774 protein-coding genes, 10 tRNA genes, 2 other RNA genes, 16 pseudogenes, 1 CRISPR repeat array and 1 riboswitch (2 of these 804 only partly in view) are annotated in these 922,746 nt (G+C 41.0%); of the genes and pseudogenes, 386 read left to right on the top strand and 416 right to left on the bottom strand.

Annotated features, from left to right (window positions below; translation table 11 throughout):
- The 15 genes from FD725_RS28795 to FD725_RS28725 form a co-directional block, all read right to left on the bottom strand.
- Positions 1-663 carry the start of a hypothetical protein gene (locus FD725_RS28795; RefSeq protein WP_179051284.1) on the bottom strand. 2,052 nt of this gene lie to the left of the window's left edge, so the window shows 663 of its 2,715 coding nt (coding positions 1-663); it begins with the start codon at positions 661-663; the stop codon falls past the left edge of the window.
- A 34-nt stretch (positions 664-697) separates the two neighbouring features.
- On the bottom strand, positions 698-1,750 hold the full coding sequence (gene pseI / locus FD725_RS28790) for a pseudaminic acid synthase (RefSeq protein WP_179051283.1): 1,053 nt from the start codon (positions 1,748-1,750) through the stop codon (positions 698-700).
- Positions 1,751-1,757: 7 nt separating this feature from the next.
- On the bottom strand, positions 1,758-3,257 hold the full coding sequence (gene pseG / locus FD725_RS28785) for a UDP-2,4-diacetamido-2,4,6-trideoxy-beta-L-altropyranose hydrolase (protein ID WP_179051282.1): 1,500 nt from the start codon (positions 3,255-3,257) through the stop codon (positions 1,758-1,760).
- Positions 3,254-4,543, bottom strand: a complete 1,290-nt coding sequence (locus FD725_RS28780) for an aminotransferase class III-fold pyridoxal phosphate-dependent enzyme (protein ID WP_179051281.1) — start codon at positions 4,541-4,543, stop codon at positions 3,254-3,256. Before FD725_RS28780 ends, pseG begins: the two co-directional genes overlap by 4 nt.
- A gap of 2 nt (positions 4,544-4,545) precedes the next feature.
- Positions 4,546-5,322, bottom strand: a complete 777-nt coding sequence (locus FD725_RS28775; RefSeq protein ID WP_179051280.1) for a cytidylyltransferase domain-containing protein — start codon at positions 5,320-5,322, stop codon at positions 4,546-4,548.
- Complete coding sequence (locus FD725_RS28770; protein WP_179051279.1) at positions 5,319-5,882, bottom strand: GNAT family N-acetyltransferase; 564 nt, start codon at positions 5,880-5,882, stop codon at positions 5,319-5,321. The genes FD725_RS28775 and FD725_RS28770 overlap by 4 nt, the downstream gene beginning before the upstream one ends.
- Positions 5,883-5,893: 11 nt before the next feature.
- Complete coding sequence (gene hisF, locus FD725_RS28765; RefSeq protein WP_179051278.1) at positions 5,894-6,679, bottom strand: imidazole glycerol phosphate synthase subunit HisF; 786 nt, start codon at positions 6,677-6,679, stop codon at positions 5,894-5,896.
- 3 nt (positions 6,680-6,682) lie between these two features.
- On the bottom strand, positions 6,683-7,300 hold the full coding sequence (gene hisH, locus FD725_RS28760) for an imidazole glycerol phosphate synthase subunit HisH (RefSeq protein WP_179051277.1): 618 nt from the start codon (positions 7,298-7,300) through the stop codon (positions 6,683-6,685).
- A gap of 23 nt (positions 7,301-7,323) precedes the next feature.
- The gene (locus tag FD725_RS28755) at positions 7,324-8,523 is read right to left on the bottom strand and encodes an N-acetyl sugar amidotransferase (RefSeq protein ID WP_179051276.1); all 1,200 of its coding nucleotides are present in this window, start codon (positions 8,521-8,523) and stop codon (positions 7,324-7,326) included.
- A 52-nt stretch (positions 8,524-8,575) separates the two neighbouring features.
- A complete protein-coding gene (locus FD725_RS28750) occupies positions 8,576-9,460 on the bottom strand; it encodes an aldo/keto reductase (protein WP_179051275.1) in 885 nt (294 codons plus the stop codon).
- A gap of 23 nt (positions 9,461-9,483) precedes the next feature.
- Entirely contained in the window at positions 9,484-10,314 is an 831-nt protein-coding gene (locus FD725_RS28745; RefSeq protein WP_179051274.1) for a class I SAM-dependent methyltransferase, read from the bottom strand.
- 79 nt (positions 10,315-10,393) lie between these two features.
- Positions 10,394-11,479, bottom strand: coding sequence for a phytanoyl-CoA dioxygenase family protein (locus FD725_RS28740; protein WP_179051273.1), 1,086 nt, complete (start codon positions 11,477-11,479; stop codon positions 10,394-10,396).
- Positions 11,480-11,492: 13 nt separating this feature from the next.
- Positions 11,493-12,704, bottom strand: coding sequence for a UDP-4-amino-4,6-dideoxy-N-acetyl-beta-L-altrosamine transaminase (gene pseC / locus FD725_RS28735; RefSeq protein ID WP_256871806.1), 1,212 nt, complete (start codon positions 12,702-12,704; stop codon positions 11,493-11,495).
- Positions 12,662-13,651, bottom strand: a complete 990-nt coding sequence (gene pseB / locus FD725_RS28730; RefSeq protein WP_179051272.1) for a UDP-N-acetylglucosamine 4,6-dehydratase (inverting) — start codon at positions 13,649-13,651, stop codon at positions 12,662-12,664. The genes pseC and pseB overlap by 43 nt, the downstream gene beginning before the upstream one ends.
- Positions 13,652-13,719: 68 nt before the next feature.
- On the bottom strand, positions 13,720-14,115 hold the full coding sequence (locus tag FD725_RS28725; protein WP_179051271.1) for a tetratricopeptide repeat protein: 396 nt from the start codon (positions 14,113-14,115) through the stop codon (positions 13,720-13,722).
- 491 nt (positions 14,116-14,606) lie between these two features.
- Here FD725_RS28725 and FD725_RS28720 point away from each other — a divergent pair, with 491 nt between their 5' ends.
- Both FD725_RS28720 and FD725_RS28715 read left to right on the top strand, forming a co-directional pair.
- Entirely contained in the window at positions 14,607-14,750 is a 144-nt protein-coding gene (locus FD725_RS28720; protein ID WP_179051270.1) for a hypothetical protein, read from the top strand.
- 187 nt (positions 14,751-14,937) lie between these two features.
- Positions 14,938-15,156, top strand: coding sequence for a DUF4327 family protein (locus tag FD725_RS28715; protein ID WP_179051269.1), 219 nt, complete (start codon positions 14,938-14,940; stop codon positions 15,154-15,156).
- Between the two features lie 50 nt (positions 15,157-15,206).
- Here the strand turns inward: FD725_RS28715 and FD725_RS28710 are convergent, their stop codons facing one another.
- The 4 genes from FD725_RS28710 to FD725_RS28695 all read right to left on the bottom strand — a co-directional run bounded on the left by FD725_RS28710 (position 15,207) and on the right by FD725_RS28695 (position 20,980).
- Positions 15,207-16,484: an FHA domain-containing serine/threonine-protein kinase gene (locus FD725_RS28710; RefSeq protein ID WP_179051268.1), complete on the bottom strand. Its 1,278-nt coding sequence runs from the start codon at positions 16,482-16,484 to the stop codon at positions 15,207-15,209.
- A 125-nt stretch (positions 16,485-16,609) separates the two neighbouring features.
- Positions 16,610-18,628, bottom strand: a complete 2,019-nt coding sequence (locus FD725_RS28705; protein ID WP_179051267.1) for a serine/threonine phosphatase — start codon at positions 18,626-18,628, stop codon at positions 16,610-16,612.
- A gap of 386 nt (positions 18,629-19,014) precedes the next feature.
- Positions 19,015-20,298 (bottom strand): ATP-binding protein, encoded by a 1,284-nt coding sequence (locus FD725_RS28700; protein ID WP_179051266.1) that lies wholly within the window; start codon positions 20,296-20,298, stop codon positions 19,015-19,017.
- A gap of 64 nt (positions 20,299-20,362) precedes the next feature.
- Positions 20,363-20,980, bottom strand: coding sequence for an rRNA large subunit pseudouridine synthase E (locus tag FD725_RS28695; RefSeq protein ID WP_179051265.1), 618 nt, complete (start codon positions 20,978-20,980; stop codon positions 20,363-20,365).
- 225 nt (positions 20,981-21,205) lie between these two features.
- Between FD725_RS28695 and FD725_RS28690 the strand changes: the two genes are divergently transcribed.
- Entirely contained in the window at positions 21,206-21,973 is a 768-nt protein-coding gene (locus FD725_RS28690; protein WP_179051745.1) for a Uma2 family endonuclease, read from the top strand.
- 106 nt (positions 21,974-22,079) lie between these two features.
- Here FD725_RS28690 and FD725_RS28685 read toward each other — a convergent pair whose 3' ends face one another.
- Positions 22,080-22,544: a HEPN domain-containing protein gene (locus FD725_RS28685; protein WP_179051264.1), complete on the bottom strand. Its 465-nt coding sequence runs from the start codon at positions 22,542-22,544 to the stop codon at positions 22,080-22,082.
- On the bottom strand, positions 22,541-23,674 hold the full coding sequence (locus tag FD725_RS28680; protein WP_179051263.1) for a DUF262 domain-containing protein: 1,134 nt from the start codon (positions 23,672-23,674) through the stop codon (positions 22,541-22,543). Before FD725_RS28680 ends, FD725_RS28685 begins: the two co-directional genes overlap by 4 nt.
- Positions 23,675-23,788: 114 nt before the next feature.
- A riboswitch (TPP riboswitch) is annotated at positions 23,789-23,885 on the top strand.
- Between the two features lie 6 nt (positions 23,886-23,891).
- Here FD725_RS28680 and thiC point away from each other — a divergent pair.
- The gene (gene thiC / locus FD725_RS28675) at positions 23,892-25,262 is read left to right on the top strand and encodes a phosphomethylpyrimidine synthase (RefSeq protein WP_179051262.1); all 1,371 of its coding nucleotides are present in this window, start codon (positions 23,892-23,894) and stop codon (positions 25,260-25,262) included.
- Positions 25,263-25,332: 70 nt separating this feature from the next.
- Here thiC and thrC read toward each other — a convergent pair whose 3' ends face one another.
- The gene (gene thrC / locus FD725_RS28670) at positions 25,333-26,424 is read right to left on the bottom strand and encodes a threonine synthase (RefSeq protein ID WP_179051261.1); all 1,092 of its coding nucleotides are present in this window, start codon (positions 26,422-26,424) and stop codon (positions 25,333-25,335) included.
- A 475-nt stretch (positions 26,425-26,899) separates the two neighbouring features.
- Here thrC and argJ (FD725_RS28665) point away from each other — a divergent pair, with 475 nt between their 5' ends.
- Entirely contained in the window at positions 26,900-28,141 is a 1,242-nt protein-coding gene (gene argJ / locus FD725_RS28665; protein ID WP_179051260.1) for a bifunctional ornithine acetyltransferase/N-acetylglutamate synthase, read from the top strand.
- Positions 28,142-28,395: 254 nt separating this feature from the next.
- Here the strand turns inward: argJ (FD725_RS28665) and FD725_RS28660 are convergent, their stop codons facing one another.
- The 4 genes from FD725_RS28660 to FD725_RS28645 form a co-directional block, all read right to left on the bottom strand.
- Positions 28,396-28,737 (bottom strand): cupin domain-containing protein, encoded by a 342-nt coding sequence (locus tag FD725_RS28660; RefSeq protein ID WP_179051259.1) that lies wholly within the window; start codon positions 28,735-28,737, stop codon positions 28,396-28,398.
- 169 nt (positions 28,738-28,906) lie between these two features.
- Entirely contained in the window at positions 28,907-29,299 is a 393-nt protein-coding gene (locus FD725_RS28655; protein ID WP_179051258.1) for a hypothetical protein, read from the bottom strand.
- Positions 29,300-29,595: 296 nt separating this feature from the next.
- Positions 29,596-30,693, bottom strand: a complete 1,098-nt coding sequence (locus FD725_RS28650; RefSeq protein ID WP_179051257.1) for a DJ-1/PfpI/YhbO family deglycase/protease — start codon at positions 30,691-30,693, stop codon at positions 29,596-29,598.
- A 53-nt stretch (positions 30,694-30,746) separates the two neighbouring features.
- Positions 30,747-31,148 carry a DUF2267 domain-containing protein gene (locus FD725_RS28645; RefSeq protein ID WP_179051256.1) on the bottom strand — a complete coding sequence of 134 codons (402 nt, stop codon included), beginning with the start codon at positions 31,146-31,148 and terminating at the stop codon, positions 30,747-30,749.
- Between the two features lie 319 nt (positions 31,149-31,467).
- Between FD725_RS28645 and FD725_RS28640 the strand changes: the two genes are divergently transcribed.
- The gene (locus tag FD725_RS28640; protein WP_179051255.1) at positions 31,468-31,863 is read left to right on the top strand and encodes a DUF6335 family protein; all 396 of its coding nucleotides are present in this window, start codon (positions 31,468-31,470) and stop codon (positions 31,861-31,863) included.
- Positions 31,864-32,146: 283 nt separating this feature from the next.
- Complete coding sequence (gene rpsU, locus FD725_RS28635) at positions 32,147-32,326, top strand: 30S ribosomal protein S21 (RefSeq protein WP_008226419.1); 180 nt, start codon at positions 32,147-32,149, stop codon at positions 32,324-32,326.
- Positions 32,327-32,479: 153 nt separating this feature from the next.
- Here the strand turns inward: rpsU and pth are convergent, their stop codons facing one another.
- Entirely contained in the window at positions 32,480-33,124 is a 645-nt protein-coding gene (gene pth / locus FD725_RS28630) for an aminoacyl-tRNA hydrolase (protein WP_179051254.1), read from the bottom strand.
- 33 nt (positions 33,125-33,157) lie between these two features.
- The gene (locus tag FD725_RS28625) at positions 33,158-33,430 is read right to left on the bottom strand and encodes a TatA/E family twin arginine-targeting protein translocase (protein ID WP_179051253.1); all 273 of its coding nucleotides are present in this window, start codon (positions 33,428-33,430) and stop codon (positions 33,158-33,160) included.
- A 380-nt stretch (positions 33,431-33,810) separates the two neighbouring features.
- Here FD725_RS28625 and FD725_RS28620 point away from each other — a divergent pair, with 380 nt between their 5' ends.
- A complete protein-coding gene (locus FD725_RS28620; protein WP_256871805.1) occupies positions 33,811-38,160 on the top strand; it encodes an ATP-binding protein in 4,350 nt (1,449 codons plus the stop codon).
- Between the two features lie 74 nt (positions 38,161-38,234).
- On the opposite strand, the gene FD725_RS28615 is transcribed toward FD725_RS28620, so the two are convergent.
- The 3 genes from FD725_RS28615 to psbH form a co-directional block, all read right to left on the bottom strand.
- Complete coding sequence (locus FD725_RS28615; protein WP_179051251.1) at positions 38,235-38,552, bottom strand: DNA-binding transcriptional regulator; 318 nt, start codon at positions 38,550-38,552, stop codon at positions 38,235-38,237.
- Positions 38,524-38,919 carry a type II toxin-antitoxin system RelE/ParE family toxin gene (locus tag FD725_RS28610; protein ID WP_179051250.1) on the bottom strand — a complete coding sequence of 132 codons (396 nt, stop codon included), beginning with the start codon at positions 38,917-38,919 and terminating at the stop codon, positions 38,524-38,526. The genes FD725_RS28615 and FD725_RS28610 overlap by 29 nt, the downstream gene beginning before the upstream one ends.
- 330 nt (positions 38,920-39,249) lie before the next feature.
- Positions 39,250-39,438 carry a photosystem II reaction center phosphoprotein PsbH gene (psbH, locus tag FD725_RS28605; protein WP_179051249.1) on the bottom strand — a complete coding sequence of 63 codons (189 nt, stop codon included), beginning with the start codon at positions 39,436-39,438 and terminating at the stop codon, positions 39,250-39,252.
- An 85-nt stretch (positions 39,439-39,523) separates the two neighbouring features.
- On the opposite strand from psbH, the gene psbN reads away from it, so the two are divergent.
- Entirely contained in the window at positions 39,524-39,655 is a 132-nt protein-coding gene (psbN, locus tag FD725_RS28600) for a photosystem II reaction center protein PsbN (RefSeq protein WP_179051248.1), read from the top strand.
- A 235-nt stretch (positions 39,656-39,890) separates the two neighbouring features.
- Here the strand turns inward: psbN and FD725_RS28595 are convergent, their stop codons facing one another.
- Positions 39,891-43,139, bottom strand: coding sequence for an alpha-mannosidase (locus FD725_RS28595; protein ID WP_179051247.1), 3,249 nt, complete (start codon positions 43,137-43,139; stop codon positions 39,891-39,893).
- A gap of 258 nt (positions 43,140-43,397) precedes the next feature.
- Here FD725_RS28595 and FD725_RS28590 point away from each other — a divergent pair, with 258 nt between their 5' ends.
- The 4 genes from FD725_RS28590 (at position 43,398) to FD725_RS28575 (ending at position 47,836) form a co-directional block, all read left to right on the top strand.
- Positions 43,398-44,891, top strand: coding sequence for a hypothetical protein (locus tag FD725_RS28590; RefSeq protein WP_179051246.1), 1,494 nt, complete (start codon positions 43,398-43,400; stop codon positions 44,889-44,891).
- A 379-nt stretch (positions 44,892-45,270) separates the two neighbouring features.
- The gene (locus tag FD725_RS28585; protein WP_256871804.1) at positions 45,271-45,468 is read left to right on the top strand and encodes a hypothetical protein; all 198 of its coding nucleotides are present in this window, start codon (positions 45,271-45,273) and stop codon (positions 45,466-45,468) included.
- 155 nt (positions 45,469-45,623) lie between these two features.
- Positions 45,624-46,973, top strand: coding sequence for an AAA family ATPase (locus FD725_RS28580; protein WP_179051244.1), 1,350 nt, complete (start codon positions 45,624-45,626; stop codon positions 46,971-46,973).
- Positions 46,970-47,836 (top strand): DUF4435 domain-containing protein, encoded by an 867-nt coding sequence (locus tag FD725_RS28575; protein ID WP_179051243.1) that lies wholly within the window; start codon positions 46,970-46,972, stop codon positions 47,834-47,836. Before FD725_RS28580 ends, FD725_RS28575 begins: the two co-directional genes overlap by 4 nt.
- A 237-nt stretch (positions 47,837-48,073) precedes the next feature.
- On the opposite strand, the gene FD725_RS28570 is transcribed toward FD725_RS28575, so the two are convergent.
- Together FD725_RS28570 and holA are read right to left on the bottom strand one after the other, a co-directional pair.
- The gene (locus tag FD725_RS28570; protein WP_256871803.1) at positions 48,074-48,514 is read right to left on the bottom strand and encodes a DUF4168 domain-containing protein; all 441 of its coding nucleotides are present in this window, start codon (positions 48,512-48,514) and stop codon (positions 48,074-48,076) included.
- 168 nt (positions 48,515-48,682) lie between these two features.
- The gene (holA, locus tag FD725_RS28565; RefSeq protein ID WP_179051241.1) at positions 48,683-49,672 is read right to left on the bottom strand and encodes a DNA polymerase III subunit delta; all 990 of its coding nucleotides are present in this window, start codon (positions 49,670-49,672) and stop codon (positions 48,683-48,685) included.
- 230 nt (positions 49,673-49,902) lie between these two features.
- Between holA and FD725_RS28560 the strand changes: the two genes are divergently transcribed.
- Positions 49,903-50,691, top strand: coding sequence for a DUF1868 domain-containing protein (locus FD725_RS28560; protein ID WP_179051240.1), 789 nt, complete (start codon positions 49,903-49,905; stop codon positions 50,689-50,691).
- 242 nt (positions 50,692-50,933) lie between these two features.
- On the opposite strand, the gene FD725_RS28555 is transcribed toward FD725_RS28560, so the two are convergent.
- A complete protein-coding gene (locus FD725_RS28555; RefSeq protein ID WP_179051239.1) occupies positions 50,934-51,305 on the bottom strand; it encodes a DUF2237 family protein in 372 nt (123 codons plus the stop codon).
- Positions 51,306-51,307: 2 nt separating this feature from the next.
- A complete protein-coding gene (locus tag FD725_RS28550) occupies positions 51,308-52,948 on the bottom strand; it encodes a cyclic peptide export ABC transporter (RefSeq protein ID WP_179051238.1) in 1,641 nt (546 codons plus the stop codon).
- Between the two features lie 141 nt (positions 52,949-53,089).
- On the opposite strand from FD725_RS28550, the gene hpnI reads away from it, so the two are divergent.
- Positions 53,090-54,325: a bacteriohopanetetrol glucosamine biosynthesis glycosyltransferase HpnI gene (gene hpnI, locus FD725_RS28545; protein WP_306296889.1), complete on the top strand. Its 1,236-nt coding sequence runs from the start codon at positions 53,090-53,092 to the stop codon at positions 54,323-54,325.
- A 26-nt stretch (positions 54,326-54,351) separates the two neighbouring features.
- Entirely contained in the window at positions 54,352-55,587 is a 1,236-nt protein-coding gene (locus tag FD725_RS28540; RefSeq protein WP_179051237.1) for an LL-diaminopimelate aminotransferase, read from the top strand.
- Positions 55,588-55,678: 91 nt separating this feature from the next.
- Here FD725_RS28540 and FD725_RS28535 read toward each other — a convergent pair whose 3' ends face one another.
- Complete coding sequence (locus tag FD725_RS28535) at positions 55,679-56,797, bottom strand: hypothetical protein (protein WP_179051743.1); 1,119 nt, start codon at positions 56,795-56,797, stop codon at positions 55,679-55,681.
- A gap of 710 nt (positions 56,798-57,507) precedes the next feature.
- The gene (murJ, locus tag FD725_RS28530; protein WP_179051236.1) at positions 57,508-59,112 is read right to left on the bottom strand and encodes a murein biosynthesis integral membrane protein MurJ; all 1,605 of its coding nucleotides are present in this window, start codon (positions 59,110-59,112) and stop codon (positions 57,508-57,510) included.
- 393 nt (positions 59,113-59,505) lie between these two features.
- Between murJ and FD725_RS28525 the strand changes: the two genes are divergently transcribed.
- Positions 59,506-63,042: a GAF domain-containing protein gene (locus FD725_RS28525; protein ID WP_179051235.1), complete on the top strand. Its 3,537-nt coding sequence runs from the start codon at positions 59,506-59,508 to the stop codon at positions 63,040-63,042.
- Between the two features lie 135 nt (positions 63,043-63,177).
- Here the strand turns inward: FD725_RS28525 and FD725_RS28520 are convergent, their stop codons facing one another.
- Together FD725_RS28520 and FD725_RS28515 are read right to left on the bottom strand one after the other, a co-directional pair.
- Positions 63,178-64,677: a carotenoid oxygenase family protein gene (locus FD725_RS28520; RefSeq protein ID WP_179051234.1), complete on the bottom strand. Its 1,500-nt coding sequence runs from the start codon at positions 64,675-64,677 to the stop codon at positions 63,178-63,180.
- Positions 64,678-64,766: 89 nt separating this feature from the next.
- Positions 64,767-66,182 (bottom strand): folate/biopterin family MFS transporter, encoded by a 1,416-nt coding sequence (locus FD725_RS28515; protein WP_179051233.1) that lies wholly within the window; start codon positions 66,180-66,182, stop codon positions 64,767-64,769.
- Between the two features lie 171 nt (positions 66,183-66,353).
- Here FD725_RS28515 and FD725_RS28510 point away from each other — a divergent pair, with 171 nt between their 5' ends.
- On the top strand, positions 66,354-66,947 hold the full coding sequence (locus tag FD725_RS28510; RefSeq protein ID WP_179051232.1) for a hypothetical protein: 594 nt from the start codon (positions 66,354-66,356) through the stop codon (positions 66,945-66,947).
- A 71-nt stretch (positions 66,948-67,018) separates the two neighbouring features.
- On the opposite strand, the gene FD725_RS28505 is transcribed toward FD725_RS28510, so the two are convergent.
- The 5 genes from FD725_RS28505 to FD725_RS28485 all read right to left on the bottom strand — a co-directional run bounded on the left by FD725_RS28505 (position 67,019) and on the right by FD725_RS28485 (position 70,489).
- Positions 67,019-68,164 (bottom strand): beta-ketoacyl-ACP synthase, encoded by a 1,146-nt coding sequence (locus FD725_RS28505; protein ID WP_179051231.1) that lies wholly within the window; start codon positions 68,162-68,164, stop codon positions 67,019-67,021.
- Positions 68,165-68,240: 76 nt separating this feature from the next.
- Positions 68,241-68,456: a hypothetical protein gene (locus tag FD725_RS28500; protein ID WP_179051742.1), complete on the bottom strand. Its 216-nt coding sequence runs from the start codon at positions 68,454-68,456 to the stop codon at positions 68,241-68,243.
- Between the two features lie 86 nt (positions 68,457-68,542).
- Positions 68,543-68,743: a CopG family transcriptional regulator gene (locus FD725_RS28495; protein ID WP_179051230.1), complete on the bottom strand. Its 201-nt coding sequence runs from the start codon at positions 68,741-68,743 to the stop codon at positions 68,543-68,545.
- A 97-nt stretch (positions 68,744-68,840) separates the two neighbouring features.
- Complete coding sequence (locus tag FD725_RS28490; protein WP_179051229.1) at positions 68,841-69,626, bottom strand: peptidylprolyl isomerase; 786 nt, start codon at positions 69,624-69,626, stop codon at positions 68,841-68,843.
- A 269-nt stretch (positions 69,627-69,895) separates the two neighbouring features.
- Complete coding sequence (locus tag FD725_RS28485; RefSeq protein WP_179051228.1) at positions 69,896-70,489, bottom strand: photosystem I assembly protein Ycf4; 594 nt, start codon at positions 70,487-70,489, stop codon at positions 69,896-69,898.
- Positions 70,490-70,842: 353 nt separating this feature from the next.
- On the opposite strand from FD725_RS28485, the gene FD725_RS28480 reads away from it, so the two are divergent.
- From FD725_RS28480 to FD725_RS28470, 3 genes are all read left to right on the top strand, one after another.
- Entirely contained in the window at positions 70,843-71,910 is a 1,068-nt protein-coding gene (locus FD725_RS28480; protein ID WP_179051227.1) for an SGNH/GDSL hydrolase family protein, read from the top strand.
- A gap of 117 nt (positions 71,911-72,027) precedes the next feature.
- Entirely contained in the window at positions 72,028-73,071 is a 1,044-nt protein-coding gene (locus FD725_RS28475) for a M42 family metallopeptidase (RefSeq protein ID WP_179051226.1), read from the top strand.
- Positions 73,072-73,372: 301 nt separating this feature from the next.
- Entirely contained in the window at positions 73,373-73,723 is a 351-nt protein-coding gene (locus FD725_RS28470) for a hypothetical protein (protein WP_179051225.1), read from the top strand.
- 36 nt (positions 73,724-73,759) lie between these two features.
- Here FD725_RS28470 and FD725_RS28465 read toward each other — a convergent pair whose 3' ends face one another.
- From FD725_RS28465 to FD725_RS28455, 3 genes are all read right to left on the bottom strand, one after another.
- On the bottom strand, positions 73,760-74,194 hold the full coding sequence (locus FD725_RS28465; protein WP_179051224.1) for a hypothetical protein: 435 nt from the start codon (positions 74,192-74,194) through the stop codon (positions 73,760-73,762).
- A 451-nt stretch (positions 74,195-74,645) separates the two neighbouring features.
- Positions 74,646-75,299 (bottom strand): hypothetical protein, encoded by a 654-nt coding sequence (locus FD725_RS28460; protein ID WP_179051223.1) that lies wholly within the window; start codon positions 75,297-75,299, stop codon positions 74,646-74,648.
- Positions 75,300-75,382: 83 nt separating this feature from the next.
- Entirely contained in the window at positions 75,383-76,105 is a 723-nt protein-coding gene (locus FD725_RS28455) for a type 1 glutamine amidotransferase (protein WP_179051222.1), read from the bottom strand.
- Between the two features lie 571 nt (positions 76,106-76,676).
- Here FD725_RS28455 and FD725_RS28450 point away from each other — a divergent pair.
- Together FD725_RS28450 and FD725_RS28445 are read left to right on the top strand one after the other, a co-directional pair.
- The gene (locus FD725_RS28450; RefSeq protein WP_179051221.1) at positions 76,677-77,966 is read left to right on the top strand and encodes a serine hydrolase; all 1,290 of its coding nucleotides are present in this window, start codon (positions 76,677-76,679) and stop codon (positions 77,964-77,966) included.
- A 208-nt stretch (positions 77,967-78,174) separates the two neighbouring features.
- Positions 78,175-79,164 carry a glycosyltransferase gene (locus tag FD725_RS28445; protein WP_179051220.1) on the top strand — a complete coding sequence of 330 codons (990 nt, stop codon included), beginning with the start codon at positions 78,175-78,177 and terminating at the stop codon, positions 79,162-79,164.
- A 127-nt stretch (positions 79,165-79,291) separates the two neighbouring features.
- Here the strand turns inward: FD725_RS28445 and FD725_RS28440 are convergent, their stop codons facing one another.
- A complete protein-coding gene (locus FD725_RS28440) occupies positions 79,292-80,344 on the bottom strand; it encodes a DUF1350 family protein (RefSeq protein ID WP_179051219.1) in 1,053 nt (350 codons plus the stop codon).
- A 787-nt stretch (positions 80,345-81,131) separates the two neighbouring features.
- Between FD725_RS28440 and FD725_RS28435 the strand changes: the two genes are divergently transcribed.
- Positions 81,132-81,758 (top strand): type I restriction endonuclease, encoded by a 627-nt coding sequence (locus FD725_RS28435; RefSeq protein WP_179051218.1) that lies wholly within the window; start codon positions 81,132-81,134, stop codon positions 81,756-81,758.
- A 270-nt stretch (positions 81,759-82,028) separates the two neighbouring features.
- On the opposite strand, the gene FD725_RS28430 is transcribed toward FD725_RS28435, so the two are convergent.
- The 7 genes from FD725_RS28430 to FD725_RS28400 all read right to left on the bottom strand — a co-directional run bounded on the left by FD725_RS28430 (position 82,029) and on the right by FD725_RS28400 (position 90,742).
- On the bottom strand, positions 82,029-83,288 hold the full coding sequence (locus FD725_RS28430; protein ID WP_179051217.1) for a glycosyltransferase: 1,260 nt from the start codon (positions 83,286-83,288) through the stop codon (positions 82,029-82,031).
- A gap of 118 nt (positions 83,289-83,406) precedes the next feature.
- The gene (locus FD725_RS28425; protein ID WP_179051216.1) at positions 83,407-84,651 is read right to left on the bottom strand and encodes a glycosyltransferase family 2 protein; all 1,245 of its coding nucleotides are present in this window, start codon (positions 84,649-84,651) and stop codon (positions 83,407-83,409) included.
- A 93-nt stretch (positions 84,652-84,744) separates the two neighbouring features.
- Positions 84,745-86,007, bottom strand: coding sequence for a glycosyltransferase family 2 protein (locus FD725_RS28420; RefSeq protein WP_179051741.1), 1,263 nt, complete (start codon positions 86,005-86,007; stop codon positions 84,745-84,747).
- A 334-nt stretch (positions 86,008-86,341) separates the two neighbouring features.
- Entirely contained in the window at positions 86,342-86,809 is a 468-nt protein-coding gene (locus tag FD725_RS28415) for a DUF2141 domain-containing protein (RefSeq protein WP_179051215.1), read from the bottom strand.
- 166 nt (positions 86,810-86,975) lie between these two features.
- The gene (locus tag FD725_RS28410; protein ID WP_179051214.1) at positions 86,976-87,977 is read right to left on the bottom strand and encodes an NAD(P)-dependent oxidoreductase; all 1,002 of its coding nucleotides are present in this window, start codon (positions 87,975-87,977) and stop codon (positions 86,976-86,978) included.
- 229 nt (positions 87,978-88,206) lie between these two features.
- Positions 88,207-89,385, bottom strand: coding sequence for an ABC transporter permease DevC (gene devC / locus FD725_RS28405; protein WP_179051213.1), 1,179 nt, complete (start codon positions 89,383-89,385; stop codon positions 88,207-88,209).
- 157 nt (positions 89,386-89,542) lie between these two features.
- Positions 89,543-90,742, bottom strand: coding sequence for an ABC exporter membrane fusion protein (locus FD725_RS28400; RefSeq protein WP_179051212.1), 1,200 nt, complete (start codon positions 90,740-90,742; stop codon positions 89,543-89,545).
- 194 nt (positions 90,743-90,936) lie between these two features.
- Between FD725_RS28400 and FD725_RS28395 the strand changes: the two genes are divergently transcribed.
- The 10 genes from FD725_RS28395 to FD725_RS28350 all read left to right on the top strand — a co-directional run bounded on the left by FD725_RS28395 (position 90,937) and on the right by FD725_RS28350 (position 110,866).
- Positions 90,937-91,089, top strand: a complete 153-nt coding sequence (locus FD725_RS28395; RefSeq protein ID WP_179051211.1) for a hypothetical protein — start codon at positions 90,937-90,939, stop codon at positions 91,087-91,089.
- A 12-nt stretch (positions 91,090-91,101) separates the two neighbouring features.
- Entirely contained in the window at positions 91,102-92,445 is a 1,344-nt protein-coding gene (locus tag FD725_RS28390; RefSeq protein ID WP_179051210.1) for a ParB N-terminal domain-containing protein, read from the top strand.
- 863 nt (positions 92,446-93,308) lie between these two features.
- Entirely contained in the window at positions 93,309-93,587 is a 279-nt protein-coding gene (locus FD725_RS28385; RefSeq protein WP_179051209.1) for a hypothetical protein, read from the top strand.
- A gap of 150 nt (positions 93,588-93,737) precedes the next feature.
- Positions 93,738-99,137: a type I polyketide synthase gene (locus tag FD725_RS28380; RefSeq protein WP_179051208.1), complete on the top strand. Its 5,400-nt coding sequence runs from the start codon at positions 93,738-93,740 to the stop codon at positions 99,135-99,137.
- 122 nt (positions 99,138-99,259) lie between these two features.
- The gene (locus tag FD725_RS28375) at positions 99,260-100,993 is read left to right on the top strand and encodes an SDR family NAD(P)-dependent oxidoreductase (protein ID WP_179051207.1); all 1,734 of its coding nucleotides are present in this window, start codon (positions 99,260-99,262) and stop codon (positions 100,991-100,993) included.
- Between the two features lie 279 nt (positions 100,994-101,272).
- A complete protein-coding gene (locus tag FD725_RS28370; RefSeq protein WP_179051206.1) occupies positions 101,273-102,631 on the top strand; it encodes a polyketide synthase in 1,359 nt (452 codons plus the stop codon).
- 151 nt (positions 102,632-102,782) lie between these two features.
- Complete coding sequence (locus FD725_RS28365; protein WP_179051205.1) at positions 102,783-106,097, top strand: type I polyketide synthase; 3,315 nt, start codon at positions 102,783-102,785, stop codon at positions 106,095-106,097.
- A 117-nt stretch (positions 106,098-106,214) separates the two neighbouring features.
- Positions 106,215-107,876, top strand: coding sequence for a PfaD family polyunsaturated fatty acid/polyketide biosynthesis protein (locus FD725_RS28360; RefSeq protein ID WP_179051204.1), 1,662 nt, complete (start codon positions 106,215-106,217; stop codon positions 107,874-107,876).
- Between the two features lie 15 nt (positions 107,877-107,891).
- Positions 107,892-109,412, top strand: coding sequence for a thioester reductase domain-containing protein (locus FD725_RS28355; RefSeq protein WP_179051203.1), 1,521 nt, complete (start codon positions 107,892-107,894; stop codon positions 109,410-109,412).
- A gap of 590 nt (positions 109,413-110,002) precedes the next feature.
- Entirely contained in the window at positions 110,003-110,866 is an 864-nt protein-coding gene (locus FD725_RS28350) for an SDR family NAD(P)-dependent oxidoreductase (RefSeq protein ID WP_179051202.1), read from the top strand.
- Positions 110,867-110,901: 35 nt separating this feature from the next.
- Here the strand turns inward: FD725_RS28350 and hetI are convergent, their stop codons facing one another.
- The 9 genes from hetI to FD725_RS28310 form a co-directional block, all read right to left on the bottom strand.
- Complete coding sequence (gene hetI / locus FD725_RS28345; RefSeq protein ID WP_179051201.1) at positions 110,902-111,621, bottom strand: 4'-phosphopantetheinyl transferase HetI; 720 nt, start codon at positions 111,619-111,621, stop codon at positions 110,902-110,904.
- 192 nt (positions 111,622-111,813) lie between these two features.
- Entirely contained in the window at positions 111,814-112,203 is a 390-nt protein-coding gene (locus tag FD725_RS28340; RefSeq protein ID WP_179051200.1) for a carboxymuconolactone decarboxylase family protein, read from the bottom strand.
- A gap of 168 nt (positions 112,204-112,371) precedes the next feature.
- On the bottom strand, positions 112,372-113,643 hold the full coding sequence (locus tag FD725_RS28335) for a hypothetical protein (protein WP_179051199.1): 1,272 nt from the start codon (positions 113,641-113,643) through the stop codon (positions 112,372-112,374).
- Positions 113,644-113,707: 64 nt separating this feature from the next.
- A complete protein-coding gene (locus FD725_RS28330) occupies positions 113,708-114,394 on the bottom strand; it encodes a hypothetical protein (RefSeq protein ID WP_179051198.1) in 687 nt (228 codons plus the stop codon).
- Between the two features lie 1,039 nt (positions 114,395-115,433).
- Positions 115,434-115,628: a hypothetical protein gene (locus FD725_RS32195; RefSeq protein ID WP_218653143.1), complete on the bottom strand. Its 195-nt coding sequence runs from the start codon at positions 115,626-115,628 to the stop codon at positions 115,434-115,436.
- 290 nt (positions 115,629-115,918) lie between these two features.
- Positions 115,919-116,306, bottom strand: a transfer-messenger RNA (tmRNA) gene (ssrA, locus tag FD725_RS28325).
- Positions 116,307-116,438: 132 nt separating this feature from the next.
- Positions 116,439-117,440, bottom strand: a complete 1,002-nt coding sequence (locus FD725_RS28320) for a transposase (protein ID WP_179051197.1) — start codon at positions 117,438-117,440, stop codon at positions 116,439-116,441.
- Positions 117,440-119,146, bottom strand: coding sequence for an urease subunit alpha (gene ureC / locus FD725_RS28315; protein WP_179051196.1), 1,707 nt, complete (start codon positions 119,144-119,146; stop codon positions 117,440-117,442). Before ureC ends, FD725_RS28320 begins: the two co-directional genes overlap by 1 nt.
- A 38-nt stretch (positions 119,147-119,184) precedes the next feature.
- Positions 119,185-119,490: an urease subunit beta gene (locus FD725_RS28310; RefSeq protein WP_179051195.1), complete on the bottom strand. Its 306-nt coding sequence runs from the start codon at positions 119,488-119,490 to the stop codon at positions 119,185-119,187.
- Positions 119,491-119,914: 424 nt separating this feature from the next.
- On the opposite strand from FD725_RS28310, the gene FD725_RS28305 reads away from it, so the two are divergent.
- From FD725_RS28305 to FD725_RS28290, 4 genes are read left to right on the top strand one after another with little or no spacing between them, the layout of a single operon-like run.
- A complete protein-coding gene (locus tag FD725_RS28305; RefSeq protein WP_179051194.1) occupies positions 119,915-122,047 on the top strand; it encodes a dynamin family protein in 2,133 nt (710 codons plus the stop codon).
- A gap of 26 nt (positions 122,048-122,073) precedes the next feature.
- Positions 122,074-122,889 carry a hypothetical protein gene (locus FD725_RS28300; protein WP_179051193.1) on the top strand — a complete coding sequence of 272 codons (816 nt, stop codon included), beginning with the start codon at positions 122,074-122,076 and terminating at the stop codon, positions 122,887-122,889.
- Between the two features lie 17 nt (positions 122,890-122,906).
- Positions 122,907-125,300: a dynamin family protein gene (locus tag FD725_RS28295; protein ID WP_179051192.1), complete on the top strand. Its 2,394-nt coding sequence runs from the start codon at positions 122,907-122,909 to the stop codon at positions 125,298-125,300.
- Positions 125,301-125,334: 34 nt separating this feature from the next.
- Positions 125,335-127,332 (top strand): dynamin family protein, encoded by a 1,998-nt coding sequence (locus FD725_RS28290; RefSeq protein WP_218653142.1) that lies wholly within the window; start codon positions 125,335-125,337, stop codon positions 127,330-127,332.
- Between the two features lie 256 nt (positions 127,333-127,588).
- Here the strand turns inward: FD725_RS28290 and FD725_RS28285 are convergent, their stop codons facing one another.
- Together FD725_RS28285 and FD725_RS28280 are read right to left on the bottom strand one after the other, a co-directional pair.
- Positions 127,589-128,722 carry a tetratricopeptide repeat protein gene (locus FD725_RS28285; protein ID WP_179051191.1) on the bottom strand — a complete coding sequence of 378 codons (1,134 nt, stop codon included), beginning with the start codon at positions 128,720-128,722 and terminating at the stop codon, positions 127,589-127,591.
- 81 nt (positions 128,723-128,803) lie between these two features.
- Positions 128,804-129,688, bottom strand: a complete 885-nt coding sequence (locus FD725_RS28280) for a M23 family metallopeptidase (RefSeq protein WP_179051190.1) — start codon at positions 129,686-129,688, stop codon at positions 128,804-128,806.
- Between the two features lie 376 nt (positions 129,689-130,064).
- Between FD725_RS28280 and FD725_RS28275 the strand changes: the two genes are divergently transcribed.
- Positions 130,065-131,270 carry an HhoA/HhoB/HtrA family serine endopeptidase gene (locus FD725_RS28275; RefSeq protein ID WP_179051189.1) on the top strand — a complete coding sequence of 402 codons (1,206 nt, stop codon included), beginning with the start codon at positions 130,065-130,067 and terminating at the stop codon, positions 131,268-131,270.
- 170 nt (positions 131,271-131,440) lie between these two features.
- On the opposite strand, the gene FD725_RS28270 is transcribed toward FD725_RS28275, so the two are convergent.
- Positions 131,441-131,785 (bottom strand): DUF760 domain-containing protein, encoded by a 345-nt coding sequence (locus FD725_RS28270; RefSeq protein ID WP_179051188.1) that lies wholly within the window; start codon positions 131,783-131,785, stop codon positions 131,441-131,443.
- A 640-nt stretch (positions 131,786-132,425) separates the two neighbouring features.
- Here FD725_RS28270 and FD725_RS28265 point away from each other — a divergent pair.
- Positions 132,426-134,147: a GAF domain-containing sensor histidine kinase gene (locus FD725_RS28265; protein WP_179051187.1), complete on the top strand. Its 1,722-nt coding sequence runs from the start codon at positions 132,426-132,428 to the stop codon at positions 134,145-134,147.
- 171 nt (positions 134,148-134,318) lie between these two features.
- On the opposite strand, the gene pruA is transcribed toward FD725_RS28265, so the two are convergent.
- Complete coding sequence (gene pruA / locus FD725_RS28260) at positions 134,319-137,288, bottom strand: L-glutamate gamma-semialdehyde dehydrogenase (RefSeq protein WP_179051186.1); 2,970 nt, start codon at positions 137,286-137,288, stop codon at positions 134,319-134,321.
- A gap of 112 nt (positions 137,289-137,400) precedes the next feature.
- On the opposite strand from pruA, the gene FD725_RS28255 reads away from it, so the two are divergent.
- Positions 137,401-138,057: a hypothetical protein gene (locus tag FD725_RS28255; protein WP_179051185.1), complete on the top strand. Its 657-nt coding sequence runs from the start codon at positions 137,401-137,403 to the stop codon at positions 138,055-138,057.
- A gap of 565 nt (positions 138,058-138,622) precedes the next feature.
- Here FD725_RS28255 and FD725_RS28250 read toward each other — a convergent pair.
- From FD725_RS28250 to FD725_RS28200, 11 genes are all read right to left on the bottom strand, one after another.
- Positions 138,623-139,384: a phycobilisome rod-core linker polypeptide gene (locus tag FD725_RS28250; RefSeq protein WP_179051184.1), complete on the bottom strand. Its 762-nt coding sequence runs from the start codon at positions 139,382-139,384 to the stop codon at positions 138,623-138,625.
- A gap of 113 nt (positions 139,385-139,497) precedes the next feature.
- Positions 139,498-140,214, bottom strand: a complete 717-nt coding sequence (locus tag FD725_RS28245; protein WP_179051183.1) for a phycobilisome rod-core linker polypeptide — start codon at positions 140,212-140,214, stop codon at positions 139,498-139,500.
- A 42-nt stretch (positions 140,215-140,256) separates the two neighbouring features.
- Positions 140,257-141,000, bottom strand: coding sequence for a phycobilisome rod-core linker polypeptide (locus tag FD725_RS28240; protein ID WP_179051182.1), 744 nt, complete (start codon positions 140,998-141,000; stop codon positions 140,257-140,259).
- 139 nt (positions 141,001-141,139) lie between these two features.
- Positions 141,140-141,979 carry a phycobilisome rod-core linker polypeptide gene (locus FD725_RS28235; protein ID WP_179051181.1) on the bottom strand — a complete coding sequence of 280 codons (840 nt, stop codon included), beginning with the start codon at positions 141,977-141,979 and terminating at the stop codon, positions 141,140-141,142.
- A 130-nt stretch (positions 141,980-142,109) separates the two neighbouring features.
- Positions 142,110-142,718, bottom strand: coding sequence for a HEAT repeat domain-containing protein (locus FD725_RS28230; RefSeq protein ID WP_179051180.1), 609 nt, complete (start codon positions 142,716-142,718; stop codon positions 142,110-142,112).
- Positions 142,719-142,863: 145 nt separating this feature from the next.
- Positions 142,864-143,694 (bottom strand): HEAT repeat domain-containing protein, encoded by an 831-nt coding sequence (locus tag FD725_RS28225; RefSeq protein ID WP_179051179.1) that lies wholly within the window; start codon positions 143,692-143,694, stop codon positions 142,864-142,866.
- Positions 143,695-143,707: 13 nt separating this feature from the next.
- Complete coding sequence (locus tag FD725_RS28220; protein WP_179051178.1) at positions 143,708-143,950, bottom strand: phycobilisome linker polypeptide; 243 nt, start codon at positions 143,948-143,950, stop codon at positions 143,708-143,710.
- A 39-nt stretch (positions 143,951-143,989) separates the two neighbouring features.
- Positions 143,990-144,850, bottom strand: coding sequence for a phycobilisome linker polypeptide (locus FD725_RS28215; protein WP_179051177.1), 861 nt, complete (start codon positions 144,848-144,850; stop codon positions 143,990-143,992).
- A 163-nt stretch (positions 144,851-145,013) separates the two neighbouring features.
- Positions 145,014-145,505: a phycocyanin subunit alpha gene (gene cpcA / locus FD725_RS28210; RefSeq protein ID WP_179051176.1), complete on the bottom strand. Its 492-nt coding sequence runs from the start codon at positions 145,503-145,505 to the stop codon at positions 145,014-145,016.
- Positions 145,506-145,586: 81 nt separating this feature from the next.
- On the bottom strand, positions 145,587-146,108 hold the full coding sequence (locus FD725_RS28205; RefSeq protein ID WP_179051175.1) for a phycocyanin subunit beta: 522 nt from the start codon (positions 146,106-146,108) through the stop codon (positions 145,587-145,589).
- Between the two features lie 627 nt (positions 146,109-146,735).
- Positions 146,736-147,347 carry a HEAT repeat domain-containing protein gene (locus FD725_RS28200; protein WP_179051174.1) on the bottom strand — a complete coding sequence of 204 codons (612 nt, stop codon included), beginning with the start codon at positions 147,345-147,347 and terminating at the stop codon, positions 146,736-146,738.
- A gap of 193 nt (positions 147,348-147,540) precedes the next feature.
- On the opposite strand from FD725_RS28200, the pseudogene FD725_RS33210 reads away from it, so the two are divergent.
- A pseudogene (locus FD725_RS33210) lies at positions 147,541-148,631 on the top strand (ISAs1 family transposase).
- A gap of 79 nt (positions 148,632-148,710) precedes the next feature.
- On the opposite strand, the gene FD725_RS28185 reads toward FD725_RS33210, so the two are convergent.
- Positions 148,711-149,598: a LysR family transcriptional regulator gene (locus FD725_RS28185; protein ID WP_179051172.1), complete on the bottom strand. Its 888-nt coding sequence runs from the start codon at positions 149,596-149,598 to the stop codon at positions 148,711-148,713.
- A 125-nt stretch (positions 149,599-149,723) separates the two neighbouring features.
- Between FD725_RS28185 and FD725_RS28180 the strand changes: the two genes are divergently transcribed.
- From FD725_RS28180 to FD725_RS28170, 3 genes are all read left to right on the top strand, one after another.
- Positions 149,724-150,407, top strand: a complete 684-nt coding sequence (locus tag FD725_RS28180) for a type 1 glutamine amidotransferase domain-containing protein (RefSeq protein ID WP_179051171.1) — start codon at positions 149,724-149,726, stop codon at positions 150,405-150,407.
- Positions 150,408-150,566: 159 nt separating this feature from the next.
- Positions 150,567-150,890 carry a hypothetical protein gene (locus FD725_RS28175; RefSeq protein ID WP_179051170.1) on the top strand — a complete coding sequence of 108 codons (324 nt, stop codon included), beginning with the start codon at positions 150,567-150,569 and terminating at the stop codon, positions 150,888-150,890.
- 339 nt (positions 150,891-151,229) lie between these two features.
- Positions 151,230-153,611 carry a phosphoketolase gene (locus FD725_RS28170; protein WP_179051169.1) on the top strand — a complete coding sequence of 794 codons (2,382 nt, stop codon included), beginning with the start codon at positions 151,230-151,232 and terminating at the stop codon, positions 153,609-153,611.
- A 264-nt stretch (positions 153,612-153,875) separates the two neighbouring features.
- Here FD725_RS28170 and FD725_RS28165 read toward each other — a convergent pair whose 3' ends face one another.
- The 3 genes from FD725_RS28165 to FD725_RS28155 form a co-directional block, all read right to left on the bottom strand.
- Complete coding sequence (locus FD725_RS28165) at positions 153,876-154,925, bottom strand: low specificity L-threonine aldolase (protein ID WP_179051168.1); 1,050 nt, start codon at positions 154,923-154,925, stop codon at positions 153,876-153,878.
- 94 nt (positions 154,926-155,019) lie between these two features.
- Entirely contained in the window at positions 155,020-155,199 is a 180-nt protein-coding gene (locus FD725_RS28160) for a hypothetical protein (RefSeq protein ID WP_179051167.1), read from the bottom strand.
- Positions 155,200-155,532: 333 nt separating this feature from the next.
- On the bottom strand, positions 155,533-156,318 hold the full coding sequence (locus tag FD725_RS28155) for a cupin domain-containing protein (RefSeq protein ID WP_179051166.1): 786 nt from the start codon (positions 156,316-156,318) through the stop codon (positions 155,533-155,535).
- 339 nt (positions 156,319-156,657) lie between these two features.
- Here FD725_RS28155 and FD725_RS33205 point away from each other — a divergent pair, with 339 nt between their 5' ends.
- The 4 genes from FD725_RS33205 to FD725_RS28135 all read left to right on the top strand — a co-directional run bounded on the left by FD725_RS33205 (position 156,658) and on the right by FD725_RS28135 (position 161,042).
- Positions 156,658-156,861, top strand: a complete 204-nt coding sequence (locus tag FD725_RS33205) for a hypothetical protein (protein ID WP_179051165.1) — start codon at positions 156,658-156,660, stop codon at positions 156,859-156,861.
- 363 nt (positions 156,862-157,224) lie between these two features.
- A complete protein-coding gene (gene gap / locus FD725_RS28145; RefSeq protein ID WP_179051164.1) occupies positions 157,225-158,256 on the top strand; it encodes a type I glyceraldehyde-3-phosphate dehydrogenase in 1,032 nt (343 codons plus the stop codon).
- A gap of 198 nt (positions 158,257-158,454) precedes the next feature.
- Entirely contained in the window at positions 158,455-159,885 is a 1,431-nt protein-coding gene (gene pyk, locus FD725_RS28140) for a pyruvate kinase (protein WP_179051163.1), read from the top strand.
- Positions 159,886-160,037: 152 nt separating this feature from the next.
- Positions 160,038-161,042 carry a transaldolase gene (locus FD725_RS28135; RefSeq protein WP_179051162.1) on the top strand — a complete coding sequence of 335 codons (1,005 nt, stop codon included), beginning with the start codon at positions 160,038-160,040 and terminating at the stop codon, positions 161,040-161,042.
- Between the two features lie 167 nt (positions 161,043-161,209).
- Here the strand turns inward: FD725_RS28135 and FD725_RS28130 are convergent, their stop codons facing one another.
- On the bottom strand, positions 161,210-161,587 hold the full coding sequence (locus FD725_RS28130) for a hypothetical protein (protein WP_179051161.1): 378 nt from the start codon (positions 161,585-161,587) through the stop codon (positions 161,210-161,212).
- A 100-nt stretch (positions 161,588-161,687) separates the two neighbouring features.
- On the opposite strand from FD725_RS28130, the gene FD725_RS28125 reads away from it, so the two are divergent.
- Entirely contained in the window at positions 161,688-162,905 is a 1,218-nt protein-coding gene (locus FD725_RS28125; protein ID WP_179051160.1) for an acetate kinase, read from the top strand.
- A 7-nt stretch (positions 162,906-162,912) separates the two neighbouring features.
- Here FD725_RS28125 and FD725_RS28120 read toward each other — a convergent pair whose 3' ends face one another.
- From FD725_RS28120 to FD725_RS28110, 3 genes are all read right to left on the bottom strand, one after another.
- A complete protein-coding gene (locus FD725_RS28120) occupies positions 162,913-163,884 on the bottom strand; it encodes a hypothetical protein (protein ID WP_179051159.1) in 972 nt (323 codons plus the stop codon).
- A complete protein-coding gene (locus FD725_RS28115) occupies positions 163,871-164,797 on the bottom strand; it encodes a hypothetical protein (protein ID WP_179051158.1) in 927 nt (308 codons plus the stop codon). The genes FD725_RS28120 and FD725_RS28115 overlap by 14 nt, the downstream gene beginning before the upstream one ends.
- 147 nt (positions 164,798-164,944) lie before the next feature.
- A complete protein-coding gene (locus FD725_RS28110) occupies positions 164,945-165,406 on the bottom strand; it encodes a hypothetical protein (protein WP_179051157.1) in 462 nt (153 codons plus the stop codon).
- A gap of 481 nt (positions 165,407-165,887) precedes the next feature.
- Between FD725_RS28110 and FD725_RS28105 the strand changes: the two genes are divergently transcribed.
- The 4 genes from FD725_RS28105 (at position 165,888) to FD725_RS28090 (ending at position 170,289) form a co-directional block, all read left to right on the top strand.
- Positions 165,888-166,673: a hypothetical protein gene (locus FD725_RS28105; protein ID WP_179051156.1), complete on the top strand. Its 786-nt coding sequence runs from the start codon at positions 165,888-165,890 to the stop codon at positions 166,671-166,673.
- Between the two features lie 119 nt (positions 166,674-166,792).
- Positions 166,793-167,578, top strand: coding sequence for an aminotransferase class IV (locus FD725_RS28100; RefSeq protein WP_179051739.1), 786 nt, complete (start codon positions 166,793-166,795; stop codon positions 167,576-167,578).
- A 92-nt stretch (positions 167,579-167,670) separates the two neighbouring features.
- A complete protein-coding gene (gene ftsH3, locus FD725_RS28095; RefSeq protein ID WP_179051155.1) occupies positions 167,671-169,512 on the top strand; it encodes an ATP-dependent zinc metalloprotease FtsH3 in 1,842 nt (613 codons plus the stop codon).
- A gap of 306 nt (positions 169,513-169,818) precedes the next feature.
- Positions 169,819-170,289 carry a GNAT family N-acetyltransferase gene (locus FD725_RS28090; protein ID WP_179051154.1) on the top strand — a complete coding sequence of 157 codons (471 nt, stop codon included), beginning with the start codon at positions 169,819-169,821 and terminating at the stop codon, positions 170,287-170,289.
- Here the strand turns inward: FD725_RS28090 and FD725_RS28085 are convergent.
- Both FD725_RS28085 and FD725_RS28080 read right to left on the bottom strand, forming a co-directional pair.
- The gene (locus FD725_RS28085; RefSeq protein ID WP_179051153.1) at positions 170,249-171,169 is read right to left on the bottom strand and encodes a sensor histidine kinase KdpD; all 921 of its coding nucleotides are present in this window, start codon (positions 171,167-171,169) and stop codon (positions 170,249-170,251) included. The genes FD725_RS28090 and FD725_RS28085 overlap by 41 nt on opposite strands.
- A 552-nt stretch (positions 171,170-171,721) precedes the next feature.
- On the bottom strand, positions 171,722-173,992 hold the full coding sequence (locus FD725_RS28080) for a transglycosylase domain-containing protein (RefSeq protein ID WP_179051152.1): 2,271 nt from the start codon (positions 173,990-173,992) through the stop codon (positions 171,722-171,724).
- Positions 173,993-174,449: 457 nt separating this feature from the next.
- Here FD725_RS28080 and FD725_RS28075 point away from each other — a divergent pair, with 457 nt between their 5' ends.
- Positions 174,450-175,136, top strand: a complete 687-nt coding sequence (locus tag FD725_RS28075) for a hypothetical protein (RefSeq protein WP_179051151.1) — start codon at positions 174,450-174,452, stop codon at positions 175,134-175,136.
- 107 nt (positions 175,137-175,243) lie between these two features.
- Here FD725_RS28075 and lspA read toward each other — a convergent pair whose 3' ends face one another.
- The gene (gene lspA / locus FD725_RS28070; protein WP_179051738.1) at positions 175,244-175,720 is read right to left on the bottom strand and encodes a signal peptidase II; all 477 of its coding nucleotides are present in this window, start codon (positions 175,718-175,720) and stop codon (positions 175,244-175,246) included.
- 146 nt (positions 175,721-175,866) lie between these two features.
- The gene (locus FD725_RS28065) at positions 175,867-176,457 is read right to left on the bottom strand and encodes a biotin transporter BioY (RefSeq protein WP_179051737.1); all 591 of its coding nucleotides are present in this window, start codon (positions 176,455-176,457) and stop codon (positions 175,867-175,869) included.
- A 261-nt stretch (positions 176,458-176,718) separates the two neighbouring features.
- On the opposite strand from FD725_RS28065, the gene pstS reads away from it, so the two are divergent.
- The 4 genes from pstS (at position 176,719) to pstB (ending at position 180,766) form a co-directional block, all read left to right on the top strand.
- On the top strand, positions 176,719-177,903 hold the full coding sequence (pstS, locus tag FD725_RS28060; protein WP_179051150.1) for a phosphate ABC transporter substrate-binding protein PstS: 1,185 nt from the start codon (positions 176,719-176,721) through the stop codon (positions 177,901-177,903).
- Between the two features lie 171 nt (positions 177,904-178,074).
- Positions 178,075-179,025: a phosphate ABC transporter permease subunit PstC gene (gene pstC / locus FD725_RS28055; RefSeq protein ID WP_179051149.1), complete on the top strand. Its 951-nt coding sequence runs from the start codon at positions 178,075-178,077 to the stop codon at positions 179,023-179,025.
- Positions 179,026-179,044: 19 nt separating this feature from the next.
- Positions 179,045-179,926, top strand: a complete 882-nt coding sequence (pstA, locus tag FD725_RS28050; RefSeq protein ID WP_179051148.1) for a phosphate ABC transporter permease PstA — start codon at positions 179,045-179,047, stop codon at positions 179,924-179,926.
- 33 nt (positions 179,927-179,959) lie between these two features.
- Positions 179,960-180,766, top strand: a complete 807-nt coding sequence (gene pstB / locus FD725_RS28045) for a phosphate ABC transporter ATP-binding protein PstB (protein WP_179051147.1) — start codon at positions 179,960-179,962, stop codon at positions 180,764-180,766.
- Positions 180,767-180,907: 141 nt separating this feature from the next.
- Here the strand turns inward: pstB and FD725_RS28040 are convergent, their stop codons facing one another.
- Complete coding sequence (locus tag FD725_RS28040) at positions 180,908-181,081, bottom strand: hypothetical protein (protein ID WP_179051146.1); 174 nt, start codon at positions 181,079-181,081, stop codon at positions 180,908-180,910.
- Between the two features lie 555 nt (positions 181,082-181,636).
- Between FD725_RS28040 and FD725_RS28035 the strand changes: the two genes are divergently transcribed.
- Positions 181,637-182,872, top strand: a complete 1,236-nt coding sequence (locus FD725_RS28035; protein ID WP_179051145.1) for a hypothetical protein — start codon at positions 181,637-181,639, stop codon at positions 182,870-182,872.
- A gap of 126 nt (positions 182,873-182,998) precedes the next feature.
- Here the strand turns inward: FD725_RS28035 and FD725_RS28030 are convergent, their stop codons facing one another.
- Positions 182,999-185,890, bottom strand: a complete 2,892-nt coding sequence (locus tag FD725_RS28030; protein ID WP_256871802.1) for a GAF domain-containing protein — start codon at positions 185,888-185,890, stop codon at positions 182,999-183,001.
- 221 nt (positions 185,891-186,111) lie between these two features.
- Here FD725_RS28030 and FD725_RS28025 point away from each other — a divergent pair, with 221 nt between their 5' ends.
- Positions 186,112-187,257 (top strand): quinone-dependent dihydroorotate dehydrogenase, encoded by a 1,146-nt coding sequence (locus tag FD725_RS28025; RefSeq protein WP_179051735.1) that lies wholly within the window; start codon positions 186,112-186,114, stop codon positions 187,255-187,257.
- Positions 187,258-187,363: 106 nt separating this feature from the next.
- Here the strand turns inward: FD725_RS28025 and FD725_RS28020 are convergent, their stop codons facing one another.
- The 6 genes from FD725_RS28020 to FD725_RS27995 all read right to left on the bottom strand — a co-directional run bounded on the left by FD725_RS28020 (position 187,364) and on the right by FD725_RS27995 (position 193,427).
- Complete coding sequence (locus FD725_RS28020; protein WP_179051144.1) at positions 187,364-187,861, bottom strand: hypothetical protein; 498 nt, start codon at positions 187,859-187,861, stop codon at positions 187,364-187,366.
- Between the two features lie 334 nt (positions 187,862-188,195).
- Positions 188,196-188,573, bottom strand: coding sequence for a hypothetical protein (locus FD725_RS28015; RefSeq protein ID WP_179051143.1), 378 nt, complete (start codon positions 188,571-188,573; stop codon positions 188,196-188,198).
- A gap of 157 nt (positions 188,574-188,730) precedes the next feature.
- Positions 188,731-190,965, bottom strand: coding sequence for a TolC family protein (locus FD725_RS28010; protein ID WP_179051142.1), 2,235 nt, complete (start codon positions 190,963-190,965; stop codon positions 188,731-188,733).
- 104 nt (positions 190,966-191,069) lie between these two features.
- Positions 191,070-192,629, bottom strand: coding sequence for a circadian clock protein KaiC (gene kaiC / locus FD725_RS28005; protein ID WP_179051141.1), 1,560 nt, complete (start codon positions 192,627-192,629; stop codon positions 191,070-191,072).
- Positions 192,630-192,686: 57 nt separating this feature from the next.
- A complete protein-coding gene (gene kaiB / locus FD725_RS28000) occupies positions 192,687-193,013 on the bottom strand; it encodes a circadian clock protein KaiB (protein ID WP_179051140.1) in 327 nt (108 codons plus the stop codon).
- Positions 193,014-193,118: 105 nt separating this feature from the next.
- Positions 193,119-193,427 (bottom strand): circadian clock protein KaiA, encoded by a 309-nt coding sequence (locus FD725_RS27995; RefSeq protein ID WP_372726697.1) that lies wholly within the window; start codon positions 193,425-193,427, stop codon positions 193,119-193,121.
- Between the two features lie 626 nt (positions 193,428-194,053).
- Here FD725_RS27995 and FD725_RS27990 point away from each other — a divergent pair.
- Positions 194,054-194,230, top strand: a complete 177-nt coding sequence (locus FD725_RS27990) for a hypothetical protein (protein ID WP_179051139.1) — start codon at positions 194,054-194,056, stop codon at positions 194,228-194,230.
- Positions 194,231-194,360: 130 nt separating this feature from the next.
- The gene (locus FD725_RS27985; RefSeq protein ID WP_179051138.1) at positions 194,361-197,684 is read left to right on the top strand and encodes a hybrid sensor histidine kinase/response regulator; all 3,324 of its coding nucleotides are present in this window, start codon (positions 194,361-194,363) and stop codon (positions 197,682-197,684) included.
- Positions 197,685-197,791: 107 nt separating this feature from the next.
- Here FD725_RS27985 and FD725_RS27980 read toward each other — a convergent pair whose 3' ends face one another.
- A complete protein-coding gene (locus FD725_RS27980; protein WP_179051137.1) occupies positions 197,792-198,253 on the bottom strand; it encodes a CYTH domain-containing protein in 462 nt (153 codons plus the stop codon).
- A gap of 154 nt (positions 198,254-198,407) precedes the next feature.
- On the opposite strand from FD725_RS27980, the gene FD725_RS27975 reads away from it, so the two are divergent.
- The 5 genes from FD725_RS27975 (at position 198,408) to FD725_RS27960 (ending at position 201,572) form a co-directional block, all read left to right on the top strand.
- Positions 198,408-199,148: a DsbA family protein gene (locus FD725_RS27975; RefSeq protein ID WP_179051733.1), complete on the top strand. Its 741-nt coding sequence runs from the start codon at positions 198,408-198,410 to the stop codon at positions 199,146-199,148.
- Between the two features lie 224 nt (positions 199,149-199,372).
- Positions 199,373-200,425 (top strand): tRNA dihydrouridine synthase DusB, encoded by a 1,053-nt coding sequence (gene dusB / locus FD725_RS27970; protein WP_179051136.1) that lies wholly within the window; start codon positions 199,373-199,375, stop codon positions 200,423-200,425.
- Between the two features lie 91 nt (positions 200,426-200,516).
- Complete coding sequence (locus FD725_RS32775) at positions 200,517-200,828, top strand: DUF4365 domain-containing protein (RefSeq protein ID WP_256871801.1); 312 nt, start codon at positions 200,517-200,519, stop codon at positions 200,826-200,828.
- Entirely contained in the window at positions 200,818-201,024 is a 207-nt protein-coding gene (locus FD725_RS32770; RefSeq protein ID WP_256871800.1) for a DUF4365 domain-containing protein, read from the top strand. Before FD725_RS32775 ends, FD725_RS32770 begins: the two co-directional genes overlap by 11 nt.
- Positions 201,021-201,572, top strand: a complete 552-nt coding sequence (locus FD725_RS27960) for a hypothetical protein (RefSeq protein ID WP_179051135.1) — start codon at positions 201,021-201,023, stop codon at positions 201,570-201,572. Before FD725_RS32770 ends, FD725_RS27960 begins: the two co-directional genes overlap by 4 nt.
- 80 nt (positions 201,573-201,652) lie before the next feature.
- Here FD725_RS27960 and FD725_RS27955 read toward each other — a convergent pair whose 3' ends face one another.
- From FD725_RS27955 to FD725_RS27910, 10 genes are all read right to left on the bottom strand, one after another.
- Positions 201,653-208,237 carry a HAMP domain-containing protein gene (locus tag FD725_RS27955; protein ID WP_179051134.1) on the bottom strand — a complete coding sequence of 2,195 codons (6,585 nt, stop codon included), beginning with the start codon at positions 208,235-208,237 and terminating at the stop codon, positions 201,653-201,655.
- A 403-nt stretch (positions 208,238-208,640) separates the two neighbouring features.
- On the bottom strand, positions 208,641-209,237 hold the full coding sequence (ureG, locus tag FD725_RS27950) for an urease accessory protein UreG (RefSeq protein ID WP_179051133.1): 597 nt from the start codon (positions 209,235-209,237) through the stop codon (positions 208,641-208,643).
- On the bottom strand, positions 209,234-209,626 hold the full coding sequence (locus tag FD725_RS27945) for a hypothetical protein (RefSeq protein ID WP_256871799.1): 393 nt from the start codon (positions 209,624-209,626) through the stop codon (positions 209,234-209,236). Before FD725_RS27945 ends, ureG begins: the two co-directional genes overlap by 4 nt.
- Before the next feature lie 3 nt (positions 209,627-209,629).
- A complete protein-coding gene (locus FD725_RS27940; RefSeq protein WP_179051132.1) occupies positions 209,630-211,384 on the bottom strand; it encodes an Hsp70 family protein in 1,755 nt (584 codons plus the stop codon).
- A 155-nt stretch (positions 211,385-211,539) separates the two neighbouring features.
- Positions 211,540-212,286 carry a nucleotide exchange factor GrpE gene (gene grpE, locus FD725_RS27935; RefSeq protein WP_179051131.1) on the bottom strand — a complete coding sequence of 249 codons (747 nt, stop codon included), beginning with the start codon at positions 212,284-212,286 and terminating at the stop codon, positions 211,540-211,542.
- Between the two features lie 126 nt (positions 212,287-212,412).
- Positions 212,413-212,709, bottom strand: a complete 297-nt coding sequence (locus FD725_RS27930; protein WP_179051130.1) for a J domain-containing protein — start codon at positions 212,707-212,709, stop codon at positions 212,413-212,415.
- Positions 212,710-212,881: 172 nt separating this feature from the next.
- Complete coding sequence (locus FD725_RS27925) at positions 212,882-215,386, bottom strand: tetratricopeptide repeat protein (protein WP_179051129.1); 2,505 nt, start codon at positions 215,384-215,386, stop codon at positions 212,882-212,884.
- A 313-nt stretch (positions 215,387-215,699) separates the two neighbouring features.
- On the bottom strand, positions 215,700-216,389 hold the full coding sequence (locus FD725_RS27920; protein WP_179051128.1) for an urease accessory protein UreF: 690 nt from the start codon (positions 216,387-216,389) through the stop codon (positions 215,700-215,702).
- Positions 216,367-216,810, bottom strand: a complete 444-nt coding sequence (gene ureE, locus FD725_RS27915; RefSeq protein ID WP_179051127.1) for an urease accessory protein UreE — start codon at positions 216,808-216,810, stop codon at positions 216,367-216,369. The genes FD725_RS27920 and ureE overlap by 23 nt, the downstream gene beginning before the upstream one ends.
- 102 nt (positions 216,811-216,912) lie before the next feature.
- On the bottom strand, positions 216,913-217,536 hold the full coding sequence (locus tag FD725_RS27910) for a 4Fe-4S single cluster domain-containing protein (RefSeq protein WP_179051126.1): 624 nt from the start codon (positions 217,534-217,536) through the stop codon (positions 216,913-216,915).
- 570 nt (positions 217,537-218,106) lie between these two features.
- Between FD725_RS27910 and FD725_RS27905 the strand changes: the two genes are divergently transcribed.
- Positions 218,107-223,140 carry a GAF domain-containing protein gene (locus FD725_RS27905; RefSeq protein WP_179051125.1) on the top strand — a complete coding sequence of 1,678 codons (5,034 nt, stop codon included), beginning with the start codon at positions 218,107-218,109 and terminating at the stop codon, positions 223,138-223,140.
- Positions 223,141-223,167: 27 nt separating this feature from the next.
- Here FD725_RS27905 and FD725_RS27900 read toward each other — a convergent pair whose 3' ends face one another.
- Positions 223,168-223,842 carry an HAD family phosphatase gene (locus FD725_RS27900; RefSeq protein ID WP_179051124.1) on the bottom strand — a complete coding sequence of 225 codons (675 nt, stop codon included), beginning with the start codon at positions 223,840-223,842 and terminating at the stop codon, positions 223,168-223,170.
- A gap of 216 nt (positions 223,843-224,058) precedes the next feature.
- On the opposite strand from FD725_RS27900, the gene FD725_RS27895 reads away from it, so the two are divergent.
- Complete coding sequence (locus tag FD725_RS27895) at positions 224,059-224,838, top strand: glucosamine-6-phosphate deaminase (protein ID WP_179051123.1); 780 nt, start codon at positions 224,059-224,061, stop codon at positions 224,836-224,838.
- Positions 224,839-224,905: 67 nt separating this feature from the next.
- Here the strand turns inward: FD725_RS27895 and FD725_RS27890 are convergent, their stop codons facing one another.
- Both FD725_RS27890 and FD725_RS27885 read right to left on the bottom strand, forming a co-directional pair.
- A complete protein-coding gene (locus FD725_RS27890; protein WP_256871798.1) occupies positions 224,906-225,082 on the bottom strand; it encodes a hypothetical protein in 177 nt (58 codons plus the stop codon).
- A gap of 952 nt (positions 225,083-226,034) precedes the next feature.
- On the bottom strand, positions 226,035-226,358 hold the full coding sequence (locus FD725_RS27885; RefSeq protein WP_179051121.1) for a hypothetical protein: 324 nt from the start codon (positions 226,356-226,358) through the stop codon (positions 226,035-226,037).
- Positions 226,359-226,869: 511 nt separating this feature from the next.
- Here FD725_RS27885 and FD725_RS27880 point away from each other — a divergent pair.
- Positions 226,870-227,133, top strand: coding sequence for a DUF3146 family protein (locus FD725_RS27880; RefSeq protein WP_179051120.1), 264 nt, complete (start codon positions 226,870-226,872; stop codon positions 227,131-227,133).
- Between the two features lie 118 nt (positions 227,134-227,251).
- Here FD725_RS27880 and FD725_RS27875 read toward each other — a convergent pair whose 3' ends face one another.
- From FD725_RS27875 to ntcA, 4 genes are all read right to left on the bottom strand, one after another.
- Positions 227,252-227,686 (bottom strand): pre-16S rRNA-processing nuclease YqgF, encoded by a 435-nt coding sequence (locus tag FD725_RS27875; protein WP_179051119.1) that lies wholly within the window; start codon positions 227,684-227,686, stop codon positions 227,252-227,254.
- A gap of 195 nt (positions 227,687-227,881) precedes the next feature.
- Positions 227,882-228,586 (bottom strand): Uma2 family endonuclease, encoded by a 705-nt coding sequence (locus FD725_RS27870; protein WP_179051118.1) that lies wholly within the window; start codon positions 228,584-228,586, stop codon positions 227,882-227,884.
- 27 nt (positions 228,587-228,613) lie between these two features.
- Complete coding sequence (locus FD725_RS27865; RefSeq protein WP_179051117.1) at positions 228,614-230,104, bottom strand: DUF3084 domain-containing protein; 1,491 nt, start codon at positions 230,102-230,104, stop codon at positions 228,614-228,616.
- A 304-nt stretch (positions 230,105-230,408) separates the two neighbouring features.
- Positions 230,409-231,080, bottom strand: a complete 672-nt coding sequence (gene ntcA, locus FD725_RS27860; protein ID WP_010998529.1) for a global nitrogen regulator NtcA — start codon at positions 231,078-231,080, stop codon at positions 230,409-230,411.
- A 563-nt stretch (positions 231,081-231,643) separates the two neighbouring features.
- Here ntcA and fabI point away from each other — a divergent pair.
- The gene (gene fabI / locus FD725_RS27855; protein WP_179051116.1) at positions 231,644-232,420 is read left to right on the top strand and encodes an enoyl-ACP reductase FabI; all 777 of its coding nucleotides are present in this window, start codon (positions 231,644-231,646) and stop codon (positions 232,418-232,420) included.
- A gap of 103 nt (positions 232,421-232,523) precedes the next feature.
- Positions 232,524-233,153: an imidazoleglycerol-phosphate dehydratase HisB gene (gene hisB, locus FD725_RS27850; protein WP_179051115.1), complete on the top strand. Its 630-nt coding sequence runs from the start codon at positions 232,524-232,526 to the stop codon at positions 233,151-233,153.
- An 87-nt stretch (positions 233,154-233,240) separates the two neighbouring features.
- On the opposite strand, the gene FD725_RS27845 is transcribed toward hisB, so the two are convergent.
- Together FD725_RS27845 and FD725_RS27840 are read right to left on the bottom strand one after the other, a co-directional pair.
- Positions 233,241-234,977 carry a serine/threonine-protein kinase gene (locus FD725_RS27845; RefSeq protein WP_179051114.1) on the bottom strand — a complete coding sequence of 579 codons (1,737 nt, stop codon included), beginning with the start codon at positions 234,975-234,977 and terminating at the stop codon, positions 233,241-233,243.
- Between the two features lie 45 nt (positions 234,978-235,022).
- The gene (locus FD725_RS27840; protein ID WP_256871797.1) at positions 235,023-235,265 is read right to left on the bottom strand and encodes a hypothetical protein; all 243 of its coding nucleotides are present in this window, start codon (positions 235,263-235,265) and stop codon (positions 235,023-235,025) included.
- Positions 235,266-235,293: 28 nt separating this feature from the next.
- Between FD725_RS27840 and FD725_RS27835 the strand changes: the two genes are divergently transcribed.
- From FD725_RS27835 to FD725_RS27780, 12 genes are all read left to right on the top strand, one after another.
- Positions 235,294-235,527 (top strand): type II toxin-antitoxin system HicB family antitoxin, encoded by a 234-nt coding sequence (locus FD725_RS27835; RefSeq protein ID WP_256871796.1) that lies wholly within the window; start codon positions 235,294-235,296, stop codon positions 235,525-235,527.
- On the top strand, positions 235,527-235,766 hold the full coding sequence (locus FD725_RS27830) for a type II toxin-antitoxin system HicA family toxin (protein WP_179051112.1): 240 nt from the start codon (positions 235,527-235,529) through the stop codon (positions 235,764-235,766). The genes FD725_RS27835 and FD725_RS27830 overlap by 1 nt, the downstream gene beginning before the upstream one ends.
- Positions 235,767-235,878: 112 nt before the next feature.
- Positions 235,879-238,503 (top strand): serine/threonine-protein kinase, encoded by a 2,625-nt coding sequence (locus FD725_RS27825; protein ID WP_179051111.1) that lies wholly within the window; start codon positions 235,879-235,881, stop codon positions 238,501-238,503.
- Positions 238,504-238,558: 55 nt separating this feature from the next.
- Complete coding sequence (locus FD725_RS27820; protein WP_179051110.1) at positions 238,559-238,780, top strand: hypothetical protein; 222 nt, start codon at positions 238,559-238,561, stop codon at positions 238,778-238,780.
- Between the two features lie 108 nt (positions 238,781-238,888).
- On the top strand, positions 238,889-239,263 hold the full coding sequence (locus tag FD725_RS27815; RefSeq protein WP_179051109.1) for a papain fold toxin domain-containing protein: 375 nt from the start codon (positions 238,889-238,891) through the stop codon (positions 239,261-239,263).
- Between the two features lie 24 nt (positions 239,264-239,287).
- On the top strand, positions 239,288-239,659 hold the full coding sequence (locus FD725_RS27810; protein WP_179051108.1) for a hypothetical protein: 372 nt from the start codon (positions 239,288-239,290) through the stop codon (positions 239,657-239,659).
- 246 nt (positions 239,660-239,905) lie between these two features.
- Positions 239,906-240,193, top strand: coding sequence for a DUF4258 domain-containing protein (locus FD725_RS27805; RefSeq protein WP_179051107.1), 288 nt, complete (start codon positions 239,906-239,908; stop codon positions 240,191-240,193).
- 14 nt (positions 240,194-240,207) lie between these two features.
- On the top strand, positions 240,208-240,459 hold the full coding sequence (locus FD725_RS27800; protein WP_179051106.1) for a DUF2283 domain-containing protein: 252 nt from the start codon (positions 240,208-240,210) through the stop codon (positions 240,457-240,459).
- 2 nt (positions 240,460-240,461) lie between these two features.
- The gene (locus FD725_RS27795; RefSeq protein WP_179051105.1) at positions 240,462-240,761 is read left to right on the top strand and encodes a DUF2283 domain-containing protein; all 300 of its coding nucleotides are present in this window, start codon (positions 240,462-240,464) and stop codon (positions 240,759-240,761) included.
- A gap of 3 nt (positions 240,762-240,764) precedes the next feature.
- Positions 240,765-241,007 (top strand): hypothetical protein, encoded by a 243-nt coding sequence (locus FD725_RS27790; protein WP_256871794.1) that lies wholly within the window; start codon positions 240,765-240,767, stop codon positions 241,005-241,007.
- Positions 240,994-241,167 (top strand): type II toxin-antitoxin system RelE/ParE family toxin, encoded by a 174-nt coding sequence (locus tag FD725_RS32765; RefSeq protein ID WP_256871793.1) that lies wholly within the window; start codon positions 240,994-240,996, stop codon positions 241,165-241,167. The genes FD725_RS27790 and FD725_RS32765 overlap by 14 nt, the downstream gene beginning before the upstream one ends.
- Before the next feature lie 118 nt (positions 241,168-241,285).
- Positions 241,286-241,513: a type II toxin-antitoxin system MqsA family antitoxin gene (locus FD725_RS27780; RefSeq protein ID WP_179051104.1), complete on the top strand. Its 228-nt coding sequence runs from the start codon at positions 241,286-241,288 to the stop codon at positions 241,511-241,513.
- Positions 241,514-241,548: 35 nt separating this feature from the next.
- Here the strand turns inward: FD725_RS27780 and FD725_RS27775 are convergent, their stop codons facing one another.
- Complete coding sequence (locus FD725_RS27775) at positions 241,549-242,064, bottom strand: shikimate kinase (protein ID WP_256871792.1); 516 nt, start codon at positions 242,062-242,064, stop codon at positions 241,549-241,551.
- 594 nt (positions 242,065-242,658) lie between these two features.
- Here FD725_RS27775 and FD725_RS27770 point away from each other — a divergent pair.
- On the top strand, positions 242,659-243,309 hold the full coding sequence (locus FD725_RS27770; protein ID WP_179051102.1) for a sigma-70 family RNA polymerase sigma factor: 651 nt from the start codon (positions 242,659-242,661) through the stop codon (positions 243,307-243,309).
- Between the two features lie 61 nt (positions 243,310-243,370).
- Here the strand turns inward: FD725_RS27770 and hisD are convergent, their stop codons facing one another.
- Together hisD and FD725_RS27760 are read right to left on the bottom strand one after the other, a co-directional pair.
- On the bottom strand, positions 243,371-244,654 hold the full coding sequence (gene hisD, locus FD725_RS27765) for a histidinol dehydrogenase (protein ID WP_179051101.1): 1,284 nt from the start codon (positions 244,652-244,654) through the stop codon (positions 243,371-243,373).
- Positions 244,655-244,663: 9 nt separating this feature from the next.
- The gene (locus FD725_RS27760) at positions 244,664-247,294 is read right to left on the bottom strand and encodes a DNA polymerase III subunit alpha (protein WP_179051100.1); all 2,631 of its coding nucleotides are present in this window, start codon (positions 247,292-247,294) and stop codon (positions 244,664-244,666) included.
- 206 nt (positions 247,295-247,500) lie between these two features.
- Here FD725_RS27760 and FD725_RS27755 point away from each other — a divergent pair, with 206 nt between their 5' ends.
- Positions 247,501-248,007, top strand: coding sequence for a GNAT family N-acetyltransferase (locus FD725_RS27755; protein ID WP_179051099.1), 507 nt, complete (start codon positions 247,501-247,503; stop codon positions 248,005-248,007).
- Between the two features lie 43 nt (positions 248,008-248,050).
- Here the strand turns inward: FD725_RS27755 and bchB are convergent, their stop codons facing one another.
- The gene (gene bchB, locus FD725_RS27750; RefSeq protein ID WP_179051098.1) at positions 248,051-249,577 is read right to left on the bottom strand and encodes a ferredoxin:protochlorophyllide reductase (ATP-dependent) subunit B; all 1,527 of its coding nucleotides are present in this window, start codon (positions 249,575-249,577) and stop codon (positions 248,051-248,053) included.
- A 448-nt stretch (positions 249,578-250,025) separates the two neighbouring features.
- Here bchB and FD725_RS27745 point away from each other — a divergent pair, with 448 nt between their 5' ends.
- Positions 250,026-250,616, top strand: a complete 591-nt coding sequence (locus tag FD725_RS27745; protein ID WP_179051097.1) for a Uma2 family endonuclease — start codon at positions 250,026-250,028, stop codon at positions 250,614-250,616.
- Between the two features lie 41 nt (positions 250,617-250,657).
- On the opposite strand, the gene FD725_RS27740 is transcribed toward FD725_RS27745, so the two are convergent.
- Positions 250,658-252,637, bottom strand: a complete 1,980-nt coding sequence (locus FD725_RS27740) for a primary-amine oxidase (RefSeq protein WP_179051096.1) — start codon at positions 252,635-252,637, stop codon at positions 250,658-250,660.
- Between the two features lie 521 nt (positions 252,638-253,158).
- Here FD725_RS27740 and FD725_RS27735 point away from each other — a divergent pair.
- The 8 genes from FD725_RS27735 to FD725_RS27705 all read left to right on the top strand — a co-directional run bounded on the left by FD725_RS27735 (position 253,159) and on the right by FD725_RS27705 (position 257,318).
- Positions 253,159-253,422, top strand: coding sequence for an NACHT domain-containing protein (locus FD725_RS27735; RefSeq protein ID WP_179051095.1), 264 nt, complete (start codon positions 253,159-253,161; stop codon positions 253,420-253,422).
- A complete protein-coding gene (locus FD725_RS33200; protein ID WP_372726748.1) occupies positions 253,409-253,552 on the top strand; it encodes a hypothetical protein in 144 nt (47 codons plus the stop codon). The genes FD725_RS27735 and FD725_RS33200 overlap by 14 nt, the downstream gene beginning before the upstream one ends.
- 62 nt (positions 253,553-253,614) lie before the next feature.
- Positions 253,615-254,055, top strand: a complete 441-nt coding sequence (locus FD725_RS27730) for a hypothetical protein (RefSeq protein WP_179051094.1) — start codon at positions 253,615-253,617, stop codon at positions 254,053-254,055.
- A gap of 267 nt (positions 254,056-254,322) precedes the next feature.
- Entirely contained in the window at positions 254,323-255,792 is a 1,470-nt protein-coding gene (locus FD725_RS27725) for a glycoside hydrolase family 13 protein (protein WP_179051093.1), read from the top strand.
- A gap of 150 nt (positions 255,793-255,942) precedes the next feature.
- A complete protein-coding gene (locus FD725_RS27720) occupies positions 255,943-256,179 on the top strand; it encodes a DNA-directed RNA polymerase subunit omega (protein ID WP_015140372.1) in 237 nt (78 codons plus the stop codon).
- Positions 256,180-256,286: 107 nt separating this feature from the next.
- The gene (locus tag FD725_RS27715) at positions 256,287-256,805 is read left to right on the top strand and encodes a hypothetical protein (RefSeq protein WP_179051092.1); all 519 of its coding nucleotides are present in this window, start codon (positions 256,287-256,289) and stop codon (positions 256,803-256,805) included.
- A 23-nt stretch (positions 256,806-256,828) separates the two neighbouring features.
- Entirely contained in the window at positions 256,829-257,194 is a 366-nt protein-coding gene (locus FD725_RS27710; protein WP_179051091.1) for a DUF1818 family protein, read from the top strand.
- Between the two features lie 50 nt (positions 257,195-257,244).
- Positions 257,245-257,318: transfer RNA gene (locus FD725_RS27705), tRNA-Pro, on the top strand.
- Between the two features lie 254 nt (positions 257,319-257,572).
- Here the strand turns inward: FD725_RS27705 and glgA are convergent.
- The 5 genes from glgA to FD725_RS27680 all read right to left on the bottom strand — a co-directional run bounded on the left by glgA (position 257,573) and on the right by FD725_RS27680 (position 264,068).
- Positions 257,573-259,021 carry a glycogen synthase GlgA gene (glgA, locus tag FD725_RS27700; RefSeq protein WP_179051090.1) on the bottom strand — a complete coding sequence of 483 codons (1,449 nt, stop codon included), beginning with the start codon at positions 259,019-259,021 and terminating at the stop codon, positions 257,573-257,575.
- A 233-nt stretch (positions 259,022-259,254) separates the two neighbouring features.
- The gene (gene hemC / locus FD725_RS27695) at positions 259,255-260,226 is read right to left on the bottom strand and encodes a hydroxymethylbilane synthase (protein WP_179051089.1); all 972 of its coding nucleotides are present in this window, start codon (positions 260,224-260,226) and stop codon (positions 259,255-259,257) included.
- 233 nt (positions 260,227-260,459) lie between these two features.
- Positions 260,460-261,083 (bottom strand): heme-copper oxidase subunit III, encoded by a 624-nt coding sequence (locus tag FD725_RS27690; RefSeq protein WP_179051088.1) that lies wholly within the window; start codon positions 261,081-261,083, stop codon positions 260,460-260,462.
- A gap of 103 nt (positions 261,084-261,186) precedes the next feature.
- Positions 261,187-262,920 (bottom strand): cytochrome c oxidase subunit I, encoded by a 1,734-nt coding sequence (gene ctaD, locus FD725_RS27685; protein ID WP_179051087.1) that lies wholly within the window; start codon positions 262,918-262,920, stop codon positions 261,187-261,189.
- Positions 262,921-262,985: 65 nt separating this feature from the next.
- The gene (locus tag FD725_RS27680; RefSeq protein WP_179051086.1) at positions 262,986-264,068 is read right to left on the bottom strand and encodes a cytochrome c oxidase subunit II; all 1,083 of its coding nucleotides are present in this window, start codon (positions 264,066-264,068) and stop codon (positions 262,986-262,988) included.
- Between the two features lie 399 nt (positions 264,069-264,467).
- Between FD725_RS27680 and FD725_RS27675 the strand changes: the two genes are divergently transcribed.
- From FD725_RS27675 to FD725_RS27660, 4 genes are all read left to right on the top strand, one after another.
- The gene (locus FD725_RS27675) at positions 264,468-265,433 is read left to right on the top strand and encodes a heme A synthase (protein WP_179051085.1); all 966 of its coding nucleotides are present in this window, start codon (positions 264,468-264,470) and stop codon (positions 265,431-265,433) included.
- A gap of 195 nt (positions 265,434-265,628) precedes the next feature.
- Positions 265,629-266,582: a heme o synthase gene (locus FD725_RS27670; protein ID WP_179051084.1), complete on the top strand. Its 954-nt coding sequence runs from the start codon at positions 265,629-265,631 to the stop codon at positions 266,580-266,582.
- A gap of 176 nt (positions 266,583-266,758) precedes the next feature.
- A complete protein-coding gene (locus FD725_RS27665; RefSeq protein WP_179051083.1) occupies positions 266,759-267,001 on the top strand; it encodes a plasmid stability protein in 243 nt (80 codons plus the stop codon).
- Positions 267,001-267,429: a type II toxin-antitoxin system VapC family toxin gene (locus FD725_RS27660; protein ID WP_179051082.1), complete on the top strand. Its 429-nt coding sequence runs from the start codon at positions 267,001-267,003 to the stop codon at positions 267,427-267,429. The genes FD725_RS27665 and FD725_RS27660 overlap by 1 nt, the downstream gene beginning before the upstream one ends.
- Before the next feature lie 106 nt (positions 267,430-267,535).
- Here the strand turns inward: FD725_RS27660 and FD725_RS27655 are convergent, their stop codons facing one another.
- From FD725_RS27655 to FD725_RS27630, 6 genes are all read right to left on the bottom strand, one after another.
- Entirely contained in the window at positions 267,536-267,793 is a 258-nt protein-coding gene (locus FD725_RS27655) for a hypothetical protein (protein WP_179051081.1), read from the bottom strand.
- Positions 267,771-268,007 carry a type II toxin-antitoxin system Phd/YefM family antitoxin gene (locus FD725_RS27650; RefSeq protein WP_179051080.1) on the bottom strand — a complete coding sequence of 79 codons (237 nt, stop codon included), beginning with the start codon at positions 268,005-268,007 and terminating at the stop codon, positions 267,771-267,773. Before FD725_RS27650 ends, FD725_RS27655 begins: the two co-directional genes overlap by 23 nt.
- A 258-nt stretch (positions 268,008-268,265) precedes the next feature.
- Entirely contained in the window at positions 268,266-268,445 is a 180-nt protein-coding gene (locus FD725_RS32760; RefSeq protein WP_256871791.1) for a DUF5615 family PIN-like protein, read from the bottom strand.
- Positions 268,442-268,672, bottom strand: a complete 231-nt coding sequence (locus FD725_RS27640) for a DUF433 domain-containing protein (RefSeq protein WP_179051079.1) — start codon at positions 268,670-268,672, stop codon at positions 268,442-268,444. Before FD725_RS27640 ends, FD725_RS32760 begins: the two co-directional genes overlap by 4 nt.
- Positions 268,673-268,735: 63 nt before the next feature.
- Positions 268,736-269,608 carry a lysostaphin resistance A-like protein gene (locus tag FD725_RS27635; RefSeq protein ID WP_372726696.1) on the bottom strand — a complete coding sequence of 291 codons (873 nt, stop codon included), beginning with the start codon at positions 269,606-269,608 and terminating at the stop codon, positions 268,736-268,738.
- A 341-nt stretch (positions 269,609-269,949) separates the two neighbouring features.
- The gene (locus FD725_RS27630; protein ID WP_179051078.1) at positions 269,950-270,381 is read right to left on the bottom strand and encodes an AbrB family transcriptional regulator; all 432 of its coding nucleotides are present in this window, start codon (positions 270,379-270,381) and stop codon (positions 269,950-269,952) included.
- Positions 270,382-272,048: 1,667 nt separating this feature from the next.
- Between FD725_RS27630 and FD725_RS27625 the strand changes: the two genes are divergently transcribed.
- Both FD725_RS27625 and FD725_RS27620 read left to right on the top strand, forming a co-directional pair.
- Positions 272,049-273,035, top strand: coding sequence for a succinate dehydrogenase/fumarate reductase iron-sulfur subunit (locus FD725_RS27625; RefSeq protein WP_179051077.1), 987 nt, complete (start codon positions 272,049-272,051; stop codon positions 273,033-273,035).
- Between the two features lie 242 nt (positions 273,036-273,277).
- The gene (locus FD725_RS27620) at positions 273,278-273,946 is read left to right on the top strand and encodes a hypothetical protein (protein WP_179051076.1); all 669 of its coding nucleotides are present in this window, start codon (positions 273,278-273,280) and stop codon (positions 273,944-273,946) included.
- 177 nt (positions 273,947-274,123) lie between these two features.
- On the opposite strand, the gene FD725_RS27615 is transcribed toward FD725_RS27620, so the two are convergent.
- The 4 genes from FD725_RS27615 to psbX all read right to left on the bottom strand — a co-directional run bounded on the left by FD725_RS27615 (position 274,124) and on the right by psbX (position 276,748).
- Positions 274,124-274,642: a PD40 domain-containing protein gene (locus FD725_RS27615; RefSeq protein WP_179051075.1), complete on the bottom strand. Its 519-nt coding sequence runs from the start codon at positions 274,640-274,642 to the stop codon at positions 274,124-274,126.
- Between the two features lie 213 nt (positions 274,643-274,855).
- Entirely contained in the window at positions 274,856-275,413 is a 558-nt protein-coding gene (locus tag FD725_RS27610) for a PD40 domain-containing protein (RefSeq protein WP_179051074.1), read from the bottom strand.
- A gap of 54 nt (positions 275,414-275,467) precedes the next feature.
- On the bottom strand, positions 275,468-276,373 hold the full coding sequence (locus FD725_RS27605) for a Ycf66 family protein (protein WP_179051073.1): 906 nt from the start codon (positions 276,371-276,373) through the stop codon (positions 275,468-275,470).
- A 255-nt stretch (positions 276,374-276,628) separates the two neighbouring features.
- On the bottom strand, positions 276,629-276,748 hold the full coding sequence (gene psbX / locus FD725_RS27600) for a photosystem II reaction center X protein (protein ID WP_010995115.1): 120 nt from the start codon (positions 276,746-276,748) through the stop codon (positions 276,629-276,631).
- A 266-nt stretch (positions 276,749-277,014) separates the two neighbouring features.
- Between psbX and FD725_RS27595 the strand changes: the two genes are divergently transcribed.
- Positions 277,015-277,308 (top strand): YggT family protein, encoded by a 294-nt coding sequence (locus FD725_RS27595; protein ID WP_179051072.1) that lies wholly within the window; start codon positions 277,015-277,017, stop codon positions 277,306-277,308.
- Positions 277,309-277,434: 126 nt separating this feature from the next.
- Here FD725_RS27595 and FD725_RS27590 read toward each other — a convergent pair whose 3' ends face one another.
- From FD725_RS27590 to accC, 3 genes are all read right to left on the bottom strand, one after another.
- Positions 277,435-277,644, bottom strand: coding sequence for a hypothetical protein (locus FD725_RS27590; RefSeq protein WP_179051071.1), 210 nt, complete (start codon positions 277,642-277,644; stop codon positions 277,435-277,437).
- The gene (locus tag FD725_RS33195; protein ID WP_372726747.1) at positions 277,644-277,706 is read right to left on the bottom strand and encodes a hypothetical protein; all 63 of its coding nucleotides are present in this window, start codon (positions 277,704-277,706) and stop codon (positions 277,644-277,646) included. The genes FD725_RS27590 and FD725_RS33195 overlap by 1 nt, the downstream gene beginning before the upstream one ends.
- Positions 277,707-278,042: 336 nt before the next feature.
- On the bottom strand, positions 278,043-279,386 hold the full coding sequence (gene accC, locus FD725_RS27585) for an acetyl-CoA carboxylase biotin carboxylase subunit (protein WP_179051070.1): 1,344 nt from the start codon (positions 279,384-279,386) through the stop codon (positions 278,043-278,045).
- Positions 279,387-279,728: 342 nt separating this feature from the next.
- Between accC and FD725_RS27580 the strand changes: the two genes are divergently transcribed.
- The 6 genes from FD725_RS27580 (at position 279,729) to FD725_RS27555 (ending at position 285,656) form a co-directional block, all read left to right on the top strand.
- Positions 279,729-279,809, top strand: a tRNA-Leu gene (locus FD725_RS27580).
- Positions 279,810-279,942: 133 nt separating this feature from the next.
- Positions 279,943-280,572 (top strand): chorismate lyase, encoded by a 630-nt coding sequence (locus FD725_RS27575; protein WP_179051069.1) that lies wholly within the window; start codon positions 279,943-279,945, stop codon positions 280,570-280,572.
- A gap of 94 nt (positions 280,573-280,666) precedes the next feature.
- A complete protein-coding gene (locus FD725_RS27570) occupies positions 280,667-282,361 on the top strand; it encodes a DUF3352 domain-containing protein (RefSeq protein ID WP_179051068.1) in 1,695 nt (564 codons plus the stop codon).
- Between the two features lie 311 nt (positions 282,362-282,672).
- Positions 282,673-283,728 carry a c-type cytochrome biogenesis protein CcsB gene (gene ccsB / locus FD725_RS27565; protein WP_179051067.1) on the top strand — a complete coding sequence of 352 codons (1,056 nt, stop codon included), beginning with the start codon at positions 282,673-282,675 and terminating at the stop codon, positions 283,726-283,728.
- 219 nt (positions 283,729-283,947) lie between these two features.
- A complete protein-coding gene (locus FD725_RS27560) occupies positions 283,948-284,607 on the top strand; it encodes a DUF6391 domain-containing protein (RefSeq protein WP_179051066.1) in 660 nt (219 codons plus the stop codon).
- A 47-nt stretch (positions 284,608-284,654) separates the two neighbouring features.
- On the top strand, positions 284,655-285,656 hold the full coding sequence (locus FD725_RS27555; RefSeq protein ID WP_179051065.1) for a glycosyltransferase: 1,002 nt from the start codon (positions 284,655-284,657) through the stop codon (positions 285,654-285,656).
- A 25-nt stretch (positions 285,657-285,681) separates the two neighbouring features.
- On the opposite strand, the gene FD725_RS27550 is transcribed toward FD725_RS27555, so the two are convergent.
- The 3 genes from FD725_RS27550 to FD725_RS27540 form a co-directional block, all read right to left on the bottom strand.
- Positions 285,682-286,956 (bottom strand): MFS transporter, encoded by a 1,275-nt coding sequence (locus tag FD725_RS27550; RefSeq protein ID WP_179051064.1) that lies wholly within the window; start codon positions 286,954-286,956, stop codon positions 285,682-285,684.
- 351 nt (positions 286,957-287,307) lie between these two features.
- Positions 287,308-288,162, bottom strand: a complete 855-nt coding sequence (locus FD725_RS27545; RefSeq protein WP_179051063.1) for an ABC transporter permease — start codon at positions 288,160-288,162, stop codon at positions 287,308-287,310.
- The gene (locus tag FD725_RS27540; protein WP_179051062.1) at positions 288,119-288,973 is read right to left on the bottom strand and encodes an ABC transporter ATP-binding protein; all 855 of its coding nucleotides are present in this window, start codon (positions 288,971-288,973) and stop codon (positions 288,119-288,121) included. The genes FD725_RS27545 and FD725_RS27540 overlap by 44 nt, the downstream gene beginning before the upstream one ends.
- A gap of 198 nt (positions 288,974-289,171) precedes the next feature.
- Between FD725_RS27540 and FD725_RS27535 the strand changes: the two genes are divergently transcribed.
- Together FD725_RS27535 and FD725_RS27530 are read left to right on the top strand one after the other, a co-directional pair.
- Complete coding sequence (locus tag FD725_RS27535) at positions 289,172-290,284, top strand: hypothetical protein (RefSeq protein WP_179051061.1); 1,113 nt, start codon at positions 289,172-289,174, stop codon at positions 290,282-290,284.
- A 15-nt stretch (positions 290,285-290,299) separates the two neighbouring features.
- Positions 290,300-290,701: a nuclease A inhibitor family protein gene (locus FD725_RS27530; RefSeq protein ID WP_179051060.1), complete on the top strand. Its 402-nt coding sequence runs from the start codon at positions 290,300-290,302 to the stop codon at positions 290,699-290,701.
- Between the two features lie 66 nt (positions 290,702-290,767).
- On the opposite strand, the gene FD725_RS27525 is transcribed toward FD725_RS27530, so the two are convergent.
- A complete protein-coding gene (locus FD725_RS27525; RefSeq protein WP_179051059.1) occupies positions 290,768-291,613 on the bottom strand; it encodes a DNA/RNA non-specific endonuclease in 846 nt (281 codons plus the stop codon).
- Between the two features lie 586 nt (positions 291,614-292,199).
- Here FD725_RS27525 and FD725_RS27520 point away from each other — a divergent pair.
- From FD725_RS27520 to FD725_RS27495, 6 genes are all read left to right on the top strand, one after another.
- Positions 292,200-293,819 (top strand): sensor histidine kinase, encoded by a 1,620-nt coding sequence (locus FD725_RS27520; RefSeq protein ID WP_179051058.1) that lies wholly within the window; start codon positions 292,200-292,202, stop codon positions 293,817-293,819.
- An 848-nt stretch (positions 293,820-294,667) separates the two neighbouring features.
- Positions 294,668-298,240, top strand: a complete 3,573-nt coding sequence (gene nifJ, locus FD725_RS27515; protein ID WP_179051057.1) for a pyruvate:ferredoxin (flavodoxin) oxidoreductase — start codon at positions 294,668-294,670, stop codon at positions 298,238-298,240.
- A gap of 98 nt (positions 298,241-298,338) precedes the next feature.
- Positions 298,339-298,722 (top strand): papain fold toxin domain-containing protein, encoded by a 384-nt coding sequence (locus FD725_RS27510; protein ID WP_179051056.1) that lies wholly within the window; start codon positions 298,339-298,341, stop codon positions 298,720-298,722.
- Between the two features lie 14 nt (positions 298,723-298,736).
- Entirely contained in the window at positions 298,737-299,084 is a 348-nt protein-coding gene (locus FD725_RS27505) for a hypothetical protein (protein ID WP_179051055.1), read from the top strand.
- A gap of 334 nt (positions 299,085-299,418) precedes the next feature.
- Positions 299,419-300,942 carry a diguanylate cyclase domain-containing protein gene (locus FD725_RS27500; protein WP_256871790.1) on the top strand — a complete coding sequence of 508 codons (1,524 nt, stop codon included), beginning with the start codon at positions 299,419-299,421 and terminating at the stop codon, positions 300,940-300,942.
- A gap of 103 nt (positions 300,943-301,045) precedes the next feature.
- The gene (locus FD725_RS27495) at positions 301,046-304,051 is read left to right on the top strand and encodes a PAS domain-containing protein (RefSeq protein WP_179051053.1); all 3,006 of its coding nucleotides are present in this window, start codon (positions 301,046-301,048) and stop codon (positions 304,049-304,051) included.
- 83 nt (positions 304,052-304,134) lie between these two features.
- Here the strand turns inward: FD725_RS27495 and FD725_RS27490 are convergent, their stop codons facing one another.
- Positions 304,135-305,973 (bottom strand): N-acetylmuramoyl-L-alanine amidase, encoded by a 1,839-nt coding sequence (locus tag FD725_RS27490; protein WP_179051052.1) that lies wholly within the window; start codon positions 305,971-305,973, stop codon positions 304,135-304,137.
- A gap of 201 nt (positions 305,974-306,174) precedes the next feature.
- On the opposite strand from FD725_RS27490, the gene FD725_RS27485 reads away from it, so the two are divergent.
- The 3 genes from FD725_RS27485 to FD725_RS32755 all read left to right on the top strand — a co-directional run bounded on the left by FD725_RS27485 (position 306,175) and on the right by FD725_RS32755 (position 308,529).
- Complete coding sequence (locus tag FD725_RS27485; RefSeq protein WP_179051051.1) at positions 306,175-307,812, top strand: CTP synthase; 1,638 nt, start codon at positions 306,175-306,177, stop codon at positions 307,810-307,812.
- A 128-nt stretch (positions 307,813-307,940) separates the two neighbouring features.
- The gene (locus tag FD725_RS27480; RefSeq protein WP_179051050.1) at positions 307,941-308,363 is read left to right on the top strand and encodes a hypothetical protein; all 423 of its coding nucleotides are present in this window, start codon (positions 307,941-307,943) and stop codon (positions 308,361-308,363) included.
- Positions 308,364-308,400: 37 nt separating this feature from the next.
- Positions 308,401-308,529, top strand: coding sequence for a hypothetical protein (locus FD725_RS32755; RefSeq protein ID WP_256871787.1), 129 nt, complete (start codon positions 308,401-308,403; stop codon positions 308,527-308,529).
- A 17-nt stretch (positions 308,530-308,546) separates the two neighbouring features.
- On the opposite strand, the gene FD725_RS27475 is transcribed toward FD725_RS32755, so the two are convergent.
- From FD725_RS27475 to FD725_RS27465, 3 genes are all read right to left on the bottom strand, one after another.
- Positions 308,547-309,443, bottom strand: coding sequence for an ROK family protein (locus FD725_RS27475; RefSeq protein WP_179051049.1), 897 nt, complete (start codon positions 309,441-309,443; stop codon positions 308,547-308,549).
- Positions 309,444-309,581: 138 nt separating this feature from the next.
- The gene (locus FD725_RS27470; RefSeq protein ID WP_179051048.1) at positions 309,582-309,776 is read right to left on the bottom strand and encodes a hypothetical protein; all 195 of its coding nucleotides are present in this window, start codon (positions 309,774-309,776) and stop codon (positions 309,582-309,584) included.
- 55 nt (positions 309,777-309,831) lie between these two features.
- Complete coding sequence (locus FD725_RS27465; RefSeq protein ID WP_179051047.1) at positions 309,832-310,728, bottom strand: ABC transporter permease; 897 nt, start codon at positions 310,726-310,728, stop codon at positions 309,832-309,834.
- 93 nt (positions 310,729-310,821) lie between these two features.
- Between FD725_RS27465 and FD725_RS27460 the strand changes: the two genes are divergently transcribed.
- The 3 genes from FD725_RS27460 (at position 310,822) to FD725_RS27450 (ending at position 312,166) form a co-directional block, all read left to right on the top strand.
- A complete protein-coding gene (locus FD725_RS27460) occupies positions 310,822-311,238 on the top strand; it encodes a XisH family protein (protein ID WP_179051046.1) in 417 nt (138 codons plus the stop codon).
- A complete protein-coding gene (locus FD725_RS27455; protein WP_179051045.1) occupies positions 311,226-311,561 on the top strand; it encodes a XisI protein in 336 nt (111 codons plus the stop codon). The genes FD725_RS27460 and FD725_RS27455 overlap by 13 nt, the downstream gene beginning before the upstream one ends.
- Before the next feature lie 365 nt (positions 311,562-311,926).
- Entirely contained in the window at positions 311,927-312,166 is a 240-nt protein-coding gene (locus FD725_RS27450; protein WP_179051044.1) for a hypothetical protein, read from the top strand.
- Between the two features lie 99 nt (positions 312,167-312,265).
- Here the strand turns inward: FD725_RS27450 and trxB are convergent, their stop codons facing one another.
- The 6 genes from trxB to FD725_RS27420 form a co-directional block, all read right to left on the bottom strand.
- Positions 312,266-313,636 carry a thioredoxin-disulfide reductase gene (gene trxB / locus FD725_RS27445; protein WP_179051043.1) on the bottom strand — a complete coding sequence of 457 codons (1,371 nt, stop codon included), beginning with the start codon at positions 313,634-313,636 and terminating at the stop codon, positions 312,266-312,268.
- 29 nt (positions 313,637-313,665) lie between these two features.
- On the bottom strand, positions 313,666-313,896 hold the full coding sequence (locus tag FD725_RS27440; protein WP_179051042.1) for a hypothetical protein: 231 nt from the start codon (positions 313,894-313,896) through the stop codon (positions 313,666-313,668).
- A 164-nt stretch (positions 313,897-314,060) separates the two neighbouring features.
- Positions 314,061-314,627: a GNAT family N-acetyltransferase gene (locus FD725_RS27435; protein ID WP_256871785.1), complete on the bottom strand. Its 567-nt coding sequence runs from the start codon at positions 314,625-314,627 to the stop codon at positions 314,061-314,063.
- Entirely contained in the window at positions 314,615-316,726 is a 2,112-nt protein-coding gene (locus tag FD725_RS27430) for an AAA-like domain-containing protein (RefSeq protein ID WP_179051041.1), read from the bottom strand. The genes FD725_RS27435 and FD725_RS27430 overlap by 13 nt, the downstream gene beginning before the upstream one ends.
- A 20-nt stretch (positions 316,727-316,746) precedes the next feature.
- Entirely contained in the window at positions 316,747-318,123 is a 1,377-nt protein-coding gene (locus FD725_RS27425; RefSeq protein WP_256871784.1) for an AAA-like domain-containing protein, read from the bottom strand.
- Between the two features lie 804 nt (positions 318,124-318,927).
- Positions 318,928-319,986: a tetratricopeptide repeat protein gene (locus FD725_RS27420; protein WP_179051040.1), complete on the bottom strand. Its 1,059-nt coding sequence runs from the start codon at positions 319,984-319,986 to the stop codon at positions 318,928-318,930.
- Positions 319,987-320,366: 380 nt separating this feature from the next.
- On the opposite strand from FD725_RS27420, the gene FD725_RS27415 reads away from it, so the two are divergent.
- The 4 genes from FD725_RS27415 to FD725_RS27400 all read left to right on the top strand — a co-directional run bounded on the left by FD725_RS27415 (position 320,367) and on the right by FD725_RS27400 (position 326,482).
- Positions 320,367-320,912, top strand: coding sequence for a hypothetical protein (locus tag FD725_RS27415; RefSeq protein ID WP_179051039.1), 546 nt, complete (start codon positions 320,367-320,369; stop codon positions 320,910-320,912).
- A gap of 243 nt (positions 320,913-321,155) precedes the next feature.
- Positions 321,156-321,365 carry a hypothetical protein gene (locus FD725_RS27410; protein WP_179051038.1) on the top strand — a complete coding sequence of 70 codons (210 nt, stop codon included), beginning with the start codon at positions 321,156-321,158 and terminating at the stop codon, positions 321,363-321,365.
- 147 nt (positions 321,366-321,512) lie between these two features.
- The gene (locus tag FD725_RS27405; protein WP_179051037.1) at positions 321,513-325,451 is read left to right on the top strand and encodes a S8 family serine peptidase; all 3,939 of its coding nucleotides are present in this window, start codon (positions 321,513-321,515) and stop codon (positions 325,449-325,451) included.
- A 98-nt stretch (positions 325,452-325,549) separates the two neighbouring features.
- A complete protein-coding gene (locus FD725_RS27400; RefSeq protein WP_179051036.1) occupies positions 325,550-326,482 on the top strand; it encodes a DUF4351 domain-containing protein in 933 nt (310 codons plus the stop codon).
- A 21-nt stretch (positions 326,483-326,503) separates the two neighbouring features.
- Here the strand turns inward: FD725_RS27400 and mtnA are convergent, their stop codons facing one another.
- A complete protein-coding gene (mtnA, locus tag FD725_RS27395) occupies positions 326,504-327,541 on the bottom strand; it encodes an S-methyl-5-thioribose-1-phosphate isomerase (RefSeq protein WP_179051035.1) in 1,038 nt (345 codons plus the stop codon).
- Between the two features lie 215 nt (positions 327,542-327,756).
- Positions 327,757-329,787, bottom strand: a complete 2,031-nt coding sequence (locus FD725_RS27390; RefSeq protein ID WP_179051034.1) for a cation:proton antiporter — start codon at positions 329,785-329,787, stop codon at positions 327,757-327,759.
- Between the two features lie 234 nt (positions 329,788-330,021).
- On the opposite strand from FD725_RS27390, the gene FD725_RS27385 reads away from it, so the two are divergent.
- Positions 330,022-332,097 carry a prolyl oligopeptidase family protein gene (locus FD725_RS27385; RefSeq protein WP_179051033.1) on the top strand — a complete coding sequence of 692 codons (2,076 nt, stop codon included), beginning with the start codon at positions 330,022-330,024 and terminating at the stop codon, positions 332,095-332,097.
- A gap of 316 nt (positions 332,098-332,413) precedes the next feature.
- Here the strand turns inward: FD725_RS27385 and FD725_RS27380 are convergent, their stop codons facing one another.
- The 7 genes from FD725_RS27380 to psaA form a co-directional block, all read right to left on the bottom strand.
- Positions 332,414-335,194 carry an S-layer family protein gene (locus tag FD725_RS27380; RefSeq protein ID WP_179051032.1) on the bottom strand — a complete coding sequence of 927 codons (2,781 nt, stop codon included), beginning with the start codon at positions 335,192-335,194 and terminating at the stop codon, positions 332,414-332,416.
- Positions 335,195-335,365: 171 nt separating this feature from the next.
- The gene (locus FD725_RS27375) at positions 335,366-335,845 is read right to left on the bottom strand and encodes a hypothetical protein (protein WP_179051031.1); all 480 of its coding nucleotides are present in this window, start codon (positions 335,843-335,845) and stop codon (positions 335,366-335,368) included.
- Positions 335,839-336,363 (bottom strand): DUF433 domain-containing protein, encoded by a 525-nt coding sequence (locus FD725_RS27370; protein WP_179051030.1) that lies wholly within the window; start codon positions 336,361-336,363, stop codon positions 335,839-335,841. The genes FD725_RS27375 and FD725_RS27370 overlap by 7 nt, the downstream gene beginning before the upstream one ends.
- Before the next feature lie 136 nt (positions 336,364-336,499).
- Positions 336,500-337,009: an Imm1 family immunity protein gene (locus tag FD725_RS27365; RefSeq protein ID WP_179051029.1), complete on the bottom strand. Its 510-nt coding sequence runs from the start codon at positions 337,007-337,009 to the stop codon at positions 336,500-336,502.
- Between the two features lie 209 nt (positions 337,010-337,218).
- Positions 337,219-337,698, bottom strand: coding sequence for an LAGLIDADG family homing endonuclease (locus FD725_RS27360; protein WP_179051028.1), 480 nt, complete (start codon positions 337,696-337,698; stop codon positions 337,219-337,221).
- A gap of 124 nt (positions 337,699-337,822) precedes the next feature.
- Positions 337,823-340,048 carry a photosystem I core protein PsaB gene (psaB, locus tag FD725_RS27355; RefSeq protein ID WP_179051027.1) on the bottom strand — a complete coding sequence of 742 codons (2,226 nt, stop codon included), beginning with the start codon at positions 340,046-340,048 and terminating at the stop codon, positions 337,823-337,825.
- 138 nt (positions 340,049-340,186) lie between these two features.
- Positions 340,187-342,445: a photosystem I core protein PsaA gene (gene psaA, locus FD725_RS27350; protein ID WP_179051026.1), complete on the bottom strand. Its 2,259-nt coding sequence runs from the start codon at positions 342,443-342,445 to the stop codon at positions 340,187-340,189.
- A 529-nt stretch (positions 342,446-342,974) separates the two neighbouring features.
- On the opposite strand from psaA, the gene FD725_RS27345 reads away from it, so the two are divergent.
- A complete protein-coding gene (locus FD725_RS27345) occupies positions 342,975-344,285 on the top strand; it encodes a hypothetical protein (RefSeq protein WP_179051025.1) in 1,311 nt (436 codons plus the stop codon).
- Positions 344,286-344,343: 58 nt separating this feature from the next.
- On the opposite strand, the gene glsA is transcribed toward FD725_RS27345, so the two are convergent.
- Entirely contained in the window at positions 344,344-345,261 is a 918-nt protein-coding gene (glsA, locus tag FD725_RS27340) for a glutaminase A (protein ID WP_372726746.1), read from the bottom strand.
- A gap of 176 nt (positions 345,262-345,437) precedes the next feature.
- Here glsA and FD725_RS27335 point away from each other — a divergent pair, with 176 nt between their 5' ends.
- Complete coding sequence (locus tag FD725_RS27335; RefSeq protein ID WP_179051024.1) at positions 345,438-346,961, top strand: thioredoxin-like domain-containing protein; 1,524 nt, start codon at positions 345,438-345,440, stop codon at positions 346,959-346,961.
- Positions 346,962-346,972: 11 nt separating this feature from the next.
- Here FD725_RS27335 and nifN read toward each other — a convergent pair whose 3' ends face one another.
- From nifN to FD725_RS27280, 11 genes are all read right to left on the bottom strand, one after another.
- Positions 346,973-348,265, bottom strand: a complete 1,293-nt coding sequence (gene nifN / locus FD725_RS27330) for a nitrogenase iron-molybdenum cofactor biosynthesis protein NifN (RefSeq protein WP_179051023.1) — start codon at positions 348,263-348,265, stop codon at positions 346,973-346,975.
- 46 nt (positions 348,266-348,311) lie between these two features.
- Positions 348,312-349,658: a nitrogenase component 1 gene (locus FD725_RS27325; protein ID WP_179051022.1), complete on the bottom strand. Its 1,347-nt coding sequence runs from the start codon at positions 349,656-349,658 to the stop codon at positions 348,312-348,314.
- A 427-nt stretch (positions 349,659-350,085) separates the two neighbouring features.
- Positions 350,086-351,060, bottom strand: coding sequence for a nitrogenase iron protein (gene nifH / locus FD725_RS27320; protein ID WP_179051021.1), 975 nt, complete (start codon positions 351,058-351,060; stop codon positions 350,086-350,088).
- Between the two features lie 298 nt (positions 351,061-351,358).
- Positions 351,359-352,492 carry a substrate-binding domain-containing protein gene (locus tag FD725_RS27315; protein WP_179051020.1) on the bottom strand — a complete coding sequence of 378 codons (1,134 nt, stop codon included), beginning with the start codon at positions 352,490-352,492 and terminating at the stop codon, positions 351,359-351,361.
- A 459-nt stretch (positions 352,493-352,951) separates the two neighbouring features.
- Entirely contained in the window at positions 352,952-354,346 is a 1,395-nt protein-coding gene (hisS, locus tag FD725_RS27310) for a histidine--tRNA ligase (protein WP_179051019.1), read from the bottom strand.
- A gap of 114 nt (positions 354,347-354,460) precedes the next feature.
- Entirely contained in the window at positions 354,461-354,907 is a 447-nt protein-coding gene (locus tag FD725_RS27305; protein ID WP_179051018.1) for a DUF3598 family protein, read from the bottom strand.
- A 111-nt stretch (positions 354,908-355,018) separates the two neighbouring features.
- Positions 355,019-356,299: a 3-phosphoshikimate 1-carboxyvinyltransferase gene (gene aroA, locus FD725_RS27300; protein ID WP_179051017.1), complete on the bottom strand. Its 1,281-nt coding sequence runs from the start codon at positions 356,297-356,299 to the stop codon at positions 355,019-355,021.
- A gap of 217 nt (positions 356,300-356,516) precedes the next feature.
- Positions 356,517-357,635, bottom strand: a complete 1,119-nt coding sequence (locus FD725_RS27295; protein WP_179051016.1) for a glutamate--cysteine ligase — start codon at positions 357,633-357,635, stop codon at positions 356,517-356,519.
- A gap of 113 nt (positions 357,636-357,748) precedes the next feature.
- On the bottom strand, positions 357,749-358,552 hold the full coding sequence (locus FD725_RS27290; protein ID WP_179051015.1) for a Uma2 family endonuclease: 804 nt from the start codon (positions 358,550-358,552) through the stop codon (positions 357,749-357,751).
- Positions 358,553-358,699: 147 nt separating this feature from the next.
- A complete protein-coding gene (ychF, locus tag FD725_RS27285) occupies positions 358,700-359,791 on the bottom strand; it encodes a redox-regulated ATPase YchF (RefSeq protein ID WP_179051014.1) in 1,092 nt (363 codons plus the stop codon).
- Positions 359,792-359,816: 25 nt separating this feature from the next.
- Positions 359,817-360,002: a hypothetical protein gene (locus FD725_RS27280; protein WP_179051013.1), complete on the bottom strand. Its 186-nt coding sequence runs from the start codon at positions 360,000-360,002 to the stop codon at positions 359,817-359,819.
- A 168-nt stretch (positions 360,003-360,170) separates the two neighbouring features.
- Between FD725_RS27280 and FD725_RS27275 the strand changes: the two genes are divergently transcribed.
- Positions 360,171-361,631 carry an aminotransferase class I/II-fold pyridoxal phosphate-dependent enzyme gene (locus FD725_RS27275; protein ID WP_179051012.1) on the top strand — a complete coding sequence of 487 codons (1,461 nt, stop codon included), beginning with the start codon at positions 360,171-360,173 and terminating at the stop codon, positions 361,629-361,631.
- A 141-nt stretch (positions 361,632-361,772) separates the two neighbouring features.
- Here the strand turns inward: FD725_RS27275 and FD725_RS27270 are convergent, their stop codons facing one another.
- On the bottom strand, positions 361,773-362,153 hold the full coding sequence (locus tag FD725_RS27270; protein WP_179051011.1) for a type II toxin-antitoxin system HigA family antitoxin: 381 nt from the start codon (positions 362,151-362,153) through the stop codon (positions 361,773-361,775).
- A 10-nt stretch (positions 362,154-362,163) separates the two neighbouring features.
- A complete protein-coding gene (locus tag FD725_RS27265; RefSeq protein WP_179051010.1) occupies positions 362,164-362,457 on the bottom strand; it encodes a type II toxin-antitoxin system HigB family toxin in 294 nt (97 codons plus the stop codon).
- A gap of 319 nt (positions 362,458-362,776) precedes the next feature.
- On the opposite strand from FD725_RS27265, the gene FD725_RS27260 reads away from it, so the two are divergent.
- Positions 362,777-363,880: an alpha-hydroxy acid oxidase gene (locus FD725_RS27260; protein WP_179051009.1), complete on the top strand. Its 1,104-nt coding sequence runs from the start codon at positions 362,777-362,779 to the stop codon at positions 363,878-363,880.
- A gap of 72 nt (positions 363,881-363,952) precedes the next feature.
- A tRNA-Leu gene (locus tag FD725_RS27255) sits at positions 363,953-364,036 on the top strand.
- 257 nt (positions 364,037-364,293) lie between these two features.
- On the opposite strand, the gene FD725_RS27250 is transcribed toward FD725_RS27255, so the two are convergent.
- From FD725_RS27250 to tyrS, 3 genes are all read right to left on the bottom strand, one after another.
- The gene (locus FD725_RS27250) at positions 364,294-364,965 is read right to left on the bottom strand and encodes a hypothetical protein (RefSeq protein WP_306296887.1); all 672 of its coding nucleotides are present in this window, start codon (positions 364,963-364,965) and stop codon (positions 364,294-364,296) included.
- Positions 364,962-365,678: an orotidine-5'-phosphate decarboxylase gene (pyrF, locus tag FD725_RS27245; protein WP_179051008.1), complete on the bottom strand. Its 717-nt coding sequence runs from the start codon at positions 365,676-365,678 to the stop codon at positions 364,962-364,964. Before pyrF ends, FD725_RS27250 begins: the two co-directional genes overlap by 4 nt.
- Positions 365,679-365,788: 110 nt before the next feature.
- A complete protein-coding gene (gene tyrS, locus FD725_RS27240; RefSeq protein WP_179051724.1) occupies positions 365,789-366,985 on the bottom strand; it encodes a tyrosine--tRNA ligase in 1,197 nt (398 codons plus the stop codon).
- Positions 366,986-367,161: 176 nt separating this feature from the next.
- On the opposite strand from tyrS, the gene FD725_RS27235 reads away from it, so the two are divergent.
- The gene (locus FD725_RS27235) at positions 367,162-369,084 is read left to right on the top strand and encodes a transglycosylase domain-containing protein (protein WP_179051007.1); all 1,923 of its coding nucleotides are present in this window, start codon (positions 367,162-367,164) and stop codon (positions 369,082-369,084) included.
- A gap of 132 nt (positions 369,085-369,216) precedes the next feature.
- Here the strand turns inward: FD725_RS27235 and FD725_RS27230 are convergent, their stop codons facing one another.
- Both FD725_RS27230 and FD725_RS27225 read right to left on the bottom strand, forming a co-directional pair.
- Positions 369,217-369,540 carry a DUF1825 family protein gene (locus tag FD725_RS27230; RefSeq protein ID WP_179051006.1) on the bottom strand — a complete coding sequence of 108 codons (324 nt, stop codon included), beginning with the start codon at positions 369,538-369,540 and terminating at the stop codon, positions 369,217-369,219.
- Between the two features lie 112 nt (positions 369,541-369,652).
- Positions 369,653-370,606: a J domain-containing protein gene (locus tag FD725_RS27225; protein ID WP_179051005.1), complete on the bottom strand. Its 954-nt coding sequence runs from the start codon at positions 370,604-370,606 to the stop codon at positions 369,653-369,655.
- A gap of 249 nt (positions 370,607-370,855) precedes the next feature.
- On the opposite strand from FD725_RS27225, the gene FD725_RS27220 reads away from it, so the two are divergent.
- Positions 370,856-371,230 (top strand): SHOCT domain-containing protein, encoded by a 375-nt coding sequence (locus FD725_RS27220; protein WP_179051723.1) that lies wholly within the window; start codon positions 370,856-370,858, stop codon positions 371,228-371,230.
- A gap of 211 nt (positions 371,231-371,441) precedes the next feature.
- The gene (locus FD725_RS27215; RefSeq protein WP_179051004.1) at positions 371,442-371,975 is read left to right on the top strand and encodes a ComEA family DNA-binding protein; all 534 of its coding nucleotides are present in this window, start codon (positions 371,442-371,444) and stop codon (positions 371,973-371,975) included.
- A gap of 50 nt (positions 371,976-372,025) precedes the next feature.
- Here FD725_RS27215 and FD725_RS27210 read toward each other — a convergent pair whose 3' ends face one another.
- The 4 genes from FD725_RS27210 to FD725_RS27195 form a co-directional block, all read right to left on the bottom strand.
- The gene (locus tag FD725_RS27210; RefSeq protein WP_179051003.1) at positions 372,026-372,517 is read right to left on the bottom strand and encodes a hypothetical protein; all 492 of its coding nucleotides are present in this window, start codon (positions 372,515-372,517) and stop codon (positions 372,026-372,028) included.
- A gap of 325 nt (positions 372,518-372,842) precedes the next feature.
- Complete coding sequence (locus FD725_RS27205) at positions 372,843-373,442, bottom strand: J domain-containing protein (protein WP_179051002.1); 600 nt, start codon at positions 373,440-373,442, stop codon at positions 372,843-372,845.
- A 67-nt stretch (positions 373,443-373,509) separates the two neighbouring features.
- Positions 373,510-378,903 (bottom strand): caspase domain-containing protein, encoded by a 5,394-nt coding sequence (locus FD725_RS27200; protein WP_179051001.1) that lies wholly within the window; start codon positions 378,901-378,903, stop codon positions 373,510-373,512.
- 177 nt (positions 378,904-379,080) lie between these two features.
- Positions 379,081-379,377, bottom strand: coding sequence for a hypothetical protein (locus tag FD725_RS27195; protein ID WP_179051000.1), 297 nt, complete (start codon positions 379,375-379,377; stop codon positions 379,081-379,083).
- A 272-nt stretch (positions 379,378-379,649) separates the two neighbouring features.
- On the opposite strand from FD725_RS27195, the gene FD725_RS27190 reads away from it, so the two are divergent.
- From FD725_RS27190 to FD725_RS27180, 3 genes are all read left to right on the top strand, one after another.
- The gene (locus tag FD725_RS27190; protein WP_179050999.1) at positions 379,650-380,726 is read left to right on the top strand and encodes a tocopherol cyclase family protein; all 1,077 of its coding nucleotides are present in this window, start codon (positions 379,650-379,652) and stop codon (positions 380,724-380,726) included.
- Between the two features lie 33 nt (positions 380,727-380,759).
- Positions 380,760-380,833, top strand: a tRNA-Arg gene (locus FD725_RS27185).
- Between the two features lie 262 nt (positions 380,834-381,095).
- Positions 381,096-381,623, top strand: coding sequence for a YdcF family protein (locus FD725_RS27180; protein WP_256871982.1), 528 nt, complete (start codon positions 381,096-381,098; stop codon positions 381,621-381,623).
- 51 nt (positions 381,624-381,674) lie between these two features.
- On the opposite strand, the gene purU is transcribed toward FD725_RS27180, so the two are convergent.
- A complete protein-coding gene (gene purU, locus FD725_RS27175; protein WP_179050998.1) occupies positions 381,675-382,529 on the bottom strand; it encodes a formyltetrahydrofolate deformylase in 855 nt (284 codons plus the stop codon).
- 305 nt (positions 382,530-382,834) lie between these two features.
- On the opposite strand from purU, the gene FD725_RS27170 reads away from it, so the two are divergent.
- Positions 382,835-383,065 (top strand): hypothetical protein, encoded by a 231-nt coding sequence (locus FD725_RS27170; RefSeq protein ID WP_256871783.1) that lies wholly within the window; start codon positions 382,835-382,837, stop codon positions 383,063-383,065.
- 8 nt (positions 383,066-383,073) lie between these two features.
- Here the strand turns inward: FD725_RS27170 and FD725_RS27165 are convergent, their stop codons facing one another.
- The 6 genes from FD725_RS27165 to FD725_RS27140 all read right to left on the bottom strand — a co-directional run bounded on the left by FD725_RS27165 (position 383,074) and on the right by FD725_RS27140 (position 389,942).
- Complete coding sequence (locus FD725_RS27165; protein WP_179050996.1) at positions 383,074-383,643, bottom strand: DUF4340 domain-containing protein; 570 nt, start codon at positions 383,641-383,643, stop codon at positions 383,074-383,076.
- A 256-nt stretch (positions 383,644-383,899) separates the two neighbouring features.
- Complete coding sequence (locus FD725_RS27160) at positions 383,900-385,678, bottom strand: Gldg family protein (RefSeq protein ID WP_179051721.1); 1,779 nt, start codon at positions 385,676-385,678, stop codon at positions 383,900-383,902.
- 120 nt (positions 385,679-385,798) lie between these two features.
- Positions 385,799-385,996, bottom strand: coding sequence for a hypothetical protein (locus tag FD725_RS27155; RefSeq protein WP_179050995.1), 198 nt, complete (start codon positions 385,994-385,996; stop codon positions 385,799-385,801).
- A gap of 59 nt (positions 385,997-386,055) precedes the next feature.
- Entirely contained in the window at positions 386,056-386,868 is an 813-nt protein-coding gene (locus FD725_RS27150) for an ABC transporter permease (protein ID WP_179050994.1), read from the bottom strand.
- Entirely contained in the window at positions 386,869-387,864 is a 996-nt protein-coding gene (locus FD725_RS27145; protein ID WP_179050993.1) for an ABC transporter ATP-binding protein, read from the bottom strand.
- Positions 387,865-389,228: 1,364 nt separating this feature from the next.
- Entirely contained in the window at positions 389,229-389,942 is a 714-nt protein-coding gene (locus FD725_RS27140) for a SapC family protein (protein WP_179050992.1), read from the bottom strand.
- 331 nt (positions 389,943-390,273) lie between these two features.
- Between FD725_RS27140 and FD725_RS27135 the strand changes: the two genes are divergently transcribed.
- From FD725_RS27135 to FD725_RS27125, 3 genes are all read left to right on the top strand, one after another.
- Positions 390,274-391,446 (top strand): alpha/beta hydrolase, encoded by a 1,173-nt coding sequence (locus FD725_RS27135; protein ID WP_179050991.1) that lies wholly within the window; start codon positions 390,274-390,276, stop codon positions 391,444-391,446.
- 177 nt (positions 391,447-391,623) lie between these two features.
- Positions 391,624-392,196, top strand: a complete 573-nt coding sequence (locus tag FD725_RS27130; RefSeq protein ID WP_179050990.1) for a sigma-70 family RNA polymerase sigma factor — start codon at positions 391,624-391,626, stop codon at positions 392,194-392,196.
- A gap of 33 nt (positions 392,197-392,229) precedes the next feature.
- Positions 392,230-392,859: a cupin domain-containing protein gene (locus tag FD725_RS27125; protein ID WP_256871782.1), complete on the top strand. Its 630-nt coding sequence runs from the start codon at positions 392,230-392,232 to the stop codon at positions 392,857-392,859.
- 102 nt (positions 392,860-392,961) lie between these two features.
- Here FD725_RS27125 and FD725_RS27120 read toward each other — a convergent pair whose 3' ends face one another.
- Together FD725_RS27120 and FD725_RS27115 are read right to left on the bottom strand one after the other, a co-directional pair.
- Positions 392,962-393,846, bottom strand: coding sequence for a shikimate dehydrogenase (locus FD725_RS27120; protein WP_256871781.1), 885 nt, complete (start codon positions 393,844-393,846; stop codon positions 392,962-392,964).
- A 181-nt stretch (positions 393,847-394,027) separates the two neighbouring features.
- The gene (locus FD725_RS27115) at positions 394,028-396,103 is read right to left on the bottom strand and encodes a pentapeptide repeat-containing protein (protein ID WP_179050989.1); all 2,076 of its coding nucleotides are present in this window, start codon (positions 396,101-396,103) and stop codon (positions 394,028-394,030) included.
- 749 nt (positions 396,104-396,852) lie between these two features.
- Between FD725_RS27115 and FD725_RS27110 the strand changes: the two genes are divergently transcribed.
- Positions 396,853-397,809 carry an alpha/beta fold hydrolase gene (locus tag FD725_RS27110; protein WP_179050988.1) on the top strand — a complete coding sequence of 319 codons (957 nt, stop codon included), beginning with the start codon at positions 396,853-396,855 and terminating at the stop codon, positions 397,807-397,809.
- Positions 397,810-397,843: 34 nt separating this feature from the next.
- Here the strand turns inward: FD725_RS27110 and FD725_RS27105 are convergent, their stop codons facing one another.
- A complete protein-coding gene (locus FD725_RS27105) occupies positions 397,844-399,325 on the bottom strand; it encodes a phenylacetate--CoA ligase family protein (RefSeq protein WP_179050987.1) in 1,482 nt (493 codons plus the stop codon).
- Positions 399,326-399,540: 215 nt separating this feature from the next.
- On the opposite strand from FD725_RS27105, the gene FD725_RS27100 reads away from it, so the two are divergent.
- Together FD725_RS27100 and FD725_RS27095 are read left to right on the top strand one after the other, a co-directional pair.
- The gene (locus FD725_RS27100) at positions 399,541-401,232 is read left to right on the top strand and encodes a serine/threonine-protein kinase (RefSeq protein WP_179050986.1); all 1,692 of its coding nucleotides are present in this window, start codon (positions 399,541-399,543) and stop codon (positions 401,230-401,232) included.
- 174 nt (positions 401,233-401,406) lie between these two features.
- The gene (locus FD725_RS27095; protein ID WP_179050985.1) at positions 401,407-403,506 is read left to right on the top strand and encodes a serine/threonine-protein kinase; all 2,100 of its coding nucleotides are present in this window, start codon (positions 401,407-401,409) and stop codon (positions 403,504-403,506) included.
- Here the strand turns inward: FD725_RS27095 and cobO are convergent.
- Entirely contained in the window at positions 403,503-404,186 is a 684-nt protein-coding gene (gene cobO, locus FD725_RS27090) for a cob(I)yrinic acid a,c-diamide adenosyltransferase (protein ID WP_179051718.1), read from the bottom strand. The two genes, FD725_RS27095 and cobO, sit on opposite strands and share 4 nt — an antisense overlap.
- Before the next feature lie 330 nt (positions 404,187-404,516).
- Between cobO and FD725_RS27085 the strand changes: the two genes are divergently transcribed.
- Both FD725_RS27085 and speY read left to right on the top strand, forming a co-directional pair.
- Complete coding sequence (locus FD725_RS27085; RefSeq protein WP_179050984.1) at positions 404,517-404,912, top strand: DUF6508 domain-containing protein; 396 nt, start codon at positions 404,517-404,519, stop codon at positions 404,910-404,912.
- A gap of 86 nt (positions 404,913-404,998) precedes the next feature.
- Complete coding sequence (gene speY, locus FD725_RS27080; RefSeq protein ID WP_179050983.1) at positions 404,999-406,150, top strand: deoxyhypusine synthase; 1,152 nt, start codon at positions 404,999-405,001, stop codon at positions 406,148-406,150.
- A gap of 154 nt (positions 406,151-406,304) precedes the next feature.
- Here the strand turns inward: speY and FD725_RS27075 are convergent, their stop codons facing one another.
- The 3 genes from FD725_RS27075 to FD725_RS27065 all read right to left on the bottom strand — a co-directional run bounded on the left by FD725_RS27075 (position 406,305) and on the right by FD725_RS27065 (position 408,907).
- Positions 406,305-407,696 carry a cytochrome P450 gene (locus FD725_RS27075; RefSeq protein ID WP_179050982.1) on the bottom strand — a complete coding sequence of 464 codons (1,392 nt, stop codon included), beginning with the start codon at positions 407,694-407,696 and terminating at the stop codon, positions 406,305-406,307.
- Between the two features lie 96 nt (positions 407,697-407,792).
- Positions 407,793-408,368 (bottom strand): 3'-5' exonuclease, encoded by a 576-nt coding sequence (locus FD725_RS27070; protein ID WP_179050981.1) that lies wholly within the window; start codon positions 408,366-408,368, stop codon positions 407,793-407,795.
- Between the two features lie 77 nt (positions 408,369-408,445).
- Positions 408,446-408,907 (bottom strand): hypothetical protein, encoded by a 462-nt coding sequence (locus FD725_RS27065; RefSeq protein ID WP_256871779.1) that lies wholly within the window; start codon positions 408,905-408,907, stop codon positions 408,446-408,448.
- A gap of 163 nt (positions 408,908-409,070) precedes the next feature.
- On the opposite strand from FD725_RS27065, the gene petN reads away from it, so the two are divergent.
- The 3 genes and pseudogenes from petN to FD725_RS27050 form a co-directional block, all read left to right on the top strand.
- Positions 409,071-409,160: a cytochrome b6-f complex subunit PetN gene (gene petN, locus FD725_RS27060; RefSeq protein ID WP_010998401.1), complete on the top strand. Its 90-nt coding sequence runs from the start codon at positions 409,071-409,073 to the stop codon at positions 409,158-409,160.
- A 7-nt stretch (positions 409,161-409,167) separates the two neighbouring features.
- Positions 409,168-409,332, top strand: coding sequence for a hypothetical protein (locus FD725_RS27055; protein ID WP_179050980.1), 165 nt, complete (start codon positions 409,168-409,170; stop codon positions 409,330-409,332).
- 251 nt (positions 409,333-409,583) lie between these two features.
- Positions 409,584-411,173, top strand: a pseudogene (locus tag FD725_RS27050) (ATP-binding protein); the annotation flags it as partial.
- Positions 411,174-411,279: 106 nt separating this feature from the next.
- Here FD725_RS27050 and FD725_RS27045 read toward each other — a convergent pair.
- Positions 411,280-411,738, bottom strand: coding sequence for a nitrate reductase associated protein (locus FD725_RS27045; RefSeq protein WP_179050978.1), 459 nt, complete (start codon positions 411,736-411,738; stop codon positions 411,280-411,282).
- A 470-nt stretch (positions 411,739-412,208) separates the two neighbouring features.
- On the opposite strand from FD725_RS27045, the gene FD725_RS27040 reads away from it, so the two are divergent.
- Positions 412,209-413,006 (top strand): TVP38/TMEM64 family protein, encoded by a 798-nt coding sequence (locus tag FD725_RS27040; protein WP_179051716.1) that lies wholly within the window; start codon positions 412,209-412,211, stop codon positions 413,004-413,006.
- 38 nt (positions 413,007-413,044) lie between these two features.
- Here the strand turns inward: FD725_RS27040 and FD725_RS27035 are convergent, their stop codons facing one another.
- Positions 413,045-413,485 carry a beta-lactamase hydrolase domain-containing protein gene (locus FD725_RS27035; RefSeq protein WP_179050977.1) on the bottom strand — a complete coding sequence of 147 codons (441 nt, stop codon included), beginning with the start codon at positions 413,483-413,485 and terminating at the stop codon, positions 413,045-413,047.
- Positions 413,486-414,468: 983 nt separating this feature from the next.
- Between FD725_RS27035 and FD725_RS27030 the strand changes: the two genes are divergently transcribed.
- Positions 414,469-417,861, top strand: coding sequence for a PAS domain S-box protein (locus FD725_RS27030; protein WP_179050976.1), 3,393 nt, complete (start codon positions 414,469-414,471; stop codon positions 417,859-417,861).
- 298 nt (positions 417,862-418,159) lie between these two features.
- On the opposite strand, the gene FD725_RS27025 is transcribed toward FD725_RS27030, so the two are convergent.
- The 4 genes from FD725_RS27025 to FD725_RS27010 form a co-directional block, all read right to left on the bottom strand.
- Complete coding sequence (locus tag FD725_RS27025) at positions 418,160-418,537, bottom strand: group 1 truncated hemoglobin (protein ID WP_179050975.1); 378 nt, start codon at positions 418,535-418,537, stop codon at positions 418,160-418,162.
- A 222-nt stretch (positions 418,538-418,759) separates the two neighbouring features.
- The gene (locus FD725_RS27020; protein WP_179050974.1) at positions 418,760-419,368 is read right to left on the bottom strand and encodes a hypothetical protein; all 609 of its coding nucleotides are present in this window, start codon (positions 419,366-419,368) and stop codon (positions 418,760-418,762) included.
- Between the two features lie 261 nt (positions 419,369-419,629).
- Positions 419,630-420,352 carry a Uma2 family endonuclease gene (locus tag FD725_RS27015; protein WP_179050973.1) on the bottom strand — a complete coding sequence of 241 codons (723 nt, stop codon included), beginning with the start codon at positions 420,350-420,352 and terminating at the stop codon, positions 419,630-419,632.
- Between the two features lie 264 nt (positions 420,353-420,616).
- Positions 420,617-423,283 (bottom strand): alkaline phosphatase family protein, encoded by a 2,667-nt coding sequence (locus FD725_RS27010; protein WP_179050972.1) that lies wholly within the window; start codon positions 423,281-423,283, stop codon positions 420,617-420,619.
- A 459-nt stretch (positions 423,284-423,742) separates the two neighbouring features.
- Here FD725_RS27010 and FD725_RS27005 point away from each other — a divergent pair, with 459 nt between their 5' ends.
- Positions 423,743-423,949: a hypothetical protein gene (locus tag FD725_RS27005; RefSeq protein WP_179050971.1), complete on the top strand. Its 207-nt coding sequence runs from the start codon at positions 423,743-423,745 to the stop codon at positions 423,947-423,949.
- 29 nt (positions 423,950-423,978) lie between these two features.
- Here FD725_RS27005 and FD725_RS27000 read toward each other — a convergent pair whose 3' ends face one another.
- The gene (locus FD725_RS27000; RefSeq protein ID WP_306296886.1) at positions 423,979-428,688 is read right to left on the bottom strand and encodes an esterase-like activity of phytase family protein; all 4,710 of its coding nucleotides are present in this window, start codon (positions 428,686-428,688) and stop codon (positions 423,979-423,981) included.
- Positions 428,689-429,378: 690 nt separating this feature from the next.
- Here FD725_RS27000 and FD725_RS26995 point away from each other — a divergent pair.
- Positions 429,379-430,164, top strand: a complete 786-nt coding sequence (locus FD725_RS26995; protein ID WP_179050970.1) for an RNA polymerase sigma factor SigF — start codon at positions 429,379-429,381, stop codon at positions 430,162-430,164.
- A gap of 13 nt (positions 430,165-430,177) precedes the next feature.
- Here the strand turns inward: FD725_RS26995 and FD725_RS26990 are convergent, their stop codons facing one another.
- Positions 430,178-430,756: a Uma2 family endonuclease gene (locus FD725_RS26990; RefSeq protein ID WP_179050969.1), complete on the bottom strand. Its 579-nt coding sequence runs from the start codon at positions 430,754-430,756 to the stop codon at positions 430,178-430,180.
- A gap of 27 nt (positions 430,757-430,783) precedes the next feature.
- Entirely contained in the window at positions 430,784-432,814 is a 2,031-nt protein-coding gene (gene bchD / locus FD725_RS26985) for a magnesium chelatase ATPase subunit D (RefSeq protein ID WP_179050968.1), read from the bottom strand.
- A gap of 163 nt (positions 432,815-432,977) precedes the next feature.
- On the opposite strand from bchD, the gene FD725_RS26980 reads away from it, so the two are divergent.
- The 4 genes from FD725_RS26980 (at position 432,978) to FD725_RS26965 (ending at position 435,559) form a co-directional block, all read left to right on the top strand.
- Positions 432,978-433,580 carry a hypothetical protein gene (locus tag FD725_RS26980; protein WP_179050967.1) on the top strand — a complete coding sequence of 201 codons (603 nt, stop codon included), beginning with the start codon at positions 432,978-432,980 and terminating at the stop codon, positions 433,578-433,580.
- A gap of 19 nt (positions 433,581-433,599) precedes the next feature.
- Positions 433,600-434,187, top strand: a complete 588-nt coding sequence (locus tag FD725_RS26975; protein ID WP_179050966.1) for a Uma2 family endonuclease — start codon at positions 433,600-433,602, stop codon at positions 434,185-434,187.
- 454 nt (positions 434,188-434,641) lie between these two features.
- Positions 434,642-434,977, top strand: coding sequence for a photosystem II reaction center protein Psb28 (gene psb28, locus FD725_RS26970; RefSeq protein ID WP_179050965.1), 336 nt, complete (start codon positions 434,642-434,644; stop codon positions 434,975-434,977).
- 78 nt (positions 434,978-435,055) lie between these two features.
- Complete coding sequence (locus tag FD725_RS26965) at positions 435,056-435,559, top strand: molybdenum cofactor biosynthesis protein B (RefSeq protein WP_179050964.1); 504 nt, start codon at positions 435,056-435,058, stop codon at positions 435,557-435,559.
- A gap of 90 nt (positions 435,560-435,649) precedes the next feature.
- Here the strand turns inward: FD725_RS26965 and grxD are convergent, their stop codons facing one another.
- The 3 genes from grxD to FD725_RS26950 form a co-directional block, all read right to left on the bottom strand.
- Positions 435,650-435,973 (bottom strand): Grx4 family monothiol glutaredoxin, encoded by a 324-nt coding sequence (gene grxD, locus FD725_RS26960; protein WP_179050963.1) that lies wholly within the window; start codon positions 435,971-435,973, stop codon positions 435,650-435,652.
- Positions 435,974-436,054: 81 nt separating this feature from the next.
- Complete coding sequence (locus FD725_RS26955; protein ID WP_179050962.1) at positions 436,055-436,297, bottom strand: BolA family protein; 243 nt, start codon at positions 436,295-436,297, stop codon at positions 436,055-436,057.
- 151 nt (positions 436,298-436,448) lie between these two features.
- On the bottom strand, positions 436,449-437,036 hold the full coding sequence (locus FD725_RS26950; protein WP_179050961.1) for a hypothetical protein: 588 nt from the start codon (positions 437,034-437,036) through the stop codon (positions 436,449-436,451).
- 175 nt (positions 437,037-437,211) lie between these two features.
- Here FD725_RS26950 and FD725_RS26945 point away from each other — a divergent pair, with 175 nt between their 5' ends.
- Positions 437,212-439,332: a S8 family serine peptidase gene (locus FD725_RS26945; RefSeq protein ID WP_179050960.1), complete on the top strand. Its 2,121-nt coding sequence runs from the start codon at positions 437,212-437,214 to the stop codon at positions 439,330-439,332.
- 549 nt (positions 439,333-439,881) lie between these two features.
- The gene (locus FD725_RS26940) at positions 439,882-440,628 is read left to right on the top strand and encodes an SIMPL domain-containing protein (RefSeq protein ID WP_179050959.1); all 747 of its coding nucleotides are present in this window, start codon (positions 439,882-439,884) and stop codon (positions 440,626-440,628) included.
- Between the two features lie 65 nt (positions 440,629-440,693).
- On the opposite strand, the gene FD725_RS26935 is transcribed toward FD725_RS26940, so the two are convergent.
- Positions 440,694-441,056 (bottom strand): single-stranded DNA-binding protein, encoded by a 363-nt coding sequence (locus tag FD725_RS26935; RefSeq protein WP_179050958.1) that lies wholly within the window; start codon positions 441,054-441,056, stop codon positions 440,694-440,696.
- A 508-nt stretch (positions 441,057-441,564) separates the two neighbouring features.
- On the opposite strand from FD725_RS26935, the gene FD725_RS26930 reads away from it, so the two are divergent.
- The 7 genes from FD725_RS26930 to FD725_RS26900 all read left to right on the top strand — a co-directional run bounded on the left by FD725_RS26930 (position 441,565) and on the right by FD725_RS26900 (position 448,460).
- Positions 441,565-442,572: a rod shape-determining protein gene (locus tag FD725_RS26930; protein ID WP_179050957.1), complete on the top strand. Its 1,008-nt coding sequence runs from the start codon at positions 441,565-441,567 to the stop codon at positions 442,570-442,572.
- A gap of 94 nt (positions 442,573-442,666) precedes the next feature.
- Positions 442,667-443,488, top strand: a complete 822-nt coding sequence (gene mreC / locus FD725_RS26925; protein ID WP_179050956.1) for a rod shape-determining protein MreC — start codon at positions 442,667-442,669, stop codon at positions 443,486-443,488.
- Positions 443,489-443,511: 23 nt separating this feature from the next.
- The gene (gene mreD / locus FD725_RS26920; protein WP_179050955.1) at positions 443,512-444,114 is read left to right on the top strand and encodes a rod shape-determining protein MreD; all 603 of its coding nucleotides are present in this window, start codon (positions 443,512-443,514) and stop codon (positions 444,112-444,114) included.
- A gap of 358 nt (positions 444,115-444,472) precedes the next feature.
- Positions 444,473-445,555, top strand: coding sequence for a photosystem II q(b) protein (gene psbA / locus FD725_RS26915; RefSeq protein ID WP_179050954.1), 1,083 nt, complete (start codon positions 444,473-444,475; stop codon positions 445,553-445,555).
- Positions 445,556-445,663: 108 nt separating this feature from the next.
- Positions 445,664-446,344: a Uma2 family endonuclease gene (locus FD725_RS26910; protein ID WP_179051714.1), complete on the top strand. Its 681-nt coding sequence runs from the start codon at positions 445,664-445,666 to the stop codon at positions 446,342-446,344.
- 395 nt (positions 446,345-446,739) lie between these two features.
- The gene (locus FD725_RS26905) at positions 446,740-446,943 is read left to right on the top strand and encodes a type II toxin-antitoxin system HicB family antitoxin (RefSeq protein WP_179050953.1); all 204 of its coding nucleotides are present in this window, start codon (positions 446,740-446,742) and stop codon (positions 446,941-446,943) included.
- A 125-nt stretch (positions 446,944-447,068) separates the two neighbouring features.
- Positions 447,069-448,460 carry a malic enzyme-like NAD(P)-binding protein gene (locus tag FD725_RS26900; RefSeq protein ID WP_179050952.1) on the top strand — a complete coding sequence of 464 codons (1,392 nt, stop codon included), beginning with the start codon at positions 447,069-447,071 and terminating at the stop codon, positions 448,458-448,460.
- Positions 448,461-448,519: 59 nt separating this feature from the next.
- Here FD725_RS26900 and FD725_RS26895 read toward each other — a convergent pair whose 3' ends face one another.
- On the bottom strand, positions 448,520-450,001 hold the full coding sequence (locus tag FD725_RS26895; RefSeq protein WP_179050951.1) for a Rieske 2Fe-2S domain-containing protein: 1,482 nt from the start codon (positions 449,999-450,001) through the stop codon (positions 448,520-448,522).
- An 80-nt stretch (positions 450,002-450,081) separates the two neighbouring features.
- Between FD725_RS26895 and FD725_RS26890 the strand changes: the two genes are divergently transcribed.
- Positions 450,082-450,825, top strand: coding sequence for a hypothetical protein (locus FD725_RS26890; RefSeq protein WP_179050950.1), 744 nt, complete (start codon positions 450,082-450,084; stop codon positions 450,823-450,825).
- A gap of 4 nt (positions 450,826-450,829) precedes the next feature.
- On the opposite strand, the gene FD725_RS26885 is transcribed toward FD725_RS26890, so the two are convergent.
- The 4 genes from FD725_RS26885 to uvrC all read right to left on the bottom strand — a co-directional run bounded on the left by FD725_RS26885 (position 450,830) and on the right by uvrC (position 454,975).
- Positions 450,830-451,336 carry a hypothetical protein gene (locus FD725_RS26885; protein ID WP_179050949.1) on the bottom strand — a complete coding sequence of 169 codons (507 nt, stop codon included), beginning with the start codon at positions 451,334-451,336 and terminating at the stop codon, positions 450,830-450,832.
- Between the two features lie 37 nt (positions 451,337-451,373).
- Positions 451,374-452,141, bottom strand: coding sequence for a trans-aconitate 2-methyltransferase (locus FD725_RS26880; protein ID WP_179050948.1), 768 nt, complete (start codon positions 452,139-452,141; stop codon positions 451,374-451,376).
- 180 nt (positions 452,142-452,321) lie between these two features.
- Positions 452,322-452,501: a replication restart DNA helicase PriA gene (locus FD725_RS32745; RefSeq protein ID WP_256871776.1), complete on the bottom strand. Its 180-nt coding sequence runs from the start codon at positions 452,499-452,501 to the stop codon at positions 452,322-452,324.
- 572 nt (positions 452,502-453,073) lie between these two features.
- Positions 453,074-454,975 carry an excinuclease ABC subunit UvrC gene (gene uvrC / locus FD725_RS26875; protein WP_179050947.1) on the bottom strand — a complete coding sequence of 634 codons (1,902 nt, stop codon included), beginning with the start codon at positions 454,973-454,975 and terminating at the stop codon, positions 453,074-453,076.
- Positions 454,976-455,405: 430 nt separating this feature from the next.
- On the opposite strand from uvrC, the gene FD725_RS26870 reads away from it, so the two are divergent.
- Positions 455,406-455,585, top strand: coding sequence for a hypothetical protein (locus tag FD725_RS26870; RefSeq protein WP_179050946.1), 180 nt, complete (start codon positions 455,406-455,408; stop codon positions 455,583-455,585).
- 17 nt (positions 455,586-455,602) lie between these two features.
- Here FD725_RS26870 and FD725_RS26865 read toward each other — a convergent pair whose 3' ends face one another.
- The 4 genes from FD725_RS26865 to FD725_RS26850 all read right to left on the bottom strand — a co-directional run bounded on the left by FD725_RS26865 (position 455,603) and on the right by FD725_RS26850 (position 459,724).
- Positions 455,603-456,022: a response regulator gene (locus tag FD725_RS26865; protein WP_179050945.1), complete on the bottom strand. Its 420-nt coding sequence runs from the start codon at positions 456,020-456,022 to the stop codon at positions 455,603-455,605.
- A gap of 425 nt (positions 456,023-456,447) precedes the next feature.
- The gene (locus FD725_RS26860; protein WP_179050944.1) at positions 456,448-457,908 is read right to left on the bottom strand and encodes an NF038130 family PEP-CTERM protein; all 1,461 of its coding nucleotides are present in this window, start codon (positions 457,906-457,908) and stop codon (positions 456,448-456,450) included.
- 280 nt (positions 457,909-458,188) lie between these two features.
- Positions 458,189-458,986: a Tab2/Atab2 family RNA-binding protein gene (locus tag FD725_RS26855; protein ID WP_179050943.1), complete on the bottom strand. Its 798-nt coding sequence runs from the start codon at positions 458,984-458,986 to the stop codon at positions 458,189-458,191.
- Positions 458,987-459,373: 387 nt separating this feature from the next.
- Positions 459,374-459,724, bottom strand: a complete 351-nt coding sequence (locus FD725_RS26850; RefSeq protein WP_179050942.1) for a hypothetical protein — start codon at positions 459,722-459,724, stop codon at positions 459,374-459,376.
- Positions 459,725-460,186: 462 nt separating this feature from the next.
- Here FD725_RS26850 and FD725_RS26845 point away from each other — a divergent pair, with 462 nt between their 5' ends.
- Positions 460,187-462,592 (top strand): sucrose synthase, encoded by a 2,406-nt coding sequence (locus FD725_RS26845; RefSeq protein ID WP_179050941.1) that lies wholly within the window; start codon positions 460,187-460,189, stop codon positions 462,590-462,592.
- 245 nt (positions 462,593-462,837) lie between these two features.
- Positions 462,838-465,801: a beta-phosphoglucomutase gene (pgmB, locus tag FD725_RS26840; protein WP_179050940.1), complete on the top strand. Its 2,964-nt coding sequence runs from the start codon at positions 462,838-462,840 to the stop codon at positions 465,799-465,801.
- Between the two features lie 111 nt (positions 465,802-465,912).
- On the opposite strand, the gene FD725_RS26835 is transcribed toward pgmB, so the two are convergent.
- From FD725_RS26835 to hsdR, 9 genes and pseudogenes are all read right to left on the bottom strand, one after another.
- Entirely contained in the window at positions 465,913-467,340 is a 1,428-nt protein-coding gene (locus tag FD725_RS26835) for a restriction endonuclease subunit S (protein WP_179050939.1), read from the bottom strand.
- Positions 467,341-467,767: 427 nt separating this feature from the next.
- Complete coding sequence (locus FD725_RS26830) at positions 467,768-468,001, bottom strand: hypothetical protein (RefSeq protein ID WP_179050938.1); 234 nt, start codon at positions 467,999-468,001, stop codon at positions 467,768-467,770.
- Positions 468,002-468,048: 47 nt separating this feature from the next.
- Complete coding sequence (locus FD725_RS26825; protein ID WP_179050937.1) at positions 468,049-468,453, bottom strand: PIN domain-containing protein; 405 nt, start codon at positions 468,451-468,453, stop codon at positions 468,049-468,051.
- Positions 468,450-468,713, bottom strand: a complete 264-nt coding sequence (locus FD725_RS26820; protein ID WP_179050936.1) for a DUF2281 domain-containing protein — start codon at positions 468,711-468,713, stop codon at positions 468,450-468,452. Before FD725_RS26820 ends, FD725_RS26825 begins: the two co-directional genes overlap by 4 nt.
- A gap of 45 nt (positions 468,714-468,758) precedes the next feature.
- Positions 468,759-469,421: a Uma2 family endonuclease gene (locus FD725_RS26815; protein ID WP_179050935.1), complete on the bottom strand. Its 663-nt coding sequence runs from the start codon at positions 469,419-469,421 to the stop codon at positions 468,759-468,761.
- 26 nt (positions 469,422-469,447) lie between these two features.
- On the bottom strand, positions 469,448-470,902 hold the full coding sequence (locus FD725_RS26810; RefSeq protein ID WP_179050934.1) for an N-6 DNA methylase: 1,455 nt from the start codon (positions 470,900-470,902) through the stop codon (positions 469,448-469,450).
- A gap of 823 nt (positions 470,903-471,725) precedes the next feature.
- Positions 471,726-473,246, bottom strand: a complete 1,521-nt coding sequence (locus FD725_RS26805) for a type I restriction-modification enzyme R subunit C-terminal domain-containing protein (protein WP_256871981.1) — start codon at positions 473,244-473,246, stop codon at positions 471,726-471,728.
- Positions 473,212-474,302: pseudogene (locus FD725_RS33190) on the bottom strand (ISAs1 family transposase). The gene FD725_RS26805 and the pseudogene FD725_RS33190 overlap by 35 nt, the downstream one beginning before the upstream one ends.
- Positions 474,256-476,226: a type I restriction-modification system endonuclease gene (gene hsdR / locus FD725_RS26790; protein ID WP_179050932.1), complete on the bottom strand. Its 1,971-nt coding sequence runs from the start codon at positions 476,224-476,226 to the stop codon at positions 474,256-474,258. The pseudogene FD725_RS33190 and the gene hsdR overlap by 47 nt, the downstream one beginning before the upstream one ends.
- Before the next feature lie 241 nt (positions 476,227-476,467).
- On the opposite strand from hsdR, the gene FD725_RS26785 reads away from it, so the two are divergent.
- Positions 476,468-477,537 (top strand): ISKra4 family transposase gene (locus tag FD725_RS26785; protein ID WP_179047673.1). Its coding sequence is split into 2 segments (ribosomal slippage): positions 476,468-476,624 and positions 476,624-477,537, totalling 1,071 coding nucleotides; the frame shifts between segments, so codons are not numbered across the junction.
- Between the two features lie 202 nt (positions 477,538-477,739).
- On the opposite strand, the gene FD725_RS26780 is transcribed toward FD725_RS26785, so the two are convergent.
- Positions 477,740-479,167 (bottom strand): glycosyltransferase, encoded by a 1,428-nt coding sequence (locus FD725_RS26780; RefSeq protein WP_179050931.1) that lies wholly within the window; start codon positions 479,165-479,167, stop codon positions 477,740-477,742.
- Entirely contained in the window at positions 479,167-479,961 is a 795-nt protein-coding gene (locus FD725_RS26775) for a hypothetical protein (protein ID WP_179050930.1), read from the bottom strand. Before FD725_RS26775 ends, FD725_RS26780 begins: the two co-directional genes overlap by 1 nt.
- A 581-nt stretch (positions 479,962-480,542) precedes the next feature.
- On the opposite strand from FD725_RS26775, the gene FD725_RS26770 reads away from it, so the two are divergent.
- From FD725_RS26770 to FD725_RS26760, 3 genes are all read left to right on the top strand, one after another.
- Positions 480,543-480,995, top strand: a complete 453-nt coding sequence (locus FD725_RS26770) for a hypothetical protein (protein ID WP_179050929.1) — start codon at positions 480,543-480,545, stop codon at positions 480,993-480,995.
- A 201-nt stretch (positions 480,996-481,196) separates the two neighbouring features.
- Entirely contained in the window at positions 481,197-481,634 is a 438-nt protein-coding gene (locus FD725_RS26765; RefSeq protein ID WP_179050928.1) for an Rrf2 family transcriptional regulator, read from the top strand.
- A 282-nt stretch (positions 481,635-481,916) separates the two neighbouring features.
- Positions 481,917-482,486, top strand: a complete 570-nt coding sequence (locus FD725_RS26760) for a DUF2808 domain-containing protein (RefSeq protein WP_179050927.1) — start codon at positions 481,917-481,919, stop codon at positions 482,484-482,486.
- 173 nt (positions 482,487-482,659) lie between these two features.
- Here FD725_RS26760 and FD725_RS26755 read toward each other — a convergent pair whose 3' ends face one another.
- Positions 482,660-483,202 (bottom strand): DUF4126 domain-containing protein, encoded by a 543-nt coding sequence (locus FD725_RS26755; RefSeq protein WP_179050926.1) that lies wholly within the window; start codon positions 483,200-483,202, stop codon positions 482,660-482,662.
- Positions 483,203-483,339: 137 nt separating this feature from the next.
- Between FD725_RS26755 and FD725_RS26750 the strand changes: the two genes are divergently transcribed.
- On the top strand, positions 483,340-484,353 hold the full coding sequence (locus FD725_RS26750; protein ID WP_179050925.1) for an NAD(P)-dependent alcohol dehydrogenase: 1,014 nt from the start codon (positions 483,340-483,342) through the stop codon (positions 484,351-484,353).
- Here the strand turns inward: FD725_RS26750 and FD725_RS26745 are convergent, their stop codons facing one another.
- On the bottom strand, positions 484,354-485,355 hold the full coding sequence (locus FD725_RS26745) for a cyanophycin synthetase (RefSeq protein ID WP_179050924.1): 1,002 nt from the start codon (positions 485,353-485,355) through the stop codon (positions 484,354-484,356). It lies immediately after the preceding gene.
- 623 nt (positions 485,356-485,978) lie between these two features.
- On the opposite strand from FD725_RS26745, the gene FD725_RS26740 reads away from it, so the two are divergent.
- From FD725_RS26740 to FD725_RS26720, 5 genes are all read left to right on the top strand, one after another.
- A complete protein-coding gene (locus FD725_RS26740; RefSeq protein ID WP_179050923.1) occupies positions 485,979-486,215 on the top strand; it encodes a hypothetical protein in 237 nt (78 codons plus the stop codon).
- Positions 486,216-486,555: 340 nt separating this feature from the next.
- Positions 486,556-487,413, top strand: coding sequence for a cyclopropane-fatty-acyl-phospholipid synthase family protein (locus FD725_RS26735; protein ID WP_179050922.1), 858 nt, complete (start codon positions 486,556-486,558; stop codon positions 487,411-487,413).
- 137 nt (positions 487,414-487,550) lie between these two features.
- On the top strand, positions 487,551-487,802 hold the full coding sequence (locus tag FD725_RS26730) for a BrnA antitoxin family protein (RefSeq protein WP_256871775.1): 252 nt from the start codon (positions 487,551-487,553) through the stop codon (positions 487,800-487,802).
- A gap of 211 nt (positions 487,803-488,013) precedes the next feature.
- Complete coding sequence (locus tag FD725_RS26725) at positions 488,014-488,310, top strand: AbrB/MazE/SpoVT family DNA-binding domain-containing protein (protein ID WP_306296885.1); 297 nt, start codon at positions 488,014-488,016, stop codon at positions 488,308-488,310.
- A gap of 124 nt (positions 488,311-488,434) precedes the next feature.
- Positions 488,435-488,686 carry a PIN domain-containing protein gene (locus FD725_RS26720; protein ID WP_372726695.1) on the top strand — a complete coding sequence of 84 codons (252 nt, stop codon included), beginning with the start codon at positions 488,435-488,437 and terminating at the stop codon, positions 488,684-488,686.
- Positions 488,687-488,863: 177 nt separating this feature from the next.
- Here the strand turns inward: FD725_RS26720 and FD725_RS26715 are convergent, their stop codons facing one another.
- From FD725_RS26715 to FD725_RS26705, 3 genes are all read right to left on the bottom strand, one after another.
- On the bottom strand, positions 488,864-489,616 hold the full coding sequence (locus tag FD725_RS26715; RefSeq protein ID WP_179050921.1) for an FkbM family methyltransferase: 753 nt from the start codon (positions 489,614-489,616) through the stop codon (positions 488,864-488,866).
- Between the two features lie 10 nt (positions 489,617-489,626).
- Positions 489,627-490,988 (bottom strand): DUF3370 domain-containing protein, encoded by a 1,362-nt coding sequence (locus FD725_RS26710; protein WP_179050920.1) that lies wholly within the window; start codon positions 490,986-490,988, stop codon positions 489,627-489,629.
- Between the two features lie 124 nt (positions 490,989-491,112).
- A complete protein-coding gene (locus FD725_RS26705) occupies positions 491,113-491,625 on the bottom strand; it encodes a peptidase C15 (protein ID WP_179050919.1) in 513 nt (170 codons plus the stop codon).
- A 59-nt stretch (positions 491,626-491,684) separates the two neighbouring features.
- On the opposite strand from FD725_RS26705, the gene hisH (FD725_RS26700) reads away from it, so the two are divergent.
- Both hisH (FD725_RS26700) and rsmD read left to right on the top strand, forming a co-directional pair.
- Positions 491,685-492,320 carry an imidazole glycerol phosphate synthase subunit HisH gene (gene hisH, locus FD725_RS26700; protein ID WP_179050918.1) on the top strand — a complete coding sequence of 212 codons (636 nt, stop codon included), beginning with the start codon at positions 491,685-491,687 and terminating at the stop codon, positions 492,318-492,320.
- A gap of 71 nt (positions 492,321-492,391) precedes the next feature.
- Positions 492,392-492,940: a 16S rRNA (guanine(966)-N(2))-methyltransferase RsmD gene (gene rsmD / locus FD725_RS26695; RefSeq protein WP_179050917.1), complete on the top strand. Its 549-nt coding sequence runs from the start codon at positions 492,392-492,394 to the stop codon at positions 492,938-492,940.
- Between the two features lie 128 nt (positions 492,941-493,068).
- On the opposite strand, the gene petG is transcribed toward rsmD, so the two are convergent.
- Positions 493,069-493,182, bottom strand: a complete 114-nt coding sequence (petG, locus tag FD725_RS26690; RefSeq protein ID WP_010995538.1) for a cytochrome b6-f complex subunit V — start codon at positions 493,180-493,182, stop codon at positions 493,069-493,071.
- 236 nt (positions 493,183-493,418) lie between these two features.
- On the opposite strand from petG, the gene xerC reads away from it, so the two are divergent.
- Positions 493,419-494,825 carry a tyrosine recombinase XerC gene (xerC, locus tag FD725_RS26685; RefSeq protein WP_179050916.1) on the top strand — a complete coding sequence of 469 codons (1,407 nt, stop codon included), beginning with the start codon at positions 493,419-493,421 and terminating at the stop codon, positions 494,823-494,825.
- A 338-nt stretch (positions 494,826-495,163) separates the two neighbouring features.
- Here the strand turns inward: xerC and FD725_RS26680 are convergent, their stop codons facing one another.
- The 8 genes from FD725_RS26680 to FD725_RS26645 are packed head-to-tail and all read right to left on the bottom strand — an operon-like array spanning position 495,164 to position 501,061.
- The gene (locus FD725_RS26680; RefSeq protein WP_179047013.1) at positions 495,164-495,601 is read right to left on the bottom strand and encodes a hypothetical protein; all 438 of its coding nucleotides are present in this window, start codon (positions 495,599-495,601) and stop codon (positions 495,164-495,166) included.
- Positions 495,598-496,410 (bottom strand): hypothetical protein, encoded by an 813-nt coding sequence (locus FD725_RS26675; protein WP_179047012.1) that lies wholly within the window; start codon positions 496,408-496,410, stop codon positions 495,598-495,600. Before FD725_RS26675 ends, FD725_RS26680 begins: the two co-directional genes overlap by 4 nt.
- Before the next feature lie 11 nt (positions 496,411-496,421).
- Entirely contained in the window at positions 496,422-498,893 is a 2,472-nt protein-coding gene (locus FD725_RS26670) for a hypothetical protein (protein ID WP_179047011.1), read from the bottom strand.
- Entirely contained in the window at positions 498,894-499,145 is a 252-nt protein-coding gene (locus FD725_RS26665) for a hypothetical protein (protein ID WP_179047010.1), read from the bottom strand.
- Positions 499,146-499,148: 3 nt separating this feature from the next.
- Positions 499,149-499,721: an NCD3G domain-containing protein gene (locus tag FD725_RS26660; protein WP_179050915.1), complete on the bottom strand. Its 573-nt coding sequence runs from the start codon at positions 499,719-499,721 to the stop codon at positions 499,149-499,151.
- A complete protein-coding gene (locus FD725_RS26655; protein ID WP_179047008.1) occupies positions 499,718-500,383 on the bottom strand; it encodes a hypothetical protein in 666 nt (221 codons plus the stop codon). The genes FD725_RS26660 and FD725_RS26655 overlap by 4 nt, the downstream gene beginning before the upstream one ends.
- Positions 500,370-500,717, bottom strand: a complete 348-nt coding sequence (locus tag FD725_RS26650) for a hypothetical protein (RefSeq protein ID WP_179047007.1) — start codon at positions 500,715-500,717, stop codon at positions 500,370-500,372. Before FD725_RS26650 ends, FD725_RS26655 begins: the two co-directional genes overlap by 14 nt.
- Positions 500,717-501,061 (bottom strand): hypothetical protein, encoded by a 345-nt coding sequence (locus tag FD725_RS26645; protein WP_179050914.1) that lies wholly within the window; start codon positions 501,059-501,061, stop codon positions 500,717-500,719. Before FD725_RS26645 ends, FD725_RS26650 begins: the two co-directional genes overlap by 1 nt.
- 164 nt (positions 501,062-501,225) lie before the next feature.
- Here FD725_RS26645 and FD725_RS26640 point away from each other — a divergent pair, with 164 nt between their 5' ends.
- The 13 genes from FD725_RS26640 (at position 501,226) to FD725_RS26580 (ending at position 508,251) form a co-directional block, all read left to right on the top strand.
- Positions 501,226-501,813 (top strand): hypothetical protein, encoded by a 588-nt coding sequence (locus tag FD725_RS26640; RefSeq protein WP_179050913.1) that lies wholly within the window; start codon positions 501,226-501,228, stop codon positions 501,811-501,813.
- Positions 501,813-502,178 (top strand): hypothetical protein, encoded by a 366-nt coding sequence (locus FD725_RS26635; RefSeq protein ID WP_179050912.1) that lies wholly within the window; start codon positions 501,813-501,815, stop codon positions 502,176-502,178. Before FD725_RS26640 ends, FD725_RS26635 begins: the two co-directional genes overlap by 1 nt.
- A 346-nt stretch (positions 502,179-502,524) precedes the next feature.
- Positions 502,525-502,800, top strand: coding sequence for a hypothetical protein (locus tag FD725_RS26630; protein ID WP_179047003.1), 276 nt, complete (start codon positions 502,525-502,527; stop codon positions 502,798-502,800).
- 134 nt (positions 502,801-502,934) lie between these two features.
- Positions 502,935-503,153 (top strand): hypothetical protein, encoded by a 219-nt coding sequence (locus tag FD725_RS26625; protein WP_179047002.1) that lies wholly within the window; start codon positions 502,935-502,937, stop codon positions 503,151-503,153.
- A 19-nt stretch (positions 503,154-503,172) separates the two neighbouring features.
- Positions 503,173-503,586, top strand: coding sequence for a hypothetical protein (locus tag FD725_RS26620; RefSeq protein ID WP_179047001.1), 414 nt, complete (start codon positions 503,173-503,175; stop codon positions 503,584-503,586).
- The gene (locus FD725_RS26615) at positions 503,583-504,014 is read left to right on the top strand and encodes a DUF4326 domain-containing protein (RefSeq protein ID WP_179047000.1); all 432 of its coding nucleotides are present in this window, start codon (positions 503,583-503,585) and stop codon (positions 504,012-504,014) included. The genes FD725_RS26620 and FD725_RS26615 overlap by 4 nt, the downstream gene beginning before the upstream one ends.
- A complete protein-coding gene (locus tag FD725_RS26610) occupies positions 504,011-504,751 on the top strand; it encodes a hypothetical protein (protein ID WP_179046999.1) in 741 nt (246 codons plus the stop codon). The genes FD725_RS26615 and FD725_RS26610 overlap by 4 nt, the downstream gene beginning before the upstream one ends.
- Positions 504,752-504,822: 71 nt before the next feature.
- Entirely contained in the window at positions 504,823-506,043 is a 1,221-nt protein-coding gene (locus tag FD725_RS26605) for a hypothetical protein (RefSeq protein WP_179050911.1), read from the top strand.
- Positions 506,044-506,119: 76 nt separating this feature from the next.
- Positions 506,120-506,368 (top strand): hypothetical protein, encoded by a 249-nt coding sequence (locus FD725_RS26600; protein WP_179046996.1) that lies wholly within the window; start codon positions 506,120-506,122, stop codon positions 506,366-506,368.
- 329 nt (positions 506,369-506,697) lie between these two features.
- Positions 506,698-506,892 carry a hypothetical protein gene (locus tag FD725_RS26595; protein WP_179046995.1) on the top strand — a complete coding sequence of 65 codons (195 nt, stop codon included), beginning with the start codon at positions 506,698-506,700 and terminating at the stop codon, positions 506,890-506,892.
- A 112-nt stretch (positions 506,893-507,004) separates the two neighbouring features.
- Positions 507,005-507,175 carry a hypothetical protein gene (locus FD725_RS26590; protein WP_179046994.1) on the top strand — a complete coding sequence of 57 codons (171 nt, stop codon included), beginning with the start codon at positions 507,005-507,007 and terminating at the stop codon, positions 507,173-507,175.
- The gene (locus FD725_RS26585; RefSeq protein ID WP_179050910.1) at positions 507,168-507,488 is read left to right on the top strand and encodes a hypothetical protein; all 321 of its coding nucleotides are present in this window, start codon (positions 507,168-507,170) and stop codon (positions 507,486-507,488) included. Before FD725_RS26590 ends, FD725_RS26585 begins: the two co-directional genes overlap by 8 nt.
- Positions 507,481-508,251: a hypothetical protein gene (locus FD725_RS26580; RefSeq protein ID WP_179050909.1), complete on the top strand. Its 771-nt coding sequence runs from the start codon at positions 507,481-507,483 to the stop codon at positions 508,249-508,251. Before FD725_RS26585 ends, FD725_RS26580 begins: the two co-directional genes overlap by 8 nt.
- A 91-nt stretch (positions 508,252-508,342) precedes the next feature.
- On the opposite strand, the gene FD725_RS26575 is transcribed toward FD725_RS26580, so the two are convergent.
- Positions 508,343-508,525, bottom strand: a complete 183-nt coding sequence (locus FD725_RS26575) for a hypothetical protein (RefSeq protein WP_179050908.1) — start codon at positions 508,523-508,525, stop codon at positions 508,343-508,345.
- Positions 508,526-508,653: 128 nt separating this feature from the next.
- Here FD725_RS26575 and FD725_RS26570 point away from each other — a divergent pair, with 128 nt between their 5' ends.
- From FD725_RS26570 to ftsH2, 10 genes are all read left to right on the top strand, one after another.
- The gene (locus tag FD725_RS26570) at positions 508,654-509,037 is read left to right on the top strand and encodes a hypothetical protein (protein ID WP_179050907.1); all 384 of its coding nucleotides are present in this window, start codon (positions 508,654-508,656) and stop codon (positions 509,035-509,037) included.
- 460 nt (positions 509,038-509,497) lie between these two features.
- A complete protein-coding gene (locus tag FD725_RS26565) occupies positions 509,498-509,872 on the top strand; it encodes a cytochrome c (RefSeq protein WP_179050906.1) in 375 nt (124 codons plus the stop codon).
- Between the two features lie 421 nt (positions 509,873-510,293).
- Positions 510,294-511,487 carry an esterase-like activity of phytase family protein gene (locus FD725_RS26560; protein ID WP_179050905.1) on the top strand — a complete coding sequence of 398 codons (1,194 nt, stop codon included), beginning with the start codon at positions 510,294-510,296 and terminating at the stop codon, positions 511,485-511,487.
- A gap of 316 nt (positions 511,488-511,803) precedes the next feature.
- Positions 511,804-513,408 (top strand): serine/threonine-protein kinase, encoded by a 1,605-nt coding sequence (locus FD725_RS26555; RefSeq protein WP_179050904.1) that lies wholly within the window; start codon positions 511,804-511,806, stop codon positions 513,406-513,408.
- Positions 513,409-513,454: 46 nt separating this feature from the next.
- Positions 513,455-514,987: a serine/threonine-protein kinase gene (locus FD725_RS26550; RefSeq protein WP_179050903.1), complete on the top strand. Its 1,533-nt coding sequence runs from the start codon at positions 513,455-513,457 to the stop codon at positions 514,985-514,987.
- A gap of 58 nt (positions 514,988-515,045) precedes the next feature.
- On the top strand, positions 515,046-515,600 hold the full coding sequence (locus FD725_RS26545; RefSeq protein WP_179050902.1) for a hypothetical protein: 555 nt from the start codon (positions 515,046-515,048) through the stop codon (positions 515,598-515,600).
- A 36-nt stretch (positions 515,601-515,636) separates the two neighbouring features.
- Positions 515,637-515,710 (top strand) — tRNA-Asp (locus tag FD725_RS26540).
- 161 nt (positions 515,711-515,871) lie between these two features.
- Positions 515,872-517,311, top strand: a complete 1,440-nt coding sequence (gene gltX, locus FD725_RS26535) for a glutamate--tRNA ligase (protein WP_179050901.1) — start codon at positions 515,872-515,874, stop codon at positions 517,309-517,311.
- Between the two features lie 215 nt (positions 517,312-517,526).
- Complete coding sequence (locus FD725_RS26530) at positions 517,527-518,021, top strand: hypothetical protein (RefSeq protein WP_179050900.1); 495 nt, start codon at positions 517,527-517,529, stop codon at positions 518,019-518,021.
- 298 nt (positions 518,022-518,319) lie between these two features.
- Positions 518,320-520,206: an ATP-dependent zinc metalloprotease FtsH2 gene (gene ftsH2 / locus FD725_RS26525; protein WP_179050899.1), complete on the top strand. Its 1,887-nt coding sequence runs from the start codon at positions 518,320-518,322 to the stop codon at positions 520,204-520,206.
- Positions 520,207-520,380: 174 nt separating this feature from the next.
- On the opposite strand, the gene FD725_RS26520 is transcribed toward ftsH2, so the two are convergent.
- From FD725_RS26520 to FD725_RS26480, 9 genes are all read right to left on the bottom strand, one after another.
- Positions 520,381-520,722 carry a DUF5615 family PIN-like protein gene (locus FD725_RS26520; RefSeq protein WP_179050898.1) on the bottom strand — a complete coding sequence of 114 codons (342 nt, stop codon included), beginning with the start codon at positions 520,720-520,722 and terminating at the stop codon, positions 520,381-520,383.
- Positions 520,723-520,725: 3 nt separating this feature from the next.
- On the bottom strand, positions 520,726-521,052 hold the full coding sequence (locus FD725_RS26515) for a DUF433 domain-containing protein (RefSeq protein ID WP_179050897.1): 327 nt from the start codon (positions 521,050-521,052) through the stop codon (positions 520,726-520,728).
- A 174-nt stretch (positions 521,053-521,226) separates the two neighbouring features.
- Complete coding sequence (locus tag FD725_RS26510; RefSeq protein ID WP_179050896.1) at positions 521,227-521,808, bottom strand: Uma2 family endonuclease; 582 nt, start codon at positions 521,806-521,808, stop codon at positions 521,227-521,229.
- A 103-nt stretch (positions 521,809-521,911) separates the two neighbouring features.
- Positions 521,912-522,487: a Uma2 family endonuclease gene (locus tag FD725_RS26505; protein ID WP_179050895.1), complete on the bottom strand. Its 576-nt coding sequence runs from the start codon at positions 522,485-522,487 to the stop codon at positions 521,912-521,914.
- Between the two features lie 123 nt (positions 522,488-522,610).
- Positions 522,611-522,877 (bottom strand): type II toxin-antitoxin system RelE/ParE family toxin, encoded by a 267-nt coding sequence (locus FD725_RS26500; RefSeq protein WP_179050894.1) that lies wholly within the window; start codon positions 522,875-522,877, stop codon positions 522,611-522,613.
- Positions 522,874-523,083, bottom strand: coding sequence for a hypothetical protein (locus FD725_RS26495; protein WP_179050893.1), 210 nt, complete (start codon positions 523,081-523,083; stop codon positions 522,874-522,876). Before FD725_RS26495 ends, FD725_RS26500 begins: the two co-directional genes overlap by 4 nt.
- Before the next feature lie 70 nt (positions 523,084-523,153).
- Positions 523,154-523,393 carry a hypothetical protein gene (locus FD725_RS26490; protein ID WP_179050892.1) on the bottom strand — a complete coding sequence of 80 codons (240 nt, stop codon included), beginning with the start codon at positions 523,391-523,393 and terminating at the stop codon, positions 523,154-523,156.
- The gene (gene mutS / locus FD725_RS26485) at positions 523,380-526,001 is read right to left on the bottom strand and encodes a DNA mismatch repair protein MutS (protein ID WP_179050891.1); all 2,622 of its coding nucleotides are present in this window, start codon (positions 525,999-526,001) and stop codon (positions 523,380-523,382) included. Before mutS ends, FD725_RS26490 begins: the two co-directional genes overlap by 14 nt.
- Positions 526,002-526,208: 207 nt before the next feature.
- On the bottom strand, positions 526,209-526,703 hold the full coding sequence (locus FD725_RS26480; protein WP_179050890.1) for a hypothetical protein: 495 nt from the start codon (positions 526,701-526,703) through the stop codon (positions 526,209-526,211).
- A gap of 168 nt (positions 526,704-526,871) precedes the next feature.
- Here FD725_RS26480 and FD725_RS26475 point away from each other — a divergent pair, with 168 nt between their 5' ends.
- Positions 526,872-528,794, top strand: coding sequence for a serine/threonine protein kinase (locus tag FD725_RS26475; protein ID WP_179051711.1), 1,923 nt, complete (start codon positions 526,872-526,874; stop codon positions 528,792-528,794).
- Positions 528,795-528,886: 92 nt separating this feature from the next.
- Here FD725_RS26475 and FD725_RS26470 read toward each other — a convergent pair whose 3' ends face one another.
- Positions 528,887-529,531, bottom strand: a complete 645-nt coding sequence (locus FD725_RS26470) for a heterocyst differentiation related protein (protein WP_179050889.1) — start codon at positions 529,529-529,531, stop codon at positions 528,887-528,889.
- Between the two features lie 391 nt (positions 529,532-529,922).
- Complete coding sequence (gene trpA / locus FD725_RS26465; RefSeq protein WP_179050888.1) at positions 529,923-530,714, bottom strand: tryptophan synthase subunit alpha; 792 nt, start codon at positions 530,712-530,714, stop codon at positions 529,923-529,925.
- A 956-nt stretch (positions 530,715-531,670) separates the two neighbouring features.
- Between trpA and ndhL the strand changes: the two genes are divergently transcribed.
- The 5 genes and pseudogenes from ndhL (at position 531,671) to FD725_RS26440 (ending at position 534,715) form a co-directional block, all read left to right on the top strand.
- Positions 531,671-531,883 (top strand): NAD(P)H-quinone oxidoreductase subunit L, encoded by a 213-nt coding sequence (gene ndhL / locus FD725_RS26460; protein ID WP_179050887.1) that lies wholly within the window; start codon positions 531,671-531,673, stop codon positions 531,881-531,883.
- 173 nt (positions 531,884-532,056) lie between these two features.
- The gene (locus tag FD725_RS26455) at positions 532,057-532,371 is read left to right on the top strand and encodes a DUF3007 family protein (protein WP_179050886.1); all 315 of its coding nucleotides are present in this window, start codon (positions 532,057-532,059) and stop codon (positions 532,369-532,371) included.
- A 401-nt stretch (positions 532,372-532,772) separates the two neighbouring features.
- The gene (locus FD725_RS26450; protein WP_179050885.1) at positions 532,773-533,393 is read left to right on the top strand and encodes a hypothetical protein; all 621 of its coding nucleotides are present in this window, start codon (positions 532,773-532,775) and stop codon (positions 533,391-533,393) included.
- A 140-nt stretch (positions 533,394-533,533) separates the two neighbouring features.
- A pseudogene (locus FD725_RS32735) lies at positions 533,534-534,169 on the top strand (ATP-binding protein); the annotation flags it as partial.
- A gap of 369 nt (positions 534,170-534,538) precedes the next feature.
- Complete coding sequence (locus FD725_RS26440; protein ID WP_179050884.1) at positions 534,539-534,715, top strand: hypothetical protein; 177 nt, start codon at positions 534,539-534,541, stop codon at positions 534,713-534,715.
- A gap of 82 nt (positions 534,716-534,797) precedes the next feature.
- Here FD725_RS26440 and FD725_RS26435 read toward each other — a convergent pair whose 3' ends face one another.
- Positions 534,798-536,165, bottom strand: coding sequence for a cytochrome P450 (locus tag FD725_RS26435; protein ID WP_179050883.1), 1,368 nt, complete (start codon positions 536,163-536,165; stop codon positions 534,798-534,800).
- Between FD725_RS26435 and FD725_RS32730 the strand changes: the two genes are divergently transcribed.
- From FD725_RS32730 to ligA, 3 genes are all read left to right on the top strand, one after another.
- Positions 536,164-536,286: a hypothetical protein gene (locus FD725_RS32730; RefSeq protein ID WP_256871772.1), complete on the top strand. Its 123-nt coding sequence runs from the start codon at positions 536,164-536,166 to the stop codon at positions 536,284-536,286. The two genes, FD725_RS26435 and FD725_RS32730, sit on opposite strands and share 2 nt — an antisense overlap.
- 33 nt (positions 536,287-536,319) lie before the next feature.
- Positions 536,320-537,597, top strand: coding sequence for a sodium:proton antiporter (locus FD725_RS26430; protein WP_179050882.1), 1,278 nt, complete (start codon positions 536,320-536,322; stop codon positions 537,595-537,597).
- 284 nt (positions 537,598-537,881) lie between these two features.
- Positions 537,882-539,918, top strand: a complete 2,037-nt coding sequence (gene ligA, locus FD725_RS26425; protein ID WP_179050881.1) for an NAD-dependent DNA ligase LigA — start codon at positions 537,882-537,884, stop codon at positions 539,916-539,918.
- A gap of 5 nt (positions 539,919-539,923) precedes the next feature.
- On the opposite strand, the gene FD725_RS26420 is transcribed toward ligA, so the two are convergent.
- From FD725_RS26420 to FD725_RS26405, 4 genes are all read right to left on the bottom strand, one after another.
- On the bottom strand, positions 539,924-540,850 hold the full coding sequence (locus FD725_RS26420; RefSeq protein WP_179050880.1) for a phosphatase PAP2 family protein: 927 nt from the start codon (positions 540,848-540,850) through the stop codon (positions 539,924-539,926).
- Positions 540,851-540,918: 68 nt separating this feature from the next.
- Complete coding sequence (locus FD725_RS26415) at positions 540,919-541,239, bottom strand: type II toxin-antitoxin system RelE/ParE family toxin (RefSeq protein WP_179050879.1); 321 nt, start codon at positions 541,237-541,239, stop codon at positions 540,919-540,921.
- The gene (locus FD725_RS26410) at positions 541,236-541,499 is read right to left on the bottom strand and encodes a type II toxin-antitoxin system ParD family antitoxin (RefSeq protein ID WP_256871771.1); all 264 of its coding nucleotides are present in this window, start codon (positions 541,497-541,499) and stop codon (positions 541,236-541,238) included. Before FD725_RS26410 ends, FD725_RS26415 begins: the two co-directional genes overlap by 4 nt.
- Positions 541,500-541,680: 181 nt before the next feature.
- Entirely contained in the window at positions 541,681-542,847 is a 1,167-nt protein-coding gene (locus tag FD725_RS26405) for a pyridoxal phosphate-dependent aminotransferase (RefSeq protein WP_179050878.1), read from the bottom strand.
- Between the two features lie 167 nt (positions 542,848-543,014).
- Here FD725_RS26405 and FD725_RS26400 point away from each other — a divergent pair, with 167 nt between their 5' ends.
- Positions 543,015-544,616, top strand: a complete 1,602-nt coding sequence (locus FD725_RS26400; RefSeq protein WP_179050877.1) for an acyl--CoA ligase family protein — start codon at positions 543,015-543,017, stop codon at positions 544,614-544,616.
- Positions 544,617-544,662: 46 nt separating this feature from the next.
- Here FD725_RS26400 and FD725_RS26395 read toward each other — a convergent pair whose 3' ends face one another.
- Positions 544,663-545,205: a cytochrome C gene (locus FD725_RS26395; RefSeq protein WP_179050876.1), complete on the bottom strand. Its 543-nt coding sequence runs from the start codon at positions 545,203-545,205 to the stop codon at positions 544,663-544,665.
- Between the two features lie 300 nt (positions 545,206-545,505).
- Positions 545,506-546,027, bottom strand: coding sequence for an acetolactate synthase small subunit (gene ilvN, locus FD725_RS26390; RefSeq protein ID WP_179050875.1), 522 nt, complete (start codon positions 546,025-546,027; stop codon positions 545,506-545,508).
- A 277-nt stretch (positions 546,028-546,304) separates the two neighbouring features.
- Between ilvN and FD725_RS26385 the strand changes: the two genes are divergently transcribed.
- The gene (locus FD725_RS26385) at positions 546,305-546,664 is read left to right on the top strand and encodes a phospholipid-binding protein (RefSeq protein ID WP_179050874.1); all 360 of its coding nucleotides are present in this window, start codon (positions 546,305-546,307) and stop codon (positions 546,662-546,664) included.
- A 258-nt stretch (positions 546,665-546,922) separates the two neighbouring features.
- Positions 546,923-547,849 carry a cobalamin-binding protein gene (locus FD725_RS26380; protein WP_179050873.1) on the top strand — a complete coding sequence of 309 codons (927 nt, stop codon included), beginning with the start codon at positions 546,923-546,925 and terminating at the stop codon, positions 547,847-547,849.
- A gap of 92 nt (positions 547,850-547,941) precedes the next feature.
- On the opposite strand, the gene FD725_RS26375 is transcribed toward FD725_RS26380, so the two are convergent.
- Complete coding sequence (locus tag FD725_RS26375; RefSeq protein ID WP_179050872.1) at positions 547,942-548,604, bottom strand: Nif11-like leader peptide family natural product precursor; 663 nt, start codon at positions 548,602-548,604, stop codon at positions 547,942-547,944.
- Between the two features lie 873 nt (positions 548,605-549,477).
- On the opposite strand from FD725_RS26375, the gene FD725_RS26370 reads away from it, so the two are divergent.
- From FD725_RS26370 to FD725_RS26330, 9 genes are all read left to right on the top strand, one after another.
- A complete protein-coding gene (locus FD725_RS26370) occupies positions 549,478-550,833 on the top strand; it encodes an OB-fold nucleic acid binding domain-containing protein (RefSeq protein WP_179050871.1) in 1,356 nt (451 codons plus the stop codon).
- Between the two features lie 239 nt (positions 550,834-551,072).
- The gene (locus tag FD725_RS26365) at positions 551,073-551,618 is read left to right on the top strand and encodes a hypothetical protein (RefSeq protein ID WP_179050870.1); all 546 of its coding nucleotides are present in this window, start codon (positions 551,073-551,075) and stop codon (positions 551,616-551,618) included.
- Between the two features lie 134 nt (positions 551,619-551,752).
- Positions 551,753-552,226: a hypothetical protein gene (locus tag FD725_RS26360; RefSeq protein ID WP_256871770.1), complete on the top strand. Its 474-nt coding sequence runs from the start codon at positions 551,753-551,755 to the stop codon at positions 552,224-552,226.
- A gap of 188 nt (positions 552,227-552,414) precedes the next feature.
- A complete protein-coding gene (locus tag FD725_RS26355; RefSeq protein WP_179050869.1) occupies positions 552,415-552,717 on the top strand; it encodes a DUF6464 family protein in 303 nt (100 codons plus the stop codon).
- Positions 552,718-553,014: 297 nt separating this feature from the next.
- The gene (locus tag FD725_RS26350) at positions 553,015-553,878 is read left to right on the top strand and encodes a Tab2/Atab2 family RNA-binding protein (RefSeq protein ID WP_179050868.1); all 864 of its coding nucleotides are present in this window, start codon (positions 553,015-553,017) and stop codon (positions 553,876-553,878) included.
- A 274-nt stretch (positions 553,879-554,152) separates the two neighbouring features.
- Positions 554,153-555,463, top strand: coding sequence for a TldD/PmbA family protein (locus FD725_RS26345; protein WP_179050867.1), 1,311 nt, complete (start codon positions 554,153-554,155; stop codon positions 555,461-555,463).
- 115 nt (positions 555,464-555,578) lie between these two features.
- Complete coding sequence (locus FD725_RS26340; protein WP_179050866.1) at positions 555,579-558,263, top strand: chloride channel protein; 2,685 nt, start codon at positions 555,579-555,581, stop codon at positions 558,261-558,263.
- A gap of 358 nt (positions 558,264-558,621) precedes the next feature.
- Positions 558,622-561,084 carry a cation-translocating P-type ATPase gene (locus FD725_RS26335; protein ID WP_179050865.1) on the top strand — a complete coding sequence of 821 codons (2,463 nt, stop codon included), beginning with the start codon at positions 558,622-558,624 and terminating at the stop codon, positions 561,082-561,084.
- A 90-nt stretch (positions 561,085-561,174) separates the two neighbouring features.
- A complete protein-coding gene (locus FD725_RS26330) occupies positions 561,175-561,654 on the top strand; it encodes an FHA domain-containing protein (protein WP_256871768.1) in 480 nt (159 codons plus the stop codon).
- A 76-nt stretch (positions 561,655-561,730) separates the two neighbouring features.
- Here the strand turns inward: FD725_RS26330 and FD725_RS26325 are convergent, their stop codons facing one another.
- Positions 561,731-562,078 carry a hypothetical protein gene (locus FD725_RS26325; RefSeq protein WP_179050864.1) on the bottom strand — a complete coding sequence of 116 codons (348 nt, stop codon included), beginning with the start codon at positions 562,076-562,078 and terminating at the stop codon, positions 561,731-561,733.
- Between the two features lie 341 nt (positions 562,079-562,419).
- Here FD725_RS26325 and FD725_RS26320 point away from each other — a divergent pair, with 341 nt between their 5' ends.
- Positions 562,420-565,605: a GAF domain-containing protein gene (locus FD725_RS26320; protein WP_179050863.1), complete on the top strand. Its 3,186-nt coding sequence runs from the start codon at positions 562,420-562,422 to the stop codon at positions 565,603-565,605.
- Positions 565,606-565,961: 356 nt separating this feature from the next.
- On the opposite strand, the gene FD725_RS26315 is transcribed toward FD725_RS26320, so the two are convergent.
- Complete coding sequence (locus FD725_RS26315; protein WP_179050862.1) at positions 565,962-566,135, bottom strand: hypothetical protein; 174 nt, start codon at positions 566,133-566,135, stop codon at positions 565,962-565,964.
- Between the two features lie 327 nt (positions 566,136-566,462).
- A complete protein-coding gene (locus tag FD725_RS26310; RefSeq protein ID WP_179050861.1) occupies positions 566,463-567,650 on the bottom strand; it encodes a HetZ-related protein 2 in 1,188 nt (395 codons plus the stop codon).
- A gap of 605 nt (positions 567,651-568,255) precedes the next feature.
- Between FD725_RS26310 and sixA the strand changes: the two genes are divergently transcribed.
- Positions 568,256-568,750, top strand: a complete 495-nt coding sequence (sixA, locus tag FD725_RS26305) for a phosphohistidine phosphatase SixA (RefSeq protein ID WP_179050860.1) — start codon at positions 568,256-568,258, stop codon at positions 568,748-568,750.
- A gap of 113 nt (positions 568,751-568,863) precedes the next feature.
- Positions 568,864-570,000 carry a citrate synthase gene (locus FD725_RS26300; protein WP_179050859.1) on the top strand — a complete coding sequence of 379 codons (1,137 nt, stop codon included), beginning with the start codon at positions 568,864-568,866 and terminating at the stop codon, positions 569,998-570,000.
- A gap of 29 nt (positions 570,001-570,029) precedes the next feature.
- Here FD725_RS26300 and FD725_RS26295 read toward each other — a convergent pair whose 3' ends face one another.
- Positions 570,030-570,284: a hypothetical protein gene (locus FD725_RS26295; RefSeq protein WP_179050858.1), complete on the bottom strand. Its 255-nt coding sequence runs from the start codon at positions 570,282-570,284 to the stop codon at positions 570,030-570,032.
- Positions 570,285-570,469: 185 nt separating this feature from the next.
- On the opposite strand from FD725_RS26295, the gene nuoH reads away from it, so the two are divergent.
- The 5 genes from nuoH (at position 570,470) to FD725_RS26270 (ending at position 574,296) form a co-directional block, all read left to right on the top strand.
- Positions 570,470-571,588: an NADH-quinone oxidoreductase subunit NuoH gene (gene nuoH / locus FD725_RS26290; RefSeq protein ID WP_179050857.1), complete on the top strand. Its 1,119-nt coding sequence runs from the start codon at positions 570,470-570,472 to the stop codon at positions 571,586-571,588.
- A 146-nt stretch (positions 571,589-571,734) separates the two neighbouring features.
- On the top strand, positions 571,735-572,319 hold the full coding sequence (gene ndhI, locus FD725_RS26285; RefSeq protein WP_179050856.1) for an NAD(P)H-quinone oxidoreductase subunit I: 585 nt from the start codon (positions 571,735-571,737) through the stop codon (positions 572,317-572,319).
- 93 nt (positions 572,320-572,412) lie between these two features.
- On the top strand, positions 572,413-573,021 hold the full coding sequence (locus tag FD725_RS26280; RefSeq protein ID WP_179050855.1) for an NADH-quinone oxidoreductase subunit J: 609 nt from the start codon (positions 572,413-572,415) through the stop codon (positions 573,019-573,021).
- A 42-nt stretch (positions 573,022-573,063) separates the two neighbouring features.
- Positions 573,064-573,369, top strand: a complete 306-nt coding sequence (gene nuoK, locus FD725_RS26275) for an NADH-quinone oxidoreductase subunit NuoK (protein WP_006199065.1) — start codon at positions 573,064-573,066, stop codon at positions 573,367-573,369.
- 6 nt (positions 573,370-573,375) lie between these two features.
- Positions 573,376-574,296: an NAD(+) kinase gene (locus FD725_RS26270; protein ID WP_179050854.1), complete on the top strand. Its 921-nt coding sequence runs from the start codon at positions 573,376-573,378 to the stop codon at positions 574,294-574,296.
- Between the two features lie 311 nt (positions 574,297-574,607).
- Here the strand turns inward: FD725_RS26270 and FD725_RS26265 are convergent, their stop codons facing one another.
- A complete protein-coding gene (locus FD725_RS26265) occupies positions 574,608-575,012 on the bottom strand; it encodes a hypothetical protein (protein WP_179051706.1) in 405 nt (134 codons plus the stop codon).
- Between the two features lie 312 nt (positions 575,013-575,324).
- On the opposite strand from FD725_RS26265, the gene hslO reads away from it, so the two are divergent.
- Positions 575,325-576,230, top strand: a complete 906-nt coding sequence (gene hslO / locus FD725_RS26260; RefSeq protein WP_179050853.1) for an Hsp33 family molecular chaperone HslO — start codon at positions 575,325-575,327, stop codon at positions 576,228-576,230.
- 153 nt (positions 576,231-576,383) lie between these two features.
- Positions 576,384-578,393 carry a chromosome segregation ATPase gene (locus FD725_RS26255; RefSeq protein ID WP_179050852.1) on the top strand — a complete coding sequence of 670 codons (2,010 nt, stop codon included), beginning with the start codon at positions 576,384-576,386 and terminating at the stop codon, positions 578,391-578,393.
- A gap of 264 nt (positions 578,394-578,657) precedes the next feature.
- A CRISPR array of direct repeats spans positions 578,658-582,518; the repeat unit is 37 nt; unit sequence GTTTCAATCCCTGATAGGGATTTTAGTTAATAGAAAC.
- 310 nt (positions 582,519-582,828) lie between these two features.
- Here the strand turns inward: FD725_RS26255 and FD725_RS26250 are convergent.
- From FD725_RS26250 to FD725_RS26235, 4 genes are all read right to left on the bottom strand, one after another.
- Positions 582,829-584,589, bottom strand: coding sequence for a serine/threonine-protein kinase (locus FD725_RS26250; RefSeq protein ID WP_179050851.1), 1,761 nt, complete (start codon positions 584,587-584,589; stop codon positions 582,829-582,831).
- Positions 584,590-585,027: 438 nt separating this feature from the next.
- Entirely contained in the window at positions 585,028-585,492 is a 465-nt protein-coding gene (locus FD725_RS26245; RefSeq protein ID WP_218653141.1) for a hypothetical protein, read from the bottom strand.
- Between the two features lie 107 nt (positions 585,493-585,599).
- Positions 585,600-586,259, bottom strand: coding sequence for a hypothetical protein (locus FD725_RS26240; protein ID WP_179050850.1), 660 nt, complete (start codon positions 586,257-586,259; stop codon positions 585,600-585,602).
- Between the two features lie 345 nt (positions 586,260-586,604).
- Positions 586,605-588,161, bottom strand: a complete 1,557-nt coding sequence (locus tag FD725_RS26235) for a YcjF family protein (protein WP_179050849.1) — start codon at positions 588,159-588,161, stop codon at positions 586,605-586,607.
- A gap of 295 nt (positions 588,162-588,456) precedes the next feature.
- Here FD725_RS26235 and FD725_RS26230 point away from each other — a divergent pair, with 295 nt between their 5' ends.
- The 6 genes from FD725_RS26230 (at position 588,457) to FD725_RS26205 (ending at position 594,754) form a co-directional block, all read left to right on the top strand.
- Positions 588,457-588,753 (top strand): PqqD family protein, encoded by a 297-nt coding sequence (locus tag FD725_RS26230; protein ID WP_179050848.1) that lies wholly within the window; start codon positions 588,457-588,459, stop codon positions 588,751-588,753.
- Entirely contained in the window at positions 588,750-589,187 is a 438-nt protein-coding gene (locus FD725_RS26225; protein WP_179050847.1) for a lasso peptide biosynthesis B2 protein, read from the top strand. Before FD725_RS26230 ends, FD725_RS26225 begins: the two co-directional genes overlap by 4 nt.
- On the top strand, positions 589,184-591,205 hold the full coding sequence (locus FD725_RS26220; RefSeq protein WP_179050846.1) for a lasso peptide isopeptide bond-forming cyclase: 2,022 nt from the start codon (positions 589,184-589,186) through the stop codon (positions 591,203-591,205). The genes FD725_RS26225 and FD725_RS26220 overlap by 4 nt, the downstream gene beginning before the upstream one ends.
- A 125-nt stretch (positions 591,206-591,330) precedes the next feature.
- Positions 591,331-591,516, top strand: coding sequence for a lasso peptide (locus tag FD725_RS26215; RefSeq protein ID WP_179050845.1), 186 nt, complete (start codon positions 591,331-591,333; stop codon positions 591,514-591,516).
- Positions 591,517-591,980: 464 nt separating this feature from the next.
- A complete protein-coding gene (locus tag FD725_RS26210; protein WP_179050844.1) occupies positions 591,981-592,883 on the top strand; it encodes a serine kinase in 903 nt (300 codons plus the stop codon).
- 53 nt (positions 592,884-592,936) lie between these two features.
- The gene (locus FD725_RS26205) at positions 592,937-594,754 is read left to right on the top strand and encodes an ABC transporter ATP-binding protein (protein WP_179050843.1); all 1,818 of its coding nucleotides are present in this window, start codon (positions 592,937-592,939) and stop codon (positions 594,752-594,754) included.
- Between the two features lie 106 nt (positions 594,755-594,860).
- On the opposite strand, the gene FD725_RS26200 is transcribed toward FD725_RS26205, so the two are convergent.
- Positions 594,861-596,324 carry an AAA family ATPase gene (locus FD725_RS26200; RefSeq protein WP_179050842.1) on the bottom strand — a complete coding sequence of 488 codons (1,464 nt, stop codon included), beginning with the start codon at positions 596,322-596,324 and terminating at the stop codon, positions 594,861-594,863.
- Positions 596,325-596,526: 202 nt separating this feature from the next.
- Between FD725_RS26200 and argJ (FD725_RS26195) the strand changes: the two genes are divergently transcribed.
- Both argJ (FD725_RS26195) and FD725_RS26190 read left to right on the top strand, forming a co-directional pair.
- The gene (gene argJ, locus FD725_RS26195) at positions 596,527-597,690 is read left to right on the top strand and encodes a bifunctional glutamate N-acetyltransferase/amino-acid acetyltransferase ArgJ (RefSeq protein WP_179050841.1); all 1,164 of its coding nucleotides are present in this window, start codon (positions 596,527-596,529) and stop codon (positions 597,688-597,690) included.
- A gap of 244 nt (positions 597,691-597,934) precedes the next feature.
- On the top strand, positions 597,935-598,366 hold the full coding sequence (locus tag FD725_RS26190) for a VOC family protein (RefSeq protein WP_179050840.1): 432 nt from the start codon (positions 597,935-597,937) through the stop codon (positions 598,364-598,366).
- 27 nt (positions 598,367-598,393) lie between these two features.
- Here FD725_RS26190 and FD725_RS26185 read toward each other — a convergent pair whose 3' ends face one another.
- Positions 598,394-599,035 (bottom strand): triacylglycerol lipase, encoded by a 642-nt coding sequence (locus FD725_RS26185; protein WP_179050839.1) that lies wholly within the window; start codon positions 599,033-599,035, stop codon positions 598,394-598,396.
- A 395-nt stretch (positions 599,036-599,430) separates the two neighbouring features.
- Here FD725_RS26185 and FD725_RS26180 point away from each other — a divergent pair, with 395 nt between their 5' ends.
- Positions 599,431-599,940: a hypothetical protein gene (locus tag FD725_RS26180; RefSeq protein WP_179050838.1), complete on the top strand. Its 510-nt coding sequence runs from the start codon at positions 599,431-599,433 to the stop codon at positions 599,938-599,940.
- Between the two features lie 154 nt (positions 599,941-600,094).
- Here the strand turns inward: FD725_RS26180 and FD725_RS26175 are convergent, their stop codons facing one another.
- The 4 genes from FD725_RS26175 to FD725_RS26160 form a co-directional block, all read right to left on the bottom strand.
- Positions 600,095-601,189: a tol-pal system YbgF family protein gene (locus FD725_RS26175; RefSeq protein ID WP_179050837.1), complete on the bottom strand. Its 1,095-nt coding sequence runs from the start codon at positions 601,187-601,189 to the stop codon at positions 600,095-600,097.
- Positions 601,190-601,239: 50 nt separating this feature from the next.
- Positions 601,240-601,947 carry a 16S rRNA (uracil(1498)-N(3))-methyltransferase gene (locus FD725_RS26170; protein ID WP_179050836.1) on the bottom strand — a complete coding sequence of 236 codons (708 nt, stop codon included), beginning with the start codon at positions 601,945-601,947 and terminating at the stop codon, positions 601,240-601,242.
- Between the two features lie 315 nt (positions 601,948-602,262).
- Positions 602,263-602,826 carry a Uma2 family endonuclease gene (locus tag FD725_RS26165; protein ID WP_179050835.1) on the bottom strand — a complete coding sequence of 188 codons (564 nt, stop codon included), beginning with the start codon at positions 602,824-602,826 and terminating at the stop codon, positions 602,263-602,265.
- A gap of 60 nt (positions 602,827-602,886) precedes the next feature.
- Entirely contained in the window at positions 602,887-603,735 is an 849-nt protein-coding gene (locus FD725_RS26160) for a M28 family peptidase (RefSeq protein ID WP_179050834.1), read from the bottom strand.
- 359 nt (positions 603,736-604,094) lie between these two features.
- On the opposite strand from FD725_RS26160, the gene dnaK (FD725_RS26155) reads away from it, so the two are divergent.
- Together dnaK (FD725_RS26155) and FD725_RS26150 are read left to right on the top strand one after the other, a co-directional pair.
- Positions 604,095-606,149 (top strand): molecular chaperone DnaK, encoded by a 2,055-nt coding sequence (gene dnaK / locus FD725_RS26155; RefSeq protein ID WP_179050833.1) that lies wholly within the window; start codon positions 604,095-604,097, stop codon positions 606,147-606,149.
- 124 nt (positions 606,150-606,273) lie between these two features.
- Positions 606,274-607,272: a DnaJ C-terminal domain-containing protein gene (locus FD725_RS26150; RefSeq protein WP_179051704.1), complete on the top strand. Its 999-nt coding sequence runs from the start codon at positions 606,274-606,276 to the stop codon at positions 607,270-607,272.
- 95 nt (positions 607,273-607,367) lie between these two features.
- Here the strand turns inward: FD725_RS26150 and FD725_RS26145 are convergent, their stop codons facing one another.
- Together FD725_RS26145 and FD725_RS26140 are read right to left on the bottom strand one after the other, a co-directional pair.
- Positions 607,368-609,164 (bottom strand): WD40 repeat domain-containing protein, encoded by a 1,797-nt coding sequence (locus FD725_RS26145; protein WP_256871766.1) that lies wholly within the window; start codon positions 609,162-609,164, stop codon positions 607,368-607,370.
- Between the two features lie 374 nt (positions 609,165-609,538).
- Positions 609,539-609,928, bottom strand: coding sequence for a hypothetical protein (locus FD725_RS26140; protein ID WP_179050832.1), 390 nt, complete (start codon positions 609,926-609,928; stop codon positions 609,539-609,541).
- A 352-nt stretch (positions 609,929-610,280) separates the two neighbouring features.
- Between FD725_RS26140 and FD725_RS26135 the strand changes: the two genes are divergently transcribed.
- Both FD725_RS26135 and FD725_RS26130 read left to right on the top strand, forming a co-directional pair.
- Positions 610,281-611,264 carry a dienelactone hydrolase gene (locus FD725_RS26135; RefSeq protein ID WP_179050831.1) on the top strand — a complete coding sequence of 328 codons (984 nt, stop codon included), beginning with the start codon at positions 610,281-610,283 and terminating at the stop codon, positions 611,262-611,264.
- A 62-nt stretch (positions 611,265-611,326) separates the two neighbouring features.
- The gene (locus FD725_RS26130; RefSeq protein ID WP_179050830.1) at positions 611,327-611,998 is read left to right on the top strand and encodes an SDR family oxidoreductase; all 672 of its coding nucleotides are present in this window, start codon (positions 611,327-611,329) and stop codon (positions 611,996-611,998) included.
- Positions 611,999-612,041: 43 nt separating this feature from the next.
- Here FD725_RS26130 and FD725_RS26125 read toward each other — a convergent pair whose 3' ends face one another.
- The 4 genes from FD725_RS26125 to FD725_RS26110 form a co-directional block, all read right to left on the bottom strand.
- Positions 612,042-612,479 (bottom strand): secondary thiamine-phosphate synthase enzyme YjbQ, encoded by a 438-nt coding sequence (locus FD725_RS26125; RefSeq protein ID WP_179050829.1) that lies wholly within the window; start codon positions 612,477-612,479, stop codon positions 612,042-612,044.
- A gap of 39 nt (positions 612,480-612,518) precedes the next feature.
- On the bottom strand, positions 612,519-613,682 hold the full coding sequence (locus FD725_RS26120; protein WP_179050828.1) for a pyridoxal phosphate-dependent aminotransferase: 1,164 nt from the start codon (positions 613,680-613,682) through the stop codon (positions 612,519-612,521).
- 23 nt (positions 613,683-613,705) lie between these two features.
- Complete coding sequence (locus tag FD725_RS26115) at positions 613,706-614,590, bottom strand: DUF4351 domain-containing protein (RefSeq protein ID WP_179050827.1); 885 nt, start codon at positions 614,588-614,590, stop codon at positions 613,706-613,708.
- Between the two features lie 92 nt (positions 614,591-614,682).
- The gene (locus tag FD725_RS26110) at positions 614,683-615,549 is read right to left on the bottom strand and encodes a hypothetical protein (protein WP_256871765.1); all 867 of its coding nucleotides are present in this window, start codon (positions 615,547-615,549) and stop codon (positions 614,683-614,685) included.
- Between the two features lie 139 nt (positions 615,550-615,688).
- Here FD725_RS26110 and FD725_RS26105 point away from each other — a divergent pair, with 139 nt between their 5' ends.
- Both FD725_RS26105 and FD725_RS26100 read left to right on the top strand, forming a co-directional pair.
- Positions 615,689-616,696, top strand: a complete 1,008-nt coding sequence (locus FD725_RS26105; RefSeq protein WP_179050826.1) for a zinc-dependent alcohol dehydrogenase family protein — start codon at positions 615,689-615,691, stop codon at positions 616,694-616,696.
- A gap of 216 nt (positions 616,697-616,912) precedes the next feature.
- On the top strand, positions 616,913-618,910 hold the full coding sequence (locus tag FD725_RS26100) for a pentapeptide repeat-containing protein (protein ID WP_372726745.1): 1,998 nt from the start codon (positions 616,913-616,915) through the stop codon (positions 618,908-618,910).
- Between the two features lie 401 nt (positions 618,911-619,311).
- Here FD725_RS26100 and FD725_RS26095 read toward each other — a convergent pair whose 3' ends face one another.
- Positions 619,312-619,803 carry an orange carotenoid protein N-terminal domain-containing protein gene (locus tag FD725_RS26095; protein ID WP_179050824.1) on the bottom strand — a complete coding sequence of 164 codons (492 nt, stop codon included), beginning with the start codon at positions 619,801-619,803 and terminating at the stop codon, positions 619,312-619,314.
- Between the two features lie 248 nt (positions 619,804-620,051).
- Between FD725_RS26095 and acsF the strand changes: the two genes are divergently transcribed.
- Positions 620,052-621,155 carry a magnesium-protoporphyrin IX monomethyl ester (oxidative) cyclase gene (gene acsF, locus FD725_RS26090; RefSeq protein WP_179050823.1) on the top strand — a complete coding sequence of 368 codons (1,104 nt, stop codon included), beginning with the start codon at positions 620,052-620,054 and terminating at the stop codon, positions 621,153-621,155.
- Between the two features lie 71 nt (positions 621,156-621,226).
- Here the strand turns inward: acsF and FD725_RS26085 are convergent, their stop codons facing one another.
- Positions 621,227-623,503, bottom strand: a complete 2,277-nt coding sequence (locus FD725_RS26085) for a glycosyltransferase (RefSeq protein ID WP_179050822.1) — start codon at positions 623,501-623,503, stop codon at positions 621,227-621,229.
- A gap of 400 nt (positions 623,504-623,903) precedes the next feature.
- Between FD725_RS26085 and FD725_RS26080 the strand changes: the two genes are divergently transcribed.
- From FD725_RS26080 to FD725_RS26070, 3 genes are all read left to right on the top strand, one after another.
- A complete protein-coding gene (locus tag FD725_RS26080; protein WP_179050821.1) occupies positions 623,904-624,344 on the top strand; it encodes a DM13 domain-containing protein in 441 nt (146 codons plus the stop codon).
- A 77-nt stretch (positions 624,345-624,421) separates the two neighbouring features.
- Positions 624,422-625,141 carry a DUF4079 domain-containing protein gene (locus tag FD725_RS26075; protein WP_179050820.1) on the top strand — a complete coding sequence of 240 codons (720 nt, stop codon included), beginning with the start codon at positions 624,422-624,424 and terminating at the stop codon, positions 625,139-625,141.
- On the top strand, positions 625,138-626,586 hold the full coding sequence (locus FD725_RS26070) for a cell wall metabolism sensor histidine kinase WalK (RefSeq protein ID WP_179050819.1): 1,449 nt from the start codon (positions 625,138-625,140) through the stop codon (positions 626,584-626,586). Before FD725_RS26075 ends, FD725_RS26070 begins: the two co-directional genes overlap by 4 nt.
- Before the next feature lie 225 nt (positions 626,587-626,811).
- On the opposite strand, the gene FD725_RS26065 is transcribed toward FD725_RS26070, so the two are convergent.
- From FD725_RS26065 to FD725_RS26055, 3 genes are all read right to left on the bottom strand, one after another.
- Positions 626,812-628,005, bottom strand: a complete 1,194-nt coding sequence (locus FD725_RS26065; RefSeq protein WP_179050818.1) for an ATP-binding protein — start codon at positions 628,003-628,005, stop codon at positions 626,812-626,814.
- Between the two features lie 103 nt (positions 628,006-628,108).
- Complete coding sequence (locus tag FD725_RS26060; RefSeq protein ID WP_179050817.1) at positions 628,109-628,558, bottom strand: response regulator; 450 nt, start codon at positions 628,556-628,558, stop codon at positions 628,109-628,111.
- A 40-nt stretch (positions 628,559-628,598) separates the two neighbouring features.
- Positions 628,599-630,932, bottom strand: coding sequence for a PAS domain S-box protein (locus FD725_RS26055; RefSeq protein ID WP_179050816.1), 2,334 nt, complete (start codon positions 630,930-630,932; stop codon positions 628,599-628,601).
- 255 nt (positions 630,933-631,187) lie between these two features.
- On the opposite strand from FD725_RS26055, the gene FD725_RS26050 reads away from it, so the two are divergent.
- Together FD725_RS26050 and FD725_RS26045 are read left to right on the top strand one after the other, a co-directional pair.
- Entirely contained in the window at positions 631,188-631,829 is a 642-nt protein-coding gene (locus FD725_RS26050) for a hypothetical protein (RefSeq protein WP_179050815.1), read from the top strand.
- A gap of 10 nt (positions 631,830-631,839) precedes the next feature.
- Positions 631,840-632,646, top strand: a complete 807-nt coding sequence (locus FD725_RS26045; RefSeq protein ID WP_179050814.1) for a pentapeptide repeat-containing protein — start codon at positions 631,840-631,842, stop codon at positions 632,644-632,646.
- 96 nt (positions 632,647-632,742) lie between these two features.
- Here FD725_RS26045 and FD725_RS26040 read toward each other — a convergent pair whose 3' ends face one another.
- Positions 632,743-634,239 (bottom strand): PLP-dependent aminotransferase family protein, encoded by a 1,497-nt coding sequence (locus tag FD725_RS26040; protein WP_179050813.1) that lies wholly within the window; start codon positions 634,237-634,239, stop codon positions 632,743-632,745.
- A gap of 217 nt (positions 634,240-634,456) precedes the next feature.
- Between FD725_RS26040 and FD725_RS26035 the strand changes: the two genes are divergently transcribed.
- Positions 634,457-634,672, top strand: coding sequence for a hypothetical protein (locus FD725_RS26035; protein WP_179050812.1), 216 nt, complete (start codon positions 634,457-634,459; stop codon positions 634,670-634,672).
- Between the two features lie 387 nt (positions 634,673-635,059).
- The gene (locus FD725_RS26030; protein WP_179050811.1) at positions 635,060-636,427 is read left to right on the top strand and encodes an NAD(P)/FAD-dependent oxidoreductase; all 1,368 of its coding nucleotides are present in this window, start codon (positions 635,060-635,062) and stop codon (positions 636,425-636,427) included.
- 288 nt (positions 636,428-636,715) lie between these two features.
- Here FD725_RS26030 and pdxA read toward each other — a convergent pair whose 3' ends face one another.
- Positions 636,716-637,795 (bottom strand): 4-hydroxythreonine-4-phosphate dehydrogenase PdxA, encoded by a 1,080-nt coding sequence (gene pdxA, locus FD725_RS26025; protein ID WP_179050810.1) that lies wholly within the window; start codon positions 637,793-637,795, stop codon positions 636,716-636,718.
- Positions 637,796-638,082: 287 nt separating this feature from the next.
- Between pdxA and FD725_RS26020 the strand changes: the two genes are divergently transcribed.
- From FD725_RS26020 to FD725_RS25995, 6 genes are all read left to right on the top strand, one after another.
- Positions 638,083-638,187, top strand: coding sequence for a PetM family cytochrome b6-f complex subunit 7 (locus FD725_RS26020; protein WP_179050809.1), 105 nt, complete (start codon positions 638,083-638,085; stop codon positions 638,185-638,187).
- Between the two features lie 198 nt (positions 638,188-638,385).
- Positions 638,386-639,375: an SDR family oxidoreductase gene (locus FD725_RS26015; RefSeq protein ID WP_179050808.1), complete on the top strand. Its 990-nt coding sequence runs from the start codon at positions 638,386-638,388 to the stop codon at positions 639,373-639,375.
- A 454-nt stretch (positions 639,376-639,829) separates the two neighbouring features.
- Entirely contained in the window at positions 639,830-640,747 is a 918-nt protein-coding gene (locus tag FD725_RS26010) for an NAD(+) kinase (RefSeq protein WP_179050807.1), read from the top strand.
- A 239-nt stretch (positions 640,748-640,986) separates the two neighbouring features.
- A complete protein-coding gene (gene nblR, locus FD725_RS26005) occupies positions 640,987-641,673 on the top strand; it encodes a response regulator transcription factor NblR (protein WP_179050806.1) in 687 nt (228 codons plus the stop codon).
- A 217-nt stretch (positions 641,674-641,890) separates the two neighbouring features.
- Complete coding sequence (locus FD725_RS26000) at positions 641,891-642,412, top strand: DUF192 domain-containing protein (protein ID WP_179050805.1); 522 nt, start codon at positions 641,891-641,893, stop codon at positions 642,410-642,412.
- 611 nt (positions 642,413-643,023) lie between these two features.
- Positions 643,024-643,251, top strand: a complete 228-nt coding sequence (locus tag FD725_RS25995; RefSeq protein ID WP_179050804.1) for a DUF2949 domain-containing protein — start codon at positions 643,024-643,026, stop codon at positions 643,249-643,251.
- Positions 643,252-643,502: 251 nt separating this feature from the next.
- Here the strand turns inward: FD725_RS25995 and FD725_RS25990 are convergent, their stop codons facing one another.
- The 3 genes from FD725_RS25990 to lpdA form a co-directional block, all read right to left on the bottom strand.
- On the bottom strand, positions 643,503-643,751 hold the full coding sequence (locus FD725_RS25990; protein WP_179050803.1) for a DUF5340 domain-containing protein: 249 nt from the start codon (positions 643,749-643,751) through the stop codon (positions 643,503-643,505).
- A gap of 284 nt (positions 643,752-644,035) precedes the next feature.
- Positions 644,036-644,926, bottom strand: a complete 891-nt coding sequence (gene trpC / locus FD725_RS25985) for an indole-3-glycerol phosphate synthase TrpC (protein ID WP_179050802.1) — start codon at positions 644,924-644,926, stop codon at positions 644,036-644,038.
- Between the two features lie 105 nt (positions 644,927-645,031).
- Positions 645,032-646,459: a dihydrolipoyl dehydrogenase gene (gene lpdA / locus FD725_RS25980; protein WP_179050801.1), complete on the bottom strand. Its 1,428-nt coding sequence runs from the start codon at positions 646,457-646,459 to the stop codon at positions 645,032-645,034.
- A gap of 371 nt (positions 646,460-646,830) precedes the next feature.
- On the opposite strand from lpdA, the gene FD725_RS25975 reads away from it, so the two are divergent.
- Positions 646,831-648,606: an SWIM zinc finger domain-containing protein gene (locus FD725_RS25975; RefSeq protein ID WP_179050800.1), complete on the top strand. Its 1,776-nt coding sequence runs from the start codon at positions 646,831-646,833 to the stop codon at positions 648,604-648,606.
- 21 nt (positions 648,607-648,627) lie between these two features.
- Here FD725_RS25975 and FD725_RS25970 read toward each other — a convergent pair whose 3' ends face one another.
- The 4 genes from FD725_RS25970 to ilvA all read right to left on the bottom strand — a co-directional run bounded on the left by FD725_RS25970 (position 648,628) and on the right by ilvA (position 652,595).
- Positions 648,628-649,242: a hypothetical protein gene (locus FD725_RS25970; protein ID WP_179050799.1), complete on the bottom strand. Its 615-nt coding sequence runs from the start codon at positions 649,240-649,242 to the stop codon at positions 648,628-648,630.
- A gap of 113 nt (positions 649,243-649,355) precedes the next feature.
- Positions 649,356-649,925: a reverse transcriptase N-terminal domain-containing protein gene (locus FD725_RS25965; protein WP_179050798.1), complete on the bottom strand. Its 570-nt coding sequence runs from the start codon at positions 649,923-649,925 to the stop codon at positions 649,356-649,358.
- 687 nt (positions 649,926-650,612) lie between these two features.
- Entirely contained in the window at positions 650,613-651,038 is a 426-nt protein-coding gene (locus FD725_RS25960; protein WP_256871763.1) for a hypothetical protein, read from the bottom strand.
- A gap of 45 nt (positions 651,039-651,083) precedes the next feature.
- On the bottom strand, positions 651,084-652,595 hold the full coding sequence (gene ilvA / locus FD725_RS25955; protein WP_179050797.1) for a threonine ammonia-lyase, biosynthetic: 1,512 nt from the start codon (positions 652,593-652,595) through the stop codon (positions 651,084-651,086).
- A gap of 177 nt (positions 652,596-652,772) precedes the next feature.
- On the opposite strand from ilvA, the pseudogene FD725_RS25950 reads away from it, so the two are divergent.
- Positions 652,773-653,339: pseudogene (locus FD725_RS25950) on the top strand (M90 family metallopeptidase); the annotation flags it as partial.
- An 8-nt stretch (positions 653,340-653,347) separates the two neighbouring features.
- Here the strand turns inward: FD725_RS25950 and FD725_RS25945 are convergent.
- A protein-coding gene (locus FD725_RS25945) for an ISKra4 family transposase (protein ID WP_179047673.1) occupies positions 653,348-654,417 on the bottom strand; the annotation gives its coding sequence in 2 pieces (ribosomal slippage) (positions 653,348-654,261 and positions 654,261-654,417; 1,071 coding nt in all).
- Between the two features lie 76 nt (positions 654,418-654,493).
- Between FD725_RS25945 and FD725_RS25940 the strand changes: the two are divergent.
- Positions 654,494-654,778, top strand: a pseudogene (locus FD725_RS25940) (zinc-dependent peptidase); the annotation flags it as partial.
- A gap of 8 nt (positions 654,779-654,786) precedes the next feature.
- Here FD725_RS25940 and FD725_RS25935 read toward each other — a convergent pair.
- A pseudogene (locus tag FD725_RS25935) lies at positions 654,787-655,149 on the bottom strand (Uma2 family endonuclease); the annotation flags it as partial.
- A gap of 384 nt (positions 655,150-655,533) precedes the next feature.
- Here FD725_RS25935 and FD725_RS25930 point away from each other — a divergent pair.
- Positions 655,534-657,246 (top strand): bifunctional diguanylate cyclase/phosphodiesterase, encoded by a 1,713-nt coding sequence (locus FD725_RS25930; RefSeq protein WP_179050795.1) that lies wholly within the window; start codon positions 655,534-655,536, stop codon positions 657,244-657,246.
- A 218-nt stretch (positions 657,247-657,464) separates the two neighbouring features.
- On the opposite strand, the gene FD725_RS25925 is transcribed toward FD725_RS25930, so the two are convergent.
- A complete protein-coding gene (locus FD725_RS25925) occupies positions 657,465-658,142 on the bottom strand; it encodes a sugar transferase (RefSeq protein ID WP_179050794.1) in 678 nt (225 codons plus the stop codon).
- A gap of 460 nt (positions 658,143-658,602) precedes the next feature.
- Between FD725_RS25925 and FD725_RS25920 the strand changes: the two genes are divergently transcribed.
- The gene (locus FD725_RS25920) at positions 658,603-658,926 is read left to right on the top strand and encodes a hypothetical protein (RefSeq protein WP_179050793.1); all 324 of its coding nucleotides are present in this window, start codon (positions 658,603-658,605) and stop codon (positions 658,924-658,926) included.
- 41 nt (positions 658,927-658,967) lie between these two features.
- Here the strand turns inward: FD725_RS25920 and surE are convergent, their stop codons facing one another.
- Together surE and FD725_RS25910 are read right to left on the bottom strand one after the other, a co-directional pair.
- Entirely contained in the window at positions 658,968-659,648 is a 681-nt protein-coding gene (gene surE, locus FD725_RS25915) for a 5'/3'-nucleotidase SurE (protein WP_179050792.1), read from the bottom strand.
- Positions 659,649-659,666: 18 nt separating this feature from the next.
- Positions 659,667-661,529 (bottom strand): hypothetical protein, encoded by a 1,863-nt coding sequence (locus tag FD725_RS25910; RefSeq protein ID WP_179050791.1) that lies wholly within the window; start codon positions 661,527-661,529, stop codon positions 659,667-659,669.
- A gap of 330 nt (positions 661,530-661,859) precedes the next feature.
- On the opposite strand from FD725_RS25910, the gene psb32 reads away from it, so the two are divergent.
- The gene (gene psb32, locus FD725_RS25905; protein ID WP_179050790.1) at positions 661,860-662,600 is read left to right on the top strand and encodes a photosystem II repair protein Psb32; all 741 of its coding nucleotides are present in this window, start codon (positions 661,860-661,862) and stop codon (positions 662,598-662,600) included.
- A gap of 28 nt (positions 662,601-662,628) precedes the next feature.
- On the opposite strand, the gene FD725_RS25900 is transcribed toward psb32, so the two are convergent.
- Together FD725_RS25900 and FD725_RS25895 are read right to left on the bottom strand one after the other, a co-directional pair.
- Positions 662,629-663,012, bottom strand: a complete 384-nt coding sequence (locus FD725_RS25900) for a DUF4346 domain-containing protein (RefSeq protein ID WP_179050789.1) — start codon at positions 663,010-663,012, stop codon at positions 662,629-662,631.
- A 145-nt stretch (positions 663,013-663,157) separates the two neighbouring features.
- On the bottom strand, positions 663,158-663,853 hold the full coding sequence (locus FD725_RS25895) for a YdcF family protein (RefSeq protein ID WP_179050788.1): 696 nt from the start codon (positions 663,851-663,853) through the stop codon (positions 663,158-663,160).
- Positions 663,854-664,177: 324 nt separating this feature from the next.
- Here FD725_RS25895 and ctpB point away from each other — a divergent pair, with 324 nt between their 5' ends.
- On the top strand, positions 664,178-665,515 hold the full coding sequence (ctpB, locus tag FD725_RS25890; RefSeq protein ID WP_179050787.1) for a carboxyl-terminal processing protease CtpB: 1,338 nt from the start codon (positions 664,178-664,180) through the stop codon (positions 665,513-665,515).
- Positions 665,516-665,684: 169 nt separating this feature from the next.
- Complete coding sequence (locus tag FD725_RS25885; protein WP_179050786.1) at positions 665,685-666,632, top strand: glycosyltransferase family 2 protein; 948 nt, start codon at positions 665,685-665,687, stop codon at positions 666,630-666,632.
- Between the two features lie 195 nt (positions 666,633-666,827).
- Here FD725_RS25885 and FD725_RS25880 read toward each other — a convergent pair whose 3' ends face one another.
- The 5 genes and pseudogenes from FD725_RS25880 to FD725_RS25855 all read right to left on the bottom strand — a co-directional run bounded on the left by FD725_RS25880 (position 666,828) and on the right by FD725_RS25855 (position 671,796).
- Positions 666,828-667,418: a CHRD domain-containing protein gene (locus FD725_RS25880; RefSeq protein ID WP_179051700.1), complete on the bottom strand. Its 591-nt coding sequence runs from the start codon at positions 667,416-667,418 to the stop codon at positions 666,828-666,830.
- Positions 667,419-668,001: 583 nt separating this feature from the next.
- Positions 668,002-669,092: pseudogene (locus FD725_RS32725) on the bottom strand (ISAs1 family transposase).
- Between the two features lie 146 nt (positions 669,093-669,238).
- Complete coding sequence (locus tag FD725_RS25865) at positions 669,239-669,964, bottom strand: carbonic anhydrase (RefSeq protein WP_179050785.1); 726 nt, start codon at positions 669,962-669,964, stop codon at positions 669,239-669,241.
- Positions 669,965-670,207: 243 nt separating this feature from the next.
- Entirely contained in the window at positions 670,208-670,951 is a 744-nt protein-coding gene (locus FD725_RS25860) for an ABC transporter ATP-binding protein (protein ID WP_179050784.1), read from the bottom strand.
- Between the two features lie 80 nt (positions 670,952-671,031).
- Positions 671,032-671,796, bottom strand: coding sequence for a PEP-CTERM sorting domain-containing protein (locus tag FD725_RS25855; protein ID WP_179050783.1), 765 nt, complete (start codon positions 671,794-671,796; stop codon positions 671,032-671,034).
- 691 nt (positions 671,797-672,487) lie between these two features.
- Here FD725_RS25855 and FD725_RS25850 point away from each other — a divergent pair.
- Together FD725_RS25850 and FD725_RS25845 are read left to right on the top strand one after the other, a co-directional pair.
- A complete protein-coding gene (locus FD725_RS25850; protein ID WP_179050782.1) occupies positions 672,488-673,411 on the top strand; it encodes a CHAT domain-containing protein in 924 nt (307 codons plus the stop codon).
- Between the two features lie 4 nt (positions 673,412-673,415).
- On the top strand, positions 673,416-674,501 hold the full coding sequence (locus FD725_RS25845; RefSeq protein ID WP_179050781.1) for a hypothetical protein: 1,086 nt from the start codon (positions 673,416-673,418) through the stop codon (positions 674,499-674,501).
- Positions 674,502-674,647: 146 nt separating this feature from the next.
- On the opposite strand, the gene FD725_RS25840 is transcribed toward FD725_RS25845, so the two are convergent.
- From FD725_RS25840 to FD725_RS25805, 8 genes are all read right to left on the bottom strand, one after another.
- On the bottom strand, positions 674,648-675,028 hold the full coding sequence (locus FD725_RS25840; RefSeq protein WP_179050780.1) for a clan AA aspartic protease: 381 nt from the start codon (positions 675,026-675,028) through the stop codon (positions 674,648-674,650).
- A complete protein-coding gene (locus tag FD725_RS25835) occupies positions 675,025-675,300 on the bottom strand; it encodes a hypothetical protein (protein ID WP_179051699.1) in 276 nt (91 codons plus the stop codon). Before FD725_RS25835 ends, FD725_RS25840 begins: the two co-directional genes overlap by 4 nt.
- Positions 675,301-675,475: 175 nt before the next feature.
- Positions 675,476-675,700, bottom strand: a complete 225-nt coding sequence (locus FD725_RS25830; protein WP_179050779.1) for a ferredoxin family protein — start codon at positions 675,698-675,700, stop codon at positions 675,476-675,478.
- A 179-nt stretch (positions 675,701-675,879) separates the two neighbouring features.
- A complete protein-coding gene (locus tag FD725_RS25825) occupies positions 675,880-677,094 on the bottom strand; it encodes an ATP phosphoribosyltransferase regulatory subunit (RefSeq protein WP_179050778.1) in 1,215 nt (404 codons plus the stop codon).
- Positions 677,094-678,035: a J domain-containing protein gene (locus FD725_RS25820; RefSeq protein ID WP_179050777.1), complete on the bottom strand. Its 942-nt coding sequence runs from the start codon at positions 678,033-678,035 to the stop codon at positions 677,094-677,096. The genes FD725_RS25825 and FD725_RS25820 overlap by 1 nt, the downstream gene beginning before the upstream one ends.
- A gap of 279 nt (positions 678,036-678,314) precedes the next feature.
- Positions 678,315-679,127, bottom strand: coding sequence for an inositol monophosphatase family protein (locus FD725_RS25815; protein ID WP_179050776.1), 813 nt, complete (start codon positions 679,125-679,127; stop codon positions 678,315-678,317).
- Between the two features lie 176 nt (positions 679,128-679,303).
- Positions 679,304-679,939: a thermonuclease family protein gene (locus FD725_RS25810; protein ID WP_256871761.1), complete on the bottom strand. Its 636-nt coding sequence runs from the start codon at positions 679,937-679,939 to the stop codon at positions 679,304-679,306.
- Entirely contained in the window at positions 679,929-680,297 is a 369-nt protein-coding gene (locus tag FD725_RS25805) for a 2Fe-2S iron-sulfur cluster-binding protein (RefSeq protein WP_179050775.1), read from the bottom strand. The genes FD725_RS25810 and FD725_RS25805 overlap by 11 nt, the downstream gene beginning before the upstream one ends.
- A 103-nt stretch (positions 680,298-680,400) precedes the next feature.
- Here FD725_RS25805 and FD725_RS25800 point away from each other — a divergent pair.
- The 3 genes from FD725_RS25800 to FD725_RS25790 all read left to right on the top strand — a co-directional run bounded on the left by FD725_RS25800 (position 680,401) and on the right by FD725_RS25790 (position 681,725).
- A tRNA-Ser gene (locus tag FD725_RS25800) sits at positions 680,401-680,487 on the top strand.
- Positions 680,488-680,607: 120 nt separating this feature from the next.
- Complete coding sequence (locus FD725_RS25795) at positions 680,608-681,225, top strand: Uma2 family endonuclease (protein ID WP_256871760.1); 618 nt, start codon at positions 680,608-680,610, stop codon at positions 681,223-681,225.
- Positions 681,226-681,299: 74 nt separating this feature from the next.
- Positions 681,300-681,725: a hypothetical protein gene (locus FD725_RS25790; RefSeq protein WP_179050774.1), complete on the top strand. Its 426-nt coding sequence runs from the start codon at positions 681,300-681,302 to the stop codon at positions 681,723-681,725.
- Between the two features lie 303 nt (positions 681,726-682,028).
- Here the strand turns inward: FD725_RS25790 and FD725_RS25785 are convergent, their stop codons facing one another.
- Together FD725_RS25785 and FD725_RS25780 are read right to left on the bottom strand one after the other, a co-directional pair.
- Positions 682,029-682,472, bottom strand: a complete 444-nt coding sequence (locus tag FD725_RS25785) for a TIGR02281 family clan AA aspartic protease (protein ID WP_372726694.1) — start codon at positions 682,470-682,472, stop codon at positions 682,029-682,031.
- A 383-nt stretch (positions 682,473-682,855) separates the two neighbouring features.
- Positions 682,856-683,635 carry a nucleoside phosphorylase gene (locus FD725_RS25780; RefSeq protein WP_179050772.1) on the bottom strand — a complete coding sequence of 260 codons (780 nt, stop codon included), beginning with the start codon at positions 683,633-683,635 and terminating at the stop codon, positions 682,856-682,858.
- A gap of 216 nt (positions 683,636-683,851) precedes the next feature.
- Here FD725_RS25780 and FD725_RS25775 point away from each other — a divergent pair, with 216 nt between their 5' ends.
- The 8 genes from FD725_RS25775 (at position 683,852) to FD725_RS25740 (ending at position 692,736) form a co-directional block, all read left to right on the top strand.
- Positions 683,852-685,060, top strand: coding sequence for a 4-hydroxy-3-methylbut-2-enyl diphosphate reductase (locus tag FD725_RS25775; RefSeq protein WP_179050771.1), 1,209 nt, complete (start codon positions 683,852-683,854; stop codon positions 685,058-685,060).
- Between the two features lie 359 nt (positions 685,061-685,419).
- On the top strand, positions 685,420-685,881 hold the full coding sequence (locus FD725_RS25770) for an EVE domain-containing protein (protein WP_179050770.1): 462 nt from the start codon (positions 685,420-685,422) through the stop codon (positions 685,879-685,881).
- A gap of 128 nt (positions 685,882-686,009) precedes the next feature.
- Positions 686,010-686,972, top strand: a complete 963-nt coding sequence (locus tag FD725_RS25765; RefSeq protein ID WP_179050769.1) for an ABC transporter permease — start codon at positions 686,010-686,012, stop codon at positions 686,970-686,972.
- A gap of 16 nt (positions 686,973-686,988) precedes the next feature.
- Complete coding sequence (locus FD725_RS25760) at positions 686,989-687,915, top strand: ABC transporter permease (RefSeq protein WP_179050768.1); 927 nt, start codon at positions 686,989-686,991, stop codon at positions 687,913-687,915.
- 111 nt (positions 687,916-688,026) lie between these two features.
- On the top strand, positions 688,027-689,280 hold the full coding sequence (locus FD725_RS25755) for a glycoside hydrolase family 10 protein (protein ID WP_179050767.1): 1,254 nt from the start codon (positions 688,027-688,029) through the stop codon (positions 689,278-689,280).
- A gap of 128 nt (positions 689,281-689,408) precedes the next feature.
- Positions 689,409-689,990 (top strand): hypothetical protein, encoded by a 582-nt coding sequence (locus FD725_RS25750; RefSeq protein ID WP_179050766.1) that lies wholly within the window; start codon positions 689,409-689,411, stop codon positions 689,988-689,990.
- Between the two features lie 374 nt (positions 689,991-690,364).
- A complete protein-coding gene (locus tag FD725_RS25745; protein WP_179050765.1) occupies positions 690,365-692,614 on the top strand; it encodes a GAF domain-containing protein in 2,250 nt (749 codons plus the stop codon).
- 50 nt (positions 692,615-692,664) lie between these two features.
- Positions 692,665-692,736: transfer RNA gene (locus FD725_RS25740), tRNA-Lys, on the top strand.
- A 298-nt stretch (positions 692,737-693,034) separates the two neighbouring features.
- On the opposite strand, the gene FD725_RS25735 is transcribed toward FD725_RS25740, so the two are convergent.
- A complete protein-coding gene (locus tag FD725_RS25735) occupies positions 693,035-693,904 on the bottom strand; it encodes a TetR/AcrR family transcriptional regulator (protein ID WP_179050764.1) in 870 nt (289 codons plus the stop codon).
- 149 nt (positions 693,905-694,053) lie between these two features.
- Here FD725_RS25735 and FD725_RS25730 point away from each other — a divergent pair, with 149 nt between their 5' ends.
- From FD725_RS25730 to FD725_RS25695, 8 genes and pseudogenes are all read left to right on the top strand, one after another.
- Complete coding sequence (locus FD725_RS25730; RefSeq protein WP_179050763.1) at positions 694,054-695,367, top strand: ABC exporter membrane fusion protein; 1,314 nt, start codon at positions 694,054-694,056, stop codon at positions 695,365-695,367.
- Positions 695,368-695,511: 144 nt separating this feature from the next.
- Entirely contained in the window at positions 695,512-696,690 is a 1,179-nt protein-coding gene (gene devC / locus FD725_RS25725; protein ID WP_179050762.1) for an ABC transporter permease DevC, read from the top strand.
- An 18-nt stretch (positions 696,691-696,708) separates the two neighbouring features.
- Complete coding sequence (locus FD725_RS25720; protein ID WP_179050761.1) at positions 696,709-697,434, top strand: DevA family ABC transporter ATP-binding protein; 726 nt, start codon at positions 696,709-696,711, stop codon at positions 697,432-697,434.
- A gap of 175 nt (positions 697,435-697,609) precedes the next feature.
- A complete protein-coding gene (locus FD725_RS25715; protein ID WP_179050760.1) occupies positions 697,610-699,181 on the top strand; it encodes an alkaline phosphatase in 1,572 nt (523 codons plus the stop codon).
- 312 nt (positions 699,182-699,493) lie between these two features.
- A pseudogene (locus FD725_RS25710) lies at positions 699,494-699,706 on the top strand (DUF2887 domain-containing protein); the annotation flags it as partial.
- A 77-nt stretch (positions 699,707-699,783) separates the two neighbouring features.
- Complete coding sequence (locus tag FD725_RS25705; RefSeq protein ID WP_179049382.1) at positions 699,784-699,993, top strand: hypothetical protein; 210 nt, start codon at positions 699,784-699,786, stop codon at positions 699,991-699,993.
- 294 nt (positions 699,994-700,287) lie between these two features.
- A complete protein-coding gene (locus FD725_RS25700) occupies positions 700,288-701,922 on the top strand; it encodes a reverse transcriptase domain-containing protein (RefSeq protein WP_179049383.1) in 1,635 nt (544 codons plus the stop codon).
- A gap of 129 nt (positions 701,923-702,051) precedes the next feature.
- Positions 702,052-702,708 (top strand): annotated as a pseudogene (locus FD725_RS25695) (DUF2887 domain-containing protein); the annotation flags it as partial.
- A gap of 140 nt (positions 702,709-702,848) precedes the next feature.
- On the opposite strand, the gene FD725_RS25690 reads toward FD725_RS25695, so the two are convergent.
- A complete protein-coding gene (locus tag FD725_RS25690; protein WP_179050758.1) occupies positions 702,849-704,618 on the bottom strand; it encodes an ABC transporter ATP-binding protein in 1,770 nt (589 codons plus the stop codon).
- A 245-nt stretch (positions 704,619-704,863) separates the two neighbouring features.
- On the opposite strand from FD725_RS25690, the gene FD725_RS25685 reads away from it, so the two are divergent.
- Positions 704,864-705,562 (top strand): Uma2 family endonuclease, encoded by a 699-nt coding sequence (locus tag FD725_RS25685; RefSeq protein ID WP_179050757.1) that lies wholly within the window; start codon positions 704,864-704,866, stop codon positions 705,560-705,562.
- A gap of 400 nt (positions 705,563-705,962) precedes the next feature.
- Here FD725_RS25685 and FD725_RS25680 read toward each other — a convergent pair.
- Positions 705,963-706,181 (bottom strand): annotated as a pseudogene (locus FD725_RS25680) (DUF1636 family protein); the annotation flags it as partial.
- 200 nt (positions 706,182-706,381) lie between these two features.
- Here FD725_RS25680 and FD725_RS25675 point away from each other — a divergent pair.
- On the top strand, positions 706,382-707,587 hold the full coding sequence (locus FD725_RS25675; RefSeq protein ID WP_256871759.1) for an MFS transporter: 1,206 nt from the start codon (positions 706,382-706,384) through the stop codon (positions 707,585-707,587).
- Positions 707,588-707,737: 150 nt separating this feature from the next.
- Here the strand turns inward: FD725_RS25675 and FD725_RS25670 are convergent, their stop codons facing one another.
- The 3 genes from FD725_RS25670 to FD725_RS25660 are packed head-to-tail and all read right to left on the bottom strand — an operon-like array spanning position 707,738 to position 710,636.
- Positions 707,738-708,544 (bottom strand): ABC transporter ATP-binding protein, encoded by an 807-nt coding sequence (locus tag FD725_RS25670; protein WP_179050756.1) that lies wholly within the window; start codon positions 708,542-708,544, stop codon positions 707,738-707,740.
- A 23-nt stretch (positions 708,545-708,567) separates the two neighbouring features.
- Positions 708,568-709,608 (bottom strand): iron ABC transporter permease, encoded by a 1,041-nt coding sequence (locus FD725_RS25665; protein ID WP_179050755.1) that lies wholly within the window; start codon positions 709,606-709,608, stop codon positions 708,568-708,570.
- On the bottom strand, positions 709,605-710,636 hold the full coding sequence (locus FD725_RS25660) for an iron ABC transporter permease (protein ID WP_179050754.1): 1,032 nt from the start codon (positions 710,634-710,636) through the stop codon (positions 709,605-709,607). The genes FD725_RS25665 and FD725_RS25660 overlap by 4 nt, the downstream gene beginning before the upstream one ends.
- Before the next feature lie 728 nt (positions 710,637-711,364).
- Here FD725_RS25660 and FD725_RS25655 point away from each other — a divergent pair.
- Complete coding sequence (locus FD725_RS25655) at positions 711,365-713,170, top strand: PAS domain-containing sensor histidine kinase (RefSeq protein WP_179051693.1); 1,806 nt, start codon at positions 711,365-711,367, stop codon at positions 713,168-713,170.
- A 233-nt stretch (positions 713,171-713,403) separates the two neighbouring features.
- Here the strand turns inward: FD725_RS25655 and FD725_RS25650 are convergent, their stop codons facing one another.
- Entirely contained in the window at positions 713,404-713,976 is a 573-nt protein-coding gene (locus FD725_RS25650) for a Uma2 family endonuclease (protein ID WP_179050753.1), read from the bottom strand.
- 218 nt (positions 713,977-714,194) lie between these two features.
- On the opposite strand from FD725_RS25650, the gene psb34 reads away from it, so the two are divergent.
- Both psb34 and FD725_RS25640 read left to right on the top strand, forming a co-directional pair.
- The gene (psb34, locus tag FD725_RS25645; protein WP_179050752.1) at positions 714,195-714,365 is read left to right on the top strand and encodes a photosystem II assembly protein Psb34; all 171 of its coding nucleotides are present in this window, start codon (positions 714,195-714,197) and stop codon (positions 714,363-714,365) included.
- A gap of 303 nt (positions 714,366-714,668) precedes the next feature.
- Positions 714,669-715,070 (top strand): cytidine deaminase, encoded by a 402-nt coding sequence (locus FD725_RS25640; RefSeq protein ID WP_179050751.1) that lies wholly within the window; start codon positions 714,669-714,671, stop codon positions 715,068-715,070.
- Positions 715,071-715,638: 568 nt separating this feature from the next.
- Here the strand turns inward: FD725_RS25640 and FD725_RS25635 are convergent.
- From FD725_RS25635 to FD725_RS25615, 5 genes are all read right to left on the bottom strand, one after another.
- Positions 715,639-717,825: a dynamin family protein gene (locus FD725_RS25635; protein WP_256871757.1), complete on the bottom strand. Its 2,187-nt coding sequence runs from the start codon at positions 717,823-717,825 to the stop codon at positions 715,639-715,641.
- Positions 717,826-718,081: 256 nt separating this feature from the next.
- Positions 718,082-720,295: a phosphoketolase gene (locus tag FD725_RS25630; RefSeq protein ID WP_179050749.1), complete on the bottom strand. Its 2,214-nt coding sequence runs from the start codon at positions 720,293-720,295 to the stop codon at positions 718,082-718,084.
- 190 nt (positions 720,296-720,485) lie between these two features.
- Complete coding sequence (locus FD725_RS25625; RefSeq protein ID WP_179050748.1) at positions 720,486-721,109, bottom strand: J domain-containing protein; 624 nt, start codon at positions 721,107-721,109, stop codon at positions 720,486-720,488.
- 292 nt (positions 721,110-721,401) lie between these two features.
- Positions 721,402-721,995 carry an ATP-dependent Clp protease proteolytic subunit gene (locus FD725_RS25620; protein ID WP_179050747.1) on the bottom strand — a complete coding sequence of 198 codons (594 nt, stop codon included), beginning with the start codon at positions 721,993-721,995 and terminating at the stop codon, positions 721,402-721,404.
- Positions 721,996-722,107: 112 nt separating this feature from the next.
- Positions 722,108-722,770, bottom strand: a complete 663-nt coding sequence (locus FD725_RS25615; protein WP_179050746.1) for an ATP-dependent Clp protease proteolytic subunit — start codon at positions 722,768-722,770, stop codon at positions 722,108-722,110.
- 251 nt (positions 722,771-723,021) lie between these two features.
- On the opposite strand from FD725_RS25615, the gene FD725_RS25610 reads away from it, so the two are divergent.
- The 3 genes from FD725_RS25610 (at position 723,022) to FD725_RS25600 (ending at position 727,851) form a co-directional block, all read left to right on the top strand.
- Entirely contained in the window at positions 723,022-724,278 is a 1,257-nt protein-coding gene (locus FD725_RS25610; RefSeq protein WP_179050745.1) for a VWA domain-containing protein, read from the top strand.
- The gene (locus FD725_RS25605; RefSeq protein WP_179050744.1) at positions 724,275-725,555 is read left to right on the top strand and encodes a VWA domain-containing protein; all 1,281 of its coding nucleotides are present in this window, start codon (positions 724,275-724,277) and stop codon (positions 725,553-725,555) included. Before FD725_RS25610 ends, FD725_RS25605 begins: the two co-directional genes overlap by 4 nt.
- Before the next feature lie 328 nt (positions 725,556-725,883).
- A complete protein-coding gene (locus FD725_RS25600; RefSeq protein WP_179050743.1) occupies positions 725,884-727,851 on the top strand; it encodes an NACHT domain-containing protein in 1,968 nt (655 codons plus the stop codon).
- 615 nt (positions 727,852-728,466) lie between these two features.
- On the opposite strand, the gene cobJ is transcribed toward FD725_RS25600, so the two are convergent.
- Complete coding sequence (gene cobJ, locus FD725_RS25595; protein WP_179050742.1) at positions 728,467-730,155, bottom strand: precorrin-3B C(17)-methyltransferase; 1,689 nt, start codon at positions 730,153-730,155, stop codon at positions 728,467-728,469.
- Between the two features lie 346 nt (positions 730,156-730,501).
- Here cobJ and FD725_RS25590 point away from each other — a divergent pair, with 346 nt between their 5' ends.
- Both FD725_RS25590 and FD725_RS25585 read left to right on the top strand, forming a co-directional pair.
- A complete protein-coding gene (locus tag FD725_RS25590) occupies positions 730,502-730,732 on the top strand; it encodes a NifU family protein (RefSeq protein WP_179050741.1) in 231 nt (76 codons plus the stop codon).
- Between the two features lie 111 nt (positions 730,733-730,843).
- Positions 730,844-733,078, top strand: a complete 2,235-nt coding sequence (locus FD725_RS25585; protein WP_179050740.1) for a glycoside hydrolase — start codon at positions 730,844-730,846, stop codon at positions 733,076-733,078.
- Between the two features lie 47 nt (positions 733,079-733,125).
- On the opposite strand, the gene FD725_RS25580 is transcribed toward FD725_RS25585, so the two are convergent.
- The 4 genes and pseudogenes from FD725_RS25580 to FD725_RS25565 all read right to left on the bottom strand — a co-directional run.
- A complete protein-coding gene (locus tag FD725_RS25580; protein ID WP_179050739.1) occupies positions 733,126-738,492 on the bottom strand; it encodes an ATP-binding sensor histidine kinase in 5,367 nt (1,788 codons plus the stop codon).
- A 411-nt stretch (positions 738,493-738,903) separates the two neighbouring features.
- Entirely contained in the window at positions 738,904-741,195 is a 2,292-nt protein-coding gene (locus FD725_RS25575) for an NAD(P)-binding protein (RefSeq protein ID WP_179050738.1), read from the bottom strand.
- A 142-nt stretch (positions 741,196-741,337) separates the two neighbouring features.
- On the bottom strand, positions 741,338-742,585 hold the full coding sequence (locus FD725_RS25570) for a hypothetical protein (protein ID WP_179050737.1): 1,248 nt from the start codon (positions 742,583-742,585) through the stop codon (positions 741,338-741,340).
- Positions 742,586-742,968: 383 nt separating this feature from the next.
- Positions 742,969-743,106, bottom strand: a pseudogene (locus FD725_RS25565) (hypothetical protein); the annotation flags it as partial.
- 875 nt (positions 743,107-743,981) lie between these two features.
- Between FD725_RS25565 and FD725_RS25560 the strand changes: the two are divergent.
- On the top strand, positions 743,982-746,243 hold the full coding sequence (locus tag FD725_RS25560; protein ID WP_179050736.1) for a heavy metal translocating P-type ATPase: 2,262 nt from the start codon (positions 743,982-743,984) through the stop codon (positions 746,241-746,243).
- Positions 746,244-746,254: 11 nt separating this feature from the next.
- Entirely contained in the window at positions 746,255-746,782 is a 528-nt protein-coding gene (locus tag FD725_RS25555) for a cupredoxin domain-containing protein (protein WP_179050735.1), read from the top strand.
- A gap of 100 nt (positions 746,783-746,882) precedes the next feature.
- On the opposite strand, the pseudogene FD725_RS25550 reads toward FD725_RS25555, so the two are convergent.
- A pseudogene (locus tag FD725_RS25550) lies at positions 746,883-747,728 on the bottom strand (Rpn family recombination-promoting nuclease/putative transposase).
- A gap of 28 nt (positions 747,729-747,756) precedes the next feature.
- Between FD725_RS25550 and FD725_RS25545 the strand changes: the two are divergent.
- The gene (locus FD725_RS25545; protein ID WP_179050734.1) at positions 747,757-747,927 is read left to right on the top strand and encodes a hypothetical protein; all 171 of its coding nucleotides are present in this window, start codon (positions 747,757-747,759) and stop codon (positions 747,925-747,927) included.
- Between the two features lie 51 nt (positions 747,928-747,978).
- On the opposite strand, the gene FD725_RS25540 is transcribed toward FD725_RS25545, so the two are convergent.
- Positions 747,979-748,050 (bottom strand) — tRNA-Thr (locus FD725_RS25540).
- Positions 748,051-748,086: 36 nt separating this feature from the next.
- Here FD725_RS25540 and FD725_RS25535 point away from each other — a divergent pair.
- Entirely contained in the window at positions 748,087-748,353 is a 267-nt protein-coding gene (locus FD725_RS25535) for a DUF3493 domain-containing protein (protein ID WP_179050733.1), read from the top strand.
- Between the two features lie 451 nt (positions 748,354-748,804).
- Complete coding sequence (recR, locus tag FD725_RS25530; RefSeq protein WP_256871976.1) at positions 748,805-749,365, top strand: recombination mediator RecR; 561 nt, start codon at positions 748,805-748,807, stop codon at positions 749,363-749,365.
- Here recR and FD725_RS25525 read toward each other — a convergent pair.
- On the bottom strand, positions 749,359-752,061 hold the full coding sequence (locus FD725_RS25525; RefSeq protein WP_179050732.1) for a zinc-dependent metalloprotease: 2,703 nt from the start codon (positions 752,059-752,061) through the stop codon (positions 749,359-749,361). The genes recR and FD725_RS25525 overlap by 7 nt on opposite strands.
- A gap of 307 nt (positions 752,062-752,368) precedes the next feature.
- Between FD725_RS25525 and FD725_RS25520 the strand changes: the two genes are divergently transcribed.
- On the top strand, positions 752,369-752,662 hold the full coding sequence (locus tag FD725_RS25520; protein ID WP_179050731.1) for a hypothetical protein: 294 nt from the start codon (positions 752,369-752,371) through the stop codon (positions 752,660-752,662).
- Between the two features lie 161 nt (positions 752,663-752,823).
- On the opposite strand, the gene FD725_RS25515 is transcribed toward FD725_RS25520, so the two are convergent.
- Entirely contained in the window at positions 752,824-753,234 is a 411-nt protein-coding gene (locus FD725_RS25515; protein WP_179050730.1) for a hypothetical protein, read from the bottom strand.
- A gap of 216 nt (positions 753,235-753,450) precedes the next feature.
- Here FD725_RS25515 and FD725_RS25510 point away from each other — a divergent pair, with 216 nt between their 5' ends.
- Both FD725_RS25510 and FD725_RS25505 read left to right on the top strand, forming a co-directional pair.
- Positions 753,451-753,987, top strand: a complete 537-nt coding sequence (locus tag FD725_RS25510) for a PadR family transcriptional regulator (protein WP_179050729.1) — start codon at positions 753,451-753,453, stop codon at positions 753,985-753,987.
- Positions 753,988-754,170: 183 nt separating this feature from the next.
- The gene (locus FD725_RS25505) at positions 754,171-754,599 is read left to right on the top strand and encodes a hypothetical protein (RefSeq protein WP_179050728.1); all 429 of its coding nucleotides are present in this window, start codon (positions 754,171-754,173) and stop codon (positions 754,597-754,599) included.
- A gap of 144 nt (positions 754,600-754,743) precedes the next feature.
- On the opposite strand, the gene FD725_RS25500 is transcribed toward FD725_RS25505, so the two are convergent.
- The 3 genes from FD725_RS25500 to FD725_RS25490 form a co-directional block, all read right to left on the bottom strand.
- Positions 754,744-755,355: an O-methyltransferase gene (locus tag FD725_RS25500; RefSeq protein ID WP_179050727.1), complete on the bottom strand. Its 612-nt coding sequence runs from the start codon at positions 755,353-755,355 to the stop codon at positions 754,744-754,746.
- Between the two features lie 5 nt (positions 755,356-755,360).
- Positions 755,361-756,014, bottom strand: a complete 654-nt coding sequence (locus tag FD725_RS25495) for an HAD family hydrolase (protein WP_179050726.1) — start codon at positions 756,012-756,014, stop codon at positions 755,361-755,363.
- Between the two features lie 103 nt (positions 756,015-756,117).
- A complete protein-coding gene (locus tag FD725_RS25490; RefSeq protein WP_179050725.1) occupies positions 756,118-757,068 on the bottom strand; it encodes a DMT family transporter in 951 nt (316 codons plus the stop codon).
- A gap of 247 nt (positions 757,069-757,315) precedes the next feature.
- Between FD725_RS25490 and FD725_RS25485 the strand changes: the two genes are divergently transcribed.
- From FD725_RS25485 to FD725_RS25475, 3 genes are all read left to right on the top strand, one after another.
- Positions 757,316-757,588, top strand: a complete 273-nt coding sequence (locus tag FD725_RS25485) for a hypothetical protein (RefSeq protein ID WP_179050724.1) — start codon at positions 757,316-757,318, stop codon at positions 757,586-757,588.
- A gap of 118 nt (positions 757,589-757,706) precedes the next feature.
- Positions 757,707-757,937: a DUF433 domain-containing protein gene (locus FD725_RS25480; protein WP_179050723.1), complete on the top strand. Its 231-nt coding sequence runs from the start codon at positions 757,707-757,709 to the stop codon at positions 757,935-757,937.
- Complete coding sequence (locus FD725_RS25475; protein ID WP_179050722.1) at positions 757,934-758,266, top strand: DUF5615 family PIN-like protein; 333 nt, start codon at positions 757,934-757,936, stop codon at positions 758,264-758,266. The genes FD725_RS25480 and FD725_RS25475 overlap by 4 nt, the downstream gene beginning before the upstream one ends.
- 38 nt (positions 758,267-758,304) lie before the next feature.
- Here the strand turns inward: FD725_RS25475 and FD725_RS25470 are convergent, their stop codons facing one another.
- Positions 758,305-758,982, bottom strand: a complete 678-nt coding sequence (locus tag FD725_RS25470; RefSeq protein WP_179050721.1) for a Uma2 family endonuclease — start codon at positions 758,980-758,982, stop codon at positions 758,305-758,307.
- 125 nt (positions 758,983-759,107) lie between these two features.
- Here FD725_RS25470 and FD725_RS25465 point away from each other — a divergent pair, with 125 nt between their 5' ends.
- Positions 759,108-759,926, top strand: a complete 819-nt coding sequence (locus tag FD725_RS25465) for a TlyA family RNA methyltransferase (protein ID WP_179050720.1) — start codon at positions 759,108-759,110, stop codon at positions 759,924-759,926.
- Here the strand turns inward: FD725_RS25465 and FD725_RS25460 are convergent.
- Both FD725_RS25460 and FD725_RS25455 read right to left on the bottom strand, forming a co-directional pair.
- Positions 759,923-760,201 (bottom strand): Calvin cycle protein CP12, encoded by a 279-nt coding sequence (locus tag FD725_RS25460; RefSeq protein WP_179050719.1) that lies wholly within the window; start codon positions 760,199-760,201, stop codon positions 759,923-759,925. The genes FD725_RS25465 and FD725_RS25460 overlap by 4 nt on opposite strands.
- A 320-nt stretch (positions 760,202-760,521) precedes the next feature.
- Positions 760,522-761,868, bottom strand: coding sequence for a GTP-binding protein (locus FD725_RS25455; protein ID WP_179051691.1), 1,347 nt, complete (start codon positions 761,866-761,868; stop codon positions 760,522-760,524).
- Positions 761,869-762,031: 163 nt separating this feature from the next.
- Here FD725_RS25455 and FD725_RS25450 point away from each other — a divergent pair, with 163 nt between their 5' ends.
- The 4 genes from FD725_RS25450 (at position 762,032) to FD725_RS25435 (ending at position 765,766) form a co-directional block, all read left to right on the top strand.
- The gene (locus FD725_RS25450; protein WP_179050718.1) at positions 762,032-763,120 is read left to right on the top strand and encodes an AAA family ATPase; all 1,089 of its coding nucleotides are present in this window, start codon (positions 762,032-762,034) and stop codon (positions 763,118-763,120) included.
- Positions 763,117-763,389, top strand: coding sequence for a DUF4276 family protein (locus tag FD725_RS25445; protein WP_256871756.1), 273 nt, complete (start codon positions 763,117-763,119; stop codon positions 763,387-763,389). The genes FD725_RS25450 and FD725_RS25445 overlap by 4 nt, the downstream gene beginning before the upstream one ends.
- 69 nt (positions 763,390-763,458) lie before the next feature.
- On the top strand, positions 763,459-764,952 hold the full coding sequence (locus tag FD725_RS25440; RefSeq protein WP_256871754.1) for an AAA family ATPase: 1,494 nt from the start codon (positions 763,459-763,461) through the stop codon (positions 764,950-764,952).
- Entirely contained in the window at positions 764,945-765,766 is an 822-nt protein-coding gene (locus tag FD725_RS25435) for a hypothetical protein (protein WP_179050716.1), read from the top strand. Before FD725_RS25440 ends, FD725_RS25435 begins: the two co-directional genes overlap by 8 nt.
- Positions 765,767-765,795: 29 nt before the next feature.
- On the opposite strand, the gene FD725_RS25430 is transcribed toward FD725_RS25435, so the two are convergent.
- Complete coding sequence (locus tag FD725_RS25430; RefSeq protein WP_179050715.1) at positions 765,796-766,749, bottom strand: glycosyltransferase family A protein; 954 nt, start codon at positions 766,747-766,749, stop codon at positions 765,796-765,798.
- Positions 766,750-766,975: 226 nt separating this feature from the next.
- Between FD725_RS25430 and FD725_RS25425 the strand changes: the two genes are divergently transcribed.
- Both FD725_RS25425 and FD725_RS25420 read left to right on the top strand, forming a co-directional pair.
- A complete protein-coding gene (locus FD725_RS25425; protein ID WP_179050714.1) occupies positions 766,976-768,208 on the top strand; it encodes a glycosyltransferase family 4 protein in 1,233 nt (410 codons plus the stop codon).
- Between the two features lie 218 nt (positions 768,209-768,426).
- Complete coding sequence (locus tag FD725_RS25420; protein ID WP_179050713.1) at positions 768,427-769,680, top strand: hypothetical protein; 1,254 nt, start codon at positions 768,427-768,429, stop codon at positions 769,678-769,680.
- Positions 769,681-769,694: 14 nt separating this feature from the next.
- On the opposite strand, the gene ftsH is transcribed toward FD725_RS25420, so the two are convergent.
- On the bottom strand, positions 769,695-771,602 hold the full coding sequence (gene ftsH, locus FD725_RS25415) for an ATP-dependent zinc metalloprotease FtsH (protein ID WP_179050712.1): 1,908 nt from the start codon (positions 771,600-771,602) through the stop codon (positions 769,695-769,697).
- A 529-nt stretch (positions 771,603-772,131) separates the two neighbouring features.
- Between ftsH and FD725_RS25410 the strand changes: the two genes are divergently transcribed.
- Both FD725_RS25410 and FD725_RS25405 read left to right on the top strand, forming a co-directional pair.
- Positions 772,132-772,938 carry a Uma2 family endonuclease gene (locus FD725_RS25410; protein ID WP_179050711.1) on the top strand — a complete coding sequence of 269 codons (807 nt, stop codon included), beginning with the start codon at positions 772,132-772,134 and terminating at the stop codon, positions 772,936-772,938.
- Positions 772,939-773,252: 314 nt separating this feature from the next.
- Positions 773,253-774,947 carry a peptidoglycan-binding protein gene (locus FD725_RS25405; RefSeq protein ID WP_179050710.1) on the top strand — a complete coding sequence of 565 codons (1,695 nt, stop codon included), beginning with the start codon at positions 773,253-773,255 and terminating at the stop codon, positions 774,945-774,947.
- Between the two features lie 6 nt (positions 774,948-774,953).
- Here the strand turns inward: FD725_RS25405 and FD725_RS25400 are convergent, their stop codons facing one another.
- Positions 774,954-775,436 (bottom strand): hypothetical protein, encoded by a 483-nt coding sequence (locus tag FD725_RS25400; RefSeq protein ID WP_179050709.1) that lies wholly within the window; start codon positions 775,434-775,436, stop codon positions 774,954-774,956.
- Positions 775,437-776,127: 691 nt separating this feature from the next.
- Between FD725_RS25400 and FD725_RS25395 the strand changes: the two genes are divergently transcribed.
- Together FD725_RS25395 and FD725_RS25390 are read left to right on the top strand one after the other, a co-directional pair.
- The gene (locus FD725_RS25395) at positions 776,128-777,678 is read left to right on the top strand and encodes a mercuric reductase (RefSeq protein WP_179050708.1); all 1,551 of its coding nucleotides are present in this window, start codon (positions 776,128-776,130) and stop codon (positions 777,676-777,678) included.
- A 213-nt stretch (positions 777,679-777,891) separates the two neighbouring features.
- Positions 777,892-778,221, top strand: coding sequence for a hypothetical protein (locus FD725_RS25390; RefSeq protein ID WP_179050707.1), 330 nt, complete (start codon positions 777,892-777,894; stop codon positions 778,219-778,221).
- 172 nt (positions 778,222-778,393) lie between these two features.
- Here the strand turns inward: FD725_RS25390 and FD725_RS25385 are convergent, their stop codons facing one another.
- The gene (locus FD725_RS25385; RefSeq protein WP_179050706.1) at positions 778,394-778,999 is read right to left on the bottom strand and encodes a DUF411 domain-containing protein; all 606 of its coding nucleotides are present in this window, start codon (positions 778,997-778,999) and stop codon (positions 778,394-778,396) included.
- Positions 779,000-779,377: 378 nt separating this feature from the next.
- Between FD725_RS25385 and FD725_RS25380 the strand changes: the two genes are divergently transcribed.
- The 3 genes from FD725_RS25380 to FD725_RS25370 all read left to right on the top strand — a co-directional run bounded on the left by FD725_RS25380 (position 779,378) and on the right by FD725_RS25370 (position 781,603).
- Entirely contained in the window at positions 779,378-779,707 is a 330-nt protein-coding gene (locus FD725_RS25380) for a hypothetical protein (RefSeq protein WP_179050705.1), read from the top strand.
- Positions 779,708-779,907: 200 nt separating this feature from the next.
- Positions 779,908-780,207 (top strand): hypothetical protein, encoded by a 300-nt coding sequence (locus FD725_RS25375; RefSeq protein WP_179050704.1) that lies wholly within the window; start codon positions 779,908-779,910, stop codon positions 780,205-780,207.
- A 625-nt stretch (positions 780,208-780,832) separates the two neighbouring features.
- Positions 780,833-781,603: a hypothetical protein gene (locus FD725_RS25370; protein WP_179050703.1), complete on the top strand. Its 771-nt coding sequence runs from the start codon at positions 780,833-780,835 to the stop codon at positions 781,601-781,603.
- A gap of 313 nt (positions 781,604-781,916) precedes the next feature.
- On the opposite strand, the gene FD725_RS25365 is transcribed toward FD725_RS25370, so the two are convergent.
- The 3 genes from FD725_RS25365 to FD725_RS25355 form a co-directional block, all read right to left on the bottom strand.
- Positions 781,917-782,690 carry a glycosyltransferase family 2 protein gene (locus tag FD725_RS25365; protein WP_179050702.1) on the bottom strand — a complete coding sequence of 258 codons (774 nt, stop codon included), beginning with the start codon at positions 782,688-782,690 and terminating at the stop codon, positions 781,917-781,919.
- 307 nt (positions 782,691-782,997) lie between these two features.
- Positions 782,998-783,423 (bottom strand): hypothetical protein, encoded by a 426-nt coding sequence (locus FD725_RS25360; RefSeq protein ID WP_256871753.1) that lies wholly within the window; start codon positions 783,421-783,423, stop codon positions 782,998-783,000.
- Positions 783,424-783,428: 5 nt separating this feature from the next.
- Complete coding sequence (locus FD725_RS25355) at positions 783,429-784,955, bottom strand: TIGR03985 family CRISPR-associated protein (protein ID WP_179050701.1); 1,527 nt, start codon at positions 784,953-784,955, stop codon at positions 783,429-783,431.
- Between the two features lie 358 nt (positions 784,956-785,313).
- Between FD725_RS25355 and crn3 the strand changes: the two genes are divergently transcribed.
- The 11 genes from crn3 (at position 785,314) to FD725_RS25300 (ending at position 796,077) form a co-directional block, all read left to right on the top strand.
- Positions 785,314-786,174: a CRISPR-associated ring nuclease Crn3/Csx3 gene (gene crn3 / locus FD725_RS25350; protein WP_256871751.1), complete on the top strand. Its 861-nt coding sequence runs from the start codon at positions 785,314-785,316 to the stop codon at positions 786,172-786,174.
- Positions 786,175-786,244: 70 nt separating this feature from the next.
- Positions 786,245-788,626 carry a type III-A CRISPR-associated protein Cas10/Csm1 gene (gene cas10 / locus FD725_RS25345; RefSeq protein WP_179050700.1) on the top strand — a complete coding sequence of 794 codons (2,382 nt, stop codon included), beginning with the start codon at positions 786,245-786,247 and terminating at the stop codon, positions 788,624-788,626.
- Positions 788,627-788,631: 5 nt separating this feature from the next.
- Positions 788,632-789,465 carry a type III-A CRISPR-associated protein Csm2 gene (gene csm2, locus FD725_RS25340; RefSeq protein ID WP_179050699.1) on the top strand — a complete coding sequence of 278 codons (834 nt, stop codon included), beginning with the start codon at positions 788,632-788,634 and terminating at the stop codon, positions 789,463-789,465.
- Positions 789,466-789,467: 2 nt separating this feature from the next.
- Entirely contained in the window at positions 789,468-790,517 is a 1,050-nt protein-coding gene (csm3, locus tag FD725_RS25335) for a type III-A CRISPR-associated RAMP protein Csm3 (protein WP_179050698.1), read from the top strand.
- Positions 790,518-790,553: 36 nt separating this feature from the next.
- Positions 790,554-791,645: a type III-A CRISPR-associated RAMP protein Csm4 gene (gene csm4 / locus FD725_RS25330; RefSeq protein WP_179050697.1), complete on the top strand. Its 1,092-nt coding sequence runs from the start codon at positions 790,554-790,556 to the stop codon at positions 791,643-791,645.
- Positions 791,646-791,650: 5 nt separating this feature from the next.
- Positions 791,651-793,021 (top strand): type III-A CRISPR-associated RAMP protein Csm5, encoded by a 1,371-nt coding sequence (gene csm5 / locus FD725_RS25325; protein WP_179050696.1) that lies wholly within the window; start codon positions 791,651-791,653, stop codon positions 793,019-793,021.
- Entirely contained in the window at positions 793,015-793,791 is a 777-nt protein-coding gene (gene cas6, locus FD725_RS25320; RefSeq protein WP_179050695.1) for a CRISPR system precrRNA processing endoribonuclease RAMP protein Cas6, read from the top strand. The genes csm5 and cas6 overlap by 7 nt, the downstream gene beginning before the upstream one ends.
- A gap of 13 nt (positions 793,792-793,804) precedes the next feature.
- Positions 793,805-794,815: a hypothetical protein gene (locus FD725_RS25315; RefSeq protein ID WP_179050694.1), complete on the top strand. Its 1,011-nt coding sequence runs from the start codon at positions 793,805-793,807 to the stop codon at positions 794,813-794,815.
- Between the two features lie 29 nt (positions 794,816-794,844).
- Positions 794,845-795,345: a hypothetical protein gene (locus FD725_RS25310; RefSeq protein WP_179050693.1), complete on the top strand. Its 501-nt coding sequence runs from the start codon at positions 794,845-794,847 to the stop codon at positions 795,343-795,345.
- 3 nt (positions 795,346-795,348) lie between these two features.
- Complete coding sequence (locus FD725_RS25305) at positions 795,349-795,639, top strand: hypothetical protein (RefSeq protein WP_256871750.1); 291 nt, start codon at positions 795,349-795,351, stop codon at positions 795,637-795,639.
- A gap of 84 nt (positions 795,640-795,723) precedes the next feature.
- Positions 795,724-796,077 (top strand): Spx/MgsR family RNA polymerase-binding regulatory protein, encoded by a 354-nt coding sequence (locus FD725_RS25300; RefSeq protein WP_179050692.1) that lies wholly within the window; start codon positions 795,724-795,726, stop codon positions 796,075-796,077.
- A gap of 76 nt (positions 796,078-796,153) precedes the next feature.
- On the opposite strand, the gene FD725_RS25295 is transcribed toward FD725_RS25300, so the two are convergent.
- On the bottom strand, positions 796,154-796,549 hold the full coding sequence (locus FD725_RS25295; RefSeq protein ID WP_179050691.1) for a type II toxin-antitoxin system VapC family toxin: 396 nt from the start codon (positions 796,547-796,549) through the stop codon (positions 796,154-796,156).
- The gene (locus FD725_RS25290; RefSeq protein WP_179050690.1) at positions 796,549-796,836 is read right to left on the bottom strand and encodes a hypothetical protein; all 288 of its coding nucleotides are present in this window, start codon (positions 796,834-796,836) and stop codon (positions 796,549-796,551) included. Before FD725_RS25290 ends, FD725_RS25295 begins: the two co-directional genes overlap by 1 nt.
- 158 nt (positions 796,837-796,994) lie before the next feature.
- Here FD725_RS25290 and FD725_RS25285 point away from each other — a divergent pair.
- Positions 796,995-797,225 (top strand): annotated as a pseudogene (locus FD725_RS25285) (helix-hairpin-helix domain-containing protein); the annotation flags it as partial.
- A gap of 512 nt (positions 797,226-797,737) precedes the next feature.
- Here FD725_RS25285 and FD725_RS25280 read toward each other — a convergent pair.
- The 4 genes and pseudogenes from FD725_RS25280 to mfd form a co-directional block, all read right to left on the bottom strand.
- The gene (locus FD725_RS25280) at positions 797,738-798,106 is read right to left on the bottom strand and encodes a hypothetical protein (RefSeq protein ID WP_179050689.1); all 369 of its coding nucleotides are present in this window, start codon (positions 798,104-798,106) and stop codon (positions 797,738-797,740) included.
- Positions 798,107-798,152: 46 nt separating this feature from the next.
- Positions 798,153-798,416 carry a papain fold toxin domain-containing protein gene (locus tag FD725_RS25275; RefSeq protein WP_179051689.1) on the bottom strand — a complete coding sequence of 88 codons (264 nt, stop codon included), beginning with the start codon at positions 798,414-798,416 and terminating at the stop codon, positions 798,153-798,155.
- A pseudogene (locus FD725_RS33185) lies at positions 798,416-798,472 on the bottom strand (hypothetical protein); the annotation flags it as partial. The gene FD725_RS25275 and the pseudogene FD725_RS33185, both read right to left, overlap by 1 nt.
- Before the next feature lie 70 nt (positions 798,473-798,542).
- Positions 798,543-802,052 (bottom strand): transcription-repair coupling factor, encoded by a 3,510-nt coding sequence (gene mfd / locus FD725_RS25265; RefSeq protein ID WP_179050688.1) that lies wholly within the window; start codon positions 802,050-802,052, stop codon positions 798,543-798,545.
- Between the two features lie 347 nt (positions 802,053-802,399).
- Between mfd and FD725_RS25260 the strand changes: the two genes are divergently transcribed.
- Positions 802,400-803,707 (top strand): hemolysin family protein, encoded by a 1,308-nt coding sequence (locus FD725_RS25260; protein WP_179050687.1) that lies wholly within the window; start codon positions 802,400-802,402, stop codon positions 803,705-803,707.
- Between the two features lie 20 nt (positions 803,708-803,727).
- Here the strand turns inward: FD725_RS25260 and FD725_RS25255 are convergent, their stop codons facing one another.
- From FD725_RS25255 to FD725_RS25240, 4 genes are all read right to left on the bottom strand, one after another.
- Complete coding sequence (locus FD725_RS25255; protein ID WP_179050686.1) at positions 803,728-804,258, bottom strand: hypothetical protein; 531 nt, start codon at positions 804,256-804,258, stop codon at positions 803,728-803,730.
- A gap of 97 nt (positions 804,259-804,355) precedes the next feature.
- Entirely contained in the window at positions 804,356-805,579 is a 1,224-nt protein-coding gene (locus FD725_RS25250; RefSeq protein WP_179050685.1) for a type II secretion system F family protein, read from the bottom strand.
- A gap of 79 nt (positions 805,580-805,658) precedes the next feature.
- Positions 805,659-806,777: a type IV pilus twitching motility protein PilT gene (locus tag FD725_RS25245; RefSeq protein ID WP_179050684.1), complete on the bottom strand. Its 1,119-nt coding sequence runs from the start codon at positions 806,775-806,777 to the stop codon at positions 805,659-805,661.
- 90 nt (positions 806,778-806,867) lie between these two features.
- On the bottom strand, positions 806,868-808,880 hold the full coding sequence (locus FD725_RS25240; protein WP_179050683.1) for a GspE/PulE family protein: 2,013 nt from the start codon (positions 808,878-808,880) through the stop codon (positions 806,868-806,870).
- Between the two features lie 351 nt (positions 808,881-809,231).
- Here FD725_RS25240 and grpE (FD725_RS25235) point away from each other — a divergent pair, with 351 nt between their 5' ends.
- The 6 genes from grpE (FD725_RS25235) to FD725_RS25210 all read left to right on the top strand — a co-directional run bounded on the left by grpE (FD725_RS25235) (position 809,232) and on the right by FD725_RS25210 (position 816,956).
- Positions 809,232-809,969: a nucleotide exchange factor GrpE gene (gene grpE, locus FD725_RS25235; protein ID WP_179050682.1), complete on the top strand. Its 738-nt coding sequence runs from the start codon at positions 809,232-809,234 to the stop codon at positions 809,967-809,969.
- A 195-nt stretch (positions 809,970-810,164) separates the two neighbouring features.
- The gene (gene dnaK / locus FD725_RS25230; protein WP_179050681.1) at positions 810,165-812,129 is read left to right on the top strand and encodes a molecular chaperone DnaK; all 1,965 of its coding nucleotides are present in this window, start codon (positions 810,165-810,167) and stop codon (positions 812,127-812,129) included.
- Between the two features lie 482 nt (positions 812,130-812,611).
- Entirely contained in the window at positions 812,612-813,739 is a 1,128-nt protein-coding gene (gene dnaJ, locus FD725_RS25225; RefSeq protein ID WP_179050680.1) for a molecular chaperone DnaJ, read from the top strand.
- Positions 813,739-813,996, top strand: coding sequence for a sulfurtransferase TusA family protein (locus FD725_RS25220; protein WP_179050679.1), 258 nt, complete (start codon positions 813,739-813,741; stop codon positions 813,994-813,996). The genes dnaJ and FD725_RS25220 overlap by 1 nt, the downstream gene beginning before the upstream one ends.
- Positions 813,996-815,123, top strand: a complete 1,128-nt coding sequence (gene rsgA, locus FD725_RS25215; protein ID WP_179050678.1) for a small ribosomal subunit biogenesis GTPase RsgA — start codon at positions 813,996-813,998, stop codon at positions 815,121-815,123. The genes FD725_RS25220 and rsgA overlap by 1 nt, the downstream gene beginning before the upstream one ends.
- 243 nt (positions 815,124-815,366) lie before the next feature.
- Positions 815,367-816,956 carry a glycoside hydrolase family 57 protein gene (locus FD725_RS25210; RefSeq protein ID WP_179050677.1) on the top strand — a complete coding sequence of 530 codons (1,590 nt, stop codon included), beginning with the start codon at positions 815,367-815,369 and terminating at the stop codon, positions 816,954-816,956.
- Positions 816,957-817,210: 254 nt separating this feature from the next.
- On the opposite strand, the pseudogene FD725_RS25205 reads toward FD725_RS25210, so the two are convergent.
- Positions 817,211-817,880: pseudogene (locus FD725_RS25205) on the bottom strand (IS1 family transposase).
- A gap of 29 nt (positions 817,881-817,909) precedes the next feature.
- Positions 817,910-818,368, bottom strand: coding sequence for a zinc ribbon domain-containing protein (locus FD725_RS25200; RefSeq protein WP_179049402.1), 459 nt, complete (start codon positions 818,366-818,368; stop codon positions 817,910-817,912).
- 77 nt (positions 818,369-818,445) lie between these two features.
- On the opposite strand from FD725_RS25200, the gene FD725_RS25195 reads away from it, so the two are divergent.
- The 4 genes from FD725_RS25195 to FD725_RS25180 all read left to right on the top strand — a co-directional run bounded on the left by FD725_RS25195 (position 818,446) and on the right by FD725_RS25180 (position 822,422).
- Positions 818,446-819,354, top strand: a complete 909-nt coding sequence (locus tag FD725_RS25195) for a tyrosine-type recombinase/integrase (RefSeq protein ID WP_179050676.1) — start codon at positions 818,446-818,448, stop codon at positions 819,352-819,354.
- 177 nt (positions 819,355-819,531) lie between these two features.
- On the top strand, positions 819,532-821,490 hold the full coding sequence (locus FD725_RS25190) for a DUF4158 domain-containing protein (protein WP_179050675.1): 1,959 nt from the start codon (positions 819,532-819,534) through the stop codon (positions 821,488-821,490).
- Positions 821,423-821,947 (top strand): Tn3 family transposase, encoded by a 525-nt coding sequence (locus tag FD725_RS25185; RefSeq protein ID WP_372726693.1) that lies wholly within the window; start codon positions 821,423-821,425, stop codon positions 821,945-821,947. Before FD725_RS25190 ends, FD725_RS25185 begins: the two co-directional genes overlap by 68 nt.
- Before the next feature lie 331 nt (positions 821,948-822,278).
- Positions 822,279-822,422: a hypothetical protein gene (locus FD725_RS25180; RefSeq protein WP_179050673.1), complete on the top strand. Its 144-nt coding sequence runs from the start codon at positions 822,279-822,281 to the stop codon at positions 822,420-822,422.
- Between the two features lie 130 nt (positions 822,423-822,552).
- Here the strand turns inward: FD725_RS25180 and FD725_RS25175 are convergent, their stop codons facing one another.
- The 4 genes from FD725_RS25175 to FD725_RS25160 form a co-directional block, all read right to left on the bottom strand.
- Entirely contained in the window at positions 822,553-822,948 is a 396-nt protein-coding gene (locus FD725_RS25175) for a hypothetical protein (RefSeq protein WP_179050672.1), read from the bottom strand.
- Positions 822,949-823,114: 166 nt separating this feature from the next.
- Positions 823,115-823,495 (bottom strand): phasin family protein, encoded by a 381-nt coding sequence (locus tag FD725_RS25170; RefSeq protein WP_179050671.1) that lies wholly within the window; start codon positions 823,493-823,495, stop codon positions 823,115-823,117.
- Between the two features lie 27 nt (positions 823,496-823,522).
- Positions 823,523-823,619, bottom strand: an RNA gene (ffs, locus tag FD725_RS25165) — signal recognition particle sRNA small type.
- 172 nt (positions 823,620-823,791) lie between these two features.
- Complete coding sequence (locus FD725_RS25160) at positions 823,792-823,983, bottom strand: hypothetical protein (protein WP_179050670.1); 192 nt, start codon at positions 823,981-823,983, stop codon at positions 823,792-823,794.
- A 131-nt stretch (positions 823,984-824,114) separates the two neighbouring features.
- Between FD725_RS25160 and FD725_RS25155 the strand changes: the two genes are divergently transcribed.
- The gene (locus FD725_RS25155; protein WP_179050669.1) at positions 824,115-825,404 is read left to right on the top strand and encodes a Glu/Leu/Phe/Val dehydrogenase; all 1,290 of its coding nucleotides are present in this window, start codon (positions 824,115-824,117) and stop codon (positions 825,402-825,404) included.
- Positions 825,405-825,624: 220 nt separating this feature from the next.
- Positions 825,625-825,792: a hypothetical protein gene (locus tag FD725_RS25150; RefSeq protein ID WP_179046230.1), complete on the top strand. Its 168-nt coding sequence runs from the start codon at positions 825,625-825,627 to the stop codon at positions 825,790-825,792.
- 51 nt (positions 825,793-825,843) lie between these two features.
- Here FD725_RS25150 and FD725_RS25145 read toward each other — a convergent pair.
- The 3 genes from FD725_RS25145 to FD725_RS25135 form a co-directional block, all read right to left on the bottom strand.
- Positions 825,844-825,914 (bottom strand) — tRNA-Gly (locus FD725_RS25145).
- Positions 825,915-825,985: 71 nt separating this feature from the next.
- Complete coding sequence (locus tag FD725_RS25140; RefSeq protein WP_179050668.1) at positions 825,986-827,125, bottom strand: hypothetical protein; 1,140 nt, start codon at positions 827,123-827,125, stop codon at positions 825,986-825,988.
- 53 nt (positions 827,126-827,178) lie between these two features.
- Positions 827,179-830,706 carry a response regulator gene (locus FD725_RS25135; protein ID WP_179050667.1) on the bottom strand — a complete coding sequence of 1,176 codons (3,528 nt, stop codon included), beginning with the start codon at positions 830,704-830,706 and terminating at the stop codon, positions 827,179-827,181.
- 710 nt (positions 830,707-831,416) lie between these two features.
- On the opposite strand from FD725_RS25135, the gene FD725_RS25130 reads away from it, so the two are divergent.
- Both FD725_RS25130 and FD725_RS25125 read left to right on the top strand, forming a co-directional pair.
- Positions 831,417-832,034: a GNAT family N-acetyltransferase gene (locus FD725_RS25130; protein ID WP_256871975.1), complete on the top strand. Its 618-nt coding sequence runs from the start codon at positions 831,417-831,419 to the stop codon at positions 832,032-832,034.
- A gap of 894 nt (positions 832,035-832,928) precedes the next feature.
- The gene (locus FD725_RS25125) at positions 832,929-833,480 is read left to right on the top strand and encodes a hypothetical protein (RefSeq protein ID WP_179050665.1); all 552 of its coding nucleotides are present in this window, start codon (positions 832,929-832,931) and stop codon (positions 833,478-833,480) included.
- A gap of 360 nt (positions 833,481-833,840) precedes the next feature.
- Here the strand turns inward: FD725_RS25125 and FD725_RS25120 are convergent, their stop codons facing one another.
- From FD725_RS25120 to FD725_RS25090, 7 genes are all read right to left on the bottom strand, one after another.
- Positions 833,841-834,995 (bottom strand): histidinol-phosphate transaminase, encoded by a 1,155-nt coding sequence (locus tag FD725_RS25120; RefSeq protein ID WP_179050664.1) that lies wholly within the window; start codon positions 834,993-834,995, stop codon positions 833,841-833,843.
- 85 nt (positions 834,996-835,080) lie between these two features.
- Complete coding sequence (locus FD725_RS25115) at positions 835,081-835,737, bottom strand: YqiA/YcfP family alpha/beta fold hydrolase (RefSeq protein ID WP_179050663.1); 657 nt, start codon at positions 835,735-835,737, stop codon at positions 835,081-835,083.
- A complete protein-coding gene (murF, locus tag FD725_RS25110; protein WP_179050662.1) occupies positions 835,730-837,088 on the bottom strand; it encodes a UDP-N-acetylmuramoyl-tripeptide--D-alanyl-D-alanine ligase in 1,359 nt (452 codons plus the stop codon). Before murF ends, FD725_RS25115 begins: the two co-directional genes overlap by 8 nt.
- Positions 837,089-837,248: 160 nt before the next feature.
- Positions 837,249-837,695, bottom strand: coding sequence for a tellurite resistance TerB family protein (locus FD725_RS25105; RefSeq protein ID WP_179050661.1), 447 nt, complete (start codon positions 837,693-837,695; stop codon positions 837,249-837,251).
- A 175-nt stretch (positions 837,696-837,870) separates the two neighbouring features.
- A complete protein-coding gene (locus FD725_RS25100; RefSeq protein ID WP_179050660.1) occupies positions 837,871-838,008 on the bottom strand; it encodes a hypothetical protein in 138 nt (45 codons plus the stop codon).
- Between the two features lie 643 nt (positions 838,009-838,651).
- A complete protein-coding gene (locus tag FD725_RS25095; RefSeq protein WP_179050659.1) occupies positions 838,652-839,437 on the bottom strand; it encodes a DUF4058 family protein in 786 nt (261 codons plus the stop codon).
- Between the two features lie 124 nt (positions 839,438-839,561).
- Positions 839,562-840,335 carry an MlaE family lipid ABC transporter permease subunit gene (locus tag FD725_RS25090; protein ID WP_179050658.1) on the bottom strand — a complete coding sequence of 258 codons (774 nt, stop codon included), beginning with the start codon at positions 840,333-840,335 and terminating at the stop codon, positions 839,562-839,564.
- Between the two features lie 332 nt (positions 840,336-840,667).
- On the opposite strand from FD725_RS25090, the gene FD725_RS25085 reads away from it, so the two are divergent.
- Together FD725_RS25085 and FD725_RS25080 are read left to right on the top strand one after the other, a co-directional pair.
- Positions 840,668-841,540: an alpha/beta fold hydrolase gene (locus tag FD725_RS25085; protein WP_179050657.1), complete on the top strand. Its 873-nt coding sequence runs from the start codon at positions 840,668-840,670 to the stop codon at positions 841,538-841,540.
- Between the two features lie 66 nt (positions 841,541-841,606).
- Positions 841,607-842,242 carry a type I restriction enzyme HsdR N-terminal domain-containing protein gene (locus FD725_RS25080; protein WP_179050656.1) on the top strand — a complete coding sequence of 212 codons (636 nt, stop codon included), beginning with the start codon at positions 841,607-841,609 and terminating at the stop codon, positions 842,240-842,242.
- A 93-nt stretch (positions 842,243-842,335) separates the two neighbouring features.
- Here the strand turns inward: FD725_RS25080 and FD725_RS25075 are convergent, their stop codons facing one another.
- Together FD725_RS25075 and FD725_RS25070 are read right to left on the bottom strand one after the other, a co-directional pair.
- Positions 842,336-843,181, bottom strand: coding sequence for a M56 family metallopeptidase (locus FD725_RS25075; RefSeq protein ID WP_179050655.1), 846 nt, complete (start codon positions 843,179-843,181; stop codon positions 842,336-842,338).
- Entirely contained in the window at positions 843,181-843,603 is a 423-nt protein-coding gene (locus FD725_RS25070; RefSeq protein ID WP_179050654.1) for a BlaI/MecI/CopY family transcriptional regulator, read from the bottom strand. Before FD725_RS25070 ends, FD725_RS25075 begins: the two co-directional genes overlap by 1 nt.
- 271 nt (positions 843,604-843,874) lie before the next feature.
- Between FD725_RS25070 and FD725_RS25065 the strand changes: the two genes are divergently transcribed.
- Together FD725_RS25065 and FD725_RS25060 are read left to right on the top strand one after the other, a co-directional pair.
- Positions 843,875-844,669, top strand: coding sequence for a DUF2993 domain-containing protein (locus FD725_RS25065; protein WP_179050653.1), 795 nt, complete (start codon positions 843,875-843,877; stop codon positions 844,667-844,669).
- A 152-nt stretch (positions 844,670-844,821) separates the two neighbouring features.
- Positions 844,822-844,895: transfer RNA gene (locus tag FD725_RS25060), tRNA-Met, on the top strand.
- Positions 844,896-844,918: 23 nt separating this feature from the next.
- Here FD725_RS25060 and FD725_RS25055 read toward each other — a convergent pair.
- Positions 844,919-847,042 (bottom strand): amylo-alpha-1,6-glucosidase, encoded by a 2,124-nt coding sequence (locus tag FD725_RS25055; protein ID WP_179050652.1) that lies wholly within the window; start codon positions 847,040-847,042, stop codon positions 844,919-844,921.
- A gap of 243 nt (positions 847,043-847,285) precedes the next feature.
- On the opposite strand from FD725_RS25055, the gene FD725_RS25050 reads away from it, so the two are divergent.
- Both FD725_RS25050 and FD725_RS25045 read left to right on the top strand, forming a co-directional pair.
- Positions 847,286-847,897, top strand: a complete 612-nt coding sequence (locus FD725_RS25050; RefSeq protein WP_179050651.1) for a peroxiredoxin — start codon at positions 847,286-847,288, stop codon at positions 847,895-847,897.
- A 182-nt stretch (positions 847,898-848,079) separates the two neighbouring features.
- Positions 848,080-848,616, top strand: coding sequence for a peroxiredoxin (locus FD725_RS25045; protein WP_179050650.1), 537 nt, complete (start codon positions 848,080-848,082; stop codon positions 848,614-848,616).
- 276 nt (positions 848,617-848,892) lie between these two features.
- Here FD725_RS25045 and FD725_RS25040 read toward each other — a convergent pair whose 3' ends face one another.
- From FD725_RS25040 to FD725_RS25010, 7 genes are all read right to left on the bottom strand, one after another.
- Positions 848,893-849,882, bottom strand: a complete 990-nt coding sequence (locus FD725_RS25040; RefSeq protein ID WP_179050649.1) for a DnaJ C-terminal domain-containing protein — start codon at positions 849,880-849,882, stop codon at positions 848,893-848,895.
- Positions 849,883-850,022: 140 nt separating this feature from the next.
- Positions 850,023-850,517 carry an AAA family ATPase gene (locus tag FD725_RS25035; RefSeq protein ID WP_179050648.1) on the bottom strand — a complete coding sequence of 165 codons (495 nt, stop codon included), beginning with the start codon at positions 850,515-850,517 and terminating at the stop codon, positions 850,023-850,025.
- Between the two features lie 92 nt (positions 850,518-850,609).
- On the bottom strand, positions 850,610-851,899 hold the full coding sequence (locus tag FD725_RS25030; protein WP_179050647.1) for a glucose-1-phosphate adenylyltransferase: 1,290 nt from the start codon (positions 851,897-851,899) through the stop codon (positions 850,610-850,612).
- A 196-nt stretch (positions 851,900-852,095) separates the two neighbouring features.
- On the bottom strand, positions 852,096-852,530 hold the full coding sequence (locus FD725_RS25025; protein WP_372726692.1) for a type II toxin-antitoxin system VapC family toxin: 435 nt from the start codon (positions 852,528-852,530) through the stop codon (positions 852,096-852,098).
- Positions 852,531-852,557: 27 nt separating this feature from the next.
- Positions 852,558-852,833 (bottom strand): hypothetical protein, encoded by a 276-nt coding sequence (locus tag FD725_RS25020; RefSeq protein WP_179050645.1) that lies wholly within the window; start codon positions 852,831-852,833, stop codon positions 852,558-852,560.
- A gap of 110 nt (positions 852,834-852,943) precedes the next feature.
- The gene (locus FD725_RS25015) at positions 852,944-854,284 is read right to left on the bottom strand and encodes a TldD/PmbA family protein (RefSeq protein ID WP_179050644.1); all 1,341 of its coding nucleotides are present in this window, start codon (positions 854,282-854,284) and stop codon (positions 852,944-852,946) included.
- A 235-nt stretch (positions 854,285-854,519) separates the two neighbouring features.
- Positions 854,520-855,992: a TldD/PmbA family protein gene (locus FD725_RS25010; protein WP_179050643.1), complete on the bottom strand. Its 1,473-nt coding sequence runs from the start codon at positions 855,990-855,992 to the stop codon at positions 854,520-854,522.
- 845 nt (positions 855,993-856,837) lie between these two features.
- Here FD725_RS25010 and FD725_RS32190 point away from each other — a divergent pair.
- The 6 genes from FD725_RS32190 to FD725_RS24985 all read left to right on the top strand — a co-directional run bounded on the left by FD725_RS32190 (position 856,838) and on the right by FD725_RS24985 (position 874,829).
- Positions 856,838-858,760 carry an amino acid adenylation domain-containing protein gene (locus FD725_RS32190; protein ID WP_218653140.1) on the top strand — a complete coding sequence of 641 codons (1,923 nt, stop codon included), beginning with the start codon at positions 856,838-856,840 and terminating at the stop codon, positions 858,758-858,760.
- Between the two features lie 3 nt (positions 858,761-858,763).
- Positions 858,764-863,632, top strand: coding sequence for a type I polyketide synthase (locus tag FD725_RS25005; protein WP_218653139.1), 4,869 nt, complete (start codon positions 858,764-858,766; stop codon positions 863,630-863,632).
- Between the two features lie 68 nt (positions 863,633-863,700).
- Positions 863,701-864,687, top strand: coding sequence for a hypothetical protein (locus tag FD725_RS25000; protein ID WP_179050642.1), 987 nt, complete (start codon positions 863,701-863,703; stop codon positions 864,685-864,687).
- 8 nt (positions 864,688-864,695) lie between these two features.
- Positions 864,696-865,856 (top strand): acyltransferase, encoded by a 1,161-nt coding sequence (locus tag FD725_RS24995; RefSeq protein WP_179050641.1) that lies wholly within the window; start codon positions 864,696-864,698, stop codon positions 865,854-865,856.
- 142 nt (positions 865,857-865,998) lie between these two features.
- The gene (locus FD725_RS24990) at positions 865,999-870,489 is read left to right on the top strand and encodes a non-ribosomal peptide synthetase (RefSeq protein WP_179050640.1); all 4,491 of its coding nucleotides are present in this window, start codon (positions 865,999-866,001) and stop codon (positions 870,487-870,489) included.
- 2 nt (positions 870,490-870,491) lie between these two features.
- Complete coding sequence (locus FD725_RS24985; protein ID WP_179050639.1) at positions 870,492-874,829, top strand: non-ribosomal peptide synthetase; 4,338 nt, start codon at positions 870,492-870,494, stop codon at positions 874,827-874,829.
- 123 nt (positions 874,830-874,952) lie between these two features.
- On the opposite strand, the gene FD725_RS24980 is transcribed toward FD725_RS24985, so the two are convergent.
- Positions 874,953-876,002, bottom strand: a complete 1,050-nt coding sequence (locus FD725_RS24980; protein WP_179050638.1) for a sugar transferase — start codon at positions 876,000-876,002, stop codon at positions 874,953-874,955.
- Between the two features lie 821 nt (positions 876,003-876,823).
- Between FD725_RS24980 and FD725_RS24975 the strand changes: the two genes are divergently transcribed.
- The 5 genes from FD725_RS24975 (at position 876,824) to FD725_RS24955 (ending at position 883,537) form a co-directional block, all read left to right on the top strand.
- On the top strand, positions 876,824-877,744 hold the full coding sequence (locus tag FD725_RS24975; RefSeq protein ID WP_179050637.1) for a WecB/TagA/CpsF family glycosyltransferase: 921 nt from the start codon (positions 876,824-876,826) through the stop codon (positions 877,742-877,744).
- Positions 877,745-878,190: 446 nt separating this feature from the next.
- Positions 878,191-880,350: a polysaccharide biosynthesis tyrosine autokinase gene (locus FD725_RS24970; RefSeq protein WP_179050636.1), complete on the top strand. Its 2,160-nt coding sequence runs from the start codon at positions 878,191-878,193 to the stop codon at positions 880,348-880,350.
- 21 nt (positions 880,351-880,371) lie between these two features.
- Positions 880,372-880,950: a serine O-acetyltransferase gene (locus tag FD725_RS24965; RefSeq protein ID WP_179050635.1), complete on the top strand. Its 579-nt coding sequence runs from the start codon at positions 880,372-880,374 to the stop codon at positions 880,948-880,950.
- A gap of 62 nt (positions 880,951-881,012) precedes the next feature.
- On the top strand, positions 881,013-882,236 hold the full coding sequence (locus FD725_RS24960; RefSeq protein WP_179050634.1) for a glycosyltransferase family 2 protein: 1,224 nt from the start codon (positions 881,013-881,015) through the stop codon (positions 882,234-882,236).
- Between the two features lie 47 nt (positions 882,237-882,283).
- Complete coding sequence (locus FD725_RS24955) at positions 882,284-883,537, top strand: glycosyltransferase (protein ID WP_218653138.1); 1,254 nt, start codon at positions 882,284-882,286, stop codon at positions 883,535-883,537.
- Positions 883,538-883,940: 403 nt separating this feature from the next.
- On the opposite strand, the gene FD725_RS24950 is transcribed toward FD725_RS24955, so the two are convergent.
- Positions 883,941-884,834, bottom strand: a complete 894-nt coding sequence (locus tag FD725_RS24950; protein WP_179050633.1) for a beta-1,6-N-acetylglucosaminyltransferase — start codon at positions 884,832-884,834, stop codon at positions 883,941-883,943.
- Positions 884,835-884,923: 89 nt separating this feature from the next.
- Here FD725_RS24950 and FD725_RS24945 point away from each other — a divergent pair, with 89 nt between their 5' ends.
- Positions 884,924-886,138 carry an O-antigen ligase gene (locus FD725_RS24945; protein WP_256871747.1) on the top strand — a complete coding sequence of 405 codons (1,215 nt, stop codon included), beginning with the start codon at positions 884,924-884,926 and terminating at the stop codon, positions 886,136-886,138.
- Between the two features lie 296 nt (positions 886,139-886,434).
- Here the strand turns inward: FD725_RS24945 and FD725_RS24940 are convergent, their stop codons facing one another.
- Positions 886,435-887,583: a hypothetical protein gene (locus FD725_RS24940; protein ID WP_179050632.1), complete on the bottom strand. Its 1,149-nt coding sequence runs from the start codon at positions 887,581-887,583 to the stop codon at positions 886,435-886,437.
- Entirely contained in the window at positions 887,549-889,204 is a 1,656-nt protein-coding gene (locus FD725_RS24935; protein ID WP_256871746.1) for an MBOAT family protein, read from the bottom strand. Before FD725_RS24935 ends, FD725_RS24940 begins: the two co-directional genes overlap by 35 nt.
- Positions 889,205-889,829: 625 nt before the next feature.
- Between FD725_RS24935 and FD725_RS24930 the strand changes: the two genes are divergently transcribed.
- From FD725_RS24930 to FD725_RS24920, 3 genes are read left to right on the top strand one after another with little or no spacing between them, the layout of a single operon-like run.
- On the top strand, positions 889,830-890,852 hold the full coding sequence (locus FD725_RS24930) for a glycosyltransferase family 2 protein (protein ID WP_372726691.1): 1,023 nt from the start codon (positions 889,830-889,832) through the stop codon (positions 890,850-890,852).
- A 25-nt stretch (positions 890,853-890,877) separates the two neighbouring features.
- The gene (locus tag FD725_RS24925) at positions 890,878-892,068 is read left to right on the top strand and encodes a Gfo/Idh/MocA family protein (protein WP_179050631.1); all 1,191 of its coding nucleotides are present in this window, start codon (positions 890,878-890,880) and stop codon (positions 892,066-892,068) included.
- 17 nt (positions 892,069-892,085) lie between these two features.
- Positions 892,086-893,123, top strand: coding sequence for a glycosyltransferase (locus FD725_RS24920; RefSeq protein WP_179050630.1), 1,038 nt, complete (start codon positions 892,086-892,088; stop codon positions 893,121-893,123).
- Positions 893,124-893,182: 59 nt separating this feature from the next.
- Here FD725_RS24920 and FD725_RS24915 read toward each other — a convergent pair whose 3' ends face one another.
- The 3 genes from FD725_RS24915 to FD725_RS24905 are packed head-to-tail and all read right to left on the bottom strand — an operon-like array spanning position 893,183 to position 896,569.
- Positions 893,183-894,403: a glycosyltransferase family 4 protein gene (locus FD725_RS24915; protein WP_179050629.1), complete on the bottom strand. Its 1,221-nt coding sequence runs from the start codon at positions 894,401-894,403 to the stop codon at positions 893,183-893,185.
- A gap of 10 nt (positions 894,404-894,413) precedes the next feature.
- Positions 894,414-895,448, bottom strand: coding sequence for an NAD(P)-dependent oxidoreductase (locus FD725_RS24910; protein ID WP_179050628.1), 1,035 nt, complete (start codon positions 895,446-895,448; stop codon positions 894,414-894,416).
- Complete coding sequence (locus tag FD725_RS24905) at positions 895,445-896,569, bottom strand: acyltransferase (RefSeq protein ID WP_179050627.1); 1,125 nt, start codon at positions 896,567-896,569, stop codon at positions 895,445-895,447. The genes FD725_RS24910 and FD725_RS24905 overlap by 4 nt, the downstream gene beginning before the upstream one ends.
- An 825-nt stretch (positions 896,570-897,394) precedes the next feature.
- Here FD725_RS24905 and FD725_RS24900 point away from each other — a divergent pair.
- On the top strand, positions 897,395-898,735 hold the full coding sequence (locus FD725_RS24900; RefSeq protein ID WP_179050626.1) for an oligosaccharide flippase family protein: 1,341 nt from the start codon (positions 897,395-897,397) through the stop codon (positions 898,733-898,735).
- 251 nt (positions 898,736-898,986) lie between these two features.
- Here the strand turns inward: FD725_RS24900 and FD725_RS24895 are convergent, their stop codons facing one another.
- Together FD725_RS24895 and FD725_RS24890 are read right to left on the bottom strand one after the other, a co-directional pair.
- Positions 898,987-901,506 (bottom strand): exo-alpha-sialidase, encoded by a 2,520-nt coding sequence (locus tag FD725_RS24895; protein ID WP_179050625.1) that lies wholly within the window; start codon positions 901,504-901,506, stop codon positions 898,987-898,989.
- A 979-nt stretch (positions 901,507-902,485) separates the two neighbouring features.
- Positions 902,486-902,692, bottom strand: coding sequence for a hypothetical protein (locus FD725_RS24890; protein ID WP_179050624.1), 207 nt, complete (start codon positions 902,690-902,692; stop codon positions 902,486-902,488).
- Positions 902,693-902,931: 239 nt separating this feature from the next.
- Here FD725_RS24890 and FD725_RS24885 point away from each other — a divergent pair, with 239 nt between their 5' ends.
- The gene (locus FD725_RS24885) at positions 902,932-905,085 is read left to right on the top strand and encodes a Tex family protein (RefSeq protein ID WP_179050623.1); all 2,154 of its coding nucleotides are present in this window, start codon (positions 902,932-902,934) and stop codon (positions 905,083-905,085) included.
- An 81-nt stretch (positions 905,086-905,166) separates the two neighbouring features.
- Here the strand turns inward: FD725_RS24885 and FD725_RS24880 are convergent, their stop codons facing one another.
- From FD725_RS24880 to FD725_RS24840, 9 genes are all read right to left on the bottom strand, one after another.
- Positions 905,167-905,967, bottom strand: coding sequence for a DUF928 domain-containing protein (locus tag FD725_RS24880; RefSeq protein ID WP_179050622.1), 801 nt, complete (start codon positions 905,965-905,967; stop codon positions 905,167-905,169).
- A 130-nt stretch (positions 905,968-906,097) separates the two neighbouring features.
- Entirely contained in the window at positions 906,098-908,425 is a 2,328-nt protein-coding gene (locus FD725_RS24875) for a CHASE2 domain-containing protein (protein WP_179050621.1), read from the bottom strand.
- Between the two features lie 163 nt (positions 908,426-908,588).
- Positions 908,589-909,557 carry a DUF1822 family protein gene (locus FD725_RS24870; RefSeq protein WP_179050620.1) on the bottom strand — a complete coding sequence of 323 codons (969 nt, stop codon included), beginning with the start codon at positions 909,555-909,557 and terminating at the stop codon, positions 908,589-908,591.
- Positions 909,558-909,889: 332 nt separating this feature from the next.
- The gene (locus FD725_RS24865; RefSeq protein ID WP_256871745.1) at positions 909,890-910,981 is read right to left on the bottom strand and encodes a sensor histidine kinase; all 1,092 of its coding nucleotides are present in this window, start codon (positions 910,979-910,981) and stop codon (positions 909,890-909,892) included.
- Positions 910,982-910,987: 6 nt separating this feature from the next.
- Positions 910,988-912,139, bottom strand: a complete 1,152-nt coding sequence (locus FD725_RS24860) for an FIST signal transduction protein (protein ID WP_179050619.1) — start codon at positions 912,137-912,139, stop codon at positions 910,988-910,990.
- A gap of 118 nt (positions 912,140-912,257) precedes the next feature.
- A complete protein-coding gene (locus tag FD725_RS24855; RefSeq protein ID WP_179050618.1) occupies positions 912,258-913,559 on the bottom strand; it encodes a response regulator in 1,302 nt (433 codons plus the stop codon).
- 185 nt (positions 913,560-913,744) lie between these two features.
- The gene (locus FD725_RS24850) at positions 913,745-914,950 is read right to left on the bottom strand and encodes a sensor histidine kinase (protein WP_372726690.1); all 1,206 of its coding nucleotides are present in this window, start codon (positions 914,948-914,950) and stop codon (positions 913,745-913,747) included.
- Between the two features lie 88 nt (positions 914,951-915,038).
- Entirely contained in the window at positions 915,039-917,807 is a 2,769-nt protein-coding gene (locus FD725_RS24845) for a hybrid sensor histidine kinase/response regulator (protein ID WP_179050617.1), read from the bottom strand.
- 327 nt (positions 917,808-918,134) lie between these two features.
- A complete protein-coding gene (locus FD725_RS24840) occupies positions 918,135-918,446 on the bottom strand; it encodes an RNA-binding protein (RefSeq protein WP_179050616.1) in 312 nt (103 codons plus the stop codon).
- A gap of 340 nt (positions 918,447-918,786) precedes the next feature.
- Between FD725_RS24840 and FD725_RS24835 the strand changes: the two genes are divergently transcribed.
- From FD725_RS24835 to FD725_RS24820, 4 genes are all read left to right on the top strand, one after another.
- A complete protein-coding gene (locus tag FD725_RS24835; protein ID WP_179050615.1) occupies positions 918,787-918,924 on the top strand; it encodes a hypothetical protein in 138 nt (45 codons plus the stop codon).
- Positions 918,925-919,058: 134 nt separating this feature from the next.
- Positions 919,059-919,202 (top strand): hypothetical protein, encoded by a 144-nt coding sequence (locus FD725_RS24830; protein WP_179050614.1) that lies wholly within the window; start codon positions 919,059-919,061, stop codon positions 919,200-919,202.
- Positions 919,203-919,354: 152 nt separating this feature from the next.
- Positions 919,355-920,578 carry a hypothetical protein gene (locus FD725_RS24825; RefSeq protein WP_179050613.1) on the top strand — a complete coding sequence of 408 codons (1,224 nt, stop codon included), beginning with the start codon at positions 919,355-919,357 and terminating at the stop codon, positions 920,576-920,578.
- A 6-nt stretch (positions 920,579-920,584) separates the two neighbouring features.
- Positions 920,585-922,558: a tetratricopeptide repeat protein gene (locus FD725_RS24820; protein WP_179050612.1), complete on the top strand. Its 1,974-nt coding sequence runs from the start codon at positions 920,585-920,587 to the stop codon at positions 922,556-922,558.
- Here the strand turns inward: FD725_RS24820 and FD725_RS24815 are convergent.
- A protein-coding gene (locus tag FD725_RS24815) for an NAD(P)H-hydrate dehydratase (RefSeq protein WP_179050611.1) crosses the window boundary here: on the bottom strand, positions 922,547-922,746 show its end. 1,351 nt of this gene lie beyond the right edge of the window; only the last 200 of its 1,551 coding nucleotides appear in the window; the start codon falls outside the window, past its right edge; the stop codon is at positions 922,547-922,549. The two genes, FD725_RS24820 and FD725_RS24815, sit on opposite strands and share 12 nt — an antisense overlap.

Below are 922,746 nucleotides of genomic sequence, written 5' to 3'. Positions count from 1 at the left end.
AGAACAAGTATAGTTATGTACTAAAGTATAAGTGTCATTGATATATCCTCTCTCTTGAACAATCACATCAAGATTGCGTTGACGTGCTACCTCAAAAGCGATGCGAGAAGGTGCTAACCTCGCTCCTAATAAAAAGAGATGGGTTGGTTGATAAAAATCTATTAATCTAGATACTGCTTTATAAGTAATTAAACCATCAATCAAATAATCTCTGTGAACTTTTCTCACATCTGGATTAGATAGTCCTCTCGATGTAATTCTAAAGTAAGTATATATAGATGATGTCACCCATTCACCTATTGGCAAATCTTGATAGTAAGCCTCTGCATATTTTTCTGGTTCAAGAGTTTCTACCCATGTTTGAGCTAAGTTGTAATCATCTCCAATGACAAAATCTCTAATTTGTTTGTGAGGAAGTTCAAATAAATCATGAAAATATTCTCGGCTTGTCCGAGAACAATAATTACATAATTCTTTTTCCATGTCTCCTGCTCCTCTCATGATGTAGCAGGATTTAAATAGTCCATTACAGCCAATAGTTAAAACATCGCAGTCTAGCATTCTTAATACTGTGGCGAGAGTCGCATCAACTTGATGATGGAATAACCAAGCTGGAGGAATAGAATATAAAGAGAAAAATAAGACTTTCTTTTGTTCAGACATAATTCAATTTAATAAATACGGTAATAATTGTGTTCTAATCAAGTAAATTCCAAGTTACAGGTGTTCCCTTTTTGGCATCTTGCTTAATGTGTTTGCCAAGAAAAATATCATAATACTTAGGAGATAAACCAAAACCAGGACGTACTGCTTTGAGATTATCAGCAGTCAATATATCCCCAGCTTTCATGTCTTGAGAAATATAGAGCGATCGCCTAAAAGTCAAAGAATCTTTTTCAGCCTGAGTTGCCCCATACTGTATACTACCCATCGCTTGCCAAGCTCTCTCACTCTCAAGGACTAATTGTTGCATTTCTTCAGGTTCCATTGAAAAAGCAGAATCAACACCACCATCAGCCCGACACAGAGTAAAATGTTTTTCAATAACTCTGACACCTAAAGCCACACTAGCTACAGCAACACCAATTCCTAGGGTGTGATCTGATAATCCTACCTGTACATGAAATAAGTCACGTAGATGCGGAATTGTTAGCAAGTTACTATTTTCTGGAGTCGCCGGATATGTACTTGTGCATTTGAGTAATATTAAGTCTTGACACCCATTTTCTGTTGCAGTTCTCACAGTTTCATCTAATTCGGCAACTGTTGCCATTCCAGTAGAAATAATCATTGGTTTACCAGTGCTAGCAACTTTGCGAATTAGTGGTAAATCTGTATTTTCAAAAGACGCAATTTTATAACAAGGAACATTTAATGATTCCAGAAAATCAACAGCAGTATCGTCAAATGGTGTGCTAAAACCAATGATTCCCAATTCCCGACAACGTTCAAAAATTGGTTGATGCCATTCCCAATGTGTGTAAGCTTGTTGATATAAATGATGTAATGAATTACCATGCCAAAGACTTTGAGGATTATCAATATAAAATTCACCCTCATTGATATCCAATGTCATAGTATCTGCGGTGTAAGTCTGGATTTTGAGCGCATGAACTCCAGACTTAGCAGCAGCTTCCACAATTTCTAAAGCTGTTTCTAATGATTGGTTATGATTACCAGACATTTCCGCAATTATCAATGGCGGATGATTTACACTAATTTTTTTACCTGCAATACAAATTTCCTGCATCTTGTTTTTATAGTAGATTGCTACCTGTACTCACTAAATGAATTGCTTGCTTTTCCTGTTTTAATACTGTTTCCACTATTTGAAACCCAGTTTTTGTAAATGTTCTAATAGATGCTTGATTATTTTGTTTAATATAGGCATGAATTTTAACAATATGTATATTTTTAAAAATTTGTTTTTGAGCTAGTTCAATTAAGTAACTACCGTAGCCTTGATGCCGGAATTGTTGAGCAATACTAATTGATATAACAGCTTCTCTGGCTTCTATTTCATAACGAATTTGCCCAATAGGTATGTTATGTTCATTCAGCGCAATATAGAAAATGCAGTTAGGAGAATTGAGTTTTGACTTGAACCATTGCAAATGTTCTTCCCAACCGATAAATTCTGAGGAAAAAGAAGCAACACGTACTTCTGGATCATTTGCCCATTGCCACAATAATTCACAATCTTCTATAGAGACTGAACGTAGTTTTAATAAGTAGTTTTTTAAATATCTGACTATACGCTGACTACCTGAACCATCTACTAGTGATTGGCTAGATTTACTCATTGCTAATCGTCTATGAATATCCTGTGATAATTGATTAACTGCTAAAGCTATTTCATCAGCAGAAATATCGTGATACCAACCTAAATTAATAGCTGCTTTTAGGGAATGCAATTTTTGTGCGATCGCCTGTTGATTCTCAGCTAAAATTATTATCAGGCTGGGCAACCCCATAAAAGCCAATTCCCAACAAGTACTACCACCAGCAGTTATTGCTAAATCAGCCCAAGCTATCAGTTCAGGCATATTTATAACATTATTTTCTAAGCGAATAGGAAATTTTGATGCTTCCGCAGCTGATTTTAGTTGGTCATAATGAGGATTACTACCTCCAATGACAACTAGCACTTCTAAAGGATAATCTGACAGCAATTGTAATCCTTGTATTACCTTCAAAGTGACATTATCAATATCAGCACCACCCATTGTTATAAGTATTTTACTGGCTATAGATGGATTGATTCGCTGCCATCCTTGCCATTGCCAAAACTCACGGCGTAAAAGTGTGTAGCGTGTACCAAGTAATAACTGAGTATAAGGTTCTCGGTTAGTATATAATCCACCATCAGCAGAAATATTTTGATTCAAGACTATATCAGCATAATAATGATTTACGTGTCCATAATCATCAATAAACAGGATTTTCAAACCCACACTTTTAATTATTTTTTGATACTCATCATCAAAATGATAACCATCTATGACCAACCAATCACTATTAAATTTGTTTACCAACATAGCAGTTGTCTCTGCATCTTTAGTGGCTAATTGATTCGTAATTTTTAAAATTTCTATGCCTTCTGATATTAATCTTTTCTCCAGTACAGGTACTATATTAGCCATGACAAACACTGCCTTACCTCCAGCATCTTGCCAAGCCTGAGCTAAAGCTAAACAACGCATCAAATGACCAGTACCTATTTGGGTAGACACATCAACACGGAATAGTAAATTCATCTGATTTTAAATAATGGCTCTAATGGTTGACATTTGAGATATTCTTCAAGGTTATGACCTAAAATTACATCCTTCAACATTAAAAACACCTGGCGATAAACTGATAGTAATTCTTCAATATCAATATCACTATGAGAGTAGCTCATATTATGTGTTCCCAAAGTCAGAATACCTCTAGCAAACATCTCCTGTAAAAATAAAGTCTTAATCTCCCATTGACTATAGGGATGGACATCTTTAAATAGCAAAAATGACCAGCAAGGATAACCAGCAATAGAGATAAGATGACTAATTGATTGTTCCTCAATTAATTGTTGTATTCTTAATAAAATCTTTTGACCTTGTGTCCTTAATGCCTCAACAACTGGCAACTTCTGTAACTTAGTCATAGTTGCTAGAGCAGCTGCTAATGAGAGAGTTTCACCACCAAATGTAAAAGAGAAAAAGATTTCCTCCATCATCTGCATAATATCCCCTCTACCTGCTATAGCAGATAAAGGATAACCGTTAGCTAATCCTTTACCAAAAGTAGCCAAATCTGGTGTGATACCAAAATATTCTTGAGCGCCACCATTAGCAAAACGAAATCCTGTAATTGTTTCATCAAAAATTAATAACGCTCGATTTTGATGCACAAGTTCCTTAACACTTTCTAAAAAACCTGCTTCAGGTGGAACTACATTCATCGGTTCCATAATAATTGCAGCAACATCATCAGGATATTGCTCAAATATTTGATGTAACGAGTCTAAATCATTGTATTTAAAAGTATGAGTTAATGCCTGTACCGATTTTGGTACTCCTAAATTACGAGTTGTAGAACCAATATACCAATCATGCCAGCCATGATAACCACAAACCACAATATGATCCCGTCCAGTGTAAGCTCTAGCTAAACGTATAGCTCCTGTAGTTGCATCAGAACCATTTTTACCAAAGCGCACCATTTCTGCACAGGGAACCATTGCAATTAACTTTTCAGCTACTTGAATTTCTAGTGGATGAGGGAGAGAAAAAATTACACCTTCCTCTATCTGTGCGTGTACTGCTGCTGTCACATCTGGGTCATTATATCCTAGTGTAATTGCTGCTAATCCATTGATAAAGTCAATATACTCATTTCCGTCTACATCCCATACATGGCTACCAAATCCTTTAGTTAAGAAATAAGGAGAAACGCCAAAAGGATATTGAGTTTTACTCTTGCTAAAAGTTTGAGTACCTAAAGGAATAACTTGCAACGCTCTTGCTAACAGGTTTTCTGATTCTTGATAATGTTCTGACATAGTTAATTACCAATATTTTTGTTTAAAAAGAGTTCATCAGCCAATAATGATTTTTGCCAACCTTCATTTCTTATATAGCTAGTATTAATAGTTTTTAAATGAGAACTTTTATCTAGAAACTCTAAAATCTCCTGAGTTGAAAATGCTGGATTTACTGGGTATAAAGCTTCATAGATGATAGAAACCAACTCAAAATCTAATGGTTCATCTACAGTCCAACGTAAATAAGATAAATCAACATTATTTTGATACTGACCAACATGAAAACGATGAGGCTGTGAATGAATAAAGGGTGTGACGTGTTCTCTTTGTGAAGGTAGATTTGCTTCTTTCCAAGCTTGCTCCAAACAGCTAAAACGAAATATCTCTACATCTAAACCATCAGGAAAAGTTGCTTTAACTGTGTTGCTAGTATAATCAAAATTCCCTGTCAAATGATGTATAATGATTTTATCTATCAACTCTGGATCGCACAAAGGACAGTCACCTGTCAGGCGAACAATATGCTCTGGGAAAATTGAGCTAGCAGTTTGATAGAAACGATCAAGAACATCATCTAATTTTCCTCTAAAACATTCAATACCTATTTGCTGACAGCATTGTTCTATCGGATCGTCCGTAATATCTAAACTTGTAGCAACCAGTAAACGATCAATCATTTTTGTTTGTTTAATGCGTTCAATTTGATGAACTAACATCGGGATACCCAGAATAGGTTTTAATACCTTACCTGGTAAACGTGAAGAAGTAACCCTAGCTTGAAGAATTGCAATAATCATTTACTATTCCAAAAATCTACTGCTCTCATTCCTAACAAAATCACATCCATATCTTGAGCATCAACTATTACTTGTCCTCTCAGTAAACCTTCTTGCTGATATCCACATTTGATGAAAGCTTTAGCGCTTGCCAAATTCATTGCATAACAACCAGCTTTTAGTTTATTAAGATTCAGTTTTTTAAAAGCAAATTCAGTGACTAAAGCAATTGCCTCAGCAGCATAACCTTGTCCCCAAAGCTCTTTCTTACCTATGAATAAACTCACATCAGCATTCCGATGATGACAATTAATTGGTCCAAGTTTGATGTTTCCTATATGTTCTTGATTATCATTTAAACAAATAGCAAAAAAAGGCTCATCTTCTTTAGCATCCATTATTTTGACATATTCTGAAATATTATCTAAAGACCTGTGAACAAACCTAGTTTCTAAGTAGCGATTAATTTCTGGATCATTTAACCATTGATAATATGTTTCGTTAACATCACTCTGTCTAACTTCCCGTAAAAAAACTCTTGCGCCTTGGATGAATCGATGAAAAGTTTTTTGGTTTTTCAATTTTTTATACTCTAATTATTTAAACGAATGGAAATACCAGCATTTTTAATTTGCGCTCTAGTTTGCATAGGATTTTCATCTTTAAAACAGAAATAAGTTCCAGCTGCAACTGCTGCGGCTTTACCAGTTAAAAACCCTTCTACAAAGTGTGTAGCTAATCCACAACCCCCAGAAGTAATTACAGGAATAGTTACACTATCAACAACTTGACGGGTAAGTTCTATGTCTAATCCGCAACGGCTACCATCACGCTCAATTGATGTTAAAAGAATTTCTCCTGCTCCTCTGTTTGCTGCTTCTACTGCCCATTCCAGAGGATGTAAATGTGTTTGAACTTTAGCACTTTTTTTAAAAACAATATATTTACCATCTTTTTTTCGATAGTCAATACTCACTACAACGCACTGAGAACCAAAAGTTTCAGCAGCCTGATTAATCAGATCAGGTGTTTCAATGGCAGATGTGTTTATGCTTACCTTATCTGCACCATTAGATAGGAGTTTGCGAAAATCTTCTAGAGAACGAATACCACCTCCAACACAAAATGGCATAAATATTTGTTCGGCAGCTTTTTTCACCACATCTAAAACAATGCTGCGATTGTGAGTAGAAGCATCCAAATCGAGAAAAATGAGTTCATCCGCCGCTTGAGCTTCATAAATTTTTGCTTGAGATACAGGATCGCCAATTTCAATAACTTCTCCAAATTCCTTAGTAGTAACTAAAACCATTTTGGCAGTAGAACCAAAACGGCTAGGTTTCATTTGTAGTTTAGGAATGAGACGACGCTTCAGCATTGCTTAGGGATTCCATTTCAAGAAGTTTTGTAAAACTTGTAAACCATAGTTTTGACTTTTTTCTGGATGAAATTGCGTAGCGAAAATATTGTTTTTACGAATTGCTACTGTAATCATTTCTCCATATTCACAAGTTGCATCGACATCAGTTTGGCGATCGCACCTCATATGATAAGAGTGAACGAAATAAAAATCTGGTGCGGACGGTAAACCTAAAAACAGGGGACTATCGTGACGATATTGCACATCATTCCAGCCAACTTGAGGCACACGTAAAGATGAATCTTCTGGCTGGAGTTTAACAACATCCGCATCTAGCCAACCTAATCCCTGATTTTCTCCACCTTCAAAACTGCGACGACTTATAGCCTGCATTCCCAGACAAATACCTAAAAATGGCTGACCTTTAATTAAAACCATTTCTTCTAATACTTCAATAAAACCCTTTTCTTTTAGGTTAAAAATACAATCTCGAAATGCTCCTACACCTGGTAAAACAATGCGTTTGACATCTCTAATTTCTGAGGCTTGCTGGCAAATTTTCACATCTGCACCAACCATTTCTAAGGCATTGTAAACAGACAAAAGATTACCCATGCCATAATCTACGATGCCGATCATAATCACCTCATCACTTGATAGTTTTATTGATTGTGCCGTTGCCAGCGTTCTAATTGAATTTCTGTTTGTTCACGTGACATTGCACCGTCTCTTGACCATTGCTCAAAATCAGGAACTTTGTCTCCCGGAGTTACTTTACTTGGTTCATGTTTATAAGGTGAAACTCCATGACTCATAGCAATTTCTAAAAATTCTGCCTCCGTTAAACCCGTATATTCCAAAAACAAATCTAGACTGGGAGGTCGCTTTCCTTCATACTCAGTAATTAGTTCCAAAGCTTCTTCAGTTTGCAAACGATTATTTCTGATATCCAGCGCCGCCAAGTGAGAAGGACGAGTATAACCACGCTTAATATATTTGATGTAATCACGTACACCTTGCATATAGCATTCGATTTTTTCATACTCGTATCCAGGTGGTACATTCTCCACGCGATCGCCTCTCCATCCTAGTTCATCTTGAATAATCTTATACTGGCGCTTCACATCCCAAGGTATATAAGAACCTAAACACACTGAACGATAATTAATTTTTCTCAGTTCTTTTAATGGTGGATATGTGAAAGGTTTGATATCTCTTTCATCAAAAGCACCTTGCAGACGCACCAGCATATCCTCTGCACTAATTCCTAAATTTACATAGCGATTAAAGCGTTTTTCATCTACTTCTTCTGGCTGATCATAACTATAGTAAGCAGTATATTCAGCAGAAGGTTCACCCCACATAATTAGAGGTGTTTGGTAACGAATTGCCACCCACATTGGATAAGAAAATATACCTGTATGACAATGCCAGCAAAAGTCTCCTTTTTCTAGAAAACTCTGTAGCATAAGTTTTTGTACAACCTTCCAGTTAGGGGTAAAAGTGTGGAAATCAACTCCTAGCTTGCGAAGACTGCGGGTTGTATTTTCGAGTAAGTTGGGACGCAAAAAACCATGATCAAATCTGACGACTAGCGGCTTAATTCCATATCTTTTGACAAGATAATAAAGTGTCCATGTACTATCTTTACCACCACTAAAAGGAACTATACAATCATAGTCATACTTGCCACGGTAAGTTTCTATCAGTTCATCTAATTCTTTTTGCTTACTATCCCAATCTATTTTGCCTTGTTTAACTTCATGTTGACGGCAAATATTACAAATTCCTTGTTGATCAAAAATGATAGTTTCGTGAGTTTCGGGAAGTAAACATCTAGCGCAACGTTTTAGCTGTGACATAATCAATTTGTTCTCGGTTTCACAGAGTATGAGGTTTTGAGCAATCTTGTAATTAAATCCTCCAATTTGTAGGATTTAGTATGTATGGGTCTGTAATTCCAAACGGATAAAAATCTTCTAGACTTAATAAAATACTCTTTTGTGCCGCATCAATAATTTCCTGTAAGTGTTGATAATTATTTAAGCCGACGATGACTATATCTATTTCTTGGAGATAATTAATGAAGGCGATCGCTGCTTGAAGAGGAGAAAGACCTTGTGAGATTATAAAATTATGCAAGTCTTTTATCTGTTCTTTAATACTATTAAAATAAGGTGGTATTTGCTCTGAATTCATCAGTAGTAAACCCTGAAGAAATATTGAACGAGCATGAATTTCTACACCTAGTTCCTTCAGTTTATATAAATGACCACTCCTTATCAAACGTTGGTCTAATATATTTATAGGTAATTGAATTAAATCAATTGTATATCTTTCTAAAATTTTATCTATATCTTCTCCTGTATATAAAGAAACTCCGATTTTTTCAATAAGCCCATATTTTTGAAAATCAAGCATCTTATCTATCAAAAAATGCCCATTTTCTACAAATACATCATTAACATTATGTATTAACAACCCATAGATTGATTCTTGGTTTAATGTACGGAGTGATTTGTAGAAACTATCCTCCAAAAATTGAGCATCATCATAGGTAATACAAGACTTAGAAAAGTGAGGTGTCTTAGTGATAATTTTAAATTTATGATTCAATGGAAGCATTTTTCCCAGGACTTCTTCACTAGTTCCATAAGCTAGTGCTGTATCTAAGACCTGAATGCCATTTTCAACAGCTAAATTTAAAATTTTTTCTACCTCTTCTTCGCGTATTTTTCCATCTTGATTGGAAATCCCATAATCTAATCCGAATTGTGCTGTACCTATACCTAGTTTCATGGTAATTAATCTTTAAATCTAAACTATTTTTTTAAGGAAAAAATTACCATTAACTCACTTTGTTTATCTTTTTGCATTGCAACTATATCGTGATTAAAGAAAACACTATCTACAGATTCTCCGAAGAAATTAAGTATGTCTGTCACTGATTGAGTACGTGAACCATCAATGGAATAACCATACATTTTTTGAATTTCTTCATCTGTTAGTGGGTTATACTCTATTCCTATCGCAATAATAGCTCCATTTCTAGCTACTCTAATGATTTCTTGAGCCGCATTTGCAGGTGCTTTACTATAGTTAAACACCCAGCCTACAATCACAGCATCCCATGAGTTATCTTCATATGGCATGGCGTGCATATCTCCTAAATCAACCCAAGGAGAGTATGATATGAGATCAAATCCTCTGATTTTTTCATGTTTAAAACCATAGCCAAGTAAGCAGAGTAAATCATCTTCGCTACGAGGGCCTATGACCAGTATGCTAGAGTTTGAGTTTAATAATTCTATGCTCGAAAAAGGTTTAATCAATCTATCAACTCTAGGAATACTAAAAGTCTGAAAATTTTCAAATGCACTCAGGTTATGAGTAATTGCATTCTTGCCTACGTCTGCTGTAGGGCTTTCAAGGACTGCAAGATTTTCCATAATGTCTACAAAGTAAATGCTGCGTCCTACATTTACTAGTAATCTGATTGGGTATATCCTTAATAATTGTTGGGTGAAACCCTCATCAAAAATTTGATTAAAATTTTCAATTATAGATAAGAAAAAAACTCTGTAGTGTTCAAAATAATTTGGCTCTTTTAAAAGAACAATTATCTGTTTAAAAATCAGTTTTAATAAGTGCATAGATACCTCTCAATAATTGAATGATTAATGTATTAATTAAAACCAAACGTTTAAATATATTTCAGGACTTGACATACTTTTAAACAAATCTGGAATATGTATACCTGAATCGATCGATATAGTTAATAAAATTCATACTCATATTATCTAAAATAACTGGACTATAAGAACCACCAAATAAACTATTGGAAAACTCCAGTTGTAGAACTAATCTCTCACCTGAAATTAATGGTTTACCTTTATGAAATCCTCGTGTATCAGCCGCAATTATTGTCCCGCATAAACCTGTGATTTCTACAATATCCTCTTGACGATAATATTGGTTAATTTCCACATCTGATATTCGTCCATCCCTGAGTAACTCTGGAGGTTTACTCTTGCGTGAACCTTTAACATAACAATGAGGGCCATTTTCTGGCGTGACTTCACTGAGGTAGATAAAAAATTTAATAAACTTAATTCTATCCATATCAAAGTGATAGAGTTGAGCCGCCGCAGAGTTAGCTTTTTTCTCAAAATTTGTACTCCACCACATTGCTACCAAATCTTGAATTGGTTTGCATCCGAGATATGCTTGAGCCACTGCCAAAATAGAAGTGTCTGTCAACAGATTTTGAATTTCAAGATTATTGATTAATTCCAACTCATCAAAATGATAAGTTGGTGCTAATAGATTGTGGCGATCGTAAAAAGTCTTGTTATGGGGAAATGGTGGATTATAGGGTAGACTTGCAGTTGTTAGCGCAAATTCTCTTAATCGATCACATATTTCTATTGGTAATTTTTCTTTGAATACATAAAACCCATCATTGTCTATTTGCTCAGTTATATAGTTAATCTCATTTTTATTTAATTCTCCTAATACACCTTGGATATCATCTAATTCATATGGAGGATTAAATTGATTAATAATCTCCGATACAATATCATTAAAGTAACCATCTGTTACACAGTATAGCCATCTAAAAGCCATGTGAGCATCACTAGGAGTAATCCTAGTTTCTGTCAAACTACTATAGCCATTCATGAAAATTTCAATTGCTTCGTTTAAGGCTATCTCATCACTGTAATTAGCTAGTTCAGAAGTAGATAACATTACAGCTAAAGTCATGGCATCTGGTTCGATAGGTTCTATTTTTTTTTCTAAAACTTTACTTGTTACCATATCACTCCTTCATTTAATTACATAATATTGTTTGTTTGAGTAAAGTAACTACTTGATCTTGGGCTGGCTCTGTTAAACCATAATAGATGGGAATGCTAATAGCTTCTTGATAGTATCTTTCAGCTTCTGGGAAGTTGCCAGCTTTAAACCCTAATTGTTGATAATAAGGCTGTGTATGAACAGGAATATAGTGCAAATTCACACCAATACCAGTCTGACGTAAACCTTCAAATACTTGGCGGTGAGTTTTATTTATTTTTTCTAGTTTGAGTCGAATTACATAAAGATGCCAACTAGATTCAGTATCTGGATGTTGCCAAGGTAATGTGATAGGTAAATCTTGTAGTAACTGGTGATATCTTTGAGCTAAAAAATTGCGGCGTTCTACAAACTCATCTAGTCGTTGCATTTGACTAGCCCCTAATGCCGCCTGAATATCAGTTATCCGATAATTAAAACCTAATTCTAGTTGTTGATAGTACCAAGAACCATGAGATTCTTCCTGCATTAAGTCTGAAGTACGAGTGATACCATGACTGCGTAATCTAATTAACTTTTGATATAGATCATCCTGATTTGTTAATAACATTCCACCCTCTCCAGTAGTAATAATCTTGACTGGGTGAAAGCTTAATACTGTTATATCCGAAAATTCACAGTTGCCAATAGATTTTCCTAAATATTTTCCGCCGATCGCATGGGAAGCATCTTCAATAACTTTGAAATCATACTGATGTGATAAAGCTGCAATTCGCTCCATTTCACAACACTGTCCCGCAAAATGTACAGGTACTAAAACTTTAGGTAAACATCCTTCCTGTTCCGCCCTCACTAATTTATGCTCTAATTCATCTATGCTCAGATTGTAAGTATTAGTATCAATATCGACAAAATCAACTTTTGCACCACAATAAAGCCCACAATTAGCTGAGGCGACAAAAGTATTGGGTGATGTCCAAAGAATATCTCCTATCCCTAAACCAGATGCTAAACAAGCTATATGTAGTGCGGCTGTGGCACTAGAAACTGCTACAGCATATTTCACTCCACAATATTCTGCAACTATTTTTTCAAACTTTTCTATAGCCGGCCCTTGAGTGATCCAATCTGAACGCAAAACTTCTATAACAGCGTCAATATCGGCTTGATTTATATCCTGTTTTCCATAGGGAATATATTGACTCATCGCTTCAGCATATCTAATAGTTGAAAACCTTTTAGCCATTCTGTATTTGTCTCAGAACTATACTCAAATCCCTCAGCAACTGGTATACCTACTTCGCTTGAAGCATTATAAGTGTAATCAATAGAATAGGAATATTCAATAGTTGGTTTAATTACATAATGATCAGCAAATTCTACTGCTAAATGAGAAGATTCCCTAGAAAACATTGCCTCATGTAGTTTTTCTCCGGGTCTCATTCCCACAATTCTTGTGGGAACTCCTGGGGCAAGTGTCTCTGCTAAATCTGTAATTTTCATGGAAGGAATTTTAGGAACAAATATTTCTCCTCCCTGCATTCTTTCAAAGCTATGAAATACTAAGTCTACCGCCTGTTGGAGTGTAATCCAAAAACGAGTCATGCGTGGGTCTGTAATCGGTATTTCTGTAGCTTTTTCTTGAATTAGTTTTTGAAAAAATGGGACAACTGATCCTCTAGAACCAACTACATTTCCGTAGCGTACTACAGCAAATCTGGTTTTCATCGTACCAACAATGTTATTGGCGGCAACAAATAATTTATCAGCAGCTAACTTAGTTGCGCCATAAAGATTAATCGGATTCACTGCTTTATCTGTAGAAAGGGCAATGACTTTTTCTACACCTTGCTCTAAAGCAACATCAATAACATTATTGGCTCCATGAATATTCGTTTTAATACATTCCATTGGGTTATATTCAGCAGCCGGAATTTGTTTAAGCGCAGCAGCATGAACTACATAATCGACATCTCGCAAGGCTAGATGTAAACGATCGCGATCACGCACATCTCCAATAAAGTAGCGCATGACTGGCGAATTAAATTCCTGTTCCATCTCGTACTGTTTTAGTTCGTCTCGTGAGTAAACTATTACTTTTCGTGGCTGATATCTATTGAGAATAGTTTTGACAAACTGCTTACCAAATGATCCTGTTCCGCCTGTAATTAAAATCGATTTATCGTCAAACATTGTTTTAACAAATCAAATGACGTGTACTAAAAAATATGCGAAAAGTTTTTGATACTTATTATGTATTTTTATTTGCCATCATTTTGCTTTTTTATTTGATTTAATACAATTTTATAATCTTGCCTGTCTGGGTGCAGCTTCACTAACTTTTCTAAAGGTGCAATAGCACCATTCATGTCTTTTAATTGCAACTTGACTAAAGATAGTTTTTCTAACGCCACTTGATTTTTTGGTTCTCGCTGTAATACCAGTTCATAACCTTGAGCTTGTTGTTGTAACAAAGATTTTTCAGATACAACGACTGATTGCGAGTGTTGGTTTTGGCTAGCCTGTTTTAGAGTTGTAGCTATGGAAAATAGACCAGAGCCAATAAACGAAACAACGGATACTATAGTTAATAAACGTTTTTTCCGTTCTATTTTTTTATTGCGAGCAACGAAATATTCTTCTCCTGAGCTAGCCATATTGCGATAATTAATGTGGTAAATACTTAGATGAAGTAAGCTTCTAGATTAAAGATTACCCATTAGCTCACAGAAACTAACATCTGAACTACAAATTTTTTATGCTTGGGTGAAAATTTGAATGAAGATGTATGAACCATGTTGTGTCGAAATGTTGATTAATTTGTAGTTATTGCTGTAGTCATGAGGAAAATAGAGATGAAGCTTGGACTACGCACTTACTGACTCAGCGATGAGACGTTGCTTACCTAAGAAGCATTAAAAGTCCAGCTTGTCTCCGTATATTTACTTGATGGGTGACTGTGGTCTGAGGAAATTGGGTGCAAGAAAATCTATGTCTGCTTTATCTCCGCAGAAAAATTAAACTTATATTAAGTTTTGCAATGATTTAATCTGGCTCTGGATGTTTGCGTTATTGTATATAACGGTTACAACTGTATGTTAAAAGTACTCTATTTGTTGTCAAAACGGATTTCTTTAGCCAATACTCTATGGGCTTTTTAAAAATTGCACAGATTTTAGTGGATGCCACAGGCAAAACCTTGTTAGCTGTTCTAGCTTTTGCTGTAACTGCCAAAATGGGGATAGCAAATGTTTTATTTGGCTGTCGCTGTAGTTTGCTTGGCGAAATTTAGGTATTGTGGTGTAATTACCGTACAAAGTCGGATTTTGTTGCCAGCTAGTAGAGTTTGTTATGGTATAGTGAAAAAGTTAAGACTAGCTTTGCCAATTACAACACTCTACGAATTAGTGACAATTGCAAGACGGAAAGCAGTTTTGATTAAGCATTTACCCAATAAAATTTTGAATTGAATCGAGGTTATGACTCAGCAAGTAATTCACCCAATGGTGAAATTGCAGCGTAACGTGCAATCACTCGTTGAATCGAATATTATCAAGCCAAGTGACAGCATTTGGAAGATAGCTTTACTTTACGGCAACGATTGGCAGCACTGGAAACAGGAGCTATTGGATTTTGGCTTCAATATGCAAGACCCGATTAGCGATTTGCTGGCGGTGGAAAATTGGGATGAGGGATAGATAGGGGCTGGGAGTTTTGATTATTCATCACTCCTCATGCACTATTTGCTTCATTTACAAGTCGCCAAGGCCGCAGCTAATTCTTGAGCAGATTGGTAGCGATCGCGTGGCAAAGGTTCGGTAACGCGGTCGATTACTTCTGTTAATTGAGGTGTCATTGTCGGCACTTTACTCACATCAAACCGGAAACCGCGCCCTTTTTGGCGATAAAACTTAAAAGGGTTTTCGCCTGTGAGGAGAAAAATTAGTGTAGGGCCGATCGCATACAAATCAGATTGAGTCAGAGGTTGTCCCCGTTCTTGTTCAGGAGCGCAATAACCTTCTGCACCTATGCGTGTACCTGGGGTTGTGCCGATTTCCTTCACCGCGCCAAAATCTAACACTGCTATCTGATTATTAGCTGTGCGTACCATCAGGTTCGCGGGTTTAATGTCGCGGTGGATGAGTGGTGGTTCTTGGCTGTGCAGGTAATCTAAAATATTGCAAGTTTGGATCATCCAGGCGATCGCTTGATTAGGTGTGACTGGCCCTGTGGTGTAAATACGTTTTTCTAAGTCTTGGCCATGAACCAATTCCATCGCCAAGTACTTTTTGCCACCTTCCACAAAAAAATCATAGTACTTGGGAATTCCTGGATGATTTAGGGATTTCAGAGTATAGGCTTCCCGTTCAAATAATTCTTGCGCTTTGGCAATTTTCGCCATATCGGCATTCATTTGCTTTAACACCAACAATTTGGGGTGTCCAGCAATTACTCCGGCTGCATCCCAAGCCAAATAAGTAGTACCCATACCACCTTGTCCGAGAGTCCGTAACACTTGGTAATGGCGGATTTTGTGTTGTACAGTCAGGGGCTGTCCGCAGTGAATACAGAACAAGTTCTGAGGAGAATTACCCTCATGGTTGCAAGTTGGAGATAAATTACCACCTTGGGGGTATGAGAATTCAGGGGAACTATTTTCTGTGAAATTCTCAATCTCAGGCGATGAACTGGCTTCAATTGCTGCTGTTGTTTCTTGGACTTGAAACTGTAATATCGGCCCTCCTTGTGCCAGTTGTAGCAAACAATTTTCTGGTAATTGACCCTGAATTACCAAAACCCCATTCAGGAAAGTCCCATTTGTCCCCTTACTAATCACTTGCCACAAAGCGACTTTATCGCCAGCATCAACCTGCCGAATTTCTAGATGATGGCGAGAAACTAAACTATCAGTCAACACAACATGATTATCCGCCGCACGACCGATGCGAATCACGGAAGAATTTTCAAAGCACCACTGTTTCAGAGGTGTTTTTTGTTGCGGTTCTAACAGGGTCAGGGTAACCACAATACCACCTAAATAAGGGTTGGAGACGAATCAATTCAAAATGCAAATTTCTTGGATTTTTGTGAGGACAAAGCAAAATAATCAATGTCCTGACTAATTACCAATTACCAATTACCAATTACTAATTACGAATTCCCCTCTAGATTTGGCCGAACTTTTGCCCGGACAAGTATAGCAGTAATGTTGTCATGACCGTTGTATTGGTTAGCTAAATCAATTAATTCTGTAACACCTTGCTCTAGGTTAGTACCGGAACTTAATAGGGGGAGTAGATGAGTTTGCCAGTTAGCTTCTAGTAAATCATTATCTGACAACCCATCGGAAGCCAAAATTAACAGACTATCCTCATTAATCTCAAAAAAATCCACATCAGGATTGATAGCTGTTTCGTCACGAGGCCCCAAAGCTTGAGTCAGTTGGTAAGCATCTGGGCGGGCATAAGCGATCGCTGCTTCCACACCTCTAGTAATCTCTCGTTGACCGACTTCATGATCTACTGTGACTTGTTCCAATCCCCATTTGCGAGTGACAGAATAAAGGCGACTATCTCCCACATGAGCCACGGCGGCTTGATTACCTTGAATCAGCAGCATTACCAAAGTAGTACCCATCCGTCCCACACCAGAACGGGCATCTTGTTGATTTTTCTCGTAAATTGCTGCATTTGCTAGATAAACAGCCTCTCGGATACTTTCTTCTGTTGGTAGTTGATTAGTAGTCCAGTTTTGTTGAAAATATAGCCGTAGAGTATTAACTGCTAACTCACTAGCTACCTCACCACCAGCGTGTCCACCCATCCCATCACAAAGAATATACAAACCACGAGCTTGCAAGTTGCGGTTTTTTGGTAATTCTATTTTTTCAATTTTAGTTTCAATACCAAAATAATCTTCATTGTGATGCCTTTGCCGACCGACATCAGTCCGACCAGCGTCTTCTAGACTACTCAACTGTACTGACAGCACAACTGTCGGCATATCATCAGCCTTGCCGTGAGTATCTTCTAACTCATCTACTTGCAGGATGGTTGGTGAGGTGGTGTTTTCTGCTTCCATTGGTTCCAAAGTGGGGATGATAGTGACTTCTAATTCTTGAGCGACTTCTGCTAAACGCGATCGCAATTGGGCGATCGCTTGAATTTTACCTTGCTCTAAATCTCCTAAAATCTGGATGACCGAACCAAACTGAGTTCTTTGGGATTGTCTAAATAACTCCTGCCAAACTTGTCCCAAAGCTTGAACAGTGGGAGGTGCTTGAGAAATAGATAAATTTTCTGCTTCCTCCTGTGCTGTTGTCTCGTCTACCTCTGGCGGAACATATTCCATCTCTAACTTACTGTTCAGAGGTTCCACATACAATCTTTGTAGGGCTATTGTCTGGTTTTCATCCAACCGCAAATTTGACAACTCCAACAAACTGTAGTGACAGTTAACTGGTTCTAGTAATGCCCATAATTGGGTCATCTGATAGCACCAGGATAAAATTTGTAACGAACTGGTTGTTTCTTTCTGCCATAAATCAAGTAGATACTGCCAATGAGAACGATCTTCAATCAACACCACTTGCAAATCACCATCTTGCCAAGCATCATGAATCTTGGGTATTTGTGGATGATTGGAGGATTTTAGAGTCATATAAGTCTGAGCCAAGCTAGGAATTCCGTTAGCTTCCAAGGCTGGCGTAGCTAACCCCTGTTGCTGATTGGCTAAGATTGCGGCAATTGGCGATATTTGATAAGGTTGGCAATCTAAAACTTTCACACCCACTTCCGCACTTTCAGCCGCTAGCGATTCCAATAACTGATAACGCTGTTCTTTGTCTAAATAAGAGCCTGCACTCAATAGACATGGAGAAAGTGCAGTACTATCTTCCTGCTCAATTATCTCTTTTACCTCTTCTTTCCCAGTCACCAGTCCCCATTGCCCCTTATCCCCAGAGGGGGCCCCAAGTTCCCCAATTCCTCTCTTGACAATTGCCCACCAAACTGTACCGCATTCCGCACCACAGTTATGACAATGCTGGGTATTCGCAGGTACTTCCGCACTGCATTCAGGACAAACCTTGTGGGACAAAGAAGCACCACAATTTTGACAAAATTTGTTAGTGTTGGGGTTTTCAAATTCGCACTGAGGGCAAATCAGCATAGTGGAAGTTCCTTCATTCCCGTTCCAAGGTGCTTCTAGCCACTGAGATCCAAAATGCCACAATTGACCGCCCCTGCCTACAGTAGACTTGCCAAAAATTGTGGTTTCATCAGTGAATTTTGGTGGCAGTATTAATTGTGACGCATATTAGGCAAAGATTGCAGATATCAGCAAGATAGTTTTGGGGATTGGTCAATAGTCAATAGTCAATAGTCAATAGTCAATAGTCATTGGTCATTGGTCAATAGTCAATAGTCAATAGTCAATAGTCATTAGTTATTGGTCATTGGTCATTGGTCACTATTTTACTAATCCCTCACTCCCTCACTCCCTCACTCCCTCACTCAGCACTCAGCACTCAGCACTCAGCACTCCCTCCGCACTTTTTATTTACCATTCAGCGCTAATTGGATGGTAAAACAGGTACGGTTTGACTCGCTTTCTACTTTTATTGTTCCTCCTAGTTGCTCGATGAGTTTTTGGACTAGTGCTAGACCTAAGCCTGTACCGCCTTGTTTCCAAGGATCGTTACTGGGAATGCGGTAGAATTTATCGAAAATCCGGGGTAATTCTAGCGTAGGAATTTCTACACCAGTATTAATTACTTGGAATAGGATATCTGGAGATTTGTGTTGGGCGGCGATGGTGATGACTGCGCCTGGAGGGCTGAATTTACAAGCGTTAGTGAGCAGTTCTATCAAGATACGTTCTAAACTGAACGGATTAGAGGTTAAGGGGGGGAGAGAGGGATCTAAGTTAATCTGTAATTGTTGCTGGCAAATATGAAAATTTCGGGTTTTAAATTGCTCTACTATGCGCCACAACCATTGCTGTAGATGAATTGTTTCCAAAACCCAAGGTTGAGCATTGGTGTCGAGACGTTGTAAATCGAGAAAATTATTAATCAGATTTATTTCTCGATCGCATTCATGATCTAATATTTCAAAATAACAAGCTGATTTTAGGCGATCGCCTGCTGGTTTTGTCATTTCTGACAAAAAGTTTTGTTCTCGATCCAGGGCGATTCCTAACATTTGAATCGCCATTTTCATATTAGTTAAAGGTGTACGTAGTTCATGGGAAACCGTACCCAAAAATTCGTCTTTTAGTTGAGTGAGGCTTTCTATTGCTGCTAACTGAGATTGTTTTGTTTCGGGGACTTGTTCCACTAATTTTGCTGGGGTAATGTCCTCACAAACCATCAAAATAGTTGTCTTTTTATCAGAATACTGCTCACTATCCAGGATTAATCTTAATATGACTTTTACGCATTTTGCCTGATGAGTAGGAGATTCTAAAACTAAGCCTCCACAGTGAAGAGCATTTTCTGATTTAGTTTGTAAAAGACTTATGAAAGCTTCAGAGAGTTTTTGCAGGTCTGGCTGAGAAAATAATTTAAAAATGGGCTGTTGGATTAATTGTTCTGGTGTGTACCCAAGACTATTAGCTCCAAACTGGTTGACAGACAAAATCAGTCCTGTTGTATCCAAATTGAAGTATACAGAGGGAAGATTTTCATACAACATCCTATACTGTCGGAGTTCCTCTTGGGTACGACGCAGCTTTTCTGCTGTCCCAAGTTCTATCTTGGAGGCAGTTTCCAATGCCAATTCTAGGCGTGTAGGATGCGTATGTGTTTGATGACAGTGCGATCGCTGATTTAGGCTCATAAGACTGTAACTTGTGCCTAAGTAAGGGCTGATAAGAAAAATTCCAAATTAAAGATAGTTGAAGTTAACGGTTTAAACGCTTGCGGATTCCTTTATGAGAAAGCGCATCATGGAGTAATTTGACTTCCGAAGGAGTAAGGTCACGCCATTGACCTAAAGATAGATCATTTAAACTTAAATTGCCTATACTCACCCTAATTAATCTTAAAGTGGGAAAACCTACAGCCGCCGTCATTCGCCGGACTTGGCGATTTTTCCCTTCAGTCAAAGTCATCTCCAACCAAGCAGTCGGAACATTTTTGCGAAATCTGATTGGCGGATGGCGATCGCCCACAGGTGGATTTTCAGGTAATAACCTGACTTTTGCTGGTCGCGTCCGATAATCTTGAATCTGCACCCCTGTTTGTAACTTGTTTATAGCATCTAGATCGGGAATGCGCTCTACTTGCACCCAATAAGTTCGCTCATGTCCAAAACGCGGGTTAGACAGATGATGTTGCAATTGTCCATTGTTTGTTAATAAAAGTAACCCTTCACTATCCCAATCCAAACGCCCCACCGGATAAACATCAGGCACATCAATATAATCTTTCAGGGTGATATGCTCTGGAGTCTCCTGAGTAAATTGACTCAAGACTCCATAGGGTTTATGAAAAATAATGTAGCGATCGTCAATAGTCATTGGTCATTGGTCAATAGTCAATAGTCAATAGTCAATAGTCAATAGTCATTGGTCATTGGTCATTGGTCATTAGTCGAAAGATTCTCTTGTTGTCCCTCACTCCCTCACTCCCCCACTCAGCACGGGCTAAACGCCCCGCTACCGCTAACAGCACTCAGCACTCAGCACTCATTACTCCCTTTCAACCTAAAATAAAAATAACCTCCAATGCTGCGCCAAAGTTCTATGACTATTGCTCAATCTTCTGAACTAGGCATTACCCATCTTCCCGACCATACTGAGTTACCAGAGTCAGACGGAACATTTGTGAAAAATTTTCAAGAACACCCTCAAAGTATCCTGCTGACAGACTCCGTTACGAGTGTTTTGCAACAATTACATCCTGATAATCAATACGCTATTGGTCAAGATTGCGGGATCTATTGGCGTTTAACCGAACCTCCTGAAAAAGGCGCTGAAGCACCTGATTGGTTTTATGTACCCAATGTACCACCAATGTTAAATGGTAAGTTTCGGCGTTCTTATGTCTTGTGGCAAGAGTATGTTGCACCGTTGATTGTCTTAGAATTTGTCTCTGGTGACGGTTCTGAGGAACGAGATAAAACACCCGTGACTGGTAAATTTTGGGTATATGAGCAAGCGATTCGCGTACCCTTTTACGGTATCTATGAAGTTAGTAAAGCTAGCGTGGAATTATATCACCTGGTAGATGGTCACTATGAACTAGTGCCAGCTAACGCACGAGGTCACTATGCTATTCCTGCAATGGGTGTGGAATTAGGCATCTGGCAAGGTCAGTATAAAAATATGCAAGCACCTTGGTTGCGCTGGTGGGATGCACAGGGAAATTTGTTATTGAATAGTGATGAGCAATGCCAAGTGCTAACTACGCAAACCCAAGTACTATCACAAGAGTTAGAGCAAGAACAGCAACGTGCTGAACGTTTAGCAGAAAAGTTGCGTCAATTGGGTGTTGACCCTGATCAATTGTAAGAAGCGATCGCTATAATTTTTTTGACGAAATTATCCCAATCTTATCAACATAATGAAATTTTTAATATATTTAAAATATAGGACTAGCTTAACATGAAAAATCAAGCTAATTATTACACTGATTTTCAATCATCTTAATTACCTTAAATGCTTTTTCATAATAATCTTTTATTGTTGCATACGTAATGCCAACATCTTGACCATGTGCGATATTATTTCTGTTAGCAACAATACTATCAATGGCATCTTTTAATTCGCCTTCAGTAGCTTTTCTAAGATTTGATTCCCATTCTGGGCTAAATGCTCCTGTTAATTGAAGTATTTTTTCCATTTTAGGGTTTTGTAGATCATCTAATTTACGTTCCACAAAGTTCGCTATATTTGGAATAGCCTTATTTTTTGCATATTGACTATATATTGCACGTATTGAATTTTCTATAAATCCTGATACTAATATACATAAATATCTTGCCCAATGGGCTTTAAGTTCAATATCATCCGGCAATTTATTGATTTTTTCAAATAAACTATCAAGTTTTTGCTTGGCTTTTATCACCTCAAGATTTTTCATTCTACTTCAGCAAACGTATTAGTCGCAATTCTTATTCTATTTTCAATATTCTTTTCTTCAGATGTACGAGCTGTATTCACTGTGACTGCAAGAAAATTCTGATTTTCTAGTAGGCTAGTGTATTTTGATTTTAAGTCTTCACAGTCATTAATATTACCCTTCTCTAATCGACGAGCAACACCTATCATAACTGCATCAAATACAGATGCGTTTAAAACTTTTTTAGGCTTAAAAGCCTTGTCGCCAATACATTGATAAATTTTGTTAATTGTTGTTTCAAATAAACTTCTAATTTGTTCACTAGAATAGCATTTTAAATGCCGATTTTTACCCATAAAGTTGTTGAGAAAATTCTTCATAGGTTTCTTGTATTCATTCTCTTTAAAATAAAGTGCAATAAAGCGGAGAATGAGTTCTTCATCTCTCAAGTTTTTATCATCTTTACCATATATAGACCGCCATGCAGAATTCTGGTTGAGTTCCTTTAATAAATCGTTAAATTCTCCATGATAGATGGAAGAGCGAATCTCTTGAGACTCTAATCTTGTGCCACCTGTATTGAGTCTTTGGAAAATATGATAAATGCTACTATCATCTTCCGATGGTTCGTCTTGGTTGACAATAGTTGCGTGTATAATCGAATCGTCTAATCGGCGACGATCTTCATGGGGAAGAGTGTTGTAGGTAAGACCCTCAAATTGCAGTTGTACATTTTTAAGAGTAAACTTTTTTTCGTTGCCATTATCTTGGAATAATCCTGTATAGAAAGATTGCAGCGTCCGCAATCTTTGTTGACCATCAATAACTAATAGCTTTTGTGTTTCTTTTTCTTTTGATAAAAAGATACCTGGAACTGGTAGCCCAAGTAAAAGTGATTCAATGAAACGTGAAGCCTGCTCCAATTTCCATACATAACGACGCTGAAGTGAGGGAATGTATATACTGCCGTTTTCTAAACGTTTTACAAGACTATCTACAGGGTAGTCTGCTCCATAGCTAGTAATTGAATATTTAAATGGAATGATCTCATTTTCCTCATTCTCCCAATTCTCTGGATTTTGAGTTGAAGTTTCTTCATCCATAAAATCTGATAAAGACTCTGCTTTACTATTTGGTTCAATAGTATTCATCCTTCAGCGTCGCCTCTTGACATTTCATTACAAACTAATTATAGCGATCGCCCCCACGACACTTCAGGAATTGTTAACACCCTTGCCTCCAATCATAAGCAAAGTGATACACTACATCCATGCTAGGGGTGCTTGCACCAACAGGCTGAGATCACACCCTTAACACCTGAGTCTGGGTAATACCAGCGAAGGGAAGCTGTTTATCGAGGAATTTCATATGCGGACAGAATGGATTGCCAAGCGGCGTGGGCAAAGTAATGTTACTCAAATGCACTACGCACGCCAGGGTGTCATCACCGAAGAAATGTACTACGTTGCTCAACGGGAAAATCTGCCTCCAGACCTGATTCGGGAAGAGGTAGCACGGGGGAGAATGATTATCCCTGCGAATATAAATCACACCAACTTAGAGCCGATGGCGATCGGTATTGCCTCTAAATGTAAGGTAAATGCTAACATTGGTGCTTCTCCCAACTCCTCTAACTTGCAGGAAGAAGTTGATAAATTAAATCTCGCAGTCAAGTACGGTGCTGATACCGTCATGGATTTGTCCACAGGTGGCGGGAACTTAGACGAAATTCGTACCGCCATCATCAACGCCTCACCCGTTCCTATCGGTACAGTGCCAGTTTACCAAGCATTAGAAAGCGTCCACGGCACAATTGAAAACCTGACACCAGAAGACTTTCTTCACATCATCGAAAAACACGCCCAGCAAGGTGTAGACTATCAAACCATCCACGCCGGGATTTTAATTGAACATTTACCCTTAGTCAGAAGCCGCATCACTGGCATTGTTTCCCGTGGTGGTGGGATTTTAGCTCGGTGGATGCTGCATCACCACAAACAAAACCCACTTTACACCCACTTCAGCGACATTATTGAAATTTTTAAGAGATATGATGTCTCCTTTAGTTTAGGTGATTCTCTCCGCCCTGGTTGTACACATGATGCGTCTGATGAAGCTCAGTTAGCCGAACTGAAAACACTGGGACAACTCACCCGCAAAGCTTGGGAACATGATGTACAGGTGATGGTAGAAGGGCCTGGACACGTGCCAATGGATCAAATCGAGTTTAACGTCAAAAAGCAGATGGAAGAGTGTTCGGAAGCTCCCTTCTATGTGCTGGGGCCATTGGTGACAGACATTGCTCCTGGTTATGACCATATCACCTCAGCGATCGGTGCAGCGATGGCTGGTTGGTACGGTACAGCGATGTTATGCTATGTCACACCAAAAGAACACTTGGGATTACCTAATGCTGAAGATGTCCGCAATGGGTTGATTGCCTACAAAATAGCAGCTCATGCGGCTGACATTGCCAGACATCGCCCCGGTGCAAGAGACAGAGATGATGAACTATCTCATGCTCGTTACAACTTCGACTGGAATCGTCAGTTTGAATTATCCCTAGATCCAGAAAGAGCTAAGGAATATCATGATGAAACTTTACCAGCAGACATTTATAAAACTGCTGAGTTCTGTTCGATGTGCGGGCCGAAATTCTGCCCGATGCAAACTAAGGTTGATGCTGATGCGCTGACGGAACTAGAAAAGTTCTTGGCGAAAGAACCTGTCAGAGGCTAGGGGCTAGAGGGTGTTGAGATCCCCAACTTCTTCAAGAAGTCGGGGATCTCGCAATCCATCAAAACAACTCTTAGAATCCCATTGCTTGAGCAACAGATCCTAAGTCGGCGGCAATGCCTTGTTTAAATTGACTGTGACTGTGTTTAATGGCTGTATCTGGGTCTTTTAAGCCGTTGCCAGTGAGGACACAGACGACTGTTGCACCTGTGGGTACTTGGTCTTTGACTTGCAGTAATCCCGCGACAGATGCGGCGCTAGCTGGTTCGCAGAAGATACCTTCAGATGATGCCAAAAGTCGGTAAGCATCGAGAATTTCTGCATCGGTGACGGCGTTGAAGTTGCCCTGACTGGCGGATTGGGCAGCGATCGCTTTATCCCAACTGGCTGGATTACCGATGCGGATGGCGGTAGCAATTGTTTCTGGATGGGCTACTGGCTGACCATGCACCAAGGGGGCTGCACCTGCTGCTTGGAATCCCATCATTTTGGGTAGGCGATCGCATTTTCCATCTTGGTGATATTGACAAAAGCCCATCCAATATGCTGAGATATTCCCTGCATTACCGACAGGAATACACAGCCAGTCTGGAGCATTACCCAGAGCATCGACAATTTCAAAAGCTCCTGTTTTTTGTCCTTCCAAACGGTAGGGATTAACTGAATTCACCAAAGTGATGGGATAGCTTTCTGCCATCTCCCTGACAATCTCTAAAGCCCGGTCAAAATTGCCTTTAATTGCTAATACCTCTGCCCCGTAAAGCAAAGCTTGCGCTAATTTACCTAACGCCACATAACCATCAGGAATCAAGACAAAGGCATTCATCCCCCCACGTCGGGCATAGGCTGCGGCTGCGGCTGAGGTGTTACCGGTGCTGGCACAAATCACCGCTTTGGCTCCAGCTTCCTTAGCTTTGGAAATTGCCATTGTCATCCCCCGGTCTTTGAAACTGCCAGTGGGGTTAAGACCGTCGTATTTGACAAAGACATTGACTTGTCTACCAATGCGTTCTGCGATCGCCGGCACCGGTATCAAGGGTGTGTTACCCTCTAGCAACGTCACAACCGGTGTTTTGTCACTCACAGGTAAGTACTCACGATAGGCTTCTATGAGTCCAGGCCAGGGTTGGCGATGAGATTTAGCAATAGACAAGCTCAAAGTCACGGGATTTAAAAGTTTTTCGCTAAGGATTTTGATAACTAGAAAAGTTTTCTATAAATGCCAGTCTATCTCAAAATTTGACTGGAATAAAGAGGCTAGGGGCTAGCCTCTCTAGTTGCTTCAAAGTTTGTACTTTCCCAAGAATTAAGTATGATTTGCTTTAGTTAAATACTATCCGTGAAATTTCTTAATAATCTTTATACAAAAAATAAATAATGGGTGTTACTCCTCAGTGCGAAAATGCTATACTGTGCTAAGTAGATGCACCCTGATGATCTGGAGAGCTGCCCAAGTGGCTCTCCTTTTTTGATTGAGCAGAAAAAAGGGGAGAAGAATTAACGACTAATCTTAATTACGTAGCTTGCTTCTCGCCCTTGGCGAGTATTACGAATTACGTAGCTTGCTTCCCCAAAGGGGTATTACGAGTTGATATAATCGCCAGTCAAGCCACTAAATGTTTAGTTGTAAGGGTGGGAAAATGTCGGACTGGCAGGAAATTGCAGGTGGGATTACAGCCCCAAAAGGATATAGAGCAGCAGGAATTACTGCTGGGTTGAAACCTTCGGGGTTGCCTGATTTAGCTTTGATAGTGTCAGATGTAGAGGCGATCGCAGCTGGTGTGTTTACCACAAGTCAAGTTAAAGCCGCCTGTGTAGATTATTGTCGTCAACGCCTGCAAGCCAAGCAGAGTGCTAGTGCGATTCTCTGCAACGCTGGACAAGCCAACGCTGCCACAGGTAGCCAGGGAATTAGAGATGCTCAAGAAAGTGCAGAGTTATTAGCAAAAGAGTTACATATTTCCCCAGAAGCAATTTTATTAGCTTCCACCGGTGTCATCGGTCAACGAATTAAGATGGAAGCTTTACGCAATGGCATTCCTAAACTAGTCGCATCCCTTTCCGAAACAGGTTCAGATGCTGCCGCCGGGGCAATTATTACCACAGATTTAGTCACTAAATCCATTGCTTTAGAAACAACTATAGGCGACCGTCCAGTCCGCATTGGTGGCATTGCCAAAGGTTCTGGCATGATCCACCCCAACATGGCAACCATGCTAGCCTTTGTCACCTGCGATGCCGCAGTTTCTCCCCATCTTTGGCAACAGATGCTAACAAGAGCCGCAGATAGAAGCTTTAATTCCATCACTGTAGATGGAGATACCAGCACCAATGATAGTTTAATTGCCCTAGCCAATGGTCAATCTCGCACGCCAGCGATTACCGACATTGGTGTAGAATTCGAGAAATTAGAGGCCATGCTGATAGCAGTTTGCCAGCATTTAGCCAAAGCGATCGCTCGTGATGGTGAAGGTGCAACTTGTCTTGTCGAGGTGCAAGTCACAGGCGCACACGATGAATCAGCCGCTAGACAAATCGCTAAAACCATTGCCGGTTCATCCTTAGTTAAATCGGCAATTTTCGGTCGTGACCCCAACTGGGGACGCATCGCCGCCGCCGCCGGACGTGCCGGTGTACCCTTTGAGCAAGAGAACCTACAAATTAAGTTAGGCAATTTCCTACTGTTAGAAAATGGTCAACCTCTAACATTTGACCGTCCAGCTGCCAGCGCTTATTTAAAACAAGCGGCGGCGGGTAAATATCTTCAAGCGGATACAGTCTTAATCTCCGTCAGTGTAGGCAATGGTTACGGTACAGGTAAAGCTTGGGGTTGCGACTTGAGTTACGACTACGTAAAAATTAACGCTGAGTATACAACTTAGCGAAGAGTGCAGCCCAGTCTGACACAAGAAAGTTAATTTACTCACCACTCACCTCACATCTTGCACCTAGCCCTAGCGATTAGAAATCGCGGCTATACAAACCAAGTCCTCCTGCGCGGACTAAACGTAAAATCAAGCTTTTAACCCGCGTAGGCGGGTTTTGTCTGTGTAGCCGCGACTTCTAGTCGCTTGGTGCAAGATATTAAGTCACCACTCAAGACTCAGCACTCAGCACTGAGTTGGTGAACTTGAGATTAATTCTCATCCCGTCCATGAACTTCAGCTGGCGGACTAGTTGCTTCCACAGCTGTGAATGGTTCTAAAATCTTGTAGTAATGGCTTGCTCCTTTGGGTACAGTCCAGGAACTTCCTGCCTCCAGTAAGATCATCTGTCCTTCAGTATGTAACTCTGCACGACCACTAATTACATATCCAACTGTCTCATAGTCGCGGCTAGTTGGTTGTTTATCTTCACCAGGTTGTTCTTTTTCCCAAAGACGCATAGAAATAGATTTTCCTGAAGCCAAATATTTTTGACCTAATTTACCTTTGGGAGAATGGGTAGAGTCTATTTTTTTAACGCTAGTATCACTCATACTTGATCACCTTATGGTTTGAGAACGACTTTGATGCAGTTATCTTGTTTGTTTTAAAAATTTCATGTCAGGATTTAGGAGCCAATTTAATTAAATCTAGAGACGCAATATCTGACATCTCTAGACTTACTTGCCGTCGTTATTTCCTGGTAAAATTCAGCGCCAAATTTTAGCGATCGCGTCTCCGATTAGGCTGTTGATAATAACCACCTTCTTTACCAGTAAAAGGCTCAACAGTTCTATCTACTTTTCTTTGGACGAATTTTTTATACTCTTTAGTAGCTCTGGGAGTTTCTTCGTCTAAGTTTAACTTTTCTCGAACGTTCTCAGCCGTTTCTTTGAGGCGATTTTGAGCTTTTCGGACTTGATTATCACTTGTGATATTTTGATCTGGAGTACCTTTGTAGTAAATACCTTCTGGAGTTTTGACTGTATCAGCTTGGGCAACTATAGCTTGATTGTAAGTAAAAGATTGACTCACAAAAAAAGTTGTAGCAATCACACAAACAATCAAAATCTGACGCAGCAGAACATTTTGTATCCAAGGAATTAAGCGATTCATAGAGTTCCTTAATTACGTTATGGATATATTGTGACTATATTCAAGATAATTAAACATCATTTCGTAGACAGAGTTATTAATCAGTATTTAGTCATAGTTTATGATTAATAACTCATTACTTAATACAACTAAGCATTATATTTTAAGACAAATTGATATAGCGTTTCTTAGTCTACTGAGGTACAAGTTTATCTGCGTTTATCTGCGTTTAATTATTCTAGACTGTTGCTATAAATATAGAGAGTGGGAAAATGTATTACCACTCCCTATTTCCTACGACCTATTCCTTGATGTGATTACATAGAAACAGCCGCACCTGTTGTTGGCTTGGGAGGCTGAACTGTAGTAGCTAAACATGAACGATATAGCTCTACCAATCGTTGTTCGTACTGCAATAAATCTTGATAAATTTCTTTGAAAATAGCTGTTGCTACTGGATCAGTGTACATTGCACACAAGTTGCCAATATCACCAATTCCTGTTTGCACGTCACCCAAAGCGCTACGGATTTGATAGATATCATCACTACCAGTTAAAGCCGTTTTTACCTTAGCATATTGATTAGCAATATTTGCGGCTAGAGAAGGTTTTTCACCAAGTCTATGCAAATATGTTTCTAATATTTCAATGTGACGCTGTTTGTTGGTAATCAAATCTTGAAACAGGGCTTTTGCTTCCACATTTGATTCTTTTTCTAGATACTTTTCTAATGCTTCTTGTGAATAACGTTCTCCACTGAGAGCAGTATTTAAGCCTCGAACAATATCACCCTTAGTTGAACCACCCCAAGCATCAGCTAGTTTCCACCATTCGGCGCTAGCATCTTTTTCATCTGGCAGTGCCGCATCTTTACCACCATAACCCAAGCGGCTTAAGATAGCTGTGGTGAAAATTGCCAAATCTCCAGGTTCACGGGATGTAATCAAATTCCCGTCAACGACTAGGGCTTCATCTAAGTAATTTGCTCCGGCGTTAATCATATCCTTGCGGATAGCACTAAAGCCTGTAGCTCGTTTACCTTGAAGCAAATCGCCTTCAATCAACACTTGTGGCCCATGACAAACCGCAGCTACCCATTTTCCCTGCTGCATCGCCTCTTGTACGAAGCGGACTGTATTGGGGTTGCGTCGCATTTTATCAGGAGCCATACCACCAGGAATTACCACAGCATCAAATTCTGAAGCGATCGCCTCTGTAGTGGTAGCATCAGCTTGGATCGATAGCTTACCACGTTTGCCTTTATATTTTTCATTCGTCCGTGAACCAAGCACAACCACTGTAAATCCTGCTTGCTTAAGGGCGTTACAAGGAAGAATAAACTCTATATCTTCCACTGCTTGCTCAATGAGCATAGCAACTTTTTTCTGTCCGAAATGACTGTTATTGTTGGTCATATTTCTTCCTACTTAACGGTGGTCTTAATTGGATTTATATAGTTAGGCTGGAGTTAGGCTGGCACTTCATTTATGGGTGATGTACCAAACATTTCTTCGTAGTCACGAGAGAAGTGAGCGTGGAGTTTAGCAAACTCTTCTGGTTTAATTGCATTTTGTAATACGGCAAAAACTGCACGCACATGAATTGCTGTAGTTATGGGTTCTGTATTCTCTTTTTGACTGACGCGGACGATAAAAGCTTGTAAATCAAAGTCTTGATCTGGTTTTGTCTCTGTGCCTTGTAAATATGCTGCTAATTCTTGGGGTAATTGGGCAGCTAAAGCTTGAGATTCTGCACTAGAAATACGTTCCTTAATAGTTTCTAGGGTTGCACAAGTAGCTCTTTCTGCATCTTCACGAGAATTTGATTGAGCTAGGCTTTGCACGTGAGTGATGAATTCATCGTATTGCACTTTACTACCTCTGCTAATACCTGAGAAAAGTCATTTTTAAAAACCAATCTGTTAAAATAAGCTCTTTTATAAAAAAGTAGTTATGAGTTAAAAGCTTATCTGCTGCTTTTATTTAACCTAAAAACTTTCAACCCATAACTAGCAGATTCAACTACAAGTGGCTTGACCTTGATTTCATATTTATCAGCTTATGTGATTGTCGATAAATTTTCTTCGTTCCCCAGAAATAGATGATTTTATTTCTAAAGTTGTACATCCATTGCAGTACAACCTCTAAGGCAGAAACAGCTATGCTAAGAATATAGAAATTGTTGATGTTATGGCAGAAGAAACTAACAATCAAGAGATTAAATCCGATGATTTGCCACAGGAAATTACCGAATCCTATGGTACTGGTGTCAAAGATTTGCCAGGATACAACATCGGTGGACGTGTGTTGCAACAGAGAAGGCAAGAATATACAGAAACTAGTCCAGAACTAACTGGTGGCGATGTCGATGCTTACTGGCAAGATGCAGATGCGGTAGGAGATGAAGCTGTTGGTGGTACTTCCCCTACTCCTGATCAAAATGTGACTGAGGAATTAGAAGCAGCCGTGGGATTAGAAATGGACGATAAAGCTTTTCTGCGCACCAACGAAATTTTAGAACAACGTGATGATCGACGCTGGGAATTAGATCCGATGTCTTCTGAAGATTATCAGGATAGGGGATAATTGACCGTTGACTATTCAACATCTGGAAAAGTGGTGTAGGGGGAATTAATGAATTGTCCCTAACAAAGATTGAGAGGAACGCAGAATTAATTTTTACTAGATGTCTATTGACTTTTGACTATCCTCGTTAGGTACTTCACTTCTTAGCAAGAAAATTTTTTACGTCAGTCTTAACTTATCTGATTTGAGTAAATTATCACAATTTCTCGTATGTCTCTCAAGTAGTTTGGCTAGGTTTGAGGCTACTATTACAATGGAGACTATTGATCAATGAGGAAGACGAATGACCCAAGTGGTTCTAGGAGAGAACGAAGGTATAGATTCAGCTTTGCGTCGGTTTAAACGCCAGGTTTCCAAAGCTGGGATATTGGCTGATGTTAAGTATCATCGACACTTTGAAACACCATTAGAAAAACGCAAACGTAAAGCAGTGGCAGCTAGACGTAAGCGCCGTTTTAAATAAACCTATTTAGTCTGCATGGGCTTTGTTTGAGGATATTACCAGAAAACAAGCAACAGTTAAGTTGCCACTATTGTGATCATAATAAAAAGATATGTGCCGCACCCCTGATAGGGGTGTGCGTATATCACGTTTTCAAAGATAAGTGATTGAAGATTAAGAAATTTCTGAAATTTCTATAGTGCGACTATTGCAGCGATTCATCGCTTTTTCTACTCCTTGTTTGAGGCTCAATTCTACACACTCGACAACGAATTGCAGCACCAGCGACATCAAAGGAGTTTCCCCGGCAGAAAATTTTCCTAACACATGAGAGACAGTCTCAGAATTATCACCATTAGCGGCATTTTTAGGTTTGCCAATGCCGATACGTAAACGGGGAAAGTTTTGAGTGCTAAGATGAGCGATCGCACTTTTCATGCCATTGTGTCCCCCAGCCGAACCAGATAAGCGTAAACGAGTCTTGCCCAAAGGTAAATCCAAATCGTCATAGATAATCAAGACAGACTCGGCAGGTAATTTGTACCAGCTTGTCACTGCTTGTATTGCTTGTCCCGAACGATTCATATAGGTTAAAGGTTTCAGTAAGCGAATCTTGACTCCTCCTGGTGCAATACCTTCACCGTATTCTCCCTGAAACTTACGATTTTCACTCACGGGAATTTGCCAAGCACGAGCAAGGGCATCAACAGCCGCAAAGCCAATATTATGGCGTGTTTGGTCGTATTTTGGCTCTGGGTTCCCCAACCCGACAATTAGCTGGGGAATCACCAAAGCAGGTTGTGTTACAGATTCCGTCATTTTATTTATAATCAATCGAATCGCAACACATAATTAAGCCGAGGGGGAAGAACCAGCACTATCTTTTTCTAATTCCACCGCTTCCAGTTGCTTAGGTTCAAGTTCGGCAGTAGTTTTCACAGCTTGCTCTAATTGTTCAGCTTCCCGTTTAAACTCATTTTGAAACTCATTAGAAGCTTCCTGAAAACCACGAATTGCTTTTCCCACACTGCGGCCGATTTCTGGCAATTTTTTCGGGCCAAAAATTAATAACGCCACTACCATAATTACAGCCATTTCCGGTAAACCAATACCAAAGATATTCACGATGCAGTTGCTCCTGTTAAGTACGTCTTTTGTCTGAGTGAGTAAACATCAAAGTACTGATGAATCCACACCCATATTAACTCTTACCATTTATAGCGATCGCCCGGTAAACTGAACATAAACTGATCATAAAACTCCTCAACCAAAAGACTTTTCCGCCTATTCTCTATATCCTTAAGTATGAGATTAACGTTTTCGCCTATTTCATCCCACAGCTAGATTACCAGCTTTATGAGAATGGTAGAAAATCCATAATGCAAAAACTGTGTAATTATATCCTATATCGGCTTTTTTGTAACAGTTACAATTGAAAAGACGATAAAGTTTGATCCACCGATACTTGGCACTTTGATTTGGGAGTGGTAACAGTGACCTATGAGATGAACTCTAATATCTCGGAAACTATCTTTATCGGCGATAGCGAGATGGCAGCGCTCATGCGATCGCATGATTGGTCACAAACATCTTTGGGTACGGTGGAAACTTGGTCACAGAGCTTGAAGACAGCCGTGCGAATTATGTTAACCTCTCGCCAAGCCATGTTTGTGTGGTGGGGTGATGACTTAATCAATCTCTACAACGATGCTTATAGAGCCATTCTCGGTGGCAAACATCCACAAGCTCTTGGTGAAAAAGCCACGGTTGTCTGGCGCGAAATTTGGCATCAGGTGGGGCCTCGCGTGGAAACAGCACTGCGGCAAAATCAAGGTACTTATGATGAAGCTCTATTGTTAATCATGGAGCGAAATGGCTACCCAGAAGAAACTTACTACACCTTTTCCTATAGCCCTGTGCCAAATGATGATGGCGGTATTGGTGGGATCATCTGTGCCAACACTGAGGATACGCCGCGTATCATTGGTGAGAGGCAACTGTCATTATTAAAGGAACTGGCAGCCAAAACAGCAGATGCGCGTACATTCGATGAAGCTTGCACTCTCAGCAGCAGCTGTCTGGCCACCAACCCCTATGACTTGCCCTTTGCAATGATTTATCTGCTTGACCCTGAGCAGCAGTGTGTGACTTTAGCGGGAACCTGTGGCATTGAGCCAGGACACCCAGCTGTTCCGGAAACTGTTGCTCTCGATGATGATGCGTTTTGGCACTTTGCCCAGGTATTGACAACTCACGAATCCTATCTAATTGCAGATTTACCATCAAAATTTCCTGACCTGCCAACGGGAGCCTGGAATCGCGCCCCCCATCAAGCTGCTGTAGTAGCGATCGCCCCATCAGGAAGGACAGGAAAAGCGGGTATATTAGTGGCAGCTTTAAACCCATTCCGGTTGTTTGATGAGAGCTATCAAGGATTTCTCAACCTGGTTTCAGCGCAGATTGCAGCTAGTATTGCCAATGCTCAAGCCTATGAGGCAGAACGCAAACGGGCCGAAGTGTTAGCGGAACTTGACCGGGCTAAAACCACTTTTTTTAGTAATATCTCCCACGAATTTCGTACCCCCTTAACTCTGATGTTAAGTCCATTAGAGGATCTATTGGCGACAGATGACCTCTCACAAGGGCAACAGCAGGAACTAACCTTGATTCACCGCAATGGTTTACGCCTGTTGAAGTTGGTCAATACATTACTAGATTTTTCGCGCATAGAAGCCGGACGGGTGCAAGCGGTTTATGAGCCTACGGATTTAGCTAACTTCACCGCCGAATTAGCTAGTATCTTTCGTTCGGCGATCGAACAAGCAGGATTACAGTTGGTTGTCAACTGTGAACCACTGAGAGAACCTGTCTATGTTGACCGCCAGATGTGGGAAAAAATTGTTCTCAACCTGCTCTCGAATGCGTTTAAGTTTACATTCGCTGGAGCCATTACAGTTACCTTGCGACAGATACAGCAACAGGTGGAGTTAACAGTCAGCGATACGGGAATCGGCATTCCGGCTGCCGAATTGCCCCAATTGTTTGAACGATTTCACCGAGTCGAAGGAGCGCAGGGTAGAACTCAAGAAGGTTCGGGAATTGGCCTAGCCTTAGTACAGGAGTTGGTCAGATTACATGGTGGTCAAGTGCAGATTCAAAGTATTGAACACCAAGGGACAACCTTTACCATTACCATTCCTATCGGCATAGCCCATTTACCCCCAGAGCGCATACAGGCAAAGCGCACCCTAGCTTCCACCGCTTTAGGCGCAACTCCTTACATTGAAGAAGCCTTACGCTGGCTGCCAGAAGTAGGGGAACAGGGAATAGGGGATAGTCAGGAATCTACTTTATCACCTGCTACCTCTGGCTTATTACCAGCTTCAGCCCGGATTCTCCTAGTCGATGACAATGCAGATATGCGGGAATATGTCAAGCGCTTGCTGAGTAGATATTATCTGGTAGAGACTGCTACTGATGGTATGGCAGCATTAGCGGCGATCGCTGATCAATTGCCAGATTTGGTGCTGACGGATGTGATGATGCCCCGACTAGATGGCTTTGGTTTGCTCAGTGCCTTGCGGAGTGATAATCGCACCTGTGACATTCCCGTGATTTTGCTGTCTGCGAGAGCTGGTGAAGAAGCCAAGGTCGAGGGATTAGCAGCTGGAGCCAATGATTATCTGATCAAGCCGTTTTCTGCTAGGGAATTGTTAGCGCGAGTCGAAGCAACCTTAAAGCTGGCAAAACTGCGGCAAGATGCCATGCAGCAAGAGCAGACGTTGCGACTAGAAGCACAAACAGCCAGGCAAAGTGTGGACAGTATTTTGTCAAGCATTAATGATGGGTTTTATGTCCTCAACCGCGAGTGGCAATTTACCTACGCGAGCGATCGCCTGTGTGAGATGATTGGCATGGAACGTGAGCAAATCCTCAGTCACAGCCTTTGGGATTTATTTCCTGATACCGTTGGCACTGATGTTTACATTCAATTTCAACGAGCGTTGAGCGAACAAACCCCCATCCAGTTTGAGAATTTTTACCCTACTTGGAACCGTTGGTATGAAAACCGCGTTTATCCCTCCCCGGATGGACTGACAGTTTTTGCTGCCGAGATTACAGAACGTAAGCAAGCCGAACAGGAACGCGAACAACTGCTCACCCGTGAACGCACATACGTTAACCAATTGCAAGGATTAACCACAGCCGCCTTGGCAATTAATTCTGCTCTTTCTGTGGAACAAGTGTTGCAAGTGATCACAGACCAAGCAGCATCAATCATTGGCACTCACCAATCTGTCACAGGCTTGACAACTGACCAGAACTGGTCACAGGCAATCATTACCGTCTATTTGTCCGATAAATATGCTCAGTGGCGAGATTATCAACAACAGCCCGATGGCTCTGGCATCTATGCTTATATGTGTAAAATCAATCATCCGATGCGGATGACTCAAGCCGAACTAGAGGCTCATCCACAATGGCGGGGCTTTGGTAAGGAGGCAGAAAACCATCCACCTCTGCGTGGCTGGCTGGCAGCTCCCTTATTGGGAAGAGACGGAAAAAACATCGGATTGATTCAGCTTTCCGACAAATATGCTGGAGATTTTACCCCGGCTGACGAAGCAATCCTGGTGCAGTTAGCCCAAATGGCCTCTGTCGCTGTAGAAAATGCCCGACTATACGAAGCAGAACAACAAGCCCGTTCAGCAGCAGAAGTATTGAGGGAAGAAGCTCAAGCCGCTAACCGGATTAAGGATGAATTTTTAGCAGTATTGTCTCATGAATTGCGATCGCCTCTCAATCCCATCCTCGGTTGGTCAAGGTTGCTGCAAACAGGTAAGCTAGACGAAGCCAAAATCAAACAAGCTCTGGTTATTATTGAGCGTAATGCCAAGCTACAAGTCGAACTGATTGAAGACTTGCTCGATATCTCGCGGATTCTCCAAGGCAAGATCAATCTCACAACTAGCCCAATTAATCTAGTATCAATTATTAAAGCCGCCCTAGAAACTATGCGACTCGCCGCAGAAGCCAAATCTATTTCCATAGAAGTAAAGCTGGAAGCAGAAATGAGAATGGTTTGGGGCGATTCCACTCGCTTGCAACAAGTGATGTGGAACTTGCTATCCAATGCGATTAAATTTACACCCGCAGGTGGTCGAGTTGAGATACAGTTACAACAGGTTAATAATCAAGCTCAAATCACTATTAGCGACACTGGCAAGGGTATTTCTACTGATTTTTTACCTTATGTGTTTGATTATTTTCGCCAAGCAGATAGCGCCACTACCCGTAAATTTGGTGGACTGGGTTTAGGTTTGGCGATCGTTCGTCATTTAGTCGAACTGCATGGTGGTACAATTCAAGCCCAGAGCCAAGGTGAAGACATGGGAGCCACATTTATCCTCAACCTACCTCTGATGCCGACTCAGCCAAGTGTCAACGACGATACTCAATTTTTGGAACCATCTTTGGGTGTGCAGGGTATCCAGGTTTTAGTGGTAGATGATGATACCGATACACGAGAATTTATCGCTTTCCTCTTAGAACAAGCAGGGGCAGAAGTAATTACAGCCACCTCTGCTGTGGAAGCCCTAAAAATCTTAACTCAATCCCTACCCAATGTTCTGGTTAGTGACATCGGGATGCCAGAAATGGATGGTTATATGCTCATGCAACAGATTAGAGCCTTACCAGCAGGACAAGGTGGACAGATTCCAGCGATCGCACTTACAGCGTATGCTGGAGAAATAGACGAAAAGCAAGCCCTAAAAGTTGGTTTTCAACGGCATCTTTCTAAGCCAGTAGAACCAGACCATCTCATTAAAGCAATTGTCACCTTGATTTCCTAGAATATAAAATACAAAATTCATGACAATCTAAATTAGAGGAATAACCCGTAAGTAAGTTTTACGAGCCAAAAATTTTAATACAGTACACTGTTTAACCCACGATTCTTTACTAAGTGCAGTAGCTTAAGAGATGCTCCGCTAGGCCGCTTTTGTCCTATTTCCCATTTTTGAACTGTTGAAAGACTTATATTCAAAATACGTGCAAAAACAGCTTGACTTACTTGAGATGATTCCCGTATTTCTTTAATTTGTAATGGTTCTAGATGCTCAATAGGAGGTAGACATAGGTGTTCAAATTCGCGCAATGTAGTTTGATTCATTAGCCCAGCTTTGTGTAGGTCTTCTGCTGTCTCATGAACTGCTTCAAGAATTGCTGATTTCTTCTTCCGCATTACAAATCACCTCTATTAAAGCATTACTATTTTTTGCCTGCTCAAGCTCATCTGGTGTATAAGCAAGTAATTGCTTGGATAACATTTTCAGAGCTTCTTCTTCATCTTTGTCAATGTTACTGCGTTCGTTTTTTGAAAAGCCAAAAATAAAAAACCAACTATTTTCATTATTAGTAGCTACTAGTGTCCGAAATCCACCACTCTTACCTTTCCCAGGTTTTGCTATGCGTTTTTTAAACAGTCCACCTCCCAAGTCAGCATCATAAAGCCCTGCGGCCATTTCGTTTACAGCGTTACAGAGACTAAGATTGTTTAAGCCTTCCTTTCGCGCCCAACGGTCAAAAGTACGGTTTTTGTAAATTTTCATTTTATAGTCTCTTTGACCAAAGTATAGCACCTAGTCCTATATTTTAGAAAAGATATAGTTTAACGTGAGTTCGACAAGTCTTTTTTGACCTCTCCCCCAGCCCCTCTCCGACGCGGAGAGGGGAGCAAAGAGCATCACATATCAACGAAAAATCAAGCTTTTAAAGCCTCTCTCCTTTTAGGGGAGAGGTTTGGAGAGGGGTTTTTTCAGTCGTCGAACTCACGTTAGTTTAGGCACATCTGAATCAACCCTGACATCCCCAATAAAAAAACCCGGATGAACCGGGCTAGATTTGCTAATTATGTAAAATTGATTACTCTGTATTGGTAGCTACCAGCCAACCCGTACATCCTGAATCAAAATTGACTTGTTGTAAAGTTGCAGAATAATTAGCAGAAACACGAAAAATAGCCCCATAAAAACAGCCATTAAGGGGGTGGTTCCCCAACCAGGAGCCACTTTACCATACTCAGAATTCAAAGGTCTCAGGATATCTCCCAAGCTAGTCCGTTGTGCCATAGTTCACCTAAGATTAGTTGCCAAAGCTTTTTTTAATCTTCTGTAATATTCTATAAGAATAACATTCATCATCAATAACTTACTTATGGAACCCGCAATAGTTCTTATCATTTCTGTTGGTGCTATTCTTGTCGCCGTCACTGGCTATGGAATCTATACATCATTTGGCCCTCCTAGCCGGGAGTTGTCAGATCCTTTTGAGGATCACGAAGATTAAGAGAGGGAATAGGGGATAGGAAATAGGTAATAGGCAATAGGCAATAGGCAATAGGCAATAGGCAATAGGCAATAGGCAATAGGCAATAGACATCTCCAGAAATTAATTCTGCGTTGCCCGAAAACCTTGTAGAGACGTTGCACTGCAACGTCTCTACATTCATTTTCGTAGATGTCTAATAGGTGACAGAAAATTTTTTGTCACCTGTCACCTGTCACCTGTCACCTGTCACCTGTCACCTGTCACCTGTCACCTCTAATTTAAAAGTAGAAATTTTCCCAGGTTGGATTGTGAATATTTGTTGCTGAGATGAGAATTCAGTAGAGGTACGTTCTAATAAATCTACTGGCTCACCTAAAGTTAACCCCAAATCGCTTTGCAATGATAACTCTGTAGTTGTGCCGTGGGCTTCGTAACACCGGAGAATCAATTTTTGTGAGTCATCCTCTGCTGGCTTCAAGGCCATCAAGACTAGGTTTTCGGCGGATAGGTTTAAAAAACTGGCTGAGTGCTGGGTGGGGAGTGGGGAGGGCTGAGGGGAGGGTGGATTTAGGATGATTTGCAGGGGAATGTTGAGTTCGTAGCCGCGTCTGATTGTGTGGGCTGATTCCCATGTGCCGGAGTGGGGGTATAAAGTGTAAGTGAATTGGTGTAAGCCTTTGTCTGCTTCTGGATCTGGCCAATGGGGGCTACGTAGTAATGTTAGCCGGAGTTGCTGAGGTTGGCTATCGTAACCATATTTACAATCATTGAGTAAACTTACTCCGTAAATACCACTATCTGTTTGGGTTGTTAAATCTGCCCAACGTAACGCGGGTACTTCCCACTTTGCTTGTTCTTCGGGGGTTTTGCCTTGAGTTGACCGACGAATTGTTGCGCAGGGAATTTCATAGGTAGCAAAGTCGGCTGTAATATTGAGAGGAAATGCGGCTTTGACTAAAACGTGATTTTCTTGCCAATTCACTTGAGAGGAAATTTGGAGCAACGGTGAACCAGTTTGTAAAATATAGTCTTGGCAAAATTCCGATTCACCTAATTGACGTACCACTCGCAGACGATTTTGGATAAGTCCTTGTTCTTGCCAATCGATAGATTTTAAGTGCGTAGCGGGTAAAGGATGTTGGGCATAATCAGGATCTATATTCCAAGCATCCCAGTATTGACCACTATCTTGAAAGCCTTGTAGTTGATTACCTGCACCAGCTAAGATTTCTCGTTGATTGATTTTGTCAAATACGCTGGCTAAATCTCCTGTATCAGGATTGACGGTGACACGTAGGTATTCGTTTTCCAGAACCCAGTCTGGGGGTGTGGGGAGTGTGGGAGGTGTGGGGGGTGTGGGAGATAGCCAAAAGAGGCGATAACCTACGGATGGGATGTCGTTGGCGAGAAATAGAATCGTGGATGGTTCAGCAAGTTGGGAAATTAGTTGATTCCCAGCAGTATCATAAATCTGCCAGTGTTGATTAGCTGTAACTTGTGTGGGTAAATTTACAGATACGACTTCTGAGCGTTGCCAGTTCAGAGAGTTGAAAACAAAGATTGGTAAACTATCGGGGTGGGGTGGCTCTGGTAGGGTAAAGTGGGATGCGATCGCCTGCAATGATGCTGTTAATATCCTGGTTCCCGTTTGTTCTACTTCCTGCCACTGAGGTAAAGCATCTATATATACTTGGGTAATAGAAGAACCAGGTAAAATGTCATGGAACTGATGGAATAATACTTGCTTCCAAGCTATTTCGATTTCCTGTTGGGGATACGTCACATCACAAATCAAACTTGCCAAGGTAGCAAACAGTTCAGCTTGATATAACAACCCTTCACAATACCGATTCCAACGCTTTTGGTCAGCATGAGTAGTATAACAACCACGATGGAATTCTAAATATAGTTCGTCATCCCAGGTGGGGAGATGGGGAGAGGGGGAGAAAGACTTTTCCTGTTGTCCCCTTCTTTCATTTTGAATTTTGAATTTTGTTAGCGCAGCGTTAGCGAGTCCGCGAGCGTCATTTTGAATTGATTTGTTGCCAGTTCCCAATTCCCTAATCTGCTCTAAATACTGTTCGGCCGTGATAAATTCTAAGTCTGGGAAGAAAGGAGATGTTTGCCAGCGTTGGACAGTTTCTAACATATCACGGGTGGGGCCGCCGCCGTGGTCGCCAACTCCGGGAAGCCAGAGGGATGATAGTAAGTTGGTTTGGGCTTGCCACTCTAAAGAATAGGATGCCATTTTAATTGGGTCTATGGCTTCACCGATGGGTGCAGACATGAAACTCAAGACTTGACTACCATCAAGCGATCGCCACCAGAAAGTGCCATAATCAAACTTGTTAGTATCATTCCATCGCAGTTTTTGCGTGACGAAATATTCAATCCCCGCCTGAGTGAGAAACTGGGGTAAGGTAGCACAAAAACCAAAGGTGTCTGGAACCCAAACTATATTAGTCAACTTACCAAATTTTTCTTGCACATAACGTTGACCATACAATAGCTGACGGACGATAGATTCTCCACTAATTAAATTTAAATCTGGTTCTACCCAAAAGCCACCGACAATTTCCCATTTTCCGGCCGCTACCGCCTGTTGAATGGCACTGAATAAATCCGGGCGATGTTCTTCAACCCAAGCATACAGGGCTGGGGTGGAATGACAAAAGATTAATTCGGGAAAATCTTTTTGTAGTTGCAGAACAGATGTAAAGGTATTTTGGGCTGCATTCCAGGTTTCACTAACAGGCCATAGCCATGCTAAATCTAAATGAGCATGACCTAATAAATAGATTTTAAATTCTGCACCATCAAGATAGGTCGATGGCTGTAGATGATTGATCAAGTATTGACGTAAGTTGAGGAGACTTTCTGGTGTGTTGTGAGGAAATTGTCTGATGGCTGCGGTTAAAGTATCTAATTTTTCTGGGGCAAATTTTTCTAAGTACAGTTTGAGGATAGCTAATTCATCAGCAATGAAACCAGGATCAGGATGATTATAGTCTGAGGATTCGTAAATGAGGAGCGATCGCACTAAAGCCCCTTCACAATGTCCCGGACTCACTAGCCGCAAAGCCACTGTCAATTCTTCTCCTGGTGTGACTTCCCGACTTAATAACACCCTGGGTGAACAATCAAATAAATCTCCCTCGACTAATAATTCCCCATTTACATAAATCTTGGCAGAGTCTGCCCACCAAACCAACGCCAAGCGCAACGACAAACCCGCCAACGGATAACCTTGTAAATCTGGCGGAACTACAAATTTTTGTACCAGCCACAGAACTTTTTGACCACCATGCCAAGTAATGTAACTTTTAGCGTTTAATTCCACAGGTAGCCAATCAGACAAATCAGATCTCATCACATCAGTGATTGCCCTATCTGATTCGTGATATAACCAAGTAGACTGAACATTAACCTGACAACAACAGCGTAATTGCTCAATTGTGTCCGCAATAAATTTTATTTGGGATTGAGATACGGTCGGGGTCATATTTTCGCTAAAATCAAGTCACTGACGATAATTATGGGAAAGTAGTCAAAATTAAGAATAAAATTCTCTACAACTGGCTGAAGACTAGAGTTTAATGCTTAATGCCTCATAGGGGAAGTCCAGTAATAAATCTTTGGTTTTTGAACCCAAAGCCGGTAAGGATGATTAACTCGGAAATTTTGACTTCTGTATTCTTCAATTACATTGTTTGGCGGGAGTCTCACAAATCAACAAGGCTCAAACTCATCAATTATTACCATGTCATCTGGTTCATCAGGTCGTTATCAAAGCAGAATCTTTAACTTTGTCAATCAGCAATCTCGGCGGTTGACACAAAAGTTGGACAATACCTTGCGGTATTTGCAAGTTGCTACCAAGTGGGGTGTAGAAGCACTACTTTATCCGGTGTATCTGTTTTTATACTCAGATGATTCATCTGTGAAAAAGCTAGACACCAAAGAACCACAAGGAAAACCAACACTACAGCCTCATGATAGCGACTTATCAACCCCATCTCACTCAACTGCCGATACATCAATTCAGCGAGTCCTAGAAATTGTTCAAAATCTCCCATCAGCAGAAACCAGCGTTACTACCTCCAAGAAATCCCGAATTTTTCAGACTTGGGAGTTTTTGAAGGCGAAATTTTTCCATCGTTCCCCAAATAACTCAAACCTTTCCCAGTCCTTAACCGTTCCCGACACAACAGTAGTACCACCAAGCACACTCAAGCATCATCTGCCAATAGTCAGAGGAATCGCTACAGATTTAAGCGATCGCCAATTAGTTTTGGTCAGTATAGAGAACCAAATTCTAGATATTCTATCATCACAACAACAAGCAAAACTCGCAGCCAGAATTAAACAAGAAGTAGGTGATGATCAACCATCACAACTAATACCAGAAATCGCTAGAATATTAACAAAATTAACGGGTAACAATACAAATCAGACTCCTCTACTCACTCCACCTCAAAAAATCTGGCAACCAAACAAAATAGTTACATTTATCGATAATACTTTCGCTAAATTAGAAGCTAAGACTATCTTACCTGTGCAACAACGCAGCCAGGAAATAGTGAGAGTTGCTCAGACTCAATTACATATTTTCATCTATGGTAAAGAACAAGCGGGTGTGAGAGGAGAAATCACAGTTAAGCCTGATGGTTTAGAAACGCAAAACTTAAATATTGCTGCTTTAATTGAAGCCGCAGTAAATTACTTTTTTGGTGTAGGTAGAGATAAACAACTAGAGTCAAGTTTCTTTGAACAGCCATTACTCAATAGCCATTTTTCCGATGATCCTTGGTTAGAGTGGCATGACTTATACATTAACTCTGACAATATTCCCACAAAAACAACTCCACCATCACCCAAAATTAACCCCCGTATCGCCTCCACTACATCCACTTGGCCATCTAGTCAAAGAAAATTAACTGCACCAAAACCAAAAACTCCATCTAGTTCCCCACAAAAAAAACAACCCAATCGTCATCTGACTCAAATCCACACAACATTTAGCAAAATTATCTCTCCCAAACAAATTGAAACTTATCTTTCCCAACAGCAAGTTAATCAAGAAACTCAAGTAGAAGCAAAACCAGACTGGATAGAAACAACAGCAACATCCTTAGGTTATGAAAAGCACCCACTAGAAAAAGTTCTAGAATGGCTAGACCGTGGTATGCTCTGGTTAGAAGAAATCTTAGGTGAGATTTTTCAGTGGTGGCAAAGTCTGTGGCGAGGTAAGTAAGCTAGTAAAATCAGCCAGAAGGTAAAAGCTACTCAAATATCACCATTTTTTACGTTATAATTCTGATTCCTGAATTATCTAAATAGAATTCAGGAGTCAGTCGTCAGAATTCAGCATGAATTCTATACGACTGGGTAATGAATATTGGTTTAAAACCGTACTACGTCCAAAAAAATTAAAATATTCTTGCCTTGAAACTCTATATCTTTGATGAGTAGAGTATTCTGTATTCTGACTCCTGTATTCTGACTCCTTATTATTATTATTGGTTTTTGTCTGCGTGAAAATCCTTGTTTATTGTAAATACTTCAATTTTAAGAATCCACTGGATAAACCTAAAATTGAAACCTTTGTTGTCCAGTTACCACAAATTCCGCGAGTGGGTGAAACAATTGTGATTGAGAGAATTTCCCCACAAAAACAGTTTGTTATTATCTTTGAGTATATTGTCACCGCAGTGCAACTTAATGCCTCTAGAGAATCAGCTGATGCGGCTGACGCTCAAGTCAATGCTTGTTTAAATCATTGTTGGGAAGGTACGTCAAATTTCAATGTGAAAAACTTTTTAGAAAAATAATTCTTGATTAAGTATGATTTAGTAGTAGTAAATATAACCCAACTAACTCACATTCATGATTATGATCGCTAACAACACCCCAGTCATCAGCTTGTCAGACAGGTAGAGGTTAAAATTTAAATTTATAAAGCCTATGGCTGTGGGATTTAAAAATTATGCAAATTCAGCAAATATCCGTTAGTGGTCTATTTGGAATTTTTGATCATGTAATTCCCTTGAACATGAATGAGAGAATTACCATTATTCATGGCCCAAATGGTTTTGGGAAAACAGTAATTCTGAGGATGTTAAATGGATTCTTCAACTCTCGATACTCAGTGTTTCGGACTATTCCATTTAGCCGATTTAGAGTTGTATTTGACAATGATTGTAGTGTAGAAGTCGTAAAAAATTCTGACAATCTGGAGAAAAAAGACGATATAACTTTTTATTTTTATGAACCTAATTCAGAAAAAGAGTATTTTTCCTTAAAAGGAACAAAAAATCCTCCAGATATCGACTTTCCATTCGATGTTTTGGATGACATAATACCTGAACTTCGCCGCATAGGATCTAAACTTTGGCATTACCTTCCTACCGGTGAAAATCTTTCTTTAAACGAAGTTATAGATCGGTTTGAAGATATTTTGCCTTCAAAAGCCAAATCACGAGAAGAACCTGAGTGGTTAGAAAAGTTGAAAAATGATATTCATGTTCGTCTCATAGAATCACAACGTTTACTAAACTTTGTTGCTAATCGTTCTCCAAGATTGTATTCTGGAACACGTTCAATGTTGCCAACTGTTTCTGCCTACTCCAGTGAACTTGCACAAGAGATTCAATCTAAGCTTGCTGAATATGGTACAACTTCTCAATCTCTTGATAGGACTTTTCCTGCAAGAGTAGTGCAAAAACAACCATCTTCTGATTTGACAGGTGAACAACTGCGTCATCAGCTAGATGAACTTGAAGAGACTCGCTCTCGTCTTATAGAAGTAGGTTTATTAGATAAGGATGAAAATTCAGACTTTCAAATCCAGTCTCAGTTCATAGATGAAAGTACCAAGAATATTTTGTCAGTATATGTTGAGGATGTAGAAAAGAAGCTAAGTGTCTTTAGCGAAATTGCTAGCAAGATTGAGCTTTTAAGGAGAATTATTAATAATAAATTTGCTTATTCTTATAAAGAAATGAATTTTAATAAGGAAAAAGGATTTGTTTTCAAAACACTTTATCATCCTTCTTCCTCTAATAGAGATACTCTTTCCCCAATAGATTTATCCTCTGGTGAGCAGCATGAGTTAGTGCTTCTCTATGAGCTACTATTTAAGGTTCAGCCGAATTCTCTAGTCCTAATAGATGAACCTGAACTATCACTTCATGTGGGATGGCAAGTTCAGTTTTTAAAAGATTTACAAGAAATCACAAAGCTGGCAGATTTGGATATTTTAATGGCTACTCATTCACCAGATATTATTCAAGATCGTTGGGATTTGACAGTGGAACTGAAAGGGCCTGTAAAATGAGGGACTACCTTTCAGTTGATCGTGAGGCTAACGCAATTCGACTACGACGCAGTACTTTCTTGGGAACTTTTCTATTAGTTGAAGGTAGTTCAGATAAGATTTTCTATGAACGCTTTGTTGACAAACTAGCGTGTGCATTAGTTAGTGTTTCAGGTAAACCATCTAGCAAGCTTCGTGTGATTGAAGTTCTAAATATTTTAGAGAGGTCAAATTTTCAGGGAGTTTTAGCAATTGTTGATGCAGATTTTGATCATTTGGGAACTTTACTGCATAAGAGCCATAACTTAATTCGTACAGATACTCATGATCTGGAAACTATGCTGCTCAAATCCTCTGCTCTTGACAAGGTAATTACTGAGTTTGCTTCAGAGGAGAAAATTACTAAGTTTGATAGAGATATAAGAACAGCATTGCTGGAAGCTGGCATATCCATTGGATATCTTCTTTGGATATCTCAAATTGATGGATTAAACTTAACATTTGATGGACTGATATTTAGCAGATTTATTGACGAGCAAACACTGCAAATTAATGAAGTTAGATTAATCGAAGAAGTGAAGAATAAATCCCAAGCTTTTGCGTTAAAAACCAAAGACTTACAAAAACGGCTAATGGAACAAAAAAGTAGCAACCATGATCCTTGGCAAGTTTGTTGTGGTCATGACTTGGTTGAAATATTGTCTCTCAGCTTACGTAAGACGATTGGTTCCGCTAAAGCTAATGATGTTGAACCTAACAGTCTTGAGCGTAATTTACGGTTGGCATACGAAGCAGTTTACTTTTGTAAGACGCAGATGTATTCGTCAATTAGCATATGGGAAAGTAACAATCAGCCATTTAAAGTTTTGCAAAATGAATTATAGTTCCCTGCGGCTAAGATACTTATTTTTTCTATACTGTGCAAATCTAAAACCACGAATGGAGATTAAGCATTAAATGTAGGTTGGGTGTACTCCTGTGGAGTTCCCGTAGGATAGCACAGCGCAACCCAACATCGCTCTCAAAAACCCAGTAAGGATCTTGGTGTTGGGTTTCCTTACGCTATCTTACTTATTTTTTTGATAATTATTATCTTATGCAAGATTGAATGCAAATTTGTACTATTGAGGTTTAGAATCATTTTGTAAACGAATTAAGATTTTGTAAAGCTGTCTTTTTAAAGTGCTGTTATTTTGAACTTCCATCGTGATGAGATTGAAACGGTCGATAGTTAAACCGTAATCACCAACAATTTTCTGAGACTGGTTACAGTAATTAACGGCAATATCTCTAGCCTTATTTGGTAAACTGTTCATACTTTTGGGATCGTTACAGACAATCTTGGGAATATCTCTGTCACCAATGATTTTTTTGATTTCCCCAAAAGCTTGTTGCCGTGCAGGTTCCATTGCTAACACTGCTTGAGCGTAGTTGGTAATCTCAGTATTGTTAAATGTTTGAGTTTGAGCGTCAGCTTTGAAATTCCAGGTAAGCGTACTAAACACCAAACTAGCACTGGTAAAAATGCTAAAAAACAAGGTTTGGGCAAGTTTTTTTGACATACTAGTTCGGCAAAGTGAGTAAAAAACTATTTTCATAATACGTGACACAGGGCAGCAACGGAGCGATATAACAACTTGGAATTATTTTAGAAGTAAGAAGTTCCAGTAACTAGTAATCACTGTGAAAATATTTATGATCATCGGCCTTACACCGTGTCACATATTTAATCAGTTGCGTCGGCAGACTTGGCAAAGTTCTATGACTTTAGTTTGTAGTATGGATAATTCTGCACGGCCTTGCTTGAGGCTGACTTCTAGTTCTAGTAATAATGGTAAACAAGAAATTAGTTGTCGTAGAGAAATAGATTGGACTTCTTGTTGTAAAAAATAGATGCGTTTAGGATTAGCAACCTCAGCAGCTTGAGCGATCGCACCTGGATTACGTTCACCACTTTCTACCATCAATTTTACCCATAACCATGTGCGAAATTGACCGACTAGAGTAGCAACTATCCGCAATTCCGGCTCGGCAGCATTAATCAAATCAGCCAAGATAGTTAAAGCTTTGCCTGTATCACCAACTCTTATGGCTGCGGCTAGCTGTAAACTATTCTGATTTGTATTTCTCACTAAGCGGGTAATAGTATCTACTTCTATAGGTCGATTTTGCTCTATGGCATAAAGACGTAACTTTTCTATCTCATTGTAAAGGAGACGGGTATCATTACCTACAGCTTCTGCTAACACTGCCGCCGACTGGGGTGTCAGTCTCACTCCTACAGTTTGAGCAGCTTGGTTAACTGCTTGTACCAATAACTCAGTCTTCCAAGGGGGGATGAGAGGAAATTCTCGGAACTCTGTCGCCAATTGCTTGAATAATTTTGTCGATTTTAACCGTTCGTCGGGCTTATTACGAGAGGTGAGCAACAAAAACGAATTTTCGGGAATGACTTGTAAGGTACGCCCCAGTTCTGCTAGCACATTTTCTGGGCAATTTTGGCACAGAGTTGTGTTCATCAGCCAAACCAACCTCCCCCCAGCCCCAAAGGCGGGAGTCATGACTTGATTTAGGGCAGCAATGGCTGCATCGCTTTGTTCTGGAGGAAAACTAGTATAGTTAAAACTAGTCCACAAGGGATCAAGAATGCGATCGCGCAATGTGACTACTGCTCTCTCGATTGCATAGTCGTCCTCACCCCAGTAAATGTAAATTGGCATAGTTTGATAAATTTAGGTAGTGGTGAGTAGGGAGTGATGAGTGCTGAGTGAGAGAGTGATGAGTGCTGAGTGCTGAGTGAGGGAGTGAGGGAGTGAGGGAGTGAGGGAGTGCTAACTAATAACCAATGACTAATGACTAATGACTAATGACTATTGACCTTTTAAATCACTTTCTTAACTGGGGTTATTTTCCCTAAAATCTATTTAATGAGAACGCGAGGCGATACAGATTGGACGATAATTATCAAACTTACCTAAATCGGGTAGCCAGAATGACGCTACCGGAAGCCTACAAATCCCAAGTCCAGCATATCCAGGAGTCTTATAAGTTTCAGCCGTCTTCAGGAATTAGACAAGCTGCACCTTTTCCTGGCTATAGTCTAATTACGCCATCGGGGGCAGAAGACACAGATAACTCTGGCTTCTATGCCATGTTACAAGCATATCAGCAGGAGCTTTTAGGATTAGCGATCGCCAATGATTTGATTGTCCCTGTACCTGCGGCTAGCTTCCATCTCACACTAGCAGATTTGATTTGGGATAGTGCTTACCGTGATGCTTGTGACAAAAATCCTGAATTTGAACAACAGTTACGCACTTGTATCGCGGAAATATTGCAACAGTATCAACAATCCCTGACATCTGCAAGTAAACCAATTTCTTGGCAGATGCTTGGATTAGTCGTGATGCCGAGAGCAGTCGGTGTTTGTCTAGTACCCAAAGATGAACACTCCTACGAGCAGATTATCAAATTCCGCCGCACAATTTATCAAAATTCCAAATTAATAGCTTTGGGTATCGAACAACACTATCACCTCACAGCCCATATCACACTGGGTTATTTTGGGGAAATTGCACCAGATTTAGATAGGAGTAGTCTAAGTAACGTCCTGTCTGAGTTTAATCAAAAGTGGCTCTCAGAAATCCCCGAATTTCTCATCCATCGTGTAGAACTGCGGAAGTTTGACGATATGACACGTTATTATCGTGAGCTAGACTGGCCGAGTTTGGCATTTTAATTGGAGATGGGGGGATGGGGGGATGGGGGGAAAGAACCTATACTCATATCTTGCACCAGGCGACTGGAAGTCGCGGCTACACAGGCAAAACCCGCCTGCGCGGGTTTCAAAACCTTGATTTTGTGTTAGTCCGCGTAGGCGGACTTAGTTTGTATAGCCGCGATTTCTAATCGCTAGGGCTAGGTGCAAGATGTGAGTATACAAGTATTTTCCCCTTGTCCCCTTGTCCCCTTCCTACTCCCTCACTCCCCACTCAAAGCATATTTTTGCAAATCCCCTAAAGAACAAACCTCCAATGCTCTCGCATGGGTAGCAGAGAGGATGACTGGTGGTGCTACGCCGGCTTCTAGGGCTTCTTGCCAACGTGCGGCGCATAAGCACCAGCGATCGCCCACTTTGAGTCCGGGAAAGTTATACTCAGGGTAGGGTGTACTCAAGTCGTTACCGCGTGATTTGGTAAATTCGAGAAATTCTGCTGTTACTTGGGCGCAGACAACGTGCATTCCTGTGTCGTAAGCACCTGTGGAACAAAAGCCGTCACGGTAAAATCCAGTCATGGGGGAAGTGCAGCAAATTTCTAAGTCTGTGCCGATTACATTTTTTGCCTGTGCCATCTTTACTTCCTTAATTCTTTCAACTGCTTGGCATACTCAATTTTGCCGTAGTCTAATTTGATTATCCGGTCTGCCAGATGAAAATAGCGATCATCATGGCTAATTACTAGCACTGTTTTACCGCGATCGCGCAGTTCTGGTAATAGATGAGTGTAGAATATCTCTTTAAATACTGGGTCTTGATCTGCTGCCCATTCATCAAATAGATAAATTGGTCTATCTTCTAAATATGCTGTCAGCAAAGCCAAGCGTTTACGCTGTCCTTGAGATAATGCTGTAGTCGAAAGTTTACCATCTGTGATTTTCACTTTATGGTCAAGTTGCAGTTGCTGGAGATATTTGGCGGCTTGCATATCTAAATTAGTTTTTTCTAAGCCTAGTAGTTCTTCAAATAGATAGAAATCAGAGAAAACTACAGAAAAATACTGTCGATACCATTCCCGATTCTCAGCATTAATTTGTTCACCATCCAGTAAAATCTCGCCGTTTTCAGGAATATATAATCCGGTGATCAATTTAGCTAGGGTAGATTTGCCACTGCCATTACCGCCAACAATGAAGATAATTTCTTGAGGATATAGTGTTAAATCAAGCGGGCCGAGAATAAAACTATTGTCTTCTCTATCTGTATGATAAGTATGGGTGACACCACGAAATTTTAAACTGTGCCAAGCAGTATCAACTTGAGGTGGTTTAATCTCCACTTCTTCCGAGCGACTAGCTAAAGATAAACCTAAAGATTCGATTTTTTGCAAAGCAATACTGGCTTTACTTAAGAGAGGAAGTTTACTAATGATGTTGTCCATTGGCAACACCAAATAAGTAAAAGTCAATATGTATCCTGACAGCGTTTGTGGGTTCATTGTCAGCACATGAGGTAAGGCGAATAAGACAAAACCCAACGCGAAAAAGAATACTAATTGTCCCCAACTAGAAGTGATGGCAAAAAAAGTTAACCCACCAACATTATGATGACGAAAATCTGTAGCTGTTGCTTGTAATTTGTTTTCTAAAAAAACTTGCCGCCGTTTATAGTTGAGCTTGAGTTCTTTAATACCTGTGGTAATTGTGCCTAAATGTTGAAACAATCGATCCTCGTCTTCCCGTGCCAAAGCTAATAATTTATCACCTCTATTTAATAGCCATTTACAACTAGCGATCGCCACCACTGCCAAACCAATCACCATCACTAATACTAACCAAGATAGCCACGTGATATAGACAAAACAACCTAAAACAATCGCCAGATTAATAAACAGCGTGGGCATCTGATAAACTGCATTGGCAACTGATTGTATATCTTCGGTTAAAGTTGCTAATAATTTGGAATTGCCTAAATTTTCTAGATGGCTCAATTCGGAGGAGAGAATCTGCCGACTCAAACGCATTCGCAGTTGCAACACAGCATTTTGCGAGAGACGAATCAGCATCAGTTGTGAAATGATACTAGTAAAGAGTGCAATAATTGCTAACCCAGCAAAAGCTAAAGCTAGAGATATGAGTCGTTCAGATGATTTGAGAGTCGCCGCATTGCTAATGAGGGCAATTAGTCCAGCGCTACTACCACCACTCAAGAATCCAGTGACAATGGCGATTGTCACAATTTGCCAAGAGGAGCGCAAAAGAAAGGAAATGAGATTCATAGAGATTTAGTGGCGACTGAATTTAGTTCACTCTCCCCAAGACGGCTGAGTGTTTTTCAAATTATTGCAGGTAAGTGGCAACTGAGTATATGCACTGATCAGATTGTAGATGATTTACTCAAGGTAACTAGATCGAGAAATATGCACTTTCCCTATTTAAGCACTGATAAACTTGCACAAATGCTGTTAATTCCTGATGATTACTCGGCTTGGTTACAAGTTGGCTGCTACTTCCTGCTTTTGATGCTTTGCATCTTTGCCATTGGCTATTACTCTTATGGGATTTATGCAGCGAGAGAATTCTTTTCCCAAAAAACCCAGATAAATGCCGATTTTCATCCACCTGTGAGTATTTTAAAGCCAATTTGCGGACTGGATATTGATACTTACGAAAACTTTGCTTCATTTTGCCAACAGGATTATCCGGAGTATCAAATCATCTTTGGTGTCCGCGATGAAAATGATCCCTGTGTGGACGTAGTCAAGAGAATTATCGCTGAGTTTCCCAATGTAGATATTAGTTTAGTGATTAGCGATCGCACCATTGGTACTAACCTGAAAGTCAGCAACTTAGCTAACGCCCAAGCCCAAGCTAAACATTCCCTGTTATTGTTGGCAGACAGTGATATCCGTGTCGGCACTGATTATCTACGGCACATTATCCAGCCGATGCAAGAGCCATCTGTAGGTGTAGTTACTTGCTTGTATCGTCCCTTGGTGCGGGGATGGGTGGCAATTCTAGAAGCCGTGGGGATATCTACAGAATATCACGTTGGGGTTCTCGTCGCTAGGAAGCTGGAAGGGATGTATTTTGCCCTTGGCCCCACCATTGCTATCCGGCAGACGATTTTAGCAGAAATTGGGGGATTTGCTGCTATCGCTGATTATTTAGCCGATGATTTCCAACTTGGTTACTTACCGACTCAGATAGGTTATAATGTCGTACTTTCCGACTATGTGATTGATCATGCGATCGCTACAGCTAGTTTCGCTGATCTCATCCAACGGCAAACACGCTGGAATTGCTGCACCAGAGTTTCTCGGCCTTGGGGTTATCTAGGTTTAATCTTTACCCACGGTACAGCCATCAGCTTACTATTTTTGCTCGTAACGGCTGGTGCATCTGTGGGTTGGTTGATGCTATTTCTCACCTGGACGACTAGACTGATCCTCGCTTGGGTTGTTGGGGTCTGGGGTTTAAAAGATCAAGTAGCCAGGAAGTTTTTATGGCTAGTCCCCGTACGGGATTTAGTCAGCTTTGCCCTGTGGTGTTACGGCTTTATGGGTAACACCTTGGAGTGGCGCGGACGCAGACTCAGGTTGATTAAAGGTGGTAAGTTAGAAGCGATCGCACCAGATGTCCCTAAACTAACGTAATATCTAGGCAGTTTTTTAACTTTAGTATGGCAACGATTAACGACAACTACCTCAAACTCAAAGCTGGCTATCTGTTCCCAGAAATTGCGCGGCGTGTCAATGCTTTTGCCGAAGCTCACCCCGATGCTAAAATCATCCGCTTGGGTATTGGCGATGTCACCGAACCATTGCCAGAAGCTTGTCGCACGGCGATGATTCAGGCTGTAGCTGAAATGGGCGATCGCGCAACTTTTAAAGGTTACGGCCCAGAACAAGGTTATGCTTGGTTAAGAGAAAAAATTGCGGCTGAAGATTTTCAAGCACGAGGAGCCGATATAGACGCTACAGAAATCTTCATTTCTGACGGTTCCAAATGTGATACAGGCAATATTCTCGATATCTTTGGCAATAATAACATTATCGCTGTCACCGACCCTGTTTATCCCGTCTATGTAGACACCAACGTCATGGCAGGACACACTGGTACAGCTAACGAAAAAGGCGAGTTTGCTGGCTTAGTTTATCTCCCAGTCACAGCCGAGAACAACTTCACAGCCGAAATTCCCACCCAAAAAGTCGATTTAATTTATCTCTGCTTTCCCAACAACCCCACAGGCGCAACAGCTAGCAAAGAACACCTACAAGCATGGGTAGATTATGCCAAAGCGCATAACTCGATTATTTTCTTTGATGCCGCCTACGAATCATACATCACCGACCCCTCTCTTCCCCACTCCATCTACGAAATTCCCGGAGCCAGGGAAGTAGCCATTGAGTTTCGTTCGTTCTCGAAAAACGCAGGTTTTACCGGCACTCGTTGCGCCTTAACCGTTGTCCCTAAAACCCTGACAGCAAAAGCCAGTGATGGTTCTGATGTCGAACTGTGGAAACTATGGAATCGCCGCCAGTCTACCAAATTTAATGGCGTATCTTACATTATCCAACGGGGAGCCGAAGCAGTTTATTCACCAGATGGACAAGCACAAGTACAAGCGCTAGTTAGTTTCTACTTAGAAAATGCCAAAATTATCCGTGAGCAACTCACAGCTGCGGGATTAGCCGTTTATGGTGGAGTGAACGCACCTTATGTTTGGGTAAAAACGCCCAATGGTCTTTCTAGTTGGGATTTCTTTGATAAACTGCTGCATACAGTGAATGTGGTAGGAACCCCCGGTTCAGGCTTTGGTGCGGCGGGTGAAGGCTACTTCCGTATTTCTGCATTCAATAGCCGCGAGAATGTGGAGGAAGCCATGAAACGAATCACCAATGATTTTGTAGTCTAAATCTCTTAACTCTGTGTCTCCGTGTCTCTGTGGTTAAATAAATTAGTTTTTACCACGGAGATACAAATGTACAGTATCTTAGTATTACTTTTCACAATCCCAGTTCACCAAAAACCTCTGGAGAAAACATTTGCCACAACGCCTGAAAATATGGCATGAAAGTTTTAGCTTGTTCTGGCGTTAAGATAGCTTGTATTTCTTTACCCAACAAATGTAGCATTTGACGAATTAGCTCCCATTGCACTTTTAATGTGGGATAAAGCATGACACACAAAGGAAATAATTCTTGTTGAATAGCAGCAATGTTTCCTTCTAAAGCACACACCCAGAGGTAAACTTGGAACATTTCTATATCTCGAATGGTGGATGTTCTGACGATAGAATCGCTTAACATCCCAGACAGAGAACGGTAGCTAGGATATAGTTCAGTTACCCTTTGACAAATATTCTTGGCAATTTGTGTACTGACTGGTAGTAGTTTCTGAACTGCCGCCAATGTGGGAGAATCATAACTGTGTTCAGCCGCCGCCGCGTAAACACGCTGTAAAGGCATATATAGATGATCGTCAATAACTTTAAAGTATGCACCAACGAGCGATCGCTCTACAGAATTGAGTGGTTGTAGGAGCATTTGGCTAGTGTAATGAAACTGCATACTCACAAAGCCAATAATTCTCGGATCAAGACTTGTATATTTCTTTCTAATAGCTCCGATATCTGTGCCAATCACTTTAGCTAATTGGCTAGGAGCTACTTGTTCAGTATAAACGTCCAGTGCTTGCTCATATAACGGATTGCCTTCTTGAGCTAGTTTTACTACTAATGAAAGGGGACGTAATGTTGATTGCTGAGTATAAACATTTAAACTTTTTTGATAAATGTTAAAAGAATCTGCCGCTACCTCCCAAGGGTTGATCATGTTGGGATCTAAACGATGACGTTTCAGTTCTGCTGATAGCAAAGCCTCAGTTTTATTCCAAGCTTTGGCACTAACAGTCCGCAAAGAATCTAGAACTTTTTCGGCAGTCATCTCTCTACCTGTTTGTGATACTATGTCTGACAAATTTGTATCGTCATACTTTTCTTCATGGTGATCAAATTGCAGATTTTGTAAATACTTTTTAGCCCATTGTTGAGCTAAGGATTCTACATTTTTTTTGTTATTTACTTCTCCAACTGGAGCAAAATTTACCTTCACCACTTGTGTCATCATATCAACCACCTATCTAATCTCAGTCAAAATTTTTCGCTTTCTATTGTTCAGAAATACTGTTGGACTTTAATTATAGTAATTATTGTTTACAAAAGTACATACATCATTAATCTTGAAGAAATCTTCATATTACGTTTGGATAAAGTACAAAATAATAGATTTTTAGGCAACACAAAAAAGCAGAATTACCATATTTGATTCTCTAGTTTTATACCTGATTTATTTATAAACTGCTGTAAAATTTGTTCTATCAATTTCGGGAGAAATTCGTGTAAAGAACCTTGCTAATGAATTTAATTTTGTCCCACTACTAATAAAACTCCTGTTTGATTAAAAAACTCATGACACATCCCAGCAAAGAGGACAATTTGTCAGCCAAACAATGTCCTCTCATAGTTCAACTCTTTCCCAACTAACTTTATGACTAATATTAAAGAATAATTCTGAGGAAAATCTGAGGAAAATAGTTACATTAGTTTACGAAAAAATACTGAGAGGCTTGATAGTAATACTCCTATTATTTCGGGGAAATAACTGTAATTACCAAAATTATTGATACGCTAAATTGTCAATAAAAATCCCCGGTAGTTAGCCGGGGTGAATAATCAAGTACTCTGGCGTGGATGACATTGGATGTATTTACAATATCAACTTGCTCTGTATTCAACTCGCCAAAATGCCGATTGACTATAGTGAGAGAGGAAAGGCTAAGTTCTCAAAAAGCGTTGACGCAGGCGAACGACAAATGTGTTGACTTCTGGTATTTTCATGAATGCAGCGATCGCCCCAAATATGATCATCCCCACTAAGCCAGCCAGACACAACTCCACTAGCTGAATTAGTAAACCTGTTTTACCCAACAATTGCTGAGAAAAAACGAGAGTGGCAAAACTAGCGCCCCCAGCCACTACACTACCAGCAGTTAAGCCTAAAATTGGGACACTCCACTCCCGCCAAGGTAAACCATTTAAACGGCGATCGAGAATCCACAACAGCATCAACATTGAGCTACAATTTACACCAACAGTAGCTAACACTAACCCAGGTGCGCCGAAAGGTTTGACTAAAATCCAATCCAGAAAAGCATTGAGGAAGATATTAAAAGTACTGATGCGAAAAGGTGTCTGTCCATCGCCCAAAGCATAAAATACCCGGACTAAAACATCTCGACCTAAATAAGCAAACATCCCAATACCATAGACGATGAGCAGGGATGATACTAACTCTGTGGCATCTTGTTTAAATGCTCCGCGCTCATATACTATCTGCACGATTGGCACAGCTAACGCCACCATCAGCGCACCTAAAGGTAGCATAGTGACAGCACTGAGCAATAGTCCCTGACGAATGCGTAACTTCAGATCATGCCAATTTTCGGGAGCAGCTAGTTTAGCAAATATGGGTAGCAGGGGCAGTAAAATGATGTTAGAAATAATGCCCAGAGGAGTTTGTACCAACAAGTTAGCATAGTTAAATCCAGCCGCAGCGCCAGGAATGGGACTAGCAAAGTAAAGCACCGTGGCAAAATTAATCGGCATCATTCCCGAAGAAATGGTTGCTGGTGTCATAATTTTGATGACTTCTTGGACTGAGGGAGATTGAAAATCAAACCGCAGGCGCAATGTCCCCAATCCCAAACGCCATTGGACAACTAACTGTACTAGCCACTGGAGAATTGCCCCAGCCAAGGTTCCCCAAGCCAACACCAAACCACCAATGACAGCATATTCTGGTTTAATGATGTCCTTGCCTAGTTGCAAAGTCATTATGCCAATGCCAATGACAACAGTGATACTAGATAATAAAGGGCTAATGGAAAGCAACCAATACTGATTGGCAGCGTTGAGAGTGCCGAAACCAATGCCAATCAATCCCGAAAATAAAGCCATTGGTGACATGATCTGGATTTGTTGAATAGCGATCGCTCTAGTTTTCGCCTCCAAACCATGACCGATAATATCCACTATCTCATCTGCTAAGAAAATTTGTGCCACCGTCACCAGTAACAGCACTCCCCCCACTAAAGTAGTGACTGTCTCCACCAGAGGCGCTGCTTCTTCTTGCTTGCGCTTGGCTAAAACGCTGACGATCGCACTGTGTAAGGGGCCATTGACACCTCCCAATAATACTAGTAAAAAACCAGGGATTACGTAGGCATAACTGTAGGCAGTAGCCGCCGCACCGACACCAAAAGCAGCTGCGATCGCTTGCTGCCGAATTAGACCAAAAACTTTACTAATTAAGGTGGCTGCGGCAACAATGCCAGCAATCCCAGCGAAAGAACGAGAGGGTTTTGGCTGTTGATTAGTCACAAATAATACCCGACAACTCTTACAGAGTGCATACCTGAGTAAATTTAACCGGAAACTTTGCAGTCTATCAGGCTAATTTTACGTGAACATGGCGCTATGTAGGACTCTCATGTTTATTACTAACTAAAAATGGGCAATATAAATTTGCACAGAAATTATGTAAATGGTTAACAGTCTAGCTTATTTGACTATCTACTATTGATAGTCTCAACTAGAAATTTCTGACACGCAATTCCCGTTGCAATAGGTCATATCCCGCAAAAGCAGATTGTCAAGATGTGCTGAATCGCATCTTTGAATACTAATGAGCTACTCAGTATTTTGGCTATCTTTTTTAGTTAAAGAAATTGAGTATCAAAAATATCAATCCTCAAAGTTACAAAACTCACTGCTATGGAATCTTCTGCAAATCAAGTTTTATTATCAACTACGCAACTGCAAGAGCAATTAGAGCAACAGAAAGCCCTAGCCAGCGTCATCGGCAGAATTCGAGAATCCCTAGACTTAGAAACAATTTTTCAAATTACAGTTAAAGAAGTGCGTCAGTTACTCAAAACTGACAGAGTAGCCATATTTCAATTTGACCCTCAACAAGATTGGCAAGGCGAATTTGTCTCTGAAGATGTAGCTGATGAATGGGAATCAGCATTAGCTGCTAAAGTATACGATCATTGTTTTGGTGAACGATTTGCCGCCTTCTATCAACAAGGTAGAGTGCAAGCTGTAGCCGATATTTATGCAGCCGAACTAAGTAATTGTCATTTAGAAATTCTGGGTAAATTTCACGTCCGTGCTAACCTGATTGTTCCCTTATTAAAAAGGCAAGAACTCTGGGGATTAATTTGTATTCATCAGTGCAGTGCAGCCCGTCAATGGCAAGAATCAGAAATTGAATTTATTCGCCAAATTGCCGACCATTTAACTATTGCCATTGAACAAGCCAAGCATTTACAAGAAGTCCAACTACAAGCGGCCAAATTAGCCCAAGCAGCCCAGCGCGATCAAGTAATTTCTCGGATTGTTGATCAAATCCGTCCATCCTTAGATATTGAAACTATTCTTTCCACCACAACTCAAGAAATTCGTCAATTACTAAAAGCTGATCGAGTAGCAATATTTCGCTTTAATGCTGATTGGAGTGGTAACTTTGTCGCTGAATCTTACGCTGAAGGTTGGACATCTTTAATAGATATTCAACCTGTGATTAATGACACTTATTTACAAACAACTCAAGGGGGCAGATACGCTCATAAAGAAACATTTACAGCCAATGATATTTATCAAGCGGGATTGACAGAATGTCATGTGGTTTTATTAGAACAATTTCAAGCTAAAGCTTTTGCTACTGCTCCCATTCTTCAAGGTGATGAACTTTGGGGAGTCATTGCTGCCTATCAAAATTCTGCTGCTAGAGAATGGCAAACTTATGAAGTGGAATCTTTAACTAAAATTGGTACACAAATTGGTGTAGCATTGCGTCATCATGAGCTGTTAGCAAAAGCTCATTACCAAGCCGAGCAGCAAAAAACATTAACTAGTGTGATTGCACGGATTCGTCAATCTCTAGATTTAGAAACGATCTTTCAGACAACGGTAATTGAAGTCAGGCAAATGCTACAAGCCGACAGAGTCGCTATCTTTCATTTTGACCCCCAACAAGACTGGGTAGGAGAATTTATTTCTGAAGATGTAGCGACTGGTTGGGATTCAGTTGTGACAGCTAAAGTTTATGATCATTGTTTTGGCGAACAGTTTGCTGTTCATTATCAACATGGACGAGTCCAGGCTGTTAGCGATATTTATGACGCAGGATTAAGTGAGTGTCATGCCAAGATTTTAGGACAATTTCAAGTCAGAGCTAATTTAGTCGTACCACTCCTCAAACAAGGTAATCTCTGGGGTTTATTGTGCGTTCACCAATGTGACAAACCAAGAACTTGGCAAGCTTCAGAAATTGAATTTGTCAGTCAAATTGCCGAAAATTTGGGAGTAGCTTTACAACACAACAAACTTCTATTATCTGCTCAATACCAAGCAGAACAACAAAAAACATTAACCAGTGTCATTACTCGGATTCGTGAATCTCTAGACTTACAAACAATTTTGCAAACTTCTGTTAGTGAAGTGCGACAATTATTGCAAGCTGATCGAGTGGGAGTTTTCCGATTTGATCCTCAAGCAGATTGGGAAGGTGAATTTGTTTATGAAGATGTTGCTGATGGCTGGAAGTCAGCAGTAGCAGAAAAAGTTTATGACCACTGTTTTGGACAGAATTTTGTCTCACTTTATATGCAAGGTCGAGTGAATGCGATCGCTGACATTTATCAAGACAGTTTTCCCGACTGCTACATCCAAATTTTAGAACGATTTCAAGTCCGTGCCAATCTAGTCGCACCACTTTTGAAACAAGAGAATGAACTGTGGGGATTACTTTGCATTCACCAATGTAAATCTCCTCGCCACTGGCAACCCTCAGAAATTGAGTTTGTTAGCCAAATTGCTGAACAATTGGGAGTGGCTTTAAAACAAGATTCCTATTTAAAACAAGTACAAATCCAAGCGGTACAACTAGCACAAGCTAACGAGCGCGAACTAGCAATGGAACGCCAAGAGTTACTAGCTGCAACTATTGATAAAATTCGTCAGTCTCTAGATATCAAAACCATTTTTAGAACTACTACTCAAGCTGTCCGTGAGTTGTTAGAAGTAGAACGAGTTGCTATATATCGCTTTAACTCCGATTGGAGTGGTAAATTTGTTGCTGATTCTTTTAAAGATGGCTGGAAACCAGTTACACAAGTGCAACCACTAGGGTTAACAACTTTTGATAATACAGATGAAGATGATAAATTACCACGCAATGAAACTTTTGTGCCTATTCGCCAAAGAGAACAACTCTGGGGATTATTAGTCGCTTATCAAAACTCCCAACCCCGTTATTGGAAAGAAGAAGAAACAAATTTATTAGCTCAAGTAGGTGTGCAATTGGGAATTGCCATTCAGCAAGCTGAACTACTCGAACAAACCCAACGTCAAACCTTAGAAATTACTCAAGCTTTAAATGAATTAAAACAAACACAAGCCCGATTAATTCAGGGTGAAAAAATGGCAGGTTTAGGACAATTAGTCGCAGGAATAGCTCACGAAATCAACAATCCTGTCAGTTTTATTTTTGGTAATCTAACTCATTTAAATGAATACACACAAAATATTTTGAGTGCTTTACAGCTTTATCGTCAACATGACGCACAATTTCCTGATATCCAAAAAGAAATCAAAAATCTGGACTTAGAATTTATTCTTGATGATTTACCCAAAACACTTGATTCGATGAAAGTAGGTACAGAAAGAATTCGACAAATTGTCATGTCATTAAGGACTTTTTCTCGTACTGATGAATCCGAATTAAAAGCAGTAGATATTCATGAAGGCTTGGATAGTACTTTGCTGATTTTAGGACATCGCCTCAAAGATCATCACCAACGTCCGTCTATTGCAGTTATTAAAGAATACGACAACCTACCTTTAGTAGAATGCTATCCCGCACAACTTAATCAAGTATTTATGAATCTCCTTTGTAATAGCATTGACGCATTAGAGGAAAAATTTCAAACTATTTGGCAGAAGCATTTAGCATTCTCAAAAACTTGTCCGCAAGTACCCTTAACTATTTGGATTAAGACACAAATTATTAGGCAGAATATTGTGATTAAAATAGCTGATAATGGTTTAGGAATATCCAAAGAATCAAGTATCAATATCTTTGACCCCTTCTTCACCACCAAAGAACCAGGCAAAGGCACAGGTTTAGGTTTATCTATCAGTCATCAAATAATTGTCGAAAAACATCAAGGTCAAATAAAATGTTCGTCTACTCCAGGAGAAGGCGCAGAATTTGTCATTGAACTGCCCTTTAGTCAAAGTAAGTGAGCCGCAGGCATAACCCGAATTTCTCACCAGATTTCAGATCAGTAGGTTGAGTTGAAGAATGTAGGCGTAATACTAATTTCCTTTAAATATGAACAGTAGAGACGTTGCATTGCAACGTCTCTACATTGTTCAAGATTATTTTGGGGCAAAAATTTGGGAGGTAAAGTTCCCATGTAAACCGTAGGGTATATGATGCTTAAGATGTAATCGAGCTATAGCATCCTTACTTAAATCACTGGCATCTAAAATTACCACATCTGAACGATGGTGAGCCGCATCATAAACTATAGCTATCACCCAACCGTCATCTTCTTGTTGGGAATCTGGACGGGGAACGAAAACTGGTTCACCTACAAAACCACGAGGCGCAGCACTCCAGAGTTGTCTGGTTCCAGACTCCATATCTATCTTGAGTAATGCTTGCAATGGGGCATTACCAAACTCTGCATGAGCCGCACCGATGTATAAATATCGATAAGAACGCCCGACATTAGCTGGATGGATGGTGGGAAATTCACAACAGCGACCTTCAATCAACTTGCGTTGGACTGTCCCATCTTGGAGATTAAGGTAAAAGCGCCACAATTGTCCAGGTGCGATCGCCTCAAAATCCACTTGCCGAAAATCACTCTCTGGCTCTACTTCTGGTAAAGAATCGTAGCAAATCGAGTCTACAAAGATTTCTTCTCCCACCTCAAAAGCATTGACGTGATGGAAAATGAACCCTGATGCAACTTCTAAAATTTTGACTTCTGTTTTTCCACGTTGAGGAAAACGGGGAATCACAATAATCCGCGTAGGCTGATTGGGTTGTACTTGAATACATTCCCCTGCACCACGTAATCCCAAAGCAAAAGGTATGGGGTTAAAGTTCACAGGATTTTGAAAAAAGATGCAGTGATGAGGCGTAATTAAAAAGTCATGAATAAAACAAAATCCAGGCACATTATGAGAGTTTTTTCTCACAATTTCACCTGCTAGATTCAACTCAAAAATAGTAATTGCTGTTGATAATCCCGGCTTAATGGAAAAATTTACCAGGCAAGGTGCGCCGTTATCTTGTTCACAACTAGGATCAAAACGCGGATGAGCGCCAAAAGCCTCACCGGCTGACAAGACACCATGAAAATATTCTTTGCCTAGCGTTTCTAACGTATGAGGCTCAAGTAGATAAGGTTCGGCTGCTTCCCACAATGCTAAAAGTTTATCACCCCAATAAATCACATTAGTATTAGCAATATTTTTCAGTTTGAAATCAAAAATATTTGCTAACCAGCCACCGGGTTTCTGAGTACCAAAAACACCACGATGTAGAATCTTACCAGCTTTTTGTTCTGCCAAATAACCTTCAGTTCTCACAAAGCGATTGCGGAAATGAGCGCGACCATTGACAAAGGCAATCCGGCTAATCATCCCATCACCATCGAAGGGATGATGAATAGGTTGTCCGTTCACATCCAGTAATCCTGGCCCGTTTCTAAACAATGTACCTTGGAGTTCTGGAGGAATTTGCCCTTCTATATCATCAATCCAATAATCAAACTCTTGCTTCAGAGATTGATATCCCCCTTGCCAGTCTTCACGAGTGTAGGATTTGGCTAAATTTGCATTTTCTTTAATTTTGAAACTCTGCATACTTTTTGAGAAATGATAAAAAAAGGATGAGATACTAAAGACTACTGTGATGAATCTGACCTACAAATATGTTGATGAGATTTGTAAGCTCAATCCACTACTTTTGATTCTGGTTCACGCAACATAAATTCAGACATCAAATTAGGTAATAAATTTTGTCCTGCGTGATTACTTGATGCTGATGTTTCAGTTTCTGGATTATCAGCAGGTAGCCAGTTCAGAAAGGGTAAGGGTAATAGTGTGCTGAGGTTAGTAATCAAGACTAATAACCACAGTAATTCAAAGTTATTTTCTGTAATTCCTAACCATTTCATCATGATGGCTCCTAATTCAAAAGAAACCATCCCGGCTAAATTGAAAACTGACATCAACAAGGCAAATAGTGTTGCTTCTACTCCTGGTGGGCAAAGTCGAGCAGATAATACCAACACTGGCATATAGGCAATTTGTCCAGCAACGGTGAGAATGAGGCTATCACCCAAGCTAAACCAATGATCATCTATTCCTAAAGCTCTGTTTGTGTGCGTCACCAACAGTAGCATTGTCATGCCTAAAACTGTGGATAAAACTGTACTCCAACCAAAAATAACGCGGAAGGGAACGCTTTTTAAAAACCGTTGAAATATCCACACCCCAATTAAAGAAGCAAGACTGGTAACTAAGCGTACCCGTCCTAAAAATTCTGGTTCAAAATGGAGTTCGTTAGTACTGAAAAAGAAGAAGGCTGACTCAGCAGTAGGGGTAGCTTGCCAAATAAATACAAATGCTGTAGGTAACCAAATACTTTTTTGGGTGATGGCTTGGCGTAGTTGCTGTAATTGGTGCTTGATGTTAGGGGAGTTGTCATCTTTCTCATCCTTACTCACAGGCGACTCGGTAATCAACCAAGCAACAGCTGAGACAATGAGAGGGAAGGCAGCAGTAATCCAAAATACAGTCCGGGTGGTGAAATGCTCCAGCAGCAACCCGCTAAAATATGCTGTCATTAAACCACCAACTGCGGAAGTACCCCAGCACAATGATTGGAGTGAGCCAGCGTCTGCTTGTGACTCTCGCCTAGCGCGTTCTACAACTAAGGAGTCAACGATGACATCACTGACGGCGACGGATAGGGAACCGAGAGCGATCGCAATTGTCGCAGCCCAGCTACTATGAACTATGGTTGCTAAACTTACCCAAGAAATAGCACCCAAAATTCCCGACAATACTAGGTACGGTCTACGACGATAGCCGAATATGGGTAAGCCATCGGACATAAAGCCAAACACAGGCTTGATAATCCAAGGCAAAACGACAATTCCCAAGATTGCCGAAACTTGTACCGGACTTAGTGACAACTCATCTTTGAGGAAAAAGCTAACGGCTAAACGCGCTAACCCTAAAATTCCTTGGACGAAGTAAACACTTAGGATAGCAATCAATTCGGCATTAGGCTCATTACCGAAGAAAATTTGTTTTTTCACTGAATCTTTGACTTTGGACAAGCCAGGGTAGTCAATCAGCATTATGATGAATTTTTTTTAAGTTTTATCTACTTTTCTATCATATCTATATTTAAGGCTTGAAGGTCAACTCACCAAATAGCTAGATGATCAAAAGTAAGGAAATTAGGATTAAGTGCAAGGGCAACTCTACTAAAATTTAAGGGCAACTCTTGCAAATGAGGGTTTGAGGAAATGCCTTACAGTCAGTTTGATATTGAAACTATTCGAGAGAACTTTGGCATTACTATCCTGGAAACAGTCGGTACATTTGCTGAAATACCAGAAATTCCTTGTAGCGATTTTCTTACGGAAACTCTGCGTTTCAATACGCCTATTGCTTTAGCGGTTAACTCGGAAAAATCTCGTTCCGAGATGATTATTGCACCAATATTACTAGAATTAAAGCGACTATATCCTGAGAAAATCAGCTTGTTTTCTGGGAAAGATTTTAACGTTGACGTGGAAAAAGGTTTAAATGGCTTTTGTGATTTTCTCATCAGTCGTTCACCAGAACAATTAACAATCATGTCACCAGTGATTGCAGTGGTGGAGGCAAAGAACGAGAACATTGAGGCTGGTTTGGGACAATGTATGGCAGAAATGATTGCATCCCAAATTTTTAATCAGCAAAAAGGTAGGTCAATTTCTCAAATATTGGGTGCTGTTACAACTGGCAGTAGTTGGAAGTTTATGCGCTTAGAAGCACAAACTATAGAAGTTGATTTAAATGAGTATTTTCTCAATCAGATTGGTAAGATTTTAGGTATTTTTAGTTCGGTATTGTAGATAAAAGGTTTAGTAATGAGGAAAATTTGATTGCTTGAGAGCGAGTATAGCTGATTACCTCACAAAAAATGTTATTTACTCAGGGCGATCGCTACATTTTGCCCACCAAAGCCAAAACTAAAACACAAAACCCGTTGGATATGGCTGTGATGTGCTGCCATTACTAGGTTTAAATCAAATTCTGGTTCTTGTAATCCTACACAAGGAGGTAATATTTGTTGCTCTAAAGCTAGAAGTGAAAAAGCCACTCCCAATGCTCCTGATGCACCCAAAGTATGACCTGTACTACCTTTGGTAGAACTAATTGCGACTTGGGGAGGAAATAATCGTTTGATGACTTGGCTTTCGATGCGATCGTTTAACTGAGTAGCTGTACCGTGAGCATGAATATAATCAATGTCAGAAGGTTTGAGGTGACTACGTTCCAGACATTGCTTGATAGCAGCGATCGCCCCCTTACCTTCCGGGTCTGGTTGATTGGTATGATATGCGTCTGTTGTCAAGCCAAAACCCAGAACTTGACCATAAATCTTAGCTTGGCGCTGCTCGGCTAATTCCCTTGATTCCAACACAAACAAAGCGCCCCCTTCCCCCAACACCAACCCTTCCCGGTGCAAATCAAAAGGGTAAGCGCCAGTTTTAGCTAACGCTCCCATTTGTTGAAACCCTGACAAAGTTAAAGGTGTAATTGGTGCTTCCACTGCGCCAGCGATCGCCCGTTGATATTGCCCTATTTGGATCAGCAAAGCGGCTTGAGCGATCGCCCATATCCCTGTAGCACAAGCAGCCATCGGTGCGATCACTGCCCCTGTAGAGCCAATTTGTCGAGCTGTAGCGATCGCATTCATGTGAGGTAAGGTATCCAACCAATCCTCTAATCTTTCTGCTCCAGAAAATTGACCATACATTTGTCGTGCTAGACTTTCCCACGATGCCTGATGAGCGCGACTAGAACCAATCACCACGGCACAATCAGTTAAAGGTGCAATTAATCCAGCATCTTGCAAAGCTGAATCTACAACCATCTGAGTTAACCTTCTTAACTGAGTCGGTTTTGCGCCTATTAAGCCTAGAGGTAGTGGTGATAACTCTGGAAATGGTTGATACCATTGAATCCCAGATTTACCCAGAATCAACTTTTGCCAACTTTCCTCTAGACTTGTACCCAAAGCGGAAACTAAACCAATACCAGTAATGACTACTTCAATCCGCTTCATCGATTTGTGATTATGCCGGCACAACTTCAGAACTATAGTGCTTCAGGTAAATCGTCTTATCACTTCTGAAATATTTTTATTGTATAATTGAGTACATTCTTTGGGAGTGACTTGCCTCGTAATCAGCGATCGCTTCCTCAGCTAAAGCATCTAACTTACCATCGGCAATATCTTGCTCTATCTGCTCATCCCAACGCTGATAATCTACATCAAAGAACCACTGCCTAAACTGCTGAAATTCATCCGATGAAAGCATGAGAATGGCAGCTTCGATTTGTTCAAGAGTTGACATATCAGTTTCTAGGTCTTTGATTTTAATCGAATTATTTTCACCTCGCTGCATCACCATTTTTCCTCAGCTAATGTCTGAGCTTGTAGCTAGACAAAGAACGGATCAAGACTGCTATCTTCATTAGTATATACAGCATCTAACTGTTTAGTAATTTGATCACGTTTATGGGCTTGCAAGTATTCATGAAGTGCTACAGCATAAAGCTCGCTGCGGGATAACCCCATACGCTTGGCAAATTGTTCGGCAGCCTCAAAGAGAGGATCAGGGATAGAAATTGCTGTTTTCATAGCTGGGTATAACTTTAGTTATACCCTCATACTATCCCCAATTACTATCCCCAATCGCCAATCTAAAATCCAAAATTGCAGCCCTACTTCTGAATCTCTACTGCGCCACCTTTAAATTCTCAGCCCCTTGAGTGACTTTAGCAGAATCGATGCGATCGCCTTGCTGAATTTTGTTCACCACATCAAAACCTTGAGTGACAAAGCCAAATACAGCATAGTTACCATCGAGGAAACCTAAATCTGCCAGAGCAAAGTAAAACTGAGAAGATGCAGAGTCTGGTTGTTGCGATCGCGCCATTGCCACCGCACCTTGTTTATGAGATAACTCAGGTGGTTTTGTCACACCAGCAGACTCAAATGTCTTGCTGTAAAGTGGTGCTGGGTCGCCTTTGGGCTTAATTTCTAAAGGAACATAACGTTCATTCCCGGTTTTGGGGTCAATATAACCACCTGTTCCCCAAAGTTGTTGAGAACTCTTGGGATCTTTACTTTGAGGATCGCCACCTTGGACAACAAAAGGCTGAGGCTGACGAACAACACGATGGAAAACAGTCCCATCGTATACACCCTTTTGTACTAAATCAACAAAATTGCCTGCTGTGACTGGAGCATTCGTACCATCTACTTCAACCGTAATTGGTGAACCTTTCACAGTAATCACCACTGTAGCCTTGCCTTCGAGGCGTGGTAAATTTGTCATTCCTGGAGTACTCTCACTTGTGGTTTCAGAGACAGATGTTGCTTCAGTAGTTTTGCTGGTTGTCTCGACGGCTGTGGATGCTGGAGAAGAATTAGAGCTAATCTGCTGTGTAGAACAGCCGCCCAACACTAAAGAACCGACTATCAAAAATGCAACCAAGAATTGTGAAACTTTTAACCGCATTGCTAATTACTGACTCAACCAAAGTATCTTAGCCTCTTATATTAATTCGTAATTCGTAATTCGTAATTCGTAATTAATAAATCCAGATTGTGTATAGTTTTCAGAGTTTTAATCTGTTGCCAAGTGTTTGAGAATGGGTATTAATTACCAATTTAAAAAATACTAGAGGCCAGGGAGATGGGGAGAGGGGGAGATGGGGAGATGGGGGAAAAAACCTATACAAGTATTTTCTCCTTGTCCCCTTGTCCTCTTCCTTGTCCCTCTTTCTTCTACAATCCTTCTAAGGGTACTCCTAAAAAGCGCGCTAACTCTGCACCTTGAGTTTCTAACTCTGCTAAGGCTAGAGGTTGACCGACTCTAGTTAGCGGTACATCTCGACGACCTTTAATGCGTAGATATATTGACCGACGAGGATTTAAACCTTCCTTAATCTCTATCCGTACAGATTGGATCTCTTGTATGCGGCTGCTAATTTCAATTTTGCGGTTTTTACCAGGAAATCCCCAACGAAAAATTTTGAAGTAACCTGTTTCTCGATTGAAATCGTTGTAACCGCCGCCGATGTCCCATAAAATCATCAACCACAGGTACAAAGCTAGAAGCACGCCAGCAGTACCGTATAATCCCATTACTAATCCTTGAGGTACAAATACCAACTGACTTGGATCGGTAACTATCAGTAAATTGACTTTTAAGTAACTCGATATTCCCGCCAATAAGAAACCAGAGGCTCCTAATGTCACTACAGTAGCCCATAAGTAGTTACTGAACCGACGAGAACCGAGAACTTTTTGATGTAGAACTAGTGCAGAACTATCACCATTAGATGAGTCGCCTTTATTAATTGTTGTTGATGCCGTCATGGAAATATTTTGGCTCGTGAGTTCTTCCCTTTAAAAGTCTGCCATTTTCCGAGGATGTCTTGCAATAGGGAGTAATGAGTGCTGAGTGCTGAGTGAGGGAGTGAGGGAGTGAGGGAGTGAGGGAGTGAGGGAGTGCTGAGTGCTGAGTGCTGAGTTTTGACTAATGACCAATGACTAATGACCAATGACTATTGACTAATGACCAATGACCATTGACTATCGCCTGTAAAATTACTTAAGAAAAAGTACTAAGACTTAATTCGCTGCTAAATTGTTCTAAAACGTGCAATTTTTTCGTTACTTTCACTAAAACTAACAAGCTCAACAACAATAGTATCAGTATTAGAGCAAACATGAAAACTAAAATTATAGCGGCAAGTTTTATTACGCTCTCTTTTATGTTGCCGCTAAAAGCTTCGGCAGCGAGTATTTCTGGGCTTTATGTATTTGGTGATAGTCTTTCTGATACTGGTAATACATTCAATATTACTGGTGGTGTATTTGACCCAAAAAAAGCTATTCCACCCAGTCCACCTTACAAGCTAGGGCGATTTTCTGATGGCCCTGTTTGGGTAGATTATGTAGGGGAAAAGCTGGGCTTGACACCCACCCCAATTACAAGTTTATTGCCCAACTTAGATGTAAGTCAGCCTATTGCTAAACCCTTCCCCACTCAAGGGATTAATTTCTCTATTGGTGGTGCTAGTTCTGGTGAAGGTAACGCTATTGTGCCTGATGTCCCGTTACCAGGAGTTTTGCAGCAAGTTTTTGCTTTTCAAGGGTTGCTACAAGTTAATCAGCAGACGCTTGATCCTCATGCACTCTATGCTGTGTGGGGTGGAGCGAATGATTACCTTTTTCCTCAATTTCTTGATCCTAATAAACCTCAGCCTTATACTAATATTTCTCAAGCTGTCAGCACTTTAGCTGCCATTGGGGCAAAAAATATTTTAGTTTTCAATTTGTCGGATTTAGGTAAGCTTCCAGCAGCTAAATTAGATGGTCGCAATCCCGCAGCACTTACTCAAGCAACTCAAGATTTTAACTCGAATTTAGCTCAGAATTTAGCAGCAATTCGGCAGAATCAAAAAGTCAATATCATTGAGATTGATATTTATTCCTTGTTTAAGCGTGCAGAGCAAAATCCCAGTGAATTTGGTTTTGAAAATGTTACTGACTCTTGCCTAGCTCAGTTTCCTATATGTGCTAATGACCAAAGTAAATATTTCTTCTGGGACGATTTTCATCCAACTACTGCTGGTCAAAAGATAGTAGCAGAGTCCGTTTTGGCAGCAACAACTCCGGAATCTCCCGCAACAATTGGTGTGTTAGCATTGGGTGCATTAGGTGTAATTAGCAGACGTAAATCTCTTAAAAAGAAATTTGTCTCTATGACAATGTCTGAGGTTTCTAGTAAGTAATCTAGCGACTCTCAATCATTCATCAGAAAAAAGATTCCCAACTTCTTAAAGAAGTCGGGAATCTGGAAATATCAATTTTTATAACTTTTAGATATAAGAATCATATTCAAAGTATTAATGTCTAATTACGATCGCCTATTTACAACCATAGCAGAATTAGTCATGCACCATTCGCCTAGCGGTGCGGAAGCGGAAATTAATCAACTTTTGTTACAAAAATTTACAGCATTGGGTGTAGAGGTGTGGAGCGATCGCGCAGATAATATTATTGCCAAAATTCCGGGGAAGAATTCGGCAAGAGCGATCGCTATTACAGCTCACAAAGACGAAATTGGCGCTATTGTCAAAAATATCGGTGATGCTGGACGAGTGGAAGTCCGCAAGCTTGGTGGTGCTTTCCCTTGGGTTTATGGTGAAGGTGTTGTAGATTTGTTAGGAGACAACGCAACTATTAGCGGTATTCTCAGTTTTGGTTCTCGCCATGTCTCTCATGAATCACCACAGAAGGTACAGCAAGAAGATATATCAGTTAAATGGGAAAATGCTTGGATTGAAACAAAGCTGACCACGGCTGAATTAGCAACAGCTGGCGTTCGTCCTGGAACCAGAATGGTCATTGGTAAACATCGCAAACGCCCAGTCAGACTGCAAGATTATATTGCTAGTTATACTTTAGATAATAAGGCATCAGTAGCAATTTTATTAGCCTTAGCGGAACATTTACTAGAGCCAGCAATTGATGTTTATTTAGTCGCTTCCGCCAAAGAAGAAGTAGGTGCAATTGGTGCATTATTTTTTACTCAAAATCAGAGTTTAGATGCCTTAGTTGCTCTAGAAATTTGCCCACTATCTGAAGAATATCCCGTTAAAGATGGGACAAATCCCGTACTTTTATCTCAGGATGCTTATGGGATATATGACGAAGACTTAAATAGACAAATCAATCAATCTGCTAAACAATTAAATATACCCATCCAGTTTACCACCTTGAGTGGTTTTGGTAGTGATGCCTCAATTGCCATGAAATTTGGTCATGTTGGACGTGCGGCTTGTTTGGCATTTCCCACTCAAAATACCCACGGTTATGAGATTGCTCATTTAGGAGCGATCGCCAATTGTATTAATTTACTGAAAGTCTTCTGTGAAACTGATTTTGATTAATACAAATTATACATTACTACAGCAGCAGATCAAGCAACCAATTCAAATTTCCCGTCTGCCAGCAAGAAACTTAAATAATTATTAAAAATAAAATATTTTTCTAGAAAAATGCTCGAAACTATTTCATAAGACAACAAATAATCAGCGATTATTTAGCACTCAAAACCAGAGAGTGCTAACTTCCAAAAAAAGTTAATTCTGAAGATATAACTAAAAATCCTAAATTTTATAGGTAAAATATAGGTAATCGGCAAACACAATTTATATTTTAAATACCACTGATTCATAATTGGAGGCTGAAATGAAATACACTTTTGACATTGTCGGTGTATCTCCTGTTTGGCAATTTTTTAGCCATCTCCAGGACAGTCAGCAAAAACCACAACAACAAGGCATAGAATATTTAGGAACCCAGAAATGTACCCTGGATTCCTTAATAGAGTCTGTAGAACCAGTCCCACTAAAATGGGGTTGGAATAGAGAGCAAGTCTTAGATACAGTAGTAAATTTTTGGCTGAATAACTCTGAAAGTATCCGTTACTGGAAAACACGTTTAAGCGATGCCGGTAATGATAATATTCTCGTTGCTAGGCTAGCAGACATCACAGCTTTACAAGCAGAATTTGAATCTTTATTAGGTAAGAACTGGTAGGTAATTAGCTAAGTCAAAGGTGATAAATCCCCATTTTTACTTTTGATTTCGCAGCAACCAATGCCATCCAGAACCCTCACGAATTAACCAACCATCCTCCAGTTCATCATCATACTCATCTAAATCAGGAGTGTAGGCTGGATAACTAGAATAGCCTGATTCATTTTGTTGTACACGAATTCTCAAGTTGTGACAACTGCCTGCAATTTCAATTGTTACAGAGTCATTATTACCAATATTAGGTCTTAGTAGACTATCTCTAATTACACTCCGCTTTCTATTTACCTCTTGTTTAATTCTAGGAACACAACGCACCCTGACTAATGAATTTTCGTGAGGATTATCTAGTAGATAGGGTAAAATTTGCGAATTCCGAATAGAGCGAGTAGGAGTCTCAGCACTTGCTAAAGATATCATAGTCAACAATAAAGTGACACTCAGGGTAATAACTCCTCCTATTGTGCTGTTCATAATACTATTCCTCAAAAAAATTAACTAAAGCAATTGCCAGGGTGATTACCCTGGCGGTAAAACAATTCAATAATTAATAGGACTTACGTACGCACTGAACCAAAAAACCATAAAAGAGGGTGGCATAGTAAACAGTGAACAGTGAACAGTGAACAGTGAACAGTGAACAGTGAACGTTTATTAACTGGTAACTGATTTGGTCAACAGTCCAAAAACCTTGATTTTGAACGCTAGTCCACACAATGGGAAGGCAGTCGCGTGGGCGGGTTTCCCGCGCCACTTGCTACAACGGGGGAAACCCCCGCAACGCAGTGGCTTGACTTGAGCGAACTGCCGTGGAAACCCCCACAAACGGTTGGCTCTTTTTGACCATTGACTATTGACTATTGACAAAAAAGCCAGAAAACTTAGTGACACTGCGTAAGTTCTAATTACTTTTTCTACAGCTTAATTATTTATCTTCCAGTAATTGATTTACTTGTTGTCCACGACGACCAGTTTTAATTTCATAACGGCGAGTGAGGTTGTCTTGGTAGTTCATATCTCTAGCGGCGGCAGCATTGACAAACGCATCGCAATTCTTACCTTGAACTACTGTTGAAGAACTGCTGCTGTTTTCTTCTGTGCGGTTGTTGCGAGTATCTTTAGAACTACTGTTATTTTGACTACCTTGACTACTACCGCTACCATTAACACCAATTCCTAAGAAACTCACACCACCACCACCGCCATCATGATGACTGCTCGAAGAACTAGAACGAGTACTGGTAGAGTTGGCTAAAGCCAATTTCGTAGTGCTGTTACGAGTGTTGTTACCCAAGCCAACATCGCTACACAAAGCACGGGGGTCATTTGCTAAAGTTTTTTGGTCAACCCAAGATTGATGGTCACCTAAGCCTTGGATTTCGCCGTTACCTACTGGGTTGCTGGGTGTGCTAGGAACAGGTGTTTTGGGAGTAACATTGCCTACTGCACCAGGAACCACATCCACTGGCTTAAAAATACCAGCTGGTTTGACATCAAAAGGCCCGGCAAAAGCTGGAAGTGTGCTAGTCAAGAGTGCAGTAGCTGTGAGTAAAGAACTAGTTAAGTGACGGAATTTCATGGTCATATGCCTCAAGTTTCAGTGCTGGTGTGTATTTTGGGTTTTTCACCCCTCACTGACTCAATAGGTTGACCTTGATTTTTTTATGCACTCCCAACAGCATTGTCATGAGAATTCTGTTGAACAAGACTATCTAAAACATGACGCATCACTGAATTGATTTGCTCAAAATCATCATCTCTTGATAGCATCTGTTCTGCTGCCTGAATATATTTGCCCTCCACGAGTTCGTCTAGACAATTGCCAATGATTTGGCGAACACTATCTTTAGTTGACTCTAGGTGAAACTGTAAGGCTAGAACTTTCTTATCATAGAGAAACGCCTGATTTTGACAAGCTTCGCTATAAGCTAGTCGAGTTGCACCTGCTGGTAAGTCAAAGGTGTCACCATGCCAGTGGAAAACGTCAAGCTGCTGAGGTAATGAGCCAAAAATAGTAGAATCTTTAGCTGCTTGTGTGAGTTGAATGGGGAACCAACCAATCTCTTTATATTCTCCCTGATAGACTTTTGAGCCTAAAACGTCTGCAATTAATTGTGATCCTAAACAAATACCGATGACAGTTTTACCTTGATTAATTGCTTGTTCTATAAATCGTTTCTCTGCCGTCAACCAGGGATACTTGTCATCCTCATAGATATTCATGGGCCCACCCATAACAACAACCCAGTCCAGGGTGTCAATTTCAGGTAAGGAGTCATTAGCGTAAAATCTAGTTGCCCAAAGAGAGTGCTGGTTGTGTATTGCCCACTGTTCGATACTAGCAGGTGTTTCAAATGGTACGTGCTGCAAGTAATGGATATTCATCAACAACTCCTTAACTTTCGGCTGAGGATGTATAGTATTTAGCTTACATCAGCATTGGCGATGAGCTACACCCCACTGTGAGCAATGATTGCCATCTGACAAACTATCCAAATATTACCCCCACACAAGAGCTAAATTTTTGCAGTATTTTGCAATACATATAAATGCAACATAGTTAGTGTTAGCCAATACTAAATTAGCCAACTCATAAAAGCTTTGATGGGTTTCTACCTTTTTGGCAAAAAGTTTTTGTAAAAATCAGGGCATTTGTGATTTATTGAGACACGATTTATTGTAATGTTGATACTGCTTGTTTTTTTACTTGATTACTTATCCCTCTACCAACAGTTGCTAACAGGTATGTGATTTTACTATTGACCAATCTTGAACAGCAAGGTTAGAGTATCAGCTTTAATTCCTCAAGCTTGCCGTGGAACTCTTTGAGTCTCTCAACGTCTTGAGGTCAGCGAATAGCAAAATGTATCATCTTGCTAAAGTTTCTTCCGGAAAGACTCAAAAACTACCGGAAAATCTGGCAAATAATCTCCTTAGCTTCTCACAATTCACACGCATGAAATCACCCTTTCTATTAATCAGCCTCATCAGTACTATCCTTTTATCTGCTCCAGCAAATGCAGCTCGTTTAGAATCATGGAACTTCGATCCTGGCCAGAATCAACTCAACATCACTACGGATTCTGAAGTCAAACCTAGAGCATTTTTGATTAATAACCCCACCCGAATTGTTATTGACTTACCAAAAACAAGCTTAGACACGAATACTCTGCGGCGCAGTTTTGGTGCAGCAGTGAAGGAAATTCGAGTTGGCAAGGTTGATAATGATACTGCAAGGATAGTGGTTGAGTTAGCCCCAGGTTATACCACCTCTGCCGACAAATTGATGATCACAGGAGATTCTGCCTCACACTGGATTGTCAGTTTTTCTACTATCAGCCAGCCTATTGGACAGGAGACAACTAAAACCTCCTCTAGCGAAGAGAAAATTTTTATTCCCATCAGTGAGAATTCCAAATTTGCTGGAGTTGTTGCTTTAAGTAGAGAAATATCTCAGCTAGATTCTCAAATCAAAACATTGATGACTCGCTACAGTTCACTCAGCCCAGGAATGTTTTTTTTAGACATGGAAACTGGGGAATATCTAGATATCAATGGAGAAAAATCCTTTGCAGCTGCTAGCACCATTAAATTTCCGATTCTTGTAGCTTTATTTCAAGAGATGGAAGCGGGTAGAGTGCAAGCAAATGAAACTCTAGTGATGCGACGAGATTTGATGACTGGTGGTTCTGGCAGTATGCAGTATAGAAAAGCTGGTACTCGTTTTAGTCTTTCGGAAACGATGAATAAAATGATGATCATCAGCGATAATACTGCCACAAATATGATTATTGATCGATTGGGTGGCAAAAATAAGTTGAATCAAAAGTTTCGCAGTTGGGGACTGCAAAATACTGTCATTCGTAACTTGCTGGGAGATTTTAAAGGCACGAATACAACCAGTCCCAAGGATATGGTGCGGTTAGCGGCGATGATTTCCAATAACAAATTGTTGAGTAGCAATAGCTATACTCAAATCGAAAACATCATGGAACGTTGCCATAATAGAAGTCTTTTACCAGTTGGACTGGGTAAGGGTGCAGTCATTGCTCACAAAACGGGTACTTTGGGAAGACTCTTAGCAGATGTGGGAATTGTGCAAACACCATCAGGAAAGCGCTACTTGGCAGGGATTATGGTAGCTAGACCCTTCGGTGATGCTAGTGCCAAGGCTTTTATTAATCAAGTTTCTCGCTTGGTGTATAGTTATCTAGATCAACCAACAGCAGTTACTAGACAGCTTTAGGACACATATCAAAGATTGTCAAAAGTCCATAGTAGTAGCGTGGCAAGATTAAAATAGTGCATTAAGTGTAGGTTGGGTAAAGCGCAGCGCAACCCAACATGGATCTCAAAAACTGATTATGGATCTTGGTGTTGAGTTAAGCCAAAGCCTCAACCAGCCTACAATTTTATGACAACATTTTAGCCTAGACACGCTATTAGGGTGTTTCATGAAAGATATACCAGCAATTTATTTTTATCTCCCTCAATCTGAATGGCCGAAAGACGGCATACCAGATAGTGTAGAAACTCACTGGTGGCTATTCATGAAAGGTACATACTGTTGGACGATACAAACATATCTTCGCCTGCAAGCTGATGGTTTCCCGTGTAAACTAGTAGGCACTTTACCCGATGAAGGAATTGTTCTTGCCCATCGGGATTCTTTACCAGATAATTTGCAAATTCCAGGGTCAAAACTGTTTATTATTTGTCTCAAGGCAGAAAGAGATCCTCAACCTGAAGCACAAATTCATGTAGTCCAGAATTCGCAAGAAGCATCCACAATATTAAGTTTTTGGGATTGTTATTATATACCACTTTGGCCGCAACCGGGCTTAATTCCTCGAAATCCTGGGCGGGGCGATCGCTTTGAAAATCTCGCTTACTTTGGTTTACCGAGAAACTTAGCACCAGAACTTCAAGATCCTGCTTGGGAAGAACAACTACAAGCGCTGGGTTTACGTTGGCGTATTATTAGTAGCAATAAATTAGTTCATGACTACAGCGAAATCGACGTAGTTTTAGCTGTACGTAGCTTTGATTCTCAGCGACATATCGCTAAACCTGCAACTAAATTATTTAATGGTTGGCACGCTGGTGTTCCAGTTATCGGCGGTGCTGAATCGGCATTACAAGCTGAACGCCAAAGAGAACTTGATTATATAGAAGTTACTTCCATTAAAGATACTCTTTTAGCTCTCCAACGATTGCGTGATGATGTAAATTTACGGCAAGCAATGGTAGAAAATGGTCGAAGACGAGCAGCAGAAATCCAAGTTGCAAATTTAACTGCTAAATGGCGTGAGTTTCTGATGAATGTGGCAATTCCAGCATATGAAAACTGGTGTATGCAATCTAGTTTGGCTAGACAAACATCTTTTATTCAGCGCTACCTTGCCTTAAAAATTTATCGGATTCAGCAAAGGATAAGTGCTTAAATTGGTTATTAGTCATTAGTCATTGGTCATTGGTCATTGGGTATAGGAAATTAGTTATTTTTCCATATTTTCCCAGTACCCATTACCCATTACCCAGTACCCAGTACCCAGTACCCATTATCTATGATTAACGTTCTTGTTCTAAGGCTTTGAGTAATTTAACTACATATATTTCTAACTCTGCACTTCGTCTTTGCGTAGATTCAATAATGGGTAGACTATCAGGAAAATTAATCACATCATTACCGATTTGCTTCCCTAGAGGTTTTAAATGTCCACCTACTAAATTATTCTGAAAATCTGTTGGGGGTTTTTTAAGCGTATTCATAAACCAGTCACAGGTTGACTTAGCAAGTTTATCTGATTTAAAGCGGATCAATCCTAAGAGATTAAAGAGATTAGCAGCTTGGATAAAAGCATAGGTTTCTTGAGAACTAGGTTTAACACCCCATCCCAGGCTATCAATAATATTTGCCAAAACTTTAGGAATGGCGCTATCTGTACCACTATTGACAGGAGCTAAAAGTATAGATGGTTGGCCTTTAATAAACAGACTCTTAAAGAAGGTTCTGTTAATATTTGGATCTGCAATGGTATCTAGGTAAGTATCTTGCTCTTGTCCTAAATAGTATTTAATTAATTGAGTGGCTTGCTGACGTTTTTGTTTGAGATCATTAATTAATGTTTCTAAGTCTTTGACAATACTTTGAATCTTGCGCTCATTTTTCTCTTTATCTGATGAATTGGATGTTTTATTCACTATTCCCCGAATAAATGATTCGAGTTGATCATGTTCTCGTGGTAAGGCAGAGAAACCTTCCAAAAGAGCAATATATTTGCAGCCGATGCTATGACCAATCCAGGAAAAGTTCTGATCATTGAGATAAATTTGATAATCATAGCCTGCAAATTTAGCCATTCTTACGAGTTCTGGGGTAATCTCATATTGTTCTCTAATTAAAAACCCAGCTTCTACATAATGATTAAAGGTAAAATTAAAGGGCAGGATGATGATTGTATAGCGATCGCTAAATAAATATTGGAGTAAATAACGATAGAATTGCATCGGGAAGAAAGTGCCAAAAAAAGCTCCACCAATAAATTGAATAACTCCTTTAGGTTGTGGATGTAGTGCTACCCAACTATGGGAAACTGGCTGAAATATGAGTTTTGCTTTCATTTTTTTGCTACCTGATAAATATGACAAATCAGTGTCAATCTCCAGAATTATAGAGACACAGGTAAATCGAGATGTAAGACAATTGCTTCTGAAAAAATACAACTAAATATTTAGTTCATTTTTAGACCAGAAGGAAAAATAATAGGACTTATGCACTTGACACACAAAGCTTGGCGAGAGTGGTCAATAGTCAATAGTTAATTTTGACTTTAAACCGTTTACTATTGAGCAACAAGCGTTAGCAATATATGACATTGCATAAGTCCTAAGAAAATTACTTTTGTCTGAGAGTGTGTTTATAATGTCATACTTCAGCCTAAGTAATAATGCCAAAGTTTTGTGATTATTGTTTACATTTAAAATTTACGCATCATCTGAAGACCGAGAAAACCCTGATTTATGAACAAGTGATGATACAACACTCAGCTTGACAGTTCCAGAAATTTTGTGATGAATCTGATTTTTTTCACTTTAGGCAGATATAGGAATCCGCTTTGATTTCTGAATCACTCGTAGAGCTAAGGAACTAGGGACTGGGGACTGGGAAGAAAGAATAAAGGTGTACTGAGTTTTGTAGGCGTAAGCGCAGGCTACGCTTACAAAAATAAACCCGGATTTCTCACGAAATTTATCAAACCGAAGTCCAGAGGCTGTAGGGGCGGGTTCACGAGATATTCGTAAATGATTGAAGCATATTTGTAAACCCGCCCCTACCGTTTTGTGAGAAATGCAGGATAAAATATGAATCCTATAGAATACAGATGTATTTCTTATTCTCCAATTGATTATGGTACAAACAATCCAAGGACGGGATATCAGCCTTTATGAACTAGCAGAAAAATTTAGTCTCCAATTGGTGACAAATGCTGATTTTTTTACAGAATGGAAAAATGATTTACCATTGTTGAATGATGCAGAAATTTTATCTCTAGAACGAGTTAGAAGCAATTATTTAAATTTAACTCAACGTCTTTCAACGTCAGAAGAAGCGGTGAAGATGGTGGTACTATCGCCACTCCTAGATTTAGCTGGTTTTTATCAGCCACCCTTTGAAATTGAAACGGAAAAATCTACTGATATTTCTGCTATAGATGAAAGTATCATAGTCAAAGGGAATATTGATGTTTTAGTAATTCAAAAACGTCTTTGGGTACTAGTGATTGAATCTAAAAGTACTAAATTTGATGTCTTAACTGCATTACCCCAAGCACTTGCTTATATGCTTGATACTCCCAATATAGAACAACCAACTTTTGGGTTACTTGTGAATGGTAGAGAGTTTGTTTTTGTCAAGCTAGTTCAGCAAGAACAGCCAAAATATTCTCGGTCTTATGCCTTATCAATTGAACGAGATGAGGAATTTCAACAGGTACTAAGTGTATTAAAACGTATTAGCCAATTAATTTTAATGTAGATATAAATTGGGTTCCTCAGATCATGTTGGGTTACGCAAAGCGTCCACTCAACCTACTAATACTATTTTATCTTGATATTGTAGGTGTAGGTTGGGTTGAAGAATGTAGGCGTAAGCCTTCTCGGAGAGTAACCCAACGGTATCAAGACTTTGTTGGGTTTCGTTGTCGCTCAACCCAACCTACTTTTCTGCTTAACTGAACCGTATTGGGTAATACCCACCAAAGCCGACAAATGATGGATATTGCTATGTCATTTTGTTGCCTAATTCCTATAGGCGAGATGATGGTTTTGCTGCTTGCACTAACTGAAAAAGTTTAACCTCAAACTTTTCCATACAGGCTGACCAATCATATCCCAATATGGAGGGACGTGCTTGTTCAGACATTGCTGTTTTAAGTTGAGGATTTTCTAAAATAGCAATTACTTTTTCGGCAAAATCTTTGGGGTTATTAGGTTCAGCGAGAAACCCATTTTTTCCAGGGGATACTTGTTCGGAAGTCGATGGTGCTAGTGCTGCAACTACAGGAGTGCCAGAGGCGAGAGCTTCGTTAGTTGTAGTACAGAAGTTTTCTGTAACTGAGGGATTGACAAATACATCAGCACGAGCAAACCAGCCTAAGAGTTCTGTGCCGTGGGATTCACCCCATATTGTAATACCAGAGACAAACTTTTGCGCGCGGCGACGGATTTCTTCATCTAGGGGGCCACTACCAACAATAACTAAATGAACATTGGGAATTTTAGCTGCAATTAGGGGATAAGCATCAATTAGTTGAGTGACATTTTTTTCGGGAGTAATGCGTCCTACAAATAAAAGAGTCGGTCTATCGTCGTGGGGAATTGGGTTATGGCAAATGTTGCGGGGATGAAACTTTTCACAATTAATCCCTTGATAGGGTAGATATTCACTTGGATAACATTTTAATTTTTGGTACTTAACTAGTTGTTCTCGTGAAGAGAAGACATTGAGATCATATTCTTGACTAAACTGGTTGACTAAATAGGGAATAATTGGACGGAGTAAGTTAAAGAAGATATTGCCTAAATAATATTTGATGTAGGCCACAATATCTGTGTGAAAAACCGAGATGATTGGTGTTTTTGTCCGCTTGGCGTATTTGACTCCGACTGGACGACCATAACCTTGTAATAAAGCTGAGTATAAACCTCGCATTTGTGCTGCTTCTTCTACCACAATGATGTCTGGTTGGAAGTCTGCAAGTAACTGTGTATCACTCCAATGACGATAGCTTAAAGGTTGGGGGAGAGATTTATAAAATATCAGTGGTTGGGTAGGAAATGAGTAGGAAGTAAAATTACTAAAGGTTTTTAGCTCCTCTAACCCAGCCATCGGACGACTGCCGACATTTTTGGGGTACTGATTGTTAAATTGAGGATGGATGAGAAATACTTCATGTCCCTGTTCTAGCAACCAGCGCACTCGTTGATGAACGGCAACTGAAACTCCTGTTAAGAAAGGAGCATATAAGCCTGTAAACAAGGCAATGCGAAGTTTTGGCTTGTGCATGATTTTAGTGTATTTGTATATTGGTTCTCAAACGGAAACTGGTATCTAAAAGCTGAGGTATTTGTGTTTACTGAGCAAATTAGATTGAGGATTTATGCACCGATAATTAAAGAGAAATTTAGCGATCGCCTATTTGATTTACACTCTGATAAGGACGGTATTCCATTAGCTGAATATTTCCTGTGCTGTTAACTTCGTATGTGACACCCCGCCAAGTTACTGTTTGCATCCGCAAAGCAGCTAACATTGCCCATCCATACACCCAATGTGTGAGAGGCATACTGACTATCATTCTCCAGATGAGAGGTGCTGATAATTTTGTTACCTGCTGTCCATGAGAACGAATGATTGGTTGTACACCCAGTTCTAAAAACAGCATCAGCATGACTAATGCCAGTATATAAATGACATACCAGCTAAAAGCAAAAGTAGCTGTTTCACCCTGTCCGCTTAAAAAAGCAGTAAACCACACCACAATTAAGAAGCTAGGTAACAATATGGTGCAGACGGCATCAGCAACTACCAGCCACCACCAAGGATGATACAGTCGAGAAGACAGTAGTTGACGCTGCAACCAGTATCTTAAACTCGGTAAATCGCACTCTTCTCGATTCAGCATAATCAGAGAAGGAACAAACTTGACCTCTAAGTTATATTTGGCTAAGACACTACGCATCACTGTATCTTCACCAAAAGCTTGTCCCCACCTCTCAAGTAGTCCCGTTTGGCGCAGCACTTCAGTTTTGATTGCCAAAGTTCCACCCCAAGGAATACCATATAAGTACATCTGCACGATCGCTGACACATTCCAGATGTAACGGACTAAAGAACCCCAATACCTACCAGTCGGTAAATACCAACGATTGCCAGTGGTTGCTCCTACTTGAGGATAATTGAGAGGACTGACTAATTCTCGCAACCAATTAGTATGGACAACAGTATCAGCATCTACTAAAGCAACTACTTTGTAGGAATCATCTAGATCAGAAACAGCCTGTATGAGAGAACTGCATTTGAGACTACAACTTTGTCTGACTGTCCGCAAATGACTAACTTGAACGTTAGCTGCATCTAACTCATCGATTATACCCCTGACAACCTGCCACGCCGGGTCTTGCTGACTATCAACAATCACCTTGAGATCATACCGTGGATAGTTTTGCTTGAGGAGCGATCGCAAACAATCCCCTAAAAAAGGATCAGCCCCACGCAAGCATAATAACACAGCCGTTTTTGGTAATAATTCATCAGGTAAGTTGTTTGTGCGTGAATTCAGACACCGCAAAAATAACAGTACACAACACACCTGAAAAATCAACCAACCTACTAAAAACTTAGAGATCAATATTGCCAAATCATCCATTGTTGATTATCTCAGAACGATAATGATCTGCATTTACGACCATCTTTAAGTCATTGACCATTGACCATTGACCATTGACCATTGACTCATTAATCAAAGAGAAATCTTGTTATCAATAGGCTGATCCAAAAAATCATAAGGATGGTACTCAACTAAGCGGATATTCCTAGAACTATGAATTCGATAGACAATACCTCGCCATTTCACCGTTGATAGCCACAACGAAGACAACATCGCCAACCCATACACCCACTGGGTTAAAGGAATCGCTAGTAACATTCTCCCCACCGTAGCTAGAGAAAACTTTGTCCCTGGCTGGTCTTGATTGCGAATTACAGGCTGTACACCTATTTCCATCACCAGCATCAGTAAGAGCAATCCTAGAGTATAAATGCTGTATGATTTCAATAACAAACCTGCTACATCCCATTCAGCATTACCCAAGGAAAAGAAAAATAATGCGATCGCTAAACTGGGAAATAAAATACTAGAAACAGCTTCACTAACTATCGCTAACCACCGGGGATGATACAATCGAGAATACAGAAATAGACGCTGAAGATAATCGAGAATTCCTAGTAAATCGCACTCTTCACGATTAACCATAATCAGGGAAGGCACAAACTTAACTCGCAACCCATGTTTTTTTAAGACATTGTGCATCATTAAGTCTTCCCCGAAAGACTGCGCCCACTGTTCTAAAAGTCCTGTTTGACGCAGTACCTCTGTTTTCATTGCCAGAGTACCACCCCAAGGAATACCAAATAGGTACATCTGCACAACTGTCGCAATGTTACCCGTGTAACGTACCAAAGAACCCCAATATTGATTAGTTGGAACATACCAACGATTACCAGTTGTCACCCCAACTTTAGGGTTAGCTAAAGGAATCACTAATTCTCGCAACCAATGAGAATGAACGACAGTATCCGCATCTACTAAAGCCACCACTTTGTAGGAATCATCTAAATCAGAAATAGCCTGAATTAAAGAACTGCATTTGAGGCTACAATTATGGCGAATAATCCGTAAATGGCTAATCTGTACATTAGTTGCAGCTAACGTATTGATAGTATTGCTAGCAATCTCCCAAGACGGATCATCTTGACTATCAATAATTAGCTTTAAATCGTATGCTGGGTAGTCCTGCTTTAACAGCGCCTCTAAACATTTGGGTAAAAAAGGATCAACTCCACGCAGACAAAGAATTATCGCCGCCTTCGGTAATTTATCATCAGGTACAGTTTTTGAGCGCCAAGAACTACGCACATACAACAAAAATATCAAAGAAAGACATACCTGAATAACTAACCACCCCAGCAAAGACTTAGACAAGAAAATTGCCAACTCTTTCATGACATTTATGTCTCCGGCAAATTTTACCTTGCTTGTGTAATAGTCGTGGGTAAAGTTATGAGTGCTGAGTAAGAAAACCCGCATTTCTCACAAGCGGTAGGGGCGGGTTTATGAGGATCATCGTTAATCATGAATAATTTCTGTGAACCCGCCCTTACAACCTTTGGACAAAGAGAAAACCTCATTTGAAAAAAGAAGAGTGAGAAATCCGGGAAAAGTAGGTTGGGTTACGCCTCGCTACACCCAACAAAGCGATATGGATGTTGGGTTCCACTACGTTCCACCCAACCTACTAATTTCTAATTTCTACTCAGCACTCATCACTCATTACTCCTTAAGGATCAAGAGAGTATTTCAAGAAAATATTAATTGTGGTAGATTTTGTCACGGCAAAACTTGACTTATTAAACTTTGGTGTACCTGTTTGAATAGACACGGTAGGATTATTAGAAATCCCAAAACCTTCTTTAGGAATACCAAAGAAATCTGAATCAAGTTTGTGATTACCATTTTGATCATCTACGACTGCAACAGCGTATTTTCCAGGCTTCAAACCATAGAAACTTTTGCTGATAGACTTACCTGTAATTCTTGTACAACCACTTTGCACTTCACTAGTGTCACTCATGGGAAAGCCTTTTTCACTAGCATAAACTCGCAAACAAATCTCACCTTTTTGATGGCGTATACCATTAACTACAACAGTTAACTTTGTTGTAGCTTCGGCATTGACTGCTTTAGCACAGCTTAAACTCAACAAAGTGATTAATAACAGATGACGCAACCGAGAGAGATTTAACATGATTTTGTATTCCTCAAACAACGTTTTTGTGTTTGCTTCAATACCTAAACTCATATAGGAATTAGCTATTCTCTCTGTGCCTTTGTGACTCCGTGTTAAAAATGATTTATTTAACCACAGAGACACGAAGAACACAGAGTTAAGAAGTAGAAGAAGAATTGCTAGACTATTTAACTAGCTTTTGGATATCTGTGTTTTTTAGCCAGGTTCTTGTTTGATATAACCCTGTTTCCAAGTCAATCTTTGGTTTGTAATCTAGTAAATTTTGGGCTTTAGCAATAGAATAGGCATAGGGGCGACTCATAAAATCTACTGATTCTGGCAGAATATCAGCTTTTTTCCGTAATAGTTTTTGTCCTTGATGACGCAGTTTTAAAAACAACTTAATTTCATCTTTTGGCATCGACATAGGAGCCGGTAAACCTTCCATTGCGGCAAGACGTATAAAATATTCTTTCCAAGTCGTCTCTTCGCCATCGGTGATATTAAATATTTCCCCGTAGGTTTCTTTTTCCATTGCCAAAAAGATAGCATCAACCAAGTTATCAATGTAAAGATGATTGATAACTCCCACACCATCATTAGCGTAAGCAAATAATTTTTGGCGCATAAAATGAATTGGTCTAACTACCCAAGGAATACTTCCTGGCCCATAAACATCACCAGCGCGAATGATAATAACGCCAAAATCAGGTGGAGTATTTAATGGTAAAAGTTCGGCTTCGGCTTCTATTTTTGTTTGGCAATAAGAATTTTTATCACTACAAAGTTGCCCATCTTCTGTGACACGATTAGGATAATTAAAACCGTATACCATCACACTAGAAAGATGGACAAAAGTCTTCACGCCAGCATTTTTAGCAGCTTTAGCCATGTTGACTGTACCGCCAACATTGACTTCCCGAAAATGTTGAATTGCACCAGCTTCTTCGGTAATTTGAGCCGTATGTAAAACGATATCTACTCCCTGACAAGCTTTTTGAGCAACAGCAGGATCAGTTACACTACCAACAATTATTTCTGCACCCAAATTTTGTGTTTTTTCTCTATCATGAGAACTTTGCAGTCCCCGGACTTTCATCCCCTGCGCTATAGCTAACTCGGCTGCACGCAAGCCGATAAATTCATCAATTCCAGTGATCAGCAGAGTTTTATTTTGCAAATTCATAGTACAGGGTTTATTGTCTTACTAAAGTTTGAATTTTAAGAGGGAGAGGTTAGAGGATGTTTTAAAAGTCCTTGATGATGTATCAAATATTTTCCGATCCCCCTAAATCCCCCCTTTTTAAGGGAGGTTAGGGGGGATCAATCGGTACTGAAAACACGACTAACCACTTTTAAAACAACCTCTTAGGAATATTTTTTACTCACCAATTCCCAATCCCCAATCCCCATTTTTAAAAAATATCAGCCGGGTCGGCAGAACGGAGCTTATTAATAGCTAATGCGCCGGATGTGATACACATTAAAACTGCGGATATAAAGACAATTACCGCATTATTAACTGTCATGATAATTGGTAACTTTGTCGCTTCCATAGCAAAATCATACAAGCCTACAGAAACTATAAATCCTGGAATGTAAGCTAATAGCGCTAAGATTAAAGCTTGTTGGAAAACCACATTTAAGAGATACTTATTGGGATAGCCAATGGCTTTTAATGTGGCATAAGCTATAAATTGTGTAGCAATATTACTGTAGAGAATTTGGTAGACAATTACTACACCTACAACTGAAGCCATTGTGAGCATTAAGTTGAGAATAAAACCAATTGGTGTTCTAGCAGACCAATATTGTTTCTCAAAATCAATAAAACCTTTGTGAGTAAAAATCCTCACATCATTAGGTAAATTGGCTTGCAAGTTAGCTACCACTTTTTCTTGATCAGCACCAGGTTTAAGTTTAATTACACCTACATCTATTTTTTCTGCTGGACGAGTATTAGGATTGATACGAAGGAAAGTTGAATCGCTGACAATTAAGTTACCATCAACACCAAAGGAAGGCCCTAAACTGAATAAACCACCAACTCGCACTTTGTAGCCAATAGGGGCATCAAAGGGAAATATTTCAATGGTTTGTTCTGTATCTCCCTGATTAAAATTAGCGGCGATGGGGCCGAATTCTGGTCGGGAATCTCTGTCAAATAACATGACATCGGGGATTTTCAGTTTGTCTAAATTCTGTTCCACTTCTGGAATATTCATGACTGGGTTTCCTGGGTCGAAACCAATCACATATATAGAATATTTCTCACCAGTTTCAGGATTTTTTAATTTAGCAAACTGTAAATACATGGGGCTAACTGATTCCACGCCATTAAACCCTAAAGCTTGATACAAACGAGTGCGAGAAAAACTTTGATTTGAGGTCAAAGATTTGTATTGGGAACTGACTAAGAATAAGTCTCCTCGTAAGTTTTGATGCACTGCTGTGGCACTAGAGTAAAGGGCATCTTGGAAACCCAGTTGCACGAACATTAATAAAACAATAAAAGCAATCCCGGCTACAGCTACGAGAAAACGGATTCTTTGTTGGGCTAGCTGTAGCCATGCTAAAGGAATTTTGAAATTCATATTTATTTTGTCACTTGTTAGTTGTCAGTTGTTGTAACTAATGACTAATGAACTGACGTTGCGTGCAATTTATTGATTGTGAGACGTTGCGTGCAATTTATTGATTGTGAGACGTTGCGTGCAATTTATTGATTGTGAGACGTTGCGTGCAACGTCTCTACATTTGGATGGCTACGTCTACTTGGAGGTTGGTGAGACGTGATACTTTTTCACTATCTGCGGGTTTATCGATGGAGACTTTGACTTCGATGATTCTGCGGTCTGTATCTGATCTGGGGTTGAGGCTAAAGATGCTTTGTTTGTCTACTTGCCAACCAATCTCTCTGACTGTTCCTTGTAATTTACCAGAAAATGCTGTGCTGGTAATTGTGGCTTTTTGCCCTACCCGGACGTTTTGAATATCTGTTTGATAGACTTCGGCAATGACGTACATCTGAGATGTTTTACCGATGTCAGCAAATCCATTACTAGGGATGACTTCGCCTGTTTTGGCATGAATTTTGAGAATTTTGCCGTCAATGGGGGCTTTAATGTATGATAGCGCTTGGTCGGCTTGGGCTTGTTTGATGGCTGTAACGGCACTTTTGACTTCCATTTGTGCCAAATCTACATCGACATCCCGTACTTCTTTGACACTGTTGAGTCTGGCTTTGGCTTCTTTGATTTGGTTGGCGAGGGTGTTCTGAGTCCGGCTGAGGCTGGCTTTGGCTTCTGTGAGTTGTTGCTGTGCTGTTTTGAGTTGTAAGGCTTTAGCATCTGATACAGAAGCAGATACAGCACCTTCTTGGAATAGTTTTTGATAGCGATCGCTCTCAGCTTGAGCATTATCTACTTCAGCTTGTACACGGTTAATTATCGCCTGTTGTGTGGCAATTTCTCCAGTCAATTGTGATTGCAAATTCGCAACTGTGGCTTTTTGCGCGTCAATATCTCCAGATTTAGCACCAGCTTTGACTTGGGCTAGTTTGACTTTGGCAATTTGCAGTTTATCTAAAGATTGTTGCAGGGCTGCGGTGGCACGGTCATAATCTTCGAGATAGGCTAATACTTGCCCGGCTGTAACTTCATCACCTTCTTTGACTAACAGTTTTTCAACTCGCACACCATTAGTAGAACTAGGTGCAGACAACGTTGTGATTTCACCTTCTGGTTGCAAACGTCCTAAAGCTGTCACTGCAACTTTCACTGGTGCGGCTTTAGGAGAGTTAGCGGTAGTCGGGACTTGAGGACGTGGTTTATTAGAGGTCAAACTGTAGAAGGATATTAGCCCGGTAGCGAATGTCAGTGACGCAGCTAAAACTATCCACCACCGACTTTGAGGTTTGATAAATAACTGGCGTTCTTTGTTTACTGCCATATTTTCGTTCCCAATAAATTCTCATTGTGATTAGTCAGGAGATAGCCAAAATGGCTGCGTTGGTGAACTGCTATCAACTCATCTGCAATTAACCAAAAACTCTTTTTGTAATTCGTAATTTGTAATACTCGCGGCTAGTCAGCAGAAAGAGAACCGAGGATAACTAATGACTGTTGACTAATGACCAATGACCAATGACTAATGACCATTTATTATTCGCTGATTGCGATCGCTATATTTGTGTTCCATCAGACATTATTGAGGTAAAATCAGGATTTCTGGATAATAATGAAACTAATTCGGTGTATCTTAGTCGTTATGGTTGGTGTTTTAACTGGATGCACTGAAAAGTAGTAGTTATGCCCATAGTACCCATAGACCAAATTAAAATCGGTCGCAACCGCCGTCCGGTCAAGGGTGACAAGGTGAATGAGTTGCAGGAGTCAATCAAGGCTAATGGTTTATTGAACCCAATTACAGTAGACCAGCAGTTGAATTTGATTGCGGGGTTGCATCGGCTGACGGCTTGTAAGTTGTTGGGGTTGGAGGCGATCGCCTGTAATATTGTCAATTATGAGTATGCTGACCAAGGACGGTTAGCGGAGATTGACGAAAATTTGATTCGTAATGAACTAGAACCGTTGGAACGGTCAGAATTGTGGTGGGAACGTGACCAAATTTTAGAACGGATGGGGCTACGGGCGAAAGTTGGCGATAATCAACATACCCTCAAAGCTGGTGAAACGGTTTCACCACCTCTGAAAAGAACTGTGGAGTTAGCCAAGGAAGCAGGCTACTCGGAACGCACCTTTCAGCATGGGAAGCAAATCGCTAAAGGAATTCACCCAGAAGTCAAGCAGCTAATTAAAGGTACACCCATTGCGGATAGTCCCACAGCGCTATTACAGGTAGCCAGGGCTGGTGCAAAAGAACGTACCTTGGCACAGGAGGCGCAACAGGCGAAGGAATTAGCCGAGGCGAGGGGTGATACAGCCGAAGCTGAACGACAGAAGCAATTGGTAGATGAGTTTCAAGATCAACAAAAATCGGCTCAGATATTAGCTTACCAAAGTGCGATCGCCCAAAAAGCAGCGAAATTAGCGGTTAAAAAAACTCAACGTCAATCAGCACCAACAAATGATAATGTAGCGATCGCTCTTGATGAACCAATTGTGCAAACTGGTGATGAATGGATTGCGGGGAGGCATTTAATATATTGTGGTGAGACATCCCAAACTGAGTTTCAGAGTTTATTACCTTCTGATGCAGCGTTGGCGATCGCTACTCTATCACCTAATTGGCAGCATAATTATTTGGTAGATGAAGCTAAGGTGGTGGCTGTGATTCGTTCTGAGGGAAATATCTATGAATTTTACCAGCGTAATCAAATGCCTTTTCAATATGAATTATTACTAGACAATCTTTATATAGGGATTTTTTCTCATCAAATCATTTCCAAACCCCAAACACAAATTAATATTGAAGGCATCGAAGGAATTGTCAATTATTTGCTCAATTTATACACCAGCCCCAATCATTTTGTGATTGCTCCTTTTATGGGTCATGGGGAAATTTTGATTACCTGTGAAAGAATGGGACGAATTTGTTTTACTGGCGACAGTAATCCAGAATTAGTCAGCCGGGGCATTGGGCGTTGGCAAAAATGGACTGGTAAATTAGCAGTGAAAACATCTAAATATTAAAAGTGTTTTTCTCTGTGTCTTTGTCTTGAAAAGTTCAGATGCCTGCGGCAAGCTGCAAAGCGTCTACGGAGGAAACCTCTGCTCCGACTTTTCGCTGTGCCTTTGTGGTTCAATCAATTATTTTTAACCACAGAGACACCAAGACACAGAGGAATTTAGAGAAGTTTATGATGCACAATCTATAAAATGAATGTTTGCTTGCTAAATACGTTTTGCTAGTAATTAGGCATTTATATTAAAAAGTCATCAAAAAATCTCTTTTGATTATGATGTGATGCTGAAAAATCTTTTTGGTAATCTGAGTAATTTAATTTATGTATTTACGCAAGTATTACTGGTTAGACAAAACAGGTTTAACGCTATCTGCATCAAGATAAAGTTAACTTTATAGATGCAACACCACAAATTCAAAGTCTTTATTCGTAAGTCATTAATTATACTTCTGTTCTATACTAAATTTGTAATTTTCATCAACAAATAGCCATTCTTTTTATAAAAATAATTTAAACAAATGATTTAGTTTCCATGAAGTGTGCTATTGTTTGTATTAATTCAATGCTAAAAAGCAGCCAGGCAAATTAGTTATTTATTTGCGAGGGACACAGTAAAAACTAACCCTAAGTGCAGTTTGGTAGAAATAACTATTAAGTTGAAAAAGCTCAAAACTTACAAAAAAGATTTTTCACCTTCTGCTCTCTGCCTGCTTATACTACCTGCATCACCATCACCTTATATACGTTTGAGAAACTGTGCAGATAACTGTATGATTTCGGAGTCAAGGTGATGTTTCTTCTGTAACGAACTTGTCAACTTTTCTGAATCAAATCCCATAACATATATTATCCTGGACGCTGAAACTGGCTATGGCATTCATCAAGATACAGAACGTTGTCATTAATACCAGCTACGTGGCTGCGGTGAAGCTAGATAATCAAACTAGTTTGGGAGAAAAAAGCGTTTCTGTCTTAATAGCTACTCCTAAGTTTCCACCGTTCCAGGAGGATGCAATTACTCAAAATCTCTACCATTACGAATGGATTGAATTTACTGGTCAAGCAGCTACCGCGCTTCAAGATTATTTTACCAGTTTCAACAATGTTATTGACCTATTGCCGCAATATTTAGTAGGGGATAGGGGATAGGGTACAGGTGATAGGTGATAGGGTACAGGGGATAGGGGATAGTCTTTTGACTCAATACTCCCTACTCATCACTCAGCACTCAGCACTCCCTACTCAGCACTCCTTACAGTAGCTGCAAAATTCACAGTACTTCAGAAAAGTATATGTCTTATGTCTGCTAATCCAATTGATAGTGCCTTAGCGGAGTTGGAATCCGAAATTAATAACTGCGAAAAGGCTTTGTTGAGGTGTATTGAGGAAAAAAAAATGAAATCAGAAAAACCAATGTCAATCAACAAAATTAATAGACAACTACAACAAAATCCTATCGCTATTATTGGCATGGCTTCGCTGTTACCTGAAGCTAGAAATTTACGTCAATACTGGCAGAATATAGTTAACAAAATTGATTGTATTTCTGATGTTCCTTCTACTCATTGGAGTGTAGAAGATTATTACGACCCCAACCCCAGAACCCCAGAAGATAAAACTTACTGTAAAAGAGGTGGGTTTATTCCAGAGGTGGATTTTAACCCAATGGAATTTGGCATTCCTCCCAGCATTTTAGAAGTCACTGATGTTTCCCAACTATTAAGTTTAGTAGTTGCGAAAGAGGCGATGGAAGATGCAGGTTATGGCGACTCCCGTGAATTTAGTCGGGAAATGGTCGGGGTGATTTTAGGTGTGGCTATGGCCAAGCAATTGGGTATGCCGCTTTCTGCTAGGTTGGAGTATCCTATCTGGGAAAAAGTTCTCAAAAGTAGTGGACTTTCTGACGAAGATACTAAAAAAATCGTCGATAAAATCAAAAGCGCTTACATCAAATGGGATGAAAACGCCTTCCCTGGGATGTTAGCTAACGTCGTCGCGGGACGTATCGCCAACCGCTTGAACTTTGGCGGGATGAACTGCGTTGTTGATGCAGCCTGCGCTAGTTCCTTCGGTGCTTTGAAAATGGCTATCAGCGAACTAGTTGAGCATCGGGCTGAGATGATGCTGACTGGTGGTGTAGACACAGATAACACCATCATGGCGTACATTTCCTTCAGTAAAACTCCAGCCGTATCTCCTAGCGAGAGTGTGAAACCTTTCGATGCTAAGTCTGACGGGATGATGCTGGGTGAAGGTATCTGTATGCTGGTGTTGAAGCGCCTGGAAGATGCCGAACGTGACAATGATAAAATCTACGCTGTCATTAAAGGTATCGGGACTTCCAGCGATGGACGGTATAAGAGTATTTATGCTCCCCGTAAAGAAGGTCAAGTCACTGCTTTGCGTCGTGCCTATGAAGATGCTGGTTTTTCTCCTGCCACTGTTGGGTTAATGGAAGCCCACGGTACAGGGACAATGGCTGGCGACCCCACTGAGTTCGGTTCTTTGAGAGACTTCTTTGGCGAACACGACGAGCAAAAACAGCACATTGCTTTGGGGAGTGTGAAATCTCAAATTGGTCACACCAAAGCGGCGGCGGGTGCGGCAAGTTTGATTAAAACAGCCTTGGCATTGCACCACAAAATCTTACCAGCCACAATCAATATTACTGAGCCTAACCCCAAGCTGAATATTAAAAATTCTGCTTTCTATCTTAATACCCAAACTAGACCTTGGATTCGGGCAGAAGGGGAAGCACCACGACGGGCTGGTGTGAGTTCTTTCGGTTTTGGTGGGACAAACTACCACGTTGTTTTAGAAGAATACGAAGCAGAACAAAACCGCCCTTATCGCCTACATAACAGCGCCCGTGAAATTCTCATGTATGCTGCTAACCCCGGCGAACTGTTGAAGAAATGTGAGGAAGTTTTAGGGAAGTTACAATCTGAGGGTGGTGAGAGACATTACGCTCAGTTAGTGCAAGAATGTCAGTCACTAGAAATTCCTCTGAATGCTGCAAGAGTTGGGTTTGTGGCGGAGAATTTGCTAGAAGCTTGTAAGTTGATGCAAATTAGCATTGACTGGCTGAAGCATAAAGGCTCAGTTGCTAATTGGGAACATCCCCAAGGTATTTTCTACCGCGCGGCGGGAATGGAGTTGGGCGGCAAAGTTGTGTCTTTGTTCTCTGGACAAGGTTCTCAATACTTGGAAATGGGACGGGAGTTAGTGATGAACTTCCCCACCTTGCGCCGTCTGTTTGGTTACATGGATGGACTGTTACTCAAAGATAACTTGCGTCCTTTGTCGGAAATTGTTTTCCCCCATCCTGTGTTTGAGGAAGCCGAGAAAAATGCTCAAATGGCAGCCTTGCAACGCACAGAATATGCACAACCTGCAATTGGGGCATTTAGTGCTGGCTTATATGCCATCTTGAAACAAGCCGGATTTAAATCTGACTTTGTAGCTGGACACAGTTTCGGGGAAATTACCGCCTTGTGGGCTGCGGGTGTGTTGAGTGACCAAGATTATATGTACCTGGTGAAAGCTAGGGGACAAGCAATGGCTGCACCAGAAGACCCAGACCATGATCCTGGTAGTATGTTGGCAGTGAAGGAAGATATTAGCAAGGTGGAACCAATTCTCAAACAGTTCCCCCAAGTTACCATCGCCAACTATAATTCTCCCACTCAGTTTGTCTTAGCAGGCCCCACCGGCGAAATTACGAAAGTCCATCAGGCTTTACAAAAACAAGGATGTGCGACTGTATTGTTACCAGTCTCCGCCGCTTTCCACACGTCGCTAATTGCCTTCGCTCAAAAATCCTTCGCCATTGCTACTAAGTCTGTTCAATTCCACGAACCCAAAATCCCTGTTTTCACCAACGTCACAGGTAAGCAGTATCCCAAAGAACCCCAAAGCATTCAAAAAATCTTAGAAACTCACCTTGCCAACTCCGTACTGTTTAAGCAAGAGATTGAGAATATCTACGCTGCGGGTGGTTCTTGCTTCGTGGAATTTGGCCCCAAGAGAATCCTGACTAACTTAGTCAAAGATATTTTAGGCGATCGCCCCCATACTACCATTGCTTTGAATCCTAGTGTGCAGAAAAATAGCGATCGCTCTCTCAGGGAAGCAACTGTACAAATGCGCGTCTTGGGTATGTCGTTAAAAAATCTCGACCCCTACCAAACCCAACCCACACTACCCCCGGTTGAGAATAAAAAAGCTCTGAGTGTGAAGCTAAGAGGTATCAACTATGTGTCTGAAAAAACCAAAAATGCTTTCGCGGAAGCCTTGAATAACGGACACAAAGTTACTTTACCCCCTGCTACGCCTACAAAGGCTGAACCCGCACCAATTCCCACCAGTAATGGTAATGGTAATGGACGTGTAAGCATATCTGCTGAACAAGTAAAAAGTGCTGAATTCTCTTCTTCTAACTCCCCACTCAATCACATCAAAGCAACCAACGGACGTGTTACCCAACCGCCCACAATTTCGGATAACTCTACTAGTGTCACTCAACCACAACCTGCAATGAATCCTGCGCTCCTTTCACCCCAACTAGCCGAAGAACTGAAGATGCAAACACCAGAAAACCTGGCCAATTGCCAACGAGTGCTAGAAAGCTTAGAGTACCTGACAACCCAGTTCCAGCAAAATCAAGCTGAGAATCTCCAAGTTCATGGTACTTATCTCAATCATCAGATGGAATACACCAAAGCATTCTTCCAACTGATGCAGCAACAAAACGCCTTGTTTGCTAACGCTAAGTCTTCCCAAGAAGCTGCCCAGCTTAAACTAGTTGTTATGGAAAGCTTAGAGCGCAGCATGGTGCAGTTTCACTCCCAACAAGGTGAAACCCTCCGCATCCATGAAAAATATCTTCAAGAACAGGTAGCTTACGCGAGAAACTTTTTTGAACTGATTCAACAGCAGTATGCAATGGTGTTGTCTAGTACAGCGAGTGTACCAGTCACCGACACAGCAGTCAAGGAAGCTCCCGCTTTCACCATCGATGCACCCATCGTGGAAGCACCTGTACCTCCCACTGCCAAACTAGTTGAGACTGTTGAGACTGCACCTGTCGTCACCCCCGCGCCAGCAACTTGGGAAATCGCACAGCCACCTGTAGTTGCAGCACCGACAGTTGCTACTTCTATAGTTGTTGAGACTGTAATTGAGACACCCGTTACACCTGTCGTCAACAAAGTTGAAGAACTTACCCCCGCACCTGTTGCACCTGTCGTCACTTCAGTGACTACCGCCGTTAACATTGCTGACTTGGATAAAAACCTCTTAGCAATTATTAGCGACAAGACAGGCTACCCAGTAGAAATGCTGGAAATGGAAATGGATATGGAGGCTGACTTAGGGATTGACTCGATTAAACGAGTAGAAATCCTGGGAGGCTTGCAAGAACTGTATCCCGACTTACCCAAGCCCAACTTAGAAGAACTGGCAGAAAAACGCACCATCGGGCAAATCGTTGATTATCTGCAAGCCAACTCAGCCATTAGCCACTCGGTAGAAATTGCCATCCAGCAAGCGCAACAAGCCGCAGAAATGCCAGCGCCAGTTGTGACTGCAACTATCACAGTCACCCCCGTAGTTGCTCCCGTTGAGCCAGTCGTGGTTCCCACAACTCCTGAGCCTGAAGTCGTAGCAGACACCACAGATTATGCAGATTTAGCTCAAACTCTGCTGAACATCACCAGCGATAAAACTGGCTACCCAGTAGAGATGCTAGAGCTAGAAATGGATATGGAGGCAGACTTAGGAATCGACTCGATTAAACGGGTGGAAATATTAGGGGCGATGCAAGAAATGTATCCCGACTTACCCAAGCCCAACATCGAAGAATTAGGCGACCTCCGCACCATCGGGCAAATCGTTGACTACCTCCAAAAGCTGGCGGGAGGTGAAAAAAAAAAGTCTCAGTCTGAGCTTAACTGGCAGCCAGTCCAAATAATCGATGGGGTACAACGCCGTCCAGCCAAACTCAAATACCTGCCAGCACCAGATAGCTTAGACTTGACTTTACCAGAGGGACACATCTGTTTAATTACCGATGATGGTTCCCTCACCACCTCCCAAGTAGCGCAGTCTCTCACAGAACGGGGTTGGAAAGTTGTAGTCTTAAGCTTCCCCCAATCCCTCATCCCCCAACAAGCGCCCTTACCCGCCAGCGTCAACCGCATCACCCTCGCAGATATGACCGAACAATTGCTACAAGATAAATTATCTGCGATCGCTACCAACTTCGGCACAATCGGCGCTTTTATCCACATCCACCCCGGATTTGCGGTTGAGCCAACTGGCAAGATAGATTTTTTACCACAAGAAAAAGAAATTGTCAAGCACATCTTCTTCATAGCCAAGCACCTGAAGAAATCCCTCACCGAAGCCGGACGCTATGAGCGCAGTTGTTTCTTCACCGTCACTCGCTTGGATGGAGCCTTCGGATTTGAGCATAAGGTTAATTTTGGGGCAATTGGTGCTGGTTTATTTGGATTAGTTAAAACCCTGAGATGGGAATGGCCAAATGTGTTCACCAGAGCCATTGATTTAAGTCCTACCTTAAATCCCCAGCAATCAGCCCAGCACATTGTAGACGAATTATTCGACCCCAATCTGTCTATTGCTGAAGTTGCTTACAGTTCTCAGGGGCGCGTTACTCTCATTAGTTCTTTTGAGTAGAGGGAATGGGGGCTAGAGGCTAGAGGCTAGGGGCTAGAGATTAGGAAAAAGTTTTCTCTGCCTGATGTCCAATACCCCATGCCCCATTTCCCAGTAAATCCTAATTGAACATCTCAATAAATATGACTACACAAACTCAAGTTCGTCCATCATCTGTATTTGTTGTCAGTGGTGGTGCTAAGGGAATTACAGCGCAGTGTGTTGTGGAACTAGCCAAGCACCAACCTTGTCAATTTATTCTCCTTGGTAGATCAGAAATTATCGCTAATGAGCCGGATTTTGCCCGTGATTGTGTGGAAGAATCGGTATTAAAAAAAGCCATCATGCAGCATCTTCTTTCCCAAGGAGAGAAGCCCACACCGATGAGTGTGCAGAAAGTATATAACAAAATTGTTTCCAGCCGAGAAATTAAACAAACCCTGGCGACAATTCAACAGGCGGGAGCCAAGGCAGAATATATTAATGTTGATGTCACTAATGTTGCTGAGTTGCAGCAAAAATTAGCAGATGTGGCGGGAAGAGTAGGACAGATTACCGGGATTATTCACGGGGCGGGAAATTTAGCGGATAAGTTAATTGAAAAGAAGACAAACCAGGATTTTGAAAAGGTATACACTGCGAAAGTTCAAGGTTTAGAAAATTTACTCTCTTGTGTGGATGGTAGTCAATTAGAGCATTTAGTCTTATTTTCCTCCGTAGCTGGCTTTTATGGGAATATAGGACAATCAGATTATGCGATCGCTAATGAAATTCTCAATAAATCTGCCCATTTAATGAAGCAACACTATCCCCAGTGTCACGTAGTTGCAATCAACTGGGGCGGTTGGGACAGTGGGATGGTGACACCAGAACTCAAAAAAGCCTTTGCAGAAAGAGGAATTGATATCATCCCTGTGGAAGTCGGGACAAAAATGCTGGTTAATGAACTCCATCCCCACCATCGTGATTCTACACAAGTCGTCATTGGTAGCCCTATCACACCCCCACCCACATCTATAGATCCCCAACTCCGCAACTATCGTATCCGTCGCCGCATGACAGTAGCGGCAAATCCTTTTTTACAAGATCATGTAATTGCTGGGACTCCCGTATTACCCGCTACTTGTGCGATGTCTTGGATGATTCATGCTTGTGAAGAATGTTATCCCGGCTATCGTTATTTGATGTGTAAAGAATTTAAAGTATTGAAGGGTATTACCTTTAATCAAAGCGTAGCGAAGGAACATATTCTCGAAATACAAGAACTAGCGAAAAATGGTTCTGAATCTATCGAATTTCAAGCCACAATTCTGAGTAAAACCCCTGAAGGTAAAACCCATTATCATTTCCGGGCAAATATCACAATCGTCCAAAAATTACCAGCAGCACCGATTTATGATGCCGTAAATCTCACAGAAGATCAGATCATTACCAAGACAGATACAGATTTTTATCAAAATGGAGATTCTAGCTTATTTCATGGGCCAGCATTTCAAAAGATTACCAGAGTTTTAAACATCAGTCCTGAGAAACTTACTGCTGAATGTTTTTGGACACAAATATCAGATGAAGCCCAAGGACAGTTCCCCGTAAAATGGCATAATCCTTACACAACTGATTTGAGTACACAAACTTTATGGGTGTGGTTGAACCACTTTCATCAAGAAGTCTGTTTACCCGGACAATTAACCCACTCAGAACAGTTTAGAGCCGTACCATGCAACGAAACTTTTTACGTTTCTTGCGAAATTGTCAACAAAACTGCAACAGGTGTAACCGCTAACTTCTTCTTACACGACAAAGAAGGACAATTATACTCACGCATCCTAGCAGCTAAGGCAATCATTGCACCGATGAATCTGCATAAGCCAAAGTAGCCCATCTTAACTCTGTGTCTTTGTGTCTCTGTGGTAAAAAATAATTTATTTAACCACAAAGGCACAGAGACACAGAGAGAAAGAACTCTTTCTATTCTTTAAACAAACCTGTTATTTAATCCTAAATAGTTTAGGATGGCTATAGTAGGCTGATATTTAATCTGCCTGAAAGCTTTGCTTGTCTGTGAAATACCGTAAATCCTGAATCTTTTCCAGTCCGGGGAATAGCGTAAATTTAAGAATTTGTAATTCGTTATACTCTAACGGGAATATTTAGTAGTGGAAAAAATCGCCATCATCGGATTATCCTGCCTGTTTCCTGATGCTAACAATCCTGAGCAATTTTGGCAGAATTTAACTGAGCAAAAAGATTCTACATCATCTGTAACAGTTGAAGAAATGGGTGTAGATCCCACAATATTTTACGACCCTGTAAAAGGCAAGCCGGATAAAATTTATTTCCTTAAAGGTGGATTTATTCGCAATTTTAAATTTGATGCTAGTGAATACAATCTACCATCGGAATTTGTGGAAAGCTTGGATAATACCTTTAAATGGTCACTATATGCTGCTAAACAAGCAATTCAACATAGTGGTTATTGGGGTAATCAAGATGTTCTCTCTAAATGTGGGGTAATTTTAGGAACTTTATCTTTACCAACAAAGGTTTCTCATCAATTAATTTCCCCAATTTATCGGCAAACAATTGAACCTGCTGTTGCGGAACTTTTACAAAATCAAGATTTCCATCTAGCGGCTTTACCTACAGCGACTAAACCAGCAACCCAAAATGCCATGATATCTGGTTTACCAGCCGCACTAGTCGCTCAAGCTTTCTCTCTTTCTGGTACTCATTTCTGTATAGATGCTGCTTGTTCGTCGTCTTTTTATGCGATTAAATTAGCTTCTCATTACCTGTGGATGGGGAAAGCTGATGTGATGTTAGCCGGTGCTATTAGTTGCTCAGATCCTCTATTTTTACGGATGTTATTTTCCGGTATTCAAGGCTATCCAGAAAACGGAATTAGCTCACCTTTAGATAAAACATCAAGGGGTTTGGTGACATCTGAAGGTATAGGAATGGTCATGCTAAAACGGTATAGCGATGCTGTTAGAGATGGCGATAAAATCCTGGCTACAGTTTGCGGTAATGGACTTTCTAATGATGGTAAAGGTAAGCATTTATTGAGTCCCAATACGAAAGGACAAGTTACAGCTTTTGAGCGAGCCTATAGGGAAGCGGAAATTAGTCCCCAAGCTGTTGATTATATGGAGTGTCATGCTACTGGTACTCTACTCGGAGATAGCACTGAATTGAACTCGATAGAAAGCTTTTTTGGTAAATACCAAGCATCACCATTAGTAGGTTCAGCTAAGGCTAATGTGGGACATTTATTAGTAGCTGCGGGTATGGTGAGTTTGACTAAGGCAATTTACAGCATGAATCATGGTGTGATTCCCGCAACTATTAATGTGAATGAACCGATAGGTTCGGAAAATAATGTTATTTCCCAAAAAAATATTGTGCGGACAACTACGACATGGCCTAACCATGCTAATACTAAACACGCAGCTTTAAGTGCTTTTGGTTTTGGTGGTACAAACTCCCATCTAATTCTAGAAAAAGGAAGTTTGTAATAAGGATTCAGGAGTCAGAATACAGGATTCAGAATAGTAGGAGTAGGTTGGGTTTCGCTACGCTTAACCCAAGATAGATCAGGATGTTGGGTTTCGCTGTTGCTCAACCCAAACTACAATTTTTTACTTTTAACTTAAAGGTAATCAAGTAATGTTTGACACAGAAAATAACAATACAGCTAAGATTGCTATTGTGGGCATGGATGCCTTCTTTGGTGAGTGTAATAGCTTAGATGCTTTTGAACGTAGTATCTATGATGGTAAGCAGCATTTTATCTCCCTACCACCAAAGAGATGGTATGGTATTGATGAGCAAAAAGACTTGTTGCAAGAGTATGGTTTAGCTGATGGTCAAGCGCCTGTAGGTGCTTATATCAAAGAGTTTGATGTAGATACTCTCGCTTATAAGATTCCTCCCAACGAAGTTGAACAACTTAATCCCCAACAACTGCTGTTATTGACGGTAGCCGATCGCGCTCTGAAAGATGCGAAGATGACTGAAGGGGTTAATGTGGCAGTAATTATCGCTGCTGAGGCTGAGTTATCTGTACACCAGCTACAACAGCGTTGGGATTCGTCTTGGCAAGTCAAAGATGGTTTAAATGCTGCGGAAATTACCTTACCATCTGAGCAAATTTCCCAACTGGAAACCATCGTCAAAGATAGTGTCCACCATCCAGCAGAGATTGGTGAGTATTTGAGCTACATCACCAATATTATGGCGAGTCGGATTTCCTCGTTATGGAATTTCACTGGCCCAGCTTTTACGGTAACGGCGGTAGAAACTTCAGCATTTAAGGCGTTGGAAGTGGCACAAATGCTACTGATGACGGGAGAAGTTGATGCTGTTGTTTTGGGTGCGGTAGATTTGGCTGGTGGTGTGGAAAACGTATTATTACGTAATCAAACAGCCAAGATTAATACTGGTGTCAATACCTTAAGCTATGACCAAAAAGCTAACGGTTGGACGGTGGGAGAAGGTGCGGGTGTGGTTGTTCTCAAGCGTCATAGTGAAGCGCTGGAAAATGGCGATCGCATCTATGCAGTAATTGATGCTGTGAGTATTGGACAATCTCACGCCCATGTGAGTCAAGGTTGTCAACAAGCTTTGCAAATCGCGGGTGTGGAAGCTGAACAAGTGAACTATCTAGAGGTTTGTGCTAGTGGGATTCCTGATGAAGATGCAGCCGAAATTGCTGGTTTAGTACAGGCATATCCATCGGTGGGGAATGGGTTACACTGTGCGATCGGTAGTGTGAAAGCAAATATTGGTCATACCCAAGTAGCATCAGGAATTGCCAGTTTAATTAAAACTGCGCTGTGTCTGTATTACAGATATATTCCAGCTACTCCTAACTGGTCTGGTGTGAAGAATCCCCAAGCCTTTGAAGGTAGTCCTTTCTATGTGGCGACGGAATCTAGACCCTGGTTTCTCAGCAAAAACTCTCCACGACGGATTGCGGCGATTAATGGGATGGGATGTGATGGGAGTTTTGCTCATGTGATCTTGTCGGAAGAAATTAATGAGTCAGCACGTCCGAATAAGTATTTGGAACAGATGTCTTTTTATCTGTTCCCTGTAACTGCTGATGACCGTTCCAGTCTATTAGAGGCTTTGGATAGACTACAAAAGAGTATTGAAGAGAGTGCTTCTTTATCTAATAGCGCTAGTCAAGCTTTTAACACATATAAGCAGCAATCTCAAGCCAAGTACGCCGCATCTATTACCGGACGTAATAAAAAAGAACTCCTCCGAGAAATCGAATCGGCGCGTAAGGGTATCAATGCAGCCTTTGATCGGGGGATAGATTGGCAAACCCCTATGGGTAGTTATTTTACAGCCAATCCTTTGGGTCACAAGGGTGAAGTGGCTTATGTGTATCCGGCGGCGGTTAATTCCTACATCGGTATCGGTCGGAATCTGTTCCGCCTCTTCCCCAAACTGCACGATAATTCTTTTGTCAAGAGTATCTACAAGCGTGCGGCTGATGTTGAGCGACTGGTGTTTCCCCGCAGTTTGGCTAAGTTAACGACAAGACAATTAGAGCAGCTAGAGAAGAAATTGCTCGAAAATTCTCTAGCCATGTTTGAAGCCGAGATGTTTTGTACCAGATTGCTCACCACCGTGATTCAGAACGACTTCCAAGTCCAACCCAAATATGTGTTTGGTTATAGCTTGGGTGAAACCAGCATGATGGTTGCTCAAGGGGTGTGGAGTAATTTTTACGAAGGTAGTAACTCTTTCAACTCATCAGCGTTATTTGGCGATCGCTTATCGGGGCCGAAAAATGCTGTGCGCGAGTATTGGGGATTACCAAAAGCAGACTCGGCTTTAGAGGATAATTTGTGGGGTAATTATGTGCTGATGGCTAGTCCTGTGCAAGTGCGGGATGCAATCAGAGATGAACCACGGGTTTACCTAACGCAGATTAATACACCAGAAGAAGTGTTGATTGCTGGCGAACCTGCGGCTTGTCGGCGGGTGATTAAAACCATTGGCTGTAACGCTTTCCCGGCTCCCTTTGATCATGTGATTCATTGTCAAACCATGCGATCGGAGTTTGCTGAGTTGGTGAAATTGAATACTTTACCAACACAAACTATTCCCAATACTGTGTTTTATTCTGCTGCTGAGTATAAACCTATTACATTAGAAAGCAGTGAAATTGCGCGCAGTATTGCTACTGGTTTATCTCAAGAATTAGATTTTCCCAAACTAGTTAACCGCATCTACGAAGACGGTGCAAAAATCTTTATCGAAGCTGGTGCTGGTAGTGTTTGCTCTCGCTGGATTGATAAAACTCTCGAAGACAAAGAACACATTACAGTATCCCTCAATCGTCGGGGTATCGATGATCATAGTTCTTTTGTCAAAGCCTTAGCAAAACTCGTCAGCCATAGAGTTAGTTTGGATTTATCACCACTTTATAGTCCAGTAGAAACTAGCAAGCAAAATAAAGCCATGCTACGGACTGTAACTATAGGTGGCGACTCAATTACTGGCAAAATCTTGAGTGATGAAAACCGTAAAGTCTTCCAAGAATTAGCCCAGAAACGCCAAAAATCTCAACCAATATTAGGCATAAATTCATTTGATGTAACTAAGCCAAAACTCACAATCGATGAAACTTTACCCCAGACAGTAGAATTTTCATCGGAAACTATCATTAAACACGTTTTCGCGCCAGAAGAACAATTAAAATCTTCTGAGTTAATAGCCACTACATCAGAAACTACCCCAGATTTTCTATCATCAACCACCACAGAAATTGAACTTGCCACCATCATCAATATGCTGGAATTGAACAAATCTCAGTATCAAAAACTGAATGCAAATCATCTGAAGATAGCACAAAATCACACGGCTTTCTTAAAAGCCAGACAAGATTTTAGTAAACAGATGAGTGAAATCATGCAATTACAAATGGTTTGCGCTCAAGATTTATTAAATGCAGAAGACAAATAAATGTAGGTTGGGTTGACGTAAGGAAACCCAACATTACCCAGGTATTTGTTGGGTTTCATATTGAGTAACAAGAGCAAATAGTTAGTAATTCATTGCTAATCGTGCGAGGGAACGACCGTGACAACTATTGATACGTTAATTAATAAATATGATAATGGTTTAGGCTTTTCTGCCTATACTGCATATCAAAACATGATTTGGAAAGGCTCTTTAGATTGTGTATCTTTTGAGCAGTCAGCTATTAAAAATAAATTACTGACATTAGATAAACCTTGTTACATTGTTAAAATTGCTGGCAAAATCGGTGTCACAAATGATGGTTATTTGAGTCCGGGGGAAAGCGGTACAACAGGACAAGTAGAACTTTTAACATCCATCCCACCTATCCGTATTCATCAATTAGGTGATGCGAATTTTCTCTCAGCTTATGGTGTGCGTTCTGCTTATATGACTGGCGCAATGGCTGGTGGTATTGCTTCCGAGGAAATGATTATTGCTTTAGGCAAAGAGAATATTTTAGGTTCTTTTGGTGCAGGTGGTTTATCTCCAGAACGTTTGGAAGCAGCCATTAATCGGATTCAACAAGCTTTACCCCATAGCCCTTACGCTTTCAATTTAATTCACAGCCCTAACGATATGGCGATTGAACGCCGGGCTGTGGATTTATACCTCAAATATGAGGTAAAAGTAGTAGAAGCTTCAGCATTTTTAGATTTAACTCCCAACATTGTTTATTACCGGGCTGCGGGACTAAGTTTAAATGATGCGAATCAAATTGAAATCAAAAATAAAGTGATTGCGAAAATTTCTCGCCGGGAAGTTGCGAGTAAATTTATGCAGCCAGCACCAGCTAGAATTTTGAAAGAATTGCTGGAACAAGGATTAATTACTGAGTTGCAAGCTAAACTGGCAGCTAATGTGCCAATGGCGGATGATATTACTGTGGAAGCTGATTCTGGCGGTCACACAGATAATCGTCCTTTGGTTTGTTTGCTACCTTCAATTATTGCTTTGCGTGATGAAATTCAGAAACAATATAATTACCAACAAGTAATTAGAGTAGGAGCAGCCGGGGGAATTGCCACACCAGAATCAGCACTGGCAGCTTTTATGATGGGTGCTGCTTATATAGTAACTGGTTCAGTTAATCAAGCTTGTATTGAATCGGGTGCTTGTGAACATACTAAGCAATTATTAGCCCAAGCGGAAATGGCTGATATGATTATGGCTCCCGCCGCCGATATGTTTGAAATGGGAGTTAAATTACAAGTTCTCAAACGTGGCACAATGTTTGCTATGCGGGCGCAAAAGTTATATGAATTGTACCGCAATTATGACTCAATTGAAGCAATTCCTTTACCAGAAAGAGAGAAGTTAGAAAAGCAAGTTTTTCGCAAAACCCTGGCAGAGGTTTGGGAAGGAACTGCGGCTTATTTATCTCAGAAGAATCCTGAGAAATTGGGTAAAGCTGTTAATAATCCTAAGTTGAAAATGGCTTTAATTTTCCGTTGGTATTTAGGCTTATCTTCTCGTTGGTCTAGTTCTGGGGAAAAAGGTAGAGAGGTAGATTATCAAATTTGGTGCGGCCCAGCAATGGGTGGTTTTAATGACTGGGTGCGTGGTTCATATTTGGCAGAAGTACAAAACCGTCGAGTTGTGGATGTGGCATATCACATTATGACTGGTGCAGCATTTTTATATCGCATTCAAAGTTTGAAAATTCAAGGATTGCAAATTTCTGATTACTACAGCCAATATCACCCAGTTCTGATTAAATAATTGGAGAATCTAAAAATGAGTCTCAAACAATCATATAGTGCAGCAGAAATTCAAGCTTGGATGATATCTAATCTGGCTGAATTATTGGGAGTAGAAGCTGACGAAATTGATGCCAGTATCAATTTAGAAAGCTATGGTTTGGATTCGGCACAAGCCATGATGTTAGTCAGTAAATTAGAAAAATTATTAGGGTTTCAACCATCACCTTTATTATTGTGGCATTACCCCACAATTGAATCTCTTTCTCAACGTTTATCAGAAGAGTTTGCAGAACAACCAGAGGTGCAAGATACAAAGTCTAGTACCTCTAGCACTAAAATAGAAACGCCTGTTCTTGATTTACAAGCTGAAGTTGTTCTTGACCCTACAATTCATCCTGGTGGCGCGCTTCCTGTAAGTTTACCTGTAACTCAACCCAAGAAAGTATTTTTAACTGGTGCTACAGGTTTTCTCGGAGCTTTCTTAATCCGGGAATTGCTACAGCAAACTCAGGCGGATATCTATTGTTTGGTACGTGCTGCGAATGCAGAAGCAGGTAAAAATAAGCTGCAAAATAATCTCGAAAGTTATGCAATTTGGCAGGAAAATTATGAGTCCAGAATTATTCCTGTCATCGGTGATTTATCAGAACCTTTGTTAGGTCTTAGTTCCACACAATTTCAAACTTTAGCGGCGGAAATTGACACTATTTATCACAGTGGTGCGTTACTAAATTATGTCTTCCCTTACTCAGCACTGAAAGCCGCAAATGTTTTAGGAACTCAAGAAGTTTTGCGTTTAGCTTGTCAAATTAAAGTTAAGCCAGTGCATTATGTTTCCAGTGTGGCTGTATTTGAATCACCTGTCTACGCTGGCAAAATAGTCAAAGAAAATGATGATTTCGGTCATTGGGAAGGTATTTATCTGGGTTATTCCCAAACTAAATGGGTGGCGGAAAAACTAGTGAAAATTGCCAGCGATCGCGGTTTACCTGTTACCATTCATAGACCCCCTCTCATCGCTGGTGATAGCGAGACAGGTATCGGTAACACCCATGACTTTATTAACCTCATGGTCAAGGGTTGTCTAGAAATGGGATGCTTCCCGGAAGTAGAATATATGCTGGATATGTCGCCAGTAGATTATGTTAGTCAAGCGATCGTGCATCTGTCGATGCAGAAAGAATCGCTAGGTAAAGCTTTCCACCTACAACACCCCGAACCCGTATCTTTAAGTGTCTTAGTTGACTGGATACGCTCTTTTGGTTATGAAATTAAGATGCTTCCCTACGAAGAATGGCAAGCAGAATTGATCGAAAATGCCACATCTGTAGACAATCCTTTATACACCTTGCGTCCTTTCCTCTTAGAACGCTGGTCTGATGAGCAACTAACTATCCCCGATTTATACCTCAAAGCCAGAAGACCCCACATTAGCTGTCAAGAAACCACCAAAGCACTAGCAGGTAGTGCGATCGCTTGTCCACCAATTGACGGTAAATTATTTATGACTTACACCGCCTACTTGATTCAAAGCGGCTTCTTGAGCATGGCTTAGAGTAATCAGGTTACAGGTTATAGGTTACAGGTTACAGGTTACAGATTACAGATTATAGGTTACAGGTTACAGGTAATTTTCTGTCACCTATCACCTATCCCCTATCACCTATCACCTATCCCCTATCACCTATCACCTATCCCCTGTCACCTGTCACCTATCCCCTATCCCCTAAATTTTCCTTTCATGCGTGTAACCCAGTTTTTCAGAGAAACTGGGTTTTTCCTGTTGTGTGATATTAAATAAGGTTTATCAATAACACTAGCTCTATTAAATAAATGCTATAAATGTAGGTGAATTAAGGTTAAACTACATTGAACAAATCCTTAAATTCAAGGCTGTTCTCCAACAGAAGGTAATAAAACTATTATGAGTCAACTATCTTAATTGTCTATTAAATAAGTGCAGTTTACGTGCTTAAGCTTTATTAGCAAGTATGAAGTGTAGCTGTATTTGTTGTTAATCAATGAGTAGTTATTCTCATAATTTTAACCCTCTGTATTGATGTCTGAATTTAAGCTACACAGAGTTTGTCAAGTATATCAAAGCGTAAATCCTGCGACTGAGAATCCAGATACTAGCAGGTTACAATGACGACTCTCACAGGTAAAATAGTACTTTTGACCGGAGCCTCACGCGGTCTTGGTGTACATATTGCTAAAGCTCTAGCAAAGGAGCAAGCAACTGTAGTTTGTGTTTCTCGTTCCCCATCAGGATTAGTGCAAACCTGTAATGCAGTTGAAGCTGCGGGTGGTAAAGCGATCGCTATTCCTTTTGATATGAGAAATGTAGCACAATTATCAACTCTTACTCAGCAAGTGCAAGATGTTGTCGGCTCAGTTGACATCTTGATTAACAATGCTGGTGTGGAAATTAACGGGGCTTTTGCCGATTACTCTCTCTCAGAAATTCAGTCAGTCTTAAAAACTAATCTCTTAGCTGTTATGGAATTAACTCGTTTATTATTACCCAACATGATGGAACGGGGTAGTGGTAGGATTGTCAATATTGCTTCTTTGGCTGGTAAAAAAGGTGTGGCTTTTAATAGCATTTACTCAGCCAGTAAAGCCGGCTTAATTATGTGGACTGATGCTGTGCGTCAGGAATTAGCAGGTAGTGGTGTGAATATTTCGGTGGTTTGTCCTGGATATATTTCCGAAACTGGTATGACTGTTGATCATCGTGTACCAGCACCCAAATTAGCAGGTATTTCTACACCTAAGAGTGTGGCAAATGCCATAGTTAAAGCTATTAAATACAACAAGTCAGAAGTAATTATCAATCAAAATCTGATCACCGAAAGTTTGACCAGATTTATGTTGGCTATGGGACAAATTTCTCCCACTTCGGTTGATAGAATTTATCGTTGGTTGGGTGTGGTTAATTTCAACCGTAAAAGGGCAGAAAATAGAGCTAATGACAGCTATGTAGCCGTCAAATCGCATCACGCATGACCAATCAGCCGACCTGGGAATGAGGCTTTGATATATCAATACTGCCAGCATTTTAGCTGCCAGCCAAAACCCGCCACGGCGACAGCAGCAACACAATTATTATCAGGCACTAGCTCTAAGAGATGCCAGTCTGGAAATATCTGTAATCTAGCTGGTTCTGTGGGAGTTAGTGCTACCTCGATTTTTTCTAATTGAGCAATTCCGTCTCCAGTCGCTTTAAGATAAGCCTCTTTACAAGTCCAATAGCGAAAAAAAACTTTTGATTTTTGCTCATCAGGTAGCGATCGCACTAAATCATATTCTCGCGGTAAAAAGAACCTTTGTGCTAAACCTTCCAAATCAGACGTTGTACGAAGATACTCCAAATCTATCCCAATTTGACGTGAGTAATTCACCGCACACAAAGCTAAGTTTTCTGAATGGGACAAGTTAAACAGTAAGCCACTCTGAGCAAAACTACTAGCTAATAAAGGTTTGCCACGAGGTTCGTAATCAAATTTAACCTCTTGAGCTACAACACCCAAATAATTTCCCAATATACTCCGGAGAATACCACGACCAGCAATAAACCGCCGTCGATGTTCGGGAAAATAAAATCGGTTAGCACGAGTCAACTCATCACTGGATAAAGTTGCTGCTAAATCTTGTAATTCTGATTCTGGTCTATCAAGATGAATCCGCCAGACATGAACCTCATCCGACAATAAAGTTAAATTCTCTGGTTTTGGCAGCCAAGTATCATCAAAATCAGTCATGAATTGCTAGTTTTGTTTGGAGCAAACACTTTACTTCTTAGATATTGATTGACGGTTAGTAGTCAGTAAGGTGTGTTACAGCAAAGTCAGTATTCTTGCTTCTAACAACTGTCTTTATAGCTGTAACGCACCATCTTCTTTGGTGCGTTATGCTCCGCAACAACGCACCCTACTACATTTAATTTTGTCCAATTACTTAAATATCTCATCTACTGGAATTTGATAACCGTTAGCGAGGCGGTTAGTAGTGTTAGCTGTAGCAATAATTCCCAAAAGTTCGCCAAACATAGCCTCATTCATCCCTTTACCACGAGCAGCAGCTGAATGGGAAGCAATACAGTAGTCGCAACCATTAGTCACACTCACAGCAATATAGATCAATTCCCGTACCAACGGATCAAGTTCACCAGGACTAGTCATCACTTCCTTAATCGTCTCCCAAGTTCTTTTTAAGGTGGGAGGATGATTAGCGATCGCTTTCCAAAAATTGTTGATATATTCAGTCTGACGTGTAGCGCGGATATCGTCGTATACTATCCGCACTTCTTCGCTAGCTTCTGCGTATTCAATCAGCTTGGTCATATTTCCATGACTTACAAATAACAATTAGGCATTCTGACATACTTACTTTTAAAAGTATAGATATCCTTTAATAGTGGGATATATTTCATGTGAAAACTAATAAAAAGCAAATCTCTCAGTTAATGACTGAGAGATTTTTATTGAAAGTTAAGCAGGCATACAATGCTATTAACTTTTTGTCTGAACGCATCTGCGTTTGTAGCTAACCAAGCATATTATCAAAGCCAGCCAAATAATAGCATTCATTGTTGATGGTTCTACAACTCTCCTCACTTCTGGTGGAGTTGGAACAGTGGGGGTATCGCATACTACCACACCTGGGGTACTGCCAGGAACCACACCACCGCTAGTATCACATATGCTAGTAGGCGGATTTGTTGGTTGCGGATTGGTTGGTTGCGGATTTGGGATATTAGATGTTGTTACAGATGAAGAATCTGATGAATCACCACCGCCAAGGGAGATCAATAGCCCAGCTAGAGCTAAAAGTGCCAAAGCTGGTAAGAGAAACGAAGTAGTTCCTGGTGCAGCTAGCAATACTTCTTCCCCTGGAAGTTGTGCTATCTCTTCTGTCCCTTCCAACCCCGATGGTTCAATCACTGCATCAGTTAACAAATCTGGAACCAGAGTTTCTCCTGTCTGAACCAAACCGTCTGGAATCTCAACCAGTTCTCTTCCATACCAACCATCATCTGTTGATACTGGACTATATGGACGAGAAAGTATATTTAAACTAGCTTGCTTAAATTCTCCATTGTCCCCAGAGCGTAAAGCATTTAACCCTTTTTCGATGTTATTGAGATAAAATCGCTCCATGCCTGGCTCTAGGTTGAGCTGACGAATCTGTTGCTCCAGATTAGGGATTTTTGAGGTTTCTTCTAATAGATCCTTGACATAGGCCATCTTAAAGTTGATGAACGCACTACGAGGATCTGATGCTGGTTGCGAAGACCACAAAAAGTTTTTAGTGACATCTCTCAAACCTGGTACAGGGTTGCTACTCAGGTTTGCACCAAGACTGTATTGAGCCGAATCTAAAATTCCTCTATTAAATCCTCTCCAAACAGACGCATAGGGGTTGGGATTAGCACCATAAAAACTAGCAAACTTTTGGTAGTTGGTTCCCCCTCCAGCTGCTCGCTCCAACATCTGTTGATAGGTAGGGCCGCCATTAGATTGAATGATTTGCTCCAGAACTGTCCCTGTTTTATTGCAGCCTAGACCAAATCCCACAACACAATCAGGGATGACTCGCAACTGACGTAGACCTTTACCATCATTCTGTAGCTGATATTGCAGCAGCTGACGCTCTTGTCCTGGGGGAATTTTCGCACCAACATTTAACCCTGGATTCCCTGCATTAGCAGACTGACTGACGGTCAGTAACCATGCTAAGGATGAAAATAAAATGACACAGCTTCTCAACGTGGATTTCAACAAGATATCTCTCCGGTAGACGACTCACACCTAAATAAAAAACTTAGACTTCTCTAACATCAATGAACTATTGATTAGGCTTTAAATTTCCCGTTTGAGATGTCGGGATGCCAGTGTTTGTAGAGCTAGAACTGACTTTTTTCGGTACTTGAATATTCACTGTGATGGCTGTGCCTTTAAGCTCTCCAGTTGTGAGCTTGTGATATATGACCAAAGCACGGTTGGGTTGATCGAAGAGAAAACCACGCCGAGAAGGTTGGATTTTGCCTTCTTGTACTAAAGAAATGAACGCTTCTAAATACCTACGTATACTGGGACGATTATCTGGAGCAATATTTGTATGATTTTCAATCAGAGTCATAAAGAAGTCTAGACTCCTGCTGTCTTGCCCATCAATCAGGCTACCACCATCTAAGAAAGAACTACCGATTAGCTTGCCGTTCACCTCTTGAACTTTGAAGAGGGTGTAGTAGCGTCCTTCTTTTTTAGAGTCATTTACATAACAAACCCAAGCACCTTCTTGGCTTTTTGTAAAACCTTGTTCCGCTAGATATGAAAGTCTAGAATCAGCTTCTTTTTTCTCTGCTGGTAAGGCAGGTAGCAAGTTATCAACTGGGTCTGAAGAGCAAATTTTCTGTGTGGTTGCTTTTTGCGGATTTACCGTTGTATCTTGTGCGACTGCAACACTAGATACAGAAGTAATAGCAAATACTGAAATAGCCAATAGTTTGCTCAAGCGAGTAATTGTTTTCATGGTTTTTCTGCCTTGTTTGCACTGTTAATCAAAAACTAGTTTGTAGCTAAATTTAGCTAATTTAGATCATGAGATGAAATGACCTAATTTTTATTCACCGGATCTTCTATCAATCACTATTGAGACTACATAGAAAAATTGCACATTTTGTTTGGTTTTGCTACTTCATGTTCATTCATAATTTACGGGTTTGTTTTTATTTTGGCATTAAAAAATACAATACTTTTTAAGTATCGGTTCCTTCCCAACGCCACAGTTGTATGGCTCAACTTTTGGGTAAAATTTTGTGTTTATATTTATTTTTTTGCTGCAATGTAATATTTGTAACTTTAGTTTCAGGTTACAAATTACCTACAAGGTAGTATCTAAACCAAGCAAATTAGGTAACTGTCTTAAGAAGAATTATATATACTTTTCGTACATACTTAGGAAAAAAGTTACCTTTTTATGCTTTTGGTTTTTTTACTTTTATACCTTTTTGCCATTTATAGCAATATTTTGTACCTCAAAAGAGGTATGTAACATTATTTAAGATGTTTTTTTGATTACAAAGAGATTGGCTTAACACCGTTAGCCGGAGAAAGTAAATTAGCTCATCCTGATCTGGCTGATTGCTAAAATATGGGAATCTCTTGTCGATTTTTCTGCTAGGAACAAATATTTTTTTATTTTTTCTCCCCAATGCACCAAAATAACTCTTAATTAGATTTGACATCTCAGTAGTAGAGCAAAGCTTTGACTTTGTAAGTGTGCAGTAATTCTACCATCTGCAATTTGGTAAGAAAGGATAGCATAGACAACTTTAAAAATCGCACACTGAAAATTATTGGGATTTGAATGAAACAGTGGAGAGCAAGAGTAGATAGGTTCATAAATGTCAAAATAAGTATATACTTATACAAATATATAGTTTTATAAAAGAAGTCTTAAAATCTGGGATGATTGATCGCTCAATAAGATTGCGTATACTTCTAACTTGCACATTTTGGAAGCCTTATATGGCAAAGCTTTTAGCCCTCCTTTGAAAAATGTGCTAGTTTCATTTGTTGCTAGTGGCGTAGTCCGCTAGTGGGAGGCTCATATCTTGTACCAAGCGACTGGAAGTCGCACGCCACTTGCTACAAGTCGGGAAACCCGCCGACACTTGCTTCAATGGGGGGAACCCCCACAACGCAGTGTCTCCCCAACGCAGTGGCTTGGCTACACAGGCAAAACCCGCCTGCGCGGGTTTCAAACGCTTGATGTTGCGTTAGACCAATTTGAATAAAGAATGCGACAGATACACATCCCCAAAACATTGTCCAGTCTGGATTATTAATTTTGAATTTTGCGGAAAGTTGCGTGCGGAGAGAACTTGCGTGCGTGGGTTTCCCCCGTTGAGCAAAGTTCGGGGGGTTTCCCCCGCCCGGCAAACTTTCCAAGACAAATTTTGAATTTTGAATTGGTATGAGTAAGGGATTTGCCCTTACAACACCCATAAAACACAAAGTCCACCTCATACGAGGTGGACTAATTAATTATGGAGAGTGGATCCGAGCAGAGTCGAACTGCTGTCCAAATTGGGTATTGACCCTCCACTCATTCACAGGTTTAGCCTTTCTGACCCTCAAGGCGGGAATCGTTCATTATCCCGAACGTAGGATGCTCTGATTAAGTCTTAGCTAGCAAGCCAACCAGAGAACACTTGCTAGAGCATCCGTTGGGGTTGGTCTCTAGCCCTTAACGGAGTCGGACTAAAGACGCTCGAACCTATAAGAGGCTATTAGGCAGCTACTAGAGCATCCTTACGAGCAAATTTTACGATGTTATTCGCATTTACTTTTTTTTGAGCCTTGGATTTGCGAGAGGAGACTCACTCTCGACCTGAATCACAGAGTAGCGTTCGCCAACCTGTCGAAACCGTTACGGACCCATGTACTTTATATTCTTATTATAGTTCTCTAGGGAAAAAATGTGTTACAAGATGACAAAGAAATATGAATAAATGCTCTGAGTCAGACTACAGGGGGCGGATGAAGTGGGAGACTATGATGATAGCGATCGCTTAGGTAAATTGAATGTCTCCAGAAGTGTGATCATTTAAGAATTGTTGAAATTCGGCGATCGAAGGAATAGCGATCGCTCCTTTGAGGAGTATTTTTAGTAGAGATGAATCATTTATCCCATTAATGGCATCAACAAGACTACTGGGAACTTCTGCAAACCTTGTTGCTAAAACATCAATCACATTATCTCGACCCATTTGCAAAATTCCTTGTTCGATTCCTTGTTCGATTCCTTGTTCGATTCCTTCTTGTTTTGCCAGTCTTTCAATACTAGTTACGTACCGCATTCTTTTTGCCTCCTCGTAACTTCTTAACTCTGTTTGAAAACTGATTGCCAACTCTTTCGGCAATACCATAATCCAATCAATAAACCGAAATAATTCTATAACGTCTTCTCGGCTGTATCCACTGTCAAAAAGTCGTCTGACTAGATTTAATTTCCACTGTAACCGATTTTCTGGTTTTCGTTGCGTCGCTTTGGTTTTCAGATGTGCCATGACAACGATCCCAAAGGGATTGCTAGTTTGCTCTAAAGTTTCCCAGGCTAATTCATAATCAAGTAGTTTGGCTATGGGAAACTCTAAACTAACGCGACATCCACCTAATTCATAACTATAGCTCGAAGGTCGCCAGTTTTCCTGTTCATCGGCGAGAATTGCCAAGCTAATAACTCGCTGGCGATGACGGTCAAACAGACGATAATTGTAGGTGTACATCCGTTCGGCGAATTCTTTGTCATATTGTCCTTGGACTTCGACATGAACTAATACCCAAGCTGCTTCACCATTCAATAACCAAACTTTGGCCACTTTGTCAACTAAACGTCTCCCAATTTCGGCATCAGGTTCTAGCTGTTGTAATTCTGTATCCAAAAATTCATAAGGACGTGTCCAATCGATGACAGTGTAAGCTTGGGGAAAAAAGAATTCTAAGAAGCGGGGAAAGTAAAGTTCAATGACTTCTTTCCAAGGACTATCGTAATTTGCGGTTTGCTCAGTCATTAAAATAAAAAGTATCTTTGCGCCATTGGTAAAATCGTTGCAGGTTCACAAGTCAACAGTTTGCCATCAGCCCTGACTTCATAGGTTTCTGGATCTACTTCTATGTGAGGTAAAGCATCATTTAGCTTCATATCTTGCTTAGTTAATTGACGTGTTCCAGAAACTGCCACAGCTGATTTTTGCAAGCCTATTTTGGTGGGAATTTCTCTTGCTAACGCGGCTTGGGAAACAAAGGTTAAAGATGTAGCATGACGCGCCCCGGCAAAGCTACCAAACATCGGACGCATATACACAGGTTGGGGTGTGGGAATACTGGCGTTAGCATCACCCATTTGTGACCAAGCAATCATTCCACCTTTAATGACTATCTCTGGTTTGACACCAAAAAATCCCGGTCGCCATAAACACAAATCTGCCAGCTTACCTGCTTCTACAGAACCGACATATTCAGCAATACCGTGAGTAATTGCTGGATTAATTGTGTATTTAGCAACATATCTTTTGGCTCGGAGATTGTCGGCTTGAGTATCTCCAGCCAGGCTTCCCCGTTGTACCTTCATTTTATGGGATGTTTGCCAAGTGCGAATTATCACTTCACCGACTCGTCCCATTGCTTGAGAATCGGAAGCAATCATACTAAATGCACCTAAATCATGCAAAATATCTTCAGCAGCAATGGTTTCTCGACGGATACGAGATTCGGCAAATGCTACATCCTCAGCAATTCCTGGATCTAGGTGATGACATACCATCAACATATCCAGGTGTTCATCTAAGGTGTTGATTGTGTAAGGTCGGGTGGGGTTGGTAGAAGATGGTAAGACGTTAGCTTGTCCACAAACTTTGATAATGTCTGGTGCGTGTCCACCACCTGCGCCTTCAGTATGGTAGGTGTGGATGGCACGATTTTTAAAAGCGGCGATGGTATCCTCAACAAATCCGGCTTCGTTGAGGGTGTCGGTGTGGATGGCTACCTGCACATCATATTCATCAGCCACACTCAAACAAGTATCGATGGTGGCGGGGGTAGTTCCCCAATCCTCATGTAATTTTAAACCGATCGCACCTGCTAAAATTTGTTCTACTAATCCTTGGGGTTGACTAGTGTTACCTTTACCCAAAAAGCCCAAGTTGATGGGGAAAGCATCAGCCGCTTGTAGCATTCGGTACATATGCCAAGGGCCGGGGGTGCAGGTGGTGGCGTTAGTTCCGGTGGCTGGGCCTGTACCACCGCCAATCATGGTGGTAATACCGGAGGCGATCGCTACTTCTATCTGTTGGGGACAAATAAAATGAATATGGGTATCAATACCGCCAGCCGTGAGAATCATGCCTTCGCCAGCTAGGGCTTCAGTGCCAGGGCCGATGATAATATCAACATGATCTTGAATATATGGATTACCGGCTTTACCAATTTTATAAATTTTGCCGTCTTTAATACCAATATCTGCTTTGACTATTCCCCACCAATCCAGAATTACGGCATTAGTAATCACCAAATCTACCGCACCATCGGCGTTAGCAATGGGGGATTGTCCCATACCATCTCTGATGACTTTCCCACCACCAAATTTCACTTCATCGCCGTAGGTAGTAAAATCTTGTTCGATTTCGATGAATAATTCTGTATCAGCAAGGCGGATGCGATCGCCTACTGTGGGGCCATAGGTTTCGGCGTAGGCGCGGCGATCAATTCTGTAAGGCATAGATAATCCTTGGTAAATGCACAGAAACAGTGAGATTTTTAGAGATTGCCGTTGATTTTGGCGTTAAAGCCGTAGACTTGGCGACTACCGACTAAGGAGACAAGGGTGATTTCTTTTTCGTCCCCTGGTTCAAAGCGGACTGCTGTGCCGGCGGGGATATCTAAGCGCATTCCCCGTGCTGATTCTCTGTCAAATTTGAGGGCGTTGTTGACTTCATAAAAATGGAAGTGGGAACCGATTTGAATCGGGCGATCGCCTGTATTCGCTACACGCAACTTTACACTATCACGACCTGCATTTAGTTCGATTTCCCCGGTGGGTGTAATGATTTCCCCTGGAATCATATGTCTATATACTCACAGATATTACAGAATTATCTATGTACAGCTTATATCTTGACAGGCTACTAGGTTATGAGCTATATGTATTATTAAGTATTTATAATGATAAATCTTCCGTAGATATTATACTTAACTTTAAATAATAATTCGGTATTTGCGTTTGATAGCAAGGATTTTGCACTGTTTTAATCTTAATTTTATTCCAAAGGCTCAAAATCCAAGCTTAAAAACTACCTTTCTTACCTAGCAAGAAACTTGAGGTATTTTATAAGCGTTTTTAGCATAAAAAGTGATGAAGAAGCATAGTGACTATTATGTAAAAAATAAGACACAATAACGTATGTTATTTTTTACTCTAGTGTTATTAGGGTATTAAGGTTGAGGCTAAATAATACTTATCCCTCTAGTAATTTCAAGGTATCTGATAATGACAGAGGTAAATGAATACACAAATAAAATTAATCAGCACATTAATTTCTTAGAACGAGTCATTCAAAGACCCAGCATATCAGAACTTGCTAGGCAAGAATTATATAAACAGCTAGAAAAGGTTAAAAAACGTCGTAACGATCCCAATCTTTATTTAGCCATAATTGGTGAATTTTCCAGTGGCAAAAGTACATTTATCAATGCTTTACTTCGGGATGATTTACTAAAAACTTCTGCACTAGTAGCAACAGCGACTGCAACAAAAATAATTTTTTCTAACAACTTTAGTGCTGAGGCTTTATTCAAAGAAACAAGACCAAAACAGTTTATTCAAAAACTTGAAGAAGAACCGAAAAAGACTACCCGTAAAATTGCCTGGATTCCAAGTCTATTTATTTGGATTCCTTTAATGATTTGGTTATCCAGCATATCCTTCTGGCTTTTGGGCTTGACTCTATTACCTGTAGTGATACTCATTGCAACAATGATAAGTCATAGCTTAAAGCATCAATATAAAACTACCAAAATTCCATATACTCCCAGCACATTAGTTACATCGAATGATGCAGTGAAAAGTGGAATTTCGCCGCAGCAGTTTGTGCAAATGATAACATCTGAAGAGGAATTGGCAAGAGCTTTAGATAATATTAAGATTTACCATCCGGCTAATTTTCTCAAGAGTGGAATTGTTATTATAGACACCCCTGGGACTAATGCTGGGAACGAAGAACACGGGAAAGTGACTTGGACAGTTGTGGAAAATGAGGCTGATGCCGCTGTAATTGTTATACCTGCAAATCAGCCTGTCTCCGATACGCTTATTAATTTTCTTTCAGGACCACTTTATCAGTATATCCATCGTTGTGTATTTATAGTTACTAAGATGGATAGTATTCGTCAAAAAGAGCAATCTAAGCTTGTTAAAACTATCGAAAAAAGACTTAGAGAAAATCTCAAAATAGACCGTTTGTTGTTGCTTGAAGCTGCACCACAAATAGTTATGGACACTTTCACTGGAGCAGAAGAAGTTGAAGACAAGCTTAGGCATTGGAATGATAAATTTGTAGAACTAGAAGAAAAATTACATGAATATTTAGGAAGTAGTCGAGAAGTTGTAATAGCAGAAAGTGTAGCTAGATTATTAACACAAGTTTTTCGTCAATCTGAATCACACCTTAGAGAGCAACAAGAACAGTTTAGACGCCAGCAGGAAGTAATGGAGGGTGAAATCATCCGAGATTTAGCGTCATTTACGTCTGAGCAATATGCAGAATGCTCAAAGATGATTCAAAATGCTACTTCTCAAACAAAACCTAAATTGAATAAATTAGTTGCTAGTTGCAGAGAAAGTACAATATCAAGCCTACAAAAATCAATTTTTGATACAACAAGTAAAACCGAGCTAAAAGCCTTACTAGAGAATAAAGTTTCCCCTATATTTGATAATGCTAATTTCACTCTTGATAAAGAATTAAAGATTGCCACAGGCGAACTAAATAGCTCTTTCATGAACGTTAAATCACATTTTGACAAAAAGTTTTCCAAACAGTACAAAAATCTTCAAGCACTATCAACTAAAGCTAATTTAGATACGAAAGTAATAGTTAAAGATGCTATTCAAGTTAATACCTCCAACGTAATGTCTGTAGCCTCTGAACTTAGTAATACAGCAGGAGATACATCGAATAGAAATGTAGGCGTAGGCGCGGGAGGAGGGGCAGGAGCATTAATAGGAACGATAATTCTCCCAGGCTTAGGAACAGTTGTTGGATCTGCGTTAGGTAGTTTGTTAGGTGGTATTTTTGGTAGTTTTTTGGGTCCATCATTAAGTGAACTTCAAAATCGCTCTTGGAATGAGCTACAACCCAAAATTAATGATTATTTTTACTCAGCAGAAAAAGCAGTAGAACAATCCTTAGAAAGCTATTTTCAGCAAATGATAAATTCCCTCAACAGGCACATTGATACATACATTACCACCTATCAGAAAATTGTTAATACTATGCAGCATGAGCAAAAAGAGAAAAAAGAACGCCTAAATAGGCTTCAACAAGATATTCAAACTGACTTACTGGAAATTAATACCAGAATTCAGTCTCTTGAAGTCTTTGCTAACTCTACTTTAAGGTAACTTTGAAATTTTAAAATATAAAAATTATGATTGACGATATATTGAGAAGCTGTGAGGAATGGTTTATTGATGAATTTAACTCAGATGATATCCTATCTCCGGAAGAGATGGATATGCAAACAGAGTTCTTATTGTCATACTCTGATGAAGTAATACTTGATATTTCAGATAGTTCTGTTGAAAATATTTCTATAGAAGAATTATCTGCTTTTAATGTAGTTGATGTCTTTCATCAATTATTAGATTGGGTTATACCAGACAATCAATGGGATGTTGATGAGTTTGATGGATTTGGAAAACCAGTAGAAAACTCTCAATTCTGGCAACAACAAAGAGGTCAAAGTTCCTGTGCTGTAGTTGCTCAGACTAGCGTTTTTGAGTCTATTACAGGTGTTTGTATTCCTGAAGAAAAAGCTTGTGAGATTGCTCAAGAAAATGGATGGTTTGACCCTGAAATTGGAACCCGTCCAAGTGATGTAGGTAAGCTTTTAAACGAACTTGGTATTCCAACAGAACAAAAATATAATGCCAATCTTGAAGACATTGCAGATGCACTAGAAAAAGGTGATCGCGTAATTGTTGGTCTTGATGCAAACGAAATATGGAATCCAATGCGGGATGCGAATGGTGCGGCTATTGAACAAACTAATGCTGGTCATGCCGTTTGGGTAACAGGTTTAGATACACAACCCGATGGTTCAGTAAAAATAATTATTAATGATAGTGGAAATCCTAACGGGAAAATGGCAGCTGTCGATGCTCTAGATTTCTTAAATGCCTGGGAAGATCATAGTAATTTCCTTGTGGTAGCAGACGCACCTGAGCAAACTATTTCAGTTTAAAATGGAGGAAACATAACATGAATATTGATAGAAATTTACTCAGACAATTGTCTACGGAAACCACTATCCAACAAAAAGGTATCGCTTCGTTACCTAGAGGTATCCATCGCCTCTCTGATTTGAGAGATTGGGTTACCTTTGAGACAATTGCACTTGCTCCCATCCCAGTACAAAGACTTGGTGAATGGGGAATTATTTCTCTGTTGACTGTTCCTAAAAACAGTAAGGATAAAACTGAGGGGTATGGAACACCTTGGGCGGTTGTGGAATGGTCTTTAGCAACAATGCAAGTTGTCAAAAAGGTTGATTTGCGACCAATCAAAGCAAATAATCCTCTATGGCAACCCCAAGTAATTAGTACTCAACCTGCTGATACTTCTGTAAATTTGACTCCTCAAATACGTACCCTTCGTGAAAATACTTTATTTTCAACTCTAGATAATTTTTGTAGCAGTATAAACAAAAGTAAAGAAGATTTTCTTGATTTAGCAAAGTATTATTCTGGGCTTTTACCACAAGAGTTTTATCTGTACTATCACGATTTAGTTCCGGAAAGTAAAGAATGGTTGCTTCCTAATATACCAGCTATTTCTCTAGAAGTTGTAAATAGCAAAGAAGAAAATATTTCATTAGACAAATTAAACTTTCAAGTACCAGAAACACCAATTAAAGTTCCTATTGATTTAACAGAAAGGTTAGATAATTGGTTTAAGCAATGTACTGATATTACTAATTCTGTGTCTTCCGAGAACCAAGAATTAGGAAAGCGTATGTCCTTGTTGCTGACAGCTATTGAGAAAAGACGAATACTACCAGGATTTCGTCTTGCATTTGTTGGGGAATTTAGTAGAGGAAAAAGTTATCTGATTAATCGTTTATTAGATAGAAATATTTTACCTGAAGGTGTACTACCCACTACAGCCACACTCACCTCGATTGTTGCTGGTTCAGAAGAACAGATGGAAGTGAGATTAGGGGGAAAAGTAGATATTCGACCTCTAGAAGAAACATCGTGGGAGGAACTGTTAGCAACTGATCAAGCTGGTTCTGACAAAGAAGTGTTTGCGGGTGTACGTATTAGTTTGAACCATGAGTGGTTGCGATCGCTAGATACAGAAATTATTGATACTCCTGGTGCAGGAGATTTGAGCGATAGACGAGCCAATATGGTTTTGGACTTATTAAACCAATGTGATGCTGCGGTTTTAGTTGTCAGTGCAACCTCTCCCTTTAGCATGACGGAAGCAGCTTTTCTAGAGCAAGAAGTAATAGGTCGCCATGTTCCTCGTATTATAGTCGCAGTCTCTAAATTGGATATGATTCCCCCAGACGAAAGAGCGAAGGTAATGCAAAATATTTGCAATCGAATTACTAATGTTGCCAGCAATATTCCTGTACTTTCGACATATCCCATTGAAGAATCACAGCAAGAAGCAGATACTTTGGCAAGTATTATCACTGAAATTGAATCTTTAGTAGATCGAGGTGAACGTCGTGTATGGCGGAGTCGCCAAGTACGCAAACAACTTAGTGACTGGTTAAATCAAATGGCAGAGATAACCCAAGGGGCTATTTCTACTATGCGTATGAATGCAGAGGAAATAAAATGCTCTTTACGCCAAGCTGAGAACGAAATTGAAAAAGCAGACATTACTTGGGACAATCTACACTTAGAACTAGATAAAAGGAGGTTACGACGAGCTAAAGAAATACGTCAGCAAGTTGCTGCAAACCAAAAAGAATTAATTGAGAACTTAGAATTTGAAATTCAAAGAACTCCAGATTTAAAACTGTGGTGGGAACGTGATTTACCTTTTCGCCTCAGACGTGAATTAACAATTTTAAGTCGCAAATTTGAAAGCTTTTTATTAAAGTTGTTATCCCAAGATATTGAATGGTTACAAAATGAAATGTCAAAACTTTTCAATACGACTATTAAGCAACAAGTTTTTACACCACAGCAAAGTACAGAAATTCAGTTTGAACTCGAAAATCGAGACATCACTGATGTACAAAAATATCGCTTATTTACCAGAATTGGTAGCACTGCGGCAATGATTGCGGGTTCAGTCTTAGGTGGTCCAATTGGAATAGCTGCTAGTACAGGGGTGCTAATTTTTAGCGAACAGTATCTCAACAAAGAGCTAGATACACAAAGAGAGGTTTTATCAGATGAGCTAAAACATATAGTCGATGCTTCTACTGACGAATATTGCCAACAAGTTTCAGAGCGTTTGCGTCGTTTATATCAAATAATTATAGATGATATAGAGAGTGAGCAAGCAGCTTGGAAGTTTGCCAAGAAAGCTGCTTTCAATATGAATCAAGCCAATAGCGATAATGAAAAAAACTGGCAACAAATTCTTAAACTAGCTTTAGATTTGCAGCAAGAAATAGCTTCTGCTTTGTAAATTTAAAATAACCAATTTTTCCGGAGGATAAAAAATGCTACAAACCATAGATGATAAAGGTTATAAAGAATTTAAGCAAAAAACCAACACTCTTGTCAGTTTGATTGAACGTCAGACTAATATTATACGAGCGCTCAATATACCCGACCAAGAAGCAAACCTCAATTCTTTGAAGGAATTGGTGCAGTCCAGTAGCTTTAAAGTTATGGTACTTGGGGAGTTCAAACGAGGTAAAAGCACTTTTATTAATGCCTTATTAGGTGAAGAAATTTTGCCTGCATACTCTACACCATGTACTGCAATTATTAACGAAGTGAAATGGAGTAAGACCAAAAGAGCTTTACTACATTTTAATAAATCTGACGGTCAACCAGCACAAGAACCTCGTGATGTACCAATAAATAAAATTGAAGAGTATGTAGTTATCCAGGATGATGCTGACCAAAGTCAAGCAATAAATGAAAGTCCCTACGAAAAACTAGAACTTTTCTGGCCTCTTCAACTTTGTGAGAATGGTGTAGAAATTATTGACTCTCCTGGTTTGAATGAACACAAAACCCGTCAACAAGTCACGGAGAGTTATCTAGTTACTGTAGATGCTATCCTTCTCGTCCTTTCCTGCGAACAACTATTTTCTAAATCTGAACAAGAAGTAGTTGATAACAAACTGAGACCAATGGGACATGAGGATATTTTCTTCATTTGTAATCGCATCAATATGATTCGCAAAAATGAAGTTGAAAAAGTCAAACAATTTGCGAATTCTAAGCTATCTAACCGCACTCGATTAGGCTCCGAACGTATATTCTTTATCAATGCATTAGGAGGGCTAGATGGAAAACTTGAAAATGATGCTGAGGCACTGCAAAATTCAGGTGTACCACGATTAGAAATTGAACTTCAGAAATTTTTAACAAACGAGAGAGGTCGAGTAAAGATTCTTCGTCCTGCCCAAGAATTAAAAAATTCAATCCGAGAAGTCAGAAAAAGCATACCTGAGCAAAGAAGTATGCTTGAGACAGATGTAGCAGAATTAGAAAAACGTTATGCAGAAGCACAAGAACCGTTAAAACTTTTAGAGGAAAAACGTCGAAATATCGTCAAAAAGTTAGAAAACTCGATTGAAGATACTAAAGAGCAAGTAAGTTATAAAACTAAGGATTTTATTCGAGAGTTAATTCCTAAAATCAAAACTATAACCCAGGAATATGAACTTGAGAATGGGGTTAAGTTATTGTTTACTGACCCTAGACCCAGTATAGAAGCTGCTATTAAGGAAGTTAGTAGCCACTTAGAAAGTCAGGTGGAAGTAGAATTTTCTAAGTGGCAAAGTTCCGAGCTTGAGCCATTACTGGTAAATAGAATGGAACATATTAAAAGTTCGCTTGATGCGGAAGCTACTGAATTTATAAAGCGGGTAGATAATCTTCGCTTAGAAATTTCTGGAGTTTCTATTTCAAAGGTAAATGTATCAAAAGAAGATGTTGGTGTTAGAAATGTGTCTGCGGTAGAAAGACTTCTTTCCGCAGGAGGTGGTTTTCTAGTAGGGGGGATTGGTTCAGCTACTATTGGAGCTACATTTGGCTATCAAGAGATGTTGAGAAGTTTAATACCACAACTCGTAATTGGAATTGTAGGTTATGTATTTTTAGGGCTAAATCCTGTAACTTTAGTTCCAATGCTTGTTGCTGCATTGGTTCAGGGCAAATTAATGGAAGGGGGACTTAGTAAAAAAATTAAAGAGGAAGTAGGTAAGAAATTCTCAGAAGAACTGAGTAAATCAACTACGGATATTATTGAAAAGGTTGGTAATGGTGTTTCCGCAGAACTTAGTAAGGTGAAAAGTACCCTAGATGGTGGATTAGCAGCAGAAATTCAAAATATTCGACAACAGGTTAATAATGCACTAGCCGAGAAACAAAAAGGTCAGGGAGAAGTTGATAAAAAACTAAAGCAGTTGGACATATTAGCTCAAAATGTGAATAATATTGATAAGGAATTAGATGATTTAATATCTCAGGTTGCTATGTGATCTTTCAGATGGTTCGTTGTAGGTGTTTCATCCAATAATCTAATTATAGCTATTAGGGAGAGTTTACTAAAATGAGAGCGAAAAAAATTAGCTTCTCCCTTTTTTTATTGTGCATCAGTCAAATTACTGGGGTATGCTTTACTCATGCTACTCTCTCGGTGCTGTGTTCTTTCTATTCACAGCTTACACTGAGAGAGCTTTTTTACATCCTGACCGACTTTTTAAACATCCTCTAAGAATTCGGGGATCTTGTTTTTCAGAAAATTAAAGCTTGAAACTCATTTGCATCTCGAATTTTGTCAAAATCGGGGTCGATTTTGGCTGCTTCTCTAGATGTTTCGGCACTCAAATCTATGGCTTGTTGCAAGTTTTTAATAGCTAGTTCTAGATTTTCTTGGAGAGCGTGACAGCAAGCGATATTATAAAAAGTATCTGCATCTTCGGGATTTATTGCTAGCGCTTTTTGATAACTGGAGATCGCTTCTGCATAACGTCCCAATTCATGTAATAAAAGACCGCGATTTTGCCAGGCTGCGAATTTATTATCTAAAATACTAATTGCTTGATCACAAGCAGCGATCGCTTCGTCAATTTTGCCAAAATGAACTAAGATATGAAACCAATCATACCAGGCATTTTCACTGGCATAATTGCATTTTAAAGCATTTTCATGACTGGCAATTGCTGCTGTCGTATCACCTAATTTCTCTAAAACATTTCCTCGTTCTGTCCAAATATCACTAGCATCTGATTTGATGGCTAAGGCTTGATCATAACTAGCGATTGCCTCAGAGTAACGATTTAAAGTCTCTAATACTTTGCCCCGGTCATGCCAACTTCCATAATCATCTGGCTTGATTTCTAAAAGCTTTTCATAACTCAGCAAAGATTCATCATAACGACCAATTTCAAATAACAAATAACTCCGTTCTTGCCAAGCTGATAAACTATTTGGCTGAATTTCTAGAGTTTTGTCATAGCTAGCTAAAGCTTCATCGTAGCGACCTAATTGATATAAAGCAAAACTTTGATCCCACCAAACATCATAATCATCTGTTTGGATGGCTAAGGCTCTAGCAAAACTCAATAAAGACCCTTCATAATCGCTAAAACGTTCTAACTGAACTTGTCCTCGACGATGCCAAGCAGAGAAATTATCAGGTTGAATTGCTATGGCTTGATCAAAGCTAGCCAGTGCTGCTGTTGCACTTTCAGGATCATCTAACAAAAATAAATTCCAACCTCGTTCATTCCATGCTACTGCTAAATCTGGTTGAATTTCTAGAACCTGATTAAAACTAGCGATCGCCTTGGCATATTCCACATTTTTGTGATACTCTAATCCCTGGTTAAAAAATAATTCTGCCCCTGGATTTATTGATTGATTCATAATAATTGAAAATGGTAGATGAAGATAATTCGTAATTCGTAATTCGTGATTTTTGAATTGTTTAGGCGATCGCTAGTATTTTTATCGTCGTAAATAATCTTTGGGATTTTCGGCTACCCATCCTAAAGATGAACTAGCACGCATTTCAAAATGGAGATGGGGTTGTTTCGTAGTAGGTTGTCCAGTAGTACCCACAGTGCCGATTAATTGGTCTTTGTTGACTTGTTGACCAACTTTGACATTAATTTTCTCCAGATGGGCGTAACGGCTTTGGAGTCCACCATTGTGATTGATGATGACCAAATTACCATAAGTACCCTGTTCCTTAGCAAAGACTACCGTACCTGGGGCGATCGCTTCTACAGGCGTTCCCACAGTTGCCAGCAAATCCACACCACTATGAAAGAACACTTCACCCGTATTAGGATTAATTTGCCAGCCATAAGGTAACGCTACCTCTGTCACCTGAGACAAAGGGTATCCCGTCAACTTGACAGCCACAGTCGCCGTAGAAGGCTTAGGAGACTGGGTAATAGAACCATTGGGCGACCAATTTACCCCCGGAACAAACACGATTCTAGGGTTCTTCTGGCAACCGTTAACCTCAAATAGAGTATCCGGACGCACCTTAAATCTTGTTGCCACTTGTCGCCAATTCTGACCTTGAGGTACTTGGACAACAATGCCATTGTAAGGAGCAATCTGGAGTTCACTGCCCACAGATGGCACAGAACCATTCTGAAGGGATGGATTCATGCCCAAAATCGTTTCTGGACTGATATTATAACGCTGCGCGATCGTCACCAACGTGTCACCACGCACAACCTTATGGCGCTGAAAGCGAGAAAGCGCCGGAGTTGGACAACCCTCAGCTGCCCTTGCCTTGTCAAAGTTAGGTAACACAGCACCCACTCCAACAGCGCCAACTAGACTACAGAGTAAAAATAGACGGTAATAAACATTCATGGATCAAAGTCAAGAAAGCTTTAACTTTAGATTTTAGTTTGGAGAATTGGAATTGGGGGTTGGGTAATGGGGATTGGAGATTGGGGATTGGAGATTGGGGATTGGGGAGTGAGGGAGTGAGGGAGTGAGGGGTGTAAACAGTGAACAGTGAACGTTTATTAAACTGGTAACTGATAACTGATAACTGGTAACTGATTTGGGGTACAGGGGAGAAGAAGAAATGCTAATGACTAATGACCATTGACTAATGACCATTGACTAATGACTAATGACTAATAACTATTCCCTCAATATGTTAAATTACCTGTCCACTTGCCAATTGCTTGACTACACTTAGAAATTAGCAACTGCATTGCTGTCCTTGAGCGTAGTCATTATGAATTTATCCTTAAAGCAACTGGCGGTTTATCTGTCTCTACTGACGATTGGCAGTAGTGCAGGTGTGTTAGGCAGTCGCTATCTGTTCCCCTCAAATCGCTCGTTTTCACAGTTCAAAAATGTCAATGTGGCTTTACCCTCGGAATCTGTACTACCTAATCCTGTAAGTAGGTCTACAGACAATCTTGGAGGTGATAATGTCAACTTTATTGCTAGCGCGGTGCAAAGAGTCGGCCCGGCTGTGGTGCGAATTAATGCGACTCGTAAAGTCGCCAATCCCATTTCTGATGCCTTAAAAAATCCGTTTTTACGGAGATTTTTTGGTGAGGATGAACAACCAATTCCTCAAGAAAGGATTGAACGTGGCACAGGTTCAGGGTTTATTTTGAGTGATAATGGACAATTATTAACCAATGCTCATGTGGTCGCTGATACAGATACGGTACAAGTGACTCTCAAAGATGGTCGGACTTTTGAAGGAAAGGTGGTAGGCGTTGATACTGTCACTGATGTAGCTGTGGTGAAAATTCCGGGAGAAAATTTGCCGACAGTGAACTTGGGGAATTCGCAAAATTTGATTCCGGGACAATGGGCGATCGCTATTGGCAATCCCCTCGGTTTAGATAATACTGTGACTATCGGCATTATCAGCGCTACTGACCGCACGAGCGCTCAAGTTGGTGTCCCTGATAAGCGCGTCAGCTTTATCCAAACTGATGCAGCCATTAACCCTGGTAATTCTGGAGGGCCTTTGTTAAATGCCCAAGGAGAAGTAATTGGGGTAAATACGGCAATTCGTGCTGATGCTCAAGGGTTGGGTTTTGCAATCCCCATTGAAACCGCAGCCCGTGTTGCCAATGAGCTTTTTACTAAAGGGCGAGTAGAACATCCTTTTTTAGGGATTGAAATGACAGACTTGTCTCCTACTAAGAAGCAGCAGATTAACCAAGAGAACAAGTTAAATATCCAACAAGACACTGGTGTTGTGATCAGAGGTGTCTTGGAGGATTCACCAGCCAAAAAAGCTGGACTTTTAGCTGGAGATGTGATTCAAAAAATTAATGGTAAGCCTGTAAAGACATCAGCCCAAGTACAAAAATTAGTGGAATCCAGCACAGTTGGTGATACATTAGCCATCGAAATCAACCGCAGTGGCAAAATTCTCACCTTGCAAGTGCAGTCAGGAGTATATCCTAAAAATTAATCATTAGTCATTAGTCATTAGTCATTAGTGAGCTAGCACGGTCTTCTCCCAAAGGGAGAGGCTAGCGCCAAGGGGGTTTCCCTCATAAGTAACTAGCGAATCCGTAAGGGTCATTAGTCCAAAAGCTTGTAACTATTGACCATTGACTATTGACCTTTGACTCTTGACTATTAGCCATTTGACAAATGATCTAGCTGCATTCTTTGTTCCATTTGCCGCAGAAAATACCCCGTCATCATTGCCGAGGCTAATAACCCAGCGAGGTTTTCTTTGTCTGTCGTGATTTGGACGTTAAAATTTTCTGCGGGGAGCATTCCCACCAACCCTTGCACGTTCTGGGAAATAATTTGTTTAATTTCCGGGCTAACGGACTGAGCGACACGGGCTAGAACTTCCGGAGACTGATGTTGTAAATACTTGAGTAACGGGTTGGGGTTTTCCCCAAAGTGATCAGAAAGAAGTTGGTTGGGGTGTTCCTCAGAGTTATCATTCAAAAAATCAGGATCAAACACCATTGGCAATTTTTTTTAGCTGAGTTGCTAATTCTACTCTAAACCATAAATACAAGGGTAGTGGTTTTCTTTTGGAATGAGTTCTGTAAAGAAAGGGTGTAGGGGGGTAGAGGGTAGGGGAAGAATTAAGGACTGCCAACTCAAAAAATATACTAATCGCTTTGGTGAGCAGGGGTGTGAACAGTGAACAGTGAACGTTTATTAACTGGTAACTGATGACTGTTAACTGGTAACTAATTTGGCGGGGGAGGAAAAATCCCATCCATCTTCTAGCTTTTAATCTCAAACCCCAATGTTCGCATCAAAATTTACCTCTATCTGTACTGTTACTTTTGCTTGAGGAAGATTGCCAATCTCAGCAATAAATTTAGTTATGTTAAATTTATTATGAAGTCATCAAAAATTAAAGCAGCTTTTAAGTGCGATCGCTTAGTTATTATGTGGCAATTATAGCTATGGTTGATAAAAATATATAACTTGGAATCAAAAACCGTTGTCAACTTGCTATAACAACATTACAAACTTGAAGAAAAATATATATTCCAGATATGTAAAACATTATGGCGTAGTTGTATTTATAAAAACAGTTCTACTTTTTTTCAGAGAACTACAAGGCAACGTAGTTTCTTTCCAGGGATAACAAATGCAGGTGCTAGTGGTTAAAGATATAACAGAACCCCAGCAAGCCCAAGAGGCTCTGCGAATGAGAGATAACGCACGACGTAAACAAAACCAGACACTAGTGCAGTTAGCCAGAAGCAAGACTTTTCAACAAGGTCATCTTCATGCTGTCTTACAAGAAATTACAGAAGCTGCGGCACAAACACTTTCGGTTGAGCGAGTTAGCGTTTGGTTGTACAACCAAGATGGCTCAAGTTTGGAGTGCATTGATTTATATGATGTTAATAGACGGGTACATACATCAGGTGAATTTTTATTAAAAGCAGATTATCCAAATTATTTTCATGCTCTGGAAGCAGAACGTAGTCTGGCTGTATCTGATGCTATTCACGATAAAAGAACTCAAGAATTAGCTGCTACTTATCTTTGTGGATTTGGTGTTGTCTCTCTTTTAGATGCTCCCATTTGGGTAGGAGGTCGTTTAGTTGGAGTGGTATGTCATCAACACTGTGGTGAAGTGCGGTACTGGAATGTAGAAGAGGAAAACTTTGTTGGCTCAATGGCAGATTTTGTCTCTCTCGCAATAGAAGCCAGAGAACGCAATATTGCTCAAGAGGCGTTGCGTAAAAGTGAGGCGCAATTCCGGGCAATTTTTGAACGTTCTTCTATTGGTATCGGACTTGTGGATATGAAAGCACAAATAGTAGATGCCAATCCTACTTTGTGTGAAATGCTGGGTTATAGCCGCGAAGATTTATATGGTAAGCGCTTTACTGACTATATGTCTCAGGAAAGGGGAGACATAGAACGTTATAGACAACTGATTGCCGAAATTTGCACAGATACAGAGCAAGTTGATGAAAAACTCCACATAGATATGGAAAGACGCTTTCTCCATCGAGATGGGCGGTTGGTGTGGACTAAATTGTCTGTTTCTGTAATTCCTGATTCTCAGTGTAAACCAGAGTATTTTCTGGCGATAATCGATGATATTACTGAGCAGAAGCAAACTGAAATCAAACTGCGTAACTCACAAGCAGCCGCAGAAGCAGGAAATCGTGCTAAAAGTGAATTTTTAGCTACCATGAGCCATGAATTGCGAACACCTCTGAATGCGATTATGGGTTTATCGCAATTACTCCAACAAGAAATAGTTGGTTCTCTTAATGATAAGCAAAAAGAATATATCAGCTGTATGTACACTAGTGGTGAACAACTACTGGCGCTGATTAACGATATTTTAGATTTGTCAAAGGTAGAAGCAGGCAAGGAGGAATTATCTCTGATGCCTTTGTTGGTGATTGATATTTGTAATTATGCCTTATCTACAGTTAGCGATCGCGCCTTGACTAAGGGCTTAAAACTCTCAATAGATATTGATCCAGAAGCGAATATTTGCATTGCTGATGAACGGCGGATTAAGCAAATGCTCCTCAATTTACTTACCAATGCTATTAAGTTTACTCCCGCAGGAGAAGTATCCTTAATAGTGAAAAAAGTATCCCAGGGGATCACATTTTCCGTTGTGGATACTGGTATTGGCATTGATGAAAACCACTTTCAATTTTTATTTGAACCATTTAAACAATTAGATAGTAAACTAAATCGCCAATATGAAGGTACTGGTTTAGGTTTAGCTTTGACTCGTAAGTTAGCGCGGTTGCATGGTGGTGATGTGACTGTCTCCTCGACTTTAGGAGTGGGGAGTCAATTTACTTTGTTTTTGCCAGATCAAGAAATTTGAAGAAGAATACATTCGTCAGAATACAGGAGTCAGTCAGAATCTGGTAGGGTTACGCTACGTTTAACCCTACCTACGCCTAATGCTGATTAGTAGCAAGCGTTGGTGGCGGGTCTAAATCCCCCACCATACGCCGTTAGACTTGTAACTGATAACTGATAACTGATAACTGATTTAATCTACACCGTCAATTGGTGCAAAACCTTGGCGTTGAATGTTTTCTGTGATTGTGCGGGGTTCTAAGAATTGCAGTAGGTAATCAGGGCCTCCGGCTTTGGAACCTACACCAGAAAGTTTAAAGCCACCAAAGGGTTGTCTAGCAACGATCGCTCCTGTAATAGTACGATTAATGTACAAGTTACCGACTTCAAATTCTGCTTGGGCTTGTTGAATGTGGGAAGGTGTTCTGGAGTAAAGTCCCCCAGTTAAAGCGTAGTTGGTGTCGTTAGCGATCGCTAATGCTGTTGTAAAATCTTGAGCTTTAATTACCGCTAATACAGGGCCAAAAATTTCTTGCTGGGCAATGATCCCCTGGGGAGGGACTTCACTAAAGATGACTGGCCCAACAAAGTAACCTTGGCTGGGTGCTGGTAACTCTAGCGCTACTTGGGATTCTGCCTTACCTTTCTCAATATACTCCAGGATGCGATCGCGGGCATTGGCATCAATCACAGGGCCGACTTGAGTACTAGGTAACTCAGCTTCGCCAATATTTAACGATTTTGTTGCTTCTACTAACCGCTTGACAAAAGCATCGTAAATTGCTTCTACTACGACGACTCTGGAAGCAGCAGAACATTTTTGTCCACTGTAACCAAAGGCTGACTGTACCACCCCGACAACGGCTTGATCTAAATCAGCACTTTCATCGATGATGATGGCATTCTTACCACCCATTTCGGCAATTACTCGTTTCATGTGCCTTTGTTGAGGTTTAAGTGTGGCTGCTTCGGCATAAATTCGACAACCCACTTCTTGAGAACCGGTAAAAGCAATTACATGAGTATCCGCATGACTTACCAAGTAAGCACCGACTTGAGAACCCTTGCCGGGAACGTATTGAAATACACCTTGGGGAATTCCTGCTTCTACTAAAATTTCTGTGAGTTTGGCTGTAATCACAGAAGAGGTTTCCGCAGGCTTGAGGAGAGTACAATTGCCTGCAACTAAGGCAGCAACAGTCATCCCACAGGCGATCGCCAAAGGAAAATTCCAAGGAGAAATCACCACAGCTATACCCCGTGGTTGGTAAATATAACGATTTGTCTCTCCAGAAACGTCATAATTGACACCTTGATCTAGTCGTTCCATTTCCTCGGCGTAGTAGCGACAAAAATCTATGGCTTCGGAAACTTCTGCGTCTGCTTCCTTCACAGGTTTTCCCACTTCCAACACTATCCAGGCAGAAAGTTCCGCCCGACGTTGTGCCATTAAATCAGCCGCTTTTTGCAAAATCCCTGCCCGTGTTTTCACAGGTGTGCGTCGCCAACCAGGAAACGCCGCTTTTGCCGCTTGCATTGCTTGTTCTGCTTGTTCGACACTAATCAGCCCTACCTTGCCAATCACTTGACTAAAGTTAGAAGGATTGAGTGAGTCAATTACCTCAGTAGTATTGACATACTCGCCATTAATTAGTGGTAAATACGTCTTGCCTAATTGCTGATGTACTGCTTGAAAAGCTTGTGCAGCTTGCTTTCTCTCCTCTTCTTCTGCATAATCAGTATCCGCCGCACCGGGGAAAGAAGAAGATAGAGAAATAGGCAGAGAATTTTTGACAACGGGTGGTGCTAGTAGTTCTTCCACTGGCCTATTTTCCAAATTTTGCCGTAGAAAGGAACTATTCGCAGTATTTTCCAACAATCGCCGAATTAGGTAAGCCATCCCTGGGAGGAGTTCACCATAAGGAGAGTAAACCCTGACTCGATAACCCCTCTCCACCAAAGCCTTAGCTAACTTGTCTCCCATACCGTACAGGACTTGCATTTCAAATCGCCGCCGGGGGACATTCAAGGTTTCGGCGATCGCAATTGCCTTGGCTTGCGATCGCACGTTATGGCTACCAATGGCAGAATAAACATATTGATGATTTTCCAGCAATAACTGAGTTATCGCTTCAAAATTGGCATCTGTCGCCGCCTTATCGTTATAAACAGGTTGTGACCAGTGTTTTTGGGCTGATTTAATGGTTTCCTGATCCCAATATGCGCCTTTGACTAAACGCACTGTTAAAGGATAACCACGCTGTTTTAACCAAGCAATAATATTTTTGGCATCTTGTTCGCTATCACGCAGGTAAGCTTGGATAGTTATACCAACATCGGTACGTTGGCGAAACTCGTCTTCCAGCAATATTTTTTGTAAAATATTGAAAGTTAAGTCTTTATACTCATACTGTTCCATATCAAAATGGACAGATGCACCCAGACTTTCAGCATGACGTAAAAGAGTGCGAATGCGATCGCTAACTCTCTCTTCACTACCTTGAGCATCTAATGGGTCAAATTGAGAATAAAACGCGGTTAATTTAACAGAAACCTGGACTTTTGGTAGTAGTTCATCATCTGCGGCATCAATAGCAGAAATAGTTGACCAATTCTTTGATGCTTCAGTTAATTGTGTAATTAATTCTCGATAGCGTTCTAGATAAGATTGTGCTTCTGTTTCTGTGATTACTGCTTCACCTAATAAGTCAATGGTGAAAGCCATTTTTTCTTTGCGTAGTCGTTCTACTGTTTTGATGACTTGTTTAATATTTTCTCCAGCAATATATTTAAAAGCTAATGTCTCAACTGCCGTAGATACGGTTGTTGCAGCTACTTGTCCCGGCATGGAGTCAGGGTTAGCAAAATTGAGCATTCCCTTTAAAGCTGCGGGTAATTCGACTGATTCATCCCCTAAATATTCTTGTAAATGTGCGGCAATTTCCGATTTACTATGCAGTGCTGGTAAAGTATCAATAAATCGAAATAATTGCACTCGTAAACCAGGATTACTCATCGCCCAAGCTAGCAATTTATCATCCCAGCGCATTTGCTCCCGCAAGGAAGCAAAAAATGAGCGATTCTCTTGAGTTGCGGCTAAAAGTTGTTTAGCAATTTCTTGAGTTTTCGCTTCGTAGGTGCTTGTTTGTACTTGTAATACCACTGATAATTTACTCCTGAGTCAACTTAAGACTTTCTATATGAAGTCCGTGCTTTCTATTGTGACTCGTCAATTTTGTTGTCACCACCTATAAGCAATTCAAAATTCTTTATTTATGCTTACAGATGAACTTCATAATTTCTTGTTTGAGCAATGGGAAAATACGCTTCAAAGCTTTGAAGTTGATGCAACATCTATCGCCCAAGTTTTTAACAACTTGATTCAAGCTTATTCAACACCTAATCGCTATTACCACACACTAAAACATATTAATCATATTCTTAATAAAATTCAAACATTGCAAGCTGATACAAAAGATTTATCTACAACACAACTAGCAGCTTGGTTTCATGATGTTGTATACGATACTCAGGCTCAAGACAATGAAGAAAAAAGCGCTAACTATGCTACTCAGGTACTCAAGAGTTTAGGCATCTCACTCAGCTATATAAATACAGTTAAGCGTCTCATCCTCAACACCAAACATCACAAAGCGGCTGCGGATGATATAGATAGCCAAGTCCTACTCGATGCGGATTTAGCAATTTTAGCGGCTGACCCAGATGAATATGAAGAATACGCCAACGCCATCCGCCGAGAATATGCTTGGGTGTCAGACATTGACTACATTCAAGGGCGTAAACAAGTTCTAGAAAAATTTTTGCAAAGAGAGCGTATATATTTTACGCCGATGATGTTTGCCAGTGCCGAACAATCTGCAAGAGCCAATATGCAAGGGGAAATCCACAGATTGTCTGGGTATGGAGGATGACAATATAAGTAGTCGCACAAAATTCTCCCCCAACCCCTCTCCGACGCGGAGAGGGCAGGGTGGTTTCATGCAAACAGAGAAAAAACAAAACTTTGTTTCAAAGCCTCTCCCCCCGTGGGGGAGAGGTTTGGAGAGGGGTCAAAACTTCTGCTACAAAGCGACAAATCAAGATGTATGTATTTTTCTTTTTTCGTATGAAACCACCCTGCTCTCCGACGTGGAGAGGGGAGTAAAGAGCATCACATATCAACGAAAAATCAAGCTTTTAAAGCCTCTCTCCTTTTAGGGGAGCCAGTTGCGTGGGCGGGTTTCCCGACTTGAGCAAACTGGCGTGAGAGGTACTCTACGAGAAGAGCTTCGCTCTATGGAGAGGGGTTTTTTCAGTCGTCGAACTCACGTTACAATTATTACTAATTATTACGAATTACGAATTACGAATTAAAAAACTACTGGGCCTAACTTCCACTTAATGTAACGCTTAAGTAACAGCTAAACTGTCAACTTTTCATCACATCAACGCAAAAATTAGACCCAGTATAAAATTGTCGTAGTTAGATGTTAAATCTTAACGTCTGCCACGATAGGGTACTGCATTTAGATAATCGATATCAAAAGCAGAGAGTCTTTGAGCATAGTTACCTTGGCCACCAACTGATGCTGCCAAATCAGCGAACTTGCGAGGATCGCCTTCCCGCAGTTGTTTTTCTTGGTATTTGCGGCTGTAGAATTTGTCCAAGGTGAAACGCCAGTCGGTTTGTACTGTACCAGCTTTTTCTTGGAAGTCTTCGCCGTAGCGGGGTGTTACCAAGTTGTAAGGACGATCTACTAAACGCTTGCGTTGGTAGGGTACGGTGTTTTCGCCAAAGCTTTGGGTATATTCTTCGCTGTCTACAATGGCATCAACGAAGCCACTAAAGCCTTTAGTACCAATGACAATTGACCAAGCGATTTCCTCTTCTTTGTTGTAGGCAGCACGACCCAACAAGCGTTTGAGGGTGATGTCTACTAGACGGTAGTTGTTGTTAACTGATACTACCAGACGATAGAAGGCTTCAGACTTAGCTAAACCACGAATAAAGTCTCTAACAGAGATATCACCATTTTTAACTTGTGATTCTAAAGTTTTTTGGCGATTGAACTTGAGAATTTCATGTTCGCTAAAAACTTGGCGGTAAGCAGCCCAAATGATGTTTTGAATATCGGCGTAAGAGCTGACATCTTCAATGCGATAGATGTATGGTGTATCTTCGTTTTGGTCAGCTACACCAAAGCTTTTAACACGGTGATTTTGAGAACTTGGTTTGTATTGAAGTAATGGCAGTGCCATGCTACGTTATTCCTCTTATTATGAGATTCCACAAAGAGCTAGCTTTGTAAATGGAAAGAGGTTTGATTACTCAAAACTCTCTTTCTGGCTTTACTTATTTTCCCGCATTAGGTTCAGTAACTAGAAGTGATTCCTAACCAATTTAGAATGAGTAGGAAAGTAATTCCTCCAGTGATGACTAGCAATACTGCTGAGACTGCTGCCCAATCAACGTTGCGATTAGGTGTGGGATACCAGTCAGTGACATAACTTGCCTTTCTGACGATACCTGCTTTGTCGCGGTAATCAGCTCCATAACGGGGTGTAAAGCTGAATGGTCTATCTGTGTTTAGCCGTTTGCGTTGGTAGGGGACGGTATACTCACCGAAAGCTTGCTCATATTCTGAGCTATCAATCAGGGCATCAACAAATCCACCCCAACCTTTAGTGGCAATTTGAATCGACCAAGCGATTTTTTCCTCTTCGTTGTAAGGAACACGTCCCAACAGACGTTTGAGGCACATTTCCACCAATCGATAGTTATTGTTAGGTGTGACTACCAATTGATAAAAACGCTGTGATTTGGCTAAACCACGGATAAAATCTTTCACCGTGATTGAGCGATTTCTGAGTTGGGTTTCTAAGCCAATTTGCCGATTGAATTTGAGAATCTCCTGTTCGTTAAAGACTTGGCGATAAGCAGCCCAAATCAGTTTATCGATTTCGCCAGGAGAGTTGGCATCTTCTAGACGGTAGACATAGGGGGTGTCCTCATTTGAGTCTGCCGTCCCAAAACTCTGAACTCGTTGATTTTGAGTTGTAGGTTTGTATTCCAGTAAAGGTAATGCCATCTTTATAATTCTCCGTTTTCAATCAAGTTGGCAACTGGCAACTTATCGCACAGGGAAATTAGCGCTGGGATTTACGGAGACGGGGATTCCTTGTGGTGTGTCATTCCTGGTTGTGTCAGGAATTTTGATATTAGCTGTGCTAACTGGTGTGAAGGTGACAGTCTTAATGTTCAGTGATTGAGCTAATTCCAAGAAATTCTTGACAGCACCAGGTTTGTAGCGCTCATCTTCCAGTTTGTCGCGCCAGTAGTCACCGTAGCGTGGGGTGACTAGGTTGAATGGTCGATCTTTGTAGCGTCGCCGTTGGTAAGGGACGATATTCTCACCAAAGTTGCTTTGATACTCTTCTGAATCTAATAGAGCATCAACAAAACCATCCCAACCGACGGTGGCTATCTTGATAGACCAAGCAATTTCTTCTTCCTTATTATAAGGCGCACGACCCAAAAGGCGTTTCAGTGCCAGTTCTACAAGGCGGTAGTTAGAATTACTCTTGATGACTAAACTCTTGAAAGCCTCTGATTTGGCTAGTCCCCGGATGAAGTCGCGGACGCTAATGGCTCTGTTTTTGAGTTGGGATTCTAAATTGCTCTGGCGGTAGAATTTTAGAATGACGTGTTCGCTGAACACTTGACGATAGCTGGCCCAAATTAATTCTTGGACTTCGCTATCATAACCAGCGTCTTCTATACGATAGATTCTGGGAGTATCTTCGTTAGGTACTTCATAACCTGGAACGCGCTGGTTTTGGGAACTGGGTTTGTATTCAAGTAATGGGATTGTCATGATTTTGTCAGTTGAGAGTACTGAGTTGTGAGTTATGAGTGCTGAGTGCTGAGTGCTGAGTACTGAGTGCTGAGTGAGTTAAGAAGTTTTTCTTCCCTGCTCCCCTGCTCCCCTGCTCCTCTGCTCCTCTACTGTTGCCTCAAGTGGTTTTAACACCAGGAATGTAACGATAAGGGAGGGCTACGGCTGTGGGTTTAACCGTGGGTTGGGGGGTTTCCTCGTCGCGGCTGGTGTCGGGGATTTGGATATCTTTGATTTGTGAGGTAACGGAAGCGATGGTGCGCTGATAGTTCCGTTCTGGGGTGATGATATTTCCTGCTAGGGCCATGAAGTTGGCGGGGATGGCGCGGCGGATATCGTCTTTTGTTAAAGTGCCAGAAGTACGGGCGGTGTAGAAAGAACGTCCACCTAAGTAAATCATGGTTTGGCGATCGCGCCAGTAGGAATTGTAGCGGGGGTTAACTAGGTTAAAGGGTCTATCTTTAAACCGACGGCGTTGGTAAGGGACGATATCATCGCCAAAGTTCTCTAGATACTCTTCGCTATCTAATAAAGCATCAATAAAACCGTGTAATCCCTTAGTCGCAATCACAATTGACCAAGCAATTTCTTCGTCTTTGTTATAAGCTGCACGTCCTAAAAACCGCTTTAAGGTGATGTCAACTAAGCGGTAGTTAGAATTCAGTTCAGCTACTTGGGTACGGTAAACTTCTGACTTACCCAATCCCCGAATCAAATCACGGACGTTAATTGCCCGATTCCGCAATTGAGATTCTAAAAAGCTTTGGCGATTGCTAGCGATAATCAAATGTTCACTAAAAATTTGCCGATACGCTGCCCAAATAATTTCATCAACATCGGTATTATCGATAGCAGCAGACAGGCGATAAATAGTTGGGGTATCTTCGTTGGGTACTTCATAACCTTCTACACGTTGGTTTTGTGAAGATGGTGTATATTCCAACAATGGTATTGACATTTTTACTTCTACCTTTTTTTATGAAACTCAATTCAAACTATGAGTTTAGTGCTGAGTTATGAGTGCTGAGTTATGAGTGGCAATTCTCACTAACTACTGATAACTCTGGCTGATGAGTAGAAATTCTTACTCAGCACTTTTCATTTTGAGCCAATAGGATGCGGGCGCGGACTGCTGTTTCGGCATCAGTCACCAGCATTTCTTTGAGTCTAGTATGGATGGGTTGTTGTAAATCAGGTATATTGGCTAGGGTTTGTAAACCGACGATCGCTGCATAACGAATCGACCATTCGGTATCTTCAGAAATAAACAGCAGTGTTTCCAAAGCTTTTTTTGGTGCTGTTTGGCTTTCAGGCATATCTAGTTTGTGCCAATGTAAGCTACCTAAGCCTTTAGCCGCCGCCCGGCGCACACTGGGAGCAAAATCATTCGCAGCAGCATCAATTAATACACCTAAAGCACGGGGATCAGCGATCGCTGCCAGAGTGCGAATCGAATAAGCCCGTGCGCCATAGTTGTAATCATCTATTTGAGCTAGCAACTGTGGGACGGCTACTTCTCCTAAATTCACCAAAGCAGCAGAGGCGATAGCAGCTGCGGCTGGGTTGTTATAACCAAATACGGCTATTAAGGTAGGAATCGCGGCTGGATCTTGAGTTGCTGCTAATTTTTGTACTGCTGTGATCATTTTTTCTGGTGTGTCTGCCAGATCAACGCCACGAATTAGTTCGTTAGTCATTTGTCAAAAAGTCCATAGTCAACCCTGCGGGTTTGGCAGTTCGGAATCGACGGAAACCGCCAGGACTCCAACTGCCTCAAAGTCAACAGTCAATAGTCAAGTACATTGAACTATGGACTATGGACTATTGACCATTGACCATTGACTACAATAATGAATCCATCAGGTTCATCACTCGGATTGCTGCGTCAGATAGAGATAGAACATCTGATTTTTCCGGAATCTGATGTTCTAACAATCCTTTCAGGGAAATGAGCTTAAAGCTATTTTCCGCTTTGCACTGAGCGATCGCTTCTGCTGCTGCTAAATAGCCAATTGCTCCTAAATCTCCCAAAGCGACACGACGCAGGTTGAGGTCGTTACCTCCTAACACTTTCACTAGTAGCTCTCCATACATAGCTTCTTGTGTCAGTTGGTACATTGCTCTAGCTGCGGCACACTGTACTCTGGGGACTGGATGCTCTAGGAATGGCTGAATTAGCACAATAGCTTCAGTGGCATTAATTGCACCTAAAGCTTCTAATACTGCTTCGTAGGGTTGAACGAGGTGGGGACGGCCTAGTACTTGCACGGCCTGGGCTACACCCCCATCTAGCAATTTCATCAGCGCTGGTGCTGCTGTGCGATCTGGGAGCATGGTTAGAGATTGGGCTGCTGCTTCACGCACGTAAAAGTCGTCACATTCCAAGCATTTAATTAAGCCTGGTACGGCGCGACTATCGCCTAATTTCCCTAATGCTCTGGCTGCATTGCGTCTTAGGGGATAACCACCAAGTTCTGTTCTGTCGGCTTCATCCTCTAGGGCAACAATTAAGCCATCTACAGCCGCGCTTGCTTTAATTCTGTACTTACCCAACCACCAAGCAGCATAGTAGCGGAGACTTAAATCTGATGATTGCAGGTTAGCGATCGCTAGTTCTGGCGTTAGCTGTGGCTCATTTGCTGATGGAAATTCTTCCTGACTGGGTTCTATCATTGTCAAGGCTTGATTATGCCTCTGAGGAAGTCAATTGTTCAATTTTGACTATTTTGCCACCCAGACGAGTGATTCGCTGATATTCTTCATTCAATCGGCTGTATGGCACTGTAATAAATACACTACCACTGTTACGAATGTTGTATTTGTTTTTGTCGGTTTCTGAGTTTTGCCGCAAGCCTACGACTTCGTACCGAAATACTCGGCTAGCAGAAGAAGAAACGCTACTTGAACCAAGTGTGGTTTGACCGAACATTGCTTCCCTATCTCCTGTTGTTGTGAGTTTTATCGCACCTTATGCAGCAGTGACGCTAACGATTTTGCCACCTTGCTTGTGAATTTGTTGGATTTTGTCAGAAAGGCGCTCGTAAGGTACTATGAACACCGTGCTGCTGCGGCGGATGCTGGGATAACCAGGGCCACGGATACCAGTTACTTCGAGACGATAAACGCGATCACCTTCACCAACCGCATTCCCCAAGCTTTTCTTCGGTGCTACATCTGATGAAGCCCGGAAACTCCAGTTATCGTTTGTGCCAGATGGCCCAACAATTGTGGAAGCTTTGTTGCTAGCCAACTCTCTTGCCAATCTAGATTTCTTACCTTCTACTTGGGCGCGATCGCTGTTAGCATAACCACGGTACAAACGGAATATCCGGTTGAAACCTACAGTTTTTTGTCCTGGTTGAGTTGCAAAACCACGATAGTAAGGTACGATGTTGTCGCCGAAATTATTTTGATACTCCAAAGAATCTATGTAGGAGTCGATTTCTGCGTCGTAACCTTTAGTTTGGTACAAGTCTAAGTGGTAAGCCACTTCTGACTCGTCGTAAGGAGCGCGACCCAACAAGTGTTTGTAGTTGAGTTCAATTAGCCGAGTTTGGAAGCTATTGTAGAAAAATTTCTTTTTGTAGAGTTCTGATTTAGCAAGGCTACGGACAAATTCCCTCACTGTCAAGTTACCATCTCTCAATAGAGATTCTGTACTAATGAGGCGGTCAGATGCCAGTATGTAGTCATTGCCTAAAACGTGCCGATAAACGGCGCGAATTACTGCTTCTACGTCTTCTCGGCTAGCGTTGGGGCGCAGTTCTACTTTAGGTGCGTTGCTAAAAGGCTCTGTTCCCAGCCTCGATGCTGCTGCTGTAATTGCCATTTTTATTTCCCCTTATCTTGTTGTTGGTTATGATGACCAACTACTTGCTGAATAAAGCTTTTATTTATGCCCACATAAAAACTATGCCCGGAGTTAGATGCAACTGCTAGGTGAGGTAATAACTACATCCAGCATTTGTACCCATCTCCGGGCAAGAAGCTATCTAGCTGAGAGCGTTGATAGCGTAGTCAATGTAGGTGTTAGCTTCGTTAGCAGCTTGACCACTTAGACCGTGGTTAGCTTTGACGTACTTGAGAGCTTCTACATACCAGCTAGGGGACAACTCGAAAGAGCTGTTGATTTCAGCCAAACCAGCAATGAGGTATTCATCCAAGGGGCCTGTACCACCAGCAACTAAGCTATAGGTGATGATCCGTAGGTAGTGACCAACGTCACGAGCGCACTTGGACTTACCACGGCCGTCAGCAGCATATTGAGGTCCTGGTGTTTGGGTGGTGTAAGGGAATTTTTGGTAAACAGCTTGGGTTGCACCATCAATCAAGCGTTGAGCATTGGATGTCAAGGAACGAGCAGCTTCTAAGCTAGCAGCAGCGCGCTGATAACGACCGTTAACAGCTTGTAATTCTGTGTTGCCTAAAAAACGTCCTTGGGTATCAGCAGCTGCAATAGCTTCGGTAATGGGGGTCTTAACCATGATGTAAACTTCTCCTTGGTATTTCGTAATTTTTTACCTGATTATTTTAATTCTCAGGTGCTGGGCTTTTTTTAGATGCTATTAAGCAACAGCAGCAGCAGCGCGATCAAAGTAGCTAGCTACTTCAGAGATCAATTGGCTACAATCACCCTTGCTGATACCGTTGGGATCGTTAGCAATTGAGACAGCTGCTTCTTTGATTTTTTGAATGCCTACAGCTACGGAAGAACCAGGAGTACCCAGAGCTTGGTATGTTTCACGCAGTCCGTTCAATGCGCGATCGTCTAATACGCTGGAATCACCTGCTAAAATTGCGTATGTAACGTAACGCAAGATGATTTCCAAGTCGCGGAGACAAGCAGCCGCACGACGGTTGGTGTAAGCATTACCACCAGGAGCAATCAACTGGGGTTGTTCTTCAAACAATGCACGAGCGGCGTTGGTGACGATTGCAGAAGCATTGCTGGTGATGCGGTTAACAACATCCAAGCGCTTGTTACCGTCTCTTACAACATTTGCCAAAGCATCTAGTTGTTCGGTGCTGAGGAACTCGCCTCTGGCATCAGCTTGGGAAACAACCTTGGTAAATACGTCTAATGTCATGGACTCTAATCTCCTAATTCCTTAGTTGAGAGATGTCTGGATTAAAACTGGCTATGTTTTATTTATCCGGAACGGTTGATCACAGATTTTCGGTCAAACAGCTTCTCACTTTGGTCTCAAACTCCTTTGCCTCTACATGGGCAAAAAAAATTATGAGAATCTGGGGTGATTTTATGAGAAGTCAGCAAACGTTACGAACTGATTGCTTTGTTTAACTTTCGTCTGTCATTTACCCCTCCAGATTATGTTTATACAATGCTATAGATCCTTATTTTGTTACAAATTGTGAAGAAATAAGTTACAGGAATAAGAATGCCCTCAAATCCTTTACATACAAGGGCTATAACTAAGAAAATCGCCACTTATCCGCAACATAACTTTACAAATCCGAGTTCTCACAGGAAATATTATGAGCTTAATGTTTTTTTAAGATTCCTGGAAACGCATAAATCACAGTCTATTGACGTTGTACACCAGATTTTCCATCCGGAGAGTTTTTGTGAATAAACGTAAAATTAATTTTTCGCAATATTTCAGGGGATAGGGGATAGGGGACAAGGGGACAAGGGGACAAGGGGACAGTTTTTCCCCGATTGCCTCACTCAGCACTCAGCACTCAGCACTCCCTCACTCCCTCACTCCCTCCAAAGCGATCGCCACCCGTGAGCAAACTACTTGGTCGGTTTCTTTGGCGATCGCTTGTTGTAATGCGGCTTGAGCTGCTGGTGTGGCTATATCTTGCAACGAAACAGCTGCTGTGTAACGTAAACCCCAATCTTCAGGTGTTGTTAAAGCCCAAATCAGCTTTTCTTGGACTTGGTGAAGCACTGTTGGGTCATTTAGCTTGCAGGCGATGCGTCCTAAACCCCGTGCGGCGATGCGGCGGACATTTCCCTGACAATGATTTGCTACATTTGTACCGACAACTTCTACTAACAAATCAAGTGCTTCTGGATGAGCAATTTCTGCTAAAGCTTGAATGATGTATGCTTGTAAACCTTGGTCTCCAGAGTTGGCATAGGCGGTAATTAATGGCTGGACTGAGACAGAGCCTAATTTGATTAATGCTTTTACTGCCGCAGATCTAACACTGGGATGATGATGATTAATTGCTTGAATTAAAGTATTAATAATTGTTAATTCTTGTGTACTATCAACAACTAAAAGATTAATTGCGGCGATCGCTTCTTCGGGAGTTGCCCCATAATTGATTTGGGAAATTAATTTTTCGGTGTTCATGATTTGTAATTCGTAATTTCAGAAAGCTGCTTTCTTAGTTAGCGCTAAAATGATACCTTGCTTCAGAGGTTGTTTTAAAAGTGGTTAGTTGTGTTTTTAATAACCGAGTGATCCCCCCTAACCCCCCTTTTTAAGGGCAGGGCTGTTTCATTCCCTAAAACAGGTAAAATAGCAAGAGTTGTGGGGAAAAAATATGGGTGCAGAGCTGATAGAACAATTAAAGCAAGTGGAAGATTTTAGAACGACTGATGGACGAAGACATCCACTGTGGCTAGTGTTGCTGTTTGTCATAATGGGAACAATGAATGGATATGTTGGGTATCGTGAGTGGGGAGATTTTGTTAAAAGGCATAGACGGGTATTAATAGAAAAATTTGGCATTCAAAAACATGGGGTTCCCTCATATTCAACAATTCGACGTGTAGTCATGGGAGTGAATTTTGATAAACTGACAGAAAAATTTAATGAATGGGCGAAAAATTATGTGGATTTAGAAGTATCAGAATGGTGTGCAGTAGATGGTAAAAGTATTAAGGGTACAGTGGAGAACTATAGTTCATCTCATCAGAATTTTGTGAGCATAGTATCAGTATTTGCTGGCAAGAAAGGGCTAGTTGTGGGGATGAAGAAATTTGATAACCAACTCAAAAGCGAAATACAAGTTGTCCAGGAGCTAGTCACAGCATTGGATATAGAAGATATTATCTTGAGCTTTGATTCCTTACATTGCCAAAAAAAACTTGCAAAATAATTATTGAAGGTGGTAACGATTACGTTATTGCTGTGAAAGATAATCAACCAAAACTACATCGACATATTCAACAGATTGCCGCTACCAGAAAACCAACTTCTCGGATAATTGAGACAGAAAAGACTAGAGATAGATTAACAACTCGTACTGTCGAAGTTTTCCATGATGTCAATGGAATTGACCCAGAATGGACGGGAATACAATCTTTAATTAGGGTCGAAAGAATTGGCACAAGAAAGGATAAGAAATATCATGAGATTGTTTGTTATATTAGCAGCTTGATTTGTACAGCGAAGGAATTTGCCATCGGTATTCGCGGTCATTGGGGTATCGAAAATTGCCTCCATTGGGTGAAAGATGTTGTTTTCAAAGAAGATAATTCGACGATCCGTATGGGCAATGCTCCCGCAAATCTCTCCATATTGAGAGCAATCGCTCTCAATATACTTCGCCGAAATGGTCATACTTCCATCACAATTGCCCAAAGATTTATCTCTCATGATATTGACAAACTCCTTCACCTTGTGGAATGAAACAGCCCTGCTTTTTAAGGGGGATTTAGGGGGATCTAAAAGTATTTGATACATTGCTAGGGACTTTTAAAACATCCTCTCAGACAGTATCAGAAGATAGTAAATTCACAAGAGTAATAATTTGTTGTGATTGTCTTTCTGACTTGCGATAAGTCAACCAAATTTGGTTGGTAACGGCTTTTGTGGGTTGCAACACTAAATTTAACCTACCTGCGGCAATCCACTCACGACACAGATAATCTGGTAAAACACTATAGCCTAAACCATAAGCGATCGCTGCACGAATACTCCGCAAATCGGGAATCACAAATTGAGGATTCACATCCAAGCGCCAACCAAATACTACTCTCCAAAATCTGCGGATAATTGGTAGGTCATCACTATAAGCAATCCAAGGTTGCTGAATCAGCCAAGCTGCTAAGGATGATAAATCAGACTGAACTACATCTTGAGTAATAGGAATTTTCTCATTTGGCGGCCCCACTAGCCAAAAGCTCTCTTCAAAAATTAGTTGATATTCTAATTCTGATTTGGCAATCTTTTGCGTAGCAATTACGCCATCTAATTGATTGTTTAAAAGTTGTGCAATTAAATCTTGAGCTAAACCAAATTTAATAGAAAATAATGTATCTTTAGGTTTCAAATAGCTTAAAATCTGTTCAGCAAAAAATTCTTGGGGTGTTCCCAGGCGAATCAAAAGAGAGGCATTTTCTAAACCAGCATTTGTAGACACAGATTCTAAAGCTTCAATCGCTGAAGCAATGCGATTATATAGTCGCTTACCCGCCTCTGTAGGCAACATTCGCCTGGGCATACGTTGAAAAAGTGGTGCGCCTAAAGCCGATTCTAAAGCCGTAATGTGTTGACTCACCGCAGGTTGTGTCAGATGTAATACTTGTGCCGCACCTGATACAGTTCCCACTCGGTAAACTTCGATAAAGCTGCGATACCACTCAAAACTAACCATAAATATATTTATAGTAAGACCCAATTTTTATAATTTGTATTCTAGACAAGTTGCTTTTAGGATGGAAATAAGAGAAATCGGTAATGCCTCAAACCTGTTAATTATTTAGATGTGGAGAAAATTTTATGTCTGCAAAAGTCTTGATTGTGTTAACAAGTCACGACCAACTTGGCAATACAGGTAACGCTACTGGCTTTTATTTAGCTGAAGTTAGTCATCCAGTTGACGTATTTAATCGTGCAGGGTTTACTGTTAGTTATGTCAGTCCCAAGGGTGGTAAAGCGCCGATGATTGGTGTCGATCTAAACGATCCCATTAATCAAGCATTTCTAGACAATCCTGAAAATGTCGCTCAAGTAGAAAATACACTCCGTCCAGAGCAAATTGATCCTGCCCAATTTGACGCTATTTTTTATGCAGGTGGACACGGGACAATGTGGGACTTCCCCAACAATCAAGATATTGCCAAGATTGCCGCTACCATTTATGAGCAAGGGGGTGTGATTGGTGCTGTCTGTCATGGGCCAGCAGGCTTAGTCAATTTGAAGTTGTCTGACGGCACATATCTAGTAGCAGGTAAAAAGATTTCTTGCTTCACAGATGCAGAAGAAGAAGCCGTGGGATTATCTGAAATTGTGCCATTTTTACTAGCGCCAAAATTAATTGAACAAGGTGCAACCCATACTAAGGTAGCAAACTTTCAAAAGCACGTAGTTGTGAGCGATCGCTTAGTAACAGGACAAAATCCTGCATCCGCTACCGGGGTTGCAGAACAAATGGTGCAGTTACTCACATCAGTAGCCGTGTGAAGATGGCACAACACTGATGAAGAAGATACTTTGTAGTAGTGATAAAATTTCGGGCATGGGCTGATTGTAGCTTTTGAGTTGTCGTTGTGAGAGACAATAACTCTACTACGAAACGCCCTACCTCTTCATGCTCTTATTTTGGCAACGGTATTGGATAACATGAGACAAATATCCCACCCACGACGCACCCGCATCCTGCCACCATCCCCCATAGCGCCATCTGAAAAAAATTACCGCACTGAACAACGCGATGCCCTAGCTACAAGGTGTCGTGCTATTTTCGAGGGTTTGCGTCCGCAACTCCGAGAAGCCCATAACAACTGGCATATTGCCATCGATCCCGATACAGAAGAGTATCTCCTCGACCCCACACTCTCAGGAATAACGCAAAAAATCCGCTCGGTCTACGGCAACACTAGCGAGGTAAAACTAACAATCTTCCGGCTTAACGACACAGGAACCTGTGGCAGATTATGGGTGTAGGTTCGTTTGGAGATAACGGCGAGCTGTACTTTTTTTTCTATATTGATTATTTATACACATCAAAGAAAAAATTATCTGCAACTTTCTTAACACTAGCTAAAATTAATGTAAAAAATTACTCGTTATTATACTAAGTCTGTTACCCTTGCATGGGAGTTATCCACAAAGTTTTTGAGTTGAATTTCCGATTGATCTGGATGTAGCAAATTAGTGAATCATCTCTAAAGTTCCAGTTATCCACTGGAAAAATTTGTCACAAGTATGATGACTCTCGCGCCGCAGATCACTAAACTGACATACTGACGAATCTGGCAAAAATATTTTGTAATGGAGTTTGGTATGACTTTAGCAAGCCCTCCACAAATAAAGCCTTTAACAGATGAAGAATTGCAGAAAATTAACGCCTACTGGCGTGCAGCTAATTATCTGTCAGTTGGGCAAATATATTTATTAGACAATCCCCTATTGAGAGAACCACTGAAAATAGAAGACGTTAAACCTCGTCTCCTGGGACACTGGGGAACCACGCCGGGATTGAACTTAATTTATACTCATCTCAACCGCATCATTAAAAAGTATGATTTAGACATGATCTATATCGCCGGGCCTGGTCATGGAGGGCCTGGATTAGTTGCCAATACTTATCTAGAAGGTACATACAGTGAGTATTACCCTAACATTTCTCAAGATGTTGAGGGGATGCAGAAACTATTTAAACAATTTTCCTTTCCTGGTGGTATTCCTAGCCACGTTGCCCCGGAAACTCCCGGTTCGATTCATGAAGGTGGGGAACTGGGTTATGCTCTAGTTCATGCCTTTGGTGCAGCTTTTGATAACCCCGACTTAATTGTGGCTACTGTTGTGGGTGATGGGGAAGCGGAGACGGGTGCTTTAGCTACTAGTTGGCATTCCAACAAATTCCTTAACCCAGTGAATGATGGGGCGGTGTTGCCTATCTTGCACCTGAATGGGTATAAAATTGCTAATCCTACAGTGCTAGCACGGATTAGCCATGAAGAATTAGAGAGTCTGTTTATCGGCTATGGCTATAGACCTTACTTTGTTGAAGGTGCTGATCCGGCAATTGTCCATCAGCAGATGGCAGCAACTTTGGATACCGTGATTGCGGAAATTCAGAGTATCCAGAGAGAAGCCCGTGTGCATGGATTTACTCAGCGTCCCCAATGGCCGATGATTATTTTGAGAACTCCTAAAGGGTGGACAGGGCCAAAAGAAGTTGATGGCAAGAAAACAGAAGATTATTGGCGATCGCACCAAGTCCCCTTTGGTAACATCAGTGGTAAACCAGAACACCTAAAATTATTGGAAGATTGGCTAAAAAGTTACAAACCAGAAGAACTGTTTGATGCCAACGGTAAGTTGATACCTCAACTAGCAGAACTTGCTCCACAAGGACATCGCCGCATGGGTGACAATCCCCACGCCAACGGTGGTATCTTGTTACGTGACTTGAAAATGCCAGACTTTCAAGATTATGCGATCGCAGTTCCCCAACCAGGTAGAGTTACAGCTGAAGCGACCCAAGTCACCGGACAATTCTTGCGGGATGTCATGGAACGCAACCTAGACAGTCGTAACTTCCGCATCTTTGGCCCCGACGAAACCGCATCAAATCGCATCAGTGGAGTCTTAGAAGTCACAGATAGAACTTGGGTAGCCCAAACTCTTCCAGAAGATGACCACCTTGACCCCAGTGGACGAGTTATGGAAATCCTCAGCGAAACCTGTTGTCAAGGATGGTTAGAAGGATATCTGCTTACAGGTCGGCACGGTTTTTTCTCCTGCTACGAAGCATTTATTCACATCATTGATTCAATGTTCAACCAGCACGCCAAATGGTTGAAAACTACCCGCCACATCCCTTGGCGTAGACCAATTGCTTCTCTAAATTATTTACTCACTTCCCACGTTTGGCGACAAGATCATAACGGTTTCTCCCACCAAGACCCCGGTTTCATCGATCATGTCATCAACAAAAAAGCCGAAATTATTCGAGTGTATCTTCCCCCAGATGCCAATACCCTGTTATCAGTTACAGACCATTGTTTAAGAAGTCGGCAATACGTCAATGTCATCGTTGCAGGTAAACAACCCGCACTACAATACCTCGACATGGAAGCAGCAATTAAACACTGTACCAAAGGTATTGGTATTTGGAAATGGGCTAGTAACGACCAAGGTGGTGATCCGGATGTAGTCATGGCTTGTGCGGGAGATGTTCCCACCTTAGAAACCTTAGCCGCCGTTGATATTCTACGTCGTCATTTCCCTGACTTAAAAGTGCGGGTAGTCAACGTTGTCGATTTAATGACACTACAACCAAAAACCGAACATCCCCACGGTTTAAGTTCCAAAGACTTCGACACAATTTTCACCACCGATAAGCCCATCATCTTTGCCTTTCATGGCTATCCTTGGCTAATCCATCGCCTCACCTATCGCCACACCAACCACAATAACCTCCATGTACGCGGTTACAAGGAAGAAGGCACTACCACCACCCCCTTTGATATGGTTGTGCTTAATGATCTCGATCGCTTCCACTTAGTCATGGACGTAATCGATCGCGTCCCCAAACTAGGTTACAAAGCCGCCTATGTCAAGCAACAACTGCAAGACAAACTCATCGAACACAAACACTACATTGCTAAATATGGCGAAGATATGCCAGAAATTAGTGACTGGCAGTGGCCTTATTGACCGAAGTTATTAGTTATTTAGTCCAGAAGCTGTAGGGGCGGGTTCACAAATAGACTTCTCCAGAAATTAATTCTGCGTTGCCCGAAATCCTTGTAGAGACGTTGCAGTGCAACGTCTCTACACTCATTTTCGGAGATGTCTAATATGTTTCCATCATTCACGAATATCTCATGAACCCGCCCCTACCGTTTTTTGATAAATGCAGGGGAAACCTATTACCAGTCTTTAAAACTGGAAAAACCTCCGCGCCCCTCTGGGTTTACGCTATACCAGGGGAGAGGATTTGGCAACTTTGGCAATAGCATCAACTGCAAAATCGATATCAGCCCGTGAAACATCTAAATGAGTAACAGCTCGAATAGAATCACCAACAGCTCCCATTTTGACACCTTGCTCTTGTAACAAATTGAGAAACATGGCGTTGTCAATTCCTAGTCGAGAAATATCAAAGAACACAATGTTTGTCTCAGGTTTGGTGTCTCGAACTGTAATGCCAGCGATCGCACTCAGTCCTTGAGCCAGATAAGTGGCGTTGTCGTGGTCTTCTTGCAGACGTTCAACATGATGATCAAGTGCATAGAGACAACCTGCTGCAACTATCCCCGCTTGACGCATTGCCCCACCAAAAATGTGTTTGTAGCGACGTGCTTCAGCGATAAATTCCTTTGTACCCGCAAGAACCGCACCGATTGGTGCGCCTAGTCCTTTAGTAAAATCAATCCAGACAGAATCAACACAAGCGGCAAAATCCTTGGCTGTAGTTTGAGATGCAATCACGGCATTTAAAAGTCTTGCCCCGTCCATGTGGATGGCTAAACCTTTTTGCCGAGAGAACTCGCAAACCTCGCGTAGTTGATTGAGTTGCCAAACTGAACCTCCACCAAAATTGTGGGTTTGCTCAACACACAATAAGCGGGGAATTGCCGAGTAAAGATAAGGTGCTGTCGCTACTCTTGCCAGTGCTTGAGTTACAGCATCGACGGTAAAAATTCCTCTCTCACTGGCGATCGCTTCCATCAATACACCAGAAGTCATTGCTGCACCCCCCGACTCAGCCCGAATGATGTGTGCCATCTGTTCTACTAGCACCACGTCAGCAGGGCGAGTATGGGTCTTAATAGCGACAAAGTTGCAAATGGTTCCACAAGCGAAGAAAAGAGCAGCTTCTTTGCCTAGTAAATCTGCCACCCGTGCTTGTAATTGGTTAACGGTGGGATCTTCACCTTTTTGCTCATCTCCAACTTCCGCAGTGGCGATCGCCTGTCGCATGGCCTGTGTCGGCTTTGTTTCAGTATCGCTTGTCAGCAAAATCATCGGCACTCCTAGAAGGGCTGGTATTGGGGATTGGGGATTGGGTTAAAAGAATAGCCAATAGGGTGTGTTAGGCGCAGATTTTCGAGATGATTTGTCACAGAGTAACTATCTTAGCGCCTAACGCACCGCCATATAATCTGGGGCTGGTAATGGGTAATGGGTTAAAAGAATAGCCAGTAATATAACGCAGCACCATGTGATACCATTTCACTTTAATAATGATACAAATACGTGAGTCCGTCAGTCCGTCAGGGATTGTAAATCCCTGTCTCATAGCTAAAGTCCTCTCAAGAGGACTGAATATCAGAGTCCATTTTAATGGACTTAAGCTATGAGACCACCGTTTTAACGGTGGGCGGACAATACCCAACGAGTAAGCTATATGTATCAGGATTTTTGTGAATTGGTATAAGTACCTAAACAAAATTAATTACACATATCGTCTTCCTGTAACCTGTAACCTGTTCCCTCTCTTCACAAATGAATTTAATTTTGTGCGACTACTTAATATGGTGCGTTACGGCTAATTATGATTGTCTGCTTATTTCAAATCCTTTCATAGCCGTAACACACGCTACTGAATATTTACTTTATCAATGGTCTCTTGTTATCTAGTTCTAATCGCATCCAGAACTTTGGCTGATTGTTCTCCTACAAAAGTATTATTCAGCATTGTATGAGAATCATCTGTTGGGCCGACATCAGAATCTGGATGATAAATAATGATTCTTAAAGAGTTATCAATTGCCGAGAAGCTATGTAACTTGTTTTCTGGAAGACAGAAGACTGTTCCCTGCTCCATTTTGAATGTTCCTTCTTCTACCTGACAGGTTCCACTACCCTCAGCCACCAGCCCAATCCGCAATGATGGATGAGTATGGGGAGTTTGCGATACACCTGGAGGAACGTAGAGGAAATTTAAGCAGGGTTCTCCTCGTCTTAAAGGATTAATCAGCACTGTTGAAGAACAACCATCAATATAATTCAATCGCCCTAATGGTTCAATTGGCCCTCCAATTGTGAACAGTCCAGTGTAGTTAAGTCGCGTTGCCACTAACACTTTTCCTATACCATCTAACGAAAAGTTTCCTGGGACTGCGGCAAAGCAGTTTTTTCGTAATAAAAACTCTCCGTTATTGCTGTTAAGGGTGACTTCGCCCTCAGAAACAAATAGAAAGTGTGTGTCATTTTCACTCTCATTAACTTTGATAGAATTGACCACCCAAAAAGCAGATGATGGATGACACGCCATTGTGTAATCCAGTTTTGTCGCCTCTAGGAATTGCTGACAGTAAAACTCTTGGTATCTCTCTATGGGAATGATAAATATTTCTGACTCAAGAGAAATGTTGCGGGCTTGTTTTTGGACTGGTGTTTCGGTCAGGTGCTGCATAATCTATCTGTGTTATTGGTATTGCTTACTTAAGTAGCTGAAAAAATTGATTTATTGCTGAATTAATATGAGGAAAACAAGCCTCAAACTATTACTGAGTCAAAGTTACAGCATTCTATTTTGGTTATTATTTTCTGAGAGTCATAGAAGATATAGTTTGCATATCCACCATTTTGTGAGAAAAATGTGTGAAGAACACAAGATTATCATAGTAAATTTACCTAAGTATTTATTTGAAGTTTAAATAAAGAATATATATACTTTTGCATTTGGTAGAATTTGCTGTTTTGTGTGCCGGGAATTTGTGAGAGGTGAAGATAAACTACACTTTATCAATCGATGTATAGTATTTTAAATATTGCAAAAATCGGGGTCGGAAACACAATTTTTGAGCAGGCGATCGCTCTCCTTTTACTCGTCAGTATCCCGATAGAGTGCGATCGCTCATTCTTTTGGCTGTTGCATCTCAAACAGCAAACACTTAGTACGCTCATTATTACTGTCAACGACAACTTTTTATCGTCAGCCGCTAACAAGTTTTAGCAAACACTAAATAAGGATTTTTAACCTAACTTTTTTTCATAAAAAAATATCCAAAATGTAGGGTGCGTCAGTGCCAGGAAACTAGGCATACCAAGAAATTATTCATGCTGACGCACCCTCCTAATTAGTGGACTAAGTCTTGAACTTGTATGTGTAAATATACTCAAAGCTAGATAAATGCTCGATATGATACATGAAAAGAGTTTCATCCACTTGATAGTTGTGGAAAACCTTAAAAGATACCTAGTAAATATCATTTAGCTAACTGAGACTGTCAGGATCAGAAGGTGAAGGGTCACAGGGAACTTGTTTTAAACTGGACTTTTCCCTTTTGTTTACCTTCCCATAACAGGAGGTTTAATTTTGACGAAGTTGAAAGTTGGCATCAATGGATTTGGTCGAATCGGGCGACTTGTGTTTCGCGCTGGCATTAATAACCCTAACATCGAGTTTGTGGGTATTAACGACTTAGTACCACCAGATAACCTGGCTTACCTATTAAAATACGATTCCACTCACGGTAAGTTAAAAACCAAGATTGAAGCCAGAGAAGACGGTATTGTCATTGATGGACGCTTTGTTCCTTGTGTGTCAGTCAGGAATCCAGCCGAATTACCTTGGGGAAAATTGGGTGCAGATTACGTTGTGGAATCGACGGGATTATTTACCGACCATGAAGGCGCATCTAAGCATCTGCAAGCAGGAGCCAAGCGCGTAGTCATTTCCGCACCGACTAAAGACCCGGAAAGAGTACGGACACTGTTAGTTGGTGTCAATCATGACCTATTTGACCCCAGCAAAGATTTGATTGTCTCTAATGCTAGCTGTACCACCAACTGTCTAGCACCGATCGCTAAAGTAATTAATGATAACTTTGGTTTAACTGAAGGGTTAATGACCACAGTTCACGCCATGACTGCTACCCAACCCACGGTAGACGGCCCCAGCAAAAAAGACTGGCGCGGTGGACGCGGTGCAGCCCAAAATATTATTCCTTCTTCCACAGGTGCAGCCAAAGCCGTCGCCCTAGTATTACCAGAGTTGAAGGGTAAGTTAACTGGTATGGCCTTCCGCGTCCCCACTCCGGATGTTTCCGTAGTGGATTTAACCTTCAAAACCGCCAAAGCCACCAGTTACAAAGAAATCTGTGCAGCAGTCAAGGAAGCCTCTGAAGGCAAACTTGCTGGCATCTTAGGTTACACCGATGAGGAAGTAGTTTCCACAGATTTTCAAGGCGATAGTCACTCCAGCATCTTCGACGCAGGCGCAGGCATCGAACTCAACGCCAACTTCTTCAAGGTAGTTGCTTGGTATGACAACGAGTGGGGCTACTCCAACCGTGTAGTTGACCTGATGTTGTCAATGGCACATCGAGAGCAACTGGCTACTGTTTAATTAGGTATTGGGTATTGAGTATTGGGTATTGGGTATTGGGTATTGGGTATTGGGGATTAGGTATTGGGTATTGGGTATTGGGTATTTGGAAAGAAGAGTATTGCCCAGTCCCCTATCCCCAGTCCCCAGTCCCCAGTCCCCAGTCCCCTATCCACAGTCCCCAGTCCCCAGTCCCCTGTTCCCTACCCCCTCCTCACTATGCGGCGAACAAAAATTATCTGTACTGTAGGCCCTGCTACTTCGGCTTTTGAAAGATTACAGGCATTAGTAGATGCTGGGATGAATGTAGCACGGTTGAATTTTTCTCACGGTGCTTATGATTTCCATGCACAAACGGCTCAGTATTTGCGGCAAATCAGCGCGGAACAGCAAAAGCCGATCGCTATTATGCAAGATTTGTGTGGGCCGAAAATCCGCTTGGGAACTCTACCACCGGAAGGTTTAATGGTAGAAGCTGGTAAGGAAGTCACTTTTGTGTTGCAGGAAAAGGGCAATACTTTAGATGAATTGCCTTTACCTCTGCCGACTTTGTTTGCAATGGTACGACCAGGGGAACCGATCTTAATTAATGATGGTCGGGTCAAGTTGATTGTCACCGATCGCGATGCCGATCGCATCCGTGCAGTCGCCAAAATTGGCGGAGTGATCTCGACTCGCAAGGGTGTGAACTTACCCGCAACTCGTCTCCCAGTCAGTTCCATTACCGAAAAAGACTTGCAGGATTTGCGGTTTGGGATTCAGTTGGGTGTAGATTGGGTGGCGGTATCATTTGTGCGATCGCCTTATGACTTAGAACCGGCTCAACGGATGATTGAAGCTGCTGGGGCAACGATTCGGGTGATTGCCAAAATTGAACGCCCAGAAGCAGTTGAGCAAATAGACTCTATCATCGAAGTCGCTGATGCGATTATGATTGCTCGTGGTGATTTGGGTGTAGAAATGCCTATCCACCAAGTTCCGTTAATTCAAAAAGACATCATTCGCCGTTGTAATCGGGCTGGCAAGCCAGTAATTACAGCAACTCAAATGCTAGAGTCGATGATTAGCGCCCCTGATCCCACCCGCGCGGAAGCTACCGATGTAGCTAATTCTATTCTTGATGGTACAGATGCCGTGATGCTATCTGGAGAAACGGCTGTGGGACAGTATCCTGTTGCCGCCGTCCAGATTATGCACGATATCGCCGTGACTACAGAAAAGTCTTTGCAAGAAGGTAGTAAACATTGCTGGACTCACGAAGCCGGTGGTCTAAGTGTCACCGAATCGGTAGCGGAAGCAGTCTGTCGTATCGCCTACGAAACAGGCGCGCGCGCCATTCTTTGCAACACCACATCGGGAAGTACAGCGAAAATGGTGTCTAAATATCGTCCTAGTGCGCCGATTTTTGCTTTAACTCCTGATGAAACCGCCTACAACCAGCTAGCCCTTTCTTGGGGTGTGGAACCATTACTGACACCACCAGCCCACCAGGCGGAGGAAATGTTTATCAATGTGATGAACACTGTCGTCAGAACTGGTTTGGTGCATGAAGGTGACAAGGTAGTTATTACTTCTGGTGTCCCAATTGGTAAATCAGGCACAACTAGTTTAATTAAAGTGCATTCTATTGGACAACCGATCGCCGCCTAACACCCTTAGAATAAGGCTGAGGATCTTGTTAGTCAGCCAAAGTGGGCAATGATTAAGAAAAATTGCCAAAATCAGAATTGTATGGAACAAAAATGGGTGTGCAGAAGAGGGGATAGGGTAAATCCTACATAAACAAAATTCACGGAGTATTTATGGCTAAAAATTTACTAGAACAATTGCGGACAATGACCGTTGTGGTTGCAGATACAGGCGATATTCAAGCAATTGAGAAGTTTACACCCCAAGATGCTACCACTAATCCCTCACTGATTACGGCAGCAGCGAAAATGCCAGAATATCAGGAAATTGTTGACCAAACCTTACTCCAAGCGAAAAAAGACGCGGGTGCAGGTGCAAGCCAAGCCCAAATCGTTTCCCTCGCTTTTGACCGTTTAGCAGTCGCCTTTGGCTTAAAGATTTTACAAATTATCCCTGGTCGTGTTTCCACAGAGGTTGATGCTCGCTTATCTTACGACACCGAAGCAACTATTACCAAAGCACGGGAATTAATTGCTCAATATGAAGCGACTGGACTATCTCGCAACCGGATTTTGATTAAAATTGCTTCCACTTGGGAAGGAATCAAAGCGGCAGAAATTCTAGAGAAAGAAGGTATTCATTGTAACTTAACACTGTTGTTCGGTTTACATCAGGCGATCGCTTGTGCGGAAGCTGGTGTCACCTTGATTTCCCCCTTTGTCGGTCGGATTCTCGACTGGTACAAAAAGGAAACCGGACGCGATAGCTACCCCTCGGCGGAAGACCCTGGTGTATTGTCTGTCACCACCATCTATAACTACTACAAAAAATTCGGCTACAAAACCGAAGTCATGGGAGCTAGCTTCCGTAATATTGGGGAAATTACTGAACTTGCAGGTAGCGATTTATTAACAATTTCTCCCTCATTATTGGGTGAATTGCAAGCCACCATTGGCGAACTACCCCGCAAACTCGACCCAGCCAAAGCCGCTAATGCTGATATTACCAAGATAGCGATCGATAAAGCCACCTTCGACAAAATGCACACCGAAGACCGCATGGCCTATGACAAACTAGACGAAGGGATCAAAGGCTTTACCAAAGCGTTGGAAGAGTTGGAAGCACTACTAGCCGCAAGACTAACCAAGTTAGAAGGTGAAGTAGTAGCTAGCCATTAGTTACATACCCAACTTTTAGAAGGATACATCCAGCAATTTAGGGATTATACCTCACACACCAAGACTATTCCCTATCCCGATATATGTAGAGACGTTGCACTGCAACGTCTCTACTACACGGTAATTATTCATTCGTAATTCATTATTAAATTACGAATTAAGAATTCTTAATACCGTCGCCATTCATACTGCAACTGTCCATGTCGATTATGTATCAGTTCCCACTGTCCATGACGATAGGGCTGTCCATAACCGTAATAACGCCCGTGACGATAGCGTCGTCTATGGTAGTGATGACGATAATAGTTCCGATGTCTGTAATAGTGTCCTCGATTACGTCTATATCTACGATAATGTCGTCGATACCGTCGGTGAGCTAATAATAACTCTTGGTCTTTCCCTGGTACTAAATTTGTTTCTGTCTCAACACTCTGCTCATTGAGAACGTTATTCTGGGTAATGTCTTTAGCTTGTACTAAAACAGGTGGATAGATGAAAGCTAATAACAGAATCACGACCGAGGATAGCTTCTGGAAACGTTTCACGTCTTGGCTTCTCCTAGAAAATCGGTAATAAGTTTATTTAATAGCTAAAATTTGCAGACTTTACCGTCCAAAATTCACAAACCCAATTGGCGTAAAAGTAATGAAAGTACTAATACTAAATGCTGGTTCCAGCAGCCAAAAGAGTTGCTTATATGAAATCCCCGATGATGCGATCCCCACTGAAGCACCCGAACCCTTGTGGGAAGGGAAAGTTAACTGGACTCAAGACAGGGGTGTAGCGGAAATTGAGGTGAAGACTGCTACAGGTGCAACGTTGCATGAATCTATCTATGGCGACTCCCGACAAGCACACGTCGTCTATATGCTCTATACTCTCAGTCGGGGTGCGACCAAGGTAATTGGTCAATTATCGGAAATTGATGTGGTGGGACATCGAGTGGTACATGGCGGGCAAAATTACCGCCATAGTGTGATTATCACTGAAGAAGTGAAAAAAGCGATCGCTCGTCTCTCCAACCTTGCACCAGCACATAATCCCGCCGCTTTGGAAGGGATAGCAGCGATTGAGAAAAGTTTAGGTGAAGTTCCTCAAATCGCAGTCTTTGACACTGGCTTTCACTCCACCTTACCCGATGCAGCCGCCATCTATCCCGGCCCCTATGAATGGGTAGAACAAGGTATTCGCCGCTACGGTTTTCATGGTATCAGTCATCAATACTGTTCCACCCGTGCAGCTCAACTTTTGGGTCAAGATTTAGCATCTCTACGCATTATTACCTGTCATTTAGGTAATGGCTGTTCCTTAGCCGCCATTAAAAATGGTCGCAGTATCGATACAACAATGGGTTTCACACCTTTGGATGGGTTGATGATGGGTAGTCGTTCCGGTTCCCTCGACCCAGGAATTATCGTATATTTATTACGACAAGCTGATTACTCAGCAGAAAGACTCGATTACGTGTTAAACAAAGCTTCCGGCTTAAGGGGAATCTCCGGTGTATCCAGTGATTTACCCCAGGTGATAGAAGCCATTACCCAAGGTAACTATCGCGCCCAACTAGCTTGGGATATCTACGTCCATCATCTGCGTTCTGGTATTGGTTCCATGCTAGCAAGTTTGGGCGGGCTGGATGTGTTAGTATTCACCGCAGGCATAGGTGAAAAATCCGCCGGTATTCGTCAAGCCGCCTGTGAAGCCTTTGGTTTTATGGGATTAAAACTAGACCCAGAGAAGAATCAACACCAGCCTGTTGATCAAGATATTGCCACTGCTGATTCTACAGTACGAGTGTTGGTAATTCATACTCAGGAAGATTGGGCGATCGCTCAACAATGTTGGCATCTATTACAAAGATGAGAATTGCTCATCCAGACGATACATAACGGACAATTAATTTGCCTACCTGTCGCCAGAAAAAACCCAAACAGCTTTTAGCAACTACAGGTGTAATTGATGGGACAAATGGTAACAATATAGCATTAATATTTATCATCCCTTGGCTAATACTCCAAGTTATGAAAAATATGATGGGAATAATGCAAGTTATTCCCCACGATAACCAATTGAGATATTTGTAGCTGATATCAGTACGTTTTTGTAGCTGACCAAGTAGTAAATTACGACTCAAGGCAATTGCTATGGTTATCCCTAGTCCAAGGAAAATAAAAAATATGATTTTATTTTCTAGATAAGGTACTTTTAATGAGTAGAGATTCCAGGCGTAAAAATAACCAGTAACTAGTGAAGATAGTTCCCAAACCAATAGGTTTAATCTGTTTCTCAAAGAATTTAATATTTGTTCACTGAGCCAATAGTGAGCAGCAATAATTTTCCGAGAATCTGAATTATTAGCAATAAAATCTCTTTGAATTTTGTGTATTATATCACCATGAAACAACACAACGCTTTGCAAAATGCAATCTTGCCCATAATCATCAGTAGATTTACTTGGCTCTTGCTGATAGTAAGAATTAAACGTGAAACCAGGCTGTAAAGTTGTTTGATTTTCCGAAGATTTACTCCAAAAAACTCGGAGAATATTGACTACAAAAATAGCATAAGACTGAGTTCTGTCTTTTTTTCCTTCTGTAGTCGCCACAAAATCATCACTAAAGCAAAGACAGTACCAAAGCGGAACTAATAGCTTTAATGGGATATCCAGAATATTTCCTGTATCTTTAGCTTTTTGAATCTGTTCTACTACTTGCTGATTTAGATAAAAACTATACTGATTTTGCTCAACCTTCAAGTCAAAACTATCACCTTGAGGTATCTGCAAAGATACAGCAAGTTCGGTAGCAGCAAGGCTATATTTCTGAAGTTTATCGTTTGCCATTGATAGATAAATTTGCCAGACTCCGGACAAAATTAATCATAAAATCTAGCACACCCCGCCATTGTTTCTCACCAGCAACTACGCCTTCATTGTGAACTTGGAGAATGAAACTTTTTGTTTCTTCTGGTAAATTAAACAGTTCTTTATGATATCTAGTAATAATATCCCCGTCTAATTGCATCACCGTTTGTGCATAGATAGTGTCAGTCCTTACACTTGTCACATCTCCGCCGTCAAGGGCAGCTTTTAATTCAGCAATCTTTCGCAAACTGCGGACAAATTTTTGATTGTTCAAAATTGCTTGCACTTCTTGACGATTTTCTTCCCATACTTGTTGCCAATTACCATCTCGATTTTCTCGATTTGCTTCATCTACAACAGGAGTAGGCGGAGGTAAAATTGGTTCTCCTAATTCTACATATCGAGGATCTGATTCGACTATATTGCCTTGTTTGATTTCTTTTAAGAATTCTAGTCGCTTTTGATATCTGGCGACTTTCGCATTTTGCAAGCTCTCATTTTCAATGAGAATATAAAAATACTCTCTTTCTAGTTGTGCAAATAACTTTTTATAACGCTCTCTCAACTCTTGTGCTTGTGACCCTTCATCGGGAATTCCTTTAACATTAAAGTAGTCTTTATCATGTATAGAATATATTTCTTGATAAGCTTGCCAAGCATTAAACTTAGAGCCACTAATATTAGAAACAACCATAGTATTTACTTCTAAGGCTGTGATGTCGTCAATTAGTAGCTGTACAGAGGAAACAAAGCTATCTAATAAATTTCTAGATTTAAATTGAATAGTCTCTCTCGATTGACTACCATTTTTTAACTGCACATCATTAGAAAGAGTGACACCATTTTGATCTGGAGTCAGCACACCATCTTTGGCTTGAGTTCTATTTTGCATAGCAATTACGCCTTTAGTCCTGGTATGTATGGCGATGAAAAGGAAATTTGTAGTAGAAGCAGAGGCAAATTGACCTAGCGTTAAATCATCGTACTTTTGAGTTTTATGATTGCATGATTAACCTAGATAAGCACCCGAAAACTCGGATTAAAACTGTGATGTTTTCCGCGAGTTATACATCTCCATCAAAATGTTGTATATCTTATGTACACTCTCTATGTTCTTCTGAATAATTTCTCGGCTGTCTTTAACCTGGGTTAAATGAAAATTTAAAAGTTCTGCATAAGGGCCACCAGCTAGAAACTGACTACCTACTTCGTTTTCTATATCTCCATCCACCAAATTAATCTTGGTGTAGATTCTGTTGCCTTTTTTAGCAGTTTCCGGACTATCTTGTAATTCTGCATCTGATTGATTAGATGGTTCTGCCACCCAAGTCGTAATTTCTAGTTCTACCACTTCGACTATGGCTGCCTTAATCGCGTCAATAATTTTGTTGACACTCAAATTATTAGAATCAATATGGGTGACAATTGATTGAAAATCACCATTGCTAGACTTTACAAGTTGACCATTACTTGTTAATTCTTCTGTTTCAGTATTTTCCATGACTTTATTAGAGATGATGGGTTTTCATCAAAACAATATCCGATTTTGAGTGATGTGGAAAATTTTACTAACTTTCTTTAACAAAATTAAGTAAAATTAACAAATTATCTCACTCAATATCTTTCTATTGCTTGTTCGATAGGAGTATAACATAACACTTAATTTTTCAGCTTGACTTTGCTCTATTTAGCAGTAGTTATAGAGTGGTCAATGTCTATGCTTGCCTACATACATCCCAGATTGTTGTGATAAGATTGGGTGCTTTTACGGGAAGACTACTTAGAGGACGTTTGAAAAGTCTGTTTCTTTGTCATGTTGAATGCAGCGTAGCGGAATGAAACATCTCGGTATGTGCCACAAAACCTAGATTCTTCCTGACGCTCCGCTCCAGTCAGAATGACATTTTTATACCTACTGAAACTTTTCCAACACCCTCTCATATCAAATAAAGTAACTTTTGCTGAGTAAAACTGGAAACACTATGCTACTGTCTCGTCAAGCTATACTCGCACCTGTTGTAATCTGCGTCTGTGCATTAGGAATTGGCTGGATGCAATCTCCCAGGCTACAAAAATTATTAAATAGTCAACAATATACTTCTTTAGAAAGCTTAAAAAGAGATATTGAAGTAGAAAATTTACGACTCAAGTTACTCCAGAAAACACCAAGTTTTGGTTATGATAATTTAGTGGCTGATTGGACTTATTTAAATTTTTTACAATACTTTGGGGATGATGACATTCGAGCTAGAACAGGTTACAGTTTGAGTCCCGAATATTTTGAGATAATTATAGAACAAAACCCCAGATTTTTAGAAACTTATATCAGTCTTTCTACCAGCATTTCTCTCTATGCTGCTATGCCAGAACGCTCAATAGCATTGATGGAAAAAGGCTTGAAGTCTTTAAAACCGAAGCTCCCAGAAAAATCATATTATATTTGGCGCTATAAAGGTATTGACGAATTATTATTTTTAGGTGATGGGCAAGCGGCTCAACAGTCTTTTATGTCGGCTGCAAATTGGGCAAGTAATTACACAGATGAAGAAAGTAAATATGTAGTGACTACTTCTCTGAAAACAGCTAATTTTCTCAAGCAAAATCCCAACAGTAAATATGCACAAATTGCCACTTGGGCAATGATATTAAATAATCAAGTTGATGAAAGAACGCGGAAAAGAGCTATCCGTGAAATTCAAAATCTAGGGGGGAAAATTGTGACTAATGCTGATGGGGTGAGTCAAATTATATTTCCACCAAAAGATTAATTAATGGTCAATAGTCAATAGTCAATAGGCAATAGGCAATAGGCAAGAGTCATTATTTTTGATTTTTGAATTTTGAATTGATGTCTCTCCCTCACTCAGCACTCAGCACTCAGCACTATATGTTCTGGTACAACGGCAAGTTAATTGAGTCTCAAACTTTAGAATTAGATATTTATGATCCGGGGTTGCTGTATGGGGCGACGGTGTTTACTACGCTGAGAGTTTATGAAAATTCCCTTGATAGTAGTTTAACTAACTGGCAGGCACATAGCGATCGCCTAAATTCCTCCATCCAAACTTTAGATTGGCAACAACCAGACTGGCAGCGTGTACGTCAAGGTGCAGAATTAATGCTGTCACACTTTCCGGTTCTCAGAATCGCCATCTTTGCTGATGGGCGGGAATGGATTATCGGCAGATTTTTACCAGAAAATCTCTCGCAAATGCAAGCACATGGCGTAGCTTGTACCATTGCCTCCCCAGAATTGTATCGTAGTTTGCCCTCTCATAAAACTGGTAATTACCTGAGTGCATGGTTAGCCAAGGCTAACGCCCAAAAATCCAACTTTGCCGAGGCAATTTTAGTTGATGCTGAAGGAAACTGGCTAGAAACCACCACAGGCAACCTTTGGGGATGGCAGAATGGGAGATGGTGGACACCACCGTTAACGGCGGGAATTTTACCAGGGATTTTCCGACAACAACTGATTGACGACTGGCAAAGTCATCAACAGATAGTCCGAGAGGAACCTTGGACATTAGAGTTAGTCAAAGGCTTCGAGGCGATCGCCTACACTAATAGTGTGGTGGAAATTATTCCCATACATACCGTTCACCAGCCTACAGGGTTGCTACGATATAACTCCTACCATTCATGCTTTCAACATCTCAGGAGGCTTTTTTAGCATGACAGATGTATCATTTTGTTATACGTTAAGATAAGTTAACATAATTCTAATAATGCCCTACGCACTAAAATACGGGAGGAAAAACCTCGGTGAATAAAAAATGGAGAAATGCGGGGCTGTACGCGCTGCTATTTATTGTTGTAATTGCGCTTGGCACAGCTTTCTTTGATAAACAACCCCAAAATCGGGAATCATGGCGTTATAGTCAGTTTATTCAAGAAGTTGAAAAAGGTAGAGTAGAAAAAGTCAGTTTGAGTGCAGACCGTTCCACAGCCTTAGTTACACCCAAATATGACGCAACTAAAAAACTTGTAACTTTAGTTAACGATCCAGAACTAATCAATACACTTACTGCAAAAGGCGTTGATATATCTGTTCTGCCCCAAACCGATGAAGGATTTTGGTTTAAGGCACTCAGCAGCTTATTTTTCCCCGTATTGCTCTTAGTGGGCTTATTCTTCTTACTCCGTCGCGCTCAAAATGGCCCTGGTAGCCAAGCCATGAACTTTGGTAAATCCAAAGCCAGAGTGCAAATGGAACCACAAACCCAAGTCACTTTTGGTGATGTCGCTGGTATCGACCAAGCCAAATTAGAACTCAACGAAGTCGTAGACTTTTTGAAAAATGCCGATCGCTTTACCGCAGTTGGTGCAAAAATCCCTAAAGGTGTCCTATTAGTAGGGCCTCCCGGTACAGGTAAAACCCTCCTCGCCCGTGCAGTCGCTGGTGAAGCTGGCGTTCCTTTCTTCTCCATCTCTGGTTCTGAGTTTGTGGAAATGTTCGTCGGTGTGGGTGCATCCCGCGTCCGCGACTTGTTTGAGCAAGCTAAAACCAACGCTCCTTGTATCGTCTTCATCGATGAAATTGACGCAGTAGGTCGTCAACGGGGTGCAGGTTTAGGTGGTGGTAACGATGAACGGGAACAAACCCTCAACCAGTTACTCACCGAAATGGATGGTTTTGAAGGTAACACAGGCATCATTATTATTGCCGCTACCAACCGTCCCGACGTACTAGATGCAGCCTTGTTGCGTCCCGGTCGTTTTGACCGTCAAGTCGTCGTTGACCGTCCTGACTACTCTGGACGTAGCGAAATTCTCAAAGTTCACGCCCGTGGTAAAACCTTGGCGAAGGATGTGGACTTGGATAAAATCGCTCGTCGCACACCTGGATTTACCGGTGCAGATTTATCCAACCTGCTCAACGAAGCTGCCATCTTAGCAGCCCGGCGCAACCTGACCGAGATTTCGATGGATGAAATCAATGATGCGATCGACCGCGTATTAGCTGGGCCAGAGAAGAAAGACCGAGTAATGAGCGAAAAACGCAAAGTTTTAGTAGCTTATCACGAAGCTGGTCACGCTTTGGTTGGTGCATTGATGCCCGACTACGACCCAGTGCAAAAAATCAGCATCATCCCCCGTGGGCGTGCAGGTGGTCTAACTTGGTTCACCCCCAGCGAAGACCGCATGGATACAGGGTTGTACAGCCGTGCTTATCTGGAAAACCAAATGGCTGTAGCTTTGGGTGGTCGGATTGCGGAAGAATTAATCTTTGGTGATGAAGAAGTAACTACAGGTGCTTCCAACGACTTACAACAAGTCGCCCGTGTCGCTCGCCAAATGATTACCAGATTCGGCATGAGCGATAAATTAGGCCCAGTTGCCCTTGGTCGTCAACAAGGTAATATGTTCCTGGGACGTGACATCATGTCAGAGCGTGATTTCTCAGAAGAGACAGCTGCTGCTATTGATGAAGAAGTCCGCAAGCTGGTAGACACAGCCTACACCCGCGCTAAAGAAGTGCTGGTAAATAATCGCCACATCCTTGACCAAATCGCGCAAATGCTGGTGGATAAAGAAACCGTAGATGCAGACGAGTTGCAAGAGATTCTGTCCAATAATGATGTGAAAACTGCCGCTTTTGCTTAGTTTGCCAGAGCAGAAAATTAAAAAATAAAATTAGGGTAATTCTGATTGTTCAGAGTTACCTTTTTTATTTCTCAAACTCACCAAAATCTATCAATACGGTTCGGTTAATGTCATTGCGAACGCTCGCAATGACTGTAAATATTTTCGCTCATGTACCCAACAATTACCTTTTTCCCGTTGATCGAACTGTATTGCAATACCTATTCTCTCTGTGCAACAGTTGCATATATATACACTTAACCAGTAATTTTTAGGAGAATAATTCTTAAAGACAGTCACAATACTGCCACGTTGGAGCGTATATAAATGAACTATTCTCAGATTCAATTTTGCGAACATCCCCAGTCTAAAGTAGACCTTTATCAACTCCAAGAATTATTAAATATTTCAGCTGATTGGGCTAAAGGACGCAGTATTGAAGATTTGGGCATAGCCATTGCTAACAGCGATCCGGTAATCTCTGTTTGGGATCGAGAACGGCTGATTGGTTTTGCTAGAGCTACTTCCGATGGGATTTATCGAGCCACAATTTGGGATGTCGTGATTCATCCAGACTATCGTGATAAAGGGTTGGGAAGTAAATTAGTCGAGACTGTCTTAGCTCATCCCCGGATGCGATGGGTTGAGCGAGTCTATCTGATGACTACCCACCAACAGAGGTTTTATGAAAAAATAGGTTTCCAAGTTAATAGCAACACCACGATGGTGCTACATAATGAAAAAATTAACTCTCTGGCTACTGCGGAAATTCAGCTTCAGGAATCGCTAGGGGGATAGACAACTGGAGTCTAGTTTGTGCTTCTGTTTCTGGAGAATTGGGTAATGGGAGGATTTCTAACTTTCCTCCCATCACAGCCAGCAGTTTTTGATTGAGTAACAACTTCATGCTTGGTGATAAAGCTGCTGGGTTTTTATCAGTTGGTGCAGATGACTGTGTCAATTGGAGTAAATCCATTGATTCACTCATTGGTAAGGCGTGAGTGGGTAAATCTAGCCAAATATAAATATCATTACTTGTAGGTGCAAGGCTGGTGGAAATATCAATACTGCCTTCCTTCATTTGTGCAATAGCCGTGTCTACTAAATTCAGTAACACTTGCTTGAGCCACCGGGGATCTGTCAACACATAAATTTCTGCATCTGGGGATAAAACTTGCAACTTTAAATTGCGATCTACCGCCAGCATATAAGTTAAGTTATAGACTTCTTGTAAAATCTCAACTAAAGATTTGGGTTGAATATCTAATCGATTATTGCCATGTTCTATTTTCGCTACATTTAAGATTTCATCCAGCAGATGTAGCAGTTTCAAGGCTCGTTCGTGAGCTTGACCAATAAATTCGCGTTCTTCGGCAGGATCTTCACATAAATCAGACAAAATTAATTGATGTAACCCAATTAAACCATTTAAAGGCGATCGCAATTCGTGGGTAGTACGTGCCAAGAAACCCGCTTGAAACTGACTCGTTTGCAACGCCATCTCATAGGCCAGTTGTGTCTGCTGGAGTTCTTGCAGTAGTTGTTGTGTATTCTGTTGTTCTGTTGGTTTTGCTGGAGAGCGATTAACACTACTATTGGCAGCCCGTGGAAATAACCAACGCCCACCCATTCCCAGTAATAATCCTACTCCGAGATATCCCCAGTTGCTCCAATTCATAATTTGGCAGTTATTAACTTGTTATTGTGATCATAAATTAGAAAAATCAGTTCCCAGATTTCCTCTCAGGAGAACAACATTATAACTGTCTTGAGCAGGTTGGGTTGTAGCTTGCTTCCCGTTCGCGGTAGCGTCTCCGACAGGAGAAGGGTACGAAGTGAAACCCAACAAATCCGCGAAAATGTTGGGTTACTCTTCGAGAAGGCTTACGCCTACGTTCCTCTAACTGAACCGTATTGGGCTATATAAGGCTTGAAACGCTTGTAAATAGCACTTGTGTGTACACCGTAGCTACAAGGAGAGAGGCTTTGAAAGCTTAATTTTTCCTTGATATCTGATGCTCTTTGCTCCCCTCTGTGAGTCGGAGCGAAAAGTCTGTAGCCAGCCCTGCGGGAACGTCTTACGGCGAACCGGCGTAGACGCTTTGCGGCTTACCGCAGGCATCAGAACTTTTCAAGAGAGAGGGGCTGGGGGAGAGGTCAAAAAAACTTGTCGAACTCACGTTAAGTTAGTTCAAAAAGCCTTGAAGTCCTTTTGAACTATGGAATTTCTCTATCTGGTAATTCTCCCCATATAATTACCCCACAACTGAGCTGCTTGAGCGCTACTACCGGATGTCGGCGAGTTATTATCATTTCCTAGCCAAATACCAGTTACCAAACGGCGACTGGGAATAAAACCAATAAACCACAAATCCACGTTGTCATTGGTTGTGCCAGTTTTACCCGCTTCCCCTTCACCGATGGCGGCACTGCGCCCAGTTCCTCTAGTAACTACCCCTTGCATCAAATCAGTCATCTCATCAGCTATAGCTTGAGGGATGGCTTGTTTGTTGGCTTCGGGATTTTGGTCAAAAGAATAAATCACCCGACAGGTTTTTAAATCATTGCGATCGCTACACTCACTACTGTCTAAAATTCTACTAATGGCATGGGGTGGATTAGACACACCACGATTGCCAATAGCCCCAAAAGCACCAGTCATTTCCAACACGTTGACCACACTTTGACCCAAAACTAACCCAGGTACAGGATCAAGGGATGACTTGACTCCCAAACGCTGCGCCATTGATACCACCTTATCCAGTCCTACCTCTCTAGCAACTCTTAAAGCGATGGGATTTTCTGAAAGCGCCAGTCCTGTAGCAATATCCAAACTCCCACCCGCACCAGAACGACAAGGCCTATAAGTAAAACCTTGCCAAGTCAAAGGCGCACAAGAATAACTCTTAGACGCTGGTATGCCCTGTAACAGCGCTGCTGTGTAAGCAAAAATTTTAAAAGTAGAACCAGGTTGTCTTTGGGCTTGCACCGCCCGATTGAACTGACTTTTTTTATAATCAGTTCCGCCTACCATTGCCAAAATAGCACCAGTTCTGGAGTCCAGTGTCACCAGCGCCCCTTGGGAAAAGCCAAAACTCGAACCTGCATTATTAACTGTATTCCTCAGTGCTGATTCGGCTTGGGCTTGAAAACTCAAATCAAGTTGCGTTTCGATGATGTAGTTACCTTCTCTGGCTGCACCTTCACCCAAAATTGACTCTAGTTCTTGAAATACATAGTTGTAAAAGTACGGGGCTATTGTTTTGGCTTGTTGTTCACAAACTTTAGGGCTAACTTGGACTGTGGATCTTCTCCCCCGGTTTGCTTCCTCTGGAGTGATTTTGCCCATTTCCAGCATCCGCTTAATCACTCGATTACGGTAATCTGCTGCATCTAATTTATTCGGGCCATCTCCACAAAAATCAAAAGCGTTAGGTGCAGGTAAAATCCCTACTAATGTTGCTGCTTCTGCCAAGGATAACTCTTTAGCCGATTTACCAAAATAATACTGGGCTGCATCCTCAAAGCCAGATGTATCAGCGCCTAAAAAGACACGATTTAGGTAAGTCAGCAAAACCTCATCTTTGCTGTAAAAAGCTTCTAGCTTCAGGGCCACAACTGCTTCTCTTAATTTTCGTCCCAAGGAATCTTGTCTACCTACATAATCACGAAACAAACTCCGAGCGACTTGCTGCGTAATTGTACTGGCTCCTTGCTGCACATCACCACTGCGACTGTTGATCAGTACTGCTCGTAAAATTCCCAGAGGATCAACACCAATGTGCCAATAATAACGGCTGTCTTCCGAAGCGACCACCGCCGCAGGTAAATAACGACCAAAATCTTCTAACCGCTTCATATCTACGTGAGCCGTAGTTCTGGGTTCACGTAAAGGTGTACTACCATCACGGGCATAGACAACTACCGGGGCGCGAGTGGCTGTAGGTAAGGGTTTGACTGAAAATTTTAGGGATTCGACACCAATTACCAATCCCAACAAAGCGCTGACACCTGCTACACCATAACCAGCCCAAGTTGCCGCTTTAAAATACCAAGGTGGTGGATCAACATACTGTAGACGAACTGAAGCAGCCAATTCTGGCGGCCCCAGAGTCAGAATGTCGCCGTGACGTAATTCTAGAGTATTAACCCTTCGCTTACCACGATAGATGCCATTAGTCGAGTTTTCATCCTTGATGATAAAAACTGGGGTACGTTGACTAGAATCCCGTGACAATGACAAGTGAATTTGGCTGACAACCGGGTTACGCACCACTATATCAGAGGATTTGGAACTGCGACCTAGTACATAGCGATCGCCCAGTAGCGGATACACTTCTGCTTTATCCGCCCCCGCATCCTGCACCCAAAGTTCCGGTACTTTGGCATTCGGCTTGAGCGCTAACTTGGAGAAATCAACCCTAGCTTGAATTGTATGTACCGCTTGTGTCAGTTGACCAATTAACGTTTGTGGCTTGTGAGGGGGTTGGGGGGAATTCATCGGCTATTCACATCACCATTTATGAGCGAAAAATTGAGCGAAGATTTGGGTGCATACCAATCTCAACACTGGTCTTTCATTATTTTACTCTTAAGCCAAAAAATAAATTGGCTATACGGAATTATTCCCAACTTAATCTTACACCAAAATTATCACTTTCCAGTAAATTCACTTTGTTAATGATATGACTTTTATCTACAGAGAAAATTTTGCTCTGTAATTTTGGGAAAGCTTATTTTAACTAATGTTTGAGCTAGGCGATCGCTATCTTTAACCACATCATTTCTGTATGTTTAAAAACCTCTCATCTATATATAACTAATTCTCATTCGGTCGCTTTAACATATACACATAATTTTCAACAAAAGAAAACATCTTCATTTAGGAAGATTTTCTAAAGTCCTATTGTCTGATTTAATGGTGCGAGTGTTCCGTTTCCGTTGAGGTTAAGTTCAGAATGAAGGGAAAATCTCTGACTTTGATAGGTACAGCTTTGACTTTAGCTCTCACAGCTAACATTGCTGCTGCCCAGTCCAGTAAATCCCAAATAGCTCAATCTAGTGATTCATCCACAGGTTCAGCAACGGAAATCAAGCTATCACCAGAAGGATTCAAAATTCTGTGTGAGCGTTTTCCTCTAAATTCTCGTTGTGAAGGCAATAACGCAGCCAAACCCAACACTCCCAACCCTGAAAATACAACAGTAGAAACTAAACCTACTGAAACCACTACTCCCGACAATACAACTCTACCAACCCCCGGCGGCAGTTCCGAAACTACAACCCCAGCCCCAGGTGGCACAAACCTACCAACCCCAGGCGGTAGTTCCGAAACTCCCACTCCCACTCCCACTCCCAGTGGTACAACTCTACCAACACCCGGCGGTAATTCCGAAACCATAACTCCAGTACCAGGTGGTACAACTCTACCAACACCTGGCGGTAGTTCGGAAACTCCCACCCCCAAACCAGGTACTAATAACTTAACTACACCTGATAGCAGTTCCGAAACTCCAACTCCTGCACCAGGTAATAATCTACCTCCATCAGATAATCCTGGCAGTTTAACTCCAACTCCCAATAACAATTCACCAATTAAAACTCCAGAATCCGGTGTACCCAAAACTCCTACCACTGGTAACTAAGAGTTAGAGTATCAGGTTTAATCAAAGCCTCTACAAAAGCAAGGGCTAGGGAACAGTTTAACCCAGCCCTTTCTTTTGCTCAAAAACATCCCCACCCAGCAACAGTTTTATCTCTGGCGACGATTGGAAGTAGGTGTCTTTTGTAAAGAAGCAATCAGCAAGCAAACAATACCGATACTAATAAATGAATCTGCCACATTAAATACAGCAAAGTTAATTAAGCGAAAATCTAGAAAATCAACAACATAACCTAAAACAAATCTATCAATCCCATTCCCCATCGCCCCACCCAAGACAAAACCATAGCCCAACTGATCCCATCGATTCAAGGCTTGTCCAAACAACGCTAACGCTATCAACATTAAACTCACTGCTAAAGATAGCCAGCGTAGCCATTCTACTTTCCCACTCAACAAACTAAACGCCGCACCTGTATTAGTCACATAGGTAAAGTGAAATATCCCAGGTAAAATCGGCAGTGTCTGTCCTATGCTAAAGGTTTGCACTACCCAGTACTTTGTCATTTGGTCTAAGAAAAAAGCAATAAAGGCAGCTATCCAAAAAAGGCGATTTTTAAAACGCATGATAATGGGGAATAGGGAACGGGTAATGGGTATTGGGTAATGGGTATTGGGTAATGGGTAATGGGTATTGGGTATTGGGTATTGGGTATTGGGTAAGAGTTTTACCAATGACCAATGACCATTGACTATTGACTATTGACCATTGACTAATAAAACATCAAGTGTCGCAACACATATGCTACTACGGACACAGCACAGACTACAGCTAATTGTCCGGGAATTGCTAACCAAGAGTATCTAAAAATTTCTTGCATCAAAGTTAAGCTTTCTGTGGCTTGCCAATGCAACAAATATCTGAGGATCAAATAAGTAATTCCGCACAGATGTATACTCAATAAGCCACAAATACAGCTAAAGCTGAGAGTTTCTAGTCTAGGTCTCGCTTTAAAAGCTAGTAAGCCACAAATCCAAGCGCCAGGAACAAAACCCAGCAGATAGCCAAACTGAGATACCTTCACATAACCAATATTACCGCCACCATCAGAAAACACAGGTAATAAAGTTAATCCCATGACTAAATAGGCAATCTGTGAAAGCGCACCAGCATTTTTACCACCTAAACAGCCTACTAGTAGCACCGCACCAACTTGATAAGTGACACCTAAAGAAACAGTTTGGATTCCGTGCAGACTCCAACTCCAAGGAAAGGTAATGCTATGGGCTTCTAGAAAGGTTCCACCCATTGTTAAGAGCAAACCGATCATTGACCATAGTAATTGATTGGAAGCGGCGAACATTATGATATGAGGCACAAGGAAAAACTAACAGCAACCAGTATAGGCATTATTTATCAAGACTACACAAAAAGACATTTAATCTCTTGCGCTTTGAGCTATGGTTGAAGTATAAATTTTATCACGTATAATATAAAGAAACTTAAATAATATGTGTAAGAAAAATATATTTTTTTGCTTTCTTAACCTTTGGTTAACCTTAACACCTACTCATAAAGGGTAGCTTAGAAGCGCCCATATAAAAATTTCCCAAAACAGATAGCAATGCTTTCACGTCTACAGAGAATAAAAAATAACCGTCTTTCGGTAGCAGTCTCAGCATTAGCACTGACAATGAGTTTAGCCGCTTGTGGTGGACAGCAAGCCTCTAACGATACAACTACCAAAGATACTTCATCTGGTACTGCTAAAGATGCTACAGCCTCTAGCCCAGGAAAATTGGATCTTGGTGGCAATGTATCATTAACTGGTGCTGGTGCATCTTTTCCTGCACCGCTATATCAAAGTTGGTTCACAGATGTAAACAAAAAATATCCAAATTTGCAAGTCAACTATCAATCAGTTGGTAGCGGTGCTGGAGTTGAGCAATTTATCAAAGGTACTGTTGACTTTGGCGCTAGCGACGTAGCGATGAAGGACGAAGAAATTACCAAAGTCCCCGCCGATAAAGGTGTCATTTTACTACCAATGACGGCTGGTAGCATTGTCTTATCTTACAACTTGCCGGAAGTGACAGGAGAACTGAAACTACCACGGGCAGTGTACACAGATATTTTATTGGGCAAGATTAAAACCTGGAATGACAAGAAAATTACTGATGCTAACCCAGGTGTAAATCTGCCTAATCAGCCGATTACAGTTGTGTATCGTTCTGATGGTAGCGGTACTACAGGCGTATTTACCAAGCATCTCAGTGCTATCAGTCCAGAGTGGAAAAGCAAAGTTGGCGATGGTAAGACTGTTAGCTGGCCTGTAGGAGTTGGTGCGAAAGGGAATGAAGGTGTCACAGCCCAGATTCAACAAACCCAAGGTTCAATTGGTTATGTTGAGTACGGCTATGCTAAACAAAATAACCTCAAGTTTGCATCTTTAGAAAATAAAGGTGGTAAATTTGTTGTACCGACAGAAGAGTCAGCCTCTAAAACTCTAGAATCAGTGACTCTACCAGCAGACCTCCGGGCCTTTATCTCTGATCCAGAAGGTGCAGATTCTTATCCTATCGTCACTTACACCTGGCTGTTGACCTACAAAAAATATTCCGACCCCGCAAAAGCCAAAGCAGTCGAAGCTATTGTTGAGTACGGCTTGACTGATGGACAAAAAATTGCGGCTGAATTAGGATATGTTCCCTTACCACAAAATGTCATTGCCAAGGTGGCGGCGGCGGCTGATCAAATTAGCCCAGACTACAAAATTGCTGTTGGTGGTAATACCAGCGCCAGTAAGTAGCTTCTAAGCAAATTTCCCATTAGAGGCAACATAGATTCAGTGATTGACTCGTTTAATCGTTTTGTCGCTTAACAGGCATTAACACTTACACAAGTTCAGGACAGCGACAACTTTAATTAATCTGGTTGCTTCTCACATTTTTTTTTGATCTAATCACTATAGTCGGTAGTCATGGCTACAAACTCTGAAAGTTTGCAATCAGCAATCAAAAGTCGCTCTGAAATAGACAGAACGCTAGACCGAAGCTTTGTTTGGATGACTAGGGTTTTTGCGCTAGCGATCGCTGGGACTCTATTATGGATAGCACTGCAAGTCACTGTTGATTCTTGGCCTGCTATCCAAAAATTTGGCGCTGGCTTTTTAGCCAGTACTGCTTGGAACCCAGTCAAAGATGATTATGGGGTATTACCTCAAGTTTATGGAACTTTGGTGAGTTCTTTTATTGGGTTACTGCTGGCTATACCCATCGGTGTAGGTACGGCTGTCTTATTAAGCGAAGACTTTCTTCCAGGTAAGGTACGTATTGTACTGGTTTTTTTAGTCGAATTACTGGCGGCTATTCCCAGCGTTGTCTACGGAGTCTGGGGCATATTTGTTCTAGTGCCGATTTTAACTAATTTGGGAAGATGGCTCAATAGTACTTTGGGCTGGTTACCAATTTTTAGTACTCCTCCCACTGGGCCGGGAATGTTACCGGCGGGAGTTATCCTGGCAATCATGACTTTGCCAATTATCACAGCTATATCTCGTGATGCGTTGATTTCCGTACCTCCTAGTTTGCGTCAAGCATCTTTGGGTTTAGGTGCAACACGTTGGGAAACGATTTTACAAGTTTTGATTCCCTCGGCATTTTCTGGTATCGTCAGCGCCGTCATGCTAGCGCTAGGCCGAGCAATGGGAGAAACAATGGCTGTGACAATGTTGATTGGTAACTCCAACAAGATCAGCGCCTCCTTACTAGCACCTGCCAATACAATTTCTTCTTTGCTGGCAAACCAGTTCTCGGAAGCTAGTGGTTTGCAAGTAGCAGCTCTTATGTATGCTGCCTTGGTTTTATTTGTTTTGACTCTGATAGTCAACATTTTGGCCGAGTACATTGTTCTCCGAGTCAAGCGAATATAGCTTAGTGGTGGTTTGAATTATGACTGCTCATTTTCCTGAGAGAAGTTTAACTCGTGACTCCATGTCCGGACGGACACTGTTTAACACGTTCATGACGGGAGTAGCATTTGTCTGCGGAGGATTGGCACTTTTACCTCTGTTGGCAGTACTCTCTTATGTTCTCATTCAAGGTTTTAGCAGCCTGAATCTAAGTATCTTTGTTGAGCTACCACCTGCACCTCTCAGACAAGGTGGAGGTTTTGGTAATGCCATTTTGGGAACACTACTAATGGTAGGTATCGGCGCATTAATTAGTGTTCCAGTCGGTGTGACCGCAGCAATTTATTTAACAGAGTTCAGTTCTGGTAAAATAGCAAGATGGGTAAGATTTGCGACTAATATTCTCAGTGGAGTTCCTTCAATCATTGCTGGTGTATTTGCCTACGGGATTGTGGTTCTCACACTAGTCAAACTCAATCTAGGTTCATATTCTGCTCTGGGCGGAGGATTTGCCCTAGCAATTTTGATGCTACCGATTATCGTCAGAACTACTGATGAATCTTTACAGTTAGTTTCACAAGATTTACGGCAAGCATCTGTAGGCTTAGGAGCTACTAAATTTCAAACGGTAACACAAGTTGTTCTGCCATCTGCCATACCGGCAATTGTCACAGGAGCAACTTTAGCTATCGCCCGCGCTGCTGGAGAAACTGCGCCTCTGTTGTTTACTGCTCTATTTTCTCCATTTTGGCCTGATAGCTTATTTAAACCCACAGCTTCTCTAGCTGTTTTGGTTTACAACTTTGCAATTTCTCCGTTTAAAAATTGGCAATCATTAGCCTGGGCGGCATCTTTGATTTTGGTGTTGATGGTTCTCATCACCAGTATCATTGCTCGTTGGGCTACTCGCCAAAAAGCTTAATCTGCCATTCCTAAAACTTACACCAGACCATTTATGGCTACTAACACCAGTACAGCAAACAGTACCGAAACCGTTCTGAAGACAGAAAATTTAAACGTTTACTACGGTAAATTTCTGGCTTTACAGAACATTTGGCTAGATATTCCCAAAAATAAGGTGACAGCTTTTATTGGCCCTTCTGGTTGTGGCAAAAGTACTTTGTTACGCTGCTATAACCGTCTTAACGATTTGATTGAATCATTTCGGGCAGAAGGTAAAATTTTTTACTATGGCAAGAATTTATACGCACAAGATATCGATCCTGTAGAAGTGCGGCGGCGAATTGGCATGGTGTTCCAAAGACCAAACCCATTCCCTAAATCAATCTATGACAATATTACTTATGGAGCCAAAATTAATGGCTACCAAGGTAATATGGACGAATTAGTAGAACGCAGCTTACGGCAAGCGGCGTTGTGGGATGAAGTGAAAGATAAATTACGCCAAAGTGGCTCATCTTTGTCTGGTGGACAACAACAACGGTTGTGTATTGCGAGAGCGATCGCTGTCCAACCTGAGATTATACTTATGGATGAACCTTGCTCTGCTCTAGACCCCATCTCTACTTTGCGTGTAGAAGAACTCATCCACGAACTCAAAGAACAATACACTATCGTCATCGTTACCCACAATATGCAGCAAGCTGCACGGGTATCTGACATGACAGCTTTCTTCAACGTCCGGTCTACAGAAACAGGTGGTCGTATCGGTTATCTAGTAGAATACGATGCCACAGAATCAATTTTCAATAATCCGCAGCAAGCAGATACCAGAGATTATGTAAGCGGTAGATTCGGTTAATTATGACAACATAACTAATGGTAAAAATTAGGTATGCTGGACATACCTAATTTTATTTTTTTATAGGTTAAAAAAATACCTTCTGTCTGATAAAAAAGAAGGTAACAAGCACAAATTAGATTTACTCAACACTTCATTGACTTAAAAAACAAATCTAATACCGCCTATCAAATATCCGCCATCAGTGAGATTGTAACTACCTTCAACATAGATATCAAATTCCCCACCCATAATTCTTGCTGACTCGATGTCAGATAATTCGGTAAACTCTGTTTCCACAGAATGCAGCAGATCAGAAATAGTAATGTTAACCATGTTAAATCCTTGCTCAGTTAAACTTGTTGATACCAGAACGAGCATATTTGACTTCTCGTTACCTTAATCAAATCATGTTTGATTTGTCTGACAATCTCAAGGTTTTAAATGTCAAATGTAGTGCCAAAATTATCCAAGTAAGACCCAAAAAAGGAAACAAGGTTAAACTGAACGTGAGTTCGATGGATAGAAAAGCCCAAAAAGGTTGCTAGATAAGAGTTTGCTCAACTGGGCAGGTCATAAGACGATACAAGTCATGTCAATGAACAATTGTTTACAGAAATCTTTTTCTGGAAGTAAGTCACAATCTCATGAAAGAATAAATTAGGACTTACGCACTCAACCAATAAACCATAAATGAGGGTGGTCAATAGTCAATAGTCAAAGGGAGCCAGCCGCTTGCGGGGGTCTCCCTCGTTGTGCGGACTGGCGTTCAAAATCAAGTTTTTTTGGACTATTGACCATTGACCATTGACAAAAAAGCCAGAAAATTTGGTGATACTGCGTAAGTCCTATAAATAATAGTCAGTTGAAATCGAGGATAACAATTCTTAGATGTTTGCTACCATCCGCCGTCTTTGGCATCAATTCTTTAATAGATCAAGAACAATCAACAACGAACCACTAAATAGAGTTAGTTTGATTGTCATTATTTTGATTGATATCTTTATCTTAATCAATGTTTTTACAGGACTAAATGATATTAGTCAATGGCATCTTAGCCCTTCACAAGCTTATCCATGTTATGCTGAATGGCAAAATTATCGTACAAAAACCACCAAAAATAAAGAATATGAAATAATTAAACTCTCCTTACAAGACGATAATAATAATCAACTAAATAGGCAACAACTCTATCAACAAACTGAATCAGCACATCTAGGTAAAGTTTCTCCGATATGTCTCCAGTATGCCGCAGATCAAGATAAGCTGAATAATTCTCAAAATCAGCAAACATTAAAAACAATTGAGCAAAAACAAAATAAGATAATTACACTCAAACAAGCTAATGATAATATCCGCGCTCAATATGACTCTACACTTTTAGAAAAAATTGCGGGACAACCTCCAGGACAGTCAATTAATCAAATTGGTGCAGAAAAAGCTAAACAAGTATTAGACCAAAATAATGCTAATATTGCCACTTTAGAAAAAGAAATTGCTAGTCTGCAAAATGGACTGTTAGGCAAACCAGAAAGTACTAGTTTTATAGCCCTTTTGCAAAATGAAGGTGAGTTTGTCAAAGTTAAACAAGGCTATCAACAAGCATCTTTTTGGTATCCCAGTATCCAATTAGCTTTGCAATCAATGTTTCTCTTACCATTGATTCTAATTGCTCTGTTTGTACATAGATTTGCTAGAGCGAAGGGATACGGACTCATCTCATTGATGAGTTGGCATTTGTTAGTCATCTTTATGATTCCGTTAGTCTTGAAAATTTTTGAATTTCTGCAAGTCGGAGTCATCTTTCAATTCCTTTTTAATATTATTAGTGCAGTTTTTGGTAGTTTACTATTTCTAGTCAGTTATCTTTACATTTTGCTGGTTCCCTTGATTGGTTTTGTCATTATCAAGTTTTTCCAAAAAGTTATCCTTAATCCCCAAGTTCAAGCAGTTAATAGAGTTCAACAATCACGTTGTTTTAACTGTGCTAAAAAAATTCGCCAGAATGATGCTTTCTGTCCCCATTGTGGTTATTATCAATACGTCGAATGCCAACATTGTCACGAGCTAACCTATAAGCATTTACCATATTGTAAACATTGTGGTAACAGTCAAGAAACTAGTTAACTAAGTATTCAAAAAGTATTGAGTGAAGATAACTCACCATTACACAAACACAAACTAAATTTAGCAATCCTCAGCGTCCCTCTGCGCTACCTCCGCGTCCCTCTGCGTTAAAAAAACAAAATCGAACTAAGAATTAGTCACAGCTAATGGTAAAAGTAAGCGACTAACTACTCGATGATCTGGTAATTGATAAAAATCTAAATCTCCACCGAGTTGTTGGATTACTTGTTGGCAAATCAGTAAATGTAAACTAGCTGATTTTTGCAAATGTGATAAAGAGAGAATATCTGGGTGCGTTTTTTGTTGTAGTTCTGTGAGTAGTTGTGCTTCAATTTTACCGTTATCAGTAATGGATAACTCTAACAATTTCTCATCTATCCGACGACACCAAATATCAATTCGGCTACCATGTCCAGCACGGTGACAAGCAGCAATTAATAATTCATGGAGGACTAATTCAAACTTAACAATATCACCAGCGATCGCCATTGTCGATGGATAAGGTGATGCAGGCAAATTTTTGAGTGAAGCCCCACCGTTGCTAGGTTCTGCTTCTGTTAGGGGTTGTCCCAAACCATGAACACCAATCCATAGCTTTTGTTGCTGGACTAAATTATCTATCCGTTCGAGCGATCGCTTGAGTAAACTAGCTATAGGCATAGTTTCCCAACTCAGATGTAAATGCCACTGTTCGAGTTTGACAATCGCTGTCATGGAAGCATTGGTATGATCTAATTGTCGTAGTAATAATTTATAGCGTGTTTGTGTCAAGTCATTGCTAGGAATGCCCAAATCATGAATTTGACTCAGCAATTGTGCAGTTGTCCGTTGAATTTCTTCCAAACGTCGATTTTTGTACCAATTGAGTTGTCTTAATTCCTGAGTTGTAGACTCAACCACATGGCTGATTTGCTGTTGTCGTCGCAACCAAGCCAATTGATTCACCAGCGTTTCTACCGCATTCAGGTTGTGCTGTGGCCAGTGACGTTCTCGATTATCTGCTAACAATAATACCCCAGTGGGTTGATGACCAGTGGTAGTCCGTAAAGCTAAAGTCAAAATTTGCCCAATTCCTGCACCATGTAACCATTTGCGCGTGTCTGGTGGTAAATCATCTACATTCACACTCAAATAACTCTCTTGAGCTAATGTCCACTGAATTAAAGCTTCACTCTGAATAGAAACTTGGGCATTTACTACTACCCCAAATCGACTATCGCCAATCACCCCAGGGATAATTTCTGCGGTAGAATCACCATCCTGCCAAGATAATAGTAGCGCTAAAGGACAGTTCAATAAAGCACCTATTTGTGTGAGGGCTGTGCGTTCTAGCTGATATTTTTCCGCTTCACTATTTTCGTTGTTACTAATGTCTAAAACGCTCAGACATTTTTGCATACTCTGGAAAAGTTGTTGCTGCTGTTCATTATTAATCATCAGTCGCCATTGGCGCACAATCACACCAATTTGTTGACTAACAATCCAGAGTAGTTCTTTTTCGAGAGTTGTCCAATTACGATGATTTGTGTGGGTAACTATGAGCAAAGCTTCGGCTTTATGACCTTGGGCGCAATTACAAATTAAGAGCGATCGCATCCCATTTTCCAATAATAGAGGTCGCCAATTAAAAAAGCGCAAATCTTCTTCTAAATTCTCAATTTCTACTGCCGATTTCGCAGATTTCAACATTTGTCTATCTGTCTCTGTTAATAAACTAAACCCAGAGGTGACAGGACGACGATTATTTGGTTGAGTTTGGTAAATGACTTGATAATTATTCTGGTCTTGGTCGTAATGTAAAAGTAAAAAGCGAGTAGCTGCTAATCTAGTGAGAACTCTAGCTGCATAAGTGCGTAAAGTTTCCTTCAAGTCTTGGTAAGTGTAGACACTTTGAGCAACTTGACTAGTTAATAAAGAATCTTCTTGAATTTGTTTAACAGTGTTTTCTATACTGTCAGTGGGTGCAACAAGAGACAGTAAACCTGCTGCACCTTGGACGAAATTTTTATCGGCTTCTGTCCAGATACGCGGTTCATTCCCTTCTACCGCTAGAAAACCTAGCAAATCTTTTTGCCACATGATAGGAGCTGCTAGAAGCGATCGCACTCGCAAACGCTGCAACAATTTCGCAGTAAAATGACTCTTTAAGGAACTGCGTGCATCACCAATCCAAACAATTTGATTGACAGACAAAGCATAATACAATTCACTTAATTCTTGGACAGTCATTCCGGCTGCCGGTTGTTCTTGGCTAGAATCTCTACCCATATTGACTAGTTGATTACTCATGCGACACCAAAAATAGCGTCCTTGTCTCTCAAACCAGTACACATTGGTACGACTGGGACTAACAAATTCGTGAGTAACTTCTACAACTGTTTTGAGTCTTTCCTCTAAACTATTGAGGTTGCGTAAATTTTCTAATAATTGTAATAACGGTTCATCAGGACGCTTAGTTTGCTTTTGTTGCAAATCAATTTCTCGTTGAGAAAGTACCGCCGCCAATTCACCCAAAACCATCATTAAACGAGCTTTTCCTTCTTCTGGCAGCAAGTAACCCCACCGTTCAGAACCAAGTAAAAGCAAACCCATACACTTATCTTTATGGCGCATGGGCAAAATAATTGTCCCTTGAATATTAAATTTTTTTCCTAATTCCTGTAACTCTCCAGCACGATTTTCGTTGCGAATATCTGCCACGCCTAAAGGACACTGTTGAATTACTACTTGCTCTAATAAATCACCAGGAATCAGCACAACCCGTTTACGTAAAAAATTTACCTCATTACTAGGCGTGACACCACCTTTACCAAATAAGACGTGCTTGAGGCGATCGTAACAAGCAATCCAAATTAGGTTGTAATTAAACTGTTGCTGGATATAAGTAATAGTAGTTTCAATCAGAACATCAACATCATCCTCTTCCCTCAGACATTGTAAAACACGTCCCAAGGCGAGAATCGGTTGTTCGGCGGCTATCGGTTTTTGTGGCTGCCCCATCTGATTATTAATCAACATAACTTGTACTATATAAGATGCCCAGAAATTGTCCCCGACTAATATTTATACGCCGCTTTCCGAGAATTTCGGGAGGGAAAAGGGGATAGGGGATAGGGGATAGGTGACAGGGGATAGGGGATAGGTGACAGGTGACAGGTGACAGGTGACAGGTGACAGGGAGAGTATAACTAATGACTATTGACTATTGACTATTGACCAATGACCATTGACCATTGACTATGGATATCTATCAACTAGCTGTTCGTCCGTTTTTATTTAATTTGATGAAGGCAGATCCGGAGTGGCTGCATCAGCAGACAATGAGGAGTTTGAGTTTGCTGTCGCATACAAGCGATCGCTCCACTACTCAGTTAGTGCAGAATATACTACAGCAATCTCTGTGTCTCCAAGATCCGCGCTTACAACAGAATTTGTTTGGTTTAAACTTTCCTAACCCTGTAGGCTTGGCGGCTGGTTTTGATAAAGATGGGGTAGCGGCGGCTATTTGGGCAAAGTTGGGTTTTGGTTTTGCGGAATTGGGGACTGTCACCTTTGTCCCACAGCCGGGAAATCCTCGTCCTCGTCTGTTTCGCTTGCCTTTAGATAAAGCTGCTCTTAACCGTATGGGGTTTAATAATAGTGGTGCAGCCGATATGGCAGAACGTTTGGCGCAAGAAAAACGAGAGTTAAACTTTGCCATCCCCATTGGGATTAATTTGGGTAAATCTAAAGTCACTCCCCTAGAAGCAGCCGCAGCAGATTATTTAAATAGTTTTCGTTTACTCAAAGAGTTGGGAGATTATTTTGTCGTCAACGTTTCCTCTCCCAATACCCCCGGATTGCGATCGCTCCAAGATGCTTCTATGCTCAGTACCATCTTGGATGGACTGCAAAAAGAAAATAATGCACATAAACCCATATTTGTCAAGATAGCACCTGATTTAGAATGGGAGGCGATCGCTGATATAATCACCTTAGCCAAAACCTACCAGCTAGCAGGAATTATCGCCACCAACACCACCATCCGCCGTGATGGGCTAAAAACCCAGGTGATTGAGCAAACAGGTACATCACCCGAAACAGAAGCAGGGGGAATTAGTGGTGCGCCTGTGCGCGATCGTTCTACTGAAGTTATTCGTTTTATTTGGCAGCAAACCCAAGGGCAAATTCCGATCATTGGCGTAGGTGGTATATTTACCGCCGCAGATGCTTGGGAAAAAATTACTGCTGGCGCTAGCTTAATTCAAGTGTATACAGGTTGGATTTACGAAGGGCCGATGATGGTGCGGCGAATTTTAGCTGGGTTAGCTGCTAAGTTAGAAGAAAATGGGCTAAACTCCATCACCGAAGCAGTGGGTAGAGAGTCAATGGTCAATGGTCAATAGTCAATAGTCATTGGTCATTGGTCATTGGTCAAAATTATTTTCCCCTTGTCCCCTTGTCCCCTTCCTTGTCTCTCACTCCCTCACTCCCTCACTCTATACTCAGCACTCAGTACTCAGCATAGCCTTGGATATTTTCTGGCTCAAACTGGCGTAATATCCTGGTGGCTTGGCGAGACAAAGTTTCTGAACCCTGAACTACAACTAAGTACTTACCTGCATCTAAGCGGTTGCGGTAGGGTAGAGCATCACCACCACCGACAATTAAGCCAACTCCACCACCGACAACTACACTACCCATCGCACCACTAGCAGCGCCTAAAAGCCCACCAACAATGTGATTACCGATTTCCCCAGCCCAGGCAAAGGTATCTAATCCAGTGATGTAACTAAAAGTAAAGCCAGCAAAAAAGCCGAATGGGACTAACCAAATTGCCATAAGTTTGACTTGCTTTCTGGCTTGAGCATTGGGATCAATTAAGCCAAACTCATCAGCAGTTTTATACCCTTTACCCAAAATAGTGCTGTTGATGCCTGCTTTTTCTAAAGCTAAGTAAGCCTCTTCAGCTTGGATACGGTCTGATAATACGGCAACAAGGTAATTCATTTGATGAAATTGATTTATCTAAAAAAAGTTTTGCCTTAATTAACAGGGTATCAGGGAATAGGGATTGGGGAATAGGCAATAGGCAATAGGCAATAGGGAAGAGTCATTAGTCATTGGTCATTGGTCATTGGTCATTGGTCAACCACTGCGGGGAATTCAAAATTCGTCTTGAAAAGTTCTGTTCGCAAAATTCAAAATTAGTAAGAACACTACTCAGCACTCAGCACGGGCTAAACGCCCCGCTACCGCTAACAGCACTCAGCACTCTCTCACTCCCTCACTCTTTACTCAGCACTCAGCACTCAGCACTCAGGACTCATCACTCTCACTCTTATTATTTAAGAAGATCCAAGGGTTCGCAAAAGTTGTCTACACCTTGTTTGAGAATATATATCAAAACTGGTGTTGCTAAAATTTTGGGGAATGTGGGCATTGTTTTGAGATGTGCCATCATTTCTACAATCGAGCCGTCGAGCAATTGAGAGCGAAACTCTTGTTCACAAATTACAGCACGCCACTTTCTTGCCAAAGCATCTAACCATTCAGCATTGGCTCGTTCTGGTTCTTGTCCCGCTTTGATGGCTAGTGTCATCGCCGCATCTTCTAAATCTCCTTCGCAGTCCTCAATTAAGTCCAAAGCCACCATAGCGCCAGAGTCATCAGCCAATTGAGAGCGAAACAAGGCAATTTCTTGTGATGTAACTGTAGTCATGAATTAAGTAGTCAAGAGTCAATAGTCAAGAGTCAATGGTCAATAGTCAATAGTCAATGGTCAACAGTCAAAAAACTTTAGACTCAGTACTCAGCACTCATTACTCAGCACTAATGACCAATGACCAATGACTAATAACTAATGACTAATGACCAATCTAACGCAATCCTCTAGAAGTAACTGCACGCTGTAACTGAGCCAAGGCGCGGTTGTAATCTAGAATTGCGGTGATTCTATTGCCCTCAGCTTGTGTCAGATCGTTTTCTGAGTTGATCACATCTGTTTGAGTACCTACACCAGCTTGGAAACGTAAGCGTGCTAGACGTAGGGCTTCTCTGGCTTGCTCTAGAGCGACATTAGCGGTTTGGACGTTTTCTAGGTTGGCTTTTTGGGTGGAAAAAGCTTGTTCTACCTGAAAACGAACTTGGTTACGCTGGTTAGCAAAGTTAGTTTCAGCGATCGCAATATTGGTTTTTGCTTGAGATGCTCTAGCTCTGGATGCTCCACCATCAAATAAGTTTAAGGTTGCTCTGACTCCCAAGGAATAACCATCTGTGACAGCGACTTTATCATCAAATTGATCTAGTAGGTTGTAGTTAGCAATTAAACTGACTTGTGGCCCCAGGTTTGACAATGCTTGTCGGCGCTGTTGTTCACTAATGTTACGTTGTGCTAATTGTTGTTGCAGTTCTGGACGGTTTTGATAGGCGAGGATGATGCTTTGTTCCAGAGATTGATTCCACAATCCGGCTAGTTGTACTGGGTCGGCGGCACTGATATTCACCGACTGCGGTAAGCTGAGTAAGGATGCTAGATTACGCCGTGCTGTTTGCTGCTGGGAAATACTATTGGTGAGCTGTTGGGTGTTATTGGCTAAACTTACCTGCGATCGCAACACATCAAACCTAGTTCCTACTCCTGCCCTTTCTAGCGCTTGTGCATCTCGCAAACTAGCTTGTGCTTGTTCTACGGCTGATCGAGCAATTCGTACTTGTTCATCCGCTTGCTGCAAGTCGTAGTATGCTGTAGTCACAGTCAGCCGGATTTCTTCTGATTGACGCTCTACCGCCAACTCATTAAACTTTACCTGCTCCTCAGCTTCCTTGATAGTGGCATTTCTTCTACCTGATGTGTAAAGGTCGTAGGATAACTCTGCCTGTCCCGTAAAAGATGTACTTGGTTCATCGGTGTTAGAAGGAACGCCATTTCTCCGGCTTAACTCGTCCCGCAATTGATCACTAGCAGTTTGACTGCGGGTAATATCGCTAATCACATTTAACGTGGGAAATAAAGCTGCTTGTGCCTCTCTTAAAGCTTCTTGAGAGCGTTTTAGCTCTAAAACCGTAACTTGTAAATCCCGGTTGTTGCGCCTTGCTAACTCTAGAGTTTGCACTAAGGTAATCGGCTGATTTTCCTTGAGTGTCACTTCCTCCGGATCGGTAGGAAATTGCAAGGGATTGGCATTGGGGATCAGGTTTTGCGGTACTTCTACAGCACTAGCAGGTGTAGGAGTGACTGTTGTCGGTTGAGTGTTGGCTGGCGCTTCTGTGGGTACAGGCGTTGTCGGTTGAGTATTCGTTGGTGCTTCTGTGGGTACAGGCGTTGTCGGTTGAGTGTTGGCTGGCGCTTCTGTGGGTACAGGCGTTGTCGGTTGAGTATTCGTTGGTGCTTCTGTAGGTACAGGAGTCGAATTCTCAGGTGTAGGATTTTGGGCTAGCTGCGACTCAATCCGATTGCTGATGAAGCAGGTTTGTGGTGAGCAACTCTTGATCCCCAGCAGTTTTGCTGAATTTACATTTCCAACGGCTGTTGGTAGCTGAGTTTTGAGATTTTCCGGTGATGTTAATGGGCTTTGTAGATAAGACAGGGAAAAAGTTTGTTTTTTAGATGCTGGATGCTTGGATGTATTAGAAACTACTGATGTTGCTAATTTCTGTTGAGAAATTACCTGGTTGATAGGCTTTTGATTGCTTGTAAAACGCTTTTGTTTAAGTCGTTGGACTAGATGACGGTTAGGTGTTTGGTGAGAAATTATCCCTTCATCTTTGAGAGGTTTTTGCTCTCCATTTATCCCAGTACTTGCTGTCGAGATTACTGGGTGACTATGATTACTAGAAATTGGCGAATCCAGTGTAGTCAAACCAGAATTGGCAATACTATCTGGGAAAATCTGAGCTTTATTGTTTGGCAGTTGTGTCTCATTTTTGTCTACTGCTAAGATTGGGCGATGACCTACAGTTGGACGGAGGCGATCGCCTATAGCCAAGACATTAGACTCAGACACAAGTTGTTCACTATTGACTTTCATCGCCTCAGCCACGGCTGGCTGAGTGGTCAATACTGCTGCTGTTACACTAGGCAAGAAACTATAGAGTAAATATTGTCCTTTCACCGCATCCCCTCACACGAAAATCAATCTGGCGGCAGAAAACTTTTCTTCACAACAGAATATAGCACGATACTAAATTTAAAGAGGAATATAGTACGATACCAAATTTAGGAATCGCCACCCTGTTTATCTTCAAAACTTCTGACTATCCGCGAAAGTTCCGCCTTTTCATCAATACTAACGCGGGTAGGAGCGCCACTGACAATTCGTTCGTAGTTCCGGAAAGAATCTTTGATTTCTGGGCCGTCTGCCGTAATATTATATTCTCTAATTCCTTTATCGTGCCAGGAACCGCGCATCTTAAATACGTTAATTGCCCTTGACATTTCCCCACGAATTTCTACGTACTGTAACATCAAAATTGTGTCAGTAATAGTGGAAATGTGGGAGTCAGTAATTGAATGTGACCCCATGAATTGGTCGGTTGTATTGGTAAAGAAACCTGTAATTTCTTCTTGTTTGGCGTAACCTGTAACACCAATGACAAATTGCCGGAAAGCATTATTGCTGACACCCCTAGCTAAGGCAGAAAGAGAGTCAATGGCAATTCTGGCTGGTTTAAAATCGGCAATTTCTGATTTAATAATTTGTAAGTGATCTTCTAAACCAGTAGATTCAGGATAAGTACAAATAATCTTCAGTAAACCTTGACGCTCTAACTCTTCAAAGTCAATCCCCCAGGAGTAAGCATTTCGAGATAGTTGAGCGCGTGATTCTTCATAGGCAAATAATATGGCTCGTTCACTGTTGACACAGCCATTTTGTAAGAATTTACTCACCAATAAAGTCTTACCTGTACCTGTAGCTCCTGTGGCTAAAATAATTGAATCTTTAAAGAAGCCACCACCACACATTTCATCTAGGGTTTTCACACCCGAAGAAACGCGAACATTAGAAGACCTTTGTGTTAGGCGCATTGCTCCCAGAGGAAAGATGTTAACGCCTGCATTGGTAATCGTAAATGGATACTCACCTTTCATGTGAGTTGTGCCACGTAATTTGAGAATTTCAATCGTGCGCCGACGACGTTCTCCTTCTAAAACATTACGGACAATTACCACATTATCCGAAACAAATTCTTCCACACCAAAGGAGGCGACTGGCCCGTATTCTTCGCTTCTTTCAGTTGTAATAATCGTCGTCACATTCAGTTGTTTAAGGCGTGCGACTAAGCGAAAAATCTCTCGGCGTACCACTCCTACTGCTTCATACTGCTGAAATACGGCGGTAATTGAGTCAATGGAAACTCGCTTGGCTTTATATTTGCGAATTGCATATTGTAAGCGCTCAATTAAGGCTGAAAGGTCAAAGTTACCGACAATATCTTGACCTTCAGGATCGGGAGATGCGTCTAGGATAAATAATTTACCTTCGTTGATTAGACGTTGTAAATTCCACCCAAAAATATAAGCGTTTTTAATAATATCGCTGGGAGATTCTTCAAAGGTAACAAATACTCCAGCTTCATCAAAGTAAGTGATCCCACTATAGAGGAATTGTAGGGATAATAGAGTTTTCCCTGTTCCCGAAGTACCCGTAACTAAGGTGGTTCTGCCTACAGGTAAGCCGCCATGACTAATATCGTCAAAGCCTTCGATCATCGTGCGAATTTTTTCTACACCCCCAATGGATGTATTGTTTTGTGCCTGTTGCTCGTTATCGCTCATTTGTTGTTGATAAATAGGTACTAAAACCTGTTTTTATATGACTAAAGTTTTTATGGTTTAAAGATTATTTTGTTGTTCCCAATCTTCTTCTGTTAGTTCTTCATAAAGTAAATCTAATCCAATTAAGACTCTTTCTCGATCTGATAGGTCACCAATAATTTTGCGGACGGGAGGAGGCAAAATTTTTGATAATGTTGGTGTAGCTAGGATTTTATCTTCTTCAGCTAGTTGTGGGTTTTTCAGGACATCAATTACTTTGAGGGCATAAACCCCTTGAAACTCCTGCTCTAAGATATTTTTGAGTACTTTTAATGCCCGCACCGAGTTGGGTGTGTTCCCTGCCACATAAAGCTTGAGAACATAGGTCTTTCTGGCTTTATTCATAAAGGGAATGGAAAAGTATATACATAGTGATGATGGAGTGTTTCATGAATTCAGCTTCAGTCACTTTTAATGCTTGTGACTAATGGAGATGAGGATGAATTCCTGTTATTTAAAAATCGCACATCTGTAGACTTCACAAAGATGGGCTAGGATGTCTATGAGCGTTAGACGATAATCCATCAATGTCTCACCACTCCTACCTTCTAATTTTAGCTGGTCGGCAAACTCTTCGATTAACTCCATATGAATTTCTATAATTTGCGGCACAGGAATATTAGCACAAAATACTGCATTGATAAATTTATCAATTTTTTCTTTTAGTGCTTTGTCTGTAGTAAAGTAGGTTAAAAGAATTTGCCGATAATCTGATTTGAGTTGCTGCAATAAAACTTGCCGATCAACTTCCTGAGTCATGTGCTGACAAACCTGCTGTGCTTTTGGCTTTTGGCATACAAATAAATAAAGAGATTGAATAAGAAAATTTCCCTTAATTTTTGGCTGTACCTCTTTCAGAAGATGGTAACCCTTTGTAGTATTAGCAGCAACTGGAGTTAAGAGGGAAAACCAAGGAGCAATCAACCACTTCGAGCTTGGACATCATGCGCTTAATCATGCTGTGATAGCTGGTTTGGTTGCATGATCTAAATTTTCTTTAACATCTGGCAAGAAAACCAATATTGATAGTAGCATTTACATATTTATATTCCTTTTCGCTCTCCATGACTAGATAAATAGGGTAAAGATAGCTGGGTGTGAATGGTGGATGTTTTTTAAATTAGTAATTCTTTACTAACAAACCCCTCTTACACACATAATTAGCTATTTTTTCATCAATTAACCACTTGTCTAGGGAACAAGAAGTAGTAAATGCAGGCTGTAAATTCGTTGGTTGTCAAGAACACGTTACTAATACTCATGATTGACATATGTATATCTATCTAAATCAAGATTTGTTTTGTTGCTCCTTAATAAGATATTTGAACGAATTTAAAGTATTGTCGCATTCCCAATCATTATAATTCCTCAAGGTTCTAAAACGAATGTTTAGAGCCATAATTGTCATAGCTGTCACTATCCATGAGAAGGTAAAGCATCAGCAAGAAACTGGTGTGTCACTTTTGTCAGAGTTTCCCAGAACCAATGAAAAAGCCACAGTTCGGAAAACTAGTGAATTCAAAAAGCAGTGTTCGAGAGAACCCAGTCTGTTGTTTCAATAGTCTAAAGGCTGTACCACAATCGCTTACATGAGTCTTCTTAGAGGATTTACTTGAGGCGCTTGACTTGTCTGCTCTAGTGCTGATGGTGGAGCCAGAGATTTTGCTAGGAAGAATGACCCCCCAAAGCCTTATGTCAATGCTACAGTATCCGCTTGATGAATTTTTAGTAACTGTCAGCAGTTGCTGTGAAACCAGCACTTTAGCAATGGTGCTGGAGATGTTTGAGCAAGAGCAATGCGATCGCCTGGTAATTGTGAATCAGCAGCAATGCCCTGTGGGGTTGCTGTACTCTGGCCAGCTAGCACAAAAGTTTTTGGCAACCGCAGGAGATGAGCTATTTGTAAATTTACAAAAACCACTGTTAAACCTCAGCCAAGCCTTAATTGAGCCAATACAGATATTACCAGCCAGCCACCGCATTGAGCAATTGAGTTCATTTTGGCAATATCATCCTGGACAAACGCACAATATAGAATCGGCATTGGTAGATGCTGAGGGCAAATTCTTAGGATTACTCAATAGTGTAAAATTATTGGCACTGCTAGCGAAAGAGCAGGTAAAGACAGGAGCGATCGCTTCTCGTTACTCAGCTAGCCCAAACTCATCAATTAGACAAAATCAAAATACAAATACTGAACAGTTGGGTGAATCTAGTTTTCGGCGATCAGCTACGCTGGGCAAAACGCCATCACCCAAAAGCTATCAACACCAGATCCAGCTACACCAACCACTAGTACAACTCCTAGAACGGTTGCCTTGGCCTTTGATGTTGCAAACAAGTGGCGGGGAAATATTAACCCAAAATTTAGCTTGGTGGCAGCAATTAGGAACCTTGAAAGACCCAGAAGGCATTAGACAACAAGTAGAAGCAATTTTAGCGGCTACTCGCATTAAACAACCAGAATATATCGGGCAAAAACCTGCACCACATCACAGAAGTCATGAACAAGTAGGTGAAGAGTCAGTCAGCAGTTTACCCACGACCGGCTTGCTGCCCGTATCCCCTCAAAATCCCTATGAAGCTGGCGAAAATCCCAAAAATAGCGCTAGTCGCTGCTTTTTAGATCGGCAGATGGGTACTTGTACCTGTGTGGTGGAAGTAGAAGATGGACAGGAGCGAGTTTGGCAGTTTGCCAAAATTCCTCTGGATAGCCCAGATTTAAAATTTGCCAACACAGATAACCTCTGGCTTGTGTTAGCCACTGATGTTACCGAACAGCAACAACTATGTAAAGAACTAGCCGCCAAAAATGCCGACTTGGTGCAACTCAATCGCTTAAAAGATGAGTTTCTCGCTTGCATTAGCCATGAACTGAAGACTCCCCTGACTGCGGTTTTGGGATTATCAAGGTTGCTAGTAGATCAGCAATTGGGCAAACTGAATGAGAGACAAGCTCGTTATGCGGGACTAATTCATCAAAGTGGTCGTCACCTGATGAGTGTAGTTAATGACATTTTGGATTTAACCCGCATGGAAACAGGGCAGATGGATTTAACCCTAGTGCCGGTGAGTATTCGGGCAGTGTGCGATCGCGCTCTCTCGGAAGCAAAAGCCATTCATAATCAAACTAGTAAAACTCCAACGGCTAATCAAACAGCCACAATACAACCATCAATCCCCGAATTCACACTCTCAATTGAACCAGGTTTAGACCAAATTGTCGCCGATGAACTACGCTTACGGCAAATGTTGGTACACTTACTTTCCAACGCCTTTAAATTTACCGAAATATCCGGTGAAATTGGCTTGCGGGTGAGTCGTTGGGAAGGCTGGGTAGCCTTTACGGTCTGGGATACAGGCATCGGTATTCCTGAACATCAACAACATTTAATCTTCCAAAAATTCCAACAACTAGAAAATCCTCTCACTCGTCAGTTTGAAGGTACAGGTTTAGGACTAGTCTTAACTAGAGCCTTAGCTCGTCTCCACGGTGGTGATGTTAGTTTCTTGTCGCGGGAAAGCAAAGGTAGTCAATTTACTTTATTGTTACCACCTAGCCCACCTACAGGCAGTTTTGCTGATTCAGAGGAGGAAATAACCGAAGAACCTGATACCTCTAGCCGAACTACAGCAACATCAAAACAGTTGGTTGCTAACCCTGGACAAAATTACCCCGCCTGTTCCCCTCGATTAGTGCTAGTAGTCGAAGCTGTAGCTCGATATATAGAAGATTTGACCGATCAACTCAAAAGTTTAGGTTATCGAGTCGTCATCGCTCGCTCAGGTACAGAAGCGGTGGAAAAAGCCCGACGATTACAGCCAAAAGCCATATTTTTGAACCCCCTACTACCTTTGTTGTCGGGTTGGGATGTACTCACTTTACTCAAATCTGATGCCGCAACTCGCCATATTTCCGTCGTGGTTACAGCTACAGGGGCAGAAAAAGAGCTAGCATTTGCTAACCGTGCCGATGGTTTCTTAAGCTTACCAGTAGAGCAGCAATCACTGATTCCATTGCTAGACAAGTTATGCGCTGCACCACAAGAACAGCAGCCGGGTTTAGAAAATGATGAAAATATCGAACGAAAGAAACCTTTACGAATTCTCAGATTAGTCAATCCTGAATTAGAGTCAACCACTTCCCACTCTTCCTTGCAGGAACATCGCATCATCGAAGTCGATGATTTGGATCAAGCCGAACTTCTCGCTAGGGTTTGGCAGTTTGATGTGATTTTACTTGATGTCGAACCATCCCTGGCACAAAAGTATCTCAAAGAATTAGTTCAACACCCCCGATTAGCGGCTTTACCGTTGGTAACTTGTGATGTAGCCACAACTCTGGCTGCTTCCCAAATCCCTGGACTTTCCGTATTTCCCTGTTTAACACCCTTGGGCGTTGACAATCACACTCAAAAAATCGATCCTTTACTATCTGTACTACAAATTGCCTCTGGTATCTGTTATCCACCCAGTATTCTGGTAGTTGATTTGACAATGCTACAGGACATACCACAGCCCAAACGTAGACAGGCAAAAGGTTACAGTACCCAAAAAAGCTCTGGGGAAACTCCTGAAAGGGGAACTGAATGGTTCCAAGCTTTAATCCAGTATCTACAAACAGCCGGATTGAAGGCAACTATGGCACGTTGTTGGGCAGAAGTTATTCAACAAATTCGCCATCAAAATGTAGACTTGCTACTAATTTGCTTAGGAGAATCAACCATCCATCCAGAAATACTCCAAGCCTTAACAGCTTTGCCAGACTTACCATTTGATCTACCACCGATTTTAGTCATTGAGCAGAGATTAAATCACGTTCAAGTCAGTTCTCGCAGTAAGTTAACGTCAGTAAAACGGACTCATTTGCCCAAAACTGAAGTGGAATCAGTACAAACAATTGTCAAAGCGATCGCTACCCATGTTGTACCACGTTCTACATCAATGGAAGACCTATTAAACCAGATTCATCAAGCTTTAAGTCTGAATGAACGTCAAAGAAGATGTGATGGGTAATGGGGAGTGGGGAAAAGAGGACAAGGAAGGGGACAAGGGGACAAGGGGAGTGAGGGAGTGCTGAGTATAGAACTATTGACCATTGACTATTGACTATTGACTATTGTTCACCATTGCGAAAATGGATGTTGGACTAAATAACTGTTGAAATATCTATCATCTCCGGTGACTTCTTTCCCAATCCAGGCAGGAATTTCTATCTGTTGTGCTTCATCTGTCAGTTCCACTTCTGCCACGATTAAGCCTTGATTAGCACCGGAAAATTCATCTATTTCCCAAATTACACCACCCCACTCGATTTTGTATCTAATTTTTTCGATAAACGGGCGAATACAGAGCGTATCGAGTATTTCTTGGGCATCTGTTAGCGGAATAGGATACTCAAATTCTGACCGAGAATAATTGATGGGGGGACTTTTGATTGTTAAATAACCTTGATTGCCAACTACGCGGATACGTACACTAGCCCCTTGTGCAGGGATGTATCCTTGACGATATAAACTACCTGTACCTAGCGATCGCCAACTATCTCCGTTGACTAAAAATTTGCGCTCAATTTCTTTGGCCATTATTTCTCTGGGCTTGCTGAATCAAAAAGGGTGTAGGGAACTCTATTAATTAGTGTATTACTTATTGTCTTGATCAAGAAAGCATCCAGAAGTCTTTTGTCTCTAACGATTCTAGGGAATACTAGAGGAATGTTTCTTGATTATGTATTTTCATATGCGTCAACTTTGGCAATATCTACGGAACTGGGCAATATTGAGTTTATTATGTCTAGTTTTAGGTTGGTCACTACCAGCACAAGCAGCAAATCGTCCCAATCCTGAATTAGAGCAGCAGGTTTTACAAATTCTCCGCCAACACCCAGAAACAATTATCGAATCGCTCCAAGCGTATCAGCAGCAACAGCAACAGCAAATCAATCAAGCCAGAGCAGCATTTTTCAATGATTTAAAAACTCATCCGCAAATTGCGATCGCTGACTCTCCGATTCTGGGCATTACTCCTGCAAAAAACTTGATCGTAGAATTTTCTGATTTTCAATGCCCTTATTGTGCTGAGGCGCATAAAAAATTAAACCAGTTATTAGCCAAGCATCAAAATGATGTGACATTAGTTTACAAGCATCTACCCTTGATTCCTGTTCATGCTGAAGCTATGCCTGCGGCTAGAGCAAGTTGGGCAGCAAATCAACAAGGTAAATTTTGGGAGTACCACGATGCTTTGTTTACTAATCAAAAGCGACTGGGTGAAGATTTGTATCTAGAGATTGCCAAAAAACTCCAGTTGGACATGGATAAGTTTAACAGCGATCGCCTTTTAGCTGACACCACCATTAGTAAAGACATCCAACTAGCACAAAGTTTGGGTGTTGATGGCACACCTTTCTTTGTCATGAATAATCAAAACTTCTCTGGAGCCTTACAAGTAACCGAAATAGCAGGGAAATTAGCCTCTTAGGCGACTGGAAGTCGCGTCTACACAGGCAAAACCCGCCTACGCGGGTTAAAACTTTGATTTTCCGTTGATGTGAGTCTTCAACAGAGACTCACGTTAATTAGGTTTGGCAATTGATATAATTTTGATCTAACAGAAATTTGATTGAGCGATCGCTGCAAATACAAATAAATCTCTCACCAAAAATCTTCAACTATCATTAAGTTTATTAATTTTCTCTTGACATTATGCTTACTCTGTCCCCCAGTTTGCAAGCGAGACTTGCTCAACCCCTGAAAATCGGCTCTTGTGAGGTCAAAAGTCGAGTTCTTCAGTCACCTTTGTCTGGGGTAACAGATATGGTGTTTCGTCGTTTGGTACGTCGCTATGCACCAGATTCGATGATGTATACGGAAATGGTCAACGCTACTGGGTTACACTACGTCAAGCAGCTACCTAAAATTATGGAGGTAGACCCTAACGAAAGACCAATCAGTATTCAACTATTTGATTGTCGTCCCGATTTCCTAGCGGAAGCAGCAGTTAAAGCGGTGGCTGAGGGTGCTGATACTGTGGACATTAATATGGGGTGTCCGGTAAATAAAATTACAAAAAATGGTGGTGGTTCTTCCTTATTGCGCCAACCAGAAGTAGCAGCAGCAATTGTGCGGGAAGTGGTGAAAGCTGTTGATGTACCTGTGACAGTTAAAACTCGGATTGGTTGGAATGACAAAGAAATTACTATCCTCGACTTTGCCAAGCGGATGGAAGATGCTGGTGCGAAAATGATTACCGTGCATGGACGCACCCGCGCCCAAGGTTACAATGGTAACGCTCGTTGGGAATGGATAGCGCGTGTGAAAGAAGTGCTAGCGATTCCGGTGATTGGTAATGGCGATATATTTTCAGTGGAAGCGGCGGTGAAATGTCTCGAACAAACTGGTGCTGATGGTGTGATGTGTTCCCGTGGGACTTTAGGTTATCCCTTTTTGGTGGGAGAGATTGATCATTTCTTAAAAACCGGGGAAATCTTGCCAGCACCAACCCCAATTCAACGCTTGGAATGTGCCAGAGATCATTTACAAGCATTGTGGGAGTATAAAGGCGATCGCGGTGTCCGGCAAGCCCGCAAACACATGACTTGGTACGCCAAAGGTTTTGTCGGTGCGGCGGAGTTGCGTGGACAGTTGAGTGTCATCGAAACAGTCCAGCAAGGTTTAGATTTGCTTGACAGAGCCATTGAGCAGTTGACTCATGGTTATGAGCCAATGGAAGAAGCAACTAATTTTCAAGTTGCATAGGACTTGATTAAATGTGGTGAGAAATCTGAGTACAACTCAATACGGTTCAGTTATTACACATAAATTATGTAGAGACGTTGCTCTTATTTAAATGTACATCACTACTCAGAAAGAGGAATTTAGCTATGCTTACATCAATGCTGTCGCGTCTGCTACGGGTTATTCATTCCAAATAGCACCCAGACTATTAGATTTAGTGGGGGTTGATGTAACCATCACAGGAATTACAATACCTGGTTCTAGACGGCGAACTCGGATTGATTTACAAGTCAAATGTACTTCCCAAAAATTACTAGATCCGGACTTTGTTAAAATTCCTCTAGAAATCAAAAATTATGATGAACTAAGAAACAATAATCCCGACGATGACCCCCTGTTGTTAGTCGTTGGTCTTGGTTCCTGATTTACAAGAAAATTGGCTACAACAATCGGAGACGGAGCTTTGCTTGAAGCGTTGTGCTTACTGGGTGTCGATACGCGGTCAACCACCAACTGAAAATCAAAGTACTGTCACTGTTTACTTACCCCAGCAAAATATTTTCAGTGTTGAAGTTTTGCCAGCTCTAATGCAAAGAATTGCTAGAGGAGAACCAATATGATAGTTACCGTGCGTGACCCGGATATTCTCTCTAATTTAGACCCTGATAAAATAACATCTTATCTTCAAGCAAAAGGTTGGTATCAAGAGAGTCAGGTTGACACTAAAGAATCAGTTTGGATTAAAATAACTGATTCTGGTGAGGAATTTGATATTACCTTACCTCTCAATCCCAAAATCCGGTCTTATGCGCTGCGGATGGCTGATATTTTGGTAATTCTAGAAACTGTTGAAGTTCGCTCTCAGTTAGATATTTTGAGCGATTTAATTACAAAAATCCCCAATACCTCTATTCAGGGGATGGTGATAAGAGTAGCAGAACGAAATCATCCAGTTAATGTCACAATTATCGGTTTTGTTGTCGGCAAGCCTCGTCAAATTAACCTTTCTCTGAGTGAATCTGAATACAATCAGGCTTGGACTGCTTATCACCAGAGGCTACCAGTCGTTTGTACTGGGGATTTAATTAAGGAGAATGACGCTTTTGTGCTGCAAAAAATTACTAGCTTTGCTTCATATAATACTTTGACTGAGCGAGCAGCAGTATAACCCAAATTTCTCACCAGATTCAGATCAGTAATGTTGGGTTACGCAAAGTCTCCACCCAACCTACATTTCTGCTTGATCGGTTAACGGTATAGCCAAACTCGTAATAGAGATAATAACTGTTCTGTATCTACGGGTTTAGCAATATAATCTGATGCACCTGCGGCGATACACTGATCGCGATCGCCTTGCATGGCTTTGGCTGTTAAGGCAATAATTGGTAAAGAGCTAAATTGCTCTCGCTGGCGAATCAGTTGCATGGTTTCGTAGCCATCCATTTCTGGCATCATCACATCCATGAGTACCACATCAATATCGGGTGTGATTTCTAGCAAATCAATCCCTTCTCTACCGTTTTCTGCATATAAAACCTGCATTTGATAGCGTTCTAGCATACTGGTGAGGGCAAAGATGTTGCGTACATCGTCGTCTACAATCAAGACCTTTTTCCCCACTAGAGAGTAGTCTTTGGAATAGAGTTGTTCAAGGATTTGCCGCTTGGGTACGGGTAAATTTTCTTGGATGCGGTGGAGGAACAAGGCAGTTTCATCGAGGAGGCGTTCGGGCGATCGCACATCTTTAATAATGATAGTCTCTGCGATGCGTCTGAGTTCTGTCTCTTGGGCTGGGCTGATTTCTCTGCCGGTGTAGACAATGATGGGTAGGGCTGAGGCGTTTGGTTCTCGTTTAATCTGCTCGATTAGTTCTATTCCTGGCATATCTGGTAAGCCTAAATCCAGGACTAAGCAGTCAAAATACTGGTTGCGGATGGCTTGGAGAGCTTCTGCCCCCGTACCCACAGCAGTAGTTGTCACATCGCTGTTGCCAATTAGCTCGACAATGCTTTGGCGTTGTAGTTGATCATCTTCGACTACTAGCAGACTTTTGACTCGACGTTCCACAAAACCTTTAATTTTTTCTAAAGCTCCTGATATGGCTTCACTGGTGACAGGTTTTTGTAAATAGGCGATCGCACCTAGTTGTAAACACCGTTGTTGTCCTTCCTCCACACTCATGATGTGTACAGGAATATGGCGGGTTGTGGGGTCGCGTTTGAGGCGATCTAGGACTGTCCAACCATCCATCTCTGGTAATTTGATATCCAGTAAAATTGCTGTCGGGCGATATTCCTTAGCTAATTTCAACCCAGATGTACCAGTTTGGGCGGTAATCACTTGGAATCCCTGCTGGCGCGCCATATCTAGGAGAATTTTGGCAAAATTCACATCATCTTCGACAATCAGCAGGACATTATGATCTGAAGAATTGTTAATGTTAGAGCGATCGTCGTTGATCTGTGGTGAGTGGTGAGTGGGAAGTGAGGAGTGGGAAGGGGGGAATAGATTTGCTTGTGTCGATTCCAGATTTTGTTGTGGTACGTAGAAGGTAAAGGTGCTACCTTGTCCGGGATGACTAATCAGCTTGATTTCGCCGCCCAGGAGATGAGCAATTTCTCGGCTAATTGACAAACCTAATCCTGTGCCGCCATATTTGCGGCTAGTAGTGCCATCAGCTTGTTGGAAGGCTTCAAAAATAATCTTTTGCTTGTCGGCGGCAATACCGATACCTGTATCACTAACGGCAAAAGCAATGACAGTTTGAGCGCGGTTGAGGGTTTGTTGGGTGAGACTCCATCCCTGTGTCGCTACGGCTATTTGTAAGCTGACTTCTCCATTTTCGGTGAATTTAAAAGCGTTGGAGAGGAGATTTTTCAGGACTTGTTGTAGGCGTTTAACATCAGTGTGGATGCTGATTGGCAAATCTGCAGCCAGTTCAACGGCAAAAGTCAGTCCTTTATTTTGAGCTATTTGTCCAAAGGTACGCTCAATTTGTTCTGCCAATTCTTGTAAGGGCATGGGGGTCATGTGAATGGACATGGTTCCCGATTCGATTTTGGCTAGATCCAAAATGTCATTGATTAATGCCAACAGTTCGTTACCGGCAGAGTAAATTGTTTGGCTATATTCGACTTGTTTATCGGTGAGATTACCATCAACGTTATCTGTTAATAATCTGGCCAAAATCAACAAGCTATTTAAGGGTGTCCGGAGTTCGTGGGACATATTAGCTAAGAACTCGGATTTATATTTAGAGGACAGTGCTAATTGTTCAGCTTTGTCTTCTAAAGACCTTCTAGCTTGTTCAATCTCTCGATTTTTCCGTTCTACTTCTTGTTTTTGTAAGGCTAATAATTCGGCTTTTTCTTCTAATTCTGCATTGGTTTGCTGCAACTCATCTTGCTGTCCTCGCAGTAAGTCTTCTGAGGCTTTGAGTGATTGGGCTTGTTGTTCGAGGCGTTTGTTGGTTTCTCGGAGTTCGTTTTGCTGGGTTTGTAATTCCTCGGCTAGAGACTGGGATTGCTTGAGTAATTCTTCAGTCCGCATGGAGGCGGCGATGGTGTTGAGAACGATCGCAATACTTTCGGTGAGTTGGTCGAAGAAGGTTAAATGAATTTCACTAAAGCGGCGGAAGGATGCCAACTCAACTACTGCTGTGACTTGTCCTTCAAATAAGACGGGTAGGACTACAGCATTTAGTGGGGTGGCTTCGCCTAAACCGGAACTAATTTTGATATAGTCGTTGGGGACTTCGGTTAACAGAATCCGTTCTTTTTCTAAGGCACATTGTCCTACCAAACCTTCACCCAAGAAAAAGCGGTTGGCTAAATTTTTGCGTTCGCGGTAAGCATAGGTGCTAAGTAACTTGAGGTAGGCTTGATTGTCTCCTGATTCTAAGAGGTAGAATACGCCGTGTTGTGCGCCGACTAGGGGTGCGAGTTCGGAGAGAATTAATTTGGAGACGGTTTCTAAGTCTCTCTGCCCTTGTAGCATCCGGGTAAACTTAGCCAGGTTCGTTTTTAACCAGTCCTGCTCAGTATTTTTCTGGGTTGTCTCTCTGAGGTTAGCAATCATCTGGTTGATATTGTCTTTGAGAATTGCTACCTCACCCAAGGCTTCTACGGAGATAGAACGGGTCAAATCGCCTTTAGTCACGGCTGTGGCAACTTCTGCGATCGCTCTTAATTGGGTAGTTAATGTGGCTGCTAGTTCGTTAACGTTGTCGGTCAAATCTTTCCATGTGCCGGCTGCCCCTGGAACCTTGGCTTGACCGCCTAATTTCCCTTCTATGCCTACTTCCCGCGCCACTGTTGTTACCTGATTGGCAAAGGTGGCTAGGGTATCAATCATTTCGTTGATTGTCTCGGCTAAGGTTTCAATTTCCCCCTTCGCATCTAACATCAGTTTGCGTTTCAAGTCCCCGTTCGCTACTGCCGTGACAACTCTGGCAATGCCTCTTACCTGGGCTGTCAGGTTCCCCGCCATTGAGTTAACGTTGTCGGTCAAATCCTTCCACGTACCTGCTACACCTTGTACTAAAGCTTGCCCACCTAATTTTCCTTCAGTTCCCACCTCCCGTGCTACCCTCGTAACTTCTGAGGCAAAGGAACTAAGTTGATCCACCATTGTGTTGATGGTGTTTTTCAAGTCGAGAATTTCCCCTTTCACATCCACGGTGATTTTTTTGGACAAGTCGCCATTTGCCACCGCTTTTGTCACTTCGGCAATGTTCCGCACCTGGGCTGTCAGGTTCCCCGCCATCAGGTTGACGTTATCGGTTAAGTCTTTCCATGTGCCGGCCACACCCCGGACGTAGGCTTGTACACCCAGTTTTCCTTCTGTTCCCACCTCCCGTGCTACCCGTGTTACTTCCGAGGCAAAGGAGTTGAGTTGATCCACCATTGTATTGATGGTGTTCTTGAGTTCTAAAATTTCTCCCTTCACATCCACGGTGATTTTCTTGGACAAGTCGCCATTTGCCACCGCCGTCGTCACCTCGGCAATATTCCGCACCTGGGCTGTCAAACTCCCTGCCATGAAATTCACACTATCGGTCAAGTCTTTCCAAGTCCCTGCCACACCTTTAACTTCGGCTTGCACACCCAGTTTTCCTTCCGTTCCCACCTCCCGCGCCACCCTGGTAACTTCCGATGCAAAAGAATTCAGTTGATCCACCATTGTGTTGACGGTGTTTTTCAACTCCAGAATTTCCCCTTTCACATCCACAGAAATTTTCTTGGACAAGTCGCCATTAGCCACGGCTGTAGTGACGGCAGCAATATTCCGTACCTGGGCTGTCAAACTTCCTGCCATGAAATTCACACTGTCAGTCAAGTCCTTCCAAGTCCCTGCCACACCTTTAACATCGGCTTGCACACCCAGCTTGCCTTCGCTACCGACTTCCCGCGCCACCCTAGTTACTTCCGAGGCAAAAGAGTTGAGTTGATCCACCATGATATTGATGGTGTTTTTCAACTCTAAAATTTCCCCTTTTACTTGCACAGTAATTTTCTTCGACAAATCACCGTTAGCGATCGCAGTTGCCACCTCGGCAATATTCCGTACTTGATCAGTGAGGTTTCCTGCCATCATATTCACCGCACCTGTCAAGTCTTTCCAAGTCCCTGCGACTCCCCGGACTTCGGCTTGGACACCCAGTTTCCCTTCCGTTCCTACCTCCCGCGCCACCCTGGTGACTTCCGAGGCAAAGGAACTGAGTTGATCCACCATTGTATTGATGGTGTTCTTGAGTTCTAAAATTTCCCCCTTCACATCCACAGTAATTTTCTTCGACAAGTCACCATTTGCCACCGCCGTCGTCACCTCGGCAATGTTCCGTACCTGGGCAGTTAAACTCCCCGCCATGAAATTTACACTGTCGGTTAAGTCTTTCCACGTACCTGCCACCCCGCGCACTTCTGCTTGCACACCGAGTTTGCCTTCGCTACCGACTTCCCGCGCCACCCGTGTTACTTCCGAGGCAAAGGAATTCAGCTGATCCACCATTGTATTAATAGTGTTCTTGAGTTCTAGAATTTCCCCCTTCACATCCACAGTAATTTTCTTGGATAAGTCACCTGTTGCCACCGCCGTTGTCACCTCGGCAATATTCCGCACCTGGGCTGTCAAACTCCCCGCCATGAAATTCACACTATCGGTCAAGTCTTTCCAAGTCCCTGCCACACCTTTGACATCGGCTTGCACACCCAATTTGCCTTCGCTACCTACTTCCCTAGCTACCCTGGTAACTTCTGAGGCAAAAGAACTCAGTTGATCCACCATGATATTGATGGTGTTTTTCAACTCAAAAATTTCCCCGCGCACGTCCACAGTGATTTTTTTGGATAAGTCACCATTAGCGATCGCTGTTGCCACTTCGGCAATATTTCTCACCTGTCCTGTCAGATTTCCTGCCATCAGGTTGACGTTATCTGTCAAGTCTTTCCAAGTCCCCGCTACCCCTCGGACTTCTGCTTGTACCCCCAACTTTCCTTCCGTTCCCACCTCCCGCGCCACCCTAGTGACTTCTGAGGCAAAAGAATTGAGTTGATCCACCATTGTATTGATGGTGTTCTTCAACTCCAAAATTTCCCCCTTCACATCCACAGTGATTTTCTTTGACAAGTCCCCATTGGCTACCGCCGTCGTCACCTCGGCAATATTCCGCACCTGGGCTGTTAAACTCCCCGCCATGAAATTCACACTATCAGTCAAGTCCTTCCATGTACCTGCTACCCCCCGGACTTCGGCTTGACCACCTAATTTTCCTTCTGCACCCACCTCACGGGCAACCCGTGTCACTTCTGAGGCAAAGGAATTGAGTTGATCCACCATGATATTGACGGTGTTTTTCAGTTCTAAAATTTCCCCCTTCACATCCACAGTAATTTTCTTCGACAAGTCGCCATTTGCTACCGCCGTCGTCACCTCGGCAATGTTCCGCACCTGCGCTGTCAAGTTTCCTGCCATCAGGTTGACGTTATCTGTCAAGTCTTTCCAAGTCCCCGCTACCCCTCGGACTTCTGCTTGCACACCGAGTTTTCCTTCCGTTCCCACTTCCCTCGCCACCCGTGTAACTTCCGATGCAAAAGAATTCAGTTGATCCACCATTGTATTCACGGTGTTTTTCAACTCCAAAATTTCCCCTTTCACATCCACGGTGATTTTTTTCGACAAATCACCATTGGCGATCGCTGTTGCCACTTCGGCAATATTTCTCACCTGTCCTGTCAGGTTTCCTGCCATCAGGTTGACGTTATCGGTTAAATCTTTCCACGTACCCGCGACTCCTTGCACCTGGGCTTGGACACCCAGTTTACCTTCTGTGCCGACTTCTCTGGCAACCCGCGTCACTTCCCCAGCAAAGGAACTCAACCGTGTCACCATCGTGTTGACAATGTTGGCTGTTTGGCGAAACTCTCCCTTGAGGGGTCTACCTTCAATTTCTGTGGCGATCGTTTGAGATAAATCACCGTTAGCGACAGCGCGAATTACCCTTGTCGTTTCCGCCGTTGGCTGCACTAAATCTGTAATTAGAGTATTGACAGAATTGACACAATCTGTCCAAGAACCACTAACATTTCCTAATGAAGCCCGTTCCGTAATTTTGCCTTCTTTGCCCACAACATTACTAATGCGCTGTAGCTCTGCTGTCATGCGCTCATTTTGCTCAATAATATCGTTGAGAGTATCAGCTATTTTCCCGGCTATGCCTGTTTGCTCTATGGACATCCGCGCAGAAAAATCACCTTTTTTTACAGCCGTCAGCGTTTTGAGGAGCTGTTTTAAATCAAGGTTGTCACTTTCTCTGGTTAACTGTTCGGTTGCCATAGCCTTGTCCTGAGGAAACTTTTTAGATGATATTCAGATGCGGAAGGAAATAGTCGGGTTATTGTAGAGCTATTGTGATGATTTAACACGATGTGCGACTTATTCTGAAAACCCCTCTCCAAACCTCTCCCCGAAACGGAGAGAGGCTTTGAATCTTGCTCCCCTTCCCTTGTAGGGAAGGGGTTGGGGGTTAGGTTTGAGAGAAAGTTGCACACCGCGTGATTTAGGTAATGAGTAGACTAATTTCCATTGATAATCTTGATGATTTGATTAATCAATATGTATTGATTTTTACTGAATAAATTGTGGGAAGATGGGTTTTGAAATATAGTAATCTGCTTTAATAACTGTTAGCGTAGCCCATGCCAACAAAAATCAAATAGGAATCCTATATTGAAGAATACTAACAAATATTTTTTTGAATAAATTCAATCACTTCTGTCAGTCCGGAGTGAGTTTTCAAATTAGTAAAGATAAAGGGTTTATCACGACGCATTTTTTGTGCGTCTGTGGCCATCACGCTTAAATCTGCACCGACGTATGGTGCTAAATCAGTTTTATTAATCACGAGCAAATCAGATTTAGTAATACCTGGGCCACCTTTACGGGGAATTTTATCACCGGCGGCTACATCAATCACATAAATTGTTAAATCCACCAATTCAGGACTAAAGGTAGCAGCTAAATTATCACCACCACTTTCTAAAAAGACTAAATCTAAGTTGCTAAATCGTTGTTCTAGTTGTTCAATTGCTGCCAAATTCATCGAAGCATCTTCTCGGATGGCAGTATGGGGACAACCGCCAGTCTCCACACCCAAAATGCGATCGCTACTTAAGGCTTGAGAGCGTACCAAAAATTGGGCATCTTCTTGAGTATAAATGTCATTTGTCACCACTGCCAACTGATAGCGATCGCGCAAGGCTTTACACAAAACATCAACTAAAGCCGTTTTCCCCGAACCCACGGGGCCAGCAACTCCTACTCGAAAAGCGTTCATAAATTTTTGGCTATGACATTGATCATTTGCAAACAATTATCAGCAATGGTATTCTGTGAGTCAAACTTCAGGGCTTGTTGCCAAGATGCGATCGCTTTGGCAAAATTTCCTTGTAATGCCCATAGTTTACCAGCCAAGGCATGAAAATCTGCATTGCTGTAATTCAACGCAATAGCTTGATTGTTAGATACGGCTGCTTCTAGGTAAAGCTTTTGTGACATTAACTGTAATGCTTGTTTGTGATACCAGATGGCATAGTTATGGAGACGTAACAAATCAGACAAGTCTGCTTTGCAGCGTCTGCAAGTTGGGGAGGGTTGAGGGGAAGATTTATTCTCTACTCCTCTTGTCGGCCGATATACCACACCACAAACCGGACATTTGATCATCTGTTATTCTGCCTCATTGTTACTGGCGTAGTAGAGAAAATCTTCTAGTTCTGCTTGTAACTGTGGTAGTTCGGGATCATTTTGAGCGATCGCATCTTCAATCTGGTCTAATATATCTTGTAATTCCTCTGCTTGTTCTGCATCTAAAGTTGTTTTTTGAGCGCGATTTAACAGTGCTGCTAATTCTGGCGGGATTTCCACTGCATCGCTACTATCTTCTGTGGAGATATCTATTGTTTCGTCACTTTCAAACAATGCCTCTAAATCTGCCCTAGCTTGCTTAAGTTCGTGGCTGGAAAGTTTTTGGATACCGGCGTTATTAACTACTAGCGTGCCTTGTTGCCCTTTGCCTTTTTCGGTGGTGGTGACAGTGAGAATACCATTCAGGTCAAAATCAAAGTGAACTTCGATTTGAATACCGCCTGCTGGTTTGGGTGGTAAGTCCTCCACTCGAAAGGAACCGAGAGGAACATTTTCTTCAGCGATCATATTTTCGCCTTGAAAAACTTCAATTTCTACTATTTCTTGCTCGTCAAACACAGTGGAATAAACATGAGAGCGAGAAACAGGGACAACGCTGTTGCGGGGAATAATCACACTAAAATACCCTGGCATAATCCCCATTGGTGTGTGTACAGCCGCAGCAATGCCAAGAGAATGGGGAATTACATCGACAAGAATGGCATCGACAGATTCTCCCACCAGTACCCCGGCTTGTAAAGCGGCTCCCAGTGCTACACAAAGGTCTGGTTGAATACCATCAGTGGGAGTTTGCCCCAAGTGTTCCTCAATCATTTGTTGCACTAGGGGAATACGTGTGGAACCACCAACGAGAATAATCCGATCAATCTCTTTTGGTGACAAATTGGCATCAGCGAGAGCGCGGTCAATGGCCTCTAAGGTTTGTGCTAATAGTGGGCGAATCAACTTTTCAAAATCTGTTCGGGCTATTTCTGTCTCCAGATGTAATGCAGTTTTGCCTTTACTCCCCAAAAAGGCTTCTCTAACTGTAGCAAAAGCATGAGAACTCAAGTCAATTTTCAACTGCTCGGCGGCTCGCAACAGACGCGCCTGGGTGGCAGCATCATCTGGCACATCTACACTATGTTGTTGGCGAAATAAATCTACCAGATGGAGTTGCAAAAGCCGATCAAAATCATCTCCACCCAAGCGATTATTTCCATGACTAGCCAATACTTCTGTGACTTCACCAGTAATTTCCACAACTGACACGTCAAAAGTACCACCACCTAAGTCATAAACTACAACCCGTTCTGTCTCTTCCGAGCGTAAATCATAAGCTAAAGCTGCTGCTGTTGGTTCATTGATAATTTGTAATACCTCCAAACCAGCGATCTCACCAGCAGTTTTAGTTGCTTGCCGTTGCGCGTCTGTAAAGTAGGCAGGAACTGTAATTACTGCCTGGGTAATTGTTTCGCCCAAAGCATTTTCAGCCCGTTGTTTCAAGGCGCGGAGAATAATTGCAGAAACTTCATGGGGTAAGTATTCTTTGTCTCCTAAAGTAGTTTTGTGATCAGTTCCCATCCAGCGCTTAATCGACTTCACTGTACGTTCGGGTGCGGCTGCATACTGACGCAGTGCTTCTCGTCCCACGAGTAGTTTTCCTGTATCGCTAAACCCTACACAGGAAGGTAAGATTAAATCACCATCTTCTCCTGGCAATACTCGTACCTGACCATTTTCAACGATCGCCACTTCGGAATTTGTTGTGCCTAAGTCAATCCCAATTGCTTTCATAAAATTTAATTCGCTACTATACAATGGGCAAATTTATTTTTCTTGAAGGTAATAACATGAATTGGCATAATTTCTCACCAGCCAGGGTTAGCAATATTTGCTAATAGAATCTCTTCATGTCGGTTTGGTTAATTCGTCATTCGTAATATTGCTGCTTAATCTGCCAATGTTCCTACAATCACTTGTGCTTCTCTTAAAACTTTATCACCCCATAAATAACCCCTGACTACTTCCTTAATCACCGTACTTTCTGCCACATCTGTTTTCGCTTCACGTCCTACAGCATACATTGTTTGGGCATCAAATAATTTGCCCTCAGCCACGATAGGAATAACACGTCTTTGGCGGAGTATTTCTAACAGCGATCGCCTAATTAACTCTACCCCTTGTTGATTGCTGGTGAAAATTTCTCTCAAAGATGTTTCTGAGAATGTAGATTGAGATTTCTTGCCAGAAAACCACTCTCCTAACTTTTCCCAAAAGCTTTTTTGGGCAATTGGTTGTGGGTTAGGAGTAACAGCTAATATCTCTAATTCTTCTTGCCAGTAACTACAAGCTTGATCTAAAGCATCGACAATACCTAACAATTCTTTTAAGAGTTTCTCTTGTTGTTGCTCAAATTGAGCTATTGTTTGTTTTTGGGTTGCTTCCAGATTTATTTCTAGCTTTTCTTGATCTAGACGAGAAACTTCTAAGGCTTGCACCAGAGTATCTTGAGTGGAACGCAATAATTTACCCTGTTGCTTGAGTTCATGACGTAGAGCAGTCCATTCTGCCACCATTTGATAAGGATCAAAAGGATTAGCCGATTCTGGTGGTTCACCCAAATATTCAGGAGATGCTTGTTCTGATTGTAAATAATCTAAAAATTGAGCGAATAAAGCTTCTTTGTCATTAGTCATTGGTTATTAGTCATTAGTTAGCGGTCATTAGGGGTGTAGGGGCGTAAGGGTGGTAAGAGTATAGAGGTGTAAACAGTGAACAGTGAATGTTTTAACTGGTAACTGATAACTGATAACTGTTCACTGTTAAAAGGTAGCTCGAATTAAATCATCTAGGCTCACTGCTAATTGAGCGATCGCTTTTTCTTCGACCTGTTTTAATATATCTAGATTCAGTTCTGCTTCCAGAGGGCGCATTTTTAAGAAATCTTCATTTTGAGTTGTGACTCCTTTGCGAATAGCCTCATAAGCTTCTCGAATTTCCTTAAATTCTTGGGGATAAGTATGGGCAGGAAATTCCCGTAGTTTGACATGATATGCTGCTTTAATTTGGGCGGGAGTTGCTTCTGGGGAAACTCCTAAACGGTCGTAGTGGGAAGTCATATAGGAATCCGACTTGATTATTGAAATTTCTTGCGTAGGCAGGTAACAGGTAACAGAAAAAGAAGTAATAGAGGTGTACTGAGTTTTTTATGCGTAAGCGCAGGCTACGCCAATAGAAATCAAATATGATTCCTATAAAAAGTTAGTGTTGAGTAATTACCTGCTGACTAGATTAAAACAATTCTGAAAAACCACGTTTATTTCTACCTTTGCTTTTTTTAGATTTAGAAGATAACTCTCTAAAGAAAGATTCTACATCTAGTTCATCTTCTTCCTCCTCATCATCATCTGAGAAATCAGGCATACTGTTTAACATCATCGCTTTTAGTTCTGGCAGCATTCTTGTAAACTCAGCTTGAGGAATTTTGTTGCCAAATAATTTTTGCAGCATTGATTCTAATAAATTATCCATATCTGACATATTCAGATTGTCAAATTTCTCTGGATCTGGCATGACACTTTGCGTTTCTCTGGCAGAAAGAAATGCTTGTTCTTCTCGAAATGCTTGTAATGCTTTGGCATCTTGTAAGCGACGAGCTAATTCAAATCCTGCTTGCTTGAGTTCTTCGTACTTGGGATGATTTATGGGGTAGGTGGTAGCTCTAGCTAATAACAGTAATGGGTTTTGAGGTTCTCGACGTAATGCTTCTTCTAGAGCCGGAATTAGTGTGGTAATCCAGCCAAAACGCCGCGCTTGCAGTTGAATGTTTGCTAGAGCATTGCCTGGTTGGGGCATGGATTGGAGGTAGAATAGTACAGGATACTCTAATTTTTGGGGACTGCTTTCTTTGACAGCTAAGACGACTATATGGGCAACTCTGGCTTCTGGGTGTTCGGTTGATAGGGGGGACAATTTTTGCAGATACTGACTGATTAATGCCGCGATGCCTTTTTCTCGTTTAGCAAACAGATGAATTGCCAGAGCGATCGCCTGCAATACTGGAATTTGTTCACCCCCAGATAATTTTTGCAGGAGAGTATCCCATTGTTGGGTAGCTGCTTTTTGGTCTAAGGAAACTCGACCACCGGAATTGGGCTGACTTTTGACTGCATTCACGAATATCTGACAAGCGCGGATGGCTGGATCTTGGGGATTTTCTGTCTGCACTAAACGACTAAATAAGCCATAACTTAATGTAGATAGTGCATCTATCCAAGGTAATACTTCTACTTCAGCTTCCACATTAAAGTCGCCAAAGTGTTTACCAAAGCGGCGACGGGCTTCAGTCAGTGCTTGTTTATCTCCTAGTTCTTCCCAAGAAGCCAGTAAGGCATTGTAAACTTCTTCATATCGACACCCCCCTTCAATGGCTTGGGTAATCAAGGCGATCGCTTGATCATAGTTTTCTTCCATAGCCGCAAATAAGCCTTTGCGTCCCAATACTTCTGGCGATGTGGGACAGATGCGTTCTGCTTGTTGCAATGCTCCTAAAGCGGTGCGTTCCCGATCTAGTGCCATGTAAGTATCTGCCATCCAGCAGTGGAGATGGGCTAAGGTTGGCTTTAAGCGTGTATCTGGCCATTCTTGGGGTTTTTGTTTGCCTTCCTGCTCCAGCCACCGCAAAAATTGAGTTAAAACCTTTTGACGTTCTTTCTGAGAATCATTAGCATCCAAAACTTCTAACAGATTGACTGCTAATTGGGGGTTGAAGGGTTTTTCGGTTAACAAAGGTTGCCAAAAGCGCTCTGCACATTCTGTTTGTCTTTGGGTCAGTGCTTGTTGACCAGCAAGGATGAACAAATCCTTCCGCAGAGTCTCTAGTTCTGGGAAGCGCGTTGAACGTGGTTCTCTTCTCAACCAGACATGGGCTGCATCATGATGATTACCTTCATTAATGAGTTGTACAATTGCTAGGGCTGATAGTGCGTCTTGAGTAGCGGGATCTTCTCGTTGCAGATTCCGGGGTTCTAGGGGTGGTTCTTTGGTCTTTGCCTGTTGCACATTAGCCAAGCGCTCTAAAATGGGATGTTCTAAATATTTGGGTTTGCTGAACATGGATCTAGATGATTGCAAACCCAACAAATTCGCCGCCACCTGCCAATTACCATTCATCTGCTGACCGTAAATAACCCAAGCAATTGGTAAATCTTCTGGTGTGATAGGACGCTTAATTTTGTAGAAAGATGTCAAAGCGGACATTGGTTGTCCATGTTTAAGAGCCAGTACTCCCCGTACCCAATGAAGTTGAGCAGCACTAAAGCGTTTGGATTGTTTGTCAATTAACTCCTCGACTTTGGCGATATCTCCTTTGAGCAATAGGAGTTTTAGATAACAGATGCTGTAATCTTTAATCAGAGTACCTGCCTCAAAAGCATCATGGATTAACTTCAGGGCAGCATCCAACTTATTTAATTCCAGCAGACATTTAGCTTGCCAATAGTGAACATCTCCCACTAAACCCAATTCTAGAGCGCGTCCAAAGGATTTTTCTGCTTGTTTAAAATCTTGCTTTTGCCATTCCTGCTGTCCCCGCAGCAACCAAATTTCTGCTTCTGGAGGCATAAATTCAATTTCCGGGTGCGATCGCTGGATTTTTTTAATTTCTTCCAAGGCTTGCCGATATTTTTTCTGCTTCAGCAATGCTTCTAGTTGCATCCTGAAGGAGTTTTCTGTCAACTCTGTTCCTGTGCTGGAAACTTGTGGTTGTGAGTGCTGTTTTGATTGATGTTTAGCCACTGGAGTTGCTTCCTGATTGTTTGCCGATATTCCCTCTTATAGAAAAGGGTGGCTTTAACTACTCTGTTAGTTTTAATATTAGTGTGGCAATGGGAGAAATTTTACAAGTCTGTGTAACGTTTTTTTTGCAAGTTATGCTGATCACTACAATAGGCATCGACCGAATTTAATTCTGCGTTGCCCGAAATCCTTGTAGAGACGTTGCACTGCAACGTCTCTACACTCATTTTCACCAGATGTCTAATAGCTAGAAATTTTGCCTTGAGTTAAAGAAGAATACATCCGTCAGCAATAGACTGACTCCTGACTCCTGTTAACTTCTAAACAACCTTGTATACTGGGTTTCATGCTGCATACTGGCTAAAGCCAAACCCCAACTACAAGAGGCAAGTTCATCATCTGGTAGAGTCAAAACTGCTTGAGTTGTGGTATTAATCAAAGGTTGCAGTTGCAGGAGTAATTCTTGCCCAGCTGTTTGTCCTAAAGGGATGAGTTTTACACCAGATGTAATTAAATTGGTTGCCCAACTGTGGAGATATCCTAGCAAGGCGACTGGTGTATTGATTTGCCAATGAGCAGTAGCAATCGCAAAAGCGATCGCATAATTACACCGATGACCCACAACTTCAGCTAAAGGTAGAGTTTGTGGTTGTATTTTACCAAGTAACTGCATGAGCGATCGCCCCATCTGCCAGCTAGAATTGCGTAATTCTTGGGTTTCTCTCGCCGCCGATAACCAGTGATTCCAGTAGCGTAATGCTGCCATATCACCGATGGTTGCGGCTTGATTAGCTCTAACTATGATTGCCGCTTCTGTGCGAATTGCCCCATAACTTAATTCTGCTTCTAACCAATGTTTCAGCGCTTCTTGATTGGTCACTGAACCGTTTTCTACTAAGGTTTCCAATCCTTCCGAATAGCTATAAGCTCCTACAGGTAAAGCAGAACTAGCTAGTTGTAATATATGCAGTAAATTAAGATCAGTGAGGGTGATGGTGTCCATAAGCGCCCAATTCTGGCTGAAATGGGGTAATTTCTTCTGTAATTGCTAATTCCATGTGTTCTAACATGGTGCGTAACACAGGATCAGGTGATAGGCGTAAATAGTTTGGCGTAATTTCTACAGGTACATGACGATTCCCTAGATGATAGGCTGCTCGCATTAATAAAAGTGGAGTTGGCGCAAATATCGTCATGACTGGTTCTGGTTTAGCCGCGATTCTGATGAAACTACCGTTGCTTTCATCTTGCAAGATATCACCCTCCCTAAGCATTGTCCCTCTGGGTAAACGCAAAAACACCACCCTACCATCTGCCATTTCAAAGCGGTGACGAGAGCGTGTCCGTTCTTCTGCGGTGAGTGCTAGCGTCAAAATGACGGTTAAATTAGGGTTTGGTGGTTGAATTTGCGTCAACGTGAGCATAATTACGGATAACTTATCTTTGAATTTATTTTACGTTGTGGCGATACCAACTGTAGAGACGTTGCAATGCAACGTCTCTACCCACGATACAATGCAACGAATTTATGTCAATTCCCACCAACCTTGATAACCAGTCACAATTCGGTTGCCATCTTTGAGAATATGCACTTCTATTTGGTCGCTAGCCCAAGTAATTTTATCGGCAAAAGCTGGGTTAAAGATATGGATTGTTTGATTTCTGGAAGAAACAGGGGAATCAGGTGCGTTAATCGCTAAAGATTCGACAAATGGCCCATCAATCAAGATATCTAGTTGTTCTAATAATGCTTGAGAACCTGGAGGGGCTGAGGCAGATTGTAGTTGCTTGAGAGTAAATCCTGTAAAAGACATAACATTTAAGCCAGCAGTTTTGAGCTGATGAGCTAGTTCTGCCAATGCGGGTGCTTGCCAAAAGGGTTCTCCACCAGAGAATGTTACACCTTGATTTTGCGGTTTGCTCAAAATGCGTTCGACGAGACTATCAACAGTAACCAATTCGTTGATTTCAAATGTCCACGAAGCAGGATTAAAACAGCCAGGACATTCACGGGGACAGCCTTGTACCCAAATGACAGCACGACAACCAGGGCCATTTACCTCTGACTCATCGATGTAACCCATAATGTTTAAATAGCCAGAGGGAATATCTGGGGGTGTTATGGATGGGTTATTTGACTGAGTTTCCATAATTTTCCTTCACTAGGAGTGTAAGGGTTTAAGGGTGTAAACAGTAAACAGTTATCAGTTATCAGTTACCAGTTAATAAACATTCACTGTTCACACCCCTACACCCGCCCCAACGGGGCTTAGTAAATTTATCTTTGCTCAAGACTAGTTGCTACGCTGCTATTGATGTGACGAAATAGCATCTAATTTAACAACCTAGAGAATGAGTTGTTCTTGCGCTATTTTTGATCTTGCTCCGGCTTGGCGATCGCTAAAATTTACTCTAAATTTAATGCTAGTCTGGGTTTACTAGGACAATCAACACTAAAATCTTTGCTCACCACTCATCAAATTCAGTGTTCTTGGTAATATATAGTATTTTTGTACTATCTCGACGGTTAGCAGTAGATGTTCATTCTTGTTGTCAGCAATTGCCAAAATAATTTTTGATTGTCAAAATATTACTAGCTAAGTTAAGTTGACATAGTTTTTTCTCAATTAAGTTAGATTTACCAATTTTACTTAGGTAATAACAGATTTTTATCAAGCTATTTGTTTTTTTGATTTTTTAATAGTAAATTGGTGTGTTTTATGAATTCCCCCCAAACAAATATTTTATTAATTGATAACCATTTAGAAAATAATAATTTTTTAATAGAATTTTTCCAGGGGACAAAATATTTTTTACAAAGGGTTGCTGCTGATAAAGCAGTAATCAATACTATCTACAAAAGTAGACCTGATTTGATTTTACTAGACGGTGCTATTTCTCCAAGTCAGGGACAAGAAATTTGCCAAAATTTAAAAGCCAATGCCCAAACTCAAGATATATCTATAATTTTACTAATTTTCAGAGAACAACTAGCTACGCAGTGGAAATATTTCCAATTAGGTGTTGCTGATTTTATTACCAAACCATTACAAAAAGAAGAATGTTTGTTAAGGATTCAGAATTATTTAGCAACACAAAATCTCTATAAAAACCTTGGGAAAAACAATTATCAATTAGCCATAATTACAGATAAAGAAAATCAGGATAAAGAGTTAGTTACCAATCATCAAACAGTAGGGTTTAATGCGGATATCAAAAATCTCATAATTGGAAATAATACAGATACTTTACTGACATATACATCCAGCCGATATAAAAGTATTAAATCCAAAAAACAGACAAAAAAAGATTCTCAATCTAGCACTATTAAGCTTTGTAATCATAATTTAGTTTTAACTAAACTAGCAAAAAATCAATTGTTATATCAAGATAATTTGAAAGCAGCTTTTATAGAAATTACAGTAGCTGGTGCAAAGAATCTGGGTGTAGAAAGAGCGAGTGTTTGGTTATATGACGAAACAGGTACAAAAATTCAGTGTATTGATTTGTTTGAAGATAGTCGCAATCAGCACAGTGAAGGATTAGTCTTATCAGTAGCAGAATATCCAGACTATTTTCAAGCTTTGCATCAAGATGAAGCGATCGCCGCAGAAGATGCCCACACAGACCCCAGGACTCAAGAATTTTCCCAAACTTATCTAGCAGAATTTAATATTAAATCCATGTTAGATACTCCTATTCGTCTAGGAGGTAAAACTGTTGGCGTTTTATGTTTGGAAGCGGTGGGATTAGCCCATTATTGGACACCGGAAGATCAAAATTTTGCTCGTTCTCTGAGCAATTTAGCATCCTTGGCATTAGAAGCACGAGAACGCCGATTAGCACAAGCAGCATTTCGGATTTCAGAACAAAAGTTAGCATCAGCTTTTCGCGCATCGCCTGACCCCATCGTCTTATGTACGTTCCCAGAAACACGTTATATCGAAGTTAACGATAGTTTTTGCCGCCTATTTGGATATTCTCGTTCGCAAGTGATTGGTAACACCGATAGAGAATTAAATATTTGGGTTAATCCTGAAGAATGTGTGTTTATTGGCCAAATTCTTCGACAAGCAAAAGTAATTCGTAACCACGAAGTTGATTTTCGGACTTGTGGTGGAGAAATTAAAACAGCACTATTTAGTGCGGAAATGATCGAAATCGATGGACAAAAATACGTTTTAGGTACAGCTAAAGATATCACAGAACGCAAGCAAGCAGAAACAGAAAGCCGTTTATTGCTATTAACAACGCAAGCGATCGCCCGTGCAGTTGATGTCAAAAGTGCTTTAACTTTAGTCTTGCGGTTGATTTGCCAAACTATTGGTTGGGATTTTGCTGAAGCATGGCTACCCAATGAACAAGGGAATATTTTAGAACATAGTTTAGTTTGTTACTGTGACGAAAGCAGTTTGGAGGAATTCTGCACTAAGAGTCAGAATATTACATTTGTTTCAGGTATAGGGCTGCCAGGAAGAGTTTGGCAAAGCAAACAACCAGAATGGCTAGAAGATGTATCTTTAGTTAAACAGCCATACTTTTTGCGATCGCGACAAGCAGCCAAGGTAGGTTTAAAAGCAGGTTTTGGTGTTCCTATTTTGGCAGAGCGAGAAGTATTAGCTGTGTTAGGTTTTTTTAAACGCACTCCAGTTCCACTAGATAGGCGTTTACTGATGCTTTTGGGGGCTGTAGCGACCCAATTAGGCGGATTAATTCAACGCAAACTTATAGAAGCTGCCCACAGAAACAGTGAAGAACGTTTACAACTAGCCTTAGAAGCCAGCGATCTAGGCTTGTGGGATTGGAATCTCTGCACAGGTAAAATATATCGGGACTGGCAATGGAAAAAAATGCTGGGCTACGGAGAAAATGAAATTGCGGAAAATCAACTAGCCAATCAAGAACTTCTACATCCCCAAGACCTTTTAGCTGTCAAGTCAGCTATTACAGATCATTTGCAAGGAATTACCCCTGTTTATGAGATGGAATTTAGGATGCGTTGTGCTTCTGGTGAATGGAAATGGATTCAGTCTCGTGGTCAGATTGTCGAACGCAATGAACAGGGCGTACCTTTACGGATGACAGGCACTCACAAAGATATCACAGAACGCAAAATTCTTGAAAAAGAACTGGAACTGCGGGAAGCTCGTCTCAAGGCTTTTTTTAGTGGTGCGCCTGTAGGCATGACTATTTTAGATAATCAACTGCGATTTGTGCAAATCAATGAGTTAATAGCAGATATTCATGGTCACCCGATTACAGAGCATATCGGCAAGACACTCCAGGAAATAGCCCCCCAAATCGCTCCTTTGGTTTTACCATTCTGCCAACAAGTACTTATAACTAATCAACCAATTCTCAATCTAGAACTCAGTATCCCGGCATCTGAGGAGCCGGATAGTTTACGTCACTTTTTAGTTTCTTATTTTCCCATTCCTGGGGAAAGGAATCGTCCCTCTGGTGTGGGTAAAGTGATGGTAGAAATTAGCGCCCGTAAACGCGCCCAAGAAGCCCTCAAAGAAAGTGCCGAACGAGAAAGAGCGATCGCTCAAGTAATTCAACGTATGCGCCAAACTCTAGATTTGGCAAAAATATTTACAGCGACGACAGAAGAATTACGTCAAGTACTCAATTGCGATCGTGTTGTCGTCTATCGTTTCCACCCTCAATGGAGTGGCGAATTTGTGGCCGAATCTGTAGAGACAGGTTGGATTTCCCTCATAGAAGAATATCAAAATGACCCACATTTAACACAGGGTACATTAAAAAGCGATCGCTGTAGTCTCAAAATGTTTCACCACGCAGGCAAACAATTACAAAAAAATTATCCACAATCTCCTGAAGGTACAAGTTTCCTATGTGTCCCTGACATCTACCAAGCCGGGTTTGATTCTTGTTACCTTAAATTCTTGGAGCGCCTACAAGCCAAAGCATACATCATTGTTCCGATTCTCTGTGGTGATCAACTTTGGGGATTATTGGCAAGTTACCAAAACTCTAGCCCCCGTCAGTGGAAAACTGGCGAAATCAATATTGTCGTGCAGATTGGCAACCAACTTGGTGTAGCCTTACAACAAGCACAATTGCTAGAACAAACACAACGACAGTCACAAGCACTACAAGCAGCCGTCATTGCCGCAGATGCAGCAAACAGCGCCAAAAGCGAATTCCTAGCCAACATGAGCCACGAATTGCGAACACCACTCAACGCCATACTAGGGTTCACGCAAATCATGAGCCAAGACAAAACACTCTCAGCCGAAAATCAACAGAACCTGAGCATCATCAACCGAGCAGGGGAACACCTGCTCAACCTGATCAATGACATCCTAGAAATGTCAAAAATCGAAGCAGGCAAAACCACACTCAATATCAACAACTTTGATTTAATGAGTCTGTTGGATAACCTGGAAGAAATGTTACTCAATCGAGCCACAGCCAAAGGATTACAACTGCAATTTATCTACGCCGCCAACCTACCCCAACACATCCAAACAGACGAAAACAAACTACGCCAAGTCCTACTCAACATCATCGGTAACGCTATCAAATTTACGGAAACAGGCACAGTCACATTGAGAGTCAGCCTGGAGAAAAGGGGACAAGGGGACAAGGAGACGAGGGGACAAGGGGACAAGGGGAGCCAGCACCGTGCGGGGGTTTCCCCCGTTGAGGTGACTGGCGTGACAAGGGGACAAGGGGAGAATACTTATATAGATTCTTTCCCCCCCTCTCCCCATCTCCCCCTCCCCCTCTCTCCCCCTTCCCCCTCCTCCCTCCTCTTCGAGATCCAAGACACCGGGATTGGCATTTTTCCTGCAGAACTTGATTTTTTGTTTGACGCTTTTGCCCAAACTGAAAGTGGACGTAAATCTCAACAGGGTACTGGGCTGGGTTTAGCTATTAGTCGTAAATATGTTGAATTGATGGGGGGTGTGATTTCTGTTTCTAGTACTGTCGGCGTTGGTAGTACTTTTCGCTTTTCTCTTCCTGTGGGTTTAGTTGCTGCTGCTGATGTTTCTGTTGCTTCTCATCCTTTGGCTGTGATTGGTTTAGCTCCTCATCAAGCTCAATACCGCATCTTGGTTGTTGATGATGTTGCTGATAGTCGCTTGTTGCTGGTGAAACTGCTTTCTTCTGTTGGCTTTTTTGTTCTCGAAGCTACCAATGGTGATGAGGCTGTTGCTCTCTGGCAACACTGGCATCCTCAGTTGATTTTTATGGATATGCGTATGCCTGTGATGGATGGTTATGCTGCTACTCGTTTGATTCGCTCTTTGGAGGTTGATTCTCACCTCCACACAGTTGCTGATACCCCTATTTTCCCTTCTGTTCACACTTTTATTATTGCTGTTACTGCTCATGCTTTTGCTGAACAACGCCAAGATATTCTTTTGGCTGGTTGTGATGATTTGATTTATAAGCCTTTTGCCAAAGAACAAATCTTAGAAAAGCTGAGTAAATACCTGGGTGTACAATATCTTTATCAAGAGGGAAGTTATCAACAAACAAAAAGTGAGGAAAAGTTTTTTGTTTCTGATGATGTACTACCTTTACTATCTCAAATGCCTAAAGAATGGCTGATAAAAGTATATAATGCTGCTGCCCAATGTAGCGATGACTTAGTTTTACCTTTGATTGAAGAAATAATACCTGAAAATACTACTTTAAAGGCGTATTTTTTAGATTTAGCTCATAATTTTCAGTTTGAAAAAATTATGGCAATAGTGAGTAGAGCAAAAGGTAATTCGTAATGAGCGTGGTTCATTACGAATTATGAATTACACTAAACTCAAATCTGCTTCTATGAGCGAATTGAGCAATGTCCATAATTGCAAATCGGTAAAATCGGGAATTACTAGAAATGCACCAACTGCTTGCAAAGCTTTAGGATCGTGAGTGGAGGCAATACCAATAGTCCGGATACCAGCACCCACTGCGGCACGAATTCCGGAAGGAGAATCTTCTAAGGCGATCGCTTCTTCAGGTTTAATCCCTAATTTTTGTAAAGCAACTTGATAAGGTGCAGGATCAGGTTTACCCGCTATGCAATCATCTGCTAAGACAATTTGCTGAAAAGTTTCTGTAATTCCCAAAACTTCCAGCATAAATTCGGCATTCAATGGCGGAGCATTTGTGACTAATGCACGGTTTAATTGATGTGTTTGTGTCCATTCTATTAATTCTGTAAATCCTGCTATTGGAGACAGGTTACTAGCTAGTTGGCGGAAAAGTGCTTCTTTTTCTTCTGCAAATTTCAACCCTTCTACTGTTGACAATTGAGGCAAAATATCACTAGTAATTTCTGGGTTTAATCGACCACTAATTCGTGACTTGTAAAATGTTTCATCCATTTCTATGCCATGTTTCCATAGCATTTGTTGCCAAGCTTGATAATGTATGGGGTCAGAGTTGACGATAGTACCGTCTAAATCAAAAAGAATCGCAGCAAGCATGATGTTTAGCTAAAATGTAAATAATTGTTAACTTTATTTACATAGTCTACATTGTTTTCGGTCTTTAGTCATAGCTGCTAACTTAGAAAAGGGAATCAAATATCATCTGAAGAGTGCTGACGTGAAAGTCGGAGAGTGAAGAGTGCTGAGTGTAGTAAAACTCTTTACCTTTTCTTAAATTATCGCCACATTACTAACAATATTCTGTTGAAGCCAATGGTAGTTGCCACAAAATTTTTTCATGTTGATCATCTGTCGGTACAAATATACAAATCTGAGGCTGAAATGGCTTTAGATGTTGCAGTGATAGTGGGCAAGTATTTACAGTCTGTGCTACAACAACAAGACACAGCAGCCATCTTATTAGCAACAGGAAATTCCCAACTCAAATTTCTGGATGCGTTGATTGCTTTGGGTGATGTAGATTGGTCAAAAATTACGTTATTTCATTTAGATGAATATTTGGGAATTACAGCTGATCATCCAGCTAGCTTTCGCCGCTATTTGCGAGAACGTGTAGAAAAGCGAGTAATGCCTCAGAAATTTCACTACATTGAAGGTGATACATTAGAACCGTTAGCAGAGTGCGATCGCTACACCAAACTTTTGCAAGCACAACCAATAGATTTATGTTGCTTAGGAGTTGGTGAAAATGGACACTTGGCTTTTAATGACCCTGCTGTCGCCAATTTTCACGATCCGCATAGCGTTAAACTAGTCAAACTTGACCAAGTTAACCGCCAACAACAAGTTAATACTGGTCAATTTCCTCATATCGATAGCGTCCCTCAGTATGCTTTTACTGTGACTATACCTTTGATTTGTTCCGCTAAAAAAATAATTTGTCTAGCACCAGAACAACGTAAAGCACAGGTAGTCAAGGAAATCTTACAAGCAACAGTCAGCATAAATTGCCCAGCTTCTATACTCCGCCAACAACCACAAGCAAATTTGTTTTTGGATCTTAATTCTGCTCAATTGCTATCGGGAAAGTAGTCGCGTGGCAAGTAGAAAAACGACTTAACTATTCACTACTCACCACTCCCAGCAAAACTTAGAAATCTTATGCTACAGACCAGCGAATCCAAGCGGAAACTGTATCTTCAACAACGAATTCGCGCTTGTGCGAATTCGTTGTTTCGGCTACTAATACTTTTAACGTCACTGTATGTACATTATTGATTAGGTAGTTTCCATAACCAACTACTTTCCCTAAATGCCCAGACTGTTGATTAAGCACGTAATCTCCCAGGGAGAACATATAAGTATCACAAAATTTATCAAGGAGTAAATCATACTAAGATTATTCTCAACAAGATATTTTTTAAAAACTTCATACTTTCAGATTGTTTTAATTGAGACTTTAGGAATATATTTACTTGGCTCTTTTTCTAACTTTAGATATAGGAATATTAAATATTTTTATACTCCTAACTTGCACCTAGCCTCAGCAATTAGAAATCGCGGCTATACAAACAAAGTTCCTGACGCTCGCAAGCTCGCTACCGCCAGTTCCCTACGGCGGGAAACCCGCCTACAGGACTGGTCTCACCGCCTACGCGGACTAACGCAACATCAAGCATTTGAAACCCGCGCAGGCGGGTTTTGCCTGTGTAGCCGCGACTTCTAGTCGCTTGGTGCAAGATATGAGTATATAGCGCTTCTCAATCGAGTCCAATACAGACCTAACCCCCAACCCCTTCCCTACAAGGGAAGGGCAGGGTGGTTTCATACGAAAAAAGAAAAATACATACATCTTGATTTGTCGCTTTGTAGCAGAAGTTTTGACCCCTCTCCAAACCTCTCCCCCACGGGGGGAGAGGCTTTGAAACAAAGTTTTGTTTTTTCTCTGTTTGTATGAAACCACCCTGCTTCCCTACAAGGGAAGGGGAGCAAGATTCAAAGCCTCTCTCCTTGTAGGAGAGAGGTCAGAGCGTATTGCATACAAACGAGAACCGCTATATTAAAAATAAATACCTACATCTGAAAAGATGCAGGTATAAATATAAACTCTCCGAAGAAACCTAAGTTAATCGGACTGATACAATGTCAAAGGTTTGTCATGCTTTACAGCTCGTATTCCCAAGCCCACAAAAGTTTGCTAAAGTCAAGCAGATTGCACTAGTTTGCTAGCCTGGAAAATCCTGACACAGAACTAGCCGAAAAACGTTGATTTTGACTGTTGATTGTTCTCATCGATTGAGTACTGGCACTTTTTTCTTTTTCATAATTTCCAGATATTCATTACGAGTTCCATCTACTCGATAATGGTCACAGATTTGACAGAGTTTCAGCAGATCCAATCGACTGAATATTTTTTGATGTTCAATTTCGTTATCATTTCTCCAACGCCAAAAAGTAGTTCGATCAATACGGCGATCGCACTCAGGCCATCTTCGTCTAGATAAAAAATCTACGACTTCTTCTTCGTAAAATGAGTAGCCTTTTGGCAACTTGAGGAGTTCTTCTTTTAAATGAATAATCGGTATGAGTGGATCTACATCAGATAGTCTCATGCCAGCAAGCCCTTATAGTCTTGTGTACATTCAAGTAAACAGAAGGCTTCATGCAAAACGGTATCATCGATAATTTAGATTTTATACTGTACGGTTAATAGAAAAGGAAACAACAAAGCAGTTAGGGTAATTATTCAATGATTTTCCCTGATTCAGTGTTTGCTCCTCTATTAAACAAACAGCATTAAGCTAAAGTACTGTTGGTAGAATAAACTAAATTTATACTTAATCGCAATCTATATGCAACAGACTTTATCCTAAACAATTATTTATTTTATACATAAAAATACTACTTATTTACAAATTGTACATATGGTATTGTTATTTACATTTAACAAGTACTTTAATGAAATTAAACTAAACCGTTTAGTATTAAGCTTTGATGTAAGCAAATGATGACTTTTGAGGACAACAAATACTTATTTTGTCAGTTTGTCGATTTAACAGAAGTTTGGTAAATAAAAGATAGCTTACATAGTTAGCTTTTGCTCCATATTTAACACCAAGCATTGTGAGTGCTAAACGTCTGCCGGAAACTACTGCTTACGTAAAAATTACACGCCAATCATGGCAACACGGCTTCTTGGAAGGTGAAGTGAGTGCTGGTGACTTTGAGTGGCATTTCCAATGGCACTTCCGTCGGGGAGAACTCCTAGTCAAACCTTCCCAAGGACGCGCCTTAATCAAAGAACCTTTAGGTCGTTTTTTGGAACAGCAAGATTATCAACTAGAACCAGGGGGGGATTATGCTTTTACCATTCGCGCACAGTTATGAAACAGGAGAGTGCTGAGTGAGGGAGTGAAGGAGTGAGGGAGTGCTGAGTAGAAGTCGGAAGTCGAATGACTAATGACCATTGACCATTGACCATTGACTAATGACTAATGACCATTGACTATTGACTAAGACGATTTAAATATCTTTCAATTAGGAGAATGGCGACGATATCATCTATGGGGCGTGGTGGCTGGCGCATACCTTGTGGTAGTAGCTTAGTTAGTCCTTGAGGGGGAAACATCTGCCAATAGCGATCGCGTGCTTCTAAGGTACTGTAGCGCTCGTCTACTAAAATCACATTTAAAGGCTCGACTAATTCTTCCTGTAGCTGTTGTTTCCAGCGTTTTGCTGTAGTTTGATTACCCATGACTAGTAAAGATATGGGAAACTGTTGTCTGAGGGTATCAATAGTGGCGATCGCTGCTGGAGAAGGGACGACTTGGTGGTAGCATAATTGCCGATCCAATCCCATCACTGCTAAACCACACTTATCTTTCCCCGGATCAAAGCCTAAAATAACTGGTTGTGTGGGCGAAAATTGGCTAAAGGACATAATAAATTAAGTAGGTCGGTGTAAATAATGGGGAATTGGGAATAGCTACTTTACTAACTACTATTGGATGACCTCGTTAGAGTTGTGAAACATGGTCAGTATCAAGTACCCATGTTGTCATCTGATTTTTACCCATGTAAATAGGCTCTTACGACGAAATACCTTTACCTAACAAAAGTTTGAGCCTGGGGTATTTCATAGTAAATTTGGGTCAATACCTTGTTGTTGTAATCTGGCTAAAAGTTCTTGAAGCTGTTGTTGAGTTTGTTCTAATTGTTGTTGCTGTTGTGCGTTTACCTCTTCAGGAGTTTGGTATCTGTTACCATCTTGGTCATACCAAAACAACCATTCTCGTGTTCTTCCTTGATAAGTACCCTGTTCTCGTCCGATACCTAAACCAATTTCCGGCATCCAAATTTTATCGCCGAGTTGTAAAATGTACTGACCTTCAATTAAGCGATAAACTTCTAAACGTTGACGCTTACGACGTAGCCGTGTAGGCGCATAAATGGCATAATATAAAATGCCTAATTGGGCATAATCTATTTTCTTTTGTTCATACTCGCCATTGTAAGTTTGAGAAATCACTTCTAAAGCTAAAATGGGTGCAATCCCTTCTTCTTCCCAAAAAACGTAACTAGAACGTCCATTTTCTCCAACAAAACGTTCAACACCCAAACTCAAAAATCCATCGGGGACAATAGCAGGTTGTAATGGTGTATGGTAAATCCCCATATTGATACCGAAAAACCAGTCATTACGGGTTTGCCAAATCGCAGCTAAGATGGCTAACAATAAATTGGGAATTAATATTTGCAGTTCGTTATCCACAGGAGTGTCATCAGAATCTGGTAGTTCCGCCGATGAAGGTAGGCATTCTAAAGGGTTGTAATTATACATAATACTTCGGTGGTTAACAGTTATTATTTAAGTACTAAAAATAATTTGCCCGTTTTGAATTGCTACTAATTTAACTCTTAAAGGCCCTGCGGTGTAAGTATCTTCGGTGGCGATCGCTTTTATTTCGATTGGTTGACTAACTTGTCCTAGTAAAGAGATAAAACGAACAAAAGCACCATCTATTTGCACACCTTCCACGATGCCGGCATTTCTCGCCCGAAATTGCGATGCGGAAATTAATAAATCTAGTCTTTGCCTGAGTTGATAGGATGTCATGGTTTTAGGATCAGCCGTAGTGGTGGCTAAAACCTCACCGCCAGAAAATACTAAGACATTTCTGGCTGTATCAGCGAAAAATTCTATTTGCTTTTCTCCCCTCACATAATTGCCAGCCGAGAATATTCTCACTACATATTCTCTACCATCATCAATTTGTTTAACTAGCTGGTCAACTCTATCTGGAGTCACACGTAGTAGTTCTGTTTCTGTAAAATTTGTTCCAGGTTCTGTTAATTCGATATTAGCGTTACGGTTGGCTTCTCGTAGTAGTTGTATGATTACCTGACGAGCTGCTGTAGCTTGGTTAACGCGAACTACACCACCGGCTAAAACTTGCCCACGCACTAATGCTAGTTTACCTAAACGTAAATCACGATATGACTGGTAATATTTTTCCAGTCTAGCTACTTCTTGTTCTAAATAATCTTGCTGTTTTTCTAATTCTTTGAGACGAGATTCTCTCTTAGCAATTACTTCTTCGCGGGCTGTAATTTCTACGTTGCGATTTTGGATGAGTTTATCGAGTTGGGAAATTTTGCGATCGCGTTGTTCTATAGTTTCTTGGCGATTAGCTAGTTCCCTATCGCGTTGTTCTATAGCTTTTTGGCGGTTAGCTAGTTCTCGATCCCGTTGTTCTATGGCTTTTTTGGCTTCTGCAAATAATTTTTGGCGTTCTGTCCTGAGTTGTTCAACTGCTGCTTGTAGGGCTTTTCTTTGATTGTAAACGCTTTGTAGTTCAGCGATCGCTCGCCTATATTGTGTGACTATTTGCCCAAGTTGTTTTTGTGTACGCTGGAATTGTGATTGGGTTTGTGCTAAGTCTTTTTGCGCTTTTAATTTTTCTTTTTTAGCTTCGTCTCGCTGAGTTTCTACCTGTTTTTTATCGTTTCTTGTAATCTCTAATTCTTGATTGGCTTTATTGCGCTCATTTTCTACCTGACTTTTTTGGGCTTCTGCGACTTTTAACTGTTCCCGCTTTTGTCTGAGGTCTTTTTGAATATCTTCTAACTCAAAAACCCCTTTGCGTAAGCCTTCGTCAGCAATAAACAAGATTGCCAGGGTTGTGGCTGAAATCAACCCACCAGTGAGAATAGTTACCAGTACAGCCGTATTTTTGGGGCGAAGCTTAAATAGAGAGAGGCGGGCTTTGCCAACTCTTGTGCCGATGCGATCGCCAACAGTGGCAATTACGCCTCCCAAAATTAGAATTGCTGCGATGAGGATGTACCCGGTGGTCATCTTCCGCTACCGAAATGCGTCCAGATACAGCCTACTACTTTCAATCATTATCTGTGGAGTATGGGAGGGTAACAATAGCCGAAATTACTCAAGATTTTAGATTTACTTCCAACTATGGGTGTTACTTAAAGAAATATAACACGAGCCACCCTTCCTCACTCCATCAGCTTTTAACAGTTATCAGTTATCAGTTATCAGTGAAGAGTGATGTATTTATCCTTGGCGAAACACCGCACCAATTAGTGGTAGGCGTTGGTGGTGGGTTTAAATCCCCCACCATACGCTGTGATAACTGTTCACTGATTTAAGTGAACTGCCGACTGAGAGTTACGGGTTTATGCACAGTGATTTTCTTTTTGTGGATAGAAATCATCTTCTTCTCACGCAAATCCCCTAATAACCGAGTAACGGTAACGCGAGTAGAACCGATGGCTTCAGCGATCGCTTGATGAGATAGCTTCAGATCAATGGTGATGCCATCAGCACAAGGCACACCAAAATCACGACAGAGAATCAACAGAAAACTCACCAACCTCGAACCCATATCCCGGTGAGCTAAGGTTTCAATCATCATCTCTGTTTGCAGAATCCGCGAAGATAGACCCCGCAGCATCAACATCGATAATTCTGGATTTTCCTTGAGTGCTTGCTCAACTTGTTCAATTGGTGCAGACAATAACTCTACAGGTGTAAATGCCACCGCATGATAAAACCGATCCGACTTGTTTCCTGTCAACAAAGACAACACACCAAAAACGCTATTTTCTCTCAGCAGTGCAACTGTAATTTCTTCTCCTGCCTCGTACACCCTGGAAAGTTTCACAGCGCCTTTCAAAAGAAAATAAACTCGTTCAGCTGGATCGCCAGGAAAAAAGATCGTTTTATTGCGTTCAAACGTTTCGACAACAGGCGGAAAAGCGCCGGTTGCCATCTGACGAAAAACATTTGCTAGGGCCTTATCTTGTGTCACGATCATCTCCCTTCCCCTACCCAATGCCGGAAAAACAAAAAATCAAAACTAATTACCTAAGAATACACCTGAAAAATCAATAAAGCACCGTTAACCTTTCTGTACTTTACTATACTCAAACATACAACTTTATAGTTATTTGTTCATAATGATACCCAATTTCTGCTATTTTTAGCTAGCTGTTCTTGATAGATACTTCTACTTCATGTAACCATCAGGTTTTTTGCATAAAAAATTAAGTAATCTTGAAAAAATCTTCAGCAATAACAGACATTTTTATTTGAGAAAACATTCTTACTAATAATCATTTTGACGAATCCTGTATAAAACAAAGACAAACGCACCCCAGATTCTAGTATGCTCCTAATGAAGGCATTTAGGGGATGGAGGCTAGAGGCTAGGGGCTAGAAAGGAGCAGAGGAGAATAAGAATTGCCACGGACAACTGACAACTCACTACTCAGCACTCAGCACGGGCTGCATCGCTCCGCTTTCGCTAACAGCACTCATTACTCATTCTCAGCACTCTTTACTAATGAATCTCTCACGTTAATTACATCAAAAGTTTTTATGCTGAATCTGACTGGAAAAAACGCCCTGGTTACAGGTATCGCCAATAATCGCTCTATTGCTTGGGGAATTGCCCAACAACTGCACGCTGCCGGAGCTAATCTTGGTATAACTTACCTACCAGATGAAAAAGGCAAAATGGAGAAGAAAGTTGCCGAACTAGTAGAACCACTCAACCCTAGTTTATTTCTTCCCTGTAATGTCCAAAACGACGAACAGATTCAGTCTACCTTTGAAACCATCCGTGATAAATGGGGTAGGGTAGATATTCTGATTCACTGTCTTGCTTTTGCTAACAAAGATGATTTGACAGGAGATTTTAGCCAAACTTCTCGCGCTGGTTTTGCCACTGCTTTAGAAATTAGTACCTATTCGTTGGTGCAGTTAAGTGGTGCAGCAAAACCTCTAATGACAGAAGGCGGTAGCATCATTACATTGACCTATTTAGGTGGTGTGAGAGCAGTGCCTAACTACAACGTTATGGGAGTTGCCAAAGCAGGATTAGAATCGAGTGTGCGTTATTTAGCATCAGAATTAGGCCCCCAAAATATTCGGGTAAATGCCATATCTGCCGGCCCCATCCGCACCTTAGCATCCAGCGCCGTTGGTGGCATTTTAGATATGATTCACCATGTAGAACAAGTAGCACCCCTGCGTCGTACTGTCACCCAGTTAGAAGTGGGCAATACTGCGGCATTCTTGGCCAGTGATTTAGCTAGCGGCATCACCGGACAAGTCCTGTACGTGGATGCAGGGTATGAAATCATGGGAATGTAATAGGATGAGGGGATGGGGAAAGAGGGAGATGGGGGAAAGAACCTATACAAGTTTTTCCCTTTGTCCCCTTCCTTGTCCCCTTGTCCCCTTGTCCCCAGTCTCTATGCAAATCACCAATTATCCCCAAGTAAATTTATCTTCCTTACCGCGAATTGCCTCTGTTCACCGGACAACAGGGGAAACTGATATCGAGGTGACAATCAATCTAGATGGTACAGGCATTTGTAACGCAGCCACTGGTATTCCGTTTTTAGACCATATGTTGCATCAGATTTCCTCCCACGGATTGATTGACTTGGATGTCAGAGCCAAGGGAGACTGGGAAATTGATGATCACCACACAAATGAAGACGTAGGTATCACTTTAGGACAAGCTTTATATCAAGCATTAGGCGATCGCAAAGGTATTGTCCGCTTTGGTAATTTTCTCGCACCTTTAGACGAAGCTTTAGTACAAGTAGCCCTCGATTTCTCTGGCCGTCCTCACCTCAGCTACGGCTTGCAAATTCCGACTCAACGGGTAGGAACCTATGACACGCAATTAGTGAGAGAATTTTTTGTAGCATTGGTCAACCATAGCCAAATGACACTGCATATTCGCCAATTAGACGGCATCAATTCCCATCACATCATTGAAGCTACATTTAAAGCCTTTGCCAGAGCCACCAGAATGGCAATAGAGGTAGATCCTCGCCGCGCAGGTACAATTCCTAGTTCTAAAGGGGTTTTGTAGGATTTGGTATCGACTTTCTGTGGCTCTGTGTCTCTGTGTTTAAATAAATTACTTTTTAACACACAGGCACAAAGTTAAGAGCTAAACTCAGCGCCAGCCTAAAAAACGCAATGTGGGGACAATTAGGTAGTAGGTAACGGCTAACCAAAAACTCATGAGAATGCCTGTAGAAGCGAAAAAAACAATGGGGAGAGATAATTCTGACCAGGGATGGGGGCTAGAAGATGGGATGATGGTGGGGGGAAATCCTAAGATTAAGAGGACGGCAAGAGCGATCGCACTCCCAAAGCCACCCATAATGGCATAAACTATGTGATGGCTACGGAAACCCATACTCAGGGATAATAAGAAAACAGCGATCGCTGTTGCTCCCACTAAAGCTTCATCAGGGGCTATAGCTGTTGTCATGACTTGCAAAAATAACCAACCAAAGACGTAGCTAATCATACCCATGAATGAGGCTACCAAAAATCGCCGTCGTTGAGCAAAAGACCCAGACATGGTGAGTCCCCAAGCTGTACCTAAACCGGCAAAAGCAAATACTAAAATTTCTGCCCCAAATCCAGAGGGAGTATTAGGAACTAATTCCGCTAACTGAGTCGAGATAAATTCACTCAAGCGATCGCCTAAACTTGTGCGATATGCCAAAATAAATCCAGCGATCGTGCCAACAGTAGCACCAACACCAGTTAATAGCATCGCCCAAATTGTGACAACACAGGCTTTGATGACTTGAAATATTGCCTGGACAATTGACAAAATGATTTTGCCTAAAGTTTGGCTCAGGTTATGTAAACCTTGTCCAGCTAATTGATGCCACTGTGCCAGTTGATTAATAATTGGCTGGAAACTAAATGATCCTCCAGGCTGAGATGATTGGGTAATTTTTGCCAATCGTTTTTGAATAATAGCTGCATTTGCGGGACGCGATCGCACATCTTCCTTTACCATATCATCAAGTAAATCTGCCAACTCCGGCTTCACATTGACTCGATGTCGCCACTGCAACTCCCCCGTCTGCGGATCTTCCAACTCTGGCGGATACTTACCCGTCAGTAATTCAATCATCGTTCGCCCCAGGGCATAAAAATCAGCCCCCGTCCCGATGTGTCCCCCAGTCACCTGTTCTGGTGGACTGTAACCAGAAGAAAATAATCTTGTAGAACTAGATTGTTGACGTAGCCTATCTCTACTAAATTGTTTTGCTCCCCCAAAATCAATTAATACCAACTGTTCCCATCCACTTCTCCCGGAAACTGGCAAAGCCGTTTGTAAAGGAGTCCGCAACATCAGATTAGAAGGTTTAATATCACGGTGAATAATTTGTCGCTTATGTAATTCCTGTAAAATCTTGATTGCTTGAGTTAACCAATTTAAAACCAAATCTTCTGGACAACCTTGGGGATATTTTTGTAAAATCTCCTCCAGCGTCGGCCCGTAAATTTTTTCCATCACCAGACAAGGCAGTTGGCGCGACTTAGGATTAGATAAATTAACTTGAAAATGTCCATCAGCCTCTACTTTTGGCACACCAGGATGGCGTAAACTCACTAGAACTGCTGCTTCCTGGGTAAATAATTCCATTGCCTTGGGTGAATCTTCCACCAACACCTTCAGCACTTTTTCACTTTGCGTTTTTTCATCCCATACAGTATAAATTTGGGCAAATCCCCCCGCACCTAAAGGTTGCAGTGGCACATACCGATCTACCAGTTGTAGCACTGCGCCACAACTGTTGCAAAATTTGTTTCCCCAAGGCTGAGGATAAGGACGTTGACAATCTGGATTTATGCAGTGTACGGCAATATTACCGATATGGGACACAACCGCTACAGTACGAAGGCTGACTTGATTTTAACGTGAGTTTGATCAGAAGCGCCTAACGATTACAATTGCGGCGATGGGAACAAAGGCTTCTGGTGTGAGAGAATCTGCTTTTTTTCTATCTAGTAATTCTTGCATCCGCAAATCCAACTCGTCGGTAAATTTAAATAGATTCAGATTATTGACTTTTTCGACTCGGATACCAGTCGTTAGCCAGGATAAGGGTTTAGCTACTGCGATCGCCATAAATTTATTACAATTGAATATACTGCTTATTGTAGGCTGCATCAGAATTGCCTAAAGTTTACCTTGCTAAATGCCTGTAATGAAACAAATCAAAATTATTGTAGAAAAATATTCTGACGGTTATGTTGCCTATCCTCTTAGTATAAAAGGGGCTGTAGTTGGTCAAGGTAATACTTATGAAGAAGCCTTAGCCGATGTCAAGTCAGCTATTTGCTGCTATATCGAGATATTTGGCAAAGAAATGCTTGAAGATGACTCACCAGTGATCGAAGCTTTTCTGACAGAAGCAGAGGTGGCTATTTAATGCCCAAGTTTCCTGTAGATGCTCCAAAGAAAAGAGTTATCAAAGCATTTGAGTTATTGGGGTTTCGCATGGTTCGGGAACGCGAACATATTGTTATGGTGCGAGAAAATGAAGATGGCTCGCAAACACCATTGGTAATGCCTAATCAATCCCAAATTAAATCAGGGACATTAAGATCGATTTGCACTCAAGTAGCTATTTCGCGGGACGAATTCTTAACAGCCTATGAGCAAAGTTGAGTAAAGAGCTAAATGTAGATATATTGCATACAAAGTTTATACATCAACCTTCCTAAAAATTGATATTTATGATGTGCCAAAATAAATATCAGTGAAACTACGGTTTTAACCAATGGTGTGGAATCCAGGGCGGCAGTTATTTGGCAGGCGTTACATCATCGAGCAAAAATTGGGTGAAGGTGGCATTGGCATTACTTACCTAGCGAAAAATCCACAAGGTAAACTGCGGGTAATTAAAACCCTGCGTGAAGAAATACTCAATAATCCAGCTTGGATACCGCATCAAAATAGACTCAAGCAAGACTTTAAAGAAGAAGCATTACGCCTGGCTTTATGTCGCCATCCCCACATTGTAGAAGTAGAAAACGTTTTTGATGATGATGACTTACCCTGCATGGCGATGGAATACATCGAAGGGGAAGATTTGGGTAAGCTGATAACTGAAAAAGGTGCTTTACCTGAAGCAGAAGCACTGCAATATATTCGGCAAATTGGCGATGCTTTGATACTAGTTCATGACAGAGGCTTGCTGCATCGAGATTTAAAACCAAGTAACATTATGATGCGTGCAGGTAAGCCAGAAGCCGTACTGATTGACTTTGGACTGGCTAGACAATTTATTTCTGGTGCAGTTCAGCGACATACAGAGAGTAGAACTGATGGTTATGCGCCACCAGAACAGTATGCACCCGATGCCGAACGAGGGGAATATATTGATGTTTACGCCTTAGCAGCTACATTATATTCTTTGCTGACTGGACAATTACCGATGCCAGCACCAGCTAGACTGCAAAATTTTACCATGCGATCGCCTCAAGATTTGAATTCGAGTGTAGGCGATCGGGTGAATGAGGCAATTATGAAGGGGATGGCGTTAAATTACAAGTTTCGCCCTCAGTCAGTGCAGGAGTGGTTGAATTTGTTGGGTGCTGGGATAGTAGCACCAACACAACCAGTAAAATCTCCTCCCTTCACGCCCCCATCTTGGGAATGCGTCTACAATATTCTGAGGATTTCTGGAATCATAGCCCTTAGCCCCAAGGAAGATATCTTAGCAAGTGTGGTAGATTCAGTTATTCACTTGTTTTCATCAACTACAGGTGAACTTCTCCGCACCCTGAGTAGTCATTCCAGTCGGGTTCATTCCGTCGCCTTTAGTAGTGATGGGCAAATCCTGGCTAGTGGTAGTCGTGACAAAACTATCAAACTGTGGTCAGTGACAACAGGAAGGGAAATTCGCACCCTCAATGGTCATTCCAGTGTTAATTCCGTCGCCATTAGTAACGATAGGCAAACCTTAGCTAGTGGTAGTTACGACGGGACTATCAAACTGTGGAATCTGCAAACCGGAAAAGAAATTTGCACCCTTACTAGTCATTCCAACCGGTTTATTTACATCGCCTTTAGTAGTGATGGGCAAATCCTGGCTAGTGGTAGCTGGGATAAAACTATCAAACTGTGGAGTGTGCAAACAGGAAGGGAAATTCGCACTCTGAGTGGTCATTCTTCCTTTGTTGATTCCGTCGCCTTTAGTAGTGATGGGCAAATCCTGGCTAGTGGTAGTTGGGATAAGACTATCAAACTGTGGTCGGTGACAACAGGAAGAGAAATTCGCACCCTGACTGGTCATTCTAGCTCGGTTTACTCCGTGGCCATCAGTAGCGATGGGCAAATCCTGGCTAGTGGTAGTGGGGATAATACTATCAAACTGTGGTCGGTGACGACAGGAAGAGAAATTCGCACCCTGACTGGTCATTCCAGTTATGTTAATTCCGTCGCCTTTAGTAATGATGAGCAAATCCTGGCTAGTGGTAGTGATGACAACACTATCAAACTGTGGTCGGTGACGACAGGAAAGGAAATTCGCACTCTCAGTGGTGATGGTCATTCCAAATCGGTTGATTCCATCGCCTTTAGTAATGATGAGCAAATCCTGGCTAGTGGTAGTGATGACAACACTATCAAACTGTGGAATCTGGCAACAGGCAGAGAAATTCGCACCCTGAGTGGTCATGCTGACAAGGTTAAATCCGTCGCCATCAGTAGCGATGGGCAAATCCTGGCTAGTGGTAGTGATGACAACACTATCAAACTGTGGAATCTGGCAACAGGCAGAGAAATTCGCACCCTCAGTGGTTATTTCCTCTGGGTTAATTCCGTCGCCATCAGTAGTGATGGGCAAATCTTGGCTAGTGGTGGTTACGACACAACTATCAAACTGTGGGAAGTCGCAACAGGCAGAGAAATTCGCACCCTCAGTGGTCATTCCAACTCGGTTAATTGCGTTGCCATCAGTAGTGATGGGCAAATCTTGGCTAGTGGTAGTGACGACAATACTATCAAACTGTGGGAAGTCGCAACAGGCAGAGAAATTCGCACCCTCAGTGGTCATTCCAACTCGGTTAATTGCGTCGCCATCAGTAGCGATGGGCAAATCTTGGCTAGTGGTAGTGACGACAATACTATCAAACTGTGGGAAGTCGCAACAGGCAGAGAAATTCGCACCTTCACTGGTCATTCCGACAAGGTTAAATCCGTCGCCATCAGTAGCGATGGGCAAATCTTGGCTAGTGGTAGTGGGGATAAGACTATCAAACTGTGGGAAGTTGCAACAGGTAAAGAAATTTGCACCCTCGGTCATTTTAACTCAGTTAGATCAGTCGCCTTTAGCCCCGATCGCCATTGGCTTGCTGCTGGAGACAAGAGCGGAAACATCAAAATATGGCGACGCAGCTAGTTTGGCAATAACACCATCAAAATAGTAAGTAAGACTGACAAACATTAAAACCAACATGAAAGCATACGAATTGACAGCAAACGTCACCACTCAAGGCAAAATAGAATTACCAGATGTGATTTGGCAACAGTTAGCAAATAATCAGCAGGTAACAGTAATTATTCTCGTCACTGAACCCACAGAAGCAGAACAAGAAGAAGCAGCTTGGCAACGTCTTGCAGCTGAACAATTATTAAAAGGCTACAGCGAAGATGATGCTATCTACGACACGATTTAAGCAATGTAAACAATCAATCTGATGTCAGAAAAATGTTAGAAATAATCAAAAATTTAGTTATGGATGAAAATCAGCAACTTCTATAGCTGACTGTACGCAAGATAATTCATGATTTTGAATAGAGATGATGCTATCTATCAACAAATCATTCAGATTGCCAATAATTACGGAATTTTTGACTGTATTCCTTGTGCTAGAGCTATCAAAGAATTTTTAGAATCACAAGGAGTTCGCGGTAAGTATATTAAATTGGATACAGGTTCACAAGATCCAATCTACGGCAGAATATATGATGATAGTATTGGAGAATTGATTGCTACCACTGGTCATCATGAAGGTATTATCATTCAAATAGATGATATTGAAATTGTATTTGATAACATTCACTATCAAGGAATTACCAGATTAGATTGGATGGAAAATCTCTATTCACCTATTATGGAAATAGGTAAAGAACTTCAAATAACTGAAATTTACTTTTGAATTAAGCCATTCAGTGAGTTAAGTATGGATAATCTCTACGATTTATTACAAAAAATTAAAAAAAGACCTGCGATGTATCTGGGCAGACATTCTATCTTTAATCTTCAAGCATTTTTAGATGGATATTATTTTGCTCGGCGTGAACTCGGTATACCTTTAACTGAACAAGAAAAAGAATTCCAAACCTTTTTACAATGGATCAGAGAAAAATTTCGGGTTGAAACTGGACAATTATGGGCAAGCATCATTCTCTTTAATTCTGCTGATGAAAGAAGTGCAGTAGGCAGATTTTTTAACTTATTTGAAGAATTCATGAATCAGCAGCAAAGTCTCATAGATGCTCAACAAAAAGAAAAGCTACATTCAACAGATAAAAGCCATTATTTGCATCAATAAACTCACAGAATGACAACAAAATAAAGACCAGTAAGAGTTAGGATGAAACAATAAAAACTAGGTTGGTATTGCGATCGCACCTTGATTTTAGCAGCGCATCTGACTACACATCTTTTGCCGGAATTTTGACTCCCTAAAAACACACACAGCCAACACCCTACCTTTAACCGGAGACTATAGCGGAAATATCAAAATTTGGCGACGCAGCTAGTCTGGCAATAACAGCGTCGTAATATTTGTAAAGGAATGATAGACCGACTAAGAGGAGATCAAACGGGAGTGAAGCCAATTAGATTTTCCCAACACGCTTTGGGTTATGTGACAAAACGCGGTTTTACAATAGCTGAAGTAGAAGAAGCCATCCGCAATAGTTCCTGGGGAGAAGCTGAAGAAAATCGTTTACAATGCCAAAAAGACTTTACCTTTGGTCAAGAATGGAATGGTAAGGTTTATGCTACAAAACGAATCCGCCCGATATTCATTGAAAAAGCCACAGAGATTGTAATTATAACCGTTTACACTTATTACTTCTAAAAAGAGATATTCCTATGAAAATTAGCTATGATGCCGAAGTCGATGCTCTCAGTATCACTTTCAGCGAAACAACTGTAACAACACAACATTTAGCCCAAGGTATCGCCGCCGATTATGATGCAGAAGGAAAATTAGCTGGTATTGAGATATTAGATGCTGTCAAGCGGTTTGGTGGACAAGAAACTCTCCGCCAAGTAATTATTGAAGGAATTGGTTTGTCAGTTACGAATGAAAACATGACAAACGTTGAAAAAACAACAGCCTAGCGATGAAACTTACTTACGATCCAAGATGCAACATAGCTTATATCTGTCTCCAAGAAAAAACTGTACAAGTAGAAACCATTCAAATCAGTGAAGAAATGAATGTAGATATTGTTCCTGATGGCACAATTTATGGAATTGAATTGCTTAATGCTAACCAACAATTAGGTGCTGATAATCAGGGTAAGTTAATCGTAGTCAATGAACCTACAGAAGAACAAGAAGAAGCAGCTTGGCATCGTCTTGCATCTGAGCAATTACTAAAAGGCTACAGCGAAGATGATACTATTTACGACATGATTTAAGTGATGCAAAATTATCAACCTGATCTCAGAAAAATGCTAGAAATCACCAAAAATTACATTATGGATGAAAATCAACAACCGATCGCTGTACAAATTCCTATAGCTGACTTTGAGAAAATTGAAGAAATCTTAGAAAATTATGGACTAATCAAACTCATGGCAGAGTCAGAAAATGATGAACGTCTCGCTAAAGATGAAGCCTGGAAATATTACCAATCATTAAAACAAAAGAATGTGGAAAGTTGAATATACTAAAAAGTTCTTAAAAGAATTAGCAGATTTACCACAAGATATTCAAGCTAGGATTGAACCAATCGTCTTTCAATCACTTGAATCAGAAAACCCCTTTGATTTAGGCTATTTGCAAAAAATGAAAGGCTACGATGATAAATATTCGCGTAGGTGATTACAGAATAGGTATTAGTTTTGACAAAGAAACACAAACATTAATTTGTCAAAGAGTCGCACATCGTAAAGATATTTATAGAACTTTTCCTTGATACAATCTGTTTGAGATATTTTATATGAATGCTTGCTTTATATGTAAACACGGCAACACTCAACCAGGATTAGTGACAGTAACTTTAGAGCGAGATGATGCGATCGTTATTCTCAAAAGTGTCCCAGCAGATGTTTGTCATAATTGCGGCGAATATTATTTAAGTGCTGCTGTTAGCGAACAGGTTTTACAACGCGCAGAGGAAGCAGTTAATAAAGGTGCTGAAGTCGAAATTTTGCGATATGCAGCATAAGGAATTTTTGTGATGAGCGTTTACACTTATTACTTCTAGATGAGACGCAAAATCTCATCCCGTGTTTCTTCTGGCGTTTTATCTTTTGTATAAACTACAGTCTTGGCTAACTTATAATTTGCCGGATGTTTGACAAAATATTCGTGCCAGTTAATATCACCCTCTTTAAACTCACCCATTCTTTTCTCAATAATTTGCACTGATTCATCTAAATCAGCAGAAGGAAGTAAAAGAATGACATTTGGGTATGGTTCCAGTGCTTTTTGGACACGATAAAATAGGGGAGCATCGTCATAAACTGAGTGACCAGCACCAAAGTCAATCACACAATTGTTGTGTTCAGCTAGTAACTTTTCCACTGCATAAGCCTCAAATGGCTTCCAATATTTGTATATTGCTCCAAAACCTCCTTCTACTCTCAGTTTTTTTGCTAAATCCTCATCATAACCAATCTGTTTGTAATAGTTGTAGCGCAATTCATCCATAGAAATTTGAGGTAAATTGAGCTTTTCTGCTAGTAGTTTACCCAGAGTACTTTTTCCGGTTCTCATAGGACCAATTAAAATGATATCTGAGTTCATATAGGAATTTAGTTTGAGTTTTTGTCTAAGAGTGAAAAAGTTATATAGAACTGCTATTTGCTTTTTGTTGGCGTAGCCTGTGCTTACACAAAAAATCACAGTGCGTGTAGTGGCGTGGCAAGGCTAAAATGTTGCAAAAAGTTGTCGGTTGATTGTAGCGGTAGCTTCACTCAATACCAAACCGACCATTTGCCTTGGCGTTTTACTGATGAATCTGTGACCGTGTCTCCTTAATCAAGATCATCTTTTTATACTAAGATGGTTTACCATAGCTTGTTGTGCTTTGGCTTCTCTGTTTACAGATCACAGCATAGCTGGCTTTGAGATGCTGTTTTTTTCTCCTTGATTCTTTTTTCTTTACTTTCTCTGCTTGATTTTTTTGTTCTGGATCGCTTGACTTTTCAGACAGTCGCTACTGATACTATTGCCTATTGCCTATTCCCTATTCCCTGTTCCCTACTATAACATTACGATACAGAGGCATTCTCTGGAGTATGACAACAGGTAATACTAATATATTCTTGCTGCTCCTAATGCTTTCTTGCTTTTTTCGTTCAGATGATTATGGTTGAATTCGATGAACAGCTACGCCACTTAGTTACCCAAGCCTGCGGAAATCCACCCGGAAGTCCTCAGCGTCAAAAGCTGCTCACGCAAATCATTCGCTTGAGTGCCAAAAAACTTTGGAGGGAAAGCACTCCCTATTATCAAGATGCGCTGCAACAGACTTGGCTATATTTTTGTCGCAATATTTGTGAAGGGTTGACGGGACAAAAATACGATCCTACATACGGGAGTGTGATTACTTGGTTAAACGCTTATTTAAAACGCAGATTACAAGACTTTTACCTTAATCAAAACAAAGAACAAGCAACCACTGTTCCCATGCGGGTGCGTCAATCTAAATCAGGTGATAGCAGTGACTTGATTGATCCCGTAGAGAACCTAGCCGCTACTCCAGAAACACCGCCAATTTTGGAAGAGTTGGAAATGTGGGTCAAAACTGATCCCACTGGAGAACTACGTAGTACTTGTATTAAGGGTCGTCCTGATGTTAACTGTCAGGTATTAATTCTCAAACGCTTACCCCCAGAGGCGAGTTGGAAAGAATTGTCTGAAGAGTTTAAGCTGGCAATTCCTACATTAAGTAGTTTTTATCAACGCCAGTGTTTACCTCGCTTACGCAAATTTGCGGAATCCGAAGGTATGCTATGACAATTTGTGCAACAAAACCAGTAGAGACGTAGCAATGCTACGTCTCCCCATCACCCCATCTCTACATCGACAACCGTATCGCCACACTACCTGCATGAGCTGGTAAACCTTCTGCCTGTGCCAAAGTGACTGCGGCCTTCCCGATAGATTGCAATGCCGCTTGATTGCACTCTAAATAAGTGATACGTTTGAGAAAATCGTAGACACTCAAACCAGAAGCAAACCGGGCCGAACGGGAAGTTGGTAAGACGTGATTGGGGCCGCCTAAATAATCGCCAATGGCTTCTGGAGTGTAGCGTCCCAGAAATATGCTACCTGCACACTTAATTTGACTAGCCAGTAACTGCGGATTATCCACACATAATTCTACGTGTTCCGGCGCTAATTGGTTCAGTAAAGAGATACTTTCAGCTAAGTTGCTAACAATAATCACTGCACCGTGATTTTGCCAACTGCTACTAGCAACTTCTTTAGTGGATAGCTGGTTAATAACCTGTTCAACGGCTACTATGACTTGCTGGGCAAAAGCTTCTGAATCAGTAATCAAGATAGATTGAGCGCTAGGATCATGTTCAGCTTGTGATAACAAATCCCAGGCAATCCATTCTGGATTATTTTGACTATCTGCCACAACTAAAATCTCGGAAGGGCCAGCAATACTGTCAATTCCTACAGTCCCAAATACTTGACGCTTGGCTTCGGCAACGTAAGCATTTCCAGGGCCGACTATTTTATCCACAGGGATGATGGTTTCTGTACCATAAGCTAAGGCTGCTATGGCTTGCGCTCCACCAATACTATATATCTCCGTCACACCAGCAATTTGAGCAGCTGCTAGAACTGCGGGATTGATTTCCCCACGTGGCATAGGGACTGTCATAACTATGCGTTCCACTCCGGCAATTTTAGCGGGTAGGGCATTCATCAACACCGAACTGGGATAACTGGCACGTCCTCCAGGGACATAAATTCCCACTTGCGACAAGGAAACCCAATTTAAACCCAGTTTCACATCTACATGATCTGTGTAATCTATATCTTGGGGTAGTTGTTTTTGATGAAAAGAGCCAATCCGTTCAGCAGCTAGTTCTAAAGCTGCTGTGACATCTGCTGGACACTTGCTTGCTTGTGCAGCAATGAAGCTAGGACTTAACCGCAGAGTCTCAGTCTGGAAATGGTCAAAACGATGAGTATATTCCTGAACTGCTACATCACCACGCACTTTGACATCAGCGAGAATCTCCCTCACCGTACCACTAACATCAACAGTTGCTTCCCGGCGGTTATTGACTAGTGTTTGAAATCTGGGAGAAAAATCTTGTTCGTTTGTGTTAAGTAGCTGCATGGGTTGATATTACTCCGGTAAACCTTTGACTTGCAACAAATCTAATCCTTGGATAAATATTTCTTCAATTGGTAACATTTGCCCATCGTTAGTCATAAATTTATGGTCTTTTGTTGCCCGAATGACTGAACCATCTGCTAAACAATATTCAAATACTTCTTGTTGACCGCGATTATGCCACTGAGCGATTGGTTGAGTATAAACAATACCATTCTTGTCAACACTAAACACGTTGCAGACAATCTCTTTTTCGACAATTTCCCCAATCGGTAAAAAGCCATATTCAACAGTCAAAACTTCGGTGTCATAACTTAGGCAATATTCAGCAAATTTCAGCATATCATCAAATAGCTTCTCTGCTACTTGCTTTTTCACACCGTTTTTTGTGGAACCATCAATAAACTTTTCTTGCTGTTTCTGCATTTCCGAAACTTTCTTTTTCCCCATCGCCCGACGCAGCAAGTCAGCTTGTCCCAGAGAATAACCAGCCATATCTTGAGCAATTTTCATAATTTGCTCTTGATAGACCATGATGCCATAGGTTTCATTTAATATCGGTTCTAAAATTTGGCTTTCATAATCAATTTCTTCTCGTCCATGTTTGCGATTAATAAATTTAGGAATTAAGCCTGCGTCTAGAGGACCTGGACGATATAGTGCCAAGATAGAAGAGATATCTTCGATATTAGAAGGTTTCAAATCTCGGACAATCTGCTTCATCCCTGATGATTCTAATTGAAAGATACCTTCTAATTCACCTGATTCTAAAAGTTCGTAAGTCTTTTGCACATCTTTGGGCAGAGTTTTATATTCACCTTTTGCTAGGATTTTTTGGGCTTTGCGTTCTTGATTAGTGATTTCATAAGGGTCTAGTCTAAATCCACTCTTTTCTTCGATTAAATCTATGGTTTTCTGAATCATGGTTAAGTTCTTCAAACCCAAAAAGTCCATTTTTAATAGACCCATTGATTCCAAGTCTTCCATGAAATATTGAGTAATTACCGACCCGTCATTATTTCTTTGTAAGGGGACGATTTCATCGAGAGGATCGGCAGAAATTACCACCCCTGCGGCGTGAACCCCAAAGGTTTTGTTAGTCCCTTCAATTCGCATCGCCATATCTAGCCAATGGCGGACTCTGGGGTCATTGTCATATTTTTCTTTAAATTCTGGTTCTGGGGTGGCATCCGAAATCATCACCTTGAGTTTGGTTGGTTTACCCCGAACTACAGGAATTAATTTAGCCATTTTGTCGGCTTCCCCATAGGGAATATTTAACACTCTGGCAACATCTTTTAAAACTGCTTTAGATGTTAAACGGTTGAAGGTAATAATTTGGGCAACTCTTTCTTTACCGTATTTTTCTGTGACGTAATCTATCACTTTGTCCCGTTGTTCAATACAGAAATCTGTATCGATATCAGGCATAGATTTGCGTTCTGGGTTTAAGAATCGCTCGAATAGTAAACCATGATGTACAGGATCAATATTCGTAATTCCCATTGTATAAGCCACAAGTGAACCTGCCGCCGAACCGCGACCTGGCCCCACAGGAATGTTATTATCTCGTGCAAATTTGATGTAGTCCCACACAACTAAAAAGTAGGTGGAAAAACCCATTTGTTGCAACATTTTTAATTCATATTCCAACCTTTCTTTATATACAGGATCGACTTCGTGACGAGATTTACGATTTAACTTTTCTAAGAGTCCTTGCCAAGCTACCTCCTCTACATAAGTATCCGCAGTATGACCAGAGGGTATGGGGTAGTTGGGGATGCGGGGTTCACCCATGATATGATACGGCTCGACCTTATCGGCTACTTCTTCTGTAGTGGCGATCGCCTCCGCTATGACATCATCGGTTAAATGGTCACGAAATAGCAGTTTCATCTCTTCTGTTGATTTGAGATATTCTGTACCGCTATAACGCATCCGATTTTCTTCTACTATTAGCTTGCCTGTTTGAATACACAGCAAAGCGTCGTGAGCTTCTACATCAAAACAAGAGATAAAATGTGAGTCATTGGTAGCGACAATTTTAATGTTTAATTCCCGCGCAATTTTGACTATTTCCACATTGACAATGCGGTCTTCTTGTGAACCGTGGTCTTGAATTTCTAAATAAAAATCATCCCCAAATACATCTTTATACCACTGGGCAACTTTCCGCGCTGCATCTGGTCTACCACTGAGGATTGCTTGGGGGATTTCTCCACCCAAACAAGCACTAGTGACGATTAAATCTTCGTGATATTTTTGCAGTAAGTCTTTACTAATACAAGGACGAGAAAAAATGCCTTTACCTTGGACACCTTGGAGATGGGAAATAGTTGTTAATTTAACTAAATTTTTGTAACCTTTATTGTTTTTGGCTAAAACAACTTGATGATATTTAGGACGGCGTTCTTGCTTCTCAATATCGCCGTTAATGATATACATTTCGTTGCCAATGATGGGCTTAATATTATGATTACGGCAGATTTTCAGCAGTTCCACAGCCCCATACATCACACCATGATCAGTGACAGCGATCGCTTTCATCCCCAAAGCGATCGCCCGATCAATCAACTCCGGTAGCTGACTTGCACCATCAAGCAGACTGTAGTCACTATGAATGTGTAAAGGTACAAAGGACATATACGTCTCCCAGCACAGGCTATGTCAAGCAACGGAATCTCAGATTAGCGTGTTTGGAGAAATTTCACTTCTGTAATTAATGTTGTAATAATTACATTGATACTACATAGAAATAGAGAATTGTAATTAGTTTAAGCATAACGCAACCTAACTTTTGTATATTATAAAAATGGATAATCTAGAAAATTCACTTTTCAAGCCAAATTATGAGAAATTATCATCCTTATGATCAAAAATCAATTATTCAAATGATTGATTTAATATATCAAGAATATGGTGATGTTATATATCTCCAAGATGCTGATAGTGATTTACTCGATATTGAAGGTAATTATTTAAAAACTGGTGAATTTTGGGTACAAACAACAAATGAAGATAGCGAACAGATAATTGGTTCAATTGCTATTAAAACCGCTACTAAAAACTGGTTAACAAGATTTTATACTGAAAATGATTTAAATAAAATTGCTTACCTGAAAAGATTTTATTTATTATCACAGTATCGGGGTTCAGAATTATCTCAAAAAATGCACGATACCGCTATCCAATGGTGTCATCAAAATTATATTCAAGAAGTGCATCTTTGGTCAGATACAAGATTTACTCGCGCTCATGCTTTTTATAAAAAACATGGTTATGAACACAAATCTATCCGCGATATGACAGATGGAGCAATGCCATATCAGGAATATTTGTTTGTGAAAAAACTGTAAATTGGGTGAGCAAGATGCCCACCCCACAAAATAGATAATTTAGTTATGCACCTACAGCTTCCTTCGCAGCGTATAGCACTTCAGCCGAGATATCTTTGAAACCGCGATCGCGCGCAAATTTTTCTGTATTTCGCTTCACTTTCCCTCTGACAAAACCAGGAATTTTGTTCAATTCTGCTAGACCATCTTTTGTCCAATTCAAATCAGATTCGGCAGAAATACCTTTAGTAATTACTTCCTTAGTATCGTGTCCACCAAATATTTCTAAGAGGTGGTCTTCCATACCTAAAGTGAAGGAATTGTAGATTAAATCGGCAATTTGATTAGTACCTTCGTAACCGACAAATGGTTTGTAACCAATGGGGAAGTTCTGTACATGGATGGGTGACGCAATTACACCGCAAGGAATATCCAAGCGTTTACCAACGTGGCGTTCCATTTGTGTACCGAAGATGGCTGAGGGTTCAACACGAGCGATCGCATCCCCAATTGCGCCATGATCATCAGTAATCAGCACTTCATCGCAATATTCGCTTACCTGTTCCCGGAACCAATCAGCATCATATTTGCAGTATGTTCCTGCCCAAACAACGTGAATTCCCATTTCCCGTGACAAAATCTTGGTAAGGGCGGCAGCGTGGGTGTTGTCACCAAAGACGACGGCTTTTTTGCCAGTCAGGTTTTGACAGTCGATGGAACGGGAGAACCAAGCAGCTTGGGATACATACAAGGTTTGCTCGTTGATATACTCTTCATAATCTACATCAGCACCTTGGGCGTTAATTACCTGCTGAATTTTACGGATACATCTGGCAGTTTCGACAACACCCATTGGGGTAATATCTACGTATGGTGTGCCGAATTGTGTTTCTAGGTAATTAGCTGTCATTAAACCCAGTTCCCGGTAAGGTACGAGGTTAAACCAAGCTTGAGGCATATTCTTGAGTTCGTGGACGGAAGCCCCTTCCGGAATCACGGCGTTTACCTCAATTCCCAAATCAGCCATGAGTCGCTTGAGTTCGGTGCAGTCATGGTTATTGTGGAAGCCAAGAGTAGAAATCCCGATGATATTAACGGAAGGGTTGGCGGTTTTACCTGCTGGTAGTTCGCCTTTTTTCCGGGCTTTCTCAATATAATATTGGACGATTTGCTGGAGAGTGCGATCGGCTGCTTGCAGTTCGTTAGCGCGATAGTGATTGACATCGGCTAGCAGCACATCCCCTTTTGCTTCCAACTGCGCCCGTTCCACGAAGTTTTGTAAGTCTTCTTGGAGAATGCTAGAGGTACAGGTGGGAGTTAAGACAATTAAATCGGGGTGTTCCTCTGCGTCTTTGCGGGTGATGTTATCAACGACTTTTTCTTGAGAACCACGGGATAAAACGTGGCGATCGACGACACTGGTAGTTACTGGTGTAAAGTCCCTTTCCCGCGATAGCATGGAGCGCATGACGTTGAAATAATCATCGCCTAATGGTGCGTGCATGATAGCATGAACGTTTTTGAATGAACTGGCAATTCGCAGAGTGCCTATGTGTGCTGGGCCTGCATACATCCAGTAAGCCAATTTCATTATCGTGTTCTCCCTTGTAAATTCAAATAATGCAGAGTTTCAGCAGAACGGAACTATAGATGCTTATGAGTGAATATGATTCTGATTGATTGTCCCAAAACTTGCAGCCTTGATGAAGTGGGGGTTTTTGCCATTTTACAGAGATAGCGATCGCTGTAACCTACTCTCTGATTAGGATTCAGCTTAAAATTTCCCCAGTTTGGCATTGGGGAAATAATATGAATCTTAAAGTTCAGCAAATTTTGTTATTAATTGTTAGTCAATAGTCAATAGTCATTGGTTATTAGTCAATAGATTCTCTTGTTGTCCCTCACTCCCTCACTCCCTCACTCAGCACTCGTCACTCCCTCATTGAGCTTCTGAAGCGAGTACGATGGAAAGTATTAGTGAAATTTAACATTGAATATTATTACGTTTTTACTCAAAAACAGGAATAAGGGGTAATTGTATGCAGTTAAAAATACAAAAACGTTATTACACACCTGAAGAATATTTAGAACTCGAAGAAAAAGCAGAATACAAAAATGAATACCGTGATGGAGAAATTGTCCCGATGACGGGTGGCACTACAAATCATAATAAAATTGCCTTGAATTTAGCGGCATCATTAAAAATTGCTTTAAGGCGGAAAAATTATGATGTTTACATTGGTGATGTGCGTTTGTGGATACCTCGATATAAACAGCATACTTATCCCGATGTGATGGTGATTCAGGGACAACCTATTTACACCGGAACTAGCACTACAACTGTGATGAATCCAATGTTAATTTCTGAAGTTTTATCTAAATCAACTAAAAATTATGACCAAGGCGATAAGTTTCTTTATTATCGCTCTATTCCTCAATTCCAAGAATATATTTTAATTGATCAATATCAACATCATGTAATGCAATATGTAAAAACTGCTGAGAATCAATGGACATTTACTGAAATTGAAGGTGAGGCTAAAATTATATCATTGCAAACAGTTGATTTTCAAATAGCATTGAGTGACCTTTACGAACAAGTGAATTTTGCGGATAATAGCGAGGATTAATATTGATTAATCCTCACTTGACATCAGTTCGAGCGATCAATTCACGGTAAATTAATAGCTGGATTGCGGCTAAAAAATCCTCTGGGAGAAAGTTTAAATCCGACTTGGTGAACAGGCATTACAGGCCAATCTTCTGGTTTAGGGACGTGAGTAATACCCAAGGTGTACCATAAAACAATATCTTGATTTGTCAAAGATTCATCATCGGCTATATATTGAGGTAAACCCTCTCCTGATGTTGCTTGATTGGGATAATCGCCGCCAGCATATAGTTCTTCTGGTTTATATTTAGTTACCCAAACATGATGTGTAGCAAATTGGGCTTTTTGCCGAATTTTTGCACCTTCTACTGGGAAAAATATTGTGTTACCTCCTGGCATTAACATATATCCTGGTGCAACACCTAAAGCATTCTTTTTATCTGCATTAGTAATCATCCATTCTCGACTGTGTTTCATATCCAGATCACGCACAGCCGTTTTTTCGGTTTTGAGTGGAATATCTTCAACAACAATGGCATTTCCTAAAGGATTGTTTTGACTAATTGGCAAGCCGTTAACATTCATTTCCATGACAGAATTTGCTTGCCCATCTACATCCATATCTAAGCGATAGTTGAAAAAATGTTGGTGATTTACGCCAAATATATTTTTAGCGAGTAATTTGCCATAGGAATTATTTTCAGGTTCTTGTTCTGCTGCCGTTCCTTGTGCCAAAACAATACCTGTCAATTCGTTTTGCACTTCTAAAGTGCCATCTTGATGGAAAATCCAGTTAAGTCCGTAATCATAGTTATCAACTGCGGCAGTGATTGTAATAACTAACTCACGATCGCGTCGCACATCATTACGTTGAGTATTATACTCATAGTGTTTCCAAAGTATCCCGCGATCGCGCTCATAAATACCCACCACTCCTGGCATTTTATACGGTTCCCCCTCCTCATTGGCAAACACCGCATCTAATAACACCCCATTCTCTGGGATTTCTTTACCTAACTCCATTGTGCTGGCTAGTAAACCCAGGTTATATTCCCCTACATCAAAGGCATTTCTAAATGACCAAGTAGGATCAGGATCGCCATAAGGGACTACCATTTCTGATAGACTGGCACGGTATAAAATTGGACGCTCGTTGTCACCATCTTGATATCTGACTTGATACAACACTAATCCACTCCGGGGGTGCATAAGGTAGCGAAACTTCCAACCTTGCCAAGTAATTTCATTACCTTTGATGTGAAAACTTTTACCGTTTGGTTGGAGGATTTTTAACAGCTTTGGTGGTGACAGGAGTTTACCTAAAGACTCTAAATCATAGTTCCAATTGGCTTGAGAGATCGGAACTACTTTGTGATCAATTAAACTAGTAACTTTACCCGTGTTTAAATTCACAGTTGCCAGTACACCTTCAATGGGACTGCTGTAATAATTCCAGCGATCGCCTTTGTAATACAATAAAGCTCGACAATAACGATTACCTGTGACTTGTTCCTCCTGACTCAAAATTCCCGCAGCCCAGCAACTAATCTGCACTTGATCTAAATCTGCAATTCCTCGCTTTTGCATCGCTGCTTGCCATCGAGAATCAGATTTGACTATTTGCCTAGCTAATTCATACTCTGAGTTCATCATGGCAGGTTGAGCATTCGGTATTTCTTTCCAGGAAGCTAGTTGTTGAGTTTTGAGGTTGACAACTCCTTCGTAGGTTTTATTTTGCGCTCGCTCATACACTACCAAAAAAGCTTGACGCAAAAACGGCTTACTTGATGTAAAACTCAGCACTTCTTGTTTATCTGGTTCTGCTAAGGTAATAATCGGAAAAGTAGCCTGATCATTTAAAGATTTTTGCTTTTTAATTACGGCAACGGCTGTCTTAATTTCTGCCTCTGTCAACGCCATCAGAGGATGAGTAATTTCTGGCTGTTGCGCTGCCAGTTTCCCCATGAGTTGCAATGAGATCATAAAACAGACAATAAGCGCAATACTTAAGCACAAAAATAACCTTAATCGCTTTATCATTCTTGATCATCTAGAAGTAAATTGATAGTTATTTATTTCTCAAAATCTGAGAGCAAACCGCATTAATCTATCGAGAATTATCACGAATTTATCACGATTTTGCTGGGAGATACTCACAATACTAACAGCATGATTGACTATGACCGCATTAAAAATAAGCTTAAAAAATGTCCTTACAAGCTGGCAAAGAAATCAATGGACATGATGCAGTAGTTAGTCAATCGCAGATAAATGGGAGCTAGAAAATGCCTTTCCAAGCACATATGCTGTTGAATATTTGAGCAAATATTATTGGCGTATCTCCTGTACCCGTCGTAGTTATACCAATTCAAAATTCGTCTTGAAAAGTTGAGCCACTGCGTTGGAGAGGCAGTGCATTGGGCGGCTTTGCCGACTTGTAGCAACTGCCGTCGGGTTTCCCGGCTTATAGCAAGTGGCGTTCCTACGGCGGGAAACCCGCCTACAGAACTTTCCGCAAAATTCAAAATTAAGAAAGCCTTGTTCTACAAGGGTTTCCGTGTTTGGATCTGTATCAGATTTTTAGTGAATTGGTATTAGGCAGAAAACTGCAACGGGTATCAGGGCTAGAAGTGCTGGCGAAAAATACAAATCTCATGGTAGTGGGTAAACCAGGTTCAGGGAAGACCACTTATTTGCAGCGAATAGTTACGGAATGTAATGCTGGCAATTTACAAGCACATCGAATTCCAGCCTTGATTAAATTACGAGAGTTTGTAGACGATGGACGTAAGTTTGCTTATTCATTGAAGCATTATTTTCTATGATGCAAATAAACTTTTAATTGATTGCCTAAATAGCGTTTGCAATGTTAGGGAAAAAGTACGCCAAGAAATCGAAGAAACTCTACTACTACCGATCGCCGAAATTGAAAAACGCAAACGTGAAACAGCCTAATAGAGCGATCGCTTACAATTGAACGTAAGCATATCCTTTAAATATTTCCCAGCGCGGTTAATATGAATGATGCGAACCCCGACATCACTGGAACTATTACGATCGCACTCCTACCCCAAGACAATGGACAGTATATTTGCCAGTTATCATCGTCTCTGAGCGATTCTCCTAAAGAAAATATACAATCCTACGGTCAAACCAAAGAACACGCGATTGCGATCGCCTTAGAACAACTAGCCGATGAGTATCGCCAAATAGCAGAAGAACAACAAGATATAGATTGGCGTACAGTAGAGCGATCAAACTCTGGAGAACCAATTGCCAAGCATTACCATGTAATTTTGCACTACGAACGCATTGCTGAAGAAGAATCGAAGTTTGAAGCACTGCAAAATACAGTTATGGGCAATCTTGTAGTCGAGAATGCTAAAATCACCATCATCGAGATTGATCCAGATATACCAATTGAGCCGTTAGAGCGATCTTGGGATGAATTGGGATAGTAAAATCAGGTTTTCAGAACTTTAGTACTGTTGCAATAGCCGAAGGCTTAAGCTTCGCTTATCGCCTACTTGATTCCAGCCTATCGTTTTGTCTAACGGCAGTAGGAATATATCTGCTATCGGGGTGACTCTTGTAAACTCACCCAGAGGCTCGAACTGTTTATGCTGTGAACTCAGTACAGACAGTTCAGGGCTACTAAAAGCCCACACTGTAACCGCTTCGGGTCAGTGTGGGTAGTTTACTCCTGAAGCAACAAAAGGGAATTCATGCAAATTCAAACACCAGACTGGGTTAAACACGCGGTTTTCTATCAAATCTTTCCAGATCGTTTTGCCAGAAGCAAGCAACCCCGCAAACGCTTATTGCATGAGGCACGTTGGGAAGATTGGGATGCTATGCCGACACTCCAAGGTTACAAAGGTGGTGATTTGTGGGGCATTGTGGAACAGTTGGACTACATCGAAGATTTAGGCATCAATGCCATTTACTTTACACCCATATTTCAATCTGCCAGTAATCACCGCTATCATACCCACGACTATTATCAAGTTGATCCCATGTTGGGGGGTAATGCCGCTTTTGCAGAACTACTAGAAGCAGCCCATCAACGCAACATTAAAGTAGTATTAGATGGAGTATTTAACCATTCCAGCCGGGGATTTTTCTTTTTCCACGACGTTTTAGAAAATGGCCCTTATTCGCCTTGGGTGAATTGGTTTAAAATTACAGGCTGGCCACTTGCACCTTACACTGGTGATTTACCAGCAAATTATGTAGGCTGGGCAGATAATCGGGCTTTGCCTGCATTTAACCACGACAACCCAGAAGTGAAAGAATACATCATGGAAATTGCCGAATATTGGCTAAAACTCGGCATCGATGGCTGGCGGTTAGATGTACCATTTGAAATTAAAACCCCTGGTTTTTGGCAAGAATTTCGAGAGCGAGTCAAAGCCATCAATCCTGATGCTTATATTGTGGGTGAAGTCTGGGGAGATTCCCGCGAATGGCTGGATGGGACACAATTTGACGGCGTGATGAACTATTTGTTTGCCGGGCCGACCATTGCCTTTACAGCAGGCGATCGCGTAGTCTTAGAACAAGTCCAAAGCCGTGATTATCAACCATACCCACCCCTATTTGCTGCTGAGTACGCTGCCAAGATTCAAGCACTATTGCAACTATATCCCTGGGAAATTCAGCTAACCCAACTCAACCTACTAGCAAGTCACGATACAGCTAGATTAATTACTATCGCAGGTGGTGACCCAGCCAGTGTCGAATTGGCAACCCTACTCTTACTCACATTTCCCGGCGCACCCAGTATCTATTATGGTGATGAAGTGGGTTTACCAGGAGCAATAGACCCAGATTCCCGCAGGGGTTTCCCTTTAGAAGCGAACTGGGACAAGGAAATTTACCAGACTCACCGCCAATTAATTGCCCTCCGTCACACCTATCCAGCTTTACGCACAGGTGAATACCAAGTTTTATTAGCTCAAGGAGCATTGTACATTTTTGCCCGTACATTAGGCACAGAAGAACTAATCATCGCCGTCAATGTCGGTACAGCACCAGCCCAAGCTGATATAAATGTTGATAGTTTCCAAACTCAACCCAATCAGCTATTATATGGCACAGCAGAATTTAACTGGCACAGTCCAGGCGAAACAAAACAACTCTCCCTAAATCTACCTCCTCGTACTGGCTGCATTATTGGAGTGAGGGAGTGCTGAGTAGAAGTCGGATGACCAATGACTAATGACTAATGACTAATGACCAATGACTCTTCCTTCCCTATTGCCTATTGCCTATTGCCTGTTCCCTGTTCCCCATTCCCCATTCCCCTCCTGCTAAACTAAGTATGTCCCCAAGAGCCAATTGCTATGCTCAAGCGTTCTAAGTTCGAGACAACTCAGTCTCAAATTATGCACCGTGCTGAAGATTTGATTAGCGCAGCTTCAAATCGCTACCGCATTACGGTTCAGGTGGCAAATCGTGCTAAACGTCGGCGTTACGAAGAGTTTGAAAGTGCCGAAGATGCGATGATGAAGCCAGTACTCAGAGCAATTATTGAGATGTCTGATGAACTGACACAACCAGAAATCATCGGCGAATTATAAAAATAGTGCTGAGTTGAGAGTGCTGAGTTCTGAGTGTGTATCTGTTAACTCTGCACTTTCACCTCAGAATCTTTTTTAGATAAACCAAAAGCCTCAAATTTAAAGTCGTGAAGTTTAACTCAGCATTAATCACAACCTTTGCGGTAGCGGGGATCATTATTGGCGTTGCTGGTAATTTGTCTAGCATCCAACCTGCTGTAGCACAAAGAATTAGTACAGGTGAAGTTTGGCAGCAGGTATATCAACAATTACCCGACTTTCCCAAAGAAAACCAATACATCAATAAAGAAACAGGGAAAGTCGCTGATACTAATACCTTGGCAGGTCGTCTAATTCGATATCACGTATATGTCAAAGAACGCGCCCCTAATTATCGCCTAGATTGGAAGCTGACTTTAGCTGACTACCTGAATGCGAACGAAATTATTTACGAAAATACCTATCCAGGTAATGATACATTACGGCAAAATCCGATAGATGGCGATCGCACTGCTATTTCCCGTCTCACCCGCACTCAACGCAATGCCCTAGTACAAGTTTTAACCAATCTATTTAACCCCACACCAACCACCCGCACTAACATCCGACAAACACCCCAGACAGGAGGCGCTGATTTACTTAAATAAATAACCCCCACATCATCAACGCAATGGAACGTCTTATTAAAAGCGGTGCTGGCTGGCGAATTGGTTGGAACCCCAATGCACCCAAATTTAAGGGTTTAGTGGGTACTGATGACTGGGCTATTGAGTTAACCGAGGCTGAGTTAGATGATTTTTGTCGTTTATTAGCCAAGCTAGCAAACACGATGCAGCAACTTACATCGGAATTAATGGATGAAGAAAAAATTGCTTGTGAGGCAGAAAGCGATTTACTCTGGATGGAGGTAGCCGGCTATCCTCATGAATATAACCTCCGTTTCATCTTAAATACAGGGCGTGGTGCTGAAGGTGCATGGTCAGCTGCTGCTGTCCCTAGTCTATTGCAAGCAGCCGAGACACTGAAAGTTTTTTGAAATCTCCCCTTGATTCTCCCCTAAATTTGCGATATGATGATAATTCTGACCGGGGCGTAGCGCAGCTTGGTAGCGCGCCACTTTGGGGTAGTGGAGGTCGTGGGTTCGAATCCCGCCGCTCCGATTAATAAAATCCCTACCTGCTAGTCTTGCTCAAAGACTGGCAGGTTTTTTGCATTCTTAATCTACACCACATTCCGGAGATATTAAAGCGGATTTAATATCTCCGGAATGTAGATGAGAAATGATGTATGAGACATCTCCGAAGATGAATGTAGAGACTTTGCACTGCAACATCTGTACAAAAATTCCAGGTTTTAACCTTTACACTGTTTATGCAACAGAGATTAATGCACATCGAAGAGTATCACAAAGTACTCAGGTCTGGCTGTAAACGGGCAAATTATCGGTTGGTGTTAACTCTGGCTGTGGTGTCGCTTGTTCTTCTGGTTCGGGTAAGCCGTACATTGACCGATATAATTTATCGTACTCTCTAGCAGATTTGTACCAGCTAAAGTCTTGACTCATACCGCGTTTTTGTAGTTCTTGCCATTGGGGTTTAAATCGGAAGCCTTCCCAAGCGCGAATCATGCAGGTAAACAAGTCTAGGGGTTCGTAGCGGTCAAAACAATAGCCTGTCCCAGCGTTGTTCATCGGGTCATAATGGGATACAGTGTCTACTAAGCCACCTGTGCGGCGAACGATGGGTACACAACCGTAGCGCAATGCCATCATTTGACTGATACCGCATGGTTCAAAGCGACTAGGCATTAAGAAGGCATCAGAACCAGCGTAAATCCGTCGGGACAAGGCATCGTTGTAAAGTAGATAAGTTGCCATCCGTCCGGGGTAGCGGGAGGCTAATTGCCACATTTGGCTTTCGTAGTAGCGATCGCCTGTTCCCAATAAGATAAACTGGGCATCAGTATAAGCCATGAAGCGATCGAGGATTTGGATGACTAAATCTAAACCCTTTTGTTCGACTAGGCGAGTTACCATGCCAATTAAAAAGGCATTGCTGTTGACTTCTAGTCCTACTTCTTCTTGCAAGGCGACTTTATTGGCTTTGCGTTTATCTAAGCTATCGCTGGTAAAAGCTTGAGCAATATATTTGTCAACAGTCGGGTCATAAACTTCCGTATCTATCCCGTTGACAATCCCAGATAATTTACCACTAATGAAAGATAGCAAACCTTCTATGGTTTCACCGTAAGTGGGTGTCTTGATTTGCTCGGCGTAGGTCGGGGAAACGGTATTTACCCTATCAGCAAACTGGACGGCTGCGGCCATTGTGTTATGTCCCTGCATATACCAAGGACACCAAGTAATTTTATCCAAATACCAACGCCAAGGCCCTTGATAAGCCAAGTTGTGAATAGTAAAGACTGTAGTGATATCTGGTGATTGGTTCATCCACACGGGAATCATGCCAGTGTGCCAATCGTGACAGTGAATAATTTCTGGCTTCCAGTAATTCCAGCAAAACTCAGCCGCACCATTAGCAAAAAATGTGAAGCGCCAGTCTTCATCTTCTCCTGAGTAGATCCGCCGGGGATTGAAGACAGGATGTCCAAATAAATACAACGGTACATCAGTACCAGGCAGAACCGTTTCATACACGGCAAAGTCCTGAAACATGGCATATCCGCGCCAGACTGGGTCTTGAGGTATCTCCATTTTATCTGGCAAAAAACCGTAGTAAGGCATGAATATGCGCACATCATGCCCCATTTGTCTCAAGACTTTGGGTAATGCGCCGACAACATCACCCATTCCCCCAACCTTTGCTACGGGTGCTGCTTCTGCTGCCACAAATAGAATCCGCATGGTAATTTTTATGTCCCCGGTTCTGCCTAAAACAATTCGCAATTCGTAACTAATTATAAGTTACATCTTTTACTATTTTTTTCGACTATTTTTTAGTATGATGGCTTTGGAAAAAGGTTGCTCAAGAGTGAATCCAGAAGTTGTATTCATCGACAGTATAATTCATAATCCGCTCTCATCATCCGCAATTTTCTGTTGCTTACAAATTACGAATTACGAATTACCAGCATTGCTTAAGAACCACGTTGGATTTCTGTAAAGATAATATCTAAAATCTCTTGCGCTCCTTGTTCCCGCAGACGTTGTGCTAATTGTATACCGATCGCTTCGGCATCATTAACATGACCAACAATAGTATCTTTGACTAAGTTCTGCCCATCTACGCTAGCGACAACGCCTGTGAGTGTTAACTCATTACCGTTGATCTCTGTATTTACACCAATAGGTACTTGACAACCACCTTCCAAACTCCGTAAGAAAGAACGTTCTGCCAAACAGCGATCGCGGGTTTGGGGGTGTTCAATGGCCTTGAGTATAGATATTAGTTCGATATCATCAGCACGGCATTCTATCCCTAATGCACCTTGTCCGACGGCGTGCAGAGAAACTTCTTTAGGTAAAACTTGGTGGATGCGATCGCCCATACCCAAACGTTGCAATCCCGCAGCTGCTAAAATGAGGGCATCATATTCGCCAGCATCCAGTTTTGCTAATCGTGTATTCAAATTTCCCCGCACATCTTTAAATGTTAAATGAGGGAATTGATTACGTAACTGGGCCAAGCGTCGCAAAGATGATGTGCCGATGACTGCGCCTGGGGGGAGAGTATCAATTTGCTGATCTTTAAATTTTTCATGCACCACTAGCGCATCGGCTGGGTTTTCCCGTTCTGTAATCGCCGCTAGTGTTAACCCTTCTGGTAAGTTAGTCGGTAAATCTTTGAGAGAATGCACCGCAAAGTCAATTTCTTGAGAGAGCATTCCTACTTCGAGTTCTTTAGTAAACAGTCCTTTGTCACCAATTTTGGCTAGTGCTACATCCAGGATTTTGTCGCCTTGGGTAGACATGGTGTGGACTTCAAAATTGATATCTGGAAAACTATTTTGTAGTTGCTCTCTCACCCAGTAGGTCTGGACTAGAGCAAGTTGACTTTTACGAGAACCTATACGAATTGTGCGGGTGGCACTGGAAACAACTGAAGTCATAAAACAATGTCAAACCAGGCGATAATTTCACTCTGATCTAGACTACCGCAGTGAGTGACCTACCGGATGGCTTTTAAATGATTCAGTTAATTTTACGTTGCTATTGCTTCACACTATTTTACATTATTGAGTTACGTTAAGTGACGAAATGATCAACACCTCTACAAAAAAACCCCCAGAGGGGGCTAAATCTGAAGTTGTCCGCGTGGAGTGAACAACTAATTAAGTAATACTCACAGTAAATACAGTAATCCGAACAGAATAATCCAAATCACATCTACGAAGTGCCAGTATATTTCCGCAGCTTCGATGCCAAAATGTTTTTCACTACTGTAGTGACCTTTTTTGCGCGATCGCCACAATACAGCTACAATTGCCAAAACGCCGATAGTTACGTGTAAACCGTGAAAGCCGGTTAAAACGTAAAAGGCACTGGCAAACAAATTCGTCGTCAGTCCAAATTCTAAATGGGTGTATTCATATACCTGTCCACACAAGAATATTGCGCCCATTGCGGCTGTAATTGCTAACCAAGTACGCATACCCCGCGTATCATTTTTCTTGATGGCTGTATCAGCATTGTGCATGACAAAACTGCTGGCAATGAGGTTAACAGTGTTAACTCCAGGTAGCAACAATTCTAACTCTGGTGTCCCGGCTGGTGGCCAGACAGGTAAAGTAGAACGGAAAGCTAAGTAAGCACCGAACAACCCTAAAAAGATCATTCCCTCAGCAATCAGGAAAACAAATAACCCAAATAGCCGATGATCAGGGTGTGCTTCGTGATGACCAACCGCTTCTACTCCGTGGTGATGATTTAGTTCCGTTTTCGCTGGGTCAATTGTTTGACTTTGCATGGATTTTATGATGTGTAAAGTGCTGAGTGCTGAGTGCTGAGTGCTGAGTGCTGAGTGAAATACTTCACTGGGAACTCGGTACTCGTGACTCAGCACTTGTTAATTAACGATCTTCGGGATTAGCTGCAACTGCTGGGTCTGGTTCTGCCCTCAAGACTGAATTGGGGCCACCAGATAAAACTGGGTCGGGGTCAGATAAAGGTACACCCTCATCAGCCTTTTCTAAACCATAGTCGTAAGGGCCTGTAGCCAGTACAGGGATGCCCTCAAAATTCTCAATTGCTGGGGGTGAAGTAGTCATCCATTCCAGGGTCAGGGCCCGCCAAGGATTATTACCAGCTTTCTTGCCGTATAACCAACTCCAAATCACATTGATGATAAAGGGAATTGTGGAAACTGCCAGGATATATGAGCCGTAGGTGCAGATTTCGTTAATCAAGGCAAATTTGGGATCATATTGAGCCACCCGGCGGTTCATTCCCATCAAACCCAGCTTGTGCATGGGTAAGAAGGTCATATTTAAACCAATGATTGTTAAAGCAAAGTGGACTTGACCCCAAAATTCATTAATCATCCGTCCCGTCATTTTCGGGAACCAGTGGTAAATGGCAGCGAAGATTCCTAGTACACTACCACCAAACAGGACGTAGTGCAGGTGAGCCACGACAAAATAAGTATCGTGGACATGAATATCAAATGGTACAGCAGCCAACATCACACCACTGATCCCACCAATTACGAAAGTTCCCACAAAACCCATCGCAAACAACATGGCACTGTTGAACTGGATTTTGCCACCCCACATCGTTGCTAACCAGCTAAAAATCTTGATCCCTGTGGGTACGGCAATGATCATCGTAGTGATCATAAAGAACATCCGCAACCAACCAGGAACACCACTGGTAAACATATGGTGCGCCCAAACAATCAATCCCAAGAAACTGATAGCGAGGGATGAATAAGCGATCGCTTTATAACCGAAAATGGGTTTACGAGAGTGAACGGGAATTACCTCAGAAATTGCGCCAAAGAAGGGCAAAATCATAATGTAAACTGCCGGATGGGAGTAAAACCAGAACATATGCTGGTACACCACCGGATCACCACCACCAGTGGGGTTAAAAAATGTGGTTCCTGCTATCAAGTCGAACGATAACAGAATCAAACCGGCGGCTAGTACTGGTGTGGACAATAAAACCAATGCTGAAGTCGAAAACATTGCCCAACAGAATAAAGGCATTTGGTGAAAGCCCATGCCAGGGATACGCATCTTCAACAGGGTAACTAGGAAATTAATCGACCCCAAAATTGACGAAGTACCCAACAGCAACAGGCTTATAATCCAAATCCCCTCACCCACTTGTCCTGTTACCAAGCTCAAGGGGGGGTAGGAAGTCCAACCTGCATCAGGTGCATCACCGACTACCAAGCTGGCAATCAGTAACAACCCAGCCGGGGGAACCATCCAAAAAGCCACAGCATTCAATCTGGGAAATGCCATATCTTTTGCCCCAATCATTAACGGGATCAGATAGTTAGCAAACCCCGCACCGGCTGGCAAAATCCACAAGAAAATCATGATTGTGGCGTGCAGTGTAAACAGACTGTTATAGACTTCTGGAGTAACAAAATCTACCTCTGGGGTGCGTAATTCTGTCCGCACCAAGTCAGCCATTACGCCGCCAATACAGTAAAAAATGAAGGAAGTGACTAGATATTGCAACCCAATCACTTTATGGTCTGTATTAAAACTGAAGTAGTCTCGCCAGTGTCTCTCTCCTGGTTCTGGAACAAGAACAGGGAAATTGGCTGTTTCTTGCAACTGAGCTTGTGTCATAGTTTTTAGTCATTTAGTCATTGGTCATTAGTCATTAGTGCTTACTGTTGACTGTTGACTGTGGACTATTTGTGAATTTGCTTGAGGATTTCTGGTTGAATTCCCATGTCCTTGGTGTAAGGAGTGAGAAATTCATGAGGAGATAGGTCGGCTGGATTTAAAGCCACAGCTTGATTGAGAGTATCAGTGTTAGCTGCTACTTGTTCTTGCATCCATTTAGCGAATGCTTCGGGTTTTTCTACTATCACCTGTGTTCTCATTGCCCCGTGATAAGGGCCACACAGTTCAGCACAAATCAGCGCATAGTCACCCTCTTGTTTAGGTGTGAAGCGTATTTCGCTTTGTCTACCAGGGATGGCATCTTGTTTGAGGCGAAATTCTGGAACCCAGAAGGCGTGGATCACATCATTAGCTGTCATGCTGATTTGCACTTCTCGCCCAATAGGGACGTGTAACTCACCAGTAGTTATACCTGTTTCAGGATAGGTGAAAATCCAAGCGTATTGTAGACCTGTAACGTTAACTACTAATTCTGGTGGCTTCCCAGCTTTTTCCGGACTGCCGCCAATGGTGGGAGCAACACTACCTACACCAGGGGCATTCTGTTTTTGGGGAATTTGTTCAGCATTGCGGACTGCGGCGGTGGCTGGGTCTTGCATGGCCTCATCAGATTTTTCTTGATTGAGGTTGGGTGCAGTATTCCCAGGTGTATCGTTGAGAGTGGCAGCAATAGCTGTCCCTGGCATTGTCATCGAACTCTGAGTCATCGGAGATTCATGGATGGCGTGGGGATCAAAGCCACCGATGTCATTATAAACTTCAAAGCTATAGACAGAAATACCGATAACAATAACTGCGGGGATCGCCGTCCAGAGGATTTCTAAAGGTACATTACCTTCGACTGGTAGTCCGTCTTCACTATCACCAGCCCGGCGACGATATTTAAATGCACAGTAAATTAATACACCTTCAACAATCAAAAATATACCAGTTGAAACGGTCATCATGGCATTGAAAAGACCGTCGATTAATACCGCTTCATCTGAGGCGGCTGCTGGCAATAAACCATGATTTTGACCGTACCAAAGGCTAATGAGAGTTAGCCCGATACCGACTAGTAATGTCCAGATTGAACTTGGAATTTTCACGGCTCACTTAATTGAATTGATTACGTTATCTCGAAGCAGCTCACTTACTAAGGTAGTCTAGGCTGTTAATTATTGTGCCTAATGGTCTGAAATCTTTATTAATTTTTTCGACTACATTAGTAATCTTGAGTAAAAAAGATTAATTTCCTATTGCCAAGGTTAGAGGTAAACAATTAGGAAAAATTTAAGGAAAATTTAGGAAAGTAGAATATCAAAATATTGATTAATTCCTGACAACTTGAAGAATACCTAAAGCTTCGGGCTAGTAACCGCTATAGTGATTCAAAGTATTAATTAAAAGCTAATCAATCATCCCAGTTGTATACGCTAGGGTGGAAATAGGTCGGTAAGGAAATTTATAAGCGAGTTACTACCAAAAGTGGACACAAGGTATTGTTCATGAACGAATTTGTCCTAGAACATCAAAATGAAGTAGCCACAGAGCAGCACAAGCCAAAAGAAATGATTCGTCGCTTAGTGTGGAGAATGGCTATAGCCACCTTGATTTTGATGGCTATAGGCTCTGCCACCCGCGTCATGAATGCTGGATTGGCTTGCCCAGACTGGCCACTTTGCTATGGGGAACTAGTGCCGGCCAAGCAAATGAATCTGCAAGTATTCCTAGAATGGTTTCACAGATTGGATGCCAGTTTAATCGGTATTAGCGCGATCGCTCTATTTAGTTTATCCTGGTGGCATCGGCGGACTTTACCCAACTGGCTACCGTGGGCATCGACATTTGCCTTATTTTTAATCGTCTTTCAAGGGATTTTGGGAGGATTGACTGTCACCCAATTATTGCGGTTTGATATCGTTACCGCCCACTTGGGAACAGCTTTGCTGTTTTTTACTAGCCTACTGATTATCGGCATCGCTCTCACACCCTATCAAGGCACAGGCAACGTTGGTAAGCTGCCTTGGGTAGGTCTAACGGCTGCTATTTTAGTTTATCTGCAAAGTCTTATAGGTGCTTTGGTTGGTTCGCGCTGGGCGCTACATCAATGCTTTGGTGGTTCCCAACTTTGCGGTGTGATGTATAGCCATATTTTTGGCTTAGTACCGCCAACTGTCGCTACTTTAGCAGTAGTTTTCTTTTCTTGGCGGACACCAGCGCTACATCCAGCTTTGCGAAGATTGGCTAATATGGCTGGGGGATTATTAATCTTACAAATTCTCTTGGGCTTTGCAACTTTCCGCCTCCACCTCCAAGTCGAACCTCTGACTGTATCTCACCAAGCTATAGGAGCAACACTACTGGGCGTTTTGGTGGCTTTTACAGTTCTCGCTCTACGTGACTGGTCTACAAGTCGGGAAATTAAAGCCTACTCGGTTGTGAATGAGGGAGTAGAGAGTGCTGAGTTATGAGTGCTGAGTGAGGAGTGCTGAGTGAGGAGTGCTGAGTGATGAGTGCTGAGTGCTGAGTGAGAGAGTTAAGAAGGTTTTCTCCCCCTGCTCCCCTGCTCCCCCGCCTCCCCTGCCTCTCCCCCTCCCCCATCAAGATACACTCCACTCAACTGGGAAACGCTGTCAGTTTTTGAAGAATAAGGAATTAAAGCAAAAATGATTGAGGCTAATGTCTCTCGCCACCACGCAACTTTTCTCCAGGTGATTCAAAGCTACTACCAGCTAACTAAACCCCGGATTATTCCGTTGTTATTAATTACGACTGCTGGCAGTATGTGGATTGCTGCGAAGGGACAAGTAGATCCGATGCTGTTATTGGTAACTCTGGCTGGCGGTACTTTGGCGGCTGCTAGCGCTCAGACAATTAATTGCATTTATGACCGGGATATTGATTATGACATGGAACGGACTCGCCATCGTCCCATGCCTTCTGGTAAGGTGCAACCCCGCGATGCCCTAATTTTTGCGATCGCTCTCGCTGTACTTTCTTTTACTCTCCTCACCGTATTCGCCAATCTCTTGGCAGCTCTACTAGCATTATCTGGTATTGTTTTTTACGTTTTAGTCTACACTCACTGGCTAAAACGTCATAGTACACAAAATATTGTCATCGGTGGTGCGGCTGGGGCAATTCCAGCTCTAGTAGGTTGGGCAGCTGTCACCGGCACTCTAAGTTGGAGTGCATGGTTAATTTTTGCCATCGTCTTTTTATGGACACCACCACATTTCTGGGCTTTGGCTTTGATGATTCGTGATGACTATGCCAAAGTTGGTATCCCTATGCTACCAGTGGTTGAAGGTAATACCGCAACAGTCAAGCAAATTTGGTACTACACACTCATCACTGTAGTTGCCACCCTGTTGTTAGTCTATCCTCTCCAGGCTAGTGGTATTGTTTATGCAGCGATCGCTCTTGCTCTAGGAGCCATATTTATCCGCAAATCCTGGCGCTTATTGCATAACCCAGAGGATCGCCCCACAGCTAGAGAATTATTTCTCTATTCCATCTCCTACATGATGCTGTTGTGTCTCGGCATGGTAATAGATAGTCTCCCCATCACCCATCATCTCATCAATGCTGCTATTAGTCAGTTGCATCTGATTAGCTAAAAGGTGGATGATTATGCGATCGCGCTGGTACTATATTGTGGCGCGATCGTATTATTAATAAATCAGGAAAACTAAAATGGATGTCATCATTCCCGATGAGATTGTGAATAATTAAAGTAAAATATAATTATTAAATATTTAACCACATCACAACATTATTTAATCATTTACTAACCATGACAAATATTATTTTAAACATTGACGATAACATCAAAAACCTCTTGCAGCAAAGAGCTTCAAAAAACGGTCGTTCCCTAGAAGAAGAGGCACAAGAAACTCTCCGTCTTGCTTTAATAGAAAATCAAAAACTGCCCTTAAATATTGTCAGCATGATAGAAAAACGCTTTGCTCATTTGGGAGATTTTGAACTAGGAGACATAAAAAGAGAACCCATGCGTCCTGTACCCACTTTTGAATAATGATTATTCTTGATACTAATGTTTTGTCAGAATTAATCAAACCCCAAGGGTCTACAGTAGTTCGCAAGTGGGCAACCCAGCAATCCGTAACAAGTTTGTTTACTACAACAATTACACAAGCCGAAATACTGTATGGCATAGCCATTTTACCAGAAGGAAAGCGGAAATACGAACTCTACCAAGCCGCTACTTTAATGTTTGCAGAAGACTTTGTAGGACGTGTTCTCACCTTTGATGAATCTGCTGCTGTGGCTTATGCTAATATTTCAGCCCAAAGACGAGTCGGTGGGAATCCTATATCTCAAGCTGATGCCCAAATTGCTGCTATTTGTTACTCTCATAATTCGATTATAGCAACTCGTAATGTTGCTGATTTCGCAGACTGCGGAATTTTTATTATTAATCCTTGGGAAGAGAAATCCCTATAATTAATTTTTTGAAAAGAACAGTTGAATTCAGCAAAGGAGAGGGCTTGTTTGTCATGAAAGCGATCGCGCTGGTAAATTTGATTTTAGGGCGCGATCGCAATCATAATTATTGTTTCCCTACAAGCCATGCACCTAATTGAATAGTCTTTATAGAATTTATGTTAAATAACGCCCAAGTTGCATGACAAGCTGCATACGCGACTGTTCCGGGATCAGAATCAAAAGGATGAGCAACAATCTCTTTTACCCAAAAAGTTATTTGTTTTGTGTCAATAGACTGATCAATATATTTAATTGCGTACTCAATTCCAATTCTGGCAGCCTCTTCAAGGACTTGGAGGTTAAGGATGTTTTCCTTGTTCAATTTCTCGAATTCCTTGTCTGAGAGCAGCTACGGTTTCGGCATATTCTAACCTCTCCAAAAGCTTTTGATAGGCTTTGGCATCCTGAACAACAAGTTGAGCTGCACCATTGACAGTCAGCACAATGGGTTTTTCGTTTTGTTCCATCTCCTGAATGTATTGCTTCGTGTTTCTCTGAAACTCGGAGAGTGAGTGAATTTTGTTTAGGTCAATCATCAGCCAAAAATGAAATTAACAGTTAATTTCATGCTACTAACATAATTAGTTAAGAGCAAGCGTATTTTCAGGATTTTGTATAAATATTAACTACAGTCCTGATACTGTTGGGTTACCTGAACTGTATTGGTTTATAACTAGCTTCTAATGGGCAATATTCTGACTCTAAAACGAGTTCGGTCTATTGTCACCAAAACACCTGCTTCCAGTTGCGTTTGAAACTGACATAGTGTTGTAGTTACTAACTCCCCAATAGCACTAGGTAATAGATCCTGAATACGGACTTGCAATGTAGTTATTATTCACAGCCCAAGTCATAATTACATTATCAGTTGCACCAGGATCTCCAATAGTTGACCAGTGAACAGCTTCAATACCTGCTTGTGTAAAAGTTAACACCCATTCAAGTGAAAGATTCATATCAATGAGAATTTTCATGCTGAAGTTAGAGGCAATTCTATCTCCTCAACCCGCCAAGCAGCATAGGCTAAAGCTTCATAAATATCAGCTAGTTCTAAATAAGGATAAGCTTTGAGAATTTCTTCTGGAGTTTTACCAGAAGCCATTAACCCGACAATAGTACCAACAGTCACCCGCAACCCACGAATACAAGGTTTACCTCCCATGACTTCAGGGTTTAATGTAATTCTAGTTAACTGCTCCATAAGTATTTCTGCCAAACAATCAACGGACTAATTTGTAGGTACTTCTGAATTTTAGACGAAACTTTATAGCAATCCTCGCTCAAAAAACCAAAGAATTAAGCTTGTTCCTAAAACACAAATAATCCCACTCACCCCGGCTAGGGGTTTTTTATTGATACCAGTCCACAATTCGGAGACTTTACCAGTATAGGTAACTAACTGGGCTGTATCTATAGTAGCGATCGCCCAGACTAAAGCCGAATGTAATCCCCAGGCTATACCTAATGTATTGCGATCGCATATCCTCGCCAACACCAGCATCATTCCCAATAACCATAATCCCGGTAGTTGGGGTAAAGTCTCCCGTTGTTCCCAAACCAAGTGGAGAACCGCAAAAATCAGGCTAGAAGCAATGGCTGCTATCCATAGTGGATTATCTCGTGCTAATTCAGTCAACAGAAAACCACGAAAAACTAATTCTTCTATCCCTCCAACCAACAACGCGATGAAGAAAATAGGGAAGGAGACAGATAGTAATTGCTTGATATTTAACCCCTCAAAATCGCACCAACCAAGCCAAAATTGACAGATAAACAAACTAGCTATACTTATTACCCCTAAGCTAAAACCTAGTGCTAAAGAGCGTAATAAGGCCAAATTAGCCACAAACCCATAATTAGCGAAAGAACTATTAGTCAGCCAAATTACTCCCCCAAGAATCAGAGGTGCTAATAGGTAAAGTGACAGCATTAATGGTAATTTTTGCTCTGGTTGTAATGGTTTTATTGGTTGCCAATTAAGTAATTTTAGTGATATTGCGGCAATTGGTAACCAGCATCCCAACCAGCCAAGAAAAAAAGCCATCACGACAACTAATGCTGGTGCATTTTTCATCAATGCCAGCAGATTGTTGAGGGATGGCGTTAAGAAATTTGTCAAAGTTAACAAAAAAATCACGATATGCTTCTTGCAGAATAAATTTTTGGCTTCTTAGTCTAGCCTCTAATAAAACTAGTCAGTTCTGCAAGGGTTTAATCGGATTTTTGAGTTAGATAAAATTATTTAATCAGGGATACCAGTTGTTTATAGTCATAGGGATAGGTTAAAGAAGCAGTCAGCATCAGCTTTGTTAGGTATCCTCAATGGAACCAATCAAACACCACCAAATCTGTTTACGGAGTCATCCGCAATTAAAATTTGGTATGGTCTTTATGCACCGATTTATCAACCTTTGGCTACTGACTAGCAAATGCTTTTTTATTAAAAGTCATCACTCAACTTATCCCATCCCCAAGAATTTATTCCTCTTCGTCCAAATCTTCATCAGATTCGTCAACATCATCCAAAGAAAGCTTTTTATCACTTTCACCCAGTTGGATCAAGTGAATATGCTTGTATCCCAGTCTAATTTCAAATTCATCTCCAGGTTTTAAGCCCATTGCTTTGGTGTAAGTAGCACCAATAACAATTTGACCGTTTTGATGAACGCTAACTCGGTATGTCGGTTCACGTCCACGACCATCTTTTGGTGCTTCTGGACTTAGAGGTATTCCTCTCGCCGATAGCAAAGCGTCATAAAAGTCTGTGAGATTAACACGAACTTGATTATTCTTAGTAACGGTATAGTAACCGCACTGTTTAGCTCTTTCTCGTCTTGGTAAAGTGGAAAGTTCTTTTACTTTAGCTAGCAGTGCTTTTCCAGTTAAAGGCGCGGTTGCAGTTTCACTCATTATGCTCAAATTTTCCTTACTCTCTCCAAACTGATAAATTATGTCGTCTCATGCCAGTATTTGACTTTTTAGCATCTGCATAAAGCGACTGGGGACTTGAAAGTCCAGGGTGAATTCCTACTGATGTTAGTCTTAAGTGCCTCTATGATGCTTGACCACAATAGTCAGAGGTCAGGGGTTTTACAGGCACTAATTTCAGTGATTTTACGGCATTTTCTACCATGATTCGCCAAGGGAAATGCAATTATTTTCTCTTTTGGCACTACTGTAGTGGTGTCACTTTGAGCCACCTTAACAAATGGTGCAGGTTCTACTACAAACCAGTCGTAGACCAAAGAAATTGCAGGTTTTCCACTTGCGCTGCTTGCTTTTATTGCTTTAGAGTTGTGAGGTTTTCCCGTCTTTTACTCTTCAGCTGAAGACAGCATGGTATTTGAATATGGTGTTATGGACATACACCCTTTTGTCCTGCCTGTAGAGACATGAAATTTCTTGTCTCTACATTACGAAGAAACTAAGCAGTAGTAACAACAGTAGTATAACTGTTGATTCTAGTTTTGTTGCTTCGTAATTTTATATTAAATACTAGCATGGACTAATAATAGCAAAATAGTTGTTTATTTTTGAATTTAACTTGCTGATAAATTTTTCTCTAAATCCTCAAGCTTCTGGAGACAAAAAGCGGTCAGGATTTTGCTTGGGCTTGACAAACCTAGTGAGTATTGGAGAATGACTTTTATAAAAATTAATCTAAATTTAGATAGCGAGTTTTGACAAGTGAGTTATGTGGTTTGATTTTCTTGATTGAGAGGAGTCAAAGGCGATGAGTAAGAAAATCCTAGTTTATTGTCACCAGACAAAAATATCTCGTGTTTTTTGCACGTCTGTCTATAGGAATAATCAAGATGGACACATGAGTCTAGTACTTTATTGCCACAACTAGATGTGTATTATCAGCTTTAACGCTTATATACAACAAAAAAATTAATTAGGACTTACGCAGTGTCAGAGATTTTTCATGACTTTTTGTCAATAGTTAATAGTGAGATAGTGCGTTCCTGTCGCCTTGCGTCGGAAAGCAACTATCGTTAGCGACGAAGGAGCGTCACCCGTAAGGGTCCACAGTCCAAAAACTTTGCTTTTGACGTTGACAGTTGACTACCCTTGTAAGGTGTACTCAACTCAGAATAAGTATTTTAAGTTAATATTTCTTCTACCAAGGCTCTTGAATATTTAGATATATCAAGAACCTTGAAGCATTGACCATCATGAGGTGCAGATCCTCAACTTATCCAAGAAGTGGGGATCTTGTTTCGCATGAATGATTGAGTATGACTAGATTTTTTCTCTTCAGCAGCAGCTTAAGTTAATTTCCTGGTGAACTCACCCTATTTGTGGTAAGCCAATAAACTGAATGAGTAACCTTGGCTGAACTTTTTTCTCTATTTGGGCTAAGGAATTCTGGCAAATCTTGCTTGGGGAGCTTCTGCAATTAAAATTTTAGTGGTTATCCTGGAATTAAAATCACTTACTGTGCGACTATCAGACTATTAATACTACACTGAAAATTAAGAGTAACAAGAGTATAGCCCAAGTTTTGTCAGCACCACCCCTTATCGGTGATGTTTGAGGTTGGTGAGATATTTTTAAGATTTAGGTTGGTAACAATGGAAGTTCTGTTTAAAATTATTCGGCAACAACCAAATTCCTCTGGAGTTGTGCAATCTTACCTTTTAGAGACGGAATCTGGTAGCACCATCTTAGATTGTCTTAATCGGATTAAATGGGAACAAGATGGAACCTTAGCATTTCGCAAAAATTGCCGCAATACTATTTGTGGTAGCTGTGGGATGCGAATTAACGGTCGTTCGGCTTTGGCTTGCAAAGAAAATGTTGGTAGTGAATTAGCGAGATTACAACAGATATCATCTAATATTCCCGAAATCACGATCGCACCCCTGGGCAATATGCCAGTAATTAAGGATTTGGTCGTGGATATGAGCAGTTTCTGGCATAATTTAGAAGCTGTAGCGCCCTATGTCAGCACAGCAGCCAGACAAGTCCCAGAACGGGAGTTTTTACAAACACCCCAAGAGCGATCGCTTCTTGATCAGACAGGCAATTGTATCATGTGCGGTGCTTGTTACTCAGAATGCAACGCCCGTGAAGTTAACCCCGATTTTGTCGGCCCCCACGCCTTAGCCAAAGCCTACCGCATGGTTGCAGACTCCCGCGACAGCAATACAACTGAGCGCTTGGAAAGTTATAACGAAGGTACAAAAGGCGTTTGGGGTTGTACCCGTTGTCTTTACTGCGATTCTGTTTGCCCGATGGAAGTAGCGCCATTAGAGCAAATCAGTAAAATCAAACAGGAAATTCTCGCCGAAAAATCAGCTAGTGACAGTCGCTCAATTCGTCACCGCAAGGTATTAATAGATTTAGTCAAAGCCGGTGGCTGGATTGACGAACGCCAATTTGGCTTGCAAGTCGTCGGTAACTACTTTCAGGATCTCCGAGGCTTACTGAGTATCGCCCCCTTGGGATTACGGATGCTGATCAAAGGCAAATTCCCCCTCTCCTTTGAACCATCAGAGGGAACATTAGAAGTGCGATCGCTGATTGAGTCAGTGCAGCAAGTAAAAGGTAATGGATAATGTTTGACCTCACATTCGGCAGGTTAATTAGCAAATGAGATAATATTTTCAACAGGGGTATCAAAAAAGTTGAGAATTCACAGTCTGTAAAAGTGATTCTGAATCCTGTAGCTTGCTTCCCGTTGGCTTTAGCCTTTCGTAGAGGAGGGTATTCTGGCTTCTGAATTCTTCTTCAATTAACAGCGTTTGCTTATTTTATAATTCAAACTGAGGAAAATTACATTACAAGATAGTAAAAATTTATGCACATACTTAAAAAGTTGACAATTGCTACAGTAGGGGCAGCATGGTTGACAATAAGTACAAGTATTGCTCCCGTCAAGGCTGCTTTGTTAGAGTTTAACTTTATAGTAAAAGATGTAAACATTTTCACGGGAACTGGTTTTTTTACTTTAAACACTCAGACGAGAGAAATTGTTGATTTTGGTGGTGTATTGAATTCTCCGGAAAATATATTTTTAAGATCGGAATTTACAATAGATAATATAGATGGTAATACACTTTTAGATGTAAAAAACTTCTATTGTCGGGAGTTTTTGTTGACTCCAGATGGAGGCAAAGTTTGTTTTGGAACAGACAATTCTGCTCAAGAAGTGAATTTGCAATTTCGAGGAGAAGATTTATTTAATCAATTGAGCAGCAATCCTACTGTCTACGAAAACTCATTTGTTGTTGGAACACGCCCTGAAGCTGATCCTGATACTGGTTTTAACATTTATGATATTAGAGGAAGTCAATTTAAACTCCTTACCTTTATTTTCTCTATTCCATTTACTGTAACTGGATTGCAGGTTAAAAACCTAGACACAACACAAGTAATACCTGAATCTACAACTACAACAGCAATATTAACTATTGGTGCTTTAGGTGTTGGTTTATTACTAAAGCGTAAACATAAGACTCTATTTTAGTAGTATGACTGCCTAGAGTCTATTTTATTAGCCAAGATTTTCCATAAGCTTACAGATTTGGATTGTACTCATCCCCTTTGACTTAGTGTCACAGCTTCGTAGATTAGCTAAGGTAGCGGTTGACTAATCCCCAATTCTCAATTACCAATTACCAGTCCCTAATTAGTAATTATCAATCTATCTAGGATCTTGCGGTACATCCAAAGGTTGCCCTAAACGGTTATAAACCAAAACATCCCACTGTCCGTTATTGCTAGATTCAAAAGCGATCGCACTCCCGTCAGCGCTGATGGTGGGGTTGCGGACTTCTGCTTGTAGATTATTAGTTAGATTTCGTGATTGACGTGTTTCTTTGTCATAGAGAAAAATTGCCGATCGCCCTTGACGACTAGCTGCAAACACCAGATAACGACCATCATCGGAAACACTGGGATGAGAAGCGATCGTATCTAAAGCATTTAATCCGGGCAAATCTACCAAATTACGAGTCAGGGTATCAAATAAATATACATCCTGGCTACCCCGGCGATCGCTTGTAAACACAATATATCTTCCAGAAATCTGTGGATTCAGTTCTGAAGACAAACTGTTAATACTCCTCCCCCCAGGATCAAACGGATAATTAACTAAGCGGGGATAACCAAAGCACCCACTTAAAAAAGTTAAACAAAAAAATATAAAAATGTGTTTGGTCATTGGTCAATGGTCAATGGTCAATAGTCAATAGGCAATAGGCAATAGGCAATAGGCAATAGGCAATAGGCAATAGGCAATAGGCAATAGGCAATAGGCAATAGGCAATAGTCAATAGGCAATAGGCAATAGGCAATAGGCAATAGGCAATAGGCAATAGGCAATAAGCAATAGTCAATAGTCATTGGTCGCTACTCAGCACTCATCACTCAGCACTCACTGCTGATTCACAGTTGCCCCGTTGGGAATATCTAATTCTACAGTGGGGCCTCTGTCTAGGACTTCGATGTCCCATTGGCCACGGCTGGCGGTTTCAAAGACAACATAACGTCCATCTGGGCTGATGCTGGGGTTGCGTACCCAACCGCGATAGGTGGGGGTGATGATTTGTGATTGCTGGATGGCGCGATCGTAAAGTGCTACCACTGGTCTACCTTGGTCGCTGGTCATGTAAACAATATACCGTCCGGTGTAGCTGAGGCTAGGACTTTCGGTAATTGTATCAGGTCGATTTAAGCCGGGTGTCCTAATAAAACTCTGCTGTTGCAAATCATATATAAGTAACTGGTGAACACTATTACGATTAGAAATAAACGCTAGGAAACGACCATTACCACTTAAGGCTGGTTGTTCTTCTGTGTAGCGACTATTGAGGGAGGTAGGCCCTAGAGGAATATCACCGGAACTACAAGAGCCTAGCAAACTTGCCAAGCTAAAGACTAGGCTCCAATGAATTGGTTTTTGGAGCCAAAACTGAGAAGTAAATTTTTCCACCTCAACTATTTACTTGTTTCTGCCGCTTATAAGCTTACATCTATGGCGATCGCTTTAAACATCGTCATAATTTGGGGAATTTCCTGGTTCTTCGTCTGACTCATCTATCGGTTTGTACGGTACGTAGTCAGTCGGAATCGCTTCATCGTCTTGCTGTTCCCTGCGGGGATTGGTATCAGTGGGTGGACGGCGTTTTCTGCGTCTGGGTGGTGTATCTTCGTCAACTGTTGGGCGAGGAGGATTATTGTTTCGGCGCGAAGACTTTCTTACTTCATCGCTCGAACCTTCCCAATCATCAACTTCCCTGGAAGGTGAACCCCAATCTTCTTGGTCATAACGTTCTGGAGTCCGATTGGTGGGACGGTTGGGAGTCCGGCGGCGTGTTCTGTCTGTTGATTCTGGTCGGTCAGTAGGGTTACGACGTTCACGCCGGGGTGGTTGTTCGTCGTAGTAGTCATCACGGCTAGAACGGTCGTCTCTACCAGGACGAATTCTCGCACGCACGGGGCGATCTTCCTCTTCTTCTTCTTCTCGATAAGGTAGTGGTTCTAGGTCTGATTCCACCTCAGCTTGATACCTATTTCTGTTATAAGAATAGTTTCTGCTGACTGGTCGTTCTTCATCGACAATTGGCGTGTTACGTTTAGCTTGTTGAGTAGCTATACTCCGTAGACGAATACTTTCGACTGCAAAAAATACAGTCGTACCCACTAAAAGCAACTGACCAAATTGCAAAATCGGGTCTAATCGCCAGCCTTGGAAAATTAAAATAAAGCCGCACAGTAAGCCCACGGCTGCAAAAAAGATATCTTGATCTCTTGACAGTTCTGGACGCACAGTACGGAGAAAATACAGCGCTGCCCCAGCCACAGCCAGGAAAATCCCTAGAATACTGGCTGAGTTCGTTCCAAAATTCACCTGAGCCAGAACACTGGCTGAGTTCAGCCCAAAATTTAGCATTGTTCTTTTCCCAATATCAAATCTATGTTAGCGAGTCACACTTAAAATCACTACTCTAAACAATCTCAATATAATATTGAAGCTTCAAAGCATCTGACAAAGAAGCCTTGAAGCTGTTTACCAAAAGCTAAAAAAGCTTGAGTCTGCCAGCCTAGTATACCTTGCTCGCCGCACAGGAGTTGTTGCCTGTGGTGGAATTTAGGCGATTGCTGACAGACAAGCACTCGAAAAGAGTCGAAATAACTCTTCCCAACACTAAGAACGCTGAATTTTATCTTTCTGGCTGATGAAAATCAAACCAACTGTAGCAGGGATAACGACAATCAAAGTACCCCAAGCCAGACTCCAAAGAAAATTTGATAAAGATGGTGTCATGGATCTAAACCTTTTTTTACACACTTCATCATAATTCTAATAGTCTATTACTCCCTTGAGAAGCCTATTTTCATCAGCTAGGTACAAGAAATATGCCATCATAAAATCACTACACGGATGTTCTAGGCTAGTTGCTTTTCGATTTACCACAATTACAGTGACAGCATTTAGTTAGAATTAAATAAACTATGCTTTACAAAGCTTAATTTTTTTAGCTTTTGGTTGCAGATTTTTATTTGTTCACAAATAGTAACTTACTGAGATCGATGACTGGCGTTAACCTGACTGTTTGGATTCTCGGCCCTGTGTTGGGAGTGATGACATTTCTATTTATCTTTCGGATCATTCTCACTTGGTATCCGCAAGTCGATTTGAATCGATTACCCTTTAATCTGATTGCCTGGCCGACTGAACCATTTCTCATCCCCTTACGCAAACTCGTACCACCCATCGGCGGCGTTGACATTACCCCGATTCTCTGGGTAGGGATTTTTAGTCTGCTGCGGGAAATTCTCTTAGGTCAACAAGGGTTACTTACCATGTTGTCCCGTGTCAGTTAAACCTGTACTCAAAGAGTTTATACAAGGCGATCGCTATCAAGGGGAGTATAACTGAATCATCATCCAGGACAAAAAATCTCAACATCAACTGAGATATTGCCAGACCCACCAGCCTCTCTGAATCTTTTATCCGGTCTTTAGCTGGTTTAGCTTCTGCTTGATCAGAATTTCCAGCTCTTCAATCTGAGCATTTGATTTGGGAATGTCAAAAGTCTCTGGAGGTACTTCAGCCGTAAAGCGGTCAACAAAGGCATGAAATGCAGCCTTTTCATCAGGATGAGCTATGACATAAGCTCTTAGCTCACCTTTTGTCATAGTACTAAAGTCAGGCTTCATCACAAAAACCTCCAAAGACCATTGTGATAGATTTCTATTTCTATGTTATCTCCAGCTAACAAGAATAAATTCAATGTAGAGACGTTGCAGTGCAACGTCTCTACAAGGATTTCGGGCAACGCAGAATTAATTTCTGAAGATGTCTAAATTTATCAGAGAAAGAAAAATTACTCAGCACCAGGCGACTGGAAGTCGCGTCTACACAGGCAAAACCCGCCTGCGCGGGTTGAAAACCTTGATTTTGGATTAGTCCGCGTAGGCGGTGAGACCAGTCCTGTAGGCGGGTTTCCCGCCGTAGGGAACTGGCGAATCCGAAGGAACTTTGTTTGTATAGCCACGATTTCTAATCGCCAGGGCTAGGTGCAAGATATGAGGATTGATACCAACTTTTTCATCCCCTACATTTTCATGTCCTGAATGAAACTGGTATAAACCTGACCCTCTAAAAACTGAGCATTTTCCATGATTTTTTGGTGGAATGCTATGGTTGTGGGCAATCCAGTAATTGCACATTCCCTGAGAGCGCGTTTCATGCGGTTAATAGCTGTTGACCGATCTGGCCCCCAGACAATTAATTTACCGATGAGAGAGTCGTAGTAAGGGGGAATTTGGTAATCGGTGTAAACATGAGAATCAATCCGCACACCGGGGCCACCGGGGGGGAGATAGCCGCTTATCCGTCCTGGGGCTGGGCGGAAATCATGGTCTGGATCTTCGGCGTTGATGCGACACTCGATCGCATGACCGCGTAAAACAACTTGGTCTTGAGTCAGCTTCAGTCTTTCTCCTTGGGCAATTCTGATTTGCTCAACTAATAAGTCTACCCCTGTAATCATCTCCGTCACAGGATGCTCTACCTGAATCCGGGTATTCATTTCCATGAAATAAAACTTACCCGATTTATCTAGGAGAAACTCGATGGTGCCGGCTCCAGTGTAGTTGATGAACTGGGCAGCTTTCACGGCTGCTTGTCCCATTTTCTCGCGTAGGTCTGAGTCGAGGGCTGGACTGGGGGCTTCTTCCAGTAACTTTTGATTCCGGCGCTGAATGGAACAATCCCGTTCACCCAGGTGGATGACATTACCGTAGTTATCAGCCAAAATTTGGAATTCGATGTGGCGGGGGCGTTCGATGAATTTTTCAAGATAAACACCAGAATTACCAAAAGCTGCACCCGCTTCACCTTGAGCCGCTAAAAATAGTTTCACAAATTCATCAGGCGATCGCACCAAGCGCATCCCCCGACCACCACCACCAGCCGTGGCTTTGATCATCACCGGATAACCGATATCTTTTGCTAGGGCTAATCCCTCCATCTCAGTTTCTACCAAGCCATCACTACCTGGTACTGTGGGTACACCAGCCTTTTGCATGGTTTCCTTTGCCGTGGATTTATCCCCCATCAGCCGAATTGCTTCTGGGGTCGGGCCAATAAAGGCAATGTGATGATCTGCACATATTTCGGCAAATTTGGCATTTTCTGCCAAAAAGCCATAACCAGGATGAATGGCACTAGCATTGCGTGTTAAAGCGGCGGCAATAATATTGGGAATATTCAAATAACTTTTACCGCTAGCAGGTTCGCCAATACAAACCGCTTCGTCAGCAAGTTGGACGTGAAGAGCATTCCGGTCAACAGTCGAGTGAACTGCGATCGTCGCAATCCCCATTTCTTCACAGGCGCGGAGAATGCGCAGCGCGATTTCTCCCCGATTAGCAATTAATATTTTGTCAAACTTCATTTTCTAGCTTTCGATATCAGTACCAGTAGATAGAAATTGTCTCCCATCCAAGTTGCAACAGCGTGTAAGCATCGCTTTATCCAAATTATGACAGGAGATACCCCAGGCTTATCTTTAAATCAGTGAACAGTGAACAGTTATCAGTTATCAGGGACTTAAAACTGATAACTGTTAAACCCCTACACCCTCTCTTGTAATATCACTTGTAGCGCTACTACATTTCTGTCAGTCTGGTATCTTCCTTGGAGAAATTTTTGGACACACCCGAAAATTTTGGCAAATTCAATTTTACCTTTATCTTCTTATAGTTTTTGTGTTATAATTACTAATCGTACAACTCGTGCGGATGTGGCGGAATTGGTATACGCGCACGCTTGAGGTGCGTGTGGCTTTGCCTTGCGAGTTCGAGTCTCGCCATCCGCATTTTTTAGTGACCATAGTCACTTTTAAAAGGTCAGTAGTTCAACAACTCAAAGTTGACTATTGACCTTTGACTATGGACTTAATTCCAAGTTTTTGTGCTTTTATAGAAGTAAGTGAACTTTTGTAAAGAACATTGACTGCAACTTTTACTCCAAGCAACAACTCAACACTGCCAGCAGCGTGGCATCGCCTCACCCCGATTTGGCAAGGTGGGGAAGAAGTAATCAGACAAAGTTTGCCTCATACCCAGTTGGCTCCGGCTTGGCAACTGATGCTTTTAGGCGATGGTTCGCCCACGAGACATTTGGAATTACTCACAGGTGAACCCACAGAAGTAGATGTAATTGATATGTCCTTGATTGGTACAGACTTGGATGGTGCGCCGGATTTAATTCAATCTGTTCCCGAACCAAGACTCAGGCGGCAAGTCTGGCTACGTACTGCATCAGGTCAGCGATTAGCCTATGCTACATCATGGTGGGAAGCGAGTCATGTAGATGAGTATTTGCAGAATCGTTCATTACCGATTTGGGCTAGTCTGGCACGTCTCCGTACAGAGTTGTATAGAGATGTGCGGGGAATCTATTGTGGATACTCGGATGCTTTGGAATCAGGGTTTGGTGTTAAAGGGCCTTTTTGGGGTCGCCATTACCTATTTTGGCATCATGGGCAACCTTTAACTTTAATCTATGAAGTTTTTTCACCTTACTTAACTAAATACTTGGGAGCGATGCAACTGAGTCCTGATGATGGCAAAGTATAGGAAAATTTTTGAGATGAATAATTTATTAACTATACGGCTTAACTATCGTCATTCAAGACAGTAGTGAATTTGCCATTATGAGGTGTAGGTTTTGATGACACCACCTATTTTGTCTGTTCCCATGAAGAAAAGAAAGAAACCGTCCTTAGTGCTGACACTCTCGGCTGCTGGGTTGTTGATTAGTGGTGGCGCAGCAGCATATTGGTTGTTGAACCAAGAACAATTATTTTCTAGAAACTTGTTAGTTGGGGCTAATATCATTCCTCAAGATGCTTTATTGGCTGTTTCTCTGACGACAGATCCTCAACAGTGGCAGCAGTTACAAGAATTTGGGACGAAAGATACCCAATTGATTCTCAATCAAAATTTGCAGCAGTTGCGCGATCGCTTTCTCACCAGCAACGGTTACAATTTCGAGAAAGATATTCAACCTTGGGTAGGCGATGAAGTTACGATCGCTATCTTAGCTCCTGAGATCCGCCAATCTGCACCTAAACCAGTATCGACTAATGGAAATAGTAGAACTAACCAGCAGTCAATAGTCATGGTTTTACCAGTGAAAGATGCCAATAAGGCTAAAAGTATCTTATCCCAACCAAAAACACCGAATGCAACTAAATGGAGCAGTAAGACTTATCAAGGGATCACAATTCAACAAAGTGAAGGACAAACTGGAGAAAACATCTCAGCCGCTTTCATAGATGAACGTTTCCTGGTAATTACTGATAATACTCAAGTAACAGAACGGGCAATTGATGCCTATAAAAATAAGACATCCTTAGCAACTACTGGGGGTTTTGCTGATAATTTCCCGAAAATTGCTAGTTATCAGCCTCTAGCGCAGTTTTATGTCAATATACCCAACGCTGCCAAAATTGCCGCCGTTGCACCAAATCGTCGCTTACCAGCGCAAGTTCTAGCACAACTGCAAAATAACCAGGGTTTAGCGGGAACCGTGACGTTAGAGTCAACTGGGGTGAGGATCAAAGGAGTTTCTTGGCTCAACCCCCGTAGTCAACGTGTACTCACAGTCGAAAACAACGCGGGAAATATGCAGAATCGCATACCAGCAGAAACTATCATGATGCTATCTGGTGGTGATTTACAACAGTTATGGAGTGACTACGTTTTAACATCTCAAGGCAACCCCCTCGCGCCCATCACACCAGAACAAATGCGGAGTGGAGTAAAATCTTTAATAAATTTAGATTTAGAAAGAGATTTACTCAGTTGGATGAGAGGTGAGTTTGCCGTCTCACTGATTCCAGGTACTCCCAAACCGGGTTCCACAGAAGATTTTCGTTTAGCTTTAGTGTTCATGATTCAAGCCAACGATACTCAAAAGGCGAAAGCAGCTATCAGAAAGCTAGATGATGTGATGAAAAATCAATATCAGTTCCAAATCCAATCAGCAACAGTCGCCGGAAAACCTGTTGTCAACTGGATTAGCCCTTTTGGTACACGTACAGCAATTCATGGTTGGTTAGATGGAGATGTGGCTTTCTTAGCGATCGGTGCGCCCATCACTGATAAAATTTTGCCTAAACCGCACAATCCACTTGCTGATAATTTGGCATTTCAACAGACAGTACCAACAGAACCCAATCCCACGAACGGACAATTCTATCTAGATGTAGAACAGACAGCGAAAAATTTCCCCTTACCAAGACTCATACCTCAACAACAAACTTTATTAGATGCGACACGTTCCATCGGTGTGACAGCAGCAGTCAGTGATAACCGCAGTAGTCGTTATGATATTTTTTTGACACTCAAGAAATCAAAGTGATTGCCGAGTAAAGAGTTTTGTTATCTCCTTTACTTAGTGAAAAATTCCTCTGTGCCTTCTCTGCGAGACGCTTTGCGAACGTGTCTCTGTGGTACAAAATAACTTATCTAACCACGGAGACACAAAGGCACAGAGAGAAAAAGCAACAAATAGGATGTTCATGTCATCTTGAGAGAGCTATGCTCATTACTCCCTTGTCTTCCTGATCTTTTTCTTTAATTGTGAATTTTGCATTTTGCATTCCCCAGAGCAGATAGGATCAAAGAAGTAAGAATGAATGATTTTTTAAAATCCATTGCGGAGAACACTTTATGAATCTGGTTTTGCTCCAGAACTGGTTAGATAATGCTTCCTTTGCTGTGTTATTCCTGACTATGCTGGTGTATTGGGTAGGAGCAGCGTTTCCCAGTTTAGCAGTCATGAATGCTTTGGGAACAGCTGGGATGGCGATCGCCAATTTGTGCATAGCTACCCTTCTGGGGGCGCGCTGGATTGAGGCTGGGTATTTTCCCTTGAGTAATTTGTATGAATCGCTGTTCTTTTTATCTTGGGGAATTACTACTGTTCATCTAATTGCGGAAAATTCTAGCCGTAGTCGCTTAGTAGGGGTTTTTACTGCACCTGTGGCTATGAGTATTGTGGCTTTTGCTACTTTGACTTTGCCGTCAGAGATGCAGTTATCTGAGCCTTTAGTCCCGGCACTTAAGTCAAATTGGCTGATGATGCACGTTAGTGTGATGATGTTAAGTTATGCAGCATTGATGGTGGGTGCTTTGTTGGCGATCGCATTTTTGATAGTTACTCGCGGTAAAAATATTCAACTGCAAGGCAGTTCTTTCGGTAACGGTGGCTATCGTAGTAACGGCTACCGCTTACTCAAGGCCGGAGAATTAGTTACACAACCAGCAACATCACCTGTGGAAAATAACGGCTTTGCTCGGTTAGAAAGCCAAAACAACGGTAATAGTAACACTGCTGTATTAAATTTAGCTGCTACTTCTGAGTCTCCCACTTTGACATCGGCTGAACCCCTTTCACCCCAACGTCTCAGCCTTGCTGAAACCTTAGACAATATTAGCTATCGGATTATTGGGCTAGGATTTCCTCTGCTGACAATTGGCATTATTGCGGGTGCAGTTTGGGCAAATGAAGCTTGGGGTTCTTACTGGAGTTGGGACCCCAAGGAGACTTGGGCTTTGATTACTTGGTTGGTCTTTGCCGCCTACCTCCACGCGAGAATTACTCGTGGTTGGCAAGGCCGCCGTCCCGCAATTTTAGCAGCTAGTGGCTTTGTTGTTGTCTGGATTTGCTATCTTGGTGTCAATCTTTTGGGTAAGGGTTTACATTCTTACGGCTGGTTTTTGTAACATCTTCATTAACAGGCAGGGAGTAGAGAAGCAGGGGAGCGGGGGAGAAAAACTTCTTAACTCACTCTCTCACTCAGCACTCATAACTCAGCACTCAGCACTCACTACTCCCTAAATATTTGAGAAATCATCAACAAAAATTAGCAACAATCCCTAGCGACAAGCGCTACATTTGTAAGAAATCTCTATTGCTCCATCAGCTTGAGGAGCAGTGTTGTTATGAATACCTCTGCTTCAGCTCAAGGTAGTTCGTCTCCCCTTGATTTCTTAAATTTCGATTGGATAACGCCTCAACCAACCCAAGATGCTGACTTACTCAAGCAGTTATCTTTTATCCCAGGGTTGAAAGAAATTTTGATGGTAAGGCAAGTTCATGCTCTGGAACACGCTACAGTTTGGGTTTTGAGTGAAACTAGAAACCTGCAAACCCCTAAAATCAAACCCAGCACAGTTCAACTGGATAATGAATTACTAGGTGGCTTGTCTACTGACCAAGGATTTTACCTATATGGGGAAGTCAACATCAGTGATTTGCGGCGTGCAGTTGCCCTTGCTCTCCACCGCTTGAAAAGTGGTGAATGGGATTTAGCTGTACATCCCCGTTGCGGGACGAATTTATCAGTGGCTATGTTATTGACAGCAGGGCTTGCTATAGGTGTACATCTTATGCTGCCGTTTCGCCCCATTGAGCAATTAATTGGCTTAGGTTTGGCAGCTACAACAGCATCTGAACTTGCACCCGATTTAGGTTTAATTGCCCAGCGATATGTCACTACTTCGATTCCCTTTAATCTAGTAGTGGAAAATATTACACTTTCTCGTGATGTTTGGGGTCGCCAAGGTCATTTTGTCAAGGTAAACTGGCGGGAGGATAATTAGTCATTAGTCATTGGTCAACAGTTATTCTCATTTCATCATTTTTTTCGATGCGAAAATTATACTTTTTAGTGCCTGGGACTGATGGCAAATTTGCCTGTGGTGGTTTGTGGGCGGAGTTAAAAACATGGCAACTGGCACAACAAATCTGTGCTGCTGATGTGGTGACTTACCGTCAAAGAGAACAGGGTAAGTTGTTTCTAGATGATTTGCTGCAAGAGCCAAATTTAGATGATGTGATTTTTGTGATTAGTTGGGGTTTTGATATAGCTAAATTAGCTGCAAAACTCCAGCCATATAATGTTGTTTATCATGCTCACAGTGCAGGTTATAAATTTGATTTACCTGCAAGTATTCCGATCATTACTGTGAGTCGTAATACAATGGGATATTGGGGACAAAAATCACCGGATAACTTGATTTATTATTTGCCTAATGAAATTAGTCAGGAATTTAAAAATTTATATTTAGAAAGGGATATAGATGTTTTGGTGCAGGTGAGAAAATCTTCTGAGTATTTATTAAAACAACTCATTCCGGTTTTACAAGAAAAATGTAAAGTAGAGGTAGTTAATTCCTATATTGAAGATTTACCTGGTTTATTTAATCGCGCCAAGGTTTATCTTTATGACTCTGCTGAATACTGGGCGCAACAAAATGTGAGTGAAGGTTTTGGATTACAGCCAATGGAAGCTCTAGCTTGTGGTTGTCAGGTTTTTTCCAGCGTGAATGGTGGACTTGCAGATTATTTAGATCCAGGATTTAACTGCTATAAAATTGCTGGATATTCTAGAGAATACGATGAGCAACGTATTCTTAAGGTCATAAGTTCTTTCACGCCACTTAATTTATCAGCAGAATTTATGGCTGAATATCGCCATGAAAATATTATTAAACGTTTGCAAGTAATTTTAGATGAATTGAACGAGTTTTTTGACCACAAAAAGCATCAATCAAGCAATATTCCTAGTTTGACAAGAGTACGGTTAGCAAAACTATTTATGCAAAGAATATATAGTAAATTGCAAAAAAAATATTTTCATGATTTGTAGAGGTGTACAAAAGAGGCGATCGCACTTACTTACTCTCATACTCTTGTAATGCTCCTAATTTGACAATTCCCGGCCAAATTCCAGCTACCGCAATCACTACAGCAATTGTGCCGATTCCACCACCAACGACGGAGAGAACTGGGCCAAATAAAGCTGCCGTTAAACCTGATTCAAAGCCTCCTAACTCATTGGAGGCACTAATAAATACACTGTTGATGGCTGCAACTCGACCGCGTAAATGATCTGGTGTTCTAATCTGCACTAAGGTATGGCGAATCACCACGCTAATTGTGTCTAATGCCCCACTCAACACCAACATCAATAATGACAGCCAAAACCAACGAGAAAGCCCAAAGATAATTGTCACAATCCCAAAACCCAGGACTGACCAAAGTAAGGCTGGCCCGGCTTTACGTAAAGGGGGTAAATATGCCAGTACAACAGCCATAAATAACGCACCAATGGAAGGGGCTGCTTGCAGGTAGCCTAATTCTAATGGCCCCACGTGTAAAATATCTTTGGCGAAGATAGGTAGTAGAGCGATCGCTCCTCCTAACAACACTGCAAACATATCTAAGGTAATGGCTGCTAAAATTAACTGATTTTCCCAGACAAACTTAGCCCCGCCCCAAAGTGCTTTCAAAGAAATAGGCTCTTTAGTCCGAATGGTTTCTGGTTTGGCGATCGCTGCCGTTAAAATAAAACATAGCAAACCTGCGATCACTGCCAGCACATATACCCCCGTTGCCCCTCCTAAAAAGGCAATACCAAATCCGCCTAAAGCCGGGCCAATAACTGAGGCTAACTGAAAACTACTACTATTCCAAGTCGCTGCATTGGTAAAAGCACTAGTTGGTATCAATTGCCACATCAAAGCATCACTGGCAGGTTTCAAGAAGGCTCTGGCAATTCCGGTAAATACCAAGCAGGTATAAAATAAAATAATTGGGCTTTTAGTCCAGGAAAATACTGCCAAAGCTAGGGAACATAAGACTAGTAAAAATACTGATAGTAGCATTGTCAGTTTGCGATCGCGCCTATCAGCCACATCTCCAGCAATCAAGGTGAGGACAATCATTGGTAAGACTTGAGCTAACCCCACACCACCTAATGCTAAAGCGGAATTTGTGCGATCGTATAGTTCCCAGCCAATCGCTACCGTCTGCATTTGCGAGCCAATGAATAAGAGGACACGCCCAATTGTAAATAATCGATAATCTCGAAACCTTAGCGCCGCAAAAGGATCATGTTGTGCAGATTCAAGGTTGGAGATGTCTATTTTTTGTTTACTCGATGACATTGTTCTTGAAAGCTCATCCTTTTTTAATGCAATACGGTTTAGTTAGCGTTAAAAACCTTAAATTGTGTAGGTTGGGTTGAGGAACGTAGGCGTAAGCCTTCTCGGAGAGTAACCCAACATTTTCGCGGATTTGTTGGGTTTCACTTCGTACCCTTCTCCTGTCGGAGACGCTACCGCGAACGGGATCTTGCTACAACCCAACCTACTTTTATCCTTAACTGAACCGTATTGTTCTTTAATGTAGGCAATTGACCTTTTTATAAAACTAATTTTGGGCGTTGCTGAATCGAGAGATGATTTAGCAAGTTATAAAATTTCCCCCCCTGCTTCCCCTACCTCCCCTGCCTTGGATTACATTGCCACCCGTGGATAAAGTCGTCCGCAGATTAAGGTTAAACCTGTTAGTGTTAACAAGAGAATTGTACAGTCCCAACCAAAACCATAGATGCTAGTGCCATTGGCTAACATCGCGCCACGTAATGCGTCTACTTCATAAGTCAAGGGATTGATATGAGACAGGAACTTGAGCCAATTGGGCATGATGGAAATGGGATAGATAGCATTACTGGCAAAAAACAACGGCATGGTCAACAACTGTCCGATTCCTGTCATCCGTTCTCTGGTTTTCACTAAACAGCCAATGATTAAAGAAAATGTGCAGAAACAACCAGCTCCCAAGATGACGATGAATAGCACTTGCAGAAAAGCTAAGGGATGGAGATTGAGTTTGACACCTAATATCAGTGCTAATACGTAAATAACTAATACCTGTGATAAACATCTGACTCCACAGGCTAAAGACTTTCCTAACACAATAGATACTCTATGTGTAGGACTAGCCAAGAATTTATGCACAACTCCTAAGTCTCGCTCCCAAATCAGCGTCATTCCGCCTGTAAAAATAGCGACAAACAACACACTCTGAGCCAGAATACCCGCACTCATGAAGTCTAAATAAGGTAACTCACCTGTGGGGATGGCACGAATCCGCGAGAAAACTTGCCCGAAAATTAACAGCCATAGTGATGGTTGTACGGCTCGAACAACCAAATCAGTAGGATCATGCCGGAGTTTACGCACCTCCATCTCTGCAATCACCAGGGTTTTAGTGAATATCTGGGTAATTGTCGAAATTACATGAGCGCGATGATGCGGTTTGCCCTTAACCCAACCGTTGAGCTGTACGTCTGGTTCTGGCTGTATCACGATAGTTAACTCCTGATGTTAATTGATCGCCTGTGTAATGAATAAAGACATCATCTAAGGTGGCATTTGGCTGATCTAAAGCAGCTTTTAAATCACTGGGCGTACCTGTTATCACCACTTGGCCTTGCTGCATAATTGTCACTCGATGACACAGATTGTCGGCTTCTTCTAAAAAGTGAGTAGTTAAAAATATGGTTGTACCGTAATCTTGACGCAACTGTTGTACAAGTTGCCATACTTGAGTCCGAGCAATGGGATCTAGTCCTACAGTCGGTTCATCGAGGAACAAAATCTTGGGTTGGTGCATGATGGATTGAGCAATTTCTAGCTTGCGAATCATGCCACCAGAGTATTGACTAACTAAACGATGGGCTGCTGTTTGCAAACCCATAAAATCTAAAACTTCCCGAATCCGCCTTTGCCGATGTTTTACGGGTATATCGTATAGCTTGGCAAATATGAGCAAGTTTTCGTAGCCTGTGAGGCTACCATCAGCAGAAAGAGCTTGGGGTACATAGCCAAATAGCCGTCTGACAGCCGCAGCTTGATGCGTGACATCATAGCCAGCAATGGTGGCTCTACCTGCACTTAGAGGCAATAGGGTAGTCAACATCTTGATGGCTGTGCTTTTACCTGCGCCATTGGGGCCGAGTAAGCCAAATACCTCGCCTTGTTCTACTGTAATACTCAAATTATTGACAGCAACTGCTTTACCGAAGTAGCGTGTCAGTCCTTGGGTTTCTAAAATCACTGCTTGAGGTTTACTAGCCAGTGATTTTGACAAATCTATATCTCCCGTAAGTTTAGTCACGAGTTTGATGCACTTTCTAATAATTAGCTTATCTAAATATTAGCTTCGCATATTTTGTCAGAAAGTCAATAGTCTTTCTGAGCGATCGCTAGATGATCGCGAGACAGTTAAATAAGCACTTGAATAACCTGAGTCATTACCAATTCTTAAATATTGGCTTTTATGCTGAACCTTGTTTGTGAGTTGAGGTGAGACTAAATGAGTTTTAGAAAATTTTTTCTTGTAGCTCTTGGATTGCTTGTAGCAATAGTAGTTGGCATTTTGACAGATACAAAAGTAATTGCTCAATCTGTCACTGATGTGGCTTTAGCCTTGTATCATGCTCCTATTCACTATCAAGACACAGATAGCACTAAGTATAGTGGAGACTACGTTACGCGATTTGATTACGATAACGATTGGCGAGGTACAAATAACTGGGATAACCTTGGACAATTTCCCCTTGTTGCTCATGCTTACTATTCTGTAGCGGAAACTTGTACTCATTGGTTTGTGACATATTCCTTTTTCCATCCTCAAGACTGGACTGATATTCCTTTTGATCAAGAACACGAAAATGATTTAGAGGGTTTACTAGCAATTGTCCGTAAGGATGGTTCAGCTTTTGGTAAATTAGAAGGTATTGTTACTGCATTTCATCGAGATTTTTACTCTTACACTCCCACTAGTAGTCCTTTACGAAATGGTGCAGAAAGTATTGATGGCACACTGACGATGAACAATTATGGTGGTTCACTGCACCCGTTAACGACACAAGAAGCTAAAGGTCATGGACTAAAAGCTTGGCCTTATGCAGGAAATTTTCAAGGTGCTAGCAATGAAGATGGGATTATTTATTATCCTTCTGAAACTACAGCAGAACTTCCTGCTTCAGGGAATGATCGATATGTGCAGTATCAATTGGTTGATGTGTTTGCTACTAATGGAATGTGGCAACATCAATTAAATGAAGCCTCTTTATCAAGTTCTTCTGCTTTGACTTTCGCTAGTTGGGGGACTTTTAAGGGAGATTCTAGTGGTGGTTGTGGTGCTGGTACACCTACTTGCAGTACAAATTCTGCTAATGCTCCTTGGGGTTGGGATGATTCTAATGATGGTGCAGTATATAAAGGTGAAATGGCTTTAGACCCCGCTCACCTAACTGATGTTTATTTTGATGGGCTAGGGACTTTTGATACTACATACATCCGCAACCAATTTATTCAAGGCTTGAAAGACAAAGGATATAATTCTGCAAATCTTCCTCAAGGTTGGCCTACTCAGATTAACCTTAATTCTCTGATTGGCAAGCTCAAAAACCAATGCTCATAACCATCAATAAACTCTATGACTAATGAGATTACAGAAAAACTTAAACAAGCCGCCAATGGTTTGTTAATGATGAGTGAATCAGAATATCCTTTTGCAGTGTTTTTGTGGTCTAAGCAAGCTCAAGAACCTTTGACAAATCAAAAACTTCTCCAGTTAACCGGACATCCCCAAGACAAATCAGTTGAAGAAGTAGAACTAGATTATTTGTTTCGTAACTGTGCTGTAGAAAAAGAATGGCACGATGAAATACAAAAACAAAATGTGCAGAAGTTTCAGTCACTTGTCAAAACATTAAAAGATAATCTGATGGACATTCGTGTTTATCGCATAGGTATGATAAATATTGATGTCTATATTTTAGGGAAAACTCCATCTGGAGATTTAGCTGGAGTTTCCACAAAAGTTGTAGAAACGTAATTAATCAATCATTAGCCTGTCTATCATTTACAGACAGGCTTTAAGTTTTAAGTGAGCTAACTATCCTTACAAACTGTCAACTCTAGCTTCAATTGTACTTTGAACAGATGCAAAGACATTAGAAAGCAAATTGTAACCAGTGTTTACTTCAATAGAGTCAACACTAACTCTGTAGTCTCTCCAATTTGCATATCTCACACCTTGGGTATTAGGTATGTTGACAGCAATTACTCTTGTACTAGTAGTTACGCTGCTAGCACCAGAATTTACAGCATTTAAAACTACAATCACCTTCCAAGTTCTAGCTGGAACTGTAACGTTACCATTCGCAATTGTGGTTCTTGTTCCATTCGACCCGGTTCCACCAGTGCCATAGGAACCGGAAATAATATAGAGTTCTTTACCTTGATTGACCACTAAATCTCGACAATAACTTTCTAAATTTGCCCATACTCCCTGATTATTATCAGGTGCTTGGGGGATCATATTTGTCATCAAAAAAGTGGCAGAGTTATTGGCAATTGTATTTGTTCTATCTGCCGATGGACTCATGTGTCCTCGGTCAAATCCACTGCCTGTATAATCAGAAGAAGTGACTCGATAGCAACCTGAAGGTAATGTAGTATCTGCACGAAAATCATCTTGGCGAGGTGCGCTTCCTAACCATGAGGTATTTAACTGCCAACTTACCCAATTTGGTGTCCCTCTATAGCAATTGTAAGAAACTGCATATTGAGGTTTGCTTAATAAAAGATTACTGTAACTAGTGTTAGCCCCACTAGGATTGCCCATCGTTAAATGAACACTTGAGGTTTGAGCAGTTAGAGGCTTTTCTAGATAATTAAACAGAGTGAAAAATATTGCTGGTACGGCAATAAGTAGAATAGTCCTGAAAAACTTAGACTTCTTCATTTGTTACTATTGATTGAAACTAACTACAATTGCTGCTGTTAAGCTTACAGAGATGCTGTAAAACTTAGCGATCGCAATCTAGCCTTGCCAATATAAAAAAAGGTTAAAAAATAGCAACATTTGTATTAACATCTAGTAATCATTTACGTGACTATCTTAAATTCAAGTACCAAACTATCTGAAAAACTTATATAAGAATCCAATTTGGTTATGGAAAAAATCTAAGTATATATAGTGGTGTGTCTAGGCTAAAATGCTGCATTCAGATTCTATGTTGGGTTAATGTTTTGCTTAATCTGACATCTTCAACACTGATAAACAGTCGCGGGAATTGAAGGTGATATAAAGTATTTACTAGATAATTAAGAAATTTTCACACATTCTCAAAATTTCTCAAATATTTCGCAGTGTAATTACTGATGCTTTACAGTAATTACTTTTAATGACATTTTTGATAAAAATATTTTTATTTTTATCAAAAAAACTAGACAAAAATCATTTATATAGATAGATATATATATAGATAAATTTCCCTCAGATTTTTAATCATCTTAAATTTCCAAGGATGTTTGCAAATTTCCTAACAATGTATCAAAAACTTTACAAAATTAAGTCGCTTCCTTCGCAGCTAGTCACCACTACTGTATTACTAACATTACTATTATTTATTCCTCAAGTTTACCTTAATTGGCAAGCATATGATAACTTTAATAAAATTAATAAAAATGAATTTGAATTACAAAAACTTAGTGATGAAATCATCTATCTTGATGAAGTATTAACCATGTCTGCATTCATGAATGCTTCTACAGGCGATATCAAATGGGAAAAACGGTATCGTCAATTTGAACCTCAACTCGACATGGTTATTAAAAAATCTATGCAATTGGCTCCTCAAAATTATGAAAATGAGGATGCGAAAAAAATCGATATTGCTAACCAGAAATTAGTAGCAATGGAATATAAATCCTTTGATTTAGTAAAAAAAAATCAACGAGAAGCAGCACAATCAGTCTTATTCAGTCGTGAATATGCCATTCAGAAAAAGATTTATGCCGATGGGGTCTTACAAAGGAAACACAATATATTTCTTGAGACACAGCATAAAATTTCTGAATATCGCCAAAAAATGTTTTGGGCAATCTTTCAATCCATTATGGGTTTAGCAATGCTGATTCCAGCGTGGCTTTTAGTATTACATTTATTGCAGGAATACTTAAAAGATAAAAAAATTGCTCAAGCCGCTTTAGAAGAAACTAATTATATGTTAGAAAGGCAAGTGGTAGCGAGAACTAAGAAATTAAAACAGAAAAATATTCAACTACAACAGACATTGCAAGAACTACAGCATACTCAAATACAACTGATTCAAACTGAAAAGATGTCTTCACTAGGTCAACTAGTTGCTGGTGTTGCTCATGAAATCAATAATCCTGTTAATTTTATTTATGCCAATTTAACTTACCTGAGAGAATATACTCAACAATTACTCAGTCTAATTAAACTATATCAACAAGAATATCCAAATCATAATGAAAAAATCAATCTTTTGATAAAGCAGATAGATTTAGAGTTTATGACTGATGATCTATCGAAAATTTTATCATCAATGAATGTTGGTGCTGAACGTATCTGTGAAATTGTCCTGACATTGCGTAACTTTTCTCGGCTGGATGAAGCAGAAATGAAACCTGTTGATATTCATGAAGGAATTAATAGTACATTGTTAATTTTGCAGAATCAACTTAAAGGAGAGAAAGCAGAACAGGACATTACTATTATCAAAGAATATGGGAATTTACCTCTGGTTGAATGCTATGCAGGAGGATTAAATCAGGTATTTATGAATATCCTGACCAATGCTATTGATGCTTTACATCAACGACAAATAGAGTCATGTAAAACAGCAGTTCAACCAGCAGATAGTTGTATTATTATTCATACTGAAGTCAAAAATAAAGAGTCTGTAATTATCAGTATCAAAGATAATGCTCTGGGCATAGTAGAGCAAGCTAAAAGTAAGTTATTTGACCCATTCTTTACTACCAAACCTGTGGGTAAAGGTACTGGGTTAGGATTATCTATTAGTTATCAAATTATTGTTGATAAGCATCATGGCAAAATAAATTGTATTTCTGAACCTGGAAAGGGGGCAGAATTTATCATTGAGATTCCGATTAAGCAGATGAGATATAGTAATTCTTAGTTAAGTAAGATACCTACTATAGGACTAGTATTTGATTATTGAAAAAAATCAGTACCAGTGGAGGAAGGGAGCATCCCACTTTTTTTCTATGTCATTGCGAGCGAAGCGAAGCAATCCCAGAGACTTTGCGATTGCTTCGCTTCGCTCGCAATGACTTTTATTCTCTTATTGAAAAATAAAAACTGGGATGCACCAGTGGAGGAACTTCTTACCTATTGCCTATTGCCTACCTACGCAAACTATTTCAGTAATCAAATCGGATTCCCATAAATACTTGAACGAATATCAATCCCGACCCCATATCCTAGATCAAATATTAAATAGCTGAAAACTCTGATTAATTGGTATTTCTGAGTTATGAGTACATTACTAATATGTAGTCATGGAGATAATTTAAGTATGAGATAATAGGATATGCAATATTGTAAGAGGGTGAAATCAATAGCTTCAAGCCATGAATACAACGCGGATAATTAAGTATGATTTAAATTTAACTGAATCAAGAAAACATATAATATTTAAACGTAGGCATTCAGCACCCAGGAGTCATACCAATTTCCTTTAAATGTGAACAGTAGAGACGTTGCAATGCAACGTCTCCACATAATGTATGTGTATCATGATTAAAGTGAAATGGGATCAGAAGTCAGAATTAATCAGGGTTTAGGAATATTAGCTTACTCATCAAATATGAGAATTTGAACTATTCTGACTCTTGTATTCTGACTCCTGAATCCTTACATTTAAACTTCCTGGCTCTGGCTATTTTGAATAATTCTCTTCAGGCTGTTTCTAGATGCAGATTAGCAGACACAACAATTACTAGTAATTGAGACAGGCAGAAAATAATGAGTAAAAGTTTTGCTACCATTGATGGCAATGAAGCTGTTGCCCGTGTGGCTTACAAATTAAATGAAGTAATTGCGATCTATCCTATTACTCCCTCTTCCGCAATGGGTGAATGGGCTGATGCTTGGGCGGCAGAAAATCGCCCTAATCTTTGGGGTACGGTTCCCAGCGTAGTACAGATGCAGAGTGAAGGGGGAGCAGCTGGTGCAGTGCATGGAGCCTTGCAAACGGGTGCTTTGAGTACTACTTTTACTGCATCTCAAGGACTGTTGTTAATGATTCCCAATCTGTATAAAATTGCGGGAGAATTGACTAGCACAGTGGTTCATGTTGCGGCTCGTTCTTTGGCTACCCATGCCTTATCGATTTTTGGTGATCATAGTGATGTGATGGCAGCTCGTGGTACTGGCTTTGCTTTATTATGCTCTGCTTCCGTGCAAGAGAGTCATGATTTTGCCTTAATTGCCCATGCTGCGACTTTAGAAACACGAGTATCATTTTTGCACTTCTTTGATGGTTTTCGTACTTCCCATGAGGTACAGAAAGTAGAATTACTATCAGATAATGATTTACGATCGCTCATCAACCAAGATAAAATATTTTCACACCGCGCCCGCGCCCTAACTCCAGATCGTCCATTATTGCGGGGGACAGCCCAAAACCCCGATGTCTATTTCCAAGCTAGGGAAGGGGCAAACCCTTACTACAACTCCTGTCCAGATGTTGTCCAAGACATTATGGATAGATTTGGGGAACGTACAGGGAGATATTACCAAATTTACGAATATCACGGCGCTAGTGATGCCGATCGCGTGATTGTGATCATGGGTTCCGGTTGTGACACAGTACACGAAACTGTCGATGCTCTCAACGCCTGTGGTGCAAAAGTCGGTGTTCTCAAAGTCCGACTATTTCGCCCCTTTGATGTAGAACGGTTTGTTCAAGCCTTACCTCATAGTGTAAAGGCGATCGCAGTCCTTGATCGCACAAAAGAACCAGGTAGTGCTGGGGAACCGTTGTATTTGGATGTGGTGACGGCTTTGTATGAAGCAGGGGAGAATTTACCTACAGTTGTTGGTGGGCGTTATGGGTTGTCGTCGAAGGAATTTACGCCGGCGATGGTGAAGGCTGTGTTTGATAATTTAGCTCAAGCTAAACCGAAGAATCACTTCACTATTGGCATTAATGATGATGTGACACACACATCTCTGGATTTTGACCCGAATTTCTCCACCGAAGCGGATAGTGTTGTTCGGGCGATGTTTTACGGGTTGGGTGCTGATGGTACAGTCGGGGCTAACAAAAACTCAATTAAAATTATTGGGGAAGGAACAGATAACTATGCCCAGGGTTATTTTGTTTACGACTCCAAAAAATCTGGTTCGATGACAGTTTCTCATCTACGTTTTGGTACACAGCCAATTCGTTCAACTTACTTAATTGACCAAGCTAATTTTATTGGTTGTCATCACTGGGGCTTTTTGGAACGGATAGAAGTTTTGCAAGCGGCGACTTTTGGGGCAACTATCTTGTTGAATAGTCCATACAGTGCAGATACAGTCTGGGAATATCTACCCCTGAAAGTGCGATCGCAAATCTTAGACAAGCAACTGAAATTATACGTCATCAATGCTAATCAAGTCGCCCGGAATAGTGGTATGGGTGGAAGAATTAACACGATTATGCAGGTGTGTTTCTTTGCCTTAGCTGGAGTCTTGCCACAACAAGAGGCGATCGCTAAAATCAAACAAGCCATTGAAAAGACTTATGGGAAAAAAGGGACTGAAGTTGTCCGCATGAATTTGCAAGCGGTAGACCAAACCTTAGAAAATTTACATGAGGTGCAAGTTCCCATTGCGGAAAAAGGCAAATGGACAGATGAAGATATTTTCCTTTCTCGCTCAAGTCCCTTCTCTACCAAAGCCCCTGAGTTTGTTCAAGATGTTCTCGGAAAAATTATGGTATGGCAAGGTGATGACTTACCTGTAAGTACCCTACCACCTGATGGCACATTTCCCACGGGGACAGCTAAATGGGAAAAACGTAACGTGGCTGAAGAAATCCCCGTGTGGGATACCGATGTCTGCGTTCAGTGTAATAAATGTGTGCTGGTTTGTCCCCACAGCGCCATTCGGGCCAAGATTTATCAACCAAGTGAGTTATTAAATGCACCACTGACATTCAAATCAGTAGATGCTAAAGATAAAGACTTTGCCCAGCAAAAATATACCATTCAGGTTGCCCCAGAAGACTGTACAGGCTGCGCGATTTGTGTGGATATTTGCCCTGCCAAAAATAAATCTGAGCCATCACGCAAAGCCATTAACATGGCGCAGCAGTTACCATTACGGGAACAGGAGCAGAAAAATTGGGATTTCTTTTTGAGTTTACCCAATCCTGACCGACGAAAATTGAAACTCAACCAAATTCGCCAACAACAACTGCAAGAACCCCTGTTTGAATTTTCCGGTGCTTGTGCTGGTTGTGGTGAGACACCATACTTAAAATTATTAACACAACTATTTGGCGATCGCTCTGTCGTTGCCAACGCCACTGGTTGTTCTTCCATTTATGGCGGTAATCTCCCCACAACTCCCTGGACGAAAAATGCCCAAGGACGCGGCCCGGCATGGTCTAATAGTTTATTTGAAGATAACGCTGAATTTGGTTTTGGCTACCGTCTCTCACTCGATAAGCAAGCTGAATTTGCCGCCGAACTCCTACAACAGTTCAATACAGAATTAGGTGATAATTTTGTCGATGCCATCTTGAATGCAACACAAAAAACAGAAGCTGATATTTGGGAACAACGGGAACGGATAGCATTATTAAAGCAGAAATTAGCCGAAATTCTCATTACTGAACGAGACACGCACCGTCAATCTCAAATTCATAATCTCAAATCCCTAGCCGATTACCTAGTCAAGAAAAGCGTCTGGATTATCGGTGGTGATGGTTGGGCTTATGACATCGACTTTGGTGGAATTGATCATGTCATAGCCAGTGGTCGCAATGTGAATATTTTGGTGATGGATACGGAAGTCTATTCTAACACAGGCGGTCAATCTTCCAAAGCTACACCACGAGCAGCCGTAGCCAAATTTGCTGCCAGTGGTAAGCCTGCATCCAAGAAAGACTTGGGTTTAATGGCGATGAACTACGGCAACGTCTATGTGGCAAGTGTCGCCATTGGGGCAAAAGATGACCAAACCCTCAAAGCATTTTTAGAAGCCGAAGCTTATGATGGCCCCTCCATAATTATTGCTTATAGCCATTGCATTGCCCACGGCATCAACATGACCACAGGCATGAATCATCAAAAATCCTTGATAGAATCAGGCCGCTGGTTATTGTATCGTTATAATCCTCTGTTAGTTCAACAAGGCAAAAATCCCTTACAGTTAGATATGCGATCGCCTACTCAATCTGTAGAGCAATCAATGTATCAAGAAAACCGCTTCAAAATGTTGACTAAGAGTAAGCCAGAACTCGCCAAACAACTACTACAACAAGCACAAGCTGAAGTAGAAGCACGCTGGCAGATGTATCAATATTTAGCGAATAACGCCTAATGTGAATTAGGAAAAAATGCGGGAAAAGTAAGAAGATGAAAGTTACCAAACTTATGCAAAATGTGTATTAAAATGCCAATATTGCATTTTTACAGGAGTTGCATTCCATTTCTCTTACTCCCGAACAACTACGTCAAATTTATACTATTGCTAACGGCTATGACAACTTTCAATGTGTAGAATGTAGTCAAGCCATTAAAGACTACTTAATTTCTGAAAGCATCTCTGGCAAGATAATTAATTTATATACAGGAGCCTCCACAGGAGCAAACAGCTTTATTTATGATGAAACATTTCCTGAAGAAGCCATCTCTACTAATGGTCGTCATCAAGGTATTTCCGTTATTATTAATGGGATAGAAACAGTTTTTGATAATCATCATCCAGCAGGCATTTCTAGAGATGAATGGATGGCAAATCTCTTGTCTCAGGGCTTAGTGCATTTTGGTCAGCAATTTCAAATTGCAGAAATTGAGTTTTAAGGATATTGAGAGATATGTTAGACGTAAAAAATGAATATCTTTATCATTTATTGGCAAGAATTAAGCAAAGACCAGGAATGTATATAGGACAATGTTCTATTACTAGATTAAATATGTTATTAATTGGCTATAGTCAAGCGAGAATGGAATTAGGATTACCGCGTACAAAACAAGAAGAAAACTTTGATAAATTTCAAGAATGGATACAGAATAAATATAATAGTACTGTCACTCAAGGATGGGATAGTATTATTCTTTTAAATTCTACTGATGAAAAAGACGCTTTATATAAATTTTTCCATCTGTTTGAGCAATTCCTTCATCAACAAGAAAGCACTGCAAGTTTAGAATTAACAATTTAAGAAGAATTCAGGAGTCAGAATACCCTACGGAAAGCAAGCTACAGGAGTCAGAATTAATTAGTGGGTGATTCAGACCCACAACACTCTCTCTGTGCCTTTGTGGTGAGATAGATTATCTCTACCACAGAGACACTAAGACACAGGGAATTTTTTTATAACACGTATAAATACGTGCTAACACATTTTTTCCCAATCAACGTCTAAATATTTGTGAATTTTTATACTTTTCATGAAGTTTAGCAATAAATTATACATATTAAATTAAACTTAAAGACAAATGTTAGTAAAAAATCCCGAAAAAAACCGGCGCATATTTAGAGACACAAGTCTCGCTATGTTTACCAAAACTGAGATATTACCAAAAAAAGCGAATCTGTTGATTGTTGATGACTATCTTGATAACCTCCGTAGTCTTTCTAGTATTCTGAGCCAGAATGGTTATAAAGTTCGTAAAGCCATCAGTGGTCAAATGGCATTACAGACAATTCAATCAGAAATACCGGACTTAATTCTGTTGGATGTGAATATGCCGGATATGGATGGCTATGCCGTCTGTGCAGCACTCAAAGCATCTCCCCGAACTTGTCAAATTCCCATCATCTTCTTGAGTGCGTTGGATGATGTGACAGATAAAGTCAGAGCCTTTGCAGTTGGCGGTGCAGACTACATCACTAAACCCTTTCAAGCCGATGAAGTACTAACACGGATCAATTATCAACTCCAAATTCAACGGCAACAACAGCAAATCGCCGAACATAATCAGAAATTACAACAGGAGATTCAGCAAAGAATACAAGCTGAAACAGAAACTCAACTATTATTAACAACAATTCATGCAGTACATCAAGCAGCAGATTTTAATGACGCTCTAGAAGTTCTGTTGTGTAAAATACGTCAGGCTATTGGCTGGGACTATGGTGAAGCCTGGGTGTTAGAGCCAAATCGGACAAATATGAAATTGAGTCAAACTAGTTACAACAAGTTTGATTTATTACTAAAACAATTCCATCAAGCCAGTACCAATTTAACCATCACTCATCATGTAGGATTACCAGGTTTAGTTTGGGCAGTTCGACAACCAAAGTGGATTGAGGATGTTTCTCTATTACCCATACCCACATTTCTCCGGAGTCAAGCAGCAGCAAATGCCGAGTTAAAAGCAGGTTTTAGTATACCAATTATACTAAAAAAACATCTCATTGCTGTGTTGGTATTCTTTAAGCGATCGCCACAACCTTATGATGCCAAAATTATCCAATTAGTTCAAGCCATTGCGCTAGAACTAGCTGAATTTATGCAACGGCAAAAGGTGCAAGAAGCTTTAATTATGGCCAATAAAGAATTAAAACGTTTAACAATCCTCGATGGCTTAACCCAAATAGCTAACCGTCGTCACTTTAACGAAACACTCACTAAAGAGTGGCAAAGACATCAACGTAGACAATCTCCAATCTCATTAATTCTGTGTGACATCGATCACTTTAAACAGTACAACGACTATTATGGTCATTTAGCAGGGGATAGCTGTCTCAAACAAGTTGCCCAAACAATTGCCAATAGTTGTAAACGTTCAGCAGATTTAGCAGCCCGTTATGGAGGCGAAGAGTTTACCATCATCTTACCAAATACCGATTTAGCAGGGGCAATTTGTTTAGCACAGCTGATTCAACAAGCGATCGCCCACCTTGCCATTCGCCACGAAAAATCAGCTACCCATCAATTTATCACCTTGAGCATGGGTATTTCCAGTCTCATTCCCCAAGTAAAATTTTCCCCAGAATATCTAATTTCCACCGCAGATCAAGCACTCTACACCGCCAAAGCCCAAGGACGAAATACCTATCGAGTCGCTCAGTAGTGAGGGAGTGAGGGAGTGAGGGAGTGCTGAGTGCTGAGTTTTGACTAATGACTATTGACTATTGACTATTGACCATTGACTAATGACTATTGACTATTGACCAATGACCAATGACTTACCCCAAACCCAATTAATTCAACAGTGCTTGACGATATCGTTAGACACTGCTGTGGAAGTTGCGGTGCGAGTGATGAGTCAGGGGAAAACTAGTTGTGTTGTGGTGTTAGAACAGCAAAAGTTGGTGGGGATTTTTACACAATGGGATTTAGTGAGAGCGATCGCTTCTGGAGTAGACTTAAAAACTGCGAGACTTGCCGATGTCATTACTCAACCAGTGATCACAATTCAGCAATCAGCGTTAGGTACTTTATTAGAGACTTTGGATTTATTGCAGCGTCACAGCATTAGTCATCTGCCGATTTTGGATGCACAGAACCAAATCATCGGTGTGATTACACCAGAAAGTGTCTCAGCTAGCTTGCAACAAGTAATGAGACAATCTGAACAACTGATAGAACGTTGGCAATTAGCGATCGCTGGTAGTAATGATGGTATTTGGGATCATAACCTAGAAACTGATGATCTCTTCTTCTCTCCCCGTTGCATGGAAATACTAGGATATAATGTCACAGAAGTGGCAACTGCCGCAGAATGGCAGCAACGTATTCATCCTGATGATGCACCTAGAGTTTACCATAGTATCCAGCAATGCCATAGTGGAGAAACTAGCAAATACTGTGTCGAGCATCGGATGCAATGCCGAGATGGTAGCTATAAATGGGTATCGGTCAGAGGAAAAACCCTCTTAAATCAGCAAGGAAAACCGATTCGTATAGCTGGCTCAATCACCGATATTAACGAATATAAACAACAACAAGAAGCATTACAAAACAGTGAAGAAAGATTACAGCTAGCCCTAGAAGCTTCCGGTGATGGTTTGTGGGATTGGAATGTTGTCACAGGTGAAGTTTACTACAGTCCACGATACTGGGAAATGCTGGGGTACACCAAAGATGAATTCCCCCAAGATTTGCGTCACTGGGAAAGACTGATACATCCAGAAGATAAGAATTGGGTAAAGCAACTCTTACAAGCACATTTGCAAGACAACACCATCGGTTATTCCTTTGACTATCGAATGCTCACCAACTCAGGGGAATGGCGATGGATAGCTGACTACGGCAAAGTCGTGATGAGAGATAAAAACGGCAAAGCGTTGCGCATGGCTGGAACCCACCAAGATATTCATGAGCGCAAACTCTCGGAAGCAGCCCTGAGACAGAGTGAATCGACACTGCGGAGTTTCTTCAATAGTGGCTCAATGCTCATGGGTATTGTAGAACTCTGCAACAACGATATTTTACATCTAAGAGATAATCAAGCCGCAGCCAAATTTTTTGGCACCACTCCTCAAGCTATGCAGAATCGCTTTGCCAGTGAAATGGGAGTACCCAGAATAATTATTGAACAATGGATCAATTATTATCAAGCAGCCTACGCAGTTCAAGCCCCTGTACGCTTTGAATATACCCACAATACAGCCACAGAACAACGATGGCTGGCAGCTAGTGTTTGTCCTGTTGGTGTCAGTTCTAGTGGCAATTTCAGGTTTTCTTATATTGTAGAAGATGTTACCCATCGCAAACTCGCTGAATTGGCATCACAACAAGCCAAGGAAGCAGCAGAAGTTGCCAATCAAGCCAAAAGCATTTTTTTAGCCAACATGAGCCATGAGTTACGCACACCTCTGAATGTGATTTTGGGTTTTGCTCAAGTCATGAGCCGTGACTCCTCATTGACACCAGAACTGCGAGAGAGTTTGAGTATCATTCATCGTAGTGGAGATCATTTGCTGGGGTTAATTAATGACATCCTGGATTTGTCAAAAATCGAAGCTGGACGACTCTCTTTAGATGAAAGTGGTTTTGACTTGCCAGGGTTACTCAAGTCTTTGCATAATATGTTTAGCCAAAGAGCTGAAGCCAAAGCCTTGGAGTTGCACTTAGATTTAGCAAAAAATTTGCCTCAGTTCATCATCACCGATCCCAATAAACTGCGGCAAGTCTTAATCAATCTCCTCAACAATGCCATCAAATTCACGAAAAGAGGTAGTGTCACTCTGCATGTACGAGGGGAAGTTCCACAAGCTTATCAAAACAACCCAGCAGAAACTCACCCATTTTACACCTTACACTTTGCCGTTGAAGACACCGGCATTGGTATTTCCCCCCATGACTTGCAGACTATCTTTGATGCTTTTGTGCAAGCACGGGCTGGCAAAACATCATCAGAAGGTACAGGATTAGGATTGACAATTACTAAAAAATTTGTGCAGCTGATGGGAGGGACAATTACAGCCACTAGTATTTCTGGGATGGGGAGTACGTTCTGGGTAAAACTGCCTGTGCGCTTGGCTAGAACTAACGATATTCCCTCCTCTGTGGTTCAATGTCAGGTGATAGGATTAGCTCCAGATCAGCCACCTTACCGTATTTTGGTCGTAGATGATCAAGCCGAAAATCGTTTACTGCTCTTTAAGTTATTGACAATTGTCGGACTAGAAGTCAAGGAAGCAGACACAGGAGAAGCAGCCATTCAACTTTGGCAAGAATGGCATCCACATTTAATTTTTATGGATATCCGAATGCCAGGGATGGATGGTTATGAAGCAGTACAACAGATTCGTTCTCACCCCGATGGGCAAACAGTAATTATTATCGCACTGACAGCTCAAGCCTCACGAGGCGATCGCACTCTCGCCCTCTCATCTGGATGTAATGACTTTATTACTAAACCCTTCCGAGAACAAGAGTTATTTTCCCAAATGGAAACATATTTAGGACTACGCTATATCTTTGCCGATAGCGAATCCTCAACCACCACCAATTCCCATCCCGAAGAACTAACCCTCAACAGCCTATTAGTCATGCCTCTCACTTGGATTCAACAGTTACATCAAGCCGCACTCCACTGTGATGATGATGCCGTCATCCATCTCATTCAACAAATCCCCCCACAGCACACATCTCTCATCGCCGCCTTAAATCATCTCGCTCACAATTATCAATTTCAGATCATCGTCCAGCATTGTCAGGAGTTTGGGGAATGAGTCAATAGTCAATAGTCAATAGTCAATGGTCATTGGTCATTGGTCATAACTCAGCACCCCCTGCCTCCCCTGCTTGCCTAAGTTCATCCCCTATTCTGCAACGCCTGATTTCTCAACCACTCACTCACCCCTTCCGCCAAAGTTTTCGCTAACTTCTTTTGTTCTTGGGAATTTGTCACCCACTCGAATTCATCAGGATTACTCATAAAACCCAACTCCAACAGTACTGAAGGTGCAGATGCTGGACGTGTGAGTGCAAGGTTATTCCAGAATACTCCGTAGGATGGTCTACCGAGTTTTCTCACGAGATAATTTTGCATGAACACAGCCAAACTATGCGCTTGGGGATGATACCAAAATGTCCCAACTCCTTTGGTATTTTCCGCATCGCCATCGTCAGGTAAAGAATTGTAATGAATAGAGAGAGCGATCGCAGGTAATTCTTGATTGATAATTGCTTGACGCTCTGGCAGAGAAACATCTTTGTCAGTTTCTCTTGTCATCACCACATTTGCCCCTAATTTGACCAAATCATCGCGCAGTAACTTAGATACAGCCAAATTTACATCTTTTTCTAGATATCCTGTGGGGCCAGATGCACCAGATTCTTTGCCACCATGACCGGGATCGAGTACAATCTTGATACCAGAAAGAGGCTTGAGTCTGCTTTGTCTGATATTAGGCGCGTGACGCAAAGCCAAGACCAGGGTTGTACCGTCGTATCTCAGCTTGTATCCCCACTGTTGAGCTTTTTTGAGGTTAAAGGTGTATTGTACCTGTCCATTTGCCATCTGCTGCCAATCTAGGCGAGAAATTAAGGGGTCATCATCCAGGCGAATAATGTCTGTTTGGGCAGTGGTGTTGTAGAGTGTGAGGGTTAAAGAGTTATTACCTTGCTGGACACTCACAGGCACAGGAGTTTGTAGGGGGAAAACTATCTCCGTGACTCCTGGAAGTTGACGATACCCGACACTGCGAATTATCGTGCGTGGCGGCACAGCTTTTGGAAGCGTGCGAGTTTCCTGTCTATTAATCCAGCCACCATAGTCTAAACGTAGCCATTCTCCCTCTATTCCCGTGACTGTAGCTCGTGTTCCCTTGGGTAGTGGTGTCAGGCGAGAATAATCGGTACTGGGGCCAGTTCTGGCAACACCGGCATCTGCTATTACCTCAGCTACTGGTAATTGGTCAGGTGAGAGGATGTGAATTTTGCCAGTCCCCGGTTGAGTTATCGTCTTACCATTCAGTGTCAGTTGAAACTGGGGTTTTCCCAAATCTACCTCTTCAGTTGCATCTGGGACAACAGCACCAGTGATGATGTCGTTCCCATAGAGGAGAGAGCCAGGTTGTAACAATATAGTGCAACCACTATACTTGCCCACGTTAGACTGGTTAGAGGGTTGATTACGTCCGGTGAGAGCTGCCAAATTACTTGGTAGTTGCGCTGGTTGGGATTGGGGGAGCAGTGCCACAGTTTGATTACCTATTTTGACAGAGACACTGGCGTTTGGTGGTGCAACTGCGCTAAAACAAATGAGTTCCCCTGGTAGTCTGGTAATATCGGCGGATGGAGTGAGGGAACCTTGAGCAAAAGCTAACCCCTGGGGTATTTCTGGCTGATTACTCAGCCTTGTCACCTTAATCTGAAGCACTTGATTTTGATGACGGATCTGAAAGCTATTCTCTCCTAACTGTAAAGGAAAACTTGGAGCAAAATGACCAGAGCGACTGCGGGTAATTGGCTTGCCATTAATGACAACTTGTGCATTTGGTGGTGCTGTACCAAGAAAAAAGATTTGTTCCGCACTAGTCTGGTGGTTTGTTTGGGGATAAACAACTTTCAGAGAAGGCGTTGGTTCGGCCAATGCTACAGAGGAGGTGAGAAAGCAGCTTAATATAACTGGGATGAGAGATTTTTTCACAGCAGATCACAAAAAAATTCACGAAAAATTAACTATGTGATACCAATCAACGAAAATTCTCGATACAACAGTTCCAAATTCTGAAACTCCTTGTAAAATCTAGATTTCTGAATTTTGAATTTTCAATTGGTACGACTGTGGCACAATTACGGGATGTCTTTTGGAAGGTATTTTTAGCAGTTGATAGAAATTCAAACTACTATGACTAAGTTTATCTTTGTAACTGGAGGTGTAGTTTCCAGTATTGGCAAAGGCATTGTAGCAGCAAGTCTAGGCCGTTTACTCAAATCACGGAATTATTCGGTGTCGATTTTAAAACTCGACCCTTATATTAATGTTGATCCAGGTACAATGAGTCCTTTTCAGCACGGTGAAGTCTTTGTTACTCAAGATGGTGCAGAAACAGATTTGGACTTGGGACATTACGAACGCTTTACCGATACTTTGATGTCACGACTCAATAGTGTTACCACTGGTTTGATTTATCAGTCGGTCATTATGAGAGAACGTCGTGGCGACTACAATGGTGGTACAGTCCAGGTGATCCCCCACATCACCAACGAAATTAAAGACCGGATTTTGTCAGTAGCGAGGGCGACAAACCCCTCTGTGGTGATTACAGAAATTGGGGGGACAGTAGGCGATATTGAATCACTACCGTTTTTAGAAGCCATTCGCCAGTTACGCAAAGAGGTAGGACGGCAAAATGTGCTGTATATGCACGTTACCTTGTTACCTTATATTGCTTCGGCTGGGGAGATGAAAACTAAACCGACACAACATTCAGTCAAGGAACTGAGATCAATCGGCATTCAACCAGATATTTTAGTCTGTCGGAGCGATCGCCCGATCCCTGTAGGACTAAAGCAAAAATTGTCAGAATTTTGCGATGTGCCGGTGGAATGTGTGATTACTGCCCAGGATGCTAGAAGTATCTACGAAGTACCCTTAATACTGGAACGGGAAGGACTAGCAGAACAAGCCCTAGATTTGTTGCAAATGGAACAACGCCAACCAAATCTAGCTAAATGGCAATCGATGGTGGAAGGTCTATATAGTCCCCAGCATACTGTAGAAATTGCCATTGTTGGTAAATATGTCAGGCTAAGTGATGCCTATTTGTCAGTCGTAGAGGCATTACGCCATGCCGCAATTGCTACACACGGAGATTTACGCCTGCGGTGGGTAAACTCCGAAGATTTAGAAAACCAACCGCCAGAAACCTATTTAGCGGGTGTAGACGGCATACTCGTACCTGGTGGTTTTGGCACTCGTGGAGTCGATGGCAAAATTTCTGCCATTAAATATGCCCGCGATCGCCAAATTCCCTTCTTAGGTTTATGCTTGGGAATGCAGTGTTCTGTAATTGAATGGGCCAGAAATGTCGGTGGATTAATCGGCGCAAACAGTGCTGAATTTGACCCAGCCACCAACTACCCAGTTATTAACTTGTTACCTGAACAGCAAGATGTCGTAGATTTGGGCGGAACCATGCGTTTAGGTGTGTATCCTTGCCAAATTCTCCCCAATACTCTAGCGTTCCAACTTTATCAAACAGAAGTAATTCAAGAACGCCATCGCCATCGTTATGAATTTAACAACACCTACCGTCAACTGTTGTTAGATTCTGGCTACGTCATTAGTGGTACATCTCCTGATGGGCGCTTAGTGGAAATTGTCGAATATCCACAACACCCATTCTTTATATCTTGCCAATTTCACCCAGAGTTTCAATCTCGTCCTGGCACTCCCCACCCTTTATTTAAAGGGTTTATGCAGGCTGCCATCAACCGTACTCATCCCACTGCTAGTTTACAAACACCAGTCGAAGTGTCTTAAATCATTCAAAATTAAAAATTCAATGTTAATTTTGAATGAACAAACAGCAACATTAACTTAAGCCGTCAGCAGATTTCATCACATACAGGGTTAGCATCGTTCATGAATTTCGGAGTTGAGAGGATGTTGTGGCGTACTGGGTGAAAATTTTTTATGAGAGGAAAGAGTATGTAATTAATTTTGACCGTGTAAATGCTTTTTGTTACGAAAAGAACGGCAGAGTCACCTTCTGGTTACCCGACAGCGCCATTCCCATTGTAATTAATCCCCAAAGTAACCTCGAAGACTATCACAAAGTTCTCCACTATCTAGAACAAGTGATTGGGTTAGAAGTAGAAAATGCCCATTGGGTAAAAATCATTTACGAAAGAAATGAATATGTCATCAACCTCCATTGCATCAGTTCCTTTTGCCAAGAAGCCAATGGAAGAATAACCTTTTGGCTACCCGATGGTACTATCCCCATCATTATTAACCCTGTGAGTAACCCCGACTCCTACGAAAAAGTCTTGGAATACGTACAGAAGACCACAGGGTATTATTTTTCTTAGTCATTAGTCATTAGTCATTAGTCATTAGTCAATAGTCATGAATTACGAATTACGAATTACGTCTGATGTGAATTACAAATATCAACGCAATATCGAGGATTTCGCGCTTGGTAGAGACGTTGCATTGCAACGTCTCTACACGAGAATGCGTGGTTTCAACGTCTAATACACATTAGGCGTGAATTACGAATTACGAATTAATTGCCATGCTAATTTTGCTGCACCTGTTATTCCCGCCGAGTTGCCTAGTTGTGCTGGGAGAATTTGTAAGCCTGCACGAGATGTGGGCATAACTCGCTGGGCAATTTCGGCTTTGAGTGTAGGTAAGAAAAATTCACAGCTTGCACTAACACCACCACCGATAACGATCGCCTCTGGTGTTAAAATGTAAATTATACTAGCCAAACCTATACCTAAATCTCTGCCATACTCTCGCCAAAATGCTAAAGCTTCCTCATCACCAGCTTCAGCTAATGCACCTAATTCGGCAGGTTCTTTCCCAGTCCGGCGACGAATGGCTTTAATAGAAGTGTATTGTTCCAGGGAGCCTTGATTCCCACTTTTGCACATGAAACCATCAGGTTTGAGAGTAATTAATCCCAACTCTCCCGCCGCACCTTGATGTCCGACAAATAATTTACCATTGAGAATAATCGCTCCACCAACCCCAGTGCCTAAAGTCAGCAGGATAAAATTTTGTAACCCTCGTCCAGCGCCTAACCAAGCTTCCCCGACACCTGCACAATTAGCATCATTATCAATCACTGTCGGCTTACCAGTTTTGGCTTCTAACCAATCAGCTAGAGGTATATTTATCCATCCTGGTAAATTAATCGCAATTTGAGCAATACGTCCTGTAGCATCAGCAGGGCCAGGAGTACCCACACCTATAGCTATAGTTTGATTATCTGGGTCAATTTGGGCGATCGCCTCCACCATTACCATAAAAACCGCTTCTGGTGTTGGTGGTTGAGGAGTCACCACAGTTAAAGACTGTAAACAAACCCCATTTTCATTAAATCGTCCCAGCTTAATCGCTGTTCCCCCCACATCAATACCTATTACTTCAGCTTTCCCCACAATCCCACACCCAAAATCTGATCAGCGCTCTTTGAGTATTGTCTTATTAAGAGCGATCGCCTATCAAGCGGCTTGAAGGCACTAAGTACAAATCCTTCGCGCTCCTGTGCGTTTACAATTATTAAATCTATACCTCACTTACTTAGGAATTCCTACATAACTCATTGTTTCATCAGAACGCACCGATGCCATCCGTAAACTAGTCGCTGGATAAGAATTAACCCGTGATTGTTCCCAACTCATGACTGGCGCACCCCGCAAAATCCCAGCCAAAGCCACAGAAAGCATAAACCCACCAGCCGCCGCCGCAATTAAAGAAATGTGATCTTTCATGCTGATTTTTCTCAATTAATAAATAAATATCTAGACGTTGCATGCAACGTCTCTACTATTTTCGGTTTCCATTTTCTCCTCGTAATCGAGGATTGACAAACTCATTTAACCCTTCACCAAGTAGTGATAACCCTACCACCATGAATGTCATTGCTAAACCGGGGAAAAGTGTCGTCCACCAAATCCCAGTGGGTAATGCTTCCAAAGCTTGTTTTAAATCATGTCCCCATTCGGCAACTTCTTCTGGTAATCCTAATCCCAAAAATCCTAACCCGCCAAGTACTAAAATTGCATCAGCAGCATTGAGGGTGAACAGTACAGGTACACTTTGAATGACATTGAAAAATAGATACCGAGATAACACCACCCAAGTCGAAGCACCCATTGCTTGCGCCGCTTCGATGAATACCTCTGTTTTGACGCTGACTGTATGGTTACGCACCACCCGATAGTATTGGGGAATATATGCAATACTAATAGCGATCGCTGCATTTAATATCCCTCGCCCTACCACAAATGCCAATGTCACCGAAAGTAACAACCCTGGTAAGGTGTAAATACTATCCATGAGAAACAGCAAAGCCTTATCTAACCTACCGCCGAGATAGCCACTCACCATCCCCAACGGCACACCAACAATCATACTCAACGCCGTGGCTAAAATCACCACTTGCAACGCCGCTTGCGCGCCAAACACCGTACGGGAAAATACATCATGTCCCAAACGACTCGTCCCAAACCAATGTTTAGCTGATGGTGGTTCTTGCGGAACGTTAGCCAGGAAATCTTTAGGGTTTTGCAGCCATCCCCAAGATTGTAAGACTGGAGCAAAGAATGCGAGAAAAATAAAAAAGACGGTAATAGCCAACCCAACCAGCATCAGCCGTTGGGAAAGACTAGGATTTTGCCAAAAACGTGCCAATTTAGGCCACTGACGTTTAGTAATGGTCATGAGCGATCGCCTGGATCAAGCAAGATACGCTGACCATTTTACATATGATAGAGGGGATTGACGAATCACAATTCAAAATGCAAAATTTTTCATATGCCAGCAAGAGATATTTATCACGATGCTGTTAAGAATGCCCTAATTCAAGCAGGCTGGCTCATTACAGATGACCCCTTACATTTAAAATGGGGTCAAAAAGATATGTATGTAGATTTAGGAGCAAAACAACTCTTAGCCGCAGAACAAGGCACTAAAAAGATAGCTGTAGAAATTAAAAGTTTTGTCAGTCCTTCGGAAATAGCAGACCTTAAAGATGCTATTGGTGGATTTATTTTATATCGTGCTGTTATCTATCGTTTGGAACCAGAAAGAACACTATATTTAGGTGTGCGTGACAGCGTATTTAAAACTTTGTTTGAAGAACCAATTGGTAGACTGTTAATAGAAAGTGAAAATCTCAAGTTACTCGTTTTTAATCCAGAAACTGAGAGGATTGTTCAATGGATACCTTAGATGATTATCAACGTATTATCGAACAAGTGTTACTACCATACACTGAAATCCCTTATTCCTATGCAGCCATTGAATGTAAACCAGTATTTGATAGCGAAAATAATAGCTATTTGTTGCTCACATTAGGCTGGGATGGAGTTAAAAGAATTCACGGTTGCCTAGTGCATCTTGACATTATTGATGATAAAATTTGGGTGCAACGAGATGATACAGAAGATGGTGTAACCTACGAATTAGTAGCAGCTGGTATTCCCAAAGATAAAATTGTTCTAGGATTTCACCCATTAAATGTTAGACAGCACACGGGATATGCTATTGCATAAGTTTTCTGTATCTTCAAAAGATTAAAAGTTATACCAATTTAAAAACAGAATTCAACAAATAAACCATTTGTAGAGATGCAATAAATCGCGTCTTCATCTAAGAGGATGTTTTAAAAGTTTTGGGCGAATATAATTCGCTACTACACAAACCAAGTCTGCCTGCGCGAACTAACGCAAAATTAAGGATTTCAAACCCACGAAGGTGGGTTTTGCCTGTGTAGCCGCGATTTCTAATCGCCGGATCTGGTGTTAATTTAGACTTTTCAAACAACCTCTAAGGATATGTGGCTCAGAGCGAAGATTAACTAATAAAACACGTAAATCCACTAATTGCCAGACAATACTAGTAAATTAACAGAGGAATTATGAACGCTTACAAAAAATACATCACTATTAAAGATCCAAAACAATTAATATTATCAGATTTGCCTTTTCAGCCGGGACAACGAGTAGAGATAATTATTGTGCCAGAGGACAATCTTAAAGAAGAAATAAATAAAAAAATAGAAATTTTATTTGATAAAACCCAGTCACTACCAGGAGTACAGGATATTACAGAAGAAGAAATAACAGCCGAAATAGAAGCTTACAGACGCGGAGAATGAAAGTTGTTATTGACACAAATGTTTTAGTATCTATTTCACAGATTAATTTGTGAAGATGGGGAGTGAGTAATTTGATAATATTACTTACTCCCCGCTTCCCTAAAGACTACTTTCAATCAACTGGCGATATTCGCTCTTTTGTTTGACACCTTTAACTTCTTTCAACAGTTCCTTGTCTTTGAAAAACTGGACTGTGGGTGTCCCGGTTACGCCAGCATTTTCGGCAATATCTCGGTCTTTATCGATGTCAATCTCGATAAAGTGAATTCTACTATCAAATTCATCGACTACTTTATTAAGTATGGGTTTGAGGGTATGACAAGGGCCACAACCAGGGGCGGTGTATTTGACAATGATCAGGCGATCGCTTTCATGGAATAATTTCCGTAGAGCATAACCTCCCTCATGGCGGGTTGCCTGCAAGTTAAATTCTGCATCTTGTTCTGCTTCCGTCTTTTGAGCCACAGGTTGAGTTTCTAGCTCATTATTAATAGTCGGTTGCTGATGGAATTCTTGAATTAAACCATTAGCCGACAACCACCGTTCTGACAACAACGCCGCCGCACAGCCACTACCCGCAGCTGTAATTGCTTGGCGATATTCATGGTCTTGTACGTCTCCGGCGGCAAACACACCATCTACACTAGTTTCAGGCGAACCAGGTTTAGTCACCACATAACCCACTTCATCCAGTTCTAGCTGTCCTTGAAATAAGGCTGTATTAGGTTTGTGACCAATAGCGTAAAATAAACCCTTGGCTGTCAGTTTGCTTTCTTCTCCAGTTTTGTTGTTACGCACTATTATCCCTTCCATGTGACCATCACCGTATATGTCTACGGTTTCTGTATTCCAATGGACTTGGATTTTGGAATTGCTCAAAACCCTGTCTTGCATGGCTTTAGAAGCGCGCATCTTCTCAGAACGCACTAACAAATTCACTTTTGAGCCGTACTTAGTCAGATAAATCGATTCTTCCGCCGCCGAGTCACCAGCACCAATTACCGCTAATTCTGCACCGTGAAAAATCGGCGTTGCACCATCACAAATTGCACAAGCCGAAATCCCCCGACTCCAGAATTGCTGTTCACTCGGTAAACCCAAGCGCTTGGCTGTCGCGCCAGTGGCAATAATAATACTGTGTGCTTTGACTTCCCTTTCTTCCGAACGGATAGTAAAAGGACGCTGACTTAAATCTACAGAAATCACATCCTCAGTATATAACTCAGCCCCCCAGCGCTCCGCCTGCGCTTTCATCTTATCCATTAATTCCGGCCCCGTAATACCTTGGGGAAACCCCGGAAAGTTCTCGACTTCTGTTGTTGTCATGAGTTGCCCCCCAGGTAAACCCCCGGCTTGGAAACCTTCAAATACAATAGGTTTCAGGTTTGCTCTTGCTGCATAAATAGCTGCTGTATACCCTGCCGGCCCAGAACCGATAATGACTAAGTTTTCTACAGTCGGGTTAGACATATACTTATACAAACTCATAACGACTACGTTTAATATAGCATAACATTCAGAAAATTTGGTATGGCGTGGAAGTAAGTATTAGTAGGTTGGGGAGCCACTGCGTTGCGCGGGTTCCCCGCGTTGTAGCAAGTGGCGTTGGAGGCTTTGCGTAACCCAACGTATATCTTGGTGTTGCGTGAAGCTACCGCTACACTCAACCGACAATTTTTTCGCAAGATTTTAGCCTTACCATGCCACCACAAATACTTAATTTTATTCAAAAATCAAATCGAATTCCCACATAGCATTTCCTAATCTGCTGAGGAAACCTCTGCGTACCTCTGTCTTGAAAAGTTTCCTACGGCGGGAAACCCGCCTACAGAACTTTTCGCTGCGCTTTCCTCCGCGTCCCTCTGCGTTGAGAAACATTACTTCTGTACCTCACTTACCTGGGAATATATCTAATCCCAAAAACAAAGCTTGGATTGTATTCATAAACCATTAGTTTTCTAATGATTTCTCGAATTCGATAAAAATTCATCAGCCACACAAAAGAATGTAAATAAAATCTCAGTTTATATTGATTAATAATTTCCGGCATCTCCCATAAACTATCAAACATCATAAAATCCCAATCCCTCATCATTTTGATCACAATTTCATTAGCACTAATTGTATATATATTTTTCTTCCTACTCACAGCATCCTTGCATGATTCCTCAAACAATAATTTGCCAATACCTCTACCGCGAAACTCCTCAAATACAATTAATGCCGCAATTTTCTGCCAATCTTCTTGAAAATCATAATTTAAACAAGCACCCACCAGTTTACCGTCTTCATCTTCAGCCACCATAATATTTTCTGCCTTGAGCCATTCTCTTAAGGAATAACCCATAATATTAGGTGTTAGCTTAATCTGACTCACCAATAATTCTGCTTCAGCTTTGGTAACTTTTCTTCGAGAAACTTTGTACATAAATTCAATCATCATAAAGATTAAGCTTTCCATATCAGTTGACCAATATGAAAAACAACTAGTATACAGATTATCCGAAAGAAAAAATTGGATATTAAAACTTTCGTTAAGAGATTGAAAGTACTATATTGATGCTCAATCATCTCAAAATTAAAATTTAAATTAAATAAAATACCGATAGTTGCTTCTAAGTTTTTCTGATATGCTACTAAACCCCAGAGAATCAATGTAATGACGGGAGTAAGAAATCCAAAGAGACAAAATAATTGCGTCCAAATATAGGCACTAATTGACAATGTACTTCTACTTAATGTGGCATCAAAATAAATTAGAATCAAAATGCCCAATAATAAATCTGTTGGACGTTTAATCTTTTCTAAAAAATCCCAATATATTTGTTTAAACTGTTGATTAATTTCATTTTCATGAAAAATAGAAGCAATAAAAGATGTATTTGTGATTTGCACCAAATAGGTTTGATATTTTTCGATTTTCACCCTGAGTTTATGACAATCTTCTATAACTACGTGTATGCTGAAGCCAGATAAAGGAATACCGATAATAATAAAGTTAATAAAAGCATAAGGAAAATACCATATATAGGGTAGTAAATATTGATGAAAATATTCATTAGCAGTTACTTGACGATTTCCCAATAGTTGATGTGGCCCGTACCACAAGTGGTGAAATAGTAAAAGTAGAAAAAATATAAATCCTAGATAGAAAGTTATTTTACGTCTTAAATGAAACTTTTTATCTTGCAGGAATTGCATAGTATCTTCACTAAATTCGGAACAAATCACATATACTTCTAAGGTTAATAAAAAGCAAACACGTATACATTCTAGTAGAGCGCCGATACCACTTTCATTATATGCCTGATTCCAAGGTTCACTCTCAACAACTATATACGAACCACCTAATGATATTAAACTGATGACAACTAAGATAATGGCTATGGGTACTAATACACCATAACTTAAAAAATTGGGAGTTTTTAATTCCGAATTTACATCTAACACTTGTGATAATGATGCTAAATTTCTCTCAACCCAATTTTGATTAAAGACATTTTCATATATTTTATTACAAACTTTAATCTTTCCCTGGTGTTTTACGACTAACCCTGATAATCGTAATGCGAGTTGTTCAGCATCATTGCTAGCATCAATCGAGCAGTTTTGCAAGATTTGTTGATAAACTTTTAACCGCTTATTAGCTTGCTTTTGATCTATCAGCAGACGATTTTTAATTGTCCTCAAATGCTCTGGTTCATCATAAAACTCCCAATTTTCAATAATATGTTCCTGCACTAGTATATCGATATTCGGAGTTCTACTGTCTGTCTTTTCTACAATTAGTTTGCACAACTTTTGTGTGAGGAATGGTTGTCCACTAGTCCAAGACAATATCTGCTGAATAACTACTTCTGGAAAATCCACTTTTTCGACTAGTCCTTGAGTTAGCGCTGGATGAACTTCCTCTAACTTAAATCCAGTTAACTCAATTGCTCTACCAATATTAAACGGTATTCCTTGTTGATCTTTTAAATCTGATGGTGTGACTACTCCCAATAAACAAAATGTTACTCGCTTATATATTTGCTTATCAGCACGTTGGTTGTAGCAAGCACGAATAAATTCTAAAAATTCATCTTTGGTTTCTCTGTTGATTAAGTTATCAATTTCATCAATAAAAATGACAATACTTTCTGATAGTTGTGTTAGCAATACTTTTTCAATGAATTGACTCAATCGCTGTAAAGGTGGCAAAATTCTTTGTTGTTCCCACCAAGAATAAAAAACAGATATATTGTCTAAAAAACCAGACCACAATTCAAACGTGATACCTGCATAAAAACTTTCTGCAGAGGCATCAGAACTACCTATGGTTGTCATATCAATTGAGGTGCATCTTATTCCTTCGCTTTCTAACTTGTTTCTAATTTGGACTCGCAAGCTAGATTTTCCCATTTGTCGGGAATTAAAGACACAACAAAAATCTCCATTTTTTAAGCCTTGATACAAGTCTTCATCAGCTTGTCGCTTGACATAGCTGGGATGTTCGGAAGATAAACTACCTCCAACTTTGTAATAGGTGAAATTTGACTTAACTGATATGTGATAATTCATAAATTCAGAGTCTTATCATATTAATTTAGTCGTTTTTGAAAATACTGTCTGTACAACTCGCAGCGTGGCATGACTTGATTGCTTTGCCACTTAATTAATCCCATACTATATAACTGATAGCCTAATATTGAATCTAGTTGCACTGCTTCAATAGTGTTAATAACTTGTTTGAATGCTGCGGCTAGTTTGGGGTTTTCTCTGAGTATTCCCAAGTGACGACGCAAATGTTGAGTGTAAATTCCACTGTCGGTGGGTGCGTCTTGTAATAGTTGTGTTAAATCTCCCCATCTTCCTGAAGTAGGTTGAGCAAGATGATAAAGAGTTAATCGCACCAAATATGGATGTCCCCCCACCATAGCCATGAGTTGCTGTACTAAATCATTGTTCTCATCTAGTTGATGGCGTTGTACTAAATCCTCAACTTGGATAGGGGTAAACTCAGTTAATTCTATCGGTTCTCCAACGTTAAAAGGTGAATGGTTGATATCTAACAGTCCATAATTTTCTGTGCAATGTACTACTACCAGTCGTAATTGTTGCCAAATATGCCGATTATTGGCTTCTTCGTGACAACTCCGCAGCAGTCCAAAAAAACCTTGAGAAACTTCAGCATAACTAAAAACCCGATCTACTTCATCACAAGCTATGACTAAAGGAGTTTTTAGTTGTGGAAATATGTAGTCTTGCAAGTATGTTTTGCAGCTAATTTTACTACCTATTGGTTGTTTCCAAAAATCCTGAAGGCGATCTGGAATACCTAACTCCAAACTAATACAGGCACAAAACCAGCGCAAGAAATTATCTAAGTTACTAAATTTTACTTCATCTACATCTTGTAAGTTTAAACGTACTGTGCGATAACCACAGTTCTGTGTATGAGCAAGAATTCTGTCGAGGAGGGAAGTCTTACCCATTTGTCTAGGTGCTTTGATGCGGATGAGTGCAGCAGGTTGGGCGATCGCTTCATAGCACAAAGCCTCTATAGTATAACGGACAGATGTTGTGGAATAGCGCTCTACATAAAAGGGAGAATTTAGCGGTACTGGGTGATGAGGAAGTTCTAGCCTATTCACTGATGGGATGCTTTGTCGTGCTTTGCGCTTTTCTCTTTCTCGTTTTAGTGCTTGACGAAAGTTATTCTTACTAACAGATTCCCCTATGATATCAGTCAGCTTTCTCCATAATTTCGCACCCACATCATTTTGAATATATGTATTAGTTAAATTTAATTCTGTGGCAATATCATCATATTTTTTCCCTTCCCAACTACCTTTGAGAACCTTCACTTCTAAATCAGTGAGATACTTTTTAGTAGCTTGAAATAAAATTGCATCAACAAACTCTTTCATCTCCTCCCAAGAAATTTCTGCTTCGGAGTGCATAGGTGATATCGACATAATAAATATTGATGATGTGGATTTTACCGCAAATCAGCAAGTATTCCAGCCACAGACTTAAAAACTTAATTTTCCTTGAGTAGAGATATAGCGATCGCTTATACCAATTTCCTTTAAATGTGAACAGTAGAGACGTTGCGATGCAACGTCTCTACATAATTTATGTGTATCATGATTAACGTGAAATGGTATTAACGGAATAAAAGCAATTAGGATTATACCTCTACACCTTACTTTTTCCTACTTTTTCTCGTTTTCACCTGAAAAAATCCATATTCACTTCAGCATATTCCCTAGTTTTTCGTGTTGGGGTTTCCCATCAACCCAGAGATAATAACAACATCAAATCTGGGGATATTAAAAAATAACCTGCCAAAGCGGAGAAACTTTCCTCGCTTCTTCTTGGTTTAGCCATCAATTAATGTAAATGGAGAAACGAGCTATGATATCTGCATTATCAATTTTTCAACACAGCACTAATGGTGGAGACGAAGATGAAGATGAAGAGGATGATCCAACTGTTCCACCCAGTTAATCACCATTTAATATAGATTAGCTGAACCACAACGTCATCCCATATAAAACATATCTTGCACTATGCGACTAGAAGTCGCAGCTACACAGGCAAAACCTGCCTACGCAGGTTAAAAAAGGCTAAACATCAAATCTGATATGGGTTGGGTTGAGGAACGTAGGCGTAAGCATTCAAGGGAAAGCAACCCAACATTTTTAGAACTTTGTTGGGTTAAACCTTACTACAGTTTTTTCAACTTTATCATGAACACATTAGCTCACCGACTTCTTTCAGAAGTCGGTGAGCTGGCCATTGGGAAAATTTAGACTATTAATAGTTCTAATAGCATTCAGTTTCCATACTTCTAATTCTGGTAACTGCCAACGCACTCTTTTTAGTTGCTGATCATGAGAGTAAGATTCCAGAAAATTCTGCCATGATAATATGGCTCCTGGTTTATCTCTCTGCGCTTCTTGGACTTGTGCTAATAAAGCATATGCAGGAGCGTAATCAATTTCTAATTCCAGAGATATGAGTAAATTTTGTTTTGCTTGTGGGTAAAGATTTTTCTGAAAATATGCCCAACCCAAATTCTTATACAATGCAGCTTTCACAGTATTATCTTTCACTCTTGATAAAATTGACTCAATCAATTCTATAGCCGCAGCATTATTGCCTTGCATAATCTCCAATCGAGCTAAATTATTAGTTGCCGCATCACCCGCCCGATTTTGATATTGCATAGCAATTTTATAATGCTCACAAGCCTCAGTCCAATTATCTAACTTTTCATAAGTCGCTCCTAAATTATAGTGAGCCGAACCAAAATCAGGTTTCAACTCAACCGCAATTTTTAGATAAGACAAAGCTGTATTAAAATCACTATTCAGATAGTATTCATATCCAATTTTATTAAAGGCTTTAGGCATTTGTCTCTTCTCCTGCTCATTGAAATTAAACCGTAGTATAAATTTGCTAAATTCCTCATTTATCGGTTGATGCGTTGACAGCAATTGCAAGATAAATTCCGTCACATTAACATCATCAGCCTCTTCCGATTCAGTTACCTGATGCGTCATTTGAGGTTGATGCTCACTCAACAACTCAGGTTTGTGTTTAGCAACCAGTGTCACAAGTTCTGAGCGTTTGTAGCGCCGACTATCAGAATGTTCACTATTCAGTCCAAATTCCTGACATATCCTCTCAATAAATTTTCTGACACTAGCCTCACCGATACTCATAGCTGCGGCGATGTCTGCATCCGTCTCACCAGCCAGTATCCGTTGCAATACTTCCTTGCGCCTGCTTGTCAGTTTCTCAAATATTACCTCGAATTGTTGTTGATTCATCTTTTGTAGTTAGGGAATTCACACGATACTCACGAATGTGACTATGTTAATAGAAGTTAACGCTATTCATCCTCTGTAAATTGGGGGTTATAAATTGTACTTGATTATTGTCAGCTTGAGTAAGTAAGGCTTTTAGCCTTTGATTCTGTAAATTAGCTCAAGACAGATACTTTAGAGTTGTTTTACTTTAATTAAGTGTATTTATACGTAATTGTACTTGTTTGTACTTGTATTACATCTTTTAATTTGGGATTGACAGCCACAAGGTATTTTGTCACACTTGTGATTATAAATTTTGTGTCACAAATACAATATTAATTATTATAACCTGACAGAAAATTTAGAACATAGGCTTTTCTCTAATCATAGAGAGGTAAATTATGAAATCTCAAATCTTCTCAATTAGCTCTACTGTAGTAATAATTTTAGGTGCAGTCATTAGTAGCCTTTCAATGACATCTCCTGCTAAAGCAGATGTATGGTGTTGGCCATGGGAAACTGGTTGCACAGCAGATGGTAGACCTGGAACATCCGGTAACGATATTCTTGGTAATGTAAGGGATGGTTTCATTATTAGAGTTATTAATGCTACTGACACAACAATATTTGTAGATGTGGTTGCTTATGTTGACGATCCGGGAACAAGTGCTTGTTCTGAGCTTAAAACTAATAAATTATTGATAGAACAGCATAAACAATCAATAAGTTTAGACGGTTTGTTATTAGCCAGATGTGGCAGTAGGGGCTTGAATAAATTCGGTACGTGGACTTTTTCTCCTGGCGAAAATGCTTTAATTCTTAATGGCTCAGATAAAATTACAGGTCGTTATGCTACTTTTAAAGCTCGCTCACAAGACGGGAGGGTTTGGGAAAAAAAAGTTGATATGGGTGGTACGATTGGTAATTTTACTTTCACTTTTAGGTAGAGGAAAATAAGTGGAGCTTTTTTATGCAATTGTTTATGCTTAATTATAGACATTCACTTTCATTAAATTAGGTAAAGATGCGTTGATAACCGATCTCAATCATCAGCCTTTACTCATAGTATTGCTCTTAGTAATTAGCAAGTATTTATTTGGATGATCGCTTTTTTGGAACAAGGAAAAGATATAGCAGTTAGAAATCATTCGTAAAGAAGTTGGGGTTCTGAACACCGTGAATTCATAGAGGTGATTCGCGACTGCTATATATGTGCGATCGCCTTCAGAAAAGACATCAAAATATGTGCGATCACTCTTAGCAATAAGCCAGCATTTGTTTGGGCGATCGCCTTCAGAAAAGACATCAAAATATGTGCGATCGCTCTTAGCAATAAGCAAGGATTTGTTTGGGCGATCGCTCTCAATCATCAGCCTTTGATTATGCGATCGCTCTCATGAATAAGCAAGGATTTGTTTGGGGTAACGCTAGCTAAAAATAAGTGGTGTAGCTGATTAATAAGACGAATTTGTTCATTCAATAATAGCTGTTAAAACACCCTCTTGAAGTGCAAAAAACGTTAATTGTAAAAATAAATCAACAACCTTATGACTACTATTCCTTCCGACCCCTTATTTAAGGATCAATGGTATCTATATAACTACAATCAATCCACTGGTGTTCGTGGTCTTGATCTCAATGTGGTTAATGTTTGGGATGACTATACAGGGCGGGGTGTTGTTGTCGGCGTTTTCGAGGGGGATGGAGTTGAATACAATCATCCTGATTTAGCGGCAAATTACAATACTTCTATCGACTATGATGGTGTTACTGGCCTTGATAATCCATACCCTCTACCTGGAGAAGAAGGTCATGCCACTTCTGTTGCAGGTATTATTGGCTCAGCTGCTGGCAATGGGATTGGTGGTGTAGGTGTAGCTTATGGCTCTACCTTAGCTTCCTTCCGTTTTTCTTTCTCAGATCAAGCAAGCGAAAATCGAGCATTAAATCGCTTAAAGAATGTTGATGTTGCTAATAATAGCTGGGGTAGCTTATCAGTCTTTGGAATTAATTTCCTGAATTCTGATTATGCTCAAGTAGCTCAAGCTATTAAAGATGCTGCCCAGTTTGGACGTAAGAACTTAGGAACTGCAATAGTTTGGTCAGCTGGAAATGAACGCGAACAAGGTTTGAATACCAACTATTCTAACTATAGCAATTCCCGCTATGTGATTACTGTAGCCGCACTTAACCGTGATGGTTCTGTATCTTATTACAGTACTCCCGGTGCTTCAATTCTTGTGTCTGGGTTTGGCAGTGGTTATCCTGGAACTATTGTAACGACTGATCGCCAGGGAAATGAAGGCTCTAATAGTAGTTGGTCTGAAGGCGATAATCCTGATACAAACTACACCAACAAGTTTAATGGTACTTCAGCCGCCGCGCCGATGGTATCTGGGGTAGTGGCTTTAATGTTGGAAGCAAACCCCAATTTAGGCTATCGAGATATTCAAGAAATTCTCGCCTATTCTGCCCGTAAAACAGGTTCTAGCTCCAGTTACAACACTAACGGAGCTAAGAACTGGAATAATAAAGGTTTACACGTCAGTGATGACTATGGATTTGGCTTAGTAGATGCTCATGCTGCCGTCCGTTTAGCAGAAACTTGGCAAAAACAGAGCCGACTTAACAACGAACAGTCTTATTCTTATGGTTCAAGCAATTTAGGCTTGCCCATTACAGATAATAGTGAGATTAGTTATACTGCTATCCTAGCTGCTAGTTTAGATATTGATTGGGTAGAAGTAGAACTAAATATAACTCATCCCCATCGAGGCGATTTAATTGTTGAACTTATCTCTCCCAGTAAAAAAATTATAAGCACTTTAGTCCGCTATCCTGGTAACGGACAAGATGCTGGAGATAATATCAATTTTAGGTTTTCAAGTTCACAATTCTGGGGAGAAAACAGTGCTGGCGATTGGACACTCAAAATACGTGATTCACAGCTTACGAACACTGGGCTTTTCAACAGTTGGAAATTAAATATATATGGGGATGCTGATACAGCTGATGACACTTATTTCTACACTAATGAGTATGGTATTGATAGCTCCAATACACTGACTGATACTTCAGGTATTGATACTATTAACGCTGCGGCTGTTAATTACTCATACCTCAACCTCAATCCAGGTTCTACAAGTAATTTGAATGGGTATGCCTTAATTATCAGTGCAGTAACTACCATCGAAAAAGCCTTTACTGGCGATGGTAACGACACAATTATCGGTAATAGTGCTGCTAATTTTCTGTCTGGTGGTAGAGGCCATGACACGCTCAATGGTGGCGCAGGGAACGATACCATCTATGGTGATAAGGGCAACGATCTTGTATTAGGTGGCGCAGGTAATGACCTCTTGAGTGGTGGAGGTGGTGTTAACACCCTTTTAGGAGGAGCAGGCGATGACCTCTATTACTTGGCTTATCTCGATCCCAACAATCCAGTAGTCAATGATTCGGGAAGCATTATTCAAGACGAATCTGGCATAGATACCTTAAACTTGAATAACTTCCCACTCACTCTATCTAACCTTGCCAGGGTTGGAACTGCCTTAGTAATTGACCTGAACAAAGACAACAAATTTATCTTTGCTCAAGATGTTACTATCCTCAACTTCTTTGGCACAGGTAACACCAAAGGAACAGGCTTTATTGAATACATTGCTGGTTTGGATAGTACCAGTTTTTTAAGTTTAGTTGGTAACAGTCCTAACACTGGAACTACAGGAGACGATCGCAATCTATCTCCAATCAAAGGTACTACAGGGAATGACTATCTGGGTGGACAGACAGGAAAGGATCAGATATATGGCTATGCAGGTAATGACATTCTCGTAGCCAAAGGCGGAAAAGATCAACTCTACGGAGGTACAGGAGATGATTTATATCTCCTCTCGGCTGCCGATGGGTTTAATACTACCATTCTAGATGATGGCGGATATGATGCCCTTAACCTCAAAGATGTAATTATTTCCCTGTCTCTACTCCAGAGTGGAAAAGTTGGACTTTACAGATGGGATGATTATAGTCTCTTAATCGACCTCAATAAAGATGGTTATGCCACAGCTTCCAATGACTTAATCGTTAACTACTTTTTTGACCCCACGGCATCGGGAGCGAGAGCTGGTGTAGGCTTCATTGAGCAATTAGGTAATGTATCTGGCAATGATGTTCTAAATCTATTTAACGTCTTGCCCAGAGGTGGACGACCTGACGAGACTATTACCTTGATTCCCAGTGCTGGTTTAGGCAACGATACATATATCGGTACAGATGGCAATGATCTCATTTTCGGTGGGGATGGCAATGACATTCTCGACGGTAGAGCAGGACGAGATCAACTACAAGGCGATAACGGCAATGACACCATATATGGAGGAGATGGAGACGACCGCCGTCCAGACTTCACTGCCGGACTCAGAGGCGGATTAGGCAATGATTTGATTTATGGTGGCTACGGTGATGACATCATTGATGGACAGGATGATGTTGACATTATCTTTGGCGATGAAGGTGATGACATTATCTTTGGTGGTGCTGGGAATGATAAAGTTCTCGACCCTAAAGGAGATTATGCGGCTTTAAAAGGTGGCGGAGGCTATGACACCATCTATGGTGGTTTTGGTGATGACATCATTGATGGTGGCGATGGTGATGACAGACTTTACGGAGATGAGCAATATCAAGATATTCTCAATCAAACTCAGGGAGGTAACGATGTTATCTCTGGAGGTGCTGGGGATGACTATATTGATCTGGGCTATGGTGATGATTTAGCCTGGGGGGGAGATGGCAATGATACCCTTTATGGTGCTGCTGGGGTAGACCGGTTACTTGGTGATGCTGGCGATGATTTCATTGACGGTGGCGCTGGAAACGATAAATTCGATCCCAACGGAGATTATGCCGGACTTAAAGGAGGTGCAGGCAATGACACCATCTATGGTAGTTTTGGCGACGATGCCATTGATGGACAGGATGGTGATGACAAGCTTTACGGAGATGATAAAAATCCGGTAGATAATCCAACTAAAGGTGGCAATGATGAGATTTTCGGAGGCACAGGAAATGATTATATAGACGGAGGTTATGGTGGTGATAAACTCTGGGGTGGCTCTGGCAACGATACCATTTATGGTGGTGCTGGAATAGATCAAATCAGTGGTGAAGCTGGTAATGATAGCCTTTATTTAGGCTTAAATGATAACGCAACAGATATCGTTAAATATGCCTCTGGTCATGGAACAGATACCATTTATCAATTTGTCCGTGGTGTTGGTGGTGATAAATTGCAATTCACAGGTATTGCTAACATTGATGTCGTGAAATCAGGTACAAACACACAACTAAAAATCGGTGATGGTATTGCTAGTAATACAGGCTTTGGTACAGGTCAATTATTAGCTACATTATCAGGTACATCTGGTTTTATTAATGGTGATTTGAATGTTAATTTGTTTGGGGCTAATTTCTTATTTACTTAAGAAAATTTGATTTTTTATCAGATGCGATCGCCTACTCTTGGTTGCGGGCGATCGCTTTGGTAAAATAATAAATAATCTCCCTGTCCTCAACCAAATGAATGACAAGATTCATCCATGATCAATTCTCCAAAGACTACTTAGAAGAACTACTAAAAACATCTGGACAAGTCCAAGCACCAAGTCGAGTAGCAGCAGAAGTGCGAGAAATAGACGTATTATTCACCCCAATTCCTACACAAACACATAACTTAGAAATATTAGGCTTATTGGGAAAAATGGCGACAACACCAGCCATATTTGAACCATTTCGCAACCCCGCATCCATAGACGAAATTAGCGATTGTATCTCCAAATTAATAGAAGTAAAAAGCGCAATGCGGCGAGAAGCCAAGCGCCTTCAAATTAAAATACCAGAAGCAGAAATACCCCAACTATGGATACTCACACCCACTGCCTCAAAAAATATAATTTCTGGGTATGGTGGGCAACTAAAATCAGATTGGGGAGATGGAGTATACTTTTTACCCAAGCATTTTCGCACAGCTATAGTTGTCATCCACCAGTTACCATCCACTCCTGCAACACTATGGCTGAGAATACTAGGGCGTGGTAGAGTACAGCGACAAGCGATCGATGAATTAGCCGCACTACCAGCCAGTCACCCATTTGTCCGGGTAACGCTAGAATTACTTTATAGCCTGCAACAAAATTTAAGAATCAATCAAAATATCGAAACAGAGGATCGGGAGTTAGTAATGAGATTAGCACCACTGTATCAACAAGACAGAGAAAAAGCTAGACAGGAAGGTTTAGAGCAAGGTTTACAGCAAGGTTTACAACAAGGAGAACAGCAGCTAATTCTGCGGTTGTTAAATCGAAGATTGGGAAACATAGATGTATCTCTCATCGAACAAATTCAAAAATTATCAATAGCACAATTAGAAGCCCTGGGGGAAGCATTGTTGGATTTTGCTACAATCACGGATTTAGAATCTTGGTTAAGTCACCACGCAGAAATAACAAAACAGTAAGTTCATTTCCGACTCATCGTTTTAGCTTTCGTGTCGCCCCTGTATTAACTCATGGGGTGCAAATACACCATTTTCTGTAATAATGGCTTTAATTAACTCGGCTGGTGTCACATCAAAGGCTGGGTTGTAAAATTCCACCTGTGGAGGTGTCAGAATAGTTTCACCGACTTGATAAATCTCCATTGGATGACGTTCTTCAATTGGGATTTGACTCCCATTTGCTAATTCAAAATCAATGGTAGAAACAGGTGCAGCTACAAAGAAAGGAACGTTATGGGCTTGAGCCACTATTGCTAAACTATATGTACCGATTTTATTAGCAGTATCACCATTCGCCGCAATTCGATCTGCACCAACAACGATCGCATCAATTAACCCTTGCTGCATACAGTGGGCTGCCATATTATCAGTGATTAAAGTTACGGGAATCCCTTCTTGCACACATTCCCATGTAGTGAGTTTTGCACCTTGCAAGCGAGGACGGGTTTCATCAGCAAACAACCGAGTTAAACGTCCATCTCGCCAAGCCGAACGCACCACCCCCAAGGCTGTACCGTAACCAGCCGTAGCCAAAGCGCCTGCATTGCAGTGAGTTAGCAGTGTCAGCTTTTCGGGAGACTGGGGTAATGCTGCTAAACCATGATCACCGATCGCCTGACAAGTTTGCAAATCTTCTTTATTGATAGCTTGGGCTGTTTGTAACAGAATCGCTTGGATTTCCTCAACGGTTCCTAAAGTTTCGTTGGCTATTTTCAGCATCCGACTAATCGCCCAAAATAAATTTACAGCCGTGGGACGAGTAGCACGCAATAATTGAGCCACCTTTTCTAATTGTTGCAAAAACTCATGGCGATCGCTTGTTTCAATTTCCCTTGCACCCAAATACATCCCATAAGCCGCAGCCACACCAATAGCCGGCGCACCCCGCACAATCATAGTTGTAATCGCCTGCGCCATATCTTGACTACGGTGAATTTCCACCACCACATACTCATTCGGTAGCCGGGTTTGGTCAATTAATAAAACTGAGTTATTCTGCCAAATAACGGGGTAAATCATAAATGGGGAGTGAGGGAGTGAGTGCTGTTAGCGGTAGCGGGGCGTTTAGCCCGTGCTGAGTGATACCAATTCAAAATTCAAAATTCGTCTTGGAAAGTTAGGCGGGACGGAAACCGACACCGCCTACTTTCCGCAAAATTCAAAATGAAGAAATAATGACCAATGACCATTGACTAATGACTATTGACCATTGACCAATGACTATTGACTATTGACTAATTAGGAAAATACGCAATAATCATAGCAACTTTGGGGTGATTACGGGCGATCGCTTCTGGGGCTTTGCCAAATAGGGAAAATAGCTGAGTTTTGTGTTCTACGGAACCATTTAGCAGTAATAAATCGTTGGTTTTGAGTAAGCGGGAGACTTGACGGACAAAGTTACCCCGGACTGTTTGCAGGGGGATGTCTGTTACTAATTCTGTGTTGCTTAATTCTTTAGTTTCTCCTCGGACTGATACCACCTGTAAAAGTTGTAGAGATGCTTTCAGTTCTGTTGCTAAACTTTTAGCTAATTGGATGCTTTGCTCAAATGTATCGGCTGTAGCTTGCGAGGTGGTGAAAGCTAAAAATACTCGGTTTGTATGTTCAATGGGTAAGGGAAATCGAGAGACTAACACAGGTACAGAACTGCGGTGGACAATTTTATCAATAACACTACCAAATAAGTTTTCCTGATAAGTAGAGTAACCTTTCCAACCACAAATTATGACACTAGCTTGTTTTTCTTCTGCTACACGGGCAATACCTCTGTCAATCGATTCATCAATGCGCCCGATAGGGGTAACATTAGCAACAGCTGCATGAGCAATCATTTCTGCCGTAGAGAGGAGTTGGCTTTGCTGGGCTTTGGCTTCTGGGGGAATGGGGGCATTGTCCTCTAGTAAGATATGTAGTGGTAGGAGAGTGCCAGAGGCAGATTTAGTGAGAAGAATTGCTAATTTTAAGAGATTATCTTCTGTGTTAGGGTTAGATACCGGGACTAAAACGCGATCGCCTAAACTTCCGGCTTGATGTTTTTGGATACTCTCGGCTTCTGGTTTGAGATTTTTTCCCCATTTTGCTGTTACCCAAGGCGAAGCAACGCAGGTAACTAGAATCATAGCGATCGTCCCATTGACCGTCAATTGATCCACTAGCTTAATATTGTAAGCTACGGTAATGGCTGCTAAAGTTGATGCCGCCTGGGCTACTGATAGCCCAAACATCACCATAATGCTGTCAAAATTCATGGCAAATAATTTACCTGCACCCCAAGCCGGCAGGTATTTAGCCACAATTGCCACAGTTACCATGACAGCTGATACTAAGAGCGATCGCGGTTCCTGTACTAAAATCAAGGGATTAACCAGCATCCCCACAGAAATTAGGAAGAATGGCACAAACAGAGTATTACCAATAAATTGAATTCGGTTCATCAAGGGACTAAGTTGGGGGATGAGTTGGGTAATTGCCACTCCCGCCAAAAAAGCGCCAATAATCGGCTCAATTTGCACTAATTCTGCCCCATAGGAAACGATAAACAGAGTAGCCAGCACAAATGTAAATTCTGCCCCTTCATCGTGTCCAAATCTTTGGAAAAACCAGCGTCCGATTCTGGGTACACCCCATAAAGTGAGAAAGGTGTAGAGAATCAATGCAGGAATCAGAAATAACCAAAAACTTAAGGTTAAATTACCTTGATGCGCCCTCACCACCACAGCTAAGACGAGAAGTGCTAAAACATTGGTGATTAGCGTACCGCCCAGAGTGGTAGTCAAGACTTGAGAACGCATGATTCCCAATTTGCTGACAATAGGTAATGCTAGGAGAGTGTGGGAAGCAAAACAAGAAGCCACGAGAATAGCAGGTAATATCTCATAACCAATCGCCATCATCGCCACAGTCCCCAATCCCATCGGTATAGCAAAAGTCGCTAACCCAAAAATTACTGCCTTATCAGCATTATATTTTAAGTCATCCAGGCTAGTTTCCAACCCTGCCATAAACATCAAAAACAGCAATCCCACAGTGCCTAAAAGCACAATTGTATTATCTCGCGCCAATAATCCCAATCCATTAGGCCCGACTAATACCCCGGCTAAAATCAATCCCACAATTCCCGGTAAACGTATCTTCTCGAAGAGTAGAGGGGCAACTAACATAATCCCCAAAATCATCAAGAATACGGGTACTGGGTCTTTAAGAGGTGTGGATAATACGGAAGCAAGTAGAGAATTAGTTACATTTTGCCAAGAAATGCTCATAGGCTCTGCTAGAACGTAGCTGCTCGCATCTAATATCATGAATATCTATCAGGTGTGATATTTGCATTGAATCAAACACTAGTAGATTCGCAAAACTTTTAGGAAATTGATAGTATTGCCAGACAGAGATTTTCCTACTATGACGCTATTTTGAGAAATGCGCAGTGATCTTGTTTCTCGTAGATGATTTAGGATGGCTGTATCTTCGTTATTAATTTTAATTTTGTAGCTCTTATGCCTGAATCTTCACAAGTAATAGTCTACCCACCCAGCCGCCGCAGTAATCAAGTGGATGATTACCACGGTACTTTAGTTGCAGATCCCTATCGTTGGTTAGAAGATCCAGATAGTGATGAAACTAAAGCTTGGGTTGAGTCACAAAATCAGGTTACTTTTGCCTATTTGAGCGAAATTCCTGCTAGGCAAAAAATTCAACAGCGTCTCACTAAACTTTGGGACTACGAAAAATATAGTATTCCGTTTAAAGAGGGGGAAAATTATTTTTATTTTAAAAATGATGGACTACAAAATCAAAGTGTGCTTTATACTTTGAAGTCTCTTGACGCTCAACCAAGAGTTTTACTAGATCCCAATCAACTATCAGCAGATGGGACAGTTGCGCTGTCAGGTTTTACGATTAGTGATAATGGTAAACATTTGGCTTATGGTTTATCTACTGCTGGTTCTGATTGGCAAGAATGGAAAGTCAGGGATGTAGAAACTGGAGAAGATTTGTCAGATCATCTCCAATGGATTAAATTTTCTGGTGCATCTTGGACAAATGATCATCAAGGTTTTTTCTACAGCCGCTATGATGAACCCAACGAGAAAACTAAATTAGAAGATGTCAATTATTATCAAAAACTCTATTATCACCGATTGGGTACATCACAATCTGAAGATATTTTAGTGTACGATCGCTCTGATGAAAAGGAATGGGGTTTTAGTGGTGGTGTTACAGAAGATGGTAGTTATTTGATAATTTCTGTTTGGTTGGGGACAGACTCTAGAAATTTGGTTTTCTACAAAGATTTGACTAACCCTGATGCCGAAGTTGTCGAATTAATTCCACAATTTGAGGCAGATTATAGCTTTATTGATCATGATGATCATGTCTTCTATTTTCGCACTGATTTAAATGCCCCACGGGGGAGAGTCATTGCTATTGATACAAAAAATCCGGCACAAGAGGCATGGCAAGAAATCATTCCCCAATCTGATGCCACATTAGAAAGTGTTAACATTCTCAATAATCAATTTATTGCTGATTATTTAGCAGATGCTCATACCCAAATCAAGATTTTTGACCTCCAAGGTACATTCATTCGTGATGTAGAATTACCTGGACTGGGTTCAGCAGGCGGCTTTGGGGGCAAACGTGATGATACAGAAACATTTTATAGTTTTACTAGCTTTACCACTCCAGGAACTATTTATCGTTACAACATAGTTTCAGGCGAAAGTCAACTCTTTCGAGAACCAAAAGTAGATTTTGCACCTGATGATTACGAAACTACTCAGGTATTTTATCAAAGTAAAGATGGTACACAAGTGCCGATGTTTATTACTCACAAAAAAGGCATAAAGTTAGATGGCAATAACCCCACTTATCTTTATGCTTACGGTGGGTTTAATATCTCCCTATCACCGAGTTTTTCTGTAAGTGTCATAGCGTGGTTAGAGATGGGAGGAATTTATGCTTTAGCTAATCTGCGGGGTGGTGGAGAATATGGTGAAGAATGGCATCAAGCTGGAATGAAGGAGAAAAAGCAAAATGTTTTTGACGACTTTATTGCTGCGGCTGAGTGGTTAATTGCTAATAATTATACAAAATCTGCCAAACTAGCGATCGCAGGTGGTAGTAATGGTGGTTTACTAGTCGGTGCTTGCATGATTCAGCGTCCTGATTTATTCGGTGCAGCTTTACCCGCCGTTGGTGTCATGGATATGTTGCGGTTCCACAAGTTTACTATCGGCTGGGCATGGACTGCTGAATATGGTTCACCAGATAACCCAGAAGAATTTCCTGCACTTTACGCTTACTCGCCACTGCATAACCTCAGTGAAAATACAGCCTATCCTGCTACTTTAATTACTACTGCCGATCACGACGATCGCGTTGTTCCTGCCCACAGTTTCAAATTTGCTGCCGCTTTACAAGCAGCACACGAAGGTGATGTACCAGTATTAATTAGAATTGAGACGAAAGCCGGTCATGGTAGAGGTAAACCCACAGCTAAAATTATCGAAGAAGCAGCAGATAAGTGGGCGTTTTTAGTCAGGACTTTAGAGGTAGTCTTGGCTAAGTAACTGGAAAACTTTCTGTGTCTCTGTGCCTTTGTGGTAGAAATAATTTATGCACCACAGAGACACAAAGACACAGAGTTTAAACAAACCTAAGTTCGACAAGTCTGTTTTGACCTCTCCCCCAACCTCTCTCCGATGCGGAGAGGGGAGTAAAAAGCATAAAATATCAACGAAAAATCAAGGTTTTAAAGCCTCTCTCCTTTTAGGGGAGCCAGTTGCGTGGGCGGGTTTCCCGACTTGAGCAAACTGGCGTGAGAGGTACTCTACGAGAAGAGCTTCGCTCTATGGAGAGGGGTTTTTTCCAGTCGTCGAACTCACGTTAAACAACTATCGCCAAATCAGCCGCAGTCAAATCAGGTAGATTGAGGAAGTTAGCAAACTCAGCACCAGTACCCAAGCCAGCAGCACTACCGTTTTGGTTATAGTAAAGACTACCGCTGCTGCTACTGTAAACCAAGAAGGCTGTACTAGTTGCTGCTAAATCATCATCTTCTACAGTTGTGAAATCAGTAGCTAGACTCAAGCCATTACCGACAACACTACCCAAAGCAGTAAAAGTCTGTTTACTCAACACCAACTTATCACTACCAGAGAGAAAGTCAGTTAGGAGATCAACACCGAAATCACTACTAGTGAAGGCTCGTCCACTACTATACAAAAAGCGATCGCTATCAGCCCCGCCACTAAGAGTATCATTGCCAGCCCCACCAATTAAAGTATCTGCGCCGCTTCTACCTGTGAGTACGTCATTACCACTGCCTCCATCTAGGGTATTGTTGAGGGTATTGCCAATCAGGCGATCGCTACTAGTACCACCCACTACATTTTCAATCACATTGTTGGCAGATAAAGTCAACTTCAAGTTACTGTTGACTGTTTGAGTGGTGATGATGCCCAAATTTACTCTTACACCAGAACTTGTGCCACTAAAACTGAGAGTATCATTGCCACCTGTGGTAACTTCTTGAATGCGATCGCTTCCTGATAGAGTAGTCGGATTAAACGCATAGGTATCATCCCCATTACCACCAGCCAGAATATTATTGCCGCTATTACCTCTGAGAACATTATTACCACTATTACCAGTACCATTAATATTGCTAGTTCCCGTGAGGGTTAAATTTTCCACATTATTAGGTAAGGTTGTGGTGGTGCTGGCTTGTATGGTGTCAGTAATGGTGACAATCCCAGTAGCTTTTTGCAAAGTTGCATTGCTCGGACTAAACAGTCCCACATTGAAGCTTTCGTTTGCTTCGTTGAGACTATCATTGAGAATAGGAACGGTAATTGTCGCTGTCGTAGTATTAGCAGCAAAAGTTAGAGTGCCACTGCGGCTAGTATAGTCTGTATTAGCAGTAGCAGTACCAGAACCTGTAGCGTAGTTAACCGTGACTGCTTGACTAGATGTACGGCTGAGAGTGACAGTTAAGACAGCTTGTGTAGTTTGCCCTTCCACAACGGTGATGTCATTGATCGAGAGAGTAGGAATAGTTGCCGTGTCATCATTAGTTATGGTTCCGATTCCCTGATTATCGCTAATGGTGGCATTGGTAGCATTGCTGAGGTTGACGAAGAAGGTTTCGTTCGCCTCCACTGTGGTGTCACCTGTCACAGCAACAGTCAAGGTTTTACTGGTATCCCCTGGATTGAAGGTTAATGTACCTGTGGTGGCGGTGTAGTCACTACCTGCTGTGGCTGTGCCGTTAGCAGTAGCATAGTTAACTGTGACAGCAGAGGTACTAGCGGCAGAAAGAGTCACAGTAAAGGTAGCGTTCGTTGTCCCTGTATTGCCTTCGGTAACGGTGATATTGTTAATGCTGAGAGTTGGCAAGGCGGCTGATTGTACCTCAAATGCGCCGATATCGACTGTACCGCCAACAACTCGCGTTAAACCACGTTGGTCGTAGGGAGTGGGTTCTGTTGTATCACCATCACCATCAAGGTCTTGTATATCAGCAGGAATTAAGCTGCTATTACCAGCATTAATCGCCGGACTACCAGGAAGAAGCGCATGAGTAAGGGTGAGTCCACCATTGTTTTGTAAAGGGCTGAGTCCGGGGTTGGGGTTAACGATATCTGTACCTGTGCCTACAGTACCACTGGCTCCAGCCAGAGAGCCAATTAAGTTGTAATTATTGCCGTTAACTGTGCCTTGAATATCTTTGCCTGTCCCCTGGTTATTATAATTACCAAAATTGCCAGCAACAATTGTGTTCTTTAAATTGGCACTGCCTCTAATTCCACCTCCTCCTAGAATGCCCGCCGTATTATTGGTAATTGTAGTGTTAAGTACATTTATAACGTTGCCCCCAGTAGAATCTATACCACCACCACCGTTTCCTGCACTGTTTCCACTAATTGTTGTGTTAACTAAAGCAATAGAGCCAGAGCTACCGTTACCTTGAATACCGCCACCAGCGCCACTTGCACTATTGTTACTAATTGTAGTGTTGATCACCGTCAAGGCATCAAAGTTGTAGATGCCACCTCCACTACCTGATGTGTTACTACTGATGGTGGAGTTAGTCGCAATCAGATTGCCAGAGTTAAGGATACCGCCACCGTTGCTAGCTTTATTGTTATTGACAGAACTATTTCGTAGGTAGACTGTACCATCGTTATAAATGCCACCACCCCAAGCGCTACTCTCTGCACTATTGCCACTGATCGTAGTGTTGTACAAATCGAGAGCGCCATTAGAATCAACCCGAATGCCTGCACCTCCAGCAGTACTATAACTAGATATCTTGCCACCCGAAACCACTACATTCTGTAAGCTTAATGCTCCTCCAGCTAGTACCTGAAAGACGCGATCGCTATTTAATAAACCTGACGCATCAATAGTTGCTTTCCCACCCACTGACACAATATAAAGCACATTAGTGCGACTTTTAATATCTAAATCTCCTGTCAGGGCTGCATCTTCATTAATCCCGTTTGATGTGAGATTATAAGTTGTTCCTCCAGTTAACTGGATTTCATAATCAGTATTAGGATTCGCATTGGCGATTAAAATTGCATCTCGCAAAGATAATCCATTAGCAGTACTACCATCATTTTGATCGGCTGTGGTATTGACTGTCAAAATAGTAGGAGCCATGTTGAATACCCTGGTAAGTCAAGTAAATTTTTCTGTTGATTTTCAGTTATGTTAACGTAAGTATCCAACGAAAGCGCACGTTACATTTTTTCAGTGCGACAACACACCCCACACCAGATTTTTCTTTACTTGCTTGGTATTGAGAATGTTTTTGAGTGCTTTTGTGTACAGTTATTGATAGGCGATCGCTGATTTTTTCATAATACAGGCAACTTCACCATAACCAGGATTGCCAGTTAAACCTTGTAAGTGATTATGCTCTATATCTTCATCTTGACCGAGTTTGCTTGTCCATTTACCATCGAGTAATTGTCTAGCAACATGAGTTGGTATTTTACTGGAGTTCACATATATCGAGATTTTTTGAAATCCTGTTTCTAAAGAATCATTACTACAGATTTCATAACCAAGTGAGCGAAATGCTGCTTGAAAAGCCTCTAGACTCTCTTCTCTAGGAATATTTGGCGGCCAATATTCTTCATATTGAGCATCTGGCCACCACCAATTTTCATCATCTTCTGCTGCCCAAGCAACACAGTTATAGTCAGTTGTATCCGGGCTTGTAAGCTTGTAACCGTGGATGACTAGATTGGGATAATCACGTTCAATAAAAGATTTTACATAGCTATTCCAAGAGTTATTACCTACCATTGATAACCTCTTTGTCTACCCCATTCTAGCCAAGCTTTAGTCATTTCTTTTGTATTTCCTCTATACTGCGAAGGTACAGGATCAACTCTTGCAATAGATTTTAATGCCCAAAACCAACGTCCTGATTTCTTTTCCAGTTCTCTGAGTAGCAAAGGTATGACAGTTTCACCCATTCCTATAATCTGTTGATATGCAGGGTGCATACACATTTGATTAGTTGATGATACACCACGATTTTCTTCACGCCATTGCTGGGCTAGTGTCATAAAAGTTGATTCTACTTCAGCTTGATTAGAAATTTGCAGTTCCTGTTTTCTAGTAAGTTGTCCTGCATACGCAATAGCAGCTTGAACATCTTGTAATGTTAGTGATGGGTAATCTTTGACTATTTCCTCAAATGTCAATCCTTCAGCGATGTTATCAAGGATGACTGAAACCATCACTTGTGTACCTGTAATGTGCGGTTTACCATGACAGGTTTGAGGACTGATACTAATGTGTTCTTGCCAGTTAGTCATGGGTTTGAGTGCTTTTGTGTACAGTTATTGGTAGGCGATCGCTTGTTATTATCATGTCACTTGAAATGCTCGGAGCATAAGTTTTTCTCTTTGATCCATACTAATGATTTATTAATAGGCAAAGTGATGCACAATTTTATACTACAACTAAAGATTCATCTTCTTCCCAAGTAAACAATGGTTCAAGTTCACCTGATTCAGCAAATGTGATTGCAGCTATTAAGTATTGAGGTAAATTAACACAAATTTTTTCAGAATAATTTCCCGCTTGTCCACCTACAACTAATCTTTGCTCATTAGCAGAATTAGTGTTATTGCTTTTTGCTGTTATTAATGCTTGATAAAAAATAGATAAATTAATTTTTTTAACAGAAGTATCTGATTTGGATAATTCATAATCAATCGGATGCAAAAGACAATAAAAATTCTCATTATCTAAAGTTACAGTCACAATATATTGACCATCATTACCTCCACCAATCATCATATAGCTTTGCTCATCAGCTTCTAAACTAACTAAAGTTTTACTTTTACCATCTAACTCACAAATAGCCGTTTTGATTTGTTGCCAATTGGGATTTTCAATGATAGTTTCTTCATTTTTGTTTCCTGTCCATTTATCTGTATATATCTTGGACACAAACATTATTTTTTCCTTGTCTTTAGAAAATTCAGCAACAGGGTAGGGGGTAGAGAAAACTGCATTAGTCGGAGCTTGAAACTCCGAACAATGCAAGCTTCTTGATTTTTTTATATTGCGTAATTATTATATAGGAATCCGGTTTGATTTCTGAACGAAGTTTTAGGTTTTAGCCTTGCTACATAAGCTTTTTAGTATCAGTGTCTTTTAAAAATTCAAGTATGATTCCTATATTCACGTAACTGATTTAAAATAAAAATCGATTTTTGAGTTAGTTCTATTTCTTCTTGTGTTGCTTTTCTAGATTTTCCATCCAAAAAATATTTGTACTTACGCAGAACCTCTTCTTTCCATATTAAATACTGTTCAGATTTTTTAGAACGCAGAGGATATGCTTCAAATAGGGGAATAATTATCTCTGCCAAATCTTTATTTTTAGTGACTTGGTAGTAAGTCACTGGCTTTCCTTTCTGAGTTGGGTAAGGAGGAGTAACGTTACCTATACATAGTGTATTTTTAATAAAATACAGAACCTGTTGATCATCACTTCTTTGACCAATTCTTATTCTCGGCGCTCCCAATCCATTTCGGCATTTACCAACTATTAAAGAACCTTCACCATCAAAGAAACCACCGAACCAAGATCCAAATTTATCATCAAACCGATTAGGAAGCTGTAAATTATTTGTTGGCATTTTTTGTCTAATAAATCTAATTGTATTATATTTTATTACGAGTACACTACTTAATAAATAACATTAAAAATCCCCCACCTTGCGGCAGGGGATTTTTTACTTACCTACAAAACTAGTAGCCAGATCAACCGAACTTACCAGCAGTGGAGGCGATGAGGAAAGCTGCGTAGGTGACGAAGTAGCCGACGGTGAAGTGAGCTAGACCAACCAAACGAGCTTGCACGATGGAGAGAGCAACGGGCTTGTCTTTCCAGCGAACGAGGTTAGCAATAGGAGTGCGTTCGTGCGCCCAAACTAGGGTTTCGATCAACTCTTGCCAGTAACCTCTCCAGGAGATCAAGAACATGAAGCCAGTCGCCCAAATTAGGTGTCCGAAGAGGAACATCCAAGCCCAGACAGACAGGTTGTTCACACCGTAGGGGTTGTAACCGTTGATCAACTGAGCAGAGTTAGCCCAGAGGTAATCACGGAACCAGCCCATCAGGTAGGTAGAGTTTTCATTGAACTGAGCAACGTTACCTTGCCAAATACCCAGGTGTTTCCAGTGCCAGTAGAAGGTTAACCAACCGACTGTGTTTAATGCCCAGAACAGAGCTAGGTAGAAGGAGTCCCAAGCGGAGATGTCGCAAGTACCGCCACGACCAGGGCCGTCGCAAGGGAAGGCGTAGCCGAAGTCCTTTTTATCGGGCATCAGCTTAGAACCACGAGCATCCAAAGCACCTTTGACTAGGATGAGGGTGGTAGTGTGTAGACCTAGTGCGATCGCATGGTGTACCAAGAAGTCGCCAGGGCCGATTGTTAAGAACAGGGAGTTAGTACCAGAGTTGATAGCATCTAACCAGCCACCTAACCAAACGTTACCGTAGTTAGGATAAGCGGTGTAAGCAACGCTATCGGGGTTAGACAACAAGGTGTCTAAGCCGTAGAGGACTTTACCGTGGGCAGCTTGAATGAACTGAGCAAATACTGGCTCAATCAAGATTTGCTTTTCCGGTGTCCCAAAAGCAACTACTACGTCGTTATGAACGTATAAGCCAAGGGTGTGGAAGCCTAAGAAGAGAGATACCCAGCTTAAGTGGGAGATAATCGCTTCTTTGTGCTGTAACACACGCTCAAGCACGTTACCTTTGTTTTGTTCAGGATCATAGTCACGGACTAAGAAAATAGCCCCGTGAGCGAAAGCACCAACCATCAAGAAGATGGCTATGTACTGGTGATGGGTGTAGAGAGCTGCCTGAGTTGTGTAGTCCTTCGCAATAAATGCGTAGGCAGGCAGAGAGTACATATGTTGGGCGACCAAGGAGGTGACAACGCCTAAACAAGCCAAGTGCCAACCTAATTGGAAGTGCAGAGAGTTGTTGTAGGTGTCATAAATGCCTTGGTGAGGCATATTGAAGGGGCCTTCAACGGTTTTGCCGAAGAAAGTTTTGGCATTCATCATTTCTTTGATGCTGTGACCAATGCCAAAGTTGGTACGGTACATATGACCGGCAACAATGAACAGGACAGCGATCGCCAAATGGTGATGCGCGATGTCTGTTAACCACAGAGATTCTGTCTGGGGATGGAAACCACCCAAGAAGGTCAGAATTGCTGTGCCAGCGCCTTGTGAGGTGCTGAATACATGACCTGCTGTGTCTGGGTTCTCAGCGTAAACGCTCCAGTTACCAGTGAAGAAGGGTGTTAAACCTGCTGGGTGGGGAGCTGTGCTGAGGAAGTTGTCCCAACCCACGTGCTGTCCGCGAGCTTCGGGGATAGCTACGTGAATTAAGTGACCTGCCCAAGCTAGAGAGCTAACGCCAAACAAACCTGCGAGGTGGTGGTTGAGGCGAGATTCAGCACTCTTGAACCAGGCGAGGCTGGGACGGAACTTGGGTTGCAAGTGCAACCAACCAGCAAACAATAACAATGCTGCGAACAATAACAGACCAACTGAACCGATGTACAGTTCTGAGTTTGTCCGCATACCGATGGTGTACCACCAGTGGTAAACACCAGAGTAAGCAATGTTTACAGGATTACTAGCGCCAGCTTGGGTAAAAGCTTCAATAGCTGGCTTACCGAAGTGGGGGTCCCAAATCGCGTGAGCAATGGGACGGACGTGTAGGGGATCTTTAATCCACTGTTCAAAGTTACCTTGCCAGGCTACATGAAACAGGAGGCTGGAAGCCCACAGGAAGATGATTGCCAGGTGACCGAAGTGAGTAGCGAAAATCTTTTGGTAAAGATTTTCTTCGGTCATGCCATCGTGGCTTTCAAAGTCGTTACCTGTAGCGATCGCATACCATATCCGACGAGTAGTCGGGTCCTGTGCGAGATCCTGGCTAAATTTTGGAAATTTTGTTGCCATAGGTTTTGATATTTCCTCTGACCTTTAGCCATCAGGGTTCAGTTTTGAGAGTACTGAGTCCTGAATCCTGAGTCCCAAGTTTGATTTCCATAACTCAGCACTCAGTACTCACTACTCAGCACTCCACATAACTAGTTGCTATCCTACTGAAAGTATGTGTGCGTGGAAGAATGCCCAGGTGGTAGCAATTCCTCCTAAGAGGTAGTGAGCCACACCAACAGCGCGACCTTGAGTAATGCTCAGAGCGCGGGGTTGAATTGCTGGCGCTACCTTCAGTTTATTATGGGCCCAAACAATAGACTCAATTAATTCTTGCCAGTAGCCACGACCACTGAACAGGAACATTAAGCTGAATGCCCAAACAAAGTGAGCGCCCAAGAACATTAGTCCGTAAGCAGACAATGCACTTCCGTAGGAGTTAATGACTTGTGAAGCTTGCGCCCACAAGAAGTCACGCAACCAGCCGTTGATTGTGATGGCACTTTGGGCAAAGTTACCACCAGTGATGTGAGACACATTACCTGCTGCGTCTACTGTTCCCCAAACATCAGATTGCATCTTCCAGCTGAAGTGGAATATGACAATTGACAGGGAGTTGTACATCCAGAATAATCCCAGGAATACGTGATCCCAACCGGATACTTGACACGTACCACCACGACCAGGCCCGTCGCAAGGGAAGCGGAAGCCCAAGTTAGCTTTGTCTGGAATCAGACGAGAGCTACGGGCAAACAGCACACCTTTGAGCAGGATTAGCACTGTTACGTGGATGGTGAAAGCGTGGATGTGGTGAATCAGGAAGTCGGCTGTTCCCAAAGCAATGGGTGCAGCTGCAACTTTACCACCGACAGCCAGAATCCCACCGCCAAAAACGTAGCTAACTGGTTCTAGGGCATTAGGTGCTGTACCACCAGGAGCTAGGGTGTGCAAGTTTTGCACCCACTGAGCAAATACTGGTTGCAACTGAATTGCGGTGTCGGAGAACATATCTTGGGGACGACCCAAAGCCCGCATGGTGTCATTGTGAATGTACAGACCAAAGCTGTGGAAACCCAAGAAAATAGACACCCAGTTCAGGTGGGAAATAATCGCATCCCGGTGACGAATCACCCGATCCAGAACGTTGTTTTGGTTAACGACAGGATCGTAATCCCGCACCATGAAAACGGCAGCGTGAGCCGCACCACCGACAATCAGGAATCCACCGATCCAAATGTGGTGTGTGAAGATACACAACTGTGTAGCGTAGTCAGTTGCCAAGTATGGGTAAGGAGGCATCGCGTACATATGGTGCGCGATGATGATTGTCAAGGAACCCAAGAAGGCAAGGTTAGTTGCCAATTGAGCGTGCCAAGATGTGGTCAAGTTTTCGTAGAGACCTTTGTGACCTTCTCCGGTGAAGGGGCCTTTATGATTCTCTAGGATGTCTTTGATGCTGTGACCGATACCCCAATTGGTGCGGTATTGGTGACCTGCAACGATGAACAGTACAGCGATCGCTAGGTGGTGATGAGAAATATCTGTCAGCCACAAGCCCCCTGTTACAGGGTTCAGACCACCCTTGAAGGTCAAGAAGTCAGAATAAACACCCCAGTTTAGCGTGAAGAATGGAGCCAAACCTTTGGCGAAGCTGGGATATAAATCTGTCAACAAGGCTGAATTCAAGATGAACTCATGGGGCAAGGGGATGTCTTTAACAGCAACACCTGCATCCAATAGCTTGTTGGTTGGTGCGGAGACGTGGATCAAGTGACCAGCCCAGCCCAAGGAACCGCAACCTAGCAGTACTTGTAGGTGGTGATTCAGCATCGACTCTACATTCTGGAACCATTCCAGTTTGGGAGCGCGCTTGTGGTAGTGGAACCAACCAGCAAACAGGAACAAACCTGCTAATACCAAGCCACCAATTGCTGTTACGTAAAGCTGGAAGGAGTTGGTGATACCCCAGCCACGCCATACTTGGAACAAGCCTGAAGTGATTTGAATACCGTGGAATCCACCACCAACATCACCATTCAGGATGTCTTGTCCCACAATGGGCCAAACAACTTGTGCGCTGGGCTTGACGTTTAACGGGTCGCTTAACCAGGCTTCGTAGTTAGAGAACTTCGCGCCGTGGAAAATCATCCCGCTTAACCAGATAGTCACAACGGCTAGGTGTCCGAAGTGAGCCGCAAAGATTTTGCGGGAGATATCTTCTAAATCGCTTGTATGTGTATCAAAATCGTGGGCGAGGGCGTGAAGGTTCCAAATCCAGGTAGTGGTTTTGGGACCTCTGGCTAGAGTTCTGTCGAAATGTCCAGGCTGGGCCCATTTTTCAAATGAGGTTGGAACTGGATCATTGTCAACGATGACTCTGGCTTTTTTCTCCTCTCGCTCCGGAGGACTAATTGTCATTCGACCTCCTCTCGTGATAAGGAATGAGGAATCATGAAACCACAGAGTGATCTTTTGTCGCCCTCTCCAGATTGTAATTGGAGCAGCGATGAAGAAGCTATGTGGAAATTTGTTTCTGTTGAATTATAAAGTCTTCACTTGTACTTTGTTAGCGAGATTTTAACAATAATTCAAACTCGCCCAAATAATTGCCTAATCTGCCTTTCCAGTGCAAACTATTGAGCAAAAAGTCAATAGTTTCTTTATTTAATTTACAAAGGATAACAATTCGTAAAACTTATGTCTTTTAGTACCTGAACAGTAATGAAGGGAGTACTTTTACTTTTGGTATTTTTGTTTTCCCAGATTTTTACTTAGTATCTAAAATTGAGAATACTAAAATTTGTAAAAAAAATGACGGCTTTTATATTTTATTTAGAAACTCATGGTATGTGATAAAGATTTCATTTTTGAGGTCATAGTATGCGATCGCTGATTTCCGTCACAATAATCTATATAGTTGCTCAATCATATAAGTAGGTATAAAGGCATGAATCCTTGGTGTCATCAGCCTTTGGCTAGATTCATCTCTGGAAGTTTAGCTATTTTTAGGTGGTTAATTACACTAGTATTGGTCTTGGTTTTAGTTAGTTGTGGCGAAAAAGTTGTCAGCCAAGAAGTATCTTTTAGTCATAGTGAAAAGCCTGAGCAAATTTCTCAGCAATTTGCAGAAGTTTCACCACCAGTAGTCCTGCAAGAACTACGCTCTAGCTTAGAGGCTTATCGACCACAAGTCACCATAGTCACACCGCAACCGGATGAAGTCATCAGTGACAGCACAGTTTCAGTCAAATTGCAAGTCAAGGATCTGCCAATTTTCCAGCATCCAGAATGGGAACTAGGCCCCCATTTACATTTATTTGTTGATAATCAAGCTTATATACCCATTTACAACCTAAATCAGCCCTTAGTCTTGTCTGATTTGTCTCCAGGTACGCACACCCTGCGAGTTTTTGCCTCTCGTCCTTGGCATGAAAGTTTTAAAAATGAGGGTGCTTACGCCCAAACAACATTTCATCTGTTCACCAAAACCGACGACAATCAGCCTGATCCCCACTTACCCCTACTCACTTACAGCCGCCCTCAAGCTAGCTATGGGGCAGAACCAATCTTACTAGACTTTTATTTAACCAACGCCCCTTTACACCTGACTAGCAAAGACAACCCCAACAGTAATGTCAGTGATTGGCGGATTCGCTGCACCATCAACGGTGAAAGCTTTATCTTTGATCGCTGGCAAGCAGTTTACCTCAAAGGCTTTAAAACTGGAAACAACTGGTTAAAGCTAGAATTCCTCGATAATCAAGGCAACCCAGTCAAAAATGCCTTCAATACCACAGTTCGCGTCATCAATTACCAACCCAAAGGTAAAGACACCCTGTCTCGCATTGTCAGAGGAGAACTGACAGATGATCAAGTCCGTGGCATTGTCGAACCAAATTACACCCCCCCACCACCAGTTGCCGAACCAACGCCTACACCGACTCAGATACCAGAAGTTATAGAAACAACTCCGCCACAGCTAGAAGTCACCCCTACACCACAGCCAGAATTAACTCCCACACCAGAACCAGAAGTAACAGCTACACCAGAACCCCAACCAGAAGTAACAGCTACACCAGAAGCCACAGAATCACCAATCCCAGAAGTCACGCCAACAGCGACTCCAGAACCTCAAGTAGAAGTCACTCCTACAACCCAAGCAACCGAATCATCAGAAAAACCAGTGAATCAACGGAAAAAAGTCAACTTGGGTGATTATTTTAAAAAGCGATCGCCCAAAGCTACACCCACCGAATAGAGACGTAAAGACGTAGAGACGTAGCACTGCTACGTCTCTACAAAGTAATTCGTCATTTTTAACCAAAGATACTCAATTGCAAATTTTGTGATAGAGCTTCCACAAAAGCGATCGCCCCTACAGAATTACCTATACTATCTAAGGCTGGACTGTAAATAGCGATCGCTCCTTCCCCTGGTACAATTGCCAGTAATCCCCCACCAATTCCCGACTTCATTGGTAAACCAATCTTGACAGCAAAGTGAGAGGAAGCTTGGTATAAACCACAAGTCAACATGATGGCGTTGACGATTTGACGATGCTGTGATGATAACAAGCCACTTTCTAAAGCTAGGCATTTTCCTATTAAAGCTAAATCCTCAACTCGCCCAGATAGACAGCATATTTGCTCATAAGTGTCAAGAGCAATGTCTAGATTTTTTATATGTCCTGTTTCGGTGAGATAACGAGCGATCGCTAGATTAGCAGGCGATCGTGATAACCTGACAGAAGCCAACATCACTTCATCTAACTGGAGGTGACAACCAGCTAAATCATTTAACCATCGACAAAAAGATTGAGTGCGTTGACTTCCATCCTGTCCGGGTAACTTATCAGCCAGAGTTATCGCCCCACTATTAATCATCGGGTTACGTGGTTTACCACCATCACTGATCAATTGTTCTAAAGAATTAAACGGCGCATCCGATGGTTCCACCCCAACCCAGCACAAAACCTTTTCTACTCCCAAATGTTCTAATAGATACAGTAAAACAAACGGCTTGATCACACTCATCATGGGAAACACACAAGACGTATCCCCGACACTGTAAATTTCCCCCGATGCACAGCATAATATATGAACCGCAAACCAATCCGGATTAGCGATCGCCAATTGCGGAATGCGATCGGCTACCTTTCCCAAATGGGCATGGTTTCTCGCCAATTGCACCCAGTTGAATAAAGCCCTTTGCTCTAATCTCTCAAGTCCCATCACAAAAAATAATTGGTCATTGGTCAATGGTCAATAGTCAATAGTCATTAGTCATTAGTCATTAGTCATTAGTCAATAGTCAATAGTCATTATCCTTATCTCACTGTCCCCTTGTCCCCTTATCTCACTGTCCCCTTGTCCACTTGTCCCATTTTGAATTTTGAATTTTGAATTGATTTATGATTCCCCGTGTCAGAGCGCCAGAATTACCACAAAATTATACTTGGCTCAATACTGACCAACCTTTATCTCTCAAACAACTCAGGGGTAGGGTGGTAATTTTAGATTTCTGGACTTACTGTTGTATCAATTGCCTCCATGTTTTACCAGACTTAAAGTATCTGGAACAAAAATATCCCCATAGCTTGACAGTTATCGGTGTTCATTCTGCCAAGTTTGACAACGAACAGGAAACGGAAAACATCCGTCAAGCCATTTTACGCCATGACATTGAACACCCAGTTTTGGTAGATCAAAATTTTCGCGTTTGGCAAGAATATGCTGTGCGTGCTTGGCCGACTTTCATGTTGATAGACCCGGAAGGTTATGTAGTTAGCTACGTTGCAGGTGAGGGAAATCGAGAGAAGTTAGATGAACTAATCACCAATTTAATTCAGGAACATCAAAATAAAGGCACAATTAATCACTCACAAATCAACCTAATTTTAGAAAAACAGCATCAACCATTAATCACACCTCTGGCTTTTCCTGGTAAAGTCTTGGCTACTCCAGCAGGTTTATTCATCGCTGATACTGGACATCACCGCCTCGTGATGAGTAATTTTGATGGTAAAATTCTACACGTGATAGGCACTGGAAAATCAGACTTAATCGATGGCGGTTTTGACGTAGCCCAATTTTCTGCCCCCCAAGGAATGACATTTGATGCCCACAAGCAAATTCTGTATGTTGCCGATACCGAAAATCATGCCTTGCGCCGAGTTGATTTGCAACGTCAATTTGTAGAAACTATTGCGGGAACAGGTAAGCAAAGTCGTAATATTTACCCTCACGGGGGATTAGGTTTAGAAACTGCGTTAAATTCTCCTTGGGATCTAGTCCAAGTAGGCAATGATCTCTTCATCACAATGGCAGGATCACACCAAATTTGGCAGATGGATTTAGCAAGTGATATTGTAAAAACCTATGCTGGTACAGGTGCAGAGGGTTGTGTGGATGGTTCACTAACTGAAGCTGCTTTTGCTCAACCTAGTGGTATAACTACTAATCTAGAAGAATTATACATTGCCGATAGTGAAATTAGTTCCATTCGCGGTGTGGGAACAGTAGAACCGCGACAAGTTAGGACTATTTGTGGCAATGGTGGTTTATTTAGCTTTGGTGATGTAGATGGACAAGGTGAGGATGTCCGGTTACAACACTGTATAGGCGTAACATATTTTCAAAATTACTTGTGGGTAGCAGATACTTACAACCACAAAATTAAATTAGTTAGTCCCATCACCGGTAATTGTCAAACGATCTTAGGGGATGGTATTGCTGGTTTACAAGACGGTCAAGGTCAAAACACTCGGTTTTTTGAGCCTTCAGGGTTGAGTGCGATAGATTCACATCTATATATATGTGATACAAATAATCATGCTATCCGGCGTGTAGACTTGCATACTTTTGAGGTGACGACGCTGGGATTTTCTGGTTTGTGTGCGCCAAATGTATGTGTTCCAGATGCCGTGATATTGTAGGTGAGTAAATCTTAGTATGTTTTGGTTAAGAGCAAGTTACCAATGTCAAATAAAAGCTGTATAGTACCTTGATAGCCAACTTTAGCAAACATCGCATGACCCAAGCGATCGCTAATGGGAATACCTTGACGATAGAGAGGAATTTGTAACCTTTGAGAGATGGCATTTGCATGAGAATTAGCAATCAACAACTCTGACCCAACCGCTAATTGCTCAAAATCTTCTAAATCGCCAATAGTCACGCAAGGAATTGCTAGTTTCTCCAGTACAGGAGAACGGGTAGTGGTGACAGCTGCATGAATCTGCATTCCCATTGATTGCAAAAAACTCACCATAGACGAGAGTAAGTCCGGTTCTAGGGCTAAAGCAACTCGTTTGCAACCAAAGTAAATATGAGTGTGTAGCATGACATCTTGTAGTTGACGGCGTTGATGACGATATTTTGCTGGTACACCATTACCACTAATATCTGCCAGTGCTTGTAAAAATTTATCGGTCGCATCTAATCCTGTCAATTCACCGAACACCTCATAGGGAATGCTAAATTTCTGTTCTAAAATTTTTGCAGTTCCCCGCATACTTTCACCCAAAGCCAGAGTAAATACAGAATTAGCGATCGCTCTCAATTGTCCTACACTTGTACCACTAGTTGTAATGCCCATGTAATCATGATCTACACGACTATCTAGTAAACCAGATAAATCAGGAACAGCGATCGCCTCCAATCCAAAAGCAGCAATAATTTCTTTAATAGCCTCTACATCTCCCGGAGTAAAAGCAGAACTCACTAAAACCGTAACCTGCTGGGGACAACAACCATGACTTTTCTGAGGAAGTTCTTTGACTATGCTTTCCACAGCTGCGGCAAAACCATCTTGCAGTGTACCTTTAAAATCCGGTGTAGAGACTAAAACAATCGGTAAATTATCTAAATCTGGATAACGATAGCGAATATCCTTGATAAAACGCCTCATGTCATCGCCTCTAGTTTCCGTCATTCCTGTAGTACACAAACCAATAATTTCTGGTTGCGAACTCTGCACTAACTGTAAAATTGCTTGTTCTACCTTGTCTTCCCCACCCAAGATGGTAGAAACTTCTGTCATCGCCGTACTAGAAAGCGGAATTGTTTCTCGCAAGTGCTGTGCTAAAGGAATTTTAGTAAAAGCACTACATCCAGGGGAACCATGCAACAAAGGTAGCATTCCCTTCACACCTAAAAAGGCTAAAGTTGCACCAATAGCTTGACTTTGCTTCAGAGGATTAACTGTAACTGATGTACTGGTAACACTAATAATTGCCATAATTTATTTTCTGGAGAATAGATAGTTTTGATTAATGAATAAATAACTATTCCCAAGGCGCAGCTTGACTGACTTGTTGCCATACAGGGCTGTAGAGAGTGGCGTACAATTGTTGTGCTACTGTGAAAATTCCCGTGTAACCCATGTGGGCATGATTAAATACTTGATTAATGTCGAGAAAAGGAATCTTTGTCAACCTAGCGGCAAATTGTAGACGATGAGCTACGCTAGCAATTAACATTTGAGCTTGATCATGCTCAATGATCTGCATCACTTCTTCTATGCTCTCTTGTTGCAGGACAATAACATCCCTATTTAGTAAGTTTTTAATTTTGATTTTCTCTGCCACTTTCATCTTTTTATTGGCAATGATAATAACATCCATACCTAAAGTTTTTGCTGCTGATATTAACGACAAATCATGCAGATTATCGGCATAAATAATGATCTTTTTACCTTGCATTGTTACTCGATAAGCTGCTAGCTTGGTATCTAAAATACTAGTTGCTTCGGCAATTAGCTTTTCAGTGGTTATTTGTAAGTCAGAATTACCTAGTCTAGCAACAATATTTCGCAGACATTGGTGAATATCCTCCCAACTATCAAGAGATGCTTCAACATAGGGAATATCATATAACTTCTCCATTTTTTTTGCCATTTTTAGCAAACCTTTCGAGCCAATAACAACATTGAGTTTAGCTCGATGGGCATAACAGATTTCCTGATACTTAACATCACCTGTAATTTTTGCTAAAACTCGGATGCCTAACTTATCTAGTAGTGGTAAGACATCCCATACTAAACTAGTGACGTTATATTCACTAATTAAGTTGATATCTAATGGTGTAGTAAATTCTGGTTCTGCTGTACCAATAACGTTTTCTAGTAAAGTGTCACTAGCAACTCGTATACCTAAATTTTTACGTCCAACAAAGCCAGGAGAATCTACAGGAATAACAGGAATACCAGTTTGTTCTCTAGCGCTTGCACAAGCTCCATGAATATCATCACCAATCAAAGCAGAGACACAAGTAGAATAAACAAAAATTGCAGCAGGTTTGTAACGTCGGCTCAATTCCAAAATAGCTTTGTGGAGTTTTTTTGCCCCACCAAAAATAATATCGCTCTCTTCCATATCAGTAGTAAAACGGACTTTATGCAACATAGAATCAGAAGAGAAGCTAATACGATTTTCCCAATTGTTTATACAACCACTTGGCCCGTGAATTAAATGAGCTACATCAGTAATTTTTCCAAGAGTAAACATTGCACCATCAAAAGCACAATCCTCATGAGCATCTAATGGTGAAGGTACTTGTGTACCGAATTTATCTTCATTTTCAGTAGTGAATTCATCCAATGGTTCGTTAATTTGTTCTTGGCTAGGTTTCATAGTTTGTGTTAGGTAAAAAGTAACTTGATGGACATAATACTTGTCATTCGTGACCGTCTCTTAGAAAAGAATAGAAGCGAGCTATGTAACTTATATTGTTAAATTTATTAGGTGAAGACTTTATAGTGCCACTCTTATGGAACAACAATATCCCCATAAATAATATTTGAGAAATTGGGAATGAGAAATTTATGTTTCTCATTCCTGAAAAACTAAAAACCAACTTAGCAGAGAAAAAGAGAAACTTAAGTAAATTACTAATGGAGTATTAAAAAAGTGAAATAACCGTAGTAAAAACGAGGCAGAAAAAACAGATGCGATTTAACTCATATGTGTTACCTCCAGGCTTTGATGAATTGTGTCTTGTGAGTGGGTAGAAATAATCTACCCTATACTCACTCATATCTAGCTGCTTACGTTAATAGCTCTATTTCTTCTCACTAGCAACAATTTCTACATTGCCTTTTTTCAGAGCTTCTAAAGCTTCACCTTTAGCATCTTCTTGTTGCTTTTCTTGCTCTTGTTGAGCTTGTGCTTGAGCAACCATTTTTGCAGCATTTTCTTCACTTTCAAGGATACCGAATTCAATCAGCAGATCCTCTAACTCGTCCATTTCAATGGGTGTAGGAATGGCAAGATTTTGATTGTTGATAATCTTGTCTGCCAAGGTACGGTATTCATTAGCTTGATTGCTGTCAGGTGCATATTCATTCACGGTCATCCGGCGCAATTCAGCGTGTTGCACAATGTTGTCGCGGGGGACAAAGTGAATCATCTGTGTGCTTAACCGTGCAGCCAAGGTGCTAATTAATTCGTCTTCTCGGTCAGTTTTCCGGCTATTACAAATTAGACCACCTAAGCGCACACCACCAGTATGAGCATACTTGAGAACACCACGAGCAATGTTATTGGCAGCAAACATTGCCATCATTTCGCCAGAGGTAACGATGTAAATTTCTTGCGCTTTCCCCTCTCGAATTGGCATAGCGAAACCGCCGCAAACAACGTCACCTAGTACGTCATAGGAGACGAAATCTACATCTTGGTATGCTCCGTTTTCTTCCAGAAAGTTAATAGCAGTGATAATACCTCGACCGGCACAGCCTACACCGGGTTCTGGCCCACCAGATTCTACACATCTGATATTCCGAAAACCATTGATGACGACTTCTTCGAGTTCTAAGTCTTCTACTGCACCTCTTTCCGCAGCCAAGTGTAACACGGTAGTTTGCGCTTTACAGTGAAGAATCAAGCGAGTGGAGTCAGCTTTAGGGTCGCATCCTACAATTAATATGCGTTGACCGACTTCTGCCATTGCGGCAAGAGTGTTTTGAGATGTGGTAGATTTACCGATACCGCCCTTACCATAAAAAGCAATCTGTCTAATTCTTTCGTCGGACATGATGGTTATGTTTCCTAGTGATTGGAGAATTTTTGTTGGTCTGTAAGCTGAAGCGTTCACGCTGTTGATTTACAGCAGTGATCGTATGTAGAACGTCATTGGCGGTGCGCGTTCTACTCTAAAAACTGTAGAAATCCAAAACATATGCAAGTGTAGGTATAATTTTTGAGATCAGGCGATCGCTCAATCACCTCTGGTTAAGCCCTACTGTAGGCGATCGCTCATATAATATGGTCAATAGTCAATAGTCATTGGTCAATAGTCATTAGTCAAAACTCAGCACTCACCACTCAGCACCCTATACAGTCGCTACCACTTCCCCAATTTTGCTGATGTCATAGCCACCGAGAACTTCTAATTGTGAGTGAACCATCCGATGTCCTAAAGTACTCAATAACTGTTGAATCGGTGCTTCTTCTAAATATTCTTTGAGAATTACTAAGTCATATCGTGACTGATGCAGAGGTACAAATCCCAAGCCAAAGGTAGCAGCAATGGATGCAGTACTAATCCCTGCATCAACTAACCCCAGTGCTACAGCTTGAGCAACATCTTGATGACTGGTAACAATATGCTCAAATCCTTGAACTGCTTTTAACGGTATTTGCTCTTTTTGCAGTTGTTGTTCTAATAGCATCCGACTACCAGCACCAACTTCACGATTAACAATGGTTGCATTTGCTGCTACTAAATCTCCCAATGTCTTGAAGCTTTTGGGATTACCTGATGGAACTATTAAGCCTTCTTCCCAAACACCAAGAGTAATCAAAACAGCTTCTCTCCCAGCCAAAATGTCCCGCGCAAACGGCACATTATACTCACCCGTTTTTGCATCATATAGGTGCATTCCAGCAATATGAGCCTCACCTCTGCATAGACTGTGCAATGCTGCTATGCTATTAGCAAAGGTAAAGTGAACTCGCAATTGTGGATGCCAACGTTCTGTAGCTCTTGCCCACAGCGAAATTACAGGCGCACAACCAGCAATCACAACTGTGTTATGCAGTGCTTCTAAATTATCATCTAAAAGCTTCACCCGGACTTTACTATTACCTACTTGAGTTTCACTCTCCCCATCAGCCGGAATCATATCTTGGCGAAACGCATCTTTACCCAATAAAGGGTAAGCTATCCATTGCCCACCGACTCTAGCCAAACTCAAACGTAGAGACTGATTACTAGGTACAGGTTTAGCTAAAATTGCCTCAATTTCCGGTAAATCTTTGTCTAACCAGAATAAATCCTCAACCTGACAACCGAGTGCTTTAGCCAAGCGCAGTGTTATCGCCACTGAAGGAGCATATTGTCCCGACTCTACACCACTAATAGTTTGACGAGTCACACCAGCTATATTTGCCAAATCTTGTTGACTCATGCCTAAGCGCGTTCTGATTGACTTTAAGTTGTTGCGGAGATCGCTATCCTGCTTCATTGGCTTGTTTATCTTGAAGGTTACGCAAAGCCGTAGCGGATTTACTCATGTTTACAGCAAAGTTACAAAGTTTTCAGTTGACTTTTGCTCTTTTGATTCCCTATACGTCAAGCATAACATACAAATTGCCAATTTACTTGCAAGGGAAAAAATTTTCAAAAATTTGATCCCCAGCCCACAAAACCAATAAAATCATTGGTATTTGATCCCGGATTTCTCACCCGACTTATTAAACTGAGGTTTTCTCTTTGTCCAAAGATTGTAGGGGCGGGTTCATTAAGATCATTGTTAATCATTCATCATTTCTGTAAACCCGCCCCTACCGCTTGTGAGAAATGTGGGTTTCTTCCCAGTCCCCAGTCCCCATTACCCCTTATCCCCAGAGGGGGCCCCACCTTCCCCAGTCCTTTACCTCTACAAGTGATTCAGAAATCAAATCGGATTACTAATAGTTATCTATCACTTACTTACCAGCCTACGTTTAACCTCTTGAGCTAAATCTGTGAGTGGAACTTCTACTTGCTCACCTGTTTGCAAATCTTTGAGTGATGACTTTTGTGCGGCGGCTTCATCTGCACCAATAATTACACAAAATTGAATGCCTTGTTTATCAGCTAACTGAAATTGTTTACCCAAGGGACGTTTATCAAAGTTAGTGATTACATTAATTCCCGCCTGACGCAAATTTTGGGATACCTGGAGATAAATTGGCATTAAATCATCTTGCATATTCACCACCATTACTTGTGCTGGTGTTGCAGCTAAAGTGTTGAGAATACCTGCTTTTAGTAATCTGCTAATTAAGCGAGTTAAACCGATGGAAATACCCACACCAGGCATTTTCTCACCTAAAAACATTCCCACTAATTCTTCATACCTACCACCAGAACAGATACTACCCAAAGCTTCGTGTCCGATGAGAGTAGTTTCGTAAACTGTACCAGTATAGTAATTTAAACCACGAGCAATTGATAAATCAATGCAAAACCGCTTGTCAGCAACTCCTAAATTGCGTACACCTGCGACTACTGTTTCCAACTCACTCACACCCAGATTAAACTGTGCCGCTTCGGGTAAGTTTTGTGACAGATGCTTGAGTTTATCTAAAACATCGTCTATGCCACCATCAATTTTAATAAAATCAATCACTTTTTGTGTTTGTTCTGCTGAGATACCCTCTTTTTCTAACTCTTGTTTGACCTTAGCTTCACCAATTTTTTCTAAATTATCAATAATCCCAATACAAGACTTAATTTGATTCTCAGCAACTCCCAATGATTGAAAAAAACCTGTCAGAATTTTGCGATTATTAATGCGTATCAAAAAATCACCAATATTAATTGCATCAAATATTTCAGTGATAATAGCAGGCATTTGAGCATCATATATTAAACTGAGTTCACGCCGCCCGACAACATCAATATCACACTGACGAAACTGCCGAAACCGACCATCCTTTGCCCTTTCCCCGCGAAAAACCATATCCATTTGATAACGAGCAAACGGAAAATTCAATTCATTTAAATGCCGGGCAATATACGCAGCCAAAGGCACAGTTTGATCAAACTTTAATGCCCTGGCTTCTGAACCTGTTTCACCAGATTTATCCTTTTCGGCTTGACGATTTGGCGGTAATATCGGCTCAATTCCATAAATAATATTGTCACCTTGATTACCCTTAGCTTGCAAAACTTCTAAGCGTTCAACTGCTGGAGTCTCAATTGGTGTAAAACCATAACTCTCATAAACTTTCCGAATAACATCTAATAAATATGACTCCAACCGCTTTTCACTAGGTAAAAATTCTGGAAATCCACTAGGAGTCGAGAAATTAATCTTATCAATTTTTGCCATACCCATACCTTGTCAAACTACTAAAACATCTCCTTAATCCACCGCCAACCCTCTCTACATAACCCTCCTCTTACCTCTGCGCTTACCTCCCCTCCCCTCTGCGTTTAAAATTACTTATCTTAACCGTTCCTCCTGAATTATAGTACGTTGATAAATTTGATCATTTTTAAACCAATGCCAAGTACGAGCGCGATAGTTATTATCAGGACTAATTTGAATCATTTCATATAAATACATTGCTGGTACTGTCTTATATGCAAACCATAAAATCACAGTATAATCATCTACTTCCCAAGCTTTACCTTGAATTCGTTCCGTATCAAACCAGAGTATTTTATCCCGATAATTTCCCGGAAATTGATGTTCTTCTTGCTTGCCATCAGCCCACTTATAGCGATTAATTTGATAGTAGGAATAAACGTCATTTTTAGGAAATTGACAACTTAAATGAGATTCATGCTGGTCGAGGATTTTACCAGCAGTATCAATTAATGTATAAGTACCCACCCAATCACCTTCATGACGAGCAAGCACAGGCATTTCTTCTCTAATTGTAGACATAAAATCATTCCTCATAAATTGAGTAATGGGTAATGGGTAATGGGTAATGGGTAATGGGTAATGAGTAAGAGTTTTACTAATGACCAATGACCAATGACTATTGACTATTGACTAATTCTCTATCATTTGCCAGAATCGAGTAAAGTAATCAGGAAAAGTCTTAGCTGTACAACCAGGGTTGTTAATCACAATCCCCGGAACTTTCAAACCAGTGACAGCAAATGCCATAGCCATGCGATGATCGTGATAGGTTTCTATGGCTGCTGGGGTAATTGGACTAGGTTGAATCTTCATGCCATCAGTAAATTCTTCAACTGTGACACCTAAGCGACGTAATTCAGTGACAACCGCGTGAATGCGTTCTGTTTCTTTATAGCGAATATGTTCGACATTACGAATGGTAACAGGTGAAATAGCAAAAGGGGCGATCGCTCCCAATGTTTGCACTAAATCCGACATATCATTCATATCCACGTCGATGCCTTGTAATTGCTCTGGCCCTACAACTTCGGTGTAATTTTCACCTTCTATAATTTGACAACCCATCCGTTCTAAAACATCTAACCAAAGAATATCACCCTGACAAGATTGTTTGGTCAAATGGTTAACTCGTACTCGTCCACCAGTGACAGCCGCCGCCGCAAAAAAGTAAGAAGCATTGGAAGCGTCAGGTTCTATAGTATAGTTTCTAGCTTGGTAACGCTGACCTGCGCGAATATGAAATTGATTATCGTCAGTTTGGTTGACTTCTACACCAAAATCTGCCATGAGGCGACAAGTCATTTTCACGTAAGATTGAGAAACTAGTGTACCCTCAACCTCGATAGTTGTATCCTGCTTGGCATAAGGTGCGATCATCAACAATGCTGAAAGTTGCTGACTAGTTTGGTTAGCTTTTAAGCGAATATGACCGCCAGCAAAATGCTGACCGTAGATAGTATAAGGCATAAAACCTGGGTTACCCTCAAAGTCAACCCTAGCTCCACTTGCTTGTAGCACGTTTACCAAATCCCCCATCGGTCGTTCTCGCATCCGAGGTACACCGTCCAAACGATACTCGCCTTCCCCTAACGCCACCAATGCTGTAATAAATCTTGCAGCCGTTCCCGCTAAACCCACAAACAAATCTGCTTGTTTAGTAGGAATTTCCCCTCCCTTACCAGCCACTTGAATCTGAGCTAGTTGAGAATTTAGAGTAATGGGAATCCCTAGTTGCTCTACACATTTAGCAAAATACTCGCTATCTTCACTAAATAAAGCATTTTCGAGAACAGAATCACCTTCGGCTAAAGCAGCAACGAGCAAAGCCCGATTAGTAATACTTTTAGAACCAGGAATCTCTACTATCGCATCTACCGGACGGTTTAGAGAGGGAATGGCGATGGTGTCCACTATTAAACCTCATTGATCAAGTCAGCTACAACTTATCTATGTTCCCACATCATCCAGGTTGGTTGATCTAGTCCCAATCTAAAATACAGGAATCAAAGCATATTTCTATATAGGACTAGTATTTGATTATTGAACAAAACTCAGTACACCTTTATTCTTTCTTCCCAGTCCCCAGTCCCCACTCCCCAGTCCCTTACCTCTACGAGTGATTCAGTAATCAAATCGAATTCCTATATTTTACATAGGTATGATTCAATACTGCTTCTATTGATCCCAATTTGTGAAATAATTCTCTTAGTGTATGTGATATGGTTTTTCCTGTTGTCAACATCACTTTTAATGGTGCTAACAATTCGACATCTGGATCATCTTTTAGTGCCATCTCGGCTGCTTGTAAAATCTTGGTAGCGTTGGCAAGAATATCAGCACTAGCAAAACCAAACTTTGCTGATAATTGATGTAAATCGGTATCAGGTACAATTGCTCTACCTGTGAGAGATTCATCTAAAATCAGACCTTTTAATAACGCTAACAAAGAAGCATAAAGAGAAAAATCATCACAACTATCAAAGGCTTTAAACTCAATTCGTCCTATCTCAGCAGGCAATCGAGCCATTTTTGTTAATGATGGCACACTGCTAATTAGTTGCTCTGGTTCTGAGACGAATACTAGTGCTGCTGATCTTTTGCCTGTTCTTATAAATGTCCTGACTGATAAACCTTCCCATAAACTTCCCTGATAAAAAGGCGAACTATAACTAAAAGGCACAATATAAGGACTGTAATAAGTCAATTTTTTGCCGATATCAATTGCCTTTTCTATAGGTAAATCGGCAACTGAAATATTCAAATCCGGCCCGTATGAAACCATATAAATATTAGCAGTCAGTTCATCAGGGTAAGCTTGTAGTTGTTGAATTTCATACTCATTTAATGGTGGTTCTGGCTGAAAATTTATTTTATAAGGATTAAAACTAGTTAAGATGGGGGAAAAGCCAAATTCAGATGCAACTTTGTGTAATAAATTAAAACTTTCTAATAATTCTTGAATAGCACTATGAATACTAGAATGAATAGTTGTTCTAATTTCTATACCTTTCGAGATACAATCAATCACCTCATCTGAATCAGCAAATCTTTCAAATCCTTCGATATACCATCTTTTAGTTCTAATACCGGCATCACCCACACGCAGTTGTAAATAGTCGTTGGGGTATGTAGGTAATTTTTCCACAATTTGATGGAAATCTGCAAATTTTGTACAAGTAAAGTCAGCAAACTTTCCTTCTTGGTTGAGAAAAGCGACTTCATGCTCAATTCCAAATGAGAATACCATAGAGACTTAATAGTAAAAATTCTCAATATTGCTTTAGAATTATAATACACCTCAGCAAAATTATTGATTGCGAATTAATGAAAGCTCTGGTGAAGCTTCTTTAACGCCTTACTTCAAAGAATGGTTGATAAAGATGCGATCGCTGATACATCCATACCTGTAATACTAGCTACCTGTTCTACCGTCATTCCACCCGCCAGTAAATTTTGCACCGTTTGTAAAAACTGCGCTTCAGCCTTGTCGGCTCGTTGGCGTTCCTGTTCGGCTCGCTGGCGTTCCTGTTCGGCTCGTTGGTGTTCCTGTTCTTCTGGTGTGGGTAGTAATTCCCCTGACAAAGTTGCCCACCGCAACCACGTCGCATCAATTCCTTTGTAATTTCCCTGCCAACGCTGCAACGCTAACCCCAAAGATTCACTCACTAATTGCTGGCGATTATTAACAACTAGGGGTTGGTAAACTCTTTGTTGAATAGAAAAACCTGCCCAATCATCTGGGTGAAACGGATCATACCAGAAATATTCTGGTACACGCATTTGATTTTGATAAATCAGCTTTTTCTCATTTCTATCTACGCTGGCTGTACTGTCAGAAAGTAGCTCAATCACAACATCCGGTGCTTTTCCTTCTTCCCAAACTACCCAACTTTTGCGCTCACCTTGAGGGACACCCAACACGACAAAAAAGTCTGGCCCTCTAAAGTCTTGATTTCGCAACTGCGCCAGACTGTAGTAAACAAACATATTGCCGCCGACAAACCCATCTTCCCTGTTTGACAACCAAGGGATTAAGGCATCTATCAGCAAGTCCATCTGTGCTTTATGCCTAGCACTCTCCATTGGCACACCATCATCATAGGGAAGTTCTGCTTGCGTGGGGGGATTTTCAATCAGAGGTACAGGAAAAGTAGTTTCTGACATGGCTGTTCACGAGTGGGGTAGCCCGCAGCAAATATATATATGTTACTAGAAATCATGCTTATAAGCTAGTTACAAAGCGGCTTTGACCTGAATAATCAGGGTGTGGGCAGAACTTTCTCGATTTTTCTCCCAACACCCTTAATTTATTTACACATTAAATCGGAACAACATAACATCTCCTTCTTGCACAATATATTCTTTACCTTCACTACGCACCAACCCTTTCTCTTTCGCTGCATTTATCGAACCATTGGCGACTAAATCATTGTAAGCAACGGTTTCAGCGCGAATAAATCCCCGTTCAAAATCAGAGTGAATCACACCGGCGGCTTGGGGTGCAGACATTCCCGCATTAATCGTCCAAGCGCGGGTTTCTTTCGGGCCACTGGTGAAATAAGTCCGTAATCCTAATAAGGTGTAGGTAGCAGTGATTAGAGACTTTAACCCACCTTCCTTAACTCCTAAAGATGCTAGAAAATCGGCTTTATCTTCCTCTGGCAATTCTACTAGTTCAGCTTCCACTTGCGCTGAAACAATCACAACTTGAGCATTGTCTTGGGCTGCAACTTGTCTTACCTTTTCTACAAATTCATTACCTGTAGCTAAGTCATCTTCAGAAACATTCGCAGCATAGATAATCGGTTTACTAGTTAGTAGCCCCAATCCTTTAATAATAGCTGCTTCTTCCTCAGTTAAACTTACTTGCCGCACTGATTTACCTTCATTTAAAGCGGCAGCTAATTTTTCTAGCACTGTAATTTCAAATTGTGCATCTTTGCTAGTACGAGCTTGCTTACGAGTACGTTCAATGCGCCGTTCAATTTGAGATAAATCAGCTAACCCAAGTTCTATACTGATGATTTCAATATCTCGTGCCGGATCAACCGAACCAGCAACGTGAATAATATCATCATTCTCAAAACAGCGTACCACATGAACGATCGCATCAACTTCGCGGATATGTGACAGAAATTGATTACCTAGTCCTTCGCCTTGGCTTGCGCCTTTGACTAACCCGGCAATATCGACAAACTCAACTCTGGCCGGGATAATTTGCGCCGAACCGGAAATTGTTGACAGCACATTTAACCGTTCATCTGGTACTGCAACTACACCAACATTTGGTTCAATTGTGCAGAAAGGGAAATTGGCTGCTTCTGCTTTGGCATTAGCAACTACAGCATTAAATAAAGTAGATTTTCCGACGTTGGGAAGTCCGACAATTCCGGCTCTTAGCATTTTCGATTTGGGATTTTGAGTTTATTTAAACAGGCCCCGGTATGGTTTGGGGAATCGGTGCAGGTACAGTTTGAGGGATAGGAGCAGGTACAGGTTCAGGTACAGGCTCCGGAATTGTTGGCCCTGGTGTTGGTTCAGGACTGGGTAAGGGATTTGGCTCAGGGTTGGGAATTTGTGGTTCTGGGATAGAAATAGCGGTGGGACGAATCATGGTAATTCTATATAAATTATTCGACCTTCCCAACCTAGATGACAACCAGAATTTTCACATCTCCCTCAATACCTATACCCAGGAGTGTTATTTTAACGGGAAATTGGTTGTTAGTCATTAGTCATTTGTCATTGGTCATTAGTTATTGTCTCTTTGTTTTTACTCAAAATGTTCAATCAAAACAAAACACCTTTACTAGATGCCATTAAGGCTTGTGCTGCACGTCCTCATGCGGCTTTTTATACTCCTGGACATAAGAGAGGGAAAGGTATTGCGCCATCTTTGGCTGATTGGCTGGGTAAGGCTGTGTTTAGTGCTGATTTGACAGAGTTAGCAGAGTTGGATAATTTATCTACACCCCAAGGCGTGATTCAAGAGGCGCAACAACTAGCGGCAGCAGCTTTTGGTGCTACACAAACATGGTTTCTTGTCAATGGTTCTACTTGTGGAGTCGAGGCGGCAATTCTGGCTACCTGTGGGGAGGGGGATAAGATTATTTTGCCGCGAAATGTGCATTCATCTGCGATCGCTGGTTTAATTCTCTCTGGTGCAATCCCGATTTTTATTAACCCTGAATATGACGCAGTGTTAGATATTGCCCACAGTATCACACCCGATGCTGTGCAGACTGCCTTACAACAACATCCCGATGCAAAAGCGGTGTTGACAGTTTACCCGACATATTACGGTGTTTGTGGAGATTTAAGAGCGATCGCCCAAATTACCCATGAATATAATATCCCTTTACTGGTAGATGAGGCTCACGGCGCACATTTTGCCTTTCATCGCCAATTACCTACCCCTGCTTTAGTCGCGGGTGCTGATTTAACTGTGCAGTCTATCCATAAAACACTTGGAGCAATGACACAAGCATCAATGTTACACATCCAAGGTGACAGAATAGACGCTAATAAAGTTAGCAGAGCTTTGCAACTCTTACAATCTACCAGCCCCAGTTATATACTTTTAGCTTCCCTAGATGCAGCACGTCAACAAATGGCTTTGTCTGGTGAACAGTTAATGTCTCAGACTTTACAACTTGCCAATGATGCTAGAGAGAAAATTAGCCAAATTCCTGGGTTATCAGTGTTGCAACTTTCACCAGACAAGATATCTCCAGGGTTTACAGATTTAGATCAAACACGGTTAACTGTAAATGTTGCTGGTTTGGGTTTAACAGGATTTGCAGCCGAAGAAATTTTAGACGAACAACTTGGTGTAACGGCTGAATTTGCTACCTTACAACATCTCACATTTATTATTAGCTTGGGTAATACTTTTGCAGATATTGAGCAACTAGTCCAAGGATGCAACATTTTGGCAAAACAACCCTTAAATAATTCCCAGTTAGTAGATATTAAAATCAATAATAATTTAGAGTATGCTTTAATGGTTTCTCCTCGCCAAGCATTTTTTGCTAATCATAAAACACTACCAATAGAACAGACAATTAATCAGATTTGTGCAGAAATAGTCTGTCCTTATCCACCGGGAATTCCTATTTTAATGCCAGGAGAACTGATTACAAAATCTGCTATCGAATATTTGCAACACATCCAAAGACTAGGAGGATTTATTACTAGTTGTCACGATACTAATTTGTCTAATTTAAAAATTGTCAAAATATAACAATTACTGTACTTCATTAGACTGGTAAGTGCTATATTGTTGTTTTTCATATATCTCAGATCAATACCAACTGAAATCTGAACGTTAAGACAGATGATTCCAAATCTTATTCTGCATTTCTCAGCATTTTTACAGTGCAGACTAAGCTGAATTTTTCATTAAAGAGTATGGTTGAATCAACACCTCAGCTGGAATTCCCAATGAAGAATGCAAACGCCGAATCATCTCTAGTGTTAGTGGTTGCTGGCGATTCAAAACCTCCTCAACCTCTCCACGGCTTCCAATCACAGATTCTAAATCCTGCCAAGATAGCCCACGAGATTCGAGATAATATAAAATTGCTTCAACTGGGTCTGGTGCTTCAATTGGATAATGTCGCTGTTCGTATGCTTCCACCAAAGTTGTTAAAACTTCTAACAAATCGCACTCCAGTGTATTAGGTTCTGCATCAAATAATCTTTCAATTTCATCAAGTGCAGTACGATAATCAGCTTCGGTTCGGATGGGATGGAGTTTGAGCATATAAGTTACCTCAAATTGTTGTCGTGTCTACGTTATCGTATTCAGAATGCGTTCCTGCAAAGCGGATAAAAATAATTTTAATGTCGTAACGAACGTGAACAATTAAGCGGTAATCATTGCCTTTGATATTAAAAACAACACGATTATTAGCGATGATACTAGCGTTGCGATAAGTACTTTTAATATCTATTGGACTATTCCATTCTGCACGAGATGCTTCATCATACCAAGCTTTCAAGGGCTGCTCGGCATCGGGATGTATTTCCCAAAATTGCCTTAAAGTACTGCGGGCAATGATTCGCATACCAGGATGATAATAGTCCTCCAATAAGTTTATAAAACGGGCTAATTAAGGCTAATTAAAGTTAAATTTGTATCAACTAAAATTTCTCTCTTTTAAAACATTCTCTTATATTTCAACCAAGAAGCCGTCTAAACAGAATACTGTCAAGTCCGAAATCTTTGTAAAGACACTGCACTGCAACGTCTCTACATTCATTGTCGGAGATGTGTATGAGATAGATTTCTTGAGAAATCAGAGATACTGAGATTTTGACATTTATTTAGTTTATTATCAGTTTAGTTCGATCAAACAACTCATTAGTTAACTCAAAAGCGTCATCATGACAGATGTACCTCATCCTATCAACCTTTTTGAGTATGAACAATTAGCCAGAGCTAATCTATCTAAAATGGCTTTTGACTACTACACCAGTGGTGCTTGGGATGAAATCACACTACGGGATAATCGTGTTGCTTTTGAACAAATTAAACTGCGTCCCCGGATGCTAGTAGATGTGAGTCACATTAACCTCAGTACCTCCGTTTTGGGAAAACCTTTGCAACTGCCCTTACTCATTGCACCAATGGCGTTTCAATGTCTGGCGCACCCAGAGGGAGAACTAGCAACAGCAATGGCGGCGGCTTTATCCGGTGTGGGTATGGTGTTGAGTACAATGTCTACCAAGAGTTTAGAAGAAGTAGCAGAGGTAGGGAGTAAATTTCCTACTTCCTTACAATGGTTCCAACTTTACATCCATAAAGACAAAGGTTTAACTCGTTCGTTGGTAGAAAGAGCTAATGCAGCAGGTTATCAAGCTTTATGTTTAACTGTCGATGCTCCTGTACTGGGACAACGAGAACGAGATAGACGCAATGAGTTCGCCTTACCCCAAAACTTACAACTCGCTAATCTGTCAACTACCCCTGGGTTGGAAATATACCATGAAAAAGGGGAATCAGGATTGTTTACATACTTTTCTCAACAACTTAATCCAGCCGTGACTTGGGAAGATTTGGCATGGTTGCAGTCTTTATCACCCTTACCATTAGTAATTAAAGGGATTCTCCGGGGCGATGATGCTGTACGGGCTGTGGAATCTGGAGCTAAAGCCATTGTAGTTTCCAATCATGGTGGCAGACAACTAGATGGGGCGATCGCCTCACTCAATGCCCTAGCGGAAATAGTCACCGCCGTTGATGGTAGAGTTGAGGTACTGCTAGATGGCGGTATCCGTCGCGGTACAGATATCTTCAAAGCTTTAGCTATAGGCGCTAAAGCAGTCTTAATTGGCAGGCCTATTTTGTGGGGACTAGCCGTAGGGGGACAAACTGGTGTCTCTCACGTCATTTCTCTGTTAAGAGATGAGTTAAACGTAGCAATGGCGCTGAGTGGCTGTCCTCAATTACAAGATATTGATGCTACCTTCCTTCAGTTACAACATTGAGTCAAAAATTTTTCATCTATACACTTGCACTCAATTAAATTCTTGTACTATAATAGCAAAGTTGCCTACCAAGGGCGGGTGGCGAAACTGGTAGACGCACCACACTCAAAATGTGGCGACCTTGCGGTCATAGGAGTTCGATTCTCCTCCTGCCCATTGCCAAATCAAGTAAACAAAAAAGGAAGCGATGAGACTAAAAAGATGGGAGTCTCCCCGCAAAGAAGGGAGAAACGACAAAGGTAGAGGCGGCTCTGCAAGAAAAAGACAGCTAAAGAAACAAAGACAAATGTTACGGCAGAAGCTAAAAGAAGCTAATCAGCCAGACAACAAAAAGAATAACAAAAATAATCAAAATGGGGAAGACAAGTTTGTCTTCCCTGTTTTTTTGTGTCATGTTGTGGAATTGAAGAAAATTAACGGACATTTCCTGTTTGACAATCTCGCAACCAGGTTTTAATTCCTTGAGCGACTATACCGTTACTGCTATCTCGTGGTGGTGATGGCGGCTGTTTTTGCGGATAAGCACCAGTTTGAGTAAACATCATCACCAAATCCCATCCCCTCTGAGTTTTTGTCAACAATAACCAATGGAATTCTTGTAATTCTAAAACTTTACCGTCCAGATACTGTCTGGCTAAAGTTGTAAAAAAAACCTGTTGAACTTCAGAACCAGCACTTTTTTGTCTTTCTATCTCGGAACTATCAAGATTGAGAGGTAAAGGCTGAAATTCAGGTTTTCCAGCTACCAGCATATAACTATAAATATCACTACTTCGGCGAAGACGGCGGGCGCGTTGACTAGCACGATTGCTATAGCTAGGTAAATCACGCAGCAGGCGAGTAGTTAGTAATTCTAAATTTTGTTCAGGACAAATAAATTTTACTCCCCCCTGATTTGGTAAAGAGGTAGTAGGGGAAGGACTTTGAGAAAATGCTGTGTTGTGAAAGCTATTTAATGCCATCAACCAAAAGATACTAGCTAGATAAAAGGGAGTGAACGATCGGGAGAAAGAATTATTTTCTTGTCCTCTACTCCCCTGCACCCCTGCACCCCTGCACCCCCGCCTTCTAATTTTTGTGTTCATAACACCGTGGTTAACTCTTGAACAATCCGTTTCCAGGCTAACTCAGGTGCAGCAGCAGCAGTAATTGGACGACCTATAACTAGATAATCTGCCCCAGATTGGATGGCTTGAGCAGGAGTTAGCGATCGCTTTTGATCTCCCGATTCTGCCCATGTTGGTCTGACACCTGGACAAACTAGCACAAAATCGTCCCCACAAATTTGTCGCAACTGTGCTACTTCCTGGGGTGAACATACAGCCCCATCTAACCCCACCTCTTGCGCCATCAGTGCCATTTGTAGCGCATATTCTGGCAACTCTAGAGGAATTTTCAAGTCAAACGCCAACTGTCTAGCAGAAATGCTCGTCAGCAGCGTCACAGCAATCAATTTAGGTGGTTCTACTCCTGCTTGTGTAGCCCCCTCTTGTACCGCCTGCTGGGCAGCTTTTAGGGCATCTCGACCAGATGTAGCATGAATTGTCAGCAAATCTACCCCATAACCAGCCGCCGCCCGACAAGCACCAGCCACCGTATTCGGGATATCGTGAAACTTCAAATCTAGAAAGATGCGCTTTTGCCGAGATTTGAGTATTTTGAGAATACTTGGCCCGGAACTAGTAAATAATTCCAAACCAACCTTCCAGAAAGTCACCGACTCTAGTTTGTCAATCAGAGCGATCGCACTTTCCTCATCCGCCACATCTAAAGCCACAATTATTTTGTTAGTAGTCATTGGTCAATAGTCAATAGTCAATAGTCATTGGTCAATAGTCAATAGTCATTGGTCATTCGTTATTATCCCCTTGTCCCCCACTCCCTCACTCAGCACTCAGCACTCCCTATTTAAGATACTAAACGGACGAACTTATTTTTCCCGACTTGCAAAACTCGTCCATCTAATTCACCAGGATTTGAGAAAGTGGCATCGACATCGGTGATGCGATCGCCATCTAAGCGTACCCCACCTTCTTGGATTTTGCGCTTCCCTTCGCCAGTACTTTTACACAAACCAGTGGCATTGAGTAAATAAGCTAGCTTTACGGGGAATTGAGTCACACTAGCCAAAGAAAATTCTGGAACTGCGCCTTCTTTACCGCCACTTTGGGCAGCTTCTTTCGCCTCATTGGCTGCTTGTTCACCGTGGTATTGTTTAACGACTTCCCAAGCTAAAAGCATCTGGCGATCGCGGGGATTTTCGGGTAGCTTGTCGATAGGTAAATCTGTCAATAATTCAAAATATTCTCTCAGCAGGTTATCGGGAACACCTTGCAACTTTTGATATTTTTGACCGGGATGTTCTGCTAAACTTACATAATTGCCCAAAGACTTGGACATCTTTTGTACCCCATCAGTGCCAATTAAAATTGGTAAAAGCACTCCAAACTGAGGCTTTTGACCGAAATGACGCTGCAAATCTCGACCCACAGCAATGTTAAACTTTTGATCAGTTCCCCCCAGTTCTACATCTGCCTCAATCGCCACAGAATCATAGCCCTGCATTAAAGGATAGAGGAACTCATGGAGGAAAATTGGATTCTCTTTCTTATAGCGATCGGCAAATCCCTCTTTAGCTAACATCTGCCCCACCGTCATGGTAGCGAGTAACTCAATAATTTTTCCTAAATCAAGTCGGGAAAGCCATTCTGAGTTATAACGCACCTCTAACCTCCCTGGTGTGTCAAAATCCAAAATAGGACGCACTTGGTCAAGGTAAGTCTGAGCATTTTGCTGAACATCTGCCTCTGTCAATTGACGACGCACTTCAGATTTACCTGTCGGATCGCCAATGCGAGCTGTAAAATCACCAATAATTAACACCGCCGTATGACCAGCATCTTGAAACCCTCGCAGTTTACGCATTGGTATGCTATGACCAAGATGAATATCAGCTCCTGTGGGATCAATGCCATACTTGACCCGGAGAGGCCGATTTGTAGTTGCTAGGCGTTTCTCTAGACTCTCAATATCAGTTTCGGCTTGTGTTGGTTGTGGGAAAATTTCTGTAATCCCACGATGCAGCCAAGAAAAATTTTCCGCCATACTAGGAGATTCGCTATTAACTACGCTTTTTACTCGAAAAGTTGTTGGATGAGTTATATTCACAGACAAATTGTCCGTTATTTCATCTGTCAGACTAATATAATTGCAAAAAATTAACCACTCTGCTTCAAAGAATGAATTACAGTAATATTTACAAGTGAGGAAGTGAAATCGCCGTGTCGTCTAGGACTTTTGAAGAAAAGCAACCGCAGCGTCGGACTTCGCCTGGATTTGAGTTTTTCAAAGGAGTCGGTCAGGTAGCTGGCGGGACTCTGTTGTCAATTACGATGCTGGCAAGTTCTATTGTAGCCGGAGGGCTGGTAGGCTTGGCTATCAGTTTCCGTAATTTACCAGATGTCAGACAATTACGTAACTTTTTCCCGTCAGAAACAACTTACATCTATGACATCAAAGGCAAACTGTTGGCGAGTGTCCACGGTGAAGCCAACCGCGAAGTTGTTCCTTTAGATAAAATCTCCCCTAATCTGAAACGGGCTGTACTAGCCAGCGAAGATGGTCATTTCTACTATCACCACGGCATTAATCCAACTGGCGTTGGACGTGCGGTAATTGTCAACGCCGTAGCTGGTGGTGTCAAAGAAGGTGGCTCTACTGTCACCATGCAGTTGGTAAAAAACTTGTTCTTGTCTCGGAAACGGGCTTTTACACGGAAATTAGCCGAGGGAGTCTTAGCGATTCGCTTAGAGCAAATCCTCACCAAAGACCAAATTTTAGAAATGTACCTCAATCAAGTTTATTGGGGTCATAATAATTACGGCGTGCAGACAGCCGCCCGCAGTTATTTTAATAAATCATCTGAGTTTTTAACTTTGGGTGAGTCAGCGATGATGGCCGGGTTAATTCAAGCACCAGAAGAATTTAGCCCATTTGTCAGCATGAAACTGGCGAAACAAAAACAAAAAGAAGTATTAGGGCGGATGCTGGAACTCGGCTGGATTACCCAGCAAGAACATGATGATGCGCTCAAACAAGAAATTAAACTGGGTAAAATTCGTTCCTTCCAAGGTAGTGCTTTACCCTATGTCAGTAACACCGTCGCTCAGGAATTAGCTAAAAAGTTTGGCCGGGATGCTCTATTGAAAGGTGGGATGCGGGTGCAAACTACGGTTGATGCTGACTTTCAAATCATGGCAGAAGATACGGTCAAAAAATGGCATAAAACTTTACTTGGGCAAGGTTTGAGCAAAAACCAAATTGCTTTGGTAGCCATTGACCCCCGGACGCATTTTGTTAAAGCTTTGGTCGGTGGTGTAGACTCAAAAGCTAGCGAATTTAACCGAGCAACCCAAGCCCAGCGTCAGCCAGGATCTTCTTTTAAACCATTTGTTTACTACACGGCTTTCGCTAGTGGTAGGTTTGCACCAGACTCCACAGTGGTAGATGCTCCTGTTAGTTATCGAGATGGAGATGGTTGGTATTATCCCAGAAACTACGATGGTTCATTTAAGGGCGCGATGTCGATTCGCACGGCCCTAGCACAGTCGCGTAACATCCCGGTAATTAAGCTGGGTAAATCTGTGGGGATGAATAAGGTAATTGAAACTTGCCGAACTCTAGGAATTATGAGTCCGATGGAGCCTGTAAGTTCTTTACCCTTGGGTGCTATTGGTATGACTCCAATGGAAATGGCTAGTGCTTATGCTACCTTTGCTAACTATGGTTGGCAGTCACCATCGACAATTATTGCTCGTGTCACCGACAGTAGCGGTAATGTATTGTTAGATAATACACCTAAACCCCAGCAAGTATTAGATCCTTGGGCATCAGCTGCCATTATTAATACGATGGAGTCAGTTATTACTGAAGGTACAGGTAAGAATGCTGCTATCGGCCGTCCTGCTGCTGGTAAAACGGGTACAACTTCATCAGAAAAAGATATCTGGTTTGTGGGTACAGTACCACAGTTGACCACTGCTGTCTGGGTAGGTAGAGACGACAATAGACAATTAGCCAGTGGTGCAACTGGTGGTGTGATGGTGGCCCCCATCTGGCGCGATTTTATGACGAAAGCGCTCAAAGGTGTCCCCGTAGAAAAATTCAAGCCACCTTCGCAGTTTACTCGTCCTAAGTCAAATTAGGGAGTGAGGGAGTGAGGGAGTGAGGGAGTGATGAGTGCTGAGTAATGAGTATTGATTAATTATTCTCCTCTGCTCCCCTGCCCCTCTGCCCCTCTGCTTCTCTGCTCCCTATCACCTATCACCTATCCCCTCTTAAGTCTGCTTCTCTAGCTCATTTTTCATTCTTTGTAGAGTCATATTCATTTGCTCAAACATCTGTTGGGGAGTGATGCCAAACTGGTTTAATTGAGTTTTTAATTGCTCTACGGTCATTTGTGCCATAAAATCTTCGGAAAGCTCGAACCGTTTCATAAAGATACGATAACGATCCATCATTGCTTCCATCTGCTCGATGAATAGCTTTTTGCCTTCACGGTCAAATTTGCCGTAGCTGTTGCCTAGTTTAATCAGTGCTTGATAATCTTCAAACAACTGCTTCGCTTCTTGCTGAACTATCTCAGAGTCAAAGAATCCCATGTGCCTCTACTCGGCTGAGTAATAAGACTCAGCAACTTACAGTTTTGCCTCTCTTTTAATTCTAGTCTAGGGGATTCATCTCCAACACAAGCTTCGGTCTAAGTACGGTTTTTTACCGAGATTTCAACACTTGACTAGCGTTAAGTTCTATTGCGCTAACAAACTTACTCAACATGGCGGCGATACCAACTGCTTTAGCAATGGATTTGGGATGAGTGTTTTCATTGAGGTTAATTTTCATCTCAGCACTGTATTTTAATGCTAATGGCTGTTTTGGGTTGAGTTTCAATGCGTGGCGTGTATAAACTTTTGCCATGCCTAGAAAATTCTGTCGCAAATGGACAAACCCTAACAAGGCATAGTAATCACTATTATTTGGTTCTAGCTTAATCGCATCCCTAAGTTCTGGCACGGCCAAAGCCCAGTTACCTTGTTTAGCGTATTGAATGGCACGCTGGTAGTGACGTTGAGCGTAGTTAATTAAGGCTGGTTGGACACTAGTTTTCTGATGTGGTGTTGATTCTATTTCTACTGACTGAGGTGGCGTTTTGAGTTTTGCAGGTGTGTTGACTTGCAGAATCATTGATTCTGGTTTCTGTATGCACAAATAAACCAAGTTGAGTGTAATGATTTGTTGAGTTATGTGATAACTTCTTGAAAAAGATTTGTATTGAGCTTCTGCATAAGAGGCGATCGCTTCTTCATAATATAATTCTGCCTCTCGTGCAGACATTGAGACAAGTTTTCTAGCTACAGAACCTTCGACAAACATAGCCTGTTTTTTTTGAGCGATCGCTTCTGAACGCAGTGTGGCGACTAGATGATTACGCTCTGATTTGTGCTTCAATTGCTCATGAGCAGGGTTGATTAAGCGAGTAAATATGGCAGTCGCTAATGTTTTGTCTAAATTATTGCTATGGGTATAGCGATCAGGATGGAGTAGCTTGGCTAAAACATGATAACGGTTCAGAATGCGGCGTTCATCTGCTGTCACCGCAACTCCTAGCACAGCAAAGGGATCAGATAATTTGTTCAGCCATTCTGTGTGGAGGAAAGTCTGTGACATTTTAGTAGCGTTTGCAGATGAAAACTTTAAGATAGCATCGGAGAATAGGGATTGGGTACTGGGGATTGGGGATTGGGGATTGGGTACTGGGGATTGGGGTTTTTATGGGAAGAATTGGTGGTCAGTTGAAAAACAGGGGTATGGAGGTGGAAGACATGAGGCTTTTTCGTTAGTTTTATGACTGTGGATTGCGGCGATCGCTGTTTGATGATCAATAATTTGGTAACTGTAGATTTATTTATAAGGGATATGTTAACTAAGCGTAAAAGTCGGAGTATTGCGGCGGTTTTAGCTTTCGCCGGAACGGTGAGTATTTCTGGATGGCACAAGTTCTATTTAGGACAGCCACTTTGGGGTATGTTATATTTTGCACTCTCTTGGACACCTATTCCCAAAGTAGCTAGTGCAATAGAGGCAGTTTGGTACTTAGCTCAAGACGAAGAAGCATTTGATCGCAATTTTAATATGGGTAAGTCACCAATCAAACAATCCCCGTATATAGTTAACCAAGTAGGAGCGATCGCTGATGCTCTACGTGAACTAGATACACTACGCCAAGATGGCTTAATTTCCGAATATGAATTTGAACAAAAGCGCCGTCAATTGCTAGATCAAATTTCTTAATGAAGAGTAGGAAAAGAAGGGAGTAAGGGAGTACTGAGTGCTGAGTAAAGAGTAAAGAGTGAGGGAGTGAGAGAGTGAGTGCTGAGTGCTGTTAGCGGTAGCGGGGCGTTTAGCCCGTGCTGAGAAAAGAGTGAGGGAGTGATGACTAATGACTAATGACTATTGACTAATGACCATTGACCATTGACCATTGACCATTGACTAATGACCAATGACTAACTGGCTACCTTGGAATTCTCGGTTACAAAAATTGCGTGCCAAGTTGCTGAATGACCCCTATTATCGATTACAGTCTGGGGAAGAGATGCAGATGGCGGCGCAATTGGGGATTTGTATTGATGCTAATCAAGCAACGGTGGATGATTGGTTACGTTTACCGGGGTTGTCAATTCATCAGGCGCGATCGCTAGTAGAACTTTCCCGTTCTGGGTTAAAATTTTATTGTATAGAAGATGTGGCTGCGGCTCTGGGTTTACCCGCACCACGATTAGAACCATTAAAACCTTTACTGAATTTTAGCTACTACGATCAAGAATCTCTAGTTCATTCGTCAGACTTAATTAATCCCAACACATCATCCGTTGAACAGTTAACCCAAATACCATTTATAGATGCGTCTCTTGCTCAAGCTGTAGTGCAAAATCGCTTGTCACTGGGAAACTACCGTAACCTAGCTGATTTCCAGCGAAGATTACAGCTTTCAGGGGAAGCGATCGCACAGTTGATGTATTTTCTGCGATTTTAAAAAGAGAATGTTTCTCAGCATAGCTTCTTAAACACTCTCTCATCATTAATTTACGGTTGCTGTACTGTCAAAGTGTAGTTACGCTTAACTCCAGAGTTGAATGTACCTACCCAAATTCGATAAGTCCCTTCTGGCCAATTGCGATCGTCAATGCTAGCGTCTTTGTTTTTACCTGTATCATCACCACAACGAATGGTTGTGTTGTCTGGCCCTTGAATCAATAAGGTAGTATCGTTACCGCCACTATTGATTAATAATTTCAGACGAGGGAAATCTTTTTCGAGAATCATGATATGGTCTGGCTTGGGATCAGCAAAGCCAATACAAGGTTTGCGATCGCGATCGCGGTTACTCATTGCTGACAAAGAGAAAGAACCACCTGTGTAACCAGATAGTGTTCCCTGGGATGGGGGAAACCCTAGTGATAACTTGAATGTACCAAAGTTCGCTGTTTGGGCGATCGCTGGTGTAGCAATTACAGTAGCAAGTATCGCTAAAAGCCAACCGCCTTTCAAATGAAGTCGGGGGCGACAGTTTTTCATAGCAGCCCTCCAACAGGCTCTTATATTAGTAATGATATATACATATTCTAATTAAAAAATTTCGAGAAATCATCTATGAATTGTGCCACATTCACATTTGACACAATGAATAAATGTCTTAATATTTTCAGTCAATAAATTTATATTAATATATCAATGTTTAACAGTATCTTCATGAAATAATTAAACAGCAGGGAACATTTTATTTGATTTTTGATTTATGGCAGTAGTGAGTTATGAGTTCAGATGAGATATGCTCTAGACTCTGACTGCAACGAAATGTACATCACCAAGCAGCAGAATTTTCAAGTACCCATTCCCATGATCAATTGATTCGCAAAAATCTTTTAATTTTTTGACATAACCTGACTCTGAAAGATATTGGTTTAGCTTTATATCTAGATGAGGTATAATTAGCAAATTTGGGCATTTTACCTTCTAACTGTGCAGCTTTATTTAAATCTGAAGTGGCTCGATATTCATATCCCAATTGTGAACAAACTAATCCCCGATATTTGTAAGCATCGACATAATTAGGGTTGAGGCTAATTGCTTGTGTGAAGTAGGCGATCGCTTCTTCATATTCTCCCTTCGTCGCACTTTCCACACCATAGTTATAAAAAGTTTCCCCATCCCAGCGATTGACAGATACTTTTACAGTCTTTTCCTTGGGAGGGGACACTGGTGGTTCAGTGGCTGGAGTTACCGATTTGAGTAGATTGTAAGCAATATTGATTTGTTTAATCTTCTCCTCAGCCTGCTGTTTTTGCCGTGCATCAAAAAAGCGATCGGGATGCCAAGTTTTTACCATCTGGCGGTACGCTTGCTTGACTTGCACCTGGGATGCACCAGGTTTTAACCCCAAAATTACATAAGCATGATTGATATCAAGCTGTGAACCATCCAGCGACTTGTCATCAGACATCGCGCACACTCAAAATAAAACTATGTAAATCTATGTTAACCAAACTTTCACAAGGTTTTATTGGCTGCTATTCTTCAGGCTGATGGAACCTCAACAACAGAGAAAAAGGTTTTAATCGCCCTAAAATCTGTTCTCTTGACTCTTTGAGTTTACTTGTAGCTTTGGTTAGGTGATCTTCAGTAACATCACCTTGAATCCAAGGTTTTATTCCATCTAAATCTTGTGAAACAGCAATCAAATCCTTGAGACTGGGAGTAAAATTGTCTGAAATAAGTTGGAAATCAACCTTGGGTAGATTGAATCCTACTGCTTCAAATTTTTGCAGATAATCTATTGTCTCTCTTAATGGTTCATTAAAGCGGGCTGAGAATTGAATTACGTGCATGAGTGAAAAACTATCTTCAATCCAAGGTTCCACTGCATTAAGGTTTTCTGATAGGATAAGAATATCTCTAAGCGAGACGATCCAATCCTCTAATAAATTTAATTTTACTGGCGGTAGTTCTAGGTTCAACACTTCAGCTAAGACTTGCGATCGCTTAAATACATCTCCCACTGATCTATTCAATTTTGCTGATACTCGTAACAAATGAACAGCAGGTATTTTCTCATCATAAAAATCGTCGGAATACGAATCTAACTCTTTAGAAACAAGAATAAAATCATTGTCAGAAGGAATTAAACTATTTGCTTCCGCACACTCTAAATTTATATCTGGTAATTGGAAGCCTAATACTTGAAATTTTTTAAATTCCTCATAAACATCTGCTACTGGCTTATCCAATCTTTTTGCTGCTCTGAAAATATTACTAGAAGTTATATTTTCTTCTATCTCAAAAAAATGAACATCTAAATATGGTGACAAAAGAGGTAAATCCTCTTGATTAGGAATTAAACTTTCACTGATATTTATGTAATTAGGTGGTATCTTCCAACCCAATAGCTGAAATTTTTCTAGCTGTTGAAGAATTTCCCCAACTGATTTCCGAAACCTTGCTGCGCCTATCACCACATTTCTCAAAGGTATGATATCTTCTACCCAAGGACTTGCACCATTCAGAGATTGAGACAAAAGGCTTAAATCTTCTTGACTAGGAATTAAATCTTCCATTACAGAATTATATGGCGGTAGTTGCCAACCTAATTTCTCAAATTTTTCTAAACCTTGACGAATTTCTGCAACTGGTTTCTCTAAATTTGCGGCTGCTTCCAGCAGATGTATCAAAGGTATTTTTTCTTCCAACCAAGGACTTTCACCATTGAGATATTGGGACAGAAGAAGTAAATCTTCTTCGCTGATAATTAAGTTTTTGACTACCTTTGAATCAACTTGCGGTAGTTTCCATCCTAATGGTTGAAATTTTTTTAGGCGTTGATGAATTTCCCCAACTGGTTTTTCTAACTTTCTTGCTGCTACTAGCAGATGTGTCAAAGGTATTTTCTCTTCTAACCAAGGACTTTCACCATTGAGAGATTGGGACAGAAGACGTAAATCTTCTTCACTAATAATTAAATTTTTGACTGCCTTGGAATCAACTTGTGGTAGTTTCCACCCTAATGGCTGAAATTTTTCTAGCTGTTGATGAATTTCCCCAACTGGTTTTTCTAACTTTCTTGCTGCTACTAGCAGATGTGTAAAAGGTATTTTCTCTTCTAACCAAGGACTTTCACCATTGAGAGATTGGGACAGAAGACGTAAATCTTCTTCACTAATAATTAAATTTTTGACTGCCTTGGAATCAACTTGTGGTAGTTTCCACCCTAATGGCTGAAATTTTTCTAGCTGTTGATAAATTTCCTCAACTGGTTTCTTTAACTTTGCTGCTGCTAACCATATATGTCTCAAAGGTATTGTTTCTTCTACCCAAGGACTTTGACCATAGAGATTTTTGGACAGAAGACGTAAATCTTCTTGGCTAGGAATTAAATCTTTTACAGTTTCTATATCAATATGGGATATCTTCTTTAGCTCCAAACGATCTAAATCAAAAAGAGGGTAAAATCGCTCTAACCGTTGCAGCATATCTGCTACTGATTCACTTAATTTATGTGTTCCCAGTAATAAAATATCTAAAGCAGACTGATACCTTTCTGTTTCATCTTCCTTACCAGCAGAAGCATTAAAACAAAATTCATCTCCTGGAAATATTACTTTAAGTTGGTCATGAGCCTTGAAAGCTTTTATGGTTTCTTGTAAAAACGGTGGTATTTCTAAACCATATTGATGTAAAGTCGCAATCCGATGTAAAACTACCCACAAAGGAGCAATATTTTTGATATCCTTTATATCATATGAATTTAATTTAGTTTCCTTTTTATTTTTTAACATAAAGTGTGCAATAAAACCATCTATTACACAAATTCCAATTTTATAAATTGGTATATTGGTATCCTGATAACTCCAACCGATAAGTTCTGGATAATCAGACAGAGAATAGTATGATCTTTGATTCCAACTACTATCACCTTTTAATTTCACAGATGCTTGATTTCGGCATAAGTAATCGACTACTTTGATAGCAATATCAAGATATATTACTTCTAGTTGCCAAAACCATTGAATAGTTAGCCCTTCCCAACTGATTAATGATTCCCAACCGTCGCTCAGTTCCTTTTTAACCCAGCTTAAATCTAAGTCAACAATTTTTTGTCGATCTACAGTCAGTTTTGGCAGATGTTCCTTGCGTAGATTGATTACCGTCAATTCAGATTCAGTCTCTGTATAAATTCCGTCAGATAAAACACATCCTTTTTCTCTGTTGTCTCTATAATTAATCCACCAAATATCTGATTTACCTGCACGAACAATTTGGTGATCAGACAAATCAGGATGTTGCAGTTTTCCTGGTTCCCAACTCTCTTTTAAAGTGTCATCTTCCCAAACTTCTGTTGAAAACTCTGCAACCCATAGCAGTTTCTTGAGTGTTTTCAGACAAGATATTGGTTCGTCTTGATATTCTACTTCGTTAAGATAAAGGCGCACTGTTGTGCCTAAATCATCATCACTTCCATTTCCCCCAGGCTTTAATCGCAATAGACCACTACTGCCAGGTATAAATAGACGTAAAATTAGACCAGGCTTGCCATCAAGGCCAAGTCTACAAGTCTTTACTTCTAATTCATCCGCTAGCATAAAGTAGCTAAAGACACCAACACCAAACTGGCTATTAGGGTATATTTCGACACGAGGATTACATTTCAGCCACTCAACTTGTTCCTCAATAAATTCAGGCAAATCGGCAAAGCGGCGACCTGCACAAGTAAAACAATCAGTGAGCTGCTGAGACTCCATCCCAATTCCATTATCTTGGCATTCTATGTAGGCTCGCCCATTTTCTTTTCCCTGCCGGAAAGTGATTTTTCCCTTCCATGATTCTTGGGATTCTTGGTAATAATTGGTTGGTGGCTTTTGCTGAAAATATTTATGCCGCGCCTCTCGATAACGACAGGCATCCAGAGCGTTTTGGTAAAGTTCTCTGATGGCTAGAGAGGGATCTCCATAGAGTTGTTTACCCATAATGAGTTCCCGGATTTCATGATGAGCCAACTGGAAAGATAGATGCGGTCTTGTATATAGAGGACGATTATCGCTGCCTTTTGCTGCTGTAAGACCTTCAGCGTTGAAGCGTGTCGGCAAGCTAGAAAGCTCTGCTATTTCTGGTTTTTCTACCTGTTGGAGAATATGATCAAGAACTGTGCTAATTTCCTCTATGTGTTCACGCAGTACAAAATCTAATGCTGGGTAGTTGCAAGTTCCCTTAAGGGTATAACCAGAACCAGAACGCATCCAATCAATCTGATTTATATTTTCGTTTACCCCTTTTGGCGTAATCTCATATTCTTTTGATGATGTTTGCTTGTCTACTACCCCAATATTATCAACCAATACATCAGAAAATTTTCGCGTATCTATCGCTAATAATCCAGCCAGTTTTAGCAGATAGCCAAGTATTTTCACTTTGATATATGAATCTCCAATTTGCTTTGGTGATTCGTATTTATCAATACTTTTAGGCTCTAAAATGATAGAGTTAGCCAAATTCAGCAGAACTATTCCAAATCCTCCTGTTTTTATTCCAGGTAACTCACTTTTATCATGGATATCAAATAAATCGCGGGAAAACTTAAAAAGATAACCTTCTCTATCATCTTTCCAAACTTCTGGTGTCAGAAGTAAGCTGCGATATAGCAACCATGCTTTTAATGCTTCGCACTGATTGGTTAAACCTTTATCTCTAAACTGTCTGGCTTTTCTAACTATGCGGTGTTGAATTCGATTTACTTTCTCAATAGCAATCTGAAAGCCACCAGAAAGAGATTTGTTTTTGTCTATAGACAAAATGTCGAGATTGGATTCAGCTACTTTTACTAACCCAGTTGCTAGCACTGCTTCATAAATAAATGGAGCAGTAATTATCAGAGCTATTTCACACAGGGAAAGATTAATAGATGGTACAGAGTTCAACAACAACTCAAGAGCTTTCAATATCCTAATAGCAAAACGTTCATCTCGCCACGGATCTTGCTCAAAAGCCTTACCTGCTTTCTCCCATTGCTGCCAGCAAAGATTGACTATCTCACCAACGCTCTTTTTGTATTCAGCAACATGAGTATCACTGCTGTGATTATTCCAAAGATTCGATTTTAATACTTCTGCATACCATAGATTTTCTGTTGGACTTTTGCTGTCTCCTAAAGAATTTGTCTTTAAACGAAACAGCAGGATATCACTTTTGACGTGTTCCTCTCGAACCCAGGCGATAGTTTGTTTATTTCTTTCTAAATTGAAATATTTCTCTGTAAGTTCATCTAGCTTTTCTTGGGTAGCATCAAGAATTTCTTGAAGAGTAATAGATGGATGCTCTGGCTCCAAGATAGATGCTAAAGCTTTAGTAAACAGGCTACCATATTCACCATCGTTTTTTTCCGGTTTTAGGAAGCAGCTAACCTGTCCGGCGCTACAAGAAAAGACTCTCAGGAATTTACGTTTCAAAACTGAGTTACCCCAGCCTAAATTATCAGCCCCCTTTACTTGCAAATCCATTTTATTTCGACAGGCATCAATAAAAAAGATGATTGCTGAGGCTTTTGATTTATCTACAATATTATCTAGCAAATCACATCTAACAAGTGACTGCTCGAAATCCTCAATGTCACAATCTGTGTTGACATCTGAGGGAACTAGATAATCTATATTTTCGTAATGTATGCCGTGTCCTGAGTAATAAAGAAATAATATATCGTCTTTGCTGGCATTGTTACATTCTTGCTTCAATACCTTGACTATGTTGCTCTTTAATGTATCATCTTTGTTAATTAGACCTCTCAATTCAACATGAAAACCAGATTTTCTCAGCACTGGTTCTAGTATTTCAGCATCTCGATGAACTACTGGTAGTGCGTTGAAATTTTTGCTGTCGTATTCTGGAACCCCAATCAGCAAAGCTCGACGTTTTGCCATAAGTAAGTAGGTGAGAAAAATTCAATGTATAAGACGAAATATAAATTTGAGGTATGGTGTGTTATGTCATAGGCTAATGCACCTTGAATTGTTGATGGTGCGTTGCGCTGCGCGACAACGCACCCTATACTTAATTTGTCTTTACATATTTATAAATATTCGCACGATTTACTTATGCTACTCCGAGAAAGTTAGTGTAATTGCTCCTTTACTTCCTAATTTCCCTGTGCCAATTATTTCTATACCTCCTTCTGCACTGACTTCAACCTGAACAGTGATCTCTTTGAGCTTGACGTTTCCCACAGCTTGGACATCCTGAAATAGAGTGGCAACTCCCTCACATATTTTGTTTAAATTGTCTTGCAATATTGAAATAGGCACATCGACTAAAACTATTGCCGCAGCCGATGTAAAAATGTTCTTTGTCGCCTCGTCTTCACTGGGTAAGCTTACCAAGATTGGAATTGTTTCCATAATATTTAGTTAATTTTTTCACAACTTTATAAAAAAATAGCACTTTCCATCAGAAATAAGAAAGCGATTTACTAAATTATTTAAATTTACAAAACTCAATTTTCAGCAACAAATTTAAATGAATTTATTTTTTATGTAAAAAATCTAGTGAACAAATAGACTAAGAAGATGGTCAGATCATATGTGTTCTATTAAAAATAGGATTTAGGAGAATTTAATAGAATTTACAGCGATCGCCTGAAAAAATCCATCAGCAATTACCATTTAAATTTATGTCTAGGACTCTGCAAACACCCCATAGTGGATATCATTGGGATGGTAGCGATCGCCGTTTTTTTGAAGGCTGGTATTATCGCGTCACTTTACCAGATTGTGGTCAAACTTTTGCTTTCATGTATTCCATTGAAGATCCCATTGGGGGACAACCTTATAGTGGTGGTGCGGCTCAAGTTCTGGGAGCAAATGATGAATATATCTGTCGGACTTTCCCTGATGTGAATAAATTTTGGGCTAGTCCAGATGTTCTGGCTTTAGGTCATTGGGGTGAGACTCATCTCAATATCTCACCTATATATCTATTACCTCAAGAGTTTGCTCGTGATGTCCAACAAGGTTATCAAGCTACAGCTAATCTCAATCAAGGTATAATTCGAGATGCGGCTACTGGTTTTTATTGTCGTTGGCAATATGAAATTCAGCCAGTCTACGGTTGGGGTAATCAAGATGGGATGCAACAATCAACGGCTGGTTGGCTATCATTTTTGCAGATTTTTGAGCCAGGATGGCAGATTTTGATGGCTCACGGTTGGGCTAGTGGTTGGATAGATTGGAATGGCACAGTATATCAATTTGAGAATGCGCCCGCTTACGGTGAGAAAAATTGGGGTGGTGCGTTCCCTGAAAAATGGTTTTGGCTGAATTGTAATAGCTTTGTTGGTGAACCAGACTTGGCATTAACTGCTGGTGGCGGTAGGCGTGGTGTGTTGTGGTGGATGGAATCTGTAGCGATGATTGGTTTGCACTATCAAGGGAAATTTTATGAATTTGTTCCTTGGAATTCTCAAGTAGAGTGGAATATTCAGCCTTGGGGTAGATGGCAAATGAAGGCAACAAATCTAGATTATGAGATTGAATTAACTGGAACCACTCATCTACCAGGTACACCCTTGCGTGCGCCCACAGCTAAGGGTTTACAGTTCTGCTGTCGAGATACTATGCAAGGACAACTCCATTTGGAATTACGACAAATAAGGGGCAAAAACCCTCTAGTCATCCTGAAAGCAGACAGTTATCTTTGTGGTTTAGAAATAGGTGGCGGCTCTTGGGGCAATTCTTGGCAGTCTAGCTAGAACTACTGCTATCATTGTATATGCTTCGTAGCTGGGGTTGTAGCTCAGTTGGATAGAGCGGTCGCCTCCTAAGCGACAGGTCGTGCGTTCAAGTCGCACCAGTCCCGTCATCTAAACAAAGTTGAATTAGATTCAGTAGTCAGGAGTCCTTAACTAAGGATGGTTACTAATTATGTCAAAAATTTTGAATACTTGCGCTTGATTGCGTAATAGCATAATAAGGGAAATTTCTGACAGGGTAAATTTTGCCAAAGTTTGCTAACCTAACATAGATGTTTTCCTATTTTTAGAGAAAATTACGCCCCCAACAGACAAATTTGTAGAGCTTTGAAGAATAATCTATTGTTTAAAGGTAAATCATTGCAATTTGTGGTTCTTGCTCTACCCCTATTGATGTGGTTGGGATACAAAGAAGCACAAAATAATTACACACAACCCGAAGCTGTGATAGTTTTGGGTGGTTCGACCAAAAATCTAGAACGAGAAAAATTTACCGCAAAATTTGCTACGAGACATCCGAATTTACCAATTTGGATTTCTGGTGGTAGTCCACCTACATATACGAAGAGAGTTTTTACTAAGGCTGGTATTGACCCCAAACGATTACATCTAGACTATGAAGCTGTAGATACTGTTACAAATTTTACTACATTAGTAGATGATTTGCAAGCCCGTGGGATTGAAAATGTATATTTAATTACTTCAGATTTTCATATGCGCCGTGCTTGTGTCATTGGCGAGATTGTTTTAGGTAGTCGAGGTATTAAGTTTCAACCCATACCCGTACCTTCAGAAACATCACCAGAACCGATTGAGAAATCCATCCGTGATGGAGCTAGGGCTTTGCTTTGGGTGGCGACTGGCTATACAGGTGTGGATGAAAAACACAAGCGATGACGTGTTACAGTTTTAGGACTTACCCACTTGGACTGGTAAAGTCATCAATTTTTACTCAAAAACGACAGTGCGATTACCATAAACTAAAACGCGATTTTGCAGATGTAACCGCACTGCTCTAGCTAGGACTACTCGTTCTAAATCTTTGCCTTTTCTAATTAAATCTTCAACTTCATCGCGGTGGCTCACTCTCACTACATCTTGCTCAATGATTGGCCCTGCGTCTAATTCAGCAGTGGCGTAATGGGCTGTGGCTCCAATGATTTTTACACCCCTTTCAAAAGCTCTGTGATAGGGATTTGCACCCACAAAAGCTGGTAAAAATGAATGATGAATATTAATAATTCGCGGAAATTTTGTAATAAAGTCAGCACTAACAATTTGCATATATTTAGCCAATACTACTAAATCTATTCGGTGCTGTTGTAGTATTTCTAATTGCTGGGCTTCCTGTTCAGTTTTGTTCTCTTTAGTAATGGGGATGTGCTGAAATTCTATACCAAACTGGTCTGCTACTGTTTTTAAATTATGATGGTTACTCATAATTAGGGGAATATCTGCTGCCATTTCTTTGGCACGTTGTCGCCAAATTAGATCATAAAGACAATGATCTTGGCGACTTACCCAAATGGCAATGCGGGGAACTGTGTCAGAAAAATGTAGCTCCCATTTAGCGTCTAAAGGTTGGGCTATGGCATTAAATGCGGGGCTAATTAATTCTCGTGGTAAGTTGAACCCTGCTAATTGCCATTCAATCCGAGTCAGGAATAAACCTGCAGCAAAGTCTGTATGCTGGTCTGCGTGGATAATATTACCACCATTGGCATAGATAAAATTCGCTATTTTTGCTACTAATCCTCTTTGGTCGGGACAAGAAATTAGCAAAGTTGCCGTACAGTTATTCATAAATAAAGGTAAAATAATAGGGATTTTTGACTCTTGATAATCAAGGGTCTGTAGTTTGCATAAGCAATTTAGAGGTAAGTTAAATGTGTAATAGATAACTACTCTAGATGATTTTTAGCTTGGTTATATGGTTCTTTAAATTTTTAGCTGCCTCAGCCTTTAGTTTGATTTTTCTAGTAATTGAATAACTTCATCATTGTTTAATGATATTTATATAAATTGATTGATTTGATTGATAACTGACGCATAGAAGTTTCATGTGGAAATTGATTTTTGTGTATCCCATCATTATATTTTACATAGTAATGGCTTACTTGTTATGTAAGAAATGGATATTTTTCTTCCTTCATGATGAAGAAATGAGTCCAAGCGATCGCTCTATTTCTCGTATCATTTTAGCCATTGCTACGCTTTTGTGGCCGATAGTTGTACCATTTGCCTATTTAGAATTGTTGAGTTTCAATATAAAACATAAAAAAGATATCGATTTATTAAGAAATCCCACACAAGTCGGAATTGGTGATGATGAAAATTAACTTCAACATCACTTTTTTATATTATCAGGCTGTTTCCACTCTGATAATTCTCGATTGACAGCATTGGCAAAATCTGTAGATACTAACAGTACATTTATATTCCCATTTGCTTGGGTTTGGGAGTTAGTTAGGGCGTAGACAAAACGACGATTAAAATCAGACTTGCCTAAAATCAACTGTTGGGTTTTTTGATTTTTTAGTTTAATATTAATAGTTGCTTGGGGTTGGTCTAGACCAAATTCTGCTACTTGGTTAGCTGGAGTGGATACAGTTCTTTCACTCTTACCCTTAACCAACAAATCCATGAGATAACCAACTATCGCGTCATTTGCAGGTGCTGATACAGGAGATTTTAGCAACCATTTGGGGTTATTAGACTGGGGGTTACGTTCTAAATTTATGCTGAGGTTTTTAGTCTGAACCGTTAGAGACTGCACATCATCTTCTGTGAAAGAGAAAATTTGCTGCTGATTTTCCTTAGCTTCTTCACGTACACTTGCACCCTGAATTTCGTGGAAATACACGAAACCACCTAACCCTAGCGCTAACAATAGCAAAATTAGTGTGTGTTTAGTCATTGGTCAATGGTCAATGGTCAATGGTCAATAGTCAATGGTCAATAGTCAATGGTCAATAGTCATTAGTCATTGGTCATTAGTTAGCACTCAGCACTCTCTCACTCTCTCACTCTCTACTCAGCACTCAGCACTCCCTCACTCCCTCACTCCCTCACTCTCTACTCAGCACGGGCTAAACGCCCCGCTACCGCTAACAGCACTCAGCACTCCCTCACTCCCTCACTCTCTACTCATCACTCACTACTCATCACTCTCATCATCGTCGTTTCCACCAAATAGCGGTGGCGGCGATAAAGGCTAGTAAGGGTAAGAATAACAGAGAAGATAGGGTTAAGAGGTTGGCTTGTGAGGTGGATAGGGTGATACGGCGGTTTTTTGGTTCTTTGGGACGAATTGAGAGAATTTGGTCGTCTTGTTGATTTAGCCAAGTAACTGAGTTGAGAAATACATCTCCATTTAATTGTTGTGGAAATATGTTATCTGTGACGAAATCAGAGTTACCAATTACTACCATTCGTGATTCGGTGGTGGTTTTGTCGGATTTTGGTTCAGCTGGTGGAGTTAACGCAGCTGTGGGAGTGGGGCTGGGTTGAGTTGTTGGGGATGGGGTGGGTGAGGTTGTGGGGCTGGGTTGAGTTGTTGGGGATGGGGTGGGTGAGGTTGTGGGGCTGGGTTGAGTTGTTGGGGATGGGGTAGGTGAGGTTGTGGGGCTGGCTTGAGTTGTTGGGGATGGGGTGGGTGAGGTTGTGGGGCTGGCTTGAGTTGTTGGGGATGGGGTGGGGAGTTTCCTTGTTAAAGCTACACCCAAGGTGAGAGGCCCTTTGAGGTCTTTGTCGGAGTTAAATTGCAAATTTTCGTCTTTGAGGTCACTTTCTGCCCAACTATCGGGATAGGGTTTGGTTTTGAGTAGGGGTGTAGACTGGACTCCGGAGACGGGGGTAATTTCTAATGGTCTGGCTAGGCGATAGAAGGAAGTACCATTACCAAAATCTTGGGTTATTGGGTGTTGTCCATAATCTGTAACTATGGGTGCGGCTGGGCCGAGATTAACACTACTTCTGGAAACATCGACGGCTAGACGGTCATCTAAGCGTACCCCCCATTCTTGAAGTAAGCTGTTGAGGTTGGGGTTAGTACTGGGGTCAATCATGAGTAGGACGTTACCACCACGATTGAGGTAGTCTTGCAAAGCTTTGACTTCGCCATCAAATAATCCCCGTTTAGCGCCTGCGATAACTACGACGTTAGCATCATCGGGAACTTTGGCATTTTCTGCGAGATTCAACGCTGATGAATTATAATTTTTATCTGTTAATGCTTTGATTGCTTGAGAAATTGCACCTTCACCGCTAGTAATTGGGTGTTCGCCATGACCTTGGAGAAAGTACACTTTAGCTGTGCGATCGCTAATAATTTGTTGTAGTTTATTAGTTAACTGAATTTCTGATAGGCGTTCATTAACATTGACTGTTTGCACTAATTGCCGCTTGTTCTCTGATTCTACATAAACTTCACCGTATTCTTTGACTGCAAATTTTTCGGCTATTCCTGGTCTACCTTGAGGATCAACATACTCAAACTGGAATTTGTTGCTTTGACGGCGATAATTTTGCAATAGTTCTTTATCTTGAGAATTTTGTGTGACATCAAACACCCAAATTTTCACTGGTTGCTTGAGGTTACGTACTAGTTGCTGTGATTGGGGTGAGAGGGTAAACAGTTGGGTTTCGGTTAAGTCTGTCCGCACTTGGTAACGAGTACTCAAAAAGTTCACCAATACCAAAATTACTAACACGGCTAGCGTTGCGACTAAAGCGTTAGTGCTAGCTTGAGTCGAACGCCGCCTCCACCAATGACTCTGACGACTTTGCCAAACTACCCACAACCCTATCACGACAACGCCACTGATTATCAACCCTAGAGGAATCACACCCCAAGTATCTGCCACTAACCCCGCAGTTAAACCAGCCACAATCAAAAACAAGCCTAGCCAAATCAGATATATTCCAAGTTGTTTTTTTCCAATAGTCTTCATGTCATTTGTTCCTGTCATTTGTTCTTTGTCACTGTCTCCTGTCACTTGTCTTTACTAAGAGGGTGTTTGAAAAGTCTAAATTAATACCAGCCCCAGCGATTATAAATCGCGCGCCACTTGCTACAAGTCGGGAAACCCGACGACACTTGCTTCAATGGGGGGAACCCCCACAACGCAGTGTCTCCCCAAAGCAGTGGCTTGGCTACACAGACGAAACCTGCCTCCGCAGGTTTGAAATACTTGATTTTGTGTTAGTCCACAGAGGTGGACTTTGTTTGTGTAGTAGCTATTTCTAATCGCCCAAAACTTTTCAAACATCCTCTAATGACTAATGACTATTGACTAATGACTATTGACTAATGACTAATGACTAATGACTAATGACGTTGAAATCTCAGTGCATCAATCGATTGGGCTGTGAGAAAGATACCCAAAAAGATGTAACTAGCAAATAATATGAAAGCGCTGGTGTCAAAAATCCCTTGAATAAAGGTGGTGTAATGTTTCAACAAGGAAAAGTGACCGATGATTTCGCCTACAGAACCGCCTATATTTTTAGCGATTAAATCAATAAATAACAATAATAAAACTAGGGCAAATGTGAGAACAGCCGACAAAATCGTGCTATCTGTTAAGGAGGAAATAAACATTCCTAAAGAGAGAATAGCAGCTGCTAACAAGATTAATCCCAAGTGAGCTAATAAAGGGATTGTAATTGGCATTGGGGGAGTTGCGCCATTAATAGCGATCGCTTCAAATATCAGCAATGGTACAACTAGACTGATAAAAAATGTCAGCACTCCCAATAACTTACCCACGGCGACGGCCCAATTAGTGACTGGTGAGGTGGCTAAAAGTTCCAATGTCCCGCGTTTGCGTTCTTCAGCATACAGTCCCATTGAGAGAATCGGCAGGATAAATAAGAGTAGCCAACCCAGTCGGTCTAAAAATGCGCGGATAAATTCGTAAGGAACATCAATGGGTGGAACTGGTACGCCTAATTGTTGTCCTTGTAAATCTAAATAGGCGACTGAAGGCAAAATTCCATCAGGCCCCAAGAGAATCATCACCAAAAATAATCCAGCCAGGAACCAAAACACGCCAGCGATCGCATATGCTAAAGGCGAGACAAAATAACTCTGTAATTCTCGGCGATAAATGGCAAGAATATTACTCAAAACTATACCCATTTACGCTGCTTCTCCTTCTTTGTCTGCTGAGTCGGCTAGGGATGCCAGATTTTTTTCTTGTGTAGTCAGTTGTAAAAAGACATCTTCTAGGGTAGCGCTAACACGCCGCATTTCATGCAAACCAAAGCCAGCACGAATTAAAGTTGTGGCAATATCTCTTCCTGGTTCGCTGCTTGGTTGGGAAATCACTCGCAGGTAAGCGCGATTTTCTCTGAGGTGATGATTACCAGTAATAGATTCTACCAAACTCACACCAACGACATTTTGCAAGACTTGTTTGGCTAAAGCTATTTCTCCTTCAATTTCGATTTCATAACCTGAGCCACCTGTCAACTGAGTCATCAAATTTTCTGGTGTATTCGTGGCTACTATCTTGCCACCATTGATAATGGCTACACGGCTACAAGTCATACTCACCTCCGGCAAAATGTGAGTAGAGAGAATAATGGTGTGTGTCCCAGCCAGACTCTTAATTAAATTCCGCACATCGATGATTTGTCTAGGATCAAGTCCCACCGTTGGTTCATCGAGGATAATAGCTGGGGGATCATGGACTATGGCTTGTGCTATGCCGACTCTTTGACGATAGCCTTTAGATAACTTGCGGATAATGACGTGGCGTTTATCCTCTAGATTACACCGTTTGATCGCCGCATTGATTTTAGTGATGCGATCTCCTGCTGCTACTCCTTTAATTCGTGTGACAAAATGCAGAAACCCTTCCACAGTCATTTCTGGATATAGTGGCGGTGTTTCTGGTAAATAACCAATACGCTGACGTACCGCCAAAGAATTTTCATGGACATCGCAGCCAGCAATTTTTGCTGTCCCACTACTGGCGGGTAAGTAACCTGCCAAAATTCGCATCGTTGTCGTTTTACCAGCGCCATTCGGCCCCAAAAATCCTAAAATCTCCCCTGGTTCAACGCTGAAAGTCACATCAGTAATAGCTGGGGTGGAACCGTAGGTTTTACTTAGATGTTCAACTTCAATCATCAGTCTGTTGGTGATAAGTTTGCCTTAATGTCCGTGTTGGCATTTTAATTTAGGGTACTCAACAATATTGACATTTTCTCAAGGCTTTTGACTGAGCTGGAGAAAATACATATACTAATCCGATTTGATTTCTGCATCACTCGTAGAGGTAAGGAATTGGGGAACTCGGAAGGAGCAATGGGGACTGGGAAGAAAGAATAAAGGTGTACTGAGTTTTGTATGTGTAATACCAATTTCCTTTAAATGTGAACAGTAGAGACGTTGCAATGCAACGTCTCTACTTAATGTATGTGTATCATTATTAGAGTGAAATGGTATAAGCGCAGGCTACGCCAATAAAAATCAAATATGAGTCCTATAGTCCTATACCAGCACCAAAGAATTGATTTTTCAACGTGATTAATTGCGTCTAAAAAAAAATACTCGGATCAACTTTAAATTAAAATTATTGATATATAAGGATGCAATAGTAAATTTATACATCTTTTGAGGTAGATAAAAATATTGCTAAAGATAGTTTTAACTACTTTTTTTGGGATTAAAAGAATTTTTCTAATAACATTAAATAAATAATTAAAATTTTCTTAACAAAAAGTATGTTTTCGCCCTGGAACATTCCTTACCCTTTAAAGGATTACCCATCAGAGCGCGTAGTTATATACTTTTATAGTGACGAGCGATGGGTTCCGATTAAATACTGCTACTTATCCAAAGCAGTTGAGCTTTACCATAAAATTCTTTTGCTATCAGGAAAGGAGGTTTTAATATTTCCTCCTAATTTAGATCCAAACCTTTTTCAAGAAGATAATAAAAAGGAGTCAGAAAACAGAATTCAGAACTCAGAATACTCTACCCATCAAGGGATAGAGTTTTAATTAGGAAACCCAGTTAAGTGAGACATGAAATCAATGTTTTTAAACGCAGAGGAGCGCAGAGGATTGTCTTTAATTTTGAATTGGAGCGAGGCGACTTGACCTATTTAAGTTGTATGTTTTCCATAATAGGTAGCAAAAGTCAACAGTCCATAATCTAAAAGCTAAGTTGGACTGTTGACTTTTGACAATTGACAAACGAAATATCAGCTTACTTGATCAGGTAATACCAATTCAAAATTCAAAATTAAGAAAGCCTGATTTTACAAGGGTTTCTATATTTGGATTTGTAGCAGATTTTTAGTGAATTGATATAACGACTTTCTGACAGTGCATTAGAGGGTGTTTGAAAAGTTTCAGTAGGTATAAAAATGTCATTCTGACTGAAGCGCAGCGTCAGGAATAATCTAGGTTTTGTGGCACATACCGAGATGTTTTATTCCGCTACGCTGCATTCAACATGACAAACAAACAGACTTTTCCAACGTCCTCTTAGGTATTTTCTATAATTAAGGAGAAATTACGCATAGAATGCAAGTGCAAATACAGCAAATCAAGTTGTCCTGTCTGCATCAAATCTACTAATTGCTCTCCTGAAAGTTTTCTCAATCTTTCTGTACTCACAGCAGAAAAACCTGTTAAAGAGGATTCTTCTCCTGTTTTTAGCTGAAAGGTAGCTTTCATTGGCTCTAGTAAGTCTAACTCTTTGAGTTTCTTACCTAAAAATTGTGTGATTTGAAACTGCTTTTGGTATTCTTTTAAAAATTCTAGAACATTAGTTAAATATTGAGTTTGTTCGCCTTCTGCATCAAAAAACCTTTCTCCTTTGCCTTCTTGGTTCAATCCCTCAAAGGTTTCATCTATACATAGAGTAAAGGTTTGTCCATCATCACTACTAGAGAAGATGAAGGGGTAACGGCGGATGAATGCGGGAATGTATTTGGCATTCCAACTGCCTGTTTCAGTGACAAATTGGTTTTCTTCTTGCTTAACGCCTAAAATAGCGATCGGCATGATTTCTGCTTCACTTTCGACAAAAACGATCGCATAATCATTAACTGCATTGGCAAACTCAACTGCCATCAAGGGAACAGAATTGATTTGACGAGCAAAGCCATAGTCTGAACCTTGTTTTAATGACCAATCTTTGTGGCGTTCTTTGGAAATGGGGACGACTTGTTCGTAAATCAGTAATTGTTTAGTCATGACTATTTATCCATGCTTTTGTTAATCACTCAGGAATTATACCAGTTATTAATTGTTGATTCGTAATTTGTAATACCATGTAGCAATCTGTAAGAGATTATCGCTAAATCGACTTCTGATCAAGGGTTTCAGTATTTAAATCCGTTGTCTGATATGAGTTAATTAGTATTAATTTAATCTTTATTTAATATTAGAAAGGGAGCAAATTTACTGTTTCCTTGTTAGTGACGCTAATTGCTCTGACTATCACCACAATCTACTGGCGATCGCCTCTGTTGAGATCCAAGTAGCCAGTCACAGCGTATTCTTATACAAAATAGGATTCCTATATATGAAATTGTGGTTAGGACTAATTCTCAGTTTTATCGGGCTATTCTTGAGTATTTGGATTGTTATTCCGGCTCCGAATTTTACTTTGTTACCGCTAGCTGTAGGTAGCCCAGAAATTAGCCCCATATTGATCATTGGTAACTCAATCGCTCTATTATTATCATTTTCTCAGTCTAAATATTTTCTGCTCAGTCGCATAGCAGTCAGTTGTAGTTTGCTCGCCCTAATTCTGAGTTGCATTCCCCTATGGCAACTGCCAACTACTATCCAACAGGCACAGACGCAAATGCAAGCTGTATTAGGAAATTGGCAAATTCCGGCTGATTTACAAGCCAAAATGCGCCCTCGTCCCTTTGTCTTAGCTGACTTATTTACGGGATTGGCAAAACCCAAAGTCCGCCAGTCTAGCCACACCTTTGCGGCTGCTGACGGTACACCCCTAAGTTTAGAGATTTATCAACCTATGGTAACAGGACGTTATCCAGCGATCGCTGCTATTTACGGCGGTGCATGGCAGAGGGGTAAACCAACACAAAATGCCAGATTTAACAGCTACATTGCGGCTCAGGGATATACTGTAGTTGCTATTGATTATCGTCATGCTCCTCGTTATCGCTTTCCTGCCCAACTACAAGATGTGGCAGCAGCTTTGCAATTCATGATTCAACAGGCAGAAACTTACGAAATTGACCCAACACGGATTGCTGTCATTGGTTGGTCATCTGGAGGGCATTTAGCAACGTTGGCAGCATATCAGTTAAATAATATCCCCATTCGCGCTGTCATTAATTACTATGCTCCGACAAACTTACTTCAAGGATATACAGATCCGCCATCACCTGATCCCATCAATACCAAAGCTGTTTTACAAGCCTTGTTAGGCGGTTCTCCAGAGCAAGTACCCACACTCTATCAAGAGGCATCACCGATTAATCATGTTAAACCCAATCTACCACCGACACTACTTATATATGGCGATCGCGATCATCTAGTAAAATCCATCTTCGGACAGCAACTATATCAGCGTTTACAGGCGACAGGTAACAAAGCTATCTTCCTGAAAATCCCCTGGGCAGAACACTCCTTTGATGCAGTATTTAACGGTATGGGTAATCAAATCGCTTTGTATCATATTGAGCGTTTTTTAGCATGGGCATTGAGGGATGGAGAGTAGGTCATATTTTGTACTAAGCGACTGTAAGTCGCAGCTACACAGACAAAACCCGCCTACGCGGGTTAAAACCCTGATTTTACTTTCTTTGATTAGAACTTGATATCAGAACGCTTGGAAAGTAATCAAAAGGTGGCTATACTCCGAGTTATGTACTGATCGCTATCATCAAGTCTCTGAATGGAGAGTTTACCTACTGCTGATGTTTCACTTTTAACTAAAATTGCCCAGCGTGACCAATCAGCGCTATCTGCTCTTTACGATCGCTATGCCAAAATTATCTATGCGATCGCTTTCAAAAGTCTGCAATCTGTCGAAGAAAGTGAAGAGGTGGTTTTAGATGTGTTTGCTCAGGTTTGGCGGATTGCTGAACGCTACGACACTCAAAAAGGCAGAGTTGACACTTGGTTATTTACCTTAGCACGCAGTCGTATTCTGGATCGTCTACGGAAATTACAACGAACTTCTCCAGCTAATACTCTGTCTATGGATGCAGCCGAGATTCAACCCAAAGCTGATAACGTCAATTTGTTTGAGGAAGTCGTAATTGCGGAACGTCGTAGTCGAGTGATGACAGCGATAAAAAATCTACCCACTGAACAAAAACTGGTGATTGAATTAGCATATTATCAAGGGCTAACTCAGAGTCAAATTGCCACCAAGACTGGCATATCGCTAGGTACAGTCAAAACGAGAATTCGGTTAGGATTAAACAAGTTGAAGTCTATTCTCAATAGTGAGCAAGACTGGTAACAACTGGAGAGTAGGAAGTTATACTAAACGCTAATGACGCACATCAACACTGAAAACTACTGCTTTTGTGAGTTAGCTCCCCTTTATGCCCTCGACTTATTAGATGAACGAGAGCAAATTTGGGTAGAACAGAAATTAGCAGAATGTCCAGAATTAGCCGAAGAGTTAGCCGAATATCAGTCTGCGGTGACAGCTATTGCCTACGATACTCCTCATGTCCCCATTGCTATAGACCTAAAAAATCGCTTATTTGCACGTCTAGAATTAGACAATCCTGAACCTCAAGCTGTAGATCATCCTATCCCTGACTCGCCATTTTTTGCCGTGCGATCGCAAGAGTTAAATTGGCAACCTCATGACACTCCCGGTGTCTCTATCGCTATCATACACACTGATGAAGTCAAGCGCGAAATTATCGGTGTATTCCGTGCTGAAGCTGGTGTCTATTATCCTATTCACCGTCATGCAGCGATTGAAGAAATTTATCTCCTCTCAGGCGACTTGGTAGTTGACAATCAGGTTTACGGGCCAGGTGATTACATCCGTTCTGAACCAGGTTCAGTCCATAGCCCTCATACTAATAGTGGCTGTATGTTCTTTTTTCACACCTCAATGGATGATGAATATCCCCAGAGAATCCCCAGCCTAGTGACTTCCAACTAAAAAAATATACAATCGCTTTGGTGAGCAGGGGAAGCAGGGGAGGAAAAATCCCATGATCATATTTGCTCTCACCCATTGAATATTTTATTTTCTGGAAGTCCTCTACAAGTTTAAACCCAGGTGCTTTTGCAAGGCTTGGCGCATGATATCTACGGGTATATTGTCTTGCTGCAACCAGATTTTTAAAGCGGCAACTCCTTGCTGAACTAGCATTTCTAAGCCGTCAATGGCAATTGCTCCTTGTTGTTTCGCCTGTTGGAGAAATTTTGTTGGTTGAGGAATATAGATCAAATCATATGCGATCGCACCTGTGGATAAATTTGCCATTTCATCTGCATTCACAGGTGATTCATCGACTTTGGGATACATCCCGATGGGTGTTGTATTCACTAACAGGTGAGTTTGCGGGATGAGTCTTGACAAATCATCCCATGTATGGGTTTCTAAAATTTCAGCTATGGGTGAATTTTCCCAACTGCGGCGAAATTCTTCTAACTTTGGGAAATTCCGCCCTACTACATGAATTTCGGCAAAGCCCAATTGCTGACAACCTGCAACTACAGCCCTAGCTGCGCCTCCATTCCCTAAAATGACTGCTATTTTCTCACTCCAATCTTGTTTGTAGGTGGTTTGCAAAGGAGCAATAAATCCTTCTATGTCTGTATTCGTTCCCACCCATTGCTGATTTTGACGGCTAACTGTATTAACTGCACCTATAGTTTGCGCCAAGGGAGTAATTTCTGCCAGGAGGGGAATGATTGTTTGTTTGTGAGGAATTGTCACATTAAAACCGATAACACCAACAGCCGCCAAGCCAGCGATCGCTATTTCTAATTTATCTGGTTCAATGGGGAAAGGAATATAGGTATAGTCTAATCCTAGTTGAGCGATTGCGGCATTGTGCATGACCGGTGAAAGCGAATGTTCCACCGGATATCCAATTACTCCTAATAGTTTAGTTTTGCCAGTTATCATGTTGTTAGTCATTGGTCATTAGTCAATGGTCATTAGTCAATGGTCAATGGTCATTAATCAAAGGTAGGGTGTGTTACGGCTGTGCAAGAATTTGGGAGTTTGAGAAAGTAAAAATGAGCCGTAACGCACCATGTTTCTCGGTGCGTTAAGCGTTGCCATAACGCACCCTACTGGCTACTACTTAAGGAAATTATTACAAACCGAATAGTTGAGAAATTGTCGGTAATAGTTTGTTAGCTGATTCCAGCAAATTAGCAACAGTGGGTAAGCCAGAGAATATCCCTTTTAACATCGTGAGGGCTGTCTTTGCCGTCTTTTGCTTGGTGGGTTCTTGAGGATTATTCCCGGCTTGTGCTAAAGCTTTTACCTGTGCTAAAGCCTCGGCTTTGTCTTCATCAGATAAATCTGAGGACTGGGAAATTGCCGCTTGTAATTGTGTGAGTAATTCTTTAATTCCTGGTTGGTCACTATCTGAAGAATCAGGTAACTGATTAATGGCAATATTAACATTACCGCTAATTGTTCCCAGATTAGCAATAGAACCACTGCCAGCAATACCGCTAACATTTGTACTGCCTTGAATATTGATGCCGCTAATATCTGACACTTTGTTATCTCCTTCTATATGATATTTGGGCTGCTTGAGAGCAGTATTCACCATATTTGTTAAATCACGAATATAACTATCTTTTTCTTCCAATCGTAATTGCTGACTCTGAGACAAAGCTTTGAGTTGATTATAGTCATCAAAATATTCTGCACTCAGTTGAGATTTATCAATTCCTTCCGCAGTTTTGGCACGGAGTAAGAATTTATCATCGCCGCGTTTCTCCATTGCCACAATTTCTAACTCGGCTTCGGGATGGTTGGCTGCGAGGTTTTTAAAAGCAATGGCAATGGCGCGGGGGTCAACGCCTTGATTATGGTAAAGATCGAGGGTGTCAAAAATTGGTTGAATAAAGTCGGCAAAGTCTCCGTCTTGGAATACTTCTTGGTGATTATCTGGTTTGCGGAGGGGATCGGGGTTGGTTTTGGTGGGTAAGCGCATGAAGACATATTCACACCTCACACCCTGTAATTTAGTTGTATTTGTGATTCCCCAGTCTTCAATGAATGCACCCGTGAGGGTTGCACCTGTTAAATCAGTTGCGTCTAGTTGGGTTTGTTTGAGTTTGGCTCTGGATAAATCCGCATCTTGCAAATTTGCTTCACTGAGGTCAGCGCCAATGAAGCTAGCATCTGCTAAGTTTGTTGATTGTAAGTTGATACCCCGTAGGTTTTGACGGTCGAAGTTTTTGTCTTGTCCTTGTCCTGTAGTTAGCAGTTGACGTACTTGTGAGTTTTGCAGATAAGTTGAACCTGGGCGAACACGGTCAAGCATTTTAACTTGATGCCAACGAGTACGAGTAAGGACAGCGTTGCGGAAGTCTGTACTTTTGAGCGTGGCTTGGGAGAAATCAGCATTGGTTAAGTTAGTGTTACGAAAGCTTGTACCACCAGTAGCTGCGAAGGCAATGGAAACATTACGAATTAGAGAATATTTCTCGTTTCCTTTCATCGCTTGCCAAGCGATGTAAATGTTCAATAGTATTCCGGCGAAGGCGAAGGCTCCAGATCCGGCGACGGTGAAGACGAAGGCTCCGCCGACAGCTCCCACGTCTCCGAGGACGGCTTCGGCGACGGCTTCGGCGACGGAGACGGCGAAGGCTCCGGCGACAGCTCCAGCGACAGCTCCGACGACGGTGAAGACGAAAGCTCCAGCGAAAGCGAAGGCTCCGGCTCCAGCGAAGGCGACGGCTCCAGCAAAGGCGACGGCTCCGGTTCCGGCAACGGCAAAGGCTCTGGCTCCGGAGTTGGTGACGGTGACGACGGCGACGGCGACGGCGACGGCGACGGCGAGATATCCTAAACCAGATGTTAATCCTTGCCGAATGGTTAGGAAGAAGAAGGGAATCAACATGATTAAAGCAACCCAACCGATGATCTGGTTCTCTTGATTGGATGAGTTAACTATCAGCCACACTATGTAACCATTCATAGCCCAGAGGAATCCCGACAGTCCTGACAATAAGAACGAGACAAGAAATAAACCAATTTCCCAACGGCGTTGCAGTCCTGCTTTGGCGTGACTGAATTTTGCACCCGTCAAATTAGCACCGCTAAAGTTTGCGCCTCGAATATCGGCATAGCTAAAGTTTGCACCTACAAGGTCTTGTCTACCCTTAAAGTTGCGTCCTCGGAGATTTTGACCGGAAAAGTCTAAAGCCATGTGTAATTTTACGGGGTTGAGCAAATTCTACTACACGCTTTAACCTGTAAATTCAGAAATGGTTAGATATATTTGTTAATTGAGGCTCAAATACTCATCGTCAAGTATTCAAGACTCATCGCTGAGGTTCAAAAACTCACTCACGAGATTCTGATACTTGCTTGTGAGTATTCAAGACTCATTCATGAGATTTTGATATTTGCTCACGAGTATTTAAAACTCACTCACGAGATTCTGATACCTGCTCACGAGTATTCAAGACTCATTCACGAGATTCTGATATTTGCTTGTGAGTATTCAAGACTCATTTACGAGATTCTGATACTTGCTCGTGAGTATTTAAGACTCATTCATGAGATACAGCGATTTTCATGCCGATGAAGTACACCTGTCTAGTCCAGAGATCGTAGGGGCGGGTTAAGTGAGATATTGGTGAATCATGTCAGCATATCTGTTAACCCGCCCCTACTGCTTGTGAGAAATGCGGGTAGCCTCTGTTGACTAAAAATTATGTACTTCACTTAACTGAGAAACGCTGTAAGGATTTATTGTCTAATTTTGAATTTTGAATTTTGCGGAAAGTTGCGTGCGGTGAATCCAGCCTTGTAGCCGGGTTTCCCACCGTAGGGGACTGGTGAACCCGGAGGGGGGTTTCCCCCGCCCGGCAAACTTTTCAAGACGAATTTTGAATTGATTCTCTCCTTCCCTACATTACAATTATCAAAAGATACTTAACATTTCTTTAAAATATGTCAGTAATTACAGCCCCCTCGACAACTCCTATTCCAGGACAATATTGGCAGTGGCGAGGGCATAAAATTTATTATGTTCGTGCGGGGAAAAGAGAAGGGAAATGTCCGCCACTGCTGTTGGTACATGGATTTGGTGCTTCTACAGATCACTGGCGTAAGAATATCACAGGATTGTGTGATGATTTTGAAGTATTTGCGATCGATCTTTTGGGGTTTGGACGTTCGGCTAAACCTAAATTGCAGTATGGTGGGGATTTGTGGCGCGACCAGATACATGATTTTATTAGTGAAGTAATTGGTCACAAAGCAGTTTTAGCGGGTAACTCTCTGGGGGGTTATGCTTGTTTGTGTGTCGCCGCCCAACATCCTGATAGTGTGGCTGGTGTGGTGTTACTCAATAGTGCTGGGCCATTTAGCGTCACTCAACCGACATCGGAACCAGAAGCTTTACAGTCACAAATTCAGCCACCCAAACAACCCTCAGCTTTACAAAAACTTCTGGGTGATGGTGTGAAGTGGATGTTTGGGCAACCCTTCGCACAGTTTTTGTTATTTCAATATGTGCGACAAGGTTGGGTAATTCGGCGAACTTTAGAAAAAGTTTATTTAGATAAAACTGCTATCACAGATCAATTAGTAGCAGAAATTGCTCGTCCTGCTTACGATGCGGGTGCTTTAGATGTATTTGTTTCTGTTTTTAGCACACCCCAAGGCGAGAAAGTTGATGTGTTATTGAAACAATTAACTTGTCCTTTATTGCTATTATGGGGAGAGGCTGATCCTTGGATGAATGCGAGAGAGCGATCGCAAAAGTTTCGGTTATATTATCCTCAATTAACAGAACATTTTCTCAAGGCTGGTCATTGTCCTCATGATGAAGTCCCAGATCAAGTTAATCCACTTTTACGAGATTGGGTATTGTCAGGAATTAGGGGGTCAATACTACTCGGTTAAGAATATTTGTAGCTACACAGCACTCTTCATTTAACTATCTACGTGTGTAACGATGCTTCACACCTATGGGAAAATATTCGCGATCGCCCATTGGTGCTAAGGCTACCTGTGGCATTTGGTATTCTGGGGGAACGTAGTTGGCAAACTCACTATTTAGTCGCAATAGTTGGGTGAGAATTGATGATGCTATGGTTTGGCGCTTATCTTCACTCTCTTCTATTCCTGGTGCTAATTCCACAACCACAGATAAAAATCTGTTTTTGTCAGCATCTTCTTTGACTTGTAAGACAAATTTACCAGTTACCCATTCTTGAATCACTGGTTGTTCTAAACCGACAGTCACATTTTCTGGATAGATATTCGCGCCAAAATAGGAGACGGTAAAATTAGAACGTCCGAAAACGTAGACGAAGGGTAACTTATGTACACCTCTGGAAGTCAGGGTTGCTAATGGGTTAAATCCCCAGTTGGATAAAAACTGGAGCATGGCATCATAGGTAATGATGCCGCCAGTGTCTAAGATGTTGTAACGAATTAAAGGAATGCCGTTATTGCCGGAAAATAGTAGTTGATGATCTTCGATTTCAAAAAAGCGGCTCACTGGGTCATACTGTACAAGTGTAGGTAAGCGAGATTCACCAAATAAAGCTTTGGCTGCTTCGGGATTTTGAGACAAAAAACGACGAATGCAAATACTTAAAGGCGTTTCATTTCCCAACACACCTGCGTCGGCTGTACCATAGAGTGATGCTGAATCGTAGCAGGGATTTTGGGAACCCATTCTTTCCCCAACTAAACTCCGCCATTCTTCACTAAATACCTCACCCGCCATCACCAGTTTAATTTGATAGCGTTGCCACTCCACACCACGCGCAACACCTGTATCAATCACATCTTTGAGGAATGGTGGATATCCCAAGAGTATTACCTGCTCAAAATTTCTCCCAAGTTCTTGTACGACGCGCAAGATTTCTTCTTTATTGTTCCCCGGTGTAATTACAGTGATGGGATAACCTTTACTCGCCAGATAGCGACAGCAGCTAGTAGTAAACATTCCCCCTACCCAAGTACCTAGAGTGAAACAAATTACTGCGAGGGTGCGTCTGGTGTCAGTAAAAAAACTATCGTGAAAAATTTGCTCAAAGCGGGTGGCTATTTGCAACTCATCGGTGAAGAAGCGAGGCCAAAATGTGGGTTTACCTGTAGAACCAGAGGAGGCAGCTATCATATCACAATCTGATAACTGTCCATTGCGGCACAAGTCAGTTAAAGGATAATGGGAAATGTAATTTTCTTTAGCGATCGCTGGTAATCTCTGAAAATCTTCTAAAGTTTGAATAGCATGAGGATTAATCTGTCTCTGGGCCAAAAAAGCTTTGTAAGCAGGTACGCTAGCTGCGACATCATGAAACAAACTCAAAACGGTTGATTCACTAGAAGTATTGAGATGCTGTTCTAGCAAACTTTCTAAAGGGGTAGATACAAAATCTTCCCAAGCCTGAATTATTTTTTTCATAGTCAATAGTCAATAGTCAATGGTCAATGGTCAATAGTCATTAGTCATTGGTCATTTATTGGTCAGCACTCCCTCACTCAGAACTCAGCACTCTCTCATTCCCTCACTCCCTACTCAGCACTCAGAACTCAGCACTCATCACTCCTTAGATTTCGTAAATGACACTACATCAGTTGTAGTAATTTATAAAAACCCCCATCTATACCTACAGCACCATGCAAGTCTATTGCAGTAAGCAACACGCCAATAATGGCAGTAATCGTTTTTGTATCCACTGTGGTGAACCTATGCCTTTGGGTGTTGGGCAAGTTGTGGATAATCGTTATCGCATCATACATCAGTTGGGGCAGGGTGGCTTTGGGCGGACTTATTTAGCAGAAGATATAAAAAAAGCTAATCAAACTTGTGTGTTGAAAGAATTTGCACCGCAAATAGAACAACAACAAGATTTACAAAAAGCGCAGGAATTGTTTGAACGGGAAGCCAATGTCCTGAAAAAACTCCAACATCCCCAGATTCCCCGTTTTCATACCTCCTTACAAGTGAAGATTGGCAGTAAAGATTTATTTTTATTAGTACAAGACTATGTAGAGGGCGATAATTTTTATCAAATATTAGAAAAGCGTCAAAGTCAGGGTAAGACTTTTACTGAAGAGGAAATTATTACTCTGCTAGAACAGATTTTACCTGTTTTATCTTATATTCACTCTCTAGATGTAGTGCATCGTGATATCTCTCCTGATAATTTGATTTGGCGGCGTGCTGATAATTTACCTGTCTTGATTGATTTTGGGGGTGTGAAACAATTACCAGCTTCTCAAGGTTTTTGGTTCACTAAATTGGCTGGGAATAATACTTTGCTCGGTAAAAAAGGTTACGCACCAGAAGAACAAATTCGCCAAGGACAGGTATTTATCAACAGTGATTTGTACTCGTTGGCGGTGACGGCGTTAGTCTTACTCACAGGGAAAGAACCACAAAAACTATACGACACCTATCAAGGTATCTGGCGCTGGGGGAAGGAAATTAATGTCAGCATTAAGTTAGAGTCGGTGTTAAAAAAGATGCTGGCATATAAACCGAGCGATCGCTATCAAAATGCTACTCAAGTTCTGCAAGATTTACCCTCGACATCGGTGACTAAAGCACCAAGTACTCATCTTACCAAGATTAAAACGATGGTGGTTGCCCCTGGGGGTAAAGCTATCGCTGCTGTCAGCAAAATTCATCACCGCACAAAAGCTGTATCACAAAAGTTACCTATGCCTATGTGGCTACGTCCTTTTGCTGTCAGTCTAGGGGGAACAGCTTTAGTGATTTTAACTGGTGCGGGTACTTGGGCTTTGGTAACTTCTGTGGTGCGGAGTGTCTCTTCTATCACTCCACCATCAATTTCTTTACCCCAAATCCCATCCTTACCTAATCCTTTTGCTAAACCAGTCAGTGACAAAAATAAAAATACTAGTAGCGAAGTTCTCTCTCGTCGTCAACAGCTAGAAATTCCCGAAGGATTTTTTACACAGACAGTAGATAGTTTATTTTATGCTCAAAAACCAGAGTTAAAAGGACGCAGCCTCACATCTAAGCCAGAAGATGCTGGTTTAAGAGATGAATGGTACGTTGTCGCCGGAGATTTTTTAAATAAAATAGAGCAAGCCAACCTCAGTACAGCAGCTCGCCAAAAACTAGGTAACTATACTCAAAAAGATTATGAAAAATGGAGACGACAAGCACGTTCTGGACAACTGGGAAATTACACAATTAGTCAAATAAATAAAGACACTAACGAAAAGTTTGATCGGTTGTTTCCTGGTCAACAGCGTGGGAAACTGAATCAACAAACCTTCGGTCAAATCTGGTATGCGATCGCATCTGATCAAGTGAGTAAAGCTAAGTCAAAGAAATGAAGGAGTAGTGAGTAATGAGTGCTGAGTGCTGAGTGAGGGAGTGCTGAGTGCTGAGTGCTGTTAGCGGTAGCGGGGCGATGAGCCGCGTGCTGAGTGATGAGTCGGAAGTTGGAGAGTACTGACTAATGACTAATGACCATTGACCAATGACCATTGACTAATGACTATTGACCAATGACCAATTTATATTGTTCAAAAGGGCATGAAAATTCCCCTGGAAGTCGTTTTTGCCTGAAGTGTGGGGAAAATTTAGTGGATAATTATCTCGGTGGGAGTATTCAACCAGGGTTAATTTTAGGCGATCGCTATTTAATTGTACGTCAAGTTGGACAAGGAGGATTTGGACGTACTTATCTGGCTGAAGATGTGAATCGTTTCCGGGAACTTTGTGTTTTAAAAGAGTTTTCACCCCAAGTGCAAACAGCCTATGTTTTACAAAAGGCAGAGGAATTGTTTCAACGGGAAGCTAGTGTTCTCTACAAGTTACAGCATCCCCAAATCCCCAGGTTTCGAGAATTATTCCGCGTCAATATCGCAGGTAAAGAATATTTATTTCTCGTCCAAGATTATGTAGAAGGACAGAATTATAGTTATTTATTAAATGAAAGAATTAAGCATGGTTTGCGGTTTACAGAAGCTGAAGTTAAGCAACTGTTGCAGCAAATTTTGCCTGTTTTAGAATATATTCACTCTCTGGGTGTAATTCATCGGGATATCTCCCCAGATAATTTAATTCTCCGCAATTCTGACCAATTACCAGTATTAATTGACTTTGGTGGTGTCAAGCAGGTTGTCGCTGTTGTTGCTTCTCAATATTATCAACCCGGTGTATCCGCATCTCCTCCAGCTGCTACCTTACTAGGTAAGATCGGATTTGCACCCCCAGAACAAATGCAAACGGGTTCGGTGTCTCCCCACAGTGATTTGTATGCTTTGGCTGTGACAGCATTGGTTTTACTCACAGGTAAGCAACCCCAAGAATTAATCGATAATTATAATCTGTCTTGGCAATGGCGGCGAGAAGTTAGTGTGAGCCAAATGTTAGGACAAGTACTAGATAAAATGTTAGCTCCTAGACCGGGCGATCGCTATCAGTCAGCCCAACAAGTTTTGCAAGCACTCAACCCCGCACCAGTAAGTTATCCCCCGACTCAACCCCCCATCTATACCCCAGAACCAACATCGGGAACGGTTGCTGTCTCTCCAACTCCCCCACCTCCCTTACCTCCCCCACAAAAAACTTGGTGGACACCAACAAAAATTTTCGTCACCGCATTAGTATTAACTAGTACGGCTGGGTTAGTTTTGTGGGGACTTAATCAAGGCGATCGCAACCCTATCACTGTTAATCCTACACCCACCCCCACCCCAACTATTACTCAACCCACCAATCCCCTAGATAAGTACTCCCCAGAGGAACGACGACGTAAACAAAGATTAAGCGATCGCCGTCAACAGTTGGGGATAGATGGTAACTTTTATATTAATTTAGTCAATGAAATATTCTGGGACAAAAACCCCAGTTTACGCGGACGTACTCTCAGCGATGGTGTAGAAGATGAGAGTTTGCGGGCGCAATGGGATCAAACAGCCAGTGATTTGCTAGATAAACTGACACCACTGAGTACCAAAGCGCGCCGACAACTAGGTACTTACACTGCCGCAGAACGCGATCAGTGGAAGGTGGAAGTTAACCAAATCAATGTGGGTAGTCGTTCTTTATACGATTTAGGCGATGCGCCTTTCTTCAAAGCTTTTCCCCAAGAAAAAGGTAAAAATTTTATTGATCAACCCATCGGGCAAATTTGGCACGCCTTTGTCAGTGATAAACTCAGTGCTATTCAAGCAGGTAGCGCTTTCCAAAAGATTGTTTTTGACTCAGGTGCGACAAGCAAAACAGTCAGTGGTACTCTTAAACCGACTAATGGTAAAGTTTTTATTGCTGATTTAGCTCAAGACCAATCTTTAGAACTCACACTCCAAGCTAATCCTAAAGTTCTACTCTCAGTTTACTCACCCTCTGGCAAAATCATCTTTTTAGAAGATTCATCTGAACGCAGTTTATCCGTTCAACTCCCGGAATCAGGCTTCTACGAGTTCGTTGTCGTCTCCACTGCATCCGCAACCGCAGATTATCAACTGACTCTCACAGTCGAAAATCCCACCCCACCACCAGAACTGACACCCACACCCACAGAAACTAGCACACCCACACCAACCCCCACAGAATCACCCACAGAATCACCTACCCCCATCCCGACACCTACGAATTAATATTCAATTCCTGGCTGTGCTTTAATATTTTGATCCCGAAAAGGGTGCTTAATCAGAGTCATTTCTGTGACTAAATCTGCACGCTCAATCAGTGCGGCTGGTGCGCCTCTACCAGTGAGGATCACGTGTTTAGTCGCTGGTTTTTGTGCTAAACCCGCTAGTACATCCTCGACTTGCAGATAACCCATTTTCAAGGCAATATTAATTTCATCTAACAGTACTAGCTGAAAATTTGGGTCGCGGATGAATTCTAATGATTTATCCCATGCGGCTTGGGCTTTGTCAAGATCGCGATCGCGGTCTTGGGTTTCCCAAGTAAAGCCTTCCCCCATTGCGTGAAACTCGATTTGATCTTCCCAATGGCTAAACACTGTTTTTTCCGAGGGTTCCCACGAGCCTTTGATGAATTGCACGATCGCTACCTTATACCCATGACCAAGCGATCTCAATACCATACCTAATGCTGCTGTAGTTTTACCTTTACCGTTACCCGTGTTAACAATAATTAATCCTTTTTCGGGTACGGCTTGTGCTATGCGGCGCTCTTGTACTTCCTTGCGGCGCTGCATTTTTTGACGGTATTGCTCATCAGAAAGGTTTTGGGTTGATGTCATTATTTCATCAATCAAACGCTCAATTTCCTTATCTGATTCTAATGCTTCTGGTGTATCGTTTGTCATTAAAGTCATCAGGAGAAGAAAATAAATGTTACAACTGATAGGAATAGGGGATAGGGGATAGGGGATAGGTGATAGGTGATAGGTTAGAAGTTTCTTGAGTTGTAGTGAGTTTTGTCAAAAATCAAATAAGTACCTAAACAAAATTAATTACACATATCGTCTTCCTGTAACCTGTAACCTGTAACCTGTTCCCTCTCTTCCACAAATGAATTTAATTTTGTGCGACTACTTACGAGTCCTATAGAAATGTGGCGTTCAAGATTTAGTTGGTTAACTGCTAGTTTTTCTAACCTGATATCTTGTTAGATTCAGTTTATTTGTGTGTTATTCATGTCTAATCAAATTACACTGAAAAATATTGATAAAATCCTCACATTCTTAACATTATTTTCCAGTCAAGATGCGCAATTATATGCGATAAACATTGAACCATTAACTTTAGACCCCTATCACTATTCTCCAGAATTCAATATATTTATCACCGCACTCAGCCAAGAAAACTTCGTGATTCCCTTTGATTGGCTAACTTGGCGAAGTGAAGCTATGAGTTTTGTAACTGATCCAAAAAGACTAAATCTAGCTGATATTTCTACAATACAGAAATTATGCAGTTATCACGTTCGCCAAGAACGTTTTTGTAGTGGTCATTTGGCAAAAATGATCGATAATGGTCACTTTCTGACAATCTTGCAAAGATTGCAAGTAATCCGTACGACTTTCATCTGAAAAAATACTAGCCTCTAGTCCCTAGTCTCTAGCCTCTAGTCTAGTTAAGATTAGAGTCGCGTGTTTACTATTTGGGAGTCTCTACCTTGGCAAAACATTTAGGGAAGAAAATTGCACCTGTACCCATGTCCACTGATGTGAGTGTGGTTGATTTGATTGATAATTATTTTACCGCTTACAACTCAGCACGTTTGCGGGAAGTCTGTCAACTGCTGAGTCGTGATGTCCTCCAGGATGGTGTGACGGTGGGAGTTAGTCTTTCTGGGGCGATGACACCGGCTGGATTTGGTGTGTCTGCACTTGCACCCCTAATTCGTAACGGTTTTATCGATTGGATGATTAGCACTGGTGCAAATCTTTACCATGATATGCACTACGGTTTGGGTTTTGAGTTATTTGCGGGGAACCCGTTTTTAGATGATGTCAAGTTGCGTGATGAAGGGACTATCAGAATTTATGACATTATCTTTGGTTATGATGTCTTGTTAGAAACCGATGCTTTTATCCGTAAGGTGTTGCAAGCAGAACCTTTCCAGAAACGGATGGGAACGGCTGAGTTTCATCACTTATTGGGTAAATATGTCTACGAGGTTGAGAAGCAATTAGGGGTGAAAAATTCTTGCTTGCTAGCTACAGCTTACGAGTATGGCGTACCTATCTATACATCCTCCCCCGGTGATAGTTCGATAGGGATGAACGTAGCCGCTTTAGCGTTAGAAGGTTCTCAGTTGATTATAGATCCAGCGATTGATGTGAATGAGACGGCAGCGATCGCCTACAATGCCAGAGAAGGAGACGGTAGAAGTGCAGCTGTAATTCTCGGTGGTGGTAGTCCGAAGAATTTCTTACTACAAACCCAACCACAAATTCACGAAGTTTTGGGATTAGAAGAACGGGGACACGATTTCTTTGTGCAATTTACTGACGCACGTCCCGATACTGGTGGTCTATCGGGTGCGACTCCCTCGGAAGCTGTCAGCTGGGGTAAGATTGACCCAGATGAATTACCCAGTACCATCGTCTGTTATACAGATAGCACGATCGCTCTACCTCTAGTAACAGCATATGTCCTCAACCAATGCTCACCTCGTCCCCTCAAGCGCCTGTACGATAAGCGTGAAGCATGGTTAGAAAAACTCCGCCTAGACTATTTAGCAGCCAAAGATCAACCGACTGAGAAAGTTACTACCAATGGCGAGGTAGCAACCTATCCCTGTGGTACACCTATTCGCAAGTAGTTTTTTGGGGGAGTAAGTGGTGAGTGAGGGAGTGGGGGAGTGAGGGGTGCAGGGGTGCAGGGGAGAAGAAGAAATGCCAATGACCAATGACCAATGACCAATGACTATTCCCTCCCTCCACCAATGAATTTAATTTTGTGCAACTACTTATGACTCATATTGTCGTCATTGCGGCTAGGCTGGATATTGATTGTTGACAGGTACTTTCTCCTGTAATCTTCATTTGCACACCACGAACAGGGGCCAGGGTGACTCCCCGACGGCGGGGTACTTCTGGTTTACTATCTGCTAGGGTGAGTTGATAACGTGATAAAACTGTTGCTAAAACTAGTTTCATCTCAAACAAAGCTAAAGCTTCACCTAAACAACGTCGAACACCACCACCAAAGGGGATAAATTCATAAGGAGAATATTGACGTTCTAGAAAACGTTCTGGTTTAAATTGTTTTGGTTGTGGATATAAGTCTTCCCGTTGATGAGTCAGGTACATACAGCCGACTAGGATGGTATCTGGCTCTAATTTATGCCCCAGTAGTTCTACAGGTTCTTGTACAACTCTGGGAAATGTTAACATAGCGACAGGATGAATCCGCAAGGTTTCATTACACACAGCTGTGAGATAAGGTAAGCGGAAAATGTTCATGGGATCTGGGGAATCTCCCAGGGTGGCAAGTTCTTGCAGCAGTTTTTCTCTAACTTCCGGCTGTTTGTGAATCCAATATAATGCCCATGACATAGCTGTAGCTGTGGTTTCATATCCAGCAAATAGCAGAGTCATCAATTCATCACGCAATTCCTGATCTGTGAGAGGATTACCAGCTTCATCCTGAGATGACATCAGTAAGGAGAGGATATCGATCCGATCTGTGTTATTTTCTGCACGACGTTCGGCAATTTCAGTATAAATCAACTCATCTAGTTGCTGGCGATCGCGCAAAAATTTTCCCCAAGGACTCAAATAGCCTAAATCTTTTTGTAAGTTGGGGAAGAACAGGAAACTGGAAGTTAAGGGTGAGCGAAACAAATCAGCCATTGCAGCCAGTTTTTGCTTGAGTGCTTCACCTTTTGCTCCTTCATGAACACCGAAAACAGTTTTTAAGATAACTTGTAAGGAAATATCTTGTGTAGCATTACGAGTTATAAAAGTTTGATTTTTTGGTAACTGACTCCACACTTTTTCTGTAATATTTTGAATTAGCTCCCCATAAGTTCGCATCCGATCGCCATGAAAAGAAGGCATGACTAGTTGTCGTCGTTTACGGTGGCGATCGCCTTCTAGCATAATAATGGAATAATTACCCAGCAAAGGTTCTAGGAGTTTGTTTTCTTCTCCTAGCGCTGCAAATTTTTTGCGATCGTTAGTTAAAATTTCTTGTAGTGCTTGGGGATGGGTGACAAATGTGATGGTGTTGCCAAAACCAATTACTTCCGCCGTAAAAATATCTGGGTATTTTTGTGCAGCACTCTCCATATATCCTACAGGGTCAATCACCCATTGTAGCCTCTGAAGAAAAGCAGGTTTATTCAGCAGATTCGGTAGTTGCATTTGATTTTTAATCTCTTAATTGGTTTCAAAACAATGTTGAGTTTAATATGCAGTGTAACTTGTTCTGCTCATCCTGACTCCTGTAGCTTGCTTCCTTTAGGGTATTCTGACTCCTGAATCCTTAAGCATCACTTTGTAGATAGTGGCAATATTCCGAGCATCATCTATGCCACGATGATGTGTACCAATTAAATTACATCCTAAATGGTTCAGCGCTTGTGCCATACCAAATTTTTTAGATATTCCCAAATATGCGGAAAATTCTTCTTTGATATTGATGTGTTCGGAATTAAAAGGATAGGGAACTTGATGAAATTTGCAATCTTGCAAGAATTGAGTTTTATCGTAGTTCCCCCAAGAACCAAAAATATGATTACTAAAAGTTGGATAAATCCATTCTTTAAACCGAGTCATTGCAGCAATAAACTGTGGTGCTTGATCAACATCTTCTTGGCGAATAGTTGTTAATTCAGTACAAAATTTGGTGAGTTGTGGATGTCTAACTGGTTGGATAAATTGTTGAAACTCGGCATCAATTTCTAAGGTGACTCGATTGAGCATCACTGCCCCAATCTCGATTATTTCCATTTCGTGCCGAGGAATACTGCCATCATCAGAGCAGGTAGCCTCTAAATCAACAATTAAAAAATATGATTTTTGGTCAGAGTTCATATTCTTTATTTAAAAATTTTCCGGTTTTTCTTAATGTTTGTATCTTATTGTAACTTGCATATTACAAAGATGCTAATCTATCTGGATGGAAACGGATTTACCCAACCGATTTGTATAGCCACATCAAGAGCGATCGCTGCCATAACAAACCAAAATATACTTTCACCAGCCAAGACAAAAAAAGGTAAAACTGAGTTATTAGCATTCCACCCCAACTCTATTTGCGTCAACCCCCGCACCAAACCAAAAGCCATCACAGCACCAGTCTTGAGTTGAGGATTTTGGTCGCTGCGGATCACATAGCGGTAAGTCACACCAAACAGCAAGCCAGAAAAACCAGCAACTACCCCACTAAATAACCAACGCCAGTGAACATCTATTGGTGTACTTACAAGTGCCGGAAAATACTTTGCGAGTAACAGAGTATTGACAAAACTACTGATTAAAAAGGCAAAAACCACAGCCAATCCCCCAATCAGACCAGCTTTCAGAGATTCTAACCGTTCTACCATTAATTGCGGCTCGAAAATTCCCTTCATGTCCCAATCTCACACTCATAGCAACATTGAACCATACCCCAGCCTCTAGCCTTTTTCCTCCATCAACACATGAGAAAATTACCCAATCCCTAATCCCTAGTACCCAGTCCCCAGTATGATAAATATTAGAGATGTTTTGTAAATAATTTCAAAAGTAAAGACTATGGCGATTTTGACACTTGGATGGGTATCACTGTTAGTTGTGTTTACTTGGTCGATTGCAATGGTAGTTTGGGGACGTAACGGACTGTAGGAGCATCGTGGAAAGTCCATTCCTGAGTATTTTGGCTTTAGTTGCCTTGGTGCTGCTAGTAGCAGTAACAGGTGGCGTTGGTTATTTAACGTTAGCAGGTTGGCGCGATCGCCGACTCCAAGAAAACGAAAAACGCGAACTCCGCCGCAGCAGCACTCCCAAGCGGCGATAACCCTTCAGGGACATGATAGCAACTAACTATCATGTCCCTAAATTTTTGAGAGACGTTGCACTGCAACGTCTCTACATTCATTTTCACCAGATACCTATTGCCTAATCCCCTATCCCCCATTCCCCATTCCCTATTGCCTATTTGCCTATTGCCTATTTGCCTATCCCCTAATTGTTATATCCACCCATAGTCCGGGAATCATAAGTTTAATACTTAAAGTCCCCTTGGGCATGAAAAACCAACCCACACCACTAACTTCTGAGCAACTAGCACAAGCAAAAGCCAGAGAAAAAGCAATAGAGTGGCAAAAAACAATAGCGATCGCTATTGAAAAAATTCGCCAGTCTCTAGACTTAGACAGCATCTTTCGCACTAGCACCACAGAAATTAGAAAACTCCTCAAGGCTGATCGTGTGGTGATCTATCGCTTCAATCCTGATTGGAGTGGTGAATTTGTCATGGAATCAGTAGGAGAAGGCTGGATTTCCATGATTGATCAACAGTTGCTACAACCGGAATTAAAGGAAAATATCAGCGAATGTAGTGCTAAAAATTTAGGAAATACATCAGTTGTTGATACTTACTTACGCGATACAGAAGGTGGCTACTACGTCAGAGGGGAAATTTATCGTATTTGTCATGATATTTACAATGCAGGCTTTAGCGATTGCTATATCAAGACCTTAGAAACTTATCAAGCAAAAGCTTATATAATTATTGCTATTTATCACGGTCAAAAACTCTGGGGCTTACTAGCCGTTTATCAAAACACCAACATCCGTGATTGGCAAGAAGAAGAAGTAAATTTATTAGTCCAAGTTAGTACACAATTGGGTGTAGGACTCCAGCAAGCAGAATTACTCGAACAGACACAACATCAAAAACAAGTACTGGCAAACACCCTCAAAGAATTGCGAGCAACTCAAAGCCAGTTAATTCAAAGCGAAAAAATGGCAGCTTTAGGACAGTTAGTAGCTGGAGTTGCCCATGAAATTAACAACCCAGTTAGTTTTATTTACGGCAATATCACCTATGTTACTGAACATACAAAAAACTTGTTGAAATTACTCTACAGTTATCAGCAAAAGTATCCAGAATCGAAAAGCGAAATGCAACAGCAAATCTGCGAGTTAGACATAGATTATATTGCTGATGATTTACCAAAAATTCTCGATTCTATGACAATTGGAGTAAAACGCATTTCTCAATTAGTCTTATCTTTAAGAACTTTTGCTCGACTTGACGAAGCGGAAATGAAATTTGTTGATTTGCATGAAGGTATAGATAGTACTTTGCTGATATTGCAACATCGACTACAAAGAAATACTAATTCTTTGGGAATTGAGGTGATTAAAGAGTATGGAAAATTGCCGCAAGTATTGTGCTATGCGGCTCAAATGAATCAAGTATTCATGAATGTTCTTAATAACGCTATAGATGCCTTGAAAAAGTTACAAATCAGTAGTTGTTTGTCAGTAGAAAATAACCAAAACATCGACAAATCACAAATAACTAACTACCATCCCCAAATTAAAATTTGTACAAAATTTCTAGAAGATCAGACAATTCGGATCAGTATTGCTGATAACGGTTGTGGTATTCCCCAAGAAATGCGATCGCAAATCTTTGAACCCTTCTTCACTACTAAAGAACCAGGACAGGGAACTGGTTTAGGCTTATCTATTAGTTATCAAATTGTTGTGGAACAACATGGTGGTCAAATTAAATGTATTTCTGAACCAGGACAAGGTTGTGAAATTTACATAGAAATTCCCATTCAGCCCAGAAAAAAACTAGGCGATGATCTGCCATTGATTGTAGAACATCAAATTCGCACTTGAGTTGTGCCACCGAGAATCATTAGACGTTGCAATGCAACATCTCTACTGTTTCACTATACTTGTACTTTTAGAAGATATTATTCGATATGATGCCAATTTTTGCACATTAATGACTACTCAAATTAAATTCAGCGATCGCTTTAGGGAAATTACTGTTTTCATGCCCAGAAAGGCTGAGTTTGATTAACGCAAAACGTTGTAAAGGTGTTAGTTTACACCACTGTGATGATGTGAGGTTAACACCTATAGTTTGCGCTTTTTCTTGCACAAGAGTGGGTATATTATTAGAGTCTAACCATGCTGGTTCAGGCTCGATAGGTAAATTTTTCGGTAGTTGCCCTGTACGTTCTAAAATTAACTGCTGAAGATACTTTTGATAATCATGAATTTCTGTTGCTGTCGTGCATGGTAATGCAACTAAAGTTTCCCGTTCAGTGTGAGTCATATGGTTCCAGTCAGATAATTTTAGCTTAATACCACAGGTATCAAGTTTGTAACGCACTAGCATTGGAATACAGCGTAGAGAATCTACAAAATCTGCTTCAAATTTAAAGAAGTCTGTCATAATCCGCGATTGAAAAGATGATTTCAAATTTACTCAAATTCAGGAACTGCCAAATAAAAAATATCCTCAATTTTCTGGTGAGATGGGACAAACAGCCCGTCCTCATATTTCATGTGGGCTGTCCATACCACCTCAGAAGATGGATAATTTATTTTTGGCAAAGCCCTAATCAGAATACAATTATAGATATCAACTAATACTTGTATTTACATCTATTTTGTTAATTTTACAAAATTATATGTAAGAATTCAGCACTCAGGAGTCAGAGGGTGTTGGAAAAGTTTCAGTAGGTATAAAAATGTCATTCTGACTGGAGTGGAGCGTCAGGAAGAATCTAGGTTTTGTGGCACATACCGAGATGTTTCATTCCGCTACGCTGCATTCAACATGACAAAGAAACAGACTTTTCAAACGTCCTCTTACAATTATAGATGGCAATGAATTTGATAGTTTCTCAACTTCACCAGAGAATGATTGCATATATCTCAACTAAACAATGGCAAAAGCTAGTCAGATTGGTTTGCCTGATACTGGTAGCATTTGGTGTTACTTTAATATTTGCCACAGAGACAGCGTTAGCACAAGAATCGGCTCAAAATATTTCTGCATTTAATCCCCAAGCATGGTTAAAAAATGCTTTGCAGTGGATTGATGGTCTGGGGGCTATAGGAGCATTAGCATTTATTATCCTTTATATCATTGCCACTGTTGCTTTTTTACCAGGGTCAATCCTCACTCTTGGTGCAGGTGTGGTCTTTGGCGTGGTTATGGGTTCGCTGTATGTCTTTATTGGTGCAACTATAGGGGCTACAGCTGCTTTCTTAGTCGGGCGTTATTTAGCGAGGGGATGGGTTGCTAAGAAAATTGCAGGTAATGACAAATTTCGGGCGATTGATGCAGCTGTAGGTAGAGAAGGACTGAAAATTGTTCTCTTAACTCGACTCTCTCCTATCTTCCCTTTCAACTTGTTGAACTATGCCTACGGTGTGACGCGAGTTTCTCTCAAAGACTACATTCTTGCTTCTATTGGCATGATTCCTGGCACAATTATGTATGTTTATATTGGTTCTTTAGCTGGTAATATTGCCACAATTGGGACTGAATCGCAACCCGGCAACCCTAGTTTACAGTGGGCGATTCAGATTATCGGTTTCATTGCTACAGCTGCTGTAACCATCTATGTAACTAAAGTTGCTCGTCAAGCTTTAGAAGGCGAAGTTTTAAAATCTTCAGACAATGATGAAAATCAGGGAATCAATCCAAATTAGTTGGCGTTGCAGAATAAAAATATGAATTAGTGTGATAGCTATGAAAGTTTTTCAGCATATTTATCTAATAAGAATTCCTTGAGGTGTGGTTGCTCTAGACTAATTCCTAAATCGGCAGCTTTTTGCTGAATTTGCTCGTAAGTCAAACCTGCTTGGATTGCATGGGCAATTAAGGCAATTCCCGATGCTCTAGCACCAGCTGCACAGTGAATTAATATCGGTTTTGGTAAATCGGCAATTTCCTGAAGCGCTGTTATTGTTAGCTGTTGATTTGCTTCTGTCGGTTTTAGAGGGATATTGGCATATTCTAGTCCAGCTTTTTGGGCTTGTTGCTCTTCGTCACTCAAAAAACCTGGTTCATCAGGCGATCGCAAATTGATCACTGACTGAAAACCTTCAGCTGCGGCTTGCTGTAATTCCTCTGGGGTAAGTTGTCCAGATGCACTTAGATCATCACTAATCTTTTTAGGGTTTATCATAGTTAGTACGCTAAGTCGATAGACTTGTAGTATATTAACAAGCCAACGTTAATAATACAAGCACTTTCACAAGGCTGCTGACTTAATTAGTTTGAGAGGATATTTGAAAAGTATCGGCGTAGAGGCGGGTTTACCAATATACTTCCATCATTCACGAGTATCTCGTCAACCCGCCTCTACCGTTTTGTGAAAAATGCTGAGTAGGTGGGTCTTGTCTGTGTAGCCAAGCCACTGCATTGGGGAGACACTGCGTTGTGGGGGTTCCCCCTCATTGAAGCAAGTGTCGGCGGATTTCCCGACTTGTTGCAAGTGGCGCGCGACTTCTAGTTGTCAAGGTAAGTTTAGACTTTTCCCACAACTTCTGAAAGTGATTGAGATGCTTCTCATCCTACTTTAGATATATCCTTTGATCATCAAACAGTCAAAATTATCATCTAATTTTCCTGTGATAAATTGAAAAAGAAAGTTGAAATATTTTTTCATCGGTTTTTAAAAGTAAATTTTTATTGCTTGAGTAGTTTAATTTAATTTTGAGTGTCTATTGCCACTAAAAAAAGGTAAACCCTAGCAGATAGGCTTGCTAAAAGACTGTGGTTGTGACCTTAAATAAACCTATCAGTCTTGATTTGAGAGAATCAAAAAATACATAGAGAAAACCAATTAATACAATTCAAAAAAACAATTTCTGTCTATATTAGACTAATTAACTGAGTTAAATCATTTACTACAATAATCTTTTTAAAATTACAGTTCATCTATTACAGATTTACCCATAGAATAATTTTGAAGAGGAATAAAATTGTATCTTTGTCCTAACTACCCTAATTCTTATGTGCATAAAACAGAGATTTTGTCTAGTGATATATATATATCAATCTCTTATTAGTTATTGATATGAAATCGGATGAAGTCGCAATCATCGTCAATTATTAACCATTTACTCGCCATTAGTTTCGCTGACTCGTTCTGCGGTCAACAGAATCATGAAACTTGACGAATTAACTATGCCATTCAACGAGCTACCAATTGATTTACATAATTTATATCCGATGCTTGATTATCATCCTTTGATTGTTAGCCCTGATAGTTATGTCATCGATGCTGTTAGCTTAATGAATCAGCCACGGAGTTATGGATTACCCCAGGCTGAGTTAGACTCATCGGAGAATTTTAGCAATTGGAGTTTACAAGAGAATAGCTGTGTTTTAGTTGTTGAGGCAGGTAATCTCTTAGGAATTTTTACAGAGCGAGATTTGGTCAAACTGACAGTAGCACAAGTAGATTTATCGGCATTAAAAATGGCTGAGGTGATGACACAACCAGTCATCACGATGAAAATATCTCGTTTCCAGGGTATATTTGCAATTTTGTCCTTATTGCGTCAGCATCAGATTCGCCATCTACCAATTGTGGATGAGCAAGAACAATTACTCGGCATTGTCACTGCAACTAGTTTGATGCAAGGATTTGAACTAACACATAAAGTTGGTATTTTTGCAGCTTTGGAAAGACTACAGGATGATTTCTGGCAAGTTAGTCAGCAGATTAATGGGTTAAGCGGCTCAGATCATTGTCAAGGAAAGTGCGAAAACCATAGAGAAAAATTAGTTTCTCATGAGCTTTTTCAACAAGCAGTTAACGAGCATCACAGAACACAACTAGCCTTAAAGCAGAGTGAGAAACTCTATCGCCAGTTAGTCGAAAACCAAACTGACGTAATTATTCGCATTGATGATTTGGGACAGATTCAGTTTGTTAATCCCGCAGCTGCTGAGGTTTTTGGTCAAAAATTGGAGGAGTTGCGGGATAAGTCTTTGTTCGATTTTTTCCCAGTTGAGGAATTACCGCAAGCGATCGCCAATTTAAAAGCATTAACAACCCCTCCCTATAGCTTAACAATTAGTGAGCAGCCCATATTAACAGCGAAAGGAGTACGTTGGTTTCAATGGAATACCACTGGGGTGAAAAATGAAAATGGCGAAGTTCGGGAATTTCAGGGAGTAGGTAGAGATATTACCGAACGCAAACAAGCAGAACAATCATTAAAAGAGAGTCAAGAAAGACTCAGTTTAGCGATGGAATGTGCCAACATGGGCATTTGGGACTGGAACTGTCTGACGAATAAAACAGTTTGGTCTGATAATATGGGGCCTTTGTATGGCTTACCCAGTGGGACATTGTGTCCTAATTTTGAAGAATATATCAAGCTAGTTCATCCAGAAGATCGCAAGTTAGTCACTCAAGTGATAGCTGGTACTCGCAGAAATGCAGTAGGACAAAAACTGGATTTTCGGGTGGTTTGGCCAGATGGCAGCATTCACTGGCTGACTGGTAAAACTCAAGTATATGAAAACAAACAAGGTCAGCCAATCAGGATTATTGGCACAATTAGAGATATTAGCGAACAGCAAGCTGCACTGCGCGATCGCAAACAAGCAGAAGCTGCCTTAAGAGAAAGTGAACAACTCTATCGCTCTGTAGTCACAGTAATGCGTGAGGGGATTTTACTTCAGCAAGCTAATGGCCAAATCATTGCCTGTAACACCAGTGCCGAGAATATTCTCGGACTCAGCAAAGAGCAGCTCATGGAACGCACCTGTATCGATGAACGTTGGCGTACCATTCGAGAAGATGGTTCTCTTTTCTCTAGAGAACAACATCCAGCAATGGTGACTTTACGTACTGGTGAACCCTGTACGGATGTGATTATGGGAGTCTATAAAACCAATGGACAATTAATTTGGCTGACCATTAATTCTCAACCCTTATTGCGAGATAATGAAACCATTCCCTATGCAGTAGTCACATCTTTTTCGGATATTAGCGATGCCGTGGCGGCGGCTGCGCAACGCCAACAGCGAGAACAAAAAATCCGTGAGCAAGCAGCCCTACTTGATGTGGCGACTGATGCCATTTTTGTCAGGAATTTAGACAAAGCGATCGTCTTTTGGAATCAAGGTGCAGAAAATACTTATGGTTGGTCACAATCAGCCGCTATGGGCAAAAATCCCCAAGAACTATTGTGTGCCAAAAATGCCTATCACCTGGATGAACAAGCGCTAAAAACAGTTGTAGAAACTGGGGGATGGCAAGGGGAGTTGCCAAAAGTAACTAAATCTGGTAAGGAAATTATTGTTGAAAGTCGCTGGACATTGCTACGTGATGCTCATGGGGCAGCAAAATCGATTTTGGTGGTTGACACCGACATTACCCAGAAAAAACAACTAGAAGAGCAATTTTTTCGCGCTCAAAGATTAGAAAGCTTAGGAACATTGGCAGGTGGTATTGCCCACGACTTGAATAATATTTTGACACCAATTTTGGCAGCTGCGCAGATATTAAAAGTTAGCACAAATCAAAATAAAGAGCGATCGCCCCACCTACTAGAAATCATCGAAAGTAACGCCAAACGGGGCGCATCTCTAGTCAAACAAGTCTTATCCTTTGCTCGAGGCTTTAAAGGAGAGCGCACAATCATCCAACTCAAGCACCTGATTACTGATATAGTCTTGATTGGTCAACAGACATTTCCCAAAGATATTACGTTTACCACCAGCTCACCAGAAGAACTGTGGACTGTTTGTGGAGATGTCACTCAAATGCACCAAGTACTGATGAATCTGGTAGTTAATGCCCGTGATGCCATGCCAGATGGAGGACATATTCACATTGTTGCCGACAATATCTTCATTGACGAAGCCTATGCCAGGATGAATCTAGAGGCAAAAGTGGGACATTATATTAAAATCAGTGTCAGTGATACCGGGGTGGGGATGACACCGGAAGTATTAAATAAAATTTTTGAACCATTCTTTACGACAAAAGACATCACCACAGGTACAGGGCTGGGACTATCGACTGTAATGGGAATTATCAAAAGTCATGGTGGTTTTGTCGATGTCATCAGCCAAGTTGATCAAGGTAGTACATTTTACCTATTTTTACCCGCAGTTCCAGGAATGCCAGATATACCAGTAAGTGAAACAGAAACACCCAAAGGCAACGGTGAATTAATTTTAGTAGTCGATGATGAAGCCCCAATTTGTGAGATTACCAAACTAATTCTCGAAAATCACGACTATAAAACTCTGATTGCTACTAACGGCATCGAAGCGATCGCTCTCTATGCCCAACACAAACATCATATCAGTGCTGTATTCATGGATATGATGATGCCAGAAATGGATGGGGCTACAGCCATTCGCACCCTACAAAAAATGAACGCCGATGTACAAATTATTGCTTGTAGTGGCATTAATTGCACAGAAGCCTTAACCCAAGCTACTGGTGTAGGTGTGCAGCAAGTTTTACCCAAACCCTTCACTGCCAAGGAATTGTTAAACACCTTACACGACACACTCAAATCTCAAAATTAGATCATGTACAAGTAAGCTGCTTACACGACACACTCAAATCTCAAAATTAGATCATGTACAAGTAAGCTGCACAAAATCCTGGTAGAGACGTTGCAGTGCAACGTCTCTACATTCATTTTTACCAGATGTCTATAGAACTTACGCAGTGTCACTAAATTTTCTGGCTTTTTTGTCAATAATCAACAGTCCAAAAAAAACTTGATTTTGACTATTGACCATTGACTATTGACTATTGACTATTGACCATTGACCATCCTCATTTATGGTTTATTGGTTGAGTGCGTAAGTTCTAGTCTATTTAACTGGCATTCAATACATCCATTTTATGCTGAGGTGCAGTAGCTACAGCCGCTACTTCTCCAATCAGTTCATCGGACACTCCTAATTCTTTGAGAGTTTCCAATAAATTTTCCACGACAGCATCAAAGTGTTCACCACTTAACCCCATACCCTCAACCAAGTGTTTATGGGCATCTCTCATCGTCTTGCCATTATATTGAGGAGCGCCACCAAAAGCATAAGTCAAAAATGCTTTTTGATGTTCGCGTTGTTTATTCATGTCCACGTTTTCAAAAAAATGTTTGATCCGGGCATCATGCAAAACTCGCTCATAGAACTTATCAACAGCAAGCTCGACAGCACTTTTTCCACCTAGCTTTTGATACAAGTTGTTCATATTTTCCTCTGAATAATTTAAGTTTTTTAAAGGTTTGTAACTGTTAGTTAAAGCCAGAGCTTAACTATGCCAAAAATGCAGAATTGGTATAATTATAAGTAAATTTGGCAAATAGCGATCGCCATAATTATTAAGTAAACCCAAATCTTATTGATCGAACAGAATACGTGCGTCAGTCGTACAGTATTCATGCTGAATTCTGACTCCTGACTCCTGAATTCTTCAAGATAGTTGCAGTCGCAAGTAATTAGTAAACTCCAGCAGTTCAAGCTCAGAAAGATGGTAACGCGATCGCTTGCCATATTTCTGTTGCAAATATTCCCTGCCCTGCTCTGGACTCCAATTTAATTGTGCTAAATATGTATCATTAATTTTGAGACTAATTTTTTGTCCTAAAGCTTGCCAATCAATCTCCTTATGTCCATCCCAACTCACCCCTACAGAACGATAAGTCACAGGATTATAAATAGTACAAAAGACAATTGTCTTATCTCCAGGACTCACTGCGATCGTTAACGGCTGACGTAACTGTTCACAAGTCAAAACATCTAACGAAAGTAGTAAACTTTTAGAAAAATAAGATTCCTTACCTGAACGAATAATATAAGGTTTATCTGCTAAAATGTGCAAATCAGTTTTTTCAGACTCTCCATGTGAAGTTTCTATTTTTTTATTAACTTCAATTCCTGTAATGAAACCTGTTAAAGCCCGATCATAAATTGGTATTGGTTTAGCATCATCTGAGAGCGTATACCAACAGTGATCGTTTTCTTTACTCACAAAAACATATTGAGGTTTAGGAATAGAGCCGAACCCTAATTTAATATCCATACTTGATTTGCCGGTGATGATCAATAAATTGCTGTGACAAATTGTATTGTCAGGCAGTGTGTTTATTGATATGATTCCCGAATTACCAAATCAATTAACATTTATGCAAATTAAAAATCACGCAGAGATTTCTGTGCGTGAATATAAGCTGATTTTATATGTTTAGACTAGACCCTAAGAGCTAGAAAACATACATATTTTCTTTTTACTCAGCACTCATCACTCAGCACTCAGCACTCATCACTCAACACTCATCACTCATTAAACCGTCGTTTCCGGCTCAAAACCCAAAGCTTTCAACCTTTCTCTTAGCGTTTGGACTTCTTGTTCTGCTTCTAAACGCTGCTGTGCTTCTAAAATAGCTCGTTGTTCTGCCTCAATCATCCGTTCTTCGGGTGTGAGTATTCTTTGTTCTTGTTCGTCATACCAATATAACCACTCCCTTGCTATACCTTGATAAATGCCCCGTTCTCGTCCAATTCCTAAACCAACTTCAGGTAGCCAAACGGGATTTCCTGACATCAGGATATATTCGCCATTTTCTAATCGATAAACCTCCAAAGGAGATTTTTTCCGACGAAAAGGATTGTATATAACGTAATACAAAACTCCTAATTCTTTGGCATAGGATTCTTGTTTGGTGGTGTATTCTTCCAGATGTTTTTGCGAAGCTACCTCTAAGACTAAAATCGGCGGTTTTTTTTCTTCCCACAAAACATAACTGAAGCGCAAATCTCCATCAATAAAGCGATTAACATCTACACTGAGCAATCCATCAGGGACAATAGCTGGTTTTTTTGGGTCGTAATATATACCCAAGTTAATACCAAACAACCAATCCCAACGGTCTGACCAAACTAAAGCTAGTGAAGCTTTAAGTAAACTAGGAATTAAATCTTGTAGTTCATTATCCACAGGTATATCCTCAGAGTCAGGCAGTTCTTCGGAAGATGGCAAACAATGTAACGGGTTGTAGTTTAACATGAGCTGTATAGGCAGATGCAGATTTTAAATAGATTGTAGGCATTAAACAATTTAAAATCAAAATTACAAATGTCATCAGGAATTACATAGTAGTTTGGGTGTAACGCAATGAAACCCAAGATGATTTTTGAGTTACGCTCTGCCACACTCAACATATAAGAGAAATGGGATTGTTAAAATAGATAAAAATAGCCCAAATTATAACACATTTTGGGCTAAAGATTAAAGTATATTTATTTAACAATCAGGGTAAAATCAACTAAACTATGCAGAGAAGACGAAATCGCTAGCTGTCAAAGTGGTAGAAGTAATTCCTAGCAGAGAAACTAACTCAGTCGCGCCACTCTTCACTAAAGTATCGCTACCTTGTTGCACCAAAGTTAAAGCACTGAATTGAGTTACGCCAATTCCACCCAATCCGATTTTGTCAACACCAATAGTGAAGTCAGCCACGATATTCTTGCTCGTAGGTAGACTGCCATTAGCAATCCAGAATTGATCAATTCCTGCACCACCAGTCAAGCGATTACCACCGCCAGCACCAGCAAATAGCACGTCATCACCATCACCACCAAACAGGGAGTCATTGACGTTGGAGAACAACTTGTCATCTCCAGAACCGCCATAGAGACGATTCTTGTCACCGTTGCTGGTAAGGGTGTCTTTACCAGAACCACCGAAGGATGATTGGCGTGAACCTTCGACTACAGTCAAGCTGTCAGCACCGGCTCCACCAAACAGGTTGTTGCTACCATTGGCTTCAACGACGGTAATTTCATCATCACCGCTACCACCATCAGCATTGGTGTTGCTGGCTGGACCATTAGCACCGATCGCAATTTGATCGTTACCACTACCAGTGGATACAGATGAGTTGCTACCTGTAACTACAGTATCATCACCGTTGCCTGTAATGATTGTGTTGTTGCCATTCGACTCAACAAAGTCTGCACCATCACCAGAAAAGAGGATTTGTCCTGATTTGAGAGAGATATCATCACTATTAGTAGTACCAAACTCCACATCTAAGGGGTTTAATCCCACAGTGCGATCGCTAAACCCCGCAGCTGTAAAGTAGGGAGTATTGCCCACAGTCTGATAATTCAAAATAGTGGTTTGACCGTTGCTAGCTGGTTCTGAGGTCAAAGTGCCAGAAGTATAAGCAACGCTGTCAGGACTTCCCACCAGTGACTCTGTAATCACCCGGCCTTTTAAATCACCATTGCTAGGTATGTTCCATCCTAAAATGTGGGCTAGTGTGGTCGTGACATCAGCATTACTCACAGGCGCAGAGTCTACATAACCCGTCTTGAAGTCAGGGCCAATAGCTTCCATATTATTGAAAGTATCGCCTCGACCAAAGCTACCGTGCATACCCTGTCCTTGTTGCAATCCTGTATCAGCAATCTCTACTTCAGCTTGGGGATTGTTAGGGTTACTTGGGTCTGTGCTAAAGGTTTTGAAATTGATAATAATCGATGGTACTGGTGTTTTCGCATCACCTTTTAAACCAATGGCGCTTAGTGGTAAAGTTCCGGGAATGGAACCAAAAGCATCGTTGACAAAAATCCCACTAATGTAATCTTTTTGCGAGAGGAAATTTACTACCTGTTTAGCTAAGTTAACGTCGTTGTTCGGCAGGTAAATCAAATCAGAGCCGCCATTGGCAGCTACAATCACCTTCGTACCCGTGTCAAGCTGACCATTAACAATCTTGCCTGTACCACCAATGACACCATTCCCAGCCGTAGGACGTTGACCTTGTGTGGGATCAACAACAGCATACTGAATATTATTGATGTCTAGAGGCGCGACTGTATTTTTATCAGGATCATATAAGGTTAGACCTAAATCATGAGCTAAATCAATGGCCACAAAACCCGGTGGGAGAAATCCTTGATTGACACCAGCGTAGGTTAGCGTAGCCGCATAACTGTTAGTTTTTGTACCTTGGTTATCAATCGCTTGTTTACTGATGGTAGAAAAACCGTGGTCAGAGGTGATAAAAACATCAGTAGTCTTGTCTAAACCTGTACTTTTGAGGTAGTCGAGAAGTTGCTTTAAGTTATCATCAGCATTCTTGACACCAGCTTTGGAAGTGTCCCCATTAATACCTGGGGTGAGGCTATTGAGGCTATCACCTTGATTGTGTTGACTACCATCAGGGTCTCTTGACCAGTAAACTAGAGCGAATGGTTGACCCTCATCCTGAAATTCGGGTAGAACTGCTTTAGTTGTGGCATCGATAAAAAACTTTTGTTGGTCAACATTCGCAACTGTAGTTCCTGGAGTTGTATTATTGCCAGAAACACCATTTGCGCCTCTACTAGGGGTGGTTGTTGGTAAGCCAGCCGCCTGTAAACGAGCGATAATATCCGGGTCAAGTGGTACAGCTTGGGGGGAGCCTGTTACAGGATTAGGTGCTGCACCTGTGCGATCATCAATAATGACAGTCTTGGGGATGGGAATATTCCCCGCAGTCCCACCTTCTCGGTTAACTTGGGTGACATCTTGGATAGCAACTGGCCCTAACTTACCAATTGCGGCTGTGTTAAAACCCTGCGATCGCGCATAAGATAGCAGAGAATCTTCATCCAAAAAGTTGTTACCGGGAAACTTTTCATCGATATCACCCAGAACAGCATTATTTTCAATAAATGGCGTGACGCTGCCATTAGCATTAGGAGTAGGAAAGCCACTATAAATAGTGTTACTGAAATCACCAGTGTCACCCAGGTAATGTCCTGTGGCGATCGCCGAAGCATTCGGTGTGGTAAATGTAGGAAACAGTGAATGACTATTAGTAAAACTCACTCCCTGCTGACGGATGCTGTATAAAGTTGGGGTATCAACAGGATTGACAGAACCGTGACGCAATCCATCTGCAACAAAAATAATGACGTTTTTAGCGTTGCCATTTGTATCAGTCATACCAACTACTCCCTAAATATCTTGCTGTTTGCCTAATCGCAGCATTTGTGTATCTGTGGAGAATCAGAAAATTAGGTTACTAATTACTGTTATTAATTACTCCCAAATCCGCACTGCAAATTTTTGACCACAGAACCATTATTTGTAATCGGCTACAAAATGCTTAAAATCTATAGGAATCCGATTTGATTTCTGTTGGCGTAGCCTGTGCTTACACAAAAAATCTAAGTATATGTAGTGGCATGGCAAGCTTTAAATGTGGCGATATATTTTTATTTTTGTAGGGTGCGTTAACGAAGTAACGCACCGTCTTAATCTCATTGGCGGTGCGTTATGCTACCCTGCGGGTTCTCCGAAGGAGTACGCAACAACGCACTCTACTATTGCACTATTTTAGTCTTGCCACGCCACTACGTATCTGTTCAAAAATCAAGTAATAATCCTATACATCCAATTAGTGTGGATAGTTCATCTACTTTTGGTTACTCACAAAAAATAATTGTTGAAGATTTAGAAAAGATTATAAAAAAGTTAATTTTTTCAAATAATCAGCTTGTTTCAGTGATAAGTATGTCTGGGGAGATAGATTATCTGGAAAAAACTCCTGAAAAATATAAAAAGCGGGATAGCAATACTACCCCGCCTTCAGAAATCAGTGGAAATTAACTGACTTTAAAAATGAACTTTCATCATGCCTAACCGATAACGCTAGCAGAGAAGACGAAATCGCTAGCTGTCAGATTAGTAGAAGTAATTCCTAGTAAAGAAACTAACTCAGTCGCTCCACTCTTCACTAAAGTATCGCTACCTTGTTGCACCAAAGTTAAGGCACTGAATTGAGTTACGCCAATTCCACCCAATCCGATTTTGTCAACACCAATAGTGAAGTCAGCCACGATATTCTTGCTCGTAGGTAGACTGCCATTAGCAATCCAGAATTGATCAATTCCTGCACCACCAGTCAAGCGATTACCACCGCCAGCACCAGCAAATAGCACGTCATCACCATCACCACCAAACAGGGAGTCATTGACGTTGGAGAACAACTTGTCATCTCCAGAACCGCCATAGAGACGATTCTTGTCACCGTTGCTGGTAAGGGTGTCTTTACCAGAACCACCGAAGGATGATTGGCGTGAACCTTCGACTACAGTCAAGCTGTCAGCACCGGCTCCACCAAACAGGTTGTTGCTACCATTGGCTTCAACGACGGTAATTTCATCATCACCGCTACCACCATCAGCATTGGTGTTGCTGGCTGGACCATTAGCACCGATCGCAATTTGATCGTTACCACTACCAGTGGATACAGATGAGTTGCTACCTGTAACTACAGTATCATCACCGTTGCCTGTGCTGATTGTGTTGTTGCCATTCGACTCAACAAAGTCTGCACCATCACCTGTCAACAAGGTTTGATTGGGTTGAGTTGTAATGTCATCACTGCCGGTGGAACCAAACTTAATGTCTTCGGCTTTGGGCTGACCTAAACCGGGAGCCAGGTTGAGGGGCTTATCCAACTTCAACAACAGAATCTCATTGTTGTCGATTTTGGGATTTTGTGGATCGTTGCCTGGACGACCTGTAGAGAAGGGATAGTTGTTGTCATTAGCTACCAAAATGGTGTTTTTGTCAACAACTAAAACATCTTCAATTGTTTGGAATGGGAAGTCGAAGGTAGTCTTACCATCACCGTTGAGGTCGTTGGGGTCTTGGATATTCAACAAGTCCACAACTTCTTCTTTCGACACAAAACCGTTGGAGTCGGTTTTTGACAGGTCTATTTTGTAGATTTTCTTGAATTTAGCTGAGGCTCCTTGACCATTATCCCGTTCAATGACCAGGTATTCATTGTCATTGATGACAGCTAAATCACCGATCGCATTTGCGGGAGTATCCAGTCTGTAGTACAGCTTCTTATCTGTGTATTTGTGGCTAGCAAGATCAAATTCGTTAATCCGCAAAGCACCAGGAGTATCGCCTTGGACAGTCCCTTCCAACAGCATATACAGCTTGGTTTTGCTGGCATTGATAGCGCCACCTTCAAAGCCTTTAGAAGCGCCCAAATTAGCGATCGCATTTCCGGAAAGCACATCAGGATTTTGTGGCGATCGCACTACATTATACAAAGGATTATCTCTGAGTTGATCCCGTACTTGATCGGCAATATCGGGAAAGTCTGAGAATAGGGCATCTACACCTAATTGATAGAACTGCTGAATTTCCAGTGCTAACTTGCCTTTGCCATTAACTGTGTAATCTTTGGCTAAGTACCGGTCTTCAGCCCGGAAGGTGTAAGGATGAACCAGCAACCCGGCGTTGTGAGCATCTTGAACTAAGGTCGTGGGAGGTAATAAAGTCTTATCAGCATCATTGACAGCTCCATCCCCATTGATATCATCTGCTACGCCATCACCATTAGCATCAGTACCTTTGACGCTGACAATCATCCGCTTCCAAGGGCCAATACCATCAGCGTATTTAGCCACATCAGCTAAACCTGTGGGAGTCCGCAAGTCGCCATAGGTGCGGGTATCACCACTAACCTGCAAGTCGTAAGGTTGACTTTCGATAATCTTGCCGTTGATGTCAATATCAGCAGCATCCAAAAGTTGAATAAGTGGGATATCTACTCCCGCAGCAGGCATGATCACATCATGCAACTGTTTGAGATTACCGACTTCAAAGGACTGGATGTAAATACGGCTGGGGTCAGTGAAGTTATTAGCTTTGAGGGTATCGATGAGTATCTGACTAATGTTCCGATTGATTTTCTCTGTTGTACCTACATAAGTAGCTTCTTGAGCAAAATATGTCGGGTGCTTAGTTTCAGGATAGATACCAATCTTTTTACCTGTCGTCGCTTCGACATTCTTCACTAGGTCAATAATTTCCTTGAGAGTCGGAATTTCAAACTGACCATCAAAAGAGTGATCTCGGAAAGGTAAACGCTCTACAGCGCGTAATTCTTTGATTTCCGCTAAAGTGAAATCTTCTGCAAACCAACCAGTAATTTGTGTACCATCTAAGCTGACTGTTTTTTTGCGATCGGCAAACTTCGCAATTTGGTAGACATTTGTGGTTGTATTGCTCAGATTCACACTACCATCAGCGTTCAAAACTGCCAACGCAGGTTCATGACGCGCAATCAGCACACCATCTTTAGTCACAACTAAATCAGGCTCAATAAAATCAGCACCTTTGTCAATTGCCAATTGATAAGAAGCCAGGGTGTGTTCAGGACGATAGCCACTCGCACCTCTATGACCTATGACTTCTGGTGCTGTGCCATCTAGAGTTTTGAAACGGTCAGGTGTCGCAATGGGCGCTTCTAACAACTTACCAGTAGCATCAAAGTGGAGTAGGTAAGGGCCAAACTCTTCACCAACCCACAATGAACCATCTTTATCAATGACAAAGGACTCGACATCAAAGTCTGCACCAGTCAGTAATCTATCAGCAGTCCCTTCATTGACAATTTGGAAAGGAACTTTCTTATTAGGATCAGACAGTTGGATATAGTCTAAAAACTTAACGCTACCATCGCCGTTTTCGGTTCCCTTAAAGTTCGGGTCTAGACGTTGGATACGTAACAAGAAGTCAGCACTATTATTTTTAGCACCGTAGCCATTATCTGAGAGGAAGTAGAAAGAGTTACTGTTGGCGAACTGTACAGCGCTAAAACCCTGTACTGGCTGTCCTGGGAAGGGGCCTGTTCTACCATTGCCAGAAATACCATTACCAGAAGCTGGCCCGTCGCTAAAGGTATCAGCAGGTAAAGAAGCAAAGCCAACTAACTCAACTTTTGGTACAGGTAGAGCAACTAATAATTGACCACCTTCAGCATGATTACCGTTCAGAGTAGTGGTGGAACTGGGGGAATTTTGTACAGTATGAGCTTGCACATCGAACAGATAAGCACCCTGTCCTGGTAAAGATTGGGCTGGTAGTTCAATAATGCCTGAACTTTCCCACTGGCCTTTAACATCAGGGTTGTTGAATTGAGTACCAGCAGCGTCCTCATTTAAAGCAAACTGACGGGTAATAGCTTTGGTAGTGGGGTCAAAAGCATAGATAGAAGCTTCGCGGTTCTCAGCCTTCATCAGCTCGCCACCGAAGGATGTTTCATCCTCTTGAATCAGGATTTTGCCGGATTTATCGACGGTAACGTTGTCGTAGCTATTGCCTTTACCCGCGCCACCAGTCAACAGCAGTTCAAAGTCACTAATCGCGGCTGTAGGATCTGAGGTGTTTAAACTAAAGCGATAGAGTCTACCATAGGGATTTTCTGCTTCCGCCGGAGTTGCAGCAATGTCGGTAGGATTTGCCCCAACTGTTCCTGGTTTGTTTTTAGTCCCAGTTGTGACGAAATAAAAGGTTCCTGGTTTACTGGGGTCTTCGGCAATATCCTCAATGCGTTGGAAGTTGGTGGATTTACCTACACTATTTACAAAGTCAGTTAAGTCATTAGAGTCAGTAGCAGAATTTCCACTGGCTTTTGGTGTACCATCTGAGTTGAAAACAGCTGATTTATCAACTTTTGTCCAGGTAGCCGCTTTCTTGATACCTTCGCTGACTTGCCCTTCATAGTCTGCGTCAGCAACTTTCAGGACGTACAAATCTCCGTTTTTAAAGCCATTGGGGTCTTCGGCGGTTTGTGTACCTACCCACAAATACAATTCACCGTCAGCATTATCTTCTGCCGAGATTAGTACCGTCTTGTCTGAATTGACAGCTCGATATTGAGCAGCTGCGAGTACATTTTCTTTTCTGTAGCGCCCTAGTCCGTCTATTGCTACTGCTGTACCATCTGGTGTGACAGCCCAACCCCGACTTCTATCACTGCCTTCTTCTGGAGCAAAGAAAATAGGAGTTTCTTGCCCATTAGCATCAACAAATCCAGATGCAGCAAGGTAAGCAGAACAGAAGCGATCAAAGCTTAGGGTTTTGGTTGAGTCTGCCGTGTTAGTATATAGACCAGTCGTGGTGTTTAAGGTGTAAGTACCAGTACTGTCTACTGCGGTTTGAATCAGATTTTTACCACCGATAACATTCCAGCTTTCATCAAAAACGAAGAGGGAAACTCTAGCACCATTAATTTTTTCCCCAGGGAAGGTGCTAGAAATATCTGTGGATACACTGCTACCTAACTCGTGGTTGACCCAAACGTAATTATAAGTTTTCCCATTGACAGTTACTTGCTTGGCTCCTGTGCCATCGGGTATACCAGTAAAGGCATATTTTTCTGTAGCATCTGTTTTGGGTGCTTCAATGGAGCTAAACGTACTCAGTAGTAAGGGTACTTCATCTCCCACAGTCAATAAAGGTACTATTTTTGTATTATCTGAATTATTTACGTTATTAACGTAAGAAGATGCTGTGGTTTTTCCGTTCTGGATGGCCATATTTAATGTATTTTTACTGGGTTTTGAGTGTTGCTGCTATTTAAGTTCTCTCTGTTAAGTGGCTTGGGAGTAGATATACCATCCTCGGTTTCTGAAGTTTGTAGTCATCAGCTGCTGAAGCAATGTCACTCTAACTAGAGGTATGGATTACCTAAATTCCCAATGGAGACTTTGACGGGAACACTATCAGAGAACTTGGCTAGCAAATAAGATATTGAAATTTGAAGATTAAGAAAAAAATAAGTCAAACAGAACAAATGGTTAAAATACCGTTTGCGCTCAAAAACAGTAGTTATCAAGAAAGCTAGAGGGTAGTTTCCTCCTACCTGTCATAGGACTAGTGCTTGATTTTTAGAAAAACTCAGTACAAATAAAAGCACCTTCTTAGCTATTACTTATTACTGATTGCCCAACTTATGTATGTATTTTCCAGCAGAAAAAGTTGAGTTTATTGGCAAAAATCAAGACCATACATAAAGTATTTTTTGTTGAAAAAATAAAAAAGCCTGTTAAAGAAAGCATCTGCAAATCATGCGTACAAATACTGAATACTAAAGTCAATCCTCTAACAAGTTCAGTGAAACGACGATGGTTTATTCAGGCTTGACTAAGGAAAATAATGACAGCTTAAGAACTTAATACGCAACTCCATTTTGGCAAAAAAAGGAGTTACCACAAAGGAATTTTTATATGGCAGCAAGTGAGTCCTCTATGCAAACTGATGGTATGGAGTTATTACGCTTATACCACCAAAATCCTTCTATTAGACTTCGTAATCGACTAGTTCATTTACATACTGGTTTAGTAAGAAAGATGGCTCATAAATTTAGTCATCAATGTAATGAACCTTATGAGGATTTAGAACAAATTGGTTATTTTGGTTTAATCAGAGCTATAGAACGCTTTGATCCCAGTCAAGGATATGCTTTTAGTTCCTTTGCTGTGCCATATATTCGCGGCGAGATGCTGCATTTTTTACGCGATCGCAGTACTCTATTAAAAATTCCCCGTCGTTGGCAAGAATTATATAACGAAGGGCAAAAAGTTCGTAAAGAGTTAGCAATTTCTTTAGGTCGTCCACCGAAAGATATGGAAATTGCTAAAAGATTAAAAGTATCTGTACAAGAATGGCAAGAAACTAAACTAGCAGCACAAAATCGGATGCCTTTAAGTTTAGATGCTACCGCAGTTCACTATGTTGATTGCCAAATTACTTTGGGTGAAGCACTTCCTTGTCCCCGTTCGACAACTCAGCAACAGTTAGATGAAGAACGGCAACAATTGCAAGGGGCTATTAGTTTATTAGAAGACAAACCCCGACAAGCTGTAGAAATGGTATTTTTAAAAGAACTGTCTCGGAAAGATGCGGCTAAAAATATTGGCACTAGTCCCATGACAGTTACCAGATATCTGCAAAAGGGAATTCAAGATTTAATTTGCTATTTACAACCGCCAGCAGTGGTAACAGGGCCTTAACATCCCTCAGATTTCAAGGATTTAAGCCTGCTCGTTGAAAGATGGCGTTAGGGGTAATATCTAATTCTGGTAACAAATCATCAGTAATTACTTGCTGATCTCGGTAGGTAATGGGGAAAGAAGACGAAGCAAATACAGTGATAGTTCTAGCTTTCGTATCGACTACCCAAACACGAGATACACCAGCTTTGAGGTAATCTGTAGCTTTTTCCGTCATCTCTCCAAAAGTTTGTCCCGGTGAAATAATTTCTATCACTAATTCGGGTGCAACCGGACAAGCTTCATCTTGCAACCAATTAGCAGCAAGACGGTGATGAGAAACATAAGTCAAATCAGGTATTGGCATCCAATCTTGGTGATTACGTGTTAGTTTGATTGCCCATTCAGTGACAACCCGGCCTTTGTCTTGCGCCCATGCAGACAATAGTATAAGTAAAGCACCAGTAGTCGAGCTATGAAAAAACTTTGGTGACATTTCATCGTCTTTGTATTTGGGGACAGCTTCACCGTTGACAAATTCGTATGTAATGTCACCTTCGGGAAGTGCGAGAAATTCTTCCAAGGTGAGCCGTTGATTAGAAGACTGAACCATAGGTGTTAAATGTGTAGGATGGGCTAACTACCTAGATTTTAGATCAGCGATCGCTCCCTTAGTCATGGCAGCAATGGCTTTATCGGTGGCTTTGGGCAAATGATAATATTTACCTCCCGATGTTTTTGCTAGTTCTTTAGCAAAGCCAGTGGAGACAAATTTACTTTCGGTATCAATCACTAATAGTTGCATTCCCAGGGCGCGAATCCTCGCCGCGATATCTAGCAATTCGGCTTTGATATCTGGTTTTTCTCCTGGTTCTTGGGGTTCACCCAAGGAGCGTGATAAAGGAATATTCCCTCGGCCATCGGTGATAGCAACAATGACGACTTGTCCAACATCTCCCCCCATTTGCGCATTAACACCGACACGCACAGCTTGAGTTAAACCATGAGCTAGAGGTGAACCACCACCACAGGGTAATCTTTCCAAACGGTTCCGCGCTAAAGCAATCGAACGAGTCGGGGGTAACAACACCTCAGCCTGTTCTCCCCGAAAAGGAATTAAGGCTACTTGGTCGCGGTTTTGATAAGCTTCAGTTAGTAGCTGCATGACTGCACCTTTGGCTGATTGCATCCGGTTTAAAGCCATCGAACCAGAAGCATCTACCACAAATACAATTAAGGCTCCGGCTTTACGTACCAAGCGCTTGGAGCGAATGTCTCCTTGTTCAACAATGACTTTTTTATCAGGGTTTCTTTCGCGCCGAGCTTTTTGATAGGGGGCTGCGGCTCTCAGGGTAGCATCTACGGCGATGCGGCGGACTTTCCCCTTGGGCAACATGGGTTTAATATAACGTCCCCGGTCATCAGAGAAAATAATACTACGACTACCGGATTTACCTTGGCGTTTTGCCATCTGGGCAAAATACATGACGCTGTTATCGAGTATTACCCCTTCTGGGTCAAAGATAAATTCTTCGGGAATGCTGGGTGGTTCTTGTTCTTCTTGTTCCTCTGGTTTATCTTCGTTATCTTCCTCTTCTTCTTGTTGATCTTCCTCTGACTCGTCTTGATTTTGGGGTGGTGGTGGCGGTGGTGGTGGGGGTTGGTCTGGTGGTGGTGTTTGCACAATGGTTGCCCGTGGGACAATTACCAACTCCACAGCCCGACGTAAATCATCGGCATTTACGGTTGTGCGTCCATCTAAAGCGGCTGCGGCTTTAGCCACACGGACTGCAAACAATTCAGCCCGATGTCCTTGCACGCCACCGCGAATGGCTTCATCGACTAAGTAAGCAATTTGTTCATGGGTGATGGTGACTTCTTTTAACCATTCCCGCGCCAGAATAATTTGGGTTTTCAGGGAATCTAAATCTTCGCTGTACTGCTGGAGAAATTCTTGCGGCGATGTGGAATAGGCGATCGCCACCTCAACTGCTGCTACTCTTTGATCTAGACCGAGAACACCGTCAGCTGAAAGAGCGATCGCAATTCGATCTAGTAAATGCTCTCGTAATGCTCCTTCTTCTGGGTTATAGGTGGCGATAAACAGGGATTTGCAAGGATGCTGGAAACTAATCCCCTCACGTTCGATTTGGTTGCGTCCTTCTGAGAGGACTGTTAATAACTGATTAGAGATTTGCTCATCTAATAAATTAATTTCATCCACATACAGCACACCCCGGTTAGCTGTGGCGAGTAACCCTGGCTGAAATATTGTGTCTCCCTGTTTAACTGATTGTTCCACATCTACAGAACCCAGGAGCCTATCTTCGGTGATACCCAAGGGGATTTGCACGAAGGGTGCGGGAATGATTTCTGTCGGGATATGATCAACGTTGTCTGCCACATCTCCAGACAATTGGTCATCCCATTCTTCTGGACGACTGGGATCGCAATTGCTGATGGAACCTTGAACAACTTCAATTGGTGGTAAGAGAGCGTGGATAGCACGCGCCATCACAGATTTTGCCGTACCGCGACGACCTGCGATCGCTACTCCTCCCAAACCAGGATCGACTGCTGCTAACAGTAAGGCTAATTTAATCGCTTCTTGACCGACTACGGCTGTCAAGGGAAAGCTAGTGATTGTGGGATTTAGGGTAGGCGCAGGCATGGATTTGCAAATAGAGAGAAGGCAAGAGGAACAGCTACACTGCTTTAGTCTCGGCTTTTAGCATATCAATTTCTGGCACATTTAGAATAAAGTTATAGTACATCCTCAGATGTCGGTTGCCATAGACAATGTACAACTGCATCAGGTATGAGAATAATTATTTATGGCTTACAGTGACTTTAAACTAAGTGAAGTTATTGACTCTTTTGGTTTAGTTATCCACGAAGCTTCTGGATTATTTGCTCATGTGCCAGAACAAGAATGTAGTGATTTATTATCTACTATATTACAAGAAAATGTAGATTTAGCGGTCGCCATTAGTTCGGAAAAAGCTCGCAGTGAAATGATTATCAGTCCGATTTTACTGGAGATTCGCCGCAAATATAATTATAAAATTAGTTTGTGTTCTGGAGTCGATTTTACTGTTGATGCTCAACGGGGATTAAATGGATTTTGTGATTTTATCTTGAGCCTTTCTTCAGAGCAATTACTCATCTGTATTCCGATCATGGTTTTCGTAGAGAGTAAAAATGAAAATTTGCGTTCTGGTTTAGCACAATGTATTGCAGAAATGGTGGCAGATCAAATTTTTAATGACAAAAGTGGCAATCAGAGCAAAACAATTTATGGTGCTGTGACTATTGGGACAATTTGGCAATTTATCAAGCTAGATGGTAACGTTGTTAGCATTGACTTGAGTGAATATTATATTAAAGATATAAAAAAAATATTGGGGATTTTATATAGTGCGATCGCTCAAAAATAGTCTTAAATGAGGAAAATCTATGAGTCTCACTCAAGCTAAACGCTTCTCACTAGAAGAATACCGCAAACTTACGGATTTGGGCTTTTTCCACGAAGATGACCACATTGAATTAATTAACGGGGAACTGATACAAATGGCATCTAAGGGTACAGCCCATGCGACTTGTTTACGAAAATTGTTGAAGGAACTCCCCGGAATTATCAGAGATAGGGCTACTTTACAATCTCAAGCGCCAATTACCATACCACCCAACAGCGAACCAGAACCGGATTTTGCTATTATTAAAAACCGCAGTGATGATTATCTATCAGCTCATCCCAGTCCGGCTGATGTATTGCTGGTGATGGAAATTGCAGACTCTTCCCTAACTTATGATCAAGATATCAAAATTCCACTTTATGCTCAAGCAGGTATTTCTGATTATTGGATATTCAATTTGTTTGATAACTATTTAGAATGTTATGGTGAGCCTTATCAAGATAGTCAAGGAAAGTATGGTTATGCAAATAAGCGAATTGTCTTGCCTAATCAGTTGATAGCTTTACCTTGTTTTCCTCATTTGTCTGTTGATTTAAATCAAGTATTTCCGGCAAAGCCTAATTATTAAAATAATTCGTAATTCGTAATACCCTACGGGAAGGCTTGCGCCTAAGTAATACTTGCTTTCATGCGAGAAGCAAGCTACGTGATACCCTACGGGAAGGCTTGCACCTATGTAATTATGTTTTGTGACGGGGATTTATACCATTTCACGTTAATCATGATACACATGAATTATGTAGAGACGTTGCAATGCAACGTCTCTACTGTTTCTCAACCTACCCAGATGTGAGAGGTCTGGGGAGGCAGACTGGGTGGCGTTGCTGATAGCAAGTTATAAAATTTCCCCCCCCTGCTTCCCCTGCACCCCCTTGCCTCCCCTGCTTGCCTAAATTCATCCCCCTGTTCTGCAACGCCGACGGGTTTGTGTAGCTTTGCCAATCCTCGATCCCCACGTCAGAGAGTAATAAATGATGAGAGAATATTAAACTAACGATCACAAAACTTTAAAGTCATTCATCATGGCAAAGATTCAGTTTTCTAGGGGACTCGACGAAGAAGTAATTCCAGAAGTGCGTTTGACGCGATCGCGCAGTGGCGACAGTGGCACAGCAACGTTTATTTTTACAAATCCCAAAATTCTTGATCAAGGTAGTACAGACGATATTACAGGAATGTATTTAATTGACGAAGAAGGGGAAATAATCACCCGCGAAGTGAAAGCTAAATTCATCAATGGTAGACCCGAAGCATTGGAAGCACTGTATCTCATGAAATCCAGTGACGAATGGGATCGCTTCATCCGCTTTATGGAACGTTATGCTCAAGAGAATGATTTAGGGTTTAGTAAATCTTAAATTAGTCAAGAGTCATTGGTCAGTAGTCAATAGCACAAACAAGAACTGACCACTGACAATTAACAACTGACAAGCTGTATGAAAAAACAACCCCATCCAGATGTACCGGGAATTACAGTAACTTGTGCGATTGTTACTGTCAGCGATACACGTACCCTGGAAACTGACAAGAGTGGTCATTTAATCCAAGAATTATTACTTGGTAGTCGCCACATTGTAGGCGCATACAAAATTATCCCAGATGAACCAGCGCAGATTCAAGCAGAGATAGAATCATTTGGTCAAAGCGTCAATGTAGATGTAATAATTTTTAACGGTGGTACAGGTATTGCCCCCAGGGATACCACTTATGATGCTATTGAAAAATTATTAGAAAAGAGCCTACCCGGATTTGGCGAATTATTCCGATTTCTAAGTTATCAAGAAATTGGTTCACGAGCGATCGCCTCTCGCGCTGTTGCCGGCATTTATCAAAATAAGCTCATCTTCTCTCTCCCAGGTTCTAGCAATGCTGTGCGCTTAGGCATGGAAAAGCTCATCTTGCCAGAAATTACTCACTTGGTCAGTCAAATGCGGAAATAGAGATTGGGGATTGGGGGGATTAGGGGCTGGGATGAGACTTACTTTTTTCTAGCCTGTAGTCCCTAGTCCCTAGCCTCTAACCCTTTTTCATCAAGAAGCTAACGCTACTTCCACCAATTGCTGTAACTCACCTTTTTGGTAAAGTTCGATCAAGATATCGGAACCACCGATAAATTCACCGTTAACATACACTTGAGGAATTGTCGGCCAGTTGGAATATTCTTTAATCCCTTGCCGAATTTCTTGGTCTTCTAAAACATTGACAGTTTCAAAAGGAACACCCAAGGTATTGAGAATCTGGACAACGTTGTTAGAGAAACCACATTGGGGCATTAATTTGGTTCCCTTCATGAAAACCATAATTTTATTTTGTGTGATTAAACTATCAATTTTCTCTTGAGCTTCTGGTGTCATAGTTTTTTCTGTTTCCTAGTTTTGCCTCAATAATCATTAGTCTATCGGCAATAGCTAATTAATCGTTTGACTGACTCTGGACTATTGACTAGTTTCGGGAGTCTGTGTTTTCAATGCCAAGGCGTGAATAGCTTCAGTTGACATAGCCTGTTGCAATGCGCCATAAACCAACTGGTGCTGCTGCACAAGTCTCTTACCTGCAAACTGCGATGAGACTACTGTCACCTGATAGTGGTCACCGCCACCAGTCAAGTCTTGCACCTGAACTTCGGCATCTGGCAATGCCACCTTGATCATTGCCTCAACCTGCTGCGGACTGATCATCGCAATTCCCAAAAAAACTTACTTTTCTATTATTAACCCAAGTTGCTGGTTATGTAGATGGAGTCTGTGATAGTGGTAATTGGTAATTGGTAATTGAGAGTAAATTCTTACCCATTACCCATTACCCATTACCCATTACCCATTACCCCCTTTACTTCTTAGGCGAAGAAGATGAAGAACTGCTACCGCCTTGTCTAGGATAGGGAGCATCGACAAAACCTAACTCTAACAATTGCTGGTAAGCTTTCTTGCCTAGTTCTCGTGTAGGGTTTTGACTCTGGATAATTTGCACCAACAAGGGTACAGCTAATTCTGGTTGGTTTTGAGCGCGATGTACCAAGGCTAACTGATATGTAGCTTCGTCGCGCTTTTGGGCTGTTAATAGGGCTTTTTGACGTTGAGAATCAGAAACTCTGTTATCAATACCGGAAAAGCTAGAGTTTAGCTGTTGATAAAAATTTGATAGCTGATTGTATATCTGACGTGCTTCTTGCAGTTTTTTAGCTGCTTGGGCGTAATTTTGAGAAGCGACGGCTTGCTCTGCCTCTTTCATTAACCGTTCTCCACCCTCAATGCTCAACAGGCTGTTATTTTGGGCTGTGGGACGTAGGTTATTAGGGCTATTAGGATCGATGGGCTGGGCTTGATTTTGAGCGTTGACAGGTGCAAGTAGACCAAGGGCTACTACTACCGAGAGAGATGTCAAACGAATTACAGAAGCAGGGGCCGCGAAGTTCATGGGGTCAATTTGTGCAACAACTATTAAGAAACAGATCAATCTAGGGAAACTTCGGGTATCTTAACTCTGTTTGCGTTTTTGACAAAGTGGAGCTAAGTATACAGTTTCCTTGATTTAGACAGAAAATCGGTTTAACTGAGTTCCCATCGCCCGTGCATTAACCACAATCGCCTTTATGAACGATAACTACGGTAGACTGCATCAACGCCAAAACTCCTCTGAGCCAACTACAGGTGTACCAACAAGTAGCTTGGGATTAGTTCTGCAACGAGGTGGTGAAGAATTGATCTTAGAAAAAGCTTTAGACCGCTTCACCATCCGTTTAGTTACCGATTTTCCTGTAGAACAATTATCTCAGGTTAGTTGGGGTATTTGGCAGCGTAGTATTTCTCAAGCACGATTGCAAGTGTTTCAGGTGGCACCAGCACAGTTAGAGACAGCGATTAATCAAGCCCGTGCTGATAAAAATGTGGCTTTTGCTAGTCATATTTACACGGTTAAGGATAATCCAGAGACTTTTGTATATTTAAATGAGCAAATCACCATTCAGTTTGCCTCTGGAGTGGATGCGGCGAAAATTAATCTCATTGCTTCTACGTTCAACCTAGTCCAAGACAAACCAATTTTGGGAATATCTAATGCTTTTGTGTTTCTGGTGAGTAAACAAGCCACAGAAAATCCCATTAAAATTGCTAATCAGTTGCAGGCCATGAAAGAAGTATTAGTGGCTGAACCTAATGTGATAATTCAGAGTGAAACTCATTATCAACCTAGTGATAAGCTCTACAAACAGCAATGGTATCTCAATCATAATGGTGGTGATGAGTTAGTTTTGGGTTCCCATATCGCTGTAGAACAAGCTTGGGATATTACTCGTGGGGTGCGTTCAGTGATTGTGGCTGTGGTGGATGATTCTTTTGATTTAAACCACTCAGATTTTCAAGGTAGTGGCAAGATTGTTGCTCCTAGAGATTTGCGGGAAAATGATTTTTTACCTTTGCCAGGAGAACAAGAAACCAGTCATGGTACTGCCTGCGCTGGGTTAGCAATTGCGGAAGAAAATGGTACAGGAATTGTTGGGGTTGCGCCTGGTTGTGCGCTGATGCCTATCCGTAGTACTGGGTTTTTGGATGATGAATCGATTGAGCAGATATTTAACTGGGCAATTGACAAGGGTGCTAGTGTAATTTCTTGCAGTTGGGGGGCTTCGGCTGTGTATTTTCCGTTGTCGTTAAGGCAACGGGCGGCTATTACTAGGGCTGCGACTCAAGGACGCAATGGTAAGGGTTGTGTAATTTTATTCGCGGCGGGTAATGCTAATCGTCCGGTTAGCGGTGCTGTGTATGAACAGGATTGGCCGGATAATGTTTTACAAGGTCTGACAGAGTGGTTAGGCGGGTTTGCTGTCCATCCTGATGTGATGGCGATCGCTGCATCCACTAGTATGAGCAAAAAGGCTGCTTATAGTAATTGGGGTGCAAATATTTCGCTGGCTGCTCCCAGTAATAATGCTTCACCGGGAATGTCGTTCCCTGAGAAGGGTTTCTTATACACCCAACCAACGATCGCTACTTCCCTCAAAGGGTTGGGAATGCTGACTACTGATATTGTCGGCGCAGCAGGTTACACCCCTGGTAATTTTACCAGTAACTTTGGCGGAACTTCCAGTGCTACGCCTGTAGTGGCTGGGGTAGCAGCTTTAGTCTTGTCAGCAAATCCTGACTTAACTGCCCAACAAGTTAAACGGATTCTAGAAACCACGGCTGATAAAATCGTAGACCCGGAACCAGACCCACAACTGGGTTTACAAGCAGGTAAATATGATGAGAATGGACACTCCCAATGGTTTGGTTATGGCAAAGTGAATGCAGCCAGAGCAGTACAAGCAGCGTTGCAACAACGAGCGACGGCATTAGGCGCTAGTAAACAAGTAAAATTTAGCAATTCCAACCAGATCCAAATTCCTGATAACAATCGCCAAGGCATTAAAAGTGCGATCGCTGTAACTGATGCAAGTGCAGTTAAAGATATTCAAATCACAGTGAATCTGACTCACGATTTTTTAGGCGATGTAGAGATTTATTTAATTGCCCCCAATAATCAACAAGTCTTATTACAAAATCGGACATTAGGAAACCGCAAGGAATTAAAAGCCAATTATAGTGTGCGATCGCATCCCATCCTTAAACAATTACTCTCCCAATCAGCCAAAGGCAATTGGCAGTTATGGATAATTGACTACGCACCCCAAGATGTCGGCCAACTCAATAGTTGGGAATTGAGTTTGGGGATTTAGTCAAGTCGCTTCTCTACGAGACGCTACGCGAACGCTCCAATTCAGTGGAAAAATTGTTGTTTTCATTTTTGACTTTTGACTTCCCTGATGTAATACCAATTCACAAAAATCCTGATACATATAGCTTACTCGTTGGGTATTGTCCGCCCACCGTTAAAACGGTGGTCTCATAGCTTAAGTCCATTAAAATGGACTCTGATATTCAGTCCTCTTGAGAGGACTTTAGCTATGAGACAGGGATTTACAATCCCTGACGGACTGACGGACTCACGTATTTGTATCATTATTAAAGTGAAATGGTATAAAAGGCTTTCAACCGGATGATTGGGAAAATTTTTCAGTTTCCAAAAATGTAACAGTTCTCACTTTTGACTATGGCAGTGTCAAAGTAAGAACATACAAATTGTATTGATAACTGCATAGGGAAATATTGAGCATGGGTGTAGGATATTAGGCAAATATCCACCCCTTATACACCTAAACCCTCACATCCCTCTTTAAAATACGTTTGTACAAAATTATCTGTGTAAATTCAGAGGAGTATAAATTATGGTGAGAACCGCTTTATTCGGTTCCCGGTTGTCTGCTGGCAACTTTTGGCAGAGTTTACCATTAGTGTTATTAGTATGCGTGACTTTTGTACAGCCTGGGCTGGCACAAGAAAAAGAGAAGTTGTGGCGTACCTTGACTGTCAATGGTCGCGGTGTAGAATCAATTCCCACCACTTTATCAGAAGTGAGTTTAGGGGTGGAAATTCAAGGGAAGACTGCCCAGGAAGTACAACAAGAAGCTGCACGCAAATCATCGGCTGTGGTGGCTCTACTCAAAAGCCGGAATGTGGAAAAATTACAAACTACGGGCGTTCGCCTGAATCCAGTCTACAGTTACACCAATAATGTCCAACGCATTACTGGATATGCGGCTAATAATACTGTCAGTTTTCGGGTTGCCACTGAGCAGGCTGGTACATTGCTAGATGAGTCAGTCAAAGCAGGTGCGACTCAAATTAATAGTATCAGCTTTGTCGCTAGTGATGAAGCGATCGCCTCAGCTAAACAACAAGCCCTCAAAGAGGCTACCCAAGACGCACAACAGCAAGCTAACGCTGTTTTTAATACTCTGGGACTAAAACCCAAAGAAGTTGTCAGTATTCAAATCGGTGGTGCTACTCCGCCCCCACCACCTGTATTGTATCGAGCCGAAGTTGCCAAACTCGGCAATGCTGACGCTTCTACTCCCATCGTTGGCGGTGAACAACAAGTGGAAGCATCAGTGACGTTGCAAATTAGCTATTAATCATTAGTCAATGGTCATTAGTCATTGGGGCGACGTTTGACCATTGACTCTTGGCCATTGACCGACTAAAAATTTTCTGGTGCAAAGTCGCCCCCACCACCATCTCGATCTTGTTTTGAACCTAATAGCTCAAGTTGATCTACCCTAATAATAGGTGTAGATCGGTTGGCTCCGGTTTGGCGATCGCTCCAGGAGTCAAACTTTAAGGAACCTTTAATGCCAATTAAGCTACCTTTGCGGACATAATTTCCCGCAATCTCTGCTGTCTTATCCCACAGTTCTAGTGTAAACCAGTCAGGTTCATCACTATTGCGGCTTCTTCTTTTCACCGCTAATGTTAGTCTACATTTGACACTACCAGATTCAAAATATTTAATATCTGGATCAGTGCCTACACGACCAACTAAGGTAACTATATTAATACTCATATCCGTTCCTTTTAGTACATAAGTACTGCTACACTCCGACTTTGATCATAGCGAATTGTGACTTGATTGAAAATGTGTTAGAAACTGAACAACAAAATAGAGTATAAAAGTATGCAAAATTACTAGGAGAAACTCAAAAACTATACGGATATATTTAAACAGTCACAGAATACCCAAGAAATAACACATAAACTTACGCATGGAACCGGAAAATCGAGGATTGAAGCCACGGATGCCAGGGTATCGAAGTCAAGGTTTACCAACCGTTACACCCTCATACCCCCACACCCTTACAACTTCCCAACGTCAACAGTTTGATTGCGTAAGCTCTAAGATACCTGAGATTAAGCCGAAACTAAGTAATAATTGCCTATTTGGCTGGACTCAGGATCGAAAACATAATAGAATCCAGCACGATTCTCATGATTCAGTTGTAGTCTAGAAGTGTCACAAATAGGGGGCGTAGAGGCGCGTGGGTCTTTTTAGGAACTTTCGCTCATCGTGGGATATGGGTATCGACCTTGGTACAGCAAATACCCTCGTTTATGTATCTGGTAAAGGTATTGTACTTCAAGAACCTTCTGTAGTAGCTATCGATCAAAATGAAAAGGTAGCTTTGGCAGTGGGAGAAGAAGCTAAAAAAATGCTAGGCCGCACACCAGGAAATGTTATTGCTCTCCGTCCTTTACGTGATGGAGTAATTGCTGATTTCGATACGGCTGAACTGATGCTCAAAAGCTTCATTCAAAGAGTAAATGATGGTAAGTCTTTAATTTTACCCCGGATCGTTATTGGTATTCCCAGTGGCGTTACTGGAGTAGAAAGACGAGCTGTCATGGATGCAGCAGCTCAAGCCGGAGCGAGAGAAGTATACTTAATCGATGAACCAGTAGCCGCAGCCATTGGTGCAGGTTTACCAGTGGCTGAACCAACTGGTAACATGATTATTGATATTGGTGGCGGAACAACAGAAGTCGCTGTCTTGAGTCTTCAAGGAACAGTAATTAGCGAATCAGTCCGCATTGCTGGGGATGAACTCACTGAGTCCATCATTATGTACATGAAAAAAGTACATAACTTGGTGATTGGCGAACGTACCGCAGAAGATATCAAAATCCGCATTGGTTCTGCTTATCCCACTCATGATGACGATGATGCCATGATGGAAGTCCGAGGCTTACATCTACTTTCTGGTTTACCGCGAACTGTCAACTTAAAAGGGCCAGAAATTCGTGAAAGTATGCTAGAACCCTTATCTGTCATCATAGAAGCTGTGAAGCGGACATTAGAGCGCACACCTCCCGAACTGGCAGCAGATATTATCGATAGAGGCATCATGTTAGCCGGTGGTGGTGCTTTGCTTAAAGGTATAGACACGCTAATTAGTCACGAAACAGGCATTGTTACTCATATAGCTGCTGATCCTCTCAGCTGTGTTGTACTGGGAACAGGTCGTGTGTTAGAAAACTTTAAACAGCTAGAACGAGTGTTTAGCGGACGTTCTCGCAATATGTAACAAAAAATATGAGATATTGGGTTCTATTTGCCTATGATTTGGGTTCTATATAAATAGAATCCAGTATCTTTTGAATTTATTAAAATAGGTATAAATGGTTACTGTACGCCGTTGGTGGGATCGTAAAGGGTTGCAAGTCGGATTACTCGCTTTAGTGTTGGGTAGTGCTTGGGTATTGCGTCAAACCCAAGGTGGATTGCTATTGGAAGCATATCAAGTGATTACCCGTCCTTGGCAAATGTTACAAACAGGGCCATCTCTAGAAGAACGTCAAGAAGAACGTCTGAAAAATGCTCAGTTTATGGAAATGCAAACGCGCATAGCTGAGTTGGAAAATCAAAACCGCAAACTCCAAGATTTATTAGGCTATGTCGCTAAGGAGCCAGCTGCATCGCAGCCAATTCTGGCTAGAGTAGTAGGACGCAGTGCTGATCATTGGTGGCAACAAGTGAGTATCAATCGTGGCTCCAATGCGGGTATTCAACCAGGTTATGTGGTTAAATCTGAGGGTGGGTTAGTTGGTTTGGTTGATAGTGTGACACCTAACACTAGTCGTATTCTCTTAATTAGTGACCTCAAAAGTCAAGTAGGTGTAACAATTAGTCGCACTTCCGCTAAGGGGGTTTTGCGCGGAGATTCCTCGGCAGAAGCGGTATTAGAATTTTATGAGAAAGTGCCTAATGTACAGGTAGGTGACTTGGTTTCTACCTCCACATACAGTCAAAAATTTCCGGCTGGTTTGGCGGTGGGGCGGATAAAATCTTTGGATTTGAAGAAACTACCAACATCTATCGCCAAGATTGAACTGTTTCCGGCAATTCGTTCTCTAGATTGGGTAGCTGTATATCCTAAGCCGACAAATCAAGCAGGAGAAAATCCCCAGTCGGTAAATCCACAATCGCCAAAGTCTAATTAGATGCTCGCCCAATTTTTAAGACAATGAAGCTACCTTCATTTAGTACTAAATCAAAATCGTCAGAACGAAAAACTAAGTTCCGGTATCTGCCTTTAGCGCGTTGGCATCCTGGTTGGCGACAATTGCTTGACTGGATGGTGACAGCAGGGTCTGTGTTTTTGTGTTTGCTATTGTTACCAACTCGCTTACCTGGTATGGAATTATTGGGTATTGGCCCCAATTGGCTGTTAATTTGGGTAGTAGCCTGGAGCATTAAGCGCTCAGTGTGGTCAGGAACTTTGGCAGGGATTATTTTAGGGTTACTTCAAGATGCCATGACTAATCCTCACCCATCTCATGCCATCACTTTAGGAATAGTCGGATTTTTGACGGGAATGATGCAAAAGCAGCGTTTCATGCAAGAGGATTTTATTTCTGTTGCCTTGATTGTTTTTGGTATGGCAGTTTTGGCAGAAACGGTTTTTGGTATGCAATTAACTTTAGCAGGCGATCGCCAGACAACAGATATTTGGGCATACTATCAACGAGTTACCTTAGCCTCTGCTATTCTCAGCAGTCTCTGGGCCCCTGTACTCTACTACCCTCTAAATAGTTGGTGGCAAAAAATGAAGCTATTAGAGCAGTAATTCAGCATTAGTTAATTAGGGTGGATGCTGCGGCACAGACAGATTTTTCCTACTTTACTGTCAACCGTCAAAAGTCTAGAGATTTAAAATTTTAAATCTCTAGACTTTGATTTTTGGACTAGATACATAATTCCAACAGTTTGTGCATATTTCCATTTAGTTGAAGTTCTTGCTGCGCTTGCTTTTAAGTATTTTTGACTGCTACAAATCATACCTATATGTTAAGAGAATGCAACAATCAGTTACAAAAAGATACAGAAAATAATAACTAAATTAGCGTAAATTCATGTAGACTTTACGTTACAGGCGTACGTTTAATACACCTGATTTATTAACAGTCCAAAGCAATCATAGAAAGATGACCACAACCTTACAACAGCGCCAAAGCGCCAACGTATGGGAGCGCTTCTGTGCATGGATCACCAGCACTGAGAACCGTATTTATGTCGGTTGGTTCGGTGTATTAATGATTCCTACACTCCTAGCCGCTACCATTTGCTTCATTATCGCCTTCGTTGCAGCTCCTCCTGTAGACATTGATGGTATCCGTGAACCCGTAGCAGGTTCCTTGATCTACGGAAACAACATTATCTCTGGTGCAGTTGTACCTTCTTCCAACGCTATTGGTTTACACTTCTACCCCATCTGGGAAGCAGCTTCCTTGGATGAGTGGTTGTACAACGGTGGACCTTACCAACTAGTAGTATTCCACTTCCTAATTGGTTGTGCTTGCTACTTGGGTCGTCAGTGGGAACTGTCTTTCCGCTTAGGAATGCGCCCTTGGATCTGTGTAGCTTACTCTGCTCCTTTGGCATCTGCTGCCGCAGTATTCTTGGTCTACCCAATCGGACAAGGTTCTTTCTCTGACGGTATGCCCTTGGGTATCTCCGGAACCTTCAACTTCATGATCGTGTTCCAAGCAGAACACAACATCCTGATGCACCCCTTCCATATGTTAGGTGTGGCTGGTGTATTCGGCGGTTCCTTGTTCTCTGCAATGCACGGTTCTTTGGTTACCTCTTCCTTGGTTCGTGAAACAACCGAAACCGAATCTCTCAACTACGGTTACAAATTCGGTCAAGAAGAAGAAACCTACAACATCGTTGCAGCACACGGTTACTTCGGTCGCTTGATTTTCCAATACGCTTCCTTTAACAACAGCCGTTCCTTGCACTTCTTCCTAGCTGCATGGCCCGTTGTTGGTATCTGGTTCACCGCATTGGGCGTAAGCACAATGGCGTTCAACCTCAACGGTTTCAACTTCAACCAATCCATCATCGACTCTCAAGGTCGTGTAATCAATACCTGGGCTGATATCATCAACCGCGCTAACTTGGGTATGGAAGTAATGCACGAGCGCAACGCTCACAACTTCCCCTTAGACTTAGCTGCTGCTAATGTTACTCCTGTTGCTATCAGCGCTCCTGCTATCAACGGTTAATCATCAAGCTTAGTTAAATAAAAAAGCGTCCCTAATTAGGGGCGCTTTTTTATTTGGGTGGGAAAATGCTAAAATCAACGCAGAAATGATAGATGCCGGATGGATTCTATGACCATTGCTCAAGAATTAGAATCTCAAGCAGACATCTCTCAAGATGTGATATTTCCTCCTGGTGATTTGTATAGTGATGAACCTCCTTTGGAAACAGAACTCCATCTCCGACAAATCATCCTTCTTTTACAATGCCTAGAATGGTTGTGGCGAGATAGAAGTGATTTCTATGCGGCAGGAAACTTGACCATATACCATAGTCGATACCAACGTAAATCAGAAGATTTTCGAGGTCCAGATTTTTTTGTCGTACGAGGAACAGAGCGCAAAACCCGAAAAAGTTGGGTAGTGTGGGAAGAAGCAGGAAAATATCCTCACGTCATTTTAGAAATACTATCTGACTCAACAGCGAAGACAGACAGAGGTTTAAAAAAAGACATTTATCAAGATACTTTCCGCACACCTGATTATTTTTGGTTTGACCCTTTTACACAAGAGTTTGCGGGATTTCATTTAGTAGATGGAAAATATCAACCTCTACAAGCTTCAGAACAAGGTTATTTATGGAGTCAACAATTAGGTTTATATTTGGGAATTGATCAGGGATTATTAAGGTTTTTCACCTCAGATGGTCAATTAGTACCGACACTGGAAGAAACAGCACAAAAAGCACAAGAAAAAGCAGAACGTTTAGCAGCAAAACTGCGTGAGTTAAATATCGATCCAGATACCATTTAAGCTAGAGCGATTGTGGGAAAAGTATTACAAATACTAGCGATCGCCTGAGAGTGATATATTGGCATTTATTCAAAAGACTTGCCTGGTCTATATCTTGCCCTTTTTTAGTTCTGTAGAACTCAGGTTAACTTTCAGAAATCCGTAATTGATTCTCAATATCGGGTAATTAATACATAAGCAGATATCCTCACCGCGCCAGCTTGGGTATAGAAGTGATGCACTAGCGCAATGCTCACGACTTTCCCTGAGATTTGGCTGGTAGTACTGCCGTGGCTCCGGCTATCATGGTTAGTTTTAGGGTTATTGTAGGTTTGTAGCGTTCTCTGGATTAGAGAGCGCTTTTTTGTTTTGGGATGGTAAGATTTAGATGAAACAATTGAGCAGCTATTTGAAGCATGAGCGCACCTCAAGAAAAATCTCAACGTCAAGTACTGCTGTATCTTGGAGAAGATGGTTATTTTGTTGTGGAAGTACCCAGTTTGCCAGGCTGTATCAGTCAAGGAAAAACTCGTGCAGAAGCGATCGCTCTTTATGTTGAAGTTCTACAAGCTCGTGGTGAAATTGTCCCACAGGATACAGTTGAGGTCGTATTGGTGTGAGCAATCAGCGCCTGAAGACAAACGCGATCGCTAAACAATGAATTAGGATGTTAGGTTTTATCGCAGAAATAGAGTTTACTGTAACAATTCAATATAAAATCTAAAATCTCAAATCCTAAATCAAGATGGCAGACTTAACTCCTAATTCTAGTTTTAGTGTCACCCTGCGGTTGCAAATTCCTAATCGTGTAGGAATGCTAGCATCAATCACACAAGCGATCGCCACCAGTGGTGGTAATCTTGGTCAAATCGATTTAATTGAGCAAACTCGGCAAATATCCATTCGTGACTTGACTGTTGATGCAGCTAGTACCGAACACGCAGAAACTATTGTGCAAGCAGTCAAAGCAATAGCAGATATTAAGCTGCTGAGTGTTTACGATCGCACATTTAATCTGCATCGTGGCGGCAAAATCAGCATCACTAGCCGCATTCCCCTCAAGAGTGTGTCTGATTTGGCAATGGCTTATACACCAGGAGTCGGGCGAGTTTGTACAGCGATCGCTCAAGACCCCGCAGAAGTTTACAATTTAACTATCAAACAAAACACTGTGGCAATTGTCACCGATGGTAGTGCAGTGTTAGGACTAGGCAATCTTGGCCCCCATGCAGCTTTACCAGTGATGGAAGGTAAAGCCATGCTGTTTAAAGAGTTTGCTGGGCTGGATGCTTTTCCGATTTGCTTGGCAACACAAAATACAGAAGAGATTATCCAAGCTGTGAAAAATATTGCTCCTGTGTTTGGGGGAGTAAACTTAGAAGATATTGCTGCACCACGCTGCTTTGAAATTGAGCAGAGATTACGGCAAGAATTGGATATCCCAGTTTTTCATGATGATCAACATGGTACAGCCATTGTCACCTTAGCAGCCTTGTTTAACGCCTTAAAATTAGTGCAGAAATCAATGGCAGAAATCCGCATTGTCATTAACGGTGCGGGTGCGGCTGGTGTGGCGATCGCGCGGTTACTACGGAAAGCCGGGGCTGATAAAATTTGGATGTGCGACTCCAAAGGTATTATCTCTAATACTCGCACAGATTTGAACGAAGAGAAACAAGAATTTGCTGTCAAAGCCCAAGGAACTTTAGCTGGTGCAGTGCAAGGGGCAGATGTGTTTATTGGTGTGAGCGCTCCTGGAGTATTGACACCAGAAATGGTCAAATCTATGGCTAAAGACCCGATTGTCTTTGCTATGGCTAATCCCATTCCTGAGATTCAGCCAGAATTAGTTAGTAAAGATGTGGCAGTAATTGCGACAGGACGCAGTGATTATCCTAACCAAATCAATAACGTTTTAGCCTTCCCTGGAGTCTTCCGTGGTGCTTTAGATTGTCGCGCCCAGACAATTACTACGACGATGTACTTAGAAGCCGCTAGTGCGATCGCTTCCTTAGTCAACCCCTCAGACTTACATCGGGAACATATCATTCCTTCCGTCTTTGATGAGCGTGTTGTCACCGCCGTGGCTGCTGCTGTCCAACGTGCAGCACGGGAAGAAGGGATTGCACGGGGTTAATCAAATCCCAGAATTATCTTGGTTAAGGATGGGCAGCATTGTCCATCCTTTTGATCATTTTAATCATTGCGAGCGTGTTCAAACTCGTAGACATAAAATAATCGACTAAACCTGTGCAACTGATATCCTCCCATAGCTAACAAGATACTGGCTCCCAAGGCTAGCCAAAATTCTCTGGGAGGAATTGTGAATATAGATGCACCTGCTACTGTTCTGGCATCTATGATTACCGCTAGAAATAAGCATAAGGCCGCAACTACGTAAGCAAACACCGTCAGACGATGAATATTTTTTAAAGCATCTTGACAGACTGTACAGTGTTGAGTGTGGGTTGTCCACACATCAAAGAGTTTTTGCTTATCTTTAACTGCTGGGAAATCGTTACTATATCCCTCCGCCCAAGGGATACCACCACCAGCCCGTTTTTCCAACCACTGACGAAATGTGATTACCATCTTGTCTTGAGGATTGGGTGTAAAGACTGCACCTAGCCATTTACCCTTTCTTCTCTGGACAATAGTTTTTTCCTGGTAATGCAGAAATACCATGTCTTGATGTAGGAATAGAGATGCTAACACATGACCTAACCATGTAGGTAATGGTAGCCCAAAGAAAGATAAACCTTGGGGCATTTTCCCTTGGTTATTTTTGACAAATATCTGACAACCAATGTGACGACACCAACCAGGACGAGTTGGTGTCGCGTACAAAGCCAGAATCAATTGTCCACCATCTTTGGGAGTCGAGGCGATTCTCATGTGACAGGGGGGTTGGAAGTCATGAATTCCTGTTGGGGTATCGCCTGGTTGAGTTTGAATTTCAAAAGCAAACCCATCTTGAGTAGATATTTTCCGCACAGGCAGCATATCGTAGTACTTGGCATCTTTGTAGCGATCGCCTACAATCCCATGATGAGAGACTGGAACATGGGCAGGATCTGAAACGTTTTCCATGAAGTAATCCCAACCATAGGGTAAATCGCGGAAGTTCCAAAAATACTGCACTACCCTACCCGATTTATCTTCCAGTTCTGGAACAATGCGGGGTTGGCGTAATTGGCTTTCTACCTTTGCTTGTTCACCTGTTTCCGCCCACACCCACAATAACCCCTGATTTTCTTGGGTAGGATAAGTCACCGCACAGGATTTCTGATTTTCACAATGCTTGGCTGCTGTCTGTTTATCTTGAGATTGGGGAATATTTACACAGTTGCCTTCACCATCAAAACGCCAAGCATGATAAGCACATAATAATGTACCATCGGCTTCAACTCGCCCCTCGGAAAGCGGGACTAAGCGATGAGGACAGAAATCTTCAAAGCAACGCCATTGACCAGAACCATCACGCCACAAGACAATATCTTTGCCTAGTAATTGCATGGCATGGGTACGCCCAGGGTCAAGATACTCTACCACAGCTAGGGGATACCACTGCTTTGTCCATGAGAATGTTCCTGTCTCTGTTTGCAGTTGCTCGTTATTTAAGCTATCCGAGGAACTGTGATTGTGGATGTTTCCTGGCAGTTTGGTTTCAGTAGTCATGGTTAACACTTTGCCTTTACTTCGTAAATTTTAATGGAAAAATTATTACAGGTGATATTTCTCAGAAAATATTCAACGCCATGACACCATCTCACAAACCTAATTCACGCCCAAATGAGCAGCGTCTCATTTCTCAATTACTTTGGCTACTTTCAGCGCTTTACATATATATTCTCTTACTATCACCACCAGGGCAGTTACTCCCAGGAGAACCAGTTTGGGCAATTCAACCCCAGACTTTACAAGAAATTTGGCATGAATCACTCAACTTCTTTTTTATTTTGCCTATTCTTAATGCTGTGGGTGTGGCAAATATTCCCATAGTCATTGTTCATCCTTGGCTAGAATCTCTTTTCAACTTAGCAGAGGCTTGGATGTTGATGTTTTTACCATTGATGTTAGCTGATTCTAGAGGTGAAAAACTGCCAAAATTCTTGATTTGGGGTTTGGCAATGTTTTTGACTAATACCTTCTTGATTCCCTACATGGCTGTACGTGCTATAAATCCTCTGGTATGGGAAAAAGAAAGTCCGCAGAAAAATTTACTGGCGCGGATATTGGGTTGTGTAGGGTTAATAGTTGGAACTATGGCTATATTTTGGTTATTTTTTGGTAGGTCAGAAGTGGGAAGTTTAGCCGAACGATATAATTATTTTTTAGCGCGTTTAATGAGCGATCGCCTGACTATTGCCTTTTGTGTAGATTTGATTTTATTTGCTATCTTCCAAGCAGTAATCATCGGAGAAATTGAGCCAATCGGGAGTAGAAAACGTTGGCTTAGATTTATCCCTTTTTGGGGTTTAGTCGCTTGGTTAATTATTTAGCAGTTTATTGAGGACGGCGTAACTTATATTGAGCATTCAAACTAATATTGCAGTTTGTGGAATTGGACTTAAAGTCACAGGTATAACTTGCTAACTGTTCTTTTTGATAATTAAAAACTCGGATATTATAACCATCTTTTCTGGCGCTACTACCCAAGCGGTTGACAAAATCATACCGTTCTAAATAATCAAGTAAAGTCCAAATTTGCTGATTGACAATTAAATCTACTCTGGCAGGTTCTGTATCTGATGCTGGATATGCTATCCAATTATCTAATAGCTTACTTTCCGAATTTTCTTTTGCCCACCACAAACTAGGTGTAGTTAATCCTGATAGATTAATAGTGCTAGCTGTAATTACATTCTTGGGCTGAGTCAATAAATCTAACTCTAAAGGAGCATCTGAAGGTAGGGGTACTGATGATGTTTGAGCTAAAGTAGATGCAATTGGTAAAAATGCAATATTACTCAGTATGAACGTGAGTAATAAGATAAGTTTATGTCCTAGCATAATTTTCAGTCATTAGTTAGTTGTCAGCTTTGAGTCATTAATTTTTAATAGCAACTATCCTAATTCGTCGATAATCTGCTGTCCAAGTTCCTTTGTGATACAGTTTTGTTTGCAAAGACTTTTCCACTGCGTCAATTACCTGTGTTTGTTGTTCAGCAGATAACTCTGTCAAAAAAGCACCAGCAAACATTTGTATCCAGTTTGCCATACCAGCTTCACCCTCAGTTAAAAGAGTGGGACGGTCGAATAAATTAGCATAGATAACATCAAAGCCTTGTGCTTCTAGTATGGTAGCGTATTCACCAATGCTGGGAAAATACCAGGGATTCATCGCTTGGAGGTTGGAGATACCGAGGGTTTGTAGCGCATGGTGTAAAGCTGTGAGGATATGCTGGACATTCCCTTTACCACCAAACTCAGCCACAAACCTCCCTCCTGATTTTAATGCTTGATGTATGCAGGCGATCGCTGCTTCCGCTTCCTTTACCCAATGCAGCGTAGCGTTTGAAAATACTGCATCCACAGGCTTATCTACACGAAAGTTGCGCGCATCAGCAACATCAAAACGCAAATGAGGATAGTTTTGTTTTGCTTGAGCAATCATCGTTGCTGCACTATCAATTCCCCACACCTCTGTACCAAACTGGGCAATTTTTTCTGTCAGTTGTCCAGTTCCACAACCCAAATCTAAAATTAACTCTCCCACTTCAGGATTGAGCAATTTCAGCAAGTCTTCGCCATATTGCCACACGAAGGCGTGTTTATCTTGATATAAGCCTGCATCCCAAGAATTTTTAGGTGTCACAAGATAATTTGTTTAGTCTACTGCGTGATTAGCAGATTATACTATTTTTATAGTGTGACTAAGTATTTTTCAGCTTAATTACTTCACATCAAAACTTGTTGGCGTAGTAGATGCTTTGATGTTATTCTTCATCAGCTTTTAGTGAAGTAATAGGAAAAATTTCCGCAATTTATTAAACATTTAGCGATGTAGATGAATACCAGGAGCATAAGCTTCAATCACTCTACCCGTGCGCGTGCAGCTAATCATCAAGTAATCACAACTTGGGCATTGTGTCCGACATAATTGACTATCTGCAATATAATAGCGTTCAGCATTGCTGCCACAATTTGGGCAGTAGATTTTTTGAATTACTTGCATTGAAAAACCCCGGTGTTTAAATTTTTGATGGCGAAATTCCAAATAAGAATAAATTCTCTTTTGGGTTTCAACCAAGTTAACAAAGAGTGACGATTTTGATTGCTTAATTTAACTAAGAATTTAGATTTAAAAATCTTAGAGTACTAAAAACATTATCCTCATATTAAGACAATCTTACCATCTCACTCTAGATATATGAATCATTGAAGCCAATAGAGATTTTCTAGAGAGCTAGTGATCCCCATCTAGAACAGGTTGAGATACGTAGTTACTTTCTATGGAAAACCAATAAAGTGGGTATCTTTGTATTCAAAAATTAAAATCAAGAAAATACTGTATCTTAAGTCACAAAACACCTTTCTTAAGATTTACTTAATATTTTGTTAATTAAATATCGAGCAGATAATTTAAATAAAAATTTCAATATTACTGATTAAGGATATTGGCTAGCAATGGAGTCATGGGAATAGGTAATCGATAGTAAATGATGGTTTTTTAGTTATCAATTACCCATAAAGTATTCTTAATTTATGCCCAGGGACTGATATTGTGAACCTGCCAGTAGTTTGCAATCATGCTGGATGGAAATAATCGTAAATAGCTTGGGCTAGACGGGGGCCAATTCCAGCAACTTCGGCAATTTGGGCAGGTGTAGCTTGGCGAATATAATCAACAGAACGAAAATGTCCTAGAAGCTGCTTTTGGCGGTGATGTCCTAAACCAGGAATTTCATCTAAACGCGATCGCTTTAATTTATCACTGCGTTGTTGACGATGGAAACTCACAGCAAATCGGTGTGCTTCATCGCGTAACCGCCGTAATAATTGGACTCCCGGTTGTTCAGCCTCAGTTGGTAAGGGTAAAGATTCACCTGGTAAAAAAATCTCCTCTCGTTGCTTGGCTAAACTCACAACCCGCAAATCTTCTAATAAATTCATCTCTTGCAAAATCGCCACCACCGAGGATAACTGTCCTTTACCGCCGTCAATCATAATTAAGTCAGGCCAGTCAGGATGATCAACTCGTGGTAATTGCGGATCTTCCGCATATTTGCGGAAACGCCGTTGAATCACCTCTGCCAAGCTGGCGAAATCATCAGAATGTCCGATGGTGACAGTGGGATTTTTAATTTTATAGTGGCGATAATATTGTTTAGCTGGTAATCCGTCGATGAACACGACTTGAGAAGCTACCGCATTCGATCCTTGAATATGGGAAATATCGTAACCTTCAATGCGGTGGGGTAAATCGGGTAAATCGAGGATAGCAGCTAAATCTTGCATGGCTTGATGATTGCGATCGCCAAATTTCTGCATTCTTTGCAATTCATATTGGGCATTACGCTCTACCATCTCTACTAATTCTGCCTTAACTTGGCGCTGAGGCGTGACAATCGTTACCTTCTTCCCCTTACGCTGCGTCAACACATCAGCTAAAATATCCCCATCTGGTAAGTCATGCTGGACTAAAATTTCTGTGGGAATTTCCACCGATTCTGCTGTTTGGTAATGTTCCTCCAATACCCGTTGTAAAATTGCTCCTGGTTCGGCTAGGGATTCGGCCACAAAAGCCAAGCGTCCCACCAATTGTCCCGCCCGAATCTGAAATAATTGGATACAGGCGTGTTTGGCATCTGCGGCTAGAGCGATACCTGACGGCAAGGCTAACGCCAACGCATCTCGTGAGACAGTATCATCGGGTAGGGAAACTTTTTGTTCCGCCGTCAGCGACTTTAAGCCAACGATTTGATCCCGAACCCGCGCCGCTACCTCAAAATTCAAGGCTGTTGAGGCTTTATCCATCTGTTCTGTCAAGATATCAATCAGTTCTTGAGTTCGTCCTTGAAATACCATCGCAACTTTTTGCACAGTTTTGCGGTATTCTGCTGGTGAAATCAACTGTTGACACACCCCAGGACAGCGCCCTAAATCATAATTTAAGCAAGGACGGTCTTTAAATAGGGGTTGGGGTCGTTGTCGCAATGCAAATATGCGCTTAGATATGCGTAAAATTGAACGTAACAGACCAGAATCAGTGTAGGGGCCATAATACTTATCTTTTTCTTTCCCTAACTGGCGTTTGCGAGTAATAAAAATGCGCGGATAGTCTTCTGACCAAGTAATACACACATAGGGATATTTCTTGTCATCCTTCAGCAGCACATTAAAGTATGGCTGATGCTGTTTAATCAGGTTAGCTTCTAAAGCTAAAGCTTCCGCTTCCGTGTCGGTGACAATAAATTCAATCTCTGTCACCTGCTTCACCATTGTGGTGATGCGTTCAGTTTTGTTGTATCCGTCCCGGAAATAGGAACGAACACGCGATCGCAATTTCCGTGATTTCCCTATATAGATGATGCGATCGCTCCCATCTCGCATAAAATAGACTCCAGGTTCTGCGGGAATCTCAGCTAGACGGGCTTCTAGACGTTCTGGGTCTTTGACTAGTGGTAGTGTTTGAGCAGATGTTGTCACAATATCAATCTAGGTAATTTTCCAAATTTACCTATACTTAATTTTAAGAAAAATCATTGGTTTATGCCGACCAACCCCAGTTTTTATCAAGCAAATATGAAGTGAATACTGATCATATTCTGTATCTACCACTTTGCTCATTCTGTATAAAAAATTTCCTAGCTTTTAAATTAGTTTATATTTTTTGGGATTGAAAATTTATTTTCTTCATGAACTATACTATTTTATTAATAATAAATTATCTAGCTGCTAATCAATACTAATTTTGCTATTTATCTAGTCAAATTATTCATATTTTCTTAGTATTAAGCAGGGATTGTTTACTGGTAATTTATATTACATTTTAAGCACATTAACGGATTCAGTAAACAAAATAATCCGACTATTATGGAAAATATCATAATTTTGAGATTATCTAGAGAACCAAAAAATGAACGTAAATGACTTTGAATCTGATTATCGAGAAGCGATCGTCCAAGTACTGAATGAACTGCAATCAGCAGTTTTGCTTTTAGAGCAAGCACAACGCCAAATCTACACGCTGGGCAGTTCTGTACAGCGTATCACCGAAACGGTAGAAGCATTTGTCAATGAGCAAAAATCAGAATAAATGTATTTCAAAAATTATTAGGAGTTACAAGTTATAACTTCTTCAATTTTCATAATTAAAGAATTGAGATTCACTGGTTTAACAAAATAACTACGAACGCCTAATGTTATTGCTCTCTCTTGATCAGCTTTAAAAGCCAAGGCAGAAACAACAATCACTGGGATATTAGAAAAATCTGGATGTTGCTGCATTTGTTGCAGTAAGGAATATCCATCAACATCTGGAAGTTTTAAGTCTAGCAAGATTAACTCAGGTCGAAATTTTTCTACAGTCATTAAAAAATCTGAACCATCTGATAGACTTTTAACATAATATCCACAATAGCTTAGATAATCACTCAGCAGCATTCTATTGATATCATTATCCTCAACCAAAAGAATCCGCTTTAAAGGACATGAGTGAAATTGCTGATATCTTGTCAGTAGATTTGCTGTCATTTTACATATTACTTGAAGTTCACAATCAATAACTTGCGTTAAATACTGAAATCAAGGTTTTAGAGAATTTAACCACCAAGGTATTCAAAAATAAACTTAGATAATGGAATACCAGATATTGATAAGTTTAAATTTTGTTTTTGTCAGCAATTAATAAGATTATTCTAATACATAAAATTCCGCAAAATGTTATTTAAATCTCTGATTTTTGGGGTTCTTCCCACTAATCCAAAGCACCTTCTAGAAATTATGATATTCGCCTCAGTCAAGTAAATATACTTAAAATTTCAACTAATTGTAGTATTGATGACTAAATTTCCGAACCTTGACCTCTCAAAGAAATCAAGGTTCTGATTCCGTCCCCATAAAAAAAGGAGCCAATTGCCCCTTTGATCGATTTATTTTTTGGTTAAGAAATCTCAGTCTCAGCCAGAAACTTTTTTAAACTGGCGTTTTGTAGCAAACACACCAACAACACCCATTAAACCCAGCACAATAGAAGGTTCGGGAACTGAGGTAGAACTAGCCACATAATCAGGTGTACTCCAATTGTAGATAGCACTGTAGGATACACCATCATCAGAAGCAGTAATACCAGATGCAATTGAGTCAAAGCTATAAGCGAAGTAAGTCTGATCACCTACAACTACCTTAGCAATTTCACTAGCACCAATTTCGCCTTCATAGTTGTTTACAGCAGCTTGCAAGTTGAGTACATCTTTAAATGATGTGAGTGCAGCAATTTGGTTTGGTAGAGTTGTATTCTTCGCCGTGTTGAGTTGAGCAATTTGGTTTGGTAGAGTTGTATTCTTCGCAGTGTTGAGTGCAGCAATTTGATTTGGTAGGGTTGTATTCCTCGCCGTGTTGAGTGCAGCAATTTGATTTGGTAGGGTTGTATTCCTCGCCGTGTTGAGTGCAGCAATTTGATTTGGTATGGTTGTATTCCTCGCAGTGTTGAGTGCGGTAATTTGATTTGTGATTGCTAACCTCGCACTGGCATTAGCAGTTGTATTGGGAATTAGATTTAGTTGTGTTTGCAGTGCGGTAATCTGTCCAGGAATTGCATTTAGCTGGGTTTGCAGTGTGGCAATTTGTCCGGGAATTGCATTTAGCTGGGTTTGCAGTGTGGTAATTTGTCCAGGAATTGCATTTAGCTGGGTTTGCAGTGTGGTAATTTGTCCAGGAATTGCATTTAGCTGGGTTTGCAGTGTGGTAATTTGTCCAGGAATTGCATTTAGTTGTGTTTGTGCTTGTGAAAGCAGAGTGTTAACTTCAGCCAGAGTGGGGATAGGTGACTGTGGACTGGGTTTAATCTCATTCCACTTTTGAGAAATTTTTGTAGAAATCAGTGCTGAGAGTTTGCTCTTAACATCCAAGTGACCGATCAACTTCAGTTCTACACCCCCATTTTGACCAAATCGGAAATCGCCGACGTTAGGGTCGCCCATTCCCAATGAAGCAAAAGAACTAGTTACTAGAGACTTGCTATCAGCAGAAAAACCATTCCATACTGACTGGAATGGCTGATATTTAGCCAACAAATCACCCAACCATTGAGAACCAAAACTATTCCAGTCGCTAGCAGTCACACTAGTAACTGTTGCTGAGTATTGCCCTTTTGTGGCAGTAAAGCCAACATTAGCTGTGGGATTTTCAGTGCTATGCCAAAGTTCCACATTAGAAGTGGGGTCTTTATCAGTTAGAGCTTTAATGGCTGCGGTTTTATTACCTGTTGTAAAGCTACCGTTAGAGCCACCTGTGTAGGTTTTTATCTCATTCAGATTGTTGAAAGAAAAGGTGACAGCGTGTGCTGGAGTGGTGGCGATCGCACTTACGCCAACAGCCATTGATGCACCAATTACAAGTTTCTGAAAAGTCTGATTCATTTACTGGTCTTCCTTATTATTGTAGTGATGTTTTATACTATTACGGCTTCCAGAATTAAACTTTTTGGCAGTGGAAACGATAGAAAGCGCGATCAGTATCTAGCTGTATTGGGTAGCTGAACTTACATCACTAGTTTAGGAAATCGGTAGACCTAATTGGGTAAAGCTGCTATGGACTCTTGGTAAATAAATCGCAAATATTTTTTAGTTCTTCTCAGAATAATTACTGAATTAATGATTTTGTACTAGAGTTTTAATATACTTACGATAAAAACCGGAATTATACTGTTGCTTGCAACAACCAAAAACCACTATAAGTCATACCCGAATCATCAGGTTGTACTAATAAAAAGTGCAATCCTCGACTTTGCTGTTTGCGTTGTTCATAAACTTTTGCCGCCGCCGCCACTTCTGTATCTACAAAGGTGACTAAAATCCATCTATCTACTAAACCTGCTTCTAATACCAAACCATCGGGCGCACCAGGAATATAATTTAGTGATACTGGACGTGTTTCGGCAATCCATTGTGCTAGACGTAGCGATCGCCTACCACCATAAATTACTATACCGGGAATTGCCACTGTTGATGCCAAGCCTAAATTAATCGGTTTGAGGGCTTCTGGTATGGATAAAATAGGAATGAGGCGATCGCTAAATAAATCTACAATCTCACCAGCCTGGAGTGTGGCCAAGCGCCATTCATCTCCCCACAAGTTTTCTGGTAACGGTACTGGTGGGGGCTTGTCTACAGCTATGGGATATTGCTTTTCTTGCAACCATTGTTTTAAGGCTAAAGTCTGGCGTTGTGGTTCGACATTGATACCTAAATTTCGTCCTGCTGCTGTCAGTAAACTCAAAGACTGGGGGCGAAATACTTGAATCACATCCGGTAGTTTTTCCCCAGCCGCTAGTTGAATTTGGCTAGTCAACCAACTAGAATTAGCTGCTGACTGAAGACAGGTAGCTGTATACTCAAAGCTGCGAGTTGCATCACAAATCAACAACTCCCAGAAAATCTGTCCATCTACCGTTTGCACGGGACTACGATAAAAATCAGCTTGCCAGACCAGACTCATTATTTACTCTCTTCATCAACAGCTATCTCATACCCGCTTTTCAGTATTACCACAAAATCACTGTAGCTGGTGAAGGAAGGACATTGTTAGGACTTATGCAGTGTCACTAAGTTTTCTGGCTTTGTTGTCAATAGTCAATAGTCAATAGTCCAAAAAAACTTGATTTTTAACGCCAGTCTGCACAACGGGAAGGCAGTCGCGTGGGCGGGTTTCCCGCGCCACTTGCTACAACGGGGGAAAAATACGCAACGCAGTGGCTTGACTTGAGCGAACTGCCGGGGAAAAATACGCAAGCAGCTGGCTCCCTTTGACTATGAACTATTGACCACCCTCAGAAGGGTTTATTGGTTGAGTCCGTAAGTTCTAATTGTTATTTGAGTGTGCTGATTACCACCAAATACGATTTCCGTCTTCATCTACTCTGGCTTGGCGAATGGCATCAGAAATCTCTTCTGCATCTTTGACATGGTGGAGTGCTTTTTTCTCTCCATCAGGGTATTCGACCACAAAGTAGGTAGGTACTGTAATTTGATCACCTGTGATGTCTGGAACATCGACGGCTACTTGTTTGGCTTTTTCTTCTACTGATTGCGCATCTTCGGCAATTCTATCTCCTGGGTTGGCAGTTAAGTTTCTTTCTTTGACATTAGGTTCTTCACGGGAATGCCAATCTTCACTAACAGGTTGTCTAATTTCTTCTGGTTGATGATTTTGATTTTCTAGTTTTTCTGCACTCATGGCTAGCTCAAGAATTAAAATTTTTATGTTTACCCATACAATCTAAAAAATCAAATGTATAAAGGGTTCTTTCCCTAGAGTGACTTTAAGACATGAATTATCAGTAGGTGGGCATGAATATTAATCATCAAAATTTAGTCTACCTCTAATTGGGAGTATCCCACTTTTTTCTATGTCATTGCGGCATAATACCAATTTCCTTTAAATGTGAAATAGAAACATGGTGCGTTACGGCTCATTTTTACTTTCTCAAACTTCCAAATCCTTGCACAGCCGTAACACACCCTACATTTCTACATCTCTTCGCCTTTTCATCCCCAAGCTAGAAGCCACAAGCATTAAAGTCTATCTACTATACAAAGGTCAACAAGGGAAATGTACCTCTGTGCGCCATTACGAAAACTAGAGTTGATGAGGAGAAAAAAATGAGGTCGTGACCTGGATAGAGTGGTGATAATTGTCATGTATGAACTACTTCAGGCTATTTTGGCTAATAGTGAAGAAAAAGATGCTCTGCAACAGTTGATATTTGCCTTGGATGGTTCAGGTAAACGCTACTTCTTGAGAAATGAGATTTTGCAGGCTTTTTCTCAATACTGTCATCAATCTCAAAAGCCTACATATTTTTACTACTCTTCCTCAATTGGGAAACTTATTCAATACACCCATGAAATGATTTTGGCAGAAGGGAGTACTTGGTTGGTGGTGCGACCGAAAATTGCTAGCCAAGAAGTTTGGCGACTGACATCAGAATTGTCTCAGTTTGATTTTATGTCACCGCAGGCGTTGTTAGATGTGAGCGATCGCCTAGTTAATGCCGACGAACCGAATATCTTAGAAATCGACCTCAGCTCGTTTTACGAAGCATCCCCCAGTATTAGCGACCCTAGAAACATCGGTCAAGGTTTAGCTTTCCTCAACCGCTATCTGTGCAGTCAAATGGTGACTGACCCTCATTATTGGTTTGAACTGCTATATTTAGCTTTAAGCAAACTCCAATACGATGGCATTCCCTTACTCATAGGCAAAAGTATTCCTTCCGGGATACATTTAGCTAGACAAATTCACCACGCTATCAAGTTTCTTTCTGAGCAACATCCTGAAGAACCCTACGCCAAATTCCGAGTTGATTTGCAAGAACTGGGATTTGAACCAGGCTGGGGTAATACAGCTCACCGAGTCCTGGAAACCCTGACGCTATTAGAAAAACTTATTGATAGCCCGCAACCAGCTTTACTAGAAGCATTTGTCGCCCGTGTTCCCGCAGTCTTTCGAGTCGTTCTAGTTTCTGTCCACGGCTGGGTAGCCCAAGAGGATGTGATGGGTAGGGATGAAACTTTAGGTCAAGTCATCTATGTTTTAGAACAAGCACGTAGTTTAGAAAATAAACTGCGAGAAGAAATCACACTTGCGGGTCTGGATATGTTAGGTATTAAACCTCATGTAATTATCCTCACCCGGCTGATTCCTAACTGCGAGGGTACATATTGTAATCTGCGCTTAGAAAAGGTCAAGGATACAGAAAATGCTTGGATATTGCGTGTTCCCTTTGGCGAATTTAATCCAGAAATTACTAATAATTGGATATCTAAATCTGAGATTTGGCCTTACTTAGAAACCTTTGCCCTAGATGCCGAAACAGAACTGCTGGTGCAATTCTCCGGTAAACCAAATTTAATTATTGGTAATTACAGCGATGGTAACTTAGTGGCATTTCTACTTGCCCGACGGCTACAAGTCACCCATTGCCATATTGCCCATTCTTTAGAAAAACCCAAATACTTATTTAGCAATTTATATTGGCAAGATTTTGAAACTCAATACCACTTCTCGTTACAATTTACTGCCGATTTAATCACGATGAATGCAGCAGATTTTATCATCACATCATCTTATCAAGAGATTGTTGGTACACCGGATAGTTTGGGACAGTACGAGTCCTACAAGTTTTTTACGATGCCCCATCTATATCATGTAGTTGATGGCATTGACCTGTTTAGTCCTAAATTCAACATGGTTCCACCAGGAGTTGATGAACGAGTCTTCTTTCCCCATAGCCAAATAGAAGACCGAAATCCTCAGCTAACTAAACAAGTCCAAAATCTCCTGTTTCATCAGCAAGACTCACAAATCTTTGGTGATTTAGAACAACCGTATAAACAACCCATTTTTGCTGTTGCACCTATCACCTCAATTAAAAATATGACTGGTTTAGCTGAATGCTTCGGTCAAAGTCAGGAATTACAAGCACACTGTAACTTGATTATCCTCACAAGTAAGCTCAACCTAGATGAAGCTACCAACCCAGAAGAAGCAAGAGAAATTCAAAAACTCCACGATATTATTAACCGTTACCATCTCCACGGACATATTCGCTGGCTAGGGATGCGCCTACTCAGCCGCGAACTTGGTGAAGCTTACCGTGTTGTGGCAGACTATCGCGGAATTTATGTCCACTTTGCTTTATTTGAAGCCTTTGGACGAAGCATTTTAGAAGCGATGATTTCTGGTTTACCAACCTTCGCCACGAAATTTGGAGGTTCTTTAGAAATTATCGACGATCGCAGCGATCGCTTCTACATTAATCCTACAGATTTTCCAGGCACAGCCAAAAGAATCTTGGCATTCTTAGAGCAGTGTGATACTCATCCCGAATATTGGCAAGAAATTTCCACATGGGTCAGCCAGCGAATTCACCAAAAATACAATTGGCAACTCCATACCAACCAACTCTTATCTCTAACTAAAATGTACAGTTTCTGGAACTTAGTCAGCCCAGAAAAATGCGAAGCCAGAGTCCGTTACATGGAAAGTCTCTTTCATCTCATCTATAAACCTAGAGCCGAAAAGCTTTTGAATGGTCAATAGTCAGAGGCAATAGGCAATAAATAGGCAATAGGGAATAGGCAATAGGCAATAGTCAAAAGGTTCTCTTCTTGTCCCTCACTCCCTCACTCTCTACTCAGCACTCGTTACTCATGACTCCCATAAGACTAATATTCGATTATTGAAAAAAATCAGTACCAGTCAAGAAACTTCTTACCTATTGCCTATTGCCTATTCCCTATTGCCTACCTACGTAAATTATTTCAGTAATTAAATCGGATTCCTATATGAATACAAAATGTCCTTTTCGTGATTTTATCTATCAAGACTGGATATTAACTGAAACTAGGTTTGAGCCTCAGCAGTTACATTCTAGAGGAACTGTCTTTACCATTGGTAATGGCTACTTAGGCACAAGAGGTAGTTTAGAGGAAGGCTATACAGATGCTTTGCCTGCAACATTTATTCATGGGGTTTATGATGATGTGCCGGTGGTGTATACAGAGCTAGCAAATTGTCCTGATTGGTTACCACTTATAGTTACAATTAATGGCGATCGCTTCCGTACGGATCAGGGAGAAGTATTACAATATGAGCGTCAGCTGGATTTGCGTCAAGGTTTGCTCAGTCGTTCCCTACGTTGGCGTAGTCCTAGTGGCAAAACTATCGAGATTCATTTTGAACGCTTCGCCAGTTTAGCAGATCAACATATTCTGGGTCAGCGCTGTCAAATTACACCTCTTGATAGTGATGCGGTCATTGAAATTCAAGCTAGTATTAACGGCTATGCAGAAAACCAAGGTTTCAACCATTGGGAAGATTTAGAGCAAGGTAAAACTGACCAAGGTATTTGGTTTCAAAGTCATACCCGTGGCTCACGCATGGAAATTGGTATGGCTACCAAGGTGGACATATTCGGCGCACAAGCCTCGTTACAAGTCAGCAGTGTACCTGGATATCCCACCATCAGCGCCAGTTTCTTGGCAGCATCACAACAAACTGTCACTGTTGAGAAGCTGGTAACAGTATTTACATCAAGAGAAGTAGATACACCAGTTGCAGCAGCTAGAGAAAAATTGACGCAACTACCAAAATACAACACTTTACTGATAGCTAACAAACAAGCCTGGGATGAAGTGTGGCAACAAAGCGACATAGTAATAGAAGGGGATGAGACAGCCGCCTTTGCCGTGCGTTACAACCTCTTTCAACTCCTCATCGCTGCCCCCAGGTATGACGACAAAGTGAGTATTCCCGCTAAGACTCTATCAGGATTTGGCTATCGTGGTCATGTTTTTTGGGATACAGAAATTTTTATCTTGCCCTTTTTTATTTTTACTCAACCAACCATAGCCAAAAACTTACTCACATACCGCTATCACACCATCAATGGCGCGAGACGTAAAGCCTCTCACTACGGGTTTAAAGGGTCGATGTTTGCGTGGGAAAGTGCTGATACAGGTGATGAAGTCACACCACGTTGGGCGTTGCCAGATGATTATTATGGTGAAGATGTGAGAATATGGTGTCGCGATCGCGAAATTCACAACAGTGCAGATATTGCTTATGCTGTGTGGCAATACTGGCAAGCTACCGGCGATGATGAATGGATGCGCGATTACGGTGCAGAGATCATCTTAGATACTGCTATTTTCTGGAGTAGCCGAGTCGAATTTAATTCCCAGGCTGATAGATATGAGATTCGTGGCGTAATTGGTGCAGACGAGTACCACGAATTTGTTCACAACAATACCTTCACTAACCGCATGGTGCAATGGCATCTGGAAAAGGCACTCAAAGTCCATTACTGGTTGCTGCACACTTTCCCCGAACGAGCTAACGAACTGGAACACAAACTGCAAATCACCAGAGAAATCTCAGCCCATTGGCAAGACATCATCAAAAAAATCTGCCTTTTCTCCGACTCTTCAACTGGTTTAATTGAGCAATTTGAGGGATTTTTCCAATTGAAAGATATCAATTTACAAGACTACGAACCACGCCAGAAATCAATGCAAGCCATCTTGGGTATTGATGGAGCTAACCAACACCAAGTTCTTAAGCAACCCGATGTCCTCATGTTACTCTACTTGATGCGCCCCTCCGCAGAATTTCCCTACAACCAACAAGCCTTAGAAACTAACTGGGATTATTATGCACCCAGAACAGATATCACCTATGGTTCATCCCTGGGGCCAGCCATTCATGCCATCCTAGCCTCCGACTTAGGCAAATCAGCCACAGCCTACGATCGCTTTATGCAAGCCCTCATGGTAGATTTAGCAGATAGCCGAGGCAACACCAATGATGGCATCCACGGCGCAAGTGCCGGCGGTGTTTGGCAAGCAGTAATTTTTGGCTTTGGTGGTATCCAATTCACCGAACAAGGCCCCATCGCCAACCCCCATCTCCCCCCTGGTTGGACACGCCTGAAGTTTCAACTACACTGGCGTGGACAGTGGTACAAGTTTGATTTGACTGGGGAAGTTGAAGCACAAGGAAAAAATTATTCATACCCTCCTCACTCCCTCACTCCCTCACTCCCTCACTCAGGACTCACCACTCAGCACTCACCACTCCCCACTCCCCACTCCCCCATCCAAGGATTTATCTTCGACCTAGATGGTGTGTTAACAGATACAGCAGAATACCACTATTTAGCCTGGCAAAAACTAGCAGATGAAGAGGGCATACCTTTTAATCGCCAAGCAAATGAAGCCTTGCGGGGTGTATCTCGCCGCGCTTCCTTGATGCTGATTATTGGGGATAGACCTTATTCCGAAGCACAAATTCAAGAGATGATGGAACGTAAAAACCGCTACTATGTGGAATCAATAGAACATATTACACCTCAAGATTTATTACCAGGGGCTGTGCCACTCTTAGAAGAACTACGGCAAGCTGGGATAAAAATTGCTATTGGTTCAGCTAGCAAAAATGCTAAGACAGTGATCCAAAGATTGGGCATTGCTGATAAAGTAGATGCGATCGCTGATGGTTACAGCGTGGAAAAACCCAAACCAGCACCCGATTTATTCCTCTACGCCGCCCATCAATTAGGCTTAGAACCACAACAATGTGTAGTTGTAGAAGACGCAGCCGCAGGTGTTGAAGCTGCTTTAGCTGGGGGAATGTGGGCTGTAGGACTTGGCCCTGTTGAGCGTGTAGGTGCGGCTCATGTTGTCCTCCCCAGCCTTGCCGGTGTAAGTTGGGAAAATTTACGCACCAAGTTAAATGAAGCAGCGAAATAGACTAAATCTTCTTTTAGAGGACGTTGGAAAAGTCTGTTTCTTTGTCATGTTGAATGCAGCGTAGCGGAATGAAACATCTCTGTATGTGCCACAAAAGCTAGTTTGTCTTCGCTACTCTAACTCCAGGTCTAGCTGTACTGGTTCTTCCTGTTGTGCTTGTGTTTTTTTGGTACGTCGTGCGCTGGTTTTGGTGGTGGATTTTTTGGCTGTTTTGGTTTGGAGTTTGGCGCGTTCTGCGCGGATGCGTTCTAGCAGGACGGATGCAGGTTCGTCGTCGGGGTCTTGGGGTACAAGTTCGCCGCGAAAGGCTTTGGCGAGGATTGATTGGTCGAGTTGATCTAGGTTTGCGTTGGCTTCTTGGTACTTTTGTTCTATTTCTTCGATAATTTTGAATAGGGTTTTAACTCGTTCAATAATTTTTTGTTGTTCAGCAATTGGCGGCAACCACAAGGGAAGAGCTAAGAACTTTTCCTGAGTCAGATTAACACCACTGTCGGATATACCAGTTTTTAGTTGATCAATCAAAGAAATAATCGAGGGAGAATTTAGGAAATATGCAAGATAAAGAGGCAGGACATACGACTCTTTAGCGCGAAACTTGTAAACTTTATCGCAGAACATTAATTTTGAGCGAACTGAAGAAACTAAACAGGTAACTCCCGCCCTAGCTCTTGGCCCAGCACGTGTAATTAGTAAATCTCCTTCCATAAGCTCTAACTCAGGTCTAGGCTCAAGGTGTGACGGAAGCTGTTTATTTTCTTCTTCTACAAAACGAAGTGATTGAACAGCAGTTGTTTTAATTACTCCCCAAACATCTTCGGAAGAAGATGGAAAATTTTTACATTTAGGACTCCAACCTTGTTTTAAACCCTCAACCACATCACTTAATTTCCCTTTCTTCCAAGTCGAAGGAAAATCATAATCAAGAAATTCTTTGTTATCCTGCTCCCGCCAATCAGCAGTGAGGTCGCCACGAAAGGCGGCGGCGAGGACAGATTGACGGAACTGGTCTAGCAGTTGAGGAATATCCTCAAGCTCCTCCTTCACTCGCTGACTCCTAGCCTTCAGTGCCTCTATTTTCGCAACTATCCGGCGTTGTTCGTTCAGGGGTGGGAGGGGAATAACAATTTTATTTAAAATATCAGCAGATACGTTGGGGAATGTTGAGCCTGTTCCTAATCTATGTATTTGATATTGATTGAAATGAATAAAAATATTTAAATATTGCTGATACAGGTGTGAGCGAATAGCAGCAACACCTCGACCAATACAAGCATCAAAACCAGCAATATTCATTCGTCCAGTGGTTGAACCACGCACGCATAATATTAAATCACCTTCTTTGCACATTTTTGTTGGCAAAGTAGTAAATTTAGATTTTATTGTTTTAGAAAATGGAGTAGAACCAAACTCAACTGGCCCATTTATTAATGGTATTCCAACTCCATCAACATTGTAAGAATCGCCTGGAGGACTTTGCCCCATACTAATTTCGGCTATATCCTCAATTTGGGAATATATCCAACTATTTGGAAGCATTGGAAAATCATCTATATCCTGAATCAACCCTATTCCTCCCAATCTTCAATCTGCAACTCATTCACCCGACTAAACTACCGCGTATTATGCGTAACCAAAATTAAATTATTCGCCATTGCAATAGCTGCAATCTACACATCATACGGGCCAATTGGCGTACCACTAGCAGCCAAATCAGCCCGAATTCTCCCTGCTATCCTTGCGGCTTCTGGGTCTAAACGGATAATAGTAAACTGACTAAAAAAACGTTGTAATATTTCTAAATTTCTCTCCTGTTGGGCGCTACGGTAAGCACCATACTACAGTTCTAATTGGGTTATTGTAGAAACTAAAATATCTTCTGGTTGTTGTGCTGCCAGTCGATTTGTTACCGCCAGACTACTATTATTTATTAAGCAGATACAAACATTTGAATCGAGCAGATAAATCAAAATAGCTGCTCCCTAATTTCATAATCTCCCTGTTCTGGTCGTTCTAGGGGTTCTCCTACCCACCCACCAATTACCTCTTCAAAAAACCCAGGCATCCAGCCCCGTTGTTGTGGTGTAACTCTTTTAATTGTTACCGTGACTTCAATTTCTGTATCTGGCATTTCTACAGGAATATCTAAATGTAAAATCCCATCTGCCCCGACACGCTTTGATAATTTAATACTGTGCATTTCTGTTTCTCCTTTAGACATTACTCTAGAATATCAACAATAAAAAATTAATCAAAAATAGAAATAACTTTAATAATAGATACTCTAAACATAGGCTTTGTTTTCTTCTCAGTCGTCACAAATTCTTCTGCATCAACTGACAACGCAGCCGCAATATGTAGCGCGTCCATAGCCGCTAAACCATACTGAACAGCAATTTGATAAGCATCTTGAACAATTTTGTCTAAATCATTCGCCCAATAAGTGACACCGCTAAAAAATGTTTCGTAAAATTCAGATTCTTTTGTTCGTTGATTAAAAATTGCTTTGGGAATTACTTCCAACTTAACAAACACGCTGGAAGCAAATTCTCGTTCAGAGTCTTCTAGAATAGAAAGAGCTTTTTCTGATAATTCTCCCACACTACGAGCCGCAGCAACTAGCACCCCAGAATCAATAAAACTTATCTTCATGTATCAGGTTCCTGTAACCCACCGCGACGATTAGCAATTTCTTTTTCAAGTTCATCTTGAGTTAACAAATGTTCACCAGAAGAAACGATTTCGGCACGTATTTGCCGCAGACGTTTTCCCAATTGAGATTTATTTGCAGGTGTTAGAGGTTGAGTTTTTACCATTTTTGCATGAATAAATTTTACAAAATCTAAAACTTCCTCTTGTTTGTCTGGTGGAAGAGAACGCCAATTGCTTAATAATTCTTGTTCTGCACTCATCTTTACTACCTACCTCTGCTAACTTAGTAAATTCATCACTTATTATTAACCAGCATTAAAAATTTGTTCCGCAGTCAAATTTAACTCAGGAAAAGTAAGAGATATAATTTTATCGCTACCCCGAAACTGAGTAACTTGGTATTCCCCATCAATTAGTTGATAGACTGAAAAAGTGGGTTGTTTAGGATTACCAATAAATTTCCTAGCTCCCAAAGCAGCATAGTCAACGGACACTTGCTTCAAGCCGGGAAACCCGTCCAACGCAGTGTCCTCAACAATCCAATATTCAGGAATGCCCATCTGCTCATAATCGGCAAGTTTGAGATAATAATCATCGCGCCAATTTGTAGTGACAACCTCAATAACTAAAGGAATTGATGTCCCCTTAGTCACAGTAGAAGATTTTTCCCAAAGCGGTTCATCCACTAAAGCAGCACCATTGAGGATTAAGACATCTGGGAAATAACCTGATTCTCTTTCCGGTGGTCTGACTATTGCTTGATTGGGGATAAAGTAGGGGAGATTTAATCGTCTAAACTCTACAGTCAATTCAGCCGCCGAAAATCCTTTTATCCTTTCATGCTTCCCTGTAGGCTGTGCCATTTCGACAATTTCTCCATTGTGCAATTCATAGCGTACCCCAGAGTTTTCGGGATACCAGGTAATAAATTCGTCAAAGGTAACTATTTTTGGTAAGGCTTGAGTCATAACAATTTATAACTGTGGGTTTGCTTTTATTCTAGAAGTTCTGCACTTGCTTCAGTTTCTTCCTCCCCTTCTAGCAACGCCGTCAAAGCCTCCATTTGGGCGATCGCTGTTTGTAACTTCGCCATAATAGCGGCTGCAATTACATCTGGTTCAGGTAAATCATCCCCAGACTGCAAACTTTCATCCCGCAACCAAGTTATATCCAGGTTTTCGCCGCGTTTAGCGATATCCTCCCGCGTAAAGCAACGCCAACGCCCCAACTCCCCTTCATCTACACGCGGACTTCCCCCATTAGCATCATCCCCGTAAACTTCTTTAAATGCCCGAAAATGCTCTCTAGTTAAAGGTGTGCGCTTACCAAAAGTAGGGATATTAGTTCTCATGTCATAGAACCACACCTGCTTGGTATTCCCCTTCTCCGTCGTTCCCCGTTGGAAAAACAGCACGTTAGTTTTAACACCTTGAGCATAGAAAATCCCCGTAGGCAACCGTAAAATTGTATGCAGGTTGCACTTATCCATCAAATCAGCGCGGATGCTCCGCCCTTGACCATCTTCAAACAGCACATTATCAGGTAACACCACCGCCGCCCGTCCTTGGGGTAACAGTCCGCGATAGATATGCTGTAAAAAAGCTAACTGCTTGTTTGACGTAGGAAATGTAAAATCATCCCGTGTAGGCAGTCCGCCACCCTTTTTCGTCCCAAAGGGGGGATTAGTCAAGATAACATTGGCTTTTGGTAACTGTTGCCCATCACTAGAGAGAGTATCACCCAAATCTACAGCCCCCTCAATGCCATGTAGCAGCATATTCATTAATAACAGCCGATGGGCATCCTGTACTAATTCAATGCCGTAGAAGGCTTGGTAACGCTGAAACGACTGTTCCGCCTCACTGAGGTCAAATAAATCATCAGTGTGTTTTTTAATATAGCGATCGCCAGCAATTAAAAACCCACCTGTCCCAGCTGCGGGGTCTTGTACCAGTTCCCCCGCTTGTGGTTTGATGAGTTCCACCATGCAATCAATCAAAGGACGTGGCGTAAAGTATTGCCCTGCACCAGATTTTTTCTCACTGGCGTTCTTCTCTAACAGTCCTTCGTACAAATCGCCTAAACCTTCTTCCTTGGCGGAGTACCAGTCCAGTTCATCAATGCTTTTGACCAGCTTATTAAGGATTTGCGGTTTTTTCAGGGCTGTTTGGGCATTAGCAAAGATGGCTTGCACTCGTGGGGGACTGTTAGAACCCAAATTTAACAAGGTGGTGCGGTAAAAGTTCATCTGTTCGATGCCATCCTTAACCACCAAATCACCCCAGCGACAGCCTTCAGGGATTTGGCTTTCTGTCCCTGTTTCCTGCGCCATCTTCAGGAACAGTAGGTATGTTAATTCAGTTACATAATCGAGATAAGTAATCCCATCGTCCCGCAAGACGTGACAGAGATTCCAGAGTTTTTGGACGATATCAGTAGTCGCGCTCAATGTTTTAAATAAGTAATCATTATATAAATACTGCTTTGTGATTATACGCAATTAGGTAGTGTTGTCAAAGTTTAAGAGGATGTTTGAAAAGTCGAAAAGTATAGTAGAAACCCCTCTCCAAACCTCTCCCCGACACGGAGAGAGGCTTTGAAACCCTGATTTTCCTGTTCCCCTTCCCTACAAGGGAAGGGGTTAGGGGTTAGGTTTTTGAGATTTTGGTGTTACACATGATACTTTTAAAACATCCTCTAAGATTATTGTGATGATTGGCGTAAAGAAGGATGACAACAGATAAAGTTATTTTCTGATTTACTATAAAGTAAGCAATCTCTGTTTAATTATGCTAATTGCTAAGGATATAAGTAAAAATTCCCTTGATAATTTTATTCCAAATATTGGCAAATAAATACGATGACAATCAATTTACCTCTGAAATTGTCACACTTGCCCAATATTTTCCCCTTAGGGACTTCCAGATAAAAAAATATCCAAAATGTAGGGTGCGTCAGTGTGAGAAAACCTAGCTACACCAAGAAATTCTTCCTACTGACGCACCCTACCAACCGTCAATTTGGGATAATTTATTTTTTGGTGTTCCCTTAGATGGTGCTGTTCGCATCGAGTTAGTAGAAGGAGTGCCAATATTTCGTGCATCCAGCTTAGTCCAAGGACGAATTGAAGCTTTATTAATTAAACAAAAAGAATCGGCTCTGACTTCCGAAGAAGAAACCGAATTAGACGGATATGAAGAATTAGACGATTATCTGACTTTGGTGAATCGGATTATTAGAAATACATCATTAATTCAAAACGATATAAAATATCATCCCACATCCTGCCACAACGCTTCATTAATCTGCACCAAAATATCTTCTAAATGCCCATTAAATGCCTTATTTAATCTGACAAAACCACCGCCTTGGGTTTTAAATTCTCCTTGGTCTAACGCTTCCCTATCCACAATAAATTCTACCTTCAACTGCTTACCAATGCGTTCTAACCATTTGCGTTGAGGTGGTGTCCAGTTTTGAGCAGCTAGGATTTTCTTCATTGCCTTGTCCACTCTCTCTTCATAAGGAACTAAAGCATCCCCTAATGTGGCTTGGCGGATAAAGCCAATTATTGAAGCAGCAATATCAGCATTGGTCATTTCTCGCCATGCTACCTGCAATGTTTTTTCCGAATATCCAGCAAGGTCAAGCATTAACCGTAATTCCTTCAACTGCGCCCTAGTCAATTCACGAGGACGGGTAGTTACAACTATCAAAGCTGGAATCTTGTTCATGTTCTCCCGTAAATATGCCCCAAAACTATCTAAATAATCTTCGGGTTTTTGGGCATTACCATAACCCCTTTCTACCCGTCGCAGTTCATCAGCATGGCGAGAAATTAGCACAGGTTGTCTACCACCATCTCTAGCATCTAACATTTGGGCGATCGCTGCCCGTTGTTTAAACCATTCCTTGAGTTGTTGGGGGTCACTTTGGCGCAGGTGGTTAATCATGTCTGCCATTGGCATCCCGGCTGCGGCTTCAATACTATCTCGGTTGCTATCCCCTAACTTTCTTTGCTGGCGTTGCAATTTGGCTAAGAGTTGGTCAACAATGTTAGCCACAGCAGTGCTATCGTTGACTGTATTTAATTCTTCCACCAGTTGAGTAAAGGAAATTTTGGGATTAATTGCCACTGGTTTCATCGTGGAGAGAGGAGACAGGGCTGGATATAAATTCACAGCATCATAGATGTAGAAAACTTCCTTTTTAATCTCATCACAGCGTCGGGTTGCCCGTCCTAACATTTGTTCGTAAAGGATGCGCGAGTTCACCCGCCGAATAAATACTAAATTGCAGATTTCTGGGACATCAATGCCAGTGGTTAATAAGTCTACTGTGACTGCAATTTTGGGATTAGCTTCGTTTTTAAAGCGGCGGATTAATTGTAATGGTTTATCAGCCTTGCCAGTAATTTTGATAACTGCATCATCTTCTACACTGCCATACTGGGCAATTAAGGCTTGTTTTAATAAGTTAACCACAATATCAGCATGATCATCTTTCACACAAAATATTAAAGTTTTTCCTGGCAGTGAAGGGTCAATATTTGCTGCTAAAAATTCACAGATGACTCGATTAAATTCTTCGGTAATAACTTGGCGGTTAAACTGTTCTACCTCAAGTTTGACTTCATCCGGGGCATGAACTAAATTAATTGTGCCTGTGATGGGGTCAAAATATTCCATTTCTGCCCCAGCTTGCCACATCATGCCATCTTCACTAAGGGCTGTAACTATGCGGATGGGCAGGGCTGTTTCATTCCACAAGGTGAAGGAGTTTGTCAATATCATGAGAGATAAATCTTTGGGCAATTGTGATGGAAGTATGACCATTTCGGCGAAGTATATTGAGAGCGATTGCTCTCAATATGGAGAGATTTGCGGGAGCATTGCCCATACGGATCGTCGAATTATCTTCTTTGAAAACAACATCTTTCACCCAATGGAGGCAATTTTCGATACCCCAATGACCGCGAATACCGATGGCAAATTCCTTCGCTGTACAAATCAAGCTGCTAATATAACAAACAATCTCATGATATTTCTTATCCTTTCTTGTGCCAATTCTTTCGACCCTAATTAAAGATTGTATTCCCGTCCATTCTGGGTCAATTCCATTGACATCATGGAAAACTTCGACAGTACGAGTTGTTAATCTATCTCTAGTCTTTTCTGTCTCAATTATCCGAGAAGTTGGTTTTCTGGTAGCGGCAATCTGTTGAATATGTCGATGTAGTTTTGGTTGATTATCTTTCACAGCAATAACGTAATCGTTACCACCTTCAATAATTATTTTGCAAGTTTTTTTTGGCAATGTAAGGAATCAAAGCTCAAGATAACATCTTCTATATCCAATGCTGTGACTAGCTCCTGGACAACTTGTATTTCGCTTTTGAGTTGGTTATCAAATTTCTTCATCCCCACAACTAGCCCTTTCTTGCCAGCAAATACTGATACTATGCTCACAAAATTCTGATGAGATGAACTATAGTTCTCCACTGTACCCTTAATACTTTTACCATCTACTGCACACCATTCTGATACTTCTAAATCCACATAATTTTTCGCCCATTCATTAAATTTTTCTGTCAGTTTATCAAAATTCACTCCCATGACTACACGTCGAATTGTTGAATATGAGGGAACCCCATGTTTTTGAATGCCAAATTTTTCTATTAATACCCGTCTATGCCTTTTAACAAAATCTCCCCACTCACGATACCCAACATATCCATTCATTGTTCCCATTATGACAAACAGCAACACTAGCCACAGTGGATGTCTTCGTCCATCAGTCGTTCTAAAATCTTCCACTTGCTTTAATTGTTCTATCAGCTCTGCACCCATATTTTTTCCCCACAACTCTTGCTATTTTACCTGTTTTAGGGAATGAAACAGCCCTGATGCGGATGGGGGGTTCACAGTCGATGAGGTGGCCATCAATAACGGCTTCTTTGTAACTGTAGGTGTAAACTGGCTCACCAAATATTTGAGTAGTATGCAGTGCTGGAGTGGCGGTAAGCCCAATTTTTACAGCATCAAAATGGTCGAGAACGCGGCGATATTTGGAGATGTAATCGTTAAAGTCGCGGAAGGTAAGTTCTGAATCGCTTAATTCCCTATCTAGTAAATATCCCCTGTGGCATTCATCCACGACAATGCAATCATACTGGTCAGCCGTGGGAATACTTGTGTTATCGCCTGGGTAGAGGATACGTTTGACAAATGCTTGCACAGTGTCAATGTGAACTTTAGTATCTCTATCTAGTATTGCTTCACCTAATTCTTTGATATCAAAGATGTCAGCAAAAGTTTGGAGATTTTCTACTCGTGTTTCTTTAAAAACATTACCTGTTTGTTCTCCTAATGCTGTGCGGTCTACCAGAAAAAGAACACGGCGAAAACGCTTGGTTTTGAGGAGACGATAAACCAAGATCAGGCAAGTTTTAGTTTTACCTGTCCCTGTTGCCATTGCTAATAACAGTTCCCTTGCACCTTGGGCTAATCTGGCTTCAACTGTTTGAATGGCTTTAATTTGGTAATCACGGAGTTGGAGATTATAGTTAAAATCTTCTTCAGCAAGCAGTTCATGTGCTTTGTCTACATCTTGGTTAAGGGCATCAATGAAAGCTTCTGGTTTGTACCAAGTGGTGAGGGGACGGCGGATATTTTCAGGACGGCGGACATCACAGAACCAAATACCGCTTTTGGTTTGCAACTGTCGTAAAAATTCCCGTCCGTTGGTGGCGAAGACAAAGGGGACTTGATATTCTCCCCAAGGGCCACCGGGTAGGATTTCATTACCTTGAATTTTGTAGCCGCGACTATAACGCTTGGCTTGGTCAATGGCAGCATAAACATCAGTGCTTTGACGTTTGGCTTCAACTACAGCCATTACCTGAAGTCCAACAAAGAAAACATAATCAGCGCGTCCGTCGTTTGTGGGCCATTCGGCGATCGCTAAATTTTTCCCTTTTTGGGGACGAATGCCATTACTATAAGTAAGCTGTTCTGAGTCTACCTCCCAACCAGCTGCCCTGAGTTGAGCATCGATGAGGCGGCGGGTTTCCCGTTCATCCAGATCAATATTATCCCCTGCTTGTTGCGATCGCTGGATGGTTTCTTGAATTGTTTGTACTGATTGAGTTTGGGCTATAGCTTGAATTGCTGCAAGGTGATCTAAAGCTGTTTGTTTTTGTGCTTCTGCTTCTTTAGCTAGTTCTTGGGCAGAGATACGACGCTGTGCTTCTTGTTCGGCGGTAATTTGTGCTAGTTCTGCGGCGGTGCGACTGGCTTGTAACTCAGTCCGCAACTGTGCTAATTCTTGTTTGAGTGCTTGGGTTTCTCTGGCTGGGTCTTGAGGTGGAATAAAAGGGCCAGGGTTAAAATCGGGATTTTTAGTATTAACCCGATGAAACCATATTCCTAGTTGACGAGCATATTTCAGATTGCTGAGGGCTATTCTATGGTCATCTGCAAGTGCGTGTGTCGCATCATTGCCGACTAAACGTAACTGGTCAAACAAGTCATATATTTTGCCTTTGAGAATGCCTTTATCCCGCAGACGACGCATTAAATCGATTTGCCGTGCTTCATGGTCGTACATTCCCACATTAGCGGCTATCAGTTGCGCTAGGAGTTCACCAAACTGACGCAGTTTGATGAGGCAGGTATTAGGGTCATCACTAAAATATCTTTCTGCTAAAGCTCCCAGTCGCACCAATTGGGGGTCATGGATTTCTAGAAACCCAAAGTTTGGCGATACTAACATTGTGTCAGTCTTTCTCCTGAGAGCTTTATAGTGTAGATTATTACTTGCTTAACTCATATCTTGCACCTAGCCCTGGCGATTAGAAATCGCGGCGATACAAACAAAGTCCGCCTACGCGGACTAATACAAAATCAAGGTTTTCAACCCGCGCAGGCGGGTTTTGCCGGGAGCATCCACTTTTGGAAGATATACAGGTTCTGGGAGAATATAACAACAGATAAAACAGTGTGGATGACTTACCATGAACCAGGATAAACAAGAAAGAATCAAAGCCTGTTTACAAGAATTGTCAACACTACTGTATGAAGAAGCAGATAAAAGTAAGCTGACAGACCTCGAAAGTATAGAAAAAACAGTTCGGAGTCAAATATTAGAACTAGTCAGTCCAGAAATAGCCCTTTTTTTATCGAACAAAAAACTGGAACAAAAGTAGGTAAAACCAGGAAAATTAAAAGCTTAGTGGGGGAACTGACTCTTAAAGCCAAACAGTTACAGAAACTGGGTTTGAAGCCAAGAACCCGGTTAAGTCCATTACTTCAAAAGTGTTGTTTAAGGCTGTCAGCTAACGAATCATACCAAAAAGCAGAAATTGAAGTTGAGGCATTGACAGGAGTCAAAGTGGGTCACTCAACGCAACAAAAATTAGTGCTGTCACAAGATTTTCAACTACCATTTGCAAAACAAGCAGTTTCAGAAGTCAGTGTAGATGGAGGAAAAGTCCGACTCAGAGGTAAACCGAAAGCAGGCTGTTACTGGCGAGACTATAAAACCGTTCGTCTGCAAGGGATTTACTATGGTGCGTTTTTTGATGACAACCAATCATTAGTTGATTATGTCAATAGCCAACGTCTGGTTAACCCGTTAGTGTGCTTGGGGGATGGTCATGATGGCGTGTGGAATCTAGTCAAAGAGTTTGGTAAAACAGAAAATTTTGAGCGTTGGGAAATCTTGGATTGGTATCACCTCAAAGAAAATCTCTATAAAGTTGGTGGTTCTTTAAAACGGCTTAAAGCTGCTGAAACGCTGTTATGGCAAGGTCAGATAGAAGAAACTCAAGCTTTATTTCTTCATTGCCGAGGTAAACAAGCGAAGAACTTCATTGCTTATCTTGAAAAACATCGCTCTCGTCTTGTCAATTATGCCTATTACCAGGCTGAACAACTTTGTTCTATTGGTTCTGGCGCAGTTGAATCTGCTATTAAACAAATTGGTGCGAGGATTAAAATTTCTGGCGCACAGTGGAATGTTGATAGTGTTAATCACATCCTCTCTATTCGTTGTGCTTATCTCAATGGTTTATTAGCTATTTGAGTCTTTCTGCCAAAAGTGGATGCTCCCGTTTTGCCTGTGTAGCCGCGACTTCCAGTCGCCTGGTGCAATATATCAGTTAATATCTTTTTAACTGATTATTACGTAATTGACAATCAAGAATGCTTAATTGCTGAGGATTCCTTTTTTTGCCTTTCAGCAAGCCCTAACTAAGCACAAAAATCTCGTTGTATTAGCCTTAAAACTAAAGTGGTGTTCTACCTGTAGCTAATCGATGGAGTAAACTAATTATCTTGCCGACAATGGGCAATTTCAGTAAGCGGTGGCGTAGTTGCATGGTCGTAGAATTGAAAAGAGCGACCATTTCAGCTTGTAAACGTTGGCGTTCGGCTTCTAATTGATGTGTCTGAAGTTGGAGTTGCTCAAACTCTGTTTGTAATTTTGTCTGTTCACTCTGTTGATGTGCATATTCAGTCTGCAAGTGACTCAACTGTTCTTGTTGGCGAGTATATTCAGTCTGCAAGTGACTCAACTGTTCTTGTTGATGTGTATATTCAGTCTGCAAACGACTAAACTCTACCTGTTGGCGTGCATATTCAATCTGCAAATGACTCAACTTAGCTTGCAGTACTTCATATTCACCATAGCGAGGAATCCATCTATGTAAATAGGCCGAGACTGCTTTAGCTTCAGCTTTGACATCTATGGGTTGAGTTTGATAGTTAGCGATCGCTTCTCGATACAAGGCGACAATTTCATTCACTGTACCATCAAGTCCGGCCGTTTCTCGAATCCGTCGAGAAACTTCAGCCGCATCATCAGGATCATATCGGCCAATTTCTCTCACTAATAAATCTGGAGATATCACTTCTTGGAGTGTGCGAATACCAAAATTAAACCGCCGCAATTGACTCAATTCAGCAGTTGTCACCATTGAACCCGCACCCCGAAAATCGCACAAAATCACCGCACAACCAACAGCCATTGCCTCTAACGCACACCTAGCTTTTGCAAATACTAAGTCATAATCACCCAAAATTTTTTCTGGATGGGTGGAAATATTGCCAACACTCGCTCCCACCACATCTAAAGCTATACCTGTACGCGCACAAGCAGCTTGCACGGCTCGTAAGTATGTGTGTTCACTAGCTTGGTTACTAAATACTAAAGCCCGTTGGGGGGATTTTGGCAGGGCAGAACGGGGACGAAATTTATCTAAATCAACAGAATTATAAATGACTCTCACACGGTCTTCGGAAATTCCATGTCTGAGAATTAGGCGATCGCGACAGGTATAATCAACACCAACATAATATTGAATGCGTGGTAATAATGGTGGATGATCGTGCCATGCTAGCCAATCATGACAAAAAAATATTCCTGGTACTTCTGGAAAATGCAGCATAGCTGTCATTGTACCTGGATGATGATGTCCATGAATAATGTCTGGAACTGCGCCGATTGCATCTAGGTTGTCTACCACAGGAACTGTCGCCACACGCAACTCCTCAACTATAGAATCTGATTGCGTCGATGCACCCAGCTGAGTACAGTAAACAATTGGCGTGTGGCCTTGCTTCAGTAATTTGATGGCTAAATCTTTAACATAAGTCTCTGTTCCAGAGCGTCCAGCTAGGGTAATGTTAGTAATTAAAACTCGCAAACCACCCATCAGATCAAACCTTCAATGTAATTCCACAGTGCTTGTGCCAGTGGATAGACGTGTTCATCGTAACGCAGCACTTGCTGATATAAGCCAGCAACAACTTTCTTTTCTCCGTACTGTTCATAAAAAGGTGTGTCTGCCATCTGAGCATCATTTTTACCACGAATCTGAATTTGCCGAAAACATTCATTGCGGAATACTTCTAGGCCAAACACTTGAATTGCCGCATTAACTTCCTCAGCCATTTCATCATATCCTTGGGCTGTGGCTAATTTTCTCGCTAATCCAGCATCATCTAATTTTAAACAAACTACCTGCTCGGATAATTGTGGAGCAAAATCATCCGGTTTTCGATTCAGCCAGAAATCGAAATTGGCAATTTTTTGGCCTCTTTTTTCTAAAATTTCTACAGCAGCATTAATTATAATTCGACACACATCATGAACTGGATTATAGCCTTCAACCGCATCCCCAACCACCAACTCTACCTGTGCTTGGCTAAGTATATCAACTAATTCTTCAGTCAGTTTAATAAATAAATTAAAGTCATGATTCAGAATCGCTTGATAAATTTCCCTGTCTGAAAATCGACCATAAATATTACTGGGTTTGGCATTAATTTTGTTGAGAATTTTTGTAGTTGAATTCAGCCTTGGCTCTTGAGAAGATCCAGACCCATCCGTCAAAATAAATACCATTGGACAAGCCAATTCTAGCCAGCCGTGAACTCTAATTTCATGTCCAGGATGAGCAATAATCAGAGCAGCATTAGCGGTGGTGAGAGCATTTGAATGTATCATTTATCAACGCAATGTAAATTCTTATTAACGGTAACTAAAGATTGATCGATTATTTATAAATTATCATCTACCCTAAAAGTAATATGTAAGAATTCAGCACCCACGAGTCAGAAGTCAGAATTAATTAGGGTGTAGGAATATTAGCTTACTCATCAAAGTATAAGAATTGAACTATTCTGACTTCTGTATTCTGACTCCTGAATCTTTACAGTAATATTTGATTGTTTGCAAAAACTTTTCACCTATTATCTATAGTAAATTAGATTACCATAGTCTGAGAGGACGTTGGAAAAGTCTGTTTCTTTGTCATGTTGAATGCAGCGTAGCGGAATGAAACATCTCGGTATGTGCCACAAAACCTAGATTCTTCCTGACGCTCCGCGTCAGGAAGAATGACATTTTTATACCTACTGAAACTTTTCCAACACCCTCTTAATAAAATCTTTGATCATCTGGACTGGAAATCAAATCAATTACGATCAAAATTCCTGAAGGTTGTAATTTTATCTGAGGACAAACCCACTTTATTAGAAGTGTAGAAGATTGTTTAAACAGTCGGCATCAGGAGATAGCCTAATCATATGGCAGCCAATTATCAAATAAAAATTATCGCTTTATGGATAGTATTTCTTTTAGGCATACTGTTTCATACTCAACTGGGTTTGATGCCACTTTTTCATGGTTTAAGTGTAACTGAATCTCAAAAAGCGACATCAATGAATGACATATCAACAATTATGTGGTTGATGTTAGGCTTTTTTGTCTTACCGATGTTAGCAATTATTGCTACTGTCTTCACCGATAGCAAACGCTATAGAGTCTGGCATTTTGGTTTAACTGTGATTTACAGCATTTTAAATTTTGTGCATATGTTGTTAGATTTACTACTGCCACAAGTGGTTTGGTATCAAATTGCTTTGATGTTACTGCTATTCCTCGTTGGTTTGTTATTAAACTTTGTTGCTTACCAATGGATGAAAGCACCATCATCCCATCATAAATCCCCAGACAGATTAACAGCTTCTCATCCGTAATAGGTATCCCAGGAGATCATATTTCCACTTTGTTAATGAGAATCTGTCTATAATCACTTTTTTTTATCGAATTGAAAAATAAAAACATTTGCTTCTATCGTTGAGAGTTCTTACATTAATACTCAGTCGGCTAGTAAGAAGTTGAGTGTTAAGCTTGGCTAAACTTAATAGCCTTGGGTGTGAATTTCCCATATTAAACCTGTGGAACTCTCTAACAAGTCTGAATACGCACTCCTAGCCCTGTTAGAATTGGCAGCCCGTTACACCAGTGGCGAGTCTCTGCAAATTAGACAGATGTCAGTGCTACAAGATATACCTAATCGATATTTAGAACAGTTACTAGCAACTTTGAGACGAGGAGGTTTAATCAAAAGCATTCGCGGTGCTAGAGGTGGCTACGTTTTGGCAAGAGATCCTCGAACCATTACCCTTTTAGATGCAGTCAGTTGCATGGAAGGGTTAGAGGCCATTGCACCAGAGGTAGATACCAATACCACGCACCTAGAATCTCAGTTAATTCAAGAAGTTTGGCACGAAGCTTGTCAAGCAGCAAATGCCGTTTTGCAAAAATATACTCTCCAAGACCTTTGCGATCGCCGTACAGCTCATGGTAATAAAGACCTAATGTACTATATCTAGACAGAAACGGAGATAAAAACTCAGAACTAACAACTAACGATTGATACCAAGAGCGAGTAAATATTCCATTAGTCAGACGTATCTATCACTGATATTTTTTACAGTGAGTTTGAGAAATTGAGTAATTACTGAATGCAAATTAGGCAAAATTTTGCTGTTAGATGATGTCATTTTTCCCTGTCATTTGTCTCAGCAAAATTACAGTCTGTTTTGTGCTGCTGTTTTGTAATCAACAAAACTCCGCTTCTGTTAATTGATCGTTATAGATTAGGAGATTGATCAATGAAAAAATTGTTGTGGTTTTTAACCGTGAGCTTGGCGATCGCCTCTAGTCTACCAGCCATAGCTCAACAAACACCAGATACTCAAGTACCCGTAACTCCCACCCCAGAAACTCCCGCACCAGTTACCCCCATCCCAGAAACTCCCGCACCAGTAACTCCTGCCCCAGTTACTCCTACACCACAAGCTCAAAATAACTTTGGTGCGCCTCGCATTAGCGCTACAAGTGCAGAACGTAATGCCAACTACATTACCTTATACACAGGTAGTCAGCCTTTATCCTACGTCACAATTTTGCCCCCAGACTATATAAATATTGGCGAAAAGATTGAAGTTAGCGATCAATCTGGTCAAAAAATTGATGCGAACGTTACTAAAGAAGGCGAGAAAGTTAAAATTAGCTTCACTCAACCAGTACAGCCAGGAAGCACACTCAACATTGCCCTGATGGATTTGGCTTTCGGCCCTCCCATCCCTTCTAAGAGTACGTTTAACTACGAATTAGCTGGCGGATATACTAGCTATAAGCAAGATATTCCCTACGGTTTAGCTCAGTTTCAAGTGTATTAAGGGATTGGGGATTGGGGATTGGTCATTAGTCATTAGTCATTAGTCATTGGTCATTGCTTTCTTAATTTTGAATTTTGCGGAAAGTTGCGTGCGGAGAGAACTTGCGTGCGGGGGTTTCCCCCGTTGAGCAAACTTTCCAAGAGGAATTTTGAATTGGTATTACCCAATCCCCATCACCCATTCCTATAGTGATACCATGCGTACCATTTCTTAGCACTACGCACGGCAAACCACAGCATAACTAAAGCAATTAATCCTCCTTGCCAAGGTGCATCAAAGGCAAAAAGTACTAAAGCTATGCACAAAGTATCTTGGAGAAACACTGCCCAAAGTGGCAACCCACGCAAACGGTAAAACCAGCCAACTTGAACTAACTGGAGTACTAAAGCAAATGAACCGCTAACCAACGCAATTAGCCAATGGGGTGTGTCTGTAGCCGAAGCCACAGCTAATCCCATGATTGCCCCGACAACAGGAGATAATAATAACTGGATAAGTTGTAAAACTCTTTGCCCCCATAATTTTTTAGAAACAAATAGTTCAACTAATGACCAACACACCAGACAACCTAACAAGACTGGTGACGAAATACGAGATAGAATTGGTACTTGCGACCAAAAACTACTGCCTTGCAACAGTCCAATAATGAGCAATGGTAAACCTATTCTGATTCCTGCTGCTGCGGAAGCAGAAAGCGTTGCTAGGATTTCAATCATTAAAGCAGTTAAGAGTTAATAGATAAGTAAGTATTTATTATTGAGACTACCCAAGTTTGCAAACAATTCCAGCATTAAGAGAAAAATTGGCAATAAATGGTATTTTTTGTACGTAAGTCTTATTTAAAGTAAAACCTATGAAGGTTTATGAAATTACCAGTGGAACAGGGATTGATGCTCTCACATTAACTGATCGCCCAGAACCAAAACTAGGCTTGGGGCAAGTTTTAGTCAAAGTTCGGGCTACATCTTTGAACTACCGTGATTTACTGGTTGTTGAGGGTGCTTACGGTTCTGGACAGAAATACCCCATAATTCCTCTGTCTGATGGTGCTGGAGATGTAGTGGCTGTGGGAGAAGGTGTTACGCAAGTGAAAATAGGCGATCGCGTCGCTGGTAGTTTTTTTCAAGACTGGATTTCTGGTATCTTAACTAGGGAAAAAATGAAATCTGCTCTTGGTGGTGCAATTGATGGGATGTTAGCTGAGTATGTTGTTCTTCACCAAGATGGGTTAGTGGTGTTACCTGATCATCTTGGTTACTCAGCTGGTGCAACTTTACCTTGTGCGGCTGTTACTGCTTGGCATAGTCTGGTAACTAAAGGAAATATTGCTGCTGGTGACACTGTGTTATTGCTGGGTACTGGTGGTGTTTCCATTTTTGCGCTGCAATTTGCCAAAATCTATGGTGCTAGGGTGATTATCACTTCTGGTAGTGATGCTAAATTAGCACAAGCCAAACAGCTGGGTGCAGATGAGACGATTAACTATAAAACAACCCCAGATTGGGAAAAGAAAGTCTATGAATTAACTAACCGTACTGGCGCAGATCATGTGATCGAAGTAGGTGGTACGGGTACTCTCTCAAAGTCACTGCAAGCAGTGCGTATTGGCGGACGTGTCAGCTTAATCGGTGTACTATCGGGTACAGGCAATGCCATTGATCCTATGCCAATACTGTACAAGAGTTTAACCGTGCAAGGGATTTATGTGGGGAGTCGGGAAATGTTTGTGGCGATGAATCAGGCGATCGCTCAACATCAACTCCAATCTATTATTGATAGAATCTTCCCATTTGCAGAAGCACAAGCAGCTTATCATTACCTCAAAAGTGCGGCTCACTTCGGTAAAGTTGTGATTGAGTTGGAGTAATTAGTTGTTACTATTGTATTCTTTCTCTAATTCCTGTAGCACTTTCAGATATAGTCCCTCAACTCTCTGGGTTTGCACATCGCCAATGGAAGCATAATGAGTCAAACCAGGAGCGCCGTTGATTTCAATAATGACATAATCAACCATTGGTCTAGTAATATCTTGAGTCATCAAATCTAACCCCATTAATCTTAAACCCATATCTTTGGTGACATTTAAAGCTAATTTCTGAAAATCTGGATGGATGCTTTCTGTAACGTCTACTGCTTCACCACCACTAGATAAATTAGCATTGTCTAAAAGATAGATAATCTTGCCATGAGGAACAATACTCTGAAAATTCAGCTTTTGTTTTTTTAGTTTGCGTTGAATCCGAAAGTCATCAAGATTTACAATTATTTTTCTCATATTTTTGAGAAAAAATTCTTGTTTTTGTTGCACTAACTCCAAAACACTCGATTTACCATCACCAATTACCGACAAAGGTATTCTTTGATATGCGGCAACTACTTCGTCATCTATCACCACAATTCTATAGTCTTTACCAGTATAGAATCTTTCAACAATTAGCCCTGAATTTATTCTGAATATTTTTCTAGCTACCTGATAATATTCTGTTTTATGATGAATTTTGGTAACTAGTCTACCTTGACTGAGATTAATAGGTTTAATAATTACCGGAAAGCCTAATTCCTTAGCATACTCAAATCCAGCATCAATATCTCTAGCATTATCGAGTTTTTTACATAATCTATGACTAAAAAATGTTTGCCCTTCCGTCACTTTGTAGCCAAAATGTTTGAGGAAAAATTTGGAATAGCCTTTATCTTTAGCTATTTCTGCCGAACCAAAACCATTAATATTTAGCTTTGCTGTACTAAAAAATGCTGTTTTACCATTTTTAAAAGTAATATGACCTACTAATTCATATTCTGGATCTACAACAACAACTGCACCTATTTGAGGCGCTATTTTCTGAATTATTGATGTTACTAATGACATTGCTATGATGCAGATTGTATAATTTGATGCAGAAATTGTATCGAACCTCTAAACATTGGTCAAGCTTAAAAAAACTTGCTCATTGTCATATCCAATTTTTCTGGAGATTACTTATTAAAATTTTGATTAAAATTAGCAAATTTTCCGGATTGCTCGAAATTGGATTTGGCGTATAATCGCACACATGGATTACCTTCATTTATCAATGTGGGATTGTTAGTGATTGTTTACTAAAAATCGGCAAATAGCATCATATACATTTTTTGATAATTCAGCATTTTTGATGATATTTCCACAAAGAAGAGTGTTATATAATACATAACTAAACATTAAACTACTAATACTAAGTGGAAGTTTGTTAACTTATACAAAAAGCACAATAAGATTAGTGAACGAAACATGAGTCTACTGTGATTTTTTCCTTTTTCTAGTGGTAATTTCCGGTTATCAGGTTCATCGCCAACTAAAATTTATAACTGATTCAGTACAACATATATTACTCAGTGTTGACAATTTTTAAATAATCGAATAACAAGGTGGCAGATCATAAAAAAGGAGTTAGTGAATATCTCACTAGAAATTCACTAACATCCTTACTGAAACTTAATACGGTTAACATAATCATGCCACAAAATACTGAATACAAAGCAACAGACTCGGAAGCATTGCCAAACGCCTATAAGCAGCGTTTAAATTCTTGGGCGATCGCACGTTTACTTCCTGATGCCAATAGAGAGATTATCGCTCGTTTTCGCAGTCGTTCTGATGCAGATGGTTACATACAGCATCTACGCCAAGTCATCCCCAATGCTTCGTTCATGATTGTTTTCGACTGTCAGCGTGAAGAAGCTGCAATTTAAAGTTTTATAGCTGAGGGTATAGGGGTATGCGCGAGAAAGGGTGTAGGAGAAAGTAGTTCGGGTGAACTAATGAGTGTTTGGTATTTATCCCCTAACCCCAAAGCTATGGAGAGCATAGGCAATAGCAAAAAAGAGGTATTGTAATGGGTTTTTTGTGTGCCTGTCTAGATGACGCTAGTAAAAACTCAATATGAGTCATCCAAGCGAGCAACGCTATATGTAAAAACGGTAAATATACGATATTTTTTATCTATAAAAAAAACTTTTAAGTAATTACACTATCTTGGATTGAGATTTTATTTTGTTACTTTACATGATTAATCAAGTAGAGCAATAAAAAATGAATAGTGTTGAAACAATAGTCAATTATTTTGACCATACTTTACCAATTTATCGAAAATACTGGTACAGAAATTCAGAAAGTTATGCTCTGCATTATGGCTTTTGGGAAAAAGATACTCAAAATTTTAGTGAGTCACTAGTTAATACGAATAAATTCTTGGCTGATAAATTAAACATCAAAGCGAGTGACACCATTCTTGATGCTGGTTGTGGAGTCGGAGGTAGTACAATTTGGCTAGCTAAGACTTTTCAAGCTAAAGTTATTGGCATTACAATTAGTGAAAAACAAGTCGAAGAGGCGAAAAAGCTGGCGAAAGCTAACCATGTTGAGCATCTTGTAGATTTTCAAGTGCAAAATTATTTAAATACTAACTTTTTAGATGAATCATTTGATGTTGTTTGGGCAATAGAAAGTGTCTGTTATGCAGAGCAAAAGCAAGACTTTCTTCAAGAAGCATTTAGATTACTTAAACATGGTGGGAGATTAGGCATTGCTGATGGCTTTCAAGGTAGAGATTTTCAGCATACCGATGAAGTCGAAATGATGAATGTGTTTAATGAAGGTTTAGCGATTCCTAATATTGCTAAAATCAGCGACTTTAAAGATTACCTGAACGATATTGGTTTTAAAAATGTGGAGCTTTGGGATAAAACCCAAGCAGTCTTACACTCTGCTAGAAGGATATATCTGCTTTGTAGTTTTATCTATCCACTCAGACGAATCTTGAAAATTTTTAAACCCCATTCACGCACTTTAGCAATTTTAGAGAAAAATAATTGTGCCGGAATTGTCCAATATAAGTTAGTTAAATCTGGCTTAGGAGCCTACGCCGTATTCTCTGGAGAAAAACCTTAGCCCACCAATGCACTGTACTCAACTTAGCCGTTAGCTGGCTTAGTTCTTGGTTGGGGCAGCAGCTTGAAGTTATTCGCAGGGCAATCACAATCAAAATTACTTGGGGTAGTAGCTGTAACGACAATTTGTAACTACAATTGATTATTGTAGCTTGGCAACGATTAGACGCAATGAGTGATGAGGATATTGACTTATCAGACTGTCCAGAGATTACACCAGAAATGTTTGCTAAGGCAGTAGTGCGACGAGGTTTACCTGCCACAAAAGCCAAGGCTCAAGTTACACTCCGCATTGATAGCGATGTATTGGAGTGGTTTAAGTCTCAAGGGCGAGGTTATCAGACACAGATCAATCAATTGCTGCGAGCGTACATGGAAGCCCATCAATAACAGACAGGTTGAGATTGCCTATGAGAAGGAAGATTGAAGCGGCATAACAACCCCAATGCACCTGACTGTACTCATAATTCTTCTCTACCATACCATGAAGACGCTATCCAACACTTCGTTGGTGGGGACGGAACAGAGGCGATCAGTAGGAGTTCGAGGTTATCTGTCGCCGCACAACTTCACCGTTAGCTGGCTTCGTTTGTAGGTGGTGATGGCATCAGTTAAAATTTGGGTATTAAGCTCACTTGCAGCCATTCTAGCTATGCTCAGTACAACAGTGACCAATACCGGACAAATTACCCTGCCTGACGAAATTCGGCAGCATCTCAAGCTAGTGAGCGGCAGCCGAATCGAATTTGTGATCGACGAAGACGGTCAAGTCAAGCTCTTTCCCCTCAACGTTGCTGTAGAAGTTTTATCCGGCATCCTCTATCGCCCTGGCATTCAACGAGCGTCCCTTGAGGATATGGAAACAGCCATCTCTGAGGGTGCGAATGATTGGACTTGATACCAATATCCTCGTTCGATATCTCACCAGAGATGATGAATAGCAATGGCAGCAGACTGTTACGATCATTCAGCAGAATCAGCCTTGCTTTATCACCAATATCGTTCTGTGTGAGTTGGTTTGGGTGCTTAGGGGAGCAAACTACGGCTTTCGCAAGGACGAGATTATCAATGTTCTAGAGGCTATGTTGCATAGTGCAGCCTTTGAATTTGAAAACCGATCGACGGTTGACCAAGCCCTACGGCGATACAAGCAGGGCAAGGCTGATTTTTCTGATTATCTGATTGGGGCAGTATCTCAACAGGCAGGTTGCACAGAAACAATAAGCTTCGATGGCAAATTGAGAGGTGAACAGGAATTTCAGTGCCTAGAGTAGCATCGCCAGCTAACACTGCGTGGCAGAGGACGGATGAAAGCTGCTGATGTGGTTCTCAAGATTGTCTGCGGCCACTGCACTTCACCATTAGACCGCTTCGTTGGCAATAATAGGATGGGTGCTAGTCATGATACACATAAATGAAGTAGAGACGTTGCAATGCAACGTCTCTACTTGCTATTGTTGCCAAAGCTTTAAATTTTTGCCTTTCTCCCACCTTTTAAATAGGGCATTACAGTAATCAATAGCATTTCCGCCTCCCCAAAAGGGATATACGTCGTATAATCCGACGAAATTAAAATTATAGTCTGCTAGTATCTCACTAATTGTAGAAAAATGCGTGTGCTGATGGTCTTGCTGACGAAAAGTAACTTCTATGAAAATGTAGAAAATTTTTTCAGCGCGTAAAGTTGCTTCTGCACCTCTTAAAACTTGACACTCATAACCTTCTGTATCTATTTTCAATAGGTCAATCTGTTCAATGTGATTATTTTCTTCCAGAAACCGATCTAATGTCTTGATATGCACAGTCTCCAGAGATTGTTCGGCTGGAGAATTCACCTGACTAACATTAGCAATTGAGTTAGAACCTGATGTCCCTTGTACTAACATCTGCTCCTGCTTGTTTTCTTCTCCCAGGGCTAAATTGAAACAAGACACATTAGGAGTAACACCAACATTTGCTTTTAAGGCTTCAAAGGTTTGACTAACTGGTTCAAAAGAGAAAATCTTAGCTTCCGGAAATTGTCTACGATATTTCAGGGTTGTTTGCCCTTTATTAGCCCCGACATCAAAAATAGTCTTTATCGTCAAATCAGGTGATATTCTAGCAATATCTTCCTGGAGAACACATCCATAGGGCATTTTCTTTGTTTGATAGAGAGTGTATCCAGAAGCATTCAAAATTTTTTTAATCTGTTGTTTGAGCATAAGTCATCCTCTAATTAGCTTGAGTGGCTACTGTTAATACTTGCGGTGGTGTCGCATCTGGGGGATAGAGAAAGTCTACTTCTACTAGTCGGCGATCGCCTGTTTTCAGGTTTAATGTAGCTAGGGGTTCTCCTGGTTGTCCTCTCCTCTGGACTAAATGAATAAATCGAGTTTGGGATTTACCTTGCTCATCTCGGTAACGTACCCGGACAGTCCCCCGGAAGAAGACTTGACGTGCTGGTGTGGTGAAAAAGCGTAACCCTGGTTGCGTTAATTGATCTTCTTTGATGGGAGTTTGCACAGATACACTCACCGTTTGAGATTGAGGACTACTGTTATATAAAGGTAATTTCAAACTATATTGAATCCCATAATTACCATGAGCGCGATAAGCAGTGTCAGGATAGCGCACCAATAGACGCGCACTCTGAATTTGCCCTGTTCCTAGTGTTCCCCCATGCAAGGTACTTAAAGCGTAGGAAAAAGCCTGTCCTGGCTGGGGGATTGTTAAAAATTTAGCTTTGGGGTTATCGACGATGAAAGCACGCCATTGTGCGCCATCTCCCACACCTGCAACTCGTCCATAAACTCTGGGTTTACCTGTTTCTTCTAAGGGAGTGGGTGTTTTATCTCGTGGACTAGACACATCACCGTTATCTAGTAAATTTTGCCACTCTGCTAGGGTAGGCGCACGTTCACTACCATCGGGATTAGTTCGCGCAAACAATGCCAAACTAGCTACATAGACTGTGCCATTACTCTGCAACCGTACCAAAGTTGAGCGCCCATTTAAAGGTGGTGTCAATCCTTTTACAGGAATGGGTTGATTCAAGAGCATTTGACTCTGCCCTGGAGGAATGACAATTTGGGCAGGAAATATATTTTGTCGTCGTCCTCTTAAGATATCAGACATGACGCGATCGCCTGGCCCCGCAAATACATTACCCAAATTATTTTGACTAAAAGCAGGTAATTCAATAAATGGTGCATCCGGTTGACTTAAGTAACTTGCACCTTGCAACACATTGACTCTCACTGGTTGAGAAGTTGGATTATGCAACAGTATTCCCAAATACAATGAGCGTAAATTTTCTGGTGGTTCTGCTTTGGCAACATGATGCGCAAACACATCAAATCGTCCGCGAAAGGGAAAATTCAAATGGGCTGAAGGTACTTTTTTCCCGGCTGCGGGAAAGGTGGAAAGTAAAATTCCCTCGTTTAATACTAATTCTGGACTATTACTATTAAATGTCGGAATAGAATCCAATCGCCCTGGTAATGGACGTACTTGTTGCGGTTGCACAACTTCTGCTGGTGGTGGTGCAGGGGGAGTGGTTTGAGCAAGAAGGAAACTGAGTAATAAATTCAACATACAGGGGATTGGAGATTGGCTATAACGGACAAGGGGAAAATTAGGGTTACTCGAAATTTTTGCAGTAGAGACGTAACACTGCTACGTCTCTACTATATTTCTCCGATTCCCGACGCTAACGACTTTACAAGAGTGCCAAATTGTTAATAATTAATAAGAAATCATGCAAAATCTCCATCAAATTTTCTTGATTCAAGATCGGCACATGAATAAAGATACATCGGGTTGATAGTTGATTTTGCCCTAAGTATTCCAGTACAGAATAATAAAGACCTTCGCAAACAAATTTACCGCAGTCGTTACTAATCTCAGTTGCCGTTGCTCCTATCAGTAATTGTGCTACATCAATTGTGGTGTGTAAAAGGCTTTCCCCACGGCTGGCACAGACTTCTACACTTAATTTTTTTCGACTTGCTGCCATGCCACAACAGATAATGTGATCGGGGTAATTTTCCTCTATTTTTGCCATCACCAGAGAACTGGCAAGCTTTGTATCAACAGGTAACAGGCGTAAAAAATGTAAATTAAATGGTAGCGAGTCAAGTTTAGTTACTTCAAGTAATAAATCATCAGAGGAATTTGACTCTTGATCTTCTAACCAAGTGTCAAAAGAAGTTAATAGAATGCTTTTCTTCATGGAAAATATTATTTAGAATAGAAAAACCCTCCACAAATAATTTACTAGGAGAAAGGTCAATGCCGATTATTGCGGTTGTAGATTACGAGATGGGAAATTTGCATTCAGTTTGCAAAGGATTAGAAAAAGCTGGAGCTACCCCTAAAGTTACTCATTCGCATAAGGAATTAGCCCAAGCAGATGCAGTGCTACTGCCAGGAGTGGGGGCATTTGATCCGGCAGTGCAAAGTTTGCGATCGCGTGATTTAGAACAGCCGATAAAAGATACAATCGCATCTGGTAAACCCTTCTTAGGTATCTGTTTAGGGCTGCAAATTTTATTTGAATATAGTGCCGAAGGTACTCAACCAGGACTAGGAATTGTCAAAGGAAAAGTGCGACGGTTTATTCCCGAACCAGGAATTACCATCCCGCACATGGGTTGGAATCAGCTGGAACTAACTCAGGAAAAAAGTATTTTGTGGGAGCATTTGCCACCCCAACCTTGGGTATATTTTGTCCATTCTTACTATGTTGACCCAGTTGAGGCACAAATCAAGGCGGCAACTGTTACCCACGGTACGCAAACTATCACAGCTGCCATTGCTCATGAAAACCTCATGGCAGTACAATTTCACCCAGAAAAATCATCAAACATCGGCTTGCAAATTCTGTCTAATTTTGTCTCCCAAGTACGGGAAAAAATTGCGGCATAATTATTTAGTTGTCAGTTGTTAGTTGTCAGTTGACTATAAACTAATGACCATTGACTAATGACTATTAACTAATGAGTCTGAGAATTTACGGTAATCGCCAGATTAAAACCTTACCAGGGCAAGATACCCGCCCCACTAGTGCGCGGGTGAGGGAAGCAGTTTTTAATATTTGGCAGGGAGAAATAGCCGGTTGTCGTTGGTTAGATTTGTGCGCCGGTAATGGTTCAATGGGAGCAGAGGCTTTGTGTCGAGGAGCTAGCTTGGTAGTGGGAGTCGAAAAATCAAGCCGAGCCTGTGCCATCATTCAAGAAAATTGGCAGCGTCTAGGGAATACAGAACAGAAATGGCAAGTCCTGCGAGGAGATATCCTCCAGCAGCTAAAAAACCTATCAGGGCAGCAATTTGACAAAATTTATTTAGATCCACCCTATGCCAGTGGATTATATCAGCCGGTGTTAGAAGCGATCGCTCATGCTCAATTATTAGATCAAAATGGAGCGATCGCCATCGAACATCATCCCCAAGGATGGATAGATATAGTAATTCCCCATTGGGAAATCTATCGTCAAAAAGTCTATGGAAATACCGCATTGACTTTTTATAGAGAGTGTGCTGAGTGAGGGAGTGCTGAGTGGGGAGTAAATAATCCAGGTGAAGGATATGATGTCATGAGTCTAGACAGTTTAGATTATTCAAGACTCACTACTCATTACTCAGCACTCACTACTCACTACTCAGCACTCACAAATCAACCCCCCAATTCATTGGGGCGCTTGTATTGCTTATAGGCGGCATAAAACAGCCCAGCTAGAGTAACGACAATCAAACCAAGAACAATGCCTGAAAGTAGGGGTTCAACCACTTTAAAATCTCCTGTTTACGATTATTCATCATTTATTTCCCACATTTGATTTTACCAAATTAGGGATGAATCCCGCTTCCCACAATATTTTTAGACAACTTCACTCCAGAACAAAACTGTCTTTTGCGCTTGCAGACATCATCAAGAACTTTTAAGCTATGTGTAACTAAAGTATAATGCTTTTATCTCAATACTTATTTTATTGAGCATCCACTTTTGAGCATTAAATGAGCATTATGGTAAATTCACCAAAGACACCCACAGGTAAGGCTAAAAAGGGACAGGTAGCAGTTAGACCAGACTCAGGTAGCATTAAAGCTTGCTTCCCTCGTTCCTACTTTGATGAGGGTAAACAGATGAAGCTAGCGACTGGTATCCCAATGGTTGACGGATGGGAAGCTACAGCAAGTAAACTCCAACGACGGTTACAGATTGAGTTAGAGGAGGGTAAGTTAAGCGATGGTCAGGGAAACTTCAATCTAGGACGGTATCAGGAAATACTAGAGGAGTATGGATTAAGAGCAAGTTTGCGTAGTCCTAAGCTTACAGTGGTATCGGATGACCAGTTACCACCTAAGCCTGAGTTATCGTTACTCGAAGTCTGGGATATGTACTGTGAGTACAGAAAGCAAGGGTTGAGAGAGACTGTATACGAGAATTCATATCAAGGGCAATACAGGAATTATCTTGAATCAGCAATTGAAGCTACCAAATCAGAAGACGCTTTAAAAATTAGAAATTGGCTAGTAGAGAATAGATATTCTCCGAAAGTAAAAAATCTTTTTTCTGCACTCTCTAAGGCTTATCAACTAGGTATTAAAAATAGACTACTTACCCATAATCCTTACGATGGTTTAAATGATGAAATAATGACTAAAGGAGCTAAAGGGAAAAAACAAAATGAAGTAGAAAATGATAACGATGTGCTTGACCAGTCAAAAGCTTATACATGGGATGAGGTACAGGTAATACTTGATTTTGTTGAAACTAAATATCCTCACTGGTATAACTTTTTAAAGTTTAAATTCCTTACTGGATGTAGAACAGGTGAAGCTATAGCTTTAATGTGGCAGGATATTGATTGGGAAAATGAACGGGTATTGATTAGGAGAACTTACGATAGAGTAACTAAAAAGTTTTATCCATTAAAAAACGATAAAACTTATAAGGGTGAAGAGTGTAGAAGATTCCCGATGATTAAAGATGATGAATTGTGGAAATTTATAAAATCAATTCCACAAGGCAATAGCAATGAAATAATTTTTAAATCAAAAACAGGGAAAGTGATTGACCTTGGTAATTTTGGTATAGCATGGCGTGGGAGAGAAGCAATACAAACTAAAGGAATTATCCCTCAGTTGATAAATCAAGATAAACTTACCAAATATTTACCACCTTACAATACACGCCATAGCTTTATCACTCACGCTGTTTTTGATTTAGGAATAGATGAAAAAATAGTCTCTAAATGGTGTGGACACACAATTGATGTAAGTAGTAAACATTATCAGGATGTAGCCATATTTGCAGAAAGGGTTAACCCACATTTACCGCAAACAACAGAGTTAGACATACTCAAACAACAGCTACAACAGCAACAGGAACTGATTAACAAGTTATTAGCTGACAAAGATAAAAAATAACCAACATAACCCCAACAAATAAAACCTACTAGCTATAACGTTAGTAGGTATTTTTTTATATTATTTTATTTATTATTTTTATTATTTATTAATTTATTATTTATCTAATTATATATTTTAAAATTCCGGATGTAGTACAGTACTACATCCGGTAAAAATAAATAAAGATTTTAAAAAATAGATAGTTAAAAAAATAAAAAGAGTCACTTGTTTGAATGACTCCTGTTTAGGTTACTCAATTTTAGTCATCTATCTCTCTATCTCTCCATCTCTACTTTTATTTACTTAAAGTAATACTTAAAGTATTACTTTAAGTATTCTAGAACATAGACAGAGACTTACTCACGTACCTTAAAACCACTGTGGCTTTGCAAATAATTCTCTAACTGCTTCGTTTCCCCCTTCACTTCCTGTAACTCTTCCTCCCACCGCTTCCTGTTATGGTCAATCTTCTGGTCTAGCTGTCCCATCAGGAATTGCACAGTCTCCTTACGGTTAACGTACTCCTGCAAATGAAGGTCTAGCTTCCTGTCTAGTACCAACACTTCAGAATTCAAAGTTTTGAATTGCTCTAAAGCCTTGGTATTACTATTTAAATCTTCTCTTAAATCCCTAATTGAATTACTAATAGTATTAAACTTAGTGATTACTTTGATAGTTCCACCTAACAACATCGAAACACTTACTAGAATACCCAGCAAGATACCCGTTGATTCTAGGGTGAGGGTTAAAGTAGGTTGAGTGTTACTGGGGTTTACAGCTATTATTTTGTTCATTTTACCAATGGGTTATATCTACCAGTTGTATCAACTAAAAATACATCTTTATTCATTCCCGGTAACGACATATAAGCGTACCTGAATCTAATATTAGCTATAGGTCTGAATCTTTTTTTCTTTCTCTGTTTACCATAGACAAGATGGGTGGCGGTAGTAGAGGTACTATTTTTTTTAGGCTGGCTAACGGTTAACTTATCATCATCAAAAGTAAAATTCTGACAAGCTAAAAGCCTACGTATAACATCAATAGCATCAGGTTCAGAATTGCTATAAATACGATTCCTGTATCCCTTCACTTCATCTACATACTTATAGATATTTTTTCCTTTAGTAAAAACTATCCCCTTACCTGATACTATGAATTCCTGTTTTATTTTTAGTCCAAGGGTTCTAGCTTTAGCTTCTGTAAATGTCGCCTGTGTTTCATCCATAATCCTGAAACTATATTCAGCGTCTACAGGGTCAAGATTATCAGGGGTAGCAGCAGCGTCTTGGGAGAAATAAAAACAGATTAATGGTCTACCTTCAACAGGAATACTTTCGTCATTCCGTACCCCATGAAATACCACTAAATCTTCTTTACCTACTCCTAGAATGTCATAGAAAAGTCTAAATCTCATTTCCATGACTGGGGCTGTATCGTTATCTAGTATTGTACAAGCTGTTCTTAGGCTTCCCCTATTTGTAGCTATTTCGGGTTCCCAATCTTCACCACCAAGGTCAGAGAAAAAATCCCTCACCTTGGCATTATGCTGCTTCCTTATTACATCTTGTAAATGCTCAAAAGTGTTATCAGGTAAAGGCATTTTATTTACTTCTAGCTATTTGCATTAAATAAATCATCTTTGGTAATTGACGCACCGATAGAGCTAGTTTTTGCTATTTGCTGCGACTCTTTCACCTTCTTAGCATCACCCACGTTAGCACCGTCTTTTGTGTTTTCATCTTGAGTGACAGCTTTGATTACCTCTGTAGTTGAATTGTTAAACTCAGTTGCAGCTTGAATAATATCTAACGGTACTTGAGTTACTTGCTGAATAGTACTTGCACCCTGTTGAGCATTCTGGAAAAAGTTCAACATTCTACTATGGTAATTAGGATTGGGATTCATCCACTCATAAGCTTTCTCTCCTACTATTCCCCATGTTTTTAGAGCATTACCAATCTTGCCATTTTGCCCTCCTACAATCTCTAGTCCATTGGTAATAGTGTGTCCAATGTTTGTGAAACTATTGAGTACGTTACTAGATGCTTGATAAATTCTATTAGCCTTTGCAAAAGCCAAGGACATTTCTTTGTAATTTTCAGCACCTATTACACCTTTAACTAAATTCTCTACTGTGCCATTGATTAATTGCCCTATATCAATTGCACCTCCTTCGTCATTTTTAATTCCTATTAACTGAAGAATGTTACCTAAAGCGCTACCAAGAGTAACAGCAATATCATTACTAAGTTGGAATGCGTTATGTATTGTTGCTGCGGTTATTAAAAGATTCAATACTCTGTCTAGCTGCAACCATGAGGCAATCTTTCCTAGCTTCCCTGATATACCGCCAGGAATTTGTTCACCCAGTTTGTTGTTGATGGTTGGTAATAAAGCTAAATTACTCGCTAAAGTTCCAGCATTTAAGCCCGTGTTTACAGCATTAAGTAAAGCGTTAGTGTTGTTATTATTATTTCCGGTAATATTGCCCACTGCATTATCTATCGCTTGTTTACCACAACCTGTTCTTAGGTTTTTACACATTGCAGTACCCACGCTATTCTCTATCTGTGGAAGCGTAGGAATAGATGGTTTTAAAGTGTCAGCTACTCTGCCAGGAATAAGTGGTATACCTGCAAGTGTTGGAATAATTTGGTCAAGCTTGGGTATGATTTGGTCGAGTTTTTGATTACCCTTCTCGTTCATTTTTTCTATCTCTTGTATCTTTATTTCAAGCGTAGTTAATCGATTGTTGTCCTTGTTTAAGTCGCCCTGAACATCTTTCCTGAGTTTGTCTATATCAGGCTTTACTGTGTCAATAAGGGATGTTTTTCTTTCTACTTCCCGAATAAAATCGTTAACCTGTTTATCTACTTCTCTTATCCCTTGTTGAATGATGTTAGACGTGGCATTACCTTGTTTAATTTGGTTAAGGAAGTCTTCAGATAGCTTTCTTTGTTCCTCATTCCATTTAGCACCCTGAGCTTCAAACGATTTACTATAAGTATCTTGAAGACTCTTGACTACTCCATCGAAATAACGAGTAGTAACACCATTTTTAACTATCTCTGTGTATCCGTTTTGCAGGGTATTTACTGTGGCTTGTACAGGTTTAATGATGCCCTGCAAAACATCGTTAGTAGACTTTAATTTGCTATCGATAGCAACATTATTTTTATCAATAGCAGAGTTAATATCTACCTTCGTTGCTTGAGTTGCTTTTAATGATGTTATCTCAGCTTTGAGTCCATTGATTGTGGTATTGATGCTAGTTTGAAAATTGTCTTTTACCCCATTAGTAAAAGATGCAATTTTGGCATTAACATCAGCTATCTGTTTAGCAAAACTTGCGTTCTGCTGTTGTATTTGTGAATTAATTTTTGATGCTGTCCCCCTTGATTCTGCTAGCACATCATTTGCATATTTTCTAGCATCGGCAATCTTGGATTCTAATATTGTTCTACCTTGGCGTACTTCATACAAAGCATCATTAGATTTTTCTCTAATAGGTACAAGTTGCTTTTCTAGTCCATATACCCTATCTCTTGTTCGTTGGTCTTCTAATTTATTCTGATTCAATTGTTGAAGAACGGCTTTTACTTGTGCTTGTGCTTGTAAGGCTCTACCATTTACTTTTGTTAGTTCAGCATCGAGGGTATCAGAACGTTTGTCGGCTGAATTTTGTACTATCCCTGCAACGATTGACTGTAATGCAATTATTACTGCTACTCCACCAAGTGCAATTAATCCACCAATAGTGGCTCCTACTTTTGAAGCTTTACTGGCATTGTTTCCACCTCCAGGAATCTTGCTTAAAAAACTATTCCACAGATTCTTACTTTCCTTGACATCTTTATTTAATACATCGACTACTTTCTGTCCCGCACCAAACTGCTTTTCTAGTGTTTTTACACTAGAAGTAGCGGTGCTGACACCTCGTTTTATTTGGTCAATTTCTGCTATTGATGACTTGAGTTTACGTAATGCTTTAAACTGCTTATCGTAAAAGTGTAATTCCTTCGATAGATTGGTCAATGATTCAAGTACCAATCTCCCCGATTTCGTCTGCGGTGGTAACGTCATTTATTTAAAGATAGATATTATTGGTTTGAATAAATTAGCTATTTGAGCAAATAAATTCTCTATACTCTGACAATAATTCTCAAGCTTATTAAGTCTGTTATATATGTCAGCTAAGTTTTGGTTTTTATTGTTTTTATTATCGTTGCAACATCTTTTCTGTTCTTTTTCTAACTCTCCAATGCGTTTATTTTGAGCGTCAATCTTGCGCTCTAATCTCGCTAGTGCTGCGTCAATATCTTTGCACTGTGCCATAGATTATTTCCCCACCTTCGCAGCAAGGTTATTTATTTTATTTGCTGTTGGTTTACAGGGGATACAGCAAAATCCAGGGTAGCCAGGATGCTCACATTTAATCTGTCCCGGTGGACATTCATCGCTACAAACAACATCCCAGTTAGCGCTACCTTTGCGACTTAATTTAACTGTTGACTTTTTATCAACAACCCTCACTTCTGTATATAAATCCCCTCGTACTAGTTGCAAGTTTGAGAAAATTGACCCATAGCTACTATTTCTTGCCATGACAATAGTCGTTTCTTTCTGGGGGGTTCCTGATGCAACTTTTAAATCAACGATTTTACCATCAGAACTTGAGATTAGTTGATAAGATATCGGCTCCTCAAGTATTCCTAATTCTTTAAAAGAATCATAAGAATCTTGAAAATTATTACTGTTAGGTCTGACATCGTGGTGGTATGTGATTTTGTAGGAATAGGAAGGTTTGCTGGTTACCTCTACACCAGGGTACTCACTCACTACACTCTCTTTATCTCCACCACTCCATGTAATTTTTACGGTTGCAGACTCCTTACCCTCGCAGTAGCTCATATCGCTTGCACCTCACCATAAAATTCCAACTCTGAACAACAAAATTCATAAGTTCCTGCGCTATTAGGAGCAGTCATTACAAGCTTGAAAATTTTGTATGCAGTAGTTACGCCTGTTACGCTTACTCGCAACCAATCAAACGGATTATTGAGCGTGGTGTTATTTGTTTGACTGTGTATATCAATCCAGTCTATACCGTTGTTACTGCCTTGTAATTTCCAACTTCTTAGCGCGTAACCGCTATTAGCGTCGTGACGAATTATGTAATCAGTTACCTTCAATTTATGGGTTTTGAAGTCTACACCCCAATAAGCGTTTTGAGCGCTAGCGGGATAGTTGCCGCCACCAGTGGTTCTGTCAACAATAGAAGCTAGATTCGCAACTCCCCCACCATTGGAAATTACTGTTAGTTCACCAGATGTATGTGGATTACTCCAGTTATCATCGAGTCTCGTTGCTAGCCAATAGCACATTCCTTTGTTATCACCAAATTCACTAAAAACAAGAGTAGGTAATGTATTGTCGGCTGGAGGTTCTACTCCCAAATAATCTCTTAATGTGCTAACTCTTATCACGGAAACAATAGCATTAACACTATCCCAACCCAGTAGTAAATCATTTTCAGATAATTGCAATAATTCGGGATACTCATTCAGCTTCATATGTGTCGATTACTATTGTGCGTCTGATAAATCTTTGATTGTTTCTATCAGTGAAAAAATCATTCCATCTTTTCATCTTTAAAAAAGTGTAAGCATCGGTGTTATCAAATTCAATTAGGTTATTACTTTCATCGTTAATACCTTGATTATTTTCATCTTCTATAATTCCCTGAAAATTTCTGATTGCATTAATTAGGATTGTAATCAGCAGAGATTCAGCAGTGTTGTTAACAAGTGGTGACAGTAAAGGAAAATCAGACTTTTTAATTATTAAAGCCTGATTATTTTGAATGACATTTTCACCGAATATATGTTGTATTTTGATTTCGTACATTAGTAGTCGTCTGGGTCTATTCCTGTGTCGTTGTAGGCTTTGTCAAGTTCAATGGTAATAGTATCTCGAATGTATCTAGCCGTAGTATTACCGTTTATCCGAGTAGCAAAGCTAGGTTGATTTTCGACATCAACATAAACACTCTGGTCTATACTTGAATCCCTGTTTTCACTCGTTAAGCTAGCTGATGCTTTTTTTAAAATTGCAACAAGTAATGATTCTGCCGAATTACTGGAATTTACCGTTAATCCTGCGTCAACAAGGTCAGCTTTTAAAATCGTGAGAGTAGTGCCGTTTTGTGTAGCACCTTGACCGAAAATATCTGTGAGTGTGGGTTGAGCCATTTTTAAATTAAGTATTTGGATACTCAATAGTATATCTGTACTATTTGTTAACTGTGTAGAGTTATCTAAAAAACTCATGGAAACGTATAGGTTTCCGTCAAAAAAGAACAGGGTAAAACCCTTGTAGAGTAGGGGGGACAAGATTTTTTGCGGAGGGATAAAAAATGGCTAGACGTAAAAGTGCATACGAATTAGAAGAATTAGCAAAAATTGCCCGTGCTAAAGAAGCGGCGCGGAAACAAGCCAAACAAGATAATCCCAAGCCATATAACGCGAGAAATCCCGTAGATTTTGAGACTGTTTACTACCGTGACCCATTAGAGGCAGGAAGATTTCTACAGTTTGAAGTCAAGAAGCAGGCTTTAACTAATTTAGGTGGTATCGCTGATGCTGGTTTATTGGCTACAATTCCTGATGGTTCGGTTGTTGTAGAAGTTAACCGAGGTTCTAAAATTGCAGTCGTGAAACTTCGTTGGTATTACGGTGATGGAACCGCAATTGTAGTTCCTGCTACGGCTGAACATGGTAGATGGATTAAAAAGTACGATGCTCGTAATGGTCAATCGCACTGGTCTACACCATTCAGCATTGCAACTGGTACGTTTACCCTAAACACGATTATTGATAGATTTAAAACCTACTTCAATAACACCAATGGAACAAAACGTGAAAGCGTATTAGGTGTCAATGGCTACGCTGAATTAGTTGTCGGATACGGTAAACAGTACTCAATTCTTGATACCAGTAAATAATGGATTGGGAATTAATAGGGGAATTACAGGTATCTGACGTATGGCAAGCTTTTAATAACGATGTTATTTCAGATACCTTTCGTATCACAACGACTATTACCGATGCTGTTGGCTGGGAATCACAAAGAATCAGGTCAGGTGCTTACTTAAGGTTTATTTATGCTGATTCATCTAAATCCAGGAATATCTACATTCCCGTGAATGATGAACCTACTATCTATGAGTTACCTGTACCGAGGGAATTTAGAGATGAAGGATACGTAATTAGAACTCCAGCAGCGAGGCTTTCATCTCGATGGGTAGGAAAAATCAATTACCAGCAAGGGTTTGCTAAGTGGAATCTAAAGCTTGAAGCATTAAATTAATCAATTTCTGTAATAGATGTCATTTAATGACATCTATTTTTTTGCTTAAAAAGTTCAAGTTATACAAGTTTTTAATCTATTTTTCCACAGAAAATAACTATAAATAAGTGTAAATAAAATGAGATTTAGTAAACAAAACCTTATCAGCAATAGCTTTTAGGGTTTCTTGTTCATGGTATCTCGGCAATAGTAGTAAATATAAAAAAATACATTCGTTTATTCCGTACTATTGAACAATAAAAATCTAGGGAATCCGGAATAAAAATATTACGGATTGTTACGAATACTTGAAAAAAAAAAGACCGTGCATAACCTCAAATACAGGGCAATAAATGAGGTTAAAACGATGCCTAAAAAGTCAATTATTAATCCTAGAACTCAAGTTGTTTCTCTCATCCGTCATGCTTCTCTAGAGTTGTCAAATCTTGCTAATGAGGTAGAGCAATTAGGGGATATCGGTAAACTAGAGAAATCATTACAGAGTTCTCCTAACTTGATTGAAATATTCAGAAAAGCTACATGGGAATTGCAAAACTCTAGACTGGATAAGGTTTCTGACCTTTTGAGTGAAGCTAAGGATGAAGTAGCTAACGAGCAACTAGCAGCAGTATCTACCAATTAATCTCTCTACCTAAAATTACTTTAAGTAATAGTTAAAGTATTACTTAAAGTAAATCAAACAAGACTATGAAAGAAGAGAACATACACTGGTCTGAATTATTTGGAAATCCCGTGCTGTACTCATTGCATCCAGCGATGCTATCCGAACAGGGATACAGATTAAAAACCTCTGCACCAATTAAAGGTGGTAGCAAGAAGGAAAAAGTACCTGTAACTGTGGTATTTGACGAAAGCTACGTAGTTGAGAAACTTTCACGAATCCTAGAACAGCTACAGCCACAAAATTACAACGATTTTCAGAAGGTAGTATCTAAGGCTTATGCCCACTGGAACGAAAAAAAAAATAAGGAGTAAACCATTTTGGTTTAACCCAATGTCAGGCGGTATTATTCCTGCGGGTTATCCGCTAACAGTAGCCCAGAAAAAAAACCTTGAGTATTTTGATTCAGCTTTAGAATTCAAGGTCTGGGGACATCTCCGTAAAAAGTATGGTGCTACTTACATCAATAGACAATTTGAGATTCCTTTACTTCCACAGGATGAATGTTTCCCAGCTTTAACTTGGAAGTGTGACTTCTCTGTATTCACTCCATCAGGATTGATACTTTTTGAAGCTAAAGGGGAATGGATACTGCATGATGATTATGCTCTGGCAGACTTCCGTAAAACTCTGAGACTATTACAGCTATTCCATCCTGACTATTTCAACTATCTGAGATTGGTATCAGATAAACCTTGGAAATTACCAGGGAGTAACCTAACGGTGATAGGGGTAGGGGATATATGAATATCCTTAAAATGGATAGTGAGGATGCTTGGTATACTCCAGGACTTGAGTATGTAGGTAAGTCGAGTAAAGCGTTAGTGCTAGCTAATCCTTGGAATCACCGGAATGGTAGACACGTAAGGTATCTGACTACTAATAGAGGTGAGGCTTTGTATCGATACCGTGAATGGATGATGACGAGATTGATACCTAATTGGGTGTCCGGTTTAAAGTATCACGGGTTGCATGACTGGGAGAAGGAATATTTAGCTAGAGTGGTTGACCTATCTGAACGGATAGAACGAGGTGAGGTGACTTCTCTGGGATGCTGGTGTATCAATGTCGAGAACTATCTGATGGTTCCTTCTGGTACTGAAAAATGCCATGCAGAGATACTGTACAAAGCTTGTTCACATTTAATTGCACATAGACAAGGAGCAATGTTATGAAACAATTCTGGTATATCGAGCCTAAAGGTGATAACAAATACGCTTCGGTTGGTTGTTCTGACTGGCATGATGCTAATTCAAAGATTGAATTTTCAGAGTTGGGTTTTTGTCAGGATGATGATTTTTATCACGTATTTGCATACGCTACTAAATTCTCAGAGATTCAGGTATTTAATGATAAAAACTGGAAATTTGAACCGCAATTGGTGAAGTTTAAAGTAGCTAAAAAAGACTATCAAAAAGAGGATAGAGAGAAAAATAAAGTAGACGTTAAACAATCACGTCTTGAAAGATGGCTGTGTCACCTATTCAACGGGTTAGAAGAAGGTGTTATTTACTCTGGATTTATCAACCTGAAAGATGACCCCTACTGTGATTTGTTTACTAAGGGGGTAGATTTTGACGGGAATCCTATAGACCCGTTGGTATTAACTCAGATGTTAAAGATGTCTGTAGTCATCAAGCCTGTAGAATCACCTGAACAGATTAAACCTGAAGACATTAAAGCACCAAACAGTAAAAGTGGATTCAGTAAAGGTGGATATAGTGGTAAACCTGCACAGACTGAACTAGAGAAGTTGAGCGATAGATTAAGCTTTGTCTGTTCTCAGGTGAATGCAATGGGTGAAGGTGTACCAGTCGAGAACCTTGCACAGTTAGCGGATATACTTGCTACCGCAGCCAACAAAAAAGCAATACAAGAGGTGTTTACTCTCTGTACTGCTTTAATATCCTAACCTATTTTCAATTACTTAAAGTAATAGTTTAAGTATTACTTTAAGTAAATTACATCAATGAAAGAAGAAAGATGACTGATGCTATTTACTTAGACCCTAATGAATTTTACCGTGCTGAGATGGATAGCTGGACTGAGCTATGGGATGACAATCTCAGTTTGTATGCAAACATATCAGAGATTCTTGGACAAGCTGTAATGTTACCCCAACGAGATTTAATGTTACCGATAGTCGCTACATACCTATTGGTTCCTAGTAAATGGGCTAAGGTTTTACCGATTTTATTTAGTTGGGGTGGTAAAGGCTCTGGGAAGTCAACCACTGCAATATTCGCCGCGAAGCTGCACGGTATAAATTCTACGTTCTCTGCTACCGATACATTCTCAGCTATCAGGAATGCACTTGATTCTATGAGGTGGATTGATGGTGAAGATAGGGAACTAGAAAGGGATGGGGTGATTTTACCTTGGGATAACATTCATACTGGTACTTTCAAAAAAGATGAGCGTATCTACCAGATGTTGTTATTTGGTTACAATCGTTCAACTGATAAAATATCAATCGCTCAGACAGATGGGACTAATAAGGAATTCCATGTTTTTTCACCTAAGATAATTTCTTCAATTGATGATTTACATCTCAATATGGAATTAGAGGAATTACATCGGAGGTTGTTAGTTATTCCCCATAAATCATTTGATGCTTTTAGCTATGAGGAGAAAAAACAGTATGAGGATTTTGACATTCATGCTGACAGAATTGATATTGATTCTATTCATTGGGACGGCATTGAAGATAAATTCTTTAGCTTTTGGAATAACTCTGAGAATTGCAAGCTATACGCAAAATACAGAAACATTCTCACCAAGAAAGGTAAGAAAGAATTCAAGCATTCAATGAAGTCTGAACAGTGGATAATCAGCATTGATTTAATAGTTACTGGACTAGTTGCGGGTACTTGGCGTAACATCCCTGATGCTATTAATCATATGGAGAAATATTGGGATTATGCGAATAGCAATATATTCAATCAATCACCTGCAATCATTGAACATCTAGAGGCATTTATAGAGGATGAGGTGGGTGTACAGCGACAAATGAATAGGCAATTAGAGGAAGCTGGTAGGCGGGGAATACCTTTAATTATTAATCCTCAAAAACTGAAAAATAGACTTGAATATCACAAAAATAGAGGTGAGTTGAATATTTATTTCAACCAAGAAACGGTAGTAAAAATAATGTCTAGCTTGGGATGGAAATTAACTGCTAAAGGATGGGTAGAAAAAAGATGAGATATGTATATAGATGAATACAGAATGGTACGTTTTTAAATGGAGTGAATTAACTACTAGAAGAATGTATGTAGTTATGCCATTCTCTACTCTTGATACTGCATTAATTTATTTAGTTAATTTTAGCTATCAAGATACAGATGAAAGATTGAGAAATTTTCAATACCTGAAAAAAATGGTGATAGATAAAAATCAGATAATTTCTCATTCTGAAGATGAGAATATACCTCGTTGGTTTTTGTGTCATCAATCAGCCGTCCAATCGTTAACTCAAGTAATTGAAAGTAAACAAATAAAGGTGGTAAATAGATGTCTAAAGAATTAATGGGTATATCTAGAACGGACTGGAGTATTACTTTGATTTTTGAGCCAAGAGACATTTGGATTGGTGTTTATTGGGATTGGAAAATAGATTATTTCTGTAATAGATATTTTATCTATTTCACTTTAATTCCCACGATTGTAATTAGGTTGGTATTTGATAAATATGAGTAATAGGATTCCTGCTTTTATCATCATTGATGATATTAGATTCACTGTAATTTCCTACAATGATGAATCTAAAGAATTCAGATGTAAAAACTATCTTTGGCATATATCCGAGGTTGATAAGATTTTAGACTCTGAAAATGAGGTGATTAATGAGGATGATTTATGATGATTGATGAAGAAAAATATTTGATTCTCACTCTGTATTCAGCAAGTATTACATCAATACTCTCTGAGTTGCTGACAATCGATAAACATACATTGATTACTGATTTAATGAGTGAAGCTAGAGAAGCATTTCATTTATTAACCGATGAAGAGAAACAGCAATTACTTAAGGCTGAACAATTTAGTAATTAGTGATTTTAAATCAGGTATATCAATGAGTGAATTAGCAGAGAAATATAATTGTGGTATTTCTGATATTGAAGAGATTGTGAGATTAGGTTTTACTAAAAAGTGAGGGATAACAATGGTAGAAGTGACTTTTACTTATCAAGAATCAATTGCACTTCTTAGTTTTTTAGAGAATAAGTTTCATAGCACTGAGGAGAATAAAAAAGTTTTGAATTGCGTAATTCAAAGAATAATTATGGAAGTTGATAACTATGAGCAATTAATTAAGATGTTGCCTGATGAATAGATGCAAGTATGTAGTTAAAAGGACTTACTTAATATTACCTGACTCTGAACTTTCAATAACTTTAGATACTCCCCAATGGTTTGATTTTTTGGAATCGGGAATCAATAGTTTTCATTACATCTATTCTCGTGATTACACCTTTAGGGCAACGTTACGAGGTGGTGCTGAATATTGGTATGGAGAGAAGACGGTTTTGAACTTAAAACGTACTCTTTATATCGGTAAAAGTGAGAGTTTAACTGTTGAAAGATTGGGCGTGATTGCTAGGACTATTAATTTACATGAATTAGCTTGGAGAACTAGAAATGAATAAGGCTAAACGTGCATCATTTTTACTGGGTAATATTTCACTTGATGGTTTTCAGAAAGATGGTGAATATTTTCTCAGTCAATCTCAAGTAGCGGAAGCGGTGGGAGTTCATAAATATGAAGCAACACGATTTACTGAGGAACTACGAAAGAATCAGGGTTATACGGGTCACAAAAATGAGGGGGTAAATGACTTTAAAACCTTGCCAGATAAAGGTTATACGGGTCACATTTTAGAGATTGAAAGTAATGGCAATGGTAAGCGAGGGGGTAGTCGAGTAAAGGTTATCTCACCTGAAACAGCTACTTTATTCTGGGGATATCAAGCTAGGAAGGGGAATGATAAAGCTTTAGGTCTAATCTGTGCCTGTGCTGAGGAAACTATACAGAGAAGGTTGGATAGAGCTTTTGAACAGGTGAAAACTGAAGAGGAGTATGAGAAGGCAACTGGTATCAAGTATCAGACGTGGTTAGAGTCTAGGGCATTCCTGAAAGATGCTCATGCTTCATTTACTAACTGCTGTCTGTATAACGACTTTGTTGCAGCAGTAGCCCACGATAAAATTACCATTGCTGTCTGTGGAATGACTGCTAGCGAACTTAGAGAGTTAGATGTTATTGAAGGTAATTCAAAAGTTGGGTTAAACCATGTCAGGGATAAAGAGACGCTGGTGAAGATAGCTAAGGTGAAGTTGGAGTTTAGTCGATACCGTACTGGGAATGTTGACCAGAGAGTAGAACGGGCGATAAAGGCAGTCAACAATTAAAAGTTTTCACATCATGGTTATAGCTACCTAATCACTAGGTAGCTTTCTCTATCTAAATTTACTTTAACTATTACTTTAAGTATTACTTTAACTATTCATCTGAACTAGTAGACTTATCTAGCTTCTCTTGAATTGCATCTCTACAAAACTGAGCAGGGTTATCCTGTGCTTTGACAGCTTCCTTCATTTCCTTAGTGACTCTAAAGCTGAGATTATCGGTTAAATCTTTACTTTCTTGATTCCCAAAATTTTCTGGCTTACCTTTACGCGGCATTGTGTAGAAATGTTTAGCTAGCTTTGACCCAATGTACGCATCGGGTTACATTATTTATTCGGTGGGTAACTGACCCTGAGAAAGTTGTTACCCACCGATACCACTTTTGATAGAGGCATATCTATTTTATGGTCTTTTCACGTCAAGAATTAGAATTGTTAACGATTCCACAACTTAGGATTTTATTACTCCGGTACGGATTAAAGCCTACCGGTTCGGCTGCATTAAAACCTGGTTTTATCACTACCTTGATGGTATTCCCCGAAATGGCACTCCAACAATTTGAAAATGGTACAGGGTTAATCCGTCCCACTTTTGACCAGTTACAGATAATGGGTGAGATTTTAGACCAGATGGGTACACCTACACCTGAACAGTCGGCATTGCTAAGGGTAAGTTTTGAAGGTAGACGGATGGACATACCCAGACGCTACGACCAAGAGAGGTTTTTAGCACTGTACAAAGCTAAGAACCATTTATCTGAGGTAATTAACCTACTAGGGATGATGTAAGGCTTTTAGTTCGATGAGATGTCAGGAGGGGATAAGACCCCTCTTTTTTTGCGTCTGTATCCCTTACTCTGTCTATACTTCTAATTACTTAAAGTATTACTTTAACTATTACTTAAAGTATTTGAAAGTAGAAAGAGACAGGTATACCCTTAACTCTGGTTACTCGTTCCCGGCAGGGGAGAATATACCTTTAATCTCTGTGGGCATGGGTGAAGTGAGAAGGTTAAGGGTATATGAGGGATAATAAAAAATGAGCATTAGTTGAGCATGAATGCTGAGTATAAAATAATGCTCAAAATAGGAGACTAAGCACTGAAAATAGCTCTTTTGAACATTGTTTGAGCATTAAAGTGAGGCTAGAGGCTAGAAGTGTTGATATATCGGAGGTGATGAAAGAACTTTTAAGCTATGTGTAGGAAATGAAAAACTTTCAGTAAACCTGACTTTAACAGCACACCTTTTGGATAACCAGATTACTAAACCTGAAATTCTGATTCAGCGTATCGCTTTATTGGCTCTAGCGATACTGCTAGCAATCCCTTTGGGCTTTTTTGGTGTTCAGATGGTTAGAGCGTCTGACCCATACGTTAAGAGTGTTCTTACCATGAAAGGAGACTCAATACAAGGACACGCCATCTTTCAAATCAATTGTGCTGGCTGTCATGGTTTAGAAGCCGATGGGCGAGTAGGCCCTAGCTTACAAGCCGTTTCTAAGCGTAAGTCCAGGTATGGACTGATTCGTCAAGTCATTAGTGGGGAAACTCCACCAATGCCAAAATTTCAGCCCAGCACTCAAGAAATGGCAGACCTGTTAAGCTTTTTAGAGACTCTGTAAGTCAATACTTTTCCCATGATGACTCAAATAGAACCCCGGTTTTTTCCAAAAAGCCGGGGTTCTCTACTAATTCATAATTGGTAATTCGTAATTCTTTGCAGCATAACTTATATATAATAATTCGCTTTGATTAGTGAACTGATTTGCCTGAAGCCAGTTTGGATTAAATTTGAGCTTGATTTTTGTTTAATTTCTGATATGGTGTTTCCCAGTTAAGTGAGGTACAGAATCAATGTTTTTCAACGCAGAGGGGAGGCCCTCGTTGTAGCGACTGCCGTCGCACAGAGGTAGAAGCTTTGCGGCTTGCCGGAGGCTACGCGGAGATTGCCCAATTTCATTAGCGATGTACTCAGTACCTCAGCAGATTAGGAAACGCTATAGTAATCCTATATAGTGGTATTGATTATTTTCACACTTCAATATGAAAAATCATGAGAAAAAAAACACATTTGTGACTTGGACAAAAATTATTTACATTAGTATTGCTATTCTAATTATTAGCTTTTTCTCCTCCAATTTAGCAATGGGTGCAGTGGAAATCTCTAATATAAAGTTTATTGGACAAGCCACTTTAGCTAAAGGATTGTCATTTCAAAAAACTGAGGTAGGCGGATTATCTGGAATTACCTATGATGCTAAAGACAACCTTTATTATGCTATTTCTGATGATCGGGGACAGAAGGCTAATACTCGGTTTTATACTTTCAAAATTGACTTAGAAAAAGGTGTTTTACAAGATAGTAATGTTATGCCCGTTGGGGTAACTAATTTATTGGACGAAAATGGTCAACCCTTTCCATCTGGGAAAACTGATACAGAAGGTATCGCTATCACCAAGGAAGAAACTGTTTTCATTTCTTCTGAAGGTGATGTTGGTCGATTAATTGCACCTTTTATTAAAGAGGTTATTTTATCTTCTGGTAGAGTAACTAGAACATTACCCATACCAAACAAATTTTTACCTGATAAAAATGGTAAACAAGGTATTCGCAATAACTTAGCTTTTGAAAGCCTGACTATCACACCTGACAATAAATATCTGTATACAGCCACTGAAAATGCTTTGATTCAAGATGGCACAGCATCTCAACCTAATCTTGGAACTTCATGCAGAATTTTGCAATATAATTTACAAACCAATCAACCAGAAAAAGAATTTCTCTATTTGACAGAGCCTATAGCACCATTTCTCAATGTGACAGGAAAATTTGCTAGTGGGTTGCCAGATTTACTGGCTTTAGATAATCAAGGACATTTTCTGAGTATAGAAAGGTCTTTCACTGGTTTAGGATTTGCTGTTTCTTTATTTCAAATTTCTTTAGCAGGTGCTGATGATATTCACCAGATAGATAGTTTGTTAGCCGTTGATCCCAAAAATATTAAACCTGTGCAGAAAAAACTACTATTAGATTTGCGAACTTTAGATATAGCATTAGATAATATAGAAGGTTTAACTATAGGGCCTCGACTATCTAACGGGCAACAAGCATTAATCCTCATTAGTGATAACAATTTTAACTCTTTACAGCGTAGTCAAATTCTCGGTTTTCAACTGAAAATTGAGTCACCTATAATGAGGCTTTTGCGTCAACTAGGGTCAGTTTTTAAAAGCTAAACTCTCTTTTAAACTTAACTTTTACACCAACGAATACTTGATATCTCAACTAGCTATCAGTAAATTTACTGTTGATTTTTGGTAGTTCAATTAAGTTAATTTATGGATTAAGTGAATTTTCTCATATCTTTTATATATTCAATATGTTACATAATATTTAAGGTGTTTTACAAAAACTTTGATCAGAAAATTACCTGAATTTTATATTTTTTTGTAAATGCTGAAGTTTATCTCTATAAAATCCTAAAATTCATCTTAGATAAAATTACGTGTTGAATAAATTAACTAGCTATTTAATAGCATTAAGTTACCAGTTATGGTAAACCCAAAAATAGAACCAGATATTTATATCGGCAAATTTTTAAACAATCGCTATTTAATCATAGATTTGATTGGTAAAGGAGGAATGGGACGTGTTTATCTGGCTGAAGATGCAGCTAAAGGGGGTAAACAAGTCGCATTAAAAATTCTCATGCTAAATCTAGTAAATCAACAAATATCTCAACGGTTTGCTAGAGAAATTTTTATTGGCGCGCAATTAGGACGCAAAAGTAAAAATATTGTTCGTGTATTGAGTTATGGCGTGACAGATGAGAAAACTCCATTTTATGTTATGGAATATCTGCATGGGAAAAATTTAAAGCAGATTTTAAAAAATCAGCCATTAACAATAGAAAAATTTTTAAATATTTGTCATCAAATTTGTTTAGGTTTAGAGTGCGCTCATCAAGGCATTAGTCTCAAAGGTGAGATTTATCCAATTGTACATAGAGACATTAAACCAGAAAATATATTTATTATCGAAGATGCTAAAAAAGGCGAGGTTGTGAAAATCCTCGATTTTGGTATTGCTAAGTTTTTAACCGAACGTAGTGGTATGACACTCACAGATTCGTTTATCGGTAGTTTACCTTATTGTTCTCCTGAACATATGGAGGGACGTAAATTACTGGATGTTCGATCTGATATTTACAGTTTAGGCGTATTGATGTTTGAAATGTTAACATCTAAACATCCATTTCAAACAGAAAGTAATTCTTTTGGAAGTTGGTATCAGGCTCATCGTTTTCAAATGCCACCCACATTTATAGAAGTAAATGAGCAATTGAAAATACCATCGGAATTACAAGGGATAGTGATGAAATGTTTAGCTAAAGAAGTAGGCGATCGCCCACAAAATATTCAGCAAGTTGTCGAGAGTTTAGAACAAGTTAAAAAACAAATCCAGCACCATCATGTTAGTCGTAATAATTCTTGGGAAAGCTTGCCTACAGTCCAACTAGTACCTGTTACTTCGATTACAGAAAAAGAATGTTTGCAGAAAAAATGGCCTAAAAATAAACCTGTTTCTCTAATTGGCTTTCCTCATCTTCTGCATACTACACAAGGAACCATACCAACTTTTTGGGCTATGTTACCAAAACAGGAAATAGTGAAATTTTTAGACAAAAATCACAGTATTGAATTTATTCATAAAATTGACGTTTATCCGATGATATTGTGGGTAACAGTCCTATGTGATAGCCAGATATCTCTCGTTAGATGGTTATCTTATTTTATAGATTTAACAGAAAATAATGGTCAAAAAATATTGCGTGTTTTGGCACAAACAGGATACTATCATCTACTATTTTTTGCGATAGAAGCACCAAATAACTGTGCCAGTGTCATTACTTTAACTCTTACCGCTAAACAACGTCAGCAGCTTACAGACTGGCTGAGAATACCACAAAATACTCTATCATCTGAGTTAGTTTCATCGGACAACGCTAAAAGTATGCTGAAGGCAGAATATGAAAAAATTAAACTAGAAATTATGCAAAACTTAGCAATCAATAAACCTCAAGACAATTTAGAAATTAAGCATTGGTTTTCTAGATTACTCAAGAGGGTTTTGCAAATATTTAAAAACCAGAAATAATTTTTGATATTTTGTGTCGATAGCATTGATACCAGAGGTTGTCAAAGTGAATCAAAGTGCATTTGCGTCTTCACATAGTACGGGATTACTTGCCAATCGTTATCAACTTAAGCGGTTGATTGGTATAGGTGGAATGGGTGAGGTTTTTTTAGCCACTGATATGTTGTTAGGAGAGATACCTGTAGCTATTAAATTTCTTACCCAAACTGTCTCTAATTCTAACATTCAAAAAGACTTTGCCCGTGAAGCTTTGATGAGTGCTGCACTTAGTCAAAAAAGCCTACATATTGTGCGTGCTTATGATTATGGTGTTAGCGATAGGGGTAAACCTTTTTACGTCATGGAATACCTTAACGGTAAAAGTTTAAAAGATTTAATTCCCTTATCTCTACTTCAGTTTGTACATTTGACACGCCAGATTTGTTTAGGCTTACAATGCGCCCATCAAGGAATTCAAGTTGATGGGAAAATTTACCCTTTAGTACATCGAGATATTAAGCCAGCCAATATATTAGTTGTGCCTGATCCTATATTAGGACAGTTAGTCAAAATTCTCGATTTTGGTATTGCCAAATTTTTAAATTATGCAGTTACTGTGAGTACAAATAAAGGGTTTCATGGAACTTTACCATATTGTTCACCAGAGCAATTAGAAGGAGAAAAATTAGATAGTTGTTCTGATATATATAGCTTGGGTGTGATGATGTTTGAGATGCTCACAGGAGCTAAACCTTGGCAACCAGAAACAGATTTGTTTGGAGCTTGGTATAAAGCACATCATTTTGAACAACCACGAACGATCGCCCAAATTAAACCCCAGCTAAAAATTCCTCACCAACTCAACGATTTAATTATGGCTTGTCTAGAAAAAAAAGCCAGCGATCGCCCGCAAAGTGTCGGAGAAATTTTGCAGGTTCTAGAAAGTATTGAACATGACAACTGTGCGAGCTTACCAACTAATTTAAAATCCATAGCAACACCAAAAATCATCTTCAATTCTCAGTTGCTTTTAACTTTAGAAAAAGACTTAATGAAACTGGCTTGGCCTGTAGATAAACCCAAACAAGAAATTGTCTTTCCTCAATTGCTAAATACTAGACAAAAAATCGTAGCCGCACTCTGGCTAATGTTACCTAAGAGAGAAATTCAGCAGCGTTTAACTGCTAAGATTTATCACAAATTTATCTTTGTCACCTCACCCCATCCCATGCTGTTGTGGGTAACACTCCTATATACGCCACAACTTAAACCAAGATGGCTACCTTGCTACCTAGATATGCAGAATTCCGCCAACATCCAGCTAGTATCATCCCTAGCTGATAATGAAAGCTATCCTCTGATTTGCTTTACTTTAGAATCACCCCATTCCTGTAGTACCATTCTCAGCAGTGATATTGAACCTAGCCAACGACAAAAATTAAAAATTTGGGTAGAACAGAGCCAAAAACTACCCCTAACATCTCAATCTCATCTGAGTAAACAACTGCTCAAGCAACAATACCAACAAATCCAACCGCAGCTCTTAAAGCAGATAGCATTTACACCCCAAGCTGTAGCATCAGCTAGTTTGAATCATTAATCAGGAAATTAAGTTAAAATATTTAACTAATTCATAAAAATCAGCAGTTAGCATCACTATGCTTGCTCAAATAAAATTACACTACTGGTTCACAATATCTCTTATTTCACTCACCCTTGGTGCTTCTGCTCCAGCACAAGAAATTAGCAACAATAATCAATCAGGGGTAATTACGGTAGAAAGCACTTCAGGAACAGCAGAAATAGCCTTAGCCCAACATTTGCAACAAACCAAAGCTAAACTTTACGGCGCTTACTGGTGTAGCCATTGTTATGAACAAGTATACTTGTTCGGTCAGCCAGCATTTGGTCTGATTAACCGTATTGAATGCGCGCCTCAAGGTAAAAATGCCCAGCCGGAGGTATGCCAAGCCGCAAAAATCACCGGATTTCCTACTTGGGAAATCAACGGTAAATTTTACACTGGTGTTCAATCCTTGCCTGAACTGGCGAACATATCTGGGTATCAAGGAACTCAAAATTTCCAAAATGCCAAGCCTGTAAACATCCCCAGTCAGTACAGTCCCATCCCTGCTGATAAATCAGTTGAGCATCTCAAGAAATTGAATTGGGAAAAAAATTCTCAAAAACTTCCTTACTGGGTTGACAAATAGTTTTAAATTCGCCATAATAGACAAGTTGCCAATTGAGGGACTGTAGTTCAATTGGTTAGAGCACCGCCCTGTCACGGCGGAAGTTGCGGGTTCGAGCCCCGTCAGTCCCGTTATAAGTTGTAGTTTACAAGTGCTGAGTCCTGAGTAGTATATGAAAAGTGTACAAGGGATTAGCAACAAGCTTGGTGTTTGTCTTCATCAACAAAATACTAGCTTACAGGCTTAAAGATTAAGCTAAATTTATTCATGCTTTACAAAAGAGAGAACTATTGTGACTGTTAGAGTCCGCATTGCTCCTAGTCCAACGGGAAATTTACACATTGGTACAGCCAGAACGGCTGTATTTAACTGGTTATTTGCTCGTCATCACGGCGGTAAATTTATCTTGCGAATTGAGGACACAGATTTAGAGCGATCGCGTCCCGAATACACAGAAAATATTATGACGGGATTGCGTTGGTTAGGGCTAAATTGGGATGAAGGGCCTTTTTATCAATCCCAACGCCTTGAACTTTATCAAAAAGCAGTACAACAACTTTTAGATCAAGGTTTAGCTTATCGCTGCTACACTACCTCAGAAGAACTAGAAGCCTTAAGAGAAGCCCAAAAAGCCAGAGGCGAAGCTCCCCGTTACGATAATCGTCACCGTCACCTCACCCCAGCACAAGAAGCAGAATTCCAAGCCCAAGGGCGTACTTTTGTCATCCGGTTTAAAATTGACGATGACCGAGAAATTGTCTGGAATGACCTAGTACGTGACAAAATGGTCTGGCGTGGTAGCGACTTAGGCGGTGATATGGTCATTGCTAGAGCCTCAGAATCGGGTAGTGGTCAACCGTTATATAACTTTGTCGTAGTGATTGATGACATAGATATGCAAATTAGTCATGTCATCCGAGGAGAAGATCACATCGCCAATACAGCCAAGCAAATTTTGTTATATGAAGCCTTTGGGGCAAAAATTCCAGAATTTGCCCATACTCCCCTAATTTTAAACGCCGAAGGACGCAAATTATCTAAACGGGATGGAGTAACATCCATTTCTGACTTCAAGCAAATGGGTTTTACATCAGCCGGTTTAGTTAATTACATGACCTTGTTGGGTTGGTCACCGCCAGACTCGACTCAAGAAATATTTACCTTAGAAACAGCAGCCAAAGAATTTACTTTTGATCGAGTCAATAAAGCTGGAGCAAAATTTGACTGGGCAAAATTAGATTGGTTGAACAGTCAATATCTCCACAACACCCCAGTTGACAAACTGACTGACTTACTCATTCCCTATTGGGAAGCAGCCGGATATTCATTTAATGGCGGAAGAGAACGTGCTTGGTTAGAACAGTTGGTTAATTTAATTAGCGCCAGCTTGACTCGGTTAACAGATGCTGTCGAGATGAGTCAGATGTTTTTTACCGAGACAGTGGAATTGAGTGCAGAGGGTAGCCAACAATTACAACAAAACGGTGCTAAAACCGTCCTAGCAGCAATTATCACTGCCTTGGACAATCAACCGCAACTCACAGAGGCTATTGCTCAAGACATCATTAAACAAGTAGTGAAAGCTGAGAATGTTAAGAAAGGTTTAGTGATGCGATCGCTCAGAGTCGCCCTCACCGGAGACGTGCATGGCCCCGACTTAATCCAATCCTGGTTACTCCTAAATCAGATTGGTTTAGACAAACCACGCTTAAATCAGGCAGTAGCAGCTTAGGGTCTAGAATTAAGCTCTTAACTTTGTGTCTCTGTGCCTCTGTGGTAAGAATAATTTATCTAAACACAAAGGCACAAAGGCACAGAGAGAAACGCTACATAACAGAGCCATGAGTCTCTATACTCTCACAACGCAATAGTCAATTTCTCTCACTTAAGGAACTTTTTCTGTAAAATTCATGTCTTCTCAAACACTGAGACGCTTATGTAATTACAATGTCGAAAACATCTCTAAATAAAGGTATCCGCTTATTTTTAACAATAGTTACACTTGGCGTTATCTCGTCACTTCATACCGGAGGCAACGCTCAGGAAGCACCACCAATATTTGGAGATGTGACTATCAACAAAAAATTTTCTCCAGATCCTTTGGTAGTCAGAGGTATGAGTGGCGGCTCCATCCAAGGAAAGCAAGTTGCTGGCAGAATTGAAACACCTACTGGCCCCTGTAATGGTTTTGTGGATGAAACACCAGACCACACCATCAAACTTACTAGTAAATTTGAATACTTAAAACTACAAGTACAAGCTCCTCAAGACACAACCATCATAGTTAAAGGCCCTGGCGGGACTTGGTGCAATGACGATTTAGACGGCAAAAATCCCGGTATTGGTGGAGAATGGCTAGCCGGAACTTACCAAATTTGGGTTGGTTCCTACAACAAAGGTAAATATCTTCCTTATACGTTACAGATTACGGAAGTTAAGTAAATAGTCAATAGTCATTGGTCATTGGTCATTGGTCATTGGTCAAATTATTCACTCCCCCACTCAGCACTCAGCACTCAGCACTCAGCACTCATTACTCATTACTCCCCACTATTAATGCCATGTTGTATTAGAATTAAGTTAAATTTAATTAAGATTCTTATCAGCACTTTAGATTTAACGTAAGGCTGCATAGCTTTATGGCGATGTGCGATCTGACATCAAATTAAACAAAATGGATTTATAAACATCCGTTGAACAACGATTAATCGTAAAATTGGCATCTAAAAGGCAAATTAAAATGAAATTCTCCTGGAGAGTCGTACTACTCTGGACATTACCAGCTTTAGTGATTGGCTTTTTCTTCTGGCAAGGGACGTTTGCTAACGCTCCTGCGGACATGACTAAAAATGCTGCAAACACTCGCATGACCTATGGTCGCTTTCTAGAATACTTAGATGCTGGTCGTGTGACCAACGTCGATTTATATGAAGGTGGTAGAACAGCGATTGTAGAAGCGGTTGATCAAGATATTGAAAATCGTGTCCAACGTTGGCGGGTAGACTTGCCAGTTAACGCTCCTGAGTTAATTAGCAAACTCAAAGAACAAAAAGTTAGCTTTGATGCTCATCCAGTCCGGAATGATGGCGCTATTTGGGGACTGTTGGGTAATTTAGTGTTCCCCATCATATTGATTACTGGATTGTTCTTTTTGTTCCGTCGTTCTAATAATCTTCCCGGTGGCCCTGGCCAAGCAATGAATTTTGGTAAATCCAGAGCGCGTTTCCAGATGGAAGCCAAAACTGGGGTGAAGTTTGACGATGTAGCCGGGATAGAAGAAGCGAAAGAAGAACTACAAGAAGTTGTGACTTTCCTCAAACAGCCAGAAAGATTTACGGCTGTAGGCGCACGTATTCCTAAAGGTGTGTTGTTGGTAGGGCCTCCGGGGACTGGCAAAACTTTACTAGCAAAAGCGATCGCTGGTGAAGCTGGTGTACCATTTTTTAGTATCTCTGGTTCAGAATTTGTGGAAATGTTCGTCGGTGTGGGTGCATCCCGCGTCCGCGACTTGTTTAAAAAAGCCAAAGATAACGCTCCCTGTATCATCTTTATTGATGAAATTGACGCAGTAGGTAGACAACGGGGTGCGGGTATTGGCGGCGGTAACGATGAAAGAGAACAAACCTTAAACCAACTACTTACGGAGATGGATGGTTTTGAAGGTAACACAGGCATCATTATTATTGCTGCTACCAACCGTCCTGACGTATTAGACGCTGCCTTGTTACGTCCCGGACGTTTTGACAGACAAGTAACGGTTGATGCACCAGACATCAAGGGACGCTTGGAAGTTCTGCAAGTCCACTCTCGCAATAAGAAATTAGATCCTAGTGTATCCTTAGAAGCGATCGCTCGACGCACACCAGGATTCACCGGTGCAGATTTAGCCAACCTCCTCAACGAAGCCGCTATTCTCACTGCCAGAAGACGTAAAGAAGCTATCACCCTCGGTGAAATTGATGATGCGGTTGATAGAGTTGTCGCTGGTATGGAAGGTACACCCCTGGTAGATAGCAAGAGCAAGCGCTTAATTGCTTACCACGAAGTTGGCCACGCTTTAGTTGGTACACTATTAAAAGACCACGACCCAGTGCAGAAAGTTACTCTCATTCCTAGAGGACAAGCACAAGGTTTGACTTGGTTTACTCCCAACGAAGAACAAGGTTTGATTTCCCGTTCCCAACTCAAAGCCAGAATTACAGGCGCTTTGGGTGGACGTGCAGCCGAAGAAGTGATTTTTGGGGCGGCGGAAGTTACCACTGGTGCAGGTGGAGACTTACAACAAGTCACAGGGATGGCACGTCAGATGGTGACAAGATTCGGGATGTCTGATTTAGGCCCTCTTTCCTTGGAAAGTCAGCAAGGAGAAGTATTCTTAGGTCGTGACTGGATGACCAGATCCGATTATTCCGAATCAATTGCGGCTCGAATCGATGCTCAAGTCCGGGGAATTGTGGAAGAATGTCACCAGACAGCTAAGAGACTGATTCGTGAGAATCGCACTGTTACAGATCGCATAGTTGATTTACTCATCGAAAAAGAAACAATTGACGGTGAAGAGTTCCGTCAGATTGTTGCTGAGTACACTCAAGTACCTGAAAAGCAACAGTACGTACCACAACTATAAAATTTTAAGCTTGTAATCGAATTTCTGGGATGATGAAAGTCATCCCTTTTTTTGACTCTGTATTTTTATATTGAGTAAACATGAATTATTATTTTTAATTCTTGTATGCAGAAAATCGCTCTCTGAAGATTGATTGGCTACAGATAAAATAATGCTTGACTTAGATTAATAATTTCAAATTGCCGGCCGTACAACGCGAATTAGTTTACCTAGTAAAGGTTCTTCTTTAGCGATCGCTTCATTAATTCGAGTTGCCATTTGAGACTTATCAGTATCATTTGTACAGACAATAATACCTGAATGTTCTGGATTCGTTCTATGTAGTCGAATAAAATCTTGACGATTGAGGGTTATTACAGCTCGATTATCACTAACTGCACAAGCTAACACCTTGTCATCAGGAATACCCAGATTTGCATTGCCAGCTTCTTGGACTGTTAAAACATCGTGTCCCATTGTCCGCAGCAGTTCACTGACTTTTCGGGGAAACTGCTCATCTGCGTACAGACGTGCCATCAGTTAGGATACCTGATTGGCGTGGATAGCTGCTTCGATTTCTTCTGGATGACCATTTGCATAAGCCCACGCATTAACTAAATCAGCAGCATTAATGTGAGAATAGTCTTGTAAAAGTTCAGCTTCACTAATACCAAGACGGCGGGCTTCAACTAACAGCCAAACTGCTATGCGAGTTCCGGCAATGCAAGCTTCCCCGCCACAGACACCAGGTGTTTTAGTGATGCCTTTAGCTCCAATATTGATTGTTTGAGTTAGGCTTTGAATAACTGAGGCTTTTTCAGTTGGGGATAGTGAAAGAATCTGATTGTTTAATTCTTTGAGAGTCATAGATTATAACTGTTATCAGGGCTTGGTTTGATTTTAACTAAATTGGTAAGGTAATTGGTAATTGGCATAAAATTCTTATCTATCACCCAATATCAATCCTTATCTTGATAGCTGTTGTGGTGATCGCTTCGTCAGTCTCAATCACTTGTTCTACTCATGCTTTAGCAATTTCACTCAAACGTTTGAAAAGTCGATATTTTCGTAAAGTTCGGCAATTTGAATTTGCAACTCAAAGGTACTCAAAGAAAGGGTAACAGTTGGGTCATCGTATTCTGAAAATAGCCACTGATGAGCTGCTGTTTTAACATGATGCTCAACGTGTATGCGGTATTGATCGATTAGCAAATATTCTTGGAAGGTGGAAATTGTCCGATAGGCAACAAATTTCTCACCTCGGTCATAGTTTTGGGTAGACTTAGACAGTACCTCGGCGATAAAGCAAGGGTTCACCACAGTATCTTTGCGTCCGGTTTGAAGTTCTAAGGGTTTGGGCAGCACCATTACATCGGGGTAAGTATAGAGATTTGCATTGGGAATCCAGAGTCGCTGATCCAGGATGAATACACGGTAAGACTTTCCCCGCAATGCTGCTTTGAGAATAGCCACGAGGTTGCTGGCAATATCATTATGGTCTGGGGTTCCACCCGTCATAGGGACAATTTCTCCATTGCAATATTCGCTGCGTGTTTCTGAGGCGATTTCTAGTTCTAAATACTCATCAATGGTATAGTGCTTTGTCTCAGGTTGAGCAATCATGACAGGTTTACCTCTAAGTCTTTTAGTTGCTGGTTAATCCAAGTTGTGGCTGTCGCTTCATCAGTTTCTATCGCCTGTTCTACTCCTGTTTTAGCAATTTCTACTATGGCTTAAATTCAACACTTTCATAGATATCTGCTAAACGAATTTCAAAGGGAATCGATGAGAGTGAAATATACGATTCTGGATCGTCATATTCAGTAAAGATCCATTTGTGAGAGTCTGTTTTAGAGTATTGCTCAACATGAGCAGTATATTGATCAATTAATAAATATTCTTGAAATGTGGGAATGGTACGATACGCTGAAAATTTTTCATCCCTATCGTAGCTTTTGGTTGATTTTGAAAGCACTTCGGCGATCATCACTGGGTTAGTAATCGTATCAGTTCGTCCCTGTTGTCGTTCGAGTGGACGGGGGACAACCATGACATCTGGGTAAGTGTAAAGCGTGCGTTCAGGAATCCAAAGCCGTTGATCCGCTACAAAAATACTGTAGGGTTTACCTTTCAAACTGACTCTTAAGGCGGCATTAAGAATACTGGCAATTTCATTATGTTCGGGAGTGCCGCCAGTCATAGGGATTATTTCTCCATTGATATACTCATGCCGAATATCTGAATTTACCTCGAAATCGAGATACTCTTCGATTGTATGGATTTTCTTTGCTTCAGCCTGCATAATCACGTTAGTCTTACCCCCAAGGCTTCAAGTTGTTGGTTTATCCAAGTCGTTGCTGTTGCTTCATCAGTTTCTCTCGCCCGTTCTACTCCTGTTTTAGCAATTTTTAGTATTATTCATTCACTATGGAAAATATCGATATATTTCCTTGCCATGCAATACACGAACAAAGGTAATCATATTTTCGTCTTCAGCAAAGCCAATTCGATAGTCACCAACTCGGATACGGTAGTAATTTCCATCTGCTTTAAGTTTTTTGATATTGCTGATTTCCAAGAGACTTTCAGCAGTTTCCACTTGTTCTATGACAGTTTTAATTCTCAGAAGCAAGTCTTCATCTTGAATCTTAGCAAGGTCTTTTTCAAAGCTTTTTCTGAACTCAACTTTCACGATTTTGGCTCCAACAATTGAAAGATGGAGTCGCGGTTAACCAGTTCAGTTGTTTCACCTTCTGCGATCGCACGTTCCATTGCAATGTCTTCAAGAATTTCTGCCAAAAATTCCGAGACTTCCTCACGGTTATCACGAATCAATTCAATGATCGCGCTTTTCAAGATTTCTTTAAGTTGTTCTGAGTTTAAAGTAATTTCAGACATTATGCCTCCATTAAATTAAGTTAAATTTGATAAATTAATACCAATAGCTTCAACTTGAATAAAAGGCAGATCAACCATCTTCAAGACCTTCCCAAAGTCGAGCCACCGGGATAGTTTGCCCAGTCATGGCTTCATGCCAAGCTTGGCGGAAATCTGCTAAAACTTCTGCTTGAGATTGATCATCCAGAACTTGTTCTTCAGGGATTAGCACAATGACTTCTACTCGGCTATTTTTATCAGTTAAAAGCGGATGATCTAAAGTTAGTTGTCCCTCTTCGTTAATCGTTGCCATGACTTTAAATGCTTTCATGATTACTCCCATCTTCAACTTGCAGACCTGCACGCAAACCGATCGCAATCTTACTATGTTTCTCAATTTGCCCCATGACTTGTTTGGCGCGTTGAATCACGACAGATGGTAAACCTGCTAATCTACCTGCTTCAATACCGTAGGATTTATCTGCGCCTCCTGGTTGAACTTGGTGGAGAAAGATAATTTTATCGGGTAATTCTTTCACCGTCACTTGATAGTTAGCTACGTTAGGTAACATTCCTGCCAGTTCGTTTAATTCGTGATAGTGAGTAGCAAAAATTGTCCGGGAACGAATGTCGGTAGCGATGTATTCTGCCACTGCCCAAGCAATCGAAAGTCCGTCAAAGGTAGCCGTCCCTCGACCAATTTCATCTAACAAAACTAGGGATCTAGATGTGGCATGATTGAGAATATTGGCTGTTTCATTCATTTCCACCATGAAGGTAGATTGACCTGTAGCTAAATCATCAACAGCACCGACACGAGTGAAAATGCGATCGCATACTCCCAACCTAGCAGATTTAGCCGGCACAAAACTACCAATTTGTGCCATTAACTGAATTAACCCGACTTGACGCAGGTAACAGCTTTTACCACTAGCATTAGGGCCTGTGAGAATAATCAAGTCGGGATTCTTAACTATTGACAATTGACCATTGATAGTTGACTCTTGACCTAATTGTGTGGAATTTGGCACAAAAAAGCCAGCTGGTAAAGATTTTTCCACTACAGGATGGCGACCGTCAATAATTTCTATCTCTCGCCCTGTCAGCATTTGTGGACGACAATAGCCTTGATGCACTGCCAACTCAGCCAAACCACACAGGACATCGGCGGCGGCGACAGCACGGGAAAGGGTGCGAATGGCTTCTGCTTGTTCACCTATTTCTTCTCGCAGCTTGACAAAAATTTCGTATTCCAGCTTATGTAAATCATCCCGTGCTGTGAGAATCCGCGCTTCTCGTTCCTTCAGTTCTGGGGTGATGTAACGTTCCTCATTTTTCAGGGTTTGTTTGCGGATGTAATTAGCAGGTACTTGGTCGGCTTTGGTACGAGAAATGCTGATATAATAACCAAAGGTTTCATTAAATCCCACTTTTAGCGTGGGAATACCTGTTTTTGCTCTTTCTTCTACTTCTAAATTAGCAATCCATTGGTGGTCTGCTTCTACCGTGGCTTTTCTCTCATCTAATAGAGGATTGACACCAGGACGAATCAAGCCCCCTTCTTTGAGATGGATGGGTGGTGCTTCGACAATGTAGGTGTGGATTTGTTGTGCCAATTCTTCTAAAATTGGCGGTACTTTTTGCAAAGCCTTGAGGAAAGGGGAATTAGCATCAGCGACTAACTGGGCTAATTCTGGTAGACGAGAGAGAGAGTCAGCTAAAGCCACTAAATCTCTAGCATTAGCAGTCCCCGAACCAGTTCTGCCTGTGAGTCTTTCTAAATCGTAGATTTGTCGGAGTAATTGCCGTAAATCTTGCCGCAGGGGGGTATTTTCTACTAATTCTTGGATGGTGTCTTGTCTAGACTTAATCCCTTTAATATCTAGTAATGGTTGCAATAACCAGCGTCGTAAAGCCCGGCTACCCATTGCCGTACTAGTTTTATCTAATGCCCAGAGTAGGGAACCGTGAAAAGTGCCATCCCGGACTGTTTGCGTAATTTCTAGGTTACGCCGGGTTTGATTGTCAACAATCAGGTAGTCGGTGATGGTATAGGTGCGGAGTCTTTGCAAACAAACTGGATTTTCCTTTTGGGTATCTGCGACATATTCCCACAACCCACCAGCCGCCCGCACAGCTAAAGGCAGATGATCACAACCTAAACCTTCGAGCGATCGCACCTTAAATTTCTGCAATAATGTAGCTCTAGCCTCGCCTTGGGAAAAGGGGACTTGCGATCGCAAACTATAGCAAAATGATGGTGGTAAACATTCAGGTAAATGTGGCGAAGTCTCACCCGGACGCAATAAACTCCTCAAATCCGGTGCATTGGTGGGAACCAGTACTTCCGAAGGTTGCAACCGCATTAATTCTTGAGTCAACCGTTCTAAATCACTATCTTGCGTCGTTAGAAATTCCCCAGTGGAGATATCTGCATAAGCTAAACCCCAATGATTCCCGGCAATTACCACAGCCGCCAGGTAATTATTGCGTTTGGAACTGAGCATTCCTTCTTCCAACAAAGTACCAGGGGTGAGAATCCGTGTCACCTCCCGCCGTACCAAACCCACCGCTTCAGAAGAGTCTTCTACTTGGTCACAAATTACCACAGCGTAGCCTTTTTCCACCAGTTGAGTAGTGTAGCGTTCCCAAGCATGATGAGGCACACCAGTCATGGCTACCCGGCCGACTTCACCACCATGCTTACTAGTCAGGACTAATTCTAATTCTCTAGCGACAGTCACCGCATCTTGAAAAAACGTCTCAAAAAAATCTCCTACCCGATACAGCAACAGTGCATGAGGATGCTGATCTTTCACCTCCACATAATGCTGGTACATTTTACTCAGCTTACTGCGGTCTACCACTCGTGTGTCGGTCTGAGGCGCAGGAGGAGTATGAGTTTCCGTTGGCTGAATATCAGAGTCAGAAGCGGTCATAGATAGATGCTGAGATTTACGCACACAAAAGCCACAATACTCGATGATAGCGTGATGTCTTCGGGAATAGCGATCGCTCAAGATTTTTTTATGTTTTTATCGAACAGAATCCAGGAGTCAGGAGTCAGAATTCAGCATGAATTCTCTACGACTAGCAGATGTAGCAAGATCCCGTAGGGTATTCTGACTCCTGAATTCTTCTTCAAACTATTGCCTATCGCTTGGTAAACTAACAAACACCTGCTCAACTAATTCCTTGGTCTTATCTTCCAAACGCTGCCAATCTACCTCACCGACTTCATCAATTAAACTCGTATCAACATCAACAACTTCACTCTCAGGGCTGTAATTAGCAAAACATACTTGATAGCATAATTCCCACAAATCAATACTGACATTTTGGTCTTGACGTTGCAAACACAGATGATATCCTGGATGGGGCATTGGTAAACGAGCTAAGGTGGCTCTAATTTCATCTGCCTGTTCTGGAATAGCAGATTCCATATCTTGCAATAGCTGAGTTACCAAAGCTTTTGTCTCATCAGTGGTGCTAGGCGGCCAAATCAGTACATCTTGGTAGGTTCCTTTCCAAGGAGACTCATCTAACTGCTTGCGAATGTTATCAATCACACGAATAAAAGCAGGCTGCATGAGGAGTTCAGCTTGCTGCCATGTAGCAGGGTTGGCGATTCTAGGTGGCATTGGTAGTCAAGATAAAGGCACTAAAAGAAAAATTGACAGTCTGTGTTTATTAAGGAAATTGCGTGTTTAGTCCAAATCTTTTATCAAGATAGCGGATTTCATGTAAAAAAAATTGGAGATATTTATTACCATCGGCAAAATCTAGGTAATAACTCTGGGGAGGGAAATATGATTGGCAAGTTACTCGACTATCGATACAAAGTAATCAGAGTCCTGGCTACGGGAGGATTCGGACAAACCTACATTGCCGAAGATACACGGCGGCCAGGTAATCCCATTTGTGTCGTCAAGCATCTCCAACCTGCCAATTCTGACCCCAGAGTTTTTGAGACAGCCAAACGCCTGTTCCATAATGAAGCCGAAACTTTAGAAAAACTGGGTCATCATGACCAAATCCCCAGACTACTGGCTTATTTTGATGAAAATCAAGAATTTTATCTAGTACAAGAGTTTATTGACGGACATACTCTGACAGAAGAACTCATTCCTGGTAATCGTTGGAGTGAAAGCCAAGTTTTTCACCTGCTACAAGAAGTCTTGGGGATTCTAGATTTTGTCCACAATCAAGGTGTAATTCACCGCGACATTAAGCCAGACAATATCATCCGTCGTGCTACAGACCATAGATTAGTTTTAGTGGATTTTGGTGCAGTTAAACAATTGCGGACACCAATAGTCACAGCAGAAGGACAAGCCACCGCCACAGTCGCTATCGGTACTCCCGGCTATATGCCCACAGAACAAGGTCATGGTAAACCTCGTCCCAATAGTGATATATATGCTTTGGGCATGATTGCTATTCAAGGGTTGACTGGGATACCAGCCATCGAGTTACCAGAAGACCCCAATACAGGGGAAATTCTCTGGGAGCATTTAGTTAATGTTAGCGATCGCCTAGCATCTATCTTAAACAAGATGGTGCGTTACCATTTCAAAGACCGCTACCAAACCGCCAAAGAAGCCCTACAAGCTTGTCAAAACGCCCTGAATCCTGTATCTGTAGCTGTCTCATCCACATCTCAAAAATCTCTCAATAGCCCCGACTACCCACCCACTCTAGCACCCAAGTCTCGCCAGCAAACTCTGGCAGTTGCCCCAGCCAAACCAGTTGTACCTCCATCAGCACCTCAAGACTCTCATAAATCTGACCCATTACCATTAATCATTGGACTTGTGTTAGCAGGTGGGACGGCAGTTTTGGTAGCCAATGTCTATCCTAATATGAAAAATTTGGCAGCCAACTTTTTCGGTCAGAATGCTGGCGATAAATGTCTGGCTGTGGTAGGTGGTAATTCTAATATTCGTTCTGAACCTAGTTCCATTAATACTGATACTGTATTGCAGACAGTCAACGAAAATACTAACTTTCCGGTCACAGGTAAACAAACAAAACGAGGTTGGGTAGAAATAAAACTTAACTCTGGTCGTTTAGCTTGGGCGCACTCCGATGTGATTCTCAATCAAGCCCAATGGGTATCTTGCTTGCAAGAAAAAGGGATCGCCATTAAAACCGTCAATGATAGTACCCTCATTACCCATAGACCCGTACCCCAACCTCAACCACGGTCTGAGATTATCGAAAATACAGCACCAGAAGAGGTCTTAGATACTAGTTCTCCTCAGACACAACCAACTACAACCCCAGAAGATAGCACCAAGATTATTGAACAAGCTAGAAAGAAATATGAATCAGGGGATTTGTTGGGAGCGATCGCCATGCTAAAATCTATCCCAGCTAATGCTTCCGCCGGCTTCAAAGAGACAGCCGCAATTATCAATCAGTGGCAACAAGATTGGTCTAAAGCTGATGCCCTTTTTAACGACATCAACCAAGCCATAGATAATGGTCAATGGGATAAAGTCTTAGACTACAAAAACCATCCCGAAAAGTTACCTAACATTCAATACTGGCAAGATAAGTTAGAACCACTGTTCAAACAAGCAGCTGAAAATGCCAGCAAAAAACAATTACCCCCCAAGACAGAAAATCAAGGAGAGTCAAATACTTCCCAAGAAGAAGTACATGAGACTCAAGAACCAGTAACTCCAGAAACTCATAATTCTCAAGAACTTCCCCAGGGGGGATATTAAGGTTAAGGTGATTCTGGCAAAACGCACTTCTGTGTCTTTGTGGTTAAATTAGCTATTACCACAGAGGCACAAAGACACAGAGTTAAGAAAAGCTATCGCATTTCGTCGTATTCGTGGGCTTCAACACGCCTTGTTTCCATGCCAGGGGGGAGAAATTCAGCCCGGCGTACGGGAACTAAAGGTGGTGTAGGGCCTTGGTATGGGTGAATGACTTGGACTGTACGAGTACCACGTTGACGCGGTGTAAACAAAGACAGTACGCCAGCTACAACAATACCACCACCAATAGTCAGAGTCGCACCACCGGCTGCCCAAACGATAGGGGAAGACCACCAAGAATTTTGTGGTGACAAGGTAGCTGCGGCTCTTTGAGTATTTTGTTGTTGAGCTAACTGTAGCTGTTGATTATTATAATTTTGCCACTGGAACTGGAGTTGTTGATTTTGCGCTCTCAGTTGTTCGTTATCACTTTTTAAGCGCTCAAAATCCATTTTCAGCCGATCTAATTCCACACGTTGCTCTGGGTTAGGAGAAGCTGGTGATGGATTCTGGTACTGGGTTTGCCCGTAAGGTGGATATTGATAAGGCTGCATCCCTTGAGGCGGGACTACAGTTGCTGGGATTTGTGGGTTAACAGCAAAATTAGGCTGTAGGGAAGCACTTGTGCCTTTGAGTAACAGGAGAGCCGCCAGTCCAGCTACGGCAACACCGCCGATAAACGCCATACTTTCACTCATCGCTCTCACCCCTTACCTGCGATGTATTTATCATAACTTTTGACTGACTCACTCTCACACTCATAGTTTTTAGCCTACTTAACTCATATAATACCCAAATTTCCAGTTGCTGTGTCAGCGATGTTTTTTACCTTTGAGTATCTGATGATAATATTCAAGACCATAAATGTTGAATTGTCCACCAAATATCAGTAAAAAAAACTGCACTGTTATACTTTTTAATCTAATTTGTCTCTATCGTCCAGAGGGGATGGGGGGATGGGGGATGGGGGAAAGAACCTATACAAGTTTTTCCCCTTGTCCCCTTGTCCTTCTATCTCAGTTAGTCATGACTAATGACTATTGACCATTGACCATTGACCATTGACTATTGACTACTGACCCCGCCGTTCTATATTGAAGCTTTGAGACTTTGACAAAATTCAGCGATCGCCAAAAGTCCCTGTTCTGGTGTTCCTTCGGCTAGGCGTTTGACAAAGGCACTACCGACAATAGCTGCATCAGCGCCCCATTCTTTGACTTGAGTGGCTTGTGCGGGTTGAGAAATGCCAAAACCGACACCGATGGGTTTATCTGTTACTTGGCGAATTTGTTGTAGTAAATCTGATACACGGGTTTCTATTTGAGTTCGCATCCCGGTGACACCTGTCACACTTACTAAATAGATAAATCCTTGAGAAGCACGAGCGATCGCTTCTATTCTCTCGGCTGAACTTGTTGGTGCTATCAGTAAGATTATATCGATACCCATTTCACTTGCTGGTTTCAGTAAATCTGCTGCCTCTTCTAAAGGTAAATCCGGTACTACCAAACCAGACACGCCAGCAGCAGCAATTTGCTCTAGGAAATTATTAATACCTCGGTGCAGAATAGGATTGTAATAGGTAAATAAAATAATTGGTGCTTGTAAACTGGGAGTAAGAGCTTTTAACATTTCCAGTACTGCTTCCAGCTTTGTTCCCCGTTGTAAGGCACGGGTAGCGGCAGCTTGAATAACTGGCCCATCTGCGAGAGGATCAGAGTAGGGAACTCCCAATTCAATCAAGTCAGCACCGTTGCTATCTAAAATTTTTAAGGCAGCAGCAGTAGTCTCTAAATCAGGATCACCAGCAGTGATAAAGGGAACTAGCGCACACTTACCATCGTGTCCTAAAGTTTTAAAGCGATCGGAAATAGCGGTCATGAGTCATGAGTCAGGGGTCAGTAGTCAATAGTAACAAACAACTGACACCTATCAGCAGCGTTCTAGCATTTGTGTCCAGGCGATCGCTTATGATCATTCCCGCTAGGATGATTCAGAATTGACACATCTCAAACCTTGCTAGATATGCCAAAATCAAAATGTCTGAACTAAACCAGCCAAACCCAGCGAGTCTGATTAAGTTGTGAGAATATGGGGGTGGAGGGACTTGAACCCTCACGACCGTTTAAGGTCAACGGATTTTCATTCTCCCGCAGCTTTCGCTACTGCCTGTTGGCTTTGAGAATTGGACTCTCTCTTTACCCTCGGCTGTACGTTAGGGTAGCTCCCGTCGAGTCTCTGCACCTTCCGATTGGTTGCGGCTTACAAGTTTCGGGCTATGAGTGTGAAAATCACTCGTTACTCAATACTTGCTAATCACTACTTTTCGGCTTGGCTCAGGATTGCCTTGTCTGTAGTCAGATTTAGGTTTCCCTGAGTTTGAGAGCAGTCACTTAAAGAATTTCTTCTTTAAGGCTCAATTATTTTAAGTCCGTAGCGTCTGCCATTCCGCCACACCCCCCCATTTGATTGGGAGCTTGTTATTTTTTGGAGGTAGCAAATACCCCCTCATTTATTTCACCACCAATTGCGCCTTTTGTCCAACTAGATTGAAAAATTTTTACCCGCATGGAGTGCTTTGCTAGCTCTAGCTAAGAGTTGCTGGTGCTTACTCTCATATAACTAGTATCAGCTGTTTCAACCTTGCCTCACAAAATACTGCTTCGTTAGTGGCTTTGCCATTGTAGCATTGTCTAATGATTTTGATCAGCAATTATCAGGAATTTTTGCCGAGGTCATTTAAAAGCCCAATAGTTACGCTTTCTTATGGCTTTGGGTTCAGCCTATGATGGAAAATAGATGCACTTGATGATTTAATCCACTCAAATAAAGGATTTATGATTGTACCCCTACTATATCTGGCTTTAGCTGGAGCTTATTTATTTGTTGTCCCCGTGGCCTTACTGTTCTACTTAAAGCAACGCTGGTACGTGGTTAGCTCTGTTGAGCGCACCTTTATGTATTTTCTGGTGTTCTTCTTCTTTCCGGGACTGTTGGTTTTATCGCCTTTTGTCAACCTGCGACCCCGTCCCCGCAAAATTGCCGCTTAACAATTAGAAATCTCCTGTCCTCCTGGGGTCTAGAGATTTTGTCAGCTATCAGTGGTCAGTTGTCTCAAGGGATTTTTGTCAGTAGTCTGTGATCTTTGATAAGATGCTGATTCCTTTAGCAAGCTCCTTTGGGATATTCTAACCACTGAATTCTCATTTAAAACATTACTCTTATGCGACGTATTGACGCTCTTGGAATTGTCTTAGGTATTTTTATCATCGGTGGCTTGGCATATCTAGGACTACAGCTAGTTGGTTTGGATGGTCAACAAGCTGGTATTTGGAGCCAAGCTTTATTAGTAATTGGTTTAATTGGTTGGGTAGCTAGCTATGGCTGGCGTGCGGTGGGAAAAAATATGACCTACCATCAACAACGAGAAGACTATGAACAAGCATTTTTCCAAAAACGTCTCGATGAACTTTCGCCAGAAGAATTAGCCAAAATCCAAGCTGAGATTGAGCAAGAAAGACAAACTCAGACTGAATAACTATAGCGTTTCTCGCTTTAGCGGGGTACATTTCGTTGAGGTTAGGGACTAGAGGCTAGAGGCTAGAGGCTAGAGGTTAGAGGTTAGGGACTAGAGGCTAGAGGCTAGAGGCTAGAAATTAGAGAGTAGACTGTACCTCATCTGACTCTTAACTGCTATGAGAATTTCATCTCCAGCAAGCAACTCTTGGTGATAAAAAGGTGTAAAGATTTTGCAAAGGGTCTGAGAGGGTGCTTGAAAAGTTTCAGTAGGTATAAAAATGTCATTCTGACTGGAGCGGAGCGTCAGGAAGAATCTAGGTTTTGTGGCACATACCGAGATGTTTCATTCCGCTACGCTGCATTCAACATGACAAAGAAACAGACTTTTCAAACGTCCTCTGAGCAATAAGTAATTAAATCATGTGGTTTGGCAATTCCTTAGAAGATCAAATCCGGCAATGGGATGAAGTTATTCAAAATCAACCTGATCATCCTCATGCTTATATTCGGCGAGGCATGGTTAAATTTCAGCTAGCGCAAATTCATGAATCTATTCAAGATTTTGACATGGCTGAAAAACTAGATCCGCGTATTCAGCCTTATCTTTGGCAACGTGGCTTATCTTATTATTATGCTGATAGATTTGCCGAAGGCGCTCAACAATTTGAGATAGATTTGACAGTCAATGCGCAAGATGTAGAAGAGACTGTTTGGCGATATCTTTGTTTAGCGCGGTTAGTAGGTACAGTAGAGGCACGAAACAACCTATTAACTGTGAAAAATGATCCTCGAAAAATTATGCTATCTATTTATGATTTATATGCGGGAAACTGTACGACAGATGATGTGTTGAATGTGGGACAATTAGTCGGTGTGAAGGGGAAATTTTACAGTCATCTTTATTTAGGATTATATTACGAAGCTCAGAATAACTTAACTTTGGCTCAAACATATATAGTGCAAGCGGCTGATCAATATAAAATTGATGATTATATGTGGTACTTAGCACAGGTACACAAAAAGCTCCGAGGCTGGGCTTAATGGTTATTGATGAAGATTAGTAGCATTGCCTAAATTGAGATTAATCTTTCCTGCGTAATTTCCACAGAGGAGGAATTATATCGATATAATCTTGGAATAGGAATAAGGTATATTCTCAGGCTGATTCCGGATGATTTACTATGAAATTGGATTTGGTCAGGTTTTTTCAAGCGTGCAACCCCAGCAAAACCTTGGTTGTCAGCAAACCAGAAGATAGGCAATATTATATTGATTTTTCTAAGGTGCGTGGTAGCAAGATTATTGATGAATTAGAACGGACTATCACACGCTTATCACCTGATGAACCTACCTGTCAATTATTTACTGGACATATTGGTTGTGGTAAATCAACAGAATTACTCCGCCTCAAATCAGAGTTGGAACAACAGGGATTTCATTTGGTGTATTTTGAGTCTAGCCAAGGTTTAGATTTGGCTGATGTGGATATTACAGATATTCTCTTAGCTATAGCTCGTGAGGTAAGTCAAAGTTTAGAAGCCATCAAAATTAACCTCAAGCCAGGATACTTTCAAAATCTGTTTACAGAAATTGTGGGTTTTTTACAAACACCGTTAGATATTGGGGTAGAGGCTGAGTTGTCTGTGGGTATTGCCAAGATTACTGCTAAGACTAAGGATAGTCCTAAACTGTGATCGCAGTTACGTCAATATTTAGAACCACGCACTAATGGTATTTTGGAATCTATCAATAAAGAACTTCTCAAACCGGCTATTGCTAGACTGAAACAGCAAGATAAAAAAGGGTTAGTAGTCATTTAGGTGAAGTACTGAGGCACTTAAAAGCCTGGACAGATTTAGAAACTCTGGCAGAAAAGGCATTAAAATTACATCAAAGTTTTAATTCTGCGCTACAAATTGCTCAAGATTATGGATTTTTAGCAGAAGTTGCTCTAGAAAATCTTCTTTGGGATAAAGCTAAACGACTGGCACAGCAAGCATTAAAAATACTCAAAGATAGCCCAAGTCAGATGTTTTATGAGCAGAGTTTATATCGATTTATTTTAGCGCGATCGCAACAAGGATTATTTACAAAACAACACTCATATCAATGAGAGCGATCGCCATCTTTGTCATGATATCAGGGAATAACAAACATCCAGCGATCGCCCCAATGATAGGATAATTATGGAAATCATTACAAGCTGGGAAAAAAAGGGAATCCAAAAAGCATTAGAAATAGTAGTACTGAATTCGCTACGTGAGGGTTTATCAGTGGAAACAGTAGCGCGAATTACAGGGTTAACAGTAGAGCAAGTACAACAATTACAGCGAGACTTAGCAGATACCTCTCAAGATAATTAGAATGAGTTAATATAGGACTAATATTTTGATCAGAGCGATCGCCTATTCTCAAAATACCACAGGCGATCGCTGCATCAATTAACTACACCCCAACAGGATTCTTGACTTTTTGATGCTGTCCTGTGGCTATCAACCACTTACCACCAGAGGGTGCTAGGGTGACTCCACGACGGATAGGTTTAACTGGATAGCTGTCAATTAATTTTAAATCCATGTGAGATAATACTGTCGCCAAAACCAACTTCATTTCATACATTGCAAAAGCCATTCCTAAACAGCGCCGATTACTACCCCCAAAAGGTAAATACTCATACAATGAATATTGCTTTTCTAAAAATCTTTCTGGGTTAAATTGTTCTGGCTGGGGATATAAATCTGGTCGGCGGTGTGTCAAATAAATACAACCAACTAACAATGTTCCCGGCGCAAATTGATGACCCATAATTTCTAGTGGTGTCTGAACAATCCGTGGTAGGGTAATCATGGCGATGGGATAGATGCGGAGTGTCTCTTGACATACAGCAGTTAAATAAGGCAAGCGTGTGATTTCATTTAAATCAGCATTGTCACCAAAATTATCCAACTCCGCTAAAAGTTTCTCTCTGACTTCTGGTAAACGGTGAATCCAATATAATGCCCATGTTAAAGCTGAGGCTGTAGTTTCATGCCCTGCGACTAGCAAAGTCATCAATTCATCACGTAACTCCACATCAGTCATCGGTTCGCCGTTTTCATCCCGCGCTGACATCATTAATGACAGGATATCTGTCCGCGAGGGGTCAGGATCATCTCTGCGTTCTTGAATTTCTGCATACAACAGTTGATCAATTTCCTCCCGTTGTCGGAGAAAGTTTCCCCAAGGACTCCAGTGACCTAAATCTACCCGTAATATGGGGAAAAACGAAAGAGAAGAACGTAAGGAAGAAGATGTCAAGTCCAAGATGGCATACAGGCGTTTTTGTAATTGTGTATAACGTTCTCCCTCATGTAGACCGAACACAGTTTTGAGAATCACCCGCAAGGCGATTTCCTGCATTGAGTCCCGCACAGAGAAGGGTTCGTCGATTTTCCAAGTACTGATTACTTCTTTGGTGATGCCAGTAATAATATCACCGTAAGCCCTCATACGATCGCCATGAAAGGGTGGAGTTAATAACTTACGCTGGCGTTGGTGGGTTTCTCCCGAAAGTAACAGTAATGAGTTCTCCCCTAACAAGGGTTGTAAAAGTTGGGCTGATCCCCGTGCATCTAACTGTTCTAAGGGAGTAGTGAAAAGCTGTTGAATGGCTTGGGGATTACTTAAAAATACCATTGGCTGTTTGTTCGTTAACCATAACGTAAAACAATCCCCTTGAGCTTTGGCAGACGCTTCCATTAGTTGCAATGGATTGTATATCCACTGTACAAGCTGCATAAATTTTGGCATTTTTGGACTATCTGGAAGGTTCATGTCAAATGCTCCTCTTGGCACTATGTTTTCTAAGCTAGCAGAAGTAGAAATGAATGGAAAAGTTCTCTACAAAATCTATCTGAAGATAATTTATCCAAATCAGCGATCGCCACTAAACTGACAGGGCAATACTTTAATTTTATACAAAATTTATATGGTAGATATTTACATTATTAACCTATTGATTATTGGTCTACTGTTGCTAATTGTTACCTTGGGTTCTGGTTGGATTTCTCGCTTACCTCTGTCTTTTGCCATTATCTATTTAGTAGTGGGAATTATCCTTGGTCCCTATGGTTGGGGACTGATTCAATTTAGAAGAGATGATGTATTTAATGCTGATCTCTTGGAAAGATTAACAGAATTTGTGGTCATTGTATCTGTATTTAGTTGTGGATTAAAAATCATCTATCCATTGAAATATAAAGTTTGGAATATTACAGCACGGCTGATTGGGTTATTAATGCCGATTTCCATTTTAGCTCTAGCCCTTGTTGGTAGATTATTTTTAGGGATGAATTGGGGAGAAGCAATTTTATTAGGAGCGATTCTTGCACCCACTGACCCAGTATTAGCTTCGGAAGTGCAACTCACAGATACAAATGACCGAGATGAATTACGCTTTGGTTTAACTTCCGAAGGTGGGTTAAATGATGCTTTAGCTTTTCCCTTTGTTTATTTTGGGCTTTATGCCATAAAAGATGATAACTGGAATAACTGGTTTAAAGCTTGGGTGACAGTGGATTTGATTTGGGCGATCGCTGCTGGTATTGTTATGGGGTTTCTTGTAGCAAAAACAGTGGTTTGGATTGACCAAAGGGTGCAAAAGCGTCGTTCTGCTGATATTTTGATGGAAGATTTTGTTGCTATTAGCATAATTTTATTGACCTACTCTTTAACGGAAATAGTTAATGGCTATGGATTTCTTGCCGTATTTATCGCTGGTTTAGTTGTGCAACATAGTTATACAAATCCCGAAAAACCACTGACACAATTAGAATTTATTGAAAGATTAGAAAAGCTCTTGGAAGTTGCCACAATTTTATTATTAGGTTCTATCTTATTATGGCAGCCTATAGTTAACTACATGAATCAATCTTTAATAGTTATAGTTTTCTTATTCTTAATTATCCGACCGATTGGAGCATGGGTTAGTACAATTGGCAAACGCCCATTAGACTCACCCCGTCGCCGCTTACATCCAGGTACTCGTTGGTTAATAGGATGGTTTGGTATTCGTGGTGTCGGTTCTTTATATTATCTTGCCTATGCTTTTGGTCACGGTTTAAAGGGTGAAGTCGCCGAACAAATTGCCTGGATAACTTATACTACTATCGTAGTTTCTGTGATTATACATGGCATATCAGCTACGCCATTAATGAATTGGTATGAGCGCAGGATTGCGAATGAGTCAATAGGCAATAGGGTTTAGGTAGTTTATGGCTGTGTTACGGGAATTTGGATGAAAAATTCTGTTCCCTTACCGGGGGTAGAAAAACACTCTAACTTCCCATGATGTTTTTCTTGAATAATCTGGTAACTAATTGACTCATTGCTAAATTTTTATATTAAACTGAGTAACCTAGAAAGGTAGTTATTTTTCGTTTCCAGCTTGAACTCACGAATTTTGCATTTGTGATGCTCAAGATAAAACCTACTAACAGTAGGTTTTATTGTCTTTAAAATTAGATTCACTAGGTATTTTGTAAAAATATAATGACTCAAATACAAACAGAATTAACCCGCGTCCATGAATTGCGCCAGTTGTTGCAACAAGCTAGCTATGCTTATTATGTGTTGGATGCACCTGTTATGGAAGATGCCGTTTATGACCAACTATATCGAGAACTGCAACAACTAGAAATCCAGCATCCAGAGTTAGTTACACCCGATAGTCCGACACAGCGTATTGGGGAAAGACCTGCAACACAGTTTACCTCTGTACGGCATAATATCCCCTTATATAGTTTAGAGAATGCTTTTAATGTAGATGAGTTACACGCTTGGGATTTGCGTTGGCGACGACAAGTCCCGAATATAGATGCGGCGGAATATGTGACAGAACTGAAAATTGATGGTTCAGCGATCGCTTTAACTTATCAAGATGGTATTTTGGTGAGGGGGGCAACTAGGGGCGATGGCGTAACAGGGGAAGATATCACGCAAAATGTGCGGACAATTCGCTCGATTCCCTTACGGTTGAATTTTGACGGTTTAGCAAATATTGAAAAAATAGAAGTTAGGGGTGAAGCTTTTTTACCTCTGGAAGTATTTAAACAAATCAATGAAGAAAGACAAAAAGCCGGCGAACAGTTGTTTGCTAATCCGCGCAATGCGGCAGCTGGTACACTGAGACAGCTAGATTCTAGAATCGTGGCTAGGCGACGGTTGGATTTTTTTGCCTACACTTTGCACATTCCAGGGATGGATGACGCGAGTATTGCTAATACTCAATGGGAAGCTTTGGAATTGTTGCAAAGGATGGGCTTTCGGGTAAATTCTCAGCATCAGCTTTGTCAATCTCTGACAGAAGTTGCAGATTACTATAAATACTGGGATACAGAAAGATTGAATCTACCCTACATGACTGATGGGGTGGTGGTAAAATTAAACTCTTTTAAGCTGCAAGAACAGTTAGGATTTACGCAAAAATTTCCTCGTTGGGCGGTGGCGTTAAAATACCCGGCACAAGAAGCACCCACTCGTGTAGAAAATATTGCCGTAAATGTGGGGAGAACGGGAGCGTTAACACCTTTGGCAGAAATGCGTCCGGTGCAACTGGCGGGAACGACTGTATCTAGAGCTACTTTACACAATAGCGATCGCATTACGCAACTCGATATCCGTATCGGTGATACAGTAATTGTTCGCAAGGCTGGAGAAATCATCCCAGAAGTCGTCAGGGTGCTGAAAGAACTGCGTCCCCTTGATACACAACCCTTTATCATGCCTAGTAATTGTCCAGTCTGCGGACAAACTGTGGTGAGAGAGACAGGGGAAGCGGTGACGCGGTGCGTGAATGCTTCCTGTGCAGCAATTCTCAAAGGCTCAATTGAACATTGGGTAAGTCGTGATGCTTTAGATGTTAAAGGTGTGGGCGAAAAACTGGTACATCAACTCGTAGATAAAGGTGTGGTGCATTCTGTCGCTGATTTATATGACTTGACAGCAGAGCAATTATTTGCATTGGAAAGAATGGGAGAAAAATCGGCACAGAAATTAATTGAGGCGATCGCTCAATCCAAAAATCAGCCCTGGTCAAGGGTATTATATGGTTTGGGCATTCGTCATGTGGGTAGCGTCAATGCTCAGTTATTGAGTGAGAAGTATCGCACGGTAGAAGAGTTAGGAACAGCAAAACAATCAGATATAGAAGGGATTTATGGCATCGGTGCAGAAATTGCTCAGTCTGTTTATCAGTGGTTTCGGATTAGTGCTAATCAAACTTTAATTGAACGCTTGCAAGCGGCAGGACTACAATTTGCTAATACCGAGGCAACAGCTACAGTTGTAAATGCTAATTTGAAATTAGCGGGTAAAACTCTGGTGATTACCGGAACATTGCCTACACTAAAGCGGGATGAAGCTAAAGAATTAATTCAGAAAGCCGGGGGGAAAATCACAGAATCAGTTAGTAAAAAAACTGATTATTTGGTAGTGGGTGAAGATGCCGGTTCTAAGTTAGAAAAAGCGCAAACTTTGGGCATTGCCCAATTAACAGAGGCACAGCTATTAGCAATTTTAGAAAATTAGTAATTCTATTTGGACGAAGAGGTAGATTCTCCATAGAGAATACAAACAATTAACCACAATAAACCGATGGCATATCCTGCCAGCACATCAGTCGGCCAATGTACACCTAAATAAAGCCGACTAAAACCTATTGCCAAAATTAAAGTCACAGTTGCCGCTAAAATTGGTTGTCGCCATTGCGGAAATTCTTGCGCTAAAACATAGCCAACATAACCATAAACTGCGGTGGAAACCATTGCATGACCACTAGGAAAACTGTAATGGACAGCATGAACAATATAATCCCACAATGCTGGGCGTTGTCTAGCAAAAATCTCTTTGAGTAAACAATTAAAGCCGACTGCACCAATTGTAGCCATACCTAAACCAGTGGCTTGATGGCGACGATTGTTACGCCAGAAATGAGTTGCCAATCCGGAAGCAATTAAGCCAAAAGTTAGTGGCTCTCCCAAAAAAGTTATACTCTGCATCAGGCGATCGCTCAAAGGTGTATGCAGGTTTTGTAATGCTAATAAAATACTTTCGTCTAAACCGTATTTAAAAACTATTCCCGCGCCAGAAGCCAAGGTGCTAGCTGCTAGGGCTGCTAAAATAAGTTGAATATTGAGTTTGTCTAACTGTCCTGTTTGTTTGGCTATTGCTGTGATTTGACTATCTTGATAACCTAAGACAATCTGTTGTAAATTAGCAGCGATCGCTTGAGGGTGAATCTCTGGATGAAAAATTACTAAAACATTACCTGTGAGATGATTTGCCCTGACTTGGATAATATTTTCTACCTGTGATAGTTGGTATTCAATATATCTTTTCAGCACCTCACTAAAATAAAGTCCACTAACTTTATATCTAGCTCTGCCTTTAACAGCAGTATGAATGGCTCGAATTAAAGGGTAGTTATAATCGTTGATTTTTGACGGTAGTGATTCTTTCATTAACAATGATGTAATCTGGTATTTTCGTTTTCAACTCGCGTCATAGATGATGTAAAAAAATCAAAGCTTTAATATTCTTGTTCTAAAATCCTTTCAATATCTCTTCCAGCGTAGAGAACCCTTAAAACTTGGATATTTTCTTTTTTCTCTAAGTAAAAAACTAAATATTTTTTAAACCTTTTAACAGGCCACTTACGTAATTCTTGCAAACGAGGATTATCTATTTTATAATAGCTGCCGATTCCAGGCATTTTTGCTAACTGTGCAAAAGTTTCTCGCACCGCATCAAAAAAGTCAAGTGCAACATCATAATTGCTCTGCGAAATATAAGCAAAATAATCATCTATATCTAAACTAGCTTTAGGTGTGATAACTATCTGCTTTGTCATGATTTATGCTGACGCAACTGATTTATTAAATATGCGCGTTTGCTATCCCACCATTCATCGGTTATTTCAATACTTTCTCCACTCTCTAATCCAGCAATTAAAAGTGACTCCAAATGTTCTTGATGTTGGCGTTTTTGCTCTTGAGAAATTAACTCTTGAAGGTACTCACTGACTGAATTGTAGCCACCTTTAGTTACTTGTTCTTCAACAAAAGCTTTCATTGCATCAGTCAAGGAAATATTTATATTACTCATAGCCATAGGTTGAATTTTATTAATATTCTAAGTATGTTAGCAAGAAAAATTCAATGTACATGAAGAAATACTCACTTTGGTTTATTGACGAAAAACACTTTTATCTCTGTGTCTTTGTGCCTCTGTGGTTAAATCGATTATCTCTACCACAGAGGCACAAAGAAGATTACACCCTAACATCAAACAACTAAATTCGAGAACGGACAAATTTCTCCAACCTATCCATGCCTTTTTCAATTGTTGCTAAATCAGTGGCGTAGGAAAGACGAATATTCTCATCAGCACCAAAAGCAATCCCTGGAATGACGGCGACTTGATGTTCTTCAATCAAAGCGTCACAAAATTCTAAGGATTTCAAGCCAGTTTTGCTGATGTCGGGAAACAGATAAAATGCGCCGTCTGGTTTTGCAGTACTCAAACCGGGAATGGCGTTGAGTCTATCTAACATTACCTGTCGCCGTTTAGCGAAGGCTTGACGCATTTCTTCTACACAGTCTTGAGAACTTTCCAAAGCAGCGATCGCTCCATATTGAGCAAAGGTACACACGTTTGATGTACTATGCCCTTGGATGGTGCTAGCGGCTTTGATTATTTCCAATGGCCCAGCTAAATAACCAATCCGCCACCCCGTCATGGAGTAGGCTTTGGCAAAGCCATTACTAATCAAAGTGCGCTCAAAAATTTCCTTCCCTAGAGAACCGATGCTGATATGTTGTGCGCCGTCGTAGAGAATTTTTTCGTAAATCTCATCGGAGACAACAAAGATATCTGCATCAACTATTACCTCTGCCAAAGCTTTGATTTCCTCTGGTGTGTACACCATTCCTGTCGGGTTAGACGGGGAGTTGAGGATAAATAGCTTGGTTTTAGGGGTGATGGCTTTGCGTAGTTGTTCAGGGGTGATTTTATACCCTGTAGAAGCATCTGTGGGGACAATTACTGATTTCCCACCTACCAAAGTTACCATTTCGGGGTAACTCAGCCAGTAAGGTGAAGGAATAATCACCTCATCACCAGGATCAATCAACGCCACAATCAAGTTGTAGAGAGAATGCTTACCGCCGTTGGTGACGATGACATTCTCTGGCTTGTAATCCAGATGATTGTCGGTTTTCAACTTCCGAGCGATCGCTTCTCTTAACTTTGGTTCACCGGCGGCTGCACCATATTTGGTTTTGCCTTCTTCCAAAGCCTTAGCTGCGGCTGCTTTGATATGCGCTGGGGTATCAAAATCCGGTTCACCAGCGCTAAAACTACAAACATCTATACCATCTGCCTTCATTGCCTTAGCTTTCGCTGCGATCGCTAAGGTGAGTGAAGGTGTTACCTGACTTACTCTTGCTGCCAGTTTCATTCTTACTTTCTTCGGCAAATCTCTCACTTATTTAAGAATATCCCAGAATCCCTACAGAGATTTGCTTTTTCATAATTCCTTAGTTACAAATTCTCGCAAAAATTTGGCTTTACTCCGCTTTTTTGCTTAAATGCTTGTTATTAAGAATACTGACCAGCAGGTGATCTATGAATCTTCGCTCAGTTTACCACAGCATCCTCACACCTTTAACATTTATTGAACGCAACCGCAAAGTTTACGCACATAAAGTTGCCATTATCTATGGTGAACAACGCTTCACCTATCAACAATTTGCGTCCCGTATTCACCGTTTAGCCTCAGCTTTGCAAGACAAAGGACTGGAGAAAGGCGATCGCGTGGCCTTGTTTTGTTTCAACACTCCACCCATGCTAGAAGCCCATTTTGCCGTCCCCTTAGCAGGTGGCGTGATGGTGGCGATCAATACACGTTTAACATCACCAGAAGTAGCTTACATCTTAAATGATTGTGGAGCCAAATTTCTCTTTGTTGATACCGAATTAGCCGAGATAATTCGCCCAATTCAAGATAAGTTAGAAACTGTTAAATATATTATTAATATTCACGATATTGCCGGATTTAACCCTGTAGATGGTGACGAATACGAAAGCTTTCTCAAAACTGGTAGCCCTGAACCTTTACCGTGGTTAGTCACAGATGAATTTGAGACAATTACGATTAATTATACTAGTGGCACATCTGGTAAACCCAAAGGTGTGATGTACTCTCATCGCGGCGCATATCTCAATTCTTTAGGAGAAATTCTCGAAACAAATTTAACGCCTAACTCAGTTTACTTGTGGACATTGCCCATGTTCCATTGTAACGGCTGGTGTTTTACCTGGGCAGTCACAGCCATTGGTGGAACTCATATTTGTTTGCGTAAATTTCACCCAGCTAAAGTTTGGCAATTAATTGCTCAAGAAAATGTCACGCACTTAAATGCTGCACCTGTAGTCTTAATTTCTCTCTTGAATTATGCCGACTGTCCGCAAAAATTAGCCACACCTTTAACTATTACCACCGCAGGCGCACCACCCTCACCAACACTAATCGAAAAAATCTCTGCCATTGGGGCAAGAATTATTCATGTTTATGGTTTGACGGAAGTTTACGGCCCTTATACAGTTTGTGAATATCAATCCCATTGGGACAATTTAACGACTACAGAAAAATCTCAATTAATGGCGCGTCAAGGTGTAACCTACATCACCGGAGATGGACTGCGAGTTGTAGACAAAAATATGAATGATGTGCCGGCAGATGGGGTAACAATGGGGGAAGTGGTGATGCAGGGAAACATGGTGATGACTGGATATTATAACGATCCCGAATATACAGCCAAAGCCTTTAGCGGTGGCTGGTTTCACAGTGGAGATTTAGCCGTGGTACATCCTGATGGTTATATTGAAGTGCGCGATCGCATTAAAGATATCATCATTACCAGTGGTGAAAATGTCTCTAGTATTGAAGTGGAACAATGCCTTTATCGTCATGAAGCCGTCTTAGAATGTGCCGTTATCGCCGTTCCTCACGCCAAACGCGGTGAAGCACCCAAAGCTTTTGTCACACTTAAGGAAGAAACAACCGCAACTGCACAAGAATTAATCAATTTTTGTCGCAGTCAAATCGCCAGTTTTAAATGTCCCATCGCCGTTGAATTTACCACACTCCCAAAAACCAGCACTGGCAAAATTCAAAAATATCTCCTCCGTGCTAAAGAATGGGCAGGTTACGAGCGCAAAATTTAAAATTGGTATTGGGTATTGGGTATTGGGTATTGGGTATTGGGTAATGTTATTTTTCCCATTCTGCACTCAGGCGACGGTAATTAAACTCTGCTGCACTGGGATGACAACTAACACAACTACTTATCTGTACAGGACGGGGTAACTCGACTTTAGGATGCAAAGCTTTAAAATAACGAGAATTGTTAACGCGATAAGGCGTTTCTTCGTCTCGGAGTTGAGAACGGGAAAAAGTCGATAAATATCTCCATACTAAAACACGGGGCGGATCAATTAGTGGCTGGAGTTGTGCGCCGTAGTGCTGCGAGTCTTGCAACAGATTTTTCCAAGTTTGAGTCGGTAAAACTGCTGGTGGTAGAGGAATATGGCAAGTAGCGCAGTTTTCCAGATATAGTTCTTGCCCTAATTGATATTGTGCAGGAACTACATCAGTTGTCACAACTGCGGCTGTAGGTGGGGCGCTGTGGGCGCTAGTCGCCAAGGATAGCAGCCAGCCTATCACCAAACTCCAACTGAGAATAATCAACATTAAACCCCAAGACCGGCGTTTAAGTTGGCGAGTACGGGATTTGCGTTTAACCAGATTCGACATTCCTCACATTCCCAAATACTTACAGTGGCGCGTGTAGCTCCATCATAAGACTTAGGTAGCATTAGTTATGTTGCAGAGTTAATCCTGCATTTCTCACAAAACGGTAGGGGTGGGTTCACAAATATGCTTCAATCATTCACGAATATCTCGTTAACCCGCCCCTACTGGCGTGGTGGACTGATAGGAGTAAAATGATGCAAAAATTATAGGTTGAAAAGCCACTGCGTTGCTTTGGTTGCCAAAGTTGTAGCAAGTGGCTATTACCCAATAGCCAATACCTAATACCCAATACCTAATACTTTACGAAACCTTAGCTTCCAAAGATTTAAGTAATTCAGTATTCACCCCAGATTCACGAGTTAGAGAAACTTTGCCAGTACGGGCGATTTCTCTTAAACCAAATTTTTGTAGCACCTGGACGATCGCCACCATCTTACCAGGATCACCCACCACTTCTAAAGTTAGAGAATCTTCTGCCACATCTACCACACGCGCCCGGAAAATCTGTGCTAGTTCGATTACTTCGGAACGGTTGCTACTAGTGGCGTTCACTTTCAATAGCATCAATTCTCGCTCTACACAAGGGGTTTCTGTGATGTCTTGTACCTTGAGGACATTAACTAGTTTATACAGTTGCTTAGTCAATTGCTCAATTACGCGATCGTCACCAGGTATAACCATCGTAATCCGGGAGACTCCCCCTTGTTCAGCCGAACCAACTGCCAAGCTTTCGATATTGAAGCCACGACGAGCGAATAAACTAGCAATGCGGGATAGAACCCCCGCTTCATCTTCTACTAAAACTGAAAGGGTATGTTTCATCTTTGCCAACACAGGCTCAGACAGCATACGACTAATATAAAAATTAGCTGACGGCTGCCCTACACGTACTGCTTACTAGGTGAATAAATATAAGTCTTGCACTCTATTTTAAACTTAATACCTGCACTCCTCATAGTCTCTGAAAAAAAGTTCCGCCCAAATACCACTAAAAGCAGAAGCGATCGCCAGCGTATATCTTTTAATTGGTAGATGTACACTGTTTGTAAAACATTTATCCTGTGGATATTCTTAACCTCGCATCTGGAGAAATATACTTATGAGCTGGTTACAAAGACTGTTTGGACTAGAAAAACCTCAAAATGCCCAAGTAAATCCCGCACCGCAAGTAACACAAGCTGCTACTAATGCACCTACTGCGACTCAATCAGTTCCCCCAGAACGTTTAGGATTAAATGGAGAATATGATCAAAGCGGTTTAGCCAAGCGCGTAGCTTTGGCATTTGACCAAGATCAGCAAATTGATGATATTAATTCTCTTTGGGTGGCTCAAACTGGTAGCACTGTAGTCCTTAAAGGTAGTGTACCGAGTCAAGATATTCTCAACAAGATGATTTCTGTAGCTCGTTCGGTACATGGAACTGCATCTGTAGATACTTCTCAAGTAACTATTGGTTAGTACCATTACGTAAGATTAACAATTGAGAAACAGCCTCTGGACTTCGGTTTGATAAATTTCGTGAGAAATTCGGGATTAACAGTAGCAGTAGGTTGGGTTGAGGCTTTGGGAAACCCAACATCAGATCCATACTAGGTTTTTGAGATCCATGTTGGGTTGCGCTGCGCTTAACCCAACCTACTGTTAATCCACTGTTCACTGTCCACTGTTCACTATGCCACCCTCATTTATGGTTTATTGGTTGAGTGCGTAAGTCCTATGAACAACGGTGATGTGAGAATTGTTTCGTTAATTCCCAGTGCAACGGAGATTTTAGCAACCTTAGGGTTGACTAATGCCATTGTCGGGCGATCGCACGAATGTGACTATCCCCCCGAAATCCAAAATCTCCCAATCTGTACCGAAGCCCGCTTAAATAGCAATGCTCCCAGTAGCGAAATTCACAATGAGGTAAATAATTTACTCCAATCTGCTCTGAGTATTTATCAAGTTAGAACTGATATTTTAGAGCAATTACAGCCCACTCATATTTTGACTCAAGACCAATGTGATGTTTGTGCTGTTAGTTTAGCAGAAGTGGAAAAAGCAGTAGCCAAACTTACCCGCAGTTCACCACAAATCATTTCCCTACAACCAAATCTGCTACAAGATGTTTGGCAAGATATTGAACGAGTAGCTAACACTTTTGGTGTAGACTCGGTAAAAATTCTAGAAAACTTAGAAGCCCGCGTCAAAATTTGTCAGCAAAAAATCCAAGGACTTTCTCTAACAGAATTACCCACTGTTGCTTGTATTGAGTGGACAGAGCCTTTAATGGTAGCAGCAAATTGGATTCCGGAATTAGTTAATTTAGCAGGCGGACAATCACTATTTTGTGTCACTGGTCAACCTTCACCAAAATTGCACTGGGAAAACCTGTTAGTCACTAATCCCGATATCATCATTTTTATGCCTTGCGGTTTTGATTTAAATCGCACTCGTCAAGAAGTTCAATTATTTGCCCAAAACCCCGAATGGCAACAACTCCACGCCGCTAAAACCAGCAGAGTTTACATCACTGATGGTAATGCTTACTTCAATCGTCCCGGCCCCCGACTTGTAGATTCTCTAGAAATTTTGGCAGAAATCCTCCACCCAGAAATTTTTGACTATGGCTACAAAGGTAAGGGATGGGAAGTGTTGTGATTAGTCAATAGTCAATAGTCAATAGTCAATAGTTATTGGTTATTGGTCATTGGTCATTAGTTATTGTTCTCTTTCTTCTTTATCTTTGCTCTCTAAACTAGTGTTTGAGCAACAAAATGTTGGTTAAAGTAGCTCTTTGGTAAAAAACAGCGATCGGGTAAGAAAGGATTATCCACATATTGAGATAATAAATTGACTGGCTGAATTCTATGACAAAATGGTGGCACAAGTCCCCATTCTTCTGCTAACCAAATCCAGTATCCTATTTCAATTTTACCGTAGTTCGATACAGAGATAATTTCTCCAACGCTATTATTAATGGGTACTAGTTCCGAAAATGATTTAATTTCAGTTAATAGCCAAGCCAACTCCTCTACAGAAAAGTAATATCCATAATCATCAGCTATTTTGACGAATTGCTGTGGATTTTTAGCTGATAGTAATTGCTCTTTGAGTAATGGTGTTTTTTGTGCTAAGTCAAATAACATCCAAATCTGTTGTCTTGTCACCAGAAACCAAGCAAATTCTTCTGATGTTAAATTGTAACTATTCTCTTTTACTAAGTGAATAAATTGCTCAAGATTATGAGTTTCACCTAGTTGACTTTTCAGATAGAAGTTTTTCTCGACAAATGCAAAAAAATCATTGATTGTTTGCCATGTAGCTTTATTAAAGCGATTATTAACTTTTATTTTTTCTTTCCAATCACAATATTCATCATCTTTGAGAAAAAAATTCCAAAGTTGGTAATACATGAGCCGTCTTACCTCAAAATTAAATTTATTGAACAGAATTCAGGAGTCAGGAGTCAGGAGTCAGCATAAATTAGAGTCCGACACTTTGATCGACTCAGTACATTGCTGGTGGATAGCGCAGCCTAAAGCCTTCTCTTTCAGAAACGCTACGCGAACGTCTAGAACAAGTCTTGTCTGCGACACGCACTTGCGTTCTAGCGTCGTGATTCTGACTTCTGAATTCTTCTGCAAAAAAGTATTATTGAATATCAGTGTAGTCAGTATATGCTTGGTTATTCGACAGTATTAATTAAAAAGTTTTTGTAAATCAAGTAACTCAGAACATAAGTACAGGATAAAGGTAAAATAGATAACTAGTAATCAAAATCACTATAATTTATCTAGATTATGGTTGTGAGCGATCGCTCATATCAAAATTTTTTGCAAAATTATTCTTTGTAAATATACTGACATATTTCTCTAAGTAACTTCAGATGAATCATCCCAAACGAGCTGAACGACATTGATGAACGTTAGCGATCGCCATTTTAGGACAGATTAGTCTTGGCGGTGTTGTTTGCCTAATTTCTAAACACCCATTTTTGAAAGCCTCCTCTCCCCCTCCCAACTTCCCTAACTTTTATGAATAAATATGTAGAATAGCCGCTTTGAAAACAGCAAGCAGACGCTTATTAACTGTATTTTTAAAAAATACTCAAAAATTAGCAATTTTTGGCTAAAAAATTGGCTAATAGTTTTAGTTATTGTTGTCTAAAGATACAACAGTGTTGAATTGGCAAGAGATTATATAATATAGGTCTTAGTCAGTGTTAAAGCTTAAGTAAATATATCAATTAATTTGATAACTATAGATTTTTCTGAGGTTTAAGATAGATGATTAAAATAGTATCTCGTAAATATGTAAGTATAGAAAATGTCTACGACATTGGAGTTGAGCGCGACCATAATTTTGTCATCAAAAATAGTTTAATTGCCTCCAATTGCTTTAATAAATCTCACTCTACCGCTTATGGATATGTTACTTACCAAACTGCGTATCTTAAGGCTAATTATCCCTTAGAGTATATGGCGGCACTGTTAACAGCTAACAGTAATGATACAGACAAGGTGCAGAAATATATCTCCACCTGTATGAGCATGAATATTCAAATAGAACCGCCAGATATTAATCGTTCTGGGGTAGACTTTACACCAGTGGCAGGGAAGATTTTATTTGGTTTTTCGGCTGTAAGAAATGTTGGACAAAATGCGATCGCCTCTATTTTAGCAGCCAGAGAAGAAAAAGGAGAGTTTAAAACATTAGGAGATTTTTGCGATCGCGTCGATCTCCATGCAGTCAACCGTCGTACCTTAGAGTCACTAATTTATTGTGGCGCTTTTGATAAGATTGAATCAAACCGTCATCAATTAATCCAAGACCTAGAATTAGTCTATGATTGGGCGCAATCCCGTGCTAGAGATAGAGCCAGTGGACAAGGAAATCTTTTTGATTTACTGGGGGGATTTTCCTCTAATAATAATGCCAAAACGGCAAGTAATGCTTTTGAAAGTGCGCCTAAAGCTAAACCTGTCACAGATTATCCCCCACAGGAAAAATTACAAAAGGAAAAAGAACTTTTAGGTTTTTATGTCTCTGATCATCCCCTCAAATCCCTAAGACAACTAGCACCACTTTTAACACCAATCAATCTTTCACTCCTTGGAGAACAACGAGACGATGCCAAGCTGTGTGTAATTGTCATGCTAAATGGTGTGAAAAAAGTCATGACAAAGAAAGGTGATGCTATGGCGATTTTGCAAATCGAAGATTTGACAGCACAGTCAGAAGCAGTTGTGTTCCCCAAAACTTATGAACGGATTAGTTTAGTGTTGCAAGTCGATACCAGAATCATTATTTGGGGTAAAGTAGATCGACGTGATGAACAAATTCAACTAATTGTTGAAGATGCAGAACCGGTAGAAACAGTACAAATGGTAATGGTGGAAATCAATCCCCAACAAGCAGCAAATATCGAAGAATTGCATCGATTAAAAACAATTTTGCAAGAACAATCTGGAGATAAAGAAAAGGCAAAAATGCCGATAATTGGGATTGTGCAATCTGAAAATTCCCGTAAATTGGTGCGTTTGGGTTGGCAATTCTCCGTTCAAGATGCACGCATCACTGTTCAAGCATTACAAAATGCTAGATTTCCGGCGCAACTTAAATCTTTGACTGGTGGTTTATGAACGAATTAGTCATTCTTGAAGCAATAATTTGAGACTTCAATAATATCCAACTTTGAACTCAGTAATACTGAGGAAATTAAATATTAATGAAACTGCTACGTCAACAGTATATTGTCGTAGTAAATATTTGACTCTATAGTTTTTTTCGTTACTTATGCGGATGATGATTTTATGGATCATATAGTATCTTTTTATGCCATGAGGGCTTGGCAAGAGCTAGGGGAAGGAGTTAACACTTGATGATTGCAAATGACTTAGGTAAATTTGTCTCGTATTGTAAAAAAATTCAACCCCAAACTCAGGAGGATATTAAACAATTCTTTGAAGGGGTGATTGCTTTCCCCTATGATAAAGAATTACTTTTGCAAGCTTATTTATTTCTAAATATCAAAACTTTGTTTCCCTCTTGCTATGAGTTACTGTTATTTGAAAAATCTCCCATAGCAGATTATACAGACTTGGGTAAATGCGATTTTGTTTACCTAACATTTCAAGGTAATCTATTTTTAATCGAAACAAAATTTATTGATACAGAAGCCACGGGCGCAACGGAGAGAAAGCGCAGAAATAAGCATAGAAACAAAGTTTTTGAACAAGTAATGACGCTAAAAAGTAGATTTAGTGAATACTGGGATATTCGCTTTGAGCAGTTAGAATGTGGCGTTTTTACCACAGATTCTGAGATTGACTGGCGAGGAAATTGTGTGAATGTTGTCACTCAGTCAATCTCTATAGAAAGCTTAGAAAAATGGCGCAGAAATTATAAGCGAACTAACGGGTTTTAGATTGCTGATAAATATTGGGTGGTAGGGTGTGTTGTCGCGTAGTGCAACGCACCATCGAGTATGTTGTCCAAATTTAGTTATTATATAGTACAATTGTACTGTATGTAATTAAAGGCTCATATAAGCTCAGTAGCATGGCGGCAAATATTATGCAACAAATCGAACCAAGCTATCAACATCATCTCTCACTACCATTAGTGCGATCGCACCCAGCAGCAACTAATGCTATAGTCCCACTACAACCCCAACAGGAAAATTTCGTCAGTAGTTGGGAGCATCTGCTGACAGTTGTGCAACATATCAACCACATGGCCAGAGAGTTAGAAGCCAAGATGCTAGAGCTAAAGCAAGTAGCTAGCACAATCAATAGTCAAATCAATTATCTGAGTGAGAGTGATGGGCAACCTGACAAAAATATTTGTCAGTATGCCAGCATTAGCGTTCCCTTAGTCAAGCAAACGCCAGATCAATCATTTATATTGACAACCAGAAAAGTAGATTTATTCAAAGCAGAAAGAGAAGCAACACTACTAGCACAGCAACTGCGTCAGCGTACTCATGGAAAAAAACTGCGCGGTAGCGGCAGAAAAAAACCGGACAATAATTAACAAATCTTAAAACCTATCAGATTCCATCATAGTTTACCCCTCTAGCTGTAACAGTTATGCTGATGGAAGTGGCAATGAGGAGATTATTGCCATTTCTAGCAACTTAGCTCATGTTCACAATCATGAGAAAAGCTGCTTGTAAAAGCAAACAGGACGTTCAATCAGCCTAGACAAAGAGGTAAAAGAAGGTGTTAAAGACACTTTTAGTGATTGCCATTGGTTTCTTACCGTCCATGTTTTCCCTGTGGGTAATCCGTAAGTCTCAATTGCGGACACGCTCACGCTTGAGACAAGCAGCCACAAATTTCTCCAGAATGAGGATACAACAAAATATTAGACCAGTAGAAGGCGATCGCTACTATCTAGAAGGCGTAGGTTACCTCATTGGTGACATCAGTTGCAAATTTAACGCCCGTTCCGGCTATCTTCGTTGCGCCATCAACCCCAACGGCCCCTGTCAAGATTGTCGTTACTACGAACCCAGGGAGTAGGGAGTGCTGAGTGCTGAGTGCTGAGTGCTGAGTGCTGAGTCGGGAGTGAGGGAGTAATCAATTCAAAATTCAAAATTCGTCTTGAAAAGTTTCCTACGGCGGGAAACCCGCCTACAGAACTTTTGTCTTCTCTACGAGAGGCTAGCGCCAACGACACGCTACGCGAACGCAAAATTCAAAATGAAAGAAGGGGACAAGGCAAATGACCAATGACTATTGACTAATGACTATTGACGAACCTTGATAGAGTGAGAATATAAGCAAAATATCAAAATCGCCAGATTTTTACGGCACAACATGGGTAGTATTTGGGAATTAGATTTTTACTCCCGTCCGATTTTGGACGAAAATCAAAAAAAAGTTTGGGAAGTCTTGATTTGTGAAAGTCCTCTAGATATCCGTGCTAACACAGATACTTTATTTCGTTATGCAGAATATTGTCCCAGTACCCAAGTCAACTCAGCTTGGTTAAGAACAGCCATCCAAAATGCCATTAGCAAGGCTGGAGAAGCACCAATCAAAATCCGCTTTTTCCGTCGCCAAATGAATAACATGATAACCAAAGCCTGCGAGGATGTGGGTATTCCTGCCCAGCCTAGCCGTCGCACCTTAATGCTAAATCAATGGCTTAAGCAGCGCCTAGAAGAGGTTTATCCCCAAGAACCCGGTTATCAAGGAGGTGCTAATCCCTCAGTGCGTTTGGATAGCCCCTTACCCCAACGCTTACCGGATGCTTTAGAGGGAAAACAGTGGGTGTTTGTCTCCTTAACGGCTGAGGATTTAGCTGAGATGTCGGAATGGAAAATCGACTTTCAAGAGGCCTTTCCGCTAGCGTCAGCACAAGTACCTCCAGAAGCCAAAATTCCGGGAGTGTTAATTTTCTCACCCAGGGCTTTACCAATAGCAGGCTGGATGTCTGGCTTGGAATTGGCCTATTTGAAAGTAGATACCAGTCAAGGAACAAGATTGGTGTTAGAAACTGGTGCTACGGAAAGTTGGATTTTAGCCAATATCAAAAACCCGACCACCTTAGCAGAAGCCCAAGGTTTTGAAGAAGCCAAACAAAAAGCCAATGGAGTACATTTTATCGGTGTCCAGTCCAACCCCCAATCAGAATCTTTTGCTGGATTTTGGCTATTGCAAGAGGTGAGTTTGCCGTGAGTGCTGAGAGAGTTTTATGAGGCTGAATGGGAGAAAAATTCAGCAAATTGCAAGAGGTGAGTTTGCCGTGAGTGCTGAGAGAGTGGTGAGTGCCGAGTGCTGAGTAGTGAGCACTCACTACTCCTTTTTTGATTAAATGCTGAGAAAGACCAATGATTTGGGATAATTATCTGCGTGCGTCTGAAAATCTATGCGGATAGCAAGCAATGATTTGGGATGATGATCTGCGTTTATTGCCAGTTCAAAATCCACAATCCACAATTCACTGAGGGTCATGGGTTCTGAAAATTTGTCAAAAGATACACTAGCAGAACAGCTACTGGAACTAGCGATCAAATCGGGAGCAGAAGCAGCTGAGGTGTATCAGTCGCACTCGCTGTCTCGTCCGATATTTTTTGAGGCTAACCGACTCAAGCAGTTAGAAACTAGCCAATCTGAAGGTACAGCTCTGCGGCTATGGCGACAAGGTCGTCCCGGACTCACGGTAGCTTATGGTTCTGTGGAACCACAGACAATGGTAGAACGCGCTCTGGCGTTGAGTGAACTTAACCAAATAGAAGCAGTAGAATTAGCTAGTAATTCTCAGCCATCCTACCCGGACTTAGGCCAAGCTGTATCTATAGAAGTTTTGGTAAATTGGGGTAAAGAAGCGATCGCTCTCATTCGTGATGCTTATCCTGATGTCCTCTGTCACAGTGACTGGGAATGTGATGTAGAAACTACCAGACTGGTCAACTCTCAAGGTTTAGATTGCTACTACACAGATACTACCCTGAGCTGTTATATGTCGGCGGAATGGATACGGGGTGACGATTTTTTAAGTGTTTCCGATGGTCAAACTCAGCGAGATAACTTAGAACCGGATAAATTAGCTCATCAAATTTTACAAAGATTAGCTTGGGCTAAGGAGAATGTTTCGCCCCCTAATGGTCGCGTCCCCGTATTATTTACTTCTAAAGCAGCTGATATGCTGTGGGGAACAGTACAAGCAGCATTGAATGGTAAACGAGTGCTAGAAGCCGCTTCTCCTTGGACAGAACGCTTGGGAAAACAAGTCATATCCCCCAGCTTAACTTTATACCAAGACCCACAAGCAGGCCCTTACAGTTGCCCCTTTGATGATGAAGGTACACCCACTACGCCTTTAGTATTTATCGAAAAAGGCATATTACAGCATTATTATTGCGATCGCACCACTGGACGACAACTGGGTCATGATACCACTGGTAATGGTTTTCGTCCCGGTTTAGGCAGTTATCCCACACCTGGGTTATTTAATTTCCTGGTTAAACCTGGTTCCACATCCTTGTCAGACTTAATTAAAACAATGGATGATGGCTTAATCGTAGACCAAATGCTCGGTGGCGGCGGCGGCATTGCCGGTGATTTTTCGATCAATATTGAATTAGGTTATCGCGTCCAAAATGGTGAAGTAATTGGACGTGTTAAAGATACGATGGTTGCAGGTAATGTTTATACTGCCCTCAGACAAATCAAATTAGGCGACGATGCCGATTGGAACGGTTCTTGTTACACTCCGTCTTTAATCGTCGAAGGACTATCTACAACTGGCAAAAATAATTAGGAGGAGGGTATTGGGTATTGGGTATTGGGTATTGGGTAAGAGTTTTAGCAATGACCAATGACTATTGACTATTGACTAATGACCAACTCTTAATTACGAATTACAAATTAGTACTATGTACTTTCGCAGCTGGTTGCAACCTAGACGAGGTCTAGCGATCGCAGAAGCTTGTGTAATTGGGATTGTAGCTGCTTTATCTGCGGTCTTTCTCAAGGTGGGTTCGGGATGGTTGGGAACATGGCGAGTCCATAGTTCTCATGTTTTGCCAGTTTGGTTGGCTTTGCCGTTGGTGGGTGTAAGTTTTGGGTTTTTGGCTGGGTTTTTAGTTGAGCGATTTGCACCAGAGGCGGCGGGTAGTGGTATCCCTCAAGTCAAAGCGACCCTAGCGAATGTACCGATGAAATTATCTTGGCGGGTGGCATTTGTCAAGTTAGTGAGTGCGATCATTGCCTTGGGTTCTGGGATGACTTTGGGTAGACAAGGGCCGACAGTCCAAGTGGGGGCTGGTTTGGCAGCCGGGATGAGTCGCTTAGTTCCCACGTCCCCTGATCATCGAAGGCAGATGATTGCGGCGGGTGCAGGGGCTGGTTTGGCGGCGGCGTTTAATGCTCCCATTGCTGGTGTATTATTTATTATTGAGGAATTACTCCAAGATTTATCTGGTATTACCCTGGGAACTGCCATCATCGCCTCGTTTATTGGTGGCGTAGTTTCTCGACTCTTGGGTGGGGGAAGTCTGGATTTAAATGCAGCGTTAATGAATTATTCCAGCAATTTTTCCTTTCCGGAAATCCCCTTCTTTTTAATTTTGGGGATTTTGGCAGGATTACTGGGGGCATTGTTTAATCGGGGAATTATCTTTAGTATCAAATTTTATCGCAGTTTACATATCAGCTTACCGTTGAGAGTGGCTTTAGCTGGGTTAATCTCTGGTATTGTTGTGTCTATTTTACCAGAATCTTTTCGTGATAATACTGGGTTACGCGAGTATGTGATTACTAGTGAATTAAATCCCACATTCGCAGCGATCGCTCTTGTCTCTCAGTTTATCCTCACCTTGGTAGCAGCTGGTTCTAGCGCCCCTGGTGGGCTATTTGCGCCCAGTCTGATTTTAGGTTCTGCCCTTGGTCATTTGGTTGGGGTGGGTGCGTATCAAGTTTTAGGTGAAGCTTCTCTGAGTACCTATGCCTTGGCAGGAATGGGAGGATTTTTTAGTGCGGTGTCTAAAGTACCGATCACAGCTATTGTCATTGTCTTTGAAATGACCACCAATTTTAATTTGGTACTACCATTAATGATTGTCGCAGTGACAGCCTATTTGGTAGCTGAAAAAGTAGTTCCAGGTTCACTCTATGAAAAGCTACTACTCCTCAATGGGATCACCTTAACTAAACAGGTTTCTGTAGAAAGCATATTAACCAAACTGACGGCGAAAGATGTCATGCAGCAAAGGGTAGAAACTCTAGATGCAGATATGAGTTTAGAAGAAGCCAAACAAGCCTTTTCTAATTCCCATCATCGGGGTTTTCCTGTAGTGGAAGATAGCAAACTTGTAGGCATTGTCACTCAATCAGATTTAACCAAAATCCACAATCGTCAGTTGGAAAACGACACACCCTTAAGGCAAATCATGACTGCTAACCCGATGACAGTCACACCTACACATAATCTGAGTCATGTGCTGTATTTACTAGACCGTTATCAAATCAGTCGTTTACCAGTGGTAGCAGGAAGAAAACTCATCGGGATTATTACCCGTGGAGACATTATTCGCGCAGAAGCAGATCAGTTAAATGGTGCAACCGCTAACCCAGCACCACAACCAGAACCATCTTATGTAGTTTACCAAACGCGATCGCCCAGCATCGGCAGAGGAAGATTATTAGTCCCAGTATCCAATCCCGAAACTGCTACTGCTCTGTTACAAATGGCAGCTGCCATTGCCCGCGATCGCCATTACGAAATAGAATGTGTGCAAGTCATGCTGGTGTCGCGTCACACCTCGCCATCGGAAACACCAGTCAAAACAGCTAAAAGTCGTCGCCTCCTCAGACAAGCCGAAGTCCTAGCCAAAAAATGGCATATTCCCCTACACACCCAGATTCGCATCGCCCACGATCCCGCCCAAGCAATTTTAGAAACCATTAACGAACAACACATAGACCTAATTCTCATGGGGTGGAAAGGTAGCACTTCCACCCCTGGGCGGATTTTTGGTAATGTAGTAGACACTATCATCCGCCAAGCCAGCTGCGACGTAGTTTTAGTCAAATTAGGTAATAGTCAAGAGTCAATAGTCAATAGTCAACAGTCAACAGTCAACAGTCAACAGTCAATAGTCAATAACTCTTCCTCCTCATCTCCCCAGTCCCCAATACCCAGTCCCCAGTTCAATCGCTGGTTAGTACCAATGGCCGGTGGCCCCAACGCTAGGGTAGCAATTAAATTACTCCCAGCCCTCATTACCTTGGGAAACGATCCCCATATTCATCTGACAAGGGTGTTTAAACCATTAGAATTTAAACCAGATATGACAGTATTGGAACAAGCCATCCGCCAATTAATGCGTCGTCGTCAGTTATCTAGTACTGTCATTGCCGTACCCGTGCAAGCTGATTCAGTGGCTGAAGGTGTGATTAATCTAGTAAAAACACAAGGCTATGATGTGGTGGTGTTGGGGGCTTCCCGTGAAGGCTTATTACAACAGGCTATCCAGGGTAATATACCGGAAGCGATCGCCTCTGGTGTAGATATTACAGTGATTTTGGTAAGAGGGGCAATTTTAGGCGATCGCCCTTAGAGGATGTTTGAAAAGTCAAAAAGTATACTAGAAACCCCTCTCCAAACCTCTCCCCGACACGGAGAGAGGCTTTGAAACTCTTATTTTCTTGTTCCCCTTCCCTAGTAGGGAAGGGGTTAGGGGTTAGGTTTTGAGATTTTGATGTTACGCATGATACTTCTCAAACAACCTCTTAGAAGATATTTTAAAGTTATATTAAAAATTGCCGAATTCAGAAATCAAAATTCATGGCTGACTCCTGACTCCTGAATTCTGTTTCGATAAGTCCCATATCTTAATAAAATTAATAGTATTGACAATCAGTCTTATTTCTTGATTTCGCCTACGCTCGAAATAGAAGCGAATCTCAACACTGGCTATGCAACTTGTTCCCAAAACTCAGCTTGTCTCAGAACCAACCCCCACACTAGAAAAAATTATTCTGGATGTCGGAGGGATGAAGTGTGGTGGATGCGTTAAGGCCGTAGAACGCCAACTCACCCAACATTCAGGTGTCAAGAACGCCTGTGTGAATCTGGCTACAGAGGTAGCAGTAGTCGAATCAGAAGTAGGTGTAGTCGATGCAGATGCACTGGCACAGCGTTTGACAGCAGCCGGATTTCCCTCTCAACCCCGAAAAGCTAGTGACAAAGTGGCAAAATTAGCCACCACAGCCGCAAAACAGCGTCAACAAATGCAAGCGGCATTCCAGCAATTAGCGATCGCCGGAGTGTTACTATTTTTTTCTGGCATAGGGCATTTGGGCAACTTTGACAACCCCATCTTCATGGGATTAAACAATATCTGGTTTCATTGTGGACTAGCAACAGTCGCTTTACTAATTCCTGGTCGGCCAATTTTTGTGGATGGTTGGCTAGGCTGGCGGCGGAATGCCCCTAACATGAATACTTTGGTGGGGTTAGGAACTTTAACAGCCTACACCGCTAGTGTGATAGCACTGCTATTTCCCCAAATGGGTTGGGAGTGCTTTTTTGATGAACCAGTCATGATGCTGGGCTTTATTATTTTAGGCAGAACTCTAGAGCAACAAGCCAGAGGCAAGGCAGCCGCAGCATTTAGGCAACTACTAGCACTACAACCACAAACAGCCAGATTAATTGCCAACCCAGAGCCAGAGCATATAGGATTGGGTGTAAATTCTGTAGATATCCCGGCTGAACAGGTCAGGGTGGGAGAATGGTTGCAAGTATTGCCAGGTGATAAAGTCCCTGTGGATGGCGAGGTAGGTTTTGGTCAAACAACGGTGGATGAGTCGATGCTGACTGGGGAAGCAGTACCAGTCCTCAAGCAACCAGGCGATACAGTCACAGCCGGGACAATCAACCAATCAGGAGCGATCGCTATCCAAGCAACTCGCACTGGCGCTGATACTACCCTAGCTCACATTGTCGCTCTAGTAGAAGCAGCCCAAACTCGCAAAGCCCCAGTCCAAAAATTAGCAGATACGGTAGCTGGTTACTTTACTTACGGCGTACTCACAGCATCTGTACTTACATTCATTTTCTGGTACTTTTTCGGCACGCACATCTGGCCTGATGTTGCCTTCTCAAGTAGTGGCATGGAAATGATGGGTCATGTCGCCCATAATACTCCCCACTCCCCACTTTTAATTAGTTTAAAACTAGCGATCGCTGTTATGGTTGTCGCTTGTCCCTGTGCTTTAGGACTCGCTACACCCACAGCCATTCTTGTTGGCACTGGCATCGGTGCAGAAAGAGGTTTATTAATCAAAGGTGGCGATGTCCTAGAAACAGTACATCAACTCAACACCGTAGTTTTTGATAAAACAGGCACACTCACCACAGGTAATCCCACTGTGACTGATTGCTTAGTGATCGAGGAAATCTCCTCCCCTCACTCCCTCACTCCCTCACTCCCTCACTCCCTCACTCAGCACGGGCTAAACGCCCCGCTTCCGCTAACAGCACTCAGCACTCAGCACTCCCTCCTCCAACTCGCCGCCGCAGTGGAAACAGGTACTTATCACCCCCTAGCCAAAGCCATTAAACAAGCAGCACAACAGCAACAGTTAGAGATTCCAGAGGCTGTAGACTTTCATACTGAACCGGGTATGGGTGTTTCGGCTGTAGTGGCAGGTCAAACAATCCTACTGGGAAATTGGGATTGGTTGAGTTGGCATGGTGTGAGTGTGAGTGAAATTGCCAAACAGCAAGCGTATCAGCTAGCAATAGCAGGTAAAACCGTTGTTGGGGTGGCAATTGGCAATAATTTAGTCGGCATCATTGGCGTACAAGATACCCCCAGAACCGATGCTCAAGCTACAGTAGAACAATTGCAGCATATGGGTTTGCGGGTAATGCTATTAAGTGGCGATCGCCCAGAAGCAGCTAACGCCATAGCACAACAACTCGGCATAAATGGCGCTAATGTGATAGCGGGTGTGCCTCCAGCCAAAAAAGCCGCCGTCATTCAGCAACTACAAGCAAATTCTGCTGGTAAAATTGCTATGGTGGGGGACGGAATTAACGATGCTCCCGCCCTATCGCAAGCTGATGTAGGCATTGCTTTATATTCTGGTACAGATGTAGCAATGGAAACAGCACAAATCGTCCTCATGAGCGATCGCATCAGTGATGTAGTGGGATCAATTCAGCTAAGTCGCGCCACCTTCAACAAAATCCGCCAGAATTTATTTTGGGCTTTCGCCTACAATACCATAGGTATTCCCCTAGCCGCCGGTGTATTATTACCCAGTTTCGGCTTTGTTCTCAGTCCCTCTGGTGCAGCCGCGTTAATGGCATTTAGTTCTGTTAGCGTAGTTACTAACTCCATCCTCTTACGGCAATTTAACAGGGGATAGGGGACAGGGGACAGGGGATAGGGGACAGGGGATAGGGGGAGTGAGGGAGTGAGTGCTGAGTGCTGAGTTTTGACTATTGACTATTGACTAATGACTATTGACCAAACTTCAACCGATTGTGGCCAAGACTTATCAATGACAGCAGAAATTCATGAAAGCCATCTATTAATTCTTGAAGACGATCAAGGTCGCAAAGAATTTACCCTAGAGAAACCACTCTATTCTATTGGTAGGGACAAAGAGTCTCATATTCGTCTAGTATCTCAATTTGTCTCTCGTCGTCATGCTACATTAGTGCGATTGCCAAAAGAGCATGATAATCGCAGCTATTATTACCGAATAGTAGATGGTGATGGGAAAGGCAAGCCCAGTTCTAATGGTTTAATGATTAATGGACGAAAAACACCAGCCCACGATTTAAAAAATGAAGACGAAATTGTTTTTGGGCCTAAAGTGCGTGCCATTTACTATCTGTTAAAGAATAGTCAACGTTCTGGGCAAACAGATGCTAGTGAGTATGACATCACACTCATAAATCCTGGGATGACGGACGATATGGAGGAACTGTAGAAGGTAATAGGTAATAGGTAATAGGTAATAGGTAATAGGTAATAGGCAATAGATAATAGGTAATTGCCTTGCTTTACTAGCCAGCAAGACTTTCAATCAGATGCCAATGACGACTTCTTTCAATCTCCTGTTTGACAAATTCAAACATCTGTCGGCAGTGATTATCAACTTGGAGAGGTAACTCTTCATTTTTAATCACAATACTCATCCGACTTTCTGTTTCCGTAGCCATTGATTTATCAATCAGTGCTTCTACAGTGACTATTTTAGAAAAAGACACATTGCCACGAATCTCACGAGCCAAAATATAATCGGGTGTGTAGTATTGAATCTCCAAATCACAATCCTGTAGTAGTTCTATCAGTAATGGCTGGAGATAATTGATACTAGTAGAAATCACAAATGAACAGGTATAGCGACCCATATAGCCCCACGCCCAATACAACACTCCGTCCATCCTATAATATCGAAGTAACCAAACGGCAAGTTGTTACAGATTCCCTTAATAAAGGTATAGCTGGGGACAAACAAGCAAAGGGGAGTCTCAAAACGGTAGGGGCGGGTTCATGAGATATTCGTGAATGATTGAGGCATATTTGTGAACCCGCCCCTACAGCCTCTGGACTGAGGTTTGATAAATTTCGTGAGAAATTCGGGTTATGAGTTAATACCAACTGCTAAAAGTAGAAATGAATTCTCTTTACTGTAAATTTGCAAAATCTACAAGGGAACACTGAAACAAGTATTTCATTTCCCGGAAACTCTATGACAATCAACGACTATGAAACTGCTAACTGCTCAGAATCACAAGAGTGTCACCAGCAGTTACAGCTGACGGTGCAATACCAGAAAATTTTAGCAAGGATTCTCGCTAAGATTCGCGCTTCGATCAACTTAGAATCTTTGTGTGCGACTTCTTGTCAAGATATTTGTCGGCAATTGCAGATTGAGCGAGTGGGAATTTATCGATTTAATGCTGATTGGAGTGGTAGTTTCATTAATCGTTTTGGTTTTACTGAGTCGCCTTGGAATACATTACCTGCTTTTGGGCAAGATTTAGTGTGGCAAGATTCTCATTTGCAAGAAACTCAAGGCGGACGATATCGCAACAATGAACCGTTTGCCGTGGCTGATATTTACAATGCTGGACACGCGCGTTGTCATATTGAAGTATTGGAACAGTTCCAAATTCGAGCTTATGCGATCGCCCCAATTTTTGTGGGGACAAAACTATGGGGTTTGCTGGCTGGCTATCAACATTCTTCACCTCGACAATGGTATGCTCACGAAGTTGAATTTTTAGCACAAGCTGCTAGTTATCTTGGTGTGGCTATGCAGCAGACACAAATCTTAGAACAAAGTCAGCACAGCACAGCAGAATTGCAAGATGCGATCGCTCGGCAACGTAGCTTAATGGAAGTGGTAGGAAATATTCGCTCGTCTGTCAATACGGAAATTATTCTCGATACTGCTTGTCAAGAAGTGTGTAAACTTCTCAAATTAGAACGGGCGGCAATTTACCGCTTCCATGAAGACTGGAGTGGTGAATTTGTCAGTCATTTTGGCATGGTAGAGGCACAATGGCATAGAATCAACCCTTTTGGTAAAAATTTGGTTTGGGAAGATACTCACCTGCAAGAAACTAAAGGTGGGCGCTACCGCAATAATGAAAGTTTTGCAGTTAATGACATCTACCAAGCTGGACACTCACGCTGTCACCTCGATATTTTAGAGCAATTTAAGATCCGCGCCTATGTTTTAGCACCGATTTTCATCGGACCAAAACTATGGGGCTTGATAGCTGCGTATCAACATTCCGGCTCGCGCCAATGGGCAAATTATGAAGTTGAGTTTCTGGGACAGGTAGGAGCGCAGTTAGGAGTAGCCATTCAACAAGCCGAGAATTTAGCTCAGTCGAAACAACAAGCAGTGGCTTTAAAAGATGCGATCGCTAGACAACGAGCGCTAACAGAAGTCGTCGGGAAAATTCGCTCCTCGTTAGATATTGATTTGATTCTCAAAACCACTTGCCAAGAAGTGTGTAAAATGCTGAAAGTTGAGCGAGTTGGTGTTTATCGCTTTAACCCAGACTGGAGTGGTGAATTTGTCAGTCATTTTGGCATGGTAGAGGCACAGTGGGACAGTATCAATCCTTTTGGCAAAAATCTCGTTTGGGAAGATACTCACCTGCAAGAAACCAAAGGTGGGCGCTATCGCAATAATGAAAGTTTTGCTGTTAATGACATCTATCAAGCTGGACATTCACGCTGTCACCGCGATATTTTAGAGCAATTCCGCATTCGTGCTTATGCCTTGACTCCCATTTTTGTGGGACGAAACCTCTGGGGATTGCTAGCTGCCTATCAACATTCTGCACCGCGTCAGTGGGATAGTGTGGAGGTAGAATTTTTAGGACAGGTTGCCAGTCAACTGGGAGTAGCGCTGCAAAGTTCGGAAATGATGACTCAAATCCAAACTCGTGCTGATGAACTACATAAATCGGCTGAACAACGGCGGATTTTATTTGATTTAGTCGTCAAAATTCGGGAATCTCTGGACTTAGAGACGATATTTAAAACTACAGTACAGGAAGTCAGGCGATCGCTACAAGCAGATCGAGTCGGGGTTTTCCGCTTTGATCCTCATGTTGGTTTTTGCAGTGGGGAATTTATCGCTGAGGATGTGTTACCCAAATTCGATTCAGCCCTGGCTGTGAAGGTGCAGGACTATTGTTTTGGCGATCAGTACGCACCCCAATATCGTCAAGGAACCGTGCAAGTTATCTCTGATGTCAATAGCGTCGGCGCTAAAGTACCTCATCCTGAGCTAATTGAGCAATTCCAAATCAAAGCCCAAATTATTGTCCCTTTAATAGAAGGGGATGATCTGTGGGGATTGTTCTGCATTCATCAATGCACTCATACACGCCACTGGGAAGAAGCTGAATTAGAATTTGTAACTCAAGTAGCAGCTCAACTCAGCGTAGCCCTGCGACAAGCTAACTTATTTCAACAGTCGAGTTTGCTGGGACAAACCCGTGAAGAAGCCAATCAACTCGCTCAAGCACTCAACGAGCTGCGTACAGCCCAGATGCAGATTATCCACGCCGAAAAAATGGCTAGTTTGGGGCAATTAGTCGCAGGAGTCGCTCACGAAATTAATAACCCGATTAATTTCATTCACGGCAACTTGGAACACGCCCAGGAATACACACAAGAATTATTGCGTTGTGTAGAACTTTATCAACGTTATCATCCCGATGTTGCCCCAGAACTACAAGAGTTTTTCCAGCAAGCGGAAATAGAATACTTGTTCGATGATTTACCTAAACTATTTCAGTCCATGAAGGTGGGAACTGATCGCATTCGGAATATTGTTACGTCGTTGCGGAACTTCTCTCGTTTAGATGAAGCTGATTTCAAGACAGCAAATATTCATGAAGGTCTTGACAGTACCTTAATGATTTTGCAAAATCGCTTGAAGCCTTCAGCCGATAGTCCTAGCATTCATGTGAAAAAAGATTATGATCCTTTACCTCTGATTGAGTGTTATCCTGGGCAGCTAAATCAAGTTTTTATGAATTTGCTCTCGAATGCGATCGATGCCCTAGAAGAACGAAATGAGCTGTTATCTCCTGAAGCGATCGCTACTAACCCTAGCGAAATTTATATTTCTACTTCCCGACTCAATCAAGATTGGATTGTCATTCGCATCGCTGACAATGGAATCGGTATGAATGAAGAGGTACTTTCTCGATTATTTGATCCGTTTTTCACTACCAAGGTTGTAGGAAAAGGTACAGGGCTAGGACTTTCTATCAGTTATCAAATTATTACAGATAAACACAATGGCAAGATATACTGCCAATCTGAAACCAGCAAAGGTACAGAATTTGTGATTGAGTTACCAATTCATCAGGCGACAGTGAAAAAACTAGTACCTCATCTATAATCAAAAGTCAAAATCATCGTAGGAGCGTACCCTACATTTCTCACAAAACGGTAGGGGCGGGTTCACAAAGGAAGCTTCAATCATTCACGAATATCTCGTTAATCCACCCCTACAGCCTCTGGACTTCGGTTTATAAATTTCGTGAGAAATTGGGCGTATGCCCCTACCAAGGTATCTACTACATTTTATTTGCAAATGCGTATGAGAAATTCTCTTTTATTATTCGGCTTTCGGAATTTTGAATTTTGACTTTTACATTGGTATTACCTGAACTTGACCCTCAACTTAATTGTATTGCAATCAAAAGTATGATCAGGTAATTACCTAATTCGCTTTCCTAGAGATGTGACAAACTATTAATGCTGTTGCGGCCCCTTAGCATCACACTCTTTATTCCAGCATCGTTTTAAGAGTCCAATGCGCCAACTATAGGCAAAACGTCGCGGGTTCAATTCTAAATCCTGGGTAAATAAAGGCTGGTTGAGATACTGCCAGAGAGGAAATTTAATTTTGTGGTGTTTATCAGCCATAAGAGGAGCAAAGTATTATAAAAATGTTATGGCAGTAGTTAGCATTAGGGAAACGAACCGCCAGATACTGATTTTCTAGTTAAAGATGACATGATATACATTCGATTGTCTTGGTGGCAATTGCGGAATTTTACCTAAAGATTTCTACTCAGGGTTGAGGTTACAGGTTACAGGTTATAGGTTACAGGTTACAGGTTATAGGTTATAGGTTACAGGCTAGAGATAAGATAGCTGGAAAATGACCAAGGAAAAACATCTTACTCATGACTCATCACTCATGACTCATCACTCAGCACTCCCCACTCAGCACTCATGACTCATGACTCCCTACTCCTGAGTTCTCATCGCTTGTGCTGCAAGATAGACTTTAGTCCATTCACCCATTACTTGATGGGGTTTGAGTTCTAATTGTTGGGCTACTGCTTCTATAGAATTACCTGCTTTTCGCAAATTTAGTATTTGCCGGCCAAGGGGAGTTATATTTTCATATAGTTGCTGCCATTGGTTTTGTGTCAAGCCTAAGTTATTTTCTTGTAGGGAAATTGCTAACCAGTTATCTACTAATTCTGGTTTACCTTTAAGGGCAAAGACACGGACTGCATGGTAGCTAATTTTTTCTCGCAGTCGATAGACTTCTTTAATTGGTTTATTTAATTTTTTGGCAATTTCATCTTGAGTTTTACCTTGCAAGTAAAGTTTTAACCACTCTACTGCTTCAGTGCCAAGATTTTCTTGCAAATAATCGGCAAATTCTTGTTTGACTGTTTGCCGGAGTGCTTGCTGTTCTTCTAATTGCTGGGCTTCTTGATATTCAGCGATCGCTTGGCTATCTACCAAGTTGATCCGATTGTCGCTATCATCTGTGAGTACTTCTTCTGACACAAGTCTGACTAAATCACCACCGGGTACTTGGGTTAATCCACCACGTTGAGAACGACGGAGATAGTTAACAAAACGAAATACTAACAAAGGCTGATTGCGTACTGGGCGCAAACAATACTCTTCCACTGTAGCGAATAGCAAGGTGTCTTTGAGACGCTTATCCAAGGCTACTTCTGTAATGTAAGCCATCTGTTGCTGGATGTAAGTGTCATTTTGTAGCAGTTCTTGGATTACTTCTTGTAATACATCAATTACAGTGCGTTGGCGATCGCGACTCAGGGCAATCCATGTTTGAATTTTATGGCGTAATGTCACTAAACTGCCTAGCCGCATGATCAGGTTACGATAAGCGCCTTCTCGTCCTACCCCTAAGTAGCGTTGACTTAAAATTTTCCAGCGATATTCCATCGCTTGCTTGGCAATCTCCAGTTCTTTCGAGTTTAGCAGTTCAAAGCGTTGTGTATCACGACCTAACAGCCAGAAAATAATACTTTCCCTTGCCGCTAGATTTTGTTCTGGACACTCCGCAGCTAGCCGCTTGCGCCAAAATTGCGCTAGTTTTTCTGCTTCCGTTACCATAGCGAGATTGCGCTCCTCGAAACCCTGTTTTAAAGTTTGCATCACAACCCCCATTTTTCGCACTTATCTTGTGAGCTAGCAGTTAGTTGCCCGTGAGTCTGTCATCTTGATGAAGACATCTCAGCGATTCCATTGTTATTACGGTTTTATTCGCTAACTTTATGCAGTAATTTCTCGGAACCCTACTTCTATGTTTGATGTCAAGTCCTAGAAAGACTGCATTGCAGGCATTTACAGCAATTCAATCCCAATTAAATTTTTGTAAAGTTATGTGTTGAGAACACAGATAGGTCATTTATCCACAGCTGTGAGAAATGTCCCATTTTTTTCCAGGGGTTGAGAAGAGCTAACATTATCACACCTACACAGAGCAAAGGCAATCCACTTTGGGTCAGACGCTACTGTAGCTCAATAAGTTTCATTCGCGGGATATTTGGGCAGAAATTATGGTTTTATGTACAATTTCTCATCAGTACACTATAAGATTAATTGTATACTCACTCTGCTATCAATAAGTGAAGCATGATATTCATCTGAGGAAACTAGTGCGATCGCCAAAATTTAGCTGACAGTACTACTTGGGTACGTAGTATTCGAGAAGAGGATATGTTAATTTCACATCAAGAGTAACTCCTAACTCGGCACTCTGGACTCAAATCGTGGAACTGTATCTAATTCGTCACGGCATTGCTGAAGAACATCAATCTGGCATTCAAGATGAACTACGTAGCCTGACCAAGGAAGGAAGGCAAAAAACTGAGAAGGTAGCTCATCGCCTTGTCAAGCTGGACTTGCATTTCGATTTAATTGTCACCAGTCCTCTAGTCCGTGCCAAACAAACAGCAGAAATTCTGTTAGCAGCTGGACTCAGTTCTCAAGTAGAAGAATCTAACCACCTAGCACCTAATGGTCATATCGCTAGTTGGCTAGATTATTGGCTAAAACCGAAAAATTTTGCTGAAAATGTTCAACTCGCTTTAGTAGGGCATGAGCCTTGTTTAAGCAATTGGGCAGAAATTCTCCTTTGGGGGGAAGCCAAAGACAGCTTAGTCCTGAAAAAAGCAGGTATGATCGGAGTAAAACTACCAGAAATTGGTTCTCCTGTGGGTCAGAGTCAGATGTTTTTGTTGACACAACCCAGGTACTTGCTATAACAGTTTAGCAACCTTTCTCTAAAGAATTGTTGTTTGATCGGCTACTGTTATGGCGACAATAATTTCTGGTAAGTTAGCTTGATCGGATATTTTACAAAGCAAATGGTGTTGCCATGATGGTGTGCGAATTTAGGCCTGGTTTAGAGGGCATTCCCGCCGCCCAATCGAGTATCAGTTATGTAGATGGGCAAAAGGGAATACTAGAGTATCGTGGCATCCGGATTGAAGAATTAGCAGAAAAAAGTACTTTTCTGGAAACTGCTTATCTCTTAATCTGGGGTGAATTGCCAAATCAGGAGGAATTGAAAGAATTTGAAGAGGAAGTTCGTCTCCATAGGCGGATTAAATACCGCATTCGAGACATGATGAAATGCTTCCCGGAAAGCGGTCATCCGATGGATGCTCTCCAAGCTTCTGCTGCGGCTTTGGGCTTGTTTTATTCCCGGCGGGATTTAACTAATCCTGTCTACATTCGGGATGCCGTGGTGCGCTTAATAGCGACTATTCCCACAATGGTGGCAGCATTCCAGTTAATGCGGAAAGGCAACGACCCGGTAAAACCACGGGATGACTTAGATTATTCCGCCAACTTCTTGTATATGCTCAACGAAAAGGAGCCAGATGCTTTAGCAGCCAAAATCTTTGATGTCTGCTTGATTCTGCATGTGGAACATACCATGAATGCTTCCACCTTCAGTGCTAGGGTGACAGCTTCCACCTTAACTGACCCCTACGCCGTGGTTGCTAGCGCCGTCGGTACTTTGGGCGGCCCCTTGCACGGGGGAGCCAATGAAGAAGTGATTCAGATGTTGGAAGAAATTGGTTCTGTGGCAAATGTCCGTCCTTACGTCGAGGAAAGGCTGCTACGCAAAGAGAAGCTCATGGGCTTTGGACATCGTGTTTACAAGGTGAAAGACCCACGAGCGACAATTTTGCAACATCTGGCAGAACAGTTATTTGACAAGTTTGGAGCCGATAAATATTACGACATTGCCCAAGAGATGGAACGGGTAGTCGAAGAAAAACTCGGTCACAAAGGAATTTTCCCCAATGTTGACTTTTATTCCGGTTTAGTGTATCGAAAAATGGGCATACCAACAGACTTGTTTACACCAATATTTGCGATCGCCCGCGTCGCCGGTTGGTTAGCTCACTGGAAGGAACAACTCGAAGAAAACCGCATCTTCCGACCCACTCAGGTGTATAGTGGCAAACACGAGGTAACTTACACCCCCATTGACAAACGGTAACTAGCAATTATGGGGCATCAGACAATCAATCACCAGCTGACAACCGTTGCCAAACTGGAAGCGGCAGTTTTGTGATGCTCGGCTGAGGGACTGGGGACTGGGGACTGGGGACTGGGGACTGGGGACTGGGGACTGGGGACTGGGGACTGAGGACTGGGAAAAGGCACACAAGCAGGGGAATAGAGCAGATGAAAAACATTCTTTACACTCAGCACCCAATACCCAATACCCAATACCCAATACCCAATCCCCATCCCCCTATAGCCAATCCCAATCCCAGCCATAAGTAGAAGTTGATAGATAGCGACAAAAGGCAAAAACCATCCAACGATATACTAGGCAATGGGAATTGGCAACAAATCTTCAATCAGGTGTCATCTCAGCAGAGATCCAAATGGGTGAAGTGATAAATATTAGTTTAGCTAATGATTGTAACTCACCATGACTTGATGACTTAAAGAGCGAAAACATGAATTCAGGAATTGACCTCCAAGGAACGTTTATTCAATCCCTAACGGATTTAGGCATCCCACCAGGAGCTGCTAAAGCGATTTGGATGCCTCTGCCCATGATACTTATGCTCATTGGAGCAACAGTGGGGGTGCTGGTTTGTGTTTGGCTAGAACGCAAAATTTCTGCCGCCGCCCAGCAGCGAATTGGCCCTGAATACATAGGGCCTTTGGGTTTGCTAGCGCCAGTGGCAGATGGTCTAAAGTTGGTATTTAAAGAAGATATTGTGCCAGCTAAAGCCGACCCTTGGCTATTCACCCTCGGCCCGATTCTCGTGGTTCTACCAGTATTTCTGTCTTATTTGATTGTTCCCTTTGGACAGAATATCCTCATTACCAATGTGAGTACAGGGATATTTTTGTGGATTGCTTTATCGAGCATTCAACCCATTGGCTTGTTGATGGCTGGTTACTCTTCTAATAACAAGTACTCCCTTTTGGGGGGCTTGCGAGCTGCTGCCCAGTCTATCAGTTATGAAATTCCTTTGGCTTTGAGTGTGTTGGCGATCGCTATGATGTCTAACAGCCTCAGTACAGTGGATATTGTCAACCAACAATCAGGTTACGGTATCCTGGGTTGGAACATTTGGCGACAACCCCTCGGTTTTCTGATCTTTTGGATAGCCGCCCTAGCTGAGTGCGAACGCTTACCCTTTGACTTACCAGAAGCGGAAGAAGAACTAGTCGCAGGCTATCAAACTGAATACTCAGGGATGAAATTTGCGCTATTTTACCTCAGTTCTTACGTTAACCTCGTACTTTCTGCCCTATTAGTAGCAGTTTTATACTTGGGTGGTTGGGATTTTCCCATTCCCATCAATGTCATAGCCAATTGGTTAGGATTCAGTGAAGTCACTCCTCTATTGCAGGTAGTGAATGCAGCTTTGGGTATCACTATGACCTTACTCAAAGCTTATTTTCTCATCTTTATTGCGATCCTGTTGCGTTGGACAGTACCACGGGTACGGATTGACCAATTGCTAGATTTAGGTTGGAAGTTTCTCTTACCAGTCGGTCTAGTTAACCTACTTTTAACCGCAGCCCTGAAACTTGCCTTTCCCGTTGCCTTCGGCGGTTAGTCATGAGTCATTAGTGAGCTAGCGCGGTCTTGGGGGTTTCCCCCATGAGCGACTAGCGAACCCGTAAGGGTCATTAGTCCTCAGACCAATGGCCAATGACAACTGACAACTGACAACTGACGATTAACACAAGAGAGAGAGACAAAATGCTCAAGTTCCTGAAGCAAGTTGGTGATTACGCCAAAGAAGCAGTACAAGCTGGACGTTCCATTGGTCAGGGACTATCTGTAACTTTTGACCATATGCGTCGCCGTCCAGTTACAGTCCAGTACCCTTACGAAAAACTCATTCCTGGTGAACGGTTTCGCGGTCGAATTCACTATGAATTTGATAAGTGTATCGCCTGTGAAGTCTGTGTGCGGGTTTGTCCGATTAACCTCCCCGTTGTTGATTGGGAATTCGATAAAGCTACTAAAAAGAAAAAACTCAATCACTACAGCATCGATTTCGGTGTTTGTATTTTCTGTGGTAACTGTGTGGAATATTGCCCAACTAACTGTCTATCAATGACAGAAGAATACGAACTCTCAACTTACGATCGCCATGAGCTGAACTATGATAGTGTGGCTTTAGGTCGTCTGCCCTACAAAGTTACTGATGACCCAATGGTGACACCATTACGCGAATTGGTTTATCTACCCAAAGGCGTACTTGAACCCCACGGACTACCCGCAGATGCACCCCGCGCCGGCGCTCGTCCAGAAGACTTGGTAGAAACAACAGAAAAATGAATTTAGTCCACAGTCAACAGTCAAAAGTCCATAGCGATTTAACCATTGACTGTTGACTATTGACCATTGACTATTAACTGAGGACAAAAAACAGTGAATCTAGCAGAAGGAGTACAGGTTGTTTCCTTTGGCATACTGGCAGTAATGATGATTGGAGCAGCCCTTGGTGTGGTGCTAGCGTCCAGCATTGTTTATTCGGCCTTTTTGCTAGGGGGTGTGTTCATTAGCATCGCCGGAATGTACTTGTTGTTAAATGGTGATTTTGTCGCCGCAGCGCAAGTGCTTATTTATGTAGGGGCGGTGAATGTGTTGATTTTGTTTGCCATTATGTTGGTCAACAAGCGACAAGATTTTACACCCTTTCCTAGTACTGGTGTGCGGAAAGTCTTGACAGCGATCGTCAGTGTGGGATTGTTTGCACTCTTAAGTACGATGGTATTAGCAACACCTTGGGCTTACTCAACCACTCCGCAATCTGGAGAGACTTCCATAGTGTTGATTGGAGAACATTTCTTCAGCGACTTCTTGCTACCGTTTGAACTGGCATCAGTATTATTGTTGATGGCAATGGTAGGAGCAATTATTTTGGCACGTCGGGAGTACTTGCCGGAAGTGACATCATCAGAATTACAGCAAACAGTGCTGACCTTACCAGAACGTCCTAGAGAACTGGTTTCAGCCGGTAGCGAAACTCCAGACTAACAACATAACAAGCCAGATTTTTCCACGAGAATACAAGGACTCATGCAACTCCAGTACTTTTTATTACTAGCAGCAGCTTTATTCTGTATCGGCATTTATGGTTTAATCACCAGTCGTAACGCTGTGCGCGTGTTGATGTCGATTGAATTGCTGCTAAATGCTGTTAATTTGAATTTAATGGCATTTTCCAACTTCCTTGACTCAACATTAATTAAAGGTCAGGTTTTCACCGTGTTTGTGATTACCGTGGCAGCTGCTGAAGCGGCAGTAGGTTTAGCGATCGTGCTTGCCATTTATCGCAACCGTGATACTGTCGATATGGAGCAGTTTAATCTCCTGAAGTGGTAATTGCGTGTGCAACTCAAGCAGGTAATCATTGCCTATAAGGCGCGGGACTCCCAAAGCAAACGTTGGGCAGAAATCTGCGCCAAACAATTAGAAAGTCGTGATTGTCAGGTCTTAATGGGGCCTAGCGGGCCAAAAGATAACCCTTATCCGGTCTTTTTGGCTTCCGCCGGACAACCAATCGATCTGGCAATTGTCCTCGGTGGTGACGGCACAGTCCTCACTAGTGCTAGACATTTAGCCCCAGTCGGTATCCCCATTCTCGGTGTGAATGTGGGGGGTCATCTAGGCTTCTTAACCGAGTCAGTGGAAGAATTTCAAGATACAGAGCAGGTTTGGGATCGGTTATTTGAAGACCGATACGCTGTCCAAAGGCGGATGATGTTGCAAGCAACGGTTTTTGAAGGACATCGGACGAATTTGGAACCAGTCAGCGAACGCTACCTGGGATTGAATGAATTTTGTGTCAAACCCGCTTCTGCTGACAGGATGATCACTTCTATCTTAGAGATGGAAATTGATGGCGAAGTGGTAGACCAATATGTAGGCGATGGGTTGATTGTTTCCACTCCTACAGGTTCGACTGGTTATACTGTCTCCGCCAATGGCCCGATTATGCACGATGGCATGGAAGCGATTACCATCACTCCCATCTGTCCCATGAGTCTTTCTAGCCGTCCTCTAGTCCTCCCCGCAGGTTCTGTTGTCAGTATTTGGCCGTTGGGAGACTATGATTTGAGTACTAAGTTATGGATGGATGGAGTTTTAGCTACATCGATTTGGCCTGGACATCGGGTGGATATACGTATGGCTGATTGTCTAGCTAAATTTATTGTCTTGCGGGAAAACAATTCATATTATCAAACTCTGCGAGAGAAGTTACTTTGGGCTGGTACTAGGGTTCGCTATACTGATAACCACAAAAATTAATATAGCGATTTTCATGCCGATGAAGTACACCTGTCTAGTCCAGAGGTTGTAGGGGCGGGTTAAATCAGTTATGAGTTATCAGTAAACAGTTATCAGTCAAGATCATTGGGTTTAAGTCTCCCACTTTAACAGTGAACAGTTATCAGTCAAGATAATTGAATCAGCGTTAACTGATAACTGTATTAACCCGTCCCTACTGGTTGTGAGAAATGCCGGTAGCCTCTGTTGACTAAAAAATATGTACCTCACTTAACTGAGAAACGCTCCCGTAGAGTATGACGTAGCTTGCTTCGGCGTAGCGGTATTACGAATTACGAATTACGAATTACGGTACTAGTCTCTGCGCTTAAAAACTGACGCAAGCTCAATAAACTTATGGTTTGTCCTAAATTTAAGGGCAAAAAAGATATTCCTTCCAAGCGAGACTGTACCCAACCATCTCCCCAGTACCATTCGTGAAAACCATCAATACCGCCACTGAGCAACAAGCGTAGACAGTTGGCTTTGGCTACATCTACCCGATGATGAACTGCGACTGGCCCAGTCCAGGTTGTAAATTGTAATCCTTGGTGTAGTTCTTCTGGGATGCTTTGGGCAAAGCGCTGACCAATGAGCCATTTTTGTAACTGCTCAGGACGTAGTAAGCTATCACGAATAGTATTTGCTGATGCTGTGATTTCGATTCGCAGTTGCGTTTGTTGGAAATTACCTAGCATTTGTAGACGCTGGATGGGGGAAGTTTCTATCACAATGCTAAATGAATTTGGGGGGAATGGGTATGGTCAATGGTCAATAGTCAATAGTCAATAGTCATTAGTCATTAGTCATTAGTCATTAGTCATTAGTCATTATTCTTATCTCACTGTCCCCTTGTCTCCTCACTCCCTCACTCAGCACGGGCTGCATCGCCCCAACAGGGCTAAGTAATTTATGTATATGTTAAGTTTTGTTATAATGATTGCTACTTACGTGCCTAAGCTCTAGAGCAAAGGTACTTGTTTAAATACTATTTATTGGTAAGGTTCTTCATGGCGGATCAATTAATTCGCGCTACAGCAGCCGAAGGTGGAATTCGGGCTGTAGGTGTGATTACTACACGCTTGGCAGAAGAAGCACGGCAGCGTCACCAGCTTTCTTATGTGGCAACGGCGGCTCTTGGTCGGACTATGTCGGCTGGTTTATTGATGGCTTCTAGTATGAAGCGCGTAGGATCTAGGGTGAATGTCCGAGTGAAGGGCGATGGGCCTTTGGGTGGGATATTGGTAGATGCGGGCTTAGATGGGACTGTGCGGGGTTATGTAGGTAATCCACATATAGAATTGCCTCCCAATGATCGGGGTAAGCTGGATGTGGGTGGTGCGGTTGGCAATGGCTTTCTCTATGTAGTGAAAGATATTGGTTACGGTTATCCTTACTCTAGTACGGTAGAACTGGTTTCCGGAGAAATTGGCGATGATGTTGCTCATTATCTGGTGAGTTCAGAGCAAACGCCTTCAGCTTTGGTTTTAGGGGTGTTTGTCGGGGAATCTGGGGTGACGGCTGCTGGTGGGTTGCTGGTACAGGTATTACCGAAAGCTGCGAGGGATGAGGCTTTGGTAGCAACTCTAGAATCAAGAGTGGCTGGTTTGTCAGGGTTCACTCCTCTGTTGCAAGTGGGTAAGTCGTTGCCAGAAATTTTTCAGGATCTTTTAGGCGATATGGGGTTGACAATTTTCCCAGAAAGCCAGATACTACGCTTTCACTGTGGTTGTTCGTTTGACCGGGTGTTAGGGGCATTAAAAATGCTGGGAGAGTCCGAATTACAAGATATGATTGTTAAGGACGATGGGGCCGAGGCGACTTGCGACTTTTGTGGCAGAGTGTATCAAGCAAGTAGTGATGATTTAGCCCAACTGATTGTGGACTTACAAGCAGAGTCTTCAGTTTCAGGTTAAAGTATAATTGGACGCTGAATCTACCAACTATTAATGGTATCTATGGGAAAGATAATGTAGCAAGTAGCTAGGAAATTATGAGAAAGTTACTATGGCAAAAATAGCATTATCATTCTAAAACAGATCGCTATTCAACATATTTTGGTGTGAGAGATGACGAAGCGGGATACCCCAGAAAGTTGGCATCCAAGCAGAGGCGGCAATCCAGATGATATGGAAGGATTCTCCCGATCGCCAACAATCGGTGAAAACCAAGTGTATGGTGTCCCTCTTACTGATTCTGTGCCACAGCCAACGGAAAACAATACCCAAAAAACAACTCAGCCGATTCGGAAAATTCACAACAGGTTGCCCAGCTGGATGAAAAGCTGGATGTTGTGGTCTTTGTTGTTAACCTTAGTTCCTGGCACAATCGCATTTGTGGCTATGGCCATGCTGCTCAAGTTACCATCTGCGCCTAACTGTCCAGCAATTTTTTGGCCCTTGGCAAGTGCTTCTGTGCGGATACATTGCGCTCAGTTGGCAGCTTCTAAGCAAACTGTGAGTGACTTGTTGCAAGCGATCGCTTTAGTCAAGCAGTTACCATCAGACCACCCTCTCCAAGGTGAGGTAGAACGGTTTTTAGAACAATGGTCAAGGGATATTTTACAACTGGCAGACCAAAGTTTTCAGGCAGGAAATTTAGAAGAGGCGATCGCTACTGCCAGAAAAATCCCCCCAGACTTGTCAGCATTTAAGTTAGTCGATGAGCAAATAACTAAGTGGCAGACTATCTGGGATAAAGCAGTAGGTATATACAATAATGCCGAGGAGGAGTTACGCCAACAGCGTTGGCAATCGGCGTTTATGATAGCCTCGAAACTACTGCGTGTCGATAATAAATATTGGTCAAGTACTAAATACGATGAATTGACTAACATCATCACTTCAGCCAAGGATGATGTGGAAAAGTTAGCCAAGGCTCAAAGATTGGCTGATAGCAAGGTAGTAGATAATTTATTAGCAGCAATTAAACTGGCTGAGTCGATTGGACAAAATAGTTATCTCTATCGCAAAGCGCAAGAATCAATTCCGGCATTTGGACGGAAAATGCTGGAGTTGGCACAGTCGAAGATGGATGAAAAGGATGCCGATACAGCTTTAGATATTGCTAGACAAATCCCAGAAAGTACAGGTTTGCAGTCCGAGGTTGAAGATTTTATTGCCCTGGCTGATGCTCAAAGGAATGCTTGGTTGGGTAATGTGGCAGGTTTAGAAACAGCAATTAGCCAAGCCCAACAAATTAATCCGTCAAGACCAAACTATAATCAGGCACAAGAGTTAATTGCTCGCTGGCAATTAGAAATTGAAGATGTTGCCCGGTTAGAAAAAGCGCGGACTTTAGCGAATCAAGGTACTGTCAACGATTTAACTGCGGCCATTGCTGAAGCACAATTGATCCCTGGTAGTAATCCCCGTGGTTCGGAGGCTAGGCAAGAGGTTAACCGTTGGGCAGCACAAGTCGAAACTATTGAAGATAGACCTTATTTAGATCGAGCAGACCAAATTGCCTTATTAGAAGATGTTAACTCCTTGCAAGCGGCGATCGCTGAGGCTAGTCAAATTCGCCAGGGTCGAGCATTGTATCCAGAAGCACGCCGCAGAATCCGCACTTGGGTGGGTAAGGTGCAACGTATCCAAGATCAACCCTATTTAGATCAAGCACGGGAATTAGCCGGGAGGGGTGATTTATCCGCAGCTATCAATACAGCTCAACCCATCGCTTCATCTGGCAGGGCGCTGGCTGGTGAGGCACAAGAGGCGATTGATGATTGGCGATCGCAAATTCGCGCCAGAGAAAATTGGAACAAAGCCAGAGAAGCTGCTATTCCCGGCACGCCACAAGCTTTGGCTGAAGCCATCCGCCTGGCTAATCAGATATCTAATAACAGCATCTTACGGATGGATGCCAATGTAGGTATCGAGCAGTGGAGTCAGCAATTATTAGATATTGCCCGTTCTGAGGGAACTTCTAATTTATCTCAGGCTATTGAAACTGCTCGATTAATTCCTCGTAGCAGTTCTGTTTATGGTGCTGCCCAAGAGCAAATCCGCATTTGGCAGCAATTCCTCAATCCCACACCCCAGCCAGTTGAGCCTTCACCTACTATTAATGGGTTGTAGTTTTAATTGGTTTCTAATTTGCCTTTTGTAGAAATTTGCAGTGTTCAAATCTCTGAATTTTCAAAGAATTCCAGGATATCTAGAACTCATATTTGATTTCTAAAAATTACGTAGTGGCGTGTCTAGGCTAAAATCGTGCATTATCATCCGCGTCTATCTGTGTCCATCTGCGGTTAATTTTCTCTAAATCTATTGCAACATTTTAGTTTAGACACGCCACTACAAATACTGTCTTACTTCTCATTGTGGCAATGATATGGGATAGTTTCAATCCCTGATAGGGATTTTAGTTAATAGAAACCTCAAGTTGATATTGCTGCACTCCCCCCCAATTACCAGTTTCAATCCCTGATAGGGATTTTAGTTAATAGAAACTGCTAAAGTTATTGGCTCATCCATATCACCATTGAGGTTTCAATCCCTGATAGGGATTTTAGTTAATAGAAACGCAAGCTAGACACAGGTACTTATTTTGATGTTCTCGTTTCAATCCCTGATAGGGATTTTAGTTAATAGAAACTTGTGGATGATGAATTTTACAATAATTGTTACCTGTTTCAATCCCTGATAGGGATTTTAGTTAATAGAAACTTAGGTAAACCATCCCTCTGTTTTCATGTCTGCTTGTTTCAATCCCTGATAGGGATTTTAGTTAATAGAAACACTGGCGGATGGAGTGCGATCGCTCATCTCATCGATGTTTCAATCCCTGATAGGGATTTTAGTTAATAGAAACTGGCTAACTCCTGCACCAAATAGTTGTTCAAGTGACGTTTCAATCCCTGATAGGGATTTTAGTTAATAGAAACGGCGTGACGGATTACGCGGATTACCCGGTACTGTTTCAATCCCTGATAGGGATTTTAGTTAATAGAAACAAAACTGCGCCCCAACACGATACCCACTGGATAGGTTTCAATCCCTGATAGGGATTTTAGTTAATAGAAACTTTTCCTGCTGCTGAGTTTGTAAGATGTCATTTTTGTTTCAATCCCTGATAGGGATTTTAGTTAATAGAAACGGCGGCTTGCTTTCTCAAAAAATTAATACTGGGTTGTTTCAATCCCTGATAGGGATTTTAGTTAATAGAAACTTGGTCTTTGCAGCGATTAGTAAATCTTCTGTCTGTTTCAATCCCTGATAGGGATTTTAGTTAATAGAAACGCCAAAAACTCTCCGTTTATTGTTCTTAGTTCCCTTGAGTGGTTTCAATCCCTGATAGGGATTTTAGTTAATAGAAACGGAGGGCATCAGCCACAACCAAATCAACTTCGCCTGTGTTTCAATCCCTGATAGGGATTTTAGTTAATAGAAACTTTAGTGGCCGCCTCAGTGAGTGATTTTTTTTGTTTCAATCCCTGATAGGGATTTTAGTTAATAGAAACCTCAAGAGCGTGAGCGATCGCTGCAAATCCAAATCGTTTCAATCCCTGATAGGGATTTTAGTTAATAGAAACGCAATCGCCAGCCCAACAAGACAAGCGATCGCACTTGTTTCAATCCCTGATAGGGATTTTAGTTAATAGAAACCTGAATGACGCGCCCGTCTGGCTGGCCGTGCGGTTGTTTCAATCCCTGATAGGGATTTTAGTTAATAGAAACAAATTTTACCGACTTCAGCATGAGGAGTGGGTAGTTTCAATCCCTGATAGGGATTTTAGTTAATAGAAACGCGGCGATGCTGGCTGGTACATGGAAGTGCTAGCAGTTTCAATCCCTGATAGGGATTTTAGTTAATAGAAACCCATTTTCGTAAATGGCACAAATGGCAAATCTAGTTTCAATCCCTGATAGGGATTTTAGTTAATAGAAACTTGAAGGATAGTCACTCAAGCCAGGGAGTATATCGTTTCAATCCCTGATAGGGATTTTAGTTAATAGAAACTTCACCCTTGTATTCTGCTGCAAATTGCTTCGTTTCAATCCCTGATAGGGATTTTAGTTAATAGAAACCCTTAGTAGAGGAAGATGATAATTATGATGATGAAGTTTCAATCCCTGATAGGGATTTTAGTTAATAGAAACGAGGGCAGAATGATTGTGGCCACATTCAAGGAATCGGTTTCAATCCCTGATAGGGATTTTAGTTAATAGAAACCTTAGAGGAAGTTGAGCGATACGCGCGATCACTTGATGTTTCAATCCCTGATAGGGATTTTAGTTAATAGAAACTCAGTGTTAATTTTTTGTTGTTTTCACAAGGCTTGTTTCAATCCCTGATAGGGATTTTAGTTAATAGAAACTTTTAGCAAAATCGTTCTTCCTGATGAGTATTTTGTTTCAATCCCTGATAGGGATTTTAGTTAATAGAAACTTTAGAAATCGATGGATTAATGGATGAACAAGGTTTCAATCCCTGATAGGGATTTTAGTTAATAGAAACTCATCTGATATAATAGTTGAAATTGTTTTTATTAAGTTTCAATCCCTGATAGGGATTTTAGTTAATAGAAACTTGGTGGGACGAGTTCAACATCAACCAACTGAGGGTTTCAATCCCTGATAGGGATTTTAGTTAATAGAAACCTATTTAATAGATTGGGTGATTTCAGACAGTGATGTTTCAATCCCTGATAGGGATTTTAGTTAATAGAAACTCAACGAAACAAGTTCCAATAACCGAAAATAAGCCTCGTTTCAATCCCTGATAGGGATTTTAGTTAATAGAAACTGCTGGATAATCACCTATAGGCGATCACAGGGCGGTTTCAATCCCTGATAGGGATTTTAGTTAATAGAAACTCTGCTCAAAGTTGCGGTCAAGTTGAATGCTGCCAGTGTTTCAATCCCTGATAGGGATTTTAGTTAATAGAAACTTTGCTGCTTGCAAACAATTAGGAATATCATCTGACGGGTTTCAATCCCTGATAGGGATTTTAGTTAATAGAAACTCCAGTTGATATTCCTCTTTGATTAGAAATAATAAGTTTCAATCCCTGATAGGGATTTTAGTTAATAGAAACTTTAGACGTTTGGAGAATTTGAAGAATCTTAAACTTGTTTCAATCCCTGATAGGGATTTTAGTTAATAGAAACAGTTTTGGCTTTTTGTACTGCAATTCTTGGTATTTTGTTTCAATCCCTGATAGGGATTTTAGTTAATAGAAACAATTTAGAAGTGAGTATCAGCAGCGATATGAATCTGGTTTCAATCCCTGATAGGGATTTTAGTTAATAGAAACGGCAATACTATCTTCTATTCGGGAAACTTAAGTACGTTTCAATCCCTGATAGGGATTTTAGTTAATAGAAACTCAGCAACAGGCCCAGTACTTTGAGCGTTTGCCGGGTTTCAATCCCTGATAGGGATTTTAGTTAATAGAAACTTCGCGCAAACGACTTATTCATCCAATCAAGAGTTTGTTTCAATCCCTGATAGGGATTTTAGTTAATAGAAACGTGGTTCAAGAGCTGAATCACCATATTGATTACGTTTGTTTCAATCCCTGATAGGGATTTTAGTTAATAGAAACTATAAAGCGCAGGTGTTGCTCCTGCACCTTTACCAGTTTCAATCCCTGATAGGGATTTTAGTTAATAGAAACCTTGTCCAAGTACGGGTTTGTCGATTAAATCTATGTTTCAATCCCTGATAGGGATTTTAGTTAATAGAAACTTACAAGTGGCGAGATTCGCCACATTAAAGAATTGTTTCAATCCCTGATAGGGATTTTAGTTAATAGAAACCTTCGAGGTCAGCGCCTCTGAGGTTAGCGCCTCTGAGGTCGTTTCAATCCCTGATAGGGATTTTAGTTAATAGAAACTAGAGATTGAAAATCTCTATGCCGAAGCGATCGCAGTTTCAATCCCTGATAGGGATTTTAGTTAATAGAAACAGATCATGGGCTGGTCTTTTCTAGACTGCCTCCCGTTTCAATCCCTGATAGGGATTTTAGTTAATAGAAACGGATGTTGAACCTTCTGTGAAACCAAGGTCAGGGGAGTTTCAATCCCTGATAGGGATTTTAGTTAATAGAAACATATCTCTCTATCATTTCATCCGGGGCAGAGCTAGTTTCAATCCCTGATAGGGATTTTAGTTAATAGAAACTTGTTTCCCCGTTCGCGCCTTCATGTCGGTTACAGCCGTTTCAATCCCTGATAGGGATTTTAGTTAATAGAAACCGCCGGGGACTAAAAGCCTTTGTATATGTGGTTTTCAAGGTACTGTTTCGTCAACCTGGAACTAAAGTAGCTTTTCAGGTGCTGGGTTGTCAATAGTGACATCTTAAAGAATCGCTAAAATGTGCTTCCTGTAAGGAGTTAGAGAAATTGCGTCAACCTCATTTCTGGTAAACAGGATGGAAAACTAGACAGAATAAGGGTTTACAAGGGTGAATTCACTCTGAGTGGAAAAACACCTATAGGTTGACGCAACTATTTTCTCCAATCGTAAATATTTGTTGCTTGTGGTTGATTGTCGAACTCCTAATCCTTACCACTGAATATTTACTTCTTGCAGTTGATTTTCTGGTTGTAATGGTAACTGATTAATCGAACTGTGAGCAAATAACGACTTGGCTTTTTGAGTTACGGAAACTACATTGTAGGCTACCTTTGGTTGTATTTGAGATTGGGGGCGGAGTTTTTGTGTATACTCATTGAGCTTGGCTTGAGCTTGAGCATAGACAGGAGTATCTTGAGGAATTCTGCGGAGGTACTTGACAGCATAATCAAAGTTACCGACTAAAGCTTGCTTACGGGCTTGGTGTAAAAAGTAAGCGGCTCTAATTTGGCGCTTTTGATTGTATTCAGCTAGTTTTTTTTGCACTAAAGCACCAGCCGAACTCTCTGAGGGAATTTGCCGCAAATATTCTAAAGCTGAGGAGAAATCCTTGGCTTGCGCTTTGGTGTAGGCTTTAGCTAGTAAATCTTGTGTTTGTACTTCAATATTGATCTGGGCTTGTTGAACTAAATCTTGAGTTTTAGATTGCCAATATGAGATATTTGGGATTTGATTAGCGATGGTGAGTACATCTGACCATCGACTCTCAAGTACTGCTTGTTCAGTGAGGGAGTATTGTTTAGCTGCTGTTTGCCATTGCTGTTGCCATTCTTCGATAGTGGCTTGAGCGTCTGGATATACATTACTATGAGTAGGAATTAGTTTAGCTAGAGCGATCGCCTGTTGCAGGTCTCCGGCTTGATATTCTTTGGTAGCTTTAGATAAGATATCGGTTTCTGAATGGGCTGGAGAAGTATTTAATAGATAATATGTTCCTAGTCCCATCAACAGAGAGTTAACAGCTAGTCCTACTTTCATCCCTGTGAATAAGGGAGATAAATTATCTGATGTAGGTGCTGGGGGAATATGTGCAATTTTCCCTTCTACAGTTTGTGGTACGGAAGTCTCCCATTGCATTTGTTGCAGAACGCGCAACACCTCAGTTGCCGACTGAAAACGATCTTGGAAGTTATAGCGAATCATTTGGCTGAGGATAGCAGCCAGATAATCACTGACTAATATATCAGCAGTACGCCAGACAATCTCATTATTATAAGGATCTACCTTTAATTGCAGTGGTTCAAAGCCTGTGAGAGCTTGAATTGCAATCATCCCCAAGGCATAAATATCACTATTTGGTTGTGTTTGACCAATAAATTGCTCTGGTGGGATATATCCCAAGGAAGTTGCTGGAACTTGATAGATAGATAAATCTCCATCCATGCCAAAATTAACTGACTGAATCGAGCCAAAGTCAATTAATACTAATCTGCCATCGACAGCACGTCTAATTAAATTTTCTGGTTTAATATCGCAATGAATCACACCTTGGGAGTGGACAAATTCTAGGATACTGAGAGCATCTTCTAAAAATGTTACCACTTCATCTTCGCGCCACAGAGAACCCCAATTATCAGCGATGGGTAATTCCGCAGTCAAATCATGTCCAGGGATAAACTCTTGTACTAAGTAGAAGCGCTCGTTTTCTTCAAAACAAGTAATAAAGTTGGGAATCTGGGGATGTTCTCCCAAATGCTTCAGGGTTGACGTTTCCGTTAAAAAACGTAATCTAAGAGTATCCAAATAGCTGGGGTGAAAATTGCTAACCTTGAGTTGTTTAACAACACACTTGGGTTGATGTGGGTAATTTACATCTACAGCGATATATGTTTGTCCAAAGACACCTGAACCCAGGTTTTGAACAATTTGGTAGCGTGCTTGCAGTAATTTACCGATCATGTGGTGGTTCATGAGCTGGTTACTGAGTTAGTCCTTATATTTAGATTTCCTGGCTTGGTTTGCTGTTTCCGGAAGCCTTAAAGATTGATTACTGTAGCATAGATGAATCAGCTGGCTGCTTAGTTCCTTAAGTATTGTTACTGCAAGTACAAATTAAGTCTAATGCTAAAGTTGCCACCAATAACTATAAAACTGACGCACTCAACCAATAAACCCTTCTGAGGGTGGTCAATAGTCCATAGTCAATGGTCAAAATCAAGTTTTTTTGGACTATTGACCCTTACGGGTTCAATAGTTGCTTTCCGACTTAACTGAACCGTATTGGTCTATGTGGTAAAAAAGTCATTTTTAAAACCACAGAGGCACAGCGAAAAGTCGGAGCGGAGGTTTCCTCCGCTCCGAACTTTTCAAGACAAAGACACAGAGGAATTTGTGACTAAAATTAGGATGTTAAAATTGCACAGCTTGAGCTGTACCAGTTAGATTAGTGATTCTATAAAACTTTGTTTGTCCTTGGTTAAGGTGAGTAATCACATTAAAGCGGTTGAATGTGGTGATGCCATTGGTGACGATTTTAGCTTGGTTACTTTGTCCTAGATTGACTGGAGGGAGCAGCAGGCTAAATGAGGTTGAGCCTCTATCTACTGTTTTAGCGATGGTTACAGTTACCAAAGTGCCGATTTCTAAGCCGACAGTACGGATTTGATCTTCACCGACGAATTGTAATGTTTGTTGCTTATCTTGATAGTTGAATCGGGGTGTACCATCAAAGCTGGTGGTTGAGTAAACTACTTTGATATTCTCGCCTTGCAGCTCATATAAGGTAGGTACTGCTTGTGCATGGGCTGGGGTTACAGGTACTGCTGTTAAGCTGATACCCAGTGCTAGTAGGGGAACTAAGCTTTTTGTTAGCATATCTCGAAATTTGACTGTTAGTTTATGACAACTAAATATTAGTTGCCGATTATTTAACAGGTTTTTTTGCCGAATTTATGCAGCTTAGTTGATATGGAGGAGAAAATTTAGCAAGAACTTTTTCTCAGTTTGTGCTTTCTCTGCATCCATAACCCCGTAGCACCAAACATAGCCATAGCTGCAAGGGAAGTAGGTTCAGGGGCTGGTTCACTCTCTACGGAAGTTACAAATATTTGCTCGATGAAGTCTTCTTCTTGATTAATCAAGACTCCAGAGAATAACTGTCCATCTTCTGCAAGGTCAGTCAACAATCCTTTATCTCTACCTGTAAAATTAGGATTAAAACTCAATATAAACAGTGTACCGAAAATATTATCTATATCGTCGATGAAAACTATGTTGTCTCCAGGTATGAAAAAGTCTGGAAGTATGGCGGCGGCGGAATTTGGTAGAGAATTCGAGAAGGTTTTTAAGACTGTGTTGGTAGAGTTGCGTAAATTGATCTTCCAAGTTTGCAATTCTGCGAATCCATCAACATTATTAGCAACTGGTAATTGATCGATATCTACTGTATATCTACCATCAAAGGAACCACCTGCTAATTCGGCAATTAATCCAGTGCCATTACCGTCAACAGGTTGAGTATCAAATGTCCCAACTAGTCGAAATTCTTTGATATTGACAGCCCTAGCGGGAGTATTGCCCATAGCAGCCAGCATAGCAACACCCAAGAGGGTAGCAGCAGTAGCGAGGGATAGTTTGTTCATAAATGATGGAGATGAGTTTAATGATGTTTATGTAAATCTACTGTTAGATATTTTCTGACTATAGTGATGAAGAATAGCAAGTCAATGCAAGGAAATTTACATAAAAATCATGAATTAGTCTAGGGGATAAATTGTGGGCAATGTTGACTAGACCAGTGTTTATCCCAAATACAGCCACAAAAATTAAGTATTTTCCCTGATAATTGCTTTAAGTAAATTTTACAATTAAGTAAATTGCCCGAAATCCTTGTAGAGACGTTGCACTGCAACGTCTCTACATTCATTTTTCGGAGATGTCTATTGCCTATTGCTTTATCCCAATGACAATTATTTACACCGACTTACTTACGGTAATTCTCTGGAACTATCAGCTTCCTCAATTACCTCAGCTTTCTCTGTGAGTGGCTTGACTACTTTGGCGATCGCCTGTTGCACAAATGCTTTAATAAACTCATCGCGGCGGTTAATTTGGAACTGTCGCTGCACGACTTCTGTCATCCCACCATCACCCCAGTCTTGGTCATGGCGAAAGTATTCAATAAAACTTTTACCAGCTATCCTAGTTAGGTAAGCGGCTGTCACGCCTTGAATGGCTCTGCCGACAACAAAGGTGGCAACATTTAATTGTAAAGCGGTAGAGAGTAATTGAATTGCCCCCTTGACTATCCCCAAACTGGCGATAGTTTTGGCTAAAGACAAGGCTAATTCTCGTCCTCGTTCCATGTTTAATTCACAGCCGTAGATTTTGCCAATTTCCACAACCATTTGAGCATTGACAGCAGCCGTTGCTAATAAATCGACTACAGGTAGAGGTGTGACAGATACTACCCCAGCCCCAATCCACTGAAAACGATCAACGATTTTATCAGCTTGGCGACGGCGTTGAGCATCGATGAGTTTGCGGGCTTCTTCGCCTAACCGCAGAGATTGCAACAAGATATTATCTGCTACCAAGTCTTCTCCCTCTGCCCGTAAAATTGCTGCCATACGTCGTAGTAAGGGGACAATATCTGGTTCTGGTTGGAAAGTTTCGCCTGTTTCTATTTGAGCAGATTGGGGATTAGCGGCGATCGCTACGACATCATTTGTGGCAATAAATCCTCTGACTCGTTGCCGTAGTCGTGCTAATATGGCTTCTTTATCTGTATCTGTATATAGATCAGTTTTATTGAGAACTAAGAGCGATCGCTTACCAATTTCAGCTAACCCCTTTAACGGCTCATATTCTGACCTGCGTAAATCATTATCCACCACAAACAACAATAAATCTGCCTCTGTTGCCAATGCCCTGGCTAATTGTTCCCGTTCCGTTCCCGCTACCCCAGCCTCTAAAATTCCTGGTGTATCGGTAATTAAAATCTTGCGTTCCAATCCTTTCAACCGTAAGCAATAGGTTTCTCCAACTTGAGTTGTTCCCATTGGTGCATCAACCTTGCCGACCATCCGCCCCATGATGGCATTCACTAGAGAAGTTTTCCCGGCGCTTCCCGTACCAAACACCACTACTTGAATCTCTCCCCGCGCTAAATTGGCTTCAATCTCCCGTGATTTACTTAATAAAGCTTGACGGGTAACTTCATCTTGAATTTGCGCTACCTGTTGTCGCACTGCTTGTAAAGTGGACGAAGCTGCATCAGACTTAGCCGCCGGAATTTGAGCTGGTGTAACTTGGCGGCGACGACGAGAACGCTGTTCTCCAGCCTGCAATACCATCACATAATAGACAAAAGCCGCGACTAAACCACCAATCAACACCACCAGCAGCAACAACAACAAATTACCCAACAGTGGCGAGTAAGATAATTGCCAATAGAGACGAGACAGGGAATCAATCAACCATAGGGCGAGTCCCAAAATCACGATTAAACCAACAATCAGCGTAACTATGCGCGACAGAGGCATGAGCAGCACAGGTAAATATTCAATGGGCAGATGCTTCTGATCTTAATCAATAGTTATTAGTCAATAGTCAATAGTCATTGGTCAATAGTCAAATTATTCACTCCCCCATTCCCCCACTCAGCACTCAGCACTCCCCCACTCTGTTTGCTTTTCTTTACAAAGACTTTATAAAGCTAGGCATAATTGAAAACAATGAGTAAAGAGATTACATAGGTGTAGCAGTAATTCCCAGTAGGTGTTATATATTATCGAGAGATAAAGCAAGAAAGTAATAAGTAATTTCACTGGAATAAAAATGTCAGCACAGTTAATCACATCTGAGCATTCCAGGATAGTGGCGAGTAAAGACCAAGTCTACTCAGAACTACAAGGAGAGGCGGTAATTCTTGATATTAAATCAGGAGTTTATTATGGGCTTAATCAAGTAGGTGCTAGTGTCTGGAACTTAATCCAAACGCCAAAGACGACTCAAGAAATACAGACAGCATTGTTAGCGGAATACGATGTAGAAGCAGAAACTTGTAATCGTGACTTACTTGTGCTGTTGCAGGACTTAGCAGCTAAGGAACTCATCAAAATTACAAACCAATGAAGTTGCTGTGCAAATTGTTCCGGTTCAATGATCAAGAGCGTCAGCTGTTGATTAGTGCTTTTACTTTGTTGGGGTTAGTAAATATAGGATTGCGAATATTACCTTTTCGCATTTTAAAACGACTTGTCGATCAGATCAGCAAACCAAACGCCAGACTAGCTCAAATTCCTATCAATATGATTATTTGGGCTGTTGATGTGAGTACTAAATACATTCCTGGTGGTGCAAAGTGTCTAGCGCGGGCCTTGACTTGTCAAATTCTGATGGCTAGACGCGGGTATACACCAGAATTACGGATTGGTGTGACAAAGTCTGAGGAAGGGCAATTTCAAGCCCATGCTTGGATTGAGAGTCAAGGGCAAGTGGTGATTGGCCAGTTAACCAACCTCTCTTCATATACACCATTACCATCTTTGCCGAGGAACGGACTATGAGTGGTATTGTTGGTGTCTACCATCTAGACGGACAACCAGTAGAAAGCTACAAGCTGAAGCATATGTTAGATGTTCTGGCTCATCGGGGGCCGGATGGATTTGACATATGGCTTGATGCGGCTGTGGGCTTCGGTCATCGAATGCTATGGACTACGCCTGAGTCGTTGCTAGAACAGCAACCATTAGTTGACAAAACTGGTAGTTTTGTGCTTGTAGCTGACCTACGGCTTGACAACCGAGAGGAATTAATCTCTGCGTTAGAGTTGGCAGGCTGGATAACTGAGAAAATTACAGATACTCAACTAGTATTAGCGGCTTACGAAAAATGGGGAGAGCAATGCCCCAAATATCTCTTGGGTGATTTTGCCTTGGCGATTTGGGATCAGCCAAGACAGCAAATATTTTGTGCTAGAGATCATTTTGGGATCAAACCTTTTTATTATTATTATCAGCCAAGAAAGAACTTTTGTTTTGGGTCGGAGATTAAAGCGATCGCCTCTTTACCGGAAGTACCACGGCGTTTAAATGAAGTAGCGATCGCTGACTACCTAGATCCATTCATTGAAGATAAATCAATTACCTTCTATAAAAACATATTTCGTCTGCCACCAGGGCATACACTCATCGTGAGTGCATCTCAGGGATTGCGTTTAAACTCATACTGGTCGTTGGCAATTCCCGATGAGTTAAGGCTCAAGTCTGATGAAGAATATGCAGAGGCGTTTCGAGAAGTTTTTACAGAATCAGTGCGTTGTCGTCTGCGTAGCGCTTTTCCTGTGAGTTCTCACCTCAGTGGCGGGTTAGACTCTTCTTCTGTCACCTGTGTAGCACGAGATATTTTACAACAAGAAAAAGGTTGGCTGCTTAACACTTTCTCTAGTATTTTTGCAGATGTGCCAGAGTGTGATGAGCGTCCTTTCATTCATGCCGTTGTTGAACAAGGTGGTTTGATTCCTCACTATATATCTGCTGATCAATCAGGTGCATTATCTGAATGGCAACATTTTTTCCAATCCATCGATGAACCGTTCATTGGCCCCAGTCATTTTCTCACCTGGGGTTTAAATCGGGCAACTCAACAAGCAGATATCAGGATTTCATTAGATGGGTTTGATGGAGATACTACTGTCGGACATGGCGCTCAATACTTTAGTGAGTTGGCGCGTCAAGGGAAGTGGAGTACTTTTATTACAGAAGCTCAAGCAGTATCCCAACACTTTGATACCTCACTCACAGCTATTTTCCATGAATATGGTCTTTCCTACCTCCAGGAACTCACTCATCAAGGAAAATGGCTCACCTTTGCTCAAACTACCAATCAAATGAGTCAGCATTTGCAGATTTCCCGGCGACAGATATTTTTATCCCAAGGTCTTAAATCTTTGGTTCCCCAGTCTGTACGTAGAACTTGGCAAGCGCTGCGTGGTGGTAATGACTCAAAGGGCAATGTTCACCCCTTGATAAACTCCAGCTTTGCACAACGAATGGGATGGAACGAACTTACCAAGTCACCAAAACAACTGCCAACTTCACCCATGACAGTGAGAGAATATCAATACAATACATTCACCTCGGCTCTATTCGCTCTCACACTTGATCTTGTAGACCATTCTTCCGCCGCATTTTCTCTGGAATCGCGTCATCCTTTTATGGATAAACGCATGATTGAATTTTGCTTATCCTTACCACCTGAGCAAAAGCTGAATCAAGGATGGTCTCGGATGGTGATGCGTAGAGGAATGAATGGGATTCTGCCAAAGAAAGTGCAGTGGCGAGGAGGTAAAACAGATATGACACCGAATTTCCTCCGGGGACTTTTACACTTTGATCGGGAATTGGTGGATGAAGTAGTTGTTAATCATCAAAGTCCCATTCAAGAATTTGTGGATTTTCAAACTCTACAAAAATCCCATCACAGACTTGTATCAGCAGGAGAAACAACCAACGATGACACCATAAACGTTTGGAAAGCTGCAACACTAGCTCTTTGGCTACGTTCCACGGGGTTAACGCCATAAGTCGGACTAGGGGCCGTGCTTTCAGGGCCTGCTCCTACCTGGACTTAATTGGTGAACACCATCCTAGATGTTACATGATTAAGTCAAATAACCAATACAAAACTAACAACAAGGAAACAAAAAACATGAAAAAAGCTTACAGCGCTCCCCAATTAGTAATCCACGGTAACGTAGAAGATATCACCAATGCTTTTGGTACTCCTGGCGCTAAAGACTTCTTCCAAAACGCAGCTGGTCAAACTTTTCCTGGCGAATTGATTAACCAAAGCGGTTCTAAGGACGGTATTGTGATTATTGCACCTCGTCCATAGGGACTAAATTTTAGTCCAGGATATTACCGGATTACACAAAAACTCTAGTCAACCCATGAGATGAAATTCTTGACTTTTACAATTTCATCTCGAATATGGGCTAGATAAAAATAGTAGTCTTGTGCAATTACGGTATCTAGTGCTTCGATTATCAAGCGCCCTAGACTCGGAAAACTTCAAGACCACTAGGTATTTTTGACTTTGTTTAAGCATCAGGGGAAAGCTTCTCTGATGCTGTTCCTTACTCTTTTAACACGTCATTTTTATGAATGACAAGATTATGATAATAAATACTCATGATTCTCAACAAAAATTATTTTCATAATTTGTTGAACCACAGAGACACAAAGGAACTTTTCACCAGAGTTAAGAATTTTATGACTTACCTTGACAGAACTAGTCAAAGAAACTTGTGTAAGCCCTATTAGTATTTCATTTAAAGGCGATTATTCAGTAAGTTAAAAATGTACGTTTATACAGCTTACAATTTAAGTATTCATTCAGAGTTAGCACTACCTGAACTTATTCCTAGTGACAAACCAGCAGATGTTGTGATCCGTTTTGGTAAGCTAACTGAGACAGACCGAAAGCAGAATAATGCTGGAGACTATTTATTAGCAAGTATTGAAGGGTGGGGAAATCTCTTGGTGAAAGGAGGAAAAGAGATTATTCTTGACCCAAATCCAGGAGTTGATGAGGCGATGATTCGGACTTTCCTTTTAGGTGCGATTATCTGTATCTTGCTGAGACAACGAGGGTTGCTGGTACTTCATGCTAGTAGTGTGGTGATTGATGGTAGTGCTGTAGCCTTTATGGGTGAATCAGGCTGGGGTAAGTCAACTCTGGCTGAGTGTTTTCATAGTCATGATTATAGTATTTTGACAGATGATGTTTTGGCTTTGCAAATAGGTGAGCAACAGCCGTTGGTAATTCCGGGATTTCCCCAGATTAAGTTGTGGCCAGATGCAGTTGCTTCTTTTGGTCATGCAGCTGATAGTTTACCTCTACTGAATTCTCAGACAATTAAACGTGTCCACAGATTGCAAGATGGTTTTTGCCAACAGCCTGTACCTCTGAAGCGAATTTATGTACTAGCTGGGGGAACTCACCCGGAAATTGTCCCGCTAGAACTGAAACAAAGTTTTGGGGAGTTGGTGAAACATTCTAGAGAAATGCAAGCTTTGACTGCACCAGAGTTTTTGAAAGCACATTTTATCCAGTGTACTCAGCTGGTGAGACAAATCCCGATTTTGAGTTTGCGAAGACAACGTTCTTTAGCAGCGTTACCGGATTTAGTCAAGTTAGTGGAGGATGATCTTGCTGGTAATTCATCCTCTATAGATAACTTATCTTCTGTTTCGCTTTAATTCATTTTAGATATCCCAGATGTTTCTATAATATTGCGATCGCCATTTTAACTATGCAACTAGGCAAAATCTTTCAAGACAAGCTGCGAAACACATTACGTCTTTTGCCTGCATTACGCCTAGTTTGGCAAAGTAGCCCCAACTGGACGATCGCTCGTGTAGTCCTGCTGTTCATTCAAGGTATACTGCCCGTATTGGCAATTTATCTGACTAAACTGATCATCGATACAGTGGTGGCTAACTTTAGCATAGCTGATAAAGTTGCTGCGTTTAATTCAGTGATTCCTTGGATTTTATTAGCTGGTGCAGTCACCTTATTAATTAATATTTGTAACTCCTTGACAGATTTAGTCATCAATGCCCATTCTCAACGGGTGACTGACTATATGCAGGGAATTATTAATGCTAAATCCATTGCTTCTGACTTAGAGTATTACGAAAACCCTCTGTACTACGATACCTTACAACGAGCGCAACAAGAAGCACCCTACCGACCACCGCAAATTCTCAATCGCTTGGCCCAGGTGGGACAAAGTAGTGTTTCGTTGATAGCGATGGTGGGGTTGCTGTTGTCCTTGCATTGGGGCATCATTGGCATATTATTTATCGCTGCCTTACCTGCACTGTTAGTCAGGATTAAGTACAGTCGGATTATGTATAATTGGCAGCGTCAATGGACACCACCAGAACGCCAAGCTATGTATCTGGCGTGGATGCTGACATCAGATCAATATGCCAAAGAAATCCGCTTATTTGATATTGGTACTTATTTTAGTCAATGGTATCTGCGTATTCGTCAGCAGCTATATCAAGAAAAGTTTCGCGTTCTCGCCAACCGGGCTGTGGCAAATTTAGCAGCAGAGGCGATCGCTGGGATTATTATCTTTGCTATCTATGCTTATATAATCTATCAAGCTATTCACGGAGTTTTGCGCCTGGGTGATTTAGTCCTCTATTACCAAGCCTTGCAACGTGGACAAAACGATATTAAAAGTTTATTAGCTAGTATTTCTGCCCTTTACGAAGACAATCTTTTCTTAAGTAACCTCTACGAATTTCTTGACCTGAAACCCAAGTTAATTGAACCATTATATCCTGTACCTATTCCCCGACCGATGCAAACTGGCATTGTGTTTGACAATGTGAGTTTCCAATATTCAACTACTACTCGCCAAGCATTAAAAGATATCAATTTGCGAATTGGCAGAGGGGAAGTAGTAGCATTAGTCGGAGAAAATGGTTCTGGGAAAACTACTTTAATTAAACTCTTATGTCGATTATATGACCCTACATCGGGAAGCATTACTATTGATGGCATTGACCTGAAAGAGTTTAAAACAGCAGAATTGCGTCGAGAAATTAGTGTCATTTTTCAAGACTATGCTAAATATCATTTCACAGCCCAAGAAAATATTTGGTTAGCCAATATAGATTTACCACCACAACGAGAAAGTATCATTGCAGCAGCTCGACGTTCTGGAGCAGATGATGTGATTTCTCACTTACCCAAGGGGTATGATACTATCCTGGGTAAGTTATTTGACCAAGGTGAAGAACTGAGTATTGGACAATGGCAAAAAATCGCTTTAGCACGGGCATTTTTGCGAGAATCACAGTTAATTGTCTTAGATGAACCTACTAGCGCAATGGACCCAAAAGCGGAATACGAAGTGTTTGAAAAGTTCCGTCAATTAATTAAAGACCAAGCTGCTATTTTAATTAGTCATCGCCTATCTACAGTGAAAATGGCCGATCGCATTTATGTCATGTCTAACGGTACAATTGTGGAAAATGGCACTCATGATGAGTTAATAGCGATGGGTGGAACCTATGCTTATCTGTTTGAAACTCAAGCACAACAGTATCGGTAATTCTCTTGTGGCACATACCGAGATGTTTCATTCCGCTACGCTGCATTCAACATGACAAAGAAACAGACTTTTCAAACATCCTCTCAGCGTCACAAGTCTCCCATCCCTACATAAAAGATAAATCTTCGGCAACAATTAGATTGATTTGGTAATCATCTAACTCTTGTAGATAAGCCACAATGCGGTTGGCTTGTTGTTCAATGCTGCGTTCAAATAATGCTCTAGCAAAACGTCCGTTACCAAAACTTTTGTCTCGTTTGGCATAGGCGACTTCAAAAGTAGCTTGGAGAACTATGACAGCTGATGGATCTAAGATGTAACCATTATCATGACAGAATTTTTTGAAGATTAACAATAACTCATTAGGAGTGTAATGATCTAAATAAAATAACCTGTTTAAACGGGATTTAAACCCAGGATTTAACTCTAATAAACGATCCATCTCATCAGTATAACCAGCCACAACGATCGCCAAGCGATCGCGGTAATCTTCCATGCGTTTGATTAATATCTGCAATGCCTCTTTACCAAAGTCATTGGGGGTATTTTCTGGGGCTAGGGCATGGGCTTCGTCAATGAATAATACACCGCTTAGGGCTTGCTGAACAGCACTTTCCGCCCGGAGGGCAGTTTGTCCGATATAACCACCAATAATCCCAGCGCGATCGGTTTCGACAACGTGTCCACGAGGTAAAAATCCCAATTGTTTATATAATCTTCCTACTAACCTAGCAATAGTTGTTTTACCTGTTCCTGGCGGCCCGTATAACATCAAGTGTAGAGAAGTTTCTACCGTTTTTAACCCGCGTTGTTGGCGTTCGGTTTGGACTTTCAGGAAGTTGGCTAAGGAAAACAGTTGATGCTTGGTTTGATCATGCCCAACTAAAGCTTTTAAATCAGCAAACACGGCTTCTAGGGTATCATCTTCAGGTGGATCATGTTCTAAAAAAGAAGCTTTGGTTTCCGGTTTTATTTCTTGAGCATGATGATTAGTATCAACAGGTTCTTTTTCTGTATCAGGAGCGCTGACAATCAGGCTATGAACCTTCATTTTAATCTTGTCGTGGATGACAAAACCAAAATTTTGCCCTGGTACATCCATTAACTTATCAGCCGGGAACTTGTCTACTAATGTGCTGTTGATATAAAACTCTACCCAATTCCCCACACGGTCGATTTCTAATAAATTAACTGCATTGCTGCGATGAATGCGATCGCAACGTTTCCAATCTGTGTAATTAATGAAGCTACCATCTTTCACTTCAGTGATGCGATAGTAACCATTGCCAGAGATGACAAACTCAAAGAAATTGCTAACATCTGAGAGTCCCCAGACAAAACCATAACCATGATCTTCAACACCAGCAGCCTTTTCTAACACTATATGAATATGAAATTCCGTTCTGTCATAGAAAAACTCGGCGGCGTTCCACGATAGCCAATATGTATCACCTGCACGTTTATGATCAAATAAATAATGACTCACTTCCAATTCCAGGCTGCACTCGGCGCTATCCCTTGTTACCCAGCTACAGCGATTGTCTTGAAAGTGTTCCTCAAAAATTAGCATTGCGTTCCTCTATGGCTCGTATGTAGAATCAGCTGCTAGCTATCTCATTCTAAGCACGCAAAATTTGATTTATCGGCTACTAAAAACCCGGTAAATTGTTTGTCACAAGCACTTGAGCCTCTGTAGGAAAATTTTTCGGCACTGGATACTGGGGTTGAGGATGGGACTGATATTATTGACTCAGTACTCCTCATTGATCAAAATGTCACTAACTGCATCTTCCACACCTCAAGGGTTTAGTACATTTATCGCTAATTTGGGTATACGCGATACTACGGAAGATTTTGTATTAATCAAGTCTGATGTTCCCTGTGTCGCAGATGGCGTATTTACTCAAAGTCTATTTGCTGGCCCTAGTGTGACAATTAGCCGTCAAAATCTCCAAAATTCTCAAGCGCAAGGTGTGATTGTCATTTCCAAAAATGCCAACGTGGCTAATGGTGCTGTTGGCATAGCTGATGCCCAAGAGATTATACAAATTATTGCTGAAGAAACCGGAATTTCTGCCGATAATCTAGCGATCGCCTCTACAGGGGTAATTGGTAGACGCTATCCTATAGAAAAAATCCGTGCTGGCTTATCAGGTATGGGGCAGAAATTGACTCCTGCTAATTTTGATTTGGCAGCCCGTGGTATCATGACCACCGACACCATACCCAAGCTAGCCGCTAGGCAAATTGGTCATGCCAAGCTGGTCGGTATTGCCAAGGGTGTGGGGATGATTGAGCCAAATATGGCAACAATGTTAGCTTTCTTTTTCACAGACGCAGCAATTGCCCCAGAAACACTGCGATCGCTTTTTCGCTCTACTGTTGATAAAACGTTTAACTGTTTAAGTATAGATACTGATACTTCTACAAGTGACAGCGCTGTGATTTTGGCAAATGGTTTAGCTGGTGAGGTTTCGGAAACAGAGTTTGCCACAGCCTTAGAAGAAATTGCTCACGAGTTAGTATTAAAAATTGCCCGTGATGGTGAAGGGGCAACTAAAGTCATTGAGGTGACGGTAGACTCAGCCGCTAATTATCAGCAAGCCAAACGTGTTGCGAAAGCGATCGTTAATTCACCATTGGTAAAAACTGCCATCTACGGTGCAGATCCCAACTGGGGACGGGTAGCAATGGCGATCGGTAAATGTGAAGATGAACGGGAAATTAATCAAGACAAAGTTGTGATTAGGTTTGCTGACGTGCAAGTTTATCCCAATACCTTCCAAGCTGAAAGTTTGGACAAGTTAAAACAAATTATGTCTCAAGAGAAAGTAGATATTCATGTTAGCTTAAATGTGGGAGAAGCTGCTGCAACTGTATGGGGTTGTGATCTCACAGAAGGTTATGTGGAAATCAACGGCAAGTATTCAACTTAAAACATGGGGTTGCTCAATCTTCTCTGAATTTTCTAAACCCAAAAACAATTATCTTCCCTGAATGATGGACACTGGTAATATTCCCCCATCCCACTTATAGGACTAATATTTGATTTTTGTTGGCATAGCCTGTGCTTACACAAAAAAATCAGTACAAGTCGAGAAATTTCTTACCTATTGCCTATTGCCTATTGCCTATTGCCTACCTACACAAATCATTTCAGTAATCAAATCGGATTTCTATATGAACCAAACTTTATTTCATCTCGCTTTCCCTGTAACTGATATTGCCAAGACAAAGACTTATTATATTGATGGCTTAGGTTGCACCCCTGGTCGAGAAAATCCTCAAGCAATAATTCTCAATCTTTATGGTCATCAATTGGTAGCTCATCTTACTAAGGAACCATTGACACCACAACGCACCATATATCCCAGGCACTTTGGCTTAATTTTTACCCAAGAACAAGACTGGGAAAAACTAGTAGAAAGAGCTAAACAAAAACAGTTACTATTTCGAGAGACACCTAAAGACCGCTTTGTTGCTTCTCCTTTAGAGCATCGGACTTTCTTTTTGGAAGATCCATTTTATAACTTGATGGAATTTAAGTATTATCGCCACCCAGAGGCAATTTTTGGCAGTTATGACTATACTCAAATTGGTGATAGGAATTAAATCAGTTATCAGTTAACGCTGATTCAATTATCTTGACTGATAACTGTTGACTGATGACTGTTCACTGTTAATTGGTTCTGCCAAAGTTTTGGCTACAGCCGCTAAACTTCTGGCATCTGTCAACATCCACGAATGTAAGGCTACAGGAATAATAATTTCTTTACCTATGGGCATCTTAGAACTATTAGTGGGGATAATCATTAAATCGTAAGGTGTCCACATAGACGTAAAATTTAACTGCTGTAACATTTGCACATCAGCATTCAAATCTTGCAGAAATGGACTGTTAGGACGCATTTGCACACACCCAGGATTCTGGGAAGCATAAGCAACTACTGTGCCGTTATGGGGTGAAGAAATTGTCAAAAACCTTTGTACACGACTAATTCCGCCCAACCGTTGAACGTAGTAACGGCTGACGATTCCCCCCATACTAAAGCCTAATAAATCTATGGGTTGCTCTGGGGCAAAGGTTTTAGCAACATAATCAGCTACCTGCCCGGCTAAAACATCCAGCCCAACTTCCCCGTTATTAGGTATTAAGTCTACTGCATATACAGGCCAATCTAGTTGTCTCAAATGATCTGCCATTTTCGCAAATACGGCTTCCGTATCACTGATGCCATGCACTAACAACACTGGATTGCGCTGCTGATTTCGAGTTTTCATTTTTTCAGATGAAATATATCAAGTCTGTAGAAAATGTAACTGAGTCTGATTGCTACCAGCGCGCAGATTATGACACTCTTGCCACTGGTTGAAATCCTAATCATTTTTAGTGCTAATAGATACCTATAGAATAAAATGATGTTAAATTTTGTTAAGCAACCTTTCAGAATCTTGCCTTAAGTTGGGATAAAATTTAATAATTAATTCTTGGGATTTACAGTTTGTGAGTATCTGCAAGTAATAGCTGAGAATGCTTATCCCTTATGTGAACTTGGGTTAAGCACAAACCGACAAGGTTTGTTACTAGATAGCTGATAGTTAAAAATCGTAGTATTTCGACGTAATTTTTAACATTACGCACAAATTACAAAATATAAAGATCAGGAGCAATTCTAATGGATTTTATCAAAAAGTTAATTGGCGGGATTGTGAGTTTCGTGACTGGATTAGTCGGTTTTATCAGTGGCTTATTACCTAAAAAGAAAAGCAACGGCTACTATTTGGAACTGAAGGAAGATTCTACTCAGACAAAACCAGTTGTGCCAGCTGCATCTAATGGTACAAAAGTTGCAGCACCAGTAGAAGCACCACCTGTTAAAGAACCCACTCCAGCCCCAGTAGTCGCAGAAACCAGCGCAGAACCAGCACCAGCACCAGCTAAAACTAAAGCTAAAGCTAAAGCTAAAGCTAAAGCACCTAAGAAGAGCGAGAATGGTAAAACTGCTGCACCAGCTGAACCCGTAGCCGCACCTGTAGCAAAAGCTCAACCAGTCACACCAACTGAAACTACATTTGCCCCGAAATACTTAGCACCTTCAGCTTCTGGTTCTAATGGTCGTCGCCTTCCCGGTGCAAATATGAGTACATTTTTAGATATGGCACGTCAAGTCAAAACTCCTGGCTAAGTTTTGCTAGTACAGCGTGGTTAAAAATGTCTCAAACCCTTCCAAAAACGTAATTACGTATGCGAAAGCCTTACCGTAAGGTATTACAAATTACGTTAGCGTAGCGTTGGCGAGTCTTCTCCCAAGGGGAGACGCTAAGAGCGAACGAGCGTCATTACGAATTACGAAATGACGTTGTTACCACACCCTTATTAAAGATCAACCCACTATATAAATGAAATGCTGGGTCCCAGTTAGTTTTTTCCCTACGAAATAGGCGAACATGAGACTGGAGGTGTTCCAGCATTTCTTTTTGCTCTAGGACTGTTTCTGCAAAAGGTGTGAAATCTGTCCAAATTTTCACTTGTGGTAATTTTTGCTCTATCCAATCTAGTAATTTATTCCAATTGATTCTAATAGTATTGTGAGTCGCTAAAGGTGCAATCTCTACACCTTGTTGAAATTGATAACTAGAATCGTGTAACCGCAAAATACAACGTCTACCGGGTAAATGTAAATCACAAAATTGGGCATAGTCTTGGGTTTGGGTTTTGCGTTCTAGTTTACGGCGGACATCAACATCAACAACTTCTTCAAAAATAGGCAACAATCCCATCACCCTAGCAGAAACTTCTGACCAATCAAATGTTAGTGAACCTAACTGATTCGCATGATTAGAGCAAATCATGGTAGCTTGGGGATGAGATTCTAAAAAATAGTGGGCTTGAAATACTTGTATTTGTTCAATAGTGCTGATAGCTGTCCAAAAACAAGGAATTTCTGCTTGTTGTAACTGTGTACCATAAAACTTGAGTTCTCCTATCGGGGCAGTTTGGTAAAACTTCCAGCAACGAGTCGGAAGTACCATATTGGCACTGTAGGGATCTAGCTGCATGATTTGTGCGAATTTGGGCGCTACTTGGGTTTTGAGTGGATGACTCAGAGGTTCCAAAATAAGTATGCCTAGTTCATTATTGCAGGGTTCGGCTGTGGCTTGAGCGATCGCTCGTTGTCTCTCTTCTTGCTCAATTTCTTGTATCCGTCGTAAACCTTGCCGTGCTTGGGTGATGATTTTGTTATTTTGTGTGTTTAATAACAACTGTCGATATATTTTTTCCGCTTCACGGCGTTTTTGGGATACTTCCTGTAGCCTACCTACATAAAGTTGCACCCAAGGATTTTCTGGTGATTGCTTGAGTAACTGTTTGAGTAACTTAGCGGCTGTGTGATAATCTTTACGCTCGAAGGCGATCGCAACTTGCTCAATCATGAGGTCAATTCAATGCACTTTTAATGATATTTTTCCCAAAATATCTGGATTTATACTTCACAAGCTGCGGCAATTAGGGATAATGCTACTATTGGCGCTGTGACTGCTCTGAGGATGCGACGACCTAAAGATACTGGTTGAAATCCCGTAGCGATCGCTTCTGTAAGTTCTCTATCTGTCCATCCTCCCTCTGGGCCTGTAGCAATTACCACTTCCCCGGAGATTTGTGTGATGGCATTTTGCAGATGGCTATACTCACCCCGCGCCTCACAAATATAACGGTGAGTACTGGTAGTAGTTTTAATCGCAGTGGTAAAAGATACAGGTTCTAAAATCGTTGGGACAATAGCCCGTTCTGATTGTTCTGCGGCTTCTGCGGCGATGCGTTGCCAACGTTCGAGTTTTTGGGGACTGGGATTTAGTAAGGTGCGATCGCTCAACACGGGAGCAATACAAGCTACACCCAATTCAGTACAACTCCTGACAATATCATCAAATCCACTGCCTTTAGGCAAAGCAATAATTAAGGTAATCACCACTGGTAATTCTGTCTCCACAAGCAATGGTTCTAAAACTTGGGCTTGTTCTCCACTAAGACTAGCCAGCCACCATTTACCCAAACCATCCATCGCCATAAAGCGATCGCCTTCACGCAAGCGTAACACTCGTTTTAAGTAATGTTGTTGTTGAGGTGTGAGGAAAATTTGGGTTTGCTGGAGTTGGGAGGGGGCGATCGTTATTCGTTGTAGTTGAGACATGGATATTTCTGCGTTGTAGGGGTAGAAATGAATTACACATTTCTTAGTAAGTAAGGTATAAAGTTAATAATTTTAACCGCAGCGAAAAGTTCTGTAGGAGGGTTTCCCTCCGTAGGAACGCCACTTGCTATAAGCCGGGAAACCCGTCCAAAGCAGTGGCTCAACTTTTCAAGACAGAGGGACGCGGAGGAAAGCGCAGCGAAAATTTCTGTAGGCGGGTTTCCCGCCGTAGGAAACTTTTCAAGACAGAGGAGTGTGGAGGATGTATACTTAGCTTAAGCTTAGTACCTCAGTAGAAAGAGAAACGTTATAAAATCAAAAAATATCCTCATAAATATCTGTCATTGTGAGCGATAAATTGACAGAATTTAAAATTAATTTATCCTCACTTGACAAAATCTCCTGTGTCCAATTCCCTGGTAAATCTTGACGATAGACTTCTACTTTTATCTCATCTTGGGAAACTAAAACATACTCCTGCAAACTGCTAATAGTCTGATAGTTAACCAATTTTTCCCGGCGATCGCTGACTTCGGTACTGGGTGATAATACTTCAAAAATCACACAAGGATAATTGACAAAATAGTTATCTTGATCATCAGAGTTACAAGTAACCATCACATCAGGATAATAAAATATCGTCTGATTTTGATGAGTAGCTTTTAACTTGACCTTCATATCTGACATAAAGACATTACAGGCCCCTCCCCGCAATTGAGAACGTAACCGACTGGCAATATTTAAGGTAATGATATTGTGTGCCTTACTACCCCCTGTCATGGCAAAAATTTGACCGCCTAAATACTCATGACGGAGTTTGCTTTTACTTTCAGCTTCCAAATATTCGGCAACCGAGAAAACGGGAATCGGCGATCGCATGACTTTAAATCTGGTTTCTGGCTATCTCTGTTATTATACCTGCGATCAATTTTCGGCTGGTCAAAAGTGCCGAATGCTGGTTTCCAAGCCTTGACACACACCTGTGAGAAAATCTAAATCAAGGGTGGCGATCGCATCACTGGCTTGGTGATAATGAGGATTTCGCAGAAAGGCTGTATCTGTCACCATCATGGCTGGATAACCCGCATCCCAAAAGGGTGCATGATCACTCAGCCTAGTTTGGCGAACAATTAAACCTCTATTTGGTACTGGTAACCACTGACTTGATACACCAACTCGACGCATATGGCGACTCATGGCAATTAAATCAGGGATAGTGCGTAAGTTACCAATTAAAGCAATAAAATCACCCGTGTTGGGGTAAAAACGCTCTAAAGGGGATGGATACCTTTGTGAATTAGGGCTAAAGTCTCGATAACCAAGCATTTCCAGCGACATCATTAACCGTAGAGGTTGTTGCTGTTGTTTTAACCAAGCCGCATAATCAGTACTACCCAGCAAACCATACTCTTCCATATCAAAAGCTACCAGCCGCAAGGGATATCTGGCTGGTTCAGCCGCAAATTTTCGAGCCAATTCCAGTAAAACTGCCACACCTGTAGCATTATCATCAGCCCCTGACGTTCCTGGTACAGCATCATAGTGAGCGCCAATTAAAATTGGTGGTAGGTGCTGTGGTTTTGTGCCAGCTTGGGGAGGTAAATTGAGGATGAGATTCTGAAAATTAGCAGTACCTACCTGAAAGGTGTGGATTTCCACACTTCCCCATTGAGCAAATTCTTGACGGATGTACTCTCGTACAAAAAAGTGTCCCGCCGTCGCCAGATAGGGATCACGTTCTCGCGCTATTTTTGTCAGGTGATGGTGTAATCTTGCTTTTAAATTCAAGTGCTTAGAAAAGTTATGACAGCAGATTTTTTATGTATGCAGCCAGCAAAAAGCAACTAACATGAGGGCGGATTTCCCAACTTCAAGATATAGTGAGGCTCAGTAGACAGGCTAGAACATTTACAACGACTGGGACATACTAAGCATTGGCAATGTTATCCTAGTCTTGCAACTAAATCCTTAAGCTATGATTCCTCCAAATTATAGCTGGAAAAGGGGAGTGGAGAGTGTTAGGTAAAAAATACTCACCTCTAGCCTCTAGTTGGTAGTGTATGAAGTTTATCCTGTAGCACTAAGCTAGAGGTAGTTCTGCCCAATCATAATATAGATATAAAGACACGCTAGGAGAAGAGTAACGCATGGGCAAGGTAGTCGGCATCGACTTGGGTACAACCAACTCAGTAGTCGCCGTGATGGAGGGTGGCAAGCCGGTGGTGATTGCCAATGCAGAAGGAATGCGCACAACCCCCTCCGTAGTTGGTTTCAGCAAAGAAGGCGAACGAGTAGTAGGACAAATGGCCAGACGGCAAACAGTCCTCAACCCTCAAAATACATTTTTTGCCGTTAAACGCTTTATTGGACGCAGGTACAGCGAACTTAGCCCAGAATCGAAGCGCGTACCTTATACCATCCGTAAAGATGAAGTCGGTAATATTAAAGTAGCCTGTCCTCGCTTGAATAAGGACTTTGCCCCAGAAGAAATTTCCGCAATGGTGCTGAAAAAGTTGGCAGATGATGCCAGTACTTACTTGGGCGAACCAGTTACAGGGGCAGTGATTACAGTCCCAGCTTATTTTAACGATTCCCAAAGGCAAGCCACTCGTGATGCTGGCCGAATTGCTGGTTTAGAAGTGATGCGGATTCTCAATGAACCAACAGCAGCATCTTTAGCTTATGGTTTAGATCGGGGTGATACGGAAACCATTCTCGTATTTGACTTGGGTGGTGGAACCTTCGACGTATCGATCTTGGAAGTAGGCGATGGGGTGTTTGAAGTCAAAGCCACCAGTGGTGATACCCAACTAGGGGGGAATGACTTTGATAAAAAAGTCGTGGATTGGTTAGCAGAACAATTTTTAGAAGCAGAAGGTGTAGACTTAAGACGCGATCGCCAAGCTTTGCAACGGTTGATGGAAGCAGCCGAAAAAGCTAAAATTGAACTCTCTGCTGTCAGTATCACTGATATTAATTTACCCTTCATCACCGCCACCGAAGACGGCCCCAAGCATTTAGAAACTCGGCTGACACGTTCCCAATTTGAAGGTTTGTGTAGTGACTTATTAGGACGTGTCCGCACTCCAGTCAAACGGGCCCTGAAAGATGCGGGACTAAGGGCAGATGATATTGAGGAAGTGGTGCTAGTTGGTGGTTCGACCCGAATGCCAATGGTGAAGCAGCTAGTGCGGGATATGATTGGCATTGAACCCAGCGAAAATGTCAACCCTGATGAAGTCGTAGCGATGGGTGCAGCCATTCAAGCCGGGATTCTGGCTGGAGAATTTAAGGATGTGCTGCTGTTGGATGTCACACCCTTATCCTTGGGACTGGAAACCATCGGTGGCGTGATGAAAAAACTCATTCCCCGCAACACAACTATTCCCGTGCGTCGTTCTGACATTTTCTCGACATCAGAAAATAACCAAAATACCGTAGAAATCCATGTCGTCCAAGGTGAGAGGGAAATGGCGACTGATAATAAGTCCCTGGGACGTTTCAAACTCTACGGCATTCCCCCAGCCCCACGAGGTATACCCCAAATCCAGGTATCATTTGATATAGATGCTAACGGGATTCTCCAGGTAACAGCTTTAGATAGAACTACTGGGCGAGAACAGAGTATCACGATTCAAGGTGCTTCTACCTTAAGTGAAGGGGAAGTTAACCGGATGATCCAAGATGCCCAAAAATACGCAGAAATCGACCGAGAACGCAAAGAAAGAATTGAAAAACGTACCCGTTCCGAAGCTTTGATTCTGCAAGGAGAACGCCAACTCAGAGAAGTGGCTTTAGAATTTGGGATGCAGTTTGCCCGCAATCGTCGCCAACGTATCGATAATATTAGCCGAGAACTGCGAGAAAGTCTCAAAGAAAATGATGACCGGGGGATTGACCAAGCCTACGCTGACTTGCAAGATGCTCTGTATGAACTAAATCGAGAAGTCCGTCAGTATTATGCTGAGGATGAAGACGACGATTTACTTGCAACTATTAAAGACATCTTTACAGGTGATAAAGATAAAGAAAAAGAACGGGATTTTCCCAGAAATAGTTACCCTGAACGTGATTCATACAATAACAGGGACTATAACAGAGATTACGGACGAGATAGCCGTTCATCCTACGACAGCCGTCCCCCACGTAAACCCCGTCCTAGCTACCAAGATAATTGGGATGATGATGATGATTGGCTGTAGTACTTTCTCTATTACTTTGGCAACGATTTTGATCATTGGTAATTGATAATTAGTGATTAATAATATCACCCATTACTAACTAGAAATTACCAAAATCTCAAATTTAAAAGTTCAATAAATGACTATGCAAAATTTGCAGAATTTTCGTGATTATTATGAGATTTTAGGAGTATCTAAAGATGCTACTAATGAGGAAATTAAAAAGAATTATCGACGGTTAGCTAGACAGTATCACCCAGACCTGAATCCAGGCAACAAAGAAGCAGAAGAAAAATTTAAAACTATCGGCGAAGCCTATGAAATGCTCTCTGATACAGCTAAACGGGCGCAATACGATCAATTTAGCCGTTATTGGCAGCAAAAAGGTTTTCCCAAACAAACTCCTAAAGCTAAAGGTTGGGGTGATAGTCGGACTGGAGAACGCAACGGCAACCAAAATGTAGACCCCAGCCAATTTGCGAATTTTGAAGACTTCCTTAATCAAGTGATTGGGGTGGGTAGCCGCAAAGATACGAGAAATGGTTCCACAACTAGCACTAATACCGATCCCTTTCGTTCGCCTAAAAGCCGAGTTGAATACACAGTTCCCAAAAATCCCCCCCGTCCCACCCGTCGAGATATTGAAGCGAGATTAACCTTACCATTAGAAAAAGCTTATCAAGGTGGTAATGAACGCATTCGTTTAGAAGATGGGCGATCGCTAGAAGTTACAATGCCACCAGCTATGGTTACAGGTCAAACTATCCGCCTACGCAACCAAGGCATCGGTGGCGGCGATTTGTATTTAAAAATTACCGTTGAACCTCATCCATTATTTAAATTAGAAGGTGTAAATATCCTCTGCCAAGTCCCAGTTACCCCCAGCGAAGCCGTCTTGGGTGGACAGGTAGAAGCGCCTACCCTGGATGGCCCAGTGAAAATGACCATTCCCCAAGGCGTTAGGTCTGGTCAACGCTTCCGACTGGCAAATAAAGGCTACCCAGGGGAAAATGGTAAACGAGGCGATCAATTGGTGGAAATTCAAATAGTTACACCAAAAAGTATTAGCCAAGAAGAACGAGAACTTTACGAAAAATTGCGACAAATGGAAACATTTAAACCCCGTGCTGATCTACTGGGTTAGGGTTTATGATAGCGATCGCACTGAAAATGATGGAGCGATCGCTCAATACACTCAATTTCGAGCATAATCAAGACTATCAGGTTGAGAAATTACGCCTAACTTCTCTGCCATATCTTAATTGTCTTATCTAAAGAGCCACTCACTAAGATTTCGCCGGAAGTGGTAAAGGTGAGGGCAGTGACGACATCAGTATGACCGATAAATGTAGCTAGTAACTCTCCTGTTTCTAGATGCCATAATTTGATGGTTTGGTCAGCGCTACCACTGGCGATAATTTGTTCATCAGGGCTTAAGGCGATCGCATATACTTTATCTGTATGTCCCTTAAGAGTCCGAATTAATCGGCCAGTTGCTAAATGCCAGATTTTTATGGTCTGATCCCAACTACCACTAATCAGTAATTGACCATCTTTACTCATCACCAAAGAACGGACAATATGACCATGACCCATCAGCGTGTGTAATGGTTCTGCATCTTTGAGATTTTTCCCCAGCCATGAACCTGAAGTTTGCCAAACCTTAATTTTGCGATAGCTACCTGTAACCAAGGTTTGCCCATCCCGGCTCAAAACTAAAGAATGAGCAGCTGTATCATCTAAAGACAAAATAGCTTTTACCTGACGGTGCATTAAATCCCAAAACAAAATTCTCCTGTCATCACCACCAGTTACTAGCAACCTGCCATCTGGAGTGAAAGCAACACACCGCACTACACCGTTATGTTTATGTAAAATATCAATTAGATCCAGTGCGCCTGTATGCCAAATTTTAATTGTGGAATCTACACCACCACTAACTAATAGTTGTCCATCAGCATTAAAGGCTAAAGAATTCACCTCATCTACTAGTCCAGATAATACCCAAGGATACTCTGATAATGTTTCGATTAATGCCCCTTGACTCAAATCCCAGAGTTTTGTTTCACCCCGACTACCACTAGCTAATATGGGAATTTCATCACTACTTTGACAACTAAAAGATAGACAATTAACGCCTCTGGTGTGTCCTCTCAATGTTTGCCAACATTCCCAATCACCAATAATTTCTTTTTGGGGATGTTCTGAGGAGACTGTTTGAATTGTCTCTGGGATTGTTCTCTCAACTACTATAGGCAATAAGTCTTTTTTCCCATCTTTTTTCACAGTTAATGATTCTAAATACCAACTCAAGCCGCCTGCATATAACAAGTTACTGGGAGTAAAATGCAGTTTTGGCTCAGTCAGAGAAATTTGATTTGTCGGTAAAAAGCCGGCAATTACTGCTTGTTTTTCGTAGCCTAGTTTACCTGTAGATGGATAGAATAAACAAAGAAAAATTAATACTTGATGATTACGTAAATCATCTTGAGTTACTGACCATTTAATTTTGTCTTTCTTAATACCATTAAAACTTTCTCCATCAGCTACATAAACTTGAGTTCGGACTTTGGGGTTATCTGCTAGCAAATATGTAAATTTGCTTTCACCGCGTAAGTTACCTTCGTCATCTAACACCATGTTCTGTAAGGTATCTTGGGGTAACTTTTTCAGTAACTTACCTAGCCGTTCGGTGATAATCCGCTCAACTATTTGCTCTCGCAGAATATAATCTTCAGCTTGCTGCTGGAAATACGTGGGAAAAGGTATCGTCCAGTCAGGAGGTTCGGGATATTCCGGCGGGATGGGAGGCGGATTTTTAGCGAGGATTTCTGCTTGCTGACGGGAAGATTCCAGAATTTTGGCTAAAGAGTCTCCCCAAAAAGCCATAATTTCGGTGTGACAACCTTTGACTTGACTCTCTAATAAAGATAAATCGTAAGTCTTGGGTTTTTTCACTCGTTGAAGGAAATCAGCTTGTTGAGCTTTGAGTAAGCTTATCCAATCCATCTGCATTTCTGCGGCACAATTTTGCATACTCAAGGTAAGTTATACCAATGCAATTAATCAAGTTTATAACGTCTATTCAATTAAAAATTCCGTAATCTTCGCAGTCTCATAGAACACAATCACAAGCAGAAATTCGCACAAAGGATGTAGATAGATAGGATTAGTAGCTGTGATGAGAATGACTGGGTTAGGGAAATTTCCATGATGTCCATCAATTCTAACCAACCTTCACAAACAGATACTGTTTCTAGAAAACAGTTATCTGTCTAAAGAAGAGTATGATTTGAGAGAGTTGATAGGCTTTAAGTTTGAGTAAACTGGCAAAAAATGATTTAAGAACGTTCTCACGTTCTGAAAACTAGAGTTTATATCGGTAATTTGTAATAAATGATATATATTGGTCAATCTTGAGCTTGTTTTTTTGATGTAGTAAATTGTGTGTGGTTACTAGAAGTATCACCAGACTCCAAATGTTGAATTTTTTGGTGTATCTCAAACTCATCACGACTAATGATTGTTTCTAAATTGGCAATTCTTTGCTCCAAAAGTTCTACTTGCGCTCTTGATAAATAGTGAGCTTGAGATTTTTTCCCATCAGAACGCCAGATCATAAAAGTCCCGGCTGTTGCGCCACCAATAGCAGCTAAAGGTAAAAGAGCGCCACTACGAGTTACTGCTGATAGAGGAATGCAAAGGGCGAGGATAGCAACGGTAGTTCCCCAAATCTTGCTTGTAGCAGTGAGTTTAAAATCTTGAGATGTTGTATTATAATCTGGCGATCGCTTACCCATAATTTACACTCAGATAAATGAGTTCTTTACTACATTCGCATAATTACCTAAAAAATTCCCTCCTACAAATGGGTTAAGTATAATTACTAAAAGGATTGGAGATAGATAAGTAGTCGTGCAAAATAAATTATCTATTTAGGAGAGGCAATAGGCAATAGGCAATAGGCAATATACGAACCCACTCCCACTACTAAAAACAGTTAAGAGGCAATAGGCAATAGGCAATAGGCAATAGGTATGGGATAGAGCGATTTCAGTTTGACGGAAAAATATATAAATATTTCTGCACAGGTACTTAGAAAGAGATGAAGAGAGTAAAGCAAAATAACTAATGACTAATGACTAATGACTAATGACCATTCAAGCTATTTTAGAAGCTATTAAAATTGATGATGCGGTATCTCCTTATGATACTCTTCACCTGAAAATTTTTTATCCGGCTATTAGCTCAGACGATGATTTAGCAAAAAATTGGGGGATTTTACCTGTTGATTTAACAAAAGCTCCTTTCCCCGTGGTAATTTTCTTTAATGGCTTTAACTGCGATGCTCGACAATATCAATGGTTAGCAGTGAAATTAGCTGAAGCTGGATTAGTTGTCATACTATTTAACTGGATTGCTGAAAGTTTACCGGGAATGATTAATTTTACTCCTGGCTTTAATTGGCAAAATCGCCAACCGCAAGTGTATGGTACTGTTCCCACAGCTTCAGCTTTGCCAGCAATACTCACTCAACTAGAAAAATTACAAACAGCAAGTATTTTAGCAGGGACACTCGACCTACAAAAAATTATTTTAGGTGGTCATTCTGAAGGTGGGAGATTAGCTATAGAAAATGCTCAACCTAATTTTTTTCCGCAAGTAGTAGCATCGTTTGCTTACGCTGCACATACAGGTGGAGCAGCTATATTAGGTTATGAAATTGATACTATTTTACCTCTACCAGACTCTTTACCTCTATTAATGATTGGCGGAACTTGTGATGGGATAATTGCCAATGGTAGCCCTCTATTTGGATTTAGTACAAGAGATTCTATTACCCCTATCATCCGGACTTTTCAAGCAGCAATTACTGGAGGCAGGTGTGACAGTTATTTACTCATGTTAGATGGAGCAAATCATTTTTCTATTGTTGATATATTAGATCCTACATTGGCTTTACCATTTGTTGATTTTTCTGCCACTAAACCCCAAGAAGATTTTCGTGGGTTACTGGCGGAAATTATTACCTTATTTATTGATGCTCATGTCCGTAACCAAACAGAATCCCATCAGCAACTTGAGCAATTACTGCATAATTCTCATCCTTTGATCAGATTTTTTGAGTGTAAGTAGGAGTTACAATATAACAAGTATCGTTGTTATTTGATGATTCATTTTGTCTGGGAGAAAACAACATGACAAATTATGTTTTAATAGCTGGAGCTAGTCGGGGTGTTGGTAAAGCGATCGCTAATTATTTAACTAAGCAAAATATCAAAGTCAAAGCACTGATCAGAAGTGAAACATCTCGTGCTGAATTAGCAGCTATGGGAGTTGAAGTAGTTTTGGGTGATGCTTTGAATTTAGCTGATGTAGAACGTGCAATATTAACAGATGATCCCATTCACGCTATTATTAGTACCATTGGTGGCTTACCTACAGATGCAGAAAAACCAGATTATCCTGGCAATAGAAATTTGATTGATGTGGCTATCAAAGCTGGTGTGCAAAAATTTATCCTAGTAACTTCTATTGGTACTGGAGATAGTGTAAAAGCTGTTTCTCCTCAAGTTTTAGCAGTTCTAGAACCAGTTTTAGTCGAAAAACATAAAGCTGAACAACATTTGATTAATAGTGGATTAACCTATACAATTATCCGTCCTGGGGGACTCCAATCAGAAGCGCCTACAGGAAATGGAGTGCTAACAGTAGATAATAGTATTGTTGGTAGTATCACTCGTGATGATGTAGCACAATTAGTAATTAAATGTCTGAATTCTGATCTGACTAATAACAAAATTTTGTCTGCTATAGACAAAAATAAATTATTTACACCAACAGAGTTTGTCGAGTTTAAATTAGATTAAACAAGAATGGGAAAATATGGATGAGTAGGTTGATTATTTTTGTCTACTCTCCAGAAATTTGTAGTAGTATAGTTCTTTTGCGTGGCCCATCTAGGTCAAAAAATAAGACTGATTGCCAAGTTCCTAAAGCTAGTTGGCCATCGATAATTGGGATGACTTCACTCGTAGTTAGCATCATCGCCATTAAGTGTGAATGAGCATTCATTGGTTCATCTTCTGGGACAATTCTTAAATGCAAATCATTGTGCAGATATTTTGCTGATTCAGGTGCTAGTTTTCTCAAGAACACTTTTATATCTTCTAATAGTCTGATTTCATCTTCATTAATAGCTAATGCAGTTGTTGTGTGTCGAGAAAATACTAGCACTTGACCATTAATAACTGATGTATCTGCAAGCAAGTCTTTAATATGAGGCGTGATATTATAAATATTAATCCCGGCTTCAGTTTCAATTTCGATGATTTTGTGAATGATTGGCATAGTGATTTATGGAGGTAATAGAATTATCAAAAACTAGCACTAGCATAAGATCGTTTTTAAACCCTGTACTAACCTTTCCATACCTTCAGTAACTGTATCTTGTTGCATCGCACCATAAGCAACTCGTAAATAGCAACCATCTTTCATGCCAAAAGTTGTACCGGGAATAACTGCAACTTTGTGTTGTTGAATGAGTTGTTTGACTAATGCAAAAGCATCGATTTCGGTATGTACTTTGAGAAAAAAGTAGAAAGCGCCACTAGCGGGGGTAATGGTACATAGGCCTTGTAGTTGGGTGAAGGAATCGAGTACTATTTGTCTTACTTGGGCGATCGCTCCAATATTTGTGGTTAAATACTCTGGTTTTGCTTGTAATGCTCCCAATGCAGCATACTGAGAAACCACAGGCGGACAAATCAAGATTGTATCCTGGACTTTTTTCACAGCTACTAGTAAATGTTTAGGTATTACCATGTAGCCAATACGCCAACTAGCAAAACCGTAGGCTTTGGAAAGACTAAACAGAGAAATCGTGTAATCACTATTGCCAAATGATGCGGGGGAAATATGTTTTACGCCATCATAGGTAAAATACTCATAAGCTTCGTCGCTAATGTGATAAATCTTACGCTCACAACACATTTTATTGACTTGGCGAAGTAACTCTTGAGAATAGACAACACCTGTAGGATTATTGGGCGAAATTGTCACGATCGCTTTAGTTTTGGGTGTAATAGCTTGAGCGATCGCATCTAGACGTAGTTGATAATTTGCATCTGTTTCTACTAATATCACACGACAACCAGCCATAGCGATCGCCATTTCGTGATTGAAATAGTAAGGTGTATGCAAAATAATTTCATCACCAGGAGCAGTAATCGCCAGAATAGCGTTCATGAAAGCCATGTTACTACCGGCTGTTACGACAATGCAGTTATCATCGTTAATTTCTATATTGTTAAAAGTTGACAATTTTTCACTCAATGCTGTCAATAAGGGGGGAATTCCCTCAACTGCTTGATACAAATTATTTGTAGGTTCAGCCAAAAACTTTGGTAAAAGCTCAATCGCTTCTGGTGGTGGGTGATAAAAAACCACACCCTGTCCCAAAGAAATGGTTCCTGGCGAGTTTTTAATCAGTTCCCCAACCACCGGAATAATCGGTGACTGCACCGCCTGCATCCGAGAAATAAATTTAGTCATGAATTTAATTATTTGCCTGACTATCAAACTATTTGTTGATTTAGCCAATTGACTAAATCAGATAGTGATGAAAATCTCAGAATAGCTCTACCTAATGCTTCTAGCTGTTCTTTCTTTAAAACTTGTACTCGCTCAATTATCGATGCGTCAATTTCACCAAAGCGTTCATCCAGTAAAAACAGACAAAATTTCAGTGCTTCTTTTTGTTCACCACGTTGTTCACCGCGTTGTTCACCGCGTTGTTCACCGCGTTGCTCACCTTCTCTTTGTCCCTTCTGCAAAATGTATTGATAAATCACCGATTCTTGCATAGTCTCCTCCCGTAATAATCGCAGAATCAAATCTTGCTCAAACTTTAACCCTGCTAATATCTCTGTGTATGCAGCTGTATTTTGTCTAGTCTCAATATCTGGAATTTTAGCAATACTTTGAGCAACTTGCGATAGTAATGCTGGGGCTGAATCTGTTTTGGTTAATGGTGCTAATGGTAACAGTCCCACATAATTCATAAATAATGATGGATCTTGCTCCCACATTCGGATAACGCGATAACGATGAGTTGTCATTTCGCTCACGTATTCTGTGGTGAAGGCGATCGCATCACTAGTTTCTTTTAAGAAAATCACTACTTGTGTAACAGGAACTTGATACTTCCGGGTCAATCGAACGTAGTAATCTAGCATCCGCAAAGCCAGTTCTGTTTTGGATTTAATTGTCGTTTGAAACTCCAGGTGTAAAATCCGATTTTCTGTTTGTAAGAATATCACTGAATCAGCGCGTATCGGTTCAATACTTAATTCGGTTTTTAAAACTTTAATTGTTTGTGGTTCTTGGTTTAATAACCACCGAATAAAATCTTGAGGATATTTTTCGGCTAGGATTTTACACAGGTTGTCATATTCTGCCATCTAGAGATTTATCAGGATATTTACTAAAGGTAATGACTGATTATCATAGCAAAATATTGCACAATTACACATATTAATTTCCGAAAAAACACTTAGCATCTTTTCCAAGCATCTGCCACATATGCAGAATCAACCACAGTTCCAATTAAATTTACAGGAGTATTTGCTGAAGCATAATATTGAACTTTCTGTGCTAGTTCATCAATGGCATTAATTCTTTGCTTGCCAGGACGAACATACACTACTAAAACTGATTTATTAGGAAGCACCTTCAGTAAATTTTGCAGTTGTTCCACTACTCTTTCTTCAACTAACTTATTGACCTCTGACTCTGGCAAACTGATTTTTTCTGGTTCTGTAATTAACTGATAATTTACCAAGTCTAGCACCACAACATCGCTAGAAAGTTTCATCCGTTTGGAGGCATCAACAATGCGGGCTACTTGAAAACCCCGTTGTAATATTAATTGATATTCTTCTGGATAATCATCTAGTATTATCGGTTGCTTTTGGGGAATGACATAATCAATAGATATTCCGCCAATTACTTTTTCTCGCTCTAAAATTTGTTGTAAATTATCAACTTGTTGTCCGACAATTTCACTGACTGATGCTTGCAATCGCTTTTCGACTTCTTCTCGCACTAGCTGACGTGCTTCTTTCAGACTTTGGCTAAAGAAGTAAACGCTGATAGCTCCAGCTACTGCTAAAATTAATGTCAGTACCACAAACGAAAGATTAATTGCACTGACAAAACTACCAAAACTATTATTTAAACGTGTATTGGCATCTTGGAGAAACTGGATTTGAGTTTTGAGCAGTTCGACATCAGCTATTGGTGACGGTGATGGTTTGGGGGTGGGTGTGGGAGTTTGGGCAATGAACAATACCCTATTCGGAAGTAACCAAAATCTAGCAAAATTCAACAAATTTTGTAATTGCATAAAGAATAATTCCATATTCAGTTAGTTGTCTAGCAGCATAAAGCGATCGCTGACAACTAAGCAACACGATGAGGCCCTAATTAATATCAGACGGAAGAAAACCACCTGATTACGCTACAGTGACAAATATCATTTCAGTCAGGAGGAAAAGCTTGTGAAAGCGGTGTTAATGACAGCACCAGGTAATCCAGAAGTACTGCAATTACAGGAAGTGCCAAAACCAGCAACTTTGGGTAATACCGAACTTTTAGTCCGCTTGGTAGCAGCAGGTGTTAACCCCATTGACACCAAATTGCGTAAACGCGGCACTTTTTATCCTGAACAAATGCCAGCCATTCTAGGATGTGATGGTGCAGGAATTGTGGAAGCGGTGGGTACTGGTGTACAGCGTTTTCGTTCAGGGGATGCAGTCTATTTTTGCCACGGTGGTTTAGGCGCACATCCAGGCAATTATGCTGAGTATACTGTAGTGGATGAACGCTTCGTAGCCCATAAACCCACATCTGTTTCCTTTGCAGAAGCAGCCGCCGCACCCTTAGTACTCATCACTGCTTGGGAAGCCTTGTATGAACGGGGAAGATTAGAACCAGGGGAAAGGGTTCTAATTCACGCTGGTGCAGGTGGTGTCGGTCATGTGGCAATTCAATTAGCTAAACTCAAAGGTGCTACTGTCTCCACCACAGTCAGTTCTCAAGACAAGGCGCGATTTGTCAAACAACTAGGCGCTGATCATGTAATTTTCTATCAACAAACAGACTTTGCTCAAGCCGTCTTAGAATGGACTAGCGGCGAAGGTGTAGACTTAGCTTTTGATACCGTCGGTGGCGAAACCTTCCACAAAACCTTTCCCGCCGTCCACATCTATGGCGATGTCGTGACGATTCTGGAACCAGACACTAACACCGTTTGGAAGACTGCCAGAAATCGCAACCTCCGCATCGGTTTAGAACTAATGTTGACACCGATGCTTTTAGGCATAGTCGAAGCACAGCAACACCAGGGAGAAATCTTAGCAGAATGTGCCGACTGGATAAATCAAGGTAAGCTGAAAATTCACGTCAGTCATCAGTTTCCCCTAGAAGACGCAGCCAAAGCACACCAATTAATTGAATCGGGAACAATGACAGGTAAAATTGTTCTGCTGATGAGCGATGAATCATAAAACTTGAACAAATTCCCTAACCAGCGCAGACTAACACAGCACCAACTCCGTGTACCTCTGCGTTTCACCTTTGCGTACCTCTGCGTTTTACTTCTCCTCTTCCCTCTTCCAGCTTGGGCAACCACAGAACGCACACCCCTCACCCTAGAATTATTACAAGAGCGACTCCATACCCCCACCCTGCGGGAAGGTAACTTAACTGTAGATTTGCGGCAGATGGTAATTGACTTGCGTCCAGAAAATTCTAGTTTTCGGGATAATTTTTACCAACTGCTGAGAAAAGAACTCCAAAAAACTGGCACAAAACCATTAGGTATAGACCTAAGTTACTCCTTAATTCAAGGAGATTTTATTGGTAGTGATTTAGGTTTGAGAACACCTCTTTACGCTCAAGCAATTGCCCCTATATTTACTCCTAATGAACAAGCACAATTAGAGCGTTTACGCTTTGTTTGTTTACAATCATTAGCAATTGCCTTACCCAATTCTAAAGACTGTAAATCCTTACTCGGTACTGACTCCACAGTATCTAGTGAAGTGAGTGTCTTTCGTGGTGCTTTGACTTTAGAACAAACTCGCTTTAATGGAGAAGTAAAGTTTTCCCATGTGTTTTTTCTTCAGTCTGTTGATGCTCATAATGCTACCTTTCTCCAACCTACCAACTGGAGTGAAACCAGATTTAGCCGACCAATCAACTTTAATAATGCCACTTTTCGGCAAACTAGTAATTTTGAAAATAGCGTGTTTTTTGACCAAGCCAACTTTAAGCAAACACAGTTTCAAGAAACTACTGATTTCCATGATAGTTTTTTTGAAAAAAATACTAACTTCAACCAAGCTAGTTTTAAGCAGCTAGTGAAATTCAATGGTGTGCAGTGGCAAGGAAATACAGATTTTTCCAGTGTGAGATTTACTAATCAAGCTCAATTTACCAGAGCTAATTTTAATCAGCTACTTTCCTTCAAAGAAACCACCTTTGGGCAAGCTGTGATTTTTCGAGAAACCATATTTAATCAACCAGTAGATTTGCAAGGTGCTAGCATTCTCAACCAAGCAGATTTTAGTGATGCGATATTTTCCCCAGAAGCATTTTTAAATGTTCCTGGATTAACTTTTAATTCTAATCAAGCCAAAATCTTAGGAAATCCCGGACAAATTGGGCAGACGTTTGTCGTTCCTAGATTACAAGGCAATCAAAATGTTTTGCGAAATTTAGGACAGAACTTTCGCCAACAACAGCAAGTTGCTGATGCTAATCAACTAGAGTATACAAAACAACAATTGCGTCTGCAAGAATTAAGCCACGGTTTAGTCGGGACAAATATTAATAGTGCTAGTGTGGCAAGTTTAATTAAATTGGGTTTTTCGCATACTCAAGCAAAAGCCATTAGCCAACGTCGAGAGGTAAAACTATTTCGTAATAGTAGCGAGTTATTAACATTAGCTGATATCAATTTAGAAATCTACAACCAGTTAAGTAATAAATTAGTAGTTGCTAAACCTTTATCTTTTGGGAGTTGGTTGTTAGAAGCCTGGAGTTGGTTAGCATTGAGTGTATTGTTACTTTTGAGTGGCTATGGCACAAATTTTTGGCTAGTTTTTGGGGTGGGAGGAGTGGCGATCGCCTATTTTGGGTTAATCTTTTGGTTAGTGGATCGTTGTCGTCGTCTTCATCCTGTAGCTATTGTGCCGAGATATTATGAAACTGTAGCTATCTTAATTAGTTTTAGTTGTTTAGAGTTTTTCAGTTTATTAGCCATTTTTCGTAATGCTGAACAACCTCTACTGACATTAGGATGTATTTTGCTAATCATTCTACCTATGCCTTTGGTATTATTAATCCGCTTATATCAACAAGGTCGTTACCACGATTTAATGGATATTTCTTACTTTACCGAAGATGGCACTTTTAGACAATTACGATTATTAATTGGACGTTTACCAGTCATTCCCAGAAATCAAGTTTTTCGAGAAAGATATATGCCTCTGTTGAGCGATCGCCGTTGGAACTGGTTGAATTATTATGATTTTAGTCTGAATAATTTAGTCAAATTAGGATTCAATGATATTCGCCTCAGAGACGAACACCTCCCTGGAATTATTGCCACACTAGCTTGGTATCAATGGAGTCTAGGCTTACTTTACATTACCCTAGTTTTGTGGACACTCTCTCGCACAATTCCTGGACTGAATTTGTTGATTTATCTCAAGTAAGAAAGCAGAAGACAGAAGAGTAATACAACAAGGCGGCAATCAGCAGACCATAAATGTGAGAGAATAAAATGAAGGTGATAGATATCAAATATACTTTCCTTTCCCTAAAAGTTTTAAATTCTCATTTAAACACTATAGAAAGACATATTTTAAATTGTCAATAACCCTGATTTAAACCAGTCGAAAGACAGATGGAATCATTAATTGGTCAACTTAAATTATGAACTATCAAGCAAAGGGCGTTACGAGCTTTTGAGGTGCATCTACCCCAAAGAGCAACCTATTAAACACAGGGCTAAGATGATGTTTTCTGCTCTGTGTTTATTTATTGTCTGAGGTTAAAAAAGGTGAGCATTGCCCACCATATCTGAATACAAGTCAATTAACTCAAAAATCACTGACTAAATTTTTGCACCTGCTTGTGGTTCAGCCCCCATTGGTGACACATAATCACGGAAAAGATTCATCTGCTTTTCAAAAGATAATTCCTTGATTTTTGCTAATAATTGTTGGGATGGGGAAGAAAGTTGATAGCCAGCAGGTAAAGGTACAATGGTAGTGCTTTCCATACCTTGAGCTAAACGATACCAAAATAGTAGCTTGGTGGTATCGCCAAGGGAACCATATTCACGGCTAAGTTGGTTATCTACACCTTTAATCAAGTCGCGTTGCAGTTGTAATTGTTGTTCGTGATTTAGTTCTTTGACTTGATTGAATAAACCTTCAGCAATTTCTGGCGATACTGTACTAGCACCAGGGGCTGCTGGTGTAATGGAACTACCCATTTCTTTGTAAATAAACCAAAACAAAGCCAGCTGTTCATCTACATCTAATTTTTGCCATGCTTGGACATATTCACGAATGGTTGCGTCACCAGTTTGAGTAAAAGTCATGATGATTCCGGTTGTTATTTAATCAATGTCACTAGTTACCGTAACAAAGAGATATGAGGTGTTTAACCCTACTAAAGACATAAGTAACTCAACCGAAAAGCAGAATCATTCAAAACAAAATTATCTTGCTCAATTGTGACTTTGAGATGCTTTATTTAGATGTTTTTTTCAATGATTTAACTGATGTGTAAGAATATTATTTTATGCTTATATAACTATTGAAAGATAAAATAAAATCAAGGAGTCTCATGGTTAATACCCTCGCAACCCCAGAGTCTCAAACACTGAAATCGGGAGTAAAAGCACCTGTTCAAGAAACATTGTTAACACCCCGGTTTTACACTACTGATTTCGATGCAGTGGCAAATCTGGACATTTCTGCAAATGAAGCGGAAATTAGAGCGATTGTTGATGAACTGCGTGCTGATTACAATCGCCATCATTTTGTCCGTGATGAGGAGTTTAAGCAATCGTGGGATCACATCGTTGGTGAAAAGCGTCGCGCCTTTATTGACTTTTTAGAGCGTTCTTGTACCTCGGAGTTCTCTGGATTTCTCTTATTTAAAGAACTATCACGGCGCATCAAAAACCGCAATCCTTTGTTATCAGAAGCCTTTGCATATATGGCGCGAGATGAAGCACGCCATGCGGGATTCTTGAATAAATCCATGTCAGATTTGCGCTTATCTCTAGACTTAAACTATTTAACCAAGAATCGTACGTATACCTTTTTTCCGCCAGAATGGATTATTTACACAGTCTACCTATCGGAAAAAATTGGTTACTGGCGCTATATTTTGGTGCATCAACATATGCAAGAGCATCCGGAATACCAATTTTATCCTTTGTTTCGCAAGTTTGAGAGTTGGTGTCAAGACGAAAATCGACATGGGGATTTTTTCAAAGCCTTATTGCGATGTCTGGCGACAAGCCGCTCCGCGTCTACGCAACCCAAACTATGGAAAAATTGGCAAGCTAAACTTTGGGTGCGGTTCTTCCTCTTGACTGTGTTTGCTACCCATACAATGACAGTATTTGAACGAGCATCATTTTATGAATCGATTGGGATTCATCCACGCAAATACAACAATAGAGTCATTCAAGAGACAAACAACACTTCAGCTAGAGCATTTCCTCTCATCCTAAATACCAATCATCCAGAGTTTTTCTGGCGCTTAGAACAGTGTTCTGAAAATAACTTGAAACTTGCAGCTATTAACAGCAATCAACAACCCAAATTTGTGCAATTCTGGCAAAGAATTGCCCCAACCGCAGCAATTATCTGGAATATGCTGCGGTTATTCCTCATCAAGCCAATTGATACAGAAGCAACACGCAATACAGTGCTTTAATCAGTAGTTGTCAAGAATTAAATTTACTGATTTGACAGGTTGATTTGACTCTGCGTAAATATCCCCAAAGATTATACTTTAGAAACAGCGATCGCTCGAATATCGGTTTGGCGATTAAATAAAATACGCGGTTTCAGCAAAATTCTGCATAGTAATAGTAAAGAACTCCATTCTCCTGGTGTATTATGACGCTTCCATTGTCCAGGACGACAAAACAACATTTCCACAAGACGACGATATTGATAGTTATTTACCTTCAGAAACTTAACTCGCATCGAGAGAAATTCATCACGGAATTCTGTACTGACAATCTCCCCCATCAGGCGTAAATTTTCCTCAGCAAGTTCTATGGTAACTGGTTGATTTACACTTAATTTAAACGGTGCATTTTGAGTTAATGCTATTTCTGCACCTACTTCGGAAATCATTGTCGTCACACCCCACAAATTTTGCTGGTTCACTCTGACTCTAGCAACTCTTCGCAAATCAAACCATTCATAAATATCGGCTTTTGGTGCATCCAGTAATACTAATAAAGCAATACTAATTGTCACTAAGTTGTAAGCACTCCATAGCCAACCCACACCGATACCTGTTACCTGTTGAGCAATTTCTGTCGGTACAGTTTTTACCCAAAAGCACATACATAAGTTTTGCCACAAACTGATAGCTGTAGCAATGAATAATAGAATTAGAGGTAAAGCTAAACTCCAATTGAAGACATAGCGATTTCTAACTATACCTTTGGGTGTAACTTTAAAACCTTGGGCGAAAGGATTGACCATGACTTGAATGACATTGATAGCCAAAGGAAAACACAGTACTAAAGAGTAAATATCTGATAATAATGCTGAACGAGCGCGATGATTTAACCAAGCAAATACTGTGAGATTGACTAAATAATAAGGCAAGAAAAACACTAATAACTCAGCTGCCGTTGCCTTGATGGGAATGACACCTAAAAATGAATAAGCTAATGGCATGAAGAGGAAATAAACACGAGCAACACTAGTAAACCAATGTAGTAAACCTTCTAAATGGGCTAACCTTTGGATAAAAGCTAATCCAGGAATTGTGAGGGGATTCGATTTAATAAAAAATGCTTGTAGTGTTCCCTGGGCCCAGCGTAAACGTTGAGTAGCATGAGCTGCAATATTTTCTGCGGCTAAACCTGCACTTAATTTTTCATTCAAATAAACTAGGCGATAACCGTGAGATGAAATCCGAATACCTGTGAAATAATCCTCGCTTAAAGATTCAGTGACAAAACCACCTGCTGCTGCTAAAGCACTACGACGCACCACAAAGGAAGTACCTGCACAAATAACACTGCCAGCAGCATCACGAATCGGTTGAATTTGCCGATAAAATACTTCTTCTTCGGGGGTAAGGACATTTTCTAGTCCTAAGTTATAAGCTATCGGATCGGCATTATAAAAACTTTGGGGTGTTTGCACTAGGGCTACTTGTTCATCTTGAAAAAAGCCTACAGTCCGAATTAAAAAGTTAGTTGTAGGAATAAAATCAGCATCAAAAACAACAATTAGCTCGCCATTGGTGTGAGCGATCGCTTGATTTAAATTTCCAGCTTTTGCATGAATATTATCTGGTCTTGTGAGATAGCAACAACCCAGTTCTTCAGCTAATTTTTGCACTTCTGGACGTTGACTATCATCTAACAGATAGATTTGCTTATGAGCGTAATCTAAAGCTTGACAACCAATAATTGTTCGTCGCAAGATGATGATGGGTTCATTGTATGTGGGAATGAGAATATCTACAGCAGGTGTAAAACTGCCAGCAATCACAGCTAAAGAGTAGGTATCAGCTTCATGATGGCGTTCTTTAGTATTCAACATCAAAAATAGTTGAATAATGCTACTTAATAGAAGTAACATTTCTAGCAAAAATAGCCCTAAACTAAAAGCCCCGTTAATTGGATCAACTAGATTTAATGTGGAGAGCGATCGCCATATTAAATATCGCCACGTTAAAATCATTAAGATAGCTACAACTAACCGCCGTGACCAATTTTTTGGTTGAGGTGATAATTTCATCACTGCTAACACAATAAAAAATAAACTCACTGTAGGTAAGAGTAAGTATTCACTCTCCATCACTGGCACTTCTAACCAGCTTGGTGGGTTCATTTGTAAAGCATTAATCTGAGTAAAAATTGCCTGAATTTTCTGATTGCCAGTCAACCATCCGAAAATGATGGCCGATAAAAAGGCAATTGTACCTACAAAAATTAGTGTTGCTGTTGGCAAGGGAAAACGTCTTTGGGGAACACCAATGATAGAAGTTTGGCTACCCCACTTCGACACAGAAACTTTGCGTCTTGGCACCTTGTAATTCTCCTGATAACCAAAAATTCTTTTGCTTATTGTGACGTATTTATTTACAAAAAGTTACAAGTTATCTACAGGAGTATATTTTCTTTTAATAAAAATTAAATAATATGTACTGAAAAACCAAAACTTGGGGATCAAACCACTCAAAATACAGATGAAAGGGAATAGGAAACAGGGAAAAGTCAGATGCTGATAACAGGCAAGGCGGGAAACGTTGACTTTTTTTCGTAAAACATTTTTATCATTATGTATATATAGTCAATAGGTCTGAGAAGCAAAAACGACCTCAAAGTTAGTCAGGTCAATTTTTAAGTAATTCTCAGCTTCAGTTAAGTTTGTGGTAGCTCATAGGCTTTACACTGTTTCTAGATAGAAATATCAGGAATTCTCAACTATGAAGTACAGACATTTCGTGATGCTCGGATTAATTGGTGTTTTAACTCTTGGTTGTACCAATCAAGCAGTTACACAAACCCCAACAACAACAGCAACAACTGTCACTAGTTCTGATGCGAAAAAAGGACAATTTCAGGCAGGTGAACATCCAACCCAAGGAAAAGTTTCTATTGTTACAGAACAAGGAAAAAAATATCTAGAGTTTGCTCAAGATTTTAAAACTGATAAAGGTCCAGATTTATACGTAATTCTCTATCGTTCTGAACAGCCACCCATATCGGGAATTAAAGAAAAAGATTATGTAAGTATTGCCAGATTACAAAACACAAGTGGCAATCAACGCTACACTTTACCCAACAATATCAATTTAGCAGAATTTAAATCTGTAGCTATTTGGTGTCGGCAATTTAATGCCACTTTCGGTTACGCAACTTTGTAAAAATATGGGGATGAGTCATGCTGATTCCTTCCCCAATCTCTACTCTCTATTTCCTACTATCCATTCACACATTTATTATGGAATTAGCAGATTTTTTAGGTTTGGTGCATCCAGCGATCGCTGTTGTTTTTGTGTTTCCTATGATTGGTATTGTCAGTAATTTTGCTTGGCAGACACGCCAACGTCGCCTACAAACATTAGAAGGAGGTAAAAGCAAAATTCCCCCAATTGTGGGAACAGAACATCGGCGGATAGGTGAATGGCTGACTGGTTCTATTGTCGGTTTAGTGTTAATTGGTTTAGCTTATCCAATTGGTAAAAATATTATTAAAAAACAACTGTGGAATCAAAACCTTTCCCAAGTAGTTTTTATCATGATCATATTTGCTCTTACTATCGGTTCTTTAGTATTTCTCTATCAAGCAAAACAAAAATTGTGGCGGGGTATATTTGCGACTTTAACTGGTGCTGGTTTAGTGATTTTGGGCTGTCAAGATGGAGTATTTCGCCGCACCGATGAATGGTATGTATCACATTATTATATAGGTCTTCTAGCAGCCATGCTGATGATTTTTTCCTTAGCAATTGTCCAAGATATATATCAAGATAGATCAAATCGCTGGCGACTGATTCATACAGTGTTAAACTGTGTTGCTTTAATCTTATTTATTGGTCAAGGTTTTACAGGCACAAGAGATTTATTAGAAATTCCTCTTAGCTGGCAGGAATCTTACATCTATCAGTGTAATTATCAAAATAAAACTTGTCCAACAGCAGTTCCTCAAATACCAAAGTGAAACAAATTCGGGAAATCTCTCAAAAAATTGATCCTTATTCATTACGCCTACGGTTAACTATTGCTGTGACTGCGGTTTCTGCTTTGAGTTTAGGTTCTCTTGCTATCTGGACAAGTTGGAAAATGCAGGAACTTCTTATTAATAACCATAAGCAAAATGTGGAAGAAATTGCTCAACGCTTACCCCGCGATGTACAACTTTATAGTGGCATGATGCCATCAATAACTGGCTTGCAAAAGGCAATTAATAACTTAACAATTACCAATACATTTTTATGGGTAAAGACTCCTAATAATCAAGTGATTGTCAAATCGAATAATTGGCAGCAATTACCCAATGAGACAGCCACAGAGTTGATCTCTTTAGGTGAAATGTCACAAAAACCACAAGTCAAAAAATTAGATAAGCGTTATTTTGTGATTCGTAGTGGTGTATTACCATTACGAGATAGAGGGTTAAGTAAATTATTTGTCGTCAAAGATGTCACTCGTGAACAGACGACATTTTTGGCAATGGTGCGTAATTTAGGAATTGGTAGCGTGTTAGCTGTTGTCGCCATTTCTCTATTGGCTGCATTTTACATCAGGCAAGCACTCCAACCTCTGCGCCAGTTAAATCAAATGACATCTGTTATTTCCATCACAGATTTAGGACAAGCTAAACTTTATTTAGAAAATGCACCTAGCGAAGTTAAAGAATTAGCTCAAACTTTTAACATGATGTTGTCTCGTCTGTTTCAATCTTGGGAGCAAGAGAGACAATTTGTCAGTAACGTTTCCCATGAATTACGCACACCATTAACTATAGTACATGGTTACTTGCAAAGTGTACTGCGTCGGCAAAATAACTTAACCCCAACCCAACAAGAGGCTTTAGAAACTGCGGCGGCGGAAGCAGAACGGACGATTCGTTTGTTACAAGATTTACTAGATTTAGCGAGAGCTGATAGCGGTTATTTACAATTTCAGATGGAAATCTGCGTTCTGAATGACTTAATTGTAGAAGTTGTCGGCATGGCAGAAAAGTACAGCGATCGCCAAATTACAGTTGAGTCTACCACGAACCGAGTTGAAGCGAAAGCAGACTACAATCGTCTCAAGCAAGTGTTATTAAATTTAATCGATAATGCTGTAAAATATTCAGATGCTGACACACCTATAACAATAAAACTACATCAGCAAGAACAAGAAGCAATTATCCAAATTTGTGATCAAGGTTACGGCATACCTTTACAACATCAAGCCCGGATTTTTGAACGATTTTACCGTCTCGATGAAGCTCGTAGCAGTTCCACTGGCGGTTCAGGTTTAGGTTTGTCAATTGTGAAAACTCTAGTAGAAAGTATGGGTGGTAGTGTTACAGTCCGTAGCCGTGTAGCCACTGACCGACAGACCAAATCTTTAACTCAAGGTAGTACATTTACCATCACCTTACCCATTCACTAATATCGGCACTTAGTAGTATAGTAATCCGATTTGATTTCTGAATCACTTGTAGAGGTAAGGAACTGGGGACTGGGAAGAAAGAATAAAGGTGTACTGACTTTTGTATGCGTAAGCGCAGGCTTCGCAAACAAAAATCAAATTTTTGGGTTCTAAAAAATTGGACTCAATCGGAAAAAACTGTTACCTGTTACCTGTTACCTGTTACCTGTTACCTACTTCCAAGCCCTATTTAGATACACTATGTAAAGGTAAAGTTACTGTTACTGTTGTTCCCACATCTTGTTGACTTTCGACATCAATTTGACCTTGATGAATATCTACACATTGTTTGACAATGCTTAGTCCTAAGCCCGTACCTTGAATTTTACCTACATTAGTTGCACGATAGAAAGTCTGAAATAAATTTGGTTGATCTTTGAGGGGAATACCTCTGCCTTGGTCTTGAATCCGAAAAGTTACTATGTCATCCTGGCAAATCACATCAAAGTAAATATTACTCTGTTGGGGAGAGTATTTAACAGCATTAGATAATAAATTCGTTAAGATACAATTAATTAAATCTTCATCCATTGTGGCTAAAGTAATATCCCCTACCGAATTAAAGATAATATTGTGTTGGTTACCCATGCCAAATTTAAAAATTTCTACTAATTCATTACAGAAGGTTTCTAAATTCACAAGCTTAGGGTTAAAATTTAGTTTTTCTGCCTCAGATTTACTTAAAAATAACACTTCATCTAAAAGCTGAATCATTTGATTAATAGCATAATATATCCGGTCAAAATATTTGGCTCGACGCTCTTTTGGCAAAGTTTCATAACCCTGTTCTAACAGGTCTAAACCTGTACGAATTGTCGTCATTGGAGTCCTAAATTCATGGGATACCATAGCTACAAAGTTTGACTTCAACTCATTGAGTTCCTGTTCTTTCAATAGAGCTTGACGGCTACGTTCTTCACTTTCTCTGAGTTTATGTAAAATTTCTTCTCGTTCAATAGCATAGCGAATGGCACAGACTAACCTTTGCATGGTAATTTGGTCTTTAACCAGATAGTCTTGCGCCCCTTGGGCTAATGCTTGTAAAGCTAAATCTTCATCATCTAGCCCGGTTAATACCACAACTGGGATATCAGGTATAGCTGCACGATATGCTTTTAATGTATCGAGCCCAGTTGCATCTGGTAAGTGGAGGTCTAACAAAACAACATCAAATTTCTGTAGTTCAATAGTTGCAATTGCGTCATTTTTTATAGGTGATAATTGCGGACTGGCTTGGCAAATATCGATAGCTTCAGATAATAGCTCAACATGGCTCATCTGCCATTTGTCTTCACCTGTACGTAGAAAAACTTGACGTAGTAACTTAGCATCAGTGGGACTATCTTCTACTAACAAGATGTGAATCGTTGTCTTATCCATAAAATAAATAAATATAAATTATCCGCTAGATAATTACCTAATTCCCAATTGCTCAAAAAATCTTTCATTATCTGCTTTGTCAAAGAAAAATCCAACTCTGAATTTATGTTTCTGATGGTAAAGTTACTGTTGTCAGCCAAAAATCCTTAATTAAATGGACAACCTGAATAAATTGATAAATGTCTATAGGTTTGGTAACGTAGCAATTTGCGTTGAGATTATATGATCGTAGTACATCTTGCTCGTCATTTGATGTGGTCAGTATAACTACAGGAATTAGTTTTAAATTTGTGTCTGACTTGATTTGAGTTAAAACTTCACGCCCATCCATCCCCGGCAAATTCAGGTCTAGCAAGATTAAATCTGGTCTTTTAGTATTAACAAACTCTCCTTGCTGGTATAGATAATCCATTGCCGTTTCGCCATCTTCTACCCAATGCAAATGGTTGGTAATCTTAGCATTTTCAAATCCTCTAATAGTCAAGTTAGCATCACTAGGAGAGTCTTCTACCAAGAGAATTTCTATTGGTCGCAATCTTTGCTGGTCAATCATACAGTTATTAAATGTATGGCATACAGTTTATACATTACAATCAATCCTCTGGGAAAGTGAAGTAAAAAGTTGTACCAACACCTAATTGAGATTCTGCCCAAATTGTACCTCCATGTCGCTCAACAATTTTTTTACAAATAGCTAGACCAATACCAGTACCAGGAAATTGGCGACGAGTATGCAACCGCCGAAAAATTTCAAAAATCCGTTCTAAATATTGAGATTTAATGCCAATGCCGTTATCTTGTACTGAGAATAGCCATTGGGAGTGCTGAGTGCGGAGGATGGGGAGAGGGGGGGATGGGGAGAGGAGGAGAGGGGGAGATGAGGAGAGGGGGGGATGGGGGGAGAAAGAACTTATATCAGTATTCTCTCCTTGTCCCGTTGTCCCGTTGTCCCGTTGTCTCCTTGTCTCCTTGTCCTCTTGTCCCCTTGTCCCCTTGTTCTCTACATCTTGTCTGACAGCACTAATATGAATTGTTAACGGCTCTTGGCGGCGAAATTTGATAGCATTACCGATGAGATTTTGAAATAGTTGCACTAGTTGGGTTTTGTCAGCAACTAGTTGTGGTAAAGAGTCATGGGTGATGGTAGCATTGCTTTCGGCGATCGCCAGCTGTAAATTAAACATAGCTTCATCCAGTGCCGTATGACAATCAGTCAGGGTAAAGGCTTGACTACGAGTCCCTACACGAGAATAAACCAGCAAATCTTGAATTAATTGCTGCATTCTCTTCGCCCCGTCCACAATATAAGTTAAATATTCTTGAGCCGACCCATCAAATAGTTGTGCATATTCTTGAGCTAGCAACTGGGTATAGCCTGTCACAGCCCGGAGTGGTTCTTGTAAATCGTGGGAGGCGATATATGCAAACTGCTCTAGCTCTTGATTAGAGCGATTCAATTCCTGATTGATGTTTTGTAATTCTGCGGTTCGTTCTTGCACTTTGATTTCTAGTTCTGCTTTGGTTTGTTGTAATGTTATTTCTGCCAATCTACGCTCGGTAATATCCGTACTTATACCCACCCACTCTTGAATGTGTTTATTATCATCTAAAATCGGAACCCCACGCACGGAGAAAAATCTATAAATACCATCAGCTACCCTGATGCGATGCTCCATTTGATAAATACTTTTCGTCTCGACTGCTTGAGTCCACATCTGTGCCGTGCGCTCCCTATCTTCCGGGTGAATTGCTTCCAACCATCCCCATCCCTGAATATCTGTCTCACTCTGCCCAGTTAAAGCTCGCCAAGATGGCATATCTTCTACCACTAACCCATCAGCATTTGTTGTCCAAACAGCTTGAGCAGTCGCATTTACCAATGAGCGATAACGCTTTTCATTCTTTTCTAGAGAGATTTCTGCCAATTTGCGGCGAGTAATATCTTGAAAGAAAATTGACAATCCTTCTGAAGAAGGATAAATTCGATTTTCAAACCAGCGATTCCACGGTGGGTAATATTCTTCCATCTCAATGACACGCTGTTCTGTCATAGCTTGGTGGTAAGCGTGATAAAATTTTTGCCCTACACCTTCAGGAAATTCTTGCCAAATGTTTTTACCAACCAAGTCTGCGGGATGACGATGAAAAATTTGCCCGGCTCTTTGATTAACATAGGTATAACACCAGTTGCTATCTAAAGAAACGAAAGCATCTGTAACTGTTTCTAAAATATCAGCAATTTTTGCTTTAGCTGCTTGTTTTTCTAACCGGATTGTATCTTGAGATAAAGCTTTATTAATCGAGATTTGTTTTTGGAGAAGTAGATAAACTCCTACCAATAGAAAACAACTAACACTATAGCCCAGTCCAATCATAATTATAATTCTTTGAAAAAGCGCATCTGTTTCTCTTGTGCGCTGTTCTAATAAAGATTTTTCACTATCTTCTATTGCTTGACTGATGGTTTGAATTTTTCCCCTTAGCTCTATATTTTGCTCACTTAGCACTCTTTGAGTCACTTTGTCTAATTTTTGTTGGCTGGATAAATCTATTGCTTTGTCAAGGAAGAAAAATTTTTTGCTAATCAGTGGTTCTAGATGAGCGAGTCTATTTTGTTGTTGCACATTATCTATCGTTAACTTTCTGATATTTTGAAGGATGTGGTAAATTTCCTGCTTGTGCTGCTGATAATCTTCTTGTTCTGATGCTCTGCTTGTAAAAATATAATTATTGTGTGTTCTGATAACATTAGCAAAACTAATTTTTAAATGATCTATATTTTCTATGACCTGATAGGTGTGTATGATCCATCGCTTTTCAGTATTGAGTTTTTGAATACTTAAGTAAGAGATAAATCCTACACTACCCAGTAGCAAGAGAGCAAAACTAAACCCGCATAGAACCAGTTTTTCTGATAATTTGTTCATGGAAGTTTGTCAAAAGCTTAGGGAATAAATCGATCAGATTCAGCGTTGATTTTCGACTACTACCTTCTCTGAAATAAATAATACTCTACTCAGTGGAAGAGAGGCGATCGCTCTTAGCCTCACCAGCGCAACTGACACCCAGATCCCAAAAAACTCCCACCAAATCTATAAGGCGGTACTGACCTTATGGTAGTTTTAAGTTACATTGATATATTGCGAAATGTTACTAGACCCTCATGACTGGAGAGTATTACCTTGGGAATCGAACTACGCAGTTTTGTATTTCTCGACAGCCTGCAACCACAACACGCAGCATATATAGGAACAGTAGCCCAAGGTTTCTTACCATTACCAGGAGACACATCACTGTGGATTGAAATCTCTCCTGGCATCGAAATTAATAAAATTACCGATGTAGCCCTGAAAGCTGCCTCTGTCCGTCCCGGAGTCTTGGTAGTAGAACGATTATATGGTTTATTAGAAGTGCATTCTGCCTCTCAAGGTGAAACACGAGCTGCCGGTCAAGCCATCTTGCAGACACTAGGCGTAAAAAGAGAGGAATGTCTCAAACCCCGTGTTGTCTCCAGCCAAATCATTCGCAACATAGATGCTTACCAAACACAACTGATTAATCGTACCCGCAGGGGACAGCTACTACTAGCAGGACAAACCCTGTATGTGTTAGAAGTTGAACCTGCCGCTTATGCTGCCCTAGCTGCCAATGAAGCCGAGAAAGCAGCATCCATTAACATCCTAGAAGTTCAAGCTGTAGGTAGTTTCGGTCGGTTGTATTTAGGTGGGCAAGAACGAGATATCCTAGCAGGTGCAGCAGGAGCGCGGACAGCTATCGAAAGTGTAGCTGGCCGGAGTAATTCCCTCGGTGGTAGGCAAGAGTAAAGGAGCGCAAATGGCAAATCTAGAGCATCTAGCTTTACTACAAGCAGGTGCAGTGAGATGGGTAGAGTGGCGAAAAACAAATCCACAAATTGCACCAGACCTCAGCACTGCTGATTTACAAGAAAATAACCTGAGAGGGGCAAATCTCCAAGGGGCAAACTTAAGCCGAGTAGATTTAAGTCAGGCTGTACTGGTGCGTGCTAACCTCAGTAGCACCGACCTCAGCAGTGCAAACCTCCAGCAAGCAAAATTAAGTGCAGCTAACTTGTCTGCTGCTAACCTGAGTTTGGCAAACTTGAGCAAAACTATATTGACACAGGCAGATTTAAGTCATGCTCATCTTATTGGTGCTGATTTGAGTGAAGCAAATCTTCGCGGTAGCACTCTCACGGAAGCTAACTTGATTGGTACTGACTTCAACAATGCTAACTTGCGAGATGCTGATTTAGGTGCAGCCAAATTGATGCGCTCTAACCTTTGTTTTGCTAACCTAGTTGCAGCTAACTTAATTGCGGCTGATTTGAGTGAAGCCAATCTCTACCAAGCAGATGTGATGGAGGCTTATCTCTACAAAGCTAATTTCTATAAAGCTAATCTCCACAAAGCCCACTTGGGTGGTGCATACTTGTTGCGAGCTAATCTCGCTGAAACTGACTTGAGAGGTGCTGATTTAGCATGGGCTAACCTCAGAGGCGTTAACTTGGGAGGTGCTAATTTAGCTGGGGCTAATCTCAGAGGCGCTGATTTAACTGATGCGAATCTCAATGGTGTGAATTTCCAAGGAACTATCATGCCTGATGCGTCTAGACATGATTAGTAGAGACGTTGCACTGCAACGTCTCTACAAGGATTTCGGGCAACGCAGAATTAATTTCTACCAAATGTCTATCGCAGTGTTCTCATAGCAACTGTCCTAAATATAATGAATAAGCGATCGCTCATTAGATATCTGCTTGACTTGTCTACGAATATGTTTTTTCAGCAACTTGCCAACAATCGCAATTCCTGACTCTATCTCGGCTGGCGGTAAACGAAAAGTTAAACGCATTGCTGGATAACCTTGCTTATCTGGGAAGAATGTTGAACAACAAGCCAGAAAAACATTTTGCGCTAAAGCTTCATTCCGTAGTGTTTGAATTGGCACATCATCCGGTAATTGCACCCACAGAAACAAACCACCTTTAGGGACTGTCCATCGTGCTTCTTCTGGGAAATAATCGGCTAAAGCTTTCAACATAGTATTCCGACTTTGCAAATTATCTGTGCGCAGTCGGTGCAAATGACGACGATAATGTCCTGATGCTAGATACTCGCTCACTATTGCTTGAGAAATACCAGATGTGTGAAAGTCATGGAGAAACTTACGTTCGAGAATGGCAGAATAATGTTTACCTGTGACTACCATATAACCTACACGTAATCCCGGAAATAATGTTTTAGAAAAAGTTCCTAAATAGGTTACTAAATCATGTTTATCTAAAGCTTTAATTGGTGCTGGCACAGGTTCAAAATTTAAACCTTCATAAGCATTATCTTCCAAAATTGGACATTCGTATTTCTCTGCTAATGCCAGTAATTGTTGCCGATGAGCTTGAGTTGTAGTTAAGCCTGTAGGATTATGAAAGGTAGTAATAGTATAAATTAATTTTGGTCTGTGGCTATCTAAATATTGCTCTAATAAATTGAGATTTATCCCTTCAGCAGTCATGGGAATCCCAATAATTCTGGCTCCTAAGTTTTCTAGAATAGAAATTACACCGTAATAAGTCGGTGATTCGACAATCACCCAATCCCCTGGTTGGACATAATAACTCATTGCTAATGACAAACCTTGTTGAGAACCATTAGTAATGATTAAATTTTCAGGAAAAACTTCTAATCCCTGCTGTACGAGTATCTGGGCAATTTGTCTACAGAGGTTCTCTTGTCCTTGAGGCAACTCATAGGGAAAGAAAATATCTCCTTCTTCTTGCTTTAAAGCGCGTCTAGCAATGTGGTTGATATCTTTGGGCGGTGGCGGATATCCATAACCAAAATTAATGATTCCTGGCTGTGTTTGCACATGAATTAACGGTGCATAAGTATCAAAAGAAGGACATTGACTTAATGATTCTAAAATCAAGACATTTTGCACTGGAGCAAATGTTGATTTCAAGTTGGTACAAGTAGGACAAACACTACTCACAAAATACCCTGAACCTTGACGAGCAGAAATAATTCCATCTGCTTCTAATACGTTATAGGCTTCAATAATTGTCAGTTTATTAACTTGTAAACTCTCAGCTAAGGCGCGGATAGAGGGCAGGCGATCGCCTGCTTTGAGTGCGCCTGATTTGATCAAATGACGGATGCGATCGCGGATTTGCAAATAAATCGGTTTGCTTGATTGCCGTTCCAACACAATATTCATATTGACGCACTCAATTAATGACGACAAAACCATCACTAATGGCAATATAAATTATTTTTGTCTAGTTTACCTAGTACAGTTAGCCTATTTTTAACTATAACAGTTACATGAGTACATAACTGTACTAGGACAAATTTGCGAAAACTGTACCTTCTCAGGTTGATTTTATTCAGTGAAATTAGAGTTAATAATTTATTTTCTGTCAGGTAATTTCACTATGAATAAATCCCATTTTTCCTTAACAATCAGCAGATTATGGCAACAATTCTACACATGGTTGGTGAGTAGTTCTGACTTGCAAGTTTGGCAAGAATCAGACAGTCATGGTGATATAGCTTGTTGGCGTGCTTATGATCCCATCACAGGACGTTCTGCTTGTTTTGGCTCGGAAGAAGAAATGCGAATTTGGATTGATAAATGCTACTATATGTAGCTATTTTCCCAAACATAAACTGTCTACTTTGCAGCGTCAGCATCTTGCCCATGCAAAATATGAGTATCGGCAAGATGTTCCTCTTTCCAAAAACAAAAAATTGATCATAATTTAAAGGATATTTTAAAAGTACTTTAGCTTGAGATTGCGTAAGAGATGTGACGCAAGCAGATAAATACTACAACTACTGGCATCATCTGGAGATTTGGATAGGTAATATCCATATTACTTATATTGTTTAAGTGAAAAATAATACTTATGTATTGTGCTTTTTGTTACTTTAACAAAATTTTCATAAGTTCAAGATAAACAGAAATAAATATGACAGTTTTGATACAAATTTGTTAAGAATAGTTACAGCACTCGTAACAGAAGGAAACATTTCTTATGGTTGACGTACTTGACAACAACCCACCTCATCAAGTTGTAATAGTTGGCGGTGGTTTTGGTGGATTGTATGCGGCAAAAGCACTGGCTAAGGCTAATGTCAATGTAACACTGATTGACAAACGAAACTTTCACCTGTTCCAGCCTTTACTTTATCAAGTTGCTACAGGTACGCTATCACCAGCAGATATTTCCTCACCTTTACGAGCAGTATTGAGTAAAAGTAAGAATACTAAAGTATTGTTGGGAGAAGTGAGTGATATTAACCCAGAAACACAACAAGTAATGATGGGTGAGGAAAAAATCGCCTATGATACTTTGATTGTGGCTACAGGAGCGAAGCATTCTTATTTTGGTAAAGATAACTGGGAAGAATTTGCCCCTGGGTTAAAGACTGTAGAAGATGCGATTGAAATGCGTCGCCGGATTTTTACTGCCTTTGAAGCCGCAGAAAAAGAAACAGATCCCGTCAAACGTCGTGCTTGGTTAACTTTTGTGATTGTCGGTGGCGGCCCTACTGGTGTAGAGTTAGCAGGAGCGATCGCCGAACTAGCCTACAAAACCCTCAAAGAAGACTTCCGCAACATTGATATTCGAGAGACGCAAGTCATCCTCCTGGAAGGCTTAGATCGAGTTTTACCACCCTTTGCACCGGAATTATCTCAAGTAGCCGCACTATCCTTGCAAGAATTTGGTGTATCAGTCCAAACTCAGACTTTGGTCACGAATATTGAGGGTGACATAGTTACCATCAAACAAGGTGACGAAATTAGAGAAATTGCCTCAAAAACAGTATTATGGGCAGCAGGTGTCAAAGCTTCAGCTATGGGAAAAGTCTTAGCTGAACGTACAGGTGTGGAGTGCGATCGCGCCGGACGGGTGATTGTAGAACCAGATTTAAGTATCAAGGGATATCATAATATTTTTGTCGTTGGCGACCTAGCGAATTTCTCTCACCAAAACAGCAAACCCTTACCAGGTGTCGCACCCGTCGCTAAACAAGAAGGCGAGTATGTCGCTGCACTAGTACAAAAACGCTTAGAAGGTCAGACTTTACCACAATTTAATTACACTGATTACGGCAGCCTAGCCATGATTGGGCAAAATTCGGCAGTGGTCGATTTAGGTTTTATCAAACTCAAAGGTTTCTTTGCTTGGCTATTCTGGTTAGTAATTCACATCTACTTTTTAATCGAATTCGACAACAAAATTGTCGTGATGATTCAGTGGGCTTGGAATTACATCACCCGCAAACGTGGCGCTAGACTGATTACAGGTGAAGAATCTTTAGCATTCACCAAAGTTGATGATAGTCATGTCAGCAGTCACTATATACCCACAAATAATAGACAACCAGTCAACGTCTAATTCTGGCAAATGATGTGATTTTAGGGGCATACACAATGTATGCCCTTATTTAACGTAAGTTCGACGGTTGAAAAAACCCCTCTCCAAACCTCTCCCCGACACGGGGAGAGGCTTAAAAACCTAATTTTTTTTCTTTACTAAGATATGGATTTTTAGCCCCTTCCCTTGTAGGGAAGGGGTTGGGGTTAGGTTCCGTCGAACTCACGTTTATTTATAGTAAAAACTGGAAAAGATACTGAACAGTTGACAGATAGCAGAGTTATCGCTCCTTTAGGATGGAGAGGTATATCAAAAAGCTACTCTTTGATTGACTAACTCAGCTGCTAAATTTATCGCCGCTTTCATACTAGTAGCATCAGCTACTCCCTTGCCTGCAATATCAAATGCAGTTCCGTGATCAGGAGAAGTACGTACAAATGGTAAACCAATGGATGTGTTAACTGCACGGTCAAAAGCCATCAGCTTGACGGGAATTAAGCCTTGGTCATGGTAGAGTGCGAGGTAAGCATCAGCAGCTTGTACGGCAGAATTACCATACCAGGCTTGCCCCGGCTTAACCCACATTGTATCTGGGGGAATTAGCCCAGTTAACTGTAAATTCGGGCGCTTTTGCTGTTCTGTTTCTAACCAAGGGAGCATCCAGTCAAGTTCTTCTGTTCCCAATTGTCCCTGTTCGCCACTGTGGGGATTTAAACCAGCGATCGCAATTCTCCCATGAGTAATACCAAAATCTTGCTCTAGACACTCCACTAGCAAATCTAATTTTTTGGTTAATAATGCTGGTGTCAGCGTCTGTGCGACTTGAGCCAGAGGAATATGGGTAGTGGCCAGTAAAGTCCTCAGTGTCCAATTAGTGTAAGGCGATCGCGCCACAAATAACATTCCAAAACGGTCAACACCAGACTTTTCTGCCAACAGTTCTGTTTGTCCTGGGTAATTATACCCTGCGGCTTTCCATGCAGATTTAGCGATGGGACTAGTGACAATGCCATCAAATTCGCCAGCGAGAGTTTGAGCGATCGCATATTCCATATAAGCAAAACTCGCCGCACCACTAGCCGCATTACCATTTCCTAAAATAATCTCACTAGCAACTGCTTGATCAACAGGTACATCCATAATTTTTAATAAGTCAGGATGAGCCAACCTCACAGAAGCATCCAGCACACTCAGTTGTTGGTATGCCTTTAACAGTAAATCCCTATTCCCCACCACAGTCACGTCACAATTTTGACTAACTTCTACATCAGCCAAAGCTTTTAAAACTACCTCTGTGCCAATGCCAGCCGGATCTCCCAACGTCAACGCTAAACGCGGGCGTTGTTTCTTAAGTGAATTCACTTGTACTTTTTCGCTTAATTGATACATTATTTTAATTAATAAAATGATTTGCCATACTGAGTAACAACTAAAAAAATATTAGCCTTGAGCCGCCTAATCCCTTAACCTCTAATCTCTAGCCTCTTTTCTCTTGATCATAGGGATTAACCATCAAACTAGTTTAAAATTATTTACACAGGTCTAATCCAACAATCGTTCTCATAAATGCAGTTTATCTGAGTTTAGTGGGAATGCTGGGATGATGCGATCGCCAAAGATGAGATTTGCTCCATCAAGTCCATCAAACAACACATTTGCAAAGGAGAATTAGATTAATGAGTCCTGAACTTGTGAATGCAGCCCTATTATCATTCGGTTTAATCTTCGTAGGTTGGGCATTGGGTGCTTTATTGCTGAAAATTCAAGGCTCAGAAGAATAATTACCCACAGTCGCCTGTTTTTACCAGATGAGAAACTTTTTTCTGTCTGGCATAATAGCTTGTCCGGCAACCGGACAACGCTGTTTAAGAAGCGTGTACAGTGTCGATAGCATTTCTGAGAGAATCAGTTACTTTTATTTACAGATATAATTCTGTTAAGATTCTTTTCATAAAAGTTTAAAATTTATTAACACCCTCATGACATTATTAATAGTCGGTGCTACTGGCACCTTGGGAAGACAAGTGGCTCGTCGGGCGATCGATGAGGGATACAATGTGCGATGTCTTGTCCGCAGTACTAAAAAAGCAGCTTTTTTAAAAGAGTGGGGAGCCGAACTAGTCAGGGGTGATTTGTGTCAACCCCAAACCCTCACAGCCGCACTAGAGGGTGTCACAGCAGTTATAGATGCCGCTACCTCTCGTGCTACCGATTCACTCACCATTAAACAAGTAGATTGGGAAGGTCAAGTAGCCCTAATTCAAGCGGCAAAAGCAGCAGCTGTAGAACGTTTCATATTCTTTTCTATTATTGATGCCGATAAATATCCAGAAGTCCCCCTGATGGAGATTAAGCGATGTACAGAGCTATTTTTAGCTGAATCTGGACTCAATTACACCACTTTACGCTTGGCTGGTTTTATGCAAGGGTTAATTGGTCAGTACGGTATCCCCATTTTAGAAGGGCAACCCGTATGGGTAACTGGTGAATCTTCTCCAGTTGCTTACATGGACACCTTAGATATTGCTAAATTTGCCGTCAAAGCATTAAGTGTCCCAGAAACAGAAAAACAAGCCTTCTCCGTCGTTGGTACTCGTGCTTGGAGTGCGGAAGAAATTATCAGTCTGTGTGAGCGCCTATCTGGCAAAGAAGCCAAAGTCAGACGAATGCCACTCAATTTACTCCGTACAGTCCGCAGTTTGGCTAGATTTTTCCAATGGGGATGGAATGTGGCAGACAGACTAGCTTTTACAGAAGTTTTAGCTAGCGGTAGACCTCTCAATGCGCCAATGGATGATGTATATCAAGTCTTTGGGTTAGACAAAGCACAAACAACTACCCTAGAAGGCTATCTACAAGAGTACTTCAGCCGGATTCTGAAGAAGCTCAAAGAATTAGATTACGAAAAAACTAAACCTAAGAAGCAGAAAGAGAAAAAAACACCCTTTAAAAAGGTTAATAGTCAATAGTCATTGGTCATTGGTCATTAGTCAATGGTCAATGGTCAATAGTCAATGGTCATTGGTTAACTCTCATCTTGCACCTAGCCCTAGCCATTAGAAATCGCACGCCACTTGCTACAATGGGGCGAACCCCGACAACGCAGTGCCTTGGCTATACAAACAAACGTTCGCCCTTGGCGTTCCCATTCGCGTAGCGTCTCGTAGAGAAGGGTAGTCCGCCTGTGCGGACTAAGTAAAATCAAGCTTTTAACCCGCGTAGGCGGGTTTTGCCTGTGTAGCCGCGACTTCCAGTCGCCTAGTGCAAGATATTAGTTAATCAGTTACCCCGATACCTAAAAGTCAATCATATTCATAGTTTGTGCTTTTATTCATGGCTTTTGACTCTAAACTAATGACTCGTGATCCAAAATGTGTAACGATTACATAAGACAGAGCCTCACTGAAACTTGGATATTTGAGTGTGCCGAAAGCAGGCATTATATACAACGACCTTAAACCGATAGCCGGTCGTGTTGCGATCGAGCTAAAAGACAAGCTAACCGCAGTCGGTTGGAATGTAGTTATTACATCTAGTATCGGTGGTATATTGGGCTACTCTAGCCCAGAAAGCCCAGTATGCCACACCCCAGTTGACGGTTTGATACCCCCTGGTTTTGACTCAGAGATGAAGTTCGCCATAGTTCTGGGGGGAGATGGTACTGTTTTAGCTGCATCGCGTCAAGTAGCGCCTTGTAGGATTCCCCTGTTGGCAGTAAACACTGGACACATGGGATTTTTGACAGAAGCCTATCTCAATCAATTACCCCAAGCCATAGAACAGGCGATCGCTGGCGAGTATGAAATCGAAGAACGAGCAATGCTCACAGTCAAAGTACTGCGAGAAGAATCAGTACTCTGGGAAGCCTTGTGCTTAAATGAAATGGTTCTGCACCGTGAGCCATTGACATCAATGTGCCACTTTGAAATTGCTGTTGGTCGTCATGCACCAGTAGATATTGCCGCAGATGGTGTAATTGTTTCTACACCAACTGGTTCTACAGCCTATTCTTTAAGTGCAGGCGGCCCGGTTGTTACTCCTGGTGTCCCTGTATTACAACTAGTACCTATTTGTCCTCATTCCTTGGCTTCTAGAGCTTTAGTGTTTCCTGATACAGAACCAGTTAACATTTATCCGGTGAATATTCCCCGGTTGGTGATGGTAGTCGATGGCAATGGTGGGTGTTATGTATTCCCAGAAGATAGGGTATATATAGAGCGATCGCCATACCTCGCTCGATTTATCCGCCTACAACCACCAGAATTTTTCCGTATCCTCCGCGAAAAACTCGGTTGGGGTCTACCTCACATCGCTAAACCTACCTCGGTAGAATTGCCTTAAGTGAGGAGTGAGGGAGTGAGGGAGTGCTGAGTACTGAGTGATGAGTAGCATTAATTATTCTCACCTCCTCCCCACTCTCCATGTTTACAATTTGGAATAAGTTATTAAAATTGCAGTAGTTAATGCCAGAAGTTGCTAAAACACTTGAGGTATTATCTGAGTCTAAAACTTGTGTATGGGTATTGAAAGACTTACACTCATAGTTTTCTCAAATTCAAAATTTAATAACCCAAATTCTTATGACAGCTGCTCATAATCCCTGTGTTTTGGTGATCGAAACTGATGATAGCCTAGCCAGTCAACTTTCTTTTGATTTGCAAGAAGCCGGCTACGAACCGATTTTAGCCAATGATGCCACCACAGGTTTGCAATATTGCCGCGATCGCCAACCGGCTTTAGTAGTATTAGATCGGATGCTGGCGGGTGAATCAGGGCTTTCGTTGTGCAAAAATCTCAGAAGCGCTGGGATGCGATCGCCAGTACTGGTATTAATGGCCAGAGATACGGTTGATGATCGGGTAGCTTGTTTAGAAGCAGGAGCTGATGATTACATCCTCAAACCTTATCGCCCAGAAGACTTTTTGAGACTGATTCGTCTCTATCTCAAACCAGATGTTGACACCACAGAACAGTTACGCTTTGGTGAGTTAGTTCTAGACATAGCCAACCGTCGCGCCATTTACAGTGGACGAATCATTGACTTAACAATGAAAGAATTTGAACTGCTAAAGTTCTTAATGGAACACCCCCGTGAAGTCTTAACCCGCGAGCAAATTTTAGAAAATGTTTGGGGTTACGATTTTCTGGGTGAGTCGAATGTGATTGAAGTATACATTCGTTACTTACGCTTGAAAATTGAAGATGAAGGTCAAAAGCGCTTAATTCAAACAGTCCGTGGTGTTGGTTACGTCTTAAGAGAATCGTAAAACGTGCTGAGTCAGGGAGTGCTGTTAGCGGAAGCGGGGCGTTGAGCCGCGTGCTGAATGAGAGAGTGAGGGAGTGAGGAAGTGAGGAACAAGAAGAGAATCCGTTGACCAATGACTATTGACTATTGACTATTGACTATTGACTATTGACTATTGACTATTGCCTCTTGACTCTTACCTTTAATTTTGTCCAACTACATATACAATTGAAAATTCTATGCGCTGGTTAACTTTAATTCCCTTGTTACTGAGCATTTTACTGATGGGTTGCTCATCGCAAACAATAGCTAAACCTGCTGTAGACACAACTATTTCACCACTCCCAGAGGCGAATCTGGGACAAACACTACCAATTTCTGCCAAAGCCACTGTTCCTAATGGCACAATTATCGAATTAGAAGTAGCGCGAACATCCGAACAACAGCAAATGGGTTTAATGTATCGCCCAGCTTTACCAGAGAATCGGGGGATGTTGTTTCCTTTTGCTTCACCTCAACCAATCAAGTTTTGGATGAAGAATGTACCTGTTGCCTTAGATATGGTTTTTTTACAAAACGGAGTAGTGAAGTATATCGAGGCGGCTGCACCCCCTTGTGCTAAAGAACCTTGTCCTATTTACGGCCCCGACATACCTATCGATGCAGTCATCGAATTACGGGCAGGAAGAGCCGCCGAACTAAATTTGCGTTCAGGTGACAGTATTAAAATTGAATTTCCGAATATCGGTATTTCACAGTAAGCGAAATGTGAATTGCTTGTGGTATAAGGAATAGACAATCCTAATTCATAATTTTTGCGTAAAAAAAATATCAAGTATACGTAAACAGGAAATTATGAGGTTAATATTTAATATGATGTCGAAAACAGAAAAATTCCCCCTATCTCAGGTAAAATCACAGCCTAAACAAGTTTGATGCTAAAAATCTTCCTTTTGGCATAAGTGTAATTAGTCGTTCATGAGGCAGTATTAGCTATGGAATCTTTACTACTAAATGTGTAATTAAATAAAACACTGAAGTAAAAAGATCAACCTATTTGACTTGGCTACAGTCACTTATAGCTAGAAAGTTAAGCACCTAGTATCACTACAGGAAAGTCACCAGACCTGTAAGTGTTACGTCCATAAATTTCTATAAGCTTTAGCAGCGTGTCTCTGGGTAGAAAATTTTGATTGATACTGTGATGTAGTAAGCAGTGTTAAGGCTAAAATAGATGAAATTTTTTGTTTTCATCGCAAAAAACACTTTTTTTGAAAGATAACAAACCATTAACGGTGGTAGCTAATCCGGGAATCGTACATTCACTGGTGAAGTAACCATTCAACACTACAAAGAACTAGGAAAATACTCAATGACCATACAGACTATACAAGGAGGTGAGTTAGAAATGTCACCATCAACTTATTCAAGGCTAATTCATTTCCTACAGGAAGATTTATCAATTTCTACTGCATCCCTGGCTGTAGCGTTGCGTCATCAGGCACAAGACCCAGGGCCATTACCCATGATTCTTTGGCAATATGGTTTGATTACGTTGGAACAGTTAGAACAAATCTATGATTGGCTAGAAACAGCCTAGAATATGATTCACTCATCCAGGAGAATCACATATGTCACACCTACTCTGTCTTTTATTAAGACCGAGACTTAAAATAATTGAATTCTACTTTTCTACTGACTTCCAAAATAAAAAGGTAAAAAAGCGAGTTGTATCAAACTCGCTTTTTTAAGTTCGCAATTTACTATAAGTAATAAAATGCGATCGCTAAACTGAACGTGAGAAAATTAACAAACAGCGACGAGTTTAAGTCCTTCCAACTTCCGACTTCGTTAATCAGATGTGGCTACTCGCTCACCATGATGGTTAATTGACCAACGGTGTTCTACTGGTACAGATGAACCCTGGCAAGTTTCTTCTAAGTGTTTTTGCTGGGCTGCGGCTTTCCGCATGGTAATAATTAGTTGATTAACTTGATGTCGCAATTCAGGGTTGTGACTGACTGCTGACATGGTTTGTCTTTCTAATAATTGCAGTATGAGTTCGTAATGAATGGGTGAAGGAAGGGGAAGCTGCTCCATGTAGTCGATGAGTAGTTTTTAATTGGATATTTTGTGACGCTTAGTTGCTGAATGTTGTTTAGTCAATTTTTACACAATAAATAAATGTTTAACTTAAATTTTGCTCTAGTAAGAGATAAAGTTTTTTTAGATTTATAAATAAATAGGTATATAGAATACCCTAGTACAATAAGGCAAAAGTACAAAGTAAAAAGTTGGGACTTTGATAATACGAGCTTTTTCCTCGTTTCCAATGAGTGTTTGATTACTGCCGTGACGTACTAGGGTTAGACAAAGAATAATTTTTAAACAGACTTGGGAAATAAGTTAGCGATCGCTATTGCTGGATCTGGTTGTTTGACTAAAGACTCACCAATTAACACAGCAGCAGCGCCAGCTTGGGCTACTAAATTTAAATCTTCTGGTTTGTGTAATCCTGACTCACTTACGACTAAGATACCTTTTTCCTGTAATTGCTTACCTCTAGCCGTTAAAAGTTGGCAAGTAGTTTGTAAGTCCACAGAAAAATCTTCTAGATTGCGGTTGTTGATGCCGACTAAAGCTACACCATCTAAAGCTAATACACGGTCAAGTTCTTCGAGATTATGGACTTCAATCAATGCAGCCATATTTAGCGCCTTGGCAATTTTGATGAAGTATTGTAAATATTGATCATTGAGAATAGCGGCAATGAATAAAACCGCGTCAGCGCCATGAATTCGCGCCAAGTACATTTGGTAAGGATAAATGACAAAATCCTTGCAAAGTAAGGGTATATCGACAGTAGCCCGGACTTTGGCTAGGTTTTCAAAACTACCTTGAAAAAACTTAGCATCCGTTAAAACCGAGATACAGCTAGCGCCCCCTTGTTGGTAAGATGAGGCGATCGCTACTGGGTCAAAATCTTCTCGGAAAACCCCTTTACTGGGGGAAGCTTTTTTAACTTCGGCAATTAAGGCTGGTGTTGTTTTGCCTTGTTTTAATGCGGCAACAAAATCGCGGGTTGGTGGTGCTGTGAGTGCTTTTTTCTGCAACTCCACTAAAGGCTGCCTTTCGCGCATCTGCTCAACTTCAACTTCCTTTTGCCAGACAATCTCCTCTAAGATGTGCTGCGGTTCTGCATCTGGCACAGCAGCCTGATAACGCACTATAGAAACATTTATAACCGGGTTCGGTTGGCGACGACGGATTTGCATAATTTAGTCATTAGTCAATGGTCATTAGTCATTAGTCATTAGTCAATCGTCATTAGTCAAGAGTCAATGATCAAATATTTTTGACTGTTGACTCTTGACTCTTACCTACACAATCGCCCGTTTATAGGCTTCATCCAACACTTCTGAGAGTGTGGGGTGGGCGTGGACGAGATGGGCTAGGGTTTGGACGGACTGACGGTTAGCTACGGCGGCGGATGCTTCGTGGATTAAATCTGAGGCGTGCAAGCCAAAAATATGTACACCTAAAACTTCCCCGGTATCCTTGCGGTAGATGACTTTGGCGATACCGTCGGCTTCGTTTTCTGCTAAAGCTTTAGAATTTCCTTTGAAGTAACTTCTACTGGTAGCGATTTCAAAACCTTCGGCTTGGCCTAACTCTTTTGCACCTGTTTCTGTTAAGCCGACATAACTAACTTCTGGATGGGTAAATGCGGCGGCGGGAATGCTGCGATAATCGACTGTTCTGTGCCGACCGATGATATTTTCCACTGCGACGATGCCTTGGGCAGAAGCGGCGTGTGCCAGCATCATTTTGCCATTAGCATCACCAATTGCCCAAACATGAGGGACAACTTCACCTGCTGATAGTACTGCTAGGCGATCGTCTACAGGGATGAAATTTCGACGGTCAAGTTCTATACCAACAGATTCTAAACCCAGGTTTTTGGTGGCGGGGATGCGTCCTGTTGCTACTAGGCAAGCATCCACCTCAATCACATCGACAACTTCCTTGGTTTTAAAATCTGCCAACTCAATAACCACTGGTGAACCAGGAATAACTTTTTTAGCGTATATTCCCACTTTGGTTTCAATATCGCGGGGTGTAATGAGTACCCGTTCTGCGAGTTTGGCAATATCCCGATCAAACCCTGGCATTAACTGGTCAAGGGCTTCAATCAACGTGATTTCACAGCCCAAAGCTGAGTAAATATCGGAAAATTCTAAACCGATATAACCACTACCAATGATGGCTACCCATTCTGGCAGTGTTTCTAACTTTACACCTTGGTCGCTAGTAAAAACAGTTTTACCGTCTACTTCAATCCCAGGAGGAACGAAGGGAACAGAACCAGGGGACAAAATAATATCTTTAGCGGTGATGGTTTTTTCACTCCCATCGACTGTGACAGATACCTTTTGTGTCCCGGCAATTTTGCCCCAACCCCTGATAATATCGACTCCCAGGCGTTTGAGACTATTGGTTAAATCTCCTTGAATTTTCGAGACTAAATTATTGGCATGATTGGCGATCGCTTGGCGATCGAATTCTACATTACCAATTTGAATCCCCAAAGACTTTAGGTGGTGGGCATCGCGTAATTCCCGCACACGTCCAGAAGCAGCCAACAGCGCCTTCGATGGAATACAGCCTCGGTTGACACAGGTTCCCCCCATGTCGGCTGCTTCGATAATCGCTGTTTTCAGGCCACAACTGACAGCGTGTAGGGCTGCGCCATGTCCCCCTACACCAGCGCCTATTATGACTAAATCGTAATCAAATTCATGACTCACGTTAGTTTCCCCGTGTGCTTCGCCTATCTATTTTCAACCCGTCCAGTCATCCATGCAAGTCTTTTGTCTAATTTGGGGAGTAGGGAGTGGGGAGTAGGGAGTGGAGGATGAGAGGAGACAAGGTAGAATAATTATCTACTTGCCTAATTTACCATTCCTAACCCAACTACAAATTACCTTGGCACAAGCCTACTCCACGAGAACGCCTAAAGCCTAAGCTGTAGGCTATTACGTAGCTTGCTTCCGCGTAGCGGAATTACGAATTACGTTAGCGTAGCGTAAAGCCTTCTCTTTCAGAGACGCTAACGCGAACGGCATAGCTTCGCTTAGAGCGAGTCTTCGAGCGTCATTACGAATTACGAATTATATTAATGTCTCTTCCTCAAATCAGTGAATTTACCGTCCGTCGCTACGCTAATGCCAAATCTTTCCAACGAGGTGAGGCATATTTTGAGGCGGGTGCAGTTACGACAATTATTCAACGTGGACAGCAGTTGCAGGCAGAAGTGGAAGGGAATGAACGATTACCTTATCGTGTATCTCTGAATTTTGATGATAAGAGTGTCACTTCAGCTAGCTGCACTTGTCTTTATAATCTTGATGGTTGGTGTAAACATATTGTGGCAACGATACTTGTATCGACACGCCAACCAGAAATCATTGAACAACGTCCCACTTTAGAAAAGTTATTAAATCGTCTGGATCATGTCCAGACTCAAAGATTAATACAGGAATTAGTCGCGGAACAACCCCAACTAATTGATGTGATTGATCAACACGTTAATTGGATGACAAATCCTGCACCTAAACCCTTGTCTACCAACCCTGAACGGCAAATTACTGTCAATTTGGCTGCTTTTCGGGGACAAGTTAGGCAAATTCTACGGGAAGCGGTGCGCTACTTTGAGGAAGGATACGAAGAAGATCCCATTGCTGAGGAGTTATTTAGTTTAGTCCAGACGGCTTTAGAATTTTGTCAACGGGATGAGAGTCATAATGCGATCGCCATTTTAGAAGCCATTACCTCCACCTGTACAGAAAATTGGGACGAAGTACTAGAATATGGTGCTGATAACGATGAAATAGCCTGGGAATTAAATCTGGCTTGGTGTGAAGCAATTCTCAGCGCTGAACTCACACCAGAAGAGAAAGTCGATATCCAAGTAAATCTGGAAGCTTGGCAAGATGAATGGAACGCCGACTTTACCATGAGTTTAGATGCTTTGCGCCAAGGTTGGGATTACCCGCCACTACTGCGAGTTCTCCAAGGCAATATCAGCGAAATGGGTGTATGGGAACAAGAAATACCCAACTATGCTGATGATTTAGCACAAATTCGCCTCAAAATTCTAGACAACCAAGGGCTTTATCAAGAATATCTCTATCTAGCACAAGCAGAAGGACAAACTCAAGAATATCTCACTATGTTAGGTCGGTTAGGCAGAGTCGAAGAAGCACTAGCCGCAGCTCAAACTGTGATGAAATCGATGGAAGATGCCTTTGCTTTAGCTAAAACCCTGGCTGAACAAGGTTCATTACCTCAAGCATTAGACATTGCCCAAACTGGATTCAACTTACCAGGAAATTGTCAGTATGAATTGGGCATTTGGACAAGTGATTTAGCTGAGGCGTTGAGTGATCCCAACGCTGCTTTATTGGCACTCAAAGCAGCTTTTCAAGTCAAGCCTTGCTTTGTTGACTACCAAAAGATGACAGAATTAGCTGGGGAAGATTGGGAAAGTGTCAAAATTAATTTGTTGGATATTGTTCGTACTTCTAGAAGTTGGGGATTAGAGTCAGCTAAGGTAGATATATTTTTATATGAAGGGCTGATTGATGATGCTATTTCTACCGTCAGCGAACTTAATTCTTTTCATGCAGCCTTAATTCATCGTGTGATGAAAGTTGCCATAAATTATAATCCCGACTGGGTAATTACTAATGCCCGTCGCCGTGCGGAAAGAATTATGGATGAAGGTAAAGCAGAATATTATAGTGAAGCAATAGAATGGTTAAAAAAAGTTCGGACTGCTTATTTAGAATCAGGCAGAAAAGCAGATTGGACAAAATATCGAGAAAAGTTAATCGAAATTCACGGACGCAAGCGTAAATTGATGGGTATGTTTAAAGAACGAGGTATGGAGTAAAGATTGGTTGGCGGTGGCGAGCTAAACTTCTGGTTGCGTGTCTGTTGTGGACGACTGGTATATTTGACGCAATTGTGAAACATTACTGGATGTTTCTATCGCTGATAAGATTGTTTCCAGCACGCTTACATCCTCAATTTGCTCAATTTCCGGTAATAAGTTTTGCTCTTGAGAGCCAAATTTGAGCTTTAATCCCAACGATATGCCCTTTAACAATCCTAATCGAATACCACTGCGCTCAAAAGAAGTAACATAGTGCATACGTTGCTCTGCCTCCAATTGCTCTACTTCGTGCTGAAATTCTCGTTCTAAATCTAATGGTAGCGTTAGCATCCAATCTATGAATGCCAACAAGTTAAGAACATCTTCGCGCTCAAACCCCTGCTCATAAAGTCGCCGCACCAAAACTAATTTCTGCTGTTTACGCTCAACGCGATTATCTCGTGTCTCAATTGCTTTTAAATGTGCCATTACTACTGTAGCAAATGGGTTACAGCTAGACTCTAGTTCAGACAACCTTTGCCCATAGTCTACCAACTTGATGACGGGGAATTGGAAATTTACCCTACATCCGAACAACTCATAACCAAACTGATTAGATCGCCAGTTGGCGCGCTCATCACCCAAAACTGCCAAAGATACTACTGGACGCTTATATCTATCATAGTCGGGTAAGGAGGGATACGTCGCCGTTCCCTCCTCCCCTCAGAACCGGACTTGACAATTTCTCATCATCCGGCTCAAGCTCTCTACGTTTCAGTCTGTTTTCCACTGTGTACATGGTAGTGGCAGGTTTTGTGAAGATGGAGCAAGTTTGTTTGCTCGTCTGTTCCTCCGTCTGACACTTTTGTTAAGTGGTGAACGTGCAGTTCTTCTCCGTTGAACAGGTGTTCCCCACATACTGGGCATTTCCAGTTCTGGTTTTCTGCTACTTGGTATAGCTTTGAACTTCTTTTTCCGTTTGATTTGGGAATATAGACCCGTCTGGTTGGTTTTGCCTTCCAAAGTTGATAGGTTTCCATATCTCTGAGCAGTCTCACGCGAGCTTTGGGGGTTAAGGCGGTTTGCTTATCTATTCCCGCCGTTTTCCTCCCTTGATTCTCTTGTGTGACTCTTCGCACCGATAGTAGCAGGTTCGAGTAACTGCGTAACATCAATTTCATCAGGCTTCTCACCCGATTCCATTGCTGTGACTGAGTTGCACGATAGATTCTTTGTCTCAGGTTTCTAATCCGTTTCTTGACGGCTTTCCAGTTAATGGTTGACCAATCTTGAAAGGGTTCCTTCGTTCCGATGTCTTTTTTGACTCTATCTTTCACGTCGGTTCGATTCCTTTACGCCGATTATCGTTGAGAACCTACCAGAAGTTTGCCATCTTTCGATGTAGGGTAAAGTTTGAACCCCTATCCCCAGCGTTATACCAATTCACAAAAATCCTGATACATATAGCTTACTCGTTGGGTATTGTCCGCCCACCGTTAAAACGGTGGTCTCATAGCTTAAGTCCATTAAAATGGACTCTGATATTCAGTCCTCTTGAGAGGACTTTAGCTATGAGACAGGGATTTACAATCCCTGACGGACTGACGGACTCACGTATTTGTATCATTATTAAAGTGAAATGGTATTACCCAGGGCATTCGCTTTCTCTGGTATCCTTTACCCTCTGAATATTTAGGCTTTCCTTACGGTCGGCTTACTCTGGTTATCGACCTTTGCCAGAGAATTCATAGGGCTTACCGTGTTTCACGTGTCTGATGATTAACTGTTTCGGGTTCCAACTTTATTCCGGTAGGAGCTTTGCCCCTTCGCTGTTGACCGTATCACTTCAACAGCCGTCCTACGTACCTTTTGGTCAAGGTGTGTCAGCCTTATTTCACCTTTTTCAACTTAACGGAACTTATGTTGATTCACTTTCGTTAACCCTTGACAGCTCTCCTCTTGCCTTCTTACCAATTTAGGCTATTCGTATTCAGGCTTTCGTTCCTTGCATTCCATCAATTTCATTACTTACTTTTGATGTAGGTGGGGTCAAAGACCCTTTTACGTGAGGACAGGGCGAAGGGTTGCCCAGGGAGGTTTCCTCCAATCAGAACACGTGCCTTTGCACGTCGCACGATGCGGTAGTTGTAGGTGTACATCCTTCTAGGAAAGTCTGATTCTTCCTGAGCCTGAACTTCCAGATGTATCAATACCCAGCTTTCTTCACCATTCTTGAGATATATTTTTACCAGCTTATCTGCCAAATGCTTCCCCAATTCGGCATCACGAACCACTTGCTCTAATTCTTTATCCAAGAACTCTGGTTGTTTTGTCCAATCTATTTGCTCATGCGCTGCGGGGAAGAAAAACAGCATGAAGTCCTGGAAATACAGTTGTAATATTTGCTTCCAGGGCGAATCATATTCTGTTTGGGGATTTTCGTTTGCCATCTTGGAAACGCTAGAAATTAAACCACTGATATAGTACTTTCATCTCTAACCCAAAAATAATTTATACGCTGGGTTTTGACTCTCATCCCAATAGCGATAACCAAGAGTATCGAGAAAACTTTGCCACTCCTCCATTTCCTGGGGAGGTACTTGCATCCCCACAACAATGCGTCCGTAGTCTGAGCCGTTGTTGCGGTAGTGGAACATACTAATATTCCAGTTAGGACTCATGGAAGCGACAAATTTCATCAACGCACCAGGACGTTCGGGAAACTCAAATCGATATAACAATTCATTATTTGCCAGAGGCGAATGCCCACCAACCATGTGACGTAAATGCAGTTTTGTCAATTCATCGTCAGTTAAATCCAAAGTTTGGAAACCGCAGTCTCCAAAAGTTTGCACCATTTTCGCTCTATCAGCACGGTTTTGAATTTGCGTACCGACAAAAATATGGGCGATTTTTTCATCAGCGATGCGATAGTTAAACTCTGTCAGATTACGCCTGCCAATACATTCACAGAATTTTCGGATACTTCCTGGTGCTTCGGGAATTGTCACGGCAAAAATTGCTTCTCGACGTTCACCAAATTCGGCTCGTTCTGCCACGAAGCGCAAACGATCAAAATTCATGTTTGCGCCACAAGCCACTGCAATTAACGTTTGTCCTTGAATTTGCTCTCGTTCTACATAAGCTTTGGCGGCGGCGATCGCTAATGCTCCAGCTGGTTCTAAAATAGAACGTGTATCTTCAAACACGTCTTTAATCGCTGCACAGGTATCATCAGTATCTACCAAAATAATTTCATCCACATATTCCTGACACAGGCGAAAAGTCTCTTCTCCTACCTCCCGCACTGCTACCCCATCAGCAAACAACCCCACTTGCGATAACCGCACCCGATGCCCAGCTTTTAACGATTGGTGCATGGCATCAGCATCCACTGGTTCCACCCCAATAATTTTAATCTCTGGACGCAACCGTTTCACATAAGCACCAATCCCAGAAATTAATCCCCCGCCACCAATAGCGACAAAAATCGCATGGATGGGTTGCTGATATTGGCGCAAGATTTCCATGCCAATTGTCCCTTGTCCAGCAATCACATCAGGATCATCAAAAGGATGAATAAATGTTAAACCTTTCTCTGCCTCTAATTGTCGAGCATGGGCATAGGCATCATCATAAGTATCCCCATGCAATACCACCTCTCCCCCTCGCGCCTTGACTGCATCTATCTTGACTTGGGGTGTCGTCACAGGCATGACGATAATTGCCCTAGTTCCTAGCCGTTTTGCCCCCAAAGCTACACCTTGGGCATGATTCCCCGCCGATGCTGCAATTACACCTTCTGCCAGCAAATCGGGTGGTAAATTTGCCATCTTGTTGTAAGCACCCCGTAGCTTAAAAGAGAAGACAGACTGCATATCTTCACGCTTCAACAGCAGTTGATTATTCAATCTGGCAGAAAGATTAGGCGCATACTCCAGTGGTGATTCCTGGGCAACATCATACACACGAGCAGTCAGAATTTGTACCAGGTAGTCGCAAAGCATGGGGTGAATATTTAGCAATTGCTGGATGGACTATCATTCTACGGCAATTGTGTACCTATTCTGCGAATAGTTATTGAGTAAGTCGGCGTAAATACATTGTTGTTGAGATAAGACAATAGGCAACAAGCAATAGAGATAAGGGTTTTAGTAAGCTAAAGATAGATATCAGTGCAGCAGATGGTTAAACTAATTATTATCTTACTGATTATTGGGTTGATTATCACTAGCATTCTCATCAGCCCTATGCTGATAAAAAAACGCAGAAACTGTATTCAACAGCGTCCTTTTTCTTCGCTGAGTAATGCTGTGATTGAAAATAATCTCCCTATTTATCTGCGTCTCTCTCCTGATGAACGCCAACGACTGCAAGGACATATTCAAGTATTCTTAACAGAGAAACAATTTATTGGTTGTAGAGGATTGCAATTGACGGAAGAAATGAAGTTAACTATTGCTGCTGTTGCCTGTTTACTGCTACTCAATGAACGTGGAGAATACTTTCCTAATTTACGCTCAATTTTAATTTATCCTGGGACTTATTTTGTGACTCAAACTGTTGCCATTGATAATTATGTAGTGGAAGAAAGACGTGATGCCAGATTAGGCGAATCATGGACTAAAGACCAAGTAATTTTATCTTGGGAACAGGTAAAATACGATATTCGCAACTGGAGTGATGGACATAATGTGATCTTACATGAATTTGCCCACCAGTTAGATCAAGAGGGAGCATCCACTTTTGGCAGAAAGACTCAAATAGCTAATAAACCATTGAGATAAGCACAACGAATAGAGAGGATGTGATTAACACTATCAACATTCCACTGTGCGCCAGAAATTTTAATCCTCGCACCAATTTGTTTAATAGCAGATTCAACTGCGCCAGAACCAATAGAACAAAGTTGTTCAGCCTGGTAATAGGCATAATTGACAAGACGAGAGCGATGTTTTTCAAGATAAGCAATGAAGTTCTTCGCTTGTTTACCTCGGCAATGAAGAAATAAAGCTTGAGTTTCTTCTATCTGACCTTGCCATAACAGCGTTTCAGCAGCTTTAAGCCGTTTTAAAGAACCACCAACTTTATAGAGATTTTCTTTGAGGTGATACCAATCCAAGATTTCCCAACGCTCAAAATTTTCTGTTTTACCAAACTCTTTGACTAGATTCCACACGCCATCATGACCATCCCCCAAGCACACTAACGGGTTAACCAGACGTTGGCTATTGACATAATCAACTAATGATTGGTTGTCATCAAAAAACGCACCATAGTAAATCCCTTGCAGACGAACGGTTTTATAGTCTCGCCAGTAACAGCCTGCTTTCGGTTTACCTCTGAGTCGGACTTTTCCTCCATCTACACTGACTTCTGAAACTGCTTGTTTTGCAAATGGTAGTTGAAAATCTTGTGACAGCACTAATTTTTGTTGCGTTGAGTGACCCACTTTGACTCCTGTCAATGCCTCAACTTCAATTTCTGCTTTTTGGTATGATTCGTTAGCTGACAGCCTTAAACAACACTTTTGAAGTAATGGACTTAACCGGGTTCTTGGCTTCAAACCCAGTTTCTGTAACTGTTTGGCTTTAAGAGTCAGTTCCCCCACTAAGCTTTTAATTTTCCTGGTTTTACCTACTTTTGTTCCAGTTTTTTGTTCGATAAAAAAAGGGCTATTTCTGGACTGACTAGTTCTAATATTTGACTCCGAACTGTTTTTTCTATACTTTCGAGGTCTGTCAGCTTACTTTTATCTGCTTCTTCATACAGTAGTGTTGACAATTCTTGTAAACAGGCTTTGATTCTTTCTTGTTTATCCTGGTTCATGGTAAGTCATCCACACTGTTTTATCTGTTGTTATATTCTCCCAGAACCTGTATATCTTCCAAAAGTGGATGCTCCCGATCAAGAAGATGGTAAAGCCGAGGGTGTGCCAATCTTGCCGAGAAAATCAGATTATTCTATTTGGGCTAGAGTGATGACAGCAGAATATCAACAACTCTGCAATGATGTTCACCAAGGTATAGAGACTGTAATTGATAGTTACGGTGCAACTAATCCCGCAGAATTTTTTGCTGTGGCAACTGAGACATTTTTTGAGAAGCCAGAGTCATTATTAGAGAAGCATCCAAAATTATATAAGCTGTTACAAAATTATTATCAAGTAGCTCCTATACAATGGATTTAAGTAATGATTTAATTCCTCAGCAATTCCTGAATAGAAACTGCAATATCAGGAAATGCTAAGGGGTTAATAATACCTTGGGTGAGTATTTCCTTTGATTGATAACCTGCCTCCGTTGGTACTCGAAAGATGATGAGTTGCATTGTTTGCAAATTTATCACCCAATATTCTGGAATACCTGCGATCGCATAAATCTTGGTTTTCACTGCTAAATCTTTAGTCAGGCTGGAGTCTGAATACTCAATTAGCCAAAAAATATTTTCGGGGTAAGGATGATGTTCTTTGTAATCTCGCCCCAAACGTTGGACGATCGCAATATCTGGCTCTGGTTCAGAGTTACTATCAGGTAAGGTAATTGGTTTTGCCTGTCGCAGTAATTACATCTTTGCCAAAATTTTACCTTTAACTCAATCTTCATTCAGTTTGAGTACAGACGCATAGGTAAGTTGGCGCTGACAACGCAAATATGTCACCAACTTTGATGGATATTTGAGCAATAGCCTGTACTCAAAAAATATCTCATTGTATTTTTACAAAAAAAATATAGTTTTACCAGTAATTGTACAGCCAAAGATTTTAACCCTCAATATGGCTGCAAACGCTATTTTACAGAATCTATAACTAAAAGTCTATGAGTTTGATATTAAATTAGGGCAGTATTATATATGACTTAGTTGAGGTCGATTTTTTAGCTTTGTTTTTGTCCAGGATGGGCAATATCGCCAGTTTGTCATTTTCCACACTCTTATCCAAAAGCCATGCAGTTGACTCAGAACCTCTATCTCTATTCATTTTTAGCTCATTTTAAATTTCTGCACAAAAGTTACACCGCCAAAATCATGTTGGTGGCATTTTTGGGTACTCACATACCACTATTAAGCTTGCTGTTTAGTTTTGTCATCTCTAATTCCTATTCTTGGGAAATGGCAATTAAGGTTTTAGTAACTGCACTCTTAGCTACATTAATTGGTACAGCTGCTACCCTCTATGCACTCCACCATCTGCTTGTTCCCGTCAAATTGACATCCGCCGCTTTGCGAGAATACCTCGACACCAAAACCTTACCCCAACTACCGACAGAATTTGTGGATGAAGCCGGGACGCTGATGGCAGATACGTCACAAACTCTACATAAATTAGACGAATTGATTGATTATATTAGCCATTACGACGAACTCACAGGATTACCCAATCGAGAGCTATTCTGTACACGCCTCTATCAAACTATATCTTCATCGCCAAATAGTCAACGCATGGTAGCCGTCATGGTATTGGGTATTGATGATTTTACCGACATCAGTCATGCGATTGAGCATCAGCAGGTTAGTCTACTTTTAAGAAGTGTAGCCCAGCGTTTACAAACCTGCATGGCACAGGCAGATATTTTAGCTTATAGCAGTGGGGATGAATTTGCGATCGCTCGTGTAGAAATACCTTCTTTTGAAAATGTCATTAAGCTATCGCAGTTGCTCTTGAGTACCTTGGCTAAACCCTTTTCTATCCAAGGTCATCAAATTCATATCACGGCTAGCATAGGAATTACAATTGATGAACTCAATAGTCTCAATCATGTAGATCACCTCTTACAACAAGCCCATATAGCTTTGTATCAAGCCAAGCAAAAAGGGCGAAATCAATACCAGTTTTATTCATCAGATATTAATGAACAACTGCAAGAGCGATTGACCTTAGAAAATGATTTATATGGAGCGCTAGAACGAAATGAATTCATAGTTTATTATCAACCAATTATTGATTTATCCAGTGGACAAATGACAGCAATGGAAGCACTAGTACGCTGGCAACATCCTACACGAGGTTTGATTTCTCCTGCTAAGTTTATTCCCATTGCTGAAGCGAATGGTTTAATTGTGCAAATCGGTGAATGGGTATTAAGAACTGCTTGCAATCAAAACCGTGCTTGGCAACTTGCCGGATTTGCACCCATCCGAATGTCGGTAAATCTATCAGCTCGACAATTTGAAAAACCAGATTTAGTCAAACTTGTCGGCCAAATTTTAAAAGAAACAGATTTGCACTCATCTTATTTAGAACTGGAAGTAACTGAAAGTTTCTTGATGACTGATATTCAGCGTTCTGTTACCACTTTGAAAGAATTAAGAGCATTGGGTATATGGTTAGCCTTGGATGACTTTGGTACTGGCTATTCTTCTCTCAATTATCTCAAGCGCTTCCCAGTAAATATGTTAAAAATTGATCGGTCATTTATCATGGATGTGGTGACTAATCCTGATAGTGGGGCCGTGACTGATGCCATTATTGCCCTGGCCAAGAGCCTCCAGTTAAAAATTACAGCAGAAGGTGTAGAAACACAACAACAGCTTGACTATTTACAAAAGCGCGGCTGTCACGAAGTCCAGGGATTTTACTTCGGTATCCCATCTCCGGCTCATAAAATCACAGAAACTTTGCAGCAAGGTTCTGAGAAGATGAATAAAATTGCGGCATAATCCTCAAAACTGAACCGTATTGGGCGATAAATAATTGAAAAACCCCACCTGATTTTAGCTTTTGCCAAAATGGGCGGGGTTGAATAACATCTAATGGGCAATTATTTTGGAAATAGAGAGATAATTATCCATTAACTGTTATTTATGGTCAAGAAATAGGGAACAAGGGATAGGTGAAAGCTTGATTATGTCTTCACTTCCTCAAGATGTTGCTTGAGTTAAAAAGCTCCGACTCTGCCCATGATGACGTAAATCGTTCTACCAATCAACTGTAAATCGTATAGTGGATGCCAGTTACTCTGATAACGTAAGTCTAAATCAACTATTTGTTCAAAATCTTTGATGTGAGAACGTCCGTTGACTTGCCATTCGCCAGTTAAACCAGGCTTGACGTTGAGTCTTTGCCAGTGACGAGGGTTGTACTTAGCTACTTCGTCAGCAGTGGGGGGACGTGTACCTACTAAACTCATGTCACCCATGAAGATGTTCCAAAATTGTGGTAGTTCATCTAGACTAGTGCTACGCAAAAAGCGTCCTACTCTGGTGACACGAAAATCATGCTTATTTTTAAAAATTAGACCATCTGCTTCGTTCTCTACCAGAGATTTGAGTCTCTCTGCATCACTCACCATTGAACGGAATTTCCAGATGTGGAATGTGCGTCCCTGGAGTCCATAACGTTCTTGAGAGAAGAAAATAGGCCCTGGACTGTCTAGCTTAACAGCGATCGCAATAGGTATGAACAAAATAGCTAGAATTAGCAGTCCTACTAAACTCCCTACAATATCCAAGCATCGTTTGAATTTAGACTTTACGGAGGGATGAGGATTGGCTGTTAATTCCCAAATGTTATAAGTAGTACCTTGCAAGACGCTTTCTAATTCTGTTTGATACATGGTACGTTCTCTAGCCGAATGCCTAGTTATAGGGGTATTATTACTGAATCTCACTCAGAATATAAACGCAGCCTCATCAAAAACCCCGTATTTTACGGTATATTTACGTAATCTTCATCAAGATTCTAGGGATCATGAAGTTTTATGAATTTAAAATAAAGAAACATAAATCTATCTCATGGAAGATGTTTAACGAAAAATAATATGTATAAAAGAATGCTTTGAGAAACATGGAACTCACCACGAATGACCAATTACCAATCACCAATGACCCATGACAACTCATTTATCAGTAAAGTGACAAAAATGCTTCTATCATTTGCCAGAAGCCATAAAAAACAAAATCATTAATAGTATGAAAACAGTATTTACTTAGAGTCGTATTGATTTAATTAAATTACTCAATTAATAATTTCATCAAACTATTCAAATGCTCTTTTACAATCGGGGTGATTAAAAAATGATTTTAGCTGGTGTCGAGGTAAAAGTTAGCCGCTTGGAATCTATTGTTGAACAAATTGGGGAAGCAGTACTATCTACAACTGAGACAATAGAACGTCTCGCTGATAGAATGGACAATCTCAGTTGTCAAGTTGAAGCTCAAGGAAAACAATTACAGCAGCAAGGTTATCAAATTTTTGCTCTGTGTGATGCCATCCAAACTCTGGCTGAATCTCAAGATGATTCCCTCCAAAAATTAGCCCAACTCACCCAAACTTTAGATAAGTTGACGGCTTTAATTCAAGGAGTAGATGAAGAATTGTCAGAGCAAGGCAGAAAATAAACAACCAAGAAGAACATTGTTGACCAATGAATAATAACTAATCACACCTTTAACTGGGTGACAGCAATATTACCTGCAAAACAAACATCGACATCACTGCCGGGAGTGCGATCGCGTTTGCCGTATTCACCCACATAATAGAAATCATCCCCATCCATGCGATAGTTGACTGGTAAAGGTTTCGTACAAGGTTGGCAAAACACTATCTCCGGTTCTGGTTCGCCTGGTTGTAGATGAGGTAAGTTGACATTCCAAAAACATCCCGGTTCTAAAGGACGATGGAGTAACTCGCCTAAAACTTGAGTTGTGAATTTAGCTGCCACATCCCAGTCAAAATTCTGTTTGCCTTTACGATATTGAGAAATAGCAATGCCGGCAATACCGTGCATCGCTGCTTCCCGCACAGCCGCCACAGTCCCAGAAATATAAGCATCCACACCTAAATTTCCCCCTGCATTGATCCCTGACAAGACAAGCTTGACATCTTGGGAAATTTGTGATATGGCAATTCTGATACAATCGGCAGGAGTACCAGCGATCGCATACTCACTATCCGAACGTTTCTGGAGATTAATCGGGCGAGTAGTAGTAACTTGATGACCACAACCCGATTGATGATCTCTAGGTGCAGCAATAATCACCTGTTGGCCATTAACAGCCTGCACTAAAGCCTTAATTCCCGGCGCATCAATACCGTCATCGTTAGTTAAGATTATTGACATAGAATTACGAATTACGAATTAATCCCACTGTACCCCTGTGAAAGCAACTCGTAAACGCCAGCTTTTTTGCTTGGGAACCTTGACTGATAAAACACCACTTTTGAGTTCTTCTTTGACATAGGGACTATCCAAAACAGCCCAATTTTTAAGAATACGCTCTTTTCCATTGATTATTGCTCGACCGATGCCACTATTTGCTTCGTAAGTCATGGATAGGCGATCGCCTTGCAGACTTGTATAAGTCAATTGCCCTGAGCTTTTCCAAGCGCTATCATCAATCTGAGTCTTCTTCAGAGCCTTAACAAGACTAGGTAAATCAGGGTAATCAGCCACACTAGCCATATCTGTAACCCAAGCCGTCTGATTACCAATAGCCGCTAAAACCTGATAATCAGGATTTTTGGCAGATACAGTCTCTTGCCAATTAATTTTGTCACCCCAAGGACGAGAACACAACCAAGTATTTTCAATTCGCCAAATATACCAGTTTCCCTGCTGTACTGGTTTACCATAACGGGCTGGTAAGACTAAATGAGAACGTCCTGGTATCCCTGCCGCTTTATCCTCATCATTAAGACGCAATTGGTAGATAACTGCGCCTTGAGATTGGACATATTGATCCCCTGGAGAACTTCCCGTCGCCATCGGACTATGAAAAGTTCCAGCCAAACTAATGACTGCATTGTCAATGCCCTTGGGGTTCCGCACCACTAATTTATAGGTGGCATACTGGGCGTTGATAGTTCCCTTCACTTCATAAGCACGATCTGGTTGCAAAAGCGTCCCTAAACTGTAGTCTGGAGTAATGTAAAAATTCTCCCAAAATTGATTTCCTTGGTGATAACTGTAATAACCAGGATGACTTGCTTGGAGTGTAAAAGGTAAAGGTACTTCTTTCCTAGCTAACACTCGTAGCTGAGATGGCGGACGATAACTACTGAGTCCAGCCAGTAAAGCTACCCGTCCGCTTTTTTCACTCAAACGTTTTGCAGTCTCAGGTTTATCCCCCCACCACATCCAAGCCACAGCACTTAATTCGCTTTTATCCCATGTACCTCTATCAAAACCCCGACTTTCTGCACCACCAGCCGTCCCCCAACTGAGACGTAAAGCCATATTAGTCGCATACCAATCTAAAGCAGCCTTGGCTAATTGACGCAATTGGGGAGTCTTGGCAAAGTCGTAAAGATTCAGCCAACCACCAATAGCGTATCCGTAGTAAGTCGAAGAATGGAACTCACCCTGTCCTATTGTGAAGTACTTATTGAGTTCTGCCCTCAGCCAAGCCTCATTAGTCGCCGCTATACCGGGAAGAGGATTAGGCCAACCACTACCATTCATCAAAGCCAACCCAGATAGACGCTGCATCGCCATATGGTTTTCTGTGCCTTGTTCCATCCATTCCCAGATATGAGGACTAGTCAACATCCGCCGATAAGACGCTTCTACGGCTTGAGGCATGATTTTGCGGAACTTAAAAAATATAGGAATATCGAAAACAGCCCGGAAATGATAAAGGTCTGGTTTATCCTTGTCCATGTTGAGGAGAATTTTCCAGCTTTCTGCCGCAGGATAGCGCTTACCTAAACTCAAGCGTGACAGGATAACGGGAAGTAAATACTTATGGGGATCAGATATCTGTTCTCGTCGCCACCAAGCATCCAATTTATTTAAGTCTACAGCCGCTAACTGCTCCCGAATTGCCAAATTCCGCGCCTGAAATGCTGTTTCTAGGATCTGTTCATCTCTGGTTAAGGTACTGAAATCAGTTGCCAGTGACACCAGCTGTTTATTTGCCGACAAATTACCCATAAAATTGACCGTGCCAACAAAGGTAATCATCATCAACAATACCCAAGTTATCGTTTTCCCATATTTCATAAGTAGTTATAGGGTAATGAGCTATCTAGCCCTAGCCCATTCCTCTGTGTCTCTGTGCCTTTGTGGTTAGATAAATATTTTTTTACCACAGAGACACAGTGAAAAGTCGGAGCGGAGGTTTCCTCCGTAGACGCTTTGCGGCTTGCCGCAGGCATCTGAACTTTTCAAGACAAAGCCACAGAGAGAAAAGCTAAAGTTTTTTCGCTAAAAATGAGGATGTTCAAGCTATGCCTAGCTCCTAGCCTCTTGAAGAATAAATCTGTAAACAGAGTGCTTTTGACATTAGTTGTATAGTATTTTTGGTGCTAGTTGGTCTTATGGGATTATTAAATGACACAGATCCTCAACCAGGTTTTTAGGATAAAAAAAGTTATTATTCGGCTGATTCTGCCTTTGTTGACGGTGATTCTGACTTCTTCGCTATTCACCACTGCCGCACTAGCTACAGGAGTGTATCAAATACCCAGCTTGACAGCAGACAATGCTAACTGGGTTGTAGATCAAGGCGAAGTGATTAGCCGACTCAATGAAGGTACAATTAGCAGCAGCTTTGAAGATTTAGCCAAGCAAACTGGTAACGAAGTCAGATTTGTGACTATCCGGCGCTTAGATTATGGCGAAACACCAGACAGTTTTGCTAAAGCCTTGTTTAAAAAATGGTTTCCTAGCAAAGAAGCTCAAGCAAACCAAACATTGCTAGTACTGGATACAGTAACTAACGGTACAGCTATTCTCACAGGCGACAAAGTTAAGCCTTTGCTTACAGATGCGATCGCTCAAAGTGTAGCTTCAGAGACATTGGCTGCACCGTTACGCGATGGTAATAAATATAATCAAGCATTTTTGGATGCTAGCGATCGCCTAGTTGCTGTCCTCTCCGGTCAACCAGATCCCGGCCCTCCCGAAATTGTCGATAATGTCCAAGTGGAAGGCACATTTAAGAAGGCAGAGGAAACTGACCAAGGTAATGCTACAGCCTGGGTAATAGGACTATTAATTGCCGCTACTATTATCCCAATGGCAACTTACTACATTTACTTGGCAGTCCAACCACCATCTAGTCCTGAGTAAAGAGTGCTGAGTACTGAGTACTCATCACTCAATCTTGCACGTACTCTTGCCCTGTAACCAAGGCTAATTCAGCCCGCACAAATTCCCGTCCCAGATAGGCAGCATGATCTAAAAGTGTTACAGGGCAAGGGTAAGTTTCTTCCAAGATTTTCACACAGAGTTCTTTAGCTGTCCTCCCACTAAAAACCGTCGTGTGGGTTCTATCTACCTTACCCTTAGCAGGAATTACCTTACCTGTTTCTGGATCTACAGCCAAACCACGGTCATCAATAACATTTGTAAAATGCTTGGCATAAATTAAATCGGCTGCTCTATCTAAATAGATAATGAAATATCCGTTAGGGTCAAGGTCAATATGTCGCTGAGAAAGTTTATTATCAATGGCTGCTAAATCTTCAACTATCAAATCCATACGCTCTCAAAAGTAAATTTCTCTAGTCAGGGTTTTTACATTACATCTCAAGTGTAAATCTTTTAGGACTGACGCAAGTGCCATCTAGGATCAGCTTTGATGACTAATGACTATTGACCAATGACCAATGACCAATGACCATTGACTATGACACCTTCCCCTGACGTTCGCACTTAAACCCACGGCGCTGCCAAGTTTGGATATCTACTTGTTCAAGCTTGACAACATTTGAGCATTGGGGCTTGATCACTTGACTGAACGCTGCCCAAAATAAACTGCGTGTTACATCTAATCCTGTTTTTTGCCAAGACTCTCGATTACCAGGAACACCCATTTCTGGAACAACCTCAACCTCAACCCAAATACCATTAGCACCTAAGATAATTTGTGCCAGCCATTTTGCTCTGGGAAGATGAGTTGGTGAAGTAATTAGTTTCAGTTTATGAACTCCCCAACGTTGTAAAATTGGCACTCCGTAATATAAATTTTCAAAGGTGGAATTAGCACACTTTTCTAACCAAACGTTTTGTAAATCTGCTGCCTCTCGCTGAAAAATTAGCAGAATACAAGGATCTGAGGAACCATGAGAAATTAAAATTGGCACTTGGGGATATTGTTTTGCCGTTTGGGCAGCATAAATTTCGCGCCTAATACTACCACCAAGGACAAACAAGCCATCCACAGGTCTGGAAGATGCAAAAACTAGAGTTATAGTAGTGAAGATCAACCAAATCCCCAACAGCAAGCATAAACCCCCCGCAAGTTTTTGTAGCAACTGCCACTGTTTGCGGAATTTCTCACCTACGGAAATTGATAAATTTATAGTAAATTTGCGCTTCATGATACAAGACAAAAAAGCTTCGTTAGTTAAGCTGAAAAAGACCCCCCATTTCGTGACAGAAATGCTATCTTATAGAACTAGTATGGGATATAAAGATGACAGTAACAAAAGTGTCACACTATTTTCATAGTGCTAGATTAGACTTATAAAGAAATTCCCAAAACTAGTAACGTTTGTTAATAAAGTAACGCAAAAATTTAGCATAATTTAAAAAGGGGAATTTAATGAGAGGAGTGTAGCTAAAAATTGAGTATAAAACTTAAAAAATTCTCAAAAGTCTGATTGCTAAACTGACAAAATCACCATAAACTCCTGCTGATATACATGAATCCATCTGCGAAACGTTACTCACTGCTCCAAGTGGCCTTGATTGGTGGAGCGATCGCTACAACGGCCACTGTCTCTGTTTTTGGCTCTGCTTGGACTCGTAGTGTTCGCGCTGCCTTACAGGATAGTCCTAAAGCCTTAGTTGATCAGGTCTGGCAATTAGTAAACAGTGAATATGTTGACGGTAGTTTTAATCAACAAAATTGGCAAGCAACCAGACAAAGTTTATTAAGCAAAGACTATTCTTCTAAGGAAGAGGCTTACGTAGCCATTCGTGAAGCTCTGCAAAAATTGAATGATCCATATACCAGATTTATGGACCCCAAACAGTTTGAAGCCTTAACCAGTCAAACATCAGGGGAAGTATCTGGTATTGGTATCCGCATGGAATTGAATGACAAAACCAAGCGGCTGACTGTTGTAGAAGCCATAGAAAATTCTCCAGCCATCAAAGCCGGGATTAAAGCTGGCGATGAGATTTTAGCAATTGATGGCAAACCCACTCGCCTGATGAAAGTGGATGACGCTTCTAAGCTAATTCGTGGTAAGGAAGGTACAGTCATTACCTTGCGTTTAGGACGCACTGATAACAGCACTGTTGATTTGAAACTCACACGAGCCAAAATCGAAGTGCCAACAGTTAGCTATAATCTCAAGCAAGAAGGAAACCGTCGGGTGGGTTACATCCGCTTGCGTGAGTTTAGCGCTCATGCTTCAGAACAAATGGGACGAGCTATTCGTAATTTAAATGGACAAAAAGCCGATGCTTTTGTCTTAGATTTACGCGGTAATCCAGGCGGTTTGTTACAAGCAAGTATTGAAATTGCCCGGATGTGGCTAGACAATGGTGGCATTGTCCGCACAGTTGACCGTCAAGGTGTAGGCGAAAATACCAAAGCTAACCGCACGGCTTTAACAAAACTCCCCTTGGCAGTACTAGTAGATGGTAACTCAGCTAGTGCCAGTGAAATTCTCACAGGTGCGCTCAAGGATAATAAACGGGCTGTAGTTATTGGTAGTCAAACTTTTGGTAAGGCTTTAGTCCAGTCAGTCCATGAACTCCCAGATGGTTCAGGTTTGGCTGTCACCATTGCTCACTATTACACCCCCAATGGTACAGACATTAACCATAAGGGGATTACACCAGACATTAAGATTGATCTAACAGAATCACAAGAGCGCCAACTAGCGACTAACCCCAACCTGATTGGTACTCAAAGCGATCCTCAATACGCTCGTGCGATCGCAGCTTTATCTAATAATACCTTTGCTCAACCCCCAGTCAACAACAATTCCCGATCCATGAGTATTGGTGCTAACGATTTGAAGTTTTAAAAATTACTTGTGTGAGTTATTAGTTACCAGGTGTTCATATATCAGTCTGATGTGATCAAGTTCAAATCCCCGATTTCTTGAAGAAGTCGGGGATTTTGTTTTTCACCACCATCACTCATTTTTCACCCTTACTATATTAGTTATCTAATTATCCCTAATCTACAATTTTATGAATAATCAGCAAATTGATCTGCCAATGGTATCGGTGGTTATTCCTATCTATAACGGTGAGGCAGATTTACCAGAGTTAATTAACTGTTTGGTGTCTCAAACTTACCCTAGAGAACGGGTAGAGTACTTACTTGTAGATAATAATAGCAGCGATCGCACTCTCAGTTTAATTAACACCTCTGCTACTGATAGCCCTATTACTATTTGTCCCTTGAGCGAAAACCAAATTCAAAGCTCCTATGCAGCCAGGAATGCAGGGATTCGGGCGGCGGTGGGTGAAGTTATCGCTTTTACAGATGCCGATTGCCGTCCCCAACCCCAATGGTTAAATGCATTAATTCAGCCTTTTGTCAAGCCAGAAGTTGTAATTGTCGCTGGTGAGATTACTGCTTTTCCAGGGAAAAACTTACTAGAACGTCACGCCGACCGTCAAGAAACTCTCTCTCAGAAGCATACTCTAGGGCATCGCTTTTGTCCCTATGGTCAGACTGCTAATTTAGCAATTCGTCGTAGTGCTTTAGAAAAAGTCGGTATATTTCGTCCTTATTTGACTACTGGTGGTGATGCAGATATTTGCTGGCGCATTCTGGGAGCAAACATTGGTAGTTTAGAATTTGCCCCAGAAGCGATCGTTCAGCATCGTCATCGTGCCACACTGAAAGAATTAGCGAGTCAATGGCGACGTTATGGACGCTCTAATCGTTATTTGCACGAGCTGCACGGTGTAGAACTAATGCCAGAGATTACAGCCAAGGAAACCAGATATCGCCTAGCACGGTGGTTATTAAAAGAATTACCACGAGATAGTGCCAAAGCGATCGCTCGTCAAGCGACTTTGATAGATATATTAAATACACCCATCAGTCTATTCACTGCTAAAGCGCGGGCTGCTGGACAACGAGATGCTAAATTACCAGAACAAGCTAGAACAATTGAATGGTTATAAAAAGGAGTCAGAATACAGGAGTCAGAATACAGAATACTCTACCTGCATTTCTCACAAAACGGTAGGGGCGGGTTCACGAGATATTCGTGAATGATTGAAGCATATTTGTAAACCCGCCCCTACAGCCTCTGGACTTGTGTTTGATAAATTGCGTGAGAAATCCGGGTCTATCCGTCAAGGGATAGAGTATAGGACTTACGTATGGCTAGCTAACTTCTGCTTGTTTTGGTGATTTCTTAACACCCAACTTCCACCCAAAATCCCAAAGGTCAAAAGTCCCAATGCTGACTCAGGTTCAGGGACAGGAGTGATTTGTCCCCGTAGCTCACCTCTAGGAGAAAATGTTGTGTGGATATTGAAGTAAGCATTACCTTTCAATAATTCTTGAGCTAGTACATCTGTTAGAGGTTTGGTAGCATCATCAAACCGCCAATTTCCTATAATACTACCCGCACTACTACCAGCGATCGGTGGGATATTTGCATTATCAAGCTCGTGAACAATTGGGCCATTTTGCCCTACAGGCGCGTTGTGGATGTGTGCAAATGGAGCTGCTACAACACCTTGCAAACCAGAATAATTAACTACATAGTCAAAAACCCAGTTACCAGGGCCACCGCTAAGTGTACCTTGAGCAAAGCCTGTAGCTTGTGTAGTAACGGGGGGAACTTCTTGAGAACCGCTTAATATGCTGGTAAAAGAGATAGTTGCTGCATTCGCTGCTATGGGTGTCATTGATGCGAGGAGGGCTGTACCTAAAAAAGTGCCGGTTAAGAAAAGCTTCATAAGTTACCTACTTGATTTTACAAAACTCACTACTTGATTAGCGATTATTTGGTGGAGATATGAAAACCTCAATACCTCTCTACACAAAGTATTAGTGTTGAAACTAATTATTCGTTCCTAACTCAATGTTTAGACTTATGAAAAACTCTCAAGGATTATGATCAACAGTAGCAAACTTAGTTGCCGAGAAAAACTAGCCTCTAGTCATGTCGCTAAAAGTACTTTTTAGTATGTTTTACATACCAGAGTCTAATTTTATCTCATTTTAAGTTATACTCAGATTAAGCTTTAGTTAAAAACATCAAATAATTCAAATATTTTGAAGATTGATATTATTTAATTTCTCTGATAATAAAATTATCCCAAAGGGGACAAAACTGTTAAAGTGCAATATATAAAAGTCACTTCTTTCTTAATTTTGAATTTTGAATTTTGAATTGGTATTACCTGTCGCCTTTTACCTAGCTAAGAGGATGTTTGAAAAGTCCCTAGTAATGTATCAAATACTTTTAGATCCCCCTAAATCCCCCTTAAAAAGGGGGACTTTGATTCATATTCCCCCCTTTTTAAGGGCAGGGCTGTTTCATTCCACAAGGTGAAGGAGTTTGTCAATATCATGAGAGATAAATCTTTGGGCAATTGTGATGGAAGTATGACCATTTCGGCGAAGTATATTGAGAGCGATTGCTCTCAATATGGAGAGATTTGCGGGAGCATTGCCCATACGGATCGTCGAATTATCTTCTTTGAAAACAACATCTTTCACCCAATGGAGGCAATTTTCGATACCCCAATGACCGCGAATACCGATGGCAAATTCCTTCGCTGTACAAATCAAGCTGCTAATATAACAAACAATCTCATGATATTTCTTATCCTTTCTTGTGCCAATTCTTTCGACCCTAATTAAAGATTGTATTCCCGTCCATTCTGGGTCAATTCCATTGACATCATGGAAAACTTCGACAGTACGAGTTGTTAATCTATCTCTAGTCTTTTCTGTCTCAATTATCCGAGAAGTTGGTTTTCTGGTAGCGGCAATCTGTTGAATATGTCGATGTAGTTTTGGTTGATTATCTTTCACAGCAATAACGTAATCGTTACCACCTTCAATAATTATTTTGCAAGTTTTTTTTGGCAATGTAAGGAATCAAAGCTCAAGATAACATCTTCTATATCCAATGCTGTGACTAGCTCCTGGACAACTTGTATTTCGCTTTTGAGTTGGTTATCAAATTTCTTCATCCCCACAACTAGCCCTTTCTTGCCAGCAAATACTGATACTATGCTCACAAAATTCTGATGAGATGAACTATAGTTCTCCACTGTACCCTTAATACTTTTACCATCTACTGCACACCATTCTGATACTTCTAAATCCACATAATTTTTCGCCCATTCATTAAATTTTTCTGTCAGTTTATCAAAATTCACTCCCATGACTACACGTCGAATTGTTGAATATGAGGGAACCCCATGTTTTTGAATGCCAAATTTTTCTATTAATACCCGTCTATGCCTTTTAACAAAATCTCCCCACTCACGATACCCAACATATCCATTCATTGTTCCCATTATGACAAACAGCAACACTAGCCACAGTGGATGTCTTCGTCCATCAGTCGTTCTAAAATCTTCCACTTGCTTTAATTGTTCTATCAGCTCTGCACCCATATTTTTTCCCCACAACTCTTGCTATTTTACCTGTTTTAGGGAATGAAACAGCCCTGCTTTTTAAGGGGGGCTAGGGGGGATCAATTAGTGCTTAACATCACAGCCAACTACTTTTCAAACAACCTCTAAACAAGTCTGTTCAGTAATCAAATTGCATTGCTATATGCAATGATAGAAACCTTACCTGTGTCAATATCGTAGCAGGCTTCAACAATTTTCAGTTTGCCTTGATCTATAAGTTGCGCCAAAATCGGAGATTTTTCTTGTAATATTGCTGCTTGGTATTGAATGTTAGCAATAACTGCGGCTTCTTCAATGTCTTTAGTTGATTTTATGTTGGATAGTGCTGGTTTAATATTCTCAACAATAGAGCTAATTTTACCTGGGAGTAATTCATCTTTCATAGCTGCGGCAACAGCACCACATCTTCTATGACCTAAAACAACAATTAACTGTGTACCCAACACAGATGTTGCATATTCCAAACTGCCAATAGCAATGTCACTGGCAATATTACCTGCGACTCGAACAGAAAATAAATCCCCAAGTCCTTGATCAAAAATAATTTCTGCAGGTACTCTAGAGTCGGCACAACCTAAGATAGCTGCAAAAGGATATTGCGTTTTTGCCACTAATTCTAGATGTACTGATGATTGATGAGGATGTTTGGGTTGTTTATTGATAAATCTTTGATTACCATCCAGTAATAGTTTTAATGCCTGTTGGGGATTTACTGGATTAAGGTTGCTGGGTTTATCATCAGCACTACTAATGAGACTACCACTAACAGCAGTAGTAGCGATCGCTAACCCTGCTGTACCCGCTAACCATAAAAAATTCCGCCGCCCAATAAATCCATTGATTTTAGACATTCACCACCTGACAAAAATTTTGTCGTTGTCAGGACGATATCAAAATTAATCAAGGTGCAAGAGTACCTTTGCACACGGTTTTAGGGTTATTTAATTATTGGTCATTGGTCAATAGTCATTAGTCATTAGTCAATAGTCATTAGTCATTGGTAAAACTCTTACCCATTACCCATTACTTACTACTCCCTCCCTCAGCACTCAGCACACCCTTCGGGAACGCCAAGGGCGAATAGCACTCAGCACTCAATGTCTTTTCCCTGCGCCCAAGTACAACTCGGCTACTTTGGGATCATTTAATAAATCTTGTCCGGGTCCGGAGATTGCGTCGCGTCCAGATTCTAGCACATAGCCACGATCTGCCATTTCCAAAGCTTTACGGGCATTTTGTTCCACTAAGACAATGGCTGTTCCACTTTGGTTGATTTGTTTAATCTGCTCAAATACTTGTGTGACTAAAATCGGGGATAAAGCCGCAGATGGTTCATCTAGCAAGAGTAAACTTGGTTCTAGCATTAAAGCTTTGCCCATCGCTAACATTTGGCGTTCTCCGCCGGAGAGAGTACCGGCACGTTGACGACGGCGATCGCTTAATCTAGGAAACATGGCAAATATTTTGTCTTTCAATGGCTGGAGGGAATCATTACGAATAAAAGCCCCCATTTCTAAATTTTCTTCTACACTGAGGGAAGGAAACACATTCGCAATTTGTGGTACATAGCACATCCCCCGCCGGACAATTTGATTTGATTTTAATCCGGCGATATTCTCACCTTTGAAAGTAATTGCGCCTGTATGGGGTGTCAAAAGTCCAAAAATCGTTTTTGCTAAGGTGGACTTACCCGCCCCATTAGGGCCGATGACTGTAACTAATTCTCCTGGTTCAACTCGAAAATTGACACCTTGTAATATATCTACATCTTTGATGTATCCAGCGTGAACATTTTGAGCTTCTAACAGAGGAGCAATATCTTGTGTTGAACCTGACATATTATTTTTAACTCTTACATACTATAAAACATAGGCTCAACACCTATGTTTTATAAAAATTTAATTATAAATTATACGCCTTATACAGTTTTATTTACCTGACTCATACGTTTGAGCAAATAAATTCCTATCAAAGGTAGAGCTAATAAACTAGTAGGTTCTGGAACTCTGGTGCGTTTACCAATCAAAGTGACTTGACCTCTTGCTCTTTCGCCATTGTTACCTACTTCTGCGATGTAAACGTATATTGAACTAGGTTTGGGTACTGCTACTCTTTGGGTGAGTTGAAATAAAATCTCTCCACCATCACCTAAACTCACAAATCCGGCAGCATTTTGGTTTGTTTCAGCTACAGCATCAAAGCTTTGCAGTCTGGCAATGCTATTGTCAACATTACCATCTTTAGTACCAAATAAATTATTACCTCTAAAGTTAGCCCTGGTTGTAGCGCGCATGGTTCCGGCGGTCAGCTTAGTTCCATTGGGCGTAAAATCAAATACATTTGAATCTGACAATCTTTTAACGTCTTCAGCGTTAGTAATCAAGCTATCACTGATTTTAATAGCATCTAAATCAAAGCCACTAAACTTACCTGGAGTACCGCCTTGCCCTAAAATATCAATCACTTTAATCGCTGTGATATCAAAGTCAATGTCAGAAATTTTAGCTCGATATACACCTGTGCCGGCATTGTTATTAGGACTGATATTAATAGTTCCTATCTGTGTAAATGTTAAGTCTAAAGTTGCAGCAGTAGCACTTGATGTTAATACCCAGTTAATAGCTGCATAAGTTAAACCAAACGCAAATAAGCGAACACTAGGTAAAATACTTAGCTTTTTCATCGGTTGTAAATATCATGAATTTTGGTGTGTAAGGATTTCTACTAATCTTACTGTGAAACTAGCTTAGTTAATATTGAGGATACTTGATAAATTAATTTTTGAACCTTTACAATAAAATTAGAAATATTTCATACTCTTTTTATATTTAATTTAAAATAATGGATGGTAATCAGAAAGTAGTAAAAGAGATAAAAGCTATATCAATTGGGCATTATAGTTGTCTATGAATTACTAAATAGCTGAGTATTGGCGGATGAACCAACTGTAGTATTAGATTCCAGAACTTCTCACAAGAATATTAATCTGCTGACAGGTCAAATCAATAGAGCAGTACTGATGGTGCTATCACTCATAATGCTATGGTATTGCATTAGACTACCTAAGTACATATACACGATAGAGTGTTTGTTGAGAGGGCGATCGCTGCTTTGAGTTAAAGTTGTAGCAATACGGTTCGGTTAAACAAACAAAGTTTTTCAGTAGACGAGTAAAAATACAGTCATTGCGAATGCTGGCAATGACATTAACCGAACTGTATTGAGAGTAGTGGCAGCTTTTCATTAGTATTTTTACGTAATCGCTATTTTTACATTTGTAGATTTGGTAAGAATTACGTAGATAAATACCGAATATTAAGAAATGTATATTAGCATTACAGATGACTTGAAGAAGCGATTCCATAGCCAAAACGATGCAAACAATCTTAATTTTGACAGCAAATCCTCAAGGCACTTCACAACTACGCTTAGATCAAGAGGTGCGAGATATTGCAGAAGGATTACATCGAGCCAAAAACCGGGATCAGTTCGTTGTCCAGTCAATGTTTGCCGTGCGACCAAGGGACATCCAACGCGCTATGCTGGATATCAATCCTGCTATTGTTCATTTTTCAGGACATGGAACTGGGGATGAGGGTTTGGTATTTGAAGATGAAACAGGCTTGCCAAAGCTAGTCGATGGAGAAGCCTTAGCGGGACTGTTTGCCCTATTTGCCGAGCAAGTTGAGTGTGTTGTGCTTAATGGCTGTTATTCGGAAGTGCAAGCAGATGCGATCGCTCAACATATTAATTATGTCATTGGCATGAAAAAAGCGATCGCTGATAAAGCAGCAATTGAATTTGCTGTCGGTTTTTACGATGCTTTAGGAGCAGGAAGAACTGTTGAGTTTGCCCACAAATTAGGTTGTGCTGCAATTCGGTTAGCAGGTGTCCCAGAGCAACTAACCCCCATTCTCAAGAAGAAGCCAAATATGGAAAAGACTGTTTCCAGTGAAGAACAGCCTCCAGTCGCAAACGAACCTGCATCTGAAGAACTAAACGACTCCGATAGAGAAATACTTACAGAACTCCTAATACGTAGTGGCCGTGCAGAATATTCAGCACGAAAAGCGCTGTGTATAAAAATTGGTATTGAATCAAATCAACTGGGATTTTTAAGGCAATCAACCGATGCTGACTTTGCCTTAGAGCTAATTAGCTATCTGCACAGTGTAGATAATAAACAAGCTCTGGGAAAAATCTGCCAGGAACTTGAATCTGTGTTTAAACAAGGGAAATATGCGGCTGATTTAGAAACAATTAAATCAAAACTAAATTCTCATCATGTGAGAGGTTAAAAGGATGTCTCAACAAAATTTTTTAAATGACTCTGACATAGATAGCTTAATCAACCTTTTGCTGCGTAGTCAACAATCAAGAACACGAGAAGCACTATGTTCTAGCATTGGCATTGACCCCAAACGACTCTCATTTTTAAGAAATTCTTCGGATTCTGACTTTTTTCTCCTCCTCATTGGATATTTAAATGAAATTGGCGATAAAGAAGCTCTTTGTAAGCTTTGTTGCCGGGAGTTATTGCCTATATTTAATAAATCAACTCATAAATCTATCTTAGAAGAAATTGCAGTAAAGCTAAATTGTTATCAATACTTTGAACAGAATTCTCCGAATAATCAAACAGTAGCGCAGTCAAATTCTCCTGTACATAGTTCAGTTCCTGAATCCGGAGTCAATTACCATAATCAACCAGATGGATCTAAGCCTGAATCATTGTTGACAAAAATCGGTAACGTTAACAAAAATCTACTTGTAGGTGGTGCAATTATCCTCATTGCTTTAGCAGGATATCCCACTTATAATAAATATTTTGAAAAGCCACCGCAATTAGTCGAGTATCAAGCACTCAAGCAGAAAGCCGTACTTGTTTGGTCTGAGACTAATAAAGGCAATATAGGAGAGTATCAAGAAAGAGTAGTACGAGTTAAACCTACAGGTCTTACACTGCGTAATTTTATTGTTGAAGCTGAATTTGATAACCCCTATGACGGTGCAGTAGATAATTGGACTTATGGTTTTGCATTTCAAGAAAATACCAGTGATCAGCTGAACGATCCGCGACGCAAATCATTTGATGTATGGGTTGCTTCCAAGGTAAAAGAATGGCGTTTTGGTGGAACTAGCAGATATTCAAACGGCGAATTATCAAATCTCAATGTTGCCGATGGCAGCAAAAATAAATTAAGTTTAGTTGTCAAGGATCAAAAAGCTAAATTTTTTGTCAATGATATGTACATTGAAACCTTTGATGTTTCAGGATTCACGAATCAAGGGGATATTTTTTTAATAGCAAAAGAAGGTATAAGTGGTAAATCAATCCACTATAAAAACTTTAGGGTTTGGTCTCTAGATAATTTTTCCAGTAATTAAGTAAGTCGGCGTAAAAATCGCATTTTCTCCTGAGCATATTTATATACGAATGCCACAATCGATACAAGTATCAAAGCCAAGTCAGTACCAATCAGTTCTGTCTCTGGAAGAGCGATGCAATGACTTGAAACAAATCTATTAATAATCTATAGCATTGGAGATGGTATTTTTTCCAAGGAAACCAAACCATTTTCTTCAAAATCTATCTCAAGATGATATCCTTCTATCATTGCAGTTCCCAGTAAGGGCTTATAACCAGAAGCTAAAATAGGGACTACTTTTTCTACATTGTCCCAAACAATAGTTGCTAAATGTATAGCTAGTAAAGCTTCACTACCGTCTGCCAATCTGGCAAGTATGCTTGAATATAAAGGAAGATTCATCGCATTGACGGCTTGTGCTGGTAGGGTCAGATAGTCGTTGAATCCAGTATCGATGACAAAATCCACAGAAAAATCTGGTTGTCCATGTAAACGAAAAATCACTGGAACTATTGCTTTGCGGTCAATCAATCTTCCGTAAATCATTCAATTGTACGCAGCATAGGAGCATTACCAAAACTGACAGCAACATCATAACCAATTCGCATAGTAAATAATCTAGCATTGGGATTTTTCTGCTTTAGGCTTAATGCTGATTCAACACCACTTTTGTCAATTCCATATTCGCCTGTTTCAGCATCAATCACAATCATTTTGCCAATATTATCACCATGCTCAACTTGTTGGCGAATCCCATGTTCGTAAAATTGTTTGGCTCTTTGGGCAACTTCCTCTACACTCCAAAAAATAGCCTCCATCATATCTACACCTGCTTTAACCTTAGTGTTTTTCTATATTCTCATTATAATTGCCCGATTTTTTAGAGAACTAGCGCCAAAAGTGGGTACTCTCAAATTTTTCCGCAAAAAAACAGGCAATGCTGAAATCAATCAGATGCCTGTTTACTTACATATTTTAAGTATGAAATGAGAATTAGGGTGTTTTTTGTAAATCGGGTCTTTCCTCTGGAACGATCGCACCTTCTATGGGGCATACTTGGATACAAATACCACAATCGATACAAGTATCAAAGTCGATCCAGTACCAATCAGTTCCCTTGACGTTTTTACCAGGGCCTTCATGAATACAAGCCACTGGACAAGCACTGACGCAATCAGCGATACCTTCACAAACTTCGGTAACAATGGTGTGTGACATATTCTTGATTCCCTCTCTTTAAAGTCAATAGTCAATAGTCATTGGTCAATAGTCAATAGTCATTGGTCAATAGTCATTGGTCATTGGTAAAACTCTTACCCATTACCCATTACCCATTACTCAGCACTCAGCACTCAGCACTCCCTCACTCAGCACTCTCTCACTCAATTGATTTGGGATTATTGAGTAATGGTTTCAATTGTGGGTGAGGCTGTGGTTTTAATCCAGGCGATTTGAGCGATACCGCGATCGCGTGCGTATTGTTTAATAGCTAGTGTATCTTTGCCACCCAAGTCTATTTCTACTCTGACTAAATGAGTAGATTCACGCAATTTTTGGGCATAAGCAAAAGCCGCAGCATAGGCGCTTGGTTTTTCTGGAACTACTAGCCAATTACTAGCTGGGGTTGCTTGTGGTAACTGCTGTGTAGATAAGAGAACTTGGTATAAGTCTTCGATATTTAGCACAAATCCAATCCCCGGAATATTTTCTCCTTGGGGATGATAGAGTCCCAATAGTTGATCATAGCGACCGCCACGCCCTAAAACCCTTGTTTGTGACTCGCTATGGCTGACAATTTCAAAGACGATACCGGTGTAGTAGTCTATGGTTTGAATGAGGCTGAGGTCGAGAATTATGGGGAATTTCTCACCTGATTCTAGTAACTCTACTAGCGATTTGAGGTCATTGACTGCGGCTTGTTGTTCTGGATCTAAATCTAGACTACTGACTTTTTGCAAGACATCAGCGCTGGTTCCGCGCAAATCCAGCATGATTTTGGCACGTTGGCGCAGTTCTTCGCTTAAGGGTAAGTTATCTATTGTTACGCGGTCAAGATGAGCGATCGCACTCCGCACTTTAGCACGTAAATTCGTCGGAAAAGCATTTAAGAGCGATCGGGTGATCCCCGCTTCGCCTAAAATTAAATGCCAGTCTGGTAAATCTAATGCGGCTAAACAACTTTTTACTAATAGTAAAACTTCTGCATTAGCTAACAATCCCCCTACACCTAACAACTCAACCCCAGCTTGATAAAACTCCTGTTGGCGATTGTGTCTGTTTTCCCAGATGCGCCGGAAGACGTTGGCATTGTAATACAGTCGTTGCGGGTAAGTGAGATTTCCCATGCGCGTAACAACAGCACGAGCGATGGAAGCTGTTAACTCTGGGCGCAATCCTAATTCTTCATCTCCGGAATTTTGCAGTTGAATTACCATCTGGCGTTGAATTGCTTCCCCCGCCATCAGGGTATCCATGCGTTCCAACGTTGAGGTAATGATTCTGTGATAACCCCAACGATGAAACACCTGCTGTAATCTATCTTCAATCCAGCGTTTTTGTGCGACATCGAGAGGTAATAAATCTCTGGCTCCCGATGCTGGTTGATACACCATTATTTTTTCTTCCCACCAAACAAACCACCAAATAAACCGCCTCCAGATTTGTCTGGTTGTTTATTACCAGTACCAGGAGGTGAATTGACATTAGGACTACTAGATTGTTTACCTAAAGCCTTATCTATTTTAGGTTTCCATGCCAATGCTGTTTCATCTTTGGGGTCTAATTTTAACGCATTATCAAAATGAATTTTTGCCATTTTGAGTTGATTTTGCCGCAAATAAACAAATGCCAGCAAACTGTGACAACGGCTGCTTTTAGGCGCTATCTTCAGGGCATCTTTTAACTCTACCTCGGCTGGAGCAAATTGGTTTTTCTCAATCAAACTTTGCGCGCGACGTAAATACTGTTCAATAGATGAGTCTTCTTTTGGTGGTTCTGGTGGTGGCGCGGCGGCTGTATCGGATTTTGGTGTACTGGAGTTGACTGGGGGTTTAGCTGCTGATGTAGCAAACGCTTTACCTGCATTCCGCATCAGGTAGACTAAATTCAACTCACTTACTTGAGCAATGACGTGAATTGACTGTTGTAAAGATTCATATTGAGTTTCGGCAATTTTGGCGATCGCACTTTTATATAAAAGATCAACATTCGGTGCTGATGCTAGCTGCTTGCCTAAGTCAGTCACTAATTCTATGGAAGCTGCTTCTTGTACTAGACGCTTACCTATTTGAGACAAAACTATGATGTACTCATTGCGAGTACGTTCTCCAGATAAGGTTTCATAGGCTGGGTTAACCAACTTGGATAATAATTCGCTAGCTAGTTTTTTTTCGTTATCCGTTTTAATAGCACTGCTATCGGGATGCAAGTGGCGAGCAATTTTCAGATATCGTTTGCGAATTTCTTTCACATCCGCATCCACTGATACACACAAGATTGCGTGATGGTCTATGAAATCATATTTAAATAGTCCACGATCTATTCTTAAAGACATATAGCAGTTTTGCACCAAAAGAGCCGTAAGATTTGTTCTAGTTTACTGCGCTTGATTGGGTAAACGTCAGTAGGTTACAGCGATTATTTGCTACTCTTTGACTAATCTTTATTTAATTAAGCTAGAAGGCACAGGCATGGACTAGAAAGCATAAGCTAGAAAAGAGTTATTTATCTTTCTACGTAATTTTCCTGAACTTATAATTAAGTATTTGACTTTTTCTACGTATTGCTTAGGCGTACAACTTGACTGTATGATTTCCAGTGGTTTACGAATTATTTATTCCCAAGCCGATAGTGGTGGTACTTGCATTAATGCTTGACTAAGGTTGTTGTGAATATAACCATTAGTTGCGAGAATTCTCCCAGAAGCAATTTTTAAAGGAGTACCATCGTAAGCTGTGACTTTCCCTCCGGCTTCTTGTAACAAAATTACCCCAGCCACAATATCCCACGGTGATATCCCCCGTTCCCAGTAACCATCAACACGCCCACAAGCGACATAAGCCAAATCCAAAGCGGCGGAACCACTACGGCGAACACCTTGAGTCAGATGAGTCAGGTGACAAAATTCTGCATAATTATTATCTGATGTTTCGCGGCGATCGTAAGCAAAGCCTGTCACCAATAAGCTTTTGCTTAATTCAGATGTATCAGAAACATTTATGGGGCGACGATTGCGTGTTGCACCCAAACTAGCAGCAGCCTGAAATAACTCATTATGAAAAGGGTCATAAATTACCCCTACTTGTGGTACACCAGCAACTAACAACCCAATAGACACACAAAAAGCAGGATATTGGTGAGCATAGTTGGTCGTTCCATCCAAGGGATCTATTGCCCACAGATATTCATTATCTTGATTCCCTAGTTTCCCCGATTCTTCTGCCAAAATAGAGTGTTGAGGAAAATGACGCTGTAAAATTTCTAAAATCACCGCTTCTGAAGCCTTATCAGCTGCGGTAACTAAATCACCTGGACGGCCTTTTTCTGTAACAGCATCTTCCAACTTCCCCAAATAACCCTGTAAAACACCACCCGCAGCCAGCGCCGCTTCTGTCGCAATATCGAGAAAAGTTTTTAAGTTAGTCATTGGTCAATAGTCAATAGTCAATAGTCAATGGTCAATAGTCAATAGTCATTAGTCATTAGTCATTAGCAATTCTTACTCCTTCACTCCCTCACTCTCTCACTCCCTCACTCCCTCACTCCCTCACTCAGCACGGGCTAAACGCCCCGCTACCGCTAACAGCACTCAGCACTCAGCACTTACCGATTTAGTCTGCGAAACTCAGCCGGAGTTTGGCGCATGGGTTTTTCTGGGTTCCAGATACCTTGTCCCATGATTCTTGCCCATTGTTGAGCGCGTTCTAGACGTTGATCGTATTTGTGGTTAGGCGATCGCTCTACAAACAAAGCATACCCTTGTTTCACCACTTGTTCATTCAATAATTCACCATCTTTCCACACATAAGCCAAGGTTCGATCTATTTTGTCTTTTGTCTGCAAATCAAACTCCAAAACTACCGGTTTATCTAAATCGCCAATAGATTGTTCCAAAAATTCCTTAGCCTGATCCCCCCAAGGACGCTGGCGTAAATCAGGCGCATCAACGCCAATTAACCGCACTTGGGAAATCAAATTTGGTCGTTCAGCCATACCTACAACTTCCAAAGTTTGCCCACTCACCACCCGCGCTACCTGCACTTGTGCCTGATTATTCGCATTAGGATTTTTGGCTTGACACGCTACCAGCAGTAGTAAGCAAGCTAGTAAGGCGATTTTCCTTAGCCAAAGGGGGAAAGAGATGCAGGAAATAACAGACAAGGCAATCGTTCTTAATCCCCATACCCAATCCCCAATCACCAATCCCCAATACCTCATACCAAAACTATTAATCTTCATCTAAAGGCAAACCAGCTTTCACTCTTCCTTTAGCAAAATAGCGCCCAAACTGGAGTTCGTAAACTTCGTCTTCGTCTTGTGTTTCTACTTCCAAGTCAGAACGGGCATAACTAACGCATAACAAAGCATAACCTTGACGACGCAATTCTAGGGATAATCCTACTGCCTCTGGTTGATAAATATCTCCCGATATTACCCTGACAGCGCAAGTGGTACAAGCCCCATTGCGACAGGAAAAGGGCAAATCTACTCCTTGATGTTCGGCGGTGTGTAGGATATATCGGTCTTCTGGTACTTGTAGAGTGTACTCTTTGCCAGTGGAGCGATCGCGTACTGTAATCGTGTGTATATCGGACATCTTGCTTTGATTTTGAGACGTTGAGAACAAAACTAAAAAAATCTTTCTCTATCATCTTTGCATTTTCTGGAGTTGTAGAGTAAGATGGTAAATCGTGACCTCTGGAGAGGTGGCCGAGTGGTTGAAGGCGCAGACCTGGAAAGTCTGTTTGGGGGTGACTTCAACGAGGGTTCGAATCCCTCCCTCTCCGTTTTTGCATTTAGTTTCAATATATAGATTAAACCCGACTTAGACAAACAGTCGGGTTTAATCTACTACCAGATATTGTCAAAAATATGATTAAAATTGGGGTGAGAGTCCCATAGTACAGATGTCTGCTGTAGGCGATCGCTCTCCCACTCTACAAAAATACATCAGCCGTGATATGGTTTTAGATATTCGCCTGTTAACAGTGCAAGATTATCACCGCATGGCGGAAGCGCGGATTTTTCACCCAGGTGAAAGGGTGGAATTAATTGCAGGGCAAATAATCCAAATGTCAGCTAAAGGAACAGCACATGAATCGGCTATTACTCGTGCTGATAGGTTATTACGAGAGCGTTTAGGTGACAAGGTTTTATTGCGGTTGCAGTCTCCCATCCAACTGAATGATTATTCTGAACCAGAACTAGATATAGCTGTAGTCATGCCCAACCTGCTAGATTATGATGACCATCATCCCACGCCATCAGAGGTATTCTTAATTATTGAGGTAGCCGACACTAGCTATAGATATGATCGAGAAGTGAAAGCACCAATGTATGCGATCGCAGGTATTATCGATTATTTGGTGTTAGATGTAACTCAAAGAAAGCTTCATGTTTATCGCTTACCAACGTCAGCAGGCTATCAAAGTGAAATGATTCTCTCAGAAGAATTGACCATTTCACCTCTGGCTTTTCCTGAATGTGTCATAACTGTAGGCGAAATGTTACGTCCTAAAGGTTAGTAAATTTGCTTTATTTTTATAATTAAACCAAGACCATCTTATATTCTAGTCGTGATAACTAAAATATCTTGTATATGAGTAACTTAGGTAAAAAAAGATTAGATACTGTTTTAGCGATCGCTACTTATTCTATCGGTAGCGGTACAGCTTCAGCCGCACCAACACCAGGAGGAGAAATACCTAAACAGTTAATCCTCACAGCCTCGGATATTCTCATGTATACAAGCATCTGGAAGATTTATTTTGAAGAAGAGTTATCAAGCAAGGGACTATTAGAGATACTGGCAGAGTTGGGTTTAGTTACAATTAGTGCCACAGGCACAGCATATGTAGTTAGTAAAGCCAGTACAGCAATTTTAAAAGAAATTACGAATTGGACTGGGCCTTTGGGATGGGGTTTCACAGCAGCGATCGCCGCTTCTCTGAGTGGTTTATTTGGTGTAGCCTGGGCATTATACTGTGATCAGCTATATTCTCACCGAGAACAGCAACCTGTGTAACAAGATTTAGCAGGCGACTAGAAGTCGCAGCTACACAGACAAAACCCGCCTACGTGGGTTAAAAGCTTGATTTTACGTTAGTCCGAGTTCGCGTAGCGTTCCAAAGAAAAGGCAGACTTTGTTTGTATAGTCAAGCCACTGCGTTGTGGAGACACTGCGTTGTGGGGGTTCCCCCCATTGAAGCAAGTGTCGTCGGGGTTCACCCCATTGTCGCAAGTCGCGTGCGATTTCTAATCGCTAGGGCTAGGTGCAAGATATCAGACTCCAATTCATGCTGACTCCTGACTCCTGAATTCTAGATAATTACCGCAGATAAAATTCCACTTCTTTTTCTAAAATCTTGATGTCGTAGTTACCGAAAAAGTCATGTCCTAGTAATCCAATGGCGGCTTTGGGAGCAATTGCTACTTCGATATTTTTGGCTATGGCTCCACCTGCTGTCATGGATTTAATCTTACTAATGGGAAACTGTACTTGGCTACCATCGGCAATTTGTGCTTGCAGAAAACCTGTAGGCTTGAGTTGTAATGCCATTGCAACTTCTAGGGGAATTAGGCTATTATTTGCGCCTGTATCCAAAATCATTTCAAAGGTTTTTTTCTCGTTGAAAGTCACTTCAATTACTGGAGTTCTGCCAAGGCGGCGTTTGATGGGAACTCGAAAAACTTTATTGCTTCTCTGTGGCGATATTGTTTTATCACCACACAGTTTTCTCAAGGCGATGGTTCTACCGGAGTTATTGACCATAAAACATTCGCCTGGATCTTCCGCTTTCACACTGTAAGGTAAGGTAAGACAAAATAGGGTTGATATTATTGTGATCCAAGTTAGATGATTTTTGCTAATCTTATGTGTTCCAAAATTATTCATAATATTTATTCTCAAATTTTCTGTATCTTTCCAGGAAATATTTACCAAATATCCTGGAAAATCTTTTGATTATTTAGAAAAAAGCTTTTTCTAAAATTTAGAACTTGTCTATACTATTTGCTGGTGATTAATCAATGATTTTTAGTAATTATATATAGTGGGTGATTTTGCTTGCTTAAGTATATATTACATAGATTCAACGACAAATAAATTAAAGATTGAATGAAGTCTAGATAAAACTACTGAGATGCAAAAAATCTCTAAGCTAAAGCCTGTAATCCTGCTGCATATACAGCCGTAGCGATCGCATTTTTTACAGCCACATCTGTTTGAGAGACAATAATTTCCTCTGTAACGGTGCGTTGTGCAACTACACCACAAACCGCAGCCGCCGCAAATCCGTAAACTCCAGCCATTTTAAATAGCGTACCGCACTCCATTTCATAGTTGAGGATATTTAACCGTCTATATTCTGCCGTAATTCCTTGGAGCGATCGCATTAAATTTGGGTTAGCAGAATCTGTACGTTCTTGTCCCTCATAAAAAGTATCTACTGATGCGGTAATCCCCAGATAATAATCCACCGCTAATTCTCGCGCTGCTTTCACCAAAGCTACAGTGAGAAAAGGATCAGCCGCCGCCGGATACTCTACAGGCGCAATATCGTTAGCTGCACCTTGACGACACAACGCTGCATTACTAATCACAATACTACCGACGGGAATGTGCGGTTGAATGGAACCACAAGTGCCAATGCGAATAATTTGCCTAATCCCCACTTGCATCAACTCATTCACCACAATACTCAAAGAAGGCGCACCCATACCACTAGTAGCAGATAAAACAGGACATCCATTAGGTAAGTATCCCAAATAGCTGTTAAGTCCCCGATTTTCCGATAACAACTGGACATTCTGCAAATAACTATCAGCAATTAAACGCGCCCGTTCAGGATCACCAGACAATAATGCTAATACAGGAGGTGATACACCCAAATCATTCTGCCCAAAGCCAATATGATAAAAGCGTTGATTAGTCATGGGGAGTGGAGAGTGGGGGAGTGCTGAGTGAGGGAGTGAGGGAGTGGGGGACAAGGAGACAAGGGGACAAGGAGAGAATAACTGTTGCCTATTGCCTATTGCCTATTGCCTATTCCCAATCCTTTGATAATTTTCTTACCTATTATCCAATCTATGTAACTAAATTGTGTCTTGGCACGAGAGAATCAGAAAGAGGAGATACTAAAAACTAAAGCAATGGATACAAAAGCTTTTAAACGGACACTACAACATTCAGAAAATTACAACCGTAAAGGATTTGGTCATCAGGCAGAAGTGGCTACACAACTGCAATCAGAGTACCAAAGTAGCTTAATTCAGGAAATACGCGATCGCAATTACATCCTCAAACGAGGTGATGTCACAATTCGGTTAGCCCAAGCCTTTGGTTTTTGCTGGGGTGTGGAACGAGCTGTGGCGATGGCTTATGAAACTCGTCAACATTTTCCCACAGAACGTATTTGGATTACCAATGAGATTATCCATAATCCTTCTGTGAATCAACGCATGGAAGAAATGTCTGTAGGATTTATCCCTGTGGAAGCTGGGAAGAAAGACTTTTCTGTTGTGGGTAACAATGATGTGGTGATATTGCCTGCTTTTGGTGCTAGTGTGCAAGAAATGCAGATACTTAGCGATAAAGGCTGCCAAATTGTTGATACCACTTGTCCTTGGGTATCGAAGGTTTGGAACACCGTAGAAAAGCATAAAAAAGGTGATTACACCTCAATTATTCACGGTAAATACAAGCATGAAGAAACGGTTGCTACTAGTTCTTTTGCTGGGAAATATTTAATTGTTTTAAATTTAAAGGAAGCTCAATATGTTGCCGATTACATTCTACATGGAGGTAATCGAGAAGAGTTTCTACAAAAGTTTGCGAAAGCTTGTTCGGCGGGATTTGATCCTGACCAAGATTTAGAACGTGTGGGTATTGCTAACCAAACAACTATGCTCAAAGGTGAAACTGAGCAGATTGGGAAATTGTTTGAACATACCATGCTACAAAAGTATGGGCCTGTTGAATTAAATGGACATTTTCAAAGCTTCAACACCATCTGTGATGCCACTCAAGAACGTCAAGATGCGATGCTGGAATTAGTTCAGCAAAATTTAGATTTAATGATTGTAATTGGTGGTTTCAACTCATCAAATACTACCCAATTACAACAAATTGCCAGCGAACGTGGTTTACCTTCCTATCACATTGATATTGTCGAACGGATAAAATCAAGAAATACCATTGAACATCGACAATTAAATGGCGAATTGGTCACTACAGACAATTGGTTGCCAGCAGGTGAGATTGTTGTGGGAATTACTTCTGGGGCATCAACACCAGATAAAGTAGTGGAAGATATCATTGAGAAAATTTTTACCTTAAAAGCGACAGTAACAGCACATTAAGAGGTGATTTATCAAGTAAACCTTAAATTGTCAGGTGCGTTATAGCAACACTTAACGCACCGATAAATATGGTGCATAAACAGTAAACAGTGTTTATTAAGTGGTAACTGATAACTGATAACTGATAACTGATTTGTAACACACCCTACCTTATTATTTACTACACTTATAGAAATCATATTTGATTTCTGTTGGCGTAGCCTGTGCTTACACAAAAAAACTCAGTACACCTCTATTACTTCTTTTTCTGTTACCTGTTACCTGTTACCTGTTACCTGTTACCTGTTACCTGTTACCTACCTACGCAAGAAATCTCAATAATCAAGTCGGATTCCTATATCATCTCTCAATTTTATTCCATGAATTATTGGTTAATGAAATCAGAACCATCAGTCTATGGCATTAGTAATTTACAGCAAGACAATCAAGCTATCTGGGATGGTGTTCGCAATTATCAAGCGCGTAACTTTTTACGGCAAATGCAACCGGGAGATTTAGCTTTTTTTTATCACTCTAATAGTAATCCTCCTGGGATTTTTGGGTTAATGCGTGTAGTGGAAACAGGTATTGCTGATCCTACTCAGTTTGATGCTAAGAGTGATTATTATGATCCAAAATCAACGCTTGATTCTCCCCGTTGGCAAACAGTGGTTGTAGAATTTGTCAAGGCTTTTTCTGAACCTATTTCATTAACAACACTGAAAGAAAAGTTTACGTCTGAGGAGTTGATGGTGGTGAGACAAGGGAATAGATTATCTGTAATGCCTGTGACGGAAGCAGTAGCGCAGAAGATTTTAGGGATGAGGGCTATTTATTTTTAAACGCAGAGGTACGCGGAGGGATGCGCGGCGAAAAGTTGCGTGCGGGGGTTTCCCCCGTTGAGCAAACTTTTCAAGACAGAGGTACGCGGAGTGTTTATCGAGTCAGTTGGCTATGAATTGAGGAAATAATGAGTAAGTATTTAATTAATCGTCTGTTGGTGGCGATACCGACACTGATTGCTATTAGTATTGTGATCTTTACGATTCTAGCATTAGCCCCTGGTGATCCGATGGGTGAATTTGCCCTCAATCCTTCAATTACGGCAGAGGTGAGGGAGAATATTAGAAGGTCTTTAGGATTGGATCAACCAATACATATTCGTTATATCAAGTGGGTGATAGCTTTTGTTCGAGGAGACATGGGCTATTCTTTTACTAGTCGTAGTCCTGTTATTGATTTGATTTTACAACGTTTACCGACAACTTTGTGGGTGGTGGGTTTGGCTTATCTACTAGGTGCGTTGTTAGCAATTCCTTTAGGCGTGATTTCTGCTTTAAAGCGGCATACAGTGATTGATCATGTTTTGACTACTCTAGTATTTGTTGGGTTTTCTTTGCCAACTTTCTTCACGGGTTTATTATTTATTATTATTTTTAGTATTCAATTAAAATGGTTGCCTTTTATCTATAATAGTACCTTACAAATCACGGATTGGCAGAGCTTTATTGCTCAAATTAAACAGTCTATTATGCCAATTGCGGTGTTGGCACTTTGGCAGGTAGCGATGCTGATGCGGTTTGTGCGATCGGAAATTTTAGAAAATGTTCATCAAGATTATGTGCGTACTGCTTATGCTAAGGGATTGCCTCAATTTTTAGTGATTATCCGTCATGTTTTACGCAATGCTTTAATTCCTGTAGTGACATTAGTCGCCTTGGATATTCCTAGTGTGTTTACTGGTGCTTTGGTGACAGAAAAAGTTTTTCGTGTACCGGGAATTGGGGCTTTATTAATCGACTCTATCTATAAAAATGATACGCCTGTAGTTATGGCAATTACTTTTATTTATGCAATTTTGATTGTAATTTTCAATCTAGTTGCTGATATTCTTTATGGCTTGTTAGATCCTCGCGTTAAGTATACACAATGAGTAAAACTGCATAGTTATGTGGAGACAATGGTTTAATCACAACTCAGAAATCCTTTTTAAAAATACAGAACCAGAAAGCCTCACTCAAGAAATTTGGCATAAATTTCGCCAAAATCGGCAGGCGATGTTGGGTGCTGTGATATTAATAGTGATAATTTTCAGTGTGGTATTGGGGCCATTAGTTTATACTATTCCCATCAATAAAATTGATTTTGCTCAGTCTTCTCTTCCTCCTAGTTGGCAACATCCTTTTGGGACTAATGATTTAGGGCAAGATATATTAGCGAGAGTTTTATATGGTGGCAGAATATCCATTGCTGTGGGTGTTTTTTCCATGTTGGTGGCGGTGACGGTGGGGATATTTATCGGCGCACTTGCAGGATTTTATGGTGGTTGGTTGGATGTGGTGTTGATGCGAGTGACTGATTTGTGCTTGGCTTTACCCCGTTTGCCGTTGTTATTGTTAGTGATATTTTTGTTTCGAGATGCGATTAAAGCGATCGCTGGCCCGGAATTCGGTATATTTGTCTTAGTCGTGCTAGTTATCGGTGGACTCAACTGGATGTCTGTTGCTAGGCTAGTCAGGGCTGGCTTTCTCACAGTACGCGAACAGGAATTTGTCACCGCAGCCCGCGCTCTTGGTGCTTCTCCTAAGCGGTTAATTTGGATTCATATTTTACCAAATGTCATCAGCCCTGTGTTGGTAGCGGCAACTCTTTCGGTGAGTACAGCTATTATTACTGAATCTACATTGAGTTTTTTTGGCTTGGGTTTCCCTCCTGATGTGCCAACCTGGGGACGGATGCTTTACGATGCACAGAATTTTTTAGAATTTGCCCCTCATATGGTAATTTTTCCCGGTACAGCAATATTTCTGACTGTTTTAAGTATTAATTATATAGGTGATGGCTTACGAGACGCTCTTGATCCAAGATTGTCGTAAATCATGTGATTAATCGCTGTTATGTATATAGTGATAGTTTTATATACTCTGGGATGGTGGTAATTTGTTTCCTAGCTATAAATATCCCTTCTCAGTAAAATAAAACTCTACATGAATCGGTTGGTTAAACTTTTTTGCTTTTATTTGCTGTTTGTGCAATTAGTATTGTATCTAGCAGGATTTTCCATTCCCTCATTTTCTAAATATGAACAAAACAGTAGTTTACCAACTACAACAGAAATTCGTGGAGTTTGGCTAACAAATGTCGCTAGTGGTGTACTATTCATACCTTGGGGTATCAATCGTGCAGTTAACCAACTAGCAGCACTCAACTTTAATACAATTTATCCTGTGGTTTGGAATCGAGGCAATACATTCTATAAAAGTGCTACAGCTAAATCATTTACAGGTGATGACACTCAACCTTTACTCAATATTATGCACGGCGGAGAAGATGTTTTAGCTAAGTTAATTAAACTGGCTAAACCTAAAAATTTAAATGTTATTCCCTGGTTTGAGTATGGCTTGATGATACCACCTGATGCAGTTTTGGCAAAGCGTCATCCTGATTGGCTAACCAATAATCAAGCAGGGATGCTATCTATTAGAGAAATGTTACCAGAAGAAATTGATGGCGACCAAACAAATAAACTATTTTGGCTAAATCCTTTTCATCCCCAAGTCCAAGAGTTTATCTTATCACTAATTACAGAAGTTGTGAGCAATTATGATGTAGATGGAATCCAACTTGATGATCATTTTGGGATGCCAGTACAGTTTGGCTATGACATATTTACTGTAAAGCTTTATCAAAAAGAACATCAAGGAAAAAGTCCACCCAATAATCCCTTTGATGCCGAATGGATGAGTTGGCGTGCTAATAAAATTACTGATTTCATGACTAAAATATCTCAAGTCGTGAAAAATATTAAACCAAATGCTAAAGTTTCTCTATCCCCTAATGCTCAGAATTTTGCCTACAAATACTATTTACAAGATTGGGCAAGTTGGGTAAAAAAAGGTTTGATAGATGAATTAATTTTGCAAGTGTACCGCAACAACAAAAGCAGTTTTATTTACGAATTAGAACAACCATCTGTCAAATTTGCCCGGACTAAAATTCCCGTAGGTATCGGTATCTCTACAGGGACTTTACGCAGCCCTGTGAAAATTGCTCAAATTAGAGAACAGGTACAAGCTGTGCGCGATCGCTCTTTTTTTGGTGTATCTTTTTTCTATTGGGAAAGTCTCTGGGGTTACATCACACCAGAATCACCCCAGCAACGACGTAAAGTATTTCAACAAATGTTTCCCACTAAAGCCGCTAGGCCTTTATCAGCTATGAAGGAAGGAGTGAGAGAGTGAGAGAGTGCTGAGTGAGAGAGTGAGAGAGTGAGAGAGTGAGGGAGTGAGGGAGTGAGGGAGTAAGAATTGCTAATGACCAATGACTATTGACTATTGACTATTGACTATCGACCAATGACTATTGACCAATGCCTAATCCCCCATTATTCGCCAAATATCCCTTAAAATTTCTCCTACTGTGGATTTTTGCTACTTTTGGTGGATTTGTGGTGAGTTTGTTTTGGGTGGAAATTGGCGAACAGTCGGAAATTGGTGCGATATCGGCTGCTGTTGGTGGATTAGCGATCGCTTTACCACAAAGTTTAATTCTTCGAGACACCATTTTTACACTTAAATGGATTTTATTTACTCCGATAGCTTGGGTAATACTTACTATCCTCGGAGTTGGTGCTGTTGGTTGGATAGTACCTAATTCAGAGTTGCTTCCTCTCCGCCTCCTCTATAGCGTCACGTCTGGTATAGTCGGTGGTTTTGGCATTGGTACAGCTCAATGGTTGGCAATACGACAACCAAAATCTTGGGCTTGGCAATGGATACTGGTTAATTCTCTCACATGGGCGTTAGCAATACCCATAGGCTCTACTGTAGGTTTTCTCTTACATCGCCTGACACAATTATTTGTAGGTGAAATACTCGGTTTAGCAATTACTTGGCTGATAGTTGCTATTCTTACAGGTATTAATGCTTATCAATTGTTTAAGGGTCATTAGTCATTGGTCATTGGCAATTTTGATTCTTTGACTCTTGTTGTCAATAAATCATGACTTTGTTAAGAAATATAACGTTAATTAATTTACAGTTTGATTTGTCCAGGATTCATGTAAGAATTTTAATTAAATCTTAATAATAAATAATATTAGAATTAAAGTAACCTGCAAATGTACTTTAACCTTCAATGGGCAGGATTTTTTCAATTTATGACTATTCACCTGACTAGATTTCTGGTAAGAAATAGAGAAAGGCAAAAATATCGTCAGTAAATACTCACAAAACTTCACTTTAGGCGCTAAAAAGCAGATTCTACCAATAAAATTCCGAGAGAATGCGCCTAGATAGTTCAGTAATAGCAGACAGGGACTCTCGCATGAATATCAACCCAGCAGAATCAACCGTTAAGTTGAAGGAACAATCACATCCCCATATTCTTTTCGGTACAGCACTAGATGAACAAAACAGTGGTGAACAATTGCTACTGAGTATGTATGATTCTGTGCAGACATCAATATTTGTGGTAGATGTTTTAGAAGACGGGGATTTTCAGTATGTAGCTCTCAATCCCACTCATGAACAATGGGTAGGTATTAGCTCAGAAAATGTTCGGGGTAAGAAACCAGAGGATATTCTTACGCCTGTAGATGCGGCTAAGGTACGTCAGCACTACACCGACTGTGTGCGCTTTGGCAAGACCATCTCTTACGAACAGTGCTTACAATTTCAGGGAAAAACAACTTGGTGGAGTACAACTCTTACACCACTCAGAGATCATAATTGCCGAATTTATCGATTGATTGGCACTAGTAGTCATATTACCCCGGATAAACAAGTAGCACAAGCTAGAGAAATTCAAGCAGAAGGAGCGCAAATCTTAGCAGCTGTCGCTCAAAGAATTCATGATGCTTTAGATTTAGAAACAATTTTTCATCAGACAGTCAAAGATTTACGCCAGTGTTTAAAGTGCGATCGCATTCTCATCTACCAAATGCAATCTGACACTCATGGTATGATCATCGCCGAATCTACCGTACTTGCTGATTTTTCCCTAATGGGTAAAAGCTTCCATGATCCTTGTGGACTTACCAAACACAGAGAAGAGCAAAGACGATGTTGTCTAGATATGATTGCAGATATTTATGCAGATGAAGTCAAATCTTGTCAAAGAGACTTTCTCGCCTCCTTGCAAGTTAGAGCTAATTTAGTTGTACCAATTTGCTTGCAGCAAGATTTGTGGGGATTATTAATTGCTCAGTATGGCGATGAACCGCATCAATGGCAACAAATAGAAATTGACCTACTCAAACAAATAGCTACTCAATTGGGGATGGCAATTCAAAATACAAAACTCCAACAACAACTCAAGAATTTTAAAACTAAAATAGCAGAGCAAAAACAAGAGCATCAAGCCCAAATAGAGAAGATCCAACATTTTCAAAACCTAGTTTTACACATCACTGAAAAAATTCGCGATCGCAGTGATGAAATGTCAGTCCTAGAAAGCATTACTCAGGAATTAGCCAAGTTATTAAAACTGGAATCCTGTTACATCGAACTATACAACCCTGACTGTAGTTTAGCTACTGTTATTTGCGAACACGCCACCCAACCCACATATCAAAGCTTGACTAGAAAAATTACCGAATTTGGTGAATTCTATCAACCCTTACTAGAAAAACAACATTTTCAAACAATAGAAATTGTCCCAGGATGGCATCCCCAGCTACTAGTGATTACCCAGCTAGCTTGTCCGATATTTACTCAACAGGAAACATTAGGTAATATCTGGTTAATTAGACCTACACAACAAATATTTGATGAATGGGAAATTAATCTAGTCAAAACTTTAGCAAATCATTGTGCGATCGCAATTCAGCAATCGAGAATAGACACCACAAACCAAGCCAAAATTAGAAAACTAGAAGATAGAAAACGCATCACTAACAAATTTTTGAAAAATCTTTCCCATGAATTGCGGACACCAATCACTAATATTAGTCTAGCAGCTCAAACCCTGGAGAGTGTGTTATCACCCCAAGGTAAATTCGACATTGAAATCATCCCCCAAATGCTACAAATTCTCCATCATGAGTGTAGTCGAGAGAGCAAATTAATCAATGATTTACTCACACTTACCTATTTGCAAGCAGAACCAGATCCCCCGACTTTAATTTCTATTGACTTACAAACCTGGCTACCACCAATTGTCGAATCTTTCCGAGAACTCAGCAGTTGTCAACAACAGCAACTCAACTTAATTATTTCCCCAGAATTAACTCGTTTAGAAACAGACATCACTGAGTTAGAACGAATTGTCACCGAATTACTCAGCCATACCAGCAAGTATACCCCCTCTGGAGAAGCAATTACCGTTTCTGCTCACCCCATTGCCCATGCAGTCCAACTAAAGATTAGCAATTCTGGCTTAGAAATTCCCTCTCATGTGCGATCGCGCATCTTCGAGCCGTTCTATCATATTTCTAAAAGCGATCCGTGGAAGTATAGCGGCACTGGCTTAGAAATGGCACTAGTCGAAAAAATGGTCAGACATTTAGGTGGAACCATCTGTGTCGAGAGTGATGCCGGTAAGACCACCTTTATCATCAATTTGCCCACCACATAAGCTCAATCTTGGCAAATCACCCACAATTTTGCTATCATGCTTATTAACGTGGGTGACTAGCTCAATGGTAGAGCAGTAGACTCTTAATCTATTGGTTGCGGGTTCGAGTCCCTCGTCACCCACTCATTTCAGCCCTTCACACTTTTGACCTTTCGTAAATTTATTGTATCTTAATATTGCCTTACAACACGCCACTGCAATGTGTATGGCAACAAAACGAGAAATATTAATCAATGATGTAATTCGTGCCAAGTTTCAGCTTTGCACTGGAAAGCCAGCGTTTGATAAAGATGCGGCAATTAAACCAGGAGTTTACACCCCTGCCCACAGAAGTCAGGGATTTAGGTTCTCTGTAGTTAATAAATTTCCATGTATATACAATTATTCTGAATTTCCATCATTGTCCATGTATATACAAAATTATTCCGCTTCCTGATGAGCTAAAAAACCTCGGCGGGCAAAGATTTCAATCATTTCGCTGCGAGTTAAATTATTCTGCTGTGCTAGTTCTGCTAATTTATCCCATGCGGTGTCAGTCAGTCGCATAGACCGCAAATGCTTAGGTTCAGTACCGTAGTCCATCTTAAACTTACCCGACGAGTTACGTTCACGTCTAGATGATTTCTGTTTTGTTCCAGAATATTGATCTGTGGATATGTTTGCAGGAAGATTGACAGTTATCAACTGAATCAAGTTATCAATCAGGCGATCGCGTTCCATTGGTAAAATATCGTGACCATGCAGCATATTTTGAATAATCGTGAAATGTACCAATGCACCTAAAAAAGTACGTGCGGCTACTTCGGCATCAGGTAATTGCAGTTCGGGATGATTAGTAAAATATTGGGTTAGCAGTTCCAGTCCTGGTTTGTCTATGTTGCGGACAAAGGTGCGGGCTAAAGCAGGAAAACGCCCAGATTCGCCGATAATCAACCTAATTAAGCTTAAAAAATCTTGTGCTTGATTAATTTGATCTAAGATGTTTGTTGCTAGACGATGGAGAACAACAGGCGGTTCTCCTTGTAAAAATTGCGGTTCTTGGACTGCTAAGTATTTTTCTTGGGCTAGCTTTTCAATCAAAGCCACAAATAATGTTTCCTTATCTTGAAAGTAGCTGTAGACAGTAGTTTTCGAGACACCTGCTGCTGCTGTCACCCTATCCATCGTTGTTGCAGCATAGCCGTGAGTCAAAAACTCTTGCATCGCCCCAGCCAAAATCGCATCCACCTTTTCAACTGACTGCAAACGGTCTGTGTTGTCAGTTTCTATCTGTCTTTTTTTCTTGCTCATATATTTAATAGTTACTCAAATTGCCGAGATTACCGTTAAAAAATTAATTTTTCACAAACTATTGACATTATTGTAATAGACGGTTTAGTTTAGTATTAAGTTAATGGACTAAATAGTTTATTTAGTGCGCGAAGCAAAAAGGGGGACTGATGGTGCGTGATGTAGCAGAACAAGGTTCCGAATTCTTCAAAGGTAATACTCGGCAAATAATCATGCTAGCGGCGGCGGTGGGTTTTGCGATCGCAGGCGTTCAAGGCTATAGACTATTGCAAGGTAAAAACCAGACTTCCAAGGCTATGCCTACGTCTCAAATCAGCGTACCGCAAATCAAAACAGTGACAGCTTTGGGTAGATTAGAGCCGAAAGGCACAGTCATTAAACTTTCAGCGCCATCATCATCTGGACAAGGGAGTCGAGTTGAGCAACTGTTAGTCAAAGAAGGGGATAGAGTAAAAACTGGACAAGTAATTGCTATTTTAGATAACCGCGATCGCTTAGAGGCAGCTTATCAAGAAGCCTTAGAAGACGTGAAAGTTGCCCAGGTGAATTTAGAAAAGGTGCGACAAGGTGCAAAAGTTGGTGAAATAGAAGCGCAAAAAGCCGAAGTTGCCCGTGTACAGGCACAAACAATCGGTGACGAGAGAGAACAGCAACAAACAGTAGCCAGATTAGAGGCGCAATGGCAAGGCGAAAAATCAGCCCAGCAAGCCACAATCAATAGATTAGCCGCAGAACTGAAAAACGCGCAAGTAGAACAGCAACGCTATCAACAGCTATACTCTGACGGGGCAATTTCCCAATCGTCTTATGACAGTAAGCGATTGAGTGTAGATACCGTTACCCAACAGTTGAGTGAAGCCCAAGCCAACTTACAACGAATCGACAGCACTGGACGTAAGCAAATTAGCGAAGCCAAAACAGCCTTATCTCGGATTAATTCCACAGGTAGCAAACAAATCAGCAGTGCCGCCGCCACCTTAAATAAAATAGCAGAAGTGCGTCCAGTGGATGTAGCAGAAGCCAAAGCTCAAGTGAACCGGGCGCAAGCAGCAGCCAAAGAAGCAAAAGTCAACTTAGATCAAGTGTATGTGCGATCGCCCCAAGATGGAGTGATATTTGATATTCATACTCGTGCTGGTGAAGTTGTATCTAGCGAAAACGGTATCGTCGAGATTGGGCAAACCAACCAAATGTATGCAGTGGTGGAAGTTTATCAAAGCGATATCAACAAAATCAGCCCCGGACAAAAAGTGCAGATATCCAGTAATTCTCTCTCAGGTAAATTGCAAGGAACAGTAGATTGGATTGGCTGGAAAGTACAACGACAAAACATTATCAATACAGATCCTAGCGAAAACATTGACTCCAGAGTCGTAGAAGTCCATGTGCAACTAGACAACCCCTCAATTCAAAAAGCAGCCAAATTCACCAACTTGCAAATCACAGCCGTGATTGAAATTTAAGGAGAAAGTGAGGGAGTGCTGAGTGCTGAGTAGTGAGGGAGGGAGTGAGAGAGTGAGGGAGTGAAGGAGTACTGAGTGCTGACTAATGACTAATGACTATTGACTATTGACTAATGACTCTTCCAAACAATTACGAATTAAAAAATGCTGGCATTTATTCAAGAATTACAACGACGCACACCACTAGGATGGCTACAACTTAGTCATCATAAAAGCCGTCTTTTAGTTGCTTTATCTGGTATTGCCTTTGCGGATGTTCTCATGTTTATGCAATTGGGCTTTCAAAATGCCTTGTATGACAGTAACACCCGTCTCAATCGGGCAGTACTTGCAGACATCATCCTCATCAGTCCTCAAAGCCGGAATATGCAGAACATGGCTACATTTTCTCGGCGGCGACTCTTACAAGCTGCTGATGTGCCGGGTGTCAAATCTACTGAAGCCATGTATATCGGGTTAGTTACTTGGAAAAATCCCCAAACTCGTCGGAAAACTTCAGTGCAAGCAATTGGGTTTAATCCTGAGCAATCTGCGCTGGATATTCCCGATGTCAATAATCAGTTAGATAAAATTAAATTACCAGATACTTTTATATTTGACCGTGGGGCGAGAGGGGATTATCAAGAAGTTTTTCAGCAAATTGATGCAGGTAGAACTGTAACTACAGAAGTAGATAAACGGACTATTTCTATTAGCGGAGTATTTAAATTAGGAGCTTCCTTTGGTGCTGACGGGACTTTAATTTCTAGTGATGCAAATTTTTTGCGCCTATTTCCTAGACGCTTGCCAGGAAGTATTAATTTGGGTTTAATTAATGTTAAACCAGGATATGAAGCAGAACAAGTAGCAGCAGCATTAAAATCTTATTTGCAATATGCAGATGTTAAGGTTTTAACCCGTGCAGAATATGTGAAAATGGAGGAAGATTATTGGAAGAAAGAAAGTCCTATTGGATTTATCTTCAGTTTAGGTGTGTCAATGGGATTTATGGTGGGAGTAATTATTGTTTATCAAGTTCTTTCCACTGATGTTAATGCCCATATCAAAGAATATGCCACATTCAAAGCAATGGGGTATGGTAATTCCTATCTACTAGGGGTGATTTTTGAAGAGGCAATTATTTTAGCTACCTTGGGTTTTATTCCTGGTTTTATTGTTCCTTTAGGACTTTATCAGTTGGCAGCTAATGCTACAAACTTACCCATATATATGACCGCAGTTAGGGCATTAGTTGTTTTATTATTGACCATTATAATGTGTGGTCTTTCTGGGGCGATCGCTACTCGGAAATTACAATCTGCTGACCCAGCAGATATGTTTTAAATAATCGAAAATTTAGCTATGGAAACTATTAAGACTTCTCAGCCTGTTATTTCGGTTCAAAATCTTGACCATTACTTTGGTAGTGGGCAACTACGAAAGCAAGTTTTATTTAATATCAACCTCGAAATTAATGTCGGGGAAATTGTGATTATGACAGGGCCTTCGGGTTCTGGGAAAACGACATTGTTAACTTTGGTGGGTGGATTGCGTTCTGCTCAAACGGGGAGTTTACGTATTTTAGGTAAAGAACTCTGCGGTGCGAATAATCAACAATTAACCCAAGCACGACGTAATCATGGCTATATCTTCCAAGCTCATAACTTGCATGGTAGCTTGACAGCTTTACAAAATGTCAGGATGGGTTTGGAAATACAACCGCACATTTCCCCTCAAGAAATGTTGAGTCGTTCCCAAGCAGCCTTAGAAGCAGTAGGTTTAGGAAATCGCCTCAATTACTACCCAGATAACTTATCAGGAGGGCAAAAACAACGGGTAGCGATCGCTCGTGCTTTGGTAAGTCAGCCTAAAATAGTCTTAGCCGATGAACCAACAGCCGCACTCGATAAACAATCCGGCCGTGATGTGGTGGAATTAATGCAAAAATTAGCCAAAGAGCAAGGCTGTACAATTTTGTTAGTAACTCACGACAATCGCATTTTAGATATAGCCGACCGAATTGTCTACATGGAAGATGGTCATCTTGTGAGAGATGGTGTGAGTTTGTCAATAGTCAATAGTCAATAGTCATTGGTCATTGGTAAAACTCTTACCCAATACCCAATACCCAATACCCATCACTCCCTTCTTTTCTTAACATCCTCTTAATCCCGACTTGATTCTTGGTTGATAGGTTTTTTCTGCTTGGTTGGACAAGCTAGAGAAATTTGCCAACTATATTAAAATCTTGGTAGGGGTAAGTATGGAATTTATCAATAGCGATCGCTTCCTCATAACCCAGTGTAAACGACGCAATTTTTTGTTGGGTGCAGGATTCTTGACGGGATTAGCAGTAGCTAGTCAATTGCGCCCTGTGATGGCGCAAACTCGTTTTTCTGGCTATCCCTTCAGTCTGGGTGTGGCTTCTGGAGATCCCTTACCCGATAGCGTGGTTTTATGGACAAGGCTAGCACCAGATCCTTTAAATGGTGGCGGCGTTTCACCAATCAATATTCCGGTGCAGTGGCGCATTGCTAAGGATGAAAATTTAACTCAAGTGGTGCAGCAAGGAACGGTGATAGCGACACCAGAGTTAGGACATTCGGTACACGTTGATGTACGGGGGCTAGAACCTGAACGTTGGTACTGGTATCAATTTCAAGTAGGGAACGAAGTCAGCCCCATTGGTAGGACACGCACAGCCCCAGCCCTGTTTAGTTCTGTTCAGAAGTTAAATTTCGCTTTTGTCTCTTGTCAAGACTGGCAGAATGGCTACTACACAGCCTACAAACATATGGCTGATGAAGAACTCGACCTAGTTGTCCATTTAGGTGACTACATTTATGAGTATGGGCCACAATCAGGAGGGCCACGTCAGCATAATAGTCCAGAAATAGTTACCCTAGCAGACTACCGCAATCGTCACGCTTTATATAAAACAGACCAAAATTTACAAGCTGTTCATGCGGCTTTTCCCTGGATAGTTACCTGGGATGATCATGAAGTCGAGAACAACTATGCTAATTTCATTCCCGAAGATAACCAAAGTCAACAAGCATTTGTAACTCGACGAGCTAATGCTTACCAAGCATATTACGAACATATGCCTTTGCGCCTATCTTCCTTACCAAAGAAAGCTAGTATGCAGCTTTATCGGCGGTTAACATTCGGTGACTTGGCTGAGTTTAACGTCCTAGATACTCGTCAGTATCGCACAGATCAACCTTGTAATGATGGACTTAAACCTCTTTGCAATGCAGCTTTAGATTCCAAAGCCACAATGACGGGTGCGAGACAAGAGGGTTGGTTATTGAGAGGTTTAGATCAATCCAAAGCTAGATGGAATGTGATTGCTCAACAAACCATGCTAGCTCAGGTTGATTTTAATGCTGATCCAGGAGTACAGTTATTCAATGTGGATCAGTGGGATGGATATGTAGCTGCTCGTAATCGGCTATTGAACTTTTTAAATCAGCGCAAACCTTCTAACCCCATTGTGATTACTGGAGATATTCATTCTAGCTGGGTGCATGATTTAAAGAGTGACTTTAATAATCCACTGTCAGCAACCGTGGGGACTGAATTTGTCGGTACTTCCATCACATCTGACTTTCCTACTTCTTTCATCCGTCCAGTGCAAGCTGCATTGAGAGATAATCCCCATATTAAATTTTTTGATGGAGCTTTTCGGGGTTATGTTCGTTGCCAACTAACTCAGGAACGCTGGCAAAGTGATTACCGTGCAGTTTCTACCATCACGGAGGAGAACGCTTCTATTAGTACCTTAGCCTCGTTTGTGGTGGAGAACGGGCAACCAGGTGCAAAAAAGGTGTGATGTGTAAACTTTAACTCAAGAGGGAATATGGCGATCGCTTTTCCCTCCTTCATACTCTTCTATAGCGATCGCCAAAGCCCAAAATTATACCAATTCTCTAAAATTAAGCAATAGATTCAAATCCTCTAAAGTGAGAATATATGAGAATTCTTCAAAAGGTAAATTATCTGGTTGTTTTTTCAGAAGAAATATAACAAGATTTGCAGATGAATAGGGTGTGTTTAGGCATCGGTTTAGTGGTAATTAAATAACGATATTTAGGGAAAGTGTGGTTAGATATTTGATAGGGTTAGTTATTCAGTAAAATACTTCATGCGCCGTGATTCGATTTTTTATAAACTCTTTCAACAATCTCCTACTTTACTTTTTGAACTATTGACAAATCCGCCAGAAAATGCAAATGAATATAGATTTGATTCGGTAGCTGTTAAAGAACCTAAGTTTGAAATTGATGGGGTGTTTCTCCCGCCTGAAAATAAAAGTCCGGGTGTGGTGTATTTCTGTGAGGTTCAGTTCCAAAAGGAGTGCGGCTCGTTCTCAGCAGGAACCCCTAGAAACTAGGGATTTATGGCTAAGGTACATTCTGAAAAATCAAATTCAAAATGTATAACTGTTCATTTGATGTAGGTGAGCCAAGTACCCTAGAAAAGCAAGACCTACCCTTGAGGAGACAAGTGACTCCCTATCTGCCCACAGTGACCATACTCGGAATGATGGAGGCTGAAGCTGGGAACAGGGCGCAATCAGTTGTAAAACAAGCAGGTAACAACACTGGCGCTAACGGGGAGATGGCAAGGGTAAACAAGTCCTGAAAAAGTGTCTTAGGAATTAAGCTACGACCTGAACAACCAATGTAGACCACATCCTCTAGATTCTCACAGCATCATTCTTTTAATAGCTGTCATCTCCGAGAAGAGGATAGGCAAAGTGGACTGCCCAAAACCATCAAACAATCAAAAGAACGGAACGAGTAAAAACGATGTATTGGTCTGGGGAAAGGTCGAAAACCCCAGTAGGTAAGACGAGATACGGAACCCCAAAAACATCGGGTAGGACAGAACGTAACTGTTGTGAGGTATTCAGAAAACGCTTGCTTAGAGTAAAGCATGGTTAGACACGATAGAAATATCAGTGAACTATGGAAATCACTACCCTGGAAGAAATTTCGGGCGAATCTTTTCCGCTTACAAAGAAGAGTGTTTAAAGCTGTTCTAGCTGGAGACAAGCGTAAAGCAATGTCCCTACAAAAGCTAATCCTGAAATCTCGTGCGGCTAGGTTTCTGGCAATTCGTCAAGTAACACAGCTAAACGCTGGGAAAAAGACTGCGGGAATTGATGGTAAAACTGCCTTAACTTATGAGGAGAGATTTCACCTCGAACTGTCACTCAGACAGCCAAACTGGTATCACAACAAACTCAGACAGATACCAATACCCAAGAAAGACGGCTCCACCAGATACCTGAAAGTTCCAACTATTGCAGACAGGGCTTGGCAATGTCTAGCCAAATACGCATTAGAACCAGCGCACGAAGCCACCTTTCATGCCCAAAGCTACGGATTTAGAACGGGGCGCTCTGCCCATGATGCCCAAAAACAGATTTTCCAAAATCTCAGTTCCCATGCAAACGGCATCAACAAAAGAATCCTTGAGCTTGACATAGAAAAGTGCTTCGACAGAATAAATCACTCAACCATCATGGAAAACCTGACTGCCCCAAAAGGGCTAAAACTGGGGATATTCCGATGCCTAAAAGCAGGAATCAACCCGGAATTTCCAGAACAAGGTACTTGTCAAGGTGGGGTAGTGAGTCCACTGTTAGCAAATATCGCTCTGAATGGTATAGAAGATATACACAAATATCACGTCAAAAGAGGATGCAAAATTACAGCCAATACCCCCACAAAGGATATTGTCAATGCCTGTGTCCGATACGCCGATGATATGGTATTTTTCCTAAGACCTGAAGACAATGCAACTCTAATACTTGACCGCATCAGCCAATTCCTAGCAATAAGAGGGCTAAAAGTTAGCAAGAAAAAGACAAAGCTTACCGCTTCGACAGATGGTTTTGACTTTCTCGGTTGGCGATTCTACGTCCAACAAAACGGAAAATTTAAAAGTGTTCCCTCAGAGGAAAACTACAAAGCATTCCGCAACAAAGTCAAGAACATCGTCAATAGCTCGAATTATGGCGCTACTGTGAAAGCTCAAAAGCTTTCCCCAATAGTCAGAGGATGGCGAAATTACCATAAGTTCTGTAAGATGGACGGTGCTAAATGGAACCTCTATCACATACAATACAGAGCTTTTAAGGTGTTTAACCGGGAAACAAAACTTGACCACAAATCTAGTAAGAAGTTGCTAGACCAAGCGTTTCCACTGGTTCCTTACTCCGAAAACCGTCACACCAAAGTCAAAGGAAATAAATCCCCTTTTGATGGAGATTTAGTTTACTGGAGTGAACGTAACAGTAAACTATACGACGGCATTACCTCGAAACTATTAAGGAAGCACAGCCATACTTGTGGGTATTGTGGTCACAAATTGACTTCAATTGAACGAGTGCATCTACATCACTTAGACGGTAATCACGGCAACTGCAAGGTATCAAACCTCATGGTAGTACACGAAAGCTGCCACGATTACATCCACATGGGCAAAAGGGAAAGGGAGCTACGTTCTACAACGCCAATTGGTCGGGAAGTTACCGAGGAATATCTAGAAAATCATCCTTGGTAAGCCAAAGCCAAGCGTGGCAAAGACAGAAACCTTAACCTTCAAGAATATCGGAAGCTGGATGAGGCGAAAGTCTCACGTCCAGATTTAACAGAGAGGGGCGGAGCGTCATAGCTCCCCTCGACTCTACCTGAAAAGCTGTATGAGAGAGTATTTGCCGAATCATCATTATATTTCTACCGCAATAGTGACAGGTTTAGTGATTGGCAAGCAGTAATTATTTATCCGTCGCAGAGTATTGAACAAAGTAAAATTTATCCTCATCGAAATCAACTCAATGGAGACCAAGTACATCGGATATATTTGGATGAGTTGGGAGATATTCGTTCTTTGCCTTTGTGGGTGGCAGTAATGGTATTAACTACCGTCGAAGAAGAACAAGCCCCAGAGGAAGCCCGGTATTTGTTAAGTCGGACTCGTAATGAATTATCGCCACCGAGTAGTCGTGCAATAATGGAGATCATAACCACTATTATGGCGTATCGTTTTGAGCAGTTGAGTAGAGTGGAGTTAGAAGCGATGTTAGATATTACACTAAAGGAAACAAGAGTTTATCGGGAAATTAAGCAGGAAGGACGAGAAGAAGGACGAGAGCAAGGGCGGCAGGAAGAGGCTGTTAATTTTGTTACCCGACAGTTGAAGAAGCGGTTGGGAGAATTGCCCCAAGCGGTGCGTCCTGTGGTTTTGGGTTTGTCGTTGTCGATGTTGGAAGAATTGGGTGAAGCTTTGCTTGATTTTACGAGTGTTGCTGATTTACAGGCTTGGCTAGAGGCACGAATCGATAATTGATTGCACAGTTTGATAATACCAAGCGATCGCTCCAGTAGTCTGTTTCCCAGTCTATTATAGCTTTAAATAAGAACTATTCTCAATTATTGCACGAAATTTGCTATTAAAAAAGCGACTTGTCGCAGTCGCTGGTAGTAAAGCTAAATCCCAGATTGCACGCGCCACAAACTAGTATAAATACCATTAAGTGCTAGCAATTCCTCATGCGTACCCTGCTCGACAATTTGACCATACTCCATCACATATATACAATGACTGTGGCGAATTGTGGAAAGACGGTGAGCGATCGCAATAGTTGTCCGATTCACGGTAATCTTTTCTAAAGAGCGTTGAATTGCAGCTTCCGTCTCATTATCCACCGCAGATGTCGCTTCATCTAAAATCAAAATCGGCGGATTTTTCAAAACGGCTCTAGCTATGGCGATACGTTGGCGTTGTCCACCCGATAACTTTTGTCCTCTTTCCCCAACAATTGTTTCATAACCTTGGGGTAGCCGCATGATAAAATCATGTGCTTCAGCTATTTTTGCCGCATTGATGATGGCTGCATCATTAGCATCAAAAGTCCCATAGGCGATATTTTCTGCCACTGTACCATGAAATAAAAACACATCTTGACTAACTAAACCAATACTGCGACGCAAATCAGATAAATTCAACTTTTGAACGTCAATGCCATCAATAGTAATTACACCACTAGAAACATCATAGAATCGCAGTAATAATTTCACTAAAGTGCTTTTACCTGAACCTGTAGAACCAACGATCGCAATAGTTGTCCCAGCAGCAATATGTAACGATAAATTTTTAATAATGGCTGTACTATTGCGATAGGCAAAAGTCACATTTTTTAAATCAACTTCACCCCGCACCTTTTCCACCGCTAAAGACACATCTCCCGTGGTAATTTCAATGGGAGTATCTAATAAATCCATTACTCGCTTAGTAGAAGCCATCGCCCGTTGATATCGGTCAAAAGTTTCTCCTAAAAATACCAATGGCCACAATAATCTTTGCACAAGCACTAGTAAAACACTGTAATTACCTATAGATATTTTGCCTGAGTAAGCTGCCATCCCCCCTAAAAATAATAAAGCCGTAAATCCTGCTAAAACCAACATTCTGATTAAAGGAATAAACGCAGCAGAAAGTTTAATCGCTTTGGCATTACTTTTTCTATAGGCTTCACTTTCTTCTGCTAGTCTGAGATTTTCGTAATTTTCTGCCGTGAAACTTTTAATTGTGGTAATACCACTAATATTATTAGCTAAACGAGAATTGAGAAAACCTACTTTTTCTCTAACATCAGCATAACGGGGTTCCAGCCGTTTTTGATATATCAATGAACCCCACAAAATAAAAGGCATCGGTAACATAGCTGCTACAGTAATGTTGATCGGTAAAATGAAAAACGCACCACCAATTAAAATTATCAAGGAAGTTGTCACTTGGATAATTTCATTGGCTCCTCCATTCAAAAAATCTTCCAGTTGGTTGATATCATCGCTGAGAATCGACATCAAACCGCCTGTACTGCTATCTTCAAAATAAGCTGATTCTAATTGTTGTAAGTGATTGTAGGCATCTAAACGTAAATTATGTTGAATATTTTGAGCAACATTACGCCAAAGTCGATCATAAGCGTACTGAGAAAGTGATTCAAATATCCAAATAATAACGGTGACTAACGATAGTAAAGCAAATTGCCATAGTACATCTTGAATGCCTAATTTACCGATGAAGGAATTTTGTTTTTCGACTAATATATCGACAGCAACACCAACTAACCAAGGCGGTGCTAAATCTAAAATTGTATTAATTACAGAATAGGTAGAAGCATTATAGATTTGTCCACGATATTTTTCTCCATACTTAAGTAAACGTTGGAGTGGGGAGAGTTTGTTTATCATTGTTAGAGTGAGAATTGATGACTATTGTTGACTAAAATATTTAAAGCTTACTATTTTTTGGTATGTGAAATCTATCCAAAAACGGCAAATTTCTATCCTAAACAGGCAATTTATAGGTAATTGTGGCAATACATAAACTAATATGATACTTGAAAAAACATTCTAACAATAGCCAGAATAGATAGTAAAAAAACTGATAAAATCAGATTGTTCTCAAATAAAACTAAAAAATTGAGAATGCTGCCATGACGACACATCTGCCCCGTCAGCCTCACGCAAAAACTCAGGACTTGCCACCTCTGGAAAATGGCGATCGCCTAACTCGCCCGGAATTTGAACGGCGGTATGCGGCTGCACCCCACATTAAAAAAGCAGAACTGATCGAAGGAATCGTTTACGTGGCATCTCCCTTACGCTTTGTACAACACGCAGAACCCCATAGTCGTTTACACGGTTGGCTTTGGACGTATCAAATTGCCACACCAGGGCTACGTCTGGGGATTGAACCAACGATTCGCCTGGATTTGGATAACGAACCGCAACCAGACATTGTGCTGATTTTAGATGAAGCAGTAGGAGGACAAGCTAGATTAACAGACGATGGCTATTTGGAAGGAGTCCCAGAATTAGTAGTTGAAATTGCTGCCAGCAGTGCCTCAATTGATACAGGCAGCAAGAAGCAAGCTTATCGTCGGAATGGGGTCTTAGAATATATTGTCTGGCGATCGTTTGAAAATCAACTCGATTGGTTTAGCTTGGTTGAAGGAGAGTATCAAGCACTCGTCGCGGATGGGGATGGTATCATTCGCTCTGGCGTGTTTCCAGGCTTGTGGCTGGCGGTGGAGGCATTGTTAAATAATCAGATGGCACAGGTGTTAGAGGTGTTGCAGTTGGGATTAAATTCGCCTGAACATGGGGAGTTTGTTGAGCAATTGGCGAAGTAACGGGAAAGCTAACTTCATAAATCAGCTATATTTTCATCTTAGCTTTCTTCATAATCGATAACAGTAGGTGCGATCGCCCAAGGGACAACGGCAAAACCGATCGCTGACTTATTGCACTGGCTAGAAGTAAATTAAACAGTTTAGTCTGGATCGCACCTTATACCAATTCACTAAAAATCTGATACAGATCCAAACACGGAAACCCTTGTAGAACCAGGCTTTCTTAATTTTGAATTTTGTAGAACCTTTGGGGCTTTCCGCAGGGTAAGCGTTGCTTGATTTTACAAGTATGGCTGATTTAGATGCTTGGTTATCGGGGTTGGATGGTAATTCTTAAAAAGCGATCAATTGCCCTTCAGGGGAGTTACTAGGCGATCGCTGTGGTTTTGATCAGTTCTATCTATGATTTCACAGGCTGAATTTGCGCGAAAATAGCTGACTGCAACAATTTGGGTAGTTTTTTCCAAACTACATTACCTTTACGGCTTTTGATATATGATTGCATAAATTCCAGTAAGGCTCTGGGGCTTTCTTCTGGAGAAAGATTAACAAAAAGGTAGGTGGGTTTATCATCGCTTGATACAGCTACAACGCAGCCTTGAGAACACGCCCACAAACACCCCAGTAGATGAGCGCAAATATTTGCAGTTGGGGTAAAACAGCGCTTCGACAAGCTCAGTAACCAAAAGCTTGAGGGAAGAGGGTTTTAGCTTAGAATATCTTTCTTCTTAAGATAGTTGTGTTTTTCCCACTAACTAACTAACTTACTTGTATATAAAAATTTTAAAATTCCATCCAGCCATCAAAAATTAATAATTCATGATGAATAAATCTCAAGTGGCTAGCAAAAAACAAAACAAAGCTATACCAAAAAATGTCTGGGTGTTGGGGTTTGTTAGCTTGTTGACAGATATCAGTTCCAAAATTATTGATTCTCTATTACCTGTGTTTCTCGTTTCTACCTTGGGAGCCAATCTGCTGACAGTAGGCTGGATTGAAGGAATTGCAGAATCAACAGCTTCTGTTATTAAACTCTTTTCTGGTGCTTTTAGCGATTATTTAGGAAAGCGCAAAGGACTCGCTATTGCTGGGTACGGATTATCGACTTTAGTTAAACTTTTATTTGCTTTGGCTACAAGTCCAATGTGGATATTGATCGCTCGTTTTGGCGATAGGGTAGGTAAGGGAATTCGCGTAGCTCCCCGCGATGCCTTAGTCGCTGATGCTACAGATGAAGCTAATCGAGGTGCTGCTTACGGATTGCGACAATCTCTTGATACTATAGGCGCATTCATTGGACCTGTGGTTGCATTTGCATTGATGTCGGTTTGGGAGCAAAACTTTCGCTTAGTCTTTTGGAGTGCGTTAGTACCTGGTATTTTAGCTCTAGCTTTATTAGCAGGTGGGGTAAAAGAATCTAACACGAAAGTCGCACACCAGCAAAGTAATCCTTTGAATTATGATAATTTGCGTAGTCTGGGAAAAAGCTATTGGCAATTAGTCGCAGTGGCGCTGTTATTTAATTTAGGAAATTCCAGCGATGCTTTTTTATTACTTAAAGCACTGGAAATAGGAATACCTGCTTCGCTAGTACCATTAAGTCTTTTAGTCATGAATCTTACTTATTTCCTCAGTGCTTATCCTGTAGGATTATTATCCGATCGCATCGGTAGATTAGGCTTATTAGTCAGTGGATTTACTCTATATGTTTTTGTCTACATAGGTTTTGCCTTTGTTAACATTCAATGGCAACTTTGGAGCTTATTTGCACTGTACGGATTATATCAAGGGTTAAGTAAAGGGCTATTATTAGCCTTAGTCGCCGATCAAGTCCCTGCAAATTTACGTGGGACAGCTTTTGGAGTAATTAACTTAGCTATTGGTGTGGCACTTTTACCCGCAAGTATATTGGCTGGTAGTTTATGGGAATTAGTTAGCTCAAAAGCAACTTTTATCGCTGGAAGTGTTTTTGCTTTTGGGGCAATTATTTTATTACTAGCTACTACAAAAAATCCCCAAGACTAAGTGATGAAATAATAGCGATCGCCTGCAAAATATTAGGCAAGTAAAATCAATAATTACTTCCTCCTATTTCTTGATAATTTTCCTTAACTCCTGCAATACCAAGACAAATTAAACTATGATTTCCAGCGAAGTAAAACATATTTAAACTTATTAATTACGAACCATATTCACGCTACCTTTGCGTCCTATTGGTACACACATCGGCGTACCCACGACAGGATCACCAACAATACGACACTCTAAACCAAACACCTCTTGCACCATTTCTTCAGTCATGACTTGCTGCGGTTCTCCCGCCGTAAAAATTCTTCCATCTTTGACAGCAACTAGATAGTCTGAATAACGACAAGCCTGATTTAAATCATGCAGCACCATGACAATAGTTCTGCCTTGATGCTGGTTCAAATCATATAACAAATCTAAAACTTCTATTTGATGTGCCAAATCTAGAAAAGTAGTTGGCTCATCTAACAGTAAAATATCTGTATCTTGCGCTAGTGCCATGGCAATCCAAGCACGTTGTTTCTGTCCACCAGATAAGGTATCTAATGACCTATTAGCTAACTCTATTAAATCTGTAATTTCTAATGCCTGTTGGACAATTCTCTCATCTTCTTCTGACCATTGTTGCCACCAATTTTGATAAGGATAACGCCCTTGTCCAACTAAATCTCTAACTGTTAATCCTTCTGGCGCAACTGGACTTTGTGGTAATATGCCTAATTGCTGGGCTACTGCCTGAGTAGAAAGATTAAAAATAGATTGTCCATCCAGATAGACTGTACCACCGTAGGGTTTAAGAAGTCTAGCTAAACCTCGTAATAATGTTGATTTACCACAACCATTTGCACCTACTAAAGCACTAATTTGTCCAGAAGGAATTGCCAAATTTAAATCACGAATAATTGGCGCACCATCATAAGCCAGAGATAAACCTTTAGTTGATAATCCTTTCATAATTTTCCCCCAGTTTCAGTTTCCTACTTCCGCCGATTACGAATTAACAAATAGAGAAAATAAGGCGCACCGATAGCAGCCGTCACCACCCCACAAGGAATTTCGATTGGTGCAAACAAGGTTCTTCCCAGTAAGTCTGCGACTACAACCAGTATTCCTCCTAACAAAGCAGCAGTAGGAATCAATCCTTGGTGATTTGTACCTACTAACTGTCTTCCTAAATGGGGCGCAATTAATCCCACAAAACCAATCATTCCGGCTGTGGCAACTCCTGCACCTGCTAAGGCTACACCCACTAGTACTAGCAAACTGCGTTGCCATTCCACACGAGTCCCCAAACCTTTGGCAATATCATCTCCCAAATTTAAGGCATTTAAATGTCTAGCCAATATCAACGCCATAGGGACAAATATAATTAACCAAGGCAAGAAAGAAAAGACTTGTTCCCAAGTGCGTCCATAGACACTACCAGCTAACCACACCAAAGCATCACTGACACTGTAAACATCGCCAAAGGTAATTAATAGGCTGGTGCAAGCACTAGCGATCGCTGACAACCCCACACCGATTAAAATTAACAGCACAGGGGAACTACCATTGTTCCAAGCCAAGGAATAAATTAAACCAGCCATCAATAAAGCACCGACAAAAGCTGATAAAGGTAAAGTATAAATGGGTGCTGATGGTAAAAGTATAATTACCGTAACTGCTGCTAAACTTGCCCCAGAATTAATACCAATAATGCCGGGATCAGCGAGTGGGTTGCGTGTGATGCCTTGAAAGATAGTGCCAGAAATAGCCAGTGCTACTCCCACCATAAAAGCGACCAGGGTACGAGGTAGACGCAGGTTGTAAATCACAAAAGCATTATCTGGGTTGCCCGTATCAATACCCAATACAGTTTTGACGATATCTAAAGGCGAAATTGGATATTCACCCCGCCCTAAATTCGTCACCATTGCCACCAAAACTACCACTGCCAAACATAACAGCATAGATGGTACACGTCGGTCAATCCGCAAAGATATCGTCTCGGAACGGATGACAAGCCAATCCAACTTCATTTCTTCACCTTTGATTTAGCCAAGTAGACAAAAAAGGGTGCGCCAATCAACGCTGTCATTACTCCCACAGGTAATTCCTGGGGTTTGAGTAATATCCGTGCAGCTACATCCGCAACTAAGAGTAAAGTTGCTCCCAGAACTGCCGAATAAGGCAAAATCCAACGGTAATCGGCTTTGATGAAAAATTTCACCATATGGGGAACAACTAAGCCAATAAAGCCAATAGGCCCAGCTAAAGACACTGAACTTCCTGCCAGTAAAACAATACTGATAGCAGTAGTAATTTTTACCCAACTAGTCTTTTGACCTAAACCTTTCGCTACATCTTCACCCAGACTCATAGTTGTAATTTGTCTCCCCAGGGCAAAGGCTAAGACTAAGCCAATCAAGACAAAAGGCAATGCTGACAATAAGATGTTGAAATCTCTTCCAGCCAAAGAACCAGCTAACCAAAATCTAATTTCTTCCAAGGTGCTTTGACTGACAATCAGAATAGCTGTAGTTAGAGAAGAAATCAACGCCGTCAACGCTGCACCTGCTATGGTGAGATTTAATGGTGTAGCCCCTCCTCGCCCCAGAGAACCCAGGAAGTAGACTAACATCGCCGTTGCACCTGCACCCAAAAAAGCCACAATTGTCAGAACACCCAAAGGGGCGCTACCAAACACAAAAATTGTGGCAACTACAGCCAATGCAGCGCCTGACTCAATACCTAGAATTCCTGGATCTGCTAAGGGGTTCCGTGTCAAACCTTGCATCAATGCGCCGGAGACTGCCAGGGCTGATCCTACTAAAATAGCAATGAGCGATCGCGGTAATCTCACCGTCTGAATCACTAAATGTTCATAAGAACCGTTAAAGGTAATAAAGGATTCCAGAATCTTATTTATCGGTATTTCTGCTGCACCTAATGTAACACTGTAGACTAAGCAAGTTAACAGAATCAATATGCTCAGAATTAATCCCACCAATGGCGATATTCTACCTATATTCCCATCTCTCGGTGACGCTGTGGTTGCTCTTGTCATTATCTTCTAGTTAATTGAAAAATATAATCATTTAGGTAGGTCGGGTGTGTTTTCGACAACATTTGCATTTTTAACATCTAAATTGATAATTTTTATAGATTAATCGGGTATCGCGCCTAGCTATATCCTTATTTTGCAGACAGTTGTCAGCAGAAACTTTCAAGATTATACTTTATACTTATTAAGATATTTTTTCAATTTTTTGTGATGCTATTATCAAATTAACAATATACTTTCTCATCTATCAAACCGCACACCAGACCCCCAACACCTGAGATGATCCTCCAACTAAAAAAATATACAATCGCTTTGGTGAGCAGGGGAGGCAGGGGAAGTAGGAGAGGAAAAATTTCATGAGCATATTTGCTCTCACCGATTGAATATTCTGTGCGTTAAGTGTTGCTAAGTAGGTTGGCGCAATAAAACCAAGCTATGTGAAGAAATATGAACAAGGCTCAAATCCTTATTCCTATTGCCTATTGCCTATTGCCTATTGCCTATTGCCTATTGCCTATTGCCTATTGCCTATTGCCTATTGCCTATTGCCTATTGCCTATTGCCTTTTCCCAATGATAATTATTCACGCCCACTTACTTATTGCTATTGCCTAAACCTAACTTTCTTAATTACGAATTACGAATTACCAATTACGAATTACAAATTGGTATCATGACAGTCTAGAAGCAGCAAACACCTCCAATGGGATGGGTGAAGTTGGTAAGACTCTGATGGATACCTTGTGGAAAAAATTGCAGAGGTGGTGGAGAGAGACTATTTCTGCACCAACAATACATGAGATTCAAGATGTTTACAAAGCCGTCCCTCATCAACAGGATTGGCTTGTGAGTAGACATCGGTTTTTGTGGCAGAGATTGCATCTGTGGTTGTGGCTAGTTTTAGGCTGTCTATTAACCTTTACTTTCAGAGATGTTTACGATCTATTTTTTCCTCTCGAAGAGTTAGATTTATTCCCACAAGTTTGGAAAACGCAAGGACTGGCAATTAATGTAGCCATGTTGTTCAGTCTACTAGTGTGTTTTGCTTTACATAAAACAAAGTTTGGTCATCGACATCCAGGTATCCTATTTTTAGGCTCATCTTGGTCACTGAGTTTAGCATCGCAATTATTTGCCACCATTAAAGGTTTTGCCCTACCTGATACTCCCGGCTGGTCGCTATTATTCTTGAGTCAAGCTACATTCATGCCAGTACGCTGGAATCTCCATTTGGTCTGTCAAATGGGAATTTTAGCTTATTATTTTGGTGTCAACACAGTACTGGGACTAAAGACACCCATCCCAGAAAACCCAGAAATATACAATGTCACATTTATTTTATATATTTTTTGGTTTTGTGCTATCTGTGACTTTGGTGTTTATCTATACGATCGCCTACAATCCTCAGAGTTTTACGCCCACAAAGAATTAGAATCAGCTAACAATAAATTACGACTGGCAGAGGCTAAATACCGCAGTATCTTTGAAAATGCCATTGAAGGTATTTTCCAAAGTAGTCCTGATGGACGTTACATTACAGCTAATCCTGCTTTAGCGCGTATTTATGGTTACACTTATCCCGAAGAGGTGACAGCTAATTTTACTGATATCGAGCATCAATTATATGTTGACCCTAAGCGTCGCCGTGAATTTATTCGCTTAATTGAACAAGATGGGTTCGTCTCTGAATTTGAATCCCAAATTTATCGTCAAGATGGGAGTATTGTCTGGATTGTCGAAAAAGCCTACGCAGTCAGGGACGAACAAGGCAACTTACTTTACTACGAAGGTTTAATTGAAGACATCACCCAACGCAAACAAGCCCAGGAAGCATTGAGAATATTTTTCCATGCAGTGTCCCATGACTTACGCAACCCAGTTTTGGGTACTGTCATGGTGTTGAGAAATTTACTTGCTCATCAGGATGACAAATCTCTGATTCCTGTATCACGTTTAATTTTAGAACGGATGGTTCAGAGTAGCGATCGCCAACTGAATTTAATCAATTCTTTACTCGAAGCCCATATCAGTGAGGTAAAAGGTGTAGTTTTACAATGCCAAATAGTAGAATTACAGACAGTGGTACGAGCAGCGATCGCTGATTTAGAACCAATGCTGGCAGATAATCAAGCCACTCTCACCAATTTAGTGACAGCCGATTTACCTCTAGTCAATGCTGATCCTACCCAACTATGGCGAGTATTTTCTAACCTCATTGTCAATGCCATTAAGCATAATCCCCCAGGACTACACTTGACTATCAATGCCACCCATCAAGGTGACAAAATTTACTGCACTGTTTCTGATAATGGTGTAGGAATTAGCCAGCAACAAAGTGAACAACTATTTAACCTCTATTTTCGCGGTGGTAATCTTCGCAACTCTGTCGGTTTAGGTTTAGGCTTATATCTATGTAAGCATATTATCACAGCCCACGGTGGCGAAATCGGCATCGAAAGCGAATCAGAGACAGGTGCAACGTTTTGGTTGACGTTACCAATAGTCAATAGTCAATGGTCATTAGTCAATAGTCATTAGTCAATAGTCATTAGTCAATAGTCAATAGTCATTAGTCAATAGTCAATAGTCATTAGTCAATAGTCAATAGTCATTAGTCATTAGTCATTAGTCATTAGTCATTAGTTACTATTTTACTAATCCCTCACTCCCTCACTCAGCACGGGCTGCATCGCCCCGCTACCGCTCTAAGCCCAGCCATGCCCGTTTGCGTAGCGTCTCCTTGAGGAGAAGGGCTTTACAGCACTCATCACTCAGCACTCAGAAAAAAAGCATTGGATGGAACAGCTAAATTCTGGTAAAAGAGGGGATGTAATTTCATCATCACCTAATAAAGTTGCTACCAACACTAATTGGGCTTTTTCTCGTCGATAAACTTCGACTTGTTGCGTGAAACGATCAACAATCCAATACTCTCGCACACCTTGAACTGAATACAGTTTCAGTTTGGCTATTTTGTCTCGAAGTTCGTTTTGTTTACCTGGGGATAACACTTCTATCACTAACTCTGGTGCGCCAGTCAAATGTCCGGCTTCATCTTCAATTTGCACTAATCTTTCTCGACTTACCCACACCACATCCGGGATGACACTATCTGCTTCCGAAAAAAGTACCCCTGGACTCAAAATTGTTACACCTAAACCAGTTAATTCTGACCAACTATCAAGATGTCGGTAGACCTTACCACAAACTTGCTGATGACGGTAGTGAAGTGTGCGAGTCACAAAGAGTTCTCCATCGATAATTTCGTAGCGTGTCCACTCATTTTCCGGTAGAACCTCTATATCGTGGACTGTCCAGCGTACTCCCTCTATCGCTTGGTTCATGATGGTTTCAGTTGGGCTGGTTGTCTTTGCTTTGTTTGATTGTATCTAAAACCGATTCTGGAAAGCGATACCTCCGAGACACTGTCCGAAGGCTACAACTACCTTACATAAGCAAAATTTATTACTACTATCACCTCTTTTTTGTCAAGACAGGTTGACACTTTGTAACAAACTTGTTAAATTTAGTTACATAAATTAATAAATCAAGGAAAAAACATATGTACACTACCGTTAATGAAGAAGGTATTTTAAACAACTACGCTACTGAACCCCAAGTCTACTATGCTGCCTATCCTAATCAAGATGAGCAACGTAGCTACAAATACCAAGCAGCATTTGCTGCATTTATAGTCACCACTCTCTTGTTTGTAGCTTTCAGCGTTAGCTAAAATTTCCCAGCGTCGGTATCGGTACTCATTGTCATTCGTACTTCTCCTTATCACCCTAGCTGCAAAGCTGGGGTTTTTTATTATTTATGAAAAAGTAAAGGTTCAAAACCGTACTACGTCCCGCTACGCTAAAGCCCCTTGTGGGTGGCTTGTTTCCTCCTTCCCTGTTACCTGTCACCTGTCACCTGTCACCTGTCACCTGTTCCCTTTCATATGTATCATGATTAACGTGAAATGATATTAGGTTTGAGAGAAAGTTGCACCATTTACTTACGTTGTGAAATTTTGGAGTTAAGGCCATTTATGCTATCAGATGAAGAAAAAAACTTACTCTTTCAAGAAGCAGCCAAAGCATCTAAAAATTCATACTCACCATATTCAAATTATCCGGTGGGAGCATCTGTTATCACAGATAGTGGAAAAATATACTCAGCTTGTAATGTAGAGAATGCTTCCTATAGCCTGACAATTTGTGCAGAAAGAGTAGCTATTTCTAAAGCTATTGCTGATGGCGATTGTAATTTAAAAGCAATAGCTATATTCTCACCTCATGGCGATCTATCCCCTTGTGGTGCTTGTAGACAGTTCATTATTGAGTTCGGCAAAGAAATAGAAACAATTTATCAAATTAACGGCACACTAAAATCAAAAAAAATTCAAGAACTTATACCTGACTCTTTTACCACCGAAAATCTGCAATGGTAGCCTTGAATTAGCTTTAAATTAGCTTGAGAAAAGTTAATTTATTGAGGTTAGAAGTTAGGAAATAAAAATGAGATAATAGTTTTAAACGCAGAGGGGTGCGGAGGGAAGCAGTCAACAGAGGCTACCCACATTTCTCACAAGCAGTAGGGGCGAGTTAACAGATATGCTGACATTATTCACCAATATCTCTCTTAACCCGCTCATACAACCTCTGGACTAGACAGGTGTACTTCATCGGCATGAAAATCTCTATAAACCACCCGTGACAGGTTAAAAAAACGTACATTTTGTCAATCAGCTAAAATACTCAAAAAGCCATTAATGAAAATGATAATCAAATAAGTTTTTGATAGGGCTAATCTTCTTCAAAACCAAGAGTGATAAATTCGCAATTCTCTTAACCTGTCACGGATGACAAATGATCTCACTTTTCACAACAAGAATTTTACATCTTAAATTATCTGGCTGAATTAAGGTTATTTGGTGTTGGGGTACGGCACAAATATCAATTTGTTATGCTGCAAATAAACAAGCTTGCGCCTCCACCCAACCTACCTTGGATTGGTCGCTATGGTTTCCAAGTATTGAGGGACTGACGCATTAATTTTAATTCCTGTAAATATTCATTGAGTTTCTCTTTTTGCAGATTCAAGTTATCAAGAATTTTATCTACTTCTGTTTGTTTTTCCTCCCGTTCTTTTAGTAGACTGTCAAAATCATCTTGAAATTTTCTGATATAATCATTGATTTGTTGCTCTGCACGTCTAAAATCTTCTGCAATTTGTTTTTCAATGACTCTTTGTAGCAATTCTCGATTTCTCGAAACCTGTTCATCTATCTTCGAGTTAATTAACTGCGAAGTTTGCTTTAAATTGATTTCATAGAAATCTTGTCTATCTTCATATTCAACAGGAACATAATAGGACTTATGAGAACAGCAATTCGTCTCTGTTCTTAGTTCTTGTTTTGTCCTGGTAAACACTTTTTGTTGTTGTTTAATATTGGTATCAATTCCCTTAAATTCAAAATTCGGAAACTGAATAGGGTTAACATTTAATTCAACTTGCAATGCTTCACCCAAATAATCAGATAATTCATTAGATATTTGTTGGATATCACTTTGGATTTTGAAAGCCAATTTTTCACGAATATTAGAACCATCTCTAACCAATCTATCTTGAGTATCTAGCCAAAAACCCTGAATTAGAGGGCTACAAAATTCATTAATGGTTTTGTTAATATTTTGAGCATCTTTTTTATTCTTAACTTTTATCACATACGGATCAGAAATTTTTAGAGTTTCATCAGGAGAAGAATTAGAAGCATCAAAGACTTCAGGTGCAGATTTAATAATCTCTTTAATTAAAGATGCACCTCCTTTAATACCTACTCTAAATATATTTCCTAAACCTTTGCTAACTAGGTCTAGGATACCACCACCAACATCAGCTACTATATCCCCAATATTCTCCCAAATATTGTTATCTACTTTTGCTAGTGGTGATAGATTGGCTTTTACTTTTTTTGCACTAGGTAATTTGGCTGACTGAGATTCAGCTATAAGCTCGATCTGGTATTGAATTTGTGCTTTAGTACCTGAAGCGAATAAATCAATTCCTTGGCTAAAACCATTTACAAGTATTTGTTTTTGTTTATCTACAGACTTTTTTACATCTTCTACTTTGATTTTGGCATTCACAGACCGTTTTTTGTATTCTTCAATTTTTTGCTTTAAAGCTGTAATATCCATTTCCCAGCCACTAATTTTTGTGCTGAGAGTATCTTCAATTGATTTAGCGGCTTTATCTATTTTTGCTAAGGCATCACTCAAAAGATTCCATCCTGAATTTTTAGTAATAGTTTCAATTACTGTTTCTTGAATAGTAGGAATACCACTATCTATTAAAGCTTGTGGCGCAATTTTCCGAGGGGCTGGTATAATTTGATTTCCTTCTTCATCTTCAGTTGCATATCTAGCACTGAAGAATTTCTTAAAATCTTTTATTTGACTTTCTGTTGCTTTTTCTTGTTTGATTAATTTTGCTAAAAGTCCTTGTCTGGAACTGGCAGGATAAATAATGGGGTTAGGAAAACCAAAGCTAGATAATTCGCGTTCTAAATCTTTAATTACTTCTTCAATTTCTCTGTCTTTTTCAGTTTTCTGATCAATCTTGTTGAGAATAAAGTAAATCTTACCTTTGTCAGACTCTAAAATTTCCTTGCGATTCTCTACTACATCTTTAAATAATTCAGAAACAGCATTATCTTTGTAAGAAGCGTAATTTAAAACAAACAAAATTGCATTGCAGGTTCTTAAAGCTTCCAGAGCAGTTTGCTTTAGTGCTACAGTGTTAAACCGAGCAGATTCCCATTCATTTGGCCCAGGTGTGTCAACGAGAGTAAAACCCGCAAGTGAAGAAAATCCGCTAATGGCTTCAATAGGATGTTCTATTTCAAAGCGGATAGTATTATCAGTATTTCCCGTTTCTCTAATTTCACGGGTTCTAACTAAAAATTGCTGCTGAATTTCTCCTTCGTTTCCTTCAGCAATAACAAGAGGTTTTCTTTCTCCTGCTCGGTATTCTAACAGTCTGGGAACTTGATCAGCAGGAATGTGAAGTACATCTGTACGACAAATGGTACAAGCTGCTGTTTCACTAGCTAAAACATCCACACCAATAATAGAGTTGAGAAAGGTACTCTTTCCCGCTTTCATGGCTGCAATAACCGCCACCTGATATTTTTGTTGTTGCAACGCGGTTAAGGCTGTAGTGATGTCATGCTCAACACTCTGCAAACCCTTGGTATCATCACCTTCATTGAGACGATTTTGGCGAATTTCCTGAAGGTACTGTAACAACCGTGTACCTAAATTGTAAATACTGCTGTGTGCGGTTTGGAATTGTTCTGAAGACATGGTTGCTTAATCCTAATTAGTAAAAGTTGATTTACTACTTAGTTATAACCCCACCTAAGTAAAAACCTAGATGGGATAGCATATTAAATGTAATTTAATGCACTAACTCGATCGCTCGCTTAGTCAACGCCTCAGCAGTCAAACCATTAAACGCCATCAACTCGCCGGCACTGGCTGTAGTTTCCCCACGCTTCCAGGCAAAGGTGTCGCGCTTGCTGGTGCTGCGTAACATGATGGGTTCTAACATTGACGCTGCACCACCAGTTACACCAATTAAGGCATCGCCTGCGAATAATTCTGCGAATTTGGCATCATCAATAAAACCACCATCAGCTTCTGAACAGGTATCCCAGGCTACATCATGGGGACGATATAAACGACGGGGGTTGATGATAGAAACTATCTTCACACCTATGCCTTCAGTTTCTAAAAATGCGGCGGCTTCAAATACGGGAATTAATGTCATGTCGCCAATGACGGCAAAGACTACTTGTTTCCCACCAGCAATTTCATGTAGCACTACTGCACCATCTGCTAAACCTTGGCGAGTTTGGGCAAAGGTAGTGCGAATGGGTAAGGGTGATTTACTGGCGGTGATGACGATGCCTTTATTTTTAGTTGTTAATGCCCAGTCGTAACAGACTTGGGTGCTGTTAGCATCGGGGGGGAATAGGGGGAAGACATTGCCGTTTCGCATCAGGGAGGCAAAGTAAGCTTCAATTTCGGGACGTTGGTGTGTCCAGCCGTTGCGCCCTTGTTCTAATGCGCCGGCTGTGAATAAGGTGATGGTTGAGGGGGTTTGGCGGCGTAATTCTGCCATTGCTTGAATGACGGTTTGCCAGATTGGTAAGCCGTTGATGGCGAAAGATTCGTAGGAACACCAGAGAGTTCTTGCACCCATCAAGGATAAGCCAGCAGCTAAACCTGCACAAGCATCTTCACTCAAGGGTTCGTAAACTTGGCCGTTGGGTGCTTGGTTGTATAAGTCGTCGGTGGTGGGGTGGATGATTTTTAAGGCTTGGTTGATGTTACCAATACCGGATGCTTCGTTACCGTCGGCGTTGGTGACGAGGAAATTGGGATCTTTTTGTCCAACTACACCTACAAGTCGTCCCATTGCGGTGGTGGAAACTTTGGGTTCGCCACCGACGGCATATTCTTCTAAAGGTAATGTACCTAAGTCTGGTAATGGTAACTCAAATTCTGTGACGACTGTCTTGGCTGCGGGGCCGCCACCCGCGCGTTCGGCGTTGGTTCTGACGATTTGCCAAGCGGCGGGGGATAAGGCGCGGGTTTGTAAGGCAGTGATGATGTGGGGTGCGTCTAGGGTGTCTTTGGGATAAAGGTTGTGAGATTTTGCTCCTTTGGCGTGGACACCTGCGCCTTTGATTTGTTTGATAATAAAGACGGTGAGTTTACCACCAAGGGCAGAACGGGCGGCTTTATCTACCCCTGCAAGTACGGCTTTGGTAAAGGCTAGGCGTTGCTCAAAGGAGAATATGGTACTGTCAACATAATCTCCTGGTTGGTTTTGGTCGTCGAATTCCTTGGCATCGACTAACACGACTTCCGCAAAACCGTTACCTTGCCAGAAGGCTGTCATCTGTTCGTTGGTTTTCAGGGATACCATGCTGTGATGTTCTTGGCTGTATCCATTCCATACCAGCACGGGTAGGAAGTTGGTGGCGGTGGGATAAGCGGTGTGGAAGTGGGCAATGGAACTGATGATGTAGGGTTCACCTAGTCCACCGTCGCCCAGGGTGAAGGGGAATAATTTATCTTTGTGTAGGAGTGCAGCCGCCATTGCAAAGTGTTGTCCTTGTCCCAAGGGGCCGGCGGGTGCAAGAATACCGGGGATGTAACCGGAAAGGTGTCCTAAAAGTCCGTGCTTTTCGCGGAAGCGATCGCGCAATTGTTGTACTGTAAAAATGCCCATATCCTCTAAGGAGCGATCGAGGAACATGGCACTATAAAATCCGGGGGCATGGTGTCCCACTTCGGTAATGATGTTTTTATACCCCAGCATGACTAAGGCGGCATAGGCTTCGGCTTGGCTAGCAAATCCACCTGGATGTCCAGAAGCCTTACTACCAGTGATTTGTAGTGTCAGATAGCGCAGAGCATCAGCAGCTAGTAAGGTTTGATACACAGCACTAGGATCTGTAGGATCAGCGATCGCTACTTTGCCTGATTCTATTGCAGGTGTCGCACCATAAGTTTCAAAATTTGGTAGCGCCTCACCAAAATATTGGATACCTGCGGAAAAATCGGGAAGCGCTGAAGATGCCTTGGGTGTGATTGCCGTCATGCTGAATACCTGATAAGGATAAGGAGAAACTATCGATGCTCGTTGAATTTAACAGAAATTTTACATCTTTAGCGCTGTATCAGTTTACAAGTGTTTGGTAATGCTAAATATAAGTACTTCAAATAGTCTCCTCAAAAAAATTGGGAAGGCGATGTGAAATATGCAAGAATTTTTTTGTCCCTAGCTGCTCCTAAAAAATCTGCTCTAACTTCTGAAAGTCGCGCTGGACTTCCTCCCATAGGGCTTTATTGTGGGGGTCTGTTTTTAGAGCTTTTTTGAGATAGACTCTGGCTTTGAGCAGTTGATTTTCATTAATCAGCGCCCTTGCCCAAATCTGATAAGCGATCGCTTGCCATTGTCGCACTTCTGCGTCTTTGGGTAAACGTGCAGCTAAGGCTTCAGCTAAGGCGATCGCTTGGGGAAATCTTTTTTCTCGCAAAAACCGTTGCAGTTGTTCGTAAGTCTTCCACTTCAACCGTTGTTCGATTTCTGCAATGTTTGGTGGCTTTGATATTGGCGGCTTTTCCGTGGTAACTGTAGCTGTAGGTACTTTTGCTGTACCAGTGGCTTTGACATCTTCACTACCAACTGTCGGTGACTGCTGAGACTTTTTCTCTGTCACTTCTGGCGGTACTACCGTCAATAGAAATCTGTAAGCCTCAGTCAAAGCAATAAATTTATCTTGAGCTTTTTTGTCCCCAGGGTTAATATCAGGATGATATTGCTGTGCCAATCGTCGATAAGACGCTTTGATATCAGCAAACGAAGCTCCAGACCTTAAACCCAATAAACGGTAGCAATCTCCGAGATCCATCTTGATCTACTTAGTTATCGAATACTCAGCCATCAGCTACAAGCTGCCAACTGAAGGTTTTAATAATAAAGAATAATCTTATAATTTATAGTTCACTTCTGACAGTTTATTTAGGGAATGGGGGACAGGGGATAGGAGATAGGGAATAGGGAATAGGCAATAGGCAATAGGCAATAGGCAATAGTTAAAAATTACCACTCTTTTCTTTCCCCTGCCTCCCCTGCCTCCCCTGCCTCCCCTGCCTCCCTTGCCCCCTTTCCCCGTGTCCCCTTGTCCTCCCTACTCCCCAATCTTATGGACGTTCTTCAATCACACGGTCGATTAAACCGTATTCTTTAGCTTCTTGGGCGGACATGAAAAAGTCACGATCCATGTCTTTTTCAATTTTGGCTATGGGTTGATTGGTGTTGTTTGCGTAAATTTGGTTGAGTTGGTGACGAATCCGCAAGATTTCTCTAGCTTCGATTTCGATATCGGTTGCTTGTCCACGAGTTCCACCAGAAGGCTGGTGAATCATGATCCGCGAGTGGGGTAGTGCTAGGCGTTTGCCTTTAGTGCCAGCAGCTAGCAGGAAGGAACCCATCGAAGCAGCTAAACCGACACAAATTGTCACCACATCTGACTTGATGTGCTGCATAGTGTCATAAATCGCCAAGCCAGATGTCACCATGCCACCAGGAGAGTTGATATACAAATATATATCTTTACCTGGATCTTCTGAATCCAAATAGAGCATGACAGCGATGATTTGGTTAGCAATTTCGTCATCAATGTCTCTTCCCAAGAAAATAATCCGTTCTTGGTAAAGACGATTATAAATGCTAATCCAATCTGTAACTTGTCCTCCGGGCATCCGGTAAGGAACTTGAGGAACTCCTATAGGCATTTTTTTGACTCCATTAATTAATAATTAGGGGGATGGGGAGGGGGAGAGGGGGGGAAGAGTAATTATTAATCTGTTCTCCTTGTCCCCTTCCTTGTCCTCTTTCCTTGTCTTCTTAAAGAACACTCGCTGGTAGTGGCGGATTGGCAAGTTCTTCTTTTTCAAAAACTCTGTCAATCAAGCCGTAATCCTTGGCTTGGTAGGGAGTCATGTAAAAGAGACGATCCATATCTTTGGTGATTTTTTCTGGTGGCTGTCCGGTGGTGTGAGACAAAATTTCCACCATTGATGTTTTGTTTGCTAGAACTTCCTTTGCCCGAATTTGAATATCGGTTGCTTGACCTTGGGCGTAACTCTTGGGCTGGTGCAGGATGATGTTAGCGTTGGGTAAGCTAGCACGGCAACCTGGTGTACCTGCGCTGAGAAGCATGGCTGCCATACCCATTGCGGAACCAATGCAGATGGTGTGGATGGGAGGCTTGATATATTTCATGGTGTCATAGATGGCAAAGGCTTCGGTTTCAAAACCGACGGGTTCACCACTATAGCCAGAAGTGCCGGTAGAGTTAATGTAGATTTTAATTGGTTTTTCGGGGTCATCGAATTGCAAAAAGAGCAATTCCGCGATAATCAATTCTGTGACAGCAGGTACTAGTGGCATCCCCAGATAGACAATTCGCTCCTTCAACAGTAGGGATGGTAAGTCTGGCGGTGGTTTTCTGTAGAAGCCATCGCCGTAGTAAGGGGCTTGAACAGCCTTGATGGGGGAAATGTCCATAGCAACTGATCGCCTGATATTGTGCCGTTAACTGTAATACATCCTAGCGCGATGCTAGTTCTCTTCAAGTGCGGTTTTCTCGCTAATCTGGAAGGGTACTGAGCATCTGCCGATAATTGGCTCCTAAGATATTCTGAATATATTATCGGAAATGAATTAATTAATAGAAATTAATAAATTTTTCCGTAGCGCTGATGTAGCGTTTTGGAGTTATTCATGAATGTATATATCTTGACTAGGAATTTTGAGTTATGAAAGTTAACTTGCAGCCTGTCCTCAATGATGCCAATTTGGACGCGCAACAGCAAAGCAGTCAGCGTCAGTTGGCAATTTCGATTTCGGCTAGTGCAGAACCCCAAGACCGGACTATTCCTTTGAATTTATGCCTGATTCTTGACCATAGTGGTTCAATGAATGGGCGACCGCTAGAAACTGTCAAACAAGCGGCAAATCGTCTGGTAGAGCGATTAAAACCGGGCGATCGCCTAAGTGTGGTAGCGTTTGATCACCGGGCTAAGGTATTAGTCCCTAATCAGGTAATTGAAGACCCAGAACAAATCAAACGACAAATCAACCGGCTGGCGGCGGATGGGGGAACGGCGATTGATGAGGGTTTGCGTTTGGGGATTGAGGAATTAGCCAAGGGGAAAAAGGAGATGGTTTCTCAAGCCTTTTTGTTAACTGATGGGGAAAATGAGCATGGGGACAATAACCGTTGTTTGAAGTTTGCCCAATTGGCAGCTGGTTATAACCTGACGTTGAATACCCTGGGATTTGGCGACAACTGGAACCAAGATGTTTTAGAAAAAATTGCTGATGCTGGTTTGGGCAGTTTGTCTTACATCCAAAAACCCGAACAAGCGATCGATGAGTTTGGTCGTCTGTTTAGTCGAGTGCAAACAGTGGCTTTGACTAATGCTTATCTGTTATTCTCCCTCATGCCCAACGTCCGCCTAGCAGAACTCAAACCCATTGCTCAAGTTGCCCCAGACACAATTGAGTTACCCATCCAAAAAGAAAGTGATGGGCGTTTTGCGGTTCGCCTGGGAGATTTGATGAAAGATGCAGAGAGGGTAATTTTAGCTAATATTTATCTGGGACAGTTGCCAGAAGGTAAACAACCGATCGCTAATGTGCAAGTCCGCTATGATCACCCCTCGCAAAATCAAGCAGGGTTGTTTACTCCCAACATTCCCGTTTATGCCAACGTTGTCAGGGTCTACCAACCAGATATCAGTCCCCAGGTACAACAGTCGATTTTAGCATTGGCTAAGTATCGGCAAACCCAGTTAGCAGAAGCAAAATTACAGCAAGGCGATCGCTCCGGTGCGGCTACTATGTTACAAACTGCTGCCAAAACTGCTTTGCAAATGGGAGATACCAACGCGGCGACGGTGTTACAAACCTCAGCAACGCAATTACAATCAGGGCAAGATTTATCAGAAAGCGATCGCAAGAAGACCAGAATTGTCTCCAAAACTATCTTGCAAGATACTCCTCCCAAATGAAAGTTCAATTGCTCTCGGCTTTAAGTGATAGTAATATCGATGCCACGCAATTAAGTAGTCAGCGCCAATTGGCAATTTCTGTTTGTGCAATAGCTGAACAGTTTGAGCAGAATTTGCCACTTAATTTATGCTTAATTTTGGATCAAAGTGGTTCCATGCAGGGCAAACCACTAAAGACGGTGATTGCGGCTGTAGAGCAATTAGTGGATAGGCTACAGCCAGGCGATCGGCTCTCAGTTGTCTCTTTTGCTGGGTCTGCAACAGTGATTATCCCCAACCAAATCGTTGAAGACCCCGAAACCATCAAATCTCAAATTAATCAGCAGATTCAAGCCAGTGGCGGTACAGTCATTGCTGAAGGCTTACAACAGGGAATTACAGAACTGATGAAGGGAACGAGAGGCGCTGTTTCCCAGGTGTTTCTGTTAACCGATGGACGTGGTGAAAGCAGTCTGAAAATTTGGCGCTGGGAAATTGGTAACGATGATTACAGGCGATGTCTGGAACTAGCGAGAAAAGCTGCAAAAATTAACATCACCATCAACACACTGGGATTTGGTAACAGTTGGCATCAGGATTTATTGGAAACCATTGCGGATGTCGGTGGTGGGACTCTCACTCACATTGAATATCCAGAACAGGTTGTAGAGGAATTTAATCGCCTGTTTAGCCGGGTTCAGTCTATCGGCTTAACTAATGCTTATCTGGTGTTGTCTTTTGCACCTCATGTCCGACTGGCTCAACTCAAACCGATGGCGCAGATTTCCCCAGATATTATTGAGTTACCAGTGCAACCAGAAGCAAATGGCACTTTTGTGATTCGCTTGGGGGATTTGATGCGAGATATGCAACGGATAGTTTTAGCCAATCTTTACCTGGGAAAATTACCAGCAGGGGAACAGGTAATTGGCAATATGCAAGTCCGTTATGATCACCCAGGATCGGACACAGAAGGTTTGCTGTCTCCTACCTGGCCGATATATGCAAATATCATGGACGCATATCAAGCTGATTTCCATCCGCAAGTCCATCAATGGATTTTGGCATTAGCCAAGTATCGCCAAACACAACTAGCTGAGACTAAATTACAACAAGGCGATCGCTCTGGTGCGGCGACAATGTTACAAACTGCGGCGAAAACCGCCTTACAAATCGGTGATACCCACGCTGCTACAATTTTACAAACCTCCGCTACTCGCCTCCAATCTGGGGAAAAACTTTCAGCAGCCGAATTAAAGAAGACGAGAATTGTGTCTAAAACAATTTTGCAGGAATAGTAAAAATACAGCGTTGCTGATTAATGGTAAGTTTCGCATCAACACAGTCAGCAATCATACCCAAATATACGATAATTAATCTAACATGAGTTTGACAAGTCTTTTTTGACCTCTCCCCCAACCCCTCTGTCTTGAAAAGTTCTGATCGGAGGAAGCCTCCGCTCAGACTTTTCGCTCCGACACGGAGAGGGGAGTAAAGAGCAGAAATATCAACGAAAAATGAAGGTTTTAAAGCCTCTCTCCGTTTCGGGGAGAGGTTTGGAGAGGGGTTTTTTAGATCCGTTGAACTCACGTTAATCTAAGTATTTTTTGCTTTTAAGTCTCCTGCATGAACAAGCTGCTGAAAAATCCACTCCTTTTGTTCATTTTTGGTGCAACTGCCACAAGTTTAATCGGTTATTTAATTAATCAATTACCTTCAATTCCCGATTTCCCATATAAAAATTCATTAATTATTGGTGCTGTGATTCTTGTGACGCTATTAATAGCGTGGGGAACCTATCAACAGTCACAACAACAGCCAACAGACGCACCAGAACAAATTGACCCGACATTAAGACTGCGACTACTAGCAGCAGAAGAAACAAAGGTAAAAAAGCGATTAAACGATTCCCTGCTTTTGTCACTGATGATTGAATTAGATCAACAGGAACAGCCGGAAAAAGTCGGACGAAATCCACTGCAACCTTTGTATACAATCTCAACCAATCAAAATACAAGTCCACCCCAGCAAATTAATCGCCTGATGGAAGTGTTGCAGCGACCAGATATTAGTGGCAGATTATTAATTTTAGGACAGCCGGGAGGCGGGAAAACCACGACACTGCTAAAGTTAGCAGATGAATTATTAGCAACAGCAAAGCAAAATGATCAAACCCCAATGCCTTTGATCTTTGAACTTTCAGCATGGCGGGATGATAGTCTGAATATTTTGGATTGGTTAATTATTCAACTCAAGGAAGAATATAGTTTAGCACCTGGAATCAGTCGCTTTTGGTTAGAACGTGGTGACATTTTACCGTTGTTAGATGGGTTGGATGAGTTGGGGTTGGAACGACAGAAAAAGTGCATCCAAGCAATTAATCAATATTTAAGTGCAGATGCAAAGCGGGATTTAGTTGTTTGTTGTCGAGAAGAAGAATATCTTGCAGGAGAAGAACATCTGACACAGTTACATGGTGCGGTTTGTTTACAGCAGTTGTCAGATAAACAGATTCAAGATTATTTAAATGATTTGCGTAGACTTGATGTGTGGCAAGAAATCCAGAGAAACGCAGAATTTTTAGAATTAGCCAGGACACCATTATTACTATCGATGATGGTGGTTGCCTATCAAGGAAAGCCAATACAGACAAAGCAAGATTTATTTGATGCCTATATCGAGCGTAGGTTCAATTTGCTGCCTGTAGGGAAGGAAGAAGCGCCGCGAAAGAAAATTCTGCATCTTTTAGCGTTTTTAGCCAAGCGATTACGAGGCACGCAAACGGAGTTTTTGATTGAGAATATGCAGCCATCTTGGTTACAAACTCGTCAGCAAAGGTGGTTACATAAATTTATTTTAGGGCTGATTTTAGGGCTGATTTTAGGGCTGTTTGGAGGGCTGTTTGGAATGCTGCTTGTAGGGCTGATTTTAGGGCTGATTTTAGGGCTGACTTTTGGTGGTTCTTCCATTGAACCAGTCGAAGAAATTCAATTGTCAGTGACACAAATAAAAATTAGTGTTTTCATAGAAAAATTCACTTATGGGCTGATTTCTGGGCTGATTTTTGGGCTGATTTTTGGGCTGATTTTTGGGCTGATTTCTGGGCTGCTTGGAGTGCTGATTTTTGGGCTGATTTCTGGGCTGCTTGTAGGGCTGATTTTTGGGCTGATTTCTGGGCTGATTTCTGGACTACAGTCAGATTTAAAAACTAAATTTGCACCCAATCAAGGTATTTGGGCTTCGTTTAAGAACACGCTTTTCGTCACATTTATATTTAACATTCTCTTTTTCTCTAGCCAAATTTGGCTGAAACCCTTTTTGCTTAATTTTCTTAAACTTAGTGAAGTTAGCGTAATTTTGAATAGTTTGCAAGCTCTTACTTTTGTACTTGCATTAATTTACGGTGGTGGATTAGCCTGTATACAGCACGTTTCCCTACGTTTGGTACTTTGGCTCAGTGGCTGCATTCCCTGGAACTATGCCCAATTTCTCAACCGTGCAGCACAACGTCGTTTAATTCAACAAGTCGGTGGTCGTTATCGGTTTATCCACCGTCTCCTACTCGACCACTTCGCCAATCTGCCTCTGTCATAGCGTGATACCGTTTCACTTTAAGGTTGATACATTTAGGCAAGCAGGGGAGCAGAGGGGCAGAGGAGAAATTATTTGTATCATTCATTTAGTGAAATGGTATCACATGATACTGTGGCATGAATCAAACCCAACCTTGTCAGTTCCAAATCATTGAGAATTAGCACCTGGATTAACGTGAGTTCGACAAATTTTTTTGACCTCTCCCCCAACCCCTCTCCGACGCGGAGAGCAGGGTGGTTTCATACAAACAGAGAAAAAACAAAACTTTGTTTCAAAGCCTCTCCCCCCGTGGGGGAGAGGTTTGGAGAGGGGTCAAAACTTCTGCTACAAAGCGACAAATCAAGATGTATGTATTTTTCTTTTTTCGTATGAAACCACCCTGCTCTCCGACGCGGAGAGGGGAGTAAAGATCATAGGACATCAACGAAAAATTAAGCTTTTAAAGCCTCTCTCCTTTTAGGGGAGCCAGTTGCGTGGGCGGGTTTCCCGACTTGAGCAAACTGGCGTGAGAGGTTTGGAGAGGGGTTTTTTCAGCCGTCGAACTCACGTTGGATTATTCGCTTGTTGCATTTCCTGCTGCAATTAATTTATCATTCATGGATTTAGTTTCAGCACTCAGCACTCTCCATATCTCCGGGGTGTGTAAACAAAGAGACTGCCATCACGACGTTGGATAGTCCGGGTTTGGCTGGAACCGATGAGAATGACTGTTCGCATATCGGCGCTATCTGGGGTTAACTGTTGGAGTGTGATGACTTTTACAGTTTGCCCTAGCCTACCTAAATTTTTAGCTAGTACTACGGGAGTATCAGGTTTTCTGTATTGCAATAAGATATTTCTGGCTTCGGCTATTTGCCAGGTGCGTTCTTGGGAAACAGGATTATAAAAGGCAATCACGAAATCAGCTTCAGCCGCAGCAGTAATGCGTTTGGTAATAATTGACCAAGGTTTTAAGATGTCAGAAAGAGAAATTGCACAAAAATCATGCCCCAAGGGTGCGCCGATGGTGGCGGCTGCGGCTTGCATAGCGGAGATACCTGGGGCAACGTGAATATGAATACTGTCCCATTCTGGTTTATGGTGGTCATCTAGTACTTCAAAAACAGCTGCTGCCATTGCATAGATGCCAGGATCACCAGAAGATACTATAGCCACATATCGACCTGTAGCTGCTAAATCAAGTGCCATTTTTGCTCGTGCAATTTCTGCGCGGTTATCTGACTCATGACGTTGTTTACCTTCAGCTAAAGCCCCAACTAAATCTAGATAGGTTTTGTAACCCACTAAATCTGTGGCAACTTTGAGTATTGCCTTTACCTCTGGAGACATCCACTCAGAACTACCGGGGCCAGTACCAATAATTGCTAACCTGCCTCGTGATTGTCCTATGGTATCAGGGTTGATGGGCGCGGGAGCGATCGCCACCGCTATATGAGAAGATGTAGCAATCAATTTACCTTCTGTACCTGTAGCTGCTAGGGCTATGTCATTAGCTGATAGTTGATTTGTGGAGAAAAATCGGGTGGGTACATTAAAAGCATCAGCGATAGGATCTATATTAGTAGCGATCGCTAAAGGTGCAAAAATCGCTGCTAGAGATGGGGGGGCAAGTCCAGCTTCAGTTAGTAGCTGTTGTACTGAGTCTAGGGTAACAGAAGGGTGAGTGATAGCGATCGCCACAGTTTGTGGATGATAAACTAGACAATTAGCGCTAGGATTTGCCAAATATTCTGTCACCTGGATAGTTAAATCACCATTCGCATCAATCGGTAATTGACTATTACTCAACCAAGGTGCAGTTCCGACTAACTTCACCTCTGCCCCTGCTAGCAAATCAGCAATAAATTTCTTCCCATCATCAGGGTTGGCTAAATGGTATCCAGGGGGAGGAGAGAACAAGGCTGTGCGGAAACGAATATCACCCGTTGTTGTAATAGCAGCTTGAGTTTCCAGCACTTTGGCAATCTGCCGAGCAAAATCATTGACTCCACTGAGTCCTCCCAATAGAGGCACAACCGTACTACCATCCTCAGCTACAGCTAACACTGGCGGTTCCAGGCGTTTATCCGAAATTACAGGTGCTAAAGTCCTAATGAGAATCCCAGCCGCACAAATACCAATTAGCGGTGTACCACCAGCAAACAACTCCCGCAGCGTCTCACCAAAATTTGTGAAGCTAATATCAACACCTGAAGTCCGCCCAGCTAACCCGTATAGCTGTGCTTCTGGTATGGCACTGATAATTTTACGGGCTACTGCTACACTATTTTGACTCAGTACGACAACGGCAGGTGCAAATTTCATGATCAGATTTAGGGAACTTCCGGAGAAACAAATTTGCTCTGTGCCTTTGTGGTTAGATAGATGATTTTTTCACCACAGAGACACAAAGACACAAAGGGAGCGATAGCTAGAAATTAGGGTTGTATAATTTTAGTATTTACGCACTCAAGCAATAAACCTTTCTGAGGGTGGTCAATAGTCAATAGTCAAAATCAAGTTTTTTTGGACTCAATCTAGGGACAATTGGATCTAGGATCGATTTAACAAGACCAAAAAATCACATTTTGGATAATGTGTTTGTAGTAGACTTTAGCACTACTACAGATGAATTCCCGATCACCATTGTTAATTAACTAGGTATTTTGTAATGGAACTAACAATTGACAACGTTGAAACAGTTTTAGATGAAATGCGTCCTTACCTGATATCTGATGGCGGTAACGTGGAACTGGTAGAACTTGATGGGCCGATTGTCAGACTACGCTTACAAGGTGCTTGTGGTTCTTGTCCCAGTTCTACCATGACATTGAGAATGGGTATTGAGCGCCGTTTAAGAGAAATGATTCCGGAAATTGCTGAAGTTGAACAAGTAATTTAGGAGGGAGATGGGGAGATGAGGGGATGGGGAGAAAGAAGTTCCCCTTCCATTACCCAATCCCCAATCCCCAGTACCCAATCCCTAATCCCCAGTACCTAATCCCCAATCCCTATGTCTCATCCACTCTACGTTGCTTTTATCTGGCATCAACATCAGCCACTGTATAAATCTCCTGGTGGTGGTAGTTCAGTAGCTTCTAGTCAGCAATATCGACTACCTTGGGTACGTTTGCATGGTACAAAAGACTATTTGGATTTGGTGTTAATTCTGGAAAAGTACCCGAAGTTACACCAGACGGTAAATTTAGTTCCGTCTCTGATTTTGCAATTAGAAGATTATATTGCTGGGACTGCGTTTGATCCTTATTTAAAGGCTAGTTTGACACCGACGGAACAACTGACTCAGCAACAACGAGAATTTATTATCCAACATTTTTTTGATGCTAATCACCATACTTTGATTGATCCCCATCCTCGTTATGCCCAGTTGTATTATCAAAGGCAAGAACAAGGACAAGCTTGGTGTTTGGCTAATTGGCAGTTGGCTGATTATGGTGATTTGCTGGCATGGCATAATTTAGCGTGGATAGATCCACTGTTTTGGGATGACCCGGAAATTGCTGCTTGGTTGGAGCAGGGGCGTAATTTTAGTTTAGGCGATCGCCAGCGTATCTACTCTAAACAACGAGAAATTCTCAGCCGCATCATCCCCCAACATCGTAAAATGCAAGCATCGGGACAACTGGAAGTTACCACCACACCCTACACTCACCCGATTTTACCCTTGCTAGCCGATACTAATGCTGGGCGGGTGGCAGTGCCAAATATGACTCTACCTGACTATAGGTTTCTTTGGGCAGAAGATATTCCTCGTCATTTAGAAAAAGCTTGGGAATTATATACAGATAGATTTGGCCAAGAACCACGCGGTTTATGGCCTTCTGAACAATCAGTTAGTCCAGAAATTTTACCGTATATTATTAAACAAGGGTTTAAGTGGATTTGCTCAGATGAGGCGGTTTTGGGTTGGACACTCAAACACTTCTTCCATCGGGATGGGGCAGGAAATGTGCAGCAACCAGAACTGCTCTATCGACCTTATCGCCTAGCCACTCCCGCCGGAGATTTAGCCATAGTTTTCCGTGATCATAGATTATCAGATTTGATAGGCTTTACCTACAGCGCCATGCCAGCTAAACAAGCAGCAGCCGACTTAGTGGGACATTTGCAAGCGATCGCTAAAATGCAGCGAGAAAAGCCCAGTGAACAACCGTGGTTAGTTACCATCGCTTTAGATGGGGAGAATTGTTGGGAATTTTACCCCCAAGACGGCAAACCTTTCCTGGAAGCTTTATATCACAGTTTAAGCAACGAACCCCACATCAAACTCGTCACCGTCTCCGAATTTCTCCAAGAATTCCCAGCTACAGCCACCATCCCCGCCGCACAACTCCATAGCGGTTCTTGGGTGGATGGTAGTTTTACCACCTGGATTGGTGATCCTGCTAAAAATCGCGCCTGGGACTACCTCACAGAAGCCAGAATCGTCTTAGCCAATCATCCAGAAGCCACAGAAGAAAACAACCCAGAAGCCTGGGAAGCTTTGTATGCGGCTGAGGGTTCGGATTGGTTTTGGTGGTTTGGCGAAGGACATTCTTCTAATCAGGATGCCATTTTTGACCAATTATTCCGCGAACATTTATATGGCATTTACAAAGCCTTAAATGAACCCATCCCCGCATATCTCAAGCAACCAGTGGAAGTTCACGCCGCACGGGCAGATCATTCGCCAGAAAGTTTTATCCATCCCATCATTGATGGTAGAGGTGATGAACAAGACTGGAACAAAGCCGGACGGATAGAAGTTGGTGGGGCGCGAGGAACGATGCACAATAGTAGTGTAATTCAGCGTCTTTGGTATGGAGTGGATCACCTCAACTTCTATTTGCGGGTAGATTTTAAAAGCGGTGTCGCACCAGGACAAGATTTACCCGCAGAATTAAATTTACTGTGGTACTATCCCGATAAAACAATGCACAATAGCCCCATCCCCTTAGCCGATGTGCCGGATATAGCCCCACTCAATTACTTATACCATCATCAACTAGAAATTAATTTACTCACCCAATCAATTCAATTTCGAGAAGCTGGAGAACACTATCAATGGTTTCCCCGCGCCAGCCGCGCTCAAGTCGCTTTAGAAAATTGTTTAGAAATAGCAGTCCCCTGGGCAGACTTACAAGTCCCCCCAGATTATCCTCTGCGCTTGATTGTCGTTATAGCTGATGAGGGGCAGTTTAGTAAACACTTACCAGAGAATGCGTTGATTCCCATAGAAGTACCGTAAACATGAGGTATGGGTTGAACCCAACGGGAATTCGACAGCACCTATGGCTAAACCTGAGATGCTGTCAGGCTTTGAAAACTGCGTTTTTGGTGGCAGGGAATTTGAATGATAAACTCTGCCCCTTCTCCAGGTTGAGAAATGCACTCTATTGTCCCGTGATGTTTGTCTACAATGATTTGATAGGTGATTGATAATCCTAAACCAGTGCCTTGTCCGATGGGTTTAGTGGTGAAAAAAGGATCAAATATTCTTTGTTTGACACTATCACTCATGCCGACACCATTGTCCTTAATGGCAATGGCGACAAAATCGGGGTTGACTACTTGAGTACGAATAGCGATCGCACTAGAATTGTTATTAGTTGCTTGAGTATTTCTGTCCTGATGTAACTTTTCTACTGCATCAATGGCATTGTTTAAAATATTCATAAATACTTGATTTAATTGCCCAGCATAACATTCCACTTTTGGCAAATTACCGTAATTTTTGATAATCTCAATTGCTGGTTTACTAGGTTTAACTTGCAGACGGCTTTGCAAAATTAGTAAGGTACTCTCAATGCCCTCATGAATGTTAACAGGTTTCATGTCAGCTTCGTCTAAACGAGAGAAATTCCGTAATGTTAAGACAATTTCCCGAATGCGCTGCGTGCCGACTTTCATTGAAGATAAAATTTTCGGCATATCTTCTTTAATAAAATCAATATCAATATCTTCTAAAAACTCGGCAATTTCTGGTGCTAATTCAGGATAGATATCTTGATAAATATTAATCAACCCAACTAAATCTTGGGTGTAATTATCAATGTGTCCCAAGTTACCATGAATAAAGCTGACGGGGTTATTAATCTCATGAGCGATTCCTGCAACCATTTGCCCTAAGCTAGACATTTTTTCGGTTTGAATTAATTGTGTTTGAGTTAGTTTTAATTCAGCCAGTGTTTGCTTTAATCTGACATTTTTTTCATTTAATTCCCTGGTTCTCTCTTCTATTTTTTCTTCTAAGTTGGCGTAAAGCTTGGCATTCTCTATGGAAATCGCTGCCTGCGAAGATAGAATTTTGAGTATTTGTATTCTATCGGCAGTAAATGCCCCCACTGTTAAATTATTTTCTAAATAAACTAACCCAATCAATTTACCTTGATTAATGATCGAAGTACACATGAGTGATTTAACTTGATTGTCAATAATATAGGGATCTATCGTAAATCCTCCCTCGTTTTTAGCATCAGATAAAACTACATCTTTCTTGGTTCTTGTAACATAATTAATTACCGAGATCGGCAACTGTTGACTATTTTCTAAAGGGATTGATTGTCCAACGGTTAAATCTTCTTGCTCTACACTAGCTTTAGCTTCAATAAATAATTTTCCTCCTTTTTCTAGTAGGAGAATTCCAGTTTGAGCGCCAGCATTCTCGATCAAAATTGTCATTAATTTTTCTAGTAGGTTTTCTAGTAAAATTACTTCTGATAAGGCTTGTGAACCTTTAATCACTGTAATTAAATCTAGTCCACTTGACTTTTCATTAGCCGTAGAGGCAGTAATATTAGTATTTGTAAATCCTGTTTGATATTGAGTGGAGACTTTAGCAATTAATTCGGGATATTTTAACTCTAAATCTTTCACCTTAGCATTTGCTCCCCAATGGCGATAACCATAGTGAGCTTTTGTCATATATAGGGATGCAAATTCATGTCTTCCCAGATGAAAATAAAATTCTGCCGCACATTCATAAGCTAGTGCTTCTTCATGAATATATCCATAATTGTGAGCGCCTTTAATTGCTAGATCATAGTTTTCCATTGCTACTAATACTTGTCCTAAAAATCGGGCTTTTTCTGCCTCAACCAAGTCATATTTATGCTGATAGTTTTCTGGTGAGTGATTTGCCCATTCTTGTAATTGTTGCTGATTTTCTGCAACTTTATCTATAAAAGTTTGGATATCAGCTTGATTAGTTGTATTTATACACAAACCTAGTAGTGCCAGAGAATAGTAAAACTTATATGCAGATAAATAAACAGTGCCACCAACTGCCACTTCATATTGTTGTGCTAATTGAGCATTTTTAATAGCTTGAGCATAATCTTTAAAGAAATAACTTAAAATAGTTTTGCCAAGATAAGCATAAAAAATAGCGGCAATATTGTCTGCCATTCTCTGCATGACTGATTCATTAAAACTATCCCCCTCTAAGTAATATTCATGCTCTTGTCCTTGAACGAGTTCAGTTACCATCTGTTTTAAAATTAACAAACAGATGGTGAAATGTTCTTGCTGAATCTTATATGCTAAACTAATATATTGTTCTAGTCTTTGTTCGAGAATATCTAAATTTTCTCCCACCCAAAAAGGATGCCAGCAAACTAGTAACCCATTATAACCTACATACTCAATATCCCCGGTATCTAGACCACTTTGTACAGCATCTTGTAACGGTTCTATGGTGGTTTGAATATGTTCTTTCCAATGTCTCACGAAAATATTAAATAAGGCGTATACTTTAGATTTAATTTCTCTAGTATCAAATTGCTCTAAAATCTCTAAAGATAACTTACCAAATCGATAGCCTGACTCAATATTTTGCAGTCCCCCACATAAAATTAGTCCATAAAAACCATAGGCATAAGCGGCAAAAGATGAATTACCATACTGCACACATAGATTAACCATTGTAAAGGCAATTAATGGTAAAAGTGCTGGATCTGCCAAATAAGCAGGAGGCATGGCTGTCATCAATATTCTCATTGCTGCCAGCTTATGAGGATCAGTCATTTCTGGTAGATTAGCTAATTCTTCGATTGTTAATTCTGCTGGTGGCGTTTGTGATAAGGAAACTCCCAGCATTTCTAGCACTTGTAAATCTAAATCTAATGCTTCGCGCATTCGATTTTGAGCAACATAAAACTGAATCTTTTTCTCATATACTTTAACAGTATCTAGAATATTTTTACTGTTATTAATGACACTGATAAATAATGGTTCGGCTTGCTCAAAATTTGTAGTTAAATATTCTGCTTCTACTGTTTCTACATAGAGGGCAAGAGTTAATTCATAATGGTTTTGCCAGCAATCATCTACCAGTAAATTTAGACCTTGCTTGAGAAACTTGACAGCAGATTCGTAAGCAGCAGAATCCTTAGCTTTACGTCCAGAAAGAAGATTTAATTCAGCTAGTTGATATCGTTCTTCTGGAGCAGTAATTAGTTCTGTACCAATATTTAACTGGTTGACAATATCGAAGATTTTATCTTCTCGTAAACTCTCATCAATATTCTTTAGTAGCAGTCTACCAATATGTAAATGAATCTCCGGTTTCTGCTCATCAGGTATTAAGGCATAGGCGGCTTGTTGCACGCGATCGTGGAGAAATTTATAATCAATGACAAAGATGTCTACTTCTTCTAATAACAGTGGTAGTTTGTAGCTATCACTTAAGGGTATAATTAACCCAGCTTGTAGTGCTTCCCAAATATCTAATGCTGTATCATTATGAGATTTTTCGTTGACGCAAGAGAGGATATTTAAGTTAAAGCGATTACCAATACAAGCAGCTATTTTTAAAATATTTTGGGTAGTTTCTTTGAGCTTTTGGATTTTACCTATCATTAAGTCAACAACATTATCAGTGATTCCTAGCATTTGGATACGCTGAATATCCCACTGCCATTGACCAGTGACAAAGTTAAATAGCAGCAAATTTTCTTGATGAATGAATTTAAGTAATTGATTGATAAAAAATGGATTGCCAGCAGTTTTATGAAAAATTAATTTAGCTAATTCTTTAGAGTCTTCTAAACTTGATTTTAGAGTATCACTCACTAGTTGACAAACATCAGTAATTTTGAGATTTTGACAGTGAATAGTCTTGACAGGACTACTATTTTTGGCAATTTCTCGCAAAATTAGCATTAATGGATGACTTGTATCAACTTCATTGTCTCGATAAGCACCGATGAGTAATAAATGTTGAATATCCGTGTCCGTGGCTAATAATTGAATTAATTTTAATGAAGCTAAATCTGCCCATTGTAAATCATCTAAAAAGACAACTAATGGATGCTCTTTTTGAGCAAACACATTGATAAACTTCCGAAAAACTAAGTTAAAGCGATTTTGTGCTTCTGCTGATGCTAGTTGTGGTACTTCTGGTTGCTTACCAATAATCAGTTCTAGTTCGGGAATGACATCAATAATAATTTGAGCATTGGGACTGAGTGCTGCTAAAAGTTTTTCTTGCCAAATAGTTAATTGTGATTCACTTTCTGTGAGTAACTGCTGGATTAACTCTTGAAATGCTTGGATTAAGGAAGCATAGGGAATATTACGCTGAAATTGTTCATATTTACCAGCAATAAAATAGCCTCTGTTTTTGATTACAGGTTTATGAATTTCATTGACTAATGCTGATTTACCAATACCTGAGTAACCTGCCACTAATGCTAATGCTTTCTGCCCTTGATTAATTTGGGAAAAAGCAGTCATTAAAATATCTATTTCTGCTTCTCTTCCATATAACTTTTCTGGAATTTGTAATTGGCTAGACTGATCTTGCTGACCAATAGAAAAGTCGATGATAGAATTAGTTTTTTCTAACTGACTGAGACAATTTTCTAAATCTGCTCTAATGCCAAAAGCACTTTGATATCTTTCCTCAGCAGTTTTGCTGAGTAATTTCATAATAATTGCTGAAATTACTGGTGGGATTTCGGGAACGATTTCATCTACTGGGATAGGTTGTTTGGCAATATGACAATGAACTAACTCCATTGGATCATTTGCTGGAAATGGTAACTTGCCTGTGAGCATTTGATAAAGAGTTACCCCCAAAGAATAGAAGTCTGTTCGGTAATCAATTGACCGATTCATTCTCCCTGTTTGCTCTGGAGATATATAAGCTAGAGTTCCTTCCAGTAAATCAGGATTACTAAGTTTAGGTTTTTCTTGTATGAGTAGTGATGATATAGAAAAATCAATTATTTTAACTTGATAGGTTTCTAAATTAACAATGATATTTTGTGGCTTGATGTCTTTATGAATAATATAATGTTGGTGTAGTTCACCTAATGCTTGGGTAAGTTGAATACTGATATGGAGAAAATCTTGTAACTCAATTTTGCCATTTTGGATAATTTTATAAAGAGAAGTTCCCACAAAATCTTCTAAGATAATAGCACATCCATTGTTGTGCTTTTCTAGACTATAAGCTCGAACAACTCCTGGGATGTCTAAATTTTTAATTAGCTCATATTCATGCTTGATAGCTGCTATATCTTTTAAATCAGGGTATTCTGTTTTTAAGAGTTTAATAACTACTGGTTGACCATCTTGATTTCTCTTAGCTCGATAGACACTGGTTTTGATGCCCTCGTCAATTAATTCTATAATTTGATAATTCGATAATGTAATCATTTGTGAGATTAATACTTTTAACAATTTTCAAAATCTGGAAATGATAACCCGATTAAGTAAGAATTCAGCATCCAGGAGTCAGAAGTCAGAATTAATCAGGGGTTTAGGAATATTAGCTTACTCATCAAATATGAAAATTTGAACTATTCTGACTCCTGAATCCTTACCCGATTAATTCAAGTTGCTGTCTCTGGTAGTGGTATGTGAGTTTGCATTTTCATCCATGTCCAGTTTCATTAATTTAAAAACCAAATAGATTTCCTAGAGAAGAATAAATACATTTTTAAAGTCTGTGATCCAACAAACCTTAAAAATGTATCGGTTTACAAGATAATATAGGCTTTAACAACCTAAATCATGCTAATTTTTGTTGAGTTAGTCAAAATACCCCTAATTAAGTTAAATATACCCTCATAACCAACAATCTCTCTCACCAATAATTTCTTTAGCGTATTTGATCTGAAAGCATTGGTTTAGGATAGCTCGTGTTGCTTGCATTGCAGACATTACTGTTGCTTCTACACAACCAGAGTTGTAACCGTTGTTAATCCAGTCGCCAGTTAGGTAAAGGTTATTAAACCCAGATTCATCGGTTTTGAGTCGATACTTAGTACTTCCCGGTACGGATAATACATAGCGTTCTGATGGGTTAATGTTGACTCGCCAGTATTGAGCCTGAAAGCGTTCTGCTCCCTGACGGTTTTGCGAATCAATGAGTAAATCCCAGTTCAAGCCCTGGGGATTGTTAGGCTGAGTCGCATCAGGCCAGAGGTGTCCAATATAATTGTTGAGAAAGTTAATTGCTTGTTGCTCTACTTTCTTTTGGGCTTTATGGGGAAAATCGTATTCTGTCTGGGGGGGAATACCGGGATCAGCAATTACGCCGGTGAAATAAGCTAGATTATAAGGATAATCTTCAGTAGTCCAATTTTCTCGTGTTAGTAACTCGCTCATATCTGCATAGACATCGAGGGGTTCAACATAAGCTCCTAGTACAGGGCTGGTTTGTTGCCATCCCAATTGAGCTAAAGTAGGTTTGAGCCATATTTGTCCGCCTTGGGTAGTGACAGTCTTGACTTGCTTGAACATATCATGCCATTTTTGATGCACGGGATTCTGTTTAGCATGGAGAAATTCATTGCAAATAGAAGGCAAGGCGGCGATGGAAATTCCCAGAAGGACGATATCAAAATCATCGCCTTTGGTGAGGGTAATTTGCTCTACATTTTGCCAAGGTGTCCAATATGATTCCAAGTCAATTTTTTTGTCTTGGAGTTTTTGGGCTTGTTCATCGACAATCTGATCATAGAGAGGTTGATTAGGCCAGCAACGAATGTCTTTGACTGAGATGAGGGGTTGATATTCTTGCTGTGGGTGTTTTAAATTGACTTGACGAGCTAAAGTAATACTAGCGATCGCTTGTTGATCTTGATCCAAGTGTAACTGCTGGGCAACATGGAAGAATTGGAATTTTACACCGCGACGCTTCAGCACTTCATACAATGGGGTGATGACGACATCCGCCATCCCAGATTGCATTTTCCACATGATTGCACCATTATATTTAAACAAAATGGTGGTGAGGATACGAATAGCTGTGCCGGCGGCTAGTTGTGGTTTGTTGGTATTACCTTCGGGAAAGCCATAGACTAAATCGTATAAGACGCGAATAAAGGCTGATTTCACACTCGATTCCCTCGCGCCATGTTTTCGTAGCCAGTCTCGATAGTTATATTCATCTAAACTCTCTAGGGAACGAAACAGAATCACTTCATCAACAATTAAACCCCGAATGTTGGCTAATGCGAGATCAATAAGTGTTAAACGCCAAAAGACGCTGGGATTTTGCCCAATTTTCGAGTCTAGCTGACTAGTCAAATGTGCTTTAAAGCGATCGATTAGCTTGATAATTAACTGATGATGTTCACGTCTTTGAATTTTGGGATTTTCAGGTAGTGATTGAGCGAGGTTATAGGCAAGATTTAAGAACACTCTTTCAGAGGTGAAGTCGAGGTTTTGCAGAATGTTGCCAATAGATTGACTAATACTGTTGAGCCATCCACCCCAACGACTAGGTGCTTGGAGAAATAACTGCATCAGTTGACTAGGAAACTCCAACAAACTACTATCTGATAAAAATTCTATGACTTCTGTGCCTAATGCTATTTGTTTGGCAAGAGATGTTGAGGGATTTTCGTAACTATCAATTTCTGTGTAAGTCTGAATGACAAATTTGATGGTGGTGCAAATATGTTGCCAAAGAGAAGAAACATCGCCACCTTCCCAAGGAACTAGAGAATTTCTCGGAAAATCAAAAGGGATACTCACCCAATTCTGATTGATGTATTCTTCTAAGACGATGAGACTGTGGGGTTTAAATGCGTCTTCTATAGTGCTGAAAGGCCCGTTACCACCAAGTTCGTCGTAGCATTGCTTGAGTAGTCGAAAGGCATTTTCGTAGAAGCCAAAGAAGATATGTAGCCCATGTTCTTCAATGCGATAATCTGGTTCAGCATCAGGTGCATCAGGTTTGACGTTGCGTCCAGTTGCACATTTACCACCTAAACGCCAACCTGTTTGATAGATAGTAATCTCATAGAGATTCTCCCATCCTGGTTGACTGGTTAATTCATAAGCGGCGGTTAAAGATGCCATACCACCACCTAAAATAGTGATCTTTTTTGGCTGATAGGGTTGAGACATTTTAATGAGGGGATAGGGGATAGGGGACAGGGGACAGGGGACAGGGTGCAGGGGTGCAGGGGAGAATAATTAATAGCCACTCAACACTAATGACTATTGACTAATGACTATTGACTAATGACTATTGACTATTGACTATTGACTACTTCCCCTTTGCTTCCCATACAGTTTTCCCATCTTTGAGTGTGAAATCGAAATTTAGGACAAAACCGAGTTTGACGGGGATATTGACTGATTCGCTACCTGGGGCATAACCTTGACCTAGTCCTAAATCTTGGACGATGGGTTGACTAGCGAAATTATTGATTTTGAGTTGAAATTGATCGCCAAAATTGTTGAAGCCAAAGAGTTTACCACCATAGAAGGTTTGTAGCTGCATGGGGGATTCAATCAGTGCTTGATAACAGGCCTTTTTACTGTTTTCTACGTCGCGGATTTGTTTGAGAGTAACGAGGGGAACGATTCTTCCTAAGAGATATTCGAGGAGGTTGAGGGGTAATTGTAAGCCAGGGATGGTAATTTCATCATTGTCAAATAATAAGCTAGCGATCGCTTTTGCGGCTTGTTCAAATGTGTCCCATGTTTTGATATCTGGGTGTTGCTCTCCTGTACTGAGGCGTTGAACTTCCAACAGACGAGCATCTAGAGATTTGCTCGTAGGGGAAAATTCTTTAAATACTAAGGTGTCTACGGTTAATAAATCTGGTTGTTGATCTAAATCGGGAATCTTAAATGTGCCAAGTTGTTTAAAGAAACCGTAGACTTCTCTACCAGAAACGAGGATGGGAGAATTATTGACATATAAGTATGGCATAAACCAGGCTAGGCGATCGGCAATGAAGAAAGGCCCGACTTTTCTACCCACTACTGTTAACATCCAAAAGATAGCTTCTTCTTCAAATACGGTTCCTTTGTCATAGTCGGGGGGATAGATAGAACTTAAAGAATCTATCTTATTGAACGTCAGGATAAGATAGTTGGTTGCTGGACGATATTCAATCTCGCCGTTATTGGGATCGTTGAGATATTTATCACATATCTCTTGCAACTTCGCCATTGAACCTTCAACGACAAAGCCATACATTTTAGTTCCTTTAATTTCGTAGGGTTGATTAAACGCCTGTCCATCTGCTCGTTCTATATATTTAGGGTATGTTGATGGCTTGCTACCTCCACAAAAGTAATTTTTGCAAAAACTAGTCATATCTTGTTCCATACTTTTCCCTTTTCCCGCTAAGTCTTGGAACCATTGCTCTGGTTGTTGCTGGATTTGGGTGAGGTAATTTGTGAGTTTTTGGGGTGCTTGCAGTAGACTGGTAAATTCGCTCACAGCGCCTAAAGCGGTATGGAAACTTGTTTGTATTGTCTCCAGAGGGTTGTTGATGTTCATAGTGTTTTACGTAATTGACTGGGTAATTTTTATGTCAGATCAATCGGCTATTATCTGTACAGAGAGATCAGGTTATTAGATACCTCTTAGTTTCTGTACTATTGTGTCAAAGGAGTTTTATTTTGTCCTTATTAAAATTCAAAAAAACTTAAAATTACCTCTATAGGAGCATTTTCAGCTTTTATCCGAGACGTTAATCTGTGTGTAATCATGGTTTTATCCATAAAAATGTTTCCATAATAGCATTAAACTCCTGTATCAACTATAACCAAAAGTTAATGTTTCTAAGCTAGTGAATACCGTATATCTCTGGTATATAAAAAATTTCCGAAAGAAATCCCCCTGTCACCTAACGGTATCAAGGGGGACAATAGCTAAAGTCAAAAGAGGAACATCCAAGCCCAGACAGACAAATTATTTGTACCGTAGGGGTTATAACCGTTAATTAACTGAGCGGAGTTAGCCCAGAGGTAATCACGAAACCAACCCATGAGGTATGTAGAGTTTTTGTTGAACTGAGCAAATACCAGCTCAATTAAGATTTGTTTTTCTGGAGTGCCAAAGGCAACTACAACATCGTTGTGAACAGCTAATCCAAATTGCTAGTTTTCATGAGCTAGCAATTGTTTGCAATTGAATCAACATACTTTCAGTCTTCAAATGCAGGTTAATGCTAATAATCGCCAGCTTCGATTATTAGAATAAAAAATGATTGATGATTGGACTTACATTCTTAGGTAGTATGACGCAATTCATTTGCCTAACATTAATAAACAAATTAATTACTAATGCTTCCATCTAACTAAAGATGGATTCTCATGATTAAATGAATTTGTGGTTTTGAATACATTCATCATTAAGGATGAAATTTTATTTACTGCTTGTCTTGTTTGATGTTCTGGCGATCGCATATAATCCTTGCCCCATATTTTGTGACGTTGCTGCCATATTTCCCAAAATTTACTAATCAGTACATCATTCTTGAGAATGACCTTAAATTGACATTCATTTTCATTAAATAATTCATCTAATAGGAATTTAGTTTAGAATTAATAAAATACTATTTTGTGAAAAACTAAAAAAACAGATTTTTCAGTTTCTCCTAACTTAAATCGCATGGTATAAATTCCTATCTAATATGATCAGTTCATCCAAGCTTTTTAGCAAGAAAAGGAAGTTAGAATATAGCTATAAAAGAGTGTGCAAATATTATTTGATGTGCTTTTTGGCAAAATAAAGCCTATATTTTGAATTGGTATAAGCACCCTTATCGCTGCATTTAATATGTGCTTAAAAAATTCTTCAGCATGGCCTCTTGACTCTCTAGTGAACTGGAGGATTCAAGATGAAATCAGTTAGATGTTAGTTAGCGCCATTTATTAACTGGAGTAGTCAGATGCAGAATACCACACTCAAACTGCGCGGCATGAGTTGTGCCGCTTGTGCCAGCAGCATCGAAGACGCAATTAATTCTGTTCCCGGTGTTGATGAATGTATTGTGAATTTTGGAGCAGAACAGGCAACAGTTAAATATGACCCTAGAAGAACTGATTTAGCAGCTATTCAAAAGGCGGTAGATGCAGCAGGTTACTCTGCCTACCTACTCGAAAAACAAAACCTGATGGCGGGAGAAGATGATGCCGAGAAAAGACATCGCTTCAGAGAATCCCGCGATTTAATGCGCAAGGTGGCAGTAGGAGGCATCATTAGCACTGTGTTAGTTATAGGTTCATTGCCTATGATGACAGGGTTGCACTTACCCTTTATCTCAGTATGGCTGCATAATCCTTGGGTACAGTTGATACTTACTACCCCAGTACAGTTCTGGTGTGGTTACTCTTTCTACATTAATGGATGGAAAGCTTTAAAACGTCATGCTGCTACAATGGATACCCTAATCGCTTTGGGTACAAGTGCAGCATATCTTTATTCGCTGTTTCCTACCTTATTCCCCAGCTTTTTTATCAATCAGGGGTTAACACCAGATGTATATTATGAAACTGCTGCTGTCGTTATTACCCTGATTCTGCTAGGAAGATTATTTGAAAATCGCGCTAAAGGACAAACCTCAGAAGCTATCCGTAAGCTAATTGGGTTACAAGCTAAAACAGCGCGTTTGATTCGCAATGGACAAGAAGTAGATGTGCCAATCGAAGAAGTACAAATTGGTGATGTGATACTGGTTCGTCCTGGTGAGAAAATTCCTGTTGATGGCGAAGTAGTTGACGGGACATCCACAATTGATGAAGGGATGGTGACAGGGGAAAGCGTGCCTGTCAAAAAGCAACCAGGCGATGAAGTGATTGGAGCTACCATTAACAAAACTGGGAGTTTCAAGTTTCGGGCAACACGAGTCGGCAGTGATACTGTGCTGGCGCAGATTGTTCAATTAGTACAGCAAGCACAGGGTTCTAAAGCCCCAATTCAGAGATTAGCAGACCAAGTAACTGGATGGTTTGTGCCTGCGGTAATTGCGATCGCTCTTTTCACTTTCATTATTTGGTTTAATTTTACAGGCAACGTGACTATAGCGCTGATCACGACTGTTGGGGTACTAATTATCGCCTGTCCTTGTGCGCTGGGTTTAGCCACACCGACATCTGTAATGGTAGGAACGGGTAAAGGTGCAGAAAATGGCATTTTGATTAAAGGTGCTGAAAGCTTGGAACTAGCGCACAAAATTCAAACAATAGTACTGGACAAAACTGGAACCATCACTCAGGGTAAACCAACAGTCACCGATTTTGTCACCGTCAACGGTACTGCTAATGGTAACGAAATCAGGTTGGTGCAACTTGCAGCATCTGTGGAACGCAATTCTGAACATCCATTGGCAGAAGCGGTTGTCAGATACGCCCAATCTCAAGAGGTGACTTTAGCAGATGTTAAGGAGTTTGAAGCAGTAGCAGGCAGTGGTGTACAGGGTATAGTTTCTGATGCTCTCGTGCAAATTGGTACACAACGCTGGATGTCAGAGTTAGGGATTGACACCCAAGCTTTGCAACAGGATAAAGAGCGTTGGGAATATCTGGGGAAAACTGCAATTTGGATTGCGGTTGACGGACAAATTCAGGGATTAATGGGGATTGCTGATGCCATCAAACCTACCTCCATACAAGCAATTCGCGCTTTGCAAAAACTGGGTTTAGAGGTGGTGATGCTTACCGGAGATAATCGCCGCACCGCCGAAACTATCGCCCGTGAAGTCGGCATCAAGCGTGTTTTGGCAGAAGTCCGCCCCGACCAAAAAGCCGCTACAGTGCAGGCACTACAATCAGAAGGCAAGATTGTGGCAATGGTTGGTGATGGTATCAATGATGCACCAGCCTTAGCTCAAGCCGATGTGGGAATGGCAATTGGCACTGGTACAGATGTAGCGATCGCAGCTAGTGACATCACACTCATCTCCGGTGATTTGCAAAGCATAGTTACTGCCATTCAACTCAGCCGCGCCACAATTCGTAACATTCGTCAAAACCTATTCTTCGCCTTTATCTACAACGTTGCTGGCATTCCCATCGCTGCGGGTATTCTGTTCCCTATCTTCGGCTGGTTGCTTAACCCTATCATTGCAGGTGCAGCAATGGCATTTAGTTCGGTTTCTGTTGTGACAAATGCCCTACGTCTGCGTAAATTCCAAGCTAAATCAGTAGGATAAGGAGCTAGCAAATGTTGAGTAAAGTAATTTTTAGCAGTATAGCAGGCTTGGGATTGGCATTCAGTGTTGCCTTAGATCCAGTAGTTGCACAGATGAATCATCAAATGACAGCGAACGAACGAGCAAAGACAACCCAGTTCCGTCACATTCAGCAACCATTGTGGATAAAAGGTGCAGTTACAACAGCTGGCTTGGGGTTAATCGGATTAGAGATTTGGTGGTTTCTCCTCAGTAAATCAAAGTCCCAAAAAGCCGAAACCCATGATGGTATTCAAGAAATTGATATTACAGTAGATGGAGGCTACGAACCTAGTCGAATTACAGTTAATGCAGGTCAAAGAGTCCGACTTAATTTCCTACGCCGTGATCCTAGTAATTGTCTTGAAGAAATACGCCTACCTGATTTCCATATCTCCGAAAACCTCCCACTCAACGAAGTCACACCCATTGAGTTCACATCCGATAAACCAGGTACTTATACCTTCAACTGCGGTATGAATATGTTTCGAGGAGTGATAGAAGTTCAACCTCCTGACTAGTTTAGTCTTTTAGCCTGATGGAGAGAGAAGCACCTAGATGCAGATACAATCTTAAAAAAACAATTTGATTTAATTGTAGGCGATCGCTGTGGGGTTGCTATCATGCTTCTAGCCAAGAGAGTAAATCAGCCATACTGGTAAAATCTAACAGTGCTTCGCCTAGATTTTCTAATTGTTCGAGGGAGAGAGTTTCCACCTGTTGACGCACATCTTGAGGTAATTCTCCCACACGTCGGGTTAGTTGACGCAGAATCAGCGATCGCCCCTCTGCTTCCCTTCCTATTTGTTCTCCTTCTTCTCTAATTTCTCTGTAAACTCTTGTTTCTTTGAGTGTAATTCCTAGCATCAATTCTACCTCTGTGCGACTTAATTGCTCAAACTTATACACCATAATCGTGGTTACTAACTCAATTATCGCGCGACTCGTAGTTTCTGGCTGTTCCACAGCAGAACGCTCTAGTAAATATCTGGCTTCTAGTGGTGCAAGTTCTTCATCTAATGTAGTCAACACCATCACTCCTACCCACACTGGTAAAACGCGAATATCCCCCAATTCGTTCAGATACACTCGATGTACTTGATCTCCATTGAGTTGGTTACGGTGGGGATGAATATCACTTTATTCGATGCTACGTGACGGATAAATGATCACTGCTTGCCAATCGCTAAATCTATCGCGGTTGCGATAGAAATATAATGATGATTCGGCAAATACTCTCTCATACAGCTTTTCATCCCTCTGGAACTGTACCTCACAGAAATACACCACACCCGGACTTTCGGTTTCTGGTGGGAGAAATACGCCATCAATTTCAAACTTCGGTTCTTTGACAGCAACTGAATCGAATTTGTATTGATTCGCATTATCTGGCGGATTTGTCAATAGTTCAAATAGTAAACTAGGGGATTGTTGAAATAGTTTATAAAATATTGAGTCTCGCTTCATTAAGATGCTTTATGAACTGGGTTTTTGCATGATAACTGGATTTTGGGCGATCGCGCTTTACATTGAGATGAGAAAAGTCAGCCGGCATAATAACCAGCACAACCAAGGCAAGGAATTAGACACTAGTACTCGCACTTGGGATGAATTGCGGAAGTTTCAAAAGCTAGTTGAGGAGCAGCCGCAACTGTTAGGTTTATGATTTAATTAGTCAAGATTTAGTCAAGACAAGGATATGATTTTATGAAAGCCAAGCCGATGATGGGATTTGAACCCACGGCCTGCTGATTACGAATCAGCTGCTCTACCACTGAGCCACATCGGCACACACGATAGAGAATCATAGCATAATTTCTTATTTATGGTAAAACCGAACCCCAAAACCCGCCTTAACTCAGAACAATATGCTCGTCTCAAAGCGGAAGTGGCAACCCCTTATCGTGGCTTGCGGCAATTTGTTTATCTTGGGATAGCTGCTTCTGGCTCGATTGGCGGTTTTGTGTTCTTTTTTCAAGTACTTGCTGGACGAGATGTGGACACAGCTTTACCAAATTTAGCTTTGCAAGTGGGGATAGTAGCTTTAATGATTTTTCTCTGGCGCTGGGAACAACGTCGGCAACGACAGTAATCGAAGCAGCAGAGTTCATGTTAAGTAAAAATACTTGAAAATTAGTTTACTTATATTTTTATTTCTGGATTTAATATATATTTTGATACATTCTGAAATATAAAGAGAAAAAATATAAAAAAAATATTAGGAAATTACGAGATCCCAAAATTCTCTGAGAAACTTGTAAATGTTCAAACGAGGTCAGCCAATATAAAGACCTTGATTATAAGCACATTAATTTAAAAGGGGTCAAACTAATTTTAAAGACCCCAAGGTTAACAAAATTAAGCATGATTTAAGCGCCAGCTAAGTAAAATCTTAGTCTGGCGCTTAAATTATTCTGTATTGAGGTATAGGCAGGAAGCTCAAATGACGATGAGATACAGTGAACAAATGTCATCATAGTTAAGTAACAATTGGAGACAAGACTACGGTTTACGCACGCCCTTTAGCACGGTTAATTGAACAACTGCAACGCCTACCGGGAATTGGCCCTAAATCTGCTCAACGGCTGGCTTTGCACATTTTAAAGCGCCCAGAATCTGAAATCGAAGCTTTGGCACAAGCTTTAATTGAAGCTAAAAAACAGATAGGTTTATGTTCTGTCTGTTTTCACTTGTCGGCTGAACCTGTGTGTGAAATTTGTCGCAATGTTAATCGAGATAACAGCACTATCTGTGTGGTGGCTGACTCTCGTGATGTGATTGCCTTGGAAAAAACCCGCGAGTACAAAGGTAAGTATCATGTTTTAGGTGGGGTGATTTCTCCCATAGACGGTATCGGCCCGGAACAGTTGACTATTCAGGCGTTGGTGCGACGAGTGAGTCAGCAAAAACCGCAAGAGGTGATTTTGGCGATTAGTCCCAGTGTGGAGGGTGAGACGACAACTTTATATATAGGTCAATTACTCAAACCATTTACGAAGGTGACTCGAATTGCTTTTGGTTTACCTGTGGGTGGGGATTTAGAATACGCTGATGAGGTAACATTAGCTAGAGCTTTGGAAGGGCGGCGGGAGTTGGATTATTGAGAGAATAATGTGGCGTTTAAGGCTTTGGTGATGCGATCGCCAGAAAATTCTAAATGAGCTAGTGTGTAAATATCTAGTTCTGTGGCAAATTTTTGTAACTGGCTATCAATGGCGTTTTGTAGTTGGCGCAATTCATACCAAGCTAGGGTTTGCCCATCTTCAGGTGCATCCACATTATGCAACACCATCTCTAACAAAATATCTAAATGTTCCCGTTGTAATGAACGGCGGATACTGGAAATTGACTGGGATTTCTCTTGGGTAAAAACTTCTGTCCAAATACCTTGTTGTATGGTGTCAAACAGTTCTGCTGTGGAAAATGCTTCTCCTGGCGTGGTTTTAAATTCGATATCTTGCAAACGATGCAGCCTGTCGCTATTTAAGAGCGATCGCAATATGGTAGTTTGCCAGCTTAAAATACTCTCGTGGATGGGATAATCAAGACGGTGATTGAGAATAGGACTACCCCAATGTTGCCAACGTGATGGCGCTAGCTGATGCAATAATTGTGGTGAAAAATTAAAAGCATCTTCAGCAAATACATATTCTTGTATTTTTGTCAATACTAGACGTTGTTTAGCCAGGGGAACAGGTACAAATGCCCAGGAACCCTCATCACCAGCATGGAGACGACGAAACGATTGTCCACCGATATATTGAGCCAGTAAACTAGCGTTACGAAAATAATATTTTAGGACTCGATTAAATAAGACACGCAGATGACTATAACTTTCCCCAGTTGGTAAATCATGGTCATCTAGACGTTGCCACATCATCCGCGCGTTATCCATTTGCCATTGGGAATAAACTAGAACATCGCTACTCATATCCCAAACATTAGCCAGAGGATTGATATCCCAAATATCTTCATCTGTGGCATAAGATAATTCTGGTTGCGGCGATGCTAAAGCAATGTTTTCTAAAAAACTTTTTTCTGCTATTTGTGGGCTATTCTTGTAACCATAGGCGATCGCCCATTCGTCGTAAGGGCCGATTACTTGCGGAAAATAGTCCCCTTGTTCTACTCCTTGGGGGGCTATATTCACTGGTAGGTAGTCCATCACCGAAGCCACTAAACCCTTAGTGTGGGTAACTTCCGTATTATTCAATTCCTCCGGTGCTAACATGGTACTGCCGTGAAAGTTGTGGCGTAAGCCAAGAGTATGCCCGACTTCATGAGCTACTAGATAACGCAAATATTCGTGTACATACTTTGTCATGTCAGCACTACTGGGTTTAGTGTTGTGCAACAGCGACAAAGCCAAGGCCCCCATAGCGGCTTGTTCGGAAGCATCGTGGCTGTAACAAACTTCTGTCTCCCTTTGGGAAGTTAAAGGTGAGTTTTCATCCATACATTGAGAGTTTGGCAGAAGGTTGCGGTTTCCCAATCTCTTAACTCTTGACTGTTGACCATTGACTATTGACCATTGACTATTGACTGTTGACTCACCTATCAATACGCGATATTCTTGCTGAACTGATCGCACCATATTGGCATCGATGATAATATCTGCATCTAAGATTTCACCGGTGAGTGGGTTGACGCGCATCAAGCCTTTAGCAAAACCTGCATCCAGAGAATTAAACCAACGAATTGTATTGTAACGGATATCAGCTGGTTGCCAGTCAGCATCATCTGGCATTTGCTTAACTTCAATCGCATCGACAAATCCGGCTTGAGCAAATGCTTGATTCCACATCAGCACACCTTCACGAATTGCTTGACGGTAGGAAGGTGGTACAGCATTCTCAATCCAAAACACAATCGGTTGTTTGGGGGGAGATAAAGGTGCGCTAGGATCAGTGGGTTCTAGATGCCAACGATTAATATAACGGACAAATGGTTCTTGAGTTTGCTGGTTTGAGAAATCTTGGAAAGCAGTGATAAAGTATCCCACTCGATCATCAGCGAGTCTGGGGATATAGCCGTTATTTTCTGGTAATTGTGAGAAACTATAATGTACTTTAAGATTCAGCGCTCTGCTGTCAGGTAAAGTTACTAAATCTGCTCCTTCTAAGGCAGAGAAACCATAAATTGCTTCAATCTCTAAGTTTTCTGGTAAGCTGTTAACTCTGTCAAAATAGGATGTGTTTTTTTCTAAGCGGTAGTCAGCTTGGAGAGAGTATTTTAATAAAGCAGTTAAGCCTGGAAAATCCTGTAATAACAGAGAATTGAGGTTAACTAAAATATTTTTGCTATAGGGATCAATGCTGTCTATAGCTAATGAATACAGAACTGAATCGCTAAAGGAACGAGCAAGCGATCGCTTTTCTGGTTCATTATCTGCTGTGCGGAATTTCACATTCCGTACAACAAAGTGTAAATTATGGTTGACTCGCTGGAAATAAAATAGGTAGTCAGCCAGAGGTAATCCGCTATAAATTCCCCCTTCGCCTACACCTGATTCTAGTGTCACTGTAGCTAGATAGTTTTTGTTGAGCTGTTCTGGCTTAATTGCTAAGTAAATTTCGCCAGAGTTTTCTTGACGATAAAGTGTGAATAGTCCCTCTAGTTTAGTTGTATCTGGAACTAGCTGCCGAAATCGCCCAAAATCTTCTTGTAGATACGTTTCTCTGGAAAATAGATTTAATTGCTGGATATCAGCGAATGGTTCTGCTGTGGCATAATTCGTTCCCAACAGCAGATTGTAGAGCAATAATGTGCAGATTGCTAATTTGGCGAGCCAGTATCTCATCCTTGCTGCAATATTTATACCTAGAGATAGATGTGTGTTCAATCTAAAGATGGATGTTTTTGCAATATATCTGCATTATGCCCGAAAAAATGTATTTCGGACTACATTTAACCAGATGAGTGAAAATGAGTGGAGGCGATCGCTTTGCGATAATGGGCAACTATTTATACTCTGTGTTGATTGATAGAAAATTTTCTTCAGTACCAATGTTGTCAAAAGCTTTGATTTATTCCGTATTCACACGATTGTGTTTGTACTCTACACCCACATAGTATTTACCACATCGTTTTTTACTACTGCATTAACTGTGAAATCTATTCTACAAACCTACCTAGAGCAAGAAATCTGGATACTTATAAGAGATAAATGGTATTACGCCACGATTATTGGGGTGTGGGATGATTTGTTATGGTTTAAACACAGAACTCACAACAAAGATACCGAAGAAGATACTTTGTGGGAAATGATTGTCAAAATCAGTGAAGTAGTTGGGATTGATAAAGTTGTGTCTGTTGTGAGCAGAAAACCAGATGTATTTATGTCCAGGCTATTAGAAACTGACATACAAACAAATCATCACCAAGAGCATGAAAATTCCTAATTTTTCCTAGTATTAACTGACTATAAATCTGTAACAAAAGCAAAGCACCGCCAGATATCTAGCGGTGCTTTAATTTAGCTAATGTTAAGAAAATAGATAAAGGAGGAAAACAACAGAGTTTTCCTATCACCTATCACCTATTACCTATCACCTATCCCCTATTATTTAACTGCTAGCAACTGTGACACATCTGCATGAGCTAGCACCACACTAGGTTCATCCTGGAGAGCAGTATAGTATTTTCTCGCAAAGGTGTTACCCTCCTCTGATGGTGAAAGTAAGGTGCGGATATGAGCAGTTAAAGCTTTAACGCTATCTATCGATAAAGGTTCATCGGCTGCGAGTATTTCATCAATTTGCACCACTAATTCAGAAATACAATGTAACCAAGCAAATTGCTCATGACCAATCACAAGTTGCAAAAATTCTCCACTGGAAACTCTACCACGAACTTGTTCATAAGTAATGCGTTCTGCATCTAGTAAAACCTTGTGGAGTCTTAGTAACTTGTTACGTAAATTACTTAGATATTGATGTTGATGTATCCTTTGTAAGAGTATGTTAGAAGTCAATGGAAATTGTCCTCCCGTGACGATATTCTTTAATAACTTGAATAATTTTTCATTTAGATCATGACAACCATCGTCAGGGCTTTTTTGTTAAGAACGTGAGTTTGATGACCTGTGCTTTGTTGTGTCTTTTCTATATAAGAATATTCATATATTAGCATAATCAATATAGGAGTTATCAAATATAGTTTTCACTACTTTATTTTCGGAAAACCGTCTATGTCTCTAGCACACGCAATTCTTGGTTTCCTGCAAAAGCAAAACATGACAGGTTATGATCTGAAAACGAGTTGTTTTGACAAATGTCTGGCTCACCTTTGGCCAGCAGATCAAGCACATATTTACAAAACTTTAGAAAAGCTACTGGAGCAAGATTGGATTACCTGTAATGTAGAAATTCAACAAGATCGCCCGAACCGTAAAGTCTACAGTCTTACAGCAGCCGGAAACGCTGAGTTGTTGCGCTGGCTGCAATGCTCCCAATCCTTACCTACCATCCGCGAACCTTTGCTTGTACAATTATTTTTTGCGACGCAGTTACCCAATGAGGCGATCGTTAATTTGCTGGAAAAACAATTAGCTGCTCACTATGAAAAAGTTAATGATTGTCAAACTATCAAGCTCTCTCCATTTAATGAAACCCTAGCAGATCGTGAGCAACTAGTCTATCAACTAATACAGGAATTAATTATGCGCCGTGAACAGATTTATATTGATTGGCTCAAGTCAACTATTGAGCTATTGCAACTTGAATAAACGCTAACATAATCGACTTCATCAATAAAAATAGGGTATCATATGGATACATAGTATGTGAGCTATTTATCTATAATTAATTTAAATTAATAATAATTTTTGCAAAGCCTTTTCTCTGTATAATCGTGTCTTTGTTAACAGATTAATATACTGCATCCATGATTATTATTTAAGTTTAGGAATATGAATATAGAATATTTTCATAAAATCCCTGTAATGTCTTTAATATTACTCTGGCTAGCCTATGCTCTTTTAGGATGGTATCTGGCCGCGCATCACATTATTTGGTTAGTGGGAGCTTTTATCGCTACTATGGCAATGGTTGTAGTGCGGAGAAGTTTTGCTTGGTTAGAGCGGTTACTTTCTTTTGGTTCTCGCACCTTAATTGTTGTTTTAGCCTTGAGTGCATCTATTGGTTTAGTTGCCATTTGGTCATTGTTATTTAGTTTATTTGTTATTCCTGTAGCAACTACTTTATTAGCTGATTTAGAGCTACGTTTCTCTGGGTTTAAAAAACTAGATTCTTTTAGGATTTTAACAGTCTTAGCAGTTTTAGGGCTAACAGTTGGCGAAATAGTAGATATTCTACTTTTCCCAAGTATTAGATACTAAAAGACTGCTAGATAAAAATATTCAACAATTGGGTTTATAGCAATTCCTAAGTAAATGAGGTACAGAGTTAATCATTTTAAAGGCAGAGGTAGACACTTCGCGGCTTGTTGAAGGCTACGCGGAGGAAAGTACAGAAAGAAAAATTTATTGAATGCGCGTTGCTAAAATTACTGCACTTTTTGCTGTGACACGAATTTCAGTAGCTATAATGCGAGTATCTTTCAACCAAAATTCTCTGATGGGATCACTCCTTCCTTGCCATTCTGGAGGCCAATATTCTTCGGGTGTGAGATCATCCAACAAAATAAAACCTCCAGGCTTGAGGGCAGTAATTAATATTTCCGGTTCAACAATTTTTGCTCTTCCACCATCAGCAAATAACAAATCAAAGGGGGCATAAGTGAGTAAGTCATGCCAGTCACCTTGAAGTACAGTAACATTGGATCTATTTATAAATAATTGTTGAACATTTGTGGCTAGATGGGAATCAATTTCTACAGTAATGAATTGACTATCAGGATGTAAGCTACTGACAATCCAAGCAGCACCGACACCACAGCCACTACCAATTTCACCAATTCGTCCCTGTGTGATGTGACTTGTGAGAACACGTAAAAGAAGACCGACTTCTGGCAGAGAAGATTGGGTAAAATCTATTTGTGCTGCTAAGGATTCGGCTTTTTTGACTAGTGGAGGAATAGAAGCGATCGCTTCTGGATCTTCTGATTCCTTATTTTTTCCAGTGGTGAAATTCATTGTTCTTAGCTATGAACCAATAATTTGGCAATTTCATCTGGAGAATGAGCAAGCAAATCAGCACCGTGGGCTTGTAATTCTGCTTGCGTTCCATAACCATAGGTAACACCAATTGCAGTTACCTGATTTTGCTTGGCCCCAATGATATCATGTTGGCGATCGCCTACCATAACTACATCAGACGGTGAGAAATTTTCTTTGACTAAAATATGCTGAATCAACTCACCTTTCAAACTCCGTCTGCCATCGAGTTCACTACCATAAATACCATCAAACAGTGACGATAAGCCAAAATGTTCAATAATGCGGGTGGCATAAATATATGGTTTTGATGTCGCTACAAAAGTTTGATAGCCAGCCAAGCGCAGGGTTTTGAGAGTTTCGGGAATTTGGCAATACAGCGAGTTTTCAAATAATCCTATCGTGGCAAAGCGACTCCGATAAAGTGAAATAGCTTGTTGTAGCACTGCATCATCACCAGTTTTCAATAACTGCGAAAAGCTATCTTGAATAGGGGGGCCAATGCACCAATGCAATTCATCTGCATCAGGTGGGCTGTAACCGAGTTCTGAAAGGGCATACTGAAAACAGCGAGTGATCCCTGGCTGAGGATCTGTTAAAGTGCCATCTAAATCAAAAAAAATAGCAGAATAAAGCATACAGAATCGAACTTACGCAGTAACAGAGAAAAGAGAGGTTTTGACAAAGAGTATAAAGGTGTCAGTGAGTAACAACTTTATACCCTGAATTTGTTAAAGTGATCTACAATGAGCGACGCTTACGCCAAAATCCCTCTCCACTCAACAAAGCAATTCCCAAAGTGACAACACCAATCCCCACACTCTGAATCAGGTTTAAAGTTTCGCTAATTGTTGCCCAGGCCACTAATGCTGTTAATGCTGGACTGCTAGAACCGATGATAGAGGCTTTAGTTGCACCAATCAAGCGAATTCCTTGATTGTTTAGTGTATGTCCGATAAAACTGACTAACCCAGAAAATATACTGCCAATCCATATGGGTGTCCAGTCAAGTTGACTACTAGGCGGTGAAAAGAATAGTAAACTCACACCAGAAAGCAGCAGAGTAGAAGCAAAACTAATCCATGTGAAGGGAATTGGATGGAATTTTTCTAGACATTTTTGGGCGATGACATTATAAAAGGCGTAAATAATCCCAGAACCAACACTGGCGAGGATACCTATTGTAATGTCATTGCTGCTATAGGCATCAGAAGATGGGGGAACTGTTAAGACACCACCCAGGAGAATAATACCCATCACTAACCAACGGAAAAGTGTCGGGCGATCGCCAAAAAATCTCCAAGCTAGCAACGCTGTGAATACAGGATAGGTGAAAAAGAGAGTTAAAGCAATGCCTGTAGGAATTAAGCCAATGGCAATGTAGAGTGAAGCAATATATAAAAACATCAATATCCCACAGCCAAAAGCTTGGCACATCACATCCCAGCGTTGACGGCTGAACAACTCTCGTAACTCTTGCAGGGCAGATGGATATAGTTTAAATGCCAGAGATGCCATAAGTGGAACCACTAACAGCATCCGCAGAAACATCAACAAAAACGAATTTGGCAAATCCGGTTTTACGTATCCACCAACTAAAAATAACCCCAGTAAGAGATGTTCAGAAAACAACACTCGCACCGTAACGTTGTGAAACGTCAACACCAAGGAGGATATTAAAACCGTCAACATAATGTTTGGCAAAGAGAGAGTATAAAAACTTTACCTCTATTAAGATACTTATGCAGTCTGGTCAATCACCCTCAATCTTTCGATGGAGACGTAGCGAGAGGTGATCTTTGAGTTGTGATTTTCAGGTGAGAGGTAATGCGATACCTACGGTAAGCTCCGCTAACGCACTTCACCCATAATTTGTCGTTTGTTCGTAAGATACTATGAAGGGGTACACAGAAATGGCGTAGCGATCGGGAGTCAAATTATGCAAGCAATTCTGTTAAGCCGTGAAGAGGTTGCCCGACATGCAAAGCAACTATATGAAAGTAGAATCCGTCAGGAAGTGGAGGTAGAAGAGAATATTGGCAAGATGGTCATCATTGACATTGAGACAGGTGACTATCAAGTTGATGAAAATGGCTTACGCGCTGCTGACTATTTGAGCGAGAAACACCCAAACGCGCGACTATTTGGTATCAAAATCGGATATAACGTTGCTGCATCTTTTGGTGGTGTCATGGAGCGTGTAGTTAAGTAATTTCAGGTATTGTGACTGATGGACACGCAATCCCCGTGAGTTGTTGTTCCATTTAAACTATGGTGAGGGGCGATCGCGCTAGTATTGTGTCGAGGACACAAGTACGATAATTTCAACTATGAACTACCGAAACTACATCACGATCGAACCAAATAAACGCGGTGGTAAACCTTGTGTACGCAGCTTGCGAATTACAGTTTATGAAGTGCTGGAATACCTAGCTTCCGATATGACCGAAGCAGAGATTCTCGACGATTTTCCCGACCTGACAAGAGAAGATTTAAAAGCCTGCATTGCTTATGCTGCTGACCGTGAGCGTCGGTTTATGACTGCTCCACTATCCCCATGAAATTACTTTTTGATGAAAACTTGTCGCCCAAGTTGCCGAACCGTTTGAGCGATCTTTTCCCCAATTCGCTTCATGTTCGAGGTGTGGGTATGAAAGCAGCAATAGATCCAATAGTTTGGGATTATGCAAAAAACAATAATTTGATGATTGTCTCAAAAGATGCAGATATGCACGACCTAAGCTTAGTCTTTGGAAATCCACCAAAAGTTATTTGGCTTCGCCTGGGAAACTGTTCAACATTGCAAGTTGAAAATTTGCTGCGTCGAGATTTTAACGCAATCAAATTATTTTATGAAGATGAGAGCTTATCGCTGCTGGCTTTATCATAATGCACCAATGGCTAGCGTCAACAAGATCCCTAATCAGATTAAATTACCGAGTCAAGAATTTGTTGTACGGTTAGATTCAACTGTGGAAAAGTAGGAGACACTATTAGGTTTGTTTCTCTAAAGGGTGTCATTTGATATTCACCATCAATCAATTCACAGACGAAAATAGTGGGAACTTTGGGACTACCAATAAATACACGTCCACCCAAGGCTGCATAATCAACGGACACTTGCTTCAAGCCGGGAAACCCGTCCAACGCAGTGTCCTCCACAATCCAATATTCAGGTATACCCATAGCTTCATAGTCACGCAGCTTATCGTAGTAATCATCTTGCCAGTTGGTTGAAACTACTTCAACTATTAGTTTGACCGAACTAGCATTATGGATAACTGATTCTTTTTTCCAGCGTGTCTCAGTATTAATAGTTTCTTGATTTAAAACAATAATGTCCGGTTCGTACCCTGACCTCTCACGGTATGGTTTAATAATAGACTCTTTAGGTATAGTCCAGATACCACGCTTACCCATCTCTCTAATGGCGATGAGTAATTCTTCAATCAAAAAACCAGCCAAATTAGAATGCTCCCCTTTGGGCTTAGGCATCTCAACAATCACCCCATCATGTAATTCGTAACGCACTTCTGAGTTTTCTGGATACCATGCGATAAATTCATCGAAAGTAAGTAGCTTTAGTTCGCCTTGTGTTTGAGTCATAAAAGTTATCGGTAGGGTTGATTTTTACTATTCATTTATCCTTAAAATAGAAGGCAATTTAGTTATCTGGCGATCGCTCAAAGATGAATATCATCAGTTTAATATTATCGGGAGAGTCAAGTTAATTGGTTAAGCAACGACTCGATACATTATTAGTAGAGTTGGATTTATGTAATTCTCGCACCTTGGCACAGAGGTTAATTCAGGCGGGGGAAGTGATGGTAAATCAACAGGTGATTGATAAGCCGGGGACAGAAGTTGATGCGGCGGCTGAGATTAAGATTAAAGAGCGATCGCGGTTTGTTTCCCGTGGTGGTGAGAAACTCGCCAAAGCTTTGGAATTATTCGCTATTCCTGTAACTGACCGGGTTTGTTTAGATGGTGGGATTTCTACAGGCGGCTTTACTGATTGTTTGCTGCAAGCCGGCGCTAAACTGGTTTATGGCGTTGATGTCGGTTATGGACAAACCGATTGGGGTTTACGAAATAATCCCCAGGTGAAGTTGCGAGAACGTACCAATTTACGGCAACTCCAAGCTGAGGATTTATACGGTGAGGACGATCCTCTTCCGGATTTAGCGGTGGTGGATGTATCGTTTATTTCCTTAACGAAGATTCTCCCGGCTGTCTGGCGACTGACTCAATTGCCCCGTGAGGCGGTGTTGCTAGTCAAGCCACAGTTTGAGGTGGGAAAAGCCCGTGTGGGTAAAAAAGGGGTTGTACGTAATCCTGACGACCAAGCTGATGCTATTTTTCAGGTTTTGCAAGTAGCTGAAGCATTGGGCTGGAAATACCAGGGTTTAACTTGGTCACCCATTACAGGCCCGGCGGGAAATATTGAATATCTGTTGTGGTTAGGAACCCAAAATGAAATACCACCACCAGATTTAACAGCAATTCAACAAATCACCCAATCAGCGATCGCTAATTTTGCTCAATCTTAAACGTCGTAGATCAGACATTCTAGCGCTTCTGGATGTCGGTCACAGAAGTTTTCTAGAGAATTTTTATGTTTTTTGGCTTGTAGTTGGTGAGATTTTTCTGCTTGTAATTCTTCAACGATATCCCAGGCTACAGCACAATTAGCCGAACCATCACCTGTTTGTTCACAAGTGTTACGTGCTTCGGTAATAGCTGTTAAGATAGCTGTTTCTAAATTGGTAGCTCCGTTTTGATTAGAGTTGGCATTAGCTGAAGCTACATCAAAGGTCATTGTCATGAGCTTGATCACCTTTTGTTAGTGAGATTAACATTCTCTGTAAGCTCTTATGCTCTTAAGAACTGACAATTTCTAGTTTAGATAAGCTTCCCAAGAAAGTGTGGTGGTAAAAACCGCCATATTTTGAGCAAATCTGCTTGGGAATTCTCGTCTTTTCATATCTAATGACCACAGGTAAAAATGCTGTAGTAGTCTGACTATGAGCAAATTCCTGCCATTCCTTTTATATTGCCTCTAAAAATCAAATTTGGGGGCAATTATCAGGGGAATTTGATAGAAGTTGACAATTTATCAATCAGGGAAATAATTTTTATTTATTCTCAATATTTCATACCTAATTCTTGTTGCAACCGATACAGAATTGTATTTTTATCTACTTGTGAAAGGATTTCTTGAATGACAGTACTAGCACCTAATTGTCCCCAAGTGCAGCCTTTTTCTAGATATATTTGGGCAGCTTTCCCCACAGCATAGGCTCCATAACCAGCGATTCCGGCTTGAGCGATCGCACTCCCCGCAAAGGCAGTAATATTGGTAGGATTATCCCCACTGGTTAAGGCCGCAGTACTCTTACCTAAACCAAAGAGCAAACCACTAGCCAATTCTCCCAGTAATAAGCCACCAGAACTGAATAAAATGGTTTTAAAAACTTTCCCAGCTTCAAAGCTAGTCATGGGCAAGCCATACAACCGTGCTAAGGAACGTATCAGCGCTAAATCAGCAAAGGTTCCCCCGATGATATCTAAAAAAGCCACAGGATTTAACCCCACAGCCAGGGCTTTGTACTTAGTAAATTGCCAGATGATATCTTCCGCTTCTTGTTGGCGGATGTCAATAGTTTTTTGAGCGATCGCTGCTTCGGCATCCCGTGCTTGAATTAGGGCATTTAAAGCTAAGAGCGATCGGCCTTCTCGGTTGAGAATGTTTAAAATAGTCTGTCTAAGTTCATGTACCTGTGGCGGTGGTGTTTCCCATTCGTAACTCACCCTCCCATCAGGCCATTCCACCCTGACTTCCATCGGTGCAGGTTCCGCCGCCACCATGACAATTTCATCTGGTAACAAAGGCTTGGCTTGGGGATTCCCCGCACCTAGTTGTTGTAGATTTTGATAAATTGCTCCCCTGTCTGTATCCGGGTATAAATCAATCTTATTAAATACCAAAATCAATGGTTTTTGCGCATGTCTTAATTCTAACAGTGTTTGGTATTCAGTCCGGGTAATATCACCAGATACTACAAACAAAATCAAATCAGCCTGCTGCACCACATCCCGCGCCATTTTTGCCCGTGACTCTCCCTGAATCTCATCCAGCCCAGGTGTATCAATTAATTCTACTATCACCTTGTCACCCGGTTGCCAGCGCACAGAACGCGGCCATTGCGTCACACCATTAAGGGGGCCAGTCTGCAAAATCTTACTCCCCAGCAAGGCATTCAACACCGCCGACTTACCCCGACTCACTAACCCAAAAACGGCAATTCTAATCACATTAGAGTCTAGCTTGCTGAGTGTGGCGTTTAATATTTCCAATTCTGGCTTCACAAAACCAGCCAATTCTGGGTTAGATGATAAATGTCCTGACTTGCGAAGATATCCATACCAAGACAGTGCTTGTCTAAGACTGGCACGGGCGCGGTTTAAATGAGTTTCTTGCAAATTTCCCACGGAGTTAGGTTGATTCAAGGTTGGATAAACAACAGGCTACATATCTATTGTGATCTAATTACCAACTTGTCTGCGTTAAATGGCTGAACAAAATTAAATATACTCATATACAAAATAAAATGAAACTAGCAGCTAAAAATCCTGTTTATTGGGAGACTGTTCTATGACGGGGATGAACAGTAACAAACAATTGTCGAGAATAGTCTTAAAAGGCTTCAAGTCAATTGCCTCGTGTGACTTGGAATTCTCCAGACTGAATATTTTGATTGGCGCTAATGGGGCAGGAAAATCCAATTTTATCGGCTTCTTCCGCATGGTTGGGCAGTTGCTGGAGCAGAACCTACAAGTTTTTGTCAGTCGCCAAGGCAGTCCTGATGCCTTATTGCATTTTGGCAGGAAAACAACGGAGCAATTAGAGTTTCAGCTATACTTCGGTGATAATGGGTACTTCGCCACCTTGGAAGCAACCAAAGATAATCGCTTGATGTTCGCTAGAGAATCCTTTTGGTGGAACATGAGTGGTGAACATGAACTAGGTAGAGGTCATTTTGAGACAAAAGCTTTCACTGGCACAGAAACCCAAATTAATCAGTATGTTTTGTCAGCCATGCAGCAATGGCGAGTTTATCATTTTCATGATACGAGTGACAGTGCTTACATAAAACAACTGCACGGTATCAATGACAATGCTTATCTGCGTCCTGATGCCCGCAACCTTGCATCCTTTCTCTATCTGTTGCGTGACAGTTACCCGGCATCCTATCAAAGAATCATCAAAACCATTCGGCTTGTTGCACCGTTCTTTGGGGACTTTTATCTGCGTCCTGTTCCTCAAAACAAGGAAGTGATTGAGTTGGAATGGTTTGAGCGAGGACAGGATATTCCGTTTAAGGCACACTTGCTTTCGGATGGTACGCTGCGTTTTATGTGTTTAGCAACGGTTTTTCTACAACCTGAAGACCTCCAGCCAGAAACTATTCTAGTTGATGAGCCAGAACTAGGACTTCATCCCTATGCTATTACAGTGCTGGCTGCGCTGATGCGTACTGCCTCTAAACAAGTGATTGTTTCTACTCAGTCCGTCGAACTGCTCAACGAATTTGTGGCTAACGATGTGATTGTTGTAGACCGTAATCAAGGGACATCCTCCCTACGCAGGCTGAATCAGGATGAGTTGTCAGCATGGCTATTAGATTATAGCTTGGGTGAGCTTTGGCGGAAGAATCTTCTAGGCGGGAGACCAGCACGATGATTCGAGTCAATGTTTTTGTAGAAGGGCAAACTGAGGAAACTTTTGTTAGAGAATTGCTTTACGGGTATTTTCTAGAGAAAAATATCTACCTCAATCCGATTCTTGTCAAAACCAGTTCTACTGGTAAGGGTGGGGTGGTCAGTTATGCCAAAATCAAGCCCCAATTAAATCGTAAGTGCTTGGAAGACAAAACAGCGATCGCCACTACAATGTTTGATATGTACGCCTTACCTAACGATTTTCCAGAGAGCTTAATGTTTTTTCAATGAAAGCAAAATTTGCTACACAGTAAACATTTTGGGATATAATGATACAACTAAATGTATTACTATGGTAGTATGAATGCTGATTACATCTCAACTCTGCAAAACATTTTTCGAGCAATTACATTAAGTAGTAATGAGTCTGATGTTGAGCAAAAAGTGGTAATTCCTCTCTTGCGTATTCTTGGATATACTAGTGCTGACTGGCAATCTCAAGTAGTAGTTTTACAATCCAAACTTGATTTTTTAGTAGGGCAACCAGACTCAAAGTTAGTCATACCTGCTTATTTAATTATTGAAGTAAAAGCACCTAGTAAGAACATTGCTCACAGTGTTTGGCAGATTAATAATTATATGAGGAGTACAGGATCTGTTCTTGGTCTATTAACCAATGGTTATAACTTTCGTATACTTTATAATTGTGAAGAAAAAATTACAACGATAGCAGAGTATTCACAACCAACTCTTATTGATAAATACAGCCTGTTTCATAAAGTTTTATCTAAAAAAACTTATTTAAACTTTACATCTATTGTGTATAAAACTCAACAAAATATTCGGTTACAGTTTTTAAATTCAATTTCGCAAGCATTAAAACAAGAAGGTATGCTGGGTTTATTTAACAAAACTAAAGCAAATTCTGCACCAAATCAGCAGACTACAGAAGAAAAAGTTGAACTTTCAAATATTAAGAAGGACAAAAAATCGATGATTATTACAGTATTTAATAACAAAGGAGGCGTAGGAAAAACAACTACTACTATAAATCTTGCTGCTGCTTTAAACAAGCTAGGTAAGCGTGTCTTGCTAATTGATATTGATGCTCAAGCTAACTTGACAATGGGACTAGGAATAGATCCATTGGATGACATTGAGCAGAAAGGAAAAAAAGATATTACCCATCTACTGACTGAACCTAGAACTAAGTTAGAAGACACAATAGTTACAACAAGTTGGGGAGATGTTCAATTAGACTTAGTTCCATCACATATTCGCTTGAGTCGAATGGAAACTACTCTTAACCAGACAGTAGATAGTGATCGTTTATTAGCAAAAAAACTGAAAAAACATGATTATGATTTTGTACTTATCGATCCACCTCCCTCTTTTGGTAAAGTTAACAGTATATCGTTAATGGCATCATCAGCTATCCTGATTCCTACTCAGTTATCAGCGTATGCAATTCGAGCTTTGGAATATGTATTGGATAGAACAAATGAGGTAGAGCAGTTAACAGATGAACCTTTACCTATTTTAGGGATAGCTGTTAGTATGTATGATCAAAAATCTTCCAGTTATAACAAGTCTATGGTTGTAAGACTTTTTGATATCTTAGAAAAGAGCGGTGGAATGAACAAAGTGGAGCTTTTTCCAGAAACTACTTGGATTCCGCGTCTGAATATTGTTTCTGTTTGTCAAGATAAAGGATATCCACTGTATCAAGGTGAATTTGACGATAGGTTAACATCTCAAGATAAAGAAGCTGCACAAAAAGTTTTAGAACGGTATATAAATTTAGCTAATCATTTAATTCAAATTACAAATGGAGATTTAAAAAATAATGGATAGTTCAGAACGCCGCTCTCGTATTCGAGCAAATTTAGGTATTGAACCAATTAGTCATGGTCAGGTTTATACTTTTCAAATTGCCATACCTGATTCTGAACAACAAAATATTTCGTTAGAAAGTCGTCAGATAATAGAAGATTCTCTAAATCAACATAAGAGTAATTTAATTCCTCTCATTGTACGCCGTACTGAAGCATACACTGAAGAAGAAGAATATGAGCTTGTCTACGGTGCTGATTGGTGTTTAATTGCTAAAGAACTTGATATTGAGAAACTCTGGGTTTGGGTATTTGATATGACAAACGAGCAAGCTGCTGCTGCTAAAGAAGAAATGCAGCAGTTGCTGAGTAGCGACAGTCATTTTGGAATAGATGAAACCCAACATACAGATATTGGTAAATTAATTGATCAAAAAATAACCCCAATTTATACCAAATTAAACCAACTAGTATCTGCTACTAGTCAGACAAAAGAAAAATTTAATTTTGATGAAAAAATCATAACTATTGAAAACCAATTAAATCAATTATTATCTAAGTTGGAAATACTTATTCAAAAAATTGATCCCCCTTTACCACCAAAAATAAATTTATTAACAGCAACTCATGAGGAAATAGAAGAAAAATTAAAAGATGCTGGAATGTATTCTAAGCAAATTTCGGCTGCATTAGAAGCTGTTAAGTATTGGCTAAAATCTAACCAAGGTTTAACTTGGAAAAATCTAGACAAATCAACTAAATCTGGAGAATATAAAATTAAAAGTTTTGGAAGAGAAACCTATCAAAAACTTAGAAAGATAGCAGAAATTCGCTAACTCATATTTTCGATTATTAGAGGAAAATATTATCTTACTGCTTTCTTCACTAACTTTAACTTGATTAACTTACCTGCTGTTCTCGGCACACCATATAATTTACTAAATACCAGATTCCACAAATAACCATATTGAGGAAAATGCTTGACTAATAACGCATCAGAAATGACATGAAACCTTGGTGGCTTTAAGGCTGGATCTTTGTCGATGTATCGGATTTGTTCTGGTTTCGGCATCCAGTGACCGATGATAGCATCTTTCTCGAAAAAGTTAGCTTGAACAAATAAACCAGACAGTCTATCAAACCCGCTTGAAGGTATCCAAGTGACTGCGCCTAAAACTTTTGTGGCTTGGGAAAGTTCGGGGAGTGCTTGTTGAATTAAGTCGGTGCGCCAAATGATGTTATTGAAGTTTTCAAAGTGATATCCGTCATTGTCTTTTCTGTTGATGAAAGGCCAGATTAAGTAACGCCAATCAAAGTTTTTGTTTAAGGGCGCGATGGGAACTTCTAATAAGCCTTGAAAGTTGCCTTTTTGGTAGGGATAAGGATTTTCTGGTGTTTTTTTACAGATATCTAGTTGTTCGATGTCGGGTATTGGTTCCCAAGGTTGTTTGATGCGTTTTTCGTCGTTAATATCGATATTGAGTTTTTGTAATCTCAGCACCCAACTTTCGGGAAATCGGTGAAAGTATTTAGCTACTGAGTCAGTCACTTGTGGATGTACAAAGTCATCGTCATCTAAGGCTAAAAGATATTTTCCTTGGGCGTTGAGTAAACCCACAAATCTTTGTGGCATTTCGCCTTTGTAGGGACTGATTATTACTGTAATTCTGGGGTCATCTATAGTTCTAATTTTGGTGTTGGGAGGATAAACTAAAATGAATTGGACAGAACCTGTGATTTTTAAAAGATTTTCTAGCCAATAATCAGAAAATTTGCCTAATGTCGGCGTAACTATAGATAGTAGTGGTTGGTTATTCATAATTTAAATAGAATTTCTGGCTGAGAGCTAACTTTGATTTTGGTCTATCTTTTATATGAATACAAATATTTAGATGCTTGTTGGTTGGGTAAGATATAAATTTAGTTTGGTTTTTACTAAGTATACAAGGCGATTTTGGATATTGACATGATTTGCGGCTATATTTTACAAGTAGCAGTAGCAAGTTAGAAAAAATACTAATTATTTAAAGGATTATAGAGTTTATATGCGTATTTTGATGCTGTCATCAACGTTTCCTTATCCACCTAGCCGTGGCGGGACGGAAATTAGAACTTTTAATTTACTCAAGTACCTCCAGCAAAATCATGACGTGACTTTAGTGACACAGTATAACAAGGGTGTGTCGGATGATGAAGTGGCAGAACTACGTAACTATGTTGGTGAACTAGTGATTTTTCCTCTACCGCCGGAACCCCAGTCGGGAAATATGGTAACTGGGTTGTTGGCGAAAACGTCACGGTTTATAGAGTCTGTGGTAAAGGCGACACCACCTAATGTTTTACATCGTTATTCACCGCAGATTCAAGCTTTTGTTGATGGTTGCGTTGCGGGGAAGAAGTATGATGTGATTACCTGTGAGCATAGTGTGAATGAAATATACATCCGTCCGGAGTTTCGTAATACTGTTAATACAGTGATAGATGTTCACAGTTCAGTTTACGGCTGGATGCGGGATCATTTAGAGATGGGTGCAGCTCAAAATGCTCTACGCGATCGCCTATACCTCTCTCTTGTCTTGAAGCGTTACGAACAGCGCTACTGTAGTAAATTTTCGCAGATTGTGGTGACAACACAAGACGATCGCCAAGAATTTCTCAAACTTCGTCCGGATATTGAGATTAAGGTTATTCCCAATGGTGTTGATTTAAATTTGTTTCCTTGTCGTTCTCAAGACCCAGGTGGACATAGTTTAATCTTTGTGGGGGCTATGGATGCTTCTCACAATATTGATGCAGCGCGTTTCTTTGCGTTAGATGTATTCCCAGAATTACAAAAGCGTTATCCTGATGCTACTTTTAGCATTGTTGGTGCAAGACCGACAGCAGAAGTTTTAAATCTTCATCAGATTCCCGGTGTGATTGTGACTGGTAAAGTGCCGTCAATGGTAGATTATCTACATCAATCTACTGTCTGTGTAGTGCCGTTGAGAACGGGTTTTGGGATTAAAAATAAGACTTTAGAAGCAATGGCAGCAGGTGTACCAGTGGTAGCTAGCGATCGCGGTTTAGAAGGACTGGCTGTTGATGGTGATAATATATCGTTAACAGCACTCCGAGCTAATCAACCAGCAGAATATATCACAGCTATTAGTCAACTGTTTGAAGATGGAGAGATGCGATCGCAGTTATCTCACAATGGTAGACAATTGGTAGAAGCTGAGTTTACTTGGGATATGGCAGGTAAGCGTTATGAGCAAGTTTGTCTGGGGAATGTTTAAAGGATGATTTTTACCACAGAGGCACAGCGAAAAGTCGGAGCGGAGGTTTCCTCCGTAGACGCTTTGCGGCTTGCCGCAGGCATCTGAACTTTTCAAGACAGAGACACAAAGGTAAGGTGAAACTTTCACGGCGTTTTTACTTCTTATCAGGTAGATAGGGTTGCATATAATTTGCATCTCCAATCTATTAGTTAATGCTTCTGCTGTGAAGAAAATATATGAAATTTAGTCCTCTGAAAACTCCCTGTGTGTTAATGCTCATCAGTTTGAGCTTTCTGCCAGCTGCTGAGGCTCAAAATCCGGTAAGTCAAGCATCTCAGTTATCTCAAGAAGTGACGACTCTACGGAAACAGGGAAATCAGGGGTTGCAAGTATTTTTAAAAACTTATGCTAATCAACTGAATAATCCCAATGTGAGAATAGCTTTAGATGCACTGTGTCAGCAACGAGATTGTTACGCTTCTCGTCTTTATTGGTACACTGACTTAGAACAAGCCAAAGCAGCAGCACAAGCTAGCGGTAAACCAATTTTATCTCTGCGGTTGTTGGGTAAACTTGATCAAGATTTGAGTTGTGCAAATAGTCGGTTTTTCCGCGTGGCACTTTATCCTAATGCAGAAATATCAAAATTATTGCAAGACCGTTTCATTTTACACTGGCAATCAGTACGTCCTGTACCCAAGGTGACGATTGATTTTGGTGATGGACGCAAGTTAGAAAGAACAATTACAGGTAATAGTATTCACTATATATTAGATGCTTCTGGTCGTCCGCTTGATGCTATTCCTGGATTGTATAGTCCCAAAGCTTTTTTACGCCAATTGCAACAAGCTGAGGTAGCAGCTAAGGAATATCGTCAACTTGCTGGTGTCAATCGCGATCGCTTCTTACAAAAATATCATAGCGATCGCCTGCAAGCTATCCAAACCCAGTGGACAAATGATTTATCGAAGTTGGGTATCAGTTCTCCCCCCAGGCTGACGGCATCACCAAGTAACACGACTCAACCAACAGCAACAGTCGCAGGTTCTTTGGCAGTTTCCAAGATGATTGTAGAGCGTCCACTACTCAGAAATATACAACCTAACAGCCCTGATACCTTAGCAAAAGTTACTGATGAGGAAGCTTGGAACAAGCTAGGGCAACTTTATCTAGCTGATGCCAAACTAGATCAAAATAGCATTGCTTTGATCAAAGCAAAAAGATTCCAGTCCGCTAAAACTCCCACAGATAATCTGTCAAAATTGGTGAATAAATTTGAAACGGCAATGGCTATAGATACAGTCAGAAATGAATATATGCTACACAGTCAAATTCATCAGTGGTTTATGACAAATAATCAGACGAGTAATATCACAATCTTAAACGAAAAGGTATACTCTCAACTATTTCTCACGCCTAATTCTGATCCTTGGTTGGGACTCTCACCCGATGACACATACAACGCCATAGATAATGATGGCATTCGTTAATTAAGCCCAAATTTCTACGCTGGCAAAGAAAGCAATCCTGTTTGCAACCATTCATCCATTTCTGGGGGTTTTTGGACACGGTGGAGATGCGATCGCAATTCTTCCCCCTCCAAAACTTCCTTTTCTAATAAGATTTCAGATGTTTCTCGTAATAGTTCTTGATTAGTTATCAAAATCTTCAAAGCAATTTGATGCGCCCCATCCACTATTTCTTTTACTTCCCAATCAATCACCTCAGAAATCTTTTGACTCACTGGCCGACGAGGATTAGTAAACCCTTCTAAAAACTGTTGTTGTATCTTCTCAAAGGCAATTGGCCCTAGTTTCTGACTCATACCATAGAGTGTGACAAACCGTTCAGCTAAATCAGTGGCTTTTTGAATATCATCGCTAGCACCAGTAGAAACCCTGCCAAAAGTTAATTCTTCTGCCGAACGTCCACCTAAAAGAGCAACAATTCTGCCACGAATTTCATCTTCTGTCATCAAAAAACGGTCTTCTTCTGGTAATTGCAATGTATAGCCCAACGCACCTATACCACGCGGTACAACAGAAATTTTTTCCACACTCCCTGCACTAGGCATTAAAACCCCAATCAACGCATGACCAACTTCATGATAGGCAACTGTTTTCTTCTCCATTTCACTCAATACCCGTGACTTTTTCTCTAAACCTGTTAACAATCGCTCAATTGCTTCCTGGAAATCAGCCATAATCACCTGTTCATGGTTGCGTCGGGCTGCTAAGAGTGCGGCTTCATTGACGAGGTTGGCTAAATCTGCGCCAGCAAATCCGGGAGTTCTGGCAGCTAATTTAGTTAAGTCTACATCAGTGGCTAACTTGACGTATTTGGCATGAATTTTGAGAATAGCTTCTCTGCCTATTTTATCTGGATGGTCTACCAAAATTTGCCTGTCAAATCGACCAGGACGACGCAACGCCGGATCTAACACTTCTGGACGGTTGGTTGCAGCTAACAAAATCACACCTGTGTTGGGATCAAAACCATCCATTTCCGATAGTAATTGGTTGAGAGTTTGTTCTCGCTCATCATTACCACCGATAATCGGGCCAGTTCCGCCTCGTGATTTACCTAAAGCATCTAACTCATCAATAAACACGATACAAGGCGCTTGTTGTTTGGCTTGCTCAAATAAATTACGTACCCGTGCTGCACCAATACCCACAAATAACTCGATAAATTCTGAGCCAGAAATACTAAAAAACGGCACTCCCGCTTCACCTGCGATCGCTTTTGCTAGTAATGTTTTACCTGTACCTGGAGGGCCGATTAATAACACACCCTTGGGGATTTTTGCGCCCAAGCGAGTGTATTTAGCGGCATTTTTGAGAAAATCAACAATTTCTTGTAGTTCGGCTTTGGCTTCGTCAACACCAGCCACATCATTGAAAGTTACCCCTGTTGTACCTTGTCCATAAATGCGGGCATTGCTTTTACCAATTGTTAAAGCGGCTGGCCCTCCCATCTGACTTCGGCTAATTAAAAAACCCCAAATGAAAATAAAAATCAATGGTGGTAATATCCAACTGAGTAAAATAGAAATCCAACTGTTGTGATTAGCAGGAATAGCTGAAACTTGGACATTATATTGTCGCAGAATTTTGGGTAATTCTGTATCTGTTGGCAGTGGTACAGTAGCAAATATCTGACGCGATTTTTCTGTAGTCGGTACTGATTTTAATTCATATTCAATCCGGTCAGAACTAATGACAACACGAGCAACTTGACCAGCCTCAACTTGAGAAACAAAATCACTATAGGGTACTTGTGGATAGCGGGGTTGACCAAACAGAATCAAATTTAACAAAATGAGAAATGCCAACCACAGTATGAAACTACCCCCAAACGGTCTAGTTTCTGGTGGTTTAATTTCCCCATTGCCATCAGTTTCGACTGACATAATTACTCCTTAGTCATTGGTCAATAGTCATTAGTCATTGGTCATTAGTCAATAGTCATTGGTCAGAACTCCCTCACTCAGCACTCAGCACTCAGCACTCCCTCACTCCCTCACTCAGCACTCCCTCACTGCTTAACCTGAAAATTTTATTTATAGTAAAATTGTGAGCGATCGCTATTAGCTTGACTAAACTTAATCAAAGAATTTTCTATTATTGATGCTGGTTATTATTCACTATCTTTATATATATTATCCTTGCATAATATTTTACTTCAACTATCAAAATAAATAAAAATCTTCAAAGGATGTGCAAAAAATCTGATGCGACAATTAAACTCTGTAATATGCTCGTAAATTAACCTTTTTAATTAATTAAGACCAGGCTGATATAATACAGTCTCTGCATTTAAAGCAATTTCCGTAAATTACCAGAGTTATTGTGTAAATTATTCAGTGGTTTCCCCGCTTTTTGGTAGTTTAGATATTATGATAAAAAATGGGTCAATGCTAATAAGGGAGCGTTATTATTATGTCTCTAGAAACCACCACAGCAGTAACCAACCCACCAGAGGAAATAGCGGAGTGGATAGATCCACCTACGCCACCTACAAATTTAATTTTTGACGACGGAGTACCTTTGGAAAGCAACCGCCATCGCATCGCCATTAATGCTCTAATTCGGTCATTACAGCAAGCCTGGGCAGACCGTAATGATTACTTCACGGGGGGTAATATGTTTGTATATTACAGCAGCGCCCAAGTGAAAAACCGTGATTTTAAGGGGCCTGATTTTTTTGTTGTCTTAGATGTTGATGGTAGTTATCCTCGTCAAGGTTGGGTTGTCTGGGATGAAAATGGACGTTATCCAGATGTGATTGTTGAGCTTTTATCAGAAAGCACCCAGAGAATAGACAAAGTTACCAAAAAACAATTATATGAAAGGGTCTTTCACACACCAGATTATTTTATCTTTAACCCATTTGATCCCAACTCACTCCAAGGTTGGCATCTAGATTCTTACCAGAAATATCAACCCCTGGAACTAGATAGTCGTGGCTGGCTTTGGTGCGAAGCATTAGGTTTTTATTTGGGAACCTGGGAAGGTTGTATTGATAGAGAAACGGGTGTGTGGCTAAGATTTTATGATCAGACTGGAAATTTAGTATTGTTGCCAGAAGAAGCAGCTGTCCAGCGTGCGGAACAAGAAAGCCAGCGTGCTGAACAAGAAAACCAACGTGCGGAACAAGAAAGCCAACGTGCGGAACAAGAACGTCAACGTGCTGAACGTCTAGCAGCACGCTTGTTAGAACTGGGAGAAAACCCAGATTTGTTGTAAATTCTGATACCTGTTGTCGGTGATACTTCTCTCCTGATTCCACGAAAATCACTAGTCAGCAAGACTAGATAACCGTGTGGATTTGGCAGCCCTCATACCAATTTGAAAAAAGAATGCAACAGATACACACTTTCAAACCCTTGTTATATCTGGCTTGCTTAATTTTGAATTTTGAATTGGTATAAGTAGGGCGATCGCCTTTCATCCCCATTTGCCAAAACATATTATACAGTTGACCAATTTTATAAGTATAAATAAATAAATGAGTTATAATTTTTACAAAATATATCCTGGTCTTGGTTACTTCCCCAACTATGGACACACTTGCTTACTTGCATTTAGCTGAGACTTATGAGACATCTGCCAACGATGTCTGCGTACAAAAACTAAATTGGACAACAAATAGCAGCAGAGCTTTGATGCTAGCGGTTTCCTTTGCGATGGGTTCATTGAATTTTTCTAACCCAGCCGTGGCTCTCAAAAAAGGTCACAGAAATGCGCAAGTGGTGGCTCTCCAACAAAAGCTGCAAGCAACTGGATATTTTAACCAAGAGCCTACAGGATATTTTGGTGCTGTCACGGAAGCAGCTGTGATTAAATTCCAAAAAGCTCATGGATTAACTGCTGATGGGGTTGTTGGTAGGGAAACTTTGGTTTTACTGGAATCTAATGTAGCTCCGGTGGATAAACCAGCACAGGTAGCTGCTCAATCTTCGCTGAAAAAGGGTGACGAAAGCGATCGCGTCATCTCTCTGCAAGAAAAACTGCAAGCAGACGGATATTTTTTGGGAGTAATTACAGGCAAGTTTGACACGGCAACAGCAACAGCCGTGATAAAATTCCAAAAAGCTAACAAGCTCTATGCTGATGGGATTGTCGGACAAAAAACATCATCAGTTTTAGAATCGAGTTCGCGGGTATTAGCCTCATCACTCGCAAACACAACTCCACTACAACCATTCATCCAAGATACTTCTCAACCCCTCGAAAATGCTCCAGTCAATGCTCCTAGTCCTTCAGGGCAGATGACACTAATTAAAACTATTTCTGGCAAAATTTCCCCAAAATCGGTAGTTTATTCAGGGAATGGTCTATTTTTTGCCCAGAATATGATGTATAATCATAATATTACTGTCTACAATCGAGACTATAAGTTAGTTAAAGTAATTCCTGACGAAGTAGATTTGTCAAAATACGGTTATTCTCAATTTAAAGGTAAGTATAAAGGCGCTCCAGTTGAGGCTAGTTTTTCCCACAACGGCAAGTATGCTTGGGTGTCTAACTATCAAATGTATGGTCGTGGCTTTAACAATCCTGGTAGTGATCAATGCAATCCATCCCAAAATACTGACAAGAGTTTTTTATATCGCATCAATACCGAAACTCTGAAGATTGATAGTGTGATTCCGGTTGGTTCTGTACCCAAATTTGTCGCCACTTCTCCCGATGAACAATTAATCCTCGTAAGTAACTGGTGTTCTTGGGATTTGAGTGTGGTAGACGCTCAGAAAAATCAGGAAATTCACAGGATTAAATTAGGTCGATATCCGCGCGGAATTGCTGTCAATGCCACATCAGAAAAAGCCTATGTTGCTGTCATGGGTTCCTACGAAATTGCTGAAGTTGACCTCAGAGATTTTTCTGTCAAATGGCTCAGAAATATTGGTCATTCGCCACGTCATCTGAATATTGATCCGGCTGGTAAATACCTTTATGCGTCTTTAAATGGTGAAGGTAAAATAGCCAAGATTAGTTTACCTCAAGGCAAGTTAGTCCAGAAAGTCTCTACAGGTAATGCTCCCAGAAGCATGGTTTTATCGGATGATGGTCAAAGGCTTTACGTTGTGAACTACGGTGAAAATACAGTTAGTAAAGTCCGTACTAGTGACATGAAAGTTTTACAAAAAGTCAATGTTGAACCTAATCCCATCGGCATTACTTACGATCCACAAACTAGGGAAGTTTGGGTAGCTTGTTATTCTGGTAATATTATGATTTTTCAGGATTAATTACCATTAGGGAGAGGTTTTTTGGAAGTAATCCTTAGTTGCATAGTCAGCCCGACCACTGTTGTCTTTGAATTGAGCTAATGTGATTACCTCTAATTGATTATTTTGTATCCTAGCCCACACCCATTTATCAGCAAATCCCTGGTTATATTTTCCCCGCACCCACGGAGCCTGTTGGTAAACATTTGTCCAGCCCCAGTCACAGGCGGTGGGATGGCAGGAACCATAGAGCCGGATTTTTCCCACATCAGTGGGTTGGGGTTGACAGTTGCCATTTGGACATAAGATCACATCATGGCAACTAGAGCGATATTCGGCTTTCACTAGGGAGCGAGTATTAGGATTCACATTTTGCCAAACACCATCCATGGGGTTGGCTGCACAAATAGCCTGTGCCGATTCTGGTAAAGAAATCATTGCAATTGTGGTTAAGCCCCAAATGCTCAGTGCTTGGATTCCTGCGAGTAAAGTTGTGAATGATTTGGACATGATTTTTGTCCTCAGTTTTTAGTTTGTAGTGTTCTTACAAAGCTCTTAATGCCGCGAACACCAGAGCCTATAGCTATCTAAAACCTGGGTACATCTCACCACAAAAAGGCATGGAATGCAATCATTCATGAGTTGGGTAAAACGAAGTGAAACCTAACATCAAGCCTCGATATTTCTGACCCCTTTTTATGGTTAAGTGTACTAAGTAAACCCTTGTAGTCTAAGTGAACAGAATTGTGAAAAAGCCGTTTGAGTTAATTTATCAGTCAATGTAAGAAAAATTTAGTTATTGTTAACAAGTAAACTTTTCAACATTTACTAAATACAATTTTTCAAGGCTGGCTTTGATTATTTATTGCCCAGAGTAAAAAATAGATCTGATTTCAAACTAGCAAAAAACTTTGATTCAGAAAAAGAAGTGATAAAAACCTTAACTATTTAGCACGTGCGATTTAGTAGCTGCGATCGCATAGAATTATTGTGAGGTATTAGTTAAGACAACTCTTTCCCAGATGCCACAGCACAATGAAACTGTACCCATGAGGCTTTGAGATATCCATCTGAGAACGGCTATAGTCGCAGTAGAAAATAAAAGACAATTTCTTGATGCCTTTCTTATACCAATTTCCTTTAAAAATGATATCAAAATTAGGGTGGGCTAAACTTGATATTGCTGAGAGAGGTTCCACCGATGTCAAATTCAGAGCTAGAGAGAGTCATCGTCCGCCCAGTGGATGAGTATAATCAGAAATTAGTTGCTCATGTACATCCATCCAATTGGGTAAATCCCCAACCAGCTGATAATTATGACTTGGTGGTAATTGGTGCGGGTACAGCAGGCTTAGTAGTGGCGGCGGGTGCAGCAGGCTTGGGTTTGGGTTTAAAGGTAGCGTTGATTGAAAAGCATCTCATGGGTGGAGATTGCTTGAATGTGGGTTGTGTCCCTTCTAAAACTATCATCCGATCTTCGCGGTTGGTAGGGGAAGTTGGCAATGCTAAAAATCTGGGAATAAATATTCCCCAACAACAAGTTGATATCGATTTTCCCGCAGTTATGGCAAGGATGCGGCGAATTCGTGCCGGAATTAGCCATCATGACTCGGTGGAACGCTTTGCATCCTTGGGTGTTGATGTTTTCTTAGGTAGCGGTCGATTTACTAGCAAAAATACTGTAGAAGTTGCAGGTAAGACTCTCAAGTTTAGAAAAGCTGTGATTGCTACTGGTGCAAGAGCCGCAAAACCGCCGATTTTGGGAATTGAGCAAGTCGGATATCTGACCAATGAAACGGTTTTTTCTCTCATCCAAAAACCAGAAAGGTTAGCAGTAATTGGTGGAGGCCCCATCGGTTGCGAATTAGCACAAGCCTTTCGGCGTTTGGGTAGTGAGGTGGTGCTGATACATAGCGGTTCTCACATTTTAAATAAAGAAGATGCGGATGCAGCCGAAATTGTCCAACAAGTTTTCATTAAAGAAGGTATTCGCCTGGTTTTAAATGCCAAGGTGGAAGAAGTAGTTAGCGTCACTGAAGGAAAGCGGTTGTACTTTTCTGCTCATGGTTATCGTGATTCTGTAACAGTGGATGAAATTTTGGTGGGTGCAGGACGTGTGCCGAATGTGGAAGGACTGAATTTAGAATTGGTGGGGGTAGAGTATGACACACGCCGGGGTGTGAAGGTAAATGATTATCTGCAAACGACGCATCCCAAGATATATGCGGCTGGTGATATCTGCATGGACTGGAAGTTTACCCATGCAGCAGATGCAGCTGCAAGAATTGTCATCAAAAATACGCTGTTTTCTCCTTTTGGCTGGGGAAGGTCGAAACTGAGTAGTTTAGTGATGCCTTGGGTGACGTATACTGATCCAGAAATTGCTCATGTGGGATTGTATGCACAGGAAGCGCAAAAACAAGGGATAAAGGTAGAGACAATACACATTCCTTTTAGTAGTGTAGATCGAGCGATCGCTGATGGGGAAGAAGGCGGATTTCTCAAAATTCTCCACAAACAAGGCTCTGATGAAATCATCGGTGCAACCATTGTGGCAACCCACGCCGGTGAAATGATTTCCGAAATCACTACCGCCATTGTTCACAAAATCGGGTTAAGTAAGTTAAGTAGCGTCATTCATCCCTATCCCACCCAAGCAGAAGCCATCAAAAAAGCCGCAGACGCATATCGTCGCACGCTTCTCACACCTAATACCAAGAAACTTTTAGGATTTTTAACTAAAATTTCTTAATTAAATTTGGACATAATTCAACGTGAGTCTCCAAGGAATTCGACACTCATCACTCTATTACCCAATACCCAGTACCCAGTCCCCTCTTACCCATTCCCCAACCTTTACCTTCGTGCCTTTTAAAGATTTAACGTATGATAAAAAAACAATGGCGAGTTGATGCTGTAATGCCAGTACCCGACAGTTAAATAAATAAATGCTCTTGGAGTAACCATGACCAAACCAATGCCTGAAAAGTTTGATAGACAGCCATCATCTGAGCCTGAAGAACCAGAACAGTTCTTTCCCACGCAACATCTGAAAGTCTCCCAAACCACAGATGTAGGGCAACTATTGGTTTGCGAATGCCGTAATTGCTCGTCACCCCTATCTATTGAAGTGGTTTTCCTCACACCTCAAAACTCAAAACCCAGACCAAAGAGTAAAACTGACACGAAACCAGACAATGAAGTAAAGTGTCCTAACTGTGGACGAGTCCCCATTTTTCTGGAAGGCTGTGTTGTGACATCAATTGTTCAACTTCCTTCCTCACCTTGGCAATAGTCACAATAGTCATTAGTCAATGGTCAATGGTCAATAGTCAATAGTTTTGAGTGAGGAGTGGTGTTAATGGTAGGGGAGGGATGCAGATCGTCTTGAGTAATGAGTATTGAGTGATAGTTGCTACTACCTATCACTTATCACTTATCACCTATCACTTATCACCTATCACCTGTCACCTATCACCTATCACCCAGTTACTAAACACGCCGACTTTGTGATCTTGGTCGAAGAACAGTACACTAAATGGGTCTTTTTTGTCGCCTATCTCCATCCCTGGAGTGCCTAAAGGCATTTGTGGAACCGATAAGCCAGCAACTTGAGGCTTTTCTTGTAGCAGGCGTTTGATATCTTGTGCTGGTACGTGTCCCTCAATGACGTATCCATCAACAATTGCTGTGTGACAAGAGGTCAAGTTATCAGGTACGTTGAACTTGTGTTTGATAGCCTCAATGTTAGTGGTGGGAATATCTTTGACTGTAAAACCTTGGGATTTTAAATGGTCAATCCATCCACCACAACAGCTACAGTCAGGACTACGATATACAGTAGTTATAGGGATTGTTTGTGAATGCTGATTGTTGTCAGTGATGCCGGGTTTAGTAGTGACAACAACCGGAGATGAAAAAACAACTTGAGCATGACTGACAGGAATATTGCTGAGAAATACCCCCAATATCCCGACCATGAGGCAAAACCAGATCATGAGTTGATCAAAGATGTATATGATGATAGAACGTAGCAACTTTTGCCGCCACAGAAGAAATAGTTTTTGTAACATCTGAATATTGCCTGATAAGGGTAGGTATTTATCAATCAATAGGTCAAATTTTTTAGTGAGCGATCGCCACTTTTATCATACTACTTAAGTCTTCCTTTTTTAGTTTCGCTGACAAGGCAAACCAATACAGGCATCACATCGGATTCCTGTGTATCAATACATTCGGTTTTAAGAGGACGTTTGAAAAGTCTGTTTCTTTGTCATGTTGAATGCAGCGTAGCGGAATGAAACATCTCGGTATGTGCCACAAAACCCAGATTCTTCCTTACGCTCCGCTCCAGTCAGAATGACATTTTTATACCTACTAAAACTTTTCCAACACCCTCTAAGAATAATTTTTTTGTGCGATAATTAATCAGCTTTATCTACAATATCTCTATGACTAAGTACCAGATTAATATTGATTTTACTAATGTAGATTTAAATAACCTAGAGACAGAAGAAGATTTTAAAAGAGAAGCAAAAATTTTACTCCCTCAAGCCCTGATAAAACTTGGGGAAAATATAGGTGAACAAACCTGGGAAGAGTTACAAAACAATTTGAAACAACCCGGAACAAAATACAAAGCCTCTCCCAGCGAAAAACGCAAGTTTATCCAAGAAACAGGCAGGACTTATCAAAGAAAAGCCAGTAGTAGAGAAAAACAAGAACTAGAAGACTATATAGTAGAGCAATTACGCATTTTTCAATCCCAAAAATCTATCTAAACCTAACATAACTCAGCACGGGCTGCATCGCCCCGCTATCGCTCTAAGCACAGCCATGCCCGTTCGCGTAGTGTCTCCTTGAGGAGAAGGGCTTTACAGCACTCCCTCACTCATCACTCCTTCACCCAGGAAAAGCATCCTTAACGATGTAATAATCATCAAGCCAATGTATCATAAATGTATCTTTATCAAATTTAACAATGGTAGAACGTCCAATCAAAAAATCAGAACGTCAGGCTCAAGCAAATACTGACGCAGATTCGGGAAATGGAGATATTAGAGAACCCTTACCCAAAAGTTCAAAACCAAGCGGTAATCGCTCGTCTGGTAAAGGTAAAAAATCATCCTTTGAGAATGAAAATAAGCAGCCAATTAATCCAGCTCTAGCTCGTGGCCCAAAACCTTCCAAACCCAAACCTGTGAGCGTTCCAGAACCTGAAACTGAAGTCGAATCTACCTCTGAAGATTCACTTACTATTGAAGATTCACAAGAGTCATAATTGTCACATCTTACTCCTGTTTTTCCAGTTCGCTAAGTAGCAAAATTCCCTCTTAATCTGTAATAGAGAGGGACTCAAGATTAACAATATATTCACATATCTATTCAAGAGCATTGTTGAGACGATCGCAAAACCAATGCAGACAATGCTCTAAACTCGCAAGACTTTGTGTCCAAAAAAACTTGATTTTGACCATTGACTATTGATTATTGACAAAAAAGCCAGAAAATTTAGTGACACTGCGTAAGTCCCAGTTTTGTAGTAATTAGTAAGTTGATAGCAACTTGATATTTGCTGAAAAAATGCTAGTACTTAGTACAAAAACAAGGCAATCTTGAAGTTGAGACAATTTGATAATGAAGTTTTTATGGATTCTTACTTAAGTACTTGCTATTTAATTGGTTATATAACTTAATAGTAGTAATCAATCACCGTAAAAACACCAATTTTTATGGCAAAAGAGATTGAGATCAAAGCTTTGTAACCGTACTTGTACTTCTGCATCTACCGGATATTACTGACAACCACCCAAACCAAAAGAAAAGAAAGAGGTAATGATGAATTAGTTGTCATTAGCTTTCTTTCTCAAAATCTAGTGCATAACAACAAACAGAAATCAATGGTAATGGCAACAAAATCTCTAACTCAGTCTCTAAAGATAGTTGGAATCGCAGCTTCAGTTTCCTTAGCCTCTCTAGCGGTAATACCAAAAGCAGATGCTTCAACATTACTTTTCTCTGATACTGCGGCTTTCACTGACGAAATCACGGATCTTGATCCTACTGATCCCACTCTGACATTAACACTTGACAAGTACTTACCAACAGCAGATATCACAGTAGACAAAGTAGTTGTTAGCCTGCTATCTGCTAAACTTACTACCTCCGGCTCTATCACCAATACTTCTAGAAACACTCGTACTTTTACGGTAGAAACCAAGTTAAACGATTTTACCATTAAACCTAATGCTGGCGATCCCGCAGTCCTAACTGCGTTTAACCCCTTCGGTGTTCACTCTGGTAGCCCTCTAACTCTGGTTTCACAAACGTTCACATTGGCTCGGAATGCCACTGCAAACTTTGGCCCTTTCACCAATGAACATAATCCCACACCTCAGACATTTTTGAGTAGTTCAGATATTGCTCAATTTTTAGCAGTTTCACCTGGGGAAACTTTTAGTTTTTCCCCTTTCACAGACATTGATACCTTAGTTACCAGTTTAGGTGGTAACAATAGCAATAACATTGCAACATTGGCAGGGGTAGAAATTAAGGTAGAGTACTTTGGGACTAGACGACGTGTACCAGAAGCTTCCACTACTTTTGGTGTTCTAGCATTAGCTGGTATCCTCGCCGTTTCCAGAAAAGCGAAATCATGGCAGAATTTCGCAGGTTAATCTGACAATACAGTACTCATATTTGATTTTTGATTAACACGCGAACTAATCTCGTGCATAGTGAGTGCAGCCTTACGTGCTGCCCTCTCACCCTAAAATTAAGCTGAAGGTGTACGAACTTTTTTAAATTAAAGCCAGCAGATTCCTATATTCTATACCATGTAGAGATGCACTTTTGAGAGCGTCTCTATTTTCTTTTTTGGAGAATTATATTAACAAAAATGATTCATGATGTAGATACAGCCCAAAATTCTTGTAGAGACGTTGCACTGCAACGTCTCTACAAGAATTTTCACCAGATGTCTATTAAAAATCATGCTGACAATTTATAAAGACCAAACTCCTGTTTAATGGCTGGTGTTATCGGTCGAAACTTGAGTAATTCTTTGATGAAGAATAATATTTTACCTTTATTGGCATTGTGGAGAGTCGAGAAGCCTCCTTGATAAATATTTTCTCCATTACCAATAATATAAACAGTGCCAGCAAAAGGAAAATCTTCTAAGGGCAAACCTTTTTCTTGCATGACTGCTGCCATTTGTCCATGCCCATTATAATAAGTGATCAGATCATCTGGATACTCATCATCTTTGCTAGGTAAAGGACACAAATCAAACTTGAGAATATTGCAAGTTGCACACCAAGAATAAAAATGTGATTTTCTATAGTAAATAAAAGAGCTATTTTCTTGGTATACATAGCCTTTTTGAAAAACCCAACCATTAACATCGGGATGCTGATTGGTAAACTCAGCTACCCGACGATTTAAACAATCGTCAGCATCAACTATCATCATATGATGGGCAGAAAAACGTTGAGCATAGATGACACCGACAATAACTTTTTTACCGCGATCGCGCATTTTATCGCGGTAATCTTGATTAGGTGTAGGAAAGTCTACTTGTACGTAATCAACTTGGGGATGGGTAAATTGAATGTCTGGTTTTTCATGACAAACCACAACCACTCGGAAATTAGCATCAGTTTGCTGACAAATCGAGCGTAAGCATCTATCGAACAACTGACAGACATTATCCCAGTCTTTAGAAACCTGTTGACTTTTCAGAGGAATGACAAAAACAAGCATAAGTGATTTTTCGGAGATATTGCAAAAATTGTGTTCTTTCCAGGGTTAGGCTAACACAACCATCATCAACTTAATAATTCAGATAAACCAGCCGCGTATTTACCTAATTCTGAGACAGAAAAGTCTAATTTATTACTTAGCGGGTGACTGGAAGTCGCCTAATACTTTTCAAATTGTTAACTTAATTACAGAAGTTTGCACGCAATGCTGTTATTTTCTTCCTCCGATCAACGATTGAATTGAAGGTAATGTGGAGAACTTATTTTTAGCATCTGCTCTGGACTGTCATGAACCTATCCCACTAATATCAGAGATATTGCGGTAAAAGATTGGAATTAAATAGGTCAATACGTTGAAAATCTGCCAGTTGCAACTTCTCAACAGGTGTGGTCAGAATATATTCTACCAATGGTTTGAGTTGTGTCTCATCTTTCAATGATACTTGACGAGGTGAGTAAGGACTAAGTAAAAGAATCAATCCTTTAGCACCCTTGGCAGGTTCTTTGCTATCAAAAGATAACCCTAACTGTTTAGATAACTTTCTAGTTCGGCGATAGTCCACCCAAAACCAATATAGAAATAAAACTGCTACTCCCAAAAATCCCAGAGGTTCACCACCAGAGAGTAAATTGATAATAACTCCTACTACGGCAAAACCCAAAAAATCTATTGGAGAACGGGGTGAAAATAGGTTTTCTATCTGAGGACTGTTGTTGTTTTTAGGTACAAGCATCTTAGTTAATATTGATAATTTTCTAATTCTTTTTCTGCTTCTGAGATCATTTGTTCACGAATAGAAAGTGGAGCAATCACTTCACCATTCGGTCGCCATTCTCGCAAACGCATATAAACATTAATGTCACCAGCACGTATCCAAGCTATGTAATAAACATCTTTTTGAGGAGATTGACTAATAATTTTTAACAACTTCTGGCGTTCTTGAGACTGGGGAATATTTTGAGTAATCAACTGTGATAATTGGTCATGTAAAACCTCTCGAAAAGTAGGATGTCTTGTGGTGTTATCTACATACCACTTGGCAAATTTTGCCCTAAAGCGGAGGATAAGCAATTCTTTTTTGAGATAGAAATTAAACCCCCAAGCAGCTTTCAATTCCCTAGCAATATATTCTGGTGTGGGTAAATCGCCTGTCCGCCACATCTGCTTTAATTGTTGCGGAACAAGAGGGTCGCCCCAAGGTAACACTTTGAGGCGATGACCTCCAGTCGCTCGGAGACCATCGCTGACGCTGGATGAAACGCCATTACCAGCAATCCGATCCAAGCGATAATTATGCCATCCCATATCTCCATTCGGGTCTATTCCATAAGCACTAAGGTATTTAGCACGTCGCCAGTAATGCAAACATACTGGGTAGACAGTAACTTTGACTTTATTTTCTGTAGCTGCGATCCAATACTCAAACTGCACCACACCACCAGGAGGTTTACGCCAAAGTTCTTCTATCTGTTCTTGATAATTGTCCACACGGTCTTGCATTGGCTGAGAAAGAATGTAGTCCAAATGCAGGAATATTCTTTGGGGTGGATCTTGGTTATCTAACTTGCTTGATGAGGAACTGTCTGTGATTCGCTCCCATAACTTACCGATAATTAATGACAAATTTGGTTGAACAAAAGATATTGACTCTAAAACTCGCAGCAGTTCCCAAGTCTGTTGTTCAGAAAGGTCAGACAAGCTATTGCGGTTGTGTGTAGTTGGTAAACTAGAAGATACTGCCAAAGGAACATTGGGTAATTCTTCCCTTGCCAAATATCGATACTTTCCTGAATCAGTGAGATATAACCATCCTAGCTGTACCAATTGTTTTAAGTCATCACGAATGGAACGATGCACAGTAGCAAAGGGGCGTTCTTGCAGTATATCTTGTAACTCTTGTTGCTCAATTCCTGTCAGCAGGATAATTTCATCTTGCCATTGAGTGTCAGGTTGTTGGAAGTTCTGCTCAAAGACAATTTCTGCGAAAGTTTGATGACAAATACAACTATGATCGCTACACTGTTCTCTGATTTGTTGAGCATTTAATCTATCGCTTTTGGGGTGACGATAGGCAAATAAGCGATCGCGTAACTGTGAATATGTAAAAACCGTAGGTAGTTTATCTCTCCAGTCTGTCTGACTAGCATAGAGCTTATTGATCAGCACCAATAACCGCAGCGATCGCACTAGCCGATTTGCTAGTTGTCCCGCAGCTAGCCATTGCAATATTTGTGGTGTAGGCGATAAATAAAATTCTTTAGTCAAATTTAAAACCTATTTAATTAAGCTACCAGTACACTCAGTTTAATTTTTTCCCAATAAAAAGTGTTTAATGTTACTTAATGTAAAACGTTTATATGAGCTTAAAAAAGCTGTTAAACTGTAAAAAATCATGTGGGATATTGAGTTGATGATTGCATAATTAAAAACTCAATGTTTATTTTTAACCTTAATGTAAGAATAGCAAACTCAGTAGAAGACGGGTATTCTACTAAGTATGGCAGAATAACAGAGAAAAGAAAATTACTAAAAATTTGGGGAGGGCGTTATTATATCTCTGCACCTACACCTAAGTGAATCGCTGCTTATACAAAATTTAAAGTATCAAGTATTATCGATTGAATTGACTACGAGCGATCGCGTCATAGAACCACAGGATCTAAAAAACCTAGAACTACCTTCTGGTATTGATACTACAGGTGGAGTGGTAATTTCTGGTCGCGCACCGATGTGGGTTTATTCTTATTTAACCCACGTACTCCATCCTACCGCTTGGATAGCTTGCTATGATCCTCGTCTAGGTGCAGTCGTATCCGCCACTAACTCACGTCAAGTCTATATTGGTCAAGTCATTCCCATAAGTCCAGAAAACGGACGACAAAATCATGGACTGGTTCAGCCAAAAACTAGCGAAGTTGGTTTATGTCCAGCACTGATGATTGTCGGGCCGCCTGACAGTGGTAAAAGTGTGCTATCTCATGCTTTGTTTCAAGCGCTATTATCTGAGCATCCTGATATTTACCTGCAACGCGCTCACTGGGATGGTGAAGGTAACTATGTTTTGGAATTAGATAGGGAGACGACAGACGAAGAAATCGAAGCCTTCAAACTACGCAACAAGGGTAAATTAACAGAACGGTTTTTTCCCTATCATGCTCAATCAATATTACAACTGCGACGACAGAAGTCTTTGGTAATTGTCGATGTAGGGGGAATGGTACAGCCAGAAAAACTGCCAATTTTAGAAGCTTGTACCCACTACTTGATTATTAGCTCTAAGCCAGAGGCGATAGGTGTATGGCATGAATTTTGTCGAGATAGAGGAAATTTAATCCCTGTAGCCGTAATTCATAGTAGTTTGGCACAGATAGAACAAGTGCATCAATCAGAACCTTATTTGGAAATTACAAGTGGCCCTTGGGTGCGGGGAAAGGTAGGAATTTTTCCACAGGTGCTGCTTAGGCGAGTGAAAGCATTGCTGTAGCAGTTAGCCCAATAATGATAATCGTTTATCTCTAATTATTTAAGACTGACTTAGCCAGTACAAAGTTGTTATGAAAGATTCACCAACTTCTCCTAAAAATATAGCTTTAATTATTGCCCAACAAGGTGTATGGGCTATGACGAAATGGGCTGGTGCTAATTTACCAAAAGAATGTTACTTTCCTGAAGATTGTGATGCGACCAACAAAGCCAAGGAACAACTACACTGGTGTGATAATGGCATACTGCAACAGCCAAATGATAATATTTTTATTTTTAAACCTCTACGTTTGTTATTTGACCATGTGAAACTGGATAAAGGTCAAGACAAACAGTATTATTGGGAGGCAAAAGCGATTGAAAATAAAGATAAGTATCCCAGCATTCCCTATCCTCAACCTTATTCTTCAAATGAGAAGCCTACACAAGATAAATTGGAAGGATTAAAACAGCAAATTAAAGATGAGATTAAGCACCTTCAGTTAAATCTTCACGACTGGGAAAATCTATCGCTGCTGATGATGATTTTGGAAAAATTTGGTTCTTATATCAGCTTTTGTGAGGCAGATGACATAGCCCTAATTGATATAGTCAGGGTAACATCCGCAGTAGCTGCTGTCTTTACTGATAATTCTGCATCTGAATATCTCAGTCTAATTGCAGGTGATTTATCAGGTATTCAAAAGTTTATCTACACTATTTCTTCTGATGGAGCGCTGAAATCTTTACGAGCAAGAAGTTTTTATTTGGAATTAGTTACAGAGGAAATCGTACAGCAAATCTTAGACAGATTAGATTTGCCGCGCACGAATGTTATTTATGCTGGCGGCGGTAATTTTTATATTCTAGGGTTTGGCGATCTAAAAAAAGTAGAGAATGTTATCAACTTTGTACGTAGCAGCTTTAACAAATGGCTGATGACTAGCTTTAAAGGAAAAATATTTTTAGCGATTGATTATTTACTTTTTCCTACTCAATATACCAATCAAAAAGAGTTTGGCACGTATTGGAAGCAAATAACAACTAAACAACTACCCACGCAGAAAAATCGTAAATTTGAAATTTACCTTAGTGATTTCCTCAAACAAAAAGCAAGTTATGAACCTTGTCGAGTTTGTCATCGAGATGATTTACCAAAACTCAAGCCTTTAAAAGACCCAGATTCTTCTCCTGCTTGCTGGGTCTGTTGCAAAATGTTTGAATTAGGAGATAAATTGTTCAAAGTAGAGGCAATACTTCGTTCGTATAAATCAACTTTAAATACCAAACTAAAATTAGAGAAAGTATACAGATTTTATATTTCAGGAACGTACTACTTTCTATTTGAAGATATCGATAGAGCTATAAATGTTGAGAATACTGAAAATATTTTCTTAATTAACAATTGGCAATTAGATAACTATCGCCATCAGAACACAATACCGTTGCTTTTGGGTAACTATGGTCAGCTGACTCAAATTGAAGGTGAATCAGGCTATATACGAGCTGGTGAAATAGCAAACAAAGCCGAGGAATTAGGTTGTATTCCTAGAGTAGGCTATTTGCGAATGGATGTAGATAGCCTGGGGAGAATATTTGCTGAAGGTTTAGATGAAGATAAAAGAAATTTATATTTATTAAGAGTCGCTGGACTTTCACGCCAAATGAGTTATTTTTTTAAAGTCTATCTCAATAGTTTAGCAGATAAGCGTGAAGAGAATTTTATCAAGCCTGTTAATAATAAACTTAAAGTTTTAGAAAAAGCTGAGTTTTTAAGTGACAATGAACGTAAAAATTTATTATTTATCTATGCTGGCGGAGATGATTTATTCATCAGCGGCTCATGGAATGAAATAGTAGAATTTGCTTTTGATATCTATCAGTGCTTTCGCGCCTATACTGGACATAATCCAGATATTACCATCTCTGGAGGAATCAGTATTGACGAACCGAAATTTCCTCTTTACCAAGCTGCAAAAAATTGCCAGGAATTTGAGGAAGCTGCTAAAGCTAACAAACGTGATAGTCTAGGCTTATTTGGAGAAGTTTTTAAATGGGAAGAATGGATAAAAATAGATGATACATTTACAAATGTTCATCGAAAAACAGCAACCTATCTTGCAATAGAACCAAAACCTGAAATATTCGGTATTTTAGATTTTGTCAAAAACCTCACTGAGAAACTTGACCTTGGCTCTGACTACTCTCGCAATTTTATTCGCAGCCTTTTAGATACCGCAGAAGCGCAAGAGCAAATGCTCAGAAAATATCAAGAACAAGAAAAAGATAAAAAGGATGATATACGCTATTACTTGCACCTACCTAAGTTAGCTTATGCTCTCTCACGTCTACCAGAAAAAGTACGTAATCAGTCTGAATTTATTCCGGCTCGTCAATCTTTGATGAATCCTCGGAACGCACCCTATTTTCGTGCGATCGCTACTTGGATTGAACTTCTTAGTCGTTCTCGGTAATTAAAATGAATAATAATATTATTGAAAAAAGTGAAAAAATTGCTAACAAAATTTGTAATTTACAAAACAAGCAACGACAACCAGGAACATTGAGGGACTACGACAAACATCAAATACTTGAGGATGTTGAGTCTTTTGCTGATGAAATTTGGCAGTTTGGGTTGAAACTTAGTAACATAAGTAATTTTTTAAGAATTGTCAATACTCTCAGAAGAGAAGATAGTTTTTCTAAAATTAGTTCGGAGTTGCCTAAAATCAAACAAAGTCTTCAGATACCTGCTCAAGATGATGAAGTGATTAAATCTATAAAAAAAATTATAGAGGCTGCAATCGATAAAGTTAAAGATTTACAAGACTTTAGAAATCTAATTCAAATCATTGATTTATTTACAGATATAACAAAAAAAATTCTTAGGACTATCAATAAAATAAAAAAAGAAGGTCTGAAAGATTATCCAATTCGTCAACTTGTGAAAGATTCTGAAGAATTTGGTTATTATCTCAATAAAAGTGGCTTGAAGACTAATCAAATTCGGAAATTTTTAGACTCAGTAAATCGTCTCAAAATTGAAATTGCTGTCAAAGCAAAAGATATAGAAACTGAGTCAGATGCAATTCTTCTTGAAAATTTAGATAAATCTAAAAAAATTTATACACAAGTGGTATTGCTAAAGCAAAAGATTGATTATTCTGCCGCTAGAGAGAAGTCTGTGAAGCCTTTACAAGAAGTCATGGATGTGGCAATTGATCGAGTTCATGATACTGAAGATTTTGAGCGTCTTTTTCAACTTGTTGAATCTATTATTGCCTATCATAAAGCTGCTGGAGGAGGAGATTAATTATGACTGTTCCATTACTACAAAAAAGATTATTGGGAAAAATATACATCAAAGCCACTCTTAATGTAGAAACAGGACTACATATTGGTGGGGGTGAAGGTAAACTCGATATCGGTGGAATTGATAAACTCGTTGTCCGCGAACCAATAACAGGACATCCTTACTTACCAGGTTCATCTATTAAAGGTAAACTGCGTTCAATCCTAGAACGTTTTTTAAATAAACCTTTAAATCGTGATTCTGGCGGAGTTTGGCGTTATGAAAGTGATGACATACTAGATGGATATACAGAAATTAAACAGAAAGGAAATCAAAATGATATCTTAGTTTTTTATCAAGGTTCTCAAAGCTGTGAACTCAGTCGTTTGTTTGGTGCAACTGGTAAAGATTCTTGGATAAAAACGACTGATGCTGATGCTGATGGATTACCCCACTTAGATAAACCTAAAAAAATTAAAAGAACTAGCAATAGTCGTGGCAATTTTGATGAAAGTGGAGAAGAACATGTAAAGGTAAAAGGAAGAAATGCGCCTGCACGTTTAATTGTCCGAGATTCTCATTTACAGCAAAACTCTATCAAAAAACTTGGAAAAATTGATACAGGTCTATTTATGACCGAGCGCAAATTCGAGAATGGTCTAGATAGAATTACCTCTGCTGCAACTCCCAGACAATTTGAACGAGTCCCTAAGGGAGCAAGCTTTAATTTAGAAATAGTCTACAGTATAGAAGTTGAGAATAAGAATGAAGTCAAAACAGACTTAATAAATATAGCACTCGCTCTTGCCATGCTTGAAGACGATGCTTTAGGTGGACACGGCTCACGAGGTTATGGCAAGGTCAAATTTGAAAAATTTGTGTTTAACCATCATGAATACCAAATGAATGAAAGCGGTGGCTCTATTTTGAAAAAATCCACTTCTGATTCAAATATCAATTTAGATATTAATAATACTAGTGATTTCCTAGCAAAATTAGACACAAAAAATAGCCAATTACAACAGCTTCTCCAAATTTGTGAAGCTCCACAGACTATTGCTGTACAAGAGTAAAACTTTTTATTTTGTCTATATTTTGGTGAATGTGAAGTGTGCTGGAAAATAGTCAGGCTTGATTTTAGTAATAACCTTGCTCATTTTGGTGAGTTAGGTATTGGTATTGAAGAAACTAGTGAAAGAGTGCGTTCTGATACCTTATTTAGTGCTTGGGTAAGTACTTATGCCAAGTTATTTGGTAAAGATAATGTTGGAGATTTACTAGATAAATTTATAAAGAATCCTCAATCAATATTTCGTATTAGTTCTACCTTTGTCTATTCCCAAAAAGGCAGTCGCTATACTTATTATTTACCTAAACCATTACTTTTACCAAATGGATACCCTGAAGATGATTTGAAATTTACTAAGGTATATAAAAAACTGAATTATTTACCCTTAAAAGTTTGGCACCGTTGGTATCAAACTCAGAAAGGATTTACTGAAGATGATGGATATGAATTAGAAAATTATCCTGATGTTACTGAAGATTTAAATCAAGCTGGAACATTTGATTATCCAGAAACTTACAAAATTAGGCTTGTCCCCAAAGTTGCTGTAGACCGTACTACTAGAGCAACAAATTTTTATCATACTGGTTTTGTACAATTTCTCTCGAAACCAGATGAAGATAAACAAGCTGGTTTATATTTTCTCATTAAATTCCCTAAACCAGTAGATGATAAACTTGTACAAAGACTGAAATTAGCACTCGACCTTTTAGGAGAAGAAGGATTAGGTGGTGAAAGGTCTAGTGGTGCAGGAAGATTTAAACCTGATTGGGTAGATGAAGAAGATCGGGAATTTGAGAAAGATTGGAAAAGTATCTTAGAACCATCTGAAGTAAATAAGCCAAAATACTGCTTAATTAGCTTGTACTGGCAAAGTGCTCTACCAGATGAACTACTAGACCAATCTGATGCTTATGAAATTCAAGAACGAGGTGGTTGGATTGGTTCTCCGTTTTCTGGTCGTCAACTACGCCGTCAATCTTTGCGAATGTTTACTGAAGGTTCGGTTTTTCCATTTTCTCCTCACGGAGAACTAGCTGACGTTACACCAAAAGAATTCAATAATTATCCAGATACACACAAAATCTACCGTAGTGGGATTAGCTTCAGTCTTCCAATCAACGCACCGGAGTAGAAATTATGGTCAGTTCACCTAATACTATCCAGAATCAACTAAATGCCTATAAGGAATGCAACTATCAATCCCAACGTATTCAGTTAACAAGTCCTTTAATTCATATTGGATCAGCAGAATCTACTCTAACTCCTTTTGACTATATTCAGAGAGATATACATAGTAGAGAAAAGGCAATAAATCGATTAATTTATTTTCCTAACCAAGATGCTTTAATAGCAGTTTTATCTCAAAGAGGAGAACTACATAATTATATTAAGCTTACAAAAGAATATATTAATGAAAGATATAGATTAATTCAAAAGCGTGAGAATGTACTGAACTTACTTGAAAAAATACTTGGTAGCAATTGGTGGACAGCCTGTAGTTCAGATAATACTCTTATTTTCCCTACAGCAAGTATTAGCTATAACAAGACAGACCAAGAAATTAAAAAACTAAGACCTTTGATTCGTAATGGCTTGGGCGAATTATATATACCTGGAACATCTATTAAAGGTGCAATTAGAACCGCAATCGCCTACTATTTACTTAAACATCAAGTACACACAACAATCCTGAGCGATATTGAGCAAAAATTAATACAACTTAACTTTGGGTCTATTAAAAGAAAAAAAGCTTATTTAGATGACGAAAAGTTAATAAGACTAGCTAATAATCTGGAAATATCTTTGAACAGTTATTTATTCTCAAATTTTAGGCTGATGCACGAATATTGCATAGTTGAAGAAATAAATACTCCTAATACGGATTTGATGAGAGCTATAAAAGTTACTGATTCTTCCTCACTACACAAGAGCGATGGTGTTAACTTATCTATAGTATCTGAAGTTATTTCATCAAGTTTTTACGTTAATGGTAGTGAAAGATTCGCCAAAGAAAGTGCTACTAACTTTGTAGAAATGGTTTGGAATGCCCAAACAGAATTCACACTTACTATTGATACAGAAATGCTATCACAGTTTCAGCATGAACAGGGAATGCAATTACCTCGTAAATTATGGACTATAGAAGGGATTCTAGAAATTTGCCAAGAATTTGCACAAGCGCAATGGGAACATGAAAAAAAATACTGGAACAGTATTACAGATAATCCTAGTGATGAAAAACTAAACTTTAGTCGTATTCGCAAATTTTATAACAATAATTGCTCCTATAATCTCAGAGTTGGCTGGGGAAGTGGAATGATCGGAACTACAATCGGTTTGCATTTTAATGAAGAAACTAGAGAACATATCCGCAACGCTTGTGGTACTTCAACCAATTCTTCAGAAACTCCAAAATCTAGGCGTACTGCAATAATTCCCACTCAAACTAAGACAACTAAACGAGCTTTGGGATGGGTTCAGCTAACCCCTGCGGAGGCTGTATGCTAATTCGTTCTACTTGGACATTAACTGTATCTGAGCCAGTTTCTCTACCCCGTGCTTATGGCTTAGAACTAGTCAAGGATTTGCACAGAAGAATGAAGATAACTTTTGCAGATATAGCAATTCCTCCTGTCACTTATTCAGGAATCATTGGTTCTTGCTCTACCTCTGGGGACTTCATAACTTTCAGTCCGGATAATTTTTACAGATTATCTCTTTCTGGTTTACAGGATATGACTGCCAAGGCAGTTTATCACCTGGAATTATCACCTTACATTGAGTTTTTAGGAGCTAAGTTTGAGGTAGTGAATAGAGAAAATGAAACTACCAGCTATGAACAACTTTATCAAACTCTCGTCGTCTCTGAACCGGAACCCATTAAGCGATTTAATTTGGATTTCATTACTCCTACTGTCTTTGCTCAAAATAGAACTCGTTTAGCCTTACCTGTACCTTATTTGATGTTTCGCAGTTGGTTAGAACGATGGAACTATTTTGCACCTGTTTACTTAGGTAGTGATGAATTAATGTGTTTTATGAATGATGTAATTACACTAAGAAAGCACAAAATTCAAACTAGAATATTTAAAATAGCAAATGGATATGTTAATGGTTTCACAGGTAATGTAATCCTACAAGTTTCGCACAATACTGAACCATTATTGGCAAATGTTGCTAATCTTCTAGTTAACTATTCTCAGTTTACAGGTACAGGAATGAAAACTAGATTAGGCATGGGTTTAACAAATGTGAATTTTAACTCATTAGTTACATAATTTGGAGGAAATTATGGGAGTTTACCATTTAATGGGTTTAGGTCTTTCTCCAGGAGCAGTTACTGGGCCAATTTCTTATCTCGCTGAAATTTATAATAATTGGGAAGCTGAAGGGAAAGAATTTTTTGCTAGTTCGGGTGAGGAAGAACAGAGAGAAAAAGGCGCTTCAGTAGGTGGGATACAATTACTCATACTTTTCACCACAAAAGAAGTTATTAATGGTGAAGTTGACTGCGAAGAATATATAAATAATCCTTGCGGACAGAGAGTAGGAAAACATGAGACGCAAGCCAATATGAAAAAGATACTTGAGCCTCTTTTGATGCAAGAGTGGTCAAAAATTAAAGCTCCTCAAATTGGGAACAATGGAATTGTCTATTGGTGTGAAGTAGAACTACGTAATATTAAGACAACATATGAACGCATTGCTAAAGTGTTAGCTTCTCTTGCAAAGGGAAGCGGTAGCCAAGGTAAAGAAATATGGGTAAATCTGACTGGGGGTAATAATGTTATTAATTTGGCTTTGCAAATGGCAGCTTCTTTATCAGGTGAAGTAACTCGTGTTTATTATGTTCAAGCTGCTAATAATATAGCAGAAAAATGTGTGCGGTTTACAAATAAAGAAAGCTACTGGGTAGAGTTGCCTGTCATGCCTTTAGTGATGAGTGATTTGAGCAATGCCGTTTTAGATGTTCTTAGTTTAAATCAACCTATGACATCAAAGGAACTACATAACAAATTAGTTCATCATCAAACATATTGGAGTTTAATGCAAGGGATAGATTATGAACCTTTTAAAGACAATCATCTGCGTTCAATGAAAAAACTAGGTTTGATAACAGTAACAAGAGGATATGAAGTAGGTAATGGCATTTCTACTCTAGGCCCTCAGTGGGAATTGATTCTTGAATATGAAAAAATCATGGATGAAGCTCTAAAAAAAGCAGCCGAAGAGGGATTGACAATTGAGAATTTGGAGCGAATAGAAACTTGGATTAGCCGCCAACAAATTCAACTTAACTAACAGTAGCTAAGTAGCTGAAAATCTATAAAATGACCAAAATACTCTTCGTCACCGTCGGTGGTTCCTTCCAACCCATCATCACAGCCATTCGCAGCTTACAACCCGATCGCATAATCTTCATCGCCTCTGATGGTGAAAAAGGTAGCAAATCGCAAGTCATCGGCGAGGGAACCCCTTGTGAAGTGCGTCGGGGTGCAGAAGTTCTGGAAAGATTACCTAATATTCCCAGACAAGTGGGGTTAGGCGATCGCTTTCAAAAAGAACGAGATTTAATTCTGGTACAAAATCCAGACGACTTAAACGAATGCTATCCCAAGATTCACACTTTCATCCGTGATTTGCAAGTAGATCCAAATCATGAGATGATGGCTGACTACACTGGGGGGACAAAAACTCTATCAGCAGCTTTGGTATTGGCAGCAGTTAATTGTGGAATTGCTCTGTATATTACTATTGCGGCAAGAGATAACTTGGTAAAGGTAGAGCGAGGAGAGGTAACGCAAAGAGTAGATACAAGTTTTCGCTCTTGATGAGTGTTATTCTTAATTCGTCAAAACTCATGTAAAGTTGGACAGCTTCGACAACAGGGAAATACAGGTAGAAGGCAATTTTCATCATCGCATCAGTTTCATGGTCAATCAGTAGAAATTCAATCCTTGGCTGGGGAAAATCTAGCTCGAAAACTGGGTGTTGATGAATTAAGTCTCTCCAGAGAGCGAGAAAACAATACTCCATCCGAATTTGAGTCATGGAGCCGCCATAGAAACCCCGCTTCCCGTGGTTGGCGTTTTGGGGACGATGGATTATATTATCCGGTAAAGTGAAGCCCACGCTCAGGCAATGGCAAATACTTACACCAGCCATGTGTATATATATAGATGTTATGGAAATTCTTGATTAACTATTTTATGTCTCTTCAAGTTTACGGCATTCCCAACTGCGGCACTTGCAAAAAAGCTTTTAACTGGTTGCAAAACCACAACATTGACTATGAATTTATGAACACCAAAGAAAATCCGCCCACCCGTGACCAGATTCAAAACTGGGTGAAATCTTTGGGTTCTGCTCCCATGCGGAACACTTCTGGCCAATCCTACCGCGCTTTGAGTGAAGAAAAGAAGACTTGGACTGACGAACAGTGGATTGACGCATTCGCTAACGACGCAATGCTGCTCAAACGTCCGCTTTTCGTCAAAGATGGAACAGCCGTGCTGGTAGGCTTCAGAGATGAAACAGTCATTCGAGAAAAATTAGAACTTTAATCTCCAAATTATCACCCCTATTACATCCCAACTAGATCGACATAGGCGAATTTTCAGGTGTCATCGTGGAGGTTTTTCAAGCTTCTAACCAGTTATCTAATTTTAAGTTGGGAATATTGATAAAATCTTTAATATTGTTAGTAACAAGGATATCATCACGAGAACGAGCAACAGCAGCAATCAAAGCATCAAATTCTCCAGTGGGTTTTCCGATTTTTCTAAGTTCGCTTTGAATCTTGCCAAATTCGATAGCTGCTTCTATTTCAAATGGTTCTACTGATAAGAATTCTGTAAATTGTGCCAAGATTTCTAGGTTTTTGGCTACCTGTTGATAACAATAAACGCCTTTATATAGTTCTGATACTACAATGATAGAGAGATAACATTGGCTGAAAAAGCGATTAAATTTAGTAATAGCTAGGGGATGTTCGTTCAGCAATGCAATGCAAATATTGGTATCTAGTAGATACATTAGTCCTTGTCTTGGTTATCAATTGAGTTTATGGTTCTGCCTTGATAAGCATGGCGTTGTTGGTCAATTTCTGTAAAAATTTCTGTTAATTCAGGTTGGTTCTTCCAAGTTCCAAATAATTGATTAAGTTTTGCTAGTCTTTGCGCTTCTGTTAAGGGTTGTTGTGTTTCTGTAATTTGACTTTCAAAAAGTTCTAAGTCTACTATAATTTCTGTCCCATCTGGAATATTATGAATTTGTTCTAAAATTTCAATATTTTGTCCACGTTTTATGCCTCTAACTTTCATATTTAATTATCTCCTCTAATTATTAGTTAACTGATATGGGATTCATATTTGATTTTTGAAAAAATTCAGTACACATTTATAGTAATCTTAACCTAGAGCAATGATGCTTTCTGTGAATGATCATGAATATGCTCAGGAGAAGGGAAGGCCTTATGCTAGACAAAGCGATCGCCACAGTCACCGAAAACCCCTACCAACTAGCAACTGATATCTATGGCATTGGTTTTTTAACTGCGGATAAAATAGCCCGTAATTTGGGGGTTCCCGCAGATTCCCAGTTTCGCTACTGTGCAGGGATGACCCATGTATTGAGTGAAGCAGCAGAAGACGGACATTGCTACTTACCACAGAGCGAACTGAGTGAGAACGTGATTAAACTGCTTACGACTCATCCCTCTTTTGTTACTTTAGGAAAAGAAAAATTGACAAGAAACTCAACTAGCAACAGAGAAACTGACTGGAGAAGCGCGAAAATCATTCATAAAGTCGATTAATCTCAAAAAGCAACGCTTCATACCAGGAATGTTAAATACTGTGAGCCAAGGTTGAATCAAACAGTGGGGAAAAAGAGAAACCCCATCCAGGTGAAATAGTTTTGCACGCTAGGGCATTAGTCACCCCTGTAGATGCAAATGAATATTTCAAATCCTCTGAAATCTCACACAATCAAGCAAATACTCGCATAGCTGAACTCAAGAAAAAGATAGAAGGATATTTTGATTACCTAATTAGTCAAGATTGTTCGTGGCTTGCTTGATGATAACGGCGAGGAATTAAACGAGGCAGAGCGCACATTGCCAAGCTGGTTTAACCCAGAGGATATTTACCACCATTTCAACGGTAAGCCAATTTCTTTTGATGTTTAGTAAAAGTAAATGTGATTGACTTTCATACTAAAAAATCAAGCGGGAATTTGTGTATTCTCCTCAGAAGCTATTTCACCTAACTCATCCGCTTCTAAACTTTTCTTCCTATTTTTAAATTCAGACAACAACCTGTAGAAAGCATTAAAACCTTCTTGTTCGGTTCCACAATTGAGCATAATTATCTTAGCCCAAGAATTGGAAGTTGATACATGATATTTTTTTTGTACCCAAGGCTGAAACTCCCGATAAAAATCCAGTTCTTCTGCCGTTGCTTCAACTCCTAATTCTCTCAAAGCTGTTTTAAAACCCACTAGGAAATGAAATAAATCGCTAACGGAAGCACTTCCAATATACATCCCTGGGGAGGTTTGAATTTTTGACAAAATCTCAAATAATTTGCTCATTTATTCCTCAAGCCTCTCTGACTGAATTTCTCTCGCTTATTTAGTGCTAAATCTCAGACAAATAGTCAACCAAAAATTCTCCACTTGGGCAGTCAAAATCATTGAGCCAATCACTAAGAGTCAATCCCTCAGTTGATAGATTATCAAATACTCTTTCTTTCACCTCCACACCATAATGAATTCCATTCATTGTAATTGAATCGTTGATTAAGAGCCTTTCTAGACGTGTACTAATTATATAATCCTCACCATTACGTGTTTGAATTTTAATAATTCTTCCAGATATCCGATTTTCTCTTAACCACTGCATCACCGCAGTAGCGCATTCCTCACATTTATACACGTTAACCGACCATTTTGATCGTAATCATAATTTTCGGTTTCACCCGCTTCAGTGACAGTATCTAACTGATCCTAGAGAACAACTTAACACTATTTAAACAACAGCTACTTCAGCGATCGCTCCCTGCATTTTCGTCATGGCATCAATCAAGCTTTGCAGTTGTTGATCGGCTTTGAATACTCCTAAACCCCGGATTGTGACTTTACCAGGGGAGAAAACAAATCTGGCTTTAAGGGTTTCTGGTAAGTTGGCTGCGAGTAGGTTCCAAGCGGGTTCTTCCATTGGTGTTTCTAGGACGATGTGCTGTTTGTTTTCTGGTTTGATGCGGCTAAATCCTAGTTTTTTCGCTAGTTGTTTGAGTTGCATGACACGCAACAGTTGATTAGCGGGGACGGGTAAAGTACCATAGCGATCGCTCCACTCGGCAGCAATCTGGGTTAACTCTTCTTGGGATTTAGCAGCAGCTACGGCACGGTAGGCGCTCATCTTTTGGTCAATGTCGGGGATATAATCGGCGGGGATGAATGCTGTCAGGTTGAGGTCAATTTGGGTATCTTCAACGGTGGGAATTTCTTGTCCACGAATTTCCCGAATGGATTCTTCCAACATTTCCATATATAAATCAAAACCGATCGCATCCATTTGACCGGATTGTTCTGCACCTAGCAAGTTACCTACACCGCGAATTTCCATGTCACGCATGGCTAATTGATAGCCGGAACCGAGTTGGGTAAATTCTTGGATAGCTCGTAGCCTTTGGCGTGCGGCATCAGATAAGGCGCGTTGTTTGGGATAAAATAACCAAGCGTGGGCTTGAATACCGGCACGTCCTACCCGTCCCCGTAATTGGTAAAGTTGTGACAAACCGAAACGGTGGGCATCTTCAATTAAGATGGTGTTGACGCGGGGAATATCCAAGCCAGATTCAATAATCGTTGTACAAACTAAGATATCTGCCTCACCATTACTGAAGGTGAGCATGGTTGATTCTAACTCGCTCTCATCCATTTGACCGTGAGCGATCGCAAACCTTCCCCCTGGTATCATCTCTCGTAAACTGGCGGTTGTCTCCTCAATTCCCTCCACCCTGGGAACTACATAAAATACCTGTCCACCCCGGTCTAATTCTTGACGAATGGCGCTGCGGATACTTTCCGGGTTCATGGGTGAGAGATGGGTTTGAATTGGTCTTCTGGTGGGGGGTGGGGTGGTAATCAAACTCATTTCCCGAATCCCCGATAAGGACATATACAAGGTGCGGGGAATGGGAGTAGCGGAGAGTGTCAGCACATCAACTTGGGTTTTCAGGCTTTTGATTTTCTCTTTTTGGTTGACCCCAAATCGCTGTTCTTCATCCACCACCAACAGTCCTAAATCTTTGAAATTGACACCTTTACCTAAAAGTTGGTGTGTACCCACAACCACATCTAACTCACCCGTCGCCAATCGCTTTTGAATGTCCCGCCGTTCTTCGGCTGTGCGGAAACGATTGAGTAAACCCACATTCATCGGGTAAGGGGCAAAGCGTTCTTTGAGGGTGTGGTAATGTTGCTGGGTGAGAATGGTAGTTGGTGCTAACAGTGCGACTTGTTTCCCAGCCGTCACAGCTTTGAAAATAGCGCGAATGGCTACCTCAGTTTTACCAAAACCCACATCACCACATACTAACCGATCCATTGGGCGATCGCTTTCCATATCCCGTTTCACATCTTGGACAGCTTTTAGTTGGTCAGTTGTGGGTTGGTAGGGGAAAGAATCTTCTAATTCTTCTTGCCAAGGCATATCTTGAGGATAGGAAAAACCTTGTTGTTGCGATCGCGCGGCATATAATTTCAGCAAGTCTACGGCTAATTTCTTGATGGCTTTGCGGACACGGTTCTTGGTATTATCCCAAGCTTTCCCTGTCATCTTATGCAGTTCTGGGGCTTTCTCTCCCGTAGTCCGGAAGCGAGACAAGGAACCGACCTGATCAGCAGCCACTCTCAAAATCCCATCTGCATATTGCACCACAATATAATCACGGGTTTCGTGGTTAATTGTCAGACTCTCCAGCTTGACAAATTTACCAATCCCATGACTGCGATGAACTACATAATCTCCCGGACGTAGCTTATTCGGGTCAACTTGCTTAGAAGCCGCCTTACGTCGCTTGCGGATATAACTAGGTGTGGCGAGGGAATGTTGACCATAAAATTCCCTGTCAGTGACAACCACCAAGCGATAGGTAGGGAGAATAAAACCTTCCAATTCTGCCAACCCAGAATATTTCAGTGCGACCGGCGTATGGTTGATTTGCAGCTTTTCAATCGCTTGATAATCACGGGGATTGGGAATAAACTGTGCCGGACAATCGTGTTCTTGCAACAGAGAAACAGAACGAGAAGGTTGAGCCGAAATTAACCAGATCGAGAAATTGCGATCGCGTTCTTGTCTTAAAGTATCCGCCAACTTAGCAAACTGATGCGGTGTCACAGGTACAGACCGACTAGCTAAATTAATCCCGCCATTTTCCTCCGCCAGTTCCGATAAATACAAAGTCTTAAATTGAGTCAAATCAGCCAAACATTCGTCAAAAGACCGATGAATTTTGGGCAATGTTAATTCTTCCCCATGCCTCATTCCCCATTGTTCTTCTGCATTCTCCACCCAGCGATCGCTGTGAGCATGACATTGTTCTGGCTCATCAATAGCAATTAAAGTATTCTCAGGCAAATAATCCAAAACTGAAGCAGGTTGCTCAAAAGCCAGTCCTAAAAAACGCCGACTACCTTCTAACAGTGATGAGTGCTGAGTGCTGAGTAGTGAGTCAGAACTTAACTCAGCACTCATCACTCGAAACTCAGCACTATCCTCAAGTGCCGCCGTAATCATAGGCGTAAAACTTGTCGGCGTAAGCACAATTTGTTCTATTTTGTCAAGAGCAGAACGCTGAGTTGTCGGGTCAAACTCCCGAATTTTTTCAATCTCATCACCAAACCACTCTAAACGTATCGGCAACTCTGAAGACACAGGGAAAATATCGACAATATCACCGCGCCGACTCCATTGTCCTTCTGTTTCCACCAGGGGAACACGTTCATACCCCAGATGAGTAATTTTCTCACTGAAGGCATCCAAATCAAACTCCATGCCCCGCTTCAAAGTCAAACAGAAAGGCGTAAAAGCCTCTGGTGGCGGCAAATGCGGTTGCAATGCCCCAACAGTCGCCACTACTGCTATTTTGGGTAATTGGTTGGATTCTTGACCATTGACCATTGACTGTTGACTCTTGACCAAATCCGCCAACACCTGCATTTGTCCCCAAGTCATCTCCGTTTCCGGGTCAAAAGGCTCGTAAGGGGAAGCCTCCGAAGTCGGGTAAAAATGTACTGTTTGCCAACCCATCGCCTCTAATTGGGCATAGGCGCGTCCGGCTTCCTCTAAAGTGGCACAAACGACAAACAAATTTCTTCCCGAATTTTGTGCCAACGCCGAAGCCACCAAGCCTTTAGGTAAGCGAGGAATACCATTTAAGCGCAAATCTTGTTGTCGGTTGAGCTTAGAAATTAATTCACCACTGAGAGGCGATCGCGCCAAGGCACGCACAATAGAAGAAAATGCCATAAGTTCTATCAGAAGAGGAAATCGTTACTAATCAAAAAATCTAGAGCCAGCTTATATCCACCATTTTAAAAGTGTTAACAGTCGTCTTCATAGTTCTATGGAAGAATAAACTGAGTAGTGAGTGCTGAGTGCTGAGTGCTGAGTAGCGAGTGAGGGAGGGAGTGAGGGAGTAGTGAGTGCTGAGTGCTGAGTAGCGAGTGAGGGAGTGAGGGAGTCGTAACTAATGACTATTGACTATTGACTATTGACTATTGACTATTGACTAATGACTATGTTTATGAAAGAAGCTTTAATACTAGATACTAAGGATTGAGCAACGTTCGCTCTTTTTAGCGGCAATTCTAACCATGTCCTCCATTACTTTTGAAATTTTAATCATTCTGGTACTAATTCTTGCTAACGGTATTTTTTCGATGTCTGAGATGGCGATTGTCTCAGCGCGGAAGGTCAGGTTACAGCAACTTGCTAATCAAGGGGATGCGAAAGCAAAAGCAGCACTGAAGTTGGCGGAATCCCCGAATAATTTTTTATCCACGGTTCAAGTAGGTATTTCTCTGATTGGTATCCTCACTGGTGCTTTTGGGGGAGCTACTATTGCTAGCCGACTTGCAGTTTACGTAAAACTCGTACCGTTTTTAGCACGTTACAGTGAGCCAGTTTCTTTTGGGATAGTAGTTTTAATCATTACTTATCTATCTCTTATTATCGGTGAACTTGTACCAAAGCGTCTGGCATTGAATAATCCAGAACGAATTGCGGCTATTGTCGCTATTCCCATGCGGGCATTAGCTGCCCTAGCTGCGCCGGCGGTGCATTTATTGAGTGCTTCTACGGAAATGGTCTTAAGAATATTAGGGATTACACCTTCCGAGGAACCACAAGTTACAGAAGAAGAAATTAAAATCCTGATTGAGCAAGGTACAGAGGCGGGAACCTTTGAAGAAGCCGAACAGGACATGGTAGAGCGAGTATTTCGTTTAGGCGATCGCCCCGTCAGTTCTTTTATGACCCCTCGTCCTGATATAGTCTGGCTAGACTTGGAGGATACTCCTGAAGAAAACCAGCAGAAAATGACTGAAAATGGTTACTCTCGGTATCCAGTTTGTCAGGGAGGCTTGGATAATGTTCTTGGTATTATCCCCGTGACAGACTTACTCGCCAGGAGTTTACGCGGCGAATCTCTAGACTTAACTGTGGGATTACGTCAGCCTGTATTTGTTCCCGAAAGCACCCGTGGCTTAAAAGTTTTGGAGTTGTTTAAGCAAACTATTACTCACATGGCGCTAGTTGTGGATGAATACGGTGTAATTCAGGGATTAGTAACTTTAAATGACATTATGAGTGAAATTGTTGGTGATGTTCCTTCTGCTGATGACGAAGAAGATCCCCAAGCAGTACAACGGGAGGACGGTTCCTGGTTGCTGGATGGAATGTTGCCAGTAGAAGAATTTCTGGAATTGTTTGATTTAGAAGAGTGGGAATTTGAAGAAAGAGGTAGTTATCAAACCCTGGGCGGTTTTGTCATCACTCATCTGGGGCGTATTCCCGCCGCCGCCGACCATTTTGAATGGCAAGGTATGCGAATTGAGGTCATGGACATGGACGGTAATCGTGTTGATAAAGTGCTAATTGTGCCAAAAGTGACAGAAAGCTAGGGACTAGGGGCTAGTTTTTACTAGCTCTTAATCTCTAGCTCCTCCTCATACAGTGAACTAATAATAAAGGGTAATTCTGCACCTATCAGTCCCCGTTGAATGCGTTGTGAGGTTTCACTAAAGACTACAAATAACGGATAAATCGTATTACCCCCCTCACTTAAAACATGACTGTGGCGAGGAGGCATTAACCATTCATAATCTTGATTGAGTAAGACTTGAGTTTGTCGCCATCGTCCCAGCAAATCAGAGAAATCTTCATGGGGACGATGAATAAATATGAAAATTTCCGCACCTGTTTTCACTTTCCATTCAGGGTCGCACATGATGATTACCACATCACAGGGTAGCTGAGTAGCCTGTGGGTTAGTAGACACAGAATTGCGTAGACGAACAATTGGTAGAGGGATAGTGATGACACTTTCATGGGGACGACGCAAACTAGGGATCATTTCTAGATATGGTCGATATTGTTTTAAGAGGGCGATCGCTTCTTGATGATTGCTGTATTCTGCCAAGCTGGCTTCATAGTATGATTTTTGCACAGACATATACAATTCAAAATTTTATTTATGAAAATCAACAATTAAAAATATTGGAGACAGCTTGCTCATCAAATCTGTCTCCAATATCCAAATCTACTATCATCTATCCTAATTTTTCAAATACCTTAAATAAAGGCAAATACATCGCCAGCAAAATTGTCCCTACCATACCCCCTAGAACCAAAATCATAATTGGTTCTAAAACGCTAGTTAATGCTTTGACTGCCTGTTCGACTTCATCTTCATAGAAATCAGCAATCTTCATCAGCATGGCATCCAATTCCCCAGTCTCTTCACCAATGCTAATCATTTGAATTGCCATTGGCGGAAAAACTTGGTCTTTTTGCAAGGCAATACTAATCATCCCTCCTTGTTGAATTTCGGCTCTGGCTCCATCTATAGCGTTAGCAACTACTTGGTTTCCTGATGTATCCCGAACAATTTCTAAAGAAGTCAGAATCGGTACACCAGAACGAGTCAAAGACCCAAAGGTACGGCTAAAACGAGCAACTGAAGATTTTTGAATCAAGTCACCAAATAAGGGCATTTTTAAAGAAAGACGGTCAATTGTTTCTTTACCCACACGGGTTTTGTAATACTGTGTAAAAGCAATTCTTGCACCTACAATCGCACCAACAATGACTCCAGACTTCCAACTTCTCAAAATCTCACTACAATCCATTAAAAATTGTGTCAGTGCAGGTAATTCCGTGCCTAAATCTTGGAAAATTTTGGCAAAAATGGGAATCAAAAAAACTGTCATCCCCACAAAAATCCCAGTTGCTAGAATACCTACAACTACTGGATAAGCCAGGGCTGATTTAATTTGGTTTTGTAATCTAGCGACATCTTCTAATAACTTGGCTAGGCGATTTAGCACTTCATCTAAAACACCACCAACCTCACCGGCTTGGATCATACTGACATACAAACCATCAAAACAGTCAGGATGCTTACGCATTGCATCTGAAAGATTGACACCGCTTTGAACATCATTGCTAATATCATTTAAAGCCTGTTTGAGTTTAGCATTAGTACACTGATCACCTAATACTCCCAAACCTCGAACAATTGCCACCCCCGCATTTACCAGCGTAGCCAGTTGTCGAGAGAAAACTGCTTTTTCCTTAACAGTAACTTTGACAAAGGAATTTTGAAATTTTTGGAGATCAAAATTAGCACCAAAGCCTTGAAACTGTTTAAGTTCTTGAACTACAAACCCCTGATCTCTCAGATTAGTACGAGCTTGTGCTAAAGATTCAGCAACAACTTTCTCGCTTCTCGTTTTTCCTTGTATATCCCGAACCCGGGCAATGAATGTTGGCATAAATCAATTCAAAATTCAAAATTCAAAATTATTTAGTCAATAGTCTATAGTTCATAGCTATTGACTATTGACTATTTATTTAGTGTGCTTTTACTGCTCCGGGTTTAGCATTTTGTGATGGGGTAGCAGGGCCAATGAGACGTTGGATTTCGTCTGGTTTTGAGGTTTTCGACATCGCTGCTTCAAAGGAGATGGTTCCGGCTTTGTAATAATCTGCTAAGACTTTCTCTAAAGTTTGCATTCCTAGCTTGCCACCAGTCTGAATTGCTGAATAAATTTGTGATGTTTTACCTTCACGAATCAAGTTAGAAATAGCAGGGGTAACAATCATAATTTCTTGTGCCATGATCCGACCATATTCACCTGGCTTGGGATTTTTCTTTGGCACTAAGGTTTGGCTAAATACTGCTACTAAAGAGTTAGATAACTGTACCCGTACTTGGGTTTGTCGTTCGTGGGGGAAAACGTCAATAATCCGGTCAACAGTTTGTGAAGCCGAACTGGTGTGTAGTGTACCAAAGACTAAGTGTCCGGTTTCTGCTGCGGAAATTGCCAAAGAAATAGTTTCTAAATCACGCATTTCTCCCACGAGAATAATATCTGGATCTTCCCGTAAAGCTGCTTTTAAAGCATTAGCAAAACTTTTGGTATCTTCATTCAATTGGCGTTGATGAACTAAGCTTTTAATTGGTTCATAGACAAATTCAATGGGGTCTTCTACCGTCAGGATATGCTCGGCTTTAGTGCGATTAATTAAATCAATCATTGCCGCCAAAGTCGTGGTTTTACCGGAACCTGTGGGGCCTGTTACCAGAATTAATCCTCTAGGTTTGTCGCACATTTCTCGGACTACATCTGGTAGACCTAATTTTTCAAAGTTAGGAATTTTAGAACTCAGCGCTCTTAAACAAGCAGCATAAGCACCACGTTCTTTATAAACATTGACCCGGAAGCGAGCCAAACCCTTGACACCGTAAGAACAATCTAATTCCCATGTCTGCTCTAGGGTTTTACGCTGGGTATTATTGAGCATACTAAAAATGAGTCTTTGACACTGATCTGCGGTCAGTTTCTCTTCGCCGATGGGTGTGAGTTTACCACTGATGCGGAAATAGGGCGGTAAACCTGCGGATAAGTGCAAATCCGAGCCACCCATTTCAATCATCTGTTCCATCAAGTCTTCAATCATCATTTCCATAGGTTGCTGCGTTCCAATTCAAAAAGTGGGGAGTAGGGAGTAAGGAGTGGGGGGAAATTTCATTTCCTCTACTTTCTGGCTTCTGGATGACTAATCTTGAAACCTGGATGTCATACAGTAGGGACAATCTAGCCATTCTGGTTGTAATTGGGCATGACAAGTCCGACAGGTAAGGCCACTCTTGCGTTTAGCTTTTAATTCGGCTTCTAGTCCTGTGTCGGTGAAAGTTACCCGTTCTACTTCTTCTAGGGTGGTAGCACCATGACGGACTAAATCTAAGCTGTAAGCCAGCAAGGTTTTCATGCCTTCTTCTACAGCAACTTCTTTGATGCGTTCGGTTGGTGCTTCTTCGTTGATTAAAGTTTGCAGATTTTCTGTCACCCGCATCACTTCATAGACACCACAACGTCCTTTGTAGCCAACACCGTTACAACTTGGGCAAAGCTGATTTTTGGCTTTAGCTTCAGCGATCGCTTCTGCTGGTACAGTATTAGCCTTGTAGAATGTGACGGCAACCTCTTGAGCAGCTGTCATCCCATAACGCGCTAGTTCTTCAGTGGTGGGAGTATAAGCAATGCGACAATCACCACAAACACGCCGGACTAGACGTTGTGCCAATACACCAATTAGGGAACTAGAAACCATGAACGGTTCAATTCCCATTTCACCCAAACGAGCGATCGCACCTGGAGCATCATTAGTATGTAAAGTAGTTAATACTAAGTGACCAGTCAAAGCAGCTTCAATCGCTGTTTTTGCTGTTTCCTTATCTCGTGTTTCCCCCACCAGCAGCACATCTGGATCTTGCCGCAAGAAAGCCCGTAAGGCTGTCGCAAAATCCAAACCCTTTTCTCGAATTACCTGTACTTGAGTAATCCCCGGCAAACTGTACTCGATGGGGTCTTCTACAGTACTAATATTAATTCCCGGTGAGTTCTTCTCTGCCAGTGCCGAATATAGTGAAGTTGTTTTACCAGAACCAGTAGGGCCTGTTACCAAAATCAACCCAAAAGGCTTACTCACCATATCTTGAACAATTGCCAAGGTATCTGGATCGGTGATTAACTTATTCAAACCCAATTGGGTAGAAGAGTTATCCAAAATCCGCAATACCACCTTTTCACCGTAGCGACTAGGTAATGTGTTCACCCGGAAGTCAACTTTCCGTCCCTCAAACATCCGCCGAATCCGTCCGTCTTGGGGTAAACGTCTCTCGGCAATATCTAAGTTAGAGATAATTTTAAATCTGGCTGTCACCGCCGGAATGATTCTCTTTGGTAGAGGATCAAAAGCTTCTCGCAACACCCCATCCTTGCGGAAGCGGATACGCAAATTTTCTTCTTGCGGTTCAATATGGATATCAGAAACTTTCTCATGCAAAGCCTTAGCCAAAATTCTATTGACAAGATTGATAACTGGTGCATCCTCCGCACCCTTCATCGCTGCGCCTAAATCAGCCTCCATATCATCAGGCGCATCTTGAATATCCAGATTGCCGAGGTTTTCTAAATCCTGATTAATATCGGTAAATTTTTCTTGTTCCAGGTGCTTTTGCCTGACAGCTAATTCATCCAAATAGTGATTGATTAGCTGTTGGTAATCCTCCTGGGTAATTACCATGCGATTTAATGTCAAACCTTGTGGGCGGAGGATGCGATTCAGGTCATCGGACGCTTCTAAGTTGTCCGGATCGACCATCGCTACTAACACACAAGGCGGAGTTTGTTCGTCATTTTTTGATAGTGGTACTAAACGATGACGACGACAGATATCCACCGGAATGAGGGTATCAATGAGATTACCCACCATCGTGCTACCGACATCATTGACTTCCGGATCAAGGAATTCAACGCCGTATAGTATCTTTAATTCAAATAATTGCTGTTTCTTGTACTGTCTGAGGAACTCAGGTGAGAGTTGTCGCCCGGTGATTGACTCCAGCACTTCTGTCAAGGGTCTGCCAGACTTGCGACTCTCAATCAGCGCCTGTCTCATCTGATCGGTGTTAACGTAGCCAGATTGTACTAGCTTATTCCCGAAGGGAGAAAACTCTGTTCTTGTAGTTAGAGCAGTACTACGTCGTTGTGGTGACGAGTTAGTCATAGGTGAGCAATGAGTAGGAAAACCTCTGCTTAGAGTATTCCCAGCTTTGGTAACAGAATTTTCATCTACACTTAGTAAATTCCAGTCAAAACTTGATAAAGGCAGTCCGACATCAACTCATAATTCAAAATTAAGAAACGATCACTCCCCCACTCCCGTTCGGAATACCGCCCTCATCAGGTCTACGCTAATCTGTTTACCATTTGTCACAATAAGATGACGGTGACATCACCCTAGAGAAGTTTCGGCACAAATTAGCCGTAGCAGTAGATAGCCATTAATAGCAACGGTTGCTAATTGTGGTGAAATATTGCTGCAACTAGTATCTGGGATGAGTAGACTTAGACAAAGATGGACGAAAATAGACAGGTAAACAATACAAGCCAGCAATTGGGTGAATCAACAGAGGTAAAGCAAGCAATTATGAGTGACTCCCAAACCCAAATCAACACTAACGAATCTGGTAACGAAGTTACTGAGGCAGTGGCAACCCCAACAAATATATCGGGAGAGACCACACTCACAGAAGATGATGGTGTTGCTGCGACACAAACAGTTGACACAGCCGCTTTGACACAATTGAGTCAACAAATCGATGTCCTCAAAGCGCAATTAGAAGAACGTGACCTGCAATACAAGCGGATGGCGGCAGATTTTGAAAATTATCGCCGACGCACCCAAAAGGAAAAAGAAGAACAGGATTTACAGGTGAAGCGCAACACAATTTTGGAACTCTTGCCTGTAGTTGATAACTTTGAGAGAGCGCGATCGCATCTTAAGCCACAAAGCGATGGCGAAATGACAATTCACAAAAGTTATCAAGGCGTTTATAAACAACTGGTAGATTCCCTCAAACGCTTGGGCGTATCTCCAATGCGTCCCGATGGACAAGAGTTTGATCCTAACCTCCATGAAGCAGTAATGCGGGAACCTACGGATGAACATCCAGAAGGAACAGTGTTAGAAGAGTTAGTGCGCGGATATTACTTGGGCGATCGCGTGCTACGTCATTCTATGGTCAAGGTGGCAGCTCCAAAGGAAGACACACCTCCTGCACCAGAAAATCAGTCGAGTCCAGCCGACAGTTAACCTGTATTAGCTCGCCTCGCTGACCAAAAGTGCTTGGTCATAGCTGAGGCGAGCATTGTGAGGGAATAGGCAATAGGCAATAGGCAATAGGCAATAGTAAAACGTCTGCTTCCTGCCTCCTGACTTCTGACTCATGCCTAAGTTTGTATCCAAAAACAAAGTCCGCGAAACAGCACTCTGTATAAATACTTACGTATGGGAAAAGTTATTGGGATCGACTTAGGCACTACAAATAGTTGTGTTGCAGTTTTGGAAGGTGGTCAACCGATAGTGATCGCTAGTTCCGAGGGGGGACGAACCACACCGAGTATTGTGGGATTTGGCAAAGGTGGCGATCGCTTGGTTGGTCAACTGGCAAAACGCCAAGCCGTAACCAATGCGGAGAACACGATTTTCAGTATCAAGCGATTCATCGGCCGCCGTTGGGAGGATACGGAAACAGAACGCGATCGTGTACCTTACAGCTGCGTCAAGGGTCGAGACGATACCGTTGATGTGCAGATTCGCGGACGCAACTACACCCCCCAAGAAATATCAGCGATGATCCTGCAAAAACTCAAGCAGGACGCGGAAAACTTTTTAGGTGAGACTGTAACACAGGCAGTAATTACCGTACCTGCTTATTTTACAGATGCTCAAAGACAAGCGACTAAAGACGCTGGTACAATTGCCGGACTAGAAGTTTTACGGATTATTAATGAACCCACTGCGGCTGCTCTAGCCTTTGGATTGGAAAAACAAGACCAAGAGCAGCTAATTTTAGTTTTTGACTTGGGCGGCGGCACTTTCGACGTATCAATACTACAGTTGGGAGATGGAGTTTTTGAAGTTAAAGCCACTAGCGGTAACAATCAACTAGGTGGTGACGACTTTGACGGTTGTATTGTCCAGTGGATGATTGAACGCTTTCAACAGCAAGAGAAAATCGACCTTGCCCAGGATAAAATGGCACTGCAACGTCTGCGGGAAGCAGCCGAAAAAGCCAAAATAGAACTCTCCAGTATGGCAAGTACCTCGGTGAACTTGCCATTTATTACATCTGATGCCACCGGGCCGAAACATCTGGAGATGGAACTGAGTCGGTCAAAATTTGAAGAATTAGTAGGGCATTTAATCGAAGCCACCATCGAACCGATGATTCAAGCCATCAAAGATGCGGACTTGAAAGCACAAGACATCGATAAGATTATTTTGGTAGGTGGTTCTACTCGCATTCCAGCAGTACAGAATGCGCTGATCAAATTTTTTAACGGGAAAACCCCTGATCGTTCGGTGAATCCTGATGAGGCTGTAGCTTTAGGTGCAGCAATTCAAGCCGGGGTATTGGGTGGGGAAGTTGATAATCTGTTGTTATTGGATGTCACACCTTTATCCTTGGGGATTGAAACTCTGGGCGAAGTCTTTACCAAAATCATCGAACGGAACACTACGATACCGACAAGTAAGTCGCAAGTGTTTTCCACCGCAGTTGATGGCCAAACCTCCGTGGAAATTCACGTCCTCCAAGGTGAACGGGCAATGGCACGAGATAATAAGAGTCTCGGCAAATTCCTGTTAGCTGGAATTCCCCCAGCCCCTCGTGGCGTACCACAAATCGAGGTTTCTTTTGAAATCGATGTCAATGGTATTCTCAAGGTTGGCGCTCAAGATAAAGGTACGGGTAGGGAACAGAGCATTCGTATTACTAATACTGGTGGTTTGAGTACCAACGAAGTAGAACGGATGCGGCAAGAAGCAGAAGTTTTTGCCGAAGAAGATAAGAAACGCAAAGAACTAGTTGAACTGAAAAACCAAGCCGATAATTTGTTATTCAGTTACGAATCCACCTTAAAGGATAATGGCGAATTGATTGGCGAACAAATGAAAGTGTTAGCCAATGAAAAAATGTTAACACTCCAGGGTGTTATGACTAATCCAGGCATTTCCCTCAAAGAATTTCAGCAATGTTTAGACGATTTCCAACAAACATTGTTTGCTATTGGGGCTAATGTTTATCAACGCGCTGCTACTCCCAACAACGATGAAGGCGAAGTAATTTCTGAGAGTAGTTCCTTACACTTAGAAACAGAAAACCATGTTAATGGAACCCTAATACCCCAATTTAATTTTGATTTTGATGAAGATAGTACAGCACAAGCTGATTATGAAGCGATAGATTAGGCAATAGGCAATAGGCAATAGGCAATAGGCAATAGGCAATAGGCAATAGGCAATAGGCAATAGTTAAAAATTACCATTCTTTTCTCTCCCCTGCCTCCCTTGCCCCCTGCCCCCTGCCCCCCTGCCCCCTATTCCCCAATCCCTAATACCCAACATGGGGGGTTTTCCACACCGAATGGTGCGGCTAGCCCCTCTAGTTTATAGGCAGGGTTTTATCTCGGTACGTAGCACAATTGTAAAGGAGACAGCCGACTTGGCCTTAAGAGTCTAAAGTCATGTTTCCTCTACTGCTAACTTCGGCATTGCTTGTCTTTTTACACAAACTGGTATTGTTTAAACTTGCTGGTGATTTTTGTAAAGAGTAAAAGGTAAAATCAGTTATTAACATAATTTAACTTTTGCCTTCTACTTAGCATCCGGTAAGCCGCCCTTGTGGTGTCTACTGCCTACTGCCTCCTTCCTCCTAACTTAACCTTTGCTATATGGCCCGCGACTATTATGAGATTCTAGGCGTTGCTCGTGACGCTGACAAAGAAGAAATCAAACAAGCCTACCGCCGTCTAGCCCGGAAGTATCACCCTGATGTGAACAAAGAACCGGGAGCCGAAGAGCGCTTCAAGGAAATCAACCGTGCTTATGAAGTGCTATCTGAGCCAGAAACTCGTGCGCGTTACGATCGCTTTGGCCCTGAAGGTGTTTCAGGTGCTGGTGTTGGCTTTCAAGATGTGGGCGATATGGGCGGTTTTGCCGATATCTTTGAAAGTATTTTCAGTGGGTTTGCTGGCGGTATGGGTGGCCCTACCCAGCAGAGAAGACGCGGCGGGCCAGCACGAGGCGATGATTTACGCCTCGACCTGAAGTTAGATTTTCGGGAAGCTGTGTTTGGTGGGGAAAAAGAAATTCGCATTTCCCATCTAGAAACCTGTGAAACCTGTAGCGGTTCGGGAGCAAAGCCAGGTACTCGGCCACGCACTTGTTCGACTTGTAGCGGTTCGGGTCAAGTACGTCGTGTTACTAGAACACCTTTCGGTAGTTTCACTCAAGTCTCAACTTGTCCTACCTGTAATGGTACAGGGATGGTGATTGAAGACAAATGTGATGCCTGTGATGGTAAGGGAACCAATCAAGTTACCAAAAAACTGAAAATTACCATTCCCGCAGGTGTAGACAATGGCACTCGTTTGCGTATATCCCAAGAAGGTGATGCTGGTCAAAGAGGTGGCCCCCCTGGAGATTTATACGTATACTTGTTTGTGAATGAGGATGAAGAATTCCATCGTGATGGGATTAATGTCCTCTCGGAAATTAAAGTTAGTTACCTGCAAGCCATCTTGGGTTGTCGCTTGGAGGTAAACACAGTAGACGGGCCTGTCGAGTTGATTATTCCTGCTGGTACTCAACCTAATACGGTGATGAAGCTGGAAAATCGCGGTGTCCCTCGCTTGGGTAATCCTGTTAGTCGTGGGGATCATCTGTTAACGGTGTTAATTGATATCCCGACTAAGATAATCCCAGAGGAGAGAGAATTGCTGGAGAAGCTGGCTAAAATTAAGGGAGACCGCACTGGTAAAGGCGGCTTGGAAGGTTTTTTAGGAAATCTGTTTAAGTAATGAAGCTTTCTTCTTCTGTGTCAACACCTGATGCTCAACTCGATTTGCGCGGCACTCCTTGCCCGATTAATTTTGTGCGGACAAAATTACGTTTAGAAAAAATGTCCCCTGGCGCTTTGTTGGAAGTCTGGTTAGATCCCGGAGAACCAATCGAGCAAGTTCCTGATAGCCTGACAATGGCTGGTTATCAAGTAGAACAGATTACAGACTGCACAGGCTATTTTTCTCTATTGATCCGCCGTCCCGTAACTGTCTAATGAAAATTTTGACCACTGGACAGTTATGGGGTACGGTGTTAGCCGTGCAGGCGAATTTTTACAAAGTACAGATTGATCAAGAGGCAGGGGAGCAGGGGAGCAGGGGAGCAGGGGAGAAAGTGGATTTCAATTCTTCCCTTCCCCTCAGCCCCTCAGCCCCTCAGCCCTTCAGCCTTTTATGTACTCGCAGAACTCGGTTGAAAAAAATCGGACAGCAGGTAATGGTGGGCGATCGCGTGCTTGTAGAGGAGCCAGATTGGGCTGGAGGACGGGGAGCGATCGCTGAGGTTTTTCCGCGACAAACTCAGTTGGACAGACCACCAATCGCCAATGCGAACCAAATCCTGTTGGTTTTTGCAGTGGCTGATCCACCATTAGAACCTTATCAACTCAGTCGGTTTTTAGTGAAGGCGGAATCTACTGCTTTAGATGTGATTTTGTGTTTAAATAAAAGTGATTTGGTGTCTAAGAAAGCACAAGAAGAAATTAGCGATCGCCTTTTGGCATGGGGTTATCAACCTGTATTTATCAGCGTCAAGAATCATCTCAATCTTGACCAAGTAGCCAAATATTTAACTGATAAAATTACTGTCGTGGCTGGTGCTTCCGGTGTGGGTAAATCTAGTTTAATTAATGCGCTGATTCCCAACATTAACCTGCGAGTGGGGGAAGTCTCTGGTAAATTAGCCCGTGGTCGTCATACCACCCGTCATGTAGAATTATTTGAATTACCCAATGGTGGTTTGCTGGCGGATACTCCCGGTTTTAACCAACCAGATTTGGATTGTTCACCAGAAGAATTAGTCCATTATTTTCCCGAAACCAGAGAACGTCTGGCCGTTGCTAGCTGTCGGTTTAATGATTGCTTACATCGAGATGAGCCTGATTGTGTGGTGCGAGGCGAATGGGAAAGATACGAACATTATCTAGAATTTTTAACAGAAGCGATCGTCAGACAAACTCAACTTAACCAACAAGCCGATCCTGAAGCTAATTTCAAAGTCAAAACCAAAGGCAAAGGTCAAAATCAATACGAACCCAAACTAGAAAGCAAAAAATATCGCCGCACTTCCCGACGCACTCAAGTCCAAGGCTTACAAGATTTGTATCAGGATAGTGAAGAATAAGGTTACAGGTTACAGGTTATGGGTTATGGGTTATGGGTTATGGGTTATGGGTTATGGGTTAGGTGTATCTTATGTAATAGAGAACTGCCATAACATGAATTAATGACTAATGACTAATGTTATGGGTCAATATTTAATTTTCTCAGATTACTAGTCTGCCACTATCACCATAAAGTCTTAAAATATTGTTAATTTCAGCCAACCAACTAACCTTCAATTTACACGTACCACCCTAAAATCACTATGGCCATCGGTTACGTCGCGCTTGTACTTCACGCACATCTACCCTTCGTTCGTCACCCAGAAAGTGATTATGTGCTGGAGGAGGAATGGCTCTATGAAGCTATTACAGAAACTTATATCCCCTTATTGAAAGTATTTGAAGGTTTAAAGCGAGACGGTATCGACTTTAAAATCACGATGAGTATGACACCGCCTTTGGTGTCGATGCTGCGCGATCCTTTACTCCAAGAACGCTATGACGCACACTTAGCGCAATTAGAAGAACTAATCGAACTAGAAGCCGAGCGCAATGTCCAGAATGGACACATTCGTTACCTTGCTGAACACTATGCTACTGAGTTTAACGAAGCGCGGCAAATGTGGGAGCGCTATAACGGTGATTTGGTGACAGCTTTTAAGCAGTTCCAAGACTCTAACAATTTAGAAATTATTACTTGCGGCGCTACCCACGGCTATTTGCCATTGATGAAAATGTATCCCCAAGCTGTGTGGGCGCAAATTCAGGTAGCTTGTGAACATTACGAGGAAACTTTTGGTCGTCCAGCTAGAGGAATTTGGTTGCCGGAATGCGCTTATTATGAAGGTGTGGAACGGATGCTGGCGGATGCTGGGTTACGTTACTTCCTCACTGATGGACATGGTATTCTTTACGCTCGTCCTCGTCCCAGGTTTGGGACTTATGCACCGATTTTTACCGAAACTGGTGTGGCTGCTTTTGGACGAGATCATGAATCTTCTCAGCAAGTTTGGTCTTCGGAAGTAGGATATCCAGGCGCAGCAGAATATCGGGAATTTTACAAAGATTTGGGTTGGGAAGCTGAGTATGAGTACATCAAGCCCTACATCATGCCCAATGGTCAGAGGAAAAATACTGGGATTAAGTATCATAAAATTACTGGGCGCGGTTTAGGACTATCGGATAAGGCACTGTACGATCCTTACTGGGCAAGGGAAAAGGCAGCAGAACACGCGGCCAATTTCATGTATAACCGCGAACGGCAGGCAGAACATCTCTACGGGATTATGCAGCGTCCGCCGATTATTGTTTCGCCATACGATGCGGAGTTATTTGGTCATTGGTGGTATGAGGGGCCTTGGTTTATTGATTACTTGTTCCGTAAGTCGTGGTATGATCAAGGCACTTACGCCATGACTCATTTGGCTGATTATTTAAAAGCAGAACCAACACAACAAGTTTGTCGTCCTTCCCAGTCGAGTTGGGGTTATAAGGGTTTCCATGAGTACTGGTTAAATGAGACAAACGCCTGGATTTATCCACATTTGCACAAAGCTGCGGAGCGGATGATTGAGATATCCAGTTTGGAACCAGAGGACGAGTTGGGATGGAGAGCGCTTAACCAAGCTGCACGAGAACTGTTGTTGGCTCAATCTTCTGACTGGGCGTTTATTATGCGGACGGGAACAATGGTTCCTTATGCTGTGAGAAGGACGCGATCGCATCTGATGCGTTTTAATAAGCTATATGAAGATGTCAAAATCGGCAAAATCGATAGCGGTTGGCTAGAAAAAGTCGAGGTAATGGACAATATCTTCCCTAACATTAACTATCGCGTTTATCGTCCTCTTTAAGGAGTAATTAGTATTGAGTAGTGGGGTGAGCAATGCCCATCCCATAACCTGAATTTGAGCCTGTTTTACAGCAATGTTAAGAAATGGGTTCTCGACTTGAGGCGACTGGCGTGGGTTCAGGGTGAATTACGTAGGCGCAAGCCTACTCTCCGATTTCTCCTTTGGAGTACCCGCAGAGTATTACGTAGCTTGCTTCTCGTCTTTGGCGAGTATTACGAATTACAAATTATGGCGTTGCATAAATGCGGGATGAACTAGTTAAACACGGGTATTAGCCTATACTTTAAATAGTAAAGTAACAAGCAAATTGAGTATTTAAGCATATCTACTGATTTGAAATAGCACAATGTTTTGCGGTGTAATCGTGGTAGATAATGACGTAAACGTGTATTTTCACCTTCTACTCTGGTCATATATGTTTTACTAACGATATGGTCTCCTGGCTCAATAAAAATGGGATAAACTTTCCATCCGTCAGTCACATAAAAATAGCAATGCCAACAGCTAACAATATCCCACAAAGGTTTAAATGTTTCGGCACTGTGATCTCCTAAAACCCAAGCTAAAATTCCTTGTTGGAAATGATTTACTGCTGTCCATAACCAAATTTTATTTTTTTTGACCCTACGAAAGTTTCTAGTTCATCCAGTTCTCCCACTTCGGGAATCTCTTCGTTTGGTGGTGCGTCTGGCAATTTTTCACCAATTTGTTTGAGCCAATAAATTACGTTGTGTGGTGAACACCTTTGGATCTCTCAATAGCTCGGAATCCCTCACCATTAACGTATGCTTTTAAGCATTCAATTTTGACTTCATCTGAGTATCCTTTTGGTGGACTGTATACATCTATAAATTGACGACCACAGCTTACACAAATGTGATTTTGTTGGTATTGAGCCGAGATACGTGTAATTTTCGGCAAGATGGTCTGGAAACAGTTGCTGTGTCTATGTTTCAGCGATTTTGACTCTTCTGTTTATAAGACTTGCCGCACATCGGACAAAATTTATACTTCAAAGACACAACTAACTCACCACAGTGAGCGCAACTCGTCTGCAACTGCATACCGCACAGATAACAAAACTTAGCCCTAACTTGACTCCAGAGAGGATCGGGATTCGCCCCAGGAGTCCAGCAATGCGGGCAAAACTTAACTGCACTGACAGGCTTAACGGATTCACCCCTTTCAACAGCTTCCAGATATTCCTGGGGAATGCCTAAGCCACCAGCAAGACCACGCAGCGTTTTATGATTGAGTCTGGTGGTTAATCCTCGTTCAATCTTCCCAATAGACCGAGAATGAATTCCCGCAGCAATAGCCAACTCAAACTGAGTCATCCCAACAGATGTTCTAATGCGCTTGATATAGTCAGCCAGGGATTCTTGGGGTCGAGGCAGTTTTAAAGTATCCATAAGAGGATGTCTTGCTTCATGCCTAAAAGATATATGATTGAGTCAGAAAAAACCTTGAGAGAATCACACAAATTGAAGTGAAACAGACAGTAACATTAGCCACTGTCGTAGTTGAATTTTTAGAACGTCCTGGGTTGGCATTCAGTACCAAGGAGACATATTCTCTGACCTTGGGATTGTTACTGCAAGAGTATGGAAGTTGGCCAATTGAAATTATCAGTCGTCAAACATTAGTCGAGTATTTAAATACCCTGACACATTTAAAATATACAACTCACAACAAGCATCAAGCGATACTACAAAGCCTATTTAACTTTGCCATAGAACAAGGATACATAAAATCCAACCCCATTCGGGGAATCAAACAGCGTCCACCTTCACGAGAAAAAGGTGAACATCGCACAGATGAAATTATACGGTTCTTAACTCCATCACAGTTAGAAATACTGTATAACGCTGTAGCCGATGACCCCCGCCTTAACGCGATTGTGCATTTATTACATCACACAGGATGTAGAATTGGTGAGCTTTTGGCACTAAATCTAGAATCGGTAGACCTCCTTAATTGGAAATTTCAAGTATTGGGAAAAGGAAATAAACAAAGGTGGTGTTTCTACAACGAAGCTACGGCGATAGCACTAAATAAATATATAAATTACGACCGACATAAACAATCACTCGCCTTATTTACAGCACAGCATCCAGTGACGATGAAAATCAGTAGAATGAGCTACCGAACACTGCATGATTACTGGCGAGAAATTACCAATAAACACTCACTCCTTCAAGGTGTTCGTATTCATGATTTACGACATACATTTGCCACAGAGCGCGTAGGCATAATTAGTATTGAACAACTGCGTGCATTGATGGGTCATGAAAGTATCCAAACAACTTTACGCTATCAAAAAGTTACATCACAAAAAGCAGAAGAAGCTGCACGTCTTGCCTTCAATCTGTTGACTAAAGTTGATAAATTAGACTGATATTCCTGGAACTATTCTCTTCAAAAATTAAAGCAAGCGAGATAGTAAGCAACCATATTTTGATGACAATTATCGCTGTTTACCACAAAGAATATAAAATACTATGGGGTTGAACAGTGAGGGATCAACCGTTATCTAGTTATTTTGGGCATTTTGTATGTTGCAAATATCACTTGAATGACCTTAATTGACCGGACTGCATATCCTAAATTCAAACAATTTCCCAGCCCGAAAGAGCTTGCAGAGCTTTATACCCCACAAAGCGCAGAAATCAAGTTTGCAAAGTCCAAAACTAAGAGCCACGAAGGATTTCTTAGTTTTATGGTCATGCTAAAATCCTTCCAACGACTTGGTTATTTTCCCCACCCCGAATTAGTACCGATTGCGGTTACCCGTCATATACGGTCGTGTTTAAAGTTACAAGATTGGGTAAAAGCAGTCCCATCTGAACGCCAACGCTACACTTATCTTCAGGCGATTCGGGATTACCTGAAAGTCAAACAGTATGATAAAACAGGTCAAAGATTAATAGCCGCATTAGTTGCAGAAGCTGCTGAGGTAAAAGACCATCCTGCTGATTTAATCAATGTAGCCATTGAAGAATTAGTTAAAGAACGATACGAGTTACCAGCATTTAGCACCCTTGACCGATTAATTCGCCACATTCGTTCAATGGTCAATAATCGCTTGTTTGCACTTTGTTCTGAGGGGCTTTCCATCAATGAGCAGATTTATTTAGACCAATTACTGGTGGTTACAGATAATGAGGTAGATGAAAATGCTACTCTTAATTTACTAAAATCGCCACCGAAAAGTGCCAAACTTAGTGGGATAAAACTCCTACAAAGTAAGTTTGATATTCTTATGACCTTTGGTGATGCCAAGCGACTGCTGCAAAGTATTGCCAGAACTAAAGTTAGACATTTTGCGTCCCAGGCTAGGGCTTTGGATATCTCAGAATTTCAAGATATCAATTTACCCAAACGTCGGACATTGCTGTTATGTCTATTGTACGAGGCACAGGTGAAAACCCGTGATTATCTTGTCGATATGTTCATTAAACGTATCCTCAAGATTCAAAATAATGCTAAACAGCGATTGCAGGAATTACGCGATAAACATTTAACTGAAACATCAGAGTTATTGGCTACCTTGGGGCAAGTATTAAAAGCATCGACAAAAGCCAAAGAAACTCAGGATAATGCTGTTTTTGGAGAACAGGTGCAATCAATTTTGGATGAACATGGTGGTACAGAATTGTTGCTGCAAAAGTTGGATGAGATTGCGGCGTATAACACCAACAACCATTTACCGTTGATGTGGCGGTTTTATTCTGCCAATCGGAAAGCACTTTTTAGTTTGGTACGTTCTTTAGATATTCTCTCTACTTCTGCTGATGAATCAGTAATTAAAGCATTAAAGTTCGTGTTAGACCATGAACACAAACGTGCTAAGTATTTACCTAATGAGATTGATTTAGATTTTATTAGTAGTAACTGGCGTGCGCTAGTTGTAGAAGAAATTGATGGCACTGAGGTTTTGGTTCGTCAGCAGTTAGAAATTTGCATCTTTTCAAACCTGGCGACTGAATTTAAAACAGGAGATGCTTGTGTTGTAGGTTCAGAAAGTTATGCCGATTTCCGCGAACAATTATTGAGTCATGCTGAATGTGAACCATTGATAGAGTCATACTGTCGCTTACTTGAATTTCCTGCTAACCCGGATGATTTTGTTAAACACCTACAGGATAAATTAACGATTGTCGCTGACGCTGTAGATAAGATTTGTGCGGTTGATAAACAATTCACTATCAATAAAGATGGAGAACCTGTACTTAAAAGAATTCCATCCCTAGCTCAAACGCATGAAGTGGAAGAATTAGAATCAAAAATTCGGGCTTTAATGCCGGAACGTAGTATCTTAGAAATCCTTTGTAATGTTGAGCATTGGTTGAACTGGACAAGGCATTTTGGTCTGTTTTCAGGAAGCGAACCCAAAATATCTGAGCCTGCTGAACGTTATATTTTTACTACGTTTAGCTATGGCTGTAATCTTGGCCCCAAATCAGATGGCTCGTCATTCCCAAGGTGCAGTGACTTCTCACATGATTTCTTATACAAACCGTCGCCATATTAGTGCTGCCAAAATTGAAGCGGCAATTCGGGATATTATCAATACGTACAACCGTTTTAGTTTACCGTCTTGTTGGGGTACAGGGAAGAAGGCTGCTGCTGACGGAAGCAAGTTTGAGATATACGAGAATAATTTACACAGCGAGTATCACATCCGCTACGGTGGTTATGGTGGTATTGCTTATCACCATGTCTCTGATAAATATATTGCTTTGTTTACCCACTTTATCACCTGTGGTGTGTGGGAGGCTGTCTATATTTTGGATGGGTTGTTGAAAAATCTCTCAGATATTCAACCGGATACTTTGCACGCAGATACTCAAGGTCAATCTGGGCCTGTGTTTGCTATTTCCTACCTTCTTGGTATCAAAAGATACGGTGATTATGTGGTGAATTTACATAATATTCCCCAACCATTGGAAGCTGCTATTAATCTTCCACCAGAAATCTTTGAAATGTAGATATAGTAACGGTTTCCAGACCATCTTGCAGGTTTTTACACGTATCTCGGCTCAATACCTTGTTTACCTCTTCGTTTACCATTTTTTCTTATCTCCGTAGACTTGCAGTATGGACAATGCACCGTAGAATAACTCACTTCATCCCTCTATTATGCAACGCCAGAAAACCAAACATGAAGCTCATCGTTGCACCCTTCCCTCATCAACAACGAGGAACTGAGGCATTTTTCTTTCAACCTCCTTCTAAAATCCCCTTGACCACTGGCTCACAACCTTAACTTGTGACCAATGCTTCTAAGATACAAGGTTGCGTGTAACGCAGCGAAAACTTGTGTGGAAGGGTTTCCCTCCAGAAGAACGCCACTTGCTACCCTCTGGGAACGCTAAAAGCGAACAAGTCGGGCATTGCCGACCGCCAGTTTGCTCAAGTCGGGAAACCCGCCCAAGCAACTACCTCCCCAATGCTGTGGCTTAACTTTTCAAGACAGAGAGGCGAGGAGATTGCCCAATTTTATTAGCGGTGTACTCAGTACCTCAGCAGATGAGGAAACGCTTTATCGCTTACTTTGGCGTTACTTCTATATCCTTCTACTCAGGACTCACTCCTACTCTTGCTCCCAATCTGGACAATTACTATCATCCCACCCGTGCGGGTGCATGGCACAGACTAGCAAATTACCACCATAAACATGACCGTGGTAATTTTTGCAAGCTACACAAGCAGAGTTTTGTTCTATTGTCGGTTCCACTGCATAGGGAAAACCCGGATCAACGTCTGCTACTACATCTTCCAGTTCCCAGTAAATATCGAGAATAGGTTCGGCTATATCCTGTAAGTACTGGTCAACTTCTGTAGCGATTGTGTTGTGTACTTGGTCGGTAAATTCTTCTGTCAGCTCAAAAAACGCATCTACCATTTCTGTCATTCCCAGGAAGAAACGCTCTACTTCATCAGCTACTGTTTCGACAATTTCAATCAAATCTTTTTGCCATTGATCCATAAAATTGACGCTCTGACTTGCGACAAATAGGATGCTCCGTGCTGATTTGCTGGAAGCACTAGATTACACCCTCTATAATACATATTATAGATTCTTATTGGCTTGGCATCACACCAAACTCTGACTATAGACACTGCTAATAATGCAGGCAAAAAGTTGGATAAAACTAGTCTTTTTGCAACCTTTTCAACTCTTCTTGCAGGTCTAGCACTTGCTGGCGCAATTTATCTACATTGTCAGTTGATGGCTCTTTCACCGTTGGTTCTTCGTCTTCCTCTAAGATTTCGATGCGACGAGGTTCAGAAGCTGGTGAATTCTCAGAAGTTTCAGCCGTCGTTTGGGGTTGTTGGGCTTGTTTCATCATGTCTTCCACAAAGCGACGGGCTTCTTCTGTGGTCATTTCGCCTTTAGCCACCATTTCGTCTGCCAGCTTTTGGACTTGCGATCGCAGTTCTGATAATTTACCTCCAGCTTTCTCACCTGCGTAAGAAGCTAACCCGACACCGAGGTAAAAAGCTTTTTGAACAATATCTCCAAAACCAGGCATCGCTGCTGATCGCTCCTAAAAAAATAGGGCGACCCGGAGACTACGCCTACTACAAGCATCCCATGTTGCTGCTACCTTCCGGTCCTGACAAGGTTTAGGCGTTGCAGTCGCATAGATCCAGGTCTTTGATTAGTATAACACCAATATTTTGTAAATGTGTAGCAATCCGATTTGACTACGGAATGGAGGGTTGGGGGAAAGATTAATAAAATTAACCGCAGATGATAATGCACTATTTTAGTCTAGATAATTCAATTACTGCTATACGTTGATCCCAGCTAGAATACGGTAAATAGTTACGAGTATGGAATGTTAAGTTGTTGTAATTGTTGGACTGTTTCTAATGGTAAGCTAGTTATGTGAGCGATCGCCTCAACTGTCATCCCTTCTCTTAACAAATTGAGGGCTATCTCCCGCGCTTTTTGTTGACTACCCTCTTGTTTCCCTTCTTGTCTACCTTCCTGTTTACCGTATTTGCTCCACATCAAGATACAAAACACAGAATTAAGAATAAAAATGTAACAAAAAATACAAAATTATGACTTTCTGCAAAAACACGAGATAAGCTAGGCATATATGTATCTGATTCGCAAAGATACTGCGAATAGGAGATAATTTTATGGTTTCAACGCCAACGCTACCTCTAGAAGCTGCTACTCCAGCACATATTTGTCCATTTGATCAAGCTTGTAGCTATTTAGAAGCTGCGGCTAAAGAATTAAGGTTAGATCAAGGTATCTTAGAAATTCTCAGCCACCCGCGCAAAGTGGTGACAGTTTCTATCCCTATGAAACTAGATAATGGTGAAGTGCAGGTACTTGCAGGACATCGGGTGCAACATTCTGATGTCTTAGGCCCTTACAAAGGTGGGATGCGTTACCATCCAGCTGTAACTCTGCGGGAAGTATCAGCTCTGGCTATGCTGATGACATGGAAATGTGCGCTGTTGGGAATTCCCTACGGTGGTGCTAAGGGGGGTATCGCTATTGATCCCCAAAAGTATAGTGTGGGTGAGTTAGAACGGATTACGCGGCGCTATACTAGTGAACTAATTAAAGATATCGGCCCGGCTGTAGACATCCCTGCACCAGACATGGGTACTTCTGCCCGTGAAATGGCTTGGATGATGGATACTTATTCTGTGAATGTTGGTCATGCTGTACCCGGAGTTGTTACTGGTAAACCACTTTCTATTGGTGGTTCACGGGGACGAGAAATGGCAACAGGACGCGGTGTAATGATTATTGTCAGAGAAGCACTGGCAGACGTGGGTAAATCCCTGGAGGGAGTGCGAGTTGTTATTCAAGGCTTTGGTAATGTCGGAGGTGCAGCAGCTGAATTGCTGTATAAAGCAGGAGCGAAAATCTTGGCTGTTTCTACAGGTGCAGGGGGGATATTTGCCGCAGATGGTCTGGATATTCCGGCATTAAAAGCCTATGCGGCTGAGAATCGTAAAAGTATCGTGGGTTTTCCCCAATCTGTACCCATTAGCAACGCAGAATTGTTGACTTTACCTTGTGATGTTTTGATTCCTGCGGCGTTGGAAAATCAAATCACCGAGGAAAATGTGCATCAGGTAAAGGCGCAAGTTGTGGCAGAGGCTGCTAACGGCCCTGTGACTTTGGCGGCAAATCGAGTCCTGGAAGCGCGGGGTGTGACTGTATTACCAGATATTTTAGCAAATGCTGGTGGTGTGGTGGTGAGTTATTTGGAATGGGTGCAAGGTCTTTCTTACCTATTTTGGGATGAGGAGCGTGTCAACCGCGAAATGGAACACTTGATGGTGCAAGCTTATCATCAAGTGATGCAACAGTCACAAGTCCGACAGGTTCCTTTGCGGTTGGCAGCTTACACTTTAGGTGTTGGGAGAGTTGCCCAAGCACTAACTGATAGGGGTCTTTATCCTTAGTTGAAATGTTAGGGACTTCCAGAAATTAAAATATACAGCTTATAAGATGATAATCGTTCAAGACTAAAGGAGAGGTTGCCAGGGGCAACCTCTCCCTTTCCCTTTTTGTAGTAAATTCAATGATGATTGGATTGTTGGGTGTGCATAGAAGTCATGGTATCTACGCTTACGTTTTAATCTAAGTATATCCTCTAAATATTTCCCAGCGCGATTAATATGAATGATGCGAACCCCGACATCACTGGAACTATTACGATCGCAGTGCAATCTCAACACAATGGACATGAGCGATTCTTCCAGAGAAAATATAGAGTGCTACGGTCAAACAAAAGAACACGCGATCGCTTTGGAACAACTAGCCGATGAGTATCGCCAAATAGCAGAATAACAACAAAATCTGAAGAAGAATTCAGAAGTCTGAATTTTTCTTCAATGTTTAAGCGGGCGGCGGGAATCGAACCCGCATTAATAGCTTGGAAGGCTATAGTTTTACCACTAAACTACGCCCGCAAATTTCCAGTTTGTTTATGATAACATAATTTTATGTGAAATTCAAGTATTTATTGCTCAATTCCTGATGACTATTGATTAGTTGGCTCTATAGTAATCCTGACAAACAAGTTACTCAAGTCTGGTTTAGTCCCATCACGATTATGACCTGGGCTAAAATTTTCGTTTCTGAATAATTCACTAATAATCTGCTCGTAGAAACTTTTTTCTGCTTGTAAGCTGGCTGGTGCTATTTCTAAAACTTTAGCTTGTTGAAATGTGCCATTTTGATCAATGACTAAACTAGCTAATAACTTTGCTGGCTGTAGTGCAGAATCACCGGGAAGATAGCTAGAGTCTAAGGTTTTGGTGGTGCTTCCTTGGTATGTAGATAGAACTTCAGGTAAATCATTGACGAGTTGACGCGCTTCATTTTCTGCCAAAGGAGCAAATGTAGCGATCGCTCCTCCTCCAGTTGGTGTGGGGGAACTCTCTTGGGTGGGAGTGTCTGCTGTTGCTTGTGTGGGTGTTGGGGAACTTTCTTGAGTGGGAGTGTCGGCTGTTGCTTGTGTGGGTGTTGGGGAACTTTCTTGAGTGGGAGTGTCTGCTGTTGCTTGTGTGGGTGTTGGGGAACTTTCTTGGTTGCGATCGCCGGGAATATTTTCTTCTACTGCTGACGACTTTTGTATTTGTTCTGGTGTGACAGGTGGAACATCTGAAGGTAAAGGTGTTCCCTTTCCCAGTTCGATTTCTTCACGACGGTTCCAAGGTAACGCACCCACTGGAACTGTCGGGGTGGGTGTAGGTGTGGGTGTAGTTTCTGGTGTAGGAGTTGGTTCCGTACTAGGTGTAGGTGTAGGTGTGGGTGAGGCTTCTGGAGTCTCAAGTTGAGCCGCATTAGTATCGTTTTCTGGCTGGAGGCGATCGCTATTTGTCTTTGGTGGAACTGTTTCGGCTGTGGGTGTTGCTCCTGAATTTTGCGGTTGTGATGCAGCTATTTTGTTTGTTGACTCAGACTCAGGTGCAATTTCGATTAATTCCACAGGAACTTCACTTTGACTTGGCTGGGGAAACCACAACCCAAAAGCATGAGAAGATCGCATCCACCAAAAAACCAACAGGTGCAGCGAAACTGAACCAATCGCTACAGCAAACCATAACCCAGGTGGATCTTTATGTCGCCGCCAGGCTTTAGCGGGAATAGGAGTTTTGTCCGCAACCGATGTTGTCATATTTTATCTAAAAAGTCAGATATGAGTCGGTGCTGTTCAGCTCAGTCTCAATCTTAGCGACTAACTACTAATTCTGGTGTCACAGCAAAAGTCAAAACCGTCTCATCTACTCCTTTGAGTTTGAGTGGACTACCCTTAGTAATTTCTTCGTCTTGTAAATAGTCGGCTACAGCAGCTGAAACCAGGATTGTACCGGGAACAGCAGCAGATTGCAATCGAGCAGCGATATTCACACTAGGGCCAATAGCAGTGTAGTCAGCACGTTCCGCACTACCAAACATTCCCACAACAGCCGTACCTTGGTGAATACCACAGCGAAATTGTACACCACCATAATCATGAGTATCAAAAATCCCTTGGTCTTGCCAGCGTTTGTTTAACTGAGCCAAGGAACTGTGCATGGCTCTGGCTGTATTGACGGCTCGACGCACCTGTTCGTTTGGTGTCAGTTCTTCTGGCGCTCCATAAAGAGCTAGAATCGCATCCCCCATAAATTTATCTACAGTCCCACCATTGTCAAACACAGCTTTGGTCATAGCTTCTAGATATTCATTCAGCAATTCTGCTACTCGTCGGGATCTGAGGGTATTTGCTAGCTGGGTAAAACCAACGATGTCACTAAACAAAACTGTAATCAAACGTGGTTCTGGACGTAAATCCAAGCTCAACGCACCCGCCGCCGCTTTTGACACTAACACAGGTGGCAAAAAGCGTTTGAGGACTGATTCTGTGAGGTAAGTGTTTAACTCCAAAACCCGCCTTTCATTTGCTTTCAAAGCTAGAAGATTGCGGACTTCCGCTAGAAGTTCCCGATCATTGAATGGCTTGGCTAAGTAAGCATCTGATCCATATTCTGTACTTTCGATGCGGGTTTCCTCATCTACTTTGGCAGTTAGTAAAATGATGGGTGTGCCTTTGAGTTTGTCTTCGTCGCGGATCATGCGAATCATTTCTAATCCCGTTACCAAAGGCATCATCAAGTCAGTAACAATTAAGTTGGGGGTAATTTCCTGCGCTTTGCCAAACCCTTCATAACCATTACGAGCTGTATATACATGATAGCCACTGCGACGCAGGATATCGGCTACATAGGTTCGTAAATCTGGATTGTCATCAACAACAAGGATGGAATGGGGATTAGTGGGTGAGGAGTGGGGAGTAGTGAGTGGGGAGTGGTGAGTTTCTGCAATAGATGATAGGTGAATACTTTCTGAGTCTAGATTATCTGCTGTTTCTAAAAGTTCTAAATCTGCTAATTCGACGCTGGCGCGATTGATATTTAATTCTACAGGCGTTTCTAATACTTGCTGTGCAGGTAGGTGAGCATTACCAACTACCAGCCAAAGAGTAAAGATTGTACCTTGACCATAAACTGATTCAACGGTAACTTTACCACCATGCAGTTCTACTAATTCTTTCACTAAAGCTAAACCTAAACCACTACCTTCATAAGAGCGATTTTCCGAACCTTCAGCTTGACGGAAGCGCTCAAATAAATGGGGGATTTGTTCTTGGACAATACCAATTCCCGTATCCTGTACTTGCAATATGCAGTAGTTGCCTTCCGATTGCAATTTGACGCTGATTGTGCCGCCTTCGGGTGTAAACTTCATGGCATTTGACAGCAGGTTGTAAACCACTTTGTCAAATTTCTCCATATCTATATAAACTTTGGGGCATTCATCCAATTGAGTAATTAAATGTAGCGCCTTTTTTTCGCAATAGGGACGAAAAGATTCAGCAATTTGACTGACAAAATCGACTAAATCGCAAGGACGGAAGTTAGGCTGCATTCTGCCAGCGTCTAAACGTTGCAAATCTAAAAGCTGGTTGACTAATCTTAACAACCGTCTAGAGTTACGCAGAGCGATCGCACTTTGAGCCGCAGATAATCCCTCACCTGCACTCACCGCCGACTCTAAAGGCCCTTGAATTAAGGTGATGGGAGTGCGAAATTCATGGGAGATATTCTGGAAAAATTCGGTTTTTTGTTTATCTAATTGCAGTAAGCGCTCTGCTTGTTCGCGGGTTTTTTGGTATAAATGTGACTGTTGCACAGCGATCGCTGCCTGTGCAGCCACGGCTTTTGCTAACTCAATATCTGATGATAACCAGCGTCTATCTTTACAGCCTTCATGTAAGCTAATACTGCCGATACATTTACCATCAGCCAGTAAAGGCACAACCATCAACGAACTTGTCGGCATATTCGAGGGTAGGTCAAACCCCTTAGTTTCCCAAGTGGTGTGGCTCATGCCAGTAATTACCACAGGCTCATGTGTCCGTAATATTTCTTGTAAAATCAGATTTGCTGGAATTGGTGTTGGCGATGCTAGTAATTCTGAATTTATCTGTTGACGGTGATCACTGGCATTTTGCGGATGGGTGAGCAAATGCAAATCACAACTATGTTGAGAACTATTATATAAGCCTACACATTGAACAAACTCATCTTCCTCAGTCCATAAAGACAACACACAACCGTCTACTTGTAAGGCTTGTCCTAATTGTTGAGTAATGGCTGCAAAAATATCTTGAGGATTGAGGCTAGAGCGAATAGCTGTTGTAATCGTATTAATTAGAGATTCTCGCTTGGCTAGCGCCCGTACTTGCTCGTAGGCATAAGCTTGTGATAAAGCTAAAGCAGCCTGATCTGCCACCATCAGAACTAGCTGTACTTCCTCCTCTCCCCAAACACGAGTCTGAGAACACTGATGCAGTGCTAACACTGCCATGAGTTCCTGCTGACAAATCAGAGGTACAACCAAGCTAGAGCAGATATTCGACGCAGCAAAAGCGATCGCTCTTTGCTGCAACTCTTGACTATCTCCGTGAATCCTTGCATCACCTGTCACATCATGAATGACTTGTACCTCACGGGTTTCCCATACTGTCTCAGCTAACAGAGACAAGGAGGTAGAATTATGGTCTAATTTCTCACTTGCTTGAGTTTCTGGTACATCGGCAGCCAACAAATCTGTTTTTTGGTAAATAAATCCTTCATCTACCAATTGCTCATCTTGAAACGGACGCAGCAAACAAACATCCACTTCCAGCATATGACCAACTGTATCGACAATTGCTTGCAAAATTTGTCGATAGTCAAGAGCGCTGCGAATTGTATTTGTCACTGTGTTCAGCAGTGACTCTTGCCGCAGTGTCCGGGTGAGTTCGCGGGTACGAGCTTTGAGAACATTGTGCGTATCTAGCGCTTGACGTACTACTGCCTTGAGTTCTTCTGCTTCCCAAGGTTTAGTGACATATTTGAATACCTTACCAGCATTAATTGCTTCTACTAAATCTTCAACGTCAGTATAACCAGTTAAAATAATCCGAATAATATCTGGATATTGGGTAGCTGTCAGGCTCAAAAATTCTGTACCACTCATGATCGGCATTCGCTGATCTGAGATGATGACGGCAACCTCTCCCTCTTGCGCCAGCAGATCCAGTGCCGCAGGGCCAGATGTTGCCCTCAGCACCTTGTAGTCACGATAGAAGGTGCGGTATAGCAAGTCAAGGTTGTCTGGTTCATCATCAACAACCAAAATTTTCGGCTTACTGTTTACTTGGGATTTCATGCACCGCTTTCCTGCTGTAATGGCAGTCGGATAAAGGATAATCTGATTAGGGAGAATTTGTTCACAGTAATTTGCCTCAACGGCTGATCAAGACTGCCATTTGCGTTAGCGCAGTGCGATTATTTCCATTATCAGTTTTTGCTTGACAGATTTGATGCTTAGTAGTCAAATCTTGCCTCACCTCCAGCGATCAATTTTAGTGCTACTCCATACATATCTTGAACCTGGCATAAAAACCAGATGATGTTGCATATTAAGTTTGCCCGTTGTTGCTGTTGCACTAACACATTTAAGTAAATTTTATTTATAACCATTCATCATCGGTTAGTCGAATCACCAAAAATCAGAGGGAAACTCAATCTCCGTGAACCTACATCCCTACCCTACTTCACCTCAGAGTATACTGTTAGACCAGTATACCTTGCCAATTTAGTCAGAAGGTCTGTTGAGATTGAGTCTGGGGTTTTGGGGGTGTGAGGATGTGGGGATTTGACTGACTTATGCTCTCACACACCAGTCGCTAAAACGTAGGAAATCCGCACAACTCAACGTTTCCCCTATGCGTCCAAACATCTAAAACTCTGGACTGTTGACTTTTGACCGTTGAATGTTGACTATAGACTATGAACTATCAACTGTTCAATTTTCTCAGTTGCCATTTAACATATTTGAGAAGATTTACTCGCAATAAAATTTATATTCCACAAGCCTTGACATACTGGTTTTTTGATCCATCTCGGCACAAGCCAGCTACAGCTTCGGCGGAACCAACTTCTTACAAATTCCAAGTTCGTGCTGCTACACCTGCTGATTTGTCTGGTATTGCCCAAGTTATTGCGGAAAGCTTTCACTCCCAAAATGGTTTCTGGGCATGGGCTTTTCCACTGCTACGTTTGGGTATTTATGAAGATTTTAAACATCGTTTGTTATCACCTGCCCCCCATCACTTGTGTTTAGTAGCGGTGGCAACTGCTAGCAATGGCATAGAAAAATTAGTGGGAACTGTAGAAATTGGTGTCCGTTTGAGCGATTACTGGACTAAAGCTGGTAAAAGTTTTCCTTATTTATCCAATTTGGCGGTTCATCCTCAATATCGTAGACATGGTGTGGCTTCAAAATTACTCATTAGCTGTGAACAAGTATCTAGAGACTGGGGGTTTGAAGACTTATATCTCCATGTTTTAGAACATAACTATCAAGCACGCCAGCTTTATTTTAAGTTGGGATATCAGGCACACAAAGTTGATTCTCCTTGGAATCAGTTCTTCTTGAGACGTTCCCAGCAGATTTTATTGCATAAGCACATTGTCCTTGATTCCATTAGTTAATTTTTCTTTTATAAAAGGAAAAATATTACCCTGGCGATCGCCTACTCCAGGCAATACTCCTACACCAAACAAAAAACTAATATCAATTAACTGACTTTATTATATTATTCTCTGTAAGCAGTTTTTTCCTCAGACAAATCACACTTATGCCTGATTAATTTTGTTAAGGAAGATCAGTGAATAAAAGTCATCAACGATGAGTCATCCAAAGTAGAGTAAATTCATCTACGTCAGCAATATCTGAACAGGAATATCAAGATGAAGATTCACGATTATGGCAATTAGTCAATCACATAAGTCGATGATTTTTGTCTTTCCCTGGACTCATAGACAGCCATAGGATAGCATTTCATCCAGGGTAAGCGATGGCGATATCATCACTCAGAGCAAAGCTTGGACATGGAGTATGGCTAATTTTACTGTTGATATGTTGATATTATTTTGTCTACAATTTTTTATAATATCTTCTTGATGTCAATTACCAAAAAATGAGATAAAAATGAGTCTGTATAGATAAGCTACCACACGGGCTTTGGGTTTAGTCTAAATTTTTAAACCACAAATATTGTAAAACATAAAATATTAACTATAATTGTGACATCAGTAAAAATACGCTTAATAAAAATCTTAATCCTTACAATAACTTGTTGTTTAAGATATTCAACTTTATTAAAACTTTAAAAATTTTTGTGCATAATTTAGAGACAATTTCAATTAATCAACCTAAGATGTGGTTAACTGAATTAATAGCTTGTTTAAGTTTATTTATAATCTTAGTTAAATTGAACAATCAATTTTTTTTACTAAGAAACACCCAATACTTTGGTGGATCTAATCACAAATGTCCACTTTAAGTCGTCCACACAACTCAGTTACTAAAAAGTTTGAAACAACATGGATAGCGAAAAACTCCGCCGCTATCAAACTACTATGGTATCAACTTACTACCCTGAGACAAATTGCCTTGACGATTTTGTCATGTTAGATGGGACTGAGCAGTCGCATAGCCCAGATGTTTTAACACTTCTGCGAAGTGGAGAAGTTTTTATTATTAATAGTCGTAGGCGGAACGGACTAATACTGTTTAAGCGCTACCATGCAGAATTTGCCGGGCCAGGGGCAGCAGTTGGTGGAGAATACGATTGTGATTGTCAAAAAGTCATACCTATTGGTAACTTATCTTTACTCAAGTCCGAATCCTATGAAGAAAGGCAAAAAGCTTACTTAATTAGGAGACAGTGGATTAGATTAATTAAGCAAATTACAGAGAATCCATTACCTCAGCAGCGAGTGCAAAAGATTTTAGATCAGTTTGAACAATACTTTCCTGCCAAAATGGTAGCTAATTTGCCCGATGTTGTTTTCGCGTTGTTGGTGGGAGTACTACCGCAGACGGTGGGAATGGTGCGCCGTTGGGGTAGCGATACAGAAGGAAGGTATTCGTAATTCGTAATTCGTAATTTACGCCTAATGTGTATTAAAGACGAAAACCCTACATTTATCGTTGTAGAGACGTTGCATTGCAACGTCTCTACCGCACCAGAATCCTCGACATATCGTTGATTTTTGTAATTCACATCAGACGTAATTTGTAATTCGTAATTTACGTCTAATGTAAATTGAGTGTCGAAATCCTTGTAATTTCATCTGTGGCTTCAAAACTACAATTTTAAAAACCTCTGAAACCCTTACGGGGAGAGAAGCGTTTTTAATTCACATCAAGCGTAATTTGTAATACCGCTACGCGGAAGCAAGCTATGTAATACCCTACAGGAAGGCTTGCGCCTGCATAATTACTATGTTGTACTAGGCTTGAGCGTCTATATTTTCTAAAGCAGCTTGTATATGTTCTAGGGTGCGGGTGTTTTCTGCGGGTGAACCGATAGTAATTCGCAATCCGCCACTAATGGCGCGGACTAAAGTTCCAGAATTTTTGAGTTGTTGATGAAGATTGTTTAAAGTAGTTGCTTGTAGGTCAGAGTTATTTGCTTGGAGACGGAGGAAGATAAAGTTAGCTGCACTTTCTGCGACTTGTAAGGCTGGATGTTGAGAGAAGGCGGTAATTAATTTAGTTCTTTCATCCAGGATTTGAGTAATTGACTCTAGTAAAATTGACCGATTTTGTAAAGCAACTAGAGCAGCTGCCATTGAGAAACTAGGTAAATTGTAAGGTAAGCGGACTTTTTCTAAAATAGCGATCGCTTCTGGATGAGCGACACAATAGCCAACGCGCATGGCCGCCAAGCGGAAGGCTTTGGAAAATGTCCGTAAAATTACCCAGTTAGGACGTTGAGCTAATTCACTTACTAGGGTAGTTTGGCTAAATTCAAAGTAAGCTTCATCAATGACGACTAAAATTTGCTCACTTAAACTTTTTAACCATGCCAACTCATCTGGAGTTAAGGGGTTAGCTGTGGGAGAATTGGGATGAACTACAAACACCACGCGAATCGGTGGGTTGTGAGTTTGGGCGATCGCTGATTGAGCTGCGGTTAAGTCTATGGCAAAATTAGTCTGGTTGCGGTTGACTGCTACCACAGGAATACCCAAGGTTTGTGCTAAAATCCCATACATAGAAAAGGTGGGATTAGCTACGAGGATTGCCCCCTCTCTTCCTAGACAGGTGGCAATTAATAGAGAACGAATCAGTTCATCCGAACCATTACCCACGGATATATTGGCACTAGTAAACAACGATGGGGAAACACCAGCTGACTCGTTGACATATTCAGCGATCGCCTTCTTGAGTGTCTCATGTCCACCGTCGGGATAACGATTAGTTTCTATGATTTGTTGATAAGTCCAGGCTAACTTTTGTTTTAACTCTATAGGTAAATCATAGGGGCTTTCATTCGTATCCAGGCGATCCAACTGGGCTGGAACGGCGGCGGCTGTGTCGCTGCTGGGATGGGGTTTATAAGCAGTAAATTCAGCTAAATCTGAGCGAATAAAGGGAAGCATGGTTTTTAGTCAATAGTCAATAGTCAATAGTCATTAGTCAACAGATGGAATTTAGACTATGAAATGTTGACTATGAACTAGGACTTCATATTTTACCGCTTTCGGGTAACTGGCAGAATAAACGAATTGCTTGCCAAATTTCTTCCGTAACATTACTGAGACTATGATCGCTGTCTAATTCAACTAATTCTACCCAAGGGCGCGATCGCCCAAAGTCACGGCTAGCTATGATGGGGATAACTTCGTCTTGTGTGCCATGAATAATTAATGTCGAAATGGGGCGTTGCAAGATATTTTCGGAATATTGAGTTGCATCTGTCACGAAATTATAACTTAGAGGTAGCGATCGCCCTTCACCATAGTGGTATACCAGTTCATATCCTGTTTGTTGCCAACGTTGTACTGTTTCTTCTCCTAATTTTGGCAACCAATGAGATAAAAAACCAAAGGCTGGTGCTAATAATACTAAGCGTTCCACTTGTGAATATTGCTGTGCCAAGTGAGCCGCCGTCAAGCCACCCAAACTGGAACCAATGAGTGTCACTGGTAGAGAATCTTTCAGAATTATGGCAGCAACTTGCTGAATTTGCCGGGTAATGGTCAACTGGGAAAAGTCACCAGCATTTAAGTCAGGAATTGTTAACTGGGTGGAAATTTGGGCAAAGCGCTGACTCATATCTTGTGCTTTAGCCGATTTGGGACTAGATGCAAAGCCGTGAAGATAGATATATCTACTAGACATTTTCCCATTCTGCACGTAACTGACTCACTACCCGATCTAATCCTACAGAATGAGCTGCTTTGAATAATAAACGATCGCCTGTTTGCACAAATGTCTTTAATCGTGCCACCAAATCAGCGTGAGTAGCAAAGCATTCTGATGGAATTCCCACTGCGCTTTTGGCTATGGTTTCGGCATCTTCACTATCAACCAACACCAATAAGCCATCTAAGTTTAAATTCTTAACTGTTTCGCCGACTCGCTGGTGTAATTGTGGTGATAGCTCTCCCAATTCTTTCATTGCTCCCAACACGGCAATTTTCCGCTTTCCTGGTGTATCTGCGAGTAATTGTAAGGCTGCTAGCATAGCTTCTGGTGCAGCATTGTATGTCTCATCTAAGATTAAGACATCGTGGGACAAAAGAAAACGCTGCGATCGCCCCGTCGGCATATTCACAGTCACACCGTCTTGCAAGCTCGTCCAGTCAATCCCCAAAACCTTGGCCACAGCTAGGGCTGCTAAATAGTTAGTGGCATTATGGCGACCAACCAAGGGTAAAGGTAATTTGATCCCTGCAACTTCTACCGTTGTGTGATCAATCAGGGTTCCTTGAATATCACCACCAGATAAACCATAGGTTAAAACCTCTCCTTGCCAAACCTTCGCTGCTGTTGTCATTAATAAAGGATTGTCATAGTTGAGAATAGCCACACTATCCTGGGGCATTTCTACTAGTAACTCACATTTTGCCTCGGCGATGGCTGCTTCTGAACCCAGTAACTCAATATGTGCTGTGCCAACATTGGTAATTACGCCAATTGTCGGATGGGCTATTTGGGTGAGTTCGGCAATTTGTCCTCTACCGCGCATTGCCATTTCAATTACAGCGTAGTCATGCTCACCATCGAGTTCTAACAAAGTTTTGGGTACACCAATTTCATTATTAAAATTCCCGTAAGTCTTGTGGACTTTACCCTTTGTACCTAATACAGCAGCAATCAGTTCCTTCGTTGTGGTTTTACCCACCGAACCAGTTACCCCAATCACCGGGATGTCGAAGCGATCGCGCCACCATCTACCCAATTTTTGATAAGCTTCTAAGGTATTTGGGACTGTTAATGCTGGGCAACCTGGATTTTCGTAGTCAAAATCAACAATAGCAGCTACAGCACCATTAGCGATCGCTGTTTGTACAAACTCGTGTCCGTCAAACTTCTCACCCCGTAAAGCAACAAACACCTCACCTGATTTTAAAAATCGGCTATCTGTTTGTATACCACTACTTGCTTGGGCGATCGTAGTTGCAGATAAATTTATCGGTTCAGCTTGAAGAACTTCAATTATTTGGGTGAGATTGGCAGACCAAGACATAAAAAATCAACGTTTAAAATTTTCCATCAGGCAATGCTGATCAAATCAGCATTCCCCTCAAAAATAAAGCCAAAGCAGCTAAACGTCTTTGGCACACTAAGTATATAGGCTAATTAGTAATTATCACTGAATAATTGCCAGAAATAATTTTATAGTCAGTTTAACCTTGGTTTTTTACAGACATAGTTTGTAAAATGCGTACTGCTATATCGTGAGAAATACTTAAAGCTTGATATAAATCATGTAAAAAACTTATTTCTTCATCTGTAACGCATCCTTCGCTGAAGACTAAATCAGTCGCTACAGCAAAAGCCGTTTCTCGTAAATCAACAGATAGAGAATCTTTAGCCAGATTAAACAAGACATTAAAACCATCGTGTCGGAGAATACTCAAGATTCTGTCACACAAATTTTTGATAGTATCTTGAGAGTAGTTTCTCAACAGCCTTGACTGAGACAGCACGCAAGAGACAGAATGCTCTTGCTCATGAGACATATAACCATCTGACGCTGTTGCGAGTAGGACAATAGCAACGAACGCTTCCGCAGAACTAAGTACCTCTGGGGCTGGATTTTCTCTGCCCAGGACAGTGTCTAGTAGATTCATGATAGTCGCTCCTGGATGGGGATCTCAATAGCGGTACAGTCACCTGTTGGTTTTAGACTGACACAAGAGCCTGTATCGCCGTGAGACTTTCTGGTTTTAGTGTTCCCAGGATTTTTCGACTCTGAACATCAACAAACAACAGCTTTTCACTAAAAGCACGATGTTAAAGCTGAATTTAGCGTTGTCCTGTTTTCTCAAATGTTTCGATCACTGCCAAACCTATACCAGAGACTGCTATCAAGAGTACTGCTGATAACAGATAGGCATTGGTCAACATCCGTAGGGCATCGCCGAAGAAAATATAGGTGGTCATTGCTTCACCTGTTGAATTCTGTGGTGCTAGTACTTTCTATTTCTCCACCTTCCGAGTCAGGAATTCCGTCGAGAAACTGCTAGTACTTGCATCTTAACAAAACTTTAGCTGTTTCAGTTTATGAAACAAAATATTTCTTTCTGAAGATTCGATGAATTTAGCCCAGATTCGGTTACACAGAATACTGAAATAAAATTTCTGATAAGAAAAGTACATTTTTACTGCTCTCATCTTAGTTAAATATATGTAAGAAATAACACTTTGATTCCCACAAGGTTATCAAATGACTAAATAGCAAAACACTTAATAATTCGTTGTTTCATCTTTTAAATACTAAAATATTTATAATGATCTTTTAGTGATAATACTAATTTTAGTATATTACTACGTGTTTATTTTTACTAAACATAATTTGCAAACTGAATTAATAATTTAATTATAAAAATTTTGTTTTTTCCAGCAGAGTAAATTGATTGCCAAATTTATCGATGTCAAGAAAGCAAAATATATTAAGAAAAGTAAAGGAAATTTGCTCAATTAGCTGTAGGTTGAGTGCAACGTAGTGAAACCAAAAATTTATACTACTGGGTTAAAGTTATACCAATTTGAAGAATGCAGGCAGAAAAATTCCCACAAGCAATGATTAACTCGTAGAAAAGTTTCCCAATTGTGTATGTATCCAATTGATATCCATATCACTCAATGTTGGTGGGGGTGGAGATTGAGTGTAATCTATCGATAAATCATAGCCAGCTTCGTCATAGATGGTATTTAGCACAGCTTGCAACTCCAGTACAGCATCAGAGTCGCCTTCCCTGAGAGGAACAGGTATCGTCGGGAGAGTATCTTGTAACATCACAGGCCACACCTCGATTACTCCAGACTCAGCTCGCGTTAAAGTAATCAAGTAGGGAACATCTGGAAGACGGGGATGGTTAAATGGTCGATTTCCCCGACGCAGCAAGTCAATTTCAATGAGATGAACATTAGCATTATACAAACGCTGGCGTTTCTTACGATAGTCTGTAATACCTGGTTCGCGTTTGTTTACGGGGAAGAGAATTTCGATACAGCTGACTAATATGTTATTTGCGGTATCCCGAATTTCAACTGTGGGGATGTGGACTTCGACTGGTTGAATTACTGGAAGCGTTAGTGGTGCGGGGGTTGTGGCAATATTTGATGTGGGGGTAGTCGGAGTTACATCGCGGCGTTGTCTTATCTGCAATACCTCGACATCTGGATACAAAATACCAATTTCACTGGCAGGAGAAATATCTTCCACAACATATACTTCCAGTCGTGCAGCATATTTGGGTCGCAGTTGTGGGACGAGGAAAGTACGAATTTTGCTAGCAAGGGCATTGTGTACGTCACTCCACAGGTAGCCTTCAAGATATGGGTTCATACCGGGGAACGGGGAAGGCATTTTACAAGCATGGGTAACTACACCTTTATTCTAAATTGTTTTATCTTTGCTTCTACTTATCAAAGTCCGACCATCAGGGAAAAAAGATACTAATGTTAATTAGATACCTAAATTGTCAAAAATTTTAAAATACAGGTTTTTCAAAGAACACTAAAGTCAAAATAAAATCCATAATAAAAATTGACACCCAAGTGCTAACAACGGCTGTTGTGGCTGATTCTCCTACTTCTTTTGCACCGCCTTTGGTAGTCAGTCCCCAACTACAACCATTCACAGAAACGATCGCCCCAAAAATTACGCCTTTTAGCAGGATAATAAATATATCTGATGTTTCTAAAAAACTTCTGACTGACTCTAAAAATACTTCTGGTGCAACTTGATACAATTGTGATGCAGCAAAAATCCCACCAGCAATGCCTGTAATTAAAGCAAAAATCATCATGATGGGCATCATCAAACAACAAGCAATGACTCTGGGAAGTACCAAATAATCAATGGGATTAGTCCTGAGCATATAAAGCGCATCGATTTGCTCTGTTACACGCATCGCGCCTATTTCAGCCGCAAAAGCGGAACCTACTTGTCCAGCAATGATACTAGCTGTCAAAATTGGCGCTAATTCTCGACAAAAAGCTAAGGCAAATGCACCACCTACAGTATTGACAGCCCCAAATTGTACCAATTCTCTAGCTGTTTGAATGGTAAAAATCATCCCAGAAAAAACACTAACCAGCACTACTGGTGACATAGAACCAGGGCCGACACTAACCATGTGTTCTAGAATCTTGCGATAATAGGTCTTGCCTTGAATTAAATGCAGTAAGACTTGACCAAAGAGCAGAAACACAGAAAAATAGCGTAAAATTCGTAATTGCTCTAAATTTTTTTTTTGTTGCAATTTTACCACCCTGCAAACTAATTTTTTGCACTGATGTTAGCACACAGTCAACTTACATCTTTCTGATAACACCTCTTAAAGTTCACGATGATTTTTCTAAATCATAGATTAACTAAACTCATTAAACTGTATTAAGTTCGCATTGACACAAGATTAATTGTGTGCGATTCTACTAGTCAATTAGCTATTTTTTTATAGTTATTTAAATTTCTTAAAATAATTATTTTATCTTTTAAATCGACTATTTTTAATAGCTGTAAATAGGAAAAAATAATGTATACGTTTTTTGAAAAATACTAAAAACTTGGTAGAAAATATTTTCAAGTTTTAAAATGTTTCCTAACTTTGAACAAATAATCATTGATACAAATAAAGTTCAAATCAATGTAATCAAAGGTGGTGATGGTTTGCCGTTACTCCTATTGCATGGCTATCCTCAAACTCATGTCATGTGGCATAAGATAGCACCCCTTTTAGCTAGAGATTTTACTGTAGTGGCAACTGATTTGCGAGGATACGGGGATAGTTCAAAACCAAGTAGCAGTTCTCAACACATCAGTTATTCAAAACGAGTCATGGCACAAGACCAAATTGAGGTGATGTTGAATTTGGGATACGACAAATTTTTTGTCGTTGGTCATGACAGAGGAGCGCGAGTTAGTCATCGCCTGGCACTGGATCATCCTGATTATGTAAGAAAATTAATCTTATTAGATATTGTCCCAACTTATAAGATGTATGCAACGGCTGATCAAGAATTGGCTAGAGCATATTATCACTGGTTCTTTTTAATCCAGCCTGACAACTTACCAGAAACGCTGATTAAAGCCAATCCTGAATACTATTTACGCCGATGTTTGCAGCAATGGGGTAAAGATTTTGCTGCTTTTACTCCTGAAGCTTTAGCTGAGTATATTCGGTGTTTTTGTGACCCGGCTGTGATTCATGCAACTTGCGAAGATTATCGTGCGGCGGCAACAATTGATTTAGAACATGATGAATTGGATATGGAACAAAAAATTTCCTGTCCAGTGTTGGTACTTTGGGGTGAAAAGGGAATTATTGGACACAAGTACGACGTTTTAGCAACTTGGCAAGAAAGAGCTAATGATGTGCAAGGTAAAGGAATTCCTTGCGGTCATTTTTTACCGGAAGAAGCACCAGAGGAAACTTATGAGGCTATTTATCAATTTTTGATTGAGTAAGGAGTTGGGAGTGCTGAATTCACACTTGAATTATTCTAATATTAGGCGAGTACTGTAAATTTAACTATGACCACAAGTATAGCCATTGCCGAAAAAATTACTACCCTACGCCAAGTCGAAGATAAACTGGGGTTGATATTAAGTAGTGATAGTCAATTTTTTACCGAATGGATGGCAGATTTACCTGCATTAAGTGAGGCAGAGCAGGCAAGATTAGAGCAAGTTAGACAAAACTATCTTTACCAAATTTCAGATGGAAGTCTTTTAGAAGAGACTATCAAAATGGTCGTGCTATCACCATTACTGGAACTAGCAGGATTCTATCAAGCACCATACAAATTTAAAACAGAGGTATCAGTTGAGATTACAGCACAAGGAGATAATGAAGAGATTTTACGGGGAAGAATTGATGTTTTAGTGTTGCAAGATCGATTATGGATTGTTCTAATTGAGTCAAAAAAGACAACTTTTGATTTAGAGTTGGCAATTCCCCAGACATTAGCTTACATGGCTATTCATCCCCACCCAGAACAACCTCTGTATGGCATGATAACCAATGGTAGTAGCTATTTGTTTGTCAAGACCTTGGGTAAGCAGTATGGTATTTCCGATCTCTTTGCTACACGCTCACAATATCTGAATAATTTATCTGGAGTTTTAAGAATCCTCAAGCATTTGGGGAGAATTATTACAGAATCTTAAGTGATTTCAGCGCGAACAAGAATATGATCGCCTAAAGTCAACACTAGTGCTATAAACTCATAGTGCGATCGCTCATTCCTATTTCTTTGCTACTTAAGTATGAAATATCACTGCTACTAGTGGTAAAAATGCCAATAGGAAACTATGCCAAGACTGTAATTGAGGTTCTGGGGTGGGATCTGGTGGTGCTAGTAGGGCTTGTATTCTCTGTTCCAAGCGATAGCCTGCGTGATCACCCAAAGCCGCACAGCAAATTTCTGATTTTGCTAGTACAGTACCATCACTGACAACTAATAACAGGGATTCTGCTAGCAATAAAGGGTCTACTTGAGCCGCAGCATAACTATCAGCGCGAAGTTCTCGCAGCACTAAGAGTTCCTGCCACAAGGCATCTGTATTTGGTAACCAAGCAGTGCAAGAACGCACCCAACCCAGCCAGAAAAACCAGAATGTATCCCTGTAGTAGAAATGTCCTTGCTCGTGTGCCAAGACGCTTTCTACATGATCTGGAGAGAGTTTTTGTAGTAATCCTTGGCTAATTACTAATTCCGGTTGCCAAAAACCTATTTGCCCAGCAAATAAGGCTTCAGTATTGAGGATGCGAATTTGTTGATCCTGATGATTTACCAAGGGACACTGACGGGCAGAGTGTAGAGATTGCCAGCCTTGAACAGCCAATTTGATACACAAAACCGAGAAAAATGTCAGAAAAGTGAAAGCTAATATATAGCTCAACCAACCTGTATACATTCCTCCCATATTGCTTTGAGGACTCATACAAAGTATAGCGATCGCTGTCATTAAAATTAACAACGGTGGGAAGAGAAACACAAACAAGGTTTTGCGCCACCTCAGATCCCAGTTACCTTGAGGATGAGTCCAAGACTGCCTCAAAACTCCAGAAACTGCCAAAACAGTCAAAATCATCAGTAGGTGCATTATTGTTTCTCCTCCCTGGCTTGGCGTGCAGCTTGAATCCGTTGAGCAATCGCTTCTATTTGTTCACTGGCTGCTTCATCTAGACTATCGGCAAAAGCGGCAATGACATCAGGATTACCCACTGCCAAAAACCGATGTAGTTGCTCGTGGGCTTTAATTACCTGTGCCTGCTGCTTTGACAGTAAAGGTTGCCAATAGAATGCTTTGCCTCTCTTATCACAGGCTAGCCAGCCTTTCTCTGTGAGGCGACGTAAGACTGTGGTTACAGAAGTATAAGCTAACTCGCGGTTAGGGTCAGCTAAGATGCGATCGTGGACATCTTTGACTGTAACTGAACCCAGTTCCCAAATAATATTGAGAATTTCTGCTTCTAAAGGGCCTACAGATAGTTGTTTGGGGCGATAGTCGGGTAAAGGAGCCATATCAATTTTGCATCAGATTTTTGAGAGTTAATCAGAGGGATTAGATGCTAAGATTCACCTCTAAGTATGGAGCTTTGGCCATGGCTTATTAGGCATTCACTTCAATTATTTTAGATTGCTCAATCCAAAATATAAAATAATTGGTTAGGACTTACGCAAACTTATCAGCAATTTCCCGTTTGTCTATCAGCACAACCTATCAATGGGTACTTGCTGAATCGTTCACATTTTGTTACAAAAGTACAAAGAACTTCTAGAGACCCAAAGTCAAATGTTCGGCGGAATTACTGGTTTACAAGATCCCAAAGGCACTGATTGGGGCGAGAGAATGCTCAATACAGTTGCCAGCCAAACGATTCGCCATCTATTTACCCGAAGCGAGTCAGTAGAAGTCTTTGTGCGTTGCTATCCCTCCAGTAAGCTGTTGCAAGGCAGCATTGATAGTTTCAAAATGAGTGGTCGTGGTCTAGTTATCCGTAGAGATTTTGCGGTGGAGGAGATGTCTTTTGAGACTGATGCGGTATCTATCGACTTTGCTGGCGTTTTAGGTGGTAAATTGAATCTCAAGCAACCAACCCAGGCGATCGCTCAAGTCATCTTATCCGAAGCTGGGATCAACCAAGCATTCAACGCCGAATTAGTGCAAAAGCGGCTAGTTAATTTAACCTTACCTGCTTTAACTGAATTATCTGGTGGTCAACCAGTATCTTTTACGGAAGTTCAGGTACAGCTTTTACCTCAAAATCGTCTGAGAATATCAGCTCAAGCCAATTTAGGTACGGGAGAACTGATCCCTTTGAATATGAGTTTAAATATTGCTGTAGAAAAGCGCCGCCGAATTTCTTTTAAAGACCCAAAGGTAGAACTTGATTCAGTCCCAGAAAACCAACAGCAAATATCCCAGACTTTGAGCCTAGCCCTAGCTGAGATTTTAGACAATATGGTCGATTTAGACCGTTTTGACCTAGATGGTGTAAAAATGCGCCTCAATCGTTTAGAAACTGAAGGACAAAGGTTGATTTTCAGTGGTTACGCCGAAATTGAACGGATTCCCCGTAGTGCTTAAAGGACATAACAGAAATATCTACCTCGACCAAAAGCAATCTTTTCGGGGTCAAGATCCCACGATGACTTGATTAAGCAGCACTAAAATTAATCTCTCAAGACACTAGTCATAAAGAAAAATGTCTGCTACATTAAGAAATGTGTGAAAAACATGGCTCAGTAGCTCAGTTGGTTAGAGCACGGGACTCATAAGCCTGGGGTCGTTGGTTCAACTCCGACCTGAGCCACTTTAATCAAATAGCAAACCTAATCAATAATCTATAGGTAAGTGGCGGATTACTTCTGCAACTGACCAAGCCTGAGCGACTGCACCTCTGGCTCTATGAGGTGGATCACCATCAAAAATTTCGGAAATAGAATCGAGACAAGCATCATTGAGGAAGTGATCTAATAAAGGTTGCCAATCAAAAGGTAATGGCTGTTGTGGATAAAAACGTTGCCAAGCTCGAATAAAAGGCCCAATCAGCCAAGTCCAAACAGTACCTTGATGGTAAGCGCGATCGCGTTTCTCGGCGTTACCTTCGTATCTACCAACATACTCTGGATCGGCTGGGTCGAGACTCCGTAAACCATAGGGAGTGAGCAGGCGATAAGTTGCTAAATCTAGTACTTCACGCCCCTGTTGTGGAGAAAACCCACAATGATAAAGTGAAAGGGCAATGATTGCATTGGGACGGATTTGTGCATTCCGGCGATCGTCCAAATCAATAGTGTCGTACAGATAGCCCAACTGTTGATTCCAAAATTTTTGTAGAGAAACTTTCACCTGTTGAGCTTGTTGAGTATATCGCCGTCCCTGTTTGCTCAAACGTGCTGAATCACCCAAATCAAGACGGCTTAAGTTTTCTGCCCATTGACTCATCCAACATAAAGCCGAATACCAGAGTGCGTTGATTTCTACTGCTTTACCTGGACGAGGAGTCACAGGTTCGTCTCCAACTACTGCATCCATCCAAGAAAGAGCCACACCACGAGCATCCCAACCCACCAGTCCATCGGTAGCATCAACTTGGATGTTATAGCGTGTGCCACCAAAAAATGATTTATGAATTTGCTGTACTATGGGGAACTGTGTTGCTAAAAATTCCCAATCTTGAGTGGCTTCTATATAAAGTCCTAAAGTTTCAATCCACCAGAGCGCTGCATCGACACTATTGTAGGATGGATCGGTTTCAATATCAGGAAAAGCATTGGGTATGAGACCATGCCGACAATAAAGTCCAAAAGTTTGCAATAGCTTTTTAGCTAAATCAAAGCGTCGCGGTACTAATGTCAAACCAGGTAGGGCAATTAAGGTATCACGCCCCCAGTCATTGAACCAATGATAACCAGCAATGACTGTCGGGCCAGCAATTGAGGCACGATGGACAATGAATTGATCACTAGCTTTTAATAGTCGTTGCCAAATTGGGGATGGGGGATGAGGGGAGGGGGAGATGGGGGGATGGGGAAATGGGGGGAAAGAGTAATCAAGAATTTTCTCCTTGTCCCCTTGTCCCTCTACCTCCCCTTCCCAGCCAAAAATCTGCACTAGTCTCTCTTGTTCTGCTTCTACGGCTTCGGTGAAGGTATCCGCAGTAAGGGTATTTGGTAGCCTTTCAGGAAAACCCATGCAGGCTTCGAGAGTAACTGTATCTCCTGGCTGGAGGGTAACTGTTAAATAACCGGGGCTATGTAAATCTTCGCGATCGCCTAATACTCGTTGTGTCTCTTCTGGTAACCCATAATCCCAGTACCAAACTGCATTTGTTTGATATTCTCCCTGCGACCAGCGCAATTGCCAAGGTGTGCCAAAGTGACCGCCGATAATTGCTTGTAAGGCTACTTGTTGCTGTCCTAATAATTGGGAAAATTGTAAATTGCCACTGCTAGTTTGTTGATGGTGAAAATCTCGATCTGCTATCAGCAATCGCAGGACTAAAACGGCAGATTCTCGACCTTCATAACGATATTGAATTAATATACGATGGTTCACAGGAGACTGGGAAAGATGATTTTTTTCGCCACTCTCTACTGCTAATTCCCTATTCTCTGGCAAACCATAGGGCATGACTAGTTGTCTACTTAGTTGCCAGTCATCCGCACCCCAAATCCATTTGGGAACAGGGTGAATATCAAAGGAGCGTAGGAGTTTATAACCTGCTGGCTCAATTTTCCCTGTACCCCAAATATTGCTTCCCAGTGCTATATCTTTTCCTGATACTTCCAAACTAGCTTCTAGGTGCGAAAGCAGTAGAGTACGTCCGGCAGGTGGATTCGTCGCTGCAAATAACCAACCATGATAAGTTCGTGTACGGATATCCGAAATAGTACCACTGGCAAAACTGCCTAAACCATTGGTGAGCAACCATTCTCTTGTATCTAAATCAGCCATTTATTACTCAAAATCGTTATGACTATGATATAGTCGTAACAGATCGTAATCAAACTGTGAAATAACCCTGTTCGGCAAAGCCGTTCCCCAAGGGTAGGAAAGATGATCCCGACCTAGAGGACTGTGTTCTCCGAAAGGTTCTCATAGAGTACCTGATAGGGTGACAGCGTGGATGGGTAAGTTTTCCCTGACTCAAATTACAACGCTAGTAAACCAAACATAAGTCAAAGGAGAATTAAGTAAATGTCCATCACTTATGGAATAGAAGGAAGCCTCCGCGTTGGTCAACAGGCTCCCGATTTTGCAGCAACTGCTGTTGTTGATCAGGAATTCAAGACAATCAAACTTTCCGACTATCGTGGCAAGTATGTTGTCTTGTTCTTCTACCCCTTAGACTTTACCTTTGTTTGTCCCACTGAGATCACAGCATTTAGCGATCGCTACGAAGAATTCAAAAAAATTAACACCGAAGTCCTTGGTGTCTCCGTTGATAGCGAATTCTCTCACCTAGCTTGGATTCAAACTGATCGCAAGTCTGGTGGTGTAGGAGACTTAAATTATCCCCTAGTTTCCGACATTAAGAAAGAGATCAGTGCCGCTTACAACGTCCTAGACCCAGCCGCCGGAATCGCTCTACGTGGTCTGTTCATCATCGATAAAGATGGTGTCATTCAACACGCTACCATTAATAACTTAGCATTCGGTCGGAGTGTTGACGAAACATTGCGGACACTCCAAGCCATCCAATACGTTCAATCTCACCCAGATGAAGTTTGTCCTGCTGGTTGGCAACCCGGTGACAAGACCATGACTCCTGACCCTGTGAAGTCTAAAGTTTACTTCTCTGCTGTTTAGAAGAGAGAGTGCTGAGTGCTGAGTATTGAGTGCTGAGTGTACAGATCCCTTACTTCTTCGAGAAGTCGGGGATCTTGTTTATCACAAATGATTTAAGCTTGCTATATTAAAATTTAGTGTTACTTTCTGTTTAAGTTTGTGGCTTTTTAGTTTATTTGTTAATTTCAAAGTTTGAATTGTTTATGCTAACTTCAACAGATTTCACTGGTTTATTTAATGAGCGATTCTTTCGCAATTTTTTACCTGTTCCTGCTAGCAATGAGTTAAGACTTGATGTAGGAACACCAGACTTTCAATTACCCGACATTACCAATGGCGCGTTAGTTAAACTGTCAAACTATCGGGGCAAGCAACCTGTATTGCTGGCATTTACAAGAATATTTACGGAAAAGCAATACTGTCCCTTTTGTTTCCCCCATATTAAAGCTTTAAATGAAAATTACGAGCAATTTACCAATCGCGGTATAGAAATTTTACTAGTTACTAGTACCGATGAAAAACAAAGTCAAATAGTGGTCAGAGATTTAGGTTTAAAGATGCCATTACTCAGCGATCCTAGTTGTAGAGTATTCCGAACTTATCAAGTAGGGCAAGCTTTAGGAGCGCCTTTACCGGCTCAGTTTGTATTAGATAAAGATGGCAGACTGCGTTATAAGCATTTATTTTCCTTCTTGGATCACAATGCTAGTATTGAAAAATTATTGGCAGAATTTAGTTAATTAATCAGGTTTGAATTTAGAGGGTGTTGGAAAAGTTTCAGTAGGTATAAAAATGTCATTCTGACTGGAGCGGAGCGTCAGGAAGAATCTAGGTTTTGTGGCACATACCGAGATGTTTCATTCCGCTACGCTGCATTCAACATGACAAAGAAACAGACTTTTCAAACGTCCTCTTAGTTCAGTAGAGTGCGTCAGTAGGAATAATTTCTTGGTGCAGCTAGGTTTTCTCGCACTGACGCACCCTACATTTTGGATATTTTTTTATCTGGAAGTCCCTTACAGCTTGACTTGCTGTAAATGACTGCGGGGATTGTAGCTACGAATAGCGCGAATTTTTTCATAGTATTCTCGTTCTTGTTGGCTCATGTCTTTGGGTGGGACAATTGCCACCTTCACCAACTGATCACCTCTTCCACCTTTGGCTATCGGCCAACCCTTACCCCGTAAACGGAGAGATTGACCAGAACGCACCCCCGCAGGTAATTTAACGTTAACAGAACCGTCGGGTGTGGGTACATCAATTGAGGCTCCTAAAGCAGCTTCATCTGGAGTTATCGGTACTTCACAGACTAAATTATCACCTTCGATTTGGAAAAACGAGTGGGGCTGAAATTCTACCCTTAAATACAAATCTCCGCGCTGTTGAGTCATAGGATTGATTTGACCTTTCCCCCGCACCCGTAGACGAGTTCCAGGTTTTGCCCCAGCCGGGATGCGGACATCAATAGTTTCGTTACCTAAACTAAAACGCTTCTGCACACCAGTGAAAGCTTCGGCAAAAGTCAAATTAATCACAGCTTCCGCGTCTTGGCTACCGCCTGCTGTACCCATATCTTGAAAGCCAAAGTCACCAAAACCACCACTAGGTCTACCACCAGGAGTTTGATAAGAGTAAGTTTGTCGTCCACCACGAGGCGCAGCACCACCAAAGCGTCCTAGTAGTTCATTAATAAACTCATCAAAAGTGCCGTATTGGCTGAAGTCAAAGCCGCCCATATCGACACCAGCACCACCGGGAAAGCCTTCACCAGCCTGTTTCCAATATTGACCGAATTGGTCATATTTCTTACGTTTATCTGTATCTGACAAAACTTCGTAAGCTTCGTTGATTTCTTTGAAGCGTGCTTCTGCCTGTTTATTACCAGGATTGACATCAGGGTGATATTTGCGGGCTAGTTTACGAAAGGCTTGTTTAATTTCCTCTGGAGAGGCAGTTTTACTCACTCCCAAAATCGAGTAATAGTCTTTAAAATCGGTTGCAGCCATCTACCAGCCTCCTGTAGAAATATTTTTAAGTTTTTTTGTAAGATATGAGATTTTGAATTTGCCGGGTATAATGCCAAGCAATAATTATTCTGATTTTAAATTAACAAATAATAAAGAAAATCAAGTGTGGTTCCTGCTCATCACATCAGGGCAATTTCCGTACCGTACTTTGGGGTAAGTCCTACGTCAATGAGATTGTCTAATCCATCTTCTAGGCTGGGGGGTGCGTCTCGGAGTTGGCGGTGCATTCGTAAGATGACTTCTTCCGGAACTTGGCGGAGGCGTTTTTTATTGCGTGCGAGACACAACCAAACTGGTGTTCTTACCCAAATTCCTGTGATGTAGGTAAAGCCAGAATTACGAGCTAAGGTGAGCATTTCCCGGCGCTGGCTGCGTTGGGCATTGGTAGCGTCAAGAACTGCTATTTTCTCTGTGAGAACAGCTTGCTGAAATCGGCGCTCTATTTCTTGCCAAATCAGTAGCCATGCCCCTTGAGTGGCTTCTGAGCCAAACAGTTGCCCCCTGATGGCATCTGTAGAAATCAGCTCCATCTGGGGGCATTCTGTGACTAATTGTTTTGCCAAAGTTGACTTACCACTACCAGGAAGACCAATTAGCAAAAATAGTTGAGTCATTGGTTAAAAGTCAATGGTCAACTGTCAATGGTCAACTGTCAAAAGTCAAAAGTCAACTGTCAAAATCTTAATTAATGACTAATGACTAATGACTAAATGATTGTCCCATCGGGAATTACTGCATTTTTGAGGACGACGACAATACCACTACGGATGTAAAAGCCTTGACTTTCGCGGTCAGCTTCCTGCACGTTGTCTTTATTGATAATTTTGACATCGTGACCGATGCGGGCATTTTTATCGATGATGGCGCGACGAATGATAGTATCAGGGCCGATGCCAACAGGGATATCGCCTTTATCAATGTTGCACTGACGTTCCACGTAAGGTTGATAAAAGTCAGCACCCATAAGTAGGGATTCTTCGATGATAGCGCCAGATTCAATCCGCGATCGCACACCTAAAACTGAATGTTGAATGCGGCAGTTTTTCAGAATACAACCTTCGCCAACAATTGATTCTGTGACTTGACATTCTAACAGTTTTGTGGGTGGTAGATAACGAGGACGGGTGTAAATTGGGGCTTCTTCATCGTAGAAGCTAAAGGGCGGTAAGGGCTGCTGGGTTAGGGCTAGATTGGCATGATAAAATGCTTCAATTGTCCCGATGTCTTCCCAGTAGTCATCGAATAGATAAGCTTGAACATTGTGATCTTTGGCAGCATCAGGAATAATTTCTTTGCCAAAATCAGTGCGTTCTAAAGCTTCTTTCAGCAGTTTGATCAAAACATCTTTTTTAAATATGTAAATCCCCATTGAGGCAATGTAAGGTTGTAATACCGCTTGTTCTGGAGTTAATCCCAAAACTGTGGTATCAACTTTCATTTGCTCTAAAGCTGCGCCTTTGGGTTTTTCGCTAAAATCAATCACTCGCCCTGACTGATCAATTTTCATTAAACCAAAATCTGAGGCGCGGCGATCGTCGATGGGAATCACGGAAAGTGTGATATCCGCATTCGTGTCTCGATGGCGCTGGATGAATAAACGGTAATCCATCCGGTAGAGGTGATCCCCTGACAGGATCAAAAATTCATCTACGTCCCAATCTTGCAGCATCCACAGGTATTGACGCACAGCATCGGCTGTACCTTGGAACCAGTTAGGGTTTTCTGGTGTTTGCTGTGCGGCTAGCACTTCCACAAACCCTTCACTAAAACCACTAAAGCTGTAGGTACGAGCAATGTGACGATTGAGGGACGCTGAGTTAAATTGTGTGAGGACGTAGATTTTAAAAATTTCTGAATTGATGCAGTTACTGACAGGGATATCTATAAGGCGGTACTTCCCTGCCACGGGTACTGCCGGTTTAGCACGGAGTTTGGTGAGAGGGTAAAGGCGAGTACCCGCACCACCACCAAGAATAATTGCTAATACTTTTTTCACAAGATTTCTCCCAACTGCCTTTCAACTCCCACCTTCAGTTTAGGACTGTCTGTAGCAGCTGGTAAGGGGGGATCAAAGATTATCTTGCAGGAATTTTCCAAAACCTTGCTGGTAGAGTATTTGGCTAGCAATAATTTAGAGAGCGATCGCTAGTATACTGATTGGCGATCGTCATTTAAGATATCAGTTTTGCTAATTAAGTATTTTCGTTAAGTACTGTCTCTGGTGCAATTGCCAGAATGCCTTCACTTTTGTATCTGGTGAAGTCTTCCATGTTGAACGTGAGAATGTGCGATATCTTATGTACCTTCATCGCTGCAACTAAACGAGCATCATGAACTTGAACTCCTGAAACACCAAATTTAACGACCAACCTGCGCCATTCCTGATAAACGTCAGAACTATCAAGCAAAACTGGAAACAGGCGTTCAATCAAACGCAATAGTTTTTCGGTTTTATCAGGGGTTAAACCAAAGCCATTTCTCGATATAGGACGTGTAGCCACATTCCAAAACTCAACGCAATTTTGAGAGGTGACTTGTAACTGCTGGCTGTTGTTACGTAATTTTCGGATAGCATCTCTAATTTCAGTATGAAGAGGATGAGAGCGTTCCACGAATCGTAATAGCACATTTGGATCAACTAAATAGATCACTTGTTAGGGATGCTCCTCATAAATCCCGGCACGACTAACAGCATAATCTGATAATACAGGTGTGTTACTGCCAATATATGTTTGCAATTCATCAGCTAACTCATCAGCGATTACTTCAAACTCTTCATCTTCCCGAAATCGAACACTATCTTCGGTTAAGTGTGGATCTAAATTTCCTTGATGCCAAGTTAGAAATTCCACAAAATTTAGTACTTCTAAAATCTTGTCTTTAGGCAAATGATGAAGTTTTTCCACAATTTTTTCAATTATAACTTCCATATTTCCCCCTATTTGAGATATTACTTGATTCTGAGTGCTGAGTTATGAGTAGAGATTCTCATCACTTTCAACTTTTCACTTTTCATACACCACTCAGCACTCAGCACTCACTACTCCCCAGTAATTGATAATCCTTCTACCCAAATTCTCGGTGCAACACCACCTGGGGTTAGTTCCACTTCTGGTTCTACGTGGATAATTGACTTTAAGAGTTCTAAGAAATCGCCAGCAACGGTTGCTGATTCGATGCTGGTCTTTTCACCTTTATTGATTAGCCAACCATCAAACGGGAGAGAAAATGAGCCTTGTAAAGATTTCACTCCAGCGTGGAGAGCGTGTAAATCATCAATTAAGATGACATTTTCTACCGTTGCTAAACTTAAATCTTGCCCAGAGTTGCTAGCGGCAAATACATGATAAAAGTTGGGACTAACGCTGACTTTTGCCCCAATATTGGCATTACCTGTCGGGTGAGCATTCAACCTTTTGGCAGTTCCCGCACTATGGAGAAAGCCTGTTAGAATGCCATTTTCGATTAATGGAACTTGCCGAGTAGGTGTACCCTCACCATCAAAACTTTCTGCGCCGATGTTAGCTGGGTGGAGAGCGTCATCATAAACTGAAAGTAGAGGTGAAGCAAGTTGTTTGCCTAAATCATCAGGTGTGGATAAACTTTGTTTATCAAGAATACTTTGAGCATTGAATAAATTAGAAAATGCTCCTAAAAGACTTAAGAAAGCTTCAGGTGAGAAAACAACTTGATACTTACCAGTTTTAATTTTTTCGTAGTTGAGATGACTGATAGTTTTTGCGGCAGTTTCTTGAATACATCCGTTGATGTCTAGATTTTCTAAACTTCGGTTAATTCTGTAAGCACCTGCACTGCGAGGTTTTTTGCCTTCTTCTTCAGTTTTGCTGTAAAGGTAGACTGAGGACAAAGAAACAGAATCAGTTCTCAAAGCGCCTTGACTGTTGAGATAGAATCTATCGATGTCTCGTTGCGACAAGCCATTATAGGGTACACCTTTGATGGCTGGATGAGCTGCTAGCAGTTCTTTTTCTGCCAGGAGTAGTTTGTCTATGAGTTCAGCTACAGGTGCTTGGGGTGCTGTTTCGTTTAGTGGATGAGCGATCGCTACAGTTGCTTCTGGGCTAAAATCAGGTACATTCTCTTTTACACCAAAAAAACTCGCTTCGTAAGCAGTCTTCAGTGCTAGTTCTAAGCCTTTGGGATCTACATCTGTGGTACTAGTCACGCCAATGGTGTTATCTTCATTCCACACCCGCACTGTGACACCAGAACGATTCGAGGCTTTGACTTGTTTCGGCTCACCTTGGTCAACTTGCACACTGGTTTCATCTACCGTTGAACCATAGATGTCAAATTTTTTGATGCCAAGTTTCTCGGCGTTATCCTTGGCGTAATTGGCAATCTCATTAATATTCGGCATGACAATTTTAGATTTTAGATTTGGATGGAGTAGATTTAATTTTGGATTTTGGATGCTACAACTTATTACGGCTTTTTATTAAGTTCGTAGTTTTTTAAACGCAGAGGGACGCTGAGGTTAACGCAGAGGGACGCTGAGTATTTTCAACGTCAACTCGCTCAGAATTAGGGCAATGATGATTTAGGAAGTTGTAAAATTTTCCCCCCTGCTTCCCCTGCACCCCCTGCTTGCCTCTTTAACGTCCCCCGACGGTAATGGAATCAACTTTGATGTGGGGTTGGCCTACGGTGGTGTAGATGCTACCACTGACAGAACCACAGAAACCAGGTGCAAGTTCCAAATCTTGGGAACACATGGAAATTTTGTTCATGATTTCCTTGGCTTCGCCGATGAGGGTAGCACCTTTTAATGGCTTGGTAATTTTGCCATGTTCAATTAAATAGGCTTCATCCACACTAAAGTTAAATTGACCAGTCGCGCCTACACTACCGCCACCCATTTTTTTACAGTAGATACCTTTATCTACAGAGGCGAATAAATCGTCAATCTTATAGTCACCGGAGTCGATGTAAGTATTACGCATCCGGCTAGCCGCAGCGAAGGTATAATTCTGACGACGACCACTACCCGTTCTGGGGTGTCCAGTGCGTACAGAACCTGTTCTATCTGCTAAGAAATTTTTCAACACACCTTTTTCAATTAATAAGGTTCTTTGAGCTGGCATACCCTCATCATCCATGTCAATGGTTCCGAAGGCATTATCAGCACGTCCTTCATCCCAGGCTGTTAAACTCTCGTGCGCGATTTTTTCGCCTTTTTTGTCAGCAAAGGGAGTCGTGTTACGTTCGATTTGTGTGGTTTCTAGCAAGTGTCCACAGGCTTCGTGGAAAATTACACCACCAAAGTGATTTGCCATGATGATGGGGTAAGTCCCTGATTCTACGTAGTCTGCATAGAGCATTTTGCCCGCAGATTCGGCAATATTTTCGGCAGCTTGTTGATAATCCCAAGTTCTCAGGAAGTTAGCATCACTGGTATTACCACCACGTTCACCAATGGAAGCACGATTAGCCCCATCAGCACACAGCAAGTTAAATCCGACTGATTGCGTTAGGCGAATATCACGGGCGAAAGTGCCATCACTAGCAGCGACTAAGACTTCTTGCCAATCGCGGAAATAGCTAGCCCGACGGGATTGCACATGATGAGCTTTTTGTTTGAGGTAGGCAGTGCCATCAAGGAGAATCTCTCCCATTTCGCGGATAGAACTACACAGAGGTAACCATCCATCTTTACCACGTTTGGTAGCATAATCTCTGAGCAGTTCCAAGTTAATTTCTGGGATAAAAGCGCGAGGTGCTGGTAATTGTAAGCCCAGAATCGATAGACCTTTTTCTAAAGCAGCTTGCAAACCAGAGAAGGATAAATCATTGGTGCTGACATAGCAGTCGGCTTTGCCACGAAATACTCTGACTCCTGCACCTGTGGCTAAACTTGGGGAAATACTGGTGATGGTATCGTCTTCTGCCAGGCTACTAATGTAGTTACGTCGCTCTAGAAAAAATTCAATAAAATCAGCACCAGCCGCACGTCCTAAACCCAGGAGAGTCGCCAAGGGGGCTTCCCAAGTTTCATCGAATCGCTCTGATGTGGATGAGTATTGTAAATTAGGGAGTTGATTTGAAAGAAGTAAGGTATTTGTAAGCATGAAGAGCCTCGTCTGCTGGCGTTATCAGAGATTTGACTGAATTTGACGGAAAAATCCTGGTGTCATCAGTCTAACAAATCAGTGAAAGACGCAGCCGACTCTCACCTCTAACCTAAGCTTTAGCTTTTCTTCCTTGACACTTGGGAAATTACTTAATTTATTGCTGACTCTAGATTGTGTAGTAATGACTAAACTACTGGTAAAGGTAATGTAAAGTTGAAAAAAGTTTGTTCAAAAATAAAATGTGTTGTTGTAGACTCTTATTTAAATGAATTACATAAGTGTTTAAGAGTGTCTGTGTAACTATGAGCATGGAGTCAAGCGATTTAAAGAATGTGGGTTATTGCCAGTTGATGAAGTCTATAAGTTAAGTTAGTTTACGTCAGATATACCTGAAGAGACAAAACCAAAAAAATCCTTAAGTTAAGCATTGTTGTTTGTGTGTTTTCCTTCCCTTGATGAATGATAGCGGTGTTCAGGTAATAACTTTGCGTTTACCGGACGATTTAAATGAATATAATTTTTGGCAATCTATCTAGCAGATTTATCTGTCATTACTTTTCTATTCTTAAAGATTTATTTGTCCATATTTAATCAACTTAGATAACTTGGACTAGCTTAATAGGAATTTCAGGGAGTTTAGCAGAGTTTTACTGAAAAACACTACTTCATGTTCATCACCCTTATATTTGGTAGTAGTTATGGAGTTACCAATTTCAATGATGATGTTTGTCATCTTTAGCTAAAAGAAAACTTAAGTAATTTTATAGAGTCTTTCTCTTCCATCTCCCTTAAATCCTTGTTTAGCCATTTTTTGTCAGCAATATCTATTGGTGCAGTGGCCAATGCAAGAATCTGTAGTTTTTAATTTTGATCATAATCAGAGCAACCATCCTCTAAATCATTGCATTCATCAATTATTTGAGGAACAGGTAGAACGTAACCCTGATGCAGTTGCTGTTGTATTTCAGGAACAACAACTGACTTACCGACAGTTAAATCACCAAGCCAACCAACTGGCAAAATACCTGCAAACTCTGGGAGTCAGCGCAGAAGTGCTAGTGGGGATCTGCATGGAGCGATCGCTAGAAATGGTGATAGGATTATTAGCTATCCTCAAAGCAGGCGGCGCTTACGTCCCATTAGATATAGGGTATCCCCAAGAACGTTTAGCGTTCATGCTGGCAGATACGCAAGTAACAGTATTACTAACTCAAAAAGCATTAGTTGACAGATTACCTCAACACAATGCCACGACTGTTTGTGTAGATGAAGATTGGGATCAGATTAATCAACAGCCACACCATAATCTAACTACCAGTATTAAACCGGAAAATTTAGCTTATGTGATGTACACTTCGGGTTCCACCGGACAACCAAAGGGGGTGTGTGTCGTTCATCGTGGTGTTGTGCGTTTAGTGAAAGAAACTAACTACGCTAGTTTCACAGCATCAGAAGTATTTCTGCAACTAGCGCCTATTTCCTTTGATGCGACAACCTTTGAGATTTGGGGTTCTCTGCTCAACGGTGGATTACTGGTGATATTTCCTACTAATACTCCATCTTTAGATGAATTAGCACAAGTTATTCACCAATATCAAGTGACAACACTTTGGTTAACGGCTGGGTTATTTCATTTAATCGTCGATGAAAAAATCGAGGCTTTAAAACCCCTGCGTCAATTGTTAGCTGGGGGCGATGTCTTATCTGTGCCTCATGTGCAGAAGTTCCTCCAGACAGTAGAGAATTGTCGCTTGATTAATGGTTATGGCCCGACAGAAAATACGACTTTTACCTGCTGTTATGAGATTACATTGCCACTAAAACCAGACCTTTCCATTCCCATTGGTCAGGCGATCGCTCATACTCAAGTTTATATATTAGATGACAACCTCCAACCAGTAGCACCGGGTATGGTGGGAGAATTATACGTTGGTGGAGATGGGTTGGCGCGTGGTTATCTCAACCGTCCCGAATTGACAGTCGAAAAATTTATTCCCTACCCTTGGAAAAATTCTGCATCAGCGTCAGAACGTCTTTATAAAACAGGAGACTTGGTTCGTTCTCTCCCAGATGGCAATATCGAATTTCTAGGTAGGATTGACAATCAAGTGAAAATTCGGGGTTTTCGCATTGAATTAGGGGAAATTGAACGGGTAATTGGTCAATATCCTGAGATTCGGGAGAATATCGTGATTGCTCGTCCTCATGTGACAGGTGAAAAGCAGTTGGTAGCTTATATAGTCACTCATCAAGGTAGTACATATAAGCAGAATCAATTATCAGCTTTTCTGCAACAGCGATTACCTGAATATATGTTACCATCGGCGTTTGTCGTTTTGGCATCGTTACCTTTGACTGCCAACGGTAAAGTTGATAGACAGAAATTACCTGCACCAGGTAGAGAACGTCCCCAATTAGAACAAGTCTATATTGCTCCTCAAAATGATTTAGAGCGTCTGTTGGTAAATATCTATGCCGACTTGTTGCAAATTGATCAAGTTGGTGTGGATGACAACTTCTTTGATTTGGGGGGAACCTCAATTTTAATTATGCAACTAGCGCTACGGGTAAAACAAGAACTGGGCATGGAGTTATCTGTAGTCAAGCTATTTCAGTATCCCACGATCGCTGGATTAGCTCAGTATTTAAATGCCCAACTAAATGCCCAACAAAACACGCAACAATCCCCAGACAAGCTACAAAGCCGCGCTCAACAGCAGAAAGCAGCCCTGGCTCGTCGCCGTCATAGTCAACGAGGTATGTAATCGATGGTGAATATGCAAGCAGTATCGGATAATCAAGATCCCATTGATGGTGTGGCTATTGTCGGCATGGTAGGCCGATTTCCGGGTGCAAAGAACGTGGATGAGTTTTGGCAAAATCTCTGTGAGGGATTAGAATCAACAACTTTTTTTGCCGATGACGAGCTAGACTCCAGCATAGACCCAAAACTCTGTCAAGACCCTAATTATGTAAAAGCTAAAGGTATGATTCCGGGAGGGGAAACCTTTGATGCGGCTTTCTTTGGTATTAATCCCAGGGAAGCAGAAGTCATGGACCCCCAGTCGCGGATTTTTTTAGAACTAGTTTATGAAGCGCTGGAAAATGCTGGTTACGAATCCGAATCATACAATGGCTTGATCGGTCTATACGCTGGCTGTGGTCAAAATACTTACTTTGCCAAGCATATCTGTGGACGCGCAGAAATTATCGATCGCGTCGGTGAATTCCAGACGATGCTAGCCAATGAAAAGGACTTTTTAACTAGTCGTGCTGCTTATAAGTTGAATTTAAAGGGGCCGGCTGTCAGTGTAAATACAGCTTGTTCTACTTCCTTAGTCGCCGTCATCCAAGCTTGTCAAGCCTTGAGTAACTACCAGTGCGACATGGCTTTAGCTGGTGGTGTGTCCATGACAACACCCCAAAACAGTGGTTACATCGCCCAAGAAGGGACAATGCTTTCTCCCGATGGTCATTGTCGTCCCTTTGATGCCAAAGCTAATGGCACAATGTTTAACAACGGTGCAGGCTTGGTAGTTTTGAAACGGATTGAAGACGCATTGCAAGATGGCGATCGCATTTATGCTGTGATTCGCGGTACGGGGATCAATAATGATGGGGCTGACAAGGTAAGTTTTACCGCACCCAGCGTCAACGGACAAGCCCAAGCCATCGCCCAAGCCCAAGCCTACGCTGACTTTCATCCTGAAACTATTTCTTATATTGAAGCCCACGGTACAGCCACACCATTAGGTGATCCCATAGAAATAGAGGCTTTAACCCAAGCATTTCGTCTGCATACAGATGCTAAACAATTTTGTGCGATCGGCTCAACTAAAGGCAATGTTGGGCATTTAGTCGCGGCTGCTGGCGTGGCAGGATTAATTAAAACTGCTCTTGCCTTGTATCATAAAAAAATTCCCCCCAGCTTAAATTTTGAGTCACCCAATCCGCAGCTTGACTTAGATAATAGCCCTTTCTACGTCAACACCAAACTAGTAGAATGGCCAGAAGCAGACACACCCCGCCGGGCGGGAGTGAGTTCTTTTGGTGTTGGTGGGACTAATGCTCATGTAGTTTTAGAAGAATCTCCACCCACGCCAGCTTGTAGCTTATCCCGTCCCCAGCAGTTGTTATTGCTCTCCACTAAAACCAGCCCGGCTTTAGAAATAGCCACAGCCAATTTACAGCAACATCTGCAAAACAATATTGCAGTTAACTTAGCTGATGTAGCTCACACCTTACAACGGGGACGGAAAGCATTTAATCATCGGCGTTTTGTCGTTTGTCAAAATCCTACAGAAGCAATTACAGCACTACAAACGTTAGATCCCCATCGGGTATTTACCAAGCACACCCAAACCCGCAACCCAGAAATTGCTTTTATGTTTCCTGGTCAAGGGTCACAATACATCAACATGGGATTTAACCTCTACAGCCGGGAAACCGTGTTTCGGGAGGTAGTAGATCAGTGTGCAGATATCCTTAAACCTTTGCTGGGTAAAGATTTAAGGGAAATAATTTATCCGATGGCAAGCGATCGCCAAACTGCATCTCTCACCCTGCAACAGACCTGTTTTACTCAACCGGCATTATTTGTGATTGAATATGCCCTGGCGCAACTATGGCAAAGTTGGGGAATTAAACCCCAAGCCATGATTGGTCATAGTATTGGTGAATTTGTTGCCGCTTGTATTGCCGGGGTATTTACCTTAGAAGATGCCTTGATGTTGGTAGCAATTCGTGGGCGGATGATGTGGGAATTACCAGCCGGAGCCATGTTATCAGTGCGGTTGCCTGCTGTGGAAGTGGAAAAACGCTTGAGTGGAGAATTGGCAATTGGGGCTATTAATAGCCCCAACTTGTGTGTAGTATCGGGGACAAAAGAGGCGATCGCTAACTTGCAAAGCGAACTAGAAAGCCAAGAAATTATCTGTCGTTATTTACACACATCTCATGCTTTTCATTCGCCCATGATGGAGGCGATCGTTGCACCCTTTGCCGAAGTAGTCAAGCAAGTCAAATTATCACCACCCCAAATTCCCTTTATTTCCAGTGTCACAGGTGACTGGATTACAGTAGAACAAGCCACTGATCCCCTGTATTATGCTCAACATTTGCGCGAGACAGTGCGTTTTGCTCAAGGTGTACAAACCCTTTGGCAACAACCAGAACGCCTCTTATTAGAAGTGGGGCCCAGGACAACGACCACAACCTTAGCACGCCAACAAGCTAAAAATATCTCAGAGCAAATAGCCGTTGCATCCCTCAGTGATAACGCTGATGACGAAACAGAATGGACAGCTTTATTACAAGCAGTAGGGCAACTGTGGTTAGCCGGAGTCACTATCGACTGGAATAGCTTCTATCAAGGAGAACGCAGACAACGCTTACCTTTGCCTACCTATCCCTTTGAACGACAACGCTTTTGGATTGATCCTCTACCCCATCCCGATAGAATCACCAAATCTTCACGTCCGCAACCGCAATTAGTACCCATTCCTACCATGTCAACCCCAAACAAACTTATTCCTCTACTACAAGCAATTATTGAAGAAACCTCTGGACTAGAAATTGCTGGTGTTAGTGAAGCAACTACATTTCTCGAAATGGGATTGGATTCTCTCTCCCTCACACAAGTAGGACTAGTACTGAAGAAAAAGTTCCAAGTCAAAGTCACACTCAGACAATTACTAGAGGTTTATCCCGATTTAGCCACCCTAGCCGACTTCATCCAACAAAACCTATCTCCTGAAGCTTTATCTGCTCTAATTCCTACGGAAACAGCAGTCCAGGAAGTTGCGACAAATAGCAGCAATGGCAAACATAGTTCCGTCCCCACCTTAATATCTAACAACGGTTCCACACCCCAGACTCCGCTCCCCACCGTTCCCGCCAGCGCCTTAGAAAGCGTGATTAATCAGCAACTGCAAATCATGGCACAACAACTGGCGCTGTTAAGTAACACCCCTCAAGCTGTACCCACAGCACCACCAGTTCCTGAAAATAACGTTGTTCCGGCCAAAACCACCACTCAACCTAGTCCCAAGCCAGAATCACAAGACACCACCGATAACGCTCCTAAAAAAGTATTTGGTGCAGGCGCTCGCATCGAAACCACCCAGACAAAAAATTTAACAGCGCAACAACGCAACTACTTAGACAAAATCATTCAAAAATATACCCAACGCACCCAAAAATCCAAAGAATATACCCAAGCAAATCGCCCACATTTGGCAGATCCCAGGAGTGTTTCTGGCTTCAACCCGACAATGAAAGAAATGGTTTACCCCATTGTCGTTTCTCGCTCATCAGGTTCTAAACTGTGGGATCTTGACGGTAATGAATACGTCGATTTAAGTAACGGTTTTGGTTTAAACTTGTTTGGTTGGTCACCTGCTTTCGTTACGGAAGCGATCGAAGCCCAGCTAAAACTAGGCATGGAAATCGGCCCGCAAACTCCCTTGGTGGGAGAAGTGGCTAAGTTGATGTGTGAATTGACCAACTTTGACCGCGCTGCCTTTTGTAACACAGGTTCCGAAGCAGTGTTAGGGGCAATGCGGTTAGCACGCACCATCACTGGACGTAACTTAATTGCCATCTTCTCTGGTGGTTATCACGGGATTTTAGATGAAGTCATCGTTCGGGGGACGAAAAAACTCCGGTCAATTCCAGCTGCACCCGGTATTCCCCAAGAAAAAGTCGAGAATATCATCGTCATCGACTACGATGCTCCCGACGCACTAGATATTCTCAAAAGTCGGGCTGATGAATTAGCCGGAATCATGGTGGAATCTGTCCAAAGCCGTCGTCCTGAATATCAGCCGCGAGAATTTCTTCAGCAGTTGCGACAATTTACAGAACAAGAGGGAATCGCCTTAATTTTTGATGAAATCGTCACAGGTTTCAGAATTCATCCCGGCGGCGCTCAAGCTCATTTTGGCATCCAAGCCGACATCGCTACCTACGGCAAAATTGTCGGTGGTGGCTTACCGATTGGGGTAATTGCTGGTAAATCTCAATATATGGATGCTTTAGATGGAGGCTTTTGGCAATATGGCGATGATTCTGTACCGGAAGTAGGTGTCACTTACTTTGCCGGCACATTTGTCCGTCATCCCCTAGCACTAGCCGCAGCCAAAGCCGTACTCCAGCACTTAAAACACAACGGCCCTAGCTTGCAGCAAGAATTAAACGCCAAAACCGATAAGTTTGTTGCAGAATTGATGGGCTATTTCCAGCAAATGCAAGCTCCATACACTGTGTATAATTTTGGCTCACTGTTCATGGTTAAGTCTGCACCAGAGTTTCCCTACGGAGACTTGCTGTTTTACTTAATGCGAGACAAGGGAGTGCATATTTGGGATCACCGTCCTTGTTTCCTAACTACAGCCCATTCCGCTACTGATTTAGCTTTGGCAATGGCAGCTTTTAAAGAAAGTATTGCCGAAATGCAAGCAGCTGGTTTCTTTGCTGCACCAAGGCAAAATCCAGAACAAGCAAAACCTGACAACTTTCGCAACCGTCCTCCCCAACCCGGAGCTAAATTAGGGCGAGATCCTGAAGGTAATCCGGCGTGGTATATTCCTGATCCCCAAAGACCAGGTAAATATTTACAAGTGGCTAGTGTTGCTTAAATGCTTAGTCTTTGGGTTATCAAGCCCAAAGAAATTTTTTTTAAAAGTTAGCAAAAACAATTTTTTATATGTCATTAACAAATCAGCAATTAAATTCCCGTAGTCAATCCCCCTTAATAATTCCTGAGCGCATTATTGAGACAGATACCTCAACCTTTACAGAGAAGTTTAACCGATCGCCTTTCATGTTCTCTCACAATTTGGCTGATCATCCATTATTCGATCTACCCCGCTTGGTGACACTGGCAGATACTATCCTCAGCCAAAACGGCAGAATCACTTGTCAGAGTAGCAAAGTATCTGTAGACCGCAAATGGGCAGACATCCCACCCAAAGATCAAGTTGCGGAATGTCTAGCGCAGATTGAAGACTCTGAGTCTTGGTTATTGCTTTACAATGTGCAGATTGTGCCAGAATACAGAGCGTTGCTAGAGCAAATCATTGGCGAACTAGAAGAACTCACGGGTGTACCTCTGCACAAACAGATCACATGGCGAGATGCCTATATTTTTGTGGCTTCTCCCCACTCGATTACGCCCTATCACATTGACCATGAATCAACCTTTCTCTTCCAGATTCACGGTGCTAGGACGGCTAATATTTTCAATCCCTATGATCCCACAATTCTCAGTGAGCAAGAAATTGAGCGATATTACATTGGTGATTTAAGTGCAGCCAATTACACACAAGAGAAACAAAAGAAAGCCAATGTCTATCCTTTAGTAGCGGGTAAGGGAGTCCATCATCCAGTCCGCGCGCCTCATTGTTTTCAAAACGGTAATAGCTATTCGGTCGCTATGGGTGTTCATTTCTGTATGCGTCCCTATGATTTACAGGCGCGGATTTATCAAGTCAATTTTATCTTGCGGCAACTCCGTTTAGAGCCTAAACCACCAGGTAAATCGGCGCTGTCAGACAAAATCAAAATCTGGGTGATGGGGTTACTCTCGAAACGTAAGCCAGGAAATAAGTATGAGCTAATTCGTTCAGGGGTGATGAAACTGCGATCGCTTGCAGAATTATTCATAGGTATGAAGAAATGGATTAAGCGTTAATTGAGGCCATGTCTAAATACATCAAACCCTTAACTTCCCTGCGAGGAATAGCTGCTTTAATTGTAGTTATTCACCATTTTGCTTATTACGGTTTACCGCAAGTAGGGATGATGTTTTCATCCCATAGTGATTTTTTCCGTAATGGTTATTTATCGGTAGATTTCTTCTTCATTTTAAGCGGTTTTATTATGGCTCACGTTTATGTCAGCCATTTTGACTCTGGTGTGAGTGGAGATAAATATCGCTCTTATTTATTCTCCCGCTTCGCCAGAATTTATCCTCTACATTTATTCATGCTCTTGCTGTTTATTGGCATGGAAATAGTCAAACTATTCTGGCTCAATCTTCCTGCTTTCACTGGCAAGTTTAACTTGACGGCTCTTTTTGCCAATGTTGTGCTTTTACAAGCTTTTGACTTAAATTGTCCACCTTTATTTAAATGTGATACCTACTGGAATGAACCAGCTTGGTCTATTAGTGTAGAGTTCGTCATTTACTGCGTATTTCCGATTCTCTTATTTTGCTTATTAAAAACACCCCAAAAACGTGATTTACAAATATACATCACCACTTTAATTGGGATGTTGCTAGTAATATTCATTGCTGCTGGGAATCTAAATAATATTATTGGCATTCCGGCGATCGCTAGATGTGGTCTAGAATGCGTACTTGGTATTTTAAGTTACAAATTTTATTGTCGTAGTACCCAAAAAACTTTTTTTAACCTGGATATAATAGCAGTCATAGCTATAGTCTGGATTGTCTTCATTATGCAGTACAACTGGGGTGACTTGCGGTTTATTCGTAGTGTTCATGACTGGCTAGTGCTACCAGCCTTTTCTCTACTAATTTTAGCTGTATCTATTCATAGTAATGGTTTCATCACCAAACTACTAAACTCATCTATCATGCTATATTTGGGGACTATATCTTACTCAATTTACATGATTCATTGGTTTTTACAAGAATTCTTAAAGCTTTTCTGGTTTTATAAATTTCATGTAAATTTTGGTAGCGATTTCCATGAATATCAGACTTGGATGAGTTTGGGTCTGTTTGTCACGGCTGTATTATTGATAGCATCACTGACTTACCAATTTATAGAACTGCCTATGCGTAGCTATTTAAAGTCAATGAGTTTTGTAAAGAAATATGTTTATCGTCAATAAATTAACTGTTAGTCATTGAGTTATTCATGGAATTATCCGCAGCATTTGTGAGAAGATATAAATCCCCATAATGTTACCTTTCTCGCAAACGAATTTAGATTTAATATTTTTTTACATTTTTTTAGATAATTAAGGTGGTTCTATGAGTTTATTACCAGTAGATTCTCAATTAACGTCTGTTGATTTTGATCCGTTTGCAGATGGAGAATTACTATTAACGGCTCCTGCCACCGAATCGCAAAAAGAAATTTGGGCATCTGTACAGATGGGGGATGCTGCCAATTGTGCATACAACGAATCCCAATCCTTGCGCCTCAAAGGAAAACTAGATTTAGCAGCCCTCCAGTCAGCCTTACAACAATTAGTCCAACGCCACGAAGCCTTACGGACAACCTTCAGCACTGATGGCAGTACACTCTGTATAGTAGCTGCCTTGTCAATTGACATCCCCACCATTGACCTTTCTGCTGTAGAACAGTCAGATCAAGAGGCAAAAGTGGCGAGTTTGCTACGACAAGAGGTAGAGAAACCATTTGACTTGGAACATGGCCCCCTCTTTCGCGCCCAAATTATCAAACTGCATCCACAAGAGCATTTAGTGACTTTGACTGCCCATCATATTATTTGCGATGGTTGGTCTTGGGCAGTACTGATGCCAGATTTGGGACAAATGTATTCTGCCTTGCAGCAAGGGAAAAATGCAGATTTGGCAGAACCAGACTGTTTTAGTGAGTACGCCATTTTACAAGCAGACGAGGCAGAAAATCCCGAAGCAATTACCACAGAACAATATTGGTTAGATCAGTTCGCTAACTCTGTACCGGTGGTAGATTTTCCCACAGATCGCCAGCGTCCACCACTGCGAACCTTTAACTCGGCCCGTGAAGATTGGCAATTAAACCCAGAACTCGTCACTCACCTCAAACAACTAGGGACAAAACTGGGTTGTAGCTTGATGACGACAATCTTGGCAGGGTTTGAAGTCTGGTTGCACCGCCTCACAGGACAAAATGATTTAGTTGTGGGCATATCTGCTGCCGGACAAGCGGCTACAGGACAGTATAATCTTGTAGGTCATTGCGTAAATTTATTACCATTGCGGAGTCATGTTAATAGTGAACAATCCTTTAGTGACTACCTGCAAGCTAGGCGATCGCCTGTGTTGGATGCCTACGATCACCAGCAGTTTACCTTTGGCAGTCTGGTAAGAAAACTATCATTACCACGGGATGCTAGCCGTATTCCCTTAGTGCCGATTATCTTCAATATCGATCAAGGGTTAGCAAGTGATAAACTCCCCTTCGCAGGCTTGGAGGTAGAATTTTTCTCCAATCCCCGTTCCTTTGAAAACTTTGAGATATTTATCAATGCCACCGAATTACGTGGACAACTCACCCTAGAGTGCCAATACAATACCAACTTATTTGCAGCTGACACCATCCGCCGCCGCTTGGCAGAGTTGGAAACCTTGTTATCGGGGATAGTAGCCAACCCCAATCAAACCATCGCCTCCTTACCCCTCCTGCCAGCATTTGAGCAACAGTTACTAGCCGACTGGAACAATACCACCAAGACTTATTCCCAGGATCTTTGCATTCATCAACTATTTGCTGCCCAAGTTGAGAAAACACCAGAAGCGATCGCCATTATCTTTGCTGACCAACAACTAACCTACCGCGAACTGAATCACCGAGCGAATCAACTGGCGCATCATCTGCAAACCTTGGGTGTGAAACCAGAGGTACTAGTGGGGTTATGTGTGGAACGCTCTGTGGAAATGGTCATAGGAGTCTTAGCCATCCTTAAAGCCGGGGGAGCCTACCTACCCTTAGATTACACCTACCCCCCAGAACGTTTAGCGTTCATGCTGCAAGATGCGCAAGTATCAATACTATTGACACAAACCCATCTCCAAGCCACCCTACCCCAGCATCAAGCCCAGACGATTTGCCTCGATAGTGACTGGCAAACCACAACAGAGGAATTGCCCAACCCCACATCTGATGTCACCCCTGACAACCTCGCCTACCTCATCTACACATCAGGTTCCACAGGTCAACCGAAAGGGGTGCAAATCGAGCATCGCAGTGCGGTAAATCTCCTCCACAGCATCCAGCAAGCACCAGGATTAACAGCTGAAGATACACTGCTTTCCGTCACCAGCTTATCCTTCGACATCGCCGTTTCCGAAGTTTTCCTTCCCCTGATCACTGGGGCAAAATTGGTGTTAGCCAGTCGAGCAGAAGCTGCTGATGGCAATCAACTCCTAAAATTGCTCAATACCCACAGTGTTACCTTCATGCAGCCTACGCCAATTACTTGGCGACTGCTACTAGCCGCAGGCTGGCAAGGTAGCCCCCAATTGAAGATGATTTCCACGGGTGAAGCTTTACCCAGAGACTTAGCAAACCAACTGTTACCGATGGGTAAAGTGTTGTGGAACCTCTACGGGCCGACAGAAACCACCATTTGGGCTACAGGTTGTCAAGTTGTCCCAACAGATCAACCAATCAACATTGGTCATCCCATCGCTAATACTCAGACCTATATTTTAGATGCTCATTTGCAACCCGTTCCTGTTGGTATCCCTGGTGAGTTGTATATCGGTGGTGCAGGATTGGCAAGGGGGTATTTAAATCGCCCTGATTTAACTAGCGAGAGATTTATCCCCAATCCCTTCAGCACTGATCCCCAATCCCGGTTATACAAGACTGGAGACTTGACTCGCTATTTACCTAATGGAGAAATTGAGTACTTAGGACGGATTGATTATCAAGTCAAAGTCCGGGGTTTTCGGATTGAATTGGGTGAGATTGAAGCGACAATGGCCCAACATCCGGCGGTGAAAGAAGCGGTGGTTGTCGTTAGAGAAGATATTCCCGATGAGAAAACTTTAGTTGGCTACTTGGTGGCTAAACAAGCAGCTGAACTTGAGTTACTAGGCGATGCACATATTCAAGACTGGAATCAAAGATGGGATTTACTCTATGAATCAGCTTTAAAGAATGCTACACCAGAATCTCTGCAAAACCAGACTTTAAGCGATGCCGCAATTATTAAACAGTTAACTAATCAAGATAACTTTGAAGCACAAGTCCAAGAATGGTTAGAGCAAACTGTAGCGAGAATTTTGGCTCTCAAACCCAGTCGCGTGATGGAAATCGGCTGTGGGACAGGACAAATTTTACTGGAAGTTGCCCCCCAATGCACATATTACTTGGGAACAGACTATGCAGCCCCAGCCATCCAAGCATTACAAAAGCAACTACAATCATCCACCAAAAATTTACCAGAAGTTGTTCTAGATCACAGAAGTGCTGATGATTTCCAAGGAATTGAACCTGATTCCTTCGATACGGTAATTATCAACTCAGTTGTCCAGTATTTCCCCGATGCGGGTTATTTACAGCAAGTCTTAGAAAAGGCGGCAAAGGCGGTAAAAACAGGTGGTTGGATTTATGTCGGTGATGTCCAAAGCTATGGATTATTGCCAACTTATCATGCAATGGATCAACTCAAGCGATCGCCTGCTTCCATGCTCATCGACAAATTCCAGACAATTGTCGAGAATCGCGTCAAAAACGAAGACGAACTCGTTGTTGATCCCGGTTTCTTTTATGCCCTGAAACAGCAGATTCCGGAAATTGGGCATATGGAGTTCCAACTGCGTCGGGGTAATTTATGGAATGAAACCACCCAGTTTCACTATGATGTCTTTTTGTACATAGGAACGCCAGAAAAAATTAACAATCAGCCAACTTGGCATGATTGGCTAGATGAACAGTTAACTATCACGGAATTGCGGCGCATTCTGGAGACAACAAAACCCGAATATTATTGCCTCAACAGAATTCCTAACGCCCGCCTTCAAACAGAAGTGCAAGCTTTAGCCTGGTTGCAACAAGACCAAAATCTAGCGACTGTCGGCGACTTACAAGCCAAGCTTCAGACAGTTGCACCAGGAATTGATCCAGAGCATCTCTGGCAACTAGGAGCAGAATTCCCCTATAAAGTTGACCTCAGATGGTCAGATGCCGCTAAAGATGGTTATATAGAAGCGGTTTTCCTGCGCCTAGATCAGGCAATGCAAATAGCATCTCCCCCACCCCAGCAAATATCTGGTGCTACTGCCAATAGTCCCATGCTCAAGCAAGCCGAGAACTATCAGCTAATTCCCGAATTACGCCAGTTCCTGAAACAACGCTTGCCCGAACACATGGTTCCGGCTACCTTGATGATCTTAGAGGCTATGCCACTGACACCCAATGGCAAAGTAGATCGCCAAGCCCTCCCCAAACCTGATTTAGTGCGTCTGGAACTGGAAGCCAATTATCTCGCACCACGTACCCCCACGGAACAGCAAATTGCCGATATTTGGACTCAAGTACTGCGGTTAGAGCGTGTGGGTGTACATAACAACTTCTTTGAATTAGGCGGACATTCATTACTGGGAACTCAGGTAATGGCTCGTCTTTATCAAACTTTTCAAGTCAAACTGCCCTTATCCATCTTATTTGAAGTGCCGACGATCGCCGATTTAGCCAAACGCATTGAAGTGATTACCATGAGCGCCCAAACTTGGCAGGCTCCCCAGTCTGACTTAACCGAAGATGATGAAGAAGGAGAGATATAGCCATGATGATGCTGAAGCCAGTTGTGGAACTGCCCAAACAGGACAAAGACAGTGTGAGAACAATCGATACCTTGTTATCGGAGTTACACCAACTAGAAGTAAAATTGTGGCTAGAAGGCGAGCGTCTGCGTTATCGTGCGCCCAAAGACGTGCTGAGTCCACAACTGTTAGCTGAACTCAAAGAGCGCAAACTCGAAGTCATCTCCTTCTTGCAACAAGTCAGTGCGGCGAAAGTGGCTAACAAATTGCCGCCAATTGTCACAATTCCCAAAGATAGCAACTTACCCCTGTCTTTTTCTCAAGAACGGCTATGGTTACAGCATCAGCTAGAGCCAGATAGCCCCATCAATAATATGCCCTACGTTTACCGTCTCCAAGGCAAACTCAACTTCAAAGCCCTGGAACGGAGTCAAAACGAAATGCTGCGACGACATGAAATCCTGCGTACCATTTTCGTGGTGGAGGATGGACAACCCGTACAGCAAATCAAACCAGAAATAACCGTACCTTTGACAGTTATCGATCTGCAAAAATTGCCCCCAGACGAAAAAGATGGGGCAGCAAAACGTGCCGCCGAAGCAGATATTCGTCGTTCCTTCGACTTGGAACAAGGGCCAATGGTGCGCCTTACCTTGTTTCAACTCCACCCAGAAGAATACATTCTTATAGTCAACCTGCATAGAATCGTTTGTGATGGGACTTCTTGCGATATCTTCTTCCGGGAATTACTAGCCTTATATCAAGCCTTCTGCAAAGATCAACCCTCTCCCCTAGCACAACTCCCCGTCCAATATGGAGACTTTGCTCACTGGCAACGCCAATGCTTACAAGGAGATTTACTCCAGCCAGAAATAGATTATTGGCAAGAAAAACTCAAAGGTGATTTATCTCCCTTACCCCTACCCACCGATTATCCCCGGCCGCCAGTCCTCAGCTATCGGGGTTCTCGGCGTTATCTCTTGTTGCCACCATCTTTGAGTGAGTCCTTAAATAACTTAAGTCAGCAAACAGGATCTACCTTGTTTATGACCCTGATGGCAGCCTTTAAAGTGCTACTCTATCGCTACACAGGCCAAGAAGACATCCTGATTAGCTTTTCTCATGGGGGGAGAACTCAAGTAGAAATTGAGAACTTAATTGGCCCTTTTACCAAGACATTGGCACTGCGGACTTTGCTAGGAGATAGCCTGAGTTTTCGGGAACTGCTGAAACGAGTCCGTGATAATGCCCTAGAAGCTGATACTCATCAAAATGTCCCGTTTGAAAAACTCACTGATGAATTAGGGCGGAAATCGCGGTGGGGACGTTTACCTTTGTTACAGGTGCTATTTGCCCTCAATCCCCCTTGGAAGAACGACAATACTTTATCGACAATAGAATTACCGGAACTAACCATCAATTCTTTATTTGGTTATGTCTACGTCGGAGAAACCAAATTTGATTTGAGCCTGGTGATGCGGGAAACAGACCAAGGTGTCAGGGCTGTATTTGAATACAACGAGGATCTGTTTGAGGGAACTTCCATCGCTCAAATGCTGGAGTGTTTTCAAGTGCTGCTAGAAAATATTGTGACTAACCCAGATTGCAGTCTGGCGATGTTGCCTATACTTAAACCCGCACAAAAGCAGCAATTATTGGTAGGCTGGAATAATACAGCTTGCAAACATACCACAAGTAAGTTTTTGTGTCAAGCAATTAGCGAACAGGTACAGAAGAATCCCCAAGCGATCGCCTTAATCATCGGTGAGCAACAATTAACCTATCAAGAGTTAAACGCGCGTGCCAATCAACTAGCCAATTACCTGCTCACATTGGATTTACCCACAGCCACACCAGTGGCTATCTATATGCAGCCATCCTGGGAAATGGTGGTAGCAATTTTGGGTGTTCTCAAAGCTGGGAAAGCTTTCACATTGCTGGATTCCATTCATTATGGGCAAAGTTCTCCTACCTCGCTCGTGTTAACTCAAAGCCAGCTTTTATCCGACTTACCTCACCATCAGCAAGTAGTCGCATTCGATACCCAGTGGCAAGCGATCGCCAAACATCATCAAAACGATCCCGATTGTCAAACCACAGATGACAGTCTCGCCTGTGTCATTTACGTCCCCAATCCCCACGGTAAACCAGATGGGATAGAGATTAGCCACCAGAATCTGCTGAGTCACAGTTTAGCAATGAGTGAAGTTTGGCAATTGACCCCAGGCGATCGCGTGTTAACATTTGCTGCCAAGGGTAGGAATGCGATCGTTGAATCCCTGTTTTCTAGCTTCATCAGTGGAGCAACAGCTATTCTCCAACCCCAGGAAATTCCCAACTCACCCCTAGAGTTTTTCTCCTTAATTACTCAAAAACAAGTTACCATCCTCAATTTACCCACTGCCTTTTGGTATGAGTTAGTTAACGCCGCCTCCCTATCTCCTCAATCCTTACCAGCAAACCTACGCCTAGTCATGGTGGGAGGAGAAAAAGTTGCCCAAACAGCTTATCAAGCTTGGGTAAAACTCTTTGGGCAACAAGTACGCTGGTTAAATGCTTACGGCTCAATAGAGACAACTTTCACAGCCACAATTTACCACCCAGAAACGGCGAATCAAGCCACAAGTCGGCGAGCAGAGATCCCCATCGGTAAACCAATCGCCAACACCCAAATCTACATTCTCGATCGCCTATTGCAACCTTTACCAGTCGGCGTTCCTGGGGAAATTTACATTAGTGGACTTGGTATTGCTCAAGGTTATAGCGATCGCCCCAACATAACATCTGAGAAATTCATCTCTAATCCCTTCAGTCCTGAACCCAACTCTCGCCTCTACAAAACTGGTGATTTAGCTCGCTACCTCCCAGATGGCAATATTGAGTATTTAGGACGCAACGATCACCAAGTCAAAATAGACGGTTTTCGGATCGAGTTGGCAGAGATAGAAACTTTATTAAACCAACACCCAGCCATAGCTCAGGCGGTAGTCATTGCTAATCAACCTCCGGCTGGCAACAATCGCTTAATTGCTTACATTGTTCCCCAAACAGGAGAGACATTAACAACTGATGAGTTGCAGAGTTTTCTCGCTCACCAGTTGCCAGATTACATGATCCCGGCTGATTATGTCAGCTTAGAATCCCTTCCTCTCACTGCCAATGGCCAAATCGATCATCGTGCCTTACCAACACCTAATTTTGTCCAGCAAACGTCAGAAGTTGTGTTTGTCGCTCCCCGTGATCAAGTGGAAATGCAACTAGTAAAAATTTGGGAAAAGATTTTGGGTGTACAACCCATCGGCGTTGAAGATAACTTTTTCGCCGTAGGCGGTAACTCCTTCTTAGCAGTGCGCCTATTTTCGGAAATTGAAAAGCATTTTGACAAAAACTTCCGTTTATCAACCCTGCTGCAAAGACCAACAATTGCCCAACTTGCAGAGGTGATTCGCCAAGAAGCAGCACCCCAAGTTTGGGAACACTTGGTAGTGATGAAACCGGGTATACCTAGCAAGCTACCATTCTTCTGTGTTCATGCTATTTGGGGCAACATCCTATTCTATCGGGGATTAGCCAGTTATTTAGACCCAGAGCAACCCTTCTATGCTCTACAAGCGAAAGGTCTAGATGGTCAACAAACACCGATGACTTCTATCCCAGAAATAGCCTCTAGCTGCATCAAAGAAATGCGAAAAATGCAACCACAAGGCCCTTACTTGTTGGGTGGCTTTTCATGGGGTGGTACATTAGCTTTAGAAATCGCTCAACAACTGCAAGCACAAGGTCAAGAAGTGAAATTACTGGCAATCTTTGATACGGGCGCTCCCATAGCTAACAAATTTGATGGTAATCAGGCTAGTAATAGCAAACCACAATCTTTTTGGAGTCAGGGCTTATTAAGGTTGAGAAATTTACAGAAATTGCAGTTTTCTGAGCGATTAACTTATCTTTGGGAAAAGCTGTATTGGCATTTAACAGCCGGGAGAGTGAGTATTATCTACAGATTTTACTTGCATTATGTGAAGCGATCGCTCCCAGAACTATTCATCTACAATGTAGTCGCAGCTAATTATCAGGCGTATAAAAAATACGTAGCTCAAGAATATCCAGGGAAAATTACTCTTTTCCGTGCAATTAATAATATGACTCAGTTAGAAAATAGCCCTGATTTACGTTGGGGTCAGATAGCCACCAATGGAGTAGAGATTTACGAAGTTTTGGGAACTTCTCACACTGGTCTGATGGAAGAACCCCATGTCAAGCTACTCGCTCAACAATTGCAATCTTGCCTAGAGCAACTACAGCCAGACAAGACCACAATTAAAGAAGTCTCAAGTACAGTTTTGTCACGGGAATACTGCTAAAAACCAACTCACGTATTTGTTTTGTGATTAAAGTTTTTTGCTAAAAAACAAGATACCCGAATCGGTTGAGCATTCGGGTATCTTGTTTTGATAGCTAGTAATAGACACACTAAGTTAGATAGATTAGCAAGCACCACTGTTTTTATTAAACAGAACTGCCACAGTTTTGAAAATTAACTGCAAATCGTACGACAAACTCCAGTTCTTTTGATAGAGCAAATCCAGACGAATTACATCTTCAAAACTACGTACTGTTGAACGTCCGTTGACTTGCCATTCTCCAGTCATCCCTGGCTTCACATCCAAGCGCTGCCATTCTGGGACTTCATAGCGTTCTACTTCATCGGGTGTGGGTGGTCTAGTTCCAACTAAACTCATGTCTCCTTTCAAGACATTCCAAAACTGGGGTAGTTCATCAATGCTAGTCCGGCGGATGAATGTACCTACTCGTGTGATGCGGGGATCATGTTCATTCTTGAAAAAAGCCCCCTGGACTTGATTTTTCACTTGGGATTTTTTCGCTTCTGCATCTACACACATCGAGCGAAATTTCCAGATTTTAAATCGCTTGCCCATCCAACCACAACGAATTTGACCAAAGAAAATAGGGCCTGGATCGTCAATTTGAATAGCGATCGCCACAGGAATCAACAAAATTCCTGTAATCACTAAGCCAACTAAAGCACCAACAATATCTATTGATCTTTTAATCCAAGATCCTACGGAAGTGTGAGTAGCTGGTAATTGCTCTTTTTGGCGAGGAGAAATTTTTTGTATATTTACGACTTGGTTGGCTGCTATGGAAGGTGTTGTACTACTAGACTCAATCGCAAAAACCTGATGTAGTTCTGTTAAGTTGAGGACTGCCAAAACTTGAGGGGTGACATTCCTCAAAAGCATGATAATTTTTGCTTCTTGGGTAGTTTTCCAACTATTAATCAAAGCTCCTAAACCACTACTATCCATAAAAGTGGTTTTTTGGAAGTCAAAAATGATCTCTTGCGGACGTGTGTCTCCTTGGATTAGGTCTTGGCAGGTTTGCTTCAAGCTTACTGCTTCAAATACACTAAACCTCTCAGGTATCTGGATGATTACTGTTGCACTCAGGGTAGTGATGGGAAAACTTACCTCGGTCAATTGTTCAGGTACGAATGTCTGCACTGTCGTTGCCATATTAATTTAATTTGCTGAATATTCTCTATGTCTGGAAAATCACTGAATATTCAATCCAGTTGTCAAGAAATATCTGTTGTACTTAAAATACCACCTTTGATTTTTGGAAATGTCAGATATACGGATTTTTTCAAGATTCCAACAGAAACAACACACAACTATAAACTTTTTGTAAAGTAGTTACTGAGGTAAAACCATTTGCGGAAAACATCAGTGAAATATAAAGATATCATTCACAGCACTATAAATTTTTGTCAAAGTCTAGTTAGTTTTCAGGAATTTTACCAAGTAAGCTTTAAAACGTGATATCCTAACCATAGGAAATTACAGAGAAACAGATAGTACAACCATGAATAAGCATTTTAAGCATTGATACACGTAGTTCAGTAAAGACTAAAATTAATAAACATTAACGATTCTTAATCAGCTAGTACAAGTATCTGACGGTAGTAACTATCAAGTTAGTTCTTGATACAAAGTCTTGAATAAAAGGCATAGACTAGCAACCATAAGTACTAATAATACTGCAAAAGTTACTCAACACAGCTAGCTGAAAAGTTAAGATATTTAACCAAATCAATCCTGATTTAATTTGAATTAAAGCTTAAGTTTGAATAGTATTTTGTAGATTGTACTAGAATGCAAAATGTAAAAAATATCAAAATCCATAGAACTCGTTTGACTTTTGATATTTTGATGTTCCCAGGCTATTCGATGATTCCCTAAACCTGCATTGTCTTGTGTGTTTCTCCCATCAAAAGCAATGATTTGGCTAGACAGTGAATATTTTGAACCAATGAGTTGCGGTTTTTACAGTATTTATGAAACAAGCTAAGGTGCTGAATGTAAGTATTAACAACATCACGATGGTGGAGTTGTTAGAAAAGTTACAGTTTGGTGGTGTTGTGTTCACTCCCAACGTGAACCACATCATGCAATTACAGAAGAAATCCGACTTTTATTCTGTTTATCAAAAAGCAGATTACACAGTTTGTGACAGCAAAATTGTGTTGTATGCCTCTCATTTCTTAAATGCGCCGATTCAAGAAAAAATAGCGGGATCAGATTTATTTCCAGCGTTTTGTGAATATTATCGGCATGATGAAAAGATCAAAATCTTTTTACTAGGTTCGGAACCTGAAGTAGTCAAGACAGCGCAAAGAAAAATCAATGCCAAAATCGGGCGGAATATAGTAGTTGCATCACATTCACCTTCTTTTGGATTTGAGAAAAACGAACAAGAATGTCAGGAGATTGTTAAACTGATCAACTCTTCTGAGGCTACAGTTTTAGCAATTGGTGTAGGTGCGCCCAAACAAGAAATGTGGATTGCCAAATATCAACAACAATTTAAGAACATCAAAACCTTCATGGCTATTGGTGCAACGATTGATTTTGAGGCTGGTTATGTGAAGCGATCGCCTAGATGGATGAGTGAAGTTGGTTTAGAATGGCTCTACAGACTCATCAGTGAGCCTAAGCGACTGTGGAAAAGATATGTTTTTGATGCGATTCCCTTCCTATTTTTAATCTTGCAACAAAGACTCAACCTTTACAGTAATCCTTGGTCAGAGACTCAACCCAGTGGTCTCCACGAATGGGAGAAAAGAAGCTTGTCAAAGATATTTCAGATGACAGATAACATCACCTCAAGTAATGAACATCTGAATGTGACTTCAGAAACAGAACCCATGTTGCAAGAACACATACAAACAAATCTTCTGACGAAGGAACTTCGCTAACTCTCAAACTCCAATCCAGCGTCATACTCATACATAGATAGATGTGGCAATATTTAATACACGAGTAAATGGAAGTTGGATTAGTAAAATCTTCATCAGTCTTGCTGGATCAAAACTCTAACAGCACAACGCCATCAACAATTAACATAGGAGACACACCAAATTACTAGTTTTACTTCTTCGTGAAGAGTTTTAGGAAAATGTAACAATTATCCTCTATAGTCAAAAAGATTTGTTAGGTTATTAGACATCATGAAAAAGCAGCAATTGCATGATATGAGTACATGAACCAGAGTCAGAATCAAAAGAAAACAGTAGTTATGCTGAGTCTTTTTCTCAGTATATCTACGGATTGCTCAGGAGTATTGATATAATCTAGGTTTACTCATATCAATTTTTTTTAGATGTCCCTAACGACCTAATTGAGATAAAGATAAGTAAATTGTATGGAGACAACAAACTCTACCGAAGAAATAGATATTCAAAAGTATCTGCTAGTCCTCAAACGTCGCTGGTGGATTATTGCTGGAGTGTTTGTAACTTTCGCTACTTTGGGTGGAGCTTTGTCAAGTCTCCAACCAACCACCTATGAAGCAACTGGCAAACTACTGTTTCAGACAGATAGAACCTCAGCTCTCACAGGAATTGATGGGAAAATCGGTGATTTAGAATCGCTTGGTTCTAATCCTTTAGACACCCAAGCCTTGCTAGTCAGATCCAAACCCATCATCCAGGAAGTGATCAAGACTCTCAATCTCAAAGATGAACAAGGAGAACCACTACAACCAGAAGCCATTGAGATCAATGTCGCATCAATTATGGGGACAGATGGGTTAACAGTTTCCTATGTCTCTCGCGATCCTGAACTAGCAAAAAAAATAGTCAATCAGGTAATGAAATCTTACATTGCCAATAATATCTTGACTAATCGCTCTCAAGCGATCGCTGCCGGTAACTTTATCGATAAACAATTGCCATCTGCCAAAGCTGAACTGGAGCAATCACAGAAAGCACTCTTACAATTTAAGCGCCAAAATCAGATTATCAATCTCAAAGAAGAAACAACTGGATTAGTCAAAAATACCTTGACTCTGGATAACGAAATTAATAATGCTCGTGTGCAAATCGCCGAATCGCTCGCCAGAGAAAAACAACTATCTAGTCAAATAAATTTACCCATTAAACAAGCTGTAGAAATTTCTTCTCTAAGTCAAGCTCCTGGTGTCCAAGAAGTATTAGCAGAATTGCAGAAAACCCAAACTCAATTAAAACTGCAACAGACACGTTATACAGATGCTAACCCAATTATCACCAATCTCAAAAGTCAAGAAGCAGCTTTAAAAACTATCTTAAAACAACGCATCACCGAGTATTTAGGCTATCCCATCCAGGTTGACATCACTAATTTACAAGTGAGAGAAATCAAGCGGCAAGTACCTTTAGAGCTAGAAAAATTGCGTTCACAACGTTTGAGTTTAGAAAAAAAACTCAAGTCTTTCTCTATCCTGAGAGACTCTTATAATCAAAGAATATTAGCCATACCTAACTTAGAAAAAATTCAAGGCGAACTAGAGCAAAAGTTATCACTTGCTCAAAAAAACTATGAGAATTTACTGGTCAAATCCCAAGAAATAAAAATAGTAGAAAGTCAAACTGTTGGTAATGCTCGTATCTTAGAAGAGGCTGAAGTTGGTAGCAGTCCATCGGCAGGCAAAAAGAAAGGGTTAGTTCTCATAGTAGCAATATTTGGGGGGTTAGTAATTGGGATAGCGGTTGCCTTCTTAGTAGACATAGTTGACAGAAAAGTCAAGACAGTCAAAGAAGCAGAAGGAATTTTCAACTACACCTTATTAGGTCTAATTCCTACTTTCCAAAACAAGAACAATAACACATTAAACTCCAGCGAACCTCACACCATCATCGTAGAAACATCTCCTCGCTCGATGATTCATGAAGCGTTCGGTATGCTGCAAGCTAATCTTAAATTTATTAGCTTAGATAAAAAAATTCGGACAATTGCTGTTACTAGTTCCACCCCTGGAGAAGGAAAATCACAAGTAGCAGCTAATTTAGCGGCTGTCATGGCTCAGACAGGACGACGAGTGTTATTAATTGATGCAGATTTGCGTCGCCCATCTCAACATCATCTCTGGAATTTAATCAACTCTACAGGCTTAAGCAACGTTGTCGCGGAGCAAGAGCAATTACACTCAACCATACAATCAGTTACACCAAACTTATCCCTACTCACTAGTGGTGTGATTCCTCCCAACCCTCTAGCAATAATTGACTCTGAAGCTATGAGGACTTTGTTAGAAGGCTTATCCACAGAGTATGACTATATAATTATTGATACACCTCCTTTGCTAGGAAATGCTGATGGAGTGGTTCTGAGCAAGATGGCAGATGGGGTTTTAGTCGTGGCTAGAATTGGTCTTGTGGATTCAACTAGTATGACAACTGCCAAGGCTTTACTATCACGCTCAGAAGTTAACGTTTTAGGTATGGTTGCTAATGCTGTGGATGTCCAACAAGAACCTAACTATTTTTATTACCAGAGTCAGCCCAGCGAAAAAAGTGTAGAAAAAGTAGACAGTACTCATTGATCGCCAAAACCACAATTAATTATGAACACACAAATAGAATTAGGAGAAGAGACAAACACAAGCCAACTTTCCACTTTAAATCTTTGGCAGCAAATTCGAGAAGATTGGATTGCTCACGGACGAGACTGGACTAAGCCAGGATTTAGAGCCGTGGCTATTCATCGTTTTGGGGTTTGGCGCATGAGTCTTGAGCCTAAACTGATGCGTGCGCCTTTTAGTATTCTCTATGGAATGTTATATCGCAAAGTCCGCAATACCTATGGCATTGAATTACCCTATACAGTCCAACTTGGTCGGCGTGTGATTATTGAACACCAGAGCGCAATTGTGATTCATGGTTATTGTGCCATTGGTGATGACAGTATTATTCGTCAAGGTGTGACTTTGGGTAATCGCTACGTGGATCGTCCTTTTGATGCGCCAAAGTTGGGCAAAAATGTCAACGTTGGGGCTGGGGCTAAAATTTTTGGCAACGTTACCATCGGTGATGGGGCTAATATTGGTGCTAATGCCGTAGTTCTTAGCGACGTTCCCCCCAACGCCACAGCAGTGGGTATACCTGCGCGAATTATTAATTCTTCTCGGTCTGATGTCTTGTGAAATCCCCTACTTCTTTGAGAAGTGGGGGATATGAACCTTGTAAATTAATTCTCAGTATAAAAATGAATATCAACCAATATTGGGTTTTATCAACTCAGATAATTTTGCTAGTCAGCGCATTAATAGTACTGATTTTAAGTTTAGTTTTATTCATAGAATGTATTGCGGCTTTATTCAACACTGGGAAACAGTCTAATAACTTTGCAGAACGTGATCATCAAGTGACAGTTTTAGTCCCAGCCCATAACGAAGAAACAGTCATCAGCGCCACCCTCACACAGATAAAATCACAGTTAGCAAAGCAACATCAATTAGTTGTGATTGCCGATAATTGTACTGATGCCACAGCAGAAATTGCTCGGACAGTAGGTGCTACAGTCATCGAACGCCATGATCCCCATCATCGGGGTAAAGGATATGCTCTAGATTATGGCTTGAGGTTTTTAGAGTCAGATCCACCAGATGTGGTAGTTTTTGTGGATGCTGACTGTGAGGTTGCACCAGGGGCAATTGAGCAATTAAGTCAGTATGCGATCGCCACAAATCGACCTGTGCAAGCTACCTACTTAATAGCCAAAGCTCATCACCCCAGCCCTAAAGAATCGGTATCAGCATTTGCTTTTAAAGTCAAGAACTTTGTGCGGTTGCTGGGTTTAGCTAAGATGGGCATTCCTTGTTTGTTAACTGGTACAGGCATGGCTTTCCCCTGGAGTGTGATTCGTACCGTTGATTTAGCCAGTGGTTACATCGTCGAAGATATGAAACTAGGCTTGGATTTGACTATAGCCGGATTTAGTCCCGTATTTTGTCCAGAAGCTCATGTCACAGCTTTGTTACCACAGCAAGCGAAAGCTGCTAAAAGTCAAAGAACTCGTTGGGAACATGGTCATTTAAAGACTTTATTCACCTATGTGCCGATGCTGATGCAAGCAGCAGTTAAGCAAAGCAGGTTAGATTTGTTACTTAGCGCTCTGGACTTGTCTGTCCCACCTCTATCATTACTGATCATGATTTGGTCATTACTGATGGTGATTACTCTCCTATTTGCTGCCTCAGCCGGAATTTGGTTGTCGGCGATTGTTATGGCTACAGCCGGGTTACTATTGCTGAGTGCAATTTTGCTCGCATGGCTAAAATTTGGGCGGGCTGATTTATCTTTGGGGCAACTTCTGGCCATACCTATTTACATTCTCTGGAAAATTCCCCTTTATTTACAGTTTTTACTACGTCCCCAAAGTTCATGGATTCGCACAGAACGGGACTCAGTGAAGATTTCTGAGCCTTAATCCATGATTTGAGTAAATTGTCAAACTTATTTTTAGATAAAATCTGAATGATGAAAAAGGGAATTTTGTTAGTCATGCCCGTGCCATTTCGGGAAGTAGGCGGTCGTTTAGGCTTTGATGATCAAACCTGTGAAGGCTTGGTGCGCTGGGCAGAAAATTTTGAACGGGTGGTGATGGCTTGTCCAGTGATTCCAGAAGATGTTGCTGCCAATAGTGAGACATCAATGACATGGCAAGCGATCGCTGATTTACCCTGTGCAGATCGCCTAGAATTAGTTCCTTTACCCTATGCTTATAAAATTCCTGATTTCATTAAAACTTACAAAAGCACCAGTCAGTTATTGAGTAACAAAATCCAAGAGTGCGAGTATCTTTGTTTCGCCCTCAGTGGCGTGATTGGTGATTGGGGAGCGATCGCTTGTTTGACGGCGATGAAACTCAAACGTCCCTATGCAGTCTGGGCAGATCGGGTAGAATATGAGGTCATCGGCAGAACTTTATGGAAAAAAGAGTCACTTAAGAAAGCTTCCCTCAAACGGTTGCTCAAAGATTTTGTCACATTGCCATTGCTCAAACCCTATCAAAGGTATCTGATTCGTCGTAGCCGACTAGGGCTTTTCCAAGGACAGGACTGTTATACAGCTTATTCACCTTTTTGCCAGAATTCTCATTGTGTTTACGATATTCACACCCACAAGTCTGATCAAATTGATGCGGCTAGTCTAGACAGCAAAATTAAATCAATATCCAGTCATGAACCGTTACGGCTGTGTTACGTAGGACGAGTTGCCGAAATGAAAGGCCCTTTAGATTGGGTGCGCGTTATCCATCATCTTTGTCAAGCTGGGGTTAACTTACAAGCAACTTGGTTGGGTGATGGGCCATTGCTGTCAGAGATGAAATCCCTGGCTGTGGAATTAGGGGTTAGCGAGAAAATCCATCTAGCAGGATTTGTCAGCGATCGCACTCAAATTTTAGAGACAATGAGAAATCATCATATTTTCTTATTCTGTCATAAAACACCAGAATCACCCCGATGTTTAGTTGAGTCTTTAGTTTCCGGTTCCCCGATTATTGGTTACAGTAGCCCTTATGCTGAGGGATTAGTATCTGAATTTGGTGGTGGTGCATTTGTGCCAATTCATAATTGGCAAAAGCTAGCTAATTTAATCAGCGAACTCAATACAGATAGAGAAAAATTAAGTAAATTAATTTTTAACGCTGCTCTATCTGGGCAACAGTTTGATGAACAATCTGTATTCCAAAATCGTAGTGATTTAATTAAGCAATACTTAAAATAAAGGAGTTACGGAATTTAGCCATAATTCTTATAGGGTAGGCATCTTGCCTGCCTCTTAAATTTTTTACAAAACTATTAAAATTAACGTGAGTTCGACGACTGAAAAAACCCCTCTCCAAACCTCTCACGCCAGTTTGCTCAAGTCGGGAAACCCGCCCACGCAACTGGCTCCCCTAAAAGGAGAGAGGCTTTAAAAGCTTGATTTTTCATTGATATGTGATGCTCTTTGCTCCTCTCTCCGCGTCGGAGAGGGGTTGGGGGAGAGGTCAAAAAAGACTTGTCGAACTCACGTTAAAATTAACTAGAACACACTAAACTATATTAATAAAATCTAATACTTAGATACAACACTCTTTATTTAAACAAGGTACATCACTCCAGCCTAACTGCTTCTTTGCCCAAGGCTACTCCACACAACTGAGCGATAATTCACTAGCACAACGCTCTAAATGTTGGTCAATTAAATCTAATATGTTAGCATCTCTAGTAATATCGAATTTCCTCGCAAACAATTGCGGTGAATTCACAAGTTGTGCAAAGTAACCTTTATCTAAAACTGCTGGTGGCGTAGGATTATGATGTTCCCAATCAATAAACCTTAAGTCATCGTTGACAACATTCTGCCGGAACGGAGAGTTAGCAATAATTGTTTGAAAAAAAACTTCATCAGGGATAAATACATATTGAAAATAGTTAACGTATTGAGGTTTATTCGTAATAAAACTGTTGATATAATGAATACATTCTTTTGACAGACACCACCACTGAGAACCACCAAACGGTTCAAAATTAACAGGAAATCTCCGTTGTATTGGCAAATGTAGATGCAGCCCCTTGAATCGGAAATTTAAATGCCAGTGCTGGATTCTGTTTAGTGACTGATAACATCCATCTTGATTAGTCCATCTATTATCAGACTTTAAAGAAAAATATTCGATAAACTCTTGTCCACGTCTTTCCTGAAGAAATTGCTGGATTTGCTGATTTGTCTTAATCAAATAATCTTGCCCTGATAGTAGAATCGCATAGTCGAATTCTACATCTGAGTTGACTAGTTGTTTGATCGCTGCGATCGTTGCCGCGACAAGGCTAAAATCTCCCCAATAGCATCTATGTCTTTCGATATAATAAATATTATTAATGCCTTGCAACTCTTTTGTGATATGATCACACATTTCATTGCTGGCTCTACTGTCAATGTGGATAAAAAATGATGTATCGTCATTTTTTAGTCGTTGAACCAGACGAACTACCTGAGCAGGTAGTTTGTGTGCCAGAATTATGTAGGCAATTTTCATAATTGCTATGGTTAAATTTCTTCAGCTTAAGTATTTTAAATAAAAACCTGTATCAATTCAATGAGTTTTATCAATTAATATGTATTTTTATGATGAAGAAAAATCTAGCTAGGCTGGAAATTTGTTTAGTTGTTTTGAGCTTAACTTTTTTCACAGGAGGACTAGGTAGTATCTTGCCATCCTCAGCGATGGTAAGTCTATTTAGATATTTTATTTGGTTAATTAGTGGTGTTGGTATTTTTATTCAAAGAAAGAAAGTTTTATATGCACTCAAACGAAATACTTTACTTTGTATATTAACGCTAGTAGTCTCATTATCATTTCTCTGGTCATTATATCCCATAGCAACAATTAAAGATATGCGAGAAGTCGGGCAAATGACATTGTTTGCCCTATATTTTTCAACCAGATTTAGTTTACGAGAACAAGTAAAACTAGTTGCTTTCACATTAGGTTTAGGGGCTTTGCTGAGTGTAGTCTATGCTGTTATCGATCCAGAAACTGCTATTCACGGGTCAGACCATCCAGGTGCTTGGAGAGGCATCTATGACTATAAAAATACTTTTGGCAGCATGATGGTGTTAGGATCATTAGCATTTTTTTTGCTACCTATAGAAAAACCAATATACAACCTGTATAAGTGGGTAGGTTATGGTATATCACTGGTAATGATGTTACTATCCACCTCTAAGACTTCTCTAGTACTTTCTTTTTTACTTGTATTTATTCTCCTCTTATATCGAAAATTTCGCTGGCAAGGAAAAATTAGTGTAGTTTATTTAGATATTGCCGTGCTAATTTTTGGCTGTATCGGTGCATTTGTTTTAACTCAATGGGTAGACATCTTAAGCGGTTTAGGCAAAGATCCAACTTTGACAGGACGGACGGTAATTTGGGATTATGTTACATCTCAAATATGGGAAAGACCTTTACTAGGTTTTGGACGAGGAGCATTTTATGCACCAGAAAGCCCCTATGCTTTTGCTGCTGGTAGACAAATATCTTCTTGGTATCGTCCTCCCCATTCTCACAACGGTTTTATTGATTTATTACTCGATGTGGGTTTTATTGGATTTTTCCTTTTCTTAGCAAGTTTCTTTATGACTTATTTTCGTTCATTGCGTATGGCTTATGGATCTAAAAAACCAGAGGATTTTTGGCCTCTGGCTTATTTAATGTTCCTGGCAATGAATAATATTATGGAAAGCTATTTGCTAAGATTATGTAATATTTATTGGGTGTTATATTTAACAGTAGCAATATCTTTATCCATAGCCCCAAAAAACAAAGTTAGTGATGATTAAACTACAACTTACGCTGACGAGTAAAGATTGTCTGTTGAGACTGGGTATAATACCAATTCAAAATTCAAAATTTAAAATTCGTCTTGGAAAGTTTGCTCAACGGGGGAAACCCCCGCACGCAACTTTCCGCAAAATTAAGAAAGCCTGGTTTTACAAGAGTTTCCATGTTTGGATCTGTATCAGATTTTTAGTGAATTGGTATAAGGATATAGGGGTGTAAGGATTTTACTCACTTACACCTTCATACCTCTATGAAAATCTTTGATTTCGAGTATATGAATGTAAGTTCTAGAAGTCTATCGACGAAAATTTTTGTTGATTGATTGCAGCATTGCTTGAGCTATTTTTTGATTAGCACTCTTGGTAAAATGACCATCAGGAACAAAGTTACTAGAATCAGATACAGAAACTAGAGAATGAGTGCTGATATAGGGAATTTTTTGACTCTCTAGAGTTGGTGCTAATGCTTGATATAAATGATCTTCATAGCCACGATCATTAATTAACAACACTATTGGCATTTTGCCATCTTGAGTGGCACTACTCGCAAACTCGCTAATGATTTTTCTTAAAACTGGAATTTCATATTCGGCATTAAATCCTTGAGCATTATAGACTCGTAGTTCAATGGCTTTTTGATGATGTTGCGCCCAAGCTCGACGAATTAGACGGACAGTGGCAAAATTATCTAAAAAATTGCCTGGAAATAAAAAAGGATGGAAAAATTGATCATGCTCTTGTAACTGCTGTGTGTAAGCCTGCCATTTTTGTTGGTTGTGCAGGGCAGTACGGAGTTGACTTAAGGAGGCGATCGCTGGCTGGACTTGTTGGAGTTTTTCAGCTTCTAACCAATATTTTGGGTAAGTATAAGGGGCAGGACTTTCAAATTGCCAAGTTGCTCCACTCATGGCTCTTAGTCCTTTGACAGCAGAAGCGAGAACTCCCAAAACCACCACATCAGCTTCATGTCTCCCCCGATCCAAATTATAAGCAGCATATGAATAGCTGGGTGGTGCGGCGGGTGCAGCAATCATTCTCAAGGTGATTTGCGAGTCCATGTCTCGCATTGCTTCACCGACTTGATTGGAGAATGACATACCATAAACAGCAACTAGTAGACCTTTTTCTTGGGTGCGAGTAGTGGGTAATTTTTGCCATAATTCTGGATCTAGCCAACCAGCCTGAGCGATCGCTGAACTAGAATCATCTGTCTTGCCCACCATTTGGTTAAGCTTACCTGCAATTGATCGCCCATAATTAAAGTAGAGACTAGTTTGATTAGATGCTGTCTGGGGATTTGATGGGTAAGGAAATAAAATATTGACACTAGCATCGATAAATAATAGAAAGAAGACAATCCACAGTCCCATCACCACAGCTTTGTGCCTGGTTTTGCTATTACTGTATGGCTTAGAACGTAGCGTAGATAAATTGAGCAGGTGCATTACTTGTTCCCATTAAAAGAATAAATATAAGTGCAGCGTAAAGAGCTGCCCGGACTGGCGTGGGAAAGCGATAGCGAAAATCTGCATTACCTGCCAGATATGCCGAAACTTCGTAGCCAATTAATAAAGGTATACCCACGATGGCTGCTAGAGGTGGTTTTGGCATACTTAAAGAGAAATTACCCAAATCTGTGAATAAAATTTGTGTAAAGGTAATCACTTGTGTTAGCGATGTAGCACGGAACAGTAACCAACCGTAACAAGTGACAACAAAGAACAACAAGGTTGCACCCATTCCCCAAATCAAGCCTAGACCTTGATTGCTCAATGCTGAAGTTTTTTGCTCTTTGGGAGAAAACACTCGATAGATACACAGAATTGCGCCCTGATAGAAGCCCCAGAGAATAAAATTCCAGGCTGCACCGTGCCACAATCCCCCCAGCACCATTGTCGTCATCAGGTTTTGATAAGTTCTCAAATCGCCTCGACGATTACCACCCAGAGGAATATAGAGATAATCTCTGAGCCAAGTGGATAGGCTAATATGCCAACGTTGCCAGAACTCGCTAGGGGTTTTGGAAAAGTAGGGTAGATTAAAATTATCCGTCAAATCTATGCCAAATAGTTTAGATATACCTCTGGCTGTGTCAGAGTAGCCGGAAAAATCGCAGTATATCTGAATTGTGTAGAGCAAAGTCGCTAAGACAACATCGAGCCAGGAAACTTTGCCTGTAGCCTGATAAACGGCATTGACTGAACTAGCAATACCATCAGCGATCGCTAATTTCTTAAATAACCCAAAGAGAATCAGGAAAATACCCTCTGATGTTTGCTGAAAATTTAGATGTCGAGGACTCGATAACTGTGGCAGTAATTTTCCGGCTCTGTCAATGGGGCCTGCTAGTAAGGGAGGAAAGAAACTGAGAAATAATGCCAAGTTAAGAAAACTATCACAGGCTTCGATCTTTCCCTTATAGACATCAACGATGTAGCTAATCGCTTTGAATGTATAAAACGAAATACCGATAGACGCAATCAGGTTTAAATGTGGTGATTCTAGGGGAATTCCGATCACTCGTACCAAATTAACTGTACTATCAATGAAAAAATTACAGTATTTGAAAAACCCTAGAATCCCTATATGAATAACAATGCCAATCCATAAAAATAGTTGCCGTTTTTTCTGCTGTTTTAATAAAACCCACCTCGGATACATGAGGTTAGCAATGACGACAAACAACAGCGCACTTACAAAAAATAACCAACCGCCTATTTGAGTAGGTAGTAGTTTTTGCCATTGAATTGATAGGTTTAAAGGCAAGAGATTTAACTTGATAGCATCCCATTGCCAAGTATTAAAAGCAAGAGAAGCCAGAACAAGTGATCCCGCCGCCAGATAGCGATGAAAGCGCGTCATCCGACCAGACTCAATCATCACCCCGCAACAGAAACAGGTGACGGTTGATAACACAATCAAACCCAGTAACCGAATATCCCAGGAAGCATAAAATACATAGCTGGCAACCAGCAAAATGATGTTTTGCTCACGCCAGGGAACAAGTCGGTATAGAAAATAGGTAATAGCTAAAAAAAACAGAAATTCAAATGAGTTAAATGCCACTTTTGTTAGTCTCTTGGTAAGTCTATATTTTGAGAAAAATATTTATCTAAATAGAATTTAGGAGTCAGGATGAATTGGAGTCCGAAAACAGATGTAAATCTGTTTGAGCCATTGGTTAGTGCCATTTTTTGCTCTTGTCCAAGCAGTGCATCGCTTCTGTAGCACTAAAGCTCAACGACAAAAAACAGTCTTATATATGGTGAGCGAGAACTACCACATCAGCCTCTTTTCAGGCATTGCCTAAAGTTACAGTGGTACTTATAGTTAGAATCAATATGATGTTCAGTGTAAATTATACCTGGAGAAAAGATTTGTATTGCTATCATTTTTGAAATTATATTTACATTTTGATAAAAATTATGTAAAGTCAGCAAATGCCTCCCTGGATAAATTCTGATTTGATTAGGTATTAGTAAACAAAAGTGGCGAGTTCTTGAAGAAAGATTGAAGTTATATAGTGATTCTGTATTTAATGGTATAGTCATCAATTAAATAGTATACTTAGGCACTATAAAGCTACGATAATATTTAAGTGAAAAATACCTTTGAAATGAAATATTAAGAGAAAAAGTTGAACTTTTAATTTTTTAAAATTAAAGCTATTCACTAAATATTGAGTCAGAAAATGATTATGGATGAATGGGGGTTAACAGTGGTGTCCATAGGAGTGGTTGTTATTGGCAGAAATGAGGGAAATCGACTACATCAGTGTCTACTATCAGTATTAGGCGAAAGTATAAGAGTTGTCTATGTAGACTCTGGTTCCACTGATGATAGTGTGGTTTTGGCTAAGTCTTTAGGGGTGGATGTAGTCGAACTAGACTTATCGATTCCTTTTACTGCGGCTCGTGCGAGAAATGTGGGTTTTGAATATTTATTGCAGGTGCAACCAAACACAGAGTTTGTCCAGTTTGTCGATGGGGATTGTCGAGTAGTAGAAGGATGGCTGGCAACAGCCGTGAGTGAATTAATTGCTAAACCCCAGGTTGTCGTTGTTTGTGGTTGCCGTCGGGAAGAATTTCCTGCCAATTCTGTTTACAATCGTCTCTGTGATATTGAATGGAATACGCCCATCGGTGAAGCTAAAGCTTGTGGTGGTGATTCCATGATGAGAGTCAGCGCCCTCAAAAATGTCGGTGGATTTAATCCTAGTCTGATTGCAGGTGAAGAACCAGAACTATGCGTGCGCTTGCGTCAAGCAGGTGGTGTGATCCTCCGTGTAGATGCAGATATGACATGGCATGATGCCAGAATTACTCAGATTAGTCAATGGTGGAAGCGATCGCAACGGGGAGGTTATGCTTATGCTGAGGGTTCTTGGTTGCATGGTTCCAGTCCGGAAAGGCATTGGGTAAAGGAAAGTCAGAGAATTTGGTTTTGGGGTTTGTTATTACCATTGTTAGCAGTGACAACGGCTTGGTTAACTGGAGGTCTGAGTCTGATTTTACTGCTGATGGCGTACAGTTTCCTAGCTTATCGAGTGTATGGCTATACAAAACAGCGTGGCATAAAATCAGAGGATGCGATCGCCTACGCTTTATTTTGTGTCCTAGATAAATTTCCCCAACTCCAAGGTCAAATCCAATTCCATATTTCCCGCTTACTCAAGCAACAAACCACCATCATTGAATACAAAAGCGCTACTTAACTAAAGAATATATTTTAAAATTGTCATGTTAATTAAACCTTCAGAAAAGCTTACCTCTAAAATCAACGACAAGAATAAATCATCCACAAAATCAATTGCTATTGTCGGCTGTGGTTTTGTGGCTGATTATTATCTGAAAACTTTACCCTTGCATTCGACATTAGAATTAGTGGGAGTAATGGATCGTAATAGCGATCGCTCCTCTAAATTTGCAGCCTATCATGGCATTCCCCGGATTTATGATTCCCTGGAGGAACTGCTAGAGGATGACAACATTGACATAGTATTGAACTTAACCAATCCCAGCAGTCATTACGAAGTTTCTCACGCTTGTTTGCAAGCTGGTAAGCACGTCTATTCGGAAAAACCACTAGCAATGGAAATGTGGCAAGCTGAAAAACTAGCAACCCTAGCCGAACAAAAAGGTTTATATATCTCTTCTGCACCATGTAGTTTGCTGAGTGAAACAGCCCAGACAATTTGGAAAGCATTGCGGGAAAATCAAGTCGGGACAGTGCGCCTGGTGTATGCAGAAATGGACGACGGACTCGTTCACCAAATGCCCTATCAAAGATGGATGAGTGAATCAGGTATTCCCTGGCCTTATAAAGATGAGTTTGAAGTCGGCTGTACTTTAGAACACGCTGGTTACTATGTCACATGGCTAACAGCATTTTTCGGCCCAGCAGAAACCGTCAGTGCTTTTTCCTCCTGTCTCATTCCAGATAAACAAACTGATGTTCCCTTAGATATCAATGCCCCAGATTTTTCTGTCGCTTGTATCAAATTTGCTTCTGGTGTAGTTGCCAGACTGACGTGCAGCATTGTTGCCCCCCATGACCACTCACTGAGAATTATTGGCGATCGCGGTATACTGGGCATCCATGATTCCTGGTTTTACGGAGCGCCAGTTTATATTAGACGCAGCATTAACATTGGCAGAAAAAGACTCGAAGGTGTGTGGAAACAACGTTACCCACTAGTCAAAAAAGCTCCCAGATTAGGATACAGAGGCGCACAGCAAATGGATTTTTGTCGGGGTGTAGCAGAAATGGCAGAAGCGATCGCCCAAAATCGCCCTTGCCGACTATCAACGAGATTTTCTTTGCACAACAATGAGATTGTCTTGGCAATCCAAAATGCTTTAGAAACAGGCTCTACCTATAAAATGACCACTTCCTTTGAGCCAATCGAGCCAATGTCTTGGGCAAAATAATTCATCATTACATAACTATGAACTACAACGTCAGCTACCAGAAACATGGTGTCACATTCTCACCCAGCCAAGTATCTGCCCGTGTAATGATGTTTCCCTTTGCCACTGATGCGGAACTCATCGAAAAGGTTCTCGATTTAGGTGAAAACCAGCATCACGCATGGGGTGTCAAGGAGTTATTGGCAGAGGGAATCGAAGTTACGGTGGCTAATCGGTACAGCCGTTTCTGGGAGCGCTTTGGACAAGATTGGCTTCTCTCGGATACACACGAATACGACCTGATCTATTCCAATCACAACCTGTTAATTCGGACAGTTTTGGAAAGCACTTTGGGTTTGCGAAAAACGCCCTTCGTATCATTAGTATACGCAGGCGAGGCATTGCTGGCACCGAATCGTCATTTTGGTTTGTTGTGCATGACTCCCTATGCTCACTCACGTTTCCAGTCCTTGAAATCTGTGCGTGTCCGCTATGCACCTTGGGGTATCGATCCCGAATCTGCACTGCATCAAATCGTGCAACCAAGTGGCGAACATCACATATCGACTGGTGTAACTGGACGGGATTTTGATACGCTCATACGCGCAGCAGAATTGATCGATGAATCGCTGATCATTGCCGCCCGGGGTCAAAATTTTTCAACAACTCCTGCCAATGTCCGAGTAATTGATGAAGTCATATCTCCTTGGGGTATCCGTGATCTTTATAAGGGAGCCTATTCAGGCTTAGTTATACTCAAGCGTGATGACAGCAAGCGAACGGCGGTGGGGTGGACTAATATGCTTGAGTTGATGGCTGTCGGCCTGCCAATCATCAAGACACGCACCAGTAGTCTTGATGACATTGTGAACATAGAAACAATCGGCGCGGGTATCCTCGTAGAGCCGGAAAATCCCGAAGCTCTGGCAGCAGCAATGATGCGACTCCGAGATAACCCAGAACTACGCTTGGCAATGGGGCGTGCAGGGGCTGAGTATGTTCGCTCACATCTGACAATGCAACAGTTTGCCAAACCTCTGATTGAGTTAGTCATGGCAACCCGCAGTGCTAAATAAACGGATAGAGACGTTATAAACGACATAAGGCATTAACGTCTCTATATCTGGTTAACTTCTCAAGGATGTTCAATTTTGCCTGGTAGAGCATTTTTCATCACATTGTACAGGCGAGCCGCTTCATGATGAATGTTAAACTCTTGTTCCACTTTAGCTCGACCGGCTTGACCAAAAGCTATCCGCAGTTGATGATCATGCAATAATTTATCGATGGAATTAGCCAGAGAAACTGCATCTCCTGGTGGTACAAGATAGCCACTCACACCATTTTCTACTAACTCACTCACACCCGCAATTTGTGTAGCTACCACGGGTACACCCGCCGCCATTGCTTCCATCAATACCACAGGTACACCCTCAGCAAAACTGGACATCACAAATACATCTGTTTGCTGCATATACTGACGTACTTCAGTCTGAGATTGATAGCCGACAAATTTGACATTCCCACTCAATCTTAACTGTTCAGTCATTTGTTCTAACTGGGCGCGATCAGGGCCGTCACCCACAACAGTGAGTACAATATCAGGATGCGATCGCTGCAACCTCACCAAACTCGTCAACAGAATCGGCAAACCTTTGACTACTGCCAAACGTCCCACATACAGCAACCGTCCCCCTGATTGTTCATGAGTCACGACATTGAATAAAGCGGGATCAATGCCACAATGGATGATGTGCATTTGTGGCCATTTCTCAGCCGACGCAAAGATCATCCCTTGACTACGGCAATAGTGGCTAATACAAGCGACAAACAAGGCGCGATTGATTTTTTCATCAATCCGCCACGTATGCGGTTCAAAGAAAATATAAGGGCCGTGCATTGTGAAGCTAAAACTAAAACCACCCAATTCAGCAGCTAACATTGCCACACTACAACTAGAATCCCCAAAGTGGTTATGTAAATGGACAATCTGCTGTTGCTGAATTTGATGAGCAAGAATCCCCGCTTCCAAAAAATAGAACAGTTGATAAAGTGTACCGCGTACACCATGTTGCCTAGTTGCCCATCCTAGTTTTAATGCCCCTAAATATCTCATAGGCGAACTCACCAACAGGCTGGTGTGAGCTAACAGTAACTTGAGCAAATTTACTGGCAAAATGTAGAATGTGCGATCGCGTTCTTTTTGCTGTTCTGGGCCAACGATATGTTCATCACCAGTTCGGCGGACAGAAAAGGTGTGTACATCTACACCCAAATCTCTCAGGGCTGCTACTTCCCGTTGGATAAAGGTATCTGTTGCCCTGGGGTATTCTCCTGTGAGGTAGGCAATACGCATAGATCAATAATTATGATTGCAGAGGGAGGATGGAAGGTTCTGGTAGTGACTGGATGTTATGACAACTGCGTTCCAAGGCAGCATCCAGTGAGTACTTGGGCTGCCAGTTCAGTATTTGGTGAGCGCGGCGATTAGTGTAAAATAATGGCTTAAAGCGAGCGTGTAATCTCGCTGGCACAAGAATACCCGGAAGCTTAACCTTACCTGACAGTAGTAACATATTACACTGCCAAATGGCTTGAGTTAATAGGCGCATTGCTGTCCAAGTGATCGGGATTGTGTATGGCGATCGCTTCATCAGTTGCCCTATTTTCTCAGCATAAATCTTTTGGGTTGGTAAATCGTCATCGACAATATTCAATGTTTCACCAATTGCCTGCTGACTCTCTGTTGCCAAGATAATTGCCTCGGCACAATTCTCCACATAAGTCAGAGGCATTTGGGCATTAGCACCAATTCTGATCCAGAGGCGATCGCTCACTTTCACACCCAGACAAGCATTCCATAAATTATCTTGCCCATAAATCATTCCTGGACGGATGATTGTTACCTGTCCATTATGTTCTTGCTCAAACTTGCGGAACAGATTTTCTTGGATGAGTTTGACTTGTGCGTAGATATCACGCTGCTCAGGTTCTTGGACGAGCATCGTATCCTCATCAATAGTTGTACCAGCTGGGATGTGGAGATAATCAAATACAGAAAAAGTACTAATTGCTACTAGTCGTAATACTTGAGTGGCTACCATCTCCGCCAGTAAACTCTCTGTTGCCACAACCGTACTAGCATACTGAGTATCAAAATCTCCCGTTTTTGCTGCTACCAAGTGGATTACTACATCAATCCCTTGTAAAGCAGTTGCCAGTAAGTTCTGTTGTCTCAAATCTAGATGTGCTATTTCTACTGAGGGATGGTGATACCAGGGTAAATGTTTGGCTTCCGTGTTTGGTCTGATAACCACGCGCACTTGATGTCCCCGTTGTAAGGCTGCTAGAACTACATATTGTCCCAGAAAGCCAGATGCTCCTGTTACCAGTAATTTCATGCTTTGATTGCCTCCCGACTGTTGACCAGTTTAATACTTTGACTCCATTTAATTGCCGGCTTTTCTGCCAGTTGCCATACCAACACAGCACAAACAATACAAACCGCAAATCCGATGATGAGGCTGAGTAATTCACTGACCAGGCTGTCAGCAAAAAACTTGTGGACTAGGAAATAAGTAGCCCCCAGTAAAGGTACATGAGTCAAATACAAAGCGTAAGAAATCTTACCTAAAAATTGCAGCCATGACCAACTGAACCAAGTTTGTAGGCGATTTGCCCTAGCCACTTCTAGGATGATGGCAGCAGTCAATACACAGGCGATCGCAAAATGTGATGAATTAATTATTCCCACTGCTAGTAACACCAATGAGTAGAAATAAAATAAATTACGTTTCCGTTGATCGTGCCATGACCAATAAGCAAATACCCCAAGTAAAAAACCATACCATAATGGTAAAAATGTGATTGGTCTACCTTGATCCCCAAAGATCCCCAGAGGATATGAGGCTGCAACTATAGCAGCAGGGATAAACACAATGGTCAAAGCATACTTCAAATTAAATCTGTGATTTAGCCATTGTGATAAACCTAATAGCCCACAAAAAACTAAATAGAACTGTACTTCCAAACACAAAGTCCAGTAGGCATCATCAATATGTTGAAATCCAAAAAAGCTCTGCACATAGAATAAATGAGCAACTAGCCTCTGTAGAGAAACAGGCTCACCCATAGGTGCAAAAGCGTTACCTTTGGCATAGGATGATAAAAGTGCAAAAGCTAAAGCAATAACAATTGATACATAATAAGGTGGACTCAGACGCACGAAACGACGCAGCGTAAAATACTGAAAATACTTAATGTCAATCTTGGCATTCCGTAATGAGTAGGCAATGACAAAACCACTCAGGACAAAAAATATACTTACCCCCAGACTACCCCATTTGAATAATACCGTCACTAACCACGTCGGCAAGAGTTGCATTAGTTGTGGCAATCTTTCATTCGGCCCAATGTGATATAAAACTACCCAAAAAGCCGCAATACCTCGTAATCCATCCAGGAAAAGGAAGTGAGCTTTTGGCTTAACATCTAAAGACTGAGTTACAACTGTGGGATTCATTAGCTATTGATACTTCTATTGATATCTTTATTTCGGTTAATTTGACTCTCATCACATCTGATTTGAATCATGTAATGTTGGCATTTATAATTCTGCAAAGGTAATTTACCACTAACAAGTACTGATAAAAATAAATCAGTCATCCTCATATTGAGGATGAATGTTAGAATCAAAACAACTTTTTTCATGTCATTTTAAATTGAAGCATTTAGACGTGATTAATGCTACTAAATCAAAAATCACTGTGTATGTGCCTAAAATCCTTGAATCAAAGGGTTTTTTGACTTTTGCAATTGTGTGCATCATCAATTTACTAAATAATCTTTACGATAAATTTAAAAAATAACCTTGTATCTACGTATAAGATTTACACATCATTATCTGTTTTACTTTGTAATAACACTGTGATATGGTTGTGTTCGAGACAAACTTCATTCAGCCAATGATATAGATATAAAAACACACAATGCAAGTTATTTTTAATAAAAAATTAATATTCTAGAAACGAAACTTAGTGTAAAGGTAGAGCAATGTATGCAATCAGGAATCAATACCTTAATTAGATATTTGTTCAGTAAACAATGTTTTCTTTGGCGAAGAAAAGTAAACGCAATCTTCTGTAATTTTTTGAGTAGTTGTTAGGCATCTTCATGTCTAAACAAAATACCAAAAAACTTAGGCTAACTAACTTGAGTCGTTATAGATAAATATTTTAAGTTAAATTTATTTTTTTAATAAAAGATTTTATACAGCTATTTAACATTTATTCACATGAGCTAAATTGTTACTTAGGCAAGTGTAATCTCTCAAAACTGAGACATAACTATGACATCTTTAAAAAAGCTTGCTATTAGGGGAACAATCTGGACTATTGCAGGTTATGGATCTAGCCAGATACTGCGATTAGGAAGTAACTTAATTCTCACTCGTTTATTAACACCAGAATTTTTTGGTTTAATGGCTGTAGTTAATACTTTGAGAATTGGTATAGAATTATTCTCTGATCTTGGTATTTCCCAAAGTATTATCAACAACAAGCGTGGTGATGAACCTGTTTTTTTAAACACTGCCTGGACATTATCTGTGATTCGTGGTTTTGTCATTTGGCTGTTGTGTGTGCTGATGACTTGGCCAATGGCAAATTTTTATCATGAAGATAGACTTTTGTGGTTAATTCCCGTGGTGGGGTTGTCCTCAGTTTTTGATGGATTTAGTTCTACTAGTAGACATATGCTTCAACGCCATCTGGAACTGGGAAAATTAACTATATATTATTTTAGTCTCCAGGTTTTGACACTATCGACATTTGTTGTTTTGGCTTATTTGAACCACAGTGTTGTAGTTCTAGCAGCTGGAGCAGTCATTGGTTCAATATATGGAATGGTAGCTAGCTACTGGTTAGTACCAGGATATGTCAACCGTTTTGCTTGGGATGAAGATTCTGTCCAAGAAATTATGTCCTTTGGAAAATGGATGTTTTTAGCATCTGGGATGACATTTTTAAATGAGCAAGCAGATCGTCTGATTCTTGCTAAGTTGCTTTCATTTGAGATCCTGGGTGTCTATGCAGTCGCCTACACCTTAGCTGGTATACCTCGTGAAATTATCAAACAAATTAGCAACAGAGTCATCTTTCCAGCAATATCTAATCAATCTGGGATACCGCGAGCAACTTTGCGAGATAAAATTTTGCGTCAACGTCGTTTGATATTAATTGGTTTTGCTATTTTCTTAGCTGTTCTAGTGACTGTTGGCGATCTGTTAATTACATTACTTTATGACCAAAGATATCAAGAAGCCACTTGGATGATGCCAATTTTAACCTGTGGTATTTGGGTTTCAGTGCTATTTTACACTATTAGTCCTGCACTCTTAGCGATTGGCAAAGCTTTGTATTCAGCCCAAAGTAATTTAGCAGGATTTGTCATGATTGGTGCAGGATTACCTTTAGCATTTTTTAATTTTGGTATCATTGGAGCAATTATTGTGATTGCTCTTAGCGATCTCCCATTGTATCTAGTTAACCTTTATGGACTAAAACGAGAACAATTATCTTGTATAGCCCAGGACATTCAGATGACAGCTTTGTTTATCGGTATCTTGGCTGTATTTTTAATAATTAGAAACAGTTTAGGGTTTGGATTCCCTATAGATATGCTCTTGTAGGTTAGGTTAAAAGCTATTGGAGTATACAATTCTTATGCTCAATAATAGTGCAAAGCTGCAAAAATGAATTGATAGTGGACTTATTGGTGAGCAGCAAGCGTCCACTTTGAGAGAAAGAATATGTTCTTTCGACCAAGTATTTGCTAGAGCTAATGATTGATGTCCACATATCAATTGATATTTCAGAATTGCCAATGTGGGGATTTAACTTCAGAGATAAATTCCTGTTGTTGGGTTTGAGTAGTTATCTATCATGGTGTTAGGTTTCCTTGCATAATGCCACGACCTCCCAAAGCTACGTAAACAAGATTAGGCGATCGCATATCTCCTTCCATATGATGAATTCCTGGAAATTGCAGGACATTAGGATTACTAATTTGCACCCAAGACTGACCCATATTTTCTGACTTGTACATTGTGTCTTGAGTTGCGCCACCTACACGACCAAAGATGTAAATGTAAGGGTTAGTATCAGAGGAACCCTTGCCGAAAGCTATATACTCACAACTATCTACTGAGGGGATAGTCACGAAAGTCTTACCGCTATCAGAAGAACGATACAGTTTATTACCAGCAGCCTCATCTGGATTACGAGCAAAGCTCATCCACACATCACCCGTTTTTGTGGGGTTAGGAACTATGGTTGGGCGAATCTTCCATGACGGAAGATTGTCAGCTGCACTTTTGCGCCAATTTGCACCACCATCTGTACTGTAATAGAATTTCCAGCCATCGAAGTAGTAAAAGGTTTTACCATTTGGATCTTGACGATCTGCTGCCAATATATAACTACTTAACCAGGGAGAAATACTATTAGCCCAAGACTTGGGCAGTGCTGTGTAATGTGTATGGTCGTTGTTTTGCGGATCATAAGGCACAGGTGGCAGTGGATGATCTATGTTAAATGTCAGCTTCCAAGTTTTGCCACCATCGGTTGTGTAGTGGGGCCAGCTTCCCCAAGAAGGGGCCCAAACCATATTTTGCGGATTTGTGGGTGACATCGCTATCTGCCCACCACTGGGCATGACTAGTTCTTGACCAGATTTATCCCATTTCCACATCATTTCTGAAGGAAGAGACTCAAAAGCTTGCCAAGTTTTACCGTTATCTTGAGTCATGCCGTATACAGGCCAAAAACCTTGCCACTGATGAAACCCCACAAATGCTGCGTAGTCAGGATTTTTATAAGAGTAATCCATACCTGTTGCACCAGCAACGTGAGGAAATGGTGCAGGATAAACTTGCCAGTCAGGATTTGCCCATTTGTACCATGTACTAACGGGAATATTGAGTGGGTTAATGTGAGCAGTTGGAACTTGATCACGGTTTTCATGGCGGAAGCCAATCATATCCTGAACTGCGCTTAACAAATCTGCTCCCCCTAATTCTTTGGGCTTGGGAGGAACACGTACCATGTTGGCATCTAGCTCTTCTAAATTCTTCATCAGCCATTTGTATGATGGGTTAGTAGCCGTCACATCATCGGTGCGGGCTACACCCCAGCCATTTGTCCACCATACTTGTTTGGCATTACTGGGATCAATAACGGCGACAGAAGCGCCAGTACCAGCATATGACTGGTAGTAGGGAGGTGCAGAGGAGTTAACTGGATCTTGAGGGAAGTTGGCATCATAAGCACCCATGTAGAGAGTCTGCTTAGTCCAATTGCTACCACCATTCGTAGAGCGATACACATAGCGATCAGAAACGGCAACGACTGTCCCTGGCTGGTCTTTCTGTACTGTCACAGATGAATAGATTCTGTTAGCTCCTTCTGGAGAGATATTAGTCCATGTACCGTTTTTATATTTGCGAACTGAACCAGCATTGGTGTCCCAGTTACCAGAACTAACGTAAAGAGTGCCATCAGAGGCAACTGTGCCACGTAATGGGTTTTGTGTACCTACAAGATTACGCCAAGATGCACCACCGTTGGTACTGCACCAAACACCGCTACCATGAACTCCCACATAGATTTTTTGGCTGGGGTTATTCGGTGTACCACTGGATTTGTCAAAAGCTACAAATGTGAAACCAGCAATATCTGGATTATCAGAACCGTCTGCGTTTTTATATTTGGGTAAGCTACTAGCCGCAGGTAATCCACCAGATACTTGAGACCATGTTGTCGAACCAGTCTTTTTCCACAGACCATTTCTTCGAGAAGCAAAATAGAGGATGTCAGAATTGTTGGGATCAACTGCTAATCTCTCACCTGTGTCAGATCGGTAAGCTTGGTTAGGGCCAACGAAAACATTTTTAGCTCCTAACCCGGTTGGTTGCCAATTTGCTCCCCTATCGTTGGAAACCATGACCTCGCCAGAAAACTGATATTTTATGTTGCCATATTCTTCGTAAGTTTTATTATTCCGATTGACGACTGCATAGACTCTCTGTGCATTTTGCGGATCAATCGCAATACTTTCGACACCAATGCCTCCGCCAGCAAAGTTGGAATTGAATTTATCCATCAGAGGTAGCCATTGATTATTAGCAAAGTCAAATCTATATGCACCACCTGCATCTGTGCGGATATAGACATCATAAGGTGATAATGGGGAGATCACCAAACCTGTCACATAGCCCATTCCCTGAATATTGACGCTCTTCCAATTGAATAATGACGATGTGATTGATTGAGCGCATACCGCAGGGATAAAACCAGAACTTGACAAAACTGATAGGCTCAATCCCGTCAATCCCATTAACAGTAGGGAATGGAATTTTCGTCTAGAAAGATTCAACCGTAAGGGGTTATGGGGGATTTTCATGGTATCTAACGCGAGTTATAAGGGACTAAAAAATAGGGAAGATTATCTAAAGAAAGACACACGAAAATAAGCCAATAAGCTTCATTATTGAAGCCTTGAGCTAGTTGTAGTCCAAAGATTTGGCTTGGACACAGTTTTCGTAAATCCCTATCTCCAAATTGTGTTGGAGATAGAATTTGAGAACTACTTGGTATCTGGCTGGGATCTTAATTTTGTGCCATTTTTCTCTAGATAAAGACCAAATGAGGAAGTTTCAACTACTTAGTTATTTGGTACTATAGTTTTAGTTTCTAATCTAAATAACACACTTGTTTAGATAAACGTCAAGTAGCATTATCACGTATCAAAGCTAATACCTATTTACCAATATCACTGACGTGTGAATACTTACTTCGTCCAACAAATTATTTATGGTTATACACCTGAATTGATGATTTCTTCTCCAAGGAAAACAATCTATGAGAGTGCTAAAGGCTACAGATACAGCCCTGCGTCTACTACAAAAAACTGCATCAAGCTATTAATTCACATAACTAATCAGACTCCTGCGTAACTTGTTTGTTGCGAGGCATACCCATAATACCCGATTTATGAAAAAAATATAAAGAAATTATTAATAATAAAATACGTATGCTTAATAAACGGTTGAGAATCAGTTTTAATTCCCATGTAAGTGAGGAGAAACCGTCTAAAATCAGACTTCACCGACAAATAATGGCTGATCAAAGCTATAAAATCTAGATAAAAATGGGTAGTAGATGAAAAGTATGGATATAGGTGCAGTGATCAACACCGTACTTGGATGTTATTTGAATGCTTATGTGATGAAAAAATGCCAATACTGGCAATTCTCAGTACTAAAAAATCATCTTTTGAAAGTCAAGATCATATAAAAATGCTCATGATTGAGAAAGACTGTATTTGTTGGCGATCGCTATTATTCTAGTCTTTCTCGGTCGATTCACTGATGCAAATTTCCCTAATTTCGTTTTAAAAATTTATGAGTACTAGTTAATACCAAAATGAGTAAAGCTAGCTGAATTTGCCAGGGTGCTAGCACTAAACTTAAAACCAAGCTAATCACTGTAAATGTACCAGTCAGATAACCTACCTCATCTTGGCATTTTTTGGATATGTAACCAGTTGCTAAACCAGCCACAAGGGGAACCAAAAAAAACATAGGCATTTGTACTTACCTCTCAACCAAAAATGTAAAGTTTTAATAAAAATGGCTAAAAGCTATTTTGCAATTGTCGGTAATTTCTCATTGTAACAAGCTGAGTCACAATACATTACTTAAAATAACAACATTTTTTGTAAAAATTACGTAAGCATCTGCTAAATTAGCTTAATACTTGCAGATATGATCAGAACAAAGACTTAGCATATTACTTTTAGGAGTTACGTTTTCATACTCAACACCCGATGCTGAACATTCCTCAATTACTGGCAACTGAATTAGAACTTAAACCTCATCAGGTGCAGAACGCACTGGAACTTTTAGCAGAGGGTGCAACTGTTCCATTTATTGCTCGTTACCGCAAAGAACGCACTGGTGAGATGAACGAAGTCCAATTGCGTGAACTTGCTGATAGGTATACTTACTTAACGGAATTAGAAGAAAGAAAGTCAGCGATTTTAAAGGCGATCGCTGAACAAGGTAAACTTACAGATGAACTGGAAGCAAAAATTGTATCTTGTTTACAAAAAACTGAACTAGAAGATTTATATTTACCCTATCGTCCCAAGCGACGCACTCGTGCCACAATCGCCAGAGAAAAAGGATTACAACCGCTAGCAGAATTAATCAAATCACTCAATATCAAAAATCCTCTTTCCGTATCATTACAGGATGAAGCAGCAAAATATATTTCTGAGGGAGTTACCACCGCAGAGGAAGCACTGAAGGGTGCTGCTGACATCCTAGCCGAAGAAGTGGCAGAAAAAGCTGATTTACGCGCATATATTCGAGAATATCTCCTAGAAAATGGGGTATTTGTTTCTCGCATTAAAGATGATTACCCTGAAGGTACAACTAAATTTGAGATGTATCGCCAATATCAAATTAAAGTCAGAAATATTGCTCCCCATAATATGCTGGCGTTGTGTCGGGGTGAATCTGAGGGAATCTTAAATTTTGATATTGCTTTTGAGGAAGATTTAGTACTTGCTTACTTAGAAGCGCAAGAGATTAAAACAAAAGTCCGGTTAATTCGAGATTTCTATCAGGTGATGCTCAAAGATGCCTTCAATCGCTTGATGAAAAACTCTCTGGTAGGAGAAGTAATTGCAGACAAGAAAACCTATGCAGATATTGAATCTATCAAGACATTTGAAACAAATCTGCGTGAATTATTGCTATCTGCACCAGCCGGCATGAAACCAACCCTAGCTATAGATCCGGGATTTAGAACTGGATGTAAAGTCTCGGTGATTGACGAAACTGGGAAATTTTTGCAATATCAAGCCATCTTTCCACATCAAGCTGCTGAACAGCGTATAAAAGCTTCACAAACTATTAAAAACCTCATTGAAAAATACAAAATTGAGCTAATTGCCATTGGTAATGGTACAGCTTCCCGCGAAACAGATGAGTTTGTCTTGCAAGTATTACAAACTTTAGAGCGCCAACCCATTAAAGTGATGGTAAATGAGTCGGGTGCATCTATATATTCTGCTAGCAAAGTAGCCTTAGAAGAGTTTCCGGATTTAGATATCACAGTGCGTGGGGCAATTAGTATTGGTCGGCGTTTGCAAGACCCATTAGCGGAACTTGTGAAAATTGATCCCAAATCGATTGGTGTGGGTCAATATCAGCATGATGTTGATCAGAAATTGTTGAAAAAGAAACTAGATGAGACGGTAGAAAGTTGCGTCAACTACGTGGGTGTAGATTTAAATACGGCTTCCAAGGAATTGTTAACTTTTGTTTCGGGAATTACACCGACAGTAGCAAACAATATTGTGGCTTATCGCAACGAGCATGGAGCCTTTAAAAACCGTCGTCAACTATTAAAGGTTCCGAAACTAGGGCCAAAAGCATTTGAACAGGCTGCTGGTTTTTTGAGGATTCGCGGTGGGGAAAACCCACTAGATAATACAGCAGTGCATCCAGAAAGTTATCCAGTTGTGCAAGCGATCGCTTCAGACTTAAATGTACCTTTAAATCAAGTCACACAAATTGCCGAAAAACTCCAAAAAATCGACTTGAAAAAATACGTCACCGCCACAATTGGCGAACCCACACTGCGAGATATTCTCAAAGAATTAGAAAAACCAGAGAGAGATCCCCGTGCGGAATTTAAATACGCCACCTTTAAAGAAGGGATTAAGGAAATTAGCGATTTAGCAGAAGGAATGGAACTAGAGGGAATTGTCACCAACGTCGCTAACTTTGGCGCATTTGTGGACATTGGTGTACATCAAGATGGTTTGGTACATATCTCCCAACTAGCTGACAGATTTGTTGATGACCCCAAAAAAGTTGTGAAAGTCGGGCAAGTTGTCAAAGTCCGGGTGCTGGAAGTTAATACTAAATTGAAACGGATTAGTTTATCGATGAAAGCAGTGACGAAATAGGGGTGAGGAAATTTGCATATTAGATATCTCCGAAAAAGTAGAGACGTAGCATTGCTACGTCTTGACAAGAATTTTCGGTAACTATTGTGGTTTATCTAGAAGTTGTTCGGCGGCAATATCTTCCAGCTTGATGCTGGTGAGTAAATTTTGCCATTGTTCTTGGGCTGCTGTATCTAGAGGATTTTTGCGCCGCAATTGTGCCAGTATATTTAGGGCTTCAAACCAAATGCCATTCTTCATGTAGATGGCGGATTGCTGTAGTGGTGATGCTGTTTGTAGTTGCTGAATTGTTGCTTGATTCAGATTGACTCGTTTAATGACACCCTCAACATAAATGGGGGGTGACTGTTTTTGCTGGTCACAATAGACACTAAAAAACCAACGATATTGTTTATTTAATGCCAAAGGTGGAATAGTTGTCGGCAGAGAAATACTGATAATTCCTGGTTGTTCTGGGAGGGCGATCGCTTTTTCGTAGACAGAATTTGACTCTTGGTCTTGCAAGACAAATTCTGCTGGATAAGTGGTGTTTTTGGCATATGGGACATAAAACAAAAATGTTGGATGTGCCTGGGTTGTCATGCCAAAGACATTTGTTACCGTAGGTGTATTCTGGGTAAAGGGGACTAAAGCTGTCAGTTCAGTTTTGACTGATGGACAAGTACCTCGTTTAGCACCACCACGAACTCTACCACCTGGAGGTGATTCTCCTGATGGTGTAGGTGGCGGTTCATTACTTACCTTTTGAGTAGGATTAACCGTACCAGGACGATTAGTGTTATGTGGTTGAACTGAATTTACAGAATTTGATTTTGCTAAAACCCAGGTTTGACTAGCGAAGAAACAGGTATAGCAGATAGTTAAGGCAAGTAATAATTTCATGGATTTTAAAATAAACTAAGTAAACAAAAATAAATACAGTAGGGATTAGAGGTTAAGACAGCAGAGAAGAATAATTAATAACTACTCAGCACCGGCTAAACGCCGCGCTACCGCTAACAGCACTCATCACTCACCTCTTTAGTCTGGAAATTTGAATTGAGACTACAGTAACTGTCGTCACTAGAGATAATGCTGATGGGACAAAGGGAACCCATAAGCCTCTGACTAATAACATCAGGCATAGAAAATAGAGAACTCCAGAACTTACACCAACCATTAATGCCAACTTGGGTAACAAACGCCATTGCCAAGCCAGGAAACTCCCTACCCCAGCCCAACCCCAAATCCATAAGACATCAAACACAGGTAACCAACCCCGTAACAGTGGGCGATTGGTTAAAACAGCATTGATAATTTGACTTACCATGTGGGCTTGTACCATCACCCCAGGCATTTGTTCGTCTAATAAACTGCCATAGGGTGTTCCCCAGTAGTCGGGAAAATCCCCTCTGGATACCACACCAATCAAGACAATCTTGTCTTTAATGGCATCAGGATTTATGGGACTAGATAATAACTGAGTGAGTGAAACTTGTTCAGCAATTTTTCTCGATGCACGATAGTTGAGGAGAATTTGCCCACCATTGGCATCAATACCTTGATAACCAGAAACGCGGGGTGATAGGCGATGAAACACGATTTTGCCCATCTGTAAATTTTTCACAGATTCATCAGAAGTAAATGTTGTTTTAATACCCAAAGACGAGAGATAGCGAAAAGCCAATTGGGTACTAAAGGCATAAGAGGCAGAACATAAAGATGCTGTCTCTTGTTTCATAAACAGGAGATGTCGCCGCACTACACCATCGTTATCATGAACAAAATCGCTGAATCCTAGCTGGGCTTTGGGGATTTCTGGTGGTGGTTCAATGCCTTTAACATTGGCACTGGTGTCACTGCCCTTACATATGCCTACTAAATTTTGAGTTTGTTGTAATCTAGCTTTTAAATCTGATGGTTCTGCTGGAAAATCACGATAAATGTCTAAACCAATAGCTTTAGGTTGGTATTGTGCCAGTTTTGTCAACAGTTGGTTGAGAGATTTATCTGAAAGAGAAGTTCCTTTTAATACTTCGCCATTCCGGCGTTGGGCTGCTAAGTCTTCATCGTCAATTGTCACTATCAACAGGCGAGAATCGGGGCCCTCATCGGGGCGCGATCGCATCATCTGATCAAAGGCTTGGAGTTCAAAAGTCTGTAACCCTCCCAAAAACCTCAACCCACAAACCACAGCCGTCACTACCACACTAGAGAAAGCTGCCCGTTTCCATCCCCGTTTTTTGGTAATGGGTTGGATAGTGGTAATAAGTTCTGTTAGCGGTTCGGTTAATTCTTCCCAAGTTAGGGGTATTTGGGCAGGATTTTGACAAATCACTGGTAGCCAAGTCGCACAGGGAAATCTATCTTCTAATCCTTGTAGCCTTTCTCGTCCGTGGCGGACTGCTTGGTATAAGGATTCACCACTGGCAAAACTTTGAAGAAAATATTTCAAAAACTCTTGGGCTACCTGATCGGGAACAGGTTCGCGCATGACAATTATTTGGGGAATATTTAAATCTGCCAGTTCTCGCGCCAGTCCCAATCCATCACAGGAATTGAAAATTGCTAGTTGTAAACCTCGTTCTATGGCTTGTTTGAGGGCATACTTTAACTCATTAATGCTGAGACTATCGGTTTTATTCAGATAGATTTTGCCAACACCATTATTTCCTTGACTAGAACTGTGTCCGGCGAAAAACAATATATCCCAGTGTTTACCCCAAAGAGAATCAGTCAATTCTTTGCGTTGTGGTTCTACCAGAAAGCTGACATCAGCGTTACGGCATTGTTGCAGCATTGCTTGATCCGCCTGGGTATCAATTCCCTGACTATTACCCACAATTGCCAAAATGTTTACTGATGAATGGGTGGTGCGGGGCTTGTAAATACGTTCATAGCTGGGTGATGAGAGGGCAATTTCTGCCTTTGGGTAACGTTCTAGTAAGTCCCAGATGTGCCAAGGGAGTCTTTGCAATTGGTTATTTTCTGATTGAAGAATTACACGAATTTCCTCTGTAGGCTGTAATTTTTCCAGCCATTTTTCCCTGAGAGGGCGAAATTCTTCTGTTTGCAACCAACTATTAAACCGTTCCCGGACAATTATGGCTAGTTCGTAACAATCTTGAGTGACTGAGACATTGGTGACTTGAATTTGATCGGCATCTAAACGATAACGATTACCAAGCTGGAGATAGGCAGATTGCCAACGGGTATAATAAAGCAGCATTTCTGGGCAGGGAGGCAGTTTGCCAGTAATTTCTGTTTCTGGGCGATCGCGTTCTTCGCCGATTTGCAGAGTTACTGTAAACCCCTGATCAAAACTACCATCTCCGAATTTCAGCACCACCAACTTTGCCATAACCGTCGCTTTGCTCCGATGCCACATCCCAGAAGTTCTGAGTCTCCCAGACTTCTCGACTAACGCACAATTCAAGCAACTAAGGCTTGAATTTTGTACAGATAATTATTCAATTACTTGTTCTCGTTAGCAATTACTCACAAACCTCAAAACCTTAGATACTCTAGATGACAAAGTTCTCTGTAATACTCATACCATCTAATGCTACCTGAATACTAAATTGTTCTTGGAGTTCCCCACGAAACTGTAATTGTAGGTAATTATCTGCACTTCTGGCTTGAGCTTCTAAAAAGACAGAACCAGAGTGGTCTAATACTTTCAGTTCTAGTCCTGTGGGTAAATAAATCTGATTACCTGTAGAATGTAGTTGCAAGCGGACATTGGTTTGTTGGTTGGCATCGGGAGCGATTTCCACAATCAACATCACGGGTTGAGTACCAACTTTAATACTCAAATCAATCAGTTTTGCCCTTCTGGTAAATGCTTCTGCTTGATTAGCCACTGCTTCGGAAGTAGCCATTGGGCTACGAAAAGCGTATGCTGATCTAGCTATAGGTGAATTCCACAAAGTTTCTAGGGTTTCCCAGCCAGTCTCAAATTGACCAACTAACCACTGGCTTAAGTTCACCAGAGTATCTATTGGGGAGGTTCTCAATTGCCCCAGACAATCAATTAATGCTTCTATCGGTTGTAGTTGATTGAAAGTTAATGTTTCAGTTGCGACTTTTTTTGTAAAACCTAACAACTTAGCTTCCTTGAGGTCTTCATCAACTTGTACAATTACATAACCTACTCTTTCCTCCCAAGTTTCTGGAGGAACAGAACATACCTGTTCATGCGACTTGACAGGGCGGCACTCTAAAAGACCAACTGAAGGAATTTCTAGATCAGCCACATCTGCACAAAGCTGCATTACAGGATTCCAACTATCGCTAGCTGTCAGATTGGTAGGAATTTCCATCATCTGTAAATAGTCATTGACTACCGCTACAGCTAGAGTATTCAGCCGGACTTGTTCAGCTTTGGCTGAATTGGGCTGTTGACTGGCAAACTGTTGGGCTGTTGTCAGTGCTATTTGAGAAATCGGTAGCGTAATGGCGAAATCGTCTAGCTTGTAAGTGGTGTTAATCATAGTTTTCATCCCCAGTGATCAATGCTGCTATGTACATATCGCCCGCATTCACTAAATTTATGCCACAAAATTCAGAAAATTAATGGGAAATTTCAGGACTGGGAATCAAAAGGTTGGTATCTACTGTATAAACATCAGGGTTATCAAATAGAATTCAGGAGTCAGGGGCCAGAATTCAGAATTGAATTCTATGTGACTGGGGGATGTAGCTTGCTTCTCCAAAGGAGTATAAATGAGTATAAGAACCCCATCAAATTAAAAATTTGGTGTGTACAATGAGTGCAAAGTCAAAGCATCGGCAGCCTGCGATCGCTTGTCAGATGCTGTCGCACTTATTGAATAGCCACATCATCCTCAAAATCTCCGGCAATTGGCAGAGTAATCACAAACTCAGAACCTACTCCTAAAGTAGAATTGACTTCTAGACTTCCCTTGTGTTTTTGGACAATAATTTGGTGAGCGATCGCCAAACCCAAACCAGTACCTTTACCCACTGGTTTCGTCGTATAGGAATGTTCAAATATTCTTGACTTGACTTCTTCTGACATTCCCAAAGCATTATCTCGAATTTGAATCACAGCAGACTTATTATAAGCAGTTAGGGTAGTTTGAATCGTAATTGTAGGATGATTAATAGGCAATTCTTGATGATCATTGATTACTGAAGACTGATTAATGACAACTGACTCTTCTAAAGCGTCAATTGCATTAGCAAAAATATTCATAAATACCTGACTTAGTTGTCCAGGAAAACATTTTATCGCCGGGAGTTCTCCATAATTTTTCACTATTTTGATTTCAGGACGAAGTGAATTACTTTTTAAGCGATGTTTGAGAATAAAAAGAGTACTGTTGATACTTTCATGAATATTAAATGATAATTTATGTTCTGTATCAGTCCGGGAAAAAGTTCGCAAGCTATTGCTAATATTGCTAATCCGGTCAGTCCCTTCCTTCATTGAGGCAATTAGCTTAGGTAAATCCTCACGGACATAATCAAAATCCCTTTCTGAAAGTTCTGTTTTAATTTCTGCAACTGGGTGGGGATAGTAATGCTGATACAAATCAATTAAATGCAGTAAATCATGAATATACTCCAACGCCGGAGTTAAATTACCGACAATGAATCCTACAGGGTTATTGATTTCGTGAGCGACATCAGCCACTAGACCACCTAAAGCTGACATTTTATCTTGCATTGTCCGCAGATTCATTAATGTATTTTCTAGTTCCTGGCTTTTTTCTTGTAACTGTCCTTGTGATTCTCGCAATTCCTCAATTACTTTCTTCAGCAAAGCTTGTTTCTTAGAATTAGTTTCTTCTAACTTAACTAGGTCTAATTCTGAGCGTTCTAGCTTTTTTTGCAAGACTCTATGAGATTTTTCTAGTTTTTGAATTTCCTGCTGACAATCCATACTATCCATGAATATTTAACGAGTTCCTAAAATCAAAGTGACAAAAGTCTCATTATGGAATTGTGTTTCACCAGATGATTCTATAGGGGAAATTTCCCCATTAGAATAAAATCCACAAGCAGGTAAATCAGTATTGAGAATATTTCTAGTGTTTTGATACTCTTTGAGAGTTTTTGTTCCTAGTAGTTGTCGTCGCGCTGCACAGGAAAAAAACAAAACCCCTGCTGGTTCCATACCTGGATAATTATTGACAGCAGTTATAAATGAAGCTTGAGAAGCAGCTAAAATATCTTGATTGCCAGCTTCAGAAATTTGAATCGTGGCTTGCTCAGGAATATCTGCAAAGAACGTCACACTACCTATTTCTGGATTAAAAGAAATTGGCGCTCTCAGATAAAAACTCGTTTCATTGTGAGCAAACACAGCTAAAGGATATTCTATGGAAGGTGGCAGTTCATCTAAATAATAACGATAGAAATCTAAAGCTGGTTTATTATCGATTTCATAAACTATATTTTTATCTACTTTTGTAATTGTGCTAGTTTTACCAATAGGGAGCCAACCACTAGCTATACCATGAGAAAAGAGAATTTTTCCACAAAATAAAAGAATTGGTACAGCATCACTGAGAACTTCTGTCTGGAAAAATTGGTAAGTATTTTGATATCTGGATTGATCTGCTGCTAATCCACCAAATATGGGAAATTTTTCCCCCAAAGCCAGCTTTAAGCCGTCTAAAATTGACACACCACTAATTGTTAAACTTTCTGGATGAGTCAAGCATAATTGAGGTGTTGCAGTACTTTTGGCTTTTGCTTGTTCTACGGCTTGCTTGGTTGCAGCAATAGGATCATCAGCAACTTGACGACCGACTCCTGCATGAATTTCTACTTCATCTGAGCAGAATAACATTAAAGTTATTGAGTCTTGCTGAAATTCCAAAACTGAAGATATTTCTCCATCAGTAGTTCCACCAATCAAATCAATTTTGGGGAATGCTTGGTTAATTTGTTGTAGTATGAGGCAGTGATCAAAATCTATTGCTGTAAACAAAATTCCTGCTTGGGGAATGTCACCTTTAAGAGCATCTGTACATTGCCCAATCACTTCTTGAACAGCTAATAAGGAGTCTGGGTCGTTGCTATGAGCTACTACTATTTTCAGCATCAATTTAACTCTATGAAACTCAACCTCTACAACAATATATTTCCCCAAATCAAACAGGAAATTCACTTATTACACCAATTGATTGTTAAGAGAGTTTCAAAGAGTTGACCATAGAGGGTTACTCAATGGGAATAGTGATGATAAATTCCGAGCCTTCACCCACGGCTGAATTAACTTCCAGTGTACCCCCATGTTTTTGGACAATGATTTGCCGAGCAATTGATAATCCCAACCCTGTGCCTTTTCCCACTGGTTTAGTTGTAAATAAATTATCAAAAATTTTTTGTTTAACTTCCTCTGACATCCCTAAACCATTATCTTTAATTTTAATTAAGACATAATACCCATTTTCACTTAACATTGTCCGAATAGTAATTTGATTATTTTGGGTAGCTATTTTATCTATCTTATACGCAGAATTTGCTTCTTCTAAAGCATCAATAGCGTTAGATATGATGTTCATAAATACTTGGTTGAGTTGCCCAGGAAAGCATTTAATGGGGATTAAATCACCATAATCTTTGTAAACTTCAATATCAGGATAGTTTTCACAACCTTTCAAGCGGTGTTTAAGAATTAGAATGGTACTATCTATGCCTTCATGAATATTAAAGAGGACTTTATTTTCTGTATCGGCTCTAGAAAAAATCCGTAGACTATGGCTAATCTCTCGAATACGCTGAATTCCTTCCTGCATCGAAAAGATTAAGTTAGGCAAATCAGCACATACATACTCTAAATCCATGTCGATAATTTCGTTTTGAATTTCTGGCGATGGATGAGGATAATATTGCTGATAGAGTTTTAGTAATTTAGTGATATTCTGAAAATATGTCAAAGTATGACCTAAATTGCCATAGATACAACTGACTGGGTTATTAATTTCATGAGCTACTCCCATGACTAATTGTCCTAGCACAGACATTTTTTCTTGTTGGATTAATTGCAGTTGTGATTCTTGTAATTCTTGTAAAGTTTGGTTAAGTTCATTAGTCCGTTCTAAGACTCGTTTTTCTAAAGTTTTAGTCAAATTTCTCAGTTGTAGATGAGTGGAAATACGAGCTAATACTTCTGCTTTGTGAAAAGGCTTAGTAATGTAATCAACTGCTCCTAAACTTAAAGCATCAACTTTACTGTTTGTATCAGTAATCGCCGTCATGAAAATTATAGGAATATCTTGAGTTGCTGGATTACTCTTCAACTGTTTGCAGGTGGTAAAACCATCCATTATCGGCATCATCACATCTAATAAAATCAAATCTGGTAATCTAATTTGCACCTGTTGGAGTGCTTTCTCGCCATTGTTTGCTGTTACTACAACAAAACCTGCTTCAGCCAGGGCTTCGGAAATGATTTCTAGATTTGTCAGAGTATCATCTACAACTAAAATTAAATTATTTTCTGCTGATGTATAAAGCATTTTTTAGAAAAATTTATACGTTATGTTAAAATATTGATGATGAATTTACTGGTTGAGGACTATCTTATAATTCCCATAATTGATACCAAAATCAACAAGCTAAACAGAAATCAGAAATTTTTTCCAATGCAGCAAGTTCGGCGCAAAAGAAAGCGTAGCCATTTATTAGGAAAATCAACTCTGTATTAAACAACTACCTGTTGAATGGGAATAGTAATTAAAAACTGAGTGCCTTGCCCTGGGTAAGATTTTACATCTAGAGTACCACCGTGTTTTTCGACAATAATTTCATAGGCGATCGCTAATCCTAAACCATTACCTTTACCTAATGGTTTAGTCGTAAAAAATTGTTCAAATATCCTCTGTCGAACTTCAGAAGACATTCCCACACCATCATCAGTAATTTCTACAGATATTGACTTTTTGTCACTAGTCACTGCTGTGCGAATATAAATAGTGTGATTTGCTGTTGGGTTCTGCTCAAATGACTCTTCTACTGCATCAATAGCATTAGATAAAAGATTCATAAAAACTTGATTAATTTTCCCTGCACAGCATTCAATTAAAGGCAAATTTCCATATTTTTTGATGATATTAATAGCATCGTGTTGGGGCGTGGCTTTAATGCGGCTACTTAAGATAATCAATGTGCTATCAATTCCATGATGTAAGTTAAATAATTGAAATTCTCCATCATCTAACCGAGAAAATAAACGGAGCGATCGCACAATTTCTTCAACACGTTCTGTTCCCATTGTCATTGAAGATAAAAGATGGGGTAAATCTTGTTTAATAAAGTCAAGTTCAATAGTTTTAGAGAAAGCTTGAATTTCTGGAATTATCTGCTCTGTATGAATCTCGTATAAATGAATTAACTTTAATAAAGATGTTATGTAGTTTTGAGCGTGGACTAGATTACCATAGACAAAATTGATCGGGTTATTGATTTCGTGGGCAATCCCTGCTACTAATTGCCCCAAAGTAGACATTTTTTCTTCCTGAGCTAACCTTAATTGAGTCCGACGCAGTTCTAAGTGAAGATTAATTCTTGCTAATACTTCTTCAGTTTCAATGGGTTTGGTAATATAGTCAACCGCTCCTAATTGTAACCCTTTGACTTTATCAACTGTATCAGAGCGAGCTGTCATAAAAATCACGGGAATATCCTTTGTTTTTGGACTATCTTTTAGCCGACGGCAAGTTTCAAAACCATCAATTCCTGGCATCATCACATCTAATAAAATCAAATTAGGTAATGATTCTTGAACTTTAACTAAAGCACTTTGCCCACTTTTGGCTACAGAAACTCTGAATCCAGCTTGATTGAGAATTTCAAATAAGACCTTGATGTTAGTTGGGATATCATCTACAATTAAAATCGAGTGAGTCATGAGATTGCCAATCTAATAATCCTGTGAGACATCGTAATTATACAGTTGGGTTTTGTCATTAAATCAAAACAAATTTTATAAATTACATTTAATAACTTAAATAAGGTTGAATCATTTCTACAATTGCTTCATCATCAAACTCATTAATTAGCATACATACCTTATTTACAAAATTTGCATATTTTCGATCTATTTGTTGAATCCGGTTAATTTCTTCTTGCATACCAACAACATAACCAGTTTTGGCTGCTTGATATAAACTCACTAACTCAGATACAGGCGGAAAGATTATTTCCTTAACATCTGTGTAAACCTCCTCTGAATAATCATTGACAGATGAATAAATCCAAATCAAATTGAGATGTTTTTGTAAAGTCTCCAACAATTCATCAAATTTCACAGGCTTGGAGAGAAAAGCATTACAACCACTATCGAGACTTTGCTGGCGTGTGTGGTTAAATACACTGGCAGAAGAAGCAATAATCACTGTGTCGTGAAATTCTGCATAGGAGCGTAAAGTTTGTATCATCTCAAAACCATTAATTCCTGACATTCCTAAATCAGTAATAATTAAATCTGGTTGAAAAAAATGTGCTTGATCTAAACCTTCTTGTGCATTACTAGCTTCAACCAAATTAAACCCAATCGCCATTAATAATTTGACAATAATAGAACGGTTTTCCCAAATATCATCAACAACTAAAATGGTTTTTTTCTGACCTTCATATCCCACAATATGTTTATCGGCATGAGATGATTTAGTAGGTAAGTCAGTATTGATTATGGGTAAATCTAGGTCAAACCAAAACTTAGTTCCTTGACCATATATACTATCAACTTGAATTTGACTACCCATCATTTCTATAATTTGACTACTTATTGTCAGTCCTAAACCTGTGCCAGCAGCTTTGTGTAAACTGTCTCCGACTTGCTCAAATGGGAGAAATATTTTTTGGAGTTGCTCCCTCGTCATCCCAATACCTGTATCTGCAATTTGAAATCTAATTTTAGCCATCGTTAATTGCTGATTTGGCTCTGGAATTGATATTTTAGAATTATCGTCAACCAATTCTACACTAAAAGTGACATTTCCCTTTTCTGTAAACTTAATTGCATTACCTACAAGATTAATTAAAACTTGCCTTAAACGTTTCTCATCAGCATAAATAGCTGTGGAGATGTGCTGATTCATTTTAAAAGTAAAATCAAGTGCTTTTTCCTCGGCTTTAATGCGGCAGATATCGCAAACACTCAACAATAAGTCTTCTAAATTACAATCTTGGGGATTAAGTTCTAGTTTTCTGGCTTCAATTTTGGCAATATCTAAAATATCGTTAATCAAAGTTAGTAAATGAGAACCACATTCATAAATAATATTCACTCCTTTTATTTGCTGTGCAGTGGCATTTTGATCAAGTTGGAGAATTTGAGCGTAACCGAGAATGCCATTGAGAGGAGTGCGGAGTTCATGACTCATGTTAGCCAAAAATTCACTTTTGGCACTGTTAGCAGCATCGGCGGCTTCTTTAGCGGCTGTAATTTCTGCTGTGCGTTCCAAGACTCGTTGTTCTAATTCTTGATTAGTCCTTTCTAAAGCAGTAAAAGTATCACGTAGTTGTCCTGCCATTTGATTAAAAGATGAGGACAAAATACTTAATTCTCGGACACTAGAAATTACTACTGTTTGGTCGAGGTTACCAGAGGCGATCGCACTACTTGCTTGAGTTAGTTGTAAAATAGGACGGGTAATCCACCGAGAAGTGTAGATACCGATGACTATGGCTAATGTGAGCGCTGCCAAACACAGTAAAATAGTCGTGCGGTTGTTAGTATTAATTTGTGCCATAAAGTCGCGCTCAGGCACAACAACTATTACTAACCAATCTAAACCTAATTGGTCTTGCCAAGGTGTTACTTGCACAAAATGTGGTTCACCTTGCAATTCTAATGAAGCTTGTTGACTATGTTGAATATTTTGTAGTTGCCCAAATTTTTGCTGTAAATAATTTGCTGTCTCTTGAATTAAATAATTTTTACTTTTAAAGGCTGATAGTCTTTGTGCTTGACCATTAATTATATTGTATGGTGGCTCTCCAGTGGAAGAAGCCACGATTAATCCAGAACGTTCTACAATAAAAGCCTGCCCTGTTTGACCAATTTTTAAATTAGTTAAAAAATTACTAATCTGTGACAATATTAAATCCACACTAATCACACCAATCAATTGATTATTATTGTTTTTCAGTGGATAACTCGCAGCTACAGACAAAACTTCTGGTTTATCTTCCCATTGGTAAATTTGGCTCCAAACAGGTTTATCTACTTTCACTGCATCACTATACCAAGCTTCCAAACGAGGATCATAATCTTTAACTGCTAAGAGTTGGTGTCGATTTCCTTGATTATCAGTAGTATAAACATAAAGTTTTTCTTTGTCTTTTTTGTGGGAAACTGTATTAATGATTAAGTTACCATTATCTAAGCGTTCAACACCAATATATTCTCCTTGAGGATTAGCAAAGCTAATATAGCCAATATTAAAAACTCGCATTTCTTGCCAAAAATAACGCTCTGTAGTCTGAAAATTTTCTAATTTCAGCATTCCCAGCTTCATAGACTGGACATTGATTTGATTAATCTGATGCGGTGTAGCCAAATAAGTATCTAAGTGTTGAGTAACTAGCCCATTTACTTTCATCATTAACTGGTTAGCCAATACATTAACTGCTTTTTGTCCATTCTTAAAAGAAAGATATCCGACAAGTCCAACTGCGGCGAAAATTTGAATGACAAAAGGAATAATTAAAATGAGACGTAGTGGTAATTTTTGAACACGTTCGGAACCAGAATGAAGCATAGTTTTAGTTTGGGCTGCCAAGAAAGCTGAGAATCAATCTCTGGCATTATTTTGCCCATTATTTTAGTGTCAATATCATCAATGATATTGATATTTTATGGCAAGAGGCTAATTCCTCAACTGCTGAGTATTCGGTATTGCAATTATCTCAATTTTATTGGTTTGTCATCCGTATCTATGATCATGATAACCTATTAATAGATGCTTAGTAACTTGATATTAATGGTTTAATCGATAATTATCTGCATGAAAAAGCAGTTCAGTCATTGACTGAACTGCTGACTATGGAATGATTTATTTTCAGCAAATACTAAATTTTCTCAAGACTTAATATTGTCCTGAGTATCCACCATTATTTTTTGCCCAACTACCACCGCCGGAGCGAGTGCTTCTCTCCTCCCGTGGACGAGCTTTATTAACTTTCATTACACGCCCCATCCATTCTGCACCATCTAAAGCCTGAATTGCCGCATCTTCTGCGGCTGATGATTCCATTTCTACGAAACCAAAACCACGAACGCGCCCAGTTTCCCTATCTGTGGGTAACTGAACGCGCGTAACTGCTCCGTAATCGGAAAATACTTTAGTGAGGTCGTCTTGAGTGACGTTGTAGGACAGGTTCCCTACGTATATTGACATGAAACTCTCCAGAATCCATTGATGCAGAGATGTTTATCCGGAGAGCCGCTTGCAGTTATTTCTAAAAACAAGATCCGTATCACCGAACTCAACTTCTCCAATTGTATATTAGCACAACTTGATGTTTAGCAAAGCTGGAAGCAGTATATTCGCGTTAATGTATGGTAAAATACAAAATTTTTTTAATTGAACCTAATTTTGCCCAACAAAAGCCTCTACATAAAGTTATGTAACAGTTTGCGTAACTTTTTACTTGACGGATGAAAAAACAAAAGAGGTGAAAAACTGCTGACTTTGCAGCACACCTCTGTTGTCAATTTTTACTACGGAGAAATTAATCATGGAAACTACACAAGCTCAATCTTTCGCACCTGCTACTTTGAAGATGAAAAAATTTGCAGTCCGGGAAGCAGAAACTGTGAAGACAACAGCAGCGGCACGTTATCCTTGGTGGATGTGCTTACCTTTTGCTTTCTAATCTGAGACTTGCACAACGAACGAAGTCACTCAGTAGTTTTTAGCTTTACTTGTTTTCAATAGTAAAAGGTTCGCAAATCAATTTTTGAATACAGCGAACCTAGATTGTCAATTTTTACCTCACAATACATTACCATGCAAAACACACAAGTTCAAACTCAATCCCCTGTCTCTACATCCTTGAACATGAAGAAGTTTCAAGTACGTGAAGTAGAAACAGTGAAGACAACAGCAGCAGCCGCTTATCCTTGGTGGTTGTGTACGGGTTGGCCTTTCTAAGTGCTAGTGGTAATTAGTAATTGGTAATTGGAAGGAATTACTTACCCATTACCGATGAGCAATTCTTGTAAAGTCTGACGAAAGATGTGGTTCAGGACTGGCGACAGTTCTGAACTCATCAAGATGGAGAAGTAGCTGAGGTATCAGTAGTCATGGGTAGTTGGGTAACTGACACGCTAGTTGCCGTTTATCCCTTCACTCGACAACCTGACGGTAACGAAGTGGTCATTGGAAGACCGGACATTGCTGTTTATTTGGTTTTGCCGATTGATGCTGTGGAATTGTTGGATAAGCTAGCAGCAGGTTGGACAGTAGGACAAGTGCAGTCATTTTATCAGCAGAAATATGGTGAAGTGCCTGATCTGGATGATTTGCTGGACTTATTAGAGCATAGAGGCTTTGTCAGTTCTTTGGCGGCGGATGGTTTGACAGAAACAACTCGCTTGCAGCAGGAAAAACTTTTTCACTCAGGCCGCTATCACTTTGCTAATTTTCCGCGATCGCTAGCACAAAAATTCTTTAGCCGACCAATGTTAATTAGTAGTGGCGTACTGATGGCTGTGGCTTTATTAGCAGTTTGGCAGACACCCACGATTTTACCTAATTGGGATGCTTTCTTTTTCACCGAAAATTGGGCATTGATGAGTTTGCTGCTGATGCTGGCTGGCTTAGTGAAAGTATTTTTACACGAAATGGCGCATTTGGTTGCTGCCAAAGCCGTTGGTGTCTCATCCAGGTTAGGAATTAGCCATCGCCTGTGGATATTAGTAGCAGAAACAGATATGACTGGTATTTGGGGAGTACCCAGGAATCAGCGCTACTTGCCATTACTGGCTGGGCCTTTGCTAGATGGGGTGTGTGCGGCGATTTTCATCTTGATTTTGTTTGCCCAGTATCATGGTTGGCTCGAATTACCTTTGCTAGGGCTGAAGTTGACTAAAGCGATTCTACTCACCTATCTACTAGGGATACTTTGGCAGTGTTACTTCTTTGTCCGGACAGACTTTTACTACGTAATTGCTAATTTCTTGAGATGCAAGAGTCTGATGAGAGATACGGAAGTCTGGCTACGTAACCAGATGGCGCGAATTCTGCCCAGGATACGCAAAATTGATCAGTCTCACATTAGCGCACGGGAAATGAGGGTGATTCGGATATATGCGTTGGTGTGGCTGATAGGTCGGGTAGTGGCTTTTAGTTCTCTGATATTTATTGGTGTGCCGGTGATTTGGAACTATTTGGGGTTAATTTTGGGGAATTTAAGACATGGAGCTAAGTTTAACAGCTTAGATGTCCTGATTGCCGGATTCATGTTTGTCCCTGAGATGATGGGTTTTTGGTTATGGATAATTAGTGGGCAAAAGTCAAAAAGGTAAATAATTATGGAATGGCAAGATAGTAATTTAATACAACCTCTAGATTGGACTGGTCAAGTAATTTTCCTCGCAGCTGAAGCAGGTCGTTCACGTCACCATATTTTACAGCAGTGGTTGGAAGCGGCACAAAAAGCGGGAGCGAAGAATTGGCTACTCGACTGTGATTTTGAAGAAGAGGGAGTCTGGGCTGGTGTTAAAGATTTGTTTGCATCCATCCTGCCCGAAATCCAAGCCCAAGCACCGGAATTAATTGACAAACACAGTTATGAATTAACTATTGTTTTGCCTACATTACGCCGCCAGATTACTGTCAGGAACCCCAATTTGACAGACACAGCTGAAGCTGAAGAGAGTGTGCGTAACTATCCCATTGACCGAGCTTATCGGATTGTACATGGATTAATTGATTTGTTAGCGGCTTGGTATCAGCAGACCGATCGCTCGCCTTGGGTAATTAGTTGCGATCGCTTTCATCAGGCTGGTGCATTAGCAAGGATGTTTTTTACTGAGTTAATCCGTCGTCGTGGTCAGCAATTGAATTTAACATTATTAATTGCTACTGATCCAGGAACTGAGGAAACTGTAACTAGTCAATTTGCTGTGCAGGTTTTAGGAAAAGGGGTGCGTTGCGACTTTCCCCCTGAACCGGAGACTCCAGTCTCACCAGAGGAAATGACCAAGTTAGCCATGTCACTGGAAGAACGCATCAGAAATGATGCTCTAGAAAGAGAAATATATTTACCGAAATTAATTCGTTATTGGCTATTGAGCGATCAGCCACAGAAGGCTTTAAAGTTACAAGCCTATGCCATAGGACTTTATAATCACTATGGGTTTTATCAGGAAGCCTTAGTATATAGTCAACCAGTATTAGCTCATCTTGATGAAATTTGTGGTGAAGATAGCGAAGTGCGCTGGAATTTGGTAGGTAATCTTTTTGGCTGCTATACAGCGACAGGAAATTTAGCCGAGGCGCAACAAGTATTAGAGGTAGAAGCTTTAGGTAAAATCCATGATCCTCGGCAAAGAGTGCGGATATATTATGTGATGGCTATGCTCTACTCTCGCTACTTGCAAAATCACGATTTGCACAAGGCAGTAGAATATTTAGAACTGGGTTTAGCAACTTTACCTAGTCTGGATTTACCAGCAGGAGACAAACATTTCTACACCTCCTTTACGATGAATGGGTTAGCATATGTGCGTCATCGTCAAGGTAGACCAGCAGAAGCGATCGCTCTTTGTCAACAAGCATTTGCCCGTCTCAATCAACATTTGCCGCCAGACAAACACCGCCTACATCGCTCAGTTTTGCTGTATAACATCGCTAAAGTTTACGCTGTCACGGGGCCTTACGAAGATGCCATCGCCCATTACACAGAAGCGATCGCTATGGATCAAAATTATTCCGAATATTACAATGAGCGCGGCAACGTCTATTTAAAATTAGGTCGTCTGGATGAAGCTGTACGAGATTACCATCAAGCCATTGACTTGAGTCCACCCTATGCCGAAGTGTGGATGAACTTGGGATTATGCTATCGCCGCCAGGGGAAAATGGCAGAAGCGATCGCTGCTTATTCTGTAGCTTTGGATTTAAATCCTCATACACAAGCCGCACTCATCGGTCGTGCTGAAGCCTTCGAGGTCTTAGAACAACCTGAAGCAGCCCTGATAGATTATAACGTGGCACTGGGTTTAAATGCCGACCAACCGATGCTTTTAGCCAATAGAGCCATTTTGCATTACCAGCTAGGACACCTGTCAGCAGCGCTAACAGACCTAAATCAAGCGATTTTATTATCACCAGAAAATCCTGATTTGTACCAAAACCGCGCAGTCGCTTTCATGTCCTTGGGACGCTTGGATGATGCCCTAGAGAATCTCCAAACTTATCTAAGACTCAATCCCCAAGCCAGCGATCGCCCGGAAGTGGAAAGTCAAATTTCGACTTTGCTGGCTAGTAGATCAGCAGCCTGACACAATCACTTTCCACAAGTACTGTGTCAATGTAAACGCATCTACACCTAACTCTGTACGCTCTTGAGCAGCTAAAATACCTGCTTGAGAGTGCCACCAAGCAGCAGTAGCAACAATATCTTCTACGGGTATTTGTTTATTCATGCCTTGGGCTAACAATCCCCCTAAAAGCCCTGTTAACACATCCC

Source organism: Nostoc sp. TCL26-01 (genome assembly GCF_013393945.1).
Lineage (GTDB): Bacteria > Cyanobacteriota > Cyanobacteriia > Cyanobacteriales > Nostocaceae > Trichormus.
This window is presented reverse-complemented; position numbering and strand designations above follow the sequence as displayed.

Bases quoted from the DNA above. Each gene is read 5' to 3' on its own strand.
- pseI (WP_179051283.1), bottom strand. From the start codon at position 1,750: ATGCAGGAAATTTGTATTGCAGGTAAAAAAATTAGTGTAAATCATCCG.
- pseG (WP_179051282.1), bottom strand. From the start codon at position 3,257: ATGAATTTACTATTCCGTGTTGATGTGTCTACCCAAATAGGTACTGGT.
- FD725_RS28780 (WP_179051281.1), bottom strand. From the start codon at position 4,543: ATGTCAGAACATTATCAAGAATCAGAAAACCTGTTAGCAAGAGCGTTG.
- FD725_RS28775 (WP_179051280.1), bottom strand. From the start codon at position 5,322: ATGATTATTGCAATTCTTCAAGCTAGGGTTACTTCTTCACGTTTACCA.
- hisF (WP_179051278.1), bottom strand. From the start codon at position 6,679: ATGCTGAAGCGTCGTCTCATTCCTAAACTACAAATGAAACCTAGCCGT.
- hisH (WP_179051277.1), bottom strand. From the start codon at position 7,300: ATGATCGGCATCGTAGATTATGGCATGGGTAATCTTTTGTCTGTTTAC.
- FD725_RS28755 (WP_179051276.1), bottom strand. From the start codon at position 8,523: ATGTCACAGCTAAAACGTTGCGCTAGATGTTTACTTCCCGAAACTCAC.
- FD725_RS28750 (WP_179051275.1), bottom strand. From the start codon at position 9,460: ATGAAACTAGGTATAGGTACAGCACAATTCGGATTAGATTATGGGATT.
- FD725_RS28745 (WP_179051274.1), bottom strand. From the start codon at position 10,314: ATGCACTTATTAAAACTGATTTTTAAACAGATAATTGTTCTTTTAAAA.
- FD725_RS28740 (WP_179051273.1), bottom strand. From the start codon at position 11,479: ATGGTAACAAGTAAAGTTTTAGAAAAAAAAATAGAACCTATCGAACCA.
- pseC (WP_256871806.1), bottom strand. From the start codon at position 12,704: ATGGCTAAAAGGTTTTCAACTATTAGATATGCTGAAGCGATGAGTCAA.
- pseB (WP_179051272.1), bottom strand. From the start codon at position 13,651: ATGTTTGACGATAAATCGATTTTAATTACAGGCGGAACAGGATCATTT.
- FD725_RS28725 (WP_179051271.1), bottom strand. From the start codon at position 14,115: ATGGCTAGCTCAGGAGAAGAATATTTCGTTGCTCGCAATAAAAAAATA.
- FD725_RS28720 (WP_179051270.1), top strand. From the start codon at position 14,607: ATGGGCTTTTTAAAAATTGCACAGATTTTAGTGGATGCCACAGGCAAA.
- FD725_RS28715 (WP_179051269.1), top strand. From the start codon at position 14,938: ATGACTCAGCAAGTAATTCACCCAATGGTGAAATTGCAGCGTAACGTG.
- FD725_RS28705 (WP_179051267.1), bottom strand. From the start codon at position 18,628: ATGCTGATTTGCCCTCAGTGCGAATTTGAAAACCCCAACACTAACAAA.
- FD725_RS28700 (WP_179051266.1), bottom strand. From the start codon at position 20,298: ATGAGCCTAAATCAGCGATCGCACTGTCATCAAACACATACGCATCCT.
- FD725_RS28695 (WP_179051265.1), bottom strand. From the start codon at position 20,980: ATGACTATTGACGATCGCTACATTATTTTTCATAAACCCTATGGAGTC.
- FD725_RS28690 (WP_179051745.1), top strand. From the start codon at position 21,206: ATGACTATTGCTCAATCTTCTGAACTAGGCATTACCCATCTTCCCGAC.
- FD725_RS28685 (WP_179051264.1), bottom strand. From the start codon at position 22,544: ATGAAAAATCTTGAGGTGATAAAAGCCAAGCAAAAACTTGATAGTTTA.
- FD725_RS28680 (WP_179051263.1), bottom strand. From the start codon at position 23,674: ATGAATACTATTGAACCAAATAGTAAAGCAGAGTCTTTATCAGATTTT.
- thiC (WP_179051262.1), top strand. From the start codon at position 23,892: ATGCGGACAGAATGGATTGCCAAGCGGCGTGGGCAAAGTAATGTTACT.
- argJ (WP_179051260.1), top strand. From the start codon at position 26,900: ATGTCGGACTGGCAGGAAATTGCAGGTGGGATTACAGCCCCAAAAGGA.
- FD725_RS28660 (WP_179051259.1), bottom strand. From the start codon at position 28,737: ATGAGTGATACTAGCGTTAAAAAAATAGACTCTACCCATTCTCCCAAA.
- FD725_RS28655 (WP_179051258.1), bottom strand. From the start codon at position 29,299: ATGAATCGCTTAATTCCTTGGATACAAAATGTTCTGCTGCGTCAGATT.
- FD725_RS28650 (WP_179051257.1), bottom strand. From the start codon at position 30,693: ATGACCAACAATAACAGTCATTTCGGACAGAAAAAAGTTGCTATGCTC.
- FD725_RS28640 (WP_179051255.1), top strand. From the start codon at position 31,468: ATGGCAGAAGAAACTAACAATCAAGAGATTAAATCCGATGATTTGCCA.
- rpsU (WP_008226419.1), top strand. From the start codon at position 32,147: ATGACCCAAGTGGTTCTAGGAGAGAACGAAGGTATAGATTCAGCTTTG.
- pth (WP_179051254.1), bottom strand. From the start codon at position 33,124: ATGACGGAATCTGTAACACAACCTGCTTTGGTGATTCCCCAGCTAATT.
- FD725_RS28620 (WP_256871805.1), top strand. From the start codon at position 33,811: ATGAACTCTAATATCTCGGAAACTATCTTTATCGGCGATAGCGAGATG.
- FD725_RS28615 (WP_179051251.1), bottom strand. From the start codon at position 38,552: ATGCGGAAGAAGAAATCAGCAATTCTTGAAGCAGTTCATGAGACAGCA.
- FD725_RS28610 (WP_179051250.1), bottom strand. From the start codon at position 38,919: ATGAAAATTTACAAAAACCGTACTTTTGACCGTTGGGCGCGAAAGGAA.
- psbH (WP_179051249.1), bottom strand. From the start codon at position 39,438: ATGGCACAACGGACTAGCTTGGGAGATATCCTGAGACCTTTGAATTCT.
- psbN (WP_179051248.1), top strand. From the start codon at position 39,524: ATGGAACCCGCAATAGTTCTTATCATTTCTGTTGGTGCTATTCTTGTC.
- FD725_RS28595 (WP_179051247.1), bottom strand. From the start codon at position 43,139: ATGACCCCGACCGTATCTCAATCCCAAATAAAATTTATTGCGGACACA.
- FD725_RS28590 (WP_179051246.1), top strand. From the start codon at position 43,398: ATGTCATCTGGTTCATCAGGTCGTTATCAAAGCAGAATCTTTAACTTT.
- FD725_RS28580 (WP_179051244.1), top strand. From the start codon at position 45,624: ATGCAAATTCAGCAAATATCCGTTAGTGGTCTATTTGGAATTTTTGAT.
- FD725_RS28575 (WP_179051243.1), top strand. From the start codon at position 46,970: ATGAGGGACTACCTTTCAGTTGATCGTGAGGCTAACGCAATTCGACTA.
- FD725_RS28570 (WP_256871803.1), bottom strand. From the start codon at position 48,514: ATGTCAAAAAAACTTGCCCAAACCTTGTTTTTTAGCATTTTTACCAGT.
- holA (WP_179051241.1), bottom strand. From the start codon at position 49,672: ATGCCAATTTACATTTACTGGGGTGAGGACGACTATGCAATCGAGAGA.
- FD725_RS28555 (WP_179051239.1), bottom strand. From the start codon at position 51,305: ATGGCACAGGCAAAAAATGTAATCGGCACAGACTTAGAAATTTGCTGC.
- FD725_RS28550 (WP_179051238.1), bottom strand. From the start codon at position 52,948: ATGAATCTCATTTCCTTTCTTTTGCGCTCCTCTTGGCAAATTGTGACA.
- hpnI (WP_306296889.1), top strand. From the start codon at position 53,090: ATGCACTTTCCCTATTTAAGCACTGATAAACTTGCACAAATGCTGTTA.
- FD725_RS28540 (WP_179051237.1), top strand. From the start codon at position 54,352: ATGGCAACGATTAACGACAACTACCTCAAACTCAAAGCTGGCTATCTG.
- FD725_RS28535 (WP_179051743.1), bottom strand. From the start codon at position 56,797: ATGACACAAGTGGTGAAGGTAAATTTTGCTCCAGTTGGAGAAGTAAAT.
- FD725_RS28525 (WP_179051235.1), top strand. From the start codon at position 59,506: ATGGAATCTTCTGCAAATCAAGTTTTATTATCAACTACGCAACTGCAA.
- FD725_RS28520 (WP_179051234.1), bottom strand. From the start codon at position 64,677: ATGCAGAGTTTCAAAATTAAAGAAAATGCAAATTTAGCCAAATCCTAC.
- FD725_RS28515 (WP_179051233.1), bottom strand. From the start codon at position 66,182: ATGCTGATTGACTACCCTGGCTTGTCCAAAGTCAAAGATTCAGTGAAA.
- FD725_RS28510 (WP_179051232.1), top strand. From the start codon at position 66,354: ATGCCTTACAGTCAGTTTGATATTGAAACTATTCGAGAGAACTTTGGC.
- FD725_RS28505 (WP_179051231.1), bottom strand. From the start codon at position 68,164: ATGAAGCGGATTGAAGTAGTCATTACTGGTATTGGTTTAGTTTCCGCT.
- FD725_RS28500 (WP_179051742.1), bottom strand. From the start codon at position 68,456: ATGTCAACTCTTGAACAAATCGAAGCTGCCATTCTCATGCTTTCATCG.
- FD725_RS28495 (WP_179051230.1), bottom strand. From the start codon at position 68,743: ATGAAAACAGCAATTTCTATCCCTGATCCTCTCTTTGAGGCTGCCGAA.
- FD725_RS28490 (WP_179051229.1), bottom strand. From the start codon at position 69,626: ATGCGGTTAAAAGTTTCACAATTCTTGGTTGCATTTTTGATAGTCGGT.
- FD725_RS28485 (WP_179051228.1), bottom strand. From the start codon at position 70,489: ATGACGGCATCAACAACAATTAATAAAGGCGACTCATCTAATGGTGAT.
- FD725_RS28480 (WP_179051227.1), top strand. From the start codon at position 70,843: ATGAAAACTAAAATTATAGCGGCAAGTTTTATTACGCTCTCTTTTATG.
- FD725_RS28475 (WP_179051226.1), top strand. From the start codon at position 72,028: ATGTCTAATTACGATCGCCTATTTACAACCATAGCAGAATTAGTCATG.
- FD725_RS28470 (WP_179051225.1), top strand. From the start codon at position 73,373: ATGAAATACACTTTTGACATTGTCGGTGTATCTCCTGTTTGGCAATTT.
- FD725_RS28465 (WP_179051224.1), bottom strand. From the start codon at position 74,194: ATGAACAGCACAATAGGAGGAGTTATTACCCTGAGTGTCACTTTATTG.
- FD725_RS28460 (WP_179051223.1), bottom strand. From the start codon at position 75,299: ATGAAATTCCGTCACTTAACTAGTTCTTTACTCACAGCTACTGCACTC.
- FD725_RS28455 (WP_179051222.1), bottom strand. From the start codon at position 76,105: ATGAATATCCATTACTTGCAGCACGTACCATTTGAAACACCTGCTAGT.
- FD725_RS28450 (WP_179051221.1), top strand. From the start codon at position 76,677: ATGAAATCACCCTTTCTATTAATCAGCCTCATCAGTACTATCCTTTTA.
- FD725_RS28445 (WP_179051220.1), top strand. From the start codon at position 78,175: ATGAAAGATATACCAGCAATTTATTTTTATCTCCCTCAATCTGAATGG.
- FD725_RS28440 (WP_179051219.1), bottom strand. From the start codon at position 80,344: ATGAAAGCAAAACTCATATTTCAGCCAGTTTCCCATAGTTGGGTAGCA.
- FD725_RS28435 (WP_179051218.1), top strand. From the start codon at position 81,132: ATGGTACAAACAATCCAAGGACGGGATATCAGCCTTTATGAACTAGCA.
- FD725_RS28430 (WP_179051217.1), bottom strand. From the start codon at position 83,288: ATGCACAAGCCAAAACTTCGCATTGCCTTGTTTACAGGCTTATATGCT.
- FD725_RS28425 (WP_179051216.1), bottom strand. From the start codon at position 84,651: ATGGATGATTTGGCAATATTGATCTCTAAGTTTTTAGTAGGTTGGTTG.
- FD725_RS28420 (WP_179051741.1), bottom strand. From the start codon at position 86,007: ATGAAAGAGTTGGCAATTTTCTTGTCTAAGTCTTTGCTGGGGTGGTTA.
- FD725_RS28415 (WP_179051215.1), bottom strand. From the start codon at position 86,809: ATGTTAAATCTCTCTCGGTTGCGTCATCTGTTATTAATCACTTTGTTG.
- FD725_RS28410 (WP_179051214.1), bottom strand. From the start codon at position 87,977: ATGAATTTGCAAAATAAAACTCTGCTGATCACTGGAATTGATGAATTT.
- devC (WP_179051213.1), bottom strand. From the start codon at position 89,385: ATGAATTTCAAAATTCCTTTAGCATGGCTACAGCTAGCCCAACAAAGA.
- FD725_RS28400 (WP_179051212.1), bottom strand. From the start codon at position 90,742: ATGGCAGTAAACAAAGAACGCCAGTTATTTATCAAACCTCAAAGTCGG.
- FD725_RS28395 (WP_179051211.1), top strand. From the start codon at position 90,937: ATGACTAATGACCATTTATTATTCGCTGATTGCGATCGCTATATTTGT.
- FD725_RS28390 (WP_179051210.1), top strand. From the start codon at position 91,102: ATGCCCATAGTACCCATAGACCAAATTAAAATCGGTCGCAACCGCCGT.
- FD725_RS28385 (WP_179051209.1), top strand. From the start codon at position 93,309: ATGGCATTCATCAAGATACAGAACGTTGTCATTAATACCAGCTACGTG.
- FD725_RS28380 (WP_179051208.1), top strand. From the start codon at position 93,738: ATGTCTGCTAATCCAATTGATAGTGCCTTAGCGGAGTTGGAATCCGAA.
- FD725_RS28375 (WP_179051207.1), top strand. From the start codon at position 99,260: ATGACTACACAAACTCAAGTTCGTCCATCATCTGTATTTGTTGTCAGT.
- FD725_RS28365 (WP_179051205.1), top strand. From the start codon at position 102,783: ATGTTTGACACAGAAAATAACAATACAGCTAAGATTGCTATTGTGGGC.
- FD725_RS28355 (WP_179051203.1), top strand. From the start codon at position 107,892: ATGAGTCTCAAACAATCATATAGTGCAGCAGAAATTCAAGCTTGGATG.
- FD725_RS28350 (WP_179051202.1), top strand. From the start codon at position 110,003: ATGACGACTCTCACAGGTAAAATAGTACTTTTGACCGGAGCCTCACGC.
- hetI (WP_179051201.1), bottom strand. From the start codon at position 111,621: ATGACTGATTTTGATGATACTTGGCTGCCAAAACCAGAGAATTTAACT.
- FD725_RS28340 (WP_179051200.1), bottom strand. From the start codon at position 112,203: ATGACCAAGCTGATTGAATACGCAGAAGCTAGCGAAGAAGTGCGGATA.
- FD725_RS28330 (WP_179051198.1), bottom strand. From the start codon at position 114,394: ATGAAAACAATTACTCGCTTGAGCAAACTATTGGCTATTTCAGTATTT.
- FD725_RS28320 (WP_179051197.1), bottom strand. From the start codon at position 117,440: ATGACTGAGCAAACCGCAAATTACGATAGTCCTTGGAAAGAAGTCATT.
- ureC (WP_179051196.1), bottom strand. From the start codon at position 119,146: ATGCCTTACAGAATTGATCGCCGCGCCTACGCCGAAACCTATGGCCCC.
- FD725_RS28310 (WP_179051195.1), bottom strand. From the start codon at position 119,490: ATGATTCCAGGGGAAATCATTACACCCACCGGGGAAATCGAACTAAAT.
- FD725_RS28305 (WP_179051194.1), top strand. From the start codon at position 119,915: ATGACAGAGGTAAATGAATACACAAATAAAATTAATCAGCACATTAAT.
- FD725_RS28300 (WP_179051193.1), top strand. From the start codon at position 122,074: ATGATTGACGATATATTGAGAAGCTGTGAGGAATGGTTTATTGATGAA.
- FD725_RS28295 (WP_179051192.1), top strand. From the start codon at position 122,907: ATGAATATTGATAGAAATTTACTCAGACAATTGTCTACGGAAACCACT.
- FD725_RS28290 (WP_218653142.1), top strand. From the start codon at position 125,335: ATGCTACAAACCATAGATGATAAAGGTTATAAAGAATTTAAGCAAAAA.
- FD725_RS28285 (WP_179051191.1), bottom strand. From the start codon at position 128,722: ATGAATCAATCAATAAATCCAGGGGCAGAATTATTTTTTAACCAGGGA.
- FD725_RS28280 (WP_179051190.1), bottom strand. From the start codon at position 129,688: ATGAATGTTTATTACCGTCTATTTTTACTCTGTAGTCTAGTTGGCGCT.
- FD725_RS28275 (WP_179051189.1), top strand. From the start codon at position 130,065: ATGAATTTATCCTTAAAGCAACTGGCGGTTTATCTGTCTCTACTGACG.
- FD725_RS28270 (WP_179051188.1), bottom strand. From the start codon at position 131,785: ATGGTGTTTGATCCTGATTTTTTGAATGATAACTCTGAGGAACACCCC.
- FD725_RS28265 (WP_179051187.1), top strand. From the start codon at position 132,426: ATGCAGGTGCTAGTGGTTAAAGATATAACAGAACCCCAGCAAGCCCAA.
- FD725_RS28255 (WP_179051185.1), top strand. From the start codon at position 137,401: ATGCTTACAGATGAACTTCATAATTTCTTGTTTGAGCAATGGGAAAAT.
- FD725_RS28250 (WP_179051184.1), bottom strand. From the start codon at position 139,384: ATGGCACTGCCATTACTTCAATACAAACCAAGTTCTCAAAATCACCGT.
- FD725_RS28245 (WP_179051183.1), bottom strand. From the start codon at position 140,214: ATGGCATTACCTTTACTGGAATACAAACCTACAACTCAAAATCAACGA.
- FD725_RS28240 (WP_179051182.1), bottom strand. From the start codon at position 141,000: ATGACAATCCCATTACTTGAATACAAACCCAGTTCCCAAAACCAGCGC.
- FD725_RS28235 (WP_179051181.1), bottom strand. From the start codon at position 141,979: ATGTCAATACCATTGTTGGAATATACACCATCTTCACAAAACCAACGT.
- FD725_RS28230 (WP_179051180.1), bottom strand. From the start codon at position 142,718: ATGACTAACGAACTAATTCGTGGCGTTGATCTGGCAGACACACCAGAA.
- FD725_RS28225 (WP_179051179.1), bottom strand. From the start codon at position 143,694: ATGATAGAACCCAGTCAGGAAGAATTTCCATCAGCAAATGAGCCACAG.
- FD725_RS28220 (WP_179051178.1), bottom strand. From the start codon at position 143,950: ATGTTCGGTCAAACCACACTTGGTTCAAGTAGCGTTTCTTCTTCTGCT.
- FD725_RS28215 (WP_179051177.1), bottom strand. From the start codon at position 144,850: ATGGCAATTACAGCAGCAGCATCGAGGCTGGGAACAGAGCCTTTTAGC.
- cpcA (WP_179051176.1), bottom strand. From the start codon at position 145,505: ATGGTTAAGACCCCCATTACCGAAGCTATTGCAGCTGCTGATACCCAA.
- FD725_RS28205 (WP_179051175.1), bottom strand. From the start codon at position 146,108: ATGACATTAGACGTATTTACCAAGGTTGTTTCCCAAGCTGATGCCAGA.
- FD725_RS28200 (WP_179051174.1), bottom strand. From the start codon at position 147,347: ATGAACACCGAAAAATTAATTTCCCAAATCAATTATGGGGCAACTCCC.
- FD725_RS28185 (WP_179051172.1), bottom strand. From the start codon at position 149,598: ATGGTTAGTTTTGAGTGGTATCGCAGCTTTATCGAAGTTTACCGAGTG.
- FD725_RS28180 (WP_179051171.1), top strand. From the start codon at position 149,724: ATGTCTGCAAAAGTCTTGATTGTGTTAACAAGTCACGACCAACTTGGC.
- FD725_RS28175 (WP_179051170.1), top strand. From the start codon at position 150,567: ATGAGACAAATATCCCACCCACGACGCACCCGCATCCTGCCACCATCC.
- FD725_RS28170 (WP_179051169.1), top strand. From the start codon at position 151,230: ATGACTTTAGCAAGCCCTCCACAAATAAAGCCTTTAACAGATGAAGAA.
- FD725_RS28165 (WP_179051168.1), bottom strand. From the start codon at position 154,925: ATGATTTTGCTGACAAGCGATACTGAAACAAAGCCGACACAGGCCATG.
- FD725_RS28160 (WP_179051167.1), bottom strand. From the start codon at position 155,199: ATGAGACAGGGATTTACAATCCCTGACGGACTGACGGACTCACGTATT.
- FD725_RS28155 (WP_179051166.1), bottom strand. From the start codon at position 156,318: ATGCAGCACCTGACCGAAACACCAGTCCAAAAACAAGCCCGCAACATT.
- FD725_RS33205 (WP_179051165.1), top strand. From the start codon at position 156,658: ATGTATAGTATTTTAAATATTGCAAAAATCGGGGTCGGAAACACAATT.
- pyk (WP_179051163.1), top strand. From the start codon at position 158,455: ATGCGGCGAACAAAAATTATCTGTACTGTAGGCCCTGCTACTTCGGCT.
- FD725_RS28135 (WP_179051162.1), top strand. From the start codon at position 160,038: ATGGCTAAAAATTTACTAGAACAATTGCGGACAATGACCGTTGTGGTT.
- FD725_RS28125 (WP_179051160.1), top strand. From the start codon at position 161,688: ATGAAAGTACTAATACTAAATGCTGGTTCCAGCAGCCAAAAGAGTTGC.
- FD725_RS28120 (WP_179051159.1), bottom strand. From the start codon at position 163,884: ATGGCAAACGATAAACTTCAGAAATATAGCCTTGCTGCTACCGAACTT.
- FD725_RS28115 (WP_179051158.1), bottom strand. From the start codon at position 164,797: ATGCAAAATAGAACTCAAGCCAAAGATGGTGTGCTGACTCCAGATCAA.
- FD725_RS28110 (WP_179051157.1), bottom strand. From the start codon at position 165,406: ATGGAAAATACTGAAACAGAAGAATTAACAAGTAATGGTCAACTTGTA.
- FD725_RS28105 (WP_179051156.1), top strand. From the start codon at position 165,888: ATGCTACTGTCTCGTCAAGCTATACTCGCACCTGTTGTAATCTGCGTC.
- FD725_RS28100 (WP_179051739.1), top strand. From the start codon at position 166,793: ATGTTCTGGTACAACGGCAAGTTAATTGAGTCTCAAACTTTAGAATTA.
- FD725_RS28090 (WP_179051154.1), top strand. From the start codon at position 169,819: ATGAACTATTCTCAGATTCAATTTTGCGAACATCCCCAGTCTAAAGTA.
- FD725_RS28085 (WP_179051153.1), bottom strand. From the start codon at position 171,169: ATGAATTGGAGCAACTGGGGATATCTCGGAGTAGGATTATTACTGGGA.
- FD725_RS28080 (WP_179051152.1), bottom strand. From the start codon at position 173,992: ATGAATTCCCCCCAACCCCCTCACAAGCCACAAACGTTAATTGGTCAA.
- FD725_RS28075 (WP_179051151.1), top strand. From the start codon at position 174,450: ATGAAGGGAAAATCTCTGACTTTGATAGGTACAGCTTTGACTTTAGCT.
- lspA (WP_179051738.1), bottom strand. From the start codon at position 175,720: ATGCGTTTTAAAAATCGCCTTTTTTGGATAGCTGCCTTTATTGCTTTT.
- FD725_RS28065 (WP_179051737.1), bottom strand. From the start codon at position 176,457: ATGTTCGCCGCTTCCAATCAATTACTATGGTCAATGATCGGTTTGCTC.
- pstS (WP_179051150.1), top strand. From the start codon at position 176,719: ATGCTTTCACGTCTACAGAGAATAAAAAATAACCGTCTTTCGGTAGCA.
- pstC (WP_179051149.1), top strand. From the start codon at position 178,075: ATGGCTACAAACTCTGAAAGTTTGCAATCAGCAATCAAAAGTCGCTCT.
- pstA (WP_179051148.1), top strand. From the start codon at position 179,045: ATGACTGCTCATTTTCCTGAGAGAAGTTTAACTCGTGACTCCATGTCC.
- pstB (WP_179051147.1), top strand. From the start codon at position 179,960: ATGGCTACTAACACCAGTACAGCAAACAGTACCGAAACCGTTCTGAAG.
- FD725_RS28040 (WP_179051146.1), bottom strand. From the start codon at position 181,081: ATGGTTAACATTACTATTTCTGATCTGCTGCATTCTGTGGAAACAGAG.
- FD725_RS28035 (WP_179051145.1), top strand. From the start codon at position 181,637: ATGTTTGCTACCATCCGCCGTCTTTGGCATCAATTCTTTAATAGATCA.
- FD725_RS28030 (WP_256871802.1), bottom strand. From the start codon at position 185,890: ATGTTGATTAATAATCAGATGGGGCAGCCACAAAAACCGATAGCCGCC.
- FD725_RS28025 (WP_179051735.1), top strand. From the start codon at position 186,112: ATGGATATCTATCAACTAGCTGTTCGTCCGTTTTTATTTAATTTGATG.
- FD725_RS28020 (WP_179051144.1), bottom strand. From the start codon at position 187,861: ATGAATTACCTTGTTGCCGTATTATCAGACCGTATCCAAGCTGAAGAG.
- FD725_RS28015 (WP_179051143.1), bottom strand. From the start codon at position 188,573: ATGACTACAGTTACATCACAAGAAATTGCCTTGTTTCGCTCTCAATTG.
- kaiC (WP_179051141.1), bottom strand. From the start codon at position 192,629: ATGAGCGATAACGAGCAACAGGCACAAAACAATACATCCATTGGGGGT.
- kaiB (WP_179051140.1), bottom strand. From the start codon at position 193,013: ATGAATAAAGCCAGAAAGACCTATGTTCTCAAGCTTTATGTGGCAGGG.
- FD725_RS27995 (WP_372726697.1), bottom strand. From the start codon at position 193,427: ATGACTCAGGAAGTTGATCGGCAAGTTTTATTGCAGCAACTCAAATCA.
- FD725_RS27990 (WP_179051139.1), top strand. From the start codon at position 194,054: ATGTTTAGAGCCATAATTGTCATAGCTGTCACTATCCATGAGAAGGTA.
- FD725_RS27985 (WP_179051138.1), top strand. From the start codon at position 194,361: ATGTCAATGCTACAGTATCCGCTTGATGAATTTTTAGTAACTGTCAGC.
- FD725_RS27980 (WP_179051137.1), bottom strand. From the start codon at position 198,253: ATGGCCAAAGAAATTGAGCGCAAATTTTTAGTCAACGGAGATAGTTGG.
- FD725_RS27975 (WP_179051733.1), top strand. From the start codon at position 198,408: ATGCGTCAACTTTGGCAATATCTACGGAACTGGGCAATATTGAGTTTA.
- dusB (WP_179051136.1), top strand. From the start codon at position 199,373: ATGCTTACTCTGTCCCCCAGTTTGCAAGCGAGACTTGCTCAACCCCTG.
- FD725_RS32775 (WP_256871801.1), top strand. From the start codon at position 200,517: ATGTACATCACTACTCAGAAAGAGGAATTTAGCTATGCTTACATCAAT.
- FD725_RS27960 (WP_179051135.1), top strand. From the start codon at position 201,021: ATGATAGTTACCGTGCGTGACCCGGATATTCTCTCTAATTTAGACCCT.
- FD725_RS27955 (WP_179051134.1), bottom strand. From the start codon at position 208,237: ATGGCAACCGAACAGTTAACCAGAGAAAGTGACAACCTTGATTTAAAA.
- ureG (WP_179051133.1), bottom strand. From the start codon at position 209,237: ATGAACGCTTTTCGAGTAGGAGTTGCTGGCCCCGTGGGTTCGGGGAAA.
- FD725_RS27945 (WP_256871799.1), bottom strand. From the start codon at position 209,626: ATGATCAAATGTCCGGTTTGTGGTGTGGTATATCGGCCGACAAGAGGA.
- FD725_RS27940 (WP_179051132.1), bottom strand. From the start codon at position 211,384: ATGAAAGCAATTGGGATTGACTTAGGCACAACAAATTCCGAAGTGGCG.
- grpE (WP_179051131.1), bottom strand. From the start codon at position 212,286: ATGACTAATGACAAAGAAGCTTTATTCGCTCAATTTTTAGATTATTTA.
- FD725_RS27930 (WP_179051130.1), bottom strand. From the start codon at position 212,709: ATGACTTCCCACTACGACCGTTTAGGAGTTTCCCCAGAAGCAACTCCC.
- FD725_RS27920 (WP_179051128.1), bottom strand. From the start codon at position 216,389: ATGGACACCATCACCCTCACTGATCTTAATTTACTGCATATATTACAA.
- ureE (WP_179051127.1), bottom strand. From the start codon at position 216,810: ATGCTCACGTTGACGCAAATTCAACCACCAAACCCTAATTTAACCGTC.
- FD725_RS27910 (WP_179051126.1), bottom strand. From the start codon at position 217,536: ATGGAAACTCAGTCAAATAACCCATCCATAACACCCCCAGATATTCCC.
- FD725_RS27905 (WP_179051125.1), top strand. From the start codon at position 218,107: ATGAATTCCCCCCAAACAAATATTTTATTAATTGATAACCATTTAGAA.
- FD725_RS27900 (WP_179051124.1), bottom strand. From the start codon at position 223,842: ATGCTTGCTGCGATTCTTTTTGATTTAGACGGTACTATCGTCAACTCT.
- FD725_RS27895 (WP_179051123.1), top strand. From the start codon at position 224,059: ATGGTAGTTGCCACAAAATTTTTTCATGTTGATCATCTGTCGGTACAA.
- FD725_RS27885 (WP_179051121.1), bottom strand. From the start codon at position 226,358: ATGAGACTATCTGATGTAGATCCACTCATACCGATTATTCATTTAAAA.
- FD725_RS27875 (WP_179051119.1), bottom strand. From the start codon at position 227,686: ATGTCCTTTAGCCAATTTTCGCCCACACAACCAGTTATTTTAGGCTTT.
- FD725_RS27870 (WP_179051118.1), bottom strand. From the start codon at position 228,586: ATGTATAATTACAACCCTTTAGAATGCCTACCTTCATCGGCGGAACTA.
- FD725_RS27865 (WP_179051117.1), bottom strand. From the start codon at position 230,104: ATGACCACCGGGTACATCCTCATCGCAGCAATTCTAATTTTGGGAGGC.
- ntcA (WP_010998529.1), bottom strand. From the start codon at position 231,080: ATGATCGTGACACAAGATAAGGCCCTAGCAAATGTTTTTCGTCAGATG.
- fabI (WP_179051116.1), top strand. From the start codon at position 231,644: ATGCTGAATCTGACTGGAAAAAACGCCCTGGTTACAGGTATCGCCAAT.
- hisB (WP_179051115.1), top strand. From the start codon at position 232,524: ATGCAAATCACCAATTATCCCCAAGTAAATTTATCTTCCTTACCGCGA.
- FD725_RS27840 (WP_256871797.1), bottom strand. From the start codon at position 235,265: ATGCAGCCTACAATAAGCAGTATATTCAATTGTAATAAATTTATGGCG.
- FD725_RS27835 (WP_256871796.1), top strand. From the start codon at position 235,294: ATGCCTGTAATGAAACAAATCAAAATTATTGTAGAAAAATATTCTGAC.
- FD725_RS27830 (WP_179051112.1), top strand. From the start codon at position 235,527: ATGCCCAAGTTTCCTGTAGATGCTCCAAAGAAAAGAGTTATCAAAGCA.
- FD725_RS27825 (WP_179051111.1), top strand. From the start codon at position 235,879: ATGGTGTGGAATCCAGGGCGGCAGTTATTTGGCAGGCGTTACATCATC.
- FD725_RS27820 (WP_179051110.1), top strand. From the start codon at position 238,559: ATGAAAGCATACGAATTGACAGCAAACGTCACCACTCAAGGCAAAATA.
- FD725_RS27815 (WP_179051109.1), top strand. From the start codon at position 238,889: ATGATTTTGAATAGAGATGATGCTATCTATCAACAAATCATTCAGATT.
- FD725_RS27810 (WP_179051108.1), top strand. From the start codon at position 239,288: ATGGATAATCTCTACGATTTATTACAAAAAATTAAAAAAAGACCTGCG.
- FD725_RS27805 (WP_179051107.1), top strand. From the start codon at position 239,906: ATGATAGACCGACTAAGAGGAGATCAAACGGGAGTGAAGCCAATTAGA.
- FD725_RS27800 (WP_179051106.1), top strand. From the start codon at position 240,208: ATGAAAATTAGCTATGATGCCGAAGTCGATGCTCTCAGTATCACTTTC.
- FD725_RS27795 (WP_179051105.1), top strand. From the start codon at position 240,462: ATGAAACTTACTTACGATCCAAGATGCAACATAGCTTATATCTGTCTC.
- FD725_RS27790 (WP_256871794.1), top strand. From the start codon at position 240,765: ATGCAAAATTATCAACCTGATCTCAGAAAAATGCTAGAAATCACCAAA.
- FD725_RS32765 (WP_256871793.1), top strand. From the start codon at position 240,994: ATGTGGAAAGTTGAATATACTAAAAAGTTCTTAAAAGAATTAGCAGAT.
- FD725_RS27780 (WP_179051104.1), top strand. From the start codon at position 241,286: ATGAATGCTTGCTTTATATGTAAACACGGCAACACTCAACCAGGATTA.
- FD725_RS27775 (WP_256871792.1), bottom strand. From the start codon at position 242,064: ATGAGAACCGGAAAAAGTACTCTGGGTAAACTACTAGCAGAAAAGCTC.
- FD725_RS27770 (WP_179051102.1), top strand. From the start codon at position 242,659: ATGGTTGAATTCGATGAACAGCTACGCCACTTAGTTACCCAAGCCTGC.
- hisD (WP_179051101.1), bottom strand. From the start codon at position 244,654: ATGCAGCTACTTAACACAAACGAACAAGATTTTTCTCCCAGATTTCAA.
- FD725_RS27760 (WP_179051100.1), bottom strand. From the start codon at position 247,294: ATGTCCTTTGTACCTTTACACATTCATAGTGACTACAGTCTGCTTGAT.
- FD725_RS27755 (WP_179051099.1), top strand. From the start codon at position 247,501: ATGAGAAATTATCATCCTTATGATCAAAAATCAATTATTCAAATGATT.
- bchB (WP_179051098.1), bottom strand. From the start codon at position 249,577: ATGAAATTGGCTTACTGGATGTATGCAGGCCCAGCACACATAGGCACT.
- FD725_RS27745 (WP_179051097.1), top strand. From the start codon at position 250,026: ATGCAGTTAAAAATACAAAAACGTTATTACACACCTGAAGAATATTTA.
- FD725_RS27740 (WP_179051096.1), bottom strand. From the start codon at position 252,637: ATGATAAAGCGATTAAGGTTATTTTTGTGCTTAAGTATTGCGCTTATT.
- FD725_RS27730 (WP_179051094.1), top strand. From the start codon at position 253,615: ATGAATGATGCGAACCCCGACATCACTGGAACTATTACGATCGCACTC.
- FD725_RS27725 (WP_179051093.1), top strand. From the start codon at position 254,323: ATGCAAATTCAAACACCAGACTGGGTTAAACACGCGGTTTTCTATCAA.
- FD725_RS27720 (WP_015140372.1), top strand. From the start codon at position 255,943: ATGCTCAAGCGTTCTAAGTTCGAGACAACTCAGTCTCAAATTATGCAC.
- FD725_RS27710 (WP_179051091.1), top strand. From the start codon at position 256,829: ATGGAACGTCTTATTAAAAGCGGTGCTGGCTGGCGAATTGGTTGGAAC.
- glgA (WP_179051090.1), bottom strand. From the start codon at position 259,021: ATGCGGATTCTATTTGTGGCAGCAGAAGCAGCACCCGTAGCAAAGGTT.
- hemC (WP_179051089.1), bottom strand. From the start codon at position 260,226: ATGACTTCAGTTGTTTCCAGTGCCACCCGCACAATTCGTATAGGTTCT.
- FD725_RS27690 (WP_179051088.1), bottom strand. From the start codon at position 261,083: ATGCAAAGTCAAACAATTGACCCAGCGAAAACGGAACTAAATCATCAC.
- ctaD (WP_179051087.1), bottom strand. From the start codon at position 262,920: ATGACACAAGCTCAGTTGCAAGAAACAGCCAATTTCCCTGTTCTTGTT.
- FD725_RS27675 (WP_179051085.1), top strand. From the start codon at position 264,468: ATGAACGAATTTGTCCTAGAACATCAAAATGAAGTAGCCACAGAGCAG.
- FD725_RS27670 (WP_179051084.1), top strand. From the start codon at position 265,629: ATGATTGAGGCTAATGTCTCTCGCCACCACGCAACTTTTCTCCAGGTG.
- FD725_RS27665 (WP_179051083.1), top strand. From the start codon at position 266,759: ATGACAAATATTATTTTAAACATTGACGATAACATCAAAAACCTCTTG.
- FD725_RS27660 (WP_179051082.1), top strand. From the start codon at position 267,001: ATGATTATTCTTGATACTAATGTTTTGTCAGAATTAATCAAACCCCAA.
- FD725_RS27650 (WP_179051080.1), bottom strand. From the start codon at position 268,007: ATGATTGACCTAAACAAAATTCACTCACTCTCCGAGTTTCAGAGAAAC.
- FD725_RS32760 (WP_256871791.1), bottom strand. From the start codon at position 268,445: ATGAAAATTCTCATTGATATGAATCTTTCACTTGAATGGGTGTTAACT.
- FD725_RS27640 (WP_179051079.1), bottom strand. From the start codon at position 268,672: ATGGAGCAGTTAACTAGAATTACATTAAACCCTGAAGTCATGGGAGGT.
- FD725_RS27630 (WP_179051078.1), bottom strand. From the start codon at position 270,381: ATGAGTGAAACTGCAACCGCGCCTTTAACTGGAAAAGCACTGCTAGCT.
- FD725_RS27625 (WP_179051077.1), top strand. From the start codon at position 272,049: ATGGAAGTTCTGTTTAAAATTATTCGGCAACAACCAAATTCCTCTGGA.
- FD725_RS27620 (WP_179051076.1), top strand. From the start codon at position 273,278: ATGCACATACTTAAAAAGTTGACAATTGCTACAGTAGGGGCAGCATGG.
- FD725_RS27615 (WP_179051075.1), bottom strand. From the start codon at position 274,642: ATGACCAAACACATTTTTATATTTTTTTGTTTAACTTTTTTAAGTGGG.
- FD725_RS27605 (WP_179051073.1), bottom strand. From the start codon at position 276,373: ATGCTAAATTTTGGGCTGAACTCAGCCAGTGTTCTGGCTCAGGTGAAT.
- psbX (WP_010995115.1), bottom strand. From the start codon at position 276,748: ATGACACCATCTTTATCAAATTTTCTTTGGAGTCTGGCTTGGGGTACT.
- FD725_RS27595 (WP_179051072.1), top strand. From the start codon at position 277,015: ATGACTGGCGTTAACCTGACTGTTTGGATTCTCGGCCCTGTGTTGGGA.
- FD725_RS27590 (WP_179051071.1), bottom strand. From the start codon at position 277,644: ATGAAGCCTGACTTTAGTACTATGACAAAAGGTGAGCTAAGAGCTTAT.
- accC (WP_179051070.1), bottom strand. From the start codon at position 279,386: ATGAAGTTTGACAAAATATTAATTGCTAATCGGGGAGAAATCGCGCTG.
- FD725_RS27570 (WP_179051068.1), top strand. From the start codon at position 280,667: ATGACACCACCTATTTTGTCTGTTCCCATGAAGAAAAGAAAGAAACCG.
- ccsB (WP_179051067.1), top strand. From the start codon at position 282,673: ATGAATCTGGTTTTGCTCCAGAACTGGTTAGATAATGCTTCCTTTGCT.
- FD725_RS27560 (WP_179051066.1), top strand. From the start codon at position 283,948: ATGAATACCTCTGCTTCAGCTCAAGGTAGTTCGTCTCCCCTTGATTTC.
- FD725_RS27555 (WP_179051065.1), top strand. From the start codon at position 284,655: ATGCGAAAATTATACTTTTTAGTGCCTGGGACTGATGGCAAATTTGCC.
- FD725_RS27550 (WP_179051064.1), bottom strand. From the start codon at position 286,956: ATGTCATCGAGTAAACAAAAAATAGACATCTCCAACCTTGAATCTGCA.
- FD725_RS27535 (WP_179051061.1), top strand. From the start codon at position 289,172: ATGAGTTTTAGAAAATTTTTTCTTGTAGCTCTTGGATTGCTTGTAGCA.
- FD725_RS27530 (WP_179051060.1), top strand. From the start codon at position 290,300: ATGACTAATGAGATTACAGAAAAACTTAAACAAGCCGCCAATGGTTTG.
- FD725_RS27525 (WP_179051059.1), bottom strand. From the start codon at position 291,613: ATGAAGAAGTCTAAGTTTTTCAGGACTATTCTACTTATTGCCGTACCA.
- FD725_RS27520 (WP_179051058.1), top strand. From the start codon at position 292,200: ATGTATCAAAAACTTTACAAAATTAAGTCGCTTCCTTCGCAGCTAGTC.
- nifJ (WP_179051057.1), top strand. From the start codon at position 294,668: ATGAGTAAAAGTTTTGCTACCATTGATGGCAATGAAGCTGTTGCCCGT.
- FD725_RS27505 (WP_179051055.1), top strand. From the start codon at position 298,737: ATGTTAGACGTAAAAAATGAATATCTTTATCATTTATTGGCAAGAATT.
- FD725_RS27500 (WP_256871790.1), top strand. From the start codon at position 299,419: ATGTTTACCAAAACTGAGATATTACCAAAAAAAGCGAATCTGTTGATT.
- FD725_RS27495 (WP_179051053.1), top strand. From the start codon at position 301,046: ATGACCAATGACTTACCCCAAACCCAATTAATTCAACAGTGCTTGACG.
- FD725_RS27485 (WP_179051051.1), top strand. From the start codon at position 306,175: ATGACTAAGTTTATCTTTGTAACTGGAGGTGTAGTTTCCAGTATTGGC.
- FD725_RS32755 (WP_256871787.1), top strand. From the start codon at position 308,401: ATGAATTACGAATTACGAATTACGTCTGATGTGAATTACAAATATCAA.
- FD725_RS27470 (WP_179051048.1), bottom strand. From the start codon at position 309,776: ATGAAAGATCACATTTCTTTAATTGCGGCGGCGGCTGGTGGGTTTATG.
- FD725_RS27465 (WP_179051047.1), bottom strand. From the start codon at position 310,728: ATGACCATTACTAAACGTCAGTGGCCTAAATTGGCACGTTTTTGGCAA.
- FD725_RS27460 (WP_179051046.1), top strand. From the start codon at position 310,822: ATGCCAGCAAGAGATATTTATCACGATGCTGTTAAGAATGCCCTAATT.
- FD725_RS27455 (WP_179051045.1), top strand. From the start codon at position 311,226: ATGGATACCTTAGATGATTATCAACGTATTATCGAACAAGTGTTACTA.
- FD725_RS27450 (WP_179051044.1), top strand. From the start codon at position 311,927: ATGAACGCTTACAAAAAATACATCACTATTAAAGATCCAAAACAATTA.
- trxB (WP_179051043.1), bottom strand. From the start codon at position 313,636: ATGTCTAACCCGACTGTAGAAAACTTAGTCATTATCGGTTCTGGGCCG.
- FD725_RS27435 (WP_256871785.1), bottom strand. From the start codon at position 314,627: ATGGAAAGCTTAATCTTTATGATGATTGAATTTATGTACAAAGTTTCT.
- FD725_RS27430 (WP_179051041.1), bottom strand. From the start codon at position 316,726: ATGAATTATCACATATCAGTTAAGTCAAATTTCACCTATTACAAAGTT.
- FD725_RS27425 (WP_256871784.1), bottom strand. From the start codon at position 318,123: ATGTCGATATCACCTATGCACTCCGAAGCAGAAATTTCTTGGGAGGAG.
- FD725_RS27420 (WP_179051040.1), bottom strand. From the start codon at position 319,986: ATGAATCAACAACAATTCGAGGTAATATTTGAGAAACTGACAAGCAGG.
- FD725_RS27415 (WP_179051039.1), top strand. From the start codon at position 320,367: ATGAAATCTCAAATCTTCTCAATTAGCTCTACTGTAGTAATAATTTTA.
- FD725_RS27405 (WP_179051037.1), top strand. From the start codon at position 321,513: ATGACTACTATTCCTTCCGACCCCTTATTTAAGGATCAATGGTATCTA.
- FD725_RS27400 (WP_179051036.1), top strand. From the start codon at position 325,550: ATGACAAGATTCATCCATGATCAATTCTCCAAAGACTACTTAGAAGAA.
- mtnA (WP_179051035.1), bottom strand. From the start codon at position 327,541: ATGATTTACCCCGTTATTTGGCAGAATAACTCAGTTTTATTAATTGAC.
- FD725_RS27390 (WP_179051034.1), bottom strand. From the start codon at position 329,787: ATGAGCATTTCTTGGCAAAATGTAACTAATTCTCTACTTGCTTCCGTA.
- FD725_RS27385 (WP_179051033.1), top strand. From the start codon at position 330,022: ATGCCTGAATCTTCACAAGTAATAGTCTACCCACCCAGCCGCCGCAGT.
- FD725_RS27380 (WP_179051032.1), bottom strand. From the start codon at position 335,194: ATGGCTCCTACTATTTTGACAGTCAATACCACAGCCGATCAAAATGAT.
- FD725_RS27375 (WP_179051031.1), bottom strand. From the start codon at position 335,845: ATGGTAGGTAATAACTCTTGGAATAGCTATGTAAAATCTTTTATTGAA.
- FD725_RS27370 (WP_179051030.1), bottom strand. From the start codon at position 336,363: ATGACTAACTGGCAAGAACACATTAGTATCAGTCCTCAAACCTGTCAT.
- FD725_RS27365 (WP_179051029.1), bottom strand. From the start codon at position 337,009: ATGTTTGTGTCCAAGATATATACAGATAAATGGACAGGAAACAAAAAT.
- FD725_RS27360 (WP_179051028.1), bottom strand. From the start codon at position 337,698: ATGCCAACAAATAATTTACAGCTTCCTAATCGGTTTGATGATAAATTT.
- psaB (WP_179051027.1), bottom strand. From the start codon at position 340,048: ATGGCAACAAAATTTCCAAAATTTAGCCAGGATCTCGCACAGGACCCG.
- psaA (WP_179051026.1), bottom strand. From the start codon at position 342,445: ATGACAATTAGTCCTCCGGAGCGAGAGGAGAAAAAAGCCAGAGTCATC.
- FD725_RS27345 (WP_179051025.1), top strand. From the start codon at position 342,975: ATGAATCCTTGGTGTCATCAGCCTTTGGCTAGATTCATCTCTGGAAGT.
- FD725_RS27335 (WP_179051024.1), top strand. From the start codon at position 345,438: ATGATTCCCCGTGTCAGAGCGCCAGAATTACCACAAAATTATACTTGG.
- nifN (WP_179051023.1), bottom strand. From the start codon at position 348,265: ATGGCAATTATTAGTGTTACCAGTACATCAGTTACAGTTAATCCTCTG.
- FD725_RS27325 (WP_179051022.1), bottom strand. From the start codon at position 349,658: ATGAAACCTAGCCAAGAACAAATTAACGAACCATTGGATGAATTCACT.
- nifH (WP_179051021.1), bottom strand. From the start codon at position 351,060: ATGTCCGACGAAAGAATTAGACAGATTGCTTTTTATGGTAAGGGCGGT.
- FD725_RS27315 (WP_179051020.1), bottom strand. From the start codon at position 352,492: ATGAAGCAGGATAGCGATCTCCGCAACAACTTAAAGTCAATCAGAACG.
- hisS (WP_179051019.1), bottom strand. From the start codon at position 354,346: ATGGCAAAAATTGATAAGATTAATTTCTCGACTCCTAGTGGATTTCCA.
- FD725_RS27305 (WP_179051018.1), bottom strand. From the start codon at position 354,907: ATGTCTACAATTAGAGAAGAAATGCCTGTGCTTGCTCGTCATGAAGGT.
- FD725_RS27295 (WP_179051016.1), bottom strand. From the start codon at position 357,635: ATGGTATTCTCATTTGGAATTGAGCATGAAGTCGCTTTTCTCAACCAA.
- FD725_RS27290 (WP_179051015.1), bottom strand. From the start codon at position 358,552: ATGTCAGAAACTACTTTTCCTGTACCTCTGATTGAAAATCCCCCCACG.
- ychF (WP_179051014.1), bottom strand. From the start codon at position 359,791: ATGCTAAGAGCCGGAATTGTCGGACTTCCCAACGTCGGAAAATCTACT.
- FD725_RS27280 (WP_179051013.1), bottom strand. From the start codon at position 360,002: ATGATTCGTCCCACCGCTATTTCTATCCCAGAACCACAAATTCCCAAC.
- FD725_RS27275 (WP_179051012.1), top strand. From the start codon at position 360,171: ATGTTCAATCAAAACAAAACACCTTTACTAGATGCCATTAAGGCTTGT.
- FD725_RS27270 (WP_179051011.1), bottom strand. From the start codon at position 362,153: ATGCTCAAACTCCATCCCATCCGAACCGAAGCTGATTATCGTACTGCA.
- FD725_RS27265 (WP_179051010.1), bottom strand. From the start codon at position 362,457: ATGCGAATCATTGCCCGCAGTACTTTAAGGCAATTTTGGGAAATACAT.
- FD725_RS27260 (WP_179051009.1), top strand. From the start codon at position 362,777: ATGACAGATGTACCTCATCCTATCAACCTTTTTGAGTATGAACAATTA.
- FD725_RS27250 (WP_306296887.1), bottom strand. From the start codon at position 364,965: ATGAACACAAAAATTAGAAGGCGGGGGTGCAGGGGTGCAGGGGTGCAG.
- pyrF (WP_179051008.1), bottom strand. From the start codon at position 365,678: ATGACTACTAACAAAATAATTGTGGCTTTAGATGTGGCGGATGAGGAA.
- tyrS (WP_179051724.1), bottom strand. From the start codon at position 366,985: ATGGCGGAAAATTTTTCTTGGCTGCATCGTGGGATTACAGAAATTTTC.
- FD725_RS27230 (WP_179051006.1), bottom strand. From the start codon at position 369,540: ATGGGATTCTTTGACTCTGAGATAGTTCAGCAAGAAGCGAAGCAGTTG.
- FD725_RS27225 (WP_179051005.1), bottom strand. From the start codon at position 370,606: ATGTCACAGACTTTCCTCCACACAGAATGGCTGAACAAATTATCTGAT.
- FD725_RS27220 (WP_179051723.1), top strand. From the start codon at position 370,856: ATGTTAACTAAGCGTAAAAGTCGGAGTATTGCGGCGGTTTTAGCTTTC.
- FD725_RS27215 (WP_179051004.1), top strand. From the start codon at position 371,442: ATGACTAACTGGCTACCTTGGAATTCTCGGTTACAAAAATTGCGTGCC.
- FD725_RS27210 (WP_179051003.1), bottom strand. From the start codon at position 372,517: ATGAAAAACTGTCGCCCCCGACTTCATTTGAAAGGCGGTTGGCTTTTA.
- FD725_RS27205 (WP_179051002.1), bottom strand. From the start codon at position 373,442: ATGTCTGATGACAAGTCGCTGGATGGTTCACAGCTTGATATCAATCAT.
- FD725_RS27200 (WP_179051001.1), bottom strand. From the start codon at position 378,903: ATGGCAAAACGTCGAGCTTTGCTGATTGGGGTTCCAGAATACGACAGC.
- FD725_RS27195 (WP_179051000.1), bottom strand. From the start codon at position 379,377: ATGGAAACAATTCCAATCTTGGTAAGCTTACCCAGTGAAGACGAGGCG.
- FD725_RS27190 (WP_179050999.1), top strand. From the start codon at position 379,650: ATGTCTAGGACTCTGCAAACACCCCATAGTGGATATCATTGGGATGGT.
- purU (WP_179050998.1), bottom strand. From the start codon at position 382,529: ATGAATAACTGTACGGCAACTTTGCTAATTTCTTGTCCCGACCAAAGA.
- FD725_RS27170 (WP_256871783.1), top strand. From the start codon at position 382,835: ATGGCTTACTTGTTATGTAAGAAATGGATATTTTTCTTCCTTCATGAT.
- FD725_RS27165 (WP_179050996.1), bottom strand. From the start codon at position 383,643: ATGACTAAACACACACTAATTTTGCTATTGTTAGCGCTAGGGTTAGGT.
- FD725_RS27160 (WP_179051721.1), bottom strand. From the start codon at position 385,678: ATGAAGACTATTGGAAAAAAACAACTTGGAATATATCTGATTTGGCTA.
- FD725_RS27155 (WP_179050995.1), bottom strand. From the start codon at position 385,996: ATGTTTGAAAAGTTTTGGGCGATTAGAAATAGCTACTACACAAACAAA.
- FD725_RS27150 (WP_179050994.1), bottom strand. From the start codon at position 386,868: ATGGGTATAGTTTTGAGTAATATTCTTGCCATTTATCGCCGAGAATTA.
- FD725_RS27145 (WP_179050993.1), bottom strand. From the start codon at position 387,864: ATGATTGAAGTTGAACATCTAAGTAAAACCTACGGTTCCACCCCAGCT.
- FD725_RS27140 (WP_179050992.1), bottom strand. From the start codon at position 389,942: ATGACTAAACAATTACTGATTTACGAACAAGTCGTCCCCATTTCCAAA.
- FD725_RS27135 (WP_179050991.1), top strand. From the start codon at position 390,274: ATGAAATTGTGGTTAGGACTAATTCTCAGTTTTATCGGGCTATTCTTG.
- FD725_RS27130 (WP_179050990.1), top strand. From the start codon at position 391,624: ATGGAGAGTTTACCTACTGCTGATGTTTCACTTTTAACTAAAATTGCC.
- FD725_RS27125 (WP_256871782.1), top strand. From the start codon at position 392,230: ATGACGCACATCAACACTGAAAACTACTGCTTTTGTGAGTTAGCTCCC.
- FD725_RS27120 (WP_256871781.1), bottom strand. From the start codon at position 393,846: ATGACTAACAACATGATAACTGGCAAAACTAAACTATTAGGAGTAATT.
- FD725_RS27115 (WP_179050989.1), bottom strand. From the start codon at position 396,103: ATGGCTTTAGACTTTTCCGGTCAAAATCTCCGAGGACGCAACTTTAAG.
- FD725_RS27110 (WP_179050988.1), top strand. From the start codon at position 396,853: ATGTCAGTAATTACAGCCCCCTCGACAACTCCTATTCCAGGACAATAT.
- FD725_RS27105 (WP_179050987.1), bottom strand. From the start codon at position 399,325: ATGAAAAAAATAATTCAGGCTTGGGAAGATTTTGTATCTACCCCTTTA.
- FD725_RS27100 (WP_179050986.1), top strand. From the start codon at position 399,541: ATGCAAGTCTATTGCAGTAAGCAACACGCCAATAATGGCAGTAATCGT.
- FD725_RS27095 (WP_179050985.1), top strand. From the start codon at position 401,407: ATGACCAATTTATATTGTTCAAAAGGGCATGAAAATTCCCCTGGAAGT.
- cobO (WP_179051718.1), bottom strand. From the start codon at position 404,186: ATGACAAACGATACACCAGAAGCATTAGAATCAGATAAGGAAATTGAG.
- FD725_RS27085 (WP_179050984.1), top strand. From the start codon at position 404,517: ATGTCTAATCAAATTACACTGAAAAATATTGATAAAATCCTCACATTC.
- FD725_RS27075 (WP_179050982.1), bottom strand. From the start codon at position 407,696: ATGCAACTACCGAATCTGCTGAATAAACCTGCTTTTCTTCAGAGGCTA.
- FD725_RS27070 (WP_179050981.1), bottom strand. From the start codon at position 408,368: ATGAACTCTGACCAAAAATCATATTTTTTAATTGTTGATTTAGAGGCT.
- FD725_RS27065 (WP_256871779.1), bottom strand. From the start codon at position 408,907: ATGAAGGGAATTTTCGAGCCGCAATTAATGGTAGAACGGTTAGAATCT.
- petN (WP_010998401.1), top strand. From the start codon at position 409,071: ATGGCGATTTTGACACTTGGATGGGTATCACTGTTAGTTGTGTTTACT.
- FD725_RS27045 (WP_179050978.1), bottom strand. From the start codon at position 411,738: ATGACAGACTTCTTTAAATTTGAAGCAGATTTTGTAGATTCTCTACGC.
- FD725_RS27040 (WP_179051716.1), top strand. From the start codon at position 412,209: ATGATTGCATATATCTCAACTAAACAATGGCAAAAGCTAGTCAGATTG.
- FD725_RS27035 (WP_179050977.1), bottom strand. From the start codon at position 413,485: ATGATAAACCCTAAAAAGATTAGTGATGATCTAAGTGCATCTGGACAA.
- FD725_RS27030 (WP_179050976.1), top strand. From the start codon at position 414,469: ATGAAACTTGACGAATTAACTATGCCATTCAACGAGCTACCAATTGAT.
- FD725_RS27025 (WP_179050975.1), bottom strand. From the start codon at position 418,537: ATGAACAACTTGTATCAAAAGCTAGGTGGAAAAAGTGCTGTCGAGCTT.
- FD725_RS27020 (WP_179050974.1), bottom strand. From the start codon at position 419,368: ATGGATATTAAATTAGGGTTCGGCTCTATTCCTAAACCTCAATATGTT.
- FD725_RS27015 (WP_179050973.1), bottom strand. From the start codon at position 420,352: ATGTTAAACTACAACCCGTTACATTGTTTGCCATCTTCCGAAGAACTG.
- FD725_RS27010 (WP_179050972.1), bottom strand. From the start codon at position 423,283: ATGACTGATACAAATGGCAACGCTAAAAACGTCATTATTTTTGTTGCA.
- FD725_RS27000 (WP_306296886.1), bottom strand. From the start codon at position 428,688: ATGGCCATCCAGAACGGAAAAACCACAGCATCTTCTTACGTTAATAAC.
- FD725_RS26995 (WP_179050970.1), top strand. From the start codon at position 429,379: ATGGCAGCAAGTGAGTCCTCTATGCAAACTGATGGTATGGAGTTATTA.
- FD725_RS26990 (WP_179050969.1), bottom strand. From the start codon at position 430,756: ATGGTTCAGTCTTCTAATCAACGGCTCACCTTGGAAGAATTTCTCGCA.
- bchD (WP_179050968.1), bottom strand. From the start codon at position 432,814: ATGCCTGCGCCTACCCTAAATCCCACAATCACTAGCTTTCCCTTGACA.
- FD725_RS26980 (WP_179050967.1), top strand. From the start codon at position 432,978: ATGGCTTACAGTGACTTTAAACTAAGTGAAGTTATTGACTCTTTTGGT.
- FD725_RS26975 (WP_179050966.1), top strand. From the start codon at position 433,600: ATGAGTCTCACTCAAGCTAAACGCTTCTCACTAGAAGAATACCGCAAA.
- psb28 (WP_179050965.1), top strand. From the start codon at position 434,642: ATGGCAAAGATTCAGTTTTCTAGGGGACTCGACGAAGAAGTAATTCCA.
- FD725_RS26965 (WP_179050964.1), top strand. From the start codon at position 435,056: ATGAAAAAACAACCCCATCCAGATGTACCGGGAATTACAGTAACTTGT.
- grxD (WP_179050963.1), bottom strand. From the start codon at position 435,973: ATGACACCAGAAGCTCAAGAGAAAATTGATAGTTTAATCACACAAAAT.
- FD725_RS26955 (WP_179050962.1), bottom strand. From the start codon at position 436,297: ATGATCAGTCCGCAGCAGGTTGAGGCAATGATCAAGGTGGCATTGCCA.
- FD725_RS26950 (WP_179050961.1), bottom strand. From the start codon at position 437,036: ATGAACTTCGCGGCCCCTGCTTCTGTAATTCGTTTGACATCTCTCTCG.
- FD725_RS26945 (WP_179050960.1), top strand. From the start codon at position 437,212: ATGAACGATAACTACGGTAGACTGCATCAACGCCAAAACTCCTCTGAG.
- FD725_RS26940 (WP_179050959.1), top strand. From the start codon at position 439,882: ATGGTGAGAACCGCTTTATTCGGTTCCCGGTTGTCTGCTGGCAACTTT.
- FD725_RS26935 (WP_179050958.1), bottom strand. From the start codon at position 441,056: ATGAGTATTAATATAGTTACCTTAGTTGGTCGTGTAGGCACTGATCCA.
- FD725_RS26930 (WP_179050957.1), top strand. From the start codon at position 441,565: ATGGGTATCGACCTTGGTACAGCAAATACCCTCGTTTATGTATCTGGT.
- mreC (WP_179050956.1), top strand. From the start codon at position 442,667: ATGGTTACTGTACGCCGTTGGTGGGATCGTAAAGGGTTGCAAGTCGGA.
- mreD (WP_179050955.1), top strand. From the start codon at position 443,512: ATGAAGCTACCTTCATTTAGTACTAAATCAAAATCGTCAGAACGAAAA.
- psbA (WP_179050954.1), top strand. From the start codon at position 444,473: ATGACCACAACCTTACAACAGCGCCAAAGCGCCAACGTATGGGAGCGC.
- FD725_RS26910 (WP_179051714.1), top strand. From the start codon at position 445,664: ATGACCATTGCTCAAGAATTAGAATCTCAAGCAGACATCTCTCAAGAT.
- FD725_RS26905 (WP_179050953.1), top strand. From the start codon at position 446,740: ATGAGCGCACCTCAAGAAAAATCTCAACGTCAAGTACTGCTGTATCTT.
- FD725_RS26900 (WP_179050952.1), top strand. From the start codon at position 447,069: ATGGCAGACTTAACTCCTAATTCTAGTTTTAGTGTCACCCTGCGGTTG.
- FD725_RS26895 (WP_179050951.1), bottom strand. From the start codon at position 450,001: ATGACTACTGAAACCAAACTGCCAGGAAACATCCACAATCACAGTTCC.
- FD725_RS26890 (WP_179050950.1), top strand. From the start codon at position 450,082: ATGACACCATCTCACAAACCTAATTCACGCCCAAATGAGCAGCGTCTC.
- FD725_RS26885 (WP_179050949.1), bottom strand. From the start codon at position 451,336: ATGCTAGGACATAAACTTATCTTATTACTCACGTTCATACTGAGTAAT.
- FD725_RS32745 (WP_256871776.1), bottom strand. From the start codon at position 452,501: ATGCAAGTAATTCAAAAAATCTACTGCCCAAATTGTGGCAGCAATGCT.
- FD725_RS26870 (WP_179050946.1), top strand. From the start codon at position 455,406: ATGAACGTAAATGACTTTGAATCTGATTATCGAGAAGCGATCGTCCAA.
- FD725_RS26865 (WP_179050945.1), bottom strand. From the start codon at position 456,022: ATGACAGCAAATCTACTGACAAGATATCAGCAATTTCACTCATGTCCT.
- FD725_RS26860 (WP_179050944.1), bottom strand. From the start codon at position 457,908: ATGAATCAGACTTTTCAGAAACTTGTAATTGGTGCATCAATGGCTGTT.
- FD725_RS26855 (WP_179050943.1), bottom strand. From the start codon at position 458,986: ATGAGTCTGGTCTGGCAAGCTGATTTTTATCGTAGTCCCGTGCAAACG.
- FD725_RS26850 (WP_179050942.1), bottom strand. From the start codon at position 459,724: ATGAGTGCAGAAAAACTAGAAAATCAAAATCATCAACCAGAAGAAATT.
- FD725_RS26845 (WP_179050941.1), top strand. From the start codon at position 460,187: ATGTATGAACTACTTCAGGCTATTTTGGCTAATAGTGAAGAAAAAGAT.
- pgmB (WP_179050940.1), top strand. From the start codon at position 462,838: ATGAATACAAAATGTCCTTTTCGTGATTTTATCTATCAAGACTGGATA.
- FD725_RS26835 (WP_179050939.1), bottom strand. From the start codon at position 467,340: ATGCTTCCAAATAGTTGGATATATTCCCAAATTGAGGATATAGCCGAA.
- FD725_RS26830 (WP_179050938.1), bottom strand. From the start codon at position 468,001: ATGCACAGTATTAAATTATCAAAGCGTGTCGGGGCAGATGGGATTTTA.
- FD725_RS26825 (WP_179050937.1), bottom strand. From the start codon at position 468,453: ATGAAGATAAGTTTTATTGATTCTGGGGTGCTAGTTGCTGCGGCTCGT.
- FD725_RS26820 (WP_179050936.1), bottom strand. From the start codon at position 468,713: ATGAGTGCAGAACAAGAATTATTAAGCAATTGGCGTTCTCTTCCACCA.
- FD725_RS26815 (WP_179050935.1), bottom strand. From the start codon at position 469,421: ATGACTCAAGCCTTACCAAAAATAGTTACCTTTGACGAATTTATTACC.
- FD725_RS26805 (WP_256871981.1), bottom strand. From the start codon at position 473,246: ATGATATTGACAAACTCCTTCACCTTGTGGAATGAAACAGCCCTGCCC.
- hsdR (WP_179050932.1), bottom strand. From the start codon at position 476,226: ATGTTAGTATCGCCAAACTTTGGGTTTCTAGAAATCCATGACCCCCAA.
- FD725_RS26780 (WP_179050931.1), bottom strand. From the start codon at position 479,167: ATGGGTGGTTTGCGAGTTTTAATTACTAACATTACCCTAGCTGGACGC.
- FD725_RS26775 (WP_179050930.1), bottom strand. From the start codon at position 479,961: ATGATACATTCAAATGCTCTCACCACCGCTAATGCTGCTCTGATTATT.
- FD725_RS26770 (WP_179050929.1), top strand. From the start codon at position 480,543: ATGGCAGCCAATTATCAAATAAAAATTATCGCTTTATGGATAGTATTT.
- FD725_RS26760 (WP_179050927.1), top strand. From the start codon at position 481,917: ATGAAAAAATTGTTGTGGTTTTTAACCGTGAGCTTGGCGATCGCCTCT.
- FD725_RS26755 (WP_179050926.1), bottom strand. From the start codon at position 483,202: ATGATTGAAATCCTAGCAACGCTTTCTGCTTCCGCAGCAGCAGGAATC.
- FD725_RS26750 (WP_179050925.1), top strand. From the start codon at position 483,340: ATGAAGGTTTATGAAATTACCAGTGGAACAGGGATTGATGCTCTCACA.
- FD725_RS26745 (WP_179050924.1), bottom strand. From the start codon at position 485,355: ATGTCATTAGTAACATCAATAATTCAGAAAATAGCGCCTCAAATAGGT.
- FD725_RS26740 (WP_179050923.1), top strand. From the start codon at position 485,979: ATGCCACAAAATACTGAATACAAAGCAACAGACTCGGAAGCATTGCCA.
- FD725_RS26735 (WP_179050922.1), top strand. From the start codon at position 486,556: ATGAATAGTGTTGAAACAATAGTCAATTATTTTGACCATACTTTACCA.
- FD725_RS26725 (WP_306296885.1), top strand. From the start codon at position 488,014: ATGGCATCAGTTAAAATTTGGGTATTAAGCTCACTTGCAGCCATTCTA.
- FD725_RS26715 (WP_179050921.1), bottom strand. From the start codon at position 489,616: ATGCTCAAACAACAGATTAAAAAAATTTTGAATGCTTCTGGATACACT.
- FD725_RS26710 (WP_179050920.1), bottom strand. From the start codon at position 490,988: ATGTTGAATTTATTACTCAGTTTCCTTCTTGCTCAAACCACTCCCCCT.
- FD725_RS26705 (WP_179050919.1), bottom strand. From the start codon at position 491,625: ATGAAGAAAAGCATTCTATTAACTTCTTTTGACACTTGGTTAGAAGAT.
- hisH (WP_179050918.1), top strand. From the start codon at position 491,685: ATGCCGATTATTGCGGTTGTAGATTACGAGATGGGAAATTTGCATTCA.
- rsmD (WP_179050917.1), top strand. From the start codon at position 492,392: ATGAGTCTGAGAATTTACGGTAATCGCCAGATTAAAACCTTACCAGGG.
- xerC (WP_179050916.1), top strand. From the start codon at position 493,419: ATGGTAAATTCACCAAAGACACCCACAGGTAAGGCTAAAAAGGGACAG.
- FD725_RS26680 (WP_179047013.1), bottom strand. From the start codon at position 495,601: ATGAACAAAATAATAGCTGTAAACCCCAGTAACACTCAACCTACTTTA.
- FD725_RS26675 (WP_179047012.1), bottom strand. From the start codon at position 496,410: ATGCCTTTACCTGATAACACTTTTGAGCATTTACAAGATGTAATAAGG.
- FD725_RS26670 (WP_179047011.1), bottom strand. From the start codon at position 498,893: ATGACGTTACCACCGCAGACGAAATCGGGGAGATTGGTACTTGAATCA.
- FD725_RS26665 (WP_179047010.1), bottom strand. From the start codon at position 499,145: ATGGCACAGTGCAAAGATATTGACGCAGCACTAGCGAGATTAGAGCGC.
- FD725_RS26660 (WP_179050915.1), bottom strand. From the start codon at position 499,721: ATGAGCTACTGCGAGGGTAAGGAGTCTGCAACCGTAAAAATTACATGG.
- FD725_RS26655 (WP_179047008.1), bottom strand. From the start codon at position 500,383: ATGAAGCTGAATGAGTATCCCGAATTATTGCAATTATCTGAAAATGAT.
- FD725_RS26650 (WP_179047007.1), bottom strand. From the start codon at position 500,717: ATGTACGAAATCAAAATACAACATATATTCGGTGAAAATGTCATTCAA.
- FD725_RS26645 (WP_179050914.1), bottom strand. From the start codon at position 501,061: ATGGCTCAACCCACACTCACAGATATTTTCGGTCAAGGTGCTACACAA.
- FD725_RS26640 (WP_179050913.1), top strand. From the start codon at position 501,226: ATGGCTAGACGTAAAAGTGCATACGAATTAGAAGAATTAGCAAAAATT.
- FD725_RS26635 (WP_179050912.1), top strand. From the start codon at position 501,813: ATGGATTGGGAATTAATAGGGGAATTACAGGTATCTGACGTATGGCAA.
- FD725_RS26630 (WP_179047003.1), top strand. From the start codon at position 502,525: ATGCCTAAAAAGTCAATTATTAATCCTAGAACTCAAGTTGTTTCTCTC.
- FD725_RS26625 (WP_179047002.1), top strand. From the start codon at position 502,935: ATGCTATCCGAACAGGGATACAGATTAAAAACCTCTGCACCAATTAAA.
- FD725_RS26620 (WP_179047001.1), top strand. From the start codon at position 503,173: ATGTCAGGCGGTATTATTCCTGCGGGTTATCCGCTAACAGTAGCCCAG.
- FD725_RS26615 (WP_179047000.1), top strand. From the start codon at position 503,583: ATGAATATCCTTAAAATGGATAGTGAGGATGCTTGGTATACTCCAGGA.
- FD725_RS26610 (WP_179046999.1), top strand. From the start codon at position 504,011: ATGAAACAATTCTGGTATATCGAGCCTAAAGGTGATAACAAATACGCT.
- FD725_RS26605 (WP_179050911.1), top strand. From the start codon at position 504,823: ATGACTGATGCTATTTACTTAGACCCTAATGAATTTTACCGTGCTGAG.
- FD725_RS26600 (WP_179046996.1), top strand. From the start codon at position 506,120: ATGCCATTCTCTACTCTTGATACTGCATTAATTTATTTAGTTAATTTT.
- FD725_RS26595 (WP_179046995.1), top strand. From the start codon at position 506,698: ATGATGATTGATGAAGAAAAATATTTGATTCTCACTCTGTATTCAGCA.
- FD725_RS26590 (WP_179046994.1), top strand. From the start codon at position 507,005: ATGGTAGAAGTGACTTTTACTTATCAAGAATCAATTGCACTTCTTAGT.
- FD725_RS26585 (WP_179050910.1), top strand. From the start codon at position 507,168: ATGAATAGATGCAAGTATGTAGTTAAAAGGACTTACTTAATATTACCT.
- FD725_RS26580 (WP_179050909.1), top strand. From the start codon at position 507,481: ATGAATAAGGCTAAACGTGCATCATTTTTACTGGGTAATATTTCACTT.
- FD725_RS26575 (WP_179050908.1), bottom strand. From the start codon at position 508,525: ATGCCGCGTAAAGGTAAGCCAGAAAATTTTGGGAATCAAGAAAGTAAA.
- FD725_RS26570 (WP_179050907.1), top strand. From the start codon at position 508,654: ATGGTCTTTTCACGTCAAGAATTAGAATTGTTAACGATTCCACAACTT.
- FD725_RS26560 (WP_179050905.1), top strand. From the start codon at position 510,294: ATGAAAAATCATGAGAAAAAAAACACATTTGTGACTTGGACAAAAATT.
- FD725_RS26555 (WP_179050904.1), top strand. From the start codon at position 511,804: ATGGTAAACCCAAAAATAGAACCAGATATTTATATCGGCAAATTTTTA.
- FD725_RS26545 (WP_179050902.1), top strand. From the start codon at position 515,046: ATGCTTGCTCAAATAAAATTACACTACTGGTTCACAATATCTCTTATT.
- FD725_RS26530 (WP_179050900.1), top strand. From the start codon at position 517,527: ATGTCGAAAACATCTCTAAATAAAGGTATCCGCTTATTTTTAACAATA.
- ftsH2 (WP_179050899.1), top strand. From the start codon at position 518,320: ATGAAATTCTCCTGGAGAGTCGTACTACTCTGGACATTACCAGCTTTA.
- FD725_RS26520 (WP_179050898.1), bottom strand. From the start codon at position 520,722: ATGGCACGTCTGTACGCAGATGAGCAGTTTCCCCGAAAAGTCAGTGAA.
- FD725_RS26515 (WP_179050897.1), bottom strand. From the start codon at position 521,052: ATGACTCTCAAAGAATTAAACAATCAGATTCTTTCACTATCCCCAACT.
- FD725_RS26510 (WP_179050896.1), bottom strand. From the start codon at position 521,808: ATGATTGCTCAACCTGAGACAAAGCACTATACCATTGATGAGTATTTA.
- FD725_RS26505 (WP_179050895.1), bottom strand. From the start codon at position 522,487: ATGCAGGCTGAAGCAAAGAAAATCCATACAATCGAAGAGTATCTCGAT.
- FD725_RS26495 (WP_179050893.1), bottom strand. From the start codon at position 523,083: ATGTCTGAAATTACTTTAAACTCAGAACAACTTAAAGAAATCTTGAAA.
- FD725_RS26490 (WP_179050892.1), bottom strand. From the start codon at position 523,393: ATGAAAGCATTTAAAGTCATGGCAACGATTAACGAAGAGGGACAACTA.
- mutS (WP_179050891.1), bottom strand. From the start codon at position 526,001: ATGACCGCTTCTGACTCTGATATTCAGCCAACGGAAACTCATACTCCT.
- FD725_RS26480 (WP_179050890.1), bottom strand. From the start codon at position 526,703: ATGCCACCTAGAATCGCCAACCCTGCTACATGGCAGCAAGCTGAACTC.
- FD725_RS26475 (WP_179051711.1), top strand. From the start codon at position 526,872: ATGATTGGCAAGTTACTCGACTATCGATACAAAGTAATCAGAGTCCTG.
- FD725_RS26470 (WP_179050889.1), bottom strand. From the start codon at position 529,531: ATGAGTGAAAGTATGGCGTTTATCGGCGGTGTTGCCGTAGCTGGACTG.
- trpA (WP_179050888.1), bottom strand. From the start codon at position 530,714: ATGACCGCTATTTCCGATCGCTTTAAAACTTTAGGACACGATGGTAAG.
- ndhL (WP_179050887.1), top strand. From the start codon at position 531,671: ATGATTGTACCCCTACTATATCTGGCTTTAGCTGGAGCTTATTTATTT.
- FD725_RS26455 (WP_179050886.1), top strand. From the start codon at position 532,057: ATGCGACGTATTGACGCTCTTGGAATTGTCTTAGGTATTTTTATCATC.
- FD725_RS26450 (WP_179050885.1), top strand. From the start codon at position 532,773: ATGTGGTTTGGCAATTCCTTAGAAGATCAAATCCGGCAATGGGATGAA.
- FD725_RS26440 (WP_179050884.1), top strand. From the start codon at position 534,539: ATGGAAATCATTACAAGCTGGGAAAAAAAGGGAATCCAAAAAGCATTA.
- FD725_RS32730 (WP_256871772.1), top strand. From the start codon at position 536,164: ATGTCAAATGCTCCTCTTGGCACTATGTTTTCTAAGCTAGCAGAAGTA.
- FD725_RS26435 (WP_179050883.1), bottom strand. From the start codon at position 536,165: ATGAACCTTCCAGATAGTCCAAAAATGCCAAAATTTATGCAGCTTGTA.
- FD725_RS26430 (WP_179050882.1), top strand. From the start codon at position 536,320: ATGGTAGATATTTACATTATTAACCTATTGATTATTGGTCTACTGTTG.
- ligA (WP_179050881.1), top strand. From the start codon at position 537,882: ATGACTCAAATACAAACAGAATTAACCCGCGTCCATGAATTGCGCCAG.
- FD725_RS26420 (WP_179050880.1), bottom strand. From the start codon at position 540,850: ATGAAAGAATCACTACCGTCAAAAATCAACGATTATAACTACCCTTTA.
- FD725_RS26415 (WP_179050879.1), bottom strand. From the start codon at position 541,239: ATGACAAAGCAGATAGTTATCACACCTAAAGCTAGTTTAGATATAGAT.
- FD725_RS26410 (WP_256871771.1), bottom strand. From the start codon at position 541,499: ATGGCTATGAGTAATATAAATATTTCCTTGACTGATGCAATGAAAGCT.
- FD725_RS26405 (WP_179050878.1), bottom strand. From the start codon at position 542,847: ATGAAACTGGCAGCAAGAGTAAGTCAGGTAACACCTTCACTCACCTTA.
- FD725_RS26400 (WP_179050877.1), top strand. From the start codon at position 543,015: ATGAATCTTCGCTCAGTTTACCACAGCATCCTCACACCTTTAACATTT.
- FD725_RS26395 (WP_179050876.1), bottom strand. From the start codon at position 545,205: ATGTCGAATCTGGTTAAACGCAAATCCCGTACTCGCCAACTTAAACGC.
- ilvN (WP_179050875.1), bottom strand. From the start codon at position 546,027: ATGAAACATACCCTTTCAGTTTTAGTAGAAGATGAAGCGGGGGTTCTA.
- FD725_RS26385 (WP_179050874.1), top strand. From the start codon at position 546,305: ATGAGCTGGTTACAAAGACTGTTTGGACTAGAAAAACCTCAAAATGCC.
- FD725_RS26380 (WP_179050873.1), top strand. From the start codon at position 546,923: ATGAACAACGGTGATGTGAGAATTGTTTCGTTAATTCCCAGTGCAACG.
- FD725_RS26375 (WP_179050872.1), bottom strand. From the start codon at position 548,604: ATGTATTACCAACTTTGGAATTTTTTTCTCAAAGATGATGAATATTGT.
- FD725_RS26370 (WP_179050871.1), top strand. From the start codon at position 549,478: ATGATTAAAATAGTATCTCGTAAATATGTAAGTATAGAAAATGTCTAC.
- FD725_RS26365 (WP_179050870.1), top strand. From the start codon at position 551,073: ATGATTGCAAATGACTTAGGTAAATTTGTCTCGTATTGTAAAAAAATT.
- FD725_RS26360 (WP_256871770.1), top strand. From the start codon at position 551,753: ATGGCGGCAAATATTATGCAACAAATCGAACCAAGCTATCAACATCAT.
- FD725_RS26350 (WP_179050868.1), top strand. From the start codon at position 553,015: ATGGGTAGTATTTGGGAATTAGATTTTTACTCCCGTCCGATTTTGGAC.
- FD725_RS26345 (WP_179050867.1), top strand. From the start codon at position 554,153: ATGGGTTCTGAAAATTTGTCAAAAGATACACTAGCAGAACAGCTACTG.
- FD725_RS26340 (WP_179050866.1), top strand. From the start codon at position 555,579: ATGTACTTTCGCAGCTGGTTGCAACCTAGACGAGGTCTAGCGATCGCA.
- FD725_RS26335 (WP_179050865.1), top strand. From the start codon at position 558,622: ATGCAACTTGTTCCCAAAACTCAGCTTGTCTCAGAACCAACCCCCACA.
- FD725_RS26330 (WP_256871768.1), top strand. From the start codon at position 561,175: ATGACTATTGACCAAACTTCAACCGATTGTGGCCAAGACTTATCAATG.
- FD725_RS26325 (WP_179050864.1), bottom strand. From the start codon at position 562,078: ATGGGTCGCTATACCTGTTCATTTGTGATTTCTACTAGTATCAATTAT.
- FD725_RS26320 (WP_179050863.1), top strand. From the start codon at position 562,420: ATGACAATCAACGACTATGAAACTGCTAACTGCTCAGAATCACAAGAG.
- FD725_RS26315 (WP_179050862.1), bottom strand. From the start codon at position 566,135: ATGGCTGATAAACACCACAAAATTAAATTTCCTCTCTGGCAGTATCTC.
- FD725_RS26310 (WP_179050861.1), bottom strand. From the start codon at position 567,650: ATGGGGGTTGTGATGCAAACTTTAAAACAGGGTTTCGAGGAGCGCAAT.
- FD725_RS26300 (WP_179050859.1), top strand. From the start codon at position 568,864: ATGATGGTGTGCGAATTTAGGCCTGGTTTAGAGGGCATTCCCGCCGCC.
- FD725_RS26295 (WP_179050858.1), bottom strand. From the start codon at position 570,284: ATGGCTGGGATTGGGATTGGCTATAGGGGGATGGGGATTGGGTATTGG.
- nuoH (WP_179050857.1), top strand. From the start codon at position 570,470: ATGAATTCAGGAATTGACCTCCAAGGAACGTTTATTCAATCCCTAACG.
- ndhI (WP_179050856.1), top strand. From the start codon at position 571,735: ATGCTCAAGTTCCTGAAGCAAGTTGGTGATTACGCCAAAGAAGCAGTA.
- nuoK (WP_006199065.1), top strand. From the start codon at position 573,064: ATGCAACTCCAGTACTTTTTATTACTAGCAGCAGCTTTATTCTGTATC.
- FD725_RS26265 (WP_179051706.1), bottom strand. From the start codon at position 575,012: ATGCTAGGTAATTTCCAACAAACGCAACTGCGAATCGAAATCACAGCA.
- hslO (WP_179050853.1), top strand. From the start codon at position 575,325: ATGGCGGATCAATTAATTCGCGCTACAGCAGCCGAAGGTGGAATTCGG.
- FD725_RS26255 (WP_179050852.1), top strand. From the start codon at position 576,384: ATGACGAAGCGGGATACCCCAGAAAGTTGGCATCCAAGCAGAGGCGGC.
- FD725_RS26250 (WP_179050851.1), bottom strand. From the start codon at position 584,589: ATGAACCACCACATGATCGGTAAATTACTGCAAGCACGCTACCAAATT.
- FD725_RS26245 (WP_218653141.1), bottom strand. From the start codon at position 585,492: ATGCTAACAAAAAGCTTAGTTCCCCTACTAGCACTGGGTATCAGCTTA.
- FD725_RS26240 (WP_179050850.1), bottom strand. From the start codon at position 586,259: ATGAACAAACTATCCCTCGCTACTGCTGCTACCCTCTTGGGTGTTGCT.
- FD725_RS26235 (WP_179050849.1), bottom strand. From the start codon at position 588,161: ATGCCTCTGTCGCGCATAGTTACGCTGATTGTTGGTTTAATCGTGATT.
- FD725_RS26230 (WP_179050848.1), top strand. From the start codon at position 588,457: ATGTCAGCACAGTTAATCACATCTGAGCATTCCAGGATAGTGGCGAGT.
- FD725_RS26225 (WP_179050847.1), top strand. From the start codon at position 588,750: ATGAAGTTGCTGTGCAAATTGTTCCGGTTCAATGATCAAGAGCGTCAG.
- FD725_RS26220 (WP_179050846.1), top strand. From the start codon at position 589,184: ATGAGTGGTATTGTTGGTGTCTACCATCTAGACGGACAACCAGTAGAA.
- FD725_RS26215 (WP_179050845.1), top strand. From the start codon at position 591,331: ATGAAAAAAGCTTACAGCGCTCCCCAATTAGTAATCCACGGTAACGTA.
- FD725_RS26210 (WP_179050844.1), top strand. From the start codon at position 591,981: ATGTACGTTTATACAGCTTACAATTTAAGTATTCATTCAGAGTTAGCA.
- FD725_RS26205 (WP_179050843.1), top strand. From the start codon at position 592,937: ATGCAACTAGGCAAAATCTTTCAAGACAAGCTGCGAAACACATTACGT.
- FD725_RS26200 (WP_179050842.1), bottom strand. From the start codon at position 596,324: ATGCTAATTTTTGAGGAACACTTTCAAGACAATCGCTGTAGCTGGGTA.
- argJ (WP_179050841.1), top strand. From the start codon at position 596,527: ATGTCACTAACTGCATCTTCCACACCTCAAGGGTTTAGTACATTTATC.
- FD725_RS26190 (WP_179050840.1), top strand. From the start codon at position 597,935: ATGAACCAAACTTTATTTCATCTCGCTTTCCCTGTAACTGATATTGCC.
- FD725_RS26185 (WP_179050839.1), bottom strand. From the start codon at position 599,035: ATGAAAACTCGAAATCAGCAGCGCAATCCAGTGTTGTTAGTGCATGGC.
- FD725_RS26180 (WP_179050838.1), top strand. From the start codon at position 599,431: ATGGATTTTATCAAAAAGTTAATTGGCGGGATTGTGAGTTTCGTGACT.
- FD725_RS26175 (WP_179050837.1), bottom strand. From the start codon at position 601,189: ATGATTGAGCAAGTTGCGATCGCCTTCGAGCGTAAAGATTATCACACA.
- FD725_RS26170 (WP_179050836.1), bottom strand. From the start codon at position 601,947: ATGTCTCAACTACAACGAATAACGATCGCCCCCTCCCAACTCCAGCAA.
- FD725_RS26165 (WP_179050835.1), bottom strand. From the start codon at position 602,826: ATGCGATCGCCGATTCCCGTTTTCTCGGTTGCCGAATATTTGGAAGCT.
- dnaK (WP_179050833.1), top strand. From the start codon at position 604,095: ATGGGCAAGGTAGTCGGCATCGACTTGGGTACAACCAACTCAGTAGTC.
- FD725_RS26150 (WP_179051704.1), top strand. From the start codon at position 606,274: ATGCAAAATTTGCAGAATTTTCGTGATTATTATGAGATTTTAGGAGTA.
- FD725_RS26145 (WP_256871766.1), bottom strand. From the start codon at position 609,164: ATGCAAAATTGTGCCGCAGAAATGCAGATGGATTGGATAAGCTTACTC.
- FD725_RS26140 (WP_179050832.1), bottom strand. From the start codon at position 609,928: ATGGGTAAGCGATCGCCAGATTATAATACAACATCTCAAGATTTTAAA.
- FD725_RS26135 (WP_179050831.1), top strand. From the start codon at position 610,281: ATGACCATTCAAGCTATTTTAGAAGCTATTAAAATTGATGATGCGGTA.
- FD725_RS26130 (WP_179050830.1), top strand. From the start codon at position 611,327: ATGACAAATTATGTTTTAATAGCTGGAGCTAGTCGGGGTGTTGGTAAA.
- FD725_RS26125 (WP_179050829.1), bottom strand. From the start codon at position 612,479: ATGCCAATCATTCACAAAATCATCGAAATTGAAACTGAAGCCGGGATT.
- FD725_RS26120 (WP_179050828.1), bottom strand. From the start codon at position 613,682: ATGACTAAATTTATTTCTCGGATGCAGGCGGTGCAGTCACCGATTATT.
- FD725_RS26115 (WP_179050827.1), bottom strand. From the start codon at position 614,590: ATGGCAGAATATGACAACCTGTGTAAAATCCTAGCCGAAAAATATCCT.
- FD725_RS26110 (WP_256871765.1), bottom strand. From the start codon at position 615,549: ATGGAATTATTCTTTATGCAATTACAAAATTTGTTGAATTTTGCTAGA.
- FD725_RS26100 (WP_372726745.1), top strand. From the start codon at position 616,913: ATGGTAATTGACTTGCGTCCAGAAAATTCTAGTTTTCGGGATAATTTT.
- FD725_RS26095 (WP_179050824.1), bottom strand. From the start codon at position 619,803: ATGACTTTTACTCAAACTGGTGACGCAACCATTCGTGAATATGTCCAA.
- acsF (WP_179050823.1), top strand. From the start codon at position 620,052: ATGGTTAATACCCTCGCAACCCCAGAGTCTCAAACACTGAAATCGGGA.
- FD725_RS26080 (WP_179050821.1), top strand. From the start codon at position 623,904: ATGAAGTACAGACATTTCGTGATGCTCGGATTAATTGGTGTTTTAACT.
- FD725_RS26075 (WP_179050820.1), top strand. From the start codon at position 624,422: ATGGAATTAGCAGATTTTTTAGGTTTGGTGCATCCAGCGATCGCTGTT.
- FD725_RS26065 (WP_179050818.1), bottom strand. From the start codon at position 628,005: ATGGATAAGACAACGATTCACATCTTGTTAGTAGAAGATAGTCCCACT.
- FD725_RS26060 (WP_179050817.1), bottom strand. From the start codon at position 628,558: ATGATTGACCAGCAAAGATTGCGACCAATAGAAATTCTCTTGGTAGAA.
- FD725_RS26055 (WP_179050816.1), bottom strand. From the start codon at position 630,932: ATGAACAAATTATCAGAAAAACTGGTTCTATGCGGGTTTAGTTTTGCT.
- FD725_RS26045 (WP_179050814.1), top strand. From the start codon at position 631,840: ATGGCAAATCTAGAGCATCTAGCTTTACTACAAGCAGGTGCAGTGAGA.
- FD725_RS26040 (WP_179050813.1), bottom strand. From the start codon at position 634,239: ATGAATATTGTGTTGGAACGGCAATCAAGCAAACCGATTTATTTGCAA.
- FD725_RS26035 (WP_179050812.1), top strand. From the start codon at position 634,457: ATGAATAAATCCCATTTTTCCTTAACAATCAGCAGATTATGGCAACAA.
- FD725_RS26030 (WP_179050811.1), top strand. From the start codon at position 635,060: ATGGTTGACGTACTTGACAACAACCCACCTCATCAAGTTGTAATAGTT.
- pdxA (WP_179050810.1), bottom strand. From the start codon at position 637,795: ATGTATCAATTAAGCGAAAAAGTACAAGTGAATTCACTTAAGAAACAA.
- FD725_RS26020 (WP_179050809.1), top strand. From the start codon at position 638,083: ATGAGTCCTGAACTTGTGAATGCAGCCCTATTATCATTCGGTTTAATC.
- FD725_RS26015 (WP_179050808.1), top strand. From the start codon at position 638,386: ATGACATTATTAATAGTCGGTGCTACTGGCACCTTGGGAAGACAAGTG.
- nblR (WP_179050806.1), top strand. From the start codon at position 640,987: ATGACAGCTGCTCATAATCCCTGTGTTTTGGTGATCGAAACTGATGAT.
- FD725_RS26000 (WP_179050805.1), top strand. From the start codon at position 641,891: ATGCGCTGGTTAACTTTAATTCCCTTGTTACTGAGCATTTTACTGATG.
- FD725_RS25995 (WP_179050804.1), top strand. From the start codon at position 643,024: ATGACCATACAGACTATACAAGGAGGTGAGTTAGAAATGTCACCATCA.
- FD725_RS25990 (WP_179050803.1), bottom strand. From the start codon at position 643,751: ATGGAGCAGCTTCCCCTTCCTTCACCCATTCATTACGAACTCATACTG.
- trpC (WP_179050802.1), bottom strand. From the start codon at position 644,926: ATGCAAATCCGTCGTCGCCAACCGAACCCGGTTATAAATGTTTCTATA.
- FD725_RS25975 (WP_179050800.1), top strand. From the start codon at position 646,831: ATGTCTCTTCCTCAAATCAGTGAATTTACCGTCCGTCGCTACGCTAAT.
- FD725_RS25960 (WP_256871763.1), bottom strand. From the start codon at position 651,038: ATGGCAAACGAAAATCCCCAAACAGAATATGATTCGCCCTGGAAGCAA.
- ilvA (WP_179050797.1), bottom strand. From the start codon at position 652,595: ATGCTTTGCGACTACCTGGTACAAATTCTGACTGCTCGTGTGTATGAT.
- FD725_RS25930 (WP_179050795.1), top strand. From the start codon at position 655,534: ATGCAGTTGACTCAGAACCTCTATCTCTATTCATTTTTAGCTCATTTT.
- FD725_RS25925 (WP_179050794.1), bottom strand. From the start codon at position 658,142: ATGTATCAAACAGAATTAGAAAGCGTCTTGCAAGGTACTACTTATAAC.
- FD725_RS25920 (WP_179050793.1), top strand. From the start codon at position 658,603: ATGATTTTAGCTGGTGTCGAGGTAAAAGTTAGCCGCTTGGAATCTATT.
- surE (WP_179050792.1), bottom strand. From the start codon at position 659,648: ATGTCAATAATCTTAACTAACGATGACGGTATTGATGCGCCGGGAATT.
- FD725_RS25910 (WP_179050791.1), bottom strand. From the start codon at position 661,529: ATGAAATATGGGAAAACGATAACTTGGGTATTGTTGATGATGATTACC.
- psb32 (WP_179050790.1), top strand. From the start codon at position 661,860: ATGACACAGATCCTCAACCAGGTTTTTAGGATAAAAAAAGTTATTATT.
- FD725_RS25900 (WP_179050789.1), bottom strand. From the start codon at position 663,012: ATGGATTTGATAGTTGAAGATTTAGCAGCCATTGATAATAAACTTTCT.
- FD725_RS25895 (WP_179050788.1), bottom strand. From the start codon at position 663,853: ATGAAGCGCAAATTTACTATAAATTTATCAATTTCCGTAGGTGAGAAA.
- ctpB (WP_179050787.1), top strand. From the start codon at position 664,178: ATGAATCCATCTGCGAAACGTTACTCACTGCTCCAAGTGGCCTTGATT.
- FD725_RS25885 (WP_179050786.1), top strand. From the start codon at position 665,685: ATGAATAATCAGCAAATTGATCTGCCAATGGTATCGGTGGTTATTCCT.
- FD725_RS25880 (WP_179051700.1), bottom strand. From the start codon at position 667,418: ATGAAGCTTTTCTTAACCGGCACTTTTTTAGGTACAGCCCTCCTCGCA.
- FD725_RS25865 (WP_179050785.1), bottom strand. From the start codon at position 669,964: ATGTCTAAAATCAATGGATTTATTGGGCGGCGGAATTTTTTATGGTTA.
- FD725_RS25860 (WP_179050784.1), bottom strand. From the start codon at position 670,951: ATGTCAGGTTCAACACAAGATATTGCTCCTCTGTTAGAAGCTCAAAAT.
- FD725_RS25855 (WP_179050783.1), bottom strand. From the start codon at position 671,796: ATGAAAAAGCTAAGTATTTTACCTAGTGTTCGCTTATTTGCGTTTGGT.
- FD725_RS25850 (WP_179050782.1), top strand. From the start codon at position 672,488: ATGCAAACAATCTTAATTTTGACAGCAAATCCTCAAGGCACTTCACAA.
- FD725_RS25845 (WP_179050781.1), top strand. From the start codon at position 673,416: ATGTCTCAACAAAATTTTTTAAATGACTCTGACATAGATAGCTTAATC.
- FD725_RS25840 (WP_179050780.1), bottom strand. From the start codon at position 675,028: ATGATTTACGGAAGATTGATTGACCGCAAAGCAATAGTTCCAGTGATT.
- FD725_RS25835 (WP_179051699.1), bottom strand. From the start codon at position 675,300: ATGGAGGCTATTTTTTGGAGTGTAGAGGAAGTTGCCCAAAGAGCCAAA.
- FD725_RS25830 (WP_179050779.1), bottom strand. From the start codon at position 675,700: ATGTCACACACCATTGTTACCGAAGTTTGTGAAGGTATCGCTGATTGC.
- FD725_RS25825 (WP_179050778.1), bottom strand. From the start codon at position 677,094: ATGGTGTATCAACCAGCATCGGGAGCCAGAGATTTATTACCTCTCGAT.
- FD725_RS25820 (WP_179050777.1), bottom strand. From the start codon at position 678,035: ATGTCTTTAAGAATAGATCGTGGACTATTTAAATATGATTTCATAGAC.
- FD725_RS25815 (WP_179050776.1), bottom strand. From the start codon at position 679,127: ATGACTAACTTAAAAACTTTTCTCGATATTGCGACAGAAGCGGCGCTG.
- FD725_RS25810 (WP_256871761.1), bottom strand. From the start codon at position 679,939: ATGAAGATTAATAGTTTTGGTATGAGGTATTGGGGATTGGTGATTGGG.
- FD725_RS25805 (WP_179050775.1), bottom strand. From the start codon at position 680,297: ATGTCCGATATACACACGATTACAGTACGCGATCGCTCCACTGGCAAA.
- FD725_RS25795 (WP_256871760.1), top strand. From the start codon at position 680,608: ATGTCTGCTGTAGGCGATCGCTCTCCCACTCTACAAAAATACATCAGC.
- FD725_RS25790 (WP_179050774.1), top strand. From the start codon at position 681,300: ATGAGTAACTTAGGTAAAAAAAGATTAGATACTGTTTTAGCGATCGCT.
- FD725_RS25785 (WP_372726694.1), bottom strand. From the start codon at position 682,472: ATGGTCAATAACTCCGGTAGAACCATCGCCTTGAGAAAACTGTGTGGT.
- FD725_RS25780 (WP_179050772.1), bottom strand. From the start codon at position 683,635: ATGACTAATCAACGCTTTTATCATATTGGCTTTGGGCAGAATGATTTG.
- FD725_RS25775 (WP_179050771.1), top strand. From the start codon at position 683,852: ATGGATACAAAAGCTTTTAAACGGACACTACAACATTCAGAAAATTAC.
- FD725_RS25770 (WP_179050770.1), top strand. From the start codon at position 685,420: ATGAATTATTGGTTAATGAAATCAGAACCATCAGTCTATGGCATTAGT.
- FD725_RS25765 (WP_179050769.1), top strand. From the start codon at position 686,010: ATGAGTAAGTATTTAATTAATCGTCTGTTGGTGGCGATACCGACACTG.
- FD725_RS25760 (WP_179050768.1), top strand. From the start codon at position 686,989: ATGTGGAGACAATGGTTTAATCACAACTCAGAAATCCTTTTTAAAAAT.
- FD725_RS25755 (WP_179050767.1), top strand. From the start codon at position 688,027: ATGAATCGGTTGGTTAAACTTTTTTGCTTTTATTTGCTGTTTGTGCAA.
- FD725_RS25750 (WP_179050766.1), top strand. From the start codon at position 689,409: ATGCCTAATCCCCCATTATTCGCCAAATATCCCTTAAAATTTCTCCTA.
- FD725_RS25745 (WP_179050765.1), top strand. From the start codon at position 690,365: ATGAATATCAACCCAGCAGAATCAACCGTTAAGTTGAAGGAACAATCA.
- FD725_RS25735 (WP_179050764.1), bottom strand. From the start codon at position 693,904: ATGAGCAAGAAAAAAAGACAGATAGAAACTGACAACACAGACCGTTTG.
- FD725_RS25730 (WP_179050763.1), top strand. From the start codon at position 694,054: ATGGTGCGTGATGTAGCAGAACAAGGTTCCGAATTCTTCAAAGGTAAT.
- devC (WP_179050762.1), top strand. From the start codon at position 695,512: ATGCTGGCATTTATTCAAGAATTACAACGACGCACACCACTAGGATGG.
- FD725_RS25720 (WP_179050761.1), top strand. From the start codon at position 696,709: ATGGAAACTATTAAGACTTCTCAGCCTGTTATTTCGGTTCAAAATCTT.
- FD725_RS25715 (WP_179050760.1), top strand. From the start codon at position 697,610: ATGGAATTTATCAATAGCGATCGCTTCCTCATAACCCAGTGTAAACGA.
- FD725_RS25705 (WP_179049382.1), top strand. From the start codon at position 699,784: ATGTATAACTGTTCATTTGATGTAGGTGAGCCAAGTACCCTAGAAAAG.
- FD725_RS25700 (WP_179049383.1), top strand. From the start codon at position 700,288: ATGGTTAGACACGATAGAAATATCAGTGAACTATGGAAATCACTACCC.
- FD725_RS25690 (WP_179050758.1), bottom strand. From the start codon at position 704,618: ATGATAAACAAACTCTCCCCACTCCAACGTTTACTTAAGTATGGAGAA.
- FD725_RS25685 (WP_179050757.1), top strand. From the start codon at position 704,864: ATGACGACACATCTGCCCCGTCAGCCTCACGCAAAAACTCAGGACTTG.
- FD725_RS25675 (WP_256871759.1), top strand. From the start codon at position 706,382: ATGATGAATAAATCTCAAGTGGCTAGCAAAAAACAAAACAAAGCTATA.
- FD725_RS25670 (WP_179050756.1), bottom strand. From the start codon at position 708,544: ATGAAAGGATTATCAACTAAAGGTTTATCTCTGGCTTATGATGGTGCG.
- FD725_RS25665 (WP_179050755.1), bottom strand. From the start codon at position 709,608: ATGAAGTTGGATTGGCTTGTCATCCGTTCCGAGACGATATCTTTGCGG.
- FD725_RS25660 (WP_179050754.1), bottom strand. From the start codon at position 710,636: ATGACAAGAGCAACCACAGCGTCACCGAGAGATGGGAATATAGGTAGA.
- FD725_RS25655 (WP_179051693.1), top strand. From the start codon at position 711,365: ATGGATACCTTGTGGAAAAAATTGCAGAGGTGGTGGAGAGAGACTATT.
- FD725_RS25650 (WP_179050753.1), bottom strand. From the start codon at position 713,976: ATGAACCAAGCGATAGAGGGAGTACGCTGGACAGTCCACGATATAGAG.
- psb34 (WP_179050752.1), top strand. From the start codon at position 714,195: ATGTACACTACCGTTAATGAAGAAGGTATTTTAAACAACTACGCTACT.
- FD725_RS25640 (WP_179050751.1), top strand. From the start codon at position 714,669: ATGCTATCAGATGAAGAAAAAAACTTACTCTTTCAAGAAGCAGCCAAA.
- FD725_RS25630 (WP_179050749.1), bottom strand. From the start codon at position 720,295: ATGACGGCAATCACACCCAAGGCATCTTCAGCGCTTCCCGATTTTTCC.
- FD725_RS25625 (WP_179050748.1), bottom strand. From the start codon at position 721,109: ATGGATCTCGGAGATTGCTACCGTTTATTGGGTTTAAGGTCTGGAGCT.
- FD725_RS25620 (WP_179050747.1), bottom strand. From the start codon at position 721,995: ATGCCTATAGGAGTTCCTCAAGTTCCTTACCGGATGCCCGGAGGACAA.
- FD725_RS25615 (WP_179050746.1), bottom strand. From the start codon at position 722,770: ATGGACATTTCCCCCATCAAGGCTGTTCAAGCCCCTTACTACGGCGAT.
- FD725_RS25610 (WP_179050745.1), top strand. From the start codon at position 723,022: ATGAAAGTTAACTTGCAGCCTGTCCTCAATGATGCCAATTTGGACGCG.
- FD725_RS25605 (WP_179050744.1), top strand. From the start codon at position 724,275: ATGAAAGTTCAATTGCTCTCGGCTTTAAGTGATAGTAATATCGATGCC.
- FD725_RS25600 (WP_179050743.1), top strand. From the start codon at position 725,884: ATGAACAAGCTGCTGAAAAATCCACTCCTTTTGTTCATTTTTGGTGCA.
- cobJ (WP_179050742.1), bottom strand. From the start codon at position 730,155: ATGAAATTTGCACCTGCCGTTGTCGTACTGAGTCAAAATAGTGTAGCA.
- FD725_RS25590 (WP_179050741.1), top strand. From the start codon at position 730,502: ATGGAACTAACAATTGACAACGTTGAAACAGTTTTAGATGAAATGCGT.
- FD725_RS25585 (WP_179050740.1), top strand. From the start codon at position 730,844: ATGTCTCATCCACTCTACGTTGCTTTTATCTGGCATCAACATCAGCCA.
- FD725_RS25580 (WP_179050739.1), bottom strand. From the start codon at position 738,492: ATGATTACATTATCGAATTATCAAATTATAGAATTAATTGACGAGGGC.
- FD725_RS25575 (WP_179050738.1), bottom strand. From the start codon at position 741,195: ATGTCTCAACCCTATCAGCCAAAAAAGATCACTATTTTAGGTGGTGGT.
- FD725_RS25570 (WP_179050737.1), bottom strand. From the start codon at position 742,585: ATGAACATCAACAACCCTCTGGAGACAATACAAACAAGTTTCCATACC.
- FD725_RS25560 (WP_179050736.1), top strand. From the start codon at position 743,982: ATGCAGAATACCACACTCAAACTGCGCGGCATGAGTTGTGCCGCTTGT.
- FD725_RS25555 (WP_179050735.1), top strand. From the start codon at position 746,255: ATGTTGAGTAAAGTAATTTTTAGCAGTATAGCAGGCTTGGGATTGGCA.
- FD725_RS25545 (WP_179050734.1), top strand. From the start codon at position 747,757: ATGATAACTGGATTTTGGGCGATCGCGCTTTACATTGAGATGAGAAAA.
- FD725_RS25535 (WP_179050733.1), top strand. From the start codon at position 748,087: ATGGTAAAACCGAACCCCAAAACCCGCCTTAACTCAGAACAATATGCT.
- FD725_RS25525 (WP_179050732.1), bottom strand. From the start codon at position 752,061: ATGAGATACTGGCTCGCCAAATTAGCAATCTGCACATTATTGCTCTAC.
- FD725_RS25510 (WP_179050729.1), top strand. From the start codon at position 753,451: ATGTCTCTAGCACACGCAATTCTTGGTTTCCTGCAAAAGCAAAACATG.
- FD725_RS25505 (WP_179050728.1), top strand. From the start codon at position 754,171: ATGAATATAGAATATTTTCATAAAATCCCTGTAATGTCTTTAATATTA.
- FD725_RS25500 (WP_179050727.1), bottom strand. From the start codon at position 755,355: ATGAATTTCACCACTGGAAAAAATAAGGAATCAGAAGATCCAGAAGCG.
- FD725_RS25495 (WP_179050726.1), bottom strand. From the start codon at position 756,014: ATGCTTTATTCTGCTATTTTTTTTGATTTAGATGGCACTTTAACAGAT.
- FD725_RS25490 (WP_179050725.1), bottom strand. From the start codon at position 757,068: ATGTTGACGGTTTTAATATCCTCCTTGGTGTTGACGTTTCACAACGTT.
- FD725_RS25485 (WP_179050724.1), top strand. From the start codon at position 757,316: ATGCAAGCAATTCTGTTAAGCCGTGAAGAGGTTGCCCGACATGCAAAG.
- FD725_RS25480 (WP_179050723.1), top strand. From the start codon at position 757,707: ATGAACTACCGAAACTACATCACGATCGAACCAAATAAACGCGGTGGT.
- FD725_RS25475 (WP_179050722.1), top strand. From the start codon at position 757,934: ATGAAATTACTTTTTGATGAAAACTTGTCGCCCAAGTTGCCGAACCGT.
- FD725_RS25470 (WP_179050721.1), bottom strand. From the start codon at position 758,982: ATGACTCAAACACAAGGCGAACTAAAGCTACTTACTTTCGATGAATTT.
- FD725_RS25460 (WP_179050719.1), bottom strand. From the start codon at position 760,201: ATGACAATGACCTTTGATGTAGCTTCAGCTAATGCCAACTCTAATCAA.
- FD725_RS25450 (WP_179050718.1), top strand. From the start codon at position 762,032: ATGACGGGGATGAACAGTAACAAACAATTGTCGAGAATAGTCTTAAAA.
- FD725_RS25445 (WP_256871756.1), top strand. From the start codon at position 763,117: ATGATTCGAGTCAATGTTTTTGTAGAAGGGCAAACTGAGGAAACTTTT.
- FD725_RS25440 (WP_256871754.1), top strand. From the start codon at position 763,459: ATGAATGCTGATTACATCTCAACTCTGCAAAACATTTTTCGAGCAATT.
- FD725_RS25435 (WP_179050716.1), top strand. From the start codon at position 764,945: ATGGATAGTTCAGAACGCCGCTCTCGTATTCGAGCAAATTTAGGTATT.
- FD725_RS25430 (WP_179050715.1), bottom strand. From the start codon at position 766,749: ATGAATAACCAACCACTACTATCTATAGTTACGCCGACATTAGGCAAA.
- FD725_RS25425 (WP_179050714.1), top strand. From the start codon at position 766,976: ATGCGTATTTTGATGCTGTCATCAACGTTTCCTTATCCACCTAGCCGT.
- FD725_RS25420 (WP_179050713.1), top strand. From the start codon at position 768,427: ATGAAATTTAGTCCTCTGAAAACTCCCTGTGTGTTAATGCTCATCAGT.
- ftsH (WP_179050712.1), bottom strand. From the start codon at position 771,602: ATGTCAGTCGAAACTGATGGCAATGGGGAAATTAAACCACCAGAAACT.
- FD725_RS25410 (WP_179050711.1), top strand. From the start codon at position 772,132: ATGTCTCTAGAAACCACCACAGCAGTAACCAACCCACCAGAGGAAATA.
- FD725_RS25405 (WP_179050710.1), top strand. From the start codon at position 773,253: ATGGACACACTTGCTTACTTGCATTTAGCTGAGACTTATGAGACATCT.
- FD725_RS25400 (WP_179050709.1), bottom strand. From the start codon at position 775,436: ATGTCCAAATCATTCACAACTTTACTCGCAGGAATCCAAGCACTGAGC.
- FD725_RS25395 (WP_179050708.1), top strand. From the start codon at position 776,128: ATGTCAAATTCAGAGCTAGAGAGAGTCATCGTCCGCCCAGTGGATGAG.
- FD725_RS25390 (WP_179050707.1), top strand. From the start codon at position 777,892: ATGACCAAACCAATGCCTGAAAAGTTTGATAGACAGCCATCATCTGAG.
- FD725_RS25385 (WP_179050706.1), bottom strand. From the start codon at position 778,999: ATGTTACAAAAACTATTTCTTCTGTGGCGGCAAAAGTTGCTACGTTCT.
- FD725_RS25380 (WP_179050705.1), top strand. From the start codon at position 779,378: ATGACTAAGTACCAGATTAATATTGATTTTACTAATGTAGATTTAAAT.
- FD725_RS25375 (WP_179050704.1), top strand. From the start codon at position 779,908: ATGGTAGAACGTCCAATCAAAAAATCAGAACGTCAGGCTCAAGCAAAT.
- FD725_RS25370 (WP_179050703.1), top strand. From the start codon at position 780,833: ATGGCAACAAAATCTCTAACTCAGTCTCTAAAGATAGTTGGAATCGCA.
- FD725_RS25365 (WP_179050702.1), bottom strand. From the start codon at position 782,690: ATGCTTGTTTTTGTCATTCCTCTGAAAAGTCAACAGGTTTCTAAAGAC.
- FD725_RS25360 (WP_256871753.1), bottom strand. From the start codon at position 783,423: ATGCTTGTACCTAAAAACAACAACAGTCCTCAGATAGAAAACCTATTT.
- cas10 (WP_179050700.1), top strand. From the start codon at position 786,245: ATGAAAGATTCACCAACTTCTCCTAAAAATATAGCTTTAATTATTGCC.
- csm2 (WP_179050699.1), top strand. From the start codon at position 788,632: ATGAATAATAATATTATTGAAAAAAGTGAAAAAATTGCTAACAAAATT.
- csm3 (WP_179050698.1), top strand. From the start codon at position 789,468: ATGACTGTTCCATTACTACAAAAAAGATTATTGGGAAAAATATACATC.
- csm5 (WP_179050696.1), top strand. From the start codon at position 791,651: ATGGTCAGTTCACCTAATACTATCCAGAATCAACTAAATGCCTATAAG.
- cas6 (WP_179050695.1), top strand. From the start codon at position 793,015: ATGCTAATTCGTTCTACTTGGACATTAACTGTATCTGAGCCAGTTTCT.
- FD725_RS25315 (WP_179050694.1), top strand. From the start codon at position 793,805: ATGGGAGTTTACCATTTAATGGGTTTAGGTCTTTCTCCAGGAGCAGTT.
- FD725_RS25310 (WP_179050693.1), top strand. From the start codon at position 794,845: ATGACCAAAATACTCTTCGTCACCGTCGGTGGTTCCTTCCAACCCATC.
- FD725_RS25300 (WP_179050692.1), top strand. From the start codon at position 795,724: ATGTCTCTTCAAGTTTACGGCATTCCCAACTGCGGCACTTGCAAAAAA.
- FD725_RS25295 (WP_179050691.1), bottom strand. From the start codon at position 796,549: ATGTATCTACTAGATACCAATATTTGCATTGCATTGCTGAACGAACAT.
- FD725_RS25290 (WP_179050690.1), bottom strand. From the start codon at position 796,836: ATGAAAGTTAGAGGCATAAAACGTGGACAAAATATTGAAATTTTAGAA.
- FD725_RS25280 (WP_179050689.1), bottom strand. From the start codon at position 798,106: ATGAGCAAATTATTTGAGATTTTGTCAAAAATTCAAACCTCCCCAGGG.
- FD725_RS25275 (WP_179051689.1), bottom strand. From the start codon at position 798,416: ATGCAGTGGTTAAGAGAAAATCGGATATCTGGAAGAATTATTAAAATT.
- mfd (WP_179050688.1), bottom strand. From the start codon at position 802,052: ATGGCATTTTCTTCTATTGTGCGTGCCTTGGCGCGATCGCCTCTCAGT.
- FD725_RS25260 (WP_179050687.1), top strand. From the start codon at position 802,400: ATGTCCTCCATTACTTTTGAAATTTTAATCATTCTGGTACTAATTCTT.
- FD725_RS25255 (WP_179050686.1), bottom strand. From the start codon at position 804,258: ATGTCTGTGCAAAAATCATACTATGAAGCCAGCTTGGCAGAATACAGC.
- FD725_RS25250 (WP_179050685.1), bottom strand. From the start codon at position 805,579: ATGCCAACATTCATTGCCCGGGTTCGGGATATACAAGGAAAAACGAGA.
- FD725_RS25245 (WP_179050684.1), bottom strand. From the start codon at position 806,777: ATGGAAATGATGATTGAAGACTTGATGGAACAGATGATTGAAATGGGT.
- FD725_RS25240 (WP_179050683.1), bottom strand. From the start codon at position 808,880: ATGACTAACTCGTCACCACAACGACGTAGTACTGCTCTAACTACAAGA.
- grpE (WP_179050682.1), top strand. From the start codon at position 809,232: ATGGACGAAAATAGACAGGTAAACAATACAAGCCAGCAATTGGGTGAA.
- dnaK (WP_179050681.1), top strand. From the start codon at position 810,165: ATGGGAAAAGTTATTGGGATCGACTTAGGCACTACAAATAGTTGTGTT.
- dnaJ (WP_179050680.1), top strand. From the start codon at position 812,612: ATGGCCCGCGACTATTATGAGATTCTAGGCGTTGCTCGTGACGCTGAC.
- FD725_RS25220 (WP_179050679.1), top strand. From the start codon at position 813,739: ATGAAGCTTTCTTCTTCTGTGTCAACACCTGATGCTCAACTCGATTTG.
- rsgA (WP_179050678.1), top strand. From the start codon at position 813,996: ATGAAAATTTTGACCACTGGACAGTTATGGGGTACGGTGTTAGCCGTG.
- FD725_RS25210 (WP_179050677.1), top strand. From the start codon at position 815,367: ATGGCCATCGGTTACGTCGCGCTTGTACTTCACGCACATCTACCCTTC.
- FD725_RS25200 (WP_179049402.1), bottom strand. From the start codon at position 818,368: ATGGATACTTTAAAACTGCCTCGACCCCAAGAATCCCTGGCTGACTAT.
- FD725_RS25190 (WP_179050675.1), top strand. From the start codon at position 819,532: ATGACCTTAATTGACCGGACTGCATATCCTAAATTCAAACAATTTCCC.
- FD725_RS25185 (WP_372726693.1), top strand. From the start codon at position 821,423: ATGGCTCGTCATTCCCAAGGTGCAGTGACTTCTCACATGATTTCTTAT.
- FD725_RS25175 (WP_179050672.1), bottom strand. From the start codon at position 822,948: ATGGATCAATGGCAAAAAGATTTGATTGAAATTGTCGAAACAGTAGCT.
- FD725_RS25170 (WP_179050671.1), bottom strand. From the start codon at position 823,495: ATGCCTGGTTTTGGAGATATTGTTCAAAAAGCTTTTTACCTCGGTGTC.
- FD725_RS25155 (WP_179050669.1), top strand. From the start codon at position 824,115: ATGGTTTCAACGCCAACGCTACCTCTAGAAGCTGCTACTCCAGCACAT.
- FD725_RS25150 (WP_179046230.1), top strand. From the start codon at position 825,625: ATGATGCGAACCCCGACATCACTGGAACTATTACGATCGCAGTGCAAT.
- FD725_RS25140 (WP_179050668.1), bottom strand. From the start codon at position 827,125: ATGACAACATCGGTTGCGGACAAAACTCCTATTCCCGCTAAAGCCTGG.
- FD725_RS25135 (WP_179050667.1), bottom strand. From the start codon at position 830,706: ATGAAATCCCAAGTAAACAGTAAGCCGAAAATTTTGGTTGTTGATGAT.
- FD725_RS25125 (WP_179050665.1), top strand. From the start codon at position 832,929: ATGGATAGCGAAAAACTCCGCCGCTATCAAACTACTATGGTATCAACT.
- FD725_RS25120 (WP_179050664.1), bottom strand. From the start codon at position 834,995: ATGCTTCCCTTTATTCGCTCAGATTTAGCTGAATTTACTGCTTATAAA.
- FD725_RS25115 (WP_179050663.1), bottom strand. From the start codon at position 835,737: ATGTCTAGTAGATATATCTATCTTCACGGCTTTGCATCTAGTCCCAAA.
- murF (WP_179050662.1), bottom strand. From the start codon at position 837,088: ATGTCTTGGTCTGCCAATCTCACCCAAATAATTGAAGTTCTTCAAGCT.
- FD725_RS25105 (WP_179050661.1), bottom strand. From the start codon at position 837,695: ATGAATCTACTAGACACTGTCCTGGGCAGAGAAAATCCAGCCCCAGAG.
- FD725_RS25100 (WP_179050660.1), bottom strand. From the start codon at position 838,008: ATGACCACCTATATTTTCTTCGGCGATGCCCTACGGATGTTGACCAAT.
- FD725_RS25095 (WP_179050659.1), bottom strand. From the start codon at position 839,437: ATGCCTTCCCCGTTCCCCGGTATGAACCCATATCTTGAAGGCTACCTG.
- FD725_RS25085 (WP_179050657.1), top strand. From the start codon at position 840,668: ATGTTTCCTAACTTTGAACAAATAATCATTGATACAAATAAAGTTCAA.
- FD725_RS25080 (WP_179050656.1), top strand. From the start codon at position 841,607: ATGACCACAAGTATAGCCATTGCCGAAAAAATTACTACCCTACGCCAA.
- FD725_RS25075 (WP_179050655.1), bottom strand. From the start codon at position 843,181: ATGCACCTACTGATGATTTTGACTGTTTTGGCAGTTTCTGGAGTTTTG.
- FD725_RS25070 (WP_179050654.1), bottom strand. From the start codon at position 843,603: ATGGCTCCTTTACCCGACTATCGCCCCAAACAACTATCTGTAGGCCCT.
- FD725_RS25065 (WP_179050653.1), top strand. From the start codon at position 843,875: ATGTTCGGCGGAATTACTGGTTTACAAGATCCCAAAGGCACTGATTGG.
- FD725_RS25055 (WP_179050652.1), bottom strand. From the start codon at position 847,042: ATGGCTGATTTAGATACAAGAGAATGGTTGCTCACCAATGGTTTAGGC.
- FD725_RS25050 (WP_179050651.1), top strand. From the start codon at position 847,286: ATGTCCATCACTTATGGAATAGAAGGAAGCCTCCGCGTTGGTCAACAG.
- FD725_RS25045 (WP_179050650.1), top strand. From the start codon at position 848,080: ATGCTAACTTCAACAGATTTCACTGGTTTATTTAATGAGCGATTCTTT.
- FD725_RS25040 (WP_179050649.1), bottom strand. From the start codon at position 849,882: ATGGCTGCAACCGATTTTAAAGACTATTACTCGATTTTGGGAGTGAGT.
- FD725_RS25035 (WP_179050648.1), bottom strand. From the start codon at position 850,517: ATGACTCAACTATTTTTGCTAATTGGTCTTCCTGGTAGTGGTAAGTCA.
- FD725_RS25020 (WP_179050645.1), bottom strand. From the start codon at position 852,833: ATGGAAGTTATAATTGAAAAAATTGTGGAAAAACTTCATCATTTGCCT.
- FD725_RS25015 (WP_179050644.1), bottom strand. From the start codon at position 854,284: ATGCCGAATATTAATGAGATTGCCAATTACGCCAAGGATAACGCCGAG.
- FD725_RS25010 (WP_179050643.1), bottom strand. From the start codon at position 855,992: ATGCTTACAAATACCTTACTTCTTTCAAATCAACTCCCTAATTTACAA.
- FD725_RS32190 (WP_218653140.1), top strand. From the start codon at position 856,838: ATGCAAGAATCTGTAGTTTTTAATTTTGATCATAATCAGAGCAACCAT.
- FD725_RS25005 (WP_218653139.1), top strand. From the start codon at position 858,764: ATGGTGAATATGCAAGCAGTATCGGATAATCAAGATCCCATTGATGGT.
- FD725_RS25000 (WP_179050642.1), top strand. From the start codon at position 863,701: ATGTCATTAACAAATCAGCAATTAAATTCCCGTAGTCAATCCCCCTTA.
- FD725_RS24995 (WP_179050641.1), top strand. From the start codon at position 864,696: ATGTCTAAATACATCAAACCCTTAACTTCCCTGCGAGGAATAGCTGCT.
- FD725_RS24990 (WP_179050640.1), top strand. From the start codon at position 865,999: ATGAGTTTATTACCAGTAGATTCTCAATTAACGTCTGTTGATTTTGAT.
- FD725_RS24985 (WP_179050639.1), top strand. From the start codon at position 870,492: ATGATGATGCTGAAGCCAGTTGTGGAACTGCCCAAACAGGACAAAGAC.
- FD725_RS24980 (WP_179050638.1), bottom strand. From the start codon at position 876,002: ATGGCAACGACAGTGCAGACATTCGTACCTGAACAATTGACCGAGGTA.
- FD725_RS24975 (WP_179050637.1), top strand. From the start codon at position 876,824: ATGAAACAAGCTAAGGTGCTGAATGTAAGTATTAACAACATCACGATG.
- FD725_RS24970 (WP_179050636.1), top strand. From the start codon at position 878,191: ATGGAGACAACAAACTCTACCGAAGAAATAGATATTCAAAAGTATCTG.
- FD725_RS24965 (WP_179050635.1), top strand. From the start codon at position 880,372: ATGAACACACAAATAGAATTAGGAGAAGAGACAAACACAAGCCAACTT.
- FD725_RS24960 (WP_179050634.1), top strand. From the start codon at position 881,013: ATGAATATCAACCAATATTGGGTTTTATCAACTCAGATAATTTTGCTA.
- FD725_RS24955 (WP_218653138.1), top strand. From the start codon at position 882,284: ATGATGAAAAAGGGAATTTTGTTAGTCATGCCCGTGCCATTTCGGGAA.
- FD725_RS24950 (WP_179050633.1), bottom strand. From the start codon at position 884,834: ATGAAAATTGCCTACATAATTCTGGCACACAAACTACCTGCTCAGGTA.
- FD725_RS24945 (WP_256871747.1), top strand. From the start codon at position 884,924: ATGATGAAGAAAAATCTAGCTAGGCTGGAAATTTGTTTAGTTGTTTTG.
- FD725_RS24940 (WP_179050632.1), bottom strand. From the start codon at position 887,583: ATGCACCTGCTCAATTTATCTACGCTACGTTCTAAGCCATACAGTAAT.
- FD725_RS24930 (WP_372726691.1), top strand. From the start codon at position 889,830: ATGATTATGGATGAATGGGGGTTAACAGTGGTGTCCATAGGAGTGGTT.
- FD725_RS24925 (WP_179050631.1), top strand. From the start codon at position 890,878: ATGTTAATTAAACCTTCAGAAAAGCTTACCTCTAAAATCAACGACAAG.
- FD725_RS24920 (WP_179050630.1), top strand. From the start codon at position 892,086: ATGAACTACAACGTCAGCTACCAGAAACATGGTGTCACATTCTCACCC.
- FD725_RS24915 (WP_179050629.1), bottom strand. From the start codon at position 894,403: ATGCGTATTGCCTACCTCACAGGAGAATACCCCAGGGCAACAGATACC.
- FD725_RS24910 (WP_179050628.1), bottom strand. From the start codon at position 895,448: ATGAAATTACTGGTAACAGGAGCATCTGGCTTTCTGGGACAATATGTA.
- FD725_RS24905 (WP_179050627.1), bottom strand. From the start codon at position 896,569: ATGAATCCCACAGTTGTAACTCAGTCTTTAGATGTTAAGCCAAAAGCT.
- FD725_RS24900 (WP_179050626.1), top strand. From the start codon at position 897,395: ATGACATCTTTAAAAAAGCTTGCTATTAGGGGAACAATCTGGACTATT.
- FD725_RS24895 (WP_179050625.1), bottom strand. From the start codon at position 901,506: ATGAAAATCCCCCATAACCCCTTACGGTTGAATCTTTCTAGACGAAAA.
- FD725_RS24890 (WP_179050624.1), bottom strand. From the start codon at position 902,692: ATGCCTATGTTTTTTTTGGTTCCCCTTGTGGCTGGTTTAGCAACTGGT.
- FD725_RS24885 (WP_179050623.1), top strand. From the start codon at position 902,932: ATGCTGAACATTCCTCAATTACTGGCAACTGAATTAGAACTTAAACCT.
- FD725_RS24880 (WP_179050622.1), bottom strand. From the start codon at position 905,967: ATGAAATTATTACTTGCCTTAACTATCTGCTATACCTGTTTCTTCGCT.
- FD725_RS24875 (WP_179050621.1), bottom strand. From the start codon at position 908,425: ATGGCAAAGTTGGTGGTGCTGAAATTCGGAGATGGTAGTTTTGATCAG.
- FD725_RS24870 (WP_179050620.1), bottom strand. From the start codon at position 909,557: ATGATTAACACCACTTACAAGCTAGACGATTTCGCCATTACGCTACCG.
- FD725_RS24865 (WP_256871745.1), bottom strand. From the start codon at position 910,981: ATGGATAGTATGGATTGTCAGCAGGAAATTCAAAAACTAGAAAAATCT.
- FD725_RS24860 (WP_179050619.1), bottom strand. From the start codon at position 912,139: ATGCTGAAAATAGTAGTAGCTCATAGCAACGACCCAGACTCCTTATTA.
- FD725_RS24855 (WP_179050618.1), bottom strand. From the start codon at position 913,559: ATGCTTTATACATCAGCAGAAAATAATTTAATTTTAGTTGTAGATGAT.
- FD725_RS24850 (WP_372726690.1), bottom strand. From the start codon at position 914,950: ATGACTCACTCGATTTTAATTGTAGATGATATCCCAACTAACATCAAG.
- FD725_RS24845 (WP_179050617.1), bottom strand. From the start codon at position 917,807: ATGCTTCATTCTGGTTCCGAACGTGTTCAAAAATTACCACTACGTCTC.
- FD725_RS24840 (WP_179050616.1), bottom strand. From the start codon at position 918,446: ATGTCAATATACGTAGGGAACCTGTCCTACAACGTCACTCAAGACGAC.
- FD725_RS24835 (WP_179050615.1), top strand. From the start codon at position 918,787: ATGGAAACTACACAAGCTCAATCTTTCGCACCTGCTACTTTGAAGATG.
- FD725_RS24830 (WP_179050614.1), top strand. From the start codon at position 919,059: ATGCAAAACACACAAGTTCAAACTCAATCCCCTGTCTCTACATCCTTG.
- FD725_RS24825 (WP_179050613.1), top strand. From the start codon at position 919,355: ATGGGTAGTTGGGTAACTGACACGCTAGTTGCCGTTTATCCCTTCACT.
- FD725_RS24820 (WP_179050612.1), top strand. From the start codon at position 920,585: ATGGAATGGCAAGATAGTAATTTAATACAACCTCTAGATTGGACTGGT.